The sequence below is a fragment of the Priestia sp. ST2 genome, from assembly GCF_055810735.1.
Genome location: NZ_JBVVNT010000001.1, coordinates 517,934 through 1,212,075, shown reverse-complemented (window position 1 = coordinate 1,212,075; position 694,142 = coordinate 517,934). Strand labels below are relative to the sequence as shown.

Here is a 694,142-nt window from a genome sequence, read left to right as displayed (position 1 = left end):
GGTTTCCATCATGTACATCACTTGGCTCCAAGAGTTCCAAACTATAATTTAGAAAAGGCGCATGAGTCTACGCCACCATTACAGAAAGCAACAACAATTACACTAAGCACAAGCTTGAAGTCCCTTCGTTTTCGACTTTTAGATCAACAAAATAAAAGTTTTGTAAGCTTCAAAGAAATTAAGCATCTACTAGACAATAAAAAATCTCGTATGAATTTGAATAACAAAAGACCCAACCTCAATAAAAATTGAATATCTTCTTTTTTATTTAAATTTATAAAATGAATAATAAATAGTGAATTGAACAAACTGCTCAAGATGCTGTGAAGCATTCTCTCATAGACCCTTTTAAATAAAATTCAAGTAACAGAAAAAACTACTGTACAGGAGCAGTAGTTTTTTCTATGTTTAAGTTGTATATGATATACGCCTTTAGTTAATATAAAAAGTGTTATCGGTAGGAAAATAAGAAAGCAAATTGAATATCCAATTAGGCTCTTTACTTGTTAGAAGTGCATTTCTTTTAAAGAAGTCAATAAACTTTTATGCATGTTTAACAATGAAGCAATATCTTCCTTTGAAAGATTTTCTAATGCTTTTGCCATGGCTTTATATGATGAAGTATTTTTAATTGCTCTCTCTGATACCTCTTTTCCTTATAGAAGAGAAAGAGTAGCAAAAAATCATCCTTGATAAAGTTTACGACTATGCTGAATTTCCGAATAAAGTTAGTGTCCGATGCGATAACTGCAATTCATCTTACTTCAAAAGTTCTGTAAAGGGTGGCGTATTCTTACGTGAATGTCGAGAATGCGGGATGAAAAAGAGTATTTAAACATAGATGATATAGAAAAAGAGAAGGTTAAAAACCTTCTCTTTTTTGATTTAACTGTGTTTTAGCCATCTTAAAGTAGAAGAAACGTCTTACTCTCTAGATGTTTTTTCTACTTTATATGTTATAACTTTTCTCTTAACATAGAAATTTCATTAATTAAATCTTTTATTAATCGTTCTAACGCTACTATGTGTTCATCTTTGCGATCATAATCATCAATTTTCATAGATAGTTCTAAAACACGACAGGTCTCTTCAACTGTCAGGCCATGATCTCTTGCAAGAGTTTTTACTGTATCAAGAAATTTAACAGCATCATTATCAAAATAATCTTTTCGTGTTGGTTGATTAAATAATGTTCCCATTTTCTCTCTCCTTAAAATTTTAATATTAGTAAATTGCACAAATGAATCAGTGCCAGATTTGTAACTAGTACAGGCTGAGAGATGATATTTATTGCGAAGGCATATTTTTAAAACTTGAGGCATTCGATTTACAATGTTACTGCCTATAACGTATTCGATAAGCATCTAACGATCACCTACTGCGGTAGCCAATTAGTATCAATTTATTTAATGGTAATGATTAAATATGCGCGATGATATGTGAAAGCTAAGCATTGCTAGCTTATAAACAATGACATCAATATAGGCTTTTTTTCATACTATGTTTTGGGGGTGAATAAATGGCAAGAGTAAAGTACAGTAATTCAGACATTAACTTAATGGCAAGGATGATGCGAGCAGAAGCTGAAGGTGAAGGAAGACAAGGAATGTTATATGTGGGAAATGTAATTGTTAATCGTCTTGCAGCAAATTGTATAGACTTTAAAAATTTAAGAACCGTTTCACAAGTCATTTATCAAGTCCAGGGGGGGAATTATTCGTTTGAAGCTGTTCAAAAAGGCAATGTGTTTTATCAAAGAGCAAGAGGTGTTGAAAAAAGATTAGCAAAGCAGAATTTGGATTATTGGAGACAACACCCAGCAAAATTTGCTCTGTGGTATTTTAATCCACATGCTCCGTGCCCTCCAACATGGTACGGTCAACCTGCATCTGGTCAATTTAAAAATCATTGTTATTATGAACCAAAACCTGATACATGTGCTAGTGTTTATAGAGGTTAAGTTATTGAGGAGTTTTCTATTAATGTCTCTACTATTAATGAAAAATAGTTAATACTTTAAATATGACATAACACCCTCAAATTCAACAGTATAGAGAACTTGAGGGTGTTTGTTTCATTCATTTTTAGTTGTAGCTTTCTACTTATTCAATTGGCTTCTATAATGTTGGTTATGTTAAGTATGAGTATAAAGATAACTTATACCAATCAAAAGTTGTCCAGTTCAAGTCTGTTTAACCAGTTATGCACTAATACGTTAAATACATCAGTTTGTTCAATTTGTAGGTTGTGACCAGCCATATCAAGCACTGCAAAAGTTGCCCTTGGGTAATCTTCGATCAGTTGCCACGCATCCTGATATCCCACTACATTATCCTGACGCCCTGTTATAATGAGTGTGGGATGCTCAAGTTTAAATGAAATATCAAATGTAAAGCCATATCCATTTTGACGAATGTTATTTACAAATTCATGATTTGTTTGTTTAGAAGGAAGTAAAATTTCATTTTGAAACCTCTCCCATTCAGTTTGACCTTGGACTACCCCCATGGAACAAAATTCATCAGCTTCCTCTGAAGACAGACTTGATATCAAGTCGTTGTCTTTCTTTAGAACAGTCTGTTGGGGCACCACCCTTTCATCATATTCAGGTATAATCAATGGTGCCATTAGTAGTAATCCACGAACTTTGTCCTGGCGTGAACGAACTATACCTCTCGCAATGTACCCTCCATATGAATTGCCACAAACAATAAACTGTTGGTCAGGAATAATTTCGTCCAAAAGACGTAATATCGCTTCTAACATATTATCAGAGTTCTGAATAGACAATTGAGGCTCGGATTTCCCCATCCCTGGTAAGTCTATGTATATTCTCTTCCAATGGCTTCGTTTCTCGAATAACGGTTCCATTGCATTTAACATCACTTGATGGTCAAGTGTCCAACCATGCAACATAATGATGGGATATCCATCTCCAATTACTTTATGGTAAATCGACAAAATTTTTTCCCCTTTCTGTGTATGCCAAATGTATCTACATGAACATTTAATCTTTCCATACATATATTGTAATCTTAACAAATTTCTTTTGAAAATGGATTTATTTTGATTATCGTATAACCATTAGTTTATTGGTTTGTCTATGAATCTGTATTAATATCTGAAAAAAGTACCGACAAGTGATTAGGTACTCTTTTTCTGCCGATAATACGTTTTATGTGAGCTAGAAAGAAATAAAAAGAAGCCTTTATAAGAGATTTATTTTTTCTTCATCTCCTATAAAGGCTCCACCATACTTTTAAATTAATTAATTTCTATTCCGCATATTTATTTCTAACAGCATCATCCCATTTAAGCAGAATCTGTTTTAGCTCAGCTGTTTCAATTAGACAATACGGCTTTTGGTCCTCTTCAGCATATTCATTCACAATTTTTGTTACATCATATTTAATTTCTATAGTACAGGCATTTCCAATTAATTCTTCATAAGAAGATTGCTTTGAAAGTACTTTATTAATTACATCTATCCATATTTTCGATCCATCTTCTTGTACATCACTTAATAATAAATCTATAACTAAAAAAATTTCATCAGGAACATCTATCATAAGCATTCCTTGGTTATCTTCATAAATTTGAACATTATATTTCATTACTGGTTCTCTCTTTATTCTTCATAAAGACGAATTGCTTCCCTTACTACAATAACGTCCTTCTCATTAATCCTCAATCTTAATTCCGGCTTCCTTGAATGGTTCTAATACTCCTAGATGACACATTGAAATATAGTCCACTGTTTTTAGATTCTTTAAGTTCTGAAATCCTTCAACAGATAGTACGTCAAATAAGCTGTCTTCTCCATCCCAATCTGGCTTTAGAATATGATAAATTTCATTACCTCCATCAAAGCAAAGGGATTCAACCTTTTCCAAATCACTTTTTTCCAAGGATAACTCTTCTAAATAATCTTTAATTTCAACAATGAGTCTAGCTCCAGAATACCATTCAAAATTATTCATATACTTATCTTTTAAGTCGGTTAATTCTTTTAGAAATAACGGGTCTTGATCTAATAAAGCTTCAACAACCACTAGTTTAAAATTAAAATCTTTAAACATTCCACTCTTCCCCATTTTGCTACCTCCGATTTTATTTCTTTCTTAGGCTTTTAATCGAACCTGCACTGTTAGTATTGTAACAATCATCTATGAATAAAGACTGCTTATACTGTTGACTTTGACACATGGACAAACAACATCGGCTCCTTTTTAGAAAAAGAAAAAAACAGGCCCTACTATAAGGAAGGTCTGCTCTTATTTACTTGTTTTGATTACTGCTGCAAGCTGATAATGCTAGCAATAATACAGTTTAAGTTGTTAAAACCTTTTTCATAAATACACCTTCCATTCTCTAATAACCATTTTCTATCTATTATTCTTTGACTATTGTTAATAAAAGGTAGAAACTTTGTATATTTTATCATGTTTTTTGTATTCATGAATATCACTACTACCTAACCTAATAATCTTATTCTTGTAGGGACTGAAATCCTTTTTTATAAGTAAAAAAAGCATAAACCCGTTGGTCTCCAACAAAATTTATGCTCTATCTTTAATAAAACTTTTACGAATTCTCTTTTAATCCAGCCACAAATAATTTCAGATGTATGATTCCTATAAAACTATAAACAACCTTACACAATATCTCGATTCAATTCTTTATCTTTAATCACTTTAATTCTTTCCACTTTTCCTACAAGGAAGATATACGAAAGTGCTCCTAAAAGAGCCAATGCAGCTATGAATACTAGCGCTGGAGCAAAGTTTCCTCCTTTAGCTAAGAAACCAATAACAATTGGAACGATGATAGAAGCTAGACCTCCAATAAAGTTAAAGACTCCACCTGTCAAACCGACTAAGTGTTTAGGTGCTAGCGTTGAGACAAACACCCATGTAATAGAAGCTAGGCCATTTCCAAAAAACGCAATAGCCATAAACATGATAATGAGAGATGTGCTATTTACATAATTGGCTCCGATAATTGAAGTTGATAAAAGCAGACCTACGATAATAGGTGTTTTTCTTGCAATCCCTAGTGATACTCCTTTTTTCACTAAGGCGTCAGATACAAAGCCAGATAATAATACTCCTACAAACGCTGCTAAAAACGGGGCTGATGCTAAGAATCCTGATTTCAAGAAATCTAACCCTCTATATTCCACAAGGTACGTTGGAAACCATGTAAGGAAGAACCATAAAGTAGAGTTGACGGCAAACTGTCCTAAGTAGATGCCCCATAGCTTTCTGTGAGAAAAGGCTTCTTTAAGATTTCCCCATTCGAACTTTGCTCTTTCTCCTCTCGTATCAGCAGCTTTAACTAAGCCTCCACCTTCTTCGATATGCTGTAATTCTGCTTTATTTACTTTATTATGCTGAGAAGGATCACGATAAAAGATATACCATATAATGCCCCACGCTATACCGATAATCCCGGTAGTAATAAACAGACCTCTCCACCCTAAAAAGTGCTGAATGGTAACTAGTGTAGGTGTTAAAAATGCTAGCCCTGCAAACTGTCCTGAAGTATAAAAAGCAATAGCTGATGCTCTTTCCTGATTTGGAAACCAGCTGGTGACTACTTTATTATTGGTCGGAAAAGCTGGTGCTTCAAATGCTCCTGTAGCTAGACGCAGACCAAAAAGACTCACAAATCCCTTAGTAAACCCTTGCAACAGCGTAACTATAGACCAAGTAATTAAGCTAAAGGCATACGTAGCACGAGCACCAAAACGGTCAGCCATTACCCCTCCTGGTATTTGCAAAGCAGCATAAGCCCATCCAAAGGCTGAAAATATGAGACCCAGTTCTACTGATGATAGCTTTAGATCTTTGGACATGGCTGTGGCAGCTACAGAAATATTACTTCGATCCATATAGTTGATGACAACGCTTACGAAAATAAATGCTAAAACACGAAATCTAATGCGAGTCGGCTTTTCGCTATACCCCTTCATTCCCTTATCCCCCTGTATATAATAGTTTAAGAAGAAGATCTGACTGACGGTCATTTGCCAATCAGATCTTTTGTACTAAAATGGTTTCCCCTTTACCATTCCGCTACAGAACCGTCTTTATGACGCCATACTGGATTACGCCAATTATGGCCGATATCAGCCATTTTTCTAACATGGTCTTCGTTAATCTCAATACCTAAACCAGGTCCATCAGGAATTTTCACGAAGCCTTCTTCGTATTTAAATACGTGGTTATCAACAATATAATCTAGTAAATCACTGCCTTGGTTGTAATGAATGCCTAAGCTTTGCTCTTGAATAAATGCGTTGTGACACGTTGCATCTACTTGAAGACACGCAGCTAATGCAATTGGTCCTAACGGGCAATGAGGTGCAGCCGCTACATCAAAGGCTTCAGCCATTGAAATAATTTTCTTACATTCTGTAATTCCTCCTGCATGTGATAAATCAGGCTGAATAATATCGACGTATCCGTCCGTTAAGAGCTTTTTAAACTCCCATTTTGAAAACATTCTTTCTCCTGTAGCGATAGGAATGGATACGTGATTGGCAATTTCTCTTAACGCCTCATTGTTTTCCGGCAAAACCGGCTCCTCGATAAACATTGGGCGATAGACCTCTAGTTCTTTAGCTAAAATCTTTGCCATTGGCTTATGTACACGTCCGTGAAAATCAATACCTATTCCTACATAAGGTCCCACTGCTTCTCTGACAGCAGCAATACGTTCTACTACTTGATCAATTTTTTCATATGAATCCACATATTGAAGCTCTTCTGTTCCATTCATTTTTACTGCTGTAAATCCTTGTGAAACAACTTCTCTTGCTGCTTCACCTACATCTGAAGGCCGGTCTCCTCCAATCCAAGAATATACTTTAATAGATTCTCTTGCTTTTCCGCCTAACAGTTGATGTACAGGAGCATCGTAATATTTTCCTTTGATGTCCCACAGAGCTTGGTCAATCCCTGATATGGCACTCATTAAAATAGGTCCGCCTCGATAGAAGCCGCCTCGGTACATAACGTTCCAATGATCTTCAATATTTAATGGATCTTTGCCAATAAGATACTCCATCAGCTCATCTACTGCAGCTTTAACGGTAGAGGCTCTTCCTTCGATAACAGGTTCTCCCCATCCAACAATTCCTTCGTCTGTTTCTATTTTTAAAAATAACCAGCGTGGCGGCACTTGGAACAATTCATAATTAGTAATTTTCATGTACTTTTTCCCCTTTCGTTATACGATTTACTGCGGCTACGTATGCTTTAGCCTTTTGTGTTAACTCCTGCAGGTATGCATGAGTAATTTCACGTTTTGTATCAACTAAAGAACTTCCAATACCAAACCCTACAGCACCTGCTTCTTCAAATTCTTGAATATTGTCTAAGCTCACTCCTCCTGTTGGAAGAAGTGGAATATGGGGAAGCGGCCCTCGAATATCTTTAATATAGCTAGCACCCAGCCTAGCAGGAAATACTTTTATAATATCTCCCCCATTTTCATATGCCGTTAGAATTTCAGTAGGTGAAAAAGCCCCTGGAATACTCACCGCACCGTATCTTTTCGTTAGTTTAATCGTTTCCGTGTTAACAGTTGGAGAAAGGATAAACTTTGCTCCTGCTAAAATAGCTGAACGTGCTGTTTCAGGATCAAGCACTGTACCTGCTCCTACTAACACTTGATCACCCAGCTCTGTAGAAACCTCTTTAATGGCTGAAAGTGCGTCCGGCGAATTTAGAGTAATTTCTATATTTTTTACACCGCCGTCATTAAGCGCAGAAGCAATTTTCACTACATCCTGCGGTTTGGCTCCTCTAATAATCGCAACGATTTTATGCTCTAGTAAATGTGATAAACTATCCGTCATTGGTAAGCCCCTTTCTTTTATCGTATAACGTCTTCTTTTGTAATCGCATTCATAAATTCGTAAAGCTCTTTTTTATCCGGCAAGCCTTCAATGTCACCCTCTACGGTTACGACCATAGCTCCTATAGCACACCCTCTTCTGACCGTTTCTTTTAAAGAGGATTTATCTATTAGTCCCGATAGTATCCCCGCGGCGAACCCATCACCAGCTCCTACTGGATCTATCACTCTAGCAACTTTAAAACCTTCTACGTAAGCGGATTCATTTTTAGTTGAATAATAAGCTCCTTCTTCACCTAGCTTAATAACAACTAGTTCTGCACCTAATTGATGAAACGCTGATGCAATATCTTCAGGATTATCCTTCTCAAATAAAAACTGACCTTCATTCATTCCTGGTAAGACAATATCCGCATATGTAGCCATTTTAATGAGTGTTTGGCGCGCAGCTGATTCATCCCAAAGCGTCTTTCGCAAATTTGGATCAAACACTATTTTCACACCATTTTTTTTAGCAGCTTTCATCGCTTGAAAAATAGCTTCGTGGCAGGAATCGCTCAGCGCAGGTGTAATTCCTGTCACATATAAGTATTTTGCAGAAGAGATATACTCTTCATTCATATCACGCGGATTCATAAAGCTTGCTGCTGAACCTTGTCTGTAATAAAACACTTTACTATTCATTTCATTTGTTTTTTGTTTTAAAAACAGACCTGTAGGAGCATTATCATCAAATATTACATGTCTTACATCTATTCCTTCTCCTTTAATACTTGAAAGAATCCGCTCTCCTAGCTCGTCTTTGCCTAATCGGCTAAACCATCCCGTTTGATAACCTAGTTTTGAAAGGGCAATTAACGTATTACTTTCTGCCCCTGCAATTTTCGAAGAAAAATCTTTAGCATATCTCATTTTTCCATTCGAGTGTGGGGTAAACAGAATCATTGTTTCCCCCATGCTTATCACATCCATCTTACCCCTCTTTTCATTTATCTCTTTGCCTCTTCATATCCAGCGATAAAAGATATATTAGCTGACGTTTGAAGCAGCCTTTCTACTATAAAGTCCTTATGTTTCAGCATTCTTTCCTTAGGGCCAGCTACGCTAATAGCAGCTTGAATGCTTCCCTTTGCTCCAAATACAGGTGCAGCAAGGCAAAATAACCCTTCCTCATTTTCTTCATCATCAATTGCATAGCCCATTTGAATAAAAGAATCTAGATTGTCATTAAGCACTTTTTTATCTGTGATTGTATAATCCGTAATAGGCAGTAGCTCTATATGTTCAAGCAGCTGCTCTCGCTGATCTTTAGGAAGAAAAGCTAAAAAGGTTTTTCCTAACCCTGTACAATAGAGCGGCTTACGGTTACCAGGCTGAGCTGTTGTTCTGATAGAACGGTTATTGTCAATCTTAACGACATAGACTAATTCCCCATCTGACAACAAAGCCATAAATACAGTTTCCTGAACATCCTCCATCAGTTTCTTTAAATGCGGCTTTCCTTCAGAAGATATATCCAATGATTCCATAGCCGCTGTTCCAATTTGAATTAGCTTTGGCCCTAGCTTGTACCTCTTTAATGAGTCCTGATTTAAATATCCTTCATTGTGAAGTGTTCCCACAAGGTTAAACGTACTGCTTTGCGGAAGCGAAAGTAAATCACTAACCTCTTTTACTGTTAATCCCTCAGGGTGTTGAGCAATCAATTCAAATACCCTTAATACACGTTCTGCTGATTTTACTGACATGAAGAAATCCTTTCTGAATCACATATGTGATTTTAAATTTTATATATGATTTACTGTTTTAAATATTATCATAGACCGATCATTAATTCAAAATATTTTTACAAATTAAATAAAAATATTTATGACAGTTCCTGAAAAAATGGTTACTAAATAGCAATATAAAAAAGTTTCTATGATAAAATCATAGAAACTAGAAAAAATTGTAACGGGAGTTAATTATGAACTGTAAAGATTTTTTATTATCTATTATTTTAAATATCTTTTTAGCTTATCTATGGGTCTTTCTTATTTATTTAATTTTTGATTTTGTTCAGTTAAAGGAGAATGCTTTGTTGCTTGGACTAGCACTCGCATCCATAGGTACTCTACTCTTCGCAGAGGTAATAAGAAGAGTTAACCCCTTTGTTACATATAAAATTACTCACCCTGTAAAAATTGCAGGATTTATATCTTTTGGGTTGATTGCTAGTGCAAATCTATATTGGATAAGTTTTTGAAGGTTATAACACTAATTAGAAGAGGTAAAATCATTTTGGGAAGAAATTTTAGTGTGACGTTATCAATTTGTGTATTAAGTATTCTACTAAGAATTATAATATTTGTTTTAAATTCGAATGGTATTTATGTGCAAGGCTCCAACTTTTCTCAGGATATTATTAAACTGACTATAAATATCGTAATTCTATTATCTGTTACCAGGATTATTATGTATAAACTAAAAGATAAAACTTTAAAAACCCTTACTGTTATATGCGCGACTTTTCTCATAGTAAGTAATTTTTGCTGGTGGCTAATTATAGATAGCGATGCTACATACACTGCTTTTTATTCCCCTAATAGGAATGAAGAGTTTGTAGTTAAAGAAACGCGTCATAGTGAGGTCTATCAACTGTTGAAATTTAAAATATTATCAAAAAAACTTGTGGATATTCGTGGCGATGACGGTTACAGAATGTTTTACGAGGATAACTACAAATTAGAATGGATGGATCATCACAAATTGAAAATCCATTATCTATTTGATCCAATCAGTCCTAGTGATTATAAGGATGTAACTGTTGCATACAAGGAATATTAAATACCTAGTTATACTAAAAGCCTTTAGATTTATTAATCTAAAGGCTTTTTTGATTATTGGAACAAGTATTATATTAGCTCCAACTTAATTTTTCACTTCTTCCCATGTAGCTTTAATAATATTAATAATGGTTTGAGGTTGATCAACATGAAGAAGGTGCCCTGCGCCCTCCACAATAATATGTTTACTGTTCTTTGACAAACGTGTAAGGTCTCTTTGAAATAGGTTCCAAGCTGCAAAGGATTCAGCTGTATGATAAGAAGGTATTCTCGTTACCATCAGAACCATACTGAATTGCATTAGAAATTAAATTATTAAGAATCCTTTCAATTGCACTTTCATCTCCCCTAACAAAAAGTGATTCTTCTGGTATTTCAATATTTTCTTTTTATAAAAATTAGAATCTTACCCTTTATATTAAATAGAATAATAGTCAAGCTCGAATAAAACCTGATCATCTATAATAAAATTTAAGGAAAAACCTTTTTAATCATGCTATGTAAGTTTTTATTAGGTTAATTCTATGAAATGTAATAGATTATTCAGATGGAAAAAGGAGTGAATACAAATGAGTTTAGCCACCTATATAGGTTCGAATGTAGAATTACCTATTAATGACGAACTGGATGATATAGTTACTATTGGAAGCTGCTTTTCAGATAAAATGCATCGATTAAACATAAAGAAACATCACTTTACTACTTCTTATGTTTATGAAGTGTCAAGTGACTGGGGAATTGAAATCACGGAATATATGAATAAAAGCAGACTGAAAGAATCAAAAGAGAAACTACTTGCACTGTGTCGATTGATGGATCACTATCTTAAATCAGGAGATTTTTTTGAATTGTATAGCTGTTGGATAGGAGAAGAAGCTGAAAAGCGAAAAGGAGCACTAACTTTAAACATCCATTATTTTGATATAGATGCTATTGAAATGCCTGAAAAAACATTAGTTAGAATCAAAAAATAAACTTCCCTTATTATGCTAACAATTTTTTCGTATCTATAATCTGAACGCAAAAAAAGCTATTTCAATCGTATTGGCATCGGAGTGAAATAGCTTTTTCTACTTTACATTCAAGAGTGTGTTAGATCCTTATGGATATCTTCACATGTGAATTGTATCACAAACTTTTCTGTGTGTGAAGATGAAAAATAAAATTTGTAGGACAAGTATCTAAAAAAATTAAAGAGCAGCCTCGTTTGCCAATGACGAGGCTGCTCTTTATAAGTGTTCATTCATACTTATCCGAGTACGAAGCAGCGTTATAACCCTTTTTTATTGTATCTTTATCTTTAGAGTCTTCTTGTCGTCCAACTCCTACTACACCGCCACCCATAAGTAAGGATTTTTCACTAAATACTAATTCTCCTGTATATGCATAATTAGAATTTCCAATATACTCAGAATTAATTACTTCTTTTCCGCTGTAAATGCTAGCATATATAACCTTTAATTGTTAAATTAAAGGTTTATTTCTATATATTATGTTATACTTTTAAACATGTATTACGCTTGTAGAGGAGTTTTCAATTGAAACAGAAAGAGCTTTTTTCGTGGATTAAATCCATTATCATTGCCTGTATTCTGGCTTTTGTGGTAAGAGAGTACCTATTTACACCTATAGTAGTAGACGGTGAATCGATGATGCCGACTTTAAAAGACAGTGAACACATTATTCTTAATGAAGTGGGTAAAAATAACCCAGATAATATAAAAAGATTTGATATTATCGTTTTTCATGCTACAAAGGAAAAAGACTATATTAAAAGAGTCATTGGTTTACCTGGTGATCATGTAGAATATCGCAATGACACGCTATATGTAAACGGTAAAAGATATGAAGAGCCTTATTTAGATCAATATAAAAAAGAAATAGGAACAGGCCCATTAACTGAGGGTTTTAAACTTGAAGATTATATAGGCAGCAAAACTGTCCCAAAGGGTCAATTATTTGTCATGGGAGATAATAGAATGTACAGCTTAGATAGCAGATCACCTGAAGTAGGAACAATCTCCGTAGACAAAATTGTAGGAAAAGCTAAATTAGCTTATTGGCCTTTAAAAGAATTTGAATAGATTAAGTAAAATCTTTTAAAGCTCCCTTATGAAAGGGAGCTTTTTCTATTTCTTTTCCAGTCCGTCACATGAAATGAAGCATTGTTGCTTTAAGCCCTACACTAACTGCAGCTCCTGTTTAAATTCATTTTTCCTTATATTTTCTGCGAAAGTGAGAAATCGCTGCTGCTCCTACAGCAGCAATCAAAACTAAAAAAATGGTAGATAGCGTATCATTGGCAACAAACATCTTCACCAAAAATGCAGATAGCAAAATAGCTACAAAACCTATTCCTAAATATGAAAGATTAATAATTGATCACTCCAGCTATAACGTTATTCCTATGTAAAAGGTTTTACAATTAAAAACATAATGAACATAATAACGGTAAATAAAGCCCCCAGAAGAGCAAAGTTAAGTGGCCTATGAGTATCTTCATTAGCCTTTACAAACAACTTGGACCATCTTGTATACATCACTAATTTTGTACAAAGACTAAACAAAACCCCTGCAATGATTGAAGCAATTGCTATTTTTAAAATATGAATTCACTCCTTTCTAACACAACAGAAGGATATCCACAACCTAACATAAAAACCTATATAATACAAAAATCTAAGAATCATAGGAAGTAGTCTTTCCACTTTCTATGCCGCTAATGGTTAACCGCCCTACCTTATTTTTAAACATAATTTTGATTTGTTATTATTGCTCCACTACAATATTCAGTGCTGCAGCTGCTTTTGGCCATTCCACATAAAAAGCCATATGGGTTATTAAAGCGATCATTTCTTTTTCAGTGACGCCATTCTTTTTTGCCAACTGCAGATAAAAAGGCATTTGTTCGGTGTTGCCAATGCTGATCAAGGATTCATTCGTACATATTCGAGTACGAACGGTAACAGCATTATAGCATCTGCTTCATTTTAAAAGATGTAGTTTCTTTATTTATCGGCTTTTATTTTTTCTAGATAAGGCAATTACAAATGCTAAATATATTGGATAAAGTAAAAGACCGAGGTATATAACAATCCTGCTGATAGGATCGAGCTGATCTCCTACTGCAGTAAGAGGGTTATTCTTTATTTTTTGTTTGGACAGGTAAGCTTACTGCTGTAGCTACATAGTATCTAACGATTCACTGCTTTATTGGTTGGCCATTAAATCTTTCATTAGTTGTACCGGTTTAATACAAAAATAAAATAGCGTTCTTGAAGAACGCTATTTAAACTGGATAATATATGATCATACTTAATTTAGCTAATGTTTTTCCGCGATTATAATAAGAATGAGCTCTATCAGCTTTGAACCTAATAGCATTCCCACTCTTTATCGTATATTCATTGCTATTTACACTTATAGTGAGTTCGCCTTCAAAGACAGTTATGAACTCTTCAGTCCCTTCCCTATGCGAATCAGCGTCTAGAGATCCACCTTCTTCTATTTCTACAGAATAAACTTCAAAGCGCCTATCATCCTCGAAGGGAAAATAAGGGTAGACTTGATATTTTCCGTTGTCTTCAGATAATATTTGAATGTCGGTTTTTGAAATGACTTTGGTGTCTGGCTGAGGATTATTTATTAATGAAGTAAAAGAAATTTTTAATCCATTAGCTATTTTCCAAATAGTTGTAATTGTAGGACTCGATTCTCCTCTTTCAATTTGCCCTATCATTGTCTTGCTTACCCCAGTTAATTCTGCAACTTTTTCGAGACTTAATTTCTTACTTTCTCTAAAATTTTTTAGGTTTTTGGCGATAATAAGATTTATTTCCTCCATAAATACACTCCTATCACTATGTACAATATAACGACCATAATGTAAAATAAAAAGCACGACGTTATATCGTCCTTTTTGAACATTATAATATACATATTAGAGGAGGTACAAATATGCCATTATTATCATTTTTGCTATATATTTTTGTGACCAGTTTTACCCCTGGTCCTAACAATATTATGGCCATGTTATTTGCTAACAAATACGGTTTGAGAAAGACTACAAAATTTTGTTTAGGAGTAGGTGCAGGCTTTCTCATAGTAATGTTGTTATGTAGTTATTTTAATGTTTTACTCCAAAATTCCATCCCAAAAATTGAGTTTTTCATGACGGTCTTAGGAGCAATCTATATGGTCTATCTAGCTATAAAAATTATTTTGAGTAAAGATGATGATAAAAATAACGATGAAAACAGGAATAACAGTTTTTTCATGGGGATGCTTTTACAATTTATAAATCCAAAAGGTATTCTGTATGGTATAACGGCTATAGCAACCTTTATTCTTCCATATCACAACTCGAATTTTAGTTTAATAATGTATTCTTTATTTCTAGCTTTTGTGGGCTTTGTAAGTACTTTCTGTTGGAGTTTATTTGGTTCGGTTTTTCAAAAATTTCTCTCAAAGTATAAAAGCCAGTTTAATATAGTTATGGCTTTATTATTAATGTATAGTGCAGTCTCCATTCTTATCAAATAACTTGCTTATTTGATTAAGGATCCATTTTAACAATGGAATCATTTTAACGTTAGAAATATTCATTTTATTGAAAAGTCAGTACTTCTCTTATGCGAAATATTAACCCCTCCTCGAACGTTATAACGTACATATTGTACTTTATATCACTATTTTGCTTAAAAATATAAATTGACCAGTTATGCATAATTCGAGAAGGATACTCTTATGTATCTATTGATTTGCTTACCTTTTTAATTTTATAAAATATGATCAATATTAATTTGTTATGAAATTTCAATAGTTATTTAATATTTAGCTACAGCAGCCCATTTCTACACAAAAATTAGGTTAGAAAATTTCAGGGTAGATATAAGACGAGATATAAAATACTACCATATTTATAAAAAAGAGTGTTTTTCATGCAAGTCTTCCAGTTTCACGAGTGATAGAAATGTTGATAATTTAACAATGTATAAAGTCGTGTATAAATGAGAGAGTCAAAAAGTGAACGACCCCCTGTGTATTAAGGGATCGTTCTTTTATAAATTAGGGAAAGAATGATCATGGTAACTAACTTTGATGGAGTATACAATGTATTGAGACACAATATTATATTAACTAGTTTAACTCTTTTTCTTTAATTTCAACGATTAAGCCAATGCCATTTAAGCGCTTCTTTTTCGATTCTTTTAACAAATGCATCCTTACCATCACTATAGCCCTCGATATCATTGGGAAATCTATGAGCTAACTCAGCTTTTAATGTTCCATATTCATTGCTTACCATTTGATTTTGACGAAGATAATCTCTAAAAGATAAGTGTCTTTCAATCTCTTGAATATTATCATACTGAAAAGCGTGAATTTGATGGGTGCGATTATCCCCACCTTTACGGTAATACCTTCTTCCTTTGATTCCAAACTCCCCCATTACTTCATATCCGAGCTTCTCAAATTGGTCTGAGTAATTATCTAACCTTCTAATGTCATTAACTACCAATAGAATATCAATAATAGGTTTTGCTTTTAAGTTTTGAATAGAAGTGCTTCCAATGTGAAAAATATTTACCAATTCTTTTTGAAGCATTTCCTTAATTGAGTATTCTTCGTTTAGATATTCGTATTTCCAATTTGGATTATGTTCAACTACTGTAATATTCATTTTTATCCCCCTTAATCCTTTATCACATGGACAATATATTAAAGGATTAAATTGATTGCAAAAATCTTAGTATCTTCTAAATTATAATATATGCCTTCTTAGAAAAGTATTTATGTAAACTAGCTTTGTATATAGTACCCATCGTTATATTTTAATCTTGAGATAAATAAATCCAGTTCATTTCATCAAATTCTTCAATAATATAATTTGAACCTATATCCTTTAAAATTTTATTAAAAAATTTTATATTAACGTCATGATCATACAAATCTTCTTGAATGTATTCCGTAATAATAAAATTCGTTAAATTTGTATTATTAACAAAATCTGAAAAGAACGATTTTAGAAAAAGTGACTCTTCTTCACTTAATTTTTCATCATTGATTAATGAAATCCTAAACACATTTAAAATCGCGTTAATATCTTCTTCCTCCATATAACATAATGGATCTAGTTTTTTATCTTCTTCTGTAAATGGCTTTCTCGTGTCTTCAATAACTACATAAGAAAAGATTGTTCCGTTTTTTGACACTCGAAAAATTTCCAAATCCCGCAATTTTATAATTCTATTAAACGATATCATAAGGTCCTCCTACCCAAATAAGAATTCAGGATATTTTAATAAAGTAGATACTGTTAAACCTAACGAGCATAGAATTCAGTTTACAGCAAAATCATCTTGTGCTCTGTTAATTAGAGGGCAAGGCTTATCGGCCGCCTGCGGAAAGCGGCGTCTTGCACCGAATCAACCCCAGTGTAACAAGCCATTCGCTCATGCATTCCATTCGTTCGTCTGTAGATTGTATTGATTTATTTATGTCTCATTCTCTTTTCATTTTAATACATATAAAGCGTAATCCTCTTCATTCGAAAACCCAAGTTTATTGGCTAGTGCTTTCGATGCTTTATTGTGATTATCGCAATCCCAAGCAGGCATAACGTTTTTTTCTAAACATTTATTTATAAATGCCTGGCCCACTATCTTTCCTAATCCTTGGCCTCTATAGTTAGGGTTAGTCACAATATCAATTTCAGCTATGGTTCCACTATGAAAAATGGACACACATTCAGCGATAATCTCTTCTTTATGGATTAGACAAACTCCTAATCCGTTTTTCAGAAAATTACTCTCTGATCCCCAGTACTCCACTATATATGATTCATTGAAATTCTCACTTTTCTTTAAAGAATCAGCGTTAAAATCTTTTAACTCATAGAGATTGGACAGGCTGTGCGTAGAATGAACTTTTGAAGAAAGAAACCTATACTTAGAACGCGTCATTTTCTTTACATACGTTTTGAAAGTTTCGTCAAAAACAGTTTCCCAGTCAGTGGATGGAGTAAAAACCGTAAACCGCTTCTCCTTACCATACACGTTCTCAACAAAATAACGATAGATAAAGTTATTAAATACCTCGTCATTGCCTTGTCCAAATACATAATAGTCACCTGCACCTATTCTAAGAAATCCTGATGATGGACTCATCATATCATTTACGTACACAGATCCTGGAATGACATGATTAACGACAGAAAAAGCAAATGTAGGAGTCTTAAATGACGCTTCTAACATATTGTTTATCTTGTAATAATCTTTTGGTTCTAAACAATGCATTTGATTTCCCCCTTAATAAATATCACTGTCTTCATTATATAAGTGCATGCACAGATTTAGTTATCATAACGTGCTTTATCGATATAACAACAGCCCGAGGAATAATTAAAATAAAGGTTGATTACTCTTTTTCAGGAGGGCTAAATCAAAAAAAATTTCATATAGAAGTTTGTTATAATAAAGATTGTTAAAAGTAAGGAGGAGTATATAAGTGCAAATAAGAAAACTTGAAAGACAGTCATTTTATGCCGGATGTCAATTCGTAGATATAGAAGATCAAGCAAATGAACACGCCTTGCCTCTCCTTATTATGTATCCTACATATAAAGAAGAACAAGTTGAAAAGATAGGACCTTACACGATAAGCGCTGCGCAAGATGCTCCGCTTTCAAATGGATCATTTCCTTTAGTCATTATTTCTCATGGAGATGGAAGCACGCCTCTTGCTTATCGAACCATTGCCCAGTTTTTAGCACGTAATGGTTTTATTGTAGGAATACCGCAGCATCTCTTTAATAATCGAGAGGATAATACGCTGTCTGGAACAATAGATAACCTAAAAAATCGGCCTATCCATATACGTACTGTAATCGATTGGTTTTTAAAAGAAAGTTCCTTTTCTCCATCCATTAAATCAAATAATATTTCTCTTATTGGCCATTCAATGGGAGGATATACGGCTCTTGCTGTAGCAGGTGGAGTTCCCACTTCTTTTCCTTCTGAATCTCCTGATCAAAAGCCTTATTGTTTATCTATTACTCATGATAAGCGGGTTCAATCACTTATTCTTTTAGCGCCAGCCGCCGGATGGTTCAGGGAAAAAGGCGCTCTTGAAGACGTGAATATACCTATTTTAATGATTACAGGCGAAAAGGATACGATTACTCCTTCTTTTCACGGGGAATTTGTGTTAAATGGGGTTTCTGATTCGGAAAAAGTTCAGCATATCGTTGTAGAAAATGGAGGGCATTTTTCATTTCTCAGCCCATTTCCCGACTTTATGAAATCTCCTACCTTTCTTCCCTCTCAGGACCCGGCAGGCTTTAATCGTAAAGAGTTTCATGAGGACCTGCAAAACACTATATTGAACTTTTTATTAGGTCCTTTTTAACAGATTAGTGAGTTGTACCACCTTTTCTTTTGAAGCAATTATATCTAGAAAGAGCAGTTAAAATCTCTTAGAAACTGATGAGCTTCTAAGGGATTTTTATTTCCTATAAGGTCCATGATGCTAGTCTCCTTCTTTCTTTTTAAAAAGAAGCCAGTATTTACAAAAAATATTTTTAAATTCAAAAAACATAACACGCGATCTTATTAATCTGTAATAATTAAGAAATAAAGATATATAGAAAAAGTGCTGCCTATTGAATTGATATTTTTGCTCTTTTACAAAACAAAAGGGGGATTTACAATATGGCTTTAAAAAAAGGTCAGCTAAGCGGACATGTATTTTTGTCTAAACTTATTACACAGTACGCAATGATTCATGAAAAAACGGTAGGTCCCGTAGCTGAAGAATATATTAAACAAATTGGTATTCGTACTGGAGAATGGATGGAAGACTTTTATAGCGATAAGCATGAAAAGTGGACGGTAGAAGAATATGCAGAAGTTATAATTGACCTTAAAAATTCAATTGGAGGTCACTTTGAAATTGTGTCCGTTTATCCAGACCATGTGGTTGTAAGCGCTACTCAATGTCCATTTGGTGACGTCGTACAGGATGCTCCTCATTTATGTAAGATGACATCTAGTGTGTTTGGAGGAATTGCAGCTCGGAAATTCGGCTATGGAAAAGTGAGCTTGCGTCAGCGTATTGCTCTTGGTCATCCAATGTGTGAAGTTGCTATATATTTTACAAAGCACAGTGAAGAAAATGGAGATGTGTATGAAGATCTTCCTATTACCCCTTCTTATGGGAACCCCTTCAATTGGGAAGAGGAAACGATTCATATGCTTAATCAAGAACTTCGAAGAAGCGATGAAATGATTGAAACCCTTCTTGCGGAATTAGAAGAATTACGTAAATAGCATTGTATTACCACACTTAACTATTAAGACATTTTGTTCTAGTTAGAGAAGCAAAACAAGACGTACAAAACAAAGAGCAGCCTTTAATTAAAGGTTTGCTCTTTGTTTTTATCACTCATTTTAATTATTATGGTAAGCAGAAAAAATAAAGTAAAAGTTATTATAGCTATTTAGGGATTTTATTTGTAATCTTATGCTTAAGAATCAGATGCGTCACCCTAAAGAATCCTTGGAGCGATCAGAATGCCTTTGTTAATTGCATGAACTGATAAAAAAGAAGCGCCCTCCGGCAACTTCTTTTCGCTTTTCCTATTCATACGTCAGATTTTCACTTACAAAATAATCATTTATATTTAGTCTTTTAAAAATGACAGCAGCGCTTCGTTAAATTCGTGTGCATGCGTGGCATTTAAGCCGTGCGGACCGCCTTTTATTAAAGCTAACTTGGAACCAGAAATGGCTTCATGCGTTCGCTTTCCGCTATATTCGAATGGAACAATTTCGTCTGCATCACCGTGAATAATAAGAGTAGGTATTGTAAACTTGGCTAGATCGTCTCTGAAATCCGTTTTGCTGAAAGCAGCTATACAGTCTAGTGTCCCTTTAGGCGATGCGGCTGCTGCAATATCCCGGTTGTAAAGTCGAAATGGTTCGCTGACTAAGTCATTTCCGTCTTCAACCCCAAAAAATGTTTTTGTAAAATCATCAAGGAAAGCTAAGCGATCATTTTTTACGCCGTTTTCAAATTCTTGGATTCCTGCATCATCTAATGCTCCTTCAGGATGATCTTCTGACTTATAAAGAAATGGTGGTACAGCTCCTGCAAATACAGCTTTTTCTACTCTATCTGTTCCGTAAGTTCCTACATAACGAGCTACTTCTCCGCCGCCCATTGAAAACCCGACTAGCGTCACATTTTTCAAATTCAAATGTTCTAGCAGCTGATGTAAATCAGCAGCGAATGTTTCATAATCGTAGCCGTCCCATGGCTGAGAAGACTTTCCGAATCCTCGGCGGTCATACGTTATGACTCTGTATCCAGCCTCAACAAGAGCCGGAACTTGATATTCCCAAGACCGTCCGCTTAGCGGCCAGCCGTGAATTAAGACAACCGGCTTTCCTGTCCCGTGATCCTCGTAGTATAGTTCAACAGGTGCTTCATTTTCTGTTCCTACATTAATTTTTGCCATTTCGCTACCTCCAGTATATAGTCGTTCTTTATTTGGTTAAGTGGTCGTAAACCTAGCGTAGATAATAAAAAAGATGGCTAACTCTCCTATGATGAGGGTGTTCGGGACGACTAAAAGTAAGTTAATAATAAAAAACACAGCTAAAATCCCTAAAAACAAGCCTAAATGATACACTTTCAAACGATGTTCTTCGAATCTATACTGGTGAAAAACAAGAGTGGTTGCCATGAAGTAAAGCAGCACGGATCCGAATACAAAATATAAGCTGAATGTGTACTGAACTTCATGTAAAAACATGAGCTTAATCGATGCTGCAATCATGCTTAGAGACATGAGGATAAGTAAGTGTCCGTAAATAATCGTTTGTCCGGCTCTTTGAATAGACTTGTTCACTTTCTTTTCTACGTTCTCAAAGTACTGCCACCACATGGCGATGATCAGGACAAATGAAATAACCGAAAATAAAATGGTATTCCAGTCCCCTTTTTGTGGCTGTATCACAGCAAGAATGCTGACAACGGATTCTCCAAACAAAATTAATGTTAGTAACGCAAAGCGTTCTAACAAATGAGCCGTGTTGGTCGGTAATTTCGCTAGTCGCTTATGTCCTAAAATAGGTAAAATCATGTCCACTGCAATTCCTGTATATAACACGGCGTAGCGGACCCATGAATCAAAAAAGAGCGACAGAAGCGAGATAACAATCCCAATTCCAAAGCATGTTCCTAAAAACACAGCAACTTTTTTTCTCTCACTCTGTTCAAATTTTTGGACAATAAGATATTGAATCGAGGTTAACGCTCTTAGCCCGATATAGCCAATCAAAAAAGACACGTAATATTGATCAAAATCTACGGACAAGCTTGAGATCATGATAAGAACAAACAGCATTTGAAGAATCATAAAGATGCGCTGATGCAAAAAATCTTGTCCAAATCGATTGATAAACATCGTTTGTCCCGTCCACGCCCACCATATCGGAATAAAGATCAGTACAAACTTTAACAAATACTCTCCATGAATATACCCTTGTTCAACGTGAAGCAAAACATGCGTAGCAGTCGCAACGGCTGCCACAAATAACAAATCATAAAAAAGCTCCAGCCACGTAACTTTTTTTTCTTCCACTACTCCGCATCCCTTCCTATCATCTATCAAGCTGTCGTTAATATACTTTATTTTATATACAAGAGACGCATATTTCATGACAGGTAGCGTAGTAAAAGATAGGTGAGCCAGCTGTTCATCAGTCGGCTCACCTATCTAACAATTACTTTTATGTCGTTACGTTTTCTCCGTCACATAAATGATCCACAGATGCCATTCTACTTTCATGTCTTATATGTAAAGAGAACGACCTTTAGCATGCTATGTTATTAGACACTCTGCTTGCTGAAATCGCGCTGAGCTCCTCTATAGCTGCCCATTAAGTTTTGATAACCAGGAAGATGACTAGAAATTAAGTTGCCAAAACCTTCAACGTCGTTGCGCCAGTCACGCTGAAGCTCGCACGCTACGCTAAACCAGTTCATAAGCTGTGCGCCCCCGTGAGCCATACGCGTTAATGCTGCATCTGCCACTTGCTTATTAAACGTTCCGGAAGCATCCGTCACAACAAACACTTCGTAGCCTGCTTTAATGGCAGAAAGTGCAGGAAAAGCAACGCAGACATCTGTCACTACACCGGCGATAATCAGCTGTTTTTTCCCGGTCGCTTTAATGGCTTTAACAAACTCTTCGTTGTCCCACGCGTTAATTTGTCCAGGACGAGCTATTTTTGGCGCATTAGGAAACAGATCAACGAGTTCTTGCATGAGCGGGCCGTTGGGTCCATTTTCAAAGCTAGTTGTTAAAATAACCGGTAAATCAAAGAATTTAGCCGTATCACCAAGAGCTAATACGTTGTTTTTAAATTCATCAACACCATAGTCACGTACAAGGCCAGAAATAAGCCCCGTTTGGTGGTCAACTAAAAGCACGGCAGCATCATCTTTTGAAAGGCGAGAGTAAAGATCAGACATTTTATAATCCTCCTTAAATTAAGGCAAGTAAGGATACATGTACCTCTTCCATTCCTTACAAGCGGTCTATAATTCCAACGGTTTTTTGGATTTCATTTATGATCTGTTAGGTAAAACATGTACAGAAAGAAAAGCTATTTCTGAGGTGAAGGTTCGTGAGGTGTGTTCTCTCTCTTAATCTAGAACAGGAACAGGCGCTTGATCAATCCAATGAATGAACTGCTGTAGGTAGCGTTGAAGATAACGTTTTGTTGATTCATCGGTTAGTACTTTTTGTTGAGCATCAACTTTTTCATGAACTTGCGAAATCAGCATTTTTTGAAATGGCAAAACGTTGACTTGCATAGCTTCCAGTACTTCTCTCGTTTGCATTTGAGCAAAAGCCGTACCGAAGCCTCCTGGAGTTGCTCCAATTAGGCCAACTGGTTTTCTGTTCAAAACAGAAGAGGTCCGAGGTCTTGATGCCCAGTCCAAGGCATTTTTTAACACTCCGGGAATTCCTGAATTGTACTCTGGACTAACTATAATAACGCCGTCAACATCTTGAATCGCAGCTCTAAAGGATGCGACAGATTCTGGTGATCCGTCAGCTTCTAAATCTTCATTAAAAAAAGGCAGGCTGCTTATTTCAATCCAGCGATATTGAGCTGAGTCATCTAATGTAGTCAATGACTCAGCAATCATTCGGTTATACGAATTCTTTCGTAAGCTTCCACAAATAAGACCAATAGTTTTCGTCATCTATTCACCTCCTTACTTGGAATTAATTTCATATTACCACGGTGTTTCAAATATAGATATTAGTTTTATATATAGATAAATTAATTCCTTCTTTATACCTAATTCGGGATTGAACTAGCGTTTTACTATTACTAAAAGAATTCTTTTAGTAAAATTTAGTCTAATTCTCTCACTTCAAAAGGAATCAAAGCTCTTTCAATTTGATCTCGATGGGTTTCGTACTGTTCAGGCAGCATGAGTTTTTCTCCCATTGTTTCAAGTGACTCATCATGAGCAAAGCCTGGAGGATCTGTTGCAATTTCAAATAGAATTTCTCCGTGCTCCTTAAAATAAATCGCATTAAAGTAATTTCGATCTCGAACAGCCGTTACTCCGTATCCGCTGTCGGCTACGTATTTCTGCCATTCTAATTGATCTTCATCATCTTTTGCTCGCCATGCAATATGGTGAACCGTTCCAACGCCCATTTGCCCGCGTCCAATGGTTGTTAATTTTAAATCAATCACATTTCCGATGTCAGCTGATGATTGAAAACGTATAAAATCTCCTTCTTGCCCTACTTTTTGTAGACCCATTACGCTTTCTAATAACTGAGCTGTTTCATGAGGCTTAACAGATAATAACGTAGCCCCTCCGAATCCTTTAATAGCCACTTCAGGTTTAATTTCACCGACTTGCCACGTATTCTTTTCTCCTTCTTCTCTTTCCACAATCTCTAGATGTAAACCATGAGGGTCGTCAAACTCTAAATACTGTTCTCCAAATCGCTCCATCTTTGTAGCTGGAACCCCAAACTTAGCTAATCGCTGTTCCCAAAAGTCCATCGCACCTTTTGGCACCACATAGGAAGTTACGCCAACTTGCCCGTCACCTATTTTTCCTTGTCGTGCATTTGCCCACGGGAAGAATGTAATAATCGTTCCAGGTTTTCCCCCTTCATTCCCAAAGTAAAGATGATAAGTTCCTGGATCATCAAAGTTTACCGTTTGTTTGACCAAGCGTAATCCTAACACGCCCGCATAGAAATCAACATTTTCTTGAGGATGACCTACAATCGCCGTGATATGATGAATACCCGCTGTTTTTTTACTCATTACTACCATCTCCTTCGATACATTTTTCGTCATATGTTCCGTTATCCCTCTTAAAATTACAACTATTTATCATAAATATCTCGAATTCGAGATATTGGTCAAAAAATAAAAGCGTCTTTCTTATTCAACCCATTTTCTCTTTTAGAAAATAAAAGTATCTAGTGCATAATAACCTGGTCCTGCAATTGCTACACCGATTGCTACAACTAAAAGCGTAAGGTTATATTCATACCCATTTTGTGTTGCCCAGTATCCATTCGGACCGTGTACTTTCACAATTGCCATGACCATTGTTCCCGCAATCAAAAGCGCTCCTAGCGGTGTAAGAAGTCCTGCAGCAAATAAAGCTCCGCCTACTAGCTCGGATAATCCAGCCATTAACGCCATTCTAACACCTGGCTTCATTCCGATGGATTCAAACCAGCCGCCCGTTCCTTTTAAGCCGTGGCCGCCAAACCATCCAAATAATTTCTGAGTTCCATGTGCCATAAAAGATAATCCAATGACTAAACGTATTAACAATAAACCAATGCTCACCATTTTTTATTCCTCCTATTTTTTCATCACTTTAAAATCTCGAATTAAAATATCTTGAATTAAGTATAATTATAAAACCATATGATTCCACTGTCAATATAAATTTTTATATTTTTTTGTAGTTAGCTGAAACGCTTAACGACGTATTAAAAACATATTCATGATTTTATATGGATATGAGCACGGGAACGGAAAATATAAAAGCTAAATTGTATTATTTATTGAATAAAAAAAGAAGTCACCCCTTGGTAACTTCTTTTCCTCTTCTACTATGCATGTATCGTTCAATAACCAGATACTGCAGTTATCACCCCATTTATAAAAGGGATATCTACATCACTTGAATTAGTATCATTTTGTTCCTAATTTATCAATTAATTTAAGCGTATCATTATATAGACTTAATTGATGTCGGTGGGACTCTAATTCAGGTGGGATACGGATTTGTAAAGGAATTGAAGACAGATCCAGTAAATCCAAAGATGATTTGTTTATAGCGTGATTTTCTAAGTTTTGATTAGCTTGTTTTGTGACGTATTCTCCTAATACTTGTAGTTGAACAGCCCATTTTTGCCGATCAACTGTGGGTAGAGAATTCGTTTCGGACCAGTCATTAAATGTAGTGAGCACACCTGAAATATAGGTGTAGCCATGCTTCAGTTGAAAAAGGAATTGTTCGTTTTGTTTTAACTGCTGCTTTTTATTTCTGCCAAATGGGTTCAACCTTAAACTCTTCTCTGCTTTTTCGAATTCCTTTTCAACCTGATGAAGTTCCTGAAGCAGGTTAGTTGTATCATCTATTAAATTTTCGCCCTCAACGAATTCGCAGTTATTGTTTACCCAATAAGCCGCCTTTTTAAATAATTGTCCAAGGTCTATTCCAAATTGGGTCAAGGTTCTGCGAGCTTCTTTTACGTAATTTGGAGGAACAATTATGATATGGATTATAATAGCGACAAGAGCTCCTATGATCGTATCTCTTATTCGATCAGAGACATAATAATTTGTTTTATGAACGAATACAAAAACTAATAAAATGGTAAGAGCAATTTGATGAATGATCGTCTTATGTAGCCTTAGTACAACAGGAAGCACCATTCCCATTGTTAATAATAATCCTATTGTCCACCCGTTTACTTCTAAATGTTTAATGATAAAAATCGTAGCAGCAATTCCAAAAAGAGTGCCGATAATTCGATAAAAAGCATACACAGCAGAATGCTGGATGGTTTCTTGAATAGAAAGAATCACGGTTAAAGGCGCCAAATAAGGATGTTTAGAGCCTAACATTTTTGCCAGTTCCCACGATACACCCGAAGCTATAGATATTTTGGCTATAAGTATTAATCCTTTTATTAGTTCGAGCTTTTGCTTTCCCTTATTTATATCCATAAAAACTCCTTTATTTAAAAAGTGCTCTTCTACACCTATGTATGTAAGCCAACTTACAGTCACTTCCTGCCGTTACTTACTATTGACTGGAGAAGGTAACTTTATTACAAACAAAGCCGTTTTCATATATAAGAGTTGATTGAATAAGACCCTTCTCTTAAAACACATACTTGCTGTTTAGCTATCCTTCAACCCATCTATTTATCCCGCAATTTATGTACTACGCTTTCTATATGTTTCACCGCTTGGTATACACCATTTTCCAATTGAATGATGCTTTTTATTTGTTGAGCGTTTTCAATATACTCTTTATTTTCTACTTGTTCTAACGCCTGAACCAATTCGAATACCTGGAGATTTTTTTCTTGTAACGGCTTTAGTGAATACCCTTTTTTATAGAGGAGATTTGCCCAAAACGGTTGATCCACTGTAAACGGAATGATAATTTGTGGTACGCCACTCAGTAAAGCTTCAGACATTGTTCCAACACCTCCATGATGAATAATGCCTTTAGCACGTTTAAATAAAAGTCTATGGGATGCATCTTTAACGGCAAGTATATTCTCTTGTTGATTAAACTTCATACCGCTTGTTCCTGTTAACACTATTGCGCGATTGTCCGTCTCCCTTAATGCCTGAACTAACTTTTGTTTAAAAATTGACGGACTCTTTAAAGGCATAGAACTAAATGATACTACAATAGGCTTCTTTCCTTTTTCTAGAAATTTTTCTATTTCATTGGGTAACATCTCTTTCTCTACATCTAAAAAGAAAAACCCTGATAGAAATACAGAACCTTTCCAACTCTCTACTTCTTTGAAAAGAAAAGGACTAATCGGATAAAGTATAGAAATAGGTACACCGTTTACGTCATATGTGTAAAGTCCTGCTTTTCTCTTTGGAAGTTTTAACGTTTTTTCTCTAAAATCGTTAATTTCTTTCATAAAAGGGTATTCACTGAATTTTATTAGCTTGTAGGATAATCTATTTAATGTAGAGCCAAAGCTTTTTTTCGATGATAAAGAGAAATTTGGGAACTCTGTAATTGGATACATAATTGGAACGGGCGGTAAGCAAATGCAAGGAATATGATAGTATAGAGCAATATCAACCGCACCAAGAGCTTTAGGATGATAAATGATTAAATCTGCTCCTTGGGAAGCCTGATAAAAATCATCCATACTTTTTCTGTAGGATGGAGCAATTTTTTCTTTTAAAAACTTCATTATCTTAAAAGGTGAAAACCTTTTACCATTAAGTATATCTCTTCCTTCCTCGCTCTCCATTATTGCCATCAAATCAGTAGAAGTGGGATGAAAAGAAACCCTATTTTCTTCAATAAAACGTTGAAACGTCGCACCTGTACAAATAACTACTTCATGCCCATTCTTAATCATTTCTCGAGCAAGTGCAATATAAGGCTGTACATCTCCTCTACTGCCTAACGTTAAAATTGCTACTTTCATAATTTTCACCCCCACAATAAATAATAACTTAATTTTTTTGTTTTGCTGCAACTATATTTTAGCTTATGTATGAATTTTTCTTATTTATTTAATTTTTGATTTCGTTAAGTTAAATGATAATGTCTTACGATTTGCGATAGTTCTTGCATTCACAATCAAGTAGCTTTAAAAGGTTTACGATTTATTTTTAAATCGGCATTTATATCTTTTGTTTGAGGGAAACTTTATATTACACATAATGTATGTAAGCTATGTTAAAGGTTGTTTCCTCACTAAGAGGAAACAGCCTTTCTCTTCTTGCATGTTTGTAAGCACAAACTTACTTTTCTATGATTGAAGTTGTATTCAAATTGATATTATTTAGCATTATATAAGTAATTTATTACTTATTAATGATACCTTAGGAAAATATCATCTATAATAAACAAAGTTATAAGGATCGCGCATTATTGAAACAAAAATTAGTAAAGCAGTACATCTCTCCAGGTGAACAGAAACCTATCCCTAAAGAGAATATACCCTTACCAATACTTGGCACATGAAGCATAATTTTAGTTTTAAAGAGACAAAGGAGCATAAGAATGGTTACATATTGGATTATTTTATTAGCTATCGCTGTAGGTGTAATATTTATCGCAGAAAAAATGAAACAACCTTATCCCACTTTCCTTGTAGTAATAGGATTAATCATTGGTTTGGTACCAATTCCTGCATTGGGAGAAATAAAAAGTTATGCAGCCAATGATACCGTGTTTCAAACGACCGTTATTTTTATCTTTTTATCAGCTTTGTTAGGGGATGCAGCACTTAAACTGCCTTTTGATGAACTAAAACGTAATAAGAAATCTATTTCTTTATTAGCTTTTTTAGGCACATTTCTTACCTTCTTACTAGTTGCTGCTTCTACTTATTTTTTCTTGCACCTTTCTTTACAAGAAGCCTTAATTTTCGGTGCACTTATGGCAGCTACTGACCCTGTATCCGTTCTAAGTATTTTTAAGTCAATGGGCCTAAACAAGCGTCTCTCCATTGTAGTCGAAGGAGAAAGTTTAGCAAATGACGGAGTTGCTGTTGTACTATTTCAAATTGCTGTGGTAACTACTGCCTTGAGCTTAACAGGTACATTGAATGCGCTGCTTGAATTTCTGAAAGTTGTAAGTGGAGGCATATTGATTGGTGGAGTGTTTGGTTTATTAGCTTCTCGTATTACATCTAAGATTGATCATTATTTAGTGGAGACTGGATTATCGATGGTTCTATTTTATGGTACGTTTCAGCTAGCTGAACACTTTGATGTTTCTGGGGTAATATCTGTAGTAGTAGGTGGCGTAATCTTAGGAACTTATGGACGAAACGTAGGTATGTCAGATCTAACACATGAAAAAGTGAATTCCTTTTGGGAAACGATTGCTTTTCTCTCTAATGCACTTATTTTCTTACTGGTAGGGTTAGAAGTGAGTCGTATTGATTTTTTAGATAAAGGATGGCTTATCGTTGGAAGTATTCTTATTGTTCTTTTAGCACGTTTTCTCGCTGTCTATATAAGCTTAGCTTTTGATAAATCCATTCCAACTTCATGGAAACCTATTATTTCGTGGGGAGGGTTAAAAGGCTCTCTTTCAATTGCGCTTGTTTTAGGCATTACACCCGAATTTGAAGGGAAAAATCTGTTATTAGCCATGACATTTAGTAATGTAGTCTTTTCTCTTCTTGTTCAAGGAACAACACTAAAAAAATTAGTTTCATTTTTGAATGTAAAATAAACGCCTATACTAAAAGAGAGTTGATGTTATTTTTGAAACTTTTCTTACACCCACTCGTAGATCCATAAGAAGCAACCTTACTCCTTTCTTAGTAGACATACAATAAATACGCGATAGACAGCGTACAAGGAGGAATTAGATGGAATCAAAAATGAGTTGGTGTATTAAAAATCCTTCGTTTTATTTAGGAGCTGTTTTATTTCTGATCTTTGGTAGCCAATGCGTTATGGGATATATAAAAGAACATCAATTCTACGTTCTAGAGAGCATATTAAGTATCATAGGCGTTTTTATGATTGTTCTACCGTTGAAAAAGAAACTTGCTCATCATTCACCAAAAAGCACTTAGTTATATGGGAAGGGCCCCTGATTTCGAGACAAGGATCAAAACACCTTTTAAACAGCCAGTTTTCGGTATTGTACCGGTGACTGGTTATTTAGTTTTGTTTGAATACGGATATGGTTATAATAAATAATATAGCTTTCGACAGTTTGTTCTACGATGTTAGTCGTAGTACATGTTAACTCATCGAGGTAAAATGTTTCAGACTTCAGGCTGGAATGAAACGATTCAATTCAATTGCTTTTAATTTCACTTCTACTGGATAGCTCACTCTTGCTCCCATAGAAAAAACACCTCTAGGTTATTGTTAGGTACTACATACCTGTTTTTTAACTTAAAGGTGTTTTTTATTTGTCTCATTCATGGGGGCAGTCCCGAGCAGCTAAAGGGTTTTAAAAGCTATTTTATGTTTTGCTTTGACTAAAGGCTGGTTTAGCTGAATACTTCTGAAGACTCTAAGATAGCCATAACGCTTTGTACGGATTCGATTGAACGTTTTAGCCCTTCATTTTCCTTTTCCGTTAAAGGAAGTTCAATGATATGTTCAATTCCATCTCCTCCTAGAATTGTGGGTACACCTAGGTAAAGGTTATTACAGCCATATTCCCCTTCTAGATAAGCTACAGAAGGGAGAATTCGCTTCTTATCCTTTAGGATTGCTTCTGCCATTTGAACCATAGAAGCAGCAGGAGCATAATAGGCACTTCCATTTCCAAGCAGGTTAACGATTTCTCCTCCACCTTTGCGGGTTCGCTCTACAATCGCTTCTATACGTTCAGGTGAAATGATTTTATCAAGTGGAATTCCTCCGGCATACGAATAACGAACTAATGGTACCATATCATCTCCGTGGCCCCCTAAAACAAATCCTGATACATCTTCAACAGAGATATTTAATTCTTGAGCCACAAATGTATTAAAGCGGGCTGTATCTAATACACCAGATTGGCCTATTACTCTATTCTTAGGGAACCCCGTAGTCTTATAACAAACGTATGTCATTGCATCAACTGGATTACTTAATACAATAATATAACTGTTTGGTGCATGCTTTTTTACATTTTCCGATACTTCTTTCATAATCTTTGCGTTTGTTGAGACTAGGTCATCACGGCTCATTCCCGGTTTTCTTGGAAGTCCTGCAGTAATTAATACTAAATCTGCATCCTGAATGTCCTCATAGCTAGATGTTCCCTTAATATTAGCGTCAAATCCTTGGACTGGGCTTGCCTCTAACATATCAAGTGCTTTTCCTTTAGTCGGGTTAGTCTGGGAAGGAATATCAACTAACACTACGTCTCCAAGTTCTTTTTGTGCCATCATTAATGCTGCTGTGGCTCCTGTAAATCCCGCTCCAATTACAGCTATTTTTTTACGCTTAAATGCCATGATTTATCCCCCGTTCTCCGTCGTTTATATGTATGTTATTCTACTTTTTGATCTTCTTCTACAGCAGCAGAATCTGCTTTTGCTTTATATTGAATACTGGATTTTGTTTTAGCAGCAGATGATTTTTTAGTCGCTTTATTGTCTTTAGGTGTCTCCTTTGACTGCGATTCTTTATTTTCATCTTTTAATAGGCTATTTCCAACCTCTTCATCAGGATGGGGAATTACATGCGCTGACACTAATTCTCCAACGCGAGCCGCTTCTTCTTTTCCCATATCTACAGCTGCTTGTACTGCACTAACATCACCTTCAACTAACACTGTTACAAGGGCTGCATCCACTTTTTCTTGCTTCACTAAGCGGACATCAGCTGATTTTAACATCGCATCCGCTGCGACGATTGAACCTATTAAGCCTCTTGTTTCAATCATGCCAAGAGCTTTAGCCATTCTCTCCACCTCTTTCTATATCAACAGAATCTATAATCCCGATAATAATTGCATCAATGGGTAATGGAGTGTCGGATGCCATATGTGCTGCGGCACTTCCTTGAGTAACCATTACCTTATCACCAATCCCGGCTCCAATACGATCAACTGCAATAAAAGAAGAGTCGTTATTCGATTTATTTAAAAGTTCAGGTTGAACAACTAAAAACTTTAAACCGCGTAAGTTATCTTCTTTTCTTGTTGCCCAGACGTTGCCAATTACTGTCCCTATTTTCATAAAACATCCGCTCCCTCTACGTCTATCACGCAAATTTCTTTTCCTAATTCTCTTGCTGTATCGCGCGCTAAAGGAGTGATAATCGTTTTAGGTGAAACAGTAATTTTTTCTTCTTCTACTAATTTCACATGTCTTTGGGTTAGCACTCGTTCTGTAAATGATACAGAATGTCTGTTTAAGCCTGATTGCAAAAATCTCTCAAATGATTGGATTTTTACTCCAAAGCTTTCTAATGTATTTTTATAAGCGATTAAATGTGCTGCATACTTATTGTTTACTGTTTTTTTTTGATTACTGGATAGCAAAACGTTTCCTAAAGTTACAGAAGGAATGAGTGAAACAGAAATTCCTTCTAGCAAAGCCTCAGCTAAAAGATAACTTTCTAGTGTATCTGTCATACCAAGAGCCCCTTTTACTAGCAGGTCCTGCTTTGCTTCTGCAAATAAAATACCTTGTATATCTTTTGGAAGGTTTTCTTTTTGGTCATCGCTGTAAACCAGTGTCCAGCTTGTTTCTAACTTTTTGATTTGAATTAGATCAATTTCCGCCAACTCTTTCACGATCAGCAGCTTTGGCTTTACATTTAGGTGCTGCTTGTCTGATTTATCTAATCGTTTTAAAACTTCTACTACAATTTGTTCAATCAGAGCATGATTGTTCATAAAGCTTCCTCGTATAGAGAAAGAATCCCTGTAGCTCCAGTAGAAATTAGCCCAGCATTCGCTTCATCTGTATCAATATGCATTTCAAGCTTAAACTTTGGCGAAACTCGAATTAATACACGTTCGAGCGTAGTAGGTCTTTCTCCTTGAGCGGTAATGCGAACACACTGACCATTTTTCACACCATAAGCTTCAGCATCATCCGGCGTCATATGAATATGAGCTCGTGCAATGATTAAGCCTTCTTTCTTGTAGATGCTACCCTTTGGTCCAACTAATGTAATCGCTTCTGAATTCTTTATATCTCCAGACTCACGTAGTGGAGGAACAGAACCAAGTTTAATTGAATCTGTTTTACTGACCTCCACTTGAGTTATACTCCTTGCTGGACCAAGGACTCGCACCTTTTCGATGCTTCCTTTAGGTCCCACAATGGTAACTGTTTCATTAGCTGCAAATTGCCCAGGCTGAGACAGGTCTGATTTTTTTGTTAGCTCATACCCTGCTCCAAAAAGAGCTTCTACATCTTCTATACTTAAGTGACAGTGTCTAGCAGATACAGCCATTGGGACTGTATTGCTTTGCTTGGTTGTTTGACTTAGCTGCTGAACAACCTCTGCTACAATCGATTGAATGGCCTGCTTATTCATGCGCTATGCTCCTAACTTTTTAAGCTTATAGTTCACTATCAATTTTTGGTAAAATACTTTCTAATTCATTGTGTGGGCGTGGGATAACATGAACGGAAATAAGTTCTCCAACACGCTGTGCAGCTGCAGCACCAGAATCTGTCGCTGCTTTTACCGCGCCTACGTCACCGCGTACTAAAACCGTTACAATTCCTCCACCTACGTGAACTTTACCAACTAAATGTACGTTTGCTGCTTTTACCATTGCGTCTGCTGCCTCTACTGATGCTACTAATCCTTTTGTTTCAATCATTCCTAATGCTGTTAGTTCTCTTGCCATTTTTAATTCCCCCTAATTAGTTTGTTTGATATTTTTGAAGTGCTTGATTAACCATTTCAGAAATTGCTGCCGAATCAATCGGTCCCTGTGGCTTTAATTGATTCATAACTTCGTTGACAATTTCCTGTACGTCTTGATGATCTTTTGTATCTGACGAAGCAGAGGTAGAAGATAGAGATGGTTTCGGAATTGTTACCTCTTTTGTGCCGTAAGCCATTCGCTTAATATTTAATAAATGGCGAGCGGTCACATTGTCTGACGTAATGTTGCCTCCAAACGAACCGCATCCTAGTGTAAAGGAAGGCTTAAGTCCAGTCGTACCACCCACAGCTCCTACTGACGAGAGTGTGTTGACCATCAGTCTCGAGATCGGCATTTCAAGAGCAAACGTTTTAGCTACAGCATCATCGTTTGTATGAAGCGATAAACTATGACCTCTTCCTCCAAGGTTTAATAAGCTTAAACATAATTCCCTTGCTTGTTCGTTGTTCTTAGCTGTATACAATGGGAAGATAGGTGCTAGCTTTTCAATCGAAAATGGTACATCCTTGGCCACCTTTGTTTCTTCAGCAACTAAGATGCGTGTATCAGAAGGTACTGTAATACCTGCCATTTCAGCAATTTTCACAGCACTTTGACCAACAATATTCGGATTAAGCTTCTTTGGAATCGGTGAAATCACTTTTTCCATCTTGGCTTTCTCTTCTGAATTTAAAAAGTAGGCTCCATTATTCTTTAATTCTCTAATAGCCATTTGTTGAATATTAAGATCGACAACAATTGCTTGCTCGGTTGCACAGATCGTGCCGTTGTCGAACGTTTTGCTATCGACAATCATTTTTACTGCTTGGTCAACCTTCGCAGTCTTTTCAATATATACAGGTACATTTCCTGGACCTACACCATAAGCTGGTTTCCCAGAACTATACGCTGCTCGAACGAGACCACTTCCACCTGTTGCTAGAATTAAGTTCACATCTTTATGCTTCATTAATTCATTGGTTGCTGCCATAGAAGGATTAGAAATCCAACCAATAATCCCTTCTGGAGCTCCTGCTTCAACTGCTGCACGGGAACAAATTTTAAGTGCTTCTACTGTACAGTTCATTGCCCGAGGATGAGGGCTGACCACTAGAGCATTTCTAGTTTTTAAACTAATTAATGTCTTGAAGATAGCCGTTGAAGTTGGGTTAGTTGTAGGAATAATTCCAGCAACAACTCCAAAAGGAGAGGCGACTTCTATCACTTTGTTCGCTCTATCTTCGTGAACAATACCTACTGTTTTTTCATTTTTAATTGATTCATAAACAGCTCTAGATCCTACCTCATTTTTGATTTTCTTATGTTCTGCAACACCCATTCGCGTTTCTTCCACTGCCATTTTCGCTAATTCCAATGCTTTAGAATAGGCTGCTTCGGCAACTTGTTCAACAATGCGATCTACTTGTTCTTGTGAAAAATTCAAGTATACCTGCTGTGCGGCTTTTGCCTTTTCCACTGCATCTCGCATCTCTTGCAAAGATTGAAGATCTTGATCAAACTGCATATCCAACAACTCCTTTCTACTGTCTATAAGCTTTTTAATAATGAACTGGATTTCTTGCAATGTCTAAAATAGCCTGGCGAAACGCATCAGCAGCTGCTTGACAGGCTGATTGAGATCCTGTTAAAAACCCACCGCCAAAATTTGTTTCAGAAGGAGGGGCAAAAAATTTCACAAGTTCTACATCAGCTGCTTTAAGCGCTACATCAAGTCCATACATAGCCTCTAGTGGAGGGGCAATTAAATAAGCTAGCGGTTCGCCAATATCGATTCCTGCTTCTTTAGAAAGATAAGAACCTGTTCTTGCCACCACATGTGCATACAGCGCGTGATTTTTCTCTTCATCTAACGCTTCAAAATAGGCATCTGATTTTGTCACTTGTAAAACAGCCTCAATACCAGCTTTAACTTCATCTGGACTTGGACCTGCTAATACCCCAATCATTTCACCTGATAGCGGACCTGACGCATGGGCAGCGCCAGCATAAAAGGAACGGGCATAAGCTACCTCAACGTCTGCTCTTTTAGTGGCTTCATCTAAAGCTGTATAGCCTACGTCATCAATACTTGATGTAAACATGGCTAAACTTCTATGGTAAGGCTGCAAGTTAAACTGTTGAACTAAGGCGTCATCCACATTTGGAATCACACGAACAGCTAAAATGTCAGCATGGATACGTGTTAAAGCCACTCTTATTCACCTCTATTGTTCTTTTTGAACAAGCGATACTCCGCTAGCTTCATATTTTAAAATTTTTTGAACCAATGTACCGAGATAAGCACCCGCTTCAACTGGAGGAATACCGCCTTTATGAATATTGGAAACCACCATTCTCTCAGCTTCAATCATTCCTTTTTTCGGTTCATAGCATAAATAGGCACTTAAAGATTCTGCGCTTATAAGTCCCGGGCGTTCTCCAATCAAAAGTACCACCACTTTTGGCGTCAGAAGTTCACCAATGTCGTCCATTACAGCAACTCGACCTTTTTCTATGTAAAACGGAACGCCGACATCTAAACCAGCGCTTTTTAAGGACTGTTGAAGAGATAGGTAAACATCTTCGACATTTTCTTCAATGGCCTTGGAGCTTAAACCATCAGAAACAATAATTTGAACAGTTGGTGATTTGGTACATCTCTCTTGAATGCACTTTTTTGCTTCGTCTGATAGCTTTCGTCCATAATCCGGCCGGCGAATGTATACTTCTTTATCCGTTACCTGAGTATTTACTTTAAATAAGTTCAGCCGTTTTAAAAGGTCGTCGTTCACATTGCCATACACAGCGTCAACGGCTGCTGCATGGTCATAGCGGAATTTCAGCCATGTTTCTGTTCGCGGACGTAAACCTGCTCTGCCAATCCCTATTCGGGCAGGTGTTTTTTGAATCAATGTATCTAATTCTTCTTGATTCACTGGGTTTTTAATACCCGGCACCTGCTGCTTTGGTTCAATGTTCTCTTCCTGCTGAATAGGCATTTTACTTTCAGGCAGAGATGCCGAATTATCTTCTTGAATATTCGGAAATTTAATTAATTCCTTTGCCGACTCTTCTTCTACCACTTCAGCTAGAGGCCCATTAGTTACCTTCGTATTGGCATTGGATGTGTGAGCCCAAAAAGCTACGCTGCTTTGACGTTCGTCAGTAGGAGAATTTTGTTCGAAACTAGATTGTTTTTCTAGCTTTTCAACAATGGATCGTGTAATTTTTTCAATCAATTCAGGATTCATCCTCTTTATCACCTACCTTGTAAAAATACTTGGATCTCCTGCGTATTTACCTAATTTCCCTTGTTCAAAAATCCCCATTTTCTCAAGCCATTCTGCAAATAAAGGAGAAGGCTGTTTCCCCATCGTTTGCCTTAAAGTCGCTACATCGTGGTAGCTCATTGATTGGTAGTTAAGCATACAATCATCACCCATTGGTGTTGCGATAATAAAATTAACACCTGCAGCTGTTAGCAATACACCCAGATCTTCAATATCATTTTGATCTGCTTTGATATGATTGGTGTAACAAATATCTACACCCATCGGAATTCCATGCATCTTTGCCATAAAATGATCTTCTAAGCCTGCGCGAATAACTTGTTTGTTGTTATATAAGTACTCAGGTCCAATAAAACCGACCACGGTATTTACAATGTAAGGGTCATAATGACGTGCAAACCCATAGTTACGCGACTCTAACGTTAGCTGATCCATTCCAAAATGTGCTTCAGCTGATAGCTCAGAACCTTGTCCTGTTTCAAAATATAAGCGTTGAGGCCCTGTTCCTGTTCCGTGACTTTTTGCTAATTGATTTGCCTCTTCTAGTAAGGCAGCGCTGATTCCAAATGAACGGTTAGCGGCTTCTGTTCCAGCAATACTTTGGAAAATCATATCCGCTGGTGCTCCTTGTTCAATGGCTTTCATCTGAGTCGTAACATGAGCTAAGACACAGTTTTGAGTTGGAATCTCCCAATCATTCATAAAATTTTTTGTGGCGTGGAGCAGTCGTTTTACACTTTCAACTGAATCATCTACAGGGTTAATACCAATAACAGCGTCTCCAATTCCGTAAGACAGCCCTTCTTTTAAAGAAGCAATCATACCCTCTACATTATCTGTAGGATGATTAGGCTGCAGTCTAGAAGCTAAGACTCCTTTTTGGCCAATAGTAATGTTGCATTTTGTTAAAATTTCAACCTTATTTGCGGCGTGAACTAAATCGAGGTTTGACATTAATTTTGCTACTGCAGCAATAATTTCACTATTTAACCCTCGACTAATCCTCTTTAAATCCTCACCCGTTGTTTCATCACTTAAGATATACTCTCTAAGCTCTGCTATGGACCAATTTTTCATTGCTTGATAGATAGGTTCATTTACTTCACTCTCAATAATTTGAGATACTTCATCTTCTTCAGGTGAGATCATTGGGTTTTCGCGAATATCAGCAAGTGTTAATTCACTAAGCACTTCCTTTGCTGCAATTCTTTCTTGAACGGTTTCTGCAGCTAAACCTGCCAGCCGGTCACCAGACTTTTCTTCATTTGCCTTAGCAAACAAATCTTTCAAATCAGAAAATTGATAGACAGCACCTAAATAATGTGTATGTAACTTCAACAGTGAAGCCCCCTTTCTTATGAATGGAACGTAAGGGTTTTGACTACTACCGGTACCACACTTGTTTGCAGCAATTGGCCAATATCTAAGTAGTCACCGTGTTCCACCTTAATTTGATCAATACAAATAATGCTTTGCGACGAATCTTGAGCAACAAGCGTTTGACCCAATACCTTGGCATGATCGCTCTCAAGAACAATAATCAGCGGCTGATCTCTTTTGTTTTTTTGTTTCACCGCTTCTAGCAGACCTTTTGCTAATTGCTGAATATCTCGAAATCCTACGTACGGAAGCCCAGATAAGTACAAGGCAAAATTTTGCCCCTCCTGCTGCGGGTCATGTATCTCAATTGCATCTTTTACAGCATCCTTTAAGTGATGAACACTTTTTTGAAACCCATCCTTAAACGAAATTTGATAAACGGGTATATTTCGTACAGGTAAATCTTTGCTTTCCACTTGAATCGTAGCTCCACTGATTTCAGTCGTTTGTGTACCAGCACCAAGAACGGTTGCGCGAACGGTTTCATCAGGCTTAATCCATGACCATCTCTTCAAACTCTGACTATCTCTTAAAGAGTCCGCAAGCATCATTCCTATGTCGTGGTAAGGAGCTTGTTCAAAATCTTTAGACTCATATTGATAGAGGCACTCACTGATTCCACCAGAAAACATAATGACATCAATTTCTTCTTTCCAATTTGGTTCATGACCTAAAAGCAGTACCTTGTCTTCTGCTGTCATGGTACGTGTTAGCATTCTACTAATCACATCGGCCATATAATTTGTTATATTCTTTATCTCTTCTTCCACCAGTACGTCACCTTTTACAAGAGTACTATTCCACCCTCTTAATAGATTTCTAACCGGTGGCGAAATGCTGCTGATTTTATCTTCCGAAAACTCTATCAGCCTGCCTCCTATATGCAGTGTGCAGGTTCCACACAGCCTTCCCATTCGATAGACTGCTACATTAGCGGTTCCCCCGCCAATATCTATATTGGCAATAGTTTTGCTCACTTTTTTAGAATATTGATAAGCTCCTGATCCTTTTGCTGCAATAATTCCCTCTAAATCAGGACCCGCAGTTGCAACTAAAAACTCCCCCGCATGATTTGATAGATGGTGAATCATTTCCTCGGCATTTTGCTTAGTTGCTGTTTCACCTGTAATAATCACGGCACCTGTTTTAATATCTTCAGAACCAACGTTTGCTTTATCATACTCATTTCTAACAAGCTTCTCTATTGCTTCAATATCGATTGTTGTTGATGTGAGAAGTGGTGTTCGATAAATTGGGCTGCGATGAATAATTTCTTTATCAATAATCTCAATACGCGGCAAGTGTGTTCCTCCTGCCATATTCATCAGAGAAAATTGGCTTAACACAATTTTGGTTGTGCTTGTTCCTATATCAATTCCTGCGCTGATAATCTCCTCTTTTAGCGGTTCGTATTGTTTCATATCCCTCCACCTCATCAACCTTCAATCAGCAAAAGGTTTTAGTCATTACTGATTGCTAATTAGTCGTGTTTTAGTCAAATAAAAAAGGCACCTCATACGAACTATCTCCTGAAAGATAGCTGTATAAGGCGCCTTTGCCCGTGTTTTTTTTGTATATTTAGAATATAACTGATTTTTTACAAAATGTAAAGGTTTTCATTAAAAAATAATATATTTCGATTTCCAGTTATCAGTATACTGTTTCATCTCTTGTAAAGACTGACACTGTACCAAAGCTCGAACCTCTTCAAGCCCTTCTTTGTTGCGGGAAGAAGTAACAACAATAGGACCATTTACAACTACTTGCCTTGCTTTTTTAATAGCTAAGCTCACATCAGCATCTTCCGCATCACTTTTTGTAATGACCCCAATAGCTAACTTATTAATGCCTGTACTAAAATTAGGTGGAAAGACTGTCTTTTTCTTTGTGGCGTCCTGCAAATATAACACATGTGTAACTTCAAGAGCGGTTGCCATAATATTTTTATAAAAAAAAGGATTTTCAACATATTCTCCAGGTGTATCAACGATCCAATCATAATAGATTAATGCTTGGGTTTTAACTGCTTCGACCGGCTTTCCAAGCAGAGCATTTGTTAATGTCGATTTGCCTGCACCAATTGAACCAATAAGCATGGCTCTGTTTTTTTTATGCATAACTCTCCCCTCCCTACTATACAATTAAGATTTTGTAATAATTGAAGGTGTGTAACCTAATGTTTCGGAGAGAAAACGATTGATTTCTCTCATTGCCATGTCTACTTCTGAAACGCTCCCCACAATAACAAGACTTCCTGTAAAACGATCTAAAAAACCTAATTGAACATGTGCAGCTTTTGTAGCCAAATCACCTGCAATGATAACCGTCTCACTTGGAGTTAATGTTAGAATGCCTAGAGCTCCTTCTTGCTGTATACCCAATTTTTCAAACATATCCGGATCTGGATTTGCAATTAAATGGCTTAATGTAATTTGTTTTCCCGGCACAAACTCTTGAATAAAACGCTTTTTTTCTTCACTCATAAAAAATTACCTCTCCCTTATCGTACAAATTCTATACAATGCTTACATCACTTGTGTCTTACTGCTTTTTTCTTCTACCTTTTCATTTTCTTCAGCTGCTGAACTTAAGTACTCGTCTTTTCCAATAATGCCTGCTTCGCGATCCTTCTTTTCTAGCTCCAAGGCTTTTGGAACAGATAGCCAATATGCTAAACCAATGCCTATTACACCTGCAGAGAACTTCCCGATAATAACTGGAAGAATTAATGTCGGCTGGAAATTGGCTGTAAAAGACAAATGATCTCCTAATAAGAATGCCGAGCAAACCGCAAACGAAATATTAATAACTTTGTCTTTTGGAGGCATACTGCGAATAAGCTTAAACATCGCTAAAATATTAGCAATTGTAGCTAAAATACCTGCACTTCCTTCTTTACTTAGTCCGAGTTTTTTCCCTACAGCTTCAAGCGGCTTTCCTGCATATTTTTGAAGCAAATAAACCATTGGAAATGCACCAGCAAGCATGATGCCAATATAACCTGCTGTTTCTAGCGCACGGAATTGATCCGTTTTATCAGCCATGATCGGATGAAATCCCCAGCTTCCAAATAAATGAGAGAATAGGCCCGTAAAAATTTCAACAATGGAGAAAACAAGAACTAGCTTAATTCCGGCATCCATAATACGCCCAAACCACATAAATCCTTTAATCATTAAATCTGGCAAGAAATATAGTCCTACCGCTAATAGCACAACAAATAATAAAAGTGGAGATAAGTTCAAAATAATTTTCAAATAACTTATCGTAAATTCGTATGTTGAATCACTTGTAGTTGAAATAATTTTACGCACATCAGAGTTGGTTACCATAATTAAAACACTTGAAATAAAAGCCCCAATTGGGATCGTTAACACACCTGACATGACGCCGAGCGCCATATATTTGTGGTCGCGTTTATCAAGCATGGCCAGTCCTACTGGAATTGAGAATACAATGGTTGCTCCGGCCATAAATCCTACTATCATGGCCATGACCCATCCTTCATACGACTCTTTTAATACGTGTGCTAATTGATATCCTCCCATATCCGTTGCTAAGATAGAGGTTGCAGCGATAGCAGGATCTGCCCCAATAGCTGAGAAAAAAGGACCGCATACCGTACTAATAAACCACGAAAGATATGGAGTTGCAGCCATGATACCAGCTGCTGGTATAAAAATGTACCCAATAGAATGCAAGCCCTCCATAAATTGCTTTCCTAACCCTTCATCACTGTTTCTAATCGCAGCAATAGCCCCACACACTGCACAAGTCATGATAATATAAATCACGATTTTCCCAATGATAACCACACCCAATTCCCCCTATATGATAATTTTTATTTAAATAGATAATAGTTTAACTATTTCTATCTATTTAAAGCGTATGAAGTAACCTGTTAAGAGCTTTGCTACTAGAGAAAGTTTAAAATTGTTCCCTTAAAAAAGACAAAAAGGTGCCAGGTGGTTTTTTATCACTTAAAACCACTAAGCACCTTTGCTCAAACTATTTACTTGTACAGTGAGGTTAAGTTCCATATTTCTCAATGATGTGTTTTGCTAACTTCTCTAGTGTAACCTGCTTTTTCATGCTAATCGTCCGCATTTTTTTGAAAGCACGATCTTCTGTTAAATTATATTTATCCATTAAAATTCCTTTTGCTTTTTCAACAATTTTTCGTTTCTTCAGTTCATTATTCATTTCCTGAACTTTTTGCTCATACATTTTTGCATTTTCTGCTTGCTGTAGAGCGATTTCAACTGCTGGAATTAAATTTGATTCAGCTATCGGTTTTACTAAATAGCCTACTATATTCGCTTTTTTTGCTTTATCAATAAACTCCCTCTGGCTGTATGCTGTCAACAGCAGAATAGGAATATTATATTTATTTGAAATAATTTCACTTGCTTTCAGTCCATTTAACTTAGGCATTTTTATATCCATAATAATCAGATCTGGCTTTAGTGCAAAAGCTAATTCAACCGCTTTTTCTCCATCTCCAGCTTCTCCTACTATTTCATAACCATTATCAGAGAGCATCATTGATAAATCTAGTCGTACAATTGACTCATCTTCAACAATCATAATTCGTTTAGTCACGGTGTCCGCCTCTTTCTAATGGGAACCTAGCTGATGCCATGGTGCCATTTGCAGTTCTCTCAATCGAAAATTGACCAGATAAATCGTGAGTGACCATCATGGTAACTATATCTAATCCTAAAGATGGTTTGGCTTCTTTTGAGTACCCAATACCATTATCTTTAATTGTAACCTCTATCTCGCAGTTATTCTGTTGAAAAGAAACGTGAACCTTACCTTCTTCTCTTCCCTTAAACGCGTGTTTCATACAGTTTTGAATGAGCTCATTAATAATTAATGCTATGGAGACAGCTTTATCCGACTCTGTAAAAAGCTGAGTGCCCGAATATTCAATTGAAATATTTTTATTTTCATCCGTAGAGCTATACACTAGCATATTACCAATTTTCTCAATCAAACTAAGAATATCTACATTGTCTACACTAGAGTTGGAAAGAATAATCTCGTACACAGAAGCGATACTTAGAATCCGGTTAAGACTCTCGACAAAATGAGCCTTGCTTTCTTCAGGAAGGCCCCTTCTCATCTGAAGCCTTAATAAACTCGCAATAGTCTGTAAATTATTTTTGACGCGATGATGAATTTCTTGAATCATAACTGATTTGACAACAAGTTCTCTTTCTCGCTCTCTAAGTTCAGTCATATCTCGAAATGTAATAAAAGCGCCATTCGTTGGATTTTCTTGTTTTAAACTAACTTTTTTGACTTGAAATACCTTATTTAAGATGGTCACTTCATGCATAAACAACTTTTCTGGATGATAAAATAACTCTTCTAAACAAGGAAAATATTCGATGATTTGATTGCCTGTCTTACATTCTGAGGAACAGACTTCAGAAACCAAATTAAAAGCAGCAGAATTAAAATATAGAATGTTTAAATTAGGATCAATAAAGAAAAGTGCCTCTCCAATAAACTCTGGAATAAGCGAAGCATTTTCTGTTATCTCCATTAAAATTTCGCTTAACGTATCATTTGTATTTGATAACGTTTTCATTTTTTCTTGACGTTCAACTACTTCACTGATATCTTTCTCCATAATCAATGTAGCAATTACACGATTATTAAATCCTTTAATAGGAACCACACTTTGTTCTACCGTTTTTCCTTCTTGTGTTAAGGCACGATTTAAAGACATCGGTTTTCCATTTCGCAGCGTGTAAAATACTGCTGGTTCAAACGCTTCGTACACAAATTTCCCTGCGACTGGACGTTCATAAACTGACGGTGCAGTTTCTGGTGCAGCTTCTGCCACTACAACTGCATGCTGTCCTTCTTTTGTTAAACAATCGATAAACACATTTGCTCGGTTTAAATCAGCAATAAGCGGCAAATTTTTAGCAACTTCATCAATCTTTTGAATATCGACTTCTGCTAGATTTGTATGAAGCCTGCATAAAGAATTTAAGGATAAGGTATGAGTCATATGTAAACTCCTAGCTGCTTTTAAACATTTAAGCATTAAAATATTAGAATATAATAAGTATTATATTTTTCTGAACTTTCTTTGTCAATGATCCATTTTGATGCAAAAATATTTACTTTACGAAGGAAATCTTATTTCTTCTATGTCTTATCCCCCCTTTTTCTAAAGGTAAAAGTGGGCGATCGTGGTCTATCTCCCAGTTGAATTCGCATAGATATAGTCCCTGGGCTTTAAAGCTTTTTACGTAAAAATTAGTATTCTGTTACTTTGTTAGTAATAGCTTATATAGTGAGTTTTGGATTTCAAAAAAAGATAAAATCAACTACGGAGCTGCTTAATAAAAAGAAATACTTAATAATATCAAGTAGCAAAGGGGCGTTTTAATACGATGTCAGTGTCCATAGGAATATGGATTGCTATGTTTGTTGCCATATTTGGGGGCACACTCCGGATATAGGTTAGATAAGAAAAGGAAAAAAGCAGAGAAAAAAAAGAGATCATACAGCACGATAGCAAACTGTATGATCTCTTTTTTCAGCCTTTTTTACATCTATTTAGACGAATAAGGTTTTATTTTTACACGCGGGTAGGCACTTTGCAAAGCTACATCATAGTTTAACTCTTACCTCCGTACCGTCAGTAGCTTTGACATCTACTAGTATCATTCCCTTATGTTTCTTCAGTTCCTTAACAATAGGCTTTAGCATGCTTTTATCTATTATCGGAAAAGTGAAATTCAGCCCTTTTCTTTTAAAATGTTCTTTTGTCCATTTATCCGCATGCTTCTGTATAAATTTTGAAAAAGCAACGCTAATAGCAATGTTTAAAAGAGCATATGGAACTGGAATGCTAAATCGAACATCTTTTGTTTTCACTTTTACATGAATCATAAGCAAACCATTATTCAATGATGACTGAAACGGTATCTCCGTTCGCCGATTTAATATCAACAATTTGGCCATCTAACTCGTTTTCGATTGCTTCAACAATCAGGTTTATATCTATATCTTTTACATATTTTTCTGATTGAGGAATACTTGCTGCGATGCTGTGTCCCGCCATTAATACCAGCTTGACAAGCTTGATCGGCAAATTAACCTTTACATTATCGTTTTCAGTTGACACAACTCGAATTTTCAACATTTTATCTAGATACGCATTCGGTTTCTTCAAAAGCTTATTTCCTGTTTCTTCTTTTTCCTTTAATACTTGTATCAGTTCTGATCCCTTTTCTGCATCAATTTTGCCTTCTTGAACCATTGTTAACACTTTTGTAATTTCCTCTTTCACAAAAATCCCCCCTATTCTTCTTTTAAGAGCTTGATGGCTTCTTCTGCTGTAATTTCACCATTTTCTAGCATAGACACAACTTTCTTCTCGTCTACTTCATTTTTCTTCTTTTCTAGATATCCAAGAGATGAAATGATGTCAGTAAGCTTGCCTCGGACGGTTGGATACGAAACTCCCAGTTCCTTTTCCACTTCTTTGATATTTCCTCTGCATGTTAAAAACACTTCTACAAAATGAAGCTGATCACTTGATAAGGATGCCAGCTTAGATAATTCAAACTCATTTTCAATCGTCGTGTGACAATGTCTGCACTGCAGCTTTGTGATTTTTAACGTTTCACTGCAGACAGGACAATTTGTAAGTACTTTATAAGCCATAATCAAATCCCCTTCTTTTAGTTAATTTGATTATATAACAAATGTTCAATGTTAAAAACAATAAAATTAAATAATTTTAACGAATAAATTAAAAATATAAATTCTCGTTTAAATAATATTAATTGACTCTTTTAAAGCACAAGCAATGGGATCTCGAATACTTCTAATCTAAAAAAAGTAAAAAAGATAAAAATATGTTTATTTATGGAATAATATGTTGTAAAATACGTTCGGTACTACAAAATTATTCCTGGTACCAAAGAGGGGGGTTTTTATGAAAGAGCGTATTACAAATGAAGCAATTTTTTTAATTCAACAAAAAGGACTTTCTTTTACTATTAGCGATTTAGCTAAGAACTTAGGAACTAGCAAACGAACCATGTACCAACATTTTAGCTCCAAAGACGACATCATTGACTCGATAGTTGAAAATCTTATCCTACAGATCAAGAACAAAGAAGAAGAAATCTTCCACGATGAAAGGCTAAGTTTACTTGAAAAGATTACCCAAATCCTTATATGTGTTCCTGAAGAGTTTAGTACAATGGACATTCGCGTATTAGCAGATTTAAAACGGCTTCACTATAATCAATGGGTTGAGATAGATGACTTTTTAAAGCAAGAGTGGGATCTTGTGGTAAAACTGATGGAAGAAGGAATAGAAACAGGCGTTCTACGTGAAATTAATTCACAACTATTTATAGAGCTATACCTGGGTGCAATCAATCAAATTTATCAGCCAAGCTTCTCTCTAAAATCTAACTTAACAATGAGTGAAATATTAAAATCTGTTATTGATATTCTTTTGAATGGCATTTCTATAAGAAAATAAGGTGGCGAAAAGATTTGCATTGGATCTATCTATGTTTAGCTATTCTTTTTGAAGTGGCTGGTACTACATCCATGAAATTATCAGAAGGTTTTACTAAAGTTATACCAAGTGTGTTGCTCATATTCTTTTATATTTGTAGTTTGTGTTTTTTGACATTAACGTTAAAAAGCTTAGAAGTTTCAATTGCCTATGCTATTTGGTCAGGTATGGGGATTATACTTATTACGCTAATTGGATTTATGTACTTTGATGAAAGTGTAAGCCTACTAAAGATTGTTGCTATAGCTCTCATTATTATCGGCGTAGTAACATTAAATATGACCAATGAAAAAGAAGCTCACATTAGTAAATCCACTTTAGAAGAACACACGAGGTAAAAAGATGAAATATTTAAAACCTTTTTTTCTTGTTACAGATATCGGATTTATTATCTATTGGATTGTTACTTACTTTGAATTGATACCCAAAGCTATAGCATTCAAAGATTATGATAACCCCATAGTCATAGCTTGGAACTGGTCGTTCTTCCCTCTAGATATTCTTGTTTCATTCACTGGATTGTTTAGCCTATATTTATACAGGCTGTATAGAGAATCATGGAAGAGTTATGCCTTAATTTCTCTAGTGCTAACATTTTGCTCAGGAATACAAGCTATTGCGTATTGGGCATTTATTAAAGATTTCGATCTCACATGGTGGGCTTTTAATTTGTATTTGATGATTTACCCTCTATTCTTTATAACATTACTTATAAAAGATAATGGCAATCAAAAAAGTAAACTTTTCATTTAATGAACGTTTTAAAATCAGTTTAAAGCAATAACTAAAGAATTATTAAAACCTCTTGAGAAGGGTTAAAAAATAAATAAGAAAATGGCTAATATCATCATCTTTTTTATGTGGTTTCTGTTCTTGTTCCTTCTATGGATCATCTTCTCTTTTTCTAAAGGCCAAGGTGGAGAATGATGGTCTATGTACCATTTGAACTCCCATAAATATGGTCCTTGGACTTTGGGAATTTCTTACCTAAAGATTAGTGTTGCTGGGGTTATTTCGTTAGTAATAGCCTGTATCGCGAGTTTTGGATTCAAAAGAAAGAAATAAGATCAACTGAGGCGCTACTTAATAAAAGAGGATTTCTAACGTAGCTTTTATATTTTAGGGAGAAATGCAAAATCACTTATATAAGAATTCACACACATATAATTCTAGTTGTTTGAATTGAGGTTACAGTTCTTCCTGTAACCTCTTTTATAATTCCTTACCTGCAATTATCTTTTATATAAGTGTCATATGAGATATTTTTTAATTTCCACAAGTTTGATCATAGGAAGCAGCCTTTCTAATTCCTGGGCCGTTGGCTACCAACACTATCTTATTTTTAAACATAACGTTTACATCTCTTTTATTGTCAAGCTCTGGAGAATTACTATATTTGCGTGTTCACTCATCTTACTTGGCCTTCTTTACTATCTTTTTTAAGCGGATTTCCTAAACCTAAAAGAACTCAGTTAACAGCTAAAGTAGAAGCTGGATTATAACAACAGATAATTTCAGAAAAAATTTTATGGTTTTGTAATTTCACGAAAGTTTCTCTTGCCTCCCTTTCTGTGCTAAATTCAAACATGATAATATTATTTTCTCTTGAATAAGCATTGATTACAGTAACCACCCACATTAAAAATCTCCTAGGGCTGTTACAATTAAATTTGATTCTGATAAATGAATATCTCTGGAATTCTTATGAGTAGCTGCTATACTTGTAGACTTATTTGGAATAAACCCCTTTTCTAACCAAATAGAACCGCTTTGAAAATTCCATGTTCCCAAGTAAATCTCCCCGTCTCTTATTATTGATATAATAGATTAGTTTATTTAATTGTTTACAGTAGCATCTTCTTTACATGCTTTGATAACATCCAACCAATGATCTGGCTTTTGTCCTTTAAACTTTTCTTTTAAATTAAATGAAGCTAATGTTTCTAATTTACTTTTTGCTGCTTTAGACATAACAGAATTTAAATTAGAAGCCTCTAGCATTTGAATAGAGCCGTCTAACTCAATTGATCTTCTTAATGCATGTATAGAGGTTCCAGTTACCAATCGATTCATTGTTTCTCTAAAGCTCTTACTATCTAAAGTTTCACTAATAGAATCTAGGACTAATTGTTCTACATTAAATTCATGAGAAGCTTCTAATAACTCTAGATAAAGAGCAACTACACCTTTCATATAAATACTGCGAATTAGCTTTACAGCAGAGGCATCACCAGGTTTTTCACTTACTTTAGTTATGTCCATACTGTACGGAGTCATTAAGGAAAACAGTCGATCTACACCATTACCACTTGCTGAAATAGGAACCTTATGTTTATAAACTGGCAGGGGACCTAGCATTGCGGCATCTACAAAGAATGCATTCTTCTCTTGTATATTTATGTTAATTTTTTGCTTCACGATAGGAGTGGAAGCTGATACATCTACGTAGATACATTCTTTATTTATGAATGGTTTTAGCATCTCACTAACTTCAAGTGCTTTATCTGCGGGTACTGCTACTATTACTATATCTACTTGTTTTAAAACTTCTTCGGGTCTATAAAGAAGTTCTACTTGAGCTTGAGCAGCTCGTTCTTTAATTTGTGGACCATATGTAGGATGGTCTATCATAACATCATGAGCAAAAATGGTTTCTAAACCTTCGCCTTTTAAGCCAACTGATAACTCAAAGGCCGCCTCTCCAAATCCAATAAAACCTAATTTCACTTTAAAGCTCTCCCTTCTGTTTATAATCCATATGCTTTCATCTGTTCTCTTAACCATGAAGGCTGAATGTTACCTCCAGATTCACCTTGCAGACGTGCTCTTTCAAATGCTTCAATCGTTTCTAAACGTGTTTTCTCATACTCTAGTTTTTTTTCCGCTTTAAAAAGAACCTCTTCAATCTTTTCTTTTGGAACTACAACAACTCCGTCATCATCACCTATAATTAGATCTCCTGGAATAACGGCTACGCCTCCACAAGAAATAGGTTTATGTAACTCACCTGGGCCATCTTTAAGAGGACCATTCGGAATAAATCCTTTTGAGAAAATAGGAAATCCTGATTGACTAAGGGTCTCTTTGTCCCGAACTGCCCCATCTATAATAATCCCCTCAAGTCCAATAGCTTTAGCTGCAGCTGCCATTAACTCTCCAAGGTAAGCATTTGACGTATGCCCCTTTCCATCTACAACTAGTACATATCCTTCTGTACCATCATAGATTGCCTGATGAAGAAATAAGTTATCTCCAGGTCTTAAACTTACAGTTAGAGCGGTTCCAACTACCTTCATTCCTGTAGATACAGGCTTAATTTTATAATCCATTGAGCCTGTACACCCCATTGCATCAGATATAAGAGTTGTATTAAGAAGGTTTGCTCTCTTAATAATGTCTTCAGATAATACTGGTGCTAAATTACTCACTGATATACACTCCTCTTCGATTTTGATATATTCTAATCAATGCTCTACTCAGGATAACGCTTACAAAATTAAATTGATAAAATTAGATATTGCCCCCCTATTCGCAGAATATCTACAGTTTATTTGCTGCATTTTTGAAAAAGATAGAAAAACATCGTAAAAAATAACAAAGTAATAAAAATTACTACATTTTTTATTTAAGTAATATTTATTACTATAATCTTAAATGTATCTTATCATCGGTACCTAATAAAGTAAATCTATTTTTGTAAATAAAGCACAGGAAAAACATATCCTAAGCTTTATTACTTAGAAGAAACATTTTTACATAAAAAAGTAAACATGCTAAAATTCAAGTAAGTATTGTGATAAATACTTTTTATATGCTTAAAAAAATAAAATTTACAATATAATCTGTTTAATTGGAGCGAAGGTATGGAAAATCCAATATTAAAATTAAAAGATAATATCTCACAACTAACAGAAACTCAACGGAGAGTAGCAGACTATATCCTTAAAAATCCTGTCGATGTAGCTTTTTTAACAGTTGATCAATTGGCTTTGACAGTAAAAACTAGTACGACCACGATAATGAGATTAGCTTTTAGTCTAGGCTATTCTGGATATGCAGAATTTCAAAAAGGACTTCAGGAGCTTTTACGTAACAATGCTGCTCCTCAAATCAGATTAGAAACAAATTTGAAGGGCTTAGATGAGAGTGATTTGTGGATGCGCTGTGCAGAAAGTCAATTCAATAACATTCAATCAACAGTAGAAATGATTTCTACAGAGAGCCTAAATAAAGCGTTAGAAATGATTGTCTCTGCAGACCGAATATTTTGTACAAGCGTTAGAAGTGGTTTACCCGTGGCACAGCATCTATCTTTTGGGCTTAATCGACTACTCGGAAACTGTGAGCTAATTGTCTCTGACTTAAGTGATTGGGTGGATAAAGGAATTACTTTAACTTCTAAAGATTTAGTTATTGCAACCTCCTTTCCAAGGTACGCTAGAAGAACTGTTGAGTTTGTAACAGCTGCCAAAAGTAACGATGCCAAGGTCATTTCAATTACCGACAGTTATTCTTCTCCTTTAGTTAAGTACTCAGATTTAGTACTGACTTGTAGCTCGAGTAGTATCGCTTTTCATAATTCACCTATAGCGTCGCTACTTGTGGCAGATTATCTTGTAAGTGCGATAGCTATAAATTATCCAGAAAAGACAAAGGATCGTCTCGATAAAATCAATTCAGTCCTTACAAAAATTAATTATCATTACACTGATTAAATTTACGAATGTGGTAAAAGCATGAAATATCGAATGTATAAAATAATTCGATATTTTATGTTTTTACCACTTTTTTATTTTTTTAATTAAGTCTAATACTTCCCTTTCACTTTTCATTTCTATAAAAAAACGTTTACTTTTCATTAGAAGCCATGATAGTATACTTTTAAATAGTCACAATTATTACAACAATTAAATGAAAAGTAATAATTATTACTTTAAACGAAGGGTTGTAATAATGAATATAGTTAGTTCTGTAAAATCATTTTTAGATATCATCCGGAGATATCTGACTGCTCCCCTACTAAGATTACAAAGTGACTATAAGTTTATTAATCCTAACACTTGTATTTTGCTTGTTAACACGCAAATGATGAGAGCACTACCTTTGGTTCTAAGCAATCATCAACAAAAGATTTTAGTAAAGGAGTGATTAGTTAAAGAAACACAAGAATAGAAAATAATCTATTAATGATTCTATATATACAGTGGGCTTAAGGGGGGAATTCACGATAGATTTTTTGTAAACCCTTACATTTGTTCTGATAACAGATTTTAAACCAATAATATGTAAAAAAAGCCAATTGTTTTTTACTAATGAATGATTGTGAAAAGCAGCTTTACAATAAAGAATGATAGTTAGATAGTTTCATGAGAATTGAAAAAGTATGACATTAAAGATAAACAAGAGGGAAAATGAAAGAAAGTTCTAGAGGGGGTATAATATGTTAACATTTTTAGGTTTTTCGATGATTGTAGTATTTATGTATTTAATCATGAGTAAGCGCTTGTCTGCCTTTAGTGCATTAACAGTGGTTCCTATTGTTTTTGCTTTATTGGGCGGCTTCACTGATTTAGGGCCAATGATGATGAAGGGTCTTGAAACCATTGCTCCGACAGCAATTATGATTATCTTTGCCATTCTCTATTTTGGGGTGTTAATTGATACAGGATTATTTGATCCTTTAGTAGCGAAGATTATAAAGATGGTTGGCGGTGATCCTCTAAAAATTGTAATGGGTACTGCAGTACTTTCTTTAATAGTTGCTTTAGATGGTGACGGTACCATTACATATCTAATTGTAGTAACTGCATTTCTCCCGCTATACAATCGATTAGGTATGAATAAACTTATTCTAGCCTGTATTCCTGCATTAGCAATGGGTGTTATGAATTTGACTCCCTGGGGTGGTCCTGCTGTACAAGCTACGGCGGCTGTAAAAGCAGATGTAACAGAATTGCTATTACCACTTATTCCTTCTATGATTGCAGGAACTATCTGGATTTTAGGGGTTTCTTATTTCCTTGGACGACGCGAGCGTAAAAGACTTGGAGTTATCAATATAGATACAGAATTTAATAATGAAATTGCTGCAGCTCTTGATGTAGGAATGGATGCATCAATAAAGCGTCCAAAATTATTTTGGTTTAACTTAGTTTTAACACTTTTACTTCTTACTGCTTTAGTTCTAGGGTTCTTACCATTACCAGCTTTGTTTATGATTGGATTTGCTATCGTGATGATTGTTAATTACCCAAATTTACAAGATCAAAAGGAACGTCTGCATGCTCATGCAGGGAATATATTAACGGTGGTTTCCATGATATTTGCTGCAGGTATATTTACTGGAATTATAGATGGAACGGGTATTGTTAAAGCTATGGCAGATACTTTAATAGCAGTTATTCCTGATGCTCTTGGCCCAAAATTAACAGTAATTGTCGCCCTTATAAGTATGCCATTCACATTTTTTATGGCAAATGCTCCCTTCTATTTCGGGATTATTCCTATTATGTCTGAAACGGCTGCTCACTTTGGCATCCCTCCACTAGAAATTGGTCAAGCTTCTTTACTAGGGCAACCCTTGCATCTATTAAGTCCACTTCAAGGTTCTATTTATGTCTTAGTAGGACTCCTTGGCATTGATATAGGTGACCATATTCGCTTTGCTGCCAAGTATGCCATTGGAACAGCGTTAGTTATGACGTTTGTGGCTGTATTATTTGGAATACTATCTATATAAATGATTTATGGGAACATAAAAAAGAGAGAGCTGATTCTTCAAAACAGCTCTCTTCTATATATTTAACTTTAAATTACATTAAAGATTGAAATATAACATAAGCAAATCACTAATCAATCATGACTGATACAGTATCTCCGTTTGTCAATTTGATCTCAACAATTTGGACATCAAATTCATGTTCAATTGCTTGAATAATAAGGAGATGTCTATATCCGCGAAATTAAAAAAAGGTGTCTACCCACTTAAGTCGTTAAATTAACTAAATTTTTTCGCCTTTTCAAATAAATACTGCACTCCATATAACAAATATGCTTTGTAATGAAGGTAGATAAAAAATTGAAAATGATTTAATCGGTTTAGACCTACAATTTTCAACCTTTTAAGAACATCAATGAAGTAAAAAGCAAAGATTCCATCAACTACAATATTCAGTAATAAAAACTTCTTAAAGTTTCCATACGAAGATTTAAGCAGCCACATTGAAAGTGGCATATAAGGTCCAATACTAAAAGGAAGTTCATCTTTTATAAACGAATCTTTTTTATCATAAAATCTCCACCACTTCCTCTGATGCCCATACAAATGATTAATAATTTCAAAGATAATAATAAAAATCCCTGCTAACGAATAACGTCTCATGCTGCGTTTTCCTATAAATAACAACGATAACCACGGAATCGCTATTATAGATAGGTTAAATCCTAAGTGTTTTCTTGATATCATAAATGAACTCACCTCAATGTACTTTATCTAGTTCTTCTTATAGTGTCCGCCTATTACAAAAAAAACACAGACCATCCAATGGTCTGTGTTTTTTATTAATGTGCTTTTTGTTCCACATTGACTCTCTTGATAAAGAACGAGATAACCAATCCAACAATGGAAACAATGATCGCAAAGACGAACGCATGCTGAACACCGTTGGTGAAGGCAAGAACCTGGTTTAATGGATCCATTTTATTTGATACCGTCTCAAGGAAGCTTCTTGAACCCGATGACAGAATGGAAATTCCAACCGCTGTTCCAATTGCGCCAGAAACCTGCTGTAAGGTGTTCATAATCGCCGTTCCATGCGGATACAGCTCAGGTGGAAGCTGGTTTAAGCCATTTGTTTGAGCTGGCATCATAATCATCGAAATGGCGATCATAAGCGCAATGTGCAGAGCAACGATAAATCCTGTTGATGTTTCTAGCGTTACAGTTGAGAAACCATACATGGTGCCTGCTACAATCACAAGTCCAGGGATAACTAACCATTTAGGGCCAAAACGGTCAAATAACCCGCCCATAACCGGTGAAAGAATTCCGTTAATCACTCCTCCAGGAAGAAGCATTAGGCCCGCAGCAAAGGTTGATAAAGCTAGTGATGTTTGTAAGTATAGGGGTAAAATCATCATCGCAGACAATAGTACCATCATACAAACTAGAATTAGCAGAAGACCGATTGTAAACATCGGATACTTAAAGGCTTTAAGATCTAACATTGGCTCTTCCATCTTCGTTTGACGAATAGAAAACGCAACTAACGCAATAGTTCCAATCACAAGAGTTAGAATAACCTGTAGACTTCCCCAGCCCCCGCCTTCTCCGGCGCTGCTAAATCCAAACACGATTCCGCCAAAACCGATTGTTGAAAGAACAACAGAAATCATATCGATTTTTGGCTTCGTTGGTGTGGTAACGTTCTGCATAAAGAAAGCTCCAAACACTAAGGCAACAAATAACAGCGGAAGTGAAATCCAGAAAATCCAGTGCCATGTTAATGTTTTTAAGATTAAGCCTGATACAGTTGGTCCAACAGCTGGCGCAAACATAATAACAAGACCGATAATCCCCATTGATTTTCCACGTTTATGCGGCGGGATAATAACAAGAATCGTGTTAAACATAAGCGGTAAAAGTAAAGCAGTTCCAACGGCCTGCACGACACGGGCAATCATGAGTACCCCAAATGTTGGTGCAATAGCCGCAATAAATGTTCCAATAATGGAGCAAATTAGAGATGCTATAAAAAGCTGTCTGGTCGTAAACCGCTGAAGAATAAAACCTGAAATAGGCACCAAAATTCCTAACGTTAACAGATACCCTGTTGTCAGCCACTGTGCGGTTGTTTCGTGAATGCCAAAGCCAGAAATTAGCTCTTTTAACGCCATATTTAAAGCTGTTTCACTAAATAAACCGATAAATCCAGCAATAAGAAACGACGTTATAATCGGCAGCACTTTGATATTAGAGCTTTCGGCTACTGCTTGTTGATTACTCATATTAAATTGTCTTCCTCTCTTGTACATACTCTTTTTGGTGAACATTTTTCTATCTCAATGATAGGTTGATTAGCAGACAAACAATGCATATTGATATAAAGATTAGGGATAAGTTTAAGGCATTATGTTGACTAAGCTTTTTCTTTCTCTTCTCTTTTGACCGAAGTGCTTTTTGTCTTCTAAATTCGTTTCTTTCCACAGATACCTCTCCATTTCATTTCTAAATCAACTTTAGAAACCTTCCTATGTAAACTAATTTCCACTCATAATATGGAATTTTTAATAAGTAAGTTAAAACGAAATAGAACTATAAAATGAATTTCACTCTACATAACAGGAATATTGTAACACAGCTATAAGTACTGTTTCTATCTAAAATATACTAAATACCAATAGCTATATACCTAACTTAGTGCCCTGTGACAATTAAAATTTGTTTCTGTTATATGATTTTTGTTCCGTTTGCCCTAACAAAACACAACTAACTTTTTAATCATCAGTCAAAAGAAATAGTATCAGAAATGAAGTAATAGTAAAAATTGATACTATGGAGGTGTTTTCTTATGAAAAAGTATGAAGTAACATTTCATCTAATTAACGGTGAAATAAGTCATTTAGTTGAAGCTAAATCACTTATTCGTGCAAAGAACTACATACAGTATAGGTTTGAAGATAAAAGTAAAATATTGGATTTATCAAATGAGTTGGTCATTGTTAAAAGAAACGTCCAATACTTTACAGTAGTTGAAAAAGAATAATTAGCTATGTAAAAGGACGTTATCTACAAAAGTAATGTCCTTTTCTATCCATACAATATCTTATAGGGTAGTCTCTTTTTTCCTATTCTAGTTCTAGTCACTAAAATTTTTCTCCGACTTGAAGCCAAAATAGATTTTGCGCCCTCTAAGCGTACCTTTAATTTAGTCTACTAATTTTTCTTTTTTGGATAAAATTCATTATTTCATACTTTTTAGATAAAGTAAGAAACAAGCTAAATACATGCATTTAATGTGCAGACAAACGCTCTCTGAGGAAATTGTTTTTTGAGACAAACAACTCGAATTCACATACTAAATTCATCTAAACAAAAGGCTCCATCAAATTTTAATATTGATATTAAGCGTAAAAACAGAACTCCCTATTTTATGAAAGCTCTGTTTTGTTTATTCACTATTATGTATATTTTCTGCGTCACAACGTAATTTATAAAAATCCTGAACTAATGTATTTTCTTCTAAAATGAATTCTTTCATTTTACGTAAAATTCTTTTCCCTACACGGCGGTCCAACACACACAATATTTTTATTAACAACATATCTGCAAAGCGTACATGTAGAAATTAAAAGAGCAAACTCACTGCCATGCGAGTTTGCTCTTTCAATTCTTCACTCAAATTGCTCGAGTTTAACTTATTGTCCTATATCCTTCATCCTTTTAAGAGCTTTTCTATATTCTTGATCTCTCATATGCAGCATTTTATCAGCAGAAGGTTTAGGCTGACCAAATTTTTTTAAAGCTTCTCTATACTCGCTGTCACCAATGACTTGAGTTGAAACAGCCTCTTTAAGTGAACGTTCAACAACGGGAGTAGCTTTTTTATTGGGAAGCTCTTCCGTACTCAGCTTTTCTTTATGTGCTTCTTTGTCATGCGGCTTATGAGCCAGCTTGTGGCCTTTACCTGTTAGGAACATCAAAAACGAAAGAACTAATACTACAATGCTCAATACACACGAAAACGTAGAAAATGTATGATACGTAATGATTTCAGATTTTACATGTAGAGATTGAGTGAAATTTTCTTTACTAGCCACCTGGCTCTCTGCGCTTACTGTTGCAAGGTGATCTTTATACACCTTTGCAAAGACGATACTGCTGATTACAGGGATGACCGCAGATACTGTAACTCTTATAAATTGAACCGTGACCATCCGAGGGACTAAACTTGGTAGCGGTCCGCCTAAAGCAGCACCCATAAGACCTGCAGCAACTGTGAACCCTACTCCTGCGATTAAAGCGGTAAAGCTGCTAACAAAGAGGAAAGCAGAAACATGACCGTCTACATACATCCACTGTATGTTCACTCCCATAATAATGACCGCTCCTATAATCCCTAATACGCCCGGTCCAACTTTATCATATAATACGGCACTTAATATGGCGGCAATTACTATTCCAGCGAAAAGCCCGATATAGATCAGTGAAATGTTTCCTTTATCAAAACTAGATTCACTTTTAAGCAATCCTTGTAGAGATAAAAGAGTTAAACTCATACTAATATTGCCTATAATAGCAATTAAGATAGCGAGAGCTGGTTTTCGAGAAGCCACTAATCTAAAGGGAATTAAAGGATTTTTAATATGCCATTCTGCTGCGAATAAAAAGCATAGAAAAATGATGCTTCCCACTATGCCTATCCAAACATAGGTAGATGCCCATCCTGATTTTTGGAGATTAAGTAATGTAAACGTAATAAATGCAGTAACCATAAACATTAATGCTGCACCGATGATGTCAAACGGTTCATGATGCTTGTGCTGTTGCTTGGCGTGATCATTTGTTAAAAATTTGTAGCTGAAGCATATTCCCAGTAAGGAAAGGACGGCTGCTATATAGAATAACCATCTCCAGTGTCCGTAGCTGTTCACTAACATTCCGAGAAAAATGCCCACAACGCTAGATCCATAAAATCCGCCGATAAGAATCAGTAATGCCAAGTTCCGCTTCTGAATCGGAAAAGAAAGAACCAGCATTGGAATCATCATCATAAGTGCTAAACCCGTTCCTGTTCCTTGTAAAAAACGACCAATGCCCATTCCTAAGAAGCTGTTAGAAGCAATGCTTACAATAGCTCCTATAAGAAATAAACACATCGAAAGAACATACGTCCTTCTCTCCCCTAGCTTATGTCGAAGGATAGGTCCAAACGGAATACAAAATGCAAAGCTTACAACCCCTATTAAAACCGGTGTTATCGAAATATAAGATTGATCGTTGAACGTTTGTTGGAGAATTTCACGTATAGAATTTAATGACGTGTTTAACATTAAACCAGGACCAATAGCTAAAACTGCCAGTAAGGAAATCCCCCAGTGTTTTTCTATTTTCATACTACAATTCCTTTCTGCTTTTCATGATTGTAAAAAACTAAAAATGCGAAGCTCACGTTTCTTCCAACCATCACAGTAGCTAGGATAAAGAAGAAAGATGTTTATCCGCATTTGAACAAACTAAAAAATAAAGCTTCAGTAAGGAAGCTTTATTTTTTTTTCTAAACCTTCCACTCGAATTGGTCCTAAAAGCGTTAGGCTGGTTAATTTTTCAGCCATAAATGCAGGGCTAAATTTCATATCACTTTCTAACCAAGAACAAATGACACCTATATGAGCTGATGTGATATAGCTAATCAGAATATCTTCAGGGATATCAAGTCCACCTTCTGCTTCTCCAATCGAAGAGATTAGCTCTCCATACACTCTTTTCTTTACAATTTCCGTCATATGACTTCTAAATTGAGGTAATCCTCGATCGCTTAGCATAACTTTAAAATAATCGGAATGGTCATAGATGAATTCAAAAAGCTTTAAGAAAGAAACGGATTCATCATTTTCTTCTACTGCTGCGGAATCCTCATTATTTTGTTTAGGCTTTACTTTCTCTATTAGCTCTTCTAGAACTTCATTCATACTCTGCATGAGAAAGTCTTGTTTATCTTGGTAATGCAAATAAAATGTTCCCCGCGTTAATTCCGCTTTTTCCGTAATTTCTTGAATCGTAATGGACGTGACGTCTTTCTCTTTAAGAAGTTCGACTAAAGCGTCTCTTAAGTATTTATTTGTTCTTTTTATCCTAGGATCTACTTTTGTTTTTTTAGACATCGTTCGTCTCCTTGTATAACTTTTATTGAGTCTCAGGCATATGATTATGACTTGTATAGGTGCAGCCATTTAGACCTTTTCTGGTGATTAACTATTTAAACTGCCCTGTATCATCAGCATACATTCTGCACATGATGTAAACTAATGAACATTATGTATATTAAGTCTCACAAAATATAGTCAATCTGTCAATATCAAAAACTGATTAAGAACGAATCATTTCGTTGTTAGAGATGTATGGCGTGAACGTACGAGCAAAATCTTTTGTAATGAAAGAAAAAGAACTGAAAGATATAAGTGGCGATGTAAAAAGTGCTGGGTTTTTATAAGCTGGAGATTAGACTATTGAGGCAGCTTTCACATAGCAAACTGATCAAATAAATGATGATTTTGCACAATGAATGTTTGAAACTTTCCGATATATGAATCTGCTTGTTTAGATACCATCATCTTAATCGGATCAAGCAGTTTTTTAAACAAAACAGCATGTCCAAGCCGATTTCCAGCCATAAATCCATTAATTTAACTAAGCTAAAAAGAACCGGCTCCTTACTGTTAGCGATAGATAGAAGGTTAAATAAAAAAGAAGTCGCCTTTTGGTAACTTCTTTTTTTACTATGCATATGTGATTAAAACAAATAACATATAAGTGTTTTATTTTTCACTATACTCCTCAGCAGGTTTTCGTTTATGTTTCTCACTAATAATTTTTTTGTTCAGTATCCTTACCTCACCCACCATCAGCAGCCTCATATCTTTTACAATATATTTTGCTAATTCTTCATCAGAGATATCATCACCCTCAATATCGAGACGAAATTCCTGCCCTTGTATTCCACCGCCATTAGTAAAATCGACTTCAAAGTCAAAAATGACCCTTTTATCCATGTCTAATCCACCTTACTTTATTTTAATTACCTAATATATATTCGGTTTAAGAAAACAAATTCCCAATCTAACTATCTAAGGTTGCACGTCTACTCATAAGATTCAAAAAATGAACTTTAGTAGGCTATGTGGCGACAATTATCTAGTATCTTTTCTTTAAATTATTTTATCTTGACACTATTCTAAAGGCGTGATTAGATATAATTGTTAACTTTAAATAAATATAAGTTAACATATATTTATTTCGGTGGTGAAAGTGTATTGAATTGGGAAGAAGATATTAAGAGAGAACTTGCCTATTTAGATGAAATTTTTCAAAAACGGCACCTTGTTACTACAGAATTTGCTGAACAACCATGGCTTACAGTCAATGGACATAGGATGTTGAACCTTGCCTCTAATAACTATTTAGGCTACGCGGGAGATAAGGGGCTGAAGAAAGCAATGAGTGATGCTGTGATGACATATGGAATAGGAGCAGCAGCTTCACGCTTAATAGTAGGAAATCACTCTCTTTACGAGAAAGCAGAAAAAGCACTTGTTAATTGGAAAAAAGCTGAGGCAGGACTTATTATCAATAGTGGTTATAATGCAAACCTGGGAATCATCTCAGCCTTGGTTCCGCGTAACGGCTTCATCTTCAGCGATAAGTTAAATCATGCAAGTATCATTGATGGCGCCCTACTGAGCCGCGCAACACTTCAACGCTATCGCCATAACGATATGAACCACCTAGAAAATCTATTAAAAAAAGTTCCCTTGGAGTCACGGAAGTTAATTGTAACAGATACTGTTTTCAGCATGGATGGTGATTTTGCCAAGCTCGAGGATCTTGTTAAATTAAAAGAGCAATATAACGCAATGTTAATGGTTGATGAATCTCACGCAAGCGGTGTATACGGAAAAAATGGTGAAGGATACGCTCATTTTCTTGATCTGCAAGATAAAATTGATATTCAAATGGGAACGTTTAGTAAAGCGCTAGGGTCATTTGGAGCTTATGTTACCGGAAAACAGTGGCTCATAGATTATTTAAAAAATAGAATGCGAGGATTCATTTATTCAACTGCTCTTCCCCCTGCTATACTCGGTGCAATAACGGCTGCGATTGAAAAGGTGCAACAAGACACAGAGCGTCGCGCACTTCTTCAACAACATGCACTATTTTTTAGGAAGGCACTTACATACGAAGGATTTAACACATGCAAAAGTCAATCTCAAATCATTCCAATTTTGACGGGAGAAAATAAAAGAACAATGCAGTTTGCAGAGCGTTTACAGAAAGAAGGAATTGCTGCTATTGCAGTTAGGCCTCCTACTGTTCCTGAAAATAAAGCAAGAATTCGTTTTACTGTAACAGCCGATCATACTCGAGAAGATTTAGATTGGGCCATAAAGAGAATTTCTCTAATTGGAAAAGAAATGAGTGTGATTCAATGAAACCATCCACTATTATAATATTTCCCGGATGGGGAATGGAAAAAGCAGCGTTTCACCCAATCATAAAATCATTGTCTACTATATGTAACGTTTTGTGTACAGACTGGAGAGGTCTAAAAGAACTAAGTGACTTTAGAGAACGAGCAATCCAATTGCTTACTTCTACTCCAGGTACTGTTTATTTAATGGGTTGGTCATTAGGTTCCCTTGTAACGCTTGAACTTGCTAGTTTATACCCTAACAAAATAGAAGGACTCATATTAATCGGCGGAACTAGTCGCTTTACAAACGACGTGCATAATACATTTGGATGGGAACAACGCATCGTTGAACGTATGAAAAAGCAACTACAGCGTAATAAAGAAAAAACCCTTACTTCATTTTATAACGCTATGTTCACTAAATCTGAAAAAGAAGAAGAATTTCATCATCAATTTATGGAAGTTGTTCAGCGTGATTATCAAGGAGACAGTATGTACTCCCTCCTTACAGGGCTGGATTATTTACTCCAAAAAGATGTTAGAATGCAACTTAATCAAATTCAAACTCCTTGTTTGTTGATCCATGGAAAAGATGATCAAATATGTTTACCTGAGTCTTCTTCTTTCATAGCTGAAAGAATTGGTGGAAAAGCGCAGCTGTGTATTCTAGAAAAAGCTGGCCATATTCCTTTTTTTACAAAGCCTCAGCACTGTACGCAACTTATAGAAAAATTTCTCGAAAAGGAGCTCATTTATGATTAATAAGCAACTTTTAAAGAAAAGGTTCAATAATCATGCTAAAACTTATGATGCTTATGCCGATGTACAAAAAAGCATGGCAAACCAGTTAATAGCTCAGCTTCCCACCAATTTCTTTAACCAGAAAATAGCTATTCTTGAAGTTGGCTGCGGCACGGGTTATTTAACACAATTATTGTGCGAAAAATTCCCTAAGGCTGCTATTACAGCAGTCGATTTGTCATCAGGAATGATTGAGTTAGCAAAGAAAAAAGTAAGGGAAGATCGAGTTTCTTTCATATGCGGAGATATCGAGGAACTAAGTATAGCAAGACATTATGACCTTATTATTTCGAATGCAACATTTCAGTGGTTTAATAGTCTTCATACGACAATTAAAAAATTGTATAAACAACTTAAGCCTACAGGCAGCTTACTATTTTCAACCTTTGGTAACCGTACATTTCAAGAGCTTCATTCATGCTACAGCCATACGAAACAAAAGCTTGGTCTTTTCAATAACAGTTCACCTGGCCAATCGTTTTTTTCTCTTGAAGAGTTGTCTCAAATTTGTGAACAAGCATTAATTCCATTGAGAGAGCATCCATTTAAACTATCAAAAATGGAGAAACTAGAGATTCAATACTTTCCGACGGTTCAGGCATTTTTTACATCAATAAAAAAAATTGGAGCAAGTAACAGTAACGAGGAAAGCTACTGTCAACGTCCTTCGTTTTTTCGTGAATTAATCAATCTATATGAAAATGATTATCGTAATGAGAACGGAATAAAAGTAACTTATCATTTTTTAATATTTAATGTTACAAAAACAAACCAATAGCTAATCCTGCCCTGGCTACTCTCTAGAAGTGATGGATTGCAGCTAAATTAAAAAGCTTAATACAAGAAAGTATTTCATATAAAACCTCGCATCATCTCATATCAATTTCTATGTGAAAGAGCACGCTTCTTCATACTGTTAGTTTGTTTAATAGGTTTTTGCTCAATCGCCTCTTCTATTTGACATATAAATTTAAGAAAATAACGCATATTATAAGCAATCCGTCCTTCCCTTTGCGGGTGAATGGTCTCTCCTTCTCAATAAAGAAGGTTTTCTAAAAGCACCCTTTATGGGTGCTTTAGTTTTCGGATGTATAATTTTAGAGGGTTAACACAATATGTATAAAGGGAAAGTGTCCCTTTACCTTCCCAGTGTTTCATATTTCTGATCTATGTATTACTTCAAAAATGTAAGGAGAATGATAAGCGTGGAAGAATTAAGACGGTATGTTGATGTTGTTAAGAAAAATATCGAAACTATGAAAGCTCCTGATTACGAAGGGAAAGAGAGGGATTTAGAAAACCAGCAAGAGGAACTAGAGCAGTATGAGCGATACCTTAAAGCAGAAAGTATCTCACCTGAAGGTTTTGATGGAATTGTGGATGCTGCTGTAGGTTATGCATCTAAAGATATCTCTTTTTCAGAACTAGAAGAAGTGTATAATCAATTAACTAAATAGTATTTTGATAATGGATGCCTGTTGAATTACGTGACATACGTATAATTACGAATATAAAAAGATATATGAAAACTTAAAATAAAAAGAAGCCTTAGTCTTTAACAAGGCTTCTTTTTGGAGTTATTTTCTGGATACGTTTTATATTAACTAAAGGCGTATATCATACACTATTTAAAAATAGATAAAGCTTTTGTTCCTAAACTCCCCCCATCAGTAGACACAGACTAACAATTGGGGTCCAGTTCATTTTATATCTGTTTTTATTATCTTTTTTGTTTCCTTTTTCATAATAAGTGGATAACCCTTCTCGGTCCCTTTCCTTCCATTACTTCAAGCTCTCTACTCCAAAATCCCAATTTCGATCTACGCGGTTAAAATAAGCTTGTTCAAGAATTTGCATATAATCAGTCTCCGTAATTAAACGGACGTTACTTGGTGTTGAGTTGTTTTGCATGGCCAACCTTACAATGCTCGGAAAGTCTTCTATTTTTACACCCTCTAAATCTTTCAATTTAGGAATGTTTAATGATTCTGTTAATTCTATAATCCCTTGAATTAATTTTTCAACAGCTATTTCATCTGAATCTGAATCTTTGGCAAAGTTCATATACCTTGCTAATGTGGCATGTAATTGCTTATTCTCCATAGAATTGAACTTTAATACATATGGTAAAAACACTGCGTTGGCAACTCCATGCGGGGTATCATAAAGTCCTCCAAGCGCTTCTGCCAAGCAGTGTACTGAGGCAACATCTGCAGATCCAAAACAAAGGCCTGCTAAGAGACTTCCTTCCAGCATATCTTGACGAGCCGCTTCATTTTTGCCATCGCGGAAAACGATAGGCAATGCCGAAACAATGGTTCTCATTGCTTGAGCTCCGAGCGCTTGTGAAATAGGATTTGTTACTTTACATGTATAACCTTCAATCGCATGAACGAGTGCATCAATTCCAGTAGCTGCAGTAACAGAAGGCGGAAGACTTAATGTTAGTTCAGGATCAAGAATCGCTAAGACAGGTCTTAACAAACTATGTTTGAGTGTCATCTTTCGGTGTGTAGATGCTTCCGTAATAACAGCAGAACGAGTAACCTCTGAGCCCGTACCTGAAGTAGTTGGAATACAAATAACTGGTGCAATGTTTGAATACAGAAGTCGGCCGTCTGCATAGTCAGATGGTTCCCCGCCGTTTGGACCGCACAGTGCAATAGCTTTTCCAGTATCCATTGCACTTCCGCCACCAATGGCAACAACTGCATCTGCACCAAATTCACGAAATAATTTTGCACCTTCCAAGCAATTTGCATCTCGAGGATTTTGTTCAATGGAGTCGAATAATAATACGCGATAACCAGAAGCCTCAAGAGCCGTTATAATTGGTGAAACTAGTCCTGTACGGACCACACCTGGATCACTCACAATTAAAATGGATGAACCGATATTTAGAGATTTTAGCATTTCTGGTAATTCTTTAGCTTTTCCCGTCCCTACCTCAATTTGAGTAGAACAAAAATAGTTATAGGATTTCATTTATACCCCTCCCATTATCTAAAATCAAATACATCTCTTAACTGAATTTTAACCTTCTCTGCACTTAGCAGATTCAACTGTTAGGCTGCAGGTAACTTATACTTATGGTGGTTTAGGCAATACACATACAGAATAGTAATGTAGTAGAGAACATAAATAAACTATATGTATATCTAACAAACTTCTTATCATATATAATACAAGCCCTGCCCCAATCATTACAGATGAATATTTAGATTGTTACTATCTAAAAAACTGATTAGCAACCTCTACACTATGTAATTAATTTATTTATGCAAACCCACCTTGGTGTTCAATAAAAATAGCTTCAAATACTAATCCCCTTAATGATCCAGTATTACTTCTCTAGTTACATCTAAAAAAGCACTCAAAGCTGGAGACACCCATTTGTCTTTATGCCAGACCAGCTGAGTGACAATTGGAAACTCTGGACCTTTCCATCTTAATACACTCATACTCCCTTCCTCTATTTCCTTCTCTACTGCTAGCTTAGGTAGTGCTGCTATTCCAATTCCAGCCATTACACATTTTTTGATAGCTTCTATATCACCAAGTTCAAGATCACATAACGGTTGAACCGCTGCATCAACAAGTGACGCTTCAAATATATTTCGATAATCGCATTTCTCAGTAAAAAGCAGCGACTGACCATCTAGGTCCGCGGGTCTTACTTCAGATTTATCGGCTAAAGGATGATTTGGCGGGCTTACTATAACAATAGGTTCCGCGACAAGCTGCTCGGCAATCAGCTTATCCGAGTTAATGCGAGTCATAGATATTAAAACAGCATCTATGAGACCTTGAGCAAGTAAATCCTCAAAATCATTTTCAGAAATTCCAGGTCGAAAAATCAGTTTCACTTTAGGAAAACGAGCTTGAAATAGTTTCAGCAAAGCTGGTAAGCGATAGGTGCATTGGGTTTCTGAAGCACATATTGTTAACGTCCCGCTAGGCTCTTCATTCCCACCTACAGTCTCCTTTGCCTCTTCGGTTAAATCAAGCACCTTGTCCGTATATAGCTTAAAGCGCTTTCCAGCGTCAGTTAAGATAACTCGCTTCCCCAACCGATCAAAAAGTTGGACAGCAAGTTCTTCCTCAAGAGATTTAATCTGAGCTGTTACACTTGATTGAGCATAGTGAAGGATTTCAGCTGTTCGAGTAAAGTTTAGTTCTCGAGCAGCAATTTGAAAAATTTTTAACTGTTTGAGTTCCATAGTTTTCTCTCCTAAATCATTTTCACCAATAATAATATTATTCTAAATATATCATTTCACTCGTGCTGCTTGTAAACGTAATGTCTTTCATTACTAACTTCTCAGAGGAACGTTTGCATACCAAGAATGTATGATGCAAAGCTGCTTATTCCGGAAAAAGAACCCTGGACAGTGAACAGAACTGATTTAAGGGTTCTTCTACTTGATTGGTTCCTTTAAAAGTAATTATAGTAACTAAGATTGAACACGGTATACAGAGTGAAAACAGAAAAGACCTACCTCTTTTCAGTCAAAAAGATAGGTTTTTCTGTTTTACGGCTTTATCTAATGATACCTTATGATGCCAGCTTGAGTAGGTTGCTCAAATTATAAAAACATTTTCAATTCTGAAAAGCAAAAAACAGAATCCATTTTTCTCTAATCTAAGATGATTCCTTCTGATAAACCCTATTACGTTATTCCGACGTAATAGAAGAAGGATTTTACTTTTTAAAATAGAATAGTTCCTTAAAGAATCATAAAGGAGTTGATTTCATGTCTAAACAAATAAAGGATAGAAAAGAAATAAAACTTTTGGATTCTCAAATTTATTTATGTGATGAAATTAAAAAGTTGCTGAAGAAAAAAGAAAAAAGAAGTCTAGCTTTTGAACAAGAGTATACAGAACATGATATATTACACATTGCTTTAAACAGATTAATGAGTGAGTTAATCTCCAGACATTAAAAACGTCACCTATCATATTTGATATTTTTCGAAATAGATAAGTTTCATATAAAAATAGACAGAATATTTCATTAATATCTTTACTTTGTAAACGCTTTCATTTATACTAAGTATAGGTTGGATGGCATGAGTGGCTGTCATAGTATTTAGCGTAGGCGGGGCTGATACGAGGGAACAGGACATAGAAGAAATGTCCTTTTTTGTTTGGGCAACATTTCTTAGAAACTAGGAAATATTATAGAATACTTTCAAACGCTTTTTTACTTAGTATATCTTATCCAGTCTAGAAATTGAAAAAGACCACCTCTTCCCAGTCAAAAGAGGTAGCTTTTGTTAAAATTGAATTTACAGTAGTCGCTAGATAATGCTTTATTGCATCTTGAGTAAGTTGCTTAATTTAATAAACTGTATTCGTAGACAACATATTCACCGCTTTTTCTAACAGTAAAATATCTTCTTCAACCATTCTTTTCACATCGTCGAAATCAAGTTGAATATATTCTTCTTTTAAACGTTCTAATTCCCTGGCGAACAGGGATCCCGTATAGTACTTATGATTTGTCACTACTATTTATCCCCTTTGTGTGCTCTTAATATATGTAATTCCCCTTTATTTAGATTCACAACCAATTAAAGCAGGATTTATAAAAAAAATAATCCTTCCCTGATGCAGGCAAAGGATTTTTAACTTTATTGTAATAGGGAAAATACGTTATTAGTGTGGCCAGATTTGTAGTTTCATATACATACAAAGTTTGAAAATGTTATAATCACTCTAATTCTCTCTTACCTGAGTTTCATAGTTTATTTAGTAAATACTAAAGTACTTCGTATATTATTACAGTTTTATCATTTGTACCTGCGGGCGGCAAATAAATGATATATAAAATCATGATTTTTGTACAATACAAGCACTAGTTTTTTTACTTTCATGATAGCTGGTAAGCTTAGCTGTTTATGGTGAAGAAGTAAGTTTACTTGTTCCATTCTGAAGCTAATATACCCATAAAGTATGTATCTACGTACTTCCCATCCACATAAGCATGATTTCTTAATTTTCCTTCGGTAACAAAACCGATTTTTTCATACAATGCAATTGCCTGTTCGTTTATTCCTCTTGTAGTTAAATAGATTTTGTTTAAGCGGAGCTGTTTAAACCCTAGATCAATTATTTGCTCCATGGCTATTTGACCGTATCCTTGCCCTCTAGCTTCTGAAGATAAAAGAATTCCTATACTAGCTCTTCCATGTGCGTAGTCTATATCTTTTAGAAATACCCATCCAACTAATTCTTTTTCATCGCTTTCAATTCCTAAAATTAAATCGTTGTTCATTCTTTTCTTTTCTACTTCTTGTACCACTTCTTCATAAGTTAAAGGTGTCCTGCCTATCATTTGTATTGCCCGTTCATCATTTAACCATTTATGTAAGAATTGAATGTGAGCTGTTTCAAATGGCGTAAGGTGTATTCTTTTTGTACTCATTTTATCTACTCCTTTTACGTATATTGAATCTTTACCTTAATTAGAGTTAATTCATTAGTTTGAGATATTAAATCAATTATCTTATTTTCTTTTATGTTGATTATTTTACCATTAATTATAATTAAAGGAAGTTTTTCTTCAAGGGTTTCGGTTTCTTCCTTAGGAAATAGTTAAATAAAAAAACCTTTGCCCAGAGGGGCAAAGGTTTTTTATTTATTAGACATAGAGGAAATAGTTTATAAGCCTATCTAGATCTGTAAATTCACATACATACAAATCCAAATATTTCTCATTCGCTATCTACAACAACACCACTATGCAAAGCAATTAGTTAGCTAATAGTTTAGTTATTCACCTTATAAAAGAAAGAATAATAAGGTTAGTGGTATCAAGCGTCGTTATCTCTATCTGTTAGTTAATAACGTTAGTTAATATTAGTTTTCCATCCTCCATATGATATACATGATCGCAGTAAGCTAACATACGTTCATCGTGCGTGACCATGATTGCTGCTTTTTTTCGTTTTTTTACTTCACCCGCAATTAATTGCACTACTTCATGAGCACGTTCTGAATCTAAGCTTGCTGTTGGCTCATCCGCGAGAATAACGCCTGGCTGGTTAAAAAAGGCCCGGGCAATTGCTACGCGCTGTCGCTCACCGCCAGATAATTCATTAGGCATTTTGTTTATCTTATCTCCTAACCCAAGTTCATTCAGTATTTTTTTGGCAAGCTGACGATCCGCATGACTTGCTTTACCAGCCATTACTTTAATTAAAATTAACTGATCCATTACAGATAAGTAAGGAATTAAATTAGATGATTGTAAAATAAAACCTATTTCGTTTAAACGAAATTTGGCTAGCTGTTCCTCATTTAATAGCCCTACATCTTTTCCATTTACAATTACTTTTCCAGATGTTGACTTCATTAATGCACCAATAATAGATAGTAAAGTACTCTTTCCTGAACCAGATGGTCCTACAATCGCTGCCAGCTCTCCAGGATTAACCTTTAAAGAAGCTTCTTTTAAAACTGTTAGAGTAGAAGTTCCCTCCGTATATTGTTTTGTAACTTGGTGCAACTGAATACTGCTCATTTATTCCACCCTCCCTAAAGCTGTTAATGGATCAATTTTTGTAATTTGCCGGACTGAAACAATAGAACTTAAGAGACTGATAACTAATAACGTAATTGCATATAAAATTACTAATTTAACATCTAAATCAAAAGGCATATCTTTAGGGAAGAAAAGAGCCGTCACATATGTTATACCTATCCCCGCCAAAATTCCAAAGAACGACAGAATAAATACCTGTGCAACAATAGCTTTAGAAATAAATCGATTTGAAGCTCCAATTGCCTTCATTACACCGAATTGAGGAGTTTTTTGAATTGTTATAACATAAAAGAAAACTGAGATGATAAAAGCTGAAATAACAATTAAAAATGAAAGCATCATTAAAATTGTTCCATTTTCCTCCTTATAACCAGGCATTCCTTTTACAGCGGTCGATTTTGTAACAGTTTTAATTCCTTCCACCTGTTTATCCAGCTTAGCTGCATCTAATTGAGGAGCTTTTAAAATAATAGATTGCACTGGATTTTTAATGCCGTTGTCAGCCCCTGGTGCTGCATACTGATACTCTCTCCAAGTGTCCATGTTCGTAAATAACACCGGTAAATGGTTGAAGGTTTCATTCTCAACAAAACCAATAATAGTTAGTTTCAACTTAGAATTAGAAACAAGAATTTCATCTCCAACTTTATACCCTTCATCTTTCAAATTACTATTGGCTAGAACTCCAAATTTCTTGTTAATTGAAAGTGGATTCCCTTCTATAACGTTTGGCTCAATGAAGGATCCTGCAGTAATTCCAACTACTGCTACATCTGTTTTCTTGCTGCTACCATCAGTTTTTTCTTTAGAAATTGCTCCCATTGATGATCCGAAAACAGCGGCACCTTTTACATCTTTATTTTCTTTAATATCGTCAATTAAATTACCAGACATGATCGACTTGCTAAACGTAGCACCAGCGCTTTTCTCATAAACTACATAATCTGCATCTAAGTTTTTAATTGTGGCAGCACTTAATGTCGAAAGGCCATTTCCCAGTCCCGATAAAATAAACACTAGCCAAGCAATCAAAACGATAATAATACTCATCATTACATAACGAAATTTAGCATGTTTTAATTCTTTAATTGCTAAAAACAAATTTAAACTCTCCCTTCAAAATTAGTTACACATCTGTTACTTTAAAACAAAAAAATAACTTATATACTTTTATAAAAATTACTATATATACAGGTTAGTATCCATAAGTTAATTATTTAGTTTCTAAAAATAAATTTAAACTCCCCTCCAAATTTAGTTACACATCTGTCACTTTTGGGTAAAAAAATAACTCATGTGATTGTATGGTCCTTACCTCATATATAAGTTACATTTTTGTTACTTTCAGATAAAAATAACCTATGTGTTGTACAAAGGTTATTATATACATAAGTTACACATTTGTCACTTTCTTTTTATAATACCGTCTAAAATTAACTTTTTCGTATAGATGAGTACTTGTTCAGCATCCATTCCAGAATGATTAGGAATAGAAATACTTTGAAATATAAACCCTAACAACATTTCATTTGGCATATCCATTTCAATGAAGCCCTCTTCTTTTCCTTGCTCCACTATATGTATAAGGGGCTTATATAGCTCATGGTGCATATGAGAAAGCTTTTCTTTCTTAGCTTCTAACAAAGGAATATTTTTTGTAGGTATTCCAATACCAAGAATTAAATGTAAATCCTTGTACATGAATATTTTTCCTAAGAGCAAGTCTATCTTTTCTAAGAAAGGTAATTCCTTTGGAATAGAGGAAAAGCTTGTTAATGTATTTGTTATTTCATCTAACATAAAGTCTAATAGCAATTCATCTTTATTTTGATAATATTTATAAATTGCTGCTCGTGTAACATTTAATTCTTTCGCTAATTGACCAATTGTAAACCCTTCATATCCAGTTTGGATAATAAGCTTTTTGGTAGAACGGAATAAGTCAATTGTATCAAATTTCCGACCTCTAGCCATGTTATAACCTCTTTTCAATTCATTCCCGCGTGATTTCTACAATCGTTCTTTAACCACTTTTTAAACTTTCCTTCTTTTCTGCTTGTTCAGTCCCGTAACGTTAACCCATAAAGTCCCGTGTAAACACTATCTATTAATGTAATTCAGAGCTGGCTATATGGATGATCTTCTACTAAATGGAGCCAAGAGTAGTGCTTGCTACTTTCGTAAAAAAGTGTAATGTTTTGTGTTGATACTTATACTAATTCTAGACCAGGTCGTTGTTTTGTTTCTACACTCATTCTATCGTAAAAAACTTTTGCACACCCGTGGTTCATTAGTGCTTCTGTTTAAAATTCCAATTTTCTCAATAAAGTTGATACACATTTATATCCGATAAACGGCAGTTATCACTCTTTCTCATTTAGGTATCAATTTATTGTAACATAAAGTAAAAACAAACAGGTTATTGAACAGAGTATACCAAACAAGGTTTTTTCATGTTTGTGGTAACCAAAAGCAAATCTTTTTAATAATACGTTTTAAGAAAATAATTAAGGTACAATATCCCTCTAATGAACGCGTTTCTTTAAGAAGTATCCACTCAAAGTATGGTTTCTCTTCTTCTGTTAAAGGGAATTAAACCCTAAAAGTGAACCTTAAAAGGAGACCACCATGGTTACAATTGAATCAATCATAATAGGTATTGTTTTTATCCTCATTCAACTATACGCATTAACGATCGTCGAACGTTCTCCAATCGGGGAGCAAAAGCTGCTCTCATTATCAGGCGGTGTAGCTATTGCCTATGTATTTATTTATATCTTACCGACGCTTCACAAGAAACAAGAAGAGTTTGGAGGGTCGCTAGCCCTTGATACTGAATTATATTTTCTTGGTCTTCTCGGCTTACTCGTCTATTTTTCTGTGTATTCATTTGCTCAGACAAAAGCAGCCACACACCTAACGGAACTAACCGTGTATATGGTACAGGCTAGTTTTTTTATGCTTTATTCTTTTATCATTTCTTACGTCGTATTTTCAACCGATGTTAAGCGAGTTGAATCAGTATTCTACGGACTGGCTATCAGCCTTCATTTTATCGGGTGGTCTTACCATCTAGGAAAAAAACATCCGCGCTTACACAAAACTAGAGGCCGCTATATGCTGGCCGGAGCAACTTTTCTTGGGTCAATTCTGGGCGTCTTCGGACCTTCATCAGGACTGCTTATTGAGTCGATGATTGCTTTTAGTTCAGGTGCAATGTTATTTAACGTGATCAGTAAAGAGCTCCCTTTTGAAAAACATGCCCATTTGCCTACCTTTATCTACGCGGCTACAATGATTTCGTTAAAAGCTTTTTTCAATTAGTAGTTGCGTGTGCGTGTTTTTACAAAAAAAGAGCAGCCTTAAAGGCTGCTCTTTTAAAGTATGGTTTTTATTACTAGATAAACTGCAGCAATCGATGCAAGAACGATAAGTACATTCAAAATGCGATGTTGAGTAGCTAAGTGGCCTCGCTTCATTTCTGCACGAGTCAATGGTTTCTTTTCATCGTGATTTCCACTCACTCTGTTACATCTCCTATCCTGTTTAGTTATTGGTTGTGCCAATTTAAGCAATAAGCTGTTCTTTGTCAGCTGCTTCTTCCTTTTTTATCTTCCCTCTACATAGGATATAGAAAACACTAAACATAACAATCGACCAAATAAGATTCGCTCCTGGCTCAGTGTTAGCTATCTTAAACAAACTCGGTATAGATCCGAAAACAGAATCGTCCGTTGTAAGGAACAGAGCGAGAAACATGTTGTTGGCTGCGTGTGCGCCAATGGTAATTTCTAAGCTTTTTGTTTTAATCGCGATATATGTAAGAGCAAAACCAGCTACAATGTAATCCAGTCCGACTAATATAATGGATTTATTCATTTCAGGATTAGCAAAATGACCTATTGAAAACATTAGTCCAACAATAATCGCAAGTAAAATTGGACGCTTCACTTTCTTACTCACCCATTGAAGAAGAAGTCCTCTAAAGAAAAGCTCCTCCGTTGTTGTTTGAATAGGTACTAACAAAAATGTAATAAGTATTAATAGTACATACTCTTTTACACTTACATGGTTCCATGAATAATCCGAATGATTAAACACGACATCAATTAATTGTGAAATGATTAGTAACAGGCTAAAAGCTCCAAAAGACCATATTACTTTCTTCCAATTCACACGTTTGTTAGCAGTGATTAATGATTTCATTTTTCGTTTGTGAATAAAATGAATGCCGATCCATAAACCAAAAATCCAGCATATGTACATAATATGAGACAACAAAAAATCAAGGTTAGCATTGATTCCTACAGCTACTCCGCTATCAAAATCAAAATATGATTTTCCACTTTCATCAGCTGCAACCATTATCATTTCAGCAATAATATAAATAACTGATCCTAACAGCATAAACACAGAAGCAAGGATTGTTGTACTTACATAACGCTTCCAGCTATTTTTTCCTTCTTCCACATTTAAATAGTTTTTCATTTTCTTCTTACTCCCTCAGCCTTCTCTTCTCAATTACACCGTTCTTCTCTACTTTGTTGTTGTCTAGGCAATGTAAAAATCTATCAGGATCCGAAGTCCTGCAATCATTTTAACTACCGCCTGCTTTTTACCTTTGAAGATAAGGAAAGAGACTGACAATATTAAGAAATCACAACTCTACCCATTACCTCTTTATATAAAATTTAGCGTCTTAAAAGCCGTTAAAAAACAGCTTTTTCTAAAAGAAGACTCGACACCAAGTCATCGTTAACCTTTATATCTTGCTCATACGTGCCCGCATACACATAATTTTGAAGAAAGTACTTGCTACTCAAGAATATATATCCTAAAACAACTAAAATAAATATTTTTTTCAACATTTCCCTCACCTTTTTATTCAAACTTTTACCCTCATGGCTGTTACCACAACACTTAAGAGTTTATCCATAAACAACTTTTTCAGTTTTTAAATTAACAATCAACTCATATAACAACATACAAACGTATATAAGTTACAATAATATTACATTATTATTACAAATGTAACAACAATATTATAACCAAGAAAAATAGGATAATCAATATGAAGTGTCTAGTAAAACAGATAAAATTGCTAGATTCGTATCATACGTGTAAATAAATCGAAAACTTTTGGAAAAAGGGTGTTAGTTCTCTCGCAGAAATATTTATAGAAACCAAAAAGCAAACTCCCTATCATTAGGAGTTTGCTTCTTTTATTTAAATCTCGGATAGAGTTTTTATAACCATTTTCATCTCATTTAGTATAGAGATAATACGTTTTAAGAAAATAATTAAGGTACAATATTCTCCTAATGAATGCGCCTTTTTAAGAAGTATCTACTCAAAGTATGGTTTCTCTTTTTCTTTTAAAGGGAACTAAACCGTAAAGTTCAACCTTAAAAGGAGACAATCATGGTTACAATTGAATCAATTATAATAGGCATTGTATTTATCCTCATTCAACTATACGCATTAACGATTGTCGAACGTTCTCCAATCGGGGAGCAAAAGCTGCTCTCATTATCAGGCGGTGTAGCTATTGCTTATGTGTTTATTTATATCTTACCGACGCTTCATAAAAAACAAGAAGAGTTTGGAGGATCCTTGGCCCTTGATACTGAACTATATTTTCTTGGTCTTCTCGGCTTACTCGTCTATTTTTCTGTGTATTCATTTGCTCAGACGAAGGCAGCCACACACTTGACGGAACTGACCGTTTATATGGTACAGGCGAGTTTTTTTATGGTTTATTCTTTTATCATTTCTTATGTTGTGTTCTCAACCGATGTCAAGCGAGTTGAATCACTATTCTATGGATTGGCTATCAGCCTTCACTTTATCGGGTGGTCCTACCATCTAGGAAAAAAACATCATCGCTTGCACAAAAACAGAGGTCGCTATATGCTTGCAGGGGCAACTTTTCTTGGATCAATCATGGGCGTCTTCGGGCCCTCATCCGGCCTGCTTATTGAGTCGATGATTGCATTTAGTTCAGGTGCAATGTTATTTAACGTTATCAGTAAAGAACTCCCTTTTGAAAAACACGCGCACTTGCCAACCTTTTTAATCTCATCTCTTGTCTACGCCGCTACAATGATTGCGTTAAAAGCTTTTTTTGATTGGTAATTAAGTGGAGTAGAGCAATAGATTTTTCGCCTAATACATGAGGTTTTCCAACAGATGTGATATAAAAATGACCAATTTACTGAAATCAAGAAAGAAGGCCTTTGAACACCTTAGTTGTATCTATGGGGACATACTGGACTGGGTCCCTGGCTCCCTAGAAATTTTTCTTTGTTAGAAGAAATAAAACAAATTGATAACACTGACTTATGAAACTTACTTTTCTTTCTCCGAATTCCTCACTTAAACTGTACAGCCAAAAAGTTGTATGAACTCTATCACTTCGTAAATTATCTACGTTTAAAACAATAAGTAAAGATCTAAACAGTTTAAAATAAATAAGCCATTAATTAGAGATTTCTCCTCTAATTAGTGGCTTTTTCTTTCTTCGTAAGGAGTGGAAAGCTATTTTATAATGCCCTCACGGCGCTTTTGGTAGTTTGCTCAAGAGATAAGCCTTTATTCATTTACAAAAAAAAATTCATAACAGGTAATAAAAACATATAAATATAGTAAGAGATAAATTGACTAAAAAGGTGATTATTATTTTCCGAAAAATACCGGTTGTTTTTGTGGGAAGCTTATTATTAAGCATAGGAATTAACGGTTTTTTAGTTCCTCATTATTTATTAGATGGAGGAACAATTGGAATTGCTCTCATCCTTCACTATTATTTTGAATTCCCCACAGGTGTAACGATGATTATTTTAGGTCTCCCACTATGTTGGTTTGCTTGGATTTATGAACGGCATTATTTTTATAATAGTTTTTATGGGCTAATTATTTCTTCTTTATTGATTGACTGGCTAGAACCTATTAAAAATCAGTTTCAATTTTCTATTTTTTCTAGTGTAATCCTTGGAGGGATATTTATTGGGACAGGGGTTGGTCTTATGCTTCGATATGAGACAAGCACTGGAGGAACAGATTTACTAGCTCAACTAATATCAAAAGCTTTTTCTTTGAACATAGGGATGGTTATTTTGATTATAGACGGTTTGATTATAACAGCAGGTCTTCCTTTACTAGGACCTAAAACGTTTCTTTTTTCATGTTCAACAATTTTTATAGGGGGATTGACGACTTGGTTAATTACTAAAAAAGAGTAATTTGAATTATAAAATTAGTATCTTCTATCTCCTGTTTTTGCCTCTTCCTGTTTTTTATAAATTAAAAAGACCATCTCTTTTCAACTATAAGAGATAGTCTTTTTCTATGAGTTGCATTAACAATAATCATTAGCGGATGCTCTATTGCATCTTGAGTAGCTTGCTTTAATTATTGAACATTAGCCTTAACATTTCCACCTATAGTTTTTCAAACTTTCTTCTAGAAGCTATGTAGGATGCAGCTAAGTAAATAACAATTAGAATAGGAAAGGAATAAATGTACCTCCAGTGCAGCGGTTTATAAATGCCAATCCAATTAAGTAGTGGAAGGCCAATAAAAGCACCTACTGCTGAATAAATCAGTGCTTTGATTACGGGGTTAATTTTAGGCTTTACTTGTATAAAAAATATCATGGAGATGGGTAATAAAAATAAGTCCCACGGCAAGTAGTTAGAAGTTAAAGGAAATACTTCATACCGGTAATCCCACAGGCCTAAAAAGTCTCCAATCATATCAAGAAATGAAGAAAAGATAGCTACAAAAAGACCGGTGTATAATAAACGATCTGTACTTTCTTTTTTTCTGAACTTTATCAAAATTCCAATCATCACCAGTATAAGTAATACTCCTAACCACCATCTCCAACTAAATACTGTATAGTCTAACCAAATATGAAGTTTTTCATCATTCAGCTCTTTTTGCTTTTCAAAATAGGTATCATAAATGGATTCTTTATTTTTCATTCATTTTTCCTTTCAACGTTAATACCTTAGATATTTGCAACGCGCTTAGATAATATGTATTTTAACGTGTTAATTCTGATAAAATTCATTATGGAAAATAGCTTTCGATATAATGGTATACATCAAAAAGACAAAAACAGCTGCTGAACAGAGCTAGCAGCTGTTCTTGATGAATGCTGTCAACTTGAAACAATGAGGATTTCCAAATGGACGCTTTATGGCGTCTTATATAGTTTAAAAGGAGTAAGAAATAGTCATCTGCATAAAAAATGAAGTGTATGAAATACTATGATATCAAGAATACGGAGAATTACGAAAACCCCCATGACCTTTGGTTTCATGGAGGTTGACTACATTAAAAGAGCAAAATGTAGAGGAAATTCCTTTAATTAAAAATTTCCAAATGCTCGCTTTCTAAGATCACAATTGAATTTGATTTTGTTGGTCATGTGAATGTTGATTTTGTTGGTTTTGTTGGTTTTGGCTTCCGGATGCTTGAAACCCTTGTGATCCAAATGGCTGTTGAGCTTGTTGGACAGCTTGATTCATCTTCTGCATAGTTTGATTTGCTTGGATACCTTGAAGAGCCTGATTCATAGATTGAATCGCTTGTTGAATATTTTGTTGAATTTGTTGGTCTGTTTGCTGCATCTGCTGCTGAGCCTGAGAACTAAATGATTGCATTTGATGCATTAAAGAGTTAGAGCCTTGGCTGCTTTGAGAATTCTGTTGTGATCCTTGCTGAGACATTTGCTGAATGTTTTGCAGTTGAGACAAGTTTTGGCTTAATTGGGAAATTTCTTGGCGAATGCTCCCCAATTCTTGGCCTAGCTCAACATCTGTAATTTTAGTTCCAAGTAACTGAGCCTCTTTTTGTTTTTGTTGCTGATCTTGTTGTTGATTATTTTGAGTCATATAAAATCCTCCTTAAAATAGATAACACGTACTTCTTTATACTTTTCCAATTCTTCTCGAAACATACATAGTAATTAACAAAGAAATTTAATTCATTTTTCTCTACTATTAGCTATGAAAGCAAGAGCGTATAAAAACAAGCTCTATGGACAACTTAAAATTACAGAATTGTTTCAATTCTAACTCTTTAATAGATACTAACGTTCATCTTTCAAGAGAAGAAAGACTTCAATTATAATGAGGTCTTTTTTTATTTACTTTCCAGCATGATTACAATTAAAACCTACAGGCCAAATACTCAATTTCTGTAAAGATAGGGGTTCTAATTAAAACGTAAATTAAAACCCCTATTTTATAAAAATTGCTATATCACTACCTGCAAATTTGCAGGTAATTCATTATTGAATTTGTTGATTTTGGTTCGACGATTGGCGTTGATTTTGTTGCTGTTGACCTTGCTGAATAGCCTGATACATTTGCTGCATAACTTGATTAGCCTGAATGCCTTGAAGAGCTTGGTTCATAGATTGAATCGCTTGTTGAATATTTTGTTGAACTTGTTGGTCTGTTTGCTGCATTTGCTGTTGAGCCTGAGAGCTAAACATTTGCATCTGCTGCATTAATGGATTTGATGCTTGGCTTGTTTGAGCACCTTGTTGAGAATTTTGTAACTGAGAAAAGTTTTGACTTAGCTGGGAAATTGCTTGATGAATGCTTCCCAGTTCTTGTCCTAATTCAGTATCAGTAATATTCCCTCCAAGCAGGTGAGCATCTTTTTGCTTATAGCGTTGATTGTTTTTAGTCATTCTTAAAAACCTCCTTAAAGTAGATAGAACGTACTTGTTTATAATTGTCTGTTCCTGTAAGAAAAATGTTTGGAAAAAATGAACAATTTTTTGTTCGCAAGCTATTTCTTATAACTGGTAGAAAAATGTTTATTTTGTATGGTTTTCTGCTGATTGTGAGGAATAAAAACATATATTCAGTGTGAATTAAAATGGAAAAAAGTATGTGATATTTATGATAGAAGAAGTCAAATTAATTATAGGAGGTTTACATAAAAGAAATTGTAGTTCATCATTATCATACCTTTAGTAAAACAGTAAAAAAAGAACCCTGCAGTCAGAGATTTCAAATCCAACTGAGGGTTCATGATCTAGCCTGCCGTTTTAAATAATTTTCATAAAGAAAGAATGTCTTTAATACCCAGAATCCTCTGATGTAAGGTTATCGATCATGGTGTAATCATATTTCTGCAGAGGCTTTTCTGCTGGACCTTCTATAACTTCTCCTGTATAAGAAAATCTAGATCCATGGCAAGGGCAATCCCAAGAACGATCTCCACTGTTCCATTCGACTTCGCAGCCAATGTGAGTACAGGTTGTATCTACAATGTGGATTTTTCCTTCTTGATCTTTGTAGGCTCCCTTTCGATGGCCTCGAACCGTAATTACCGCCCCTTCATCATTAGATAGATCTTCAGCTCTTACATCAGAGATTTCAAGCTTACCTTTGATGAGATGGCTTACGACATCAGCATTTTCTACTAAGAAATTTTTCAAGCTGGGGTTTGCGTAAAAACGCGATGGCGAATATAAATGTTGATAGGCGTTCTCTTTGCCTAGAATTATATCTCTGAATAAGAGTGCTGCTGCTGTTCCATTTGTCATTCCCCATTTCCTATAACCAGTAGCGACGAGTATATTAGGTTGACTCGAGGTGATTTCTCCAATATAAGGAAGTTTATCAAGCGTGACTAAGTCTTGTGCTGACCAGCGATATACAATATTTTCTATGTCGAAAACTTGTTCACCAAAATTCTTTAACGCTTTATAATGTTCCATTGTATCTTTTCCTTGGCCTGTTTGATGGCTTTCTCCCGCTACAAGAACCATTTCCTCACCGTTAATAACTGTAGAACGCAGGGAACGTGTTGGTTGATCAGCGCTAATATACATTCCACCTGGATAAGCTTCTTTGGCTTTAACAGCAAGGATATATGAGCGGTCAGCGTGCATTCTAGCAGAGTAAAGGCCCAGCCCTTCATAGAAAGGAAAATGCGAGCAAGAAAGAACGTAGCTTCCTGTAACACGCATCCCTTCTCGTGTAAGAACTGTTTGCTTATCCCCAGATTCAATATTCACTGCCGTTGTATGTTCAAAGATAAGTCCGCCTTTTTGCTTAATAGCTTGAACGAGGTGAACGAGGTATTTAATCGGATGAAACTGTGCCTGGTCTTTCATCACAAGGGCTTTTTTAATTTTTACGTTAAAAGGAATATGGTCTGCCAATTCACCATCAATGTTAAGTTCCTTATAAGCTTCTGCCTCTTTTTCAAGTTTTAGAGCATACTCATCAGTAGTAGCATATATGTAAGCATCTTGCATGATGAAATCACAATCAATTTGATGTTCTTCAACTGTTTTCTTAATAAAATTCAAGGCATCCGCATTAGCTTCATAGTATAATCTTGCCTTACTTCTTCCAAAATTCTGAATAAACTCATCGTAGATCAAATCGTGCTGGGCAGTAACTTTTGCTGTCGTATGTCCCGTTGTGCCATTCAATAGTCTTCCTGCTTCTAAAACGGCTACCTTTAGACCTTCATTGACTAAGAGGTACGCAGAAGTAAGACCTGTAATCCCTCCGCCTACAACTACAACATCTACATCCATGTCATTATCTAAAGCGGGAAACTCCGGCAAATCAATAAAATCTCTCCAGTATGGTTCAGGCGTCTGCGGAAGCTGTTCTCCCTTGTGTTCATTATGAGTCACATTACGACCTCCATTCAATATTTTGATAGTAGTGTTATCAGGATTTCCATTTATTTAAAGTTCATACTTATATGAGGAATACAGCCTTCGATATGTGGACTTGTATGATTTTATAATCTTAATTCAAAAAGTCTTTAATATAGATAAAAAAAGAGAGAGTCTATTTGAATTAGACTTTCTCTTTTTTATAGAAAATATATATCTACGAATATTGATTTTAACCTTTTGCTAACTCTAACGCTTTATCTGCTTTTTTTAAATCGTGATTTACTTGCTCTTCAACATCATAGGCATGATACATTTCATTATCAATCATATATTGAGCAATCTTTTCATGAAGTTCGATGGCTTCATCCAATTGTTTTTTTAATACTTTCCGAACTTCTGGAGTTGCTGTTTCCGTGAGAGCTACGGCATATGTTCGTACACCGTTTTTCGCTGATAACAACAAATCAGTTGCAATAGCAAGATCATCTAATGTTTTGTTAAGCGTACTTTTAGCAGCCATTCCTAAATCCCTCCTGTTTATTGAGCTTTCTTTAAGATTTTTTTCAATTCATTAATTGCTTCAGTAGACGTTTGGACGTCTTCTTCCAAAATCTTTTTTAATTTTTCGTCCTCTACCAATTCCAGCATTGCTGTGCCTTTTGTTACACACGACGTTTTAAGCGTTAAGATTTCATGAACTTCTAGCGTCTCGTGCATAGCTAATTTTTTTGACATGTCTCAATTCCTCCTTAGAATTTTCTGGCTTGTGAACTATATTCCCAGCTTGTTTCCATTTAAACAGTAATTATCTAATTTTTTTAATGTTTCAGAAAAATGCGCCCGGGTATTACAACTAGCATAAATGAGTCCATTTATATAAACCATTTTCTATATCAAAAGGAGGAAGAAGGAGATATTAAAAATTAAGAGAGTCCTCTGACATTAAATAATAACGAAACGTTAAATAAATAGTTACCAATTACATATTCAAGATGCTTCATAAACAAGTAGAAGTTTTTCATACAAGTAAACCGGGAAACGGAACGTTAGATAACAATAAAGGAGAACATGTTATGCAGGAAATAACAGAAAAGCTACATGACTTTTTACTAGAACATATTGATGAAATGTCTCAAGAATGGCTAGACTCACGGGAAGTGGAAAAGGATTCAATCTACACAGCTGATGCCTCTTCCCAAACAACCGAATATCTTCGAGTACAAAATCAATATTTCACTTGTAAAATTGTAAAAGTTCTTATAGGAGAGTCATTAGATACTCTTAGTGACTGGGCACAGGAAGTTGCCTCAAAAAGGGCTCAAAGAGGCGATTCTCTTTATCATAGTATTCATCATTTTAAAAAGTTTCGTTTAATCTTTTTTAAACAGATTGAATCATTTTTTCACCTTCATTCATCTAGCATTACATACGAAGAGCTTTTTTTATGGAATAAAGTAGTGAATGAAGCGTTTGATCGGATGATAGAACTTTTTACGCTTTATTACGGACAAGTTTCAGAAGCGCAGTCTCAAGCTCAAAAAATGCTGATTTCTGAGCTTAGCACGCCTGTCATCAGTATTTCCGATACAGTGGGTGTGCTGCCTCTAATTGGTCAGGTTGATGATTATAAGAATAGTGATTTTGCAAAGAAAGTTATGCTGCAAGCAAAAGAGCTCAATCTGTCTTGCTTAATTATTGACTTATCAGGTGCACCTTCGATTGATACTATGATGACCAATGAATTATTTCAGGTTATAAAGATGTTGGACCTACTTGGCATTGATACAACCATCACAGGTATCCGTCCGGAAATAGCCTTAACTGCTGTTCAATTAGGAATAGATATGAGCAAATTGAAAACTTATGGAAAGTTAAAAGATGCAGTAAATAAGCTTTTGCATGAGTGATATTGAATTAAAGTACTAAGTATTTTTTTATGTCGGTTATATCATAAATAGACGTACCCTTCCCATTAGGAGGAAACTTCAGGTACAAAGAGAACAAATAATTTATTTGTTCTTCCACTGCTAACATACTAATATGAAGAAAAAGAACTGTATATTTTTGAGTTCTCTTCTACTGTGAGTTAGCTTTTAGGCCTCCTAATATTGACAGATAGAAATAAAAAAAGCAGTATTGGGTGCATTTCTTTTAAGCTAGTCATATTCATCATAATTCTCGTCAAAAAGAAGCCTTTGCTATGATTAGCCAAGGCTTCTTTTTGACGAGCTTCTTCTATAAGTTATGTAAATGATGAAATCAATCTTAACATATTTAAATGGTTTGCACATTTTTCATTAAGGGTTTCCCGTTCTTATAATCCGTTTGATAGTAAAGTAGCTTATAAAAATAATTCATTTATCTATTTATTCTTCGTATGGACAAATGATTGGATATTTTAAAATTAAATCATCAATAATACCATTACATGTATTTTCAACAAAAGGAGCTAAATAAAGATGAAACTGAAAAAAATAATAGGCATCACCTTTTTATCAAGCGTTATCTTATTTTCGGGACCTTTATCATTGGTCAATGCATCGGTAAATGATTCTAAAATGACTGTAAAACATTCAGTGAAAGAAGAGCAGCCTAATATAAAGATTTTGGCCACTGGAGGTACGATTGCAGGCTCTTCTGAAAGCAGCACAGACACAACTGGATATGAATCAGGAGCTCTTAACATTAAAGCAATTATCAAAGCTGTTCCTCAGTTGAAAAAAATAGCGAATGTAAGCGGAGAACAGGTCGTAAATATCGGAAGTCAAAATATAGATAACAGTATTTTGTTAAAGTTAGCGAAGCGGATTAATACACTATTAGCTTCTAAGGATGTTGATGGAATTGTCGTGACACACGGATCTGATACGATGGAGGAAACGGCTTATTTTCTAAATTTAGTAGTAAAGAGTGACAAACCTGTGGTTGTGGTTGGTTCAATGAGACCAGCTACCGCTATAAGTGCAGATGGACCGCTAAACTTGTATAATGCAGTGAAAATTGCTTCTACAAAAGACGCACGAAATACCGGCGTTTTAGTAGCGCTTAACGATCGAATTGGTGCAGCTCGTTATATAACAAAAACACATACAACGGCAGTAGATACGTTTAAATCCTCTGAACAAGGATATGTAGGAGAAATAGCTGGAGATAAGATAATATTTTATAACAAACCAACTCGCAAGCATACAACACAATCAATATTCGATGTATCAAAATTAGATAAGCTTCCTCAAGTAGATATCATATATGGGTATCAAAACGATTCTAGGGACTTTTATGACACAGCCGTAAAAACTGGAGCAAAAGGAATAGTCGTTGCAGGAGCAGGAAATGGACTGCTATCCGATGCTGCTCTAACAGGTGCTAGAGATGCGGTAAAAAAAGGCGTAGTTATGGTTAGATCTAGCCGGGTAGGAAGCGGAGTTGTGACACATGAAGAATCAGATGATAAAGATACGTTTGTTACATCCGATTCATTAAATCCACAAAAAGCCCGTATTCTTTTAATGCTTGCTTTAACAAAAACAAAGGACCCTCAAAAGATTCAAACCTACTTTAATGAGTATTAAATCAAAAATATCTTTCATCCTCTGTTTTAGCTAAATTTTCCAATAACAATTGGCAATGGCAGCTTATAAGAAGGACATAAAGAGGTTGAGACATCACTAACATACTTTTTCTCACCCTCTTTTAATTAGGAAAGAAACCATCCGCAGGTCCCTTATTCATTTCCCCAGTTCTTGCTTTCTATAATTAAATGATTTGATGTGTTGTCTAGTACACGCCATACCAAGGTCTTGCCTTCTATATCTTTTAACTCAATAATGCCCTCTAGCTTATTGGTATTCACATGGACACGCCCCTCATCTATTCTTTGCGCACTTTTTAATCTTGTTCCAAATGTTGCAGGACTTTCTTCCGTTAGCTTTACAATGACATCTATCATACGTTCGTCAGAAACATAGTTTTTGCTGTTCTCATAGTTCTTAGCAGCAGGCTTAATAGCATGTTCTAAACCAGTTTCGTATTGGCGCCAATCAACAATTAAAAAAAGCGCAAATACTAAAGACACTGTGAGCAACAAGCCGTATGCAACATATCGTTTCATTTATTTTTGCTCCTTTCGCAGGAATAGGTTGTATCAGAAAATAGTATCGTTTTATTTAAAGAAATATTCCTTTTTCAGCATAAAAGAAGGTATATTTTTTAAAGTTTTCTGCTTACGGAGAGTACAATAGGACTTATCACGAGCTTAATGTAAGTCCCTTGCGAACAATTCGTTCAGGAGGAAAGACAAGAGAAAAATCCTGTTAGAAAACTAAAGAATTCCCCTTCTCTATCACAAGCTTCTCATTGCATTGTAAGAGCCCGTAAACATACGTTTACGGGCTCTTGTCTCTCATTCATAAGATATAAATAGAATGAGTTTAGTATGCATATTTTATTTAACCTACGTTATTTTTCAATATGTTCTCCAGCTATTCGAATAAACCCTTCATTTCTATCTAATGGAACAGGAGGACGCTCGCCTAAAGGAACCTTCCAGTGCCACCATTTGAAGATTCTAGCGATGACGAAACATAGGATAGATATTCCTGCAAAAATCCCAACAAACGTCCAGTGCTGTCCGCTTAGTAGCATAACAGGCCCTGCTGACCACGCAAATAATTCTAACGGTGTATTAAGCGGTCCAACTACTGCTGTATCTGTAAGTGTTTTTGATTTATTATTAGGGTCAATAATTCTTAATAATGTAAGTCCAATAGCAAATACACCTGTTGAATAGCCATACACAAATATGGAACGTTCAAACCAGCTTTCATAGTTCATAGCCGGTCCAATTACGACTAGCATCACCACTACTATTGCTATACCTGAAAGCATTAATAAACCAAGTGGAAGTGCATATTCCACAACAATAGGTAATTTAATTGAAGCTACCCCAAAAAATACAAGAAAATCGGTTGCTGCACTGCCTAAACGATCGACTACCTTACTATCAACGTATTTATAAACCCCTTTTTCTCCTTTGCCTAGCAATATGTACATAAGCAGCGCTATCAAAAATGCTATTGTAAACGTTGGGAATTCTAGTCCCCAAGCAGTCGCAATATAATTATTTAATAAGTATCCCAAACCTGATGGCACCACTAATAATGCTAAATGAAAGGCTAATGGATCCATCGCAATTGGTGAAATAGTATCATCCCCCATTGCCGTTCTATTTTTAGGCTGAACTAATCCTGTTTTTAAATCCTCCGAAATTTCCGAGAAGTCTTTTACGTAATGAGTGTATCCCTTTCGAGTTGCCCATTTTATAAAAATAAGTCCACCAAAAATACCTGCTAAAATACCGCCAGTAGCAGCGGTCATTCCTAAGTCCGTTGCATTTTCCCAGCCTAAGTTTTCAAAGGTTGTACCTACCGCTGCCGCTGTTCCATGACCTCCATAAAATCCGGCTGCTAAAAGTAAACCAAATCCGTTATTAATTTCTGGAGCAAACTTTGAAATCACTAAAATAGAAAAGACAATTGGAATAGACATTTGAAGGCCTATACAAAGAATTTTATAAGTGGCATATGCGCCCATTCGATTGATATCTTTTTTCATATTGCCGGGTGAAAAAGAAAACCCGTTTATTCCAACTGCCGCAAATACAAAAATGGTAATAATCCCTGCATAGGAGCTAATATCTTCAGAAAAAGGTAGGATGTTTAAAAAGCTAGGTCCTAATGCTAAACCTAAAAAACCTGCCAATAAGCTTGCTGGAATAAAACTTCTTTGGATAAATTTAAATTTTGCACGAAGCAGCATACCTATTAAAATCAGAACACTGGCACAAGCAAAATCTACTAGTATCGTATATACAGTCATTTGTACCCTCCTTTTGCAACGTTAAATACTTAACAAATTAGCTGATCTTGTTGATGTAGCGGGTGGTGCTGGGTCTAGCTTTTCCCCTTGTATATGTAATACGTCCTCTGGTCTGACCCAAGGTCTATTTTGTATAGCACTTGTTTCTTCATGTGTGAGGTATCCTTTATAAGCGGTTAAGCTGCGTCTTAAAAATCCATCTTTGATACAGGCTGATTTTACACCTGAATTTAGGATGGACTGAATATGTGGCAGCACGGACGCTGCATAAGCTACAGAAGTAGAGTTAGCAATCGCTCCAGGAATATTGCTGACACAGTAATGAACGACACCATTTTCAATATATGTAGGATGTTCATGAGTTGTTTCACGGAAAGATTCAATTGCACCGTCAGTGTCATTGCTAATATCTACAATAACTGATCCTTTTTCCATTAAATTGAGCATATCGTATTCTATTAAATAATCTTTGCGTTCCTTTGGCCATTTCACACAGTTAATTACCATATCAGTTTCAGGAAGCAGTTTTTTAATATTTTGCTTAGTTGATAGCTGAGTATTCACTTTTTCATTATACGTTTTGCCGATATCTCTTAATGTTCCGTAATTTATATCCATAACCGTACACCACGCACCTAATGAATGTAAAACTTGCAGAGCGGACCTCCCTACTAGTCCTCCTCCAAGGATCAGTACCTTCATACCGGGAGCTCCAGCTAAGCCACTAACAAATTTTCCTTTTCCTCCGTTAATCGTCAGCATGGCTTGAAGCCCCATTAGTGCGCCTTGTTTTCCTGCTGCTTCACAGTTTACTGAACCAAATCGATGTGAATCTTCCGCAGTGAACGCGATACATTTGCTATCGAGGATAGCTTGTACCTGCTCTTTATGTGCAGCTGGATGTATACACGTATAGATAATTTGATTTTCCTTGAGCAACTTATACTCATTTTCTTCAATCTCTTTAACTTTTGCTATAAAGTCACATCTTTCATACATCTCTTCTGTTGTTTCTACTATTTCGGCCCCTTCTTTTTCATACTGTTCATTCGTAAATCCCGCTAATGCGCCCGCATCTTTTTGAACAAGGACCGTATGGCCATCGTCTTTAATAGTAGCAACCTCTAAAGGTGTCATAATGACTCGATACTCTCCCACTTTATTGTCTTTTAATACACCAAATATCATGTTGATCCCCCTAAATTCATTTTTGTAAATGCCTCTCCTTCATGCGTGATCTTAAGATTAAAGAAATTATTAGAAATATTCAGATTAAAGTAAATGTACCTTATCTTGCTACACACAAACTTTGGAGAGATTGTTCTAATAGAACCTTATTCTGCATTTACTTACCAAAGTATAAATTAAAATGAATAAAAATTCAAAAGGATCTGAAATTAATACTGTTTATATATGTCATGACAAGCTGTTACCTTATTAATCTTGCATAGAAAAAAGGTTCCACTCATCAACGTTCAATGAGTGAAACCTTTTTTTGATTATCTGCGGCTAGCTGTGCCTCTGCTTTTTTGCAGATGAGCTTTGTGCCGTAGAGCTAACAGGCTACTTTGTTACGGAAATACTGCCGTTATGAGTGGCTAGTTTAATAATATTCTTTCCTTTTCCAATAACAGCGTCCCTATCATATTTATTTAGAATATCGACTTTTCCATTGTCCACGGAAACATTAAATTGAACGTTACTTGGTTCTTTTTCCGTCGTAATTTTAATCTTTCCATTGTTCGTTTTAAGGTCAATATCTCGATCAAGTTCTTTTGTTTCTAAGGCGATACTTCCGTTATGGGTTTCCCCTTTTAAACTACCTTCCACGTTACTGAGCGTTATTTTCCCATTATTCCCTTTTGCTTTAACCGTTTTTGCTGCAGCATTTTTTATGCTTGTAAGTCCATTGTGTACGCTGGTGTTCAAGTTTTGTGAATCAATGTTCTCTAATTCTACACGCCCATTGTTTGCACGAATGGAAATATCTGCTGCGCGTAATTTTTTAACAGACACATACCCATTGTTGCTGGAAATCCCCAATGAATTATACTGTTTTTCAGGCAGATAAACGTTGATGGATAGCGGTTTTAATACACTAACAATGTCAAAATTGACCCAGCTGCGCTGTTGTTCATTATAGGAGATGAAAAGCGTTGAATTTTTAACGGCAGTAGTGAAGTCTCTTTTTATATTAGTAGATGTTTCTCCTTTTAATGTTACTTTGATATTATCGCCTTTGATAGGGTACACATGAACACGAGTATTATCCGTATCAATGTTTACCTTGAATACTTGATTGCTTTTAATAACTTTTTCTTTTGAAATAGGTTCAGGATCAATAGCACGATACGTAAGGAGGCCTCCTATAATCCCAACAAGGATGAGAATACCTGCAAGAATGGAGAGTTTCTTTTTATTCAGCACGTTTTAAACCGCCTTTCACGAGTGATACATTGTATTTTAGATAACGTACAAAGCCTTTTATAGCTAGCTTCGTTACAACTAACATACCTAACATAATAAAATATCCAATTCCGCAAAATGCTAAAGACATAAATAAATTAAAGAGAAAAAAGCCGCTCCAATGTACAATAGCCTCACCGAGAACTAGAATGGGAGATAGCAAGAAACATAGACCTATGGCCCAAGCTGACAAAATGAAGCCAGCTAATGCCACGGCGGGCCCAAGAACAATTACTACATTGAAAAAAGCTAAACCAATTACGGCCCACGTGGCTCTTAAAATATTTTGAGTTGTTGCCTTAGCTGTTGCTTGCTCAACGTGATAATCTGCGAGCAATTCTTTAGCTATTTGATTCGGAGAACCTAGCGACGTTACAATTTCTTCCTCTGTTTTTCCTTCTTCTAAGCCAATGGAAAAATGCTCTTCATAATCTTGTAAAATATCTGCCCGTTCTTTCGAAGACAATGGTTTTAAGGATTCATTTAATTGCTGTAAAAATTTACTCTTCGACATTGTTCACACCTTCTTTAATTAATTGATTAACACCTCTTGAAAACTCGTTCCATTCATCGACAAGTTTGTATAAATAATCTCTTCCTTTATCGGTAAGCTGATAATATTTCCTTGAGGGACCTTCTGTAGATTCTTTTAGGTACGTTGTGAAGTATTCTTCTTTTGTTAATCGGCGCAGAAGAGGATATACCGACCCTTCTGATATTTCAATTTGATCGGAGATTTTTTGAACTAATTCATATCCATAGCGGTCTTTTTTATCAAGCAACACAAGGACACAAAGCTCTAAAACTCCTTTTTTAAATTGTACGTTCACTGTTCTTCACCCTTTACTTTTCACAGTTCACTACTGTTCATTGTATAGTACTGTTTTATAACCATTTCCTAATAATTACAATATATCATCAGCTATTGTTTATTGCAAGGTACTGTTTAATATTTTTTTAAAATTTCAATACAGTCGTAAGGTATTTTTTATAAAGCAAGGTTCAAGCTTCTTTTTCTAATTAGCTCATAGATGGAATTATTTTAAACGAGGCCAAAAGAAAAAGCAGCCTATAACTATAGACTACACAGCAGCGATCATGTCAGGCTATTTCTCCTTAGCTTGTTGGATAAATAAAAAGAAAACCGTTATTAAAATAAAATAATTTAGAGGATTTTTGAAAATATTCCCTCCTAAAGCCAATTGTAATAAAATCCATAAAGCGAAGATCACTAATACGGCTGGTATTATAAGCTTGTTCATACATCACTCATCCTTCGTTTAAAATAATAAAGTAATCGTGGCTCTCCATACTTGTTTCATACCCTAACATTAAATCCATAAATAGCTTTAAAAGCATACTGATTGAATGTTTATAAGAATATCACTTTTAAGATAAAATTTAACAGCTGTTATCGCATTTGATAGAAATGTCTTACGTGTATTTGATTTTTTTGTAATAAATTAAAGAAAAAAGAAGCCGTTATTTTACATTTTCAAACAATAAAAAACAGCCAATTTTATGGCTGTTTTAAAGTAGACTACTATCAAAAATTTCATTTTCTAGATGGTGCAAATCTTTCATTATTTATGAATTTCCCATCCATTTAAGGCTTTAGCCGTATCGGCAGTAAAATGATCAATGATTTCACTTTTCCCGCTGTCCATAGCAGTAATTGCGGCTATATCTTCCTCACGTAACGTGAAATCCCAGACATCAAAGTTTTCCGCAATACGTTCTTTGCGAACAGATTTTGGAATGGTCACAACACCGCGTTGAATATGCCAGCGCAAAATAACTTGTGCGACTGTTTTTCCGTATTTCGCCCCAATACCAGAAAGTAATTCATTTTGGAAGATATTATTCTGACCTTCTGCAAATGGTCCCCATGCTTGTATTTGTACCCCGTATTCTTCCATCACTTTTTTTGCATCTTTCTGTTGAAAGAACGGATGATTCTCCACTTGGTTTACAGCTGGAACAACTTCATTATTTAGGATTAAATCAACTAAACGATCCGGATAAAAGTTGGATACACCGATAGCACGAATTTCCCCTTCTTTATAAAGCTCTTCCATTGCGCGCCAAGAACCATAATAGTCATTAAACGGCTGATGAATTAAGTACAAATCAAGATAGTCAAGCCCTAGTTTGTCCAAAGAAACATTAAAGGCTTTTTTAGCACTTTCATAACCTTGATCCTGAATCCAAAGCTTTGTTGTAATAAAAAGCTCTTCTCTTGGAATGCCGCTTTTTTTGATGGCCGCACCAACTGCCTCTTCATTCATATAGGCCGCCGCTGTATCAATTAAACGATACCCTGCTTCAAGCGCGTTGGATACGGCCTGTTCACATTGAGCCGAATCTGGAACTTGAAATACACCGAATCCTAAGATTGGCATTTCGACACCATTGTTTAAAGTAACGTTTTGCATATAAAATTCCTCCTGTTTTACATCGTAAGTTTGGTTAACCTTGTACAAACATTATCCTAATCCCTTCGTGTAACACGAGGTCAAGAACTTTACATAAATTAAGTTAAATCTTTCAATGAGGAATTAAAGCGTATACGGTGAAGGAAGTGGATAAACTATACTTCAGCTTTATGTTCTGCCGAGTATTTGTTTAGATTGCTTTGAGGGTACTAACAAATTTATTAACTTGAACGATCAGCATCTTCTTGCCTTCGTGTTACACGAATGTGATAGGATTTTAAACAGTAATAAAGAAAAAATGTTTAGGGAGTGGCGAAAGTGTATATGGTGAAAGATGTAGCTAAGCTACTTGATATAACGGAACATACCGTTCGTTTCTATACGGATAAAGGATTAGTGCCGAGTGTACAGCGTGACAAAAACAACACTCGCCTTTTTGATCAAGAGTCCATTAACTGGCTTACAGGTGTAAAATTTTTAAAACAATGTGGAATGAAAGTAGAAGACATTAAAACCTATGTGAATTTGTGTTTAGAAGGTGGAAGTACCATCCGTGAGCGCTATGAGATCATTTTAAAGCAAAAAGAGATCGCTCAAGCTCAGTTAGAGGAAGCGAAAAAAACTGTAAAGTATATGGAAGAGAAAGCAAATCACTATCTTGACATTATGAACGGTTTATCTCCAGATGATACGAATCCCGGCGAATGGGAGCTGCTATATAATAAACCATTCCAAGGATCTTAACATCACCTCTATATCAGCAGCAAAAAGGCGTATCTATCATACCGCATAGATACGGCCTTTTACTATCCTCGTTTTTCAACTTTCACTCTATTTAACATGTCCCGGGCAATTACAGCTATTTTACTCCACTTGTTTGAGCTAGACCGATGCCCTGTTAGTTTCGAATGTGTGAAAATTCCTCCTGCAGTTCTTTTAAAAACGCAGCCGCCGCAGCTGAAAGAACATGATGCTTTTTCCACACAATATTTAAACCTGATTCAAGTCTTGGCTGTAACGGTCTGAAACAAAGGTTGCTAGTAGTAGATGTGTTGACGATTTTATCAAGTGTTATGGCATATCCAACGCCTTCTTCAACCATAATCGCCGCATTATAGGCAAGATTGTATGTAGTGACAATATTCAATTTATGAAAATCTTCGCCGAACCAATCCGCAAATTCATTTTTTGAAAAAGTCTGTTTCACGGCTTGTCGTGAACAAATCAGTGGAACGTTTACTAAATCCGCAGCTTGAATGCTTTCTTTGACGGCAAGGGAGCTGTCTTTTTTCATAACGACGCCCCAAACATCTTTGGCAGGCATATTAAGATAATTGTATTTTGAAATATCGGCTGGCTGAATTAAAATACCGAAATCAAGCAGACCCTTGTCAAGCCGTTCCGTTATATCTTCTTCGTTTCCGCTGTAGAGGTGATATCGTATATTGGGATAACGTACCTGTACATCTTTTGCTACTCGTGCAATATGTTTCATCGCTTCAGTTTCCCCGCCGCCTATATAGACATCACCACCTATTGTTTCTTCCATCGAACTAAACTCTGCCTCTAATTTATCCATCATATTAACGATTTCCTCTGCCCTATTTCGCAGAAGCATTCCTTCATCTGTCAGAATGACACTGTGACTGCTGCGAATAAATAGTTTTTTATCTAACTCTTGTTCAAGATCTTTTAATTGTCTCGACAAAGTTGGCTGTGTCACATGCAAAAAATCAGCAGCTCTTGTGATGTTTCCTTCTCTTGCAACCGTAAGAAAATAGCGTAAAACTCGAAATTCCATATACCCCTCCTCCTTTCACAATTTTTAGTGTATACGTCTTAGAAATGCTTATCAAGCATACCACGATATAAGATATAAGCATTTTCTATATTTAAAAGGAGCCATTAGAATAAATAGCAACGAAGTTCATATCACAAAAGCACCATTTTTAATTATTCAAAGTGGAAAGGAGCTTAAAATGAAAAAACTTTTATGTCTGTCTTCTATCTTAGTAGCAAGCCTTGGCCTCGCTGCTTGCAGCAACAATAATTCATCTGCAGCGGACAGAGATCATAATGCAAGTAATCCTTCAAACCAAGCACCAGAACAGCCAAAAGAAGATCGTATTTCAGATACAAGAATCAAATTAACGTTTAACGATAAAGAAGTCTTGATTAGGATATACGATAACCCAGCAAGTATGGCTTTTCTAGCTCAATTGCCTTTAACAGGCATTTTTGAAGATTATATAGGTAAAGAGAAAATTAGTATTTTACAAAAAAGATTATCAGCAGATGATGTACAAGCCGGAGATCTATCAAAAAAAGGCGACTTTGCTTATTACGCTCCTTGGGGCAATGTTGCTATTTTTTATAAAGGTTTTGAGGATGCCACAAATGACCTTATCATACTAGGTCAAATTGAATCTGGAAAAGAAAACGTTGAAAATATTCATGGTGATTTTACAGTTACCATTGAAAAAGTGACTAAGTAAAAACATGACAATTGGTCTTTAAACAGCCCGCTTTGAAGCAGCTAGAACACTTTTTAGAAAGAAGGAAATTTATTTTATGTCTAAACAAAATAAGCTACTTATATTTGTCTTAACCTTAGGAGCTTTCGGCATTATAAATACCGAAATGGGGGTTATAGGGATACTGCCCTACATTGCGGATCACTTTCATATCAGTGTATCAAAGGCCGGGTGGCTGGTGAGTCTCTTTGCTCTTACTGTATCAATATCCGGTCCAACTATGCCGTTATTATTTTCAGGAGTCAATCGTAAGAAAGCGATGTTGCTTGTGCTTGGTATTTTCGTTTTAGGTAACATTATCTCTATCTTTACGTCTAACTTTGCTGTTGCAATAATTGCGCGTGTGATTCCAGCTATCTTTCATCCAATTTATTTTTCAGCAGCTTTTACAATGGCTGCGAACTCAGTCAGTAAGGAAGACGCTCCAAAAGCTGTTTCCAAAGTCTTTATTGGCGTATCCGCAGGTATGGTGCTTGGTGTACCAATCGCAAGCTTTCTTGCAAGCACAGTTTCGTTTCAACTTTCAATGGCATTTTTCGCTGTTATTAACGCTATAGTATTTATTGCTACATGGGCATTCTTCCCTTCTATGCCTGTTAAAGAAAGACTTTCCTACGGAACGCAGCTCAGCGTATTAAAAAACCCTGTTACTTGGCTTTCCATTATGGCTGTCCTTTTACTGAATTCAGCAGTATTTGGGGTATACAGTTATCTTGCTGAGTATCTTAAAACCGTTACGAACCTCTCTGGAAAATTAATTAGTTTTATGTTGATCCTATTCGGATTGGCCAATATTATGGGAAACATTATTGCAGGGAAGTTACTTACGAAAAATGCCATCAAAACGGTAGTAGTTTTCCCTTTTGCATTGGGAGTCGTTTACATCATTTTATTCTTCATCGGACAGTTTACTTGGCCTATGGCTATCATGACTTTAGTTTGGGGAATATTCGCTGGTATAGGAATGAATATTAATCAATATTGGATTTCATCAGCGGCTCCAGAAGCTCCTGATTTCACGAATGGATTATTTTTAGCATCCGTTAACTTAGGAACAACAATTGGTACAGCTGTAGGTGGACTATTTATATCAGGAATGGGTACAGAATACTTCGTACTAGTGGGGATCTTGTCATTAGTATTGAGCGTAGTATTTATTTTACCAAGAAGCTACACGCATCGTCCTATAAAACAGCTTTCTAAATAAGTCATCAATTCAACTCTCTTTCGGGATCCCTTTGTTTTGTTTTATTGCATCTATGAAGAGCAGGAATCTATTCTAGCCAATGCTTACATTATCAATGGATAAAAACGGAAATTTAAGATAAAAAAATACACTAAAGTTACACTTGTTCCCTTGCCATTATATCCCTGTCACAAAAGACGTTTTTTTATGACTTGCTAAGGGAATTAAAAAAGAAATTCAAGAAAAAGAGGGAGTTACAATGGCAGAAATGGGAAGAAAAGAAGACTACGGGGAGATTGAAGTAGGTAAATACGAATTGTTCTTTAAAAAGAGTTATAAAGTTATAAATACGATTAATGACTTCTTGATAGGCATCTGGTTCCTAATTGGCAGTATTTTATTCTTCTATGATTCCTTAAAAAATATAGGGATTTGGTTATTTGTTCTTGGGAGCGTGCAATTGCTCATTCGTCCGACGATTAAATTAGTGCACGATTTTCACTTACGTAAATATTTAAAGGAAGGTTATCGCAATAAATAATCTTCTTTACAAACAATTGTTCTTGTGAATTCTATATATTAAAAGGAGGTATACGCTAACGCGTACACCTCCTTTTAATTCCACTTTTAAATCAAATATATCACTCTAAGTCTAACCCTTTTTCATTTAATTTATGAGAAGTCACAGCAATTACAAACTTTCCATCATCCAAATCTTTTTTATGAGAGGTTAGCTCCTCTGTGGGAATACCTAAGTTTGTTGCACGGTCTTCTTCATTTGAGTAGTTTTGGACCACAAAAAATTTCTTTAATTTATCTAAAAAAGAATTTGGCTGGGCCCCTCCAGTCATATCTTCCTGAGTGACTTTATCTTGGTCAGCAGCAGATAGCTTATCCACGTTTACATTCGTTCTATAAGCTAGATTGCCCGCTGCGGTCTCTTGATTAGTTAGAACTGTAATTTCATTATCCTCATACCCTATCATTCTTAATTTCTCAATTCTAGTTAATGTTTCTTCCGGCGACTCATATACACCTATAATACTTTTACTCATAAAGCTTTCCTCCTTCATTAAGATCTTTTCTCCTTACTTTTTATGTACCCGCTATTCTACCCTTCTTAACAATAGACCCGTAGTTAAAAGAGTGAATCAAATGATTTTCCCTTTTAAAGGAATTCGATTAAATAAATGCTAGCTTGCTTAAGGCAAAACGTTTATCTAAAAAAGATTACCTTCCCTTGGACTGGGTATATATTCATTAAAAGATAATAAAAGGGAGATGAGAAAAAAGATGAAACATGTAAAGGCTCTTATTATAAAGTTTGCAATGAGCGCTGTAGTCTTAGGCATAGTATTTACAGGCATTTATAATTACGCTTTTAGTGACATTATACTAATCGGTTTAGTCCTCACAGTTGTCGCTTATGCCCTTGGTGATTTGTTAGTATATCGCAATGCTGCTGATGACTCAGACTACAAAAAAAGAAACATTGTCGCTACAATTTCTGATCTTATTTTATCTTTTTTAGTCATCTGGATAATGGGGGCATCCTTTTTTGGAAATACCATACCTGTTATTCAGGCGACTGTAGTATCAGCTATTGTTATAGCCGTCGGTGAATGGTTCTTCCATAAGTATCTAGATAAAAATGTTCTTAACACTAATAACTATAAAAATACCGATGCGACATATAATAAATAACTTATTAACAGGAAGAGCAAACCTCAAAAATAGACAGATTAGTAAAAAGAGAGACTGGAATAAAAGTATTTTAGTCAAAGGAAGATCCGAACGATGAACCGAGATTCTTGATAAAGAATCAACTTCGTTCGGATTTTTTCATGGTTATGGTGAACGTAGATTTCATATATATTTGCTTCTAGCTGTTGATTGGAGGGAAATCAACAGCTGTGTAATAAGTGATTCATACTAAAGCATGCATTCCAGTTGTTCGTCTTTAGATTAAAGGGATTTAGTTATGCCTCACTTTCCTTTTTTAATTCTGAGAGATGTAATTATGGTAACTAAGAGTTTATATATTATATAAGAAAAAAAACATCTCTTTTTAACATTGAATGTACTTGTTTACACCGGGTCACGAAAAGAATAACTTTAAAAAGATTTACCCTTCTGTCTTACTTATTGATCGGATAGCCTTATATTCTGGTTTCCACATAGCTTTTTCTATTAATTTTTCTACATCCTGTTCTTGAACTCTAGATACACCATCTTTAATAGCAGCTTTTGCAACAGCTATAGCCACTGTTTTGGATACGTTTTGAAGATCTTTAATATGAGGAAGTAGCGTATCACCTTTGGTTTGAGTTTCGGCCATATGAGCGACTGCGTTTGCCGCTTCAGCGAACATCGTCTCTGTAAATTTTTCAGCTTTTACAGCAATTGCGCCTAGACCAAGACCAGGAAATACAAAGGCATTATTAGCTTGGCCAATTTCATATGTTTTTCCTCTATATTCCACTGAATCAAATGGACTTCCTGTTGCAATTAATGCTTTGCCATCTGTCCAATTTATAATATCTTTCGGGGTAGCTTCAGCTAACTTAGTAGGGTTAGATAAAGGCATAATCACAGGTCTTTCTACATGGCGAGCCATTTCTCTAATAATTTCTTCCTTAAATGCCCCTGTTACTCCCGATGTTCCAATTAAGATAGTAGGTTTTACTTGTTTAATTACTTCTAACAAAGGTACTTTATTTTCCTTATCTTTTTTCCAATTCTTTATTTCTTCTAATTTACGGGCATAGGGCTGCTGGAACGAAGCTAAATCATTTATCTCCTCCGTTAACAGTCCTCTATAATCATAGGCCCAAAACCTATCATATGCGTCCTCTTCCGAGAGACCTTCAAGAACCATCGCACTGTGGATTCGGTCAGCGTTTCCAATACCTGCAGAGCCTGGTCCAAAGACAACAATACGATGATCGTTTAGGGAGGTTTTTGTAATTTTTAAAGCAGTCAATATAGCACCTAATGTAATCACACCCGTACCTTGGATATCATCATTAAATGTTAAAAGATGATCTCCATACTCTTCTATAATGCGTCTGGCATTTTTATTTCCTAAGTCCTCCCAATGTAACAATGCTTTTGGGAACTTATTTATTATTTTATTTACAAATTGATCGATAAATTGATTGTAAGCTTCGCCTGTCACACGCTCATGGCGATTACCTAAATAAAGCGGATCTTTAAGTAATTCTTTATTATTGGTTCCTACGTCTAACACAATGGGAAGAACGCGGCTCGGATCAATACCAGCAGCAGCTGTATATACCGCTAATTTACCCACTGCAATGTTAATTCCGCCTACTCCCCAGTCTCCTATTCCAAGAATGCTTTCTGAGTCTGTAACTACGATTAAATCAATATCTTCTGAGCTTAATTCTACATTTTCTATCGCTTCTTCCATTTTGTCCGCTTCATCAATAGACAAATACAGACCATCAGGACGGTGATATTGATGGCTATATTCTTGAATAGCTTCTCCGACGGTTGGTGTGTAAATAATCGGCAGCATTTCACTCAAATGATCTTTTAATAATCGATAAAACAATACTACATTTCGATTATGCAGGTCGTTTAATAAATTATTTTTTTGCAGATCATTTGATGCATTCTTAAACTGTTGATAAGCACGCTGTACTTGTTCTTCTAATGTCAGTACGGTAGGCGGTAATAATCCATCTAACTTGAGTTCTTCTCTTTCTCTTTTTGTAAATGCAGACCCTTTGTTTAGATAAGGTCTCGATAAAATATTTTTCCCGTTTAATGGTGTTTGAACGAAACTCTTTTGTGCTTCAGCAGAAGATCTCATATATTATCCCCTTTCCGTTTTTAAAAGAATGTAAAAACCAATGTTTTTCTTATACCATAGATATCATTATGCTTAACTAAGATGTTTTCTTGTTGCCTACAATACTTTTAAACGGAGAAGCTCTTCCCTAAACATATAATTAAGGCGACACTTTAGTTTGTATTCAGATAGGTCAAGTGGAAAGAAGCTTTATATGCTATGCTTTTTGGACGTTAACATAGTTAACTAAAGAAAAATTAGTTTTACGATAGTGCTCTTCAGCAAACTAAAGCCCCCATGGTTAAAAATCTTTCTCTCGTATCATAATAATTTCGAGGTGAAAGATATGTATAAACTGTTATCACATACGGATTTAGATGGAGTTGGATGCGGAATTTTAGCAAAGTTAGCTTTTGGAGACAGAATAAAAATTCGTTATAACTCTATTGCATCGCTTAACCGTGAAGTAGAATGGTTTTTAGAAAATGAAGAAAGAAATACACATTTATTTATCACGGATTTATCAGTAAACGAAGAGAATGAAAAGAGACTTGAAGAGTTTTATCAAACAGGAGGAAAAGTCCAGCTGCTTGATCATCATAAAACAGCTCTTCATTTCAACGAATATAAATGGGGACACGTTGTCGTGGAAGATAACGAAGGGAACTTAGCCTCAGGAACGTCCTTGTTTTATGAATACCTTATAGAAAATGAACTTATCCAGACTTCCAATGCGATTGATGAATTTGTAGAACTAGTAAGGCAGTATGATACTTGGGAATGGGAAAAGAACAACAACCAAGAGGCACACAGGCTAAATGCTCTCTTCTTTTTAATATCTATTGACGAGTTTGAAGAAAAAATGGTTAACAGGCTTCAAAACAGTGACCACTTCTTTTTTGACGAGTTTGAACAGAAGATATTAGATATGGAAGAAGATAAAGTAGAACGTTATATTCGTCGAAAAAGAAGAGAATTGGTGCAAACCTCTATAGGTGACTATTTAGCAGGAATCGTGTACGCTGAATCGTATCATTCAGAACTTGGAAACGAATTAGGAAAAGAATATCCTCACCTTGATTACATTGCCATATTGAATATGGGAGGAAAAAGAATTAGTCTTCGGACCATTCATGATCACGTGGATGTATCAGAAGTTGCTGGTCACTATGGAGGCGGAGGTCACGCAAAAGCTGCTGGATGTTCGTTAACTAATGAGGCTTATAACCAGTTTGTAACAGATACATTTCATCTGGATCCTGTGCGAGAGGATGCAAGAAGAAACCGATATAATTTGAAAGAATCTTCATCTGGTTCTCTCTACGAAACTCAAAATGATGATATGTTCTTTGTTTCTCTTCAGAATGAAAATGAATGGATAATTGAAAATAGCAAAGGGCTATCGATTCATACATTTAAAAGCTTTAAGGAAGCAGAAATCTTTTTAAAAAGGAATTATGCCGCTTGGTTAGTAAGAGATGATATCTTTGTAAAGTACTTGATAAGGTATATAAAAAAACTAAAGCACGGAGAATAAGCACCGAAACATATTTTGAATCATCTAAATGAATGAAAGATGTAGAAGAGCTATTAAACAAAAATGAAGTAGCTTTTCCCTGAACGTTCAGAAGCAGGCTTGAATGATATGCCATGCGGAGCACGTTTTCAAGACCCAGAAGTCGCAGCGGCTATCTTCATGGAGATAGCCGCTGGTATAGTTGCTTATAGCTAATTAATTGGCTCGTCTATTCAGAAAAATATTGCAGCGATGTTTGGTCAAATTCACAGATTGCAAACATTGAGCTTTCTATAAATACAAAAATGTTTCTTAGCTCATTACGGTAACTAACTTTATCTATGATATACATATTAGTGAATTAATTTAATCCCATATTCTAGGTCGATCAACCTCCATGATCCTCAAATACTGTAAGAGTTGTCCAGCGTGTACGGATTCATGATAGCCTATCCGCATCAACATATCCCCTAAAGAACGAATATAACCAACATCTGAACGGTCTATTTGAATGTTAGTTAAATCTTCTTCAGAAAAAGTAGTAATCATGTCTAAAAATTGTTGGTGGTAGGATGCTGCAAACTCCAATTCATCCTTTATAGATTGTAAGGGTCTTTTTTCAAAAGGAGAATCAAATTCCTTTAAGCTGCCAAAATTTTCGATAGCTAGATGATAATAGTATTCTGACTCCAAGACATGACGAACCATTTCTATGCATGTCATAGCTTCTTTATCTGGCTTCCAATCAAGTTTATCATCAGGAATTGCTTGCCAAACCTTTATACTTCTTCTTCTAATCTCTTTTATATTTAATACTATTGCATCTGTTCCATTCATTTCCATCCCTCCTCTTATCATCATTTTACATCATTTCCCCAAAACAAAGAGGTGAATTTTCAACTAAACTTATTTCAAATATTCATGGTCCTTATGCTGAGTATAATAACTTTCATCCTTTAAGTAGTGAATATATTGGTCATTCTCACATCTCTTTTAAAATAGCACGCTGAGGCTATGTTACAATGTAATTATAAGGAAAAAGAGGTGAATATAGTTATGTTAACAGCGATAGTTATAACTGTTTCTGTTTTAGGTTTAGCGTGGAGTGTTGGACAAAGAAAGCAATATCAGTAACTTTATAGATTGTCTGTATGTAGAATTGAGATGGTTATAAATGAGTAAAAGAAATATTTTAGTCAAATTAATGTTCTTTTTAGGATCATTTTCTATAACAATTTTTGGATTTATTTTAAAACAAGGATTAACCGCATTGCTTTTATCTGCTGTCTTTATCATCTTGGCAGGTTTCTTAATGAAAACTGAAGTTACAAAAACAGGCTCTAAGAGAACTTAAAGCCTGTTTACTTACCTTTCTTCCTTAAAATCCTTTTTTATATTCCAAAACGTTTTCTTTAAATCATCATAAAAAAACATCGTTAGAAAACCTAGTATGGTAACACCAGCTGAAAATGTACCCAAATCTAAAAACAGTCCTGCAAATACAAGAATGATTCCGATAATAAAACCAGAGTCTGATAAATCCTCACTCTTTTTTCGATCGATTCCTATTTTGCTTTGAAAAGATTGATCCCCTTTAATCAATTCATCCAACGTCACATTATAAAGTTCGCTTAACTTAATAAGGTTCTCAATATCAGGATACCCTTTATTATTTTCCCACTTATAGACAGCTTGTCTAGATACATTCATTTTCCCAGCTAATTCTTTCCTGGACATCTTTTTCTCTTCGCTTCACTTCTGCAGCTGTTCCCCTAAATTCACCTTCATCACCTCTAAGGCTTAGCTTACAATGAATATGTAAAAAATTCCATAAACGCTTAGTAACAAGCTGTAAACCATTGGTTAACACAGCAGGTATTAGTACTAATCACTATACATGTCCTCATTTAACAAATAAAAAAAGCTAGCATAAAGCTAACTTTTTTAAGTTAGAGATAAAGGCAGGCTAATAATTAGCAACCGCCAAATCCTCCCCAACAAGCACAGCCAATAATGATTAATAAGATAAACAGCACGATAATTAAAGCAAAACCACTGCCACCGCCGTAACCGCAGCCGCCGCCATAACCATAGCCACAACCTCCGCCATAACCGCCAAAGAACATAAACTTCACCTCCTTCTCGTTCATACATTTAGCATATGATGAAAAACGAAATTTGCTCCCCGAACTGGATAGACTACGTTTTATATCACTATAAATAAAAAATAATAACCTTTTAGTTTCTTTTACATACAATGAAGCATCCTCAGATCCCATATATGAGTTTTACTCCCTCTGCAATAGATTATTTGAATTCCGCCCAATCAGTTCTATTGCGTATAAAAGCAACCCCGCACAACCTAGAATAAAAAAGTCTTTCTCAAATTAGAGAAAGACTTTTTTATTGTTATTAATAGCCAAATCCGCGGCCGTAACAGCTGCATCCAATAATGACAAGAAGAATAAACAGGACAACTAATAAAGCAAAACCAGAACCTGCTCCACCATAACTAGACATACAAACACCTCTTTTCGTGGTATTTAACTAAAGGAAAAAACTTTAAATATACATGGGTTAAGGTATTATATGTAGACATAGCTCATATCGATTGGATTTTGGTCAAAAATAGGCTACTTTGTTTAACGATAGCTAAATAACATCCTAAATTTCACATAGTAAAAACCCTTCATTGTTAAAATGAAGGGGCTTTTTTGGCTATCAGCACCAAGGACGAGGTCTAGGAGGGCAGCTTGGAGCACAAAAATGGTGATGCGTTTCCTGATATAGAACGGATTCTGTATGAGGGAATGAGTGCATATATTTATAATTTTTTTGATAAACATTTGTGGTATGACTAGGGTGCATCACTGGTACAAACACATCTTGACCAGTAAAAGATGTATTTTGTTTAACTGGGTCATACTGAGCAGGCATGGTTTGAGGAGGCAATTGGCCACAAGGTTTAGCTTGAGGATAACCGCAGCTGCCTTGCTGAGGATACATAGCCCCTTGATAACCACCGTAATTAGAGTGCTGATAAGGATAGTTGTTTCTCATATTAAAAATCTTCTCCTTTCTGTTAGTAGACTCCTATTACTGTATGTGAAACAACCATAGAATGTTTGGACAAATACCTAAAAAAGACCCTAATTATTTAGGGTCTTTTCTACTAAGAGAAAAAGAAATGTGTATCCTTAGTAACATAGCTATGAGACTAAGAAATAGAAGTTTTTTTAATGTCCATTATTCCTCAAGATTAACATCCATCGCTGCGTTATCAATATTATTTAAAATGGTTTTGTTTTTATCGTCTAATTCATTACGTAAAAGTGAATTACGCGTCGCTTCGTATAAATCGTAGCTTCTTTCGTCAACTGGAGAATTATGATCTTCACATATCATCTTTTCTGATTCTTTGGATTGATCTGCCATATCAGTCACCTCCTCTGTGTAGTATGTGAGTTGATTAGAAAAAACATAAGAATTTTATCTGGCCACCGTTGGGTAAGGTTTAATCAACGGTTGGCTGTTTCTGTATATTGTGTTTACATATGACCTAATATTAGGTGGACACAACCGTTTCTTGAGCATGCTTTTGAATGATTTCTGGAACTTCCAGCAATGAATTAACAGTTAGCAATTTACCTTTTGGCGCAACATCAATTTTAACTTGGTTGTAGCTCCACTCCAGTTCAGAAGGTACGTGAATCGCATATATTCCAGCTTCTACTGCCGGCCTTATATCGGTTTTTAATGAATTGCCAATCATCCAAGTCTTTTTTGGATCGTACTTAATTTGGTTTAGTATTTCTTTTAACGCACATGTATCTTTTTGTTCAGAAATAAATACCCTTTTTTCAAAGTATTTAGCTAGCTCTAGCTGAACAATTTTTCTACCTTGATTTTCCTCGTCTCCACCTGTGTGCAAGTAGAGATCATGTCCTTGTTCTTTAAGCTTATCTAATACTTCATACATATTTGGCAAAGGCTCTATCGGTACTTCAAATACACTTTGACCAATTTTTTTGACTCTTTCGACTCTATCGTCATGGATATCTTGATGATTTTGTTCACTAAAAAATAAATAAGTGTCTACTAATGATTCTGGAAAACGGGAAGAGTGAAGGCCATGCTTTTCGATACTTTTTAAATCTATCTCTAACTGCTTTTGTTTTATTTCTTCCTTAGTCAGATTCTCAAACCATTCCTGCAATTGAGCCACAAAAGCATTTATGGTGTCTCTAAAATATTTATTACAGTGAACAAGCGTATCGTCTAAATTAAAAAGTAAGGTTTGCTTCTGCATTTCGTTAAATCCTTTCTACAATGGATGTACAGACAGTATATGAAAAAACACTAACCACTTTTATTACCTATCCAAACCTAACACGAAGGTGAATTTCCCAATACGTTAGGCACAAGCAATTGATTACTATACTGAAATGAGAATATTTAGTGGAAAGACCCTTCTAGCGTATAAAATAGAAGGATCTTTTTATAAGATAAAAAGCTGCAGGATATTCCTGCTAATAAATATAACGTTCAAAATGTTTTCTATTCATGTTGGTTTTGAACGTAGAGGTACTCAGTCCTGAGCGATTTATTAGCGGTTGGCTGCCTTCGTCTTTTTTAGGTATATTCATTTCAAGACCTTGTATAGTGAAAGGATCATACATATACGTTGTTCGTTCAGTTTCTGTGTGCGACATTAACTTCACCTCTATTAATAGCCCTCATTTTTTCAAATCATGTTAACTCGTTTACAGCAGGTTCTTTAATGAAAATATCTGCGTTTCATAAGTCTTTTCGCTTAAAAAGATCCGCCGTTTTCTACTTTTTTTTATTAAGTTGTAATTTCTTGTGGATCTTCGCCTTCAAGGTCAGTGAAGAAATTTTCTAAGGTTTCCCTCGGATCAAGAGCACGCCCATCTTCTTCGACAATACGGTTAAGCGTAGGGTCATTATTGCTATCTTTATTTTTATAGTTGTTATAATCAACTCTTTCTGCAATTCCTGAATTATCAACGCCTTTAAAGTCTTTCTTTGGCATAAAAACACCTCCTAGCCCTATTGTTTGAAAATTTGAAGATAAAATAAGTGGAAGGTTAAGTTATATTTTTATTTCCCGAGAATTAATTAGATACTTGTTGCAAAGAGCCATGTACAACATGCTTAATTGTTTTACGAACTGGGGAAACTAAAGCGTCAAAACTTACTTTACTGAGGAGGAATATAAGTGGAAGGAAACCCTAGCACAAGACAGTTTCAGGATGATTTAAAGCAGTATCAAATGCCAGATTCAGTAAAACAACAAAAATCTGGAACTTATCGAGTTGGATTTGAATCAAACACTGGAATTGAAAAAGTACAGAATCAGCAAGAAGAAAAAGAAAAGAAATAAGCTTGATCAATTTATACTTTTACATGACGAGGAGGGCATCCCATGGATCAACAAAAAATGTTAGCAAATGAATTAAGTAACATGCTTACAGAAAATAAGCTGCCGATTACAATTGAAGAAGATATTCATAAAATCTGCAGAGGTTTACAGTCAGGTGAAATCAGCGTGAATGATTTGAAGGAAAAAGATCCTTTTGTTGTAAATGCAGTTCAAGAAGCAATGGATAGAATCAATAAACCTAACTCTTAAAATAGATATAAAAAGCAATCCTTTGAGGCAGCTTTTTGAATATTGATCGTTTTCATCAAGCAAAAGACTAACTCTTTATAGAGTTAGTCCTTTGTCCTTCAAATAATATACCCATGAACATGAAAAAAGAATGACAAACGAATTGTCATTCTCTCTCCTACACATGGCAAGCGTTTAGTTTTTAGTCACAAGGAAATGAAACATCTAATCCCACTTTTTACAGTGTCGGTTGTTTCTAAAAATTAGTATGTCATCATAATAAGGAAATATACATCCATTATTTACCACGAATACATCTCTTCCACAATAGGAAACTTAAGAAAAACAAGGAGGTGACACAACATGGCAAACAACAACAGCAGCAACAACAATGAATTATTAGTATACGGTGCTGAACAAGCAATCGATCAAATGAAATATGAAATCGCTAGCGAATTTGGTGTAAACCTTGGTGCTGATACAACTGCACGTGCAAACGGATCAGTAGGTGGCGAAATCACAAAACGTCTTGTACAAATGGCTGAGCAACAACTTGGCGGCGGACGTTTCTAAGACAACTTTATAATTGATGGCTGAAGGAAGAATGGGTCTCCATTCTTCCTTTTTGTACGAATAAAAAAGTAAGGAGAGATCATATGCAGCAACATCAATCAGCTAAAGAAAAGGCGGGTTTTACTGAGAAACCAGCAGTTTCTGCAACAAATGCACAAAAAGTAAAACAAGAAATCCAAAGAGACGTAAGTGAAGGACAAGGTGCAATGACTTCTCGAGAAGCAGGCGCAATGCGCGATTAAAAATCAATTTGAGCGGTTTTTAATCCTCGATTCTTTGTACAAAAACTAAAAAAGTACCTCGATTAACTGAGGTACTTTTAGCAGTCTACTCTATTTCGGCGCGGGAGCTGCTTTGACTTCGGTTGTTTTTCATCGGGTACATGCTGGTGAAACACAAAGGCAAACATTCTAGTCCCCAATATATAAAAGTCGATTCTGCCTTGTTCACCTGAAAAATAATTAGTTTGTATTTTGTCCCCCGCCATTCAGCCCTTCTTTTATGTACGCATTAACCTGACTATTTGAAAGCAATCCAATATGTCCAATGCCATAAAGTTGAATATTTCTTGCTCCTTGCAGCCTAGAGAGACTATTAGCAACAATTTGATCATTTATGCTGTAGATCGACGTATAAAGAATTTTTTGATTGAGATTTGTACCTGGGAGTGCTGTCGAAGAAACTAAACCATTCGCTCCTCCTAACGTCACGACATTTTCAATCTTATTTCCTCCCCCTAGATATTTAATATAGTACAGCGTATTTGCTCCGCCCATACTATGAGCAACAATATCTACCTTCTTAGCTCCCGTCTCTTTCAACACCTGATCAATGTATCGAGCAAGCTGAGGTCCATTATTCAAATTGTTGCCTGTCTTATCTATAAAATCAATAGCATAAAGATCATTGCGATCCCACCCTTGAGCAATTAAATAGTTTTTGATAGCAATAAAGTTATAGGACGCACCGCTGATTCCATGAACAAGAACAACCGGATTATGATTTGATTCAGCTTTAGCATTCGAAGGCTGAATTCCTAATGCAGATACAACTAGGGATAAAGCAAGAATTAATACGACAAACGTTTTCTTCATTTCTTTTCTCCTCCTCAAAATATGTAAGTAACAACATCTATAGATTATATATAAAAATCCTAATATGGTAAACTTATACTTATAAGGTATTTAAAGTTATATTTATTTTTTATCTATGAGTATTTTTATGACAAAAATCATCACCTAAGCTTTTCTGTAAAAAATAAGGAGGCGAAGAAAGTTGTATTGGATTTATCTATGTTTGGCTATTCTTTTTGAAGTTGCTGGGACTACGACCATGAAATTATCAGAAGGTTTTACTAAAGTTATACCAAGTGTGTTGCTTATACTTTTTTACATTTGTAGTTTATACTTTTTGACATTAACGTTAAAAAGTATAGAAGTTTCAATTGCTTACGCTATTTGGTCGGGTATGGGGATTATAATTATTACGCTAATTGGATTTATGTACTTCAATGAAAGTGTAAGTCTGCTAAAAATCGTTGCTATAGCCCTCATTATTATCGGTGTAGTGACATTAAATATGACCGGGGAAAAAGAAGCTAATGCTAGTAAATCCACTTTGGAAGAACATATTAGATAAAAAGATGAAATATTTAAAACCTTTTTCTCATGACTACAAGCTATTGCGTATTGGGCATTTATTAAAGATTTCGATTTAACATGGCGGGCTTTTAATTTGTACTTGATGATTTACCCTCTATTCTTTATAAAACTATTTATAAAAGATAACAGTAATCAAAAAAAGCACTTTTCCATGTAATAAAGATATTAATGTACATATAAAAGGAACAGATCCCCTTAAGGGGATCTGTTCTTCAAGTTAATCTAGTTGCATAAATTGTTGTAATTTCTTTCTTGTACGTTGCTTGGCTACTATCTTTATCCAATTCCTATTAGCCTTTAAAAAATCAGTGGAGAAACGCCCTTGCTTAAGTTCCATTTATTTAAGGTAATCAATTCAATTTCTTGATCTGCAAAGAAACAAATACCTTTTGCATTGTCTGCAGGATAGATTCTGCTCGTCATCACTTTCTCGCCTTCATTAATAAAAACTTCGATGGACGATTTATCAACAAACAGATGAAGATGCAAGTGATTATCATTTAATCCAACAGATGCTTTTCTTATTCCCCCATCACCTTCACCTGATTTATCACGATTAAAGATAAACAAACTTTCTAGCCTATCATAAGTTAAGAGCGTTTCCTGGTGAGTGTCATTATCTGTTCTCACTTTTATTCCGAACTGTGAAGCAGCTTTTGCGTTAATTTTCACTTCAAGTTCATAACAATCACCTGAAATACCTGTAAGTTCTTGTTCTCCGTTAACCGTGATATTTTTATACTGCACGTGATGTTGACGAAGCTGCTTAAGCTCTGGAATTGGTTTACTAATTATATTCCCTTGTTTAGTAGAAAGCTCACGCGGAATAGTCATTGCGCCTGCCCAATTGTGTTTTTGTTCAGGCATGCTGCTTTCCCACATAGCCATCCACGCTATCATAATGCGTCTGCCATGTTCATCTTCTGTCGTTTGAGGAGCATAAAAGTCAAACCCGTAGTCCAAAAGCTGAAAGTCTTCATGTTGAAGCAGCCCTGTTTGATAGTCTAATTTCCCTTTTACATATCCAGCTTGATGCAAGTTATGATAGAGATCTCTTTCCGGTTTTACTCCTTGAGGTGACATAACAAGCACGTCCTGTCCTTCGAGACTAAAAAGATCTGGACACTCCCACATAAAACCAAGATTTCCTTGGCTTTTGGCCATTACATTCATAAACTCCCAATTCAACAGATCTCTTGAACGGTACAAAAGAACTTGCCCTTCATGATCCTTTGTACGTGATCCAAGAACACAATAATAATAGCCGTCTTTCTTCCATACTTTTGGATCTCTAAAATGATGAGGATGAATATCCCCTTCAGGCACTGAATCAATAACTGGATTTTGAGGTACTTTATTAAAATGAACGCCGTCTTCGCTTACAGCAAGACACTGAACCTGTCGTAAGTCCGTATCATAGTTATCCCCTGTCCACACATTCCCTGTGTACATTGCATAAAGCTTTCCGTCTTTTTCAATTGCACTTCCTGAAAAACATCCATCATGATCGTATTCTTCACTCGGAGCAAGAGCGATAGGAAGTTGTTCCCAGTAAGTAAAATCTTTACTTTTTATATGCCCCCAATACATCGGCCCCCACTCGGGAGAGTAAGGATGATGTTGATAAAATAAATGATACTCACCTTTATAAAAGCTGAATCCATTTGGGTCATTCATCCAGTATGCTGGTGTAGACACATGATATTGTAGTCGCCAATGATTCTGATCAACAGACTCCTGCTCGTTTAACACAAATTCCATTGCCTTTGAGATTTTTTCTTGATGTTGATTTCTTAATGTTTTCAAAAGATTTCGCCCTGCCTTTCTATACGTGAAGGAGTCAATTGTGATAAAAAGAGATTAAAATGATGAATCAATTTCACAAACAATGGACTCGTAAGGTCGTAATTTTATCTGATTTAGGTGTAATTCTAAATGTTCATAGTTGGATAAAATAACATTTTTTATATTAAAATCTAAGCTTAGAGTTAACTCTTTATTATCAAAGTTAGCAATCACCGCTATTTTTTTATCGTTCAACTCTCTCGTGTAGGCCATGATTTGCAGGCTATCTTTAAACCTGTCTTCGTATTTACCAAAAGCAATAATATCTGAATATGGACTGCTTTTTCTTAAACTAATTAACTTTTTATAGAAATAAAATAAAGAATTACGATCTTTTAAAGCATTCTCGACGTTAATAGAAGAGTAATTAGAATTTATCTCTAGCCACGGTGTACCTTGGCTAAACCCTGCATATTCAGAATGATTCCACTGCATAGGTGTTCGAGAATTATCACGACTGCGTCTCCAAATCGCTTCTAATGCTTCCTCTTTTGAGAATCCTTCTTTCAGCGCAGAGTAATATTGATCGATTGAAGCCAAGTCATTATAATGCTCAATTGATGGATACTCTACATTTGTCATTCCAATTTCTTGCCCTTGATAGATAAATGGTGTCCCTTTTAATAAGAAATAGACGGTAGCTAACATTTTAGCTGGAATAGGTCCTATATCTTCTGGTTTAATAAATTTGTTTAAAGAACGAGGCTGGTCATGGTTTTCTAAATAAAGCGCTCCCCACCCTGTGTGGTTATAGAACGTTTGACTGTCAGAAATGGTTTTTTTGAAATCAAGTAGATTCCAATTATACGGTTTATACCATTTTCCTTCTTTTCCTACATCTAAATCGACATGATCGAACTCAAAAAGCATACTAAAATGTCCGTCTTCTCCCGCATAAATAGGCAGTTCTTTGTGTGATACCCCAGGTGCTTCTGCTACGGTTAAGATACCAGGTGAAGTAAAAGCTTCTTTACGTAGTTCACTTAAAAATTCATGAATGCCTTGTTGATTGGTTTCAATTACATTCATTCCATCATGCGAATCATCAAAGTCTTGTCGTTTTTTTATAAATGTAATGGCATCTACTCTAAAGCCGCTAATTCCTTTATCTAACCACCATCTGACCATTTTATAAACGGCATTTCGAAGATCAGGGTTTTCCCAATTAAGATCAGGCTGTTTTTTAGAAAATGCATGAAGATAATACTGTCCGGTTTGTTCATCATACTCCCAGCACGAACCGCCAAAAATAGATTTCCAATTGTTAGGCGGAGTCCCGTCTTCTCTTCCGTTTCTCCAAATATACCAATCTCTTTTAGGATGATTTACATCACTTTTTGATTCTATGAACCATTCATGTTCATCCGAAGTATGGTTAACGACTAAGTCCATAATAATCTTTATATCTCTTTTTTTAGCTTCATGAATTAATAGATCCATATCTTCCATAGAGCCAAATTCCTCTGCAATTGCTTGATAATCAGAGATGTCATATCCGTTATCGTCCATTGGTGATTGATAAACTGGGCTTAACCAAATAACGTCGATACCTAACTCTTTTAAGTAATCTAATTTTTGAATAACTCCTTTTAAGTCACCAATTCCGTCACCATTAGAGTCATAAAAACTTTTCGGATAAATTTGATATACAACTGCTTCCTTCCACCATTGTCTATTCTTTATTGTAGCGCTTTCTTCATTCATTCTTTCACTTAGTTGAACCATTTCTATCAGCTCCCGTATTTTTATATTAAAATTATGTACTTATTCTTTGTTTGTATGGTACCGATACCATATTTGGTTAAAAAAATTTTTGCTATTAAAAAGTCTGATATGACTCTTCTTCCTTAAGATAAATTCATTGTATTACATCATGGGAACGGTTTCAATAACTTTTCTGAAAATTTTTCAAAAAAGGTGAGAACGAATAAATTCAGTTCTCACCTTCATCTGTTATCTGCTATTACGTTGAACTTCGAACAACCAGCTCGATTGGAAGTTCAAAAGTTTCCACTTTTACTTCAGAATCATTCAACATATCAATAAGAGTTTCCATTGCTTTAATCCCCATCTGATCAATAGGTTGTCGTATAGTTGTTAGCTTTGGATCTAACATTTGTGCAAGAGGTTGATCATCAAAGCCAATAATAGCCAAATCATTAGGTATTTTTAGACCGCACTCTTTGGCTTCAATCATCATTCCCCCGGCAATTTCATCACTTCCTGTAAATATAGCCGTTGGACGATCCTCCATTGACAGGATTTTTTTAACTACTTGTTTTCCGTCTTCAATACTGTGTTGATTAACAAAAATCCACTTTGGATCCGGCTCGATCCCTGCCTCTTGAAGTGCTTTTTGATAACCTTGATTACGGTCCTTGTCCTTGCCTTCCTCTGCAAACAATCCACCTGTACAGTACCCAATTTTCCGGTGGCCTTTTTCAAGTAAATGCTTTACGCCTATATATGCACCCTTGTATTGATCTAATCGAACAATTGGAACATTTGCGTTGTTTACATATTCATTGCATAACAAAATAGGACCAGATTCAGTAAACGATTCTATGATACTCCAGTCATTTTCAATAGAGGTCATAATAATTCCGTCAACTTGCTTTGTTTTTAGTAAATTTAAAAAGGCCAATTCTCTCTCTTTATCTTCATTACTTTGAAAGATTAATACGTGATAGCCGTTTTTATAAGCAACTTGTTCAATTGAATCGACTAAATAAGAGAAAAATGGATTTACGATTCTTGGTACAATAACACCAATTGTAGTCGTTACCTGTCCTCTTAACTTTCTTGCCGAAGGGTTCGGGGTATAGTTAAGCTCTTTCATTGCTTTTAGCACCAGATTTTTTTTCTCTTCTGAAACATATGAATGATTGTTTATAACACGGGAAACGGTTGTCTTTGATAACCCCGATAATTTTGCTACGTCATATATGGTAGGCATTTATTTATCACTCCATCACTAACTGAAATCAGTTTCATACTTATTTTACGTTAAAAAAGAGCCAAAATGCAATGAATGAATTCGTTTGCATCTCTATATCATGTGTTCAATAAGAATACCAGTAAAATCGCTGTGACTCTTTAAGACAGAACCTTTTTATATAAAATGTTTCATGATTAATAAACCAGTATACTTAAAAGCAGTTATTTCATAAGTAAGAAACCAGTACCACACTAAAAAATACATTACACTTAAAAAAACCCTTTTTAAAAGGGTAGTTTTGTTAATTATTTTCTTATTGACATATGAAATCGGTACCATATATAATACAATCAAATCGAAAACGCTTTCTAAATAAAATTTAGATACATAAACAGCAAAGGGGATTTAAATATGCAAAACAATAAACTTTACTGGAAGCTAAGCAGTTTCTTTTTCTTGTTCTTCTTATCTATTGCCTCTATTTTCACTTTTTTTGCTATCTGGTTGGGACAAAGCCTTAACCTTTCCGGAGCACAAACGGGTATTGTTTTTTCTGTAAACGCTATCTTCACTATGCTTTTCCAACCGCTTTATGGATATATCTCTGACAAATTGGGGTTACGAAAGAATTTATTATACTTTATTTCAATTTTAGTTATTTTATCTGGACCATTTCTCATTTTCATCTATCAACCTCTTTTAAACTGGAATTTTTGGATAGGAGCCCTGACAGGCGGGTCTTATCTTGCCATCACTTTTTTAGCTGGTATCTCAGCTATCGAGTCATATATCGAAAAAGTTGGCAGAAAGTATGAGTTTGAATTCGGTCGTGCAAGACTTTGGGGATCAATAGGAGCCGCCGTGGCAGCTGCTATTGGTGGACGAATGCTTAACATTAACCCTGATATCAACTTTTGGATTGCATCGGGATCAGGCATTCTCTTATTACTTGTTATTTTCCTTACAAAAGTAGAAGTATCCACTATCGAAGAAAAGAAGGCAAAATCCCTTTCTGTTCAAGATTTGGGCAGTTTATTTAAACGAAAAGATTTCTGGATTTTTATGATTTTTATGCTCGGGACGGGCTGTATTTATAATGTCTTTGACCAGCAATTTCCTGTATATTATGCCTCTCTGTTTCCAACAGAACAATTAGGAAACCAAATATTTGGTTACTTAAATGCAGGTCAGGTCTTTTTAGAGTCCGGTATGTTATTAGTTGCTCCATTCATTGTCCGTAAAGTAGGTCCTAAAGGAGGTTTAGTTTTAGCGGGAATTATTATGATTTTGCGCGTGATAGGTTCAGGTCTAGTATCAGATCCATACAGCATTTCATTTATTAAGCTTCTTAACGCACCAGAGTTTGCCATTATCATCGTTTCTGTGTTTAAATATCTGGCTACACATTTTGATACAAAATTCTCTTCAATTTTATATTTGGTTGGCTACCAATTCGCGATGCAGCTAGGGGCCGTTATACTTTCTCCTATCGTAGGAAACCTATACGATTCAATTGGTTTTCGTCAAACATACTTAATCATGGGGGTTATTGTCACTACCTTTACTCTATTTGGTGCATTTCTTTTAAGAAACCAGAATCAAGCATCTAAAGATAGGAACGATTCAAAACTTACTGCTTAGAATCAGGAAAAATATAATAAATAGGCTTAAAACTTCAAAAATATCTTTTAGGGTGTTCCTATTACTTGAAAGCCTTCGCTATAATTAGCAAAGGCTTCTTTTTGGTGAGTTTCTTCTATTATAAAGTGATCTTTTTTATAGTACTTTCATATTGCTTTATTACTTTATAAAATATTGTTTTCTTCATATTTTCTTCTTTCATGACTTGTACAGTTTTGTTTTAATTTTATTTCCATCATTTATAAACTTCCGTAAACTCCTGGCTAACTTTAGCTTTAGGTCTTTCAAAAGTTATCCTCATGTTTAGCGCAGCCTCAATTTTCTCTCCTCGATGCTTGCAAATACAATCTCTTTCTTTTAGGAGTACCAAAACAGAATTTTCAGAATTAAATCCGTAATAAATGTTCCAAAACTAACCTAGCCTTATTACTGAGCTGTATCCAACAATAGCATATCCAAGACTGTAATAGCTGCCTCACCCTCTTTTTTGATGACATTCTACTCTTTACAGGCTTTCTTTTTTATTACAACCAAAACGATCTAACCAATAAAGATATTGGCAGGTTCATTCAATCTAAATTCAGTTATCACATTGTAGTAACTTTTATGCTTCGTTAGTTACTTTCCTTTGTAACAAATTAATGAAGGAAAGAAGAATGAATGTATAAAAAAGTAATATAAGGAAAAATTACTAGTGAATATTGGAAAAACCAATGTCCTCTTCATTCGATGACATTCAAAAGTGGAGGGTTATTAAAATATGAACAGCGCCTGGAATCGCCTGATAAAAAAAGCCAGAAAACCAAAAAAAATGCCCCTTCAGTATGAAGAAACCACTTCAAATGACGAGACTCTTCATTCATCTTTGACTGAAAACCTGACAAAAGTAAAGAACTCTTTAGGTAATAGTGGAGATTTAGTGGTTCGAGATTTCAAAATGGGAAAACCCTTTTTATGTAAAGTAGCTTCTATTTATATAAATGGATTAACGGATAAAGAAATTTTAGGAAACTCCATTATAGAAAGGCTGATGAACGATGTAGAGATGGTTAAAGAGGAAGCCCCTTATGGACCAATCGAATTAGGGATGTACATAAAAGAACATATATTAACTATTACAAATGTGGGAGAGATAACGAATTTCGATAAACTTTTTTTCCATCTTTTATCCGGCGAAACAATTGTCTTAGTTGATGGATGGAATCAAGGCTTTGCCTGTGCGGCGCAAGGAGGAGATCTTAGAGCCATTTCGGAACCCGTAGCAGAATCGTCCGTTCGAGGCCCTCGAGATAGCTTTACAGAGTCCCTTATCACTAATACGGCAATGATTCGTCGTCGTATTAAGAGTCCAAACCTCTGGTTAGAAACGAAGGAAATAGGAACAATCACGCAAACTGGCGTTGGGATGATGTACGTAAAAGGAATTGTCAATGATAAGCTTCTTACAGAAATTAAAGAAAGATTAGGTAAAATGGAAGTAGATGAAGTTCAAGGCTCTAATACAATTGAAGAATGGATTTCCGATGAAACCTGGACCCCTTGGCCCACTGTTTTTATCACAGAACGCCCCGATGTGGTGGCAGGAAATCTATTAGAGGGAAGAGTTGTGATTTTTGTGAATGAAACACCTACGCCTCTCATTGTCCCTGCGACTTGGAATCAATTTTTCCAAACGGCGGAGGATTATTATTTGCGTTGGACAATGTCTAGCTTTTTGCGCATATTGAGAATCATTTCTTTTTTAATTACTCTTCTTGGCCCATCTTTATTTATTGCGTTTCTTTCATTCCATCCAGAATTAATTCCAACACCGTTGCTGATTAATTTGGCAGCCCAACGTCAAAATATTCCATTTCCCATTATTATAGAAGCGCTATTGATGGAATTTACCTTTGAAGTATTGCGAGAAGCTGGTGTTCGTATGCCGCGTCCCGTTGGTCAGGCTGTTTCCATCGTCGGGGCTCTTGTATTGGGAGAAGCAGCTGTTTCAGCTGGGATTGTTTCAAGCGCGATGGTTATTGTCGTGGCAGCTACGGCTATCGCAAGCTTTACCATTCCTCATTATGCAATGACAGATGCTACTCGTTTACTTCGGTTTGGAATGATGATTTTAGCTAGTTTTTTTGGATTATATGGTATTGGATTAGGAGTAATCATGTTAGTAGCTCATACGTGCAGCTTGCGTTCCTTTGGTATTCCGTACTTAGCTCCTTTTGCTCCTGCCATTTTAGCTGATCAGAAAGATTCCATCTTCCGTTTTCCTTTACCTTTTATGTCTAAACGCCCCCGTTTAATTAGTCAGGTGAAAACGAAGCGAACAGACACTAATAAAGATCGCGGTCCTTCACCAAGGGAAGGAAAGATGAAAAATCAAGAATCAAAGAGGGATTCTGATGAGACATAAATCATTGATGCTTCTTTTGCTTTCCGTATTGTTAGTCTTCTTGTCAGGATGCTGGGACCGCGAAGAGCTACAGCAGCTAAGTATCGTTTCAGGGATGGCTATTGATAAAGGCAGTGACAAAGTAAAGAACAGATATAGAGTTACGGTTCAAATTATCAATCCTTCACAAGTAGCTGGTGGACAACAAGGAGGAAAAGTTCAAGCTTCGCCTGTGACAACCTTTACTGAAACAGGAAGTACCCTTGCTGAGACCCTTCGAAAGATTTCAACAAAGTCACCTGGAGAGCTTTTCTTTCCTCACCTTCAAATCTTAGTTATCGGCGAGAAGGTAGCGAAACAAGGAATTGAAGATTTATTTGATATGATCGAACGGGATAGCCAGTTTCGGGTTCTTTTTCCAGTTTTAATTGCAAGAGGACATATTACAGCGAAAGAAACGCTAGAAGTCACAACATCTTTAGAAGCCATCCCCTCTGCAAAGATTAGTGATGCTTTAAAATCTTCTGAAGAGGACTGGGGAACCTATAAAAGTACGCGTGCAGATCAAGTGATTCAGGGGCTAAAAGAAGGAAGTGTAGTAGTCACAGGGGTTAAGATTAACGGGGAGAAAGAAAGTGGGAATGCGACAACAAATACACAACAAGTTTCTCCAAGTGCAAACATTGAAATTAAAGGGATTGCTCTTTTTAAAAATGGAAAGTTAAAAAAATGGTTGGATGGGCCTCCTGCACGAGGAGTGACATGGATTACGAACGAAATGAAACGAACCGTGATGAATCTTAATTGCGGAAAGAAAAAGGATGCCATCGCAATTGAAATTTCGCGTTCCAAATCGTCTACCCATGTAACATTCAAACATCAGAAACCCGTTATCTATATTACAGTTCGTGCAGAAGGAACAGTCTTAGAAAATAATTGCTCTATAGATCTTGCCAAATCACAAGCACTTGGCCAACTAGATGAACAATTAGAAGAAGAGATTAAACAGGAAATACTATTGACAGTAAAAAAAGCTCAAAAGCAAAAAAGTGATATCTTCAATTTTGGTGAAACGGTTAATATAGCAAATAAACATGTGTGGAACAACATTCATAATTCATGGGAAAAAGATATTTTTCCGAAAACAGAAGTTCACGTGAATGTACAAGCTATTATTCGTCGCACAGGTATGACAACCAAGTCCTATATAAACAAATAAAATAATCATAAAGGGTAAAGAAAGGAGTTGAGAGACGCATGGAAAAAGCAAAATTAAGTGTCATTCAACTCTTTGCTCTTATGTTTATCTTCGAAATGGGAACAGCATTGATTGTTAGTTACGGAACAAATGCCAGAAAGGATGCTTGGCTTGCTATTCTGTTAGCCTTGTGTGGAGGAGTCGGATTATTTTACATCTTTTACTTTTTATATCGTCAATATCCCAATTTGCTCTTCACTGGATATATAAGAGAAATATTTGGTAAGTACTTTGGATGGATAATTGGTTTGCTATACTGTCTTCACTTTTTGTATATTTGCGGAAGGAATGTACGTGAATTAGGAGATTTATTGGTTTCATCTACCCTGTCGGAAACTCCTTTACTAGCCATTAACCTTACGCTTGTACTTGTGATATGCTACGTCATTCATCTCGGGATAGAAGTAGTAGGGAGAACAGCAGAAGTATTTATTGTCGTTTTACTCTTACTTGGAGCGGCAGGGAATTTTTTTGTTCTTGTATCAGGAGATGTTGATTTTCACCAGATACGCCCCGCTCTTGAACACGGATGGCAGCCTATCTTCACCACGGCTTTTCCCCACCTGCTCATTTTCCCCTTTGGCGAAATGATTGCTTTTACAATGCTATTACCATATTTAAATCGTCCTCAATTAGTAAAGCGAGCATGGTTGGGGGCTGTGATTTCAAGCGGGATGATTTTAAGCTGGACCGTTTTGTTAAATACATCGGTTCTGGGTATAGATGTGATGGAGAGGTCCGTATTTCCTACGTTGACAGCAGTTGGAAAAGTCAATCTATTCGATTTTATTGAAAGATTAGATGCAATTGTGGTGTTCACTCTGCTGATTACCGTCTTTTTCAAAGCATCTATTTATCTATATGCCGCGGTTATAGGAATAGCTGATTTATTCAAATTAAGAACGTACCATCAAATTCTTTTCCCAACCGGAACTATTGTCATTTTTTTATCTCTCACTATGGCCTCCAGTTTTTCGGAGCAAGGAGAAGAAGGCTTCCTTAATCATTATCTTTCGATTGCTCTTCTAATTGTTGTTCCCATGATCATGCTTTTAGTTTCTGTTATCCGCAATCATTTTGCAAGAAACTGAACAAGCAACGGGTTTAAACTAGTTTTATTACCAATCATTATGAAAACTTTTAGCAAACAATTAAAAAAGTCAAAGATAAGACATAATAAAGAAAGGAGACGCCTCAAAGATGGAGAAAGCAAAAATAAGCGTTACACAACTCTTTGCCCTTATGTTTATCTTCGACTTGGGTACTTCTCTAATTGTAAGTTATGGAATCCCCGCCGGTAAAGATGCCTGGCTTGCTATCCTTCTAGGAATGGGAGGAGGCATACTCTTATTCTTTATTTACTATATGTTATTTCGTCAATATCCGACCATTCCCCTTACTGGATATGTTAGAAAAATATTTGGTGAATTCTTTGGCTGGGTGCTTGGATTATTATACTGTTTGTTTTTCTTGTATATTGCAGCTAGAAATGTACGTGATTTCGGGGACTTATTGACTTCGTCTACTTTACCAGAAACACCATTACTAGCAATTAACCTCTCGCTTATTCTTGTTATGTGTTATGTCATTTATCTAGGGATAGAAGTAATAGGAAGAACAGCAGAAGTATTTATTGTCATCCTACTATTACTTGGGCTAGGAGCTAATTTCTTTGTTCTTGTATCTGGAAATGTTAGTTTAAATCATATTCGCCCCTTTCTCGAACACGGGTGGAAACCCGTTTTAACTACAGCGTTCCCTCCTGTCGTATCTTTTCCATTTGGTGAAATGCTCGTATTTACGATGCTGCTACCATATTTAAATCGTCCTAAACTAATAAAAAAGGTATGGGTATCTGCATTAATTTCAAGCGGATTGATCCTAAGCTGGACAGCTGCTCTAAATATGTCGGTGCTAGGTTTGGATGTAATGCAAAGATCTACATTTCCTACCTTAGCTACGATTGGAAAAGTTAATCTATTTGATTTTATTGAAAGAATGGATGCAATTGTAGTTTTTACCCTGTTAATGACCGTTTTTTTCAAAGCATCTATTTTTATGTATGGAGCTATCCTTGGAATTACTGATTTATTTAAGGTGAAGAACCGCCAGCAAATCATTCTTCCCATGGGCTTTGTTTTGATTTTCCTTTCCATGACAATAGCTTCCAGTTTTTCAGAACATTTAGAAGAAGGGTTTATTATTACATTAAAATACCTTCATGTTCCTTTTTTGATTGTTATTCCTTTGTTTATGCTGGTTGTCTCCCTCATTCGGAACTATGTGAAGAAAAAAACTAATTAGGACGGTAGCGTTTCTCTTTTTTTTTAATAATCATAAAAATTTGTTGGCTAATGACAATAAGAAAAAGTCCAGCTAACATGATATATTCAGCATTACTCATTACCCAAAAAGGGTTTAGAAGGTGCAGAAATGAATCATAAAAACTAAAACCTAATAGAAAATCCATTAGCAAGAGGTTTGAAGTAGATAATAAAAAGACAATACTTATTGCTAGAAAAATCTTCATGTTCTTCCCTCCTTTAATTTAAAGTAAATATATTATTTGTCAAAAATAAAGTTTTTAATAATAAACCTTATTGTTTGAAATTAAAGGAAAGGCGTAAGATAGTAATATCTTGTGTAAATGAATAAATACAAAAAGGAAGGACTTTTCTTAGATAATTAAGTGACTTCAGCCCTCCTAAAGAAAGTAGGTCTTCCTATGAATGAGTTTATAACAGTTGTTGTTCAAGCTTTATTCCCTAACGAAGGGTAACTGCATCCTTTCTTGTTTCTGTATAGTCAGCGCCTTGCGACAAGATCTCATATTGATTTTAATTAAGCTCGCACAGAACTAAAAATGATGGTTAAAACAAACTAATGAGTAATTTCTATAAGAGAAGAAAATTCATTTTATATGAACCTTTTAAGACAAAAGACTATTTTGTTTGCAATGATTTTAGTAAAGCCGCCTGTAATTCTATAAAAGAGAGCAGCATATATAGATAAACAAATTCAACTATACAAGTAATGTTTTTTATAAACTGATTCATAAATATTTTCATATCTTTTAGTCCCTTCATATATAATTCACCCTTCTGGAAATTGAAAAAAGTATAGAGAAGAAAGGATTTTAAATTATTTATTTTAAGCAATGTAATACTTATTATTAATCTGGATAAAATTATTCAATTAGGTTCGTGAAAAATAAGTTCTTAGTTCACCTATAATCGTTTCGTTTCTTGTATTAATATCTTTTTTCTTCTTTTATAAAGATCATCTCGAATTTCTCGTGTAAGAACTCCATCTTCTATTTTTTCTGCAATATCCATTAATCTCTCAATATCAGAAAAAGAATACCTACGGGTACCAGAGCAGGTACGTTCACGAAAGATAAGTTTTTGAGTTTCATAATAACGAATTTTTCTCTCAGACAATCCGGTCATTTCAGTAACAGTTTTCATAGTCATTATTTTTTTCTCTCGATATAAATAATTATTCTTCAAATATATCCTCTCCTTTATCTATTTGATTGGTTTTAAAATAATAAAGAATAAGTAAGTATGTATGTTAGGAATAATAAATCTAATCTAATATCTAAATTTTCAAATAATTATACCTACAATAACAACAAATTATACAAATAATCTACAACTTGGTTATAATTCCTAACACGACTATTTAATTAGTAGGAGTATATTTATTAGAGAGTAGTTACAAGATTCCCTAATCCTTAATGGATAATACAGAAAAATATTCTTAGTTTAACAATCTAAAGTTATATATGTTAACTAAGAGTGTATAGAAGATACATCCTAAAAACAAAAAGGCTACTGCTCCCGAACAGTAGTCTTGTCTGTTTACACGTAACCTTATACGGAATAATGATGATTTGCATCACCCTTAGTAGCATGCTCGGAGGATTACACATTAATTTATTAAGAACGTTTTTCTAATCATCTAATCTTTTACGATCGTCTGCTTGGGGAGGCTTTTCCATCCACTGATTATCAATCATATCTTTCCCAATACGGCTATAAATCCACAAGCTATCCAAGGATGCCTTTTCACAGTGTGCTGAAATATCAGCTCTCATACTTGCAATGAGAGCTGCGTTATAATAAGTAACTGCTACACCAAAAAGGAAACCTGTTTGGAGAAGCATAAGCCGATCTGAAAAAGGAGAAATATTGGAATTTGTAACCTCTGTGTCGCATGATTTAGGCAGATGAAGATTATCTTTGGTTAATAAGGATGCAAACACATCAATGTGTTTGTTTTTTACTTGCAGGCTTTTTTCTAATAATGCTCGTACGTTTTGATTTTTTGAAACTTGTGAAAAGCCAAGGATCATCGCTTTGGCAATAAATGTTTTGTTTAAATTAAAATAAGCATGTCCACTTTCTATTGTATTTATCGGCCTCTGTTTACCGAATACATCTGTTACATAGTGGTAGTGTTCAATCATTTCCCCCTTGTTCGGTGTTATGTAAGTAGGTGGTTGCTGATAAAGTTGCTTTGAAACAAGAAGGTCCTTAGCTTTTTTATAAATCTCCATCGCATCAAGGTTGCATTGATAATAAAAATCTACAATGTCTGGGCGTAAGGAAGTCGTAAATGATAAACTCATTTCATTATGTCCGTGTGTGCTCATCATATAAAGGGATTTAAGACACAAAACATCCGTAAATAGAGGAGGAGCTTCTAAGTTTACGTCTTCTTCTGTAAATCCTTTAGGAATAGGAAACTTCTCTTTCTTAAATAATGCTTTTAAAGCATCTATGTGTTTAAGTGAATAGTGAAGAGCCGTTTGAAAAAGGCTATGTATCTCAGGATCTTGAATCGTGTGAAGCATATATTTATTTACACATACAGATAATGTTTCACGGATATAGTGTGTCCATAAATTTGCCATTTCAGGAGATGTTAATCGATTCTTTTTTTGCAATTTTCTGTTCCTCCGTATTCAAGCCATTTTTTCTTAACTTCCCCTTCTTTTAAGCTTTCATACAAGTTAGCTTTTCTTTTAATATTTCCGCTAAAAAAGAAAAAGCTGCTCAAATGAGCAGCTTTTAAAAAACACATACTTAATGAAAGATGAGGAATTGGGGTTCCTATGTTCTTAGTTTGCCCACAAACTCGAATTTTATTCTTCTTCCTACCTATTCATGCTTACGATGTTCTCCGTATAATGATTTATCATAAACGGAGTCACCCTTTGCAAAAGGAGAATCTTCTCTACTTCCTAAGAACTGATTTGTTTTTGTCTCTCTATTAGCTTTTACTAGCAATAATACTTTTCCTTTTTGCAGATCATCTGCATAAGGTCCTGCTTCTGTAAGAGGGACACCTAAGTTAATTAAACGCTTTTCTACTCTTGCTTTATCACTACGAATCTCTTTAGGGTGATCTGGTGAAAACATATGTTTAATTTTATCCATAATCGACTCATCTTGGTGATTTTGTGCTGTGGTTTCAACTTTCTTTACGTCAATTCCCTCTCTGCTTTCTACTCTCGAATAGTCCTCTTTATCGATATCTTTGCTGGTTACAAGAGAAAGGTCCTTCTCTTGAAAACCTTGTATCTTTAAGTTTTGAATAGCAGTTACAATAGCTTCTTCATTATCATACGTACCTATCACATTTTTTGTCATGAGCAGTTCCTCCTTCTAGTAAAAAAATGGTTTATATCAATTAATTCGTTTATGGTACTTGTAATACCCTGGCCTCTTTTTCTAAAACATTCAAAAAATTAGACAATCATTGTTTAGATAGATAGCCCTTACGGAAACGGCAGCACCAAAAGTTCGCAAAGTATTAAAAGCAATTCAACGAAGCTATGGAGCTTCATGAAAGGATCGCTCATTATATGATTGATAATGAAATGTATCCTGCCTATGCTATTAAAGAGCAAGTATGAATCGCTTGTGACACCCCTATTGATTTCCATGCAAGACTTCGCTTTCAACGGGCGGGTGCTAGAAGCAACAAAACATATGAAACCTACGTTTACCATCATAATAAAAAGATCCGAACGATGAACCGTTCGGATCTTTTTAAAATACGTTTGTCTCAGCCTCTTTTTAAGGGAAGGTTTAGTTGAAAAAAATCAAGATTAATGATTGTTTTGTTTATATTCTGCATCAAACGAGTTTTCACCGGCATGGACAGAAAGCAAGGTATCAGCATAGCCAACCAGCCTGTTGACAAGCTCATCTGCAATTGCATATACAAGAGGATGGGTTTCTCCTTTAAATAGTGCTGGATCATCTAAGATGACTGTAGTGTTAATAAACACCTCTCTATTTCCATAAAGGTTATAATGAATCATTGCTTTCCCTGCAGCTCCACCTGTTCTTGGATCTTCATAACCTGGAAGAAATACGTACCATTCTTCTGCTGTAGCAGACCGGAAATTTTTCGTAAAGGTCATTCCGTTGATCACTTTTTCAATCCGCATTTTTTGCTCCAAATGAGCTGCATCTACAATTTTCTTCTTCATAACGCACTCCTCATCACATTAGCTGAATTCTCCGTCAGCAGGCGTACCCTCTACAGCGATTTGATAAGCATCTAAAATGGAGTCACGTTCCTCAGGGTCGGTCAATCCAACAAGATATTGTTCACCCTTTTCATCTTCAACGCGCATCAACAGCGCTTCCCCGTTCGATTGCAGCAAAGCATAAGTCTGATTTCTCATATCAAATAAAGCCTCAACTGCATATTGTTTTTCAATACCTTTTTCATCTTCAATGGTTATAAAATCTCTTTCCCTACTCCTCACTTCTCGTTCACCTCCACTGAAAATCTTCCCGGTTACTTTACCCGTTCTTCTCTGCTTCTATAATTGTATAAAATGAAATTCAATAGCCACGGCTCATATGGAGTTTGGTTATGGATATAAGTTATTTATTCGTCTATTGGAGAGTAAAACTTTAAGAAATGATTAAAAAAATGTTTTTACGATATCGTGTTGTGAATGACATTCATGGCAATAACAATTAATTTCTAAAGCATCTTCTGTGAGAGTATGTATAGTTTCTTTTCTGCACTTTTTACAGTATTCTTTTTTCTGACGTGTCTTTGACAATATAACCTCTTCCTCTCTTGCATTTTTAATTTTATGTTTAGTATAAAAATAACCATTGATACGGTATTTAAAGAGGATTGCAACAGCAATTGCAATCCTCTTCTCACATGGCAACTTTTAGATAACAAGGAAATGAAACATCTAATCCCACTTTTTACAGGGTCGGTTGTTTCTAAAAATTAGTATGTCAGCTTGATAAGGAAATAAACATCCATAAACTACCATGTATATACTTCTTGGCCTCTAGGAAACTTAAGAAAAACAAGGAGGTGACACAACATGGCAAACAACAAAAGCAGCAACAACAATGAATTATTAGTATACGGTGCTGAACAAGCAATCGATCAAATGAAATATGAAATCGCTAGCGAATTTGGTGTAAACCTTGGTGCTGATACAACTGCACGTGCAAACGGATCAGTAGGTGGCGAAATTACAAAGCGTCTTGTGCAATTAGCTGAGCAACAACTTGGCGGCGGACGTTTCTAAGACAACTTTATAATGTGATGGCTGAAGGAAGAGTGGGTCTCCACTCTTCCTTTTATTATGGACATTTTCTACTTATCGTCATAAGCAGCAAGCCACATAAAGCATGACAAAACAAAAAACTGCCAAAGAAGGCAGCTCTCTGTATAACAAGGGTATTGTAACTAATGCCCTTATAGGCATCTTGAATAGTATGTGTAAAATAGTAGATTGTATTCACTGATAAAATTCCTTTTTTATATCTAGAAGAATAATAAAACATGATATGGAGACGTTAAGTGTGTGCATAGTAAGAAAGGTGGCACATTGCTATGAATATGTTAAGGAGGATAACAATGGGCATTTTAAGTGGAAATCCTACAGATGAACCGATGCATTACGGTGAAGTATTTGGAACATGGTCGTTTCTTTCTGCTTCAAAAGGATTAGTAGCTGGTTATCAAACGTTTCTAAATCATGTAGGAGACAAGGATCTACATAAGTTGGTACAAGAAACGATTGAACAATGTCAGCAGGAAATGAAAGGTGTAGAAAAGCTATTAAAAGAAAATGGAGTGGCTTTACCTCCAACTCCGCCTGAACGTCCAGAAGCTTGTTTAGATGATATTCCAGTAGGTGCACGTGTTCAAGACCCCGAAGTTGCTGCGGCTATTTCACTGGATATAGCTGCTGGTCTAGTTGCTTGCAGTCAACTGATTGGCCAATCTATTCGCGAAGATATTGCAACAATGTTTGGTCAAATTCACATGCAAAAAGTAGCTCTTGGTGGAAAGTTTTTGCGACTTAACAAAGAAAAAGGCTGGTTAGTTCCACCACCTCTTCACAAGTCAAAAAACACGGATTGTTAATCATAAAATTCGTATAAAACATCAAGATTTCACATTAAGTCAATCCTACAAGAAGGAGATGCTAATTAATTCCATATTAGTACCTCCTTCTCATTATGAATAAAGAGCAATCATAAGAGCAAACTACTGTTTATTTTAACTCTATTAGATTTACCTTTCTTATTTAGAAAGCCCCCAGACTCAATATTGATTTCTCTACTTAATGGGTACACCAACGGAATAATTGACAGATTTGTTATTACTCATAAGATCATTAAATATCCAGCATGCTATTTTCGAAAAGAGTTCTTGATTCATTAAATAAAAACTAAATTGAATACCTTTCTATATCTTGAACAAACGAGTCAAATCGCCGTGAAGCATTTAACCACTTCTTTATTAACATAATACCATTTTTCAGAAGCAACATGTAAAAAAGCTCTTTATGGAAAAATAAAGAGCTTTTTCTTGTCACACAACTCTTCATTTCGATAAAGATTAGGTGGATATCAATGAACTGTATAAATTAAATAAACAAGACCATATTAAATATGGATGATAGGTATAAAAAGTATATTTTTTCGAATCTATAGGAGATCGTAAATGAATAATTATAAAAATGACAATACTGCAAGACGCTATATTGCTCATGTCAGTATATTTGGAACGACGCAAATCCATTTAAGAAACCCCTATATTATCGCTTGGTGGTCAGCAGCTTTTCCTGGTTTTGGGCACCTACTACTGTCTAAATACCTTCGCGGCTTTGTGTTATTTGTATGGGAAGTCGTCATAAACCTTAAATCTCATGTGAATTTAGCTATGATTTATTCTTTTCAAGGAAACATTGATATGGCCAAAGACGTGCTTAATACAAGGTGGCTTCTTATTTATATTCCCGTTTATATTTTTGCTATATGGGATAGTTACCGAACAACCGTTGATTTAAATAAAATATACGTGTTAGCTGAACGAGAAAACCATCGGTTCAACACCTTCAGTATAGGAGCCATGGAAATAAACTATTTAGATAAACGGAATCCCATCCTGTCCGTTTTCTGGTCCTTGGTGATGCCAGGTCTAGGACAACTCTATATTCATCGCATCATTGGTGCTTTCTTTGTTATCATTTGGGCAGTCATTTTCTTTTATTATTCTCACCTGCTTGAAGGAATTTCTCTTCTATTTTTAGGAGAAATAAAACAGGCTACTTCCGTTTTAAATAAAGAATGGCTGTTATTTTTCCCTTCCCTATATGGTTTTGCTACCTTCGATTCCTATATAAATACGGTTGAGAATAATAAACTTGCTGAAAGAGTGCAGAAAAACTTCTTTGAAAAAACATATCAACATCCAAGCTTTTGTATTGCGAAAGGAAAAAAGGTGGAGTGAAAACATGCAGGTCTTTTCTACATTTGAATACTCCAGTTACATAGAATTAGCTGTTTCAGAGCTAGAAAAAAAAGGGATAAAAAAAGAAGATATATTTATTGTCCCTCTTAATAATCGAACGGAAGATCGACGGATTTTTGATAGCCTCCATCGAGCCGATGGAGTTTCTCTTATTGATCTAGGAATGGCTCTAGCCACAGCCTTTTCAGTCATCGGTGCAAGCATTGGGTTTAAACTAAGCTGGGGCCCCATCTACTGGGGAATAATTAGTGCTTTTATCGGATTTATCTTAGGACTAGGAATTAAACTATTTATGTTTAAAGTAATCAGGAAAAATCAACGGCTCTCACGCGGCAAACATTCGGAAGTCATACTCATTGTTGATTGTCGTACGGTGGACGCCGAAGTGGTTGAACAAACTTTGTGGAAAAACCTTGCCTTAGGTGTTTCAAAAGTCAGATCTGATGGCTTATAAAAATAAGTCATCATCGTACAATATAATGGCCAGATACAGGATGAATGAATTACTATTCAGGATTAGAGATAACTTTCTTGACGCATGGAGAGAGAGCTTCTGGTTTTAAACTGTATACTCTTTAGTCAGCATAATGTCATTTATCAAAACCCAAAAAGCTTTTAAAAAAAGCTTTTTGGGTTCTAATGTATGTTAAATGCCATTCTACCATCCTCTTTGATTTCTTAATGTCGTAATATGAGCAACGTGATGCTTTCCATGCCAGGCATAAGTAGCTATTAATTGCTCAATCGTCACTTGTCCATTTTCAGGATGGTAGATCATTTTCTTCAAATCTTTTTCATCAAGTGAGTTTAACAATTTATGAAGACGCTTATGTAAAGCTGAAAAAAGTTGGAGCGAAATTTCTATAGGTAAATCATTATCAGGAAGATCCGACCAAGCCACTTCATCATAGGCCTTAATAGTAGGCTCATGTTCTGTTAAACCTAATTTAAAACGAGTATAAGCATTCATATGGGAGTCAGCTAAATGATGGACAACTTGACTTAATTTCCAACCGCCTTCTCGATAAGGCGTAGCTAATTGCTCTTTAGTCAGTCCTTCTACAGCATCAGCTAATTGCTTTGGTGCATCTCCAATGTCATGAATCCACCCTTGAATATCTTCTGGCTGAATATTTTCTTTCACGATAAATTTCCCAATAGGATATTGATTAAACATATTTTTTTCCTCTCTTTCTATTTTTATTAATATCTATAAAAACAATAAACATATAGATAAACTTGCCGTAAAATTAAGTTGAGGTGAGTAAATTGAGCAGTGGTTATAAAAGCTATTTCTACAAAAAGTTCTTTTTAATATATTTTATTACCCTTTCATTATTTATTATCGTTGATATTATAGACTCAGAAAGAATTACACTTTTTTCTTTTGAAGACAGCTGGAATTTTATTTTGTATCAAATTGGTTTTTGTTTAATTTCGATTGGCTTTATTAGCGCATTCATTACAAACTTATTATGGAAAATGAAAAAAGATACGTAATTAATTAAAGGTTTAAAATAGAAAATGCATACTACATATGTTTCTAATTAACATAAAATCTCCTACTTTATATTAAGCTTTATTATTTAAATACTGAGTAAGTAAATGAACTGCGCTGTCTTGTTTTTTCTCTACTGCAACCTCTAAAGGTGTTTTCCCATCATCTTTTTGTATCTCGATATCTGCACCTTTTTCGATGAGAAGTTTAATCATATTTTCATCTCCCAGTAACGAGGCTTCATGAAGGCTAGTCCATCCACCGCTTTGTTTTGCATTTACATCTGCGCTTTTTGTAAGCAACAAGTCTACAGCTTGAATTTGCTTATTTGCTACTGCTGCATGAAGAGGCATGTTTTCATTCGAATTTTTAGCCTTAATATGAATATCCGCCCCTAGCGACAACAATAACTTGGCGCTATCCACTTGCCCAAAATAACAAGCTAAATGTAAAGGCGTCCACCCATCTGAATTAAAAGCGTTAAGTAAATAAAGATGGCTCTTTATTTAATAAAGCTTTTATCTCTTTACTTTCTCCATTCACTGCAGCATTTGTTATTTGATTAATATATTCCATTTCATATCCCCCTAATATATAGAAATAACTTGATTACATTTCCATTTTATCACAGGTTAGTGGATGAACACGATATACAAACTTAGTTATATAAGTAAGGTGGAGAGTGGATATGAAAACAACTAATAGCGAAGGGTTAGACGTCCAATGGTATGGCGTAAAGGTTCTTTATAAGTACTTAGTAGAAACAACAAATAAGGAGCCTTAAATAAGGCTCCTTATTTGTTCTCTATTTACCTTTGTTTTTTAAGAATAAAAGCCCAGGCACCCTATTAATTACACTGCATCTGTCATTACATATAAATTGGATGGAGTAATTTTATTTTCTAAAATTAAGTATGGATGACATTTCATTAAAGCAAGTTTAAGAACTTCTGGTACTCTCTCTTCATCATACGCGCATACTAAATATAATCCGCCGTTATTCACCAATTTGTCTGCTTCATTTTCAAACTCTTCTAAAATAGGTATAATCCCTTCTTGCTGTCCCCACTCTACATGAGCCCATATTTGAAAAGACGTATTGTTTTTATAGAAAGGCTCTAAATGTTTAGAAAGATGTTCAAAAATTATGGCAGGCTGAAAACTTCCACTTGAACAGTAATAATCAAAATTATTAATGGTATGTATATATGTTAATTGATCTTGAGTTAAAATTCCCTCTAATCTTTTGAAAATCAGCGGAATTAGTCTTTCACTTTCTATAACTAAGGTATGTCTCTCCTGTTCAATCCCCGAAACAATATAAGACACAAGATTGTCTAAGTAACTTCTCATATCGTCAATATTATAGTAAATATGAACGCTTTCATTATTCTGTATCAATTGAGCAAACTGATTTTTCAAGTGTGTACGCTCCCTTATATAAAATCAACCTAAACTTTAAGACTCTTAAACTGGTAAATTGCCTGTTCATTAGAACAATTCTACGCTTTGCATTCTTATCTGTCAAAATTAGATAGTTTCCCCTTTGTTGTAAATGAGATAACGTTTGCGCCAGTTATATTGGCGCTTTGGCTAAAGAATACTTTACCCTTCTCAAATACAATTAAAACTTAATAAGAAATAATGAAAGAATTAAGTTCATTTATCTCTTTATTCGATAAATTCTCATGTAGCATTGATAGCAGTATTAGCCATTTATTTTTTACTTTGTATAACTTTTAAAACTAGTTACTACAAAATACAAAGAAAAAACGCCACTTGCTTTAGTAAGTGGCGCCTTTTCTTTTAAAATATTTGAGTAAAAGCTACAATTAAAATCGTAATCCCACTTATTAACGTTCCAAATTGACTCAATGTAAATTTTCCAATTTGAACATTTGCGGCTTTTTTCCCCACCATTACTCCTAGCCATACGGTTATAAAACTGCCAAAGGCTGATGTAAGCGAAATAGCTAAAGGTGATAACCCAAGCAAACCAGCTCCCAGACCGTTTGTAAGTGCATTTGCTGAAAGTGCAACACCTAGGACACTGCTTTCGATCCAACCAATATATCGTACGTTTTCTTGACCACTACTATCTAATTCATCACTTCCGTTATTTCTTTGAGATCCAACTAATAAAATAATGCGAATCCCGATTAGCGTTAATAATACGACGGCTACAATAACATGGAACACCCCTGGCAAGATGGTTGAAACCCACCTGCCAAACATAATCCCCACCATGCTAAAGAGGAAACAAATAGCCGCTATCAGTAAATTAGAAAGCCATTTTATCCTTACCTTTCGAACTCCGTATGATATTCCTACACCGAAGTTATCTATACTCGATGATAGTGCAAAACCTAATATGAATAACCATTCCATTTTGTATTCTCCTTTTATTGATAATGTTGAGGAGATTTGCTTCCTTGTTGCATATATTGTTGATAAACCTTCAATAAAATGATTACTGCGCGTTGAAAAATATAAAGAGGTGAACCGCTATGTCTAACATCCAAAATGATCAAAGCCTTGGTTTGTTATTAAGGTCTTTATTAAAGGAAAATGCTTTATCTATGCGGAAACTTAGCTCACTTACGGGGATTGATACGGCAACTATCTCACGGATTATAAATGGAAAACAGCAAGCAAATCTACATCATTTAAAACAATTTGCGCACTATTTAAATACTCCTCTTGAAGCATTAATTGACCCTGCTGGAGCTGCTTCAAACAATACAGAAAATGAATTAGCAACAGGCATTCATTACTCCATTGATAAAATTCAAGAAATACTTAAATCTTTTAATATAGTAGATACAAACTTTACGATTGAACGTGTCGAACAAGAACTCACAAAATATAAGCAATATGCACAGACAGACGAAGGTAACAGCATGATTCTAAATAACTTTCAAACCAAAATAGAACAAGTCGGCAGCGTCGGAACCTTTATTGATCAATTAAAGCAAATGTATCTTGAATATTGTGATGAAAAAACATCAGCTGCCAAGCGCTCCATATTGGGAAGTGCGCTATTGTATTTTATTTTGCCTACCGATATTATCCCAGACTATGTCTTTCCAATCGGCTATTTAGACGATGCAATAGCTGTACAACTGGTAATGAATCAACTTACGGACTAAAAACTGAGTTTTATTAAGGGAACTGAACGCGGTATGCCCCTATTTATTGTGAAAATGGAACTTTTTCTGAGCAATGAGCAGGTAAATACTCTATTGCTTTCTTTAATTTAAATAATTCCTTTGGCACAATCTTTTTGATGATTTTTTCTTTTTTATATGGCTTGCATGACTCATGATTACATCTATGCGCACACATTCCTAAAGGAATTTTCTCTCCTAAAAATGGATCTATATAAAATCCATTTTCAAACAGCTTACTCTTAATAACATTTTCATTTTGCAATCTGCAGCAAGTAACGCAATAGTACATTCGTTTTCCACTCTCTTTCTTATATTTGATTTTGAAACATCTTATGAGAACTCATCAACAGAAGTGCTTGTTTCTACGTTAAAAGTTGAAAAAATCTCAACAGGCGTTGAAGAATACTCGACACACGTCAATTACAAACATATAGTTTAATCATGACAGCATGAAGAGTGTCATACTTTGAGGAGAAATAGCGGTGAAAACAAGAGGTATTATTAACGCTGTAATCGGCATTTGGCTCGTTATTGTCCCTTAGATGCTTGGGTTTTTATACGATGCAGGTGCTACTTCAGCAAGTATTGTATTTGGAACCCTTCAAGTGATCACATCTTTTTGGGAACTACTAAACCAGGATGGAATTCATGGCAAAATTGGATTTCACTTATAGCGGATTATGGTTTGTCCTGTTTCCTTTTATTTATTCATTAAAAGATGGTGTAATTTGGTCTAGCATCATACTTGGGTTAATGACCGTACTATTTAGCTTATGGAGCTTGAACTCTAAATCAAAGCTAAAAGCTGTTAGTTAAAGAATGAATAATATTCCACTTTTTGCTTAAACTACTCAAGATATCGCAACGTATCGACTATGTGAGAATAATTCTCCTAGCAGAAAAGCTCCCTACGAAAATAGGGAGTTTTTTCTGCGTTAAAAAGGTGATGATTAATTTTATCTTCAACTTTTTTTACATATCTTTATACGCGTCATCCTCAAGATGTCCAATACTTCTAAATAGTAAATGATCTAACGTCACATTTCCCATAAAATCAAATATTCTATAAAGTTAGTTCCTCATATTTAAAACAGCTAGCTGTTTTAAATAGTTACGAAGACGAATTTTCGGATTTAATTCTGTATTTGCAATATGCTTTACATAGCGAATTGAACTTTGAATAATATCATAGTCACTGATTTTATTTGCACGATACTCGACAAAAGGTGGAAGATAGGACATGAACAGTTAAATTCGTTTGCCTCAAAACGGATTCCTTCCACTTTTTATTGATTCGAGAAGATTCAATATGTGGATGTGCAATGAGTATTAATGTTTTCATATATAGACTTATTAATGCGAGAACAGTAGAAAAAGAAGAAATTTAAACATCGAATATATTAATTAATAAATTAGTGTATTTTAGGTATGGCCTATACACGAGTAGTTACCGTAATTACCATTCTAGGTAGTAAAAATAAAAGGTGGTGAAAGAAGTTTCTCTTTCACCACCTTTTATTTTGCTTTTAAATCAAATTCTTCTGTTTTACCGTCCCATTTGATAGTTACATGAAAGGGATCAGAACTATCTTGTTTTGCACACCCTTCACAAGCATCATTGATACCCATTTTGCCATCCACTGGTGTGGAAGTTACATCGATACTGCCATAACTACCTTCAATTTTATATGTAACTTCTCCAATATTATCTTTATTGGGTCCTTTATAAATAATGCTTCCTTCACCATTTTCCCTATCTTTATCTTGAGTTAAAAAATACTGAGAAATCACATATTATAATATATCTTCTAAGTGAAGGAGGTATGCTATTATAGAAAACTTAGTTAGCTATATTAAAGATTTAGGCTTTCCAATTGCCCTATCTTTTTACTTACTTGTTCGCATTGAAAGCAAATTAGATAGAATTACAGAGCTGCTTCAAGTTCTTATTGAAAAAAAGGACAAGCAATAAGCAGAATGCTATTTATACCCATAGCGAACTTGTTCCTTCGTTTTCGAGATGCAGCACGTTCACTTCTGTTCCTTTGTCATATCCATGCTCTCCTCCTGGAAGAACAATCAGCGCGTTTGCTGCAGCTAATGATGAAATAGCCCCTGACTTGTCCATGCCAACAGGCGTCACAACAAGCTTTCCGCCTTCATCTGAAATCTCTCCTCGCACCATTCGCGTAAAAGCATTAGGTTCTTTGAAACGGCCCTTTAATACCGCTTTTGTTTTATGTAAATGAGGCGCTGGTGAATACAAAAAGCTGCGAACAATCGGACGAACAAACAGTTCAAACCCGACATAGCAAGCAGATGGATTTCCTGATAGTCCAAACAGCAGCTGTCCGTTTCGTTCTGCGACTGTTGTAACGCTTCCTGGGCGCATCGCAATTTTGTTAAACAGCACATTCGCACCAAGCTTTTCATAAATAGCCGGCAAATAATCATAGTCGCCAACGGATACCCCGCCGGTTGTTAGTAGAATGTCCACTTCTTCAAGCGCTTTTTCTACCGCTTCATAGCAGCGGTCAAAATCATCTTCAAGCTTTCCTAAGTATTTCGGAATTCCCCCGCTTCTTACAATTTGCGCAAGTGCCATATAGGAGTTGCTGTTGCGAATTTTTCCTGGTTCTAACGGCTCGTTCACATCAAGCAGTTCGCTTCCTGTTGTTAACACGCCAACCACGGGCTGCTTCACGACAGCGACATCCGCATAGCCAAACGTAGCTAAAAAAGCGGTGACGCCTGGATTAATGCGCGTTCCTTTGGAAACAAGCACGTCTCCTTTTTTTGTTTCTTCTCCTTTTAATGCAATGTGTTCCCACTTTGAAGCCCGCCTGCTTAACGCCATATACGTTTTGCCTTCTTTTTCATACGACTTCGTTACTTCAAGCATCACAACCGCATCACATGAATGAGGGACCTGCGCTCCTGTCATAATACGCACCGCTTGAAACGGCTTTACTTCTTCTTCAAAAACAAAGCCTGCACCGATTTCACCTACTACTTCGAACTCAACAGGATGTTCACTTGAGACTTCTACGCAGTCTTGCGCTCGAACCGCAAAGCCGTCATAAAGCGATTTATTAAAATGAGGAACGTTTTGGTCGGCGATAATATCTTCTCCTAAATAGCGTCCGTAGCTTTCGGTGATCGATACGCGTTCGATGCTGCCTTTTCTTTTATAAGTCATGACTTTTTCAATTGCTTCAGGAATTGAAATAGGTGTTCTGCTTTCTAACATACATTCTTCACTTCCTTTATGTCTGTTCACTTTTTACGCTATGGTGTAAAATCATAGCATATCTCACTATTTCTATCATACAACAAAATTTACTGAAAAAGGATGAAAACACCGATGTCTTCTTTTACACATTTTAATGACCAGGGCCGTGCCAACATGGTCGATATTAGCGAAAAATCTATCACGCGCCGCGTTGCAACAGCTCGTTCAAGCATACTCGTTAACAAAGAAATTCACGAAGCCATTGTAGAACATAAAATTGGAAAAGGCGACGTGCTTGCTGTCGCACAAGTAGCGGGAATCATGGCAGCAAAACGCACGTCTGACATTATTCCTATGTGTCACCCTCTTTTATTAAAAGGCGTAAACCTTTCATTTGACTGGGATACAAGCAATGATCAGTACCGTTTATTAATAGAAGCAACTGTTAAAACGGAAGGCTCAACGGGCGTTGAAATGGAAGCTTTAACTGCCGCTTCTGCCTGCGCTCTAACCGTTTATGATATGTGCAAAGCCATTGATAAAGGCATGATTATCGGCGAAACGTATCTGCTTGAAAAATCTGGCGGCAAAAATGGTGACTACAAGCGTACGGAAGCGTAAAGGAGGTACATAATGAGCGTACATGAACATAAATCCAAAGCAACACAGCCCGTTCGCTGCAAAGTCATTACAGTATCAGATACACGTACAAAAGAAACCGATAAAAGCGGCGCGCTAATGATCCAACTTCTGAAAGAACACGACATGCAGGTCGCTTCCTATGAAATTGTAAAAGACGACCAAACGTCGATTCAACAAGCGATACTTGCCGGATGCAGTGCTGAGGACATTGACGTTGTTCTCACAAACGGCGGGACCGGCATTACAAAACGAGACGTCACAATTGAAGCCGTTCAAGCGCTGATTCATAAAGAAATCGTTGGGTTTGGCGAGCTGTTTCGCATGCTGAGCTACACCGAAGACATTGGCAGCGCAGCAATTATGAGCCGAGCAATTGCCGGGACGATTAACGAAAAAGCCGTTTTTTCTACACCAGGATCAAGCGGTGCTGTTCGTCTAGCTATGACCAAGCTGATTTTGCCTGAACTTCGCCACGTTGTGTGGGAATTAAACCGCCAGCGCTGACAAAATGCCTATGCACACGCATAGGCATTTTCATTAATCATAGTCTTTATGTACCCACTCATCTTCTGGAATGCCTAAATCTTCTCCAGAAAAACGCTCTTCTTTAAACGGATCTCCTCTAAGATGAAAGCCGTTTTGCTCCCAAAAGCCAGGATGATTTTCATCAATAGCTTCAAAGCCTCGGAGCCATTTAACACTTTTCCAAAAGTACAAATGCGGAACAACCAATCGCAGCGGATATCCGTGCTTAGCTGTAAGCGGCTCTCCGTTAAAGGAATGAGCGAGAAGAATATCGTCTCTCAGTAAATCTTTTACCTCAATGTTTGACGTATAGTCATTATCTCCGTGCAGCATGATGTATTTACTTTTTAGCTCCACGCCAACTGCTTTTAAAAAGTCTGTAAACAGCACGCCCGTAAATTCATTATCAAGCCTTGTCCATCTCGTTACGCAGTGAATATCACATTTCACCGTCGTTTGCGGCATGTCCAATATATCTTGATACGAAAGCGTCACTTCCTTGTCTACCAACCCAAATACCCGAAGCGTCCATTCCTCTAAGTTATACTCCGGCACGTCGCCTTCATGTAAAATCGGAAAGCGCTCCGTTACTACCTGACCCGGAGGCACTCGTCCTTCATACTTTGGATCAATTTCCGGTGTTTTCATTCGTTTAATACGGTCTGCTTTGTTCAAATTATCACCTCATTGTTTTTTATACATAAAAAGCCCTTCCTTAAATAAATAAGGAAGAGCTTTGTTTCAGCTTCTTCCTTATCTCTAAGAGCAGTACACTCTTAAGGATTTGGCACCATTCTGTCATAGACAGCGGTTGCCGGGTTTCACAGGGCCAGTCCCTCCACCTCTCTTGATAAGGAAACAAATTGTATTTGTTTTATGTAATAAAGTCAGTATTAAGCTTTTTGTCATAATTGTCAATATTATTTTTCTTTTCCGCAAAAAAACTTTAAAAACAGGTAGGGTTATAAGATTTTAGTCTACTAAAATACCATATAAAACCTTTACCCTTCTCCATCAATCATCGTATACTTCTTGGCAAAACGCTTGTAGTAAATTTGCTCATCCTCTTGTCCATCGTTAAAAACAAGTCGGTTATGATCAATATCTTTTTCTTTTAACATATAGCCTTTTTCATTCATCATATGAATATATTCATCTAAATGTCCTTTTTTCACCATATAGTGAAGAGCATCATCTGAATCTGTAGTCCTCGCTACATCTTGACTTCCCACTTCTAGCTTGAATACAGCTGTTGCTGTTTGAACGGGACGATAATCGCCAAACAATCTTTCCCAATTTAATAGCAGCAGCGCGCCGGAAATTATTATACACCCTCCAGCCGCCACGGTTAGTACAAATCGTTTTGACACTACTTTCTCTCCTTTACATTCTTTTTCTTCTATTTAATACAACGGATTGCCCTAAACTTGTTTTTACGCCAAGTCCTAGATACACGGCAGCACCTAAAGCAATTGAAATACAAGATGTGCTCATCGCAAGTGAAGATGCAGACAGCTTATTTTCTAAAAAATAGTGAGAAGTATAATTGCCGATAATCACAGCGGCTGACATCACACTTACTAATAAAACAGGTGTCAACGCAGCTTGTCCCAGTGATTGAACTCGGTAAGAAATGGATTTTTCAATTAAATAAAAGTTATATATAACCGATACACCATACCCTCCGTAAGTCGCGACAACCGGTCCAATTTCTTTTAAGCATGAAACCAGCAGTACGTTTAATACTATCTTCACAACAATTCCTAAGCCCAAGCCTAAGATTAGCTTCTTTTGCTGATTAATTCCTTGGAGAATTGCGGCTGTTACTGTAAAAAGAGCAAATAAAATGGCAGCAGGCGCGTACCATTGTAAAACAATTCCACCGATTTCAGGGCTGTTTTTTGCTCCAAAAATCATCATATATACCGGCTTGCCTAATAAACAAAGCCCCACGGCAGCAGGAAGAGTAAAAAATAACAGCAGCTGCAGCGTTTTTGTAATTTTCCCTTTTACTTCCCGTAAATTTCCTTGCACAAAAGAAGACGTAATGCCCGGAATCAGTGACATGCTGAAGGCAGTCGCTAACGATACTGGCACCATCACCAAAATCTGGGCTAATCCAATAACGGAGTTGATCGTTTCGGCTTTAGCTTGTCCATATCCTATTGATTGAAAGAGCATGTTAATTGTAAACGTATCAATATTTTGATAGATAGGAATAGCTAAACCAACTAATACAAACGGAACGGCGTACGTTACAATCTCTTTGAACATTGAAGAGAACGAAACGGACTTATTATTCTTTCCGCTGTTCACTTCTTTCATAATCAACCGCTTGCGCTTCAAATAAACCGCTCCAAGAATCCCAATTCCCCCTACGCCTCCAATAAACGCTCCAAACGTGCCGATTCCAACAGCTTTTGTCATTGTGCTATGAAAAAGGTGAATAACAGCGTATGCTCCTGCTAAAATGAACAACACTCGCACTATTTGTTCAATAATCGTACTTAGCGCGGACGGTCCCATAGACTGGTTACCTTGAAAGTAGCCTCGTAATAGACTCATAGGCGGGATAATAATTAAAGCAAAGCTTACCATTCGGATGACGTACACTACGTCTTTTTGACTATTTCCTGAGGAATCTTTTCCGTTAATGACTAGTTCAGCGAGCCACGGTGCCATTGTATAGAGGACTAAGAAACCTATTATGCCCGTTATTGTCATTAATAGAATTCCTGCTTTTAACAGATCTTGTCCCGCACGGTAGTTTCCAAGACCGTTATATTTCGATACATACTTCGAAACAGCAAGCGGAAGACCCATTGTCGACAAGCTTAGCATCAAGGTATATGGACCGTATGCATACTTATAAAGCGCGTAACCTGACGTTCCCACTAAGGCTGTGAAAGGAATAATATAAATAAAGCCTAAAATCTTTGTTAATAAAGAAGACGCTGTTAATAAAAGCGTACCTCTCATCAAATTTTTTTCCATACATCAAAACTCCAGAAATAAATATTGTATTTTTAACAAATACTTGATTTATTGTATCATACTTACAATTATTATCTAGTTTTTTATAAAACATTAGAACCCTCTCTATATTACGTTTTTTACCTAATAAAGGAATATAAACCAATCTTTTCACCTATGATAAATGAATCGTTTTTTGCTTTTTACTTTACCTGACGTTTACATTCTAAAAGACGTGTTAAATTATATATATATCAGTTACCAACTAAACTAAGACTCCTTGATTATTCTGGCCTACCTGTTCTTTTAGGTAGACTGAGGTTGCTAAATCGTTATATATAGGAGGAAAAAATCATGAAAATGAAACAACGACTATCAAAAGCAGCGGCGGCTGCAACGATTACAGGAATTACTGCGTTTGGATTTGCTCCTGTCGCTCAGCTTGATACACCAGCACATGCAGCTACATCTCAAGAAACAAGCAGTCAAAGTCAAACAGCTGTAAAAAACATTAATGAAATTTACAACGCCGCAGTAAAAGGTGAAGTGCCACGCTTAACGGCAGACTTCAAAATTGGTAAAACACTGCGTCAAGACGTTCGCGATCAGTTCGGTCCCCCGCCTGAAGGTTCATCAAACAACTTTGACTACTATCACGCGGAAATGGGTCACCCTGGATACGCATTTGGCTATGATCAAAATAACGTCATTAACGAAATCCGCTATTTTGGTACAAATGTAGAGCGTCAAACAAATCTAGGCTCCATCACCCAAGCTAACTTAAAGAAAGAATTAGGTCAGCCGAACTTTACAGGCAAAGTAAAAGGTGATGGTACTACTCAAACGAAGTACACCTATCACGCCGGCGCCTATGATCTTGAATTCATTTTTGATGATAGCAAAACGTTAAATCATGTTAATTTAGTTAAAAAACCTTAAGTAATAGAAAAAGTAGCAGGCTGTCTGCTACTTTTTTTCATGAAATAAAACCAATGCGGAATCGGCCACGTGTTCATACCCAATCTCCATATAAATCTTGTTAGACGTAGGATTTGTCATGTCTGTGTATAAACTTGTTGTTTGAAATCCTTCGTCTAGCATAAGCTGAGAAAGCGTGGATACACAGCTTGAGGCATAGCCTTTTTTACGTTCTTTTTGAGGCGTGTATACAAAGTTAATCGTAATGTTATGGGCCGTTGGACGCGTAGCATTGGCAATCGACACATACTTGCCATTCACTTCCCATAGGAATAACCTTCCTGCTTTAATAAAAGCTTCTCCTGTTTTGGCAGCTTGTTCTTTTGATACAGGGTCTCCAATGACGCCCATAAACTCCCAAATCCATTCTGTCACGAGCGGAAGGTGTTCCAATCTTGCTTTTACCAGCACTCCGTCAGCTTCCGCAGCTTTTTTTACTTTGTCTAATTGGTAAATGCGCTGATCCATTTTTAAAGAAGCTTCTTGATTTTTTAAATCTGCTAGTTTTTGAGAAAGATATAAAACCATTTGTCTTTCTCCAACTAAGCCCGGTATGTCGATTTCTTGTAACAGCTCTGCCGCTTCGCTTAGTTCACCCTCCGTTAGCTGCTGTATTTGAGACAGTATGATTTGCTTAGGATGGGTTTGCAGCAACACAAGCGCAGCACGGCTGTCTTTTAAAATAACACCCATAAAATTTGGTTTGCTGTTTTCCTGCAAGCTGTGTAAAATGCCGAGCGCTAAGTTATGAAGAACTTCATTCTTTGATAAAAGCGGCTCTACTTGGTTTTTAAATTCCTGCACTTCTCTATATCTATGTAACTGGATCATCTTCTTTCTACCTCCGCAAATGCTCTTACCGGAAACGTTCCAACTCCTTTTATTTTAGGAGGCACGGCGTAAAATAAAAAGGACTCCGTTAGTTGATTTAAGTGACATAAGTGTTCAGCAATTACAATGTCCGAACCTAACAGCAGCGTATGAGCTGGTCTTGCTTTTCCTTTTGTATCGTCAATATTCATCGAATCAATTCCGACAAGAGCGGGCTGTTGAGACACTAAATAAGCTGCCGCGCTTTCTGTTAAGTATGGATGGTTTTCTAAATACTCGTCTGTATCCCAGTAACGATCCCATCCTGTATGAATTAATACCGCTTTGCCTTTTACGTCTACATGTTGAAAATGAGATTCATCAATGGCTTTTAAAGTCGGGTCAACTGAAACGACTATTCCTTCTAATCCGGCTGTTTTATCAATAGCCGTTTGAGCTAAATCCGCTCCGTCTTTGTATCTGTGAAACGGCACATCAATATACGTACCGGTATTCGTGACCATTTCAATTTTACCGATTTGAAATTCAGTGCCTGGTTCATAAAGCTTTCTAGACTCTTCTCGGCTTAAATAGTCGCAAATGATCGGTGCCGGCAAGCCTTTATGTGTGATAACTCCGTCTTCAATGATGTGGCTTAGATCAATATACGTTCTTTTTTTCATACCTTCACCCACTTTTTCAATATTCAGTAAAAATATTCTAACATAAAAAAGCTCTTCCTAGTTTCCTAGAAAGAGCTTTTTTTAGAGAACATTATTAACTTGATAAACATACATCATACGTATGCTTTGTATAAACAAATCCTTCAAAAATAAGACGGGCTGTACGCACTACTTTGATTCCGTTAACCTGTCCATCTTTTAGATCCACACTGGTTTCCATAATTCCCATTGGATGAGCAAGTCGAACGGTATCGCCTTTTAATTGAACCATTTCTGACGGAAGCGTGCCTTTTGTATAGATAGCCGCCGTCGTACAAATTGCTCCTGTAATCGCAAGCGTTTGATGCGGTTTTTGCATCGACATCATACGGATTAATACGTCCATTTGAGAAGCAGCTTTTTCTCTGCCAGTCCCGTCGCGATGGTCCATAGGAGGAGAAATAATCGTCATTTTTGGAACCGCTGGTGACAGTTTGGTTGCTTTGTCTTGAGGTGCGAGCCCCGCTTTTTCCGCTGCAATGGAGCGAATTTCTTCAAATAGCTTCAGCTGTTTGTCCGTGTATTCATGCGGAAGTTCTGCTCCCTTTAGGCCAATATCCTCTGCTTTAACAAATACAAGCGGATTTCCTACATCAACAATTGATGCTTTTATCGTCCCGATGGATGTTTGCAGAAGATCGATAGCGTTCCCGGTCGGAAGCAGTTTTCCAGTAACGGCTCCTTCTCCGTTTTCAAACGAAAGATAAATGGGTGAACCCGTACCCGGCACTCCAGGAATCATACAGGATCCTTCTGTTTTCACTTTTCCGTTTTCTACTTCTACTTCCGCTACGATTACTTTTTTCGTATTCGTATTATAAATCCGCACTTTGGTCACCGGTTCCACAGGTTGTACAAGTCCTTGTTCGATTGCATAAGGTCCGACCGCTGAAGAGATATTGCCGCAGTTTCCTTTAAAATCAACGAGAGATTCGCTGATGCTAACCTGCGCAAACGTGTAATCTACGTCAGCTTTTTCTAAATCTGATTTTTTTATAATCGCGATTTTACTTGTCAGCGAATTAGCTCCGCCGAGTCCGTCAATTTGACGTTGATCCGGACTTCCCATTATATCTAGCAAAAACGGTTCCCAATCCGATTTGTTCACAGGCATTTCTTCATGATTGATAAAAACCCCTTTACTTGTTCCACCTCTCATAACCGTTACAGGAATACGCGTCATATTAATCACCTTTCTCCCCTACTAACAAACGCCGAGGCGTTCATCAAACCATTTTATTTTTTTACTATTTAGAACCGGTTCATTTGCCATTTATCGTATAATAGAGGTGGTCATAAGTAAAATACATAAAATTTATTGTCTTTTTAAAAATTTTTTTATAATCTAAATACAAGGGGGAATCGGGATGGATCAAAAAGATTGGATATTAATTAAAACTCTTCACGAAGAAAAGAACATTACGCGAACGGCTGAAAGGCTCTACGTATCGCAGCCTTCTTTAAGCTACCGCCTTAAAAATCTTGAAGAAGAATTTGGCGTGTCGCTTTTTTTCAAAACGAAAAAAGGAATTGAGTTTACATCTGAAGGTGAGCATCTTGTTCGCTATGCGGAAAATATGTGGAAGCAGCTGCAGGAAACAAAAGACAGCATGCGTAATATGAGCGAAACCGTTACGGGAACGCTTCGCTTAGGGGTATCGAGTAACTTTGCACAGCATAAGCTGCCTAAAATTTTAAAGCAGTTCTCTCTTCACTACCCAAATGTACAGTTCAGCGTCAATACGGGCTGGAGTACACAAGTTATGAATCTATTAGACTCTTCGCGTGTGCACGTTGGCATTTTACGAGGCAATTACCCGTGGAACGGAGAAAAATCACTTCTGACGAAAGAACGGCTCTGCTTAATTTCGAAAAAAGAGATTGCGATCGATGACTTGCCGAACCTGCCTTATATTAACTATAAAACCGATACGTCGCTAAAAGATCTCATTCAAGACTGGTGGCATGACAAGTTTTCAGAGCCTCCGTTTGTGGCAATGGAAGTTGACCGGCAAGAAACGGCCAAAGAAATGGTCAAAAATGATTTAGGCTTTGCCATTTTACCTGAAATTTGCCTTCACTCCAGCGACAACTTATATACATACGGACTTTCGTACCGAGATGAATCACCTTTGCTTCGAAACACGTGGCTCATGTATGATCCTTCTTACTTGAATCTATCGGTCGTGAAAGCGTTTATTGACTTTTTAAAGCTAAGTGAAAAATAAAGCCAAAGCTAAAAAGTTTGCGTCTTGGAAGAATCTCTCTTTTAGGCCAAACTTTTTTCTAGACTACCATTATAAAAATTTTTTATGAACTTTCTAAAAAAACCTATATTTCCTTTATTTTTAGAAATGTACTAACATGAAAACAAGAAACATCAGCGGGAGTAAAGAGCGGCTTTAAAAATTCTTAATAATCAAACTACGGCTCATACATGGGGATGAGAGATGTTAGTCACGTTTTTTTACTCTAAAAGAAAACGCTTTCAGAGAAAAGAGGGAAAATAAAGGAGGTTGTTTGAATGCTAGCACTACTAGGTTTTACAATGATTATTGTCTTTACGTATCTCATTATGTCAAAAAGGATGTCTCCTATCGTAGCTTTAATGGTCATTCCACTTCTTTTTGCTGTGATTGGAGGGTTTGGCAAAGGCGTCGGAGACATGATGCTAGAAGGGTTAAAACAAGTAGCTCCGTCAGCTGCGATGCTGCTGTTCGCCATCTTATATTTCGGGGTTATGATTGATGCCGGACTGTTTGATCCATTAATTAAGCAGCTGTTAAAAATCGTAAAAGGCGATCCGCTTAAAATCGTCATCGGAACGGCTCTTCTATCGCTTTTAGTTGCACTAGACGGAGACGGTACAACCACTTATATGATTACGGTTTCTGCTCTTCTTCCACTTTATAAACGCCTGAATATGAGTCCGTTAGTGTTAACGACAGTTGCGATGCTTTCTCTTAGTATTATGAGCAGCATGACGCCTTGGGGAGGCCCGGCTACTCGTGCGATTGTTGCCCTTCACCTCGATGCATCAAAGTTCTTTATTCCACTTCTTCCAACGTTAATTGGCGGAGCTTTGTGGGTTGTTTTTACAGGCTATATTCTTGGAAAAAAAGAGCGCAGACGACTTGGTGCTATTGACATCGAGCAGTTTGAATTAAAAAGCTCGCTTGCGTTTGCTGAAGACGCATCTTTAACTTCTCAAGAAGATATTACACAGCCTAAAAAAATCTGGATTAACTTAGCTTTAACCATTGCACTCATGGTCGTATTGGTTTCTGGCATTTGGTCTGTTTCTGTTTTATTTATGATTGGTTTTGCGCTTGCTCTTATGATTAACTATCCAAAACTTGAGGATCAAAAAGAACGCTTAATGGCTCATGCAGGCAACGCGTTAACCGTTGCAGCCCTTGTGTTTGCAGCCGGTATTTTTACAGGAATACTATCCGGCACTAAAATGGTTGACGAAATGGCAAGCCTGTTAATTCATTTAGTTCCTGATTCACTCGGTTCGTTTTTACCGACAATCGTTGCTTTAACAAGCATGCCGTTTACATTCGTGATGAGTAACGACGCTTATTACTTCGGTGTTTTACCAATATTCGCTGAAACAGCTGCTTCTTACGGAATTGATCCGATGGAAATTGCGCGAGCTTCAGTGCTCGGACAACCTGTTCATCTGTTAAGTCCACTCGTTGCGTCTACTTTCTTACTTGTAGGTATGGTAGGTGTTGATCTTGGTGAACATCAGCGCTTTGCATTTAAATGGGCCGTTTTAACGTCTCTTGTTCTAATTGTCCTCGCTATTGTCACAGGCGCACTTACGCTATTTTAATAGGAATAAAAGCCGCTATGGCTTTTTATTAATAAATTGATAAATGATAGGTGGAGGTACTTCTAAAATGTATGTAATTACGTGTTATGTAGGAAAAGGTGAAATGAGAATGTACGAGTTTGATAGCAAAGAAGAAGCCCTTTCTCAGCTCAAAAATCTGAAAGGCTGCACCATTCTTTCAGAAGTTGTTTACTTTAATGATTCATCAGTTATTCCGGTAGCTATTTAATTATGCACCACTCAACCCTATAGGTACAAACTTGATAAGCTTCCTTTCGCTCAAAAGGAAGCTTCTTTTTTTATGTTCTTCTGAGACTTCGGCCCCTTTTCTCTCCTCAACGTTTTGTTACGTCTGGTTCGTTTTGTTTTCTTGCTTCAATCATATTAATAATTTGATTTGTATGTGGAGTTAGCACTGTGCACTTTTGGTAGAAGGCTCCGTCTACAACAAGCAGCTCTTCATCCATCCCGCAAAACTTGCAGCGGAGCTCTTGTGGTCCTGCGTAAGAGGTGTGATAAACACTATCGTTAAAGATGGTGTAAAAAGTATCTCTTTGCTGGGCATCGTAAAAGCTATATTGCTGGTTAGCGTCATCACGGTAGTTAACTCCATAGTTCCGGTCGAATTCTTCTTGAGTAAATCTATCCTGTAAAAGTTCATTTTGTACTAGTTCTCTTAAACAGCACTCTATTTCTTCATAGTTAAATGAACAATTATGTGCGTAAACATTTAGTTCTTCAGTGCTGTTCTCTTTTACCATCACTTCACTGCCGCAAATCTTACAGGGATGTTTGGGACTCTGCTGATCAAAGTAAGAGAACGTTTGGACCTTTTCCACTGCTATTTCATCGCTCACCTTTTTAAACTTAATCATCACATTTTCTGTTTGACTGACGTTTTCGTTATACAACATCACTTCATATTCATCTATATTCTTTCCGTTTTCTTTTCGACTCATATGCTCCATTACTTCATACGAAGAAATAGTAAAAAACTCCTTAAAATTCACCACTAACATGCATCCTTCCAAAAAATTTACGTTCGCTATGTACCTGTTCTATACTACCATTTTTTCAAAGACTCGCACCACTAAACGAACTTATTTTAGATTCGCATATCCTTTCTTTATCTCGCAGACATAACACTAACACTTTTATAAGGAGGATTTCATGAATACGTATGTAATCATCAGCACCGGCGTTGTTGACAGCGTATTTTCGTTTCAGAAATACCGTAAGCAAAAAGAAAAAACCTGTTGTGACAACAGGTTTTTCTTGTTAATCATCGCTTCCTAAAATACCGAAAAAGCGAAGCAAGTTGATGAATAGATTAATAAAATCTAAATACAAAGACAGTGCCAAAATCGGAACAAGCTCTTCCGTGATTTCACCGTGCTTCATTTTGTTAAAATCATACAGCACGTAAAGTGAGAAAACGATGGTACCAATCACTGAGAATGCCATGAGTCCAGGCGTTGTTAATGGACTAAACAACGAGAAAATGCTGATACAGACTAATGCTAACAGCGCTACTAATAAAAAGCTGCCTAAAAACCCTAAATCTTTTTTCGTTTTTGCGCCAATTACACCCATCACCGTAAAAATAACGAACGTGCTTCCAAACGCATAAAGAACGACTTGTGCTCCCGCTACTGACGCATAGTGGCTAACAATTGGAAAGAGCGTGATGCCTGATATAAATGAAAACGCATATGTAAAACCGTATCCTACGCTTTTTTTCTTTCGTAACATAAATGCCGCAACCAGCATCACAAGCTCAGCAATCGCTAATGGAATAAAATAAGCCGGCGGCACATATTGACCTACGTATAAGCCAACTGTGGAAATAAATAACGAAAAAATAAATGTTACTAATACTTTTTGAAACAGAGACCGCTGCTCTACTCCAATTACTTCTTGCATGTGTAAAACCTTCTTTCTAAAATCTGTTATATTTTATATATTACCTACCTTTTCAAGAAAAATAAAGATAATACTAAGGTCTTTTTTCTTATTTTTATAGAAAGTAAGCATAGACGCTGCCGTCTATGCTTACTTGGTATCTCTTTATTTTGGCAACAGAATACCGTCAATAATTCCGTAAGTCTTTGCTTCTTCAGCACTCATAAAATAATCTCGTTCCGTATCATGTGCCACTTTTTCAACCGGCTGTCCCGTTCGTGTTGATATGATTTCATTAATATGCTGCTTGAGCTTTAAAATTCGGCGGGCGCTAATTTCAATTTCAGTCGCCTGTCCTCTAGCCCCTCCTAGCGGCTGATGAATCATAACTTCACTATTCGGCAGTGCATAGCGCTTTCCTTTTGCTCCTGCTAGGAGAAGCAGTGCGCCAAAAGAAGCGGCCATGCCCGTGCAAATCGTTTGAACATCTGGCTTGATATACTGCATCGTATCATAAATCGCAAACCCTGCTGAAGTCGAACCTCCGGGGCTGTTAATATAAAGTGAAATATCTTTTTTAGGATCATCTGCCGCAAGAAACAGCAACTGCGCGACCACGCTGTTGGCAATATGATCATTGATTTCATCACCAATTAAAATAATTCGATCTTTTAACAGCCTCGAATAAATATCATACGAACGTTCACCTCGGTTGCTTTGTTCAATTACATATGGAATCGTGCTCATATATATCCTCCTTATCACACGTAATACGGCTATGCAGCCATGCAGAGAGTGCAAGTTGGAGTATACGTCGGCTTTTGGATGATGCTTTTTAAGGAAGGCAAAGCATGAATCAAAAGTACTGGATCCTGCGTTTCTAACGTTTTATAAAACAGTTCTGACAGCTCTTTTCGTTCTTTTTCATCCCAAAAAGAATCTGTAGAAAACGGCTCACCGCCTTTTTCTAACCGCTGCTTAGCACGATGTAAATTGCTTTTCACCGCTGTTTCTGACGTTTGTAAAATCGAAGCGATTTCTTTCAGCTGATAGCGGAATCCTTCTTTTAAGAAAAAGATAACCGCTTGCTTCGGCGTAAACTGACTAAGCAGCAGCTCGACCGAGTGTTCCTTACTATCAAACGCCTGCTTGTCGGCTTGCTGCTCCAAACCCTTTTCTTCGGCTATTACTTCACGCTTTCGTTTTCTCAGCAGATCAATCCAGTGATGATACGCAATTTTATTTAACAGCGCGGAAGACAGCTTGTGCTCTTCACCTTTATATCGCTGAGCTTTTAAAAACGTTTCTTGGGCAATATCGTCTCCGTCCCACGCATTTTGCGCTAAAAAACGGCAGTACTGCTGCAATTTTGGGTAATGCTCGTTCCAGCATGCATCGTCAAAGCTTTCTGTTTGTGTTTCGATTTTTTTTGAATGTGACATGATTTTCACTCCTTTTGCACTCTCTATTTACTAAACGATTAAAGGAAGTTCAAAAGATACGGGGGATCAAACTTTTTACACATTATACGCTTAAGCAGCCATTTTTTTGTATTATAATGAAGATACCTTTATCTGAGGAGTCTAAAATAATATGCGAAGAAGAAGATTATATGGCAAGAAGAAAACGAACAAACTTCACTTTAAAGACTTAACCTGTGAACACCCTCAGCCTGCTTTGCCTATGAGCTATACAAGTGAAGCTCCTTTTTACTATTATGACGCGTCAGACGATGAAAGACAAAACGACTTTGAACTATATTCAGAGATTTGTATCATGAATCAAGAACATTTTTTCGTAAGAGGCTGTGTTGAAATTCCTGTTTTTAATGAAGAAGAATTTTTCACTTGGAACATATGGGTTTCTTTAAGCGAAGAAAATTTCCGCCGAATGATCGATTTATGGGAAAGTGACAAAAGAGAAAATGAACCGCCTTATTTCGGCTGGTTTTCAGTTTCAATTCCAGGCTATCCGGAAACGTTAAATTTAAAAACAAATGTGCATACAAGATCTGTTGGAACAAGACCACTCATCGAGTTAGAGCCAACGAATCACCCTTTAGCCGTCGAGCAGCGGGAAGGGGTAACGCTAGAGCGAATTAAAGACATACAAAAACAATTGACTACCTATTAAAAAACCAAGACAGCCCCAGACTGTCTTGGTTTTTACCTTTATGGCATGCGCTTTGCTCCGTAGTATTTAGGAGCCCAGTAGCTGTCTACTTTATAGTTTGTAATTTTCACGCCCTCAGATGTGGATACGTGAACGACATAGTCATTTCCAATATAGATAGATGGAATAAGTGAACTTCCTTCAAAAAAGACGAGATCTCCCGGCTTCAAGTCAGATTGTGAAATGGTTTCTCCTGCTTCCCACTGCTGACTCGCATAGCGCGGAATGTCTTTTCCAGCTGCTTCTTTATAAATATATTGAACAAAACCAGCCGTATCAAAGCCTGTAGAAGGACTTGTCCCACCTTGTGCATAAGGTACTTCTCCTACATATTTAAGAGATTCGGTCACAAATGGGTTGTCTTTTGACAGCGATAAGTCATCGTAGCGCCTTGCTCCTGCGTACTTAGACGTCCAGTAGCTGCTTGTCAGATAATCAACCGTCACATTTTCGCTGCGCTTGGCATGAATAAACTGATTGCCGCCTACATAGATACCGACGTGTGAAATCCCTTCACGATACGTGTCTTTAAAAAAGATAACGTCTCCTGGCTTTAAATCTGCGCGAGCAACTTCTTCTCCAACTTGCCACTGCTGATCCGTTGATCTCGGAAGGTAGACGTCCGATGCGTGTTGAAATACATATGCAACAAATGCGGAACAATCAAAACCGTCCGTTGGCGACTCGCCTCCAAATACATATGGTGTGCCGAGATGTTTTAGCGCTTCTGCAATAACTTCATTATCTTTTGCAATTTCCGGTGCTCCTGTAATGCGCTTTGCTTTGGCGAAATGTGATGACCAATACGCGCTGCTTGAAATGTTTTTCACCACAACTTTTCCGTCTGAAGAAGATGCATAAATCATCTCATCGTCTCCGATATAAATAGCAGCTACGTTCACTTCACCGTTTTCATTGGTGTCAAAAAACAATACATCGCCCGCTTGCAGCTCGTTTTTATCGACGGCTGTTCCAAGCTCTGACTGTTCTTTCACGGAACGAGGCAGCGTTGTATCGAGCGCTTGCTTAAACACATATTGAACGAAGCCAGAGCTGTCAAACCCTTCGCTTAGCGTCTCTCCTCCAGACGTATAATCCGCTCCTTCATACGTTTTTGCTTTGTCAGCAATCACATTTTCATCTGTAGCAGCCTGTACTTGCACAGCTTTTTCTGCAGGAAAAGCGCCTTCATAAAAAGTGGCAAGACTAAGCCCTAGCGCTGTGACCATAAGAGGTTTCATTACTTTCATCTTTGTTCTCCTTTGTTTTTTATTTCATCCAAGAAGTTTTATATGTAAATGGTTCCTCTGTTAAAGTATGGTGCAGATGGATAGGAATTGGCTAGTACCTTTTGACTTAAATATGCTTCCCTTCCAAAGTCCTGTAAAAAATCCAGAAAAAAACTCGGCGCATATTACGCCGAGCTTTTTTATTTCATGCCCACCTGGATATTTGCTGCTTTTTGTTTTTGACGTAAATTTGCAATCCACTTGTAGTAAAGTGTAATCAAAAGAACAAAAATACCAAGCGCAAAGTACAGTTTTGAATATCCTAAAGCACCTGCTGCAATTCCTAATACAAATGAACCAACCGCAATACCGCTATCATAAAACGTAAAGAATGTAGCAGTTGCATATGCGCTTCGGTGAGCAGGCGCCGCTTGAATCGCAAGCGTTTGGAAACTAGGAAGAAGCGTTCCATAGCCTAGTCCTACTAATGCACCTGAAAACAGCAGCATCCAAGAAGAATGTGTGAGGCTTAAGCTAAATAGACCAATCGCAAAGACAATACATGATGGAATAATCACAATGTTTGGGCCAGATTTATCAAATAATCTTCCTGTAAACGGTCGTGAAATCAGCATCGCAGCTGCGAACACGACAAAGAAAAAGCTTGCTGTTTTAATCAATCCAAGCGACTGTGCGTACACAGAAATAAAAGAAATAATGCTTGCATACGAAAAAGAAACGAGAATACCTACAGATGAAATCGGCATGGATTTCTTTTCAAACAAATCGCTCAGTGAAAATGATTTCTTCACTGACGGAGCAGCGTTTTCTTGAAGATTTTTGACCATCATTCCGCACAGCCAGCCAACGAGCATAATCACACCAAATACAAAGAAAATAATGTTGTATGCCATGTATTGATGAAGCGTTAGTGCTAAAAACGGGCCTGCAACAACGGCTAAGTTCATTGACATTCCGAAGTAGCCAAGTCCTTCTCCTCGTCGTCTAGCGGGAACTAAATCCGCTGCAATCGCTCCGGTGACGGTTGTTGCTAAGCTGAATGAAATCCCTTGAAAGAAGCGCAGTAATAAAAGCACGTTAAAATGGTGGATGAACATATATAAGAAGGAAGAAAGCGCAAAAATGAGGGTACTAAATACGAGCGTTTTTTTCTTTCCAATGTTTTCAATGACTTTCCCTGAAAATGGTCTAACAATAATCGCAGATAATAAAAAGATAGTAACAACAAGCCCTGCCTGCGTACTCGTGCCTTCTAAGGCGTCTAATACATAAATCGGCAGCAGCGTCAGCAATGCATAAAACACGACAAAAATAAAAAAGTTGGTAATCGCAATGCTGATAAAGCTTTTAGTCCAGATTGGCTCCTGCTGGTTCGTCATTCATTTCACCCTTTTCTGTAGATTTACAAATTTTCTTTAATAACGAAATAAGCTGATCTTGTTCGCTGTCGGATAAAGCAATCAGCAAATTTTCTTCCAAACGTTCAATTTCTTGCTGAATTTCCGGAAGTTTTTTCTTCGCTTGAGGAGATAAATAAACGATGCGCTCTCGTTTATCACTGCCTGCTTTTCGAACGATCCATCCGCTTTTTTCAAGCCTTGTTAACGTGCGGGTCACCGTTGGCGCTTCGACATTTAAATACTGCCAAATCTCCGTTTGCGTCATCGAGCCGAATCGCTTTAAACAAAATAAAATTGAATACTGCGAGCTGTATAGCCCGTACGCTTTTAACACTTCATTTACTTCTTTAATAGACAATCTCGACTTTTGATGAAGCTCATGAAACACCAAGTTATTCACTTTTCCCACCTCACCTTTCATTTTATTTACCTAGGTAACTAATTGTTCTTTTATTAGTATATGTGCTGCTACTTGATGTGTAAAGGCGGCTAAAAAGGGCGAAAATCAGCTGTTTTCTCTTACTTTCTACTAATGATTTACGCTTTCACTTCTTTTTTCTTATTCTTTCGTATCACGAAACTTTTTGTATATATTTACATGCACCTGCAAACTCTGTTAAAGAAGACGAAACAATACGCGGGAGGCTGGTATATGTTTTCACTGCGCGGCGATGCTCATAAAGTCTACCTTAAACTGAAAAAAGCAGCTCATCAAAACCAAAACGCAGAAGAAATTGATGAATTAGCGGAAATGGAAGAAATCCGGCAGCTTTACCTTACGCTAGACAGCGCTATTTTGCGAAAAGTGTATTACCGAATGACTAAAGAAAAAAACGGCTCCGGCGTCATTCCCATCCTTGTTTCTGCTTTGCCTTGGCTCTTTTTTTTATTTTCGCAGCGGCTGCAGCAATTTTTATTTAAAGACGGCAGCTGGCTTTGGATCATTTTTGTGGTGCTGTATGTTTTTATTCTCATTCCAAGCGTGTTTCTTCATTTCCGTGAACAATCGTGGGCTTCTGTTCATATTGAAATTATTCAAGACATTTTAAAAGACCGTGAAAAAGAGCCGAAACCCCTTTGAGGTCCGGCTGTTTTTTACCCATTATGAAATAGCTTGTCTGCTTTCTACGTCTCGACCTAACTTTCTTTTGATACGCTGCAGCGCGTTGTCAATTGACTTGACGTGCGTATTTAATTCTTTCGAAATTTCAGCGTATGAATGGCCGTCCATATACAGCGTCAATGCTTTTCTTTCCAATTCACTAAGTGTTTCCGCAATTTTTAACTCGCGGTCTTCCACTTTTTCTTGATGAATCAGCACCGCTTCCGGATTAGCAATTTGATCGCCAGGAATCATATCCATCAGCGTATAATTTGATTCTTCATCATACAGAGGCTTGTCCAATGAAATGTACGAATTTAACGGACCGTGCTTTTGACGAGTAGCCGTTTTAATCGCCGTAATGATTTGTCTTGTGATACATAACTCCGCAAACCCTTTAAAAGATGTTAGCTTGTCTTCGTTAAAGTCGCGAATTGCTTTGTACAGTCCAATCATTCCTTCTTGGACAATATCTTCTTTTTCAGCACCAATCAAAAAGTATTTTCTTGCTTTACCCCTCACAAGATTTTGATACTTGTTGATTAAATACTCCAATGATTTTTCATCTCCGCTGTGAACCATTTCAACCAAAACATGATCTTCTAACATAGCATAATTTTGAACTTTTTCAATTACGATGCCTACGCTCACTCATATCCCCCCGTTACACTTAGTTGAGTTTTGATGTGTTCTAAACTGATGCATGATCTACTTGTTACGACGCTACTGCAATACGGTCCAGAAACGTAAAAAGCGTACAGGTAAACTGTCGCTTTCCTCTCTCACTTTATGCTCCCCTGCATCTTTCTATAATCTATTATAAAGAAGTATAACCGATAAAAATCAAAAAGGTTGTCGAAATATGAAAGTGGTTGCAAAAAAAATCAATTTTTATAGAAAATTCACACAAATCACTTTATTATTTCATATAGTGACAGCAATCTGTCAAAAAAGCAATAAAAAAATAATTCCATATGAAATAAACTTACTCAAGCAGAGTAAGTCGAAGTTGCAGATGATACTGCGCATATAGGATTAGTTGCCTTCCGGCTTATCAGCATTTTTTGTTCCCTTGCTTTTATAAGGCTTTGCATTTTTCTTCTTTTTTGCACTCGCCTGCCAGCGGTTCCACCCTTTTTTGCCGGTGCCTCGCCCCGTGCCGCCTTTACCTTTTGCTTTACTCATACGTATTCCTCCGTTACCTGCGTGTTTGCTACAATAAAAAAAGACCCCGTCCAAAGTCGGAGTCTTTTTTGGATTGCATAAAATTATGCTTTTACAACGTTAGCAGCTTGTGCACCGCGTTGACCTTGCTCGATGTCGAAAGTCACTTTTTGACCTTCGTCTAAAGATTTGAATCCGTCGCCTTGAATTGCGCTGAAATGTACGAATACATCTTCTCCGCCTTCAATTTCGATGAAACCGAAACCTTTTTCTGCATTAAACCATTTTACTGTACCTTCAGTCATACTATTTCCTCCAGTGGTGGAATTAATCCACGCAATATATTACTACCCTTGCTCAATCGTACTATTTCCAGATAAAAATTTCTATTGAAGAATATTTCTCTTCTTTCAATTTCATACCGAACAAAAATAATTAACTTTAGTGTAACATATCAATTTAGAAATAGCAAGTTTCTGTTCTAAGACAGGCTTTATCCTAATTATGTATCTGCTAAAAGCCTACGGGGCAGCTTTGAGGCTACTAACATTTCTGAACGGTGATGCGTCATAAGGCTTTTTCATTCAGCAATATGTATGATCTCCACAAAAATAAATATTTCATATCCTGTTTTCTAAGAACTATGCCCCTTATAAATGGACATGCACATTTTTTATCAATTTACTTTCTACTCTCTTTCCACCCACACAATAAAATAACCATTAATTACAAAATAAGATAATAATAGTATATAATGATACGTGATTTATAGCTAAGGAGGAACAACATGATTCGTGAACGATCACTTTTGATAAAAGGACTCACCTTTTTACTAGCTGTTTTTATTTTAAACATCCCTTTTCCTAATTCAACGCCGCTCAGTCATTCTGTCTTTTCTTTTTTAGGTCTTCCCCTCTATGGAGATGAAGAAACAATGACGGGATTCTATTATGCTAACAATGCGTGGGCAATCATGCTTTTAATAAGTCTTTTTTTACTTTATAAAAGTTTAAGCCGTCATCGTTTAAAATTAACAATTTTAGCTGCATTCATCGTTACTTCTGGCCCTGGGTGTATGATTGAAGTCATGCAAAAGACCGTGTTGTCAGGAATGTATGCTGTTTCTTACGATGCTGAAAACAGCAACTGCACATTCGAGACTAATAAAAGAGAAACCATATTAACGGGAAATTGCAAGCTTTCCTTTGAAAATAACCGTTCAAAGCCTGTTACGTTTGAAGTAGCAATCGATAAGCGCGCTTTTTTTGAAGATGAACAGCCTTTTTTACAAATGATGAATAAGCCTAAACTTCATACCGTTACGCTAGAATCAAAGGGGTATCAAACTGTAGAAATTACTTCATCTATCCAAGTAGCTGATTTACCCTCTGAACTCTATATCGGGGAAATGAATGGCTTTCACGTCAACATTTATCAAAACGGAAAAAAACGTTATTTATAAGCATAGAAAAAGCCCTTATAGGGCTTTTTAAATGAGTGAATTACCAGCCAAAGCCTCCGCCGTAGCAGCTGCAGCCGATGATCACTAATAAAATAAATAATACAACTAATAAAGCAAAACCAGATCCATATCCACATCCAGCGTTTCCAGACATACGAACACTTCCTTTTCTTTAGTTACTCTTTCCTCAAGAAAAATGCCGCTTGCATTTCGCTTGAGTTGGATTATCTTATGCCTGAACACGCCCTTTTGACTCTGGTTTTTTCTTTTTTCTTTTTCCTTCTTGCCATGCACCTCATTAATAAAAGAAGAAAACAGCCTAAGAAAAGCGCTGATTTCGGTTCTTCTTTTCTGTCCAAAAGAGATTAAGACATACAAAATTAATTCAATCTAAAGACGAAGAAATGAGATCCATAAGCTGAAACTTACGTTCACCATATCAATAAGAAAATCCGAACGCGTTACATTCATCGTTCGGATCTTCTCCTTAAACTAAAATGCTTTTCAGCCTCTCTTACAAAATCATTTATTTCACTAGCTTACGTCTTTCAGAAGACCTTACTTCCGTACGCTTACCGATACCTAATACATAGTAGCTCAGCACAACAATAGCTAAAAAGATAATGCCAACAATCAGCGATATGCGCGTTTCATCATTAAACCACATGCCTACAAGCACCATAAGTAAAAACGCGATGGTTACGTAGTTCGTCACAGGAGCAAAAGGCATTTTAAACGGATGTTGATCCATCGCCGCTCCTTTTGCTTTTCGAAAACGAATTTGACTGATGAGAATCACAAACCACGGAATCATACCTGGAAGCACGCTCGCACTGTACACGTACACGAAAACGTTTGGCGGTGCAATATAATTTAAGACAACGCCCGCCGCTAAGCCAATCATCACCGCAACGGTACTATAAATAGGCACACCGTTTCGAGAGACCTTTGTGAAAAAGGCTGGAGCCTGACCGTTTACACCTAGCGTGTAAAGCATACGTCCCGCACTGAAAATTCCGCTGTTGCACCCAGACATGGCCGCTGTGATGACAACAAAGTTGATAATGCCCGCCGCTGCTGTAATTCCTACTTTAGCGAACGTAGAAACAAACGGACTGCCGAGTGAATCCAGCTCGTTCCACGGATACACCGTTACAATCACAAAGATGGCGCCGATATAAAAAATTAAAATACGCCAAATTAAGCTTTGAATTGCACTTGTTAACGTTTTTTTAGGATCTTTTGCTTCTCCTGCTGTAATTCCAATAAGCTCTACTCCTTGATAGGCAGCAATAACAAGGGACAAGGCAAAGAAAAAGCCTGACCATCCGCCTGTAAAGAAACCGCCGTTTGCCCACAAATTCGACAGGCCAAGCGCTTCGCCGCCGTTTCCAAGACCGAAAAAAATAAGGCCAAGACCGGCAATAATCATGAGAACAATCGTGACAATTTTAATCATTGCAAACCAAAATTCAAACTCTCCAAACGATTTCACCGAAATTAAATTGGCCCCACCAAGAATGACCATGGCGACAATTCCCGGAACCCACGCCGGTAAATGCGGGAACCAGTACTGCATATAAGCTCCGACTGCAATAATCTCTGCCATGCCCACAATCACCCATTGAAACCAGTTGCTCCAAGCCGTGATATAACCCGCTAACGGATGAATATATTTATGACCGAATGTCGCAAACGAACCCGTACTTGGCTCTAAATAAAGCATCTCACCCATTGCACGCATAATAAAGAAAATAAAAACGCCGCAAATAGCATACGCAAGCAGGACGGATGGCCCCGTCCATTTAATAGTGCTTGCTGAACCCATGAATAACCCTACCCCAATCGTTCCTCCAAGAGCAATCATTTGGATATGACGAGATTCAAGCCCTCTTTTTAACTCTTTGTTTGCCAATTCACTTCCCCCTAGCCCCTCGTGATGATTTTCTCTTCTATTAAGAAATTCTTTTATTCCCTTGTCCTGATAGAGAACTATCATCTTTTTTCTTTTTTATAAAGAAGTACGAACATACCACAAATACAGCAATCAGCAGCGTGAGATAAAACTGAGTGCGAAGTGAATCAATAAATGCCATCGCAATAAAGATACTTGTGATTGCCGCAATCGTTCCATACGTTAAATAAGGATACAGCCACATTCTGATTTTTAATGCTTCCGGCTTTTCTTTTTCGTATTTCTTTCTCATGCGAAGCTGTGAAAAAGCAATAACAAGGTACACAAGAAGCGCTACGCCTCCCGATGCGTTTACTAAAAATAAAAAGATTTTATCAGGTGAAAGATAGTTAAAACCAACGCTGATGTAAGAGATCACGGTACATCCTACAATGGCATTAAACGGAATGCCTTTTTTACTCACCTTCAAAAACATGCGCGGCGCGTCTCCTTTTTGCGCCATTGAGTACAGCATACGAGAACTTGTGTATAGACCTGAATTTAGGCAAGACAAAACAGCAGTCAGTACGATAAAATTCATAATTTGAGCCGCTGCCGGAACGTTTACCAGCTCCAATATCGAAACAAACGGACTTTTCATCAAGCTTGAAGAATCCCACGGAAGGATCGTTACTAAGATTAAAATAGACCCAAGATAAAAAAATAAAATACGATAAATAACGGTATTTGTTGCGATGGTGATTGCTCGCTCAGGCTGAGCCGATTCTCCAGCCGCTGTTGCGACAATTTCTGTCCCCATAAAAGAAAACATGACAATCGCCACTCCTAAAAAGACGGAGCTGATTCCATTTGGAAGAAATCCTCCTCTATGAAGAAGGTTTGACGCTCCTGGAGACTCTACTCCCGGTATTAAACCGAGGATGATCGCTCCTCCTAAAAGTAAAAACAGCACTAAACTAACTACTTTAATAAGTGAAAACCAGTATTCAAATTCACCAAATGATTTAACAGAGTATAAGTTCGTTAACGTTAATAAAAACGTCAGGATGAGACTCACGCCCCAAGACGGTAAAGACGGAAACCAATATTGAATAATCGTTGAACCCGCAATCGCTTCAACTGCAATAACAATTACCCAGAAAAACCAGTACAGCCAGCCGATTGTGTAACCGGCCCACGGTCCAAGCGCTTCTCTGGCATACGTGGCGAACGAGCCGCTTGAAGGATTAGCCGTAGACATTTCCCCCAGCATTCGCATAACTAAAATCACCAGCAAACCGGCAAACGCGTACGAAAAAATGGAACCAGGACCCGCTGCGTTAATGAGCGATCCACTTCCAATGAACAAACCGGCACCAATGATTCCCCCTAAAGAAATCATGGTTATGTGTCGAATTTTTAATTCTTTTTTTAACTCAGGCGGTTGATGACTCATGTTAAAATCCTCCTTATAGGAACCGTCATTTAAAGAATTACACGTTCTTCGCATCACGCGTTAAATATGTAAGCCCTTACAACAATGTGGACAAATAGCTGCTGTTTTTCTACCCTCCTTTTATCTGTACATTCAAATAAAGCCTTCACTTGACGAAAAAGACAGCTTCATTCGACAAAAATTACTTTTCGAATTATATGATAATTTATATTGAACAACTTTGTCTATTGTTTTTTTGAAAGGAAGATCATTTTAATTTACTGCCGATAAACTCTTTCCCCTATCGTAATTCTTTACTTCAAAACATCTTTTCTTATCCTTTACCGACACTCCTTTCTTTTCGTTTTGTTCAAAATCACTATAAAAACCATAGATTCATTGGCGTTTTAAACAAAAGTGTTTATTTTTAAATTTTTTTGAACATTTTTGTTAAAAAACTATGTACAAAACGATAATAAGGTGATTATAATACAGGTATAGGGTGTTGGAATATTAATTATGTTTAAAATTTTCTAAAAAAAGGGGTAATGAAAATGAACACAATGAATATCAACGAAATCAAACAATACAAACACGAGCCTTTCACAGACTTTACGGTTGCACAAAACAAAGATGCATTTGAATCTGCATTAGAACTTGTACAATCAGAGCTTGGCAAGGACTATCCTCTTGTAATTGGCGGAGAATTAATTACAACAGAAGATCAAATTCAGTCCATTAACCCAGCAAATAAAACAGAAGTTATCGGCCGCGTGTCAAAAGCAGATCAAGACTTGGCTGAAAAAGCAATGCAAGCAGCACTTTCTACCTTTAATACGTGGAAAAAAGAAGCGCCTGAAGCACGAGCAGATATTCTTTTCCGCGCAGCGGACATTATTCGCCGCCGCAAGCATGAATTTTCAGCTTACCTTGTGAAAGAAGCCGGAAAACCGTGGAACGAAGCAGATGCTGATACAGCAGAAGCAATTGACTTCCTTGAATACTACGCTCGCCAAATGGTGCAGCTAAAAGACGGTGCGCCTGTGGAGAGCCGCGACGGTGAAGAAAATAAATTCAACTACATTCCGCTTGGTGTCGGCGTTATTATTTCACCGTTTAACTTTCCGTTAGCGATCATGGCTGGAACAGCAGCAGCAGCAATCGTAGCAGGAAATACAGTTTTATTAAAACCGGCTAACAACACACCGGTTATCGCAGCAAAATTTGTAGAAGTCATGAAAGAAGCTGGCCTTCCAGACGGCGTACTGAACTACGTGCCGGGAAGCGGAAGCGAAATTGGCGACTATTTAGTAGATCACCCAAAAACACGCTTCGTTTCATTTACAGGTTCACGTGAAGTAGGCTGCCGCATCTATGAACGCGCGGCAAAAGTACAGCCTGGTCAAATCTGGCTAAAACGCGTTATTGCTGAAATGGGCGGTAAAGACACGGTCGTTGTAGATAAAGATGCTGATTTAGATTTAGCTGCTTCTTCTATTGTATATTCAGCATTTGGCTTCTCTGGACAAAAGTGTTCAGCAGGCTCTCGTGCAGTTGTTCACCAAGACGTATACGATATCGTTCTTGAAAAAGCAGTTGCGCTGACAAAAACATTAACAATGGGCAGTCCTGAAGATGTGAACACGTATATGGGACCTGTTATTGACCAGGCTTCTTTCAACAAAATTACAAAGTACATTGAAATCGGTAAAGAAGAAGGCCGTTTAATGACGGGCGGAGAAGCAGATGATTCAAAAGGCTACTTCATTCAGCCTACGATCATTGCAGATGTAGATGAAAAAGCACGTTTAATGCAAGAAGAAATCTTCGGCCCAGTCGTAGCATTCTGCAAAGCGCGCGACTTCGATCATATGATGGAAATTGCTAATAATACAGACTACGGTTTAACAGGTGCCCTTCTTTCAAATACGCCTGAGCACATCGAACGTGCAAAAGAAGAGTTCCACGTCGGAAACCTTTACTTCAACCGCGGTTGTACAGGTGCCATCGTTGGGTACCAGCCGTTTGGCGGATTTAATATGTCAGGAACAGATTCAAAAGCTGGCGGTCCTGATTACTTGATTCTGCACCTGCAAGCAAAAACAACAAGCACGACGCTTTAATACTCAGTAGAGCAGCCTTAGGCTGCTCTATCTTAAAACAACAAGGGATTTTTTTCTATAGGGGGAGATATTTATGTTAGCAGAGGTATCTAAAAATGTGTTTCTTCACGCTTCCCAAAATAAAGCGCTAAACAAAGCAGCGAAAAAATGGGGTCTTCGCTTTGGTGCAGCTCAAGTGGTAGCTGGCGACACGATTGAACATGCGATCAAAAAAGTACGGGAACTGAATGAAAAAGGACTTGTTTGTACGCTTGATCATTTAGGGGAATTTGTTTCAAGCAGAGAAGAAGCTATCGAAGCGACTCAATATAATGTCAGAACGCTGGAAGCTATGGGGCAAGCCGGTGTAACGTGCAACTTATCTGTCAAAATGACGCAGCTTGGTTTAGATATTGACCGCAGTTTTTGCGTTGAGAACATGCGCCGCATTCTTGAAACGGCGAAAAAATACGACAACTTTGTCCGAATCGACATGGAAGACTACGCTCACTGTCAAATGACGCTAGATATTTTACGAGAGCTTCGCGAGACGTTTGATAATGTTGGAACGGTTATTCAAGCTTACCTGTTCCGCGCTGAACAAGACGTAAAAGAGCTAAAAGGTATTCCTCTTCGATTGGTAAAAGGCGCGTATCAAGAATCACCAACCGTGGCGTTTCAAGACAAAGCCCAAATTGACGAGAACTATATGCGAATTATTGAAGAGCATTTGCTGAGCGGGACGTACACGGCTATTGCATCTCATGACCATAATATTATTGCAAAAGTAAAAGAGTTCGCTCACAAAAACAACATCCCGCGCACGCAGTTTGAATTTCAAATGCTGTACGGATTCCGCACAGACATGCAGCTTAGCCTTGCAAAAGAAGGCTATACAATGCGCGTATACGTTCCATTTGGCAACGACTGGTTTGGCTACTTTATGCGCCGCTTAGCGGAAAGACCGCAAAACGTCGCATTTGCTTTAAAAGGATTCTTTTCTAAATAAGCAATCATTTAGTAAGTCCCTTAATGAAAACGCTATCATTTCTTTGTGCCCTTTGTAGATGCTTCTGCAAAGGGATTTTTTATACGATTTCTCTTCTCTTTCAGTATGTATTAAGGTAAAATAAAAATACGAACAAACGTTCTTTTTATTCCAAACAAAAAGGAGAGTACATATGAATCCTCTATCAAAATTAGAACTGCCTCCTAAGCTAGAACCTTACCGAAAAGAAATCGAAAAAACATGTAAGCCTTACATCCACATCAATACGGTTATGAACAGTCCAAAATTATATGAAAGCAAGTTTGGCGGCAACCCTTACCTTCCTCTAGAAGCAAATCATCCTCTTGATTCTCAAGGTAAGCCGATGCTCCTGATGGCACAAATCAATTTTTCTGAAGTACCTTCCTATGAAAATATGCCCGTTCAAGGCATGCTTCAATTTTTCATTTGCGGAGCTAATAACGAAAGCACGGGCGATATGTACGGCCTTGATTTTGACCATCCTACGGCTCAAAAAGACTTTCGCGTCGTTTTTTATGAAGACGTAATCACAGATGAAAAAAAGCTAACAACCGATTTTACGTATCTTGAAGACATTGATCGGGATATGTTCCCTATTCCTCAAGAAGTAGGCTTACAGTTTGAAATAAAAATCGAACCCGTTTCCCCTACTGACTATCGATATAATGATATAGAATCAGATTTATTTGAAGATGAAGAAACGGAAGAAATCTACTGGGATGAGCTTACGGGCGAGTATCATAAAATGGGCGGATACGCTTTTTTCACTCAAAGCGATCCTCGAGACTACGAGGAAGCGCTGCGAGCATACGATGTTCTGCTTCTTCAATTCGCCATGGACGACGAAGCGGATATTATGTTTGGTGATGCGGGTGTGGCCAATTTCTTTATTAAAGAAAAAGACCTTCGCAACCGTAACTTTAGAGATGTTTTATACAACTGGGACTGCTGTTAAAAAAACGCCCTCTTAGAAAAGTATCTAGGAGGGCGTTTTTCCACATTATTATTATTTACTACTCAGCCTGTTTTTTCGTCTCTTGCGGCATTCAGCGTTTCTTTAAACTGCTGTAGCGCTTTTACATCTGCAAATGTGCTTGTAGGAATAACGTATCCGCTCATTGCGCTAACAAGAATAAAGATATGTTCATCGGTTTCTCTAATTTGAGTGATGCTTGACCAAGGAGTCTTCACTTCTCCTTTTGAGCTTTTCTCTACCAAGCCATCTTCCGCAACCATCATAGTATGCTTACCCGTCAGACTGCTGTTATCTCCTTCATTTATTACCTTTACAATGTTCTTTTTAATACTTCCGTAAAAGTACTTCGGATAAAATAAAAACCACAGCACCGCAAGCAGTGCAAACGCTACGAACATGCCAAGTAAAAATTCTCCTTCAACCCACGAAACAAGCAAAGGAATAAGAAGAAAAATAAGCGACATCCATCGCTGAACTCTCAGCACTTTTTGTACTCTTTCCGAATGTTGAGCGTGATGCATGTTAAAAGCTACGTAATCATCTTTGGTTAACGTATAGTGATATTCCATATTAATCTCCAATTCTCCTAAATAACAACAAAATAAAATATACCTCATTTGGTGTTATATGTATATAAAATAATAAGTTTTTCTTATGAAAAGCATCATCTTTTTGTCATTTATTTACACGTATACATCACGTAAACTTAACTAGTACTCTACTATTTAAGGAGGAATGTTTATGACTTTTACACTGACGCATATTGATCATATTCAGCTAGCTGCACCCCCAAATTCAGAAAGCGAAGCACGACATTTTTTCGGAACCGTTCTTGGCTTAACAGAAATCGAAAAGCCGGAAAGTCTAAAAAAGCGCGGCGGCGTGTGGTTTGAATTTGGTTCTTATCAGCTGCATATTGGTGTTGAACCTGCCTTTTCACCCGCAAAAAAAGCGCATCCAGGCTTTCACGTTAAAAATCTCCCTGCGTTCAAAGATCATCTGACTAACTTCGGTATTTCTTTTATAGAAGACAAAAACATTCCCGATGTCGAAAGAATTTACGTGGATGATCCTTTTGGCAACCGAATGGAGTTCTTAGAGAAAGTGAATCTCCCTTTTTCTAACTGAATGTTCGACAAAACAAGAGCTCTTATTTAAGAGCTCTTGTTTTCTTTTGGTCCTTCTTTTTGCTTTTCTTTCCACAGCATGTATAGCAACACCCCCAGCACACAAAATGCCACGCCAAACATTGTTAAAGGAAATAAAAATGTATTAATAAAATGATGATAAACCCATGAGTCGTTCATCTAACCAGCTCCAATACGCACCATTTTTTTACAGTATGCCCTACTATAAACTTTTTTATGTTGTGTGAAATACCATGGTTTCTATCATATTTCTATTTCTTTTTAATAGAGTAAATAGTAGATACATAACATTCTCCTCTTAGAGTTCTCATCCGCTGATTTCAAAATTTTATTAGAGGAGGTTTACTCTATGAAAAACAAGTTTACTGAAAAGCCTAAAAAGCTTTTTTGGATCCTTTCTTATAAATCATTAATTATCGCTATACTATTTGTTCTTTTAACATCAGCCGCTATTTTTACCGTCACGTATTCAACTCTTCAGCATACGCTGCGCTCAAACGTTGTCTATCAAGCACTATCAAATTATAAAGCCCAAAGCTTGTTCTACTTCATGCATACGGAAAACCATCATTTCTCTCATGCCTTTGAAGAAGACTTCTCCCCGCCTCCTCTCTCTTCTGTCGCCCTGCAGCTGGCGACGAATATTCGCGTGGCAGATACAAGAAGTCTATTTGGATCAGAACTGCCCGGCTTTTCTATTTTTGATTCTCATATTCTATTAGCCGGTGAAGGAACGGATTATACGACGATTCCCCATGAATCGGCTCCTCCTCTCGAAAGCATTTCCGGGGAGCGTGATTTGGATCCTGCTGAAAGCAAAACGTACGAAGAAAGCAAAAAACAGTCTCAAGCACAGGCCAAGCAAAGTACGGGAGACAGAAAAGTTGTGTACATCTACCACACGCACAGCTGGGAATCTTATTTCCCTTTACTTGGTATGCAAGGTGAAGCGAATGAAAATAAAGCCGTTGATAACAAAACCAACATCACGCTCGTTGGTCAAATGCTAGGAATGGAATTAAAAGCAGACGGAATCGGTTCGGAAGTAGATACAACTAATATGACGCAAAAGCTGAATGAAAAAGGCTGGGGTACGGGACGAGCCTATATGATGTCTCGCAACGTCGTGGAAACGGCTCTTCAGCAAAACAAAGACGTCGATTATTTAATTGATATTCATCGTGATTCCCTGCGCCAAGAAAAAACAACGGCCGCTATCAACGGCAAATCGTACGCTAAAATGATGATTGTATTAGGTGAAGCGAACCCGAAATTTGATGAAAACGTGAAAATGGCCAAAGCGATTCATGAAAAACTAGAGGAAAAATATCCAGGCCTTAGTCGCGGAGTATTAAGCAAAAAGAAAACAAGCGGCAATAACGGGCTATATAATCAAGACTTATCCGACCGCTCCATTTTAATTGAAGTAGGGGGCGTCGACAACAATATGGAAGAACTCACAAATACCGTCAAAGCTTTTTCTGATGTGTTCAGCGAGTATTACTGGCAAGCTGAAAAAGTGAATGCGCAGTAAACAAAAACTAGCTACCCCAGGTAGCTAGTTTTTGTTTTTATGAGAGTCACACTTCTCCTCTTTTTCACACGCAAAGCACACCAGCTTCCCTTCAACAACCACACCGTTTAAAAATCCCTCTAAACAGTACACGTTCTTTTGACATACTGTGCAGATTCCAACGTACTCTTTCACAAATTCCTCACTCCTTACATACGATTAAAAACCATAAAAAAAGCTCTATTAAAGAGCTTCTTTCCGTACATAGGATTTTCCTTCATTTCAACAAACGGCTCATTTCCTCGGGAGAAAGCGGCTTATCGAATAGATAGCCTTGACCGATATGACAGCCTTGCTCCGTCACAAACTGCAGCTGTTCTTCGTTTTCGATTCCTTCTGCAGTTAGATCAAAGTTAAGTTTCTTTCCCATTTGAATAATCGTTTCCACCAGTACTTTTCCAACTTCGTCTAAGTCGTCAATAAATGATTTATCAATTTTTAACGTATTAATCGGCAAGTGTTTGAGATAGCTAAGGGATGAATAGCACGTTCCGAAATCATCCATCGCCACTTTTACGCCTAGACTCCGCAGACGGTTTAACACTTTTTTTGATTCTTGACTGTTTTGAATAACGCTTTCAGTGATTTCAAGTTCCAGAAAGTGCGGCTCAAGGCCCGTTTTTTTCAAAATTTGTTCCATCTCCGCTACGAATCGTGAGGACTTCAGCTGAATAGGTGATACGTTCACTCCTATTTTACTCGCTTGTGAATTCAGCTCCGTCCATGCTTTCATCTGCTTACACGCTTCTTCCAACACCCACTTGCCAACCGGCACAATTAGACCCACTTCTTCTAAAATAGGCAAAAATTCATTTGGATAGACGGTACCAAATTTTGCGCTATTCCAGCGAATAAGCGCTTCTGCCCCTATGACATCAGACGTTTTTAAATCGATTAACGGCTGATAAACGAGCTGAAATTCCTCTCTTTCTAGCGCATACTTTAACTCATTCTCCATGCTGATTGTTTTAATTATTCGTTCATTAGATGAAGACGAACTCATTTCATATGTGTTTCGTCCATTGCGTTTTGCTACATACATCGCAATATCTGCTTGCTTGATCAGCCGGTCGATTAGTTCATCTGCGTCTTTTGGAATAATATGCTGCTGACATTCCTTTGAAAATAGGCTGATACCAACGCTTGTAGAGGTTAGCACTTTATCTCCGTCTATATAAAAAGGAAGCGACATTTCTTTTACAATCTGCTCGGTCATTTCTTCAATTTCCTCAACAGTTTGTAGTGAATGCAGCACTAAAATGAACTCATCGCCCCCGTGCCGCGAGATAAAATCAGAGGAAGGAATACATTTTCTTAACCTTTCTGCTACGCGCCTCAGCAGCACATCGCCGTGATGATGGCCAAGCGTATCATTTATTGATTTAAAGCGGTCTAAATCCAAAAATAAAATGGCCAACAGTTCAGGAGATTCCCGATTTAAAAGCAGTTTTTTCAGCTGCTTGTTTAACCAATAGCGATTAGGCAAATTGGTTAACGGATCATAATAAGCCATTTGCTTAATTTTTTCTTCATATGCTTTTCGTTTTGTAATATCATTGCGAATCGATACGTACTGATACGGCTTACCCCGCTCATCTAAAAAAGGAACAATGGTTGTATCCACCCAGTAGTACGAACCGTCTTTTGCCTTATTTTTTATTTCTCCGTGCCATACCTTACCGGATCTGATCGTGCTCCATAACTCTTTAAAAAACAAGCTTGAATGATGTTTCGAATTAATAATACGATGATCCTGACCGAGAAGCTCATGTCTTTCGTACTTAGAAATTTCACAGAATTTATCGTTCACGTGATTGATGAATCCGCGACTATCCGTAATCGCTACAATCGATGATTCATTTAACGCAAGTTCAATATCATTTAGTTTTTTCAGCGCTTCTTTAAATTTATATTCAAAATGCCTGTTTTCCATAGCCTATACACCTTTATCAAAATTTTAACGATAAAACAAAACCCATGACGAAATGATAGAGAGGAATCGTGAATAATGAATACAAATTAACCAGTAACGGATAACGAATTAATCTGTCCGATTACCTTACATTATTAAAATAGCAAGCGTAGGATCACTGTTTTCCTCTTTTCACCTTCACAAACTTCTTACAAGAAGTTCGTGAAAAAATTGATAGATTGTTTCGTTTGTCCATGTCTTTTATCACAACTTTTCTATGGTACCATTAAAATGATTTTTATAGAAATGAAAGTGTACTTTCTTCACTTAATCGACATACCTTTTGATGGTGAACAAAAAAAGCCTCTGCTTTAGACAGAGGCTTTTTACACTTTCTTCTTACGTGCTCGTACGCGTCAGCCACGGGAGAATAAAGTTTTGAAAGGTTTTGTTGTATACAACAATTCGGTTCAGATAATACGGGTCGTTATCTTTTGTAATAAGATGCGGCGCTAAGATAGCGGCTTGGTGAAAACCAGCACCTTTCACAATCTTAGCTACGTCATCATTTGTATTGCCGTATGGATATGCAAAGTAAACTGGGTCTATTCCTAAATGGTTCTTAATCGTTTCTTTGCTTTTTCGTAAGTCTTCAGCAAACGCGCTGTATTTAGCAGGCGTCAGAAATAAAGGCTTGTCTTCTTCTAAACGGTGCATATCATATGTATGCGAACCGATTGTCGCAAGGCCGCTGTCTTTCATTTCTTTTAGCTGACTCCACGAAGCCATGTTTAAATTTTGAAAATCCGTTGCTCCCACTTGTCCTGCGATTACATATAGCGTAAACGGAATGTTTTCCTTTTTTAAAATGGGAAACGCGTTTTGATAAACGGTACGGTCAATATCATCAAATGAAATCCATACGCAGCGTTTTGGAAACGTGCCTTTTTGCTGATACGCTTCAATATCTTTTGGCGTAACAAACGTAGCGTCAAGTTCCTTCAGCTTTTTTAACTGATGTTCAAAATCATTGCTGTAGACGCTGTACTCTGTCAGTTCGTCAGACTTTGTAACTGAGCTGACAACTCGATTAAACCAATTATGCTTGCGCACGCGATGATAATTTAAGCCTAAGCATCCGTTCGTCCCAAGCGCTGGTTCCACGGTCGTTGTTGCTTCCGCCTTGTCTTCCCAGTTCACTACTTTAAAGAAAATAAAGCCAACTACCGCTGCCGCAATCAAAAGAAAGAATACATATTTCTTCATGCGTGCTTCCTCTCTTCAGTATGTTTTAACGGATTAACATCAAATTCGATGTACTGTGCACGCTGAAGCTCCTGAATTTGATCCTTAGATAAAAGCTCAAGACGCTCTAAATCTTTAATACTCGTATACGCCGGCTCTTTTCGTCGGTTTAAGCTTCCAAATCTCTTTTTGTTGTAGGATCTCCATAGAAACAGAGCCAGGAAAAAGAAGCAAAAAATAGCGAGTCCAATTACTAAAAATGTTCGAATTTCGCCGTTCGTCGTTTTGAATGCAATTTTTAATACCCCGCTGTAACGGTCATTTACGCCGATAACAGCTGAAAGGAAAAACCAAAGAACAATGGCACAATAGAGCCAAAAAACAGAGGAAACAATGATGCTTATCACTAATCGAGCAAGAGGCTGTTTGGCTTGAATCATGATTTGCTCTTCGTTAAGCCGCGGTCTGGACTGCTCCATGTAGCATAGCCTCCTTTCACTCTAGATCTGATAGCACGAGGAAATGCGCCCACTACCACAATCGTATTCACAATCCAATAAAGCGCCGGGTACCATGCAGCCCATACGTAATACCGCTTCACGTTGTCGTATTTCGAATCAATTTTCAGCGCAATAAACAGTTGAATTAAGCTCATAAACACCAGGGAAAATGACGTAAACGTAAACCAAAACAGCATGTCTTGGGGGCTGCTCGCCGTAACAAGCAGCATGATAGTCACAAACAGCCATGCGAATGACCAAAGGGTACTGATCCACTGCTCTAGGTATACAATCCAAATTCTGCGCTGCTTCCATTTTAATAACACTTTCCAGTGGCGAAGCATTACCTCTTGTCCGCCTTGAGCCCAGCGTACTCGCTGGTTCCAAATTCCTTTTAAGGTTTCGGGCACAAGCATCCAGCACAATGCCCGCGGTTCATAGCGGATATCCCAAAAGCGCTGCTGCAGCTTCCAGCTCACGGCGATATCTTCCGTAATCATGTCACGATCCCACAGCCCGACGTCCACAAGTGCTTTCTTTCGAAAAGCTACTACTACGCCTGAGACCGTCATTACTTTTCCTAAAATTCGCTGTGTTCGTTTAATAGAACCGATAATAGAAGAATACTCAACTAGCTGAATGCGGCTCAGCAGCGTATTACGGTTTCGAATGCGCGGATTTCCGGTAACGGCTCCCAGCCGTTCCCCTTTATGAAGAAAATGATGGATTAGATAATATGGAGCGTCTTGATCTAAAATAGCGTCGGAATCTAAGCAGATTAAAAACTCAGCTTTAGATGCATGCGCACCTAAATGTAACGCGTTGGCTTTTCCTTTATTTTCATAAAGCTGAATCACACGAACTTCAGGGTGATTTCTGCTGATTTCCTTTAAAATAGCAGCTGTTCCATCCGTACTGCCATCGTTAATAAGGATGATTTCTTTAGACGGATAATCTAACGCCAAAAGGTGCTTAAGCGTTTCTTCAATCGTCTCTTCTTCGTTATAGCAAGGCACTAAAAAGCTCACTAGCGGCCATTCAATTGTTGAAAAATCAACTTTAGGATCTCGGTCGCGATAGCGTATGTAAATAAGCGTGCCTGCAATCCAAAATAAAGACATAATAAATGGATACCAGAAAACAAAGCTCGCAAGCTTTTCAAATCCAGGTATTAATACGTGTTGCATATTCATTTTTCTGACTCCTTCACACCAATTAAAATTGCACAGAGTGACAATTTTATCACTAAATTGGTTAAATAGAACATAGTAATTTTAACCATCTAAAAAAAGATACTTTTAAACCACTTTTATTCCTATATTATACAACCCTTAAATGTAAGTAAGAAGCACCAATAAAGGATGGGCAAGTTACCTACTTAAAGAAGTGACATATAGTATCTTTATAGATTAAAAGCGTGATGGTTGCAGGTAGTATACGAAAGAACCCTTTTCCCTAAGGAGGAATAACAAATATGAACGAACAAATTCAAAAGCTGCTCAATAACTTAATTCAACTTGAACACGTCTCTTCGACTTTATACCTAGCTATGTCTAACTATATGAATCGATTAAACTATAAAGGAATGGGCAGCTGGTTGCGTCTGCAGTCTGAAGAAGAACGCACTCATATGCTAAAACTTATTGACTACTTAGTTGACCGCGGCGGAACGGTAGAATTAAGCTCTTTGCCTGCTCAGCCAAGTGAGTTTGGGTCACCGTTAGAAACGTTTCAAAAAGTATTGGAGCATGAGAAGTTCGTCACGAATTCTTATCGTCAAGCGTTTCAATTTATCAGCCAAGCGAATGACCCTCAAACGTTAGTCATCGTGCAGGACTTTTTACGAGAACAAGTCGACGAAGAAGCTCAAGCTCAAACGATTGTAGACCGTCTAAAAATCGCCCAAAATAACCCTGCAGCTATTTTTATACTCGATCAAGAACTAGGACAGCGGAAAGCTGCACCAGCGGGTGGAGCAGCTATGCAAGGTTAAAAGCGCAGAAGAGTGTAGCACAATGTGCAGAACCAATAACACGACGCCCGTTTCCTTGTTTCGAGTTGGTATTCACCACGGCTATTATGGCTATCCGCCTAATGTGTATAACGCCATTCAAAGGCTTATGAATCAATATATGCATCAGCTTCACTATCATCGACCTCAATATGTTCACGTCTACTACGTGCACCCTTCTCTTATTCACTACTACCTTCACTAAGTTAAGGAGAATAAGAACCTTGCTTCTTGAAGAAATTCACCGTTTCTCCACCCTAATTCAGGAATTCCAATCAAAAATATGGATATTTATGCTAATATAGGTTTTGTTAATCAAATAAAGAAACAATTATTAGCGGGGTGTCATATGGATAATCAATACGTTGTAGGATGGGGAACGCTGGCTTTAATTAATGCCGGATTAGCGCAAGGTAAAAATCGAACGGGTCTGAACTGGTTCTTATTATCTCTTGCTTTAGGACCGCTTGCTACCTTCATCTTACTGCTGGTTGAAAAACGATAAAAATTGGTTCAAAGCTCATTTTTTTGAGCTTTTTTCTTTATCCTTCGACTATAACTGCTCTTCAAAACAAGTAAAAAAAGCTCCGCTTGAAATTTTTTTCTCGACTTAATATGCATAAATCTATTCATCATTCAGCGTAAATCCGGCTGCATTTTGTTAATAAAAAACCTACTCTTTAGAAAAGGAAGGAAGCTCCTTTTTAAACCTTTGTTTCTGACAATAAAATCAAAAGAAAGAAAAACGCTTTTATTCTATGCTTTTCTAATTAACAGATTAACTGTTTTCTTCAGATGATTACCTTTTACATGGGACAGCTGTGCATCTACTGAATGAGGTCAAACTTCCTGTATTTCTCAATCTGTAGGATGAATAAATACTCATTTGCTTCATTTGACAAAGAAATAAATGCTGTGTAATTTAAGTAACATACCCCATCTAAAATGTTTTTAGAAAGGATTAAATAGCAAGATGCGTACAAAAAAAGAAGAGTGTATAATTGACGAAATGGGAAGAGTATCCCTTCCTTCTTTGTTTATGCAACTAACAAAACTCGAGACAAACGACAAAGTTTTTTTGCGGAGCTGTGATGATTGGATTATTATCGATCATCATGATGAAAATGTCCCGGTTCCTTCTCATATCTTCATTCGAACAATTGACCATATGGGTAGAATAGTCATCCCAAAATCCCTGCGAGATGACTATGAACTTAAGCCCTTTGATTATGTAGAACTATACGTGGTAGAACAGCAAATTGTTATGAAAAAAAGAGACGAAAAATCGATAGCGCTTTCACAAAAACCTGCGGTGGCTCCTCCTTATTATGCAACATTAACCGGCCGGCAGATTCAGCTCACTTCTGAACTTTTAACGTCCGTGGAATTGGATGCAAACATGGAGGTTCAATTTTTTATTAACAAAGAAAATAACATTGTGATTCAAAAATATGAAATGAGTTTTGGGAAGAAAACGACTTTAACATTTACGGCTCAATCTCGAAAAATTGATGACCGTTTTCGACTTACTATTCCTAAAAAGCTGCGAGATGATTTCTCCATCCACTCAGGTACGATGTTAAAAATCAAGACAGGTAATAAGCAGCTCATTTTAGAAAAAGTGGAGAGTGAAAAAGAGATTAGCAGCGTATTATCTCAGCAAATAGACGCAGCAATTGTTGAAAAATCACCGAAATAAGAACGACGCCAAAAACAAATGGTTTCCTACGGCTTCAAAGCAAAAGCTAAGAGTTACGCATAGACTGACCCTTTCTATACTCGACTCTTAGCTTTTAGACTTATTTTTTTATTTCTTTATATATTGTCTCTACTGGATAATCGCTAAAGCGGCTCATCCACTCTTTTACTGTGAGTGTGATACGATCTCGATATGCGGGATTATTCGTGTAGAATTTTACTTTGTCACTGTCAACAATTAACGCTACGTAATAATAGCCTTGCTTATCATACTCAATGATTCCTTCCATAAGCGTGTACAAACCGGTTACTCCACCTGATAGCGCTGTCGCTCCTAAGCCGTCTAAATCTTTTTCTTCATGGACGATTTGAAAGTTATCAACAAGTGTTTTGTAGTCATTTCCTACAAGTTTTTTCACATTTTCATCCTGTTCAATTGGAAGGATATCAAGCTCTGATAATGTCTTCGTATGTTCTGTGATCTTTCCTTTTTTATACGTGCCGTCGAAAGAAACATTTACCCCGCCGTAATAGGAACAGCCTGCAGTAGCATCAATTTTGATTTCTTTTTGACTTAACGTGAAGTTTAGTATGCATTCCGTAGCTTCTTCCGTGTCTTTATAAATAGCTTTATTTCCTTCCACCTCTGCTTTTCCTTCTATTCCTCCTGCATTCGCACCGTATACTGCACCTATTGTAAAATCAAAAGAGCTGCTTGTTGAATTAGTGATAGTTAATCCTGCTTCTTGATGATGAATATCTCTTGACCATTCTCCGTCATAGTTTCCGCTGTTTTGCGTCGATGGTTCTGATGCTTTGATGGAAGCAGTGTTCCCTGCATTAGAAATATCCTTTAAGCGTAATTGATCATCCGACCATACCGCTGAATATACCCAATCATACTCTTTTATCGTTTCTGAACCATTAGGCTGAACAATCATAATCACTTCATGGGTTTGGATATCATAAGCAGAGCCTGCTTTTTTAAAGTCAACCACTTCATAATCTACTAATCTTTCTTGAATTCCTTTGCCATGTAAATGACTAATTAAAGACTGTTGATCTCTATAAAGAGAACTTCCTTTCACCAGATAGCTGTTTACTTCTTTGAAAGAACCGTTGTTGATTCCTTTTATTAAACCTTGCAAATATGACTTGATTAATACATTAGCCGTTTGTTTTGTAGGGGTAGATACGTTGTTTTCATCTTTAGTAGAAGCTGTAGTATTTGTTGAAAGAGTTCTTGACTTTTGATTGTTGCCCTTTTCCTTATCATCATTTTGCTCCGATGTGTGAATAGCACTTTCTTTTTGTTCAGGATGTTGAGCACTTGAAGTGATGCTTTCTTTTTCGTCGCGGGAAGATACCTCATTTTGCTGACAGCCGCTTATAAGTAAACTAACCGACAGCAGAATACTAGCCACACTGACACTTATAGTGGAACGTTTCATGACTTCTCCTCTTTTCTTATCTAGTTACACAGAATGATTCATTAACACTACAATTATACTAAAATAAAACATAATTTCCATATCCATCAAAATTGTTGTAAATAATTTCAATATATGTGTATAATGAGGTACTTTGCATAGAGGAGGCTGATTTAGTTGAAGATCTCAACAGGAGCTGAATTTTACGATAATGACGAGACGTTTTTGGCCTATACAAAACGTCGGCAGCAAAAAGAAAATGCCAACGATACGATTGAAAAACCGGCCATTTTACAGCTTCTAGGTGATGTTACAGATGCAAACGTTTTAGATTTAGGGTGCGGAAACGCTGGATTTGGTGCGGAGCTTCTTGAACAGGGATGTTTCTCTTATACCGGAGTAGACGGCTCTCTCAATATGATAAACGCGGCTCAGCAACAGCTTTTAAACTATCCAAATGCAAGAGTGCTCCATGAATCGATGGAGCATTATACTCCACCACGCACCGAATACGATTTGGTTACTGCAAGACTGTCTCTCCACTACATGGAAGACTTATCCTCCATTTTCGCTAAAGTGAATCAAGCACTCAAACCTGAAGGAAGATTTATTTTTTCTGTGGAACATCCAGTCATTACTTCCACTTTGCAGCCTTCTGCTCTGCGCACAAACTGGACCGTGGATAACTACTTCTCAATGGGATTCCGTCAGCAGCAATGGATGGGCGGATACGTTCAAAAGTATCATCGCACGCTTGAAGAGTACTTTTCTTTGATGCAGCAAAGCGGATTCACCGTTACAAATTTAAAAGAAGCATGTCCTCAAAAAGAACATTTCGACAGCGCTGAAACTTACGAGCGGCGAATGCGTATTCCTTTGTTTTTACTGATGAGCGGCGTGAAGAATGGATAAATGAAACCTACTTTCACCGTAACCATAAAAAATCCGAACGCGTTGGATTCCTCATTAAGAATCTCAATTTATCGTTCGGATCTTCCTTCAACTAAACTACCTTTGTCCCAGCTTCTTTCCTAACTTTCTTCATATAAAACCGCTTTTTATTTAAACTTAGCGTATGTTATTTATTCACGCTCACGTTATAAAATACAGGGCCTAAGTTGAAATCATAGCCTTTTACATATGTAGACACGGCGTTAATATTGACTTTATGGCCAATTAATGTAAACGGAAGCTCATCCCATACGTATTTTTGCGTAGCATCAATAGCTGGTCGTGCATCTTTTACAGAAGCGGCCGCTTTGATTTTATCTAAGTATTTTGTTGATTTTTCAACCGGAGCTCCTCCTGACGTCCAAAATCCTTGGAAAATGGTTGAACGCGCCGCCCAGTCTACGGGGTAAATATCCCATGCTTTAGGGTCATTTACTTTATCAGTAAACGTTGCCCAGTCATACACTTCCAGCTTTACTTTTACACCGATTTTTTCAAGCTCTTGCTGCACGATAACAGCCGTATTGTACTGATCCTGATAATCGCGTGAAGTTAAAAGACGCAGTTCCTGCCCGCTGTATCCAGCCTTTTTTAAATAGCTTTTTGCTTTCTTTTCATCATGCTGATTGTACTCTTTTTCTCCTGCTTCACTGTAATAGTTCGGAAACTTTTTATTCACAATCGACGAAGTCAGTTCATAATAATCAGAATCGCCGTATGAACTTGATAAAATATCTTTTGCATTAATCGCGGCATTTACGGCTTTTCTAGCATTTAAATCGCTAAAGAACCCTTCTTGCGTATTATAAAATAAACCAATGAATCCTCCTGGAGCCAGCTTGTTCTTAACGTTTTGCGTACTTTCAATTTGAGCCGCATTGTCGCTTGAAACACCTAAGGCAATGTCAAACTGTCCAGCTGTAATGCCTGAAATTCTAGTAGATTCATCGCTTAAAAAGCTAATTTTAATTTCATCTACGTGAGGAGTCTTTTTAATTTTTCGTCCTTTTGAAGAATAATCTTTAAATCTCTCTAGCGTGATATATTGATTCTTTTTCCATTCCTTCACTTTAAATGGACCTGTGCCAACGAACTCAGTAGCTCCTTCAGCAGGTGCTTTTTCGATGATTTCTTTTGGAAAAATAGCGGCTGCCGGAATCGGGTCGGCTAGCAGTGCCAACGTATTCACATTCGGTGTTTTCAAATGAAGCTCAACCGTGTAGTCTCCTGTCTTTTTGACTTGTGCACCAACAAAGTTTGTTTTACCAAGTGAAGACAGCTTAATCCAGCGGTTAATCGAAGCTTCTACATCGTCTGCTGTCATTTCCTTTCCATTATGAAACTTTACGCCTTTTCGCAGCTGAAACGTGTAGACTTTCTTATCATCGCTTATATCAATTTTTTCTGCTAAATCAGGTTCTACATTACCTTTACTATCAAAAATAACGAGCCCTTCGTAAATATTTCTCGCCGCATCTTTAACCGAAGAATTCCCAGTAATCTGAGGATCTAAAGTTGTCGGCTCACTTTGAAACGCAATGTTTAGCGTACCTCCGTCTTTTCGTGCGGCACTGGTGCTTTGATCGCCTGAGCTTGCTTGCTTATTACTGCACCCGGCAACAAATAAAGCAATCACAATAAATAATAACCATTTCACCTTAACCTGTTTCAACGTCATTCCCCCAATAGTTAAAATCACTTTTTAAAACCTACTATTTTTGTAAGGTTAGTAGGAATATAAACCATCCTACCATCTTTCCATTTGTTTGTGAAATTAGCAAAATTAAACCATTTCTTTACGATTACTGATTTAATTTTTCTTGTTTCAATTCCCAATTCTTAGTATGTTTATAAGTAAAGTATTTTATCTAAAGGAGGATATTATGAACTCTGCCATCCGTCTTCATACTAAAGAACATATTGCAACGATCGAACACTACAAGCAAGCTTTATCTCTTCTATCGTGGGACGCAAAAACATCCGCTCCTCTTAATAGCCAAAAGCAGCATGCAACCATTCAAGGCACGCTTTCAAAAGAGCTTTACCTGCTGCAAACAGATCCAGCCTTTGCAAAAGAATTGCAGCATCTTCAAGAACAAAATCTAAATCAACTACAGCAAAAACAAGTACAGCACTATTGGAACATCTATCAAAAACTTTCCGCTGTACCACTGGAAGACTATCATCAATTTTCCGTTTTAAAAGCTTCTACTCATGCTCTTTGGTCACAGGCTAGAGAGCAAAATGAATTTAAGCTCGTCGAAGACAACCTGCAGCAGCTGATTCATATGCATAAAAAATTTGCGGATTACCGTAATCCTCATCTCGCTCCTTACGAACAGCTTTTAGAAGAATATGAGCCCGACGTTTCTAGTGAAACCATCGATTCGCTTTTTCAACAAATTAAAGATGCTATTCTTCCTTTGCTGCCAAAAATTAAACGCTCTTCGGTTACACATGATACATCGTTTCTCAACAAGCCGTTTTCAATCGAAAATCAGCAGAAGCTCGGCAAACACCTTCTCACTGCTATTGGCTATAACTTCAAGTCCGGCCAAATTGGCACCACGCCCCACCCGTTCAGTGCAGGCATTCACTCTCAAGACGCACGGCTTGCAGTAAGATACGACGAACACAATGTAAAACTGGCAGCTTTTATGTTTTTACATGAAGGCGGACATTCTATCTATAACCAGCAAATTAGCTCTGACTTGCTTGACACAGGATTAGGTGCATACACTTCTATGGGACTGCATGAATCTCAGTCTCTTTTTTGGGAACGTCTCATTGGAAAACACGAAGGCTTCTGGAGAAATCACGCTCACTTATTCAAAGAATTAGAGTCTTCAATCTACGGTGATATTTCATTTGACACTCTTTACTTTGCCTTAAATGAAGTCACACCTTCTCTCATTCGTTTGCAAGCAGATGACCTTACCTATCTGCTGCATATTATCATTCGCTACGAGCTAGAAAGAGATTTATTCGCTGACAAGCTTCTCGTCTCGGATCTTCCTTCCGCATGGAATACAAAATATGAAGCGTACTTGGGGATCAAACCGGAAACAGACCGTGACGGGGTATTGCAGGACGGTCACTGGTACGGAGGAGCGTTTGGCTACTTCCCTTCCTACAATTTAGGCTTCATTTATGCAGCTCAACTAAGAGAAGCCGTAATCAAAGACCATCCTGACTTTGATGAAATCATTTCGAGTCAAAACCTATCACTTATAGCAGACTGGCAAAAACAGCATATCCACCAGTATGGAAAACTAAAAACGCCAAAAGAGATCTTAACGAGCCTTTCTATAGGCAGAATTGATGCTCAGCCGTTAATTAATTATTTGACAGAAAAATATGAAGGGTTATACAAACTTTGAATTTGCTTCATGAGCTCCGTTCACATTAACCAATCCATTTATTTTATAAAATTTTGATAGCGTAAATACAGTAAATCCCTATAGACATGACGAAAAAAGCATCAAAGCCTTTTGTTAGAGAAACAAAAGCTTTGATGCTTTTTTAAAGAAAGATTTACTTAGCGTTTGTGCTAATATAATGTTTAATTACTTCATAAACATAGTCTTGGCAAGCTGCTGCTGTGTTTGGATTATATTTTCCACCGTTTACTTTATTGTTAGATAGCACTCTAATACCTAAGAATGGAACGTCATAGCTTCCTGCAATTTGTGCTGCCGCTGCGCCTTCCATTTCTTCTACAGACGTCCCGTACTTAGTATGGAACCACTTAATTCGATCCACTTCGTTATTCCACGTGTCCGCTGATCCTATCGTTCCTTCTACTACTTTTCCTTTTTTATATGTATCTTTTACTGCGTTTGCAGCCGCCAGTAACTTCTTATCTCCTTCATAATAGCGAGCTTTTTCAGCATCAGGATCTTCACCAGCGCTTCCTTCAGAAGCCATTAAATCCATCGGCTTCCACGCAGCAGGGTCCATTCCTTCGCCTTCTTTTTTATCGCCTGTTTTTAAGGAGCCTATATTCGTTGTTCTCTTTCCTAATACAATATCAAACACGTTCAGATTTTCATCATGTCCGCCTGATGTTCCTTGATTGATAATTGCTCTAGGATGGTATTTTTCTATAGCTATCGCTGTAGCAGCTGCCGTGTTTTCCATTCCTTTTCCCGTTTTAACTATAATAACCGGATAATTATCGACACTTCCTTTGTAAAAAACAAAATTCCCCGACTTTTCTTCTTTGACATTTTCTAATTTTTTAGCGAATTTCTGCGCTTCTATCGGCATCGGCCCTTGAACAATAATAGGCTTCTGCTTCTGTTTATCTCCGGCTTCCTTTTTTGAAGCTGCGTTACACCCGGCAAGTACAGATAATAATAAAATCATACCAATAGTAAGTAAAGCCCCTGTTTTTAGCATCTTGTTCTTCATAGATTGTTACTTTCACTCCATTTCGTTTTGTTGTTTCATACACTCGATGATTGGACAAAAGAAAAAACCTATAACACTTTTGATTTTCTAAGCTTTTTAGAGTCAAAGTATAAGAAGTTAAGCACGGAATAACATTTATGTATTGATAAACCGAACGTTTTTACACTTTAACTCGTAGTCCAGTTCTTTGAATGGGAACCAGGTAGAGACACTCAGACCATATTTCCAAGCATATACGAGTAATATTTTTCACTTTCTAAATGTATCAAATACAAAATGGTTATTCAATACACAGACGAATATTTTAATTAAAAAATTGTTTAAATGTTCGTTTTTATGATTGAAACCTGCTGAATCTTTTGTTAATTTCTATCTCAATACAAAAAAAGTGTCTCAAAACCGAAACTTCGAGACACTTTTTATACTTACTGAAAACCTATATTTATCTTTCCACCTTCACTTCACGTTAATTGGCAGCGGTGCATGAGGAGCTACAAGCTTCTGTTCACGCATTTCTTCCCAGAAGGCTGCCGGAATTACTGTGTTTAATGCTGCTTTATCTTCAGCAATACGCTCAGGACGACTAGCACCAGGAATAACAGCGGCAACCGCTGGATTAGCCAGTGAAAATTGGACAGCAGCAGCCTTAATGCTGATCTGATGACGATCTGCAATAGCTTTGATTTTTTCTACTTTTGCCATAATGTCTGAAGATGCTTTTTGATATTCAAAGTGCGTACCTCCAGCAAGAACGCCTGAGCTGTATGGTCCGCCGACAACAATGTCCATATTATGCTTTACGGCTTCGGGCATTACTCGCTGCAGCGCACGCTCATGATCTAATAACGTGTAACGGCCAGCTAGCAACGAGACATCCGGCTTTGCTTCTTCCAGCTCCAGCATGATTTCAATTGGCTCTACTCGGTTTACTCCAAGTCCCCATCCTTTAATAACTCCTTCTTCACGCAAACGTGTAAGCACACGAAATGCGCCCGTTCGAGCAGACTCAAATTGTCCTACCCACTCATCTCCATAAAAATCTTGCGCAACATCATGAATATACACAAAGTCTAAGCGATCTGTTTTTAAACGATTTAAGCTTTGCTCGATCGAACGAAGAGTGGCATCTGCGCTGTAGTCATTGATAATTTTATTTTTACGGCCAAATTCAAAAAGCCCGCCTTTTTCTCCCATATCACGTGAAGATGTGTCTTCTAGTTCATCTGAAATAACGCGACCTACTTTCGTACTTAGCACATACTCATCGCGATTTCTTTTTGATAGTGCTTCACCAAGGCGTATCTCGGCTAAGCCAGCTCCGTAAAGAGGAGCTGCATCAAAGTAACGGATGCCGCTTTCCCAAGCTGCATCGACCGTCGCAATGGCCTCTTCTTCTGGAATATTACGATACATATTGCCCAGAGGTGCCGTTCCAAAACCTAGTTTTCCTTGCAGTATCTCTCTCATATTCATAAAACCTCCTGAAATTTTTATAATTCTATTTTAGAAATTGATCAGTATGAAGGTAAACTCAACGACTGATCTATTCATTAAATGTCATATTATCTCCTGACAAAATTTATTATGAAGCATATACACAATAAAAAAAAGTACGCACTTCAAAGTAATATGGGAACTAAAAAGTAACCTACTAAGGAGTAAATGAGCTTTTCAGACTCTCCTTTTATTTATGTACTTTCTACTTCTTACTCATGCAAACAAACATTTTGCATACAATAAGCAGAAAGCTACTTTATAAATGAGGTGAGATTCTTGAGAGATGAATACTTCAAAAAAATTGAAGATAAGCTCGATAAGCTTGATGAAATGGACGATTCCACAATGAAAGAAGAACAAAAAGATGAATATTTTCAAAGTCTGCTAGATGATATGGATGATTTGTTGAAAGACATGCGCCAGCGAGAAAAAGACTCGAATCATCTCGTCAGCGAACATATGAAGACGGTTAATGACATATTTGATAACGCAATCAAAAATTTAAAAAAAGACCGAAGCTAGCGTTATAGCACTTCTACTCCATTTTAATATACTGATTTTTCTGTTTTTTAAATATAAAAATATAGTATTTCACATGTAAAAATGGTATTTTCAGTATACGCAAAAAGTAGGAGTGAAAAAAGGAATGGAAAACAGTCATTTTAAAGAACAAGTAAAAACGAAGGAAGAGCTTCGCCATATAGTCGGCGCGCCTAACAAATTGGCGCATCAAAAAATAATTTCTTATTTAGATCGACACTGCCGGGAATTTATTAAACATTCCCCTTTTGTTATCATCGCTACAGCTGATTATAAAGGAATTTGCGACAGTTCTCCGCGGGGGGATCACCCTGGTTTTGTACAAGTCGTCGATGAGAGAAGGCTATTGATTCCAGAGAGGCGCGGCAATCAAAAAGTAGATTCATTGGAAAATATTTTATCTAATCCTCAAATAGGGCTGCTTTTTTTGATTCCAGGCATAGAAGAAACACTGCGGATTAACGGCAAAGCTTGCATTGTAAAAGAAAAAGCGCTGCTTGAAACAATGGCGGTTCACAATAAAACTCCGCTGCTCGCTATCGGCGTTGAAGTACAAGAATGCTTTCTCCACTGCAGCAAAGCATTCAAGCGATCAAAGCTGTGGAATCCAGCATCTTGGGAAAGAGTCGAAACGCTTCCTTCCGCAGCTAAAATAGTCGCAGAACACGCAGGCTTTTCCACCCTAGAAAGCCGCAACAATCCCGAAGAAAACAAAACTCAGCACCTCTATGAAAAAAAGCCGCTATAATGCGGCTTTTGTCATTTCACCATCAGAAACAGTATACTTCCGGCAATGATCAGAATTGGTAACAAAGCAAGAAGCACCCCTTTTTTCGAACTTCCTATGTATTCATGATCACCATAGGCGCGGCCTGCTCTAAAATCTGCTTTCACCTGAGATTCTTCTTTTTTATGTTCTTTTTTCATCCTCTTTGCCTCCTAGCGGCATTTGAGCGTCAATTTGCTTAATATGATGCTTTAAATGAGCAATATAATCTTTAGCCAACCACTGCAGCGAAACGAACTTTCCATCTTTTAATTCGAATTGATACATATGCTTTTCTGTTGGTATATGCAAAAGAATGGAAGCAATTTGCTTATTTAAACTGCGCCATAGGGCAACTATTTCTTCCATGGGCATATCTTGATAGTGCTGCAGTTCTACCCATTCATCTTGTTTGTAAGGCGTCAGGACCAAAGGTGTTTTTTCATGCTGCACGTTGATAAAACGCTGCAAATTGTGAAGGGCTGAGTCACATAAGTGCCCCACAATTTCTTTCGGGGACCACTTCTTAGGAGCAGGACGGTTTGACGCCGCTGCTTGAGAGAATACTTCAAGCTTTTTAGGAAACTTTATCATCCATTCATTTAACTCAATAACCGTCGATTTCACGTTCATTTCCCCTTTAAACATGTTTTTTAAAAAACCTTCCCCATAAAATATTCATCGACTGATTTTCCATCTACAACGAGCGAACATATTTTTTTTCCTTCTATTTTAAAACCCATCTTTTTATACAGCGAAATGGCCGTTTCATTGTGGGTCATAACGGTTAGCTCTACTCGTTTGATGCCGATACGCGCCGCCCAGTTCTCCATTTCTTCAAACAATGAAGTACCAATGCCCTGGTTTCCATAGGAACGCAGTACGCCAACAGCTAAGTATGCGCTGTGTTTTTTTCGATTAACGCTTCCGCCAATCACAGATAAATGTCCGACAAGCTGTCCGTCTTGTTCCGCCACTAAAATGGTGGAGTTCGGCATCTTTAAAAAAGTTGTAATCATTTTTTTCTGCTGTTCGAGTGTAATCGCACGCTCATTTTCCTCGTACAGCATATATGCTGTTTCTCGATCAAGCTCTTTATTTAACGCTAAAAAAGCGGCTGCATCGGAAGCTAAAATTTCTCGAATCACGTTTACCCCTGCTTTCGTGAATAGTAGTTAACTAGAAAAAAACGCTAAAAAACGGATGATATCCTTACACACGTGCTGAACGTTTTCCAAGAAACGCCGTGAAGATAAAACATACACTAAAAGCGACGGCTGAAACGAAAAAGCCAAGCATCCACCCTAAAGCTCGCATAAACGTATCTTCATTGGGATACAGGGGCTTAACGCTTACCCACTGGATCACCATAATTAATGCCAATATTAAATAAAAGCTGCTTCCCGTTAAAGCCATTTTAAGACGGTTTTTAAATGATCCTGTCCACGCTGTACTAAAGGCGCTCCACGTGAAAATACTTACAATCGTCGCTAAAAACATAAGAACAAGATGCAAATAAGGGATATTAGTAAAGATAGGAAGGAAGAGTAAACATATCGTAGTCCCAAAATATAAAGCATTAATGCCAAACAAATAGCCTCCGCTTAGCCAATGGTTTTGAAACCACTTTTTCTTGCTGAGACGTTCTACCATTCCGCTGGGCACCCACAGCGTACGCGAAAAAATAATCATCGCCAGCACAAGTACAGTGCCGGCTAAAAAGAATATGAACACCTTTTTATCAGCCTTTCTATCCAAAATAAATATGGTTAATTATACTATTAATAACAAAATTAAACTATTGTTTTCTTTACTAATAAAGAGACTTAGACATAACAAAATTACTCCAACCTAAAGACGAACAAATGGGATAAATAAGCTGGACTGCTGGTTACACCGCTGTTAATTTCCATGCAAGGCTTCGATTTCCGCGGGCGGCAGGAGTCTTCGCCTTGTCCTCCAATCAACAGCTAGAAACTACTATATACATGACACCTACGTTCACCATACTAATAAAAAAACCGAACGAAGTTGATTCTGCATTAAGAATCTCAATTCATCATTCGGATCTTCTTTCAACGAAAATACTTTTGTCACAGCTTTTTTTTACGCCTATTTACATTCTTCCTCCGGTAAACGGATTGATTTCCCCTGTTAAATCACGTCCTGCTTTCTTTTCTTCGTGTGCGATGCGCTTGCCAATCGCAATTTTATTCCAAATTAGTGGCACCCAAATACACGCTCCGAACAAAATCATCCAAAAAAGTTCTCCCATTTTTTCCACCCTTTCATTTTCTGCTTTTATTTTGAAGACAATAAGAAACGCGTATACGCTTTTTACTCTTTGTTTGAATCACTCATATCATATGAAAAGAAATAAACTAGGATTGATAAAGCCATTCCGTACACGGTCCAAGCCGCTAGTAAAATGGCGTACTGATGATTGATAAAAAAGACTCCGGTTGAAATCAGCAGCAGGATAAAACTAATCCATTTTACTTTTTTCATTACTCTATCCCCTTTACTTAACCTTTTACAGTAAGTTTCTTATTGTCTACTTGTTATTACGGACAAACTGTATAAAAGTTCCATATTTTTCAAAAAACGAAAAAGAATTTGATAAAACGTTCAACTATCGATTATCATATACCTTAAAGTAAGCTTTACGATTCATAAGTGGGAGTGAACAATCTTGTCTTATAGCATGAAAGAAATGAATGAAAAAACCGGGCTTTCCGCACCGACTTTACGCTACTATGAAAAAGAAGGGATCCTTCCTTTTGTAGAGCGTGATGAAAATGGAAAACGCCTCTATAATGATACGAATATTGAATGGATCCGTTTTATCTTAGCTCTGCGCTCAACGGGCATGCCTCTTGCAGAAATCAAGCGCTATGTAGAGCTCTATGAACAAGGCGAAAGCACAATTAAAGAACGAAAAAACATGATGCTTCAGCACAAAGAAGCGGTCGAAGAAGAAATGGCCAAAACTTTTAAATACCTTGAACAAATCAACTATAAGCTCGCTTTGTACGACTCACTAGAAGCAAAATTAACGCAAAAAGAAATTAAAATTTAAACACAAAAGTCCGCAGGTGCACCTGCGGACTTTTTATTAATACAGTGAATTCACGGTATTCAACAGCTCTTCTGACCATGTCCAATCGCTGATTTCAACAGCATCTGTTACGTGATGCAATTTACTAGCTCCGATAATGCTTGATGTTACAGCGGGCTGATTCAATACCCATGAAAGAGCAAACTGAGACAAGCTTACTTCATTTTTTTCTGCTAACTTGCGATACTGCTCCACCAGCTGAAAGTTTTGGTCTGTAAAGTAGTTTCGCAGCAGCTTTTCACCATGCGCAGCGCGACTTTCTGGCGGCACGTCATTTGGTGTTTTATATTTGCCTGAAAGCATGCCGCGCGCTAACGGACTGTATACCATGACGCCTACACCTTCAGATTGACTAAACGGCAGCAGCTCTTGTTCAATTTCACGAGAGAGAAGATTATACTGAGGCTGAACGGAAATAAATTTTTCAAGATTCATTTTGTCACTAATATGATGAGACTTTGCGATTTGCCACGCGGCATAATTGGAGCAGCCAATATAACGAACTTTGCCTTGACGAACTAAATCATCTAGCGTGCGAAGCGTTTCTTCCATAGGTGTATTCGGATCAAAAAGATGAACTTGATAAAGATCAATGTAGTCTGTCTGCAGTCGTCGCAGCTGATTATCCACTTCTCTCATAATATGTGTGCGTGAAAGGCCTTTATCATTTCGGCCTTTTCCTACGGCAATGCCGACTTTTGTTGCGAGCACAACATCATCTCGTTTTCCTTTCAACGCGCGCCCAATAATTTCTTCAGATTCCCCTGTGCCATATCTAAACTCTTCATCCTGCCCTTTTCCGTAATAGTTGGCTGTGTCAATGAAGTTAATTCCGTTTTCAATGGCGCTATGTAAAATAGCTGCCGACGCTTTTTCGTCAATCCATCGTCCAAACGCCATGGTACCTAGACATAAATTTGATACTTCCAGACCTGTTGTTCCAAGCTTTCGATATTGCATCGATACCCTCTCCTTTGTATGGCTGTCTTTACTCTCTCTTATCATACACCTTAACCTCCACTTTAAGACAAGCCTTAAGCGTGCGTGCATATACAAAAAACAGCTAGGAACAGGCAGTGCTTCTAGCTGTTTCTGGGTTCATTTTACACTTATTTTTTTGCAATTCGCTTCTTCAGCAGACATAATATGGTAAGATAAATCATAGCTTATTCGTTATCGAAACTACATTAAGCTGCCGCTGTTAAAATAACGGCAATCCCATTAAAACAAGCATGAATGATCATACTTGGAAGCAGCGACTTTGTTTTTTCGTACACCCATGCAAACACGAGACCTGATAAAAAGTTAACGGGCAAGGTATTGTACGTTGGAATATGCACCAGCATAAAGATAAACGAACTTCCCACTAATCCAACGACAATCCCTCCTTTACGTTTCAGCCACGTATAAAAAAATCCTCGGTAGATAATCTCTTCATAAAAAGGTGAGATCACAGCGGCTGAAACAAAAGCAAGTATAAATGAAAACAGCGACAGGTCTTGCTGTAAACTGGCTGTTTTTTTATTTTCATACGTCATACCAAACCATTCCATTAGCACAACAATTGCCACACTTCCTAAGATCAGCACAAAAAGCCAAAAAAGAATGCGCGGCCAGTGCCGTTTTGAAAACCATTGAAAACCAATTTTTCTATCACCAGCCTGAACCATCAGCCCATACAGAGCTGATAAAAACACAGCTGCCATAACAAACCCAGTAGCTGTTCCAGCATAAAGGTCATTTTTAAACAGGGAATGTAAAGCATCCTGCAATATGCCTTCAATTAAGATAGGCACCCCAATAAACGTGACGACCAGCATAATTACGAATGATTTTATTGTCCATAATCCTTGATTTTTTTGTTTCAATTTACTTCGCCTCCCTTTTACATATATTCAGTATAAAAGGTGACGTAACGTTACCTGCAAGCATTTTTTTGGAGGGATTAAAAATGATTTATTTTTCTACTGGGCAAGCCGCTAAAAAATTAGGCCTCACGGTGCGTACACTTCGTTACTACGATCAAATTGGCTTGCTTCATCCATCGTCAAAATCAGAAAATGGAAAACGCTCCTACTCAGAAACGGATTTATTCACACTAGAGAAAATTACTTTGTTAAAAAACTTAGCCGTTCCTTTGCGAGATATTGAACTTATTCTTCATCAAGTGAGTATTGATGAACTTCTAGCGATTCACCAGCAAAAACTTCAGCAAAAAACTTCAGAAATTCAACGAGCTTTAGAACATACTCATACTCTTCGCAACAGTATAAAAATAGAAGGTGAATTAAACTGGAAGCAGCTCCTTCCTTTAGTTCAAAATCAGTCTACTACTAAAAGCAGCTGGACTGATCTGCTTTCGGTTTCAATAGAAGAAAGTGAGATTCTGCAGCATGATTTGCCTAAAATGGAGAATGCGAGTGCCGATAAATGGATTAACATGATAAAACGAGTTCAGCTTTGCTTAAAGCATCAGCGTGCACCTCAATCTGAAGATGGACAGCTAATTGCAGCTGATATACTGCTTTTATCCAGTGAGCTATTTGGCCCTCACACGGCTTTAGAAAAAGCCTTTTGGGATGTTCGCAAATCTCCTGAGGCATCAAGTTCACTTAATCTCTACCCTATCGACAGCGAAGTCCTTCAATTTATTGAAGATGCGATTATTTTTTACGAACAACACATAAAGGAATGAAGGTATTGAAAAGAGAAAAGCTGTTTGCTAATTCTTCTTATAAAAAATTATTTATTTCAAGCACTGCAGCAAGCTTCGGAGATTTATTTGATATGTTTGCGGTGATGACGCTTTTTACATACGTGTGGCACGCAAATTCCCTCTGGATTACGCTTATTCCTGTCGCGTACGCTTTACCTAGCATCCTGCTAAGTCAAGCAGCAGGAAATTTAGCGGACCGCTATGATAAAGTACAGCTGATGTTTCTGTCTGAACTAGTCCGTCTTCTGTTCACATGTCTGTTATTTTTCACAAATGAACCGCTTTTGGCACTTGGGGTGCTGACGCTGCGCTCTATGAGTTCTGTTATGAAAGTGCCCGCACAGCTGGCTTGCGTTCGAGAAGTGGTCAAAGAAGATCAGCTGCTGCAGGCCTCTACTTTACAAAACATTATGTTTCAAATTGCCAAAGTTGTGGGGCCGTTTCTCGGAGCCGCCGCGCTGACGATTGCAACGCCAAAAGCATGCATTTTAGTTAATGCCGCAGCTTGTATGATTTCTATTGGCGTGCTGTTTTCACTTAAAAAAGCAGGTAAAAACATTCAAGGGAAAGCTGCTCGTTCTTCCCATCAAGCGAAAGAAACGTACTCAAACGGCTGGAAAATCGTTTTTCAGCACTCACTCCTTTTACGCGTCGTTATTTTGTTTCACCTTTCGTATTTTGTAGTGATGCTTGTTGACGCTCAAATTAGCATCTTTCTACGAGATGTGCTGCCTCACCATCCGGAAATGCTCGGCTGGCTGCTTTCTGGAATCGGACTGGGGGCGCTAGCAACAGGAGTGTATCTTAATAGAAAAAAACAAGTTCACCATCCATTTAGACTGTTATCACTTGGACTGCTTCTATTTGGAGGGGCTTTATTTTTCATTAGCTGCTTTAATCCAGCCGTTATGTCACGCTATTTCATTTTGATTGCTGCACCTATTGGAGGAGCTGGAGTTGGGCTTAATTTACTGCTGTTTAACTATATCGTTCAAACACACAGCGACAAGGAACACCTCGGAAAAGTGTACGGATTCATCAACACCTTAACGAGTGCCGTTTTACTTACTGCTCCTCTTCTTGGAGGCATGGTCGTAAAGCTTGCAGGTGCTCAGACGACTTTTTTAACGGCGGCAATCATCATCGTAAGCGTTGGATTTGTGAGTATGCTGATGCCTCTGCGTGATAAACGGGAAAGAAACGTTCAGATTGACGCATAAAACACAGCTTGAGGTTAACCTCAAGCTGTTTTTATAGACTCCTATTCATCAACCAGCGGCTACATAAATCAAAGCAGCTAATATGTTCGATACTGCAATAGCTCCAAATCGTTTTGCATCTTCAACTCGGCTCACCTTGCGCGTCTTTTTGGCTGAAAAGAATGTGCCTGTACTTCCTAGCACGATACTGTCAATAAGGTATGCCAAAGCTAAAACCAGTGATACTGCTCCCATTGTGCCTGACACAAAATAGAGATAGCTCCACTTTTCTGTAAAAGCAGCAAGGGCAAGAACAATCCCGACCTTCACGATACCTGCTATAAATCCTTTTTTAATCATTGCATCCCTCTTCCATTCCTACCCCTTAAATTTTACCATATACTTCTTTTTTGTAAGATATCTTACATTTTATTCTACTATACTCATACCTTATGGTAAAATTAGTAAGAGAGGTGGTACATATGAAAAAACGTCAAGGAATCACGCTGCTTTTATTTATACTCGGAGCAGCCTCTATTTCTTTTGGGATGGCTTTAAAAAATATCTTTCCTTATTCCCCTGCAGCCGGGTGGATTTTAGGAACACTGCTTTTGTTAGGAAACTCGTTTTATACGAGAAGATACTTACATAGAAGGTCAATTAAGAAGTAAATATCCGCCCTGAGCCGTATATACAAACCTTCATTCGGTTATGGTAAAATAGATAAGCAAAAACTGGATGTAAGGAGATTTTGAGTTTGAAAACAGGATTAATATCTGGCATTATATCTTTAATTATTGTGATTATCATTTCTATTACAGCAGGCAACTGGCAGTATATTTACTATATTTCAGGCCCTCTTGGCATATTACTTACGGCAATTGCACTTGTAACCTTACTGGACGCATTTCGATTTGAAACGAGAGGACCTTACTTTACCCCGGTCCGGCAGCGAGAGGATACCGAATGGATGAAACGTTTTATTATTGCAGCTGTCCCTCATTTAGTTGCTTCATGTATTTGTATCTTATTTTTATAAAAACCAAAAAGCCAATGAATGATCTTCATTGGCTTTTCTTATTTATTATGTTAAATACCGCGCGACATACCGTAATAATCAATACGGTACTCCACAGCTCCTTCTGCAAATACATTTACAGCTGATTTGGAATCTTTTTTCGGGAATACCCGGGAAGTGAAGACAATTTTGCCGCCGTTTATATAAATTTCGACGACGCTTTTGTCGACAAATACGCGAACATCGACTTCATTTGACGCTGTCCATTTTTCAGAGCGAACCACACCGTATTCCGTTGCATATTGATGGTGGAATGAAGAACGGTCGAGTCGCACTTCTTGCTTTTCTGTATCAAACACGAGGCGAAGCTCTTCTTCTTTACTATTAAATAGCTCTAAACCAAACTGTTTGGCCCCTATCTCGCGGAACGTCATATTGATTTCATATGCATTGTTTGTTGCTTCATCAATGATCACTTCTTCATTTTTTAGCGTTCCTCTAAAATGAACTGCTTGATCTCGAAGCTTATGTAACTCTTCTACAGGCTTTTGAACAAGTTCATTTCCTTCAAGCGAAAGCTCACGAGGAAGCGTTAAGGCATGGGCCCATCCGTATTCGTCTGACGGATAGTCAACGTCCGGATTTCCAATCCATGCAAATAGCAAGCGACGTCCGCTTTCATCTTGGAACGTTTGCGGTGCATAAAAGTCAAACCCTTTATCAATTTCACGGTAATACTCCATTTCAAACGTTAAACTTTCCACATCAAATGTTCCCACCGCGTAAATTACATTGTAAATATTATGAAAATCGTGGCCATCTGCTTTGATTCCTTGCGGCGAAAAGACAAACACATCTTTTCCGTCCAGTTTAAAGTAATCCGGGCACTCCCACATATAGCCAAAGTCAGGAAGCGATGTTTTAACTTCGCCTTTAAATGACCACTGAAGCGCATCGCTTGATTCATACACAATTAACGCGCCCGTTTCGTTTTCACGCTGAGCGCCTAGCAGCATATAATATGTATCATTTTCTTTCCATACTTTCGGATCACGCACATGTCCTGTATACCCATCAGGAACGCCTTGTACCGCTGGATTATGCGTGTATTTTTCCACACTTCCATCCCTGTTTAGCATCGCGATACATTGATTAGCTGAACGTGAGCCGTCTTCGTATTTTACATTCCCCGTATAAAACAGCAGCCCTTGACCATCTTTTTCAATCGCGCCACCTGAGTATGCGCCGTGCGATTCATATTCTTCCGTTGGCGTTAACGCAACCGGAAGGCGTTCCCACGTTACTAAATCCGTAGATTTCACATGAGCCCAGTGCTTCATTCCATGCATCGCACCGTACGGATACCACTGATAAAACACATGATATTCACCGTTTAATTGAATCAATCCGTTTGGATCATTCATCAGCCCGTACTGTGGATGAATATGATAAATCGGCTGCCAGGTGTCTTTGATTGCTTTGTCTTTTAATGCTTCTAACTCTCCAGATTTTGCTTCTAAAATCGTTCTGTACTTCGATTCAGCCATTTCTTCAATCCCTCCAGCATCTAAAAAAAGAGAACGTATTCTCCTTGCCCTCTATGATATAAAATTTTAAGTGAAAATGCTACCAAAGAACGAATGTTGTCGTTTTCTTGTGTCGGATTTTATAGATAAGTTTTTTTCTGTTTTTATAGCAGAAAAGAAGGTTTTTCTGTCAGGTGGTTGAATACTATATACAATCAAATTTCACCAGCCTGTACGAGCGTCCGACGGCACTTGCACATTTTTTTAGCGAATCATTTGCGTTTTACAGGAAGTATTCAACAAAATGGTAAACCCTTCATATTACATATTATAAAAGGAGGAAATGTCATGACAAAAGAAAACGTAAAAGAAACAGTGGGTAAAGAAACAAAAGGTGGAAGCAAAGAGTTATTAGTCGGCACGTTAGTAGGCAGCGTAGTCGGTGTCACAACAGCTTTACTAGTAGCGCCAAAGTCTGGAAAAGAGCTGCGTGCTTCTATTCAAGACGGAGCGAATCAAGCACTTGCTAAAACAGGTCAAGTGAAAGAAACGGTATATGCAAAAGGCCAAGACCTCAAACAGCGCACGGCCCGCCTTTCACAAAAAGTCTCCGAACAATCTTCGCAAGTTGTCAACAAAGTGAAATCTCTGCGCACTGCTAAAGAACAGCCGCTTGCAGAAACGGCTGCAGCAGAAGAGCTTGAAACGACAGAAATCGTTCAAGATCCTGTTCTTGAAGCTGAAGCGGTGCAAGAAGAATTAAATACAATTACGCAAGAAGTAAGTGATTTAGAACAATCTGTCGATGAAACAAGACGTTAATAACAAGCTGTAGAGATATCTCTACAGCTTTTATGTATATTCGCTATCTTCCTTCCACCCTTCAAAAAAATAGCCTCCGTACGGACACGGCTCTGATTCCGGCAGTTCTTCATAACGCTGTCCGCTGTAATACTTCGCCAGCACAATCTTAGGCTTAAAAGCCGCTACTCCTTCACTGTCTTCTTTCCCCGCTCCGCTTTCTCTCATCAAACAAAAAATATCCATTCCCGCAAACTCTCCGTACCCTTGATAGCACGACTCATAATAAACTTTACCAGGTATCACCAAATAGCACTCCCGCTGCCACGACGGCTGTTTACTGTAGACACTCGCAATACTTATTCCACTCACTGCACACTTCCAGCTGCAAATTCCAACCATACAACGCCTCCAACGACTTGATAGTCTATTCATCTACAACTTTTGATGAAATCAAACATCCGTTGACATGTACAGAATTTTATCCTCCACCAAAAACCTATACTACCAGATATCCTGTCCCCTTGACTTCACCCCAAAAGTGCTACATCGATAGAAATAAAAAAGGTCTGATAAATCGACCATTTCTGGTGATTATCAGACCTCAAGTTTTTCTGCATTTGAGCGGCTTATTTGCTGTTCAAGCGATTTAGCTAGCAGTACGATTTCATGATCTACATATTTTGTTTTGATTTCTTCGATTTCCATTAATGTTTTAGAAAAGCTTTCTGCATTATTTCCCTGTCTGTGCTGCACATCTTTAAAGAAATCAAGCAGTGCCTCGTTAGACTGCGTTGGACGGCTAAAATCAATCGTGTACATTTTGTACCCCAGTGTTAAATTTGTTGTAGTTGTCATAATTATTTCCCCCATTCTTCCTATAGTGATATATCTTCTACTCTTTACCCTTTAATTCCTTCTTTTTAACCTAAATTAATTATTTTTTTCAAAAAAACTTCCCATTATAAGAAAAAACACCCTTATAACAAGGATGTTAGAGTATTCTTCCCTTCGGTACAATTCCAGATGCAAAGTCATCTTTGAACTTAAAGCTAGCAGAATTGTTTTCCGTTAGAAAATGTATTTCCCATTTAAAGACCGGATATTCGGGCTTGTACATTTCGACTTTCTGATCGGGATTTTCTTCTAATCTTGCAATTACTCGTTTGAATCCTTCATATGCAATCCACCAATCGCTTCCGGTTTCATCGGTAATAAAACAAATAGAACCGTCAATTAAATGAAGGTTTTGCTTGATATCATCAGCATTTGTAAAATACGCATTTCCAAACGTTTGAAGACAATGATCGCAATAACCTGCTTTGCCTCCATCTTTATAAATCCAGTGCGCAATTGGCTCACTGCAGTCTTTACACGTATTCGTCACTTCTTGGAGAAATGTTTTTCCGCTCCACTGTTCCTTTTCATCTTCAAAAACGGTCCATACTAAATAACTTTCCGTTTGCTCTGAAATAAAAAGGCGAAACGGCTCGTCTCGATGCCAAAAGTGGATATTTTGTTCATCTGATTCTTCAAAGTCAATGACAAAATTATCTCGTTCTAATATATGTCGAATAACGTTGGTTAAAAAGGTAACATCCATATAAGGACCTCCCGTACTAAGCGTGACTTCTAGTAAAAATAGCGTTTATGAGTTAAAACATATCATGCGTGCTGAAATAACGTCAACGATTACCTCTTGCTTTCTCCGAAAACTGGAAAAGAAATGGTCAAACGCGTTATAATGGTAGTCATGTTGAAACGGAAAGGAGATTTTATGAAGTTTACCGTTCAATCAACTGCACTTTTTCTTCTCTTTTTTATTTGTTTAAGCGGCTGTTCTGATAACGCCGAGCAGTCAAAAAAGCCGGCCGGCTATTTAGTTCAAGGGCGCATTTTAGAAGTGAAACAGGATGAAATTCTTATTGCAAACGTCATTCCGCGAGATACTGCGCTTGACTATACAACAAAAGAAATACTTGGTTCTAGCGATGTACAGCCTATTTATGTAAAAGTTTCGGATGATCAAACATACAAAAAAGGACAGCTCGTTAAAGCATGGCTCAAGAAAGACAAAAGCGTTCAGTATTCCGTTCCGGCAAAAGGCAAAGCTGTTGAAGTCAACATTTTAAAACAGCCGTAGAAAAGCTCCTGTTACGGGAGCTTTCTTCGTGTCAGCTGCCGTCCGGTCCGATTCATTTTATGCTGTTCAAAATCCCACTTTTCTAAAAAGCGCTTTGCTGATATATAACCAGATTCATATAAAAATTCGATTTCTTCTTCCTTTAAGGCAAAATCCGTTGCCGTAATCACCCCCGTTGGAATTTGCACCGTTCGTTCTCTTGTCTCCGCGTTCAAATACCGCAAATCATGAGCTTGCAGCATCGTGGTAAACATACTTTTAAATAGATGCACTGGCGTCGGAATAATAGCGGCTGTATCAATTTCTTCTTTTACAAATCGAAAGCCAAACGTCGGGAAACGCGGATGCTCCGTATCAAACAGCCAAATCGGAAAATTGCTTAAAAGCGCCCCATCGACAATGTATGACCTCTTGAACCCTTTGGATTTCCAGATGACGGGACGAAAGAAAAAAGGAATGGACGCACTCATCATCACAGCTTGTGAAATCTTCATGTCGCTTGGCTGCATTCCATATCGTGGCAAGTCGTCAGGCAGCACAAGCATCTGTCCGTTCGAAATGTCTGAGGCAATAATTTTCAGCTTATCTGCCGGCAAATCCGCAAACGTTTCGATTCCTTTTTCACGCAGTAGACCATACACCCATTTTTCTAAATAATCATTTTTATAAAAGCCTAAATGAACCATCAGTTCAATCAAGTTTCCAATCAGAGGAATTCGGTTAATGATCGTTTTCCCGCGAAACTTAGCATAGTCCATGTTTTGAAGCTCTCTGCGAATTTCACCGCTTTTATAGCCGCTCGCTAAAAGTGCCGCAATTAACGCTCCCGCTGACGTACCTGCTAGACGCTGCCATTCTACATTGCTTTCTTCCATCGCTTCAATCGCACCCGTGAATGCAATTCCTCGAACGCCTCCCCCTTCAAATACAGCATCTGCTTTCACATTTTTCCCTCCAATACAACTCTCTACTTTTTATATACCCTTTTTTTATATTCAGGGTTTCATTACTCCATACCTTTTATTTTCCCAACAAAAAAAGACTGTTTCTTTGATCGAAACAGTCTTTTCTTTACAGTCGCTTTATTACTATTCGGTAGTAATTCATTGTCAGCCAGTAGAAAAAGAAATAAATAATCCCGTATACTGCATCCGCTATTAAAACAGGGACTATCAGACTTTCACCGGTTAGATTCGTAATGACGTTCAGCGCAAATAGACTGTGCAAGATACCAATTACTAAAGGCAAACCAAACGTAAACAGCTGCTGCTTTCGAACGGCGCTCATCACTTGAGACACTGAAAACCCAAGCTTACGCAGGACTTCAAATCTTTTGCGCTCTTGTTCGGCTTCGGAGATTTGCTTAAAATAAATAATACTGCCCGTTGCCATCAAAAAGACGAGCCCTAAAAACCCTCCAATAAAAATAAACAATCCTTTACTCATTAAGCCTGCCTGAAACACATCATAGTATGAAGTACGGCTTTCGCCAGCTTCTTTTGCGATTTGATGATAGTTCTTAGTAAGTTCATTTTGTTTGTTTCCATCATCGGTATTAAATACGTACACCGCTTGCTTTTGTCCAGCTTTTAAAAGCTTGTTAAATGTATCGTGGTTGACTACAAACTGATAGCCGGCACTGTCAGAATCAAGAATGAGCAAAGGCTCGGATTTAACGACTTTTAAAGCAAGCTGTTCTGATTTGCTCAGCTCCACAGCTGCGGTTTTACCTGTACTAGGTTTAAACACTTTTCCTTTTGCCATTGAATCAAAAATAACGGTTTCGTTTGCGCTTAGCTCAGGGACCGAAACGCCATTCTTACGTACTTCTTCTTCATCTAAAAAGCTGATTTGTTCCCTATCTTTATAGTAGCACGATGTAATAAATCGAAAATCCGATAAATCAGCAGAGTGCTTCACGATATGATAGACGTACCGATTTGATTGGATATCTAGCTCATCCAGTACATCCGTAAATTCTTGCGCTGCTTTTTTGCTGTGCAGCGTATAGTCATAAGGCTGCATGCTTCTGGCGTCGGCTTTTGTATTGTAGTACGAGGAATACGTCACACCAACTGCTACAAGTGTAGTAGCCGACAAAATCGTAATTAGGGTTAACACTTGTGCATTTGCTTTAATTCGATACATCATAGTAGAAACGCTTAGCATATTTGCAAACGAATAATATCGGTTTGCATGCTCTCGGTAAAGCCCCATCAGCCACTCAATTGTGGCTTTAAAAAGTAAAAATGTACCGAAAATGACCGAGAACAGTACAACGGCTACAATTAGAAAAAACTTAGGTGTCACAATGTTTCCAGATGAAAGGTAGTATCCGTAGCCAACGAGTAAGATACCCAGTCCTCCCACTACAATTGAGCGTTTCGAATTCATTTTATTTACGCGTTCACTTTTGCTTTCTGCTTGAAACAGATCTAATAGCGTATAGCGGTACATAATAAAATAGCCTTGAAACGATATAAAAATGGTAACAATCAAAAACACTACGGCTGTTTTTAAAACCGCTTGAAAAGAAAATGTGAGCGTAATCGAAAGCGACAGTCCCATAAGCTTTAGTAAAAACAGCACAAACAGCCTTGAAAACACGGTACCTAGTAAAATACCGACCACCAAAGAAAAAATCCCCAGCAGCATATTCTCATAAAAAATCATTTTTCCAATCGTACGTTTTTCAATGCCGACTAAATGATACAGCCCGAGCTCTCTCTTACGCTGCCTGATAAAAAATGAGTTTGTGTACCAAATAAAGACAACAATAAAGGTAAGCAGAACGTAGTTTGAAGCATTAAAAATGCCCTGCAGCCTCAGCTCTTCTCCAATAAACTTTGAAATCGATTGGTCGTACTGAAGCGTAGCAAACACATAGTACACAATAATACTAAAAATCATTGAAAAGAAATAAAGGCTGTACCGGCTAATATTTTTGCGCATATTCTTTTTAACAAGATCAAATACGGTCATAGCCTTCACCGCCTAATGCGCCTTGAATGTTCATAATTCGTTTAAAAAATGCTTGTCTCGTTTGTTCGCCTTTAAACAGCTCCGTGTAAATTTGTCCGTCTTTAATAAACAGCACGCGGCTGCAGTAGCTTGAAGCCAGCGGATCATGCGTCACCATAATAATCGTGGCACGGTCTTCTTGATTTAATTGCGACAGCTTTTCAAGAAGTCTTGAAGCAGCTTTGGAATCAAGAGCTCCGGTAGGTTCATCGGCGAAAATAACAGCTGGATTCGTAATCATTGCTCTCGCTGCTGCAACGCGCTGTTTTTGTCCGCCAGAAATCTCATACGGATACTTATCCGCCAGCTCATAGATGCCTAGTCGCGTTGCGGTGTCTTTAAGCTTCGCTTCCATCTCTTTCTTAGACATTTTTGTAACCGTAAGCGGCAGAAGAATATTTTCTTTTACCGTTAACGTATCCAATAAATTATAATCTTGAAAAATAAACCCTAAATGATTGCGTCTGAAAGCAGACAGCTTCTTATCTTTCATGAGCGCCACGTTTTCTCCTTGAATCCATATCTCGCCATCGGTGGGACGGTCAATCGTTGAAAGAATGTTCATCAGCGTCGTTTTTCCCGCTCCAGATGGTCCCATAATACCGACAAACTCTCCTTCTTCGATTGTAAAATCAATTCCTTTTAGCGCTTCGTATACATTTCCTCTTGCTCCAAACGTTTTAGTTACATTTTTTCCTTCAAGAACAATGCTCACTTTTCCTCCTCCTTTCGTTCTTTTGTAGGCCACACGCTTTTCACTCGCTGCGGCAGCTCACTCTTTGTTATAATGTCATATTTCCGAACTTCATTGCCTCGAACGAAAAGGTCAATAACCGTTCCTTCTTTTAACTGTTTAATCGTTGTAAATGTTTGAAACGTTGTTTGTCCTTTTTCGTTTATCACTGAAATTGTATATTGAACTCGTCCATACTCATCCACTTTTTTTGCTTCTTTTGGGATAATCCCGTATTGATGCTCCGTTGCGGCTTTTTGATAAATCTTTATTCCTCCTATACCTGCTCCTACAACCAAAAGCAGAGCTAAAAGGCTAATCCACTTTCGCTTCATGTACGTTCCCTCCTTGTGTATAGCTCTATCTTACTTTGAAACAAGGAAAGATTCGTTTGAAGCAGATGACAATCTCAGCGTGCAATCTTACATTTTTGAAAGGTTATCAAAAGAATTCAGTTTGTAGAAGGTCAGGATCACCGTGGTGCCTTCGTGTAAAAGTGAATTCACTTCTATTCGATGGCCAAGAGCATCTGTAATTTTTTTTGAAAAATACAGCCCTAGCCCCGTAGCTCCCTTCGTTTTTCTTCCCGCATTTCCTGTGAATCCTTTTTCAAAAACCCGGGGAAGATCTTGAGTTGGAATCCCTTTTCCTTGGTCAGCGATAAATAACTTTACGTACTTTGGCGTTTCTTCACTAAAAAAAGAAAGCTTTCCTTCTAGAGGGCTATATTTAATGGCGTTAGACAGCACTTGCCTCACAACAAACTGCATCCATTTTGGATCAGTGTGCACCAGTATGTCTAGATTTTTTTCATCAATATGCAGTTTCTTTTCAATACACCATTTTGAGAAGTACGCAACGTTTGGAAAAACAAGTTCGCTTAGCGACACTGCCTGCACCTGATAATCTTTTTCTAAGTACTGCAGGCGTGCAGAATATAAATTCTGATCTACTAATCCGTCAATTTTCATCCACTCATCTTCAATATCCTTTAGCCAAGGCCATTTATAAAGCTCTGTACGATGAGCATTAATAAGCAGCTTCATCGCAGTAAGCGGCGTCTTGATCTCATGAACCCAAGTCGTTACATATTCCTGCTGCTCTCGCTGCTGTACGTGAAGAGCATGAGTTTGTCTGCGATACACACGATCTATATGCTGCAGCAAACTCAGCATATCTTCATCTGCTTTTGTTCGAACATATGGCTGCATTTCTTGCAAATCGTACGCATCATTCCGCAGCATTAAGCTCAACTTTTTTAGAAATTTTTTTTCTTTTACTCCTCTCCATAAAAGAAACAGAATCAGCAGACACAGCGTTAATAGATTCAAATACCAAAACGAAGTGGACGACACCTTAATATCATACTCCAGCAGCAGCAGAGCATCGATTACACTCAGCCATATAAGAACAAATAAAATCCAGCTTAGTCTCTCTCTTAAAAAACTTTTCCACATCTTAATTCACCAAATATCCTTGGCCTTTTTTGGTCACAATTTTATCATTCAGCCCGATGTCTTCCAGCTTGGTGCGAATGCGTGTGATGTTGACAGAAAGCGTATTGTCACTTACAAATTTCTCATCTTCCCATAACCTTCGCATAAGCTCTTCTCGCGATACAATCTTGCCTCGTTCTTCCAAAAGAAGCCGTAAAATAAAAAATTCATTTTTCGTTAAATGAATTTCTTGATCGTTGTAATGCAAACTTCCTTTTTTTAAGTCTAGCACCGCCCCGTTCCACTCGATAATATCTGAAATCGTATCTCCATATGAATACGTTCTGCGCAGAAGCGCTTGCACTTTAGCAACAAGAACATCCAAGTTAAACGGCTTTTGAATATAGTCATCTGCCCCAACATTCATTGCCATAACAATATCCATTGGATGTTCACGAGAGGAAAGAAAGACGATAGGAGTTTTTGAAACTGCACGTATTTGCTGACACCAGTAAAACCCGTCATATACAGGCAAATTCACGTCTAAAATAACAAGCTCTGGGCTTTCTGCAATAAATACTTCCATTACCTTTTGAAAGTCTTCTATTCCAGCCACTTCAAATGACCACTGCTCAAATTTCTCTTTCACTAATTCATATATTTTATCATCGTCTTCTACAATTAAAATTTTCATACATTCACCTCTGTATTGTCCGATATATTATGTATAACCCACTGTTGAATACTTTCTTAAAAGCTCATCTAATTCATTAGCATGACAGCAATTTTCTTAAAAATAAACCATTTATTTCTGTAAAACGAAGACTGAACGAGTATTATCGTAGTGTAAACTTGTATATGTTACAAGTTTCCCTGTACAAATACTACAAAATAATGACAATATCGTTAATAAGTAATCTTTAAACTCCATTAAATGCTCATTTTTTGTTACTATAGTATATAAGATGAAAACTTAAACTAATTTGACATGTGGATATGTAAAAAGGAGCTAGTTATCAATGAGTGTACCCAACAAATTACGCGACAACGCAATGGTGATGTTAAAAGAGACAAGCCGAACATTTTTTATTCCAATTAGCCACTTGCCGGCAGAATTGCAGGATGCAGTAGGATCTGCTTACTTATGTATGAGGGCAATTGATGAAATTGAAGATCACCCTGAGCTAGAAGCCGGTGTAAAAAGCCGCTTGCTTTACGACATTAGTGACCTGTTAAAAAAGTCTTTTAACGAAGACGAGTACATGGCATTAGTAGGTCCTTATCAAGCTGATTTACCTGACGTAACGCTTCAGCTCGGCAACTGGATTGCGCTTTGTCCGACTGGAGTTGCAGATCAAGTATTAGATGCAACTTCTATTATGGCCAAAGGAATGGCCGATTGGGTAGAAAAAGACTGGCATATTCAAAATGAAGCGGATTTAGATGACTATACGTTCTACGTAGCTGGTCTAGTAGGTGTGATGCTTAATGACATTTGGAAATGGTATGACGGCACGGAAACAGATAAAGAATTAGCTATTGCGTTTGGACGCGGCTTGCAGTCTGTTAATATCCTGCGTAATACCTCGGAAGATTCAGAACGCGGAGTCAGCTTCTTTCCTAACAATTGGAGCAGAGAAGATATGTTTGCCTACGCTCGCCGCAATCTTTCACTAGGAAAGAAATATTTAGAAGATGTCAAATCGCTTCCGATCCTTCATTTCTGTAAAATTCCGTTAGCGCTTGCTGATGGAACATTAAACGCCTTGATGAAAGGAAAAGAAAAAATGACGCGTGACGATGTAAATAAAACGGTAAATGAAGTTGTGGATATGTAAAAACAAAAGCACGGAGCCCCTGGGTTCCGTGCTTTTTATATCTCTACCTGCAGACTTTCATATAAAGCGACTATTTCCCCTTGAATAATAGGGTAGTGTTTCAGGGTCGGAACACTTGAAAGCTTTGGCGCTCGTTTTTGCTCAGCTGCTGCAGCTAGCTGAGCAAATGTTTCCTGAAGCTCTTGTTTCTCCGTTTCTGACAGCTCATACCCTTCAAACGACGCAAGAAGCATATAACCTAACTGCTGTGTAGCGACAACTGCAGGCCACAATCCTTCTAGTTTGACGGCCGTTTTAGAATATTCTCCAATCACATTATCGTACAGCGCCCGAAGATTAACGAGTTCTCCTTGAAGCTTATTTCTTTCTCGTTTAATTCTTTCTTCATCTTGTTCGGTGCTTAGCATTTCTAAAAACTGTCCTTCTTTTCGTATCACATCTCCAAGCAAATATGGCAAACGAAGCGAAGAAGCTCGTTTGAAAATTAATACCGTGCCGACCACTCCAATAACAGAACCAATGACAATATCAATCACTCGAGCAGACGTAAAGTAGCTAATCGCTTTATCCGGATGACCGCTTTCAGCAATTAAAAGAGCATTCGGTGTGATAAAGAGCGTGCCGAGCGCGTAGTTTTTAACAATTACAATTTCAATCGTCGACTGAAGCACAAAGACAATGAGCGCAATGACGATTCCCGTTGGTTCAAGCATCAGAATCCCGGTTCCAATTAAAATACCTAAAATGGTTCCGACAGAGCGCTGAATACCTCGCTGAACCGTTGCACGAACGGTTGCTCCAAGCATTACTCCCGCGCACGTAAGCGGAATCCAGTAAGACCTTGGAATATTTGTCGTGTAGGCAACGGCTGCGGCAATGATCATAATAATTCCGTAGCGCAAAGCATTTTTAAGCACATACGAACGTTTGTGAAAAGCAGCTTTTAACCGTGTTTTTACGCTGCCTTGTGAAAATTGAATATACTCTGTTTCTTTTAATTCTTTCATTTGAAGAACGTCATTTACATCCAATAGCAATGTACGCAGCTCTTCTTTGATGGACAGCTCTTCAATTTCTTCTCGAACGTCTCGAATTTTTTTATGCTTTTTTAACGTGGCCATTTCAGATGCGAACGTTTCAATCACCGCCTGTGCTTTTTTAGAAACAGCTGGATTAAAATCGTTCGCAGCGGCCATCACAAAGATAAACAGTCCTTCGGCTTTTTGATTTAATAAAAACAGACGATGCGCAAACGATGATTTTTTTCGATTGATTTTCGCTTGTTTCATCGCTGTTTCCGCTGCTCGAAGCTCGACAACCGTTTTATGCTGCTCGGCGTGAAATGATTCCGTACCAAGAGACCCGACAAATGAAGCTAGCTGCCTGTACGCTTTCGCCACAGCGGCAGTTTCAGGTCCGCGCGGGTTAATAAGCCAGCCGCTCATGCTAATACACCAAGATAGTGTCCCTCCTAAAAAAACGAGTCCTGCGTGCAAAAAAACAGCCTGCAAATTCGGCGCTGGAATGCTCGTGCTCACAGCAAATGAAAGGACAAAAAACATGGCAGAAGGTCCTGGAATTTTTAACGCTCCGAAAACATAAACCGATACAGCTCCAATAACACCAAATAAAATAGTTTTCATCCAAGCTACGTCAGCAAATAACGAGCCGAGTGTAAAGCACAGTGTAACGCCAAGCAAAGCTAAAAATAACTTAACAGCACGCTGCGCATAAGGCTCATCTTTTGTATACAAATATGTAAAGCCGCCAATGCTTGCAATGAGTCCGTACTGCAAATGATCAAACAAAATCCCTATCAAAATCGGCAGGCTTGAAGACAAGCCTGAGCTGATTCCTCTTACCCACGGAGAAGAAGCGTGGTTAAAGCGAAAAGCGGCTTTGATTCCCGGCGCTTTTGGAGAAGCCTCAATTTTATGATGAATTTCCGTATGATTATATGCTGGTGACTTTTTGTCATCACTCACCTTGACCTCCTCCTTTCTCTCCATATATCTTTCCTGTTCTTAAAACGAGATAAACCTAAAAAACCGCTGTTCCTATCCGTATTGTGTTTAGGAACAGCGGTTTTTATCCTTGTGAGCAGCGTACAGTAAAAACAAAAAGCAGATGAAACGAATGTCTCATCTGCTTTTTACTAACAGCTCTACTGCTTCTTTTACTAAGTTTTCGGTATTCTCGCCTTTTTCAATGCTTTCTCTTACACATTGTTCAAGATTGGTGCTGACAATAACACCCATCGTGCGATCAATTGCGCTTCTGGCTGCTGAGAGCTGTGTCACAATGTCACGGCAGTCTTTTCCTTGTTCCATCATATTTAAGACACCTTTTAACTGACCTTCAATACGTTTTAAACGATTTTTAACTTGCTTATCATATTCCATCATACTACTACCTCCGCTCATGCATGATTGCGCTTCTTGCTTTTAAGCTGTACGCAAGAAGTAAATGTATACACAACTTTATACCTATTAGGGTATGATGTCAAGTAAAGGAAGTTTAACATAAATGTTAATACTTGTTTACAACGTATTTATTGTCCTGTAATCTAAACTTAGCAATCTGACAGTATAGTTAAGCTGTAAAAACGACTTACACTGGAGGTTTGAGATGACTACATACGGGAAAAAATTAATGGCAAGTCTATTCATTATCATGGCATGTATTTTAGGGTTTATGGGGCATGCGGCTTTTTTAGCTCCTGAAAAAACGGAAGCTGAAGTAAATTATGATGCGACACTTTATTTTCCGTTAGACCGATATCCTGAAACGGGTGATCATATTCGTGACGCGATTGCCGCTGGGCACTCTTCCGTTTGTACAATTGATCGCGACGGTGCTGAAGCGAACCGAGAAGAATCCCTGAAAGGATATCCGACAAAAACAGGTTATGACCGTGATGAATGGCCAATGGCTATGTGCGAAGAAGGCGGAGCAGGAGCTGACATTCGCTATATTTCACCTTCTGATAACCGCGGAGCCGGCTCATGGGTTGGAAATCAGTTAGAACAGTATCCAGATGGTACACGCGTACAATTTATCGTTCAATAATAGCAGAACAAGCTTTACTTTGAAGAGGTGAAATCATGAAAACAAAATGGAAAGAACAAGAGCTAACCATGTCTTATCATCAGTTTACGCTGTTTCAAAAAGGACAGCCAAAGCCCCATCACGACTGGAGCGATGAAGATATTCAAAAAGGATATGTCGCAGACGATAAAGCTATTTCATTTGAAGCCGTATCAAACACAAGAGCCATTATTGAAGTATGGGTAAACGAAACTCCAGACGCATCAAAGGCTGAAAAGACCACTCGCCTTCCTTTTCACGTCGAAAGCGATGGGATCGAAATCAAAAGCGTCCTATCTGAAACCTTAAGCTATGACATTCCAAACGGGTATTATTACGTCACATGCCTGACTATTCCTCTTCAAGAAAAAACAAACTCTGGCCTTTATCTAGTGAAGTATTTGCTGCATTTTGAAAGTCAATAAAAAGCAGGCAGCCTACTGTAAACAGTTCAGGTAATATACAACAGTAATAACTCATAAAAGCTCAGAGCGATATATAGCTCTGAGCTTTTTGGTGCAAGATGCTAAAATATCCATCCGTTAAAAACCATACCTAAATTAATAATAAAATGAAAAACTATGGCTGGGTATATGCTTTTCGTCTTTAAAACGACAAATGCATAGAAAAATCCACCAAGAGAAAAAAGTAAACTCATGATTACAGGAATTCCTATTGATATGTGCAAAAGACCGAATCCAATACTCGTAATGAAAACAGCATAAAAAGTGGAAAGATTACTCTTTAAATGAGATAACATGATCCCTCTCCAAAGCAACTCTTCTAAAATAGCGTTTATAACGGAGAATACTATACCGTATGTGACGAATGATTTTGTATAGCTTATATCTTCAACGAACAGTAACGGTACAAAGATTGTAGCCGAACCAATCAGACTAAACATTAAAAAGTACGTTAGCTTAATCGAATGATATGGCATCACTATACGTTTCTGCCAGTCTGGTAATGATGCAAAAAGAAATACCTTCTGTTTGGACAACAAAATGAAAAGCAATAGTCCACCTATGATGAACAGAAGTAAAATTCTGTTTACAATGATTTTCATCTCTTTAGATAGATCCCATTCAATGAAATAATTGCTTCCTATTTGAAACATACATGTTCCTATTAAAAAGAATAGAAAAAGAGAAACCGTTGAACGATATTTAGAGGTTAAAGCATAGATAAAAAGCATGCCTATGATGGGCAACATTTCCGCAGCAAATAACTTATAAGAAAAAAGAACAATCCCGAAGAAAAATAAACTTATTATAAGGATGAGTAATACATTTATTCGTAAATATTGGATATAAAACTCCTCCTTTCACTGTCCTTCTGATTCGTTTTATAGCAGCGGAAATTTAACCAAACAATTTTTATTTAAGCAATGAAAATAAGCTGAATCCATCCATAAAAACAAAAAATCGAGGATAAAACCTTTGCGATTTCATCCTCGATTTCCTTTACTAATCCTACTGTTACTTTCTCAGATAATCAAAACACTGGCCGTCTTCTTTTTATTGTGCTTGATATTCATAAGTTTCTTTATTCGATATAAACGGGCTGATTTCACCAAGCGAGAACAGGTGCAGCTCATGCATCGCTCTTGTGCATGCCGTATAAAATAAATTACGCTCGTATTCATCTTGGTAACATTCACTCGACGCATTGTAAATGATGACGGCATCAAATTCAATTCCTTTTGCTAAGTAAGCTGGCAGAACAAGCATGCCTTTTTCAAATGAACTTGTTTCTTTTGTCAGCAGCCTTGCAGACATCGCTTCAGGAAGTGCTTGGAATGCCTGAAGACTTTCCTCAGCTGTTTTGGCAATAACGGCAATCGTTTTATAGTTTTGCTGCTTCAATTCATTAATTTTGTGTATGATTGCCTCATGAAGGTCTTGGACGTTATCTGCAGCCGTAACGGTTGGCTTCGCACCGTCTCGATTAAACGGCTCGATTAAATGGCCATTTGCCACCATATCTCTTGAAAACTCGACAATTTGACGTGTTGATCGGTAGCTTCTCGTAAGAGTCAGCGTTTCTGCTTCTTTCTCTTCGTACAGTTCGCTTGAAAGAATGGTCGGTGCGTTCAAGGCGTGCGCATAGATCGCTTGATTCAAGTCTCCAAGCAGCGTCATTCTGGCATGCGGAAACAGCTCTTTTAAAAACGCCAGCTGAAACGGTGAATAGTCCTGTGCTTCATCAATAAACAAATAGCGAATGACAGGATTAGCTTTGCGCCCTTCAATTTGATCTTTTATATATAAGTAAGGCGTTACGTCTTCATAAGACAGCTTCATGTTCATGACTCTTTGCACCGTGTTTTTAGCAGTGTCTTCCCATCCTTCTACATGTAGAAAAAGGTGACTCCTTTCAAACAGCTGCATATAGATACGTCGAATGTCGATAAATTTAAGCTGCTTGATCGCCTGCTTAATAAATTTCATTTTCTTAGCTACAACGGCCTTGGCTAAATACGCTTGTTCCCGGTCGAAATCATCAAATGAGCTTTCCGTATAGCCTTCCTTTTTCTGCAGATGCTGATAGGCCTCTACATAATCTTCTTTTTCTAAGAGCTGAATTTCTTCTTGAACCCAATCTTTTTTGCGCTCAAGTTTTTCAAGCTGATTAATGAGTTTAAGCGCCCACTCGGCTACGAGCTGCATCCTGTTAGGAATGGAAATTCCCGTATCAAGCGAATAGAAATAAGACAGCAAACGCCGAGCAGATAACACAATTTCGCCGCGAAACTTAATGTTTTTAAAAATGATGTCTTTAGTAGACAGTTCTTCAATATACGCATCTACCTGCTTTTTAAATTCACGGCTTGCTTTGTAGCGAATTTCCTGCATTTTTTGCTTTTTTGCCGCAGCATCTTTTTCCGTTAGCAAATATTCGATTTGAACGAACAAGTCCTCCACTTCAAACTCGTTTCCTAACCGGCCATCGGCATATTGCTGAAACGTTGTTTGTTTCATATTGTCTTCTCCAAGCTCCGGAAGAACGGTTGAGACGTAGCTGTTAAAAAGCGGATTTGGTGAAAACAGCATCATGTTTTCTGCAGTCAGCTGCTTTCGGTGATGATAGAGAAGATAAGCCACGCGCTGAAGAGCCGCAGACGTTTTACCGCTCCCTGCTACTCCTTGAACGATCAGCACTTTATTTTTTTCATTTCGAATAATTTGGTTTTGTTCTTTTTGAATGGTCGCTACAATACTTTTCATTTGACTGCTTGCATTGTGTCCGAGCACTTCTTGAAGCAGCTCGTCGCGAATGGTAATCCCTGTATCAAACATGCTTTTAATTACGCTATTTTCGATAATAAACTGACGCTTTAGCTTCATCTCGCCTTTAATCGCTTCACCTGGCGTTTCGTACTGCGCTTTTCCCGGTGAATAATCATAATAAAGACTCGAAATAGGCGCACGCCAATCATAAATTAAAAACTCTTCATCTTTTTGATCCATTAAAGAGCCCACGCCCACATAAATAGCTTCTGCTTCTTTTTCACCATTTTCTATAAAATCAAAACGTCCAAAATAAGGGGATTGCGTTAATTTTTTTAATGTTTTTAATTGATCATACGCTTGTCTATGGGTAATTTCACGTTCAGCTAAAAGTTCTGCCTGCTGCTTAATGCTCGTAAATGTCTCAATCACGTCATCTGGCTCATCCATATTAACCGTAACATCGTCCCAAAACGTGCTTCGCAAATCGACAATTTCGCCTTTTACGTTTCCTACGCTTTCACCTATTTTTTCAGCTTTTTGGCTGATTTCTTCTACTACCCAATCAACTCGCTGCTGTTCTTCTGTTAAATTTTTGTCTTTCACTTATCCACACCCCTTACACACGTTACCCGATAACAAAACTTGTTACCGGGTAAAAGCGATCGTTGTTTATTTTTTTCAGAGTCTACATACTTCCCTACTGAGTTCGTAAATCCCTGCTATGTAACCATATTATGTCTTAATTTCCACCGTTAGTATACTGAAAAATAATGAACTCCACAACAAAAAGGGCTGAGAAAGTCTCAAGCCCCTTATCTTTATAGGTCGTTCCTCTACTTATTAGCTATTACTGTTTCCAAAAAGTTAGCAGATGAATGATGGCTGACACCACTTCTACCCCTTGAAACGCCAGTAAACCTGCTGCTGCCGCTGTAAACAATCCGACTACCGCTTCTTTAAAAATGAATGGCATTGATACCAGCTCCTTTGCTTATTTAAAATAAGTAGATTTGTTATCATTCTACTCCTTTTTTCAGAATTTTCAATACCTTTTTATCAACAAAATAAAATAAAAACGCTTTCACTTTATAAAAATAAAGTGAAAGCGTTTTTTAAGCTTCCTTTTCTAATGCGTTCAGCGTAAGTGAATATTCTAATCCTTTTCCTTTTTGCACAACGTGCTGCACTTTGCCCATGTTGCACGCTTCTTGCGCACTAACGGTCATGCCGTTTGTTAACTTGAGCTGCACAGGTTCTTCCGCAATTCGTACATCGCATGCTAAAGCTAACTCATATCCTCCGCCAAACGTAAAGTTTGTAAGAAGCGCAATCGTTTGTTTGGAGCTGCATGAAATACGCTGAAAAATCGCTCGAGCTGCTACTGCATGAATTGGCTGATAAAGCCTTCCTGTTTCTTCACGTAGGAAAGAGGTTGTTCTATGATCTCCGTTCATTTTATAGTACTCTCCCATAAATACAATAGATCCAACCGACCCATCGTGCTGCAGCTCATTCATCGTTTCTTGCAGCTCATACATGACTTCACTGTTCAAACGATTAAGCATTGACTGATTCATTCGTACAACCGCCACATGATTTCTTTTTTCTACTTTGATAAACCTTTTCATCGTTCCTCCGCCCTTTCCCCTGTTGTTCTTTATAAATAAAGCGCTTTCAAAATATTTCGCTTTTTAATAGAAAAGTTATTTTCATAGTTTCATCATACAACAAACTCATAATTATTTCCATTACTTTTTTAATTTTCCGTCAATAATCCCCTGAATCATTTCCATTTTTTTATCAAATAAGACGTGCTATAGTATAAACAGCACAAATGCAGCTGAACTCACTGATAAAAGGAGTAATCACTATGAAATACGACTTAACAAAATGGGAGCCTCACGGCTATTCTTGCCCTGTGGAAGCAGCCGTTGATGTAGTCGGAGGCAAATGGAAAAGCGTCATTTTGTATCAATTATCGAAGGAACGCCGGCGCTTTAATGAACTGCGCAGACTCATTCCTGGCGTGACGCAGCGAATGCTCACGCTGCAGCTTCGCGAACTCGAGCGCGACGGAATTATCCACCGCGAAGTCTATAAACAAGTTCCGCCTAAAGTAGAATATTATTTAACACCCTTTGGAGAAACGCTCATCCCTATTATCGAGCTGATGTTTAAATGGGGATATGATCATACCGATAAAATTGCTGAAGCGAGAATTCAAGCAGAGAAAGAGTAAAAAGCACGCAAAGCGTGCTTTTTTTATACATGTTTACGAATCAATAATTCTTTTAATCCGTACACAAACGTGCTTTCAATCGGCTTTAACTCAAATGACGGGCTCCAGTCCATCTGGGGATAGCGGTCAATCAGCTCGGCCAGCATAATTTTTGCTTCTATTCGAGCAAGGGGTGCTCCTAAGCAAAAATGAATGCCTCTTCCAAATGCCATGTGCACATTTGGCTTTCGATCGATTTTAAATACATCCGGGTCTTCAAAATACTCCGCGTCTCGATGCGCAGATCCCATCCATGGAACCACGTGTTCGCCCGCTTTTAGTTTCTTGCCTGCAAGAGTCACATCTTCTTTTACGATTCGGTGAAGAGCCTGAACGGGTGAACGATAGCGAAGAACTTCTTCAATCGCAGAAGGCAAAAGTTCTTTCTCTCGTTTGAGTCGTTCAAAAGAAGCTTTATCTTCCATTAAACAATAAATCGTATTTGAAATTAAATTTGTGGTTGTTTCGTTTCCAGCAATCAGCAGCAAAATAGAAAAACCGACGATTTCTTCATCCGTTAGCTGTTTCCCTTCTTCTTTTGCCTGAAGAAGCACGGAGATAATATCATCTCCTGGACGCGTGCGTTTTTCTTCAATGATTCGATAAAAATAAGTTTCTAGCTCATCATTTGCTTTCATTTTCTCTTGCTGCAATTTTTCGAGCGTTTCACGTTCATTATTAGAAGGACCGGCTACGATAATATCGGACCAATCTTTAAACTGACGCTGATCTTCTATCGGCACGCCTAAAATATCGGCAATTACCATAACCGGAAGCGGATAGGACAGATGCTCGACTATATCAATATCTTCAAGATGCTCAACTTCTTGTAATAATTCAGCTGTAATACGCGCAATTTTAGGCTCCCATGCTTTCATTGCTTTAGGCGTAAAAGCTTTATTAACAAGTGCTCTCATTTCAGCATGCTTAGGCGGATCAATATTAATTAGACTCGTTCCTAGAGCAGTTTGTCTTTGGTTTTGTGGAGGTCTTCGATCAGAAGAAAAAATATTCTTTTGTTCCAGCACTTCTTTGACCCCGTCATAGTGAAAAACATCCCATACCTGCCTTTCTTCATCCCATTGCACAGGCGCGGTGTTTCTCATCTCTTCATACCATGAAAAAGGATTAAAGCGCTCTTCTTTTGTTTGAATTGTATTCACTTGACGGACAATTCCGTTTTCTCTTTCGGTTTTCATGTTAAAACCTCCCCGTATCGTTCAAATAGAATGACTATGCAGTCATCTATGACCAAATAGTACCATATATACGAATTTTCTTAAAAATGATAGCTGTATATTTTAGTAAAAATGAATCGATAGAAGGATATTTTTTACAAAAAAGGGTAGGCGCATAGCGCCTACCTTTTTAAGAATAATGTTCTTCTGGTTTTTGTAATCGGTTGTCTAACGCGTACGCGCCGCTTCCTGCTAGAATCATATGAAGCGAAACGACAAAAAGGGAAACCTCAAGCTCATAGCCGCCTGTAAAACCAGCACCGCTTTTCGCTGTAAAAATAGCGCCAATCATCACAATCGCAAACAAGACACCGATTAAACGCGTTTGAAATCCAAGAATCATAGCGGCTCCCCCTACGAATTCAATAACCGCAACCGCATAAGCGAAAAACGCAGGAATGCCCATGCTGTGGAAAAAACCGACCGTATTATCAATACCGCTTTGGAATTTGCCAAGGCCATGAATAAAAAACGTTAGCCCTAACATAAGACGAAGTAAAAACGTTCCAAGCTGATAGCTTTTCATTTCTTTTCCTCCTTTTTTACTTTTGTCTGCACATGTAACAATTTTAGTTACAACTGTGAACAAATTCAAGGGGTTAGAACAGAAAAACAAGATATCAGCAAATTTCTTTCCTTATCTTAAACGTTTCTTTTGTAAGTGAGCACCCACCCACACTCCCTACTCAGTCGCGCTGAAGATACGAGAGAAATGCAAAAATATGATCCTGAATAATGAGTTCTGCCGTAGCAGAATGGCTCTTTAATAATAGGTGTTCAGAATATCGAAATCGGTTAAATTTATTTACATCAACATGGTGAACGGCCTGCACATGAAAACCTTCTATGATGGCTTTTATTTGGGCAAAAGGGGGTACAGCAAGAGATTCGGGCTTAATTTTCTCCAGGCACTCTCTACTTATGGCATGAGGAACAGCAGTCATGGAGCTCATTAATAAATCTTTTCTTCCTATTGTCTCGTTCAATACGTATTTCCACCCCTGCACAACATGCGTGAGCTTCGCTTCATCTTCACATACGTTTAAAGCTACATCAACGCCGCTCGCTACCGCTGAAGCAAACGGATACAACTCTTGAGCTGAAAGAACAAAATCCCCGTCTATAAAGAGAAGAATATCTCCCGTTGCTGCAAGGGCCCCCGCAGCTCTTCCGCAGTCATGCCCTAACCGCTCATCGTAGACGAGGGTTTTGACACCCTGTTCTTTGGCATAAGCCTCCGACTGATCAGTGGAACCGTTAATCACGACAATGATTTCTAACGGCTCAAGTTTTCTTGCTTCTGCAATCACTTGTTTGATTGTTTGTTCTTCGTTGCAAACTGGAATAATAACAGACAGCTGTTTTCCTCCATAAAAAGAAGATAATTTCCCCCAGCCGTGCTCAACAACTGAAATGGGCTGCGTAAGTATATCCACTCGCCTTTTACGATTTGATGCAAGCGTATAGTATGTTTGAAGAAGCTGCTGGTAGGATTGAATTCGCTCTTTGGTGCGCAGCGGGCGATCAAATGGACGAAAGTTTCCTTTCCCCTGTGTTTCAATCGACATAGACATACTTACGCGGTATTGTGTTAAAAATGTCACAAATAACGAAAGAGGCGGCAGCTCCCAGTAGTTCTTCAACACGCTTAACTGTACCCCGTAAGGCGCTTTTAAATAAGCGTTGGCGTGGTGAGGCTTCCCAATCGCATGATGCAAAACCGTACTCCACATCAGCTCGCTGCGGTTAAAAGCATTCATTTTCATTTTCCCCCACTTGTTTAGCACAACATCGCTATGTCCAAATAACAAAGGCTGAACAAAACGCTCAAGCTCGGAAGCCGAAAGAATAATGTCTCCGTCTACAAACAAGACGGCATCTCCTTTGGCAGTCTTTGCTCCTTCCATTCTCGCTTCATGTGGAGACATACGCTTTTTTATTACTTTTACCGTGCACCCTTCTTCTTTCGCTATTTTTACTGAAGCATCTGTACAGCCATTTGCGACCACAATAATCTCAAGCACGTTTACTTTTTTAATTTGCTTAAGCACAGTTTTTAGCGTTTCTTCTTCATTGTAAACGGGCAGCACGACAGAAAGAGTTTTCATTGATATCCCCCCTAAAAAAAGAACCACTGAACAATTCAGCGGCTTCATTCATTTAAAATACCTCTTGTATCCACAACTTTTTTTGCGTATTTTACAATTGACCAGTCGATTTGACTGTGATCGGTTAACACAAGTACAACATCGCTTTTTTTAACTTCTTCTTTTGTCAGCGGGACTGAGAAATACGTTTGCTTATTTAATATAGCGGAGTCAATGTAAGGGTCATGATACGTCAGCTCATATCCTTTTGTTAAAAGACCTTCACATACCGTCAGCGCCGGCGATTCACGCATATCATTTACGTCTTTTTTATACGCCATGCCCACAACAAACACGCGTTTCTCATTTGCTGCGAGCTGCTTTTCAACACGTTTAATTACTTTATTTGGCATTTCTTCATTAATATGATGAGCAGCTTCAATAAGTTCGCTTGTTAACCCATTTTGCTTTAGTTTCCATAAAAAATAAAGCGGATCAACGGGTATGCAGTGTCCTCCAATTCCGGGACCTGGATAATACGGCGTGAACCCAAACGGCTTAGTAGATGCCGCCTGTAAGACCTCATGAAAATCTATTCCTAATTCCTCACACAGTTCATTTGTTTCATTCACCAACGAAATATTGACAAGACGCTGAATGTTTTCAAACAGCTTGCACATTTCCGCTACTTTTGGAGAAGAAACAGGTACGACTTGCTGAAAAATACTTTTATAAAACGTCTGCACGTGATAAAGGCAGTCTTTGCTGTAGCCGCTAATCACTTTTGGAATATACTCAATGTCGTACGACTTGTTTGCTGGATCGACTCGCTCTGGAGAGTAAGCTAAATAAAAATCAACTCCCGCTTGCAAATCAGACTCCTTTAAAATAGGTAAAACAACTTCTTCAAGCGTGCCTGGATAGGTAGAGCTTTCATAAATAACGGTTTGTCCTTTTACCATATGTTCTTTCAAAAACGTAGATGCGCTAATAACGGGTCCTAAGTCCGGATTATGATTCTCTGTAATAGGAGTTGGCACGGTCACCACTACATAATCGCATGCTTGAAATGCGGAGATACCTTTTTTTAATTCATATGCTTGAAAGTTTTTCTCTCTTTGAATCACATCATTACGTACATCTGGAATATAGCTTTCCCCTTGTTTTAGCGCTTCAATTTTCCGGACGTCAATATCAAGTCCAATCACGCTGTAGTTTTTCTTAGCAAACAAAAGAGCAAGCGGCAGTCCCACATACCCTAGACCAATAACGGCAACTTTTTTATTCATTCTTCAACACCTCAAACAAAAGATCATGTCTTCGTATGTCGGGAAGAAATTCGCCTCTTTCGCTAGTTTGGCTAATATAGTACGCCATGGCCTCTACATAATCTCCTAAAATTCGCTGAGTTGATGCTGCTAGACCTTTGACTTTCATATGCTCTTTTCGAATCCGATTTGTTCGCGCCACATCCACAAAATGAACAGGCTGGACATTAAAGCCGTACATAATACTTTTTAATTGAAATAAAGGCGGAATAATAAGAGATTCGTAGCCTACTTTCTCCATTACATCTCGTTTAATGGCATGGGGAATAGCCGTTGTTGTATTAATTGTTAAATCAGGACGTTTACAGACAAGGTTCAGAAAATATTTGGCAGTACTTACCGAGTGAATAGGATGCACTTCGTCAAGCAGACACTCTAAATTATTAAGCGCTACATCAATGCCTTGTTCAGCTGCTTCTAAATACCGCCGTAAATCTTCCGCGGAAATCACAATGTCTCCATCTATGAACAAGCAAACTTCACCGCTGCTGTACATCGCACCGATTGCTCGAGGCACATTATGTCCAAGCCGCTGCTTGTAATGAAGAACAGTAGCACCCGCTTCAATTGCTCGCTTAACCGTCACTTCGTCTGCCCCGTTGGCAACCACGATGATTTCTTCCACTCCGGCTTTTTTCACTTCTTGAATCACGCTTGCAATCGTTTCTTTTTCTTCACCTACTGGAATAACAGCACTGTACTTAACGCCTGCTTTCCGCTTCACGCTTGGTGTATAAGCGGAAACAACTTCTCGGTTTCGATCGCCGTCTGTTAGTCCTCCTCTTATGCCTTTTTCTTCGATAAGATGAGCTAACGCTTTAATGTGGTCTCCAATAATATAATTAGTGGAAATAGGAAAAGGTGAATTGGTAGGAATTATTTTGTGGGTGGTTCTAATCTTATTTGTATAAATAACGTCTGAAGAACACGGTGCAACGATTGACATTCCTTTTAAAAGAGCAATCGTATGAGCAAGAGGCGGGTGAGCTAAGTTCTCGTATCCAATTTTAGCTGCCGATGTTTTCTTGATAGCATGGGGAATAGCTGTTAATGCTTGAATGGATAAATCTTCACGCTGCAAGCATAAGTTCAGCATGTATTTCGCAACGGAAACCGGATGCGGACGCACTTTCCGCTTCATAGTCCATGAAAGGTTGTTCAACGCTATATCATGACCGGTTTCTATAGCCTTCGTATATTTCATCAGCTCCTCATGAGGAACCGCTATATCTCCGTCCAAAAAAAGCAAAACATCTCCTTTTGCTTTTTTAGCCCCAATGGCCCTTCCAATATTAATACCAAGAGCTTCTTCATAATAAACAACGTGGCATCCTGCACCCTCGGCGATTTCCTGTGTTGTATCACTGGATCCATTTACGACGACCATAATCTCAAACGGCTTCATTTTTTGAACTTCTTTAATGACAGGTAACAAAGAATCAGCTTCGTTACAGGCTGGAATAATCACTGATACTTTCAAACTCACTCAACTCCGCTGAAAATTCGAACATACGTAATGGATACTAATGGAATGGTTACATCTGCAGGCTCGCCATATGAGCTTGATGTACGTACAACAGCCGCTGCGTCCGTAACAGCAAGCAGTGTTCCATTAATAACGTCAATAGCTGTGATGATTTGCACAAATGAACCTACATTTTCTCGTAATGCATCTTGAAACATATTTTTTTCCTCCTTTCGTTTAAGCGCTTTGAATAGTCACAATGCTTGTAAATGGCAGTAATACCGTTGACGTTGGAGACTCTACTAATTCCAAATAATCATCTCCCACAAACGTGACCACACCTTCAAGTGGACCAGCTGTCGTTTCAATCACAACTTCCTGTCCAATATACTGCTCGGCGATTTCTTTAAAAGGTGATTCTTGAGATTCTTTAATAATACTTATTACGTACTCTTTGAACGTGTCAGAATAAACGACTTCTTCTACTGCTTTCTTTGTGTTTTCCTGAATAAATTCAGCAAATCGATTTGAAAACAAAAGGTGTTTTATCTTTTCTACATAGCGACGGTAACAACAAAAAAACATAAATTTTGTTCCTCCTTTTTATACTGTTATCCCTTCAAATTACCTATAACGATTGACGTAACCTGAGAGATTACTTTATCAATATATACAAGCTGTATCATAAAGGTGACAGAACTTTTGTCGTATTTCCATACAAATACACACTTGACTAGTCCATTTTGTATAGGGGAATCCCCTACCTACCTCCTACCTACTGAAACCAATACAAAAAAGACAAAGCCCTTAGACTTTGCCTTTTTATATCTATTAAATGATAAATCAGTTAGCTGCAATACGCTTTGCTCCTATATAGCGCTCTTTCCAATAGCTTGAATTTTTATCGCTAATTGTCACGCCTTTAGAAGACGATGCGTTAATAAATTTTCCGTCTCCAAGATAAATGCCTGCATGAGAAGGACCTTCTTTGTACGTTTCAAAGAACACAAGATCTCCTACCTGCGGTTCACTTACATTTTCACCTGCTTTATAGATATCTTCAACCGTTCTGGGAATATCAACGCCTACGCTTTCTTTATATACATACTGAAGATATCCGCTGCAGTCAAATCCTGAAGGTGTAGTGCCGCCCCATTTGTACGGCGTGCCCATTAAGGATTTTGCTTTGCTGATTACTTTATCCGTATTCACTTCTGATTCGCCTTCTACAACGCCGCCTTTACCTAATGCATTGTATGTATTCTCTCCAACAACTCCATCTGCTTCTAGGTTATGTTTCTCTTGAAAAGCCATAACCGCTTTTTTTGTTTCATAATTAAAATAACGCGATACTTCGCCTTTTAAAAATCCTTTATCTTTTAACACCGTTTTAACTTGTTCAACATCATCATTTGTCATCCCTTGTTTTAAAACCGTGTCGCCAAATGCAGCGTGTCCCATTGCTGGACTTGCAAATAAAGCTCCTCCTACAAGAAGCGCCGATAGCATTTTTTTCATTTCGTTTCCTCCCCGAATCATGTTTTAAGCACCGTACAACCATACCATCTGCGGATAACAATTCAATTAATAGAAGATAACAATTTGATAACAATCTTCTTAAACAGCCTCAACTCTTGGATGTAAAACGCCGAAATATAAGAAGAAGAGAAAAACAACTATTCTAGCAAATAAAGGTGATAAACATGAATTGGTTTAAACGAAACAAAGCGCACGCCGAAGCAGCCGCTGTCGAATCCACCACTGTAAAGCTTCATGTATCGGACCCGATGATAAAAAAGCAGATTAACATGATTTCCTTAACAGCAGAGGATCTCGAACGGATTGCCAGATTTCAAGTTCACGCGCTGAATGCCATCGAAGAGATCGTGAACGATTTTTACAAAGCTATTGGTGAACAGGCCCATTTGGTTGCGATTATCGAAAAGCACAGCAGCGTCCATGCATTAAAACAAACGTTAAAGCGGCATATTTTAGAAATGTTTGATGGACAAATAAATGATGCTTTTGTGGTAAAACGTCAAAAAATTTCCAAGATGCACGTTAAAATTGGACTTGAGCCAAACTGGTATTTGTGCGCATTTCAAAATTTATTTACGTCGCTTCTTTCAGTATGTGAACGTAGGATGGAATCAAAAGAAGAATGTCTGGCTTTTATTGCAAGTATGACAAAGCTTATTAGTCTAGAACAGCAAATTGTGTTAAAAGCCTATGAGCTTGAATATGACGAGCAGCGCGCTGGACTTCAGACTCAAAAAGAGAAAATTCAGCTAGAAATCTCTCGTACATCATCTATCCTTTCTTCGCTATCTGAAGAAACGAAGACGTTTATGAATCAAATGCACAACCAGTCCTCTGACGTCGTTTCTTATGCAAACAAAAGCTCTGAACTAGCAGAAGTCATTGAGAAGGAATCCGTTACGAGTCAAGCAAAATTAAAAGAAGAACAAAACATGCTGGGAAGCATACAAAAAAATACGTCGCTCATTCAAAACAAAATGAAAACGCTCGAACATACATCACAGCAAATTCATCAAATCGTTTCGATTGTTACTTCTATTGCGGAGCAAACGAATTTATTAGCATTAAACGCTTCGATTGAGTCTGCTCGAGCGGGCGAGCATGGAAAAGGATTTGCAGTGGTGGCACAGGAAGTACGGAAGCTTGCAGAAGAAACGAAGAAATCGATTGCTAATATTTCCACTTTTATCGGAGACATTCAAAAACAAATCGAAAGCGTCTCGGCGCTAGGCGGAGAAGTCGCTACATTAACAAAAGATACGGCTGACAATATGAACAACATTACTTCTTTTTTCACGAACGTTCTTAGCATAACAACCGAGAACAAACAGCAAACCGTGCTAACCAAAAAAGAGCTTGAAAAAATAGCGGATGTAATGAAGCAACTGTCTCTGCGAATTGAGAAGATGGCCCATTCCTCAGAAGAACTTGAACGGTTAACTGAAAAAAGTTGATATGCAAAAAAGCCTTCTCAGCTTGCACAAGAAGGCTTTTTTATTTTTTCAAGCTAGCAGCGGGCTCTTGAGAAGAACGTTCGATAAACTGGACAAAATCTTCTCCGTATATGCTTCGAATCAGAGCCGTCAGCTCAACAAAGTCAGGCAGCTCTCCGTAAACATCTCGAAGCGGCATTGCTCCTTGAAACAAAGGATTTTCAAGAGGATTATAATCCTCGAGCGTTTTTAAAAACATCTTTTTTCCTTCTTCTGTGAGCTGTACGTATGTATTCCGCTTATCTTTCTCATTTTTAGAAAGGGTAAGATAGCCCCGCAAGTGCAATTTTTTTGCAAAGTTAAAAGCTGTGGATAAATGCATGACGCCTAGCTTTGAAATGTCAGTCATCGATGCAATTTCCAGCTGATAAGCAATCCCCAAAATGTGATGCTCATTAATGCTCAGATCGTACGGCTTAACCCACTGCTCCCAATCCTTTTCAGTAGACTTCCAAAGAGCTTTGCTTACTTGCATCACAAGCTGATTAAACAGCATGGCATCTTTAATCGTATCTTGATTTAACGTGCGTTTCACCTCTTCACTTCCTCTCTAGAAATGCAACCGTTCACATCATTTTCCCGTAAGACTTTATAAACAAAAAGAATGAAAATATATACAAAATATTATACATGATTGCTTATATATTTCAACTTATTTTGCATAAAAATAAATTTAAACGTTTCTTTATGTAAAAAAACAGGTGTGAACGCTGAACGTTCACACCTGTTTTTTAATGAATATACCGTTTACCAACCAGAAGGTTTGAAATAACGTCCGTTGGAATTTCAAACTCAACGTTTCCCATATATCCTGGGGCGACTTTATATTTATCAAATACAATTCTAAGCTTGTGATCTTTCGTAATGTAGAAGCTTTGATTCTCAGCAATCTCTTTAAAAGGATCCATATCTTCTTCAGTCAGCCAGTAGATTTTGCCTTCTTCATGTTTCATTTGATCTTTCATTTGCTGTTTAATATTTTCACTAATGACCTTTATATAGCTTTTATCTTTGAACAAACTTGGAAGCGTGACGAGCACTTCATGTTTTTTATCAATCGTGTCGTACTGATTGACGCTCGACGTTGAAGCTCTCGATTCTTCCACATATCGATGAACCACAAGCAAATCATCGGTATCCGTCATAATATCATAGCCGCTGCTGACAGCCACGTTTCCTTTCTCTCCTTTTTGTAATGTTTTCATCTCTTTTTTAAACTGTTCATACAGCTGCTCGTTTTCTTTTATATACTTTTCATTCAAGCTTGTTTGAAGACCTTTGTTTTCCAAGCCTGAAATCGATGGTGTTTTCACGTCAATACGAGAATGCTTTTCTTCTTGCTTTAGTTCATCAAATGTGATCACTTCTACTACTTTTCCAATTACAGGAATTTTCGCCATTGCATTTGCCGCGTCTGGACTCACATTCACCGTTGTGATAAAAATAACCGCTGCTGCGGCAATTGCGCTCGGCCAAATATAGGATTTCTTTTTACGAGGATGTGAAGAAAGTGCCTTTGCAACAACATCATCTAATTCCTCAGGAATAGGAATGTCATGATACTGCTTCTTTAACTTTTCTATTTTTTCATTCATTGTTCTAAGTCCTCCTCCGTCATCTTAATCCGCAACAGGTTCAACCCTCTATAGAGCCTTGTCTTTACCGTGTTTACATTTTCCTCAATGATTTCAGCAATTTCGTCCATTTTTAAATCTTCGAAAAACCGCAGAATAATAATGGTTTTATATTTAACTGGCAGGTGATCCATTGCTTGCTTTAAATCGATATCTTCATACTGGTCTTCACGTCCGCTGCTCAAGTACTCAAGCGCTTCATCGTCCATAAGCGTTAAACGTTTATGCTTGCGCAGGAAATCGATTGCTGTTCGTACAACAATTTTATAAAGCCAGCTTTTAATCGATTGAATATCCTTGATAGTGTCTATTGAAATGAGTGCTTTTTTAATCGATTCTTGCATAATATCAAGCGCATCTTCTTGATTTTTTACATAGCTGAAAGCAAGCCGGTAAAAATCCTCTTTATGCTCGGTTATGCACGCTACGAGCATCTGATGTGCATCATGTTTTTTCATCATCTTTCATACCCTTCTATTTTCTCTTGCTGAAGTACATCTATAAGGTAGACGGAATGAGTAGAAAAATAGTTTGGTTTTTTTAAAAAAAAGTAAAACTAAATGATGGTCTCATGCGTCTATTAGGTAGATATATACAAAAAGGGGAATATTACCACATGAAAACCATGGGCTACAAACGTATTTTGACACTGCTTGGATGCTGTATTTTGTTTCTTGGTACAGCAGGGTATATCGTCAAAGCAAACAGTACAGAGAAAAAAACGGCAAGTATTCAAACAGATCAAACCTATCCAAACGTTGAAATTCAAACGCTAGTGAAAGACCTTACCGACGGAGGCTATGCTATTAGCTACCCTTCCTTTGGTAAAAAAGAAATCGATCAATCTATTCAAGCTTATGTAACAGCTCAAGTGGCACACTATGAAAAAAAGCTAAAGAAGCAGTCAAAAAAGAAAAAATCTGAATTAACGATTACATATAAAATCGTCCATTACAGCAAGCAAACGCTAAGCGTTGTCTTTGATGAATATGAATCTGTAAATGGAGAGAAAGGAACGTCTTCTCTCAAAACCTTTACCTTTGACCTGCCTGCTCAAAAACAAATGACGTTAAAGAATTTATTTAAAGAAAATGCAAACTATTTAGATCGCCTTTCGGCTATTTCATATGCTGAATTAAAAAAACAAATGGAAACAGCTGATTTTGACCCGGACCTTCAAAAAGGAACTCAGGCAGCTAATCAAAATTTCAGTCAGTTTGCGCTGCTTGAAAACAGTATTGTGATCTATTTTAAGCCTTATCAGCTAGGTGCTGAACAAACAAAAACCAAAACAATCGCAATCCAAAAAGATTTATTTAAAGACGTGCTGAGCGATGCTTACAAAGACGAAGCAGCAAATAAAAATAAAGTCAAGGAAACGCCTCCAAAACATATCGTTAACGAAATGCCGCAGCAAGGAGCGCCTATTGATCCAACTAAAAAAGTCGTTGCGATGACCTTTGATGACGGACCTAACCCTGCATCTACCAATGTGATTTTAGATGGATTAAAAGAAGTGAACGGGCACGCTACCTTTTTTGTGTTAGGAAGCCGCGTTCAATATTATCCTGAAATAATCGAACGTATGGTCAAGGAAGGCAACGAAGTTGGAAATCACTCTTGGGATCATCCTCAGCTCACACGTTTGAACGAAGCCCAGGTCAAACACCAAATAGGCGATACCCAAGCGCTCATTAAACAAGTAAGCGGCTATGAACCACTGCACGTACGCCCTCCTTATGGAGCCGTCAACGCAAATGTAAGACGTTATATCGGAAATGTTGGCGTGACTCTATGGGATATCGATCCCGAAGACTGGAAATATAGAAACGTTCCTCACTCCGTTCAAGCGGTTATGAGCCAAGTCGGAGACGGAAAAGTTATTTTAATGCATGATATTTACCAAACAAGCGCCGAAGCAGCGGTTGAAATTATGAAGCAGCTTCACGCACAAGGGTATCAGCTTGTTACGATTTCACAGCTAGAACAAGTAAAAAAAGAGCGGGAGCAGCTGCATGTGCAGTAGCAGATAGCAGACGAACGCGCTGCAGCTATTAGGATGGCTGCAGCGCGTTTGTTTTTTTCATGCGATGTTTAATAAGTGCTATACAGAGCAGTGTAAACGGAATCACTACGTGAAAAGGGATAAAAAGCAACACCGGCATAATCGTTAGCCCTTCTTTTAAATGCTCTTGAAAATTACTTGCAATCGTCAAAGAAAAAAATAAAATCACCGTGCCCACAGGATATGTCAGCGCAGAAGGTCGTTTCACCTTAAACAGTGTGGAAAGTCCAACAATCACGGCGTAAAAAAAGACGCTGATTTTAACAAATCCTCCGATGACTAATGCAATCATAAAAAACACGTCCAGCCGTTCTAGCTATTACTTCAAATCCTTTGTGCACCGTATAAATAATTAACAGCATCAGCGTCACATTCATTACAAATAAAGGACTGTCGCTTGTTCCTCTGACGCCGAACCTTCTGTTTCCTTTTTATTGTCTTTGTTTTTTTTATTTTTAAATAAAGAAGGCACGATTAAAAACACCTTTCTTTTCTTTTTTTAGCTTTTTCCAAATAAATGCTTTGTATGCAATTTTTAATAGAGCAATCAAAGCGTAAGACAAAAAAAATAACAAAAACTATCGGTAGAATGTTTTTAAGAAGAAAACAAAAACGGAGAGTGAGACGTATGAAAATCGTTTGGATATCAGCTTTGCTGTTAGGATGCTTAATGGGATTTTCTATCGGAGTGGATATGATGCAAGGATTTAGTTTTTCCATGGCCTTGCAAAATGCCTACAGTCCGTTTCGTGTTATGGAGTTCGCTGAACTATTTGTCCTTTTTTTCCTTTTGTTCTGTTTTGTAGCTGAAGTGTTTTATCGTTCATTTAAAGTGAAAAAAGCAAAACAGGGACAAAAATAAAACTCCGTAAAAAACACATATTTCTCCTTTTTACCACCTATTCTCCTTCTCATTTAAATGTTATAATTTTCATAATTGGAAAAACTTTTACACGCCTTTCTACATGGAAAGCTGTACGCTTAAACTACAAAATAAACATTGACTTTGAACTAAAAGGTGAAGAAATGATGAAAAAAAAATTAGCCGTTATTAGTACAGCTTGCTTACTTATTCTTGCAAGTGATCCCATCCCTTCTTATGCTACTCCCGATTCCCCGGACTCCTCTTCCGACGTTTTGGACCAGTCAACAGACGTGGATACAACTGAAGATGTAAAAGCAATTTTTGACTCCCTCTATCAAGAAGGCTATTCGCTTGGAGAAGAAGATGGATACGCACAGAAAAAATTCGAACAGTTTGATCAAACAACAGGACTGGACAAATCTTCTGAAGAATTCACGTGGTTTATGATGGGGTATACGGTAGGATATAAAAAAGGACAGCAGCAAAAAGAGGAAGAACTCAAGACTGAACAAGAAAATGAAATGGCTGCCGGCGAAGAGGAAGGCTATCAGCAAGGTGTCCTTGATTACAAACATGCTACTATTCAGTCAGAAATCGACCCTTTTCCTTCTAAGTCATCCGACTGGAATAAAGGGTATGTTCAAGGCTACAAAAAAGCTATTTCTTTAATGGACTTATCTGTTAAAGCAAAAAAAGAAGGCTATGACCGAGGTCTTGAAAATGACTCAATGAGTGTTCCGAGCATGTATGATGATGAGGATGTCACACGTCAGGCTTTTACAGAAGGCTTTGAAACCGCTCAAGCCGAAGTGCTGAAGCAGCAAAAAAAGCAGTTTGAAAAGCAGGGCTACGTACAAGGCTATCACGACCTTTCATTAGAAGTACCTGCAGAAGCAGAAGGCGAATTGCAAACAGCCTTTGAGCAAGGATATGAAAAAGGACAGAAACAAAAGCAAAAAGACGTAAAAGCAGACGGATACGACTCAGCTTTCACTTATCAGACCTATAGAGCGCCTAAAAGTCTTCAGGACAAGCCCGAGCTAGAAAAATGGTACAAAGCAGGTTTTTATTCGAATAAAGATGTGAAATCTTTACAGCAAAAAGCTTATAAAGACGGCTGGAAACTCGGAAAAGAAGTGAGCGTTCCGAGAAAATACAAGCAAAATAAAGCTGCGGTGGCAATGTACAAGAAATATTTTGAGCAAGGCCAAAAAAAGCAGGATAAAACAGTGAGTCATATCCTGCTCGGCAGCGGTATTGTTCTTACACTGGTTGCTCTTATCACACTATGGAGGCTCCGCCGACGTAAAAATGAAGACACAACACTAGATAGCTAAAAACGAGTACATAAAAAACCCGGAAAATCACGATTTTCCGGGTTTTTTATGTTAAATAATCATTCGTTTATTTTCCGCAAGCTGAACTTCTTGCTCTTGTTTTGACTGATTTTGTTTTCGAATTTTCAAATAATAATAAACATAGCAGCCTATAAAGAAAATACCTCCGCAGTATAACGCCATTCGCTGCTCGGGATCAAACGCAAGACTGATCATAACGATACAGTTCGTAATAAGCGCTACGATAGGAAGAACCGGATAAAGAGGTGTTCTAAATTTCAGATCTTCCACTTTTCCACCTTTAGCCACGTAAGCACGACGAAATGCAAGCAGTGAAGCGGTAATCGCAATCCAGCCAATTTGAGCACCGAGTCCAGCGAGTGAAATCAGCCATACAAAAACGGTTTTAGCTGCCACTACGCTTGAAAGCAGCGAAAAACATGAAATCACAAGCGTAATTAATAGTGCATTAAACGGAACTCCTCTTTTGTTAACTTTTCCAAGCGCAGGACTTGCCATTCCTTCTCTTGAAAGAGAATAAAGCATACGTGTAGCCGCGTAAAATCCAGAGTTTGCGACTGAAAGAAGAGCTGTTAAAATGATAAAGTTCATAATATCCGCCGCGTAAGGTACACCTACACTGTCTAGCACAACAACAAATGGGCTTTCTACGACGCCTGCTTTTTCACGAGGAATCATGCTTGCTAGGACAAACACGGATAAGACGAAAAAGAAAAGCGTACGCCAAACCGTTTGCTTAATCGCTTTTGGAATTGTTTTTTCTGGATTTTCACTTTCCCCTGCTGCAATTCCAATCAATTCTGTTCCTTGGAACGAAAAGTTCACCGTAATCATTGTAATCAGCAAAGCCGTTACGCCATTTGGAAACAGCCCTTCGGCAAAGAAGTTTGATAGAAGCGGTGCTTCCTGTCCGCTTTTCATATCAATGAGTCCAAACATTGCCGCTCCGCCTACAACAATAAACATAATGATGGCGAAAATTTTAACGCTTGAAAACCAAAATTCTGTTTCACCAAATGCTTTAGCTGAAAGTGCATTTAGTGAAAAAATTAACGCTCCAAAAATGGCGCACCATAACCAAACGGGCGAGTCTGGGAACCATCTTTGCATTAATTGTCCGGCAGCTAAGAACTCAAGCGCCACCGTTACTGCCCATCCTAGCCAGTACAGCCATCCAATCGCAAAACCGGTTGCAGGGCCGATAAATTTAGTGGAGTACGTTTGAAACGATCCTGCAACTGGCATAGCAACGGATAATTCTCCAAGACACAGCATCGTTAGATACATAATGATCCCTCCTACTAAGTAGGAAATCATTGCTCCCATCGGACCTGCTTCATTGATGGTATAACCTGAACCAAGGAAAAAACCGGTACCAATACATCCCCCTAGTGATATCATAAAAAGATGCCTTGTTTTCATCGTTCTTTTTAATTCTCCTGGCTGTCCCTGTGGAATATTCATCCCATTTCCTCCCTTTGCTGCATAAAAATGAAATCGCTTTCATTTTTTTAGGTTTATTTTGTTTTTATAGCCGCTTACTAGGTAGCTCTTCATGGCTGAAGTCCATTAATGCCGGATGTTTTTCAAATGGCGCCAGCCCCGTAGCGAGGATGGCAGCCGCTTAGCCCTGCATGAACGTTTATTAGATCATAACAGATTTTCTTCTACACGATACCTATTAAGTAGCTCTTTCTTATAAAAGCTTATCGCCAAACAATGAACTCATTAACGCAACCGCTACTTCTGCAGTTTTGTTATGCTGATCTAAAATGGGGTTCACTTCTACAAATTCAGCAGATGTAACCATGTCTGCTTCCGCTAGCATTTCCATTGCTAAATGACTTTCTCTGTAGCTGATGCCGCCTTTTACAGGTGTACCTACGCCTGGTGCATCATCCGGATCTAAGCCGTCTAAGTCCAGCGACAGGTGCACGCCGTCTGTACCGCTTAAATAATCAATCGTTTCTTTCATCACTTGCGTCATACCTAAACGATCAATTTCATGCATGGTATACACTTTAATTCCTTTTTCTTTAATTAACTCTTTTTCACCATCATCCAATGAGCGTGCACCGATAATAACTAGATTTTCAGGTTTAATTTTTGGGGTATACCCTCCAATATTTAAAAGTACAGGATGTCCAATACCAAGGCTCACCGCTAACGGCATGCCGTGAATATTGCCTGATGGAGATGTTTCAGCGGTGTTTAAATCACCATGAGCATCATACCATATAACGCCTAAATTTTCTGAACCTTTCGCGACTCCTGCAAGCGTTCCAATTGCAATGCTGTGGTCTCCGCCTAATATTAACGGAAAGCGGTCTTGCTCTCTCACTTCTTCAACTCGTGCAGCAAGCTGTTCATTTCCGCTGGCTACAGCCGCTAAGTTTTTCAAATTCGTATTTTTATCTACGTCTGCCCGCTCTTTAATTTCTACTTTAATATCGCCTTCATCGTGTACGGTATAGCCAAGAGCTTCTAAGCGTGTATTCATGCCTGCATAGCGAATCGCGCTCGGCCCCATGTCTACACCCCTTCTTGTTTGTCCGTAATCCATGGGTACACCGATAATTGAAATGTCTTTTTTCATTTTCTATACCTCCGTTGCATTTTATTTTGTGTGAAGTAAACATAGGTGTTTATTTAACTATGTATTTTTTTCATTGATACAGCCCCTCATCTAGTTCTTATGCAAAAATGATGCCAACTTTGTTTGTAGCATTCTATCAGTCTTTTTATCATGGGTTTTCTTACATGCGCCAAAAAAACTGTCGATTTCTACAACTTTTTGGCAAACCACGCCAATTTTTTTGTCATTTGGTTTAAAATCGCCAATTTTATTTGCTTTCATAAAAAAGAGATGCGACATAATAAATTCCATTCAACAGCTAGAAGTAACTACACACAGAAAACCTACATTTGTCATACCCATAAAAAAATCCGAACGAGTTGGATTCTTCATCAAGAATCTCAATTCATCGTTCGGATTTTTCTTCACCTAAAATACTTTTGTCCCAGTCTCTTTTTTAATTTGTAATAACGTCTCCGTCTTCATCATCGCCTGTATCGTCTTCACCAGGATCTTTTTCTAATGAGACCACTTTCTTTTTGTCATCCCATTTCACTTTGTAGCCAAGTGATTTGGCTACTTTGATAACTGATAAATAAGAGTGATGATTTGGTTTATACAGCTTTAAGTCACTCGAATCAATGACGCCTAAGCCTAACAGCAGGCGATCGGATTGAACGTAAGGCTTTCCATCAATCAGCTTCACTTGCTTATCAGTAAATGGATAAACGGCACGGTTGACTTCAACTGTAAACTCTCCTTTTTTCTCTTCTTTAATTGGTTTTGGCTGTTTGGATACATATTTAATTGCGTCTACTCCTAATACCGTGCCTTGGCGCGTATTATCAGCGCCTCCGTACATTTTCCCCGTTTCATAGTCATAGATAACCGCTTGAACGTTTCCAATATGCTCAGGCTTTTCTTCAAACGCATGTCCTTTAGCCATCATTTCAAGAAGTGTATCTTGGCTAAAGCCAGGTTCCCATCTTACGGTTGGATAGCCGCCTGAATAAATACGAGGTGTTAAAATCGCTTTTTGAATCGGCATCTTATGGTCAATAACATTCATAATCGTTTCTGCTACAGACGCAATAATGGTTGGGCCTCCCGGTGAGCCAATTGCCATGAACGGCTTTCCGTCTTTTAACAGCATCGTTGGAGACATGCTGCTTCGAGGACGTTTTTTAGGCTCAACCTGGTTCACGCCTCCCGGAGTGGCATCAAAATCCGTCATTTCATTGTTGAGCATAAATCCGTAGTCAGGAACCATAATTCCTGAACCAAAAACTTGTTCAATGGTAGTCGTGTAAGAAACCATGTTTCCCCATTTGTCTACAACAGAGAAATGAGTCGTTTGGCCGATTGGATTTTCTTCCTTTACTGTTGCTTTATTTGGATTTTCTTTTCCTTCATATTTCCAAGGGTCTCCTTCTTTGACGTTAGGCGTTGCTTTGTTTGGATTAATTAATTTACGACGTTCTTTAATATAATCTTCATCTAACAGTCCTTTTTTCGGCACTTCGTAAAAGTCTTCATCTGCCATATACGCCGCGCGATCCGCGAAAGCTAAGTGCATCGCTTCCGTTAAATGCTGCAAATACTGAGGCGTATTGGAACCCATTTTTTCTACATCATAACCTTCCATTAGCTTTAAAATCTGCTGAACGGTTAATCCGCCGGAGCTAGGAGGAGCCGCACTAACCACATCGTAGCCTCGGTAAGTTGTTTTAACCGGCTCACGTTCTTTTACAACGTAATTTTTCAAATCATCCATGGTCATGCTTCCATCGCGTTTTTGAACTTCTTTAACAAGCGCTTTTCCAATTTCTCCTTTATAAAGAGCGTCTGATCCTTCTTTTTGAATAAGCTTTAATGTTTTAGCAAGATCCGGCTGAACAAGCTTATCTCCTTCTTTTAACGGCTTGCCATTCGGCACGAATACATTACCGGCCGTTTGGTATCTTTCAAGCTTGTCCACATTTTCATCAATGTACTGAGCCATCGACCAATTTACTTTGATTCCTTGTTCTGCTTGAGCAATAGCTGGTTTAATAACATCTGATAAGTCCATTGTTCCATAATCTTTAAGGGCTGTTTCTACTCCTTTTAGCGTACCAGGAACTCCAACTGCTTTTCCTGTTATGTGACGCTTACTGAAAGGGATGACTTTTCCTTTTGAATCTAAAAACAGCTTAGGCGTGACATCAGCTGGTGCCATTTCACGGCTGTCTAGCATCGTAATTTTATCTTTCTTTTTTTCATAAATCATCATAAAGCCGCCGCCGCCGATACCTGACATCATCGGTTCCACAACGTTGAGAGATAATTGAATGGCAGCTGCCGCGTCCACAGCATTTCCGCCTTCAGCTAAAACTTTCCTTCCCGCTTCAGCAGCCAGCGGGTGAGATGCCGCTACAATTCCTTGTGTAGCACCTCGTTTCATTGAATGGTCGACACCCGGAACTTCAGCAGCAGCTGGTGTGACAACTAAACTTAAACTAAATAATGCAATAACCAACATCTTCATAACCTTCACCTGGGTCTCCTCCTTCAAATACATTATTTCACATCGTCTGAAACGATGGATTTCACAAAGAATAAATTGGTTTATTATGATATTTTTTACATATGTGTATAAATAAAAAGCAAAGTAAATCAGACCTTTGCTTTTTTTAGTTAGTCGCATGTTTAACTTTTCTCTATTCATTTACAATTATCTATATTTTCTAACAATTTATCCATAGGCTGATAGTTTCTTACTATTTTTGGAATTATGTAGACTGAACGCTCTAATAATATAGAAAATCTAGCAGTTAAGAAGTCGTTGGACTTACATGCACTTCTTAAAATTTCTACAAATATTCTTATTGTTATATAAAAAGCAATTCTTTATGAAAATCAGCATATGTTTCCTAAAAACCAAAAATAAAACAGGACTTTTGATTCACCGTCCTGTTTGCAGCATGTTTTCGACTTTTTTAATATCCGCGTGAGTAGGATTGATTTCCCGGGCATAAGCGATTTGTTCTTTCGCTTTTTCCATTTCTTTTAATTGAATATAGGTTTTTGCGAGTTCGAGCGGCAGCATAACCCCTTCAAAACCAAGATCTTGGGCCCGCTGCAAGTAAGACAGCGATTTTTCGTAATTCCCTCCAAACATAAGCGGAGTTTCCCGGTATTTTATTCCTCGAACGAAATGCGCCAAGCTTGAAGATGGATTTAATGTTAATGCCTGATGAAGAGCTCTGTCCATTTCTAAATTTAATACCATTTTTTCAAAAATAATTGATTCTTCGATTTGCTTTGCTAAACAAACTGCTAAGTAACAGTACAAATCAGATGCTTGAGGTTTTTTCTTCATTTCTTGTTGAATTTCACGTTTGATCTCTTTCCACTTACCCTCTTCTAGCTGATTCATGACGTATTCTACATGTATTCCCACCACTTTGCCCTCCTTTTCCTCTTTATCATAAAGGATTTCTGCACAAATGAAAAAAGTAAGTGTTCTTCATTTTTCTCAAAAGATCGTTACCGTTAAAAAATAGGCAAATTTCTCAATCACTTAACCCAATTAGTACATAGGATATAGAGAATTTTATTAAAGGAGGTTACACATATGGGCGCAAAAGGCGGTTTTGGTTTTTCATTTATCGTTGTTTTATTTATTCTATTAGTAATCGTAGGATGTTCTTGCTACTACTAATTTTTAGAGGGGATGAACATCATTCATCCTCTTATTTCAAAAAAAACCATGCTTTCGCATGGCTACATACCGATTAGATGAATGAGTAGAGGAACTCATTGTTCGGCAATATTGAAGAAATTTTTGGTTTTTACTTCCGCCTAGTATGCCCTTTTTGACGGGGGCTATGCGCAAATAAAGTTAACGTTTAAAAGCGAAAGCCAGACGCACCTACAATAACAAGTAAAACAAATAACACAACGATTAACGCAAAATTTTGTTTCCCCACGTACCATCCCTCACTTTCTGTTATCTGCTTTTAGTGTATGCAACAGCTTGGCAAAATGTTTAGGACAGGGGTGCGGATTTTTTTAACGAGAAAAACCTTCAAATTTCGTCAAAAAAGTGAATCATATTTTTGTTTCTTTCGTTATATATAGTAAGAGATTTTTTTACTATAAAAAAGGGGGGCCTTTAATGCGCCGACATTCTAAATTGCCCATTGTTCTTGTCTTTGCCTTCTTTTTATTCATCGCAACTGTTTTGTGCGTAACCTCTTATATGTCTTGAACGTATAAATAATATAAAAAAATCGCCTCATCGAAGGCGATTTTTCTACCCCAGCATTATATCTTCGTTTGGGTAACGAACGGCTTCACGCTTTTGCTTAGATAATGAAAACGCAAGCGTTAATGGCCCCACTTTTCCTAAAAACATGATAAAGATAATAATCACGCGTCCAAAGTACGAAAGTTCAGGAGTTGCTCCCATTGATAAACCTACTGTTCCAAATGCAGAAACAACTTCAAACATAATTTTTACAAACGGCAGGTTTTCCGAAATATTTAACAGGAAAATGGCCCCAAATACAAACATAATTGAAATCATCGTGATGGCTAGTGCCTTAAACACGTGAAGAGGAAGAAGTCGTCTCTTTAATAGCACAATATCTTCCCGGCTTCGTAAAAATGCCCATACAGAAAAAATAATCACCACAAACGTCGTGAGTTTGATACCGCCTCCTGTTGAAGCACTTCCTGCACCAATAAACATTAACATAACCATTAAAAATATAGTGGAATCATGCAAACTTCCTATATCGATACTATTAAAACCTGCTGTACGTGTCGTTACAGCTTGAAAATAAGATGCCCACACTTTGTCTCCTAATGACAAACTTCCGAGCGTATGTGGATTGCTGTACTCCAAGAAAAAAATAAAAAGCATGGCAACCACGTTAATCGCAAACGTGCTGATGATCATAATTTTCGAATGCAGCGTTAGCTTTTTATAGGATTTTTTTACCCACATATCTGCAAGGACGGTAAACCCTAATCCACCGATAATGAACAAAAAAGAAATCGTTATGTTAATAATGGGATCTCCTACATACTGAACCAGGCTGTCAGATAATAGTCCGAACCCTGCGTTATTAAAAGCCGAAATCGAATGAAACAAGCTAAAGAACAGCCCCTTAGACCATCCGAACTCCGGAACCCAGCGTATCGCTAGAAAGATAAGTGCAACAAACTCAATTAAAAATGAAAAGATAAACAGTCTTTTAACTAGCAGGACAACTCCGCCGATGCTCGTTTGATTTAATGCCTGCTGAACGAGCATACGCTCTTTAAATCCAATTTTTTTACCTAGCATCATAAAAATCAACACGGCAAATGACATAATGCCAAGACCGCCTATTTGAATTAACAGCATAATAATCGTTTGACCAATGACGGTAAAACGCGTACCTGTATCTACGACAGCTAAGCCGGTTACTGTCATCGCGGAAGTAGACGTAAAAAGGGCGTCTACCCACCGGATGGGCTCAGTAGTAGAAACAGGCATCATCAATAGAAGAGCACCTATAATAATTCCTCCGCCAAAAATGGAGACAAGCAGCTGCGGAGGGGTGAGTTTAATGATTTGTTTTTTCATAAGTTAAACTCCTTCTTCTTCAAAACGGTTCAAATCGCGATTATGTCCGATAACAATTAGCATATCTCCTTGTTCAATTATTTCATGCGCGGTAGGCGAAATCACCATTTCCCCGTCTTTTCGCTGAAAGCCGATAATGTTGCAGCCGTACTTGGCACGAATGTTCAAATCAAACAGCGTTTTATTATGAAGTTTCTTAGAGGCCACAATTTCGACAATACTATAATCCTTTGACAGTTCAATGTAATCAATGATCTTTTCTGACACCACGTGATGAGCAATACGCTTAGCAATATCGCGCTCAGGATGAATGACTTTGTCCGCTCCTATTTTCTCCAGCACCTTTTGGTGATACATATTTACTGCTTTTACCCATACTTGCTTAACGCCCATATCTTTTAAAAGCATCGTTGCGAGCACGCTCGCTTCGATATCATCCCCAAACGAAATAAGAGCATGATCAACATTGCGAATACCTAGCCCCTTTAAGCTAGCTTCATCAATTGCATTCGCCTGCACAACATATGTAGCTGAGTTGCTAAATTTATTTACTACCTCCTGATTGCGGTCAATAGCGAGCACATCCACATCCAGATTAGCAAACTCTTCAACCAAACTGCCTCCAAAACGACCTAATCCCAATACAGCAAACTGTTTTTTCATAATGTATTTATTCCTTTCTTCAACTGCTGTGTGTTCTCTTAGCTTATACTTTTTCTAAAAAATTACATCTTTTTCTTAAAAAAAGCGCAAAAAAACACAGGAAGGCTCCTGTGTTTTTTCACACTCTTCCCCCTCAAAACGCTTGCGAAGTTAGCTGTCGGGTTCGGGTTTTAAGAGTAACCCTACCTTTTTAAGGATTCACCCCGGAGCACAATATGTGCGTAAATAATGGGTCCTCCGCTCCGTAATGGATTAAGCGATTTTTATTCAAATGTCTATGATCTATTTTTTAGAATAATCGATTCGATTCATGATACATTTCACTTCACGAAAGCTATCTTACTCCTGTGGATTTTGTCTGTCAAGATATTTTTAGGGAAGACCTCACTTGCCCTGCAAGCTGCAAAAATCGTATAAATCTAAACTGACAATCATTTTGTGAAATTGATCAAATAAATTAATAACAGCTAAAAGCTCTAACAGCTGCGTATCACTGTAAAATTTCTTTAATTGATTCATATCAGCATCCGTCAACTCCTTTGGACGCACCCGGTATACATCAATAAATCGAAACAGCAGGCGATCTTTTTCTTCCAGCTCTTTTTCTCTTAACACTTTTTGATTAAGCGTCTCATCGCCTACATATGACATGCTCATACACGTCTCACAGCCGTTAACACCTGCTAGATAAAGCCTTATTTTTTCCTTAGTCTCTTTTTCTACTATATCGCTGTTCCAAAGCGTGTCGTAAAGCTCATCATACAATCTTTTTACATGCGGAATTAAATTCAATGCTTTTTCAAAATTTGTTCCCTCTTCGTTTGCTAACAAAACTCTTGCCATTTTTCACTCACTCCTTTTTAATTATTATAGTAAGAAAAATGGAAATTTCAGATTACATATAAAACATCTTATCGACTATTACTAATCAAATGAAACGTTAATGAGAAAGAAGGTTTTCAATTGAAAATTGATGAAATTGATTTATCGATTTTGCAGGCGCTGCAGCAAAACAGCCGCCTTTCCTTACGAGAGCTAGGAAAACAAATTAATTTGTCTCCTCCTTCGGTGGCAGAGCGAGTAAGGCAGCTAGAGAGCTTTGGCGTTATAAAAGGGTATACGATTGATATTGATTATGAAAAGCTGCATTTGCCCGTGTCGTGTTTTATTGAAGTAACGATGAAAAACGGAGAGCACGAGCGTTTTAAACGATTTATTTCTCAGTATCCCTACGCTTTATTCTGTGAACGCATCGCCGGGCAAGCCTGCTTTATTACAAAGCTTCAGCTTCCTCACCTGCACATACTCGAACAATTTATTAACGAAATTACACCTTATGCCAAAACGATTTCACACATCGCCCTTTCTCACGTAGAGATGGCTCCTGCATTATTGAGTCATTTAAAAGATGAAAAGTGATTGAAACGTAACGAAAAAATCCGAACGAATCATCGTTCGGATCTTCTTTCCATTACACTACTTTTGTCCCAGCCTCTTTTATTCGTCCAACAGCATAAAAAATAACCCTCCAAAGCTGGAGGGTATAAATTTTCCGAATAATGAAAGTTTTACAACTTCATTTTATCAGGTGCCGACATTTCTGTCTACTTAAAAATGTAAAAGAGCTCTCTATTAATAGAAAGCTCTTTTACCTGCTTGTTTTTTGAAAACAATCAATCTATATAAAAGGAAACTACCTAAGGCTGAACGTCACGTGAAACCTTGGCAGTTGATCCTGGATATACCGGTTGATATGATTCAAAACAAGTTCTTTCATCATTTCTTCTTTAACTTCTGATTCCGTTTTTTTATCTTTTTGTTTTAAAATAAGAATATAATAAACTTTACCCATTTTAATGGGCTCACTACTCTCTCCGATGTGCTGTTTTTTTAAAACATCTATAAAAGAAGGAGATAGACTTGAAAGCTTTAGATTATCAGCATTCTCTATTTTGCTCACTGTCTGGAATTCAGCATATTTTTTTTGAACGTCCTGAAGCGATGTTCCCTTTTGCAGTTCAGCCGCAGCGGCAGCGGCATCATGTAAAGTGGAAAAAGCCAGCTGCGTAAAAGATACGCGCGTTAGATCGTTTTCAATACGTTTATAGTAAGCAGTTAGTTCATCAGACGTAATTTGTTTGCGGAAATATTCTTCTAATTTAAACTGATTCGTTAGCTGGTTGGTTACATCACTGGAACGAATATTTAACACTTCATAACCTTGTTTTCTTGTATCCTCGTCATATGAGCGTTTAATTTGCTTCCACATATCCTCAACTTGTTTTTGTACTTTATCGCTTGTCTTTAGATGGGAAATTAAGATTTTTTGCATAACAAGCTGCCGCAATAACTCTTTGCGGTAGCTTGTATCATTTAGAGGAGCATCTGGATTTAAGAACCCTTCAACGGCTAAAAAACGGTTGAATTCAGCTCCTGTCACCTTGCCTCCCTCATACGCTGCCAGTTCTTTGGTAGAAGATAGCTGACTAATTTCTACAGAAGGAAACATCGTGTTTGAATGCTTCCCTCCGCAGCCGGTTAAAAATCCGAACGCTGTTAATACTGCTAGCAGCAGCTTTAACGGTGTTGAACTCATCCATTGTTATCCTGCTGTTCTGAAAGCTTCAGAGAAATAGTTTGTTTTTTTCCATTTCGATACACGTCTAATTTTACCGTGTCTCCTACTTTACGTTTTGTGTATAGATATTGACGTAAATCACTGGATGTTTTGACTTCGTTTCCATCGATGGCAACAATCACGTCTTTTGATTGTAAACCTGCATCAGAAGCAGAAGAGAATGGTTCAACCGTCGTTACGACAACTCCTTCAGACGTATCGCTTGTTAGGCCTAGCTGGTTTTGTTTTGTTGCAGCTGAAAGCTGACCTACATCTTGAAGACCTACCCCCATATATGGACGCGTTATTTTCCCATTTTTCATCAGCTGTTCAATCGTCGGCTGCACTTCATCACTTGGAAGAGCAAAGCCGATGCCTTCTACATTGTCTTCTGAAATTTTCATACTGTTGATGCCGACTACTTCACCGGAAGAATTGATAAGTGCACCGCCGCTGTTTCCTGGATTAATCGCCGCATCCGTTTGAATTGCATCTACGTTCCAATTTTCTGAAATAGGGACAGAGCGTTTTGCTGCGCTCACGATACCTTGTGTGACCGTACGAGAAAACTGTTCACCAAGAGGATTGCCGATTGCAAGCACCGTTTCACCCGCTACTAAATCCGATGATTTCCCGAACTTCGCCACTTGTTCAACATTTTTGTCAGACATCTCAAGCACCGCTAAATCCGTTAGCGCATCAGCTCCGACAATCTTAGCTTTTTCTTTTTGTCCGTTTGAAAGTGACACTTCTACTTCGCTTGCGCCGTCAATAACGTGGTTATTGGTCACAACGTATGCTTTTCCATTTTCTTTTTTGAAAATAACACCGGAACCCGTTCCTGCTTCTTGGGTTTGGGTATCTCCAGAAAATGGATTTGTTTGCTGTTGAATATTGTTCACGCCTACAACAGCAGCTGATACTTTATTTACAACTGAAACAAGATCTGACTGATTCACGGTTGTGCTTACTGTTCGAGGCGTTGTGCTCGTTGTTGTTGCCGTTTGAGTCTGCGTTGTTTGATTCGCTGTTTGCGTATCAGCTGAATCCATTAACCCCAGCTGCGGAGCACCGTATAGCACAATTCCTCCTCCAAGTACTGCTCCGGCGATAGAAGATGCAATCACTGGAAATAAGCGTCTTCTTGGAGGCTGTGATGATGACGCAGGCTGATACTGATCGTATCGCTGCTGGCGGTTTTCATATTCTTCTTTTCGTTCTTGCTCTCTTTCATAATCACGTGGATCCATGAAAAACACTCCTTTTAACGTAGCAAATTTTATGTTATCTATACTATAAAATAAAAGTTTGGGATAAGTATCAAAACAATGTGTGAAATTGTGAAAAATTTCTTTATAACAGCAAACACGTAGTATAATAGCGGGTACATAGACCTTTAAAGAAACGCGCACATATGGCGTAATATGCTTTATTTACCTTAATTTTCATATATTCAGAGGAAGGTGTCAAATTTGAGCTTTACACTATATTTAGTAGAGGATGAACAAAATTTAAACGAAGTTTTAACCCTTTACCTTCAAAAAGAAGGCTGGGACGTTCGCTCATTTTTTAACGGCACGGACGCCAAAGAAATGATTGCAACTCCTCCGCATCTGTGGATTTTAGATATTATGCTGCCTGACATTGACGGGTATCAGCTCATTCGCGAAATCAAGCAGCAAACGCCCCAAGTGCCTGTTATTTTCATTTCAGCCCGCGATGCCGATATTGACCGGGTTCTTGGGCTTGAGATGGGCAGCGACGACTATTTATCAAAGCCTTTTTTGCCTCGTGAACTAGTTATTCGAGCAAACAAACTGCTAGACCGCGTATATGGTTCCAATCAAAAGAAAACCGATACCATTACGCTGACTCCTTATGAAATCGATTTACATACCCGTACAGTCAGTGAAGATGGAAAGCCGATTGATTTAACGTCTAAAGAATTTGATTTTCTTGTCACTATCTCAAAAGACCTTGGACAGGCTTTTTCACGGGAGCAGCTGCTGAATCTCATTTGGGGAGAAGATTATTTTGGCACAGACCGAGTGGTGGATGATTTAGTAAGACGCGTGCGTAAAAAAATGCCGCAAGCACGAATTGAAACGATTTATGGATATGGATACCGGATGATGAAAGCATGAAAAACAAGTCGCTTGCATTTCAAATTTGGCTCGTCATCTCCGGTATTTTACTGCTTATTTCAATTTTGCTCGCTATTTTATTCCCAACGACGCTCAGGCAGTTCTTCACGAATGAAATTTATACCACTATTGAAAATGAACAGCATATTTTAAAAGAATACGGACTGCCAAGCCGCTCAGGTGAATACTACTTTAGCAACGAAGACAGTGAACCAACACTTGGAAATCGAACCGTGGATCATATTTTATTACCTGAACATGCGGATATCTCGTATTTTTCATCACGGGTGTTGCCTCAAGACTTTTTGAGAAAAGCACAGGAAGATGCAATCAGTCAGCGAAAAATCGTCGCTCGCTATGAAAAAGATCTTGGCAACCGGACGCTTTTTTATGTAATTCGAAAAGTAAGCGTAAACGGACAGCCTGCTTTTTTGCTTTCATTTTCGTGGGATACGTATCGCAACGCGCTCACTTCTACTCTGTTTAAACAGCTGCTTCTTGTAATTTCAATTGTATTTCTATTCAGCTGGCTTCCATCTATTTGGCTATCAAGATATTTAAGCAAGCCGCTTGTATCACTTGAAAAAGATGTAAAAAAAATTGCCGAACAAAATTGGCATGAGCCCGTTACAGTCAACCGTTCCGATGAAATTGGCAAGCTAGGCGCCTCCATCGAGCAAATGCGCAAAAGGCTCGTATCTAAAGATGAAGCACAGCAAACGCTGCTTCAAAATATTTCACACGATTTAAAAACACCGGTTATGGTGATTCAAAGCTACGCTCAGTCGATTCAAGACGGCATTTATCCAAAAGGTGATTTATCTCAAACGGTAAAAGTTATTGAAGATGAATCCAAAAATCTTGAGAAAAAAATCCGCGATTTGCTTTACTTAACCAAACTTGACTATATGTCCACTCATCAGCTTGCACAAGATGACTTTGATTTTACTGCACTTCTTCATGAAGTAGTGGATCGCTTGCGGTGGAGGCGCCCTGAAATACAGTGGGAATTTGACGACGCAAACGCAACGATTAAAGGAGATAAAGAACTGTGGACAAAAGTTCTTGAAAATGTACTCGACAATCAGCTGCGCTATGCCGAGACGAAGGTTTCACTTTCACTTGCTAAACACCAAACGAACGTTCAATGTACAATCAGCAACGATGGTCCGCCGATTGATCAAAGCGTGCTTCAACACTTGTTTGAACCGTTTAAAAAAGGAGCAAACGGTGAATTCGGTATCGGCTTAAGTATCGTAAAGCGTATTGTTACGATGCACGACGGAGCAATTACGGCTGAAAACACGAACACCGGAGTAACGTTTTCACTTACTATTCCTATATAAACTAAAAAAGCAAGGGATTCGAATCCCTTGCTTTTTTATGAAAAAATTGATGTATAGGCATAAAGAGCCGGTGAACCGCCTGAGTGGACAAACACCACATTTTCATCCTTATTAAAATAACCTTTTCGAATTAAATCAATTAGACCAGCCATCGCTTTTCCCGTATACACAGGATCCAATAAAGTCCCTTCCGTACTGGCCACAAGTTTAACTGCTTCCACCATCTCTTCTGTCGGAACAGCATACCCTGGACCTACGTATTCATCCATACATACAATCTCTTCTTTTTTAAAAGGCGTTTTACTATGTAAATGATCATAAAGTTCACTCGTCAGTTTGGCAACTTTTACTTCTTGCTCTTCTTTAGCACGACTGACATTCATTCCAATAACAGATACGTCACTTTGAAGACCTTGAAATCCTGCCACTAATCCTGCATGCATGCCTCCGCTGCCGCTTGTGCAAACCACATGGCTAAGCTTTATTTGCTGCTCATAGCTTTGCATAAGCAGCTCTTGTGCACAGGCAGCGTATCCGGTTGCACCGATAACATTCGAACCTCCTACTGGAATTAAATACGGTTTATGACCTTTTTCAATTAGCTCTCGCTCTACTGTTTTCATTTCGGCTGTCAAATCAGAACCTTCAGCGACAAACCGCATGTCATGAACGCCTAATAAATGATAAAGAAAATAGTTTCCTGTGGGCTGATCGCTTGCTTTATTTTCGCCTTCTTCCAATACGAGCACGCATTTCATTTGTTCTTTTACAGCCGCAGCGAGCGTCAAACGACAGTGATTGGATTGTATCGCACCGCACGTTACAAGCACGTCTGCTCCTTGCGCCTTTGCATCAGCTACTAAATATTCAAGCTTGCGTGTCTTATTTCCGCCACCTGTCAGTCCAAGCATATCATCTCGCTTCATATAAATTGAAGGTCCATTTAACTGCTGAGATAAAACCGATAGCTTTTCTAAAGGTGTAGGGGAATCTGTATATTTTCTTCTAGAAAATTGAGTTAAGTTCATGCTCTCATCCTCTCTTTCATATTTGTTCTATTTTACCATATAGAAGCTTTTGAAGAGCTTTTTACGAAAGGGCTCTCTATAACTTGTATACATAAGAACAAGTAGTCAACATACATTAAACCATATAAACAGTTTGAAGGAGTGTTTTCAATGAGTGAAAAAGCAGTACTTTGCAGCGTCTCACGAGTAGTCAAATCACAGCACATTTTTCCAAATGACCTAAACAATCACCACACCCTTTTTGGAGGAAAAATTGTCGCTGACATGGACATGACGGCTTCTCTTTCAGCAGCTAAACATTCACGAAAGACGTGTGTTACGGCTTCCATTGATCACGTTGATTTTATCGAACCCGTCACCGAAGAAGATTTTATTTCATATGAAGCATTCGTTGTTGTTACAGGAAAAAGCTCCATGATTATTTTTGTTAAAGTGATTGCCGAAAATTTATTAACGGGCATTAAGCGTATCGCAGCTACTTCTTTTCTCACCTTTGTTGCATTAGAAAACGGGAAACCTGCCTCCGTTCCTCAAGTTATTGCTCAAACTGAGGAAGAAAAAAGCCTTCAAAAAGTAGCTCTTGAACGAAAAGAATCCAAAAAAACGCAGGTTGAGCACAGCAAAGCGATTGCGAGCATTTTATCTAAATCTTTGCGCAGCAGTAATTAAGCTCTTCATCTAAAAAGCAGCTGTCTGCTTTTTAGACGAAGTTTTTTTAGTTTTCACATTGTTATTTAATGTAATATGCGATATATTGGTTTTATGAAAAATAACATTCAACCTCTCAAACGACTTTCTTTAAGGGAAGAAGTCTATCAAACACTTAAACACAATATTGTCATGCTTGAATTTCAGCCCGAACAAAAGCTTCAGGATAAAGAACTGGCTGAGCAGTTTGGAGTTAGCCGCACTCCTGTTCGAGAAGCATTAAAAAGGCTTGAAGATGAAGGCCTTGTCCAAACGACACCTGGCTCTTCTACAAAAGTGGCTCCATTAAACCTTGAGGAGGCAAAACAATCTTTTATTGTCGTCGCAGCTCTTCATGCACTTGCTGCTAAGCTGGCTTGTACTTCGTTACAAGAAGAAGATATGGGCGAACTAATCAAACACAATCAATCTCTAGAACATGCAATCAAAACAAGAAATGTCCTTAAAGCGATCGAAGCGGATGAAGCATTTCATTCCGTCTTTTTAAAACGGGCGAACAATATAGAGCTAGAACGTGTTGTAAAACAAACAAGCGCCAAAATTCAGCGTCTGGAAATCGCTCGTTTTTCGTCTCTTGCTAGCCTTGCTTCGGTTGATCAGCACAAAGAAATCATAAACGCTTGCGGTCAAAAAGATGCCGCACTGACATCGCAGCTTGTCGAAACGAACTGGCTGACGCTAGGTGAAGCGCTGACAAGTGAGGAGGAATCCAAGTGAAGCCTCTTTTATTAGGCATTGCTGCCTCATTCTTTTTTGCTTTTACATTCGTTTTAAATCGAGCGATGGATTTATCAGGAGGCAGCTGGGCGTGGAGCGCGTCGCTGCGCTATTTTTTTATGGTACCTCTTTTACTTGTGCTCGTTTATTTTTGGGGTGGTATTAAACCTGTGGTGGCAGAAATAAAAGCCCAGCCTCAAAAATGGCTGCTTTGGAGCACGGTTGGATTTGGGTTATTTTACGCTCCTCTTTGTTTTGCTTCAGCCTACGGTCCCGGCTGGCTTATTGCAGGAACTTGGCAAATCACAATTTTATCGGGGTCTCTCCTAGCTCCTTTGTTTTACAAGGAAGGAAAGAAGCGAGGAGGCATTCCCTTCAAGCAGCTAGGTTTTTCGTTTATTATTTTAATAGGAGTTGTGCTCATGCAGCTTGAGCATGCGACTGAACTGTCAGCCGCTACTGCCTTGCTTTGTACCATTCCCATTTTAATTGCCTCTTTTGCGTACCCGCTTGGCAACCGTAAAATGATGGAAGTGTCGTCACTTAATACGTTTCAGCGCGTGCTTGGAATGACGCTTTCAAGCCTGCCGTTTTGGATTATTCTTTCTGTCTATGCCTGCGTGACCGATGGACTACCAAAAACAACTCAGATTTATCAAAGCAGTTTAGTTGCTTTACTTTCAGGAGTATGTGCAACAGTTTTATTTTTTGCAGCAACCGACCTTGTTAAAAAAGATTCTCAAAAGCTAGGTGCAGTTGAAGCTACACAATCGATGGAAGTTTTATTTGCCCTGCTAGGAGAGGTCTTCCTTCTATCAAGTCCTTTGCCATCGATTCTTTCTTGGGTTGGAATGGGAGTTATCATAGCAGGCATGGTCCTTCACAGCTACCAAACAAGTCATAAAAAAGCTATACCGCAAAAAGAATTGACCTACTAATTAATAACAAAAAAGAGCGTCTTAGTCGGCGCTCTTTTTGTTTATACAACAGATCTTCTTTCTAAATTGAAGACATTCACCTGCTCAGCATCAAAGCGGCTTAGCAACGAATCTACTCCGTACTCAAGTGCAAAAGCACGTTCATTTTCTGAAATCGGAACGGCCTGCAGGAACGTTACTTTTTTATCAGATAGTTCAATCGTTGAAAAATTATCCCATAAAAACGGCGGAATCAGCAAAATGTGCTGCATATGAAAGCTGTCATCAAGCACTGCAATAACGTCTTTATAAATAGCTCCTGGGAAGATGGACACATGAGATTTCATCATATGGAAAATACAGTTTGCTAAAATAGCAGAATAAATACCGAATTCCTCATGACAAGCCCCAACGATTTCAATTCGAAGCGGGATCCCTCCAACTGTATAGCCTGTCGGACATTGATGTCCACCGAGCGTTGCATACGCGGTTACGTCTTGACGCGGATGGTTTTCACACGCCACAACGTGAATACCATGCTTTTTTCTTTCATCTGAATAATCTTCAATTCGATCCTTTTGACCAAATACATCTATTGCTTTATGTATAATTAATTCTTCATCTTTTGTAAAATTACTCATAAAAAACCTCCTTGCTTGCGACCTTAAAAAGCTCCCTACTGTACAGCATATACTACTGCACTCGCTTACGATATAGTTTTTAGAAAATGTGATAGAAATGTTATCGTTTCGTAACATACTATGAAATTGTATCAAGAAGCAAACGAGAAACCTTAACCAATTTTTTCTTTTCCCATAAAAAATAGAGCCTGCACCATGGCAGCCTCTATTTTTCATGACATTATTATGAAATAATTTGTAATTCTTTTGGGTACTTCGTTAACGTTTCGTATCCATCTTTTGTAATGATTACATCATCTTCGATACGCACGCCTCCGAGTCCTGGAATATAGATACCCGGTTCAATTGTATATACCATGCCTTCTTGAAGCACATCGTCATTGTTGCGGCTCATTGAAGGAAACTCATGCACGCTGATGCCAAGACCATGACCAAGACGATGCAAGAAATACTCTCCATATCCTGCTTCTGTAATAATATTGCGTGCTACCATGTCCAAGTCGCCAATGCGAGTTCCGGGCTTGGAAGCTTCAAGTGCTGCCTGCTCAGCGCGCTGTACCGTTTCATAGATTTCTTTTTGCTTATCATTAATAGACTTGTAAGCGACTGTACGTGTAATATCTGAACAGTATCCGTCTAGCACTACACCTAAATCGAACAGAACCATATCTCCTGGCTTTAACGTGCGAAGACCTGGGTTCCCATGCGCTTCTCCCGTTTTTTCACCAAATAAAACCATCGTTGAAAACGACATCTCACGAATTCCTTTTCGCTTTAGCTCGTATTCAATTTTAGCCAGAACATCCATTTCCGTAACGCCTTCTTTTAAAGCAGCTACACCTACTTCTACACCAAAATCAGCTAAGGCAGCTGCCTTTTGAAGAATCTCAACTTCACGCTCATCTTTAATTAAACGCAGCTGATTTAACTTCTCTTCTGCTCCGACTAGCTCAGCGTTTGAATATAAGCTAAGCAGTTCTTCTGCTCTCGCATACAGCAGCTGCTCTTTCTCTACAGCAACCTTTTTCACATCTATTACGTTTCGTTTATGTAAAGCTTCTTTAATAAGTTTCCAAGGATTTTGATGATCTTCATATCCAATCACATCAAACTTCCAGCCCGCTTCTTTTGCTTGTCCCACTTCCATTGATGGGCAAACAAGCATCGGCTCCGCTTCGTTAAACACAAATAAGCCAAGCAAACGCTCATGCGGATCCGTGTGAAATCCAGTTAAATAAAATACGTTTTCGGTTGACGAAATAAAGGCTGCTTCTACATTCTTTTCTTTTAGCCACGATACGACTTTTTGTAAACGTGCTTCCATTAAAAAAACCCCTTTCATTGTACAATATTACTATTATAACATAGTTATTTAGCAATATTGTACAATGAATAGAGGTTAAGACAAAGCCGCGTGAAGAGTAGTAAGCTGCTCTTTAATCGCTTTTCGCTGAATACTTACTTTCATCAGCCAGCCATTTTCTCCGTATCTATAAACAAATTCGTACGTACCTTTAGGAAAATATTCTTTCACCAGCATGTCCCGGTTTTCAACAAATCCCGGATCGCCAATAAAATAGGTACCTTCTTCAAGCGGAAGCTCATGAACTTTTTTTTCTAGCTGCTTCTCTTCGTCTTCGTCATCATCTATCACTATGTGCAGACCGCCTTCATCACGCACAACATCAAATTCACCGTTTTGTTCAAGCTCAAGCACTGGCACCACTTGTCCATTTACCGTTAGCAGCTGCTTCGTTCCTTCAAGGACCTGGGACCAGTGATCATCGTATAAAGTAGAAGAATAAAAAATATATCCCTGAGATTTATATAATAAAAGCAGCTGTTCAAAATGATTTTTCACTTGTTCTTTATCAAACAGAATAACAAAATGCTTTCGATAGAAAAAACTTGTAAAAGGCAGAATAGACGATTGATTAAGCTCTTTAATTATTTCAGCACTATCTTTACCTGAAATAATAGCTCCGGTCAATTCCCCCGCGCCATAAGGTTTCCAATGACTTAACGCCGCTTCTGGAATCAGCACAAGGTTCGAAGATGACACATATATACTCATTCGCTTCACTCCTTTTTTCTACATTTAGACCTATATTTGATTCTCCCCAAATAGAGACTTTCCTCTTATTCCATTCTTAAAAGACAGAACTTTTCCCCTAACTATGATAGATTATAACAAAGATCCTTGAAAAAAATAACCTTTATTTCCTCTTTCTTCTATTTGTACACTTCTCTTATTTTAGCTGTCTTCGCAGATTTACTAGTGAACGTACTTGCTAATCTAATTCCTTAGTGTTAATTTTATTATGTCGTTTTATAATTTTTTGCATAATTGGTTTCAAACAAAAAAGTATTAATATTTTTGAATGCGATGGTGAGACATTTGGAAGAACGTACAGAACGTAAACAACATAAAAGAAAAAAGCAAAGAAAAAAGAAACGCTTTAGAAAGCTACTTCTTTTCTTTCTCATTCTTGTAATCGCCGCTGGTGCGTATGTGTATTATCAATACCAACAAGGGTTAGCAGAAGCAGACGGAGCTTTTGGGAAAGATGGACAATTTGATTTTAATGGTGCAAGTGCCAATTTAGATAGCATGAATGTGCTGCTTCTTGGAATTGACTCTCGAGGTGAAGAACATTCGCGTGCCGATACAATCATGATTGCTCATTATGACAAAGACAGCAATCAGCCTAAAATTGTTTCTTTGATGCGTGATTCATATGTGGATATTCCTGGACATGGCAAAAACAAATTAAATTCAGCCTATGCATTTGGCGGGCCCGAATTAATGCGTAAGACAATTAAAGAAAATTTCGGCGTAGATGTAAACTATTATGCCGTTGTTGATTTTAAAGGTTTTTCTAAAGTTGCCGATACGATTGCCCCTGAGGGAATTACGGTTACCGTGCCGCACGAAATGTCATCAGGAATTGGCATGACGCTAAAACCTGGAAAGCAAACTCTTCACGGAGATAAATTACTAGGATACGTGCGATTCCGACATGATAGCCAAAGTGATTTCGGGCGCGTGAAGCGTCAACAAGAAGTGATCGGTAAATTAATGGATGAAGCTCTTCAAGTAAAGACGCTGGCAAAAGCTCCTAAGCTATGGGGCGTCATTGATCCATATGTGGATACAAATATTCCTCCAAAAACATTTATCGTGATAGGAAAAGATTTCTTAGTTGGGAATCAGCCAGATTTAAAATCTCTTCGTTTACCGGTCGAAGGTTCCTATTCAAATGAACGAGTATCCGGTATTGGTGCTGTTTTAAGCATCGACCTTGAAGAAAACAAACAAGCGTTACAGTCATTTTTAAATTAGGAAAAGGTGTCCATTAGCGGACACCTTTTTTTATACTATTCAAAAAAACTTCTGTTTTTCCTCCCTATCCTTCAAAAAAATTTGAGCTTCGACAAAAAATGAAGCTATTTTCCAGGAAACAGCTATTTCTTTGAAGTTCTATTTTTTCTACTACATGCGTATATGAAAGGAGAAGGACTTCTTTTTTATATTTTTGATTCAAGGAGATGAACGTATGAAATTATATGGTTTTCAATCTGAAGAAGAGCGTTCCTTTCTTCATTCTACCTATAAAGTGAATCCATTGCTTTCTCATACTGGAGATGTCAAAATTAGCTTTTTATCTTTTCAAGAAAATGATTATACTCCCCGTCAAGAAGCTACGATTCCACAGCTTCTATTAGTCGTTCACGGGGAAGGCTGGGTAGCTGGCGATAACGGACTGAAAATTTATATCAAACAAGGTGAATCCGCATTTTGGAGAGCCGGGGAATCATTTGAAGTCGGGAGTCTAACTGCTATGACAGGATTACTCATTGAAGGATTAGATATTGCTCCTCAAAAGCTGCTTACTTCTTTTTCACGAACAAATGTAAATTAAAAAGCCGCGTTAACGCGGCTTTTTTTTATTACCTTAGTAATTGAGCGTAGCTTTCAGCACTATCTTGAATGACTTTGTCGCTCAGCTCACCGCCTGCTCCTTGAAATAAAAATGGCGTTTGGAACTTCATGCCTGTTAAATTTGCCGTAGCTTGAAACGGAAGAAGCAGATGATTCATTGGGTAACGGTTGTATCCCCCTTCTTGATAAGCTTCTGCAGGGCCTCCTGTTGAAGTAGCTACGACAAACTCTTTTCCCTGAAGTTTAGTACCTTTGCTTCCATAAGCCCATCCGTATGTTAAGACAACATCTTGCCACTCTTTTAAGAGTGCTGGTGAGCTGTACCAGTAAAATGGAAATTGAAAAACAATACGATCGAATTGAACAGCTAACTCCTGCTCTTTTTCTACATCAATTTTGAAATCGGGATAGTTTGCGTATAAATCATGAACGTACACATTCTCTTCTTTTTTTACTCGCTCTGCCCACGCTTTATTAATACGAGAAGATGCTAAGTTTGGATGTGCTAAAATAACCAGTGTTTTCATTTTGATACTCTCCTTCTGATGTCTGTGCTTGCTTTTTTCTTTTCTATTTTTTACGCTTGCCTCTCACGGCTCGTTCAGTAATTCTTTCCTTTTCCTTCAAGAAATCCGAGTTAGTTTACACTTATAAACTACCAGTATTATCATTTTGCTTCAACAAAATTGACTTTGCTTTTATCACCTTTAATTTTTTTATGTACCCAAAACGGCAGATAAAGGACAAGAAAGCTAAGAATCATGATTCCTTCAATCCATACTAAATACCAAGGATGAGGTCCAAGAACATCCAGCAAGGAAGCGTGCTCTGGCTTTTTCATCATGTATAAATAATTCGCATGGAGTAAACGATTCATGACATAGATAACTCCCCCGTACAGATTAACAAATACTACGCTTACCCACAAAGAACGAAACGTCGGCTCATATCTGCAAACAGCAATTAGCATACAGCAAGCAAGTACCACACCGCCATGCGATACATAAAACTGCACATAGCGAAACTGGGCATACGCATAGCCGCCAAGGTCTGGGGTAATCATCGCTTGAACAGAGCTGCTGATTCCTGCGAAGTACACAAAATAAAAAAGAAACCTGTTTTTGGTTATCAGCATAACAGCAGCCAGCAGCACGACTATATCACTGAGCTGAAGAGGCAAGGAAGTTTCAGCAGACCACCGATGACATCCGATTTCCCAAGCCTGGTAGGCTGTTTCTGAAGCAATTAGAATGAGTGAAAGCAAAATGAACACAAACCTCTTTTTTCCCAGATGCTTTCGACACAAAAAAATAAATGCTCCTATGATCACGATAATAGCTAAAGTTACAAGATGTTCAACTGAAAAAAGCTGAAAGGAATGTTGTACAGGATGACACGTAAAAAATGAATTCATAAAAGCGCCTTCCTTCCATCAGAAAACAAATTTGGTACCTTTAGCTTGTTCATAAGACCTCATTTTCATTAATGCTTCTCTCGCATTAAAAAGAGATTGAGACATAACGAAATCACGCCAATCTAAAGATGGACGAATGGAGTAAATAATCGAGCATGAATCACTTCTTGCACCTCAGTTGATTTCCATGCAAGACTTCTCTTTCCGCGGGAGTCTTCGCGTTGCCCTCCAATCAACTGCTAGAAACAACTAAAATAAAAAGATCCGAACGATTCATCATTCGGATCTTCTTTCAACTAACATACTGTTGTCCTAACTTTTTTCTTCGTTTTTACTCTTTAATTAATCCTTTTTTCACTAAGAATTGATGAGCAACTTCTTCAGCTGTTTTTCCTTTCGCATTTACTTGATAGTTCATTTCACGCATTTCGTCATCACTGATTTTACCGCCCAGTTGATTTAAGATTTTTTTCAGTTCAGGGTGCTCTTTTAGCGTATCTTCACGAAGCACAGGCGCTCCTTGATACGGAGGGAAGAACTGCTGATCGTCTTTTAAGACTTTTAAACCAAACTGTTTGATTTCAGGGTCCGTTGCGTAAGCATCAAGCATGTTAATATCGCCTTTTTCTACAGCGCGATAGCGAAGCTTCGGCTCCATCGTTTTAATATTCGGGAAGGTAAGACCATATTCTTTTTGAACGCCTACATAGCCGTCTTCACGATCTTTAAACTCAAGCGTAAACCCTGCTTTTACTTTATCTGTTGCATTTGCCAAATCTGAAATAGTTGTTAGATTATTTTCTTTGGCAAATTCCTTTGTTACGGTTAATGTGTACGTATTATTAAACTTCATTGGATCTAAATAGACAAGGCCGAATTTCTTTTGAAATCCTTCTTTTGCCTGCTTGTACACCTCTGTTTCATCTTTGCTGTCCGGCTGTTCCTTTAGATGCGTCACAATGGCTGTACCCGTATATTCAGGGTACAAATCAATTTCCTTGTTACGCAGAGCCTCAAATACAAATACCGTTTTCCCAAGCGACGAACGAAGATTTACTTTCATATCGGTTTGATCTTCAATTAATTCTTTGTACATATTAATTAAAATGTCTTGTTCTGCACCAATTTTCCCTCCGATAACAAGGTCTGGTTTTGTTGCGCTCATCGCTGCAAACGGAGAAACAAGAATAAGTATTAATACGATGATCATAATAAACGAGCGTTTTTTGGACCCTTTTTTAGCTGAGTGTTCAATCGTTCGCAGAATTCCATCAAAAATAAGCGCTAATAATGCTGCTGGAATGGCTCCTAATAAAATCAAACTATTATCGCTTCGGTCAATACCAAGCAAAATTAAGCTTCCGAGTCCGCCCGCTCCGATAAGAGCCACGATTGTCGCTGTGCCAATAATGAGTACCATCGCTGTGCGAATTCCGGCCATAATGACAGGAAGTGCTAGAGGAAGTTCTACTTTAATTAATCGTCTCCACGAGTTCATCCCCATGGCTTTGGATGCTTCAATTAAAGATGGGTCCACTTCTTTAATTCCGGTATATGTATTTCGTACAATAGGAAGAAGCGAATATAAAAACAGTGCAATAACCGCGGGAAAGGTTCCAATTCCGACAAGAGGAATCAGTAATCCTAATAAAGCGAGTGAAGGAATGGTTTGCAGTACGGCTGTTACGCCAATGATTGGTTCAGCAATACGGTCATGCCTCGTTAAGTACAGTCCGAGCGGCACTGAAATTAATACGGCGATAACAAGAGCCAGTACTGAAATTTGAATGTGTTCAAGAAGAGCTTGAAACAGTGCATCTCCTCGTTGATCTAATAATGTGCTTAGTGCATTCATTACAGCGTTCCTCCTTCTTTCGTTTTATCAGAAAGAAACGCTAATAGAGTTTTGCGCGTTACAACGCCAATACGTTTGCTCCCTTTTTTCACGGCTATTGCTTCATGGTCGTAAAGGGCGTCCATTGCCTGCTGAACAGTGGCGGTTGAAGCTAACTCTTCAGTAGGTTCTACGTCTGGCTGTTCACTTTCTTTGACAAACATATCCAATGTCTCAAATAAAGCATTGCCTTGATTTCCAATAAATGTTTTTACAAATTCATTTTTAGGCTTTTGGATGAATTCCTCCGGGGTTCCAACTTGAACAATTTCTCCATCTTTCATCAGGCAGATACGATCTCCAAGCGTCATCGCTTCGCTCATATCGTGCGTAACAAACACAAATGTTTTTTTGATTTTTTCTTTTAAGCTAATAACATCTTGCTGAAGCTGTTCGCGGCTTAACGGATCGAGGGCACTAAAGGGTTCGTCCATTAAAATAACGGGGGGATCAGCTGCGAGGGCACGTGCTACACCTACACGTTGCTGCTGGCCACCTGAGAGCTCAGACGGCTTTCGGTTTCGATACTGCTTTGGGTCTAGTCCTACCAAGGTAAGCAGTTCATCAATGCGCGTTTTGATTTTGTTTTTCTTCCAATGCTTCATCTCGGGTACAATGGCTATATTTTCAGCGATGGTCATATGAGGAAAAAGAGCAATCTGCTGCAGAACATAACCAATGTTCCAGCGTAGCTCATGGATGTTGTGGTCCGATACGAGCTTATCTTTTATGTATAGTTCTCCTTCGGTAATATCATGAAGACGGTTAATCATTTTTAAGGTGGTTGTTTTCCCACACCCACTCGGACCAATTAAAACGAAAAACTCTCCTTCTTTAATTTCTAGATTAATATTTTTCACGGCGGTCGTACCGTCTGGATATTGCTTTGACACATTCTTAAACGTAATCAAATTATCGTTCACACTCCCTGTTGAAATTTAACCCCTAGTTCCGTGTACCCAATATTTAGAGGCAATAAACATTCTTTTAAGAATATTTCTAAATATGATTCATAAGACACAGGGGAAAAGATACGCATATTTTCTCACAATCTCCTAATAAGGCTATCAAACTGTTAAAGTTTTCACAAGGAGGGAAAGAATAATTCGGAGAATAATTTTAAAGCCGACACAAATAAAAAAAAACCTTCTTTCAACAAGAAAGAAGGTTTTTTAGTATGCTAGCGACAGGGATCGAACCTGCGACCTCTTGCTTACCATGCAAGTGCTCTACCTACTGAGCTACACCAGCGTCTTGGAAAATTATATCACGTTTAAATTTATTTAGGAAGCGCTTTTTTAAATTTTTTTATTGGTATATTCTCTAATTTACGTCTTCTGAAATTCGCACTTTCTACAAAGTTCCATATTTCATGTTAGAACTCCTTACATAAATTGTGTGAATTTTCTTTTTTTATATTACCCTTAGTAAAAGAGCTTACAAAAGAAGGGAAGAAAATAGATGGAACAACAACCAACCATGACCAAACCAAAAACGGCAACTCCCTACCCAAGAGACTGCACGTTCAGCCTGGAAGATTGGACGACGCTCGCTAAGTATTGGTACCCCGTCGCACGCTGCAGTGATGTAACAGAGAAACCAACGTCCGTAAAACTGCTAGATGTAAATCTAGTTCTATACCGTACCACACACAAAGTAGTGGCGGCTCGTGATTTATGCGTTCACCGAGGCACCCCTCTTAGCATGGGCTGGGTGGAAGATGATGAAATTGTCTGTCCTTACCACGGCTTCCGCTATGCAACGGACGGTGCATGCACGTCGATTCCAGCTCACCCTGATGCCAATATTTCTCCCCGCTTGTGTATGGCCGTCTATCCAGTTATTGAACGATTTGGATTAGTATGGACTTCCCTGACAGGAGAACAAGATAACCTGCCTTACTTCGATGCGTGGGAGGACCCTGATTTTCAGCAAATTGTTTGTCCGAGCTTTGATATCATGGGTTCGGCCGGTCGTCAAATGGAAGGCTTTTTAGACGTAGCTCATTTTGCTTGGGTTCACACAGACACATTTGGTGATCGAAACAACGCCTTTGTGCCTAAATATAAAGTAAGCGATACAGAGTATGGGCTTCATGTAGAATATACGAGCACCGTGAGCAATTATTCCAAAGAACAGCAGCATTTAAATCCACCTGATTTTAAATGGCTTCGCGTCTTTGATGTTTATCCGCCGTTTACAGCTACGCTAAAAGTATACTTCCCAGAAGGCGCAGAACTGTGGATTATGAATGCAGTCTCTCCTATTTCAGCCCGCGAAACACGTTTATTCGCACCAATCGCTCGAAACTTTGACAAAGATTCTCCCGTTGAAGGTGTGTATGACTTTAACCTTCGCGTCTTTGACGAAGACCGTGAAATGGTTGAAAACCAAAAGCCTGAAGACTTGCCTTTAGACCTGCAGATGGAAGCGCATATTATGGCTGATCAAACGTCCATCGGCTACCGGAAATTATTAAAGAAAATGGGCTTAAGCTTTAGATATACAAGCTAAAGAAATCCCCGCTGTTTCAGCGGGGATTTCTTTTTTATTTAGCAAACTGCTCGCGTCCTGCTTTTTCCTTTATCACTTCATCTTCACTTGCCGGCGTGGCGCGTTTCATAAACAATGAAAGAATTAAAGCAACCACCACTAGTACTACTGAGACGGCAAACGCATCGTTAATTCCTTGTACCATTGCCTGCATCCCAATTTGTTCTTTCATTTGAGCTGCCCCGGCTGCCGTTGCATTCGCTGCTCCTGCTCCGCTCATTGCATCTTGAGCAAGCTCTTTTGCATGCGTAGCTGTACGATTTGACATCACCGTTACTAAAAGAGCCGAACCAATAGCTCCCGATACTTGTTGAAGCGTGTTATTCATCGCAGTACCATGCGGATTAAAGCGCTGCGGCAGCTGATTTAATCCGTTTGTCATAACCGGCATCATCACCATAGACATTCCGAACATGCGAAGCGTGTAAAGCGTAATGAGCGTTGTATATGTCGTATCAAGCTCTAAGTTACTGAAGAAATACGTCGTAACGGCTGTAATCGTTAGACCCGTTACAGCCAGTGCACGCGCTCCGAATTTATCAAATAATTTTCCGGTAATCGGAGACATCACACCCATGAGTAGCGCACCCGGAAGCATTAGTAATCCTGAGTGAAGCGGAGAAATGCCTCGTACCGTTTGAACATAAATTGGCATTAGCAGCATGGCTGAGAATAATGCCATTGTAATCACCATTGAAATCGTTGATGATAAAGCAAACATTGGATATTTAAAAATGCGGAATTCAAGCATAGGTGTTTTAAGCTTGAACTGACGCGTAATAAATAAAATCAGCGCAACGGCTCCTACGATAATGGTGCCGTATACTTCCACAGAATCCCAGCCTTTATCCCCTGCTGAGCTAAATCCGTATAGAAGTCCCCCAAATCCAATTGTAGATAACACAAGCGATAGGAAATCCAGATTGATTTCCACTTTTTCTTTTTTGTCTTTTAATAGGAAGAAAGCCCCTATTAATACAATTGCCGCGATTGGCGTAACAAGGTGGAACAGCATTCTCCACTCATAGTGTTCAATTAGCCATCCTGATAAGGTAGGGCCAATTGCCGGAGCAAAAATCATAACTAAACCGAAAATCCCCATCGCAGCTCCGCGTTTTTCTAATGGGAAACTTGTGAGCAATACGTTCATTAAAAGCGGCATCATAATGGCTGCGCCTGATGCTTGAATAATACGAGCGGTTAACAAGACCGAAAATACGGGCGAAGCACCTGCAAGTATTGTTCCCGCTGTAAATAAAGTCATAGCCGTTAAAAATAAGCCTCTGACAGAATAGCGCTGAATTAAAAAAGCGGTAGTTGGAATCATAATACCATTCACTAACATATAACCAGTAGAAAGCCACTGGACAGTTGACGTTGTCACATCTAAGTCTTTCATAATAGACGGAAGCGCCACATTTAATAACGTTTCATTCAACAATGAAATAAAAGCGCCAATTAATAAAATAGCAATTATGCCATAAGGGGGCTTTTCCATTTGATTTATCGATTGACTCATTATTGTACCTCCTTATACTTCAAGTTCATTTTTTTAGACACATGTTCTACATAGAGTATATTATACTGTGAGTTCAATTTATGCAAGTGAAAAATCTTGCCTTCATGTTCTTTATTTTACCGACTTTTTCAGTCCTATAATCCTTTTATATCAATACATTGTCGTGATATCGTCTATTTTTTGAAAAGAACATTTGTGTAAACGCTTTAAATCATGTATCATAAAGTTGGACCATGAGTCTAATTTTATATTTAGGTGATAATAATGAATAACCGAAAACAGCAAGTTGTAAAAAATGCACACCATCTCTTCGTTGAAAAAGGATTTCAAGCTACATCTATTCAAGACATCATTGATTATAGCGGCATTTCAAAAGGAACATTCTACAACTATTTTTCTTCAAAAAATGAATTATTAATCGCTGTTTTTACCTGGCTTCATACAACAATTGAACAAGAGCGAAATCAGCTGCTGGTTGGTAAAAGCCTGACCGATGTAGATGTATTTGTTAAACAGATTGATGCACAGATGAAAAACCATCATAAACATAAATTTTTCACATTACTTGAAGAAGTATTTGTTTCCAATGATCCTGATTTAAAAGCATACATAAAAAAAACCCAGTTTGTTGAAGTAAACTGGGTTTACAAGCGGTTCATTGATTTATTTGGACAAGAAAAGAAACCGTACCTGCTAGATTGTGCAATTATGTTTCTTGGCATGCTTCATCGCAACTTTCACTATAATTTTATGGTTAACGGCACAAATACTGACCCCCATGAGATCATAAGCTACAGTGTCAAGCGCCTGCTTCCTCTTGTAGACGAAGTAGCAAATTCAGGAGACATTTTGCTCGATCCGCAAACGATTAAAGAATGGCTTCCATCTTGCCCAAATACTAAAAATCAAATAGAACAGGACATTTCTGCAGCACTTATCGATTTAAAAAAACAGGTTCACAAACAATTTACTGATGAATTCGAACGTCAAAAATGCACAGAGCTTATTAGTTTTATTGAAGAAGAGCTGTTTAAACAGTCCAATCCCCGGAAGTTTGTTGTAGATAGTGCCCTTCAATCGTTAAAGCAGCTGTCTGTTAACAACGGTAAAACGACCCTAGAGGAACTGCAAACGATGATTGATCAGTATGTGAGTGAACGTCATTAAAAAGAGAGTAAAACATAACTAAATCCATACAATTTACAGACGAATAAATAGATGAAATCTACATTTACCCTGCCAATGAAAAAATCCGAATGCGTTTGATTCTCCCTCAAGAATCAAACGCATTCGGATTTTCCTTCAACTAAATAACTTTTGTCCCGACCTCTTTATTCACAAAGTGGAAATTGAAGTGAAAAACACGTTTCTTTTCCTTTTGTGCTAGACACACTCACTTTTCCCTTCATATAATGAATAATGCTGAAAGATACCATCGTTCCAAGCCCCGTACCTTTTTCTTTTGTTGTAAAATACGGTTCGCCTAACCGGTTGATTTGTTCTTGCGTCATACCGCAGCCTGTATCGATAATATCCACAATAACAGCTTCGCCTTCTTTTGTTACTTTAACGGTTAACGTGCCTCCATTTTGCATGGCTTCAATACTATTTTTAAATAAATTGATTAGGCACTGCTGAAGCTTTCTTCTTTCTCCCATTACGCAGAACTTCACTTCTTCATCAAATGTAAAATCAATAGCGACTCCATTCATATTGGCAAGAGGCGTCATAATATGGGTGACATGATGAATCTCTTCTGAAATATTCATTTTTTCATTTCGTTCCGGAGCAGAATTGGCAAACAGCAAGTAATCATCAATGATTTCTTTTGCACGATCTAGTTCATTAATCGCAATGGAAATGTAGCGTTTTTTAGCAGGTTCTTTTTCATCTTCTTGCAGCATTTGCATAAATCCTCTGCTTGCCGTTAGAGGATTTCGCACCTCATGAGAGATGCTGGCAGCTAAATGACTGACAATTTCTAGTTTCTCTGCTTTCATCAGGCGCTGCAGCACTAGTAAATTTGCCCGTATCGCTTCCCACAGTATGGTAATTACAAACATGCCTGCTACATCTAAAATCGCGAATTGAACCCACACGCTAATAGGAATGCTTGTTACGTGCAAGACAAAAATAGATACAAGCATAGCTAATAAAGAACCGATCAGACTAAGACAGGTGCTCACGATAATTCTATTTTTTAATGAGAAATGCAAAAAGTATTTTGTTATGAAAAATAAAGGAATGGATAAAATCGGAAGAGAAATTAGTGTTGATAAAAAGCCTACATCGTACCCGCCAATTAGCAAGCGCAGCAGTAAAATAAAGACAAAAAGCAAGCTTCCTAGCGGCCAGCCTCCATATAACGTTCCTAAAATATAAGGAATTCTTCGTAGATCCATCCGATAGTCATCCGGGACATAAGCTCCGTTAACCGGAAACAAAAGGCAAAAGGTAATAGCTAAAATCGGAAATACCGCGATATAACGATCTTTCCACCAATGAATTTTTTTAGCATACTTGATTAAATAAAACATCTGCACTAAAAACAGCGCCAATAAAATAAATAAAAAATTAATTAACAAATCTTTCGTGACAAAACTCATGCATTCACCGGTCTTTCAAATGAGATAAAAATAAACTCTTTTATTGCATTTACATTTGTAACACAAATTAGAGCGTAATCATAGATAAATAAACGTATTCTATTTACTTTTTTATAACTTCCTATGACTTTATCGTCCGTTCCCTAAAATAGTGAAGGCTAAGAAAACCTTTTCAACTTCACTAAAAATATTCAGAATTTTATTTACATATGAGTTACAATGCTCTATAATCAGATCAATGTACTTGGTTTTGAGAGTAGGAGGACGAAATATGGAACTATCAATTACCTTAATGGGATTATTCGTTGGAACCCTTGTAGGCTTAACTGGGGTTGGAGGTGCCGCTTTATTAACACCTTTACTGATTGTACTCGGCATTAACCCTTCCATTGCCGTAGGAACAGATCTTGTCTACAATTCTATCACAAAATTATTCGGAGTCGCTCAGCACTACAAACAGCGAACCATTAACTTTAAATTAGCAAAATATTTAGCCTTCGGAAGTATTCCGAGCGCTGTGCTGGCTATTGTCACACTTCATGCATTTCCATCTTTTCACGAGCATCAAGAAACGATTATTAAGCACGCTCTTGGATATGTCATGACGCTGGTTGCCATTTCAATTATCTTTCGCGTCTTTTTTGATAAATTAATTCGTCCCAACCGATTTCAGGAAATGGACTTAAATCAGAAAAAAGGATTAACAATCGGAATTGGCGTAGTCTTTGGATTCATTGTCGGACTAACATCAATTGGCTCAGGCTCATTATTTGCGATTGCGATGCTGTACTTATTTAAGCTAAAAACATCTGAGCTGGTTGGAACTGATATTGCACATGCGTTTCTTCTCGTTACGGTGGCTGGTATTTTAAATGCAAGCTTTGGAAGCGTGGATTACATGTTGACTGCTAACCTATTAATTGGATCTATTCCAGGTGTGTTAATCGGAAGCCGTTTATCAACGAAAGTGCCTTCAAGACCGCTTCAAGCCATTATGGCAACCATCATTCTAATTAGCGGAATTAAATTAATTTAACAAATAAAAGCACATGCCTTTGCATGTGCTTTTTATTAGTTTTTTTAAAGATCTACATTAAAAATAATAATGTTTTAAACCACTTCCCTTCCCTTCTTATACACTTCAACTAATATTTTTATTGAATTTTAGTCAAAGAGACCAATGACACCTCAAACAACCTTACGTTAAAATGTAAAAAAACATAACATCTGTTGTGATATCCAAAAAATTGTACGACGAAGGGAGAACACATGACACAAACAGCAGCAAAAAGTAAGCAAAAACCTTTTTATAAAGGTCTTTTCTTTCAAATTATGATGGCAATTGTACTTGGCATAGCCGTAGGATATCTATGGCCAAGCTTTGGAAATGCTGTGAAACCGATTGGAGACGGTTTTATTAAGCTTATCAAAATGCTGATTGCTCCTCTTATTTTTGGAGTAGTCGTTGTTGGAATTGCCAAGGTTGGAAACATTAAAACAGTTGGGCGTATCGGCGGAAAAACCATTCTTTACTTCGAAATTGTCACAACATTCGCTCTATTAATCGGTCTATTAGTAGCAAACGTAATGAACCCCGGCACCGGTATAAATGTTGATCCTTCAAGCTTAAGCACAAGCGAAGTGGACGCGAAGACAAACGGCTCCGAACTTCCGAGTGAAGGTGATTTTTTTCTTAATATGATTCCAGACAGTGCAGTTGGTGCTTTTTCAAGCAACTCCATGCTTCAAGTGCTTTTAATTTCTTGTTTGTTTGGCATCGCGCTTGTTCATATAGGTGGAAAAACAGCAGAGACCCTTTTAAATGTATTGGAAAAAGTAAATGATGTGTTGTTTAAAATTATGGGATACATTATGAAATTAACGGCTCTTGCCACCTTTAGTGCCATGGCATTCGCAGTTAGTCAGTACGGTCTTGGAACACTTGCTGCATTCGGAAAGCTATTTATCGCTATGACAATTGCCTGTCTAGCATTTGTTCTTGTTTTAGCTGTTATTTTACGAATCTATTTAAAATTAAGTTTGTGGAAAGTCATTCTATATATACGAGAAGAAATTATGCTGGCATTTGCTACGGGTTCCACTGAAGCTGTTATGCCGCAGCTCATGGATAAATTCGAACAAGCAGGATGCAACAAAGCAGTCGTGGGCCTGGTTGTGCCTACGGGCTATTCGTTTAATCTAGACGGTGCTTCCATTTACTTGTCTCTTGCCCTCGTCTTTTTAGCACAAGCAACAGGCGTGGATTTGAGTCTCACTGATCAGCTTTTAATGCTTGGTGTTCTTCTTCTTACGTCTAAAGGAATGGCTGGTATTCCAGGATCAGCTTTTGTTGCTCTCTCTGCTACCGCAGCAGCAACCGGATCCATTCCAGTAGCAGCCGTTGCTCTGATGCTCGCTCCTGATCGCTTTATGGGTAATTACCGGACCACAGTTAATATTATTGGTTATGCGGTAGCTGCTTTTATTATCGCACGATGGGAAAATTTATTAGATTTACAAAAAGCAAATGATGTGCTGGACGGAAAAATTGCATATCAGCCCAAAAATGCTGAAATTTCTCTCCCAGACAGTATTCCAGCAGTCAATGAAAAAGCATTTTAACAAAAAAATTTCCTGGCCGAGACAAGTCTATTTTGCTTGTTTTTCGGGCAGGAATTTAATTGTTACATGAAAGGCCTTTTGCTGAAACTTATTTTCTTCGAGTATTTTATATACGATTTGTTTAATCGTTTCTTGTGTTTTGGCATCAGCTGAAACGGAAGGCTCCATATACACATCCATTTCTACTCTGTCTTTTGAGTAAAGGGAAGAATTCACGCCCTTTGATTCATAGCCCGCTTCAGTTAAACCGCTGCTGATTTTATGCCAAATATCCAGTTTGTCCATTTGTTTAATAACAGGCTTTGCTTCTTCGTACACTTGTGCTTGCTGAGTCTTGAAAACTTCTTCTTTTTTAGTAAAAACTGCATAACCTGAACCTACTACTAAAAACGTCATAATAGCAAATGCTCGCATCCTTTTCATTCTCTCACCTCATTTAGAGATATAGATTATAAATATGCGAATAATTGCTGCAGTATGACGGCTTGTATCTCTACTTCTTTTCCACTATACTCAGCAGTCGTTTAGAACCAGCTTCTGCTTCTTCTATTATACTGTCAAAAAGCTCTTGCACCGTTGGGATACTATCAATCAGTCCAACGACTTGGCCTGCCCATCCATAGCCTTCATCGATTTTATTTTCATAAATATACCGACAGTTTGCCCCTCCGCTAATGACGTCTTTTAACTCTTCGTACCTCTCTCCTTGCTGCTCACGCTCGATAATGTCAAGAGTGTAGTGGGACTTCAATACGCGTCCAGGTGCTCCGAACGAACGTTTAATAACCACAGTATCGGTTTCTTTTGCTTCTACAATAGCTTGTTTATACGCATCGTGGGCATCTACACATTCTTTTGTCGCGATAAAACGTGTTCCCATTTCAATTCCTTCAGCGCCTAATGATAACGCCGCCAATAATCCTTGGCCGTTTCCAATCCCTCCGCTGGCCAGGACCGGAATTGACACAGCCGCAGCTACTCGAGGAATTAGTACCATTGTGCCGAGATCCTCACGTCCGATATGTCCTCCTGCTTCTTGCCCCACTGCCATGACAGCATCTGCTCCTAACTTCTCAGCTTTTTGAGCTTGACGCACGTTGGCTACAAGCACGAGCGTTTTAATTCCTGTTCCTTTTAATCTCTCAAAAATAGGTGCGGGATTTGCTCCTGTTATGGAAACAACCGGCACACCTTCTTCTACTGCTACGTCGAGAAGTTCTTTATAAGAACCTTCTGTTTGACCTCCAACAGCAAAATTAACGCCAAAAGGACGCTCAGTTAAAGAACGTACTTTCTTAATTTCAGCTCGAAGTTTCTCAGGTGTTCGGAGCGTCATAGCTGTAATTTGTCCAAGACCTCCTGCATTTGAGACAGCAGCAGCAAGTTCTGCGTACGCTAAATAAGCCAGACCTCCTTGTACAATTGGATATTGAATTCCTAATAAATCTGTTACCCGTGTTTTCATCTATGTATCCCCTCTCCTTTTATTTTCTTATTTATGAATACTTATTCATAATCATAACAAGAAAATAACGGATTTCCTACGAAAAAATTCCAACATTTCTGTTTGCTTCAACTTTTGATAGGGTACACATTTTGTAATGATTATTAACTGAAGATCAAGGAGGAAGACAGGTATGACAAAAAAGCACTCTGTAAATGAAAAAAGCAAGCAAGAACAGCTCGAGCAGTTTAAAACAGATGATCGAAACCAAGCGCTCACAACCAATCAAGGGTTAAAGCTTTCCGAAGATGAATTTTCTTTAAAAGCAGGTGAACGTGGTCCAACCCTTATGGAAGACTTTCATTTCCGTGAAAAAATGACGCATTTTGACCACGAGCGCATTCCTGAACGCATCGTTCATGCACGAGGCTTCGCTGCTCACGGAGAATTTGAACTGTATGACTCTCTCAGTGAATATACAAAAGCTAAATTTTTACAGAATCCATCTGTAAAAACACCTGTATTTGTCCGTTTTTCTACTGTAGCAGGTTCTAAAGGTTCAGCTGAAACGGTGCGCGACGCCCGTGGTTTTGCAACAAAATTTTATACAGAAGAAGGAAACTATGACTTAGTTGGAAATAACATTCCCGTGTTCTTTATCCAAGATGCGATTAAATTTCCGGATTTAATTCACGCTGTTAAGCCTGAGCCTCACAACGAAATGCCGCAGGCGGCTTCAGCACACGATACGTTTTGGGATTTTGTCGCCAATAACCAAGAGTCTGCTCACATGGTCATGTGGTCAATGTCAGACCGTGCAATTCCACGCAGTTTGCGTATGATGGAAGGCTTCGGCGTACATACTTTTCGCTTAGTTAATGCAGAAGGGAAAGCTCATTTTGTCAAATTTCACTGGAAGCCTGTGCTCGGAACGCATTCCCTTGTTTGGGACGAGGCTCAAACAATTTCTGGGAAAGACCCGGATTTTCATCGCCGCGATTTATGGGAATCGATTGAAAACGGAGACTATCCTGAATATGAGCTAGGTATTCAAATTATAGATGAGGAAGATGAATTTAAATTCGACTTTGACATTCTCGATCCAACTAAGCTTTGGCCTGAAGAAGACATTCCCGTCAAATTGGTTGGAAAAATGACCTTAAATCGAAATGTAGACAACGTATTTGCCGAAACGGAACAAGTCGCATTCCATCCGGGACATGTGGTACCGGGAATTGATTTTTCCAATGATCCTCTCTTACAAGGAAGATTGTTCTCATACACGGATACCCAGCTTATTCGTCTTGGCGGTCCGAATTTTCACGAACTTCCAATCAACCGTCCAGTATGCCCGTTTCATAACAATCAACGAGACGGTTACGGACGTCAAACGATTAACAAAGGGCCTGTCAGCTATCACAGAAACTCTCTTGCAGCCAATACCCCGGCTCCTGTACCAGAGTCAGAGGGCGGTTATGCTCACTATCAAGAAAAAGTGGAAGGAAGAAAAGTTCGAAGCCGAAGCGAAAGTTTTAAAGACCACTTTTCACAGGCAACGCTATTTTGGAATAGCATGAGCGACACTGAAAAAGAGCATATTATCAGTGCTTTCAGCTTTGAGCTTGGAAAAGTGAAAAGCAAGTCTGTTCAGCAGCAGGTCGTTGATATGTTTGCCAACGTCAGTACAGTGCTAGCTAGACAAGTAGCACAAGCGATTGGTGCAACGCCTCCATCAGGAGAAGACGCGCCAGTGACCAAGTCATCTCCGGCTCTTAGTCAGGAACAGACGATTAAAAAGCCGAATACGCGTAAAGTAGCTGTCATTGCAGCTAATGACTTTAGCAGTGACCTACCACAGGTGTTAAACAATTTAAAACAACAGGGCATTCAGCCTGAAATTGTAAGCACAACCCTCAAAAACGTAAAAGGAACAGACGGGTCAGAACTTGAAGTACAGCACACGTTCTTAACAAGTGATTCTGTTTTATTCGATGCGGTTTATGTTGTCGGAAGCGCGTCGGCTGATGAGAAGTTTCGTAAAGAAGCACTGACATTTGCTCAAGAAGCATTCGAGCATTTTAAACCAATTGGCGCGACGGATGAAGGTGTTAAGTGGCTAAAAGCTGCTGGTTTAGATAGCAGTCCCGGTGTCGTAACTGGAGAAACTACACGCTTTACAGATGAATTTATTGAAGCTATTTCAGCTCACCGCCACTGGAATCGTCACGTTATATAACTTACAAAAAAGATAGGGACCTCCCCTATCTTTTTTCTATGAAATCACAGTAATTGAAGAAAAGTTTCTCTTTTGCTTATACTAGATAATGCACCTTAGATTTTCAGGAGGCAGAAAGAAGACATGCTCACAAATAAATCATCTTACTTTTTACAATTAACGAAACGATTCAAAAAAGCTGCAACGGCAAATTCAGTTATTCTTGGAATTTTGTTAGCTATTGTGGGAGGTTTTCTTGATGCTTATACGTATATAAGCAGAAACGGAGTATTCGCAAATGCACAAAGTGGAAATATCGTCTTATTAGGTGTAAAGGCAGCGCAAGGTCAATGGACAGAAGCTTTTCTTCATATTCCCCCTATTGTAGCCTTTATCCTAGGTGTTGCTGTAACCGAAACATTTAAGCAGCCGCGATTTGTATCTGTACTCCCTGATACTTCTCGTATCGTATTGCTTTTAGAAATTGTCGTACTCATTATCGTTGGTTTTTTACCGTCTAGTGTTCCTAATATGTTGGTTACAGTAACAATTTCATTTGTTGCTGCTCTTCAAGTTTCTTCATTTAGAACTTTGATAAAATGGTCATATAATACAACCATGACGACCGGAAACCTTCGTACTGCTTCTCAAGCAGCATACTATGCTATATTCAAACGCGATGAAAACGCTGCTTATCAGTGCCTTCGTTTTACCGCCATTATCCTCTCTTTTTTGAGTGGGGCATTGTTAGGTTCTATTTCTACTTTCACCCTGGGGACAAAAGCAGTTTGGCTAGCTTCTGCTATTCTTTTTCTCGCTTTTGTCATTTTAAATTCAGAATCTCAAAAAAGCCTTTGAAATCAATGATTTCAAAGGCTTTTTTATTAAACTGATTTTCTAAATGCCATAACATGCAAATCTTTTACCGGATAAAAATCGTTATCAGGAAAGCGAACGTAACCTCTTTTAGTGTACAGCTTAATGGCATGTTCCATTGAATGATCTGTATGTAAACCTAAATAAGAACACCCTAGCTCCCGAGATTTTTTTTCACACGCTTCAAGAAGCGCGTTGGCGACTCCTTTTCGGCGATGCGTCGGAGCAACTGCCAGCAGACGAATTTCGGCCCATGGAAATGGCTTTAACAACCCTCCGTATACATCCGTATTCGGCGGATAAAACAAAACGCTTCCTGCCATTTCTCCATCGATTTCAGCTACAATGCACTCAAATTTCTTTTCTTCACTCAGGGTATGTAAAATTCCCTTTCGATATCTTTTCCAGTGTGCTTCTGATTTTACAGCTGCATATTGCTCATAAGCAGCAAGCGTCACTGTTTCAATAGATGATGTTTCTTCTTCTCTAGCTTTTCGAACGATCAATTTTTTCTCCTCCATTTACCTTCTTCATTAGTTCTTATTGTCTATGGTGAAACATGTTTATGCAACACATTTGCATTTTAAAACAGCTTCCTTTGCATATATTTAATCCGTTCATTATGGTTTCTGAAGCGGTCTTTGTGCTGAAACTCTGCTTGTCTTCATATACATATAAAGAGATTCAGAGACAAGGATGAGACAGCATGTATAAAAAATTAATTGCAATTGGAATTGGCAGTGTGTTTGTTAGTATTGGAATTAACGTTTTTATTCTTCCGCTTCAGCTTGTAACAGGAGGCATTACGGGAATTAGCTTAATTCTTAATTATTTACTTGGCTATAAAGTAGGCGTGATGATTTTTTGCTTAAACTTCCCTATTTACCTTCTCGCTCTAGGTTTTAACCGCTCTTATTTTTTAAATGCTATCTATGGCATGGTTCTCTCAGCCGTGATGATTGATTTGCTGTTTCCGCTTCATGGGATTTTTCACCTTCCCATTATCTTAAGCGCTTGCCTTGGAGGTGTTTTTAACGGAATCGGAACCGGCATCATGCTCCGGCAGCACGCAAGTCAAGGCGGGGTCGACTTATTTTCTCTGATACTTGCGAAATGGTTATCTTTAAATCCTGGCATCATTATTTTAGTAATTGACGCATCTATTATTATTTCAGGTATTTTACTGCTTCAAAACGATACAGCTATTTATTCATTATTCATTGTTGTATGCTCCGGTATAGTGACCAGTTTAATTACATCTTTCAAACGCATCATCGTCTATGTATAGGGAAAAAGCCTCGAGACATTCATCTCGAGGCTTTTCTTTATTTGTCATTTAAAAATTCTTGCAGCGCTTCTTTATTTTTATCTAAATCAATAGCAAGCACCATACCAACACCGCTATACGTTTTGTTTTCAAACGATCCGTCTAACGGCAGTCGCAGGCTTTGAACATCTTTCATGTTTCCTGTTACCACATCTTTAGCGAGAAGCATCATACTTTTTGTATCTAAATTTGTATCGATATAAGGATCCATTACGCCGAGAAGCTTCGGTATTTTAAACACGCTGTTTAGGCTTGCTACTTCATCTTTAAGCTTTAAAACGACTTCTTGCTGGCGTTGAACGCGTCCAAAATCACTCATGTTATCATGACGAAAACGTACATAGCCAAGCAGTTGTTCACCGTGTAAAACTTGGGTACCTTTGTGAAGCGTCATACCAATTCCTGAAGACATGTCGTGAGGCACGGTTACTTTAATGCCATCAGGTGCAATCGTATCTACAATTTTTGAAAACCCTTCGAAGTCCACAACTGCATAATAGTTAATATCGATATCAAAATTTTGTTTGATCGTTTTACGCAGCAGCTCAGGACCTCCGAACGCGTAAGCAGCATTCAGCTTTTGCTTGCCGTGTCCTGGAATATCCACATACATATCCCTCATAAGGGAAACAATTTTCGGGTGTTTGCTTTTAGAATCGTAGTGAGCAATTAAAATAGAGTCTGTACGAGAATGCTTTTCCCCGCGCGAGTCACTTCCTAACAGCAGCATATTTACTTCTCCGTTATTTGGGAGACTGCCTTGAAACTGTTCAAATGTCGTGCCGTCATCCGCAAATTTACCATCGCTTGCCATCGATAGCCCTTGCTTATATTGGAAATAGCTGTATATGCCTCCAACGATAATAAAAAGAAACAACAAAGCAAAGAACACTCTGCCCCATCGAACTCTTCTTCTTCTTTTGCGTCTTGTTCGCTCCACGTTTCTGTCACCAGCTTTCTTTTTCAATGAAGTTCTCATAAAACAAGCAAGTAGCTAAGCTTTTAAAAAGCTCCTCTACTTGCTTGTTTGGATTGTATGGTGTGAAAGCTTACATTACTTTTCTGTTTCTTGGTCTTTTCCATACATGTATTTTGATGGATCGACCGGTTTAAAGTCATCTAATTTATTAAATCGTAATAAATCACCGTATAACACTTTATCAGAAAGTTCTAGCTCTCTTCCAACTTTCTTTTTATAAGCTTTCGCTTCGTCTGTTGCTGTGATTCTTTCTCCCGTGTTTGTATCGTAATACTTGCCGTCAATTGACGTGTATTTCGGAGAAACATAATCACCGTTTCTAAATGCTACTACCTGATCATGGTCTTTTGATAATAAATCTGTACCGAATTGAACATACTCTTTACTATCAATTCCCACTAAGTGAAGAAGCGTAGGTACTACGTCAATTTCACCGCCGTACGTATGGTTCACTCCACCTTTTACGCCTGGTACGTGAAGGAAGAACGGTACGCGTTGAAGCTGAGCGTTTTTATATGGCGTAATTTTCTCGCCAAGAACTTTTTCCATTGCTTTGTTATGATTTTCAGAAATACCGTAGTGGTCACCGTAAATCATAATAACTGAGTTGTCATATAAGCCTGAAGCTTTTAGCTCTGTAAAGAATTCTTGCAGTGATTCATCCAAATAACGAGCCGTTTGGAAATAACGGTCTACCGTTCCATCTCCTGTGTTTGCCGGCTCAATGCTAGCATCGCCTTTATCAAGGACAAATGGGAAATGGTTTGTTAATGTAATCATATGCGCATAGAAAGGCTGCTTCAATGACTGTAGCATTGGCATAGATTCTTTGAAGAATGGCTTATCTTTTAATCCATAGTTTACTTTGTTATCACCAGTCATATTGTAATAACTTGCGTCAAAGAATTTATCCACACCGAACTGTTTATAAATTTCATTACGGTTCCAGAACGTTTTATAGTCTCCGTGTAAAACGGCACTTGTATAGCCGCCCTTTTGATCTAAGATCGCTGGTGCTGCTTGGTACGTGTTGCGGCCTTTTAAGCTAAATGCTGATCCTTGAGGCAAGCCGTATAATGATGTATCCATCATAAGCTCTGCATCAGCTGTTTTACCTTGTCCTGTTTGATGGAAGAAGTTATCAAAATACATAAATTCATTTCCATTTGCTAATGAGTTTAAAAACGGCGTTACTTCTTGCCCGTTTAACTTGTAGTTAATCAGGAACGACTGAAATGATTCTAGATGAATTTTAATAATGTTTTTTCCTTTTGCTTTACCGGCATACTCAATATTTGGAGCTGCATAGTGACTTGTACTGAAGTTTTTCACTGTTGTTAAGTCATCACTGCTTGCGAATGCTCGCTGCTTTGAGTTTTTAAACGTTTGAACTGCATCATACACCGTGTAGTTGTATGCTCCTAAATATTTCACTAGGTAGTTGCGATCAAATGTTCTTGTTAGTAATTCAGGGCGATCTTTTTCAGCATAGTGCAAGTTAATTGCAAAAGCGATAGCTCCTGCCGCTAGTACCATGAACGTATAGCGGAATTTAAGGCGTGCTTTTGGCCATTCGATTTTTCTAACAAACAATAGCGCAATCAGTAAAACGATATCTACAAAGTAAAAAATATCGTGAGCTTTTACTAAATCAGCGATACTGCCTCCTAAATGACCCGCATTGCTTGTTTGCGTTAAAGTAGGCAATGTCACAAAGTCATTGAAGAATCGATAATATAAAATATTGCTGTACAAAATGACCGTCATGATTGTACTAAGGATAAGCGTCCAAACGATGGCTCTTTTCCCTTTTGCAAACAATGCTAACCCTAAAAAGATCAAAGTTGAACTAATTGGATTAATAAACAATAACGTTTTTTGCATTGAGTCACTTATATCTAAGTTGAACTCCACTTTGTAAGACATGTAAGACTTGATCCACATGAATAAAACCGCTATAAAAAAGTAAAACAACGGCTTTGAAAATAGTTTTTTCATTTTCAAATTCCTTTCACTAAAAAGTAGAGATTTCATGTTCAGCTAACCTCAGGAAAGTCCCCTACATTAAATCGTAACGGTTACGTCCTGCAAAAGATTACCTGAAAATGATTCAATTTGTCAAACAATATCATCTTCATCTCTTTTTTTAGTCATCTACAAAATTTACATTTCAACTTGTAATCTCTTATTTTTTATCGTGATGTTAATATTACACAATTGTTAATTTGTAAATTTTGTTCTCCCTATATTGCATACATATTAATTTACCACATTTCTGCTCTGCAATAAAAGTATTTTTATTTTATTAGGCATAATATTTCACATACTGAATGAAAAGGTACTATTGTACTGGACGTTATTCTTCGCTTGCTGTTAGGACTAGTAAAAATAGACTGATCTATGCTTAGTCTTTATCTTCATCAACAGCTATGCGGTCTCCGTGTGCAAAGGGCTGTGAAATAACTAGAAACTCAATCTCTTCGCTCGAACGATTCATCATTTGATGAAGAATGGACGGAAGCACTTCTATTCCTTCATGTGCTTTTACATCATAAATAATTCCGTCTACTTCTAGAGCAGCTGTTCCTTTTAGCACAAAGAAAAATTGCTGTGCTCTCGTGTGATAATGCCTTACCTCTTTCGTATGAGGAGGCATGCGCTCATGAATAATACTTACGTCTTTATTTTTCACTAGGTGCCACCCATCGCATTTTCCTCCCCACACGTAGTGTTCTGCGTTTTGCTTACTGACTTTCATGACTAGCTCCCCTTTTTCTAATAAATGAAGACCTGCAGATGAAATAGAAATTCTATGTGATCTTTTTAATCTTGCTATTGGAAATACTTTTTTTAGATGAAGGTTTTGGCTTCAAAGTAAAAAGCATTCCTAAAAAGATCAAAACAATGCCTGCCAGCTGAAAAAGCGTCGGGCGAAATCCCGTGAATGCTGTATCTAATAAAATAGCAACGGCTGGATCTAAAAACACTAGAACCGAAATCACCTGAGTTTTTAAGTAGCGCAGGCTGTCGAAAAACAAATAATACACTAAACCAGTATGTACAAAGCCCGTTACCAAAATAGCTGTCCAATTGGCCGCTGTTAAGAAATGAAAATCACTAAAATGAACAAACGGCAATAATAAAAAAATCCCTAAAAAAGTCTGAATAAATGTAACAGCGTAAGCACTCGTATGAATAATTCCTTTGCCAAGCAGCGTTGTGCATGCATAAAACAAAGCGGCTAAAAGCGCCCACAGTATTCCTGAAGACATGAAGCCATCAATCGTAAGTTCCTTCACCCCAATAATCAGAAGTGTTCCCACAAAACAAGTGAAAATAGACATAACGCCAAGAACCGTTAATTTCTCCTTAAAGATAAAGCTTCCCAGAAGCAATACTAAGACGGGTGCAAGATGATAAATAGAAATAGCTACCGTAACGGACATCATTTCAAATGCTTTAAATAGAAACACCCAGTTAAACACAAGGAATATGCCGCACAGTAAAATCTGCTTTATTTCTTTGGCATTCCATTTCTCCCTTTTATATTCACCGGTTACAAACCAGCACATTCCTAGAAAAAGCGTTGCACAAATACAGCGAACAAATACTAAATCAAAAGAAGGAAGTCCAGTTTGTGTGGAGAAAAAGCCAATTGAACCAAAAATACTCATTGAAACCATCATTTTTACCATTGGGCCAGCTTTCATTTTTCCACCTCACTTTCAGAAAACTATTATTATTCAAACATAAAGAAGTCTATTTGTAAATTAATGGTTCATAAGCTCTGTTCCATGAAAAAGCAAAAAGCGCAAAGACACGGGGTCAGTCCCATCGTCTTTGCGCTTTTCTGTCTTTCTTTTAATCTTCAACCGGGAACCAGCCTGGTGTGTTAATAACGGCTTGCCACAGCGGGTCAGGAATCACAAGCTTTTCCTGATCTTTTTTGCTTAATGTTGTCACAATTTCATTTTCACGGCCTTCTTTGACTTTTTGAACCCAGTCTGGATCCATAATTAATTCACGGCCAATCGCAAGCAGTGGAATGCCGGTTTCAAGAGCTGCTGCTGCTTCGTCTGCTGTATGAATAGAACCTACGCCCATCACAGGTACGCGGCTTCCTACGCGCTCTTGAATAATCTCAATACGTGAACGAGTATCTTCCACGCCTCGGCGAGGTTTTGACCAGAATTCCATTAGCGATACGTGAAGGTAATCAAGGTCTTTTTCTGCTAGTGCATCAACTAACTTCAACGTATCAGCCATTGTAATTCCAGGCGTTTCAGGCTCTTCTGGCGAGAAGCGATAGCCTACTAAAAATGGCTCTTTTGCATGTTTAGAAACGGCTTGCTTTACTTCGTCTACAATTGCCAGCGGGAATGTTAAGCGTTTTTCTACGCTACCGCCCCATTTATCTTGGCGGCGATTAGAATGCGGAGAAAAGAACTGCTGAATTAAATAGTTATTTGCTCCGTGGATTTCAACTCCGTCAAATCCTGCTTCAATAGCACGGCGCGTCATCTCACCAAAATCATGAATAATGCCGTCGATTTCTTCATTTGTTAACTCTCGAGGCACCGGTGCTCCTTCTTGTTCTGCAGCAACAGCACTTGCGCTAACAACCTCTCCATTTGGAACAAGCTCAGGCGGACACATGCGGCCTCCGTGAAAAATTTGAAGAACTGCTTTTGCTCCTTGATCTTTAATGGACGTTGCTAAACGGCGCAGACTAGGAATCATTTCATCGCTGTCTGCAGCAAACTCTCCGTGAAATCCTTTGCCGTTCGGCGTTCCGTATGTACATGCTGTAATGACCATGCTAACACCGTCTGAACGTCGTACATAGTAGTCTACTTCTGCATTTGATACTGTTCCATCTTCATTTGATGAAAAATTTGTCATAGGCGCAAGAATAACGCGGTTATCTAATTTGATGCCATTTGAAAAAGTAAACGGCTGTAAAAGCGGCTCATACTTTTTATTTGTCATTTTGTTTCCCTCCAAAAATGATACGGTCAAAAATATTGGCATATTATAGGTAGAAACTGTTTTTCCTTCCTAATAATATGTGTCATTTAAAACTGTAACTTTAAAATATACTGTGATTTTAATCTGTACAGTTTCGCCTGTCAAAGAATAAGACTTTCTCATATAAAAAAGCACTCATATACTGAGTGCTTTTTTATCATTGCGAAAGAGGTCCCTGATTATACATGAATGCTTTTACTTTTACATATTGAGCTTCTAACTCTTGAAGTGTCAGTTCGTATAGGTGCCGATTTCCTTTTTTATAAATACCAAAATTCAATAGCGCATTAATAAACCAATTTCTCTTATGTTCCGTTTCAGGCTGTGTGTGTTGTTTCACCATTTCCACCACCTAAGTTTATCTCATTTTAATTTTGCAAAGCATTCGCTTTTACATAAAGGATTTTACTTCTGTACGATGAAAAAACAGTGAAATAGAGAGTTTTTTTATTTTAAATTTCCGCAGCCGGACCCGCCATTTTTTTGCGTCTTTTTACTCCTGACAATATTTTTTCGATATAATAAATAACAATAATAAAAACCGACATAATAGCAAAATAAGTACCGATTACAACAAAAGGATTCGGACTTTCAAAACCGCCTTCTTTTCCTTTCATCCCTCTTTCCGGACCTCCGCCATCGTGATCAAAGTTCGGACGTTCGTGACCAGCAGATGCCGTCGCCGAAGATTTGTTCTCGCCAAATGAATGGCGATCAAAATCCGGCTTCCCACCGCCTTTTTGCGGCATATCTGAGGAACTTAAATTCAGTACTTCCGCTACTCCTCCAAGCTTTCCAAGAAAATTCGTCTCATTTATTTCGTATATACCAACGACTAACAATGCAACGGTTGCGAGCTTAGCTGCTATGCTCAAGCTTTTCTTTGACTTTTTGAATTTCGTCATGTTTTTACATACATTTATAACCCATTGCCAATGAAGACCTATGTGAGCGGCTACTAGAATTAACACTAAAAATGATACCGAAATATGCGAAACCTTAAACCATTGTTCATTGCCCACATTAATATTTGGAAATACTACTCTTGAAATAAAAATACCGCTAATCATAATAAATGACATCGTAATCAACAGCATGATATTTAAAAAGTAACCAAACTTTGTTTTGCGCGGCAGCTTGCGGTCAAATAATTTAACCGTAACTTTCTTTACCCACTGCCAGTTTAGTAGCACGTGGGTAAAAAAGGCGACGGCAATCGCTAGCCCCGCAATTTCATGAAACGTTAACCCTCCCAATACTTGTTTGTTAAAAAATAAAACAAACGTAACAGCCATTAAAAGATCCAGTCCAAATCGGACGTACATCATCTTTTTCACTCTATTCATTCTCCTCAGCTATGTATTTGTCAAAACAACCTCTTTTTCATATTTCTTAATGTAAGCAGAGTTGGTGAAAATTAGGTGAAACGACTGGTTTTTTTACCAAAATAACCAGTCCTGAGTTCTATAAAAAACAAAGTTCCATCATTTTATTTTTTAGAAGATAGCTGTTGACAAAGAAAAAAGAAGCACGTATAGTAATGGTTATTCATCAAGAACTTTCAGATTTTAATCAAAAACACAGCGATTGGGAGTAGTAGAAGCTTATTATTCGGTCAAGAGAGCTACGGGTTGGTGTAACGTAGTCCAATAATACTTTGAACTCGCCCAGGAGTGGTAATTCAGAAAGAATGCAGAAGTATTCTCTAAGTTTTAACGTCTAACCTTCGTTATCAGGTTTTAAGCAGGGTTCTTTAAGAGCCAACAAGAGTGGTACCGCGGTTAGCTAAAGCTTATCGTCTCTTCTCTCATTTGATAATGAGGTAGGAGACGATAAGCTTTTTTTATTTTATAAAAAAGTGGAGGGAAAAGTCATGAAGAAGGACAACCAAGGTTTGCAGCGAACAATGACTTCACGTCACATTATGATGATGGCGCTAGGTGGAGCAATTGGCGCTGGTTTATTTAAAGGAAGCAGCTCAGCTATTGATATGGCAGGACCATCAGTTATCATTGCTTATTTAATTGGCGGAATTATTTTACTATTCATTATGCAAGGTCTTGCTGAAATGGCGGTTCGAAACAGTGACGCACGAACGTTTCGTGATTTAGTTCAGTCGATTTTAGGAAGCTACCCCGCTTATTTTTTAGACTGGATTTACTGGAAAATGTGGGTGTTAAACATTGCAGCTGAAGCTGTTGTAGCAGCTATTTTTATTCAGTACTGGCTTCCTGATTATCCAATTTGGATGCTTGCTTTAGGCGTATCCGTTATTGTCACAGTTATTAACTTGCTTTCGGTCAAAGCATTTGCTGAAACGGAATACTGGTTAGCATTAATTAAAATTACGGTCATTGTAATCTTTATCATCGCTGGACTTCTGTTACTATTTGTATCATTTGGTCACCATACCGCAGCGGGCTTTTCGAACTTGAGCGATCACGGCGGTTTCTTTCCTAAAGGACCAACTGGGTTAATTACAGCGATGCTAGTTGTCATCTACTCTTACGGTGGAACTGAAATCATCGGGGTAACGCTAGCTGAAACAAAAAACCCTGAAAAAGTAGTACCAAAAGCCGTGCGCAGCACATTAACGCGCATCATTGCTTTTTATCTGTTCCCGTTTTTTATCATCGTGAGCTTGATTCCTTGGAATGAAGTGAACGGCGTTTCTCAAAGCCCTTTTGTAATGGTATTTAAAATGTTTGGAATTCCCGGAGCAGATCATATTATGAATGCCGTGATCTTGTTAGCCGTTATTTCTTCAATGAACTCAGGGCTTTACGGTTCATCACGTATTTTGTATACGCAAGCAGTAGACGGTCGAGTGCCGAAGATATTTTCGAAACTTTCTGTTAACAGAGTTCCTGTCTATGCAATCTTAATGTGTACATCATCTCTTTATGTGGGCGTGTTGATTTCCTTATTTGCAGGAAGTAAAACATTTGATTATTTGATGGGATCCTTAGGATATACCGTGTTGTTTATTTGGTTGATTATTGCGATCGCACACTTAAAGTCCCGCAAAGTTCAGCCAGAAGCATCGAGCAGCTACTCTGTTAAATGGTTTCCTTATACGACGTGGGCTGCCCTAATTGCACTAAGCGCTATTTTAATTGGTGTTATCTGCACAACCTCCGTTGTTATTACGGCTATTACACTAGCTATCTATTTATTTATTACAGCTACGTATATCTTTAAAGGCCGCTTTTATCGATCATCGGCAGTCAAGCACGCTAAATAAAAAAACGCCTCCTTTGAGTCATCAGAGGAGGCGTTTTTTTATTTAAAATGATAAGTACCAATAGCCAAGTGCAAAGCCGATATAGTTACCAATAATATAGCCAAGCGTTCCTACTACCAAGATAGGACCAACCAAACTTCCCCATCCTTTAGCAATTGCCATTGCACTTGCTGTCGTAGGTCCCCCTACCGTTGCATTGCTCGCCAGTAAAATATGTTCTAAATCAATTTTAAATACTTTTCCTAAAAGCAGCCCCACTATTAAATTACTTAGTCCCACAATGAGCACAAATAGAATCAAAAGAGGTGCTTTTTCAACAATTAACGGAATGGACGCCGGCACTCCAATGACAACAAAGAAAATATAAATGAAGTACGTGCCGATTTCTTGGCTTCCGCTAATGTTTTTAAAATAAGAAGGAAATAGATAAATGACAAGAAACGTAAGTGTGGAAAGCAATAAGTATTTTTCGCTCAAAATAGTATGTAATAATGTTTGAACTACCGAAACATTTGGACCGGTTGGAATGATTGTTCCAAACCATTCGGCTAATTTAAACGATGCAACCACTAGAAAAAATGATGTACCAATTGAAGCCGCCACGTCTTTTAACGAAATTTCTTTTTTTGCCCAATATTTTTCTGCAAGCGTATGGCGATCATTTTCTCCATATTGCCCAGCCTCTACTTCTTGAATATGAGGCGTCTTAAAATGTTTTCTAAAAAACTTCATAGAAGGAACAAACATATACACGGCAAACAGCAAAGCCATGACCATATTATCAGCAACCACCGTCGCGGAAACCATTTGACTTGATGGTTCAAATTTAGCCGTAACGGTAGCAAAATTAACCCCTCCGCCTACATAAGAAGCGCCGATAGCAGCTGCAATTTTTGCTAGTTCAGGAATATAATCTTTTAATAACAAGAAGCCTGCCGTGCTCCCTATAACCGTTCCTACTGCACAGATTAAGAAAATAAAAAGCAGCTTCCGGCTTTCTTGAAATAATTCTTTCATGTTGACTTGAAATAACAATAATGGAATGGCAAGCGGTACTAGATACGCCCAAACCGCATCATAAACCGGAGACTCTGTTGGAATGATTTTTAAATTTGATAGGATAAGCGCTCCCGCTAGCGCAATAATAGCTCCTGACAGAAAAGAAGCCCACTTATACTTTTGTTCGAGAAAAATGCTAACAGAAGCCCAAATCGCTAGAATTCCCCATAGTGCCCACGTATCATCAGCTTGAATAATAGTAAAAATCACAAGCTACTCCTTTCTTTCTCTTTTTCAAGAAATAGAATTTTCAGAAAATACACTTTAAATTTTATCAATATATGCCAAATTCCGTCAATCTATAAAAAAGAGTCGAGGACAAAGTAGTCTAGTTAAAGTGAAACACGAACTATCTATCACAAAGGATGAATAGTTCGTGTTTTTTTATGATTATAGTGAACGTAGGTTTTATGTTGGTAGCTAATTCTAGCTGTTGATTGGAGGACAAGGCGAAGCCTTGCACGGAAATCAACTGCGGTGTCACAAGCAGTCCAGCTCATGTATTCCGATTGTTAGTCTTTAGATTAGATTCATTTCGTTATGTCCCAGCCTCACTTTTTATTTACGAACAAGAACTGGAATCTGCTGCTGAATCTGCTGCAAAGGAGCGCTTGTTTTCTCTGTTAACGAACGCAAGATCCCCCCTTCGATCATACAGTTAATCACAACTGCGAGCTCTCCTGCCTGCTTTTCTTGAAATCCGCTCTCTATCATTTTTTCTCTAAAAAGTTTTTCCCAATCTTGAAACGCTGCGTAGCAGACTTCGCGCAGCGGTTCATTAATAAGCGCTGTTTCTCCAGCCAGCAGTCCAACAGGCATACCAGCAATGCTTTCTTCGTGTTCAAACTGCTTGGACAATTCTTCAATAAAATACTGAATAGCCTGCGATGCGTCAGAAGATTTATTTAGACTTTCTTTAATTTGAACTTGGACGTATTTATTCGTATATTGAACAGCGTGAATCGCCAGTTCTTCTTTCCCTTTTGGAAAATAATAATAAAGAGACCCTTTTGGCGACCCGCTCTCTTTAATAATTTGATTTAATCCTGTTGCATGATAGCCTTGCAGCTGAAAAAGCCGCGATGCTGTTTCTAAAATCTTATCGCGTGCATTTGCTTTCTTCACAAAACGATGCCTCCCCTATATAATAAGTGGTTTCTATAACACTACTTATCATATAAGGAAATGAAATTTTTGTCAAAATAAAGTGAATATTTTACCATTCGTTTTTTCTTTCTTTCATTCCTTATGACCTAATAATTGTTTTTCTTACTTCTTCCGCTAACGGTTGAAGAGGCGTAATAATACGGTCGCTTACCTCCGCCGCCGCTTCTACCATCGAGAGCTGCGCCACTGAAACAACAGTGTTATGCTCTTTTATTAGCTCATGTAAGACATGTTTTACCTTCTGTTTATACTTCTCTAGGTTTCCAGTCATTACTAGTTCAAAAGCACCTTCTATCACAACAGGGCGAACCTTTATCTTTACATTTTGATAAAATGCAAATTCGTCTAGACGCTTCATTGTTCCTTCTATGGTCTCCGGATTTGTAAACACGATAAGCTGCGGTTCTTCTATTTCACATATTCGGCGAAAATAAGGCTCATCGATTTTAATAATTGGAATATCGCTTGTAAATGCTTCTGGTAAAAGAGCAATGTAGTTCGTGCACGTGAGTAAAATGGCATCCGCTGAACATTCTTTCATCCACTTTAACTGCTTTTCTACTTTTGCAGCTGCTGCCTCCGCTGCAAACTTAGGGTCGGTTGTTATCCGATGTACAAGGCCGGGGTCTACGAAATGCATACAGTTCGCAAACGGCAGCGTTTTTTCTATATAAGAGATGTTCGAATGATGAGCGTGCAGGCAAGCAATTTTCTTCATCGTTTTCCTCCTGTATGATGGTCTTTGAAATACTGAATTAAAAATTCCTGAAACTTTTTCGCAACAGGAGTTAAATATTTATCCTTGTTCCACGCAATCCCAATTACCCTTGAAGCTGAGTCTTCTTTGAGCTTTATTTTTTTAATGCCTCGCAAGTCCACTCCCTTTATTTCAGGAAGCAAGGCAACCCCTAAATGAGCCGCTACAAAACCAATCACCGTCAAAAATTCTTCTCCTTCAAACGTAATATTTGGGACAATCTCCGCTTCTTCAAACAGCTGATCAAAAATTGTTCGGCTTCCGTATCCTTTTTTTAACGCGATAAACGATTCATGAGCCAACTCTGAAATCGAAAGCACTTGTTTTAAGGCAAAAGAATGCGTATCAGGGACATACGCGTACAGCTCGTCTTTCCATAAATATTCCCACTGAATTCCTGCCCTGGATTCCGTTACGGAAGACATACAAAAATCAATTTCTCCTGTTTGAAGCTGATCGAGCATGATGTTCGTGGCGTTCTCAAAAATTTGAAATTGAACGTTCGGATACTCTTGTAAAAAAGCATGAACTAGTTTTGGGACGGATGAAGCGCCTAATGATTTTAAAAAAGCAAACGAAATACTGCCGCGGTGAGGATGAATCAAATCTGAAAGCTCACGTTTAGCTTCTTCCATTTCGTTTAATACTTTAGCCGTTCGTTCATAAAAAAGCCGTCCGTATCGATTTAAAATAACTTGCCTTCCTTTTCGTTCAAATAGCGGCACGCCAAGCTCTGATTCTAATTTAGAAATTGAGCGGCTGAGCGTAGGCTGGGCGATTGATAATTTTTCTGCGGCCTTTGTGAAATGTTCCGTTTGAGCTACAACATTAAAATATTCGAGCTGCTGCCATTCCATTTTTTCACATCCTTTACTTATTACATAATACTATCAATTTCATATAAATTATACATTGGACGTCATAAAAAATTCATGTTTAAATGAAGAACGTAGCACTTGCTAAAAATGTTATGTGTCTGCATAGAATAAGTGTTGAAAGAAGGAATTAGTTTATGGATGTTTCAATTGTTTTAACAATGTTAGCCGTCGGACTGATCTTAGGATTTGTCGGAGCAGGCGGATCAGGTTTTATTATTTCAATTTTAACGCTGCTGTACGGCGTATCTGTACACGTTGCTCTCGCAACGGCTCTTACCGCAATGATTTTCTCTTCTTTATCTGGCGCCGTCAGTCATTACCGCGAAGGTAACGTATCTTTAAAATCCGGTATCTCTGTTGGTATCCTCGGTGCATTAGGCGCTTGGATTGGGTCTAACCTTTCATCCTTTATCCCAGAAGGCGAGCTAAAGTGGCTAACAGCCGGTATGCTTTTATTATCTGGCGTTTTACTTTGGCTGCGTATGTTTTTATTTTCCCGTCAGCAAAAAGAACGTACGATTCCAACAGGAGCTAAATTTATCGTCTATTCTTTACTAATTGGCTTAATCACAGGCGCTCTGTCAGGAATGTTTGGAATTGGATCAACTCCATTTATCCAGCTTGGCCTTATGATGGTATTAGGCTTGTCTATTCGTCAGTCGGCCGGAACGACAATGCTCGTTATTATTCCGATTGCCATCGGCGGGGGAATGGGCTATTATCAGCAGGGCTTTTTAGATATTCCACTGTTGATCCAAGTAGTGGTCGGCACAATGGTCGGTTCCTATATTGGAGCAAAGTTTACAAATCGTGTACCTGCTCCCGTATTAAAAACGTCCCTTGTAGCGCTGCCTATTTTCTCTAGCTTCCTACTTGTTATATAAGAAAAAAGCTTGAACTCTTGTTCAAGCTTTTTTTATGTCCATCTGATAAACAAACTGCTTTCCTTGGTTTCCAAAAATATGCCGGTTTGTATCAACAAAGCCGCTTCGTTTATACAGATGCTGCGCCGCCGTGTTTTTATGGTTCACGCCTAGCACCACTTCATTTTTAGTCGGAAAGTGATGGTTGATAAAAGAAGGAAGAAGTTTCAATGACTTTTTGCCAACTCCCTTTCCTTGATAATCAGGATGAATGGAATACGACCGTATTAAAAGCGCGCCGGAGCTCTCGGTATATTCTTTAACAGCTTTCCCTGCGTCAAGCACGAAAAAGCCGGCTACTTTGTTTTCTGTCAAAATCAAAACGGGCGTTCTATCCTTTTCCTGCTTACACCTAGCTAAGGCTTCAGCGGGAAGTGCCGTATAAATGAGCTGCTCTTTAGGCAACGTATAGCTATGTATAGATGACTCGTAGGCTTCACTATAAAACGCTAGTGCTACATTTACTGTATTATCCATTCTATACCTTACCCCTTTTTCCATAGTATAACATGCACAAAAAAAGCCGCATAAAGCGGCTTTTCCTTTATCTAGCGTCGGATACAACGGTAAAGCGTTCGTTTATATGCTCTCCTCGCTCAATTTCATCAATGACTGCAATGGCGTAATCAGCATAGCTGACATGGCTGTTTCCTTCTGAGTTTAAAATAACATGATCTTTCCCTGTTTTATAAGCATCTGTTCGTTTTCCTGAAGGATTAAAAAATGCTGCTGGGCTAATAAACGTCCAATTAATATCGCTTGTACTTTCTAAGTCTTTTAAATTTTGAGCTTGATTGTCAGCTGTCGCTTTGTACTCTTTTGGAAAATCAGGCGTATCCGCTAGACGCGTCGTTTTCTCCTCATCAACAAACAAACTGCCTGCTCCTCCTACAACAAGAAGACGAACGTCCGGAGCTTGTTTAAATACATGGATTAACGATTGCCCCGCTTCTACATGCAGATGTTCTTTTCCTTCAGGAGCTCCAAACGCATTCACTACTGCGTCGAAACCTTCAATATCGTTTGCCGTAATATCAAAGATGTCCTTTTCCAATGTACGAACATCCCGTTCTTCTACTTTGCCCCCATCACGTACGATTGCCGTTACATCATGCCCGCGATTTAAAGCCTCTTTTACGATAAAACTTCCTGCTTTTCCTGTAGCACCTACGACTCCAATTTTCATTTTATAACCTCCAGTAAAATTCTCTATATTTAGGTAATAGCCTTTTTTTGCTATGCTAAAACACTGCGAAACGATTTAAGCAAGATAGAGAACGAATAAAGAGGCTGAAGCGAAAGTTTTTTAGTTGAAGGAAGATCCGAACGTAGGTTATATATATGTCGATACTTCTAGCGGTTGATTGAAGGGCAAGGCGAAGACTCCTGCGGGAAAAGCGGAGCAGGTGAGACCCCGCAGGAGCGCAAGCGACGAGGAGGCTCACCGGCCGCCCGCGGAAAGCGAAGCCTTGCACGGAAATCACCCGCGGTGTATAAACGATCCATACTGGTCCCTTTATCCGTTTGTTCGACTTTAGACTAATTTAGTTATGCCTTAATCTCTTTGACGAAAAATAAATAAGTGCTTATTCAATTTCAATAAATAACACGTGAGCCATAGAATGAATTGATTTAATCAATTCTACTTTATTCCCTTTCTTTTTTGCTTTTCCTTTTATTTCAACAAAATAAAACAGTTCACCTTGATGATGGTCTCGGTGAATTTCATAGGATGAAATCATAATATTTTCCCTTTCAATCTTATCAAGAAGCTCATAAATATCCTCTTGATTCGCTGCACGAAACTTAATTAAAAGGGAATGAGTAGAAAGAGATGTAAACATCACGTTCAATATTTCTAAGCCAATCAGCACCAATATAGTTGCACTAATGCCGACTGTATACATACCCGCCCCAATGGTTAAACCAATTCCCGACGTTGCCCATACGCCTGCGGCTGTTGTGAGCCCTCTAATATGCTGCTTCTGAATAATAATCATACCTGCTCCTAAAAAACCAATACCGCTTACTACTTGTGCTGCAACCCGGCTCGGATCAAGGGCCATATGATCTTGATGAAGCACATCTGAAAAGCCGTATTTCGAAATTAACATAATCAGCGTGCTACCGACAGCAACTAAAAAATGAGTGCGAAAGCCCGCTTCTTTTGCTCTAAATTCTCTTTCTAATCCAACCAAAGCTCCTAACAGACCGGATAGAGCTAGACGACTAATAAAAGCTGCGGTCATTTTCCCTCCCCCTTTCTCTTCCTCTTCATTTTTTCATAAACACACCTATTAACTATTTCTATTTTTGTTATAATTTACTATAACCATTTTTTGAAGTGGAGGCTAATCAAAGTGGGTAAAGTTATCGATTATTACAGCAGATTTGATGAGGGGGGAAGATTAGAACGCGAGCCTATTGAGTTTCAAGTAAAATTGCATTTTATAAACAGACGAAAACACTAATAATCACCTCTACCTATCATAGGATAAATAGAGGTGATTATTGATGAACCGTTTATTCACATGGAGTACGAGCACTTTGCTATGTTTGATGTACTTCTTTTTGATTCCCCTTCCCTCTTATGCAAGCGGTGACTCTTACTCTTCCTATGCGGAACTGCAGCAGCACGAGATTCTCCATCAAGACTATGATATTCGCTACGAACAGCGCTTTAGCTACCTATCCATTATGGCCATTCACGGCGGAGGAATTGAACCGGGCACATCAGAAGTTGCCAAAGAACTCGCCGATCGCTTTTCCGCTTCTTATTATTTATTCGAAGGCATCAAGTCCACTAACAACGGAGTTCTGCACATAACCTCAGAAAACTTTGACGAACCGATTGCTAGAGGAATGGCTCAGCAAAGTATGTCCGGCATGACGATTCACGGCTATAGCGGTAGTCAGCCTATCGTATATGTAGGCGGAAAAAATCTGCTTTATAAAGAGCTGGTAAAGCAATCGCTGCGCAAACACGGCTTTACAGTCCGTGACGCCCCTTCTGATATAACCGGAACAAGCGAGCAAAATATTGTGAACGATAATCTGTTAAAAGCTGGAGTACAGCTTGAACTGACGGCCGAACTAAGAAAATCATTTTTCGCAAACCACGACTGGTCGAGAAACAACCGCATGAATGTAACGCCGCTTTTCCATACATTTGTATCTTCCTTACAAGAAGCATCTTCTTCCTATCAAACTTTCCTTTACTTTCAAGTTCACTAACTTATCAACTCTTGCCTGTTCCTTGATTTCTAAACAAAAAAGCCAGCGCAGTCTGTATAATCAAACGCGCTGGTTCTTATCTATTTCTCTCGCTAAAATAGACCGTTTAAAGTCTTTTTGTTTAAAGAACTCTTTAATTTCACTTCTTATTGGACGAACCAAGCTTTAAACAGCGAATCTATGCCCGTTTTTATCTCTTCGTCAGATAGTCCGGCAAATCCAAGCAATACATAAGGCGTGTTGTTGTCACCGGCACTATGATAATAAATAGACGTTGGATAAATTGATACCCCTTGCTTGGCAGCTGCTTCAATTAGTTTCTGTTCATTCATTCCGTTTTTCACCTTAAGAAGAATATGCAACCCAGAATGTTCTCCAATAACATCTACACGTTCTCCCATAGTAGTAGTCAAGCAATCTAGCAGCAGGGCTTGTTTCTTGCGGTATGCTGTTCTCATTTTATTCAAGTGACGTTCCCAGTGCCCTTCTTTCATAAACAGAAAAAGCGTATGCTGATGAAGTCTTGAAACAGGCTGTTTAAAAAGTTCACAGTGCTTTACATAGCTTGGACGAAGCCGGTGTGGCAGCACGGCATAGCTTATTCGAAGAGAAGGCATCAAAGACTTTGAAAACGTTCCCGTATAAATAACGCGGTCGTCTTGATCTAATCCTTGAAGTGCGGGAATGGGTTTTCCTTTATAGCGAAATTCCCCGTCATAGTCATCTTCTATAATATAGCCATTCGTTTCTGCCGCCCACTCTAGTAGTTCAAGTCTTCTTGCTATCGGCATGACCATACCAATGGGAAATTGATGAGACGGCGTAATGTATACGGCATCCGCTCCGCTTTCTTTCAGTTCCTTCACTTTCAAGCCAGAATCATCAAGAGAAACAGGGATCACTGACATACCTTGCTTTTGAAAAACGTGCCTCGTCCGGTGAAAACCCGGATTTTCAAACCCAATTATTTTTTCTTTCCCCAACGTGACAGAAAGCAGCCACATAAGATACTGCGTACCTGCACCTATCACAATTTGCTCCGCTGTGCAGCGCACTCCTCTTGAGTGGTAAAGGTATGCTGCAATTTCTTGGCGAAGAAGCAGTTCTCCCTCTGGATGTCCGCTGTAAAAAAGCTGGCTTTCACCATGATAAATAGCTTGCACCGTTAGTTTTTTCCACGTATTATACGGAAATTTCTCCACATCTATCTTTCCGTGGCTAAAATCAATAGCAGTCGATTTCCGTTCTTCTTGCGGGAAAGAGACATAGGCGGGAGGCTGTTTTTGAAGCACGACTTCATTTTTTATCTCTTTTACAAATGCTCCTTTCCTGGCTAGTATCTCGATATAGCCTTCAGCTTCTAACTGTACATAAGCTGCTTCAACCGTATTTTGGCTAATGCTTAAATGAAGAGCTAGCTTTCGTTTGGAAGGCAGTTTTTCATGAGGCGGAATGGTACCTTTTTGAATTTGTTTTTTTATGTAGATATAAAGCTGCATGTACAAGGGATCTGTTTTTCTTTTATCAAGCAAAGGCATTAACTCTAACATGGTGTTCGTTCCTTTCTAACTGATACTATTAAAATTACCGTTTCTGACACTTACTCTCCATTCAGTTTCTTTATAAACTGGACTATATCTTATCCTTCAAGGAGATGACACAATGACCATTATTTATAAAACCAATGTCTCAATCCGTGCAGAACAAGCCGCTGAAGTGTTTGTACATTCAGGTATTAAACGTCCTGCACAAGACCTTGATCGAATTCAAAGAATGCTTGATCACGCTTCTCTTACTATTACCGCTTGGAACGGCAGCGAACTCATTGGCATAGCCAGAGCGTTAACAGATTTTAGCTACTGCTGCTATTTATCGGATTTAGCTGTTGTAAAAGACTATCAAAAGCAAGGAATCGGTACACAGCTCATCAAACACGTTCAATCAGAAATCGGCGAAGAAACCGCGCTGATTTTACTTTCCGCTCCTTCTGCTATGAACTACTATCCAAAAGCCGGCTTTCATCAAATTGATAATGGATTTAAAATTGATAGAATTCGGTAGACGCGAAGAAAGGAGCTTCTCCTTTCTTTTTATCCAAACGCCTGAGCTGCTATAGCAAAAAGATTGCCCTGTCTAGCAGGATACGCCATAACAGGAGGCTCATTTTGAAGCTGAAATCCGTGATTTTCCACAAGTTTCTTTAACGTTTCCTCATGAGAAGACAGGTCAATTCTCAGCTTTTCTTTGTAATTCTTCGCTAGTTCATCAATGACTAGCATCGCTGCTTCAGCGTTTGGAGCAACTACGGGACCAATCACGATATTGCTCGGCGTACGAACCGCTAAACCATAGCCCGTCATTTTATTTTGTTCGTTTTGTAAGACAACTGCTTTTTCAGCTTGCTGAATTCTACTTTTTAAAAATAGCTTTCTATTATCTCCAAATGCTGCTTCATCAAGCTTTACAATCCCTTTGAAGTCACTTCTCTTTAAGGGTCGTGTATAAAATCCTGAAACTTTAAATGCTCTTGGTGTGTATTCACTGATTATGTATTTACTTACATAGTCCACGGTTTTAAACCCTGTTGTTTGATATAAGTGCTCACCTTCTTTTGTCGCAATTAAGTAGGCATTCATCTCAGGGGAAAGAACTTGCAGACAGTGCTTCATGAGCTGCCCGGCTAACCCTTGTTTTCGGTAATCTTTTCTCACAATCACCATTCCTATAAAAGCTGACTGATTTTTGTACGAAATTACGGCCACACTTGATACGATGTCTCCGTTCTCATTTCTATGACCAAATACGTCTCCAGATGAAAAAATCGTATGTAAATCTGCTTCACTATAATCCCATTTTTCCAGCTGCGATAACAGCAGCAAACCTTTTATGTCTTTTTCACTAAATGTTTCAATCATTTCTGCATATGTCCTCCCAACTTTTCGATGCACTGTGTGGCGTTAAAAAGCATAAAACTAACATACTCATCCACTTTCAATTACCGTTTAATCATTAACGAATTCTCTAACTAAATAGTACAGAATAAATAGAATATTTTCTACATTATTTATCCGTACCAATGATCCCTTAAAATAAACTAATCATTCACACATAAACTAATGAAAAAAGACCTCTTTCCAAGAAAGAGGTCTTTTCTGTTATTTCACTAGCTTTTGCTCAGCTGCAGCTGAACTTTGACTTCGTTTATGAAATCCTTTTGCGTAGTACGCGATAATAAGACCGATAAACCATAATGGTCCGATGACAACTGCAATTCTTGTATCTGGATTATATGCCATGAGAACCACTACCAGCGCTAGGAACGCAAGTGACACATAAGATGTTAACGGAAATAAAGGCATTTTGTATTTCAGCTTTGCCTCTTCACCTGTTTTTAACGTTTTGCGATATTTAATTTGAGAAAGCAAAATAATTCCCCATGTCCAAATCGCACCGAATGTTGCAATACTTGTTACCCACGTAAATACTTTGGCAGGCACAATGTAGTTTAACGCTACTCCGACTAATAGCGCACCTGCTGATGCCAAAACAGCTTTTCCCGGTACGCCGCCCTTTGTAAGCTGACCGTATCCTTTTGGTGCTTCTCCGTGTTCTGCTAAGTTAAACAGCATACGGCCTGTACTAAAAATACCGCTGTTACAAGAAGAAAGAGCTGCTGTTAGTACAACAAAGTTAATGATACCAGCCGCCGCTGGAATGCCGATTTTTTCAAATGTTAATACAAACGGGCTTCCCTGTGAACCAATCTCTTGCCACGGATAAATCGACATAATGACAAATAACGCACCGACGTAGAAAATCAGAATACGCCAAAAGACAGAATCAATCGCTCTTGCTAGAGATTTTTCGGGATTTTTCACTTCTCCCGCGGTAACGCCGATCATTTCAATTCCTAAATACGCAAACATGACCATTTGCAGCGACAGCAAAATACCTTTGAATCCGTTCGGGAACAGTCCGCCGTTGTCCCACAAGTTTTTGATACCAGTCGCAACGCCGCCGTTGCCGATTCCGAACACGATCATTAATAATCCAACGGCAATCATTAATACAATCGCTAAAATTTTAATAAGTGCAAACCAAAATTCCAGTTCACCATATGCCTTAACAGCTAAGAAGTTAACCGTTGTCATGATGACAAGCGCCGATAACGCCCAAATCCAGTTTGGTACATCCGGATACCAATACCCCATATAAATACCAACGGCTGTAATTTCAGCCATACATGTTACAACCCATAAAAACCAGTAGTTCCAACCTGTTAAATAACCAGCAAGCGGCCCTAAGTAGTCGCGTGCGTACTTGCTGAATGAACCTGCAACAGGTTTTTGAATCGCCATTTCTCCAAGTGCTCTCATAATAAAAAACATAATCATTCCGCTAAATCCGTACGCCAATAATATTCCTGGCCCTGCTAATTTAATAGCAGATGCAGATCCAAGAAACAGTCCTACCCCTATGGCTGCTCCTAAGGACATCAGCGTCACATGTCTTTCTTCTAACCCGCGTTTCAATTCTTTCCCCTGAGTTTTCCCCTGCATAAACGTCTCCCCTTTTTCCAATCTGTCAAAACGAGATGAACACAGCCTTTTTTGTTAGCGCTTTCATATAAATTTGTGCTAAAAGACAGCTAGGCTGTATATTTGTATTCTATCACCTTTCCCTCACTTTTCTTTTGTCGAAAAACAAAAAAATTATCTTATCATTTTGTTTAAACGCACAATTAGACATAGGCACTACTTTTTTACTATGTATTTATTATTGCACTTAAGTAATAGTATTTTTTAAAAATAGAAAAACGCCGACTCAACTCCGTCAGCGCATCGTTCATTTTATGCTTTTTTATAAAAACTAGCATTTATCTCGCGGGTTCAAAAGTTTTACAGCCAGGTTCTTCCGTTTCAGAAACATGGTGACTACTTTCAGGACTCACAACGTAAATGGACTCTGCACTGCATTTATTTCCGGATTTCCAATACATGCACTCATTCACTTCACACAATACACCTTGAGCCACTGTTATCCCTCCTTTGCTTGTCTTATCTATTTACTACCCGAAATATAACGATTCTAACATTTTTACGCAAAAAAACCGCTTGTTTCTCAAGCGGATCTTTTTATTGCGTGTGTTCAACATACTGTTTTTTAGCTAAATATAACTCACGGCTCAGCGTGATCCGCCGTTCTCTCAAGTGCCTTAAGTTAGCCTGAAATTGTTCGTTAGTTGGCTCTTCTTGAATTAAGCGATACGTAAAAGAAATATCTTCATTTAACTGTTTAAAATCTTCCCATATCTCTTGAACTAGAGCGGATTGTTTTTCTTCAAATGAACGATTTTGATGCGTTTTTAGCGCCGCTAAAATTTCCTGCTGCCACGTTTCGTCTTTTATTTCTTTTGCTAATAAGTATAGATCTAAATAATCATTAATGCATAAATTCGTTTGTGTATTATTCAATGTCATCACCTTTTCTATACGAAATGTTTCTTCCTAAGAAGAGGATTTCATCATAGAAAAAGATTCCTCTTCTTATCTGTCAGAGCTAGGCTATGCTGGAATTAGCACCATTCAATAATTGTGGTTGCTGAGGTTTCAAAGGGCCAGTCCCTCCACCTCTCTAGATAAGAATATTTCGTTTTTAAATTATTTCTGACTATTCTAATATGTTTTATAGGTTACGTCAATAGCTTTTCAATAAAAAGAAAAAAGAAGTAAAATATGGTATGCTTTCATAAAGGATGGTGAGCACATGAAACGATATATGTTATCTGCTTTTTTGGGAAGCTTGCTGCTGCTTCTCAGCATTGCCTTTTCATCTACTTTCCATATTGCAATTGTCAAAACAACCGGAAGTATTGGAGGGATTATTTTAGCAGCAGCGGCTTTGATTATGAACGCGCTTGAAGCCCCCCCCTCCTCAGACAATACAGCTGGAGGAGCCGTTGAAGTACTAGATAAAGGCGCTGTTTGGGCTACTTATTTACTTTTACTTTCATTACCGAACCTCATCGCATGTATAACATCTTATGTTTTATGGACTCGCTGACATTCATCAACGTTACGGACGTTTTGCCACTTGGAAGCTCATTGATATTTGTTTATCTACAAAGCCAAGTTCACGATACACATGCTGTGCAAAATTCCCAGCATGAACGCTGAGTCTGATTTCAGGGTATCCTTTGATAGACAATTCATCAATTGCTTTTTGCATTAACGGCTTGGCTAAACCCTGCCCGCGGTATTCGGGTACAACATATAATTCGTAGATAAAGCCAATTTCTTCTTTTGAAAAGAAGTCGGTAGATGGGCCGATAAGAACCCAGCCTGCGAGTTTATTTTCTTGTCTTAAAACTAAATAATAACAGCCTTTTTCAAAGGCACTACCAACTAGTTCATTTACGCGTTCAGCTGACGGATGAAACTGCTTCATCGTTCCTTCAAACAGCGCATCAGCAGATTTCGTCCGAATTTCCTGTAATTCTTCTTCAGTAGCTTTTGCAATCATTATGGATCTCTCCTTTCGTGTTCGTTTTCCACATGCGAGGATAAATTCCTGCAAAAAAAGTCTTCGCCTAAGCGAAGACTTTTATTTAAATTCAAAATGTTCTTGATGATTGCCTCGTTCGTCCGTCCAGTTAATCATAATGTCTAAACTTGCCGCTTTTCCAGGAACAGCAAAATTCGCGTAGCGAAAACGCTGACCGCTTTTGCTTAAGTTAGACCTTTCAATAGGAGAAAACAAGCTGTATTTCGCCTTATTTTTTCCTTCGTGCCGAAAAGCTTGGACATGCACGCGCTCTACGTCTTTTCCAATGTTTTCAACGGTTAATCCATATGTATGATAGACGTTATTTTTCCACTTTAGCTGATTATCTCCCGTCATGCTCGCTTTTGTCAGTTCAACCGACCATTGTTCAGATGATTTCTTCATTGGAAGCTTCTCAATCGAAAGAGCGCTGACATGAATGGCTGCAAAAGCAAGCCAAACAAAACAAAAAGTGCTGACTGTATAAAATAGTCTTTTCATAGATTTTGATCTCCTTAGAAATTTTAGTAGTAGCATTTCCTGTTCACTCAAAAATTATGATAAACGCTTTAACAAAAAAAGCCTCTCCATTTAGGAGAAGCTTCTTAAATTAATGCATAAGCAAATCTTTTTGTTTGTCTAATGAGTGTTTTGTATATAAATCTCTTTCAATCGCATATTTAGGACGCTGTTTCACTTCGTTAAAAATCTTGCCAATGTATTCTCCGACAAGACCCATTCCCATTAGCTGCAAGCCGCCTACAAGCCAAATTGATAAAATAAGAGACGTCCAGCCGATTTGCGTATGATCTAAATATTTTTGAATCAGCGCATAAATACCAAACGCAATACTAAAGAGAAAAGAAGCTCCTCCAAGCAGCGTCAATAAGCGTATCGGCGCTACGCTAAAAGATGTAATTCCATCAAATGCAAAAGCAAGCATTTTCTTTAACGGATATTTTGATTCGCCCGCTGTCCGTTCTTTGCGGTCATATGTGACTTCCGTGGAGCGAAATCCTACTAATGGTACAAGGCCTCGTAAAAAGACGTTGCCTTCTTTATATTTCATAAGTTCACCAAGAGCACGTTTGCTCATGAGACGAAAATCGGCGTGATTTTGAACGAGCTGAATTCCTAGCTTATTCATAAAACGGTAAAACCCTACTGCCGTGGTTCGTTTAAAAAATGTATCAGTTTCTCTGCTGTCTCGAACACCATATACGACTTCATACCCGAGCCAATATTTCTCTATAAAAGTACGAATAACGCTGATATCATCTTGTAAATCTGCGTCAATGGAAATGACGCAGTCAGATTGCTTATGGGCTGCTTCTAGTCCTGCGAGCAAAGCATTTTGATGTCCTACATTCCGCGCTAGCTTCAACCCTTTTACAAACAAATTGCTGCAGCTTTCTTTTTCAATAAGCGACCACGTGCTGTCTTTGCTTCCATCGTCTACAAATAAAATGGTACTTTCACTTGATACAAGACGTTCATTTATCAGTTCTTTTACTACAGTAGTTAATTGAAAAGATGTTTCTGTGAATACTTCTTCTTCGTTGTAACATGGAACAACAATCGTTAAAATAGGTCTGTTCATGTTATTGCCCCCTTACTTTGCTTCATATACATACACTTTCCAAGCGGACTGTTTATCGTTAAACGCTTTTAAAAAGTGCAAACCGTCACTTTCAGCATTTTCGATTGGCACAGCTGAAAAGATATAGCGACCGCCCATTTTTTTAAATTGGCTGATATTAAGCTGCAAATGACGGATTTTTTTCGTTGAGTCTTTTCGGTAATCATATTTTTTCCCTAGCTCGCTAACAAACACATAGCAGCGGTTGCCCCAGTGATCATAGTAACTTTCTAACTTTTTATTTTTATCAAGCTCTTTGGCAATGATTTTGCGAAACTCATGTTTATACGTTAACGGATAGAAGTTGTTATACGTATCGAGCGTATAAAAGCCGTTATACTGAGCAATTGATGGATGAAGCCCAATGCTTGCTACCCGATAAGATGATTTAGGTTTCCCTATATATCTGCTGATTTCATCGAATTGATGGACAGCATAAAATTCTTTGACTGACGGCTCGTGATTGTAGCGATAATAAAGCTCAGGGTTCGCTATAAATAACACAAGCAGCTGTAAAATCAAACACACCCACACAAACTTTTTCCACGCCTTGCTCCGTTTCCATAAAACATAGCTGCCAACTGCAAACATCAAATAAATAATGAGCGGGCGTAAAAAATGAAATCTAGCAAAGTTAAACGTATTAAAAAGCTGATATTTTTCTTTTAACGGCTCCCATCCTTTATAAAACCAAAACGCATACCAAATCGACAGTAGTAGATTAAGGATAAATAACTGCAAAAACGTTTTTTCAAGCTTCCCCTTCTGATTCCGAGCAACGATCCAAAGTACGATAAAAGAAAGCGGTAAAATCACAAAGGTATGAAGCGTCATTACATGCGTATGCCCAAGCGTATAGTTCTTAAAAGCAAGGCGAACGGAATGTCCGAAACTTAGAGTAGAGCTTAAAAATTCATTTCGACTCGTCGGGGCCTCGGGAAATAAAAGAGAATCAACAAGACGGTATTCAATGAGCAGAAAGACAGCGGTCATCGCTGCAATACTGCTTAAAAAAGGAATATTCCAAACTCGTTTTTTAACTGCATCTCTTAGCCACAGCATTCCCATCGCCGTTAAAAAGAAGAAAAATCCTAGAACAAAGCTCGCGTAAAACGGAAGTAATAAAAGAGTAAGCCATTCCTTCCACGTTCCTTCGCGGTTTCGAATGGTTAAAAACGCCCACAGCGCCAGCGGCTGTCCTAATGTACTCAGCATGCCCGAAGGCCAAAATGGCGTAAGTGCAAAAGCAAGTGATACAAGCACTCGAATCGCATAAGCATCCTCACTTTTAATAAAATGCTTTTTTAATAATAAGTACATTCCAATTAAAGCAAATACGCGCGTGATCGTTTGGCTGAGACTGTACGCAAGCATGGTCGGAAATAAACCATACAGCCACTGAATACCGCTAAATTCTGTTCCAAACGTATTCCTCGGCAATCCATTAATAATTTGAGGTAATACGGCATGACTGGAGCCAAACAGCTCTCCGCTTCGATGCAGAACTTTATACCACGTAATATTTGAGTCTAAATTATCGTGCACGCGTATATGTGAATTTTCCCCGAGCAAAAACATAGGGGATACATACGCAAGCAGCAAAAGGAAAGCGATAATAAGCAATGTTTTTTCTTTATTCATAGCTGTTTCTTTCTTCATCTGTTAACACCTATTTCCATTTCATAATTGCTAGAAGCTAATCGTGTACGACGACTGCTTCTTTTTTTGTATTGAATACAAAGTATTTTTGACCCGTATAATTTAAAAGCGTATACAGACCTGTTCCGATTAATATACCGACGTCTTTTTTGAACGGACGCACAGCAGCAGGAAGTTGATGCAATAACCAGCTGGAGAACTGCAGTCCAATATAGTAAGACAAGCCGTAGCAAACGCCGATAACCAAAATAAAACGCAGTATGCTTGTAGATAAATGAACTCCGCTTTTAAACGTAAATATTCGATTTAACACGTAGCTGACGACTGCTCCTGCTGCGTTTCCGATAAACGTTGCTGCCCAGTAATGATGAAAAATATGAAGCAGCACATACATAATGGAAAGACCTACTGCTGTATTGACCAGCCCCACTACTAAAAAACGTACAAAAGATCCTTTCATACAAACTCCTTTTGATTTTTGATACTTTCATTAAAATTACATATTATGACTTTAAATACAGTTTCAGTGTAGCAACTCCACTTAAAAATCTAATGAAAATAACATTAAAAACAGATGAAAAAAAGCTAAAAGAATCAATAAAAATCAGGATTCTTTTAGCTATTTAGTAGAGCCTTCAATGATTAATTTTTGGTCGCTTTGATTGTCAAACGCATCCACTGCCGCTACTTCTATTTGATACGCAGTATGAGGCTGTAAACCTGATAACGGAAGACTTAGAACATCCGGAACGGGATCGCTGTAGTATTGAGAAAATGCATTATATGTTTTGACCACTTCTCCAGTTTGTTTATTTTTGACGGTAATGCGATAAGAATGAACCATCAGATTATCCACCGCTTGCGTAAACTGGATATACAGCTGATTCGATGAAGCTTTTTCTTGTATAACAGAAATAGTAGAGCTTGGGAGAAAAATCGGTTTTACTAAATCTCGTTCATTCGTGTAGTGAAACTTTTTTGCATCTGCAGGTATGTTAATTTCCCACGCTTCTCCTGTCCACTTATTTGCGTGAAAATCTCGCCTTTTAACGACTACTTTTCGATTATAAACCTCTACAAGAAGACCTTGACTCACATCTCGGTAGCCAGGAGGAAGTTCACCTTGTAAATATCCGGCACCAGGCCATATATACCGAACAGAAGACGTTGCAAGAGATGTAAAATCTCTTTGAAAAATAGTACGAGGATCGTCCAGCGGATGGTGGGTATGACCAGAAAATGTAATGACTTGCGGATAAGGTTTTAACGTATTGTAAAGAAGCTGTTCATTCACTTCTATCCCCCATCTGTTTTTCCCGTACAGTGTATTGTTAATAGGCTGATGAATAAAGACAAAAATCGGTTTTTTAGGATCGTCTCGCTTTGCTATCTTCAACTGTTCAGCAAGCCAGTTAATTTGTTTGACTGAATAATCACCCGCGGTCAGACGGCTTTCTGTTCCAAGCATGATAAAATGATATCCTTTTATCACTTGATGAAAATAAAGAGCTTTCATTTTAGTTTTAGATAAAAAACGCTGCTGCGCTTGCTGATTAGTTACGCTGTCCCTGTATTCATGATTACCAATCGTAAAAAGAGATACGGCCTGCGGCTGTTTATTTTGATTATAAATAGAAAAAAAGCGGTCGTATTCTTTTAACGCGCCGGTATCAGCCAAATCTCCTACTACTACAAATGCATCTTGTTTCGGTGCCTGTTCATTTAATTGCGTTAATGCATGTTGAAAAGTACGCAAATCAAGCGTTCCTGTTTCCTTAATATGAACATCACTGATCACAGGAAAAACTAGCTTTGGTTCGATGTATCCGCTTCGTCCGCTCTTCTCTTCGGCTCGTACGTTTAAGGTAATACCGCATATAAGAACACTTATTAATACTAAAGCGAGCCAGTCTTTTTTCAGCGTTTCCATAAAACCGCCGAGCATGATGCTTCCTCCTTTCTTCACTGCTGCGTCTCAGTCATTTTCTCTACGTGTATGAGCTTTTATTTTATGTAATTTCAAAATATCTAATCGTATAGTTTCAATATTTCTTTTCGTGTTTGCACACACTATGTTCACAATCAATTCATTACACTTTTCCTAGTCATAGTGGTATGATTTTCGTATATTACAGACTAATTGTTGAAAATGTAGGAGTGAATATTTTGAAAACGGTCGCTGTTATTGGAGGAGGAATTACGGGCTTAACCACTCTGTACTATTTGCAGAAACTAAAACGAGAACGTAATCTCCCGGTTAAATTATTATTACTAGAGAAACATGCCCATTTAGGAGGGAAAATCAATACGCGTGAAGCTGGGGAATTTATCATGGAAACAGGGGCGGATTCTATTGTAGCTCGAAAAGAAAACGTTATGCCTCTGCTAGAAGAGCTGTACTTAACAAACGATTTAGTATATAACGAAACGGGCAAATCGTTTATTTACTCTGCTAATGAGCTGCTTCCAATTCCTGAAGATACCATGTTCGGTATTCCAACAAGCGTGGAATCTCTTTTTAAAAGCGAGCTGATTTCTTCAAAAGCTAAAATTACAGCTTTAAAAGACTTAATCACTAAAAATACAACGTTTACGAAAGACAGCTCAATCGGACTCTTTTTAAAACATTTTTTAGGAGAAGAGCTAGTAGAAAAGCAAATTGCACCTATTTTATCCGGCGTCTACTCTGGCGATTTAGACAAACTTACGATTTCTTCGACTCTCCCGTATCTGCTCGACTACAAAAACACGTACGGCAGCATCATCAAAGGAATGGGAGCCAATGAAAAAAAATTCAAAACGGCAGGAAATAAAAAATTCATTTCGTTTAAACAAGGTTTATCAACGATTATTCACCGCTTAGAGGAAGAGCTTTCTGATGTAACGATTTTAAAAGATACGCCAACTACCAGCATAAAACGGGACGGTGAACGCTACCAAATCAGTACGCCGGGGCAAGCCTATTCAGCAGATTATGTGGTGTTAGCTACACCGCACACGGCTGCTCAGCACCTGTTGAACGATCCCGAATTAAACGAAGACTTTGAGCAGTTAAAAGATTCTTCTCTCATTAGCGTATACATCGGCTATGACGTTCCAGACGAATACCTTCCCGCTGAAGGCACTGGATTTATTGCCTCTCAATCAAGCAACTTAATCGCCAATGCCTGCACGTGGACGAGCAAAAAATGGGCTCACACTTCTAAGCGAGGGAATTTGTTAGTTCGCCTGTTTTATAAAAGTACGAGTCACCACTTTGACAGCCTGCGGACGATGTCAAAAGAAGAGCTGCTAGCAGTGGCACAAAAGGACATTGAAAACAGCTTAGGAATCAAAGAGGAGCCTATTGAAAGCGACGTAACCAATTGGGATAAATTGATGCCTACCTATCACCTTAAACACGGTGAACTTGTACGCAGCTTGACTCAAAAATTCCATGACAAGCACCCCGCTATTACATTAGCTGGCTGTTCTTACTATGGAGTAGGCATTGCAGCGTGTATAACAAACGGCAAACAAACGGCTGAAGCTATCTCTCAACAGTTGACTTAAAAAAGGTTTGAAAACAATAAAAGGCCTGAAAATAAATATATTATTTTCAGGCCTTTTATTACCTTTTCGTTAGCATATAAAGCTACTTTCCTTACTATTAACAACTCTTTTATCGCTTTTCTTTTTGCAAAGCAGCAGTAGCAAACAATACAAGATAGCGCTCGTCTGAAGTTAATCTAAGCCAATGTTTCACTTTATATCTCACAGGTTTCCGCTCCCTTCTTTCAAGGTTTTATATGAAAAGACTTTATATAAAAATTCAATAACGATAAGAAATGATGCTTGATATGTATTTTATTCCCACGCCCGCTTGTTTACAAACTTTTTTAAACGTAAGACTCTTCGTTTATTTCCCTGAAAATAACACCGTTTTCGCCATTATCATCTTACTATTTGAGAAAAAAGTGTACATTTCTTTCCTATTTTGACGAACATTGCGATAAATAAAAGCTGCCAATTGCGGCAGCTTTTATGTTAAAGGACTAATCTAATTATATTGCCTGATGGATCTTTTGTGATGAAATCTTGGTTTTCTTTAGACACAGCTGCTCCGATTTCACGAAGCTTATTTATTGCCTGCTCCCTTTCTTCTTCAGCTGAAAAAACAAGTGTAAATGACTCTAAACCAACGCTGCTTTCAAGAGGACTAGGCGCTCCAATTCCATTCCAAACGTTTAGTCCGATGTGATGATGATAGCGCCCAGTTGAAATAAACAATGCTTGATTATGGTAATTGCTCACAACCTCAAAACCTAATCCATTTCGATAAAAGTTTTCCGTTTGCTCTAATTCAGAAACGTGAAGATGAATATGTCCCATTAAGGTAGCAGAAGGTAATCCTGTCCATGGTTTACCGTTTCCTTCAGCTAATATCGCTTCTGCATCTAAAGGTTTTGTAGCCATTACTACTTCACTGTCATTCCATTCCCATGTACTTGACGGACGATCTCGATAAATCTCTATGCCGTTTCCATCTGGATCTGCCAAGTACAGCGCTTCGCTCACTAGATGATCAGACGCCCCTTGAAGCGGATAACCGCTATTTAACAAATGCTGCAGTATACTTCCTAAATCAGAACGAGTGGGCAACAATAGAGCAAAATGATATAAGCCTGTTGTACGAGGCTGTTTTGCTGTAACGTTTTCCGGCTGTTCAATCGATAACAGCGCCGTGCGTCCATCAGCTGTTAACAGAGCTTTGTTCTCTTTTCTCCCTAAAAGTTTAAACCCGATTATTTGCTGATAAAAAGCAAGTGAACGCTCTAAATTTTCTACTTTTAAATTTACTTTCCCAACAAATACATGAGGTGCACGGTGAAAGTTCATGATTATTTCTCCTTTTGAATATATCATTTTTTTATCAACTTACTTTATGTAACTTATTATATTTTTATAACTTTATTTCGTCAAGTTATTTATTTTACTATCATAACTTAAAACTTATATCACTGCACAACCAATTGAATAAGCCCGCCTGCTCATAACATAGTATGAACAGGCGGGCTTATTTATCATTAGGCATAAACTATCAAAACAGTTCTCTGCTTTTGCGTTTGACATTTCCATTAACAAAATACTGTATTCTCTCTTTTTGCTCATTTGTTGGTTTTTTATACGTTTCACATTCAAACTGAAAACATGCTTTTTCTAAATCGACTTCATTTCCTACAATTTCTCCAATCGCACTCAATTGGTTTAAATCTTGCCAAAGTTCCTCAGGAGTTTCAGGGTCAAAATGAGATGAGAGATAATACTGCGCATCATATTTTTTAAGCTCTCTCTGAATCCGCTCAAAGTCTTCTTTATCATAACTCCAGTCACCGCTATAAAAATCTGGACATAGACAATCACCTAAAAACAGGACTTTTTCTTGGGGTATGTAGACAATGGACGAGTCCTGCGCGTGTACTCCGCCAATATGCTGAATGCAACAAGTGATTCCACCTAGGTCAACTTCCATATGATGATGAAACGTTACGTCCGGCTCCTGTAAAATTAACGTCTCTCGACTCGGCATTTCTTTCTTGATCATATCCCGGCAAAACTCGATTTCCTCCCCCTCCTGGACGCGTTTATCCAAGGAATCATCGTCCCAGCGCAGTGTCTTTAAATAGGCCAGCTTTTTCTTTGTTAAATGATGGCTGATTGTATACTTATTCATTGCATGAATACCAAATGTATGATCCCAGTGCCAATGCGTAATAGCTACTCCTTTGATTGGAGGGACGCCCATTTTTTCCACTTCTTCTAAAAATGATGATGCATGCGCAGGAGAATTCCCGGCATCTACGATGAAACTATACTTCTCCCCGCAGATAAGCCCGAGCACCGGCCGATCCGTTTCTTCAGAATGAGGAAAGTAATAAACATGGTCCGTTAGTTTTTTCAGCATATTTACACCCGCTTTATGTAGTTTAATAAAAGCCTCTTTACCAAATGGTAAATAATGATAAATAAACTGTATCATACTCGGTGCTGCTTGCCTATCCAATTAGCTGATATTAGACTTTTCTTGAAGAGGCATGACTTTTTCCGGCTCTGCTGCTTTGTACTTTAAGAAGATCATCACACTAATCATCACAATCATTCCTCCCACTAGCTGAGAAACAGTTGTCATTTCTCCAAGCAAGAAATAAGCGAGAATGATGGCACCAATTGGCTCTCCTAAAATAGCCATTGAAATTGTTGTAGCACCTACGTACTTTAACAGCCAGTTAAATAAGGCATGACCAAAAATATTAGGAATAAGCGCTAAAAGCAAAAAGATCCACCAATCTTTTATGTCATATTGAGTCAGCGATACATTTGTACAAATATTGTAGACAAATAGAACCAGGCCACCGATAAAAAAAACGGCGAAGCTATAGATGATTGAAGGCATTTTCCTGCATAATTCTTGCCCCGCGAGCATATGAACAGAAACAGCTACTGTACCTAAAATAGAAAGTAAGTCTCCGTAAAGAGCCGTTTTGGTTACTCCGATATCTCCCGATGCAATAATTACCGAGCCGCTAACAGCAATTAAAATGCTGATGATTCCTACTTTGCTTGTTTTTTCTTTAAATAAAAAATAAGCTCCTATCACTACGAAGACCGGCTCAAGCGCAGTCAAAATCATAGCGCTAGCAACTGTTGTATGTGAAAAAGACTCCATCCAAAACAGAAAGTGAAGCCCTAAAAACACGCCTGATACAGCTAGCATTAGCCATTCTTTTACCGTGCTGTTTTTAAAAAGAATTTTCATTTGCCTCCATGGTAAAAACGGTAAAAATAAAAGGACCGTAAACAGCAGTCTATACATTCCTAAAATAGAAGCAGGCGCGTCCGACCATTTAATTAAAATAGAAGAAAAAGAAACGGCTAATACACCGATTAAAAGAAAGACAGGAGGCGGTAAAGGAAGAGTTGATTTATTCATGCCATTACTCCTTTTAGAATCTCTTTTTTCATATTTACTACGGGAATATCCACTCCGTCTCTATGTACGATTTCTTTTTGCTCTATGTAAAAGCCGATTGATTCATACAAAGCTATATTACGAAAAACACTCATTCTCACCTTGCATAATAAACTTTCCTTGCCACACTCTTTGGCGTATGTTTCTAACCATTGAATAAGCTGTTTAGCCATTCCTTTTCCTTGAAAAGCAGGAATAACAGACAGGCGATAAAAATATAAGCTTGTTTCTTCTAGCGTAAAACGCGCCATCGCTACCGGCTTATTTTCGACGTATAAAATGACAGCTTTTTTTCCGTGCTTTAACGATTGCATAATAGATTCTATTGTTTCATCAAGAGCACTGGATGGTGGGACAGAATCGCGATAGACGGAGAAGGCTTGCAGCATAAGATCATGAACTGTAGCAGCGTCCTCCAGCTGTGCTAAACAGTACTTCATAAATTTTCACCCTCTTTCTATAAAAATTAAGTATATCGAATTATTATACAACACCACCTATTTTTTTCCTACACTTTTATTGATTTTTATTAAGGAGAATAACCTCTTTTTACGCTTTTACACCTTCTTAACTTTACTCCATTAATCTATTAATTCATTAGCACACACTCTTGAGAACTTTTTGTCGAAATGGTTAAAATTCTGTTGGGAGGGAATCATCATGACATTTTCTTGGCTTATACCTTACATAGCCGTGTCACTTATCATTGTCTTAATACCAGGACAAGACATGATTTTCGTAATGACACAAAGTATTGCTTCAGGCGTCAAAGCAGGCATCAAAACCGTATTAGGATCTATTACGGGAACATTTGTACATACTCTTTTAGCCGCAGTGGGGCTATCTATTATCTTTCAAAAATCAATTATTGCCTTTACGATTCTAAAGGTTATAGGTGTTCTGTACCTGCTGTTTTTAGCCTACCAATCGTTTCGCGAGAAAAGCGGTCCGTTGGAATTAACAGAAAACGTTCAGCAGCACCATCACTTTAGAAAAGGATTTGTTAGCAACTTAACCAATCCAAAAGTAGCTATTTTCTTCATTACGTTCTTACCGCAGTTTGTTAATTCGTCTCTTGGACATGTAAGTTTGCAAATGATTTTGTTTGGTATCATCTTTATCGCCGAAACGCTCATCATCTTTTCACTTATTGCGCTATTTGCTTCTGGCCTTGGGAAAAAAGTCAAAAAAAGCCGTATCTTTCAGCACACATTAAAATATGCAAAAGGAACGGTTTTTGGCGTACTTGGCCTAAAACTTTTATTTTCTAGCAACAATTAAGTAAAACAAACTGAAATTTCTTTCACCCCTGCTGTTATCGCCTTTTCATACCCGCTTCATTTGTCATATCACCCTATTTTTCCATGTGAGGTTAGTTGACAAAAGACCAAAATTATTATTTTATATATATATAAGGTTCAGATTTAGCAACAAGATTCGACAAGGATAATGAAGAAAAACAGCGGGGAAATAGGGAGATCTATCTAAATAGAGGGAAAATTCTATAAATTCACGTTTTTTATTATTATTCTACTATAATTCATGAAGAGGTGAAACTATGCAAGAAGTAGTTCAAGGTTTTGTTAGTTCAATCAACGAATTTCTTTGGTCCTACTTACTGATTGCGATGCTGATTGCATTTGGTTTGTTTTTTACATTCAGGTCAAAGTTTTTACAAATTCGGTTATTAAAAGAAATGATTCGTGTATTAAAAGAAGGTGCGGATAGCTCTTCTAAAGACGGAATTTCGCCATTCCAAGCGTTTTGTATCAGTATGGCAGCCCGCGTTGGTACGGGGAACATTACAGGTATTGCGATTGCGATCGCTTTAGGGGGACCTGGTGCTGTATTTTGGATGTGGGTGCTTGCCGTTATTGGCTCAGCTTCAGCATTTATCGAAAGTACATTAGCACAAATATACAAAGTAAAAGACAAAGACGGCGGCTTCCGAGGCGGACCGGCTTACTATATGGAAAAAGGGTTAAAGAAGCGCTGGATGGGCGGACTGTTTGCTGTCTTAATCACTTTATCATTCGGCTTAATTTTTAATGCTGTACAATCGAACACGATTACTCTTGCGTTTGAAAATGCGTTCGGAACAAATCGTTTAGTGTTAGGAATTATTATGACAGTGGCTTTCGCTGCCATTATTTTTGGCGGAGTTAAGCGTATTGCAAAAATGTCAGAATACATTGTTGTGGTACTAGCTGTTGCCTATATTGCAGTAGCACTCTTCATTATTATTATGAACATTCAAGAGATGCCTTCTCTTATTGCGTTAATCGTTAAAAATGCATTTGGTTTCGATCAAATTGCCGGCGGTTCTCTTGGAGCAGCTCTTATGCAAGGAATTAAACGCGGATTATTCTCAAACGAAGCTGGTATGGGTAGTGCTCCAAATGCAGCCGCAGCTGCAACAACAAGCCACCCGGTAAAGCAAGGATTGATTCAAGCATTTGGTGTATTAACAGATACGCTTATTATTTGTAGTAGTACTGCCTTTATCATTTTGCTTTCAGGTACTTATACAAATAAAAATTTAAGCGGTATTGAGTTAACACAAGCTGCTTTAAGCACTCACATTGGCTCTTGGGCAACAGGTGCTCTTGCAATTATGATTTTCCTATTTGCTTTTAGTACATTAATCGGTAACTACTACTACGGAGAAACAAATATTGAGTTCTTGAACACAAATAAAGCTTGGCTAGTAACTTACCGTGTTGCTGTACTTGCAATGATTGTGTTCGGTTCTATTTCTCAAATTCAGCTTGTATGGGATTTAGCAGACCTGTTTATGGGCTTGATGGTAGTGGTCAACTTAATCGCGATTCTCTTGCTCTCGAAAATTTCTTTTGCAGCACTGAAAGATTATCTTGCTCAAAAGAAAGCTGGAAAAGACCCTGTCTTCTACCAAGACAGCATTTCTGGACTTGATAATATTGATGCATGGGATCATTCAAAAGATAAATCTAGCTCGAAAGAAGCGATCTAATAAAAAAAGCCGTGAATATTCACGGCTTTTTTTATTGTGCAAATTTACTTCTTTTTCTTTCTTCTAGTGAAGCAGTCTAAGACTAACCAAATACCTATAGTATAAATAAATCACGCCGTACGGAATCCAGTAGGAAAAAAATGTCCAGCCGAGATTCCATCCGTTTCCGTATGTAACTCTTTCCATATGCACATACGTTCCTTCTAAACATGTTGTAAACAGCGCAATAAGAAAAATAAAAAAATGAGGCTTTCCAATTCGCTGGATTAAAAAAATCATATAGCTAGCCAATACAGGATAGACGCCTAAATTAAAAGGCAGCGCTTCTAATGCTTCATTTTCTAAAGAAGTCCGGAGTTTCCAAAAACCATAATAGCTCCCTAATTCATTGATAACGATTGCTAAAATGCAAAAAGCAGTTCCTACTAAAGGCAGTAAACGACGATTTTTAGGATGTAAATAGAACGTGCCAAAAATCCAAGGTAAAACAAACGCCAGCGCTATATTGATAAGCAAAAATATCCGACCTTTTTCTTTCTAGTATGCCACACCGTTTCTTTTTCTAATCACCTCGTTATCTTGAACGCAGCAAGCGTAAAAGCACCTTATCCCTCGTCATTAAAACAGAGTGCTTACTTTATGATTACTATGGTTCCTCCCTTGCTTCTTCCATTTATTTTAATGAAACAAATTCAGCGTCTTTTTTCTCGTAATAGTTTTGAACTAAACGCCCTGATAAAGCAGCTAATACCTGCTGAAATAACATCCCCAGTACGACGGGTACAGCAACGGGAGCTGGAAAATAAGATACGGCTAACACGGCTCCGGCGCTAATATTTCTCATGCCTCCGCAAAACGTAAGCGTCACAACTTTTGCTCGGTCCCATCTTAGCCATTTGCCAATCATCCAGCTGAAGAAATAACCAGCTGAACTCATTAAAAAGACGATCACGATAATAAACAGCAGTTTTTTATCAATATGTTTTAAATAAGGTGCAATTACTCCCCCGTTTATCATAACCATCACACTTAGCCCTATTTTCGAAACAGGTGCCAACTTTGGTCCTAATGTCTGCTTAATTGTTCCTTTTGTATATTGATTTAAGCACATGCCTAACAAAGATGGAAGGACAATCATAAAACACAAATCTTTGACTAACTTTAGCGCTTCCAAATGCACGGTGTCTCCAACTACCAATAAAAGTGTATAAGGAACGATAAGCGGCGCCAAAAGAGTATCAATTAAAATAATGGATAGCGCAAGAGGAATGCTTCCTTTGTAAATCGAGACCCATATAAAACTAGTCACTCCTGTTGGAATGATCGCTGCTAGCAAAAGACCTGTGCTTGTAAATACATCATGTGGAAAAATCACTTGGCCAACGCTCCAAGCCCACGCTGGCATAAAAATATGTAAAACAAACAGGGCCATAATGATTGGAAATGGACGGTGTATCGTGGCATTTAACTGGTGAAAATTTGAATTCAAACTTCCGGCAAACGTCATTAATGCAAAAAGCCATGGAATTAAGAAGGCATACTGACTTAATGACGAACCGATAAGAACTCCTATGAGCAAGCTGACCGGCGTAATAAACGGCATCAATTTTTCTAGCATTCTATTCAATTGACTTAACAAAACTTCTCCCTCCAACGAACGTTTTCAATAAATAATAAGATACATTAACGTTTATAATATCACCTATTTATTATACAACTTATTTTCAGACTGTTGTCTGTCTCTTTTACTAAAAAGAGATATATTCATAATTATCACTTAAATAGATTTAAAGGTATTTTTGTGCTATTTTAATAGGGAAGAAGCTTTTAAAAAGCATGAATTTAGGGTAAAGAACACTCTACATAGAAATGCTTTCGATCGACGGATATAAATGGACTGTAGCACAGTTTTGGTAATTAGGAGGATTGTATGGATTTTTTGAAGTCTCTATCATCGTTAGATGATTGGAAAAAAATCGTGATTGCGATTGGGATCTTTTTGATCTTTTTAATTCTTCGCAAGCTTTTCACGACTTATTTGTTTAAGTTTATTATTGGTTTTGTCAAAAATAAAAAAATCAATTTAATTACGAGCGTTTTGGAAGCTTTTGAAAAGCCGCTGCGCTGGATTTTTGTAATTATTGGTTTCAAGCTTGCTCTTCCCTATCTTCCCTTTGATGTTTTAACAGCCGACACGGAAAGACATTTAGTTCGTTCAGCTTCTGTTGGCCTTGCAGGATGGGGCTTGTATAATTTAGCTGCTTCTACCAATTTATTTTTTGCAACGTTTGCCAAAAATTTCGATATCCAAGTGGATCGAATCATTATTCCTTTTATTGAAAAGTTCATCCGCATCGTTGTTGTTATGCTTTCTATCTCCATCATCGCAGAAGAGTGGGGTTTTAACGTAAACGGCTTTGTAGCGGGTCTTGGTTTAGGTGGTCTTGCTTTTGCCCTAGCCGCTAAAGACACCGTTAGTAATTTATTCGGCGGAATTGTGATTATTACCGAAAAGCCTTTTACCATTGGAGATTGGATTAAAACACCGAGTGTTGAAGGCGTTGTAGAAGATATTACGTTTCGAAGCACCAAAATTCGAACGTTCGCTCAAGCAGTCGTAACGGTTCCAAATGCTACTCTTTCTAATGAACCTATTATTAACTGGGCTAAGATGGGAAAACGTCAAATTGCCTTTCATTTAAACTTGAATTATAATACACCAAAAGAAAAGTTAGAAACCGTAGTGACAAGAATTAAAAAGATGCTGACGGAGCACGAAGAAATTCACAATGAAACGATTCTTGTAAATTTTGACGGCTTTTATGAATCCAGTCTAAATATCTATCTGTATTTCTTTACAAATACAACCGTTTTTGCTGATTATTTAGATGTAAAAGAAAATATAAACTTCGAAATTATGGACATTCTTGAAGAAGAAGGCGTAGAATTTGCTTTCCCTACGCGCACACTCATCGTTGAGCAGGACGGAAAGCTTTCTGGCAATCCAAAAGAATTTCTAGAAAGTGCTCGAAGCTAAAAAAAGCTGACTACTAAGTCAGCTTTTTTTCCTTTCTTTTTTAGTTTGAAATGAACATTTGAGTCCAGTAATGACCGTAGCTTCCACCTTTAGCGTAACCTACTCCAATTTCGGTAAATTGACTCGATAGTATGTTTTTACGGTGACCTTCGCTATTCATCCATGCGTTAACCACTTCTTTTGGAGTTGCTTGTCCAGCAGCGATATTTTCACCTGCTGTACTGTATGTAATACCAAAGTTTTTCATCATGTCGAACGGACTTCCATATGTAGGCGATGTATGACTGAAATAATTTTTATCAATCATATCCTGCGATTTATAGCGAGCAACGCGAGCTACTTCCCAATTAGACTTTAAAGGCTTAAGTCCTACTTTAGCACGTTCTTGATTCACTAGCTGAACTACTTGCTCTTCGTATGAACTTCCTGCTTTATCGGTTGGAATAGTAATTTTCTGTCCCGGATAGATCGAATTAGGATTTTTAATAGCAGAATTCGCTTCAATCAGCTCGGAAACGCCAACCTGATATTTTACTGCTATTTTCCACATCGTATCTCCCGATTGAACGGTATGTACGGTTGCTGCTTGCGCAGTGTTATTAAGACCAAAAGCTAGAGTGACAGACAACAGTGTTACTAATAAAAGTTTTGATAGAGTTTTCATACTTTTATTAAAGCAAATTGATTTTAAGATTCATAGCGGTAATATTATCCCTTAGTTCCATCATATTACTTTATCATCTTCCCAGCACGCTTTTTCCATAAGAAAGGCGCATTGCTCTTTTGCAATGCGCCTTTTTGTTACGAAGATAAAGCCTGTGACTGATTCATGTCTGAAACATTAACCGCTTCATCCGTGCTTTGATGCACCTGACGTTTTTTGATCACATCAATATATTGAATATGATGGCCTTCCATTTTCGTAACGGTAAAGTCATACTGATCAAAGCTAAGGCTTTCTCCTTGCTTGACGTCATATTTTTCCGTCAATACCCAGCCTCCAATTGTATCAACATCCGTATCATCAATTGTTGTGCCAAGCAACTCGTTAAGCTCACTTACTAATAATTTTCCATCTACAATATAATGATCGGGTTTGACTTTCTGAATTAATGGAAGTTCATCCGCATCAAATTCATCACGAATTTCACCGACAATTTCCTCTAAAATATCCTCTACTGTTACAATCCCTGCTGTTCCTCCGTATTCATCAATTAAAATAGCCATATGGATGCGTTCACGCTGCATCTTAAGCAATAAATCATGAATAGGAATCGATTCAATTACTTCAATAACAGGACGGATATACTGTTTTAAATTTATTTTTTCCTTGCTGTTGTTCATGACAATCTCGGTTAAAATCTCTTTCATATTGACCATTCCAATAATATGGTCTTTATCTCCATCGATGACCGGATAGCGGGTAAACCGCTCTTCTTGGACCATCTCAAGGATGTATTCGACCGTATCTTCCTGGTCAATCGAAACGACTTCCGTACGCGGCACCATAATCTCCTTGGCAACGCGATCATCAAAGTCAAAAATCTTACTTACATATTTAAACTCCGATTGATTGATTTCACCGCTTTTATAGCTTTCTGATAACAAGATGCGAAGCTCTTCTTCACTGTGTGCAAGCTCATTTTCTGAAGCAGGCTTTAGACCAAATAACCCTGTTATTAAACGAGAAGAACTGTTTAATAGCCAAATGAAAGGATAGGTTACTTTATAAAAGAGTATAAGCGGACGAACAAATAATAAAGTGACTTTCTCTGCTTTTTGAATTGCAAATGTTTTCGGAGCAAGCTCTCCGACCACAACGTTTATAAATGTAACAACCGCAAAAGAAATCGCAACAGATAGTACTTTTGTTAAAGCTCCGCTTATCCCTAGTTGATCAAGTAATGGGGACAGGAGATGCGAAAGTGTAGGCTCTCCTAACCAACCAATTCCCAGCGCAGTAATCGTAATACCAAGCTGACACGCAGATAAGTATTCATCTAAGTTTGAAATAACTTGCTTCGCAGCTTTTGCATTGCTGCTCCCTTCTGCTATAAGCTGATCCACTTTGGAACTCCTCACGCGAATAATCGCAAACTCGGTAGCAACGAAAAAAGCAGTTAATGCAATCAGTACCGCTAGTAAAATCAAGTTAAATATGTCCAATCAAGTTCCTTAGCTCGTTTAAAAACGAGTAAGGACTCACCTCCTAAAAAATAAAAAATTTGGATAAAGAACTCTATCCCTGTACTGATCACTTGGAAAAGTGCATATAAGGAGGAATCAAATGATAAATGTATAAACATTTTTATATGGAGCAAAACTGCCAGTCTTTCTTCCTTATCTCACGTTTCACTCGTTAATGTAGCAGGTCATTCTTTATTCAGCTGTTCTAGATGTGAAGCAATGGCTCACATCGCTTCATTTCATGATGTTGCTTCAGCGCTGATTCTCTCTTCCATTCATTTATAAAAAATTTAGTAGTTTACAATCTTTATAAAGTTAAAGTCTGTTAACGTCTTAAAAGAGCGATTATGTGATAAAGAGCGATATGCGTGAAGCAAATGTAGGTTTATATAATACTGTATTGTACGCTTTGACACTGGTGCATATAATGCTACTTCGCCAACGTGGTACACTGCCCCATCCAATCACCTCTATTTCCGTATATCTAAAAAGAATAAGGAATAATTATCCTATTTCTTTTTAAACTTATTGACTTTATTTTAAATGTTAAAAACTTTGCAGTCAAACGTTTTAGTTAGTCTCCTGCCCTTGCTATTTACTGGTACGGCGATTTTTAGCAGGTAAATAAAAGCTTGCTGCTACACAAAAAAAACCAAGGACAAAACAGATAATGGGGAGTTTCATACCTATTGCTTCAGCATAATAAGTGAGACTCCTTCCGTGAATAGGGACAAGATTCATTTCAAAAATCAAAGTCAAAACAGCTGTCACTTTGAGTGCAATACCAACAATGAAGAGACAAACTCTCAAGCCTCCACTCATATGCGCAAACATCCCTTCTATCCATTAGCGAATGGATGATGTACTACACCATATGATACATCCCTACACTTTATCACTAAATGCTAAAAAAGCGCTATGTCCATGCATAGACGCTTATAAATTTGCGACCACTTGTCCAATGGAATCATAGATAACCAAATCAAACAAATAATCATAATGCGTAGGTTCTTTATTAATCATCACCATGTTTGTACGATTGTACCGGCTCACAAGCAGCGGAATCTGATTAATCGGTGCTACTTCAAGCGATGAACCAAGCACGATGAATAAATCAGATGACAGCGCTGCTGTAACTGCTTCATCGAACTGATGAATGGCATCTCCAAAAAGAACAACATTTGGCTTTAAAAGGCGCTCACACGCTGTACATTGTGGGAGAGCTGACTGATTTAAATACGCTAAGTCATACTCTTCTTTACAGCTTGGACAATGAGCTCTCTTAATGGACCCATGAATTTCAAAGACGTTCGTGCTTCCTGCATCTTGGTGCAAGCCATCAATATTTTGCGTAATTACATGCACGGTTTTGGCTTCTTCTAGTTCAGCAATAAAGCGATGGCCCGTATTTGCTTTATACTGATGCAGCATTTTAATATGAAAAATTTCTTTAAACAGCGGCCAAAATTCATGAGGATATTGCTCATAGAAGTCAGCAGCTACTATGTCCACAAAGCTTTTATTTTGGCGATATAAGCCATTTTGAGAGCGAAAGTCCGGTATGCCCGACTCTGTGCTCATTCCTGCTCCCGTAAAAAAACAAATGTGTTTAGCATCATCAATGAGCTGTTTTAATTCTTTGTACTGTTTTACCATTGCATTTCTCTCCTATTTAACAATTAGCACAGGAATCGTTACTTGCTGTGCAATCTTAGAACTCACGCTTCCAAGCAGCATGCCTTTTACAGGATTTAACCCTCTGCTTCCTATTACTACAAGGTCAAATGAATTTTGATTAGCAAATTGAATCACTGTTTTAGCCGCGTCTCCGTGCATAAACGTAATCTCATACTCCACGTTTCCTTGCTTTAAAATTTCATCTGTTGTATGTATCCGGCTTTCACGTTCCTCATCGCGGCTAAGTGATTTTAATCTTGAATCACCCTCTACTGCATAAATGACCTGAATAAAACTGTTTTCCGTCAGCTGAGCCAGCTGAACAGCTTTTTCTGTTGCTTTAGCTGCATGCTCTGAGCCATCTGAGGCAAGTAAAATTCGTTTAAACATCACGCTTCCTCTCCTCTTTTGTAAAATGGTCTTCTCTCTTTACTATATCACTCGCTGTTCAAATGTAATCATTTTTTTGATTATTTCTATAATTTTTAAAATTATTTGTCTACTTTTATGATAAACTGAAAGAAAACTTGTACAGAGGGGATGGAACGATGTTTGGTTTTGAATTAATTTGCACCTTTTGCAAAGGACTCGGAAAGCTAGCCGTTATTCCTGGTATCGGTTACATGAAAACATGCAAACACTGCGAAGGAACAGGGATGCAATCAAAAAAAGACGAAACTCCTTCCATATAAGAAGTTTCGCCTCAGCCATACTGTGATTAGATTGAAAGCTCTTTAGATAAACGGTACATATCAGCATTGATATGGTGAGGTTCACCTAAAATTTCCATAATATCATAATCTACAATTTCATTTTTACGGATACCGATTGCACGGCCGCCTTTACCTTCTAGCAGAAGCTCGACTGCACGACCGCCGAAACGGCTTCCTAGCACACGATCTTGAGCAGTTGGGGAACCACCGCGCTGAATGTGTCCTAATACTGTTACACGCGTTTCAATACCTGCAGCTTCATGCAGCTGCTTCGCTACTTCATTACCATTGGCTACGCCTTCAGCTACTACGATAATGCTGTGCTTTTTACCGCGCTCTTGTCCTTTTCTCAAACGGTCAACCATTTCTTGGAACTCATCTTTTGCTTCTGGAATAAGGATTGTTTCCGCACCGCCAGCAAGACCTGACCAAAGAGCAATGTCTCCTGCATTACGACCCATAACTTCAATAATAAACGTACGTTCATGAGAAGTCGCCGTATCACGGATTTTATCAATAGCATCGATAACCGTATGAAGAGCCGTATCAAACCCTAATGTAAAATCTGTTCCTGGAATGTCGTTATCAATTGTTCCTGGGATACCGATACAAGGGAAACCAAGCTCTGTTAGTTTTACAGCTCCCATATATGATCCGTCTCCACCAATAACTACTAAGCCTTCAATACCGTGCTTCTTAAGGTTTTCAATACCTTTTAAACGCCCTTCTTCTGTTTTGAATTCTGGGCATCTTGCAGAATAAAGCATAGTTCCGCCGCGTTGAATGATGTCACCGACATCTCCAACTTCTAGCTTTTTAATATTTCCTTCTATTAATCCTTGATACCCTTGATAGATACCGTAAACTTCCATACCTTCATGAATTGCTTTACGCACAACAGCACGAACCGCAGGATTCATACCTGGAGAATCTCCGCCGCTTGTTAATACACCTATTCTTTTCATTACTTTCACCTCATCAAAGTCACATACATGACTACTATATTATAGTTCTACATTTTACCCGAGTTCGAACTTTTTGTGTAGTAATTCACAACATATTTCTTTGTTAAATTTTAAATGTACATACTTTTTCATATCTTTTAGTTATTTACCGTCAAATATTCAAAGTTTTTCTAGCAATATTGCACATCTAAAGAACCCTTTTAGTTACAGCTTTTATAAGACTATATTCACCTTTATATTTCATTTTTTTCATATATGTAATGAAATTGTAACGTAGAACACTGTCGAAAGATGATATGATGAATTTACTCAAATCAGGAAAAATTTTCAGGGGGTACTAGTTTTATGAAAAAAGTAATAGCAGCTCTTACGCTTGCTGGCGTTATTGTTTCTACTAGCCCGATTGTCAGCCAAGCGGCTCTAGGCGACCAAACGCTTCGCCAAGGCATGAATCACCAAGATGTTAAACAACTACAACAAACGTTGAAAAATAAAGGTTATTTTAAAGGGAATACGACTACATACTTTGGGACTGTTACAACTTCTGCTGTAAAATCATTTCAGCGCAAAAATGGACTAGCAGCAGATGGTATTGTCGGAAAGGGAACGTATGCTAAACTAGGCGTTTCAGCAAAGGGTAAATCGACTTCTAGCTCAGCGCGCTATAACCCTAACGCAGTGATTAACAAAGGAAAACAGTATATGGGCGTTCGATATCGCTGGGGCGGAACAACGCCAAGCGGCTTTGACTGCAGCGGTTTTATTGGCTATGCATTCAAACATGGAGGCGGGGTTCAGCTTCCTCGAACAGTAGCTCAAATTTATCAAAAAGGAACGCGCGTCTCAAGTCCAAAAGCTGGAGATATTGTGTTCTTCCAAACCTATACAAAAGGGCCTTCTCATGCAGGAATTTATTTAGGAAATAACCAGTTTCTTCACTGCTCTTCATCTAAAGGTGTGAGCATCTCTTCTCTAAAAGAGAGCTATTGGAGCAAACGCTATTTAGGTGCTAAAAGAATGTAGTTTCTATAAAAAGGGCAAGCTGTGCGATTTTGATGCGGCTTGCTCTTTTTCTGCATGTAAAAGATTTGGTATAGTAGAAGCAGCACATTACATTGCAAAACCAAGCGTGTAGATGAATACTGTAAAGGAAGTTGAATAAATGCACACCCTTTTAATTGACATGGATTCTGTCATTTGTGATCTTATGACGGATTGGCATAACCAATATAACAAAGATTATTGCGACAGCTTATCGGTTGAAAAGTTAAAATGCTGGGAATCAGAAAAGTATGTAAAGCCGGAATGCGGCACGAAAATTTATGACTACCTCGATCAGCCGGGGCTTTTTTTACATTTACAACCTCTCCCTCATGCTGTTGAGGTTCTTAAACGACTTTATGAAAGGTTTTCCATTTTAATTGTTACAAGCAGCCGTACCTATGCTTATACAGAAAAAGAGCAGTGGGTCGAGAAACACCTTCCGTTTATTGGAAAATACAATATCGTGTTTACACACCAAAAAGATAAAATATACGGAGACTTGCTATTTGATGATGCACCGCATAATTTGAAGGCTTTTCAAGCTACAGGTCGCCATGCTGTTGCCATGAGCTACCCGTATAACGAAGAAGTAAATGTCCCTCGCGTGGACGATTGGCTTCAGTTTGAACAGTACGTAAATACTTATTTTAACGAATGTTAAGCTAAAAAACACGTGGACTTTGTCATCAGAGAATGAATGCAGTGCGTTTGTTAGCACAGCTATAAGCATAAAAAAACCGCCTTTTGGGCGGTTTTTGACGGATAGCCCCTAAGGGTTATCCGCTTTTTATTTAAAAAAGATATCGTTTTTTAGTACTTATCAGCTGATGAGAAAAAGTCCATAATGGCATGGATAATTTCAACGGACTGAAAAGAAAACAATGATATGGCTGTTAATGAAAAGAAACCAATCATGGCCATACGTACAAGTAACATAGACTAATCGCCTCCCTGTTTTGAACTAAATGAACGCACCCAAAACAATTCGCTATCTGTCTTTGTTTGTACGACGTTTTCGCCAAGCAAAGGCAGCTCATTCACTGCGTGTAACAATGACAATGAATCTTCATCTTTCTCTTAAAGACTAAGCGTATAGTTAGTATATCAAATGAAACTTTTTCTTCAAGGCTATACTAGCGGTAAAAAAGGAAATAGTATGAAACGATGCGTTTTATCTTTATTTCATACAATTCAGCACCCTAATATTTATTATATTAAACCTTTTAGGAAAATTGCTACTATTATATCTTTTTTTATAAAAAAAGATATTAAGACATAACTAAATCAATCCAACCTAAAGACGAACAAGTGAGATAAATGATCTCGACTGCTTGTTGCATCGCTGTTGATTTCCGTGTAAGACTTCGTTTTCCGTCAGCGTCCGATGAGCCTCCTCGCCTACATATACGAAACCTACGTCCACCCTACCAATGAAAAAATCCGAACGCGTTAAATTCTCAAGCAAGAATCAAACTCATTCGGATCTTCTTTCAATTAAAATAATTTTGTCTCTTCACTTTATTTATCGACACGTACTGTAATACTCATTGACAATGTCTAAAATGGTTGGGTATTCTTCCACCCATGTAAAATTTGTTTTTTCATTTTCTTTTTTTACTACTTCTTGTTCTGCACTTATCTTTTCCATTGTTCAATCTCTCCCTTTAACTGTTATATAACATTTATATTAAATCAACTTTGTTTTATAACAATTTTCAGAAAAAAGTTGGACAATGACGTATGAAAAAAAGTTATTGTGCCGATAAAATTTTTACATAATACGTACGAGTCCTTGGTCCATCAAACTCACAAAAATAAATTCCTTGCCACGTTCCTAGCAGCAGCTGCCCATCGTGAACGATTATATGCTGAGAGGAGCCGACCGTGCTCGCTTTGAGATGCGCCGCCGTATTTCCTTCCATATGAAGATCTAACTTATGTTCCCAAGGATATACTTCATCGAAGCGTCGGATCATATCGGTTTTTACATCCGGATCCGCATTTTCATTAATTGTTATACCAGCGGTTGTATGAGGACAGTAAACAACTACAGCCCCTTCTTTTAATCCTTCTGTTCTTATTAATGCTTGTACCTGACTCGTCACGTCAATCATTTCATCACGCTTATTCGTTTTTAACGTAAATGAATGTAGCATACCATCACCTCTTTTCTTTACCATAACATATCTTTTCTATTCTTCCACATTTTTCGCATAACTCGTTTTTACATCGTAAACACTAAGCTCATTAACACAACAGGCGGTGAGTTTATTTATGCTCGATTCAAAATTTCAGCCCAATGCAGACTACACCGTTCAAACGTTTCTAGATTTGGTGGGTCAAAATACAGACGTTGGTTCCAAAAAATTATGGCTGTCTCCCACAAAATATATATGTATTATTTATCTCCAAGGATTAGTAGACGGAGAAAAACTTGATAATCTTACTCAGCATGTTGTTGAGACAAAAGCAAAAAGTGAAACGCAAACACTCGATGACATCGATTCGTTTATTTCTGTCATTAAAGACAAAGAAGTTTATACATACAAGCAAGCGATCTCGTGTTTTTTTAAAGGTCAGCCTTTGCTGTTCATTAGCGAAAGCACCACGGCATACTCGCTGAATATGTCTATGACCAAACAGCGCTCTTTAAGTGAACCTACAACAGAAAAAGTAGTGCGCGGCCCTAAAATTGCTCTGATCGAAAACTTAGATGAAAACCTTGGCCTTTTAAGGCAGCGTTCTACCGAAGAAGAAATGGTTATTGAAGACATTTATATTGGAAATACAAAGGAACATCGAACAAGTATCGTTTTTCATAATAAACACTGTCAAACTCACATCGTGAATCAAGTCCGAGAGAAATTATTAGACATTCCTTTAGATAACATTCAAGACTCAGGAATGATTGAAGAATTTTTAGAAGAAGCACCTTACTCACCGTTCCCTCAAGTACAAAATACAGAAAGACCGGATCGTGTTCTCGCTGCGGTGAATGAAGGGCGAGTAGCCATTTTAGTAGATGGCTCTCCTTTTGCTCTTTTAGTGCCTACAACTTTCGATATGATTATGAAATCACCCGACGATTATTACGAAAGATGGATAGCTGGTTCGTTGCTAAGATTACTAAGGTACTTGTCTATTTTTATTACCCTATTCTTTTCAGCTATTTATATTTCACTCGTTTCGTTTAACCAAGGTCTGCTTCCGACGGAGCTTGCTATTACTATTGCGGCCACACGAGAAAACGTTCCTTTTTCTCCTTTTATCGAAGCAGTGGTTATGGAAGTGACGCTTGAATTATTGCGCGAAGCCGGTCTGCGTCTCCCTACTCCTGTGGGACAAACAGTTGGACTTGTAGGCGGGGTTGTGATTGGTCAAGCAGCGGTGGAAGCCCATATCGTTAGCTCCGTTATGATTATTGTTGTATCTGTATCGGCAATTGCGTCCTTTACCGTTCCTCAGTACGGAATTGGCCTTTCGTTTCGAATTTTGCGTTTCGTATCTATGATGATTGCAGCAATATTTGGATTATACGGAGTTACCATGTTTTTTCTTGTTCTCGTCATTCATCTAACCAAGCTCGAAAGTTTTGGTATGGCTTACTTCAAACCGTTTTTTGCGTTAAATAAAAAAGCGTGGAAAGATTCTTATATTCGTCTGCCAAACAAAAGTCTAAAACAGTCTAAAAATAAAGCCAAATAAAACTGACAAAAGGAGGACCATATGGAACAATCACAGTCACAATCAAGCAAGCTTCTTTCAGACTTTTATGCCATTTCAATTATCTCTTCAACCATGCTGGGCGTCGGTTTATTAACACTGCCAAGCAGCATTACAAACCAGACAAACAACGCAGACGGATGGATTGTACTTATTATGGACGGCCTTTTGTTTATTGGAGTTGTTCTTTTTTTAGTCTGGATGGTTAAATATTTTACGATTAGCTGTATGTTTGACTTCACGCAAGAAGTAACCGGCAAGTTGATTGGAAATATCTTCAACTTCGCTATAGTCGTTTATTTCACATCTGTAGCAAGTTTTGAAGTAAGAGCTATGGCAGAAATGATCCATTTCTATTTACTGGAAACGATGCCCATTGAATTAATTATCCTTTCGTTTATTTTGACAGGCGTCTATTTAATCACTGGGGGTATTAATTCTATTGGAAAAGTAATGGCCCTATGTTTTCCTGTAACGGTCATCATTCTTCTTATCTTATATCTTCTTAGTATCGGAATGGTCGATTTAAAAAACTTACAGCCCGTGTTAGCCGATGGATTCAGCCCGCTTCTTGCTGCTTTTACAACCGTCTCTGTTTCCTTTTTAGGGATTGAAACGATTGTATTTCTTCCAAAGCATATGAAAAACAAAAATCATTTACGAAAAGTTTCTATCATCGGATTTTCCATTCCTTTACTTTTATATATTATCACTTACGTATTAGTTGTCGGCGCGTTATCCGTTCCGGAGGTAAAAACGACCGTCTGGCCTACGATTGAATTTGTTCAGACGCATGAAGTAAAAGGAATTTTCTTTGAGAGGCTTGAATTATTTTTACTTATTGTCTGGCTTCTTCAGTTTTTTTTAACCTTTGTAATGTATTTCTTTTTAGCTGTTTCAGGATTTAAAAAAATTTTCAAAAACCGATCAACTACTAATATTATCTTTCTTGTACCCGCTTTATTTATGAGCTCTTTAGCCCCCAAAACAGCAAGCGACGTGTCGAATTATTCAACTGTTCTAGGCTGGGCATTTTTAGTGACATTTTTGGTTATCCCTCTTTTTTTCAGCATGTTAATGAAAATAAAAAAGGTTGTGTTCAAATGACGAAAAAATGTCTTCCTGTCATGATGACCATTTTTTTATTGTGCGGCTGTACAAATCATCGAAACATTGAACAACTTGCTCTTGTTATAGGCGTGGCAATGGATATCACATCGAAAATAGAACCAAAAACAGGAAAAAATCAGCTTGTGCTGACTCATCAAACGTTAACCGAGACAGAGTCCGGAAATATGTCTTCTTCCATTCCATACAAAAACATTACAACAGCTGGTCCTACAATTCATGAAATCACGCGAAATATTTCGCTGAAATCTGATCCTATATACAGCCAGCATCAGCGAGCACTTTTAATAGGAGAAAAAGCAAGCAAGACCATCCCTCTTGATGCGCTTATCAATCAGTTTGTACGTGATAATGAAATACGCCGCAGCAGCCTTGCGTTTGTTACAAAAGGCGATGCTAAAAACGTTTTAACGATTCAAGGAATGTCTGTACCGCCTGTAAACTTAATTTACGAGCTTGTTTATAATAAATTCAAAACGAACAAAATTCTAAATCCCCTAACCATGGGAGAGCTATCAGCTAAGTTAAAAACAGATCAAAGCTTTTTAATACAGCGGCTTTCTAAAATAAAAAATAGCGTTGAAATAGACGGCGCGGCAATCATAAAAGATAAAAAAGCAAAATTCACCTTAACTCAGCACCAAGTGGAGGCATTAACGTGGTTAACGGGGAATATTAAAGGCGGAATTATTTACGGCAAACACGGTCCATACCCCTTTTCCTATGAAATTGGAGATGTTCAGCAAGATGTGAAGGCCCGCATTGATTCAAATCACTCCGTTCATTTTGACATCAACGTTCAAACAAGCGGCAGGCTATCAGAAGATTGGGAGACTTCAAAACAGGCTCTTGCCGCCTCTAATGTAAAGAACACCGAAAAAAAAATAGAAAAAATCATTCGAAAAGATGCAGAAAAAACACTTCGCTTATTACAAAATAATTACAAAGCTGATGTGATTGACCTGCATGATTACGTACGAATTCATCATCCTCATTTTTGGAAAAAACATCAGCATGAATGGGATGAAATATTTAGCCAGTCGACCATCGACTATCATATTCATGTTCAAATTAAAGATTTTGGAACACAGGGCAGAGATTAGCTCTTATTACTCAACGCCAGCTTCAGTCAGCTCTTTTTTCTTTAGTTCCATAATCGTGAACTTATCGGTATAGTTTTTGCTGACGAACAGCTGGCGTTCATTGTCGTTATTAAAATAAAAATTTTTATCATCTTGATATTGAAAATTCACTTTTTTCTTTTTCATTTGTTTTATAAACGTTAAGTAGTCATTTGAATGAATGAGATACCTTTTAGGCTTATCGGATATTTGAACAACATCTTCACCCGAAGATTTTAATTTTACAATACTCCATGCAATAGGAAGAGGATTACCTTCTTGAAAGATCGTTTTGTGAAAAATGAGCACAAAGAAAGCAGCTGTAATAATTGAAATAAGAACAAGCTGTTTTTTCACCGTATATCATCCTTTCTTCACGTCGTTACTACGTTAAGTAATACGACAGGCGTATGAAAAAACCTGTTCATCCGCAAAGGTTGTGTAAAGAAATAATGCAAAATCAACAAAATATAACAGTTTGGTTACCTTTTGATTAAATAACATTACTTCTTTACAAATTTAGCTAATCACGTGATAGACTAAACTCAACATATTAAGTCAGGACTAAACTAAATGAGGTGTTGCGTATGACTACAATGCGGCTTCAATCATACTTAACAACAATGTTTCCAAATGTTCAAATGAAAAGACCTCTTTTTTATAACGCGCCCGCAGGTATCCGTTTTACGCTTACCAATCAAAAAGGCGTATGGGAACGAGAATACATGAAAAATGTGTACGCACGCGCTTACGAAATTTTTGAGACACTCCATGAAAAAAATGATGAGCTGTTACTTGTTTTCAAAGCGAATGCTGCACAGGATGATTTACTTTTAAAAAAGAAAAAAGAAACAGCTATTAAAAAATTCATTCGCTCTCGCCTGAAGAAACAAGAAGTTCAATCCGTAGCATTATTAAATAACGCTGAGTATATTATTGCCTGTAAAACAAATGATGTGAAAGAAAAGCTTCTTTTGCAATCAATTGCCAACCGCGATCTTCATATTCATCCGGCTATTGAAGAAGAGTGTTACATTGTGAATTTGAATAAAGAAACCATCTTCCACCTATACGACGAGCGCGGACTGGACATTGTATCGAACAATCAGTCTTCTCTTCAACTTCTTCAGCAAAAGTTTCACGACTGGATTCTAGATATTGATGCAGCTTGCTCTAAAAAAGTACAATAAAAAAAGCAATCATTCAGTAAAGGAATGATTGCTTTTTTTATTAGGCTTGATGGACAGGAGACGCTTTTTTTAAAAACAGCCAGTTGATAAGAAAGAATAAGAAGCTTACGATAACCATTGTTCCGAATGTAAGTAACAACGACCCGTTCGAAAAGCTTTTTATAAAATGAATAACCGGTTCTTTTGTCACTGGAATCGTAAACAGTAAAATTAAAACAGCACCGGTGATCATCCCTCCTGTTTGCCCGAATTTGTAAACGATGCTGCCGAGCAAACACGATGCTGCTGTAACAAAAAAAATAAATACAGCGTCCGTTAAAAAGTGAACAGTGACAGTAGGGTCATGAAAGATAAAATCGCTCGCATAATAAAGCTGAACATTCATTAAATTCAAACTATTAATCACCTTTATGGAAATGCTCATGATGACAACATTGATAAGGGACATTACAATTGCAAATAAAGCAAAAACACAGGTCATCGTTAAAAGGTATGCTTTACGAGTAGCTCCTAACTTTAAGCAAAAGGAAAAACTTTTTCGAATGATAATAAAACTTACAATACCTGAAAAGATGTACTGCGGCATACTTGTTACTAATAGAAGATGCTCATTCACCTGACTGAAAACTAAAATATCTACTACAACAAAAGCTAACAGAATCGTCCAAAAGCGAATCATTAAATACTTTAGTTCAACGTAGAGCGAATAACTAATGGCGGCAAACTGTCCTTTCATTACGCTACACCTCCACGATTTGCTGTAAGATAAATCATAATATCCTGTATATGAACAGCTTCTATATGAAATGAACTGTCGACAAGCTCCTCAGCATAAATATCTTCATTAAAGAGGACTATTTTTTTCTCTCCTCCGAATACTTGTTCATGGATTACTTGCTTTCCTTTTTCATATTCTTCAATTTGACTTTTAGGTCCTTTCACACTTACACAGCGCTGCTGCAAATTTTCTGCCGTATCCTGAAGAATCAGCTTTCCTTTTTGCATAATGAGTACTTCTTCAAATAAATTACTTACCTCATCAATTAAATGTGTGGAAATAATGAACGTGCGTGGATATTCTTCATATTCATCCAATAGAAGCTCATAAAAACGCGCTCGCATCGCAGCATCAAGTCCAATATAAGGTTCATCAAAGATTGTGATGCTCGTTCGGGAAGATAGCCCAACAATAATTCCTAATGCTGATTCCATACCTTTAGATAATGCTTTCACTTTCATATTACAATCTAAATCGAACTCTTCCATAAGCCTCTCAGCAGCTTCTTCGCTCCAGTAAGGATAAAAAAGTGACGCAATTTTTAAGACGTCTTTGACTTTTAATGTTTTTTTGAAATTTCCGCTTTCGTTAATTAAGCAGATGTTTTGCAAGACAGAGCGGTTTTCAAATGGAGATTGATTGCCCACTTTTACCTCTCCTGTCGTAACTGGAATATGCCCGGCTACAATTTGCATCAGAGTCGTTTTGCCCGCTCCATTTCTACCTAGTAACCCGTATATTTTATTTTTTGCTAGCGTAAGTGAAATGTCTTTTAACACTTGTTTAGATCCATAGCATTTATTTAACAGCTGCGCTTCTATATTCATTTTATTTCCCCCTTGTCTAACAGCTCTTTTAACTCGTTTACCGTAATCCCCAAATGCTGTGCTTCTTTTTTCAGGGGAACAATAAAACGGTTATAAAATTCTTCTTTTCTTTGTGTAAGCAATACTTCTTTGGCGCCCGCACATACAAACATCCCTATCCCTCTCTTTTTATACAATATTCCGTGGTCAACTAGCTGATTAATTCCTTTAGCTGCTGTGGCAGGGTTAATGCGATACATTTTGGCAAATTCATTCGTAGACGGTACTCTTTCTTCTTCTGGAAAAGCATCATTCAAAATATTCTCTTCGATGGTTTCTTTAATTTGTTGAAAAATTGGTCGCTGATGATCTAATGATTGTTTCATTTTGACTACCTCACTTAAATGGTTCACTACTAATGTAACTAACTATATAACTAACTGGTTATTTTTTCAAGTGTTATTTCCAAAAAAAGAAAAAAAGTCCGTCAGTTAGTTACTGACGGACTTTTTTATTTGACTGTTTAACCACTTGACCGTTCTTTTTACCAGCTCATCCTGCTGCTCTTTAGGGGAAATACTGGCTTTGTTATCGCCTTTTTGTTTCCCGTACATTCCAAACTGTGCGTGATTAGCTCCTTTTACCTGGACCAGCTCCGTATTTTTTGAAAGTAAATGCTTGGTTTCTTTAATTTTTTCAGGCGTCGACAAACCATCTTTCTCACCGGTTAAAGACAAAATAGGATAAGTGGAAGTTGAAAAATTATTTTTATTCATCGGATACGATGCTAAAAGAACTAAGCCTTTTATTGAGTTTTGATGATCATACGCATAAGAGGCTGCACTCACTCCTCCAAGGGAATGCCCTCCGATAAACCATGCGGAAATCTTCGGATAGCTTTTCACAATATCCGTCGCTTTATTTTGACTAAAAAAACTCATATTAAACGGAGAATCTACAACAGCAACAAGATATCCTTCATTTGCAATTTGCTGAGCATAATAGCCATATGCTAACGGCTCTACTTTAGCACCTTGATAAATAATATAGCCGGCTTTTATCTCTTTGTTCGTTTGAGGCTTAAATACGTAATAATCGTCTTTCTTCACTACTTTTTTCTCATCTACTAGTGAGTGAAGCTCCTTTGAAGGTTCATAATCAAAACCTGACCATATGACAAAAAAAGCCACGGTCACTGCAACAAGAACCGCAAGACCGACTCCTACTATTTTTAACGTTTTTTTCATGTCACTCCCTCTTTCTGTTTTTTACTATGTACTCTTTTTATATCTTTTAGATATTTTACATGTTCGTTTTAAAGATATACAAGAAAAAAGAGAAGTTCGATATGCCCAAAGCAGGACGCAGCAGAAGCGACATAAACCATTCCATATACTCGAAACAAAGAGAGAAAATTAAAAAGGCTGCTGCATGTAATAACGGGACAGCCTCATTAGCAGACAACTTTCACTAATGAATATCTCGTTTCTTAAACCTCCCTCCTCTAACTTCAGCAATAGCTGCTACAGCAAAAAAAGCAGATGGATCTATCTCATCGATAATCGCTTTTAGCTTTGCTTCTTCAAGCCTGGTAATCACACAAAAAATGACTTTTTTATCATCTCCCGTATACGCCCCTTCCCCATTTAAATACGTGACGCCTCTCCCTAAACGAGCAAGAATTGCTTCGCCAATTTGTTCATATTGTTCGCTGATAATCCAAGCTGACTTAGACTCATCTAACCCTTGAATCACAATATCAATCGTTTTAAAAGCAATGAAGTAAGCCATTAAAGAATACATAGCGCGATCCCAGCCAAATACAAAACCGGCACTTCCCAAAATAAATAAATTAAAAAACATAATCGTCTCACCTACGGAGAAAGGCGTACGCTTATTAAATAAAATAGCTAATATCTCGGTGCCGTCTAGCGAACCTCCGTACCGAATAACAATTCCTACTCCCACACCGAGAACAATTCCGCCAAACACAGTGGCTAAAAGAGGGTCACCTGTTAAGACCGGCAAGTCGTGAAAAATAGAGGTAGCAATGGATAGAATGATAACACCTAAAAGCGTAGATAGCGCAAATGTTTTTCCAATTTGCTTATAGCCAATGAAAAAGAATGGAAGATTTAATACGAAGATATAAAAGCCGATTTGAACATCCGTTAAGTGGGATAAAATAATAGATATACCTACAATTCCACCGTCAATAACCTCATTAGGGACAAGAAAAAATTCTAGCCCGACGGCCATTAAAAGGGCTCCCACTAAAATAAACAGCATGCGCTTTACAATCATTTTAGCTGATAGCGAACGATGAACAACCTTTTTTATTTCATGATTCGTTTGCAGCACATAACTTCCCCTCCTTTTATGATAGAGACATCAGCTACTAACCAAACCCTTATTTTAATATTATCACAAAATTCAAACTATTTACCTGCTCTTTTACAAAAATTTCATCTAATGAAATAAATTATGCATATATTGGATAAAATTGTAGATGATAACAAGTGAATAAATGCCCGAGTACGTTCAAAAGTGAATGCATGCCACCACTTTTCATACGGGACTAACAGGACAAACTTAGATTAAAAGGAGAGTAAAACGTTATGAACCGTGTAAAGATTATTGCTGCTTCTTTACTCGCAGTTTTATTGCTAGCTTTTTCAGATAATTTCACTTCTGCAGCTGTGCAGGAGGCAATGATACGAGTTGTGCATGCGTCACCTGATGCACCTGAAGTAGATATATATGTGGACAATCAAAGCATCGTAGTCGGCGCATCGTTTAAAGATGTGACAGATTATCTTAAGGTACCTGCGGGTTCTCATAAAGTAGAGGTATATGCCATAGGTACAAAAGGAAAAGAAAAACCTGTCATTTCCACTAATGTAACCGTCGAAGCAAACAAAGCCTATACCCTTGCTGCTATTAACCAAGTTGCACACTTGGAATTAAAAGTAGCTCAAGATGATATGAACGTAGCTAAAGGAAAGAGTAAAATCCGAATTGCTCACTTTTCTCCAGACGCTCCTGCTGTTGATGTAGGTATTAATCACGGCCCTACTTTGTTTAAAGACACTGCTTTTAAACAAATGACAAACTATTCTGAAGTAGATGCCGGAACCTATGATTTGACCATTACAACTAGTCAAGACAATAAAAAAGTACTGGACATCCCAAACCTTAATTTAGAAGCCAACACGGTTTACACAGTGCTCGCTATTAACAAAGCCGACAGTCTTGAAACGCTTTTATTAAAAGATAATACGGCTATGCCTTCCGAAATGCCCAAAACAGGTATGGGCGGTGCTTCACAGGATAATTATAATTCAATTGTGCCAGTTCTTACTTTATTAGGAATTGGAGCGGTCGCTATATTTGTTGTTCGTCGTCACAGAGGATACGAAAGCGAATGAAATGGATAGGAGGGGTTTTCACCTTTTCTTTTATACTATTCATGAGCAGCTGGTTTGCCCAATCAGCAATTGCAAACAGCTCGACGGATTTTGTTGTGAAGATGGCTGAAACAAAATCAGCTCAATCCTTGAAATCTTCAGGAAATGCTTCTACGCCTCTTCCATCTCAGCTTATTATTCCGAAACTTCATATCAAGGCTTTTATAAAAGGAATGGGCCTTACTAACCAAGGTGAAATGAGCGTTCCTGATAATGGTCATGATGTAGCTTGGTTTAAGCTCGGAGCAAGACCTGGAGAGGAAGGAAATGCGGTCATTGCAGGACATGTTGATGATCAAAAAGGACCCGCTATCTTCTATCATCTCGACAAGCTCACAAAAGGAGATGAAATTTTTGTAACCGATCAGCAAGGGGATCAGCTGACCTTTGTTGTTACCAATAAAGCTTCTTATCCCCGAGATTCTGCTCCTATCAGAGAGATTTTCGGTCCAACTTTTCAACACCAGCTTAATTTAATCACCTGTACGGGAACGTTTGATCATAAACAGAAAACTCATGAGCGCAGGCTCGTTATTTATACAAGCCTTCGCCCGGAAAAAACAGCCGATGTTTCTCACTAAACATCGGCGTTTATTACTTTTAATTACATACTCGTTCGTTTTATTTAAATATTTACACAGCCTTAATATGAACACAACATCTCACTAGTAAACTAATGCACGACCCCTCAATAAAAAGGAGTTTTGATATGAGACGAAAATGGTGGTTTGTAAGCTCACTCACTCTTTGTTTATGCGGTATTTTTATGTTTATACATACGCAGGCAGCTTCTACTCAAGCAGAAAAAGTAGCCATTATTGCTCATCGGGGCGCATCAGGTTATGAGCCAGAGCATACGATGCAATCTTATCTCGCAGCCGTTCAGCAAAAAGCGGATTACATTGAACTTGATCTTCATATGTCTAAAGATCAGCAGCTGGTAGCAATTCATGACTACAAAGTTGACCGAACGACAAATGGAACAGGATATGTAAAACAGTATACAGTGAAGCAGCTTCAGCGTTTGAACGCAGGAAAAGGTAATAAAAAAGCCGTCATTCCAACTTTAGAAGAAATATTCCGTACGTTTGGCAATCGAACAAACTATTATATTGAAACAAAATCTCCTCATGAATATCCAGGTATGGAAAAGGAATTGCTGACGCTGATGGCTAAGTACAACATTCATACCAATCACGTCATTGTACAATCATTTAGTCCTGAAAGCTTAAAAACCGTCCATCGATACCGACCTACTATGAAACTAATTCAACTGATTCGTTCTAAGCAAACCAATATGTTAACAGATCAGCAGTTCAGACAAATCAAAACGTACGCGGACGGCATCGGTCCGAACGCAAACACGCTGACAAAACCATATGTACAAAAAGCTCGCTCATATGATTTAGACGTTCATCCTTATACCGTAAATGATGAAAAGCAAATGAGAATGCTTATCGAGTGGGGCGTAACCGGCATGTTTACTAATTACCCGGATCGCCTTTATAACGTGCTTCATAAAGAATAAACACTTGCCGCGGCAAGTGTTTATTCTTTATACATCTCTTCTATTCGCTCTCCACAAGTACAGGCTAATTAATGCTATGGCATAAAGCAAAGCCCAGCCAAACACCAAAAATTTATTTAATCCTTCGTTAATAAATTGAATGATTGCAGATACGGGCGGCAAAACATACAGCAGCAGTCCCCCTCCTTGATACGGAAATGAAACGCCTGCCGCTGCAAGCGTAACGATTAAAATAAATAGAGGTCCAAACCACGATAAGCTGCCTTCTCTTACAACATCTCTTGTGAAAACAAGGCCTATGCTCATACCAAGCAAACTAAACGTCCAGTGAATAATAAACCCAAACACCATTTGCTTAGTGGATATGTCCACTTCAAACATATCAAGGAGCACAGGATAAGCAATGGAAACCGCTGATAAAAATGTAAACAGCAGCATACAGCTAATAAGCTTGCTCATAAAGTACTTGTTCTTTTTCCCTACGTGAAGTTTTGTAATAACTTCTTGACTGGAATCTTCCGCGTGAAACAGCGACATCGTAAACCAAGTGGTTAGAAAAAAGAGGAAAAGTGCCGTATTAAAAAAGCTATCAAGCACCGGGTTCGGTCTATATGTATAGTTCATACACAACGAAATAATATAAAGTGCAAGCGGCGGAATATATCGATACGATTTAATGTATGTAATAAAATGATAGCGAATCAATGCACCCATCTTAAATTTCTTCCCTTTCCATATGATATAGCTTTACAACTTCAGCTTGAACAGCAAGCAATTCTGCAAGAAACTCGTTTACATATTTTTTATCTATATAAAAAATCCAGTAGTTTCCATGCTGTTCAATTTTCGTGCACTTTTCTTTTAATAAGCGAAGCGGCTTATTGAGAATGACATTTGCCTCAATAACCGTTAAATGCTCAATGAGTTGAACGCGCTCATTTTTTAAAATGCGCTGTGAGCCAATGGTGATAACACGATCAGCTACAGCATGAATGAGCCTTTCTTCATGACACGTAAATACAATGGTCATCCCTCGTTCTTTGAGCTTTGTAAAAATTCGTTCTACTTCTAGCTGAGCACGAGCATCTAATCCTGATAGAGGTTCATCAAGCAATAGCAGCTTAGAAGAACTCAGCAGCGCTTGCATCATGTTGACTTTTTGCTTCATTCCTTTTGAAAAAGAAATGATTTCTTCATGTCTAAACTCTACCATTTCGAAAGTTTCGAGCAGCTCTTCAATTCTAGAGCTGCGCTTTTTCTTAGACAATCCTTGAATTCGTCCCATGTGCTGCAAATAACCTGCTAGCGTAAAACGCAGCTCCTGAGGAAATTGTTCCACCACAAATCCAGGCGTACCGGTTTCTTTATGAAGGTGAACTGTCCCTTTAGTCGGTTTAGATAATCCGCCAATTAGCTTTAAAAACGTACTTTTTCCCGCACCGTTTTTTCCAACAATCGCCACAGTCTCTCCTTTATAAAGGGTCGTGTGAATGTTTTCTAATACGGTATGTTTTTTGTATACTTTTGCAACATTTTTTAATTCAATCAGTTTTTCCATCTGCTGCCTCGCCTCTCCATAATCCTATATGTTAAATCATAGCATATTTATGGGGAATGTGCTTCCATCTCTATACGCTTCAGCTAAATTTTTCCGCACAAAAAAGCCTTTGATATGATCAAAGGCTTTTTATAGACAATACCATATGCTCTTCATCGATAAATTCACCATCTACTTGAAGAGCTCTTTTTTCATACGCATAAGAAGTAAAACCGAGGCTTTTGTATAGGGCTTTTGCTCCTTCATTTTTAGCAGCGACGGCCAGGTAGATTTGCAAAACATTTGTTTTTGAAAAAGCTTGTTCAACAGCGGTTTTTAACAGCTTCTTTCCAAGACCCTTCCCCCTTGCTTCAGGGGCTACGTACATCCCCCAAATATCTCCCTTATGCTGAACTTTTAAAGGCTTTTGCTGCTGAAACCCTACGATCCCCACAAGCTGTTTTTCCATAAAAGCTCCTACTACAAATTCTGATTGGCTGCTTGGAAAATAATTTCGGATGTCAGCAATTTCTTTTTCATATTCTTCTTCATAACTTAAAATAAAACTTTCGGGATGATCTTTTAAAGCACGAAGACGGAGTTCAAAGTACATGTCAGCGTCTTCTTTTACCAACAATCGTATATTCATTTTTTCACCTTAGTTTCTTATGTTTTAATTAGCTATTAAGGGTTGTACACGCTAAATACTTCATTCCACCGATACAGCTCATAATAATTTCCCGGCAGGTCTAAGCCTGAAATAAGTATCTTATCATTTTTCGTATCTTTTACGCGTGTTAAAAGATTTGCTTGTTTTCGATTTGTACGAATCCACATCGTTTGATTCGCTGCTTTATGATAAACAGGCGCATAATCTCCTAAGCCTTTTTGTGGAAATGTGAACTGACTTTGCTTATTGGTCTTTACGTCCATGCTATACAAAAAAGGCAGTGGCCTCTTTTTTTCATCATTCGACCACCCTGCTTCGGGCACACGTGAAATGATAATGTTATCTTTTTCTGTCCAAGTAAAATCCCAATCTGCGAAGCCTTTTGGAGTAAACACATGTTCTTTAAAAACCGGCATCTCTTTTAAAGTGAACTTTTTATTTTCAGTGGCAAACCTTCCTTCCCCATTAATAAATGCCAGTACTTGTTCTTCATTACTCCACTTAAACCAATTAGGTACATTAAGCATATCTCCCACTACTTGAAAAGCTTTCCCTTCTTTTGTAATGATGCACAACTTATTTGCATCTGCAGACATCGAAGCCGTTGGAATAGCGATAAAACTAATCCATTGACCGTTAGGAGACCATTTGAAGCTGCTTGTTGTATACGCAAAAAACGAATCATTTTCTGCCGGGAGCGTCGTAAAAGCCTCCACTTTTTTTACATCTAACCCTGCATATTTGCTCACTGTATATAGCTTTACCGGCCCCCATCCCGTCGGCGCCAGCGCAGCAGCTGACGTAATTAAAAATCGATCTCCTTCTGGAAACCATGAAAACTGATCAACCCCTACGGCTACACGCTTCTTTTCATGCGTTTTAACGTTGTAATATACTAAGATTCCATTCGAAATATACGCAAGTTCCTCAGCAACCGGTGACCATTGATAATGAGTCACATCATGTTCAACAAGTAGCGGTTTTCCTTTTAACGGTGCAATCATTAAAGAATCATTTTCTGCATAAGCAACCATATCTCCATGTGATGACCATTGAGGCATAGAGGCATGACGGGCATAGGATAACTGCCTTTCGGTACCGTTATCATATACCCATAGGTTTCCTTGCCGTATAAAACTGACTTTCACTGTATTGGCAGCATTTATTTGCATAGGGAACAACATAAGAAAAAGCAGACATAACGCTATTTTTTTCACCATGTTCACTCCTGTCTTTTTTTATAGCGTTACACAAATCTCCACATCTCATCACATTTTTGAAAAAATAAAAAAGCGCAGCGAATAGCTGCGCTTTTTGTATATTATGATTTTGACTTAGATTTTGGTGATGGTTTTGTTTTAGCTTGTGCTGTATTATTACCCGCATCTTTTTCTTTTAATAAGCTCATACGTTTTTTCAAGTAGTAACCTTGTCCAATTCCGAATAAGTTACCAATTACCCAATATAATGCAAGAGCAGATGGAAGTGAAATTCCCGCTACTAAGATGAAGATTGGCATAATGTTCATCATCATTTTCATTGGAGGTTGAATTTCATCCGTCATACTTACACGAATTTGTAAGAATGTCGTAATCGCTGCAACTACCGGTAAAATGAAGTAAGGATCTGGCTTTCCTAAACTTACCCATAAGAATGAATGCTGTGCAATTTCATGCGTTCGTGCAATGGCATTATAAAATGCGATAATAATAGGCATTTGAATAAAGATTGGCAAACATCCGCCAACCGGATTAATTTTATGCGTTTGGTAAAGCTGCATCATTTCTTTTTGCTGCTTTTGCTGTGTTTCAGGATCTTTTTTACCAGCATATTTCTTTTGAATCTTTTCCATCTCTGGACGAAGTGCTTGCATAGCCATCGTGCTCTTTTGCTGTTTTAAAATAAGCGGTAATAGAACTAAACGAATAATAAACGTCGCAATAATAATAGACAGACCATAGCTTCCGCCTGCCCACTCAGCAATTTTCGTTAATGCCATAGATAAAGGGTAAACAAAATAATGATCCCAGAATCCGCCGCTTGTAGCCGTGACCGGTGTTTTTGTACTGCTACAGCCGGCTAGAGCTAAAAGAAGCGCTCCCATTAAACCAAGCAATAATAATTTTTTATTTCTTTTCATATTCTTTCCTCCTAATAATGACTAAATGTATGAAGTGTTTTTCAGAAGGAAAGGATCTTCTTCATCATTATTCTTCTCTTTAACTGGTGTTTTTCTATACACATGTATAAATACATTTCGTCTTTTCCATATTGTTAATACTGAAGGATCAATCCCTGCATTCACATGGTCGGTGACAGGTTCCGCATGAAAAGCCGTAAACCTAGCTTCACGAAGCATATAATAACAAAGGATGTATAAAACGAAAGCAGATAAATACGGCGCATATAGAAAAAGATCGTGATAAAATTCCATGTGCCAGCTCTCTTTCTGACTATAATAGTACAATCCAATATATGTAGTGTAGCATTTACGTTCCTGTTACACAACATCAACTTATCTCTTTGACTGTTCTACGTATTACTTTTTAAAAAGTTTCATATTTACGACACAAAATTTGCTCACCATAAAATATGATGAGCAAATCTAATACCATTATTTATTCTCATATGCTTACTGCTGCTTCTCAGTCTTCTTTTAGTTTCATGAACCACGTAACGCCGAATGCTACACCTACAGAAATAATCATACCGATTATATAGTGAATTAAATTGCTCATACCAAGCGGCGCAGCAATGGCCATCATTGGAATACCTGTAAGTCCGTAGGCATTGGCTACTACGTGCATAAGTACCACGTAGCCGCCCCCGGCTGCTCCGCCTATAGCCGCAGCAATAAACGGCTTGCGAAGTCTTAAGTTGACGCCGAAAATAATCGGTTCTGTAATTCCTAAGAAGGAAGAAATAGCCGCTGGAATCGCAATTTTTTTCGTTTTGGCATTTTTCGTCTTAAAGTAAACAGCCAGCCCTGCTCCTCCTTGCGCCACATTCGCGCAGGCCCAAATAGGAAGTAAGAAGTTAACGCCAATCTTCGGATTAGCAAGCAGTCCTGCTTCAATAGCATGAAAACTATGCTGCAAACCTGTTAATACAATAGTTGAGTACAAGCCACCAAACAAAATTCCTGCAAACACTCCGGCTACATCGTATAGAGACTGAAGGCTGATCGAAATTAAATCTCCAATATAGCGACCGAAAGGGCCAATAAACACAAGTGACACAAAGCCTGTGATAATAACCGTTAAAAAAGGCGTAACAAGTAAATCAACCGAATTCGGCACAATTTTCCGGAGTCCCTTTTCAATTTTGCTCATGACGTAGATAGCCAATAAAATCGGAACGACCGTACCTTGATAGCCAATCAGCGGAATACTTAAGCCAAACAAATCCATATATTCTGGCTTAGCATCTGCTAATGTCCACGGATTTAATAACATCGGATGCGTTAAGATCCCCCCGATAACCGCTCCTAGATAAGGATTTGAACCAAATTCTTTTGCAGCTGAAAACCCGATTAAAATCGGTAAAATGATAAATGCTGCGCCTGAGAACATATCCAATAACACAAATAACGCGCTATCTTCTGAGACCCAGTGGAACGCTTTCATCATCCCGAGCAGCCCCATTAGTAAACCACTGGCTACAATGGCTGGAATAATCGGAACAAAAATATTGGAAAGCATGCGGGCAAAACGGGCAAATGGGTTCATTTTCTTTTTCATTTCTTCTTGATGATCCGCTGGGGCAGCAGCCTCGTCAGCACCTAATTCTTTCACAAAAGCAGCGTGGATTTTATTAACGAGACCGGTTCCAAAAATGATTTGAAACTGTCCTGAATTTGAAAAAGCCCCTTTTACATCTTCTATTTCATCTAAACCTTTTTGATCGATTTTGCTTTCATCTCGAATAACGAGGCGCAAACGCGTAGCACAGTGCTGCGCACTAGCAATATTTTCTTTTCCTCCTAAAAGCGGAACAAGCTTTTTAGCAATTTCTTTTACGTCCATCTTACTTCCTCCTTGTTGTATGTCATAAAAAAAGCAAGACCTAAAATACGCTTATAAAAGACATACTTGTCCTTCATGCGCATTCTAGGTCTTGCCTGCTTTACCAGTCACAATCCCGATTATTCAATTAATACGCTTTCATTGTACTCAAAGCAACAATATTCGTCAATGTTTTTTTCTATATTCTTTGCTCTATTCGGCAAATGTGAAGCGTGATATATCCTAGCTCCGCTTCTGGAAAATTAATTTCGTACTCATCTTTGACAAATCGCTTGATCGTTTCAGCACACTGATACGATTTTTTATATTTGACTTTTAATACGTCAAGCATCTCTTCATCCATCTCATGAAAAGGTTCATTTTGCGCTAAACGGTTTAACGCAAAGCGCAAGTGAGTCAGCAGCCGCTGATAGGACATGCTGTTTTCATCAATCTCCATATTCAGCTCTTTTTTTATAATCGTAACCATTTCATTAATAATCGTTGTATTCATCATGAGCTGCTGCATGCCCGGTGAATTCAGTTTCGCCGTATGAATATGAAGCGCAATATATCCCGCTTCGTCAATCGGCATCGTGATATCTAGTCTCTTTTTGATATGCTGAAGAGCCCATACTCCTATTGCATACTCAGGCTGATAGAGAGATTTAATTTCATTAAGCAATTTATTTTGTATGGAAATTCCGCGGGCTATCCTTTCGACAGCAAAGGATAAATGATCGCTCAAAGCAATATGCACATGATGACTTAATGTAGCAGAAAGCTGCTGCTCAGCATAAGAAATGATTTCTTCCGCCACTTGAATATGCTCTTCAGGAAGGTTTTTTAATAGTTCTTGAAACTTCTCCTGCTCTTCTTTCATGACAAAGACTTTCTCCACTTTTGCAGCATTAATAAGATCATTTTTACCTTTTTGAAAAGCAATACCGGGACCCATCGCAATTTTTTCAACTCCGCCTTCTTTAAAGACAACGGCGTTGTTATTTAACACTTTTAAAATCTTCAAATGCGCTCTCCTTTCTTAAAGGAAAAGGCCTTGCTAATTACTTCATCGTTACTTTTGCACAAGCCGTTTCGCCTTTTTGAACCGTCCCTTGAGCCAAAATTTCGAAACTTTCACTTGCATCACTGTTTGTAATAACGATTGGTGTGATAATGCTTTTCGCTTTTTCTTGAATAAGCGCTAAATCAAATGTGATAAGAGGTGTTCCTACACTTACTTTGTCACCTTGTGCCACGTGAGCTTCGAATCCTTCGCCTTCCATTGCCACTGTTTCAAGGCCGATATGTATTAATACTTCCGTACCGGCTTCTGTTTTTAAGCCTACCGCGTGTTTTGTATGGAAAAGCTGAACGACTTCCCCAGCAACAGGTGAAACAACTTGTCCTTCTGAAGGTTCGATTGCAAAACCGTCTCCCATCATCTTCTGTGCGAACACTGGATCTGGCACTTCGCTGATTGGCAGGATATTACCTGAAAGCGGAGCTAGAACGGTTGTTTCTTTTGACTTTGTCTTATTACCAAATAATTTTTTAAACATCTCAATCACCCTTTTTTAGATTGTACTTGTAGCATACCCCAATGATTCTGCAGAAAAACTTCCCCTATCCCGATGTTACGTTAACATGGTCATTATTTAACCATGCTTTTTTTGTCTTGTAAATAAAAATGTATAAGCGTTTTTATAAGAAGTACGTTCTCTACGCTGCATTTTATGTAACCCTTTGCATATTTTCCGAAGGAGGGGTATTGAATTTTAAACCTAAAAAAAAGCCCTTTTAAAGGGCTTTTGACATTAGAACGTTGATGCAACTTCTTTTGCTCTTTCAGATGCTTTTGCTAGAATATTGTCTGCTTCTGCTGGTGTGTAAGCCATGCCTTCTGCAACAACCAGTTGGAAATCTTGAACCCCAATGAAGCCCATCACTGTACGTAAATAGCTTTGAGTAAATTCTAGCTCTGCCACAGGGCCTTCTGAATACACGCCTCCACGAGCTTCTAGTAATACTACTTTTTTATCTGAAGCTAATCCTACTGGACCATTTTCAGTATATTTAAACGTTTTTCCTGCAATTAAAATGTTATCAATATATGCTTTCATTAGTGGAGGGAAGCTTAAGTTCCACATTGGAGCTGAGAAAATAACTTTGTCAGCTTGTAAAAACTGCTCTACTAATTCACCCATACGCGTTACTTTTTCTAATTCAACAGCTGATAATTCTTCACCAGCTCCAGCTTTTCCCCATGCCGCTAAAACATCTCCATCAATGAATGGAACTGTTTCTTTATACAAATCAAGCGTTGTCACTGTATCAGTCGGGTTTGCTGTTTTATACTCATCTAAGAAAACCTGTGCTAAACGAGTTGAAAATGATGCTTCATCAACCTGCGGATTTACTTTTACATATAATACATTTGCCATAAATGTCATCTCCTAAAAAGTGTCTATTATCATTAATTCAAGATATTACTAAACAAATTATCTTTAATTCGAGATTTATTATATAACGCCATTTTTTATGCGTCAACCTTTTCGCACAAAAAAAACTCCACAAGCGGAGTTTTATACACATTGAAATTCTCGAATTTGATTTACATCTACCCCAGCATACACCCAGAAAGATCCTGTCCAGCGATATCCTGCAACTGAGCGTCTGCCTACAAAGGTTGGATAAAACCAGTAAGGTCGACCATTTCTCGGCCATATATAGGTGTATCGGTATAAGCACCCTGAAATAGCGCCTGGATCAACAGCATAAAGTGATGGACCTCCTGAACCTAGCTTTGGTGCAGGTGTAAAAGCTGGCGGCGGACTTGAAGGCGGCTGCGCTCCTCCCTGCGGCGGAAACCCTTGGCCCCCTCCTCCAGGTGGCTGTGGTGGAAATCCTTGACCTCCTCCTCCAGGTGGCTGTGGTGGAAACCCTTGGCCTCCTCCTCCAGGTGGCTGTGGTGGAAACCCTTGGCCTCCTCCTCCAGGTGGAAACGATGGAAACCCTTGACCTCCTCCAGGTGGAAACAAATTTTGAAAACGTGGATCGTATTGATATGGATACATACGCACTCCCCCTTTATAATGCTTGCTACGTTACAATATGCATCATAATGAAGATAGGTGAATGTCTACTTTTACCTTCTATAAACTAATTGAACGATGTTAAACTTGGTAAACTTAAAGGGGAGTCTTATCAGAGGAAATAATAAATCCAACACGGAAACTACTTGCGTGTTGGATCTGCTTGCGGAAAATATTTTTCAATAAAATTATACAGCCAAAATACGGTAATCAAAATAGGAGCTATCAGAAAAGGATGTTGAATCCACATTTTTACCAGTACCTTTTCAAATGACGGAATCGATTTTAACACTTGAAATAACGAGCTTCCGCCAAAAATAACGCTCGTTCCTATCAATAAAAAAGATAGCCAGTTAAATTGATCCATCCACATGCTCATAGAGATATAAAAACTAACACCGGTTCCTATCCCCCCCATTATTCCACTTAAAATACTTTTCACCGAAAAAGGAATCCCTACAAACCATCCGGCTCCTAGTCCTGCACACCCTGCTAAAATGCTAGAAAAAAGCAGCGGCTGCTCAAGCCAGAGACATGCATTCACTCCAACCACTAAGGTGACATGTATTCCTACGTGAAGGGAAATTCTTTTGCCAACAGGCTCTGAAACATAATGATAGTAGCGCCCGCTATAAAAAATTGTCCACCATAATAATAAAAATGCTGTCACACTTGCCCCTATAATCATAAACACACCTCTCTACGTTATGATTCTATTAATCTCTATCTATTATTTTCCTAATATCCTATGTGTCTGATTCGGTAATCTATCCATATACCTTCCATACGTTCGTTCATCAGCAAGAAAGTCGAATATAACTATATTCTTGTCTCAACTGTTTACTTGTGGGAGTGCTAAGAAGTTGAATGTCTGCATGTAGAAAAAGATAGTGTAGAACACTTTCTCTTATCTTTACTATTATTCATATGTATAGCTTGCTAGATTTAGTCCTCGCAGTTTAGAATTTTTCAGTCGTTCATATGAAACTATTTGCCCTTTCTTTCGTTATATATATACACGTTTCTTTATCTTTTCACGTGCAAAAAAAGATAAATTCCTATAATATGTTTTCATATTAACCTTTAAGGAGATAAAGAAGATGAATTGAATAAATCCCTACAAATAGAGTTTTTAGAAAAAAGAAATTGTTATCATTTCTCCTATTTATGTTATAGAATAATTCATGTATAATAAAAGGCTGTATGGTAACGCAGCTTGCGACATATCTTTTCTTACTTTTAGCAAGTCTATATTCAAAGCAAAAACTGCAAAGTGGGGTTAGTGCGACTCTTCATTAATCGACTTTGCATTAAAAACCAGCATTTTTCTTTTATCATAAAGAAAGAATGAGATTTAATAGTGACAGGTGAATAATATGGGTGAAAATCAAAGAAATGTTAGTAGATTTGACTGGAACTTGGCTTTCCTAATCTTCCTATTGTTTTGCGTAAGCGTTGTGGCAATCCATAGTGCTGAAAAAATTGGGCAGTATGATAAGAACTTCGTAGCGCAACAAGTTGTTTTTTATATAATCGGAATGGTGATTATAGGGTTTGTCATGCGTTTTGACTCCGATCAGCTTCAAAAGCTAACGTGGGTTTTTTATGGATTTGGGAACTTTTTATTGCTTCTTTTACTAGTGGCTCCGTCAAGCATTGCCAGAGAAATTAACGGGGCAAAAAGTTGGTTCACACTTCCCGGCTTTTCGTTACAGCCATCAGAGTTTATGAAAGTGTTTTTGATTATCACACTGAGTACGGTCATTGTGAAACACAATGAAAAATATCGTATTCGGACAGTAAGAGAAGACTTTTTACTGCTTGGTAAACTGGGTGCTGTACTTGCTTTACCTTTATTATTAATCATGCAGCAGCCTGACTTAGGTACCGCCCTTGTGTTCTTAGCAATCACGGTTGGACTTGTATTTGTTTCAGGCGTAAGCTGGAAAATCATCGCGCCTGCATTTTTAGGTATTACAGCGGTTGGTTCTGTCATTTTGGGACTTGTTGTTTATGCACCTAACCTATTAGAAAAGTATCTAGGGGTTAAGCAATACCAATTTGGACGTATCTATTCTTGGCTTGATCCTGAGTCATATAGTTCGGGAGAGGGCTATCATTTAAAGAAATCGTTAGATGCAATTGGATCAGGAATGGTAAACGGTAAAGGAATCGGAAATGGAGTTGTCTATTTGCCAGAGGGACAGACCGACTTTATTTTTGCAGTTATTGGAGAAGAGTTTGGCTTTATCGGCGCCAGCATTGTTATTAGTCTTTTCTTCGTACTCGTTTATTACTTGATCAAGCTAGGCCTTGAAACAAAAAATGAATTCAATTCTTACTTATGTGTAGGCGTTATTTCAATGCTTACGTTCCACGTATTTCAAAATATCGGTATGACCATTCAAGTCTTGCCTATTACCGGAATTCCACTTCCTTTTATTTCATATGGAGGTAGTTCACTGATGGGGAACATGTTTGCAATGGGTCTGATGTTTGGAATCTCATGGCATCACAAACGCTATATGTTTGGAAATGATTAAAGAGAGACGATGGTCTCTCTTTTTTCTTTTATCTCCCTATTAAGCATGCTACAATAAAGAAAACGCTTCCAAATCCTGTTTTAAAAGGAGTAGATATGCATGCTTGATTACCAATATCGGCGCAAAGCCTATGCTATTTTGTTAAAACAGACATCCGTACCTCCATCTACAACTTCTTTTTCCACCTGGCTCATACAGCTACTAAAACGAAACAAATAAAAGGTGTGCTACTGCACACCTTTTATTTGTTCGACAGCGACGTTATGCCAATTTGCCTTACGATTTTTTTACTATCTTCATTTAGTCCTTTTACAATAACCTTTTTATTCAATCGCTCGTACTTATCGATAATTTTTGAGATGCCGATCACGGCCGATTGATCCCATATATGAGAAGAACTAAAATCAATAATGATGGTATCCGGGTCTGTTTCATACTGAAATTCATCCATGAAGAAGCTGATCGTGGCAAAAAATAATTGCCCTGAAACCCTGTATTGCTTCATATTGCCTTCTGTTTGTGAAGTTGTTTTGATTTTAGCCATCTTCCAGCCAAATACAATGGTGCTTAAAACAATACCTACCATTACTCCTAATGCTAAGTTATGTGTAAACAATACGATAACCACCGTAACAACCATTACAATAGCATCCGATAGCGGATATTTCGTTAAGTCTTTAAGGGACTGCCAATCAAATGTACCAGCAGCTACCATAAACATAACGCCTACAAGAGCAGCCATTGGAATTTGTTTAACAACATCGCCAAGCACCATAATTAAGAACAATAAAAAGACTCCGGCGACTAAGGTAGATAACCTTCCACGTCCCCCTGATTTTACATTAATCATAGATTGTCCAATCATGGCACAGCCAGCCATTCCTCCGAAGAAACCTGTTACAATATTAGCGATGCCTTGACCGCGCGCTTCCTTATTTTTATTCGAAGGCGTATCTGTAATTTCGTCCAGTACCGTTGCCGTTAGCATAGATTCAAGTAGGCCTACAATCGCTAAAGGAAGCGAATAAGGTAAAATGATAAGCAGTGTCTCCACTGATAAATCAACCTTTGGAAAGTGAAGAACCGGCAGCGAACGCGTAATATTCCCCATATCTCCTACCGTTTTTAAATCTAAATGAAAGACAATCGCTACAATCGTCATCAAGACAATGGCAACAAGCGGAGATGGTATTGCTTTGGTCATGAGCGGAAACAAATAGACGATGAGCAGCGTTCCGGCTACCATTGCGTACATCATCCAATTTGCTCCTTGAAAATGCGGAAGCTGTGCTGTGAAAATTAAAATACCTAGCGCATTTACAAATCCAATCATAACTGTTTGAGGAAGAAATGATAAAAACCTTCCTACTTTCAAAACACCAAGTAAAATTTGAATAATTCCGGTTAAAACAGTAGCTGCAAATAAATACTCAATGCCGTGATCTTTGACTAAATTAATCATTAATAAAGACATTGCTCCTGTTGCAGCTGAAATCATAGCTGGTCTTCCGCCTGTAAAAGCAATCACAATTGCCATACAAAAAGATGCATACAGGCCAACCATGGGATCGACACCGGCGATAATGGAAAAAGCAAGGGCCTCTGGAATAAGCGCAAGAGCAACTGTCATCCCAGACAAAATATCTGCTCGAACGTTTGAAAACCACTGCTGTTTAATACTTGCCATCATGATGGTTTATCACCTCTTATGAATTTTTTATACGATTTTCGACTTCCACGAAAATCAAAGCCGTTTTTAACGTATCAAATCGTACCATACAATTTCCCGTTTGGAAACAATTAATTTTCACAAATAAAAAGACGAGAAGCCTGATTGCTTCTCGTCTTTTTATTTGTTACGCCGCAGCTTTTCGCTGCCATTCAGCAAATAAACGACTTTATGTTCATTCATTAATTGCTGCTTCAAGCGCAACAACAATCATATCGTTAAACGTCGTTTGACGCTCTTCTGACGTCGTTTCTTCACCAGTGAAAATGTGATCACTTACTGTTAAAACCGATAAAGCATTACGGCCGTATTTAGCAGCTAGCGTATACAAAGCCGTTGTTTCCATTTCAACTGCCAATACGCCGTGAGCTGCCAATTTTTCTAGCTGGCCGTCTTCATTGTAAAATTGATCAGATGTAAATACACTTCCTACTTTTAACTGAAGGCCTTTTTCAACACCTGCATCGTAAGCGCGCTTTAATAAATCAAAGTTAGCTGTCGGTGCATAGTCGATAGGACCAAATTTAACGCGGTTCATTTGTGAATCACTTGACGAAGACATGGCTAAAATAACGTCCCGTACTTTTACATCTTTTTGAATTGCTCCGCATGTACCAACCCGAATTAGGTTTTGAACACCATATTCATTCATTAGTTCATTTACATAAATAGCAATTGATGGTACACCCATTCCTGTTCCTTGAACAGAAACGCGCTTTCCTTTATATGTTCCTGTGAATCCAAGCATACCGCGCACTTCGTTATAGCAAGTTACATCTTCTAAAAACGTTTCTGCAATGTATTTTGCACGAAGTGGATCACCTGGAAGTAAAATCGTTTCTGCAATATCACCTTGTTTTGCCCCAATATGTACGCTCATTTCGTACCTCCTATATGTAAAAAATCTTACGCTTTCACTATACCATATTGTATCCCTTGCTTGTCTATTTACTTCTAACATTATGCGTCAAAAATAAAAAGACATACGGCCCAAAAAATGGCGTAGTATGTCTTTTTATATAAGGGTACGCTAATAGCGCAAGGGATTTACTAACGTTAGCTGAGGTGATATGTATGGGAAAAAAACATCGCAATCGAATTAATTCGCCTAAAAAGAATAATCATATTCCAAAAGAAGCAATTATAGCAGAACATGAAGCCCATGGAGATGAATATTCAGCAACAAACCGAAAAAATGGCCCTGGCCATCATACTCGTGATTACTAAGGGTCAACATATAAATAAAAAGCGGCCAGATAGGTCGCTTTCACCTTATGTTTAGCGTACGTGCAGGCGGTTCACTTTTTGCCAGCCGTCTGTCCATAGCTTGTAGTAATACTTTCCTCGAGTACCTTCATCAATTAACAAAATATCGCCTGTGCTGATAAACCTCGCATCACAATCTTTTGGCAAATTATCAGCAATATTAAACATCTGAAATACTTGTGTTGCTGCGTCTTGATGATCGAATGCTGTAATCGTTAGACGATGGACAGGCTTATATCCGCGCTTTTCGCCTTTTTCTTCTGTTTGCATAATGGTTACATCATATTCTGTGCTAATATTAAATTGTTTTTTTATTGTGGTCCACACACTCAACATTCTTCCCTCCACCCAAAAGCAAGTATTTACTCTTTTACGTCATGTATTCTTATATAATTAGTGATAAAATCCGAAAATCCTTTATCGAATCAAAACGTTTTTTGTCGAAATTACTAGTTTTTTCTTATTAAACATGTACATAAAATATTTGTTTCCCATTTTATCATTAGTTGTTTTTGAATGGATGAATCAATAGGCCTACTTAAACAAAATGAAATATTAACGAAAAAAATGTAACCATTGCTCCTATTTTTGGTTATATAGGCGCTTAGAAAGGAGGTAGACCCCTAAGGACCAAGCAAGTCCTAAACAATATCCTGCTAGTATATCCGTTAAAAAGTGTACGCCTAAATACAAACGGCTAAATCCAATTAATAAAATAACAATAGCAATTACGCATGCAGCTGCCGTTTTGATAGCCCTGCTTCTTGTATACATCCATATTAACAAAAGTACTCCGCTGTAAAACGCCATTGAGTTCATGGCATGTCCGCTCGGAAAACTATAGTGAGAGGCGGGAACGACTTGACTCCAATCAGGTCTTGGTCTTGCAAAAATCTCCTTCAATCCCCAATTTAAAGCGCGAACTCCCCAAAAAACGAGCGTGATATATAAAACGAGCAACCCTTTTCGTTTATAAAGAAGAAATACTATAATTGCAAACCATATTGGCGCAGTAACATACCAAGATCCTACGGTTGTTATAAATATGATGATGGGTGTTAACGTGTCCGTCCTCCATCCTTCAATGGTATGAAGCACATTAAAGTCAAGCTGTTTCACCCAAGGTGTATTAAATGTAAATAAAATCAGTAAAAAGAAAGCTAAAAGCGATACAATAAATAGAGAATATTTTTTAGTGCGGTTTACCATTTTTTATTTCCTCCAACCTATTAAAAGAAAAAGCATGTAGTGTTCTACATGCTTTACTTATTCACACGTTTTGGCTGAATATAGTCTTCTGGCTTAGGAGCTTGATGAACGACAAATTCAGCCGAAAACTCCTCTTTTGCATTTATTTTTTTCGTTTGCTTTGATTGCGGCATATACCTCTCTCCTTTCTTTTTACTGTCTTTAATATACGAAAAATAAAGGAGAGCTATTCACGTTAGCTATAGCGTGAAATAATACTGGTTAATATATTTTTTAACTGAGGAATTTCTTTTTCAGAAACATGAACATGAACGAGCGACTCATCTGCATCCAGCATTTCAGATAGAAAGCCGCCAAACCCTCTGGCACGTCGATCTACTTCTATAAATAAATCGTAGTCATGTAAGCCGCTCGGCTGTACGATGATTTCAATTTCATCTACTTTCCCAGCGTACACTCCACCACTTGGAACAAATTCAAATTCTTGAACAAAAGGAAGTCTTTTTCTCATCCGGCGAGGGGCTTCTTCGCACTCGACTTGGCGCAAGCGAAAGCCAAGCTGTTCCATAGCTTCAATTGTGCTTGTTACCATAAGGTTAGGAAGCACTTTTACATGATCAATATCTGACGGATCAACGGCGTCTTTAATATCAAGACTCGTCGCCACCCAAACCCGGGTTCTCCCTAATGTAACAGGCGTATCATCAGGCAGCTGAAAGGTAAAAGGAATAGACTTCGTTTCAGATGGTTGAATCGTGAACGGGTCGTTAATCTTAAACGTATTAAGCTCAATATCCTGCTTGTATTTTTTATCGTCTCTTTCTTTTACATAAGTTGTGAATAGACGCAGATAGATGCTGTCAATTTTCTGCTCAACATTGCCTCCGTACACTTCAACAATTCCTTCAATCTTTTCACCAGCACGAAATTCATCATTGACAAGCTTAGCGTCCACTCGCGCTGCACCAATTCCAATGCGGGCTAACGCTTTATTAAATAGCGCCATACTTTCCCCTCCCTGAGTTCTTACTATTTATATAGTCATAAATATCTTTTTGTAAACTTTTAATGCTTTCATACGATTCATCTGCTCTCAGCATTTTTTGAATGATTGTCTTAATAGGCGCCGACAAATGTAACTCTTGTTCCCAGCTTCTTTCTTGTTTTTCCGTCGACTCATAACCAGAGTATAATAAAAATAAAAGAAAATGACCAAGTGCATAGATATCGCTTGCAGCAGATGTTTGTCTCATAAACTGCTGTTCTTCTATAAGGGTGCTTGTTTCTTCATGGTCTCCTAAAAATCTAGCAAGACCAAAGTCAATAACATAGATGGTTCCGTTAACATCAATAATATTTGGAATACGAAGATCACGGTGAACGATTCCTTGCTCATGAATAGCAGAAACTACGTCTAGAATATTAAGTAAAATGTTAAGCGCTTGTTCTTCCGTATACACGCACTTCTCTTCAAAAATTAAATCTTCAAACGTTTTCCCTTGAATCAACTCCATCACTAAGAAACAGCCTTCAGCTGTTTCAATAGCTTCATACAGTGAAGGAATTTGAGGGTGATTTAATTGAGACAGCAATTTTGCTTCATAATGATAAGACTTCAGCCCCTGGGACGTGCACTGCTTCGTTTTACGGAGCTGCTTTACGACTACCTTTTTTTGTTGCACAATGTCGTTAGCAACATATGTTATACCATAGCTTCCCATTCCCAGTACATCTATGATTTCATAGCGCCCGCAAATGACTTTTCCTTTTTTAAAAGGACGGTCAACTAGCCAGCGATGAAGATATTTGAACATTCGATTTTTCATCATAAATCAACTTGAGAAAAAGCTTGAGAAGAAACTTCCGCTTTTACGCTTACGCTTATAGTGGTGGTGTCCATATTTTGAATGACTGTGGCTGTCATAATATTTGCTTCGCTTATAATCGCTACTGCTGCTATGGTGACGAGGACGTCTGTAATGATGATCACTGCTGCTGTAGTGACGAGGACGTCGATAGTGTCGATCGCTGCTGCTGTAGCGTCGATGTTTAGATCCAGTTAATGATTCAAAAATTTTTCTGAACATAAAGAAAACCTCTTTTCTTAACATTTGTTACCCTTTATACGTACGAAATGTTATAAAGGTTTCAAAAAATCCCTTACCCTTTTTTTATATAGTTAAACGTTTCAAAGGAGGCTTAACATGACTTCTACTAACACAAATCCCCTCATTAGATTGGAGGATGTTCTTCGCCTGCAGCAGATGATGCAGCTCAAACCTCCTGCTACCCTCCCGCTGTCTTTTATCGGAGAAGACGTAAAATTGATTAAAGAGATTCGAAAAAAAGTAAAAAAAGCTAATCAAAACAATGTTACACGTACCCAAGCTTATTTAGACTATTATCAAAAACATCCCGAAATTCACTGGGCTTTTTTAGCACACTTGGTTTCACGGAACGGCGGCTATTACATGACAGATCTCTCCACTACCTTAATAAAATCCCTGCTTTCTCCAGAAAAACAGCACGCGTACTTCTTGTTTTTAGAACATTCCAATTCCGCCATTTTTCATGATGCTTACGCTCAGCTGTTACTCTATGAAAAAAGCAAAGAACAAAACAGCAATCTGTTTCATTTACTCTCCGCTTTTCACATATCTTCTTTTATGAAAACTGTTTGGAATGACTTTTGGCAACATAGAAACAAAACACTCTTATCAATAGCTCTGATTGTGAACGAACAGTATCATATCGAAAAAAATGTTTTCTTTAAAAAAGAGTTTCAGCGGGATGTTCTTCACTCTTGGCAGTTTCACACTCAAAACTTTCTCGGTATGACTCAAATCGTCTTTCCCTATTATTCAGGTAATAACATTGATTTAAGTGGCACAAAAGTGTATCATTTCGAGTCTGTCTTAAAACGGATTGAAGTGGGAAAAACTTTATACGTTCTTCTTTTTTATTCAAACTTGCATGATTCTATCTATACATTTAGCCTTAAACACCCCCACACAGGGTCTCGAAGCGATTATAATTCAGATATATTTACAAAAAATCGAACTCATTCCAAAAAGCTGTATAGCCCGACGTTAAATATGAGCTGGGGAGACCGCGTACACCTTTTTTTAAGAAAAGATGAGTGGTTTGAAGAAGAAAGCATATTTTCTCTCCTTGAGTCTATTCCCGCTTCTTCCGTTAAAAAAATTCCTCTTCAGCATCATATAAAAGTGCAATCTGCTATTAAAGCTGCTAACCCTTTTTCATAGCTGCTGTCTCATAAACAAAACGACGAGTTTCCCCGTCGTTACAGATGTATCTATCTTTTTATTCTTCATCTTGCTCATCAATAATGCATTTATCAATGAGATAATCAAAAGTTATATCCGCTAATTCGCCTAGCTCTTCTTCAGCGGGAACATAGCCTCGCTTGACTAGTTCATTGTAAAAGAACTCCGCAATTTCTTCCGTATCAATGACCACTTCGATTTCTTTCACAATATCACTCCTTATCCCGTTTGAACGGATTAGCGTACCTTATTTTTCTTAAAAATAGGTTCACTCCATCTTCTGCTTGAAGTTTTACCTTATACACATTTATGAACAATTCGGCAATAGTATGTCTAAAATTTCAGCAGTTTAAATAGAAAGGTAATTATACCCATTCTTTTTTCATTACCATCGCCGTATACACAATAAAAGATAGCTAAGAGAGATGTAATGATCTATCTCGGCTATCTTTTATTTATTAGGCATCTACCTGCTATTTTCCTTGTTCGGATTTTGCTATCTTTTTTAAATGTTTCAGCACTAAGTTCATGACTTCAGCGTATTCTTCATCTTCAAAAAGCTCATACAAAAATTTATAATCATTGTACACATCTAAAAGACCGTTTATAATCTCATGCTTTTCTTTAGTTAACCTCACTTCTTCTTTTTCAGAACCGTTTTGTTTTTTCATCTTTGGTAGCAACTCCGTCTTTTTAATTTCTTTACCTAAATACAACATATCAACACTTTGAGCGTAATTTTCTGTTTCCTCATGAGGAGTTACGAGAATGAGTTCTTCTTCACTAGCCTCAAGCCATTCTCCATCTGTTACACGTGACAATTCATAGACAATATCTTCCCATGAATCCTCTTTATAACGCCATATTTCTGTTCGAATACCAATGATTTTAAATAACTCTTTTCCATAATTAAAAACCTGGACGATATCGCCGAAGAAAAATTTATATTCAAGCTCTACTCTTTCCTGTACTAATATTTGACCTTCATATTCTTCTAGAAGCTCAATTGTATCTTCTAAAAAAAGACCTTCACTATGGTTGATTTCGTATACAAAAATCCCATCCATCACTTTTATATCGGTAATAGTGCCAACGGTCCCGTATATTGTTACAACGACTGTTTCACCAATTCCGTATTTAGGTTTTTTCTTCCCTGCCATCGTCGCACCTCCTTAGTAAACATACACCTACTGAAAAGTTACAATATTATATGCAGTAACTAAAAAAGGGGAAGTATAACATCTTTAGAACCAAGCCTTTATTATCTATTGCCCTCTATCATTTTTACCCCTGCTTATTGCATGAACTAAAGAAAATAAAAAAGCAGGCTGATGGATATCCATCAGCCTGCTTTTTTATTCCTCACGCATTATTTTGATAAAGCTCCCATGCTTCATCAAATACGGTCATACTTGATAAATAATGTCCGTTGAGCTCTAAATAAGAACTCAGTTCGTCATAATCTGTTGAAGATTTCGGGAAGCTGTGATCATCATAAGCACTTCGCGCAAACTCTCCCATTCGATCATGTTTTTTATTTGATCGGAATTTCATTATATAGTGATAAAAGGATTTCATCGTACTCCCCCTCCAGCGGTATGTGTATCTTTTCTATCATTTTTTCAAGAAATCTACAACTTTCTTCTGTGATATGTAGATGTCGAACACTGCAATATAAGTGGTTTACTGGACAAAAAATATTAAATTCATGTTACAGTTGCAAAACAAATTTCACTATTAGCGTAACGAATAAATATTGTTATATCAATATTTTTCTTTTTTCAAAAAGACATTTGTAACAAAAACACATCGTTTTTATAACAAAAGCATTGATTCGACAGGTTTCTCAAACCTTTATGTAATTGCAAAAAAGAAGAATTCATGTTTTAATTCCGTAGTGAAAGGTTATTCTAACAATAATCGCCATTTAAATAAATCTTGTTGGTGGGAGGTTTACATCAGCATATGTTGAGGAAAAATAATACTATGAATACTCGAAATGCTTACTTTGATAATGCTAAATTTGTATTAATTTTTTTGGTTGTATTTGGACACATGATTTCTCCGTACCGAACAGATAGCAGCGGAATGCTGTCCATTTATCACTTTATCTTTATTTTCCATATGCCTGTCTTTATTTTACTAGCAGGTTATTTCTCAAAAAATTTTCATAAAAAAGGCTATTACAAAAAAATATTTACAAAGGTGGCTCTTCCTTACTTAGCTTTCCAAACTATCTATACCCTATATTATAGTGTGCTTTACACAGATGAAACGTACACGCTTCAATATTTGGTTCCTAGATGGGCAATGTGGTTTCTACTGAGCTTAATTTTTTGGAAATTAATGCTTCCTTTCTTTGCGAAATTCCCGATGTGGATTAGCTTAACTGTCTCTATTTCGCTTGGACTTGCAATGGGCTTCATTGATATTGACGGATTTGATAAAATTCTAAGCATTAGCCGAATGTTTGTCTTCTTCCCGTTTTTCCTTTTAGGCTACTATTTGTCACAGCGACAAGAGCCTTTTACAAATCTTTTGACAGCGCGAAATCGAATCATTGCATCCATCGTATTACTAGTGACATTAATCGGAAGCTATTCTTTCTTAGACGACACGGCTTACACAGATATGCTGTATGGAACGAACACGTACGACAATGTGGCCGAATTTTTAATGCGCGTTTCTCACTATGGAATTGCTTTTCTTGTATCTTTTGCCTTTATGGCTTTAATTCCAACGCGCGGTTTTGCTTTAACAAGCATTGGACAGCGATCCCTATACGTGTATTTATTGCACGGCTTCATTTTAAAATGGTTCTTTACAACTGACTTCTCAAAAAGTCTAGAGCCAACGTCATGGGGGATTATCGTCTTAATTGCCCTGTCCATTTTAGTAACGATGCTTCTCGGCAGCCGTATTGTCGATTGGTTCATCACAGGTACTAAGCTCATCGTTCAGTTTGTTACACCTAAAAAAGCCATTCAGAAATTTTCACTAGCATTCAAACGTACGTTTTCATAAAAGTCATACTCCTAAAGGAGTATGACTTTTTTCATTTTCTTCGAAGAAACCAAGTAAATAATTTCATTTTGCTGAATTTTATGTTAACGTTTTAATATCTGAAGGAAGGGAGTTTTTCAAGATGGAATTAGCATATTATGCTGGAGAGTTTAGAGATATTAATGAGGCTGTTATTCCAATTGATGAACGCGGTCACCAATTTGGAGACGGTGTTTATGAATTTATTCGCGTATACAAAGGAGTTCCGTTTTCAATTGAACGTCACTTAGACCGCTTAGAAAGAAGTGCAAAGGCAATCTTTATCGAGCTGCCGGTTTCAAGACAAGAGCTAAAAGACATCATTCATCAAGCAATGGAAAAATCAACGTTAAAAGACGCTGATATTTATATTCAAGTTACGCGCGGGATTGCTCCTCGAAATCATTTATTCCCCGATGTAGCTGCACAATTAGCACTCACAATACGTCACCCTCGCCAAACACCTGAAGAAGCCTATGAAAAAGGCATTTCCACGCTTCTTTTGGAAGACGAACGATGGGCTAATTGCTATATCAAATCATTGAACCTACTTCCTAACCTTCTGGCCAAACAAGCTGCGGCTTCTAAAGGATGTAAAGAAGCTATTTTAGTAAAAGACGGATACATAACCGAAGGGTCGAGCAGCAATGTATTTGCGATAAAAGACAACGTCTTGTTCACGACTCCTGCCACAAGAAAAATTCTATCTGGTATTACGCGCGCTAACGTGCTGGAATGTGCGCAGGAACAAGCCATTCAAATCCGCGAACAAAATATGACTCCTTCCTTTTTAAAAGACGCTGATGAAGTTTTTATTACGAGCACGTCTGTTGGCCTCTTGCCCGTTTCGAAAATAGACGAAGTCGAACTTCCAACTTTCCGTCCTGTTACAGTGGCTTTAAAACACGCCTACAGCCTGCGCACTGCTGGAACAAAGGCTTATCAATAAGCAAAGCCGCCCCTTACAAAATAAGGGGCGGCTTTTTAGAATTTAAAGTAGTTGCGCTTTAATAATCTTGGCACTTTTAATAGCTCATCATACCGAATGGATTCATCAAGTTTTTTTGTATCGACAAGAAGCAGCTGTGTTTCCACTTCTTCTATGATCTCTTCTTCTTGATATGACATCCCGCAACCTGAACAGCTGATACATGGCATATGAGTAATTTCAATACTTCTCGTTCCATCTGGCAATTCCCAGTATGCGGTATTGGTTGTTTCTACCGCTTTTTCTTCTTCGCACCATGCGCATTGAACAGTCATATTACAGGACCTCCTTAAGATGATGGAGCATCGTCGCTTTTAACGTCTTTTTTCAATTGAGCTTTAAACTTTTTATCTTTTAATTCATCTCTTTTTTCACGTTTATCTTTTAGACTTTCGTGAGCACTGTCACTTTCATATGTTTTACGTCTTTTTACTCTCCCTAACCCTTCCGGTACAAGGTTGAATTGAGCATCATTCATAAGACCCGAGATGCCGATGGAAGAATCTTTAGCATCCGATGCTGGATAAACAGCTCGAAAATAATCATCTGCACGCCCAGGCACATAGCTTTCTGGCTCCGGATACGTCGTAATCACTCCTTCAAAGTTTCGCAGAACAACTTTACTTGCGCTTTGACTAATAATATAGTTTGGCTGAACTGCAATCTTTCCTCCTCCTCCTGGCGCATCAATAACAAACGTTGGAACAGCATAGCCAGACGTATGACCTCGCAGCCCTTCCATAATTTCAAGCCCTTTGGAAACAGGTGCGCGGAAATGCCCAATTCCTTCTGACAAATCACATTGATAAATATAGTAAGGACGAACGCGTATTTTCACTAAATCGTGCATAAGCTTTTTCATGATAGCTACGCTGTCATTAATCCCAGCTAAAATAACCGCTTGATTGCCAACTGGAACGCCTGCATCGACAAGCATTTCACATGCTTTTTTTGTCTCTTCCGTAATTTCAATGGATGTATTAAAGTGAGTATTTAACCATACTGGATGATATTTCCTTAAAATGGTACATAAATTTTCTGTTATTCGCTGTGGAAACACAACGGGTGCTCTTGTGCCAATCCGAATAATTTCCACATGGGGAATAGCTCGTAAATTCTTCAAAATATATTCTAAAATGTTGTCATTAATCAGCAAGCCATCACCGCCTGAAATGAGTACATCTCGTACTTCAGGTGTTTTGGCGATATAAGCAATCGCAGCATCTAACTGCTTTTTTGGAACGCCCATTCCGATTTGTCCTGAAAACCTTCTTCGAGTACAGTACCTGCAGTACATGGAACATTGATTGGTGACTAAGAACAAAACGCGATCAGGATAGCGATGAGTCAACCCTGGCACTGGAGAATCTTCGTCTTCATCTAGGGGATCTTCTAGATCATATTTTGTTTTATGAAGTTCTTTGCCAACCGGAACAGACTGCATACGGACGGGGCAGCGAGGATCATCTGGATTCATTAAAGATGCATAGTAAGGCGTAATATTGAGCGGAATGGTTTTGGTTGAAATGCGTACTCCTTCTTCTTCTTCAGGAGTTAAGTTAATAACCTTTTTTAAATCATCTAACGTTCGAATTGTGTTTGTTAATTGCCAAATCCAGTCATTCCATTTTTCTTCAGGAACATCTTTCCATAACTCAATATCTTTCCAGTGTCGGGACGGCTTATATAAATCATATAACATACAATCGCTCCTTTATGAAGATTTACTATTGTTATATGTTACAGCCCATAAATTGGTTAATTATTTCTCACCCTTTACTTTTTGACAGATCCTTCACCCATACGTTCATATCTTCTAACGATTTATAAATGTAACAATTATTCGTTAACCTTCCCGTATAGGTATAGCCAAGCTGCTGAAAGGCGGCGTTCATCCCGAATGAAAGCGCTCTCGCTATTGTGTATGCACAAAAAATATGCCGCTGTTTTAGCTCCGCCTCTAGTGCGTTTAATAAATGCTTCATGAATCCATACTTTCGGTAAGCAGGGAGAGTCGCACAATCCGTTAGTTCAGCATTGTGATAGACATAGTCAATTTCAGCAGAAGCAGCGCTAACAATATCGTTCTTGTCAACTATGATATAAAACAAGCTATCTTCTTGAAGCAAATTAGAGAGATACTCTTCTTCGTAGAGGGGAGTAGGATACACTGTGAAGATTTGACGGTAGAGCTGAGAAAGTTGTTTAGCGTCAGATGAAATGGCTTGGCGCATGATCAGTTGATTCGATAAAGAAGAATAATCAGATGTCGGCAAATTCAACACATCTTGAAGCAGCTCTGTTTCTTTTAACGTCTCCCCGCTGTCTCGGCGGGATTGAGACGTATAGTAGCATAAAAGATACGCGTCGCTTCCGTTAAAATAGTAGGGAACAGTTGCTTCTAAAGAAAATCCCAAGCTTATCCAGTCCAACAGATGTTCAGCACGTGCTTTTATAATCCACTTTTCGTACGTTTTCTTATCAATTTCTTTATATATATAGCTGTAAATATCGTTCACATTTCCCCGGTAATCATCTATTCTCAGACGCTTGTTATATTCATCTAAAAAAAGAGTCATAGCAAAGGTTGGCTGACAAATATTTTCTTGTTTCCCCATTTGTTTGTATCCTCTCCCTTTTTAGCTTAGTCTGCAATACTGCACCAGTCTGCTACAGTGAGAGCAATAATTTCCGCTGCGTCAAGCATCGTTTGAATACAAATATACTCATTCGGAAAGTGGGCCACTTCTGTTACTCCCGGTCCAAAAACAACTGTTGGAATATCCCCTACTTGTGACAGTATCCCTCCGTCCGTTCCCCAAGGAGATGCTTCAATGATCGGCTGATTCTGTTTCACTTGATAAAAAGAGGACGAAAGAGAAGTCATAAGCGGATGCTCCAATTCAATTTCACCGGGAAGCCAGTGGGCCCCAAACCATTCCAAGTCGACAGGGTGCTCAGCAAACCACTCATCACGCTGAGCCAAAAGTTCAAGCCAGGATTTCATTTCTGCTCTGACATTTTTCATTTTTTCATGCGGAGCAACTCCTATCCTGCCTTCTAATATTACTTGATCAGCGACTGAAGAAGGCCACGTTCCGCCTTGTATATTTCCGATATTAATCGGCACGGGAATGGGAATTTTATTATAGAGCGGATCGGTAATTCGGCTGTTTCTCTCTTTTTCAAGACCCTCAATATGTTTAAGCACCACAGCTGCTTTTTCAATCGCACTCACGCCTTCATACCGAGTCCCTCCATGTGCTGCTACTCCATGCACAGTGACTCGAAACCACATGGAGCCTTGCTGTTTAGGGAAGATCTTCATGTTGGTTGGTTCTGGAATGATGGCACCATCTGCTTTATACCCTCTAAGTACACAGGAAAGTGTTCCTGCCCCTCCGCTTTCCTCTTCTACTACGCTTTGAAAAATAACATCTCCTTTTAGTGAAATATCTAGCTCTTTCAACGCTTGAATAGCTAAGAGTAACGACACATTTCCTCCTTTCATATCCGTTGCTCCGCGTCCATATAAGTTTCCATCTTTTACAACAGCCGTATAAGGGTCTTCCGTCCACTGTGAAAGATCTCCGGGTGGCACTACATCAATGTGCCCATTCAAAATAATGGATTTCCCTCCGCCTTTCCCTTTTAACACGCCTACCACATTCGGACTGTCTCGAAAAGTAGAACGGTTGGAGGCAAAAGCTTCATGGCTGCGAAGTATTTTTTCGTCCGGTTCCCATATATCAATATCTAACTGCAGCTGTCGAAGGCGTTCAATAACAATTGCCTGCGCATGCTTTTCAGAACCTTGTACGCTTGCTTCTTCTACGAAACGCTTGAGTAAACGCACTGCACTTTGACGATGCTCTGTCATCCAGTTATGAATAGATTGCTGTATGTTCATGTAAGGGTCCTCCTTATGGTATCGTAATCAATTGATCACTCAGGCGAACTGTCGCTTCTGTTGAACTCAAAATATCCTCTACAGTATAAGGAGACATTAACTCTGTTAGAAGAAGCGCATCTTTTTCTACTTTAAAAACCGCCCGATCTGTAATAACTAATCCCACGCAGCCCGAAGCAGTCAGAGGTAAAGAGCACGTCTTAACCAGCTTCGGTTCTCCTGTCTTGCTCGTATGATTCATTAGCACAATGACTTTTTTCGCTTTTTGAGCTAATTCCATCGCTCCTCCCATCCCAGGAACTCGCTTACCTGGCACAATCCAATTAGCTAAATCCCCTTTTTCACTCACTTCCAACGCACCAAGAATGGTCATATCGACGTATCCTTTTCGAATCATCGCGAAGGCTGTAGCACTGTCACAGTATGAAGCCCCTTGAACGGTAGTTGTTGGATAGCCTGCTGCATTACAAACATTCTCATCTTCTTCACCTAAAGGAGGGGAAGATCCTAACCCTAAAATTCCATTTTCAGCATGAAACATCACATGAACAGCGCTTGGCACATAATTAGGAATAAGAGAAGGAATGCCAATCCCTAAATTAACAATCATGCCGTTTTGAATTTCAGCCGCAGCACGTTTTGCAATACGATGACGAATATCTATTCCCAAACCCATTTCCAATTCACTCCTTTCGAAGGGACAATATAATCCACAAATACACCTGACGTCATCACGTTCTCTGGGTCAATGTCCCCAAGAGGAACAATTTCATCCACTTCAGCGATAGTTATACGACCTGCCATTGCCATTAACGGATTAGTGTTTCGAGCGCTTTTATCATAAAGCAAGTTGCCGAATGGATCTGCTTTTTTTGCATACACAAAAGCAACGTCGGCTGTGAGCGGCTTTTCCACTAAAAATGTCTTGCCGTCTACTTCCACTTTTTCTTTTCCAAATTGAATAATGTCATTTTCTATTCCTACATCAATCAGTACTCCTCCGAGTCCAACTCCTCCCGCTCGAATCCGTTCAGCAAGCGTTCCTTGAGGAGAAAACTCAACTTCCAGCTTTTCTTCTGTCATCAGCGTTCCAGCCACTGGGTTCGACCCAATATGAGAAGCAATCAGCTTTTGAATTCTTCCTTGGCTTACCAATTTTCCCGCACCAATATGAGGAAAGCCTGAATCATTACATATCAATGTAAAATTTGATTTTCCGCTTTCAATCAGACCATCAATGAGAGAAGGCGGGCTGCCTACTCCTCCAAATCCTCCTATCATCAACGTAGCCGCATGATCCACGTATTCAATCGCTTGTTCCACAGTTGTGATCTTTTGAAATGAGTTTTCGATCTTTGTCACTCATTTCACCTCATTTCTCTGTTTTTCATTTTGCACTTCATGCAATGTTTTCGAAAGCAGATCGACCGCTTCATCAAGCTGACGATGAGTAATCGTAAATGGTGGCGCAATAATAATACCGTCTCCTTCTACTCCGTCTGTTCCTGCTTGTGAAGGATAAAGGAGAAGACCATTTTTTTGGGCTTTACTTATTACGCGTGCCGTCATATTTTCCGAAGATGAAAAAGGCTCCTTCGTCTTTGGATTTTGCACAAGCTCAAGACCAACTAGTAAGCCTTTGCCACGTATATCACCAATGATAGGGTAAAGAAGTTGAAGCTTCTTCAATTCCCCTACTAAATAGTCTCCTTTCAGCGCTGCTTCTTGAACAAGATCATGCTTTTCAATATAGGTTAAAACAGCTATCCCTACAGCGGATGACAGCGGATTAGCGCTTAGCGTATGTCCGCTCATAATTAATTTGGATCCGTTCATGATAGGTTCAATCGTTTTGCTGCTAGCTAACGTAACGGCTATTGGTGTATATCCTGCTCCCACTCCTTTTCCAAGCGTCATGATGTCTGGTTTAACTCCCCAGTGCTCATACGCAAACATCACGCCTGTACGCCCAACTCCAGTCATGACTTCATCCGCAATCCATAACACATCATATTTATCGCAAATTTCTCTTATCACTTCATAATAACCGGGAGGAGGTGTAAGCGCTGCTCCGGCTGCTCCTACAATGGGCTCTGTAATAAAAGCAGCAATATGTTCAGGGCCGGTTCGTTTGATAACTGTTTCCAATTCGCGTGCACAAGCAAGATTACAAGATGGATAGGTTTGATGAAATGGACACCGATAGCAATAAGGAGGCGAAACCGAAGGATAATCTTCAAGCAAAGACGAGAAGCGTTTTCGTCTTCCAACGTGCCCTGACATAGACAGAGCTCCTATTGTAATACCGTGATAGCTCATCCAGCGTGACAAAACCTTTGTTTTGGTTGGCTTTCCTTGCTCTTGAAAATGCTGAATTGCCGTTTTCATAGCCGTTTCAGTCGCTTCTGTCCCGCTGTTAACAAAAAAGCTCCACTGGAAATGATTGCTGCTTAATTCACATAGTTTCTTAGCTAAGGCTTCTGTTGGATCACTTGTAAACTGCGACCGATATACAAACGCAACTTTCTGTGCCTGATCGGTCATCGCATCAATAATTTCTTTTACGCCGTGTCCAATACTTGCTGTAACTGCCCCCGACGAAGCATCTATGTACCTTTTTCCATCTTTGTCGTACAAATAAATTCCTTTTCCATATGAAATAACTGGGTAGTCGTCGTCGAGCAGCGGCTTTATTACATGAGTTTTATTCATTTCCGCACTCTCCTTTCAAACATACACTCTTATTAAACTGTATGCTGAAACGAAGAGTTTCTTGCCAATAAAAAAAGCCCTAGCATATAGCTAGAGCTTTTACGCTTATTAAGCTGATTGCGTTACAGATTTATCGATACGCTTTGCTTCTGACTCAGCCACAATAACGGCACACGCAGCGTCTCCCGTAATATTTACAGATGTACGAAGCATGTCAAGCAAGCGATCAATTCCAATAATCAATCCGATACCTGCTACAGGCAGACCAACCGAACTCAATACCATTGCTAGCATAATGAGACCAACTCCAGGCACACCTGCTGTACCAATACTAGCAAGCACCGCTGTCAATACAACCGTCACAAGAGCACCCAGCGACAGGTCAACGCCGTATACTTGTGCAATAAAAATAGTCGCTACACCTTGCATAATTGCCGTTCCATCCATGTTAATGGTAGCACCTAACGGCTGAACAAAACTGCTGATGGACTCCGGGACACGAAGATTTTTTTGAGCCACATTCATTGAAATCGGAAGCGTTGCATTACTGCTTGATGTACTGAATCCAACTGTCATCGCAGGAGCAAAACCTTTAAAGAATTCAATTGGGTTACGTCTGGCCATAAGAGCGACTGATCCCCCATATGTTACGATTGAATGGATAAACAGTGCGAGCACGACTACAATCATGTACAGCCCCATCGCTTTAATTGCCTGCCAGCCTTGACTTCCGACCGCTGTTGCAAGAAGCCCAAATGTTCCGTAAGGAGCAAACTTCATCACTAGATTCACAAGGTACATCATCAATTCATTGCCTTGCTCAAGTAAATTGTAAAGCCCTTTTGTTTTACTTCCAAGCATCGTTATACCAAAACCGATAAAGATAGAGAAAACGATAAGTTGAAGCATATTCCCTTCAGCCATCGCTTGAATTGGATTGACTGGAATCATATTTAAGAATGTTTCTCCAACCGGCGGTGCTTTTTCGGCTTCAAAAGAAGCGTTTTTTGTATCAAAAGATCCAAATGTTCCTGGTTTAATAACAAATGCTAATAATAAACCAATTACAATAGCAACGGTTGTTGTCACTAGGAAGTACGAAACTGTTTTAGCCCCGATTCTTCCTAGTTTTTTAGGATCTCCTAAACCTGCTACACCTAACGTGATAGAGAAAAACACAATTGGTACAACAAGCATTTTAATTAAGCTTAAGAAAATTTGGCCAAGCGGTGTAAACAAGTACTTGTCCAGCGGAGCAAAAGCACTTGGAGCAAAAGCGTTAATTAACACTCCTACAACAGCACCAGCAATTAGCGCGATAATGATCTTTGTCGATAGCTTCATAGATTTACCTCCCGTAAATAAATTATATTAGAATGATTCTAACTACTATACTTATTTTACCATGCATTGAGAACGATAACACTCAAAATATACAATATATTAAAAATTTTCAGATTAATAGTTTAGGAATATTTTTAGCTATACAAAAAACCATGAGAATATCATGGTGTCATAGACCTGTTATTCCCTCACTGAATGCTTACGGAGTTAGCTGTCGGATTCGGGTACGTGAGTTACCCTACTTGATTCATTCAAGATTCACCCCAAGTACATTACGCACAAATATGGGCCCCCCGTTCTCTTATAAAACAAAAGAGATTAAGCAAATAATTTTCTTTAATATTTTTGCATGATAATAATTGTTACTTTAATTAAAATTCATTTTATATGTTTCTGTCAAGTTTTTATTCAAAAATAATGCATGATTTTATCATAAAAAGTTGATAATTGTTATATTTTAAAATTTTTACATCATATTTCAATAAACCACAAATACTTATTTAACAAGACTTACAATCTAATGGATAAAAAATTAATTCAAAAAATAGTTTGTAAAGTGAACTTTATTCTCATTAACTCCCATTCATAAATTTGCATAATTATTCTAATATCCGTGTACTTTATTGCTTTCATAAATATTTTACTCATCAAAAAATAACTCTTTTCAACTGTTGATTTTATCCTTGTATTGCTTGATATACCCTCCCTAAAATTCCACTGAATTTATTGATGCAAAGAAATGGACATTATCAATTCGCCTTATTGTATTTAATTCTGTTCACGATAGAAGGATGGATTCCGTCATACTTTTTAAAAAAGAGCGGGTAATTATCATATAAAACTATCGGAGTTGGAGCGGTACAAGTTCTTTACTTTTTACTTAGTCGCTCTCGTTATTTAACACATAAAAAAAAGAGGCCGTGACGGCCTCTTTTTTTATACAGTAACAGGTTCAGAACTTGCTTTGCGATTCTTTAATTTTTCAACAATGTCACGCGCTACCCACACACCGCACGCACTTGCCTGCGCGAGCCCTCGCGTAATACCAGCTCCGTCTCCTCCCACGTATAAACCAGAAATTTCAGTTTCAAACTTATCGTTTAACTTCGGACGGGCAGAGTAAAATTTCGCTTCCACACCGTAAAATAGCGTATGTTCAGATGCTAACCCAGGCGTTACATGATCCAGTGCCTCTGTCATTTCAATTAAGCTTTTCATCGTATTATAAGGAAGCACTAAGCCCAAGTCACCAGGTACAGCTTCTTTTAACGTTGGTTCTAAAAAGCCTTCTTTAATTCGAGTCGCTGTTGAACGACGGCCCTTTAAAATATCTCCATACTTTTGAACAACTAAGCCCCCGTTTGACAGCATATTAGCTAATCTTGATACTTCGTGCGCATATTCGTTCGGCTGATCAAATGGATCCGAAAATTTATGAGAAACAAGCAGCGCAAAGTTCGTATTTTGACTTCCAAGCTTCGGATCTTTGTATGCGTGTCCATTTGCTAACATAATACCTGAATGATTCTCTACTACCACATGTCCTGAAGGATTGCTGCAGAACGTTCTGACTCTTGTACCTACAGACGTATTGTAAATGAATTTCCCTTCGTACAAGTGCTTGTTGATTTCTTCCATAACAACGTTGGATGTTTCGACTCGAACGCCGATGTCCACTTGATTGTTAATCATTTTCAAACGACGTTTTTTTAGTAAGTCGCTCATCCACTTCGAGCCGTCTCGACCTGGTGAAACAACCACTTTATCAGCCGTAATTCTTTCACCATTCTTCAATTCGATACCGCGCACGATATGCTGACCGTCTTCTTTTTCTGTTATTAAATCGGCTACTTCCGTTTTATACTGCATATCAATTTTTTCTTTTAAGTATTCATAAATGCTTTTTAAAATTTCCAAATTTTGCTCTGTTCCTAAATGACGCACCTGGGCACGCAATAGCTTTAATCCTGCTGCGTATCCGCGTTTTTCAATTTCACGAACTTTATCAGTTAACGGATCCGTAATCGTATCGGTTGCTCCGTGTTTTAAATTAATTTCATCCACATATTTAATTAAATCTACCACCTGTGATTCAGATAGATAATCCGTCATCCAACCTCCAAATTCACTGGTGATATTAAATTTCCCGTCTGAATATGCGCCGGCTCCACCAAAACCATTTGTAATAGAACAAGCGGGCAAACAGCCAGCAAACTCTTTTTTGCCAACCGCAGGCGGACATTTTTCAATTTTTTTCTGAAGAATCGGACAATTACGTCGATAGATATCGTGTCCTTTATCGATTAATAAAATAGTTGCTTCCGGTAATTTTAACGTTAACTCATAGCAAGTAAAAATCCCAGCGGGTCCTGCCCCTACCACAATAACATCATAATTTGAGTTCATTGTACATTCTCCCATCATCTTTTTTCTTTGGGTAAAAGATAAAAGTTATTGACCGAATTTTCTTTTTTTATTATCATTCGGTTATTTTCTAGCCATTTGATAATATATCAAAAAAAAATCCTTTAGTCAACAATATACACGAACATTAAAATAAAATATTTAAAAAACATTCGCTTTTATTCCGAACAAATAAAAACCAGTGAACGAATAGCAAGCGCTATGAAATGTTCACTGGTTCTTTAATGTACGGAAGAGCAATTTCTACTTTTGTTCCTACTCCTACTTTACTCGCAAATGAAATATGCCCTTGATGCTGTTCGATTATTCGGTAGCTAATCATTAACCCTAGCCCCGTTCCTGTTTGTTTAGTGGAATAAAATGGTTCACCTAGCCGAGCTAAAGATTGCTCATCAATTCCACAGCCTTCATCCTCGATAATGACCATGCCGTATTCATTTCTTTTCTCAACGGTGACTTTAACTGTACCTTTGCTCATTGACTCAAGCGCATTTTGAATTAAATTAATAAAAACTTGTTTAAGCGCATTTTCTTCACAAAAGATTGTAATCTCATCACTAATCTCATTAATAATACGACAGTTTTTATAATTGGCGTGTGTATCTAATAGTAATGTCACATGACGTATGATTTGATTGAGACTTTTGGGGTGGTATGAATTTTCAATTTTAGGCTTGGCCAGCGTTAAAAATTCTTGAATAATGGATTCGACGCGATTCAATTCTTCAAGCATAATATCATTGTATTCTTCGTTGTACTGTTTCGATGCTTTTAATAGCTGAATAAACCCTTTAATCGCCGTCATTGGATTACGAATTTCATGTGCTACTCCTGCCGCTAACTTGCTCACCATTGTAAGCTTTTCAGATTTGCTTGCCATTTCATCATATTTTTTTCGATCCGTTACGTCGCGAATAATATACTGAATGGCATCCTGTCCTTCAAACTTAATTTTGGTTGCCGAAGATTCAATAATGACAACTCCTTTTTTAGTCAATAGTTTCACATCAACACGCGGCCTCACGGACATTCCATTCATCAGCTGAACCATTCGTTCTTTTACGATTTCTAAATGTTCGGGGTGAATAAAATGAAGCCAAGGACGCCCGATATACTCTTCTTTTTTCTCGCCGCCAAGAAGTTTAACACCAGCAGGATTCAAATATTGAATTCTGCCTTCTCTTGTTACAATAAATGCATCTTGACTTTGCTGGACAAACTGCTTATATTGCTTCATTTTTCGAATGACTTCCTCTTGTTTTTCAATACTTGAGGAAAACTCTTTCCACTGAACAACTAAGAGCGGAATATCCCCTTCCGTGCGCTGAATATGGATGTGCATCGGAAACTGCTGATCTACTTTTTTCTTAAGTAAAACAACTTCTTCCTCTTGCTTTCTTAACGGTTCCACTTCATGCTTTTCAATAAAAAAGCGATTTGGCTCTTCAAATACATTACAGGAAAGAAGTCGTTCTTCCGTCGTTTTAAAAAGGTGGCAGCACGCTTCATTTAAAATTTGAATATCTCCATCCATATTCATTACGAGCATTGGTGTAAATGACATTGAAAATAGCTGTTGAAATACTTTTTCCTTTTCCATATATTCACCTTCGCTTATTGAGTTACTAGCTATAGTATAATATGGTAAATGTTGATTTGGCAAAATTTTTTTATTATTTAAACAATTTATATGCAAGTTTGTCCTTTTCTATCTGTTATAAAAAGCTCGCACATGCGAGCAAATGAGGCCTAATCAGCAAAAACAGGTGCAGCCAATGATGATTAATAAAATAAATAGCACAACAATTAATGCAAATGACTGACCCGTTCCGCAATGATGATAACCGCCAATTGGATAGCTAATTGGATAGTGGCAAGTATCATATAGGTGGTGATAGCCTCCGTGATGGCATGGGTCGTAACAATCGTAGTTATACATAGCAATCTCTCCTCTTGTTTTTTTTATTCATTTCGTACACTGTACTTTATATGCATTAGTTGATTGTCCTGTATGTGCATTCGCCCATTTTTTACTTTCTCTTACGCCATATTCGCCTTTTGGGCTGCAGCGTATACGAAAACAACAAAAGTAAAATACTTCCCATTACCAGTAACGTAGTAAACTCTTTCATAAATCCAATAATGCCCCCTATATACGGGAGATGGTATGCGTAGCTTCCAATCACTTTAAAAGAAGCAGGCAAAGAATCTCTTTGAGCTGTAACCAGTACATCAAGCTCTTGATTATGGGCCAGTACAAGTTCATTCTTTGAAGAAGATGATTCGTCTCTAAAGACAACTATATCTCCGCGATGCAGATGGTGATAATCCGTTTCTTGAACGGTCACGGTGAAACCAAATAGACTTGGAAATGTACTAACAAATAAAAATGTAAAGCAGATAGCATAAAGAACAAGTACATATCGAAACGCAGAAAACATACATTTATTGATCATAGGTAATCAGCTCAATTCGCTCGGTTACTTTATTTAGCGCGGGGGTAATGTGAATAAATGAAGTAGAGCGCTCTGTAAATTGAATTAAAAGTAGCAGCAGTAAAAAACTTAACATAATTAACCGTAGCATCCGAGCATAAAAATCGCGCATGCTCTCACTCCTTTTTTCTATACTAATTTCGGTCGTACAATAAGCCTTCAGTCAATAATTTGATTCAGTATATGCACATAGAGGGCATTTGGCTCATTGTTTCTTCTTGGAGGTCTCGGGAGTGATCAGTGATCGGCATAAATTATGAGTTTTAGCATATGTTTGGTTACGTATGGAAATGTTTTTATACTCCGACAATAAGGGAGCTGAACATATGGCTAATTATTCCTTTGATCAATATATTAAAAAAGCAATGAAATACGATTTTCTAGCTAACTACTATAAGTATAGTGATCCATCTAAGCATATTCATTATTATCAAAAGCATTTGTACTATATCCAGCAGGCCATCTTAACTTCTTCTGAAAATACGAATCTGCGCGTAAATCCGCCGCAAATTCGTATACTTCACGCTTCTCCAGATTCTCCATCTGTAGATATTTATATTAACAACAAACGAGTGATTCGCAACTTAACTTATAAACAAGAAACAGATTATATTGAATTACAAGAACCTGGAAGATATACAATTTCTATTTATCCCGCTGGAGAAACGGGAAGACCTGTTTTAACGGAATCATTTACATTTGAAGGAAACCAAAATTACACGGTAGCGGCGGTAGATGAGCTAAACAAGCTTGATTTATTGTTTATCTATGACAATACGGATGTACCAAGTGGAGAAACAAAGCTTCGGTTTGTGCACCTTTCTCCGGATGCTCCTGTTGTGGATATTGCGGCTAGAGGCGGAGACGTCATTTTTTCTGGAGTGCAGTTTAAAGAAGTCACAAAATATTTGCCTTTATCCCCCATGCATGTTCAACTTAGTGTGCGCATAGCAGGAACCAAAAATGTAGTACTCGAAATCCCGGCACTGAACCTTCGCCCGAATCGAACATATACAGTATATGCCGTCGGATTTGCTAAGAACCGTCCTGTATTAGAAGCGCTGATTTCCCAAGATCGTTAACAAAAAAACCTTCCAAATTGGAAGGTTTTTTATTCACTGCGCGAAATTAAACGTACGCGAATATCATCATTTTTCAAATCAAACTTTTGTACTTTTACAGCAAAATCACTCTCTAACTTCATCTGCTGTAACGCTACGTATACTGATTCATTCTTTGGATCAATCGTTACCCATTCTGGTAGCGCAAAGTTATTATTTACGTATCGAAGCACTGTGCGGACAGGAAGCTGCAGCTTTCCAACAGAAAGTGACTGCTGTTCAAGCACAATATCTCCATTTTTTTGTACGATTGGATCAAATGTCATTCGAATATTAATGTCATCGCCGAATACTTGAATCGTACCGTCTACTCTTACTACATCGGTGAGAGTAATTTTGTAGTTAAGCGGCTGATTCTTAAATTCTTTCTTTAAATATTTATCAATCAGTACATTTAAGTCCGCTTTTTTAGCCAAAATAGTTAGTTCTGCGTCTCCTTCTACTTTTTCAGAGGGAGTTGGATTGGCCTTGTCAACCGGTTGAAAAATAAACGCAATAATAAGGATAGCCCCTAGAACATTAATCCCTAATAACGCGATAAATAGGGTTTTCCACTTCTTCATATAACAATCTCCTTACTCGTTCCCACTCTCTTTCGTGTTTTTCTCTTTTTCATCAGATGTAACTTCTTTTGCTGTTTCCTTTTTCTGGTCTCCAACGAGAGGATCTTCTTCCTCCATTGATTTACTAATGCGTTCAGCCATTAGTTTGTACCCTTTTTTATTAGGGTGAAACTCGTCTTTCCCTAATAAATTTACGTCAGAATCATAAAAAATATCATCAATTTTTACATAACTTACATTATCATATTGAGAAGCAATTTTCTCGCTTGCCGCATTCCATTCATTAATAACGACATTAATTTCTTTCACATCACTTAACGATTTAAAGAATGGATTATAAAAACCAATTAAATAAATATGAGCATTAGGATTAAGCTTACGTATACGTGAAAACACGTCATTTAGACGTTTTTCATATTTTGACTGCTGTGATTCAAACGTCTTAATTGAGATATTGTAAAAGTAATCTCTTACCACTTTCATCACGTCATTGCCGCCAATCGTCAAGAAAACGATGTCTGCTCTTGATACTTCAGCTGCTACTCCCGGCTGATTTAACCTCGCTAATAGCTGATCCGTCCGGTTTCCTCTTTTGCCTAGATTCTCTGTTCGTACATTTTGCACTTCATTTTGTTTAGAAAGGTATTTAGTTAAGTATGGTACATAACCGCCTTTTTTAGACTCATCTCCTACTCCTTCTGTTAATGAGTCACCAATGGCTACAATATCTAAATCTACAGGAAAAAAGCCTTTCGGAATATGCTTTTTAGGTGTTAAATCCACTTCTTTCTGAACGGCTTCTTCTTTATTGTCCGTTGGCAAAAAAGTCGTCGTCGAACAGCTCGCTAACACCACCGCACTCATACTGCTTATCACTATACTTTTCCATTTTCTCATCATAACACCTACTAACTATGCTGTATTCTCGCTGTCACAAGCAATACTGCTTACCGCTCTGAATAACTATATCTTTATATCTTATCATACTATGTCAAGTTGATATTTTACTACGTTTCTTATATATAGTATATGTAAAAAAAAGGATAAGCATGTTTCTTTCATAAAAATATCCGCTAACACATCACTATAAAGATAGCTGTGTTTGGCGGATAGATTTGACGGATTTATAGCTCTTACTGAAGGGTTTTGATATCTTTTATCATATCTTCATAAGGAGGATCAGTCACTCCCTGATAAGATTTTTGAACGACTCCATCTTTGTCAATTAGAAAAAAATCCGTACCGTGAATAACCTGCGGATTTTCTTGCGGCTTTTTCACAATCGTTTTAAATTGGTCCAGCGCAAACTTTTCAATTTCCGCTTGTTTATAACCCGTTAAGAAATCCCAATTCGAAAAATCAGCGCCAAATTTAGTCGCATAGTCCTTCATTTTCGGTGGAGTGTCCACTTCAGGGTCTACGCTAAATGAAACAAAGCGAACGTCCAGCCCTTCATCCTTGGCCATTTTTTGTAATTTAGCCATATGAGCCGTCATTGGGGGACATACGGTTTCGCAGCTTGTGAAGATAAAGTTAGCTACCCAAACGTTCCCTTTCAGCTGACTTAGCCCTACTTTCTTTTGATCTTGGTTAACATAAGAAAAAGAGTCCATCTTCCAATTGAGAGGATTTTCTATTTTGGAACCACAGGCTGTTAACATCATACAACTAATGAGCAGTAAAAAAGACAATTTATAAGACCAGCTTTTCATATGTTCCTCCTGCACGGTTAAAGTTTAGTCATAGCTAGGGAAAATCAAGGTAAACGTTGAACCTTTTCCTGGTATGCTTTCCACTTCAATTCTTCCATTCATTTGTTCGACCAGTTGATAAGACACCATCAGACCAATCCCTGTTCCTTTTTCTTTTAAAGAATAAAATGCTGTTCCCAGCCGGTTCACTTGTTCACTGGTCATGCCTATACCAGTATCTTCAATTTGAATATGTACTTGCCCTTCTCGCTTGTAAAGCCCTACTCGAAGCGTTCCTCCAGCTCTCATGGCTTCAATTCCATTTTTCATAATATTAAGCAGAACTTGATTCAATTCGTTTCGGCTGCCGCGAACATACATCTCTTCTTTTGCGTCTAATTCTATGAGTATATTATTTGTTAACAAAGCATAAGAAGATAATAAGTCTACTAAGCTTGTAATACACTCCAAGCAGTTAATAAAACGATGCTGATGAACATCCGGCTTGGCTAAAGATAAATAGTCATGAATAATCGCTTCCGCTCTGTCCATTTCGTTAATCATAAGATGAATGTAACTTAATTCAGTGTTTGAAAGCTTTGTGTTATCTTGAAAAAGCTGTAAAAACCCTTTTACCACCGTCATAGGATTTCGAATTTCATGGGCTACAGAAGCAGCTAATTGACCAATTGCATTCATTTTCTCTGCTCGCTGCAATTCCTTTTGCATCCTCGTTTTTTCCATAATAACTTCTAATTCATCAATCGCTTTAGCAATTCCATCTTTTGAATGACTGAAATTCGTTTCTACGTTCAGCTGTTCTTTTGTTGCTGACACTTGTTGAAAAAGCTGCTGAAGCCGCTCTGCCATTTCATTAAATCTTGTGTGTACATTCCCTAACTCAGAATCATTTTCATGTGTCAGTTTCACATCAAACTTCCCTTGACTTACTGCTTGAATTCCTTCTACTAATTCTCCTAGGGGCGACATTAATCGCCTTAGTCCCCAGTCTTGAATAACAATAATGAAGGTAAACAAAATCGTAAATGCAACGATCAAAGCCACAATTAAACGTTTTTGATAGATATAGATAGCGCTTGCATCTATATCTACACCAAGAATAGCCACGACTTTTCCGGAGCTGTTTGTAATAGGCGATAAAACGGTTATCCACGTCCCGAATTCGTCTTTGTATGTAGATGTTACGATATTCTTCTTTTCTTGTTCTGCTTGCTTAAATGATTTGTAAAATTCTTCTCCTCCATAATAAATCATGGATGGCTCTAGTGATTGCTTAATTTTCTTATTCGCTGTTACGATAATCTTATTTCCATGCGACTTGAATTTTTCGGTCGTCATAATATATCCCTGCAAGTACGACGGATGCAATTGGTAAATCTTTCTGAACTGCTTTTCTAGCTCGTCTTTTTCAGGAATCGTCCCATTCCTTGAATCCACTGCTGCTATTACGTCTTGTTTAGATAAAGACTCCCTCCATAAATCGGCCATAATTAACGCGTGCTGCGTTAGTGTCTCTTTTGCCATCTTTTTTTGAACTTGATAGCTAATGGCTAAAGAAATGACTCCAAGGGCAACTATAATTAAAGTAGAAAATAAAACCGTTTTGTTAAACACACTCAAATTTCGAATATATTTTTTCATCGGTATACTCCGGATTCAAAAGAATAGTAACCAGCACAGCATTCGCTGGTAGAAAGTTGATTCTATTATATCACACGTTTGTCCACTTCTCTTTCCTCTTTTTCCAAAAAAGAGAAAGCCAAAAAAGTGACTTGCAAAAAGCAACCCACTTTATTCAGCAAAATACATAAAACCAATTGCACCAATACCTGTATGCGTTGAAATAATAGGCGTCGTATCTTCAATCGAAAATTGCGTATAGCCCCTTGCCTTCACAATTGATTCTTTTAACTTAGAGGCGAGTCCAAATCCATCTGCATGTACAAGCCCTACTCCTTTAATACTTTTTCCTTCTGTATGCTCTTCGAACTGTTTCGTTAAAAACTTAACAATTTGAGAATGGCTGCGCACTTTAGCAACAGGAGTATATACTCCGTCAGCTAGAGAAGCAATTGGCTTAATATTTAAAAGAGAACCGATCAATCCTTTTCCTCGTCCAATACGTCCACCTTTAACCAAATTTTCAAGCGTATCAACTACGACAAAAAGATTCGTATTTTGACGCACCTCTTCCAAGCGCGTGATAATTTCTTCTACTGTGTGCCCATCTTCAATCATTTTCACCGCTTCAAAGACTTGAAACGAAAGAGCTTTTGTAATGTACATAGAATCAACAACGGTGATGTTTCCTTCTACCATTTGAGCCGCGCTTTCAGCTGCTCGAACAGTTCCGCTCATTCCCCCAGTCATATGAATCGAAATGACGTCATACCCTTCACTAACTAATCGTTCATATACTTCAACAAAAGAACCAATAGCTGGCTGAGAGCTTTTTGGTAATTCTTTTGAATTTTTCATTTTTTCAATAAAATCTGTCGGCGTTAATTCCACGCGATCTAAATACGTTTCATTATCAATGTTAATACATAAAGGTATCATCTCAATACCGTATTTTTCAGCTTCTTCCAACGTTAAATCAATTGTTGAATCCGTTACCACTTTAATTTTCGCCATGTGTTCACCCCTATAAGATGCATTGCAGACTAGTATAACATGAACACTTACAACAATATAGTTATAATAGAATGCAAGTTTTGCTAATTCGTAAAACGCATGTTCAACCTTTTATATCAACAAAAAAAAGTTGACTCTGCTGAAATATTCAGAAAAGTCAACTTTTACGTTTATGCATTATGTTTTAATACATGAGACTTAAAGAGCTGTTCGTAATCTTTCCATTTCAACACGCGTTTTAAATATTCTTGAAACGAGTAGGTTTGCTTCGGAACTGATTCGTTCGTGATTTGTCTAATAAATAAATCAAGTTTTGCAGATAACATGAACCGAAACGTGCTATTTTCCTCTAAAACTGGAATTTCAGTAATTTTTACTTTTTGACCACTGACATGTTTAAATTCAAGGCTTTTTAATAGCAAGGCGATCAACCCTCTTTTTACCCGTTTATTTTATTATAATGCTTCAGGCACTTTCTGTCTTGATAAAATAAAAAGAAAACACAAATATTTTTTAAAATAAAAATGCTTCATCAACTTATTCGACAGTTGATGAAGCATTCCTTTTTAAAATGAGCTTCTATTTAAATAAATAAGTGAAACAAGTTGCTTTCTTTATTAATTTCTGTGTAAGGGAATCCTTTTTTATCCATACGATTAATCAGTGGATAATAATCTTCTTTATGCTTGAGCTCAATTCCCACAAGTGCTGGTCCGCTGTCTTTGTTATTCTTTTTCGTATACTCAAAGCGCGAAATATCGTCTGTCGGTCCAAGCACTTCGTCTAGAAACTCACGAAGAGCTCCTGCGCGTTGAGGAAAATTAACGATAAAATAATGCTGTAATCCTTCATAAATCATTGAACGTTCTTTGATTTCTTGCATACGTCCAATGTCATTGTTTCCTCCGCTGATGACGCAAACAACCGTTTTTCCTTTAATTTGCTCACGGTATGAGTCAAGAGCAGCAATCGAAAGAGCTCCTGCTGGTTCTGCTACAATCGCATTTTCATTGTATAGAGATAAAATGGTTGTACAAACCTTGCCTTCAGGAACAACTACAATATCGTCCACAAGCTCTTTACTGATGTCGTATGGAAGCGTTCCAACTGTTTTAACAGCTGCTCCGTCTACAAATGGATCGATTGCCGGTAGCGTCACTACATTTCCATTTGCTAAAGATGTCTGCATGCCAGGCGCGCCTGCTGGTTCTACCCCAATCACAGCTGTTTGAGGCGAGATGCTTTTTACGTATGTGCCGACACCGGAAATTAATCCGCCCCCGCCGATACCCGCAAATACGTAGTCAATTTCATCTTCACAGTCATTGAACATTTCAACGGCTACTGTACCCTGTCCTGCAATAACGTCTACATCATTAAATGGGTGGATAAATGTTCGATGTTCCTCTTCACTGCATGCAATAGCTTGTTCATAAGAATCATCAAACGTATCTCCGATTAGTACGACCTTTACGTTATCTTTGCCTAAAAATTTCACTTGATTAATTTTTTGGCGCGGCGTTGTGCTCGGCATAAAGATTTTACCATCGATATTTAAATGACGGCACGCATATGCTACACCTTGTGCGTGGTTTCCTGCACTTGCACAGGCAATTCCATTTTCTAATTCTTCTGGGGATAACTTTTTGATTCGATTGTACGCACCGCGAATTTTAAATGAGCGCACCACCTGTAAATCCTCACGTTTTAAATAGATATTACATTCATATCGTTCAGACAAAACGTCATTACGCTGTAGTGGTGTATGCACAACAACATCTTTAATCAATTGATTTGCAATCATGATGTCCTCTAAATGTACGTGTTTTGTTCGATTATCTACTTGTTGTTTCATAACCAACTTCCTTCCTCTTCTACCATTATTAATTTGTACATTATATCACAAAAAATTTAGAAAAATCATTATTTTTCATTAATAATAACTAAAAAAACTTTTCCAACTATTTTACTGTCCACATACTTTACATATGTTTAGCAAACGCTAAATAGACTTACAAAATTGCCCATACTTTCTACATGCAGCTGATGCGATAACAGGTATAAATTAAGAAAGGTTGTGGAATAAATGGAGTTTTCGCTTCAAAGTCATGAAAGTGCCGTTCCGTGCGAAATAGTTGCAGATGAAGAAAACGGTAGATACATGCTTCGCAAAGCAGATACGAGCGGAGAAGTTTTTAATACACCAAGCGAGCTGATTCAATGGATTGAAGCTAACTGGAGCCCTGAACAGTTTGTGAGCCCAGCGGCTTTTCACGAAATGATAAAGCAATTAAAATCAATATAAAAAGAGATTGAAACATAACGAAATCAATCTAAAGACGAATAAATGGAGTATAGAAGCTAGCTAATAGGAGGTGCTTGTTACACCGCATTTGATTTCCATGCGAGACTTCGCTTTCCGCGGGCGGTGAGCCTCCAATCAACTGCTAAAAGCACCTACATACATGAAATCTACCTTCACCCTCATAATGAAAAGATCCGAACGATTCAACGTTCGGATCTTTCTTCGACTAACATACTTTGTACCAGACTCGCGTTTTTTATAAACAAAAGAGCTCAGCTTCGCTCGTATAAGGTAAAATAATACGTGTAGGGATTTTTTTCATCTTTAATTCCTTGCTGCTTCGAAATAACTTTCCATTCGCTCAAATCAATCGAAGGAAAATGTGTATCTCCTTCAAAGGATTCTTCAATATGCGTAATATAAAGTCGATTTGCAACGTCTAATGTTTGCTCATACAGAGTAGCTCCGCCAATCACGAAGAGCTCGTCTTCTTTTTCAGCATCTAATGCTTCTAGTTCCTCAACTGAATGAATAACGGTTGCTCCTTCTTGCTGATAATCTTTTTGACGCGTAAGAACCACATTTTCGCGATTAGGAAGCGGTCGTCCAATTGATTCAAATGTTTTTCTTCCCATTACAATCGTATGACTCGTTGTGATGCGCTTGAAATACTTCAAATCTTCCGGAAGGCGCCATGGCAAATCATTCTCTTTACCGATCAGCCTGTTTTGATCCATTGCGACAATGAGGGAAATCATACGCTCACAGCTCCTTTGATGTGAGGATGCGCATTATAGTCTACTAACTCAAAGTCTTCAAATTTAAAGTCAAAAATTGATTTTACGTCTGGATTGATTTTCATTTTTGGCAAAGCATGAGGCTCACGCGTTAACTGCAGGTTTACTTGTTCAATGTGATTGCTGTAAATATGCGCATCGCCAAACGTATGAACAAAATCACCTGGCTCTAAATCACACACTTGTGCCACCATCATTGTAAGCAGCGCATATGAAGCAATATTAAACGGTACGCCTAGGAAAATATCAGCTGAGCGCTGATACAATTGACAAGACAATTTGCCGTCCGCTACGTAAAACTGAAATAAGCAGTGACACGGCGGTAAAGCCATATTGTCTACATCAGACACATTCCAGGCGCTTACCATTAAGCGGCGAGAATCAGGGTTGTTTTTAATTTGATTGATAACATTGGTAATTTGATCAATTTTTTCTCCGTCCGGCGTTGGCCATGAACGCCACTGATGCCCATACACAGGGCCAAGCTCGCCGTTTTCATCCGCCCATTCATTCCAAATGCGCACGCCGTTATCTTGTAAATACTTAACGTTTGTATCTCCTTGTAAAAACCAAAGCAATTCATGAATAATTGATTTTAAATGAAGTTTTTTTGTCGTTAATACCGGGAAACCTTCTTGTAAATTAAAACGCATTTGATAGCCAAATGTGCTAATTGTACCTGTTCCTGTCCGATCTTCTTTTTTTGTTCCATTTGCTAACACATGCTCGCAAAGTTCAAGATATTGTTTCACTTCCGACACTTCCTTTATTAAAAAGTCCTTTTCTATTGTATAAGTGTTCACGAGCTAAGTAAACAACTAAATCTCAGCTCATGCAGAAAAGTTTTTTATCATTTAGATACGCAATTCCCCTAGAAAAAACAAGAATGAGACCTAACAAAATCAATTAAATAATCGCGTATGAATCGCTTATGACACCGCGGTTGATCTCCGTGCAAGACTTGGCCGATGAGCCTCCTCGTCGCTTACACTTGCGGGGTCTCATCTGTTCCGCTTTTCCCGGAGGAGTCTTCGCCTTGCCTCCAATCAACCGCTAGAAGCAACTAAACAGATGAAATCTACGTTTACCATGACCATAAAAAAAATCCGAACGAATTTCATTCTCTTTCAAGAATCTCGATTCATCGTTCGGATCTTCCTTCGGCTAAACTACTTTTTCAACAGCTTAGTCTTTGTTAATTGAATACAATTGTGCGGTTTTCATGCACTAAAATGCGGTCTTCTAAGTGCCATTTCACAGCACGTGCGAGCACCGTACGTTCAATTAAGCGGCCTTTTTTCTTTAAGTCATCCGCATCATCACGGTGGTTCACGCGTTCAATATCTTGTTCAATAATTGGTCCTTCATCCAAGTCGTCTGTTACATAGTGAGACGTAGCACCAATTAATTTTACACCTCGTTGATATGCGCGTTCATATGGACGTGCTCCAATGAATGCCGGTAAGAATGAATGGTGAATATTAATGATACGATACGGATTTTCTGCCACAAAAGTCGGCGTTAAAATTTGCATATAACGCGCCAAAATAATCACGTCAATATTATAATCTTTTAATACCTGCAGTTGTTTGGCTTCTGCTTCTTGGCGAATGTCTTTTGTCGCCGGTATATGCTTAAACGGTATACCGAATGATTCAACCACTTCGCGCGCATCTTCGTGATTGCTCACAACGACAGCGATGTCTGTCATCAAATCTCCGCTTTCCCATGCCCACAGCAGCTCTAGTAGACAATGAGGCTCTTTTGACACAAAAATAGCTGTTTTTTTCAAATTATGAGCATATGTAAACTGCCAGTTCATTGAAAACGTATCGGCAATTTTTTTGAAGCTTTCTTCTAGTTTTGCTTCTTTAGCTAATAAATCCTCACATTCAAATTCGAAACGGATAAAAAACATACCCCCTTCATGGTTCGTTGAATGTTGACTTGATTCTACAATATTTGCACCGTGCTCATGTAAAAACGTAGACACAGCGGCTACAATACCCGGTTTGTCCGGACAGCTAATTAGCAGCCGACCGCGATTTTTATATTTCTCTTTATATGAAGTTAAATGTTTTTGAATATGCGATTTCATGTAATTCCCTCTCTTTTTTTAAATATACAGACAATTGTACCATTATCCTTGTAGCGATGCGACATTGAAATAAGACTTTGACAAAAGAAAGCCGAAACGTTTGCTTCAGCTGGTGTACTTGTTGTTCTAACATCTACTCCATCAAATCGTTCATTCACTCACCTTTACGTTCTACACATACCTAAAATGAGTGTTTCCTAAAGTGCTGCAGCTCATCCCCTTCGCTTCCTGCTTTTGAATTAACCATAAAAAAGCCGCTACACAACACCAGCGGCTTTTCCTTATTATTGAACAGCTTTTTCACTCACTTCATGCAAGGCATTCCGTACCTTTCCATATTCGCTTGCGTGAGGACGATCTCCGTCATCTTCGTATCCGTAATCAAACATTCGATTTCGATTTAACGTTAATTTCGTAATGGTTGGACGTAATAAATCAAACAATTCAAATCGTTTTTTCAAATGTGGAAATGATGCTTGATAATGTAAAATTTCTGCTCGTACACTTTTCCAAAAGTCCGCTTCTTCTACGCCTTCATGCTCTTCTAAAATAGTGGCTAAATAGCGGAAGTGACAAACAAATAACCCTGTTAAAATAAACTGCGTCAGTCCTTCCGGCTCTTCGCTGCGCAGCACTTCTTTTAATTCAAAAGATAGCTGCTGCAGTTCTTCAAACGGCTGATCGCTAATATTCACGTCATCTACAAAATCTTTCATAATAATTCGAACGGGCTTGTTGTTTTTAAGCACCAATACCGTATTTTGACCGTGCGGAGAAAATACAGTACCGTATTGATACAAATAATGAAGAAGCGGCGGCAACACAGCTCTGGTTAACGCATCAATCCACTCGGCAGGAGTTAAGCCCGACTTTTCTATATACGACGAAACTAAAGCTTTCCCTTTACTGTCAACATGTAAAAGCGCAGCTAGCGTAATCGCATGCTCTCCTTCTTCTAACTCTTGATAGATGCTTTCACGCCAAACGACTCCCAGCATTTCTAAATACTGATAAGGCGCGTTTTTAATAGAAGCAAACGTTGGCTGAGTTACGTTTAACGTAGCCACTTCACCTAAAAGTCCTACTTTACACGTATCTTTTAAAAACGCATCGCGATCTCGTATGCCTTTTATGTGCTGAGTTACTTGAGGAGCAATTACCGTCCGCTCACTTGGAAGGCCTCTGTACACAAGCGTATTTAATATACTCATGGGAAGCTTTACATGATATTTATCTCGATTTGTTGTATTCACAAATGTACGAATCGACTGCTGAGGCAAGTATTGATCTTCACCTTCTCCTAATGGAACAATTAAATCATTTGCAATGTATTCAGCGAATAAAGGAACAATCACGTTCATCCACTGCCATTCATGGACGGGAATATAGTAATAGTCCGCTGCTAAAAGGTCTTGGCTTGTTAATTCTTTTTCAAATTCAGCTAGCGTCTCACCGCTTAGCTCCTGTTTCATAACATCATCAAAGCCGAGGGTATCTAATGAATGAAAAGAAGCAATTTGCTTCGCTACAGCAATCCATGAAAGCTGAATTTTTTGTTTTTGCTCAGGTGCAAACCGCAGATAATCATCATAGCCAAATCCGATGCGGCCTTTGTTGTATGTAATCCAAGGGTGTCCCGTCATTTCACCTTCTAGCTCCGCATAATCCATATCTGCTAATTCATCAGCTGATTTTCGATTTTGCAAATGCATGTCTGCTATTAATGTATGAAAATATTCTTTTGCTAAGTGACCTGCGGTTGAGCTAGACATTCCTTTGTCTTCAGATAAGCTAATTAACAGCTGCAAGGCCTTCGAAAATGTAGGGATTGACGCTTTAGATGTCAGCTTAATACTTTCTGGCAGTACAGAAAAACTGTCAAACAATCGCTGTTTCGCTTGATATGTATACGTAACGCCTCGGTGGTCTTCCCATCGATACGTGGCAAGCGCCCCCTGCTTTTGCAACTGTTTTGGCTCAATAATATTTTCATACATGAATTCCTGCAGCATTTTAGCTAAAAGCTGGCGATTTGCTTTTTCCCATGATTGCTTATTAAATACGGAAAGATTCGTTTCTTTGATTTTCATCCTTCATTCTCCTTTACTTGTCTTAGAATAGGGATTGTTTTATTGCGCAGCGGCATTACAGCGCTAGCAGCTAGCAAAGCAGCGGCACCAACTGCTAAAGGAAGCGCTAAATTTACTTTGCTGATTTCTAGTGCTAAAAGCGGTGCAATCAGCAGGGCAATATTTTGAACAGCAATAAGCCAGCTGTAATAGTAAGCAGCTCCTTCTTTGCTTTTTTGAAATAAATAGATATCAAGTATAACCATGCTGAGATAAAACCCGGCTCCATATAAAATTCGACTTATAATAAACATGCTGAGATGATCGGCATATGCTTGCAAACATAGCAGTAAAGCACTAGCACCCGTTACGCTATAAAAAAGCGGTATAACTTTCCCATTAAATAGCTTTGTAGGTATCGCAAGCTTTAAGACGATCGCCATAATGCTCGGCATCACATATAACAAAGCGCTGCCTTGACTGCTCATGCCATATGTGTCGCTTGTAAACAATGTAAAATAAGGGCGAATGACATTGTGTCCAAGGTGAAAAAAGAAAATAGCCAGCAAATAGAAAAAAATAGGCTCGTTTATACTTTGAGTGTACGCTGGTGTTTGTTCTTTTTTTAAAGATGAAGCTTTTCTTGTTACGAGCCATACGGCCAGTACCATATCAGCTAAAGCAAAGTATTGATATACTTTAAGCGGCATTTCCCATGCAATAATCGCACTTCCAAACAAGCTAGCGACAATAATAGCCGTATGAACAATAAATACATAGGTTGTTGCAGCACCTGCCTTTTTCTGTCCATTTTTCATGCCGCCTACTAAATATGGGTATAAAAGATATAAACTGCTTTGAAACACAAGTAATACTAACGAAGTGGCTAAAAACCCATAAAAAGTAGAAACTTCACTCAGAATGACTTTAACTAAGGCTGTCATTAGAAGTGACGCTACGATTATATGTTTTACTTTCCACTTCTTAAGCAGCATTCCCCATAAAGGAGTCATAACAATGACCACAATCCGGCAGCAAATAATAAAAAAAGACGTCATTGCAACTCCATCTACATGGAAAGCACTTGTAAAATACTGCGGATAAAATGGTGATAATAACACTTCCGACGTCATGGTCATAAATAAACAGATAAAAACAAAGCGCGGAGAAATCATCTCTTAAAACCCAAACTTTTGGAAAACAGTATTTTTATATATTTTATACACGTTTTTACCTGCAATTTGATTAATCAAGACAGCATTGCGATAAGCCCCTAAACCTAAGTCTGGTGCTCCAACCCCGTGTGTATGAAGCTCTCCGTTTTGAACAAATAGCGGGGCGCCTTTTTTCTTCATCTCAACTTGATAGAGTTCATTAATTTTCAGCTGTCCTTTTTCATCAAACAGCAAATGTTCTTTTAAACCTTCCATAAAAGAAGGCTCTTTTGCATGATAGCCCGTGGCCATAATGACAATTTCACTTTCTTCTTTTTCAAACGAGGCCTGCTCGTATTGGTGAAGAGTAAGAAGATGTGTATCGTTTGTCTTTTCAACGCCTGCAAGTTCCGTAAGCGCGCGCATCATTAGCGGCACTTCTTTTCCTCCAATTGTTCGTTCGTAAATCAAATCATAAATATCACCGATCGTTTCAAAGCTTATTCCTTTGTATAAAAGAGCTTGATTTCGTAAAACGCTCTCTTTTTTCTCTTGGGGCAATCTGTAAAAATAGCGGGTATAATCAGGCGAAAAATGTTCAAGGCCAAGCTTTGAATATTCCATCGGATAAAATCCCTTTGAGCGCGTATACCAATTCAGCTTATAGTCAAACTGAGGCTGCTGTTGAAGTAAATCATAGACAATTTCAGCTGCGCTTTGACCAGAGCCAATTACGGTAATACTTTTAGCCTTCAGCGTTTGTTCACGATTCATTTTGTACTGAGCGGAGTGATAGAACGTATCGCTGGCTACTGATTGAAAGTCTCTTGGCACTACGGGCTGTGTACCTACTCCGGTTACAAGATGATAGCTGTAAAAGGTATGAAGTCTCCCTTCTTTTTCAACTATTACTTCGTAGTAAGGTTTAGCATCTTCATGCATTTTCACTTCTTTTACTGTGCTGTTAAATTCAAGCCCGCTCAGCTGGCTTGCTACCCAGCGGCAATAATGATTGTATTCGTTTCTTGGGATATGAAACTTCTCAAAGAAATAAAACTGATACAAGCGCTCATGCTCATGCAAATAATTTAAGAACGTGTATGGACTCTTCGGATCCACCATCGTGACCACGTCTGCCATAAACGGAACTTGAAGAGTTGTCCCTTCTAAAAGCATTCCTGGATGCCAATTAAACTCCTTTTTTTGTTCAAAACATTTATATGTACAATCTGTTTTATCAATTAAAGCTGCTAATCCTAAATTAAATGGACCAACTCCTACTCCAATTACGTCTAAAATGTCCCGTTGTTCCATTCGCTCCACCTTCTTTCAAATACTGTTCTTTCACATTTCAGCAGTACGCCTGTTTTATCAGGCAGCGACACTTCTTTCATAAATTGAAACCCGCATTTTTTAAATACTGCAATCATCTTTTCATTTCGTATATCTGGTTCCGCTATTACTTTAGCAGTATCTGCTACCTCGAACTTGTGCTTTAGTAAACTAAGAAGGAGCGGATAAATATAGCCTTTTCCTAAAAAAGCAGGTTCTCCAATTAATAAATGAATCCCTTGATCTCCTTTTTCATAAGGGTAATAGTTACTGATAATATCGCCGTCGACCGTATAAGATTCCCAATAGCTCATAGGTACACCGTCAATTTCTCCAATTAGCAGTTTTTGATGGGAATCAGCGAGAAATGTTTTTAAATGCTGCTCATACGCCTGTTTTGAAATATTTAAATTCCAATACGGAATAACATGCGGTTCATGCATCCACTTGTACAGCCGTTCGAAATCTTTTGCAAAAGAAACAGAGCGAAAGGTGATGCTCTGCTCCTTTTGCTGCATCATAAATGGATACTGCGTTTGTAATGCTGATTTCATACCCGTACACCTGCAGATTCGTACAGAGGATTTTCAACATTTACATAAACAGACTGCGTTTCAAGAGAGCCTACCAGCTCATCCATATCATGAACGCGCGTTAAGAAATTGGCTTTGCAAGGAAGCACTTTCTCTTCTAACATCGATGAAACAAGCCCCGTATGATCTTTTTCTTTGTACCTCTCTATTTCTTGTCGCAGAATCAATAGCAGATCTGACTCTTGAACGAGGCCAGCTGCACCAAAAGCATTAACTAATCCTAAAATATGATTAAAAAATACGTAATAACGAAATCTTTCTTCTGCTACAGCATCATCACATACCGTATCGCTTTCTCCGTTTAAGGAAGGAAGCAGCTTGCGAAGCTCTTGTTCCTTTGATTTCATAAAGTAATAGCCTTGGTTGTCACGGTAGTAAAACATCGATGGATATCCGTTTTCATCAAGTTTAATAACGGAATTTTGCTGATGAGCTTCCAGCGCAATTCCTTTTTGAGTGTAAAGCCACATCATAGGATGAAAAGAGACATCTAAATAGCGTTTAAACCAGTGCTTGCTTATGTCTTCATTCGAGCTATTTTCACTTGAAACAATATGATTAATAATATTTTCAATTTGAGAAGCTTTCCCGAACACATGATCTTGACACAAACTTGCTAGGAGTGTTGTACGGTTCCCTTGCTCGCCTTGAAAAGGGTTGCTTCGAATCATGACTTCAAACCCAAGCTCCTTTTTTCCAAGCGTGATGTAAGCAGGATCTTCAATCACTTGAAAAGCCGGATGATTTTCTTGAAGCTCCGCCTGTAATCCTTCTTGCAATAAACGGCTTACTTCTACACCTCTGCTTAATTCTTTGCGTTTATTCACTCTCAGTGAATTCGTAATCTTCACCGGAATAGAAAATTTGTACATCACATCTGCATCTTCACTGTATACGGTTCGAACAGACGAAGTCGGATAAAACGGCTGACCGTGTGGCCCTAGATAAGCAAGCCGGCCTTTTTGAATCCATTCACACACTTCTTCTTTTCCTAAAAGATAACGAGCTTGCAGCGGATGCATAGGTATAAGTGAATAATCGTCCGCTTGGCAATACACCTGTATGAATTCTTCAGAAACCTTCTTATCTTTTTTCAACTGCTCTTTAATAAGCTGTGAAGCGGTTTGACTCTCGGCGGACTGTTCTGTAACAAGCGATTTATGTGCTCTAAAATAATGAAGATGAAATTTGCCGTTCACTTCAGGCCCAAACACCTTTTCTTCTTCAGGTAATATCCCTTGACGGCTTTTAGGTGTCGGATGCAGCTGGTGGCCAATAAGCAATGACTGCTCAGATTCTAAGAACGTTTTGTCCCATTTATAGCACGTTTCTAACTCTTTCTGTCTTTTTCCAATGAACAATTTCATATTTTCGTAGCTTAATAGCACACGTACAATTAGCTCATTCACCTGTAGTAAATGATCTGTTACTTCTTTTAAAAGAAAGGCTAAAAGAGTGACGACATCTAACTCCTTGAGCTCCTCTTTCTGAATGCGATAATAAAAGATCGGAAAGAACAAGTGACGTCCGGTAGCTGAACGGTACTTTACTGGAAAGTAAAGAGTTACCGGCTGTTTTTCTAGCCTAAGAACGAGCGTTTCTTCGCTTTTCATTTCTGAAATGGACTGCCATACTCCCTTACCTGTTTCTCGAATATAGCAATTAATAATATTTTGCATTGTAATAAAATTAGCCGATAACTGAGCGTTCACGTAATCGCTCCTCCTTTTTCTCCAACTCTTTTCCTAAAGCCACGACTTCCTCTAACTGAGTGGCAACAGAATCAACTGTAATCATAGGATTTAACATCGTTAGCTTTAAATAAGCTTGCTCTTTATGCTTTGTTTTTGCCATGATAAAAGTGCCTTTTTCATATAAATGCTGCTGAATACGCTGATTTAACTTATTTTCATAATGCTGCTGTTTCTGACAATCACTATATAAAGTATCTGGCACATAGCGAAATACAACCGCGTTCATATAAGGATCATTTAACACCGTAATATTCCTTTGCTTTCGTAAATGTTCAGCTGTCTGCTTAGCCGTTTCAATCGTATGATCAACCATTTTTCCATACTCATTTGTACCTACTGCACGGAAAGTCAGCCATAGCTTCAAGGCGTCAAATCGTTTGGTCGTTTGAATACTGCGATCTACCAAATGTACATGCTCATCTTCTTCAGGATTTAAATAATCTGCATGAAGCTGAATGTGTTTGAACATAGCTGAATTCTTCACTAGAAATGCGCCGCAGCTTACCGGCTGATAAAACCACTTATGAAAATCCATCGTAATAGAATCTGCCCGTTCAAGAGCTTTTAAGCGTTCACGATATTTATGTGAAAATAGCAGCGCTCCTCCATAAGCGGCGTCAGCATGAAGCCAAAGCCCTTCTTTTTTAGCTAGCTTACTCATTTCAAAAAGAGGATCTACGCTTCCAAAATCCGTCGTGCCTGCCGTTGCTACAACAGCAAAAGGAAGGTTTCCCTGGGCTTTGACTTCCCGTATTGCTTCTTCTAAATTTTCTATATCCATCTCGTGCCTTTCATTGCACTTTACACTCACCACTGCATTCATGCCCAGTCCAAGCTGAGCTGCAGATTGCTGCACCGTAAAGTGGGCTTTTTCGGAGCAGAAAATCCGCAGTTTTTTAGCTTGGAGCGGTAAACCTTCTTCACTAACATCAATGGAAAATGCAGCATGACAATATTCATTACGAGCAAGCAGAAGGCCCATATAATTCGACTGAGTCCCTCCGCTTGTAAAAACGCCGGAAGAAGAGCTTGGATAACCAATTTGTTGTGTTAACTCATCAATCACTTGATCTTCTATATACGTAGCTGCCGGACTTTGATCCCACGAGTCCATAGATTGATTCAAAGCAGAAATCATCACTTCCGCAGCAAGGGCCGGTATAATCGGAGGACAATGCAAGTGCGCCATTGCCCCGGGATGCGAAATATGAAGCGAATGATCCAGCACTACGGCTTGTACGTCATCAAACAGATCTTCTAGCAGCTGTTCGTGTTCGCTAAAATAGACCGAACGATTGACTAAGTTCGATAGTTCGTCAACGTCTATGTGAGTATAAGGGGATTTTAGTTCCTGGTAGTGACGTTTAATCATCTCAGTCATTCCGCCTATCATCGCTTCATAATTCTCGAGGCTTTCTTTGGATGATGATAAAAACCACTTTTCAAACGGCGCCATTTTATTTATTCACCCACTTCTCTTCTGCTGCTTTTATCGCTTCTTCAAATCTTGTTAACACTTCATCGGTTTGTTGTTTCGTTAAAATTAATGGAGGAAGCAGACGAATAACAGCACCATGTCTTCCACCCACTTCTAAAATGACGCCTCTGTCGAAACATTCTTTTTGGATCAGCTTAGCTAACTCACCGTTTGCAGGATGACTGCCGATTTTATTAGCCGGCTTTGTTGCGTCTATGATTTCAATGCCCAGCATCAAACCTCTTCCGCGTACATCACCAATTGAGAATACTTGCTTTTGAATATGCTTTAGCTGACTCTGAATATAAGCTCCTAATTCATGAGCATGTGCAGGTAAGTTTTCTTGTTTTATAAATTGCAGAGTGGCTTGTCCTGTAGCCATCGCAAGCTGATTTCCTCTAAAGGTGCCGATATGTGCACCCGCTTCCCATTGATCCAGCTTTTTATCATATAGAACGACTGATAAAGGAAGGCTGCCTCCAATTGCTTTAGATAGCACTAATACATCCGGTTGAATATCAGCGTGCTCAAATGCATACAGCTTTCCTGTTCGTCCAATTCCAGTTTGAACTTCATCGACAATAAGCGGAATGTTTCGTTCTTTTGTGATTCTGCGAAGCTCTTTTAACCATGGAATCGGCGCCGGAACAGAGCCTCCTTCTCCTTGTACAATTTCTACTACAACACCCGCCGGAGTAACAATTCCGCTTTCAGGGTCATCCAGCATATTTTCAATGTACGTACTAATGTACGTGTGACCTTCAGCACCTACGCCAAACGGGCAGCGATATTCATATGGATAAGGTAGAAAATGGGTATCGGGCACTAGCGCATGAATATGCTTTTTGGGACTCGTTGTACCGCTGATGCTTAACGTTCCGTGCGTGGAGCCGTGATATCCCCCTTGAAAAGATAAAATCGTTCGGTTACCTGTTGCTGTTTTTACAAGCTTCAAAGCCGCTTCAATTGCGTCTCCTCCAGTTGGACCGCAAAACTGTATTTTCGCTTTGTTTGCAAATTGTTCTGGCAAACTAGCAAATACTTCATCGATAAAAGCTTCTTTCACAGGCGTTGTTAAATCTAATGTATGTAAAGGAATAGATTTTGCTAAAACGTCTTGTATTGCTTCATGGACTACGTAATGGTTATGACCCAGAGCAAGCGTGCCGGCTCCTGCTAAACAATCAATATATTCTTTTCCATCCATATCCGTGATTACGGCGCCTTTTGCTTGTTTAATTGCAATAGGAAGGCGTCTAGGATAAGACCTTGCATTGGATTCACGTTCATTTTGCATAGCAAGCAGCATTTCGTTTGATGTAAGTTGTTTCGTTGACGTTGACATATCATATCCTCCTGTTTATTCAATTGATAATGATTTTCATTAACAATTACAACAATAAATGATAATGATTATCACTGTCAATGATTATTCTGAAAATATGAAATTATTCCTATTTCACTCTAAAGTCGAAAAAACACAGCATTTCTCTTATGTATCAAGGATTCACAGGGTTTTATGATGTTTTCCATTTAGGGAAAACTATGTAATAAGTCCCTTTCTATTTCCAAATAAAAAAGTGCTACAATTTCTTGTAGCACTTCTGTTACTTTTGTTTATTCATCGTTTCTTTTGCAGCTTTTACACTCCTTGGGTCAAGCGGTTTCGTATATTGACAATTCACTCGAACCCCTGAACCAATACGAATTTCTTTCACGGGAGTAACGGATAAGAACGCTTGAAGATTTTCAGGTTTCAGCCCTTTTGTCCCGATTAAAATAATATCTTTATCTTTCATTCTTCTTAACAGTTTTTTAATATGAGGAATACCGTTTAGCGCACTTTTATCCGCTCCCGAAGTCATGACACGCTGAATTTGCTTATAGCTTAAAAGCGTTTCAAGCGCCTTTTCTTGATCACTGATTTCATCAAATGCTAAGTGGAACGTTACATTCATTTCTCCTGCCGCATCGAGCAGTCGCTTTAAAGCTTGCTCATCAATAATTTTGTCTTCTGTTAAACAGCCTATTTCAATTCCATCAATGCCAATTTCTCTTGCATATTTAATATCTTCAATCATTGTTTGCAAATCGTCTTCATCATATTGAAAAGATTGATTATGTGGACGAATCATCACAAATATTGGGATATGTATCGTTTCTTTCACTTTTTTCATCAAACCGTAGCTTGGGGTTAAGCCGCCTTCACCGATTCCAGTTACAAGGCTTATACGATCGGCACCATGTTCCTGGGCAACTTTAGCATCATGTAAGGTTGCAGCTGTGACTTCTAATATCATTCTAAAAACACCCTTTCCCCTTTAATATAGAGCTTTTGCCTTCTTTTCCCTGTATTTATACTTAAAAAACTCTACCAAACTCTCTTATGTAAGAAAACACCCAAAAGATGTGATTAATATTTTCAAAAAATTGAATGTCATGGAAAAAGAGTAAGAACTATTCTTTTTCTCATGACGTTTCAATTAATAAAATTCTATATTTATACTAAAGATTCAAAAATACATCCCTTTTATCTAGGGTAAAGGGTTTATTAAAAAGAACGTGGATTTGTTTGTTGCATGAACATCCAATCATTTAAAGAATGAGGCTGCTGATGCCCAACGGGTGCTGAGAAATCGCGGCATCCGCAATCGTGCATCGGCATTTGGCCCATTCCTCCGTGCATTGGCGGCATTCCACCTTGCATCGGCATTTGACCCATTCCTCCGTGCATTGGCGGCATTCCACCTTGCATCGGCATTTGACCCATTCCTCCGTGCATTGGCGGCATTCCACCTTGCATCGGCATTTGACCCATTCCTTGCATCGGCGCCATTCCACCTTGCATCGGCATTTGACCCATTCCTTGCATTGGCGGCATTCCACCTTGCATCGGCATTTGGCACATTCCTCCGTGCATTGGCGGCATCCCTCCTTGCATCGGCATTTGACCCATTCCTCCGTGCATCGGCATTCCGTCTTGCATCGGCATTTGCCCCATTCCTTCATGCATTGGCGGTAGCTCTCCGTACATTGGCATTTGATTCATTTCTTTTTGCATCGGCGGCATTCCGCCTTGCATTGGCATTTGATTCATTCCTCCATGCATCGACGACATTGAATCTTTCATCTGCGGCATTTCTCCGTGGATTGGCATTTGATTTGCGCCTTCTTGCATCGGCATTGCCTGCATTTCTTTTGCAGAAGGCATAGGCGGCATTTTAGCAGGTTTAGGTGCTGCTTGCATATATGGATTGGATATCGGTTGTCCGGTTTGTTTCATTCCATACGAATTTCTCATTTTTAAGGGCTCCTTCCCATTCTCTTACTCTGTTTACGTTATTCTTTTTACCATCAATCTGAAATTCGTCCATAAGAAAATAGGCCTTCTACACATTCAAAATTGTAGAACGTATAAGAAAAAAGCTATAATCGAGGCAAAATGCAGATAGAAAGGTGGCACATGATGAATAAAACCATTATCGTATGGATTCGAAAAGATTTTCGGCTGGTTGATAACCCAGCTCTATTTCACGCAGCTAAAGAAGGAATGGTTGTACCTGTTTATATCCATGACGACTATGAAGAAAGCTCAATGGGAAGTGCAAGTAAATGGTGGCTTCACCATGCGCTGAATGACTTTAAAACCTCAATCGAAAAAATAAAAGGAACGCTGATTGTACAAAAAGGAAACCCTAAAGATGTGTTGCAAAAATTACTCCATGAAACGAATGCACAAGATATTTATTGGAATAGACGCTATGAACCACATGCGCTAAAAAGAGATAAAGAGCTTCAAGCTTTTTTTTCAAAGCAACAAATAAATATTCGCACATTTGAGGGGTTTCTCCTTCATGAACCTTGGAAAATCACAAAAGAAAATGGAGATCCTTATAAAGTGTTTACAGCTTACTATAAAGCTTCTCAAAAACATTCAGTATCTTCTGCTGTAAAAAAAGTTACTTCCATACAGGCCTTCTCTAAACCGGTTGAATCTCTTTCAGTCTCAGATCTTGATTTACTTCCAAGCATACCGTGGGATGAAACGATTAAGTCGACGTGGGAAGCTACGGAAAAAGGCGCTATTAATGTGCTCAAAACGTTTTCAAAGAATAAGCTGCTTCATTATGAAAAAGGACGAGATTTTCCTTCTGAAGCATTAAATTCATTTCTATCTCCTTATTTGGCTACAGGACAGCTCTCGGCTCGAGTTCTTTATCATTATTTGAGAACTAAAGCTGAAAAAGTAGGTTCTGATGCTTTTGAACAGCAAGCTGAAATGTTTATTCGTCAACTTATATGGAGAGATTTTGCTTATCAGCTGCTTTATCATTTCCCGCACACTACAACTGAACCGCTTAATGAAAAATTCAATCAATTTCAGTGGGCTGACGGCAATGAAGAGCTTCAAGCTTGGAAAAATGGAAAAACCGGCTATCCCCTTGTCGATGCCGGAATGCGGGAGCTGTGGGAAACAGGTTTTATGCACAATCGAGTTCGAATGGTAGCTGCTTCCTTTTTAGTAAAGCACCTTTTAATTCATTGGAAACACGGAGCAAATTGGTTTTTTGATACCTTAGTAGACGCAGATTTAGCTAATAACACAATGGGCTGGCAGTGGGTTGCAGGCTCGGGTGCAGACGCCGCGCCATATTTTCGTATTTTTAATCCAATTACTCAATCAGAAAAATTTGATAAAGAAGGAGAATATATTAAAAAGTGGCTTCCAGAACTTAAAGATATTCCATCTTCTTATATTCATAAACCTTGGGAGGCCCCAGCAGACGTATTAGAAAAAGCAAACGTTACACTTAATAAAACATACCCGGCTCCAATTGTCGATCATAAAGCAGCTAGAGAGCGAGCTCTAGAGCATTATCAGCATATCAAATAAGAGGCGTGATTTACCTCTTATTTGATATGCTGAATTTTTTAAACGTGTAAAAAATTCCCTTTCTTATCTATTTGCAACTAAAAACATGTATTTGAAATCTTTTTATAGGGTTTTCAAGCCCAATTCTCCTCTCTATAGCACATTTGATTTTTCATATTTTTTCCTATAATTTGAATATATAATAATGATTATATATGCTGGGGAACTCTCTCATTGCATAGATCTGATTGGAGTGATTCGATGCCCGTTTGTCCTTCTTGTAACTATAAGGAAGATTATAATTTTTGCAGAATGTGCGGTACTCAAGTTCGGCACACCTTCATCAATCAAGAAGATCAGCTTTTTTATCCATTAAAAGATCGAATCATTACGGATAATAATGAACCAAAGCATCAAGCTATTTTATCTCATACCCATGATTTAGTATGTGCTCTTACTGAAGATGGCATTTATGAATACGCTTCTCCTTCTTACGCTAAAACGTTAGGCGTTTATCCTGATGAACTTATTGGACAACATGTGCTTATCAATGCGTATCCCGAAGACAAACACATAATCTCGACTATTTTAGCTAACATGAGCAAAACAAAAGACGCCTCTACATTTGAATACCGAAAGTTTCATGTGAACGGCACCATCGTTTTATTAGAATGTAAAGGCGCTCCAATTATCACATCCACTGGAGAAATCGAAGGGTTTGTATTTGTCTCACGAGACGTAACAGAAAAAAGACAAGCAGAGAAAAAGATCCGAAATTCAGAAAAACTTTCTGTCATTGGTCACCTTGCTGCAAGTATCGCACACGAGGTTAGAAATCCTTTGACAACCATTAAAGGATTTATACAACTGTTCAGTGAGACACAGCAGCCGAAGAAAACAATGATTTATCGAGATCTCATTCAGCATGAACTTTCACAAATTGAACATATCATCACAGAGTTTATGAGTTTAGCTAAACAAGAATACGTATATACAGACAACCTTGTTATTACCGACTTGTTAGATGAGGTATTAAAGCAATTTGAACCGGCTACTGGAGTTAAAAACATCCACATCTTCCGTCATTATCCAAAAGAACATCCTCTGCTCGTTAGTGGGCAAAAAACACAGCTAACCCAAGTATTTATTCATATTATACAAAATGCCATTGATTCGATGGAAAGCGGCGGCAAGCTGGCGGTATCGATTGAAAAATCAGCTAGAGAAACGCTGTGCATTGTGATAAAAGACAATGGATGTGGAATTGATTCAAAGCGTATTCCTCATATAGGAGAGCCTTTTTATACAACAAAAGAACGAGGAATAGGCCTGGGACTAACAATTTGCAACAAAATTATTAACGAACATAATGGTTTTTTTCATGTATCCAGTGAAAAAAATGATGGCACAAGTATTACCATTACCCTTCCTATGAAAACGACTGAACTTTACGTAGTGGAAGCCTAAAAGAGAGGCTGAGACATAACTAAATCACTTCCATTTAAAGACGAACGAATTAGATAAATGCTCTAGTATAAATGGCCTTTTACACCGCTGCTGATATCCGTACAAGGTTTCGCTTTCCGCGGGGCCTAGACAAGCCCCCTCGTCGCTAGACTCCTGCGGGGTCTCATCTAGGCCGCTTTTCCCGCAGGAGTCTTCGCCTTGCCCTCCAATCAACTGCTAGAAGCAACTAAACAGATAAGACCTACGTTCACCATTCCAATAAAAAACGAACCACCAATCAAATATTTTGATCAATAGTTCGTTATTTATCTTGGCTAACATACTTTTATCCCAGCCTCTTTTTCCTTTAAAACAGCTGGCTGTACAGCTGATACTTATAAAGCATATAGAAACTTCCTATCACTGCCAGGTAAAAGATAAGAGTCTCTGCTCCGCTGCCTGTTTCATATGTTAAAGGAGGCTTAAACTTCTTCTTGCTAAGAGGTGAGAAAAAAGGTACCCCTCGTTTAGAAAAGAAATCTCCAAGAATATGAAAAGCGTATCCATAGGCTATTCCTAATGTAAAGTCGTTGTCATACATCGTATGTAAATAAAAAATAAGTCCGCTTGCAAGAATAGAATGCGTAATACCTCGGTGTCCAAAAATAGATTTAATTATTTTTGCGAGACCAAGAGATCTTCTACCAATATATGAATTTGGTTCATCAATATCAGGAAGCAGTGCTCCAATCGCGATGCCTACAACATAAGGAAATGTAAACGAAGCGTATCCTGTTATAGCCACGCCGGCACCGGCAGCAATCGATGTTGCAATATGTGTGTGATATCTCAAATATGCCACCTTCTTTCTTTTTCAACTTAAGGCAAGCACTGTGATCAAAATCACACATACGTTCGCCCAACGTTAACTATAAGTGAAGGTGGTAAAAATGTCAAAATAATCTATGATTACGTAAGCTGCAGACCGACTAACCCGATAAGCATCACAAGAAAACTAATAAGAGTACCCTTTCCATTTTTCTTTGCTCTTCCATCTTTTTTGACGATAGAATAAATCCACGTACTCGAATACACAGCGAATCCAAGAAAACCAAATAACGTGATATATGTAAACATACCGAAACTCCTTTGCTTGTCATTACTATTAACTATACGAGATTTTATAAAAAAAACAAAGTAGTATGACGGCTTGTTTAATATCTCTTTCTTTTTCTTATACTAGGAAGAGGAGGGATGGCTATGCAACAGAAGCAGCTGGAAGATATATTCGACTTCTATGGGTTAAGTGAGGTTTATCACGGCAATTTCGAGGATGTTGAACATCACTGGTTATTTAAAGACGTGGAGGCAGCTATACTTGAAGATTTTTTTAACTCTCACGATTGCGAAGATCTCGAATGCTGTACTCTAGAAGAATTTTGTTTTTTATTTATGAATTTCCAATCCATACATGCACAAATTCCCCACGTGTACTATTACTAAAAAAGTGATTTCGCAGGAAAGCGAAATCACTTTTTGTTAAAAGCCTAAAGAAATATATTTTACTTCTAAATATTCTTCAATTCCGTAATGTCCGCCTTCACGTCCAAGTCCACTTTCTTTAAAGCCGCCAAACGGCGCTTGTGGTGTAGAAGGTAGTCCATCATTTAGCCCTACAATACCATATTCTAAAGCTTCAGCAATACGAATAGCTTCTGAAATATTTTCAGTGAACACATAGGCCGCTAATCCGTAAGGCGAGTTATTTGCACGGCGAATAACTTCTTCTTCTGTTTGATACGTCGCAATTGGAGCAATTGGCCCGAATGTTTCCTCGTACATACAAAGCATATCGTCCGTTGCGCCATCTACAACCGTAGGTTCAACAAACAGTCCGCTTCCCTCTTCGCGTACAGCCCCTCCAGTTAAGACGTTTCCGCCTTTTGCTACAACATCATCTAAGTGGCGCTTTACTTTTGCTAACGCTTTTTCATCGATTAAAGGTCCGATATCCGTACCTTCTTCTAAGCCGTTTCCGACTTTCAGCTGACTAACAGCCGCTGCAAACTGCTCTGCGAACGGTTTAGCAACAGATTCGTGCACGTAGATGCGGTTTGTACATACGCATGTTTGACCAGCGTTGCGGAATTTAGAAGCAATTGCATTTGTTACTGCTTTATCTAAATCAGCATTTGCTGTTACGATAAACGGAGCGTGTCCGCCTAACTCTAAAGACACTTTTTTAACCGTATCAGCTGCTCCGCGCATTAACAGTTTACCTACTTCTGTAGAGCCCGTAAACGATAGTTTACGTACACGTCCATCTTGAAGCCACGCTTCTCCAATCGCTTTTGCATCTCCCGTAACTACATTAATTACGCCTTTTGGAATACCCGCTTCTTGTGCAAGCTCTGCTAGTCGAAGAGCCGTTAGTGGCGTTTGTTCTGCGGGTTTAATAACCGCTGTACATCCAGCTGCTAAAGCTGGCGCTACTTTACGCGTAATCATAGCTGCCGGGAAGTTCCAAGGCGTAATAGCTGCCATGACTCCCACAGGCTGCTTATGAGCAAATAATCGTTTATTAGGAGAAGAAGCTGGAATTGTTTCTCCGTAAATGCGCTTGCCTTCTTCTGCGTACCATGAAACAAATCCGTTGGCATAGCCAATTTCACCTTTTGCTTCTTTAAGAGGCTTACCTTGCTCAACTGTCATTATTTCAGCAAGTTCATCCGTGTGTTCTTCGATCAGCTGATGCCATTTAAATAATAATTTACCGCGCTCTTCTGCTGTTTTTTTAGACCATGTTTGAAACGCTTCATAGGCAGCATCTGCTGCTAGCTTCGCTTCTTTTTCTCCACCTTTTGCAACAGCAGCCACTACTTCATTTGTTGCTGGATTTACCACTTCATATGTATCATTTGCTGAAACAAATTCTCCGTTAATATATAAGTTTGCTTGCTTCATATTTCTTCACTCCCTGCTTAAATTTATCTACTCAATATTCTGTGCTGTCCGAAACGTACTTTCGAATTTTACGACTGGCTTGCGATTGGCTAATACCAAGCTGTTCTGCTACTTTGTAAGACGACCTATGCTGTTCAAACGCCTTTATGACCATCTCTTTTTCCACATGTTCAATCATTTCAGGAAGCGTATGCACAGGTGGATCGATAGCAAACTCTTTTGCAAAAGGCAAATCTTTAAGCGTAATCATTTCTTCCCCTGTAACAACCAGACGCTCAATGATATTTTCCACTTCACGAACGTTTCCTTTCCATTCTTGTCCTAAAAACGCATCTAACGCCTTTGGTGATAAACGTACATTACGTTCGTATACCGTATTAAAATGGTGAAGAAACTGATAGACAAGCGGCAGAATATCTTCTTTTCGCTCTCGTAAAGGAGGAATGGTAATCGGCACTACATTAAGTCGATAGTACAAATCACGTCTAAACTTTCCTTCTTCCACCATTTGTTCTAGATTTTGATTCGTAGCAGCAATAATTCGTACGTCTATTGATACTGCTCTTGTTGAGCCCACGGGACGAATTGTACGGTCTTGCAGCACGTGGAGCAACTTACTTTGTGCTGAAAGAGAAAGTTCACCAATCTCATCTAGAAAAAGCGTGCCTTCGTTTGAAAGCTCAATGATCCCTTTTTTCCCTTCTCGAAATGCTCCAGTGAACGTACCGCCTTCATAGCCAAATAGCTCTGATTCAATAAGCTGTTCAGGAAGCGCTGCACAATTAAGCTCATGATACGGCTGCTGTTTTCTTGTACTAAGCTGGTGAAGCAGTTTTGCCACTCTGCTTTTTCCTACCCCTGTTTCTCCAAGTAAAAGAACGGTTGTATTTACGGAAGCAACTCGTTGAATGGTTGAAAAAACTTTTTTCATCGCTTCACTTTTTGTCACGATGCCTTCTAAATCCACGGATTCGTTTAACTCTTTTTTATAGTTTTCAAGCTGTTCTTCCATCTCTTCTACTTTTCGTTTTAATTCCATTAAGTCTGTGAGATCCCGAGAATAGCTAATAACGCTTTTTAAATGCCCGTCGTTTGTAAATACCGGCCTTGTCCGCACGTGAAGATACCGGCCGGAGTTTGTTTTTTGAACCAATTCAATTGCTTGATTAGATTCAATCACTTTTAGCGTGGCCGAAGGATAAAAAATACCCATTTCCTGCAGTTCTTTTACGTGCTTCCCAATAAAATCTTCCACTTTCAAAGCATAGTTTTTTTCACACTCTGAATTTACAACTAACACATATCCATTTGCATCAGTTACGAAGATTTCATCAAATGATGACTCAAATATATCGTAAAGTTCGTCGTTAATTTGCTGAATATGCTTTTTATGAATGGTCATTTGAATCACCTTTTCGTCAAAAAATAATTATTATTTTATTTTATCAGAAAATGAAAAATCTATAAATAGAGTGTCCAAACATACCCATTCTTTGTGATTCATGAAGAATGAGTGAAGAGTTCTCTCTTCACTCATGCCTCAATTCCACTTACACTTCAACCGTTTGCTGTACGCTTGCTTCTAGTGCTGCTTCAAAAATAGCTAAGCCTTCTTCCAGCTGCTCATCTGTAATAACAATCGGCATTAAGATACGAAGAACGTTTCCAAATACTCCTGCGCTAAGCAGTAATAATCCACGGTTGTTTGCTTCTTTCACGATGCGCTGTGTAAGCTCTTTGTCTGCTTCTTTTGTTTCACGGTCTTTCACAAGCTCAATCGCAGACATCGCTCCTAATCCGCGAATATCACCGATACAGTCATATTTTTCTGCTAGTTTTTCAAATCGTGATGTTACCACTTTTCCAAGGTACTCACCGCGTTCATTTAGCTTTTCTTCTTCAATGATATCAAGTACAGCTAAAGCTGCTTCACATCCAAGAGGACTTCCGCAATACGTTCCGCCAAGCTCACCAGGATTAGATTCATCCATGATTTCAGCACGGCCAATGACACCGCTGATTGGTACGCCAGCTCCTAGTGATTTTGATACCGTAATTAAATCAGGCTCAACGTCAAAATGTTCAATACCGAAGTAGCGGCCTGTACGTGCAAATCCTGCTTGAATTTCATCTGATACAAATAAAATTCCGTGCTCTTTACATAATTGATACACTTCTTGCACAAAACGTTTACCTGGAACAATGAAACCACCTTCACCTTGAATCGGCTCCATTACAACAGCTGCAATCGTTTCCGGTGCTACTTCTGTATTTAAGAAGTTTTTGAATTCTGTAATCATGAAATCTTCGTATGCTTCAACTGATAACCCTTGTGGACGGCGATACTCATAAGGATATGGAGCTTTGTATACTTCAGGAGCAAACGGTCCAAATTCATATTTATATGGTTTTACTTTACTTGTCATTGTCATTGTCATTAATGTACGACCATGGAAACCGCGGTTAAAGGAAATAATTCCTTGGCGCTTTGTATATTTACGAGCAATTTTCACTGCGTTTTCTACAGCTTCTGCTCCGCTATTTAAAAGTAATACTTTCTTGTCAAATTCACCCGGTGCAATTGCTGCTAATCTTTCTGCAAGCTCTACGTATGACTCATACATCATTACGTTAAATCCCGTGTGAATAAAACGGTCTACTTGTTTGTGAAGCGCTTCTTTTACTTTTGGGTGACTGTGTCCTACATTGATTGTGCCAATTGCGCCTACGAAATCAATAAACGTATTGCCATCGACATCTTTAACGATCGCCCCTTCAGCCGTATCAGCAAATGTCGGAATGCCATAACTTACACCTTTCGGAATGGCACGGTGTCTTCTATCTAATAATTGCTTTGCATTTTCTCCCGGTAAATTTGTTGCTACTTTGCTAAAAGTTTGACTCATTTTTTATCTTCCTCTCATATTAAATAATTCTTCAATTAGTTTATATGCAAAAAACGTGCCAACTTTTAAAAAGCTGAAAAATAAGCATTTTTAGATAATTCTAACGATATTTGACTCATCAATAAGTCTATATAAACTTATTGATGAGTCAAAAAAGACTTTCCCCTCGCACAAAGTACAGGAATTTTATATTGCCATAAAAGGAACAAGGCTTTTATAATAAATGTATAAATATAGTAATGTTAGGATTGACCTCTTTATAAAGGAGTGAAAAATATGCTAGAGGGCTGGTTTTTATGGGTTATTTTATTTTGGGTGGTCTTTTTAATGAGCATGTTTGCTATCGGCGGATTTTTTATGTTTAGGAAATTTTTAAAGCGCTTACCAAAAGAAGACGGCATGTCTGAGCTTGATTGGCAAGATCACTATCTTTCCAAAACCGTCCACCTTTGGTCAGCGGATCAAAAGCAGCTATTAAACGTTCTTGTTGAACCAGTACCTGAACTATTTCGCGATGTAGCCAAACAAAAAATCGCGGGAAAAATTGGGGAACTCGCAATTGAGGAACAAGCAGCCTCTATAACGGAAGACTTAATCGTACGCGGATACATTTTAGCTACGCCTAAACGTGATCATAAATTTTTATTAAAAACATTAAAAAAGCAAAAAATAGATGCCGTCCCTTATCAGCATTTATTTTAAACTAAAAAAGGTGGCTGCGCAGCCACCTTTTTTAGTTTAATATCGTTGTATTAGCAAGACGATCATTATGCAGCTTTCGTTCGAGCTTTTTGTACGATGTGTACATAGCAATACGCCAAGGTACAATCATACCAAATGCTAAAATCCAGAACATACCGCCAAGCTGGCCAACATCAATTGAAGAACTTAAATATATTTTCATTGCAATTCGAATAATAAGCAAACCAATAATAATGAATGCAAAAGCTTTTGAACGCTTCAAGTAAATATGATCGTCACGAATTTCAAATTTAGACGTTTTAATTAACAGGATTGAGAAAATCATGCCTGCTATTAACGCCTCAAGCAGTTCTGCACCCGTTACTCGAAACATTGGAAAGATAAACATTAACGCTCCCGTACTCATAAAAAAAGGCGGGAGTATAATTTTTTTTGCATTCGTTGGTTTATCAGCAGCTTTCATTCGAACAACTAATATGAAAGAAGCCATAAAAATTGCGACAAGTGTTGAAGCAATAACCAATGAAATCCTTCCTTTACTATAGTTTAGTGTTTACTTATATTATAATCCAAAAAACATCAGAAGTAAAAGTGCAACAAAAAAACAGAAGAGGATCTCTTCTGTTTTTATTTAGTAGAGGTGATATCTGCTTTTGCTTTTTGCTTTTGTTTTTGCTTTTTCATTGCTTTTAGTAAGAACCCGCCTTTAAATTTACGCGGCTCGTATGAAATAATGAAAGCACGAGGCTCATATTCTTCAATGAATGCTAATAGCTCTTCTTCTCTACTTCTTTTTGTTAAAATGTCTAATCTATAGCGTGCACTGTCTCTTCCTTCTCCTTGATAAACAGTAACACCAAAACCTTCTTGTCGAAGGCGGTTAATCAACTCTTCATTTTTGGTCATAAGGTTAACTAAGAATGTTGTATATCCGATAGCAAGTCTAGATTCGATATAACTTCCAAGAATAATTCCCACTCCAAACCCAACTGCATATACAACCATAGCAAGCGTGCTTTGATCTCCTGAAAATACAAGAGATAAGCCGAATACATAAATTAACGCTTCAACAAATCCAAAAACCGAGGCATACATACTCATACCTTTGACTAAAAAAATTGTGCGCAGCGTCAAGATCGGTACATAGATCAGTTGCAAAAGCAAGATTAACAAAATATCTTTCAATTTATACACCTCTTTTTAACAATTAAAAATATGACGATTTCATTGTATCACTCCGTATTTATAGAAGATATAGTAAAAATAAATTTTTTCTATATATTTTTTACATCATATTCTTGTATATTTCCTAAGAGCAAAAGTAACTATTTTATCTTTTGAAAAATAAAAAGAATCTGCCAATTATCAGATTCTTTTTTTTATCATTTTCCCTTTTTAAAAGCCCGTAAACCCTCCAAATACGCTCGTTGTATAAATAATAATTTTTGTCATCCAGTCAAAATACAAAATAAATCCCATACCAATCATTGCATATCCGCCAACTTTCATCATGGAATTCATATGTTTTTTTAACCAGTTCATTTTCCCGATAAAAAACGTCATAATAAAAAATGGAATAGAAAACCCAAGTGAATAAGCTATCATATACAAAAGACCGGAGCCTGGGTTTGTCGCTGCAAGGGCCATAACCGATACTAAAATAGGGCCCGTACACGGAGTCCAGCCGGCAGCAAAAGCCATACCAATAAAAGAAGAACCTAAGAGTCCAGCCGGCTTATTTGCGAATTTAAGCTTGTGTTCCTGCATAAGAATTCGAGGCTTAAAAATTCCTAGTACAACTAGACCAAAGAAAATAATAAGAATAGCGCCAATCTGCCGAATTAAATCCTTATAGTTAAAAAACCACTGACCAATAAAAGAAGTAGCAAAGCCAATCATAATGAAAATAACAGAAAACCCCAATAGAAAAAATGCTGTGTGAATAAAAGCTTTGCGCTGATGTGACTTAGCGCCTTCCTTTAACTCGCTAACTGACACTCCCGTTATGTACGATAAAAAAGCTGGGTACAAAGGCAAACAGCAGGGTGAAATAAACGATAAAAACCCCGCGCCGAATGCCAAAAACAAATTTAAATCTCCCACATTTCCCACTTCCCTTTTTTGTTCTTTTTCGTTACCATTTTGTAACCAAATTGTCTTATCTCACTTCTTTCAAATAGTACCATTATCTTGTATAATTAGGTAAACGACTTGTTAGAAGGGATACATAGCATTGGCCAAAAAAGATATTCTATTAGCGATTGAAAAGAAACGAGAAGAACTCATCCGCATAGTCCGAGTAAGTGGATTAAACTCTCCACCTGCTATTAAACATAGTCAAGAATTAGATCATTTATTAAACGTTTACAATGAATTCCCTGCTCAAACAACAGAAACAACCTCTTCATGAAGGTTGTTTCTTTTTTTACCTTCACTCTATCAATTCTGTATAAATCTCTTTTACTCCTGTTTCTTTGCTGAAATTCTCTTCTTTTTCACTGTGCTGAAGCTGATACATATTATAGTACAAACCGCCTTTGTTTAGCAGTTCAGTATGTGTGCCTTTTTCGACGATTTTTCCTTTATGCAGTACTAAAATACAGTCGGCGTGTTGAATAGTGGATAAACGATGGGCAATCGCAATTGTTGTACGGCCTTTTCCCATATCTCTTAACACTTCTTGAATCGCTTCTTCTGTTTCTGTATCAATGTGTGCTGTTGCTTCATCAAGAATAAGGATTTTAGGATTCCGGATGACCGTTCTTGCAAATGCTAAGAGCTGACGCTGGCCGCTTGATAAAGTGGAACCTCTTTCGACTAGCACTTCATTATACTTATTAGGAAGGGCTTCGATAAATGCATGAGCTTGCACAAATTCCGCCGCTGCTTTTACTTGTTCATCAGAAAAATGGTCTTCGTGCAGCGTAATATTTCGTTTTACGGTATCTGCAAATAAAAAGGCATCTTGAAGCACTAGCCCTACCTCATCTCGAAGCTGTTTATTTGAAAAAGACGATAGCGGTTTATTATCGATCAAAATGTCTCCTTTTTGCTGCTCATAAAAACGCATTAATAAATTAATGATGGAGCTTTTTCCGCTTCCCGTATGGCCTACTAAAGCCACTGTTTCTCCTTCGTTTACCGTAAACGATATATCAGAAAGTACATCTCGAACACCGTCATAGGAAAACGTTACGTTTCTGAATTCTACCGTTCCTTTTTGTACCCCCTGCTTTTGTTCTCCTGTCATGACTGGATTTTTTTCTTTTTCATCCATCAAGTTAAACACCCGAGAGGCTGATACCATCGCTTGCTGATACATAGAGAGACGCTGCATCATTTCATTAACAGGCTCAAAAAAACGATCCAAGTAGTTGATAAACGCGTAAAGAACACCAATTTTAACAGGACTGTCAGCTACGGAAACACCAAAATAACTGAGCACAAGAATAACGGCTAACATGTAAAGAATTTCGACTGCCGGTCTTAGCAGCAAACCATCTAACTTAATATTGCGCATCCCCGCTTTGTAATGCTCATCATTGATTTCTTCAAATTCCGAGCGCAGCCGCTTTTCTTGACGAAATAACTGAATAATAGACATGCCTTGCAAAGACTCATGAAGCTTGGCATTTAACTGGCTTAGCTTTTCTCGAAGCTGTCCGTAGTAAATAGCGCTGTAATGCTGATAAAGCTTCATAAGTCCCCAAATGAACGGGAGAAGAACTAAACAATAAAAAGCCAGCTTCACATCTAGCATAAACATGGCTATAAAAATACCGACCAAAAATACCCCATTTTGAATAAAAACCGCGATGACTTCCACAAACATTTCTTTCATGGCTTCCGTGTCATTTGTAATTCGAGATACCAGGCTTCCTGTTGGCGTGTTGTCAAAAAAGCGAAGAGCCAGGCGATGAACATGAGAAAAAACGTCAATTCGAATCTGCTGAATAATTTGAAGCGCAATTTTTTGGAACTGCAGAAGCTGAAAGTATTGAACGAAAATTTTTAAAAGCTGTAAAAGCAAATAACTGCTTGCAAGCCACACAAGAGGCTGAAGAGGCAAATACTTAGGAGTTAAATAATCGTCAATGAAAATTTTAATCAAAATGGGCCCTAATAAATCCGCAGCCGTAGCAATTAATAATAATGTGAACGCTAAAAAAAATGATTTTTTATGCGGAATTGTATAGCGAAACAGACGTTTATGTACCGAAGAATGCTCAATTTTCATTTTTCGTCTCTCCTTCTTCTACCGCACGTTCAAGCTGCTGTCTATCGTACATATCCTGGTACCAGCCGCTCACGCTAAGCAGTTCCTCATGAGTTCCTCGCTGAATAATTTTCCCTTTATCAAGTACAAGAATCAGGTCTGCATGAGTAACCGAGCTCAGCCGATGCGCTGTAATAATCGTTGTTCGATTTTGACGTTTCTGCTTCAGCGCTTGTAAAATACCCGCTTCCGTTTTCCCATCTACCGCTGATAGCGAGTCGTCTAAAATTAAAAGCTCAGGATCTAATAGAAGAGCTCTTGCAATCGAGATACGCTGTTTTTGTCCACCCGATAACGAAACGCCTTTTTCACCTACTATTGTTTGATAGCCATCCGTAAAATCGAGGATGTCTCTATGTACATTGGCAACTTTAGCCGCTTCTTTAACTTCTTGATTGCTTGCTTCTTTTTTTCCAAACGCGATATTATCAGCAACTGTTGTTGAAAACAAAAAGTGATCTTGAGGAACATACCCAATGCTTTGGTACAATGAATCAAAAGCATAGTCTTTAATGTCTTTTCCTCCCCATAAAACAGCTCCGTCGCTTACATCAAATTCACGAAGCAGCAGCTTTAAAAGCGTGGTTTTCCCAGCTCCCGTCTTTCCGACAATACCTAACGTTTGACCGCGAGAAAGTGTAAAATAAATTTCGTTTAACGTATATCCGTTTTCTTTGCCATACGAAAACCTCTGAATAACAGCTTCAATATTTCCTGTTGGTATTTCAACACTGGGATGCGCTGCTTCTTCAATCGAATTTTCTTCTTTTAATAAAGAAAATACCCTGTCATATGATGCTCTTCCTCGTTCCACAATGTTAAATAGCCAGCCAAACGCGAGCATCGGCCAAATAAGAAGGCCCAAATAAGTTGTAAAGGTAACAAGCTGCCCCAGTGTCAACTCTTCACTAATAACCATCTTGCTGCCAAAAATAAGAGCAAGTAAAAAAGAAAGTGCTACAATAATCGAAATGGTCGGATCAAACAATGCATCTACTCGGGCTACTTTCATGTTCTTTTGCACAACATCTGCAGACTTGATGCGAAATTCTTCGACATCAGCTGCTTCTTCCCCAAACGTCTTAATGACTTTAATTCCGCTAATGCTTTCTTGAACCTTATCATTTAAAGTAGAAAATGCTGCTTGTGCGTGATGAAACCGCGCATGAAGCAATGTACCATAGTAACTCGTTAAAACGGCCATAAGCGGCATAGGAATAAGGCAAATAAGCGTTAATTTCCAGCTGATTGTGAGGGCCATTGTGCATAGAACAAGCCCTCCTGTGACAATGGAATCCACGAGTGTCAAAACGCCCGAACCTGCAGTTTGTTGAATAGCTTGAATATCGTTTGTTGCATGGGCCATCAAATCCCCAATTCGCCGCCGTTGATAAAAGGCCTGATTCATCTTGGTAAAATGAGTGTAGAGGGTATTTCTCAGCTGCTTGGCTAGTTTAACAGATGAACCAAATATCATAATACGCCATATGTATCTTGTGAAATAGGCCACAACAGCAGCTCCTAGCAAAATTCCAACCATCTGCATTAAGCGCTTTCCATTCAGCGTCCCTTCTTTAATGCCATCTACCGTTAAACCAATAATTTTAGGCGGGAGAAGTTCTAATGCTGCCACAATAATGAGCAACGCTATCCCCGTTATGTAAGACTTTTTTTCCTGTTTGAAAAACCACCATAACTCTCGAAAAATTTTCATCGTATCCCCCTAACCCCACAACCATTTTCTTATCTCTATCATAAAACAAAAGACACCCTTCTGAATAGAGAGTGTCTGTCCAATTAACCATTATTTAATTTGGCCGTTCATTGCTTTCATCATTTGGTTAATTTTTTTCTGCGATGGTTTCATGCCCATTTGCATCATCATCATTTTTAACATTTGTTCATTAATTGGTGGATTTTTCTTCAGATAGCTCATCATATACTTACGAGCAATGAAAAATCCTAGCGCTATCCCAACAATTAATGCTAGAACACCAACTAGAATATACATTCCCATGGTATTACTTCCTCCTTCGTGTTGTCTAACTTACAGTGTACTAGACCATACGCTATTATACAATATTTCCGTTCCAATTTCCTTAAATAATTACACAAATTTTCTTGTTTTCACAGGCCTCAGCCAGCCGTATTCATCCGTTCCATAATTCACTGCTAAAAAACAAGGATCTAGCTTGCGTAATACTTCAAAAAAAGCTGTCTCAGCATCAACATTGCCATCTCCTTCAATTGTTATACAGCGATTCGTTAATTTTATAGATGCTCGACTTTTTTTATGAGGATATTCCAGCACAAACGTCTCTTGATGAGTAAAAAAATGAGGATAATGAGAAAACGCCTGAAGCAATTCTCGTTGAATAAATGAAATGGGCAGTTGGCGAGTAATGTAATGAACTTGTTTTTGTAAGTGCGTTTCCTGCAAGTGACGTTTCATTCTATATTCAATCAGCAGCTGATAAATGAGCTTTTCTCTTCGAAAATAGGATGATGCAACTTCTTCCTCCATTAAATATACTTCATACGTTCTCACGATTCATCCTCCCTTTCGGCTCGTTCTTTTTTGTACCATTATACCGAATGGTGTACGCAATGCTTGTCTATCGATGAAAAAATTCCTTTGTTTTTTTGTCGAAAAAAAGAGCAGACCACAGGAGTCTGCTCTTTCTTATGAAAAAGAATTATGCATTAAGCAAGCTTTTCACTTTTGCTACTACATTTTCAACTGTAAAACCAAATTCTTTCATGATTGTTTCACCAGGAGCAGATGCACCGAAGTGATTAATACCAAGAACTTGTCCTTCGTCTCCAACATAGCGTTCCCAGCCAAGTGTAGAAGCCATTTCAATACCTAAACGCTTTTTCACTGATTTAGGGATAACACTTTCTTTGTACTCAGCAGATTGCTCTTCGAAACGATCCCACGCAGGCATACTTACTACAGATACATCAATGCCTTCTGCAGCTAATGCTTTTTGTGCTTCTACTGCTAGGCTTACTTCAGAGCCTGTTGCAAGTATTAACGCATCCGCTTGGTCTTTACCAGCTTTAGATACAACATATGCACCTTTAGACACGCCTTCGTATGCATTTTCTTTTGTACCTTCAAGCGTTGGCAAGTTTTGACGAGTCAATACAAGCGCCGTTGGGCGGTCAGTTGACTCTAATGCTAAGCGCCATGCAGCAGCTGTTTCATTTGCATCTGCAGGACGAACCACTGAAAGACCTGGCATTGCACGAAGTGATGGCAATTGTTCAATTGGCTCATGTGTTGGGCCGTCTTCTCCAACTGCGATACTGTCATGTGTGAATACATATGTTACAGGAAGCTTCATTAAAGCTGCTAAGCGAATTGCTGGGCGAAGATAATCAGAGAATACAAAGAATGTTCCTCCGAATACTTTTACACCGCCGTGTAGAGCCATACCGTTTAATGCAGCTCCCATTGCAAATTCACGTACACCGAACCAGATATTACGTCCGCTGTAATCAGCTGCAGTGAAGTCTTCTGAACCTTTAATCATTGTTTTATTTGAGCCAGCTAAGTCAGCTGAACCGCCGAAGAATTGAGGTACAGCTTGTGCTACTGCGTTTAATACTTCTCCAGAAGAAGCACGGCTAGCTAGGCTTGAACCCGTTTCGTATGCTGGAAGCGTTTCTTCCCAGCCTTCCGGTAACTTTCCTTCTACTGCCAGTTCAAATTGACGACCTAGTTCAGGGTATTTTTCTTTATACTGTGCAAATACATCGTTCCATTCGTTTTCTTTCTTTTGGCCATCTTCAGCAATTGTAGCTTTGAAGTGAGCATACACTTCTTCTGGCACATAGAAATCTTCTTCAAATGTCCATGCATAAGCTTCTTTTGTTAATTTTGTTTCATCGGAACCTAATGGAGAACCGTGCACGCCAGAAGTACCCGCGTGGTTTGGAGAACCAAATCCGATTGTTGTTTTTACTTCAATTAGCGTCGGGCGTGTTAAATCGCCTTTTGCTTCTTCAATTGCGTTTGCAATCGCTGTCAAGTCATTGCCGTCTTCAACGCGGATTACTTGCCATCCGTAAGCTTTGAAACGATCTTCTACGTTCTCAGAGAACGAGCGATCTAAATCTCCGTCTAAAGAAATATCATTTGAATCGTATAAAACAACTAAACGTCCTAATTTTAAGTGTGCTGCTAATGAAGCTGCTTCAGCAGATACACCTTCCATTAAGTCTCCGTCACCACAAATACCATACGTAAAGTGGTCTACAATTTCTAAACCTTCTTTGTTGTATGTTTCAGCTAAATGACGTTCTGCCATTGCTTTACCAACAGCCATTGCAATACCTTGTCCTAGTGGACCAGTTGTTGCATCAACACCTGCTGTATGACCGAACTCTGGATGACCTGGTGTTTTACTTCCCCATTGACGGAAGTTTTTAAGGTCTTCAATTGATAAGTCATATCCAGCTAAATGAAGCAAGCTGTATAATAGTGCCGATCCGTGTCCTGCTGATAATACAAAGCGGTCACGGTTGAACCAGTTTGGATTCTTTGGATTGATGTTCATAAATTTTGTCCACAATGTATATGCCATTGGAGCAGCTCCCATTGGCATACCTGGGTGACCTGAATTTGCTTTTTCAATCGCATCGATTGATAAAGTACGAATTGTTGCAATCGAAAGATCTTCAATACGTTGTGTCATACTCTTCATTCCTTTCAAAACTATGTACATATGTTATCATACTAATGATTTGCTTATTTGTACAATACTTGAACCAAAAAATTTTCCACTTTTACAGTTTTTGTGTGCCTTATTAAAAATATACAAAAAACTAGAAGGAACACTCCCTCTAGTTTTACTAGAACGTCTTAGTGAAGACGCTTCTTTTTACTCTCTTTTAACTTCTTAGGCGTAACATCTTTACCTTCTTCGTCCACAACTTTAATCGTATGAAGGTGATTTGTCATAGATTGTCGGAAAACTTTTAAATATTCCTGACGTAGCTCTTGCTGTTCTTTCGCTTCAGATTCTGTCAGACCTTCAGCCTTTGCCTTTTTTGAAAGAGCATTAATACGAGCAAGTTTATCTTTTGATAGCATATAAAACCTATCTCCTTATAATCAATAATTAAAATTACCGAACCGTTCCGGCAACATGTAGTCATCTTACTAAATCTCTTTCGTTTTATCAAGAGATTGAGCATTCTCTTGGTATTCTTGATAGCGGCGATGTACCGTCGCTTTTGAAATATTATAGCCAAAACCTTTTAGCGTAACTGAAATTTCAGCAAAGGTTAAGCCGTTATGACGAAGACGGACAATTTCTTCAATTGGCGCTTCTTTTTTTTCTCTTCCCGAGTTAACTCCTTGATTTTTTAAATTTTGCTGCGGACGATAACCGTTTTCTACAGCTCTTTTCATTCCTCTTTTAATTTTAGCATTATGTAATTTCCGCTGATGCTCTTCCACTAAGCTAATAATATCTAACACCATTGAATCAGATTCTGAAAGCTGAAGCTGGCCTTGATGACTAATCGTATAGATGGTAGCATTTTCTTTATGAAAAGCATGAAGCAGCGCAATTCGAGCATTTCCTCTGCCTAATCGTGTTTCATCTTGAATAAGCAACACAGATATTTTTTCTTCTTTCATTGTATGAAGAACATCCAAAATACCCTCTCTGTCTACTTCATATCCGCTCGCTTTTTCCATTACGACTTTTTTTACGTCTAGATGGTGAAGAGCAGCAAGCTTTTTTAATTCTTCTTGCTGGCGCTGTAAAGATGTTTCTTGGGTTTTTTTATCCGTACTGACACGGCAATAAATAATGGCATCCACTTTTATCACGACCTTTTCGGCTTCTAACAATATTCAGGAACGGCCGTTACACACTACTGTTCAATTGCCACTTGATTATGTAACTCTTTTTTTAAAACAGGAATATATAATTTATCTCCAGGAGATAAAGACTGGGCAGTGTCTGAGTTTAAATCATTGACGTCTTCAACCCATTTGACAAATTCATTGGTGGTCAAATGATGGTGATTATGATACTTGTTGGACAATTCCCAAAGCGTATCTCCTTTTGTAATAGTAACCGTTGAATATTTGTCTAAATCTACTTTATCCGCTCCTAAAACCAGCGTCAATACATATGTAAGTGCAGCGATAACTGCAAAAAAAATAGCGTAATGTTTCATAGAATGTAAGAATTGTTGCATATTATGATCCCCCTGTCAGAATATATGTTCTTATTTTATTGAGAACATTTGTTTCTGTCAATGGAATTCTTCGAACTTATGTTTGTATATTGACACATCACGTGGTATAATTCACCTAAAGAATAGCTAAAATCGAGGTGAAAAATATGAAGCTATCAAAACGTCAACAAGACATACTAGATTTTATTAAGCATGAAGTAAAATTAAAAGGTTATCCGCCTTCTGTTCGTGAGATTGGGGAAGCGGTAGGATTAGCCTCTAGCTCCACTGTACACGGGCATTTAGCTCGTTTAGAAAGCAAAGGGTTAATTCGCAGAGATCCGACAAAACCAAGAGCAATCGAAGTTCTTCAACTAGACGAAGTAAACATCCCTAAAAGCAATGTCATTAATGTTCCTGTTATCGGTAAAGTAACAGCGGGTCTGCCTATAACAGCTGTTGAAAATGTGGAAGAATATTTCCCTCTTCCAGATAAATTCGTTTCTCCAGATGATCATGTATTTATGCTTGAAATTATGGGAGAAAGTATGATTGAAGCAGGTATTCTAGATGGCGATATGGTAATCGTACGTCAGCAGCAAACAGCTAATAATGGAGATATTGTGGTCGCTATGACCGAAGACAACGAAGCAACGGTAAAACGTTTCTTTAAAGAAGAAAATTTCGTTCGTTTACAGCCTGAAAATTCAACGATGGCGCCTATTATTCTTCGCCACGTAACGATTTTAGGAAAAGTAACTGGTGTATATCGCACGATTCACTAATCAGACACTGTATGTAAAACCAACTAATGATGATGTTAGTTGGTTTTTTTTACGTTTGTTTTCTAAAAAAATTGGCATATTATAAATGATACGTTGAATCATTGCAGGCGGGTAGAACGGTTTTTATAAAGCTTGTTTTACCTTTTACTTTCTACCTGCATTTCCTCGACTCTTACAAGGAAATACAACCGACCATAAGAAGGATGTAGTTTATGACCAATACACCAAGGAAAACAGAACCATTTCAAACCATTGTACCTGCCAAAGCAATGAACATGTTTCTTTTTCCTTTTTCCTTTGACCGAAAAAATAAAGAGCAGCTTGTTCATGCGCTGAAAGCAAATTTGTTCGAGTTTTTCTCCATTCAAAACAAACATTTAGAAAAAGAATACTACGGAGAACAATATTACGTATCTCATGATAGCCTGGATCAATATTTTCTTCCTTACATTGAATGCATTCTATTCCCTGACTCGTGCGAAAAAGAAGGGTTGCTTCGATTTTCAAAAAAAATAGACCATGCCATTACGTTACACACTTCCTCCACCACCGTGTCTAGCAACGTGCTGTCTGTGGATGTTTTTTTATGTCCTTTTGAAATTGGCGTCATGACCATTCGCACTGAGATGAGCCATAATCATTACACCTATGATGATATTTTAGAGTTCATGAATCATTTTCGTGTATTAGAACCGAAGCTTGCTGAAGAGCATGGATCCACCATTACCTATGAACACCACCGCTATAGCAAAGTACAAGATTATATTTTTTCACAGCTCGCGCCATTTTTGAACGAACACATCAAGAAAGAAGCCACACGTGAACAGCATGTGGGGAGCCTTCCTTATTTTATCGATGAACGGATGTTTGTGTTAAGTTATGTAACGGTAAATCAAGAGCAAGAGATTAATTCCACAACTTTATTTCGTACTGGACAGCTAAATAGCTATATGCCTGACGGGAAAGCGTTTATTTCTGCACACAATCATGAGTATATTAAAACGTATAATACTAAACACGTGTATTCCAGATGGGCTCCTGAAACCTATTACGTCATAACAGACCATGTGTTTTCATGTATTTCTAAATCGACAGACTCTAAAACGGATCAGCTTTTGATGAATCATCTATTTGGCCAGCATTACTATAATTTATTTTTACATTTTTTCTATAAAATCGTGTTGCTAAAACTATCTTATGAGTATTCTCAGCTCACGTTTCATAAAAATTCAGAGGGCATTGAACGACTAATCCGCTCTATTACCGTGTTCTCAGGTAAATATTTATTTTTAGAAATTAGCTCTCGCACAGAAGGTCAAGAGTTTTCTGAGCTCTTTAAAAAAATCTTCCATATCAATTCTCTTTATCAAGAAGTCAAAGAAACTCTTGGTACTTTGTACCAAAACCAAGAGAAAATCGCAGCTAAGCGTCACAATTACTTATTATTAATTTTAACGATTTACACGGTTCTTTCCGGTATTTACGGAATGAATTTAGTTATTAGCAAACTAAAGGGAAACATCAATTGGGATAGTATGAAGCAGTTTTCTATCTTTGAATATATCGCTTTAATAGTAGCTCTATCAGGAATTCTGATCAGCATTAGTCTCGGAGTGAGTTCCCTATGGAATTTATTAAAAGATCGGTTTAAAACATAAAAGCTGTTCGCATCAGAAAACACATGATAAAAAAGAAGAGATTGAGACATAACTAAATCAAGCGAATCTATAGGGGAACAAATGGAATAAATAAGCTAGTAGGGATTGCTTGTTACACCGCTGTTGACTTCCGTGCAAGACTTCGCTTTCCGCGGGCAGTGAGTCTTGCCCTCCAATCAACCTCTAAAAGCAACTAAAAACACGAAACCTACGTTCACCATACCAATGAAAAAATCCGAACGAATTGGATTCTCCGTCAAGAACCTCGATTCATCGTTCGGATCTTCTTCAATTAAAATAATTTTGTCCTAACCTCTTCTTTTTATTCTTTTTGAAGCTGTAAATCACTTGGCGCCCAGTCCGGAATTCCATCATCTTCATCAAATTCAATAATGACATCCGTTACTCCTTTTTCCTGTAAAATACGATTTTCCAGACGATCTTTAATATCATCAGCTTCTGCCACTGTTAAAGAAGGATCAATTTCTACTTTTAATTCAACGTGAAGCTCTTCTCCTTCTTTCATCACCATTAACGTTTGAATATCACGCACTTGTACATCTTGCATGACAATCGCGCCAATTTTTATTTCCATTTCTTTATCTGCTTCACCTAGCGCTCCAGCAGCATTATCTAAAAATACTCGTCCTACTACAAAAAACATCATAAGCCCAATCAAAATAGAAGCAATTCCTTCAGCTTGGTGAAAAGGTGTAAACCGTGAAATGAAAACGGCTATTAACGCCAATACGCCTCCTCCAGTAGCTACCAGATCTTCCATAAAGACCAGCTTGGTTGCCGGCTTTGCTTTCTTTAAATGAACAAAGCTTTGCGTAAAAACATTGACCTCTGCGGTATCCATTCCGACATCGTGCAAAATTTCTTTCATCGCCTTAAATAGGACAAACATCTCAAGTAACACCGAGATGCCAAGTACTGCAATATTTAAAATAAAGCCTGAAGACTTCGTGGGATGAAGAATGTGGTGATATCCTTCTTTAATCGTTTCAAACGCCATAATCCCTACTACAAGAACCGCTCCTAATAGAACGAGATTAACCAATCGGCCGAAACCATTTGGAAATCTTTTGGTCGGGGCTTTTTTACTTAATGCCGAACCTATAAAGACAAAAAACTGATTAGCTGCATCTCCTAAGCTGTGCATCGTTTCAGCAAACATTGCTACATTCCCTGTTAAAGCGAAAGCAATTCCTTTAATGATAGAGATAATGGTATTAACTACAGCGGCCATGATGGCCGATTTATTTCCCTTTCGCAACAATTTAATTAATTCACTCATACAATCCCTCCGTTTGCGCCTTTGATGAGATTCGATTACGGTTAGTGTATGTGAATTTAAAAATTAAAAACCTCCAACATACAAGTTGGAGGTTTTTAGTCATGTTTCATTATTTTTTAAAACGGTACGGTACAGTTGTAACAATTACATTTTTACGGTAAAGCAAATGTGCTTTTAACAGCAGACTGGACTGATTGTGAAGGATATTTTGCCAGCTTTTTTTCGTAATGAATTGCGGAATAACGACCGTAATAGCCATATTATTTTCCCGGGCTTTTTCCTCAGCCATATCGATGAATCGAAACAGCGGCCGCACTAAGCTGCGGTATTGAGAATGAAACGTAACAATACGAATATCAGGCTGCCACTTCTCCCACTTCTCTTCCATTCTCTTTTCGCTTTCTCGATCAAAGGCTACATGTACTGCAATAACGGTATCGCCAATCGTTCTTGCATAATTTAATGAATTTTCTACTACCTTTGTCATTCCTGCTACAGGAACAATGACCACACTTCCTTCAAGCTTTCCAATCTTTTCTCCTTGCTTAATGCGAAGCTGCTCTCCTACCGCTTCATAATGCGTATGAATGCGATGAAAAATATAGACAATAACCGGTAAGAAAATGAGCACGGACCATACTTGTGAAAACTTCGTTGTAAACAAAATAATTAGCACAGTTAAGGTAATGAGGGCACCAATTAAGTTAATGGTTAGCTTCCCTTGCCAGCCGGCCGGCTTTTCTCTAAGCCATTTGACAATCATGCCTGTTTGAGAAAGCGTAAATGGAATAAACACCCCGACTGCATAAAGAGGAATTAATTGTTCAGTCGCTCCTTTAAAAGCTACAATTAAGACAATAGAAGCAATCCCAAGGGTCACAATTCCATTTGAATAGCCTAGTCGATCGCCACGAATTTGAAACATTCTTGGCATGTATTTATCAGACGATAAGTTGACAGCTAGCAAAGGGAAAGCTGAAAAGCCCGTATTCGCCGCTAGCACTAGAATTAGAGCTGTTGTGCCTTGAATAAAATAATAAAATCCATTTCGTCCAAACACACTCGATGCAATTTGTGATACAACCGTTTCATCTGCTTTTGGAGAAATGCCAAGCCAATAAGCTAAAAACGTGATGCCAGAAAATAAAACGGCTAAAATACCGCCCATCAGCATTAATGTATGAACAGCATTTTTTGCACCTGGCTCTTTAAAGTTAGGCACTGCATTTGAAATAGCTTCTACACCTGTTAATGCTGAACAGCCTGACGAAAAAGCTTTTAATAATAAAAACAAACTAATACCTGGCACTACTGTACCGAGAGAGGGATGAAGCTCAGGTGAAACTTGACCTGTCGCTATTTTAAACAAGCCTACCGCTATTAACAAAATAAGAGCAATAACAAATAAATAAACCGGATAAGCTAATACGGAAGCGGATTCTGTTACACCACGTAAATTTAAGACGGTAATAAAAATCACCAGCAAACACGCAATTACTACATTGTAATGATGCAGCGTTGGAAAAGCCGAAGTTAAAGCATCGGTTCCTGCTGAAACGCTCACAGCAACTGTTAAAATATAATCCACCAACAGTGATCCTCCAGCGATAAGTCCAGGATTTTCTCCTAAATTGGTTTTCGAAACAATATAAGCTCCTCCGCCTTGCGGATACGCATAAATAATTTGGCGATATGAAAGAATTAAAGCCGTGAGCAGAACCAATACCCCAAGCGCAATTGGAATCGAATACCAATAGGCAAGAACGCCGACTGTTGCAAGTACAATCAAAATTTGTTCTGTTCCATAAGCCACTGAAGATAAGGCATCTGATGATAAAATAGCCAGTGCTTTAAGCTTACTAAGCTTTTGATCGCCTAACTCTTTTGTTTTAAGCGGCTTTCCAATCAATAATCGTTTGAGAACTGAATAGTTCACGTAATTTCCCTCCGATGATTGCTTAGCTACTATTTACTGTCGTTGCTAAGCTCCGTTACAAGTTCACGAATAAGTGATATTATCCCTTAAAAATACCTTTTTATGTTAAAAAAGCGCACAAAAAAAACACTAAGGGTTCTCAGCGTTTTTACACAGCTTAAACCTCCTCTCCAAAACGCTTATGGGGTTAGCTGTCGGATTCGGGCTATGAGAGTAGCCCTACCTTTAAAAAAGGATTCACCCCAAGTGACAATGCACAAATTTGGGTCCCCCACTTCTGACGAATTAAGCGATAACAGGTCAATATAATTTTCGGTTAAATGGTATGATCGATAACATGTTTCTTTCATAACTATCCTTTGTTCTTAGATAATATACTCCCGTACAAATGGTTTGTAAAGCATTATTTTACGCAAACCATAAAATAGTGCTTAAGGCGCTTTTAACAGAAAAACAAAAGGTCTTCTGCCCGCTTACAGAAGACCTTTTTGCTTTAACTTTTTGCTTTTAAAACGGCTGCTAGCTTGTTTTTCGTTTGAGGACCATAAATACCATCCACATCATAAGGAAGATACACAAGCTGAAAACGTCTGACTGCATCTTTCGTTTGAACTCCATATATTCCGTCTACTGAACCTACTTTAAAATTCACCGCGTTTAATGCTTTTTGAAGCTGCTTCACGGCTTCTCCAGAATCACCTTGTTTTAAAATTCCATTTGGAAGTGGATATTGTTCCGAAGGTGGAGTTGGTGACGGTGTTGGAGATGGGTTTGGTGAAGTCCCTGAAGGAATAACAATTGTTTTTCCAACCTGTAGTGTTAAAGGATCAGAAAGCCCTGTATTCGCTTCTTGAAGCGCTTGTACTGTTATGTTGTACTTCTGTGCAATACTGTAAAGCGTATCTCCTTGCTTGATCGTATACGTTTTTGTACCTGGTTCAGAAGGTGATGGATTCGGAGTTGGTGTTGGATTGGGGTTTGGAACTGCACGACGAGGTAAATTCAAATAGACGGCAATTCCTTTTGCATACGATTCACCCATGCTTTTTAAAAAAGCTTCGTTTTGGAGAAGTGCTGCATCGGTGCGGTTATCAATAAAGGCTATTTCAGTTAGTACTGCGGGCATATTTGTTAAGCGAAGCACCGCATAATTGGCTGATTTTCGACCGCGATTCGGATGATTATACGACAGCAGCGTTGGCTGTACTTGGCCGTGGACAATTGATTGAAACGTTTTACTGGCATTGCTAGCGCTTCTATAAACATAATCTTCATATCCTGTTCCTCCACCGGCATTTACGTGAATAGACATAAATACATCTGCTCCCCACGAATTAGCTTGAGAAGCGCGCTGAGATAACGATAAAAAAGTATCTGTGGTACGAGTGGTTTTAATCGTAAAGTCACTGTAGGTGCTATTTAAATAGCTTATTAAATATTGTTGAATTTTTAAAACTAAGTTTTTTTCATACAGTCCGTTCGCTCCAACTGCTCCTGCATCTGCCCCACCATGTCCTGCATCTAGATAGATTTTTTTCATATTACTTGTCCCTCCTTATTGTTAACATATGTATAGGGGCAAAAAGTGCTACGTATACTAGCCTACTAAGTAGAAATTTACTAAAAAAAGAACCGCTACTCAAAGGCAGCGGTTTATTCTGCGTTGTAGACAGAATATTAAATAGGGATAGCTCTCAAGGAGTGACAGCTATATGCAGAGTGTTGATTCGTTGATTAAATGATAATAATTATCATTTTCATTTGAAGTATACACTAAAAGGAAAGTTTTGTCTATTCTATTATGAGAACGGGCCTATTTAAAAAGCAGAACGCCTATAACAATGAGAATAATCCAAATTGGAATGCTGATTAATATGCCTATTACTAAACCTTTAAAAAAATTTCCTTCTTGCATTTTCATTCCATTCCTCTCCAACAGTATTTTCTAATGATACTACGACTGGCTGAAAATTCTTTGAAGTTATACTGAAGTGCAGAGTGAACACATAAACAATCTCTCTATCTGTTATACAATACTTTTACATATAGATTCAATGAGACAAAAAGCTTATCCTTTTTAATTCTTATAACCAAATTCTTTCCTGTATCTAACAAAACCATAAAAAAGCCTCCTGTAAATTGTACGACAGGCAGCTATACTTGTTTTATGAACAGCTTAGTTCGATATTTAATATGCGCAATGTTATTCATTTTGAAAAACAAAAAAAGTCCGAGAGAACGTATAAACGATCTCTCGGACTTTTAGGAATTAATATTGGCTCATGTATTGGTCACGTTCCCAAGGATGAACTTGTGTACGGAACATATCCCATTCGATTTCTTTCGCTTCAACGAAGTGCTCTGCTAAGTGTTCACCTAATGCAGAAACCATAACTTCGTTTGATTGGAAGCTATCTAAAGCTTGAGCTAATGTTGCAGGTAAATCTACGATACCTTCTTCAATACGCTCTTCTTTTGTCATTACATAGATATTACGATCGATAGGTTTTGGAGCTTCAAGGTTGTTCTTGATTCCATCTAAACCAGCTTTTAATAGAACAGCCATTGCTAAATATGGGTTAGCAGCTGGGTCTACGCTACGTACCTCAACACGAGTTCCTACGCCGCGAGAAGCTGGGATACGGATTAATGGGCTACGGTTGCGAGCAGACCATGCAACGTAACAAGGAGCCTCATATCCAGGCACTAGACGCTTATAAGAGTTTACAGTAGGATTTGTTACTGCTGTAAAGCTGTGTGCGTGCTTGATGATACCTGCGATAAATTGACGAGCAGTATCACTTAGCTCTAGATTACCGTTTTCATCATAAAATGCGTTTTGACCATCTTTAAATAATGAAACGTTACAGTGCATACCTGAACCATTCACACCAAATAATGGTTTTGGCATAAATGTAGCATGTAAGCCATGTTTACGTGCAATTGTTTTTACAACAAGTTTGAACGTTTGGATATCATCACAAGCTTTTAATGCAGCAGCATATTTGAAGTCAATCTCGTGTTGTCCAGGAGCTACCTCATGGTGAGATGCTTCAATTTCAAAGCCCATTTCTTCAAGCTCTAATACGATGTCACGACGGCAGTTTTCACCAAGGTCAGTTGGCGCTAAGTCGAAGTAGCCACCTTTATCATTTAATTCTAATGTAGGTTCGCCTTTTTCGTCTAATTTGAATAAGAAGAACTCTGGCTCAGGTCCAAGGTTAAAATCAGTAAATCCTAACTCTTCCATTTCTTTTAACACACGTTTTAAGTTATTACGTGGATCGCCATCAAACGGAGTTCTATCTGCATTGTAGATGTCACAAATAAAACGTGCTACTTTACCTTTTTCAGATGTCCAAGGGAAAATAACAAATGTATCAATATCCGGGAATAGGTACATATCTGATTCTTCAATACGTACAAACCCTTCAATAGAAGAACCGTCAAACATCATTTTGTTGTCTAACGCTTTTTCTAATTGACTTACTGGAATTTCAACGTTTTTAATTGTTCCTAAAATGTCAGTGAACTGAAGACGAATATACTTTACATTCTCTTCTTGAACTTTGCGGAAAATATCTTCTTTTGTGTACTTTGCCATCGTGTGATCCTCCCCTAAATCTCTATATAATATTTATAATCTATACCCCTCATATACGAACGGCATAAATATTGATAACTTTATTAATGAAAGAACCTGGACATATCTCCTTGATTTAAAGTTGCTCGATTAAAACGGCCTGCTTGCATAAGTTCTGCACGAAGCATTTTTCGCAATTCATCGTCCGTTAATTCTGGCTTTGCTGTTGCTGCCACAACTTTTTCTTCTTGCTTATGCCCTTTTTGCTCCTTTTGAAGATGAAACAGCTGCTTTACACCTGCTAAGTTTACACCTTGTTCAATAAGATCACGGATTTCAAGCAGCTTATCAACATCGTTAAATGAGAATAATCGTCGATTTCCCTCTGTTCTTACTGGTGCAACTAATTCATGTTCTTCATAGTAGCGAATTTGGCGAGCCGACAACTCAGTTAACTGCATCACAATTCCAATTGGGAAAAGTGGCGTATTTCTTCGAATGTTGTCACTCATTTCAGTTCCTCCTTTGGATTAACTATTTACATTGTATGCTATGTTAGTTCACCTGTCAACCTAATGTTAGTAATTCTAACATAAATTTTTCTGAACATTTCTTCTATACAAATAAATAGCACTTCGTTTATTTTTATAAGCCTATCTTTTCTTTCTTAGCGGGGAGAAAATAGTCTTTCTATCTTATATTTTATAAAAGTTCTTTCGTCAGCATTTGATCTACTGCCATGCATATTGCTACTTTTACGTGAGCATACGTTAACCCGCCTTGCACGTAAGCGACATAAGGAGGCCTGATAGGTCCATCTGCCGTCAGCTCAAGGCTTGCTCCTTGTATAAACGTTCCAGCTGCCATAATCACATCATCTTCATACCCTGGCATATAAGCAGGATAGGCCGTTACGTGTGAATTAATTGGCGAAGCAAATTGAATAGCCTGACAAAAAGAAACCATTTTATCGCGGTCATCGAACTGCACGGATTGAATTAAATCCGTTCGTTCACTGTTCCACTTCGGTTCACTTTGCATCCCTAGCTCTTCGAACATAGCGGATGAGAAAACCGCTCCTTTTAATGCTTGACCGACTACGTGCGGAGCCAAAAAGAAACCTTGATACATTTCTTGCAAGCTATACAGCGTCGCTCCAGCTTCTGCACCGATTCCAGGAGTTGTCATTCGATATGAACAAGCTTCCACTAGGTCTTTTCGTCCTGCAATATAGCCGCCGATTTTAGCAAGACCTCCACCAGGGTTCTTAATGAGCGACCCCGCCATCAAATCTGCTCCTACATGCGTTGGCTCGATTGTTTCTACAAATTCACCGTAGCAGTTATCGACAAATACTATAACATCAGGCTTAATACTCTTTACAAAAGAAATCATTTCTTTTATTTGCGCGACTGTAAAAGAAGGGCGAATGCCGTAACCTTTTGAGCGCTGAATGCCTATCATCTTTGTGTGCTCATGAATAGACGCTTTCACTTCTTCAAAATCCACTTGACCTTGCGCTGTTAAATCTACTGATTTATAGCTAATATTATATTCTTTTAAAGAGCCTACGCCGCTTCCTCGTATACCAACAATTTCTTCAAGGGTGTCATAAGGCTTTCCAGTTATATATAATAGTTCATCTCCAGGACGCAGTACACCAAACAGCGATATGCCAATTGCGTGCGTACCTGAAATAATTTGCGGACGCACCAGACAAGCTTCTGTTCCAAAAACGTCCGCGTATACTTTCTCCAACGTATCGCGGCCTAGATCGTCATATCCATACCCCGTTGTCGGATTAAAATGTGAATCACTCACTCGATTTTGCTGAAAGCTTTGCAGCACCCGAAATTGATTTGCTTCAATACGCTCGTCAATTTTCTCATGTACAGGCTTAATTTTTTTTTCTACTTTTGCAGCAAGTTCCCGAATGCGTGCCCCGTTTTTTAACTGATCAAACATCATTTCTTTGTTCCTCAACTTTCTTCAAGCGTTTGTAGCTTTTTGTACAGGGGATGCTCTTTTGCAATATACCCTTTGCACTGATACTTCTCAGTTTCTTCATTGAATTTTAACGACTCAAGAATAGAGACCGTTTTGAGTTCAGCGAGCATTTTTCCTTCATAAGCCGGCAGCAGCACATGAAAAAACGCCATTTCTTTTTTCATTTCTTCTTGAATTCTTTCTCCAAGCTTCACTAAATCAGTAGCTTTAAAAGCGCTCATTGATAAAGATGTCGAAGCGGATGGGACAAATAGTTCATGCTGCATATCTTCTTTATTGTAAACTGTCAGCATCGGAATGTCCGTTACGTTCAGCTCTTCTAGTAAGCGATGCACTGTTTTTTCGTGGTTGTTGTAATCTGGATTAGATGAATCTACCACGTGCAGAACAAGGTCAGCTTCGGTTACTTCTTCAAGTGTTGAACGAAACGCGGCTACTAACGTTGTTGGAAGATCTTGAATAAATCCAACCGTATCCGTTAACAGAGCCGTTAGTCCTGACGGAAGCGTATACTGTCTTGTCGTTGGATCAAGAGTTGCAAACAGCTGATTTTCTTCAAAAATACCCGCCTCTGTTAAACGGTTAAAGATCGTCGATTTACCAGCGTTCGTATAGCCCACAATTGCAATTTGATAGACATGATTACGCTTACGTCTTTCTCGATAACGTTCGCGGTGACTTACCACTGTCTTTAACTGACGCTTAATTTCATCAATTTTACGGCGAATATGTCTGCGGTCACTTTCAAGTTTCGTTTCACCAGGACCTCTTGTTCCAATTCCGCCTCCAAGACGCGACAAAGCGGTACCTTGTCCTACTAACCTAGGTAGCAGATAATTTAATTGAGCAAGTTCCACCTGCATTTTTCCTTCTCGCGTTTGAGCACGCTGTGCGAAGATATCCAAAATCAGCTGCGTACGGTCAATAACACGCGCAGATAACCCTGCTGACAAATTGCGGATTTGACTCGGTGACAATTCATCATTAAATACAATTAAATCAGGCTCTAACTCTTCTTCAAGAGCCACAAGTTCTTCTACTTTCCCTTTTCCAATATAAGTAGCTGGATGAATGCGATCGCGCTTTTGCGTTAACCTTACCAGCACTTCGCCTTTTGCAGTCTCAGTTAAAGATGCTAGCTCATCCATTGAATATTCAAAACGTTCGTCATCGTCATGAAGCTGACATCCGACTAAAATTACGCGTTCAAGTTCAGTATTCATTTCTGCTGTCAAAGATTTTTCCTTCCCTTACTATTAAATTGACAAATCATTCATATCATATCAAAAAAATGTCCATTTCTCCATCTTTGCAAAAGAGACAGAATACATTGTCTTTTACTAGTTTAACACCCTTTTTAAAATCTATAAAACGATGATTAAAAAAACATTGAAATATCACGAAATTCTGTATACAATTTGAGTTGGTTTACTTATCGAAATTTGAATCAGGCTGCCTGATTTTAAAATAATAGTCGCTACTTGGTGAAAACAGAATAAAGGGGATAGCATCATGACTTGGGACGTACTTAGCATTATTGGAACGATTGCCTTTGCAATCAGCGGAGCTTTCATTGCCATGGAAGAGGAGTATGATATTTTAGGCGTTTACATACTGGGAATCGTAACGGCTTTTGGCGGAGGAGCCATTCGAAACCTGCTTATCGGTGTACCGGTGTCTGCCCTTTGGGAACAAGGACTCTTTTTTCAGATTGCTTTATTATCTATCACTGCCACTTTTTTATTTCCAAACAATATCTTAAAACATTGGAAGCGATGGGGAAACTTTTCGGACGCCATTGGCCTTGCAGCATTCGCGATTCAAGGAGCGCTTTATGCCACTCATATGAACCATCCGCTTAGCGCGGTTATTGTAGCTGCGGTCTTAACAGGAAGCGGCGGGGGAATTATCCGAGATTTATTAGCACGCCGAAAGCCTACTGTTCTTAAAGATGAAATTTATGCGGTATGGGCGATTATCGCAGGATTTAGCGTAGGGCTGCATATTACAAATACGCCTATAGAACTTTATACGTTATTTATCTTACTTGTAGGTCTTCGGATGTGTTCATATATTTACAAATGGCGCCTGCCGATCAAAACGATTCGACAACCAAACATGTAGAAAAAAAGCCTTTCGTAACGAAAGGCTTTTTTTTACAGCTGAATATCGCTTGACGTTAAAGTTAGAAGCTCGTTGCGCTCAAAGCTTTCTTCTTCTAAAAGCCTCATGGATTGAGTACGTATGGAACGTTCGATAATGTTTCGCACATATCGACCGTTACTAAAATCCCTAGGCGTCTGATTGTACTTCACGTCCATAAAATGATCTTTTAGCTTTTTATAGGCCTCTGTACTAAACTGATACTGCCTGTCATTCATCATGTGACCGGCAATGTCCATCAGTTCATTTACATCATAATCTGGAAAATCAAAAATAAACGGAAACCTAGAGCGTAGCCCTGGATTAAGACTTAAGAAATTTTCCATTTCTCTTGGATAACCAGCTAAAATCAATACAAACTTATCATTTGAATCTTCCATATGTTTGACCAATGTATCAATTGCTTCTTTTCCAAAATCTTTTTCTCCCCCTCTTGCAAGAGAATAAGCCTCATCAATAAATAAAATACCTCCAAGCGCTTTTTTTACAAGATCTCTCGTTTTCTGAGCGGTATGACCAATGTATTCTCCAACTAAATCTGCCCGCTCTGCTTCAATTAAATGTCCTTTAGACAAGATGTTCATATTCAAAAATAATTTACCTAGCAGGCGGGCTACCGTCGTTTTCCCTGTTCCTGGATTTCCTTTAAACATCATATGCAGCGCCTGCTTTCCCGCTTTTAAGCCCTGTTCCTCTCTTTTTTTGTTAATATATAACCACGCATATATTTCTTTTATCATTTTTTTCAATTCTTCCATTCCAACCAGTCCGCTCATTTCTCGTTCAATTTCCCGAAGCGGCTCATGATTTATGACAGCTTTTTTGGCAGGACGCGGAATTGATGTCGTATACGATTTTTCCTTTTTTGTTTCATTATTTAAAATGATATTAATTTGCCCATTATTTTTAAGAGTTATCGGCTGCTCCACCATGTTCACCTCTCGTTTCATCCCACTTCTCTGTATCGCATAGCTGAATGCGATGAACGATACGAAGACAATGATCTCTTATTACCGAAGAAATAATCGTCTATTATAAGGTTTATGTTCGATGAGTAAAAACAATGTTAAGAAACTTTTTTAAGCCTTCATTTGCATAAAAAAAGCATCCGAATATGCGGATGCTTCTCTTTAGTCTCTATTCAAGTTCTACTGTAATATTTTTATTTGGTACAAATGTCGAAATCGCATGTTTATAAATCAGCTGCTGTTTTCCTTCAGATTCAATTAACACAGTAAAGTTATCAAATCCTTTAATTAGTCCTCTTAATTGAAAACCATTTAAAAGAAATACCGTCACATAGATATTTTCTTTACGTAATTGATTTAAAAATTGGTCTTGAATATTAACTGATTGTTTCATTATTCGGCCTCCTCGTTTCTCTATCTGTTTACTTAATTCGCTTCTTTCTTCAGCTTTCCTGCAATATATGTAAAAATTTCAGCAAACTTTTCGGGAAATTTGTCAACTTCCATCTCTATCCATTTTACAGGCATTTTATTCCGAAACCACGTTAACTGACGCTTTGCATATCTGCGTGAATTTTGTTTCAACTGTTCAACGGCTTCTTCGAGCGTGCAGCGTCCTTCAAAATAAGCATAAAGCTCTTTGTAGCCGATAGCTTGAATTGATTGTACATCATGCAGACCACTTTCGTACAATGATTTGACTTCATCAAGCAGTCCAGCCTGCATCATCATATCGACTCGTTGATTAATTCTCTCATATAATACGTCTCTATCCATTGTAAGCCCAATAATGCTTACGTCATATAATAACTCTTGCGACTGTTCTTTTGTATAGTCACTGAATTTTTTGCCGGTTACTTCATAAACTTCAAGCGCTCTGATTACACGGCGATGGTTGTTTTTATGGATAGCAGCTGCACTGTCTGGATCAATCTCTTTTAGCTTTTCATACAGGGGATCAATGCCATGAGCTTTAATAAATACTTCCATTCGTTCACGAACTCTTTCATCACTAGGAGTTTCTGTGAACTGATAATCATAAATAACGGATTGAATATAAAGACCCGTCCCTCCAACAATCATCGGCATTTTTCCTCTAGCGTGAATATCATCGATTTGTTTTCTTACAATCTCTTGAAATTCTGCCACAGAAAACGATTCATCTGGCTCCTTAATATCGATCAGGTAATGGGGAATACCCTGCATCTCTTCTTCTGACACTTTGGCAGTTCCGATATCCATCCCTTTATAAATTTGCATGGAATCACCTGAAATAATCTCTCCGTCTAACTGTTTGGCAAGTTCAATGCTCAATTTTGTTTTACCAACCGCAGTTGGTCCAATAATGACAATAAGTTTTGGTTTCTCTCCCGTCATAACAACACTACTTTCATCTATAGGCATTCACATCATTCCATTTTATCCAAATGGCCATGATTTATTCAACAAAACGGCTAGCTGCAGCTAGCCGCATTGCCTACATCACTCGCTTAAACATTTTTTCCATTTCATACGTCGAATGATGAATAATAATTGGTCGTCCGTGCGGACACGTAAATGGATCCGTAGTTTTTCTCAACGTTTCAAGTAAAGCAAAAATCTCATCGTTTCGCAAATGATGATTCGCTTTAATCGATCCTTTGCAGCTCATCATAATAGCCGCTTCTTCTCGTAACTTTTCGATATTGACTCGTTTCATCGTAAAGATTTGCTGAATCATTTCTTCAATGGCTTCCTGTTCCTCTCCTTTTGGAAACCACTGCGGATGCGAACGAACTATATAGGAGTTTTGTCCAAACGGTTCTAAGAAGACTCCTACTTCAGCAAGCATGTCTTTGTATTCTTCTAAAATCAAGGCTTCATTTCCCGAGAACTCTAGCGTAAGCGGCATAAGCAGTTCTTGAACTTCTGAATCTACTTCTCCAAGCTTTCGCTTAAAATATTCGTACTTAATTCTCTCCTGCGCCGCGTGCTGATCAATAATAAATAATCCTTTTTCATTTTGTGCCAAAATATACGTTCCGTGCATTTGACCAATTGGGTACATCGCAGGAACACGCGGTTCTGGCTGCTCTTTGGCTGAATGGTTCGGTTCTGGAATTGGAGCGTTTTCTTCCACCGATTCTTCATAGTGTTCTATTTCTCGAAACGTTGGTTCAAGTTCTTCATCTTGACGTATGACCTCTGTTTTAACAGGCGGCATAATCTCGTCTACACGAGCAGGAGCCTCCTTAAAACTAGGCTCGCGAACCGTATTAGAGGGCTGATAGCCAGACGTTTTAGACTGATGATCAAATGTAAAGGTCTGCTGCTCAGTTGGCTGAACAGCAGATTTTGACTTAGTTGGTACTACAGCATCCGGAATTAACTGCTGCTTTTTAAAAGCAGCTTTCACTCCTTGTTCAATAAGCTCAAACAGCTCCGCTTCTTTACTTAAGCGCACTTCTAGTTTCGCTGGATGAACATTCACGTCCACTAACAAAGGGTCCATTGTAATGGTTAAAAACACGATTGGAAAACGGCCGATAGGTAAAAGGGTATGATAGCCCTGCTGTACCGCTTTTAACAGCCCGTAGTTTTTAACAAACCGACCGTTAATAATGGTGGACATATAGTTGCGAGAAGCTCTTGTAATTTCAGGAAGAGCGACGTAACCATTCACTTCATAATCAAGTGAATGAACGTTAATCGGAATCATCTTTTTGGCTACCGCCATTCCATAAATAGCGGCAAGCACTTGGCGCACATCTCCGCTTCCGTTCGTATACAGAAGCTGTCTTCCTTGATGCATCAGCCGAATTGAAACTTCAGGATGAGACATCGCAAGGCGATTGACGACATCCGTTACGTTACCAAGCTCCGTGTTTACCGTCTTCATATATTTCAAACGTGCAGGTGTGTTGAAAAATAAGTTTTCAATAACAAGTTCGGTACCTTTTCGGCTTGACGTTAATTCGTGATGAACGATTTCCCCGCCTCTAAGTTTAAGGTGAGTGCCGGCTTCTTCTCCCGTACTCGTTTTGAGTTCAAGCATTGAAACTGAAGCAATACTTGGCAAAGCTTCACCGCGAAATCCTAACGTTCGAATTCGAAATAAATCTTGTTCTGTTTTGATTTTACTTGTCGCATGTCTTTTAAAAGCGGTCAAGCAGTCTTCAGAAGCAATGCCGTCTCCATTATCCAATATACGAATTTTTGAAAGCCCAGCTTCTTCTAGCTCAATTTCAATAACTGTACTGTTTGCATCAATAGCATTTTCGACTAGTTCTTTCACCACCGAAGCAGGTCGTTCAACAACCTCTCCGGCAGCAATTTTATTTGAAAGTTCGTCTGAAAGCTGCACAATTTTACCCACAGACTCACTCCTCTCACTCTATTTCTTCTTTAATGATTTTTGCAGTTCATACATCGCATTCATTGCGTCTAAAGGCGTCATTTCTAAAATATCCAGCTCTTTTAAACGATCTATAATTGCTTTTTCCCGTTTCGAAAGCGCAGGCTTTTCTTTTTTTTCTTCTATTTCAAAGAACGAAAGCTGATTGGCTTCATCTGCTTTTTTACTATCTGCACGTTCTTCTTGAACCAAAGAAGCACCTTCTTGTGAAACTTGTTGTGTCATCTCTTCTCTTTTTAGAGCCTGACGTACAGGCTCACGCTCAGAAGATTGTTCTAAATCTTGTAAGATGACGCGAGCTCGCTCTAGAAGCGGATCTGGAAGTTCTGCTAGTTCCGCTACGTGAATACCATAACTTTTGTCTGCAGCACCATCTTTGATTTTGTGTAAAAAGACGACTTTCCCATTTTTTTCAACCGCGCTTACATGAACATTTTTAAGCGCAGGAAGCGACTCATCGAGTACGGTTAATTCATGATAATGAGTAGAAAATAGGGTCTTACAGCCAATATGTTCATGAACGTATTCAATAATTGCTTGAGCAAGAGCCATTCCGTCATACGTAGACGTGCCGCGTCCAATTTCATCTAATAGAATTAGACTCGACTGAGTGGCATTTGTCACTGCATTTTTCGTTTCTAGCATCTCGACCATAAACGTACTTTGACCTGAAATTAAGTCATCGGCTGCTCCGATACGTGTAAATACTTGATCAAAAATCGGCAGAACCGCTTCGTCTGCTGGCACAAAACAGCCAATTTGAGCTAGTATCGCCGTTAAAGCGACCTGGCGCATGTACGTACTTTTACCAGACATATTGGGTCCTGTAATCAGTAAAATTGAACTATCATCCGTCATTTGACAGTCGTTTGGCACGTATTCCTGCGAATTCATTACTTTTTCTACCACTGGATGGCGTCCATTTTGAATCGAAATATCTTCACTTGAAAAAATAGGCTTCGTGTAATGGCGTTCTTCACTGATTTTTGCAAAGCACTGCAGTACGTCAAGCTCACTTACTTTTTTAGCGAGTTCTTGCAGCCTTGGAATATATGCTTTTACTTCTTCACGGATTTGTAAAAACAATTCATATTCCAGCTCTACAATTTTCTCTTCCGCTTCTAAGATTAGCGCTTCTTTTTCTTTCAGCTCAGGCGTAATAAAACGTTCTGCATTGGTTAACGTCTGTTTTCGTTCATACATCCCTTCAGGCAAAAGATGCAAATTTGCCCGAGTTACTTCTATATAATAGCCGAACACGCGATTATAACCAATTTTCAGTGAGCGAATCCCTGTTTTCTCACGCTCTTGCTGTTCAAGTGACGCAATCCACGTTTTTCCGTTTCGGCTTGCATCTCGGTATTGATCAAGCTGTGCATGATAGCCGTCATTAATAATGTCTCCTTCTTTAATTGACAAAGGAGGGTGCTCTTTTAATCCTCTTTCAAGAAGATTAGCTAATCGCTCACAAGGATCAATGTCTTCAACAAGCTTTGTCGCATAAGGATGATTCAAACGATTCACAACCTCTTGGATATGAGGCACATTTTGCAATGATTTTTTTAATTGAATTAAATCACGAGCATTTACATTACCAAAAGCGACTCGACCAGCTAAGCGTTCTAAATCATATACGTCTTTTAGCAACTCACGCAGTTCTTCTCGTTCAAAAAACTGTTTCATTAAGACATCTACCATATTCAAACGATTATCAATATCCGTTTGTTTTAAAAGCGGACGGTCAATCCAATTTTTTAATAAACGGCCGCCCATTGCTGTAACGGTCTGGTCTAATAACCATAGAAGCGAGCCTTTCTTTCCTTTTGAACGAATCGTTTCGGTTAACTCTAAGTTTCGCTTAGAGAACAAATCAATTTTCATATATTCATTGATTTGATAAAACTGCACGGGCTGTAAGTGTTCAAGCGAACGCTTCTGCGTGCGAGTTAAATACTGAAGAATACGCGCAAATGTTGTAATAAGCTTTTGCTGCTGAAGCGACTCGACTAAATAATCTAGTCCTTCTACTTGCTCTGTACTATTCTCATAAGAAATGGTAATCGTCATGCGCTCTTTTAGTGTTTGTAATAAGTCAGCAGGAAACTCAGAGCTTACAACGACTTCTTTTGCTTCTTTTGCATAAATCTCTGAGACTATATCGTGAAACGAACTAACAAGCGTTACGCTGTTTTCTCCTGTAGACAAATCAGAAAGAGCAAGACCAAACGTTTGATCCTCGAACGCAGTAACAGAACAAATATAGTTATTTTCCTTTTCATGCAGTCCGCGTTCGTTCATCAGTGTTCCGGGTGAAATCACCTGCACCACTTCCCGCTTTACAACACCTTTTGCATGCTTAGGGTCTTCTACTTGCTCACAAATAGCTACTTTAAATCCCTTTTCAATTAAACGCTCGATATACGTAGGAGCAGAGTGATACGGAACCCCGCACATCGGAATTCTCTCTTGTCCTCCTCCGTCTCGGCTTGTTAATGTTATTTCAAGTTCTTGAGAAGCTGTCGTAGCATCTTCAAAGAACATTTCATAAAAATCACCTAATCTAAAAAATAAAAAGGCATCTTGATACTCTGCCTTAATTCTCAAATATTGCTGTATCATTGGCGTATACGCTGCCATACTATTCCTCCATACCACATCTAGTTGTGCGTTTTTGCTACACGTATTATAACATAAGTCTTTCTTAAACTTAATTTATTCAAATAGAACAATCTTCAATTTCTTTTTATAAAACAAATAAAAAAGCTTCGGACGAAGGAAGAAGCTTGTCCGAAGCTTTTCATTATTTACTGCTGTTCAAATGACTATGCTTACGTCCGTATAAGAAGTAAACCACTAGCCCTAGTACAAGCCAAATTACGAAACTAATCCATGTTAACTTTGGAAGCTGAAGTGCTAAGTATAAACAGAACACAAAAGCTAAAATTGGAATCACCGGCACGAACGGTACGCGGAAACCAGTCGATTCTGAAGTTTGTTTTGATTTACGCAAATATAAAATTCCAATTGATACGGTCATGAAAGCAAAAAGAGTACCGATGTTTGTTAATTCTGCTAATCTTCCTAATGGTACTAAACCAGAGAAGATGGATACTAGTAAACATGTAATCCACGTATTTACTACTGGCGTTTGTTTTTTCTCACTGATTTTTGAAAAAGGCTTTGGCAATAGACCATCTCGACTGATCGCATAAAATAAACGAGTTTGTCCATACATCATAACGAGTAGTACCGTTGTGATACCAACAATTGCGCCTAATGAAATAAATCCTGCTACCCAGTCTTGGTTAATGTAGCTTAAAGCAAATGCTACAGGGTTTTTAACATTTAATTCTGTATAAGGTACGATTCCTGTTAAGATAAGCGATACGACGATATAAAGGACTGTACAAATCGCAAGAGATGCGATAATTCCAATTGGCATATCCCGCTGAGGCTTGCGTACTTCCTCGGCCGCTGTTGCTACAGCATCAAACCCAATGTAGGCGAAGAATACAGTTGCTGCTCCTGTCGCTACTCCCGAGAAACCAAACGGCATAAACGGCGTCCAGTTTTCTGGTTTAACATAGCTAACTCCTACCCCGATAAACAGAAGTACAACAGCCAGTTTAATAATAACCATGATAGCATTAAAACGTGAAGATTTTTTTACTCCTTGCGTTAAAAGTAATGTGATTAAAAATACGATCATAATTGCTGGAATATCAATATACGTGCCGTTTGCAGGATTATATGCACTCGTTAAAGCTTTTGGAAAATGTATGCCAAACCCTGCTAATAATCCTTGGAAATACCCGGACCATCCGCTGGCTACAGCAGAAGAAGCAAGACCGTATTCCAAGATAAGATCCCACCCTAAAATCCAAGCGATTAATTCACCAAATGTTGCATAACTGTAAGTGTATGCACTTCCTGAAACGGGAACTGTTGAGGCAAACTCTGCATAACAAAGAGCTGCAAACACACACGCAAGTCCTGACATAATGAAAGATATAACTAAAGCTGGACCGGCATGTTCAGCGGCGGCTACGCCCGTTAATACAAAAATCCCGGTTCCGATAATAGCTCCAATTCCTAACATTGTTAAATCGAAAGCGCCTAAATCCTTTTTTAATTTAACACCTTTAGAGTTGGTTTCACTAATTAACGTTTGAATTGATTTTTTACGAAATAAGCTCATAGTAAACCCCCAAGAAATACTTATCTGATATAACTAAATTTTCTGAAAATTAATGCATTATTTTCTTTAGATTTACTATACACTGCGGATTCGACAAAAAGCAATATATTTTTTTATTTTTATAAGAATTTTCTTAAAATAGTAAAAATAAAAAAACTAGGAAGAACTTCTTCCTAGTTACTCATCGTCCCCTAATATAAAATCAGGATCCAAATCTTCAAATTCATCGTCATCTACGTCTAAATCAAATTCGTCTTCATCATCGCAGCCTTTCGGATTTACTGCAACACAAACCTTGGTTTCGCCAATCACTTCCGCCAACAATTCTCTCTCTACTTGAACAATCGTTTTATTGCCATTTGGTGAAATTGTGCACTCTAGGCAATTTGGCTGCTGGAGCACGCGAACAATTACTTCGTAATCGTCTCCAATCGAATCTTCGTCTTTATAGCGCAGCTTAATATTATCTTTGTATGATACGGTTTCCGTCCAAACTTCGGTTTTTGTATTATTATTGTACGAATACCAGATGTTAATATCATATCTGCCGTCAACTTCTACATTGCTGCCGCTTTTCTTTGCTTTGTACTCATGGTTAATCACCCAGCACCCTAAGATGCTTGTTGGTCGATTTTTCGGTGCAAGCGTATGAGACGATTGTGTAAACTTGCGACCTTTACCTACGACTGCTTTTGTAATAATTTCTCTATAGTGTTGTGACATGTGAGCATACCCTCCTCAAACTATCTTCATTTCATCCTATGCAGGCTCATTCACTTGTTTGCACATTATTTTTAAGAAACTAGGTTTAAGGCATAAAAAACCTATGTTCCATTGTATGCAAGGATATAGAAAAACGTGACAATTATTAGAGAGAAAATCTGCCCAATTTTCATGCCACGGGATGCACAAAAAAATGCCTCAGCAAATTGCTGAGGCATTTTTTTTATGAGCAGCTAGATCCAGGGCTGTTTCGCACCTGTGAACCTGTTTCACCGCGCAGTAAATCACCATCTGTTGACACAATAATTTCGTCCGTTACTGTGTTTGAAATAGTGTTAGCAACAAGTTGAAGCAAATCATTCACGTTTATTTGAGACTCTTGAAACTGCTGAATAATCGGCAGTTCATCCAGCTCTTCCTGTAAACGATCGATTTTTGCCTCCACTTGTTTTAACGCTTCTGTTTTACCATAATGTTGGAAATTAACAGCTTGTTTTTGCAAACTTTTAATACTTGCAATGGTTTCACGCACTTTTTGATTTTCGTTAAGCTGAGCTTCGGCACGCTTGAAGAAATCTACTTCTTCTGTTTCAGCAATCATTTTTGCCAGCTCTTGAGCACGTTTAATTACGTCACTCTTGTTATACTGCGCCATATTACTTCACCTCTGCTGTTTCTTCTACCATTTCCCCGTTTAATGTCCATGTTTTGGCTTTTGTAACTTTTACTTTTACAAGTTGCCCAATTACTGACTTAGGTGCTTTGAAGTTTACAAGCTTACTTTTTTCCGTGTAGCCTGCTAATACTTCCGGATTATTTTTACTTTCACCTTCTACTAATACTTCGACAACTTTACCTTCATATTCCTTCAATTTCTTTGCAGAAATTTCATTTACAAGAGCATTTAAGCGTTGAAGACGCTCTTTTTTCACTTCCATTGGTACGTTGTCTTGCATCTTAGCAGCTGGCGTACCTTCACGAGGTGAATAAATAAATGTATAAGCACTATCGAATTCAACCTCACGGTATAGCGACATTGTTTCTTCAAACTGCTCATCCGTTTCATTTGGGAAACCAACAATAATATCAGTTGTTAATGATGCTGTTGGAATGGCTTCTTTAATTTTACGAACAAGCTCTAAATAATGTTCACGAGAATATTTTCGTGCCATAATTTTTAAGATATCACTGCTTCCTGATTGAACAGGCAAATGAATGTGGTCGACAAGATTTCCGCCTTTAGCAAGAACTTCAATTAAACGGTCATCAAAGTCGCGAGGATGACTTGTTGTAAAACGGATACGAGCAACGTCAATTTTACGGATTTCGTCCATTAAGTCGCCTAGGCCGTACGTTATGTCTTCAAAATCTTTTCCATATGCATTAACATTTTGACCTAAAAGCGTAATTTCTTTGTAGCCTTGAGCAGCTAAGTGACGTACTTCTTGGATAATGTCTTCTGGACGGCGGCTTCGTTCTTTTCCTCGCGTATACGGAACGATACAGTACGTACAGAACTTGTCACAGCCGTACATGATGTTAACCCATGCTTTGACGCTGCCTTTACGTGCTCTTGGAAGGTTTTCAATAACGTCCCCTTCTTTAGACCATACTTCAATCACCATTTCTTTTGCTAAGTATGCTTCGTTTAAAATGTGAGGCAAACGGTGAATGTTGTGTGTACCAAAAATCATATCCACGTGCTGATGTTTTTGTAAAATTTTATTTACAACTGACTCTTCTTGAGACATACATCCGCAGACGCCGATTAATAGCTCAGGGCGCTCGCGCTTTAAGGCCTTCAAGTGTCCTAATTCACCAAACACTTTATTTTCCGCATTTTCACGGATCGCACACGTATTCAATAAAATAACATGAGCATCTTCAACAGAGTCAGTTGGCTCGTAGCCAAGGCCTAGAAAAATACCAGCCATTACTTCTGTATCGTGCTCATTCATTTGACAGCCGTACGTACGGATATAAAATTTACGTCCCTGTCCCATTCCATGAAACTGTTCATCGATTGCAAAATCATTGTGATAGGAAACTTCTTCTTTTCCTCGTTTTTTCGCATCTTTTAAAGAAGGTGGCATGTATACTGTTTGAAAATATTTACTGTAATCCTTTTCGGATTTTTTGTCCGCTGGATTAACTTGGTTGCTTTCTAAACGTTGTTTTTCGTTCATAAAAAAATCTCCTTTCGCCATGACAATTGTCACGTTGCACCTGTAAATCGCAAAAAAATGTGACAGCCTTATGCTTATGCATAAAACTCATCACATTAACATAGTATATAACTTTCAAGTAGCGAACACAATCATATACCTATTTTCTATACCTGTTTCGTTAAAATTTCTTTCGGATTTCGAAACATTTATTAAATAACAAAAAGAGATTGATACATAACTAAATTAATCTATTTTAGAGAAGAACAAATGGGATAAAAGAGCTCATAGAAACTCGCTTATTACACCGCTGTTGATTTCTGTGCAAAACTTCGCTTTCGGCGAGCGGCCGATGAGCCTTCTCCTAGCTCTCCAATTAACAGCTAGAAGCCACTCCCTACATGAAACCTACGTTCGCTATCACTATGAAAAAATCCGAACGAGTTGGATTCTCCATCAAGAATCTCAGTTCACCGTTCGGATTTCCCCTCTACTAAACTGCTTTTATTGCAGCCTCTTTTACATAAATTCAGCTACTAGCTCATCAAATTTTTCCTCAGTCATACCTAAGTCTGCTTTTGACAGCGGCTCTTCACTATAACCATGAACAAGCTGCTGATACGACGGCTGATGCGCATTTTGATAAATAAGCCCTGTTACTAAGCCGTTATGCTCCATTAACGTCTGCATAGCTTGCATACGATTGTTTGCATCATAACCTTCAATTGTGCTAAGACTAGTTAGGTTTTCTTTAAACCAATCATACGTGTTCACTTTGTTATACGTTACGCACGGGCTAAATACGTTAATTAAGGAAAAACCTTTATGCTGGATGCCTTGTTCAATTAAGCTTGTTAACTCTTTTAAATTCGTTGAAAAGCTTTGCGCCAAAAACGTTGCTCCAGAAGTTAACGCAAGCTCCATGACAGATAAAGACGACTCGATTGATCCTTCAGGCGTACTTTTTGTCTTGAATCCTACTTCACTGCGAGGAGATGTTTGTCCTTTTGTTAAACCATAGATTTGGTTATCCATTACGATATACGTTACATCGATGTTTCGGCGAATCGCATGTACCGTGTGTCCCATACCTATAGCAAACCCATCTCCATCACCGCCAGATGCGATAACGGTTAAGTCACGATTAGCCATTTTTACACCTTGAGCGATTGGAAGCGCACGTCCGTGAATACCATGAAAACCATATGAATTAATATAACCAGAGATACGTCCAGAACATCCAATACCTGAAATAACAGCAAGCTCATGAGGTTCTAAACCTACGTTAGCAGATGCGCGTTGAATGGCTGCCTGTACGGAGAAATCTCCACACCCCGGACACCAGTTAGGTTTTACACTGTTACGAAAATCTTTAAACGTTGCCATTTAACACAAACATCTCCTTACTTTTTGCGTATACTTCTTGCGGAAGAAATGGATTTCCATCATACTTCAATACGCTTTGAATTTTATCATGACTTGCAATATTCATTTTTAAAATATTAGCAAGCTGTCCAGTAGCATTGTTTTCAACGACGACTACTTTTTTAGCTCCTTGCACGTAAGGAAGCAGTTCGTCAGCTGGGAACGGATGAATCAAACGAATGTGAGCATGATTTACTTTTATACCGTCCTGTTCCAAACGTCCCATTGCCTCTTCAATAACTCCACGCGTCGAATTAAATCCAACAAATAAAATATCAGACTCTTTTTCATGAGAGTGAACATGAATTGGCGTATTAAAACGAATTCCTTTTGTTTTACGAAGACGCTTATTCATTTGATCATCGCGGTTCACCGGAGATTCAGATGGCTTTCCTGTCTCATCATGTTCTACTCCCGTCACGTGATGAATGCCATGCTTCATTCCTGGAATGACGCGTGGTGATACGCCGTCTTCTGTTACGCGGTAGCGCTTGTAGTATTGTTTTTCTTCCAGCTCTTCTAGCTCTCCTTGCTGAAGCTTACCGCGGCGGATTTCAACGCGATTATAGTCAAGCGGTTCTACTGATTGCTTCCCAAGTGAAAGCTGTAAATCCGTTAGCATAATAACTGGGCACTGATATTCTTCTGCTAAGTTAAACGCTTCAATCGTATCGTAGAATGCTTCTTCAACCGTACTTGGCGCCATGACGATCTTCGGAATTTCACCGTGCGTACCGTAAATCATGGCCATTAAATCAGACTGTTCTTGCTTAGTTGGAAGACCTGTACTTGGCCCGCCGCGCTGAGTATCTATAATCACAACAGGCTGCTCAGTGATTCCTGCTAATCCAATCGACTCCATCATTAAGGATAAACCTGGTCCAGCTGATGCTGTCAGCGCACGTACGCCTGCATAGTTAGCTCCGATAGCCATCGTACATGCTGCGATTTCATCTTCTGTTTGAATAACGGTTCCACCAAATTGAGGAAGCTTTTTAATTAAGTATTCCATGATTTCTGAAGCAGGAGTAATTGGATACGCTGGCATAAAACGAGCCCCACCGGCTAAAGCACCCAGCGCAATCGCATCGTTTCCAATCATAAACATACGTTTTTTACCATCCGCTGGATCTAGTTTCATTGTTTCTAATTGTTCGCCTAGCTGTTCACGAATGTAATCTGCACCTTTTTTAATAGCTTCCATGTTTTTTTGTACAACTTTTTGGCCCTTTTTACCGAAGATTTCAAGTACTACTTCTTCAAATACTTCTGTGTCAATATGAAGCACAGCACTTGAAGCGCCTACAGCAACCATGTTCTTCATTAGCGACGTTCCTAATTCCGTTGCAATTTCCGTAAACGGAACAGCATATAGCGTAGCAGTTGTACATGTTTCGGGCAGACTTGGGTTGAATTTCGCATCTGCAATTACAACGCCTCCTGCGCGCAGCTCATGGACGTTTACATCGATTGTTTCCTGATCGAACGCAACTAAAATATCCAAATCATCTGACACAGATCGAACTTGAGTTGTACTCACTCGAATCTTATTATTTGTATGTCCACCTTTGATACGAGAAGAAAAATGACGATAGCCGTATAAGTAATAACCTAATCGATTTAAAGCGGTTGAAAAAATTTCTCCCGTACTTTCGATTCCCTCACCCTGCTGTCCGCCAACTTTCCATGAAAGTTGCTGTACCATAAATCAACGCCACTCCTTTAATTGCTTATAATATAGAAATCTATTTTATTGATAAAAACTGAAAAAAGTAAATTAGCAAACGATTTCATTTGCTTCTGCATTTCACCAACCAAAATCATCTGCAAAACTCCCACAGCACCTTGTGGCTGTGCAGGATACGTTTCTGCTTGAGCAGCTCCATAATCCGTTTTCAATTTTATTCCGATTGCCAGAAAAATGCAACCCTTTTCATTGAATTCTCAATCGTTTTAATTATATTTATATTTAATGAATAAGATGAAGTTTTTTAATGATCTTTTCTGTCTTTACATGAGGCATTAGTATATAAATAACTTCTATAAAAAAGAGCTTTTCCAAGAAGAAAAAGCTCTTTTTTTATTAGCTGCATACACGATCAGCAAAGTTTTGAAACAGAAAACGTTTTACCTGCTCCTCAGTGTAATGCTTAAGGAGTTCTTCGATTAAATTCGTATACTGTTCATATCTTCCGAGACGATGAACCGTTTTGTCAATGCCGTCAAAGTCAGAGCCAAAACCAACGGAGTATTCGCCTCCTCTTTCACACATGTAATCAAGATGACGGATCACATCCGCTATTTGCGCTTTGGCAGAACTCGTTAAAAATTCAGGCACAAACGTAATGCCAATCACGCCGTTTCGCTTTATTAAAGCATGAATTTGATCGTCTCTTAAATTCCGCGGATGAGAACACAATACGTGTGAATTGGAATGAGTAGCCACTACATATTGTGCTAGCTCAATCACATCCCAAAAACCTCTTACCGATAAATGAGATACATCCGTCCACACTTTATGTTCATTATTCAATTCAACAACTTCTCTTCCAAAAGAAGATAACCCCGCGCCTCGAGGTTCTAAAATACCGTCACACACGGCATTGCTATAATTCCATGTCAAACCTACTGAGCGTACACCCAGTGAAAACAGTGTCTTTAAGCGAACTAAACTGGTATCAATGGCATCGCAGCCTTCAAGCGTCAGCATTGCTCCTATTTCACCTTTTTTCAAGCTATCTATATCGCGTTTTGAACGAATCCATTTCACACCGGGAAGCGATAAAATATGACTTTGAAACAGCTGGATCATTTCTAACGCAACATCAAAGCGCTGAGCTGCCGGAACCGCTTCTGGAATATAAATAGCGAATAGCTGAACTTTCCCGTTTGCTTTTTTTATTCCTTCTAACGTCACATGCAGCGCTGAATCATATGTAAAAGATAAACGTTTATTTAACCAGAGCTTCATCAATACATCACAATGAGCATCAAATATCACAACCCACACCCCTTTAATTCTATACAAAAAGGACCTGTTTGGCTTCTATGCTTTACAGGTCCGTGGTTTTTATAATTATCGCGGCTCTACAATTAATTTAATGGCTGTTCGCTCTTCTCCATCAATTTGAATATCTGTAAAAGCTGGGATGCAGATTAAATCAACCCCACTTGGTGCAACGAACCCTCTTGCGATTGCTACAGCTTTTACTGCTTGATTAAGCGCCCCGGCCCCAATGGCTTGAATTTCTGCTGCGCCGCGTTCGCGCAGCACGCCTGCTAAGGCACCAGCAACTGAATTTGGATTAGACTTTGCTGAAACTTTTAATATTTCCATATCTAGCTCCTCCTTATTCTTTACAATGTATGATGAGAGATCATTAGACCAATGACTTAATTGATTTCAATGTTACTATATTCACGATATGTCAAACGTATTCCTGCTTGTTTTTCCTAAATATTCAAAAACTTATATTTCTACACCTTTCTTTTTTCTTTTTACGTTTTTGACAAAATAAAAAAGCCAACGTATCGTCTTTCGACACATTGACTTTTTCCCTTTATTCAAAAAACGGATGGTCTTCGTTAATTAAAATTCGCTCTGTTTTTGTTGCTTTCCCCGTCTTTTGATCAATATCAATAACGATTCCACTAAGCTGCGTTCTTCCTTCTTTTGGCACTTCAAATCGAACAGGAAGAGACGTTAAAAAACGCTTAATAACAGCTTCGCGCTCCATCCCTAAAATGCCGTCATATGGTCCCGTCATCCCTACGTCAGAGATGTAGGCTGTTCCTTTTGGCAATATACGATTGTCAGCTGTTTGAACATGCGTATGAGTGCCGACAACAGCGCTGACACGACCGTCCACATACCAGCTAATCGCTTGCTTTTCACTTGTTGTTTCAGCATGAAAATCAATAAAAATGAGCGGAGTGCGCTGACGTGCTTCCTCAATCAGGTCATCTGCTTTTTGAAATGGACAATCAAGCGGAGCCATAAACGTGCGCCCTTGTAAATTAATCACGGCTACCTCAAGCTGATTGTACGTAAAATACGTAATTCCCTTGCCAGGTGTACCTTCAGGAAAATTAGCTGGACGAACAAGATTTTTTGCATCGTCAATAAAATCAAAAATTTCACGTTTGTCCCACGCGTGGTTACCAAGGGTAATAATATTAGCCCCTGCTTGCAAGAACTGACGATAAATCTTTTCAGTAATGCCTTTTCCTGAAGCTGCATTTTCTCCATTCACAATTGTAAGTCCCGGAGAGTATTTTCTTTTTAATCTTGGTAAATATTCTTCAACCATTTCACGGCCTGGAGAACCAACTACGTCTCCGATAAATAAAATTCTCATGTAAAAGCTCCTATACTTCATTCTTAATCTGCATCTTCATCTCTACGAAAAAAAATAAAGTGGCGAAACGCCACTTCATTTTTATTTTGCATACTCTACTGCTCTTGTTTCACGAATAACGGTTACTTTGATGTGGCCAGGATAATCCAGCTCATCTTCAATTCGTTTTCGGATATCTCGAGCAAGTCGATGCGCTTCTAGATCACCAATCGTATCTGGTTTCACCATAATACGAACTTCACGCCCTGCTTGAATCGCAAATGATTTTTCAACGCCTTCATAAGACTCTGAAATTTCTTCTAACTTTTCAAGACGACGAATATAGTTTTCTAACGTCTCACTGCGAGCACCTGGTCTTGCAGCAGATAATGCATCCGCTGCTGCAACTAGTACAGCAATGATTGATGTTGGTTCTGTATCTCCATGGTGAGAAGCAATCGCGTTAATAACAACCGGATGTTCTTTATACTTTGTAGCTAATTCAACACCGATTTCTACGTGACTTCCTTCTACCTCATGGTCAATTGCTTTACCAATATCATGTAACAATCCTGCTCGTTTGGCTAACGTTTCATCTTCACCTAATTCAGCAGCCATAAGTCCTGATAAATACGCTACTTCCATTGAATGTTTCAGCACATTTTGACCATAGCTTGTTCTGAATTTTAAGCGACCAAGAATTTTCATCAAGTCTGGGTGCAACCCGTGAACACCGACTTCAAACGTCGTTTGTTCACCAACTTCACGAATATATTCGTCCACTTCACGGCGAGATTTTTCAACCATTTCTTCAATACGCGCGGGATGGATACGACCATCTTGAACGAGTTTATCAAGTGCAATTCTTGCTGTCTCACGACGAATTGGGTCAAATCCTGATAAAATAACTGCTTCTGGCGTATCATCAATAATAAGATCAATTCCTGTCAAAGTTTCAAGCGTACGGATGTTTCGACCTTCTCGACCGATAATTCGGCCTTTCATTTCGTCATTTGGCAAGTTAACAACTGAGACAGTCGTTTCAGCAACATGATCTGCTGCGCAACGCTGAATAGCAAGTGAAAGAATTTCTTTCGCCTTTTTATCGGCGTCTTCTTTTGCACGGTTTTCTGTTTCTTTTACCATTATTGCAATATCGTGGGAAAGTTCATTTTCAACACGATCTAAAATAATCGCTCTTGCATCTTCTCTTGTTAAGCTTGAAATGCGCTCTAGCTCTGTTTGCTGTGCACGTACTACTTCTTCAACTTTGCTTTCCATCTCTTCAATATGCTGTTGTTTAACAGTAAGAGAATCATCTTTCTTTTCAAGTAACGCTTCACGTTTATCAAGTGATTCGTCTTTACGATCAAGATTTTCCTCTTTTTGCATTAATCGATTTTCTTGTTTTTGAAGTTCTGCTCGACGATCACGAATATCTTGTTCTGCCTCTGTACGAAGCTGATGGATTTCATCCTTCGCTTCTAGTAAAGCTTCTTTTTTCAAAGCTTCCGCCTCGCGGGTTCCTTCATCGATAATTTGTTCTGCACTAGACTTTGCTCCCGCAATTTTAGCTTCAGCAATCGATTTACAAACAAAAAAGCCAACAACTGCACCGACGATTAGGCCAAGCAAAGCGAAGATGATTGTATTAGTATCCATCATTTCACCTCCCCTTGCTATAAACTTGTAAGTTTTAAATTTCATGTCGGCATGTACATCGTATTCACCTTTCAATATACACACAAAGGCTTTTAAACGCTAAAATGTTTTAAAAAGGGAAAATATACATCTTAATTGTAAATCTGTGCATTTTTATTGTCAAGCCTGCCTCTACAGTATATATTGAAATTTCGTATGTTACTTTTCTATCATTAACAATTTTTACAAAAAAAAGACCCCTTCTTTGAAATAGAGGAGTCTTTTTTTATCTCGCAGCAAATTAAATATTTAAATCGCCTTGATCGTCATCCTCAGGAGCTGGCTCTCCATCTTGGTCTAAACCATGATGTTCACGCACTTGTCCCGCAATTTCCTGACGAATATCAGTATTTTCTTTTAAGAATTGTTTTGCATTTTCACGACCTTGACCTAGACGCTCGTCATTATATGAATACCAAGATCCACTTTTTTGAACAATATCTAGTTCAGAAGCGATATCCAAAATTTCACCCTCTTTTGAAATACCTTCTCCGTACATAATATCTACTTCAGCAGCACGGAAAGGCGGAGCTACTTTGTTTTTCACAACTTTAATTCTTGTTTTGTTACCTACAATATCGTTTCCTTGCTTTAACTGCTCTGCACGACGCACTTCTAGACGCACTGAAGAATAGAATTTAAGCGCACGTCCACCAGGAGTTGTTTCAGGATTACCAAACATAACGCCGACTTTTTCACGAATTTGGTTAATAAAGATAGCGATTGTTTTAGACTTGTTGATAGCTCCAGATAGTTTACGCAATGCTTGAGACATTAAACGAGCTTGTAGACCCACGTGAGAGTCTCCCATTTCTCCTTCAATTTCCGCTTTTGGCACTAATGCTGCTACTGAGTCAACAACGATAATATCTACTGCACCGCTTCGAACTAAAGCTTCAGCGATTTCTAAAGCTTGTTCTCCCGTATCAGGCTGAGATAATAATAGCTCATCAATATTCACACCTAATTTTTGAGCATATACAGGATCTAACGCGTGCTCCGCATCGATAAATGCAGCCTGTCCGCCCTGCTGTTGAACTTCTGCAATCGCATGAAGAGCAACTGTTGTTTTACCTGAGCTTTCTGGACCATATACTTCAACTACACGTCCACGTGGATATCCACCTACACCTAAAGCTATATCTAACGCTAATGAACCACTTGGAATTGTAGAAATTCTTTTTTCCGTTTGTTCACCTAATTTCATAATTGAACCTTTACCAAATTGCTTTTCAATTTGTTTTAAAGCCATATCAAGGGCTGCTTGACGATCGTTCACTCAATTTCCTCCTCTATCTCTTTGAAATCATCTATAAACTGCAAACTTACTACGATGTAGTAGCAATGTCGAATTAACAACTTTCTATAACTTACTATACTAGTTTTTGAGTCGTTTGACAAGCAAAAAGCGAATAAATGTTCGTTTATTATTTTATAAAAAAAAGGCTGTTTTGGAAAAACCAAACAGCCTTTTTTCTTTATTTCTTTATCATCTTTAATACGTAATGACAGCCATAATTAACCGTTCGTGAACGAATCCCCTGGCGGCTTCCAGATAGCTGCAGGCTGTAAACTTGAGGAGCTTGATCTTTATAGGCTACCCCTATATATACTGTTCCTACAGGATGTCCTTCTTGTTTGGAAGGTCCAGCTACACCTGTAAATCCGATGCCAATATCCGTTTTGCATAACTGTTGAATACGCTGAGCCATTTCAGCCGCGCACTGCTCGCTAACGGCTCCGTACTGATTCAGCGTGTGTTCGCTCACTCCGAGGATATTTTGCTTGATTTCATAATGATAGGCGACCAGGCTGCCTTTTACAGCTTCTCCAGCACCTGAAACAGTTGTTAAACGTTCGCTGAATAAACCGCCGGTTAAACTTTCGGCTGAAGCAATCGTCAAGCCTTGCGCCGTTAATTCTTTTACCAATTCATTATGTAAAGAAGTTGCTTCGTATCCATATAAATACTCGCCTACGCGCTCTGAAATGGTTTTTTCCACTTCGTCTAACATGCGCTGTGCTTCAGCGGCATCAGCGTGCTTAGCAGTTAAGCGAAGCGTCACTTCTCCATCTCCTGCTAGCGGCGCAATCGTCGGGTTGGTTTGCGCATCAAGCAAATCTTCAATTTCCGTCTCAAGCTGTGATTCTCCTATTCCGAAAAAGCGAAGAACGCGTGATTCAATACTTTCTTTTAATTCAAGCTTTTGAGCTAAAAATTCTTGACCATACGATTCATACATTGGATAAAGCTCTTTTGGAGGCCCGGGGAATAGCATATAGTGTTTTCCCTCTACCGTAAGCCCCATACCTGGAGCCATTCCGTAATCGTTAGGAAGCACTGCCGAACCTTCTAGCACAATTGCCTGTTTTTTATTGTTAGGTGTCATGATACGATTTGACTGTTTGAAATAGGCTTCAATGCTTTCAAGTGCTTCTGCATTTGTTGTCAGCTCTACTCCTAGCACACTCGCAATTGTTTCTTTTGTTAAATCATCTTTTGTAGGACCAAGCCCGCCTGTGAAAATAATTAACTCCGCACGCGTTTGAGCTGTAGCAATCACTTCTTTTAAGCGCTGTGCATTATCTCCTACTACCGTATGATAGTAAACATTAATTCCAAGTTCGGCTAATTTTTTCGATAAATACTGAGCGTTTGTATTGGCAATTTGTCCAAGCAGCAGCTCAGAGCCGACTCCAATAATTTCAGCGTTCATCATATCATCTCCATCTTACTTATTTTGAGTTAACAAAAGCCTGTTTGTTTTTAGCAAAGTAGTCCCAGCCTGAAATAACCGTAAAAATCACTGAGATCCAAAGCATTACGCTAGCAAATGGAATGGAAACCCATTCAAAAGGCAAGTTATACAACAGAATAGCTGAAATAGCTAAAATTTGAGTCCATGTTTTAATTTTACCTAACATATTTGCTGCTACAACTTCTCCTTCCCCTGCTAGTACAAGTCTTAAACCAGTGATAGCAAATTCCCGGCTAATAATGATGATAGCAGCCCATCCTGCACCTGCAATTAAATCTAAGTCAACAATAGCTACAAGCGCAGCTGAAACCAATAGCTTGTCTGCTAGTGGATCTAAAAATTTGCCCAAGTTCGTGACTAAATCGTACTTTCGAGCATAGTATCCGTCTATCCAGTCTGTTGTAGATGCAATAATAAATAATGCTGCCCCTAATAGGTGAGCGATCGGAATCTCTTTTCCTGCCGCCTCTACTGTGCCAAATGGTAGCGGCACCATCATAAAAATGAGGAATACGGGAATTAGAAAAATCCGCGAAATGGTAATCTTGTTTGGTAAATTCATTTCTTCTGCCTCCAATTACTGTTACAAAATGAAAGCGTGCAAACGAAGTTGTTTGCACGGCTTTGGTTTTATTATAGCGTGAATGAGTGATTAATTCACATATTATCTTTATTTACACCCTGATCACTTTTTAAAACAGGGTGTTTACTGTGCTTCTGCCGGCTGATATTGAATCGTTACAACTTGTCGAACTTGCTTGGATGAATCAAACGGCAAGTCAACCGCTTTTCCATTTACTTTTAACTCTACCCCAGGTGAATAACCGATGTTGACGCGAGCTTCAGTTTCTTTCGTCAAATCAAATTCTTTTGTTTCACCTTTTTTTAGAATGGAGCTAAAGAAAGCATTTCCTTTTCCATTTTTCACATCTAACCAAGTATCTGCTTGAGTGGATGTTACTTCTAGATTAAATGCATCTGCACCGGAAAGAGCATACGTAGCACTTCTGCCTGTTTTTTGAACTTCCTTGTATTCTTGTTTACCGCTGTCTTTCTTTTCTTTTTCAGCTTTTTCTTTCTCAGCTTTTTCTTTCTCAGCTTTTTCTTTTGCGGCTTTTTCTTTTTCAGCTTTTTCTTTTTCTTGTTCTTTCTTATCAGCAGCACTTTGTTCATCTTCTGAGTTGCTATTGTCATTTTTTGCAGTAGTTTCATTCGTTTCTTCCTGCGTGTTAGACTGCTGAACTTCGCTGTTTGGAGCTTCTTGGTTAGCCTGCTCCTTGTTTTTATCCGAGACGATATTTTGAGCGATTACCCAAATAATAATCCCAACAACTACAACTCCCGCCACCACTAGAACAGTTGGAAGGTAGTCATATGCTTTTGAAACTCCTTTTGTATGCTGAGGAATTTCTTTGCGGCTGCGAACGCGCGAAAGCTGCTGCGGCATGTCTTCTGTTTGAGTTGAAGGAATGTCTGATTTGTATTCTTCAAAAATAGCATCTGTGTCCAACCCAATTGCTTCGCAGTATTGCTTAATAAACGCTCGTACGTAAAATTTCCCAGGCATAACCTCATAATTGCCTTCTTCAATGCCAAGTAAATAGCGTTTTTGAATTTTCGTTAGTTTTTGTAAATCTTCTAACGACAATCCTTTGCTTTCTCGTTCTTGTCTTAACCTTTGTCCTAACTCTGTCAATGCTAACACCTACCAATTATGCTAAAAATCAAACATCGATAATCCACCGTCTTGAAACATTTGAGGACCTTCCATTATTTCATATGTAATTTTCTCATTGGGGTCGTTTCTTATTTCAATAATGTAGGCAAAATCATCTAACGAATACTCGGTATTTTGTACAAATACATCCGGATGCTCCACAATTTTTGTCGCGGGTACATTCATTACTTCTCGTACAAGCTGCCAGTGCTTTTCATTCGCTCGTTTTGTCGATACAATCCCGTCAATAATAAAAATATTATCGGCGTTGTATTCGTCAGCAATAAGCTGACTGCGAATCGTTTGTTTTAAGAGTGTAGAAGACACAAAAAGCCACCTTTTGTTCGCACATACGCTAGCTGCTACAATGGATTCGGTTTTGCCTACTCGCGGCATACCTCGAATGCCGATAAGCTTATGACCGTCTTGTTTAAACAGTTCCGCCATAAAATCTACGAGCAAACCTAATTCATCTCTTACGAAACGGAACGTCTTTTTATCATCTGCGTCCCGCTGAATATAGCGGCCGTGACGCACTGCTAACTTATCACGCAATTTAGGCGGTCTCATTTTTGTCACAATGATATTATCCATTGTTTTCAAAATAGATTCAAGCCTGTCTATTTGCTCATGTGAATCACAGCGCAGCAATAATCCGCGGCGAATATCATCCACTCCATTAATTGTGACAATATTAATTGACAACATTCCAAGAAGCGATGAAATATCACCTAAAAGACCCGGACGATTTTTTTGTATTTGATATTCTAAATACCACTCAATTTTCTCCATCAAACCCCTCCCATTTCTTGGCTGGCCTTCGAGAGGTGCCCCCTTTTTTTCACCTAGTTTAACTATAAATGATTTCCATTCTATTATAAACCCTAAAGACAAGTAGTTCTACATTTGTTATGTATGTAAGCGCTTATTTATTTGTACTATTTATTTCTAAGAAAAAAGGAGCTCTCACACGCGGTGAATTAGCTCCTTTTTAGAAACGATAACTTATTTTACTGATCCGTTATTTTGAACTAATTTCACCATGCTGCTCGCAATCGCATGCTGCTCTTCTTTAGAAGCAACGCTCCAAAGGTCTGCTAAAATTCGCTCTTGATCATTTTTTGCATCAACTTGGTTTGCTAAATATCCACCAATTTGATAAGCAAGATCATGAATAACTTCTTCTTGCATTCCTTCGTTTTGCGCATGATGTAAACGGTCGCCTAAAAAATCTTTCCAGCTATCCCAATTTTCTAATACTGACATGAGTAGCCCTCCTTAAGGTTTATTCATATCATAGTTTGTACCTTGTTTTTGATTTTATGCACACTTTATATGTACCAGCCGCCATTAACCGATAATATTTGTCCCGTTATGTAGGAAGCTCGTGAAGATATTAAATATGAAACCGCCTCTGCCACTTCTTTTGGATATCCTATTCTTCCTAAAGGGATCTCTTCAGCCAGCTCTTTGACCTCTTCTTTTGAATAGCTGGCCATCATATCCGTTTCAATCGCTCCGGGCGCAACTCCATTTACTCGAACCCCACTTAGTGCAACCTCTTTCGCCAAAGCTTTTACAAATGTATTTTGTGCACCTTTTACCATTGAATAAAGGACTTCAAATGAAGCTCCTGTAAGTCCCCAAATGGAAGAAATTATGATGATTTGTCCGCTTTTAGCACTAATCATTTTAGGTAATAAAGCTTTGGTAATAACAAAGGGAGCCGTGATGTGAAGATAGATCATTTCTTCAGTTTCTTTTGCCGGAGTATCTGTCATTAACCCGCTAACGCTTCGTCCGCTGTTATGAATAATAACTTCTACCGGAACAATAATTTCCTCTAAAAACTTCTCCACTCCCTCTTTACATGATAAATCCGCTTGTACCGTAAACACGGTTTTTACCTTTTCAGCAAGCTCATGTGCAAGCGCCTCTATTCTGTCTCTTCGTTGATGGTAATGCAAAATAAGCGAATATCCATCCTCAGCCAATTGCTTAGCAATCGCTGTGCCAATTCCTCCGCTTGCACCTGTCACAAGGGCAAATTTCTCCATAACCTTCTCTCCTTTACATGCAAAAAAGCTGATGAACATCAGCTTTTTTGGCAACAATCATCTTTATTTAGGTACTACTTCACAAACCGTAAAGTTCTTTTCATCAATAATCTCGTTTAGCACATCTTTTATTTCGTTCACCTTCAGTTTTTCCAGCGTTTCAACAATATCAAATAAATTCATATCATTAAATGCATAGCGTGTAAACTGATTAGCGATAAACTCAGGTGAGTTTAATGAACGTAAAAATCCGCCAATTTTCTTTTTACGGATACGCTCAAGCTCCTCTTCTGTTAGTGATTTTGTTTTCATTTCAAGTAAAATTTGTTTAACTCGATCATACAGCTGCTCCGGTTGGTCCGTATCTCCTCCGATAAGAGCAAAACCAAATCCTCTTTCCTCCGTATAATCATAAGCAAATGTTTCATCAATGAGCCCGTCTGCATATAATTCCTCATAGTACGAAGAGCTTTTTCCAAATGCGTAATCTAAAATAATATTCATTGCTAACTCATATTTAAGCATTTCTCCACCTGAACGCTGCGGATTTTTCGCTTTTAGACCCACCATACATTTAGAAGACTGCACCGGCATTTTTAGTACTTGTTTTTCTTGATCCACCGTTTCAGGCTCTTCGTCAAAATAACGCTGTATGTCAGAGATTTCTTTATAATCTTTTTTCTGCTGATTGTCTCGGACTTGCTTCATTACTTTTTCCGCATCAACAGGACCTACAATGAACAACAGCATGTTGCTTGGATGGTAGAACGTTTCATAGCATGTATACAGCAAATCTTTATTAATATGTGAAATCGATTCGATTGTGCCGGCAATATCAATTTTAACAGGGTGGTTTTTGTACATATTTTGAATGGTGCCAAAATACAAGCGCCAGTCCGGATTGTCGTCATACATTGTAATTTCTTGACCGATAATGCCTTTTTCTTTTTCGACCGTTTTTTCTGAGAAGTACGGCTCTTGTACAAAGTCCACTAATGTTTCAAGGTTTTCTTCAAAATTTGACGTACAGCTGAATAAGTAAGCTGTGCGGGTAAAAGAAGTAAATGCATTGGCCGAAGCGCCTTGTTTACTAAACTGCTGAAAGACATCCCCGTCTTCTTTTTCAAATAATTTATGCTCTAAAAAGTGTGCGATTCCGTCCGGAACTTTTGTCATTTCATTTTCATTTAGCGGTACGAATTGATTGTCAATCGATCCGTAGTTCGTTGTAAAGGTAGCAAACGTTTTGTTAAACTCCGGCTTTGGCAAAATATATACCTGTAGCCCGTTATCCATTTTTTCATGATACAGCTGTTCCTGAAGCTGCGAAAATTCAATTTTCTCCATTTTCTTCACCGCCCGTTCCTGTTAAGAAATAAATTGTATCCATTTCAATTTTCTCAGCCACTTTAATAATTTCCTGCTTAGATACCGCATCAATATGCTTTAAGTATTCGTCAATTGAAATGTCTTTGCCTGTTAATTCATTATGATACATAACCTCTACTAGTCCTCGTGGAGTATCCACCGTTTCAAGCAGCTGATTGTGAATGACGGCTTTTGTTTGAGCGATTTCGCCGTCTGTGAACGACCCTTGCTTCATCTCCTGCATTTGTTCTTTAATAATGGTCACGGCTTGGTCGTAATTTTTAGCATCAATACCCGACATGACCATCAGTAACCCCTTATGACTTTCTACCCTTGAAGCGGCATAATAGGCTAAGCTTGCTTTTTCACGCACATTGATAAATAGCTTAGAATGTGAGAAACCTCCGAATATACCGTTAAATACTTGCAGAGCAAAATACTGTCTATCTCCGTATACAACATTTGTGCGGTAGCCAATATTTAATTTCCCTTGTTTTACTTCTTGTTTTTCCACTACTTCATTTACTTTTGAGATATCTTTAGACGTAATAGAATCTTCAATGTCTTTTTGCTCGCGCTTTGGTAACGTAAATGTTTCTTTTACTGTTTGTAAAACCTCTTCGACTTGCAAATCTCCAATAGCATAAAGGTGAATGGCATCTTCTTTTAACACCTGCTGATAATAGGCGTACAAACTTTCACCTGTAATTTCTTCCACGTCGTCAATTTGACCGTTTACATGTAAAGAGTAAGGTTCTTCTTTACACATTTCTTCGACTAGTCTTAAATTAGCATAGCGCATTTTATCATCAAATACGGCTTGAATTCTCTGACGAAGCGAACGCTTTTCTTTTGTCATAATATCCTTTAAAAAAGAGTCCCCTTCAACTGCTGGCTTTAATAAAATATCGCCAAGAAGCGCTAACGCTTTTTGCAAAAGCGGAGTTGAATCTTTCAAATATTTTTCATTCGCTATATCAATGCGAATCGTAATATCGTGGTTATCACCTTTTTTTGTTAAGTCTACTTGTAAAGTAGCACCATAAAGCTCATCTAAATATGTACGAAGCTTTGTCGTAGACGGCAGCGACTCGGTAGCGCTTTGAAGCACATAAGGTAAAAGGGCACGCATTGTCACCGTTTTCTTATCTAAAGGGGCATTTAGTTTTAAAATGAACGTGTTTGTTTTGTACTTAGCTGTTTGAATGGTATGAACAGTCAATCCTTCTAGTTCATGTTTTTGTTCAGTCAATAATTTCATATATAAACCTCCTTTTAAATTTTGATGTATTAACTAGACAATACTTCTATTTTGAATCTTTAACGCTAATTTTAGTCTTATAACCACTATATCGAATTCAAGGAAACATTTTCAAGTAACTTGCCGCGCGCTTCCTCATTTCTTTTCATATTCTTTCTCTCAATGAAAAAAAGGCGGAGAAAAGAATATGATTTCTTTGTCTCCACCTTCTATATTTATCCAACTTTAGTCATTGTTAGACCTCGTATAGAGGATTTATTAGCGGCGGCCTTTTTCATAAGGAACGCCTAGCGCTTTAGGAGCCTCAGCACGTCCTACAAAACCAGTGAGTGCTAAAATTGTTAATACGTACGGTGCAATGGTTAAAAGGACGGATGGAATATCTTGAATAACCGGAATCTGAGCTCCCGTGATACTCAAGGACTGTGCTAATCCGAAAAACATGGCTGCACCTAAAGCACCAATAGGATGCCATTTTCCAAAAATCATAGCTGCAATAGCAAGGAACCCTTGTCCAGCAATCGTTCCCGCTGCAAAGTTTGTAGCGATAGACGTAGCATACACCGCTCCGCCGATTCCAGCGAACATGCCGGAAATCATAACGCCAACGTAACGCATTCTCACAACTTTGATCCCCATCGTGTCTGCTGCCATTGGATGTTCACCAACTGAACGAAGACGAAGACCAAACGGCGTTTTATAAATGATGTACCATACAGCAAAAGCTAGCGCAATTGCAATATAAGACGTAATAGGAACATTCGAAAACAGAATTTTGCCGATTACTGGAATGTCTGATAGACCTGGAATACTTACTTTATCGATACGGAATTGGATAAAATCTGTTTGTCCTTTTCCAAAAATCTTTTTGATTAAAAAGATTGAAAGACCCGCAGCTAGAAAATTCAGCGCTACCCCACTTACAGTTTGATCTGCTTTTAATGTAATACTTGCAACAGCATGAATCAGCGAAAACACAGCGCAAACAACAGCCGCAATTACTATCGCTACCCACGGGGCCCAAGCACCTAATGAATCCTGAAGTAAAAGGGTTGAAACAATACCTGTGAACGCGCCAAACATCATCAGCCCTTCTAACCCGATGTTCACGACCCCGGAACGTTCACTAAATATCCCTCCGAGCGCAGTAAAGATAAGCGGTGCAGCTGAATAAAGCGCCGCTGGAATAATAATGGCTAACACCTCTAAGAAGTTCATTTTGCTCCCCCCTTGCCTGCACGGCCAAGCACCCAGCGAATTAAATAACTAGATGCAACAAAAAAGATAATAAGTGCAATGACAATTTGAATTAATTCAGACGGTACCCCTGTCATAAAGTTCATTTGAGGAGCCGCCGTTTGCAATCCTCCGAAAAAGAATGAAGCTAATAAAATTCCAATTGCGCTGTTAGCTCCTAACAGGGCTACGGCGATACCGTCAAACCCCGTACCCGTAAATGCAGTGAATGTGCCCATATACTGAAATGTTCCAAGCCCTTCCATTGCCCCGGCAAGCCCGGCAAAAGCCCCTGAAATCGCCATGGATAACACAATGTTTCGGCCTACATTCATTCCTGCATACTGTGAAGCATGTTGATTAAAACCAACAGCTCTTAGCTCGAAGCCCTTAGCTGTTTTATTCAAAATAAACCACATTACGACGGCTGCAGCGATGGTAATAAGAATGCCGTAATGAAGGCGGGAGTTATTGGTTAACTGCGCTAAAAAGCTTGATGCTAAAGATGCCGATTCTTTAATATCATACGATTTTTCATTACCCGCATATAAATACGTACGGATTAAGCTGCTCGTTGTATAAAGGGCAATATAATTCATCATTATGGAAACAATTACTTCATGAACATGAAATTTTGCCTTTAAAAACCCTGGAATAAACGCCCAAACTGCTCCAGCTGCAGCTGCTGCTAATACAGCTAAAGGAATATGAATAACCGCTGGTAAATCAAACGCATACCCAACCCATACTGAAGCCAACCAGCCAACTAAAAGCTGTCCTTCTACTCCAATGTTAAAGAGACCGGTTTTATAAGCAAACGCAACCGCGATACCAGCCAGAGCAAGAGGAGTCATGGCACGAATCGTTTCTCCAATGGCTTTTGGCGTTCCAAACATCCCGTCAAAAAGAGATTGATAGCCAAGCATTGGATCATAGCCGCCTAGCAACATAATAACCGCTCCGGCAATGAGTCCTAATATGGCCGATACAACAGGGATCAAAATCATCATTACACGTTCATTTTTCACAAGTTTATTCATGCTGTTCCACCCGCTTTCTCACGCGTACCGCCTGCCATTAATAAGCCTAACTCTTGTTCATTCGTTTCTTTTGGATCTACAATGTCGACTATTTTTCCTTCATAAATAACCGCAATGCGATCGCTTAAATTTATTACTTCATCGAGTTCTAGCGAAACGAGCAACACTGCTCGTCCTTTATCTCGTTCTTCAATCAGCTTTTTATGAATAAATTCAATGGCTCCTACGTCGAGCCCCCTCGTTGGCTGAGCTGCAATTAATAGTTCCGGACTGCGGTCTACTTCACGGGCAATAATGGCTTTTTGCTGATTCCCCCCCGATAGCGATCGCGCTTGTGTATATTCACTAGGCGTTCGCACATCATATTCTGCAATTAGTTCTTTTGCCTTTTTATACATCTCTTTATAATTTAAAATACCTGATTTAGACATCGGCTTTTGATAATACGTTTGAAGACCAATATTTTCACCTATTGTATAATCTAATACCAGTCCGTGCTTATGACGATCCTGCGGAATATGTCCTATTCCTGACTCCGTAATTTTACGAGTGGATAACGTAGACAATTCTTGATTTTTTAATGTGATCGAGCCCGACTTTATTTTTCTCAGACCCGTAATTGCCTCAATCAGCTCTGTTTGACCATTACCATCTACACCCGCGATGCCTACAATTTCGCCTGCCCGAACGCTTAGATTAAGTGAACTTACAGCCTCTACTCCTCTGCTGTCTTCTACTACTAATTCTTTTATTGTTAACACAGCTTCTTTTGGAGTCGCTGTTTTCTTTTCAGTTTTAAAATGCACTTCTCTTCCTACCATTAAAGCAGCAAGTTCATCAGGGTTGGTCTCTTGCACATTTACCGTGCCAACCCCGACGCCTTTTCGGATAATTGTACAGCGGTCACACACTGACATAATTTCTTTTAATTTATGCGTAATTAAAATAATCGACTTTCCTTCTTGAATTAACTTTTTCATAATTTGAATTAATTCCGTAATTTCCTGAGGTGTTAAGGCGGCAGTAGGTTCATCAAAAATAAGAATGTCAGCTCCTCTGTAAAGCGTCTTTAAAATTTCCACTCGCTGCTGCATGCCAACTGAGATATCTTGAATCTTCGCATATGGATCTACCGATAATCCATATTGATTTGAAAGCTCTTGAATATCTTGAGCTGCTTTTTTAATATTAATTTTGCCCGTTCGCGTCGGTTCGTTTCCAAGAATAATATTTTCTGTTACTGTAAAGTTTTGAACGAGCATAAAATGCTGATGAACCATCCCAATTCCTAAGTCATTCGCTACGTTAGGATCCGTGATTTTGACTTCTTGGCCGTTTACACGAATCTGCCCTTTTTCAGGCTGATAAAGTCCAAATAAAACGTTCATCAGCGTTGACTTACCCGCACCATTTTCTCCTAACAGAGCATGAATTTCTCCCTTTTTCACTTGGAGTGTAATATTGTCATTAGCGACAATACCAGGAAACTCTTTGCGAATATCTAGCATTTCAATAACATATTCCACTGCTTTCACTCCCTATTCCTGCCTGCTACAGGATTCTGTCTTCCGTTTTTTGGCTATAAAAAAGGCTAGTTTTCACTAGCCTTTTATACTCATATAATCATTGCTTAACAGACGTCAGCTTATTTTTTAAGCGTTTTTTCAAACTCTTTAAATTCTTTATCCGTTTGAGGCACTGTAATGTCACCGTCTAGAATTTTTTGCTTATACTCATCAACTGCTTTTAACGCATCTTTGCTTACATTATCTTGTGATGGAGCGATTCCTACTCCGTCTTCTTTTAAGCCAAACACAACTTCTTTACCACCTGGGAATTTGTCGTCCATTGCTTTTTTAGCAACATCTTCTACAGCCAAGTCAACGCGTTTAACCATCGAAGTTAACGTTACGTTTTCAGGCATACCTTCTTCATGCTGATCGCGGTCAACTCCAATTACCCAAACTTTTTTGTCTTTCCCGCCTTTTGAACGGTTTTTAGCTTCTGTAAATACGCCGTTTCCAGTACCGCCAGCCGCTTGATAAATAATATCAGCGCCTTTGCTGTAAATCGTAGAAGCAATAGCCGAACCTTTTTCTGGAGAGTTAAAACTTTCTGCGTATTGAGAGATAACTTCAGCATCTGGGTTTACAGATTTAACACCTGCTTTAAATCCGTTTTCAAACTTCTTGATTAATGGAGATTCAACGCCTCCGATAAAGCCGATTTTGTTCGTTTTTGTTTGTTTAGCTGCCACTACCCCTACTAAGAAGGAGCCTTGCTCTTCTTTAAATAGAATGCTTGCCACGTTATCTAAGTTCTCTGACTTTAGCGTATCGTCTACTAATGCAAAGTTAGCATCAGGATACTGCTTTGCTGCTTTTTTAATATCTTCTTTTAATAAAAAGCCAATTCCATACGTCAAGTTATAGCCACTCTCAGCAAATTTAGAAAGATTGCTCTCGTATTCAGATGCTTTTGTAGACTGCAAATACTTATATCCAGTTCCTTCATCAAGTCCGTTATCTTTCCCGAACTTTGTCAGACCTTCCCAAGCAGATTGGTTAAACGATTTATCATCTACCCCGCCCGTATCTGTTACCATTCCCACTTTAAAATCCGCCGCTTTTTTATCTCCGCCGCTTTTACCTGCGTCGTCTGAGCCACACGCGCTTAAAAGTGTTCCTGCCGCTAATACTAGTGATAATGCAAGTCCCGTTTTACGTTTTAACATGTTTTAACCCCCTGAATAGTTTTAAAAGTATAAAGCCAATTTTCTATTTCGTCCTTGTGACCTACATTTGACACCTCCTTAAAAGGACAATGTTAAACAGTTGTAAATTTTCTGACATTTAAACACAAAAAAACTAGACGCGTTTACGCAGTACTTGGAAACTAAATTGATCTGCTTTGAAATAATTGATGGAATATAAAATGGGTTCATCATACTGGTCATAATGCATTTGTTTCAGTACAAGCAAAGCGGTTTCTGGTTCGCATTGTAAAATAGGAGAAACTTTTTCATGATAGCCTAGAGGCTCAATGTTTGCCACGGCGTAAGAAATGTGCTTTCCTGCTTGTTTTTCAAGAATTTCTAGCAAAGACTCTTGTTTATATTCAAAATTTTCAGGCAATATTTTTTGAGGAACCTTGTCCATGCAATATACAACCGGCTCTCCGTTTGCCGTTCTCACCCGTTCAACAAATAAAATCTGTTCATCTTCCCCGCAAGCAAAACGTGTTAAATCATTTTCAGACAACTCTTGTATTTGAGAAGATAAGAAGATTGTTCCAGCCTTCATACCGGCTTGTTCAATCATATGTGTTATACTATTTAATTGCTCAATCCCTGACAAAAAAGTAGGCTTCGTGTTGACAAATGTTCCCACACCGTGTCTGCGAACAATAATATTCTCTTCTTCTAATATGCGAAGTGCCTCACGTAGCGTTGCGCGGCTAACCCCTAGCTGCTTTGATAAATCAAACTCTGAAGGGAGTCTTTCCTTTTCTTTAAAAATTCCTTTTTCTATATTTTGTTTAATTTTATCAATCACTTGTAAATACAAGTGCCGATTATCCGCACGTATAGACATCACTCTTCCTCCATATTAAAAAGTCATCAGACCTCTGATGTTCGACTACTTAATCGAAAATAATATATCATTTTTCGACAGATAAATAAATAGGTTATATTAATTTTTTATTAAAATTTTTATTATTTTTTTAAAAAAATGAATTTTTGTTATTTTTTAATGTCAGCATACCTAACAACCTGCTTTTCTTCTAATATTAGATAAAAACCAAACATTTTAGTCATTAAATTTTTTAATATTCGTTTTTATTTCATTTATTTAGCATGACATATTTTTGTATGATACTATTCTTCCTCTCTTTCGTTTCATAAAAAAGATGACTTGCACATATGCAAGTCATCTTTTTTATGAAACTTATTAAGATCCAACATCCTCATTTTGCTGAGAAATCAGCACGGAACGCGGCTTACTTCCTTCATAAGGCCCCACCACTCCACGCTCTTCCATTGCATCGATCAAGCGTGCAGCCCGATTATAGCCAATTCGAAAGCGTCGCTGCAGCATAGAAACAGAAGCTGTTTGCATTTCTGCTACAAGCTGTACCGCTTCATCATATAACTCATCTGCAAAATCATCAACTTGTTCAGGAGCATCGGTTGGAATCATTTCTTCTTGATACTGCGCTTTTTGCTGTGCAATTACAAAATCAACAATTTCTTCTACTTCTTCATCTGATAAAAAGGCACCTTGCACACGCACAGGTTTTGAAGCTCCAACAGGCATGAACAGCATATCTCCTCTTCCTAGAAGCTTTTCAGCTCCTCCCATATCTAAGATCGTACGAGAGTCAGTTTGTGAAGATACACTAAAAGCGATTCGGGAAGGAATGTTAGCTTTAATAACTCCCGTAATAACATCTACTGATGGTCGCTGTGTAGCAATAATTAAATGAATGCCGGCAGCACGAGCCATTTGAGCAAGACGTGTGATCGAATCTTCGACGTCAGACGAAGCAACCATCATCAAGTCAGCCAACTCATCGACAATCACCACAATATAAGGAAGAGTCGGCTGTTTTGCATCGGCGTCTCCATCGTCATTCATACGTTTTACTAAATCGTTATATCCTTCAATGTTTCTCGTTCCGCTGTGTGAAAACAGCTCATAACGTCGCTCCATTTCATTTACAACTTTCTTTAAGGCTTGAGAAGCTTTTTTCGGATCCGTTACAACAGGAGCCAATAAATGTGGAATACCATTGTACATATTGAGCTCAACCATTTTAGGGTCAATCATCATTAATTTTACTTCATGAGGCTTTGTCCTCATTAAAATACTAATAATAATACCGTTGATACACACACTTTTTCCGCTTCCTGTTGCCCCTGCTACAAGCATATGAGGCATTTTATTAAGCTCTGCTAGCACAGCTTCGCCTGAAATATCTCTTCCTAAACCAACTAATAGCTTTTTATCCGGTCGGTTATTTTCAGTTGCTTCAAGTACTTCTCTAAGTGAAACCATCGCTACTTCTTCGTTCGGCACTTCAATTCCTACCGCTGATTTCCCGGGAATTGGAGCTTCAATCCGAATATCTTTGGCAGCTAATGCAAGTGCTAGATCATCACTTAAATTGACAATCTTACTTACTTTTACTCCTACATCAGGATATACTTCATATTTTGTAACAGCTGGTCCAAGGTGAACTTTTGCCACTTTTGCTTTTACGCCGAAACTTTGAAACGTTTTTTCAAGTTTTTCGGCATTTTTATAAATGTTTTTATGCTCTTTTGCCTGGTTGCTTTTCTTTGGCATCGTTAATAGCTTGATAGGAGGAAGCTCATACTCTTTATTTTCCGTTTCAGTAAATGTAATCATAGGAGCTTTTTCTTCTTCCTTTTCCTTTTGTGGCCTTGGCTGTTGCGGTGCAGCAGCTACAGGCTTCGATTCCATAACCGGCGGCACCGGAGCTATAGGAGCAGCAGGAGGTTGACTAGACTCTTCCTCTCCGTAGTCAAAGTGTTCAATAATTGGAGGCGAAGGTGCTTCTACTTCTATGTCCATGCTTTCTTCAGGTTCTTGAACAGCTTTTTCTTGGCGTCTCTTTTTTGTTGTTTTAGGGGCTTTTTTCTTTTTATGTTTCCACGTCTGAATATCTTGCCAGCCTTCTTTTAACTCCGTTGTTAAAAAATTCACTAGAGGTGACAAAAGTTTTAATACCGTTTCGTGAAGCGAACGTCCGGTAATAAGCAGTACCCCAATCACAATAAGCAAGGCAGCGATAAGTTCTGTTCCTAAGCTATCAAATAGATAGTAGAACATGGCAAACATAATAGCTCCTATCATCCCTCCGCCTAAATCGCTGTGATTTGATTGACCCGTTGCTTCGAGCATATACAAATCCCACGTGTTCATAATGACAGACGGATCTGTAAACGTTCCATTTTTTGATAAATTTTCAAATAACGTAACATGACTAAACAGTAAAATAGATAAAATAATGAGATATGTACCGATAAGCTGCCGCGTCACTAAAGGAGGCATTTCCCTTTTCCAAATAATATAAACAGATAGAATAGCCATTCCGATTAAACACAGCATATACCATTCGCCAATAAATAAGCGGACCACTAGTACAAGGGCCTGTCCTACAGCACCAAGTCCTGCCATGGCAATTAACGTTAATGCTAATAAAAGTAAGCCAATAAGCTCAAAGCGCAATATGCGTTTCCATTCATCCTTTTTTATTTGACCTCTTCGTTTTTTCTTTGCCATTTTTCCACTCCAATCAACGTCCAACACTCTATGTTGATTTTGTTTCTTTTATCAGTTGAATAAAAAAGCAGCCAATACAGCGGCTGCCTTCTTCGTCATATTCATTATACCATATTCACCATAATTATACTGAAATCCTTACGACAAAATTTGACCAGGATAATAATTTTCATTCAAATAATCTTGAGGATTCGTGCTTAAAATCCTCACAATTTGCTGCTGCTTTTGTTCATTTTCTTCAACAATAACCGGGATTCCATTATGGTTAATAAGCTTTGGCTGAGATTGTTCTTGTTGATAAGACTGCTGAAAGATTAGTTCTTGCGGCATCATTGTATACAAAATCATTGCAGCAGCTGCTCCTCATTCTGACGTCCTTGCTCAATCAGTTCATTCAACTTTTTGATCGCTTGAGCAACTCCGCCTACTTCGTTAATTAACCCGTATGAAACAGCATCTCCACCAACTACATTTGTCCCGATATCACGCGTTAAATTCCCTTTTGAAAACATAAGTTCTTTAAACTTTTCTTCTGAAATATGAGAGTGTTCTCTCACAAAGTTAATCACGCGCTCTTGCATTTTATCTAAGTATTCAAATGTTTGCGGTACACCAATAACAAGACCTGTTAAGCGAATAGGGTGAATGGTCATGGTCGCTGTACCGGCAATATACGAATAATCAGTTGAAACCGCAATTGGAACACCGATTGAATGTCCGCCTCCTAACACAATCGACACAGAAGGCTTGGATAACGAAGCAATCATTTCAGCAATTGCAAGACCCGCTTCTACATCTCCACCTACTGTATTCAAAATAATAAGCAATCCTTCAATTTTTGGATTTTGTTCGATCGCCACAATTTGCGGGATGACATGCTCATATTTTGTCGTTTTGTTTTGAGGAGGCAGCTGCATGTGCCCTTCGATTTGTCCTACAATCGTTAAACAGTGAATATTAGAATCCTGAGGAAGCTGAGCCACGTTGGTCTGTCCTAGTTGTTGAATTTTATCTAATATTCCGCCCTTGCTTTCTTCATTTTTATTAGGCTGCTGAGGCGCTTCATCAGAATGTAATCTTTCGTTATTTTCAAACATATTCTAGCTCCTTTCACTTATTGATAGTAGTAGTATGAACTTCTCATAGTTATTACATCCGCATCAGCTGCAAATAAAAAGCCTTCCCAGCGGGAAGGCTTCACATTAGATTTCCATGATAATCGGTAAAATCATCGGTTTACGACGGGTTTTTTCATATAAAAATTGATTTAAACTTTCTCTCATTTTTAATTTTAATGAAGACCACTCGATCACTTTGTCTTCCATACACTTTTCTAAAATTAGCTGAACAATCTTCGTTGCTTCTTCTAAAAGCTTTTCTGATTCTCTTACATAGACGAATCCGCGCGAGATGATTTCTGGCCCCGCTACTACCGTTTTTTGGCGTTTATTAATCGTAACTACTACCGTTAAGATTCCGTCCTGTGACAGCAGCCTGCGGTCTCTCAGAACGATATTTCCAATATCACCGACGCCTAGTCCATCAATGAGCGTATTTCCTGCTTGAATAGAACCGCTAGGGTACATGCGAGCATCTTTAAACTCAACTCGCTCACCTTTTTCAAGCAAACAAATATGATCTTCTGATATTCCTAATTGACCGGCCAGCTTTGCATAAGCTTTTTGTTTTCGATACTCTCCATTCACAGGCATGACATATTTCGGCTTTGTTAAGTTAATCATAAATTTTAATTCTTCTTGACTGCCGTGTCCGGAAGCCTGCACTTTCTTCTGAGCAAACACTACGCTTGCTCCTAAACGAAAGATGACGTCAATTGTTTTTGAAAAGGTCGTTTCGTGCCCCGCCACAGGTGTAGCAGCCAGCAGGACCGTGTCATCTTGTTTGATTTGAATAAATTTATGGGACTGTTTAGCCATTCGAGTAAGACCTAAAATCGGCTCTCCGTGATGACCTGTTGTTAAAATAACCGTTTCATGTTCTGGAAGATCTTTTAGCTTTTGCACAGGAACAATTAAATCCTCAGGCAGCTGCAAATGTCCAAGTTTTGCTGCAATATCAATGATTTTCAGCATATTTTTTTCCATAACGATCAGGTTACGGCCGTGCTGATATGCGGCATGAATGATTTGCTGAATACGGTGCAGATTGGAACTGTATGCAGCAACAATGATTCGACCTTTGCTTTTATAAAAAGCGTCGGTAATATTTTGTCCAATGACGGCTTCGGAAACTGTATAGCCCGGCTTATCCGCATTTGTACTGTCTGAAAGCAAACACAGGACGCCTTGTTCCCCAATGGCAGCCATTTTTCCAATATCAGCGCTTTGAATGCTGACTGAATTTTGATCAAATTTAAAATCACCTGTATATACAATCGCACCTTGATTTGTTTGTAAACAAATACCGACTGAATCTTGGATGCTGTGCTGCGTTCTGAAAAATGAAATATCTACTCCTTCAAACGATAAAACCGTTGACGAAGTGATAGGATGTAAAGCTTCATATTTTTTAATTCCATATTCTTTTAACTTTTCTTTGATAAGTGCTAGCGTTAATTCTGTACCATATACAGGCACATCCAATTTTTGAAGTATAAAGGGAATAGCGCCAATTTGTTCTTCGTGTCCATGAGTAACAAATATGCCTTTTACGTTCTGCTGATTTTCTACTAAATATGTAATGTCCGGAATGACAATATCAATTCCTAACATTTCCCCTCCCGGAAACTTTGATCCTGCATCTAACACATATATGTTTTCATTGATTTCCACCACATACATGTTTTTTCCAAGTTCTCCGACTCCACCCAAGGCTGAAATTTTAATATTTTCTGTCTTTTCTAGTACCATAAGCTCCTCCTACTTACTTTCACCCGTACAATTTCATTTGCTTACATTATAACTGAAGTAAGAATTGGAATACAAGAAATTTCATTCGTCTATTTCCGTCATCTGCTCTTCTATTATCTTATAAGAAAAAAACGTCTCTTCATCGACTCGTATATACGGTCAATGAAGAGACGTTTAAAAAACATACTTATAGCTTATAGCGTATTTAATGTGCTGACTAACGTTTGGCGTTCTTCTTCCGTTAACGGAACTAAAGGTAATCGTACCGATCCTACGTCTAACCCTTTCAACTGTAAAGCCGTTTTAACAGGTGTTGGACTTGGAGCTGCAAAAAGAGATTTCATAACAGGTACAATACGCTGATGAATTTTTGCTGCTTCCTTCGGATTTCCTGACTCATACAGCTTAACCATCTCTTGCATTTCATTCCCAATAATGTGAGAGGCAACAGAAATAATACCAGTTCCTCCAATTGCTAGTACCGGTAGTGTTAAACCATCATCACCGCTGTATAAAGCAAAATCATTGCTTGTTTGTGCGATAATAGCTGTCATTGCGTCAAGATCTCCGCTTGCATCTTTTAACGCTACAACATTTGGCAGTTCAGCTAGGCGCACAATTGTATCAACAGACATATTGATCACGGATCGCCCCGGAATATTGTATAACATGACAGGCAGCTCTGTACTTTCAGCAATTGTTTTAAAGTGCTGATATAAGCCTTCCTGATTCGGCTTGTTGTAATAAGGTGCTACAATCATAATCGCATCTACGCCGATTTCTTCTGCCTTTTTCGTTAATTCAATTGATGCATACGTATTGTTGCTTCCTGTACCAGCCACAACAGGTACACGGCCGTCTACTACCTTTACTGAGTGGCGGAACAGCGCCAGCTTTTCTTCTGTTGAAAGCGTAGGGGATTCACCCGTTGTTCCTGCAATAACCAACGCATCCGAACCGTTGCTGATTAAATAGTTAATAAGCTGCGTTGTTTTTTCAAAATCAATATTTCCTTTATGATCAAAAGGCGTTACCATCGCTGTTGCGACTTTCCCAAAATCAATCATGTTTTCACTCCTTGAAATTGCATTATCCCTATTCATGTAATGAACCGTTAGCTTATAGCTAACGGAACATGTAGTTTATCTCTTTTGCGGTGCTTTTGACAAGTCAAAGGCACCATGAAGAGCATTAACGGCTTTCTTTAAATCCTCTTCTTTTACAAGCACCCAAATCGTCGTATGGCTGTCAGCAGATTGTAAAATCTGAATACCTTCGCCAGAAAGGGCTGTAACAATTTTAGAGGTAACACCAGGCACCCCTGCAATTCCTGCTCCAACCGTTGACACTTTGGCACAGTTACGAATAACAGCCGGCTCATACCCTAGCGCATGAAGCACATCAATCGCTTTGTCAGTTGCTTCATCTGTTACCGTATATACAACACCCTTCGGTGAAATATTAATAAAATCTACGCTGATTTTTTCTTGTGCCATTGCTTTGAATACTTCTGCTTGCGTATCATAATGGCCTTCTTTACTAAAAACTTTAATTTGAGTGACGTTGGATACGTGCGCGATGCCTGTTACAAGGCGTTCTTGCACATCGCTGCCACGCTGCTGTGCTTCACCTTGAGATGTAACAAGCGTACCTGTTGAATCAGCATACGTGGAACGGACGCGCATCGGCACTTTGGCTTGCATGGCAATCTCTACGGCACGTGGGTGAACTACTTTTGCACCTTGATAAGCCATGTTGCATATTTCGTTATATGTGACAACGGATAGCGGTCTTGCATCTTCTACAATACGCGGGTCCGCTGTCATCACACCTTCTACATCTGTGAAAATGTCAATGTAATCAGCCATAAGGGCTGCACCTAAAGCTGAAGCAGATGTATCGCTGCCTCCGCGTCCAAGCGTTGTTGTATCACCTTCAGTAGTTGCCCCTTGAAAGCCTGTTACAACAACTACATCGTATTCTTCTAATTCTTTTAACAAACGGTCGCATTTCATTTCTAGTATCTTAGCATTGGTAAAATCATCATTCGTCACAAACCCGGCCTGTGCACCGTTTAACGCTGTAGCTTTAATACCATTTTCGTTTAATAAATTCGTAAACACTACCGATGAAATTAATTCTCCGCATGCCATAAGCATATCAAGCTCACGTTTATTAAGAGACGCTTTATTTCCATCAACAAGTGAAAGCAATGTATCCGTTGCATACGGCTCACCTTTTCGTCCCATTGCCGATACAACAACGACTACTTTGTAACCCTCACTTAATGCATTATTTAAATGATAGATTGCTCTCGCTCTTCCTTCTTCGTTACGAACGGAAGTTCCTCCAAATTTTTGGACGATTATTTTCATACTTACACCTCATCATGTTCCGAGACACTCTGGTTGCGCTTATTTTACTAAGCTAAGCTTAATAAGTGATTCTGCAATTTGTACAGAATTCCAAGCTGCACCTTTTAACAAGTTATCAGAAACGATCCACATATGGAAACCGTTATCGCGATCTAAATCTTTACGAATACGGCCGACAAACACATCTCGTTTACCTACACAATCTGCTGGCATTGGATATACTTGATTTTCTGGATCATCTTGCAATACGATACCAGGTGCATCAGCCAATAAATTTTTCACATCAGCTACCGTTACACCGTCTTTTTCAATTTCAATGTACACTGACTCTGAATGACCTGTTACAACCGGTAGACGAACACAAGTAGCAGCTACTGGCAATTCAGGCATGCTCATAATTTTCTTCGTTTCATTAATCATTTTCATTTCTTCAAATGTAAAACCGTTATCTTGAAATTTATCAATTTGCGGAATGGCATTAAAAGCAATTTGATAATGTTTTTTATCTCCACCAACCGGTAAAATTTCCGGTGTAAACTCTTTTTCTTCTAAAATAGCTTTGGCTTGTTCTTTTAATTCATTAATTGCAGCAGCGCCTGCTCCAGAAACGGCTTGATACGTTGATACTAGCACTTTAGATAAGCCGTATGTTTCGCGTAATGGCTGTAATGCTGCAACCATTTGAATTGTAGAGCAGTTTGGATTAGCAATGATTCCGTTATGTGCGTGTAATGCGTCTTCATTCACTTCCGGCACAACTAACGGGACATTTTCATCCATTCGATAAGCGCTTGTGTTGTCTACAACGATTGCTCCGCGTTTTACTGCCTCTGGTGCAAGTGCTTTTGAAATGCTCCCGCCTGCACTGAATAAAGCAATATCTACGCCTTCAAAGCTATCAGGAGTTGCTTCTTGCACAACAACTTCTTCTCCGTTAAACAACACTTTTTTACCAGCTGAACGAGCTGAAGATAATAACGTTAATTTACCAACTGGAAAATTACGCTCCTGTAGGGTTTTAATCATTTGTTGTCCTACTGCACCTGTTGCTCCTACTACTGCTACATGTAATTCTCTTGTCATTTTAATACCGCCTCCAACAATTTTCAACTACTCAACATTTATCTGCATATACTGACTATTTTAACATATTATTATGCTTCATTGCGTCAAAGAAGAGAAGATTTTTAAAATCTTCTCTTCTTTGAAATTGAGAGTTCTCTTACAGCCGCAGTATTGAATAGATTCATGCAACAGCAAGAGGCATATATGTCCTATGACTCTTGACCGTCGCGGAACCTTTCGACAATAACAGGCTGAATCTGTTTATCTTCAAGCGCTGCGTACACCGTGTCTGATAACATCGTCATACGCGCTACCATTGAATTCGGCTTAAACACCGGGTCATCTTGACCAAATGGAATAAAATAAATATTTTTAGTCGCCATTAGCCTCATTAAGTTTACACCATTTAGCCCTAGTGCGTCATTAGTCGAAATTCCCAGTACCACCGGCTTATTATTACGAAGCGTTGCTTTAGCTGCCATGAGTACCGGAGATTCAGTCATTGCATTTGCAAACTTACTCATCGTATTCCCAGTGATTGGGGCAATCACCATACAATCAAGCGGAATTTTCGGTCCTAGAGGCTCTGCTTTTACAATTGTATTGATGACGGCGTGACCCGTTAATTCCTCAATTTTTTTCACCCAGTCTTCTCCATCTCCAAAACGAGTATTTGTGGATTGTACAGTGTAAGAAACGACCGGTAACACTTCTGCTCCCAAATTAACAAGCTTTTCAATTTCCGGCATAACCGCATCATACGTACAGTGAGATCCCGTCAAGCCGAATCCTATTCTTTTACCTTTTAATGACATTATTTTTTCTCCTCTCTCGCATCCGCAGCGTCTTTTAATAAATTCACTAATACATTAGCGACAATCTGACCTGCTGTTTTTGGAGCCACAATTCCTGGAAGACCAGGTGCTAAAATAGCTTTAATTCCTCGTTTTTCCGCATAGCGGAAATCGGTTCCTCCAGGCTTTGAAGCTAAATCAATAATGAGCGCATGGGTCGGGACATTAGATAATGTCTTAGCCGTTAAGATGGGGTATGGAATGGTGTTAATACATATATCACTATCAGCAATTTCTTTATCGAGTTCAGAAAGATAGAAAGGTTGCAAACCCATTTCAGCAATACGTGCTAAATGTTCAGATTTTCTAGCTCCTACTTTTACATTGGCACCGAGTGCAGCAAAGGACCTCGCCACGCTCATTCCTACTCTTCCTAAACCTAGAACAGAAATATTTGAACCGTGAATGGTAAAATCCGTATGTTGAATAACAAGCATGATGGTACCTTCAACAGTAGGAATAGAGTTATAAATTGCTACATCATCACGCTCAAATAGCTGAACGAGTTTACGGTTTGTCGTTTTGACTAATTCGTTTAAATACCCATTGCTAATACCAGAATAAATAATGCAGTGCTCAGGCGTTTTTTTAAGTATTTCTTCAGTCAGCACTACTTTTTCATTTGAAAAAATAGTATCTACTTGCCCTTCGTGATTTGTTCCAGGCACTGGAAGGATGATGGCGTCAACATCTGAAAAATCCAGCTCCTCTATCTGATATTTCGTCGCACCTGTAAAACCATGATCTAGCTGATCAAAACCAATAAGAGAGGTTTTTGCATCTAATTGAATTAATTTTCGAATGACTTCAAGCTGCCTAGCATCACCGCCAATTACAGCTATGTGCAAATCCGTTAACATGTTTCATTTTCACCTTCTTTAACATTAAATAGATGTATCTTTCGCTTAAACCATCGAGATGTAAAGTGCTATCATTACGCCCTAGAATGCCTATTGCTTTTCTTCAACATACTATGTAAACACACAGGAATCGGTGAATCTTTATCCCTGAAAATAAAAGAAACGAGATGCAGGAAGCATCTCGTTTCTTATTTTGTTGACTGATTGTTTATGTCTTCTAGCTGCTGGACATTTACAATCACCATATCTGTACCAATTTTTTCGATATTCCCCCACGGCACTCGCACTTCATCTCCTTGCTTTCGAAGCCCAAACCACTTCACAGATGGAATAATAAGCGCATTAATTTGTCCCGTATGCTCATTAATTTCAAGATCCGTTTGCCCTAAAATACCCAAACGCTCTGCTCGCTTAACATCTACAATTTCTTTTCCACTCAGTTCGCTTAATCTCATAGAATCCCTCCTTTCATCTAATTTATTGAACAACCGTACAAAAAATGACAAAAAAATAAGGCTGGCTCAATTATTTTAGCCAACCTTACTTTTACTGTTTAATTTCCTTTAAAACCTTTAGGTAAATCTCCACTCGGGCTTATTAGCGAAAGAGCAAATTCATCTTTGAAAATATCTCGCGCAAGACCATTTACACTATCTTTAGTCACGGCATTAACAAGATCTAAAATCTCATCTAATGAACGGTGATAGCCTAGCATTAACTCATTTTTTCCGTTTCTGCTCATACGGCTATTTGTACTTTCAAGGCTCAGCATTAAGTTTCCTTTCAGCTGCTCTTTGCTGTTAGCAAGTTCTTTATCCGTAATCCCTTTGTCTTTCAAATCATAAAGCGTTTCTTGAACCGTATCATATAATACGTCGAGCTGATGGCTTCCCGTTCCCCCATAAATCGTGACAAGACCGCTGTCTCGATAAGAAGAATGATAAGAGAAAACAGAGTAAGCCAAGCCGCGCTGTTCGCGAACTTCTTGGAACAAACGACTGCTCATACTTCCACCAAGCACGTTATTTAATACAATTAAGCTATATACATCTTCTCCGCCGATTGGCAAACCTTTAAAGCCAAGGCAAAGGTGAGCTTGTTCAGTCTCCTTTTTGCGCGCAATATGATTTGTATGGAACTCTGGCTGAACATATTGATGAGCGGAGTGACTTGACGTATATGTACCAAAATAGTTTTCCACCTGCTGAATAAAACTTTCATCAATGTTTCCAGCTACTGAAATAACGATGTTTTCGGGAATATACATTTGCTCCATATACTGACGAAGCGAATCACCGTTAAATGTTTTTAACGTATCTTCCGTTCCTAAAATTGGATAGCCTAATGGATGATTGCCATATACGGCTTTTCCTAATAAATCGTGTACAATATCATCAGGTGTATCTTCATACATTTTAATTTCTTCATATACAACATTTTTTTCACGAGCTAATTCCTCTTCATCAAATGAAGAATTAAAGAACATATCCGCCAGCACATCGAGCGCTTGATCTGCATGTTCATCTAATACTTTTGCATAGTAACACGTGTATTCTTTAGAAGTGAATGCATTTACTTGTCCGCCAATGCGGTCGAAGCTTTCTGCAATTTCACGAGCAGATCTTGTTTTTGTTCCTTTAAAAAACATATGTTCAAGAAAATGTGATACACCATTAATTTCAGGGTGTTCACTTCGAGAACCCGTTCCGATCCACACCCCAATGGCCACAGATCGAACAGTTGGGATATTTTCCAATACAATTCTTACACCATTTTTGCACGTATATCGTTTTATCAAGCTAGTGCCTCCCTTTTGCTTATCTCACTTACTTCTTAGTAGAAGAAGGTATTTTCATCATTCGTTCTTCATCTAGCATTGTTGACACATCGCTAACTTTGAGGCCTTTGCGTTCAATATCGGTTAACAATTGGTCAAGCGATTCAGCCGTTGATTCAGTCGGGTGCATCAGTACAATAGCCCCTGGGTGAATCTTTTTCATTACTCGATTAATTAACACTTCTGAACTTGGCTTTTGCCAATCGATTGTATCAACCGTCCACATGATGGTACTCATTTTTAACTGAGAAGCAAGCGTTACTACTTCGGGGCGAAAACTGCCGCTCGGCGGAGCAAACCATTTTACTTTTTGTCCCGTAGTAGACGTAATAATATCATTCGTTTTTTTAAGCTGCTGATTGATTTGACTAGCCGATAAAGTAGCCATATCAGGATGAGAATAAGAGTGGTTTCCTACTTCATGCCCTGCGTCTACAATCATTTTTGCCATATCTGGATTATTTTTAACCCATTTTCCTTCTAAAAAGAAAGTTGCTTTAGCATGGTGCTTTTTTAGCACTTCTAACATTTTAGGCAAATACTCGTTCCCCCATGCTACGTTCACTGTAAACGATACCATAGGCTTTTCATCGTGTCCACGGTAGATAGGTTCCTGTGGTAAATCCTTCAAGTGAACCTTTGGTCTAACCTGTTTGTACACTAGTTTTTTTTCATCAAATTTACCCGCAGGTTTCATATTTTTATAAGAAGCAGCAAGATCAACTTTTATGCCGTTATAGCCAGGAACCCGTTTCCAAACGGGATCGATTCGTGCATTCGCTGCCGGCTTTTCATAATCTTTTGCTTTTTCTTCAATCTTTTGATATAACGCATCATGCTGAGCTGATACAAGTTGTACATCGGATTTAAGTGCTTCTATATATGCTTCAGCAAAAGGATTATAAATAGATTTATATGTAATTGCCAGTAAAAATAGAAATGCTGTAAATTGCACAATGGTTCTCTTCACTTATCCTTCCCCCTTTACCATTTAAAATATGTATAAAGGGGACAAGGTAGAACAAACATCTACAAACGATAAAATCGCCCTACACATGGATTTTCTTCATGTATGGACGATTTCACAATATCTATATAGTAGTAAAAGAAGATTATTTTGTTTCTTTTGCTTTTTCTTCTTTTTCTTTTTGTTCTTTTAAAATTGCTTTACGAGATAAGTTAACGCGGCCTTGTTTATCAATTTCCATAACCTTAACTAGAATCTCGTCGCCAATTGATACAACGTCTTCCACTTTTCCAATACGCTCTTCTGCAAGCTCTGAAATGTGAACAAGCCCATCTTTTCCGCTGAAGATTTCTACAAATGCACCGAATTTTTCAATTCGTTTTACTTTTCCTAAGTACATTTGGCCGACTTCAACTTCGCGTACAAGATCTTCAATAATTTTCTTCGCTTTTTCATTCATTGGCTGATCAATAGAAGAAATGAAGATTGTACCATCTTGTTCGATATCAATTTTAACGCCTGTTTCTTCGATGATTTTATTGATTTGCTTGCCGCTTGGTCCAATAACATCACGAATTTTATCAGGGTTAATAGCCATTGTAAGGATCTTAGGCGCATATTGAGAAAGCTCTTGACGAGGCGTAGCAATCGTTGACATCATATGATTTAAGATCTGCATACGGCCTTTTTTTGCTTGTTGAAGGGCTTCGTCTAAAATTTCACGAGATAACCCGTCAATTTTAATATCCATTTGAAGCGCAGTTACTCCATTTTCCGTACCTGCTACTTTAAAGTCCATATCTCCTAGGTGATCTTCCATTCCTTGAATGTCCGTTAGAATCGAGTAGTGTTCACCTGATTTGATCAGACCCATGGCAATCCCTGCTACAGGTGCTTTAATGGGAACCCCAGCATCCATCATTGCAAGCGTACTTGCACAAATACTCGCTTGTGAAGTAGAACCGTTTGACTCTAATACTTCAGATACAAGACGAATTGTATAAGGGAAATCTTTTTCATTTGGAATAACAGGCTCAAGTGCACGTTCACCTAGCGCACCATGTCCAATTTCACGACGACCCGGTCCGCGCATCGGTCTAGTTTCACCAACACTAAATGAAGGGAAGTTATAGTGATGCATGAAGCGTTTAGATTCTTCTACACTTAAACCATCTAAAATTTGCACATCGCCAAGTGCACCTAATGTACAGATGCTAAGCGCTTGAGTTTGTCCACGCGTAAATAATCCAGAGCCGTGTGTACGAGGAAGCAAGTTTGTTTCAGAAGAAAGTGGACGAATTTCGTCAATACTACGGCCATCAGGACGCACTTTTTCTTCTGTGATCAAGCGACGCACTTCACTTTTAACAAGCTTCGATAAAATTTCATTCACTTGATTTAGTACTTCTTCTTCTACATCTTGCTCTTCAAATTTTGCAGCTACTGCGCTTTTTACTTCTTTAATCGCATTTTCGCGCGCATGCTTTTCTTGAACTTGAACGGCACGGTTCATGTCACCTTCTGCAATTTCGCGAACTTGACGCTCAAGGTCAGCATCCACAGTATAAAGCGCAACTTCTACTTTTTCTTTGCCTACTGCTGCTACAATTTCTTCTTGGAACGCAATTAACTTTTTAATTTGCTCGTGTCCAAACATAATTGCTTCTAGCATTACTTCTTCCGGTACTTCATCAGCGCCTGCTTCAACCATGTTGATCGCATCTTTTGTACCAGCAACCGTTAGATGAATATCGCTTTTTTCAAGCTCATCTACCGTTGGGTTTACAACAAATTCATTGTCTACACGGCCTACGATTACGCCTGCAATAGGACCTTCAAATGGAATATCAGATACTGATAATGCTAATGAAGAACCGAACATTGCCGCGATTTCTGAAGAACAGTTTTGATCTACGCTCATTACAACGCTGACAACTTGAACTTCGTTTCGGAAACCATCTGCGAATAAAGGACGAATCGGACGGTCGATTAAACGGCTAGCCAAGATTGCTTTTTCACTTGGTCTGCCTTCACGCTTAATGAATCCACCTGGGATTTTACCGACTGCATATAAACGCTCTTCATAGTTTACTGTTAACGGGAAGAAATCTACATTTTTAGGCTCTTTTGAAGCCGTTGCTGTACTTAATACAACTGTGTCTCCATAGCGGATTAATGCTGCGCCATTTGCTTGTTTTGCCAACTGGCCAACTTCAACTTCTAGCTTTCGTCCAGCTAGATCTACGGAGAACACTCGTTTTTCTTGTTCCATATCGACGAGTACCCCTCTCTACATATAAAATATGTATGTAATCAAATGTGATAGTTTTATTATAAACGAAATATCCAAAAACAATAGCTTTTTTCACATTATGTAGCATCTTTAATGTTTCTTAAATGTACATACTAAAAAAGCGGGAATGCTCCCGCTTTCTTCTTATTATCGACGTAAACCAAGTTTGTTGATTAACTCACGATAACGAGTAACGTCTTTGTTACGTAGGTAGTTAAGTAAGTTACGACGTCGACCTACCATTTTTAAAAGACCACGACGTGAATGGTGATCCTTTTTATGAGTACGTAAGTGACCGTTTAGATTGTTAATTTGCTCTGTTAGGACAGCGATTTGAACTTCTGGAGAACCAGTGTCGTTCGCATGAGTTTTGTACTCACTAATGATTTCATTTTTACGCTCTTGTGTGATAGCCATCCTATTCACCTCCTTATTATTAAACCCCAGTTACCGAGCAAAACGTTGGTGAATCGTAATGCCAAGCAATGGTTGTTTTACATACAAGTGTTATGTTACTACTTATTAGAACAAAAAGCAAGTCGTAGCAACTATTTATATATATTTTTTTATTTCTTATGCTTTTGAATTCCTTCAAAATAAGCAAGGGCTTCTTCCTTGTCCCTTGAGATCTGACCGACAAGCTCTTCGATGCCGCTGAACTTTTTTTCTGAACGAATCATTCGGTGCCATTTCACCGTTACTTGCTGATCGTAGATTTGCTCGTCAAATGATAATAAGTGGACTTCGATTGTTGGCTTTTCTAAATTATCATGAAAAGTCGGCTTATAGCCCACGTTGCATACTCCTGCATACCACTTGCCGTGGAGCTGAAGCTCAACAGCATACACGCCGATGCGCGGAAGTAAATACTCATCGTCTAAAGCGATGTTAGCAGTCGGAAAACCTATTTGCCTGCCTCGCTTTTCTCCATGAGTCACTGTACCTGACACTTCATAATAGCGCCCAAGCAGCTCTTTTACTCGATGCATGTCTCCATTTGCTAAATTTTCGCGAATGAGCGTTGAACTAATTTTTTCTTCGCCATTTGTTAACTTATCAATTGTTGTTTGAGTGAATTTTGATCGAGAATGAAATGGTAGTATTTCCATTGTTCCTTTACCTAACTTTCCATACGTATAGTCAAATCCAGCTACCACATGCTGCACATTCAGGCCAATAATATACTGATCAACAAACTCTTGAGGCAATAGTGCTGCAAACTGTTTATCAAAATGAACGATATATAAAAAGTCAATTCCCATTTCCTCAATGAGTTTCTTTTTTTCTTGAAGTGGTGTGATCATATCAATGTGCTGCACATTGCGCCCAAGCACCACAGAAGGGTGAGGAGTAAACGTCATCACAGCACTAGCTATGCCTTTTTCATCCGCTAACTGTTTTGCTGAATTTATCACTTGCTGATGCCCTAAATGCACACCATCAAAATAACCAAGCGCTAACACTGATTGTTGAACAGCTTCTCGTTGAAAGTGGTGTGGATGTCGAATTTCAATCGTTTCCAAAACACAGTTCACCTTTTCCCTAACCGGTCTAGTCGATTGCCAACACTTTAACCGGCTTCATTAAATGTTTTTTCGTTGGGTGCTGAGCATAAATTGCTAAGCACTTGCCTGCTGAATTTATCATTAAAAAGAATGGTTCTTTTTTTAACTCTTCATCTTCTGTGCACGGCAATACCGCGCCATTTTTCACTTTCTCTGCTAATGTATCACTAATTTGAAGTTTCGGCAAATGATTAAGAGCTTCTTCGATCGAATGCAGTTTCTCATTGATCGTTTCTTCTTCTACCGCCCGTTCAATATCTTCAAATGTCACACAATCTTCCAGTGAAAACTGCCCTGAACCCGTTCGCTGCAAATAAGACATATGAGACGGATAGCCAAGTGCTTCTCCAATCATCACAGCAAGCGTTCGCACATATGTACCTTTGCTGCACGTTACGCGGAATTTGAAGGAAATTTGTTCTCCCTCAAATATAGCGCGGTCATCCAGCAGTTCAAAGTTATAGATATGAATGGTTCTAACAGGGCGCTCTACTTCGATTCCTTGCCTTGCATATTCATATAGCTTTTTACCTTTGACCTTTACCGCAGAGTACATTGGAGGCACTTGCTGAAGTTCTCCTGTCATCGAAGACAGCACTTCTTCGATTTGAGCACGTGAAAAAGAATCCACTACTTTCTTTTCTTCTACAACCTCTCCGGAAGAATCTTCTGTTGTTGTAGAAAATCCGAGTGTAACTTCTCCTTCATAGGTTTTAGTAGCTCCTGTTAGATACTCTACAATTTTAGTAGCTCTACCGATACAAATAGGCAATACCCCTGTAACGTCTGGGTCTAATGTGCCTGTATGCCCTACTTTTTTAGTGCGAAGCAGCTTTCGGACTTTAAACACACAGTCGTGGGAAGTCAGGCCAGCTGGTTTATGTAAAATTAAAACACCGTCCACTCATTCTTCATCTCCTTTTCATTTAAAAAAGGGTGTCTCAGAAGCAAAAACCACTTTTGAGACACCCTTTTTTGTTTCTACATTCACCGATCTTATTCGTTCTCTTGATGGTCATCGCTTTCTTTTTTAATTTCATGAAGCAATGATTCAATTCGATTACCATAATCAATTGATTCATCAAACTCAAACGTAATTTCAGGTGTTTTACGTAAGCGAATGCGCTGACCGATTTCTGAGCGGATAAATCCTTTTGCTTTCGCAAGGCCTTTTAACGTATTCTCACGCTGTTCAGCATCTCCTAAAACAGAGATATACACTTTCGCTTGCTGTAAATCGCCTGATACTTGAACATCTGTTACAGTCACAAAACCGATGCGCGGATCCTTGATTTTACGATTTAAAATCTCGCCCATCTCTTTTTTCATTTGTTCTCCGACTCTAGTTGCTCTTATGTTCATCTGTGTCACCCCTTTTATAACCAATCAAAAGTTGTAATGGTACGTTCAATCTCTGGAAAAGAATCAATCAAGCTTAGCGCTTTTTGCAGTTCTTGTTCCGTTGTGACACGGCTAGATGAGACTGCGACAATGCTAATTTTTGTTCGTTGCCACACATCTTGAAAATCAGTTTCTGAAACTGATACGTTAAACCGCTGCTTCAAGCGCATCAAGATGCGCTGAAGCACGGCACGTTTTTCTTTAAGAGAAGCAGCATTGTAAATTAAGCATTCACACTCCACTAGTCCAATCATTTAGGATCAATTTGCTCCATTACATATGCTTCAATAATATCTCCTTCTTTAATATCATTGAAGTTTTTAATTGTAATACCACACTCATATCCTTGAGCGACTTCTTTTGCATCGTCTTTAAAGCGTTTTAGCACATCTACTTCACCTTCAAAGATAACAATTCCGTCACGAATTAAACGAATTCCACTGTTACGTGTAATTTTACCGTCTGTTACGTAACTTCCTGCGATTGTACCAACTTTTGATACTTTGAATGTTTGACGTACTTCCACTTGACCGATGATTTTTTCAGCAAACTCAGGATCAAGCATTCCTTTCATCGCAGATTCAATTTCTTCAATTACTTTATAAATAATGCGGTGAAGACGAATATCTACGTTTTCTACGTCAGCTGTACGTTTTGCTCCAGCATCCGGACGCACGTTAAAGCCGATAACGATTGCGTTAGAAGCAGTTGCAAGAATGATATCGGATTCTGTAATCGCACCTACACCCGTATGAATAATACGAACATTTACACCCTCTACATCAATCTTTTGAAGAGCAGCAGCCAATGCTTCTACAGAACCTTGTACGTCTGCTTTTACGATAAGGTTTAAGTCTTTCATTTCACCTTGTTTAATTTTTTCAAATAAATCATCTAAGCTTACGCGAGATTTTTCACCGCGCTGTTGTTCAAGCTGCTTTTGAGCACGAGCTTCTCCGATTTGACGAGCTGTTTTCTCATCTTCAAACACTAAGAAACGATCTCCAGCTAACGGAACTTCGTTTAAGCCAGTAATCTCAACCGGAGTAGATGGTCCTACTTCCTTCACACGGCGGCCGATATCATTTACCATTGCGCGAACGCGGCCAAACGTATTTCCGACTACGATTGGATCACCTACGCGTAGTGTACCAGTTTGAACAAGAAGCGTTGCTACAGACCCACGGCCTTTATCTAGCTGTGCTTCTACAACTGTACCTGCTGCACGACGGTTAGGATTTGCTTTTAACTCTTCTACTTCACTTACAAGTAAAATCATTTCAAGCAATTGATCGATCCCTTCACCTGAAATGGCTGAAAGCTTACAGAAGATTGTTTCTCCGCCCCACTCTTCAGCTACAAGGCCGTGCTCCATTAGTTCTTGCATAACGCGATCTGGATTTGCTGCTTCTTTATCCATTTTGTTAACCGCAACAATAATTGGCACTTCTGCCGCTTTTGCATGGTTAATCGCTTCAATTGTTTGAGGCATTACACCATCGTCTGCTGCAACAACAAGGATTGTAATATCCGTTACTTGCGCACCGCGAGCACGCATCGTTGTAAATGCAGCATGCCCTGGTGTATCAAGGAATGTAATTTTCTTTTCGTCAACCACAACTTGATAAGCACCGATATGCTGCGTGATACCGCCTGCTTCTGCAGCCGTTACTTTTGTGTTACGGATAGAGTCAAGAAGCGTTGTTTTACCGTGGTCAACGTGACCCATGATTGTAACAACTGGAGGACGCACTTGAAGGTCTTTTTCGTCATCAATGATTTCTAATGATTCAAAAGCAGTGTCATCTACCACTACTTCTTCTTCAACTTCTACACCGTATTCTCCGGCAATTAGTTCGATAGAATCTTTATCTAACTCTTGGTTAATTGTTGCCATTACACCAAGCATAAATAGTTTTTTAATAATTTCAGAAGGCTCTTTGCCTAATTCTTTTGCTAACTCAGAAACCGTTAAGCTTCCGACAAACGTTACTTTTTCCGGTAACTCTTTTGCAGCTGCTGGAGCTGGTCTACCTTTTGGTGCCTGTGACTTTTGTGCCTGTGGCTTTTTGTTACCTTTATTGTTTCCTTTGTTAGCTGTTGATTTTGTATTTTTATTCAATACTTTCACCCCCATAAAATTAACCGAGCATCGTTGCTAGCTTTTTAGCAAATCCCTCGTCCATCACGGCTACTACAACTCGAGCATCTTTACCAATCGCTTGACCTAGCGTATAGCGATCGGGAACGATTTTAACCGAAACGTTATAGTAAGAACATTTATCCGTTACTTTTTTCTTTGTGTTTTCAGACGCATCGCTTGCTAAAAGTACTAGCTTTGCTTTTTGTTTCCGAACTTCTCTAACCACAAGTTCTTCTCCAGAAATCAATTTTCGTGCACGGTTTGCAAGCCCTAAAAAGGAGATCCATTGTTCATTCATTAGCGTGACTGTTTCTCCTTTTCTACAAGCGCTAGCAACTCTTCATAAACCGCTTCATCTATTGACGCGCCTAAATGTGTCGAAAGCACATTTTTCTTTTTTGCCAATAAAATTGCTTCATTATCCTTGCTTACATAAGCTCCGCGCCCGGACTTTTTACCCGTTACATCAACTGAAACGTCGCCTTCTTTTGAGCGTACAACGCGTACTAGCTCTTTTTTAGGCTTCATTTCTCCAGTGGCCACACATTTTCGCATCGGGACTTTTTTACGATTGTTCACCTTGGCTCACCTCTTATTCCATATCTTCATCTGAATCAAATGCATGTTGACTTACTAGCATATCATCGCTGTTTTTTACAACCATGCCTTCTTGTTCAGCTTCTGATTGACTTTTAATATCAATTTTCCAGCCTGTCAGCTTAGCAGCTAGACGTGCATTTTGTCCACGTTTACCAATTGCAAGTGACAGCTGATAGTCAGGAACGATAACAGTTGTTGCTTTTTCATTTTCATCTACAATCACATCTACTACCTTAGATGGACTTAAAGCGTTGGCAACAAATTCAACTGGATCATTTGACCAGCGAACGATGTCAATTTTTTCACCTTTTAGTTCATTTACAACAGCCTGTACGCGCTGACCTTTTGGCCCAACACAAGAACCGACCGGATCTACTTCAGCATACTCAGAATGAACAGAGATTTTTGAACGGTCTCCAGCTTCGCGAGCTACTGATTTTAATTCAACTGTACCGTCATAGATTTCCGGTACTTCTTTTTCGAAAAGACGTTTTAAAAGACCTGGGTGCGTACGTGAAACATAGATTTGCGGGCCTTTTGTTGTTTTTTCTACTTTCGTAATATACACTTTAATACGATCATGAGGTTTATACTGCTCATTTGGCATTTGCTCGCTTTGAGGAAGCAATGCTTCAATTTTGCCAAGGCTCACATAGATGAAGCGAGAATCTTGACGCTGAACAATACCTGTCATAATATCTTCTTCGCGATCGCTGAACTCTGAATAGATAACGCCTCGTTCCGCCTCACGAACACGCTGTGTAACAACTTGTTTTGCTGTTTGGGCCGCGATGCGTCCAAAGTCTTTTGGCGTTACTTCGATTTCAACCACATCGTCTAGTTGGAAGTTAGGGTTGATTGTTTGTGCTTCTTCAACCGAAATTTCCAGGCGTGGATCATATACTTCATCAACCACATCTTTGCGAGCAAACACGCGCATTGAACCTCTTTCTAAATTTAAATCAACGCGTACGTTTTGCGCTTGGTTAAAGTTGCGTTTGTAAGCAGAAATTAGCGCTGCTTCAATTGCTTCAATAATTACATCTTTGCTAATGCCTTTCTCTTTTTCAAGAATGACTAAGGCATCAAATAACTCACTGCTCATCGTTGGATAATCCCCCTTTAATATTGGCCCCTACACATTAAAATACAATCGCTAATCGAGCAAAAGCGACTTTGTCATATGGTAAAACCACCGTTTTTGTGCGTGTTTTGATACGAATAGATAATGTGACAGTTTCTCCGTCAAATGATTGTAATTCGCCTTCAAATTCTTTTGCACCTTCAATTGGTTCATATGTTTTTATGTATACATGCTTACCAATTGCACGTTCAAAATCTTTATCTTTTTTTAATGGGCGTTCCGCACCAGGCGATGATACTTCTAAAAAATAGTTATGAGGGATTGGATCTACTGCATCCATTTTCTCACTCAATTTTTCACTTACTGCTCCGCAGTCTTCGATATCCACGCCGGTATCAGAGTCGATAAACACACGTAAAAACCAATCTTTTCCTTCTTTTACGTATTCAATTTCAACAAGCTCTAAATTCATTTCCTCTAAGATAGGGGAAACCATTTCTTCCACTGTTTGTTTTACATTTTTACTCATTCTAATCCTCCCTTCGAGACATTGCATGGTATGTTTAGGTTACGCGTTTTTTATGTCTCTTATATCAAAAAAGAGTGGTTTATTTGCTATTTTTATTTTGCACTCTATAAGAGGTCTAACCTACTAGAGTGGAAATGTTGTCATTTGTGTTGCAGGATTTTAAACGTCACATAATAAATCAATCATGGTGATTGAAAATCTACAGAAAAAACGAATCATGCTAGAAGCCGATTCGTTCTCCATACTACTTACTATGTCAGTAAGTTCATATCAATAAGAAAGAGCGGGTTTCCCCACTCTTTCTCGTCCGTATCCTTAGCATTTCCACAATTACTATATCATAACCGCTTATTTTATGCAAATGTTAGAAAAGAGAAAGCTGGTTCTGATCAGGTAATGATTCAAGGCATCCATGGTTGTCTAGATACTCTAAAATCGTCTTCGATACTTTGCCTCGCTGCTGCAAGTCTTCTTTCGATAAAAACTCTCCCGTTTCACGAGCTTTTACAATGTTCAGCGCTGCATTTGTGCCAAGACCGGGAATGGCATTAAACGGTGGAACTAAAGACGTGCCGTCAATTAAAAATTCGTCTGCGCTAGATTCATATAAATCTACTTTTTTAAACGAATAGCCTCGTTCGCACATTTCTAAAGAAAGCTCAAGCACCGTTAATAAGTTTTTCTCTTTAGGGGATGCATCTAAACCTTTGGCATTGATTTCTTCCATCTTCGCTCGAATGGCAGTTGAGCCTTTGATCATCGTATCAATATCAAAGTCATCTGCACGAACCGTAAAGTATGCTGCGTAATAAAGAAGCGCGTGGTGCACTTTGAAATAAGCAATACGCACGGCCATCAATACATAAGCAGCGGCATGGGCTTTAGGGAACATATACTTAATCTTTTTACAAGAATCAATATACCAGTCCGGAACACCATTTTTGATCATTTCCTCTTCAAATTCAGGTGTTAGCCCTTTCCCTTTACGTACAGACTCCATAATTTTAAAGGCAAGTGAAGGTTCAAGACCTTGATAAATCAGATAAACCATGATGTCATCACGACAGCCGATTACTTCACTTAAGTTGCAAATATCATTGCGAATTAGCTCCTGCGCATTACCAAGCCATACGTCCGTCCCGTGTGACAGTCCTGAGATTTGAACAAGCTCTGAAAACGTCGTTGGCTTCGTATCTTCTAACATTTGACGCACAAAGCGCGTTCCAAACTCCGGTATGCCAAGCGTTCCTGTTTTACACATAATTTGCTCTTCTGTTACGCCAAGTGATTCCGTTCCGCTAAAAATTTTCATCACTTCAGGGTCATCCGTCGGAATTGTTTTTGGATCAATTCCACTTAAATCTTGAAGCATGCGAATCACGGTCGGATCATCGTGTCCGAGTATATCAAGTTTTAATAAATTATCATGAATCGAATGGAAGTCAAAATGAGTTGTTCTCCATTCGGAATTACGGTCGTCAGCTGGAAACTGGATCGGTGAAAAATCGAAAATATCCATATAGTCCGGTACAACGATAATCCCCCCTGGATGCTGACCCGTTGTACGTTTTACGCCCGTACATCCTGCTACTAAACGATCCACTTCTGCGTTTCGCAAATGTAAATCACGGTCACCGGCATAGCCTTTTACATAGCCATAAGCTGTTTTTTCAGCTACTGTACCGATTGTTCCCGCGCGGTATACATTATCTTGGCCAAACAGTACTTTTGTATAGTTATGAGCTCGCGGCTGATACTCTCCGGAGAAGTTCAAATCGATATCGGGAACTTTATCTCCTTTGAATCCTAAGAACGTTTCAAACGGAATATCGTGTCCGTCTTTAATAAATGGTACCCCACAATCGTCGCAGCTTTTATCCGGCAAGTCAAACCCAGAACCAACGGAACCGTCATTAAAAAACTCGGATTTCTTACATTTTGGACAAACATAATGCGGGGGCAGTGGATTTACTTCTGTAATTTCTGTCATCGTCGCAACGAATGAAGACCCTACGGAACCACGTGAACCAACTAAGTAACCATCATTCAACGATTTTTTAACGAGTTTATGCGAGATCAAGTAAATAACGGCAAACCCGTGGCCGATAATACTTTTCAACTCTTTCTCTAGGCGAGCTTCTACTACTTCAGGCAGCTCTTCACCGTAGATGCTGCGTGCCATCGCATAGCTCATTTCACGCATTTCTTCGTCTGCACCTTCAATTTTCGGCGTATATAAATCATCTTTAATTGGTTTAATATCGTCAATCATATCCGCTATTTTTTGCGTATTATGAACAACAATTTCTTTCGCTTTGTCCCCGTCTAAAAATGAAAAACAATTCAGCATCTCATCCGTTGATCTAAAATGAACATCCGGCAGCTGATGACGGTTTAACGGGTTAGCCCCGCCTTGTGAACCAATTAAAATTTTTCGGTAAATTTTGTCTTCAGGATTGAGATAGTGAACATTTCCTGTTGCTACAACCGGCTTTCCAATCTTTTCACCGAGCTTCACAATATTGCTGATAATATCTTTTAAGGCTTTCTCATCCCGCACTAAATCTAGTTCAATTAAGTGCTTGTAGTTGTCAGGAGGCTGCACTTCGATGTAATCATAAAATTCAGCTGCTCCTTCTACTTCATCAATTCCTTTTTGCATCATGCCTTCGAATACTTCGCCCCGGTCACATGCGGTTCCAATCAAGATGCCTTCTCGATATTTGTCGAGCTGAGATCTTGGAATTCGCGGAACTCGATAAAAGTAATTTAAATGAGAAATCGAAACGAGTTTGAATAGATTTTTTAAACCTACGTCGTTTTGTGCTAAAAGCGTCGCATGATAAGGACGGGCCCGCTGATATGCATTCCCTTCTCCCATATAATCATTTAAGCGATCGTGCATCGTAATTTCGCGTTCAAATGCATCTTTCAGCATTTTATTTAACAAATAGCCGGTTGTTTCCGCATCGTAAATCGCGCGGTGATGCTGCACAAGTTCAATATCAAACTTTTTAGCAAGAGTATTTAAACGATGGTTTTTCATATGCGGATACAAAAATCTTCCGAGTTCAAGCGTATCAATAACGCCGTTAGCTGCTTTTTCTAATCCGATTTTTTGCAGTCCCATATTTAAAAATCCCATATCAAAGCTTGCATTATGAGCGACTAAAATACTGTCGCCCATCCACTCGTGAAAATCCCGAAGTACTTCTGAGATTTCAGGCGCATTTTGGACCATATCATCTGTAATACCCGTCAGCTCAATTGTTGTTGCAGACAGAGGATGATGAGGATTTGCAAACCGTTCAAATCGATCGATGATTTCGCCTTCTTTCATCTTCACGGCAGCAAGTTCAATAATGGTATCGTATACGGCTGACAAACCGGTTGTTTCGACGTCAAATACTACGTAAGTTGCTTCTGTCAAATCCACATGCTGCGGATTATAGGCAATCGGTACGCCGTCGTCCACTAAATTGACTTCCACTCCGTACAGTATTTTAATGCCGTTCTTTTTCCCGGCTCCATACGCTTCAGGAAACGACTGTGCAACCGCGTGATCAGTTATCGCTACAGCCGGATGTCCCCATTTTTTGGCTTGTCCGACTAAAGCTCCAACAGATGAAACTGCATCCATTTGACTCATTGGCGTATGCAAGTGAAGTTCCACACGCTTTTCATCTTCAGGCGCTGTATCCTGTCTAGCGGGACCGGTAATCTCGTTAACATCATTTCCAATCATAACTAGATCACGGACAAATGTATCGTTTTGTACACTTCCGCGCACCTTTACCCACATTCCTTTTTTAATCGCTTGAAGTAAAGGAATATCTTCTTTGTCACGCGAAAACATTTTAACCATAATAGAGTTTGTATAATCTGTCACTTTAAAAATAAGAAGCGTACGTCCGCTTCGTAATTCTCTCGTTTCTGCATCAAATACGTATCCTTCAACGGCAATTCGCTTTTCTTCATCTACAATGGAGTCCAGGCGAACCGTCTCGTCTTTAATCGTATATCCAATTGTAAGCGGACCTTTTGGTAGGTCTGGTCCATCACTTTTTTCATTTTCTTTATTTTGCATTTCTGTGATGGCTTGTAATACTTTTTCTGTATCTTCTTGTTTTCGTTGCTCTACAAACTGCTGAAATGCTTCTTCTGAATGTACAACTTCCGTCATTAGCTGAAGGTTCGGAAACCCATAGGACGCATACTGATCAGCAATTAACTGACTATACTTTTTACGTAAAGCCGTTCCTTCTGCATCATGTCGTGCGTTCACAATCAACTTGGCACCGTTCAATCTCGGCATTTGATCTTGTAAAAGCGACTGTAAAAGCGGAGATATGCCCTGCATTTCTCCAATACAATGCTTCCAATATGACTGTACATGCTCTTCCGTACATTGTTTATTAACGGTTTGAATAGAAAAAGAAACACTCGCAATATGAGAAAAAGCTGAAGACATGCGAGCATGGAATAACTCATAAATCTCAAAAGGTAATAACCCTTCTAAAGAAAAATGGAAATGCCATTTTTTTTGTTCTTTCTGAATGACGAGCTTTTCAATCGCTGCGTTTTCAAAGTAAGGAACAATTTGATCACTCGTCAGCTCTAACTGCTGCAGCAGCAACTTAAAACGCTCTTTTTTTCCTAGCGTTTGTGCTTCCAAGTTTTCTGCCTCCTTTTATAAATGAGTGCAATCTATTTTAACATAAATGACTTCTATTCTGTCATATGTTCTGTTTATAAACATAAAAACAGCAGGGATACAAATCCCCGCTGCTTCATTACTTCGCTAGCAGTTCTTTCACTGTTGAAACAAGATTGTCAACTGACACTTCTAATGACTCCCCGGTTTTGCGTACTTTTACTTCTACAATTCCTTCAGATGCACGTTTACCAACTGTTACTCGAACAGGAAGACCAATTAGATCTGAATCTGCAAATTTTACTCCTGCACGCTCTTGGCGGTCGTCTAACAGCACTTCAAAGCGATTATCTAATAACTCATTATATAATTTCTCACCTAGTTCACGCTGTTCATCATTTTTCACGTTAACTGGAATAACGTGCACATGATAAGGCGTAACAGCTTCTGGCCATAGAAGACCGTTTTCATCATTAAATTGTTCTGCAATCGCAGCTACTGTACGAGAAACACCGATACCATAGCAGCCCATAATCATTGGCTGGCTGCGTCCGTTCTCATCTAGATACGTTGCTCCCATCGCTTCACTGTAGCGCGTTCCTAGCTTAAAGACGTGTCCGACTTCAATACCTTTAGCAAACTTAATAACGCCTTGTCCATCCGGTGACTGATCCCCTTCTTGGATGAAGCGGAAATCTTCGTAAGTTGCATTAAAGTTACGTTCATTCACATTTGTGTAGTGATAACCTTCTTCATTTGCTCCGCATACACCGTTAGCAATTGCTTTTACCGCATGATCAGCTACCACTTCTACTGAATCACTTACTCCAATCGGTCCTACTGAACCAACTGCGCATTTTAATACTTCTTTTGTTTCTTCTGGAGTTGCCAGTTCAACAACGGAAGCTTCAAAATAGTTTTTCACTTTAATATCGTTTACTTCGTGGTCCCCGCGAACAAGTACAAGCACAAAACGATCATCTACTTTAAATAAAAGTGACTTGATACAAGAAGTCGCTTCAACATTTAAGAAAGCAGCTACGTCTTCAATGCTATGCTGATTTGGTGTTTCTACCTTTGTTAATTCTTTTTCAGCTTCAGTTGATTTTTCATAGGTATTTACAACCGGTGCCATTTCAACATTTGCTGCATAAGAAGATGTATCTGAATAAGCAATTGTATCTTCCCCGATTTCAGAAAGAACCATAAATTCATGCGTATCTTTTCCGCCCATTGCACCTGAATCAGCGATAACCGCACGGAAATTTAATCCGCAGCGCTCAAAGATGCGGCTGTAGGCAGCAAACATTTTGTCATATACTTCATCTAAACTTTCTTGAGAAGCATGAAACGAATATGCATCTTTCATAATAAATTCACGACCGCGTAATAAGCCAAAGCGTGGACGTTTTTCATCGCGGAACTTCGTTTGAATTTGATATAAATTTAGCGGTAAACGTTTGTATGACTTCACTTCGTCACGAAGCAAGCTTGTGATAACTTCTTCGTGTGTTGCTCCCAAAGCAAATTCACGGCCGTGACGATCTTTCATACGCATTAACTCAGGTCCATATGAATACCAGCGGCCAGACTCTTGCCACAATTCAGCTTGTTGTAAAGCAGGCATCAATAATTCGACAGAACCTGCACGGTCCATCTCTTCACGAACAATTTGTTCAACTTTTTGCAACACGCGCTTACCAAGCGGTAAAAAGCTGTACACGCCGCTTGCATTTTGGCGCATATAACCTGCGCGCAATAGAAGCTGATGGCTTTTTATATCCGCATCAGCTGGCACTTCTCTTAATGTAGGAATCAATGTAGAACTTTGTCTCATAACCTCGCACCTCTTTGCTTACTTCTCTATCTTATTTTTTTAAGGCGGACCATGCCGCAATTTTCATATAATCAGCGAGGGAATATCCCTCGCTGAGCGTATGTCTTATAAAAAGAACTTTTGAATATCGTTCCACGTTACAACGAGCATCAGCAGCATTAATAAAGCAAAACCGATAAAATGAACAATCCCTTCTTTTTGACGATCAATTGGCTTACCGCGAATTCCTTCTACAGCGAAGAACAACAGTCGTCCTCCATCTAAAGCAGGAAGTGGAAGCAAATTGACAATCCCTAAGTTAATACTTAAAACGGCTGCCCATTTCATTAGATAATAAATGCCTGACTGTGCTACTTGATCGGTTGCTGCGTAAATACCTACAGGACCAGAAAGCATATCCAGTTTGAACTGTCCTGTCACAAGCTTCCCTAGACCCGTTAAGATTTCTTTCATCCACGTATATGTTTCAGTAGCTCCGTGCGTGATCGAACCAATGAATGACTTTTCAACCGGTGCATATACGCCAATTAGTCCAATTGTCTGTTCCCCAACTTTGCGACTTTCAGGTGTAATCGGAATATCTAGCGTTTTGCTGCCGCGCTGAACCGTGAATGTAATTTGCTGTTCAGGATGTTTTTGAATTACTTTTACGACATCATCCCACGTTGAAACACTTTGTCCATCAATTGCTTGAACTTTATCTCCTTGTTTAAGTCCCGCATCAACGGCTACTCCATCTGATGTTAATTTGCCCATCACAGGTTTGTCAACAACATATCCTTGAGAAATCCCAAGAACGATAAAAATAACAAAGGCTAATATAAAGTTCATTAGCGGACCAGCGAAAATGGCTAGCGCACGCTGACCAAGAGTTTTGGAAGCAAACTGACGGCTGTAAGGTGCAATTTGAATTTCTTCTCCGTCCATAACGAAGTAAGATTCTTCTGCTACCTCAAATTTTTGCAGACGTTCATCTTCACCTTCTTCATAACCTGAAATAAATAGATTATGCTCTAAGTCTGCTTGCTCTACCTCAATAACTTTTGCATTTGGATGCTGTTCCTTGTTGTTAATAATGACTTTATTTACTTTGCCTTCCTTATCAAACATGAGGCCCACCATTTGACCAGGCTTAACTTCGATCATTTCTGGGTCTTCTCCAGCCATTCGAACAAATCCACCTAGAGGCAGCAAACGAATGGTATAAACTGTTTCATCTCGTTTAAATGAAAAGATTTTGGGACCAAACCCAATGGCAAACTCACGGCATAAGATGCCTGCACGCTTTGCAAAAACTAAATGACCAAGCTCATGAAAGAATACAAGAGCTCCAAAAATGACGACAAACGCAATGACTGTGTTCAATGGGTATTACCCCCTTCATGTAATAGAGTCAAACCTCCACCCACCAGAGATAAGTGAGTGGCTTCTCTCGCACGCACATTATCGAGAGATGGCGGATCTAACAAACTCTCTTGCTTCTAAATCTACTTCTTTAATAGTAGATAAACAAGGTTTCTGTATTACAGTATGTTCATTCATTGCTTTTTCAATCACATCTTCAATTTGTAAAAATGTAATGTGACCATCTAAAAAGGCTTGAACAGCTTCTTCATTAGCTGCATTTAAAACAGTCGGAAGTGTTCCACCCGCTTTGCCAGCCTCAAATGCAAAAGCTAAACAGCGAAAACGCTCTTCATCCATTTTAGCAAAGTGAAGCTGACCAATATCCGCCAAACTTAAACGCTTGGTGTCAGGTAAAGACATGCGTTTTGGATACGTTAACGCGTATTGAATTGGCACGCGCATATCAGGCGTTCCAAGCTGGGCAATAACGCTTGTATCAGAATACTCTACCATAGAATGAATGATGCTTTCTTTATGTAACAATACATCAATTTTCTCATAGGGAAGATCAAAAAGCCAATGTGCTTCAATCACTTCTAGTCCCTTATTCATCATCGTTGCCGAATCAATTGTAATTTTAGCTCCCATCGACCAGTTTGGATGATTTAACGCATCTTCAACCGTTACTCCCTGTAGTTCTGCTCTCGTTTTATCTCGAAAGCTCCCTCCAGAAGCCGTTAAAATTAAACGGTCTATTGCTTTTTGATCTTGCCCTTGCAAACTTTGAAAAATAGCTGAGTGCTCACTGTCTACCGGTAAAATATCAGCGCCATATTCCTTGGCTGCTTCCATGACAAGGTGACCAGCGGTAACAAGTGTCTCCTTATTTGCAATAGCAATCGTTTTTCTCATTTTGATTGCTTCTAGCGTAGGAGTCAACCCTACACTTCCAAGAACCGCATTTACTAAAACTTCTGTGGATGGATGAGTTGCCACTTCCACAAGCCCTTCTTCTCCATAAACAAATCGAATAGAAGGGAATTCTGCTTGCAGTGACAGACAATCTTCTTTCTTCATCACAGAAACAAGGGCTGGCTTACACTGCTGAATAATCTTTCTTGCTTCATTAATATTTCGACCTACAGAGATTGCTGAGAGCTCAAAATGCTCCGGATGCGCTCTAACAATATCAACGGTTTGAGTACCGATTGAACCTGTAGCTCCTAACAAGGAAATTTTCTTCAAGTATATTCACTCCTATTAAAACAAAGACATCTTTTTTATAGAGATAATAAAAAAGCTAAAATTGGCATGATGAACATTAAACTGTCAAAACGGTCTAAAATCCCACCATGACCCGGTAAAATTTTCCCTGAATCTTTTACGCCATAGTGACGTTTGAACGCTGATTGTACAAGATCACCCATCTGTCCAAATAACGATACGATAATACCAATTACAAGTAATTCAATCATAGTTTGATCAATATTTGCTAACAGCTTAAATACAATGGCTACTACAATAGCGCATACGACGCCACCAACAAAACCTTCAATTGTTTTATTGGGACTGATTTCCGGCCATAGCTTTCGTTTCCCCATTGCTCGTCCAATAAAATAAGCTCCGGAGTCCGTCGCCCAAATAATAAGAAAAGCAAAGAACAAATAAGCTAACCCGAACTCTTGACGAACCTCGATAAAATAATGAAAGCCAAAGCCAACATATACTGTCGTTAATAAAATAAACCCAACGTCATCGAAGGTAAATTTATTTTTAACTACAACCGTGTACATTAATAAAAGAAGGACAGCAGCAAGCGCTACTTCTATCTTATGTTCACTTAAGAATTGAAATGCAACATCTCTTCCATTTGGTAGTAAAAACACCCAGGTTAGCAATAAACTAATGATACTTGGAAAAGACATTGCTTTCAAATGTTTCATTTTTAAAAGCTCAATTACACCAACTGTTCCGATTACATACATGATAAGGGTAAAAGGTAACCCTCCAATTAAAACAATCGGCACAAATACCGCAAGTGCTACAATCGCGGTGATAATGCGCTGTTTCATCTTGTTTTCCACACCTTCTTATACACCACCAAAGCGGCGACCGCGCTTTTGAAACGCCTCGACTGCTTCGATTAAATGATTTTCTTTAAAATCTGGCCATAATACTTCTGTAAACCAAAACTCTGTGTAAGCTAGCTGCCAAAGCATAAAATTACTTAAGCGAAGCTCACCGCTTGTACGAATAAGCAAATCCGGATCTGGAAGGCTTTTGCTCATTAAATAGGAAGAAAATAAATTTTCTGAAATAGAAGAGGAAGCTACTTTTCCCTGTTCTACATCTTCTACCAATGACTGAATAGCGCCCATGATTTCGTGACGGCTACCATAATTGAGCGCGAAGTTTAAAATCAGCCCTGTGTTATGCTTTGTTTTTTCAATTGCGTTATCCACGGCTCGAATCGTATGGGCAGGGAGCTCACTTTTATCCCCCATAATACGAACTTGCACATTTTTTTCAATTAGCTCAGGCAGAAAGGTTGTTAAAAATTCCTCTGGCAGTTTCATTAAAAACTCGACTTCAGTTTTGGGGCGCTTCCAATTTTCAGTGGAAAATGCATATAAAGTTAATACTTTAACACCTAATTCATTGGCCAATCTGGTCACATGACGCACTACCTTCATTCCTTCATGATGGCCCATCATGCGAGGAAGAGCTCGTTTTTGCGCCCAACGACCGTTCCCATCCATAATAATTGCAATATGCTCAGGAACAGGGTGCTGTTTCACTTGATCTTTTCGTTCTGACAAAGACAGTGTATTTAAATCTTGACTTTTCTTCCATGCTTGAAATTTTCTTAACATGCAAAGGTCCCCCGTTGTACGCTCTCACATAAACGTGTGGCTTATGTGAGTTTTTTCTTACTACACATTATTAACAAAAAAACCCCCTGTAAACAATAGAGGGTCTTTTACAATATATTTTACCTTGAAATGACTTAAACTGCCATAATTTCTTCTTCTTTATCTTTCGCCACTTTATCCACTTTTACGATATGATCATCCGTTAGCTTTTGAATGTCATCACTGTAGCCGCGTAAATCGTCTTCAGTAATTTCACCTTTTTTCTCTAACTTTTTAAAATCATCGTTTGCATCACGGCGTACGTTACGAACCGCAACTTTTGCTTCTTCAGCATATTTTTTCACCATTTTCACTAACTCACGACGACGCTCTTCCGTTAAAGCAGGAATCGATAAACGGATAATAGTTCCATCGCTTGTAGGTGTTAACCCTAAGTCGGATTTTAAAATAGCTTTTTCAACTTCACCAATTTGTGATTTGTCATAAGGCTGAATAACAAGCATACGAGCTTCAGGCACGCTTACTTGCGCCAATTGGTTAATTGGTGTTGGTGCACCGTAGTATTCTACCGTTACGCGGTCAAGAAGTGACGCGCTTGCACGTCCAGCACGAATTGATGCTAGTTCGCGGCTAAATGATTGAATTGCTTTTTCCATTCTTTCTTTTGCGTTTTGCAACACTTGTTTTGGCATGTTTATTTCCCCTTTACAATTGTTCCAATGTTTTCGCCTGTAACGGCACGTTTAATATTGCCTTCTTCCGTAATTGAAAAAACAATTAGCGGAATATCATTGTCCATACATAATGAAGAAGCTGTAGAATCCATAACAGCTAGTCCATCTTTTAAAACATCAATATACGTTAATGTTTCGTATTTTACAGCATCAGGTACAAGCTTAGGATCCGCATTATAAACGCCATCTACGTTGTTTTTAGCCATTAAGATCACGTCAGCTTCGATTTCAGCTGCACGCAAAGCTGCTGTTGTATCTGTAGAGAAATAAGGGTTTCCTGTACCCGCGGCGAAAATAACAACGCGTTTTTTCTCAAGATGACGAACAGCTTTTCTTCTAATATAAGGCTCTGCTACTTGTCTCATCTCGATAGAAGTCTGAACTCGTGTTTGCACACCGATGTTCTCTAAGCTATCTTGAAGGGCCAAAGAGTTCATTACTGTTGCTAGCATTCCCATATAATCAGCAGCGGCACGATCCATACCCATTTCACTGCCAATTTTACCACGCCAAATGTTTCCACCACCAACGACTACAGCAATTTCCACACCTAATTCATAAACGGCTTTTACTTGTTCAGCAACAGATTTGATGATGGACGGGTTAATACCAAAACCCTCTTCACCAGCTAATGCTTCTCCACTTAACTTTAATACGATACGATTATATTTTGCTTGACTCATGCTTACCTCCATCGTTAACGGTGAGATCTCTTTTGTAAAAAAGGGAACACACAGTGTTCCCTATACGGTCAAACCCTTACTTTTTAACTTGGTTCATTACTTCTTCAGCGAAGTTGTCTTGACGTTTCTCAATACCTTCTCCTACTTCAAAACGAACGAAGCTTTCAACAGTAGCGCCTTTGCTCTCAACGAACTGACGTACTTTTTGATCAGGATTTTTAACAAATGTTTGATCTAGTAAGCAAATATCTTCGAAGAATTTGCCAAGGCGACCTTCAACCATTTTTGCAACGATTTTTTCTGGTTTGCCTTCGTTTAATGCTTGTTGAGTTAATACTTCGCGCTCACGCTCAGTTTCTTCAGCAGAAACTTGGTCACGAGAGATGTATTTAGGGTTGATTGCAGCGATGTGCATAGCAACGTCTTTTGCAACAGCTTCTTCAGTTGTACCAGATAATACTGTTAACACACCGATACGTCCGCCAGCATGTAGGTAAGCACCGAATGCATCAGCATCAGTTTTTGTTGCTACAGCGAAACGACGTAGAGATAATTTTTCTCCGATTGTAGCGATTGCAGAGTTGATGTGTTCTTCAACAGTTGCACCGTTTTCCATTTTTTGAGTAGCAGCTTCAGCAGCGTCAGCTGGTTTGTTAGCTAAGATGTGAGCAGCTAATTCTTTTGTTAATTTTTGGAAACCTTCGTTTTTTGCAACGAAATCAGTTTCAGAGTTAACTTCTAAGATAACAGCTTCGTTACCTTGAGTTTCGATGTAAGTTAGACCTTCAGCAGCAATACGGTCTGATTTTTTAGCAGCTTTTGCAATACCTTTTTCACGTAAGAAATCGATTGCTTGCTCCATATCACCGTTAGTTTCAGTTAACGCTTTTTTACAATCCATCATACCAGCGCCAGTTTTTTCACGTAATTCTTTTACCATTTGAGCAGTAATTGCCATAATGTGTAGCCTCCTTGTTTGGGTATGTAATTAATGTATATAAATGGGTTAAATCTTTTCAAAAAAAGGTGATAAAAGGCTATTCCCTCTTATCACCTTTCACGGAATTAAGCAGTAGTTGTTTCAGTTTCAACTGCTGTTTCTTCACCTTGTTTAGCTTCTAGAATAGCATCAGCAACTTTAGAAGTTAAAAGTTTAACAGCACGAATTGCATCATCGTTTGCAGGGATTACATAATCAATTTCGTCTGGATCACAGTTAGTGTCTACGATACCAACGATTGGAATGTGTAATTTTTTAGCTTCCGCTACTGCAATACGCTCTTTACGAGGGTCAATGATGAATAATGCATCTGGAAGTTGTTTCATATCTTTAATGCCGCCTAAGAATTTTTCAAGACGCTCTAACTCTTTTTTAAGTTGAACTACTTCTTTCTTAGGTAGTACTTCGAAAGTACCGTCTTCTTGCATTTTTTCGATATCTTTTAAACGTTTGATACGTTTTTGGATAGTTGAGAAGTTAGTTAATGTACCACCTAACCAACGTTGGTTAACAAAGTACATACCAGCGCGAGCTGCTTCTTCTTTAACAGAATCTTGAGCTTGTTTTTTCGTACCTACGAATAAAACAGTACCGCCGTCTGCAGCTAATTCTTTAACGAATTTGTACGCTTCTTCTACTTTCTTAACTGTTTTTTGAAGATCGATAATGTAGATGCCGTTACGCTCAGTGAAGATATATTTCTTCATCTTTGGGTTCCAACGGCGAGTTTGGTGACCGAAATGTACACCAGCTTCTAGTAATTGTTTCATTGAAATTACTGACATGTGTTTTTCCTCCTAATGGTTTTAAGTCTCCTCCGCTCATTTCATCTTCAGCCGAAACTACAAAAAGTAGCACCATCAACCGAATCAACAAGCGTGTGTAATAACACCAAAAACAAATATAGCACACTCCTTTTTCACAAGCAAGCGTTTCATTAAGTTTATTGATGAAATTTCAATAATAATTTAATTTCAGTTTTCCCTCTGTGTAAATGTTTTGCAATTTCTTCAATTGTTAAACCTTTTCTCTTTAAATAAACAGAAAATTCTTTTATCTCTTCATCTGACAAATCTTGAATTTGGTCTGTAGTTAATTCATCAAAAGGTGTGCGTATATGCTTCTGATTTTCTTCTATAGAAAGAAGTTCATGCAGCGACTGGGACGGCTCACTTTTTAGATCCACCCTTTGAACAGGCACGTCTTCTTCATCTACCAAAGGTGATCTTACGCTGCTTTTTTCCGCTTCCGAAGAAAGCGAAGTGGAACGCTCTCGAAGCTGGCTTAAAAACTGCTCGTTTTGTTCTTGAAATTCAGCGAGATATGAACTCATCGCAGCTTCCATTTTATTTATATTTTGCTGGTGCAAGCGTTCAATCCTTTTCACTTTGGTCACTTGCATATATAAAAGAATAATGCAAAACAGTGATAGACCATGAATTAAAAAACTAACTGTGAGTAAAAACCCCATCCTTTTACCTCTTTGCTAAATTATTTTACTTAAACTCGTACGCATTTTAAACAGCGCTTTCGAATGAATTTGAGAAATACGTGAAGTAGATAGCCCTAACAGCTGTGCGATTTCTGTAAAAGTCAACTCTTCTTTATAGAATAATGAAACAACGAGCTGCTCTTTTTCATTTAGCTGCTCGATAACTTCAGCAAGCTCTTGATATCGTTCTTCGTTAATTAGCTCCTCTTCAGGAGAGAGCGTTTTTTCATCTTTAATCGTATATTTTTGTTCTCCATCTTCATACTCTTTCGGCTGTTCTTCCATTGACAACACGTTAGCCAAAAAGCCTTCATTCATCGTATGAACGACATCTGCTTCTGTCATGCCTACTTCTTTTGCAACCTCACTTGGTGCAACTCTGCGCAAGTACCTTTGTTCAAGTGCTTCTGTTGCTTGCTCAATCCTTTTCGTCTTTTCCCTTGCGCTTCTTGATAACCAATCTTCTTTACGAAGCCCGTCTATTATCGCCCCTCGAATTCGAAAAGACGCATATGTATCAAACTTTAAGTCTCTACCGTAATCAAACTTTTCCAAAGCATCGTAAAGACCGATTAACCCTAAACTACGAAGCTCTTCTTTATGAATATTCTTCGGCAGCCCCACGCTAATCCGCTGAACGTGATAGTTAACGAGCGGCATATACTTTTTAACAAGCATGTTTCCCGCATGTGAGTCTTTCGTCTCTATCCATTCCTGCCAAATTTTATGTTCTTCAACTTCTTGTATACTTTTCAAGGGTCTTTCAACTCCTTTTTATAGCGCTATTAAACGGTCAGAGCGCGCTTTATATCGTTTTTATCCCTTCGTTAATCGTACGAACCTTTAAAATAGCCGTTTGAGGATCAAATTCAATTGTGCGTCCGTTGTGTCCTCCTGTAGCTTTTGCTGCAATTTCTACACTGTTTCTATGCAGCTCTCTCTCTACTGCTTGAACATTTCGAAGGCCAATTCGCATGACATCATTTCTTGGTTCAAATTGAAACATCTGCGCGCCTCCTGCTATTTTTGCTTTTAACAATTTTCTATGTGCGCCTTGTTTAATCAACATATTTATCAAATCAAAAATGGCTGTATCTGCATATTTTGCTCTATTAAAAGGACATTTAGCTCCGCTTGAATCCGGAAGCATCACATGGGCGAGCCCAGCTACTGAGTGAATAGAGTCATAAACGACAACTCCTACACATGATCCTAATCCCGCTGTTCGAAGCACTGCGGGTGCATGTGTAACATTCATCTCGGCAATTCCTACCTTAATTACTTGTTTATCATCTCTCACGATTCTTCAACTCCTAGAACCTTCAGCGTGATATCCATTATTCGTTTGACTCACTGAAGGTGGTCTTCTAAAGAGAGCACTTTAGGTAAATTTAGAAGAACAATTAAACGGCTATCTACTTTAACGACTCCGTTTAAGTATTCTACAGCCGTTCCTTCAACTGTTTCAGGCACTGAAGCAATCGTTTTTTCATCAATATCCACTACATCATTTGCCGCATCGACAATCAAACCTGCTTCTACATCATTAAGACGAACCATAATAATACGTGTCAGCTCATGGTTAAGCTGTTCTTGCAAGTTAAAACGAGTGCGCAAATCAATAATCGGTGTAATAACACCGCGAAGGTTAATAACACCTTTTACATATTCTTTTACTCCAGGAACGCGTGTTATGTGCTGAATCTTTTCAATCGACTGCACTTCTTCTACTGAGATTCCGTACTCCTCGTCTCCTAATTGAAACACAATAATTTTCATGCCTTTCTCCCTTTCTTTTTACAGCATTTGTTATTTAATCAAAGCGTTGCAATCAATGATAAGTGCTACTTGTCCATCCCCTAAAATCGTGGCTCCTGAAATAGCAAACACACCCGGCAGATAATGACCTAGAGATTTTAAAACAATTTCCTGCTGACCGATAAAAGAATCAACAATTAGCCCAGCGGTCTTTTCTCCTTTTTTCACGATGACTACTGAATAACGATCACCTTGTACTGAGTTAGGCACAGTGAATAGTTCTTTTAAATCAAGAAGAGGAATAATGGCTCCTCGAAAGTCAATAACCTTTTGACCGTGTACATGCATGACCTCTTTGGGCTGAACAATAGCTGTTTCAATAATCGAAGAAAGCGGCAAGGCATAGCGCTCTTCACTCATTTGCACGAGTAAAGCAGAAATGATAGACAGAGTGAGCGGCAGTTGAATAGAAAAACGCGAACCGTATCCTTCGTTAGAATCGATCGTTACAGAACCCCCTAGCGATTCAATCGTGTTTTTCACGACATCTAAACCTACTCCTCGTCCGGAAACATCTGAAATTTGCTCAGCCGTCGAAAAGCCCGAAGCAAAAATGAGCTCGTACACTTGTTTATCCGTCAGCGTTTCAGCTGTTTTCCCATCAATAATTCCTCGATCCAACGCTTTTCGCAGTACCTTTTCACGATTGATGCCCGCCCCGTCATCTTCTAAATCAATAAAGACATGATTTCCGCTATGATAAGCTTTAAGGCGAATCGTTCCCTTTTCATTCTTTCCGTTCTCTAAGCGTGCTTGAGGCATTTCAATTCCGTGGTCAACGGCATTTCTTAATAAGTGAACAAGCGGATCTCCAATTTCATCAATGACGGTCCGGTCCAGCTCTGTATCAGCTCCGACAATTTGAAGTTCAATTTGTTTCCCTAAATCTTTTGAAAGCTGTCTCACCATACGGGGAAAACGATTAAAAACGGTTTCTACAGGCACCATACGCATATTTAAAATAATCGTTTGCAAGTCTCCCGAAATACGAGACATCCGCTCTACCGTTTCGTCTAATTCGCTATTATTCAATTCTTTTGATATTTGTTCTAACCTGCCTCTATCAATAACTAGTTCTTCAAACAAGTTCATGAGACTGTCCAAACGGTCAATATTAACTCGAATCGTCTTGTTATTTGAGGGCTGTCTTTTCTCTTCAACAGGCGATTTAGAAGGTGCTGACACAGTAACTTCCTGTATGGCTGCTGCTACTTCTGGTGAAACAAGCTCCTCCATTTCTGTCTCCTTTTTTACGGGGACCGCAGCAATTTTCACACTTTCTACTTCAGAGACTTCCATAATGCTCGCCTGCAGCTTTTCTTGTGATTCGTTTGTTACTAATATAACGATAAAAGATGATTCAAATTTTTCTTGTTCGATATCTTGAACAGTTGGCGCTGACTTAATGACGTCTCCTGCTTGCTCTAACACATCAAATACCATATAAGCGCGTGCAGCTTTTAATAAGCAGGTGCGTTCAAGCTGTACGGTTATTTCAAACGCGTTAAACCCTTGGTCTGCTGTTTGGCTGAGTAGCGTTTGTACTAATTCATCGTACTCAATGGAAGAAGCTGCATGCTGTGCTACGGGTTCCTCTGCTACAATACGCTGCAGCTTTTGAACAAGCAATTTGACATCAAGCTGACCATCGCCGCCTTCAGAAATAGATTGAACCATTATTTCTAGCGCATCGACTGATTCAAACAAAGCATCAAGAACTTCCGTATGAACGTCGAGTTGGTGATTTCGAACAGCATCTAACACGTTTTCCATTTTGTGAGTTAATTGTGCTAAATCATCAAATCCCATTGTTGCAGACATACCTTTTAACGTATGAGCAGACCGAAAAATTTCGTTTACATAGCCAAGATCATCGGTATTTTTTTCAAAACGCATTAGCTGGTCATTAACGTTTTGAAGATGTTCCCTGCTTTCTTCAATAAACACTTCTAGATATTGATTCATATCCATCGTAACTTTCCCTCCTATTTCTGTGCGTAGCGAGAAATAAAGCTTCCAACGTTTCGCAGCGGTTCAATATAATCAACAAGTTTTGTAGAAACGGCTGATTTGGGCATCCCATAAATGACAGCTGTTTCTTCCGATTCAGCCAATATAAGCGCGTCTTTATTTTTCTTTAAATCAATAACCCCTTCCGTTCCATCGGCACCCATTCCTGTCAACACAATAGCAAGTTTTTGATAACCTAAAATTTTACTAATCGACTGAAACAAACGATCCACTGAGGGGCGATGTCCCTTTACAGGTGAAGAAGTATCTAAACAAATGCTGAGCTGTCCTTTTTTCTCTACAACCGTCATATGAAAACCTCCAGGCGCAATATAAGCACATCCTGAGCGCACGATTTCATTGTCTTTTGCTTCCTTCACTTCAATAGCAGCTAGCTGATTTAGTCTAACCGCTAATGATTTTGTGAAATTTGGAGGCATATGCTGCACAATAAAAATAGGTGCGTTTATGTCTTTTGAAACAGTTGATAATACTTCTTGCAGCGCCCGCGGTCCTCCAGTAGAAGTGCCAATACAAATCATTTTGTTCACTTTCGTCCCCATCGGGAGGTTATATACACTGCTGTTTTGCACGTGCTGATGACTGCTTGAAGATATGTTGGCTTTACTAGCAAGCAATAGTTTAGAGATAAGCTCATCTTTCACTTTATGTAAGTCCAGCGAAATAGCTCCCGAAGGTTTAGCAACAAAATCAACTGCGCCGTACTGCATAGCGGTCAGCGTATTTTCAGCACCTTCTATTGTTGTACTCGATAACATGACAACAGGAAGGGGCTTCACACGCATGAGCTGTTTTAACATATCTAAGCCATTCATTTTGGGCATTTCAATATCAAGTGTCACAATGTCTGGCGACAGCTCGAGCGCTTTTTTTAACCCTTCTTCACCGTTGCGTGCGGTACCCACAACGTGAAAACGACTGTCACATGCTAAAAAATCGCCGATTAGTTTTCGCATAAATGCAGAATCATCTACAATAAGCACCTTTATTTCATTCACTCTAATTTCCTACCTTTCAAGAAAAAATCGTTTGAGGCGCCGAATAAACATTCCCTCGTTTTTAGCCGTTATCCTATTGTCTTGGGGAATAAGAATACTCACCATTTCTATTAGTGATATACTCGCTTTAGATGCTGGATTTTGAAGCAAAAAAGGCGTTTGGCGATTGACCGCTTTCTGAACAGCTTGATCGTTTGGTACAATACCTAATAGAGAAATAGATATGTTCAAAAACTGCTGAACAGCTTGGCTAAATCGTTCATACGTCTCATTTCCTTCTTTGTCAGAAAGCGTTTTGTTAATAATAAGACGAACCGGTGCTGATACAGAATAGGAAGCTGCTAGCTTAATAGCAGCGTAGGCATCTGTTATAGATGTAGGCTCTGGTGTTGTGACCACAATCATTTCATCTACAGCTTTTAAAAACTTAAGCACACTCTCTGACATGCCCGCTCCCATATCAAAAATCATATAATCATATTGATTTGTTAACGAATTCAATTCTTGTATTAAATGAGCAAGATCTGATGGAGACCATTCAAATACAGAGGAAATTCCTGTTCCACCAGCCACATAAGCTAAATTTTGAGGACCTTTTTTAACAATTTGCTGGATGGAAAGCTTTTTTTCTAGCAAATCGACCATCGTATATGAAGCAGTTTGCCCAATCAAAATATCAATATTTCCCATCCCTATATCCATATCAAAAAGAAGAACTCTTTGCTTTTGCTTCGTTAGCGCAAGAGATAAGTTTAATGATAGATTCGACTTTCCAACTCCTCCTTTTCCGCTTAACACGGCTAGTGTTTTACAATTCCTTAAAGAGCTTTGATGCTTCTTTAACACTTTTTCTCTTAAGACTGCTGCTTGATCATTCATCTTTACAATCTCCAAACACATCGTCAATAAACTCTTTTATTTTAAATGCCGAAACATCTTCTGGTACATCCTGCCCATTTGTTGTAAAAGCAGCCCGCTTGCCGCAATGATATAACATATTTAAAAGCGAGCCTTTACGGGTGGTTTCATCTTGCTTCGTAAAAATCAATTGATCAACAGGCAGACTAGCAAAACGTTCATATACAGCTTTCATATCTGATACTTTTGACGTTAGGGCTAAAACAAGAAACGTTTGCAACTCTTCTTGAAACGTAATAATTTTCTTTAAATCATTTACATATTGCTGTTCTAAAAAGTTACGGCCTGCTGTGTCAATAAAAATCACATCGTATGCTTCCGTTTCTAGCAAAGCTTTTTTAAAATCTGCTCCGTTATAACAAATCGTTAAAGGCGCATTCAAGATCGAAGCGTACGTCTTGAGCTGCTCAATCGCTGAAATTCTATACGTGTCAGTTGTAATAAATGCTATTTTTTGATTGTGTTCCAGGACACATTTTGCGGCCAATTTAGCAAGAGTTGTTGTTTTACCGACACCTGTTGGTCCTACTACATTTACATATTTTTTGAAAGGACCGCTCCATTCACTTGCTTTAAACTGATTGACAAACCAGCTCTTCGTCCACTCCATAAGTTGATTTGAGTTAGGGCGATGTAAGTAGTAGTACTCTAGCATAGGAGCCTCTATGCTTTTTAAAATAGCTTCGTCTATTTCTTGCAAATGCAAATAGGCAAACACATCCTCCACTGCTTCTGGATATGAACCTGAAGAAACCTTTGGCATTTGATTCATTTGTGAGACAAGAGTATTTAACTCACTGAGCTGCTGCTTCATAAAAGATTGATTATCTTCCATACTGGGTTCTGGCGGCGATGAATTCTTCTTTACGCTCCGCTTTTCTACGGAATCGACAGCTGCCAATACTTCTATTTTCGCCTTAGTAAATAAGCCAAGAAACCCTCCTGTTCGAATTTGTTTTGAATGTAAAATAACCGCTTCCTCACCTAAATCTGAACGAATGGCTTTCATAGCTTGCGGCATGGATGCTACTACGTATTTTTTTACTTTCATCAGATATCCACCACTCCAACACTTTGAACTTCAACATTTGCTTCTAGCTCGTTATATGATAAAACCGCCATATGGGGAAAATACCGCTCAGTGATTTGACGCACGTACATCCTCACCGCAGGAGAACATAACACAATTGGAGACTGTTCTTGAAAAGAAAGTGTTTCTGTTTGCTTGGCTATACTTTCTACGATAGCTTGTGAAACGTTAGGGTCTAGTGATAAATAATTCCCATGCTCCGTTTGTTGAACAGCCATCGTTTTTTCAACTTTTCCTGAAAGGGTAAGAACTCGAAGCAGACCTTCTTGGACCGTGTATTGACTGGTAATTTGTCTTGCGAGCCCTTGCCGGACATATTCAGTTAACAAATCGGTGTCTGACGTCATTTTTCCGTAGTCGGCCAGCACCTCAAAAATAATGGGTAAATTTCGAATTGAGACGCTTTCTTTTAAAAGCTTTGCCAGTACCCTTTGAATGTCTCCAACGGAAAGAGGATTAGGCGTTACTTCCTCAATTAAAATAGGATATGTTTCTTTTGTGTGATCGATTAGTTGCTTTGTCTCCTGCCTTCCAATCAGCTCATGCGCATACGATTTTATAACTTCTGTTATGTGCGTAGACACAACCGAGGGCGGGTCAACAACGGTATACCCGAACATCTCAGCCTGCTCCTTCACCGACTCACTAATCCATTTTGCAGGCATCTTAAAAGCTGGCTCTAACGTATCAATTCCTTCAATCAAATCATCATCCATTCCCGGACTGATTGCTAAATAGTGATCGAGCAGCAGCTCCCCTTTTGCCACTTCATTGCCCTTTATTTTAAGACAGTATTCGTTGGGCTGAAGCTGAATGTTATCTCTGATGCGAACAACCGGAATGACTAATCCTAGCTCAAGTGCCAGCTGTCGCCTAATCATCACAATTCGATCGAGCAGATCGCCTCCTTGATTCGTATCAGCAAGCGGAATTAATGCATACCCAAATTCAAATTCAATTGGATCAACGCTTAATAGATTGACAACACTCTCCGGACTTTTCATTTCATTGTCTTCCATCTCTTCTTCAGTAGGCGCCATTTCTTCACGAACCGCCTGATGCTTAGACCGAGATAAATAATAGCCTCCCACTCCTAACAAAATAGCAATAGGCATTGTAATAACATCATTAATTGGCGTAATTAAACCAAGAGCCGCAATCGTTCCCCCAGTGACATAAAGCATAACTGGAAAAGCAAACAGCTGCTGTGTAATATCTTCGCTCAAATTACCTGTTGAAGCAGCTCTAGTGACGATAATACCTGTCGCTGTTGAAATCATAAGGGCTGGAATTTGACTCACTAACCCATCGCCTACTGTTAACAAAGTAAAGGTTTGGGATGCTTCAGTGATGGACATTCCCATTTGCAGCATGCCGATAATAATCCCAAATAAGATATTAATAAGGGTGATGACAATCCCTGCAATGGCGTCACCTTTGACGAATTTACTGGCTCCATCCATTGCTCCATAAAAATCTGCTTCGCGCTGAATTTTTTCACGGCGGTCAATTGCTTGCTTTTCTGAAATCATACCTGCATTTAAATCTGCATCAATACTCATTTGTTTACCCGGCATCGCATCCAAGGTAAAGCGGGCGGCTACTTCAGAAACACGCTCCGCTCCTTTTGTAATAACGAGAAACTGAATGATAATTAAAATAATGAAGACAACAAAGCCCACTAAAGGATTGCCTCCAATAACGAAGTGGCCAAATGTTTCCACCACTCCGCCTGCTTCCCCTGTTCCTAAGATTGAACGTGTCGTCGATACATTCAAACCTAATCGAAACAGCGTAAGAACCAGCAGCAAAGACGGAAATACCGATAGCTCTAAAGGTTCTTTCATATTCATGGAAACGAGCAGTACAAGCAGCGCAAGAGAAATATTAATCATGATTAAAATACTTAATAACCATGAAGGCAACGGAATAACAAGCATAACGATAATGAGTACAACACCTATAACAACTGGCAGTTCTCTTGCAGACATTAATTTTTCTCTCCTTACAATAGCGTAACGTTACATTTTATTTTGAATGCGGTATACGTAAGCTAATATTTCAGCCACCGCTTTAAAAAATTCTTCGGGTACTGTATCTCCTACTTTAGTTTGGTCAAAAAGTGCTCTTGCCAGCGGGCGGTTCTCTACCATAATGATTTCATGGCTTTTGGCGATTCCTTTAATCTTTTGAGCAATAAAATCTACGCCGCTGGCTACAACATAGGGAGCATCCATTTTTTCTTCATCATATTTTAAAGCAATGGCATAATGAGTGGGGTTTGTAATGATGACATCTGCTTTTGGAACTTCTTGCATCATGCGAGACATTGCCATTTCCCGCTGCTTTTGCTTTATTTTTGATTTGATTAGAGGATCCCCTTCAATGTTTTTATGCTCATCTTTGATATCTTGCTTTGACATTCGAATATTTTTCTCGAAATCAAACTTTTGGTACAAATAATCAAGCAGCGATAAAAATAAAAGCATAAGCGAGGCTGCAAGTCCCATTTGAAAAACAAGCTTAGACAGCACAACCAGCGAGTCCCCTATACTTTTTTGAGATAAATTTAATACATCTTCTATGTGAATCCATAAGATAAAAAACGTGACGGCTCCGATACACATAATTTTCAGCGTTGACTTGATTAGTTCTACCAGCGCTCTCATGGCAAAAATCCGTTTGGCTCCGCTAATAGGGTTAATCTTTTCTAACTTAGGCTGAAGAGCCTCCGTGGAAAAAAGAATACCCACCTGCATATAATTCGCTCCGAGCGCAGCAATAAAAGCTGCGAGCATAACAGGACCTGCTGCAAGAGCTATTGAAGGAAGAAGGTGCTTAAACATCGCAAATACGCGCTCTGCCGTCACTTCCTCAAGCATATACGTTTGAAAAGCTTCTCTTAACAACTTCATCATTTGCTGTAAAAACTGTTTGGCTCCAAACAAAAAATAAAGAAAAACCATTAAAAGGATGAGCGCAGTTGTAACGTCTTGACTTTTAGCTACCTGTCCTTTTTTTCTAGAGTCTTGCTTTTTTTTAGGTGTAGCTTTTTCCGTTTTTTCTCCCGCGAAAAATTGCAAATCAACTTTCACTAAAAACAAAGCTACACCCCTCCTAATATGCGGATCATCGCGCGCATCGCTTCTATCATTTGTTCAAATATGATTTGCATCATATAAAACATGCTCCCCATCACGACAATCAGCAAAATAAAGGCAACAATAATTTTTACCGGAAACCCCACTACGAAAATATTTAACTGCGGGACGGTTCTTGCGACAATTCCAAGCGCGATATCGACTAAAAATAATGAACCTACCAAAGGCAAAGACATTTGAACAGCTACTAAAAACATCGATGAAAAAACAGTTATGATGTGTGTAGCAAATGCTTGGCTTCCCACAGGGAAAGCTACTTTGTCTAACGGAATAATTAAATAACTATTATAGATGCCGTCTATTAATAAATGATGTCCATTGGTCGATAATAAAAATAGGAGAGCAAATACATATAAATATTGACCTAGTATCGGACTTTGCGCCCCTGTCTGCGGATCTATTACGTTGGCAATCGCAAACCCAACTTGAAAATCGATGAGACCTCCGGCAATTTGAATAGCCATAATAAATACATACGCAGTCAAACCAATAAACAACCCAACAGCACATTCTTTTACTACTAAAAGTACAAACTGTGCATCTAACGAAACGACGGGTAAATCAATTGTTGTCGCAATAATGACGGATAGCGAGGCAGACAAACCTACCTTATGAACTGCGGGAATCGTTTTGTATGAAAATAGCGGAACCGTAATAAAAAAAGACGTTACCCGCACTAGCACTAGTAAAAACGCGGGATAGGATAAAATCAACTGACTCATAGCTAGCCTACGTACCGATACAGATTTGAAAAAATTTCATATGTAAATGAAATCATTTTTGATAACATCCACGGACCAAAAAATACAATCCCTACTAAGACCGCTACAATCTTAGGAACAAAAGCAAGAGTTTGCTCTTGAATTTGGGTAGTTGCTTGAAAAATACTAATAATGAGCCCAACTACAAGGGCCAGCAGCAATAAAGGGCCAGATACAATTAAGATCGTATACACGCCTTTTTCTGCTAACGAAATGACAAATTCTCCATTCATTGTCTATCACCTATTGAAAACTTATTAATAATGATTTAACAACTAAATTCCAGCCGTCAACCAGTACAAATAGTAAAATTTTAAACGGGAGCGAAATCATAACGGGAGGAAGCATCATCATTCCCATAGACATCAGCACGCTTGCTATAATCATATCGATAATGAGAAAAGGAATAAAAATCATAAATCCAATTTGAAATGCTGTCTTTAGCTCACTGATTGCATAAGCCGGAACGAGCGCAGTTAAGGGAATATCTTGAACAGAGGATGGTTTATCTATATCCGCATATTCTAAAAAAAGAGCTAAATCTTTTTGTCTTGTATGAGCACTCATAAATTCTTTCATTGGTTCAGCTGCTTTTTCATAGGCTTGATTCAGCGTGATTTTTTCTTTTAAAAGCGGCTGCAGCGCCTGTTCATTTACCTGAGAAAAAGTTGGCGCCATAATAAAAAACGTTAAAAACAGCGATAAACCAACTAATATTTGATTAGGAGGCATTTGCTGTGTCCCAAGCGATGTACGTACAAATGACAGCACAATGACAATTCGTGTAAAGCAGGTCATCATAATTAAAATTCCAGGAGCTACCGAAAACACCGTCACCAGCAACAAAAGCTGGACAGACGTGGAAATATTTGTAGGACTGCTCGAGTTAAAGAGATTCATCACTTCATTCATCGTTCTTTTTGTTCCTTTCTAACTCTTTCAGTACGTTTTGCCTTTTTATTTTCATTTCATTCATTTCTCGCTGAAAAAGCTGCTGAAAAGAATGACTAGATTTCTCTTCTTTTTTAGAAGTCAATTTTTCTAAAAAAGACGGTAGTACGACTTTATATTCGCTCTCGTTTTTCTGTTGTTCCTCATACTGCGTGAGCAGCTGCTGTTTCTCTTGCCCTGTAATTTCTGAAAGAAGCTGCACATTTTCACCGACTCCGATGATAAAAAGCTGATTTCCAACTTTAACTACTTGTACAGATTTGCTGCTTCCAACATTTGTACCACCCAAGTTTTGTACTACTTTATTTTTTTGCAGCAGCCTCCCTTTTTTATTTACAAATTTTAAGAGCGCAAAAAGCAGCCCAATTACAAGTAAAAACGCGAATATCATCTTCACAATATCTCCAGCTGAAAGTGTAGGCGTCCCCTGGAGTTCAGTTTTTTCTTTTGAATCAGTACTCTCATTCTCTGAACACTTCTCCGTTTTTTCCAAACATTCTTTTACGGATGCAGATCCACTTTCTGCATAAACGATTTGATTTGATCCTGCTAATACGCTTATTAACAGCGCAGCAATTACGAACTTTCGCAGCAATGTCTGCCACCTCTTACTTCAACATAGTGTAAGATTAGCGGGAAAGCCCCGCCAATCTGTTGTTTATCCAATTGCTTTTGAAATTGCCTCTAATACTCGATCTGCTTGAAAAGGCTTAACGATAAAATCTTTTGCCCCTGCTTGAATCGCATCAATCACCATTGCCTGCTGGCCCATGGCTGAACACATGATCACCTTAGCATCACTTTTTATGCTTTTAATTTCTTTTAAGGCCGTAATTCCATCCATTTCAGGCATCGTAATATCCATTGTGACAAGATCTGGTGCATGCTCTTTAAATAACTCCACAGCCTGCTGGCCGTCTGCCGCTTCTGCTACTACTTCATATCCATTTTTCGTTAAAATATCTTTAATCATCATGCGCATGAATGCAGCATCATCTACAATTAAAATTTGGTTTCCCATCTCTACTCCTCCTAAAAATCATTACTTTAGTTTGTTAATACGGTCTCTTTGACTAATAATATCGGTTACGCGAACGCCAAAATTCTCGTCAATGACGACCACTTCACCTTTTGCTATTAATTTGCTATTAATCAAGATATCTACTGGTTCGCCCGCTAGTTTATCAAGTTCAATGATTGCACCAGAAGATAATGCTAAAATCTCTTGAACCGTTCGCCTAGTTCTTCCAAGCTCCACGGTAACTTGAAGCGGGATATCAAGCAGCATGTCTAAATTTCGTGAATCCCCTTGAGGAGAAGACACGTGCTCAAACTCTGAAAACGATGCGGGCTGAACATCAACTGGTACATGAACAGTTTCTGCCTGCTGTGTTTCTTCATGCTGTATGTATTCAGCGGCCGGCGGTTCTGTTTGCTTTTCGTTAAGATCTGATTCTTTTTCAATAGAAGCTGCCGTATCTTCTGCGCTTGGAACTAAAAGCTCTTCCACCAAGCTTTTGGCAAAAGATATCGATAAAAGCTGCATAATATTCGAATCGATTAATGTGCCTACCTTCAAATTAAAAGAGACTTTTACAAAGACGTCATCTTGGGGAATAAGCTCTGTGCCTTCCCCTTTTTGAATATTTAAAATATCTAAGCTCGGCGGAGAGATATCAATTTTCTTTTGAAATACCGTGGACATAGACGTCGCTGCAGAACCCATCATTTGATTCATCGCTTCCTGCACTGCACTCAGCTTAATTTCATCCATGATTTCCGTCGGATTCTCACCCGTTCCACCAAGCATCAAATCTGAAATAACAGCTGCATCTTCATGTTTAATAACTAACAAATTCGTACCAGAAAAGCCTTCTGTATACTGAACTTGTACAGCGACATGAGGATTTGGAAATTCATCCGTCAGCTCTTCTTTATATACGAGCGATACAAACGGTGTGGTAATATCGACTTTTTGATTCAATAAAGCCGATAGCGCTGTTGCTGAACTGCCAAACGAAATATTTCCAATTTCGCCAAGCGCGTCTTTTTCCATTTCCGTAAAGTAATCATCTACTTGACTTGACTTATTCGGCTCTGAAAACTCGTCAAGTGAAGAAGTTCCTTTTAACAACGCATCAATTTCATCTTGCGAAAGCATGTCATCGTTCATTCCTTTCGTTCCTCCTCTTAACATCATCTAGAATTTGCACAGCGACTTTCCGACTGACTTTTCCAGGCTGTGCAATAAATTTAGGTTGTTCTCCGACGTAAATAGTTAACGGATTATGAACGCTTGTTTGCAGTCGAATAACATCTCCCGCATCTAATGCTAGGAAATCTTCAATTGAAATATCCGCTTTTCCTAGCTCGGCTACAACCTGCAATTCCGCATCATTGATTTGTTCCTTTAGCTGCTCAACCTCTTGTACGTTAGGTTCTTTTTTCGAAGATTGCATCCAGTAATGAACGGACAGTTTGGACACAATCGGCTCAAGCGTCACGTGCGGAATACATAGATTGATCATGCCCGTTTCATCTCCAATTTGTACGTTTAATGAAATGACGATGACAATTTCATTTGGTGAAATTACCTGCAAAAACTGAGGATTCACTTCAAACTCTGATGTTTCAGGTTCAATTTCCGCAATAGAACTCCAAGCTTCTCTCATACTGTCTAACGTTTTCTCTAGCAAGTTTCGAACCAAGCTCGTTTCAATCTCCGTTAAGTTACTAATTTTCCCACCGCTCTCGCCTTGTCCCCCAAGCAAGCGGTCAAGCATCGCATAGGCAATGTTCGGATTGACTTCCATAATGATATGCCCTTCTAAAGGAGGGACGGCTATCACGTTTAAGATGGTTACTTTCGGAACAGAGCGAATGAACTCCTCATACGGAATTTGATCCACTGATACAACGGACACTTGTACAACGTTACGAAGCTGCGCCGAAAAGACGTTGATTAACATGCGCGCATAATTTTCATGAATTCGCGTCAAACTGCGAATCTGATCTTTTGAAAAACGCAGGGCGCGTTTAAAATCATATGTACGAATACGCTGTTTTTTATTTTCCTTTTTTAGCTCATCCGCATCCATCTCTCCGGTTGATAACGCGGATAATAGGGCGTCAATTTCATTTTGTGATAATACATCCCCTGCCACTAGCTTCCCTCCCTTTTTCTTTACTGCAGCACTTTAGACGTTGTATAAATTTTAACAACATGTCCGTTTTCCATTAATTGATCAATTTGCTTTGCAATATCTGTTTCTAACGTGCTGAGTCCTTGCGTTCCTTCAAAATCTTGAGCGCTCATATCTGAGAGCCTTTTGATAATAATGTCCCTTACTTGAAAATCTCTTTTTTGAAGCTCTGCCGCTGCTTTTTTACTATCCATTTGAATTTTAAAAGAGATGCTGATGTAGTTATTGCTTTTTAAATTTGTTTTAATATCCGTTACATCCACAGAAGCTTTGATCACATCGTCGATAGATGGACCTTTTTCAGTACTTGCCTGCTCTGTATACTTTAGCGTCACGATAACAGCAACGCTTCCTATTAAAGTAAGAGAAAGCATGATAATAATCATCTTACTAATTAGCTTATTTTTAAACACACTTTATTCCTCCGTCGTTTGCTGAAGCCCTAATACGTTAATTCGCTGATAATAGCTCGTCACTTTCTCATTCACTTCTTCAACTGAATCCTTTACCACTAGCTTTTTGTTATTCGTTAGCGTAATGGTCGTATCAGGAAATGCCTCAACCTGCTCGATGTAGAGCGCATTTAACGTAAATGTTTTGCCGTTTAGCCTTGTTAAAGTGATCATAATTAACCGGAGTAATACCTACTCCTTCCTCCCGCCTATCGTTTTAGATTCACTAATTCTTGCAGTATTTCATCGGATGTTGTAATAATTCTTGTGTTCGCTTGAAATCCGCGCTGTGCAACAATCATGTCCGTGAATTCTTCCGATAAATCGACGTTGGACATTTCAAGGGCGCTTGAGACGAAGGTTCCTGTACCGTTGGCTCCTGGAGCTCCTAGCAAAGGATTTCCTGAGTTTACGCTTTGAGCAAATAAATTTCCTCCTGCCTTTTGGAGTCCTTCATTATTTGCAAATTTAGCAAGTTCAATTGTTGGTGTATTTGGAGTTATATTTCCGTTAGCATCTGTGATATTAACCTTCCCATTTGCTCCTATACTGTAGCTTTTACTTGTTGAAGGAATATTGATATTCCCTCCTCCAGTTTTTTGTACGTACAGTCCATCACCCGTTACCAAATTACCGCTGCTATCCAAATAAAAATTCCCTGCCCTTGTGTAATAATTTGTGCTTCCATCATTTACAACAAAATACCCATCCCCAGCAATAGCTAAATCTAGCGGACGTCCCGTTGACTGAATGCTTCCTGCCGTTTGAACTGTATCAATTGTGCCAATTTGCGAACCTAAACCGACTTGTTTAGCATTAACACCTCCACGGTTAGCTCCCGGTGCTGTTGCTCCTGCTACCTGCTGACTTACTAAATCTTGAAACGTTGTACGTCCTTTTTTATAGCCGTATGTATTAACGTTGGCAATGTTATTTCCTAGGACATCTAATTTAGTTTGAAAATTTTTCATGCCGCTGATTCCTGAGTACATCGAACGTAACATAAAATCACTCCTTAAATTTGGTTGGTTAACTGCTTACTTCTAAGATATCGTTTAGCGAAAGTACCGTATGATTTTCATCATTGATCCCAAACGATACCTCATTGTTTTTGACGGATGCTGTCGAAATGACTCCTTGCTTTTTATTTCCTTCCTCATCTAACCATGCAGCGGTTTTCCCAATTAATTCGCTTCCTTTTAAAATAGGAGAAGCCTGAGACTGCGTTACAAACGTATTGAGCGATGTGCTCATATTTGTCATTTGTTCAAGAGATGAAAACTGAGCCATTTGAGCAATAAAGTCTTTGTCTTGCATTGGATTCATTGGATCTTGATTTTGAAGCTGAGCAATCAAAAGCTTCAAAAAGTCATCTTTGCCAAGCGAGCTGTTTCCCGTTTGCTTCACTGGTGTGTCTCTATTGCTTAAATACAAGTCAGACGTAATTTCATTTGTCATTGTTATCACCTATACGTTGTAGTTAATGAGCGCTGCTTCAAAAGAAGATAGAAAGGAAGCCGATCCTTCCAATTGCTGTGAATCTTGATCTTCTTCTTCTTTTTTAAACGCTTCTTTTTCCTGTCTTTCTTTTTGCTGGTCGTTTTCATTGTTGTACGACACCGCTTGTTCCGACAGTAGCACATCGATTTTATCAATTGACACATGCTGAGACGCGAGACCGTGCCGCAAAGTTGAAAGGTTGGCGTCCAATAACTCTTTTGTTTTTGCTGACGATACGACAATTCGCGCAACCGTTTCACTGTCTTTTTGAAGCATTTCAATTGAAATCGCACCTAGCTGTTTTGGAAATAACTTAATGAAAAGCTTGGATGTTCCCTCTTCAGTACTGAACGAAGCTTTACTCCATATTTTTTCAAGCTCGTTTACCAAATTGCTAGACTGTTGATAGTCAGATTTTGCTTGCCCTAGATAAATAGAGAACTGCTGAAGCTTAGGCATTTCTCCACTTCCAAAGGATGATGGCTGATTCTCTACTGTCGCTCCGGTTGTGTTTGTATCTGCAGAACTTTCTGAAGATGTATGAACAGCGTCCACACCGACTTGATCAACGGATACATGCTGAGACGTGAGAGCTTGTCGTAATCTGAAAAGGCTGGCGTCTAACAGCTCTTTTGTTTTCGCTGACGATACAACTACTTGCGCAGTCGTTTTATGATCTTGTTGACGCACTTCAATTGAAATCGTACCTAGCTGCTCTGGCCATAACTTAATAGAAAGCTTAGATGCTCCCTCTTCAGCGCTGAGCGAAGCTTTACTCCATATTTTTTGCAGCTCGTTTACCAGATCATTAGACTGTTGATGATCTAATTTCACTTGCCTTAAATCAATAGAAAACTGCGGCACTTTTTCTTCTTTAGCAAAAGCGTTCATATCTTTTACAGAACTTTCTAGAGCTGCTTGAACAGCGACCACATCGACTTTATCAACCGATACATGCTGGGAAGTCAGAACTTGCCGTAAAGTCGCAAGATTGGCGTCTAACAGCTCTTTTGTTTTCGCCGACGATACAACCACTTGCGCAGTCGTTTCATTTTTTTGCTGAAGCACTTCAATTGAAATCGTACCTAGCTGTTTTGGAAATAACGTAATGAAAAGCTTGGATCTTCCCTCTTCAGCACTGAGCGAAGCTTTACTCCATATTTTTTGCAGCTTGTTTACCAGATCATTAGACTGTTGATGATCTAATTTCACTTGCCTTAAATCAATAGAAAACTGCGGCACTTTTTCTTCTTTAGCAAAAGCGTTCATATCTTTTACAGAACTTTCTAGAGCTGCTTGAACAGCGACCACATCGACTTTATCAACCGATACATGCTGGGAAGTCAGAACTTGCCGTAAAGTCGCAAGATTGACGTCTAACAGCTCTTTTGTTTTCGCCGACGATACAACCACTTGCGTAATCGGTTCATTTTTTTGCTGAAGCACTTCAATTGAAATCGTCCCTAGCTGTTTTGGAAATAACGTAATGAAAAGCTTGGATCTTCCCTCTTCAGCACTGAGCGAAGCTTTACTCCATATTTTTTGCAGCTCATTTAACAGATTGTCAGACTGTTGATGATCAGATTTTACTTTCCCTAGATCAATAGAAAACTCTTGGATTTTGGGTACTTCTTTAGATCTGAAAGATGATGGATGATTTTCTAACGTCGCCCCGGCCGTGCTAGCAGTGAAAGAAATTTCACTATCTTTTTTTGAACTATCCCTATCCATACTTTCGTTACGTAAAACCACATCTTTTTTCCATGGAAGCTGATTCAAAAATGGCACTTTTTCCTCTTTATGAACAGCGTCCATATCTCTTACAGAACTTTTTGGGGCCGCATGAACAACGGCGAAGAAACCAGCTGAGCGCTTTTCATGTAAGGTATCGGTTAATACACGTGGTTGTTTATGAATTTTCTCTATTTTTTCAGCAGCAGCTTTCCGCAAACCCTCAAGCTGCGAATTCGAAAGGGTCACTGACTGCAGCTGCGGTTTTTGTAGTTCTTCCATGAGCTGAGCGAACTCCGTTTGAAACGCAGATGATGTATTTTTACAAATGGTCAACAAGGTAGAAATAGAAGACAAATATTGTTCTTGACTGTCTGTTTCAGATGAAACAGGTGCCAGCTGCATGTCTGTTAACACGTGCTGCAGCTTTAGAAGCGGCTGTTCCAAATCTAGACTACTTGGAATACTACTGATCATCTCAGCTAGATGTTCGTACAAGACAGACGGTTCATCTTCTTCATCTTCTGCTTCGCTTAACTGAATCGCCATTAATCCGACCGCCTTGAAGACGTCTCCATCTACCGCATGTTCATCGGATAATTTCTCCCCGCGCGCTAAAGACTGCGCATCTAGCTGCTTAAGCTGCTGAACGATTTCTTCCAAAAAACCCTGAGTCTTACTAGCAGCTACTTTTTCATCGCAGTTTACCTTTGATGCAGCTGCTGGACGTAGTGAAATTTCCACTGTTTTCACCTCTGCTTTTATTCCTCAATCTGATCTGTTAACAATGTCGTATAGCGTGCAGCTACTTTCGGATCCATTTTTTCTAAGATTGCCGTTCTTGTACTCGCTTTGAACTGCTTAAGCATCGCGACCGCTTTGTCTTCTTTTAATTCGGCAAAGATGAGCGCTGCATTTTTAGGAGACATATTTTCATAAGTAGCAATGACATCTTTTTTTGCCAGCTGATTGTTCTTTTGTTTTTTCGCTTCATCATCGGCTTTTTCTTCCATATCGCGCATTTCAATTTTTAGTTCATCCATTTGACGATCTTTTGTAGCGATCGTTTTCTCATAAGCTGCGATTTGCTTTTCTTTCGTGCTCAGCTTCTTTTGAAGGCTCTCAACCTGCTTTTGTATTTCTTCATTGCTTTCTTGAATATTTTCATTTTTTTGCGACTGTTCACTTGATACAAACGGAATGGCGTGTGTAATACCTGAAACTTTATCATTTACATTAACGCCTAAAAGCGTCAGAACAATATAAGCCGCCAAGATGAGGAACACCGCTGGAATAAAGATTAAAAATAAAAACACTTGGCTTTTACTGTAAGACTTTTCTTCTTCGTACTCTTCTCTTAACTCTTTTTGATTAGCCATGTTTTCCACCTAATTCCTATGCAGCATATACTGCTGTAGCGACAGCTCATCCATTTGCTTCGCTTCTAACTGTTTTTCCGCGGTTATATAAGAATCGTAGTCTCTCTTTTTTAACTTTTCATACTTCTTTACTTCTATGTTCTTTTCTTCTAGCTTCAGTTTCTTTAAGTTCATTTGCTGTCTTGCAAACATGACCTCTTGTTGCAGCCTTTCAATCACTCGTTCGGCACTTGTTAAAAACTGCTGAAACGATGTAATTTCTAAAATAGAAAGCCCTTGCTTCATTTTGCCCGTATGCTGTTCAATCAGCGTTTCTTTTTCTTTTAGCTTTTTATAAAGCTTTTCACCCGCTGTTTCAAACTGCTGCAAGGATTGATTATATTGAGATAGCAGTTCATCCTTTTCATTTGACTTGATTGCCATTATTTTAGATAACCTAAATTCATATGCCATATTTACTCACCTTTCACAAACAGTTCACAGAGCTTTGTTACACTTGTTTCAAATGATGGATGTTCGTTCGTTTTTTGCTTTAAAAATGCATCAATGACAGGATGATAGTGGATGGCCTCATCAATGTAAGCAGAAGATCCTCTTTTATAGGCACCTATGTTAATTAAGTCTTCAGAATTAGCATAGGTAGCCATTAATGAACGCAGTTTTTCAGCTGCTTCTTTGTGCCGTTCACTTACGATATGGTTCATCACGCGACTAACGCTTTTTAAGACATTGATGGCCGGATATTGACCTTTATTGGCCAGCTCCCGGTCTAGTACAATATGTCCGTCTATAATGCCTCGCACCGTATCCGAAATAGGTTCGTTCATATCATCACCGTCTACTAATACAGTGTAAAAAGCAGTAATAGATCCATGTTGATTAGTTCCTGTACGTTCAAGCAGCCTTGGCAAGCTAGCAAAAACAGATGGTGTATAACCTTTGGTAGTCGGAGGTTCACCTACGGCTAATCCAATTTCTCTTTGAGCCATTGCTACACGGGTAACAGAATCCATCATCATCATGACGCTCAGCCCCTCATCTCGAAAGTATTCAGCAATAGAAGTAGCTGTATATGCTGCTTTCATTCGAAGCAGAGCAGGCTGATCCGAGGTAGCAACTACTACAACGGAGCGCTTTAACCCTTCCTCTCCAAGATCTCGCTCAATAAACTCTCTAACTTCTCTTCCTCGCTCGCCTACAAGGGCAATGACATTGATATCTGCTTTTGTATTGCGTGCAATCATCCCGAGCAGCGTACTTTTCCCAACACCGCTTCCTGCAAAAATACCGATGCGCTGCCCTTGACCTACTGTTAGCAAACTATCAATCGTTCGTACCCCTACTTCAATTGGCTGTTCAATAGGCGGGCGCTCTAAGGGGTTAGGCGGGTCTTGGTCGGTTAAAACAAACGGCAGATATTGAGAAAGTTCAGACCCGTCTAAAGGGTTCCCTAGCGAATCAAGCACTTGACCTATTAACTCTTTTCCCACGCTTACCTGCAGAGGTTTTTCTGTCGTTTCCACTAGGCAGCCAGGTCCGATATATCGAACAGACGTATAAGGCATTAAAACGACGTGTTCACCGTTAAAACCAACAACTTCTGCACGAATTTTATCTCCTCGTTCACTAAGATGAATAAAGCAAACATCTCCTATTGACGTTCTAGGTCCTTTAGATTCAATCATCATTCCTACTACTCGGCTGACTTTCCCGTACCGTTTAAAAGAAGATATGCGCGGGATTTCATGAATGAGTTGTGCGACTTTCATGTTTACTCTCCTCTAACAAACGTTCTTTTAATTTTTTCTTCATTTCCGTTAACTGACTATCAAAAGAAGCAACAAGACGCCCATAAGAGGAGTCGATGACACAATCCATTTCCTGAAGATTTTCATCTGCATAAATAAATAGCCCGGTTTCTCCGTTCAACAAATCGAACAGTTCTCGTTTATGTTCACATACATATGCATATTTTTTCGGAGAAACAAAAAGCTGGATTTCTTTATGTTCTCTAACTTCTTTTAAAGACCTTGCAACAAGTGATAAAAATGATTCATCTCTTTGAAGCTGCTCATTTAAAATCGTTTCAGCTAGGGTGAAACCTAATTCAAAGATGATTTCTTCAGATTGATTTATATATTCGTAGTACTGATTCTTTGTTTCGTCAACAATGTTTCGCGACATGGCTAATACATGCTCATACTCTTGTTTTCCTTGAAGTAGCCCTTCTTCGTATCCTTCTTCATAGCCTCGCTTTTGTTCTTGTTGAAACAGCAGCACCTTCTCTTCTTCCCACTGCTTTTTCAAACGTTCAATTTCGTTTTGAACTTGTTTTCGGTAAGCGTCTGCCTCGGCCTTTATTATTTCAGCTTCACTGTGCGCTTGTTTAATAACATGCTGTGCATTTTCTTGCTGAAGATGCTCTTCTGTGGGCTCATCTTGTATCGGAAAACCAAACGGAATGACTTGAATGTGCTTCGCATTTTCGTCTGAAAGTTTGTTCGTATAAGTTGATTTAATGATATTAGACAATAATATCGTCTCCTCCACCTCGAGCTAGTACAATTTCACCAGCATCTTCTAAACGTCTAATTGCAGCAACGATACGTGACTGAGCTTCCTCTACATCTTTCAAACGCACAGGACCCATAAATTCCATTTCTTCTTTAAACGTTTCCACCATACGGCTAGACATATTTTTAAAAATAATAGATTTCACTTCTTCACTTGCTACTTTTAAGCTCAACAATAAATCATCATTTTCTACATCTCGTATCACACGCTGAATAGAACGGTTATCGAGCGTTACGATATCCTCAAATACAAACATTCGCTGTTTGATTTCTTCTGCTAATGCCGGATCTTGAATTTCAAGCGTATCAATAATAATTTTTTCAGTCGCTCGGTCTACTCCATTTAATACTTCAACTACTGCTTCTAAACCACCTGTTTGGGTATAGTCTTGGGTAACAGTAGCAGAAAGCTTTCTCTCTAAAATTTGCTCCACTTCATTAATGACTTCGGGAGACGTACTTCCCATCGTGGCAATCCGTCTTGCAATATCCGCTTGCCTTTCCTGAGGCAGTGATGATAAGATTTGTCCTGCCTGCGGCGGCTCTAAGTAAGATAAAATAAGGGCAATCGTCTGAGGATGCTCATGCTGAATGAAATTTAACAGCTGCATAGGATCAGCTTTTCTGGCAAAATCAAACGGACGAACTTGCAAAGAAGAAGTTAATCGATTGATAATCATCATAGCCTGCTCTGGTCCAAGTGCTTTTTCTAACACCTGTTTCGCATAGCTTACTCCTCCTTTTTCAAGGTAGTTTTGAGCAAGCGTTATTTGTTCAAACTCATGAAGCACAGCTTCTTTTAGAGACGGCTCTACTTTTCTCACTGAAGAAATTTCAAGCGTTAGTTGCTCAATTTCATCTTCACTGAGATGTTTATAGATAGAAGCTGATACATCCGGACCGAGAGAAATCAACAAAATTGCTGCTTTTTGCTTTCCAGTTAACTCATTTTTTTGCATAGCCTTTACCATTAGCTTTCCTCCTAATCCTCACTAATCCATGTTCGCAGCAGTTTTGCAAACTCTTCCGGGTCTTGCTTCGCTAACGTTTCAAGATTGCTTTTTGTTTGCTGTTCAGCACTTAAAACAGGAGCTTTTTGTGCCGCTTCATATGCTTCAAAAGTTTCCTCGTACTCTTCATCATATTCCTCTTCATCAAAGTCTTGACGTCTTTTCCTAACCAACAGCACAATAAGAACAACAATAATAAGCAGCAGTGCTCCTCCGGTTATATACATCCACAATGGAATCGAACTTGCTGTGTTGTCAGCTGTTTCTTGTCCATTAAACGGCTGAACGGAAACGGTAATCTTATCGCTGACCGCATTATCCGAGAGGGCTTTCGTATTTGCGTCTTTTGAAATAGAAGTACGGACAATTGTACCTAACATTTTTTGAACGTCTGACTCAAGCGTATCGGAAACTTGTGATTTCCCTTTTGCATTGGACAGATCTATCATTACTTGAATGCCAAGATCTTGAATTTTGTATGGACTTTCGACGATTTCTTTATGAATTCTATTCACTTCATAATTAATTCGTTCTTCGTTTTTTTCGTAGTCTCCGTCTCCACTTGTTGTACTAGATGAGTAATTTGTTGTATCTTTTTCTCCTGTTCCAGCAACGCCTCCATCTTGAGCGTTTTTACCAGAAAATGTTTCATTAATTTTTTCAGCGCTAACGGCAATTCCTTGCATATTATCTTTATCAACAGGCTCTACTAGCTTTTCTTCGCGATTTTCCTGTGTAAAATCAAGATCTGCTGTAACAGAGACCATTACTTTGTCTTGACCGACCAGTCTTCCTAGCATTTGCTGTACTTGACGCTGAATATCTCGCTCAACTTCTTTTTTCGCTTCGTTCTGCGAAGCAAATGAGCTAGAAGCTGAATTCGTTTCGTTACCTTTTAAATCAAAGTACTCAAAATATTGGTTCATGATGACGATATTATCTGTAGGAAGGTTTGGCACACTTTTGGATACTAAATGATAAAGAGATTTAATTTGCTGATCATCAAATTTATAACCAGCCTTTGTATTAAGCACAATCGATGCTGATGCTTCTCCCTGCTTTTCATTCGCCCAGACGCTTTCATTGGGAAGGGTAATCATCACTTTTGCATCATTGACTCCTTGAATGTTTTTCATTAAGTTAGCCAATTCAGTTTGCATCGCATCGAGTTTTAACACATTAAATTCATTATCTGTCATACCAAAGCTCGCATTTTTCCCAAAAAACGAATAGTCGATACTTCCGCTATCAGGAATTCCCTGTGCAGCTAAATCAACTTTTAGCGAGTCAACGCTTTGTTCAGGTACCGAAATGGTTGTTCCGTTATCAGAGATTTCTGAAGGAACGCTTCTAGCATCAAGCTCTGCTTTGATTTGTCCTGTTTCTTGAGCCGATAGATTGCTATAAAGAGGGACAAATTTATCCTTGTTTAAAAAAACAGATGCTAAACTAATGACTAGAACAGCCGCAAGAGGAGCAGCGATAAGGGCTATTTTTTGTCCTTTTTTGCGGTTATTCCAAAAGACTTTCATCTTATCTCGATAAAGAGCTATTCTTTCATTCATGGTATTCCTCCGGTTATTACTATTTTCATTTTCTTTAATAACCGCTCAATTACATTTGCATTCTCATCATTTCCTGATAGGCTTCAACAGCTTTATTGCGTATTTCAAGAGCCGTTTGCATCGTAATACTTGCTTTTTGAGCAGTAATCATTACATCTTGGAGTTCGACGTTTTCTCCTTTAGCAAGCTTTTCAGTCGCTATATCCGAAGCGCGTTGAGTATTGTTTAACTCATTGATTGAGTCTTTTAAAAACGTTGAAAACTGTTGAGTTGTTTGTCCAGTGGTAGTAGAAGCTGCTGTTTTTGCTATGGCTATTTGATTGCTGATACCATTAATCATTTTATCGCTCCTTTATTTCCCAATTTCTAATGCCTTTGTTAATATACTTTTGTTTGTATTAAAGACCGTCACGTTTGCTTCATAAGATCGAGTAGCACTAATTAAATCCGTCATTTCCTTTAAAGGATCTACGTTCGGCATCTGCACGTACCCTTGGTCATTCGCATCTGGATGCGTCGGGTTATATACTAAATTAAAAGGAGTATTATCTTCTGCGATATCTGTGACTTTTACACCATTGTTTTGATTTTTATTGATTTCGGAGTGTAAGACGGACGAAAAAGAAGGCGAACGATCAGACTGCATGACAACCATTTTTCTTTTGTAAGGCTGCCACTCACCATTAACGTACGTCCCTCTTGTCGTTTCAGCATTCGCCATATTAGATGAAACAACGTCCATCCTTAAACGATTGGCAGTTAAAGCTGAAGATGTAATATTCATATTTTGAAAAATAGTCAAACTTATTTACCTCCTCTAATGACTGTTTGAAGAGAATTAAATTTTCCATTTAAACGATCTACTAGCGCCTCATAGTAAATTTGATTTTCAGCCATATCCGCCATCTCTTTATCCATATCCACATTGTTTCCATTTGCTTGATAGGAAGTGTTTCCTTGCTGGGTAATCACTCGCTGGGATGAACCGGAAAATGGGATATGTTTTGAATCAGTCTGATATGCTTCTAACTCGTTATGTAATAAATCTCGGAATTCACTCGTACGCAATACGGTTTTCGATTTATAATTTGGAGTATCAACATTTGCAATATTTTGTGCAATCGTCTGCTGCTTTTGTGACGCGTAGCTAATTCCATTTTCAATTGTTTGAAAAGTAGTTGAAAACAAACTCACTTCTTACACCTGCTTATCTATTCTATTTTTCTCAAAATGAGACAAATTTCGACTTTAGTACCATAGAACTTATTGTAAGAAAAACTTCATGCAATGTCTATCCTTTTTTAAGAACTTTTGGACTATAAACCAAAATTTTCATTCGTTTTCCAAGCATATTTTAACATCAATGCTATACTTTAGCTCTATTTTTTTAATTTAAAATCAAAATATATACCATAAGCCCTGAACAATATGTAATAAAAGTAACGATTTGTAATCAACTAGTATCTTTTTACTATTTAAAGATTCTATAATATAATTTTTAGATTTTTATATGAACTTTGTTAAAGATTTATAAAAATAGTGAACGAATCGTCTTAACCCACAGCGAATCTTTTTGTACTGAGAGCATACAAAAAAGCACACGGGCAAAGCCCGTGTGCTTTTTTGTTCATAAACTTAGTTAGATTTTAATTTTTCAAGCTCTACTAAGAATTTGTTGTTAAGAACTTTAATGTAAGTTCCTTTCATTCCTAAAGAACGTGATTCGATAACGCCAGCACTTTCTAATTTACGTAGCGCATTTACGATTACTGAACGTGTAATTCCAACGCGGTCAGCAATTTTACTTGCTACTAATAGTCCTTCATTTCCATTTAACTCTTCAAAGATGTGCTCAATAGCTTCTAACTCACTGTATGATAATGAGCTAATTGCCATTTGTACAACAGCTTTGCTACGTGCTTCTTCTTCAATTTCTTCTGCTTTTTCACGAAGAATTTCCATACCTACTACCGTTGCACCGTATTCAGCAAGGATTAAATCATCGTCTTCGAACTGACGGTCTAAACGAGATAATACAAGCGTACCTAGACGCTCTCCGCCTCCGATAATTGGAACGATTGTTGTTAGTCCTGCATCAAATAAGTCTTTATTTTCAACTGGGAAAGCTGTATATTGACTTTCAATGTTTAAGTTAGAAGATGTTTCTTGAATGTTAAATAAGCTTTGAGTATATTCTTCTGGGAACTGGCGTGCTTCTAACATATCTTTCATGCGCGCATTCTCAATTTGCTGTTTAACAGCGATTCCTAATAATTTACCGCGACGGCTTACTACGAATACGTTTGATTCGATCACTTCGCAAAGTGTTTCAGCCATTTCTTTAAAGTTTACTGGTTTACCAGCTGCTTTTTGTAGCATTGCATTAATCTTTCTAGTTTTCCCTAATAAATCCATTAGTACTCTTCCTCCTGCGATTTCAGTTCTATAAAATAAATTGACTCAAATCTTTGTTTTTAGCGATTTTTTCTAATTTTTCTTCCACGTACTGTGGAGTAATCACAATTTTCTCTAATGTTACTTCTGGTGCTTCAAACGATAAATCCTCTAGCAAACGTTCTAAAATCGTATGAAGCCTTCTTGCACCAATATTGTCTGTATCTTGATTTACCTGATATGCAATTTCTGCAATCTTACGTATAGCATCGTCAGAAAATTCAATTTGTATACCTTCAGTTTCCAATAATGCCGCATATTGCTTTAATAACGCATTATCTGGCTCTACTAAAATGTTTATAAAATCTTCAACGGTTAGCTTCGTTAATTCAACGCGAATTGGGAATCGACCTTGCAATTCTGGAATTAAATCCGACGGTTTTGATACATGGAAAGCACCGGCTGCTACAAATAAAACATGATCAGTTTTGACTGCGCCATATTTTGTAACAATCGTTGACCCTTCTACAATTGGTAAAATATCTCGCTGTACGCCTTCACGTGAAACATCAGCGGAAGATGAATTACCACTTTTCTGAGCAATTTTATCAATTTCGTCAATGAAAATAATTCCGTATTGTTCTGCACGATTCACAGCTTCTTGCGTCACTTCATCCATATCAATCAATTTTTGCGCTTCTTCATTTGTTAATACTTTTCGTGCATCTTTAACAGTAAGTTTGCGCTTTTTTTGTTTTTTAGGCATAAAATTGCTTAAGGCATCCTGCATGTTCATGCCCATTTGTTCCATACCCGAACCTTGTAACATATCAAACATAGAAGGCTGTTGCTCTTCTACTTCAATTGTGACATAATGATTTTCAAGCTCTCCTAAAGCAAGCTGATGAGCAATCTGCTTGCGCTTCGTTGCAATATTCGTTTCCTCATCTTGATCAGGATCTGCATCGCTTGACTGTGTACCGTTTGAAAAAATCATTTCAAACGGATTTTTAAACGATTGCTGCTTCTTTTTACTTGGAACAAGAAGCTCTACTATCCGCTTGTTTGCATTTTCTTCTGCGCGATCACGCACGCCGTTCATTTTTTCTTCTTTCACAAGTCGAACTGACGTTTCCACTAAATCACGAACCATTGATTCTACATCGCGTCCTACATATCCAACTTCCGTAAATTTTGTTGCCTCAACCTTAATAAAAGGTGCACCGACAAGCTTAGCTAAGCGGCGTGCAATCTCGGTTTTACCCACACCTGTAGGACCAATCATTAAAATGTTTTTCGGCACAACTTCATCACGTAAAGATTCGTCTAACAGACCGCGTCGATAGCGATTTCGCAGCGCAACAGCGACCGCTTTCTTTGCCTTCGTTTGACCAATAATATACTGATCGAGCTTTTCTACAATTTGTCGAGGTGTTAAATGAGAATTCATAAAAAAATCCCCTTTCCTACAGTTCTTCTACAATAATATGATCATTTGTATAAACACATATCTCACTTGCTACATCTAAAGCTGCTTTTGCAATTTCTTTAGCTGTTAAATGTTCGCCTGCATGTTGTTTTAATGCACGTCCCGCTGATAAAGCATAATTTCCGCCTGATCCAATTGCTAAAATGCCGTCGTCCGGTTCAATAACTTCACCCGTTCCTGATACTAACAGTAAGTTATCTTTGTTCATAACAATAAGCATTGCTTCTAACTTTCGCAATACTTTGTCACTTCTCCATTGTTTAGCAAGCTCAACGGCTGCACGCTGAAGATTTCCGTTATACTCTTCAAGCTTCGTTTCAAATAATTCAAAAAGAGTGAATGCATCAGCTACTGAACCTGCAAAGCCGGCAAGAACTTGCCCTTGAAATAAACGTCTTACTTTTCGAGCAGTATGTTTCATAACAACAGCATTTCCGAACGTTACTTGTCCGTCCCCAGACATGGCACATTGACCGTTATGCTGAACCGCAAAAATCGTAGTAGCATGGAAAGTAGACAAATTAACTCCTCCTTTTATGCGCGAGGATGGTGATTCATATAAACTGCCTTTAAACGATCCTTCGTCACATGTGTGTATATTTGAGTGGTTGATAAATGTTCATGACCTAGCATTTCTTGAACTGTACGTAAATCTGCCCCTTCATTTAACATATGAGTCGCAAAAGTATGCCGCAAAACGTGTGGACTAATATGTATATTCTCAGCGGTCTTCTTTACTAACTGATCAATGACTAAGCGTATGCCTCGGTCTGTCAACGGTGTCCCCTTATAATTTAAAAAGAGCGAATGAGTATCAGAAGGAGCCTTTTTTAAAAGAAGCTTTCTTCCATTATCTATATATACTCTAAGAGCGTCCTTGGCATAACAGCCAAATGGCACGTACCGTTGTTTTTTCCCTTTGCCATATACGAGCAAAGTTTGAAGTGAAAAATCTATATCGCTAAGCTTAATAGATGCGCATTCACTCACTCGTATTCCGGTGGCATACAGCAATTCTAATAGAGACTGATTACGCTGCCCTAACGGAGTTGTTAAGTCATTCATTTGAAATAATTTCACAATCTCCTCTTCATACAGGAAGCGAGGATTTCGCTCCTCCTTTTTAGGAAGGGTAACGAGCGCAAATGGATTATCTTCTACTAATTCTTCTCTATTTAAGTAACGATAAAACGTTCTCAAACAAGAAATTTTGCGTGACATCGATCTTTTTGAATACTGCTTTTCATATAGGCGTGTTAAAAACAGCCTTGCATCAGCATATGTAACACTTTGTAGGTTTTGTATTTGCTCTTCCTGCATAAAAGACATGAAGATACCTATGTCTTTTTCATAGCAGTCAACTGTATATTTTGAATAGTTTTTCTCAATTTGTAAATATTCTAGAAAGGAATTTAATACATCTTTAACAAATTCCAATGTTATCACCTCACAAGGGCTACTAAATATTATCACAATTAAGTAGCCCTTGCAAACAATTTTGATTATTTTGTTGTAAAATTCTGAATAGTTTCCAATGCTCGTTTAGCAAGCGTTTCATTTCGTTCTTGTTTGTTTTTGATTCGCACTTCCAATTCTTTGAATAAGCCAAAGTTGGCATTCATCGGCTGGAAATTTTTTGCGTTTGTATGTGTGATATAGTGAGCCATACTGCCAATCGCCGTTTCCTGCGGCAATACAACCAATTCTTCACCAAGCACAAGTCGAGCTGCGTTCATTCCTGCCATTAATCCGCTCGCAGCTGATTCTACATATCCTTCTACTCCCGTCATTTGTCCAGCAAAGAATAAATCATCACGCTCACGATATTGATACGTAGGCTTTAACAATTTAGGAGAATTAATAAACGTATTTCTATGCATAACTCCGTAGCGTACTACTTCTGCATTTTCTAAACCTGGGATTAAGCTTAATACTTCTTTTTGTGCTCCCCATTTTAAGTGTGTTTGGAAACCTACGATATTATATAGTGTACCTGCTGCATCATCTTGACGAAGCTGAACAACTGCATAAGGTCGCTTTCCTGTTTTCGGATCTTCTAACCCAACTGGTTTCATGGGTCCAAAGAGCATTGTTTTTTCTCCGCGTGAGGCCATTACTTCAATTGGCATACATCCTTCAAAATAAATTTCTTTCTCAAATTCTTTTAAAGGAACCGTCTCTGCATTGATTAATGCTTCATGAAAACGCTGGAATTCTTCTTTTGTCATCGGACAGTTTAAATAGGCAGCTTCCCCTTTGTCATAGCGAGATTTAAGATATACTTTATCCATATCAATGCTGTCTTTTTCAATAATAGGTGCAGCCGCATCGTAAAAATATAAATAATCTTCACTTGTTAACGCGCGCAGCTGTTCTGATAAATCTTTTGACGTTAACGGACCTGTTGCAATAACAGTTGGCCCTTGTGGAATTTCCGTAATCTCTTCATTAACAACCGTTACGTTCGGATGGTTTTTAACACTTTCCGTCACACGAGCGGCAAATTCGTGACGATCAACAGCCAGTGCTCCACCTGCTGGAACCGCACACTCGTCTGCTGAACGAATAATTACAGAGTCTAATAATCGCATTTCTTCTTTTAAAACACCCACTGCATTTGTTAATGTATTTGCACGCAGTGAATTACTACATACTAATTCAGCAAATTTGTCCGTATGATGAGCAGGTGTTTGCTTCACTGGTCTCATCTCATAAAGACGGACTTTCAAACCGCGCTTTGCGATTTGCCAAGCCGCTTCACTTCCAGCAAGACCTGCTCCGATAACATTAATTACTTGTTCATTCATTGTAAATCCTCCAACTTCATTTCTATCTTTTCTATCATTTTCCTTATTCATTCACTTGTCTGTTCCTTTTTTAACGGGACAAAGAAAATGCGACATTACTCAATGTCGCTAATAACGTTTCCATTTTAGCACATGAAGCAATGTCGCCGCATCTTATATAACTGCTATTTTTAAATTTAAAGTGTGGGAATTCATCCCATTCTCTTTTACTGCTGAGCTTCCTCTTTATAATCACAACTTGTACAGACGACTTGAGTTCCTTTTTTCTGTTTCTTCTCCACAAGCAGGTTTTCACATTTCGGACATTTTCTTGCAATCGGCTTATCCCAAGATACGAAGTCACAGCCCGGGAATCGATCACAGCCATAAAATGTACGCTTTTTCTTCGATTTTCGCTCAACGATATTTCCTTCTTCACATTTCGGGCACTTTACGCCAATCTCTTTTACAATTGGCTTTGTGTTGCGGCAGTCAGGGAAATTAGAGCATGCCATAAATTTTCCGTAGCGTCCCATTTTGTATACCATAGGTGAACCGCATTCTCCGCAATCTTCTCCGGCAGGTTCATCTTTAATCTCCACTTCGCGCATTTCTTTTTCAGCATGTTCTAAGCGTTTTTCAAAATCACTGTAAAATTCGTCAATAACACGCACCCATTGAACATTACCATCTTCCACTTCATCCAAATCGTTTTCCATTTTAGCTGTAAACTCTACATCTAAAATTTCCGGGAAAAACTCCAATACAAGCTCTAGTACAATTTCTCCAAGTTCTGTTGGAACAAAACGCTTGTTATCGAGCGCTACGTACCCGCGCTTTTGAATCGTGTCAAGTGTTGGAGCATATGTAGACGGTCGGCCAATGCCTAGCTCTTCTAATGTCTTGACTAAACGAGCTTCAGTATATCTTGGCGGCGGCTGTGTGAAGTGCTGCTTTTCATCGATGTCTTTAGAATAAGCTACTTCTCCTTCTTCTAAGTCTGGAAGAAGATTTTCTTTTTCCTCCACTTGATCATCATTGCCTTCAACATACACTTTCATAAAGCCTGGAAATTTAACTTTGGAGCCGTTTGCTCTAAATGTTACGTCTCCATTTTTCAAATCTACAGCCATTGTATCCATAATTGCAGGTGCCATTTGACTAGCAACGAAGCGCTCCCATACTAGCTTATACAGTCGATACTGATCACGCGATAAGAACTCTTTTACCTCTCCTGGTTTACGAAGAGCTGAAGTTGGACGAATCGCTTCGTGGGCATCTTGCGCGTTCGAATTTTTCTTTTCTTTACGCTTTTCCGTTGCCACAAACTGATTTCCGTATGCGTTCGTAATGTAATCTCTAGCTTCCGTTTGAGCTGTTTCTGAAATACGAGTAGAATCGGTACGCATATACGTGATAAGACCTACTGTGCCTTCTTTTCCTAAATCAATTCCTTCATATAATTGCTGCGCAATCATCATTGTTTTTTTCGCTCGGAAGTTCAGTTTCCGCGCTGCCTCTTGCTGTAATGAAGACGTGGTAAAAGAAGGAGCCGCATTACGCTTTCGCTCACGTTTTGTTACTTTAGAAATTGAAAATTCATTTCCATCTAATTGTTTAACAATGTTGGTTACATCATTTTCATTCGATAGCTCTACTTTTTTTCCTTGATATTCGATCAACTGGCCTTCAAATTGGTCGTTCCCTTTTTGAAAAGTTGCTTTTACCGTCCAGTATTCTTCTGGGATAAACTTTGCAATTTCTTTTTCACGATCAATAATTAACCGCACTGCAATTGATTGAACCCTTCCGGCACTTAATCCTTTTTTCACTTTTTTCCACAGCAATGGACTGATGTTGTAGCCAACCAGCCTGTCAAGAATACGGCGTGCTTGTTGAGCATCTACTAAATCCATATTAATTGCTCGTGGATGTTTAAAAGATTCTTTAATCGCTTCTTTTGTAATCTCATTAAATACTACGCGGCAGTCCGATGCAATGTCTACATCCAAACTGTGCGCCAAGTGCCATGCAATCGCTTCTCCTTCACGGTCTGGATCGGCTGCTAGGTAAATCTTCTTTGCTTTTTTAGCCGCTGTTTTTAGTTCTTTTAAAACCGGGCCTTTCCCGCGAATTGTAATATATTTCGGATTGTAATCCTGTTCAATATCAATTCCCATTTGACTTTTAGGTAAATCGCGAACATGTCCCATCGATGCTTTTACTTTATATTTCTTTCCTAAATAACGTTCAATTGTTTTAGCCTTTGCAGGCGATTCTACAATTACTAGGTAGTCAGACATCTATTTGTTCCTCCTCAAGAGGTAGAATAAAATCTTCATTATTATTAAATATTTGGTTCTTGTTTGTCAAATGTCCAAAAGATAAGTCATACGATTTTACTACGTATCTCACTAGTATTTCATACCATGCAAGAATATGACTACTTTGAAACATTCATCTTATATACATCATTTCATCTGTAATATCAGCAGCGCTTTGCACAAGTTTTGCCCCTAATTGAATTAACTTATTCGTTCCACATGATGTTTCTTCAAAAATAGAACCCGGTATGGCAAATACTTCTCTTCCTTGCTGAAGCGCCTGGTCGGCGGTAATAAAAGATCCACTTCTTTCTTTTGCTTGCACCACCAACGTGCCTCCTGTTAATCCGCTAATGATTCTGTTTCTGCGAGGGAAAAACCATTTTGTCGGCTTCATAAACGGGGCATATTCAGAAAGCAGCAAATGATGCTGCGCAATTTCTCTTGCTAAATTTTGGTTTCCTCTTGGGTAAATATTATAAAACCCTCCGCCTAAAACTGCAATCGTTTTAGCTTTTTCAGCGATAGCCAGTTCATGAGCAGCCTGGTCAATCCCTAAGGCCAGTCCACTTACAACGACAAATTCTTCATGCAGCATCGGCTTAACAATATGAGTCAGAGCTGCAGTTCCATATGAAGTGGGGTTCCTTGTTCCTACAACGCTTAAGCTTGCCGTAGCGTGTAGGAGAGAAATCTTTCCTCTTGCAAATAATACCCAAGGCGGATCATAAATATGGCGCAAAAGTTCAGGATATTCATCATCTAGGATGGTGACACATTGAATATTCTCAGCGTCATATTTATCTAGAATATCTCGTATTGGAATAGTTTGCAAATCTTTTTTTATTTGATTAGCACGTTCAATCGAGAGAGTCAATAGTTTTTGAAGCTGTGATGGAGAGTACTCGTAGAGATTTTGTAATGAAGAATTCTGTTGAAGTAGCGTAAAAATTTGTTTCCAATTAACAGATGGACAATGTGCTAAATGAATTAATTTTTCCCGTAAATCAGACATTCTACAATCTCCTTTTTAAATGGACAAAATAGCCCCCATTCAAAGGAGGCTATATGTCTTCTATTAATGAGTCTTACACTGCTCGTAAATGCCTTGTTCTTTTAACACTTTAATAAGTGTTTCTCCCATAACAGATGGTGTTTCAGCTACTTGGATACCGCACTCATTCATTGTTTTAATTTTTTCAGATGCTGTCCCTTTACCACCTGAAATAATAGCACCAGCATGGCCCATACGTTTTCCTGGAGGTGCTGTTTGACCGCCAATGAAGCCGACCACAGGTTTTGTCATGTTTGCTTTTACCCATTCTGCCGCTTCTTCTTCTGCCGTACCGCCGATTTCACCAATCATAATTACTGCATACGTATCTTCATCTTCATTAAACGCTTTTAATACATCGATAAAGTTCGTGCCGTTCACTGGGTCACCACCGATACCAACAGCTGTTGATTGGCCAATGCCAGCTTCAGAAAGTTGATGAACAGCTTCATATGTTAATGTACCAGAACGTGAAACTACACCTACATGACCTTTTTTGTGAATGTACCCTGGCATAATTCCAATTTTACATTCTTCCGGTGTAATAACACCTGGGCAGTTAGGTCCCACAAGGCGCGTACGTTTTCCTTCCATATAACGCTTTACTTTTACCATATCTAATACTGGAATACCTTCCGTAATACAAATAACTAAATCTAAATCTGCGTCAACTGCTTCAATAATGGAGTCAGCTGCGAATGCTGGCGGAACATATACAACAGAAGCCGTTGCGCCTGTTTTTTCTTTTGCCTCGGCAACCGTATTAAATACCGGAACACCTTCTACTTCTAAGCCGCCTTTACCTGGTGTTACGCCACCAACAATTTTCGTTCCATATTCTAACATTTGCTGTGTATGAAAAAGGCCAACTCCGCCTGTAATTCCTTGTACAATTACTTTTGTATCTTGATTAATAAATACGCTCATTCCTATCCCCCAGCCTTTCTATTTCACTAGTGAAACGATTTTTTGTGCGCCGTCTGCCATAGATTCAGCAGCTGTGATATTTAAGCCTGATTTTTGTAAAATTTCTTTTCCAAGTTCAACGTTTGTTCCTTCTAAGCGAACAACTAATGGAAGGCTTAATCCAACTTGTTTCGTTGCTTCAACAACACCTGTTGCAATAACATCACATTTCATAATCCCGCCGAAAATATTAACGAAAATACCTTTTACATTTTGGTCAGATAAAATAATTTTGAACGCTTCTGTTACTTTTTCAGCAGTTGCGCCGCCCCCAACATCCAGGAAGTTAGCAGGGTCGCCTCCGTAATGTTTAATAATATCCATCGTTGCCATTGCTAAACCTGCACCGTTTACCATACAACCGATATTACCATCTAGTGAAATGTAGCTTAAGTCGTATTTAGATGCTTCAATTTCTTTAGCATCTTCCTCTTCAAGGTCACGATATTCAAGAATATCTTTTTGACGATACAGCGCATTTGAATCAAAGTTTAACTTCGCATCCAATGCCATAACGTCTCCGTCACCTGTTACAACTAGAGGATTAATCTCTGCAATTGAGCAGTCTTTTTCAACAAATACTGTATATAAACCTGTCATGAACTTAACTGCTTTTCCAACTAGTTCTTTTGGAATATTAATATTAAATGCAAGTCTGCGAGCTTGGAATGCTTGTAAACCAATCGCAGGATCCACATATTCTTTAAAGATTTTTTCAGGCGTTTTTTCCGCCACTTCTTCAATTTCAGTTCCACCTTCTTCAGAACCCATCAATACAACTTGAGACGTTGCACGATCAAGAACTAAACCGATGTAGTATTCTTTCTTAATATCGCATCCCTCTTCAACTAACAAGCGCTTAACTTCTTTTCCTTCAGGGCCTGTTTGGTGTGTTACGAGGGTCTTTCCTAAAATATCTTGTGCATATGTACGAACTTCATCTAAGTTTTTTGCTACTTTGACACCGCCCGCTTTACCGCGTCCACCAGCATGGATTTGTGCTTTCACCACTGATACTTGTGAACCTAATTCCTTTGCTGCTTCAACTGCTTCTTCAACAGTAAAAGCTACTCGACCGTTTGGTACTGCAACCCCATATTTTCTGAGTAGTTCTTTTCCTTGATACTCATGGATATTCATTTCCCATCCTCCTAACATAATCAACCACAAAACTATACTGCACAAAATAGACTGCGCTTTCATTGTATAAAAATAATTGTCTAATTGTCTACTATTCTAGTGAAAAATATTGAAATAATAAGAAAATTGATATTTTTATGGAGATAGTACTTAACCATACCTTATGAGGTCAATGAGACTCTGCGGACGTTAAACGTACGGTTGATCATGTAAATCAACCTTCACAACTGAAGCGAACTGAGAGGAAAATAATTTACGAACTTCACCCTCTGCAATATCTCCACTTAAATAAGCTATATCCTTTTTGAGCCTAAAATCCCGCATGTGAAACATGCGCTAAAAAGCAGAGATATGCTTGGGTATCATGTTCTAGTTTACTTGGTTTTTTATTGGTGCAAAAGATCGGCGGTGTTCTGGCAAAATTCCATATTGTTCGATTGCTTCTAAATGTTGTTTTGTTCCATATCCCATATGTTTTTCGAATCCGTATGCAGGATAGCGTTCACCAAGTTCTTTCATCATTCGATCTCGCGTCACTTTTGCAATAACAGAACTTGCAGCAATGGAAATGCTTGTAGCATCGCCTTTGATGATTGACTGCTGCGAAATAGGCACCGGCAGCTTCATCGCATCAATAAGCAGTTCATCAGGCTGAACAGCTAGAAGTTCAATTGCTTCAGTCATTGCCTTTTTTGTTGCTTCATAAATATTAATAGAATCAATGACCTCTGCGTCTATAATACCTATACCGATAGCGACAGCGCTTTTACAAATTTCTTCATAAAACGCTTCTCGCTTTGCTTCTGATAACTTCTTTGAATCCGTCAAACCAGGGAGAAAAAAATCCGGCGGCAAAATAACAGCAGCAGCTACTACCGGTCCTGCTAACGGTCCTCTTCCTACTTCATCTACTCCGGCAATATAGGTTGCTCCTTGATTGTATAATTCGTTTTCATATGCCATCATTTCATCAAACTGTTTCTTCAAGCGCTCAGCGGCTTCAAATTGCCTTTGTTTTTGAATAATAACCTGCTGCACACCTTTACGCTCATCTTGCGCATATGCCTTAAATAAAGCATCTTCCGGGCTTCTCACTTGCTTTAGTTCTTCTTTTATTTCCTTAATACTCTTTTTCATTAGCTCCACCTTCTTTATATCAACATTTCCATGCGGCACTTTTACATAAAAAACGCCTCATGCTAAAAAGGCAGAGGCGTTTTTTGTTTCAGTTCGCAATGTATTGCTTACAGCTGCTGTTCAGCTTCACTTGGATCATCAAATGTAAAGGTGCCAATTTTATCCGTTCGAATTTCTCGAAGAACAAGCTCAGCCGTTTTATCGTAATCCACCATGCCGCCACCCATTAAACAGCCGCGGCGCGACCCAATTGCATCAAAAAGCTCTACAATGTCTTCAGGGATTTCATTTAAATCATAACGCTGCTTTAATTGTTCTGGGTAATGGCTAGTTAAGAAGCGCAGCGCATAAACAGCAACATCTTGCATATTTAAAATGGTATCTTTAATAGCACCCGTTGTCGCAAGCTTATATCCAACTGTTTCATCTTCAAACTTAGGCCACAAAATACCTGGCGTATCAAGTAGCTCCAGCTCATTTCCTACCTTAATCCACTGCTGTGCTTGCGTCACACCTGGACGATCTCCGGTCTTGGCGATTTTTTTACTGGCAAGGCGATTAATCAGCGTGGATTTACCAACGTTAGGAATCCCTACAATCATCGCTCGAATAGCGCGGGGTTTTTTGACTCCTTTTGCGCGCATACGGTCAAACTTCTCTTGAAGAAGTTCTTTGGAAGACGAAACAATTTGTTTCATTCCTTTACCTGCTTGTGCGTCAATAGCTAAGGCATAAATACCTTGTGCTTTGTAATAATCTAGCCACTGCTGAGTAACGCGCGGATCAGCTTTGTCCACTTTATTCAGCAATACGATTCTCGGCTTGTTCACAATAATCTCATCAATCATTGGATTTCGCGATGATTGCGGAATGCGTGCATCAACCAGTTCGTATACAATATCAATCAATTTTAGCTTTTCAGTTACTTGTCTTCTGGCCTTGGCCATGTGGCCAGGAAACCATTGAATTGTCATATTTTACTCACCTTTTATATTTTACTTTGCAAAACGTGCTTCTTTAATCGGCCAGTATACGGCGCTCGTTTTACCAAGCACCTTGTCCATGCTCACAAAGCCAATCTGACGGCTGTCTTTACTGTAGCGTCGATTGTCTCCCATCACGAACAAATAGCCTTCTGGCACGGTCTTTTTACCCGTTACGTCTTCTAGTTTAAAATCTTCGGTTAAATTACCGTCAATCACTTCTTTTTTATACTGATCTAAATAGGGTTCTTTATAAGCTTTTCCATTTACATATAGCGTATCATTTCGATACTCAATATGATCACCCGGCAGTCCGATAATACGTTTTATGTAATCTTTTTCCGCTGTAGCATGAAAAACAATAATATCAAAGCGATCAGGATCACCAATCTTATAGGAGAACTTATTTACAATCATTCGATTTTGGTCATGCAGCGTAGGCATCATAGAAAGTCCATCTACTACAATCGGTGCAAACAAGAAATAGCGAATTACAACAGCTAACAGTACGGCAATGGCGATTGCTTTTATCCATTCCCACAGTTCATTTTTCTTTCGAGCCATCTTCAGTCCTCCAACTCTTATGTCATACCTTTATTTTAAACGATAATGTTTGAAACGCCTAATAAATAAATAGAATAAAAAAATGATGACTTGTACGTCTATTTTTTACTGTCAGAGAACGAATCGTTCTAAAAAAACATTTGAAAAAAGGAGCTTGTATAAACAAGCTCCCCTTTACTATTATCGAATTTCTTTAATACGCGCAGCTTTACCACGTAATTCACGTAGGTAATAAAGTTTCGCACGGCGTACTTTACCGCGGCGCATTACTTCGATTTTTGCAATTTTTGGCGTATGAAGTGGGAATGTACGCTCTACACCTACACCGTAAGAAATCTTACGTACTGTAAATGTTTCGCTGATACCACCGCCACGACGCTTAATAACAACACCTTCAAATACCTGAACACGTTCACGAGTACCCTCAACGATATTTACGTGTACACGTACAGTATCACCAGGACGGAACGTAGGAAGATCTGTTTTTAATTGTTCTTTTGTAATCTCTTCGATTAATTTTTGCATCGCGTGTTTCAACTCCTTCCAACAGACGCTCATACCAATGCTTTTCAATCATTGCAGCGGAACATCGTTATAGGTGACCAGACATCTGCCCAAGCCACAAAATCTATCTTAGCACACTCTTATACCGTATGCAACAGAGTTTATGCATAAATTTTATGGATTTATGAAAGCTGATTTTCTTCTTTTAATTGAGCTACTAGTTTCTTTTGCTCTTCTGTTAGCTCTATCTTTTCAAGCATATCCGGTCTTCGAAGCAGCGTGCGCTTTAAAGACTCTTTTTGGCGCCACTGTTCAATTTTTTTATGATTTCCTGACATAAGTACTTCAGGAACCGTTAAGCCTCTAAAATCAGCGGGACGCGTATAGTGGGGGTGCTCTAGTAAACCGGTACTGTGTGAGTCCTGTACAGCTGAATGATTATTGCCAAGCACATCGGGAAGCAGGCGAACAACGCTATCGATCACAACCATTGCACCAAGCTCTCCTCCAGTTAATACATAGTCACCAATTGAAATTTCATCAGTTACCAGCTGCTCACGAATTCGTTCATCATATCCTTCGTAATGACCGCAAATAAAAATTAAATGCTCTTCTGCTGCCAGCTCTTCTGCTTTTGCCTGTGTATAGCGTTCGCCCTGCGGACAAAGCAAAACTACCCGGGGCTTCTTGGCTGTTTCAGTCAGCTTTTCTACAGCGTCAAAAATAGGCTGAGGCGTCAATACCATTCCAGCACCTCCGCCGTAAGGATAATCGTCCACATTTTGATGTTTGTTCGTAGAATATTCTCGGAAATTAACTACATTCAGTTCAACCGCATTTTTTTCCTGTGCTTTTTTCAAAATTGATTCACCAAAAACACCGTCAAACATAGAAGGAAATAGCGACAGTACATCAATTTTCATTAGTCCAATAACCCTTCCATTACTGTAATAACAATCTCTTTTTCATCTATATCAATAGATTGTACAACGTCGTCGATGTAAGGAATAAGAACTTCTTTTCCGCCTTTTTTAACAACCCACACATCATTAGCTCCCGGCGTTAAAATTTCTTTGACCGTTCCTACCTCTACTCCGTCTTCTGTTTTTACTGTACAGCCAATAATTTCGTGGAAATAGAATTCACCGTCTTCTAAATCCGTTAGCTGCTCCTCAGGGATTTTTACTTCGCAGTTTTTATACTGCTCAACATCATTTACGTTTTGATAGCCTTCGAATGTAAGCAGATCAAAATTTTTATGCCTGCGGTGGCTTGCCACTGTTACTTCTACCGGCTCGCTTTGCTTTTCTTTGAAGATATAAAGTTTATTTCCTTTTTCATAACGCTCATCAGCAAAATCCGTAGTTGATACAATACGAACTTCTCCTTTTACACCATGGGTATTCACAATTTTTCCAACCTTAAACCATTTCATACTTCTTCACCTCTATCTAATCTCAACAACTTTGCTATCTTTTATAATAATTGTTTTACTTTCTTTTATCTTTTCCCAATCATCGCCGATTTCTACCTCTACCAAGGCATCCAGTTCCGTTTCAACGAGTTCGCTCCCTAAAGGAAGCTTTTCTAATTGCGTCAGCTGAAAGTTCAACACTTCAATTTTTTCAAGGCGAGCGGATTTTTCTTTTTCAAACTGACTATGTAATAAAGAAGAACCTTTATTGGCTTTTTCCATGTGCTTTAACTGAAATTTCAGCTGTTCCATTTCTTTTTCAAGCGCCTGCTTGCGATTTATAAAACGATTTTCAAGATCTTGTTTGCTTGCTTCAGTTAACACTTGTTTCACAACCACTTTTTGAATAATGTTCAAAACGTTCCCTCCGCTCTCAAGATAGTGACCTTGTGCTTTTTACATGCATATTGAAATAGCTGCTTCTTGCTCGCAAAAGACTTACTGTGATCAAAACGTTCATCTTATCATAACATAAAAAAAGGGCGAGGTTATCCCTCTCCCTTTTTGATTACTCTTGAATTTTCACATACACTTTTTTACCTTGCTGTGATGCTGCTGCATTCACAACAGTTCGAATCGCTTTTGCAACGCGGCCTTGTTTGCCGATTACTTTGCCGACATCTTCTTGGTGAACAGTAAGGATGTACGTCACTTGACGTTCATCTTCTTGTTCCTCCACTTTAACATCAGCTGGGTAATCAACAAGCGGCTTTACAATTGTTTCGATTAGTGATGTCATCTCGAGTGAAATTATTTTCCTAATTTAGCATTATGGAATTTTTCCATGATGCCTTCGTTAGAGAAAAGGTTACGAACTGTATCAGATGGTTTAGCACCATTTTGTAACCATTTAAGAGCTAGCTCTTCATCGATTTTAACTTCAGCTGGTTGAACTACAGGATTGTAAGTTCCAACTACTTCGATGTAACGTCCATCACGTGGTGAACGAGAGTCTGCTGCTACGATACGATAGAAAGGAGATTTTTTAGCTCCCATACGTTTTAAACGAATTTTTACTGCCATTTTATAAAGCACCTCCGAATATGTTTCAACAAGATAATATAATATCAAATAGGTAAAATGTTTGTAAAGGTTTTTTTCTTAACACTAGAAAAATATTTTATTTTCTTTGGTTTTTCAGTCCAAATCAAGCGTTTTATCATGAAAAGAATGGAAGTTTCATACCCTTTTTCTTGCCTTTTGACATATTTGTCATTTGTTTCATCATTTTTTTCATGTCTTCAAATTGTTTAAGCAAACGGTTGACTTCTTGTACAGAACGTCCGCTTCCTTTTGCAATACGCTTTCTTCGACTTGCATTAATGATTTCAGGGTTTGTTTTTTCCGCTTTCGTCATAGAACGAATAATTGCTTCTACATGATTAATTTGCTTTTCATCCACCTGCAGGTTTTTGAGCCCCTTTACTTTATTGGCGCCCGGAAGCATACCAATCAGCTCATCAAGCGGTCCCATTTGACGCACCTGAGCAAGTTGATCTAAAAAGTCATCAAATGTAAATGACTGCGTGCGCAGCTTAGCTTCAAGCTCTTTTGCTTTTTCAGCATCTACATTTGCCTGAGCCTTTTCGATAAGCGTCAGCACATCACCCATACCTAAGATACGGGAAGCCATACGCTCTGGATGGAATGCTTCAATAGCATCCATTTTTTCTCCAAGACCGACAAACTTAATTGGTGTATCGGTTACTGCACGAATAGAAAGCGCTGCACCACCGCGCGTATCGCCGTCTAGTTTCGTTAATACAACTCCAGTTAATCCTAATTGCTTATTAAAGCTATCCGCAACGTTTACTGCATCTTGACCCGTCATCGCATCGACAACAAGGAAAATTTCGTCTGGGTTAGAAAGCTCTTTAATCTGTTCTAACTCCTCCATTAAATTTTCATCAACATGCAAACGTCCCGCTGTATCAATTAATACATAATCGTGATGCTCTTCTTTCGCATGAGCAATAGCTTGTTTCGCAATCTCCACAGGACTTACTTGATCACCTAATGAAAAAACAGACATGCTAAGCTGTTTTCCTAGTGTTTCAAGCTGTTTAATAGCTGCCGGACGATAAATATCTGCTGCTACAAGCAATGGATTACGGTTATATTTTTTACGTAATAAATTGGCAAGTTTACCGGTTGTTGTTGTTTTACCTGCACCTTGAAGTCCAACCATCATAATTACAGTTGGAGCTTTTGGAGCTACTGCAATCTTGCTTTGCTCTCCGCCCATAAGTGCAGTTAATTCTTCTTGTACAACCTTAATAACTTGTTGTCCAGGCGTTAAGCTCTTAAGAACGTCTTGACCTACAGCACGTTCGCTTACGCGCTTAACAAAGTCTTTTACTACTTTAAAGTTTACATCGGCTTCTAAAAGGGCAAGTCTAACTTCACGCATCATTTCTTTAACATCAGCTTCGTTAACTTTTCCTTTTCCTTTTAACTTTTGCAGTGTGCTTTGCAAACGGTCGGCTAATCCTTCAAATGCCATATACGCCGCCCCCTAATCTAATTTCTCGAGCGAATCAAGAAGAGAAGAAAGCTTACTGTTCTTGTGTAAGTCGGCTGCAAGTTCGTCTTTCAGTTGTTGAACAATTGATTGACGCTCTTGAAACCGTTGAAATAACAATAGCTTTTCCTCATATTGTTCAAGCATTTGCTCTGTACGTTTTATATTATCATAAACTGCTTGACGACTCACATCAAATTCTTCCGCTATTTCACCGAGGGAATAATCATCCAAGTAATAAAGTGACATATAACTTCTTTGTTTGGGCGTCAACAGCGCCTGATAGAAGTCAAATAAGTAATTCATTCTTGTTGTTTTTTCGAGCATATGCACGCTCTTTTCAACCATCTGACCGCCCCCTTGTTAAGTGAAAAGCCTTTACATGTTATTAGTTTAACTAGGCGAGGTTTGAATGTCAAGTTTTTTCCTTAACACCTCACATTTTCCCACTTAAAAGAGATGGAGATATAACTAAATTACTTCAATTTAAAGAAGAATAAATATGAAACCTGCATCCACCCTGCTAATAAAAAAATCCGAACGATTAATCGTTCGGATCTCCCTTCAACTAAGATACTTATATCCCAGCCTCTTTTTAGATTACGCCTCTTTTTCTGTTTCTTCTTCTACAGCATTGGCAAATAACCCATAGATATATTGCTCCGTGTCAAACGGCTGAAGGTCGTCCACTTTTTCTCCAAGTCCAACGAATTTAACAGGAAGCTTCAGTTCGTTTCGAATGGCAAGAACAATTCCGCCTTTAGCCGTACCATCTAGTTTTGTTAACACAATTCCCGTCACGTTCGTTGCTTCTGAGAATGTTTTAGCCTGACTTAAAGCATTTTGACCCGTCGTCGCATCAAGTACAAGCAGTACCTCATGAGGAGCACCAGGAATTTCTCGTTCAATAACACGCTTTACTTTCTCTAATTCTTTCATTAAATTTACTTTATTTTGAAGGCGCCCTGCTGTATCACATAATAAAACATCTGCTTTTCGAGCCTTAGCTGACTGAACAGCGTCATACATGACAGCGGCAGGGTCAGAGCCTGCAGATTGCTTAATAACATCCACACCAACGCGTTCTCCCCATACTTCTAACTGCTCAATCGCACCGGCACGGAACGTATCTCCTGCTGCCATTACGACTTTTTTGCCTTCTTGTTTGAATTTATGCGCAATTTTTCCAATTGTTGTTGTTTTCCCAACGCCGTTTACCCCTACAAACAAAATCACCGTTAAATCATTTTGCTGCATATTCAGTTCACCAATCTGCTCTTCACCAGATTCATAAATATCAATTAATTTCTCAGAGATGACAGCCTGTACATCTTGAGGATCCTTAATATTACGGCGTTTCACTTCCGATTTTAAGTCATCAATTAAATCCAACACGGTAGCCACACCGACATCAGCACTAATTAAAATTTCTTCTAATTCCTCAAAAAACTCTTCGTCTACTTGACGATAGCGAGACACTAGATCATTCACGCGTTCTGAAAAAGAATTGCGCGTTTTTGATAGTCCATCTTTAAATTTTTGGGTAACAGAATCGGTTTGCATTGTAATTTTTTCTTTTAGTTTCTTAAAAAAGCTCATTCGTACCACCCTTTCATTCTATGAGTTAAACATATTGCTTTGATTCTTCTAAACGAACAGAGACTAATTTCGATACGCCAGATTCTTGCATTGTCACACCGTACAGTACATCAGCTTCTTCCATTGTACCTTTTCGGTGAGTAATAACAATGAACTGTGTTTGATTACTAAATTTGCGTAAATACGTAGCGAAGCGATGAACGTTTGCTTCATCAAGCGCTGCTTCCACCTCATCTAGCACACAAAACGGCACCGGACGTACTTTCAAAATAGAAAACAGGAGAGCAATGGCTGTTAACGAACGCTCGCCGCCTGACAGCAACCCTAGATTCTGCAGTTTTTTCCCAGGAGGCTGGGCAACAATTTCCACACCTGTATTTAATAAATCTTTCGGATCTGTTAATTTTAAATCCGCTTTTCCTCCTCCGAATAGGGAAGAGAACACTGTACCAAATTCATTGCGGATACGAGAGAACGTATCAGAAAAACGTTTCTTCATTTCCTCGTCCATTTCTTCAATCACTTGATACAGCGTATTTTTCGCTTCGTCAAGGTCCGCTCGCTGCGTATTTAAAAATTCATAGCGCTCTGAAACGCGTTCGTATTGTTCAATAGAACCTAGGTTTACGGTTCCTAATTCATCAATTGCCAGCTTAATGAGCTTGATTTTTTTCCTTGCTTCTTGAATATCTAATGTTAAAGGATATTTTTCTTTTGCTGCTTCAAAGCTAATTTCGTACTCTTCTGTCAGCTGCTGCAGACGGCTGTCTAGCTCTACGTCAATTCGATTGATTTTGACTTCTTCATCTTTTAAAGCATCCGTAATTTGTTTGTACTGACGCTGCAGCTCTTTTACAATCCTCTCTTCGTCTTCAAGTTTATTCTGGGCTTTCAACCGCTCTGATCTGCAGTCATCCATTAATTGTAACGTTTCTGTCTTTTCTTTTATTCGCTCATGCGCCGCTTCTTCGAGCTGAAGTTCACCCGAGTCGTTGCTCGTGATTTCACTCGTTAAAAGAGAAAGGTCATCTGTAGCTTCAGACAAACGCTGAATGGTTTGATCAAGTTCAAAGCACACTCTTTCATATTTTTCTTGCTGATTTGCAAGGAACTGTTCTTTTTTCGCAAGAAGGACTTTTACTTCTGTAAGCTCATGTTGAACCGTTTCTTTAGACGTTTGCTGTGTATGCTTGCGTGCAGCTAACTCTTCAATGTTTTTCTCTAATACATTTGCCTGCTGCTGATTTCCTTGCAAACTTGTATGGAGCTCATCAATTCGAGCAGACAAGCTCGTCTGATCTTGTCTAAAGCTAGCAATATCATGATCGTACATGGTTAAGCGGTCATTCACTGCTTTTTCTTCGATGTCAATTTGCTTTACTTCTCGGTCAGATTCCTGCTCTTTGTCTTTCAAGCGTTCCACAAATGCCTGCTGTTTATTAATTTCCTGCTGAAGCTCCTCAATCTGTGACTTTTTATCTTTCACATCTTGCTCGAGCACAAGCGTCTTTTGTTCCATCTCTTCTATTTTTGCCGTAATGGCTTCCACTTCACGCTGACGGCCTAACAAAGAGTTAGACTTTTGCTTCATTGAACCGCCTGTCATCGAACCACCGGGGTTGACGACATCTCCTTTAACGGTCACAAAACGATAGCGGTGCTGCACAAGACGGGCAAGTTCATTTGCACCTTTTAAATCATTGACTACAATAACGGTTCCAAGCAAATTTTTAATAACTCGGTCGTAGGTAGCTTCGTACTTAACAAGAGATGAAGCGATTCCTACATACGCTTCATGGCTCTCTAGCATAGAAATAGTTTGAGCGGGAACATAACGGTCTTTTACAGACGTCAGTGGTAAAAACGTAGCTCTCCCGTAACCATTTTGTTTCAAAAAGCCAATTGCCTGACGTGCACTTTGTTCGTCTTGAACGACAATATGCTGAGCTGCTCCTCCAAGGGCAATTTCAAGCGCTGTTTCATACTCTTTTGGCACATTAATTAGCTCAGCAATCGCGCCTTTGATACCTGCAAGCTTCTCATCACGCGCTTTTAATACTTCTTTTACACCGTGAAAATAACCTTCATAGTCTTCTTGCATCTCTTCCAGCATTTCTTTTCGTGATTTTGTCTGCTGTACGTACTGATAAGCTTGATAAAGAGTAGACTCTTGTTTGCGATAGGCTTGCCTTAATGACTCAAGCTTCTCTCCTTGCTGCTTATACACTTGTACAGCCTGCTGAAGCTCTTGACGAAACTGAGCAAGCCTTTTGATCGCCGCTTCTTTTCGCTGCGTTAATTCACGGCGCTGTTCTACGTATTGCTCGTTGGATTTTGTTAAACGCTGCTCTTTTTCAAACGTTTGCATTTTTTGCTGCTCTAAAAATGAAATTTCATTTCGGGCGGATGTTTGAGCGTTCGCTAATTCAAAATACTCGCTTTTCATCTGTTCAAGTTTTTCTTCTAGATTCTCGCTGTACTGCCTGAACAGCTGTTCCTGCTCAGTAAGCTTCAGACGTATCTCTTGTACTTCTTTTTGAGATTGCTCAAGATCTTTTCCTTCACTGTCTTTTGCTTTACTTAGCTCTTGATGCTTATGAGTATACTCTTTTACTAAACGTTCCAGCTGCTCTTTATTTTGAAAGGCATTTTTCTTACGCTCTTTTAATACTTCTTTTTTGCCTTCTAGCTTTTCTACTTCTTCACTTACATATAGTAGTTTTTTATGTAAAGAGTCTAGTTGTTCATCTATTTGCTGAATGTGTAAACGAAGGGTCTGGATTTCTCCTTCACGCGTGCGAATATTCGTCGCGAGAGATTCTTCAAGCTGCTCGTGCTGAGCCATTTCAGCTTTTAATTTTTCCCATTTCTGATGAAGATCTTCAACTTCAAATACCGTAACAGCCACATCAATGTGCTCTAATTCTTCTTTTTTCTGCAAATAATCTTTTGCAATAGACGATTGAATCTGTAAAGGCTCTAACTGGCCTTCAATTTCATGAAGAATATCTACCACTCGATTTAAATTTTCTTGCGTTTCGAGAAGTCGGAGCTCCGCTTTTCGTTTACGCGTTTTGTATTTTAATACACCTGCAGCTTCTTCAAAAATTTTACGGCGCTCGTCAGATTTACTGCTTAGTACTTCTTCTACTTTTCCTTGACTGATAATCGAAAAAGCTTCTCTTCCAAGTCCTGAATCCATAAATAAATCGACAATATCTTTCAAGCGGCACGGCTGGTTGTTAATAAAAAATTCACTGTCTCCTGAGCGGTACACGCGCCTTGTAATACTAACTTCATGGTAGTCAAGCGGGAGAAACTGGTCATCATTTTCCAACGTTAGCGTTACGTCAGCCACGTTTACCGCACGGCGTGATTCGCTTCCCGCAAAAATAATGTCCTCCATTTTCCCTCCACGAAGCGATTTGGCTGACTGTTCTCCAAGCACCCAGCGTATGGCATCCGTAATGTTGCTTTTTCCGCTTCCATTCGGTCCTACTACCGCCGTTACACCTGGCACAAAATCTATCGATACTTTTTCTGCAAACGATTTGAACCCTGCAATATCTAATCGTTTGAGGAACATAGAAATCCCCCCTCACACTTGTAATCTTTTCATAGCAAATCCCCCTTTATAACGAATACGTTAAGAGGGGGATCATTTTATTTCGTTTGACTTGCTCTAATTTTCGTAATAGCTACTTGAGCTGCTTTTTGCTCTGCTTCTTTTTTCGAACGGCCTACACCAACGCCGAGCTCTTCACCATTTAACGATACGCGAGATAAGAATTCGCGATTATGCGCTGGACCTTTTTCTTGCAAAACTTTGTATTCTAATTGTCCAACTCCATCACGTTGAATCACTTCTTGAAGCTGGCTTTTGAAATCCATCACATGAGAAAAAGCACCTTCATTAATTTTTGGAAAGACAACTTTTTTTAGAATCGTTACTACCGTATCAAGCCCTTGGTCTAAATAAAGAGCTCCGATAAATGCTTCAAACACATCGGCCAGTAAAGCCGGTCTAGATCGGCCGCCTGTCATCTCTTCACCTTTTCCAAGTAACACTAGTTTACCAAAATCCATTTCATTTGCAAAAGTAACAAGCGACGGTTCGCACACAACTGCTGCACGAAGCTTCGTTAACTCACCTTCACTCATCGTTGGATATTTTTTAAATAAAAATTGTGATACGGTTAGCTCTAATACAGCATCTCCTAAAAACTCAAGACGCTCGTTGTCTTCATACGGTCTTCTGCGATGCTCATTCACATAGGATGAATGTGTAAATGCTTGAAAAAGAAGCGCTTCATTTGTAAACTGAATACCAATTTCCTTTTGAAACTCTGCAAAATTTTGCTTGAATTTCACGTTCATCTTTCGATCTCGATTTGAATATTGTTTAGGCATAAAATACCTCCGCTTACCTGCTTCAATTGTTTCGTAGTTTTTTCCTAACATCTCTCATTATAAAACGAGGTATCCTAAAAGATACACTACCTTTTCAAAAAAAAGAGGTCTTTTTTTGAAATTCTTAAAAAGAAGAGAAAGCCCCGCTGTTTAACGGGGCTTTTCATACATATACTACAGATTAAATTTGGCTCTGTATGTAATTAACTGCATCTCCTACAGTTGAAATTTTTTCAGCTTCTTCGTCAGAAATTTCGATATCAAATTCCTCTTCAAGCTCCATTACAAATTCAACTACGTCTAGAGAGTCAGCACCTAAGTCTTCTTTGAAACTAGATTCTAGTTTCACTTCACTTTTGTCTACACCAAGACGATCAACAATGATTGTTGTTACGCGTTCTAGTACCTCTGCCATTGTTCTTCACCTCCCCTCAAGTCATTATAGATGATTTCCATCTAAAATACTATGGTTGAATAATAAAGTTTATCGGTCGCCTAGTAAACGTCCCTTTGTACTTTATCACCAAATTACACTTTTCGTAAAGTGCCTTTTTTACATCACCATTCCGCCGTCAACGTGAATCGTTTGACCCGTAATATAACGGCTTGCATCTGATGCTAAAAACGCAACTGCGTTCGCAACATCCTCAGGCTGGCCAAAGCTTGCAAGAGGGATTTGCTTTAACATTTCCGCCTGCACTTCTTCATTCAATTTATCCGTCATGTCTGTTGCAATGAAACCAGGAGCAACTGCATTCACTGTAATATTGCGGCTCGCTAATTCTTTGGCAGTTGTTTTTGTTAAACCAATCACGCCTGATTTTGCTGCTACATAATTTGCTTGTCCAGCATTACCGCTGACGCCGACAATTGATGAAATATTAATGATACGTCCTGCGCGCTGCTTCATCATTTGACGAGTAACTGCTTTTGTACACAAAAATACGCCTTTTAAGTTTGTATTAATAACATCATCCCATTCGTCTTCTTTCATACGCATAAGAAGATTATCACGTGTGATGCCCGCGTTGTTCACTAAAATATCTACTGAACCAAATGTAGAAATCGCTTCTTTTATCATTGCTTGTACAGAATCACTTTCTGCCACATTTGCTTGTACAGCAATTGCATCCGTTCCTAATCCTTTAATTTCATCCACAACTTCAAGAGCTTTCGCTTCGCTGCCAGAATAGTTTACAACTACTTTAGCACCAAGCTTTCCCAGCTCAATTGCAACGGCACGACCAATTCCGCGAGAAGCGCCTGTTACAACCGCAACTTTCCCTTGTAACATGTTATTCTCCCCCTTTTAGTGCGTCAATCGTTGATTTTAATGATGTAAGATCATTAACAGCATACACAGCCGCACGGCGATTTACTTTTTTCACAAGACCTGATAATACTTTTCCTGGTCCAATTTCAACAAATGTATCTACACCTTCTGCAAGAAGTGTTTCAACTGTTTCTTCCCATCTCACTGGAGAATACAGTTGTTCCACTAGCTTGTTTTGAATATCTTGACTGTCAGTAACCGGCTTTGCTGTTACGTTTGCTATGACTGGAACTTTCGCATCGCTAAAGCCCACTGTTTCTAGCGTATCACGTAGTTTTTCAGCGGCTGGCTTCATTAAACTAGAGTGGAACGGACCGCTTACCACTAGAGGAATCACACGTTTTGCACCTTTTTCTTTGGCAAGAGCTCCTGCTTTTTCTACGCCATTTACCGTACCTGAAATAACAATTTGACCCGGACAGTTAATATTTGCAAGCTGAACAGCGTCGCCTTCGCTTGTAATTTGAGCGGTAACGGCTTCTAGATCTTCCGCTGACATGCCAAGCACTGCTGCCATTGTACCTTGACCTGCTGGTACAGCTTCGTCCATATAGCGACCTCTTTTGTGAACAGCAACAACGGCATCTTTAAACGATAAAACCTCAGCAGCCACAAGCGCACTGTATTCTCCTAGACTGTGACCCGCAACAAAATCGGGTGTAATTCCGCTCGTTTTAAATGCTTCAAGCAGCATTGTACTCGTTGTTAAAAGAGCAGGTTGAGCGTGATAAGTTAAAGTCAATTCTTCTTGAGGCCCTTCAAAAATAATGTTTGAAAGACTGAACCCTAAAGCTTCGTCAGCTGTATGAATCAGCTTTTTCGCTTCCTCTGTTCCATCATATAAATCTTTTCCCATACCAACAGTTTGTGACCCTTGGCCTGGAAAGATAAAAGCAATTTTCCCCATTTCTTATCTCTCCTTTTCTTCATTAGCAGTTTGTTCGATGGCTTTTTGAATAGTGGAAGACACATTGTTTTCCACCATATTCACAGCTTGCTTAATCGCGCTAAATACTGCATTCGCATCCGACGAACCGTGCGCTTTGATAACAGGCGCATGCAATCCAAACAGCCCTGCGCCTCCATATTCACTGTAATCCATTTTCGCTTTTAACCCCTGCAGCTGAGGCTTTAGCACCGCTGCGGCTAACTTGCTTTTTAACGTGCTCATTAATTCTTGTTTAATCATAGAAAACAAAGAAAGCGCCGTTCCCTCAATGCTCTTAAGAGTCATATTCCCTGTAAAACCATCTGTTACAACCACATCCGCTACGCCGTTTAGCAAATCACGGGATTCCACGTTGCCTACAAAATTAAGATCAGCATTTTTTAGCAGCTGAAAGGCTTGCTTTGTTAAATCATTTCCTTTTTTATCCTCAGTTCCAATGTTCAGCAGTCCCACTCTAGGAGCTTGAATGCCGCGTACTTTTTCGGCATACACAGACCCCATCACAGCGTACTGGAGCAAATGTTCAGGCTTGGCATCAACGTTTGCACCAACGTCTAGCATTAAAAAGCCTTTTCCATCTAGTGTCGGAAGCGTCGGAGCAAGTGCTGGACGTTCAATGCCTTTGATGCGACCTACAATAAAAAGTCCCGCTGTCATTAACGCCCCTGTATTTCCTGCTGAAATACAAGCATCAGCACGACCTTCGGCTACTTCATTTGCCATTAATACCATAGATGCTTGTTTTTTACGGCGCACAGCTCGCACTGGCTCATCAGTTGCATCAATGGTTTCTTCTGTATGAATAATCGAAATACGATCTGAATTTGTTAAATATTTTTTTATTTCTGATTCGTTTCCAATTAACGTAATATGTAATTCTTTAAATTGAGCAGTAGCTTTTTCTACACCTTCAATAATGGCTTTCGGTGCATGATCTCCGCCCATTGCATCAATAGCTAGTTTCATGTTGCGTCTCATCCTTTTTATTATTTATCCTTTGTAGAACGATACATTTTAAAAGTGCCAGAGAACACTTGCTCTTGCCCTACATAGCTGTTTACCTCAACGGTGGTTCGCACTTCACTAGTTGACAGAACTTTCGCTTTTGCTATCACTCGTTCATGAAGCTTAACAGGGCGATGATAACGGATCGACGCATCTGCTGTGAGCGCTAGTTCGTTGTTAATAACAGCGACAGCTAACGAATTAGCTTGCGCAAAAAGGTGGTGACCACGAGCGATTTGATTACGCTGAAACACATGCTCTGTTTTCACATCAAAAATAGATATCGCTGATTGATCTAGTTCAATGTCGATAACTTCTCCAATTACTTCTTCAATCGGAAGCGAACGCACTTCCTCGTCTAGTTGTTTTGAAGCTACATGCTTAATACGTTCTCGCAGTTCAGGAATCGACAACTCTAGGCGGTCTAATCGAATTGTTTGAACGCTCACTGAAAAACGGTCTGCTAGTTCTTCATCCGTAATAAATGGGTTTTCTTCAATTGTCGTTTTTAATAGCTGCTGTCTTTCTTTTTTACTGCGCTTCATTGTCCACCATCCGAACTTTTAATACTAGGTACTAATAGCAGTATATAATCATTGCCTTCTAATTGCAACATTTTTCACATGCTGTATTCTGTGCATTGACGTCGTATTAATGGCCACCAGCGGCTAACTCTTTCACTCTAAGCGGCTTTTTATCTTTATAGACGAAAAGAGATTGAGACATAACTAGATCACTCCAATCTAAAGATGAACAAATGGGGTAAAGGAGCTCGTATAGATTGCTTGTTACACCGCTACGGATTTCCGTGCAAGACTTCGCTTTCCGCGGCCGGCCGGTGACCCTCCTCGTCCCTTACGCTTCTGCGGGGTCTCATCTATTCCGCTTTCCCCGCAGAAGTGCCTTGCCCTTCACTTAACAGTTAGAAGCACCTATATCCCCGTCACATACATGAAATCTACGTTCATCATCACAATGAAAAAAATCCGAACGATTGATCGTTCGGATTTTCCTTCAACTAAACTACTTTGTTTCAGTCTCTTTTACTAATCAAATTTTTCTCCAGTCAATACGCCCGTTGCTTCTAGTTGTATTCTCAGCAGTGCAAACTGATCTTCTGTCCAAAAGCTGTCGGAATTTACAAGCTTAGCAGCATCTTCTCGAGCTACTTCAAGCGCACGGTAATCGTGCACCATATCGGCTACTTTAAACTCAGGCATCCCGCTTTGTTTTCTTCCAAAGAAATCACCAGGTCCACGAAGCTCTAAGTCTCTTTCTGATAATACAAATCCATCGTTTGTTTCCGTCATAATGGTCATTCGTTCTTTTCCAACTTCTGATTTCGGATCCGCGAGCAGAATGCAATACGACTGTGCATCTCCTCGTCCTACGCGTCCTCTTAGCTGATGAAGCTGAGATAACCCAAAGCGCTCTGCATCATAAATGACCATCACGGTTGCATTCGGAACGTTCACTCCAACTTCTACAACCGTTGTTGATACTAAAATCTGCACGTCATTTACGCTAAATTGTTTCATCACTTCTTCTTTTTCATCAGGTGACAATCTTCCGTGCATGAGACCAACGCTTGCTTTTCCATTAAAATAGTGAGTGAGTGTTGCATGTACATCAATTGCATTTTGAACATCCAGCTTGTCCGATTCTTCAATCAATGGGCAAATAACGTAAGCTTGTCTGCCGTCATGTATTTCTTTTTCAACAAAATGTAAAATACGTTCAAGCATATCATGTTTTACCCAGTATGTTTCAATTGCCTTACGTCCTGCTGGCATTTCATCAATAATGGACACATCCATTTCTCCAAACACCGTAATAGCAAGAGTTCTCGGAATAGGAGTCGCCGTCATAAACAGTACATCCGGACTCTCTCCTTTTTCACGTAAAACCCGGCGCTGCCCAACTCCAAAGCGGTGCTGTTCATCCGTAATGACGAGCCCTAAGCTATTATATATAACTTCATCTTGAATTAAGGCATGTGTACCTACTAATACATGAACATCTCCGTCTTTCACTCGCTGAAGCAGTTCTCTTCTTGCTTTTCCTTTAACAGACCCTGTTAGCAAGCCTACGCTGATTCCTACCTTTTCAAGCATCGCAGTCAATGACTCAGCATGCTGTTCAGCTAAAATTTCAGTCGGTACCATTAAAGCACCTTGATGCCCTGCTAAAACAGTGGCGTATAAAGCAACCGCTGCTACGACTGTTTTACCAGACCCTACATCACCTTGCAGCAAGCGATTCATGCGATAAGGCGATTTCATATCGTGCGTAATTTCGTTTACTACACGTTTTTGAGCGTTTGTTAACGGAAACGGCAGCAAGTTCGTGAAGTTTACCAGCTCAGTTGAATCAAATGCTTGCTTCATTCCAGGTGTTTCTTCTCTTTCGCGCTTTCTAAGCGCCTGCATTTTTAATTGAAAAAGTAGAAATTCTTCATAGACAAATCGACGTCTTGCTTGTTTTAAATCTTCATGATCACGAGGTAAGTGAATACTTCTAACCGCTTCTTCACGCGTTACTAGTTTGTATCTAGAACGAATAGAGGCCGGGAGCATATCCTGAATGCTGCTGCCATAATTCTTCAACGCAAGAGAGACGAACTTCCGCATTCCTTTGACCGTTAAGCTGCCTTTAACCGAGTAAACAGGCTCAATCGTTTGATTTTTAACAAACGGAGAAAATTGAAGCTCCTGCAAGTTAATCGTTTGCCGATGCTGATCCCATTTCCCCGTAACCGTAACAGTTTGATCGATTTCTAACTTTGATTTATAGTAAGGGCGATTAAAACAAGTAACCGTAATCAAATAGCGGTTTACTAGCAGCCGAAACGTAAGGCGCGAACGTTTTTTTCCGTAATACGTAAGCGAAGGGACGCTGTGAACCTTTCCTTCTACGGTGACCTTTTCGTCGTGCTTTGCTTCAGCCAAATCTTTTAGCTCATAATCTTCATAGCGGTATGGGAAATGTTCTAACAAGTCATGCACACTATGAATATGCATATCCTCTAATGCCTGTGCTGTTTCCTCTCCAATACCTTTAATGGTTTTAATTGAAATAGTTGTTAGTTCATTCACTTTTATTTAATGCAATACCAAAGATCTTCGCTTCAAGCTCGCGACCTGTTGGTGTTGCCGCTAAGCCTCCTTGTGCAGTTTCTCGTAATGCAACCGGCATTGTTTGACCAATTTTATACATAGCATCAATGACTTCATCACATGGAATACGACTTGTAATGCCTGCTAAGGCCATATCTGCTGCAATCATTGCATTCGCCGCTCCCATTGCGTTTCGTTTCACACATGGAACTTCTACTAGTCCCGCTACTGGGTCACATACTAATCCTAGCATATTTTTGAGAGTAATTGCCATTGCTTCAGCTGCCTGACTCGGTGTACCTCCTGCCATTTCAACAATCGCTGCCGCTGCCATACCTGAAGCTGAACCAACTTCTGCTTGACATCCGCCTGCTGCTCCTGAAATAGACGCATTATTGGCTACAACAAACCCAAAAGCACCTGATGTAAATAAAAATTCAATCATTTCTTTACGAGTTGGGTTTAGCTTATTTTGGACTGCAAACAGCGTTCCTGGCACTACCCCCGCAGATCCAGCAGTAGGCGTTGCACAGATTGTCCCCATTGCCGCATTTACCTCGTTTGTCGCTACAGCTTTGCTGACTGCATCTAAAATTAAATTTCCAGATAATGATTTTCCACTTTGAATATAGTTTTGAAGCAGCACTGCATCTCCACCTGTTAAACCTGTAACAGACTGTACCCCTTTTAAACCGCGTTCAACCGCTTCTTCCATAACCGTTAAGTTCCGGTCCATTTTTTCCATAATTTCTTCACGAGTAACTCCCGTGATATCTATTTCCTGTTGAATCATAATCTCTGCAATTTTTACATTTTGACTTTCTGCTAATTCTACTAGTTCTGCTACGTTTCGAAACATAGTAACCTCCGCTATCATTCTGTCTTATTTTCACTTTAGAACCATCTATAATCACCCGGCTTCAGTTATTCTCTCAAGCCGTTCCTATTCGCTCTATCCTACTCAACCATTCTTGTTACTTGAATAATGTGAGGCAATGTTTTTAACTCTTCAATTACATCATCTTCAATATTCGTATCCATTTCAATTGCCATGAGCGCTACTTCTCCGCGCTCTTTGCGAGATACTTCCATATGTCCGATATTAATTGAGTGTTTCATCAAAATATTCGTAACGGTCGCAATGGCACCAAATCGATCATTATGCACAACGAGAATAGCTGGATTCATGCCTGATAAATTTAACTCAAATCCGTTCAGCTCCGTAATTTGAATTTTTCCTCCGCCAATTGAAATTCCAACAACTTCAATTTCCTTTAATCCGTCGCTCATTTTGATGCGAGCAGTATTCGGATGATCTGTGATTGCCGCTTCCTCAACAAATGTGACGTCCATTCCTTCTTTTTTAGCTAAGTCCAAAGATTGCGGAATACGCTGGTCGAACGTATCAAAATCTAAAATACCGCCAATCAGCGCTACGTCTGTTCCGTGCCCTTTATACGTTTGAGCAAAAGAACCGTACAGTGAAACCACAACTTTTGTGGGCTGCTTGCCAAAAAGCGTTCGTGCAACGCGTCCAATACGCGCTGCACCAGCTGTATGTGAGCTAGATGGTCCAATCATTACCGGACCAATAATATCAAAGACAGATTTATATTTCATAAGGATTTTCCCCCTGCTATTTAGACATTGTTATTACTTATATGTTACTTGAGCTTTTGACTTTTTGGAAGCTTTGTTTCACGCTCTTAAAAAATTTAAAAATTCTCATTTTTATTAGGGACTCACGCACAAAAAAAGCGGTATATTTATCCATAAAAATAAGATAAGCACACCGCTTTTTTTGCTATATTATGCAGGAAAAGATGAATTACTTAAGCTGCTTCTTGCTCGGAAGCTACATCGTCTACTGTTTTAATTTTAAAGTTTTTAAAAACAACTGAACCTATAAACCCAGCTAATGCTCCCGCTAGTGCGCAAAGTACTGCACAAATTGTGACCTTCATAGGGTCATTAAACCCAAACATCACTGCAAGTCCTGCGATTGGCGTTGCCGTGCCTGCAGCATCATTTACCAATCCGAACAGAGCCACAACCACACCGGCTAGTGCACCTCCAACAAAGTTTGTAATGTAGATAGGAATCGGATTTGCTGAAATAATATTCGCTTGTGTTAAAGGTTCAACTGCAACTGAAATGGTTGTACGACGATCCCCAATTTTTAATCGATCAAACAGCACATAGTTCATGAAAGAAGAACCAAACACAGCAAGAGCTCCAATCGCCATAGGCAATCCCGTTAACCCTAGCATAGCCGTTAAAGCCATTGAGCTAAGCGGAGCCGTTGCTACTACTGTAATAACTCCCCCTAAAATAATTCCCATCAAAATAGGGCTAGCACTTGTTGTGTCTTTGATAATTCCTCCAATATTTAAAAGCGTCGCATCTACAATAGGTGAGAATGCATTACCAATTAATCTTGTTAAAGGTGCCGCAATTAAAATATTTCCTAATAAATCGAGACCAGCAGGTGCCTTTTTCTCAATAAATTTCACTACAAATGCCATGAGGTATCCCGCAAAAAATCCAGGGAGCAAGCCTAGACCTGAACACACCACCCCCATCATAAGAGCATATACAGGAGATACGCCTAACGCCAAAGCAACTAATGCTGCCGCCGCAACTCCTCCCATTCCTCCTGCAGCCTTTCCAACTTCACCCAGGAATGAAATACCTAGTAAATCTCCTCCTACATATGACTGAAAGGCCTCTACGAGAAACGCAGCTACCGCTCCGCTTGCCAGAGCCCCCATTGCTTTCATGCCATAAGGTGCCTTGTTGCTAAACAACCAAAATAAAAATAAAACTAATAATAATAAACCTGTTCCTTTTAAAATATCCACTGTTGTCTCTCCTCTCATGCTGTTTTCTTTCACATTTGACTTAATCAGTTTTCAAAACTACCATATAAACGGGTTCTTTTCAACTAATATACCTAACATACCGAACGATCGCAACACTTAATAATAAAATAGTTCGTATTTATCTTAAAAAACACCAAAAAAGAAGCGCCCCTCGGGAGGGGTGCTTCTTTTTTGGTTATTCAATTGCAAAAATGTAAGAATATAAAGGTTGATCTCCTTTATGAAGCTCTACCTCAACTTCTTCAAACGTTTCTTCTACAAACGATGTTAGCGCTTCAGCTTCATCGTCTGAGACATCCTCTCCTTGAAGAATCGTAAGGATTTCCGCTTCGTCATCAATCATATAAGTCAATAGCTTTTTTGCTGCTTCTAATTTCTCTGAATCTTTTACAACGATTTTCTTTTCGGCAATACCCATAAAATCGCCTTTAGCTAATTCAAGACCATCAATATTTGTATCGCGAACTGCATACGTTACTTGTCCTGTTTTCACGTGCTGTAGAGCTTCTGTCATTACTTCCTCGTTTTCTTTTAAGCTTTGCTGAGGATTAAATGATAGCAGCGCTGTCATTCCTTGAGGAACCGTTTTAGACGGGACAACCGAAACGTGACTGCCGGCAACAGCAGCCGCTTGGTTAGCAGCCATCACAATATTTCCGTTATTAGGTAAAATCAGTACCTGTTCAGCATTTGTTTCTTCAATCGCTTTGACAATATCCTCCGTACTTGGATTCATTGTTTGTCCGCCTTCAATGACAACCGTTGCCCCAAGGCTCTTGAACAATTCAGCAATTCCTTTTCCCATTGACACAGTAACAATGCCAAAGGGCTGTTTTTCAGCATTTTTTACTGCAGGCTTTTCTTCACCTGAAACAATGGTGCTATGCTGTTCTCTCATGTTTTCAATCTTCATTTTAATTAAACTTCCGTACTGCTGCCCGTAGTTTAACACTTCTCCAGGATGCTCAGCGTGAATATGAACTTTCACAATTTCATCATCAGATACTACAAGCAATGAGTCGCCCCATTTACTTAAGTCTTGACGAAACGTTTCTTCAGAAAATGTTTTAGCTGCAGGCTTATCCTCTTCCAGCCTTACCATAAATTCTGTACAATAGCCAAATTCAATGTCTTCTGTATTCATATGGCTTTGTGCATGCTTATGATGCTCAGCATTTACGAGTTCATTCATCGAAGGAGCTGACATGGGTACACCCGGAAGTTTTTCACCTTTTAATTCAGCTAAAAACCCTTCATAAATTAAAACAAGCCCTTGACCTCCGCTATCCACTACGCCTACTTCTTTTAACACGGGTAAAAGATCTGGCGTGCGATTTAACGAAGCATTAGCTTCCTTAAGTACTTCTTCCATGAACAGAATCATATCAGATTGCTTTTTAGCAACAGCCGCTGCTTTTTTAGCAGTATCCTTAGCTACTGTTAAAATGGTTCCTTCGATTGGTTTCATAACAGCTTTATAAGCAGTTTCTACCCCAAGCTCAAGAGCTTCAGCAAACTCAACTGTTGTAATCGCTGACTTTTGCTCAACCGATTTCGCAAAACCGCGGAATAATTGAGATAAAATAACTCCTGAATTACCGCGCGCCCCCATCAATAAGCCCTTAGACAAAGCTTGACTCACTTGGCCGATGTGATCAGATAGTTTATTTTTTACTTCTTTAGCACCAGACGTAATCGATAAGTTCATATTTGTTCCAGTATCACCATCTGGTACAGGAAAAACGTTCAGCGCATCTACATAATCTGCATTGTTAGATAGATGCTGGGCTCCTTGAAGCACCATTTCTCTAAACCGCTTTCCGTCCAACGTTGTCATTGACACGAATCTTCCTCCTTAATTAAACGTTCGTTACACGAACACCCTGCACATAAATATTTACTGAATCAACAGTTAAACCAACCGTTTGTTCCAGTGTGTATTTTACTTTTGTTTGCACATTATGAGCAATTTCAGAAATTTTTGTTCCATAGCTTACGATAATGTACATGTCGATATGTACGTCATCCTCTTCTTGTCTTACCACAATACCTCGTGTAAAGTTTTCTTTGCGAAGAATTTCTGTAAGACCATCTTTAAGCTGATTTTTTGAAGCCATTCCCACAATCCCGTAACAATCAACAGCTGCTCCTCCAGCAATTGTTGCAATTACATCTGTAGAGATATCAATTTGACCATACTTCGTTTTCATTTCGATGGACATACTCGTTCCCCTTTCTACTTTCATAGGTTATAAATATTCTACTATAATCAATCTCGTTTTAAAAGAGGCGTCCAGCTTGTCCCTTTTAAAGATGACAGTATTAGGTATCAACTTGTCTTAAAATAAGTAATAGCCCAAGTTATACCTATTTCTACTCTCTATATTATTGAACATAGATTCATTTTATATGTCAAGGAAAATTTCTTGAAAGCTTTTCTCCAGAACTATTGCATTCTCTGTAAGGCTGTGATAAATTAATATAGTATTTCTCAAAACAGAATTGAGTAGTTTTTTTGGTGTTAGGAGGGAAAATCATGGCACGCAAATGTGTAGTAACTGGTAGAAAAGCTCGTTCAGGTAACGCACGTTCTCACGCAATGAACGCTACTAAGCGTAAATGGGGTGCTAACGTTCAAAAAGTACGTATCTTAGTGAACGGTAAACCAAAACGTGTGTACGTTTCAGCTAGAGCCCTTAAGTCTGGTAAAGTTCAACGCGTTTAATCTTTATAATGAAAAAGCACCATATTTTATGGTGCTTCTTTTATTATTCCGGCGTTGTTAATCTTTTTTGAACGAATTAAGCATGACCTTTACGATGCCACCTAAAAACTTTGGAAGTTTGATTGTATAGAATTTCATACTGTCCCTCCTAACCGTCTCCACACTTTATCTCCTTTTAAAGAAAGCCCTATGTCCTGCTCTCATTTTCCATGCTTCATCACAAGCAACGTTTATCATTGCTTCTTACCATCATTAATATGCCTTTTGTAAATGAAAAAGTACCTCTTTGTTGAATAAGTTCATTGCTAATACATAAAGTTGAGCCGAGTTCTACTTCATGCTTATTGAGCGGGTATTTGAAACCTTCTAGCGTAAGCTCTTTTACACCGCCTGCAAAAGGAACGAATGAAATATAGTGAAACTCCTTTAAACGATCAACATGATAAGTGCCTGGTTCAAACAATTGAATGATATTTTGATTGTCAATCATTTTTACATTCGCTTTCTCTTTTAACCCTTTATACAGGAGCTGAATGCTTCCAAACATGTGGTCAAGCCTTCCACCTGTTGCTCCAAAGATACAAATACTTTCCGGTTTTTGCCCTATTGCCCACTCAAAAGCAAGTTCCAAATCCGTTGCATCTTTTTCTGCAGGATACAATTCAACATCTTGTAATGCTTCTCTCACTAGCTTAAGCTGTGCCTTTGTAATGGAATCAAAATCTCCAAATGCTTTTACCGGCAAAATGTCTTGCTGAAGAAGAAGGAATACGCCGCGGTCTACTCCTACCCACTTTACATCGTTTGACTGGTGCAGGGGCGGCATATGTTCATCCGGTCCCCCTGCTAGAATATGAATTTTCATTATGTATATGCTCCTTTTCTATTAAAAAATGAACGAAATAAATATGTTTTCTTTATCCTAAGAGAAAAAGCTGCTGTGTACAAGTTCTACTCGTTGTACACAGCAGCTTTTATTACTTACGCTTGAACAGTTGTGCGAATTTGACTAATTGCGCCAGCTCGGTCTTCTTGGTTATAAATAGCTGAGCCAGCCACTAAGACATTTGCTCCTGCTTCCACACATTTTCTTGCTGTTTCTTCATTAATTCCTCCATCAACCTCTACTTCAATAGAAAGGTGACGAATTTCAATAAGCTGAGAGATTTGCTCAATTTTCGGCAGTACATTTGGAATGAAGTTTTGCCCTCCAAAGCCTGGGTTCACCGTCATTAATAAAATAAGATCGATATCTTCTAAGATATGCTTTACCACGTCAATTGGCGTTGCAGGATTTAAAGCAACGCCTGCTTTCATGCCGTGCTCTTTGATTAATTGAATGGTGCGGTGCAAATGAGTACACGCTTCAGCATGTACCGTTAAAATATCAGCACCTGCCTTTGCAAACATTGGAACGTATTGATCTGGGTTTTCAATCATTAAATGCACATCTAAGGGCAGTGTTGTGACAGGGCGTACAGCCTCAACGATAAGCGGTCCAATTGTAATATTAGGAACAAAATGGCCATCCATAACGTCGATATGGATGTAGTCTGCTCCACCTGCTTCAACTTCACGAATTTCTTCAGCAAGCTTTGAAAAATTGGCAGATAAAATGGAAGGTGCGATTTTTGTCATTTTTAATACCTCGGCTTTCTTTGCTTAATTTCCTCAATAAATTGCAAGTAATGTTCGTAGCGATAACTCGGAATTTCTTTTTGTTCGTATGCTTCTTTCACCGCACATTTTGGTTCTTTCACATGCAAACAACCTCGAAATTTACACTGTTCACTCAAACGCGACATTTCAGGAAAACAATGGGTTAACTCTTCTACTTCTAACGTTAAAAATTCCAGTGAGCTAAAACCTGGCGTATCGGCTACTAAACCTTCACCAAACGAAATCAGTTCTACATGACGTGTTGTATGCTTTCCTCTTCCAAGTGACATTGAAATATCATTTGTCTTTAACTCAAGCTCTGGTTTAAGTGTATTTAACAGTGAAGATTTACCTACACCTGACTGTCCGGCAATAACCGTTACGCGATCTTCAAATAACGGCTGAATTTGTTCCATGCCTTTTTCTGTGACTGTCGACGTTAAAATGACCTCATATCCTATTTTACGATATTCTTCGGCATATTGCTCGATTTCTTGCTTTTGCTGCTGTGATAAAAGATCTACTTTTGAAATACAAATAATAGGTTCAATATGATTAGACTCCACTAACACTAAAAATCGGTCAAGAAGCATCGTGCTAAAATCAGGTTCAATCGCTGAAAAAACAAGCAGCGCCTGATCAACATTTGAAATTGGGGGACGAACTAATTCATTTTTACGTTCTTTAATTTCAAGTATATATCCTTCAAGCTTATTTTCTGCCTGAAATACTACATTGTCACCGACTAAAGGCGTTACTTTCTTTTTACGAAAAACACCTCGTCCTCGACATTGCGTTACTTGTCCGTCATGAAGAACATAATAAAATCCGCTAAGGGATTTAATAATTCTTCCTTCTGGCATAACCTCACTCCTATCACTCTGGATATTCAACGTCTTTTTCTTCAATAACTTCCCCGTCTCGGACAATTTTATAAGACGCTTTTTCATTTTCATCAACTAAAACATCGAACGATTCTTTTGTTGTTTCAGTAATCGTTAGTTCTTTAGCAGGAACGGACATATCGTTATCTGCATCTTCGATATAAATTTGTACTTTTTGCGGCTTTGGCTTTTCCTCTTCTGTTCCGGTGGCATCGCCTGTTTCCGTTGCGTCGCCTTGTTCCGTGCTTGCTTCGGTGTCAGTTTCTTCTTTATACGGAATAGTCACGTCCACTGACACCGTTTGAGGAGCTTTTGGCTCCTTGCCCATTGAGACTGTAATGGTGAGCTTATCACCTTGCTCGATACTCTGCTCCGCTGCAGGCTTTTGAGACATCACAAGACCTTTTTCAACAGTGTCGGAATACGCTGTTTTTACATCCACTTCAATATCTTCATCTGATGCATAATCTTTTACGCTTTTTTCCGTCCAGCCCGAGAAATCCTTTAATGTAATCTTCGGCGGCCCCTTACTTACCCATAGCGTAACCGTTGTATCCTCCGGCACGACTTGTTCGGTTTCTTTAGGGGTCTGATCTGTAATATTGCCTTTTGGTTCTGTGCTTTCAACTTCGATGGATTGGATATCTTTATAATTCTGCTTTTCTAACAGACTTTTTACTTCCGTAAAGCTTCTTCCAATGTACCGGTTAAATGCTTCTTTTTTCTTTCCTGTACTTCGATAAATAATGACATTAGATCCTTCTTTGATAACATCTCCCGCTTCTGGCATCGTTTTAACCACGTCGCCTTCTTCCACCTCATTATCAGATATATCTTTAGGATTCTTCACTTTAAAGCCTAAAGAAACTAAATCGGTTACTGCTGATTCATAATCTTGATTATGTAAATCAGGAACCTTTACGTCTTTTGGCAGTAACAAAGCCGGAATAAATGTAACGGCGGCTACGCTAGCAGCTGCCAGCAGCAAAAAAATTAAAACAAGCGTTACAATCAGCTTGCTTTTGCCTTTTTTCTTTTTCTTCTTTTTTTTCTTCGGCTTTAACTCTTCTTCCTCTTGTTCTTCGCGCTCTAAGTGAGGCGGTTTTCTCACAGGCACGTGCGTTTCTTCGGATTCAACAAAATCCTCCTTAATAACTGGAATGGCTTTTGTCACTTCTTCATCATCAGGCACCGTAAACCTTTGTTCATTATAACGATTTGGATGAACAGCAGACTGTAAATCCGCTTCGAGTTCTTCGACGGAACTGTATCGGTAAAATGGATCTTTAGTTGTTGCTTTTAATACAACATTCTCCACGCTTTGAGGGATAGATGGATTCCATCTTTTAGGAGAAGGTGTTTCTGTCTGTAAATGTTTTAATGCAATTGACACAGCCGATTCCCCAGAAAAAGGGACTCGACCCGTTAGCAATTCAAATAGGACGATGCCAAGCGAATAAATATCAGAACGCTTATTCGCAAGCCCTCCCCTTGCCTGTTCAGGAGATAAATAATGAACAGAGCCCAAAACAGAATTAGTATGCGTAATGGTTGTAGAACTTAGTGCTACGGCAATGCCGAAGTCAGTAACTTTAATGGTATCATCATGATCAATTAAAATATTTTGAGGCTTAATATCCCGGTGAATAATTCCGTACTGATGAGCATGGGCAATAGCTGATGTAATCTGCGTCATAATATGTATGGCTTTATCAAGAGATAGTGGTGATTCTTGCAGAATGTATTGCTTTAATGTCATACCCGGTACATATTCCATGATGATATAGTAAATATCTTCTTCTTCTCCAACATCATAAATACTGACAATATTAGGATGAGCAATACTCGTAGCAGATTGTGCTTCTCGATGGAAACGCTTTATAAACGCATCGTCACTTGCAAAGTCTAAACGAAGCACTTTAATTGCCACATCACGATCCAAAATCATGTCGCGACCTAAATAGACGTTTGCCATTCCGCCTCCACCAATTACTTGCAATACCTTATAACGGTCGTTTAGCCGTCTACCTATTAGCAACACTCTCACCCACTTTCAGATGTAAAGTCCACAATTGCAAGTGTAATATTGTCTTCTCCACCAAGCTCATTTGCTAATTGAATCAGGCTCGTACCCTTTTCGTGAAGTGATGAACTTGTTGATAACGTTTCGTTCAGCTTTTGTTCCGTTACCTTATTTGTCAGTCCATCTGAACATAATAATAATCGATCTTCTTTTTCCACTTCAATTGTTTTTACATCTAAACTAACATTTTCTTCGGTACCTAGTGCTCGCAATAAGATATTTTTTCGTGGATGATGCTCAGCATCTTCTTTTGTGATTTGACCATTTTTTACGAGTTCATTCACAAGAGAATGATCTTCTGTTACTTGTTGAAATCCATATTCATTGGAAATATAGCATCTGCTGTCTCCTATATTACCAATCGCACAAAACGTATCGGCACATAAAGCAAGTACAACTGTTGTACCCATCCCTTTACACTCTTCATGCTCCTGAGCATACTGATAAATATCTTGATTAATTTGCGAAACATGCGTACGAATCCACTGCGTCGCCTCATCAGGAGACGTTACTTTGTCCGCTTCTTCCCACGCTGTTTGCAATTTTTGAACCGCCATCTCACTGGCGACGTCGCCAGCTCGATGACCTCCCATACCATCAGCCACAATTGCAAGCAGCTGATTGTGTTGGTTCAAAAATACCCCTCCGTTATCTTCATTGTGTTGTCTAACTCTCCCTCGGTCTGTCATGAAGACAGTTGCCATACAATCACCTCGTCTCTTCTTTACGCTCCTTCGCACGTAATTGGCCACAAGCTGCATCGATATCATGACCTTGCTCACGTCGAATAGTCACGTTAACGCCACGCTTTTTAAGCGTACGTTCAAATGCAAAAATCTGTTCACGCGGTGTACGAACATAATCACGCTCAGGCACATAGTTTACCGGAATCAAGTTCACGTGGCATTTCACGTCTTTAATTAAATCCGCTAATTCCTCCGCATGCTCTACTTGATCGTTTACGCCTCCGAATAGACCATACTCAAAGCTAATACGTCTTCCCGTTTTATCCGTATAATATTTAATGGCTTCCATCAAATCAGGAAGTTTGTACGCACGGTTAATCGGCATTAAGCGTGAGCGGATGTCATTGTTTGGAGCGTGAAGTGAAATCGCAAAATTGATTTGCATTTTTTCATCAGCAAACTTATAGATTTTCGGAATGATTCCACTTGTCGATACTGTGATATGACGTGCACCAATATTTAATCCATCATCACTGTTAATTGTTTTTAAGAAGCGCATCATTTCATCATAGTTATCAAATGGCTCCCCAATACCCATAATTACGACAGAGCTCACGCGTTCTCCTTGTTCATCTAGCGCTTTTTGTACTTTTACTACTTGCGCTACGATTTCTCCAGCTTCTAAGTTACGCTTTAAACCTCCAAGAGTAGACGCACAGAATGTACAGCCGATGCGACAGCCAACTTGAGTTGTTACACAGACAGAATTTCCGTATTCATGACGCATAAGCACCGTTTCAATCGTATAACCGTCATGGAGTTCGAATAAAAACTTCATCGTGCCGTCCCCAGACGTTTGCTGAACAACTGTTTTTAATGTCGTTAATGCAAATTTGTCTTTTAATTGTTCACGTAATCCTTTAGATAAGTTTGACATATCGTCAAAGTCCGTTACGCGTTTAATATATAACCAGTCAAAAATTTGTTTAGCACGGAACTTCTTATCTCCGTGTTCCACTAACCAATTTTCTAGGTCGTGCATTTCTAATGAATAAATAGATGGTTTTTGCGCTTTTTCTTCTGCTTTTGCTTTTCTTTTAGCTACTTCTTCCATTTTTACACCTTCTTCTGTAAACATGCAATATAAAACCCATCGCTTTGTGCATCTGGCAGCAATTGAATTTCACCATGTTTTACGTTTTGTTTAAGCTTTTGCGGCATGCGTGCAGCGAGTGTTTCATCTTTTTGAAAATCAGCATGATCTGCTAAAAATGCTGCTACAACATCCCCATTTTCATCCCGGTCAATTGTACATGTACTATATACAAGGGTCCCACCTTTTTTTAATAAAGGCGCAACCGCATTTAAAATATCTTGTTGAATACGCGCCAGCTGCTTTACATCTTGCTCAGTTTTTGTATATTTCAAATCAGGTTTACGTCTCATTACACCAAAACCTGAGCACGGAGCATCTACTAAGATGCGGTCAAACATTTCTTTATCAAACTGTTCGCCTGCTTTGCGGCTGTCTTGAACCGTCGGCTCAATATTGGTAAGATGCAGACGCTCTGCCTGCTGGGCAATCAGCTTTACTTTATGGTCATGAATGTCCAAGGAAATAACTTTACCACTGTTTCTAAGCTGCTCTGCAATATGAGTTGATTTTCCTCCCGGTGCAGCACAGCTATCTAAAATTAGCTCTTCTGTCTCTGCACCGAGCGCATGAGCCACTAACATAGAGCTTTCATCTTGAACGGTAAACATTCCTTCACGAAATGCTTGTGTATGAGCTGCATTTCCTTTTTGAACTTCTAGCGCTTCTTCTACAAAATGGCCTGGTTCTACAACAATACCTTCTTTTTCTAGCGCTTCTTTTACTTCATTTTGCGTAAAGCGTGCACTGTTTACTCGGATTGTTTGTTTAGGGGCCATTAAATTAGCTAAACAGATTCCGCGTGTTTTGTCCAATCCATATTGTTCCACCCAGCGTTTTACAAGCCACAATGGATGACTCGTTTCAATTGCCAACCGCTCCACAGGATTTTGTATTTCCTCTAAAGAAGGCGTGCCGCTGCGCTGAATATTTCGTAAAACGCCGTTTACCATTGAGGCAATTCCTTTGTGACCCCGTTTTTTGGCAATTTCTACTGCTTCATGAAGGATTGCCCGGTCAGGCACTCGGTCTAAATATACCATTTGGTAAAGTGATAAACGAAGCAGCACTCGCACCCAAGGCTGAAGCTTTTTTGGATTTTTCAAGAAAGGCGCTAACCCGTAATCTAACGTATCACGTCTTTGAATCGTTCCATACACAATTTCCGTTAACAGTCCTGCATCTTTTCCTTGAATACCCCGTTTTTGTATGCTGTTATTTAACAATAGATTGCTGAATGCCTGATTTTTTTCAATAGCTAGTAAAATATCTAAAGCTATGTCTCGAACGTTGTACTTACTCATTGACATCCCCTAATACTGTTCCGACTTCAATGGATGTACCTCGTAGATACTGCGCTGCATCCATACGTTTTTTTCCAGACGGCTGAAGTTCCGTCACTTTAATAGCTGTTTCATTTCCAGTTGCTACTATAAATCCGTCCTCTTCAAGTGATAAAACGGTACCCGGTTTGCCTGATGCGGATACTTTTTCTCCCCACCAAATTTTCATGACCTGACCGTCTGCTGTTGTATAAGCAACGGGCCAAGGGTGAAGTCCGCGGATATGGTTATAAATTTCTTCTCCTGTACGGGCCCAATCAATTTTCTCTTGTTCACGCTTAATGTTAGAAGCAAATGTCGCTTCGTCATCGTTTTGTTTAACCGGCGTAATTTCACCTTTTACAAGAGAAGGAATGGTTTCTGAAAGCAATTTTGCACCAGCAGCGCTGAGTTTATCATGAAGTGTGCCAACGTGATCACGTTCTTCAATCGGAACTTCTACCTGTGTTAAGATATCACCTGCATCTAATTTTTCTACCATATACATAATTGTAACACCAGTTTTCGGCTTACCTTGTAGAATTGAATAATGAATCGGCGCGCCTCCGCGCAGTTCAGGTAACAGAGAAGCATGCACGTTAATACAGCCGTATTTAGGCGCTTCTAAAATAGGGGTTGGTAAAATTTGACCAAAAGCCGCTGTTACAATTAGGTCAGGCTCATACGCTAACACTTGCTGATATTCTTCTTCTAAACGAATCTTTTCTGGCTGCAGTACAGGTATTTCATGCTTTAACGCCTCAACTTTTACAGGAGGAGGTGTTAATACGCGCTTGCGTCCTTTTGGTCGGTCCGGCTGTGTAACCACTGCGACCACTTCATATCCATCTTTAAGTAATGTTTGTAAAACCGGCACTGAAAAATCCGGCGTTCCCATAAATACGACTTTCATCGTGTAAAACCTACCCTTCTAGTTCATCCTCTTCGTAATACTTTGTCACTTTTTCCGTGAACAATACACCGTGTAAATGATCAATTTCATGCTGAATTGCTCGTGCTAAAAAACCTTTTGCTTCTATAAAATAAGGTTTTCCTTTACGGTTTTGCGCACGTACTTTCACATAATCAGCTCGAGCCACGTCACCAAAAAGGCCCGGAAAACTTAGGCAGCCTTCTGGACCGATTTGTTCGCCTCGTTGCTCAATAATTACCGGATTAATTAGCTCAATTTTACCGTGTCGATCATCCACGTCTACCACTGCCACTTGCTGCAGAACTCCTACTTGAGGAGCAGCTAGACCCACACCGTCTGCTTCAAGCATTAAATCATACATGCCGTTTAGTAATTTCGCTAATTTATTATCAAAGTTTTTAACGACTTCACATTCTTGTTCAAGTACTTCATTAGGATGGTAAACAAGCTTAAGCTTAGCCAAATAGGCACCTCCTTTATTCTTTCTATTTATATCCAAAAAGCTTCTTCTTTAACGCCATCAAGACGACTAGTTACATCATCGAGTATGGATTCAAATCAATAGTGATCGTTAAATTTTCCTTCTGCATTTCCGCTTGATAACGTTCTAATATATATTTCAACAGCGGAATCAGGCTTGGTTCCAGCTTGTATTTTAACATGCATTGATAGCGATATCTATCTTTTATCTTAGCAATCGGAGATGCGACTGGCCCTAAGATCGTTGTTTGCGGCGAAAGTTTCTGACGCAGATACTGCGAAATTTTGTCTGTAACAGACACCACTTTTGCAATATTTTCATGAGATACCGTTACAAGCGCCAAGTAAAAGAAAGGGGGATATTTGTGCATTTTACGAATTTCCATCTCGTGCTTATAAAACGAATCGTAATCATGCTGACTCGCAAGTTGAATGCTGTAGTGTTCAGGCGTGTACGTTTGAATCACTACTTCTCCTGGAAGTTTGTGGCGTCCTGCTCTTCCGCTTACTTGTGTTAAAAGCTGAAACGTTTTTTCAGATGCACGAAAGTCAGGTAAATTCAGCATCGTATCTGCTGTTAAAACGCCTACAAGCGTGACGTTTGGAAAGTCCAGTCCTTTCGCAATCATCTGCGTCCCTAGTAAAATTTGCGCTTCTCCACTTGCAAACTTGTTCAGGAGCTTTTCATGGGCGCCTTTTCGGCTTGTCGTATCAACATCCATTCGAACAACTCTAGCCTCGGGCAGCACTTTTGTTAATTCTTCTTCCACTTTTTGTGTACCAGACCCGAAAAAGCGGATATGTTCGCTGTGGCATTCTGGGCACTCAGTGTGCACATGTTCTTCGTGTCCGCAATAATGGCATTTTAATTTATTTTGATAGCGGTGATACGTTAGTGAAATTTCACAGTGCTCACATGTCGGAACGTAACCGCAGTCTCTGCACATAACAAAAGAAGAATGACCTCTTTTATTTAAAAATAAAACGATTTGCTCCCCTTTTTCCAAACGGTCTTTCATCTTTTCAAACAGCATAGTTGAAAACATAGAGCGGTTGCCGCTGCGAAGCTCTTCTCTCATATCAACGATATCCACCGAAGGCATTGATGACTTATTCATTCTTTGCTTTAACGTCAGTAGCTTATACACACCTTTTTGCGCTCTTGCAAAGGACTCAAGCGTTGGTGTTGCACTTCCTAAAATGACTGGACACTGATGATGCTGCCCTCGGTAAATAGCTACATCCCTTGCATGATAACGGGGGTTTTCTTCTTGTTTATAACTCGTCTCATGTTCTTCATCGATAATAAGAAGGCCCAAATTTTCAAATGGAGCAAATACAGCAGAGCGGGCCCCTACTACAACGGATACTTCTTTTCGCTGAATTTTTCGCCATTCATCGTATTTTTCCCCAGTAGACAAGCCGCTATGAAGTACAGCAACTTTTGAGCCGAATCGCTCTTTAAACCGCTTGACCATCTGAGGGGTAAGTGAAATCTCCGGAACAAGCATAATCGCTTCTTTCCCTTTTTTTAGCACTTGATCAATTGATTGGAGATACACTTCTGTTTTTCCGCTTCCGGTTACTCCGTACATTAAAAACACATCGTGAAGATTTTCTTCGATGTCCTGCAGAATCGGTGCGATTGCCTCAGCTTGTTCATCGGTCAATTGAAATGGCTTTGATGGTGTAAAGTATCGATCTTGATAAGGATCACGGTATATTTCAATTTCCGTTTCCGCTAAGAGTCCTTTGTTAATCAGCGCTTTTATAGGAGCGGAGGTAATCTGCAAATCTTCCGCTATTTCTTTTATGGCTACTTCTTCATTTCGATTCAGCATAAAAGATAGCACTTGTTTTTGCTTTTCTGCCTGCTTATTTAACTCGCTCATAAACTGGTGAATTTCTTCAAGGCTTTGATTCAGTTTTACGCCTTTTGCCGTTTTTTTGTTTCCTTTGTTTTTCACGACGTAGACGACTTCAATTAGACCTTTTTGAATATCACGGTGAAAAGCAGGAGCAGCGGCTGTTTTTTCTACTTCACTCCACTTCAGCGAGGATCTTGACTGAAAAAACGGCTTTACTTGCTCATGAAGCTGTTCGTATGCCTCTTTTGAAAGGAGTGACAGTTCTTTATCATATTTTGCTTTCATCGCCGCAGGCAGCATGACTTGAAAAGCCGATATCATAAAACAAAGCGTTTTTTCGGTTAGCCAGTGCCCAATCTCTAACAGTTCGGGAGTCAGAACCGGCGTTAAATCAAGCAGGTCAGCGATTGGTTTAACGCGCTTAACTTCAGCCTCTTCTTTAAGAGCCACCACAAACCCTTGAACTTTTCTAGGACCAAACGGAACGACAACTCGCATACCCGGAACAATAATTCCTTTCCATTTGTCGGGAATAGCGTAGTCAAAAGCTCGATCTGTTTGCTTAGCAGCCACGTCCACAATTACACTAGCTACACTCATTTTTTCAGCCCTTCTAACATTTCCTTCACTTCTTTTAACACCTCGGTAGCTACATCGTGTTTTGAAAGAATGGGAAGTTCTTTAGACTCTCCGCTTCGCTTATAGAGCGTTACAATATTTGTTTCCGTCCCAAAACCTGCTCCTTCTGTCGTCACGTTATTGGCTACAATCATATCCAAGTTTTTAGATGCAAGTTTCTTTTGTGCATATTCATCCACTTGTTCTGTTTCTGCTGCAAAGCCGACTAAAAGCTGGTGTTCTTTTCGCTCTCCAAGCGTGCGTAAAATATCTGTTGTTCTCTCTAGCTCTAGTACTGCTTCACCAGGTTGCTTTTTCATCTTTTGATCAAACACATGCTTTGGTCGGTAATCTGCCACCGCGGCTGATTTAATGACAACATCTGCTTCATGATAGCGCTGCATAACAGCTTCAAGCATCTGCTGCGCACTTTCAATTTGAACAACCTGCACTCCTTTTGGATACTCTAAATTCGTCGGTCCCGTTACAAGTGTTACCGATGCGCCTAATTTAGCAGCTTGTTCTGCAAGGGCATAGCCCATTTTCCCAGTAGATCGATTGGTGAAAAATCGGACGGGATCAATGCGTTCTACCGTAGGTCCTGCTGTAACCAATACATTCACACCTTCAAGGATCTTTTGTGTATGTGATGCTTGTGAAAAATAAGATCCGATTAGTGAAACAATTGTTTCTGGCTCTTCAAGACGACCTTTTCCTACATAACCGCATGCCAAATACCCTTCTCCAGGTTCTACAAAAGAGTAACCAAATGATGAAAGAGTGCTCATATTTTTTTTAACAGCTGGATGATCGTACATATGAACATTCATTGCAGGTGCAATCCACACAGGTGCAGTAGCAGCCAGCAGCGTTGTGGAAATCATATCATCTGCAAGACCATTTGCTATTTTCCCTATCATATTTGCCGTAGCAGGAGCTACTAAAATTAAATCAGGCCAGTCTGCTAAATCAATATGTGCAATTACAGATGGATCTTTTTCATCAAACGTATCTGTATAAACTGGGTTTCGAGACAGAGCTTGAAACGTAAGCGGCGTTACGAACTCGCATGCTGAAGCAGTCATCATTACTTTAACTTCCGCTCCCGCTTGTACTAATTTACTTGTTAAAGCTGCGGCTTTATATACGGCGATTCCGCCGCTAACACATAATAAAATTCGTTTTCCCTTCATCATTATGCCCCCATCTATTTATCCCGCTCAACCAGCATCCGCTTGTTTACTCGGGTAACTATCTAAAGCTTTTCAATTCAATTATTATACCATTTTTGTAGTGAGACATTCACTATCCTGCTTGAACACAGATAAAAGCATCAAAAAAATAACAACCTATAAAGTAGGTTGTTATTTTTTCACTTACTGATGTTTAGAATCTTCTTCTGCTACACCTTGCTTATAGCTTAATTGTTCAGCATTAATTTCTTCTAAAGCACAGCCTACAAACTTATAAGAAACCGGCTTTTCAATCGGCGTATCATTGTGAAGCTGTAATTGACGTGCACGTTTTGCAGCTACTGTCACAAGCGTGTACTTAGAATCTAATTTTTCCATTAGGGAATCAATTGATGGATAAAGCATGTTTATTCTACCTCCAGCATTCTTTTATAGCGCGCAGAAATACGATCACGACGGCAGTGTTCAGCCGTTACGATAGCACGGATGCGAGCACAAGCATTTTCTACTTTGTCATTTTCTACAACATAATCGTAGGCGTCCATAAGTTCAATTTCTTCTTTTGCCACGCGCATACGGTTATTGATTAAATCTTCTGTTTCAGTACCGCGGTTTACGATACGACTTTTAAGCTCTGATAAACTCGGCGGTGCCAAGAAGATGAACAAACCTTCTGGAAATGCTTCTTTCACTTGAAGAGCACCTTGCACTTCAATTTCTAGAAATACGTCTTTTCCTTCAGATAACGTTTGTTCTACATAATCAACCGGGGTACCGTAGTAGTTACCTACGTATTCAGCCCACTCTAATAATTTCTTGTTTTCAATCATGCGCTCAAACTCTTCGCGTGGTTTGAAGAAATAGTCAACGCCGTCTACTTCACCTTCGCGGGGCTTTCTTGTTGTTGCAGAGATAGAATACTGCAATTTAATGTCTTCTTGCTCAAACAATGCTTTTCGTACCGTTCCTTTTCCAACACCTGATGGTCCGGAAAGAACAATTAATAAACCTCTTTCAATCATCGGTTCAAGTGACCTACCCTTCTAATAATTCTTCTTTGTTTATAAGTCGCTGTGACACAGTTTCTGGCTGTACAGGAGCTAAAATAACATGATCGCTATCCATAACAATAACAGATCGTGTTTTACGTCCTTGCGTTGCATCTATTAAAGAGCCTCGATCTTTTGCATCTTGAATAATGCGTTTGATTGGAGCTGATTCAGGATGAACGACAGAGATTATACGATTAGAAGAAATAAAATTTCCAAATCCAACGTTCACTAATTTACCGCTCATAAGAAGCCTCCTGCTATACCAATATAATCTTTATCTTACACGAAGGCTATTCAATATTTTGAACCTGCTCTTTTATGCGTTCTAATTGTGCTTTCATACTAATAACATACTGAGCAATAGTACCATTGTTTGCCTTCGCACCGATTGTATTCATTTCACGATTCAGCTCTTGAACAAGAAAATCCAGCTTGCGTCCTACTGAATCAGGTGTATTTAACGCTTGAATAAATTGTGAAACATGACTTTGAATTCGCGTAAGTTCTTCGCTAATATCTGCTTTTTCAGCAAAAATAGCTACTTCAGTCAGCACTCGCTGCTCATCGAAAGTACCTTCTAAATAGTCGCTCAGCTTTCTTTTAATACGCTCGCGATATTGTTCAGCAACTTCAGGAGCAAGCTGTGTAATTTTTTCGCGAATGTCTTGAATGTCCTGTAAGTACCCCATTAAATCGTGATACAGCTCTGATCCCTCTCGTTTCCGCATATCCACTAACTGATGCACAGCAGCTTCAACGGCTTCAAAGATTGCACCATGAATACTCGTCTGATCAGCTTCTTCTTCATAAGTTGTCATCACTTCAGGCATGTGTAAAATGTCTTGAATTTGAACAGATTGGGACAGCCCATGCTTTTCTTTTACTTGCTGCAACGCATGCATGTATTCATCAAGCAGCTGCCAATCCGTCTGCAGTTTCTTTTTTGCCATTTCTTCACCTGAAATAGTAACAAATACTTCTACTCTACCACGTTTTATGTATGTTTGAACGATTTTTTTTATTTTATCTTCAATTTCAATTAATTGTCTTGGCATACGAATAACAATTTCACAAAAACGATGATTAACAGACTTCATTTCGACTGTTACTGATCGATTTTCCACTTCCGCTTTTCCGCGGCCAAAACCAGTCATACTTTTTATCATTATCATCACATCCACTATGTACATCTTACATAAAAAGTATCATAAAAGAAAGTGTTAGCAAAAAAAAGAAATCTCTCTTCTTTATTCAACCTGTAAAGGCTGCCTTCATGAGTTTTCTCATTTAGGACAGCCTGTATTAAAGTATAGCACAATTTATGAAGGTTTTCTTGTTAAAAGTGAACCGGCAAGTAAAAAAGTTGGAAGACTTGCAAGTCCTAAAATAACGAGCCATTCCCGCGGTGCAATGGCCATTGTATGGAAAATAGGCTGCAGGGGCGGATAGTAGATAGCCACCAGCATAAGGATAATAGATGAAATAACGGCTCCTACAAGATATAAGTTCTGAAATGGATTGCGATCAAAGATTGATTTTTCACTTCGGCAGTCAAATACGTGAATAAGCTGTGCCATAACAAGCGTGGCAAATGCAATCGTCTGAGCATACTGCAGACGATCTGGGTCATTGTCGTAGACAATCATGAATGCAGCAAGTGTAGCAGCTCCAATTAAAAATCCGCGGCTGACTACTTTCCACCCTAATCCTCTTGCAAAAATACCTTCGCGCGGATGCCTTGGATGGCGCTTCATCACGTTGTCCTCCGGCTGGTCTAAGCCAAGAGCCATCGCAGGCAAACCGTCTGTTACTAAGTTTACCCATAGTATTTGAATTGGCACTAGCGGAAGCGGAAGTGCTAAAATCATCGCAAAGAGCATAACTAAGATTTCTCCTACATTTGATGCAAGCAAGTAACGAATAAACTTTCGAATATTTTCATAGATGTTTCGTCCTTCTTTGATCGCTGATTTAATAGTAGCAAAATTATCATCAAGCAAAACGAGTGAAGACGCTTCTTTTGCTACGTCTGTCCCGGTGATGCCCATCGCGATGCCTATGTCTGCTGCTTTAATAGCCGGTGCATCATTTACGCCGTCGCCCGTCATAGCTACAATGTGATCTTTTGCTTGAAGAGCTTTAACAATTTTAAGTTTATGTTCAGGCGATACCCTGGCATATACGTAAACATCATCCACTACTTCTTCTAGCTCTTCCTGCGTCATTTTGGATAAATCCGTTCCTTCCAAGACTTGACCGTTTTTCGGTAAAATGCCTAACTGTTTTGCAATCGCCTGTGCTGTAATGACGTGGTCACCTGTAATCATAACGGTTTTGATTCCTGCGTCTCGGCATTCTTTGACCGCTTGCTTGACTTCTGGTCTTGGCGGATCAATCATTCCTTGAAGCCCGAGGAAAGTAAGGTCTTTTTCCGCTTCGTTCTCTGTATGAACGCTCTCATGGTCTCCTAACGGCCGATAAGCAATCGCAATGGTTCGAAGCGCTTGGCTAGCTAACTGATCAATTGCTCCTTTTACTTCATTATGAACCGTTACCGACAGCGTTTGTTGTCTGCTTTCCCACAAAATATTTTTGCTGTTTACAAGCAGCACATCAGGAGCACCTTTTGTTATGACATAGCGCTTATGAGATGCGTCTTCAATGACTACACTCATCATTTTACGCGTTGAATCAAATGGAAACTCTTCAATAATGGTAAACTGCTTTTGAATGTTTTCTTTTGTCAGCCCCGCTTTCATCGCGGCCACAAGCAAAGCCGCTTCAGTAGGATCCCCGTCGATGACATATTCTTTATCTTTTCTCGAAATGGACGTTTGATTGCAAAGCAGACCAAACACCAAAAGCTGCTGAAGCGGTTTTTCACTCCGTGTATCAACTTCTCTTTCCTCTCGCGAAAATACGCCCGTAGGTTCATACCCTGTCCCTGATACCCTCCACGTCATTCCTCCTGACCAGAGGTGAGTAACCGTCATTTTATTTTGCGTTAATGTGCCCGTTTTGTCTGAGCAAATGACTGATGCGCATCCTAGTGTTTCAACAGCAGGAAGTTTGCGAACAATGGATCTTTGCTTAATCATGCGCTGTACACCAAGAGATAGCGCCACGGTTACGATGGCAGGAAGACCTTCGGGTATGGCAGCAACAGCTAAGGAAACTCCCGCTAAGAACATACTGTATAAATCATGACCTTGCAGCACACCAATCCCGACAACTAATACAGTAAGTGCAAGAGCTACAACGATTAAAATTTTACCTAATTGCTCTAACTTCCGTTGAAGAGGAGTAATCATGGCTTCAGCATTTTGAAGCAAATCAGCAATTTGTCCCATCGCTGTTTTCATTCCAATCCCTACAACGATACCTGTTCCGCTTCCTCGCGTCACAAGCGTACCCATAAACGCCATATTGTCCTGATCTCCAAGCGGCACTTCATCTCCTGGCAAAGCTTTTATTTGCTTGGCAACAGGCAAAGACTCTCCCGTAAGCGCTGATTCTTCAATTTCTAGACTTTTGGCTTCCATAATTCGAAGGTCAGCCCCGATACGGTCTCCGCTCGAAAACTTTACAACGTCTCCTACTACCAGCTCTTTAGATGGTAACTTAACCCATTTTCCTTCACGCATAGCTGCTACTTGAGGAGCAGAAAGCTCTTTTAATGCATGAAGAGATTTCTCAGCTTTTCTTTCTTGAAAAAAACCTAGAAATCCATTAATTACTACAATGGCAATAATAGCAACCGCATCGATGTATTCGCCTAAAAGCCCTGAAATAAGCGTGGCAGCTAGTAAAACCAGTACCATAAAATCTTTAAACTGCTCTAGAAACACAAGAATGGCCGGTTTTTTCTCTCCTTCAGTCAATTCATTAAATCCTTGCTGCTGCTGACGTGCTTTTACTTCTTTGTGTGTAAGACCATGCTGTCTGTCTGTTTTTGTTACTTCTACTATTGCTTTTTCACCTAATTCATACCATTTCATTGCATCTTTTCACACCCTTTTATTTGTAAATGCACCTATTAGATTGTTACAATCTTATATCGTATGCTTATTCAGACTCGTCCTAAAAAATGCTATACTTTTCTATAGGACAATTTTCAATTACTTAAGGATGTGAGCACTATGTCATTTGATGGTATTTTTACATATGGCATTTTACAAGAATTATCTGAGACCTTGGTTTCAGGACGAATTTCAAAAATATATCAGCCGTTTCCAAACGAGTTGATTTTACAAGTACGCGCTAAAGGTGAAAACCGCAAACTTTTAATCTCAGCTCACCCTAACTATTCACGCGTTCATTTTACAAATGAGCCCTATGAAAATCCATCTGAGCCTCCTATGTTTTGTATGCTTCTTCGCAAACATTTAGAAGGCAGCATTATTGAACAAGTGTATCAGCTTGGATTGGACCGCATTTTAGTCATTGAAACAAAAGGACGAAATGAAATTGGCGACGTGACGTACAAGCAGCTTATTATTGAAATCATGGGAAGACATAGTAATGTTGTGCTTGTAGATAAAGAAAAACAAACGATTATCGACAGCATTAAACACGTTCCAATGGCCTTGAACAGGCACCGTACGCTTCTACCCGGAGCACCTTACGTACTGCCTCCTAGCCAAGATAAGCTTCATCCATTTGAAGCCGATGAAGAAACCGTGGCTAAAAAAATTGATTTTAATAGCGGAAAGTTAGCCACCCAGCTAGTGCAAACCTTCTCGGGGCTTTCTCCTTTAATTGCAAATGAAGTGGTGTTTCGCTCTGGCTTAGCAAATCGTTCTACCCTTCCAAAATCATTCGTCGAAACGATGACGCTGATCAAAGAAGGTCAGTTTACACCGACTCTGACAACCGTTAATCAAAAAGACTACTTTTATTTACTGGAATTAACGCATTTAGAGGGTACGAAAAAAACGTATGCAACCATCAGCGAGCTTCTTGACCGCTATTACTACGGGAAAGCAGAGCGAGATCGTGTAAAGCAGCAAGCGCATGATTTAGTACAGTTTATTTCTACCGAGAAAAAGAAAAATGAGAAAAAAATAAAAAAACTTGAGCAAACGCTGCAAAATGCAGAAAAAGCATCTGATTATCAGCTAGCCGGTGAACTCCTTACCGCAAATTTACACCTTGTCAAAAAAGGAGATGCGAAAGTGGATGTTATTAATTATTATGATGAAAATAGCGGTACACTTACGATTTCATTAGATCCGCAAAAATCACCGTCTCAAAATGCTCAAAGCTATTTCACAAAGTATCAAAAAGCGAAAAATTCCGTTTCGATTGTAATCGAACAAATTGAAAAAGCAAACGAAGAAGTACAGTATTTTGAATCACTTATTCAGCAAATGGATACTGCTACTCACAAAGACATTGCAGAGATTCGTGAAGAGCTTGTGGAAGAAGGATATTTGCGCAACCGTCAGCAAAAACAAGCGAAAAAACAAAAAAACACTACGCCTACACTTGAACAATACGTTTCAAGCGACGGCACGACGATTTTAGTTGGAAAAAACAATAAGCAAAATGAGTATTTAACAAATCGCCTTGCTGCTCGTGATGACGTTTGGTTTCATACGAAAGATATACCGGGTTCTCACGTTGTTATCCGCAGCCAAGAGCCTTCAGAAGAAACAATTTTAGAAGCGGCTCATCTTGCTGCTTACTTTAGTAAAGCTAAAAATTCAAGTTCGGTACCCGTGGACTATACAAAAATTCGCCACGTAAAAAAACCAAGCGGTGCCAAGCCTGGTTTTGTGACGTACGATAACCAGCAAACGGTGTACGTAACGCCTAGCGAAGAACTTGTACTGAAGCTGCGTCAGTCATAATAAAAACCCCCTTTCTATATAGAAAGGGGGTTTTTATTATAGACCTAGTTTAGTTCATCCATGAAGGGTCTGAAGGGTTTTCACGCCATTTAAATAGCTTGTCCATCGCTTCTTCTTCAATGTATCCCGCTTCGTTTGCCGCTTCTACTAGCGTAGAGTAGTCTGTTAGCGAATAAACCTGAAGTTCTTTTTCTTTAAACAGCTGACGCGCTTTTTCCAGCTCATATGTAAAGATAGACACAACTCCAAGCACTTCACACCCCTGCGCTTTTAATGCATCGACTGCGGTAAACACACTTCCGCCAGTTGAAATCAAATCTTCAATCACAACTACTTTTTGACCTTTTGTTACTTTTCCTTCGATTTGATTTCCTTGGCCATGTTCTTTTGCTTTGCTTCGCACATAGCACATTGGAAGCTCTAGCGCTTCACTTACCCATGCTGCATGAGGGATACCAGCTGTAGCGGTACCGGCAATCACTTCTGCATTGGCAAAATACGTTTTAATTAAATGCTGCAGACCTTTTGCAATTTCTTTTCGCACTTTCGGGTAGCTAAGCGTTAGACGGTTGTCACAATAAATAGGTGACTTAATTCCAGAGGCCCACGTAAACGGCTCGTTTGGTTGAAGGCTTACTGCCTCAATATCAATTAATTGTTTTGCAATTTCTTTTCGTAGTTTTGTCATCGCGTAATACGCTCCCCTTTCCACTGCTGTAACATCTCATAATATGCTTTAAGCGGGTCTTTTGCTTTAGTAATAGAACGTCCAACGACAATGGCACTTGAGCCATATTCTCTCGCTAGCTGAGGTGTTGCCACACGGACTTGGTCATCTACTGAATCTGTGCCCATACGAATACCCGGCGTTACGGTCAAAAAGTCCTCTCCCGCTGCTTTTCGAATCGAAGGGACTTCATGAGTAGAACATACAACGCCGTCAAGTCCGCTTTTTTTAGCAAGCGCTGCATAATGCGTAACCACTTCTTGCATCGAATGTGTAATGAGCTGCTGCTCTTTTAGCATTTCATCAGATGTACTCGTTAGCTGAGTAACCGCAATACAATCCGGGCGCTTTTTGCCGGCAGCGGTTCCTAAGTCAAGTCCTTCAACGGCTGCTTGCATCATGTTCATTCCGCCCGCTGCGTGAACGTTAACCAAATCCACTTCAAGAGAAGCTAAAGACTTCATCCCTTGCTTTACTGTATTGGGAATATCATGAAGCTTTAAGTCTAAAAAGATTTGGTGGTTTTGCTCTTTTAATGCAGAAATAATGGATAACCCTTCTTTATAAAACAGTTCCATGCCTACTTTCACAAACAATGACTCTTGTTGAAAAGGCATTAAAAACTGCTGTACATCGTTAATTGATGAAAAATCAAGAGCAATGATTAACGGTTGCTTCACGCTTTTTCCAGCTCCTTCCAATACATTCTGAAACATGCTCGTATCCTAATGATGTTAATAGCCTTGGCAGTTCGTCAATGATGGTTGGACATACATACGGGTCAACAAAGTTTGCTGTACCAACCGCCACTGCACTTGCACCTGCATATAGGAACTCGAGTGCATCTTCAGCAGTTGTCACTCCGCCCATACCGATAATTGGAATGTTCACTTTTTGACTCACTTCATATACCATTCGAATCGCTACCGGTTTAATAGATGGGCCTGACAGTCCGCCTGTGCCGTTCGCTAAAACCGGCTGAGCTGTTTTCAAATCCAGACGCATCCCGAGAAGCGTATTGATCATCGTTAAGCCATCCGCACCGGCTTCTTCAACAGCCATTGCCATGTCTACAATATTGGATACGTTTGGTGATAGTTTAACATAAACTGGAACATTTGAAACATCTTTTACTGCTTTCGTTAAACGAGCAGCAATGACAGGATCTACGCCAAACGCAATTCCGCCTTCTTTTACGTTAGGACATGAAATATTCAATTCAAGTGCTTTTACATTTGATACGGTTGAAATTTCTTTTGCCACGTGCACATATTCTTCAATTGAAGCACCGGCTACGTTCGCGATAATCGGCACGTCATATTGCTGAAGCCAAACGAGCTCTTCGTTCATTACTTTTTCTAACCCAGGATTTTGTAATCCAATCGCATTTAACATTCCTGCAGATGTTTCCGCTACGCGAGGAGTTGGATTGCCAAAACGAGTGTCCGCAGTAGTCGCTTTAATCATAATGGCTCCAAGTGCATCAAGTGAATAAAATTGAGCATACTCACGCCCAAATCCAAAACAGCCGGATGCGGGCATAATTGGATTTTTCAAATCTAATCCTGGCAATGTCGTTTTTAGCATACTCATAGAAGCACCTCCCCTGCTTGAAAGACGGGACCGTCGCTGCAGATTTTTTTATACGCCGTAGAATCTTCACTTTCTCTGCATACACATGCAAAACAAGCACCGATTCCACAGCCCATTCTTTCTTCTAAAGAAATGTAAAGCGGCTTGTTTGTATAATTATTTTCTAGTGCTTTTAACATCGGAGTTGGACCGCATGAAAACATAACGTCATATGAAAACTGCTGCTCGTCAATCACCGTTGTGACAAAACCTTTTGTTCCGTAAGAGCCGTCTACCGTTGCAATATATGTTTCTCCTAAAGCTAAAAACTCTCGCTCGTAAAATACGTCTGCTTTTGATTGAAAGCCTAAGACGTGAATAACCTGCACGCCTTTTTCACGAAGTCTTTTTGAAAGTTCATAGAGCGGAGGCACTCCAATGCCTCCCCCTACTAATAAAGCCGTTTGACCTGACTCTATCGCTTCCAATGGAAAACCGTGGCCAAGCGGACCTAACACGTCGATCGACTGTCCGGCTTGTTTTTCAGCAAGCAGCGATGTTCCCGCCCCTTCTGCACGGTAAATCATCGTAAATTGTTCGTGCGTTTGGTCAATTTCTGCAATACTGATTGGTCTGCGAAGCAGCGGCAAATAGTCGTTGTTGACGCGGATATGCACAAACTGCCCCGGCTCATTCATGAAACGAACAAGCTCGCCTTGAAGGGTTAATTCATATACATTGTGTGTTAACGGTCGCTGACTGACGACTTGCATCATTTCATGTTTGATCATACGGTTGTCACCTCTTTAGTTGGACGAACTTTTTTCATTGGTGTTGTATGGAAGCTGATCGTTTCAAGCACTCGTAAAATCGCTTCTGCTGTATCAAGTGATGTTAAGCAAGGTACACCATTTTCAACTGCTTCACGGCGAATTTTAAATCCGTCACGCGCAGGCTGTTTTCCTTTTGTTAGCGTGTTGATGACAAGCTGCGCTTCACCTTTTCGTATCACATCTAAAAGATTGTGATCTTCATGATGAATTTTATTTACTACTTTTACGCGAATGTCTTCTTTTGTAAACGTTGAAGCTGTTCCTTCCGTTGCAATCACCTGGTAGCCGATGTTAGCAAAACGCTTCGCAAGCGCTGTTGCCTCTTCTTTGTCTTTATCCGCTACTGTCATAAGTACTGAACCGTACGGCTTAATGGACATACCTGACGCAATTAGTCCTTTATATAATGCTTTTTCGTACGTTGAATCTTGCCCCATTACTTCTCCAGTAGATTTCATTTCAGGTCCAAGCGTAATATCTACGCGACGCAGCTTTGCAAATGAGAAGACCGGCACTTTTACGTAGACGCCTTCTTCTTCAGGGTGCATGCCTGATTCATAACCAAGCTCTCGCAAACTTGTTCCTAAAATAACTTTTGTTGCGATATTCGCCATCGGAATACGCGTAATTTTACTTAAGAACGGCACCGTACGGCTTGAACGAGGATTTACTTCAAGAACAAACACTTCTCCTTTTGATAAGACGAACTGAATGTTGAGCAGTCCAATAATGTTTAAGCCTTTTGCAATACGTGTTGTGTAATCAATGATTGTATCTTTTACATCCTGTGACAGAGTTTGCGGTGGATATACAGCAATGGAGTCACCTGAGTGTACACCGGCGCGCTCTACATGTTCCATAATCCCTGGAATAACCACTGTTTCACCGTCTGAAATGGCATCGACTTCAATTTCTTTTCCAGTTAAGTAGCGGTCGATTAACACAGGGTGATCAGCGTGTACTTTTACCGCGTGTTTCATATAGTGAAGCAGTTCTTCTTCTTTATATACAATTTCCATTGCGCGTCCGCCTAGTACATATGAAGGTCGTACAAGCACCGGATAACCAATTTCTTTTGCCACAACCACTGCTTCTTCTACGGATGTAACCGTCTTTCCAAGCGGCTGAGGTACTTCTAAACGTGCTAGCGTCGCTTCGAATTTTTTACGATCTTCCGCTGCGTCTAAGCTTTCAAGCGACGTTCCTAAAATCTTGCCCCCTCTTGCTTCTAGCTCGTCTGCTAAGTTGATTGCTGTTTGACCACCGAACTGTACAACCACACCTTCTGGTTTTTCTAAATCGATGATATGCATCACATCTTCAATCGTCAGCGGCTCGAAGTATAATTTATCTGAAATACTGAAGTCAGTTGATACTGTTTCTGGATTGTTATTGACAATAATCGCCTCGTATCCAGCTTCTTTAATCGCCCACACGGAGTGAACTGTTGCATAGTCAAACTCAATTCCTTGCCCGATGCGGATTGGTCCTGACCCTAACACTACAACGCTTTTACGATCTGTAACAATCGATTCGTTTTCATCTTCAAACGTGCCGTAGAAATATGGTGTTGTAGATTCAAATTCAGCTGCACATGTATCTACCGTTTTGTACACTGGCATCACGCCATTTTGTTTGCGGAAGTCATATACTTCACGCTCTGTTTGATTCCATAGCTTAGCAATCGTGCAGTCTGCAAATCCCATTTCTTTTGCTTCCTGTAAAACTTCTACGTTATGAATCTCTTCTTTTAACACATTTTCAAAAGCAATCACTTTTTCAAGTTTTACTAAGAAGAAGAGATCGATTTTGCTCCACTCGTGAATTTGCTGAATCGTTACGCCACGGCGAATCGCTTCTGCGATGTAGAATAATCGCTCATCACCAGCTTTGCGAATACGTTTTTCAATAATTGCATCATCAAATTCATGCGCATCTTTCAGCTCTAAGTGATGAACGTTTGACTCTAGTGAGCGTACGGCTTTTAAAATTGACTCTTCGAACGTGCGGCCAATTGCCATTACTTCACCTGTTGCTTTCATCTGTGTACCTAGTTTACGATTAGCTGATTCAAATTTATCAAACGGCCAGCGTGGAATTTTAGATACGATGTAATCTAGTGCCGGTTCGAAACATGCGTATGTCTTCCCAGTTACCGGGTTCATCATTTCATCTAATGTTAAGCCTACCGCAATTTTTGCTGCTAATTTTGCAATTGGATACCCTGTTGCTTTTGATGCTAAAGCCGATGAGCGGCTTACGCGAGGGTTTACTTCAATTACGTAATACTGGAAGCTTTCTGGATCTAGTGCTAGCTGAACGTTACATCCGCCTTCGATTTTAAGCGCTCGGATAATTGTTAGTGACGCATTTCTAAGCAGCTGATACTCACGGTCGCTTAGCGTTTGGCTTGGTGCTACAACAATTGAATCTCCCGTATGAATACCGACCGGATCAAAGTTTTCCATATTACATACTACAATCGCATTATCGTTTGCATCGCGCATTACTTCATATTCAATTTCTTTAAAGCCTGCAATGCTTTTCTCAAGTAAGCACTGTGTTACAGGACTGTGTTTTAATCCACTTGTTACAATTTCAATCAACTCTTGCTCGTTGTTACAAATTCCGCCTCCCGTACCGCCAAGCGTATAAGCAGGACGCACGATTACCGGATAGTTTACTTGTTCAACAAACGCATACGCTTCGTCTAGCGAATGAATGATTTCACTTGCTGGGACAGGCTGATTTAGTTCATTCATTAGTGAACGGAACTGCTCACGGTCTTCAGCTTGTTCAATCGCCGATAATTTTGTCCCGAGAATTTCTACATTAAATTCTTCTAAAATACCCGTTTCGTGTAATTCTACCGCTAAGTTCAATCCCGTTTGACCGCCAAGCGTTGGAAGCAGTGCATCAGGGCGTTCTTTACGAATAATTGAGCTTACAAATTCAACCGTTAGAGGTTCAATATATACTTTATCTGCCATTTCTGAGTCTGTCATGATTGTTGCAGGATTGGAATTCACAAGAATAACTTTGTATCCTTCTTCTTTTAGCGCAATACACGCTTGCGCTCCTGCATAGTCAAACTCTGCCGCCTGTCCGATGACGATTGGTCCTGATCCGATTACGAGAATTGTGTTAATATCTTGACGTTTTGGCATTAGCAATTACCTACTTTCTGATTGTTTTTCATAAGATTCATAAATTCGTTGAACAATCCGTTTGCATCTTCAGGTCCCGGTGATGCTTCAGGGTGATATTGAACCGTGAATGCCGGATATTCTTTATGCTTTACTCCTTCAACTGTTCCATCGTTAAGCGCAACGTGCGTCACTTCTAATGGCGTGTTGACAAGAGATGGCTCACATACTGTATAGCCGTGGTTTTGAGATGTAAGAGCTACTTTATTGGTTTTTAGATCCTTTACAGGATGGTTGGATCCACGATGACCAAATTTCATTTTTTCTGTATCTGCTCCGCATGCTAGCGCAAACAGCTGATGTCCTAAACAAATTCCGAAAAGAGGAACCTTTCCTAAAACCCCTTGAATCATCTCGATTGCTTCAGGTACGTCTTTTGGGTCTCCAGGTCCGTTGCTCAACATGATGCCATCTGGATTTAATTGAAGAATTTCTTGCGCAGTTACGTTATAAGGAACCACAATCACGTCGCATTGACGAGCTGTTAATTCACGTAAAATTCCGTGTTTCATTCCAAAGTCAACGAGTACCACTTTTTTACCTCTGCCTGGGCTTGGATAAGGCTTCACTGTTGATACTTTTTTAACTGAATCAGTCGGAAGTTCATGATTTTGAAGCTGTGCTACCACTTCTTCTACATTGACTTCCATGTTGCACACGCGTCCGCGAAGCGCACCGTGCTGACGAATTTTTCTCGTTAATTTTCTCGTGTCGATTCCAGCCAATCCTGGAATATCTTTTTGTTTTAAAAATTCATCTACTGATAGTTCGCTTCTGAAGTTTGAAGGAGCATCACAAATTTCTTTTACAATCAAACCGTGTACAGCTGGTTCAATCGACTCAAAGTCATCGCGGTTAATACCGTAGTTTCCGATTAAAGGATATGTTAATGTCACAATTTGTGCACAGTATGATGGATCAGATAGAATTTCTTGATATCCTGTCATTCCCGTGTTGAAAACAACTTCTCCTGTCATTTCTTTGTCGCTGCCGAATCCTTTTCCGATAAATACTGTTCCATCTTCTAAAATTAGTTGACGTTGCATGCTTTAACATCCTCCCATACTCGTTTACCTTCTACTAATGTCATTACCGGCCAACCTTTGCATACCCAGTTAGCAAACGGCGTATTTTTACCTTTTGATACAAATTCTTCTGGATTAATTGCTTTTTCCGTTTCAAGATCAATGATAGTTAAATCTGCTGTTTTCCCTACTTCGATGGTGCCATAGGGAAGGTTGAACGTGTCAGCAGGCTTGTTTGTTAAATATGATACTAGCTGCTCTAGCGTCATTACTTCTTTTAATACTAAGTTTGTATAAAGAAGCGGGAAAGCTGTTTCAAGTCCCACAATCCCAAACGGCGCAAGCTCCATGCCTTCTGCTTTTTCGTCCGCTGTGTGCGGTGCATGATCAGTGGCGATAAAATCAAGCGTTCCATCTAATAAAGCTTCAATTAATGCCTGTTGATCATCTTTTCCTCGAAGCGGCGGATTCATTTTAAAGTTTGAATCAAGCCCAGGGATGTCTTCCTCATTTAGCAGTAAATGATGAGGCGTTACTTCTGCGGTTACGCGAATGCCTGCTTTTTTTGCATCCCGAATGGCGCGAATGGATTCTTTTGTACTTACGTGACACACATGGTAGTGACAGTTTGCTGCTTCAGCAAGCAGTACATCTCGTGCAATTTGAACGGCTTCACAGATAGAAGGAATACCGTTTAGTCCATGTTCTTTTGCAAATTTTCCGTCGTGGACGCAGCCTTTGTTGATTAAATCATTATCTTCACAGTGTGCAACGATTGCTTTATTTAATGAAGCGGCTTTCTTCATCGCTTCTAGCATCATTCCTGTTGACTGAACGCCTACTCCATCATCTGTAAAAGCAAATGCGCCCGCTTCTTTTAAGCCTTCAAAGTCCGTTAGTTCTTTTCCTAATTGGCGAGTGGTAATCGATGCGTATGGCAATACGCGAACATGTGCTGTTTCTTCAATACGCTTGTTTACCCACTCCATTTGTTCAACAGTATCCGGAACTGGACGCGTGTTTGGCATTGCAGCAATTGCTGTAAAACCGCCCTTTGCCGCTGCTAGAGTACCCGTTTCAATCGTTTCTTTCTTTTCTCCCCCTGGCTCGCGCAAGTGAACGTGGACATCGATTAAACCCGGTGATAAGAAGTTCCCGCCTGCATCAATGACTTCTTCATTCTCCACGTCGATGTGTGAAGCTATTTCAGCAATTACACCATTTTCAATTTTCAGTTCGACTTGTTCAATTTTTCCTTCATTTAACCATGTAGCATTTTTGATAATTGTTGTCATTATTAAGTCCCCTTTCAATTGGTTGTAGCGCTCTTGCTAATACTGCCATGCGAATGTACACGCCATTTTGCATTTGTTTAAAAATTCTTGATCGTTCACATTCAACGAGCTCATCTGCAATTTCGACTCCTCTGTTTACAGGAGCTGGATGAAGGATAATGCTATGTGATTTCATTTTCCGCTCTCGTTCAACGGTTAATCCGAAGCGGCTGTGGTAGTTCTGTGCAAGCTCTGAAGTGTTCTCTTCATGCCTTTCAAATTGAATACGCAGCAGCATCACAACATCGACCGTTTCGATTGCTTCATCGATATCAAGATATGTACCGTGTCTGTTCTCTTCATCTTTCCATTCTTCAGGTCCCGCAAAATATACGGTCGCCCCTAGTTTTGTCAGCATTTCAGCATTCGATCTCGCTACGCGGCTATGTCGCAAATCTCCGACTATTGCGACTTTTAATCCTTTAAACGAGCCGAACTCTTGGCGAATCGTCAGTAGATCAAGCAGACATTGAGTTGGATGCTGACCGCATCCGTCTCCTGCATTAATGATGGGAATCGATACTTTTTCCTGCAGTGCTTCATAATAACGATCTTGCGGGTGGCGAATAACAACTGATTGAACGCCGATTGAAGCTAATGTTTCAATCGTGTCATAAAGCGTTTCTCCTTTTTGGACGCTTGAAGTTGTTACTTCAAACGGAATTGTTGTTAATCCTAGCTGCTGTTCTGCCATTTCAAAGCTGCATCGAGTACGCGTGCTCGCTTCAAAAAATAAGTTGGCAACAAACATTTTCTCTTCCGGTTTCCATCCTTGTTTATTCGTTCGATAGTTTTCAGCGCTGTCTAAAATCTCTAGAATTTCATTTGTTTCTAGTGTTGAGACTGTCACTAAATGTTTCATATCGATTCCCTCCATTTTTGCTTTCCTCGCATTTCTTTATAAAAAACACCCTTTCTAACTTAGAAAGGGTGTAAGAAAACAAGCTTCGTCTATAACGCGCTTTTCACACACCCTTAGAAACCTCTCTGGATTTCAATTAAAAGGCGTTCTATGAAATTTTTCGTGCTGACGTTTCTTGAACGTTTTCTGCTTCTTTTATCTTCTCTTTCGGCAGAACTAGATTCAGCAGAACTCCCATGATAGCAGACAGTGCCATGCTATCAATCTTTACATGTTCTGAGATATCTAAGTGTGCTCCTCCGATTCCTAATACTAAGATAATCGAAGCAATCATTAAGTTTCGTTTTGATCCAAGGTCTACCTTTGCATCCACCATCATTCGCAAGCCCGATGAAGCAATGATTCCGAATAAGAGAATCGAAATCCCGCCCATGACCGGCGTTGGTATACTTGAAATAAGAGCGTTGATTTTTCCGACAAACCCGAACAAAATCGCGAAGACTGCTGCTCCTGCTATCACAAATACGCTAAGCACCTTTGTGATGGCTAACACTCCGATGTTCTCACCGTATGTTGTATTTGGCGGTCCGCCGATTAGCGCAGCAAGCATAGTTGCTACTCCGTCTCCTAAAATCGATCTGTGCAGCCCTGGCTTTTCAATATAGTTTCGATCCACAATCTTATTTAAGACGAGAATGTGTCCGATATGTTCTGAGAGTGTTACGACTGCTACAGGTACCATGATAAGCACAATCCCTAATGAAATGGACGGCGTGTATGTGACGAACGGCACGTAGAAGTGAGGTACTTCAATCCACTCTGCTTTCACTACCTTTGAAAAGTCTACCAATCCTTGTGTATAAGCGAAGATGTATCCGCCGATAATTCCCATCAGTACCGGAATCAGGCTGATAATGTTTTTAAAGAAGATTGAGCAAGCAACTGTTATCGCTAGTGTCACAAGCGCAACCATCAGGTAAGTTAAGCTGTAATTTCCTTTTGCATCGTTCATAGCCATGCCTACTGCTGTATTAGCCAGTCCTAAGCCTATAACCATAATAACTGGTCCTACTACAACCGGAGGAAGCAGCTTCATAATCCAATTGATTCCTGTTCCTTTTATAATCAAAGCAACAATTCCATAAACAAGTCCGGCTAAGAAACAACCAACCATCGTTTCTTCAGGTCCAAACGAAGCTTTGGCGAAAATGATTGGCGTGATGAACGCGAACGATGAACCAAGATAAGAAGGAATTTGACCTCTTGTAATGAGCAGGAAAGCAAGCGTTCCTACCCCGCTTGAAATCAAAGCAATTGCCGGGCTGAACCCAACTAGGAACGGCACTAACACCGTCGACCCAAACATTGCAAACAAATGCTGCAGACTCAATGTTAACCAATTTATTGCTTTTGGTTTATCATGTATATCAAGTACAAAATCTCGTTGTTGACTCATATGTTTTTCCTCCTATCACTATTAAAAAACCTCTTTACGCAGAGGCAAAGAGGTTTTCAGCATACAAGGAAGACGCTATACCGCAGTATAGTTTTCCTTGTATAGTGACCCCCCTTTTGCAGCCTCACGGGACTACCATTTAAAAGGGTATATAATTTATTTTTCGTAAATAGACACGTGGTCTTTTTCGTCTACTTCCATTAAATGCACCGCAATTTTTTCACTTTTAGCTGTCGGTACGTTTTTGCCAACGTAGTCTGCTCGAATCGGCAGCTCGCGGTGCCCTCTATCCACTAAGACAGCCAGCTGAATGAGTTCAGGTCGGCCGATATCAATCAGTGCATCAAGTGCTGCTCGAACCGTACGGCCCGTATATAACACATCGTCTACTAAGATGACGTTCTTATTTGCAATATCTGTCGGAATATCTGATCCTTTTACAAGAGGCTCATCATTGCTTGTCACTTTCGATAAATCATCTCGGTAAAGCGTGATGTCTAGTTCTCCGACTGGCAATGTATTTCCTTCAATTTGTGCAATTCGTTCTGCTAAACGTTTTGCGATATAAATACCTCGCGTTTTAATCCCCACTAGCACACAATTTTCGATTCCTTTATTCTTTTCAATAATCTCATGTGCAATTCGAGTTAAAGCGCGGCGAATAGCCTGTTCGTCAAGTACGGTAGCTTTTACGTTCACTGTTTTTCACCTCAAGTTGTTGACATAAAAAAATCCTCTTGCCTTGAGGCAAGAGGATTTGGTTTTAGACATATTTCTTCAAAAAGGCTATAAATATGCCTTTTCTGCACCGTTTCCTTCTCAGCCTCTCTGGACTGTTCTTAAAGGTTCTTATTAAGTTAATACAAGTATGCCATCACTTATGGCAGTTGTCAACTTCTTTTTTCAATAAGCTCTAGCATCTCATTAAACTCTTTTGGAGCCGGTGCTTCAAATTCCATATATTCATTTGTACGAGGGTGAATAAAGCCTAATACACCTGCATGAAGCGCTTGTCCGTCAATCGGAAGCGTTTTTTTCGGTCCGTACTTCGGATCCCCGGCAAGCGGAAAGCCAATATACTTCATATGAACGCGAATTTGGTGTGTTCGCCCCGTTTCTAGCTTACATTCGACTAGTGAAAAATCTTTAAAGCGCTGCAATACAGTAAAGTGTGTCACTGCATCACGACTGTTTTCATCAGTTACCGTCATGCTTTGACGATCTTGCTTATCTCGGCCGATTGGCGCATCAATTGTACCGTGATCGTGCGCAATTACTCCGTGAACGATAGCTTTATAACGACGCGTTACTGTTTTAGCTACAAGCTGACTAACTAGTGATTCATGAGCTAAATCATTTTTTGCAACCATAAGTAAACCGGATGTATCTTTATCAATTCGATGAACGATACCAGGGCGCATAACGCCGTTAATACCCGATAAATCTTTACAGTGAGCCATTAGGCCGTTTACAAGCGTGCCGCTATGATGACCAGGAGCTGGATGTACAACCATGCCGCGAGGTTTATTTACAACAAGCACATCTTGATCTTCATAATAAATATCTAAATCCATTTCTTCCGCTACCACATCAAGCTCTTCTAATTCCGGCACTTCGATAATAATAGCGTCTCCTGTTTTACATTTATAGTTTCCTTTAACGGTTTTATCGTTCACTTTTGCGTGACCTTCTTTAATCCATTGCTGCACTTGTGAACGTGACCATTCTGCATTTACAGTCGAAAGTACTTTATCAATACGTTCTCCCGCTTGTTCTTCATTTATAACTGTTTCAATTACATTCATTCTTTGTGCTCCTTCTTCATTTTCCCTTCAAACAGCGTCATAATAAACATGATGATTACTCCGACGACAAGTGCCGAATCAGCTACGTTAAAAATCGGAAAATCATACGTAAAGATGTATGTATTTACGAAATCAACTACTTCTTTACGGACCACTCGATCAATAAAGTTTCCAATGGCGCCGCCTAACATTAATGCTAGCGCAATACCGAACCATTTATCTTGTTTTTTGAGCTTTTGAATATAAATTATTAAACCGACTACCACAACCACCGTAATGAGATAAAAGAACCACATCTGTCCTTGTAAAATCCCCCACGCGGCTCCTCTGTTACGATGAGAGGTAATGTAAAGAAAGTTTTCAATTACGGTGATGCTTTGTCCATAATACATTTCTTTTACAATCATCCATTTTGTTACCTGATCAATAAGTATAACAGCTAAAGCGATAAGATAATAAAACACAAACGTTTTCCTCCCGCAATAAAATCAAACGAATCCATACTAAAGCATTTTAGCACATAATTCATTTTTTTTCTCGCTTCTCACCATAAAACAAATAAATCTTCATTTGTGCGGGCCGTCGGCATTACTTTTAATTTATGAATAGACATCACTTCGCCAGTTAGTTCATCAATTCCGAACGCACCAACGTCAAGCTTTGCTAACGCGTGTTCTACATCTTTTAAATCGGCTTTAATCATTTCTATTACGTAACGTTCCTTTTCATCTATATAACCAGATTGTTCTGTAGCATATCTCAATAGGCGATCTTGTAATTCTTCTTTAATAAGAGCTAATTCCTGTCCAATGGAAAGATAATTTTCATACATTCAAACGCCTCCTGTGCTGATAAGATGAAGTATTAATGATGTTAGGTTTACCGAGTTTTCCATCGAATCTACAACACAAGTTTTTCCTAAGGCTTTAAATGCTTTATACCATTGTATTTGGGAATTTCGTACAGCAAAAAACACGCCCAAAAAGGACGTGTTTTTGTTAATTACTGCTGAACGTAGTGATTTTTTACAACATCCGCACAGCGTGTACATAAAGTCGGGTGATCTTGATCTTCGCCAACTGTTGGTGATACAACCCAGCAGCGCTCACACTTCTCACCTTCTGCTTTACTTACAACAATTGAAGCATAGCTGAATTTTTGTGCTTCAGCAGGTGCTTCACCTTCTGCTACCTCAAGATCTGAAACGATGAAGAGTTGACCTACATTTTCAGAAATAGATGCTAACAGTTCTTTCGTATCTGCTGTTGGATACAGCGTTAATTTTGCTTCTAAAGACTTACCGATTACTTTTTCATTACGAGCCTGTTCTAGCGCTTTTAATACTTCATCACGAAGCTCCATGAATGCATCCCATTTCTCTACTAATTGATCTGCTCCTTCGATTTCTTGAACCTCTGGCATATCAACTAGCTGCACGCTTTCTTCCGTTACATTTGGAATGTGAACCCATACTTCATCTGCTGTATGAGAAAGAATTGGAGACACTAATTTCGTTAACGATAATAACGTTTCATAAAGGACCGTTTGAATGCTGCGGCGCTCTACATTATTTTCTGCTTCGATGTACAATACATCTTTTGCAAAGTCTAAGTAGAATGAACTCATATCAATTGTACAGAAATTATGCACTGCGTGATAAATGCTTGAGAATTCATATGAATCATAAGATTTTTTCACTTTATCAATTAATTTGTTCAGCTTCACAAGCATGTAGCGGTCTACTTCACGAAGGTCTTCAACAGCTACAGCATCAGTTGTTGGATTAAAGTCCGCTAAGTTTCCTAGTAAGAAACGGAACGTGTTGCGGATTTTACGATATACTTCTGCTACTTGTTTTAAAATGTTATCAGATACACGAACATCAGCTTGGTAATCTACAGAAGCTACCCATAAACGTAAAATATCTGCACCTAGTTGTTTCATTACTTTTTCTGGAATTACAACGTTTCCTAATGACTTACTCATTTTGCGACCTTCACCGTCTAAAGCAAATCCATGGCTAAGTACCCCTTTATAAGGTGCTTCACCCGTTACAGCTACGCTTGTAGAAAGACTTGAATTAAACCAGCCGCGGTATTGGTCAGAACCTTCTAAATACAAATCAGCCGGACGCTGTAAGTCTTCACGTTCTTCAAGAACAGCTTGATGTGAAGAACCAGAGTCAAACCATACGTCCATGATGTCTGTTTCTTTTGTGAAGCGGCCATTTGGGCTTCCTTCATGAGTAAAGCCTTCCGGAAGCAAGTCTTTTGCTTCACGCTCAAACCATACGTTTGATCCATGTTCTCTAAATAGATTTGATACGTGTTCAATTGTTTCATCCGTAATGATTGGCTCATCATTTTCAGCATAAAATACCGGAATCGGAACGCCCCATGCACGTTGACGAGAAATACACCAGTCTCCGCGGTCACGCACCATGTTATAAAGTCGCGTTTCACCCCAAGTAGGCACCCATTTTGTTTTTTCTACTGCTTTTAATAAATCTTCACGGAAATCTTTAATAGACGCAAACCACTGTGCCGTTGCACGGAAAATTGTTGGTTTCTTTGTACGCCAGTCATGTGGGTATGAGTGGGTAATGAAACTTAATTTTAACAGCGCACCTTCTTCTTCTAGTTTGTCTGTAATCGGCTTATTCGCTTTATCATAGAATAACCCTTCAAATCCTGGTGCTTCATTCGTCATATGACCCTTACTGTCGACTGGACAAAGAACTTCCAAACCGTATTTTTGACCAACGATAAAGTCGTCTTCCCCGTGTCCCGGTGCTGTATGAACACACCCAGTACCAGCATCCGTTGTTACGTGATCGCCAAGAACAACTAATGAATCACGCTTGTAGATTGGATGCTCAGCTACTACACGCTCAAGTTCTGAACCTTTTACCGTACGAAGCGTCTTATAGTCAGCCCATTCAATTTCTTTAGCAACTGTTTCAATCAGTTCAGTTGCCACTACATATTTTGCTCCATCTGCTTCAACTACGCTGTACTGAAGCTCAGGATTGACAGCAATCCCTTGGTTAGCTGGCATTGTCCATGGTGTTGTCGTCCAAATGATGAATTTTTCATCTTGTTCAAGCACACCTTTACCATCTTTTACGTTAAATGCTACGTAAATAGAAGCTGAACGTTTGTCATAGTACTCAATTTCCGCTTCTGCTAAAGCAGATTCACTTGAAGGGGACCAGTACACTGGTTTTAACCCTTTGTAGATGTAGCCTTTTTTCGCCATGTCACCAAACACTTTGATTTGCTGCGCTTCGTACTGGGGCTGAAGCGTTACATATGGATTATCCCAATCTCCGCGTACACCTAAACGCTTGAACTGCTCACGCTGGCCGTTTACTTGTTCCCAAGCATACTGTTCGCAAAGCTTACGGAACTCAGCTACCGTCATTTCTTTGCGGTTTACTTTTTTATTTTTTGTTAAAGCTGTTTCAATTGGCAAACCGTGTGTATCCCAGCCTGGTACATAAGGTGCACAGAAGCCTGACATCGACTTATAGCGAACGATAAAATCTTTTAAAATTTTATTTAATGCATGTCCCATGTGAATATCGCCATTCGCATATGGAGGTCCATCATGCAGGACAAATAGCGGACGGCCTTCCGTACGTTTTTGTACTTTTTCATAAATATTCATTTCAGCCCACTGTTCTTGCATTTTAGGCTCGCGGTTTGGTAAATTTCCACGCATTGGAAATTCAGTTTTTGGCATCAATAATGTATCTTTATATTCCATGTTTTACCCTCCAAAAAAAAACGTAAATTTCATATCTTTTTGTACCATAACAAAAAGACCTCCTCATCCCAAAAAGGGACGAGAAGGCCTCCCGCGGTACCACCCTAGTAGATTTGCTGCACGCAAATCCTCTTTGCATTCGTAACGTGAATAAACCGCCACTGCTTACTATCATCAGTTCAGCAATGGTACTCTAGGGTGATTTTCACTTTTTTGTTTGTTATCGAGCTCACACCATCCTCGATTCGCTTTGACAAACTAAAAAAGCTACTGTCCCTGTCTCCGTACTGTTTGATATGAAATTTCATCTGTTACCAAATTATATGACAACAAAACGTGAGAAGTCAAGATGATGTCTTGACTAGTCAATTTTTTCTTCTAGCGCTGGCATCTCATAATCCATCAACTGATCCCAGTCGTCGCTGTTTAACATTTCAAGCTGTGCTTCGATTAACATTTTGAAACGAGTTCTAAATACTTTAGACTGCTTTTTCGTCTCCTCAATGTCCATCGCAATTTTACGAGACTTAGACAATGCTTCATTAATAATACGGTCCGCATTTTTTTCTGCTTCTTTTATAATGAGCTTCGCTTCTTTTTCAGCGTTTCGCTTCACATCTTCCGCTGCTTCTTGAGCAATTAAAATTGATTTATTTAATGTTTCTTCGATGTTAGTAAAATGTCCAAGACGATCTGTTAATTCAGATACTCTTCCTTCTAACTCCTTTTTATCACGCATGACTAGCTCATAGTCTTTAATTACTTGGTCAAGAAACTCATTTACTTCATCTTCATCATATCCGCGAAACCCGCGATTAAACTCTTTGTTATGAATATCCAAAGGGGTTAAAGGCATCTAGGCCACCTCCGTGTTGTCTCATTACATCATTAGTAATGGTTTATTCGACATATTTTTAAAATTTCCTGCTAGTAGATTTCTTTATTTCTGCTTTCCTACAACAATTCGCCATTTTTCTTTTTTAGTTTTTCCTTCAAGTGAAACGATACGACTTCTGCCGTGACCACGAAGCGACAAAATATCACCTTCATGACATTCAAAAGAAGGCTGTTCAATGACTTTAAAATTTACTTTTACCGCTCCATTTGCAATAAACGGCTGGACTTTTTGTCTTGATAAATTGTGAATGGTCGACAGCAAAACATCAAGCCTCATTGAAGAAACTGTATAAACGTGTTCAATCAGCTCTTCTTTTACCACATGCAGCTGCTCTCTTTGAATAGAAGAAAGTGAAACTTTGGCTTTTCCAATTGATGTTAAATTCATCTCAATATAAGAAGAAATTTCCTCTGCAGCTACAAGCTGAATATCGTCTCCCGCGACCAAAATATCTCCAAATTTTGAACGGCGCAGTCCTAAGGACATCGCCGAACCAAGAACTTGAGGATGTTCAATTGTCACAAACTTTTTAGGATAATTGAGCTCGTACATATGCAACTGAAAATCTTCGCTTTGAGGTACATAGTAATCCGGATATAGCAGCGCGCGCTTGCGTTCAGCAAACGGTTGTCCACCATCAAATGAAACTTGAACCTCTCCTTCAGTCCCGACAATAGCTGTCACAATCTGCTGCTCTCTTGGATCTAAAAAGTCCGTTAATTTTGGGCTGTATTGATGTAGGACATCTTCTTTCCACTGAAGAACCTGGTCAATAAATCCATGTTCTTCTTGCCTAAAATGTTCATAAATAGACATATTATTACTCCTACTATTGGTATGTAAAAAAGGAATCCAGCGATTCCTTTTTTAAATAAAACCTACCACATTATTAAGTGAATACACGCCTCTTTCAGCAAATCGCAATAAAAAGATTGCAACAAGAGGTGAAATATCAATCATGCCAATAGGCGGAATGATTTTACGAAAAGGCTCTAAGTAAGGCTCACAAATACTGCCAAGCAGCTGACCAAACTTAGACGCCCTTACATCGGGTACCCAAGACATCAAAATGTAAATAATCAGTGCCCATGAGTAAAGCCCAATTAATTTTCCAAGAATCCCAAAAACGATGTCCAAAAACTACCACCTCTTTACGTTTGTTGTATCGTGTTCCCCCATCATATCTGAAATGCTTCCGCTTACGTCTACATTATCAGGTGTACATAAAAAGATGTCGGTTCCAATTTTTTGAATGTCCCCGCCTAAAGCATAAACTGTACCACTTAAAAAGTCGACAATTCTCACTGCTTGATCTCGTTGAATGCGCTGTAAATTCACAACTACGACTTTACGATTTTTTAAATGATCCGTAATTTCTTGTGCTTCGGCATAGACGCGAGGTTCGCAAAGCATCATTTTTGATGATTTTTGAACGCTTTGCAAGCTAATCACATTTTGCTGCTGATTCGGCTGCTGACTAGCTTTCGCTACTGGTCTCGACTGCTGTACGGGCTCTTCTACCGACTCTTCTTGTTCGTAATGTTCTTCTACATATTCAGTATCGTCATCAAGAGCAAAAAAACTTCTAAAGCGATTTTTCATACTCATCTTGAATTACACCTCCTTAACGTTCATTCCCAACTAACGTGGTTCCTAGTCGAATAAATGTTGCTCCTTCTTCAATTGCAATTGCATAATCGTTTGACATTCCCATTGATAGCTCTGTACACGGTGCATATGGCAAGTTTAGTTCTTGTATGCGACTCTGCAATTTTTTTAGACCTTGAAAACAGCTGCGAAGCGTAGACTCGTCATCTGTGTGAGGAGCCATGGTCATCAATCCGACCACTTGAATATTTGTAAATTCTTCAAGGGATTTAATAAATGGAATTACGTCTTCTACAGCAAGGCCATGCTTGGATTGTTCTTCGGCAACATTAACTTGTACAAAACATTTTATACGATGCCCTGAGCGTTTATCAATTTCTTTTGCTAAAGATACTCGGTCTAGTGAATGAATATAGTCAACTTTATCAATCACATTTTTTACTTTTCTTGTTTGTAAGCTTCCGATAAAATGCCAGGTCGCTTTCTCACCGATTGATTCATACTTTTCTAGAAGACCTTCATCCCTGTTTTCTCCAAGATGTAAAATGCCTGCATCCACTGCTTCTGCTGCTCGTTTTGTGGAAACGTATTTTGTTACAGCAATCAGCTCTACATCTTCTCGATTTCGATTAACTTTTTTACACGCTTCAGCAATTGTTTGTTGAACTGCTTCTAGATTTTCACTTACGCTAGCTGTCACTATGTAATTACTCCTCCTTAAAGCCTATGAAGTTAAACATGCGTCCTGTTTTCCCTTGGTCGCGGCGATGTGAGAAGAACAGGTCATCTTCACAGCTTGTACAATACGACGATGTTAAAATTCGTTCCGGCAATACGCCTGCGTTTTGAATCAGTAGCTTATTGACTTTTTTTAAATTAAGCGCGTATTGTCCAGGGCTTACTTCTTGATATCCATTTTGGCCAACTACTTCGTTTACTTGTGTAATGACGCGGTTATCGACAACATAACAGCAATCTTCAATCGAAGGGCCAATCGCCACGTAAATATCTTCAACCGGAACATTTTCTTGCTCTACCCAACGTCGAATCATATTTCCTGCAATATCTTTCACTGTTCCCTTCCACCCGGCATGAGCTAGACCAACTAAATGGTGATCAGGCGCATAGAAGTACAGCGGAACACAATCTGCATAACATAAAGCTAACAAAATATCAGATTCATTTGTATAAATGCCATCCGTTGCTTTTATGCCCTCTTCATACTTGTAGAGTCCTTTTGCACAGTCGGCTTTTGTTACTTTTTGAACAGTTGCTTCATGTACTTGTTCAGCACATACAAAGCTTTCAAAAGACATGTCTAGTTCGGCTGCTAAAATTTTTCTATTTGTAATAACATCTTCTACGTTATCGTTTACGTGAAGCCCTAGGTTAAAAGAAGCAAATGGAGGTTTACTCACGCCACCATTTTTTGTGGTGAAACCAGCAACAAGCATATCATTCTTTTCTACCCAAGGGCTCAGCCACATAAACGACTCGTGATGGCTTTTTTTTAATGGCTCAGGATTCATGTATGTGACACATCCCTTGTTTCATTTCTTCTCACATATTGTACCACAGATTGCTAGGTGCTGTTGACAAAAAACTAATTCTCTTCAGGCTGAAATGCGTCTTTATAACGTACTAAAATGACATCAGAACCAATTTTCACAATATTTTTCCACGGAATCACAATTTCATCATCTTTTCCAAAGAAGCCCAATACACGAGAGCCTCCGATAATGACGGCCTGTATTTTTCCCGTTGTTAAGTCAATATCAATATCCCCTACATTTCCAAGTTTTTTGCCATCAGCTACATTCACTACATCTTTCAGCTGGAATTCTGAAATCTTTAACATGCTCTCTCCTCCTATAGCCAACTTTATTCCTTAGCCTATATATATTTTCAAATTTTCATTTCATGAAGGAAAAGCTTATTTTTTCTCTGCCATTCTCGTTCTATAGGCATTTTGTCCACTAATTACACAGCTTTTCATCAAGAGACATTCTCAACGAGTAGCTAGAAGTCCTCACAGCAATAGGAAACCGGATATGAATATCTTTTGGTCATGTATTATACATTGATACATACAAAATAAGCATCGTGTCTGTTTTTATAGACACGATGCTTATTAAGTTGAACATCAAATAAAGTGAATGGTATTAATTGTATGAACGCGAGCAGCTGCCAGTTTAGATAGCTTTTGTTAACTTTGAATATTTTTATTCATCTGTTTAATAGCAGCTTTTTCTAAACGAGAAACCTGAGCTTGAGAAATACCAATTTCTTCAGCAACTTCCATCTGTGTTTTACCTTGAAAGAAGCGCTTTCGTAAAATTAGTTTTTCTCGCTCGTTCAATCTTCTCATACCTTCTTGCAAAGCAATTTCTTCAATCCAAGTTGAATCACGGTTGCGTTCATCGCTTAGCTGATCCATGACATAGATTGGGTCTCCACCATCATTGTAAATAGGTTCAAATAGAGAAACCGGATCTTGGATAGCATCTAAAGCAAACACAATTTCTTCATGCGGCACTTCTAGGACTTTTGAAATTTCCTCAGCTGTAGGTTCCTTGGATGTTTCACTCATAAGCCTTTCACGAACTTGAAGAGCTTTATAAGCAATATCACGAAGGGAACGAGAAACACGGATTGGATTATTGTCACGTAAATAGCGGCGAATTTCCCCTATAATCATTGGGACAGCATATGTAGAAAACTTCACGTTTTGACTTAAATCAAAATTGTCAATGGATTTCATTAATCCAATACATCCAACCTGAAATAAGTCATCAACAAATTCTCCACGATTGTTAAAACGTTGAATCACGCTGAGTACGAGACGTAAATTTCCGCTTACTAGCTTTTCTCTTGCTGTTCCATCTCCAGCCTGCATTTGTTTAAACAACTTTCGCATTTCTTCATTTTTTAATACGGGAAGTTTCGAAGTATCTACTCCACAAATTTCTACTTTATTTCTTGTCAACTCTTTCCCTCCTAACAGGAGATGATGTTCTGAATTCAGTATCTCCTCCGAAGGAAAAAATATGCACTTTTACAATTCTGACAATTCCACGCTAAAAAAGCTGATTGTATAAGATGCTTCTCAGCCCTTATACAATCAGCTTTTTTACTTAAACCATTTTATTAAATTCTTTTCGCAGCCGTTTAATAATTCGTTTTTCAAGCCTTGAAATATAAGACTGAGAAATGCCTAGCATATCAGCTACATCTTTTTGCGTTTTTTCTTCTCCGCCGGCTAGCCCAAAGCGCAGCTCCATAATTTGCTTTTCACGATCATTTAATTGGTGCAGTGCTTTCAACAAAAGTTTTCGATCCACGTTCGCTTCTAGGTCTTTTGTGATGATATCTTCTTCGGTTCCCATCACGTCAGATAATAGCAGTTCGTTTCCATCCCAATCAATATTTAACGGCTCATCAAATGAAACTTCAGATCGAATTTTATTGTTGCGGCGCAAATACATTAAAATTTCATTTTCAATACAGCGAGAGGCGTACGTCGCTAGCTTAATTTTCTTTTCAGGATTAAATGTGTTTACTGCTTTAATTAAACCGATGGTGCCGATGCTAATTAAATCCTCAATATTGATTCCCGTATTTTCAAACTTGCGGGCAATATAAACAACCAGTCGCAAATTACGCTCAATCAACAGTGAACGTGCTGCTTCATCTCCTGATGGAAGTTTTTTCAGGAGTACTTCTTCTTCATCTTTTGTTAAAGGCGGTGGAAGAGCTTCACTTCCTCCTATATAGTACACTTCATCTGTTTTTAGCTTAAGTTTAATTAATAATTTGTACCACCATAATTGAAATCGAATTCGATATGTAGCCATTCTGTATCCTCCTTTATTTGTTCACACCTTTTACGATGCGGAACTTACTTCTCCAATAACAATGAGCTTCGGATGAACAATACATTCATATTGCTTCTCCACTGAAAGCGTTGTATGACTAATACCTACTAATACTTTTGTGACTTCAATCGTATTGGACTGATGCACCAGCCTTACCATATCTGGCTTTAGAGCAAGAAGGAGCTGATTGGCTTGGCCCACGCTTCGATAAGGGACAAAGCGGACTTTTGAATACCACTCTTGATCAATATCTTCGCTGTGTGAAAAGGATTGGACATTTTTGCTTAATTCCATTAAGCCTTCAGGCAATATTTCTTTTAAAGAATCTGCTGTAACAATCATAACCGGGGTTTTCGTCAGCGGATCTACAAGCTGGTTTCCACTATCAATAAGTCCTTTCATCGACAGAGTCTGTTCGTTTAAAATAACTTCCACATCTACCAGCTGATCAAATGTAATGTTTTTCATTCGCAAATCATCAACTCGTGCTTTTGAAAAATAAGATAATAGCGGAAAACCGATAAGAACAAATATCCAGCTAATAGGATCACCAAACTGTGGAGATTTTGTATCAACCATTTGATTAAGAACAAGAAACTGATCTTGAAATAAAAAGTGAACGCCCATTAATCCTCCACCAACAACAAAGGTTGCAAAATAAAACGTTAATAAATTCTCAAAGAAAAAGCGCAGTCGTTTATAACCAAACGTCATCAATACCATAAAAAAAGAGAATAAAATTTTAATGGCAGGGTGAACCATAAGATGAGAAAAAGGCGTAAACATAAGAAGGACAATTAATGAACCGATAAAGCCGCCAAGCAAAAGCCGCCACCACTTGTAATTCCGTTTAAGTACAACTGCACATAACATTAGTAAAATCGTATCTAACCCAAAATTCAGCATCCATATTAAATCTAAATAGATTGGCAATGTTTATAACCTCTCCATTCTTTCTGAATTTTTCTGTTAAAAATTAGTATATAGTACATCCTATTAGAAAGTCTGTCAGTTCATGCCGAGAAACAAGCAGTATTTTTGAGGAAATCATTCGATATTTGTCACACCACTTTTAGAAAGAAAACATAAACCCTTTAAAGGCATCATATTGACCATGTCGAATGTTTTTTATATTCTTTTTGAGTTTTCTAGATTCATTGCATAAAAAAAGACCTCTGTATAAAACAGAGGTCTTGGTTTTTTATTTTCTTAGCGTCTACGATTACGGTTTCGTAAGAATGTTGGAATATCTAGCGCATCTTCAGACTGTGGCTGAGATGGACGCGTATATTCTTGCTGTACAGGTTCTTCACGCTTTACTTCACGCTTCGGCTGTGGAGCCGGCTGCTGTGTCGATTGCTGCATGCGATTCGCCGATAACGAAGGACGACCTGGTTTTGGCTGTGATAAATCTTGGTCACTAAAGCCAGTTGCAATAACTGTAACAACAATCTCGTCTTTTAGGTTTTCGTTAATAACAGATCCAAAGATCATGTTCACTTCTTGGTCAGAAGCCGAAGCAACGATATCTGCAGCTTCTTGTACTTCGTAAAGACTTAGGTTTGTACCGCCTGTGATGTTCATTAATACACCTTGAGCTCCATCGATAGATGTTTCAAGAAGTGGACTTGAAATAGCTTTTTTAGCCGCTTCAGCAGCGCGGTTTTCACCAGTTGCAATACCGATACCCATAAGTGCAGATCCTTTGTTAGACATAATTGTTTTCACGTCAGCGAAGTCTAAGTTAATTAATCCAGGAACTGCGATTAAATCTGAAATACCTTGCACACCTTGTCGCAATACGTTATCTGCTTCACGGAACGCTTCTAGCATTGGCGTGTTTTTATCAACGATTTCCAATAAGCGATCATTTGGAATAACAATCAGCGTGTCCACTGCTTCTTTCATTGACGCAATGCCGCCTGCCGCTTGAGTAGAACGCTTACGACCTTCGAACGTAAACGGACGAGTAACAACACCTACCGTTAGTGCTCCTAGCTCACGAGCAATTTGGGCAATGACTGGAGCTGCACCAGTTCCAGTTCCTCCACCCATACCAGCCGTTACGAAAACCATATCTGCACCTTTTAGGGCTTCTTGGATTTGTTCCTTACTTTCTTCGGCTGCTTTTTTACCAACCTCTGGATTAGCACCTGCACCTAATCCTCTTGTTAATTTAGCGCCGATTTGCATTTTTGTTTCAGCTTTTGATAAATTTAATGCTTGTGCATCTGTATTAACTGCAATAAATTCTACACCTTGGACGCCATGTTCAATCATTCGGTTAACCGCGTTGTTACCGCCGCCTCCGACACCGATTACTTTAATCGTCGCTAATTGGTCTACACTTGTATCAAACTCCAACATGATAGTTCCTCCTAATTCTTCGAAATTACCAATCCGTAACGTTAATCAAAGAAGTATCCAAAAAACTTCTTCATTAAATTTTGGTCATTTTTCTTTTTCGGCTGCTCGGCTGATTGTTGCGGCTGCTGTGGTTTCGGGCTAGGTTTGATCATTTCTTGCTCAATCGGCTCTTCTTCCACAACTGGCGCTCCAATTTCCCGGCCTTGTATTTTAGCATTTTTGTATGCAAATTTTATTAATCCTACGCCTGTTGTATAATGCGGCTCACGTACTCCAATATAATCAGGCACTGCTATGCGCACGTTATTCTTTAAAATCACTTGAGCTAGCTCAAGAATACCAGGCATCGCTACTACTCCGCCTGTTAAAACAAATCCTCCTGGAATATCTTTGTATCCTAGGCGATTTACCTCTTGCGTAATCATATCTAAAATCTCTTCTAGTCTAGCTTCAATAATATCAGAGATTTCGAGCTGATTAAACTGCTGATGCTGATCGCTTCCAATAATCGGTACACTAAATACTTCTTCTTCAGAAGCATGATCGTAGAAAGCATGTCCATGCTTTATCTTAATATTTTCCGCATCTTCAGTCGATGTGCGAAGGCCAATCGATAAATCCTTGGTAATGTGCTCTCCGCCAACAGCTAGTACATTTGTTACTTTCAAATGTCCTTGGTCAAAGATCGCAACCGTTGTTGAACCTCCACCGATATCTACCAGTGCGACACCTAAGTTTTTTTCATCACGAGATAATGCAATTGAACCAGCGGCTAGAGGCTGTAAACAAATATCACTGATTTCTAAACCAGCTCTTTCTACACAGCGTAATAAGTTATGTAAAACCGTTCTAGATCCCGTTATGATTGTGCCTTCCATTTCTAAACGTACCCCAATCATACCTCTAGGATCATTAATACCTTCTAAGCCATCTACAATAAATTGCTTTGGAATAACATCAATGATTTCACGATCTGGCGGGATAGACATGACTTGAGCAGCATCAATTACTCGATGAATATCTTCGTTTGTAATTTCACGATTCTCGCTTGATACGGCTACTACTCCGTGACAATCCTGTAAAAATACATGATTTCCGCTTATGCCCACTACAACCTTTTTAATTGTAATACCTACCATTCGTTCAGCTTGTTCTACTGCTTTTCTAATAGATTGAACTGTTGCATCTATATCAACGATAGAACCTTTTTTTAGTCCGTGTGATTTAACATTCCCTACACCAATGATATTCAATGAATCGTTACTCATCTCTCCGATGATTACTTTCACACTGGATGTACCGATGTCTAAACTAACGTATATTTCATTGCTGTTCATTCTTTGGCACCTCCTTTTTCTTTCTGCACATGTCATCTTAATAAATTAAGAAGAACAACAATATTAATTTTTTATTATATGAAAATATTCAACAAATACATCTGTTTCCCTTTTGTAAAATCAATTTTTTTCAAGTTTTTCACAGACTTTATCTCTTTCAAAGAACAAAACGTTCTGGTTTTGACTTTTTTTTAGATTTAAGCCTAAAATTCACTGAAAAAAGCTATTTAACTACAAGTCTACACTAAGATGTACACTGAGAAAAGCGAAACTTACCTAGAACAAATATTACATTTCCATTTCACAGCAACGGAGAAGAAAATCATATGTATGCAGAATACTTGCATGTGATTATACAATGTACGAGGGCTAGTTTGCCAGTCTCAACTCATCTATTTCCTTTAATTAACACTTATAAAAAATAATTACTGCTTGCTCTTTTTATAAGGTTTAAATGCATATCCTTCTTCTAAATCAATAATACCTTTTTGATCATCACTTAATTTACTTGCAATAGCTGGGTAATGAACAATTTTATCAGAGAAGTTGCTAATTTTCCCGCTTACTTCACGCGTATCATTCATAAACACCTCGATGTGAAGAGGTTCTGATTTTGTCGGCGCGTAGTAAATCTCAGAAATAGCCCCTTTTATGCTTTTAGGCGTTTTAGCTAATTCTTGAACCATGCTTTGTATAGCGTCTCCGTCTTTCCAGTCAATTAGCAGCGGAGCGTCGGATGACACTTTCTTAGCACTTACTTCTTTTAGAACTTTTCCATTTTCATTCACAGGGAAATATTTATTCCCCGAGGTTACATATGCAATTCTTGCGTACTCTTTTACGTCGATTACGACCTTATTAGGAAATGTTTTGTGAATGACAGCTTCCTTTACCTCAGGGTTTTTTTCGACTTTTTCTTGAATTTGATCAGCATCAGCTTTCCAGTAGCTGGTTTTTTTGGACAGACCACTCGCTTTGACAATATCCTTATCACTTACATGTTTATTCCCTTGTACTTCAATGTTAGAAACATTACTCAGAGAAGATTGAGAATATACAATAAATAAAATAAGGATGAAAAAGAGTGATAAATACAAAATCAGCCGTCTATTTGCTTTTTGCTTTCGCTGTTCTTGCAGCTTCGGTACCCGATCTTCTAAAACAATTAACTTACCTTTTTCCATTTTTTTCACCCTTATCCATTTGAGAAAATAAACGAGGAATTACCATCTATTTATTTCCAATCTTTGCTTCATGAGAATATCCCCATTATAGCATAGAATAAACACATAAAAGCTACCTTTTCACGCATAACCATACAGCCACGGGCTGGGTAATTAGCGACCAATAATCTCAACTTCTGTATGAATATCAATATCGAATTTCTGTTTAATTGTTTTCTTAACATGAGCAATTAAATTCAGCACATCTGAAGCCGTTGCATCTCCTGTGTTGACAATGAAGTTCGCATGCTGTTCACTAATTTGCGCTCCGCCTACTGAAAAACCTTTTAAGTTGGACTTTTCAATTAAGTCTCCTGCATAATTTGGAAGCGGATTTCTAAAAATACTGCCTGCACAAGGGAAATTCCAAGGCTGTGTTTCACGGCGATAGTCTTTATTTTTCTGCATGACCGCCACAATATCATCTTTCGTTCCCTTTTTCAAACGCAGCACGGCTTCTACACATACTCCGGGACGGTCTTTTTGTAGAATTGAATGACGATACGAAAATTGAAGCTCTTCATTTGTCAGCCACTCAAGAGTGCCATCTTCAAATAAAATCAGCGCTTTTTCGACTACATGAGACATATCAGAACCATGGGCACCTGCATTCATATAAACAGCGCCTCCCACAGATCCAGGAATTCCACTTGAAAACTCCAGCCCAGACAGGCCTTGTTTTGTAATAACTGTTGCAAGCTTGATGCTAGGGTATCCCCCACCTACAGTAACCGTCTCTCCATCTACTGTTAAATCATCTAATCCGGCTCCGAGCTTAATGACCACACCTTCAATTCCCTTATCAGAAACAAGAAGATTAGATCCTCGACCAATCGCTCTCCATTTCACGCCATGTTTTTTAATAATATCCATTGTAACTTTTAAGTGATCAACAGAATCAGGTTCTACAAGCACATCTGCTGGACCACCAATTTTCATTGTTGTATGTTTTGCTAGCGGTTCATTTTCACGAACCTTTCCAATATTCGCTTCGACTAACTCTTTTACTAACGCTTCCATAAGAACCTCCTAAAACCCTCTTTGCTGTTATAAAACTTTCATGTCAATGCGCCCTTACTTCTAATGCATAAGAATAATAAGAACAGATTCATAACTAAGCAGCAGCACCTTGTAAGATACCTTTTTTCTACCAAGGCACTCTATTCTGTTGTCAATTTCATCATTTTTATTTATCGTATGACATTCACCCATAGAATGTACGTTCATCTGCTATATAAAGTAATTTTGATTGTTTTTTTATCGTTTTTCATTTAGAAGTTAAACACATGCTGACAGTCATAAAAAAACGCTACGCTCATAAGTGCACATACGTTCACCTACTCACTAAGATAAAACATTTAACCTTACACATCATACCATAGTTGGACTCAAAATTGGTTATCACAACATTACATTTTAAAAACATTTCATACAAAAATATCATCTACCTGTAAAAAATCGAAAATAAACCGCCAACAAAATCCGGCGTGCACTTGGATTTAAGATGACGGTTTACTTCAGTAGACCATTGCCTACTTGACATTATACAATTTTTTTTAATTAATAGCGAGAATATCTACTAACATTTAACAAAACTCCAACTGCTGCCAGCATGAGCGTCAGCGATGATCCACCGTAACTTAAAAATGGAAGCGTAATTCCCGTAACAGGCATAAGACCTGTTACCACGCCTATATTAATCATGACTTGAATCGCAACCATTGAAATAATTCCTAAGGCTAAAAACGTTCCGTAAAGATCAGGAGCTCCGAGCGCTACTTTAATTCCTCTCCAAAGCAATAAGCTAAACAAAAGCAAAACAAGCGTTCCCCCGATGAAACCGAGCTCTTCTGCCAGAATAGCAAAAATAAAATCAGTTTGAGGCTCCGGCAAATAAAAGAACTTTTGTCTACTTTGCCCTAACCCTAATCCAAGCAATCCCCCTGGCCCAATTGCATAAAGAGATTGAATGATTTGAAACCCGCTTCCAAGCGGATCTTCCCAAGGATTTAAAAATGAAGTGATACGTTTAATCCGATAAGGAGCCGATAAAACAAGCCCTACAAAACCGGCAACGCCAAGCAACCCAAGACCTGCAAAGTGACTTACTTTTGCTCCTGAAACAAAAATCATGACTAAACAAGTTCCAACAAGCACCGTTCCCGTTCCTAAATCCGGCTGCATCATAATAATGCCAAACGGTAAGAAAACCAGTAATAACGCCGGTAACATGCCTTTTCTAAAAGATGTAATTTTCTTCTGGTTTTCTGATAAATATTTCGCTAAAAATATAATCATAGCAAACTTCATAAATTCTGAAGGCTGAATCGAAAACGCTCCAACTCCTATCCAACTTTGCGACCCATTCCGTACTAGCCCTACTCCCGGAATCAATACAAGTACCAGCATAACAAAGCAAATGATTACAATTGGCTTCGCCCACGTACGCCACATCCAATAATCAATATTCATGATGACAAACATCGCGCATACTCCAAGCCCTGCAAATAAGAGCTGGCGTTTAGCAAAGAAAAAAGAATCATTAAACTTGTATGTAGCCCATACCGCACTTGCGCTGTATACCATGATAAGGCCGATGGTTAGCAAGGAAAGCGTAACGATTATGAGAAAAAAATCTGGGGTAGACCTTTTTGTCGACACTGTCACACACCTCTAAAAATAGATTAGGGCTAGTGTATTTTCTAGGTGTTTAGACAAGCCCTTATTTCAGTTTATGCACAGATTCAATAAAGATGTCACCACGTTCTTCAAAAGTTTTAAATTGATCCCAGCTTGCACAAGCAGGAGATAATAAAATAACATCTTCTTCATCTGAACAAGCATATGCTTCTGAAACTGCTTGTTTAACATTATCGACACGTTTTACAATTTGTATTCCCGCTTCTTTTGCTACGCGTTCAATTTTAGGAGCCGTTTCACCAAATGTAATCACAGCTTTCACATTTTTAAACTCTTCTTTTAAATCATCAAACTCATTGCCGCGATCGAGTCCACCTGCAAGTAGAATCGTCGGCTGCGAAAAAGCGGAAAGAGCTACTTTTGTAGCAAGCATATTCGTAGCTTTAGAGTCATTATAAAACTTACGTTTGTTGATTGTCGTGACATATTGAACGCGATGTTTAACACCAGCAAACGTTGTGAGCACGCGGTAGATAGCTTCATTTGAACAGCCGTACAGCTTCACAACGGATACAGCTGCTAAAATGTTTTCTTGATTATGTTTGCCTGGCAGCACCACATCTTTTAAGGACATCACTTCTTCATCTTTAAAGAAAATCGTTTCGTTTTTAATATACGCTCCTTCTGTCGTTTGAGCTGTAACAGAAAAAGGTACTTTTGTCGCTTTAACATCTGCACTAGCTTTCATCACTAGCTCATCATCCGCATTAATAACGGCAAAGTCTTCACTTGTTTGATTGTTAAAGAGATTTGCTTTCGCTTTGATATATTCCTCTTTTGTGCCATGATAGTCTAAGTGAGCATCAAACAAATTCAATAATAAAGAGATTCTCGGACGGAATTTTTCAATTCCCATCAGCTGAAAAGAAGAAAGCTCCGTTACAATTACATTGTCCTTTGTTGCTTTTTGCGCCACTTCACAAGCTACTGTTCCAATATTTCCAGCAATCAGCGGCTGCTTTTGATCTTCTTCTAACATTTTATAAATTAGCGTTGTTGTTGTTGTCTTCCCATTGCTTCCCGTAATTCCGATAAAAGGCGCTTCGCTAATTTCATAAGCCAATTCTACCTCTGTTAAAATCGGAATATTTCGCTTTAATGCTTCTTGCAATAGAACATTTGAATACGGAATCCCAGGGTTTTTTACAATAACATCCGCTTTGTCTAAAAGCTCAAGCGGATGATGTCCACAGACAACTTCAATGCCCGTTTTTTCTAATTCCTGTGCTGCTACGTTCTCTTCGTACGGTTTTTGATCATTAACGACTACTTTAGCACCAAGCTGTTTAACTAACTGAGCAGCTGCTAAACCGCTCTTGGCTAATCCTAAAATAAGTACTTGTTTACCTTGATACGTATTGACTGATTTCATTTAAATCCACACCTCGATATAAATTCCAAGCATTGCAAATAATAGTCCTACAGCCCAAAAAGTCATAACTACGCGCCATTCCGACCAGCCGCTTAGCTCGTAATGGTGATGAAGCGGACTCATTTTAAACACACGTTTTCCTGTTGTTTTGAAAGATGCGACTTGAATAATAACAGATAGTGTTTCAATAACAAACACACCACCGATAATAACAAGCAAGAATTCCATTTTCATTAAGACAGCCACCGTAGCGATAGCTCCTCCTAGCGCTAAAGAACCCGTATCTCCCATAAATACTTTTGCAGGATGGGCATTAAAAACTAAAAATCCTAACACAGCTCCTACTACAGCAACTGAGAAAATAGATAGTTCAAACTGCTCTGCATTCCAAGCAAGAACTGCAAATGCACCAAAAGCAATCGCACTTGTACCAGATACAAGTCCGTCTAATCCATCCGTCAAGTTAACCGCGTTTGAAAAACCAACAAGCCAGATGATGAGGAAAACAACATAAAACCAACCTAAATCAATTGGGTCTTTAATTCCAGGAATCGTCACTTCAGTTGAAAACTCAAACTGTCTTGCAATAAAGTAAAAAATAATTGAAATGACAACCTGACCTAAAAACTTTTGTTTAGATGTTAATCCAAGGTTACGCTTTAACACTACTTTTATAAAATCATCTAAAAATCCTAATAAACCAAATCCGATTGTGACAAATAATAATAGAAACGTCTTATATGTAAGTTCTGCATACTGATTGACCATAATAAGAGTTGCCACAATAATAGATAATAAAATCATGATACCGCCCATTGTAGGTGTACCTGATTTTTTCTGGTGAGATTTCGGGCCTTCATCACGAATACTTTGACCAAACTTTAATCTTCTTAAGAAGGGAATAAAAATCGGCGACAATACAACCGTAATCAAAAAGGCTACGCCGATTGTCAATAAAATTGATTGTTCTAGCACGATGTTCCCTCCTTAACTTCCAACTCATTCCGACTCATTTTGTTCTCTACCCATTTCATTACTACTTTCGCTCCTCAATCATTTTGCGTGCTACTTCTCGATCGTCAAAATCGAATACTTTTTTACCAATAATTTGATAGGTCTCGTGCCCTTTTCCAGCAATGACAATAACATCATCTGCATGCGCTGTTTCCACTGCATAGCGAATAGCTTCTGCACGATCAGCAATCGTCACATAGTTATCTGTATCCAAACCTTCTTCCATATCTTTTAAAATAGCCAATGGATCTTCACTTCGTGGATTATCAGATGTCAAAATAGCTTGTGTACTGTATTCAGCTGCAATTCGAGCCATGATTGGTCGTTTTGTACGATCTCGATCTCCGCCACAACCAACAATAACATATATATTGCGTTTTGCGAATTCTTTTACAGTTTTTAACACGTTCTCTAAGCTGTCCGGCGTGTGGGCATAATCAACGATAACCGTAAAATCTTGCTCCGCATCAACCACTTCAAAACGCCCAGATACGCCTTCTAACACTTTTATTTCCTCGACAATAACTGACAGAGGGATACCTGATACTAAACATGAAGCCGTAGCCGCTAATACGTTGTAGACGCTGAATTTCCCAATAAGCTTCATCTCTACACGAACCGTTTCTGTCGGTGTTGTCAAGTCGAACGTTGTGCCGCTGTTTGTAATTTGAATATTGGTTGCACGAATATCACTTTCACGGTCAATACCATAGGTAATCACTGTAGCGGCCGTGTTTTTAATATATTCCTCGGTTGCCGCATCATCAGCATTAAGAACAGCAAATTTAGGACGATTATGGTTATAAGCGTTTCCTAACTGTGCAAATAGCAACCCTTTCGCACGACGATAATCTTCCATTGTATGATGATAATCCAGGTGATCTTGCGTTAAGTTACTAAATACCGCAACATCAAAGTCGCACCCGTGTACGCGTCCTAAGTCAAGTGCATGAGATGATACTTCCATCATCGCTACTTCTACATTCTCCTCCACCATTTGGTGAAATGTTTTTTGGAGCGTCAGCGATTCAGGCGTTGTGTTTTTCACATCATAAGACGTATCACCAATACGAATTTCAATCGTTCCAATTAGACCCGTCTTTTTATGTTGTGATTTAAAGATATGCTCAATTAAATGTGTAATCGTTGTTTTTCCATTTGTGCCTGTTACACCAATTAAATGCATTTTTTGTGTAGGCTGATTGTAGAAAGCATCCGCTAGCACTGCCATTGCTCGTTTTGTACTCTTCACGCGTACAACAGGCACTTCTACATCCACAGGCTTTTCTGCTAAGATTGCTACTGCCCCTTTTTCCACAGCCATCTGTGCAAAGTTATGACCATCAACTGTATAGCCGTCTATACAAATGAACAATGCTCCGGGCTTAACTTCTCTTGAATCCATTTCAATTGACGTAATATCAATATTCTGTTCAGGAAGCTGAACAAAATCATGTAAATGTGTTAGTAGTTCTCGTAAATCCATTCCTACCATGTCCTCTCTATTTGTAAAGTGAAACGTTTGTTATAAGACGCTATGGCAACTATTCTTCTTTTTCTAGCACCTAACCTATTACATTTTACAGAAAAAGAAGCCCGGAGGGAACACCCCCAAGGCTTATTTGTTGATTTCATGTTCACACGCAGAGTAACCTGCTGATTATCATGCAAGGAAGAATAATGGTTTATAGAGATTTTTATTTTCCCATATAAATTCTAACCGTTTCGCCTTCTTTAACTTTCGTTCCGGCTGCAGGAGACTGCTTGACCACTTTATCTCCTTCGCCACTCACATCTAATTTTAAATTAAGTAGCTGTTCTTGTAACTCTTTTTTTGACATTCCTACGACATTTGGTACTTTTATCATTGGTGTGTCCAGCCACGTTAACTCTTTTTCAATTTGTCCTTTACGCGGTTTAACGTCCATCACACGCAAGCTGTCTTCAATCATTTTACCTACAATCGGAGCTGCTACAACTCCACCAAATTGAATGGTGCCTTTTGGATTATCAACCGCAACATACACGACAATTTCAGGGTTATCTGCTGGTGCAACACCGATAAAAGAAACGATGTGATTATTTTTTAAATACTTTCCATTTTGAGCTTTCTGCGCCGTACCCGTCTTTCCTCCAACGCGGTACCCTTCCACAAAAGCTCCTTTTCCGCTTCCTTGTGCTACTACACTTTCAAGAGCAAAACGCACTTGCTTAGACGTTTCCTCGGAAATAACTTTTCGCTTAGCAACCGGCTTATGACTGCTTACAACTTTTCCGGTAGTTGGATCCACCCACTCTTTTGCAATATAAGGTTCATAAAGCGTTCCACCGTTTACGGCTGCGGAAACAGCAGCTACTTGTTGAATAGGCGTAACAGCAACCCCTTGCCCAAAAGCTGTTGTAGCTTGTTCAACCGGCCCTACGCGCTCAAGCGGGAACAAAATCCCTTTTGCTTCCCCTTGTAAATCAATACCTGTTTTTTGACCAAAGCCAAATTCTTTAATGTATTTGAACAATTTTTCTTTTCCTAAACGTTCCCCAAGCTCCACAAAACCAGGGTTACATGAGTTTTGTACAACTTCTAAAAAAGACTGCTGTCCATGTCCGCCTTTTTTCCAGCAGCGAAGTCTCGCTCCGCCAACTTCCGCGGCTCCATCGTCGTAAAATTGATCTTTTAGTAAATCCACTTTCTTTTCTTCAAGAGCAGCTGCCAGTGTAATAATCTTAAACGTCGATCCGGGCTCATATACGCTCCAGATTGGAAGATTGCGATTATACACCTCAGGCTTCACATTTTTAAAATCCGTAGGATCAAAGCCCGGACGACTAGACATACCTAAAATTTCACCGTTTTTAGGATTCATGGCAATGGCAATCATACCATCTGGATTATAAGCTGTCTGAGCATTATCCAACTCACGCTCCATGATCGTTTGCACACGTGAATCGATGGTCAATCTCAAATCCAGCCCGTCCACAGGTGCTGTGTAGTCATCGGCTATATTGGGCATCTTTTTACCTTTAGCATCCGAATACAATTTAACTGAACCTTTTTGTCCTTTTAGCTCTTTATCATAATATAATTCAAGGCCTGTTAACCCTTGATTATCTACTCCCGCAAAGCCTAATACATGCGACAAATAACTTCCAAACGGATAGTACCGCTTCGAATCCTCAGCTATATATACGCCTTTTAAATTTAAATTTCGCACTTCATTTGCTTTCGCATGTGAAATTTTTCTTCCTTCAGGACGCAAATACACGCTAGAAGAAGCTTTTGTTATTTGCTCATATACTTTTTCTTTTGATGCTCCCAGCACTTTTGCTAACTTTTCAGCCGTAACAGCTGGATTTTCAACTTGTCTTGGCATAACTAAAACGGTCGGTGCACTTTTATTTGTAGCAAGTGCCACATCATTGCGATCTAGTATCTTTCCTCTTTCAGGTTCAAAAGGAATATTCCGACTCCATAAGTCTTTGGCTTTTTCAGTTAGCGTATCCCCAGTCAGCAACTGTACATATCCAAGCCTTGTATCAATAATCAAAAACACAATAAAACCGACAAACAAAACAATGGCTAGCCTTTTACGAACTGTGACTCCTGATACCCGCATATATTAGAACCTCCTCTGAATCGGCTCGTTCCAATATATGCTTGTACAGGATTCACTAGAACTTAATTTCTAGTCAAGTTGCTTATCGTCTTTTTTACTATCAGACTCACTTTTTTCCGTTTCTTTTAACTTATTTAACGTACTTGAAAATTCTTTAGGCGTTTCAAGTTCTACTTTCAGGTAGGTTCCTGCTTTTAACGGATCGCCTGCCTTAATACTTTGACTTACAACATAACCATTTTCAAGTGCGCTAGGTCGAACGTTGACAAATTCACTAAAGCGTATAACATCACGATGTGAAAAACCTGTTAAATCAGGCATTGTGGCTTTTCCATTTGTCTTAATAAACACGCGTTGACCAGTGACAATGGTATCAGAAGTCGGTGATTGGCTTTCTACCGTATCTCCTTTACCTATTACAACAGGAACAAGTCCTTTTTGTTTTAAGTCTTTCACGGCACTATCAACTGATTCGTTAACGTAAGACTTAAGCGTAATTTCTGAATCTACTTTTTTATCTTCTGTTTTCTTTCCGTCTTCGTCTGTTTTTTCAGGCTCCACCCCTAAGTACTGCAGGCTGTTTTTCATCACCGGATTAAATACGGCTGTAAGCGGCGCAGTACCTGTCTCTTGAGGCGTAAGAGTTGGATTTTTAACGGCTACATAGACAAGCAGCTTTGGATCTTTAGCAGGTGCAAAGCCCATAAAGGAAATGAAATTTTTCCCGTGTCCATGCAAGTAGCCTCCGGTAGGACCAGGAATTTGAGCTGTTCCCGTCTTTCCAGCGACATCGTATCCTTCAATCGCGTAAGGTTTCCCTGTTCCGTCATCAGAAGAAACAACGGTTTCTAAAATATCTAGCGTTTCGTTCGCTGCTTTTTTAGAAATAGGTTGTCCTACTACGGTAGGTTTTGTTTTCTTAATCGTTTTCTTATTTGTTTCATCGACTACTTGTTTAATCACGTAAGGCTTCATCATTTTTCCGTCATTTGCAATCGCAGTAGCCGCTTGAATTTCTTGAATAGGCGTAAAAGCGGACGCCTGTCCAAATGCAGTAGTTACGCGGTCTCTCGGGTACTTCGTCACTAACTTGCTAGAAGCTTCGTTTGGCAAGTCGATTCCCGTTTTATCCATAAAGCCAAACTTGTCCAAGTATTTATACAAACGGTCGGTGCCCAATTTTTCGTTGGCTAAAATGGCTACCGCTACATTTGAAGACCTTTGAATTCCTTCATTAAATGTAATAGCTCCCCAGCCGACTCCGCCGTTGTGATCGTTAATCGGAACGCTGTTTTTCGTTACTTTATAAGATCCCGACTGATAGCGGTCTTCGCCGTTATAGACCCCTGCATCAATCGCGGCTGCTAGCGTAAAGATTTTCATCGTTGAACCAAGTTCATAGCTGTTTTCAACAAACGGATTACGATAAGACGTGATATCACGAATATTTGGGTCAAATGAAGGACGATTTGACATCGCCAAAATTTCACCGGTTTTCGGATTTACTACCGTTGCCATTAGCTCTTCTGGTTTATATTCTTTAGCAGCAGCTGTCATTGCATCCTCTAAAAACGTTTGAATTTTTTCATCAATTGTAAGCGTGACACTGTCTCCATTTTTCGGAGCTACAATTGACTCTTTTGGATCCGGAAGCTTAATTCCATTTTTAGCAGCTTCGTATTTTACATATCCATCTTCTTCAGAAAGCTGCTTATCAAATACTTTTTCAATTCCCATTTTCCCTACGATTTTACCCGTATCATCTTTTTGTGCGTATCCTAAAATACTTGAGGCGAATACACCGTTTGGATAGAAGCGCTTCGAATCGCGTAAAAACGTGATCCCTGGGAGATTTAGTTTTTCAATTTTTTGCTTTAGCACGTTATCAATGTCACGTCCGCCTGGGCCAAGTTCGACTTGGAAGGTACCACGTTTAATTCCTCTCGTTAACATGCTGTCAATTTTCGATTCGTCCATCTTTAATAATGGGGCTAATTTTTCAGCCGTTTTTTCTGGGTCTACTACGTGCTGCGGGTGATCTTTGTCTTTTGTTTGTTTTTTATCTAAGATCGCCACAACCGTATAAGCACCCGTGTCTTGGGCGATTGCTTCTCCGTTTCGATCGTAAATCGTACCGCGCTGTCCTTCAATTTTAGACGTTCGCGTATGCTGTTTTTGTGCAATTTCGGCTAAAGCTTCTCCGTCTGCTTTGCCCGTCGCTTGGATGTAAAAGAACCTGATGGCTAATACAAAAAAGAGCAATGCAAATATTAAAATTAATATTGCTGCTCCTGTACTAATATTGCTATTTTTTCTTGGCGTAGTCATCGCAATTAATCGTTAACGACTTTTACGTTATTTTCATTCAATTTTAGTCCAAGTTCTTTTGCTTTTGTCCAAATACGATCGTATGCACTTAACTCTGTTACCTGTAATTTTAACTCATTGTTTTTTGCCTCTTGCTTGTCAATCTTTCCATCGAGTGATTGCACTTCTTCACTGATGCTATAAAGCGAAGATTGATTTGAAATGATTTGCACAGACCCAAACAGCATGAGTGCGACAAATCCAGAATACACAATTTTTTCACCAACCGTAATTTTTCTTTTTGTCTTTCGAACAACTTGACGTACCGTCTTTTGCTGCTTCTGCTGCTGATCTTGCTCTCTTACTTTGTATGCTACATTGTTCATTCTCGTCCCCTCCTCTTTGATAAAACCCTTTAATTACACTAATTTCTCAACAATTCGAAGCTTTGCCGAACGCGCGCGCTTATTTTCTTCTATCTCTTCTTCTGAAGGTAAAATAGGTTTTCTTGTAATAACTTTCATTTTAGGTTTAAATTCTTCTGGAATAATCGGCAGTCCATGCGGAAGCTGCGGAACCGTGCTTGCATTTTTAAACGCCACTTTACAAATTCGATCTTCAAGTGAGTGGAAGGTAATAACACTTACACGTCCACCTTTTTTGATCACATCCATAGCCTGTTCAATTGCATCTTCAAATACTTGAAGCTCATCATTTACAGCAATTCGAATAGCCTGGAAAATTCGTTTCGCCGGATGTCCACCCGTTCGTCTAGCTGGCGCTGGAATACCATCTTTAATAAGATCAACCAGCTCTAGCGTTGTTTCAATTGGTTTAGACTCTCGATATGCTTCAATCTTGCGGGCAATTTGTTTTGAAAACTTTTCTTCTCCGTATTGGAAAAAGATTTTCACAAGTTTTTCATAAGGCCATTCATTTACTACGTTGTACGCAGAAAACATTGAGTTTTGATCCATGCGCATATCAAGCGGGGCATCATGATGAAAGCTGAACCCTCGCTCTGGTGTATCCAACTGAGGAGACGAGACTCCGAGGTCAAATAATACTCCGTCTACTTCTTCAATTCCGTGTTCCATTAGCTGCTCTTTTAAATAGCGAAAATTACTTTTGATTAGAATAACTCTGTCTAGATACGGGGCCAATTTCTCTTTTGCATTTGCAAGAGCGACATCGTCTTGATCAAACGCAATTAATTTCCCTTTTTCTGATAGCTGTTTTACGATATATTCACTATGACCTGCTCCGCCAAGCGTGCAGTCGACATATACTCCATCCGGCTTAATATTTAAGCCTTCCGCTGCTTCTTTAAGCAAAACAGTTGTGTGATTAAACATTATGACACCTACTTCTTTCTAAACTACTTAGTTATGTATACAAAAAGCAAAAAACGGTGTTTTTCTTTGATATATATACACGTTTATATTATATATCAAAGTTCAACATTATTTCAGCTATTTATATAAGAATTAAGTAGAATTTTGTCTTTTTGTCACAAATAGTGTCATTTTGTTAAAGGTAGGACATATTCGTAGAATAAAATGTAAGGAATATAAGGTTTTTTTGCACAATTAGAAATAAATACCTTATAAGGATTCAATTGGTTAACATTCACCTTGTAGACTTTTTCTCTTTTCCAAAATAAAAATCCTGCTTTTCAGCAGGATTTTATTAGACATAACAGACTTTTAACTGGTGATTTAATTCGACTTCAGCACTTAGTAAATCTGACACAAATTGCATACCATAACCATTTAAATAATACATAATATTCCACATTCGTTCTTGTGGAGCATTGTAGGGACGAAGAGCAAGTTCAATTTGAGCATATTTTGAATGCTTCACATCGTGCTTAATTAGCTGTTTGGATTCGACAATCTTTTGAATGGTTTCAAACTGCTTTTGAATAATCGCTCGATTTTTAAGCATGACTTCATCAAATGTTTTGTCTTCTTTTTGAATATTTTCACGAAGAGTTTTATGAATTTTTTCGAAATCTTCTTTCGCTTTTTCAAAATACATTTCGTATGGGTTGTGAACTTCTGTCTTAAGCCAGTGCTCCCTCTCTGCATCTACACCTTCGTTCACTACGTTCGAAAGGTCTAACTGAAGTTCATCCATATACTTCTCGATATGTCTTTCTACGATTGCATAGGATAACCTAGGGACCACGGGAGGCATTTTAAAGCTAAATAAAGAAAATGCTTTTTCAAGCTCTGCCCAATACGCTACTTCCCCCGGACCTGCAATAAACGCAAGGGTAGGAAGTAAGTACTCCTGCATAAGAGGTCTAGTCACAACGTTGTTACTAAGAAGCTCAGGCGTTTGTTTAGCAATTTGAACCAGCTCTTCTTTAGACAGCGCGAGTTCATTTTGCTTTCCAACAAACTGCTCTTGTTCTGCATCTCTTTCTAAAAGTACTCTGTTTTCATTGTGTGAATAAAAGAGATGAGCCGTTTCTTCTCCCACTTCAATCATTCGTCCGTATTGTTTTTGAATCTCAGTTTGCTGTTCCATAACGGCTGACGATAATTTGTCATTTTGTTCAATTAACGTCACAAAGAAAGAAGATTCAATGCTGCGCACTTCTTTAGAAGCTGCATCCATTAAAATAAGACCTGACTCTGCGAACATTGTGGTAACCAAATGAGCAAAGAAATCGACATAGGTACGTGATTTATCTAACGCTTCTAAAACAAAGTGTAATACCTGGTTTGTATGGGCCGTTTCATTAAACGTTTGAAATACATCACGAACCCAGCTTCTACAGGCCTCATGGTCTAGTTCAATTTGAGAAACCATTTGCTTTTTCTTTAAAGAATGCTTTAGCGTTTTCTTTAAAAGCTGGTTTTTATGCTCTGTGTATACATGGTTGATCTCAGCAAAATCATGATCTTCTCCAGCAATCCAAAATACCGGAAGCACGGGCACGTTTAAAGCTTCCTCTTGTTGTTTAGCTAGGAGCACAATTGAAATCACTTTATGAATGGTGTACAAAGGACCGGTAAGCAGCCCCGCTTGCTGACCTCCAACGACCACTACGCTGTTAGGATCTTTTAGCTTTTCAATATTTTCAATCGTCTTAGAAGATGCTCCGTAGCGCTTATTAAAATCAAGCAGATACTCAGCAAGCTGTTCTCTTGGATAAGACTGCTTTTGAACATCCGCTAAACGTTTTTCATATACGTCTTTTTCGTGTATATTATAATGAAAAAAGGAAAGTGCTTGCTTTTCACCTTTTATGTAATCGTTCGTTAGTTTGTTTCCCGCCTTTAAAGAGACGTCTGTAATCTCCATGAAAGAACTTCCTTTCTTTTCCTAATACTTATATTCTCTACATATAGCTTCATTATCCATAATGTAACTGCCCACGTCTAGTAACATGCTTTACAGAGAGGAAATACGAAAAGCGATTCCACCTATATTTAATACAATATGTGCAATAAGAAACAAAACAAAATTCATCCGAAAGAACCCTTTCGCGATAAGCTTCATTTCTAAGTCATGTTTGACTTTCCAATGTACAAACATCATAATCATTGCTACAACTAAAAGGACTAACGCAATCAACCACAAAAAAGAGTGCCCGAAAATTTCCACTGCTGCATAATGCACGGACAAAATAAGAAAAACCGTAGTAATGTACGTTGCTATGTGGACAGATTTCCTTTTATTTTTCGTCAGTTTGCGTAAAAGCATGTATAGAATAAAAAAACCAACGAGCGGCAGAGTGACAAACGTCGCAAAAACTCCAGCAATAAAACTTCCCATGTTAATCACCCTTTTCTTCTTCGATTCCTTTTATTGACCCATATAAAAAGTCAACAATAGGCGTCGACGTTCTTTTTTCAGCAGCTTGTGTTTGAATATAGCCTAAAATAGCATCAATTTCTGTTTGCCGCCCCTTCTGTATATCTTTTAGCATAGAAGATTGATTTGTACTCGTGCGCGAACAAACCCCCAGCGCATTTTCCCAATAATTAAAAGCTGAATCCAGTTTTAACACAGCGGCAATCTCTTCAAACAATAGACGCATCGTTTTATAAAAGTAGCCGTTATGAATCAGCTGCCCATTTTTTACCCCATACAGCGCCGTAAGAGGATTGATAAGCGCATTTACAACTAATTTCTTCACCAGCATCGCATACCAATCTGTTTCAATCACCCAAGGAAAATTCACAATTGGCAAGATAGACTCCATTTCTCCTCTGTATGAAGCAATACGGGTTGTTCCTATTCCTGTATGATGGACGCTATCCATATTTGTACGCATTGCCCCGTGTTCAACTGTACCCAAATAGAGAGTGCTCTGGGGGAGATTTTTAAGAATTTCAATATGGCTCATACCGTTTTGGATAAACAAAAGGGGAGTATGTATAGTAAGGGTTTTGATAAAAGGAATAATCTCTTTTAAATGATACTGTTTTACAGTAATAATGATTAGATCTGCTTCTTTTATGTTTTTTTCCAGAGGGATAGCACTCACTTTTTTAGTGTGATGTTCCCCTTGTCTATGTAAGGTAATTCCATTATCGTTAATACACTTTGCTTGAGTTTTTGTTTTCGTATACAAGGTTACATCATAACAATCTGATAAATACGCGCTAAACAACAGACCTAATGATCCGCCTCCAATAATACCTATAGTTTTCATCGTATTTTTTGTTCCTCTTTCCATTATTGAGTTTCATTTTAGCAAAAAAATGCTTTGAATTAAATGCATTCTTAAAATTTTACCTATTCATATAGCCCGTGTGATTAAAAATCACCGGGCTTATTGTAAATTATTTAGAGTGATCCCGTTTTTTTCTATTATACGGGATACACCGGATGTTTACGACGGCTAAAGGTCACATTCTTTGTTTCATATAATCGAAAGCGGTCAATTAAAGTTCGACGCAGTTCGTTAGCAGGAACGATGTCGTCAATAATAAGTTCAGAAGCCAGCGTATAGATATCGATGTGTTCTTTATACTCCTGCTGTTTCTGTTTAACAAACATAAACCGCTCTTTCGGATCTTCAATTTCATTAATTTTATTAGAATAGACGGCATTTACTGCCGCTTCAGGACCCATTACGGCAATTTGAGCAGTAGGTAATGCAAGGCAGCAATCCGGTTCAAAAGCTGGACCAGCCATAGCGTAAAGCCCTGCGCCATAAGCTTTGCGCATGACCACGGAAATTTTAGGAACTGTAGCTGAACTCATCGCTGCAATCAATTTTGCACCATGTCTAATGATGCCTGCTCTTTCTACTTTGGTTCCAATCATAAATCCAGGTACATCCGCTAAAAATAGCAAAGGAATATGGAAGGCATCGCACAGTTGAATAAATTTTGCTCCTTTATCTGCTGAATCTACAAACAGCACTCCTCCTTTGACCTTCGGCTGATTGGCAATAATCCCTACTACTTTTCCATCTATTCGTGCAAGCCCTGTTACCAATTCGGCGGCAAACAGTTTTTTCACTTCAAAGAAGCTCCCTTCGTCAATAAGGGTATCAATTGCTTCATAGATATCAAATGGAACATTTTGATTCTCCGGAATTAGTTCTACTAAATCCTTTGTCTGCTTAGGCTCTTTAGCTTTTTGTACTTTAGGCTTCTCTTGATAGTTTTGTGGAAAGTAGGTTAAATAAGATTTGGCATAGGAAATAGCTTCTTCTTCAGAATAAGCTAACACATCTCCACATCCGCTAACGCTGCAGTGCATATGTGCTCCTCCCATTTCTTCTAGCGTAACCTTTTCTCCAATAACAGCTTCGGCCATACGCGGCGAACCTAAGTACATAGAAGCGTTTCCATCTACCATCACAACAATATCACAAAATGCAGGGATATATGCTCCTCCAGCTGCTGACGGACCGAAGAGCAAACAAATTTGAGGAATGACGCCGGAAAGTTTTACTTGATTGTGAAAGATCCGTCCAGCTCCTCGGCGGTTTGGAAACATATCTAATTGATCCGTAATACGCGCTCCTGCAGAATCCACTAGGTAGAGCAAAGGCACATGCAGTTTTTCTGCTACTTCTTGAATCCGAATAATTTTCTCTACTGTTCTGGCCCCCCAAGACCCTGCTTTTACAGTAGAGTCATTAGCCATTACACAAACCGTTTCACCGTTTACTTTCCCAATTGCAGTTACAACACCGTCTGCCGGCAATCCTTCAGCTTTATTATTTGCAAACATGCCGTCTTCTTCATATTTCCCGTCATCAAATAAAAGGGCTAAACGATCTCTTACAAAAAGCTTCTGTTGTTTTGCAAGTTTCTCTTTGTACTTCTCCGCGTTGCCACGCTCTACTTTTTGACGATTTTCATCATATTTTTTCTGAGATTCACCTGTATGTATCATGATATCTCTCCTTTATGAGTTATGAAATAGTCACCAAAACGTCGCCTTCGTTCACAAAATCCCCCACGGCTATATGGACAGTCTCTGCAATACCAGCTTGATCGCTTTCAATAGGAATTTCCATTTTCATAGATTCTAATACAACAACAACTTCTCCTTTGGCTACACTTGCACCTTGCTGAACAAACACATTAAATACCATGCCTGCCATTGTCGCTTTGATTTCACTCATTGTGGTGCTCCTCCTTTATTTAATACGGTTGATAATAACGATGTGTTATAGGTGCCTTTTTCATATAACTCTTCATTTAACAACTGCTTAAATAGAGGAATATTCGTTTTGATTCCCTCTACAACAGCTTCTGTAAAATATGATTTAGCTAGTTCAATTGCATTTAAACGCGTACGACCAGTAATAATAACTTTTGCAATCATTGGATCATAAAAAGGTGTAACCGCATTCATATCACTGTAGCCGCTGTCTACGCGCGCATAGGTTCGCTCCGGCAAGTGATAACCCGTAATTTTTCCCGGAGCCGGTAAAAAAGTAAACGGATCTTCTGCATAAATTCGAAATTCAATGGCATAGTTATTTGCTGCTATTTCCTCTTGCACACGTGGAAGCTTTTCTCCGCGCGCAGCTAAGATCTGCCACTTAACTAAATCGACCCCTGCAATTTGCTCGGTGATCGGATGCTCAACTTGCAGCCGTGTGTTCATTTCAAGAAAATAAAAATTTTCGTCTTCATCCACAATAAACTCCACCGTACCTGCATTATAATATCCGATTGCTTTAGCCGCTTGAACGGCTTGGTTTTGCATGGCTTGTCGCGTACTTTCTTTTAAAGAAAGCGCAGGGGCTTCTTCAATCACTTTTTGATTTCTTCTTTGTACGGAACAATCGCGTTCAAAAAGATGAACGACATTACCATGCTGATCTCCAAACACCTGTACTTCGATATGTTTTGCGTTTGTGATAAGCTTTTCAATAAACATTCCTTCTTGACCAAAATATGCTTTTGCTCTTCCTTTTGTGGAGGCATACACTTGTTTTACGGCTTCTTCGTTATCGCAGCGCACCATCCCAATTCCGCCGCCGCCTCCGCTTGCTTTTAACATAACGGGATATCCAATTAGACTCGCTACTTTACAAGCCTCTTCAACTGACGTCACATCGCCTTCGCTGCCGGGGACAACAGGTACACCCGCTTCTTTCATCGCGGCACGAGCAGCAATTTTGTCGCCCATCATCGAAATGATTTCGGGAGAAGGACCGATAAAACAAAAACCTTCATCAATCGCTCTTTTAGCAAATGCACTATTTTCCGATAAAAATCCATACCCAGGATGAATGGCATCTACTTTTTCTTCATGACTAATTCGCAGCAATTCTTCTACATTCAAATATGACTTTTGCACAGGAGGCTCTCCAATTCGACGTGCTTTTGTAGCTGCTTGAACATAAGGAAGCTCTGCATCTGCATCGGAATAGACAGCCACCGTTTCAATGCCCATTTGTTTGCATGTATGAATAATACGAAGAGCAATTTCTCCTCGATTTGCAATCAGTATTTTTTTCACCTTTCTCTCCCCTTTCCTCAAATTTCTACTTTCCCCCATATAATTCTACAATAATTTTAAAACTCCTCTACAAATTTTGAAAACGCTTTCTATTTGAATCTCACTTTCCTTTTGCTTCCTTTCTAAAAAGTGATGCTTATAGTAATGTATTCTTCGTATTTAACTGAAAGAATTCATTTTTCCTCATGCGCATTGAATATTCGTTCACCGATCACGAAAACAGAATATTTTGTATTTTTGTTATATAATATTAGATGAACGAACCAAGCCAGTTCGTTTATCTAGCAAGGAGACATAACAAGGGGGATATGGGATGAATTACGAAGTGAAGCATTTAAAAATTAATTTTAAAACGCTAGAAGAGTTCAAGAAATTCAAAGAATATGGCATTCAAGAACTTTCAATGCTAGAAGAATTACATGCCAAAATTTCCGATAATGAAATAAATTCTCCGTTTTACGGTATTTATTTTGGAAATAGCTTAGTGGCTCGGATGAGTCTCTATAAGCGAAACAAACAGTACGATCAATATTTCGAGCCGCCTCAAACGTATATTGAAGTGTGGAAACTCGAAGTGCTCAGCGATTTTCAGCGCAAAGGATTGGGTCAAACGCTCGTTGAATACGCCAAATCCTTTCAATTACCTATCAAAACAAGCCCACGAGTAAAATCGAGTGATTTTTGGTCAAAAATGGGGTTCGTACCTGTAACATATGATATCGATCGTGATTTAGGAGAAAACCCTCTTATTTGGCTACCAAACGGTGTAAGCGAACAAAAATAAACAGCTGATTTCCAGCTGTTTATTTTATATCTATGTGGTATATATGATCAACATGAAGTAGGGAGCATTCAAACTGTCGCTTTACTTTTGAACTTTTTCTAGATTTAAATTTTTATCCACTTGAAATTTCACTTTTCTACTTTTTTCATCCTCTTTTAATACAACCATTTTACGAGCCCTCTCCATAATTTCAATAAGAGCTTTATAGTCATCTTCCACAATTAACAAGTTGTTTTGCAAAGCTTTTTTTTCTTTTTCCAAAATCGTTACTTTCTCTTGTAAACGTTCAATCTTTTGCTGCAGTTCTTCATTAGCTTCGAGAAGCTCTGACGAGTGCCTTTGCCCTTGATCTACATTTTCTAAATATTTAATTACCTCATTAAGCGAAATATGTTTCTCTGCTTCCATATATGATAAGCGTGCAGGCTGCTCGTCATCTTTTGAAACAGTTCTTGCTTTTAATTCTTTTCTCTGTTTTTTCGCAAGATCAATACCAGTCTTGTATTGTTTGCGCACAAAAGAATTCCAGCGGAAGCCACAAGCTGCTGATGTTCGTGTAAGTTTCTTCCCCACTTCTTCAAATGCAGCTAGCTGAGTGCCACCTTCACGTATATGACGCAGTACAATTTCTGCGAGTAATAAATCTTCATCATGAGTCCATGCATCTTGACGAGAAGAAGTCATTTTTCTATCCCTCCTTATCCGTACTTATTAAATGAATATGCACCTACTAGATAAGATAGACTATTGTTCCTCTTCTCAATCAAGAAAATCTTTCATATACTTTGAAGCAAAATGGGAAACCCGTGATTCTTTCATCTTTCGCTTATTAACTATATTGCTATGGAAATGCAGTTCATAACTATGTTTTTTTAACGATGACCTTTTGAACCGCTTCTTCATGCTCAGGCGACTCCCACAATATCGAGCAGCGATGAATTTCTTGTTCCATCCGATTCCAAACCCGGCTTTGCTCCCATTTCTCAATAGCGATTTCTTTGTAAGCTTGCAATACCTGGGTCGGTTTATGAGTGATAGGGGCTAACCACTCCTCACACCTCATAGTTAGTTCTTTAAACGACGTGACATAGGAAAGAAATCCAATTTGCTTTGCTCGTTCTACTCCATACAGCTGAGCACTGTAGATCATTTCCATCGCTTCTTGATAACGCAGCTTTTCAAGAAGAATGGTTCCTCCTCCCCAGCCTGTTGTAATTCCTAAATTCCCTTGAATAAAGCCCATTTCGCTATGTGTTGCACTTATACGGAAGTCACATGCAATCGCAAGTTCACATCCTCCTCCAACCGATGTTCCATTCAAAAGGGCAACTGTGGGTTTTGGGAGTGTTAAAATCTCATAAAGAATTTTCCCCATTTTCGTTAACATTTGAGACGCCTCTTTCGAAGTCTTTAGCTCATGAAATACGCTTAAATCTCCTCCACTGCAAAATGCATCTGAACCAGCCCCTGTAATTACGAAAGCTTTTACTAACTGATCATGTTTCACATAATCTACAGCTTGCTGCAGTTCATTCATAACATCATAATCAATAGCATTACGCTTTTCAGGACGATTAATCACAAACGTAGCAATGCCTTGGCTTGTAGTAAACAGCTCGCTTTTTTTCATGCTTTTTCCTCCTTATAGACAAGGTATGAATCCTTTTACAACAGTAATTGTTTATTTAAAAAGAGTTCTTGTTCTATAAGAAAAATCCTTCTCTCCCAAAGGGTAGAGAAGGAAAAAAGGCAAAAAAAATAAAAGACCCTTTAAGAGGGTCTTTTATTTAAATAAGCAATTATTTGCTTACTACGTCATTTCCTTTGTAAGTACCACAAGCTTTACATACGCGGTGTGATAGTTTCATTTCACCACAATTTGGGCACTCTACCATACCAGGAACTTGTAATTTAAAGTGCGTACGACGCGTTCTTTTCTTCATTTTAGATGTTCTTCTAAAAGGTACAGCCATTATTCCCACCTCCTTAAAAGAATTTTAAAATCATATGAAGGCCCGAAAGCCGGATCTTCGCATTTTTATTTCTTTTTGTCTTTAAAGAAATTTTCGAGTACGGCTAAGCGGGGATCTACTTTTTCCTGCTTTTCTTCTTCGGTAACAACTTCCCAGTCTTTTCCTGACTGTGGAGCTGCTCCTGCCGCTTGCTGATTTTCACTAAATACCTGCAGAGGAATTTCAACAATAATTAACTCTTGAATCAAAGGTTGTAAATCAACCGTTTCTCCCTCTACAATGCGTACTTCAGCATCTTCTTCATAATCAGCATTCACATTCAATAAAAACGTTTCAGTTGCGTTAATTTCAAACGGATACGGAACGTCAACTAATGTACGAGCACAAGGCAACGTCATTTTTCCTGAAATTTCAAGGTGAAACGTTACTTTCGAAGAACTAATGTCGGCTCTTCCTTTCACGTTTACATCTGACATTCTACGAATTTGAGGATCAGCATTCATAAACTCTTTGCCGTCAATCACTTCGTCAAATGTTAGACCTTTATTTTGCAACTGATACAATTGATGTATTGTCCATTTCATTGTTAATCACCTCAAGGCAACAAAGGTTATTATAGCTTTCACAAGATTATTTGTCAATATTTTTTCTTTACACTATAATGTACTTAAATATGCTTTTTTGTAAAAACTTCTTACTTTCATAAAAAAATGTTTTTAAAACAAAGAGCTAGACTAAAAATAATAAATTAAAAGGAGACATTATGCAAGCAGTTGGAATAATTGTCGAATATAATCCTTTTCATAACGGACACGCTTATCATTTGCAGCAAGCGAAACAACAAACCGGAGCAGATTGTGTGATTGCTGTGATGAGCGGGCACTTTTTGCAGCGCGGAGAGCCTGCTCTTGTATCAAAATGGTCCCGCACAAGAATGGCTTTAGCGGCTGGTGCAGACTTAGTCGTTGAATTACCCTATGCTTTTTCTACTCAAAAAGCTGAAACATTCGCAGGCGGCGCTATTTCTATTTTAGAATCCCTTCGCGCTGACTTTGTATGCTTTGGCAGCGAAAATGGCAATATTGACTCATTTACCCGCACCGCTGATTTGCTCGAAGCTCATGAATCAGAACTATCCGCTTTAATTCAACAAGAGATAAAAAAAGGGAACAGTTATCCAAAAGCAGCTTCCAATGCTTTCTTACAGCTTTTCACGGAGGCTCCTATTGATCTATCTCAGCCAAATAATGTGCTTGGAATGAGCTATGTAGCTGCCATTAAAAAACAGCATGCATCTATTAAACCATATACAATCACTCGAATTCAATCACATTATCACGATGATTCCCTGTCTTCCTCTTTTATTTCAAGTGCTACAAGCATACGTAAAGCTATTTTTGACAGCAGCAGCCATGGGGACCTGAGCAAGCACATGCCAGTTAGTACAGCAAATGAATTAGCAGCTTACAAGCAAGCACACGGACAGTTACATCATTGGGAGCATTATTTCCCATTTTTGAAATACAAATTATTAACTACTCCGCTTTATGACTTACAGCGTATTTATGAAATAGAAGAAGGTATTGAACATCGGCTCCTATCTTATATTTCTTCAGCTACTTCATTTGAAGATTTTTTAACAAATGTTAAAACGAAGCGATATACGAGAACCCGTTTACAGCGCATGTGCGTTCACCTTTTAACCAATACAACAAAAAGTGAGATGCAACAAGCTGATCCTTATATTCGCTTATTGGGAATGTCAAAGACAGGACAAGGCTATTTAAAAACGATTAAGAAAAAGCTGTCCCTTCCTATTGTATCCACTGTATCGCAATGTAAACTAAAAGAAATTGATACCGATATTAAAGCGACACATGTTTATAGTATGCCGTTTCAAGAGCCTCTGCGCTCTCAATTTATGAAACAAGAATACACGCAGCCTCCTATCATTTGGCCATAAAAAAATCGTCTGCAAGAGACGATTTTTTTATGGTTTCAGCTTTTCCAAATACGTTACGGCGTCCGAAAATGAATCTACGGGTACAATTTTCATATCACTGTCTATTTTTTTAGCTGTCTTCACTGCTTCTCGGTAGTTAGAGCTCGCAGCCCCTTTTTCATTTGGTGCAAAGAAAATCTTTGCTCCTTCTTTATCTGCGGCTACAATTTTTTGCGAAATACCTCCGATTGGTCCTACCTCTCCTTTATCATTGATAGTCCCTGTACCTGCAACGCGATGGCCTTTTGTCATGTCCTCTTTAACAAGCTGATTATAAATTTCAAGCGAGAACATCAGTCCAGCTGAAGGCCCTCCTATTTTTTCAGTATCAATATGTATATCGGGCTTAACTTTTAGTTCTTGGTTCGTTTCTAAGGCAATTCCTAGGCCTACTCGTTTCGGCTCGTCAGGGAATGCTTTAACTTTTAGAGTATGTTTGCTTTCTTTGCCATCTCTTTTTACATAAATTGATACTGAATCTCCTGCTTTTTTAGTCGATACGTAGTTGATTAAGTCCTCAGCAGTTTGAATTTTTTCCCCGTCTACTTTCGTTACTACATCTCCAACATGAAGTTTTCCATGTGCAGGCATATTTTCTACGACATATGTAACATATACGCCTTTATTGAGATAGGAAACGCTCTTTCCAGCTGCTTCGTATGCTACTGAAATAGCCGCATTTTTTGATGTATCCATCATATGTAATTGCCTTGTCGAGTAATCTTCATCGCTTTCACCTTGCTGCAAAATTTGCTTTGTAGGGAAAATTTCATGAAAGTCCTGTATTTTCGCAAGACCATATGAAAGAGGAGTTGCTCTGCCCATTCTTACAGTTGTCAGCATAAACGTCCCTTTTTCATGGTATCCATCTTCTACCTTAATAATAGGCGCAAGTTCTTCTGCCATTCCAGGCTTTGTAATGTAGTACGGCAAAGGATAAAAACAAAGCATTGCCACCACTGCAATAACAGCCAAATATACCAAAATTCTAATTCTAGATTTCACTTTTTTTGTTCTCCTTCCAATGATCAATTGCTTGTAGGATAGAAGGCAACTGCTCATGTGCTGCTTGTTCACCAATTGAAATCATTTCTTGAATGTTTGTAAACGCTCTGGAACTAAAAGTATCGAGATTAGGACGAATCATAATGTCTGAAGCAATGGTCCGATGAGCTACTAGCTCATCTTGCAAAATATCTAAACTTTGCATAATGACATCAAAAATAGAGCTGATTTCTGCATTCACTTTCGCTTTTGATACATCGACTCCAATAACAATATCAGATCCCATTTCTTTTACAACCGATACAGGAATACGGTCCACTACCCCGCCGTCTACAAGCAATCGTCCATCAATTACTTCGGGAGCAAAGATTCCTGGAATTGAAATACTTGCTCTCACCGCTTCAGCGATAGGTCCTTTTTTAAACACCACTTTCTCTCCTGTTTTCAAATCTGTCGCTACAATGGCAAACGGTATAGACAGCTGTTCAATGGTTCTATTTTGCGTAAAGGTGCGAACCAACGATTTCACTCTGTTTCCCGTAATAAATCCCATTTTAGGCACGGTAAAATCCAAATAATACTTTCGTTTGAACGTTAGCGCCATTTTATAAAGAGTTGCTAGTTCAATACCTGACGCATATAGTGCACCAACTAAAGCTCCCATGCTGCTGCCAGCTAGAAAATCAATAGGAATGTTATTTTCTGTTAGCGTTTTGATTACTCCTAAATGTGCAAAACCTCTAGCTCCACCTGAGCCTAACGCAACTCCTATTTTTGGGCTTTCCACTTTACCTGCCCCCTCGTTTTACCTTATAGACTTCTAAAAATGTAAAAACATTTGATGAGCTTCTCTATCATTGTTGCCCTGTATTCGGTAGGACTATTCTTCATTTTCTATTTGTTCATTTAGTATGAAGCTAAAGATATGTTTTGCTCAATACACGGTGGTTATTAAGCATTATACTATACTGAAGGTTGTTTTAAGAAATTCTTTCTCTTCGCTTGCTGCGTATACGTTTTTTTACTCCTTGACTATCCTAGAAGTGCATTGATTTATGTATATGAATTGTATTTCCAAATGTGACAAGACGCCTTTTTATTCAGTATGAATTTATTTTCTCCTTACTCATAGGCATAAAGTCGATGCATAGCTTCGTATATTGATATATAGAAGAACTTGTACATTTGCCTAAAACTCCTCATTTCATTCATATCAAGATGACATGAGCTTAGAAAAGGAGATGAATCGTTCGTTGAATAAATCAATGGTGAAAACACTTCTGCTCGGGACGAGCGTAACGCTTCTCGCTATTGCGCTTATTGTATATCCAAAAGAAGCGCTAGAAGGTTCAGTAAGAGGTCTCAACACATGGTGGAAGGTCGTCTTTCCTTCTCTGCTGCCCTTTTTTATTGTTTCAGAAATGCTTATTGGGTTTGGCGTAGTGAAGTTCATTGGGATCTTATTAGAGCCGTTTATGAGGCCTTTATTCCGAGTACCTGGAGTAGGGGGTTTTGCTTTAGCAATGGGCATGGCTTCTGGGTTTCCTTCAGGAGCAAAAATCACTTCCCGGCTGCGTCAAGAAAAGCAGCTAACAGCTATAGAAGCTGAAAGACTCGTATCATTTACTAACTCATCTAACCCTATTTTTATTTTTGGAGCTGTGGCAGTTGGCTTTTTTCACAATCCAGCTGTCGGTATCATATTAGCTCTCTCTCATTACATAGGGAATATTTGTGTAGGACTGGTAATGCGTTTTTATGGATCAGCAAAACCGAAAGGACAAGTAACTCAAAAACCTTCTTTATCGTTAGCTTTTCATGAAATGCATAAAACGCGTTTAAAAGATAAGCGTCCTATCGGGAAGCTTCTAGGAGATGCGGTTACTTCTGCTGTTCAATCTCTCTTAATGATTGGCGGTTTTATCATTTTATTTTCTGTATTAAACAAACTTTTATATGTTACTCATATTACCGCCGTTTTAAGCAGCGGTCTAGCTTATTTATTTTCCCTTTGTCATATAGGGACTGAACTGAGCCTTCCTTTTATTTCAGGGCTTTTTGAAATCACGCTAGGAAGCCGTCTAGCAAGTGAAGCGCCAGACACGCTGCTGTTTCATCAAATTATCATCGTTAGCTTTGTATTAGGCTTCAGCGGTTTCTCCGTTCAAGCACAAGTGGCTAGTATACTCGCCGAAACAGATATTCGATTTTTCCCGTTTTTTATTGCACGCATTTTTCACGGCTGTTTTGCGGTAGTATTCACTATTTTTCTATGGGGTCCTCTTCGAGAATCCATTACTACTTTTCAAGCATCTGAAGGAGCACTGCCGGTTTCTTCTCACTTGGAGTCCGTTACGATTCTATCGCAGTGGCTAAACGTGTACGGTCCGCTCTTAACGATTTTTACGCTGTGCTGCTATATTTATATATATTCAAAACGAACGTTTCTTCATCGTTCCCAGTAAAAAAAGAACGCGACGTTTTCTTATCGGCAAAGAAAACGTCACGTTCTTTTTTATCTTATTTTTGAGACAGCTGTTCAAATTTTTCCGCAAGCGCTTCTCTAACAGGGGGAGGAACTAATTCAGAAATATTCCCGCCATATTTAGCTACTTCTTTTACAATACTAGAACTTAAAAACGAGTATTGATTATTTGTCATCATAAATAACGTTTCGATTTCTTTATCTAATACGCGATTTACAGATGTGATTTGCATTTCGTACTCAAAATCCGATACTGCACGTAAACCTCTTAAAATGGTCTTTGCCTGCTTTTCTTTTGCATATTCCATTAATAATCCACTATACGACTCTACTACCACATTAGGAAGTGATTTTGTTACTTCTTTCAGCAAAGCTACTCGCTCTTCCCCTGTAAATAAAGGACTTTTTGAAGAGTTATTTAAAACAACCACATAAATCGTATCAAATACATTTGCGCCTCGTTTAATAATATCAAAATGTCCATTTGTAACTGGATCAAAGCTTCCTGGACAAACAGCTATACTGCCCATACGTATCCCCTTTCTACATCTAACAGCTCATTGATTTAGTCAACTGATTCTTCTTTTTTGTATGTATAAATAGAAACACCAATGATACCGTACGTTTCGCTTTTTATTTTTTCAAATAAACCAATCTCATCATCTAACTGTACATCATGAGAATGCTCCGCTACAATAATTCCTGTTTTTGCTAGAAGATTTTCTTCACTTACCGTTTCGATAAGCGCTTTCAACTTTTGTGCTTTATACGGTGGATCAAGCAAAAGTAAATCGACAATCAGCTCCCTTTTCTTTATCGCTTTCAGTGCACGTTCTGCATCATTTCGATACACTTCAGCGCGGTCTTCTAACCGGCAAGATGCTAAGTTTGCTTTAATCGTCTGAATCGCTTTGCCATCCCGATCCACAAAAATGACTTTATCTATTCCTCGGCTTAGAGCTTCAATTCCCAAGCCACCGCTTCCACCGAACAAATCAAGAGCTGTTCCACCTTCAAAAAACGGTCCAATCATATTAAAAATAGCTTCTTTCACCTTATCTGTTGTAGGGCGGGTTGAGTATCCTGGAACCGCCTTTAACGCATGGCCTTTATATAAACCTGCTACTACTCTCATCCTTATCACTACCTTACTTTTACTTCCTTATTCTTCATTATCCTAACATATTTTGAATTACAAAGACTAGCAAAAATCCTCAATTTATTCAATGCTGTATACATTCTATGCAGTAACCAGCAGCTTGCTTTTATGCTGGACTTTTACGGCCGTGTCCTTAGATACACTGATTCTTTTCTAAAAGATACACCTATGAAGATCATTCGGCATTTCGTTCATAGAAGAATTCCTTTACTTTAATATGTCATAACAAACGTAAATTTACCCTTTTTCTCTGTTATGTTATCAGTCTTTTATGTATTAAAAAGTGAATTTCACAAGACAGGTATATGAACGTTTAAAACGGACATACTGACTAGTAACAACATCATCTAACCGATGTTGTTGCCAACCGCGGAGAAGACTTACGTTTCCCCATAAGTTCTTCCTCCGGTTTCTCCTCTCCCTTTGCCTTCATCAAGGTGCTTGTAATCGCAGAGGTGATTACACCCCTTTATTGAAGGGCCCTACAATGAGTAGTTGTAGGGATTTTTTTATTTACTCTTAAAATATTCAGTGATACATTAAACTACGTGAGTTTGCTTTTTTAATACATAAAGGGGGAAATACATATGATTCAGCGTTTTATTGAGCTCGGAGAAGGGTATTCAGATATTTATGAGCTGTTAGAGATTGTCAAAAGCAACAAACACCGTCTTGCTCATCTTATTATGCTGCGAACAGTAAAAGAAGATCGACAAGTAGCTTCTTTTGTCGCTGTCTTGCATCCAACAGCTGAAGGGAATTTCCAACCGCTTTACGTTTGCCGAGAAGGAATTGTTTTAAAACAAAACGACAGCAAGCGCGTTGAGTTATTTAAACGAGCTGCTGAGGAAGCGGGAAAAGAAATTGTGGTACTCGATGTCAAACCATCTACTACATTTCCAGAAACAGCACTCTACTATCAGCACCTTATTGGCATTTTGCGAATGAACCGCTTTATTCCGCCAATGCAATAATCTCATCCCTGCCTATTCGTTTACTAAGGGCAAGTAAAATAAAAAAAGGAATGTAAATAACATTCCTTTTTTGTTTAAATTCCTATCTTATAGTCATATTCCTTCGCCTTATCCGGCTTTGAATTTTCGAATTCTGTTTTTAAAAACGGCCGATAAGAAGGATCTACTTTCTTCACAAAAGGTAGAGACTGAAGTTTATGGATTGTTTTTTCAATGCCATCTTGGTTGCAATATAAGACAACATACTTTAATTCTTTAGATACGTAATGTACATTTCCGTACTTTCGCAATGCTTTTGCTTGCTTAACAGAATGCACATACGCCACAATTCCTTGACGTTCAACAAACATATTTAGTTCCCCTTTTGCATACGTTATATTGGTTTTCTTTATCATAAATTCTTTTATATGAAGTAGGTGCTTTATGTATGAATTTAGATGATATCTGGATGCTCTTTCTTACTCATTTTAACGAGCAGAGAGCTATTGAACAAGTCATTTTCAAAAAAATCACAAATATACCCTTTTTGTATATAAACACATCAATTAAGCGTAGAAAAATAGATGAGCTTCTAGAAGCTTCATCTATTTTTGCTACATCCAATACAAATGCTACGTGGCGCTCAACTTTTGTCAGAAGTCAGCATCTTACTTATGTTTATCAGCATAGGTTTTACGTTCCACAGCGTAAAATGGCCTGCTGCGGAAATTCCTGTGCTGATTGCGTTCGATTTATACAGTGAACGGCTTATGCGCTGCACCCACAGCTTCCACCAGATCCGCAGCCACCGCCGCAGCTGCTTCCCGTATCAAAAAACGGATTTCCCGTTGGTACTTTCACATGCTCTGAAACAGCTTGACCAAGGATAACGCTAATTTCATCAAGCAGCTTTTGTAATTCACTTTCTGCTTTTTTGAACGCAGCGATTGTCGCGTGTAAATCAACTTGACGCTTTACATCACGTACTTGTCTCGTAATGGTTTTATAATCAGGATGATATTTTCCAAATCGCTGAACATCCTCATACTGTTCCTTTATTTTCACAAATTCAGCAATTAATGCCTGTGCATGTGAATCTTTATTTAATCTATATAAACATTGACGATAGTTCTCGGCTACGTCTGATTGTAACACCATGTTCGCTACGTGATCAGACTCATCGAGTAATTCAACAGTTCTCATTGTTGTCAGCATGGCTGTGCACCTCCGTTTTTATCTTATCACGTTTTGGATCTAAAGAAAAAGAACTTGCTAAAACAGCTTACACTGATTTACTACAAGTTCTACTTTTTAACTATATAATTTCAACCGTAAAGGTATTCCTCACTTGATAACTTTCTTCTTTAGATTTCATCAGTTCAATCGTAACAGTATGAGATCCTTTTGGAAGATCACTTAAAACAAAGGCTGCTTGCTTCATTTCTTTAAATGGTTTTCCATCTACTTTGATTTGAAGGAATCCACTCTCTGTTGAAAATGAAAACCCGCTTAGAATACATTCGACGTATACGTTTTGTCCTTTCACATGCTGGTGTACCATCAGTGAAGGTTTTGTATTCATTGCACCAAACGTTTCAGCTGCCCGCGGCTGAGAGGAAATTTTAGTTTCAGGTTTTGGTTTATCATGGTTGCATCCTAGCAGAGAAACTACACATAAGGCCGTCGTTAATAGTAAGCGCATAATACCATTCCTTTATCATTCGTTTCTCCATAGTGTTTACAAACTCTTTGTTTTTACTCATGACGTGCAAAAATCTCTGCATCGCTATGTATGCAGAGATCATTGATTTTTCATGGACTGAAACATATGAAACATCATGTTTGCCATTTGAATCGAATTCGAAAACTTTTCGACTTTATGAGGAATCGTTTGTTTGTAGTAGTGCTTAGATTCTAATTCAAATTTCTCCAGTTCTTCAGGATTTCTAGATAAACGCCGGTACCACATTGGCTGTTCACGAACGAAGTCGTTGAGTTTAGGACGAGACTGCATATACTCGTATATATCTTTTCTCATTGCGTTTAATCTTTCCTAAAGCCAAATGGATTCCCTGGCCCGGAAGCTGCTCCTCCACCAGATGGCTTAGATGGCTGAAATTGCTGCAGTACTTGTTGAATATTGGAAATAGCTGAATTTACATTTGTGATATGATTTTGCATTTGATTCAAGTCCATGTTTTTCAGCGAGGATACGATTGTACCCATGATATCTTTTTTCTCCTCTGTTGCAGCAGCTGGTTCAGCCTTTGCACTTTCTTCTGAACGATATGCCTCCCACATTGGATCTTCTGCACCGAATAAATACCAATCTTCATAAAGCTCTTTCCACGTTTTTTGCTGCTTTCGAACCTGTTCTACTAATTTGGGATGTGATTTTACAAATTGTTTAAATTCCACAACGGACGGATGAAGCTCTCGTTTGGTTTCCTTCACAGTCACTCACCTCATACTTAAATATAGCCTACTATATCTTAGAAAAAGAGAGCTCGTTTCGTGCGCCTATTTCAAAAATTTTTTATAGCTGTTTTTTTGAAGAAGCACGAACTGTGAACCAGTATGTAATGAAAATAGATAAAATGCTTAGCCAAAATGTAAAATAACCAATTTCAGACATATACGCATTGAGCATGCTGTATCTTGGCATCATAGAAAAAACGTAATCAATGATATCATTATGTACAGCCCATACAGCGGCAACAGCTACATGCCATAATTTAATGCGGTAAAACGGTACGTACAAAAGCCCTTGAAAAGCCATTGCTGCATGAGAAGCCATTAACATAAGCATCATCCAATCAATGTATCCTGTTAACACATAGACCAATACATTCATTACGACGGCCCAAATCCCGTATTTAAACAGCGTGATCATTGCTAAAGCTTCAAACAGTGAAAAATGCTTTCCAAGTAAAAGACCGATAAGTACAATAACAAAAAACAGGCTTGCCGTTGGACTATCAGGCACAAATAATAAAAACTTCTTAGGTGTTTCCGCTAATTGACTTCCATACCAAATATATCCGTAGATTGTTCCTAGTATATTCACAATCAGCAAAAGCGTTAAAAAACGCTTATCTTTTAAGGTATACCATAACCAAGCCATTTAGAAAGTCTCCTTTACATTTAATCTCTTCTTTATTATGTACAGTTTTTGAACAATAGCAAGCACCTATCTCATTGATGTAAAACACAGCATTAAATAAATTCAAAAAAACCAGCCCTTTGGCTGGTTTTCATTATTCTTTTCCTAAGTTGCCGACAAACTCCGAGAGCGTTTTCAATTCTTTATCTGAACCTTTGAAAACACCTTTTGGCATATTGCCTCTACCATTTTTTGCGATCTTGGCGATTTCCTCAGGAGATAAATCAATTCCTGTTAAAGCCGGAGCCGCAGGACCTCCCTGTAAGTTATCACCATGACAGGTTAAGCACGTTTGCTTTTGCATGATTTTGTAGCCTTCTGAATTTTTGTCAATCGCTACTTCTTCTCTAATTTTCCCTTGCTCTTCACGCGCTTTCCAGTCCACCTGTGTCGCTGACTGCCACGTTAGGAAATAGACTGCTGCTATAGCCAAAAGCATGAATCCTGTTGCAAACGGCCTCTTAGCTGGTCTTCTTTCTGGTCCTCGATCAATGAACGGAGCAAGCATTAATGCGCCAAATGCAATCCCTGGAATAATAAATGCACCTATAATATTATATGGACCAGAAGCAAATGAATATTTAAGCAATTGATATAGGAACAAAAAATACCAGTCAGGAAGAGGCAAGTACCCCGTATCAGTCGGATCGGCAATACGTTCAAGAGGAGATGGATGAGCGATGGTTAAACATAGATAACCGATTAAAAAAACTGCCCCTACCATCCATTCTTTTAGTAAAAAGTTTGGCCAGAATGCTTCTGTTTTCCCTGGAAATTCAGAGTAATCTTTTGGAATATTGGGTTTTCGTTCTGCAGGAACACGTGAATCTCCAACAAACTTCATCCCTTTACCACGATGCATGTTCTCCCTCCTTTTTCTCACTGTTCTAGTGAAAGTACTAACAACGGAGTATGTGCTTGATGCATATGATGACTAGTGTGATTGAATACTTGAATAAAGCGTATAAAATTTTATAGTGGTCCTGAAATTCCTTGTTTACGAATCATTAAGAAGTGGGCACCCATTAAGCCAAGTAGGGCTCCGGGTAAAAAGAATACGTGAATGGCGAAAAAGCGAGTTAGTGTTTGAGCACCAACGATGTCTGGATGTCCTGAGAGTAACGTCTTCACTTGCTGGCCTATAATTGGTGTGGATTCAGCAATTTGCAAACCTACTTTCGTTGCAAAGAGCGCTTTCATATCCCACGGCAACAAATAACCTGTAAAACCTAAACCTAACATAACAAAGAAAATTAACACACCCACAATCCAGTTTAACTCGCGGGGTTTTTTGTATGCTCCTTGGAAGAAAACACGAAGTGTATGTAAAAACATCATGACGATAACCAAACTTGCTCCCCAGTGATGCATACCTCGAACAATTTGTCCGAAAGCGACTTCATTTTGCAGATAATAAACGGATTCCCATGCATTTTTTATATCTGGTACATAATACATAGTTAAAAACATGCCTGATAAAATTTGAATAACGGTAACAAAAAACGTTAATCCACCAAAACAATACACAAATGCTGAAAAGTGATGTGCAGGATTTACGTGCTCTGGCACTTCATGATCGGCCACATCTCGCCATAAAGGAGTAATATCTAGCCGTTCATCCACCCAGTCATAGATTTTATTCAACATTTTCTATGCCCCTCCTTGTGGTTTGGCTTTTCCTAGATATAACGTACCGCCTTTTACTTTTTGAACGTATACATCTAACGGTCCCATCGGTGGTGTCCCCGGTACATTTTTACCGCTTTTTTCATACATTCCCCCATGACAAGGACAGTAGAAACGGTGTGGATAGTTTTTGTCACCAGCCCAGTTAACCGTACAGCCTAAATGCTTACAAATTGGTGACAGCGCGACGATTTCACCTTTATCAGTTTTGTACACCCAAGCCGATCTTGGCTCTTCTGATTTATGCCACGCATCCACTTGCTTGATTTTAAAATCGACACGTTTCGGCTCTTTTGTAATGTCTTTAACCTGCGCCACAGCTACTAAATCCTGACCCGCTTCTTTTTCTAAAATTGGATCTACTGCAAAGCGCACCATTGGCATTAACATTCCAGCAGCCATGAATCCCCCTACACCAGTGAGCGTATAGTTTAAAAACTGTCGTCTTGATACCCGATCACCCATGCTTTTCCCCCCTTTAAAAAAGTTCAGTCCAGAGAATTTTGGACACATGATGGACCATTCTATTAAACTAGGACATAATCATGATATATTAATATTTCTGGAAGGTCAATACAATAAAAACCTAAAACATGGAAATAACCTTTATTTTTCTAAATTTTTTGTCATTATTTTGTTTGCGCTTCCATTGCTTATTCTACAGTCTTTTTAAACACTCCATTTCTCTACAAAAATCGGTAAGAGCTGTTGAACTTGTTCATGTATGAGCGTATACTTATGCGACTCATCTATATGCTCAAGCGGTAAAGCAGGTATCCAAATGCAGTACGCCCCTATTTCTTTTTCAAACTGCAGCCAGTCTCGGTCGCTAGTAAGCACAAAAAGATGTTTGACTTCATTGTCATTTATATGCTCATTCCAACGAAGTAATGTTTCATAAACAGCAGCTACTCCATCTTTTTTTAAGTATGTAAAACTAGGTGTTAAAATCACTCTTCCTTTAAATTGCCTCTCTAACTCTTCAGTAAGAGCAGTCGTATATTCACTCATAGATGCAGTAAGCTTTAAATCTTCTCCGAAATCAATCGGAATGAGTGGAACCAATACAGTATCAACATAACTTTTGGATTGTAAGTACACATCCATTTCCTTGGCCTGAAGCTTCAACTTCCTTCTCCTCTCAGCAAGCCCGCTAAAGCTTGTCTTATTTATTTTCCAAAATGAATAAGGAGATAAAAAAAGAGATTGACCTTTTTCTAAGAAGCTAGCCAATCCCTCAGTTATCTACTGTACATAATGGTTATTTAAATATTCGCTTAAGCGCTGAAATTCCTCTTTATCGTTTTCATCTAATGCTTTATCAATTAGTTCCATGATTTTTGATCGCTGAAACTTCTGAATAGATTCTTCCAATATTTGCTCAGCTAATACTCTGTCTTTTTCATTTGTTTGATTAGCTTTTGGCATATACGGATTGTCTTCCAGTACAGCCACATATTGAGGCGATGAATACAACGATCGGAAGTTTAATTGAATATAAATGTCTTCTTCTCGATTCAAACGAATATCATGAAATGATTTTTCTGCATCGGTTGTCATGATATTTTCTTTATAAAAACGAAATGGAGGGTCTTCCACACAGTGCGTAGACATCACCATCCCGCGAGGACAAAACTGTGCTTGCTCAACGAAGTGAACTCGTTTCATCAATTGATCATGGCTCATCAAATAATTTAAAATCCATACACATTCTCTTCGCTTCAGCTGATAATTCGTTAAAAACCAGCGAACAAATTCTTTTTTCTCGTTGACAGTAACAGGGGTCGTCATATTCTCACTTCCCTCCTCTGTGTTTAAACTCTCAGTTAAAACACCTTTTACAGTTATTTATTCCACACGGCAGCAATAAAATCCTCTGAACTATTATTTATTCTTCTAATTGAAATAATATGTCTTGAATTTCATCTACTGTTGGATCCATTGCTAATAAGGCTTGGAAAATCCCCTTCGCTTTCGAGCGCTGTCCTTCTTCTAATAAGAAGTAGCCATACTCTTCTAAAAACGCATACTCTTCTTTAAAAACAGTGTATGCAGATTCGTAGTATTTTAGCGCTTCTTCATAATTTTCTAATTCTTGGTGAGCTTTTGCTAAATCCCATTCAAAATGAGGGTCATGCTCATTATATTCTTTGGCGTGCTCTATATTCTCTACTACATCTTCATATCTCTCTTGACTCATATAAAGTTTAGAGAGAGTTAAAATGGCTTCAATATACCCTGGATCTAGTGCAATCGCTTGTTGAAATGCCGATTCAGCGTCTTCTTCTAGACCGCGCTTTAATGCTATCTTCCCTTTAAAAAAGTAAAGTTCTTTTTGAAATTCATCCTGCGCAATACCTTCGTTAACAGCCACCGCAGCCTCTTCTAGCATCTCTTCATGTTCATATGATTTTGCTAAATATAAATAAAGAGAATGGTACTCACGGTCTAGCTCTTTTAGTTCTGTGAACTTTTCAATAGCGGTCTGATAATGACCTGCTTGATACGCTGAAATCGCATATTCAAATAGTGTGTTAATCTCAAGCTTATCTTTTAGCGCTTGATCAAAGTAAGGAAGCGCTTCTTCAAACTGGCCGATACCTGCTAAACTTTCAGCTAATCGCTGACGAAGATCCGTGCCGTTAAATTCTTTTTCTGTTTTTAGCAGCGTTTGATAAAAAGGAATCGCCTTTTGATAAATTCCTTGACTGCTGTAAAATTCACCGAGCCCAAAATCTATAACCGGCTCATTTGGAAGCATTTTTTTTGCTTCCATTAACTTTTGCTCACTTACTTCACTAAGGCCTTGCATTTGATATAAGTCAGCTACAAGAAGCAGAGCTGGCACGTAGTTATCATCTTCGCTGCTAATTTGATTTAAAATATGAATCGCTTCTTCTTCTTCTTCTAAATCGATAAGCATTTCAGCTTTTAATAAATACAGCTCGCCTTCTTCTGGGTATTTAGCGATGAGCTCGTCTATTAAAGGCAGCGCATCATTTACTAGTCCCCACTCTTGAAGCTGTTCAGCCATTAAAAATTTTTCTTCGTCTGTAGCTTTATCTTTCAATTCATGAATAAGGGCAAGACCTTTTTCAATTTCATTGGATTCTACGTAACCTATCGCGCGGTCTAGTTCTTTCACACACAATTCTCCTTTATTATTACATTCACTTTTTATATACAAATAAAACGAATTAATTTTCTATTTTTTCCAAACCGAAGCAAGAACACATGCTTCTATACACCATGATAAAATAGTTTGAGCGTTTGTTCAACAAATCAATTTGAGTGCGCTTACATTTTTCGAATAAAAATCCGAACGAGTTTGATTCTCTATCAAGAATATCAATTCATCGTTCGGATTTTCCTTCCACCAAAATGCGCTTGTTCCAGCCTCTTTCTTATTCGCTTAGTTTATCAAGATCTTCAAAGAAAGTAGGATAGGAGACGTGAATAGCTTCACTTCTCATTAGTGTTACCTCTCCCGTTGCAATGGCTGCTGCGACCGCAAGCATCATTCCAATTCGATGATCTCCATAACTGTCTACTTCACCGCTTTTTAGAGCCGTCTTGCCTTCAATGATGAGGCCATCAGCTGTTGGAGTAACAGAGGCACCGAGCTTGCTTAACTCCGTTGCAACCGTATCGATACGGTTCGTTTCTTTTACTTTTAATTCTTCGGCATCTTTAATAACTGTTTTCCCATTCGCCTGAGTCGCCAAAAGAGCGATCACTGGAATTTCATCAATTAAACGAGGAATTAAATCCCCCCCAATTTCAATCCCTTTCAACTGAGACGTTTCAATCGTCAAATCGCCAATAGGCTCTCCATTTTGAATACGTTCATTAGAAATTGTAAGGCGTGCACCCATTTGCTGAAGCACATCAATAATACCTGTTCTTGTAGGATTGAGTCCGACGTTTTTCAAAACGATTCGGCTGTTTGGAACAATGGCTCCTGCAACAAGAAAGAACGCAGCTGAAGAAATGTCACCAGGTACGTATACATCCGTTCCGCGCAGAGATTGTCCTCCTTCAATGCTTACAGTCGTTCCATCTACCTCTACGTCTACTCCAAAGGCGCGAAGCATACGCTCTGTATGGTCCCGTGATGTAAAAGGCTCGGTTACTTTTGTTGTGCCTTCCGCATGAAGTCCCGCTAGTAAAATCGCTGATTTTACTTGTGCACTTGCTACAGGAGAATGGTAATGAATTGCTTTTAAAGCCCCTCCTCGAGTGGATAAAGGCGTATATTGGCCGTGCTCACGCCCATCAATCTTTGCACCCATAGAGCGCAGGGGCACCGTAACGCGGCTCATAGGACGCTTGGCAATCGACTCATCTCCAATTAGAGACGTATGAAATGGCACACCTGCAAGAATCCCAAGCATTAAACGAGTAGTCGTTCCTGAATTTCCTACATCTAAGATGGAAGCAGGTTCACTTAACCCTTCGATACCTTTACCTTCCACTTCGACATACTCGTCTTCTCTTTTAATCGATACGCCCATCTTTTCAAAACACGAAATCGTACTTAAGCAATCTTCCCCTGCTAAAAAATGATTAATCGTTGTTTTCCCTTCTGCCATCGCTCCGAACATCACAGCTCTGTGAGAAATCGATTTATCTCCAGGAATAGAAATTTCTCCTTGGAGAGATGAAAGATTAGTTTTTAATTGTTTTCCACTCATTTCATTCACACCTTTCGTATATTAAGAAATAAACGTCTGATATTGATGCTGATGGAGACACGCTCTTGCCCGCTTTCTATCTTCCTCTGTTTGAAAGCTCAAACGTAATACTCCGTATATGTCTTCTCGTGTTTCTAAAATTCGAATGTTTGTAATACTGATTTCATCTTCTGCTAAATAACCCGTTACTTCTGAAATAATCCCCGGATAGTCAGGAACATCCACATAGAGATCATAAAAGGATGGAATCGCTCCTTTGGTTCGTACAGGAAGCTGATCTCTAAATTGTTTTGCTTGTGAAAAATATGTATAGATATCGTTCGCGTCTTTTCGTTCGATCATATTTCGCACGTCGTTCATTTCTTCAAGCCAGTGGTCAAACATTGAAAGAAGCGCATCCTGGTTATGAAGCAAGATATCTCTCCACATCGCTGGACTGCTTGAAGCAATACGTGTAATATCACGAAACCCTCCAGCTGCAAGCTGCGAAACTAGCTGGTTGTCTTGTTGGTAATATTCTGCTTGATGAACAAGGCTTGCAGCAATAATATGAGGAAAATGGCTGATGACACCCGCTAATTTATCATGTTCTTTTGGTGACATCACAATAATTTTGGCTTTTGTACCACTTAGCAATTCCTTTAAACTGCCTAAAGCCTCCGAAGAAGTAGAAGATGAAGGTGTTAATACATACATTGCATTTTCAAACAAATGAGCTTTAGAAGCAGCTACTCCGCTTTTATGAGACCCCGCCATTGGGTGACCGCCGATAAACTCAATACCTTTAGCAATAAGGGCTTCCGCTGTTTTCACGACCTCTTCTTTTGTACTTCCTACGTCTGTGACGATAACAGACTGTTTAAGCGTAAAATGTTCTAACTGTTTTAGCACTTCCGCTGCTTGAGTGACCGGAATGGCAATAACAATATAATCCGCTTGCTCCGCGCCTTGTTGTAAAGAAGAAGCCGCTTGGTCAATTACACCTAGGGTTTTGGCAAGCTCCAGCTGCTCTTGATTAATGTCAAAACCTATTACATCAAGATGATGATGCGTCTTTTTTATATTAAGTGCCAGCGATCCTCCAATTAACCCCAAACCTATAACAAAAACATTTTCTTTCACTTTCCTTCACCTCATTGTACATATGAAGATGAGAGTGTGAAATCACACTCTCATCTTTTACTATATTAGGTATTAAGCTTTCGCTGCTGCTTGGTTAACAAACTGCTGAAGCAATTCAATAATTTGTTCATTTTGTTCTTTTGTTCCCACTGTAATACGAACGGAAGTTGGGAAGCCTAATGCATTCCCTGAACGAACAATAAATCCGCGTTGCAATAAAAATTGAAACACTTCATCGCCTTGACGACCAAAATCGATTAGAACAAAATTAGTGAAAGACGGATAATAGTTTAAGCCATTCTTATCACAGAAAGCATAGTATTGCTGCAAACCTTCTTCATTTTTCTTTTTACACTCTTCAATGAACGCTTGGTCTTCAAGAGCAACAATTGCTGCTTTTTGAGCCATGCGGCTTGTATTAAAAGGTTCACGAGCCGGCTCAATTTTTTGTAGCAATGATTCGTTTGCAATACCGTAACCAATGCGCAAAGAAGCTAAGCCGTATGCTTTTGAAAATGTGCGAAGTACAATTAAGTTTTCGTATTCATTCAAAAACTCTACCGTATCCGGATAGTCGGCTTGATCTGCTGCATACTCAAAATAGGCTTCATCCATAACGATTAATGTATGCTTAGGAACTTGTTTCATAAAAGAAATTAACTCATCGCCCTTAACATACGTTCCCGTTGGGTTATTAGGACTGCATACCCACACAATTGTCGTATTTTCATCAATTGCACGAAGCATAGCATCTAAATCATGATCTCCGCCGCGCAGCGGTACTTCACGAATTTCTGCACCTTCAATTACGGCATTGTGCTTATATTGAGGAAATGACGGCGTCGGCATGACAGTATTTGTATCAGCCGATAGCAAAGCTCGGCAAATAATTTGAATGACTTCATCAGACCCATTTCCAAAAATCAGCTGATCTTGCTCTACGCCTACGTGCTTTGCTACTGCTGCACGCAGTTCAGCTGCATAGCCGTCTGGATAAAGCGCCATATTTTCGATTTCTGCAGCAATCGCCTCTTTTACTAAAGCAGAACTGCCGTAAGGATTTTCATTAGATGCTAATTTTACAACGCGATCTAAATTAAATTCACGCTTTACTTCTTCAATTGGCTTACCTGGTTTATATGGAGATAAAGTTAGTAATTGTTCTTTTACCTTCAACGTGTTACACCTCGCATTTTTGTATAGGCGAAACGATGGATGCAACATACTCCTCAATTTGATTTAATCCGTCCCGGCGTGTATCCTTATTTAAAAGAACTTGTTCAAGCTGGCCAATTTTATTAACAATTGCACTTCCAATTACAATGCCGTCGCTATGTTCCTTTAACACCTCTACTTGTTCACTTGTTGAAATCCCAAAACCGACGGCAACCGGTATAGAAGCTGCTGCTTTCACATCTTCTAAAAAGGTGCCAATATCAGCTGGCAACGTAGAGCGAACCCCAGTAACGCCTAAAGACGACACGCAGTATAAGAAGCCTGTTGCATCTGCAGCGATTTTTTGGATACGCTCTTTAGATGTAGGAGCAACCATTGAAATGTACGCAACTTCATTTTCAGCGGCAAGCTCTCGGATACGGCCACTCTCTTCGTACGGTAAATCCGGAATTAGCACTCCATCTATTTCATTTTCTCGCATTAACGCGAAAAAGGATTCTAAACCTAATTGTAACACAGGATTAAAATAGGTAAAGAGAATTACCGGTATTTTCACACCTTTTTTTCTCATCACCGATACAAGCTTAATGGCTTTTGAAATAGACATGCCGCCAGATAAAGCTCTTTTAGATGCCTCTTGAATAATTGGACCATCTGCTAAAGGGTCAGAATATGGTACGCCCAGTTCTAAAATAGAAGCACCTTGCTTTTGCAAAGACAAAGCAATTTCCACCGTTGCATCTTCATGAGGATCTCCTGCTGTAATAAATGGAATAAACAATGTTTCATGTTTAGGTAGTCTCGCTTCAAACGTATTCATGTTCTTCTTCCTTCCCTTCTAGCAAGTTTACTAATGTATGAACGTCCTTATCTCCTCGACCTGACAAGCAAATTAAAATGGTTTCTTCTTTCGTCATGCTTTTAGCCAGTTCAAATGCTTTTGCCAGCGCATGGGCGGACTCAATAGCCGGGATGATTCCCTCTGTTTTCGCCAGCAGCTGAAGAGCTTCGATTGACTCATCATCCGTTACACTTTCATATTCTACTCGTCCAATAGATGAAAGGTGAGAATGCTCTGGACCGATACCTGGATAATCCAAACCTGCTGAAATAGAATAAGGTTCTGTAATCTGACCATTTTCATCTTGAAGTAAATACGTGAGCGTTCCGTGAATAACACCTTTTGTGCCTTTAGCCATTTTAGCAGCATGGAGGGCTGTATTTAGTCCTTTCCCTCCTGCTTCTACGCCGATCAAGCGTACATTTTCCTCTTTAATAAAATCATAAAACATTCCGATTGCATTACTGCCGCCTCCGACGCATGCCACGACAGCATTCGGAAGTTTGCCTTCTACCGCTGTAAACTGTTCTTTTGCTTCTTCTCCAATAATTTTTTGGAAATCTCGAACCATTTTAGGATAAGGGTGCGGTCCAATAGCCGAACCAATTAAGTAAAAATGATCTTCACAATGTTGAACCCAGTAGCGAATCGCTTCATTTGTTGCATCTTTTAGCGTTTTTGTTCCAGAAGTTGCAGGAATGACTTCCGCTCCTAGAAGCTTCATGCGAAAGACGTTCAATGCCTGACGTTCAATATCTTCTTCTCCCATGAATACTTTACATTCCATTCCGAACTTTGCAGCTACTGTAGCTGTGGCTACCCCATGCTGACCCGCTCCTGTTTCAGCAATAATTTTTGTTTTTCCCATACGTTTAGCAAGTAAAATCTGTCCAATGGCATTATTGATTTTGTGAGCACCCGTATGATTTAAGTCTTCACGTTTTAAATAAATTTTTGCCCCGCCGAGCGTTTCGGTAATATTATCAGCATATGTTAAAGCCGTTGGTCGCCCAGAGTAGTTAACAAGTAAGGATAGATACTCATCTTTAAATGCCGGATCTTTCATTGCTTGATTCAAAGCTGCTTCTACTTCTTCAAGTGGCTTCATTAATGTTTCAGGTACGTATTTTCCGCCAAATTCACCAAAGCGGCCAAATTCATCAGGATGATTGTATGTCATAGTATGATCTTCCTTTCAATCTCTATAATTTTTGTATAGTCCTTCGTTCCATTTGTTTCAATACCGCCAGAAATATCAATCGCCCCAGGCTTGTAGGGTAACAAGTTCTCAATGTTACAAGCATTGATTCCTCCAGCAATAAAGCATTTTTTACCTAACCTTTGGGCAGCTGATTCATACTGAGGAACGAAACTCCAATCAAAAGCGACGCCCGTTCCTCCAAATTGTTCTTTAACCTTGCTATCAATTACATACCCGTCAGCCTCTTCATATACATGCATTTGCTGCACCGTTTCTTTATTGTGAGGGAGCGCTTTCCACACTTCATATCCACGCTGCTTTAACCGACGTACGTCCGCAGCTGTTTCTTGCCCGTGGCACTGAATTACATCTAAATTTGTTACGGAGGCAATTTCAATTATTTGATCTACCGGTGTATTAACAAATACCCCTACTAGCGAGACTTGTTTTTTTATTTCATCCGTTACAAACTCATTTACTCGTTCAGGCTTTACATATCGTTTACTTCTAGGATAGAAAATAAAGCCAATGTGAGTAGCAGCCGACTTTTCGATTAAAGCTATATCTTGTTTTGATCGAATACCACAGTACTTAATGAGCATATTCACTTTCCCCAAACAGCTTTTCAATCGCTTTGGTTTGATTATCCTGCCTCATAAGCGATTCCCCTACTAAAATAGCTTTTGCTCCCGCTTCTTTTACGTAGGAAACATCATCGTATAAGTAAATTCCGCTTTCACTCACTAACAGCTGATTTTTCGGAACATGCTTGGCAATTTCTTTGGTCTGCTGCACGCTGGTTTCAAACGTGTGAAGATTTCGATTATTAATGCCAATAATCTTCGGGATAAATACAGCTAGCAGCTTTTCAAGCGTTTCTAGAGAATGCACTTCTACTAAACAATCTAACTCTTTTTCAGCAGCTTGAAGATAAAGCTCTTGCAATTTTAATGGTTCAAGTGCTTCTCCAATGAGTAAAATAGCGTCAGCACCGATTCTTGCACTTTCTTCCACTTGAATGGAATCAATGATGAAATCCTTGCGAAGCACAGGGATAGAGACATGCTGTTTAATGTCACTTAAAAACGTTCGATTCCCTTGAAAATAGTGCTGATCTGTTAACACAGACAAAGCATCTGCTTTCCCTTTCTCGTAGGCTTTAGCAATTTCCACAGGCTGAAAATTCTCTTTTATTAATCCTTTGGAAGGAGAAGCTTTTTTCACTTCTGCAATAAGAGCCAGCTCTCGATTCGGATTTGATAAAGCGTCTAAAAATGATCGTTTTGCAACATTTTGCTGTTCGGGTAACTGTAGGTTTTGAATTTCTTCTTTTTTTGTTTCAATAATTTTATTGAGCATGTTCAACCACCTTTTTCGATTTCAATCGTTGTAATTGTGTGTATGCAGCACCTGATTCAATTGTTTCTAAAGCTACAGCTACTCCTTCTTCAAAAGTAGAAACATTTCCGCTAACGTAAATAGCTGCAGCAGAGTTTAATACGACTGCGTTTTTAGCAGTTACATTGCTTTTATTTAAAAATAGCGATTCAATAAGCTCGGCACTCGATTTCGCATCTTCTACCACTAAGTCTTCAAGCTTCCCTCTCTGTAAGTGTACATCCTCTGGTGCAAGCGTATATTCTGTAATGACATTGCCCTGTACTTCTACAACATCCGTTACATCCGTGGCACTGATTTCATCTAAACCGTCTCTGCCCGCAACCAGAAGGACGTGGTTAGCTCCCAGTACAACAAGCGCTTCTGCTAATTTTCGTGCAAGCTCAATGGAATAAACGCCAATTACTTGCTTTGTGCAGTTAGTAGGGTTTGCTAATGGACCTAATGCATTAAAAACCGTTCTAAATCCTAATTCCTTTCGAGTAGCAGCAACATGTTTCATAGCAGGGTGATAAAGCGGCGCAAATAAAAAGGACATATTGAGGTCAGCCACCGCATTTTTCACTTCTTTTTCATTTCCTTGAATCCATATATCCAGATGTTCTAACACGTCGGCACTTCCGCTTTTAGAAGATACGGCTCGGTTCCCATGTTTCGCAACCTTTACTCCCGCAGCAGATGCCACAATCGCACTAGCCGTTGAGATATTAAACGTAGAGGCCCCGTCTCCTCCGGTACCGCATGTATCTACTACGTTTAATTCTTCTAGAGAAATAGCATTCATATTATTTTTCATACCTCGGATAAAACCAACAATTTCATCGACGGTTTCTCCTCGATACGTTAAGATGGTTAGCACGCTAGCAATTTGAGCTGCCGGGACTTTACCGTTCATAATATCATTCATAATTTTTTCTGCTTCTTCCGCTGAAAGTGACTCACCGCGCAAACACTTTTTTAACAATTCCTTAAACATATACATCCTCCTTTTTATCGTAGATGTCTTGGGCTAATTGAATTGTTTTGATTAAAGCGCTAGCTTTATTGCGGGTTTCTTTCCACTCAAGCTCCGGTTTTGAGTCAGCAACCACTCCTGCTCCAGCCTGGATATAAGCGGTCTGGTCTTTCAAAAGAATGGTCCGAATCGCAATGCACGAATCAATGTTTCCATCAAATCCGAGATATGCTACGGTTCCTGCATATACATTTCGCGCAACTGGTTCAATTTCATTTAAGATTTGCATCGCTCGCACTTTTGGAGCGCCAGACACGGTACCCGCTGGAAATGCAGAAAGCAGCGCATCAATGGGATGTACTTTTTCGTCAAGGCGCCCTGTCACTTTAGAAATCAAGTGCATGACGTGCGAAAAGTTAACCTGCTGCATTAATACTGGTGTTTGGACACTTCCATACTGTGCAACTCGGCCGATGTCATTTCTTGCTAAGTCCACGAGCATATAGTGTTCTGCCCGCTCTTTTTCATCGTTAATTAAGTCTTCGTATAAGCGCGCATCTTCTTCTGCATCCCTGCCACGTCTTCTCGTTCCTGCAATCGGATGAATTTCTAAATGGCCGTTTTCAATTTGAATCAACCGCTCAGGAGAACTTCCAATTAGCTCCACGCCTTTTACTTTCACGTAAAATAAATAAGGAGACGGATTAACTAATCGCAATACTCTGTAAATATCAAATCCAGCTACGGTCGTATCAATTTGAAATCTCTGCGACAATACGGCCTGAAAAACATCTCCGCTTTTAATGTATTCCTTAATTTTTTCCACATCTTGCACAAATTTATCTTTTTGGTATGACGATGTTACGCCTTCAAAGCTAACTTCGCGCTGCTCGCTTTCAAACATCATTGGCTTTTCTTTCACCGTCTGCGCTATTCTTTCAACATATCTATTGATCTCTGCTAAAGCTTCACCGTATTTTTCTTTTTTCTGCTGCTCTTTGTCTTGCTCATTAAGCTGAATGTAGTGAATCACCATAAGCTCTTTTGTTTGATGATTGTAAGCAAGCATCGTTTGACAATAGATAAAGTGAAAAGTAGGCATGTTCAAATCATTTTGGGCATGTACGTTCACTTTTTCAATTTGCGATACTGCGTCGTAGCTGATAAACCCTACTGCTCCTCCTTTAAAAGGAAGTGCAAGGTCTGGTACTTTCACTTTCAGCTCTTGCTGAATTTTACAAAACACCTCTTTAAAGCTATCTCCTTGCAGCATAGGCTGAAGCTGCTTATTTTTTGCTAGATAGGTTCCTTTTTCTTCCTCAACATACAAAAATGGATTTAAGCCAATAAAAGAATAATTGGACCATGGTGATGATTCATCATTACTTTCAAGCAAATATACGGCTTCATCTTTTACTTGTTGAAAAAGATCAACAGGTGTCATGCTATCGATAAATATTTTTTTTATAATTGGAATGGTTAAATACTCTGTAGAGTCTTCTAAAAAAGAAGTATACGTGTTCGTCATATCTTTCAATCCTCCATTTCATGGAGAATGAGAATAGATGAGGTTATATAAAAGAGGATATAATAAATAAACCCAAAGACACATCAAAAATGGGCCTTTGGGTATACGAATGGTAAAATTCACTCAACTAAACTCTGCTCAACTGTCTCATTCTCGTCTACCCTAATCTCAACTAAACTGTCTATTGTTTTCTCATAACTAAAATCTCTAAACTAACTTGTTACCAATTGTAGTACGTTTCAAATCCATTTGTCAACTACTATCTACTTGGCTTTAGACGAAACTAAGCTTTAAGCTCTTCATTCAGCAGTTTAAGAATCACTTCATCTTCTACTTGTTGAACAAAAGGTTTGCCTATGCCTTCAAGCAGTACCATGTGAACATTGCTTGATTTAGACTTCTTGTCCGCTTTCATTCTTACGAGCAGTTTTTCAGCTGAAAGATGGTTTGGGACAGACGTCTTGTAGCCAAATTTTTCAAACCATTTCGCAATGTCGTCCACAGAGAACTGACTTTTTTCAAGAACATTGCTGACTTTCATAGCAAACAGCATACCAATCGCTACGCCTTCTCCGTGACTGATTTGTCCATAGCCGCACTCCGCTTCGATCGCATGCCCTAGCGTATGTCCAAAGTTCAGGTGAGCGCGAACGCCAGCTTCTGTCTCATCTTCTTTTACAACAGATGCTTTGACTAAAATACCGTTTTGAATAGCATAAATTAATTTTTCATCTTGTAAATCAGTCAGCGATTGTATATTTTGCTGAAGCCATTTATAAAATGCTTCATCGTGAATAAAAGCGTGTTTAATCACTTCTGCAAAACCGGAACGCCATTCTCTTTCGGGAAGCGTTTTAAGAAGATCAATATCATAAACAACCGCTTCAGGCTGATAAAAAGCACCAATCATATTTTTCCCAAGCTCATGATTAATGGCTACTTTACCGCCTACAGCACTATCGTGAGCAAGAAGCGTCGTTGGCACTTGAATAAAAGAAATTCCTCTCATATAAGTAGCGGCTACAAATCCAGCTAAATCGCCTACTACTCCTCCCCCAAAAGCAATAACGAGCGCATTGCGGTCAAGCTGCTGTTCGAGCGCAAATGTCTGACAATCGTAGTAATGTTGAAATGACTTTGCATGTTCACCGCTTGGCACTACGTATTTAGCCACTTTAAATTTTGTCTCAATCGCTTTTACAGCAGCTTCTCCATAATATGAATCTACAGCTGAATCGGTGATGATTAACACGGACGACAGATTAGGTTTTACACTCTCGATAATAGAAGGCAGCTTTTCAATTAATCCATTTCCTAAATAAAGAGGGTATGTTTTGGATAAAGTTTGAATATCAATTTGCAACATTAAAACTCCCTCGCATGTGCACGCATTTTCTCAATATTTTCAGCAATTAAATCAATTCGGTCTTGTCCAAACTGTTCGATTAGCGCATCAGCCAATTCCCAAGCTACAACGGCTTCTGCTACAACGCTTGCCGCCGGCACAGCGCAGCTGTCTGAACGTTCGATGCTTGCCTCGAAGGCTTCTTTTGTTTCAATATCAACACTTTTTAACGGCTTGTAAAGCGTTGGAATAGGCTTCATTACTCCGCGTACTACAATTGGCATACCTGTTGTCATGCCGCCTTCAAAGCCGCCTAAGTTGTTTGTTTTACGGGTATACCCGTTCTTTTCATCCCATAGAATTTCGTCATGAACTTCGCTTCCTGGTCTGCGAGCCGCTTCAAATCCAATCCCAAACTCAACGCCTTTAAATGCATTAATGCTCATAACAGCTGCAGCAATCTTCGCATCTAATTTACGATCGTAATGAACATAGCTGCCTACTCCTGCTGGCACGCCTTCAATAATAACTTCTACTACGCCTCCGATAGAATCGCCATTTTTCTTAGCATCATCGATTGCTTGCATCATGTCCTTCTCAATAGCTGAGTCAAAACATCTTACTGGAGAAGCTTCAGTGACTTCTTGCAGTTCCTCTAAGCTTTTGTATTGAGGCGGATTTGCCTGTACGCCGCCAATTTCTAATACATGTCCAGCTACGGAAATCCCGAACTGAGCAAGGATTTGACGAGCGACAGCACCTGCTGCTACCCTTACAGTTGTTTCGCGAGCTGAAGAACGTTCTAATACATTTCTCATATCGCGATGACCATATTTAATAGCGCCGTTTAAATCGGCATGCCCTGGTCTTGGTCTTGAGATTTTACGCTTTACTTCTTCTGATTCTTCTTCAGAAATTGGCTCGATGCCCATAATTTTTGTCCAGTGTTTCCAGTCGTTATTTTCTACCGCTAACGTAATAGGAGATCCTAGCGTATAGCCGTGGCGGACACCGCTTAAAATTTCCGCTTGATCTTTTTCAATTTGCATACGTCTTCCGCGACCATGACCTTTTTGTCTTCGCGCTAAATCTGTATTGATGTCTTCGGCTGTTAAAGGAAGCCCTGCCGGAACACCCTCTAAAATAGTAGTCAATTGTGGACCATGGGATTCTCCTGCTGTTAAATATCGCATAATCGTACCTCCGCTTAATATGTATTATTCGTCAGAATTTTTCCATTTTTAAATATGACTATACCATACTATAACATAAGAATGTACAAAAAGTTTCACCTCAGCTTTTAAGAAACCGCTTCAGGTTGTCTCGATTAAATGGTCTTTACTTTTCTGTAAAAAAACGTATCAGCCGTTTCAAATCCATACTTTTGGGGAGTAAAAACCTGTTCTGTGCTACCTACAAATAAGATGCCGCCAGGTGCTAAAGCTCTGCTAAATTTTTCATATAAAGCATGCTTTGCTTCATCTGTAAAATAAATAAGCACATTTCGACAAACAATCAAGTCAACGTTTTTTGGAAAAGAGTCTGACAGTAAGTTATGTTTCTGAAAAACAACTGTTTTTTTGATTTTTTCATCTAATAAGTAGCCGGTTCCTCTTTGTTGAAAGTACTTATTTTTCATCGAAACAGGCATCTCCTGAAGTGAACGTTCATCATAAAAGCCTATTTTTGCTTTTTCTATCACTTTTTCATCCAAATCAGTCGCTAATATAGAAATACGCGAAAGAGGAAAAAATGTTGATAAAACCATCGCTAGTGTATATGGCTCTTCCCCTGTTGAACAGGCAGCGCTCCACACTTTCAGGTCTGTTTTTCCTTTTACAAGAGCCGGTAAAATTTTTTGCTCCAATATATCCCACCGCTGATAGTTACGATAAAACTCTGACACGTTAATCGTCATCCGATCTAAAAACTCCTCAAGCAGTTCGCTGTTACTGCTCATTGCTCGATAATATTCAAAAAAACTAGAAAAACCTTTTTTTTCATACAGGGAGGTGAGGCGGCGTTTCATTTGAGACTGCTTATATAGTGATAAATCAATGCCTGTTTTTATTTTTATTTTCTCCACAAACGCGTCGTATTCATCTATCATTTTTAACTCTCCTTTCTCATTTCTATACGTTTATGTTAGACGTATAAGGAAATAAAACCTTTATATACGCTTAGCTTCTTATTAATATATCGGAATACATTGTGAAAATGTTTATGTAGAGTGATATTCGCAATCAATAGCCTAGAACCTATGTATAAACACAATAAAAAAGACGAATGAAAATTCATTCGTCTCCTTGCGCTATCTAAATTAGTAAATCCAAGCGTCTGCGTCTTTTTTATAGAAAGTCAGCTCTTCACTTTCAAAGAATAAGCTGATTTCACGCTCCGCACTTTCTGGTGAATCTGAGCCGTGAATAATATTCTTATCGACAATCAGTCCATAATCACCTCGAATAGTTCCAGGAAGCGCTTCTTGAGGGTTAGTTTTCCCCACCATTTGACGTGATACTGAAATCACGTTTTCACCTTCCCATACCATAGCAAAAACTGGACCTGATGTGATAAATTTCACTAACTCACCGAAGAAAGGTTTCTCTTTATGTTCACCGTAGTGTGTTTCAGCTAATTCCTGCGAAATATGCATAAGCTTAGCTCCAACTAGTTGAAAACCTTTTTTCTCAAAGCGAGAAATAACCTCACCAATAATGCTTCTTTGTACCCCGTCTGGTTTGACCATTAAAAACGTTTTTTGTATCATTTTACTCTCCACCCCTGAAGTTCATGATATGTAAACAAGTTTTGAAAGCGCAATCACACCTCATGAAGATATTAACATTGTTTCGAGCAGTTTACAACTTATGAAAGTAAATAAATCAAAATTTCCGTTTTCCAATGTACTTCGCAATTTGATGCAGCGTTTTTTTCGCCTTGTTTGGCGGCAGCTCTTCTAAAATGCTCATCGCTTTTTGCAGATAACGATCGCTCATCTCAAATGAACGTTCAATGGCGTTAGAAGATTTAATATCAGAAATAATTTCATTGATCAGCTCTTGCTCATATTCCCTCTCGAAAAGCTGTTCTACTTTATCTCGAAACTCAGCATTTTCAATGGCATACAAAACTGGCAGCGTAATATTTCCTTGCAGTAAGTCGCTGCCAACTGGTTTCCCAAGCTGTTCTTCTGATGAGATAAAATCTAAAATGTCATCGGTAATTTGAAATGACATTCCCACGTAATATCCAAACCAAAATAAACGTTTATGTATATCTTCAGGAGCTCCCGCTGCAATTGCGCCTAACTGACAGCTTGCAGCAATTAGCAGTGCCGTTTTACGTTTAATTCTACGCAGATACACGCGTAAGTTTTGGTTTAGGTTGTATTTGTCCTTAATCTGTTCAATTTCACCGAGCGTTAATTCCACCATCGTATTAGATAAAATTTTATGTGCTTCCACATCTTTAACCTCACTCATAACTTCAAGCGCACGAGCAAAGATGTAATCCCCTGTATACATAGCAATACGATTGTCCCATTTTGCCTTAATTGTTGGTTTTCCGCGTCGCTTATCAGCGTCATCAATAACATCATCATGAACAAGAGACGCCATGTGAATCAGCTCAAGCGCTACTGCCACGTGTTTGATTTGGTCGATGTTGTAATGCCCAAATTTAGCTGCCAACAAAACAAATACAGGGCGAATTCGTTTCCCCCCTGCTTGTAAAAGGTGAAGAGAAGCATCTGTGATAAGTGTTTCATCGGTATGAACAGTTTGTTCAAGTTCTTTCTCAATAAGGGTAATATCCGTATTCAAAAAAGCGTACATCATTTTTAGTTTCATTGGACTCACCTTGCATTATATATTCATTCTTTACTCCTTATCCTACAGGCTGTTGCACCTGTAGGACAAGCTTTTTCTCTTTTATCGTTTGTACCCTAGATGCATCGCTGCTACTCCACCTGTATAAGATTTCACTTCAACATCTGTCAAACCGGCTTCACGGAACATATCAGCCAATTGCTTTTGACCTGGAAAGTCCCTTGCTGACTCTTGAAGCCATGAATATTCATCATAGCTTTTAGCGACCATCTTTCCAAGCGCAGGCATAATATACTTAAAGTAAAGCAAGTACATTTGTCGGTAGCCGATCATCGTGGGCTGAGACGTTTCAAGGCAAACCACTTTTCCGCCAGGTTTCACGACGCGCTGCATTTCCTTTAACACTTGAAGGTAATCGGGCACGTTGCGCAGTCCGAATCCAATCGTTACATAGTCAAATGAATTATCTTCAAAAGGAAGTTCCATTGCATTGCCATGTAGTAAGGTAATATTTGAAAAAGGTGAGTTTTTTACTTTCTCTTCACCAATCTTTAGCATATTTTGACTAAAATCCAGGCCAACTGCCTCTCCTGTTTCTCCAACTGCTTCAGCCATAGCTAGCGTCCAATCCGCAGTTCCGCAACAAACATCTAAAGCTTTTGTTCCTTTTTGAACATTCATTCGCTTCATCGTATCTTTGCGCCATGCCTTATGACGCTGAAAACTAATAACAGAATTCATTTGATCATAATTTTTGTATATTTTTTCAAATACGCCATGGACACGCTGTTCTTTTGATTGCTGCATATCTCTATCCTTCTCCTACGACATTTTTCAGCACTTCTAAGCTAGATGTAAGTTCATCTAAGTGCTCTCTTAAAAACTCATTCATCACAAATTCACTTCGTAAGTATCCTCTAACAATGTTTACAGACTGTTGAGTATACGAATAAAGGTATTCTTTTATTTGTTCTTGATTCATACCAATTTGTTTGCAATAGTTTAGCAAGAGAGTAGGCTCTTTATGCTGTAATGACTTTAATTGCTTTAATATCCCGTTCAAATACGCTGCATGTTTTAAAAGTTCTTTCCACTCTTCACGTTCAAAATAGTCACATAAGCATCTTACAAACGATGATTCTGCTGCTAAAAAACTATTCATAACGTCGTTTGGATTAGTAGAGCGATTGTTATAAATGTGTATCTTAGCGATATTAATTTCTTTAATAGCAGATGCTATAACTTTCATTAAATTCAGCTGGTTGCTTTGAGCTAAATAGTAATAGTACAGGCCGCTGTAATAATCTCCGGCCAAAACTACCAGCTGCCGCTCATGCAGCTTTCCTTCATTTCCGCTAACATTTTGAGTGGAGACTAGATCGTGGGTATCAAGTGCGGTTTGAACGAGCATCACAGATAGCACAGAGCTGTTCTTTTTTTCTTCTTCCATTGAGAGAGTATCTAAGAACGAACACATGTACAGTAATCTATTTTCATCAATACGCGGATGATGAATATATTTTTTTACATATGGATGACTTAATTCAACATGAAGCTGTTCTTTCATGTTGGCCACAATATCATAGATGGTTTTTACGCTCATCATCCTTGTCTCCCTTTCCATCACTATTTGTTTAAAGTTCTTTTAACTCCAAATCGATAGTGTCAATTATAACATAATTACATTATAAAATATCCTTTAAATTCTTTTGAAGCTTTTTCACGGTTTAAATCATTTAGCTGCTCACCCGCTTGAACACCGTTCATCTACATACCATCTGGATTTCTTAGACAGTAATTTAAGATATTGCTTTTAGTTTCACCATGTTTTTCCTGTTCTTATTCATTTATTTTAAATATAAATAAAAGCAGGAAAATCCCTGCTTATTTTTTCGTATCGGATTCAATTTCTCCGTGAACAGTCTGAATGACGGCTTTGCCACGAATTTTAATTGCGGATGTATGCTCAGTAAACTGCGCAATCATTACTTCGCCTTTATCTAGTTTTTCTGAATGATGAAATCGCGTATCTGCTCCTCGCGTTAAGCCAATTACGTTAACTCCATCTTCGACCGCTTTAATGACAATATACTCCGGCGTTCCTTTTTGTGTCATATTCTCTTCTCCTTCATCATCCACATTATGATTTAATCAGTGATAAAACTTCAGCTCTAGAACTTGCATCGTGTTCTAATACTCCGCGTACAGCAGAAGTGATTGTCATAGCTCCAGGCTTTTTAATGCCTCGCATGGTCATACACATGTGCTCTGCTTCCACTACTACCATTACCCCGTGCGGCTCTAATGTTTCTACAATAGAATCCGCCACTGTAGATGTAATTCTCTCCTGAAGCTGAGGACGTTTTGCAACAGCTTCTACTGCTCTTGCCAGCTTACTTAAACCGGTCACTCGTCCGCCTTTTGGAATATACGCAACATGAGCTTTTCCATAAAAAGGAACTAAGTGGTGTTCACACATAGAGTAAAAAGGAATATCTTTTACAAGCACTAGCTCTTCATGATCTTCTCCAAAAACTGTTTTAAAATGTTCTTTTGGATCTTCATTCAACCCGGAAAAGACTTCCTCATACATTTTAGCTACTCGCTTTGGTGTATCTAATAATCCTTCACGGTTTGGATCTTCGCCAATTGCTTCTAAAATTAGTCTCACGGCTTGTTCGATCTGTGGTTTATTTACAGATGACATGTTGTTGCCCTCCAATTCGTTGCATTACGACTTTATGAAAAAAATTCTAGCATATGTATATACCAAAGGCAAAAAAGAAAGGTCGCAAATGTGCGACCTTTCAAAGCTCTTCATCAACGGCTATGAATAAAGCCATTTTATGTAGATATTATTTTACAGCATCTTTAAGAGCTTTACCTGGTTTGAATGCAGGAACTTTGCTAGCAGGAATTTCGATTTCTTCGCCAGTTTGTGGATTGCGTCCTTTACGAGCAGCACGTTCACGTACTTCGAAGTTACCAAAACCGATAAGTTGAACTTTGTCCTCAGCTTTTAAAGCTTCTAAAATTGTATCGAAAACAGCATCAACTGCTTTTGTAGCATCCTTTTTTGAAAGCTCACTTGCTTCTGCAACAGCATTAATTAATTCTGTCTTGTTCATGCCATTCACCTCCTCCCAAAATCGGATCATATAATAACTAAAAACCTTGTTAGAAAAGGAATCTAGTAATTCGTTATATCTCATTCTTTAACAAAACAAATGGATATTATACATAACCTATGTATCGACAAGCCTAATCATAAACGATTGAACTAAATAATTCAATGTTTTTCATTCATCTGCCGTATGTATGTAGTGAAAACAGTATGATCGATCGATTTCTGTTAAAAGATTAACATATTGAACAAGGCATAGCAAGCAGAAAATAACGCAGGAATAGGATAACCACGCGATCTATCACAATATATGTAAAGTTTTGTATGATCTATCCAAAAAGAAGAGGCTCCTTTATGAGGAGCCTAACGTTACATGCTTATAGAATAATCGCGATTAAACCTCCGGATCCTTCGTTAATAATCCGTTCTAGCGTTTCTTTTAACTTATATCGTGCATTTTCAGGCATCAGCGACAGCTTTCCTTGAATCCCTTCTCTTACGATTGAACTTAGAGAGCGGCCAAATATATCTGAATTCCAAATTGAAAGCGGATCATCTTCAAAGTCTTGCATCAAATAACGAACTAATTCTTCGCTTTGCTTCTCCGTTCCGATAATCGGCGCAAATTCTGATTCTACATCCACTTTAATCATGTGTATTGAAGGCGCCACTGCTTTTAAACGAACTCCAAAACGCGATCCTTGGCGAATAATTTCAGGCTCATCAAGGCTCATATCCGAAAGCGAAGGTGCAGCTACACCATAACCCGTTTGTTTAACCATACGAAGGGCATCAGAGACTTGATCATACTCGGTTTTTGCATGCACAAAATCTTGCATTAACTGCAGCAAATGATCTCTTCCGCGAATTTCTACTCCCACGATTTCTTTCAAAATCTGGTCGTATAAGTCATCTGGAGCATATAAGTCAATTTCAGCAATTCCCTGCCCCATCTCAATTCCGGCTAATCGAGCCTGATCGATAAACTCAAACTGGCTAAATTGCTCTACTACCCGTTCAACGTCTCTCAGCCTCTTAATATCTTTTACCGTTTCTTTAACGGCTTCTTGATAGCTTTCACGCAGCCAATGTTTATCTTTTAAAACCATTACCCAGCTTGGTAGATTAACGTTGACTTCTAATACAGGGAACTCGTAGAGTGCTTCTCTTAATACGTTCATCACATCAGTATCGCGCATGCTTTCCACACTCATCGCTAATACTGGAATATCATATTTTTCATTAAGCTTTGCACGAAGCTTTTCTGTATCAGGATGATATGGCTGTACGGTATTAATAACCATGATAAATGGTTTGCCTACTTCTTTTAGTTCATTAATGACGCGCTCTTCTGCTTCCACGTAATCTTGACGAGGTATATCTCCAATTGAGCCATCTGTTGTAATGACGACACCAATCGTTGAGTGTTCTTGAATTACCTTTCTCGTTCCAATTTCAGCCGCTTCGTGAAATGGAATTGGTTCTTCATACCAAGGTGTATTGATCATTCGAGGTCCGTTTTCATCTTCGTACCCTTTAGCGCCTGGCACCGTATATCCTACACAATCTACTAACCGTATGTTAACTTCTAGCCCGTCATCTACCAAAACATTAACTGCTTGATTCGGTACGAATTTCGGCTCAGTTGTCATAATCGTTTTTCCAGCTGCACTTTGTGGTAGTTCATCTTGTGTGCGAGCTCTTTCTGCCTCGTTCTCGATGTGAGGCAGGACCACCAGCTCCATAAATTTTTTAATAAATGTAGATTTTCCTGTTCGAACTGCTCCCACCACACCTAAATATATATCGCCTCCTGTACGTTCAGCGATATCTTTAAATACATCCACCTTTTCCAAAAGATCCCCTCCGATCTATGAGTTCATGGAATATGACATCCATTGCGAGAGTAAATTAGGACACTATATAGTTATGACGTTGTCCTATTAAAATATGACTTTTGATAGAAAAATTTATGATTTTTTTCATGCACATGCTGACTTAGTCATTCTGATTATCATTATTGGTGTACAAGAAAGAGAAAACCCCTTCTCTCTGAATATTATTCAAGGAGAAGGGGTTCATGACTTATTTTTTTAAAAATATTGGTTCATTCTTATCGTTGACTGTATAAGGAAGAGAGTAAGCAGGTACAAAATCACTGTTTTCCACAAGGAGCTTTCGTATATCTTCACCAGGTTTGTAGGAGCTTTTATGCTTTTGAATGGCATCATACAAATCAGGACGATAATCTACAAATACATCTCCCTGTCCATTAACAATTAAAGAAAGACTATTCCCTGTATATGGGCTAGTAACGACAGGAGGCTCTTTCATATTCAATTTTTTATAATTAATAGAGAATACGCCGGGAGCGATGACCTCTTTAAACGGTACGTACCCTTTATGATTTTGACGGTATATATTCAAATGTACGTTAACATCTTGAATCGTATCCGCCATTCGTAAGTCTAATAATTTAACCGTGGGCTTTGTTTCTGCATCCACAAGTACGTACGCAAATATCCCTCCGCTTTCATACGAATTACCAGGTGCGTCTTGCATGTATCTAGGAACAATTTTCGTAAAGTCAATCGGATATTTTTGATAAATCGGCGTGTCCATATCTTTCGTTTTTATTGGCAATAAGCCTCCGCTTTCTTGTTTAAATTGATCAACCGCCGTTTGCACGGAAGCAACTTGATCTTTATAAGGAACTTGATTTTGAGACATTCTTTCTGCCGGGTACAAACAACCGGATAATACCAAAATGGTTAACCCAACAATAGACGTTAGCATGAATTTTTTCATTTTCCTCACCCTACCATATGTACATTAAGCATCTGTCGGCCCGCTGAATACAACAATTACCATAATAAGACCTGCTACAATCATAAGCGAATAGGCAATGAAAGCGAGTACAATTTTACCAATGCGGTTCGTAATTTTATAACGACTAAAGTAAATAGAAAATACCGAAATAAACATAAATACAATGGAGCCCAATGAAATCCACATCTTTAACAAACCTGGCGACAAACTGCATCCACTCCTTTTTTCACCGTTATTATAACATAAGGACTTATAGTTAAGATGGATATTGATAGAACTTTCTAAATTAACTATTTATTTACCTTCCAGTGATTCACGCTCTATAGTAATTACTTTCCTATTAAATTGACAAATTCCTGCTTATTCACATAAAAAAAATCGAAGCGAAGGGGGCTCTTCGCTTCGATCATAACTAAATATTCCCATACTAACAGTTCTACTCATCTTTATTTACACGTTATTTTATGCAAGTAAATGATTTTGGGTATCACTAATTGCCTATTTTTTCATATTTCTTTGCACTTAATTTAATTTTTCTCCTAAAACATTCGCTAAATCTTCCATTTCATGTGTTTTAGTACGAGACATAAGCGCGTCTACTGCATCCTTTGCCTTCACATCATTAAACAGTACATTATATAAAGCATCAGCAATCGGCATTTTTACGTCATATTTTTGAGATAGCTGGTAAGCTGCTTTCGTCGTGCGTACACCTTCTACAACCATTCCCATATTTTCTAATACTTCGTCTAAATTTTTGCCTTTTCCAAGAAGATTACCAGCGCGCCAATTTCGAGAATGAACGCTTGTACACGTTACAATCAAGTCTCCGATCCCGGTTAAACCTGAGAACGTCAGAGGATTGGCACCAAGCACAGTACCTAAACGAGCGATTTCAGCCAAGCCACGAGTCATAAGAGCGGCCTTCGCATTGTCACCATATCCAAGTCCATCCGTAATACCAGCAGCAAGAGCAATAATATTTTTTAACGCTCCCCCAATTTCCACACCAATCACATCAGGATTTGTATAAACACGGAAGTACTGCTGATTATTAAATAAATCCTGCACTTTTTCTGCTGCTTGTATATTTGTTGAAGCTGACGTCACAGTTGTGGGCTGCCTTCTACTTACTTCTTCAGCATGACTCGGACCTGATAAGACAACAATGTCTTTTGTATCAATTTCTTGTTGAATCATTTGAGATATACGTAAAAGAGAATCCGGTTCAATCCCTTTACTTACGTGAACAATTGTAAATAGTTCATCGGTAAGGGATTTTAGCTGCTGCAACACTTCACGAATGGCCTTCGTTGGAACAGCTAAAATAAGGGTTTCAACACCTTCTATTGCCTTTTCTAATGACGTAAAACCTTTAATCTGATGAGGAAGCTCTACACCAGGCAAATATTTTTCATTCTTATGCGTCTCGTTGATTTGATCAATGACTTGTTGTCTATGTCCCCAAATGCGAACATCGTGTCCATTTTCCGCCAATACGAAAGCTAATGCAGTTCCCCAGCTTCCTGCTCCTAGTACAGCTATTCTTTCCACGCCGATCACATCCTCTGTTATTTTCTTGGTCTTGCAATAATTTTAATTGGAGTTCCTTCAAATCCAAAAGCTTCACGAAGCTTATTTTCTAAGAAACGTTTATATGAAAAATGCATTAGCTCAGGATCATTTACAAACACAACAAAAGTTGGCGGCTTGATTGCTACTTGAGTTGTGTAATAGATTTTCAAGCGGTTGCCGTTGTGAGTAGGCGTAGGGTTCATTGCTACTGCATCCATAATCACATCATTTAAAATGCTTGTTTCTACACGCACCGCATGGCTTTCGCTTGCAAGATCAATCATTGGCAATAGCGTATGCGTACGTTTTTTCGTTTTGGCTGAAAGGAATACAATTGGAGCATATGTTAAGAACTGAAAATGCTCACGTATATTCTCTTCAAATTTTTTCATTGTTTTTTCATCTTTTTCTACTGTATCCCATTTGTTCACAACGATGACAACAGCTTTTCCAGCTTCTTGTGCATAGCCAGCAATTTTCTTATCTTGTTCAATAATACCCTCTTCAGCATTTAATACAACTAAGACAACATCTGAGCGTTCAATTGCCTTTAATGCGCGCAGTACGCTGTATTTTTCAGTACTCTCGTACACTTTTCCACGCTTTCTCATTCCAGCTGTATCAATAACAACATATTCTTGATCTTCTTTTGTAAACTTTGTATCAATGGCATCGCGTGTCGTGCCGGCAAGATCACTGACAATAACACGGTCTTCACCTAGAAGAGCATTAACTAATGAAGATTTCCCTACGTTAGGACGACCAATCAATGAAAATTTAATGACGTCTTCTCCATAATCTTCGTCTTTTTCTTTTGGAAAGTGCTTAGCTGCCTCGTCTAGCAGGTCACCTAAACCTAAACCATGCGTTCCTGAGATTGGGAACGGTTCTCCATATCCTAGTGCGTAGAAATCATAGATTAATTCTCTCATTTCAGGATTATCTACTTTATTAACAGCTAGGACAACGGGCTTTTTCGATTTGTATAAAATTTTCGCCACTTCTTCATCAGCTGCAGTAATTCCATCGCGTCCATTCACTAGAAAAATGATTACGTCCGCTTCATCAATTGCAATTTCTGCCTGCTGTTTGATCTGTTCTAAAAATGGCTCATCTCCAATATCAATACCGCCGGTATCAATAATGTTAAAGTCCACATTCAGCCACTCACCTGAACTATAGATACGATCACGAGTTACACCCGGAATATCTTCTACAATAGATACTCGCTCTCCTACAATTCGGTTGAAAATTGTTGATTTTCCTACGTTGGGACGACCAACAATCGCAATAATTGGTTTTGGCATACGATTCTTCCCTTTCCTTGATCTTTTTTATGTATCGGCAACCAGTCTTTAATCGACTAAAGGTATTTATCTACATGTACAAATAAATAAGATCATTCTTTTTTCAAAAATTGAGGCCATGCAGCGTGGCATGACCTCTACTAATCGATCATAAGCGATAAAGCAGGCTTTTTATCAGCTCTATTTTACACCAGGCTGATTAACTGCCTATCCGCTGAATAAGCATTACTCTTTCAATCAAACAATTTTATCAAAAATCACCGGTAACAACAATATAATTTTACGAAATCTCTTCTTCTATTTGTAAGTACTTTGCTTTTGCCTGTGAGACTTCAGCACGTACAAATCTAAATAAGCAGAGAAATAAACCAGCATCTCCCAAATAAACATAGCTCCTACTGCTGTTGCTAAAACGTCGAGTGTCCGAAGAGACCCTACTTCATAAGATGCAATATCTCGAATGACAACTGCGTATAAAAAATCTCCTCCAACTACACCTAAAATGATGGCTGCGAATCTTTTTTCAGCATCTTTAATCACCATAAAGCAAATATATAAGATAAGTCCAGTCAAAATCCACTTACGATCAATAAAAATCCATACAGGATCATAGAGCTCAAGTAAACAAAAACCAGCATAGGCAATTATTATAATGCCGCATACAATAACATAATATAACTGCTGAAACCTGCTGTAGCCTGAAGCATAAACACACGCTACCCCCACTAAAAACAAAGCGGTGTAGCTAAATGAAAACTGAGCCATATGCATGTTCATTCCGCTTAGGAGTATACTGATTAATATAATGGCTGCTACCTTCCAACGTCTAGGTGTTTTGGGCATAAGAAAAGTCGCAACAATCCATCCCATCCACGAAAGCCAATAAAAGAAAATTCCGTCCACTGAATATGGCACCTCCTCTACCTGTCATCAGTATGTATCAATTTAGTAAAACTTAATCGGAGTTTTAGAATAGAACCCCTTATTTTGGACAACCTATCAGAAAAAAGGAGGGAATCTAAAATGGGAAAAGATCGTCAAGAGAAAAAATTAAAAGAATCAAAACGAGTTGAATCTGACCGTGATCAAGGACTTCACTATCCGGGAGCAACTAGCTTGCAAAGTCCTGAAGAAGCACGCGAGTTAAATGAGCATAAATAAAAAAATGCGCTGACTAAGTCAGCGCATTTTTTTATTTTAAAACTGGATGTGAAACAGGATAGGAACGTTCTTTCTTTCCTGTAAACAAAAAGAGAACTCCTCCCACTAACAATAGTGCTCCTGACAAATAAAACCCGAATTCCATACTTCCAAGTTTATCTGCAAAATATCCGGTAATGTAAGGTGCAAAGATCGATGACAGCATGCCGCTGAAGTTGAAAAAACCGTACACTTTAGAGTACATGGACGATGGAGTAATATCCGCCATATACGAAATCAAAATCGGATCTAATGCTAATTTACCTATCAAACCGTACACAATTAAGCCGATTAATAGCCAAGAATAACCCTCTGTATAGGGAATAAAAAATTGACACAAAGCGCCCGCTACTGACAAACTCACAATTAATGCTTTTTTATTTGCAATTCGATCAGATATATACCCAAAGAAGATTGCTCCTGGAATAGACGCCCAAGGTACTAAAGATGCTATGATGCCTGTTTGAGACCCTTCTAAGCCTCGCGAGTGCTGCAAATAATAAGGAAGCCAAGTCAGCATCCCAAAAAATCCGTAAAGAGAGCAGAAGATTAAAATGTATACGAAAATATGATTTTTTGTAAATAATACTTTTAGCGACTGCTTTGTTTCTTTATTTAGCGAATTTTTTTCTTGATCCCTTTGCTTATCTTTTACAAAGAAAGCTATTAAAATAGCTATTACTATAGTTGGAATAGCAAATAAGTAAAAAGTAAACTGCCAGTCTTTTTCTAACGTATATGTAATGTATGTAGAACCGATAAAACCAAGTGATATACCAAAAGCCATTCCACTATTAATGAGCGCCGACACTAAACCTCGGTATCGTTCAGATGTGATGCTTGAAGAAACTCCGTATTGTGAACCATAATACGTTCCTTCTCCAAGTCCTGTCAGCGCCCGCATAAGTAAGAACATACCGAAAGTAGTTGTAAGTCCTGTAAAAAATGTGGCAACTCCAAACAAGATGTATCCAGCTACTAAGATCTTAACTCGACCAAATCGATCTGCCAAAAAACCCGTTGGAATTTGCATAGCTGCATACGCTGCAAAAAATACGGTAGACATTAGCCCAAGTTCAGCTTTATTAAGATCCCACTGCGCACCGATATCTCCCATAACCGGAGATAAAATATTACGATCTGCATACATGAAAACCCAGCCTAAAAAGAAAAGAAAAATTGTAAATACAGGATGTCCCTTTTTCATTACGCCACCTCTTTTTTCTGATTTTTCTGTCTATTTTACTTATTATAAGGGGCTAACGTTTGGGATTTCATGCTTTTTGTCACTTCTTCTGCCAACATTTTTTGTTTTTTTAAATGAAAACGCGATCATTCATCTTTTAAAGAAATAAAAAAGCACGCAGTCAACTGCATGCTTTTTTATGATCTGTTATTAAATGTTTCTATAGATACATTTCGCTGAGTCAGCCAGCTATGGGTATCCCCTGTAATAACTAGAGGCATTTGCTGAAGCTTAGCAATAGAAGTTGCTCCTAGCGCAGCCATGATGAACGTTAACTCCTCATGCATCTCGGCTATCTCTTCCACAACTGCTTCTAAACCAGACTTCATTAAAATGGATAAAAAATATCCTGCCATTCCCGTTGCAGAAGCTCCTAACGCAATAGACTTAGCAATATCCATAGAGGTTTGAATACCTCCCGAACCAATAATGGATATACCTTCTACGTGCTGAGATACTTCTGCTAAAGAAGCTGCTGTAGAAATTCCCCAATCATTAAAGAAGTGAAAATGTTTTGCTCGTCTTTCATTTTCGATTTTCGAAAAATTGGTACCACCGTACCCACCAATATCAACGATTTCAACACCAACATCTTTAAGTTTTTGCACTGCTTGAGCGCTCATCCCAAAACCTACTTCTTTGACAATTACAGGAACGGTTACTTCTCGGACAATGCGTTCAATACGACGTAATGCATCGGTGAAATCACGATCTCCCTCCGGCATGACCAGTTCTTGTATAACATTTAAATGAATTTGAAGTCCATTTGCTTCAAGCATATCAACTGCTTTTTTAGCTTGTTCAACTGTAGCTTCACTGCCTAGGTTGGCAAAAATAATTCCGTTAGGGTTTTCTTGACGCACTACTCTGTATGATTGTTCTTCCATTTCATCTTTAATCGCAGCCATCTGCGATCCAACGGCCATTGCTAATTGACCATGATGAGCAATTTGAGCAAACGAACGGTTAATCCGTTCCGTTTCTTGTCCGCCACCGCCCGTCATAGCATTTATAAAAATTGGCGAACTTAACAAAAGTTCGCCAATTTTTGTATCAATATGAACATCGTGCACGCCAGTATTTGGCAAGCTATTATGAACGAAGCGAATATCATCTAGCCCGTGCAGCCGATGCTGTCCCGTTTGAATCGCATGATGAATGTGATCAATTTTACGTTTTGCTCTGCTCACAAATCATCACCATTACTTATCTTAATTTTTTTAATTGATCCCCAATCATATCACCTAATTGGAAACCTTTTGACTCTTCTTGTAATTCATAGTCACCGTAATCTTCTTGTTCTTCTTCCTCAAGATCACGAATGCTTAACGAAACGCGTCGTTCTTGTTCATTCACATCAAGTACTTTCACCGTCACTTTTTCGCCTTCAGAAAGCACTTCATGCGGTGTCCCGATATGCTTATGGGAAATTTGAGAAATGTGTACAAGTCCTTCTACTCCAGGTAGAACTTCCACAAAAGCTCCAAAAGATACAAGTCTTTTAACGGTTCCATCTACTACATCACCTTGGCGAAGCTTCGTAGAAATGTTGGACCATGGACCTTCTAACGTATCTTTAATAGATAATGAAACACGCCCCGTTGATTTGTCAACAGACAATACTTTGACTTTCACAGCATCTCCCTCAGCTACTACGTCTGAAGGTTTTTCTACACGCGTATGTGAAAGCTGAGAAATGTGCACTAACCCATCTACTCCGCCTACATCTACAAACGCTCCAAAGTCTGTTAAGCGCTGAACGGTTCCTTCTAAAACCTGACCTTCTTTTAATGACTCAAGAACATTTTCTTTTTGTTGTACAAGCTCTTCTTCTACAACTGCACGATGCGAAAGGATCACGCGATTTTTTTCTTTATCTAATTCCACTACTTTGACCGTAAGAGTTTGATCTTGATACTCTGCAAAATCATCAACGAAATGAGTTTCAACAAGAGAAGCTGGAATGAACCCTCTCACACCAATATCTACTACTAATCCGCCTTTGACAATTTCTTTGACTACCGCTTCAAACACTTCACCTGAAGAAAGTTTTGCTTCTAAACCATCCCATGCTTTTTCAGCATCTACAGCCCGTTTAGATAGCACAAGCAAATCGTCTTCCACTTTAATTACTTTCGCTTCGACTTCGGCACCTTCTTGGATTACATCGCCTGCTTTTTCAATATGTAAGCTCGCTAATTCACTAATTGGAATAATACCGTCTAGTTTGCTGTTAGGTACATCTACATACACTTGCTTTTCTTCTACTTTTGTAATAGTACCTTTTACTGTTTCTCCTACTTCTAATGACGTTACCTCTACTTGATTCATATCTTCTGTCATCGTCTTTTCCTCCTCCAATATCCATCTACAATATGTATTCCCTTGTAAGAGTTCTTCACTCTTTTAGCTCATCATTATTGTATATAGCTCTGTATAGAAAAAACTCTCTTTGTTACTAACTTCTAATAAATAGAATCTTTTGTCAAGTCATAAGGTTACAAACTATTGATATTTTTCAATTAATTCACCAATGCTTTTCATAATAACTTCGGTCACTTCGTCGGCTGGTGCTTTTCGTTCGCGAAGCTCATCCATCTGAATTGGCGGTCCGTACACTACTTTTAACCTTGCAAAACGCTTATATGGACCAATAACAGCACAAGGCACAACAGCTGCTTTTGAACGCAAAGCAAAAAAGCCTACTCCAGCCATCCCTTTTCCTAATTTCCCATCTTTACTTCTTGTTCCTTCGGGAAACAATCCAAGCACTTTTCCTTCTTTTAAAATCTTTAACCCCTGGCGCAAAGCTTCACGATCTGCCATCCCGCGCTTTACAGGGAATGTTTCTAACTTTGGCAGAACCGTCTTCAGAAAAGGTGCTTTAAACAGCTCTGCTTTTGCCATAAACGAAATAGGCCTTGGACATGTCACACCTACAGTAGGCGGATCTAAGTTGTCAATATGATTTGAACAAAGCAAAACTCCGCCTTCTGAAGGGATATTTTCTGCACCGATTACTTCATAACGATAAACTGGTGTTAAAATGCCTTTTACAATGGCACGTGCAAACATATAAAAGCTCAAAATCATCCAATCCTTTCTTTTGTAATAGAAAGTATTTTTTCTACAACTCCTTCAATCGATAAAGAAGTTGTATCGATTTCAATTGCATCTTCAGCTTTTTTAAGAGGTGCTACTTCGCGCTCAGAATCCAGCTTGTCTCTGCGGGCAATTTCTTCTTTTAAACGCTCTAAATTTGATTCAAAACCTTTTTTTATGTTTTCGTCATGGCGTCGCTGTGCTCTTTCATCCACAGACGCTAATAAAAAGATTTTAACTTCTGCGTGAGGAAGCACGTGTGTACCGATATCACGTCCGTCCATTACAACGCCTCCATCTTTAGCAAGGCCCTGCTGTCTCGCTACCATCTCTTCACGAACTGCACGATGTTTCGCTACGATGGATACAGAGTTAGTTACTTCTGCTGAACGAATTTCACCTGTAACATTCTGCCCATTTAAGATGACTACCTGTCCCGATTCAGACGGCTTTAAATCGATGACTGTTTCGTTAAGTAAATGCAATAGCTCTTCTTCATTTTGCAAATCTACCTGGTTTTTCTGTGCTTGATACGTTAGAGCACGATACATCGCTCCTGTATCAACATAAATATATGATAAGGTTTCTGCTATAATCTTTGCCACTGTACTTTTCCCAGCAGCTGCAGGACCGTCAATCGCGATTGAAATTTGTTTTTCCATAAGTGCCTCCCTTAATTTCAAAACAGGAACAAACCACTTTCATCTTTTATACAATGAGCCATTTTATATGAAGCGTTTATAAACGAAAAAAAGAGCAGGGGGTCTTCTCCTGCCTGGTGTTCACTGCATGTTTCTTTCCTAGTTATTCTACCATACGTCCGACTACTGGTCGAATGTTTCAATAATTTTATTAAAATTATTTTTGCTAACTCCCTCATACTGAATAACCTTTGAGAAATATGTACTGTGACTGCTAGATAGTAAAATACATTGGGCAATTATTAAAAACACAAATTGAATAACCACTAATTTAATTAAAATTCGTTCTATTCGATTCACCTTTTTTCTCCTTTTGTAAGAAGTAATACCTTTGCTTACAGTTTAGGAAAGAGAAGTTTTTTTTATACGCTAAAGAAGACCTTTTCTTCTTAGGTCGAGCTGACGCTTTAAGGTATAACGAATCATCATTTCTTTCGTTTGTTTTTCCATGTCCATAAATTTAATAGATAGCTGACCTACTTTACAAGAAGTCGGGGCGGTAATTCGTACAACTTCCCCTTTTAATTCAAGATGCTGCAAAGCTCCCTCACGATTAGGAAGACTTAATCGTACAACAACCGAATCTTTCTCATTAAAAAGCAGCGAGTGATGGAAGGAGCCGGCTATTCCACCTGCACTGATGTTTTTAGTCATGATTTCCATTACATCCTGCTGTTCTTGTTCACTTTCTATCACCGCCTTCACTGTAAGAGGCACACGAAAAAAATTTCTTCTTTGGATAGATTTTAACTTTTTATCGCCCGGGTAAAAGAGCTTCACAACAGGCATGCCTTTTATTTCACGCCCTGTTACTTCAGTTGGAAAGGTATATACATTTTGATCATATCCAATAAACGTAGCAAGCAATTTTGTACCTTTTAGTAAAAAAGCACTTCGCTGCGTTTCTTCATTTAGCGGATAGCTAATATAAATCACGTCTTCCGTAAACTCAACTACTTTACATCGATATGTTTGTTGTAATGTAGACTCTCTATGCCCGCTCTCTAACGTCAACCTCATTCCCGCTTTTATCATCTTCTCTCTCCTTTAGTTCCACTATATACACTTTTTCCCTTTATTCAAACATAGTCAAATATGTTTATTTTGTAAATATAAATTAGTCATTTAGACTCAATAAAATATTAAAAAACACAAAAACCGGTGTCTATAGACACCGGTTTTTATCAACTTTACACTTCATTATATAAAGGTTCTGAGTTTTGCAGTTTTTCGACTTTTTCTTCAAAACCCGTATCGGCATTGATAAAGATTCGATACGTATCATTTTTTATTGTCCCTAAAAACTCATAGCATAGCACTTCTTCGTTTAAATCATTCGTAATAATTGCTACACGGTCTTCCATCACTTTTACATTCGAGTTCAGCTTGGTTTTTGCCTGTTCTTTGGAAATTTTAGGTTTGGGAATATCTCTTGTACGATGTTTTAATAAGAAGTCTTTAGCTGAGAAACCAATCACAGATCCATCTTCTAAAGACATTTTCATTTTAACTGAATCCGGATAAATCCGAACTCCACTTTCCGTTTGCTCTACGAATGTAAAGACTCCCATATTATCATATTGAGCGCTTTCAGCCATTACTAGGCTTTCAAAACGATGATCTTTTAAAAACTTAGTCGCTTTGTTCATAGCATCGTTTAAACTAATATTTTGTTTTTTAATATCTCGATCTTCGAGCACCCAAAGCGGATATCCACCTTTTTGTGTAATATCCATATACGTCTCTTGTTTAGTCTTTGGATCTGTAATGGTTAAGCTGTACACTTCATAATCAGCGTCTTTTCCGCTCTTTACAATATGAATTTGTTCATTTCCTTTTAAATTCAAAAACGAACGCGCCACTTGTTTTGCCACATCTTCACTAACTTCTCTACCTTTTAATTGGTGAAAAGCGTTTTTTTCCTGCTCATTCGTTGCATTCATAACGCCTAAATCTGTTTCGGCAAAAGAATCCATACTTTTTTCAACGGTTTTTAATCCGTCAATAATTGTATTGTCCCCTTGCTTTTCTTTTGTCGCTAAGGCTAACTCAACATCCATCCAGCGCAAGTTATTATCAATGACCAGATGCTGTACTTGGCGCATTTCATTTTGAATTTCGCCTGACTGATCATAAAGCGCATTTAACGTTTTATACTCTTTATCTGTTAAGGGTGATTTGCTTAAATCCCTTACCGCCACTTTGTACGTAAAGTCACCAACATCTGAAAGAAACTCTTCTGTTTTATTGAAAGGTAACAGCGATAAAGGCAGCTGTCCTACATCGTTATGAGCTTCAGAAGTTAAACGCCATACTTCTGCAAGCGCGGGTGAAAGCTGATCTCTCGAACTCATGGCGAGCGTGCCACCGATTTTATCATTTAATAAATCTATCCGATATGACAAATCATGAAATGCTCGTTGATACGTATTCTCCGCTTGAAGCAGTACAGCATCTTTTTCTTGATGTTCGCTGTACCCCCAATACCCTACACCTACAACACCAATAGCTAATAATACAATTAAAATTGTTCGAATCATGTTTCCTTCACCTCTCTTTATCGACAGAAAATGTGTTTCCCGATTTGCTTAATTTGAGGACGTGACCAAATCCATGCGCTTGTTGCTGTATCCGGATTAAAGTAATAAATAGCATTCCCAGTAGGATCCCATCCGTTAATCGCATCCATAACCGCTTTTTTAGATGTTGGATTGGGTTCAAGCCAGATTTGTCCATCTGCTACGGCAGTAAATGCACGCGGTTCAAAAATAACTCCAGCAACTGTATTTGGAAATGACGGACTGTTAACTCGGTTCAAAATAACGGCCGCTACGGCTACTTGGCCATTATATGGTTCACCCCGTGCTTCACCATGCACGGCATTTGCCATGAGCTGAATATCATTTTGTGAAAAGCCGCTTGGTACATTCACCGCTGTTGGCTTTTGTGCTTTTTCTTTCTGCTGTTCAGAATTTCCTTTAGACGTATTACGCTGCGGCTGACTGGCAGGTTTTTTTGCTTGAGAAGATCCGCTTTGTGCTTTTTGCTGACCATTGTTCCCCCTGCTTTTCCCACTGCTACCGCTTCCTTTAGACTGTTGATCAAGAGGCTGACCGCCATAGTGCGTAAACTTATTCCCTTTTCTAATTTGATTTTTCACATAGTTTTCGTGATATTTTGTTGCGTTGGCTAATTTAATCTTTGTTTGCCAGCCTGCTAAACCGTCAATCTTTTTAATGCCAAATTCATATTGAAAGTTGCGCAGTGCCCAGTATGTGCTCCATCCAAATACACCGTCAATTTTCCCATTGTAATAACCTAAATACTGAAGTCTCGACTGCAGCTCAATAACGTCATCTCCAACTGCTCCGTGTTGAATGACTTGATTTGAAAACGCGTGAGCGGCCTTTGGACTCACAACGGACGCTGCAATAAATGAACATATGCATATGAGACATGCATACTTTTTAAAACATCGAAATGATAACATGACAAAACCTCCTACATCGTATGTAACTGATAAGATGATAGGAGTATTTTTTGTAAAGGTTGTTTTTTTATACAAGATGCGCAAAATTTACCGAAATGAAAAAACTCAGCTCGTAAATCTCTCAAAAAAGATTTACAAGCTGAGCCTAGACAATCGATGGCTGTTTGGCCTTTTTTACTTTTCTTAACGCCAGCCACCATAAATAAATCATAAATGGAATAATAATAAATACCCAATGATCCATTGTTTTTAGAATATAATCATATGTTCCATGTAAAATGAGCGGCGCAAATACGGAGTACAGCGTCCACTTCGTTTTTTCCTTTCCTTCAGAAAACTTTGCTTTCCCTAAATAATACCCCATAATGACGCCGAATAAAGCATGACTAGATACGGGTAAAAAGGCTCTTCCTAGCGCTGATTCTAAACCATTTGCAAATAAATATAAAATATTTTCAACGGTAGCAAAACCTAATGAAACAGCTGCCCCGTAAACAATTCCATCATAATGCTCATCAAATTCCACATGCTGATAAATCGTGAAATATAAAATGAACCATTTGAAAAATTCTTCTAAAAAGCTTGTCGTAAAAAATGCTTGAAGAAAAGGTGATTGAAAAACGTGTTCTTCACCAAATACATATTGAATAAACATAATTGGCAAAACAAGCATTGCTCCAAAAATAAATGTTTTTAATACCATTGAAATAGGCTCAGTTTCATATTCATCTTTCAAATAAAAAAAACTTAACAATGCCAATCCTGGCGCAATGCCTGCAGATACAATCGCCAACATAAATAGCGCCTCATCTCCTCTATTTTTTTTAATAGTAACATGTTATCTTTAGGATGAAAATCTCCGTCTATAATGTCCTTATCTTTATATGTAAATGCTCACATAACTTGCTGTCGATTTACAAAGCCTAACAAAGACCTTAAACAAGTATACCAAAAAATGTATCATACTTATATGAAAAATTGAAAGGAGCTCTTTATGAAAACTGTTTATATTCTTCACACCGGCGGCACAATCTCTATGAAAGAAGACATGGCAACTGGATCAGTAACACCAGATATTCAAAATCCGCTTCACCGCTCAACATCATCTGTTTCAGGTATGGCCAATGTAATCGTAGAAGAAGCATTTCATCTGCCTTCTCCTCACATTACTCCTAAGGAAATGCTTATACTTTCAAAAAAAATACGCGATAAAATTAATGAAGGCAAAATTGATGCAGTCGTGCTAACCCACGGTACGGACACGCTGGAAGAAACCGCTTATTTTTTAGATTTAACAGTGCATACAGATATTCCAATTGTCTTAACTGGAGCCATGAGATCAAGCAATGAAATTGGTTCAGACGGTCCTTATAATTTTATATCTGCGGTTCGGGTGGCTATTAGTGACGGTGCAAAAGGAAAAGGTGTCTTAGTTGTGATGAACGATGAAATTCATACCGCTGAAAATGTGACCAAGACCCACACAAGCAACGTGGCGACATTTCAAAGCCCTCAGTACGGGCCAATAGGATTAATCACAAAACGCGGCGTATCTTTTCACCACATGCCTACAGAACACGAATTTTATCCTGTCAATCAGATAGATAAACAAATCACTTTATTAAAATCTTATGCAGGAATGGACGACCATTTATTTCAAGCAGTGGCTTCAATGAATGTTGATGGACTTGTAATTGAAGCCCTCGGCCAAGGAAATCTACCTCCTCTCACAATTCCAGGCATTCAATTGCTTTTAGAGCGAAAGATACCCATCGTGCTCGTTTCCCGCTGTTTTAATGGAATTGCTCAAGATGTATATGGATATGAAGGCGGCGGCAAGCAGTTGAAAGAGATGGGCGTTATTTTTTCAAATGGCTTAAATGGTCCTAAAGCACGCATTAAACTGTTAGTTGCTCTCCAAGTAACAACGAATCATGATGAACTGCAGCAGCTATTTAATCATTAGTAAAACAACGCATAGAAGCCTATGCGTTGTTTTTGTTGATAATATGAGAAGCAATTGATTTTCCATGAAAACGTCCATTTTCGATAAAAATCTCATTAGCATTGTTTCCTGCAGCAATCACACCAGCGATATAAATTCCTTCCACGTTTGTTTCCATGGTCTCTTCGTTAAAAGAAGGGCTGCCTGTTTCATCATCTAATTCCACACCCATTTTTGTTAAGAACGAATGATCAGGATGATACCCAGTCATCGCAAAAACGAAATCGTTACTAATCGTAGATTCTTTCCCTTCCTGTTCATATGTTACCGTTTCATCCGTTATCTTTGTTACATGAGCATTAAAATGCATCCTAATTGTCCCATTTCGAACCAGAGCCTCAAATTCAGGCAATATCCAAGGTTTTACGCTAGGTGAGTAATCTGAGCCACGATAAATAACCGTCACCCTTGCATCACACTTCACCAATTCCAGAGCTGCATCGACGCTAGAGTTTTTTCCGCCTATAACGACTACATCTTTATCAAAGTACGGATGCGCTTCTTTAAAATAATGAAATACCTTTGATAAATCTTCACCAGGCACATTCATATAATTAGGATGATCGTAATAGCCTGTAGCTATAATGACATTCTCCGCTTCATATGTCTCTTTAGATGTTGTGACAATAAATTGGTTTTCTGCTTGTTTGTCTACTTGCAAGACACGTTCAAACGGCTGAATTCGAACTTGTCTGCGCTTCACCACTTCTCGATAGTAAGCAAGAGCTTGGTTGCGCACAGGCTTACGATTTTCGGTAATAAAAGGGACATCCCCAATTTCTAGTTTTTCACTCGAACTAAAAAACGTTTGGTGGGTCGGATAGTTATAAATGGCATTCACAATGTTCCCTTTTTCAATTACAAGGGCATCAATACCTGTATGTTGAAGCTCGATAGCTGCTGAAAGGCCGCATGGTCCTCCGCCAACAATAATTACTTTTTCTTTCTTCATGCCTGTCACTCCTTCAGTTGTAAACGCACCTTTTTTTTATTTTAACGCAGTGTAAAACAAAAAAATCTCCTCATTAATGATAGGAGATTTTTTCTATTTACGCAATTGTTCTGCTGTTCTGTTTTTAAATCCAGCCTCTGAAACGAGAGCCTTCTGCCATTTTTCTTACGCCTATCATATAAGCAGCTAGACGCATGTCGACTTTTCGAGTTGTAGAGGTTTCGTAGATGTTATTAAATGATTTAACCATTACTTTTTCAAGCTTTTCTTCTACTTCTTCTTCCGTCCAATAATAACCTTGGTTATTTTGCACCCATTCAAAATAAGAGACTGTTACACCGCCGGCACTTGCCAAAACGTCTGGAACTAATAAAATTCCTCTCTCTGACAAAATGCGCGTTGCTTCAAGAGTTGTTGGTCCATTTGCTGCTTCTACTACAATACTCGCTTGAATGTTATGGGCGTTTTCTTCTGTAATTTGATTTTCAATCGCAGCTGGAACTAGGATGTCACAGTCAAGTTCAAGCAGCTCTTTGTTGCTGATTGTATTATTGAATAATTTTGTTACTGTACCAAAGCTATCGCGTCGATCTAATAAATAATCAATGTCTAAACCGTTAGGGTCATGCAGCGCTCCGTACGCATCGGATATCCCTACAATTTTAGCGCCAGCGTCGTGCATGAACTTAGCTAAAAAGCTCCCTGCATTTCCAAACCCTTGTACTACTACCCGTGCACCTTGTAATTCAATGCCTCGTTTTTTCGCTGCTTCACGAATACAAATAGTTACTCCTTTTGCAGTCGCTGTTTCACGGCCGTGCGAACCACCTAAGACAAGGGGCTTTCCAGTAATAAAGCCCGGTGAGTTAAATTCATCAATCCGGCTGTATTCATCCATCATCCAAGCCATAATTTGTGAATTTGTAAACACATCCGGCGCTGGAATATCCTTTGTTGGTCCAACAATTTGGCTAATCGCACGAACATATCCGCGGCTTAAACGCTCTAATTCTCCAAAAGACATATTTCGAGGATCACAAACAATTCCACCTTTTCCTCCACCGTAAGGAAGGTCAACGATTCCACATTTTAAACTCATCCATATAGATAGAGCTTTTACTTCTTTTTCAGTTACGTTTGGGTGAAAACGAATTCCGCCTTTCGTAGGACCAACTGCATCGTTATGCTGCGCTCGGTGACCTGTAAAAATCTTAACTGATCCGTCATCCATACGAACAGGAATTTTTACTGTCATCATTCGTAATGGCTCTTTTAATAGTTCATACACTTCATCAGGATAGCCTAGTTTTTCTAACGCTTTATGTATCACTGTTTGTGTAGATTTTAAAACATCATGCTTCTCTTCTTGACTATTTTTACTGTCTTGCATCTTGTCGGCTACCATCTGTAAACCTCCTAAAATGTATCGAAAATTATTCGTTTTTAATTGAATGGTGCTTCTTTCATGACATAGTATACACCCTTAGTTTTACATTGCAAAGGAAAATATCGAACTTTTAGTATTTTTTGTGTTCTTCTAAGAAAACGCTTCCAATAACTTTACAAGGTATGCTACAATGTTTTAAGTCTGCCTCTTTTCTAGTATGCTTTAATTGTCTAAAAAAAATAAAAAACACCCGGTGATAAAGAGCACTTTCAACAACTTTTTGCAAGCTGAAAGTGCAGCCACTCTTATTTTAATAAAAGTGCTTTATCCTTCACGGGTGTAATTATTTCAATTAAACAATTAAGAAAAGACAGAATTAATATACTCCAAAGCTCTCTTTTCTACTAACATTTTTCCATATTCATTTACGCGGTGCTTTGTAATTGTAGAGGGATTTCCATACTCCGCCAAAACCGCAATCATATTCCCAACTTCAGCCGGTGACAGCATGTGATAATCCAACAGCACGTAAAAACGTTTTTCAAATGAATAGAGCACGCTATCCGTATCGTAAAAGTTTGACATGCGCTTGGTCAGCTGAATGACATCTTCAAATGAATCAAACTCAAAAAACATGTCTTCGCTTTCATCTAGCATGACCTGCATTTCAATGAAGTCCTCGAACTCGTCTTCATCGAACTCACCGTAGCTGGTTTCTTCTTCATACTGCTTCGTCACAAATACAACCATTCCCTGTGCTTGAAGTGAAAAAACTTCTACCGAAAGAGAATTTGTAGGTTCAAAGTTCAGTTCTTGAGAAGCTTGCTCTATCATCTCACGAAAAAGCTGTTTTACTTTGAATGTATCTGTCCATAGATCTTCTTTTGTTAACCCTCTTTCTTGTAAATCATCGTAGGTCAAAAAAACTTTTAGCTTATTATAGTTTAATCGTTCAAGCCTCATTAGCGTCCCTCCCCGCTTGCACTCATAACCACATGGTTCGATAATGCAGTATATGTATTTTTTGGAAAACGGTTCGTGATGTTTACTTACGAGTTTACAGGTTTATGATAGGAAAGACAAGCTATTCTCAATCAATTTCTGCTAATTTTTTTGTTAGCCAGCTGTTCCACTCTTCTTTTGTATTTCCTAAAATAAACGGCTGGGCCTCGCCTTTTCTTTTGCTATCTAAACCATCAAACACATAACCGCCTAACCCTACTTTGAGATGCGGGAATTTCTTTATCATTTGGTTCGTCAAGTTTAGTGTTTTCTCGGCATTTTCCATCATTGTGCATGACATAAATAAAAACGTTGGGTCTACTTCTTTAACAATTAACTCAACATCTTTATCTTCAATGCTGCTTCCTAAATAAATAACCTCAAACCCTTTACGGCGTAAAAATAGCGTAAAGACTAAGAGTCCCACTTCATGTGTCTCATTAGGTCCGCATACAGCAATCGCTTTAGGCAATAAGCCATTTGAAGGCAGCGAATAAAAAATCATGCTGATACGCGTTTTTAATACTTGAGTCGTATAATGCTCATGAGCACTTGTAATTTGCCCTTTTTCCCACATATCTCCAACCGTCACGAGTAGAGAACCCAAAATATCAATAACCACTTTTTCTACCGAATACAGGCTAAAAGCATGATTAATTAAATCCTGTGCTTTTCCTTCTTCAAAAGATAAAAGCATCGTTAACAGCTCATCCCTAATTTTTTGAGGGGAATCTACTTCTCCTTCTTCTTCAAACGTTCCTACTGTACTGCTTTCCGTTTCTAATAACGAAACCGCTTGACTGATGGTAAAACCTCCGCTCACTTTTTCCGTGAGCCATTTTAATTTCCGCAAATCTTCCTCTGTATATAACCGATGCCCCGAATCGTTGCGGACAGGATTTAAAATTTGATAACGTCGTTCCCATGCACGCAAAGTTCCCGGCTGGATTCCGACCATATTTGAGATGGCTTTAATATTATACTTCCCTTCGTGAGCCATACGTAACCTCCAACTACTCTTCGTGAACTGTATCTATTAATTGAATTATAGGATAAGTTATCCTGTGTGTAAAATTTGTATATGCTATGTAAAGAGTTTGTTCAAGGCTATTCTTTCCTTTTTAAAGTGATATAATGCGTTTGGGCTCTAGCTTGTAAACGGAGAGGCAAAGAGGTTGTACCATATCCGTTACTGATAAAAAGAGGAATCTTTCTTTTTTCTTTCAGCCCTCCTAATTCATACATACCCAAATTAAATAAGCGTATCTGTCCCCCGTGTGTATGCCCGCTCAAAATTAAATCTACTTTTGATTCTTCATCTACATAATAGATAACATCAGGATTATGGCTTAGAAGAATGGTAAGCTGTTCAGGTTCAATGGAAGAAACGGCTCGCTTTAGATTGATCTGACCTTCTGATAAATCATCTACCCCCGCAAAGTGGCAGGTAGTACCACATTTAGAAACGGCAAAGGCATGCTCATTTTTAAGGGCAATAACTCCTTCATCTTTAAGCATCTGCTTCAATTGCATCTGACTTACTTCGTAATCATTATTTCCCCACACAAAATAGACGGGTCCTAGCGTTTTAAGCTGTTGAATATTTTGACGAGCCCGCACTAAAGGGACTCCTCCTTCTACTAAATCACCGCCTATGATCACAAAATCTACTTCGCCCGGTATTTTTTCCAACAGCTTCGACGAAACTGTTCGCTTATGTATATCCGATATAAAAAACAGGCGCAAAGGCTGCTGATTTTCAGGAAATCTTGATAAATGAATCGTTCTTTTTTCGACATACGTACGATGGGCTTCTGAAAACATAAAGATCAGCAAGCCTATGCCTAACGCTAAAACAATTAAAAGAATAACCATATATTCTCCTTCTTTTCATTTTATACCCGATGTGTTTCCTTTAAAGAAGAAAGGGCATAAATTATCGCAATTGTTAACAAACCTACTACTTGATAAAGTGCAATTGCACTTAACGATAAAATTCCTATCACACATAGACATGAAACAAGGTATTCATGCCATTTTACCTTATAGCCTTTTAGAAGCAACCGACTTTGCAGAAACACTTTACGAACTGCCGCCGACAGACAAAAAAGAGCCGTGAAAAATAAGATTATAACACTAAACACATCTAACGGATGTAAAATCATTTGAATAAGTAAATAGGTTAACGAAGCTTTTGAGCCTACAGCCGTTAAACTGCTGATATAATAACTGCATAACCACGCAGCCAGCAAGTTAAACCAATCCCTCACAAAAAAACCCCCTTCACTAAACTTCTATGTAAAAAGAGGCTTTTTCATGCGATTCTATTTGTTTTCATGATATAAATTAATTCCATAGGTTGACTGCATCCAGCGGAACGTTTCTTTTCGGTGCTCCCATGTTTCAGGCGTCGCCCATAGCTCTTTGCTTCTTTTAATAATCTCACAGCGCAAATCTTGAAAAGTCTTTTCTGCTTTCTCGCTTTTTTTCTGCAGCTGTACAGTATAAAAGTAAAGTGAGACGGTAAGCAATAGAAACATCAAATGTCCCATGTTGCCTAACAAAAATGAAAAAAATTCGCTAAACGTCGTAAAAAAACCGCTTTGAAATATGAAAAAAAAGTAGCTAATAACAGCCGTTGCACTGGATAAAAACAAAATATTCCATTTTTTCTCTTTAGCTTTCAGCTTATTGACTGTCTCTTTTCTTTTAATAACGCTAGCTAATATATATTGAAGTGTTTCATCGTTTTCAAAGTCTATCACTTTGTTTTCCATTATTCCACCCCCCCTCGTATGCTAGTACAACATATGAGGGAACATAAAAGATTATGTGGGTAGTATTGAAAATAATGGCTGTTTCCTTAACCTTTACTGCATTAATTCTTCTGGCTGTGCAGATTCCCCTTTTGATTTTCGTATCTGCAGGCCCAATAAAAAATCAATGAGAAAATGAGTAAAAATCGTGACATACAAATTTTCAGTCCACCAAAAAAGCAACCCTATTAAAAAGCTTAAAAACACAACCGAAATAAAAAGAAACCACTTTTTTAAATATCGAATGTGAACCAGTGCAAATACAATACTCGCCCAAAAGAGGCCAAACTGAACTTGTATAACCCCTCGAAATAATATTTCTTCTGAACATGCAACAATTAGGCAAATAAGGATCAGATGAGAAACAGAACGATTAGCAAATAAACGTTCATTGATCCCTCCGTCATCGTATAAATGCTCAGGTACGCATTTCATTAGAAGTATATCTCCTCCTACTACCAAGAGAGCTGTTCCTCCCCCGTACAATAAAATAGAAGACCAATCCAGCTGAAAAAACTGCAAAAAGGAATTCCACGAATCGAATGTAAAAAAACCGATGCCTAAAGCAATGAAGCAGATGAGCAGCTGTGTTACATATAAATTTTTAACTAGCTCTGCATCTGTCATGGATGAAATAAGCTCTTGCTGTGATTTTGCCATTATATCTCTCCTTGACGAAGCAAACGAGCTAATTCTAATTCCCAGCCTTGAAATGTCCATTGCTCCTGCTCACCATTTGTTTTTTTATAGTTTTCCAAATCCAAGCCGCAGCAATCGCAACAATTCTCAAACTCTGATTTTCCCGTTTCATCGAAATAGCCAAGCAGCACGTGACGACGGCATTCTTTTGTCTCAATAAACCCCTTCATCGCACGATACTTGTCATGTTTGTTTCGAAGACGTTTATTTACAGCTACAACAATCGTTTCATGCAGCGATGCAGGAATTTTCCAGGGTTCAACATGTTCATTTTTCACTACATTTTCTCTGTACAAATAATAACGAATAAATCGCCAATGTGTTTCTTGAACACCCACTGTATAAAGAAAGTGAGACTCTACTTGTTTTAAAGGAATGGCCTGATCATGGTTTCGTAAATACGACAAGCAGTATAAGATAGTATCTGAAGAAGGAAGCTCAATTTCAAGTAAAGAATGAGCAAAATCATCGTCTCCTTCAGCATAAAGCAAGATCGCAATACTGTTTCGCTGATCGCGTCCACTTCTTCCAATTTCCTGTACATATGCTTCTAGCTGCGTAGGTGTATGAAAATGAATAACAAAGCGAACATTCGATTTGTTAACCCCCATTCCAAATGCACTTGTGCAGCAAATGATATCAAGCTGATTTTCTAAAAATTGCTGTTGAACAAGCATTCTTTCATTCGGTTCCATTCCCCCATGGTAATACTGCACTCGCTGTATCCCATTTTCCTTTAGAAGCTGTGTTAACGCTTCTGTCCAAGATCGGCTGGAACAATAGATAATTCCCGGACCTTGCAGTTCACTAACGTACATCAGTAATTTCTCTTTTTTTTCTTCAATACTTGCAACAAAATCAACTTTCATCGCAATATTACTTCGATTCATGGAATAGATGTGCTCGTTGACAGCAGGAAGCGATAAGTAGCGCTTAATATCTTCCACTACTTCCCTAGTCGCAGTTCCCGTTAGTGCTAGACATAGTGGACTGCCAAGTTCCTTCCATATCTCTCCTAGCTGTAGATAATCTAAACGAAAATCATGTCCCCACTGAGAAATACAATGCGCCTCGTCCACAACAAAAAGGCCTACCTTTGCCTGCTTTAATGCTTCTACTACAACAGCATTTTGCAAAATTTCAGGAGATGCATAAATAAAACGATAAAAAGCTAAATTTTTTAGCGCTCGTTGTTTTTCTTCTTGTTGTAGGAAACTATTTAAGGCAATAACTCGCTTTTCTCCGCTTGCCTTTAGTTGTTGAACTTGATCTTCCATCAGTGAAATTAAAGGAGATACAATCAGCACCGGTCGGTTCAACAAATAAGCTGGGAGCTGATAGCACAATGATTTTCCTGTTCCTGTAGGAAGAACCGCTAACACATTATGACCGGTTAAAATATCTTGAATAATCTCTTTTTGTCCTAGTCGAAATTGGCTATAGCCAAATTGTTTCTGTAGAAGTTGTTCTATCTTCACATCAAACACCACTTTTTTTAGTATCAGGTAAAATGTTTTGCTAATACGAGACGAATCTGAAAATAGGTAACGTCGTCTTTTACTTCTTCTTTTATCATCTTTAATTTATTTGTACGCAAACCTTCAAAGGCTGAGATAATTTTTTCCTGCTGCTTAGGCGATACGTATGCATCGATTGAAAAAGATGGAACAAACAGAGCTAATTCTGCAATATGGTCTTCAATTGTACTTTCTTTTAAACGCCTTATATAAGCAATTTCTTCAAGCGTCTTGCCTTTTTGAAGCCAGCTATACGTTTTTAACGTCGAGCTTGTCAAAGGCAATTCTAAATATAGATCACGTAAAAAAGAAGACAGTACATGAAAGCTTTCATTATTTTTACTTACTTTTTCAATGATATAGTGAATAACCCCTAAAAGTTGAATATGAACATAATGCTCATCGAGTTCATATTGATATGCTAACTGATTTTTTGTAAAGCCTACTCTTTGGTATCCAGTCAGCTGCAAAACAAAAAGAGACGCGTCCCGTTCCGTGCAGCCTTTCAAGCACGTTCGGAGCTCTTCGAATAGCTCGGCGGCTAACTCTTGACGCGTTTGCTTTTGAGACATAATATACGTTTTGACCCATTGAATGACCTCAGCATTTTTGGAAATGGGTAAAAACCCTTTTTGAAAATACTGTAGGTTTGATAAGGTCTGAATGAACAAAGTGATTCTTGCTAAAAATAATTGAGTACTGCTTGCGAATTTCCATCCGTCTAAAGCTGGATGAAAGGGTCGAGCCGTCAGTTCATCTTCAAGGCGTGCTTGTCCCTTATCTGTCATCACATACTTTTGATTTTCAGTTTCTTCAATATACTGCTGTTCTTTTAAATATGCAACGCAGGTTTCAAAAGACCGTTTATCTAAGTAAACAAATGACTGAAAAAGAAACGAAATTCCAAAAATTTTTCCGTCTTGAATCGTTTGAGCTGACTTTTTACCTGTTAATAAATGATAAATACCATAGGCGGTTCGCTCACCTTTTAACTGTTTTATACAAAATAAAATGCTAACTTGAATATAATTCAAAGGTGTCAACTTCCTTTCTCATTCATTGTACCAAAAGTGACCAATAGCATGTGAGATAAAGGCTTTTTAGCTCTTTCCTTTATGTATTAAAACGTTTGGGTAAGTGAATAAACCTTGATTTGATAAGCATTCTCAGTGACTTTTCTATTGAAAAGTTTTATAAATCATTTTACAATGAATAAGGAGAAATTTCACTCTTGATTCGCGAAGAGATTATATAATGAGAAATTTTCGAACACTTTACAGGAGGTCTTGTTATGCCAAAATATACAATTGTTGATAAAGATACTTGCATCGCATGCGGCGCTTGCGGAGCAGCAGCACCAGACATTTATGATTATGATGATGAAGGTATTGCATTCGTAACACTAGATGATAACCAAGGTGTAGTAGAAATTCCAGAAGATCTAGAAGATGATATGATGGATGCAATGGAAGGCTGCCCTACGGATTCAATTCGCGTAGCGGATGAAAAATTCGAAGGCGATGCTAATAAATTCGAATAAGTATTGAGCAAACCTGTAGTGTACATGCTGCAGGTTTTTTTATATATAAAAATCGCTCTCCCCGGGAGAGCGATTGAATTAAACAGCAATGCGACGCGTGATCCATTGCTTCATTTTTGAAAACAATAAGACAAAGATAACCCCTGTTGCTGCTCCTTTTATTAAGTTAAACGGCAAAATACCTGCAACGATATATTGACGTGCTTGTTCACTAGACATTTCTGGCGATTGCAAGAAGATTGTATACGCTGGTAAGAAGACATAATAATTTAAGACAGCCATGAGTACCGTCATTACCACCGTACCCGTAACCAAACCTATCGTTACGCCTTTAGCCGTTTTAAATCGGTTGAACATGTATGATACAGGAAGAATGAACAGTAGACCAGCCACAAAGTTAGCCACTTGACCAACTGGAACCCCTGTAGCACTTCCTTGAATTAAATAATTCAATAAATTTTTTATTCCTTCTACTATAACAGCAGCCATCGGTCCAAATACAAGTGCTGCTACGAGTGCAGGAATTTCGCTAAAATCAATTGTTAAAAACGGAGGTAATCCAGGAATTGGGAAATTAATCATCATTAAAATATATGCAATACTACTTAACATTCCTAGTATGACCAGCTTTTGAGTTTTCTTACTTTGTTGCATCTTGCCTCTCTCCTTCTTTGTGATCCACTCTTCAAAGAAGAAAGGTTCAACTTTATATCCCCACGCAAAAACCTCCCAACAAATGATTCGTTGAGAGGAGACATGGCAGGCATATTTAATAAACGTTCATCACATTAAGTTTTGAACGCTGAACCTCCACCTTCTCCCATCCAGACTGTACTGTCGGCTTTGGAATTTCACCAAATCTGCTCGTATGTATTACATATAAGCTCGCGGGCTCAAAACAATTTGTTTTTTACCGCCGGTCGGGAATTTCACCCTGCCCCGAAGATAGACCAATATTTAATTATGAATTTATTATATGTTATCTCGAATTAAAAGTAAATAAAGAAGTTTTTTAATTCCTATTAAATTGATGTATTTTATGAACTTCATTACTGTTTTATATGTAAAATAAGGAAATAAGTGCATAACCAACAGCATTATGACATATTTATAGTTTCAATTTTACGTTTATAATTGTGTATTTGATAACTAATCGTAAAGTTTGAAAAATATAATTGACAGAATTTTTTTAACATGGTAAATTATCAAATATTTGATGATAGTAAAATCCAAGGGAGATGTTCACGTCATGTATAATGTATTAGTAGCTGATTCAATTAGCAATGAAGGTCTTGCTCCACTACTTGAAGCTCCTCATGTGAATCTTACGCGAAAAAAAGTTGAAGAAGTTGAGAATGATTTGCATACGTACGATGCGCTTTTAGTACGGAGTGCTACGACGGTTACAGAGGATTTGCTGGCAAAAATGCCGAATTTAAAAATTGTTGCTCGCGCTGGAGTAGGTGTCGATAATATTGATATTGAAGCCTCAACCAAACGAGGGGTTGTCGTTATTAACGCGCCGAACGGAAATACCATTTCAACGGCGGAACATACATTTGCTATGATGGCTAGCTTGTTTCGGCATATTCCCCAAGGAAATGCTTCAGTCAAAGCGCGCGAATGGAACCGCTCAGCATTTGTTGGAACAGAGCTTAACCGCAAACACCTGGGCATTATCGGATTTGGACGAATTGGCTCAGAGCTTGCCAAACGCGCAAAAGCCTTCAATATGAGCGTGCACGTTTACGATCCTTTTTTAACCTCTTCCCGAGCTGAAAAGCTAGGCGTAGAACTATTATCCCTGGATGAATTACTAGCAGCAGCGGATGTTATTACGGTGCACACTCCGCTTACCAAAGAAACAAAGGGATTGCTCAATCATGACACGTTAGCCAAAACAAAGAAGGGCGTGTTTTTATTAAACTGCGCACGCGGCGGGATCATTGATGAAAAAGCCTTAGTTCATTATTTAGAAATTGGCCATGTTCAAGGTGCAGCTATTGACGTATTTGAAGTTGAGCCGCCGATTGATAACCCTTTGTTACATTTTGATCAAGTTATTACAACCCCCCATTTAGGAGCTTCTACAAAAGAAGCCCAGCTTAACGTTGCTGAAGACGTGGCACATGACGTTTTGCGTTTTCTAGAAGGTAATCCTGTAAGCTCATCCATTAATTTACCGACGCTTTCTAAAGAAGTTTTTGAAAAAATTCAGCCGTTTACGAGCCTTACTAAACAAATAGGAGCTATTTTATCTCAATGCATGCGAGAACCTGTTCAGCATATCTCTATCTCCTACGGAGGTACAGTGACGGATTTGGAAACCACTTATATTACACGGAGCTTATTATCAGGCTTTTTGACTCATCGTATCGACTCACCTGTTAACGAAGTCAATGCTTCTATGATTGCCAAAGAACGGGGAATTACATTTGGTGAAAAAACATCGGAAGATACGCAAGGATATTCCAATATGATTGACGTTACCGTAACAGGCGAACAGCGTACATTTACCATTACGGGCACCTATATAGCAGGGTATGGACCTCGAATTGTTAATATTGATTCGTTTGATATTGATTTTTATCCGGAAGGACATCTTCTTTATATCCGTCACAGTGATCAGCCCGGAGTTATTGGAAATGTAGGGAAAGTACTTGGAGATTTACGTATTAACATTGCTACCATGCAAGTGGGCCGTAAGCAAAAAGGCGGAGAAGCCATTATGATGCTTACGTTTGATAAACTTTTAGATGATTCTGTCATCTCTTCGTTAAAACAAACAAGCGAAATTGTGACCATACAGCGTATTGAATTGTGACATTGAAAAAAAGAGCCTGAGCGGCTCTTTTTTATGGACTTATTTTTAACACTTGTCCTGCATTTAACATCGTATTTTCTAAATGATTCCACTTTCTTAGCTGATCCATATCTACTTCATATTTGACTGCGAGCTCAGATAATGTATCTCCTTGATGGATAAGAATACAGTTATCAGAAGTCTGATGTAACTGCTGAAAAACCGTGGCAGCTAAATCGCTTTTTACGTATGCCGATAGTTTTTGCTTGTCCAATTTGGCAAGTGGGTTTACTGCATTGGTTTTATCCGGATTCCAACTTCCTTGATGAACTTCAAAATGCAAATGCGCACCTGAAGAGCGCCCTGTATTGCCAACTCGTCCAATGTTTTGACCAGCAGCTACACGATTTCCTTCTGCAACAAAACGTTCCTCTAGATGAGCATAAACCGTTTCATATCCATTTGTTTGTTTGATAAAAACAACCTGTCCATATGTATTTGAATAATAAGAGCGGCTCACCACTCCTTTTGCAACAGCATACACCTGTGTACCAACAGGTGCTGCTATATCAATTCCAAAGTGTTTGGCGTGACGTGAACCAAATATATCAGTTAAGACTCCTTCAACCGGCCACTCCCACTGCTTCTCTTCTGCTTTTACCATTTGCCCGCCCAAAAATAAAAGACCTATACACAATCCCATTACTAATACAACCAATATTCTTCTTAACACGTCAATCATGAAGAAAGAACCTCCTATGTAGATCATTGCACACAAAACATACTATATGCCAATTCCTTCTCTTTTAGACTTTTTTATAGAAAAAATAAAGAGATGTGATTCTCCACTGAATCACATCTCTTTGTTATTCTTATTATTTCAGCCGAACAAACTGTTATTTAACATGTGTTTACTTTGGCAGTTTGATAAAGAAAGTTGTTCCTTCATTTAATTCACTTTCAACCGCAATGATCCCTTGATGTGCCTCCACGATATTTTTGGCGATTGCAAGCCCAAGACCAGTTCCTGACTTCCCTCTCGTTCTGGCTTTATCCGCTTTATAAAATCGTTCAAATACAAATGGAAGATCTTCTTTCGGAATGCCTGCTCCTGTATCTTGAACAGAAAGATGGATTTCGGATTGACTTTTATCAAGATGCAGCTTTACTTCTCCGTAGTCATCCGTATGACGAATAGCATTATCAATTAAGTTTGTCAGCACTTGTTCCATACGGTCTGAATCAATCATCGCTTCAAATTCATCTTCTACTTTTCCATTAAGAGACAATTTAATATGTTTTTCTTTAGCTAACCCTTGAAACTTACGCAAAACACGTTCTGTAAATTCAACCATTGCTACAGATTCTAAGTGAAGCTGCACATGTCCCGCTTCCATTCGCGCCAAATCTAAAAGTTCATTTACAAGCCGGCCCATACGGAGTGATTCATCATAAATCACCTGTGCAATTTCTTTCTTTTCTTCATCCGTACTTGCAATATCGTCAATAATAGCTTCACTATAACCTTGAAGCATAGAAATAGGTGTACGCAATTCATGAGACACGTTTGCAATAAAATCTTTTCTCGATTTATCAAGTTTACGCTCTTCGGACATATCCCGTAGTACGGCTACAGCACCTCGAATTTTCGTTTGATTATAGAGCGGTGACATTAAAATGACCCACGTTTTCCCTTGAATTTTCAATTCTGCACTTCGCTCCGTTTCAGTCTCTACTACCGTTTGAAACAAATGGACAACGTTTGCTGGAAGCTCAGGCACCTGCTGATTGTTGACATCCTGCTCGTAATACCAAGTCTGAAGAAAATGCTCAGCTGGGGGATTGGTAATTAAAATCGATCCGTCTCTACTAAACGTAATAACACCGTCTGCCATACTGCTTAAAATACTTGAAAGCTGCTCTTTTTCCTGATTAAGCGCATTGAGGTTAAACTTTAACTGCCTGCCCATTTGATTAAAAGCAATCGCTAACTCTCCAATTTCATCGTGAGTTAAAATAGGTACTTTTGTATCAAAGTTGCCTTTTGTTACTTCAAATGCCGCCTGCCTCATTTTTCTAAGAGGCGCTGTAATTCGAGTGGATAAGAAAAAAGCAAAGATAGTAGTTAAAATAATAGCAATACCTGCAGCCAATAAAATGAACTTAGTCGTATATTGAGCGGGTTCTTCAATTTCAGAAAGAGATTGATACAAATAAACGCCGCCTGTCGGTTTGTTATCTTTCATTAAAGGTACACCGACAACAAACATTAAAGGTTCATCACTCGTGTCTTTCTTTGTGGTCATGTACATTTTTTCCCGTATTACTTTACCTTTTTCAACCACTTGATTTAGCTGATCGTTTTGTTTAACAATGGCCGAAATAGCTTTCTTATTTTCTTTATCAGGATGTGTGGAATGCCAATAAAAATCTTTGTCTTGAACAATAACTACACTTGCTTGGTCTGCAAGTTCACGAGCAATGGATAGTCCTAGTTTTTCATCGTCCGTTTCCTGCACAATGGTAGAGATTTTAGCAGCCGTTTTAGTTAAACGGTTTTCTGCATCTACAACATGATAATTTTCAAAAAACTGAAGCAATAAAATAGTCAAAATAAATAAAACAAGCG

At 38.4% G+C, this 694,142-nt stretch carries 720 protein-coding genes, 1 tRNA gene, 7 pseudogenes, 7 riboswitches and 2 other annotated features (1 of these 737 cut by a window edge); of the genes and pseudogenes, 154 read left to right on the top strand and 574 right to left on the bottom strand.

Translation table 11 applies throughout. From position 1 onward, the window contains the following. Both AC0KUU_RS06310 and AC0KUU_RS06305 read left to right on the top strand, forming a co-directional pair. Positions 1-252: pseudogene (locus tag AC0KUU_RS06310) on the top strand (fatty acid desaturase); the annotation flags it as partial. Positions 253-682: 430 nt separating this feature from the next. Then, positions 683-835 carry a DUF8096 family protein gene (locus AC0KUU_RS06305; protein ID WP_471873465.1) on the top strand — a complete coding sequence of 51 codons (153 nt, stop codon included), beginning with the start codon at positions 683-685 and terminating at the stop codon, positions 833-835. 121 nt (positions 836-956) lie between these two features. On the opposite strand, the gene AC0KUU_RS06300 is transcribed toward AC0KUU_RS06305, so the two are convergent. Further along, positions 957-1,364 carry a hypothetical protein gene (locus AC0KUU_RS06300; protein WP_237074275.1) on the bottom strand — a complete coding sequence of 136 codons (408 nt, stop codon included), beginning with the start codon at positions 1,362-1,364 and terminating at the stop codon, positions 957-959. A 155-nt stretch (positions 1,365-1,519) separates the two neighbouring features. Between AC0KUU_RS06300 and AC0KUU_RS06295 the strand changes: the two genes are divergently transcribed. Next, entirely contained in the window at positions 1,520-1,960 is a 441-nt protein-coding gene (locus tag AC0KUU_RS06295) for a cell wall hydrolase (protein WP_028409572.1), read from the top strand. Between the two features lie 206 nt (positions 1,961-2,166). Here AC0KUU_RS06295 and AC0KUU_RS06290 read toward each other — a convergent pair whose 3' ends face one another. From AC0KUU_RS06290 to AC0KUU_RS06255, 8 genes are all read right to left on the bottom strand, one after another. Then, a complete protein-coding gene (locus tag AC0KUU_RS06290; protein WP_043980967.1) occupies positions 2,167-2,961 on the bottom strand; it encodes an alpha/beta fold hydrolase in 795 nt (264 codons plus the stop codon). Between the two features lie 314 nt (positions 2,962-3,275). After that, entirely contained in the window at positions 3,276-3,614 is a 339-nt protein-coding gene (locus tag AC0KUU_RS06285; RefSeq protein ID WP_043980965.1) for a hypothetical protein, read from the bottom strand. 66 nt (positions 3,615-3,680) lie between these two features. After that, positions 3,681-4,094: a DUF6892 domain-containing protein gene (locus AC0KUU_RS06280; protein WP_043980963.1), complete on the bottom strand. Its 414-nt coding sequence runs from the start codon at positions 4,092-4,094 to the stop codon at positions 3,681-3,683. Between the two features lie 560 nt (positions 4,095-4,654). Continuing rightward, positions 4,655-5,974, bottom strand: a complete 1,320-nt coding sequence (locus AC0KUU_RS06275) for an MFS transporter (RefSeq protein WP_322552338.1) — start codon at positions 5,972-5,974, stop codon at positions 4,655-4,657. 92 nt (positions 5,975-6,066) lie between these two features. Beyond that, positions 6,067-7,215, bottom strand: coding sequence for a galactonate dehydratase (gene dgoD, locus AC0KUU_RS06270; RefSeq protein ID WP_028409932.1), 1,149 nt, complete (start codon positions 7,213-7,215; stop codon positions 6,067-6,069). Continuing rightward, positions 7,202-7,864, bottom strand: coding sequence for a bifunctional 4-hydroxy-2-oxoglutarate aldolase/2-dehydro-3-deoxy-phosphogluconate aldolase (locus tag AC0KUU_RS06265; RefSeq protein ID WP_043980959.1), 663 nt, complete (start codon positions 7,862-7,864; stop codon positions 7,202-7,204). Before AC0KUU_RS06265 ends, dgoD begins: the two co-directional genes overlap by 14 nt. A 17-nt stretch (positions 7,865-7,881) precedes the next feature. After that, the gene (locus AC0KUU_RS06260) at positions 7,882-8,835 is read right to left on the bottom strand and encodes a sugar kinase (RefSeq protein WP_322552339.1); all 954 of its coding nucleotides are present in this window, start codon (positions 8,833-8,835) and stop codon (positions 7,882-7,884) included. A gap of 17 nt (positions 8,836-8,852) precedes the next feature. Further along, positions 8,853-9,611 (bottom strand): IclR family transcriptional regulator, encoded by a 759-nt coding sequence (locus AC0KUU_RS06255; RefSeq protein WP_043980955.1) that lies wholly within the window; start codon positions 9,609-9,611, stop codon positions 8,853-8,855. A 218-nt stretch (positions 9,612-9,829) separates the two neighbouring features. On the opposite strand from AC0KUU_RS06255, the gene AC0KUU_RS06250 reads away from it, so the two are divergent. Both AC0KUU_RS06250 and AC0KUU_RS06245 read left to right on the top strand, forming a co-directional pair. Beyond that, positions 9,830-10,108 (top strand): hypothetical protein, encoded by a 279-nt coding sequence (locus AC0KUU_RS06250; protein WP_162214744.1) that lies wholly within the window; start codon positions 9,830-9,832, stop codon positions 10,106-10,108. 53 nt (positions 10,109-10,161) lie between these two features. Further along, positions 10,162-10,689: a hypothetical protein gene (locus AC0KUU_RS06245; RefSeq protein ID WP_237074269.1), complete on the top strand. Its 528-nt coding sequence runs from the start codon at positions 10,162-10,164 to the stop codon at positions 10,687-10,689. An 84-nt stretch (positions 10,690-10,773) separates the two neighbouring features. Here the strand turns inward: AC0KUU_RS06245 and AC0KUU_RS06240 are convergent, their stop codons facing one another. Both AC0KUU_RS06240 and AC0KUU_RS06235 read right to left on the bottom strand, forming a co-directional pair. Next, positions 10,774-10,890 (bottom strand): alpha/beta fold hydrolase, encoded by a 117-nt coding sequence (locus AC0KUU_RS06240; protein WP_237074268.1) that lies wholly within the window; start codon positions 10,888-10,890, stop codon positions 10,774-10,776. Between the two features lie 73 nt (positions 10,891-10,963). Then, a pseudogene (locus AC0KUU_RS06235) lies at positions 10,964-11,068 on the bottom strand (sensor histidine kinase); the annotation flags it as partial. A 189-nt stretch (positions 11,069-11,257) separates the two neighbouring features. Between AC0KUU_RS06235 and AC0KUU_RS06230 the strand changes: the two are divergent. Continuing rightward, positions 11,258-11,662: a hypothetical protein gene (locus AC0KUU_RS06230; protein ID WP_280560067.1), complete on the top strand. Its 405-nt coding sequence runs from the start codon at positions 11,258-11,260 to the stop codon at positions 11,660-11,662. A 564-nt stretch (positions 11,663-12,226) separates the two neighbouring features. Beyond that, positions 12,227-12,772 carry a signal peptidase I gene (gene lepB / locus AC0KUU_RS06225; protein WP_280560068.1) on the top strand — a complete coding sequence of 182 codons (546 nt, stop codon included), beginning with the start codon at positions 12,227-12,229 and terminating at the stop codon, positions 12,770-12,772. A 685-nt stretch (positions 12,773-13,457) separates the two neighbouring features. Here the strand turns inward: lepB (AC0KUU_RS06225) and AC0KUU_RS06220 are convergent. Together AC0KUU_RS06220 and AC0KUU_RS06215 are read right to left on the bottom strand one after the other, a co-directional pair. Then, positions 13,458-13,655, bottom strand: a pseudogene (locus AC0KUU_RS06220) (carboxymuconolactone decarboxylase family protein); the annotation flags it as partial. A gap of 322 nt (positions 13,656-13,977) precedes the next feature. Next, entirely contained in the window at positions 13,978-14,532 is a 555-nt protein-coding gene (locus tag AC0KUU_RS06215) for a helix-turn-helix domain-containing protein (RefSeq protein ID WP_028409913.1), read from the bottom strand. Between the two features lie 113 nt (positions 14,533-14,645). On the opposite strand from AC0KUU_RS06215, the gene AC0KUU_RS06210 reads away from it, so the two are divergent. Beyond that, complete coding sequence (locus AC0KUU_RS06210; protein ID WP_162214749.1) at positions 14,646-15,230, top strand: LysE family transporter; 585 nt, start codon at positions 14,646-14,648, stop codon at positions 15,228-15,230. Between the two features lie 622 nt (positions 15,231-15,852). On the opposite strand, the gene AC0KUU_RS06205 is transcribed toward AC0KUU_RS06210, so the two are convergent. From AC0KUU_RS06205 to AC0KUU_RS06195, 3 genes are all read right to left on the bottom strand, one after another. Next, complete coding sequence (locus AC0KUU_RS06205) at positions 15,853-16,371, bottom strand: GrpB family protein (protein WP_280560069.1); 519 nt, start codon at positions 16,369-16,371, stop codon at positions 15,853-15,855. A gap of 151 nt (positions 16,372-16,522) precedes the next feature. Further along, complete coding sequence (locus AC0KUU_RS06200) at positions 16,523-16,954, bottom strand: terpene synthase (protein WP_098332779.1); 432 nt, start codon at positions 16,952-16,954, stop codon at positions 16,523-16,525. A 249-nt stretch (positions 16,955-17,203) separates the two neighbouring features. Then, on the bottom strand, positions 17,204-17,986 hold the full coding sequence (locus AC0KUU_RS06195; protein WP_280560070.1) for a GNAT family N-acetyltransferase: 783 nt from the start codon (positions 17,984-17,986) through the stop codon (positions 17,204-17,206). Between the two features lie 211 nt (positions 17,987-18,197). Here AC0KUU_RS06195 and AC0KUU_RS06190 point away from each other — a divergent pair, with 211 nt between their 5' ends. Both AC0KUU_RS06190 and AC0KUU_RS06185 read left to right on the top strand, forming a co-directional pair. Continuing rightward, positions 18,198-19,097 carry an alpha/beta hydrolase family protein gene (locus AC0KUU_RS06190; RefSeq protein ID WP_322552340.1) on the top strand — a complete coding sequence of 300 codons (900 nt, stop codon included), beginning with the start codon at positions 18,198-18,200 and terminating at the stop codon, positions 19,095-19,097. Between the two features lie 302 nt (positions 19,098-19,399). Next, positions 19,400-20,017 carry a methanogen output domain 1-containing protein gene (locus tag AC0KUU_RS06185; protein ID WP_043980926.1) on the top strand — a complete coding sequence of 206 codons (618 nt, stop codon included), beginning with the start codon at positions 19,400-19,402 and terminating at the stop codon, positions 20,015-20,017. Positions 20,018-20,370: 353 nt separating this feature from the next. Here AC0KUU_RS06185 and AC0KUU_RS06180 read toward each other — a convergent pair whose 3' ends face one another. The 8 genes from AC0KUU_RS06180 to AC0KUU_RS06145 all read right to left on the bottom strand — a co-directional run bounded on the left by AC0KUU_RS06180 (position 20,371) and on the right by AC0KUU_RS06145 (position 28,458). After that, on the bottom strand, positions 20,371-21,207 hold the full coding sequence (locus tag AC0KUU_RS06180) for an alpha/beta fold hydrolase (RefSeq protein ID WP_280560072.1): 837 nt from the start codon (positions 21,205-21,207) through the stop codon (positions 20,371-20,373). 36 nt (positions 21,208-21,243) lie between these two features. Continuing rightward, complete coding sequence (locus AC0KUU_RS06175; protein ID WP_141235301.1) at positions 21,244-22,335, bottom strand: low temperature requirement protein A; 1,092 nt, start codon at positions 22,333-22,335, stop codon at positions 21,244-21,246. Positions 22,336-22,583: 248 nt separating this feature from the next. After that, positions 22,584-23,228 (bottom strand): isochorismate family cysteine hydrolase YcaC, encoded by a 645-nt coding sequence (ycaC, locus tag AC0KUU_RS06170; protein WP_025753100.1) that lies wholly within the window; start codon positions 23,226-23,228, stop codon positions 22,584-22,586. Between the two features lie 174 nt (positions 23,229-23,402). Continuing rightward, on the bottom strand, positions 23,403-23,969 hold the full coding sequence (locus AC0KUU_RS06165; RefSeq protein WP_043980920.1) for an NADPH-dependent FMN reductase: 567 nt from the start codon (positions 23,967-23,969) through the stop codon (positions 23,403-23,405). A gap of 155 nt (positions 23,970-24,124) precedes the next feature. After that, positions 24,125-25,063 (bottom strand): ring-cleaving dioxygenase, encoded by a 939-nt coding sequence (locus AC0KUU_RS06160; RefSeq protein WP_165574811.1) that lies wholly within the window; start codon positions 25,061-25,063, stop codon positions 24,125-24,127. 141 nt (positions 25,064-25,204) lie between these two features. Further along, positions 25,205-25,603 (bottom strand): DoxX family protein, encoded by a 399-nt coding sequence (locus AC0KUU_RS06155; protein WP_013084346.1) that lies wholly within the window; start codon positions 25,601-25,603, stop codon positions 25,205-25,207. Between the two features lie 348 nt (positions 25,604-25,951). Then, complete coding sequence (locus AC0KUU_RS06150) at positions 25,952-26,992, bottom strand: FUSC family protein (RefSeq protein WP_237074258.1); 1,041 nt, start codon at positions 26,990-26,992, stop codon at positions 25,952-25,954. Positions 26,993-27,189: 197 nt separating this feature from the next. Next, on the bottom strand, positions 27,190-28,458 hold the full coding sequence (locus AC0KUU_RS06145; RefSeq protein ID WP_043980914.1) for a glycosyltransferase: 1,269 nt from the start codon (positions 28,456-28,458) through the stop codon (positions 27,190-27,192). A gap of 581 nt (positions 28,459-29,039) precedes the next feature. Between AC0KUU_RS06145 and AC0KUU_RS06140 the strand changes: the two genes are divergently transcribed. After that, a complete protein-coding gene (locus AC0KUU_RS06140; RefSeq protein WP_237074257.1) occupies positions 29,040-30,221 on the top strand; it encodes a cation:proton antiporter in 1,182 nt (393 codons plus the stop codon). Positions 30,222-30,360: 139 nt separating this feature from the next. After that, complete coding sequence (locus tag AC0KUU_RS06135) at positions 30,361-30,570, top strand: hypothetical protein (RefSeq protein WP_043978263.1); 210 nt, start codon at positions 30,361-30,363, stop codon at positions 30,568-30,570. Positions 30,571-30,617: 47 nt separating this feature from the next. On the opposite strand, the pseudogene AC0KUU_RS06130 reads toward AC0KUU_RS06135, so the two are convergent. The 20 genes and pseudogenes from AC0KUU_RS06130 to AC0KUU_RS06035 all read right to left on the bottom strand — a co-directional run. After that, positions 30,618-30,797: pseudogene (locus AC0KUU_RS06130) on the bottom strand (IS3 family transposase); the annotation flags it as partial. A 199-nt stretch (positions 30,798-30,996) separates the two neighbouring features. Continuing rightward, complete coding sequence (gene mdh / locus AC0KUU_RS06125) at positions 30,997-31,953, bottom strand: malate dehydrogenase (RefSeq protein WP_013058360.1); 957 nt, start codon at positions 31,951-31,953, stop codon at positions 30,997-30,999. Positions 31,954-31,988: 35 nt separating this feature from the next. Beyond that, on the bottom strand, positions 31,989-32,402 hold the full coding sequence (locus AC0KUU_RS06120) for a BMC domain-containing protein (protein WP_013084349.1): 414 nt from the start codon (positions 32,400-32,402) through the stop codon (positions 31,989-31,991). Further along, positions 32,395-32,679, bottom strand: a complete 285-nt coding sequence (locus AC0KUU_RS06115; RefSeq protein ID WP_013058362.1) for a EutN/CcmL family microcompartment protein — start codon at positions 32,677-32,679, stop codon at positions 32,395-32,397. The genes AC0KUU_RS06120 and AC0KUU_RS06115 overlap by 8 nt, the downstream gene beginning before the upstream one ends. Beyond that, positions 32,676-33,341 (bottom strand): hypothetical protein, encoded by a 666-nt coding sequence (locus AC0KUU_RS06110; RefSeq protein WP_043978258.1) that lies wholly within the window; start codon positions 33,339-33,341, stop codon positions 32,676-32,678. The genes AC0KUU_RS06115 and AC0KUU_RS06110 overlap by 4 nt, the downstream gene beginning before the upstream one ends. After that, positions 33,338-33,991: a phosphate propanoyltransferase gene (locus tag AC0KUU_RS06105; protein WP_043978256.1), complete on the bottom strand. Its 654-nt coding sequence runs from the start codon at positions 33,989-33,991 to the stop codon at positions 33,338-33,340. Before AC0KUU_RS06105 ends, AC0KUU_RS06110 begins: the two co-directional genes overlap by 4 nt. Positions 33,992-34,016: 25 nt before the next feature. Then, the gene (gene eutM, locus AC0KUU_RS06100; protein ID WP_013058365.1) at positions 34,017-34,310 is read right to left on the bottom strand and encodes an ethanolamine utilization microcompartment protein EutM; all 294 of its coding nucleotides are present in this window, start codon (positions 34,308-34,310) and stop codon (positions 34,017-34,019) included. A 16-nt stretch (positions 34,311-34,326) separates the two neighbouring features. After that, the gene (locus tag AC0KUU_RS06095) at positions 34,327-35,856 is read right to left on the bottom strand and encodes an acetaldehyde dehydrogenase (acetylating) (RefSeq protein WP_080781590.1); all 1,530 of its coding nucleotides are present in this window, start codon (positions 35,854-35,856) and stop codon (positions 34,327-34,329) included. 34 nt (positions 35,857-35,890) lie between these two features. Next, positions 35,891-36,544 carry an ethanolamine utilization microcompartment protein EutL gene (eutL, locus tag AC0KUU_RS06090; RefSeq protein ID WP_043978254.1) on the bottom strand — a complete coding sequence of 218 codons (654 nt, stop codon included), beginning with the start codon at positions 36,542-36,544 and terminating at the stop codon, positions 35,891-35,893. 12 nt (positions 36,545-36,556) lie between these two features. Continuing rightward, positions 36,557-37,582 carry an ethanolamine ammonia-lyase subunit EutC gene (gene eutC, locus AC0KUU_RS06085; protein ID WP_043978252.1) on the bottom strand — a complete coding sequence of 342 codons (1,026 nt, stop codon included), beginning with the start codon at positions 37,580-37,582 and terminating at the stop codon, positions 36,557-36,559. Positions 37,583-37,594: 12 nt separating this feature from the next. Continuing rightward, positions 37,595-38,959, bottom strand: a complete 1,365-nt coding sequence (locus AC0KUU_RS06080; protein ID WP_043978250.1) for an ethanolamine ammonia-lyase subunit EutB — start codon at positions 38,957-38,959, stop codon at positions 37,595-37,597. A gap of 17 nt (positions 38,960-38,976) precedes the next feature. Continuing rightward, positions 38,977-40,422, bottom strand: coding sequence for an ethanolamine ammonia-lyase reactivating factor EutA (locus AC0KUU_RS06075; RefSeq protein ID WP_043978249.1), 1,446 nt, complete (start codon positions 40,420-40,422; stop codon positions 38,977-38,979). Positions 40,423-40,620: 198 nt separating this feature from the next. Next, the gene (locus tag AC0KUU_RS06070; protein WP_043978247.1) at positions 40,621-41,118 is read right to left on the bottom strand and encodes a EutP/PduV family microcompartment system protein; all 498 of its coding nucleotides are present in this window, start codon (positions 41,116-41,118) and stop codon (positions 40,621-40,623) included. Between the two features lie 24 nt (positions 41,119-41,142). Beyond that, complete coding sequence (eutS, locus tag AC0KUU_RS06065; protein ID WP_013058372.1) at positions 41,143-41,484, bottom strand: ethanolamine utilization microcompartment protein EutS; 342 nt, start codon at positions 41,482-41,484, stop codon at positions 41,143-41,145. Between the two features lie 42 nt (positions 41,485-41,526). Further along, complete coding sequence (gene eutH, locus AC0KUU_RS06060) at positions 41,527-42,816, bottom strand: ethanolamine utilization protein EutH (RefSeq protein WP_080781589.1); 1,290 nt, start codon at positions 42,814-42,816, stop codon at positions 41,527-41,529. Positions 42,817-43,030: 214 nt separating this feature from the next. Further along, a complete protein-coding gene (locus AC0KUU_RS06055; protein ID WP_013058374.1) occupies positions 43,031-43,603 on the bottom strand; it encodes an ANTAR domain-containing response regulator in 573 nt (190 codons plus the stop codon). Then, positions 43,596-45,029: a sensor histidine kinase gene (locus tag AC0KUU_RS06050; protein WP_043978242.1), complete on the bottom strand. Its 1,434-nt coding sequence runs from the start codon at positions 45,027-45,029 to the stop codon at positions 43,596-43,598. The genes AC0KUU_RS06055 and AC0KUU_RS06050 overlap by 8 nt, the downstream gene beginning before the upstream one ends. Before the next feature lie 608 nt (positions 45,030-45,637). After that, positions 45,638-45,919 carry a hypothetical protein gene (locus AC0KUU_RS06045; protein ID WP_043978267.1) on the bottom strand — a complete coding sequence of 94 codons (282 nt, stop codon included), beginning with the start codon at positions 45,917-45,919 and terminating at the stop codon, positions 45,638-45,640. 10 nt (positions 45,920-45,929) lie between these two features. Further along, complete coding sequence (locus tag AC0KUU_RS06040) at positions 45,930-46,319, bottom strand: SHOCT-like domain-containing protein (protein ID WP_043978240.1); 390 nt, start codon at positions 46,317-46,319, stop codon at positions 45,930-45,932. Positions 46,320-46,330: 11 nt separating this feature from the next. Beyond that, complete coding sequence (locus tag AC0KUU_RS06035; RefSeq protein ID WP_043978238.1) at positions 46,331-46,696, bottom strand: DUF2089 domain-containing protein; 366 nt, start codon at positions 46,694-46,696, stop codon at positions 46,331-46,333. 274 nt (positions 46,697-46,970) lie between these two features. Between AC0KUU_RS06035 and AC0KUU_RS06030 the strand changes: the two genes are divergently transcribed. The 3 genes from AC0KUU_RS06030 to AC0KUU_RS06020 are packed head-to-tail and all read left to right on the top strand — an operon-like array spanning position 46,971 to position 48,320. Continuing rightward, a complete protein-coding gene (locus tag AC0KUU_RS06030; protein WP_043978235.1) occupies positions 46,971-47,528 on the top strand; it encodes a TetR/AcrR family transcriptional regulator in 558 nt (185 codons plus the stop codon). Between the two features lie 14 nt (positions 47,529-47,542). Next, positions 47,543-47,905, top strand: a complete 363-nt coding sequence (locus AC0KUU_RS06025; protein WP_043978233.1) for a DMT family transporter — start codon at positions 47,543-47,545, stop codon at positions 47,903-47,905. A 4-nt stretch (positions 47,906-47,909) separates the two neighbouring features. Continuing rightward, entirely contained in the window at positions 47,910-48,320 is a 411-nt protein-coding gene (locus AC0KUU_RS06020) for a DUF5360 family protein (RefSeq protein WP_043978230.1), read from the top strand. Positions 48,321-49,205: 885 nt separating this feature from the next. Here the strand turns inward: AC0KUU_RS06020 and AC0KUU_RS06015 are convergent. Genes AC0KUU_RS06015 through AC0KUU_RS06005 form a run of 3 tightly spaced genes read right to left on the bottom strand, consistent with a single transcriptional unit; the run spans position 49,206 to position 50,995 of the window. After that, positions 49,206-49,358 carry a hypothetical protein gene (locus tag AC0KUU_RS06015; protein WP_157842249.1) on the bottom strand — a complete coding sequence of 51 codons (153 nt, stop codon included), beginning with the start codon at positions 49,356-49,358 and terminating at the stop codon, positions 49,206-49,208. Between the two features lie 45 nt (positions 49,359-49,403). Beyond that, complete coding sequence (locus AC0KUU_RS06010) at positions 49,404-50,294, bottom strand: prephenate dehydrogenase/arogenate dehydrogenase family protein (RefSeq protein WP_322552341.1); 891 nt, start codon at positions 50,292-50,294, stop codon at positions 49,404-49,406. Between the two features lie 20 nt (positions 50,295-50,314). Continuing rightward, the gene (locus tag AC0KUU_RS06005) at positions 50,315-50,995 is read right to left on the bottom strand and encodes an S-adenosylmethionine--2-demethylmenaquinone methyltransferase (RefSeq protein WP_043978224.1); all 681 of its coding nucleotides are present in this window, start codon (positions 50,993-50,995) and stop codon (positions 50,315-50,317) included. A gap of 435 nt (positions 50,996-51,430) precedes the next feature. On the opposite strand from AC0KUU_RS06005, the gene AC0KUU_RS06000 reads away from it, so the two are divergent. Together AC0KUU_RS06000 and AC0KUU_RS05995 are read left to right on the top strand one after the other, a co-directional pair. Then, positions 51,431-52,282, top strand: a complete 852-nt coding sequence (locus AC0KUU_RS06000) for a MurR/RpiR family transcriptional regulator (protein ID WP_043978222.1) — start codon at positions 51,431-51,433, stop codon at positions 52,280-52,282. Positions 52,283-53,007: 725 nt separating this feature from the next. Further along, positions 53,008-54,306, top strand: coding sequence for a CitMHS family transporter (locus AC0KUU_RS05995; RefSeq protein ID WP_322552342.1), 1,299 nt, complete (start codon positions 53,008-53,010; stop codon positions 54,304-54,306). Positions 54,307-54,564: 258 nt separating this feature from the next. Here the strand turns inward: AC0KUU_RS05995 and AC0KUU_RS05990 are convergent, their stop codons facing one another. Further along, the gene (locus AC0KUU_RS05990) at positions 54,565-55,032 is read right to left on the bottom strand and encodes a hypothetical protein (RefSeq protein ID WP_043978213.1); all 468 of its coding nucleotides are present in this window, start codon (positions 55,030-55,032) and stop codon (positions 54,565-54,567) included. 95 nt (positions 55,033-55,127) lie between these two features. Beyond that, entirely contained in the window at positions 55,128-56,573 is a 1,446-nt protein-coding gene (locus tag AC0KUU_RS05985; RefSeq protein ID WP_043978210.1) for a DHA2 family efflux MFS transporter permease subunit, read from the bottom strand. A gap of 563 nt (positions 56,574-57,136) precedes the next feature. On the opposite strand from AC0KUU_RS05985, the gene AC0KUU_RS05980 reads away from it, so the two are divergent. Further along, positions 57,137-57,331, top strand: a complete 195-nt coding sequence (locus tag AC0KUU_RS05980; RefSeq protein ID WP_043978207.1) for a hypothetical protein — start codon at positions 57,137-57,139, stop codon at positions 57,329-57,331. Between the two features lie 405 nt (positions 57,332-57,736). Here the strand turns inward: AC0KUU_RS05980 and AC0KUU_RS05975 are convergent. The 5 genes and pseudogenes from AC0KUU_RS05975 to AC0KUU_RS05955 all read right to left on the bottom strand — a co-directional run. Further along, a pseudogene (locus tag AC0KUU_RS05975) lies at positions 57,737-57,886 on the bottom strand (SF0329 family protein); the annotation flags it as partial. A gap of 97 nt (positions 57,887-57,983) precedes the next feature. Beyond that, the gene (locus tag AC0KUU_RS05970) at positions 57,984-59,681 is read right to left on the bottom strand and encodes an MFS transporter (protein ID WP_473451692.1); all 1,698 of its coding nucleotides are present in this window, start codon (positions 59,679-59,681) and stop codon (positions 57,984-57,986) included. 135 nt (positions 59,682-59,816) lie between these two features. Beyond that, positions 59,817-60,449, bottom strand: a complete 633-nt coding sequence (locus AC0KUU_RS05965; RefSeq protein WP_473451689.1) for a TetR/AcrR family transcriptional regulator — start codon at positions 60,447-60,449, stop codon at positions 59,817-59,819. Between the two features lie 357 nt (positions 60,450-60,806). Beyond that, positions 60,807-60,959, bottom strand: coding sequence for a hypothetical protein (locus AC0KUU_RS05960; RefSeq protein WP_162213595.1), 153 nt, complete (start codon positions 60,957-60,959; stop codon positions 60,807-60,809). 144 nt (positions 60,960-61,103) lie between these two features. Beyond that, positions 61,104-61,337, bottom strand: coding sequence for a hypothetical protein (locus AC0KUU_RS05955; RefSeq protein WP_043978199.1), 234 nt, complete (start codon positions 61,335-61,337; stop codon positions 61,104-61,106). 261 nt (positions 61,338-61,598) lie between these two features. Here AC0KUU_RS05955 and bioF point away from each other — a divergent pair, with 261 nt between their 5' ends. The 4 genes from bioF to AC0KUU_RS05935 all read left to right on the top strand — a co-directional run bounded on the left by bioF (position 61,599) and on the right by AC0KUU_RS05935 (position 65,016). Then, positions 61,599-62,777: an 8-amino-7-oxononanoate synthase gene (gene bioF, locus AC0KUU_RS05950; protein ID WP_322552345.1), complete on the top strand. Its 1,179-nt coding sequence runs from the start codon at positions 61,599-61,601 to the stop codon at positions 62,775-62,777. Continuing rightward, positions 62,774-63,520, top strand: coding sequence for an alpha/beta fold hydrolase (locus AC0KUU_RS05945; RefSeq protein ID WP_043978194.1), 747 nt, complete (start codon positions 62,774-62,776; stop codon positions 63,518-63,520). Before bioF ends, AC0KUU_RS05945 begins: the two co-directional genes overlap by 4 nt. Beyond that, positions 63,513-64,337, top strand: coding sequence for a malonyl-ACP O-methyltransferase BioC (bioC, locus tag AC0KUU_RS05940; protein WP_043978191.1), 825 nt, complete (start codon positions 63,513-63,515; stop codon positions 64,335-64,337). The genes AC0KUU_RS05945 and bioC overlap by 8 nt, the downstream gene beginning before the upstream one ends. Positions 64,338-64,764: 427 nt before the next feature. After that, positions 64,765-65,016, top strand: a complete 252-nt coding sequence (locus AC0KUU_RS05935) for a YnfE family protein (RefSeq protein WP_029323509.1) — start codon at positions 64,765-64,767, stop codon at positions 65,014-65,016. A 325-nt stretch (positions 65,017-65,341) separates the two neighbouring features. On the opposite strand, the gene AC0KUU_RS05930 is transcribed toward AC0KUU_RS05935, so the two are convergent. Together AC0KUU_RS05930 and AC0KUU_RS05925 are read right to left on the bottom strand one after the other, a co-directional pair. Further along, the gene (locus tag AC0KUU_RS05930; RefSeq protein WP_165574793.1) at positions 65,342-66,544 is read right to left on the bottom strand and encodes an iron-containing alcohol dehydrogenase; all 1,203 of its coding nucleotides are present in this window, start codon (positions 66,542-66,544) and stop codon (positions 65,342-65,344) included. Positions 66,545-66,888: 344 nt separating this feature from the next. Beyond that, a complete protein-coding gene (locus tag AC0KUU_RS05925) occupies positions 66,889-67,779 on the bottom strand; it encodes a LysR family transcriptional regulator (RefSeq protein ID WP_043978181.1) in 891 nt (296 codons plus the stop codon). Positions 67,780-68,313: 534 nt separating this feature from the next. On the opposite strand from AC0KUU_RS05925, the gene AC0KUU_RS05920 reads away from it, so the two are divergent. Continuing rightward, positions 68,314-68,505, top strand: a complete 192-nt coding sequence (locus AC0KUU_RS05920) for a hypothetical protein (protein ID WP_013058411.1) — start codon at positions 68,314-68,316, stop codon at positions 68,503-68,505. A gap of 397 nt (positions 68,506-68,902) precedes the next feature. On the opposite strand, the gene AC0KUU_RS05915 is transcribed toward AC0KUU_RS05920, so the two are convergent. The 5 genes from AC0KUU_RS05915 to AC0KUU_RS05895 all read right to left on the bottom strand — a co-directional run bounded on the left by AC0KUU_RS05915 (position 68,903) and on the right by AC0KUU_RS05895 (position 73,082). Continuing rightward, positions 68,903-69,070 carry a hypothetical protein gene (locus AC0KUU_RS05915; RefSeq protein WP_165574791.1) on the bottom strand — a complete coding sequence of 56 codons (168 nt, stop codon included), beginning with the start codon at positions 69,068-69,070 and terminating at the stop codon, positions 68,903-68,905. Between the two features lie 409 nt (positions 69,071-69,479). Next, positions 69,480-69,989 (bottom strand): GNAT family N-acetyltransferase, encoded by a 510-nt coding sequence (locus tag AC0KUU_RS05910; protein ID WP_043978728.1) that lies wholly within the window; start codon positions 69,987-69,989, stop codon positions 69,480-69,482. Positions 69,990-70,400: 411 nt separating this feature from the next. Next, positions 70,401-71,087, bottom strand: coding sequence for an ABC transporter ATP-binding protein (locus tag AC0KUU_RS05905; RefSeq protein ID WP_162214767.1), 687 nt, complete (start codon positions 71,085-71,087; stop codon positions 70,401-70,403). After that, a complete protein-coding gene (locus tag AC0KUU_RS05900) occupies positions 71,088-72,209 on the bottom strand; it encodes an ABC transporter permease (RefSeq protein ID WP_043978722.1) in 1,122 nt (373 codons plus the stop codon). 303 nt (positions 72,210-72,512) lie between these two features. Continuing rightward, positions 72,513-73,082 (bottom strand): TetR/AcrR family transcriptional regulator, encoded by a 570-nt coding sequence (locus tag AC0KUU_RS05895; protein ID WP_043978719.1) that lies wholly within the window; start codon positions 73,080-73,082, stop codon positions 72,513-72,515. A gap of 654 nt (positions 73,083-73,736) precedes the next feature. On the opposite strand from AC0KUU_RS05895, the gene AC0KUU_RS05890 reads away from it, so the two are divergent. Next, positions 73,737-74,432, top strand: coding sequence for a hypothetical protein (locus AC0KUU_RS05890; protein WP_043978716.1), 696 nt, complete (start codon positions 73,737-73,739; stop codon positions 74,430-74,432). 53 nt (positions 74,433-74,485) lie between these two features. Here the strand turns inward: AC0KUU_RS05890 and AC0KUU_RS05885 are convergent, their stop codons facing one another. Then, positions 74,486-74,632, bottom strand: a complete 147-nt coding sequence (locus tag AC0KUU_RS05885; RefSeq protein ID WP_198530636.1) for a hypothetical protein — start codon at positions 74,630-74,632, stop codon at positions 74,486-74,488. Between the two features lie 43 nt (positions 74,633-74,675). Next, entirely contained in the window at positions 74,676-75,596 is a 921-nt protein-coding gene (locus AC0KUU_RS05880; RefSeq protein WP_043978713.1) for a CPBP family intramembrane glutamic endopeptidase, read from the bottom strand. 933 nt (positions 75,597-76,529) lie between these two features. On the opposite strand from AC0KUU_RS05880, the gene AC0KUU_RS05875 reads away from it, so the two are divergent. Continuing rightward, positions 76,530-77,243, top strand: coding sequence for a hypothetical protein (locus AC0KUU_RS05875; RefSeq protein ID WP_043978712.1), 714 nt, complete (start codon positions 76,530-76,532; stop codon positions 77,241-77,243). A gap of 521 nt (positions 77,244-77,764) precedes the next feature. Continuing rightward, on the top strand, positions 77,765-78,349 hold the full coding sequence (locus tag AC0KUU_RS05870) for a YitT family protein (RefSeq protein WP_080781595.1): 585 nt from the start codon (positions 77,765-77,767) through the stop codon (positions 78,347-78,349). A gap of 198 nt (positions 78,350-78,547) precedes the next feature. Here AC0KUU_RS05870 and AC0KUU_RS05865 read toward each other — a convergent pair whose 3' ends face one another. From AC0KUU_RS05865 to AC0KUU_RS05840, 6 genes are all read right to left on the bottom strand, one after another. Next, positions 78,548-79,093, bottom strand: a complete 546-nt coding sequence (locus tag AC0KUU_RS05865; RefSeq protein ID WP_165575926.1) for a CBO0543 family protein — start codon at positions 79,091-79,093, stop codon at positions 78,548-78,550. 420 nt (positions 79,094-79,513) lie between these two features. Then, the gene (locus tag AC0KUU_RS05860) at positions 79,514-80,008 is read right to left on the bottom strand and encodes a hypothetical protein (protein WP_043978710.1); all 495 of its coding nucleotides are present in this window, start codon (positions 80,006-80,008) and stop codon (positions 79,514-79,516) included. Between the two features lie 398 nt (positions 80,009-80,406). Next, the gene (locus AC0KUU_RS05855) at positions 80,407-80,814 is read right to left on the bottom strand and encodes a hypothetical protein (RefSeq protein WP_043978708.1); all 408 of its coding nucleotides are present in this window, start codon (positions 80,812-80,814) and stop codon (positions 80,407-80,409) included. Between the two features lie 393 nt (positions 80,815-81,207). Beyond that, entirely contained in the window at positions 81,208-82,785 is a 1,578-nt protein-coding gene (locus AC0KUU_RS05850; protein WP_043978705.1) for an FAD-dependent oxidoreductase, read from the bottom strand. Between the two features lie 217 nt (positions 82,786-83,002). Next, entirely contained in the window at positions 83,003-83,293 is a 291-nt protein-coding gene (locus tag AC0KUU_RS05845) for a spore coat protein (protein WP_060747271.1), read from the bottom strand. Between the two features lie 17 nt (positions 83,294-83,310). After that, on the bottom strand, positions 83,311-83,508 hold the full coding sequence (locus tag AC0KUU_RS05840) for a hypothetical protein (protein WP_043978700.1): 198 nt from the start codon (positions 83,506-83,508) through the stop codon (positions 83,311-83,313). A gap of 338 nt (positions 83,509-83,846) precedes the next feature. On the opposite strand from AC0KUU_RS05840, the gene AC0KUU_RS05835 reads away from it, so the two are divergent. Together AC0KUU_RS05835 and AC0KUU_RS05830 are read left to right on the top strand one after the other, a co-directional pair. Then, positions 83,847-84,680 carry an STAS domain-containing protein gene (locus tag AC0KUU_RS05835; protein WP_043978698.1) on the top strand — a complete coding sequence of 278 codons (834 nt, stop codon included), beginning with the start codon at positions 83,847-83,849 and terminating at the stop codon, positions 84,678-84,680. A gap of 552 nt (positions 84,681-85,232) precedes the next feature. Next, a complete protein-coding gene (locus AC0KUU_RS05830; RefSeq protein ID WP_043978695.1) occupies positions 85,233-86,345 on the top strand; it encodes a type II asparaginase in 1,113 nt (370 codons plus the stop codon). Positions 86,346-86,497: 152 nt separating this feature from the next. Here the strand turns inward: AC0KUU_RS05830 and AC0KUU_RS05825 are convergent, their stop codons facing one another. The 8 genes from AC0KUU_RS05825 to AC0KUU_RS05790 form a co-directional block, all read right to left on the bottom strand. After that, on the bottom strand, positions 86,498-86,884 hold the full coding sequence (locus tag AC0KUU_RS05825) for a hypothetical protein (RefSeq protein ID WP_043978693.1): 387 nt from the start codon (positions 86,882-86,884) through the stop codon (positions 86,498-86,500). A 347-nt stretch (positions 86,885-87,231) separates the two neighbouring features. Continuing rightward, positions 87,232-88,650 (bottom strand): sodium/glutamate symporter, encoded by a 1,419-nt coding sequence (locus tag AC0KUU_RS05820; protein WP_043978691.1) that lies wholly within the window; start codon positions 88,648-88,650, stop codon positions 87,232-87,234. A 21-nt stretch (positions 88,651-88,671) separates the two neighbouring features. Further along, the gene (locus tag AC0KUU_RS05815) at positions 88,672-89,838 is read right to left on the bottom strand and encodes an alanine dehydrogenase (RefSeq protein ID WP_322552346.1); all 1,167 of its coding nucleotides are present in this window, start codon (positions 89,836-89,838) and stop codon (positions 88,672-88,674) included. Between the two features lie 375 nt (positions 89,839-90,213). After that, a complete protein-coding gene (locus AC0KUU_RS05810; RefSeq protein WP_322552347.1) occupies positions 90,214-91,077 on the bottom strand; it encodes a DUF4097 family beta strand repeat-containing protein in 864 nt (287 codons plus the stop codon). Further along, the gene (locus AC0KUU_RS05805) at positions 91,067-91,630 is read right to left on the bottom strand and encodes an HAAS signaling domain-containing protein (protein ID WP_043978747.1); all 564 of its coding nucleotides are present in this window, start codon (positions 91,628-91,630) and stop codon (positions 91,067-91,069) included. The genes AC0KUU_RS05810 and AC0KUU_RS05805 overlap by 11 nt, the downstream gene beginning before the upstream one ends. After that, positions 91,617-91,946, bottom strand: coding sequence for a PadR family transcriptional regulator (locus tag AC0KUU_RS05800; protein WP_013084425.1), 330 nt, complete (start codon positions 91,944-91,946; stop codon positions 91,617-91,619). The genes AC0KUU_RS05805 and AC0KUU_RS05800 overlap by 14 nt, the downstream gene beginning before the upstream one ends. A 276-nt stretch (positions 91,947-92,222) precedes the next feature. Beyond that, positions 92,223-92,378, bottom strand: coding sequence for a hypothetical protein (locus AC0KUU_RS05795; protein WP_043978685.1), 156 nt, complete (start codon positions 92,376-92,378; stop codon positions 92,223-92,225). 321 nt (positions 92,379-92,699) lie between these two features. Continuing rightward, positions 92,700-93,551, bottom strand: a complete 852-nt coding sequence (locus AC0KUU_RS05790) for an aldo/keto reductase (protein WP_322552348.1) — start codon at positions 93,549-93,551, stop codon at positions 92,700-92,702. Between the two features lie 318 nt (positions 93,552-93,869). Here AC0KUU_RS05790 and AC0KUU_RS05785 point away from each other — a divergent pair, with 318 nt between their 5' ends. Continuing rightward, complete coding sequence (locus AC0KUU_RS05785; protein ID WP_043978679.1) at positions 93,870-94,295, top strand: MerR family transcriptional regulator; 426 nt, start codon at positions 93,870-93,872, stop codon at positions 94,293-94,295. A gap of 154 nt (positions 94,296-94,449) precedes the next feature. On the opposite strand, the gene AC0KUU_RS05780 is transcribed toward AC0KUU_RS05785, so the two are convergent. Beyond that, on the bottom strand, positions 94,450-95,352 hold the full coding sequence (locus tag AC0KUU_RS05780; RefSeq protein ID WP_043978677.1) for a LysR family transcriptional regulator: 903 nt from the start codon (positions 95,350-95,352) through the stop codon (positions 94,450-94,452). 178 nt (positions 95,353-95,530) lie between these two features. Between AC0KUU_RS05780 and AC0KUU_RS05775 the strand changes: the two genes are divergently transcribed. The 3 genes from AC0KUU_RS05775 to AC0KUU_RS05765 all read left to right on the top strand — a co-directional run bounded on the left by AC0KUU_RS05775 (position 95,531) and on the right by AC0KUU_RS05765 (position 97,812). Next, entirely contained in the window at positions 95,531-96,046 is a 516-nt protein-coding gene (locus tag AC0KUU_RS05775) for a cyclophilin-like fold protein (RefSeq protein ID WP_043978675.1), read from the top strand. A 76-nt stretch (positions 96,047-96,122) separates the two neighbouring features. After that, a complete protein-coding gene (locus AC0KUU_RS05770; RefSeq protein ID WP_322552349.1) occupies positions 96,123-97,292 on the top strand; it encodes an MFS transporter in 1,170 nt (389 codons plus the stop codon). Between the two features lie 238 nt (positions 97,293-97,530). Next, entirely contained in the window at positions 97,531-97,812 is a 282-nt protein-coding gene (locus tag AC0KUU_RS05765; RefSeq protein ID WP_043978671.1) for a YrhK family protein, read from the top strand. Positions 97,813-97,912: 100 nt separating this feature from the next. On the opposite strand, the gene AC0KUU_RS05760 is transcribed toward AC0KUU_RS05765, so the two are convergent. Continuing rightward, positions 97,913-98,326 carry a general stress protein gene (locus AC0KUU_RS05760; RefSeq protein WP_043978669.1) on the bottom strand — a complete coding sequence of 138 codons (414 nt, stop codon included), beginning with the start codon at positions 98,324-98,326 and terminating at the stop codon, positions 97,913-97,915. 238 nt (positions 98,327-98,564) lie between these two features. On the opposite strand from AC0KUU_RS05760, the gene AC0KUU_RS05755 reads away from it, so the two are divergent. Continuing rightward, positions 98,565-98,975, top strand: a complete 411-nt coding sequence (locus tag AC0KUU_RS05755; RefSeq protein ID WP_043978667.1) for a YndM family protein — start codon at positions 98,565-98,567, stop codon at positions 98,973-98,975. A gap of 421 nt (positions 98,976-99,396) precedes the next feature. Here the strand turns inward: AC0KUU_RS05755 and AC0KUU_RS05750 are convergent, their stop codons facing one another. Beyond that, positions 99,397-101,109: an NAD-dependent malic enzyme gene (locus tag AC0KUU_RS05750; protein WP_043978665.1), complete on the bottom strand. Its 1,713-nt coding sequence runs from the start codon at positions 101,107-101,109 to the stop codon at positions 99,397-99,399. A gap of 325 nt (positions 101,110-101,434) precedes the next feature. Here AC0KUU_RS05750 and AC0KUU_RS05745 point away from each other — a divergent pair, with 325 nt between their 5' ends. Continuing rightward, a complete protein-coding gene (locus AC0KUU_RS05745; protein WP_043978662.1) occupies positions 101,435-102,625 on the top strand; it encodes a DHH family phosphoesterase in 1,191 nt (396 codons plus the stop codon). A gap of 345 nt (positions 102,626-102,970) precedes the next feature. On the opposite strand, the gene AC0KUU_RS05740 is transcribed toward AC0KUU_RS05745, so the two are convergent. After that, a complete protein-coding gene (locus AC0KUU_RS05740; RefSeq protein ID WP_043978659.1) occupies positions 102,971-103,441 on the bottom strand; it encodes a DinB family protein in 471 nt (156 codons plus the stop codon). 337 nt (positions 103,442-103,778) lie between these two features. Here AC0KUU_RS05740 and AC0KUU_RS05735 point away from each other — a divergent pair, with 337 nt between their 5' ends. Then, positions 103,779-103,958: a hypothetical protein gene (locus AC0KUU_RS05735; RefSeq protein ID WP_162214785.1), complete on the top strand. Its 180-nt coding sequence runs from the start codon at positions 103,779-103,781 to the stop codon at positions 103,956-103,958. 11 nt (positions 103,959-103,969) lie between these two features. Here the strand turns inward: AC0KUU_RS05735 and AC0KUU_RS05730 are convergent, their stop codons facing one another. From AC0KUU_RS05730 to AC0KUU_RS05695, 8 genes are all read right to left on the bottom strand, one after another. Then, entirely contained in the window at positions 103,970-104,341 is a 372-nt protein-coding gene (locus tag AC0KUU_RS05730) for a helix-turn-helix domain-containing protein (protein ID WP_237074234.1), read from the bottom strand. A gap of 236 nt (positions 104,342-104,577) precedes the next feature. Beyond that, positions 104,578-104,730, bottom strand: a complete 153-nt coding sequence (locus AC0KUU_RS05725) for a YjcZ family sporulation protein (RefSeq protein ID WP_013058439.1) — start codon at positions 104,728-104,730, stop codon at positions 104,578-104,580. Between the two features lie 286 nt (positions 104,731-105,016). Further along, positions 105,017-105,124: a YjcZ family sporulation protein gene (locus AC0KUU_RS05720; protein ID WP_016766356.1), complete on the bottom strand. Its 108-nt coding sequence runs from the start codon at positions 105,122-105,124 to the stop codon at positions 105,017-105,019. A 201-nt stretch (positions 105,125-105,325) separates the two neighbouring features. Continuing rightward, positions 105,326-105,664, bottom strand: coding sequence for a CotD family spore coat protein (locus AC0KUU_RS05715; protein WP_052500300.1), 339 nt, complete (start codon positions 105,662-105,664; stop codon positions 105,326-105,328). Between the two features lie 186 nt (positions 105,665-105,850). Next, positions 105,851-106,039, bottom strand: a complete 189-nt coding sequence (locus AC0KUU_RS05710; protein WP_013058440.1) for a hypothetical protein — start codon at positions 106,037-106,039, stop codon at positions 105,851-105,853. 130 nt (positions 106,040-106,169) lie between these two features. Next, entirely contained in the window at positions 106,170-106,913 is a 744-nt protein-coding gene (locus tag AC0KUU_RS05705) for an HAD family hydrolase (RefSeq protein WP_322552350.1), read from the bottom strand. A gap of 220 nt (positions 106,914-107,133) precedes the next feature. After that, positions 107,134-107,316 carry a hypothetical protein gene (locus AC0KUU_RS05700; protein ID WP_043978652.1) on the bottom strand — a complete coding sequence of 61 codons (183 nt, stop codon included), beginning with the start codon at positions 107,314-107,316 and terminating at the stop codon, positions 107,134-107,136. Positions 107,317-107,450: 134 nt separating this feature from the next. After that, complete coding sequence (locus AC0KUU_RS05695; protein WP_016766360.1) at positions 107,451-107,657, bottom strand: hypothetical protein; 207 nt, start codon at positions 107,655-107,657, stop codon at positions 107,451-107,453. 186 nt (positions 107,658-107,843) lie between these two features. On the opposite strand from AC0KUU_RS05695, the gene AC0KUU_RS05690 reads away from it, so the two are divergent. The 4 genes from AC0KUU_RS05690 to AC0KUU_RS05675 all read left to right on the top strand — a co-directional run bounded on the left by AC0KUU_RS05690 (position 107,844) and on the right by AC0KUU_RS05675 (position 109,051). Next, positions 107,844-108,008 carry a hypothetical protein gene (locus tag AC0KUU_RS05690; RefSeq protein WP_165575917.1) on the top strand — a complete coding sequence of 55 codons (165 nt, stop codon included), beginning with the start codon at positions 107,844-107,846 and terminating at the stop codon, positions 108,006-108,008. 42 nt (positions 108,009-108,050) lie between these two features. Next, on the top strand, positions 108,051-108,257 hold the full coding sequence (locus AC0KUU_RS05685; RefSeq protein WP_322552351.1) for a hypothetical protein: 207 nt from the start codon (positions 108,051-108,053) through the stop codon (positions 108,255-108,257). Positions 108,258-108,599: 342 nt separating this feature from the next. Beyond that, a complete protein-coding gene (locus AC0KUU_RS05680) occupies positions 108,600-108,809 on the top strand; it encodes an alpha/beta-type small acid-soluble spore protein (protein ID WP_013084442.1) in 210 nt (69 codons plus the stop codon). 83 nt (positions 108,810-108,892) lie between these two features. Next, positions 108,893-109,051, top strand: a complete 159-nt coding sequence (locus AC0KUU_RS05675; protein WP_165575916.1) for a hypothetical protein — start codon at positions 108,893-108,895, stop codon at positions 109,049-109,051. Positions 109,052-109,270: 219 nt separating this feature from the next. Here the strand turns inward: AC0KUU_RS05675 and AC0KUU_RS05670 are convergent, their stop codons facing one another. Further along, positions 109,271-109,903, bottom strand: coding sequence for an esterase/lipase family protein (locus AC0KUU_RS05670; RefSeq protein ID WP_043978647.1), 633 nt, complete (start codon positions 109,901-109,903; stop codon positions 109,271-109,273). Between the two features lie 181 nt (positions 109,904-110,084). Between AC0KUU_RS05670 and AC0KUU_RS05665 the strand changes: the two genes are divergently transcribed. Both AC0KUU_RS05665 and AC0KUU_RS05660 read left to right on the top strand, forming a co-directional pair. Beyond that, a complete protein-coding gene (locus tag AC0KUU_RS05665; RefSeq protein WP_016765090.1) occupies positions 110,085-110,447 on the top strand; it encodes a DMT family transporter in 363 nt (120 codons plus the stop codon). 42 nt (positions 110,448-110,489) lie between these two features. Beyond that, positions 110,490-110,627 (top strand): DUF5360 family protein, encoded by a 138-nt coding sequence (locus tag AC0KUU_RS05660; RefSeq protein WP_372482312.1) that lies wholly within the window; start codon positions 110,490-110,492, stop codon positions 110,625-110,627. 140 nt (positions 110,628-110,767) lie between these two features. Here the strand turns inward: AC0KUU_RS05660 and AC0KUU_RS05655 are convergent, their stop codons facing one another. From AC0KUU_RS05655 to AC0KUU_RS05645, 3 genes are all read right to left on the bottom strand, one after another. Continuing rightward, the gene (locus tag AC0KUU_RS05655) at positions 110,768-112,276 is read right to left on the bottom strand and encodes a glycoside hydrolase family 32 protein (RefSeq protein ID WP_322552352.1); all 1,509 of its coding nucleotides are present in this window, start codon (positions 112,274-112,276) and stop codon (positions 110,768-110,770) included. A gap of 54 nt (positions 112,277-112,330) precedes the next feature. Further along, positions 112,331-114,040, bottom strand: a complete 1,710-nt coding sequence (locus tag AC0KUU_RS05650; protein ID WP_322552353.1) for an alpha-glucosidase — start codon at positions 114,038-114,040, stop codon at positions 112,331-112,333. 238 nt (positions 114,041-114,278) lie between these two features. Continuing rightward, positions 114,279-115,271: a LacI family DNA-binding transcriptional regulator gene (locus tag AC0KUU_RS05645; protein ID WP_165575914.1), complete on the bottom strand. Its 993-nt coding sequence runs from the start codon at positions 115,269-115,271 to the stop codon at positions 114,279-114,281. A 393-nt stretch (positions 115,272-115,664) separates the two neighbouring features. Here AC0KUU_RS05645 and AC0KUU_RS05640 point away from each other — a divergent pair, with 393 nt between their 5' ends. The 5 genes from AC0KUU_RS05640 (at position 115,665) to AC0KUU_RS05620 (ending at position 122,839) form a co-directional block, all read left to right on the top strand. Continuing rightward, complete coding sequence (locus AC0KUU_RS05640) at positions 115,665-116,894, top strand: MFS transporter (RefSeq protein WP_165575913.1); 1,230 nt, start codon at positions 115,665-115,667, stop codon at positions 116,892-116,894. A gap of 760 nt (positions 116,895-117,654) precedes the next feature. Further along, positions 117,655-119,298 carry a spore germination protein gene (locus AC0KUU_RS05635; RefSeq protein WP_043978636.1) on the top strand — a complete coding sequence of 548 codons (1,644 nt, stop codon included), beginning with the start codon at positions 117,655-117,657 and terminating at the stop codon, positions 119,296-119,298. Then, positions 119,288-120,496, top strand: coding sequence for a Ger(x)C family spore germination protein (locus tag AC0KUU_RS05630; RefSeq protein ID WP_043978632.1), 1,209 nt, complete (start codon positions 119,288-119,290; stop codon positions 120,494-120,496). The genes AC0KUU_RS05635 and AC0KUU_RS05630 overlap by 11 nt, the downstream gene beginning before the upstream one ends. A 38-nt stretch (positions 120,497-120,534) precedes the next feature. Next, positions 120,535-121,626, top strand: a complete 1,092-nt coding sequence (locus AC0KUU_RS05625; protein WP_043978630.1) for a GerAB/ArcD/ProY family transporter — start codon at positions 120,535-120,537, stop codon at positions 121,624-121,626. Between the two features lie 109 nt (positions 121,627-121,735). After that, positions 121,736-122,839 (top strand): GerAB/ArcD/ProY family transporter, encoded by a 1,104-nt coding sequence (locus AC0KUU_RS05620; RefSeq protein ID WP_043978628.1) that lies wholly within the window; start codon positions 121,736-121,738, stop codon positions 122,837-122,839. Here the strand turns inward: AC0KUU_RS05620 and AC0KUU_RS05615 are convergent. From AC0KUU_RS05615 to AC0KUU_RS05590, 6 genes are all read right to left on the bottom strand, one after another. Further along, positions 122,832-123,065: a YczF family membrane protein gene (locus AC0KUU_RS05615; protein ID WP_322552354.1), complete on the bottom strand. Its 234-nt coding sequence runs from the start codon at positions 123,063-123,065 to the stop codon at positions 122,832-122,834. The two genes, AC0KUU_RS05620 and AC0KUU_RS05615, sit on opposite strands and share 8 nt — an antisense overlap. Before the next feature lie 697 nt (positions 123,066-123,762). Then, positions 123,763-124,044 (bottom strand): MerR family transcriptional regulator, encoded by a 282-nt coding sequence (locus AC0KUU_RS05610; protein WP_280560101.1) that lies wholly within the window; start codon positions 124,042-124,044, stop codon positions 123,763-123,765. 446 nt (positions 124,045-124,490) lie between these two features. After that, complete coding sequence (locus AC0KUU_RS05605) at positions 124,491-125,486, bottom strand: DUF3231 family protein (protein WP_280560102.1); 996 nt, start codon at positions 125,484-125,486, stop codon at positions 124,491-124,493. 214 nt (positions 125,487-125,700) lie between these two features. Next, entirely contained in the window at positions 125,701-126,192 is a 492-nt protein-coding gene (locus tag AC0KUU_RS05600) for a general stress protein (RefSeq protein ID WP_237074227.1), read from the bottom strand. A 461-nt stretch (positions 126,193-126,653) separates the two neighbouring features. Beyond that, positions 126,654-127,040: a hypothetical protein gene (locus AC0KUU_RS05595; protein ID WP_322552355.1), complete on the bottom strand. Its 387-nt coding sequence runs from the start codon at positions 127,038-127,040 to the stop codon at positions 126,654-126,656. Between the two features lie 18 nt (positions 127,041-127,058). Next, positions 127,059-127,322 (bottom strand): DUF1292 domain-containing protein, encoded by a 264-nt coding sequence (locus AC0KUU_RS05590; RefSeq protein ID WP_043978619.1) that lies wholly within the window; start codon positions 127,320-127,322, stop codon positions 127,059-127,061. A 585-nt stretch (positions 127,323-127,907) separates the two neighbouring features. Between AC0KUU_RS05590 and AC0KUU_RS05585 the strand changes: the two genes are divergently transcribed. The 4 genes from AC0KUU_RS05585 to AC0KUU_RS05570 all read left to right on the top strand — a co-directional run bounded on the left by AC0KUU_RS05585 (position 127,908) and on the right by AC0KUU_RS05570 (position 130,808). Then, positions 127,908-128,117 (top strand): alpha/beta-type small acid-soluble spore protein, encoded by a 210-nt coding sequence (locus AC0KUU_RS05585; RefSeq protein WP_013058452.1) that lies wholly within the window; start codon positions 127,908-127,910, stop codon positions 128,115-128,117. Positions 128,118-128,449: 332 nt separating this feature from the next. Further along, positions 128,450-128,962, top strand: a complete 513-nt coding sequence (locus AC0KUU_RS05580; RefSeq protein ID WP_043978612.1) for a DUF3231 family protein — start codon at positions 128,450-128,452, stop codon at positions 128,960-128,962. Positions 128,963-129,544: 582 nt separating this feature from the next. Continuing rightward, positions 129,545-130,333 carry a hypothetical protein gene (locus AC0KUU_RS05575; RefSeq protein ID WP_098966682.1) on the top strand — a complete coding sequence of 263 codons (789 nt, stop codon included), beginning with the start codon at positions 129,545-129,547 and terminating at the stop codon, positions 130,331-130,333. 4 nt (positions 130,334-130,337) lie between these two features. Continuing rightward, complete coding sequence (locus AC0KUU_RS05570; protein ID WP_043978608.1) at positions 130,338-130,808, top strand: membrane protein; 471 nt, start codon at positions 130,338-130,340, stop codon at positions 130,806-130,808. Positions 130,809-131,012: 204 nt separating this feature from the next. Here AC0KUU_RS05570 and AC0KUU_RS05565 read toward each other — a convergent pair whose 3' ends face one another. After that, positions 131,013-131,531, bottom strand: coding sequence for a YfiT family bacillithiol transferase (locus AC0KUU_RS05565; protein WP_043978606.1), 519 nt, complete (start codon positions 131,529-131,531; stop codon positions 131,013-131,015). An 83-nt stretch (positions 131,532-131,614) separates the two neighbouring features. Between AC0KUU_RS05565 and AC0KUU_RS05560 the strand changes: the two genes are divergently transcribed. Next, positions 131,615-131,854 (top strand): hypothetical protein, encoded by a 240-nt coding sequence (locus AC0KUU_RS05560; RefSeq protein WP_237074225.1) that lies wholly within the window; start codon positions 131,615-131,617, stop codon positions 131,852-131,854. A 72-nt stretch (positions 131,855-131,926) separates the two neighbouring features. Here the strand turns inward: AC0KUU_RS05560 and AC0KUU_RS05555 are convergent. The 3 genes and pseudogenes from AC0KUU_RS05555 to AC0KUU_RS05545 all read right to left on the bottom strand — a co-directional run bounded on the left by AC0KUU_RS05555 (position 131,927) and on the right by AC0KUU_RS05545 (position 134,240). Then, positions 131,927-132,428: pseudogene (locus AC0KUU_RS05555) on the bottom strand (ankyrin repeat domain-containing protein). Between the two features lie 276 nt (positions 132,429-132,704). Next, positions 132,705-133,274: an MEDS domain-containing protein gene (locus tag AC0KUU_RS05550; RefSeq protein ID WP_237074224.1), complete on the bottom strand. Its 570-nt coding sequence runs from the start codon at positions 133,272-133,274 to the stop codon at positions 132,705-132,707. Positions 133,275-133,658: 384 nt separating this feature from the next. Further along, complete coding sequence (locus AC0KUU_RS05545) at positions 133,659-134,240, bottom strand: manganese efflux pump (protein ID WP_237074223.1); 582 nt, start codon at positions 134,238-134,240, stop codon at positions 133,659-133,661. 119 nt (positions 134,241-134,359) lie between these two features. Between AC0KUU_RS05545 and AC0KUU_RS05540 the strand changes: the two genes are divergently transcribed. Further along, positions 134,360-135,001 (top strand): DUF1232 domain-containing protein, encoded by a 642-nt coding sequence (locus AC0KUU_RS05540; protein WP_237074222.1) that lies wholly within the window; start codon positions 134,360-134,362, stop codon positions 134,999-135,001. Between the two features lie 43 nt (positions 135,002-135,044). Here the strand turns inward: AC0KUU_RS05540 and AC0KUU_RS05535 are convergent, their stop codons facing one another. Beyond that, complete coding sequence (locus tag AC0KUU_RS05535; RefSeq protein ID WP_162214804.1) at positions 135,045-135,311, bottom strand: DUF3973 domain-containing protein; 267 nt, start codon at positions 135,309-135,311, stop codon at positions 135,045-135,047. A 359-nt stretch (positions 135,312-135,670) separates the two neighbouring features. Between AC0KUU_RS05535 and AC0KUU_RS05530 the strand changes: the two genes are divergently transcribed. After that, complete coding sequence (locus AC0KUU_RS05530) at positions 135,671-135,838, top strand: hypothetical protein (RefSeq protein WP_237074221.1); 168 nt, start codon at positions 135,671-135,673, stop codon at positions 135,836-135,838. A 699-nt stretch (positions 135,839-136,537) separates the two neighbouring features. Here the strand turns inward: AC0KUU_RS05530 and AC0KUU_RS05525 are convergent. Beyond that, the gene (locus AC0KUU_RS05525; protein ID WP_043978595.1) at positions 136,538-136,813 is read right to left on the bottom strand and encodes a hypothetical protein; all 276 of its coding nucleotides are present in this window, start codon (positions 136,811-136,813) and stop codon (positions 136,538-136,540) included. A gap of 37 nt (positions 136,814-136,850) precedes the next feature. Here AC0KUU_RS05525 and AC0KUU_RS05520 point away from each other — a divergent pair, with 37 nt between their 5' ends. Further along, positions 136,851-136,994, top strand: a complete 144-nt coding sequence (locus tag AC0KUU_RS05520; protein WP_308115066.1) for a YvrJ family protein — start codon at positions 136,851-136,853, stop codon at positions 136,992-136,994. Between the two features lie 12 nt (positions 136,995-137,006). Here AC0KUU_RS05520 and AC0KUU_RS05515 read toward each other — a convergent pair whose 3' ends face one another. After that, positions 137,007-138,272 carry a molybdopterin molybdotransferase MoeA gene (locus tag AC0KUU_RS05515; protein WP_043978593.1) on the bottom strand — a complete coding sequence of 422 codons (1,266 nt, stop codon included), beginning with the start codon at positions 138,270-138,272 and terminating at the stop codon, positions 137,007-137,009. A gap of 114 nt (positions 138,273-138,386) precedes the next feature. Between AC0KUU_RS05515 and moaC the strand changes: the two genes are divergently transcribed. Beyond that, positions 138,387-138,875 (top strand): cyclic pyranopterin monophosphate synthase MoaC, encoded by a 489-nt coding sequence (gene moaC, locus AC0KUU_RS05510; protein ID WP_013058475.1) that lies wholly within the window; start codon positions 138,387-138,389, stop codon positions 138,873-138,875. A gap of 12 nt (positions 138,876-138,887) precedes the next feature. Beyond that, on the top strand, positions 138,888-139,400 hold the full coding sequence (locus AC0KUU_RS05505) for a MogA/MoaB family molybdenum cofactor biosynthesis protein (RefSeq protein ID WP_043978592.1): 513 nt from the start codon (positions 138,888-138,890) through the stop codon (positions 139,398-139,400). A gap of 33 nt (positions 139,401-139,433) precedes the next feature. On the opposite strand, the gene AC0KUU_RS05500 is transcribed toward AC0KUU_RS05505, so the two are convergent. The 3 genes from AC0KUU_RS05500 to AC0KUU_RS05490 all read right to left on the bottom strand — a co-directional run bounded on the left by AC0KUU_RS05500 (position 139,434) and on the right by AC0KUU_RS05490 (position 142,415). Then, a complete protein-coding gene (locus AC0KUU_RS05500) occupies positions 139,434-140,096 on the bottom strand; it encodes a sulfite oxidase-like oxidoreductase (protein ID WP_043978591.1) in 663 nt (220 codons plus the stop codon). Between the two features lie 75 nt (positions 140,097-140,171). Beyond that, a riboswitch (SAM riboswitch) is annotated at positions 140,172-140,278 on the bottom strand. A 144-nt stretch (positions 140,279-140,422) separates the two neighbouring features. Beyond that, on the bottom strand, positions 140,423-140,791 hold the full coding sequence (locus tag AC0KUU_RS05495; RefSeq protein WP_025750016.1) for a hypothetical protein: 369 nt from the start codon (positions 140,789-140,791) through the stop codon (positions 140,423-140,425). A gap of 13 nt (positions 140,792-140,804) precedes the next feature. Then, positions 140,805-142,415: a putative polysaccharide biosynthesis protein gene (locus tag AC0KUU_RS05490; RefSeq protein ID WP_043978590.1), complete on the bottom strand. Its 1,611-nt coding sequence runs from the start codon at positions 142,413-142,415 to the stop codon at positions 140,805-140,807. A 333-nt stretch (positions 142,416-142,748) separates the two neighbouring features. On the opposite strand from AC0KUU_RS05490, the gene AC0KUU_RS05485 reads away from it, so the two are divergent. Next, positions 142,749-143,333 (top strand): YjgB family protein, encoded by a 585-nt coding sequence (locus AC0KUU_RS05485; RefSeq protein WP_043978588.1) that lies wholly within the window; start codon positions 142,749-142,751, stop codon positions 143,331-143,333. 27 nt (positions 143,334-143,360) lie between these two features. Here the strand turns inward: AC0KUU_RS05485 and AC0KUU_RS05480 are convergent, their stop codons facing one another. The 3 genes from AC0KUU_RS05480 to AC0KUU_RS05470 all read right to left on the bottom strand — a co-directional run bounded on the left by AC0KUU_RS05480 (position 143,361) and on the right by AC0KUU_RS05470 (position 146,087). After that, on the bottom strand, positions 143,361-144,203 hold the full coding sequence (locus AC0KUU_RS05480; protein WP_237074218.1) for a GNAT family N-acetyltransferase: 843 nt from the start codon (positions 144,201-144,203) through the stop codon (positions 143,361-143,363). Beyond that, positions 144,200-144,865 carry a cyclase family protein gene (locus AC0KUU_RS05475; protein ID WP_043978583.1) on the bottom strand — a complete coding sequence of 222 codons (666 nt, stop codon included), beginning with the start codon at positions 144,863-144,865 and terminating at the stop codon, positions 144,200-144,202. Before AC0KUU_RS05475 ends, AC0KUU_RS05480 begins: the two co-directional genes overlap by 4 nt. Before the next feature lie 94 nt (positions 144,866-144,959). Continuing rightward, a complete protein-coding gene (locus tag AC0KUU_RS05470; protein ID WP_043978581.1) occupies positions 144,960-146,087 on the bottom strand; it encodes a 2-methylaconitate cis-trans isomerase PrpF family protein in 1,128 nt (375 codons plus the stop codon). A 184-nt stretch (positions 146,088-146,271) separates the two neighbouring features. On the opposite strand from AC0KUU_RS05470, the gene AC0KUU_RS05465 reads away from it, so the two are divergent. The 3 genes from AC0KUU_RS05465 to AC0KUU_RS05455 all read left to right on the top strand — a co-directional run bounded on the left by AC0KUU_RS05465 (position 146,272) and on the right by AC0KUU_RS05455 (position 148,974). Then, positions 146,272-147,132: a LysR family transcriptional regulator gene (locus AC0KUU_RS05465; protein ID WP_025750019.1), complete on the top strand. Its 861-nt coding sequence runs from the start codon at positions 146,272-146,274 to the stop codon at positions 147,130-147,132. A gap of 296 nt (positions 147,133-147,428) precedes the next feature. Further along, the gene (locus tag AC0KUU_RS05460; protein WP_237074217.1) at positions 147,429-148,745 is read left to right on the top strand and encodes a CitMHS family transporter; all 1,317 of its coding nucleotides are present in this window, start codon (positions 147,429-147,431) and stop codon (positions 148,743-148,745) included. 67 nt (positions 148,746-148,812) lie between these two features. Next, positions 148,813-148,974 carry a hypothetical protein gene (locus AC0KUU_RS05455; RefSeq protein WP_165575905.1) on the top strand — a complete coding sequence of 54 codons (162 nt, stop codon included), beginning with the start codon at positions 148,813-148,815 and terminating at the stop codon, positions 148,972-148,974. Positions 148,975-149,080: 106 nt separating this feature from the next. Here AC0KUU_RS05455 and AC0KUU_RS05450 read toward each other — a convergent pair whose 3' ends face one another. Beyond that, complete coding sequence (locus AC0KUU_RS05450; protein WP_237074216.1) at positions 149,081-149,758, bottom strand: hypothetical protein; 678 nt, start codon at positions 149,756-149,758, stop codon at positions 149,081-149,083. Between the two features lie 157 nt (positions 149,759-149,915). On the opposite strand from AC0KUU_RS05450, the gene AC0KUU_RS05445 reads away from it, so the two are divergent. After that, entirely contained in the window at positions 149,916-150,041 is a 126-nt protein-coding gene (locus AC0KUU_RS05445; RefSeq protein ID WP_272911071.1) for a hypothetical protein, read from the top strand. Here the strand turns inward: AC0KUU_RS05445 and AC0KUU_RS05440 are convergent. The 3 genes from AC0KUU_RS05440 to AC0KUU_RS05430 all read right to left on the bottom strand — a co-directional run bounded on the left by AC0KUU_RS05440 (position 150,024) and on the right by AC0KUU_RS05430 (position 152,089). Then, the gene (locus AC0KUU_RS05440) at positions 150,024-150,668 is read right to left on the bottom strand and encodes a Bax inhibitor-1/YccA family protein (protein ID WP_013058492.1); all 645 of its coding nucleotides are present in this window, start codon (positions 150,666-150,668) and stop codon (positions 150,024-150,026) included. The genes AC0KUU_RS05445 and AC0KUU_RS05440 overlap by 18 nt on opposite strands. 144 nt (positions 150,669-150,812) lie before the next feature. After that, on the bottom strand, positions 150,813-151,394 hold the full coding sequence (gene clpP / locus AC0KUU_RS05435; protein WP_043978569.1) for an ATP-dependent Clp endopeptidase proteolytic subunit ClpP: 582 nt from the start codon (positions 151,392-151,394) through the stop codon (positions 150,813-150,815). Positions 151,395-151,423: 29 nt separating this feature from the next. Beyond that, on the bottom strand, positions 151,424-152,089 hold the full coding sequence (locus AC0KUU_RS05430) for a sigma-70 family RNA polymerase sigma factor (RefSeq protein WP_322552357.1): 666 nt from the start codon (positions 152,087-152,089) through the stop codon (positions 151,424-151,426). 151 nt (positions 152,090-152,240) lie between these two features. Here AC0KUU_RS05430 and AC0KUU_RS05425 point away from each other — a divergent pair, with 151 nt between their 5' ends. Then, entirely contained in the window at positions 152,241-152,780 is a 540-nt protein-coding gene (locus tag AC0KUU_RS05425) for a DUF2199 domain-containing protein (RefSeq protein ID WP_043978564.1), read from the top strand. A gap of 38 nt (positions 152,781-152,818) precedes the next feature. On the opposite strand, the gene AC0KUU_RS05420 is transcribed toward AC0KUU_RS05425, so the two are convergent. From AC0KUU_RS05420 to AC0KUU_RS05410, 3 genes are all read right to left on the bottom strand, one after another. Continuing rightward, positions 152,819-154,069 (bottom strand): C40 family peptidase, encoded by a 1,251-nt coding sequence (locus tag AC0KUU_RS05420; protein ID WP_237074214.1) that lies wholly within the window; start codon positions 154,067-154,069, stop codon positions 152,819-152,821. A gap of 179 nt (positions 154,070-154,248) precedes the next feature. After that, positions 154,249-155,448 (bottom strand): MFS transporter, encoded by a 1,200-nt coding sequence (locus tag AC0KUU_RS05415; protein ID WP_043978558.1) that lies wholly within the window; start codon positions 155,446-155,448, stop codon positions 154,249-154,251. Continuing rightward, the gene (locus AC0KUU_RS05410) at positions 155,417-155,869 is read right to left on the bottom strand and encodes a MarR family winged helix-turn-helix transcriptional regulator (RefSeq protein WP_013058498.1); all 453 of its coding nucleotides are present in this window, start codon (positions 155,867-155,869) and stop codon (positions 155,417-155,419) included. Before AC0KUU_RS05410 ends, AC0KUU_RS05415 begins: the two co-directional genes overlap by 32 nt. A gap of 252 nt (positions 155,870-156,121) precedes the next feature. Between AC0KUU_RS05410 and AC0KUU_RS05405 the strand changes: the two genes are divergently transcribed. Then, positions 156,122-156,550, top strand: a complete 429-nt coding sequence (locus tag AC0KUU_RS05405; RefSeq protein WP_230184428.1) for a hypothetical protein — start codon at positions 156,122-156,124, stop codon at positions 156,548-156,550. 21 nt (positions 156,551-156,571) lie between these two features. Here the strand turns inward: AC0KUU_RS05405 and sigH are convergent, their stop codons facing one another. The 3 genes from sigH to AC0KUU_RS05390 all read right to left on the bottom strand — a co-directional run bounded on the left by sigH (position 156,572) and on the right by AC0KUU_RS05390 (position 158,040). Continuing rightward, positions 156,572-157,222, bottom strand: coding sequence for an RNA polymerase sporulation sigma factor SigH (sigH, locus tag AC0KUU_RS05400; RefSeq protein ID WP_013058500.1), 651 nt, complete (start codon positions 157,220-157,222; stop codon positions 156,572-156,574). Between the two features lie 384 nt (positions 157,223-157,606). Continuing rightward, on the bottom strand, positions 157,607-157,762 hold the full coding sequence (locus AC0KUU_RS05395; protein WP_162837669.1) for a DUF3934 family protein: 156 nt from the start codon (positions 157,760-157,762) through the stop codon (positions 157,607-157,609). A gap of 77 nt (positions 157,763-157,839) precedes the next feature. Further along, complete coding sequence (locus AC0KUU_RS05390; protein ID WP_013058502.1) at positions 157,840-158,040, bottom strand: cold-shock protein; 201 nt, start codon at positions 158,038-158,040, stop codon at positions 157,840-157,842. Between the two features lie 482 nt (positions 158,041-158,522). On the opposite strand from AC0KUU_RS05390, the gene AC0KUU_RS05385 reads away from it, so the two are divergent. Then, a complete protein-coding gene (locus AC0KUU_RS05385; protein WP_322552358.1) occupies positions 158,523-159,197 on the top strand; it encodes a hypothetical protein in 675 nt (224 codons plus the stop codon). 40 nt (positions 159,198-159,237) lie between these two features. On the opposite strand, the gene AC0KUU_RS05380 is transcribed toward AC0KUU_RS05385, so the two are convergent. From AC0KUU_RS05380 to AC0KUU_RS05370, 3 genes are all read right to left on the bottom strand, one after another. After that, positions 159,238-159,351, bottom strand: coding sequence for a YjcZ family sporulation protein (locus AC0KUU_RS05380; RefSeq protein WP_080781593.1), 114 nt, complete (start codon positions 159,349-159,351; stop codon positions 159,238-159,240). Between the two features lie 372 nt (positions 159,352-159,723). Further along, on the bottom strand, positions 159,724-161,112 hold the full coding sequence (locus AC0KUU_RS05375) for an amino acid permease (RefSeq protein ID WP_016765133.1): 1,389 nt from the start codon (positions 161,110-161,112) through the stop codon (positions 159,724-159,726). A gap of 40 nt (positions 161,113-161,152) precedes the next feature. Beyond that, positions 161,153-162,547: an amino acid permease gene (locus AC0KUU_RS05370; protein WP_028409796.1), complete on the bottom strand. Its 1,395-nt coding sequence runs from the start codon at positions 162,545-162,547 to the stop codon at positions 161,153-161,155. A gap of 533 nt (positions 162,548-163,080) precedes the next feature. Between AC0KUU_RS05370 and pruA the strand changes: the two genes are divergently transcribed. From pruA to AC0KUU_RS05355, 3 genes are all read left to right on the top strand, one after another. After that, positions 163,081-164,649 carry an L-glutamate gamma-semialdehyde dehydrogenase gene (pruA, locus tag AC0KUU_RS05365; protein WP_280560108.1) on the top strand — a complete coding sequence of 523 codons (1,569 nt, stop codon included), beginning with the start codon at positions 163,081-163,083 and terminating at the stop codon, positions 164,647-164,649. A 73-nt stretch (positions 164,650-164,722) separates the two neighbouring features. After that, a complete protein-coding gene (locus AC0KUU_RS05360; RefSeq protein WP_025750035.1) occupies positions 164,723-165,637 on the top strand; it encodes a proline dehydrogenase family protein in 915 nt (304 codons plus the stop codon). Positions 165,638-165,809: 172 nt separating this feature from the next. Continuing rightward, positions 165,810-166,613 carry a YwqG family protein gene (locus AC0KUU_RS05355; RefSeq protein WP_043978545.1) on the top strand — a complete coding sequence of 268 codons (804 nt, stop codon included), beginning with the start codon at positions 165,810-165,812 and terminating at the stop codon, positions 166,611-166,613. A gap of 62 nt (positions 166,614-166,675) precedes the next feature. Here AC0KUU_RS05355 and AC0KUU_RS05350 read toward each other — a convergent pair whose 3' ends face one another. Continuing rightward, positions 166,676-167,203: a YcxB family protein gene (locus tag AC0KUU_RS05350; protein WP_043978543.1), complete on the bottom strand. Its 528-nt coding sequence runs from the start codon at positions 167,201-167,203 to the stop codon at positions 166,676-166,678. 172 nt (positions 167,204-167,375) lie between these two features. Between AC0KUU_RS05350 and AC0KUU_RS05345 the strand changes: the two genes are divergently transcribed. Further along, positions 167,376-167,762, top strand: a complete 387-nt coding sequence (locus tag AC0KUU_RS05345; RefSeq protein ID WP_043978541.1) for a VOC family protein — start codon at positions 167,376-167,378, stop codon at positions 167,760-167,762. A 26-nt stretch (positions 167,763-167,788) separates the two neighbouring features. Here AC0KUU_RS05345 and AC0KUU_RS05340 read toward each other — a convergent pair whose 3' ends face one another. Then, the gene (locus AC0KUU_RS05340; protein WP_013058513.1) at positions 167,789-167,941 is read right to left on the bottom strand and encodes a hypothetical protein; all 153 of its coding nucleotides are present in this window, start codon (positions 167,939-167,941) and stop codon (positions 167,789-167,791) included. Positions 167,942-168,131: 190 nt separating this feature from the next. Between AC0KUU_RS05340 and spoIIP the strand changes: the two genes are divergently transcribed. Further along, on the top strand, positions 168,132-169,316 hold the full coding sequence (gene spoIIP / locus AC0KUU_RS05335; protein WP_043978539.1) for a stage II sporulation protein P: 1,185 nt from the start codon (positions 168,132-168,134) through the stop codon (positions 169,314-169,316). Between the two features lie 256 nt (positions 169,317-169,572). Here the strand turns inward: spoIIP and AC0KUU_RS05330 are convergent, their stop codons facing one another. From AC0KUU_RS05330 to pgaC, 4 genes are all read right to left on the bottom strand, one after another. Next, complete coding sequence (locus AC0KUU_RS05330) at positions 169,573-171,288, bottom strand: putative bifunctional diguanylate cyclase/phosphodiesterase (RefSeq protein WP_043978537.1); 1,716 nt, start codon at positions 171,286-171,288, stop codon at positions 169,573-169,575. Positions 171,289-171,666: 378 nt separating this feature from the next. Further along, positions 171,667-172,533: a polysaccharide deacetylase family protein gene (locus AC0KUU_RS05325; RefSeq protein WP_043978535.1), complete on the bottom strand. Its 867-nt coding sequence runs from the start codon at positions 172,531-172,533 to the stop codon at positions 171,667-171,669. After that, positions 172,530-172,991: a poly-beta-1,6-N-acetyl-D-glucosamine biosynthesis protein PgaD gene (pgaD, locus tag AC0KUU_RS05320; protein WP_013084506.1), complete on the bottom strand. Its 462-nt coding sequence runs from the start codon at positions 172,989-172,991 to the stop codon at positions 172,530-172,532. The genes AC0KUU_RS05325 and pgaD overlap by 4 nt, the downstream gene beginning before the upstream one ends. Beyond that, entirely contained in the window at positions 172,949-174,205 is a 1,257-nt protein-coding gene (gene pgaC / locus AC0KUU_RS05315; protein WP_162214823.1) for a poly-beta-1,6-N-acetyl-D-glucosamine synthase, read from the bottom strand. Before pgaC ends, pgaD begins: the two co-directional genes overlap by 43 nt. A gap of 281 nt (positions 174,206-174,486) precedes the next feature. Between pgaC and AC0KUU_RS05310 the strand changes: the two genes are divergently transcribed. The 4 genes from AC0KUU_RS05310 to AC0KUU_RS05295 all read left to right on the top strand — a co-directional run bounded on the left by AC0KUU_RS05310 (position 174,487) and on the right by AC0KUU_RS05295 (position 176,722). Next, positions 174,487-175,005, top strand: a complete 519-nt coding sequence (locus tag AC0KUU_RS05310) for a ferritin (RefSeq protein ID WP_162214824.1) — start codon at positions 174,487-174,489, stop codon at positions 175,003-175,005. A 22-nt stretch (positions 175,006-175,027) separates the two neighbouring features. Further along, positions 175,028-175,228 carry a hypothetical protein gene (locus AC0KUU_RS05305; RefSeq protein ID WP_141425866.1) on the top strand — a complete coding sequence of 67 codons (201 nt, stop codon included), beginning with the start codon at positions 175,028-175,030 and terminating at the stop codon, positions 175,226-175,228. 144 nt (positions 175,229-175,372) lie between these two features. Continuing rightward, positions 175,373-175,528: a hypothetical protein gene (locus AC0KUU_RS05300; RefSeq protein ID WP_014458731.1), complete on the top strand. Its 156-nt coding sequence runs from the start codon at positions 175,373-175,375 to the stop codon at positions 175,526-175,528. Positions 175,529-175,996: 468 nt separating this feature from the next. Continuing rightward, positions 175,997-176,722 (top strand): AbrB/MazE/SpoVT family DNA-binding domain-containing protein, encoded by a 726-nt coding sequence (locus tag AC0KUU_RS05295; protein ID WP_097823144.1) that lies wholly within the window; start codon positions 175,997-175,999, stop codon positions 176,720-176,722. Between the two features lie 100 nt (positions 176,723-176,822). Here AC0KUU_RS05295 and AC0KUU_RS05290 read toward each other — a convergent pair whose 3' ends face one another. Further along, a complete protein-coding gene (locus tag AC0KUU_RS05290) occupies positions 176,823-178,172 on the bottom strand; it encodes a TcaA NTF2-like domain-containing protein (RefSeq protein ID WP_165575902.1) in 1,350 nt (449 codons plus the stop codon). Positions 178,173-178,328: 156 nt separating this feature from the next. Between AC0KUU_RS05290 and AC0KUU_RS05285 the strand changes: the two genes are divergently transcribed. Further along, positions 178,329-179,063: a class I SAM-dependent DNA methyltransferase gene (locus tag AC0KUU_RS05285; protein ID WP_322552359.1), complete on the top strand. Its 735-nt coding sequence runs from the start codon at positions 178,329-178,331 to the stop codon at positions 179,061-179,063. A gap of 166 nt (positions 179,064-179,229) precedes the next feature. Here the strand turns inward: AC0KUU_RS05285 and AC0KUU_RS05280 are convergent, their stop codons facing one another. Continuing rightward, positions 179,230-180,780 carry an ABC transporter substrate-binding protein gene (locus AC0KUU_RS05280; RefSeq protein ID WP_165575901.1) on the bottom strand — a complete coding sequence of 517 codons (1,551 nt, stop codon included), beginning with the start codon at positions 180,778-180,780 and terminating at the stop codon, positions 179,230-179,232. A 205-nt stretch (positions 180,781-180,985) separates the two neighbouring features. Between AC0KUU_RS05280 and AC0KUU_RS05275 the strand changes: the two genes are divergently transcribed. Next, positions 180,986-182,482, top strand: a complete 1,497-nt coding sequence (locus AC0KUU_RS05275; protein WP_165575900.1) for a gluzincin family metallopeptidase — start codon at positions 180,986-180,988, stop codon at positions 182,480-182,482. A gap of 154 nt (positions 182,483-182,636) precedes the next feature. Here AC0KUU_RS05275 and AC0KUU_RS05270 read toward each other — a convergent pair whose 3' ends face one another. Beyond that, complete coding sequence (locus AC0KUU_RS05270; RefSeq protein ID WP_322552360.1) at positions 182,637-183,515, bottom strand: 5'-methylthioadenosine/S-adenosylhomocysteine nucleosidase; 879 nt, start codon at positions 183,513-183,515, stop codon at positions 182,637-182,639. A 155-nt stretch (positions 183,516-183,670) separates the two neighbouring features. Further along, positions 183,671-183,774, bottom strand: a riboswitch (purine riboswitch). A 197-nt stretch (positions 183,775-183,971) separates the two neighbouring features. Then, positions 183,972-184,982 (bottom strand): aldo/keto reductase, encoded by a 1,011-nt coding sequence (locus AC0KUU_RS05265; RefSeq protein ID WP_043978513.1) that lies wholly within the window; start codon positions 184,980-184,982, stop codon positions 183,972-183,974. 306 nt (positions 184,983-185,288) lie between these two features. Here AC0KUU_RS05265 and AC0KUU_RS05260 point away from each other — a divergent pair, with 306 nt between their 5' ends. Both AC0KUU_RS05260 and AC0KUU_RS05255 read left to right on the top strand, forming a co-directional pair. Further along, positions 185,289-185,534: a hypothetical protein gene (locus tag AC0KUU_RS05260; protein ID WP_013058531.1), complete on the top strand. Its 246-nt coding sequence runs from the start codon at positions 185,289-185,291 to the stop codon at positions 185,532-185,534. A 124-nt stretch (positions 185,535-185,658) separates the two neighbouring features. After that, on the top strand, positions 185,659-186,300 hold the full coding sequence (locus tag AC0KUU_RS05255) for a pyridoxamine 5'-phosphate oxidase family protein (protein WP_043978510.1): 642 nt from the start codon (positions 185,659-185,661) through the stop codon (positions 186,298-186,300). 11 nt (positions 186,301-186,311) lie between these two features. Here AC0KUU_RS05255 and AC0KUU_RS05250 read toward each other — a convergent pair whose 3' ends face one another. The 6 genes from AC0KUU_RS05250 to AC0KUU_RS05225 all read right to left on the bottom strand — a co-directional run bounded on the left by AC0KUU_RS05250 (position 186,312) and on the right by AC0KUU_RS05225 (position 188,826). Beyond that, complete coding sequence (locus AC0KUU_RS05250) at positions 186,312-186,479, bottom strand: hypothetical protein (protein WP_176521208.1); 168 nt, start codon at positions 186,477-186,479, stop codon at positions 186,312-186,314. After that, a complete protein-coding gene (locus AC0KUU_RS05245) occupies positions 186,463-186,951 on the bottom strand; it encodes a DinB family protein (protein WP_241771346.1) in 489 nt (162 codons plus the stop codon). The genes AC0KUU_RS05250 and AC0KUU_RS05245 overlap by 17 nt, the downstream gene beginning before the upstream one ends. A gap of 20 nt (positions 186,952-186,971) precedes the next feature. After that, complete coding sequence (locus AC0KUU_RS05240) at positions 186,972-187,466, bottom strand: GNAT family N-acetyltransferase (protein WP_043978506.1); 495 nt, start codon at positions 187,464-187,466, stop codon at positions 186,972-186,974. 64 nt (positions 187,467-187,530) lie between these two features. Beyond that, complete coding sequence (locus AC0KUU_RS05235) at positions 187,531-188,052, bottom strand: hypothetical protein (protein WP_043978504.1); 522 nt, start codon at positions 188,050-188,052, stop codon at positions 187,531-187,533. A 382-nt stretch (positions 188,053-188,434) separates the two neighbouring features. Then, on the bottom strand, positions 188,435-188,593 hold the full coding sequence (locus AC0KUU_RS05230) for a hypothetical protein (protein ID WP_162213596.1): 159 nt from the start codon (positions 188,591-188,593) through the stop codon (positions 188,435-188,437). A gap of 62 nt (positions 188,594-188,655) precedes the next feature. Then, positions 188,656-188,826: a hypothetical protein gene (locus tag AC0KUU_RS05225; protein ID WP_165575899.1), complete on the bottom strand. Its 171-nt coding sequence runs from the start codon at positions 188,824-188,826 to the stop codon at positions 188,656-188,658. 184 nt (positions 188,827-189,010) lie between these two features. Here AC0KUU_RS05225 and AC0KUU_RS05220 point away from each other — a divergent pair, with 184 nt between their 5' ends. Further along, entirely contained in the window at positions 189,011-189,397 is a 387-nt protein-coding gene (locus AC0KUU_RS05220) for a MerR family transcriptional regulator (protein WP_322552362.1), read from the top strand. Between the two features lie 36 nt (positions 189,398-189,433). Here the strand turns inward: AC0KUU_RS05220 and AC0KUU_RS05215 are convergent, their stop codons facing one another. Together AC0KUU_RS05215 and AC0KUU_RS05210 are read right to left on the bottom strand one after the other, a co-directional pair. Further along, positions 189,434-190,396, bottom strand: a complete 963-nt coding sequence (locus tag AC0KUU_RS05215) for an aldo/keto reductase (RefSeq protein WP_165575898.1) — start codon at positions 190,394-190,396, stop codon at positions 189,434-189,436. A gap of 227 nt (positions 190,397-190,623) precedes the next feature. Beyond that, positions 190,624-191,304: a CPBP family intramembrane glutamic endopeptidase gene (locus AC0KUU_RS05210; protein ID WP_043978498.1), complete on the bottom strand. Its 681-nt coding sequence runs from the start codon at positions 191,302-191,304 to the stop codon at positions 190,624-190,626. 83 nt (positions 191,305-191,387) lie between these two features. Here AC0KUU_RS05210 and AC0KUU_RS05205 point away from each other — a divergent pair, with 83 nt between their 5' ends. Both AC0KUU_RS05205 and AC0KUU_RS05200 read left to right on the top strand, forming a co-directional pair. Further along, positions 191,388-192,131, top strand: a complete 744-nt coding sequence (locus AC0KUU_RS05205) for a MerR family transcriptional regulator (protein ID WP_043978496.1) — start codon at positions 191,388-191,390, stop codon at positions 192,129-192,131. Next, on the top strand, positions 192,128-193,372 hold the full coding sequence (locus AC0KUU_RS05200) for an MFS transporter (RefSeq protein WP_241771345.1): 1,245 nt from the start codon (positions 192,128-192,130) through the stop codon (positions 193,370-193,372). The genes AC0KUU_RS05205 and AC0KUU_RS05200 overlap by 4 nt, the downstream gene beginning before the upstream one ends. 48 nt (positions 193,373-193,420) lie before the next feature. Here the strand turns inward: AC0KUU_RS05200 and AC0KUU_RS05195 are convergent, their stop codons facing one another. Continuing rightward, positions 193,421-193,711 (bottom strand): hypothetical protein, encoded by a 291-nt coding sequence (locus AC0KUU_RS05195; RefSeq protein ID WP_043978492.1) that lies wholly within the window; start codon positions 193,709-193,711, stop codon positions 193,421-193,423. Positions 193,712-193,833: 122 nt separating this feature from the next. Here AC0KUU_RS05195 and AC0KUU_RS05190 point away from each other — a divergent pair, with 122 nt between their 5' ends. After that, positions 193,834-194,022: a hypothetical protein gene (locus tag AC0KUU_RS05190; protein ID WP_013058545.1), complete on the top strand. Its 189-nt coding sequence runs from the start codon at positions 193,834-193,836 to the stop codon at positions 194,020-194,022. 86 nt (positions 194,023-194,108) lie between these two features. Beyond that, on the top strand, positions 194,109-194,390 hold the full coding sequence (locus tag AC0KUU_RS05185) for a hypothetical protein (protein ID WP_013058546.1): 282 nt from the start codon (positions 194,109-194,111) through the stop codon (positions 194,388-194,390). Between the two features lie 50 nt (positions 194,391-194,440). On the opposite strand, the gene AC0KUU_RS05180 is transcribed toward AC0KUU_RS05185, so the two are convergent. Beyond that, the gene (locus AC0KUU_RS05180; protein WP_043978491.1) at positions 194,441-195,916 is read right to left on the bottom strand and encodes a glycoside hydrolase family 32 protein; all 1,476 of its coding nucleotides are present in this window, start codon (positions 195,914-195,916) and stop codon (positions 194,441-194,443) included. Between the two features lie 327 nt (positions 195,917-196,243). Here AC0KUU_RS05180 and AC0KUU_RS05175 point away from each other — a divergent pair, with 327 nt between their 5' ends. Further along, positions 196,244-196,717 (top strand): YtxH domain-containing protein, encoded by a 474-nt coding sequence (locus AC0KUU_RS05175; protein ID WP_013058548.1) that lies wholly within the window; start codon positions 196,244-196,246, stop codon positions 196,715-196,717. Between the two features lie 30 nt (positions 196,718-196,747). Here the strand turns inward: AC0KUU_RS05175 and AC0KUU_RS05170 are convergent, their stop codons facing one another. From AC0KUU_RS05170 to AC0KUU_RS05160, 3 genes are all read right to left on the bottom strand, one after another. After that, on the bottom strand, positions 196,748-197,098 hold the full coding sequence (locus AC0KUU_RS05170; protein ID WP_043978490.1) for a hypothetical protein: 351 nt from the start codon (positions 197,096-197,098) through the stop codon (positions 196,748-196,750). Positions 197,099-197,293: 195 nt separating this feature from the next. Beyond that, a complete protein-coding gene (locus tag AC0KUU_RS05165) occupies positions 197,294-197,554 on the bottom strand; it encodes a hypothetical protein (protein WP_016765166.1) in 261 nt (86 codons plus the stop codon). Positions 197,555-197,690: 136 nt separating this feature from the next. Continuing rightward, positions 197,691-198,299: a hypothetical protein gene (locus AC0KUU_RS05160; RefSeq protein ID WP_013084537.1), complete on the bottom strand. Its 609-nt coding sequence runs from the start codon at positions 198,297-198,299 to the stop codon at positions 197,691-197,693. Positions 198,300-198,473: 174 nt separating this feature from the next. Between AC0KUU_RS05160 and AC0KUU_RS05155 the strand changes: the two genes are divergently transcribed. Then, positions 198,474-198,839, top strand: a complete 366-nt coding sequence (locus tag AC0KUU_RS05155) for a DUF3221 domain-containing protein (RefSeq protein ID WP_043978486.1) — start codon at positions 198,474-198,476, stop codon at positions 198,837-198,839. 11 nt (positions 198,840-198,850) lie between these two features. Here AC0KUU_RS05155 and AC0KUU_RS05150 read toward each other — a convergent pair whose 3' ends face one another. From AC0KUU_RS05150 to AC0KUU_RS05125, 6 genes are all read right to left on the bottom strand, one after another. Next, a complete protein-coding gene (locus AC0KUU_RS05150) occupies positions 198,851-199,783 on the bottom strand; it encodes a patatin-like phospholipase family protein (protein WP_043978484.1) in 933 nt (310 codons plus the stop codon). 127 nt (positions 199,784-199,910) lie between these two features. Then, positions 199,911-201,821 carry an ABC transporter permease gene (locus AC0KUU_RS05145; protein WP_322552363.1) on the bottom strand — a complete coding sequence of 637 codons (1,911 nt, stop codon included), beginning with the start codon at positions 201,819-201,821 and terminating at the stop codon, positions 199,911-199,913. Further along, on the bottom strand, positions 201,808-202,575 hold the full coding sequence (locus AC0KUU_RS05140; protein ID WP_322552364.1) for an ABC transporter ATP-binding protein: 768 nt from the start codon (positions 202,573-202,575) through the stop codon (positions 201,808-201,810). The genes AC0KUU_RS05145 and AC0KUU_RS05140 overlap by 14 nt, the downstream gene beginning before the upstream one ends. Continuing rightward, positions 202,572-202,928, bottom strand: coding sequence for a DUF1093 domain-containing protein (locus AC0KUU_RS05135; protein WP_043978477.1), 357 nt, complete (start codon positions 202,926-202,928; stop codon positions 202,572-202,574). Before AC0KUU_RS05135 ends, AC0KUU_RS05140 begins: the two co-directional genes overlap by 4 nt. A gap of 87 nt (positions 202,929-203,015) precedes the next feature. Beyond that, positions 203,016-204,050, bottom strand: a complete 1,035-nt coding sequence (locus tag AC0KUU_RS05130) for a sensor histidine kinase (RefSeq protein ID WP_162214837.1) — start codon at positions 204,048-204,050, stop codon at positions 203,016-203,018. Between the two features lies 1 nt (position 204,051). Beyond that, entirely contained in the window at positions 204,052-204,723 is a 672-nt protein-coding gene (locus AC0KUU_RS05125; RefSeq protein WP_043978471.1) for a response regulator transcription factor, read from the bottom strand. Positions 204,724-205,048: 325 nt separating this feature from the next. Here AC0KUU_RS05125 and AC0KUU_RS05120 point away from each other — a divergent pair, with 325 nt between their 5' ends. Continuing rightward, positions 205,049-205,867 (top strand): squalene/phytoene synthase family protein, encoded by an 819-nt coding sequence (locus tag AC0KUU_RS05120; protein ID WP_028411023.1) that lies wholly within the window; start codon positions 205,049-205,051, stop codon positions 205,865-205,867. 35 nt (positions 205,868-205,902) lie between these two features. Here AC0KUU_RS05120 and AC0KUU_RS05115 read toward each other — a convergent pair whose 3' ends face one another. Both AC0KUU_RS05115 and AC0KUU_RS05110 read right to left on the bottom strand, forming a co-directional pair. Continuing rightward, complete coding sequence (locus AC0KUU_RS05115) at positions 205,903-207,852, bottom strand: FUSC family protein (RefSeq protein ID WP_165575892.1); 1,950 nt, start codon at positions 207,850-207,852, stop codon at positions 205,903-205,905. Positions 207,853-208,008: 156 nt separating this feature from the next. Beyond that, complete coding sequence (locus AC0KUU_RS05110) at positions 208,009-208,269, bottom strand: metal-sensitive transcriptional regulator (protein WP_013058561.1); 261 nt, start codon at positions 208,267-208,269, stop codon at positions 208,009-208,011. Positions 208,270-208,561: 292 nt separating this feature from the next. On the opposite strand from AC0KUU_RS05110, the gene AC0KUU_RS05105 reads away from it, so the two are divergent. Further along, complete coding sequence (locus tag AC0KUU_RS05105) at positions 208,562-208,936, top strand: NucA/NucB deoxyribonuclease domain-containing protein (RefSeq protein ID WP_223269005.1); 375 nt, start codon at positions 208,562-208,564, stop codon at positions 208,934-208,936. A 35-nt stretch (positions 208,937-208,971) separates the two neighbouring features. After that, a complete protein-coding gene (comJ, locus tag AC0KUU_RS05100) occupies positions 208,972-209,379 on the top strand; it encodes a competence protein ComJ (protein WP_043978463.1) in 408 nt (135 codons plus the stop codon). 101 nt (positions 209,380-209,480) lie between these two features. Here the strand turns inward: comJ and AC0KUU_RS05095 are convergent, their stop codons facing one another. The 4 genes from AC0KUU_RS05095 to AC0KUU_RS05080 all read right to left on the bottom strand — a co-directional run bounded on the left by AC0KUU_RS05095 (position 209,481) and on the right by AC0KUU_RS05080 (position 213,815). Beyond that, positions 209,481-210,071: a CPBP family intramembrane glutamic endopeptidase gene (locus tag AC0KUU_RS05095; RefSeq protein WP_237074202.1), complete on the bottom strand. Its 591-nt coding sequence runs from the start codon at positions 210,069-210,071 to the stop codon at positions 209,481-209,483. A 400-nt stretch (positions 210,072-210,471) separates the two neighbouring features. Then, positions 210,472-212,790 carry an RNA polymerase recycling motor HelD gene (gene helD, locus AC0KUU_RS05090; protein WP_237074201.1) on the bottom strand — a complete coding sequence of 773 codons (2,319 nt, stop codon included), beginning with the start codon at positions 212,788-212,790 and terminating at the stop codon, positions 210,472-210,474. A 244-nt stretch (positions 212,791-213,034) separates the two neighbouring features. Then, positions 213,035-213,160, bottom strand: coding sequence for a hypothetical protein (locus tag AC0KUU_RS05085; protein WP_016765178.1), 126 nt, complete (start codon positions 213,158-213,160; stop codon positions 213,035-213,037). 139 nt (positions 213,161-213,299) lie between these two features. Further along, a complete protein-coding gene (locus tag AC0KUU_RS05080) occupies positions 213,300-213,815 on the bottom strand; it encodes an enoyl-CoA hydratase/isomerase family protein (protein ID WP_043978456.1) in 516 nt (171 codons plus the stop codon). Between the two features lie 242 nt (positions 213,816-214,057). Between AC0KUU_RS05080 and AC0KUU_RS05075 the strand changes: the two genes are divergently transcribed. Next, positions 214,058-214,426: a winged helix-turn-helix transcriptional regulator gene (locus tag AC0KUU_RS05075; protein ID WP_013084552.1), complete on the top strand. Its 369-nt coding sequence runs from the start codon at positions 214,058-214,060 to the stop codon at positions 214,424-214,426. Between the two features lie 23 nt (positions 214,427-214,449). On the opposite strand, the gene AC0KUU_RS05070 is transcribed toward AC0KUU_RS05075, so the two are convergent. From AC0KUU_RS05070 to AC0KUU_RS05035, 8 genes are all read right to left on the bottom strand, one after another. Next, entirely contained in the window at positions 214,450-215,664 is a 1,215-nt protein-coding gene (locus AC0KUU_RS05070; RefSeq protein WP_043978453.1) for a cytochrome P450, read from the bottom strand. 169 nt (positions 215,665-215,833) lie between these two features. Beyond that, positions 215,834-216,229 carry a DoxX family protein gene (locus AC0KUU_RS05065; protein WP_043978450.1) on the bottom strand — a complete coding sequence of 132 codons (396 nt, stop codon included), beginning with the start codon at positions 216,227-216,229 and terminating at the stop codon, positions 215,834-215,836. A gap of 160 nt (positions 216,230-216,389) precedes the next feature. Then, positions 216,390-217,811 carry a glycosyltransferase family 2 protein gene (locus AC0KUU_RS05060; RefSeq protein WP_043978446.1) on the bottom strand — a complete coding sequence of 474 codons (1,422 nt, stop codon included), beginning with the start codon at positions 217,809-217,811 and terminating at the stop codon, positions 216,390-216,392. Between the two features lie 44 nt (positions 217,812-217,855). Beyond that, positions 217,856-219,079, bottom strand: coding sequence for a nucleotide sugar dehydrogenase (locus AC0KUU_RS05055; RefSeq protein WP_043978444.1), 1,224 nt, complete (start codon positions 219,077-219,079; stop codon positions 217,856-217,858). Further along, the gene (locus tag AC0KUU_RS05050) at positions 219,072-220,598 is read right to left on the bottom strand and encodes a glycosyltransferase family 2 protein (protein WP_043978443.1); all 1,527 of its coding nucleotides are present in this window, start codon (positions 220,596-220,598) and stop codon (positions 219,072-219,074) included. Before AC0KUU_RS05050 ends, AC0KUU_RS05055 begins: the two co-directional genes overlap by 8 nt. Before the next feature lie 2 nt (positions 220,599-220,600). Then, positions 220,601-220,801, bottom strand: coding sequence for a hypothetical protein (locus AC0KUU_RS05045; protein WP_029323776.1), 201 nt, complete (start codon positions 220,799-220,801; stop codon positions 220,601-220,603). 19 nt (positions 220,802-220,820) lie between these two features. Continuing rightward, complete coding sequence (locus AC0KUU_RS05040; protein ID WP_043978439.1) at positions 220,821-221,168, bottom strand: DUF2642 domain-containing protein; 348 nt, start codon at positions 221,166-221,168, stop codon at positions 220,821-220,823. Between the two features lie 258 nt (positions 221,169-221,426). Continuing rightward, complete coding sequence (locus AC0KUU_RS05035; protein WP_043978437.1) at positions 221,427-222,101, bottom strand: C40 family peptidase; 675 nt, start codon at positions 222,099-222,101, stop codon at positions 221,427-221,429. Positions 222,102-222,286: 185 nt separating this feature from the next. On the opposite strand from AC0KUU_RS05035, the gene AC0KUU_RS05030 reads away from it, so the two are divergent. Beyond that, a complete protein-coding gene (locus tag AC0KUU_RS05030; RefSeq protein ID WP_162214842.1) occupies positions 222,287-223,576 on the top strand; it encodes a globin-coupled sensor protein in 1,290 nt (429 codons plus the stop codon). 40 nt (positions 223,577-223,616) lie between these two features. Here AC0KUU_RS05030 and AC0KUU_RS05025 read toward each other — a convergent pair whose 3' ends face one another. The 3 genes from AC0KUU_RS05025 to AC0KUU_RS05015 form a co-directional block, all read right to left on the bottom strand. Beyond that, positions 223,617-224,150, bottom strand: a complete 534-nt coding sequence (locus AC0KUU_RS05025; RefSeq protein ID WP_013084563.1) for an HTH-type transcriptional regulator Hpr — start codon at positions 224,148-224,150, stop codon at positions 223,617-223,619. 196 nt (positions 224,151-224,346) lie between these two features. Further along, on the bottom strand, positions 224,347-225,210 hold the full coding sequence (rsiV, locus tag AC0KUU_RS05020) for an anti-sigma-V factor RsiV (protein ID WP_043978433.1): 864 nt from the start codon (positions 225,208-225,210) through the stop codon (positions 224,347-224,349). Beyond that, positions 225,207-225,707: an RNA polymerase sigma factor gene (locus AC0KUU_RS05015; protein ID WP_043978734.1), complete on the bottom strand. Its 501-nt coding sequence runs from the start codon at positions 225,705-225,707 to the stop codon at positions 225,207-225,209. Before AC0KUU_RS05015 ends, rsiV begins: the two co-directional genes overlap by 4 nt. Positions 225,708-225,865: 158 nt before the next feature. Between AC0KUU_RS05015 and AC0KUU_RS05010 the strand changes: the two genes are divergently transcribed. Beyond that, positions 225,866-227,275, top strand: coding sequence for a polysaccharide deacetylase family protein (locus AC0KUU_RS05010; RefSeq protein ID WP_322552367.1), 1,410 nt, complete (start codon positions 225,866-225,868; stop codon positions 227,273-227,275). Positions 227,276-227,303: 28 nt separating this feature from the next. On the opposite strand, the gene AC0KUU_RS05005 is transcribed toward AC0KUU_RS05010, so the two are convergent. Beyond that, on the bottom strand, positions 227,304-227,621 hold the full coding sequence (locus AC0KUU_RS05005; RefSeq protein WP_272911111.1) for a GerAB/ArcD/ProY family transporter: 318 nt from the start codon (positions 227,619-227,621) through the stop codon (positions 227,304-227,306). Between the two features lie 321 nt (positions 227,622-227,942). Between AC0KUU_RS05005 and AC0KUU_RS05000 the strand changes: the two genes are divergently transcribed. Further along, positions 227,943-228,176, top strand: coding sequence for a YczF family membrane protein (locus AC0KUU_RS05000; RefSeq protein WP_043978427.1), 234 nt, complete (start codon positions 227,943-227,945; stop codon positions 228,174-228,176). A gap of 167 nt (positions 228,177-228,343) precedes the next feature. Beyond that, positions 228,344-229,516, top strand: coding sequence for a hypothetical protein (locus tag AC0KUU_RS04995; RefSeq protein WP_230184464.1), 1,173 nt, complete (start codon positions 228,344-228,346; stop codon positions 229,514-229,516). 51 nt (positions 229,517-229,567) lie between these two features. Here AC0KUU_RS04995 and AC0KUU_RS04990 read toward each other — a convergent pair whose 3' ends face one another. From AC0KUU_RS04990 to AC0KUU_RS04975, 4 genes are all read right to left on the bottom strand, one after another. Next, complete coding sequence (locus tag AC0KUU_RS04990; RefSeq protein ID WP_043978423.1) at positions 229,568-231,001, bottom strand: amino acid permease; 1,434 nt, start codon at positions 230,999-231,001, stop codon at positions 229,568-229,570. 232 nt (positions 231,002-231,233) lie between these two features. After that, complete coding sequence (gene rocF / locus AC0KUU_RS04985; protein ID WP_013058586.1) at positions 231,234-232,133, bottom strand: arginase; 900 nt, start codon at positions 232,131-232,133, stop codon at positions 231,234-231,236. 436 nt (positions 232,134-232,569) lie between these two features. Further along, a complete protein-coding gene (gene ggt, locus AC0KUU_RS04980) occupies positions 232,570-234,648 on the bottom strand; it encodes a gamma-glutamyltransferase (protein WP_080781592.1) in 2,079 nt (692 codons plus the stop codon). A 408-nt stretch (positions 234,649-235,056) separates the two neighbouring features. Continuing rightward, on the bottom strand, positions 235,057-235,554 hold the full coding sequence (locus AC0KUU_RS04975) for a tetratricopeptide repeat protein (protein WP_230184466.1): 498 nt from the start codon (positions 235,552-235,554) through the stop codon (positions 235,057-235,059). A 174-nt stretch (positions 235,555-235,728) separates the two neighbouring features. Here AC0KUU_RS04975 and AC0KUU_RS04970 point away from each other — a divergent pair, with 174 nt between their 5' ends. After that, a complete protein-coding gene (locus tag AC0KUU_RS04970; RefSeq protein ID WP_016765201.1) occupies positions 235,729-235,815 on the top strand; it encodes a YjcZ family sporulation protein in 87 nt (28 codons plus the stop codon). A 187-nt stretch (positions 235,816-236,002) separates the two neighbouring features. Here the strand turns inward: AC0KUU_RS04970 and AC0KUU_RS04965 are convergent, their stop codons facing one another. The 4 genes from AC0KUU_RS04965 to AC0KUU_RS04950 all read right to left on the bottom strand — a co-directional run bounded on the left by AC0KUU_RS04965 (position 236,003) and on the right by AC0KUU_RS04950 (position 239,235). Beyond that, positions 236,003-236,083 (bottom strand): YjcZ family sporulation protein, encoded by an 81-nt coding sequence (locus tag AC0KUU_RS04965; RefSeq protein ID WP_016765202.1) that lies wholly within the window; start codon positions 236,081-236,083, stop codon positions 236,003-236,005. 326 nt (positions 236,084-236,409) lie between these two features. Next, positions 236,410-237,729, bottom strand: coding sequence for a TrkH family potassium uptake protein (locus AC0KUU_RS04960; protein WP_043978418.1), 1,320 nt, complete (start codon positions 237,727-237,729; stop codon positions 236,410-236,412). A gap of 3 nt (positions 237,730-237,732) precedes the next feature. Beyond that, the gene (locus tag AC0KUU_RS04955) at positions 237,733-238,392 is read right to left on the bottom strand and encodes a potassium channel family protein (protein WP_013058591.1); all 660 of its coding nucleotides are present in this window, start codon (positions 238,390-238,392) and stop codon (positions 237,733-237,735) included. A gap of 124 nt (positions 238,393-238,516) precedes the next feature. Further along, positions 238,517-238,661: riboswitch (cyclic di-AMP (ydaO/yuaA leader) on the bottom strand. A gap of 115 nt (positions 238,662-238,776) precedes the next feature. Beyond that, the gene (locus AC0KUU_RS04950; protein ID WP_043978417.1) at positions 238,777-239,235 is read right to left on the bottom strand and encodes a carboxymuconolactone decarboxylase family protein; all 459 of its coding nucleotides are present in this window, start codon (positions 239,233-239,235) and stop codon (positions 238,777-238,779) included. A gap of 120 nt (positions 239,236-239,355) precedes the next feature. On the opposite strand from AC0KUU_RS04950, the gene AC0KUU_RS04945 reads away from it, so the two are divergent. Beyond that, on the top strand, positions 239,356-239,811 hold the full coding sequence (locus AC0KUU_RS04945; protein ID WP_043978416.1) for an Lrp/AsnC family transcriptional regulator: 456 nt from the start codon (positions 239,356-239,358) through the stop codon (positions 239,809-239,811). A 274-nt stretch (positions 239,812-240,085) separates the two neighbouring features. On the opposite strand, the gene AC0KUU_RS04940 is transcribed toward AC0KUU_RS04945, so the two are convergent. After that, the gene (locus AC0KUU_RS04940; RefSeq protein WP_043978414.1) at positions 240,086-240,988 is read right to left on the bottom strand and encodes a peptidyl-prolyl cis-trans isomerase; all 903 of its coding nucleotides are present in this window, start codon (positions 240,986-240,988) and stop codon (positions 240,086-240,088) included. Then, a complete protein-coding gene (locus tag AC0KUU_RS04935; RefSeq protein WP_013084577.1) occupies positions 240,985-242,259 on the bottom strand; it encodes a S1C family serine protease in 1,275 nt (424 codons plus the stop codon). Before AC0KUU_RS04935 ends, AC0KUU_RS04940 begins: the two co-directional genes overlap by 4 nt. Positions 242,260-242,481: 222 nt before the next feature. Here AC0KUU_RS04935 and AC0KUU_RS04930 point away from each other — a divergent pair, with 222 nt between their 5' ends. After that, positions 242,482-243,153: a response regulator transcription factor gene (locus AC0KUU_RS04930; RefSeq protein ID WP_043978411.1), complete on the top strand. Its 672-nt coding sequence runs from the start codon at positions 242,482-242,484 to the stop codon at positions 243,151-243,153. Further along, positions 243,150-244,499 carry a sensor histidine kinase gene (locus AC0KUU_RS04925; protein ID WP_043978408.1) on the top strand — a complete coding sequence of 450 codons (1,350 nt, stop codon included), beginning with the start codon at positions 243,150-243,152 and terminating at the stop codon, positions 244,497-244,499. Before AC0KUU_RS04930 ends, AC0KUU_RS04925 begins: the two co-directional genes overlap by 4 nt. Before the next feature lie 35 nt (positions 244,500-244,534). On the opposite strand, the gene cuyA is transcribed toward AC0KUU_RS04925, so the two are convergent. Beyond that, on the bottom strand, positions 244,535-245,527 hold the full coding sequence (gene cuyA / locus AC0KUU_RS04920; protein WP_237074197.1) for a D-cysteate sulfo-lyase: 993 nt from the start codon (positions 245,525-245,527) through the stop codon (positions 244,535-244,537). Between the two features lie 150 nt (positions 245,528-245,677). On the opposite strand from cuyA, the gene AC0KUU_RS04915 reads away from it, so the two are divergent. The 3 genes from AC0KUU_RS04915 (at position 245,678) to AC0KUU_RS04905 (ending at position 247,890) form a co-directional block, all read left to right on the top strand. Further along, positions 245,678-246,196: an acyl-CoA thioesterase gene (locus AC0KUU_RS04915; protein WP_034649541.1), complete on the top strand. Its 519-nt coding sequence runs from the start codon at positions 245,678-245,680 to the stop codon at positions 246,194-246,196. 75 nt (positions 246,197-246,271) lie between these two features. After that, positions 246,272-246,952, top strand: coding sequence for a GntR family transcriptional regulator (locus tag AC0KUU_RS04910; protein WP_043978395.1), 681 nt, complete (start codon positions 246,272-246,274; stop codon positions 246,950-246,952). Beyond that, entirely contained in the window at positions 246,949-247,890 is a 942-nt protein-coding gene (locus AC0KUU_RS04905) for a DMT family transporter (protein WP_013084583.1), read from the top strand. The genes AC0KUU_RS04910 and AC0KUU_RS04905 overlap by 4 nt, the downstream gene beginning before the upstream one ends. Positions 247,891-247,931: 41 nt before the next feature. On the opposite strand, the gene AC0KUU_RS04900 is transcribed toward AC0KUU_RS04905, so the two are convergent. The 3 genes from AC0KUU_RS04900 to AC0KUU_RS04890 all read right to left on the bottom strand — a co-directional run bounded on the left by AC0KUU_RS04900 (position 247,932) and on the right by AC0KUU_RS04890 (position 250,584). After that, positions 247,932-248,510, bottom strand: a complete 579-nt coding sequence (locus tag AC0KUU_RS04900; RefSeq protein ID WP_013084584.1) for a suppressor of fused domain protein — start codon at positions 248,508-248,510, stop codon at positions 247,932-247,934. Positions 248,511-248,733: 223 nt separating this feature from the next. Further along, on the bottom strand, positions 248,734-249,834 hold the full coding sequence (locus AC0KUU_RS04895; RefSeq protein WP_322552369.1) for a M24 family metallopeptidase: 1,101 nt from the start codon (positions 249,832-249,834) through the stop codon (positions 248,734-248,736). A 75-nt stretch (positions 249,835-249,909) separates the two neighbouring features. Further along, positions 249,910-250,584, bottom strand: coding sequence for a hypothetical protein (locus tag AC0KUU_RS04890; protein WP_162214849.1), 675 nt, complete (start codon positions 250,582-250,584; stop codon positions 249,910-249,912). Positions 250,585-250,896: 312 nt separating this feature from the next. Between AC0KUU_RS04890 and AC0KUU_RS04885 the strand changes: the two genes are divergently transcribed. Continuing rightward, the gene (locus tag AC0KUU_RS04885) at positions 250,897-251,853 is read left to right on the top strand and encodes an LCP family protein (protein WP_372482311.1); all 957 of its coding nucleotides are present in this window, start codon (positions 250,897-250,899) and stop codon (positions 251,851-251,853) included. Positions 251,854-252,067: 214 nt separating this feature from the next. Further along, positions 252,068-252,433: a hypothetical protein gene (locus tag AC0KUU_RS04880; RefSeq protein WP_014458652.1), complete on the top strand. Its 366-nt coding sequence runs from the start codon at positions 252,068-252,070 to the stop codon at positions 252,431-252,433. 28 nt (positions 252,434-252,461) lie between these two features. Here AC0KUU_RS04880 and AC0KUU_RS04875 read toward each other — a convergent pair whose 3' ends face one another. The 5 genes from AC0KUU_RS04875 to AC0KUU_RS04855 all read right to left on the bottom strand — a co-directional run bounded on the left by AC0KUU_RS04875 (position 252,462) and on the right by AC0KUU_RS04855 (position 257,012). Further along, the gene (locus tag AC0KUU_RS04875) at positions 252,462-252,980 is read right to left on the bottom strand and encodes an NAD(P)H-dependent oxidoreductase (RefSeq protein WP_028410982.1); all 519 of its coding nucleotides are present in this window, start codon (positions 252,978-252,980) and stop codon (positions 252,462-252,464) included. Between the two features lie 140 nt (positions 252,981-253,120). Further along, positions 253,121-253,867: a YwaF family protein gene (locus AC0KUU_RS04870; protein ID WP_162214851.1), complete on the bottom strand. Its 747-nt coding sequence runs from the start codon at positions 253,865-253,867 to the stop codon at positions 253,121-253,123. Positions 253,868-254,198: 331 nt separating this feature from the next. Continuing rightward, positions 254,199-255,722: an ABC transporter permease/substrate-binding protein gene (locus AC0KUU_RS04865; RefSeq protein WP_043978380.1), complete on the bottom strand. Its 1,524-nt coding sequence runs from the start codon at positions 255,720-255,722 to the stop codon at positions 254,199-254,201. Then, positions 255,722-256,672, bottom strand: coding sequence for an ABC transporter ATP-binding protein (locus AC0KUU_RS04860; RefSeq protein ID WP_014458647.1), 951 nt, complete (start codon positions 256,670-256,672; stop codon positions 255,722-255,724). Before AC0KUU_RS04860 ends, AC0KUU_RS04865 begins: the two co-directional genes overlap by 1 nt. Positions 256,673-256,939: 267 nt before the next feature. Continuing rightward, a tRNA-Thr gene (locus AC0KUU_RS04855) sits at positions 256,940-257,012 on the bottom strand. 210 nt (positions 257,013-257,222) lie between these two features. Here AC0KUU_RS04855 and AC0KUU_RS04850 point away from each other — a divergent pair. Beyond that, positions 257,223-258,275 (top strand): aromatic ring-hydroxylating oxygenase subunit alpha, encoded by a 1,053-nt coding sequence (locus AC0KUU_RS04850; RefSeq protein ID WP_043978378.1) that lies wholly within the window; start codon positions 257,223-257,225, stop codon positions 258,273-258,275. Between the two features lie 34 nt (positions 258,276-258,309). On the opposite strand, the gene AC0KUU_RS04845 is transcribed toward AC0KUU_RS04850, so the two are convergent. After that, positions 258,310-259,833 (bottom strand): DHA2 family efflux MFS transporter permease subunit, encoded by a 1,524-nt coding sequence (locus AC0KUU_RS04845; RefSeq protein ID WP_153255271.1) that lies wholly within the window; start codon positions 259,831-259,833, stop codon positions 258,310-258,312. A 264-nt stretch (positions 259,834-260,097) separates the two neighbouring features. Here AC0KUU_RS04845 and AC0KUU_RS04840 point away from each other — a divergent pair, with 264 nt between their 5' ends. Then, positions 260,098-261,000, top strand: a complete 903-nt coding sequence (locus tag AC0KUU_RS04840) for a TetR/AcrR family transcriptional regulator (RefSeq protein ID WP_043978374.1) — start codon at positions 260,098-260,100, stop codon at positions 260,998-261,000. A gap of 164 nt (positions 261,001-261,164) precedes the next feature. Here the strand turns inward: AC0KUU_RS04840 and AC0KUU_RS04835 are convergent, their stop codons facing one another. Then, positions 261,165-262,439: an ATP-binding protein gene (locus AC0KUU_RS04835; protein ID WP_043978372.1), complete on the bottom strand. Its 1,275-nt coding sequence runs from the start codon at positions 262,437-262,439 to the stop codon at positions 261,165-261,167. A gap of 271 nt (positions 262,440-262,710) precedes the next feature. Between AC0KUU_RS04835 and AC0KUU_RS04830 the strand changes: the two genes are divergently transcribed. Both AC0KUU_RS04830 and AC0KUU_RS04825 read left to right on the top strand, forming a co-directional pair. Next, complete coding sequence (locus AC0KUU_RS04830; protein ID WP_043978369.1) at positions 262,711-263,475, top strand: sulfite exporter TauE/SafE family protein; 765 nt, start codon at positions 262,711-262,713, stop codon at positions 263,473-263,475. A gap of 233 nt (positions 263,476-263,708) precedes the next feature. Then, the gene (locus tag AC0KUU_RS04825; RefSeq protein WP_237074192.1) at positions 263,709-265,061 is read left to right on the top strand and encodes a cation:dicarboxylate symporter family transporter; all 1,353 of its coding nucleotides are present in this window, start codon (positions 263,709-263,711) and stop codon (positions 265,059-265,061) included. Positions 265,062-265,088: 27 nt separating this feature from the next. Here the strand turns inward: AC0KUU_RS04825 and AC0KUU_RS04820 are convergent, their stop codons facing one another. Both AC0KUU_RS04820 and AC0KUU_RS04815 read right to left on the bottom strand, forming a co-directional pair. Continuing rightward, positions 265,089-265,484 carry a hypothetical protein gene (locus AC0KUU_RS04820; protein WP_043978365.1) on the bottom strand — a complete coding sequence of 132 codons (396 nt, stop codon included), beginning with the start codon at positions 265,482-265,484 and terminating at the stop codon, positions 265,089-265,091. Between the two features lie 70 nt (positions 265,485-265,554). After that, positions 265,555-266,526, bottom strand: coding sequence for an NAD(P)H-dependent flavin oxidoreductase (locus AC0KUU_RS04815; RefSeq protein ID WP_165575875.1), 972 nt, complete (start codon positions 266,524-266,526; stop codon positions 265,555-265,557). A 172-nt stretch (positions 266,527-266,698) separates the two neighbouring features. Here AC0KUU_RS04815 and AC0KUU_RS04810 point away from each other — a divergent pair, with 172 nt between their 5' ends. Together AC0KUU_RS04810 and AC0KUU_RS04805 are read left to right on the top strand one after the other, a co-directional pair. Further along, a complete protein-coding gene (locus tag AC0KUU_RS04810) occupies positions 266,699-268,741 on the top strand; it encodes a catalase (protein ID WP_322552370.1) in 2,043 nt (680 codons plus the stop codon). Positions 268,742-268,864: 123 nt separating this feature from the next. After that, positions 268,865-269,578 carry a YoaK family protein gene (locus AC0KUU_RS04805; protein WP_013058628.1) on the top strand — a complete coding sequence of 238 codons (714 nt, stop codon included), beginning with the start codon at positions 268,865-268,867 and terminating at the stop codon, positions 269,576-269,578. Between the two features lie 26 nt (positions 269,579-269,604). On the opposite strand, the gene AC0KUU_RS04800 is transcribed toward AC0KUU_RS04805, so the two are convergent. Beyond that, entirely contained in the window at positions 269,605-270,102 is a 498-nt protein-coding gene (locus AC0KUU_RS04800) for a GNAT family N-acetyltransferase (protein WP_043978356.1), read from the bottom strand. A 200-nt stretch (positions 270,103-270,302) separates the two neighbouring features. Here AC0KUU_RS04800 and AC0KUU_RS04795 point away from each other — a divergent pair, with 200 nt between their 5' ends. Beyond that, positions 270,303-270,884, top strand: a complete 582-nt coding sequence (locus AC0KUU_RS04795; protein ID WP_043978354.1) for a YitT family protein — start codon at positions 270,303-270,305, stop codon at positions 270,882-270,884. Between the two features lie 37 nt (positions 270,885-270,921). Here the strand turns inward: AC0KUU_RS04795 and AC0KUU_RS04790 are convergent, their stop codons facing one another. From AC0KUU_RS04790 to AC0KUU_RS04760, 7 genes are all read right to left on the bottom strand, one after another. After that, on the bottom strand, positions 270,922-271,653 hold the full coding sequence (locus AC0KUU_RS04790; protein ID WP_425262922.1) for an LCP family protein: 732 nt from the start codon (positions 271,651-271,653) through the stop codon (positions 270,922-270,924). Positions 271,654-271,977: 324 nt separating this feature from the next. Beyond that, positions 271,978-273,900 (bottom strand): lipoteichoic acid synthase, encoded by a 1,923-nt coding sequence (gene ltaS / locus AC0KUU_RS04785; RefSeq protein ID WP_043978351.1) that lies wholly within the window; start codon positions 273,898-273,900, stop codon positions 271,978-271,980. A 406-nt stretch (positions 273,901-274,306) separates the two neighbouring features. Continuing rightward, positions 274,307-274,660: a cupin domain-containing protein gene (locus tag AC0KUU_RS04780; protein WP_028410967.1), complete on the bottom strand. Its 354-nt coding sequence runs from the start codon at positions 274,658-274,660 to the stop codon at positions 274,307-274,309. A gap of 52 nt (positions 274,661-274,712) precedes the next feature. Then, positions 274,713-275,612: a DMT family transporter gene (locus AC0KUU_RS04775; protein ID WP_028410966.1), complete on the bottom strand. Its 900-nt coding sequence runs from the start codon at positions 275,610-275,612 to the stop codon at positions 274,713-274,715. A 151-nt stretch (positions 275,613-275,763) separates the two neighbouring features. Then, complete coding sequence (locus tag AC0KUU_RS04770; protein WP_043978349.1) at positions 275,764-276,891, bottom strand: NADH-dependent flavin oxidoreductase; 1,128 nt, start codon at positions 276,889-276,891, stop codon at positions 275,764-275,766. 196 nt (positions 276,892-277,087) lie between these two features. Next, on the bottom strand, positions 277,088-277,273 hold the full coding sequence (locus tag AC0KUU_RS04765; protein ID WP_034649488.1) for a Fur-regulated basic protein FbpA: 186 nt from the start codon (positions 277,271-277,273) through the stop codon (positions 277,088-277,090). A gap of 109 nt (positions 277,274-277,382) precedes the next feature. Continuing rightward, positions 277,383-278,267: a DUF4405 domain-containing protein gene (locus AC0KUU_RS04760; RefSeq protein ID WP_409233867.1), complete on the bottom strand. Its 885-nt coding sequence runs from the start codon at positions 278,265-278,267 to the stop codon at positions 277,383-277,385. A gap of 237 nt (positions 278,268-278,504) precedes the next feature. After that, positions 278,505-278,736, top strand: a binding site (T-box leader). Between the two features lie 67 nt (positions 278,737-278,803). Here AC0KUU_RS04760 and AC0KUU_RS04755 point away from each other — a divergent pair. Then, positions 278,804-280,174 carry an amino acid permease gene (locus AC0KUU_RS04755; RefSeq protein WP_162214857.1) on the top strand — a complete coding sequence of 457 codons (1,371 nt, stop codon included), beginning with the start codon at positions 278,804-278,806 and terminating at the stop codon, positions 280,172-280,174. Between the two features lie 42 nt (positions 280,175-280,216). On the opposite strand, the gene AC0KUU_RS04750 is transcribed toward AC0KUU_RS04755, so the two are convergent. From AC0KUU_RS04750 to AC0KUU_RS04735, 4 genes are all read right to left on the bottom strand, one after another. Further along, positions 280,217-281,443: a DUF819 family protein gene (locus tag AC0KUU_RS04750; RefSeq protein ID WP_043978340.1), complete on the bottom strand. Its 1,227-nt coding sequence runs from the start codon at positions 281,441-281,443 to the stop codon at positions 280,217-280,219. Between the two features lie 348 nt (positions 281,444-281,791). Beyond that, the gene (locus AC0KUU_RS04745) at positions 281,792-282,358 is read right to left on the bottom strand and encodes a TetR/AcrR family transcriptional regulator (RefSeq protein ID WP_043978336.1); all 567 of its coding nucleotides are present in this window, start codon (positions 282,356-282,358) and stop codon (positions 281,792-281,794) included. Positions 282,359-282,479: 121 nt separating this feature from the next. After that, positions 282,480-283,118 (bottom strand): hypothetical protein, encoded by a 639-nt coding sequence (locus tag AC0KUU_RS04740; protein ID WP_162214859.1) that lies wholly within the window; start codon positions 283,116-283,118, stop codon positions 282,480-282,482. Beyond that, on the bottom strand, positions 283,115-284,014 hold the full coding sequence (locus AC0KUU_RS04735; RefSeq protein WP_322552372.1) for a LysR family transcriptional regulator: 900 nt from the start codon (positions 284,012-284,014) through the stop codon (positions 283,115-283,117). The genes AC0KUU_RS04740 and AC0KUU_RS04735 overlap by 4 nt, the downstream gene beginning before the upstream one ends. Before the next feature lie 155 nt (positions 284,015-284,169). Here AC0KUU_RS04735 and AC0KUU_RS04730 point away from each other — a divergent pair, with 155 nt between their 5' ends. Further along, positions 284,170-284,919 carry a sulfite exporter TauE/SafE family protein gene (locus AC0KUU_RS04730; RefSeq protein WP_043978328.1) on the top strand — a complete coding sequence of 250 codons (750 nt, stop codon included), beginning with the start codon at positions 284,170-284,172 and terminating at the stop codon, positions 284,917-284,919. Positions 284,920-284,940: 21 nt separating this feature from the next. Here the strand turns inward: AC0KUU_RS04730 and AC0KUU_RS04725 are convergent, their stop codons facing one another. Then, complete coding sequence (locus tag AC0KUU_RS04725) at positions 284,941-285,435, bottom strand: GNAT family N-acetyltransferase (RefSeq protein WP_043978326.1); 495 nt, start codon at positions 285,433-285,435, stop codon at positions 284,941-284,943. 67 nt (positions 285,436-285,502) lie between these two features. After that, a complete protein-coding gene (locus AC0KUU_RS04720) occupies positions 285,503-286,144 on the bottom strand; it encodes an NAD(P)-dependent oxidoreductase (protein ID WP_043978324.1) in 642 nt (213 codons plus the stop codon). A gap of 174 nt (positions 286,145-286,318) precedes the next feature. Between AC0KUU_RS04720 and AC0KUU_RS04715 the strand changes: the two genes are divergently transcribed. Next, the gene (locus AC0KUU_RS04715; protein WP_340446821.1) at positions 286,319-286,501 is read left to right on the top strand and encodes a hypothetical protein; all 183 of its coding nucleotides are present in this window, start codon (positions 286,319-286,321) and stop codon (positions 286,499-286,501) included. Between the two features lie 43 nt (positions 286,502-286,544). On the opposite strand, the gene AC0KUU_RS04710 is transcribed toward AC0KUU_RS04715, so the two are convergent. Then, positions 286,545-287,207 (bottom strand): MgtC/SapB family protein, encoded by a 663-nt coding sequence (locus AC0KUU_RS04710; protein WP_162214861.1) that lies wholly within the window; start codon positions 287,205-287,207, stop codon positions 286,545-286,547. Between the two features lie 265 nt (positions 287,208-287,472). Between AC0KUU_RS04710 and AC0KUU_RS04705 the strand changes: the two genes are divergently transcribed. Next, positions 287,473-288,192: a poly-gamma-glutamate hydrolase family protein gene (locus AC0KUU_RS04705; protein WP_162214862.1), complete on the top strand. Its 720-nt coding sequence runs from the start codon at positions 287,473-287,475 to the stop codon at positions 288,190-288,192. A 146-nt stretch (positions 288,193-288,338) separates the two neighbouring features. On the opposite strand, the gene pdxR is transcribed toward AC0KUU_RS04705, so the two are convergent. Further along, entirely contained in the window at positions 288,339-289,742 is a 1,404-nt protein-coding gene (gene pdxR, locus AC0KUU_RS04700; protein WP_043978318.1) for a MocR-like pyridoxine biosynthesis transcription factor PdxR, read from the bottom strand. A 112-nt stretch (positions 289,743-289,854) separates the two neighbouring features. On the opposite strand from pdxR, the gene AC0KUU_RS04695 reads away from it, so the two are divergent. Beyond that, entirely contained in the window at positions 289,855-290,253 is a 399-nt protein-coding gene (locus AC0KUU_RS04695) for a GNAT family N-acetyltransferase (RefSeq protein ID WP_043978316.1), read from the top strand. A gap of 29 nt (positions 290,254-290,282) precedes the next feature. On the opposite strand, the gene AC0KUU_RS04690 is transcribed toward AC0KUU_RS04695, so the two are convergent. From AC0KUU_RS04690 to AC0KUU_RS04675, 4 genes are all read right to left on the bottom strand, one after another. Further along, positions 290,283-291,107, bottom strand: a complete 825-nt coding sequence (locus tag AC0KUU_RS04690; RefSeq protein ID WP_322552373.1) for a GNAT family N-acetyltransferase — start codon at positions 291,105-291,107, stop codon at positions 290,283-290,285. A 240-nt stretch (positions 291,108-291,347) separates the two neighbouring features. Further along, positions 291,348-292,751 carry an alanine permease AlaP gene (gene alaP / locus AC0KUU_RS04685; protein WP_028410948.1) on the bottom strand — a complete coding sequence of 468 codons (1,404 nt, stop codon included), beginning with the start codon at positions 292,749-292,751 and terminating at the stop codon, positions 291,348-291,350. Positions 292,752-293,068: 317 nt separating this feature from the next. Then, the gene (locus tag AC0KUU_RS04680) at positions 293,069-293,227 is read right to left on the bottom strand and encodes a DUF1540 domain-containing protein (RefSeq protein WP_016765258.1); all 159 of its coding nucleotides are present in this window, start codon (positions 293,225-293,227) and stop codon (positions 293,069-293,071) included. Positions 293,228-293,327: 100 nt separating this feature from the next. After that, complete coding sequence (locus AC0KUU_RS04675; protein ID WP_237074190.1) at positions 293,328-293,672, bottom strand: hypothetical protein; 345 nt, start codon at positions 293,670-293,672, stop codon at positions 293,328-293,330. A 63-nt stretch (positions 293,673-293,735) separates the two neighbouring features. Further along, a riboswitch (SAM riboswitch) is annotated at positions 293,736-293,837 on the bottom strand. Positions 293,838-293,958: 121 nt separating this feature from the next. Here AC0KUU_RS04675 and AC0KUU_RS04670 point away from each other — a divergent pair. Continuing rightward, complete coding sequence (locus tag AC0KUU_RS04670; RefSeq protein WP_043978310.1) at positions 293,959-294,255, top strand: hypothetical protein; 297 nt, start codon at positions 293,959-293,961, stop codon at positions 294,253-294,255. A 12-nt stretch (positions 294,256-294,267) separates the two neighbouring features. Here the strand turns inward: AC0KUU_RS04670 and AC0KUU_RS04665 are convergent, their stop codons facing one another. From AC0KUU_RS04665 to AC0KUU_RS04640, 6 genes are all read right to left on the bottom strand, one after another. Further along, on the bottom strand, positions 294,268-294,714 hold the full coding sequence (locus AC0KUU_RS04665; protein WP_043978308.1) for a GNAT family N-acetyltransferase: 447 nt from the start codon (positions 294,712-294,714) through the stop codon (positions 294,268-294,270). Positions 294,715-294,795: 81 nt separating this feature from the next. Further along, entirely contained in the window at positions 294,796-295,236 is a 441-nt protein-coding gene (locus AC0KUU_RS04660) for a hypothetical protein (RefSeq protein WP_043978306.1), read from the bottom strand. A gap of 109 nt (positions 295,237-295,345) precedes the next feature. After that, positions 295,346-296,335 (bottom strand): glycosyltransferase family 2 protein, encoded by a 990-nt coding sequence (locus AC0KUU_RS04655; protein WP_043978303.1) that lies wholly within the window; start codon positions 296,333-296,335, stop codon positions 295,346-295,348. Positions 296,336-296,347: 12 nt separating this feature from the next. Further along, the gene (locus AC0KUU_RS04650) at positions 296,348-298,033 is read right to left on the bottom strand and encodes a DUF6044 family protein (protein WP_097824431.1); all 1,686 of its coding nucleotides are present in this window, start codon (positions 298,031-298,033) and stop codon (positions 296,348-296,350) included. A 37-nt stretch (positions 298,034-298,070) separates the two neighbouring features. Further along, a complete protein-coding gene (locus AC0KUU_RS04645) occupies positions 298,071-298,493 on the bottom strand; it encodes a GtrA family protein (protein WP_013084632.1) in 423 nt (140 codons plus the stop codon). Between the two features lie 159 nt (positions 298,494-298,652). Beyond that, positions 298,653-299,978: a metallophosphoesterase gene (locus AC0KUU_RS04640; RefSeq protein WP_043978299.1), complete on the bottom strand. Its 1,326-nt coding sequence runs from the start codon at positions 299,976-299,978 to the stop codon at positions 298,653-298,655. A 221-nt stretch (positions 299,979-300,199) separates the two neighbouring features. On the opposite strand from AC0KUU_RS04640, the gene AC0KUU_RS04635 reads away from it, so the two are divergent. Then, on the top strand, positions 300,200-301,585 hold the full coding sequence (locus AC0KUU_RS04635) for a protoporphyrinogen oxidase (protein WP_162214867.1): 1,386 nt from the start codon (positions 300,200-300,202) through the stop codon (positions 301,583-301,585). 474 nt (positions 301,586-302,059) lie between these two features. On the opposite strand, the gene AC0KUU_RS04630 is transcribed toward AC0KUU_RS04635, so the two are convergent. The 4 genes from AC0KUU_RS04630 to AC0KUU_RS04615 form a co-directional block, all read right to left on the bottom strand. Beyond that, positions 302,060-302,911, bottom strand: a complete 852-nt coding sequence (locus AC0KUU_RS04630; RefSeq protein ID WP_043978293.1) for a VOC family protein — start codon at positions 302,909-302,911, stop codon at positions 302,060-302,062. 202 nt (positions 302,912-303,113) lie between these two features. Beyond that, on the bottom strand, positions 303,114-304,052 hold the full coding sequence (locus AC0KUU_RS04625) for an MBL fold metallo-hydrolase (RefSeq protein ID WP_043978291.1): 939 nt from the start codon (positions 304,050-304,052) through the stop codon (positions 303,114-303,116). A gap of 24 nt (positions 304,053-304,076) precedes the next feature. Continuing rightward, positions 304,077-305,003 (bottom strand): DMT family transporter, encoded by a 927-nt coding sequence (locus AC0KUU_RS04620; protein WP_043978289.1) that lies wholly within the window; start codon positions 305,001-305,003, stop codon positions 304,077-304,079. Then, a complete protein-coding gene (locus AC0KUU_RS04615) occupies positions 305,000-305,482 on the bottom strand; it encodes a GNAT family N-acetyltransferase (RefSeq protein WP_043978288.1) in 483 nt (160 codons plus the stop codon). The genes AC0KUU_RS04620 and AC0KUU_RS04615 overlap by 4 nt, the downstream gene beginning before the upstream one ends. Positions 305,483-305,702: 220 nt before the next feature. On the opposite strand from AC0KUU_RS04615, the gene AC0KUU_RS04610 reads away from it, so the two are divergent. Continuing rightward, a complete protein-coding gene (locus tag AC0KUU_RS04610) occupies positions 305,703-306,323 on the top strand; it encodes a LysE family translocator (protein WP_237074186.1) in 621 nt (206 codons plus the stop codon). A 277-nt stretch (positions 306,324-306,600) separates the two neighbouring features. Next, positions 306,601-308,034 (top strand): alanine/glycine:cation symporter family protein, encoded by a 1,434-nt coding sequence (locus AC0KUU_RS04605; RefSeq protein ID WP_043978284.1) that lies wholly within the window; start codon positions 306,601-306,603, stop codon positions 308,032-308,034. Between the two features lie 63 nt (positions 308,035-308,097). Here AC0KUU_RS04605 and AC0KUU_RS04600 read toward each other — a convergent pair whose 3' ends face one another. Next, a complete protein-coding gene (locus AC0KUU_RS04600) occupies positions 308,098-308,550 on the bottom strand; it encodes a CBO0543 family protein (protein ID WP_097824437.1) in 453 nt (150 codons plus the stop codon). A 157-nt stretch (positions 308,551-308,707) separates the two neighbouring features. Continuing rightward, on the bottom strand, positions 308,708-309,673 hold the full coding sequence (locus AC0KUU_RS04595; protein WP_043978279.1) for a bile acid:sodium symporter family protein: 966 nt from the start codon (positions 309,671-309,673) through the stop codon (positions 308,708-308,710). 291 nt (positions 309,674-309,964) lie between these two features. Between AC0KUU_RS04595 and AC0KUU_RS04590 the strand changes: the two genes are divergently transcribed. Then, entirely contained in the window at positions 309,965-311,071 is a 1,107-nt protein-coding gene (locus AC0KUU_RS04590) for a mechanosensitive ion channel family protein (protein WP_043976672.1), read from the top strand. 40 nt (positions 311,072-311,111) lie between these two features. Here the strand turns inward: AC0KUU_RS04590 and safA are convergent, their stop codons facing one another. From safA to AC0KUU_RS04565, 5 genes are all read right to left on the bottom strand, one after another. Beyond that, positions 311,112-311,735, bottom strand: coding sequence for a SafA/ExsA family spore coat assembly protein (gene safA, locus AC0KUU_RS04585; RefSeq protein WP_078082276.1), 624 nt, complete (start codon positions 311,733-311,735; stop codon positions 311,112-311,114). A gap of 137 nt (positions 311,736-311,872) precedes the next feature. Further along, positions 311,873-313,237 carry a hemolysin family protein gene (locus AC0KUU_RS04580; protein WP_025750170.1) on the bottom strand — a complete coding sequence of 455 codons (1,365 nt, stop codon included), beginning with the start codon at positions 313,235-313,237 and terminating at the stop codon, positions 311,873-311,875. A gap of 612 nt (positions 313,238-313,849) precedes the next feature. Further along, a complete protein-coding gene (locus AC0KUU_RS04575; protein ID WP_016765278.1) occupies positions 313,850-314,080 on the bottom strand; it encodes a YuzI family membrane protein in 231 nt (76 codons plus the stop codon). A gap of 114 nt (positions 314,081-314,194) precedes the next feature. After that, complete coding sequence (locus tag AC0KUU_RS04570) at positions 314,195-314,914, bottom strand: NAD-dependent protein deacylase (protein WP_025750171.1); 720 nt, start codon at positions 314,912-314,914, stop codon at positions 314,195-314,197. A gap of 12 nt (positions 314,915-314,926) precedes the next feature. Continuing rightward, a complete protein-coding gene (locus AC0KUU_RS04565; protein WP_013058676.1) occupies positions 314,927-315,325 on the bottom strand; it encodes a universal stress protein in 399 nt (132 codons plus the stop codon). A 158-nt stretch (positions 315,326-315,483) separates the two neighbouring features. On the opposite strand from AC0KUU_RS04565, the gene AC0KUU_RS04560 reads away from it, so the two are divergent. Continuing rightward, positions 315,484-315,627 carry a hypothetical protein gene (locus AC0KUU_RS04560; protein WP_013058677.1) on the top strand — a complete coding sequence of 48 codons (144 nt, stop codon included), beginning with the start codon at positions 315,484-315,486 and terminating at the stop codon, positions 315,625-315,627. Between the two features lie 26 nt (positions 315,628-315,653). On the opposite strand, the gene pfkA is transcribed toward AC0KUU_RS04560, so the two are convergent. Further along, the gene (gene pfkA / locus AC0KUU_RS04555; protein WP_013058678.1) at positions 315,654-316,613 is read right to left on the bottom strand and encodes a 6-phosphofructokinase; all 960 of its coding nucleotides are present in this window, start codon (positions 316,611-316,613) and stop codon (positions 315,654-315,656) included. 345 nt (positions 316,614-316,958) lie between these two features. Between pfkA and AC0KUU_RS04550 the strand changes: the two genes are divergently transcribed. Beyond that, the gene (locus AC0KUU_RS04550; protein ID WP_043976667.1) at positions 316,959-317,636 is read left to right on the top strand and encodes a C40 family peptidase; all 678 of its coding nucleotides are present in this window, start codon (positions 316,959-316,961) and stop codon (positions 317,634-317,636) included. Positions 317,637-317,775: 139 nt separating this feature from the next. Continuing rightward, positions 317,776-318,318 carry a 5' nucleotidase, NT5C type gene (locus AC0KUU_RS04545; RefSeq protein ID WP_028415087.1) on the top strand — a complete coding sequence of 181 codons (543 nt, stop codon included), beginning with the start codon at positions 317,776-317,778 and terminating at the stop codon, positions 318,316-318,318. Positions 318,319-318,467: 149 nt separating this feature from the next. On the opposite strand, the gene AC0KUU_RS04540 is transcribed toward AC0KUU_RS04545, so the two are convergent. The 4 genes from AC0KUU_RS04540 to AC0KUU_RS04525 all read right to left on the bottom strand — a co-directional run bounded on the left by AC0KUU_RS04540 (position 318,468) and on the right by AC0KUU_RS04525 (position 319,813). Next, the gene (locus AC0KUU_RS04540) at positions 318,468-318,593 is read right to left on the bottom strand and encodes a hypothetical protein (protein WP_013058681.1); all 126 of its coding nucleotides are present in this window, start codon (positions 318,591-318,593) and stop codon (positions 318,468-318,470) included. A gap of 358 nt (positions 318,594-318,951) precedes the next feature. Next, positions 318,952-319,122: a hypothetical protein gene (locus AC0KUU_RS04535; RefSeq protein WP_157842231.1), complete on the bottom strand. Its 171-nt coding sequence runs from the start codon at positions 319,120-319,122 to the stop codon at positions 318,952-318,954. A gap of 57 nt (positions 319,123-319,179) precedes the next feature. After that, positions 319,180-319,305, bottom strand: a complete 126-nt coding sequence (locus AC0KUU_RS04530) for a hypothetical protein (protein WP_322552374.1) — start codon at positions 319,303-319,305, stop codon at positions 319,180-319,182. 103 nt (positions 319,306-319,408) lie between these two features. Continuing rightward, positions 319,409-319,813: a secondary thiamine-phosphate synthase enzyme YjbQ gene (locus tag AC0KUU_RS04525; RefSeq protein ID WP_043976663.1), complete on the bottom strand. Its 405-nt coding sequence runs from the start codon at positions 319,811-319,813 to the stop codon at positions 319,409-319,411. Between the two features lie 118 nt (positions 319,814-319,931). On the opposite strand from AC0KUU_RS04525, the gene AC0KUU_RS04520 reads away from it, so the two are divergent. Genes AC0KUU_RS04520 through AC0KUU_RS04510 form a run of 3 tightly spaced genes read left to right on the top strand, consistent with a single transcriptional unit; the run spans position 319,932 to position 323,611 of the window. After that, positions 319,932-321,362 carry a spore germination protein gene (locus AC0KUU_RS04520; RefSeq protein WP_016765285.1) on the top strand — a complete coding sequence of 477 codons (1,431 nt, stop codon included), beginning with the start codon at positions 319,932-319,934 and terminating at the stop codon, positions 321,360-321,362. Between the two features lie 21 nt (positions 321,363-321,383). After that, entirely contained in the window at positions 321,384-322,487 is a 1,104-nt protein-coding gene (locus tag AC0KUU_RS04515) for a GerAB/ArcD/ProY family transporter (protein WP_322552375.1), read from the top strand. Further along, positions 322,484-323,611, top strand: a complete 1,128-nt coding sequence (locus AC0KUU_RS04510; protein WP_043976661.1) for a Ger(x)C family spore germination protein — start codon at positions 322,484-322,486, stop codon at positions 323,609-323,611. The genes AC0KUU_RS04515 and AC0KUU_RS04510 overlap by 4 nt, the downstream gene beginning before the upstream one ends. Before the next feature lie 6 nt (positions 323,612-323,617). Here the strand turns inward: AC0KUU_RS04510 and AC0KUU_RS04505 are convergent, their stop codons facing one another. Continuing rightward, positions 323,618-323,986 (bottom strand): hypothetical protein, encoded by a 369-nt coding sequence (locus AC0KUU_RS04505; RefSeq protein ID WP_322552376.1) that lies wholly within the window; start codon positions 323,984-323,986, stop codon positions 323,618-323,620. A 230-nt stretch (positions 323,987-324,216) separates the two neighbouring features. Here AC0KUU_RS04505 and AC0KUU_RS04500 point away from each other — a divergent pair, with 230 nt between their 5' ends. Beyond that, entirely contained in the window at positions 324,217-324,819 is a 603-nt protein-coding gene (locus AC0KUU_RS04500) for a DUF3885 domain-containing protein (protein WP_013058688.1), read from the top strand. A 40-nt stretch (positions 324,820-324,859) separates the two neighbouring features. On the opposite strand, the gene AC0KUU_RS04495 is transcribed toward AC0KUU_RS04500, so the two are convergent. From AC0KUU_RS04495 to AC0KUU_RS04475, 5 genes are all read right to left on the bottom strand, one after another. Continuing rightward, entirely contained in the window at positions 324,860-325,555 is a 696-nt protein-coding gene (locus AC0KUU_RS04495) for a hypothetical protein (RefSeq protein WP_043976658.1), read from the bottom strand. Next, positions 325,555-326,424, bottom strand: coding sequence for an ABC transporter ATP-binding protein (locus AC0KUU_RS04490; protein WP_043976656.1), 870 nt, complete (start codon positions 326,422-326,424; stop codon positions 325,555-325,557). Before AC0KUU_RS04490 ends, AC0KUU_RS04495 begins: the two co-directional genes overlap by 1 nt. Then, positions 326,421-326,789: a GntR family transcriptional regulator gene (locus AC0KUU_RS04485; RefSeq protein WP_013058691.1), complete on the bottom strand. Its 369-nt coding sequence runs from the start codon at positions 326,787-326,789 to the stop codon at positions 326,421-326,423. Before AC0KUU_RS04485 ends, AC0KUU_RS04490 begins: the two co-directional genes overlap by 4 nt. Before the next feature lie 105 nt (positions 326,790-326,894). Beyond that, the gene (locus tag AC0KUU_RS04480; RefSeq protein ID WP_322552377.1) at positions 326,895-327,650 is read right to left on the bottom strand and encodes an alpha/beta family hydrolase; all 756 of its coding nucleotides are present in this window, start codon (positions 327,648-327,650) and stop codon (positions 326,895-326,897) included. 223 nt (positions 327,651-327,873) lie between these two features. Continuing rightward, entirely contained in the window at positions 327,874-328,764 is an 891-nt protein-coding gene (locus AC0KUU_RS04475; protein ID WP_013058693.1) for a YitT family protein, read from the bottom strand. Positions 328,765-329,021: 257 nt separating this feature from the next. On the opposite strand from AC0KUU_RS04475, the gene AC0KUU_RS04470 reads away from it, so the two are divergent. The 3 genes from AC0KUU_RS04470 (at position 329,022) to AC0KUU_RS04460 (ending at position 331,398) form a co-directional block, all read left to right on the top strand. After that, on the top strand, positions 329,022-329,831 hold the full coding sequence (locus AC0KUU_RS04470; RefSeq protein ID WP_043976651.1) for a DUF4397 domain-containing protein: 810 nt from the start codon (positions 329,022-329,024) through the stop codon (positions 329,829-329,831). Beyond that, positions 329,828-330,451 carry a class F sortase gene (locus AC0KUU_RS04465; RefSeq protein WP_162214872.1) on the top strand — a complete coding sequence of 208 codons (624 nt, stop codon included), beginning with the start codon at positions 329,828-329,830 and terminating at the stop codon, positions 330,449-330,451. The genes AC0KUU_RS04470 and AC0KUU_RS04465 overlap by 4 nt, the downstream gene beginning before the upstream one ends. A 128-nt stretch (positions 330,452-330,579) precedes the next feature. After that, complete coding sequence (locus tag AC0KUU_RS04460) at positions 330,580-331,398, top strand: glycerophosphodiester phosphodiesterase family protein (protein WP_162214873.1); 819 nt, start codon at positions 330,580-330,582, stop codon at positions 331,396-331,398. Between the two features lie 27 nt (positions 331,399-331,425). Here AC0KUU_RS04460 and AC0KUU_RS04455 read toward each other — a convergent pair whose 3' ends face one another. The 11 genes from AC0KUU_RS04455 to AC0KUU_RS04405 form a co-directional block, all read right to left on the bottom strand. Continuing rightward, complete coding sequence (locus AC0KUU_RS04455; RefSeq protein WP_043976646.1) at positions 331,426-332,112, bottom strand: hypothetical protein; 687 nt, start codon at positions 332,110-332,112, stop codon at positions 331,426-331,428. Position 332,113: 1 nt separating this feature from the next. Beyond that, entirely contained in the window at positions 332,114-332,956 is an 843-nt protein-coding gene (locus AC0KUU_RS04450) for an ATP-binding cassette domain-containing protein (RefSeq protein ID WP_043976644.1), read from the bottom strand. 118 nt (positions 332,957-333,074) lie between these two features. Then, the gene (locus AC0KUU_RS04445; protein WP_016765298.1) at positions 333,075-333,584 is read right to left on the bottom strand and encodes a GNAT family N-acetyltransferase; all 510 of its coding nucleotides are present in this window, start codon (positions 333,582-333,584) and stop codon (positions 333,075-333,077) included. A 35-nt stretch (positions 333,585-333,619) separates the two neighbouring features. Beyond that, entirely contained in the window at positions 333,620-334,825 is a 1,206-nt protein-coding gene (locus AC0KUU_RS04440; protein ID WP_043976642.1) for a TolB family protein, read from the bottom strand. A gap of 101 nt (positions 334,826-334,926) precedes the next feature. Further along, positions 334,927-335,745 carry a membrane protein insertase YidC gene (gene yidC, locus AC0KUU_RS04435; protein ID WP_043976640.1) on the bottom strand — a complete coding sequence of 273 codons (819 nt, stop codon included), beginning with the start codon at positions 335,743-335,745 and terminating at the stop codon, positions 334,927-334,929. 505 nt (positions 335,746-336,250) lie between these two features. Further along, complete coding sequence (locus AC0KUU_RS04430; protein WP_116514644.1) at positions 336,251-337,630, bottom strand: sucrose-specific PTS transporter subunit IIBC; 1,380 nt, start codon at positions 337,628-337,630, stop codon at positions 336,251-336,253. A gap of 178 nt (positions 337,631-337,808) precedes the next feature. Then, complete coding sequence (locus AC0KUU_RS04425) at positions 337,809-338,636, bottom strand: PRD domain-containing protein (protein WP_043976636.1); 828 nt, start codon at positions 338,634-338,636, stop codon at positions 337,809-337,811. Between the two features lie 37 nt (positions 338,637-338,673). Beyond that, on the bottom strand, positions 338,674-339,171 hold the full coding sequence (locus AC0KUU_RS04420) for a PTS sugar transporter subunit IIA (RefSeq protein WP_013084668.1): 498 nt from the start codon (positions 339,169-339,171) through the stop codon (positions 338,674-338,676). Between the two features lie 255 nt (positions 339,172-339,426). After that, positions 339,427-340,053, bottom strand: coding sequence for an FMN-dependent NADH-azoreductase (locus AC0KUU_RS04415; protein ID WP_473451580.1), 627 nt, complete (start codon positions 340,051-340,053; stop codon positions 339,427-339,429). Between the two features lie 141 nt (positions 340,054-340,194). After that, positions 340,195-340,686: a transporter gene (locus AC0KUU_RS04410; protein ID WP_162214876.1), complete on the bottom strand. Its 492-nt coding sequence runs from the start codon at positions 340,684-340,686 to the stop codon at positions 340,195-340,197. A 160-nt stretch (positions 340,687-340,846) separates the two neighbouring features. Next, positions 340,847-341,392: a hypothetical protein gene (locus AC0KUU_RS04405; RefSeq protein WP_230184519.1), complete on the bottom strand. Its 546-nt coding sequence runs from the start codon at positions 341,390-341,392 to the stop codon at positions 340,847-340,849. 688 nt (positions 341,393-342,080) lie between these two features. Between AC0KUU_RS04405 and AC0KUU_RS04400 the strand changes: the two genes are divergently transcribed. Further along, a complete protein-coding gene (locus AC0KUU_RS04400) occupies positions 342,081-343,247 on the top strand; it encodes an FtsW/RodA/SpoVE family cell cycle protein (protein ID WP_014458560.1) in 1,167 nt (388 codons plus the stop codon). Between the two features lie 241 nt (positions 343,248-343,488). On the opposite strand, the gene AC0KUU_RS04395 is transcribed toward AC0KUU_RS04400, so the two are convergent. Together AC0KUU_RS04395 and deoD are read right to left on the bottom strand one after the other, a co-directional pair. After that, positions 343,489-344,937 (bottom strand): SulP family inorganic anion transporter, encoded by a 1,449-nt coding sequence (locus AC0KUU_RS04395; protein ID WP_028410908.1) that lies wholly within the window; start codon positions 344,935-344,937, stop codon positions 343,489-343,491. Between the two features lie 214 nt (positions 344,938-345,151). Continuing rightward, positions 345,152-345,856, bottom strand: a complete 705-nt coding sequence (deoD, locus tag AC0KUU_RS04390) for a purine-nucleoside phosphorylase (protein WP_013058711.1) — start codon at positions 345,854-345,856, stop codon at positions 345,152-345,154. 194 nt (positions 345,857-346,050) lie between these two features. Here deoD and AC0KUU_RS04385 point away from each other — a divergent pair, with 194 nt between their 5' ends. Continuing rightward, positions 346,051-346,203: a hypothetical protein gene (locus AC0KUU_RS04385; RefSeq protein WP_013058712.1), complete on the top strand. Its 153-nt coding sequence runs from the start codon at positions 346,051-346,053 to the stop codon at positions 346,201-346,203. Positions 346,204-346,254: 51 nt separating this feature from the next. Here AC0KUU_RS04385 and AC0KUU_RS04380 read toward each other — a convergent pair whose 3' ends face one another. The 5 genes from AC0KUU_RS04380 to AC0KUU_RS04360 all read right to left on the bottom strand — a co-directional run bounded on the left by AC0KUU_RS04380 (position 346,255) and on the right by AC0KUU_RS04360 (position 349,538). Beyond that, on the bottom strand, positions 346,255-346,578 hold the full coding sequence (locus AC0KUU_RS04380; RefSeq protein WP_013058713.1) for a hypothetical protein: 324 nt from the start codon (positions 346,576-346,578) through the stop codon (positions 346,255-346,257). 246 nt (positions 346,579-346,824) lie between these two features. Beyond that, a complete protein-coding gene (locus tag AC0KUU_RS04375) occupies positions 346,825-347,451 on the bottom strand; it encodes a phosphatase PAP2 family protein (protein WP_322552378.1) in 627 nt (208 codons plus the stop codon). A gap of 235 nt (positions 347,452-347,686) precedes the next feature. Continuing rightward, positions 347,687-348,457, bottom strand: a complete 771-nt coding sequence (locus AC0KUU_RS04370) for a sporulation protein (protein ID WP_043976625.1) — start codon at positions 348,455-348,457, stop codon at positions 347,687-347,689. After that, a complete protein-coding gene (locus tag AC0KUU_RS04365; protein WP_165575862.1) occupies positions 348,444-349,280 on the bottom strand; it encodes a serine/threonine protein kinase in 837 nt (278 codons plus the stop codon). Before AC0KUU_RS04365 ends, AC0KUU_RS04370 begins: the two co-directional genes overlap by 14 nt. 3 nt (positions 349,281-349,283) lie before the next feature. After that, complete coding sequence (locus AC0KUU_RS04360; RefSeq protein ID WP_114324454.1) at positions 349,284-349,538, bottom strand: hypothetical protein; 255 nt, start codon at positions 349,536-349,538, stop codon at positions 349,284-349,286. Positions 349,539-349,655: 117 nt separating this feature from the next. On the opposite strand from AC0KUU_RS04360, the gene AC0KUU_RS04355 reads away from it, so the two are divergent. After that, positions 349,656-350,717 (top strand): DUF2515 family protein, encoded by a 1,062-nt coding sequence (locus AC0KUU_RS04355; RefSeq protein WP_043976621.1) that lies wholly within the window; start codon positions 349,656-349,658, stop codon positions 350,715-350,717. Between the two features lie 58 nt (positions 350,718-350,775). Here AC0KUU_RS04355 and AC0KUU_RS04350 read toward each other — a convergent pair whose 3' ends face one another. The 3 genes from AC0KUU_RS04350 to AC0KUU_RS04340 all read right to left on the bottom strand — a co-directional run bounded on the left by AC0KUU_RS04350 (position 350,776) and on the right by AC0KUU_RS04340 (position 352,316). Further along, a complete protein-coding gene (locus AC0KUU_RS04350; RefSeq protein ID WP_013058720.1) occupies positions 350,776-350,946 on the bottom strand; it encodes a YozD family protein in 171 nt (56 codons plus the stop codon). Between the two features lie 265 nt (positions 350,947-351,211). Continuing rightward, positions 351,212-351,898, bottom strand: coding sequence for a hypothetical protein (locus AC0KUU_RS04345; protein WP_013058721.1), 687 nt, complete (start codon positions 351,896-351,898; stop codon positions 351,212-351,214). Positions 351,899-352,100: 202 nt separating this feature from the next. Beyond that, positions 352,101-352,316, bottom strand: a complete 216-nt coding sequence (locus AC0KUU_RS04340; RefSeq protein WP_013058722.1) for a YozE family protein — start codon at positions 352,314-352,316, stop codon at positions 352,101-352,103. A gap of 408 nt (positions 352,317-352,724) precedes the next feature. Here AC0KUU_RS04340 and AC0KUU_RS04335 point away from each other — a divergent pair, with 408 nt between their 5' ends. Continuing rightward, on the top strand, positions 352,725-353,762 hold the full coding sequence (locus AC0KUU_RS04335) for an acyltransferase family protein (RefSeq protein WP_013058723.1): 1,038 nt from the start codon (positions 352,725-352,727) through the stop codon (positions 353,760-353,762). Positions 353,763-353,883: 121 nt separating this feature from the next. After that, entirely contained in the window at positions 353,884-354,729 is an 846-nt protein-coding gene (gene dat / locus AC0KUU_RS04330; protein ID WP_165575861.1) for a D-amino-acid transaminase, read from the top strand. Positions 354,730-354,764: 35 nt separating this feature from the next. Here dat and AC0KUU_RS04325 read toward each other — a convergent pair whose 3' ends face one another. The 13 genes from AC0KUU_RS04325 to AC0KUU_RS04265 all read right to left on the bottom strand — a co-directional run bounded on the left by AC0KUU_RS04325 (position 354,765) and on the right by AC0KUU_RS04265 (position 367,765). Beyond that, the gene (locus AC0KUU_RS04325; RefSeq protein ID WP_013058725.1) at positions 354,765-355,043 is read right to left on the bottom strand and encodes a YokU family protein; all 279 of its coding nucleotides are present in this window, start codon (positions 355,041-355,043) and stop codon (positions 354,765-354,767) included. 14 nt (positions 355,044-355,057) lie between these two features. Continuing rightward, positions 355,058-356,470 carry a lysine 2,3-aminomutase gene (gene kamA, locus AC0KUU_RS04320; protein ID WP_028410902.1) on the bottom strand — a complete coding sequence of 471 codons (1,413 nt, stop codon included), beginning with the start codon at positions 356,468-356,470 and terminating at the stop codon, positions 355,058-355,060. Between the two features lie 67 nt (positions 356,471-356,537). Further along, positions 356,538-357,386, bottom strand: coding sequence for a putative beta-lysine N-acetyltransferase (ablB, locus tag AC0KUU_RS04315; RefSeq protein ID WP_162214880.1), 849 nt, complete (start codon positions 357,384-357,386; stop codon positions 356,538-356,540). A gap of 26 nt (positions 357,387-357,412) precedes the next feature. Then, positions 357,413-358,678: a peptidase gene (locus tag AC0KUU_RS04310; protein ID WP_097824463.1), complete on the bottom strand. Its 1,266-nt coding sequence runs from the start codon at positions 358,676-358,678 to the stop codon at positions 357,413-357,415. Positions 358,679-358,691: 13 nt separating this feature from the next. Beyond that, complete coding sequence (locus AC0KUU_RS04305; RefSeq protein ID WP_043976615.1) at positions 358,692-359,354, bottom strand: 3-oxoacid CoA-transferase subunit B; 663 nt, start codon at positions 359,352-359,354, stop codon at positions 358,692-358,694. Next, entirely contained in the window at positions 359,339-360,040 is a 702-nt protein-coding gene (locus tag AC0KUU_RS04300) for a CoA transferase subunit A (RefSeq protein ID WP_322552379.1), read from the bottom strand. Before AC0KUU_RS04300 ends, AC0KUU_RS04305 begins: the two co-directional genes overlap by 16 nt. After that, positions 360,041-361,390: an aspartate aminotransferase family protein gene (locus tag AC0KUU_RS04295; protein ID WP_162214881.1), complete on the bottom strand. Its 1,350-nt coding sequence runs from the start codon at positions 361,388-361,390 to the stop codon at positions 360,041-360,043. It abuts the gene before it with no gap. Positions 361,391-361,498: 108 nt separating this feature from the next. Further along, complete coding sequence (locus AC0KUU_RS04290; protein ID WP_043976612.1) at positions 361,499-362,734, bottom strand: dicarboxylate/amino acid:cation symporter; 1,236 nt, start codon at positions 362,732-362,734, stop codon at positions 361,499-361,501. Positions 362,735-362,914: 180 nt separating this feature from the next. Beyond that, positions 362,915-363,069, bottom strand: a riboswitch (cyclic di-AMP (ydaO/yuaA leader). 601 nt (positions 363,070-363,670) lie between these two features. Then, positions 363,671-365,140: an NAD(P)/FAD-dependent oxidoreductase gene (locus tag AC0KUU_RS04285; RefSeq protein ID WP_013084690.1), complete on the bottom strand. Its 1,470-nt coding sequence runs from the start codon at positions 365,138-365,140 to the stop codon at positions 363,671-363,673. Between the two features lie 217 nt (positions 365,141-365,357). Then, positions 365,358-366,758: an ATP-binding protein gene (locus tag AC0KUU_RS04280; RefSeq protein WP_013058734.1), complete on the bottom strand. Its 1,401-nt coding sequence runs from the start codon at positions 366,756-366,758 to the stop codon at positions 365,358-365,360. A gap of 153 nt (positions 366,759-366,911) precedes the next feature. Continuing rightward, on the bottom strand, positions 366,912-367,097 hold the full coding sequence (locus tag AC0KUU_RS04275; protein WP_075419415.1) for a YjcZ family sporulation protein: 186 nt from the start codon (positions 367,095-367,097) through the stop codon (positions 366,912-366,914). A 91-nt stretch (positions 367,098-367,188) separates the two neighbouring features. Next, on the bottom strand, positions 367,189-367,614 hold the full coding sequence (locus AC0KUU_RS04270; protein ID WP_230183214.1) for a hypothetical protein: 426 nt from the start codon (positions 367,612-367,614) through the stop codon (positions 367,189-367,191). Next, the gene (locus AC0KUU_RS04265) at positions 367,604-367,765 is read right to left on the bottom strand and encodes a hypothetical protein (RefSeq protein ID WP_164796341.1); all 162 of its coding nucleotides are present in this window, start codon (positions 367,763-367,765) and stop codon (positions 367,604-367,606) included. Before AC0KUU_RS04265 ends, AC0KUU_RS04270 begins: the two co-directional genes overlap by 11 nt. A gap of 214 nt (positions 367,766-367,979) precedes the next feature. Here AC0KUU_RS04265 and AC0KUU_RS04260 point away from each other — a divergent pair, with 214 nt between their 5' ends. Beyond that, on the top strand, positions 367,980-368,735 hold the full coding sequence (locus AC0KUU_RS04260; RefSeq protein WP_322552380.1) for a DUF4397 domain-containing protein: 756 nt from the start codon (positions 367,980-367,982) through the stop codon (positions 368,733-368,735). Between the two features lie 29 nt (positions 368,736-368,764). Here AC0KUU_RS04260 and AC0KUU_RS04255 read toward each other — a convergent pair whose 3' ends face one another. From AC0KUU_RS04255 to ilvA, 7 genes are all read right to left on the bottom strand, one after another. Next, a complete protein-coding gene (locus AC0KUU_RS04255) occupies positions 368,765-369,337 on the bottom strand; it encodes a YpmS family protein (RefSeq protein ID WP_013058738.1) in 573 nt (190 codons plus the stop codon). A 12-nt stretch (positions 369,338-369,349) separates the two neighbouring features. Further along, positions 369,350-370,237 (bottom strand): SGNH/GDSL hydrolase family protein, encoded by an 888-nt coding sequence (locus tag AC0KUU_RS04250; RefSeq protein ID WP_241771332.1) that lies wholly within the window; start codon positions 370,235-370,237, stop codon positions 369,350-369,352. Between the two features lie 233 nt (positions 370,238-370,470). Then, positions 370,471-371,049, bottom strand: a complete 579-nt coding sequence (locus AC0KUU_RS04245; protein ID WP_043976610.1) for an SCO family protein — start codon at positions 371,047-371,049, stop codon at positions 370,471-370,473. A gap of 24 nt (positions 371,050-371,073) precedes the next feature. After that, entirely contained in the window at positions 371,074-372,690 is a 1,617-nt protein-coding gene (locus AC0KUU_RS04240) for an ATP-binding protein (RefSeq protein WP_097824467.1), read from the bottom strand. 150 nt (positions 372,691-372,840) lie between these two features. After that, positions 372,841-373,683, bottom strand: coding sequence for a DegV family protein (locus AC0KUU_RS04235; RefSeq protein WP_013058742.1), 843 nt, complete (start codon positions 373,681-373,683; stop codon positions 372,841-372,843). 170 nt (positions 373,684-373,853) lie between these two features. Then, positions 373,854-374,105 (bottom strand): YpmP family protein, encoded by a 252-nt coding sequence (locus AC0KUU_RS04230; protein ID WP_013058743.1) that lies wholly within the window; start codon positions 374,103-374,105, stop codon positions 373,854-373,856. 161 nt (positions 374,106-374,266) lie between these two features. After that, positions 374,267-375,538, bottom strand: a complete 1,272-nt coding sequence (gene ilvA, locus AC0KUU_RS04225) for a threonine ammonia-lyase IlvA (protein WP_013084697.1) — start codon at positions 375,536-375,538, stop codon at positions 374,267-374,269. 231 nt (positions 375,539-375,769) lie between these two features. Here ilvA and AC0KUU_RS04220 point away from each other — a divergent pair, with 231 nt between their 5' ends. Then, on the top strand, positions 375,770-375,988 hold the full coding sequence (locus AC0KUU_RS04220; protein ID WP_043976608.1) for a hypothetical protein: 219 nt from the start codon (positions 375,770-375,772) through the stop codon (positions 375,986-375,988). A gap of 272 nt (positions 375,989-376,260) precedes the next feature. Here the strand turns inward: AC0KUU_RS04220 and AC0KUU_RS04215 are convergent, their stop codons facing one another. From AC0KUU_RS04215 to AC0KUU_RS04160, 12 genes are all read right to left on the bottom strand, one after another. Continuing rightward, positions 376,261-376,746 (bottom strand): dihydrofolate reductase, encoded by a 486-nt coding sequence (locus tag AC0KUU_RS04215; protein ID WP_043976607.1) that lies wholly within the window; start codon positions 376,744-376,746, stop codon positions 376,261-376,263. Then, on the bottom strand, positions 376,743-377,537 hold the full coding sequence (locus AC0KUU_RS04210; protein ID WP_013058746.1) for a thymidylate synthase: 795 nt from the start codon (positions 377,535-377,537) through the stop codon (positions 376,743-376,745). The genes AC0KUU_RS04215 and AC0KUU_RS04210 overlap by 4 nt, the downstream gene beginning before the upstream one ends. Positions 377,538-377,980: 443 nt before the next feature. After that, positions 377,981-378,883: a formyltetrahydrofolate deformylase gene (gene purU / locus AC0KUU_RS04205; protein ID WP_042991947.1), complete on the bottom strand. Its 903-nt coding sequence runs from the start codon at positions 378,881-378,883 to the stop codon at positions 377,981-377,983. 284 nt (positions 378,884-379,167) lie between these two features. Next, positions 379,168-380,973 (bottom strand): IucA/IucC family protein, encoded by a 1,806-nt coding sequence (locus tag AC0KUU_RS04200; protein ID WP_043976604.1) that lies wholly within the window; start codon positions 380,971-380,973, stop codon positions 379,168-379,170. Beyond that, positions 380,970-382,127: an MFS transporter gene (locus AC0KUU_RS04195; RefSeq protein WP_043976602.1), complete on the bottom strand. Its 1,158-nt coding sequence runs from the start codon at positions 382,125-382,127 to the stop codon at positions 380,970-380,972. The genes AC0KUU_RS04200 and AC0KUU_RS04195 overlap by 4 nt, the downstream gene beginning before the upstream one ends. Positions 382,128-382,130: 3 nt before the next feature. Then, positions 382,131-383,420 carry a lysine N(6)-hydroxylase/L-ornithine N(5)-oxygenase family protein gene (locus AC0KUU_RS04190; RefSeq protein WP_043976601.1) on the bottom strand — a complete coding sequence of 430 codons (1,290 nt, stop codon included), beginning with the start codon at positions 383,418-383,420 and terminating at the stop codon, positions 382,131-382,133. Continuing rightward, positions 383,399-383,992, bottom strand: a complete 594-nt coding sequence (locus tag AC0KUU_RS04185) for a GNAT family N-acetyltransferase (RefSeq protein ID WP_043976599.1) — start codon at positions 383,990-383,992, stop codon at positions 383,399-383,401. Before AC0KUU_RS04185 ends, AC0KUU_RS04190 begins: the two co-directional genes overlap by 22 nt. Beyond that, positions 383,989-385,743 (bottom strand): IucA/IucC family protein, encoded by a 1,755-nt coding sequence (locus tag AC0KUU_RS04180; protein WP_322552381.1) that lies wholly within the window; start codon positions 385,741-385,743, stop codon positions 383,989-383,991. The genes AC0KUU_RS04185 and AC0KUU_RS04180 overlap by 4 nt, the downstream gene beginning before the upstream one ends. Then, positions 385,721-387,241: a pyridoxal phosphate-dependent decarboxylase family protein gene (locus tag AC0KUU_RS04175; RefSeq protein WP_043976596.1), complete on the bottom strand. Its 1,521-nt coding sequence runs from the start codon at positions 387,239-387,241 to the stop codon at positions 385,721-385,723. Before AC0KUU_RS04175 ends, AC0KUU_RS04180 begins: the two co-directional genes overlap by 23 nt. 1 nt (position 387,242) lies before the next feature. Beyond that, the gene (locus tag AC0KUU_RS04170; protein ID WP_016765332.1) at positions 387,243-388,607 is read right to left on the bottom strand and encodes an aspartate aminotransferase family protein; all 1,365 of its coding nucleotides are present in this window, start codon (positions 388,605-388,607) and stop codon (positions 387,243-387,245) included. Between the two features lie 262 nt (positions 388,608-388,869). Continuing rightward, positions 388,870-389,562, bottom strand: a complete 693-nt coding sequence (locus tag AC0KUU_RS04165) for a copper homeostasis protein CutC (RefSeq protein WP_043976593.1) — start codon at positions 389,560-389,562, stop codon at positions 388,870-388,872. Positions 389,563-389,813: 251 nt separating this feature from the next. Beyond that, on the bottom strand, positions 389,814-390,563 hold the full coding sequence (locus AC0KUU_RS04160) for a hypothetical protein (protein WP_473451536.1): 750 nt from the start codon (positions 390,561-390,563) through the stop codon (positions 389,814-389,816). Between the two features lie 165 nt (positions 390,564-390,728). Here AC0KUU_RS04160 and AC0KUU_RS04155 point away from each other — a divergent pair, with 165 nt between their 5' ends. Together AC0KUU_RS04155 and AC0KUU_RS04150 are read left to right on the top strand one after the other, a co-directional pair. Further along, complete coding sequence (locus AC0KUU_RS04155; protein ID WP_165575856.1) at positions 390,729-392,156, top strand: cryptochrome/photolyase family protein; 1,428 nt, start codon at positions 390,729-390,731, stop codon at positions 392,154-392,156. A 213-nt stretch (positions 392,157-392,369) separates the two neighbouring features. Then, the gene (locus AC0KUU_RS04150) at positions 392,370-393,602 is read left to right on the top strand and encodes an ATP-binding protein (RefSeq protein ID WP_322552384.1); all 1,233 of its coding nucleotides are present in this window, start codon (positions 392,370-392,372) and stop codon (positions 393,600-393,602) included. A 346-nt stretch (positions 393,603-393,948) separates the two neighbouring features. Here AC0KUU_RS04150 and AC0KUU_RS04145 read toward each other — a convergent pair whose 3' ends face one another. Beyond that, positions 393,949-394,443, bottom strand: a complete 495-nt coding sequence (locus AC0KUU_RS04145; protein WP_340596585.1) for a metal-dependent hydrolase — start codon at positions 394,441-394,443, stop codon at positions 393,949-393,951. A 107-nt stretch (positions 394,444-394,550) separates the two neighbouring features. Further along, positions 394,551-394,718: a hypothetical protein gene (locus AC0KUU_RS04140; protein WP_014458527.1), complete on the bottom strand. Its 168-nt coding sequence runs from the start codon at positions 394,716-394,718 to the stop codon at positions 394,551-394,553. 123 nt (positions 394,719-394,841) lie between these two features. On the opposite strand from AC0KUU_RS04140, the gene AC0KUU_RS04135 reads away from it, so the two are divergent. Next, positions 394,842-395,084, top strand: coding sequence for a hypothetical protein (locus tag AC0KUU_RS04135; RefSeq protein WP_043976583.1), 243 nt, complete (start codon positions 394,842-394,844; stop codon positions 395,082-395,084). Positions 395,085-395,120: 36 nt separating this feature from the next. Here AC0KUU_RS04135 and AC0KUU_RS04130 read toward each other — a convergent pair whose 3' ends face one another. From AC0KUU_RS04130 to gabT, 3 genes are all read right to left on the bottom strand, one after another. Continuing rightward, positions 395,121-396,545: an NAD-dependent succinate-semialdehyde dehydrogenase gene (locus AC0KUU_RS04130; RefSeq protein ID WP_043976581.1), complete on the bottom strand. Its 1,425-nt coding sequence runs from the start codon at positions 396,543-396,545 to the stop codon at positions 395,121-395,123. A 31-nt stretch (positions 396,546-396,576) separates the two neighbouring features. Continuing rightward, positions 396,577-397,947, bottom strand: a complete 1,371-nt coding sequence (locus AC0KUU_RS04125; RefSeq protein WP_162214887.1) for a sigma-54 interaction domain-containing protein — start codon at positions 397,945-397,947, stop codon at positions 396,577-396,579. A gap of 148 nt (positions 397,948-398,095) precedes the next feature. Continuing rightward, positions 398,096-399,451, bottom strand: a complete 1,356-nt coding sequence (gene gabT, locus AC0KUU_RS04120; RefSeq protein ID WP_050689592.1) for a 4-aminobutyrate--2-oxoglutarate transaminase — start codon at positions 399,449-399,451, stop codon at positions 398,096-398,098. A gap of 276 nt (positions 399,452-399,727) precedes the next feature. On the opposite strand from gabT, the gene AC0KUU_RS04115 reads away from it, so the two are divergent. Then, positions 399,728-400,153 (top strand): DUF2621 domain-containing protein, encoded by a 426-nt coding sequence (locus tag AC0KUU_RS04115; RefSeq protein WP_013058765.1) that lies wholly within the window; start codon positions 399,728-399,730, stop codon positions 400,151-400,153. Positions 400,154-400,184: 31 nt separating this feature from the next. On the opposite strand, the gene AC0KUU_RS04110 is transcribed toward AC0KUU_RS04115, so the two are convergent. From AC0KUU_RS04110 to AC0KUU_RS04100, 3 genes are all read right to left on the bottom strand, one after another. After that, positions 400,185-400,676: a CcdC family protein gene (locus tag AC0KUU_RS04110; RefSeq protein ID WP_013058766.1), complete on the bottom strand. Its 492-nt coding sequence runs from the start codon at positions 400,674-400,676 to the stop codon at positions 400,185-400,187. Positions 400,677-400,780: 104 nt separating this feature from the next. Further along, the gene (locus AC0KUU_RS04105) at positions 400,781-401,338 is read right to left on the bottom strand and encodes a DUF2179 domain-containing protein (RefSeq protein WP_013058767.1); all 558 of its coding nucleotides are present in this window, start codon (positions 401,336-401,338) and stop codon (positions 400,781-400,783) included. Between the two features lie 210 nt (positions 401,339-401,548). Continuing rightward, positions 401,549-402,256 (bottom strand): cytochrome c biogenesis CcdA family protein, encoded by a 708-nt coding sequence (locus AC0KUU_RS04100; RefSeq protein ID WP_034649306.1) that lies wholly within the window; start codon positions 402,254-402,256, stop codon positions 401,549-401,551. Positions 402,257-402,386: 130 nt separating this feature from the next. On the opposite strand from AC0KUU_RS04100, the gene AC0KUU_RS04095 reads away from it, so the two are divergent. Then, entirely contained in the window at positions 402,387-402,563 is a 177-nt protein-coding gene (locus tag AC0KUU_RS04095) for an aspartyl-phosphate phosphatase Spo0E family protein (protein ID WP_013084718.1), read from the top strand. A gap of 21 nt (positions 402,564-402,584) precedes the next feature. Here the strand turns inward: AC0KUU_RS04095 and AC0KUU_RS04090 are convergent, their stop codons facing one another. The 8 genes from AC0KUU_RS04090 to yneA all read right to left on the bottom strand — a co-directional run bounded on the left by AC0KUU_RS04090 (position 402,585) and on the right by yneA (position 410,651). Further along, on the bottom strand, positions 402,585-404,390 hold the full coding sequence (locus AC0KUU_RS04090; protein ID WP_322552385.1) for an ABC transporter ATP-binding protein: 1,806 nt from the start codon (positions 404,388-404,390) through the stop codon (positions 402,585-402,587). Then, complete coding sequence (locus AC0KUU_RS04085; RefSeq protein WP_322552386.1) at positions 404,380-406,143, bottom strand: ABC transporter transmembrane domain-containing protein; 1,764 nt, start codon at positions 406,141-406,143, stop codon at positions 404,380-404,382. Before AC0KUU_RS04085 ends, AC0KUU_RS04090 begins: the two co-directional genes overlap by 11 nt. A 90-nt stretch (positions 406,144-406,233) precedes the next feature. Next, positions 406,234-406,446 carry a YneF family protein gene (locus AC0KUU_RS04080; protein ID WP_013058772.1) on the bottom strand — a complete coding sequence of 71 codons (213 nt, stop codon included), beginning with the start codon at positions 406,444-406,446 and terminating at the stop codon, positions 406,234-406,236. 90 nt (positions 406,447-406,536) lie between these two features. Then, positions 406,537-406,977 carry a sporulation inhibitor of replication protein SirA gene (sirA, locus tag AC0KUU_RS04075; protein WP_013084721.1) on the bottom strand — a complete coding sequence of 147 codons (441 nt, stop codon included), beginning with the start codon at positions 406,975-406,977 and terminating at the stop codon, positions 406,537-406,539. Positions 406,978-407,125: 148 nt separating this feature from the next. Further along, entirely contained in the window at positions 407,126-409,132 is a 2,007-nt protein-coding gene (gene tkt, locus AC0KUU_RS04070) for a transketolase (RefSeq protein ID WP_013058774.1), read from the bottom strand. A 167-nt stretch (positions 409,133-409,299) separates the two neighbouring features. Next, positions 409,300-409,530: a DUF896 domain-containing protein gene (locus tag AC0KUU_RS04065; protein WP_013058775.1), complete on the bottom strand. Its 231-nt coding sequence runs from the start codon at positions 409,528-409,530 to the stop codon at positions 409,300-409,302. 69 nt (positions 409,531-409,599) lie between these two features. Further along, positions 409,600-410,268, bottom strand: coding sequence for a YneB family resolvase-like protein (locus AC0KUU_RS04060; RefSeq protein WP_043976570.1), 669 nt, complete (start codon positions 410,266-410,268; stop codon positions 409,600-409,602). Between the two features lie 53 nt (positions 410,269-410,321). Further along, entirely contained in the window at positions 410,322-410,651 is a 330-nt protein-coding gene (gene yneA, locus AC0KUU_RS04055; protein WP_013084723.1) for a cell division suppressor protein YneA, read from the bottom strand. Positions 410,652-410,797: 146 nt separating this feature from the next. On the opposite strand from yneA, the gene lexA reads away from it, so the two are divergent. Beyond that, positions 410,798-411,415 carry a transcriptional repressor LexA gene (lexA, locus tag AC0KUU_RS04050; protein WP_013058778.1) on the top strand — a complete coding sequence of 206 codons (618 nt, stop codon included), beginning with the start codon at positions 410,798-410,800 and terminating at the stop codon, positions 411,413-411,415. Between the two features lie 212 nt (positions 411,416-411,627). Beyond that, complete coding sequence (locus AC0KUU_RS04045; RefSeq protein WP_322552387.1) at positions 411,628-413,073, top strand: magnesium transporter CorA family protein; 1,446 nt, start codon at positions 411,628-411,630, stop codon at positions 413,071-413,073. A gap of 322 nt (positions 413,074-413,395) precedes the next feature. Here AC0KUU_RS04045 and AC0KUU_RS04040 read toward each other — a convergent pair whose 3' ends face one another. The 7 genes from AC0KUU_RS04040 to hflX all read right to left on the bottom strand — a co-directional run bounded on the left by AC0KUU_RS04040 (position 413,396) and on the right by hflX (position 423,134). Beyond that, complete coding sequence (locus tag AC0KUU_RS04040; protein WP_322552388.1) at positions 413,396-414,373, bottom strand: cation diffusion facilitator family transporter; 978 nt, start codon at positions 414,371-414,373, stop codon at positions 413,396-413,398. 109 nt (positions 414,374-414,482) lie between these two features. Next, positions 414,483-416,309 (bottom strand): APC family permease, encoded by a 1,827-nt coding sequence (locus AC0KUU_RS04035; protein ID WP_013084729.1) that lies wholly within the window; start codon positions 416,307-416,309, stop codon positions 414,483-414,485. A gap of 161 nt (positions 416,310-416,470) precedes the next feature. Further along, a riboswitch (cyclic di-AMP (ydaO/yuaA leader) is annotated at positions 416,471-416,611 on the bottom strand. A 191-nt stretch (positions 416,612-416,802) separates the two neighbouring features. After that, positions 416,803-417,849, bottom strand: a complete 1,047-nt coding sequence (locus AC0KUU_RS04030) for an N-acetylmuramoyl-L-alanine amidase (RefSeq protein WP_043976565.1) — start codon at positions 417,847-417,849, stop codon at positions 416,803-416,805. Positions 417,850-418,578: 729 nt separating this feature from the next. After that, positions 418,579-419,913 (bottom strand): type I glutamate--ammonia ligase, encoded by a 1,335-nt coding sequence (gene glnA / locus AC0KUU_RS04025; RefSeq protein WP_013058785.1) that lies wholly within the window; start codon positions 419,911-419,913, stop codon positions 418,579-418,581. 83 nt (positions 419,914-419,996) lie between these two features. Continuing rightward, entirely contained in the window at positions 419,997-420,404 is a 408-nt protein-coding gene (locus AC0KUU_RS04020) for a MerR family transcriptional regulator (RefSeq protein WP_013058786.1), read from the bottom strand. A gap of 190 nt (positions 420,405-420,594) precedes the next feature. Further along, positions 420,595-421,857 (bottom strand): methionine gamma-lyase family protein, encoded by a 1,263-nt coding sequence (locus tag AC0KUU_RS04015; protein ID WP_043976562.1) that lies wholly within the window; start codon positions 421,855-421,857, stop codon positions 420,595-420,597. 14 nt (positions 421,858-421,871) lie between these two features. After that, on the bottom strand, positions 421,872-423,134 hold the full coding sequence (gene hflX, locus AC0KUU_RS04010) for a GTPase HflX (RefSeq protein WP_016765352.1): 1,263 nt from the start codon (positions 423,132-423,134) through the stop codon (positions 421,872-421,874). A gap of 277 nt (positions 423,135-423,411) precedes the next feature. Between hflX and AC0KUU_RS04005 the strand changes: the two genes are divergently transcribed. After that, positions 423,412-424,023 (top strand): trimeric intracellular cation channel family protein, encoded by a 612-nt coding sequence (locus tag AC0KUU_RS04005; protein WP_013084735.1) that lies wholly within the window; start codon positions 423,412-423,414, stop codon positions 424,021-424,023. Between the two features lie 32 nt (positions 424,024-424,055). Here AC0KUU_RS04005 and spoVK read toward each other — a convergent pair whose 3' ends face one another. The 128 genes and pseudogenes from spoVK to AC0KUU_RS03365 form a co-directional block, all read right to left on the bottom strand. Next, positions 424,056-425,012, bottom strand: coding sequence for a stage V sporulation protein K (gene spoVK / locus AC0KUU_RS04000; RefSeq protein ID WP_016765353.1), 957 nt, complete (start codon positions 425,010-425,012; stop codon positions 424,056-424,058). Positions 425,013-425,199: 187 nt separating this feature from the next. Further along, the gene (hfq, locus tag AC0KUU_RS03995; RefSeq protein ID WP_013058791.1) at positions 425,200-425,424 is read right to left on the bottom strand and encodes an RNA chaperone Hfq; all 225 of its coding nucleotides are present in this window, start codon (positions 425,422-425,424) and stop codon (positions 425,200-425,202) included. Between the two features lie 32 nt (positions 425,425-425,456). Next, on the bottom strand, positions 425,457-426,407 hold the full coding sequence (gene miaA, locus AC0KUU_RS03990; RefSeq protein ID WP_043976720.1) for a tRNA (adenosine(37)-N6)-dimethylallyltransferase MiaA: 951 nt from the start codon (positions 426,405-426,407) through the stop codon (positions 425,457-425,459). 100 nt (positions 426,408-426,507) lie between these two features. Next, positions 426,508-428,385 (bottom strand): DNA mismatch repair endonuclease MutL, encoded by a 1,878-nt coding sequence (gene mutL, locus AC0KUU_RS03985; protein ID WP_322552389.1) that lies wholly within the window; start codon positions 428,383-428,385, stop codon positions 426,508-426,510. 18 nt (positions 428,386-428,403) lie between these two features. Next, positions 428,404-431,061: a DNA mismatch repair protein MutS gene (gene mutS / locus AC0KUU_RS03980; RefSeq protein WP_322552390.1), complete on the bottom strand. Its 2,658-nt coding sequence runs from the start codon at positions 431,059-431,061 to the stop codon at positions 428,404-428,406. A gap of 163 nt (positions 431,062-431,224) precedes the next feature. Further along, positions 431,225-432,622, bottom strand: a complete 1,398-nt coding sequence (locus tag AC0KUU_RS03975) for an amino acid permease (RefSeq protein ID WP_013084740.1) — start codon at positions 432,620-432,622, stop codon at positions 431,225-431,227. Positions 432,623-432,799: 177 nt separating this feature from the next. After that, positions 432,800-433,345, bottom strand: coding sequence for an outer spore coat protein CotE (locus AC0KUU_RS03970; protein ID WP_013058796.1), 546 nt, complete (start codon positions 433,343-433,345; stop codon positions 432,800-432,802). Between the two features lie 223 nt (positions 433,346-433,568). Next, the gene (locus AC0KUU_RS03965; protein WP_013058797.1) at positions 433,569-434,000 is read right to left on the bottom strand and encodes a YlbF/YmcA family competence regulator; all 432 of its coding nucleotides are present in this window, start codon (positions 433,998-434,000) and stop codon (positions 433,569-433,571) included. A 1-nt stretch (position 434,001) separates the two neighbouring features. Next, positions 434,002-435,531 carry a tRNA (N6-isopentenyl adenosine(37)-C2)-methylthiotransferase MiaB gene (gene miaB / locus AC0KUU_RS03960; protein WP_013084741.1) on the bottom strand — a complete coding sequence of 510 codons (1,530 nt, stop codon included), beginning with the start codon at positions 435,529-435,531 and terminating at the stop codon, positions 434,002-434,004. A 498-nt stretch (positions 435,532-436,029) separates the two neighbouring features. After that, a complete protein-coding gene (locus AC0KUU_RS03955; RefSeq protein ID WP_322552391.1) occupies positions 436,030-436,896 on the bottom strand; it encodes a 2-oxoacid:ferredoxin oxidoreductase subunit beta in 867 nt (288 codons plus the stop codon). After that, a complete protein-coding gene (locus AC0KUU_RS03950; RefSeq protein ID WP_097824485.1) occupies positions 436,883-438,640 on the bottom strand; it encodes a 2-oxoacid:acceptor oxidoreductase subunit alpha in 1,758 nt (585 codons plus the stop codon). Before AC0KUU_RS03950 ends, AC0KUU_RS03955 begins: the two co-directional genes overlap by 14 nt. 17 nt (positions 438,641-438,657) lie before the next feature. Then, positions 438,658-438,834, bottom strand: coding sequence for a hypothetical protein (locus tag AC0KUU_RS03945; RefSeq protein WP_157842229.1), 177 nt, complete (start codon positions 438,832-438,834; stop codon positions 438,658-438,660). A 184-nt stretch (positions 438,835-439,018) separates the two neighbouring features. Beyond that, on the bottom strand, positions 439,019-439,936 hold the full coding sequence (locus tag AC0KUU_RS03940; RefSeq protein WP_162214893.1) for a dipeptidase: 918 nt from the start codon (positions 439,934-439,936) through the stop codon (positions 439,019-439,021). 75 nt (positions 439,937-440,011) lie between these two features. Next, positions 440,012-440,272 (bottom strand): stage V sporulation protein SpoVS, encoded by a 261-nt coding sequence (spoVS, locus tag AC0KUU_RS03935; protein WP_003181955.1) that lies wholly within the window; start codon positions 440,270-440,272, stop codon positions 440,012-440,014. A 223-nt stretch (positions 440,273-440,495) separates the two neighbouring features. Continuing rightward, positions 440,496-441,293, bottom strand: coding sequence for a TIGR00282 family metallophosphoesterase (locus tag AC0KUU_RS03930; protein ID WP_043976551.1), 798 nt, complete (start codon positions 441,291-441,293; stop codon positions 440,496-440,498). 81 nt (positions 441,294-441,374) lie between these two features. After that, on the bottom strand, positions 441,375-442,934 hold the full coding sequence (rny, locus tag AC0KUU_RS03925) for a ribonuclease Y (RefSeq protein WP_043976549.1): 1,560 nt from the start codon (positions 442,932-442,934) through the stop codon (positions 441,375-441,377). A 280-nt stretch (positions 442,935-443,214) separates the two neighbouring features. Then, positions 443,215-444,252: a recombinase RecA gene (recA, locus tag AC0KUU_RS03920; protein WP_013058804.1), complete on the bottom strand. Its 1,038-nt coding sequence runs from the start codon at positions 444,250-444,252 to the stop codon at positions 443,215-443,217. Between the two features lie 199 nt (positions 444,253-444,451). Next, a complete protein-coding gene (locus tag AC0KUU_RS03915; protein ID WP_322552392.1) occupies positions 444,452-445,693 on the bottom strand; it encodes a competence/damage-inducible protein A in 1,242 nt (413 codons plus the stop codon). 16 nt (positions 445,694-445,709) lie between these two features. Next, the gene (gene pgsA / locus AC0KUU_RS03910) at positions 445,710-446,294 is read right to left on the bottom strand and encodes a CDP-diacylglycerol--glycerol-3-phosphate 3-phosphatidyltransferase (protein WP_013058806.1); all 585 of its coding nucleotides are present in this window, start codon (positions 446,292-446,294) and stop codon (positions 445,710-445,712) included. A gap of 144 nt (positions 446,295-446,438) precedes the next feature. Further along, positions 446,439-447,437 carry a helix-turn-helix domain-containing protein gene (locus AC0KUU_RS03905; RefSeq protein WP_322552393.1) on the bottom strand — a complete coding sequence of 333 codons (999 nt, stop codon included), beginning with the start codon at positions 447,435-447,437 and terminating at the stop codon, positions 446,439-446,441. 12 nt (positions 447,438-447,449) lie between these two features. Next, positions 447,450-448,241 (bottom strand): DUF3388 domain-containing protein, encoded by a 792-nt coding sequence (locus AC0KUU_RS03900; protein ID WP_013058808.1) that lies wholly within the window; start codon positions 448,239-448,241, stop codon positions 447,450-447,452. Positions 448,242-448,454: 213 nt separating this feature from the next. Then, positions 448,455-448,715, bottom strand: a complete 261-nt coding sequence (locus AC0KUU_RS03895) for a DUF3243 domain-containing protein (protein WP_013058809.1) — start codon at positions 448,713-448,715, stop codon at positions 448,455-448,457. A gap of 65 nt (positions 448,716-448,780) precedes the next feature. Further along, positions 448,781-449,506 carry an elongation factor P 5-aminopentanone reductase gene (gene ymfI / locus AC0KUU_RS03890; protein ID WP_162214894.1) on the bottom strand — a complete coding sequence of 242 codons (726 nt, stop codon included), beginning with the start codon at positions 449,504-449,506 and terminating at the stop codon, positions 448,781-448,783. 63 nt (positions 449,507-449,569) lie between these two features. After that, positions 449,570-450,853 (bottom strand): EF-P 5-aminopentanol modification-associated protein YfmH, encoded by a 1,284-nt coding sequence (gene yfmH, locus AC0KUU_RS03885; RefSeq protein ID WP_322552394.1) that lies wholly within the window; start codon positions 450,851-450,853, stop codon positions 449,570-449,572. Then, positions 450,840-452,135 (bottom strand): EF-P 5-aminopentanol modification-associated protein YfmF, encoded by a 1,296-nt coding sequence (gene yfmF, locus AC0KUU_RS03880; RefSeq protein ID WP_013058812.1) that lies wholly within the window; start codon positions 452,133-452,135, stop codon positions 450,840-450,842. The genes yfmH and yfmF overlap by 14 nt, the downstream gene beginning before the upstream one ends. A gap of 258 nt (positions 452,136-452,393) precedes the next feature. Continuing rightward, complete coding sequence (locus AC0KUU_RS03875) at positions 452,394-453,353, bottom strand: ABC transporter permease (protein ID WP_013084750.1); 960 nt, start codon at positions 453,351-453,353, stop codon at positions 452,394-452,396. Then, positions 453,350-454,411, bottom strand: a complete 1,062-nt coding sequence (locus tag AC0KUU_RS03870) for an ABC transporter permease (protein WP_014458483.1) — start codon at positions 454,409-454,411, stop codon at positions 453,350-453,352. Before AC0KUU_RS03870 ends, AC0KUU_RS03875 begins: the two co-directional genes overlap by 4 nt. Then, a complete protein-coding gene (locus tag AC0KUU_RS03865; protein ID WP_043976534.1) occupies positions 454,408-455,937 on the bottom strand; it encodes an ABC transporter ATP-binding protein in 1,530 nt (509 codons plus the stop codon). The genes AC0KUU_RS03870 and AC0KUU_RS03865 overlap by 4 nt, the downstream gene beginning before the upstream one ends. 119 nt (positions 455,938-456,056) lie before the next feature. Next, positions 456,057-457,145: a BMP family lipoprotein gene (locus tag AC0KUU_RS03860; RefSeq protein ID WP_013058816.1), complete on the bottom strand. Its 1,089-nt coding sequence runs from the start codon at positions 457,143-457,145 to the stop codon at positions 456,057-456,059. A 133-nt stretch (positions 457,146-457,278) separates the two neighbouring features. After that, a complete protein-coding gene (locus AC0KUU_RS03855; RefSeq protein WP_028411389.1) occupies positions 457,279-458,004 on the bottom strand; it encodes a GntR family transcriptional regulator in 726 nt (241 codons plus the stop codon). A gap of 357 nt (positions 458,005-458,361) precedes the next feature. Next, a complete protein-coding gene (locus tag AC0KUU_RS03850) occupies positions 458,362-460,719 on the bottom strand; it encodes an FtsK/SpoIIIE family DNA translocase (protein ID WP_043976532.1) in 2,358 nt (785 codons plus the stop codon). A gap of 138 nt (positions 460,720-460,857) precedes the next feature. Beyond that, the gene (locus tag AC0KUU_RS03845) at positions 460,858-461,067 is read right to left on the bottom strand and encodes a YlzJ-like family protein (RefSeq protein ID WP_043976531.1); all 210 of its coding nucleotides are present in this window, start codon (positions 461,065-461,067) and stop codon (positions 460,858-460,860) included. After that, complete coding sequence (locus AC0KUU_RS03840; RefSeq protein WP_013058820.1) at positions 461,064-461,816, bottom strand: ClpP family protease; 753 nt, start codon at positions 461,814-461,816, stop codon at positions 461,064-461,066. Before AC0KUU_RS03840 ends, AC0KUU_RS03845 begins: the two co-directional genes overlap by 4 nt. A gap of 105 nt (positions 461,817-461,921) precedes the next feature. Next, positions 461,922-463,589 (bottom strand): ribonuclease J, encoded by a 1,668-nt coding sequence (locus AC0KUU_RS03835; protein WP_322552395.1) that lies wholly within the window; start codon positions 463,587-463,589, stop codon positions 461,922-461,924. 194 nt (positions 463,590-463,783) lie between these two features. After that, positions 463,784-464,656: a 4-hydroxy-tetrahydrodipicolinate synthase gene (gene dapA / locus AC0KUU_RS03830; protein WP_043976529.1), complete on the bottom strand. Its 873-nt coding sequence runs from the start codon at positions 464,654-464,656 to the stop codon at positions 463,784-463,786. 75 nt (positions 464,657-464,731) lie between these two features. Next, entirely contained in the window at positions 464,732-465,964 is a 1,233-nt protein-coding gene (gene dapG, locus AC0KUU_RS03825) for an aspartate kinase (protein ID WP_013084757.1), read from the bottom strand. A 39-nt stretch (positions 465,965-466,003) separates the two neighbouring features. Then, positions 466,004-467,047, bottom strand: a complete 1,044-nt coding sequence (gene asd / locus AC0KUU_RS03820) for an aspartate-semialdehyde dehydrogenase (RefSeq protein ID WP_013058824.1) — start codon at positions 467,045-467,047, stop codon at positions 466,004-466,006. A 191-nt stretch (positions 467,048-467,238) separates the two neighbouring features. Further along, positions 467,239-467,844 (bottom strand): dipicolinate synthase subunit B, encoded by a 606-nt coding sequence (locus AC0KUU_RS03815; RefSeq protein WP_322552396.1) that lies wholly within the window; start codon positions 467,842-467,844, stop codon positions 467,239-467,241. Then, positions 467,844-468,743: a dipicolinic acid synthetase subunit A gene (gene dpaA, locus AC0KUU_RS03810; protein ID WP_013058826.1), complete on the bottom strand. Its 900-nt coding sequence runs from the start codon at positions 468,741-468,743 to the stop codon at positions 467,844-467,846. Before dpaA ends, AC0KUU_RS03815 begins: the two co-directional genes overlap by 1 nt. 188 nt (positions 468,744-468,931) lie before the next feature. After that, positions 468,932-469,198 (bottom strand): YlmC/YmxH family sporulation protein, encoded by a 267-nt coding sequence (locus tag AC0KUU_RS03805; protein WP_043976526.1) that lies wholly within the window; start codon positions 469,196-469,198, stop codon positions 468,932-468,934. Positions 469,199-469,296: 98 nt separating this feature from the next. After that, complete coding sequence (locus AC0KUU_RS03800; protein ID WP_028411394.1) at positions 469,297-470,541, bottom strand: M16 family metallopeptidase; 1,245 nt, start codon at positions 470,539-470,541, stop codon at positions 469,297-469,299. Positions 470,542-470,569: 28 nt separating this feature from the next. After that, the gene (locus AC0KUU_RS03795) at positions 470,570-471,550 is read right to left on the bottom strand and encodes a polysaccharide deacetylase family protein (RefSeq protein ID WP_016765374.1); all 981 of its coding nucleotides are present in this window, start codon (positions 471,548-471,550) and stop codon (positions 470,570-470,572) included. A gap of 142 nt (positions 471,551-471,692) precedes the next feature. After that, positions 471,693-473,819, bottom strand: a complete 2,127-nt coding sequence (gene pnp / locus AC0KUU_RS03790; RefSeq protein ID WP_013084762.1) for a polyribonucleotide nucleotidyltransferase — start codon at positions 473,817-473,819, stop codon at positions 471,693-471,695. 168 nt (positions 473,820-473,987) lie between these two features. Further along, complete coding sequence (gene rpsO / locus AC0KUU_RS03785) at positions 473,988-474,257, bottom strand: 30S ribosomal protein S15 (protein WP_013058831.1); 270 nt, start codon at positions 474,255-474,257, stop codon at positions 473,988-473,990. A 149-nt stretch (positions 474,258-474,406) separates the two neighbouring features. After that, entirely contained in the window at positions 474,407-475,363 is a 957-nt protein-coding gene (ribF, locus tag AC0KUU_RS03780; RefSeq protein ID WP_237074171.1) for a bifunctional riboflavin kinase/FAD synthetase, read from the bottom strand. A gap of 28 nt (positions 475,364-475,391) precedes the next feature. Then, complete coding sequence (gene truB, locus AC0KUU_RS03775) at positions 475,392-476,309, bottom strand: tRNA pseudouridine(55) synthase TruB (protein WP_043976518.1); 918 nt, start codon at positions 476,307-476,309, stop codon at positions 475,392-475,394. Positions 476,310-476,401: 92 nt separating this feature from the next. After that, a complete protein-coding gene (gene rbfA / locus AC0KUU_RS03770) occupies positions 476,402-476,767 on the bottom strand; it encodes a 30S ribosome-binding factor RbfA (protein ID WP_013058834.1) in 366 nt (121 codons plus the stop codon). Between the two features lie 14 nt (positions 476,768-476,781). Next, positions 476,782-477,060 carry a DUF503 domain-containing protein gene (locus AC0KUU_RS03765; RefSeq protein WP_016765375.1) on the bottom strand — a complete coding sequence of 93 codons (279 nt, stop codon included), beginning with the start codon at positions 477,058-477,060 and terminating at the stop codon, positions 476,782-476,784. Continuing rightward, positions 477,057-478,925, bottom strand: a pseudogene (infB, locus tag AC0KUU_RS03760) (translation initiation factor IF-2); the annotation flags it as partial. The pseudogene infB and the gene AC0KUU_RS03765, both read right to left, overlap by 4 nt. A gap of 22 nt (positions 478,926-478,947) precedes the next feature. After that, positions 478,948-479,247, bottom strand: a complete 300-nt coding sequence (locus AC0KUU_RS03755; RefSeq protein ID WP_013058837.1) for a YlxQ family RNA-binding protein — start codon at positions 479,245-479,247, stop codon at positions 478,948-478,950. Beyond that, positions 479,247-479,528 carry an RNase P modulator RnpM gene (gene rnpM / locus AC0KUU_RS03750; RefSeq protein ID WP_322552397.1) on the bottom strand — a complete coding sequence of 94 codons (282 nt, stop codon included), beginning with the start codon at positions 479,526-479,528 and terminating at the stop codon, positions 479,247-479,249. Before rnpM ends, AC0KUU_RS03755 begins: the two co-directional genes overlap by 1 nt. Before the next feature lie 13 nt (positions 479,529-479,541). Continuing rightward, entirely contained in the window at positions 479,542-480,654 is a 1,113-nt protein-coding gene (gene nusA / locus AC0KUU_RS03745; protein ID WP_013058839.1) for a transcription termination factor NusA, read from the bottom strand. 37 nt (positions 480,655-480,691) lie between these two features. Next, complete coding sequence (gene rimP / locus AC0KUU_RS03740) at positions 480,692-481,162, bottom strand: ribosome maturation factor RimP (protein WP_013084764.1); 471 nt, start codon at positions 481,160-481,162, stop codon at positions 480,692-480,694. 364 nt (positions 481,163-481,526) lie between these two features. After that, positions 481,527-485,837, bottom strand: a complete 4,311-nt coding sequence (locus AC0KUU_RS03735; RefSeq protein WP_028410838.1) for a PolC-type DNA polymerase III — start codon at positions 485,835-485,837, stop codon at positions 481,527-481,529. A 118-nt stretch (positions 485,838-485,955) separates the two neighbouring features. Next, positions 485,956-487,653, bottom strand: coding sequence for a proline--tRNA ligase (locus AC0KUU_RS03730; RefSeq protein ID WP_043976515.1), 1,698 nt, complete (start codon positions 487,651-487,653; stop codon positions 485,956-485,958). A gap of 105 nt (positions 487,654-487,758) precedes the next feature. Next, positions 487,759-489,018 (bottom strand): RIP metalloprotease RseP, encoded by a 1,260-nt coding sequence (gene rseP / locus AC0KUU_RS03725; protein ID WP_043976513.1) that lies wholly within the window; start codon positions 489,016-489,018, stop codon positions 487,759-487,761. Between the two features lie 78 nt (positions 489,019-489,096). Next, complete coding sequence (dxr, locus tag AC0KUU_RS03720) at positions 489,097-490,245, bottom strand: 1-deoxy-D-xylulose-5-phosphate reductoisomerase (RefSeq protein ID WP_162214901.1); 1,149 nt, start codon at positions 490,243-490,245, stop codon at positions 489,097-489,099. A gap of 35 nt (positions 490,246-490,280) precedes the next feature. Next, a complete protein-coding gene (locus tag AC0KUU_RS03715; protein WP_014458463.1) occupies positions 490,281-491,072 on the bottom strand; it encodes a phosphatidate cytidylyltransferase in 792 nt (263 codons plus the stop codon). Positions 491,073-491,090: 18 nt separating this feature from the next. After that, a complete protein-coding gene (locus AC0KUU_RS03710) occupies positions 491,091-491,873 on the bottom strand; it encodes an isoprenyl transferase (protein ID WP_028410833.1) in 783 nt (260 codons plus the stop codon). A 134-nt stretch (positions 491,874-492,007) separates the two neighbouring features. Next, positions 492,008-492,565 (bottom strand): ribosome recycling factor, encoded by a 558-nt coding sequence (gene frr / locus AC0KUU_RS03705; RefSeq protein ID WP_013058847.1) that lies wholly within the window; start codon positions 492,563-492,565, stop codon positions 492,008-492,010. Positions 492,566-492,567: 2 nt separating this feature from the next. Then, the gene (gene pyrH, locus AC0KUU_RS03700) at positions 492,568-493,290 is read right to left on the bottom strand and encodes a UMP kinase (RefSeq protein WP_013058848.1); all 723 of its coding nucleotides are present in this window, start codon (positions 493,288-493,290) and stop codon (positions 492,568-492,570) included. Positions 493,291-493,366: 76 nt separating this feature from the next. Beyond that, positions 493,367-494,248, bottom strand: coding sequence for a translation elongation factor Ts (gene tsf / locus AC0KUU_RS03695; RefSeq protein ID WP_013058849.1), 882 nt, complete (start codon positions 494,246-494,248; stop codon positions 493,367-493,369). A 107-nt stretch (positions 494,249-494,355) separates the two neighbouring features. Further along, the gene (gene rpsB / locus AC0KUU_RS03690; RefSeq protein ID WP_013058850.1) at positions 494,356-495,075 is read right to left on the bottom strand and encodes a 30S ribosomal protein S2; all 720 of its coding nucleotides are present in this window, start codon (positions 495,073-495,075) and stop codon (positions 494,356-494,358) included. A gap of 158 nt (positions 495,076-495,233) precedes the next feature. Next, positions 495,234-495,761, bottom strand: a complete 528-nt coding sequence (locus AC0KUU_RS03685; RefSeq protein ID WP_043976509.1) for a hypothetical protein — start codon at positions 495,759-495,761, stop codon at positions 495,234-495,236. A gap of 15 nt (positions 495,762-495,776) precedes the next feature. Then, the gene (locus AC0KUU_RS03680) at positions 495,777-496,538 is read right to left on the bottom strand and encodes a FliA/WhiG family RNA polymerase sigma factor (RefSeq protein WP_043976506.1); all 762 of its coding nucleotides are present in this window, start codon (positions 496,536-496,538) and stop codon (positions 495,777-495,779) included. A 49-nt stretch (positions 496,539-496,587) separates the two neighbouring features. Then, positions 496,588-497,082, bottom strand: a complete 495-nt coding sequence (locus AC0KUU_RS03675; RefSeq protein WP_016765382.1) for a chemotaxis protein CheD — start codon at positions 497,080-497,082, stop codon at positions 496,588-496,590. Between the two features lie 50 nt (positions 497,083-497,132). Continuing rightward, entirely contained in the window at positions 497,133-497,561 is a 429-nt protein-coding gene (locus AC0KUU_RS03670; protein ID WP_014458457.1) for a chemotaxis protein CheW, read from the bottom strand. A 30-nt stretch (positions 497,562-497,591) separates the two neighbouring features. Next, a complete protein-coding gene (locus AC0KUU_RS03665; protein ID WP_165575839.1) occupies positions 497,592-499,571 on the bottom strand; it encodes a chemotaxis protein CheA in 1,980 nt (659 codons plus the stop codon). A gap of 14 nt (positions 499,572-499,585) precedes the next feature. Next, complete coding sequence (locus AC0KUU_RS03660; protein WP_043976501.1) at positions 499,586-500,629, bottom strand: protein-glutamate methylesterase/protein-glutamine glutaminase; 1,044 nt, start codon at positions 500,627-500,629, stop codon at positions 499,586-499,588. Positions 500,630-500,638: 9 nt separating this feature from the next. After that, entirely contained in the window at positions 500,639-501,508 is an 870-nt protein-coding gene (locus AC0KUU_RS03655) for a MinD/ParA family protein (RefSeq protein ID WP_322552398.1), read from the bottom strand. Continuing rightward, positions 501,501-502,598 (bottom strand): flagellar biosynthesis protein FlhF, encoded by a 1,098-nt coding sequence (flhF, locus tag AC0KUU_RS03650; protein WP_322552399.1) that lies wholly within the window; start codon positions 502,596-502,598, stop codon positions 501,501-501,503. Before flhF ends, AC0KUU_RS03655 begins: the two co-directional genes overlap by 8 nt. After that, on the bottom strand, positions 502,598-504,628 hold the full coding sequence (gene flhA / locus AC0KUU_RS03645) for a flagellar biosynthesis protein FlhA (RefSeq protein ID WP_322552400.1): 2,031 nt from the start codon (positions 504,626-504,628) through the stop codon (positions 502,598-502,600). The genes flhF and flhA overlap by 1 nt, the downstream gene beginning before the upstream one ends. A gap of 30 nt (positions 504,629-504,658) precedes the next feature. Then, positions 504,659-505,741 (bottom strand): flagellar biosynthesis protein FlhB, encoded by a 1,083-nt coding sequence (gene flhB, locus AC0KUU_RS03640; RefSeq protein ID WP_322552401.1) that lies wholly within the window; start codon positions 505,739-505,741, stop codon positions 504,659-504,661. A 2-nt stretch (positions 505,742-505,743) separates the two neighbouring features. Then, positions 505,744-506,520: a flagellar biosynthetic protein FliR gene (gene fliR / locus AC0KUU_RS03635; protein ID WP_025750309.1), complete on the bottom strand. Its 777-nt coding sequence runs from the start codon at positions 506,518-506,520 to the stop codon at positions 505,744-505,746. A 2-nt stretch (positions 506,521-506,522) separates the two neighbouring features. Then, a complete protein-coding gene (gene fliQ / locus AC0KUU_RS03630; RefSeq protein ID WP_016765390.1) occupies positions 506,523-506,792 on the bottom strand; it encodes a flagellar biosynthesis protein FliQ in 270 nt (89 codons plus the stop codon). Between the two features lie 10 nt (positions 506,793-506,802). Beyond that, a complete protein-coding gene (gene fliP / locus AC0KUU_RS03625) occupies positions 506,803-507,471 on the bottom strand; it encodes a flagellar type III secretion system pore protein FliP (protein WP_322552402.1) in 669 nt (222 codons plus the stop codon). Then, entirely contained in the window at positions 507,464-508,105 is a 642-nt protein-coding gene (locus AC0KUU_RS03620) for a flagellar biosynthetic protein FliO (RefSeq protein ID WP_097824500.1), read from the bottom strand. The genes fliP and AC0KUU_RS03620 overlap by 8 nt, the downstream gene beginning before the upstream one ends. A 63-nt stretch (positions 508,106-508,168) precedes the next feature. Continuing rightward, positions 508,169-508,531, bottom strand: coding sequence for a response regulator (locus AC0KUU_RS03615; protein WP_043976490.1), 363 nt, complete (start codon positions 508,529-508,531; stop codon positions 508,169-508,171). Positions 508,532-508,552: 21 nt separating this feature from the next. Then, positions 508,553-509,683: a flagellar motor switch phosphatase FliY gene (gene fliY, locus AC0KUU_RS03610; protein WP_280560142.1), complete on the bottom strand. Its 1,131-nt coding sequence runs from the start codon at positions 509,681-509,683 to the stop codon at positions 508,553-508,555. Beyond that, positions 509,673-510,674, bottom strand: a complete 1,002-nt coding sequence (fliM, locus tag AC0KUU_RS03605; RefSeq protein ID WP_028410819.1) for a flagellar motor switch protein FliM — start codon at positions 510,672-510,674, stop codon at positions 509,673-509,675. The genes fliY and fliM overlap by 11 nt, the downstream gene beginning before the upstream one ends. A 20-nt stretch (positions 510,675-510,694) precedes the next feature. Further along, entirely contained in the window at positions 510,695-511,126 is a 432-nt protein-coding gene (fliL, locus tag AC0KUU_RS03600; RefSeq protein WP_162214907.1) for a flagellar basal body-associated protein FliL, read from the bottom strand. Positions 511,127-511,129: 3 nt separating this feature from the next. Next, a complete protein-coding gene (locus AC0KUU_RS03595) occupies positions 511,130-511,339 on the bottom strand; it encodes a flagellar FlbD family protein (protein ID WP_025750317.1) in 210 nt (69 codons plus the stop codon). 35 nt (positions 511,340-511,374) lie between these two features. Then, positions 511,375-512,169: a flagellar basal body rod protein FlgG gene (gene flgG / locus AC0KUU_RS03590; protein WP_121945944.1), complete on the bottom strand. Its 795-nt coding sequence runs from the start codon at positions 512,167-512,169 to the stop codon at positions 511,375-511,377. Positions 512,170-512,194: 25 nt separating this feature from the next. Continuing rightward, positions 512,195-512,623 (bottom strand): flagellar hook assembly protein FlgD, encoded by a 429-nt coding sequence (gene flgD / locus AC0KUU_RS03585; RefSeq protein WP_162214908.1) that lies wholly within the window; start codon positions 512,621-512,623, stop codon positions 512,195-512,197. A gap of 9 nt (positions 512,624-512,632) precedes the next feature. Next, complete coding sequence (locus AC0KUU_RS03580) at positions 512,633-515,140, bottom strand: flagellar hook-length control protein FliK (RefSeq protein ID WP_322552403.1); 2,508 nt, start codon at positions 515,138-515,140, stop codon at positions 512,633-512,635. Positions 515,141-515,157: 17 nt separating this feature from the next. Beyond that, positions 515,158-515,775 carry a magnesium transporter MgtE N-terminal domain-containing protein gene (locus AC0KUU_RS03575; protein ID WP_162214910.1) on the bottom strand — a complete coding sequence of 206 codons (618 nt, stop codon included), beginning with the start codon at positions 515,773-515,775 and terminating at the stop codon, positions 515,158-515,160. 9 nt (positions 515,776-515,784) lie between these two features. Then, positions 515,785-516,228 (bottom strand): flagellar export protein FliJ, encoded by a 444-nt coding sequence (gene fliJ / locus AC0KUU_RS03570; protein ID WP_013058874.1) that lies wholly within the window; start codon positions 516,226-516,228, stop codon positions 515,785-515,787. 2 nt (positions 516,229-516,230) lie between these two features. Further along, positions 516,231-517,544 (bottom strand): flagellar protein export ATPase FliI, encoded by a 1,314-nt coding sequence (gene fliI, locus AC0KUU_RS03565; protein WP_043976481.1) that lies wholly within the window; start codon positions 517,542-517,544, stop codon positions 516,231-516,233. Then, positions 517,519-518,307 carry a flagellar assembly protein FliH gene (fliH, locus tag AC0KUU_RS03560; protein ID WP_043976479.1) on the bottom strand — a complete coding sequence of 263 codons (789 nt, stop codon included), beginning with the start codon at positions 518,305-518,307 and terminating at the stop codon, positions 517,519-517,521. The genes fliI and fliH overlap by 26 nt, the downstream gene beginning before the upstream one ends. Then, complete coding sequence (gene fliG, locus AC0KUU_RS03555; RefSeq protein WP_025750326.1) at positions 518,300-519,319, bottom strand: flagellar motor switch protein FliG; 1,020 nt, start codon at positions 519,317-519,319, stop codon at positions 518,300-518,302. The genes fliH and fliG overlap by 8 nt, the downstream gene beginning before the upstream one ends. 11 nt (positions 519,320-519,330) lie before the next feature. After that, the gene (gene fliF / locus AC0KUU_RS03550; RefSeq protein ID WP_322552404.1) at positions 519,331-520,923 is read right to left on the bottom strand and encodes a flagellar basal-body MS-ring/collar protein FliF; all 1,593 of its coding nucleotides are present in this window, start codon (positions 520,921-520,923) and stop codon (positions 519,331-519,333) included. Between the two features lie 49 nt (positions 520,924-520,972). Further along, a complete protein-coding gene (fliE, locus tag AC0KUU_RS03545; RefSeq protein ID WP_162214913.1) occupies positions 520,973-521,263 on the bottom strand; it encodes a flagellar hook-basal body complex protein FliE in 291 nt (96 codons plus the stop codon). A gap of 12 nt (positions 521,264-521,275) precedes the next feature. Continuing rightward, positions 521,276-521,725, bottom strand: coding sequence for a flagellar basal body rod protein FlgC (gene flgC, locus AC0KUU_RS03540; protein ID WP_057243084.1), 450 nt, complete (start codon positions 521,723-521,725; stop codon positions 521,276-521,278). Between the two features lie 2 nt (positions 521,726-521,727). Continuing rightward, entirely contained in the window at positions 521,728-522,117 is a 390-nt protein-coding gene (gene flgB, locus AC0KUU_RS03535) for a flagellar basal body rod protein FlgB (RefSeq protein WP_322552406.1), read from the bottom strand. Between the two features lie 441 nt (positions 522,118-522,558). Beyond that, positions 522,559-523,338: a GTP-sensing pleiotropic transcriptional regulator CodY gene (gene codY, locus AC0KUU_RS03530; protein WP_013058882.1), complete on the bottom strand. Its 780-nt coding sequence runs from the start codon at positions 523,336-523,338 to the stop codon at positions 522,559-522,561. A gap of 28 nt (positions 523,339-523,366) precedes the next feature. Further along, on the bottom strand, positions 523,367-524,767 hold the full coding sequence (gene hslU / locus AC0KUU_RS03525) for an HslU--HslV peptidase ATPase subunit (protein ID WP_013084801.1): 1,401 nt from the start codon (positions 524,765-524,767) through the stop codon (positions 523,367-523,369). Between the two features lie 16 nt (positions 524,768-524,783). Beyond that, entirely contained in the window at positions 524,784-525,326 is a 543-nt protein-coding gene (gene hslV, locus AC0KUU_RS03520) for an ATP-dependent protease subunit HslV (RefSeq protein ID WP_013058884.1), read from the bottom strand. A 14-nt stretch (positions 525,327-525,340) separates the two neighbouring features. Next, a complete protein-coding gene (gene xerC / locus AC0KUU_RS03515) occupies positions 525,341-526,243 on the bottom strand; it encodes a tyrosine recombinase XerC (RefSeq protein WP_014458427.1) in 903 nt (300 codons plus the stop codon). 65 nt (positions 526,244-526,308) lie between these two features. Next, entirely contained in the window at positions 526,309-527,613 is a 1,305-nt protein-coding gene (trmFO, locus tag AC0KUU_RS03510) for an FADH(2)-oxidizing methylenetetrahydrofolate--tRNA-(uracil(54)-C(5))-methyltransferase TrmFO (RefSeq protein ID WP_028410805.1), read from the bottom strand. Positions 527,614-527,819: 206 nt separating this feature from the next. Next, on the bottom strand, positions 527,820-529,895 hold the full coding sequence (gene topA, locus AC0KUU_RS03505; protein ID WP_028410804.1) for a type I DNA topoisomerase: 2,076 nt from the start codon (positions 529,893-529,895) through the stop codon (positions 527,820-527,822). Between the two features lie 154 nt (positions 529,896-530,049). Beyond that, positions 530,050-530,931 carry a DNA-processing protein DprA gene (gene dprA / locus AC0KUU_RS03500; RefSeq protein WP_043976470.1) on the bottom strand — a complete coding sequence of 294 codons (882 nt, stop codon included), beginning with the start codon at positions 530,929-530,931 and terminating at the stop codon, positions 530,050-530,052. Positions 530,932-530,994: 63 nt separating this feature from the next. Continuing rightward, the gene (gene sucD / locus AC0KUU_RS03495; protein ID WP_013058889.1) at positions 530,995-531,897 is read right to left on the bottom strand and encodes a succinate--CoA ligase subunit alpha; all 903 of its coding nucleotides are present in this window, start codon (positions 531,895-531,897) and stop codon (positions 530,995-530,997) included. Positions 531,898-531,915: 18 nt separating this feature from the next. After that, a complete protein-coding gene (sucC, locus tag AC0KUU_RS03490) occupies positions 531,916-533,076 on the bottom strand; it encodes an ADP-forming succinate--CoA ligase subunit beta (protein ID WP_013058890.1) in 1,161 nt (386 codons plus the stop codon). Between the two features lie 369 nt (positions 533,077-533,445). Then, complete coding sequence (locus AC0KUU_RS03485) at positions 533,446-534,213, bottom strand: ribonuclease HII (RefSeq protein WP_043976467.1); 768 nt, start codon at positions 534,211-534,213, stop codon at positions 533,446-533,448. A gap of 107 nt (positions 534,214-534,320) precedes the next feature. Then, complete coding sequence (ylqF, locus tag AC0KUU_RS03480) at positions 534,321-535,187, bottom strand: ribosome biogenesis GTPase YlqF (protein WP_028410801.1); 867 nt, start codon at positions 535,185-535,187, stop codon at positions 534,321-534,323. 21 nt (positions 535,188-535,208) lie between these two features. Further along, positions 535,209-535,760: a signal peptidase I gene (lepB, locus tag AC0KUU_RS03475; protein ID WP_013058893.1), complete on the bottom strand. Its 552-nt coding sequence runs from the start codon at positions 535,758-535,760 to the stop codon at positions 535,209-535,211. A 180-nt stretch (positions 535,761-535,940) separates the two neighbouring features. Continuing rightward, positions 535,941-536,285 carry a 50S ribosomal protein L19 gene (gene rplS / locus AC0KUU_RS03470; protein WP_013084808.1) on the bottom strand — a complete coding sequence of 115 codons (345 nt, stop codon included), beginning with the start codon at positions 536,283-536,285 and terminating at the stop codon, positions 535,941-535,943. Positions 536,286-536,446: 161 nt separating this feature from the next. Continuing rightward, positions 536,447-537,187: a tRNA (guanosine(37)-N1)-methyltransferase TrmD gene (trmD, locus tag AC0KUU_RS03465; RefSeq protein ID WP_097824512.1), complete on the bottom strand. Its 741-nt coding sequence runs from the start codon at positions 537,185-537,187 to the stop codon at positions 536,447-536,449. After that, a complete protein-coding gene (gene rimM, locus AC0KUU_RS03460) occupies positions 537,187-537,699 on the bottom strand; it encodes a ribosome maturation factor RimM (RefSeq protein ID WP_013058896.1) in 513 nt (170 codons plus the stop codon). Before rimM ends, trmD begins: the two co-directional genes overlap by 1 nt. 12 nt (positions 537,700-537,711) lie before the next feature. After that, a complete protein-coding gene (locus AC0KUU_RS03455; RefSeq protein ID WP_097824513.1) occupies positions 537,712-538,095 on the bottom strand; it encodes a YlqD family protein in 384 nt (127 codons plus the stop codon). A 151-nt stretch (positions 538,096-538,246) separates the two neighbouring features. Continuing rightward, positions 538,247-538,477 (bottom strand): KH domain-containing protein, encoded by a 231-nt coding sequence (locus AC0KUU_RS03450; protein ID WP_013058898.1) that lies wholly within the window; start codon positions 538,475-538,477, stop codon positions 538,247-538,249. Positions 538,478-538,488: 11 nt separating this feature from the next. After that, positions 538,489-538,761 (bottom strand): 30S ribosomal protein S16, encoded by a 273-nt coding sequence (gene rpsP / locus AC0KUU_RS03445; protein ID WP_013058899.1) that lies wholly within the window; start codon positions 538,759-538,761, stop codon positions 538,489-538,491. 136 nt (positions 538,762-538,897) lie between these two features. Then, entirely contained in the window at positions 538,898-540,241 is a 1,344-nt protein-coding gene (gene ffh / locus AC0KUU_RS03440) for a signal recognition particle protein (protein WP_013058900.1), read from the bottom strand. A gap of 12 nt (positions 540,242-540,253) precedes the next feature. Next, positions 540,254-540,586 (bottom strand): putative DNA-binding protein, encoded by a 333-nt coding sequence (locus AC0KUU_RS03435; RefSeq protein WP_025750337.1) that lies wholly within the window; start codon positions 540,584-540,586, stop codon positions 540,254-540,256. A gap of 273 nt (positions 540,587-540,859) precedes the next feature. Further along, on the bottom strand, positions 540,860-541,858 hold the full coding sequence (gene ftsY / locus AC0KUU_RS03430; RefSeq protein ID WP_013058902.1) for a signal recognition particle-docking protein FtsY: 999 nt from the start codon (positions 541,856-541,858) through the stop codon (positions 540,860-540,862). Positions 541,859-541,883: 25 nt separating this feature from the next. Continuing rightward, positions 541,884-545,444 (bottom strand): chromosome segregation protein SMC, encoded by a 3,561-nt coding sequence (gene smc, locus AC0KUU_RS03425; protein ID WP_322552407.1) that lies wholly within the window; start codon positions 545,442-545,444, stop codon positions 541,884-541,886. A gap of 77 nt (positions 545,445-545,521) precedes the next feature. Next, positions 545,522-546,268: a ribonuclease III gene (rnc, locus tag AC0KUU_RS03420; protein WP_013058904.1), complete on the bottom strand. Its 747-nt coding sequence runs from the start codon at positions 546,266-546,268 to the stop codon at positions 545,522-545,524. 181 nt (positions 546,269-546,449) lie between these two features. Continuing rightward, complete coding sequence (acpP, locus tag AC0KUU_RS03415) at positions 546,450-546,683, bottom strand: acyl carrier protein (protein ID WP_013058905.1); 234 nt, start codon at positions 546,681-546,683, stop codon at positions 546,450-546,452. 138 nt (positions 546,684-546,821) lie between these two features. After that, positions 546,822-547,562: a 3-oxoacyl-[acyl-carrier-protein] reductase gene (fabG, locus tag AC0KUU_RS03410; RefSeq protein WP_013058906.1), complete on the bottom strand. Its 741-nt coding sequence runs from the start codon at positions 547,560-547,562 to the stop codon at positions 546,822-546,824. Between the two features lies 1 nt (position 547,563). Further along, complete coding sequence (gene fabD, locus AC0KUU_RS03405) at positions 547,564-548,508, bottom strand: ACP S-malonyltransferase (RefSeq protein ID WP_043976457.1); 945 nt, start codon at positions 548,506-548,508, stop codon at positions 547,564-547,566. Between the two features lie 3 nt (positions 548,509-548,511). Continuing rightward, positions 548,512-549,516 carry a phosphate acyltransferase PlsX gene (gene plsX / locus AC0KUU_RS03400; RefSeq protein WP_028410795.1) on the bottom strand — a complete coding sequence of 335 codons (1,005 nt, stop codon included), beginning with the start codon at positions 549,514-549,516 and terminating at the stop codon, positions 548,512-548,514. Between the two features lie 20 nt (positions 549,517-549,536). Beyond that, positions 549,537-550,100: a transcription factor FapR gene (gene fapR, locus AC0KUU_RS03395; protein WP_013058909.1), complete on the bottom strand. Its 564-nt coding sequence runs from the start codon at positions 550,098-550,100 to the stop codon at positions 549,537-549,539. 501 nt (positions 550,101-550,601) lie between these two features. Next, positions 550,602-552,650: an ATP-dependent DNA helicase RecG gene (gene recG / locus AC0KUU_RS03390; RefSeq protein ID WP_025750343.1), complete on the bottom strand. Its 2,049-nt coding sequence runs from the start codon at positions 552,648-552,650 to the stop codon at positions 550,602-550,604. Then, complete coding sequence (gene sdaAA, locus AC0KUU_RS03385) at positions 552,643-553,530, bottom strand: L-serine ammonia-lyase, iron-sulfur-dependent, subunit alpha (RefSeq protein WP_014458410.1); 888 nt, start codon at positions 553,528-553,530, stop codon at positions 552,643-552,645. The genes recG and sdaAA overlap by 8 nt, the downstream gene beginning before the upstream one ends. Positions 553,531-553,628: 98 nt before the next feature. After that, on the bottom strand, positions 553,629-554,291 hold the full coding sequence (gene sdaAB / locus AC0KUU_RS03380) for an L-serine ammonia-lyase, iron-sulfur-dependent subunit beta (RefSeq protein WP_013058911.1): 663 nt from the start codon (positions 554,289-554,291) through the stop codon (positions 553,629-553,631). 212 nt (positions 554,292-554,503) lie between these two features. Further along, on the bottom strand, positions 554,504-555,532 hold the full coding sequence (locus tag AC0KUU_RS03375) for a PTS sugar transporter subunit IIC (protein ID WP_016765419.1): 1,029 nt from the start codon (positions 555,530-555,532) through the stop codon (positions 554,504-554,506). 196 nt (positions 555,533-555,728) lie between these two features. After that, positions 555,729-557,396 carry a DAK2 domain-containing protein gene (locus tag AC0KUU_RS03370; protein ID WP_043976452.1) on the bottom strand — a complete coding sequence of 556 codons (1,668 nt, stop codon included), beginning with the start codon at positions 557,394-557,396 and terminating at the stop codon, positions 555,729-555,731. A gap of 16 nt (positions 557,397-557,412) precedes the next feature. Then, positions 557,413-557,775 (bottom strand): Asp23/Gls24 family envelope stress response protein, encoded by a 363-nt coding sequence (locus tag AC0KUU_RS03365; protein WP_013058913.1) that lies wholly within the window; start codon positions 557,773-557,775, stop codon positions 557,413-557,415. A gap of 314 nt (positions 557,776-558,089) precedes the next feature. Here AC0KUU_RS03365 and rpmB point away from each other — a divergent pair, with 314 nt between their 5' ends. After that, positions 558,090-558,278: a 50S ribosomal protein L28 gene (rpmB, locus tag AC0KUU_RS03360; RefSeq protein ID WP_013058914.1), complete on the top strand. Its 189-nt coding sequence runs from the start codon at positions 558,090-558,092 to the stop codon at positions 558,276-558,278. A gap of 57 nt (positions 558,279-558,335) precedes the next feature. Here the strand turns inward: rpmB and spoVM are convergent, their stop codons facing one another. The 17 genes from spoVM to AC0KUU_RS03275 all read right to left on the bottom strand — a co-directional run bounded on the left by spoVM (position 558,336) and on the right by AC0KUU_RS03275 (position 576,208). Then, the gene (spoVM, locus tag AC0KUU_RS03355; protein WP_016765421.1) at positions 558,336-558,416 is read right to left on the bottom strand and encodes a stage V sporulation protein SpoVM; all 81 of its coding nucleotides are present in this window, start codon (positions 558,414-558,416) and stop codon (positions 558,336-558,338) included. A 79-nt stretch (positions 558,417-558,495) separates the two neighbouring features. After that, on the bottom strand, positions 558,496-559,143 hold the full coding sequence (locus AC0KUU_RS03350) for a thiamine diphosphokinase (RefSeq protein WP_043976450.1): 648 nt from the start codon (positions 559,141-559,143) through the stop codon (positions 558,496-558,498). 116 nt (positions 559,144-559,259) lie between these two features. Beyond that, on the bottom strand, positions 559,260-559,916 hold the full coding sequence (gene rpe, locus AC0KUU_RS03345; protein WP_013084822.1) for a ribulose-phosphate 3-epimerase: 657 nt from the start codon (positions 559,914-559,916) through the stop codon (positions 559,260-559,262). A gap of 2 nt (positions 559,917-559,918) precedes the next feature. Then, positions 559,919-560,800 (bottom strand): ribosome small subunit-dependent GTPase A, encoded by an 882-nt coding sequence (rsgA, locus tag AC0KUU_RS03340; protein ID WP_013084823.1) that lies wholly within the window; start codon positions 560,798-560,800, stop codon positions 559,919-559,921. 13 nt (positions 560,801-560,813) lie between these two features. After that, entirely contained in the window at positions 560,814-562,859 is a 2,046-nt protein-coding gene (gene pknB, locus AC0KUU_RS03335; RefSeq protein WP_028410789.1) for a Stk1 family PASTA domain-containing Ser/Thr kinase, read from the bottom strand. A 5-nt stretch (positions 562,860-562,864) separates the two neighbouring features. Next, a complete protein-coding gene (locus tag AC0KUU_RS03330; RefSeq protein ID WP_013084825.1) occupies positions 562,865-563,608 on the bottom strand; it encodes a Stp1/IreP family PP2C-type Ser/Thr phosphatase in 744 nt (247 codons plus the stop codon). Between the two features lie 4 nt (positions 563,609-563,612). Then, entirely contained in the window at positions 563,613-564,704 is a 1,092-nt protein-coding gene (gene rlmN, locus AC0KUU_RS03325; RefSeq protein WP_028410787.1) for a dual-specificity RNA methyltransferase RlmN, read from the bottom strand. A gap of 2 nt (positions 564,705-564,706) precedes the next feature. Further along, positions 564,707-566,047, bottom strand: a complete 1,341-nt coding sequence (gene rsmB / locus AC0KUU_RS03320) for a 16S rRNA (cytosine(967)-C(5))-methyltransferase RsmB (RefSeq protein ID WP_162214918.1) — start codon at positions 566,045-566,047, stop codon at positions 564,707-564,709. After that, positions 566,040-566,978, bottom strand: coding sequence for a methionyl-tRNA formyltransferase (gene fmt, locus AC0KUU_RS03315; protein WP_322552408.1), 939 nt, complete (start codon positions 566,976-566,978; stop codon positions 566,040-566,042). The genes rsmB and fmt overlap by 8 nt, the downstream gene beginning before the upstream one ends. Positions 566,979-566,988: 10 nt before the next feature. After that, positions 566,989-567,462 carry a peptide deformylase gene (gene def / locus AC0KUU_RS03310; protein WP_013084828.1) on the bottom strand — a complete coding sequence of 158 codons (474 nt, stop codon included), beginning with the start codon at positions 567,460-567,462 and terminating at the stop codon, positions 566,989-566,991. 70 nt (positions 567,463-567,532) lie between these two features. Further along, positions 567,533-569,947 carry a primosomal protein N' gene (priA, locus tag AC0KUU_RS03305; RefSeq protein WP_043976443.1) on the bottom strand — a complete coding sequence of 805 codons (2,415 nt, stop codon included), beginning with the start codon at positions 569,945-569,947 and terminating at the stop codon, positions 567,533-567,535. Beyond that, positions 569,944-571,161: a bifunctional phosphopantothenoylcysteine decarboxylase/phosphopantothenate--cysteine ligase CoaBC gene (coaBC, locus tag AC0KUU_RS03300; RefSeq protein WP_322552409.1), complete on the bottom strand. Its 1,218-nt coding sequence runs from the start codon at positions 571,159-571,161 to the stop codon at positions 569,944-569,946. The genes priA and coaBC overlap by 4 nt, the downstream gene beginning before the upstream one ends. A 180-nt stretch (positions 571,162-571,341) precedes the next feature. After that, the gene (rpoZ, locus tag AC0KUU_RS03295; RefSeq protein WP_013058926.1) at positions 571,342-571,563 is read right to left on the bottom strand and encodes a DNA-directed RNA polymerase subunit omega; all 222 of its coding nucleotides are present in this window, start codon (positions 571,561-571,563) and stop codon (positions 571,342-571,344) included. A gap of 2 nt (positions 571,564-571,565) precedes the next feature. Next, positions 571,566-572,180, bottom strand: coding sequence for a guanylate kinase (gmk, locus tag AC0KUU_RS03290; protein ID WP_013058927.1), 615 nt, complete (start codon positions 572,178-572,180; stop codon positions 571,566-571,568). A gap of 13 nt (positions 572,181-572,193) precedes the next feature. Next, entirely contained in the window at positions 572,194-572,454 is a 261-nt protein-coding gene (locus tag AC0KUU_RS03285) for a DUF370 domain-containing protein (protein WP_013084831.1), read from the bottom strand. A gap of 46 nt (positions 572,455-572,500) precedes the next feature. Further along, complete coding sequence (locus AC0KUU_RS03280) at positions 572,501-573,376, bottom strand: YicC/YloC family endoribonuclease (protein ID WP_016765431.1); 876 nt, start codon at positions 573,374-573,376, stop codon at positions 572,501-572,503. Between the two features lie 153 nt (positions 573,377-573,529). Next, positions 573,530-576,208, bottom strand: a complete 2,679-nt coding sequence (locus AC0KUU_RS03275; RefSeq protein WP_043976440.1) for a calcium-translocating P-type ATPase, SERCA-type — start codon at positions 576,206-576,208, stop codon at positions 573,530-573,532. Positions 576,209-576,349: 141 nt separating this feature from the next. Between AC0KUU_RS03275 and AC0KUU_RS03270 the strand changes: the two genes are divergently transcribed. Next, positions 576,350-578,062 carry an Rqc2 family fibronectin-binding protein gene (locus AC0KUU_RS03270; protein WP_043976438.1) on the top strand — a complete coding sequence of 571 codons (1,713 nt, stop codon included), beginning with the start codon at positions 576,350-576,352 and terminating at the stop codon, positions 578,060-578,062. A 49-nt stretch (positions 578,063-578,111) separates the two neighbouring features. On the opposite strand, the gene pyrE is transcribed toward AC0KUU_RS03270, so the two are convergent. The 42 genes from pyrE to AC0KUU_RS03060 all read right to left on the bottom strand — a co-directional run bounded on the left by pyrE (position 578,112) and on the right by AC0KUU_RS03060 (position 624,918). Further along, complete coding sequence (gene pyrE / locus AC0KUU_RS03265; protein WP_013058931.1) at positions 578,112-578,750, bottom strand: orotate phosphoribosyltransferase; 639 nt, start codon at positions 578,748-578,750, stop codon at positions 578,112-578,114. After that, complete coding sequence (pyrF, locus tag AC0KUU_RS03260) at positions 578,747-579,469, bottom strand: orotidine-5'-phosphate decarboxylase (protein WP_013058932.1); 723 nt, start codon at positions 579,467-579,469, stop codon at positions 578,747-578,749. The genes pyrE and pyrF overlap by 4 nt, the downstream gene beginning before the upstream one ends. Further along, positions 579,441-580,382: a dihydroorotate dehydrogenase gene (locus tag AC0KUU_RS03255; RefSeq protein WP_016765435.1), complete on the bottom strand. Its 942-nt coding sequence runs from the start codon at positions 580,380-580,382 to the stop codon at positions 579,441-579,443. Before AC0KUU_RS03255 ends, pyrF begins: the two co-directional genes overlap by 29 nt. Further along, on the bottom strand, positions 580,379-581,152 hold the full coding sequence (locus AC0KUU_RS03250) for a dihydroorotate dehydrogenase electron transfer subunit (RefSeq protein WP_013084838.1): 774 nt from the start codon (positions 581,150-581,152) through the stop codon (positions 580,379-580,381). Before AC0KUU_RS03250 ends, AC0KUU_RS03255 begins: the two co-directional genes overlap by 4 nt. Next, entirely contained in the window at positions 581,149-584,361 is a 3,213-nt protein-coding gene (gene carB / locus AC0KUU_RS03245; RefSeq protein WP_322552410.1) for a carbamoyl-phosphate synthase large subunit, read from the bottom strand. The genes AC0KUU_RS03250 and carB overlap by 4 nt, the downstream gene beginning before the upstream one ends. After that, the gene (locus AC0KUU_RS03240; RefSeq protein WP_043976434.1) at positions 584,361-585,446 is read right to left on the bottom strand and encodes a carbamoyl phosphate synthase small subunit; all 1,086 of its coding nucleotides are present in this window, start codon (positions 585,444-585,446) and stop codon (positions 584,361-584,363) included. The genes carB and AC0KUU_RS03240 overlap by 1 nt, the downstream gene beginning before the upstream one ends. Further along, positions 585,431-586,720, bottom strand: coding sequence for a dihydroorotase (locus AC0KUU_RS03235; RefSeq protein ID WP_043976431.1), 1,290 nt, complete (start codon positions 586,718-586,720; stop codon positions 585,431-585,433). The genes AC0KUU_RS03240 and AC0KUU_RS03235 overlap by 16 nt, the downstream gene beginning before the upstream one ends. Beyond that, complete coding sequence (locus tag AC0KUU_RS03230; protein ID WP_013058938.1) at positions 586,683-587,621, bottom strand: aspartate carbamoyltransferase catalytic subunit; 939 nt, start codon at positions 587,619-587,621, stop codon at positions 586,683-586,685. Before AC0KUU_RS03230 ends, AC0KUU_RS03235 begins: the two co-directional genes overlap by 38 nt. 148 nt (positions 587,622-587,769) lie before the next feature. After that, the gene (locus AC0KUU_RS03225) at positions 587,770-589,077 is read right to left on the bottom strand and encodes a uracil-xanthine permease family protein (protein WP_043976427.1); all 1,308 of its coding nucleotides are present in this window, start codon (positions 589,075-589,077) and stop codon (positions 587,770-587,772) included. Positions 589,078-589,233: 156 nt separating this feature from the next. Then, positions 589,234-589,776 (bottom strand): bifunctional pyr operon transcriptional regulator/uracil phosphoribosyltransferase PyrR, encoded by a 543-nt coding sequence (gene pyrR, locus AC0KUU_RS03220; protein ID WP_013058940.1) that lies wholly within the window; start codon positions 589,774-589,776, stop codon positions 589,234-589,236. A 191-nt stretch (positions 589,777-589,967) separates the two neighbouring features. Beyond that, entirely contained in the window at positions 589,968-590,882 is a 915-nt protein-coding gene (locus tag AC0KUU_RS03215; protein WP_013058941.1) for an RluA family pseudouridine synthase, read from the bottom strand. Beyond that, positions 590,879-591,346, bottom strand: coding sequence for a signal peptidase II (gene lspA, locus AC0KUU_RS03210; RefSeq protein ID WP_013084844.1), 468 nt, complete (start codon positions 591,344-591,346; stop codon positions 590,879-590,881). The genes AC0KUU_RS03215 and lspA overlap by 4 nt, the downstream gene beginning before the upstream one ends. Before the next feature lie 80 nt (positions 591,347-591,426). After that, complete coding sequence (locus AC0KUU_RS03205) at positions 591,427-591,714, bottom strand: conjugal transfer protein TraR (protein WP_013084845.1); 288 nt, start codon at positions 591,712-591,714, stop codon at positions 591,427-591,429. A 170-nt stretch (positions 591,715-591,884) separates the two neighbouring features. Next, the gene (gene ileS, locus AC0KUU_RS03200; RefSeq protein WP_013058944.1) at positions 591,885-594,650 is read right to left on the bottom strand and encodes an isoleucine--tRNA ligase; all 2,766 of its coding nucleotides are present in this window, start codon (positions 594,648-594,650) and stop codon (positions 591,885-591,887) included. 71 nt (positions 594,651-594,721) lie between these two features. Continuing rightward, positions 594,722-594,942: a binding site (T-box leader), on the bottom strand. Between the two features lie 69 nt (positions 594,943-595,011). Continuing rightward, the gene (locus tag AC0KUU_RS03195) at positions 595,012-595,506 is read right to left on the bottom strand and encodes a DivIVA domain-containing protein (RefSeq protein ID WP_013058945.1); all 495 of its coding nucleotides are present in this window, start codon (positions 595,504-595,506) and stop codon (positions 595,012-595,014) included. Positions 595,507-595,590: 84 nt separating this feature from the next. Further along, entirely contained in the window at positions 595,591-596,364 is a 774-nt protein-coding gene (locus AC0KUU_RS03190) for a YlmH family RNA-binding protein (protein ID WP_043976422.1), read from the bottom strand. A 51-nt stretch (positions 596,365-596,415) separates the two neighbouring features. Further along, complete coding sequence (locus tag AC0KUU_RS03185) at positions 596,416-596,685, bottom strand: YggT family protein (RefSeq protein WP_013058947.1); 270 nt, start codon at positions 596,683-596,685, stop codon at positions 596,416-596,418. 3 nt (positions 596,686-596,688) lie between these two features. After that, on the bottom strand, positions 596,689-597,156 hold the full coding sequence (locus AC0KUU_RS03180; protein WP_230183152.1) for a cell division protein SepF: 468 nt from the start codon (positions 597,154-597,156) through the stop codon (positions 596,689-596,691). A 16-nt stretch (positions 597,157-597,172) separates the two neighbouring features. Continuing rightward, positions 597,173-597,856, bottom strand: a complete 684-nt coding sequence (locus AC0KUU_RS03175) for a YggS family pyridoxal phosphate-dependent enzyme (RefSeq protein WP_043976419.1) — start codon at positions 597,854-597,856, stop codon at positions 597,173-597,175. A gap of 7 nt (positions 597,857-597,863) precedes the next feature. Beyond that, a complete protein-coding gene (pgeF, locus tag AC0KUU_RS03170; RefSeq protein ID WP_097824528.1) occupies positions 597,864-598,685 on the bottom strand; it encodes a peptidoglycan editing factor PgeF in 822 nt (273 codons plus the stop codon). Between the two features lie 74 nt (positions 598,686-598,759). Next, positions 598,760-599,014: a YlmC/YmxH family sporulation protein gene (locus AC0KUU_RS03165; RefSeq protein WP_013058951.1), complete on the bottom strand. Its 255-nt coding sequence runs from the start codon at positions 599,012-599,014 to the stop codon at positions 598,760-598,762. Positions 599,015-599,362: 348 nt separating this feature from the next. Further along, on the bottom strand, positions 599,363-600,142 hold the full coding sequence (sigG, locus tag AC0KUU_RS03160; RefSeq protein WP_013058952.1) for an RNA polymerase sporulation sigma factor SigG: 780 nt from the start codon (positions 600,140-600,142) through the stop codon (positions 599,363-599,365). 148 nt (positions 600,143-600,290) lie between these two features. After that, the gene (gene sigE / locus AC0KUU_RS03155; RefSeq protein WP_013058953.1) at positions 600,291-601,010 is read right to left on the bottom strand and encodes an RNA polymerase sporulation sigma factor SigE; all 720 of its coding nucleotides are present in this window, start codon (positions 601,008-601,010) and stop codon (positions 600,291-600,293) included. 30 nt (positions 601,011-601,040) lie between these two features. Next, positions 601,041-601,964 (bottom strand): sigma-E processing peptidase SpoIIGA, encoded by a 924-nt coding sequence (gene spoIIGA / locus AC0KUU_RS03150; RefSeq protein WP_013084851.1) that lies wholly within the window; start codon positions 601,962-601,964, stop codon positions 601,041-601,043. Between the two features lie 276 nt (positions 601,965-602,240). Next, on the bottom strand, positions 602,241-603,398 hold the full coding sequence (gene ftsZ, locus AC0KUU_RS03145; RefSeq protein ID WP_013058955.1) for a cell division protein FtsZ: 1,158 nt from the start codon (positions 603,396-603,398) through the stop codon (positions 602,241-602,243). Positions 603,399-603,439: 41 nt separating this feature from the next. Beyond that, entirely contained in the window at positions 603,440-604,735 is a 1,296-nt protein-coding gene (gene ftsA, locus AC0KUU_RS03140; RefSeq protein WP_013058956.1) for a cell division protein FtsA, read from the bottom strand. Between the two features lie 425 nt (positions 604,736-605,160). Beyond that, positions 605,161-605,919, bottom strand: a complete 759-nt coding sequence (locus AC0KUU_RS03135) for a cell division protein FtsQ/DivIB (protein WP_016765445.1) — start codon at positions 605,917-605,919, stop codon at positions 605,161-605,163. A 153-nt stretch (positions 605,920-606,072) separates the two neighbouring features. Then, complete coding sequence (gene murB, locus AC0KUU_RS03130) at positions 606,073-606,978, bottom strand: UDP-N-acetylmuramate dehydrogenase (RefSeq protein WP_043976414.1); 906 nt, start codon at positions 606,976-606,978, stop codon at positions 606,073-606,075. A 540-nt stretch (positions 606,979-607,518) separates the two neighbouring features. Next, entirely contained in the window at positions 607,519-608,619 is a 1,101-nt protein-coding gene (gene spoVE, locus AC0KUU_RS03125) for a stage V sporulation protein E (protein WP_013058959.1), read from the bottom strand. A gap of 61 nt (positions 608,620-608,680) precedes the next feature. Beyond that, on the bottom strand, positions 608,681-610,030 hold the full coding sequence (gene murD / locus AC0KUU_RS03120) for a UDP-N-acetylmuramoyl-L-alanine--D-glutamate ligase (RefSeq protein ID WP_043976413.1): 1,350 nt from the start codon (positions 610,028-610,030) through the stop codon (positions 608,681-608,683). Continuing rightward, on the bottom strand, positions 610,031-611,005 hold the full coding sequence (gene mraY, locus AC0KUU_RS03115) for a phospho-N-acetylmuramoyl-pentapeptide-transferase (RefSeq protein WP_013058961.1): 975 nt from the start codon (positions 611,003-611,005) through the stop codon (positions 610,031-610,033). A gap of 61 nt (positions 611,006-611,066) precedes the next feature. Next, entirely contained in the window at positions 611,067-612,530 is a 1,464-nt protein-coding gene (locus tag AC0KUU_RS03110) for a UDP-N-acetylmuramoyl-L-alanyl-D-glutamate--2,6-diaminopimelate ligase (protein ID WP_043976716.1), read from the bottom strand. Positions 612,531-612,741: 211 nt separating this feature from the next. Next, the gene (locus tag AC0KUU_RS03105; RefSeq protein ID WP_013084856.1) at positions 612,742-614,658 is read right to left on the bottom strand and encodes a stage V sporulation protein D; all 1,917 of its coding nucleotides are present in this window, start codon (positions 614,656-614,658) and stop codon (positions 612,742-612,744) included. A 69-nt stretch (positions 614,659-614,727) separates the two neighbouring features. Further along, entirely contained in the window at positions 614,728-616,986 is a 2,259-nt protein-coding gene (locus AC0KUU_RS03100; RefSeq protein WP_016765447.1) for a penicillin-binding protein, read from the bottom strand. A gap of 5 nt (positions 616,987-616,991) precedes the next feature. Beyond that, entirely contained in the window at positions 616,992-617,351 is a 360-nt protein-coding gene (gene ftsL / locus AC0KUU_RS03095) for a cell division protein FtsL (RefSeq protein WP_013058965.1), read from the bottom strand. A 33-nt stretch (positions 617,352-617,384) separates the two neighbouring features. Next, positions 617,385-618,320 (bottom strand): 16S rRNA (cytosine(1402)-N(4))-methyltransferase RsmH, encoded by a 936-nt coding sequence (rsmH, locus tag AC0KUU_RS03090; protein ID WP_013084858.1) that lies wholly within the window; start codon positions 618,318-618,320, stop codon positions 617,385-617,387. Positions 618,321-618,654: 334 nt separating this feature from the next. Further along, positions 618,655-620,280 (bottom strand): bacillithiol biosynthesis cysteine-adding enzyme BshC, encoded by a 1,626-nt coding sequence (gene bshC / locus AC0KUU_RS03085; protein ID WP_034649136.1) that lies wholly within the window; start codon positions 620,278-620,280, stop codon positions 618,655-618,657. Positions 620,281-620,370: 90 nt separating this feature from the next. Next, positions 620,371-620,754 carry a DUF3397 domain-containing protein gene (locus tag AC0KUU_RS03080; protein ID WP_013058968.1) on the bottom strand — a complete coding sequence of 128 codons (384 nt, stop codon included), beginning with the start codon at positions 620,752-620,754 and terminating at the stop codon, positions 620,371-620,373. A gap of 1 nt (position 620,755) precedes the next feature. Further along, positions 620,756-621,637: a 2-dehydropantoate 2-reductase gene (locus tag AC0KUU_RS03075; RefSeq protein ID WP_043976715.1), complete on the bottom strand. Its 882-nt coding sequence runs from the start codon at positions 621,635-621,637 to the stop codon at positions 620,756-620,758. Between the two features lie 158 nt (positions 621,638-621,795). After that, positions 621,796-623,337: an acyl-CoA carboxylase subunit beta gene (locus AC0KUU_RS03070; RefSeq protein WP_013084862.1), complete on the bottom strand. Its 1,542-nt coding sequence runs from the start codon at positions 623,335-623,337 to the stop codon at positions 621,796-621,798. Between the two features lie 19 nt (positions 623,338-623,356). Next, entirely contained in the window at positions 623,357-623,569 is a 213-nt protein-coding gene (locus AC0KUU_RS03065) for a biotin/lipoyl-containing protein (protein WP_013058971.1), read from the bottom strand. Further along, positions 623,566-624,918, bottom strand: a complete 1,353-nt coding sequence (locus tag AC0KUU_RS03060; protein ID WP_322552411.1) for an acetyl-CoA carboxylase biotin carboxylase subunit — start codon at positions 624,916-624,918, stop codon at positions 623,566-623,568. Before AC0KUU_RS03060 ends, AC0KUU_RS03065 begins: the two co-directional genes overlap by 4 nt. 313 nt (positions 624,919-625,231) lie before the next feature. Between AC0KUU_RS03060 and AC0KUU_RS03055 the strand changes: the two genes are divergently transcribed. Next, the gene (locus AC0KUU_RS03055) at positions 625,232-625,702 is read left to right on the top strand and encodes an N-acetyltransferase (protein ID WP_013058973.1); all 471 of its coding nucleotides are present in this window, start codon (positions 625,232-625,234) and stop codon (positions 625,700-625,702) included. Positions 625,703-625,783: 81 nt separating this feature from the next. Here AC0KUU_RS03055 and AC0KUU_RS03050 read toward each other — a convergent pair whose 3' ends face one another. From AC0KUU_RS03050 to AC0KUU_RS03035, 4 genes are all read right to left on the bottom strand, one after another. Continuing rightward, a complete protein-coding gene (locus AC0KUU_RS03050; protein ID WP_013058974.1) occupies positions 625,784-626,386 on the bottom strand; it encodes an RsfA family transcriptional regulator in 603 nt (200 codons plus the stop codon). A gap of 178 nt (positions 626,387-626,564) precedes the next feature. Next, the gene (locus AC0KUU_RS03045; protein ID WP_013084864.1) at positions 626,565-627,332 is read right to left on the bottom strand and encodes an enoyl-CoA hydratase/isomerase family protein; all 768 of its coding nucleotides are present in this window, start codon (positions 627,330-627,332) and stop codon (positions 626,565-626,567) included. Positions 627,333-627,501: 169 nt separating this feature from the next. Then, positions 627,502-627,675 (bottom strand): 50S ribosomal protein L32, encoded by a 174-nt coding sequence (gene rpmF / locus AC0KUU_RS03040; RefSeq protein ID WP_013058976.1) that lies wholly within the window; start codon positions 627,673-627,675, stop codon positions 627,502-627,504. Between the two features lie 65 nt (positions 627,676-627,740). Then, entirely contained in the window at positions 627,741-628,259 is a 519-nt protein-coding gene (locus tag AC0KUU_RS03035; RefSeq protein WP_043976411.1) for a YceD family protein, read from the bottom strand. A 179-nt stretch (positions 628,260-628,438) separates the two neighbouring features. On the opposite strand from AC0KUU_RS03035, the gene AC0KUU_RS03030 reads away from it, so the two are divergent. Beyond that, on the top strand, positions 628,439-629,638 hold the full coding sequence (locus AC0KUU_RS03030) for a nucleotidyltransferase (RefSeq protein ID WP_162214921.1): 1,200 nt from the start codon (positions 628,439-628,441) through the stop codon (positions 629,636-629,638). Between the two features lie 27 nt (positions 629,639-629,665). On the opposite strand, the gene AC0KUU_RS03025 is transcribed toward AC0KUU_RS03030, so the two are convergent. Both AC0KUU_RS03025 and AC0KUU_RS03020 read right to left on the bottom strand, forming a co-directional pair. Further along, positions 629,666-630,682 (bottom strand): SepM family pheromone-processing serine protease, encoded by a 1,017-nt coding sequence (locus AC0KUU_RS03025; protein WP_322552412.1) that lies wholly within the window; start codon positions 630,680-630,682, stop codon positions 629,666-629,668. Continuing rightward, a complete protein-coding gene (locus AC0KUU_RS03020) occupies positions 630,672-631,469 on the bottom strand; it encodes a patatin-like phospholipase family protein (protein WP_013058980.1) in 798 nt (265 codons plus the stop codon). Before AC0KUU_RS03020 ends, AC0KUU_RS03025 begins: the two co-directional genes overlap by 11 nt. A gap of 466 nt (positions 631,470-631,935) precedes the next feature. Between AC0KUU_RS03020 and ylbJ the strand changes: the two genes are divergently transcribed. Next, positions 631,936-633,147: a sporulation integral membrane protein YlbJ gene (ylbJ, locus tag AC0KUU_RS03015; protein WP_043976409.1), complete on the top strand. Its 1,212-nt coding sequence runs from the start codon at positions 631,936-631,938 to the stop codon at positions 633,145-633,147. A 55-nt stretch (positions 633,148-633,202) separates the two neighbouring features. Here the strand turns inward: ylbJ and coaD are convergent, their stop codons facing one another. Continuing rightward, positions 633,203-633,697 (bottom strand): pantetheine-phosphate adenylyltransferase, encoded by a 495-nt coding sequence (coaD, locus tag AC0KUU_RS03010; protein ID WP_013058982.1) that lies wholly within the window; start codon positions 633,695-633,697, stop codon positions 633,203-633,205. A gap of 35 nt (positions 633,698-633,732) precedes the next feature. Further along, a complete protein-coding gene (rsmD, locus tag AC0KUU_RS03005) occupies positions 633,733-634,302 on the bottom strand; it encodes a 16S rRNA (guanine(966)-N(2))-methyltransferase RsmD (protein WP_043976407.1) in 570 nt (189 codons plus the stop codon). Positions 634,303-634,913: 611 nt separating this feature from the next. Here rsmD and AC0KUU_RS03000 point away from each other — a divergent pair. Further along, on the top strand, positions 634,914-635,300 hold the full coding sequence (locus AC0KUU_RS03000; RefSeq protein WP_013084871.1) for a DUF7147 family protein: 387 nt from the start codon (positions 634,914-634,916) through the stop codon (positions 635,298-635,300). Positions 635,301-635,374: 74 nt separating this feature from the next. Here the strand turns inward: AC0KUU_RS03000 and AC0KUU_RS02995 are convergent, their stop codons facing one another. Next, complete coding sequence (locus AC0KUU_RS02995; RefSeq protein WP_013058985.1) at positions 635,375-635,650, bottom strand: YlbG family protein; 276 nt, start codon at positions 635,648-635,650, stop codon at positions 635,375-635,377. Positions 635,651-635,727: 77 nt separating this feature from the next. Between AC0KUU_RS02995 and AC0KUU_RS02990 the strand changes: the two genes are divergently transcribed. Then, on the top strand, positions 635,728-636,042 hold the full coding sequence (locus AC0KUU_RS02990) for a hypothetical protein (protein WP_016765456.1): 315 nt from the start codon (positions 635,728-635,730) through the stop codon (positions 636,040-636,042). 5 nt (positions 636,043-636,047) lie between these two features. On the opposite strand, the gene AC0KUU_RS02985 is transcribed toward AC0KUU_RS02990, so the two are convergent. The 36 genes from AC0KUU_RS02985 to AC0KUU_RS02810 all read right to left on the bottom strand — a co-directional run bounded on the left by AC0KUU_RS02985 (position 636,048) and on the right by AC0KUU_RS02810 (position 667,956). Next, a complete protein-coding gene (locus AC0KUU_RS02985) occupies positions 636,048-636,494 on the bottom strand; it encodes a YlbF/YmcA family competence regulator (protein ID WP_016765457.1) in 447 nt (148 codons plus the stop codon). A 100-nt stretch (positions 636,495-636,594) separates the two neighbouring features. Further along, positions 636,595-636,981 (bottom strand): carbohydrate-binding protein, encoded by a 387-nt coding sequence (locus AC0KUU_RS02980; RefSeq protein WP_013058987.1) that lies wholly within the window; start codon positions 636,979-636,981, stop codon positions 636,595-636,597. A 99-nt stretch (positions 636,982-637,080) separates the two neighbouring features. Further along, the gene (locus AC0KUU_RS02975; protein WP_013058988.1) at positions 637,081-637,317 is read right to left on the bottom strand and encodes a YlbE-like family protein; all 237 of its coding nucleotides are present in this window, start codon (positions 637,315-637,317) and stop codon (positions 637,081-637,083) included. 5 nt (positions 637,318-637,322) lie between these two features. Further along, the gene (ylbD, locus tag AC0KUU_RS02970) at positions 637,323-637,733 is read right to left on the bottom strand and encodes a YlbD family protein (protein WP_013058989.1); all 411 of its coding nucleotides are present in this window, start codon (positions 637,731-637,733) and stop codon (positions 637,323-637,325) included. 82 nt (positions 637,734-637,815) lie between these two features. After that, the gene (gene lhaT / locus AC0KUU_RS02965) at positions 637,816-638,403 is read right to left on the bottom strand and encodes a lipoprotein heptaprenylglyceryl N-acetyltransferase LhaT (protein WP_013058990.1); all 588 of its coding nucleotides are present in this window, start codon (positions 638,401-638,403) and stop codon (positions 637,816-637,818) included. A 133-nt stretch (positions 638,404-638,536) separates the two neighbouring features. After that, on the bottom strand, positions 638,537-639,304 hold the full coding sequence (locus AC0KUU_RS02960; protein ID WP_034649101.1) for a menaquinol-cytochrome c reductase cytochrome b/c subunit: 768 nt from the start codon (positions 639,302-639,304) through the stop codon (positions 638,537-638,539). 110 nt (positions 639,305-639,414) lie between these two features. Further along, complete coding sequence (gene qcrB, locus AC0KUU_RS02955) at positions 639,415-640,089, bottom strand: menaquinol-cytochrome c reductase cytochrome b subunit (protein WP_013058992.1); 675 nt, start codon at positions 640,087-640,089, stop codon at positions 639,415-639,417. Positions 640,090-640,092: 3 nt separating this feature from the next. Beyond that, positions 640,093-640,593 carry a QcrA and Rieske domain-containing protein gene (locus tag AC0KUU_RS02950; protein WP_013058993.1) on the bottom strand — a complete coding sequence of 167 codons (501 nt, stop codon included), beginning with the start codon at positions 640,591-640,593 and terminating at the stop codon, positions 640,093-640,095. A gap of 204 nt (positions 640,594-640,797) precedes the next feature. Beyond that, on the bottom strand, positions 640,798-641,256 hold the full coding sequence (locus AC0KUU_RS02945) for a YpiF family protein (protein ID WP_025750392.1): 459 nt from the start codon (positions 641,254-641,256) through the stop codon (positions 640,798-640,800). A 117-nt stretch (positions 641,257-641,373) separates the two neighbouring features. After that, entirely contained in the window at positions 641,374-641,919 is a 546-nt protein-coding gene (locus AC0KUU_RS02940; protein WP_013058996.1) for a ReoY family proteolytic degradation factor, read from the bottom strand. 97 nt (positions 641,920-642,016) lie between these two features. Next, positions 642,017-643,279, bottom strand: coding sequence for a tetratricopeptide repeat protein (locus tag AC0KUU_RS02935; RefSeq protein ID WP_272911060.1), 1,263 nt, complete (start codon positions 643,277-643,279; stop codon positions 642,017-642,019). Between the two features lie 253 nt (positions 643,280-643,532). After that, positions 643,533-644,822, bottom strand: coding sequence for a 3-phosphoshikimate 1-carboxyvinyltransferase (gene aroA, locus AC0KUU_RS02930; RefSeq protein ID WP_043976400.1), 1,290 nt, complete (start codon positions 644,820-644,822; stop codon positions 643,533-643,535). Between the two features lie 21 nt (positions 644,823-644,843). Then, complete coding sequence (locus tag AC0KUU_RS02925; RefSeq protein WP_043976398.1) at positions 644,844-645,944, bottom strand: prephenate dehydrogenase; 1,101 nt, start codon at positions 645,942-645,944, stop codon at positions 644,844-644,846. Between the two features lie 72 nt (positions 645,945-646,016). Further along, positions 646,017-647,120 (bottom strand): histidinol-phosphate transaminase, encoded by a 1,104-nt coding sequence (hisC, locus tag AC0KUU_RS02920; protein ID WP_025750397.1) that lies wholly within the window; start codon positions 647,118-647,120, stop codon positions 646,017-646,019. 4 nt (positions 647,121-647,124) lie between these two features. Beyond that, positions 647,125-647,940, bottom strand: coding sequence for a tryptophan synthase subunit alpha (gene trpA / locus AC0KUU_RS02915; RefSeq protein WP_013084883.1), 816 nt, complete (start codon positions 647,938-647,940; stop codon positions 647,125-647,127). Then, positions 647,927-649,141: a tryptophan synthase subunit beta gene (gene trpB / locus AC0KUU_RS02910; protein ID WP_013059002.1), complete on the bottom strand. Its 1,215-nt coding sequence runs from the start codon at positions 649,139-649,141 to the stop codon at positions 647,927-647,929. The genes trpA and trpB overlap by 14 nt, the downstream gene beginning before the upstream one ends. Then, positions 649,138-649,764 (bottom strand): phosphoribosylanthranilate isomerase, encoded by a 627-nt coding sequence (locus tag AC0KUU_RS02905; RefSeq protein ID WP_043976393.1) that lies wholly within the window; start codon positions 649,762-649,764, stop codon positions 649,138-649,140. The genes trpB and AC0KUU_RS02905 overlap by 4 nt, the downstream gene beginning before the upstream one ends. Beyond that, entirely contained in the window at positions 649,754-650,521 is a 768-nt protein-coding gene (gene trpC / locus AC0KUU_RS02900; protein ID WP_322552413.1) for an indole-3-glycerol phosphate synthase TrpC, read from the bottom strand. Before trpC ends, AC0KUU_RS02905 begins: the two co-directional genes overlap by 11 nt. Next, the gene (trpD, locus tag AC0KUU_RS02895; RefSeq protein ID WP_043976390.1) at positions 650,511-651,536 is read right to left on the bottom strand and encodes an anthranilate phosphoribosyltransferase; all 1,026 of its coding nucleotides are present in this window, start codon (positions 651,534-651,536) and stop codon (positions 650,511-650,513) included. Before trpD ends, trpC begins: the two co-directional genes overlap by 11 nt. Beyond that, the gene (gene trpE, locus AC0KUU_RS02890) at positions 651,529-653,043 is read right to left on the bottom strand and encodes an anthranilate synthase component I (RefSeq protein WP_043976388.1); all 1,515 of its coding nucleotides are present in this window, start codon (positions 653,041-653,043) and stop codon (positions 651,529-651,531) included. The genes trpD and trpE overlap by 8 nt, the downstream gene beginning before the upstream one ends. Positions 653,044-653,326: 283 nt before the next feature. After that, positions 653,327-654,409 carry a 3-dehydroquinate synthase gene (aroB, locus tag AC0KUU_RS02885; protein ID WP_043976386.1) on the bottom strand — a complete coding sequence of 361 codons (1,083 nt, stop codon included), beginning with the start codon at positions 654,407-654,409 and terminating at the stop codon, positions 653,327-653,329. After that, positions 654,409-655,581, bottom strand: coding sequence for a chorismate synthase (aroC, locus tag AC0KUU_RS02880; protein WP_322552414.1), 1,173 nt, complete (start codon positions 655,579-655,581; stop codon positions 654,409-654,411). Before aroC ends, aroB begins: the two co-directional genes overlap by 1 nt. Positions 655,582-655,715: 134 nt before the next feature. Then, positions 655,716-656,498, bottom strand: coding sequence for a CheR family methyltransferase (locus AC0KUU_RS02875; RefSeq protein ID WP_043976384.1), 783 nt, complete (start codon positions 656,496-656,498; stop codon positions 655,716-655,718). Between the two features lie 210 nt (positions 656,499-656,708). Next, complete coding sequence (gene ndk, locus AC0KUU_RS02870) at positions 656,709-657,158, bottom strand: nucleoside-diphosphate kinase (protein WP_013059010.1); 450 nt, start codon at positions 657,156-657,158, stop codon at positions 656,709-656,711. Between the two features lie 115 nt (positions 657,159-657,273). Continuing rightward, complete coding sequence (hepT, locus tag AC0KUU_RS02865; RefSeq protein WP_013084891.1) at positions 657,274-658,239, bottom strand: heptaprenyl diphosphate synthase component II; 966 nt, start codon at positions 658,237-658,239, stop codon at positions 657,274-657,276. A gap of 81 nt (positions 658,240-658,320) precedes the next feature. Next, positions 658,321-659,025 carry a demethylmenaquinone methyltransferase gene (locus AC0KUU_RS02860; protein ID WP_013059012.1) on the bottom strand — a complete coding sequence of 235 codons (705 nt, stop codon included), beginning with the start codon at positions 659,023-659,025 and terminating at the stop codon, positions 658,321-658,323. Positions 659,026-659,029: 4 nt separating this feature from the next. Continuing rightward, the gene (locus tag AC0KUU_RS02855; RefSeq protein WP_322552415.1) at positions 659,030-659,824 is read right to left on the bottom strand and encodes a heptaprenyl diphosphate synthase component 1; all 795 of its coding nucleotides are present in this window, start codon (positions 659,822-659,824) and stop codon (positions 659,030-659,032) included. 278 nt (positions 659,825-660,102) lie between these two features. Beyond that, positions 660,103-660,333, bottom strand: a complete 231-nt coding sequence (gene mtrB / locus AC0KUU_RS02850) for a trp RNA-binding attenuation protein MtrB (protein ID WP_013059014.1) — start codon at positions 660,331-660,333, stop codon at positions 660,103-660,105. A gap of 25 nt (positions 660,334-660,358) precedes the next feature. Further along, positions 660,359-660,925: a GTP cyclohydrolase I FolE gene (folE, locus tag AC0KUU_RS02845; RefSeq protein ID WP_013059015.1), complete on the bottom strand. Its 567-nt coding sequence runs from the start codon at positions 660,923-660,925 to the stop codon at positions 660,359-660,361. Between the two features lie 148 nt (positions 660,926-661,073). Next, positions 661,074-661,346, bottom strand: coding sequence for an HU family DNA-binding protein (locus AC0KUU_RS02840; protein ID WP_013059016.1), 273 nt, complete (start codon positions 661,344-661,346; stop codon positions 661,074-661,076). A 373-nt stretch (positions 661,347-661,719) separates the two neighbouring features. Then, on the bottom strand, positions 661,720-663,198 hold the full coding sequence (gene spoIVA, locus AC0KUU_RS02835) for a stage IV sporulation protein A (protein WP_013059017.1): 1,479 nt from the start codon (positions 663,196-663,198) through the stop codon (positions 661,720-661,722). Positions 663,199-663,427: 229 nt separating this feature from the next. Continuing rightward, a complete protein-coding gene (locus AC0KUU_RS02830; RefSeq protein ID WP_043976379.1) occupies positions 663,428-664,150 on the bottom strand; it encodes a hypothetical protein in 723 nt (240 codons plus the stop codon). Between the two features lie 24 nt (positions 664,151-664,174). Next, complete coding sequence (locus tag AC0KUU_RS02825) at positions 664,175-664,378, bottom strand: DUF2768 domain-containing protein (protein WP_013059020.1); 204 nt, start codon at positions 664,376-664,378, stop codon at positions 664,175-664,177. A 315-nt stretch (positions 664,379-664,693) separates the two neighbouring features. Beyond that, a complete protein-coding gene (locus AC0KUU_RS02820) occupies positions 664,694-665,725 on the bottom strand; it encodes an NAD(P)H-dependent glycerol-3-phosphate dehydrogenase (RefSeq protein WP_013084894.1) in 1,032 nt (343 codons plus the stop codon). A gap of 17 nt (positions 665,726-665,742) precedes the next feature. After that, entirely contained in the window at positions 665,743-667,053 is a 1,311-nt protein-coding gene (gene der, locus AC0KUU_RS02815) for a ribosome biogenesis GTPase Der (RefSeq protein ID WP_013059022.1), read from the bottom strand. A 297-nt stretch (positions 667,054-667,350) separates the two neighbouring features. Further along, positions 667,351-667,956, bottom strand: coding sequence for a YphA family membrane protein (locus tag AC0KUU_RS02810; protein WP_043976376.1), 606 nt, complete (start codon positions 667,954-667,956; stop codon positions 667,351-667,353). Positions 667,957-668,076: 120 nt separating this feature from the next. Here AC0KUU_RS02810 and AC0KUU_RS02805 point away from each other — a divergent pair, with 120 nt between their 5' ends. Next, a complete protein-coding gene (locus tag AC0KUU_RS02805; RefSeq protein WP_013059024.1) occupies positions 668,077-668,214 on the top strand; it encodes a YpzI family protein in 138 nt (45 codons plus the stop codon). Positions 668,215-668,245: 31 nt separating this feature from the next. On the opposite strand, the gene AC0KUU_RS02800 is transcribed toward AC0KUU_RS02805, so the two are convergent. The 10 genes from AC0KUU_RS02800 to prsW form a co-directional block, all read right to left on the bottom strand. Continuing rightward, the gene (locus tag AC0KUU_RS02800) at positions 668,246-669,460 is read right to left on the bottom strand and encodes an MFS transporter (protein WP_043976374.1); all 1,215 of its coding nucleotides are present in this window, start codon (positions 669,458-669,460) and stop codon (positions 668,246-668,248) included. 176 nt (positions 669,461-669,636) lie between these two features. Further along, positions 669,637-670,689, bottom strand: coding sequence for a type 2 isopentenyl-diphosphate Delta-isomerase (fni, locus tag AC0KUU_RS02795; protein ID WP_043976373.1), 1,053 nt, complete (start codon positions 670,687-670,689; stop codon positions 669,637-669,639). Positions 670,690-670,705: 16 nt separating this feature from the next. Then, entirely contained in the window at positions 670,706-671,842 is a 1,137-nt protein-coding gene (gene rpsA, locus AC0KUU_RS02790; RefSeq protein ID WP_013059027.1) for a 30S ribosomal protein S1, read from the bottom strand. 162 nt (positions 671,843-672,004) lie between these two features. Then, positions 672,005-672,592, bottom strand: coding sequence for a lysophospholipid acyltransferase family protein (locus tag AC0KUU_RS02785; RefSeq protein ID WP_043976371.1), 588 nt, complete (start codon positions 672,590-672,592; stop codon positions 672,005-672,007). Further along, positions 672,589-673,263 carry a (d)CMP kinase gene (cmk, locus tag AC0KUU_RS02780; protein WP_043976370.1) on the bottom strand — a complete coding sequence of 225 codons (675 nt, stop codon included), beginning with the start codon at positions 673,261-673,263 and terminating at the stop codon, positions 672,589-672,591. The genes AC0KUU_RS02785 and cmk overlap by 4 nt, the downstream gene beginning before the upstream one ends. Positions 673,264-673,425: 162 nt before the next feature. After that, positions 673,426-673,602 carry a YpfB family protein gene (locus AC0KUU_RS02775; protein WP_013059030.1) on the bottom strand — a complete coding sequence of 59 codons (177 nt, stop codon included), beginning with the start codon at positions 673,600-673,602 and terminating at the stop codon, positions 673,426-673,428. Between the two features lie 69 nt (positions 673,603-673,671). Beyond that, a complete protein-coding gene (locus tag AC0KUU_RS02770) occupies positions 673,672-674,337 on the bottom strand; it encodes a flagellar brake protein (protein ID WP_034649061.1) in 666 nt (221 codons plus the stop codon). A gap of 155 nt (positions 674,338-674,492) precedes the next feature. Continuing rightward, the gene (gene ypeB, locus AC0KUU_RS02765) at positions 674,493-675,842 is read right to left on the bottom strand and encodes a germination protein YpeB (RefSeq protein ID WP_043976368.1); all 1,350 of its coding nucleotides are present in this window, start codon (positions 675,840-675,842) and stop codon (positions 674,493-674,495) included. A gap of 17 nt (positions 675,843-675,859) precedes the next feature. Further along, positions 675,860-676,792: a spore cortex-lytic enzyme gene (sleB, locus tag AC0KUU_RS02760; RefSeq protein ID WP_043976367.1), complete on the bottom strand. Its 933-nt coding sequence runs from the start codon at positions 676,790-676,792 to the stop codon at positions 675,860-675,862. Between the two features lie 145 nt (positions 676,793-676,937). Then, complete coding sequence (gene prsW / locus AC0KUU_RS02755; protein ID WP_013059034.1) at positions 676,938-677,588, bottom strand: glutamic-type intramembrane protease PrsW; 651 nt, start codon at positions 677,586-677,588, stop codon at positions 676,938-676,940. A gap of 198 nt (positions 677,589-677,786) precedes the next feature. On the opposite strand from prsW, the gene AC0KUU_RS02750 reads away from it, so the two are divergent. Beyond that, positions 677,787-678,758 carry an asparaginase gene (locus AC0KUU_RS02750; RefSeq protein WP_043976365.1) on the top strand — a complete coding sequence of 324 codons (972 nt, stop codon included), beginning with the start codon at positions 677,787-677,789 and terminating at the stop codon, positions 678,756-678,758. A gap of 19 nt (positions 678,759-678,777) precedes the next feature. Here AC0KUU_RS02750 and AC0KUU_RS02745 read toward each other — a convergent pair whose 3' ends face one another. From AC0KUU_RS02745 to AC0KUU_RS02700, 10 genes are all read right to left on the bottom strand, one after another. After that, a complete protein-coding gene (locus tag AC0KUU_RS02745) occupies positions 678,778-679,749 on the bottom strand; it encodes a YpdA family putative bacillithiol disulfide reductase (RefSeq protein WP_043976363.1) in 972 nt (323 codons plus the stop codon). 124 nt (positions 679,750-679,873) lie between these two features. Then, on the bottom strand, positions 679,874-681,139 hold the full coding sequence (locus tag AC0KUU_RS02740) for a Glu/Leu/Phe/Val family dehydrogenase (protein ID WP_370506064.1): 1,266 nt from the start codon (positions 681,137-681,139) through the stop codon (positions 679,874-679,876). A gap of 357 nt (positions 681,140-681,496) precedes the next feature. After that, positions 681,497-682,099 carry a genetic competence negative regulator gene (locus tag AC0KUU_RS02735; protein ID WP_043976361.1) on the bottom strand — a complete coding sequence of 201 codons (603 nt, stop codon included), beginning with the start codon at positions 682,097-682,099 and terminating at the stop codon, positions 681,497-681,499. A 127-nt stretch (positions 682,100-682,226) separates the two neighbouring features. After that, positions 682,227-683,138: a MerR family transcriptional regulator gene (locus AC0KUU_RS02730; RefSeq protein WP_025750422.1), complete on the bottom strand. Its 912-nt coding sequence runs from the start codon at positions 683,136-683,138 to the stop codon at positions 682,227-682,229. Positions 683,139-683,245: 107 nt separating this feature from the next. Further along, positions 683,246-684,013: a metallophosphoesterase gene (locus AC0KUU_RS02725; RefSeq protein ID WP_043976359.1), complete on the bottom strand. Its 768-nt coding sequence runs from the start codon at positions 684,011-684,013 to the stop codon at positions 683,246-683,248. A gap of 20 nt (positions 684,014-684,033) precedes the next feature. Further along, positions 684,034-684,408, bottom strand: a complete 375-nt coding sequence (locus AC0KUU_RS02720; protein ID WP_013084909.1) for a hypothetical protein — start codon at positions 684,406-684,408, stop codon at positions 684,034-684,036. Between the two features lie 54 nt (positions 684,409-684,462). Then, the gene (locus AC0KUU_RS02715) at positions 684,463-684,915 is read right to left on the bottom strand and encodes a DUF2663 family protein (protein ID WP_043976356.1); all 453 of its coding nucleotides are present in this window, start codon (positions 684,913-684,915) and stop codon (positions 684,463-684,465) included. A gap of 93 nt (positions 684,916-685,008) precedes the next feature. After that, positions 685,009-685,614 (bottom strand): CPBP family intramembrane glutamic endopeptidase, encoded by a 606-nt coding sequence (locus AC0KUU_RS02710; protein ID WP_043976354.1) that lies wholly within the window; start codon positions 685,612-685,614, stop codon positions 685,009-685,011. Next, complete coding sequence (locus AC0KUU_RS02705) at positions 685,614-687,131, bottom strand: RecQ family ATP-dependent DNA helicase (protein WP_165575819.1); 1,518 nt, start codon at positions 687,129-687,131, stop codon at positions 685,614-685,616. The genes AC0KUU_RS02710 and AC0KUU_RS02705 overlap by 1 nt, the downstream gene beginning before the upstream one ends. A 23-nt stretch (positions 687,132-687,154) precedes the next feature. Continuing rightward, positions 687,155-688,204, bottom strand: coding sequence for a YpbB family protein (locus AC0KUU_RS02700; RefSeq protein WP_322552416.1), 1,050 nt, complete (start codon positions 688,202-688,204; stop codon positions 687,155-687,157). Between the two features lie 257 nt (positions 688,205-688,461). On the opposite strand from AC0KUU_RS02700, the gene AC0KUU_RS02695 reads away from it, so the two are divergent. Next, positions 688,462-688,710, top strand: coding sequence for a ferredoxin (locus tag AC0KUU_RS02695; RefSeq protein WP_013059046.1), 249 nt, complete (start codon positions 688,462-688,464; stop codon positions 688,708-688,710). Between the two features lie 78 nt (positions 688,711-688,788). On the opposite strand, the gene AC0KUU_RS02690 is transcribed toward AC0KUU_RS02695, so the two are convergent. Then, the gene (locus tag AC0KUU_RS02690) at positions 688,789-689,364 is read right to left on the bottom strand and encodes an ECF transporter S component (RefSeq protein ID WP_043976348.1); all 576 of its coding nucleotides are present in this window, start codon (positions 689,362-689,364) and stop codon (positions 688,789-688,791) included. 154 nt (positions 689,365-689,518) lie between these two features. Continuing rightward, a riboswitch (FMN riboswitch) is annotated at positions 689,519-689,661 on the bottom strand. A gap of 298 nt (positions 689,662-689,959) precedes the next feature. Between AC0KUU_RS02690 and serA the strand changes: the two genes are divergently transcribed. Continuing rightward, positions 689,960-691,534 carry a phosphoglycerate dehydrogenase gene (serA, locus tag AC0KUU_RS02685; RefSeq protein ID WP_043976346.1) on the top strand — a complete coding sequence of 525 codons (1,575 nt, stop codon included), beginning with the start codon at positions 689,960-689,962 and terminating at the stop codon, positions 691,532-691,534. A 31-nt stretch (positions 691,535-691,565) separates the two neighbouring features. Here serA and AC0KUU_RS02680 read toward each other — a convergent pair whose 3' ends face one another. Both AC0KUU_RS02680 and AC0KUU_RS02675 read right to left on the bottom strand, forming a co-directional pair. Continuing rightward, complete coding sequence (locus AC0KUU_RS02680) at positions 691,566-692,255, bottom strand: peptidoglycan DD-metalloendopeptidase family protein (protein ID WP_043976344.1); 690 nt, start codon at positions 692,253-692,255, stop codon at positions 691,566-691,568. A 169-nt stretch (positions 692,256-692,424) separates the two neighbouring features. Beyond that, a protein-coding gene (locus AC0KUU_RS02675; protein WP_013084918.1) for an ATP-binding protein crosses the window boundary here: on the bottom strand, positions 692,425-694,142 show its 3' portion. Its footprint extends 55 nt past the window's final position; only the last 1,718 of its 1,773 coding nucleotides appear in the window; the start codon falls outside the window, past its right edge — the gene reads right to left on this strand; its stop codon occupies positions 692,425-692,427.

Excerpts from the sequence above, each read along its gene's own strand:
- AC0KUU_RS04935 (WP_013084577.1), bottom strand. The coding sequence starts at position 242,259 with ATGGATCCACGTGATTATGAAAGAGAGCAAGAACGAAAAGAAGAATAT.
- AC0KUU_RS05990 (WP_043978213.1), bottom strand. The coding sequence starts at position 55,032 with ATGATATCAAGAAAACACTTAGGATTTAACCTATCTATAATAGCGATT.
- AC0KUU_RS03030 (WP_162214921.1), top strand. The coding sequence starts at position 628,439 with ATGCAAGCAGTTGGAATAATTGTCGAATATAATCCTTTTCATAACGGA.
- AC0KUU_RS06155 (WP_013084346.1), bottom strand. The coding sequence starts at position 25,603 with ATGGTGAGCATTGGTTTATTGTTAATACGTTTAGTCATTGGATTATCT.
- fliR (WP_025750309.1), bottom strand. The coding sequence starts at position 506,520 with ATGAGTCAGTTGATTTTATCCTATCCCGCGTTTTTACTAGTGCTAGTG.
- AC0KUU_RS05880 (WP_043978713.1), bottom strand. The coding sequence starts at position 75,596 with ATGAAAAACTATTTAAATGTGGAAGAAGGAAAAAATAGCTGGAAGCGT.
- AC0KUU_RS05740 (WP_043978659.1), bottom strand. The coding sequence starts at position 103,441 with ATGAATGGAACAGATGCAATAGTATTAAATATAAAAGAGATTAGAAGA.
- AC0KUU_RS04445 (WP_016765298.1), bottom strand. The coding sequence starts at position 333,584 with ATGAATATACGATTGTTGGTAAAAGAAGACGCTGACATGTACTTTGAA.
- AC0KUU_RS06020 (WP_043978230.1), top strand. The coding sequence starts at position 47,910 with ATGAAATATTTAAAACCTTTTTTTCTTGTTACAGATATCGGATTTATT.
- coaBC (WP_322552409.1), bottom strand. The coding sequence starts at position 571,161 with ATGATGAAGGGAAAACGAATTTTATTATGTGTTAGCGGCGGAATCGCC.
- carB (WP_322552410.1), bottom strand. The coding sequence starts at position 584,361 with ATGCCAAAACGTCAAGATATTAACACAATTCTCGTAATCGGATCAGGA.
- rny (WP_043976549.1), bottom strand. The coding sequence starts at position 442,934 with ATGGATACTAATACAATCATCTTCGCTTTGCTTGGCCTAATCGTCGGT.
- smc (WP_322552407.1), bottom strand. The coding sequence starts at position 545,444 with ATGTTCCTCAAACGATTAGATATTGCAGGGTTCAAATCGTTTGCAGAA.
- AC0KUU_RS02980 (WP_013058987.1), bottom strand. The coding sequence starts at position 636,981 with ATGCGCTTACTATTAACGACGGCCTTATGTGTAGTTTCTCTGCTAGGA.
- rsgA (WP_013084823.1), bottom strand. The coding sequence starts at position 560,800 with ATGCCAGAAGGAAGAATTATTAAATCCCTTAGCGGATTTTATTATGTT.
- rpsO (WP_013058831.1), bottom strand. The coding sequence starts at position 474,257 with ATGGCTATCACACAAGAGCGTAAAAATGAAATCATTAGTGAGTACAAA.
- clpP (WP_043978569.1), bottom strand. The coding sequence starts at position 151,394 with ATGAGCACGATTCCATATGTAATTGAACAAAGCAACCGAGGTGAACGT.
- AC0KUU_RS05055 (WP_043978444.1), bottom strand. The coding sequence starts at position 219,079 with ATGAATAAAAAAGTTGCCGTTATTGGTCTAGGGTATGTGGGACTGCCG.
- AC0KUU_RS05530 (WP_237074221.1), top strand. The coding sequence starts at position 135,671 with ATGGCAAAATTGGATTTCACTTATAGCGGATTATGGTTTGTCCTGTTT.
- AC0KUU_RS05540 (WP_237074222.1), top strand. The coding sequence starts at position 134,360 with ATGTCTAACATCCAAAATGATCAAAGCCTTGGTTTGTTATTAAGGTCT.
- der (WP_013059022.1), bottom strand. The coding sequence starts at position 667,053 with ATGCCAAAACCAATTATTGCGATTGTTGGTCGTCCCAACGTAGGAAAA.
- AC0KUU_RS04125 (WP_162214887.1), bottom strand. The coding sequence starts at position 397,947 with ATGACCATTCATAAAAAGCATATTCAGCAAATTAACGACGAACTTTAC.
- fapR (WP_013058909.1), bottom strand. The coding sequence starts at position 550,100 with ATGAAGCGCAGTAAAAAAGAAAGACAGCAGCTATTAAAAACGACAATT.
- yfmH (WP_322552394.1), bottom strand. The coding sequence starts at position 450,853 with ATGGAGAAAATTGAATTTTCGCAGCTTCAGGAACAGCTGTATCATGAA.
- pdxR (WP_043978318.1), bottom strand. The coding sequence starts at position 289,742 with ATGTTAGAGTTAATGCCTTTGCTTGATAAAAGAAAAACAGATCCCTTG.
- AC0KUU_RS04430 (WP_116514644.1), bottom strand. The coding sequence starts at position 337,630 with ATGGACGTAAAAGAAATTGCTAAAAAGCTTGTTCCGCTTTTAGGAGGA.
- AC0KUU_RS04295 (WP_162214881.1), bottom strand. The coding sequence starts at position 361,390 with ATGAATAAAACTCATGTAATAAAGCCGCTGCTCGACGACGACTACCCA.
- AC0KUU_RS04090 (WP_322552385.1), bottom strand. The coding sequence starts at position 404,390 with ATGAAAATTGAGCATTCTTCGGTACATAAACGTCTGTTTCGCTATACA.
- AC0KUU_RS04720 (WP_043978324.1), bottom strand. The coding sequence starts at position 286,144 with ATGAAAATTGGAGTCGTAGGTGCTACAGGAAAAGCAGGAAGTTTTATC.
- AC0KUU_RS05075 (WP_013084552.1), top strand. The coding sequence starts at position 214,058 with ATGAAATACGACTTAACAAAATGGGAGCCTCACGGCTATTCTTGCCCT.
- pyrH (WP_013058848.1), bottom strand. The coding sequence starts at position 493,290 with ATGAGTCAAGCAAAATATAATCGTATCGTATTAAAGTTAAGTGGAGAA.
- AC0KUU_RS03670 (WP_014458457.1), bottom strand. The coding sequence starts at position 497,561 with ATGAAAATTATTGTGTTTCAATTAGGAGACGAGGAGTACGGAATCTCA.
- fliQ (WP_016765390.1), bottom strand. The coding sequence starts at position 506,792 with ATGAATGGAGAATTTGTCATTTCGTTAGCAGAAAAAGGCGTGTATACG.
- rpsA (WP_013059027.1), bottom strand. The coding sequence starts at position 671,842 with ATGACAGAAGATATGAATCAAGTAGAGGTAACGTCATTAGAAGTAGGA.
- AC0KUU_RS05440 (WP_013058492.1), bottom strand. The coding sequence starts at position 150,668 with ATGCAAGAAGTAATTGGAGTAGAGCAGCGGTCTCTGTTTCAAAAAGTA.
- AC0KUU_RS04175 (WP_043976596.1), bottom strand. The coding sequence starts at position 387,241 with ATGGCGCCGTTTGAAAAGTGGTTTTTATCATCATCCAAAGAAAGCCTC.
- mutS (WP_322552390.1), bottom strand. The coding sequence starts at position 431,061 with ATGGCAGCGTATACGCCAATGATACAGCAATATTTGAGAATTAAGGCA.
- rimM (WP_013058896.1), bottom strand. The coding sequence starts at position 537,699 with ATGAAATGGTTTAAGGTTGGAAAAATTGTGAATACCCATGGTGTAAAA.
- AC0KUU_RS02730 (WP_025750422.1), bottom strand. The coding sequence starts at position 683,138 with ATGGCTCACGAAGGGAAGTATAATATTAAAGCCATCTCAAATATGGTC.
- AC0KUU_RS05420 (WP_237074214.1), bottom strand. The coding sequence starts at position 154,069 with ATGAAAGTAATGAAACCTCTTATGGTCACAGCGCTAGGGCTTAGTCTT.
- AC0KUU_RS05340 (WP_013058513.1), bottom strand. The coding sequence starts at position 167,941 with ATGAACGACTCATGGGTTTATCATCATTTTATTAATACATTTTTATTT.
- fliY (WP_280560142.1), bottom strand. The coding sequence starts at position 509,683 with ATGAACGATGACATGCTTTCGCAAGATGAAATTGATGCGTTGTTAAAA.
- AC0KUU_RS02995 (WP_013058985.1), bottom strand. The coding sequence starts at position 635,650 with ATGTTTGTTGAACGTCAAGGAATTGTGGCGTATGTGCATTCTGTTAAG.
- rlmN (WP_028410787.1), bottom strand. The coding sequence starts at position 564,704 with ATGGAAGAAGTAGCTAAAAGAAAAGCAAAAGCAGAAGAAAAAGCGCAA.
- AC0KUU_RS05130 (WP_162214837.1), bottom strand. The coding sequence starts at position 204,050 with ATGTGGAAAAGTTTTTTAAGAGAGAGACTAAGCTGGATTTTATTTGTT.
- AC0KUU_RS06295 (WP_028409572.1), top strand. The coding sequence starts at position 1,520 with ATGGCAAGAGTAAAGTACAGTAATTCAGACATTAACTTAATGGCAAGG.
- AC0KUU_RS04085 (WP_322552386.1), bottom strand. The coding sequence starts at position 406,143 with ATGAAAATTTTTCGAGAGTTATGGTGGTTTTTCAAACAGGAAAAAAAG.
- ablB (WP_162214880.1), bottom strand. The coding sequence starts at position 357,386 with ATGGGGAAACAAGAAAATATTTGTCAGCCAACCTTTGCTATGACTCTT.
- AC0KUU_RS05425 (WP_043978564.1), top strand. The coding sequence starts at position 152,241 with ATGCGAAGAAGAAGATTATATGGCAAGAAGAAAACGAACAAACTTCAC.
- spoIIP (WP_043978539.1), top strand. The coding sequence starts at position 168,132 with ATGAAAAACAAGTTTACTGAAAAGCCTAAAAAGCTTTTTTGGATCCTT.
- acpP (WP_013058905.1), bottom strand. The coding sequence starts at position 546,683 with ATGGCAGAGGTACTAGAACGCGTAACAACAATCATTGTTGATCGTCTT.
- AC0KUU_RS04995 (WP_230184464.1), top strand. The coding sequence starts at position 228,344 with ATGAAAAAAAAATTAGCCGTTATTAGTACAGCTTGCTTACTTATTCTT.
- AC0KUU_RS05985 (WP_043978210.1), bottom strand. The coding sequence starts at position 56,573 with ATGAGTAATCAACAAGCAGTAGCCGAAAGCTCTAATATCAAAGTGCTG.
- AC0KUU_RS04400 (WP_014458560.1), top strand. The coding sequence starts at position 342,081 with ATGGGTGAAAATCAAAGAAATGTTAGTAGATTTGACTGGAACTTGGCT.
- AC0KUU_RS04470 (WP_043976651.1), top strand. The coding sequence starts at position 329,022 with ATGAACCGTGTAAAGATTATTGCTGCTTCTTTACTCGCAGTTTTATTG.
- AC0KUU_RS05815 (WP_322552346.1), bottom strand. The coding sequence starts at position 89,838 with ATGATATTTGGTGTATTAAAAGACAATAAAGTGGGAGAGTATCGAGTC.
- AC0KUU_RS02735 (WP_043976361.1), bottom strand. The coding sequence starts at position 682,099 with ATGAGGCTTGAACGATTAAACTATAATAAGCTAAAAGTTTTTTTGACC.
- fmt (WP_322552408.1), bottom strand. The coding sequence starts at position 566,978 with ATGAAAGTCGTATTTATGGGAACGCCGGATTTTTCAGTGCCGGTTTTA.
- AC0KUU_RS04625 (WP_043978291.1), bottom strand. The coding sequence starts at position 304,052 with ATGATACAGTTTATTTATCATTATTTACCATTTGGTAAAGAGGCTTTT.
- AC0KUU_RS04215 (WP_043976607.1), bottom strand. The coding sequence starts at position 376,746 with ATGATTTCCCTCATTGTCGCAATGGATCAAAACAGGCTGATCGGTAAA.
- AC0KUU_RS04575 (WP_016765278.1), bottom strand. The coding sequence starts at position 314,080 with ATGAGTGGAGGCTTGAGAGTTTGTCTCTTCATTGTTGGTATTGCACTC.
- AC0KUU_RS03950 (WP_097824485.1), bottom strand. The coding sequence starts at position 438,640 with ATGGTACAGCAACTTTCATGGAAAGTTGGCGGACAGCAGGGTGAGGGA.
- AC0KUU_RS05890 (WP_043978716.1), top strand. The coding sequence starts at position 73,737 with ATGGTTACAATTGAATCAATCATAATAGGTATTGTTTTTATCCTCATT.
- AC0KUU_RS05465 (WP_025750019.1), top strand. The coding sequence starts at position 146,272 with ATGGATCAAAAAGATTGGATATTAATTAAAACTCTTCACGAAGAAAAG.
- AC0KUU_RS05250 (WP_176521208.1), bottom strand. The coding sequence starts at position 186,479 with ATGAAAAAAGAACATAAAAAAGAAGAATCTCAGGTGAAAGCAGATTTT.
- AC0KUU_RS04410 (WP_162214876.1), bottom strand. The coding sequence starts at position 340,686 with ATGTATCCATATCAATACGATCCACGTTTTCAAAATTTGTTTCCACCT.
- AC0KUU_RS05845 (WP_060747271.1), bottom strand. The coding sequence starts at position 83,293 with ATGGCTGCTAAAAGTACGCTTAACAAAACATTAGATGATCTTGCTATT.
- AC0KUU_RS04990 (WP_043978423.1), bottom strand. The coding sequence starts at position 231,001 with ATGAATATTCCACAGGGACAGCCAGGAGAATTAAAAAGAACGATGAAA.
- AC0KUU_RS05480 (WP_237074218.1), bottom strand. The coding sequence starts at position 144,203 with ATGATCCAGTTACATAGATATAGAGAAGTGCAGGAATTTAAAAACCAA.
- ycaC (WP_025753100.1), bottom strand. The coding sequence starts at position 23,228 with ATGTCTGATCTTTACTCTCGCCTTTCAAAAGATGATGCTGCCGTGCTT.
- AC0KUU_RS04380 (WP_013058713.1), bottom strand. The coding sequence starts at position 346,578 with ATGTTGAGTGTGTGGACCACAATAAAAAAACAATTTAATATTAGCACA.
- AC0KUU_RS04385 (WP_013058712.1), top strand. The coding sequence starts at position 346,051 with ATGGGAAAAAAACATCGCAATCGAATTAATTCGCCTAAAAAGAATAAT.
- rpsB (WP_013058850.1), bottom strand. The coding sequence starts at position 495,075 with ATGTCAGTAATTTCAATGAAACAATTACTAGAAGCTGGTGTACATTTC.
- AC0KUU_RS05225 (WP_165575899.1), bottom strand. The coding sequence starts at position 188,826 with ATGAAAAAAGTAAAATGGATTAGTTTTATCCTGCTGCTGATTTCAACC.
- AC0KUU_RS05575 (WP_098966682.1), top strand. The coding sequence starts at position 129,545 with ATGAATAATTATAAAAATGACAATACTGCAAGACGCTATATTGCTCAT.
- AC0KUU_RS04335 (WP_013058723.1), top strand. The coding sequence starts at position 352,725 with ATGAATACTCGAAATGCTTACTTTGATAATGCTAAATTTGTATTAATT.
- AC0KUU_RS03055 (WP_013058973.1), top strand. The coding sequence starts at position 625,232 with ATGAATTACGAAGTGAAGCATTTAAAAATTAATTTTAAAACGCTAGAA.
- pgaC (WP_162214823.1), bottom strand. The coding sequence starts at position 174,205 with ATGAATATGCAACACGTATTAATACCTGGATTTGAAAAGCTTGCGAGC.
- AC0KUU_RS05065 (WP_043978450.1), bottom strand. The coding sequence starts at position 216,229 with ATGAAAAGCTATCAGCTTGGAACGTTTTTACTTCGTCTTATGTTAGGG.
- lepB (WP_013058893.1), bottom strand. The coding sequence starts at position 535,760 with ATGGCTCGAAAGAAAAATGAACTGTGGGAATGGATAAAAGCAATCGCC.
- AC0KUU_RS06140 (WP_237074257.1), top strand. The coding sequence starts at position 29,040 with ATGGTTACATATTGGATTATTTTATTAGCTATCGCTGTAGGTGTAATA.
- AC0KUU_RS04480 (WP_322552377.1), bottom strand. The coding sequence starts at position 327,650 with ATGAAAAAAACGTTAAAAATAGTAGGAGTCGGTCTTGCGGTTCTTGTT.
- tkt (WP_013058774.1), bottom strand. The coding sequence starts at position 409,132 with ATGACACAACGTATTGAAGATCTTTCGATTGCAACAATTCGTACTTTA.
- AC0KUU_RS04455 (WP_043976646.1), bottom strand. The coding sequence starts at position 332,112 with ATGGGTGCATTGATTCGCTATCATTTTATTACATACATTAAATCGTAT.
- AC0KUU_RS05265 (WP_043978513.1), bottom strand. The coding sequence starts at position 184,982 with ATGAGAGAGATACTGCAAGGAAAACTAGGTTTTGGAACGGCACCTCTG.
- AC0KUU_RS03855 (WP_028411389.1), bottom strand. The coding sequence starts at position 458,004 with ATGTCTATACGTGCGGATAATCGGCACTTGTATTTACAAGTGATTGAT.
- AC0KUU_RS04275 (WP_075419415.1), bottom strand. The coding sequence starts at position 367,097 with ATGTATAACTACGATTGTTACGACCCATGCCATCACGGAGGCTATCAC.
- AC0KUU_RS05120 (WP_028411023.1), top strand. The coding sequence starts at position 205,049 with ATGAGTGTACCCAACAAATTACGCGACAACGCAATGGTGATGTTAAAA.
- qcrB (WP_013058992.1), bottom strand. The coding sequence starts at position 640,089 with ATGTTGAATAAAATCTATGACTGGGTGGATGAACGGCTAGATATTACT.
- AC0KUU_RS04550 (WP_043976667.1), top strand. The coding sequence starts at position 316,959 with ATGAAAAAAGTAATAGCAGCTCTTACGCTTGCTGGCGTTATTGTTTCT.
- AC0KUU_RS03070 (WP_013084862.1), bottom strand. The coding sequence starts at position 623,337 with ATGATACATACAGGTGAATCTCAGAAAAAATATGATGAAAATCGTCAA.
- fliI (WP_043976481.1), bottom strand. The coding sequence starts at position 517,544 with ATGAAAGTCGCACAACTCATTCATGAAATCCCGCGCATATCTTCTTTT.
- AC0KUU_RS03240 (WP_043976434.1), bottom strand. The coding sequence starts at position 585,446 with ATGCAACGTCAACTAATTTTAGAAGATGGAACAGTATTTATCGGAAAA.
- yidC (WP_043976640.1), bottom strand. The coding sequence starts at position 335,745 with ATGAAAAGAAATAAAAAATTATTATTGCTTGGTTTAATGGGAGCGCTT.
- spoVS (WP_003181955.1), bottom strand. The coding sequence starts at position 440,272 with ATGGAAATATTAAAAGTTTCAGCAAAGTCTAATCCAAATTCAGTTGCT.
- AC0KUU_RS06150 (WP_237074258.1), bottom strand. The coding sequence starts at position 26,992 with ATGGATATAAATAAGGGAAAGCAAAAGCTCGAACTAATAAAAGGATTA.
- AC0KUU_RS05765 (WP_043978671.1), top strand. The coding sequence starts at position 97,531 with ATGGCAGAAATGGGAAGAAAAGAAGACTACGGGGAGATTGAAGTAGGT.
- AC0KUU_RS04360 (WP_114324454.1), bottom strand. The coding sequence starts at position 349,538 with ATGTTCAGAAAAATTTTTGAATCATTAACTGGATCTAAACATCGACGC.
- AC0KUU_RS05000 (WP_043978427.1), top strand. The coding sequence starts at position 227,943 with ATGAAAATCGTTTGGATATCAGCTTTGCTGTTAGGATGCTTAATGGGA.
- AC0KUU_RS04885 (WP_372482311.1), top strand. The coding sequence starts at position 250,897 with ATGGTGAGACATTTGGAAGAACGTACAGAACGTAAACAACATAAAAGA.
- AC0KUU_RS02695 (WP_013059046.1), top strand. The coding sequence starts at position 688,462 with ATGCCAAAATATACAATTGTTGATAAAGATACTTGCATCGCATGCGGC.
- AC0KUU_RS05470 (WP_043978581.1), bottom strand. The coding sequence starts at position 146,087 with ATGACGCGTATTCCTGTAACGGTTATGAGAGGTGGAACAAGTAAAGGG.
- AC0KUU_RS05095 (WP_237074202.1), bottom strand. The coding sequence starts at position 210,071 with ATGTTTCAAATAGGAAGCAATTATTTCATTGAATGGGATCTATCTAAA.
- AC0KUU_RS05040 (WP_043978439.1), bottom strand. The coding sequence starts at position 221,168 with ATGTTTTTTTGTTGTTACCGTCGCTATGTAGAAAAGATAAAACACCTT.
- AC0KUU_RS05565 (WP_043978606.1), bottom strand. The coding sequence starts at position 131,531 with ATGTTTAATCAATATCCTATTGGGAAATTTATCGTGAAAGAAAATATT.
- AC0KUU_RS02770 (WP_034649061.1), bottom strand. The coding sequence starts at position 674,337 with ATGATAAAAGCGGGAATGAGGTTGACGTTAGAGAGCGGGCATAGAGAG.
- AC0KUU_RS04675 (WP_237074190.1), bottom strand. The coding sequence starts at position 293,672 with ATGACATTGAATAATACACAAACGAATTTATGCATTAATGATTATTTA.
- eutC (WP_043978252.1), bottom strand. The coding sequence starts at position 37,582 with ATGAATCCTGAATTGATTGAAAAAATTACACGATCCATTGTTGAAAAG.
- AC0KUU_RS03840 (WP_013058820.1), bottom strand. The coding sequence starts at position 461,816 with ATGTTTGAAAATAACGAAAGATTACATTCTGATGAAGCGCCTCAGCAG.
- AC0KUU_RS05205 (WP_043978496.1), top strand. The coding sequence starts at position 191,388 with ATGATTTATTTTTCTACTGGGCAAGCCGCTAAAAAATTAGGCCTCACG.
- gmk (WP_013058927.1), bottom strand. The coding sequence starts at position 572,180 with ATGATTGAAAGAGGTTTATTAATTGTTCTTTCCGGACCATCAGGTGTT.
- AC0KUU_RS03280 (WP_016765431.1), bottom strand. The coding sequence starts at position 573,376 with ATGATAAAAAGTATGACTGGTTTTGGCCGCGGAAAAGCGGAAGTGGAA.
- AC0KUU_RS03615 (WP_043976490.1), bottom strand. The coding sequence starts at position 508,531 with ATGGGAAACCAAATTTTAATTGTAGATGATGCTGCATTCATGCGCATG.
- bioC (WP_043978191.1), top strand. The coding sequence starts at position 63,513 with ATGATTAATAAGCAACTTTTAAAGAAAAGGTTCAATAATCATGCTAAA.
- AC0KUU_RS04925 (WP_043978408.1), top strand. The coding sequence starts at position 243,150 with ATGAAAAACAAGTCGCTTGCATTTCAAATTTGGCTCGTCATCTCCGGT.
- AC0KUU_RS05175 (WP_013058548.1), top strand. The coding sequence starts at position 196,244 with ATGACAAAAGAAAACGTAAAAGAAACAGTGGGTAAAGAAACAAAAGGT.
- AC0KUU_RS04005 (WP_013084735.1), top strand. The coding sequence starts at position 423,412 with ATGACTTGGGACGTACTTAGCATTATTGGAACGATTGCCTTTGCAATC.
- AC0KUU_RS05580 (WP_043978612.1), top strand. The coding sequence starts at position 128,450 with ATGGGCATTTTAAGTGGAAATCCTACAGATGAACCGATGCATTACGGT.
- AC0KUU_RS05270 (WP_322552360.1), bottom strand. The coding sequence starts at position 183,515 with ATGAAGAACAAGATGCTAAAAACAGGGGCTTTACTTACTATTGGTATG.
- AC0KUU_RS05485 (WP_043978588.1), top strand. The coding sequence starts at position 142,749 with ATGAAAATGAAACAACGACTATCAAAAGCAGCGGCGGCTGCAACGATT.
- trmFO (WP_028410805.1), bottom strand. The coding sequence starts at position 527,613 with ATGAATGAACAAGTAATTAATGTTATCGGAGCAGGTCTTGCTGGAAGT.
- AC0KUU_RS04045 (WP_322552387.1), top strand. The coding sequence starts at position 411,628 with ATGACCAATACACCAAGGAAAACAGAACCATTTCAAACCATTGTACCT.
- AC0KUU_RS05805 (WP_043978747.1), bottom strand. The coding sequence starts at position 91,630 with ATGTCGAAGAGTAAATTTTTACAGCAATTAAATGAATCCTTAAAACCA.
- lhaT (WP_013058990.1), bottom strand. The coding sequence starts at position 638,403 with ATGGCTTGGTTATGGTATACCTTAAAAGATAAGCGTTTTTTAACGCTT.
- AC0KUU_RS05715 (WP_052500300.1), bottom strand. The coding sequence starts at position 105,664 with ATGAGAAACAACTATCCTTATCAGCACTCTAATTACGGTGGTTATCAA.
- AC0KUU_RS05830 (WP_043978695.1), top strand. The coding sequence starts at position 85,233 with ATGAAACTGAAAAAAATAATAGGCATCACCTTTTTATCAAGCGTTATC.
- AC0KUU_RS03235 (WP_043976431.1), bottom strand. The coding sequence starts at position 586,720 with ATGACAACAATTATCAAAAATGCTACATGGTTAAATGAAGGAAAAATT.
- hfq (WP_013058791.1), bottom strand. The coding sequence starts at position 425,424 with ATGAAACAATCAGTTAATATTCAAGACCAATTTTTAAATCAATTACGT.
- AC0KUU_RS05085 (WP_016765178.1), bottom strand. The coding sequence starts at position 213,160 with ATGCCATTCATTTTTAAAGAAGCGGTAGTCGGATTGTTTACAGCGGCA.
- glnA (WP_013058785.1), bottom strand. The coding sequence starts at position 419,913 with ATGGCAAAGTACACAAAAGAAGATATTTTCCGCAAAGTTCAAGAAGAG.
- AC0KUU_RS03975 (WP_013084740.1), bottom strand. The coding sequence starts at position 432,622 with ATGAGCTTATTTCGTAAAAAATCAATTCAAACGTTAATTAGTGAAACC.
- AC0KUU_RS04280 (WP_013058734.1), bottom strand. The coding sequence starts at position 366,758 with ATGGAAAAGGAAAAAGTATTTCAACAGCTATTTTCAATGTCATTTACA.
- AC0KUU_RS03000 (WP_013084871.1), top strand. The coding sequence starts at position 634,914 with ATGATTCAGCGTTTTATTGAGCTCGGAGAAGGGTATTCAGATATTTAT.
- ymfI (WP_162214894.1), bottom strand. The coding sequence starts at position 449,506 with ATGGAGAAATTTGCCCTTGTGACAGGTGCAAGCGGAGGAATTGGCACA.
- rpoZ (WP_013058926.1), bottom strand. The coding sequence starts at position 571,563 with ATGCTTTATCCATCAATTGATTCCCTAATGGAAAAATTAGATTCTAAG.
- AC0KUU_RS05145 (WP_322552363.1), bottom strand. The coding sequence starts at position 201,821 with ATGACCGTATTTGATCTTGTTAAAAAGAATATGCGCAAAAATATTAGC.
- AC0KUU_RS05180 (WP_043978491.1), bottom strand. The coding sequence starts at position 195,916 with ATGGCTGAATCGAAGTACAGAACGATTTTAGAAGCAAAATCTGGAGAG.
- AC0KUU_RS05925 (WP_043978181.1), bottom strand. The coding sequence starts at position 67,779 with ATGGAACTCAAACAGTTAAAAATTTTTCAAATTGCTGCTCGAGAACTA.
- AC0KUU_RS05445 (WP_272911071.1), top strand. The coding sequence starts at position 149,916 with ATGAATACGTATGTAATCATCAGCACCGGCGTTGTTGACAGCGTATTT.
- fliG (WP_025750326.1), bottom strand. The coding sequence starts at position 519,319 with ATGGTAAAGGCTATGCAAAAAAATGAGTTAACTGGAAAGCAAAAAGCA.
- AC0KUU_RS05280 (WP_165575901.1), bottom strand. The coding sequence starts at position 180,780 with ATGACGTTGAAACAGGTTAAGGTGAAATGGTTATTATTTATTGTGATT.
- AC0KUU_RS05070 (WP_043978453.1), bottom strand. The coding sequence starts at position 215,664 with ATGAAAACCGAAAGAGAAAACGGAATTGTCCGTCAAGTGAATACAATT.
- murD (WP_043976413.1), bottom strand. The coding sequence starts at position 610,030 with ATGAAATCAGTCAATACGTATCAAGGTAAACAAGTACTTATTTTAGGA.
- AC0KUU_RS05910 (WP_043978728.1), bottom strand. The coding sequence starts at position 69,989 with ATGAGTACAAAAAGAATACACCTTACGCCATTTGAAACAGCTCACATT.
- AC0KUU_RS06035 (WP_043978238.1), bottom strand. The coding sequence starts at position 46,696 with ATGGCTTATAAAGTACTTACAAATTGTCCTGTCTGCAGTGAAACGTTA.
- AC0KUU_RS04665 (WP_043978308.1), bottom strand. The coding sequence starts at position 294,714 with ATGATTGCAAAAGCTACTGAAGAAGAATTACAGGAAATTCGGACGAAA.
- alaP (WP_028410948.1), bottom strand. The coding sequence starts at position 292,751 with ATGCAGGGGAAAACTCAGGGGAAAGAATTGAAACGCGGGTTAGAAGAA.
- AC0KUU_RS06260 (WP_322552339.1), bottom strand. The coding sequence starts at position 8,835 with ATGGATGTGATAAGCATGGGGGAAACAATGATTCTGTTTACCCCACAC.
- AC0KUU_RS05840 (WP_043978700.1), bottom strand. The coding sequence starts at position 83,508 with ATGTCAAAAAAATTAGCTATGCACGAGACGCTAGAAGTTCATGAAATC.
- flgG (WP_121945944.1), bottom strand. The coding sequence starts at position 512,169 with ATGTTACGTTCGATGTACTCAGGAATCAGCGGCATGAAAAATTTTCAA.
- AC0KUU_RS05680 (WP_013084442.1), top strand. The coding sequence starts at position 108,600 with ATGGCAAACAACAACAGCAGCAACAACAATGAATTATTAGTATACGGT.
- AC0KUU_RS04805 (WP_013058628.1), top strand. The coding sequence starts at position 268,865 with ATGCTCACAAATAAATCATCTTACTTTTTACAATTAACGAAACGATTC.
- AC0KUU_RS03900 (WP_013058808.1), bottom strand. The coding sequence starts at position 448,241 with ATGGAGAAAATTGAGTGGTATTTAGAATATCAAATACAAAAAAATCGT.
- AC0KUU_RS04525 (WP_043976663.1), bottom strand. The coding sequence starts at position 319,813 with ATGCTACATTCATTTACGTTAAAAACGAATAAGCGTGATGAAATGATT.
- AC0KUU_RS04710 (WP_162214861.1), bottom strand. The coding sequence starts at position 287,207 with ATGACCGCAGCTTTTATTAGTCGTCTAGCTCTATCCGGTCTGTTAGGA.
- eutM (WP_013058365.1), bottom strand. The coding sequence starts at position 34,310 with ATGGCAAGAGAACTAACAGCATTAGGAATGATTGAAACAAAAGGATTA.
- AC0KUU_RS05695 (WP_016766360.1), bottom strand. The coding sequence starts at position 107,657 with ATGCCAAAGAAAGACTTTAAAGGCGTTGATAATTCAGGAATTGCAGAA.
- AC0KUU_RS04560 (WP_013058677.1), top strand. The coding sequence starts at position 315,484 with ATGTTTGGTTTTGAATTAATTTGCACCTTTTGCAAAGGACTCGGAAAG.
- AC0KUU_RS04155 (WP_165575856.1), top strand. The coding sequence starts at position 390,729 with ATGAATAAAACCATTATCGTATGGATTCGAAAAGATTTTCGGCTGGTT.
- AC0KUU_RS03860 (WP_013058816.1), bottom strand. The coding sequence starts at position 457,145 with ATGTTAAAACGTAAAACGGGACTTGCATTATCACTAGTATTAGCGGCA.
- rplS (WP_013084808.1), bottom strand. The coding sequence starts at position 536,285 with ATGCAAAAATTAATCGAAGAGATTACAAAAGAACAATTAAAAACAGAT.
- AC0KUU_RS05760 (WP_043978669.1), bottom strand. The coding sequence starts at position 98,326 with ATGAGTAAAAGTATTATAGGTGTATATGAGTCGCCGGAAGAAACATTA.
- AC0KUU_RS04670 (WP_043978310.1), top strand. The coding sequence starts at position 293,959 with ATGAAACGATATATGTTATCTGCTTTTTTGGGAAGCTTGCTGCTGCTT.
- rsmH (WP_013084858.1), bottom strand. The coding sequence starts at position 618,320 with ATGTTTAATCACACAACTGTTTTGCTTAAAGAAGCAGCGGAAGGCTTA.
- AC0KUU_RS04910 (WP_043978395.1), top strand. The coding sequence starts at position 246,272 with ATGCGATATATTGGTTTTATGAAAAATAACATTCAACCTCTCAAACGA.
- AC0KUU_RS05105 (WP_223269005.1), top strand. The coding sequence starts at position 208,562 with ATGGGGCATGCGGCTTTTTTAGCTCCTGAAAAAACGGAAGCTGAAGTA.
- AC0KUU_RS05155 (WP_043978486.1), top strand. The coding sequence starts at position 198,474 with ATGAAGTTTACCGTTCAATCAACTGCACTTTTTCTTCTCTTTTTTATT.
- fabG (WP_013058906.1), bottom strand. The coding sequence starts at position 547,562 with ATGTTACAAGGGAAAGTTGCGGTTGTAACAGGCGCTTCTCGCGGAATT.
- AC0KUU_RS05290 (WP_165575902.1), bottom strand. The coding sequence starts at position 178,172 with ATGAAACGTTCCACTATAAGTGTCAGTGTGGCTAGTATTCTGCTGTCG.
- AC0KUU_RS04765 (WP_034649488.1), bottom strand. The coding sequence starts at position 277,273 with ATGGTGAAACAACACACACAGCCTGAAACGGAACATAAGAGAAATTGG.
- AC0KUU_RS03195 (WP_013058945.1), bottom strand. The coding sequence starts at position 595,506 with ATGCCTTTAACCCCTTTGGATATTCATAACAAAGAGTTTAATCGCGGG.
- ffh (WP_013058900.1), bottom strand. The coding sequence starts at position 540,241 with ATGGCATTTGAAGGATTAGCCGACCGTTTGCAAAGCACACTGCAAAAG.
- dat (WP_165575861.1), top strand. The coding sequence starts at position 353,884 with ATGGAATTAGCATATTATGCTGGAGAGTTTAGAGATATTAATGAGGCT.
- AC0KUU_RS05160 (WP_013084537.1), bottom strand. The coding sequence starts at position 198,299 with ATGGATGTTACCTTTTTAACCAACGTTATTCGACATATATTAGAACGA.
- AC0KUU_RS02785 (WP_043976371.1), bottom strand. The coding sequence starts at position 672,592 with ATGATTTTGAGCTTTTATATGTTTGCACGTGCCATTGTAAAAGGCATT.
- AC0KUU_RS06000 (WP_043978222.1), top strand. The coding sequence starts at position 51,431 with ATGGAAAATCCAATATTAAAATTAAAAGATAATATCTCACAACTAACA.
- AC0KUU_RS03665 (WP_165575839.1), bottom strand. The coding sequence starts at position 499,571 with ATGGATATGAATCAATATCTAGAAGTGTTTATTGAAGAAAGCAGGGAA.
- AC0KUU_RS04290 (WP_043976612.1), bottom strand. The coding sequence starts at position 362,734 with ATGAAGCTATCGACAAAGATCATTATCGCGCTAATTGCTGGTGCTGTT.
- AC0KUU_RS03970 (WP_013058796.1), bottom strand. The coding sequence starts at position 433,345 with ATGTCACAACACTATAGAGAAATTATTACAAAAGCAGTCGTAGGTAAA.
- pruA (WP_280560108.1), top strand. The coding sequence starts at position 163,081 with ATGAACACAATGAATATCAACGAAATCAAACAATACAAACACGAGCCT.
- AC0KUU_RS06165 (WP_043980920.1), bottom strand. The coding sequence starts at position 23,969 with ATGACGAAAACTATTGGTCTTATTTGTGGAAGCTTACGAAAGAATTCG.
- AC0KUU_RS04285 (WP_013084690.1), bottom strand. The coding sequence starts at position 365,140 with ATGAACTCAAATTATGATGTTATTGTGGTAGGGGCAGGACCCGCTGGG.
- AC0KUU_RS04950 (WP_043978417.1), bottom strand. The coding sequence starts at position 239,235 with ATGGCAAGAGTTTTGTTAGCAAACGAAGAGGGAACAAATTTTGAAAAA.
- AC0KUU_RS03450 (WP_013058898.1), bottom strand. The coding sequence starts at position 538,477 with ATGACATCACTAATCGAAACAATTGTAAAGCCGCTTGTTGATTACCCA.
- AC0KUU_RS05405 (WP_230184428.1), top strand. The coding sequence starts at position 156,122 with ATGTTTTCACTGCGCGGCGATGCTCATAAAGTCTACCTTAAACTGAAA.
- rsiV (WP_043978433.1), bottom strand. The coding sequence starts at position 225,210 with ATGAATGAAAAAATAGAAAAGTTAAAGAAGCAGTATCATGACATTCCT.
- cmk (WP_043976370.1), bottom strand. The coding sequence starts at position 673,263 with ATGGAAAAACAAATTTCAATCGCGATTGACGGTCCTGCAGCTGCTGGG.
- sucD (WP_013058889.1), bottom strand. The coding sequence starts at position 531,897 with ATGAGCGTATTTATTAATCAAGATACAAAAGTAATTGTACAAGGAATT.
- sucC (WP_013058890.1), bottom strand. The coding sequence starts at position 533,076 with ATGAATATCCATGAGTATCAAGGAAAAGAACTACTCAGAAAATATGGG.
- AC0KUU_RS04495 (WP_043976658.1), bottom strand. The coding sequence starts at position 325,555 with ATGAAAGGACAGTTTGCCGCCATTAGTTATTCGCTCTACGTTGAACTA.
- ylqF (WP_028410801.1), bottom strand. The coding sequence starts at position 535,187 with ATGACAATTCAATGGTTTCCTGGCCACATGGCCAAGGCCAGAAGACAA.
- pgaD (WP_013084506.1), bottom strand. The coding sequence starts at position 172,991 with ATGGAGCAGTCCAGACCGCGGCTTAACGAAGAGCAAATCATGATTCAA.
- AC0KUU_RS03765 (WP_016765375.1), bottom strand. The coding sequence starts at position 477,060 with ATGATTGGACTAGTGGAGTGTGAATGCTTAATTTACAATGCTGCTTCT.
- sleB (WP_043976367.1), bottom strand. The coding sequence starts at position 676,792 with ATGTTATCATTTCGATGTTTTAAAAAGTATGCATGTCTCATATGCATA.
- coaD (WP_013058982.1), bottom strand. The coding sequence starts at position 633,697 with ATGGGCAGTATAGCTGTTTGTCCAGGAAGCTTTGATCCAGTTACAAAT.
- serA (WP_043976346.1), top strand. The coding sequence starts at position 689,960 with ATGTATAATGTATTAGTAGCTGATTCAATTAGCAATGAAGGTCTTGCT.
- AC0KUU_RS05255 (WP_043978510.1), top strand. The coding sequence starts at position 185,659 with ATGGAAAACAGTCATTTTAAAGAACAAGTAAAAACGAAGGAAGAGCTT.
- rpsP (WP_013058899.1), bottom strand. The coding sequence starts at position 538,761 with ATGGCAGTAAAAATTCGTTTAAAACGTATGGGAGCTAAAAAATCTCCT.
- AC0KUU_RS03685 (WP_043976509.1), bottom strand. The coding sequence starts at position 495,761 with ATGGGGTTTTTACTCACAGTTAGTTTTTTAATTCATGGTCTATCACTG.
- ltaS (WP_043978351.1), bottom strand. The coding sequence starts at position 273,900 with ATGAAAAAACTATTTTCAAAGCCGTTGTTTTACTTTTTTATAGCGGTT.
- dapA (WP_043976529.1), bottom strand. The coding sequence starts at position 464,656 with ATGATTGATTTTGGGAAAGTCGCAACAGCGATGGTAACGCCTTTTGAT.
- lexA (WP_013058778.1), top strand. The coding sequence starts at position 410,798 with ATGAAGCTATCAAAACGTCAACAAGACATACTAGATTTTATTAAGCAT.
- AC0KUU_RS04795 (WP_043978354.1), top strand. The coding sequence starts at position 270,303 with ATGTATAAAAAATTAATTGCAATTGGAATTGGCAGTGTGTTTGTTAGT.
- AC0KUU_RS04450 (WP_043976644.1), bottom strand. The coding sequence starts at position 332,956 with ATGGAAAAACTGATTGAATTAAAAAATGTTGCAAAAGTATACAAAAAA.
- AC0KUU_RS05720 (WP_016766356.1), bottom strand. The coding sequence starts at position 105,124 with ATGTCTAGTTATGGTGGAGCAGGTTCTGGTTTTGCTTTATTAGTTGTC.
- AC0KUU_RS03075 (WP_043976715.1), bottom strand. The coding sequence starts at position 621,637 with ATGAAAACTATAGGTATTATTGGAGGCGGATCATTAGGTCTGTTGTTT.
- AC0KUU_RS05650 (WP_322552353.1), bottom strand. The coding sequence starts at position 114,040 with ATGGTTCAACTAAGTGAAAGAATGAATGAAGAAAGCGCTACAATAAAG.
- hepT (WP_013084891.1), bottom strand. The coding sequence starts at position 658,239 with ATGAAACTAAAAATGATGTACGCTTTTTTGAATACGGATATTACCCTT.
- pyrE (WP_013058931.1), bottom strand. The coding sequence starts at position 578,750 with ATGACAAAACTACGAAAAGAAATTGCAAAACAATTAATTGATATTGAG.
- AC0KUU_RS03485 (WP_043976467.1), bottom strand. The coding sequence starts at position 534,213 with ATGAAAAAGAGTATTAAGGAAATAAAAGAAGAACTAAAGCAAGTGAGA.
- AC0KUU_RS05570 (WP_043978608.1), top strand. The coding sequence starts at position 130,338 with ATGCAGGTCTTTTCTACATTTGAATACTCCAGTTACATAGAATTAGCT.
- AC0KUU_RS06030 (WP_043978235.1), top strand. The coding sequence starts at position 46,971 with ATGAAAGAGCGTATTACAAATGAAGCAATTTTTTTAATTCAACAAAAA.
- frr (WP_013058847.1), bottom strand. The coding sequence starts at position 492,565 with ATGCCAAAACAAGTGTTGCAAAACGCAAAAGAAAGAATGGAAAAAGCA.
- AC0KUU_RS04770 (WP_043978349.1), bottom strand. The coding sequence starts at position 276,891 with ATGACAAATAAAAAGTATGAGCCGCTTTTACAGCCGTTTACTTTTTCA.
- AC0KUU_RS03915 (WP_322552392.1), bottom strand. The coding sequence starts at position 445,693 with ATGATGAACGCTGAAATTATTGGAGTCGGCTCTGAGCTGCTGCTTGGA.
- AC0KUU_RS04615 (WP_043978288.1), bottom strand. The coding sequence starts at position 305,482 with ATGAAGTACTGTTTAGCACAGCTGGAGGACGCTGCTACAGTTCATGAT.
- AC0KUU_RS02960 (WP_034649101.1), bottom strand. The coding sequence starts at position 639,304 with ATGCATCGTGGTAAAGGGATGAAGTTTGTTGGAGATTCACGTGTTCCT.
- AC0KUU_RS05955 (WP_043978199.1), bottom strand. The coding sequence starts at position 61,337 with ATGGATAAAAGGGTCATTTTTGACTTTGAAGTCGATTTTACTAATGGC.
- AC0KUU_RS04695 (WP_043978316.1), top strand. The coding sequence starts at position 289,855 with ATGACCATTATTTATAAAACCAATGTCTCAATCCGTGCAGAACAAGCC.
- safA (WP_078082276.1), bottom strand. The coding sequence starts at position 311,735 with ATGAAAACTCTATCAAAACTTTTATTAGTAACACTGTTGTCTGTCACT.
- AC0KUU_RS04170 (WP_016765332.1), bottom strand. The coding sequence starts at position 388,607 with ATGTCAACGTCAACGAAACAACTTACATCAAACGAAATGCTGCTTGCT.
- folE (WP_013059015.1), bottom strand. The coding sequence starts at position 660,925 with ATGTCATCTGTAAATAAACCACAGATCGAACAAGCCGTGAGACTAATT.
- AC0KUU_RS02985 (WP_016765457.1), bottom strand. The coding sequence starts at position 636,494 with ATGCTGACAACAATGAGAACTGTTGAATTACTCGATGAGTCTGATCAC.
- AC0KUU_RS05835 (WP_043978698.1), top strand. The coding sequence starts at position 83,847 with ATGCAGGAAATAACAGAAAAGCTACATGACTTTTTACTAGAACATATT.
- AC0KUU_RS04115 (WP_013058765.1), top strand. The coding sequence starts at position 399,728 with ATGCTAGAGGGCTGGTTTTTATGGGTTATTTTATTTTGGGTGGTCTTT.
- AC0KUU_RS05710 (WP_013058440.1), bottom strand. The coding sequence starts at position 106,039 with ATGGCAGATCAATCCAAAGAATCAGAAAAGATGATATGTGAAGATCAT.
- AC0KUU_RS04440 (WP_043976642.1), bottom strand. The coding sequence starts at position 334,825 with ATGGTGAAAAAAATAGCGTTATGTCTGCTTTTTCTTATGTTGTTCCCT.
- ilvA (WP_013084697.1), bottom strand. The coding sequence starts at position 375,538 with ATGAAACAACAAGTAGATAATCGAACAAAACACGTACATTTAGAGGAC.
- AC0KUU_RS05620 (WP_043978628.1), top strand. The coding sequence starts at position 121,736 with ATGGAGAAAGCAAAAATAAGCGTTACACAACTCTTTGCCCTTATGTTT.
- purU (WP_042991947.1), bottom strand. The coding sequence starts at position 378,883 with ATGAAATCGCATATTCAAAAACATTTAACTTCATATAAAGAGAAATAT.
- AC0KUU_RS06195 (WP_280560070.1), bottom strand. The coding sequence starts at position 17,986 with ATGCATTGTTTAGAACCAAAAGATTATTACAAGATAAACAATATGTTA.
- AC0KUU_RS06095 (WP_080781590.1), bottom strand. The coding sequence starts at position 35,856 with ATGCAGTTTGATCAAGATCTTCAATCTTTGCAAGAGATGCGAGATGCA.
- AC0KUU_RS03875 (WP_013084750.1), bottom strand. The coding sequence starts at position 453,353 with ATGAACTTCTTAGAGGTGTTAGCCATTATTATTCCAGCGGCGCTTTAT.
- sdaAA (WP_014458410.1), bottom strand. The coding sequence starts at position 553,530 with ATGTTTCGAAACGTAGCAGAACTAGTAGAATTAGCAGAAAGTCAAAAT.
- AC0KUU_RS04245 (WP_043976610.1), bottom strand. The coding sequence starts at position 371,049 with ATGAAAAGCTGGTCTTATAAATTGTCTTTTTTACTGCTCATTAGTTGT.
- AC0KUU_RS02975 (WP_013058988.1), bottom strand. The coding sequence starts at position 637,317 with ATGAGAAAAGATATATACGAGTATATGCAGTCTCGTCCTAAACTCAAC.
- AC0KUU_RS04870 (WP_162214851.1), bottom strand. The coding sequence starts at position 253,867 with ATGAATTCATTTTTTACGTGTCATCCTGTACAACATTCCTTTCAGCTT.
- AC0KUU_RS05430 (WP_322552357.1), bottom strand. The coding sequence starts at position 152,089 with ATGTCACATTCAAAAAAAATCGAAACACAAACAGAAAGCTTTGACGAT.
- AC0KUU_RS04080 (WP_013058772.1), bottom strand. The coding sequence starts at position 406,446 with ATGGGAATGTATATTCTAGTTGGTGTTCTAGCATTAATTGTTGGGATA.
- AC0KUU_RS05745 (WP_043978662.1), top strand. The coding sequence starts at position 101,435 with ATGTATAAACTGTTATCACATACGGATTTAGATGGAGTTGGATGCGGA.
- AC0KUU_RS04590 (WP_043976672.1), top strand. The coding sequence starts at position 309,965 with ATGGATTTTTTGAAGTCTCTATCATCGTTAGATGATTGGAAAAAAATC.
- AC0KUU_RS03955 (WP_322552391.1), bottom strand. The coding sequence starts at position 436,896 with ATGGCAACGTTTAAAGATTTTCGTAACAGTGTAAAACCTAACTGGTGT.
- dprA (WP_043976470.1), bottom strand. The coding sequence starts at position 530,931 with ATGTCTGATTTACGGGAAAAATTAATTCATTTAGCACATTGTCCATCT.
- AC0KUU_RS05045 (WP_029323776.1), bottom strand. The coding sequence starts at position 220,801 with ATGTTTCAAGATGCATTACGAGAAAATGTAGGTTCATTTGTGCAAATC.
- mdh (WP_013058360.1), bottom strand. The coding sequence starts at position 31,953 with ATGGCATTTAAGCGTAAAAAAATAGCTGTAATTGGAGCGGGATTTACA.
- AC0KUU_RS04015 (WP_043976562.1), bottom strand. The coding sequence starts at position 421,857 with ATGTTTGATCAGTTAAAAAACGGGGCACGCATTCGGGAACTTGCTGCA.
- AC0KUU_RS04960 (WP_043978418.1), bottom strand. The coding sequence starts at position 237,729 with ATGAAAAAACAAATCATTAAACTCACCCCTCCGCAGCTGCTTGTCTCC.
- AC0KUU_RS04375 (WP_322552378.1), bottom strand. The coding sequence starts at position 347,451 with ATGGTAAACCGCACTAAAAAATATTCTCTATTTATTGTATCGCTTTTA.
- AC0KUU_RS04135 (WP_043976583.1), top strand. The coding sequence starts at position 394,842 with ATGCAACAGAAGCAGCTGGAAGATATATTCGACTTCTATGGGTTAAGT.
- AC0KUU_RS05080 (WP_043978456.1), bottom strand. The coding sequence starts at position 213,815 with ATGAAAAGGTTTATCAAAGTAGAAAAAAGAAATCATGTGGCGGTTGTA.
- rsmB (WP_162214918.1), bottom strand. The coding sequence starts at position 566,047 with ATGAGTAAGTACAACGTTCGAGACATAGCTTTAGATATTTTACTAGCT.
- trpB (WP_013059002.1), bottom strand. The coding sequence starts at position 649,141 with ATGACATACAATCATCCTGATGAATTTGGCCGCTTTGGTGAATTTGGC.
- AC0KUU_RS04250 (WP_241771332.1), bottom strand. The coding sequence starts at position 370,237 with ATGATGAGAAAATGGAAAAGTATAGTGATAAGCAGTATGAGTGCGGTG.
- AC0KUU_RS05585 (WP_013058452.1), top strand. The coding sequence starts at position 127,908 with ATGGCAAACAACAAAAGCAGCAACAACAATGAATTATTAGTATACGGT.
- AC0KUU_RS05635 (WP_043978636.1), top strand. The coding sequence starts at position 117,655 with ATGAACAGCGCCTGGAATCGCCTGATAAAAAAAGCCAGAAAACCAAAA.
- AC0KUU_RS06045 (WP_043978267.1), bottom strand. The coding sequence starts at position 45,919 with ATGATTCATGTAAAAGTGAAAACAAAAGATGTTCGATTTAGCATTCCA.
- AC0KUU_RS05545 (WP_237074223.1), bottom strand. The coding sequence starts at position 134,240 with ATGGAATGGTTATTCATATTAGGTTTTGCACTATCATCGAGTATAGAT.
- AC0KUU_RS03080 (WP_013058968.1), bottom strand. The coding sequence starts at position 620,754 with ATGGGAAGTTTTATTGCTGGAGTTTTTGCGACGTTTGTCACTCTGCCG.
- AC0KUU_RS05350 (WP_043978543.1), bottom strand. The coding sequence starts at position 167,203 with ATGGAATATCACTATACGTTAACCAAAGATGATTACGTAGCTTTTAAC.
- AC0KUU_RS04305 (WP_043976615.1), bottom strand. The coding sequence starts at position 359,354 with ATGGGTTTGGGAATAGATATTCGTCATCGTATTGCAAAACGTGCTGCG.
- AC0KUU_RS05245 (WP_241771346.1), bottom strand. The coding sequence starts at position 186,951 with ATGAACGTGAAATCGACGGTTATTGAGTTAAATGAATGGATGATAAAG.
- AC0KUU_RS04650 (WP_097824431.1), bottom strand. The coding sequence starts at position 298,033 with ATGAAGAAAGAAACAGCTATGAATAAAGAAAAAACATTGCTTATTATC.
- AC0KUU_RS04755 (WP_162214857.1), top strand. The coding sequence starts at position 278,804 with ATGAAGAAGGACAACCAAGGTTTGCAGCGAACAATGACTTCACGTCAC.
- AC0KUU_RS04510 (WP_043976661.1), top strand. The coding sequence starts at position 322,484 with ATGACGAAAAAATGTCTTCCTGTCATGATGACCATTTTTTTATTGTGC.
- AC0KUU_RS04900 (WP_013084584.1), bottom strand. The coding sequence starts at position 248,510 with ATGAGTAATTTTACAAAAGATGAAGAATTAATTATACATAAAGCAATA.
- AC0KUU_RS05685 (WP_322552351.1), top strand. The coding sequence starts at position 108,051 with ATGGATCAACAAAAAATGTTAGCAAATGAATTAAGTAACATGCTTACA.
- AC0KUU_RS05135 (WP_043978477.1), bottom strand. The coding sequence starts at position 202,928 with ATGAAGCGAAAGTGGATTAGCCTTTTAGCTCTGCTTTTGGTTGTAGGA.
- AC0KUU_RS05750 (WP_043978665.1), bottom strand. The coding sequence starts at position 101,109 with ATGAGATCTTCTGCTGAAGCACAAAAGAGTTTCGTTCAAACACCATTA.
- AC0KUU_RS03230 (WP_013058938.1), bottom strand. The coding sequence starts at position 587,621 with ATGAAACATTTAGTGACAGTCTCAACACTAGAAACAAATGAAATTCTA.
- sdaAB (WP_013058911.1), bottom strand. The coding sequence starts at position 554,291 with ATGAAATATAAATCTGTCTTTGATATTATTGGTCCGGTAATGATTGGA.
- AC0KUU_RS03105 (WP_013084856.1), bottom strand. The coding sequence starts at position 614,658 with ATGCGGGTATCAGGAGTCACAGTTCGTAAAAGGCTAGCCATTGTTTTG.
- AC0KUU_RS04220 (WP_043976608.1), top strand. The coding sequence starts at position 375,770 with ATGGAGTTTTCGCTTCAAAGTCATGAAAGTGCCGTTCCGTGCGAAATA.
- AC0KUU_RS04640 (WP_043978299.1), bottom strand. The coding sequence starts at position 299,978 with ATGCTCGGCGGTTTTATGGAAACGCTGAAAAAAGACTGGCTCGCTTTA.
- AC0KUU_RS05670 (WP_043978647.1), bottom strand. The coding sequence starts at position 109,903 with ATGAAGAAAACGTTTGTCGTATTAATTCTTGCTTTATCCCTAGTTGTA.
- AC0KUU_RS05860 (WP_043978710.1), bottom strand. The coding sequence starts at position 80,008 with ATGACTCAAAATAATCAACAACAAGATCAGCAACAAAAACAAAAAGAG.
- rocF (WP_013058586.1), bottom strand. The coding sequence starts at position 232,133 with ATGAAAAAAGACATTTCAATTATCGGTGTACCCATGGATTACGGACAA.
- AC0KUU_RS06275 (WP_322552338.1), bottom strand. The coding sequence starts at position 5,974 with ATGAAGGGGTATAGCGAAAAGCCGACTCGCATTAGATTTCGTGTTTTA.
- AC0KUU_RS06300 (WP_237074275.1), bottom strand. The coding sequence starts at position 1,364 with ATGCTTATCGAATACGTTATAGGCAGTAACATTGTAAATCGAATGCCT.
- prsW (WP_013059034.1), bottom strand. The coding sequence starts at position 677,588 with ATGTTGGCGATTGTATCTGCAGGCATTGCGCCAGGATTGGCATTGTTA.
- AC0KUU_RS05200 (WP_241771345.1), top strand. The coding sequence starts at position 192,128 with ATGAAGGTATTGAAAAGAGAAAAGCTGTTTGCTAATTCTTCTTATAAA.
- spoVM (WP_016765421.1), bottom strand. The coding sequence starts at position 558,416 with ATGAAATTCTATACAATCAAACTTCCAAAGTTTTTAGGTGGCATCGTA.
- AC0KUU_RS03165 (WP_013058951.1), bottom strand. The coding sequence starts at position 599,014 with ATGTTAAAGATTTCAGAATTCCAGCTGAAAGATGTAGTGAATGTAGCT.
- AC0KUU_RS02950 (WP_013058993.1), bottom strand. The coding sequence starts at position 640,593 with ATGGGTGATCGGGTATCAAGACGACAGTTTTTAAACTATACGCTCACT.
- AC0KUU_RS04850 (WP_043978378.1), top strand. The coding sequence starts at position 257,223 with ATGGAACAACAACCAACCATGACCAAACCAAAAACGGCAACTCCCTAC.
- AC0KUU_RS04530 (WP_322552374.1), bottom strand. The coding sequence starts at position 319,305 with ATGGAAAAGATAAGTGCAGAACAAGAAGTAGTAAAAAAAGAAAATGAA.
- pnp (WP_013084762.1), bottom strand. The coding sequence starts at position 473,819 with ATGGAACAAGAAAAACGAGTGTTCTCCGTAGATCTAGCTGGACGAAAG.
- AC0KUU_RS04195 (WP_043976602.1), bottom strand. The coding sequence starts at position 382,127 with ATGATTTCTCCGCGCTTTGTTTTTATCTGTTTATTTATGACCATGACG.
- AC0KUU_RS05600 (WP_237074227.1), bottom strand. The coding sequence starts at position 126,192 with ATGACAAAAAATGTGATAGGTACGTATGATAATGAAGAAGCTATTGTA.
- priA (WP_043976443.1), bottom strand. The coding sequence starts at position 569,947 with ATGAGTGTAGCTAGTGTAATTGTGGACGTGGCTGCTAAGCAAACAGAT.
- AC0KUU_RS06285 (WP_043980965.1), bottom strand. The coding sequence starts at position 3,614 with ATGAAATATAATGTTCAAATTTATGAAGATAACCAAGGAATGCTTATG.
- AC0KUU_RS03135 (WP_016765445.1), bottom strand. The coding sequence starts at position 605,919 with ATGGAAAAAGGTAAGTTAATTGTTTTAGAAGATCGGGTACCGAAGCTG.
- AC0KUU_RS03845 (WP_043976531.1), bottom strand. The coding sequence starts at position 461,067 with ATGATTTTGTATACAATGATGCCGCAAGAACTAATCTTTCAGCAGTCT.
- AC0KUU_RS02680 (WP_043976344.1), bottom strand. The coding sequence starts at position 692,255 with ATGATTGACGTGTTAAGAAGAATATTGGTTGTATTAGTAATGGGATTG.
- ndk (WP_013059010.1), bottom strand. The coding sequence starts at position 657,158 with ATGATACAAAAAACGTTTTTAATGGTCAAACCAGACGGGGTACAAAGA.
- AC0KUU_RS05945 (WP_043978194.1), top strand. The coding sequence starts at position 62,774 with ATGAAACCATCCACTATTATAATATTTCCCGGATGGGGAATGGAAAAA.
- AC0KUU_RS03655 (WP_322552398.1), bottom strand. The coding sequence starts at position 501,508 with ATGAATGATCAAGCAGCAGTCTTAAGAGAAAAAGTGTTAAAGAAGCAT.
- AC0KUU_RS04460 (WP_162214873.1), top strand. The coding sequence starts at position 330,580 with ATGAGACGAAAATGGTGGTTTGTAAGCTCACTCACTCTTTGTTTATGC.
- ypeB (WP_043976368.1), bottom strand. The coding sequence starts at position 675,842 with ATGATTCGAACAATTTTAATTGTATTATTAGCTATTGGTGTTGTAGGT.
- AC0KUU_RS03575 (WP_162214910.1), bottom strand. The coding sequence starts at position 515,775 with ATGGCTAATCAAAAAGAGTTAAGAGAAGAGTACGAAGAAGAAAAGTCT.
- AC0KUU_RS05855 (WP_043978708.1), bottom strand. The coding sequence starts at position 80,814 with ATGACTAAAAACAATCAACGCTATAAGCAAAAAGATGCTCACCTGCTT.
- AC0KUU_RS03250 (WP_013084838.1), bottom strand. The coding sequence starts at position 581,152 with ATGATCAAACATGAAATGATGCAAGTCGTCAGTCAGCGACCGTTAACA.
- AC0KUU_RS05295 (WP_097823144.1), top strand. The coding sequence starts at position 175,997 with ATGCGTACAAAAAAAGAAGAGTGTATAATTGACGAAATGGGAAGAGTA.
- AC0KUU_RS03215 (WP_013058941.1), bottom strand. The coding sequence starts at position 590,882 with ATGAATGTAATTGAAACAGTTATAAATGAAGAACAAGCGGGAGAACGT.
- ftsY (WP_013058902.1), bottom strand. The coding sequence starts at position 541,858 with ATGAGCTTTTTTAAGAAACTAAAAGAAAAAATTACAATGCAAACCGAT.
- AC0KUU_RS06255 (WP_043980955.1), bottom strand. The coding sequence starts at position 9,611 with ATGTCAGTAAAATCAGCAGAACGTGTATTAAGGGTATTTGAATTGATT.
- AC0KUU_RS05195 (WP_043978492.1), bottom strand. The coding sequence starts at position 193,711 with ATGATTAAAAAAGGATTTATAGCAGGTATCGTGAAGGTCGGGATTGTT.
- AC0KUU_RS05325 (WP_043978535.1), bottom strand. The coding sequence starts at position 172,533 with ATGAAGAAATATGTATTCTTTCTTTTGATTGCGGCAGCGGTAGTTGGC.
- AC0KUU_RS05705 (WP_322552350.1), bottom strand. The coding sequence starts at position 106,913 with ATGCAGAAGCAAACCTTACTTTTTAATTTAGACGATACGCTTGTTCAC.
- AC0KUU_RS03270 (WP_043976438.1), top strand. The coding sequence starts at position 576,350 with ATGTCATTTGATGGTATTTTTACATATGGCATTTTACAAGAATTATCT.
- AC0KUU_RS05795 (WP_043978685.1), bottom strand. The coding sequence starts at position 92,378 with ATGAACAAGCTTATAATACCAGCCGTATTAGTGATCTTCGCTTTATGG.
- AC0KUU_RS05385 (WP_322552358.1), top strand. The coding sequence starts at position 158,523 with ATGATTCGTGAACGATCACTTTTGATAAAAGGACTCACCTTTTTACTA.
- AC0KUU_RS04405 (WP_230184519.1), bottom strand. The coding sequence starts at position 341,392 with ATGATTATAGGGGCAAGTGTGACAGCATTTTTATTATTATGGTGGACA.
- AC0KUU_RS02805 (WP_013059024.1), top strand. The coding sequence starts at position 668,077 with ATGGGAAAAGATCGTCAAGAGAAAAAATTAAAAGAATCAAAACGAGTT.
- AC0KUU_RS05035 (WP_043978437.1), bottom strand. The coding sequence starts at position 222,101 with ATGAAAAAAATGCTATCGGCGCTTCTTGTAGGAGGAGCTTTATTTGCA.
- AC0KUU_RS03100 (WP_016765447.1), bottom strand. The coding sequence starts at position 616,986 with ATGACTACGCCAAGAAAAAATAGCAATATTAGTACAGGAGCAGCAATA.
- AC0KUU_RS05125 (WP_043978471.1), bottom strand. The coding sequence starts at position 204,723 with ATGAAAATTTTAATTGTAGAAGACGATGATAAAATATATGAATTAGTG.
- AC0KUU_RS04780 (WP_028410967.1), bottom strand. The coding sequence starts at position 274,660 with ATGAAAGTCAGTAAGCAAAACGCAGAACACTACGTGTGGGGAGGAAAA.
- AC0KUU_RS04620 (WP_043978289.1), bottom strand. The coding sequence starts at position 305,003 with ATGAATAAATCAACTCTTCCTTTACCGCCTCCTGTCTTTCTTTTAATC.
- AC0KUU_RS04970 (WP_016765201.1), top strand. The coding sequence starts at position 235,729 with ATGGGCGCAAAAGGCGGTTTTGGTTTTTCATTTATCGTTGTTTTATTT.
- flhF (WP_322552399.1), bottom strand. The coding sequence starts at position 502,598 with ATGAAAGTAAAAAAATACGTAGTAGCATCCATGCCGCAAGCTATGAAA.
- AC0KUU_RS04265 (WP_164796341.1), bottom strand. The coding sequence starts at position 367,765 with ATGCGCGATTTTTATGCTCGGATGCTACGGTTAATTATGTTAAGTTTT.
- AC0KUU_RS04895 (WP_322552369.1), bottom strand. The coding sequence starts at position 249,834 with ATGGAAGCACGTTTACAAAAAGTCGTATCGTGGCTAAAAGAAAAGAAT.
- AC0KUU_RS06265 (WP_043980959.1), bottom strand. The coding sequence starts at position 7,864 with ATGACGGATAGTTTATCACATTTACTAGAGCATAAAATCGTTGCGATT.
- AC0KUU_RS05775 (WP_043978675.1), top strand. The coding sequence starts at position 95,531 with ATGAAAAAACTTTTATGTCTGTCTTCTATCTTAGTAGCAAGCCTTGGC.
- AC0KUU_RS05780 (WP_043978677.1), bottom strand. The coding sequence starts at position 95,352 with ATGGAATTTCGAGTTTTACGCTATTTTCTTACGGTTGCAAGAGAAGGA.
- AC0KUU_RS03255 (WP_016765435.1), bottom strand. The coding sequence starts at position 580,382 with ATGAGTATGCTAAAAACGACATTGCCAGGATTAGATTTGAAAAATCCA.
- asd (WP_013058824.1), bottom strand. The coding sequence starts at position 467,047 with ATGACAAGAGAATTACATGTAGCAGTAGTAGGAGCAACAGGTGCAGTA.
- AC0KUU_RS03035 (WP_043976411.1), bottom strand. The coding sequence starts at position 628,259 with ATGAAATGGACAATACATCAATTGTATCAGTTGCAAAATAAAGGTCTA.
- AC0KUU_RS05770 (WP_322552349.1), top strand. The coding sequence starts at position 96,123 with ATGTCTAAACAAAATAAGCTACTTATATTTGTCTTAACCTTAGGAGCT.
- AC0KUU_RS03110 (WP_043976716.1), bottom strand. The coding sequence starts at position 612,530 with ATGGATTTACGAGAACTACTAACACATTTACATGATTTTGTTCAGCTT.
- AC0KUU_RS06135 (WP_043978263.1), top strand. The coding sequence starts at position 30,361 with ATGGAATCAAAAATGAGTTGGTGTATTAAAAATCCTTCGTTTTATTTA.
- AC0KUU_RS03050 (WP_013058974.1), bottom strand. The coding sequence starts at position 626,386 with ATGACTTCTTCTCGTCAAGATGCATGGACTCATGATGAAGATTTATTA.
- AC0KUU_RS03205 (WP_013084845.1), bottom strand. The coding sequence starts at position 591,714 with ATGTATGAAAATTATCTTTCCATTGGACAGGAATTAGCTCTTATTAAA.
- AC0KUU_RS04355 (WP_043976621.1), top strand. The coding sequence starts at position 349,656 with ATGACTTCTACTAACACAAATCCCCTCATTAGATTGGAGGATGTTCTT.
- AC0KUU_RS04565 (WP_013058676.1), bottom strand. The coding sequence starts at position 315,325 with ATGTTTAAACGAATTTTACTTGCCTCAGATGGCTCAGAGCATGCAGCT.
- AC0KUU_RS04040 (WP_322552388.1), bottom strand. The coding sequence starts at position 414,373 with ATGAGTGAATTAATTAAATTGTTGCGAAAGGGAAATAAATCGGCCATC.
- AC0KUU_RS04810 (WP_322552370.1), top strand. The coding sequence starts at position 266,699 with ATGACAAAAAAGCACTCTGTAAATGAAAAAAGCAAGCAAGAACAGCTC.
- AC0KUU_RS06200 (WP_098332779.1), bottom strand. The coding sequence starts at position 16,954 with ATGATATCGTTTAATAGAATTATAAAATTGCGGGATTTGGAAATTTTT.
- AC0KUU_RS04845 (WP_153255271.1), bottom strand. The coding sequence starts at position 259,833 with ATGAGTCAATCGATAAATCAAATGGAAAAGCCCCCTTATGGCATAATT.
- AC0KUU_RS05675 (WP_165575916.1), top strand. The coding sequence starts at position 108,893 with ATGCAGCAACATCAATCAGCTAAAGAAAAGGCGGGTTTTACTGAGAAA.
- AC0KUU_RS06050 (WP_043978242.1), bottom strand. The coding sequence starts at position 45,029 with ATGACTCATACCTTATCCTTAAATTCTTTATGCAGGCTTCATACAAAT.
- dapG (WP_013084757.1), bottom strand. The coding sequence starts at position 465,964 with ATGAAAATAATCGTCCAAAAATTTGGAGGAACTTCCGTTCGTAACGAA.
- AC0KUU_RS04835 (WP_043978372.1), bottom strand. The coding sequence starts at position 262,439 with ATGAGTTTTGTCACGAAAGATTTGTTAATTAATTTTTTATTTATTTTA.
- AC0KUU_RS04020 (WP_013058786.1), bottom strand. The coding sequence starts at position 420,404 with ATGAGTGACAACATTCGAAGAAATACGCCACTTTTCCCAATTGGAATT.
- aroB (WP_043976386.1), bottom strand. The coding sequence starts at position 654,409 with ATGTTGCAAATTGATATTCAAACTTTATCCAAAACATACCCTCTTTAT.
- hslU (WP_013084801.1), bottom strand. The coding sequence starts at position 524,767 with ATGAATTCTCATTTAACACCTCGACAAATTGTAGAAAAGCTCGATCAG.
- AC0KUU_RS06110 (WP_043978258.1), bottom strand. The coding sequence starts at position 33,341 with ATGAACAATCATGCTCTGATTGAACAAATTGTAGTAGAAGTTTTAAAA.
- AC0KUU_RS04345 (WP_013058721.1), bottom strand. The coding sequence starts at position 351,898 with ATGGCAGGGAAGAAAAAACCTAAATACGGAATTGGTGAAACAGTCGTT.
- AC0KUU_RS04140 (WP_014458527.1), bottom strand. The coding sequence starts at position 394,718 with ATGTTTACATATATCACGTTATTTGGTTTTCTTGGATTCGCTGTGTAT.
- AC0KUU_RS05625 (WP_043978630.1), top strand. The coding sequence starts at position 120,535 with ATGGAAAAAGCAAAATTAAGTGTCATTCAACTCTTTGCTCTTATGTTT.
- yneA (WP_013084723.1), bottom strand. The coding sequence starts at position 410,651 with ATGCAACAATTCTTACATTCTATGAAACATTACGCTATTTTTTTTGCA.
- AC0KUU_RS05330 (WP_043978537.1), bottom strand. The coding sequence starts at position 171,288 with ATGGAAAACAGGCATTTTGAATATAAATTTAAAGAAGCGCTGAAAAAA.
- AC0KUU_RS04825 (WP_237074192.1), top strand. The coding sequence starts at position 263,709 with ATGACACAAACAGCAGCAAAAAGTAAGCAAAAACCTTTTTATAAAGGT.
- AC0KUU_RS04365 (WP_165575862.1), bottom strand. The coding sequence starts at position 349,280 with ATGATGAAAAATCGAATGTTCAAATATCTTCATCGCTGGCTAGTTGAC.
- AC0KUU_RS02905 (WP_043976393.1), bottom strand. The coding sequence starts at position 649,764 with ATGCTCATTAAGTACTGTGGTATTCGATCAAAACAAGATATAGCTTTA.
- AC0KUU_RS05215 (WP_165575898.1), bottom strand. The coding sequence starts at position 190,396 with ATGCAATATCGAAAGCTTGGAACAACAGGTCTGGAAGTATCAAATTTA.
- AC0KUU_RS04790 (WP_425262922.1), bottom strand. The coding sequence starts at position 271,653 with ATGCTGCTGTTAGGAAGTGACTCGCGCGGGGAAAAGCATTCTCGTACA.
- AC0KUU_RS06120 (WP_013084349.1), bottom strand. The coding sequence starts at position 32,402 with ATGGCTAAAGCTCTTGGCATGATTGAAACAAGAGGCTTAATAGGTTCA.
- dpaA (WP_013058826.1), bottom strand. The coding sequence starts at position 468,743 with ATGTTAACGGATTTGCACATAGCTGTAATTGGCGGTGATGCTAGGCAG.
- AC0KUU_RS04520 (WP_016765285.1), top strand. The coding sequence starts at position 319,932 with ATGCTCGATTCAAAATTTCAGCCCAATGCAGACTACACCGTTCAAACG.
- AC0KUU_RS03710 (WP_028410833.1), bottom strand. The coding sequence starts at position 491,873 with ATGTTAAGAAAATTTCAAGCATGGAAGAAAAGTCAAGATTTAAATACA.
- AC0KUU_RS05875 (WP_043978712.1), top strand. The coding sequence starts at position 76,530 with ATGGTTACAATTGAATCAATTATAATAGGCATTGTATTTATCCTCATT.
- ftsL (WP_013058965.1), bottom strand. The coding sequence starts at position 617,351 with ATGAACAATGTAGCATACAAAGTAAGAGAGCAAGATCAGCAGCAGAAG.
- AC0KUU_RS06215 (WP_028409913.1), bottom strand. The coding sequence starts at position 14,532 with ATGGAGGAAATAAATCTTATTATCGCCAAAAACCTAAAAAATTTTAGA.
- AC0KUU_RS03895 (WP_013058809.1), bottom strand. The coding sequence starts at position 448,715 with ATGTCAGTATTAGAAAATTGGGATAGCTGGAAAGATTTTTTAGGCGAC.
- AC0KUU_RS06070 (WP_043978247.1), bottom strand. The coding sequence starts at position 41,118 with ATGCATAAAAAAAACAGAGCCATGCTTATTGGTTCAATTGGTGCAGGC.
- AC0KUU_RS06180 (WP_280560072.1), bottom strand. The coding sequence starts at position 21,207 with ATGGCAAAAATTAATGTAGGAACAGAAAATGAAGCACCTGTTGAACTA.
- fabD (WP_043976457.1), bottom strand. The coding sequence starts at position 548,508 with ATGGGGAAAATTGCTTTTATCTTTCCAGGCCAAGGGTCACAAACTGTT.
- yfmF (WP_013058812.1), bottom strand. The coding sequence starts at position 452,135 with ATGAAATTATTGACTGAACAAAAACATGAACTAGAAGGATTGACTGTT.
- moaC (WP_013058475.1), top strand. The coding sequence starts at position 138,387 with ATGTCTTCTTTTACACATTTTAATGACCAGGGCCGTGCCAACATGGTC.
- AC0KUU_RS05755 (WP_043978667.1), top strand. The coding sequence starts at position 98,565 with ATGAAACATGTAAAGGCTCTTATTATAAAGTTTGCAATGAGCGCTGTA.
- AC0KUU_RS05595 (WP_322552355.1), bottom strand. The coding sequence starts at position 127,040 with ATGAAGAAGAAAATTGTAGATGCAGCTCATTTGGAGCAAAAAATGCGG.
- AC0KUU_RS05730 (WP_237074234.1), bottom strand. The coding sequence starts at position 104,341 with ATGTCCAGGAAAGAATTAGCTGGGAAAATGAATGTATCTAGACAAGCT.
- deoD (WP_013058711.1), bottom strand. The coding sequence starts at position 345,856 with ATGAGCGTACATATTGGGGCAAAACAAGGTGATATTGCAGAAACGATT.
- AC0KUU_RS03350 (WP_043976450.1), bottom strand. The coding sequence starts at position 559,143 with ATGAAAATTCATATTCTAGCAGGGGGACCGGATGAACATATGCCGCCC.
- AC0KUU_RS05110 (WP_013058561.1), bottom strand. The coding sequence starts at position 208,269 with ATGGAATATGATAAGCAAGTTAAAAATCGTTTAAAACGTATTGAAGGT.
- AC0KUU_RS04830 (WP_043978369.1), top strand. The coding sequence starts at position 262,711 with ATGGAACTATCAATTACCTTAATGGGATTATTCGTTGGAACCCTTGTA.
- AC0KUU_RS04630 (WP_043978293.1), bottom strand. The coding sequence starts at position 302,911 with ATGAACTTTCACCGTGCACCTCATGTATTTGTTGGGAAAGTAAATTTA.
- AC0KUU_RS03190 (WP_043976422.1), bottom strand. The coding sequence starts at position 596,364 with ATGTCTATTTATGAACATTTTAGGCAAGAAGAACATGGATTTATTGAC.
- AC0KUU_RS04865 (WP_043978380.1), bottom strand. The coding sequence starts at position 255,722 with ATGAATGCACTAAGCACATTATTAGATCAACGAGGAGATGCACTGTTT.
- AC0KUU_RS04775 (WP_028410966.1), bottom strand. The coding sequence starts at position 275,612 with ATGAAAGCTGGCCCAATGGTAAAAATGATGGTTTCAATGAGTATTTTT.
- AC0KUU_RS05300 (WP_014458731.1), top strand. The coding sequence starts at position 175,373 with ATGGATAATCAATACGTTGTAGGATGGGGAACGCTGGCTTTAATTAAT.
- fliJ (WP_013058874.1), bottom strand. The coding sequence starts at position 516,228 with ATGGCATATGAATTTAGGTTATCTAAAATAATGGCAATCAAGTCAAAT.
- AC0KUU_RS03595 (WP_025750317.1), bottom strand. The coding sequence starts at position 511,339 with ATGATCACTTTAACAAGGCTAAACGGCAAAACATTTACGTTAAATGCG.
- AC0KUU_RS05700 (WP_043978652.1), bottom strand. The coding sequence starts at position 107,316 with ATGTCGCACACAGAAACTGAACGAACAACGTATATGTATGATCCTTTC.
- AC0KUU_RS04255 (WP_013058738.1), bottom strand. The coding sequence starts at position 369,337 with ATGAAGAAGTGGAAAACCCTATTTATCGCGTTATTAGGGATTAATGTT.
- AC0KUU_RS05060 (WP_043978446.1), bottom strand. The coding sequence starts at position 217,811 with ATGAAAACTCTTTCTGTCGTGCTGCCCGTTTACAATGAAGAAGAAACG.
- sigE (WP_013058953.1), bottom strand. The coding sequence starts at position 601,010 with ATGGCTACATATCGAATTCGATTTCAATTATGGTGGTACAAATTATTA.
- AC0KUU_RS02745 (WP_043976363.1), bottom strand. The coding sequence starts at position 679,749 with ATGAAGAAAGAAAAAGTAATTATTGTTGGCGGAGGACCATGCGGCCTT.
- fliF (WP_322552404.1), bottom strand. The coding sequence starts at position 520,923 with ATGAATGAAAGAATAGCTCTTTATCGAGATAAGATGAAAGTCTTTTGG.
- AC0KUU_RS05230 (WP_162213596.1), bottom strand. The coding sequence starts at position 188,593 with ATGGGAGAACTTTTTTGGATGATTTTGTTCGGAGCGTGTATTTGGGTG.
- AC0KUU_RS05275 (WP_165575900.1), top strand. The coding sequence starts at position 180,986 with ATGAACTCTGCCATCCGTCTTCATACTAAAGAACATATTGCAACGATC.
- rpmB (WP_013058914.1), top strand. The coding sequence starts at position 558,090 with ATGGCACGCAAATGTGTAGTAACTGGTAGAAAAGCTCGTTCAGGTAAC.
- dgoD (WP_028409932.1), bottom strand. The coding sequence starts at position 7,215 with ATGAAAATTACTAATTATGAATTGTTCCAAGTGCCGCCACGCTGGTTA.
- AC0KUU_RS04735 (WP_322552372.1), bottom strand. The coding sequence starts at position 284,014 with ATGGAATGGCAGCAGCTCGAATATTTTAATGTTGTAGCTCAAACGGAA.
- cuyA (WP_237074197.1), bottom strand. The coding sequence starts at position 245,527 with ATGAACTTAACTCAATTTTCTAGAAGAAAATATACAGATTCCCCTACA.
- AC0KUU_RS03835 (WP_322552395.1), bottom strand. The coding sequence starts at position 463,589 with ATGGTACTAGAAAAGACAGAAAATATTAAAATTTCAGCCTTGGGTGGA.
- AC0KUU_RS04725 (WP_043978326.1), bottom strand. The coding sequence starts at position 285,435 with ATGGATAATACAGTAAATGTAGCACTAGCGTTTTATAGTGAAGCCTAC.
- AC0KUU_RS04815 (WP_165575875.1), bottom strand. The coding sequence starts at position 266,526 with ATGAAAACACGGGTAACAGATTTATTAGGAATTCAATATCCAATTGTA.
- trpC (WP_322552413.1), bottom strand. The coding sequence starts at position 650,521 with ATGCTCAATAAAATTATTGAAACAAAAAAAGAAGAAATTCAAAACCTA.
- AC0KUU_RS05030 (WP_162214842.1), top strand. The coding sequence starts at position 222,287 with ATGAATTGGTTTAAACGAAACAAAGCGCACGCCGAAGCAGCCGCTGTC.
- AC0KUU_RS06205 (WP_280560069.1), bottom strand. The coding sequence starts at position 16,371 with ATGAATATTACAGTAGTTGAACATAATCCAAATTGGAAATACGAATAT.
- AC0KUU_RS02715 (WP_043976356.1), bottom strand. The coding sequence starts at position 684,915 with ATGGAAAACAAAGTGATAGACTTTGAAAACGATGAAACACTTCAATAT.
- AC0KUU_RS04880 (WP_014458652.1), top strand. The coding sequence starts at position 252,068 with ATGAAATTATATGGTTTTCAATCTGAAGAAGAGCGTTCCTTTCTTCAT.
- AC0KUU_RS05905 (WP_162214767.1), bottom strand. The coding sequence starts at position 71,087 with ATGAGCAGTATTCAGTTGCACCAAGTTACAAAACAATATACGGAGGGA.
- AC0KUU_RS04690 (WP_322552373.1), bottom strand. The coding sequence starts at position 291,107 with ATGATTGAAACATTTAGTGAAAAAGACATAAAAGGTTTGCTGCTGTTA.
- AC0KUU_RS04840 (WP_043978374.1), top strand. The coding sequence starts at position 260,098 with ATGAATAACCGAAAACAGCAAGTTGTAAAAAATGCACACCATCTCTTC.
- AC0KUU_RS04610 (WP_237074186.1), top strand. The coding sequence starts at position 305,703 with ATGACATTTTCTTGGCTTATACCTTACATAGCCGTGTCACTTATCATT.
- AC0KUU_RS05190 (WP_013058545.1), top strand. The coding sequence starts at position 193,834 with ATGAAAAAACGTCAAGGAATCACGCTGCTTTTATTTATACTCGGAGCA.
- AC0KUU_RS05370 (WP_028409796.1), bottom strand. The coding sequence starts at position 162,547 with ATGAGTCATCAACCGCCTGAGTTAAAAAAAGAATTAAAAATTCGACAC.
- AC0KUU_RS04415 (WP_473451580.1), bottom strand. The coding sequence starts at position 340,053 with ATGGCAAATGTATTATATGTAAAAGTAAATCCGCAGGTTGATGAAGCA.
- AC0KUU_RS04465 (WP_162214872.1), top strand. The coding sequence starts at position 329,828 with ATGAAATGGATAGGAGGGGTTTTCACCTTTTCTTTTATACTATTCATG.
- AC0KUU_RS04545 (WP_028415087.1), top strand. The coding sequence starts at position 317,776 with ATGCACACCCTTTTAATTGACATGGATTCTGTCATTTGTGATCTTATG.
- AC0KUU_RS04570 (WP_025750171.1), bottom strand. The coding sequence starts at position 314,914 with ATGGTAAAACAGTACAAAGAATTAAAACAGCTCATTGATGATGCTAAA.
- trpD (WP_043976390.1), bottom strand. The coding sequence starts at position 651,536 with ATGTTTAAGGAATTGTTAAAAAAGTGTTTGCGCGGTGAGTCACTTTCA.
- spoVK (WP_016765353.1), bottom strand. The coding sequence starts at position 425,012 with ATGAAACGAGAGGTGAACATGGTGGAGCAGCCGATAACTCTTAAAAAT.
- AC0KUU_RS04165 (WP_043976593.1), bottom strand. The coding sequence starts at position 389,562 with ATGATATTAGAAGTCACAGCTGCAACCTTACATGATGCTAAAGTTGCC.
- AC0KUU_RS05645 (WP_165575914.1), bottom strand. The coding sequence starts at position 115,271 with ATGCCTACCATATATGACGTAGCAAAATTATCGGGGTTATCAAAGACA.
- AC0KUU_RS02990 (WP_016765456.1), top strand. The coding sequence starts at position 635,728 with ATGAATTTAGATGATATCTGGATGCTCTTTCTTACTCATTTTAACGAG.
- AC0KUU_RS05995 (WP_322552342.1), top strand. The coding sequence starts at position 53,008 with ATGTTAACATTTTTAGGTTTTTCGATGATTGTAGTATTTATGTATTTA.
- AC0KUU_RS02940 (WP_013058996.1), bottom strand. The coding sequence starts at position 641,919 with ATGACGACCCCTGTTACTGTCAACGAGAAAAAAGAATTTGTTCGCTGG.
- AC0KUU_RS04200 (WP_043976604.1), bottom strand. The coding sequence starts at position 380,973 with ATGAAAATCAAAGAAACGAATCTTTCCGTATTTAATAAGCAATCATGG.
- fliE (WP_162214913.1), bottom strand. The coding sequence starts at position 521,263 with ATGATTAATGGTATCAGCAATCAAATAGCCATAGCAAAAACAGCAGCT.
- AC0KUU_RS02750 (WP_043976365.1), top strand. The coding sequence starts at position 677,787 with ATGAAAACTGTTTATATTCTTCACACCGGCGGCACAATCTCTATGAAA.
- AC0KUU_RS04605 (WP_043978284.1), top strand. The coding sequence starts at position 306,601 with ATGCAAGAAGTAGTTCAAGGTTTTGTTAGTTCAATCAACGAATTTCTT.
- AC0KUU_RS05515 (WP_043978593.1), bottom strand. The coding sequence starts at position 138,272 with ATGTTAGAAAGCAGAACACCTATTTCAATTCCTGAAGCAATTGAAAAA.
- AC0KUU_RS04655 (WP_043978303.1), bottom strand. The coding sequence starts at position 296,335 with ATGAACAGACCTATTTTAACGATTGTTGTTCCATGTTACAACGAAGAA.
- AC0KUU_RS05960 (WP_162213595.1), bottom strand. The coding sequence starts at position 60,959 with ATGGCTGGAAATCGGCTTGGACATGCTGTTTTGTTTAAAAAACTGCTT.
- AC0KUU_RS06280 (WP_043980963.1), bottom strand. The coding sequence starts at position 4,094 with ATGGGGAAGAGTGGAATGTTTAAAGATTTTAATTTTAAACTAGTGGTT.
- AC0KUU_RS06075 (WP_043978249.1), bottom strand. The coding sequence starts at position 40,422 with ATGAAACAATACGAACCGCTAAAAGAGGAGATTATCAGCGCAGGAATT.
- AC0KUU_RS06160 (WP_165574811.1), bottom strand. The coding sequence starts at position 25,063 with ATGAGTAAAAAAACAGCGGGTATTCATCATATCACGGCGATTGTAGGT.
- AC0KUU_RS03285 (WP_013084831.1), bottom strand. The coding sequence starts at position 572,454 with ATGAGCGGTAAATTAGTGAACGTTGGATTTGGAAATTTTATTTCTTCT.
- AC0KUU_RS04310 (WP_097824463.1), bottom strand. The coding sequence starts at position 358,678 with ATGAACATACAGCAATCTATTCATAACTGGATGACAGAGCATCGTCAA.
- gabT (WP_050689592.1), bottom strand. The coding sequence starts at position 399,451 with ATGAGTCAAACTTTTAGCAAAGTAGCAACAAATTTACCGGGAGAAAAT.
- AC0KUU_RS05865 (WP_165575926.1), bottom strand. The coding sequence starts at position 79,093 with ATGAAAAATAAAGAATCCATTTATGATACCTATTTTGAAAAGCAAAAA.
- AC0KUU_RS04915 (WP_034649541.1), top strand. The coding sequence starts at position 245,678 with ATGAGTGAAAAAGCAGTACTTTGCAGCGTCTCACGAGTAGTCAAATCA.
- AC0KUU_RS03365 (WP_013058913.1), bottom strand. The coding sequence starts at position 557,775 with ATGTCCATCGAAATGAAAACGAAGTATGGTCAAATTGATATCTCTACA.
- AC0KUU_RS05930 (WP_165574793.1), bottom strand. The coding sequence starts at position 66,544 with ATGAAATCCTATAACTATTTTTGTTCTACTCAAATTGAGGTAGGGACG.
- AC0KUU_RS05390 (WP_013058502.1), bottom strand. The coding sequence starts at position 158,040 with ATGACTGAAGGTACAGTAAAATGGTTTAATGCAGAAAAAGGTTTCGGT.
- AC0KUU_RS02710 (WP_043976354.1), bottom strand. The coding sequence starts at position 685,614 with ATGGCAAAATCACAGCAAGAGCTTATTTCATCCATGACAGATGCAGAG.
- AC0KUU_RS05010 (WP_322552367.1), top strand. The coding sequence starts at position 225,866 with ATGAAAACCATGGGCTACAAACGTATTTTGACACTGCTTGGATGCTGT.
- AC0KUU_RS04030 (WP_043976565.1), bottom strand. The coding sequence starts at position 417,849 with ATGAAAAAAATCTATCTAGATGCAGGACATGGTGGGGCAGATGCAGGA.
- AC0KUU_RS05965 (WP_473451689.1), bottom strand. The coding sequence starts at position 60,449 with ATGTCTAAAAAAACAAAAGTAGATCCTAGGATAAAAAGAACAAATAAA.
- AC0KUU_RS06250 (WP_162214744.1), top strand. The coding sequence starts at position 9,830 with ATGAACTGTAAAGATTTTTTATTATCTATTATTTTAAATATCTTTTTA.
- AC0KUU_RS04875 (WP_028410982.1), bottom strand. The coding sequence starts at position 252,980 with ATGAAAACACTGGTTATTTTAGCACATCCAAACTTAGCATCTTCTCGT.
- eutS (WP_013058372.1), bottom strand. The coding sequence starts at position 41,484 with ATGAGTGAAGAAAAAAAGCGTTTTATTCAAGAGTTTGTGCCGGGAAAA.
- AC0KUU_RS05970 (WP_473451692.1), bottom strand. The coding sequence starts at position 59,681 with ATGAAAATAGAAAAACACTGGGGGATTTCCTTACTGGCAGTTTTAGCT.
- AC0KUU_RS04890 (WP_162214849.1), bottom strand. The coding sequence starts at position 250,584 with ATGAGTATATATGTGTCATCTTCGAACCTTGTGCTGATTCCAGAAGCG.
- ftsA (WP_013058956.1), bottom strand. The coding sequence starts at position 604,735 with ATGAACAGCAATGAAATATACGTTAGTTTAGACATCGGTACATCCAGT.
- AC0KUU_RS02875 (WP_043976384.1), bottom strand. The coding sequence starts at position 656,498 with ATGATAGATGAATACGACGCGTTTGTGGAGAAAATAAAAATAAAAACA.
- AC0KUU_RS05505 (WP_043978592.1), top strand. The coding sequence starts at position 138,888 with ATGAGCGTACATGAACATAAATCCAAAGCAACACAGCCCGTTCGCTGC.
- AC0KUU_RS03045 (WP_013084864.1), bottom strand. The coding sequence starts at position 627,332 with ATGAAAAAAAGCGAGCTGTTTACTACAAGCCAAGGCATTGCTACGTTT.
- AC0KUU_RS04660 (WP_043978306.1), bottom strand. The coding sequence starts at position 295,236 with ATGAAAAGACTATTTTATACAGTCAGCACTTTTTGTTTTGTTTGGCTT.
- AC0KUU_RS02860 (WP_013059012.1), bottom strand. The coding sequence starts at position 659,025 with ATGCAGCAATCAAAAGAACAGCGTGTCCATGGCGTATTTGAAAAAATA.
- AC0KUU_RS05305 (WP_141425866.1), top strand. The coding sequence starts at position 175,028 with ATGTGCAGAACCAATAACACGACGCCCGTTTCCTTGTTTCGAGTTGGT.
- AC0KUU_RS03850 (WP_043976532.1), bottom strand. The coding sequence starts at position 460,719 with ATGGCAAAGAAAAAACGAAGAGGTCAAATAAAAAAGGATGAATGGAAA.
- AC0KUU_RS06185 (WP_043980926.1), top strand. The coding sequence starts at position 19,400 with ATGGCTTTAAAAAAAGGTCAGCTAAGCGGACATGTATTTTTGTCTAAA.
- nusA (WP_013058839.1), bottom strand. The coding sequence starts at position 480,654 with ATGAGCAGTGAGTTATTTGATGCCTTAGTCATTCTTGAAAAAGAGAAA.
- murB (WP_043976414.1), bottom strand. The coding sequence starts at position 606,978 with ATGGAAGCGTTAGTAAAAGAGTTAGTCGAAGCGAATATTGGAAAGGTT.
- AC0KUU_RS03225 (WP_043976427.1), bottom strand. The coding sequence starts at position 589,077 with ATGAGTCAACAACGAGATTTTGTACTTGATATACATGATAAACCAAAA.
- AC0KUU_RS04065 (WP_013058775.1), bottom strand. The coding sequence starts at position 409,530 with ATGCTATCAAAAGATAAACTTGCTCGTATTAATGCTCTTTCAAAAAAG.
- AC0KUU_RS05820 (WP_043978691.1), bottom strand. The coding sequence starts at position 88,650 with ATGACTGTATATACGATACTAGTAGATTTTGCTTGTGCCAGTGTTCTG.
- AC0KUU_RS05165 (WP_016765166.1), bottom strand. The coding sequence starts at position 197,554 with ATGACAACTACAACAAATTTAACACTGGGGTACAAAATGTACACGATT.
- AC0KUU_RS05640 (WP_165575913.1), top strand. The coding sequence starts at position 115,665 with ATGCAAAACAATAAACTTTACTGGAAGCTAAGCAGTTTCTTTTTCTTG.
- topA (WP_028410804.1), bottom strand. The coding sequence starts at position 529,895 with ATGTCTGACTACCTAGTAATTGTAGAATCGCCTGCAAAGGCTAAAACA.
- AC0KUU_RS04370 (WP_043976625.1), bottom strand. The coding sequence starts at position 348,457 with ATGGCGCTATTTAATAAAGCGTTAGCCCGCATTGGAATTGGTGCAGCG.
- AC0KUU_RS02725 (WP_043976359.1), bottom strand. The coding sequence starts at position 684,013 with ATGGTTATTCTTTTAATTGTTTTAGCGTTAGGCATAGGCTTGCTGATC.
- AC0KUU_RS04160 (WP_473451536.1), bottom strand. The coding sequence starts at position 390,563 with ATGAGAAATTCGTATGGAATGAAACAAACCGGACAACCGATATCCAAT.
- AC0KUU_RS05920 (WP_013058411.1), top strand. The coding sequence starts at position 68,314 with ATGTCTAAACAAATAAAGGATAGAAAAGAAATAAAACTTTTGGATTCT.
- AC0KUU_RS04705 (WP_162214862.1), top strand. The coding sequence starts at position 287,473 with ATGAACCGTTTATTCACATGGAGTACGAGCACTTTGCTATGTTTGATG.
- AC0KUU_RS04820 (WP_043978365.1), bottom strand. The coding sequence starts at position 265,484 with ATGAAAAGGATGCGAGCATTTGCTATTATGACGTTTTTAGTAGTAGGT.
- pgeF (WP_097824528.1), bottom strand. The coding sequence starts at position 598,685 with ATGAATCCTGAGCCATTAAAAAAAAGCCATCACGAGTCGTTTATGTGG.
- aroA (WP_043976400.1), bottom strand. The coding sequence starts at position 644,822 with ATGAGTGGAAAACAATTAAAAACTAATCTTTCATCTCTCCAAGGAGAA.
- rsmD (WP_043976407.1), bottom strand. The coding sequence starts at position 634,302 with ATGAGAGTAGTAGCAGGTTTATATAAAGGCCATGCGTTAAAGGCGGTT.
- comJ (WP_043978463.1), top strand. The coding sequence starts at position 208,972 with ATGAAAACAAAATGGAAAGAACAAGAGCTAACCATGTCTTATCATCAG.
- AC0KUU_RS03065 (WP_013058971.1), bottom strand. The coding sequence starts at position 623,569 with ATGAGTGAAATCAAAGCGACAATGGCAGGCATGGTATTTAATGTGTTT.
- AC0KUU_RS06210 (WP_162214749.1), top strand. The coding sequence starts at position 14,646 with ATGCCATTATTATCATTTTTGCTATATATTTTTGTGACCAGTTTTACC.
- AC0KUU_RS05310 (WP_162214824.1), top strand. The coding sequence starts at position 174,487 with ATGAACGAACAAATTCAAAAGCTGCTCAATAACTTAATTCAACTTGAA.
- aroC (WP_322552414.1), bottom strand. The coding sequence starts at position 655,581 with ATGCGATATTTAACAGCAGGAGAATCCCATGGTCCACAATTGACTACT.
- ftsZ (WP_013058955.1), bottom strand. The coding sequence starts at position 603,398 with ATGTTGGAGTTTGATACAAGTGTAGACCAATTAGCGACGATTAAAGTA.
- AC0KUU_RS05980 (WP_043978207.1), top strand. The coding sequence starts at position 57,137 with ATGAAAAAGTATGAAGTAACATTTCATCTAATTAACGGTGAAATAAGT.
- AC0KUU_RS05015 (WP_043978734.1), bottom strand. The coding sequence starts at position 225,707 with ATGAAAAAACATGATGCACATCAGATGCTCGTAGCGTGCATAACCGAG.
- bshC (WP_034649136.1), bottom strand. The coding sequence starts at position 620,280 with ATGGAGATTACAGACGTCTCTTTAAAGGCGGGAAACAAACTAACGAAC.
- AC0KUU_RS03870 (WP_014458483.1), bottom strand. The coding sequence starts at position 454,411 with ATGAATAAACTTGTGAAAAATGAACGTGTAATGATGATTTTGATCCCT.
- AC0KUU_RS04130 (WP_043976581.1), bottom strand. The coding sequence starts at position 396,545 with ATGAAGCAAGCAAACTTATATATTAACGGAGAATTTGTTTCAGCAAAT.
- AC0KUU_RS06105 (WP_043978256.1), bottom strand. The coding sequence starts at position 33,991 with ATGAATAAGCAGGCCATTCAATCGATTGTAGCAGAGGTTGTTCAGCAG.
- AC0KUU_RS05460 (WP_237074217.1), top strand. The coding sequence starts at position 147,429 with ATGCTAGCACTACTAGGTTTTACAATGATTATTGTCTTTACGTATCTC.
- AC0KUU_RS04420 (WP_013084668.1), bottom strand. The coding sequence starts at position 339,171 with ATGTTTAAAAAATTATTTGGTAATAAGACAAAGTCAAAAGAAACAACC.
- codY (WP_013058882.1), bottom strand. The coding sequence starts at position 523,338 with ATGGATTTATTAGGGAAAACTAGAAAGATTAATGCAATGCTACAAAAA.
- AC0KUU_RS05535 (WP_162214804.1), bottom strand. The coding sequence starts at position 135,311 with ATGTACTATTGCGTTACTTGCTGCAGATTGCAAAATGAAAATGTTATT.
- fliP (WP_322552402.1), bottom strand. The coding sequence starts at position 507,471 with ATGAATGAAGTGATGAATCTCTTTAACTCGAGCAGTCCTACAAATATT.
- AC0KUU_RS05170 (WP_043978490.1), bottom strand. The coding sequence starts at position 197,098 with ATGGTTGGAATTTGCAGCTGGAAGTGTGCAGTGAGTGGAATAAGTATT.
- AC0KUU_RS05455 (WP_165575905.1), top strand. The coding sequence starts at position 148,813 with ATGTATGTAATTACGTGTTATGTAGGAAAAGGTGAAATGAGAATGTAC.
- AC0KUU_RS02800 (WP_043976374.1), bottom strand. The coding sequence starts at position 669,460 with ATGAAAAAGGGACATCCTGTATTTACAATTTTTCTTTTCTTTTTAGGC.
- tsf (WP_013058849.1), bottom strand. The coding sequence starts at position 494,248 with ATGGCAATTACTGCTCAAATGGTAAAAGAATTACGTGAAAAAACTGGC.
- rnc (WP_013058904.1), bottom strand. The coding sequence starts at position 546,268 with ATGCCTAAACAATATTCAAATCGAGATCGAAAGATGAACGTGAAATTC.
- AC0KUU_RS05360 (WP_025750035.1), top strand. The coding sequence starts at position 164,723 with ATGTTAGCAGAGGTATCTAAAAATGTGTTTCTTCACGCTTCCCAAAAT.
- AC0KUU_RS04240 (WP_097824467.1), bottom strand. The coding sequence starts at position 372,690 with ATGAAAAAATATATTCGAAATTTGAGTGTGTTTAACAAAACGGTTTTA.
- rimP (WP_013084764.1), bottom strand. The coding sequence starts at position 481,162 with ATGAGTAAAAATGTAAAACAAACAGTGGAAGAAATGGTTTCCCCTATC.
- rbfA (WP_013058834.1), bottom strand. The coding sequence starts at position 476,767 with ATGAACATAAGAGCAACTAGAGTCGGAGAACAAATGAAAAAAGAGATG.
- pfkA (WP_013058678.1), bottom strand. The coding sequence starts at position 316,613 with ATGAAAAGAATAGGTGTATTAACAAGCGGCGGAGATTCTCCAGGTATG.
- AC0KUU_RS03965 (WP_013058797.1), bottom strand. The coding sequence starts at position 434,000 with ATGGCGCAGTATAACAAGAGTGACGTAATTAAACGTGCTCAAGAGCTG.
- rpmF (WP_013058976.1), bottom strand. The coding sequence starts at position 627,675 with ATGGCTGTACCTTTTAGAAGAACATCTAAAATGAAGAAAAGAACGCGT.
- AC0KUU_RS04235 (WP_013058742.1), bottom strand. The coding sequence starts at position 373,683 with ATGGCGAAAATTAAAGTGGTAACGGATTCAACAATTGATTTAACGTTG.
- AC0KUU_RS02830 (WP_043976379.1), bottom strand. The coding sequence starts at position 664,150 with ATGAAAAAATTCATGCTAACGTCTATTGTTGGGTTAACCATTTTGGTA.
- AC0KUU_RS04940 (WP_043978414.1), bottom strand. The coding sequence starts at position 240,988 with ATGAGTTCAACACCGTTAAAGCTGCTGCTAGCAGTATTAACAGCGTTC.
- AC0KUU_RS02855 (WP_322552415.1), bottom strand. The coding sequence starts at position 659,824 with ATGATGAGCGTAAAAACCATCTATGATATTGTGGCCAACATGAAAGAA.
- kamA (WP_028410902.1), bottom strand. The coding sequence starts at position 356,470 with ATGTTATATGATTTATATAAGCCGTCCCGACACTGGAAAGATATTGAG.
- AC0KUU_RS04515 (WP_322552375.1), top strand. The coding sequence starts at position 321,384 with ATGGAACAATCACAGTCACAATCAAGCAAGCTTCTTTCAGACTTTTAT.
- AC0KUU_RS04260 (WP_322552380.1), top strand. The coding sequence starts at position 367,980 with ATGGCTAATTATTCCTTTGATCAATATATTAAAAAAGCAATGAAATAC.
- AC0KUU_RS04730 (WP_043978328.1), top strand. The coding sequence starts at position 284,170 with ATGGATGTTTCAATTGTTTTAACAATGTTAGCCGTCGGACTGATCTTA.
- flhA (WP_322552400.1), bottom strand. The coding sequence starts at position 504,628 with ATGTCTGCAAGAGAACTGCCAGTTGTTATAGGTGTTGTACTCATTATC.
- AC0KUU_RS03330 (WP_013084825.1), bottom strand. The coding sequence starts at position 563,608 with ATGGCAACTGTCTTCATGACAGACCGAGGGAGAGTTAGACAACACAAT.
- AC0KUU_RS05355 (WP_043978545.1), top strand. The coding sequence starts at position 165,810 with ATGAATCCTCTATCAAAATTAGAACTGCCTCCTAAGCTAGAACCTTAC.
- AC0KUU_RS05825 (WP_043978693.1), bottom strand. The coding sequence starts at position 86,884 with ATGAAACGATATGTTGCATACGGCTTGTTGCTCACAGTGTCTTTAGTA.
- AC0KUU_RS05630 (WP_043978632.1), top strand. The coding sequence starts at position 119,288 with ATGAGACATAAATCATTGATGCTTCTTTTGCTTTCCGTATTGTTAGTC.
- flgD (WP_162214908.1), bottom strand. The coding sequence starts at position 512,623 with ATGACAAATGAAATTACGTCTGACTTGTATTTAAGCAATAGAGACACA.
- AC0KUU_RS05475 (WP_043978583.1), bottom strand. The coding sequence starts at position 144,865 with ATGAAAAAAAGAACGTATATTGATCTAAGCCACATCATTGAAGACGGA.
- miaB (WP_013084741.1), bottom strand. The coding sequence starts at position 435,531 with ATGAACGAAAAACAACGTTTAGAAAGCAACCAAGTTAATCCAGCGGAC.
- AC0KUU_RS04645 (WP_013084632.1), bottom strand. The coding sequence starts at position 298,493 with ATGAAAGGATCTTTTGTACGTTTTTTAGTAGTGGGGCTGGTCAATACA.
- AC0KUU_RS04185 (WP_043976599.1), bottom strand. The coding sequence starts at position 383,992 with ATGAAATCAGCATTACAAACGCAGTATCCATTTATGATGCAGCAAAAG.
- AC0KUU_RS02690 (WP_043976348.1), bottom strand. The coding sequence starts at position 689,364 with ATGCAACAAAGTAAGAAAACTCAAAAGCTGGTCATACTAGGAATGTTA.
- AC0KUU_RS03755 (WP_013058837.1), bottom strand. The coding sequence starts at position 479,247 with ATGAATGAACAATGGATCTCCTTTTTAGGGCTTGCAAACCGTGCACGA.
- AC0KUU_RS05725 (WP_013058439.1), bottom strand. The coding sequence starts at position 104,730 with ATGTTCTTTGGCGGTTATGGCGGAGGTTGTGGCTATGGTTATGGCGGC.
- AC0KUU_RS02740 (WP_370506064.1), bottom strand. The coding sequence starts at position 681,139 with ATGCAAGACAGTAAAAATAGTCAAGAAGAGAAGCATGATGTTTTAAAA.
- AC0KUU_RS04540 (WP_013058681.1), bottom strand. The coding sequence starts at position 318,593 with ATGTTACTTGTACGTATGGCCATGATTGGTTTCTTTTCATTAACAGCC.
- ileS (WP_013058944.1), bottom strand. The coding sequence starts at position 594,650 with ATGGAATATAAAGATACATTATTGATGCCAAAAACTGAATTTCCAATG.
- AC0KUU_RS04340 (WP_013058722.1), bottom strand. The coding sequence starts at position 352,316 with ATGAAATCCTTTTATCACTATATAATGAAATTCCGATCAAATAAAAAA.
- mtrB (WP_013059014.1), bottom strand. The coding sequence starts at position 660,333 with ATGACACAAAAAGGAACGCCGGAGTATATTGTCATTAAAGCGGTCGAA.
- AC0KUU_RS03715 (WP_014458463.1), bottom strand. The coding sequence starts at position 491,072 with ATGAAACAGCGCATTATCACCGCGATTGTAGCACTTGCGGTATTTGTG.
- AC0KUU_RS03275 (WP_043976440.1), bottom strand. The coding sequence starts at position 576,208 with ATGAAATGGTATGAATTAGGTGAAAAAGCAATAGTAGAAGTAACAAAA.
- AC0KUU_RS04485 (WP_013058691.1), bottom strand. The coding sequence starts at position 326,789 with ATGAAACAATCATTAGATCATCAGCGACCAATTTTTCAACAAATTAAA.
- AC0KUU_RS03730 (WP_043976515.1), bottom strand. The coding sequence starts at position 487,653 with ATGAGACAAAGTTCTACATTGATTCCTACATTAAGAGAAGTGCCAGCT.
- AC0KUU_RS06145 (WP_043980914.1), bottom strand. The coding sequence starts at position 28,458 with ATGAAAGTAGCAATTTTAACGTTAGGCAGTAGAGGAGATGTACAGCCT.
- AC0KUU_RS05415 (WP_043978558.1), bottom strand. The coding sequence starts at position 155,448 with ATGACGAACCAGCAGGAGCCAATCTGGACTAAAAGCTTTATCAGCATT.
- AC0KUU_RS02840 (WP_013059016.1), bottom strand. The coding sequence starts at position 661,346 with ATGAACAAGACAGAATTAATTAATGCTGTTGCAGAAGCAAGTGAGCTT.
- AC0KUU_RS04955 (WP_013058591.1), bottom strand. The coding sequence starts at position 238,392 with ATGAAAAAACAGTTTGCTGTATTGGGATTAGGTCGTTTTGGAGGCAGT.
- rpe (WP_013084822.1), bottom strand. The coding sequence starts at position 559,916 with ATGACAAAAATCGCACCTTCCATTTTATCTGCCAATTTTTCAAAGCTT.
- AC0KUU_RS04190 (WP_043976601.1), bottom strand. The coding sequence starts at position 383,420 with ATGGAACAACGGGACATTTTAGACGTAATTGGAGTAGGAGTTGGTCCA.
- AC0KUU_RS03815 (WP_322552396.1), bottom strand. The coding sequence starts at position 467,844 with ATGTCATTAAAAGGTAAAAGAATAGGATTCGGCTTGACGGGATCTCAC.
- AC0KUU_RS05895 (WP_043978719.1), bottom strand. The coding sequence starts at position 73,082 with ATGGCTAGAGGTCGGAAATTTGATACAATTGACTTATTCCGTTCTACC.
- AC0KUU_RS06115 (WP_013058362.1), bottom strand. The coding sequence starts at position 32,679 with ATGAAAATAGGGACAGTAATTGGCAACGTCTGGGCAACAAGAAAAGAA.
- trmD (WP_097824512.1), bottom strand. The coding sequence starts at position 537,187 with ATGAAAATTGATGTACTGTCGCTATTTCCTTCTATGTTTGACGGTGTT.
- trpA (WP_013084883.1), bottom strand. The coding sequence starts at position 647,940 with ATGAATACGTTTGAAGCGAGACTACCTAAACATGAAACATTGTTTATT.
- pgsA (WP_013058806.1), bottom strand. The coding sequence starts at position 446,294 with ATGAATTTACCAAACAAGATTACCATTTCGCGGATTTTTCTAATTCCC.
- trpE (WP_043976388.1), bottom strand. The coding sequence starts at position 653,043 with ATGACGAACACGTATACTTCTTTTTTAGAAGACTCTACAGAGTATTTA.
- AC0KUU_RS05615 (WP_322552354.1), bottom strand. The coding sequence starts at position 123,065 with ATGAAGATTTTTCTAGCAATAAGTATTGTCTTTTTATTATCTACTTCA.
- miaA (WP_043976720.1), bottom strand. The coding sequence starts at position 426,407 with ATGACGGGAGAGAAACCAAAACTTATTGTCATTATTGGACCAACTGCG.
- plsX (WP_028410795.1), bottom strand. The coding sequence starts at position 549,516 with ATGAAACTAGCTATTGATGCAATGGGCGGAGATCATGCACCGAAAGCC.
- AC0KUU_RS04325 (WP_013058725.1), bottom strand. The coding sequence starts at position 355,043 with ATGACTGTTCAATGCGCATGGTGCGAAGAAGAAAAAGCGGTAGAAACA.
- AC0KUU_RS05735 (WP_162214785.1), top strand. The coding sequence starts at position 103,779 with ATGAGTAAAAGAAATATTTTAGTCAAATTAATGTTCTTTTTAGGATCA.
- AC0KUU_RS04395 (WP_028410908.1), bottom strand. The coding sequence starts at position 344,937 with ATGATGGCAAGTATTAAACAGCAGTGGTTTTCAAACGTTCGAGCAGAT.
- AC0KUU_RS04500 (WP_013058688.1), top strand. The coding sequence starts at position 324,217 with ATGACTACAATGCGGCTTCAATCATACTTAACAACAATGTTTCCAAAT.
- AC0KUU_RS03435 (WP_025750337.1), bottom strand. The coding sequence starts at position 540,586 with ATGCTCGAAAAAACAACAAGAATGAATTACTTATTTGACTTCTATCAG.
- AC0KUU_RS04740 (WP_162214859.1), bottom strand. The coding sequence starts at position 283,118 with ATGAAGAAAATTGCTTGCCTGCACGCTCATCATTCGAACATCTCTTAT.
- AC0KUU_RS03805 (WP_043976526.1), bottom strand. The coding sequence starts at position 469,198 with ATGAGATTAAGCGAACTGAGTGGAAAAGAAATTGTAGATGTTAAGCGA.
- AC0KUU_RS03180 (WP_230183152.1), bottom strand. The coding sequence starts at position 597,156 with ATGAGTATGAAAAATCGCTTTAGAAGTTTTTTTGCTCTTGATGACGAT.
- AC0KUU_RS05490 (WP_043978590.1), bottom strand. The coding sequence starts at position 142,415 with ATGGAAAAAAATTTGATGAGAGGTACGCTTTTATTAACAGCGTCTTCT.
- AC0KUU_RS04490 (WP_043976656.1), bottom strand. The coding sequence starts at position 326,424 with ATGAATATAGAAGCGCAGCTGTTAAATAAATGCTATGGATCTAAACAA.
- AC0KUU_RS03930 (WP_043976551.1), bottom strand. The coding sequence starts at position 441,293 with ATGAGAATTTTATTTATCGGAGACGTAGTTGGTTCTCCAGGCCGTGAA.
- AC0KUU_RS04270 (WP_230183214.1), bottom strand. The coding sequence starts at position 367,614 with ATGATCAATAAATGTATGTTTTCTGCGTTTCGATATGTACTTGTTCTT.
- AC0KUU_RS06230 (WP_280560067.1), top strand. The coding sequence starts at position 11,258 with ATGAGTTTAGCCACCTATATAGGTTCGAATGTAGAATTACCTATTAAT.
- AC0KUU_RS05380 (WP_080781593.1), bottom strand. The coding sequence starts at position 159,351 with ATGTCTGGAAACGCTGGATGTGGATATGGATCTGGTTTTGCTTTATTA.
- AC0KUU_RS05345 (WP_043978541.1), top strand. The coding sequence starts at position 167,376 with ATGACTTTTACACTGACGCATATTGATCATATTCAGCTAGCTGCACCC.
- AC0KUU_RS05790 (WP_322552348.1), bottom strand. The coding sequence starts at position 93,551 with ATGCAAAACGTTACTTTAAACAATGGTGTCGAAATGCCAATCTTAGGA.